At 62.7% G+C, this 697,619-nt stretch carries 626 protein-coding genes, 10 tRNA genes, 2 pseudogenes and 2 riboswitches (1 of these 640 only partly in view); of the genes and pseudogenes, 211 read left to right on the top strand and 427 right to left on the bottom strand.

Translation table 11 applies throughout. The features are described 5' to 3' along the window. Nucleotides 1-1,417, top strand: partial view of a translocation/assembly module TamB domain-containing protein gene (locus tag VPH40_RS10470; RefSeq protein ID WP_328573410.1) — the final stretch only. 3,011 nt of this gene lie to the left of the window's left edge; only the last 1,417 of its 4,428 coding nucleotides appear in the window; its start codon lies off the left edge, out of view; its stop codon occupies nt 1,415-1,417. Nucleotides 1,418-1,490: 73 nt separating this feature from the next. Here the strand turns inward: VPH40_RS10470 and VPH40_RS10475 are convergent, their stop codons facing one another. Together VPH40_RS10475 and VPH40_RS10480 are read right to left on the bottom strand one after the other, a co-directional pair. Beyond that, nucleotides 1,491-1,730, bottom strand: coding sequence for a hypothetical protein (locus VPH40_RS10475; RefSeq protein ID WP_099378551.1), 240 nt, complete (start codon nt 1,728-1,730; stop codon nt 1,491-1,493). A gap of 24 nt (nt 1,731-1,754) precedes the next feature. Continuing rightward, nucleotides 1,755-1,907 (bottom strand): hypothetical protein, encoded by a 153-nt coding sequence (locus tag VPH40_RS10480; protein WP_168208500.1) that lies wholly within the window; start codon nt 1,905-1,907, stop codon nt 1,755-1,757. A 223-nt stretch (nt 1,908-2,130) separates the two neighbouring features. On the opposite strand from VPH40_RS10480, the gene VPH40_RS10485 reads away from it, so the two are divergent. Further along, nucleotides 2,131-2,649, top strand: coding sequence for a hypothetical protein (locus tag VPH40_RS10485; RefSeq protein ID WP_251349301.1), 519 nt, complete (start codon nt 2,131-2,133; stop codon nt 2,647-2,649). A gap of 9 nt (nt 2,650-2,658) precedes the next feature. Here the strand turns inward: VPH40_RS10485 and VPH40_RS10490 are convergent, their stop codons facing one another. From VPH40_RS10490 to VPH40_RS10525, 8 genes are all read right to left on the bottom strand, one after another. Beyond that, the gene (locus VPH40_RS10490) at nt 2,659-3,468 is read right to left on the bottom strand and encodes a hypothetical protein (RefSeq protein ID WP_328573411.1); all 810 of its coding nucleotides are present in this window, start codon (nt 3,466-3,468) and stop codon (nt 2,659-2,661) included. A gap of 88 nt (nt 3,469-3,556) precedes the next feature. Next, nucleotides 3,557-4,135 carry a nucleotidyltransferase family protein gene (locus tag VPH40_RS10495; protein WP_328573412.1) on the bottom strand — a complete coding sequence of 193 codons (579 nt, stop codon included), beginning with the start codon at nt 4,133-4,135 and terminating at the stop codon, nt 3,557-3,559. A 4-nt stretch (nt 4,136-4,139) separates the two neighbouring features. After that, nucleotides 4,140-5,144, bottom strand: coding sequence for a DUF4424 family protein (locus VPH40_RS10500; protein WP_328573413.1), 1,005 nt, complete (start codon nt 5,142-5,144; stop codon nt 4,140-4,142). Then, the gene (locus VPH40_RS10505; RefSeq protein WP_328573414.1) at nt 5,144-7,975 is read right to left on the bottom strand and encodes an ATP-binding protein; all 2,832 of its coding nucleotides are present in this window, start codon (nt 7,973-7,975) and stop codon (nt 5,144-5,146) included. Before VPH40_RS10505 ends, VPH40_RS10500 begins: the two co-directional genes overlap by 1 nt. 8 nt (nt 7,976-7,983) lie before the next feature. Then, entirely contained in the window at nt 7,984-8,730 is a 747-nt protein-coding gene (locus VPH40_RS10510) for a hypothetical protein (RefSeq protein WP_077399077.1), read from the bottom strand. Then, nucleotides 8,723-10,093 carry a hypothetical protein gene (locus VPH40_RS10515; protein ID WP_251349306.1) on the bottom strand — a complete coding sequence of 457 codons (1,371 nt, stop codon included), beginning with the start codon at nt 10,091-10,093 and terminating at the stop codon, nt 8,723-8,725. The genes VPH40_RS10510 and VPH40_RS10515 overlap by 8 nt, the downstream gene beginning before the upstream one ends. A gap of 224 nt (nt 10,094-10,317) precedes the next feature. After that, nucleotides 10,318-11,082 (bottom strand): DUF3108 domain-containing protein, encoded by a 765-nt coding sequence (locus tag VPH40_RS10520; RefSeq protein WP_099665640.1) that lies wholly within the window; start codon nt 11,080-11,082, stop codon nt 10,318-10,320. Beyond that, nucleotides 11,083-12,198, bottom strand: coding sequence for a DUF3108 domain-containing protein (locus VPH40_RS10525; RefSeq protein WP_328573415.1), 1,116 nt, complete (start codon nt 12,196-12,198; stop codon nt 11,083-11,085). It lies immediately after the preceding gene. 149 nt (nt 12,199-12,347) lie between these two features. Between VPH40_RS10525 and VPH40_RS10530 the strand changes: the two genes are divergently transcribed. Beyond that, nucleotides 12,348-13,058 (top strand): PhaM family polyhydroxyalkanoate granule multifunctional regulatory protein, encoded by a 711-nt coding sequence (locus VPH40_RS10530; RefSeq protein WP_328573416.1) that lies wholly within the window; start codon nt 12,348-12,350, stop codon nt 13,056-13,058. A 21-nt stretch (nt 13,059-13,079) separates the two neighbouring features. On the opposite strand, the gene VPH40_RS10535 is transcribed toward VPH40_RS10530, so the two are convergent. The 11 genes from VPH40_RS10535 to pdxR (VPH40_RS10585) all read right to left on the bottom strand — a co-directional run bounded on the left by VPH40_RS10535 (nt 13,080) and on the right by pdxR (VPH40_RS10585) (nt 24,446). Beyond that, complete coding sequence (locus VPH40_RS10535; RefSeq protein WP_077399068.1) at nt 13,080-13,295, bottom strand: hypothetical protein; 216 nt, start codon at nt 13,293-13,295, stop codon at nt 13,080-13,082. Between the two features lie 64 nt (nt 13,296-13,359). Continuing rightward, a complete protein-coding gene (locus VPH40_RS10540; RefSeq protein ID WP_099665642.1) occupies nt 13,360-15,090 on the bottom strand; it encodes a response regulator in 1,731 nt (576 codons plus the stop codon). Nucleotides 15,091-15,101: 11 nt separating this feature from the next. Next, the gene (locus tag VPH40_RS10545) at nt 15,102-15,821 is read right to left on the bottom strand and encodes a sensor histidine kinase (RefSeq protein WP_305053901.1); all 720 of its coding nucleotides are present in this window, start codon (nt 15,819-15,821) and stop codon (nt 15,102-15,104) included. A gap of 158 nt (nt 15,822-15,979) precedes the next feature. Beyond that, entirely contained in the window at nt 15,980-17,782 is a 1,803-nt protein-coding gene (locus VPH40_RS10550; protein WP_328573417.1) for a family 2A encapsulin nanocompartment cargo protein cysteine desulfurase, read from the bottom strand. Continuing rightward, nucleotides 17,757-18,686, bottom strand: a complete 930-nt coding sequence (locus VPH40_RS10555; RefSeq protein WP_034784363.1) for a family 2A encapsulin nanocompartment shell protein — start codon at nt 18,684-18,686, stop codon at nt 17,757-17,759. The genes VPH40_RS10550 and VPH40_RS10555 overlap by 26 nt, the downstream gene beginning before the upstream one ends. Before the next feature lie 118 nt (nt 18,687-18,804). Further along, on the bottom strand, nt 18,805-19,029 hold the full coding sequence (locus tag VPH40_RS10560) for a helix-turn-helix domain-containing protein (RefSeq protein ID WP_034784364.1): 225 nt from the start codon (nt 19,027-19,029) through the stop codon (nt 18,805-18,807). Between the two features lie 7 nt (nt 19,030-19,036). After that, a complete protein-coding gene (gene epsC, locus VPH40_RS10565; protein ID WP_305053899.1) occupies nt 19,037-20,023 on the bottom strand; it encodes a serine O-acetyltransferase EpsC in 987 nt (328 codons plus the stop codon). A 19-nt stretch (nt 20,024-20,042) separates the two neighbouring features. Continuing rightward, nucleotides 20,043-20,540: a rhodanese-like domain-containing protein gene (locus VPH40_RS10570; RefSeq protein ID WP_251349313.1), complete on the bottom strand. Its 498-nt coding sequence runs from the start codon at nt 20,538-20,540 to the stop codon at nt 20,043-20,045. Between the two features lie 197 nt (nt 20,541-20,737). Next, complete coding sequence (gene mnmC, locus VPH40_RS10575) at nt 20,738-22,369, bottom strand: FAD-dependent 5-carboxymethylaminomethyl-2-thiouridine(34) oxidoreductase MnmC (RefSeq protein WP_328573418.1); 1,632 nt, start codon at nt 22,367-22,369, stop codon at nt 20,738-20,740. Continuing rightward, nucleotides 22,369-22,932, bottom strand: coding sequence for a DNA-3-methyladenine glycosylase I (locus tag VPH40_RS10580; protein WP_251349315.1), 564 nt, complete (start codon nt 22,930-22,932; stop codon nt 22,369-22,371). Before VPH40_RS10580 ends, mnmC begins: the two co-directional genes overlap by 1 nt. Before the next feature lie 38 nt (nt 22,933-22,970). Further along, nucleotides 22,971-24,446 carry a MocR-like pyridoxine biosynthesis transcription factor PdxR gene (gene pdxR, locus VPH40_RS10585; RefSeq protein WP_328573419.1) on the bottom strand — a complete coding sequence of 492 codons (1,476 nt, stop codon included), beginning with the start codon at nt 24,444-24,446 and terminating at the stop codon, nt 22,971-22,973. Nucleotides 24,447-24,552: 106 nt separating this feature from the next. On the opposite strand from pdxR (VPH40_RS10585), the gene VPH40_RS10590 reads away from it, so the two are divergent. Then, entirely contained in the window at nt 24,553-25,014 is a 462-nt protein-coding gene (locus VPH40_RS10590; RefSeq protein ID WP_328573420.1) for an OsmC family protein, read from the top strand. Further along, the gene (locus tag VPH40_RS10595; RefSeq protein WP_328573421.1) at nt 25,015-25,668 is read left to right on the top strand and encodes an FMN-binding negative transcriptional regulator; all 654 of its coding nucleotides are present in this window, start codon (nt 25,015-25,017) and stop codon (nt 25,666-25,668) included. It abuts the gene before it with no gap. Here VPH40_RS10595 and VPH40_RS10600 read toward each other — a convergent pair. The 3 genes from VPH40_RS10600 to VPH40_RS10610 form a co-directional block, all read right to left on the bottom strand. After that, nucleotides 25,652-26,605 carry an AEC family transporter gene (locus tag VPH40_RS10600; RefSeq protein ID WP_328573422.1) on the bottom strand — a complete coding sequence of 318 codons (954 nt, stop codon included), beginning with the start codon at nt 26,603-26,605 and terminating at the stop codon, nt 25,652-25,654. The two genes, VPH40_RS10595 and VPH40_RS10600, sit on opposite strands and share 17 nt — an antisense overlap. Nucleotides 26,606-26,704: 99 nt before the next feature. Continuing rightward, nucleotides 26,705-27,142, bottom strand: a complete 438-nt coding sequence (locus VPH40_RS10605; RefSeq protein WP_289905691.1) for a CHRD domain-containing protein — start codon at nt 27,140-27,142, stop codon at nt 26,705-26,707. A 161-nt stretch (nt 27,143-27,303) separates the two neighbouring features. Then, nucleotides 27,304-27,861, bottom strand: coding sequence for a winged helix-turn-helix transcriptional regulator (locus VPH40_RS10610; RefSeq protein ID WP_034753667.1), 558 nt, complete (start codon nt 27,859-27,861; stop codon nt 27,304-27,306). A gap of 254 nt (nt 27,862-28,115) precedes the next feature. Between VPH40_RS10610 and VPH40_RS10615 the strand changes: the two genes are divergently transcribed. Continuing rightward, a complete protein-coding gene (locus VPH40_RS10615) occupies nt 28,116-28,352 on the top strand; it encodes a hypothetical protein (RefSeq protein WP_328573423.1) in 237 nt (78 codons plus the stop codon). Here VPH40_RS10615 and VPH40_RS10620 read toward each other — a convergent pair. From VPH40_RS10620 to VPH40_RS10635, 4 genes are read right to left on the bottom strand one after another with little or no spacing between them, the layout of a single operon-like run. Then, nucleotides 28,349-29,356, bottom strand: a complete 1,008-nt coding sequence (locus VPH40_RS10620; RefSeq protein WP_305060639.1) for a Csu type fimbrial protein — start codon at nt 29,354-29,356, stop codon at nt 28,349-28,351. The genes VPH40_RS10615 and VPH40_RS10620 overlap by 4 nt on opposite strands. Continuing rightward, the gene (locus VPH40_RS10625; protein WP_328573424.1) at nt 29,356-31,704 is read right to left on the bottom strand and encodes a fimbria/pilus outer membrane usher protein; all 2,349 of its coding nucleotides are present in this window, start codon (nt 31,702-31,704) and stop codon (nt 29,356-29,358) included. Before VPH40_RS10625 ends, VPH40_RS10620 begins: the two co-directional genes overlap by 1 nt. Nucleotides 31,705-31,761: 57 nt before the next feature. Continuing rightward, the gene (locus VPH40_RS10630) at nt 31,762-32,490 is read right to left on the bottom strand and encodes a fimbrial biogenesis chaperone (RefSeq protein WP_328573425.1); all 729 of its coding nucleotides are present in this window, start codon (nt 32,488-32,490) and stop codon (nt 31,762-31,764) included. A gap of 12 nt (nt 32,491-32,502) precedes the next feature. Beyond that, nucleotides 32,503-33,033 carry a Csu type fimbrial protein gene (locus tag VPH40_RS10635; RefSeq protein WP_099665656.1) on the bottom strand — a complete coding sequence of 177 codons (531 nt, stop codon included), beginning with the start codon at nt 33,031-33,033 and terminating at the stop codon, nt 32,503-32,505. A 349-nt stretch (nt 33,034-33,382) separates the two neighbouring features. On the opposite strand from VPH40_RS10635, the gene VPH40_RS10640 reads away from it, so the two are divergent. Beyond that, nucleotides 33,383-34,186, top strand: a complete 804-nt coding sequence (locus tag VPH40_RS10640) for a response regulator transcription factor (protein ID WP_099665657.1) — start codon at nt 33,383-33,385, stop codon at nt 34,184-34,186. On the opposite strand, the gene VPH40_RS10645 is transcribed toward VPH40_RS10640, so the two are convergent. Together VPH40_RS10645 and pnuC are read right to left on the bottom strand one after the other, a co-directional pair. Beyond that, nucleotides 34,183-36,750, bottom strand: a complete 2,568-nt coding sequence (locus VPH40_RS10645) for a TonB-dependent receptor (protein ID WP_328573426.1) — start codon at nt 36,748-36,750, stop codon at nt 34,183-34,185. The genes VPH40_RS10640 and VPH40_RS10645 overlap by 4 nt on opposite strands. Nucleotides 36,751-37,082: 332 nt before the next feature. After that, entirely contained in the window at nt 37,083-37,673 is a 591-nt protein-coding gene (pnuC, locus tag VPH40_RS10650; RefSeq protein ID WP_099665658.1) for a nicotinamide riboside transporter PnuC, read from the bottom strand. Between the two features lie 252 nt (nt 37,674-37,925). On the opposite strand from pnuC, the gene VPH40_RS10655 reads away from it, so the two are divergent. Continuing rightward, nucleotides 37,926-38,657: a substrate-binding periplasmic protein gene (locus VPH40_RS10655; RefSeq protein WP_289899474.1), complete on the top strand. Its 732-nt coding sequence runs from the start codon at nt 37,926-37,928 to the stop codon at nt 38,655-38,657. Nucleotides 38,658-38,663: 6 nt separating this feature from the next. On the opposite strand, the gene VPH40_RS10660 is transcribed toward VPH40_RS10655, so the two are convergent. After that, nucleotides 38,664-39,365: an isochorismatase family protein gene (locus VPH40_RS10660; protein ID WP_289899475.1), complete on the bottom strand. Its 702-nt coding sequence runs from the start codon at nt 39,363-39,365 to the stop codon at nt 38,664-38,666. 53 nt (nt 39,366-39,418) lie between these two features. Further along, a complete protein-coding gene (locus VPH40_RS10665; protein WP_328573427.1) occupies nt 39,419-40,285 on the bottom strand; it encodes a pirin family protein in 867 nt (288 codons plus the stop codon). 119 nt (nt 40,286-40,404) lie between these two features. On the opposite strand from VPH40_RS10665, the gene VPH40_RS10670 reads away from it, so the two are divergent. Together VPH40_RS10670 and VPH40_RS10675 are read left to right on the top strand one after the other, a co-directional pair. After that, nucleotides 40,405-41,310 carry a LysR family transcriptional regulator gene (locus VPH40_RS10670; RefSeq protein WP_305060631.1) on the top strand — a complete coding sequence of 302 codons (906 nt, stop codon included), beginning with the start codon at nt 40,405-40,407 and terminating at the stop codon, nt 41,308-41,310. 46 nt (nt 41,311-41,356) lie between these two features. Then, nucleotides 41,357-42,160 carry a metallophosphoesterase family protein gene (locus tag VPH40_RS10675; protein ID WP_328573428.1) on the top strand — a complete coding sequence of 268 codons (804 nt, stop codon included), beginning with the start codon at nt 41,357-41,359 and terminating at the stop codon, nt 42,158-42,160. Here the strand turns inward: VPH40_RS10675 and VPH40_RS10680 are convergent. After that, nucleotides 42,157-42,330, bottom strand: coding sequence for a hypothetical protein (locus VPH40_RS10680; RefSeq protein WP_328573429.1), 174 nt, complete (start codon nt 42,328-42,330; stop codon nt 42,157-42,159). The genes VPH40_RS10675 and VPH40_RS10680 overlap by 4 nt on opposite strands. Nucleotides 42,331-42,595: 265 nt before the next feature. Next, nucleotides 42,596-43,552: a subclass B3 metallo-beta-lactamase gene (gene bla, locus VPH40_RS10685; RefSeq protein WP_328573430.1), complete on the bottom strand. Its 957-nt coding sequence runs from the start codon at nt 43,550-43,552 to the stop codon at nt 42,596-42,598. Nucleotides 43,553-43,638: 86 nt separating this feature from the next. Here bla and VPH40_RS10690 point away from each other — a divergent pair, with 86 nt between their 5' ends. Then, nucleotides 43,639-44,496: a metallophosphoesterase family protein gene (locus VPH40_RS10690; protein ID WP_328573431.1), complete on the top strand. Its 858-nt coding sequence runs from the start codon at nt 43,639-43,641 to the stop codon at nt 44,494-44,496. Here VPH40_RS10690 and VPH40_RS10695 read toward each other — a convergent pair. Further along, the gene (locus tag VPH40_RS10695) at nt 44,493-45,020 is read right to left on the bottom strand and encodes a dihydrofolate reductase family protein (RefSeq protein WP_328573432.1); all 528 of its coding nucleotides are present in this window, start codon (nt 45,018-45,020) and stop codon (nt 44,493-44,495) included. The genes VPH40_RS10690 and VPH40_RS10695 overlap by 4 nt on opposite strands. A gap of 41 nt (nt 45,021-45,061) precedes the next feature. On the opposite strand from VPH40_RS10695, the gene VPH40_RS10700 reads away from it, so the two are divergent. After that, on the top strand, nt 45,062-45,661 hold the full coding sequence (locus VPH40_RS10700) for a TetR/AcrR family transcriptional regulator (RefSeq protein ID WP_328573433.1): 600 nt from the start codon (nt 45,062-45,064) through the stop codon (nt 45,659-45,661). Here VPH40_RS10700 and VPH40_RS10705 read toward each other — a convergent pair. The 25 genes from VPH40_RS10705 to VPH40_RS10825 form a co-directional block, all read right to left on the bottom strand. Beyond that, nucleotides 45,658-46,437 (bottom strand): enoyl-CoA hydratase, encoded by a 780-nt coding sequence (locus tag VPH40_RS10705; RefSeq protein ID WP_289919372.1) that lies wholly within the window; start codon nt 46,435-46,437, stop codon nt 45,658-45,660. The two genes, VPH40_RS10700 and VPH40_RS10705, sit on opposite strands and share 4 nt — an antisense overlap. A gap of 73 nt (nt 46,438-46,510) precedes the next feature. Further along, entirely contained in the window at nt 46,511-47,707 is a 1,197-nt protein-coding gene (locus tag VPH40_RS10710) for an acetyl-CoA C-acyltransferase (protein WP_035824191.1), read from the bottom strand. Between the two features lie 60 nt (nt 47,708-47,767). Beyond that, complete coding sequence (locus VPH40_RS10715) at nt 47,768-48,214, bottom strand: PaaI family thioesterase (protein WP_099665668.1); 447 nt, start codon at nt 48,212-48,214, stop codon at nt 47,768-47,770. A gap of 62 nt (nt 48,215-48,276) precedes the next feature. Continuing rightward, nucleotides 48,277-50,676, bottom strand: a complete 2,400-nt coding sequence (locus VPH40_RS10720) for a 3-hydroxyacyl-CoA dehydrogenase/enoyl-CoA hydratase family protein (protein WP_328573434.1) — start codon at nt 50,674-50,676, stop codon at nt 48,277-48,279. Nucleotides 50,677-50,690: 14 nt separating this feature from the next. Beyond that, nucleotides 50,691-52,481: an acyl-CoA dehydrogenase C-terminal domain-containing protein gene (locus VPH40_RS10725; RefSeq protein WP_034753387.1), complete on the bottom strand. Its 1,791-nt coding sequence runs from the start codon at nt 52,479-52,481 to the stop codon at nt 50,691-50,693. 78 nt (nt 52,482-52,559) lie between these two features. Continuing rightward, nucleotides 52,560-53,162, bottom strand: coding sequence for a TetR/AcrR family transcriptional regulator (locus VPH40_RS10730; RefSeq protein WP_070278980.1), 603 nt, complete (start codon nt 53,160-53,162; stop codon nt 52,560-52,562). A gap of 258 nt (nt 53,163-53,420) precedes the next feature. Then, on the bottom strand, nt 53,421-53,810 hold the full coding sequence (locus VPH40_RS10735) for an RNA-binding S4 domain-containing protein (RefSeq protein ID WP_077398991.1): 390 nt from the start codon (nt 53,808-53,810) through the stop codon (nt 53,421-53,423). Beyond that, on the bottom strand, nt 53,807-54,970 hold the full coding sequence (gene clsB / locus VPH40_RS10740; RefSeq protein ID WP_099665671.1) for a cardiolipin synthase ClsB: 1,164 nt from the start codon (nt 54,968-54,970) through the stop codon (nt 53,807-53,809). Before clsB ends, VPH40_RS10735 begins: the two co-directional genes overlap by 4 nt. Nucleotides 54,971-54,979: 9 nt before the next feature. Beyond that, nucleotides 54,980-55,801: an endonuclease/exonuclease/phosphatase family protein gene (locus tag VPH40_RS10745; RefSeq protein WP_251349339.1), complete on the bottom strand. Its 822-nt coding sequence runs from the start codon at nt 55,799-55,801 to the stop codon at nt 54,980-54,982. A gap of 72 nt (nt 55,802-55,873) precedes the next feature. Further along, nucleotides 55,874-56,167, bottom strand: a complete 294-nt coding sequence (locus VPH40_RS10750) for a hypothetical protein (RefSeq protein WP_046682130.1) — start codon at nt 56,165-56,167, stop codon at nt 55,874-55,876. A gap of 19 nt (nt 56,168-56,186) precedes the next feature. After that, on the bottom strand, nt 56,187-56,651 hold the full coding sequence (gene nudB, locus VPH40_RS10755) for a dihydroneopterin triphosphate diphosphatase (RefSeq protein ID WP_328573435.1): 465 nt from the start codon (nt 56,649-56,651) through the stop codon (nt 56,187-56,189). Between the two features lie 87 nt (nt 56,652-56,738). After that, nucleotides 56,739-58,541, bottom strand: a complete 1,803-nt coding sequence (gene aspS / locus VPH40_RS10760) for an aspartate--tRNA ligase (RefSeq protein WP_180278639.1) — start codon at nt 58,539-58,541, stop codon at nt 56,739-56,741. 63 nt (nt 58,542-58,604) lie between these two features. Beyond that, nucleotides 58,605-59,246 carry a DUF502 domain-containing protein gene (locus tag VPH40_RS10765; RefSeq protein ID WP_077398981.1) on the bottom strand — a complete coding sequence of 214 codons (642 nt, stop codon included), beginning with the start codon at nt 59,244-59,246 and terminating at the stop codon, nt 58,605-58,607. Nucleotides 59,247-59,286: 40 nt separating this feature from the next. Beyond that, nucleotides 59,287-59,595 carry an FmdB family zinc ribbon protein gene (locus VPH40_RS10770; RefSeq protein WP_077398979.1) on the bottom strand — a complete coding sequence of 103 codons (309 nt, stop codon included), beginning with the start codon at nt 59,593-59,595 and terminating at the stop codon, nt 59,287-59,289. Between the two features lie 79 nt (nt 59,596-59,674). After that, a complete protein-coding gene (locus tag VPH40_RS10775; protein WP_305053875.1) occupies nt 59,675-60,277 on the bottom strand; it encodes a methyltransferase in 603 nt (200 codons plus the stop codon). A gap of 19 nt (nt 60,278-60,296) precedes the next feature. Next, complete coding sequence (gene ubiB / locus VPH40_RS10780) at nt 60,297-61,868, bottom strand: ubiquinone biosynthesis regulatory protein kinase UbiB (protein WP_099665676.1); 1,572 nt, start codon at nt 61,866-61,868, stop codon at nt 60,297-60,299. Beyond that, nucleotides 61,865-62,503, bottom strand: a complete 639-nt coding sequence (locus VPH40_RS10785) for a ubiquinone biosynthesis accessory factor UbiJ (protein ID WP_289912344.1) — start codon at nt 62,501-62,503, stop codon at nt 61,865-61,867. Before VPH40_RS10785 ends, ubiB begins: the two co-directional genes overlap by 4 nt. A gap of 152 nt (nt 62,504-62,655) precedes the next feature. Beyond that, nucleotides 62,656-63,600: a Tim44 domain-containing protein gene (locus tag VPH40_RS10790; protein ID WP_328573436.1), complete on the bottom strand. Its 945-nt coding sequence runs from the start codon at nt 63,598-63,600 to the stop codon at nt 62,656-62,658. Between the two features lie 42 nt (nt 63,601-63,642). Then, nucleotides 63,643-64,377 (bottom strand): bifunctional demethylmenaquinone methyltransferase/2-methoxy-6-polyprenyl-1,4-benzoquinol methylase UbiE, encoded by a 735-nt coding sequence (gene ubiE, locus VPH40_RS10795; protein ID WP_034753359.1) that lies wholly within the window; start codon nt 64,375-64,377, stop codon nt 63,643-63,645. Between the two features lie 29 nt (nt 64,378-64,406). Continuing rightward, complete coding sequence (locus tag VPH40_RS10800) at nt 64,407-65,648, bottom strand: RNA polymerase sigma factor (protein ID WP_328573437.1); 1,242 nt, start codon at nt 65,646-65,648, stop codon at nt 64,407-64,409. A 2-nt stretch (nt 65,649-65,650) separates the two neighbouring features. Further along, nucleotides 65,651-65,995, bottom strand: a complete 345-nt coding sequence (locus VPH40_RS10805; RefSeq protein WP_328573438.1) for a YciI family protein — start codon at nt 65,993-65,995, stop codon at nt 65,651-65,653. Nucleotides 65,996-66,093: 98 nt separating this feature from the next. Next, entirely contained in the window at nt 66,094-66,543 is a 450-nt protein-coding gene (locus VPH40_RS10810) for a DUF971 domain-containing protein (protein ID WP_328573439.1), read from the bottom strand. A 9-nt stretch (nt 66,544-66,552) separates the two neighbouring features. After that, the gene (locus VPH40_RS10815; protein ID WP_328573440.1) at nt 66,553-67,002 is read right to left on the bottom strand and encodes an HIT family protein; all 450 of its coding nucleotides are present in this window, start codon (nt 67,000-67,002) and stop codon (nt 66,553-66,555) included. Further along, the gene (locus VPH40_RS10820; protein WP_328573441.1) at nt 67,002-71,042 is read right to left on the bottom strand and encodes a DUF3683 domain-containing protein; all 4,041 of its coding nucleotides are present in this window, start codon (nt 71,040-71,042) and stop codon (nt 67,002-67,004) included. The genes VPH40_RS10815 and VPH40_RS10820 overlap by 1 nt, the downstream gene beginning before the upstream one ends. A gap of 269 nt (nt 71,043-71,311) precedes the next feature. Continuing rightward, entirely contained in the window at nt 71,312-71,803 is a 492-nt protein-coding gene (locus tag VPH40_RS10825) for a YqaA family protein (RefSeq protein ID WP_077398959.1), read from the bottom strand. A gap of 201 nt (nt 71,804-72,004) precedes the next feature. Between VPH40_RS10825 and ilvA the strand changes: the two genes are divergently transcribed. The 5 genes from ilvA (at nt 72,005) to rapZ (ending at nt 77,337) form a co-directional block, all read left to right on the top strand. Then, entirely contained in the window at nt 72,005-73,540 is a 1,536-nt protein-coding gene (ilvA, locus tag VPH40_RS10830; protein WP_099665685.1) for a threonine ammonia-lyase, biosynthetic, read from the top strand. Between the two features lie 82 nt (nt 73,541-73,622). Next, nucleotides 73,623-74,465: an NADPH-dependent 7-cyano-7-deazaguanine reductase QueF gene (gene queF, locus VPH40_RS10835; protein ID WP_099665686.1), complete on the top strand. Its 843-nt coding sequence runs from the start codon at nt 73,623-73,625 to the stop codon at nt 74,463-74,465. A 333-nt stretch (nt 74,466-74,798) separates the two neighbouring features. Further along, nucleotides 74,799-75,281: a PTS sugar transporter subunit IIA gene (locus VPH40_RS10840; protein ID WP_071079718.1), complete on the top strand. Its 483-nt coding sequence runs from the start codon at nt 74,799-74,801 to the stop codon at nt 75,279-75,281. Between the two features lie 36 nt (nt 75,282-75,317). After that, nucleotides 75,318-76,253, top strand: a complete 936-nt coding sequence (gene hprK, locus VPH40_RS10845; protein WP_034753337.1) for an HPr(Ser) kinase/phosphatase — start codon at nt 75,318-75,320, stop codon at nt 76,251-76,253. A gap of 220 nt (nt 76,254-76,473) precedes the next feature. After that, complete coding sequence (gene rapZ, locus VPH40_RS10850; RefSeq protein ID WP_099665687.1) at nt 76,474-77,337, top strand: RNase adapter RapZ; 864 nt, start codon at nt 76,474-76,476, stop codon at nt 77,335-77,337. On the opposite strand, the gene VPH40_RS10855 is transcribed toward rapZ, so the two are convergent. The 8 genes from VPH40_RS10855 to VPH40_RS10890 all read right to left on the bottom strand — a co-directional run bounded on the left by VPH40_RS10855 (nt 77,338) and on the right by VPH40_RS10890 (nt 84,050). Further along, nucleotides 77,338-78,423 (bottom strand): enoyl-CoA hydratase/isomerase family protein, encoded by a 1,086-nt coding sequence (locus VPH40_RS10855; protein ID WP_328573442.1) that lies wholly within the window; start codon nt 78,421-78,423, stop codon nt 77,338-77,340. Nucleotides 78,424-78,551: 128 nt separating this feature from the next. Then, the gene (gene hpf / locus VPH40_RS10860) at nt 78,552-78,914 is read right to left on the bottom strand and encodes a ribosome hibernation-promoting factor, HPF/YfiA family (RefSeq protein ID WP_034778388.1); all 363 of its coding nucleotides are present in this window, start codon (nt 78,912-78,914) and stop codon (nt 78,552-78,554) included. A 69-nt stretch (nt 78,915-78,983) separates the two neighbouring features. Continuing rightward, nucleotides 78,984-80,462 carry an RNA polymerase factor sigma-54 gene (locus tag VPH40_RS10865; RefSeq protein WP_328573443.1) on the bottom strand — a complete coding sequence of 493 codons (1,479 nt, stop codon included), beginning with the start codon at nt 80,460-80,462 and terminating at the stop codon, nt 78,984-78,986. A 4-nt stretch (nt 80,463-80,466) separates the two neighbouring features. Next, nucleotides 80,467-81,222 (bottom strand): LPS export ABC transporter ATP-binding protein, encoded by a 756-nt coding sequence (gene lptB, locus VPH40_RS10870; protein ID WP_077398949.1) that lies wholly within the window; start codon nt 81,220-81,222, stop codon nt 80,467-80,469. Beyond that, nucleotides 81,222-81,803, bottom strand: coding sequence for a lipopolysaccharide transport periplasmic protein LptA (lptA, locus tag VPH40_RS10875; RefSeq protein ID WP_305063302.1), 582 nt, complete (start codon nt 81,801-81,803; stop codon nt 81,222-81,224). Before lptA ends, lptB begins: the two co-directional genes overlap by 1 nt. A gap of 25 nt (nt 81,804-81,828) precedes the next feature. Next, nucleotides 81,829-82,440 (bottom strand): LPS export ABC transporter periplasmic protein LptC, encoded by a 612-nt coding sequence (lptC, locus tag VPH40_RS10880; protein ID WP_253192771.1) that lies wholly within the window; start codon nt 82,438-82,440, stop codon nt 81,829-81,831. Nucleotides 82,441-82,482: 42 nt separating this feature from the next. Continuing rightward, complete coding sequence (locus tag VPH40_RS10885; protein WP_077398943.1) at nt 82,483-83,016, bottom strand: KdsC family phosphatase; 534 nt, start codon at nt 83,014-83,016, stop codon at nt 82,483-82,485. Beyond that, a complete protein-coding gene (locus VPH40_RS10890; protein WP_442906636.1) occupies nt 83,016-84,050 on the bottom strand; it encodes a KpsF/GutQ family sugar-phosphate isomerase in 1,035 nt (344 codons plus the stop codon). The genes VPH40_RS10885 and VPH40_RS10890 overlap by 1 nt, the downstream gene beginning before the upstream one ends. Before the next feature lie 84 nt (nt 84,051-84,134). On the opposite strand from VPH40_RS10890, the gene VPH40_RS10895 reads away from it, so the two are divergent. Further along, complete coding sequence (locus VPH40_RS10895) at nt 84,135-86,114, top strand: cation:proton antiporter domain-containing protein (RefSeq protein WP_328573445.1); 1,980 nt, start codon at nt 84,135-84,137, stop codon at nt 86,112-86,114. On the opposite strand, the gene VPH40_RS10900 is transcribed toward VPH40_RS10895, so the two are convergent. From VPH40_RS10900 to VPH40_RS10910, 3 genes are all read right to left on the bottom strand, one after another. Then, nucleotides 86,115-87,275, bottom strand: a complete 1,161-nt coding sequence (locus VPH40_RS10900) for a GGDEF domain-containing protein (RefSeq protein WP_328573446.1) — start codon at nt 87,273-87,275, stop codon at nt 86,115-86,117. 34 nt (nt 87,276-87,309) lie between these two features. Beyond that, nucleotides 87,310-88,161 (bottom strand): MOSC domain-containing protein, encoded by an 852-nt coding sequence (locus tag VPH40_RS10905; protein ID WP_328573447.1) that lies wholly within the window; start codon nt 88,159-88,161, stop codon nt 87,310-87,312. A gap of 128 nt (nt 88,162-88,289) precedes the next feature. Further along, nucleotides 88,290-89,384, bottom strand: coding sequence for a type II asparaginase (locus tag VPH40_RS10910; protein ID WP_099665695.1), 1,095 nt, complete (start codon nt 89,382-89,384; stop codon nt 88,290-88,292). A gap of 133 nt (nt 89,385-89,517) precedes the next feature. Here VPH40_RS10910 and VPH40_RS10915 point away from each other — a divergent pair, with 133 nt between their 5' ends. Then, nucleotides 89,518-90,012 carry a hypothetical protein gene (locus VPH40_RS10915; protein WP_328573448.1) on the top strand — a complete coding sequence of 165 codons (495 nt, stop codon included), beginning with the start codon at nt 89,518-89,520 and terminating at the stop codon, nt 90,010-90,012. Beyond that, nucleotides 90,009-90,857 carry a MipA/OmpV family protein gene (locus VPH40_RS10920; RefSeq protein ID WP_328573449.1) on the top strand — a complete coding sequence of 283 codons (849 nt, stop codon included), beginning with the start codon at nt 90,009-90,011 and terminating at the stop codon, nt 90,855-90,857. The genes VPH40_RS10915 and VPH40_RS10920 overlap by 4 nt, the downstream gene beginning before the upstream one ends. Before the next feature lie 12 nt (nt 90,858-90,869). Here the strand turns inward: VPH40_RS10920 and VPH40_RS10925 are convergent, their stop codons facing one another. The 15 genes from VPH40_RS10925 to VPH40_RS10995 all read right to left on the bottom strand — a co-directional run bounded on the left by VPH40_RS10925 (nt 90,870) and on the right by VPH40_RS10995 (nt 107,492). After that, nucleotides 90,870-93,323 carry a TonB-dependent receptor gene (locus VPH40_RS10925; RefSeq protein WP_328573450.1) on the bottom strand — a complete coding sequence of 818 codons (2,454 nt, stop codon included), beginning with the start codon at nt 93,321-93,323 and terminating at the stop codon, nt 90,870-90,872. A gap of 106 nt (nt 93,324-93,429) precedes the next feature. Then, on the bottom strand, nt 93,430-94,413 hold the full coding sequence (locus tag VPH40_RS10930; RefSeq protein ID WP_099665699.1) for a siderophore ABC transporter substrate-binding protein: 984 nt from the start codon (nt 94,411-94,413) through the stop codon (nt 93,430-93,432). Nucleotide 94,414: 1 nt separating this feature from the next. Continuing rightward, nucleotides 94,415-95,185 (bottom strand): iron ABC transporter ATP-binding protein, encoded by a 771-nt coding sequence (locus VPH40_RS10935; RefSeq protein ID WP_328573451.1) that lies wholly within the window; start codon nt 95,183-95,185, stop codon nt 94,415-94,417. Next, entirely contained in the window at nt 95,182-96,132 is a 951-nt protein-coding gene (locus VPH40_RS10940) for an iron chelate uptake ABC transporter family permease subunit (protein ID WP_251349360.1), read from the bottom strand. Before VPH40_RS10940 ends, VPH40_RS10935 begins: the two co-directional genes overlap by 4 nt. Further along, nucleotides 96,129-97,085: an ABC transporter permease gene (locus VPH40_RS10945; RefSeq protein ID WP_328573452.1), complete on the bottom strand. Its 957-nt coding sequence runs from the start codon at nt 97,083-97,085 to the stop codon at nt 96,129-96,131. The genes VPH40_RS10940 and VPH40_RS10945 overlap by 4 nt, the downstream gene beginning before the upstream one ends. Further along, entirely contained in the window at nt 97,082-98,875 is a 1,794-nt protein-coding gene (locus tag VPH40_RS10950; protein ID WP_328573453.1) for an ABC transporter ATP-binding protein, read from the bottom strand. Before VPH40_RS10950 ends, VPH40_RS10945 begins: the two co-directional genes overlap by 4 nt. Beyond that, nucleotides 98,869-100,635 (bottom strand): ABC transporter ATP-binding protein, encoded by a 1,767-nt coding sequence (locus tag VPH40_RS10955; protein WP_328573454.1) that lies wholly within the window; start codon nt 100,633-100,635, stop codon nt 98,869-98,871. The genes VPH40_RS10950 and VPH40_RS10955 overlap by 7 nt, the downstream gene beginning before the upstream one ends. Before the next feature lie 103 nt (nt 100,636-100,738). Then, nucleotides 100,739-101,719: a FecR domain-containing protein gene (locus VPH40_RS10960; RefSeq protein ID WP_289899505.1), complete on the bottom strand. Its 981-nt coding sequence runs from the start codon at nt 101,717-101,719 to the stop codon at nt 100,739-100,741. 3 nt (nt 101,720-101,722) lie between these two features. Then, nucleotides 101,723-102,241 carry a sigma-70 family RNA polymerase sigma factor gene (locus VPH40_RS10965; protein ID WP_289905744.1) on the bottom strand — a complete coding sequence of 173 codons (519 nt, stop codon included), beginning with the start codon at nt 102,239-102,241 and terminating at the stop codon, nt 101,723-101,725. Between the two features lie 121 nt (nt 102,242-102,362). After that, nucleotides 102,363-103,775, bottom strand: coding sequence for a lipopolysaccharide biosynthesis protein (locus tag VPH40_RS10970; protein ID WP_328573455.1), 1,413 nt, complete (start codon nt 103,773-103,775; stop codon nt 102,363-102,365). A gap of 21 nt (nt 103,776-103,796) precedes the next feature. Continuing rightward, entirely contained in the window at nt 103,797-104,345 is a 549-nt protein-coding gene (locus tag VPH40_RS10975; protein ID WP_251349366.1) for a dTDP-4-dehydrorhamnose 3,5-epimerase family protein, read from the bottom strand. Nucleotides 104,346-104,401: 56 nt separating this feature from the next. Continuing rightward, a complete protein-coding gene (locus VPH40_RS10980; protein ID WP_328573456.1) occupies nt 104,402-105,430 on the bottom strand; it encodes a glycosyltransferase family 2 protein in 1,029 nt (342 codons plus the stop codon). A gap of 6 nt (nt 105,431-105,436) precedes the next feature. Continuing rightward, nucleotides 105,437-106,528, bottom strand: coding sequence for a redox-regulated ATPase YchF (ychF, locus tag VPH40_RS10985; protein WP_086145737.1), 1,092 nt, complete (start codon nt 106,526-106,528; stop codon nt 105,437-105,439). Nucleotides 106,529-106,683: 155 nt separating this feature from the next. Beyond that, the gene (locus VPH40_RS10990; protein WP_034778346.1) at nt 106,684-106,917 is read right to left on the bottom strand and encodes a helix-turn-helix domain-containing protein; all 234 of its coding nucleotides are present in this window, start codon (nt 106,915-106,917) and stop codon (nt 106,684-106,686) included. Next, nucleotides 106,917-107,492, bottom strand: a complete 576-nt coding sequence (locus VPH40_RS10995) for a DUF2975 domain-containing protein (RefSeq protein ID WP_289899508.1) — start codon at nt 107,490-107,492, stop codon at nt 106,917-106,919. Before VPH40_RS10995 ends, VPH40_RS10990 begins: the two co-directional genes overlap by 1 nt. A 118-nt stretch (nt 107,493-107,610) precedes the next feature. Between VPH40_RS10995 and VPH40_RS11000 the strand changes: the two genes are divergently transcribed. Next, nucleotides 107,611-108,708 (top strand): serine hydrolase domain-containing protein, encoded by a 1,098-nt coding sequence (locus VPH40_RS11000; protein ID WP_328573457.1) that lies wholly within the window; start codon nt 107,611-107,613, stop codon nt 108,706-108,708. On the opposite strand, the gene pth is transcribed toward VPH40_RS11000, so the two are convergent. The 7 genes from pth to VPH40_RS11035 form a co-directional block, all read right to left on the bottom strand. Next, nucleotides 108,709-109,293 (bottom strand): aminoacyl-tRNA hydrolase, encoded by a 585-nt coding sequence (gene pth, locus VPH40_RS11005; RefSeq protein ID WP_034778342.1) that lies wholly within the window; start codon nt 109,291-109,293, stop codon nt 108,709-108,711. It lies immediately after the preceding gene. Nucleotides 109,294-109,408: 115 nt separating this feature from the next. Continuing rightward, nucleotides 109,409-110,017, bottom strand: coding sequence for a 50S ribosomal protein L25/general stress protein Ctc (locus VPH40_RS11010; RefSeq protein WP_077408940.1), 609 nt, complete (start codon nt 110,015-110,017; stop codon nt 109,409-109,411). Nucleotides 110,018-110,183: 166 nt separating this feature from the next. After that, entirely contained in the window at nt 110,184-111,134 is a 951-nt protein-coding gene (locus VPH40_RS11015) for a ribose-phosphate pyrophosphokinase (protein WP_034753270.1), read from the bottom strand. A gap of 150 nt (nt 111,135-111,284) precedes the next feature. Then, nucleotides 111,285-111,361: transfer RNA gene (locus VPH40_RS11020), tRNA-Gln, on the bottom strand. Between the two features lie 78 nt (nt 111,362-111,439). Continuing rightward, entirely contained in the window at nt 111,440-112,324 is an 885-nt protein-coding gene (gene ispE / locus VPH40_RS11025; RefSeq protein WP_289899510.1) for a 4-(cytidine 5'-diphospho)-2-C-methyl-D-erythritol kinase, read from the bottom strand. Further along, nucleotides 112,321-112,959 carry an outer membrane lipoprotein LolB gene (locus VPH40_RS11030; protein WP_328573458.1) on the bottom strand — a complete coding sequence of 213 codons (639 nt, stop codon included), beginning with the start codon at nt 112,957-112,959 and terminating at the stop codon, nt 112,321-112,323. The genes ispE and VPH40_RS11030 overlap by 4 nt, the downstream gene beginning before the upstream one ends. 73 nt (nt 112,960-113,032) lie before the next feature. Continuing rightward, nucleotides 113,033-114,817: a tetratricopeptide repeat protein gene (locus VPH40_RS11035; protein ID WP_328573459.1), complete on the bottom strand. Its 1,785-nt coding sequence runs from the start codon at nt 114,815-114,817 to the stop codon at nt 113,033-113,035. 167 nt (nt 114,818-114,984) lie between these two features. On the opposite strand from VPH40_RS11035, the gene mutM reads away from it, so the two are divergent. From mutM to VPH40_RS11060, 5 genes are read left to right on the top strand one after another with little or no spacing between them, the layout of a single operon-like run. Beyond that, the gene (gene mutM / locus VPH40_RS11040; RefSeq protein WP_099665715.1) at nt 114,985-115,821 is read left to right on the top strand and encodes a bifunctional DNA-formamidopyrimidine glycosylase/DNA-(apurinic or apyrimidinic site) lyase; all 837 of its coding nucleotides are present in this window, start codon (nt 114,985-114,987) and stop codon (nt 115,819-115,821) included. A 22-nt stretch (nt 115,822-115,843) separates the two neighbouring features. Further along, nucleotides 115,844-117,745, top strand: a complete 1,902-nt coding sequence (locus VPH40_RS11045) for a dynamin family protein (RefSeq protein WP_328573460.1) — start codon at nt 115,844-115,846, stop codon at nt 117,743-117,745. A gap of 38 nt (nt 117,746-117,783) precedes the next feature. Further along, nucleotides 117,784-118,947: an A/G-specific adenine glycosylase gene (gene mutY / locus VPH40_RS11050; RefSeq protein WP_328573461.1), complete on the top strand. Its 1,164-nt coding sequence runs from the start codon at nt 117,784-117,786 to the stop codon at nt 118,945-118,947. After that, on the top strand, nt 118,947-120,740 hold the full coding sequence (locus VPH40_RS11055; RefSeq protein ID WP_328573462.1) for a sensor histidine kinase: 1,794 nt from the start codon (nt 118,947-118,949) through the stop codon (nt 120,738-120,740). The genes mutY and VPH40_RS11055 overlap by 1 nt, the downstream gene beginning before the upstream one ends. Beyond that, a complete protein-coding gene (locus tag VPH40_RS11060; protein WP_328573463.1) occupies nt 120,737-121,360 on the top strand; it encodes a response regulator transcription factor in 624 nt (207 codons plus the stop codon). The genes VPH40_RS11055 and VPH40_RS11060 overlap by 4 nt, the downstream gene beginning before the upstream one ends. Here VPH40_RS11060 and VPH40_RS11065 read toward each other — a convergent pair. The 10 genes and pseudogenes from VPH40_RS11065 to pilM all read right to left on the bottom strand — a co-directional run bounded on the left by VPH40_RS11065 (nt 121,357) and on the right by pilM (nt 135,386). Next, nucleotides 121,357-124,578, bottom strand: a complete 3,222-nt coding sequence (locus VPH40_RS11065) for a molybdopterin dinucleotide binding domain-containing protein (RefSeq protein ID WP_328573464.1) — start codon at nt 124,576-124,578, stop codon at nt 121,357-121,359. The two genes, VPH40_RS11060 and VPH40_RS11065, sit on opposite strands and share 4 nt — an antisense overlap. 10 nt (nt 124,579-124,588) lie before the next feature. Beyond that, complete coding sequence (nrfD, locus tag VPH40_RS11070; RefSeq protein WP_328573465.1) at nt 124,589-125,701, bottom strand: NrfD/PsrC family molybdoenzyme membrane anchor subunit; 1,113 nt, start codon at nt 125,699-125,701, stop codon at nt 124,589-124,591. A 3-nt stretch (nt 125,702-125,704) separates the two neighbouring features. Then, on the bottom strand, nt 125,705-126,415 hold the full coding sequence (gene dsrO, locus VPH40_RS11075; protein ID WP_077398882.1) for a sulfate reduction electron transfer complex DsrMKJOP subunit DsrO: 711 nt from the start codon (nt 126,413-126,415) through the stop codon (nt 125,705-125,707). 145 nt (nt 126,416-126,560) lie between these two features. Next, a complete protein-coding gene (locus tag VPH40_RS11080) occupies nt 126,561-127,739 on the bottom strand; it encodes a deoxyguanosinetriphosphate triphosphohydrolase (protein ID WP_442906637.1) in 1,179 nt (392 codons plus the stop codon). Then, nucleotides 127,699-129,318 (bottom strand): bifunctional shikimate kinase/3-dehydroquinate synthase AroKB, encoded by a 1,620-nt coding sequence (gene aroKB / locus VPH40_RS11085; RefSeq protein ID WP_369811624.1) that lies wholly within the window; start codon nt 129,316-129,318, stop codon nt 127,699-127,701. The genes VPH40_RS11080 and aroKB overlap by 41 nt, the downstream gene beginning before the upstream one ends. Nucleotides 129,319-129,420: 102 nt before the next feature. Beyond that, nucleotides 129,421-131,631 carry an Ig-like domain-containing protein gene (locus VPH40_RS11090; protein ID WP_328573467.1) on the bottom strand — a complete coding sequence of 737 codons (2,211 nt, stop codon included), beginning with the start codon at nt 131,629-131,631 and terminating at the stop codon, nt 129,421-129,423. A gap of 112 nt (nt 131,632-131,743) precedes the next feature. After that, nucleotides 131,744-133,069, bottom strand: a pseudogene (locus VPH40_RS11095) (type IV pilus secretin PilQ); the annotation flags it as partial. A gap of 92 nt (nt 133,070-133,161) precedes the next feature. Beyond that, nucleotides 133,162-134,193 carry a pilus assembly protein PilP gene (locus tag VPH40_RS11100; protein WP_328573468.1) on the bottom strand — a complete coding sequence of 344 codons (1,032 nt, stop codon included), beginning with the start codon at nt 134,191-134,193 and terminating at the stop codon, nt 133,162-133,164. Nucleotides 134,194-134,208: 15 nt separating this feature from the next. Further along, nucleotides 134,209-134,757, bottom strand: coding sequence for a PilN domain-containing protein (locus VPH40_RS11105; RefSeq protein ID WP_328573469.1), 549 nt, complete (start codon nt 134,755-134,757; stop codon nt 134,209-134,211). Beyond that, nucleotides 134,754-135,386 (bottom strand): pilus assembly protein PilM, encoded by a 633-nt coding sequence (pilM, locus tag VPH40_RS11110; protein WP_328573470.1) that lies wholly within the window; start codon nt 135,384-135,386, stop codon nt 134,754-134,756. The genes VPH40_RS11105 and pilM overlap by 4 nt, the downstream gene beginning before the upstream one ends. Before the next feature lie 302 nt (nt 135,387-135,688). Between pilM and VPH40_RS11115 the strand changes: the two genes are divergently transcribed. Then, on the top strand, nt 135,689-138,034 hold the full coding sequence (locus VPH40_RS11115; RefSeq protein WP_328573471.1) for a penicillin-binding protein 1A: 2,346 nt from the start codon (nt 135,689-135,691) through the stop codon (nt 138,032-138,034). Between the two features lie 66 nt (nt 138,035-138,100). On the opposite strand, the gene cyaY is transcribed toward VPH40_RS11115, so the two are convergent. Further along, the gene (gene cyaY / locus VPH40_RS11120) at nt 138,101-138,430 is read right to left on the bottom strand and encodes an iron donor protein CyaY (protein ID WP_305056615.1); all 330 of its coding nucleotides are present in this window, start codon (nt 138,428-138,430) and stop codon (nt 138,101-138,103) included. Nucleotides 138,431-138,470: 40 nt separating this feature from the next. Here cyaY and lptM point away from each other — a divergent pair, with 40 nt between their 5' ends. Continuing rightward, nucleotides 138,471-138,653, top strand: coding sequence for an LPS translocon maturation chaperone LptM (gene lptM, locus VPH40_RS11125; RefSeq protein ID WP_141171477.1), 183 nt, complete (start codon nt 138,471-138,473; stop codon nt 138,651-138,653). Here the strand turns inward: lptM and VPH40_RS11130 are convergent. The 5 genes from VPH40_RS11130 to VPH40_RS11150 form a co-directional block, all read right to left on the bottom strand. After that, the gene (locus VPH40_RS11130) at nt 138,650-139,303 is read right to left on the bottom strand and encodes a sulfite oxidase heme-binding subunit YedZ (protein WP_328573472.1); all 654 of its coding nucleotides are present in this window, start codon (nt 139,301-139,303) and stop codon (nt 138,650-138,652) included. The two genes, lptM and VPH40_RS11130, sit on opposite strands and share 4 nt — an antisense overlap. 9 nt (nt 139,304-139,312) lie before the next feature. After that, nucleotides 139,313-140,290: a protein-methionine-sulfoxide reductase catalytic subunit MsrP gene (gene msrP, locus VPH40_RS11135; protein WP_289905788.1), complete on the bottom strand. Its 978-nt coding sequence runs from the start codon at nt 140,288-140,290 to the stop codon at nt 139,313-139,315. Between the two features lie 84 nt (nt 140,291-140,374). Then, nucleotides 140,375-141,526 carry a c-type cytochrome biogenesis protein CcsB gene (ccsB, locus tag VPH40_RS11140; protein ID WP_034753239.1) on the bottom strand — a complete coding sequence of 384 codons (1,152 nt, stop codon included), beginning with the start codon at nt 141,524-141,526 and terminating at the stop codon, nt 140,375-140,377. Between the two features lie 49 nt (nt 141,527-141,575). After that, complete coding sequence (locus tag VPH40_RS11145; RefSeq protein WP_328573473.1) at nt 141,576-143,672, bottom strand: cytochrome c biogenesis protein ResB; 2,097 nt, start codon at nt 143,670-143,672, stop codon at nt 141,576-141,578. Nucleotides 143,673-143,856: 184 nt separating this feature from the next. Further along, a complete protein-coding gene (locus VPH40_RS11150) occupies nt 143,857-144,528 on the bottom strand; it encodes a c-type cytochrome (protein ID WP_077398855.1) in 672 nt (223 codons plus the stop codon). 186 nt (nt 144,529-144,714) lie between these two features. On the opposite strand from VPH40_RS11150, the gene yihA reads away from it, so the two are divergent. Next, the gene (gene yihA, locus VPH40_RS11155) at nt 144,715-145,452 is read left to right on the top strand and encodes a ribosome biogenesis GTP-binding protein YihA/YsxC (protein ID WP_077398853.1); all 738 of its coding nucleotides are present in this window, start codon (nt 144,715-144,717) and stop codon (nt 145,450-145,452) included. Between the two features lie 79 nt (nt 145,453-145,531). On the opposite strand, the gene VPH40_RS11160 is transcribed toward yihA, so the two are convergent. The 5 genes from VPH40_RS11160 to VPH40_RS11180 all read right to left on the bottom strand — a co-directional run bounded on the left by VPH40_RS11160 (nt 145,532) and on the right by VPH40_RS11180 (nt 153,142). Beyond that, the gene (locus tag VPH40_RS11160) at nt 145,532-146,419 is read right to left on the bottom strand and encodes a hypothetical protein (protein ID WP_253192768.1); all 888 of its coding nucleotides are present in this window, start codon (nt 146,417-146,419) and stop codon (nt 145,532-145,534) included. A gap of 271 nt (nt 146,420-146,690) precedes the next feature. Then, a complete protein-coding gene (locus VPH40_RS11165) occupies nt 146,691-149,801 on the bottom strand; it encodes an efflux RND transporter permease subunit (protein WP_099665734.1) in 3,111 nt (1,036 codons plus the stop codon). Next, nucleotides 149,798-150,970: an efflux RND transporter periplasmic adaptor subunit gene (locus VPH40_RS11170; protein WP_099665735.1), complete on the bottom strand. Its 1,173-nt coding sequence runs from the start codon at nt 150,968-150,970 to the stop codon at nt 149,798-149,800. Before VPH40_RS11170 ends, VPH40_RS11165 begins: the two co-directional genes overlap by 4 nt. An 88-nt stretch (nt 150,971-151,058) precedes the next feature. Beyond that, nucleotides 151,059-152,417, bottom strand: a complete 1,359-nt coding sequence (locus tag VPH40_RS11175; RefSeq protein ID WP_099665736.1) for an ATP-binding protein — start codon at nt 152,415-152,417, stop codon at nt 151,059-151,061. Continuing rightward, entirely contained in the window at nt 152,414-153,142 is a 729-nt protein-coding gene (locus VPH40_RS11180) for a response regulator (protein ID WP_034753223.1), read from the bottom strand. The genes VPH40_RS11175 and VPH40_RS11180 overlap by 4 nt, the downstream gene beginning before the upstream one ends. A 186-nt stretch (nt 153,143-153,328) precedes the next feature. Between VPH40_RS11180 and VPH40_RS11185 the strand changes: the two genes are divergently transcribed. After that, nucleotides 153,329-153,865 carry a Spy/CpxP family protein refolding chaperone gene (locus VPH40_RS11185; RefSeq protein ID WP_328573474.1) on the top strand — a complete coding sequence of 179 codons (537 nt, stop codon included), beginning with the start codon at nt 153,329-153,331 and terminating at the stop codon, nt 153,863-153,865. Between the two features lie 71 nt (nt 153,866-153,936). Here VPH40_RS11185 and dsbD read toward each other — a convergent pair whose 3' ends face one another. From dsbD to creB, 33 genes are all read right to left on the bottom strand, one after another. Then, complete coding sequence (gene dsbD / locus VPH40_RS11190; protein WP_328573475.1) at nt 153,937-155,886, bottom strand: protein-disulfide reductase DsbD; 1,950 nt, start codon at nt 155,884-155,886, stop codon at nt 153,937-153,939. A 173-nt stretch (nt 155,887-156,059) separates the two neighbouring features. Further along, nucleotides 156,060-156,452, bottom strand: coding sequence for a 50S ribosomal protein L17 (rplQ, locus tag VPH40_RS11195; RefSeq protein WP_034753219.1), 393 nt, complete (start codon nt 156,450-156,452; stop codon nt 156,060-156,062). Between the two features lie 133 nt (nt 156,453-156,585). Continuing rightward, the gene (locus VPH40_RS11200) at nt 156,586-157,563 is read right to left on the bottom strand and encodes a DNA-directed RNA polymerase subunit alpha (RefSeq protein ID WP_008444343.1); all 978 of its coding nucleotides are present in this window, start codon (nt 157,561-157,563) and stop codon (nt 156,586-156,588) included. Between the two features lie 106 nt (nt 157,564-157,669). Further along, the gene (gene rpsD / locus VPH40_RS11205) at nt 157,670-158,293 is read right to left on the bottom strand and encodes a 30S ribosomal protein S4 (protein WP_010394478.1); all 624 of its coding nucleotides are present in this window, start codon (nt 158,291-158,293) and stop codon (nt 157,670-157,672) included. A gap of 258 nt (nt 158,294-158,551) precedes the next feature. Further along, entirely contained in the window at nt 158,552-158,956 is a 405-nt protein-coding gene (rpsK, locus tag VPH40_RS11210; RefSeq protein ID WP_010394475.1) for a 30S ribosomal protein S11, read from the bottom strand. 17 nt (nt 158,957-158,973) lie between these two features. Further along, nucleotides 158,974-159,339: a 30S ribosomal protein S13 gene (rpsM, locus tag VPH40_RS11215; RefSeq protein ID WP_046681666.1), complete on the bottom strand. Its 366-nt coding sequence runs from the start codon at nt 159,337-159,339 to the stop codon at nt 158,974-158,976. 14 nt (nt 159,340-159,353) lie between these two features. Further along, nucleotides 159,354-159,467 (bottom strand): 50S ribosomal protein L36, encoded by a 114-nt coding sequence (gene rpmJ / locus VPH40_RS11220; protein WP_010394471.1) that lies wholly within the window; start codon nt 159,465-159,467, stop codon nt 159,354-159,356. Nucleotides 159,468-159,509: 42 nt separating this feature from the next. Next, nucleotides 159,510-159,728, bottom strand: coding sequence for a translation initiation factor IF-1 (infA, locus tag VPH40_RS11225; RefSeq protein WP_005663428.1), 219 nt, complete (start codon nt 159,726-159,728; stop codon nt 159,510-159,512). 18 nt (nt 159,729-159,746) lie between these two features. Next, on the bottom strand, nt 159,747-161,081 hold the full coding sequence (secY, locus tag VPH40_RS11230; protein WP_010394438.1) for a preprotein translocase subunit SecY: 1,335 nt from the start codon (nt 161,079-161,081) through the stop codon (nt 159,747-159,749). Between the two features lie 32 nt (nt 161,082-161,113). After that, nucleotides 161,114-161,545, bottom strand: coding sequence for a 50S ribosomal protein L15 (rplO, locus tag VPH40_RS11235; RefSeq protein ID WP_034753211.1), 432 nt, complete (start codon nt 161,543-161,545; stop codon nt 161,114-161,116). A 30-nt stretch (nt 161,546-161,575) separates the two neighbouring features. Then, nucleotides 161,576-161,755 carry a 50S ribosomal protein L30 gene (rpmD, locus tag VPH40_RS11240; protein ID WP_010394435.1) on the bottom strand — a complete coding sequence of 60 codons (180 nt, stop codon included), beginning with the start codon at nt 161,753-161,755 and terminating at the stop codon, nt 161,576-161,578. Between the two features lie 10 nt (nt 161,756-161,765). Then, entirely contained in the window at nt 161,766-162,284 is a 519-nt protein-coding gene (rpsE, locus tag VPH40_RS11245; RefSeq protein ID WP_010394433.1) for a 30S ribosomal protein S5, read from the bottom strand. A 9-nt stretch (nt 162,285-162,293) separates the two neighbouring features. After that, nucleotides 162,294-162,656, bottom strand: coding sequence for a 50S ribosomal protein L18 (gene rplR, locus VPH40_RS11250; protein WP_010394431.1), 363 nt, complete (start codon nt 162,654-162,656; stop codon nt 162,294-162,296). 13 nt (nt 162,657-162,669) lie between these two features. Further along, nucleotides 162,670-163,203, bottom strand: a complete 534-nt coding sequence (gene rplF / locus VPH40_RS11255) for a 50S ribosomal protein L6 (protein WP_034778281.1) — start codon at nt 163,201-163,203, stop codon at nt 162,670-162,672. A 10-nt stretch (nt 163,204-163,213) separates the two neighbouring features. Beyond that, nucleotides 163,214-163,609: a 30S ribosomal protein S8 gene (rpsH, locus tag VPH40_RS11260; RefSeq protein WP_034753208.1), complete on the bottom strand. Its 396-nt coding sequence runs from the start codon at nt 163,607-163,609 to the stop codon at nt 163,214-163,216. A gap of 14 nt (nt 163,610-163,623) precedes the next feature. Further along, nucleotides 163,624-163,929 (bottom strand): 30S ribosomal protein S14, encoded by a 306-nt coding sequence (rpsN, locus tag VPH40_RS11265; RefSeq protein WP_010394423.1) that lies wholly within the window; start codon nt 163,927-163,929, stop codon nt 163,624-163,626. 2 nt (nt 163,930-163,931) lie between these two features. Continuing rightward, nucleotides 163,932-164,471, bottom strand: a complete 540-nt coding sequence (gene rplE, locus VPH40_RS11270; RefSeq protein WP_010394421.1) for a 50S ribosomal protein L5 — start codon at nt 164,469-164,471, stop codon at nt 163,932-163,934. A 6-nt stretch (nt 164,472-164,477) separates the two neighbouring features. After that, nucleotides 164,478-164,792 carry a 50S ribosomal protein L24 gene (gene rplX / locus VPH40_RS11275; RefSeq protein ID WP_034753204.1) on the bottom strand — a complete coding sequence of 105 codons (315 nt, stop codon included), beginning with the start codon at nt 164,790-164,792 and terminating at the stop codon, nt 164,478-164,480. A gap of 9 nt (nt 164,793-164,801) precedes the next feature. Then, nucleotides 164,802-165,170: a 50S ribosomal protein L14 gene (gene rplN / locus VPH40_RS11280; RefSeq protein ID WP_008444317.1), complete on the bottom strand. Its 369-nt coding sequence runs from the start codon at nt 165,168-165,170 to the stop codon at nt 164,802-164,804. Between the two features lie 253 nt (nt 165,171-165,423). Next, on the bottom strand, nt 165,424-165,696 hold the full coding sequence (gene rpsQ, locus VPH40_RS11285) for a 30S ribosomal protein S17 (RefSeq protein ID WP_010394415.1): 273 nt from the start codon (nt 165,694-165,696) through the stop codon (nt 165,424-165,426). Further along, nucleotides 165,693-165,884: a 50S ribosomal protein L29 gene (gene rpmC / locus VPH40_RS11290; RefSeq protein WP_010394412.1), complete on the bottom strand. Its 192-nt coding sequence runs from the start codon at nt 165,882-165,884 to the stop codon at nt 165,693-165,695. Before rpmC ends, rpsQ begins: the two co-directional genes overlap by 4 nt. Nucleotides 165,885-165,896: 12 nt before the next feature. Beyond that, nucleotides 165,897-166,316 (bottom strand): 50S ribosomal protein L16, encoded by a 420-nt coding sequence (rplP, locus tag VPH40_RS11295; RefSeq protein ID WP_034753201.1) that lies wholly within the window; start codon nt 166,314-166,316, stop codon nt 165,897-165,899. A 2-nt stretch (nt 166,317-166,318) separates the two neighbouring features. Continuing rightward, nucleotides 166,319-167,143 (bottom strand): 30S ribosomal protein S3, encoded by an 825-nt coding sequence (rpsC, locus tag VPH40_RS11300; RefSeq protein ID WP_034753199.1) that lies wholly within the window; start codon nt 167,141-167,143, stop codon nt 166,319-166,321. 9 nt (nt 167,144-167,152) lie between these two features. Then, nucleotides 167,153-167,485: a 50S ribosomal protein L22 gene (gene rplV / locus VPH40_RS11305; protein ID WP_170840583.1), complete on the bottom strand. Its 333-nt coding sequence runs from the start codon at nt 167,483-167,485 to the stop codon at nt 167,153-167,155. Then, on the bottom strand, nt 167,482-167,757 hold the full coding sequence (gene rpsS, locus VPH40_RS11310; protein ID WP_008444295.1) for a 30S ribosomal protein S19: 276 nt from the start codon (nt 167,755-167,757) through the stop codon (nt 167,482-167,484). The genes rplV and rpsS overlap by 4 nt, the downstream gene beginning before the upstream one ends. 10 nt (nt 167,758-167,767) lie before the next feature. After that, nucleotides 167,768-168,595, bottom strand: a complete 828-nt coding sequence (gene rplB, locus VPH40_RS11315) for a 50S ribosomal protein L2 (RefSeq protein ID WP_328573476.1) — start codon at nt 168,593-168,595, stop codon at nt 167,768-167,770. Beyond that, entirely contained in the window at nt 168,595-168,912 is a 318-nt protein-coding gene (gene rplW / locus VPH40_RS11320; protein ID WP_010394398.1) for a 50S ribosomal protein L23, read from the bottom strand. Before rplW ends, rplB begins: the two co-directional genes overlap by 1 nt. After that, nucleotides 168,909-169,529: a 50S ribosomal protein L4 gene (gene rplD / locus VPH40_RS11325; RefSeq protein ID WP_034753197.1), complete on the bottom strand. Its 621-nt coding sequence runs from the start codon at nt 169,527-169,529 to the stop codon at nt 168,909-168,911. The genes rplW and rplD overlap by 4 nt, the downstream gene beginning before the upstream one ends. Before the next feature lie 3 nt (nt 169,530-169,532). Then, entirely contained in the window at nt 169,533-170,189 is a 657-nt protein-coding gene (gene rplC, locus VPH40_RS11330; protein ID WP_010394393.1) for a 50S ribosomal protein L3, read from the bottom strand. 303 nt (nt 170,190-170,492) lie between these two features. After that, nucleotides 170,493-170,687: a hypothetical protein gene (locus VPH40_RS11335; RefSeq protein ID WP_077398840.1), complete on the bottom strand. Its 195-nt coding sequence runs from the start codon at nt 170,685-170,687 to the stop codon at nt 170,493-170,495. A 177-nt stretch (nt 170,688-170,864) separates the two neighbouring features. Further along, the gene (gene creD, locus VPH40_RS11340) at nt 170,865-172,292 is read right to left on the bottom strand and encodes a cell envelope integrity protein CreD (RefSeq protein WP_328573477.1); all 1,428 of its coding nucleotides are present in this window, start codon (nt 172,290-172,292) and stop codon (nt 170,865-170,867) included. 86 nt (nt 172,293-172,378) lie between these two features. Beyond that, the gene (gene creC / locus VPH40_RS11345) at nt 172,379-173,800 is read right to left on the bottom strand and encodes a two-component system sensor histidine kinase CreC (RefSeq protein WP_328573478.1); all 1,422 of its coding nucleotides are present in this window, start codon (nt 173,798-173,800) and stop codon (nt 172,379-172,381) included. Then, nucleotides 173,797-174,522, bottom strand: coding sequence for a two-component system response regulator CreB (creB, locus tag VPH40_RS11350; RefSeq protein ID WP_305053833.1), 726 nt, complete (start codon nt 174,520-174,522; stop codon nt 173,797-173,799). Before creB ends, creC begins: the two co-directional genes overlap by 4 nt. 175 nt (nt 174,523-174,697) lie before the next feature. On the opposite strand from creB, the gene VPH40_RS11355 reads away from it, so the two are divergent. Next, complete coding sequence (locus tag VPH40_RS11355; protein WP_099665741.1) at nt 174,698-175,246, top strand: tetratricopeptide repeat protein; 549 nt, start codon at nt 174,698-174,700, stop codon at nt 175,244-175,246. Nucleotides 175,247-175,265: 19 nt separating this feature from the next. Here the strand turns inward: VPH40_RS11355 and VPH40_RS11360 are convergent, their stop codons facing one another. The 6 genes from VPH40_RS11360 to rpsL all read right to left on the bottom strand — a co-directional run bounded on the left by VPH40_RS11360 (nt 175,266) and on the right by rpsL (nt 181,301). Beyond that, complete coding sequence (locus VPH40_RS11360; protein WP_328573479.1) at nt 175,266-176,108, bottom strand: DUF817 domain-containing protein; 843 nt, start codon at nt 176,106-176,108, stop codon at nt 175,266-175,268. A 212-nt stretch (nt 176,109-176,320) separates the two neighbouring features. After that, nucleotides 176,321-176,638 (bottom strand): 30S ribosomal protein S10, encoded by a 318-nt coding sequence (gene rpsJ / locus VPH40_RS11365; RefSeq protein WP_010394389.1) that lies wholly within the window; start codon nt 176,636-176,638, stop codon nt 176,321-176,323. A gap of 179 nt (nt 176,639-176,817) precedes the next feature. Continuing rightward, nucleotides 176,818-178,008, bottom strand: a complete 1,191-nt coding sequence (gene tuf, locus VPH40_RS11370; RefSeq protein ID WP_077398776.1) for an elongation factor Tu — start codon at nt 178,006-178,008, stop codon at nt 176,818-176,820. Nucleotides 178,009-178,080: 72 nt separating this feature from the next. Then, a complete protein-coding gene (gene fusA, locus VPH40_RS11375; RefSeq protein ID WP_077398827.1) occupies nt 178,081-180,186 on the bottom strand; it encodes an elongation factor G in 2,106 nt (701 codons plus the stop codon). Nucleotides 180,187-180,294: 108 nt separating this feature from the next. Then, entirely contained in the window at nt 180,295-180,765 is a 471-nt protein-coding gene (gene rpsG / locus VPH40_RS11380) for a 30S ribosomal protein S7 (protein ID WP_010394377.1), read from the bottom strand. A 152-nt stretch (nt 180,766-180,917) separates the two neighbouring features. Then, nucleotides 180,918-181,301 (bottom strand): 30S ribosomal protein S12, encoded by a 384-nt coding sequence (gene rpsL / locus VPH40_RS11385; protein ID WP_010394376.1) that lies wholly within the window; start codon nt 181,299-181,301, stop codon nt 180,918-180,920. Between the two features lie 425 nt (nt 181,302-181,726). Between rpsL and VPH40_RS11390 the strand changes: the two genes are divergently transcribed. Further along, nucleotides 181,727-183,652, top strand: a complete 1,926-nt coding sequence (locus tag VPH40_RS11390) for a phosphoethanolamine transferase (protein WP_328573480.1) — start codon at nt 181,727-181,729, stop codon at nt 183,650-183,652. A gap of 9 nt (nt 183,653-183,661) precedes the next feature. Here the strand turns inward: VPH40_RS11390 and VPH40_RS11395 are convergent, their stop codons facing one another. After that, nucleotides 183,662-185,227, bottom strand: coding sequence for a MutS-related protein (locus VPH40_RS11395; RefSeq protein ID WP_328573481.1), 1,566 nt, complete (start codon nt 185,225-185,227; stop codon nt 183,662-183,664). Between the two features lie 207 nt (nt 185,228-185,434). Here VPH40_RS11395 and VPH40_RS11400 point away from each other — a divergent pair, with 207 nt between their 5' ends. The 8 genes from VPH40_RS11400 (at nt 185,435) to VPH40_RS11435 (ending at nt 194,350) form a co-directional block, all read left to right on the top strand. Further along, nucleotides 185,435-186,700 (top strand): efflux RND transporter periplasmic adaptor subunit, encoded by a 1,266-nt coding sequence (locus tag VPH40_RS11400; protein WP_328573482.1) that lies wholly within the window; start codon nt 185,435-185,437, stop codon nt 186,698-186,700. A 24-nt stretch (nt 186,701-186,724) separates the two neighbouring features. Then, entirely contained in the window at nt 186,725-187,438 is a 714-nt protein-coding gene (locus VPH40_RS11405; RefSeq protein WP_099665745.1) for an ABC transporter ATP-binding protein, read from the top strand. Nucleotides 187,439-187,446: 8 nt separating this feature from the next. After that, nucleotides 187,447-188,769 (top strand): ABC transporter permease, encoded by a 1,323-nt coding sequence (locus VPH40_RS11410; RefSeq protein ID WP_328573483.1) that lies wholly within the window; start codon nt 187,447-187,449, stop codon nt 188,767-188,769. 28 nt (nt 188,770-188,797) lie between these two features. Then, nucleotides 188,798-190,036 carry an ABC transporter permease gene (locus VPH40_RS11415; RefSeq protein ID WP_289899533.1) on the top strand — a complete coding sequence of 413 codons (1,239 nt, stop codon included), beginning with the start codon at nt 188,798-188,800 and terminating at the stop codon, nt 190,034-190,036. Nucleotides 190,037-190,064: 28 nt separating this feature from the next. Continuing rightward, nucleotides 190,065-191,417, top strand: coding sequence for a sigma-54-dependent transcriptional regulator (locus VPH40_RS11420; RefSeq protein ID WP_328573484.1), 1,353 nt, complete (start codon nt 190,065-190,067; stop codon nt 191,415-191,417). Then, nucleotides 191,417-192,748, top strand: coding sequence for a sensor histidine kinase (locus VPH40_RS11425; protein WP_442906638.1), 1,332 nt, complete (start codon nt 191,417-191,419; stop codon nt 192,746-192,748). The genes VPH40_RS11420 and VPH40_RS11425 overlap by 1 nt, the downstream gene beginning before the upstream one ends. 238 nt (nt 192,749-192,986) lie before the next feature. Beyond that, nucleotides 192,987-193,511, top strand: a complete 525-nt coding sequence (locus VPH40_RS11430; RefSeq protein ID WP_099665750.1) for an FxDxF family PEP-CTERM protein — start codon at nt 192,987-192,989, stop codon at nt 193,509-193,511. A gap of 59 nt (nt 193,512-193,570) precedes the next feature. Then, a complete protein-coding gene (locus VPH40_RS11435; protein ID WP_328573486.1) occupies nt 193,571-194,350 on the top strand; it encodes a spermidine synthase in 780 nt (259 codons plus the stop codon). Nucleotides 194,351-194,360: 10 nt separating this feature from the next. Here VPH40_RS11435 and pdxR (VPH40_RS11440) read toward each other — a convergent pair whose 3' ends face one another. Further along, nucleotides 194,361-195,833: a MocR-like pyridoxine biosynthesis transcription factor PdxR gene (pdxR, locus tag VPH40_RS11440; RefSeq protein WP_328573487.1), complete on the bottom strand. Its 1,473-nt coding sequence runs from the start codon at nt 195,831-195,833 to the stop codon at nt 194,361-194,363. A 108-nt stretch (nt 195,834-195,941) separates the two neighbouring features. Between pdxR (VPH40_RS11440) and VPH40_RS11445 the strand changes: the two genes are divergently transcribed. Both VPH40_RS11445 and VPH40_RS11450 read left to right on the top strand, forming a co-directional pair. Next, nucleotides 195,942-196,601, top strand: a complete 660-nt coding sequence (locus VPH40_RS11445) for a pyridoxamine 5'-phosphate oxidase family protein (protein ID WP_442906639.1) — start codon at nt 195,942-195,944, stop codon at nt 196,599-196,601. Nucleotides 196,602-196,689: 88 nt separating this feature from the next. Beyond that, entirely contained in the window at nt 196,690-197,517 is an 828-nt protein-coding gene (locus tag VPH40_RS11450) for a class I SAM-dependent methyltransferase (protein WP_328573489.1), read from the top strand. Nucleotides 197,518-197,552: 35 nt separating this feature from the next. Here VPH40_RS11450 and VPH40_RS11455 read toward each other — a convergent pair whose 3' ends face one another. The 3 genes from VPH40_RS11455 to VPH40_RS11465 all read right to left on the bottom strand — a co-directional run bounded on the left by VPH40_RS11455 (nt 197,553) and on the right by VPH40_RS11465 (nt 203,584). Beyond that, nucleotides 197,553-199,190, bottom strand: coding sequence for a serine hydrolase (locus VPH40_RS11455; protein ID WP_328573490.1), 1,638 nt, complete (start codon nt 199,188-199,190; stop codon nt 197,553-197,555). A 22-nt stretch (nt 199,191-199,212) separates the two neighbouring features. After that, a complete protein-coding gene (locus VPH40_RS11460) occupies nt 199,213-201,072 on the bottom strand; it encodes a M1 family metallopeptidase (protein ID WP_305053823.1) in 1,860 nt (619 codons plus the stop codon). A gap of 118 nt (nt 201,073-201,190) precedes the next feature. After that, a complete protein-coding gene (locus VPH40_RS11465; protein ID WP_328573491.1) occupies nt 201,191-203,584 on the bottom strand; it encodes a M1 family metallopeptidase in 2,394 nt (797 codons plus the stop codon). A gap of 145 nt (nt 203,585-203,729) precedes the next feature. Further along, nucleotides 203,730-203,899: riboswitch (yybP-ykoY riboswitch) on the top strand. A gap of 21 nt (nt 203,900-203,920) precedes the next feature. Here VPH40_RS11465 and VPH40_RS11470 point away from each other — a divergent pair. Continuing rightward, nucleotides 203,921-204,496 (top strand): TMEM165/GDT1 family protein, encoded by a 576-nt coding sequence (locus VPH40_RS11470; protein ID WP_251349414.1) that lies wholly within the window; start codon nt 203,921-203,923, stop codon nt 204,494-204,496. A gap of 113 nt (nt 204,497-204,609) precedes the next feature. Beyond that, nucleotides 204,610-204,825 (top strand): hypothetical protein, encoded by a 216-nt coding sequence (locus VPH40_RS11475; protein ID WP_328573492.1) that lies wholly within the window; start codon nt 204,610-204,612, stop codon nt 204,823-204,825. On the opposite strand, the gene VPH40_RS11480 is transcribed toward VPH40_RS11475, so the two are convergent. Then, nucleotides 204,822-213,449, bottom strand: a complete 8,628-nt coding sequence (locus tag VPH40_RS11480) for a GH36-type glycosyl hydrolase domain-containing protein (RefSeq protein WP_442906643.1) — start codon at nt 213,447-213,449, stop codon at nt 204,822-204,824. The two genes, VPH40_RS11475 and VPH40_RS11480, sit on opposite strands and share 4 nt — an antisense overlap. 405 nt (nt 213,450-213,854) lie before the next feature. Beyond that, complete coding sequence (locus tag VPH40_RS11485; protein ID WP_328573493.1) at nt 213,855-215,882, bottom strand: aminotransferase class V-fold PLP-dependent enzyme; 2,028 nt, start codon at nt 215,880-215,882, stop codon at nt 213,855-213,857. 154 nt (nt 215,883-216,036) lie between these two features. Here VPH40_RS11485 and VPH40_RS11490 point away from each other — a divergent pair, with 154 nt between their 5' ends. After that, complete coding sequence (locus VPH40_RS11490) at nt 216,037-216,534, top strand: Lrp/AsnC family transcriptional regulator (RefSeq protein ID WP_289905822.1); 498 nt, start codon at nt 216,037-216,039, stop codon at nt 216,532-216,534. 197 nt (nt 216,535-216,731) lie between these two features. Continuing rightward, nucleotides 216,732-218,732, top strand: coding sequence for a methyl-accepting chemotaxis protein (locus tag VPH40_RS11495; RefSeq protein ID WP_328573494.1), 2,001 nt, complete (start codon nt 216,732-216,734; stop codon nt 218,730-218,732). Between the two features lie 16 nt (nt 218,733-218,748). Here the strand turns inward: VPH40_RS11495 and VPH40_RS11500 are convergent, their stop codons facing one another. Further along, nucleotides 218,749-219,261, bottom strand: coding sequence for a thioredoxin family protein (locus tag VPH40_RS11500; protein ID WP_328573495.1), 513 nt, complete (start codon nt 219,259-219,261; stop codon nt 218,749-218,751). Nucleotides 219,262-219,428: 167 nt separating this feature from the next. On the opposite strand from VPH40_RS11500, the gene VPH40_RS11505 reads away from it, so the two are divergent. From VPH40_RS11505 to VPH40_RS11520, 4 genes are all read left to right on the top strand, one after another. Continuing rightward, a complete protein-coding gene (locus tag VPH40_RS11505; protein WP_328573496.1) occupies nt 219,429-219,644 on the top strand; it encodes a hypothetical protein in 216 nt (71 codons plus the stop codon). A 79-nt stretch (nt 219,645-219,723) separates the two neighbouring features. Then, entirely contained in the window at nt 219,724-220,890 is a 1,167-nt protein-coding gene (locus tag VPH40_RS11510; RefSeq protein WP_099665761.1) for an HPP family protein, read from the top strand. Further along, a complete protein-coding gene (locus VPH40_RS11515) occupies nt 220,887-221,984 on the top strand; it encodes a M48 family metallopeptidase (RefSeq protein ID WP_328573497.1) in 1,098 nt (365 codons plus the stop codon). The genes VPH40_RS11510 and VPH40_RS11515 overlap by 4 nt, the downstream gene beginning before the upstream one ends. 260 nt (nt 221,985-222,244) lie before the next feature. Further along, nucleotides 222,245-224,056 (top strand): DUF885 domain-containing protein, encoded by a 1,812-nt coding sequence (locus VPH40_RS11520; protein ID WP_328573498.1) that lies wholly within the window; start codon nt 222,245-222,247, stop codon nt 224,054-224,056. Between the two features lie 73 nt (nt 224,057-224,129). On the opposite strand, the gene VPH40_RS11525 is transcribed toward VPH40_RS11520, so the two are convergent. The 3 genes from VPH40_RS11525 to VPH40_RS11535 all read right to left on the bottom strand — a co-directional run bounded on the left by VPH40_RS11525 (nt 224,130) and on the right by VPH40_RS11535 (nt 226,600). Next, nucleotides 224,130-224,969 (bottom strand): HDOD domain-containing protein, encoded by an 840-nt coding sequence (locus VPH40_RS11525; protein WP_099668278.1) that lies wholly within the window; start codon nt 224,967-224,969, stop codon nt 224,130-224,132. 76 nt (nt 224,970-225,045) lie between these two features. Further along, nucleotides 225,046-225,726, bottom strand: a complete 681-nt coding sequence (locus VPH40_RS11530) for an ArsR family transcriptional regulator (RefSeq protein WP_305056587.1) — start codon at nt 225,724-225,726, stop codon at nt 225,046-225,048. 223 nt (nt 225,727-225,949) lie between these two features. Continuing rightward, nucleotides 225,950-226,600, bottom strand: a complete 651-nt coding sequence (locus tag VPH40_RS11535; RefSeq protein WP_328573499.1) for a TetR/AcrR family transcriptional regulator C-terminal domain-containing protein — start codon at nt 226,598-226,600, stop codon at nt 225,950-225,952. An 80-nt stretch (nt 226,601-226,680) separates the two neighbouring features. On the opposite strand from VPH40_RS11535, the gene VPH40_RS11540 reads away from it, so the two are divergent. After that, nucleotides 226,681-228,126, top strand: coding sequence for an FAD-dependent oxidoreductase (locus VPH40_RS11540; protein WP_328573500.1), 1,446 nt, complete (start codon nt 226,681-226,683; stop codon nt 228,124-228,126). A gap of 67 nt (nt 228,127-228,193) precedes the next feature. On the opposite strand, the gene rpoC is transcribed toward VPH40_RS11540, so the two are convergent. The 17 genes from rpoC to VPH40_RS11625 form a co-directional block, all read right to left on the bottom strand. Further along, the gene (gene rpoC, locus VPH40_RS11545) at nt 228,194-232,435 is read right to left on the bottom strand and encodes a DNA-directed RNA polymerase subunit beta' (protein WP_034753138.1); all 4,242 of its coding nucleotides are present in this window, start codon (nt 232,433-232,435) and stop codon (nt 228,194-228,196) included. Nucleotides 232,436-232,544: 109 nt separating this feature from the next. Beyond that, nucleotides 232,545-236,651 carry a DNA-directed RNA polymerase subunit beta gene (gene rpoB, locus VPH40_RS11550; protein WP_219118875.1) on the bottom strand — a complete coding sequence of 1,369 codons (4,107 nt, stop codon included), beginning with the start codon at nt 236,649-236,651 and terminating at the stop codon, nt 232,545-232,547. Nucleotides 236,652-236,895: 244 nt separating this feature from the next. Then, complete coding sequence (gene rplL / locus VPH40_RS11555) at nt 236,896-237,267, bottom strand: 50S ribosomal protein L7/L12 (RefSeq protein WP_034753136.1); 372 nt, start codon at nt 237,265-237,267, stop codon at nt 236,896-236,898. 67 nt (nt 237,268-237,334) lie between these two features. After that, a complete protein-coding gene (gene rplJ / locus VPH40_RS11560) occupies nt 237,335-237,874 on the bottom strand; it encodes a 50S ribosomal protein L10 (RefSeq protein ID WP_034753621.1) in 540 nt (179 codons plus the stop codon). A gap of 320 nt (nt 237,875-238,194) precedes the next feature. Beyond that, nucleotides 238,195-238,890: a 50S ribosomal protein L1 gene (rplA, locus tag VPH40_RS11565; protein ID WP_034753134.1), complete on the bottom strand. Its 696-nt coding sequence runs from the start codon at nt 238,888-238,890 to the stop codon at nt 238,195-238,197. Further along, the gene (gene rplK / locus VPH40_RS11570) at nt 238,890-239,324 is read right to left on the bottom strand and encodes a 50S ribosomal protein L11 (RefSeq protein WP_034753131.1); all 435 of its coding nucleotides are present in this window, start codon (nt 239,322-239,324) and stop codon (nt 238,890-238,892) included. The genes rplA and rplK overlap by 1 nt, the downstream gene beginning before the upstream one ends. Before the next feature lie 115 nt (nt 239,325-239,439). Then, complete coding sequence (gene nusG / locus VPH40_RS11575) at nt 239,440-240,066, bottom strand: transcription termination/antitermination protein NusG (RefSeq protein ID WP_077398778.1); 627 nt, start codon at nt 240,064-240,066, stop codon at nt 239,440-239,442. Further along, nucleotides 240,066-240,449 carry a preprotein translocase subunit SecE gene (secE, locus tag VPH40_RS11580; RefSeq protein WP_010394308.1) on the bottom strand — a complete coding sequence of 128 codons (384 nt, stop codon included), beginning with the start codon at nt 240,447-240,449 and terminating at the stop codon, nt 240,066-240,068. Before secE ends, nusG begins: the two co-directional genes overlap by 1 nt. Nucleotides 240,450-240,481: 32 nt before the next feature. Beyond that, nucleotides 240,482-240,557: transfer RNA gene (locus VPH40_RS11585), tRNA-Trp, on the bottom strand. A 66-nt stretch (nt 240,558-240,623) separates the two neighbouring features. Then, nucleotides 240,624-241,814: an elongation factor Tu gene (gene tuf / locus VPH40_RS11590; RefSeq protein ID WP_077398776.1), complete on the bottom strand. Its 1,191-nt coding sequence runs from the start codon at nt 241,812-241,814 to the stop codon at nt 240,624-240,626. Nucleotides 241,815-241,902: 88 nt separating this feature from the next. After that, a tRNA-Thr gene (locus tag VPH40_RS11595) sits at nt 241,903-241,977 on the bottom strand. A 43-nt stretch (nt 241,978-242,020) separates the two neighbouring features. Next, nucleotides 242,021-242,094, bottom strand: a tRNA-Gly gene (locus tag VPH40_RS11600). Between the two features lie 62 nt (nt 242,095-242,156). Beyond that, nucleotides 242,157-242,241 (bottom strand) — tRNA-Tyr (locus VPH40_RS11605). 222 nt (nt 242,242-242,463) lie between these two features. Beyond that, entirely contained in the window at nt 242,464-244,110 is a 1,647-nt protein-coding gene (locus tag VPH40_RS11610; protein ID WP_099665766.1) for a tetratricopeptide repeat-containing response regulator, read from the bottom strand. A 133-nt stretch (nt 244,111-244,243) separates the two neighbouring features. After that, on the bottom strand, nt 244,244-245,839 hold the full coding sequence (locus tag VPH40_RS11615) for a DUF3369 domain-containing protein (protein WP_099665767.1): 1,596 nt from the start codon (nt 245,837-245,839) through the stop codon (nt 244,244-244,246). A 63-nt stretch (nt 245,840-245,902) separates the two neighbouring features. Continuing rightward, on the bottom strand, nt 245,903-246,994 hold the full coding sequence (locus VPH40_RS11620; protein WP_328573501.1) for a J domain-containing protein: 1,092 nt from the start codon (nt 246,992-246,994) through the stop codon (nt 245,903-245,905). 149 nt (nt 246,995-247,143) lie between these two features. Continuing rightward, entirely contained in the window at nt 247,144-248,295 is a 1,152-nt protein-coding gene (locus VPH40_RS11625) for a class I SAM-dependent methyltransferase (protein ID WP_251349426.1), read from the bottom strand. A gap of 74 nt (nt 248,296-248,369) precedes the next feature. Here VPH40_RS11625 and VPH40_RS11630 point away from each other — a divergent pair, with 74 nt between their 5' ends. The 4 genes from VPH40_RS11630 to pepF all read left to right on the top strand — a co-directional run bounded on the left by VPH40_RS11630 (nt 248,370) and on the right by pepF (nt 252,641). Continuing rightward, entirely contained in the window at nt 248,370-249,158 is a 789-nt protein-coding gene (locus VPH40_RS11630) for an SDR family oxidoreductase (RefSeq protein ID WP_328573502.1), read from the top strand. 53 nt (nt 249,159-249,211) lie between these two features. Continuing rightward, nucleotides 249,212-249,610: a dihydroneopterin aldolase gene (locus tag VPH40_RS11635; protein ID WP_046682033.1), complete on the top strand. Its 399-nt coding sequence runs from the start codon at nt 249,212-249,214 to the stop codon at nt 249,608-249,610. A gap of 32 nt (nt 249,611-249,642) precedes the next feature. After that, the gene (gene ttcA / locus VPH40_RS11640) at nt 249,643-250,578 is read left to right on the top strand and encodes a tRNA 2-thiocytidine(32) synthetase TtcA (protein ID WP_251349712.1); all 936 of its coding nucleotides are present in this window, start codon (nt 249,643-249,645) and stop codon (nt 250,576-250,578) included. Nucleotides 250,579-250,757: 179 nt separating this feature from the next. Continuing rightward, complete coding sequence (pepF, locus tag VPH40_RS11645; RefSeq protein ID WP_328573503.1) at nt 250,758-252,641, top strand: oligoendopeptidase F; 1,884 nt, start codon at nt 250,758-250,760, stop codon at nt 252,639-252,641. A gap of 19 nt (nt 252,642-252,660) precedes the next feature. Here pepF and kefC read toward each other — a convergent pair whose 3' ends face one another. From kefC to hppD, 9 genes are all read right to left on the bottom strand, one after another. Beyond that, nucleotides 252,661-254,484: a glutathione-regulated potassium-efflux system protein KefC gene (kefC, locus tag VPH40_RS11650; protein ID WP_099665772.1), complete on the bottom strand. Its 1,824-nt coding sequence runs from the start codon at nt 254,482-254,484 to the stop codon at nt 252,661-252,663. A gap of 63 nt (nt 254,485-254,547) precedes the next feature. After that, entirely contained in the window at nt 254,548-255,117 is a 570-nt protein-coding gene (locus VPH40_RS11655; protein ID WP_251349430.1) for a dual specificity protein phosphatase family protein, read from the bottom strand. Nucleotides 255,118-255,130: 13 nt separating this feature from the next. Further along, on the bottom strand, nt 255,131-256,276 hold the full coding sequence (locus VPH40_RS11660) for an MGDG synthase family glycosyltransferase (RefSeq protein ID WP_328573504.1): 1,146 nt from the start codon (nt 256,274-256,276) through the stop codon (nt 255,131-255,133). Between the two features lie 99 nt (nt 256,277-256,375). Beyond that, nucleotides 256,376-257,518: an ankyrin repeat domain-containing protein gene (locus VPH40_RS11665; protein WP_328573505.1), complete on the bottom strand. Its 1,143-nt coding sequence runs from the start codon at nt 257,516-257,518 to the stop codon at nt 256,376-256,378. Nucleotides 257,519-257,579: 61 nt separating this feature from the next. Next, the gene (locus tag VPH40_RS11670) at nt 257,580-259,400 is read right to left on the bottom strand and encodes a M14 family metallopeptidase (protein WP_328573506.1); all 1,821 of its coding nucleotides are present in this window, start codon (nt 259,398-259,400) and stop codon (nt 257,580-257,582) included. Between the two features lie 125 nt (nt 259,401-259,525). Beyond that, complete coding sequence (locus tag VPH40_RS11675; protein WP_328573507.1) at nt 259,526-262,246, bottom strand: TonB-dependent receptor plug domain-containing protein; 2,721 nt, start codon at nt 262,244-262,246, stop codon at nt 259,526-259,528. Between the two features lie 163 nt (nt 262,247-262,409). Then, nucleotides 262,410-263,906 (bottom strand): S41 family peptidase, encoded by a 1,497-nt coding sequence (locus tag VPH40_RS11680; RefSeq protein WP_328573508.1) that lies wholly within the window; start codon nt 263,904-263,906, stop codon nt 262,410-262,412. A gap of 124 nt (nt 263,907-264,030) precedes the next feature. Further along, nucleotides 264,031-267,627, bottom strand: coding sequence for an indolepyruvate ferredoxin oxidoreductase family protein (locus tag VPH40_RS11685; protein ID WP_328573509.1), 3,597 nt, complete (start codon nt 267,625-267,627; stop codon nt 264,031-264,033). A gap of 196 nt (nt 267,628-267,823) precedes the next feature. Further along, nucleotides 267,824-268,951 (bottom strand): 4-hydroxyphenylpyruvate dioxygenase, encoded by a 1,128-nt coding sequence (hppD, locus tag VPH40_RS11690; RefSeq protein ID WP_099665780.1) that lies wholly within the window; start codon nt 268,949-268,951, stop codon nt 267,824-267,826. Between the two features lie 125 nt (nt 268,952-269,076). Here hppD and VPH40_RS11695 point away from each other — a divergent pair, with 125 nt between their 5' ends. Continuing rightward, entirely contained in the window at nt 269,077-269,601 is a 525-nt protein-coding gene (locus VPH40_RS11695) for an Lrp/AsnC family transcriptional regulator (RefSeq protein WP_034753092.1), read from the top strand. Here VPH40_RS11695 and VPH40_RS11700 read toward each other — a convergent pair. From VPH40_RS11700 to VPH40_RS11715, 4 genes are all read right to left on the bottom strand, one after another. Further along, nucleotides 269,593-270,297: a GNAT family N-acetyltransferase gene (locus VPH40_RS11700; RefSeq protein WP_251349437.1), complete on the bottom strand. Its 705-nt coding sequence runs from the start codon at nt 270,295-270,297 to the stop codon at nt 269,593-269,595. The two genes, VPH40_RS11695 and VPH40_RS11700, sit on opposite strands and share 9 nt — an antisense overlap. An 87-nt stretch (nt 270,298-270,384) precedes the next feature. Then, nucleotides 270,385-271,482 carry a multifunctional CCA addition/repair protein gene (locus VPH40_RS11705; RefSeq protein ID WP_328573510.1) on the bottom strand — a complete coding sequence of 366 codons (1,098 nt, stop codon included), beginning with the start codon at nt 271,480-271,482 and terminating at the stop codon, nt 270,385-270,387. A 12-nt stretch (nt 271,483-271,494) separates the two neighbouring features. After that, on the bottom strand, nt 271,495-272,211 hold the full coding sequence (locus VPH40_RS11710) for a glutathione S-transferase family protein (protein WP_289899559.1): 717 nt from the start codon (nt 272,209-272,211) through the stop codon (nt 271,495-271,497). Between the two features lie 12 nt (nt 272,212-272,223). Then, complete coding sequence (locus tag VPH40_RS11715) at nt 272,224-274,179, bottom strand: lytic transglycosylase domain-containing protein (protein ID WP_251349440.1); 1,956 nt, start codon at nt 274,177-274,179, stop codon at nt 272,224-272,226. Nucleotides 274,180-274,316: 137 nt separating this feature from the next. On the opposite strand from VPH40_RS11715, the gene VPH40_RS11720 reads away from it, so the two are divergent. Further along, nucleotides 274,317-274,844, top strand: a complete 528-nt coding sequence (locus VPH40_RS11720) for a 5-formyltetrahydrofolate cyclo-ligase (protein WP_328573511.1) — start codon at nt 274,317-274,319, stop codon at nt 274,842-274,844. Nucleotides 274,845-274,859: 15 nt separating this feature from the next. On the opposite strand, the gene metF is transcribed toward VPH40_RS11720, so the two are convergent. From metF to metK, 4 genes are all read right to left on the bottom strand, one after another. Next, nucleotides 274,860-275,690, bottom strand: coding sequence for a methylenetetrahydrofolate reductase [NAD(P)H] (metF, locus tag VPH40_RS11725; RefSeq protein ID WP_034783533.1), 831 nt, complete (start codon nt 275,688-275,690; stop codon nt 274,860-274,862). Then, nucleotides 275,677-276,033: a phage holin family protein gene (locus VPH40_RS11730; RefSeq protein ID WP_099665786.1), complete on the bottom strand. Its 357-nt coding sequence runs from the start codon at nt 276,031-276,033 to the stop codon at nt 275,677-275,679. Before VPH40_RS11730 ends, metF begins: the two co-directional genes overlap by 14 nt. A gap of 81 nt (nt 276,034-276,114) precedes the next feature. Next, the gene (gene ahcY / locus VPH40_RS11735) at nt 276,115-277,539 is read right to left on the bottom strand and encodes an adenosylhomocysteinase (RefSeq protein WP_328573512.1); all 1,425 of its coding nucleotides are present in this window, start codon (nt 277,537-277,539) and stop codon (nt 276,115-276,117) included. Between the two features lie 27 nt (nt 277,540-277,566). Beyond that, nucleotides 277,567-277,635, bottom strand: a riboswitch (S-adenosyl-L-homocysteine riboswitch). A gap of 123 nt (nt 277,636-277,758) precedes the next feature. Then, entirely contained in the window at nt 277,759-278,925 is a 1,167-nt protein-coding gene (gene metK / locus VPH40_RS11740; RefSeq protein ID WP_034783537.1) for a methionine adenosyltransferase, read from the bottom strand. Nucleotides 278,926-279,113: 188 nt separating this feature from the next. On the opposite strand from metK, the gene VPH40_RS11745 reads away from it, so the two are divergent. The 3 genes from VPH40_RS11745 to dapF are packed head-to-tail and all read left to right on the top strand — an operon-like array spanning nt 279,114 to nt 281,730. Beyond that, a complete protein-coding gene (locus VPH40_RS11745; protein ID WP_099665787.1) occupies nt 279,114-279,983 on the top strand; it encodes a lysophospholipid acyltransferase family protein in 870 nt (289 codons plus the stop codon). Next, nucleotides 279,980-280,855: an LpxL/LpxP family acyltransferase gene (locus VPH40_RS11750; RefSeq protein ID WP_077398734.1), complete on the top strand. Its 876-nt coding sequence runs from the start codon at nt 279,980-279,982 to the stop codon at nt 280,853-280,855. Before VPH40_RS11745 ends, VPH40_RS11750 begins: the two co-directional genes overlap by 4 nt. Nucleotides 280,856-280,866: 11 nt before the next feature. Continuing rightward, complete coding sequence (dapF, locus tag VPH40_RS11755; protein ID WP_328573513.1) at nt 280,867-281,730, top strand: diaminopimelate epimerase; 864 nt, start codon at nt 280,867-280,869, stop codon at nt 281,728-281,730. Between the two features lie 12 nt (nt 281,731-281,742). Here the strand turns inward: dapF and VPH40_RS11760 are convergent, their stop codons facing one another. Next, entirely contained in the window at nt 281,743-283,245 is a 1,503-nt protein-coding gene (locus tag VPH40_RS11760; RefSeq protein ID WP_328573514.1) for a tetratricopeptide repeat protein, read from the bottom strand. Between the two features lie 415 nt (nt 283,246-283,660). Here VPH40_RS11760 and VPH40_RS11765 point away from each other — a divergent pair, with 415 nt between their 5' ends. From VPH40_RS11765 to VPH40_RS11800, 8 genes are all read left to right on the top strand, one after another. Beyond that, nucleotides 283,661-284,698, top strand: a complete 1,038-nt coding sequence (locus VPH40_RS11765) for a porin (RefSeq protein WP_099665790.1) — start codon at nt 283,661-283,663, stop codon at nt 284,696-284,698. Between the two features lie 179 nt (nt 284,699-284,877). After that, on the top strand, nt 284,878-285,555 hold the full coding sequence (locus tag VPH40_RS11770) for a DUF484 family protein (RefSeq protein WP_328573515.1): 678 nt from the start codon (nt 284,878-284,880) through the stop codon (nt 285,553-285,555). Between the two features lie 7 nt (nt 285,556-285,562). After that, nucleotides 285,563-286,507, top strand: a complete 945-nt coding sequence (locus VPH40_RS11775; protein ID WP_328573516.1) for a tyrosine recombinase XerC — start codon at nt 285,563-285,565, stop codon at nt 286,505-286,507. Between the two features lie 135 nt (nt 286,508-286,642). Further along, nucleotides 286,643-287,731: a CobW family GTP-binding protein gene (locus VPH40_RS11780; protein WP_328573517.1), complete on the top strand. Its 1,089-nt coding sequence runs from the start codon at nt 286,643-286,645 to the stop codon at nt 287,729-287,731. 481 nt (nt 287,732-288,212) lie between these two features. Continuing rightward, nucleotides 288,213-288,665, top strand: coding sequence for an RNA polymerase-binding protein DksA (gene dksA / locus VPH40_RS11785; RefSeq protein WP_034753066.1), 453 nt, complete (start codon nt 288,213-288,215; stop codon nt 288,663-288,665). A 210-nt stretch (nt 288,666-288,875) separates the two neighbouring features. Beyond that, nucleotides 288,876-289,412 (top strand): ATP-dependent protease subunit HslV, encoded by a 537-nt coding sequence (hslV, locus tag VPH40_RS11790; protein WP_099665794.1) that lies wholly within the window; start codon nt 288,876-288,878, stop codon nt 289,410-289,412. Nucleotides 289,413-289,548: 136 nt separating this feature from the next. Beyond that, entirely contained in the window at nt 289,549-290,901 is a 1,353-nt protein-coding gene (gene hslU / locus VPH40_RS11795; RefSeq protein ID WP_285817091.1) for an ATP-dependent protease ATPase subunit HslU, read from the top strand. Between the two features lie 15 nt (nt 290,902-290,916). Further along, nucleotides 290,917-291,111 (top strand): hypothetical protein, encoded by a 195-nt coding sequence (locus VPH40_RS11800; RefSeq protein ID WP_099665795.1) that lies wholly within the window; start codon nt 290,917-290,919, stop codon nt 291,109-291,111. Between the two features lie 68 nt (nt 291,112-291,179). Here VPH40_RS11800 and VPH40_RS11805 read toward each other — a convergent pair whose 3' ends face one another. After that, a complete protein-coding gene (locus tag VPH40_RS11805) occupies nt 291,180-291,794 on the bottom strand; it encodes an outer membrane protein (protein ID WP_099665796.1) in 615 nt (204 codons plus the stop codon). Nucleotides 291,795-291,961: 167 nt separating this feature from the next. On the opposite strand from VPH40_RS11805, the gene VPH40_RS11810 reads away from it, so the two are divergent. Continuing rightward, nucleotides 291,962-292,738 (top strand): helix-turn-helix domain-containing protein, encoded by a 777-nt coding sequence (locus VPH40_RS11810; protein WP_180278646.1) that lies wholly within the window; start codon nt 291,962-291,964, stop codon nt 292,736-292,738. Here the strand turns inward: VPH40_RS11810 and VPH40_RS11815 are convergent. The 17 genes from VPH40_RS11815 to gpmA form a co-directional block, all read right to left on the bottom strand. After that, on the bottom strand, nt 292,711-294,963 hold the full coding sequence (locus tag VPH40_RS11815; protein ID WP_099665797.1) for a patatin-like phospholipase family protein: 2,253 nt from the start codon (nt 294,961-294,963) through the stop codon (nt 292,711-292,713). The genes VPH40_RS11810 and VPH40_RS11815 overlap by 28 nt on opposite strands. Nucleotides 294,964-295,021: 58 nt before the next feature. After that, a complete protein-coding gene (locus VPH40_RS11820) occupies nt 295,022-295,579 on the bottom strand; it encodes a type II secretion system protein N (RefSeq protein ID WP_099665798.1) in 558 nt (185 codons plus the stop codon). Nucleotides 295,580-295,594: 15 nt separating this feature from the next. Next, nucleotides 295,595-296,815 carry a type II secretion system inner membrane protein GspF gene (gene gspF / locus VPH40_RS11825; protein ID WP_099665799.1) on the bottom strand — a complete coding sequence of 407 codons (1,221 nt, stop codon included), beginning with the start codon at nt 296,813-296,815 and terminating at the stop codon, nt 295,595-295,597. Nucleotides 296,816-296,825: 10 nt separating this feature from the next. Further along, nucleotides 296,826-298,247, bottom strand: coding sequence for a type II secretion system ATPase GspE (gspE, locus tag VPH40_RS11830; RefSeq protein WP_077398708.1), 1,422 nt, complete (start codon nt 298,245-298,247; stop codon nt 296,826-296,828). Nucleotides 298,248-298,257: 10 nt separating this feature from the next. Beyond that, a complete protein-coding gene (gene gspD / locus VPH40_RS11835; RefSeq protein ID WP_289918522.1) occupies nt 298,258-300,498 on the bottom strand; it encodes a type II secretion system secretin GspD in 2,241 nt (746 codons plus the stop codon). Next, nucleotides 300,495-301,271: a type II secretion system protein N gene (locus VPH40_RS11840; protein ID WP_328573518.1), complete on the bottom strand. Its 777-nt coding sequence runs from the start codon at nt 301,269-301,271 to the stop codon at nt 300,495-300,497. Before VPH40_RS11840 ends, gspD begins: the two co-directional genes overlap by 4 nt. Beyond that, nucleotides 301,268-301,801 carry a type II secretion system protein GspM gene (gene gspM / locus VPH40_RS11845; RefSeq protein ID WP_251349449.1) on the bottom strand — a complete coding sequence of 178 codons (534 nt, stop codon included), beginning with the start codon at nt 301,799-301,801 and terminating at the stop codon, nt 301,268-301,270. The genes VPH40_RS11840 and gspM overlap by 4 nt, the downstream gene beginning before the upstream one ends. Further along, on the bottom strand, nt 301,798-303,027 hold the full coding sequence (gene gspL, locus VPH40_RS11850; RefSeq protein WP_328573519.1) for a type II secretion system protein GspL: 1,230 nt from the start codon (nt 303,025-303,027) through the stop codon (nt 301,798-301,800). The genes gspM and gspL overlap by 4 nt, the downstream gene beginning before the upstream one ends. A 19-nt stretch (nt 303,028-303,046) precedes the next feature. Further along, entirely contained in the window at nt 303,047-304,018 is a 972-nt protein-coding gene (gene gspK / locus VPH40_RS11855) for a type II secretion system minor pseudopilin GspK (protein ID WP_328573520.1), read from the bottom strand. Next, a complete protein-coding gene (locus VPH40_RS11860) occupies nt 304,015-304,638 on the bottom strand; it encodes a PulJ/GspJ family protein (protein ID WP_099665805.1) in 624 nt (207 codons plus the stop codon). Before VPH40_RS11860 ends, gspK begins: the two co-directional genes overlap by 4 nt. Beyond that, nucleotides 304,638-305,018, bottom strand: a complete 381-nt coding sequence (gspI, locus tag VPH40_RS11865) for a type II secretion system minor pseudopilin GspI (protein ID WP_328573521.1) — start codon at nt 305,016-305,018, stop codon at nt 304,638-304,640. Before gspI ends, VPH40_RS11860 begins: the two co-directional genes overlap by 1 nt. After that, complete coding sequence (locus tag VPH40_RS11870; protein WP_051959291.1) at nt 305,018-305,512, bottom strand: GspH/FimT family pseudopilin; 495 nt, start codon at nt 305,510-305,512, stop codon at nt 305,018-305,020. The genes gspI and VPH40_RS11870 overlap by 1 nt, the downstream gene beginning before the upstream one ends. A 12-nt stretch (nt 305,513-305,524) precedes the next feature. Then, on the bottom strand, nt 305,525-305,977 hold the full coding sequence (gene gspG, locus VPH40_RS11875) for a type II secretion system major pseudopilin GspG (RefSeq protein ID WP_035823835.1): 453 nt from the start codon (nt 305,975-305,977) through the stop codon (nt 305,525-305,527). 93 nt (nt 305,978-306,070) lie between these two features. Then, the gene (locus VPH40_RS11880) at nt 306,071-306,832 is read right to left on the bottom strand and encodes a HesA/MoeB/ThiF family protein (protein WP_328573522.1); all 762 of its coding nucleotides are present in this window, start codon (nt 306,830-306,832) and stop codon (nt 306,071-306,073) included. 8 nt (nt 306,833-306,840) lie between these two features. Further along, complete coding sequence (locus VPH40_RS11885; RefSeq protein ID WP_328573523.1) at nt 306,841-308,334, bottom strand: S41 family peptidase; 1,494 nt, start codon at nt 308,332-308,334, stop codon at nt 306,841-306,843. A 47-nt stretch (nt 308,335-308,381) separates the two neighbouring features. After that, the gene (locus VPH40_RS11890; protein WP_328573684.1) at nt 308,382-309,845 is read right to left on the bottom strand and encodes a murein hydrolase activator EnvC family protein; all 1,464 of its coding nucleotides are present in this window, start codon (nt 309,843-309,845) and stop codon (nt 308,382-308,384) included. A 76-nt stretch (nt 309,846-309,921) separates the two neighbouring features. Further along, nucleotides 309,922-310,668 (bottom strand): 2,3-diphosphoglycerate-dependent phosphoglycerate mutase, encoded by a 747-nt coding sequence (gene gpmA, locus VPH40_RS11895; protein ID WP_176381555.1) that lies wholly within the window; start codon nt 310,666-310,668, stop codon nt 309,922-309,924. A gap of 106 nt (nt 310,669-310,774) precedes the next feature. On the opposite strand from gpmA, the gene VPH40_RS11900 reads away from it, so the two are divergent. From VPH40_RS11900 to VPH40_RS11920, 5 genes are all read left to right on the top strand, one after another. Then, a complete protein-coding gene (locus VPH40_RS11900; protein ID WP_099665809.1) occupies nt 310,775-311,191 on the top strand; it encodes a rhodanese-like domain-containing protein in 417 nt (138 codons plus the stop codon). Between the two features lie 25 nt (nt 311,192-311,216). Beyond that, complete coding sequence (gene grxC / locus VPH40_RS11905; protein ID WP_070220900.1) at nt 311,217-311,483, top strand: glutaredoxin 3; 267 nt, start codon at nt 311,217-311,219, stop codon at nt 311,481-311,483. 160 nt (nt 311,484-311,643) lie between these two features. Continuing rightward, the gene (gene secB / locus VPH40_RS11910) at nt 311,644-312,117 is read left to right on the top strand and encodes a protein-export chaperone SecB (protein ID WP_034783580.1); all 474 of its coding nucleotides are present in this window, start codon (nt 311,644-311,646) and stop codon (nt 312,115-312,117) included. A gap of 83 nt (nt 312,118-312,200) precedes the next feature. Continuing rightward, nucleotides 312,201-312,662 (top strand): SH3 domain-containing protein, encoded by a 462-nt coding sequence (locus VPH40_RS11915; protein ID WP_328573524.1) that lies wholly within the window; start codon nt 312,201-312,203, stop codon nt 312,660-312,662. 68 nt (nt 312,663-312,730) lie between these two features. After that, nucleotides 312,731-313,771 (top strand): NAD(P)H-dependent glycerol-3-phosphate dehydrogenase, encoded by a 1,041-nt coding sequence (locus VPH40_RS11920; protein WP_328573525.1) that lies wholly within the window; start codon nt 312,731-312,733, stop codon nt 313,769-313,771. A 14-nt stretch (nt 313,772-313,785) separates the two neighbouring features. On the opposite strand, the gene VPH40_RS11925 is transcribed toward VPH40_RS11920, so the two are convergent. From VPH40_RS11925 to mscL, 4 genes are read right to left on the bottom strand one after another with little or no spacing between them, the layout of a single operon-like run. After that, a complete protein-coding gene (locus tag VPH40_RS11925) occupies nt 313,786-314,130 on the bottom strand; it encodes a hypothetical protein (protein ID WP_305056558.1) in 345 nt (114 codons plus the stop codon). A 15-nt stretch (nt 314,131-314,145) separates the two neighbouring features. After that, complete coding sequence (locus VPH40_RS11930; RefSeq protein ID WP_099665812.1) at nt 314,146-314,838, bottom strand: DUF2461 domain-containing protein; 693 nt, start codon at nt 314,836-314,838, stop codon at nt 314,146-314,148. 21 nt (nt 314,839-314,859) lie between these two features. After that, nucleotides 314,860-316,020, bottom strand: a complete 1,161-nt coding sequence (locus tag VPH40_RS11935; protein WP_180278647.1) for a Do family serine endopeptidase — start codon at nt 316,018-316,020, stop codon at nt 314,860-314,862. Between the two features lie 41 nt (nt 316,021-316,061). Continuing rightward, nucleotides 316,062-316,511 carry a large conductance mechanosensitive channel protein MscL gene (mscL, locus tag VPH40_RS11940; protein WP_046681989.1) on the bottom strand — a complete coding sequence of 150 codons (450 nt, stop codon included), beginning with the start codon at nt 316,509-316,511 and terminating at the stop codon, nt 316,062-316,064. 414 nt (nt 316,512-316,925) lie between these two features. Between mscL and petA the strand changes: the two genes are divergently transcribed. From petA to VPH40_RS11975, 7 genes are all read left to right on the top strand, one after another. Then, on the top strand, nt 316,926-317,534 hold the full coding sequence (gene petA / locus VPH40_RS11945) for a ubiquinol-cytochrome c reductase iron-sulfur subunit (RefSeq protein WP_034783594.1): 609 nt from the start codon (nt 316,926-316,928) through the stop codon (nt 317,532-317,534). A gap of 2 nt (nt 317,535-317,536) precedes the next feature. Further along, nucleotides 317,537-318,949: a cytochrome b gene (locus tag VPH40_RS11950; RefSeq protein ID WP_099668284.1), complete on the top strand. Its 1,413-nt coding sequence runs from the start codon at nt 317,537-317,539 to the stop codon at nt 318,947-318,949. A gap of 36 nt (nt 318,950-318,985) precedes the next feature. After that, nucleotides 318,986-319,750, top strand: a complete 765-nt coding sequence (locus VPH40_RS11955; protein ID WP_251349459.1) for a cytochrome c1 — start codon at nt 318,986-318,988, stop codon at nt 319,748-319,750. A 120-nt stretch (nt 319,751-319,870) separates the two neighbouring features. After that, complete coding sequence (locus VPH40_RS11960; protein ID WP_010394154.1) at nt 319,871-320,482, top strand: glutathione S-transferase N-terminal domain-containing protein; 612 nt, start codon at nt 319,871-319,873, stop codon at nt 320,480-320,482. 225 nt (nt 320,483-320,707) lie between these two features. After that, the gene (locus VPH40_RS11965; RefSeq protein WP_099665815.1) at nt 320,708-321,220 is read left to right on the top strand and encodes a ClpXP protease specificity-enhancing factor; all 513 of its coding nucleotides are present in this window, start codon (nt 320,708-320,710) and stop codon (nt 321,218-321,220) included. A 26-nt stretch (nt 321,221-321,246) separates the two neighbouring features. Then, nucleotides 321,247-321,322: transfer RNA gene (locus tag VPH40_RS11970), tRNA-Thr, on the top strand. Nucleotides 321,323-321,409: 87 nt separating this feature from the next. Beyond that, on the top strand, nt 321,410-322,156 hold the full coding sequence (locus VPH40_RS11975; protein WP_328573526.1) for a hypothetical protein: 747 nt from the start codon (nt 321,410-321,412) through the stop codon (nt 322,154-322,156). A gap of 15 nt (nt 322,157-322,171) precedes the next feature. On the opposite strand, the gene VPH40_RS11980 is transcribed toward VPH40_RS11975, so the two are convergent. After that, nucleotides 322,172-322,735: a recombinase family protein gene (locus tag VPH40_RS11980; RefSeq protein WP_328573527.1), complete on the bottom strand. Its 564-nt coding sequence runs from the start codon at nt 322,733-322,735 to the stop codon at nt 322,172-322,174. Nucleotides 322,736-322,953: 218 nt separating this feature from the next. On the opposite strand from VPH40_RS11980, the gene VPH40_RS11985 reads away from it, so the two are divergent. The 5 genes and pseudogenes from VPH40_RS11985 (at nt 322,954) to VPH40_RS12005 (ending at nt 328,380) form a co-directional block, all read left to right on the top strand. Then, nucleotides 322,954-323,724 (top strand): hypothetical protein, encoded by a 771-nt coding sequence (locus VPH40_RS11985; protein ID WP_328573528.1) that lies wholly within the window; start codon nt 322,954-322,956, stop codon nt 323,722-323,724. A 147-nt stretch (nt 323,725-323,871) separates the two neighbouring features. Next, nucleotides 323,872-325,030 (top strand): annotated as a pseudogene (locus VPH40_RS11990) (IS3 family transposase). A gap of 195 nt (nt 325,031-325,225) precedes the next feature. Next, nucleotides 325,226-326,407 (top strand): hypothetical protein, encoded by a 1,182-nt coding sequence (locus VPH40_RS11995; protein ID WP_328573529.1) that lies wholly within the window; start codon nt 325,226-325,228, stop codon nt 326,405-326,407. 245 nt (nt 326,408-326,652) lie between these two features. Then, the gene (locus VPH40_RS12000; protein ID WP_328573530.1) at nt 326,653-327,654 is read left to right on the top strand and encodes a hypothetical protein; all 1,002 of its coding nucleotides are present in this window, start codon (nt 326,653-326,655) and stop codon (nt 327,652-327,654) included. A gap of 519 nt (nt 327,655-328,173) precedes the next feature. Further along, nucleotides 328,174-328,380 (top strand): dodecin, encoded by a 207-nt coding sequence (locus tag VPH40_RS12005; protein ID WP_071325761.1) that lies wholly within the window; start codon nt 328,174-328,176, stop codon nt 328,378-328,380. 27 nt (nt 328,381-328,407) lie between these two features. Here VPH40_RS12005 and VPH40_RS12010 read toward each other — a convergent pair whose 3' ends face one another. After that, complete coding sequence (locus VPH40_RS12010; protein WP_099665816.1) at nt 328,408-328,719, bottom strand: hypothetical protein; 312 nt, start codon at nt 328,717-328,719, stop codon at nt 328,408-328,410. 162 nt (nt 328,720-328,881) lie between these two features. Between VPH40_RS12010 and VPH40_RS12015 the strand changes: the two genes are divergently transcribed. Then, on the top strand, nt 328,882-329,256 hold the full coding sequence (locus VPH40_RS12015) for a hypothetical protein (protein ID WP_099665817.1): 375 nt from the start codon (nt 328,882-328,884) through the stop codon (nt 329,254-329,256). 211 nt (nt 329,257-329,467) lie between these two features. Then, nucleotides 329,468-330,457, top strand: coding sequence for a PEP-CTERM sorting domain-containing protein (locus tag VPH40_RS12020; protein WP_289912456.1), 990 nt, complete (start codon nt 329,468-329,470; stop codon nt 330,455-330,457). A 69-nt stretch (nt 330,458-330,526) separates the two neighbouring features. Here VPH40_RS12020 and VPH40_RS12025 read toward each other — a convergent pair whose 3' ends face one another. From VPH40_RS12025 to VPH40_RS12090, 14 genes are all read right to left on the bottom strand, one after another. Next, on the bottom strand, nt 330,527-331,603 hold the full coding sequence (locus VPH40_RS12025; protein WP_328573531.1) for a LytR C-terminal domain-containing protein: 1,077 nt from the start codon (nt 331,601-331,603) through the stop codon (nt 330,527-330,529). Nucleotides 331,604-331,614: 11 nt separating this feature from the next. Further along, nucleotides 331,615-332,553 (bottom strand): type II secretion system F family protein, encoded by a 939-nt coding sequence (locus VPH40_RS12030; RefSeq protein WP_328573532.1) that lies wholly within the window; start codon nt 332,551-332,553, stop codon nt 331,615-331,617. A 119-nt stretch (nt 332,554-332,672) separates the two neighbouring features. Next, nucleotides 332,673-333,650: a type II secretion system F family protein gene (locus tag VPH40_RS12035; protein WP_099665821.1), complete on the bottom strand. Its 978-nt coding sequence runs from the start codon at nt 333,648-333,650 to the stop codon at nt 332,673-332,675. A gap of 10 nt (nt 333,651-333,660) precedes the next feature. Then, complete coding sequence (locus VPH40_RS12040; protein ID WP_099668285.1) at nt 333,661-335,007, bottom strand: CpaF family protein; 1,347 nt, start codon at nt 335,005-335,007, stop codon at nt 333,661-333,663. A gap of 50 nt (nt 335,008-335,057) precedes the next feature. Next, nucleotides 335,058-336,227 (bottom strand): AAA family ATPase, encoded by a 1,170-nt coding sequence (locus VPH40_RS12045; RefSeq protein WP_099665822.1) that lies wholly within the window; start codon nt 336,225-336,227, stop codon nt 335,058-335,060. Nucleotides 336,228-336,279: 52 nt separating this feature from the next. Next, nucleotides 336,280-336,888, bottom strand: coding sequence for a TadE/TadG family type IV pilus assembly protein (locus VPH40_RS12050; protein ID WP_305063120.1), 609 nt, complete (start codon nt 336,886-336,888; stop codon nt 336,280-336,282). Then, nucleotides 336,878-337,360, bottom strand: a complete 483-nt coding sequence (locus VPH40_RS12055; RefSeq protein ID WP_099665824.1) for a TadE/TadG family type IV pilus assembly protein — start codon at nt 337,358-337,360, stop codon at nt 336,878-336,880. The genes VPH40_RS12050 and VPH40_RS12055 overlap by 11 nt, the downstream gene beginning before the upstream one ends. Then, on the bottom strand, nt 337,357-338,784 hold the full coding sequence (locus VPH40_RS12060) for a pilus assembly protein TadG-related protein (RefSeq protein ID WP_328573533.1): 1,428 nt from the start codon (nt 338,782-338,784) through the stop codon (nt 337,357-337,359). Before VPH40_RS12060 ends, VPH40_RS12055 begins: the two co-directional genes overlap by 4 nt. Beyond that, complete coding sequence (locus VPH40_RS12065) at nt 338,774-339,076, bottom strand: hypothetical protein (RefSeq protein ID WP_251349467.1); 303 nt, start codon at nt 339,074-339,076, stop codon at nt 338,774-338,776. The genes VPH40_RS12060 and VPH40_RS12065 overlap by 11 nt, the downstream gene beginning before the upstream one ends. A 16-nt stretch (nt 339,077-339,092) precedes the next feature. Continuing rightward, nucleotides 339,093-340,523, bottom strand: coding sequence for a type II and III secretion system protein family protein (locus tag VPH40_RS12070; RefSeq protein WP_328573534.1), 1,431 nt, complete (start codon nt 340,521-340,523; stop codon nt 339,093-339,095). A gap of 38 nt (nt 340,524-340,561) precedes the next feature. Continuing rightward, entirely contained in the window at nt 340,562-341,419 is an 858-nt protein-coding gene (cpaB, locus tag VPH40_RS12075) for a Flp pilus assembly protein CpaB (RefSeq protein ID WP_328573535.1), read from the bottom strand. Further along, on the bottom strand, nt 341,416-342,789 hold the full coding sequence (locus VPH40_RS12080) for an ATP-binding protein (RefSeq protein ID WP_077398639.1): 1,374 nt from the start codon (nt 342,787-342,789) through the stop codon (nt 341,416-341,418). The genes cpaB and VPH40_RS12080 overlap by 4 nt, the downstream gene beginning before the upstream one ends. 93 nt (nt 342,790-342,882) lie before the next feature. Beyond that, nucleotides 342,883-343,416 carry an A24 family peptidase gene (locus tag VPH40_RS12085; RefSeq protein ID WP_289905877.1) on the bottom strand — a complete coding sequence of 178 codons (534 nt, stop codon included), beginning with the start codon at nt 343,414-343,416 and terminating at the stop codon, nt 342,883-342,885. Nucleotides 343,417-343,470: 54 nt separating this feature from the next. After that, nucleotides 343,471-343,653 carry a Flp family type IVb pilin gene (locus VPH40_RS12090; protein ID WP_034752975.1) on the bottom strand — a complete coding sequence of 61 codons (183 nt, stop codon included), beginning with the start codon at nt 343,651-343,653 and terminating at the stop codon, nt 343,471-343,473. A 481-nt stretch (nt 343,654-344,134) separates the two neighbouring features. Here VPH40_RS12090 and VPH40_RS12095 point away from each other — a divergent pair, with 481 nt between their 5' ends. Beyond that, nucleotides 344,135-345,181: a GGDEF domain-containing protein gene (locus VPH40_RS12095; protein WP_289905878.1), complete on the top strand. Its 1,047-nt coding sequence runs from the start codon at nt 344,135-344,137 to the stop codon at nt 345,179-345,181. Here VPH40_RS12095 and VPH40_RS12100 read toward each other — a convergent pair. Further along, nucleotides 345,178-346,404 carry an HD-GYP domain-containing protein gene (locus tag VPH40_RS12100; RefSeq protein WP_099665831.1) on the bottom strand — a complete coding sequence of 409 codons (1,227 nt, stop codon included), beginning with the start codon at nt 346,402-346,404 and terminating at the stop codon, nt 345,178-345,180. The two genes, VPH40_RS12095 and VPH40_RS12100, sit on opposite strands and share 4 nt — an antisense overlap. Nucleotides 346,405-346,542: 138 nt before the next feature. On the opposite strand from VPH40_RS12100, the gene VPH40_RS12105 reads away from it, so the two are divergent. Together VPH40_RS12105 and VPH40_RS12110 are read left to right on the top strand one after the other, a co-directional pair. Beyond that, nucleotides 346,543-347,484 carry a LysR substrate-binding domain-containing protein gene (locus VPH40_RS12105; RefSeq protein ID WP_289905880.1) on the top strand — a complete coding sequence of 314 codons (942 nt, stop codon included), beginning with the start codon at nt 346,543-346,545 and terminating at the stop codon, nt 347,482-347,484. A gap of 194 nt (nt 347,485-347,678) precedes the next feature. After that, complete coding sequence (locus VPH40_RS12110) at nt 347,679-351,275, top strand: indolepyruvate ferredoxin oxidoreductase family protein (protein ID WP_328573536.1); 3,597 nt, start codon at nt 347,679-347,681, stop codon at nt 351,273-351,275. A 53-nt stretch (nt 351,276-351,328) separates the two neighbouring features. Here the strand turns inward: VPH40_RS12110 and VPH40_RS12115 are convergent, their stop codons facing one another. Then, nucleotides 351,329-352,339, bottom strand: coding sequence for a substrate-binding domain-containing protein (locus VPH40_RS12115; protein WP_077398629.1), 1,011 nt, complete (start codon nt 352,337-352,339; stop codon nt 351,329-351,331). 452 nt (nt 352,340-352,791) lie between these two features. Between VPH40_RS12115 and VPH40_RS12120 the strand changes: the two genes are divergently transcribed. Continuing rightward, complete coding sequence (locus VPH40_RS12120) at nt 352,792-353,124, top strand: hypothetical protein (protein WP_328573537.1); 333 nt, start codon at nt 352,792-352,794, stop codon at nt 353,122-353,124. A gap of 7 nt (nt 353,125-353,131) precedes the next feature. Here the strand turns inward: VPH40_RS12120 and VPH40_RS12125 are convergent, their stop codons facing one another. Then, the gene (locus tag VPH40_RS12125; protein ID WP_328573538.1) at nt 353,132-354,175 is read right to left on the bottom strand and encodes an MBL fold metallo-hydrolase; all 1,044 of its coding nucleotides are present in this window, start codon (nt 354,173-354,175) and stop codon (nt 353,132-353,134) included. A gap of 169 nt (nt 354,176-354,344) precedes the next feature. On the opposite strand from VPH40_RS12125, the gene VPH40_RS12130 reads away from it, so the two are divergent. After that, a complete protein-coding gene (locus VPH40_RS12130; protein WP_099665834.1) occupies nt 354,345-354,968 on the top strand; it encodes a TetR/AcrR family transcriptional regulator in 624 nt (207 codons plus the stop codon). On the opposite strand, the gene VPH40_RS12135 is transcribed toward VPH40_RS12130, so the two are convergent. Both VPH40_RS12135 and VPH40_RS12140 read right to left on the bottom strand, forming a co-directional pair. Further along, nucleotides 354,941-356,047, bottom strand: a complete 1,107-nt coding sequence (locus tag VPH40_RS12135) for a WD40/YVTN/BNR-like repeat-containing protein (protein WP_328573539.1) — start codon at nt 356,045-356,047, stop codon at nt 354,941-354,943. The two genes, VPH40_RS12130 and VPH40_RS12135, sit on opposite strands and share 28 nt — an antisense overlap. A gap of 4 nt (nt 356,048-356,051) precedes the next feature. Beyond that, on the bottom strand, nt 356,052-356,321 hold the full coding sequence (locus VPH40_RS12140; RefSeq protein WP_099665836.1) for a MoaD/ThiS family protein: 270 nt from the start codon (nt 356,319-356,321) through the stop codon (nt 356,052-356,054). Between the two features lie 91 nt (nt 356,322-356,412). On the opposite strand from VPH40_RS12140, the gene VPH40_RS12145 reads away from it, so the two are divergent. Further along, nucleotides 356,413-356,724 carry a hypothetical protein gene (locus VPH40_RS12145; RefSeq protein ID WP_070258491.1) on the top strand — a complete coding sequence of 104 codons (312 nt, stop codon included), beginning with the start codon at nt 356,413-356,415 and terminating at the stop codon, nt 356,722-356,724. Nucleotide 356,725: 1 nt separating this feature from the next. Here VPH40_RS12145 and VPH40_RS12150 read toward each other — a convergent pair whose 3' ends face one another. From VPH40_RS12150 to VPH40_RS12210, 13 genes are all read right to left on the bottom strand, one after another. Continuing rightward, a complete protein-coding gene (locus VPH40_RS12150; RefSeq protein WP_289899594.1) occupies nt 356,726-357,022 on the bottom strand; it encodes a 2Fe-2S iron-sulfur cluster-binding protein in 297 nt (98 codons plus the stop codon). Between the two features lie 16 nt (nt 357,023-357,038). Next, on the bottom strand, nt 357,039-358,187 hold the full coding sequence (locus VPH40_RS12155) for a Gfo/Idh/MocA family protein (RefSeq protein WP_328573540.1): 1,149 nt from the start codon (nt 358,185-358,187) through the stop codon (nt 357,039-357,041). A 9-nt stretch (nt 358,188-358,196) separates the two neighbouring features. Further along, nucleotides 358,197-359,249, bottom strand: a complete 1,053-nt coding sequence (locus VPH40_RS12160; RefSeq protein WP_328573541.1) for a sugar phosphate isomerase/epimerase family protein — start codon at nt 359,247-359,249, stop codon at nt 358,197-358,199. A gap of 46 nt (nt 359,250-359,295) precedes the next feature. After that, nucleotides 359,296-360,231, bottom strand: coding sequence for a substrate-binding domain-containing protein (locus VPH40_RS12165; RefSeq protein WP_226941190.1), 936 nt, complete (start codon nt 360,229-360,231; stop codon nt 359,296-359,298). 88 nt (nt 360,232-360,319) lie between these two features. Next, the gene (locus VPH40_RS12170) at nt 360,320-361,345 is read right to left on the bottom strand and encodes an ABC transporter permease (protein WP_289905891.1); all 1,026 of its coding nucleotides are present in this window, start codon (nt 361,343-361,345) and stop codon (nt 360,320-360,322) included. After that, nucleotides 361,326-362,813: a sugar ABC transporter ATP-binding protein gene (locus VPH40_RS12175; protein ID WP_328573542.1), complete on the bottom strand. Its 1,488-nt coding sequence runs from the start codon at nt 362,811-362,813 to the stop codon at nt 361,326-361,328. The genes VPH40_RS12170 and VPH40_RS12175 overlap by 20 nt, the downstream gene beginning before the upstream one ends. Beyond that, complete coding sequence (locus VPH40_RS12180; protein WP_328573543.1) at nt 362,813-363,838, bottom strand: LacI family DNA-binding transcriptional regulator; 1,026 nt, start codon at nt 363,836-363,838, stop codon at nt 362,813-362,815. Before VPH40_RS12180 ends, VPH40_RS12175 begins: the two co-directional genes overlap by 1 nt. A gap of 160 nt (nt 363,839-363,998) precedes the next feature. Continuing rightward, nucleotides 363,999-364,586: a hypothetical protein gene (locus VPH40_RS12185; protein ID WP_328573544.1), complete on the bottom strand. Its 588-nt coding sequence runs from the start codon at nt 364,584-364,586 to the stop codon at nt 363,999-364,001. Nucleotides 364,587-364,614: 28 nt separating this feature from the next. Further along, nucleotides 364,615-365,526 carry a glycerophosphodiester phosphodiesterase gene (locus VPH40_RS12190; protein WP_289905894.1) on the bottom strand — a complete coding sequence of 304 codons (912 nt, stop codon included), beginning with the start codon at nt 365,524-365,526 and terminating at the stop codon, nt 364,615-364,617. After that, nucleotides 365,501-367,105 carry a hypothetical protein gene (locus VPH40_RS12195; RefSeq protein WP_328573545.1) on the bottom strand — a complete coding sequence of 535 codons (1,605 nt, stop codon included), beginning with the start codon at nt 367,103-367,105 and terminating at the stop codon, nt 365,501-365,503. The genes VPH40_RS12190 and VPH40_RS12195 overlap by 26 nt, the downstream gene beginning before the upstream one ends. Before the next feature lies 1 nt (nt 367,106). Continuing rightward, entirely contained in the window at nt 367,107-367,982 is an 876-nt protein-coding gene (locus VPH40_RS12200; RefSeq protein ID WP_328573546.1) for a hypothetical protein, read from the bottom strand. 27 nt (nt 367,983-368,009) lie between these two features. After that, entirely contained in the window at nt 368,010-369,053 is a 1,044-nt protein-coding gene (locus VPH40_RS12205) for a hypothetical protein (protein ID WP_328573547.1), read from the bottom strand. Next, nucleotides 369,050-369,814: a hypothetical protein gene (locus VPH40_RS12210; protein ID WP_328573548.1), complete on the bottom strand. Its 765-nt coding sequence runs from the start codon at nt 369,812-369,814 to the stop codon at nt 369,050-369,052. The genes VPH40_RS12205 and VPH40_RS12210 overlap by 4 nt, the downstream gene beginning before the upstream one ends. A 187-nt stretch (nt 369,815-370,001) precedes the next feature. On the opposite strand from VPH40_RS12210, the gene VPH40_RS12215 reads away from it, so the two are divergent. From VPH40_RS12215 to VPH40_RS12230, 4 genes are all read left to right on the top strand, one after another. Further along, nucleotides 370,002-371,378 carry a caspase family protein gene (locus VPH40_RS12215; RefSeq protein ID WP_328573549.1) on the top strand — a complete coding sequence of 459 codons (1,377 nt, stop codon included), beginning with the start codon at nt 370,002-370,004 and terminating at the stop codon, nt 371,376-371,378. 85 nt (nt 371,379-371,463) lie between these two features. Continuing rightward, complete coding sequence (locus tag VPH40_RS12220) at nt 371,464-372,288, top strand: hypothetical protein (protein WP_328573550.1); 825 nt, start codon at nt 371,464-371,466, stop codon at nt 372,286-372,288. Between the two features lie 175 nt (nt 372,289-372,463). Continuing rightward, a complete protein-coding gene (locus VPH40_RS12225) occupies nt 372,464-373,195 on the top strand; it encodes a hypothetical protein (RefSeq protein ID WP_328573551.1) in 732 nt (243 codons plus the stop codon). Nucleotides 373,196-373,241: 46 nt separating this feature from the next. Continuing rightward, on the top strand, nt 373,242-374,507 hold the full coding sequence (locus VPH40_RS12230) for a DUF6445 family protein (protein ID WP_328573552.1): 1,266 nt from the start codon (nt 373,242-373,244) through the stop codon (nt 374,505-374,507). Between the two features lie 131 nt (nt 374,508-374,638). Here VPH40_RS12230 and VPH40_RS12235 read toward each other — a convergent pair whose 3' ends face one another. From VPH40_RS12235 to VPH40_RS12315, 17 genes are all read right to left on the bottom strand, one after another. Next, complete coding sequence (locus VPH40_RS12235) at nt 374,639-375,580, bottom strand: LysR family transcriptional regulator (RefSeq protein WP_035823672.1); 942 nt, start codon at nt 375,578-375,580, stop codon at nt 374,639-374,641. Nucleotides 375,581-375,673: 93 nt separating this feature from the next. Next, the gene (locus tag VPH40_RS12240; RefSeq protein ID WP_328573553.1) at nt 375,674-376,648 is read right to left on the bottom strand and encodes a glycoside hydrolase family 43 protein; all 975 of its coding nucleotides are present in this window, start codon (nt 376,646-376,648) and stop codon (nt 375,674-375,676) included. Nucleotides 376,649-376,651: 3 nt separating this feature from the next. After that, nucleotides 376,652-377,626, bottom strand: a complete 975-nt coding sequence (gene yjfF, locus VPH40_RS12245) for a galactofuranose ABC transporter, permease protein YjfF (RefSeq protein ID WP_305060530.1) — start codon at nt 377,624-377,626, stop codon at nt 376,652-376,654. Continuing rightward, nucleotides 377,623-378,705: an ABC transporter permease gene (locus tag VPH40_RS12250; protein ID WP_328573554.1), complete on the bottom strand. Its 1,083-nt coding sequence runs from the start codon at nt 378,703-378,705 to the stop codon at nt 377,623-377,625. Before VPH40_RS12250 ends, yjfF begins: the two co-directional genes overlap by 4 nt. Further along, on the bottom strand, nt 378,702-380,255 hold the full coding sequence (locus VPH40_RS12255) for a sugar ABC transporter ATP-binding protein (protein WP_328573555.1): 1,554 nt from the start codon (nt 380,253-380,255) through the stop codon (nt 378,702-378,704). The genes VPH40_RS12250 and VPH40_RS12255 overlap by 4 nt, the downstream gene beginning before the upstream one ends. A 9-nt stretch (nt 380,256-380,264) precedes the next feature. Next, nucleotides 380,265-381,239 carry an ABC transporter substrate-binding protein gene (locus VPH40_RS12260; protein WP_077398584.1) on the bottom strand — a complete coding sequence of 325 codons (975 nt, stop codon included), beginning with the start codon at nt 381,237-381,239 and terminating at the stop codon, nt 380,265-380,267. A gap of 162 nt (nt 381,240-381,401) precedes the next feature. After that, complete coding sequence (locus tag VPH40_RS12265; RefSeq protein ID WP_328573556.1) at nt 381,402-383,759, bottom strand: glycoside hydrolase family 127 protein; 2,358 nt, start codon at nt 383,757-383,759, stop codon at nt 381,402-381,404. 9 nt (nt 383,760-383,768) lie between these two features. Beyond that, the gene (locus tag VPH40_RS12270; RefSeq protein WP_328573557.1) at nt 383,769-384,803 is read right to left on the bottom strand and encodes an arabinan endo-1,5-alpha-L-arabinosidase; all 1,035 of its coding nucleotides are present in this window, start codon (nt 384,801-384,803) and stop codon (nt 383,769-383,771) included. 68 nt (nt 384,804-384,871) lie between these two features. Beyond that, the gene (locus VPH40_RS12275; protein WP_328573558.1) at nt 384,872-386,422 is read right to left on the bottom strand and encodes an alpha-N-arabinofuranosidase; all 1,551 of its coding nucleotides are present in this window, start codon (nt 386,420-386,422) and stop codon (nt 384,872-384,874) included. A gap of 223 nt (nt 386,423-386,645) precedes the next feature. After that, entirely contained in the window at nt 386,646-387,413 is a 768-nt protein-coding gene (locus VPH40_RS12280; RefSeq protein ID WP_099665858.1) for an SDR family NAD(P)-dependent oxidoreductase, read from the bottom strand. Nucleotides 387,414-387,499: 86 nt separating this feature from the next. Continuing rightward, nucleotides 387,500-389,077, bottom strand: a complete 1,578-nt coding sequence (locus VPH40_RS12285; RefSeq protein WP_442906640.1) for an aldehyde dehydrogenase (NADP(+)) — start codon at nt 389,075-389,077, stop codon at nt 387,500-387,502. Then, entirely contained in the window at nt 389,074-390,066 is a 993-nt protein-coding gene (gene araD1, locus VPH40_RS12290; RefSeq protein WP_328573559.1) for an AraD1 family protein, read from the bottom strand. Before araD1 ends, VPH40_RS12285 begins: the two co-directional genes overlap by 4 nt. Nucleotides 390,067-390,078: 12 nt before the next feature. After that, a complete protein-coding gene (locus VPH40_RS12295; RefSeq protein ID WP_099665860.1) occupies nt 390,079-391,821 on the bottom strand; it encodes an IlvD/Edd family dehydratase in 1,743 nt (580 codons plus the stop codon). Between the two features lie 196 nt (nt 391,822-392,017). Beyond that, the gene (locus VPH40_RS12300) at nt 392,018-393,088 is read right to left on the bottom strand and encodes an aldose epimerase family protein (protein WP_328573560.1); all 1,071 of its coding nucleotides are present in this window, start codon (nt 393,086-393,088) and stop codon (nt 392,018-392,020) included. A 17-nt stretch (nt 393,089-393,105) separates the two neighbouring features. Further along, nucleotides 393,106-394,053, bottom strand: coding sequence for a glycoside hydrolase family 43 protein (locus tag VPH40_RS12305; RefSeq protein ID WP_289912499.1), 948 nt, complete (start codon nt 394,051-394,053; stop codon nt 393,106-393,108). A gap of 24 nt (nt 394,054-394,077) precedes the next feature. Continuing rightward, nucleotides 394,078-395,430: an MFS transporter gene (locus VPH40_RS12310; RefSeq protein WP_328573561.1), complete on the bottom strand. Its 1,353-nt coding sequence runs from the start codon at nt 395,428-395,430 to the stop codon at nt 394,078-394,080. A gap of 189 nt (nt 395,431-395,619) precedes the next feature. Beyond that, entirely contained in the window at nt 395,620-398,277 is a 2,658-nt protein-coding gene (locus VPH40_RS12315) for a TonB-dependent receptor (protein WP_328573562.1), read from the bottom strand. 302 nt (nt 398,278-398,579) lie between these two features. On the opposite strand from VPH40_RS12315, the gene VPH40_RS12320 reads away from it, so the two are divergent. Beyond that, nucleotides 398,580-399,257 carry a type 1 glutamine amidotransferase domain-containing protein gene (locus VPH40_RS12320; RefSeq protein WP_328573563.1) on the top strand — a complete coding sequence of 226 codons (678 nt, stop codon included), beginning with the start codon at nt 398,580-398,582 and terminating at the stop codon, nt 399,255-399,257. Nucleotides 399,258-399,364: 107 nt separating this feature from the next. Here the strand turns inward: VPH40_RS12320 and VPH40_RS12325 are convergent. The 6 genes from VPH40_RS12325 to VPH40_RS12350 all read right to left on the bottom strand — a co-directional run bounded on the left by VPH40_RS12325 (nt 399,365) and on the right by VPH40_RS12350 (nt 408,898). Next, nucleotides 399,365-399,437, bottom strand: a tRNA-Arg gene (locus tag VPH40_RS12325). 190 nt (nt 399,438-399,627) lie between these two features. Continuing rightward, nucleotides 399,628-402,621 carry a type III restriction-modification system endonuclease gene (locus VPH40_RS12330; protein WP_328573564.1) on the bottom strand — a complete coding sequence of 998 codons (2,994 nt, stop codon included), beginning with the start codon at nt 402,619-402,621 and terminating at the stop codon, nt 399,628-399,630. Nucleotides 402,622-402,631: 10 nt separating this feature from the next. Beyond that, nucleotides 402,632-404,635: a site-specific DNA-methyltransferase gene (locus tag VPH40_RS12335; protein WP_328573565.1), complete on the bottom strand. Its 2,004-nt coding sequence runs from the start codon at nt 404,633-404,635 to the stop codon at nt 402,632-402,634. A gap of 26 nt (nt 404,636-404,661) precedes the next feature. Then, the gene (locus VPH40_RS12340; RefSeq protein WP_328573566.1) at nt 404,662-405,477 is read right to left on the bottom strand and encodes a DUF4391 domain-containing protein; all 816 of its coding nucleotides are present in this window, start codon (nt 405,475-405,477) and stop codon (nt 404,662-404,664) included. Continuing rightward, the gene (locus tag VPH40_RS12345) at nt 405,474-408,671 is read right to left on the bottom strand and encodes a helicase-related protein (RefSeq protein ID WP_328573567.1); all 3,198 of its coding nucleotides are present in this window, start codon (nt 408,669-408,671) and stop codon (nt 405,474-405,476) included. The genes VPH40_RS12340 and VPH40_RS12345 overlap by 4 nt, the downstream gene beginning before the upstream one ends. Then, nucleotides 408,668-408,898, bottom strand: a complete 231-nt coding sequence (locus tag VPH40_RS12350; protein WP_328573568.1) for a helix-turn-helix domain-containing protein — start codon at nt 408,896-408,898, stop codon at nt 408,668-408,670. The genes VPH40_RS12345 and VPH40_RS12350 overlap by 4 nt, the downstream gene beginning before the upstream one ends. A 507-nt stretch (nt 408,899-409,405) precedes the next feature. Here VPH40_RS12350 and VPH40_RS12355 point away from each other — a divergent pair. From VPH40_RS12355 to VPH40_RS12370, 4 genes are all read left to right on the top strand, one after another. Further along, complete coding sequence (locus tag VPH40_RS12355) at nt 409,406-410,092, top strand: hypothetical protein (RefSeq protein ID WP_328573569.1); 687 nt, start codon at nt 409,406-409,408, stop codon at nt 410,090-410,092. After that, on the top strand, nt 410,092-411,846 hold the full coding sequence (locus tag VPH40_RS12360; RefSeq protein ID WP_328573570.1) for a DNA polymerase: 1,755 nt from the start codon (nt 410,092-410,094) through the stop codon (nt 411,844-411,846). The genes VPH40_RS12355 and VPH40_RS12360 overlap by 1 nt, the downstream gene beginning before the upstream one ends. Next, complete coding sequence (locus VPH40_RS12365) at nt 411,843-412,211, top strand: hypothetical protein (protein ID WP_328573571.1); 369 nt, start codon at nt 411,843-411,845, stop codon at nt 412,209-412,211. Before VPH40_RS12360 ends, VPH40_RS12365 begins: the two co-directional genes overlap by 4 nt. A gap of 1,235 nt (nt 412,212-413,446) precedes the next feature. Then, a complete protein-coding gene (locus VPH40_RS12370) occupies nt 413,447-414,241 on the top strand; it encodes a hypothetical protein (RefSeq protein ID WP_328573572.1) in 795 nt (264 codons plus the stop codon). A gap of 162 nt (nt 414,242-414,403) precedes the next feature. Here the strand turns inward: VPH40_RS12370 and VPH40_RS27930 are convergent, their stop codons facing one another. From VPH40_RS27930 to VPH40_RS12380, 3 genes are all read right to left on the bottom strand, one after another. After that, complete coding sequence (locus tag VPH40_RS27930) at nt 414,404-414,637, bottom strand: helix-turn-helix transcriptional regulator (RefSeq protein WP_442906641.1); 234 nt, start codon at nt 414,635-414,637, stop codon at nt 414,404-414,406. Between the two features lie 62 nt (nt 414,638-414,699). Next, complete coding sequence (locus VPH40_RS12375; RefSeq protein WP_328573573.1) at nt 414,700-415,974, bottom strand: tyrosine-type recombinase/integrase; 1,275 nt, start codon at nt 415,972-415,974, stop codon at nt 414,700-414,702. A gap of 113 nt (nt 415,975-416,087) precedes the next feature. Next, nucleotides 416,088-416,163 (bottom strand) — tRNA-Arg (locus VPH40_RS12380). A gap of 199 nt (nt 416,164-416,362) precedes the next feature. Here VPH40_RS12380 and VPH40_RS12385 point away from each other — a divergent pair. Beyond that, nucleotides 416,363-416,926 (top strand): c-type cytochrome, encoded by a 564-nt coding sequence (locus tag VPH40_RS12385; RefSeq protein ID WP_099665866.1) that lies wholly within the window; start codon nt 416,363-416,365, stop codon nt 416,924-416,926. A 137-nt stretch (nt 416,927-417,063) separates the two neighbouring features. On the opposite strand, the gene VPH40_RS12390 is transcribed toward VPH40_RS12385, so the two are convergent. The 3 genes from VPH40_RS12390 to VPH40_RS12400 all read right to left on the bottom strand — a co-directional run bounded on the left by VPH40_RS12390 (nt 417,064) and on the right by VPH40_RS12400 (nt 422,154). Beyond that, the gene (locus VPH40_RS12390; RefSeq protein ID WP_305053731.1) at nt 417,064-419,139 is read right to left on the bottom strand and encodes a M13 family metallopeptidase; all 2,076 of its coding nucleotides are present in this window, start codon (nt 419,137-419,139) and stop codon (nt 417,064-417,066) included. A gap of 188 nt (nt 419,140-419,327) precedes the next feature. Further along, nucleotides 419,328-421,412 (bottom strand): M13 family metallopeptidase, encoded by a 2,085-nt coding sequence (locus tag VPH40_RS12395; protein ID WP_328573574.1) that lies wholly within the window; start codon nt 421,410-421,412, stop codon nt 419,328-419,330. Nucleotides 421,413-421,566: 154 nt separating this feature from the next. After that, complete coding sequence (locus tag VPH40_RS12400) at nt 421,567-422,154, bottom strand: hypothetical protein (RefSeq protein WP_328573575.1); 588 nt, start codon at nt 422,152-422,154, stop codon at nt 421,567-421,569. A gap of 324 nt (nt 422,155-422,478) precedes the next feature. On the opposite strand from VPH40_RS12400, the gene VPH40_RS12405 reads away from it, so the two are divergent. The 3 genes from VPH40_RS12405 to ybaL all read left to right on the top strand — a co-directional run bounded on the left by VPH40_RS12405 (nt 422,479) and on the right by ybaL (nt 427,158). Continuing rightward, the gene (locus tag VPH40_RS12405; protein ID WP_099665870.1) at nt 422,479-423,921 is read left to right on the top strand and encodes a S41 family peptidase; all 1,443 of its coding nucleotides are present in this window, start codon (nt 422,479-422,481) and stop codon (nt 423,919-423,921) included. Nucleotides 423,922-424,113: 192 nt separating this feature from the next. Then, a complete protein-coding gene (locus VPH40_RS12410; RefSeq protein ID WP_289912507.1) occupies nt 424,114-425,235 on the top strand; it encodes a beta-ketoacyl-ACP synthase III in 1,122 nt (373 codons plus the stop codon). Nucleotides 425,236-425,445: 210 nt separating this feature from the next. Then, nucleotides 425,446-427,158, top strand: a complete 1,713-nt coding sequence (gene ybaL / locus VPH40_RS12415; protein WP_176381492.1) for a YbaL family putative K(+) efflux transporter — start codon at nt 425,446-425,448, stop codon at nt 427,156-427,158. Between the two features lie 56 nt (nt 427,159-427,214). Here ybaL and VPH40_RS12420 read toward each other — a convergent pair whose 3' ends face one another. Next, the gene (locus VPH40_RS12420) at nt 427,215-429,260 is read right to left on the bottom strand and encodes an NADPH-dependent 2,4-dienoyl-CoA reductase (protein ID WP_328573576.1); all 2,046 of its coding nucleotides are present in this window, start codon (nt 429,258-429,260) and stop codon (nt 427,215-427,217) included. 160 nt (nt 429,261-429,420) lie between these two features. On the opposite strand from VPH40_RS12420, the gene VPH40_RS12425 reads away from it, so the two are divergent. Continuing rightward, nucleotides 429,421-430,002: an SRPBCC family protein gene (locus VPH40_RS12425; protein ID WP_289905923.1), complete on the top strand. Its 582-nt coding sequence runs from the start codon at nt 429,421-429,423 to the stop codon at nt 430,000-430,002. Nucleotides 430,003-430,004: 2 nt separating this feature from the next. Here VPH40_RS12425 and VPH40_RS12430 read toward each other — a convergent pair whose 3' ends face one another. The 4 genes from VPH40_RS12430 to VPH40_RS12445 all read right to left on the bottom strand — a co-directional run bounded on the left by VPH40_RS12430 (nt 430,005) and on the right by VPH40_RS12445 (nt 432,574). Next, entirely contained in the window at nt 430,005-430,460 is a 456-nt protein-coding gene (locus VPH40_RS12430; protein WP_251349513.1) for a hypothetical protein, read from the bottom strand. 43 nt (nt 430,461-430,503) lie between these two features. Then, the gene (locus VPH40_RS12435; protein ID WP_034783716.1) at nt 430,504-430,944 is read right to left on the bottom strand and encodes a DUF2721 domain-containing protein; all 441 of its coding nucleotides are present in this window, start codon (nt 430,942-430,944) and stop codon (nt 430,504-430,506) included. A 112-nt stretch (nt 430,945-431,056) separates the two neighbouring features. Next, a complete protein-coding gene (pip, locus tag VPH40_RS12440; protein ID WP_328573577.1) occupies nt 431,057-432,013 on the bottom strand; it encodes a prolyl aminopeptidase in 957 nt (318 codons plus the stop codon). A 78-nt stretch (nt 432,014-432,091) separates the two neighbouring features. Continuing rightward, entirely contained in the window at nt 432,092-432,574 is a 483-nt protein-coding gene (locus tag VPH40_RS12445) for an Lrp/AsnC family transcriptional regulator (protein WP_034752896.1), read from the bottom strand. Nucleotides 432,575-432,727: 153 nt separating this feature from the next. Between VPH40_RS12445 and VPH40_RS12450 the strand changes: the two genes are divergently transcribed. Continuing rightward, nucleotides 432,728-433,348: a LysE family translocator gene (locus tag VPH40_RS12450; RefSeq protein WP_251349515.1), complete on the top strand. Its 621-nt coding sequence runs from the start codon at nt 432,728-432,730 to the stop codon at nt 433,346-433,348. Here the strand turns inward: VPH40_RS12450 and VPH40_RS12455 are convergent. The 5 genes from VPH40_RS12455 to VPH40_RS12475 form a co-directional block, all read right to left on the bottom strand. Next, complete coding sequence (locus tag VPH40_RS12455) at nt 433,285-434,709, bottom strand: hypothetical protein (protein WP_328573578.1); 1,425 nt, start codon at nt 434,707-434,709, stop codon at nt 433,285-433,287. The genes VPH40_RS12450 and VPH40_RS12455 overlap by 64 nt on opposite strands. A gap of 116 nt (nt 434,710-434,825) precedes the next feature. Then, the gene (phbB, locus tag VPH40_RS12460; protein ID WP_035823615.1) at nt 434,826-435,566 is read right to left on the bottom strand and encodes an acetoacetyl-CoA reductase; all 741 of its coding nucleotides are present in this window, start codon (nt 435,564-435,566) and stop codon (nt 434,826-434,828) included. Between the two features lie 139 nt (nt 435,567-435,705). Further along, nucleotides 435,706-436,884: an acetyl-CoA C-acetyltransferase gene (locus tag VPH40_RS12465; RefSeq protein WP_034783723.1), complete on the bottom strand. Its 1,179-nt coding sequence runs from the start codon at nt 436,882-436,884 to the stop codon at nt 435,706-435,708. Between the two features lie 222 nt (nt 436,885-437,106). Further along, entirely contained in the window at nt 437,107-437,592 is a 486-nt protein-coding gene (locus VPH40_RS12470) for a phasin family protein (RefSeq protein WP_077398509.1), read from the bottom strand. Between the two features lie 129 nt (nt 437,593-437,721). Further along, the gene (locus VPH40_RS12475; RefSeq protein ID WP_099665877.1) at nt 437,722-438,630 is read right to left on the bottom strand and encodes a LysR family transcriptional regulator; all 909 of its coding nucleotides are present in this window, start codon (nt 438,628-438,630) and stop codon (nt 437,722-437,724) included. 118 nt (nt 438,631-438,748) lie between these two features. Here VPH40_RS12475 and metE point away from each other — a divergent pair, with 118 nt between their 5' ends. The 4 genes from metE (at nt 438,749) to minE (ending at nt 443,273) form a co-directional block, all read left to right on the top strand. Continuing rightward, nucleotides 438,749-441,061: a 5-methyltetrahydropteroyltriglutamate--homocysteine S-methyltransferase gene (gene metE, locus VPH40_RS12480; protein ID WP_328573579.1), complete on the top strand. Its 2,313-nt coding sequence runs from the start codon at nt 438,749-438,751 to the stop codon at nt 441,059-441,061. 356 nt (nt 441,062-441,417) lie between these two features. Continuing rightward, a complete protein-coding gene (gene minC, locus VPH40_RS12485; RefSeq protein WP_035828495.1) occupies nt 441,418-442,167 on the top strand; it encodes a septum site-determining protein MinC in 750 nt (249 codons plus the stop codon). Nucleotides 442,168-442,204: 37 nt separating this feature from the next. Further along, nucleotides 442,205-443,020 (top strand): septum site-determining protein MinD, encoded by an 816-nt coding sequence (gene minD / locus VPH40_RS12490; protein WP_034783730.1) that lies wholly within the window; start codon nt 442,205-442,207, stop codon nt 443,018-443,020. Between the two features lies 1 nt (nt 443,021). Further along, nucleotides 443,022-443,273 (top strand): cell division topological specificity factor MinE, encoded by a 252-nt coding sequence (gene minE / locus VPH40_RS12495; RefSeq protein ID WP_034752886.1) that lies wholly within the window; start codon nt 443,022-443,024, stop codon nt 443,271-443,273. Between the two features lie 3 nt (nt 443,274-443,276). Here the strand turns inward: minE and VPH40_RS12500 are convergent, their stop codons facing one another. Next, nucleotides 443,277-443,780, bottom strand: a complete 504-nt coding sequence (locus VPH40_RS12500) for a YcjF family protein (RefSeq protein WP_251349519.1) — start codon at nt 443,778-443,780, stop codon at nt 443,277-443,279. 169 nt (nt 443,781-443,949) lie between these two features. Here VPH40_RS12500 and VPH40_RS12505 point away from each other — a divergent pair, with 169 nt between their 5' ends. The 7 genes from VPH40_RS12505 (at nt 443,950) to VPH40_RS12535 (ending at nt 451,539) form a co-directional block, all read left to right on the top strand. Then, nucleotides 443,950-444,639, top strand: a complete 690-nt coding sequence (locus tag VPH40_RS12505; protein ID WP_099665880.1) for a response regulator transcription factor — start codon at nt 443,950-443,952, stop codon at nt 444,637-444,639. Between the two features lie 81 nt (nt 444,640-444,720). After that, a complete protein-coding gene (hemA, locus tag VPH40_RS12510) occupies nt 444,721-445,995 on the top strand; it encodes a glutamyl-tRNA reductase (RefSeq protein WP_328573580.1) in 1,275 nt (424 codons plus the stop codon). Nucleotides 445,996-446,079: 84 nt separating this feature from the next. Continuing rightward, nucleotides 446,080-447,156: a peptide chain release factor 1 gene (gene prfA, locus VPH40_RS12515; protein WP_289899633.1), complete on the top strand. Its 1,077-nt coding sequence runs from the start codon at nt 446,080-446,082 to the stop codon at nt 447,154-447,156. A 184-nt stretch (nt 447,157-447,340) separates the two neighbouring features. Beyond that, nucleotides 447,341-447,811, top strand: coding sequence for a disulfide bond formation protein B (locus tag VPH40_RS12520; RefSeq protein WP_077408913.1), 471 nt, complete (start codon nt 447,341-447,343; stop codon nt 447,809-447,811). A gap of 11 nt (nt 447,812-447,822) precedes the next feature. Then, nucleotides 447,823-448,653, top strand: a complete 831-nt coding sequence (gene prmC / locus VPH40_RS12525) for a peptide chain release factor N(5)-glutamine methyltransferase (RefSeq protein WP_305053724.1) — start codon at nt 447,823-447,825, stop codon at nt 448,651-448,653. 215 nt (nt 448,654-448,868) lie between these two features. Further along, nucleotides 448,869-450,470, top strand: a complete 1,602-nt coding sequence (gene gshA / locus VPH40_RS12530) for a glutamate--cysteine ligase (protein WP_289899634.1) — start codon at nt 448,869-448,871, stop codon at nt 450,468-450,470. A gap of 25 nt (nt 450,471-450,495) precedes the next feature. Further along, entirely contained in the window at nt 450,496-451,539 is a 1,044-nt protein-coding gene (locus tag VPH40_RS12535; RefSeq protein ID WP_099665884.1) for a histone deacetylase family protein, read from the top strand. 6 nt (nt 451,540-451,545) lie between these two features. Here the strand turns inward: VPH40_RS12535 and VPH40_RS12540 are convergent, their stop codons facing one another. Beyond that, complete coding sequence (locus VPH40_RS12540) at nt 451,546-452,328, bottom strand: LytR/AlgR family response regulator transcription factor (protein ID WP_305053722.1); 783 nt, start codon at nt 452,326-452,328, stop codon at nt 451,546-451,548. Continuing rightward, entirely contained in the window at nt 452,315-453,580 is a 1,266-nt protein-coding gene (locus VPH40_RS12545; RefSeq protein WP_099665886.1) for a histidine kinase, read from the bottom strand. Before VPH40_RS12545 ends, VPH40_RS12540 begins: the two co-directional genes overlap by 14 nt. 286 nt (nt 453,581-453,866) lie before the next feature. Between VPH40_RS12545 and VPH40_RS12550 the strand changes: the two genes are divergently transcribed. Further along, on the top strand, nt 453,867-454,292 hold the full coding sequence (locus VPH40_RS12550; protein WP_034783746.1) for an organic hydroperoxide resistance protein: 426 nt from the start codon (nt 453,867-453,869) through the stop codon (nt 454,290-454,292). A 58-nt stretch (nt 454,293-454,350) separates the two neighbouring features. On the opposite strand, the gene VPH40_RS12555 is transcribed toward VPH40_RS12550, so the two are convergent. Continuing rightward, nucleotides 454,351-455,187 carry a type 1 glutamine amidotransferase domain-containing protein gene (locus VPH40_RS12555; RefSeq protein WP_328573581.1) on the bottom strand — a complete coding sequence of 279 codons (837 nt, stop codon included), beginning with the start codon at nt 455,185-455,187 and terminating at the stop codon, nt 454,351-454,353. A gap of 103 nt (nt 455,188-455,290) precedes the next feature. Between VPH40_RS12555 and VPH40_RS12560 the strand changes: the two genes are divergently transcribed. The 3 genes from VPH40_RS12560 to VPH40_RS12570 are packed head-to-tail and all read left to right on the top strand — an operon-like array spanning nt 455,291 to nt 457,384. Then, on the top strand, nt 455,291-456,199 hold the full coding sequence (locus tag VPH40_RS12560; RefSeq protein WP_289899637.1) for a LysR family transcriptional regulator: 909 nt from the start codon (nt 455,291-455,293) through the stop codon (nt 456,197-456,199). 40 nt (nt 456,200-456,239) lie between these two features. Continuing rightward, nucleotides 456,240-456,716: a GNAT family N-acetyltransferase gene (locus tag VPH40_RS12565; protein ID WP_289899638.1), complete on the top strand. Its 477-nt coding sequence runs from the start codon at nt 456,240-456,242 to the stop codon at nt 456,714-456,716. Further along, nucleotides 456,713-457,384 carry a diphthine--ammonia ligase gene (locus VPH40_RS12570; protein WP_251349525.1) on the top strand — a complete coding sequence of 224 codons (672 nt, stop codon included), beginning with the start codon at nt 456,713-456,715 and terminating at the stop codon, nt 457,382-457,384. Before VPH40_RS12565 ends, VPH40_RS12570 begins: the two co-directional genes overlap by 4 nt. A gap of 66 nt (nt 457,385-457,450) precedes the next feature. Here the strand turns inward: VPH40_RS12570 and VPH40_RS12575 are convergent, their stop codons facing one another. Both VPH40_RS12575 and VPH40_RS12580 read right to left on the bottom strand, forming a co-directional pair. Further along, a complete protein-coding gene (locus VPH40_RS12575) occupies nt 457,451-457,930 on the bottom strand; it encodes an FKBP-type peptidyl-prolyl cis-trans isomerase (RefSeq protein ID WP_257218787.1) in 480 nt (159 codons plus the stop codon). Nucleotides 457,931-458,075: 145 nt separating this feature from the next. Further along, a complete protein-coding gene (locus VPH40_RS12580; RefSeq protein WP_077398475.1) occupies nt 458,076-459,953 on the bottom strand; it encodes a potassium transporter Kup in 1,878 nt (625 codons plus the stop codon). Nucleotides 459,954-460,191: 238 nt separating this feature from the next. Between VPH40_RS12580 and rarD the strand changes: the two genes are divergently transcribed. Beyond that, on the top strand, nt 460,192-461,076 hold the full coding sequence (gene rarD, locus VPH40_RS12585) for an EamA family transporter RarD (protein ID WP_099665892.1): 885 nt from the start codon (nt 460,192-460,194) through the stop codon (nt 461,074-461,076). Between the two features lie 97 nt (nt 461,077-461,173). Continuing rightward, nucleotides 461,174-462,841, top strand: coding sequence for an energy-dependent translational throttle protein EttA (ettA, locus tag VPH40_RS12590; RefSeq protein ID WP_034752850.1), 1,668 nt, complete (start codon nt 461,174-461,176; stop codon nt 462,839-462,841). 72 nt (nt 462,842-462,913) lie between these two features. Here ettA and VPH40_RS12595 read toward each other — a convergent pair whose 3' ends face one another. Next, entirely contained in the window at nt 462,914-463,495 is a 582-nt protein-coding gene (locus VPH40_RS12595; protein ID WP_034752848.1) for a porin family protein, read from the bottom strand. Nucleotides 463,496-463,720: 225 nt separating this feature from the next. Between VPH40_RS12595 and VPH40_RS12600 the strand changes: the two genes are divergently transcribed. Further along, on the top strand, nt 463,721-464,302 hold the full coding sequence (locus VPH40_RS12600) for a molybdopterin-dependent oxidoreductase (RefSeq protein WP_328573582.1): 582 nt from the start codon (nt 463,721-463,723) through the stop codon (nt 464,300-464,302). Between the two features lie 146 nt (nt 464,303-464,448). Here the strand turns inward: VPH40_RS12600 and VPH40_RS12605 are convergent, their stop codons facing one another. Next, a complete protein-coding gene (locus VPH40_RS12605) occupies nt 464,449-464,811 on the bottom strand; it encodes a hypothetical protein (protein ID WP_077398469.1) in 363 nt (120 codons plus the stop codon). A gap of 265 nt (nt 464,812-465,076) precedes the next feature. On the opposite strand from VPH40_RS12605, the gene VPH40_RS12610 reads away from it, so the two are divergent. Then, entirely contained in the window at nt 465,077-466,531 is a 1,455-nt protein-coding gene (locus VPH40_RS12610) for a sensor domain-containing diguanylate cyclase (protein WP_305060502.1), read from the top strand. Nucleotide 466,532: 1 nt separating this feature from the next. On the opposite strand, the gene VPH40_RS12615 is transcribed toward VPH40_RS12610, so the two are convergent. The 7 genes from VPH40_RS12615 to VPH40_RS12645 form a co-directional block, all read right to left on the bottom strand. Beyond that, nucleotides 466,533-467,375, bottom strand: coding sequence for a Rossmann-like and DUF2520 domain-containing protein (locus tag VPH40_RS12615; RefSeq protein WP_328573583.1), 843 nt, complete (start codon nt 467,373-467,375; stop codon nt 466,533-466,535). A 9-nt stretch (nt 467,376-467,384) separates the two neighbouring features. After that, the gene (locus VPH40_RS12620; RefSeq protein ID WP_328573686.1) at nt 467,385-467,972 is read right to left on the bottom strand and encodes a DUF924 family protein; all 588 of its coding nucleotides are present in this window, start codon (nt 467,970-467,972) and stop codon (nt 467,385-467,387) included. A 16-nt stretch (nt 467,973-467,988) separates the two neighbouring features. Beyond that, the gene (locus VPH40_RS12625) at nt 467,989-468,729 is read right to left on the bottom strand and encodes an MgtC/SapB family protein (protein WP_099665898.1); all 741 of its coding nucleotides are present in this window, start codon (nt 468,727-468,729) and stop codon (nt 467,989-467,991) included. Beyond that, entirely contained in the window at nt 468,730-468,984 is a 255-nt protein-coding gene (locus tag VPH40_RS12630) for a hypothetical protein (RefSeq protein WP_077398459.1), read from the bottom strand. Further along, complete coding sequence (locus VPH40_RS12635) at nt 468,984-470,807, bottom strand: aminopeptidase P family protein (protein ID WP_328573584.1); 1,824 nt, start codon at nt 470,805-470,807, stop codon at nt 468,984-468,986. Before VPH40_RS12635 ends, VPH40_RS12630 begins: the two co-directional genes overlap by 1 nt. 64 nt (nt 470,808-470,871) lie before the next feature. Next, the gene (locus VPH40_RS12640) at nt 470,872-472,923 is read right to left on the bottom strand and encodes a DUF4132 domain-containing protein (RefSeq protein ID WP_328573585.1); all 2,052 of its coding nucleotides are present in this window, start codon (nt 472,921-472,923) and stop codon (nt 470,872-470,874) included. Further along, a complete protein-coding gene (locus VPH40_RS12645) occupies nt 472,913-473,611 on the bottom strand; it encodes a Crp/Fnr family transcriptional regulator (protein ID WP_099665901.1) in 699 nt (232 codons plus the stop codon). Before VPH40_RS12645 ends, VPH40_RS12640 begins: the two co-directional genes overlap by 11 nt. Nucleotides 473,612-473,791: 180 nt before the next feature. Here VPH40_RS12645 and VPH40_RS12650 point away from each other — a divergent pair, with 180 nt between their 5' ends. From VPH40_RS12650 to VPH40_RS12690, 9 genes are all read left to right on the top strand, one after another. Next, nucleotides 473,792-475,723, top strand: coding sequence for an AMP-binding protein (locus VPH40_RS12650; protein ID WP_251349534.1), 1,932 nt, complete (start codon nt 473,792-473,794; stop codon nt 475,721-475,723). A gap of 14 nt (nt 475,724-475,737) precedes the next feature. Continuing rightward, nucleotides 475,738-476,553, top strand: coding sequence for an ABC transporter ATP-binding protein (locus VPH40_RS12655; protein ID WP_328573586.1), 816 nt, complete (start codon nt 475,738-475,740; stop codon nt 476,551-476,553). A 25-nt stretch (nt 476,554-476,578) separates the two neighbouring features. Next, entirely contained in the window at nt 476,579-477,475 is an 897-nt protein-coding gene (locus tag VPH40_RS12660; protein WP_198521486.1) for a branched-chain amino acid ABC transporter permease, read from the top strand. A gap of 54 nt (nt 477,476-477,529) precedes the next feature. Next, the gene (locus VPH40_RS12665) at nt 477,530-478,588 is read left to right on the top strand and encodes a branched-chain amino acid ABC transporter permease (protein ID WP_034752817.1); all 1,059 of its coding nucleotides are present in this window, start codon (nt 477,530-477,532) and stop codon (nt 478,586-478,588) included. A gap of 63 nt (nt 478,589-478,651) precedes the next feature. Further along, the gene (locus VPH40_RS12670; RefSeq protein WP_099665905.1) at nt 478,652-479,971 is read left to right on the top strand and encodes an ABC transporter substrate-binding protein; all 1,320 of its coding nucleotides are present in this window, start codon (nt 478,652-478,654) and stop codon (nt 479,969-479,971) included. Between the two features lie 67 nt (nt 479,972-480,038). Next, on the top strand, nt 480,039-480,884 hold the full coding sequence (locus VPH40_RS12675; protein WP_099665906.1) for an ABC transporter ATP-binding protein: 846 nt from the start codon (nt 480,039-480,041) through the stop codon (nt 480,882-480,884). A 17-nt stretch (nt 480,885-480,901) separates the two neighbouring features. Beyond that, a complete protein-coding gene (locus VPH40_RS12680; protein ID WP_328573587.1) occupies nt 480,902-481,261 on the top strand; it encodes an MmcQ/YjbR family DNA-binding protein in 360 nt (119 codons plus the stop codon). Further along, nucleotides 481,258-482,514, top strand: a complete 1,257-nt coding sequence (locus VPH40_RS12685; protein WP_328573588.1) for a phenylacetate--CoA ligase family protein — start codon at nt 481,258-481,260, stop codon at nt 482,512-482,514. Before VPH40_RS12680 ends, VPH40_RS12685 begins: the two co-directional genes overlap by 4 nt. Before the next feature lie 63 nt (nt 482,515-482,577). After that, on the top strand, nt 482,578-483,159 hold the full coding sequence (locus VPH40_RS12690; protein ID WP_099377742.1) for a hypoxanthine-guanine phosphoribosyltransferase: 582 nt from the start codon (nt 482,578-482,580) through the stop codon (nt 483,157-483,159). A gap of 48 nt (nt 483,160-483,207) precedes the next feature. Here VPH40_RS12690 and VPH40_RS12695 read toward each other — a convergent pair whose 3' ends face one another. From VPH40_RS12695 to VPH40_RS12705, 3 genes are all read right to left on the bottom strand, one after another. After that, nucleotides 483,208-484,161, bottom strand: coding sequence for an NAD(P)H-dependent flavin oxidoreductase (locus tag VPH40_RS12695; protein ID WP_099665909.1), 954 nt, complete (start codon nt 484,159-484,161; stop codon nt 483,208-483,210). A 98-nt stretch (nt 484,162-484,259) separates the two neighbouring features. Next, nucleotides 484,260-485,183, bottom strand: a complete 924-nt coding sequence (locus VPH40_RS12700; protein WP_328573589.1) for an MBL fold metallo-hydrolase — start codon at nt 485,181-485,183, stop codon at nt 484,260-484,262. A gap of 8 nt (nt 485,184-485,191) precedes the next feature. Beyond that, the gene (locus tag VPH40_RS12705) at nt 485,192-485,425 is read right to left on the bottom strand and encodes a DUF1289 domain-containing protein (RefSeq protein ID WP_328573590.1); all 234 of its coding nucleotides are present in this window, start codon (nt 485,423-485,425) and stop codon (nt 485,192-485,194) included. A 277-nt stretch (nt 485,426-485,702) separates the two neighbouring features. Here VPH40_RS12705 and VPH40_RS12710 point away from each other — a divergent pair, with 277 nt between their 5' ends. Together VPH40_RS12710 and VPH40_RS12715 are read left to right on the top strand one after the other, a co-directional pair. Beyond that, nucleotides 485,703-486,116: a CopG family transcriptional regulator gene (locus tag VPH40_RS12710; protein WP_289899651.1), complete on the top strand. Its 414-nt coding sequence runs from the start codon at nt 485,703-485,705 to the stop codon at nt 486,114-486,116. A gap of 54 nt (nt 486,117-486,170) precedes the next feature. Beyond that, nucleotides 486,171-487,424, top strand: a complete 1,254-nt coding sequence (locus VPH40_RS12715) for an extracellular catalytic domain type 1 short-chain-length polyhydroxyalkanoate depolymerase (protein ID WP_328573591.1) — start codon at nt 486,171-486,173, stop codon at nt 487,422-487,424. Here the strand turns inward: VPH40_RS12715 and VPH40_RS12720 are convergent. The 3 genes from VPH40_RS12720 to VPH40_RS12730 form a co-directional block, all read right to left on the bottom strand. Further along, entirely contained in the window at nt 487,417-488,568 is a 1,152-nt protein-coding gene (locus VPH40_RS12720) for a response regulator (RefSeq protein WP_251349544.1), read from the bottom strand. The two genes, VPH40_RS12715 and VPH40_RS12720, sit on opposite strands and share 8 nt — an antisense overlap. A gap of 31 nt (nt 488,569-488,599) precedes the next feature. Further along, nucleotides 488,600-491,656 (bottom strand): response regulator, encoded by a 3,057-nt coding sequence (locus tag VPH40_RS12725; RefSeq protein WP_289899654.1) that lies wholly within the window; start codon nt 491,654-491,656, stop codon nt 488,600-488,602. 95 nt (nt 491,657-491,751) lie between these two features. Further along, nucleotides 491,752-491,949, bottom strand: coding sequence for a cysteine-rich CWC family protein (locus VPH40_RS12730; RefSeq protein WP_099665916.1), 198 nt, complete (start codon nt 491,947-491,949; stop codon nt 491,752-491,754). A 231-nt stretch (nt 491,950-492,180) separates the two neighbouring features. Here VPH40_RS12730 and argB point away from each other — a divergent pair, with 231 nt between their 5' ends. Beyond that, the gene (argB, locus tag VPH40_RS12735) at nt 492,181-493,074 is read left to right on the top strand and encodes an acetylglutamate kinase (protein WP_010393729.1); all 894 of its coding nucleotides are present in this window, start codon (nt 492,181-492,183) and stop codon (nt 493,072-493,074) included. A gap of 65 nt (nt 493,075-493,139) precedes the next feature. Further along, nucleotides 493,140-493,214 (top strand) — tRNA-Thr (locus VPH40_RS12740). Nucleotides 493,215-493,359: 145 nt separating this feature from the next. Here the strand turns inward: VPH40_RS12740 and VPH40_RS12745 are convergent. Then, entirely contained in the window at nt 493,360-494,229 is an 870-nt protein-coding gene (locus VPH40_RS12745; RefSeq protein ID WP_328573592.1) for a TraB/GumN family protein, read from the bottom strand. A gap of 95 nt (nt 494,230-494,324) precedes the next feature. Here VPH40_RS12745 and VPH40_RS12750 point away from each other — a divergent pair, with 95 nt between their 5' ends. The 3 genes from VPH40_RS12750 to pabB all read left to right on the top strand — a co-directional run bounded on the left by VPH40_RS12750 (nt 494,325) and on the right by pabB (nt 497,603). Then, the gene (locus VPH40_RS12750; RefSeq protein WP_328573593.1) at nt 494,325-495,059 is read left to right on the top strand and encodes a pyrimidine 5'-nucleotidase; all 735 of its coding nucleotides are present in this window, start codon (nt 494,325-494,327) and stop codon (nt 495,057-495,059) included. A 102-nt stretch (nt 495,060-495,161) separates the two neighbouring features. Then, on the top strand, nt 495,162-495,737 hold the full coding sequence (gene slmA, locus VPH40_RS12755) for a nucleoid occlusion factor SlmA (protein ID WP_099665918.1): 576 nt from the start codon (nt 495,162-495,164) through the stop codon (nt 495,735-495,737). 21 nt (nt 495,738-495,758) lie between these two features. Beyond that, nucleotides 495,759-497,603 (top strand): aminodeoxychorismate synthase component I, encoded by a 1,845-nt coding sequence (gene pabB, locus VPH40_RS12760; protein WP_328573594.1) that lies wholly within the window; start codon nt 495,759-495,761, stop codon nt 497,601-497,603. 84 nt (nt 497,604-497,687) lie between these two features. On the opposite strand, the gene VPH40_RS12765 is transcribed toward pabB, so the two are convergent. Both VPH40_RS12765 and VPH40_RS12770 read right to left on the bottom strand, forming a co-directional pair. Beyond that, nucleotides 497,688-498,047, bottom strand: coding sequence for a DUF1428 domain-containing protein (locus VPH40_RS12765; protein ID WP_099665920.1), 360 nt, complete (start codon nt 498,045-498,047; stop codon nt 497,688-497,690). 115 nt (nt 498,048-498,162) lie between these two features. Next, entirely contained in the window at nt 498,163-498,756 is a 594-nt protein-coding gene (locus tag VPH40_RS12770; RefSeq protein ID WP_289912542.1) for a glutathione peroxidase, read from the bottom strand. 180 nt (nt 498,757-498,936) lie between these two features. On the opposite strand from VPH40_RS12770, the gene VPH40_RS12775 reads away from it, so the two are divergent. Next, the gene (locus VPH40_RS12775) at nt 498,937-500,064 is read left to right on the top strand and encodes an extracellular catalytic domain type 2 short-chain-length polyhydroxyalkanoate depolymerase (RefSeq protein WP_328573595.1); all 1,128 of its coding nucleotides are present in this window, start codon (nt 498,937-498,939) and stop codon (nt 500,062-500,064) included. A 157-nt stretch (nt 500,065-500,221) separates the two neighbouring features. Here the strand turns inward: VPH40_RS12775 and gabD are convergent, their stop codons facing one another. From gabD to VPH40_RS12850, 15 genes are all read right to left on the bottom strand, one after another. Beyond that, nucleotides 500,222-501,676, bottom strand: coding sequence for an NADP-dependent succinate-semialdehyde dehydrogenase (gabD, locus tag VPH40_RS12780; RefSeq protein ID WP_100875101.1), 1,455 nt, complete (start codon nt 501,674-501,676; stop codon nt 500,222-500,224). Nucleotides 501,677-501,768: 92 nt separating this feature from the next. Further along, the gene (locus VPH40_RS12785) at nt 501,769-502,611 is read right to left on the bottom strand and encodes a PPK2 family polyphosphate kinase (protein WP_099665922.1); all 843 of its coding nucleotides are present in this window, start codon (nt 502,609-502,611) and stop codon (nt 501,769-501,771) included. Beyond that, nucleotides 502,608-503,030 (bottom strand): CoA-binding protein, encoded by a 423-nt coding sequence (locus tag VPH40_RS12790; protein WP_328573596.1) that lies wholly within the window; start codon nt 503,028-503,030, stop codon nt 502,608-502,610. The genes VPH40_RS12785 and VPH40_RS12790 overlap by 4 nt, the downstream gene beginning before the upstream one ends. A gap of 64 nt (nt 503,031-503,094) precedes the next feature. After that, on the bottom strand, nt 503,095-503,748 hold the full coding sequence (locus tag VPH40_RS12795; RefSeq protein WP_328573597.1) for a bifunctional 2-keto-4-hydroxyglutarate aldolase/2-keto-3-deoxy-6-phosphogluconate aldolase: 654 nt from the start codon (nt 503,746-503,748) through the stop codon (nt 503,095-503,097). A gap of 13 nt (nt 503,749-503,761) precedes the next feature. After that, nucleotides 503,762-504,655, bottom strand: coding sequence for an SMP-30/gluconolactonase/LRE family protein (locus VPH40_RS12800; RefSeq protein ID WP_328573598.1), 894 nt, complete (start codon nt 504,653-504,655; stop codon nt 503,762-503,764). A gap of 143 nt (nt 504,656-504,798) precedes the next feature. Further along, nucleotides 504,799-506,529 (bottom strand): L-arabinonate dehydratase, encoded by a 1,731-nt coding sequence (gene araD / locus VPH40_RS12805; protein WP_328573599.1) that lies wholly within the window; start codon nt 506,527-506,529, stop codon nt 504,799-504,801. Continuing rightward, nucleotides 506,526-507,539: a 2-dehydro-3-deoxygalactonokinase gene (locus tag VPH40_RS12810; RefSeq protein WP_328573600.1), complete on the bottom strand. Its 1,014-nt coding sequence runs from the start codon at nt 507,537-507,539 to the stop codon at nt 506,526-506,528. The genes araD and VPH40_RS12810 overlap by 4 nt, the downstream gene beginning before the upstream one ends. Before the next feature lie 84 nt (nt 507,540-507,623). Next, nucleotides 507,624-508,397, bottom strand: a complete 774-nt coding sequence (locus VPH40_RS12815; protein ID WP_328573601.1) for an aldose epimerase family protein — start codon at nt 508,395-508,397, stop codon at nt 507,624-507,626. After that, nucleotides 508,394-509,593, bottom strand: a complete 1,200-nt coding sequence (locus VPH40_RS12820) for a XylR family transcriptional regulator (RefSeq protein WP_305053689.1) — start codon at nt 509,591-509,593, stop codon at nt 508,394-508,396. The genes VPH40_RS12815 and VPH40_RS12820 overlap by 4 nt, the downstream gene beginning before the upstream one ends. A 32-nt stretch (nt 509,594-509,625) precedes the next feature. Next, nucleotides 509,626-510,768: a sugar ABC transporter permease gene (locus tag VPH40_RS12825; protein ID WP_034783811.1), complete on the bottom strand. Its 1,143-nt coding sequence runs from the start codon at nt 510,766-510,768 to the stop codon at nt 509,626-509,628. After that, complete coding sequence (xylG, locus tag VPH40_RS12830; RefSeq protein ID WP_328573602.1) at nt 510,765-512,336, bottom strand: D-xylose ABC transporter ATP-binding protein; 1,572 nt, start codon at nt 512,334-512,336, stop codon at nt 510,765-510,767. Before xylG ends, VPH40_RS12825 begins: the two co-directional genes overlap by 4 nt. A 63-nt stretch (nt 512,337-512,399) precedes the next feature. After that, complete coding sequence (gene xylF, locus VPH40_RS12835; protein ID WP_099377905.1) at nt 512,400-513,374, bottom strand: D-xylose ABC transporter substrate-binding protein; 975 nt, start codon at nt 513,372-513,374, stop codon at nt 512,400-512,402. A 91-nt stretch (nt 513,375-513,465) separates the two neighbouring features. After that, nucleotides 513,466-515,253 (bottom strand): IlvD/Edd family dehydratase, encoded by a 1,788-nt coding sequence (locus VPH40_RS12840; RefSeq protein WP_328573603.1) that lies wholly within the window; start codon nt 515,251-515,253, stop codon nt 513,466-513,468. Further along, nucleotides 515,250-516,017, bottom strand: coding sequence for an SDR family NAD(P)-dependent oxidoreductase (locus VPH40_RS12845; protein WP_305063072.1), 768 nt, complete (start codon nt 516,015-516,017; stop codon nt 515,250-515,252). The genes VPH40_RS12840 and VPH40_RS12845 overlap by 4 nt, the downstream gene beginning before the upstream one ends. A gap of 28 nt (nt 516,018-516,045) precedes the next feature. Then, nucleotides 516,046-517,206 (bottom strand): fumarylacetoacetate hydrolase family protein, encoded by a 1,161-nt coding sequence (locus tag VPH40_RS12850; RefSeq protein WP_305063071.1) that lies wholly within the window; start codon nt 517,204-517,206, stop codon nt 516,046-516,048. 430 nt (nt 517,207-517,636) lie between these two features. Between VPH40_RS12850 and chvE the strand changes: the two genes are divergently transcribed. The 3 genes from chvE to mmsB all read left to right on the top strand — a co-directional run bounded on the left by chvE (nt 517,637) and on the right by mmsB (nt 521,521). Beyond that, nucleotides 517,637-518,659, top strand: a complete 1,023-nt coding sequence (chvE, locus tag VPH40_RS12855) for a multiple monosaccharide ABC transporter substrate-binding protein (protein ID WP_369812196.1) — start codon at nt 517,637-517,639, stop codon at nt 518,657-518,659. Between the two features lie 113 nt (nt 518,660-518,772). After that, nucleotides 518,773-520,314, top strand: a complete 1,542-nt coding sequence (mmsA, locus tag VPH40_RS12860; protein WP_305063070.1) for a multiple monosaccharide ABC transporter ATP-binding protein — start codon at nt 518,773-518,775, stop codon at nt 520,312-520,314. After that, a complete protein-coding gene (gene mmsB, locus VPH40_RS12865) occupies nt 520,304-521,521 on the top strand; it encodes a multiple monosaccharide ABC transporter permease (RefSeq protein WP_305063069.1) in 1,218 nt (405 codons plus the stop codon). The genes mmsA and mmsB overlap by 11 nt, the downstream gene beginning before the upstream one ends. 63 nt (nt 521,522-521,584) lie before the next feature. On the opposite strand, the gene VPH40_RS12870 is transcribed toward mmsB, so the two are convergent. Both VPH40_RS12870 and VPH40_RS12875 read right to left on the bottom strand, forming a co-directional pair. Continuing rightward, nucleotides 521,585-523,216, bottom strand: coding sequence for an NAD(P)-binding protein (locus tag VPH40_RS12870; protein WP_328573604.1), 1,632 nt, complete (start codon nt 523,214-523,216; stop codon nt 521,585-521,587). Beyond that, entirely contained in the window at nt 523,216-524,727 is a 1,512-nt protein-coding gene (locus VPH40_RS12875; protein ID WP_328573605.1) for a polyamine aminopropyltransferase, read from the bottom strand. The genes VPH40_RS12870 and VPH40_RS12875 overlap by 1 nt, the downstream gene beginning before the upstream one ends. 61 nt (nt 524,728-524,788) lie before the next feature. Between VPH40_RS12875 and VPH40_RS12880 the strand changes: the two genes are divergently transcribed. The 7 genes from VPH40_RS12880 to rsgA all read left to right on the top strand — a co-directional run bounded on the left by VPH40_RS12880 (nt 524,789) and on the right by rsgA (nt 530,228). After that, nucleotides 524,789-525,175: a DUF350 domain-containing protein gene (locus VPH40_RS12880; RefSeq protein WP_034783828.1), complete on the top strand. Its 387-nt coding sequence runs from the start codon at nt 524,789-524,791 to the stop codon at nt 525,173-525,175. A 27-nt stretch (nt 525,176-525,202) separates the two neighbouring features. Then, the gene (locus VPH40_RS12885) at nt 525,203-526,243 is read left to right on the top strand and encodes an SPFH domain-containing protein (protein ID WP_328573606.1); all 1,041 of its coding nucleotides are present in this window, start codon (nt 525,203-525,205) and stop codon (nt 526,241-526,243) included. Nucleotides 526,244-526,263: 20 nt separating this feature from the next. Beyond that, nucleotides 526,264-527,730 carry a DUF4178 domain-containing protein gene (locus VPH40_RS12890; RefSeq protein WP_328573607.1) on the top strand — a complete coding sequence of 489 codons (1,467 nt, stop codon included), beginning with the start codon at nt 526,264-526,266 and terminating at the stop codon, nt 527,728-527,730. Further along, nucleotides 527,723-527,893 (top strand): hypothetical protein, encoded by a 171-nt coding sequence (locus VPH40_RS12895; protein ID WP_328573608.1) that lies wholly within the window; start codon nt 527,723-527,725, stop codon nt 527,891-527,893. The genes VPH40_RS12890 and VPH40_RS12895 overlap by 8 nt, the downstream gene beginning before the upstream one ends. 2 nt (nt 527,894-527,895) lie before the next feature. Beyond that, entirely contained in the window at nt 527,896-528,267 is a 372-nt protein-coding gene (speD, locus tag VPH40_RS12900) for an adenosylmethionine decarboxylase (RefSeq protein WP_328573609.1), read from the top strand. Between the two features lie 63 nt (nt 528,268-528,330). Continuing rightward, a complete protein-coding gene (locus VPH40_RS12905; protein WP_305053678.1) occupies nt 528,331-528,885 on the top strand; it encodes a hypothetical protein in 555 nt (184 codons plus the stop codon). Nucleotides 528,886-529,160: 275 nt separating this feature from the next. Continuing rightward, the gene (rsgA, locus tag VPH40_RS12910) at nt 529,161-530,228 is read left to right on the top strand and encodes a ribosome small subunit-dependent GTPase A (RefSeq protein ID WP_328573610.1); all 1,068 of its coding nucleotides are present in this window, start codon (nt 529,161-529,163) and stop codon (nt 530,226-530,228) included. 59 nt (nt 530,229-530,287) lie between these two features. Here rsgA and VPH40_RS12915 read toward each other — a convergent pair whose 3' ends face one another. The 13 genes from VPH40_RS12915 to mnmG all read right to left on the bottom strand — a co-directional run bounded on the left by VPH40_RS12915 (nt 530,288) and on the right by mnmG (nt 542,115). Beyond that, nucleotides 530,288-530,707 (bottom strand): F0F1 ATP synthase subunit epsilon, encoded by a 420-nt coding sequence (locus VPH40_RS12915; RefSeq protein ID WP_077398374.1) that lies wholly within the window; start codon nt 530,705-530,707, stop codon nt 530,288-530,290. Nucleotides 530,708-530,769: 62 nt separating this feature from the next. Continuing rightward, nucleotides 530,770-532,170 carry a F0F1 ATP synthase subunit beta gene (atpD, locus tag VPH40_RS12920; protein WP_034752705.1) on the bottom strand — a complete coding sequence of 467 codons (1,401 nt, stop codon included), beginning with the start codon at nt 532,168-532,170 and terminating at the stop codon, nt 530,770-530,772. A 29-nt stretch (nt 532,171-532,199) separates the two neighbouring features. Next, a complete protein-coding gene (atpG, locus tag VPH40_RS12925; RefSeq protein WP_034783836.1) occupies nt 532,200-533,075 on the bottom strand; it encodes a F0F1 ATP synthase subunit gamma in 876 nt (291 codons plus the stop codon). 63 nt (nt 533,076-533,138) lie between these two features. Beyond that, nucleotides 533,139-534,680, bottom strand: coding sequence for a F0F1 ATP synthase subunit alpha (gene atpA / locus VPH40_RS12930; protein ID WP_034752701.1), 1,542 nt, complete (start codon nt 534,678-534,680; stop codon nt 533,139-533,141). A gap of 78 nt (nt 534,681-534,758) precedes the next feature. After that, complete coding sequence (locus VPH40_RS12935) at nt 534,759-535,304, bottom strand: F0F1 ATP synthase subunit delta (RefSeq protein WP_328573611.1); 546 nt, start codon at nt 535,302-535,304, stop codon at nt 534,759-534,761. A gap of 2 nt (nt 535,305-535,306) precedes the next feature. Beyond that, on the bottom strand, nt 535,307-535,777 hold the full coding sequence (locus tag VPH40_RS12940; protein WP_034752697.1) for a F0F1 ATP synthase subunit B: 471 nt from the start codon (nt 535,775-535,777) through the stop codon (nt 535,307-535,309). Between the two features lie 43 nt (nt 535,778-535,820). Then, nucleotides 535,821-536,099 carry a F0F1 ATP synthase subunit C gene (atpE, locus tag VPH40_RS12945; protein ID WP_034752695.1) on the bottom strand — a complete coding sequence of 93 codons (279 nt, stop codon included), beginning with the start codon at nt 536,097-536,099 and terminating at the stop codon, nt 535,821-535,823. A 59-nt stretch (nt 536,100-536,158) separates the two neighbouring features. Continuing rightward, the gene (gene atpB, locus VPH40_RS12950; RefSeq protein ID WP_046681851.1) at nt 536,159-536,968 is read right to left on the bottom strand and encodes a F0F1 ATP synthase subunit A; all 810 of its coding nucleotides are present in this window, start codon (nt 536,966-536,968) and stop codon (nt 536,159-536,161) included. A gap of 51 nt (nt 536,969-537,019) precedes the next feature. Next, a complete protein-coding gene (locus VPH40_RS12955) occupies nt 537,020-537,388 on the bottom strand; it encodes an ATP synthase subunit I (protein WP_035823464.1) in 369 nt (122 codons plus the stop codon). 270 nt (nt 537,389-537,658) lie between these two features. Then, nucleotides 537,659-538,543 (bottom strand): ParB/RepB/Spo0J family partition protein, encoded by an 885-nt coding sequence (locus VPH40_RS12960; protein WP_328573612.1) that lies wholly within the window; start codon nt 538,541-538,543, stop codon nt 537,659-537,661. 64 nt (nt 538,544-538,607) lie between these two features. Next, the gene (locus tag VPH40_RS12965; protein ID WP_034752687.1) at nt 538,608-539,378 is read right to left on the bottom strand and encodes a ParA family protein; all 771 of its coding nucleotides are present in this window, start codon (nt 539,376-539,378) and stop codon (nt 538,608-538,610) included. Nucleotides 539,379-539,536: 158 nt separating this feature from the next. Then, the gene (rsmG, locus tag VPH40_RS12970; RefSeq protein WP_099665945.1) at nt 539,537-540,181 is read right to left on the bottom strand and encodes a 16S rRNA (guanine(527)-N(7))-methyltransferase RsmG; all 645 of its coding nucleotides are present in this window, start codon (nt 540,179-540,181) and stop codon (nt 539,537-539,539) included. After that, nucleotides 540,178-542,115 carry a tRNA uridine-5-carboxymethylaminomethyl(34) synthesis enzyme MnmG gene (gene mnmG, locus VPH40_RS12975; RefSeq protein WP_328573613.1) on the bottom strand — a complete coding sequence of 646 codons (1,938 nt, stop codon included), beginning with the start codon at nt 542,113-542,115 and terminating at the stop codon, nt 540,178-540,180. The genes rsmG and mnmG overlap by 4 nt, the downstream gene beginning before the upstream one ends. Nucleotides 542,116-542,432: 317 nt before the next feature. Between mnmG and sugE the strand changes: the two genes are divergently transcribed. From sugE to VPH40_RS12995, 4 genes are all read left to right on the top strand, one after another. Further along, the gene (sugE, locus tag VPH40_RS12980; RefSeq protein ID WP_099665947.1) at nt 542,433-542,753 is read left to right on the top strand and encodes a quaternary ammonium compound efflux SMR transporter SugE; all 321 of its coding nucleotides are present in this window, start codon (nt 542,433-542,435) and stop codon (nt 542,751-542,753) included. An 11-nt stretch (nt 542,754-542,764) separates the two neighbouring features. After that, the gene (locus tag VPH40_RS12985; RefSeq protein ID WP_305063063.1) at nt 542,765-543,124 is read left to right on the top strand and encodes an NADH-quinone oxidoreductase subunit A; all 360 of its coding nucleotides are present in this window, start codon (nt 542,765-542,767) and stop codon (nt 543,122-543,124) included. After that, nucleotides 543,121-543,282: a hypothetical protein gene (locus VPH40_RS12990; protein WP_180278653.1), complete on the top strand. Its 162-nt coding sequence runs from the start codon at nt 543,121-543,123 to the stop codon at nt 543,280-543,282. Before VPH40_RS12985 ends, VPH40_RS12990 begins: the two co-directional genes overlap by 4 nt. A 76-nt stretch (nt 543,283-543,358) precedes the next feature. Further along, a complete protein-coding gene (locus VPH40_RS12995) occupies nt 543,359-544,516 on the top strand; it encodes an iron-containing alcohol dehydrogenase (protein WP_328573614.1) in 1,158 nt (385 codons plus the stop codon). 65 nt (nt 544,517-544,581) lie between these two features. On the opposite strand, the gene VPH40_RS13000 is transcribed toward VPH40_RS12995, so the two are convergent. The 7 genes from VPH40_RS13000 to VPH40_RS13030 all read right to left on the bottom strand — a co-directional run bounded on the left by VPH40_RS13000 (nt 544,582) and on the right by VPH40_RS13030 (nt 553,317). Further along, nucleotides 544,582-546,642 carry a 3-hydroxybutyrate oligomer hydrolase family protein gene (locus VPH40_RS13000; protein WP_328573615.1) on the bottom strand — a complete coding sequence of 687 codons (2,061 nt, stop codon included), beginning with the start codon at nt 546,640-546,642 and terminating at the stop codon, nt 544,582-544,584. Between the two features lie 76 nt (nt 546,643-546,718). Continuing rightward, complete coding sequence (locus tag VPH40_RS13005; protein ID WP_289899685.1) at nt 546,719-547,699, bottom strand: branched-chain amino acid ABC transporter permease; 981 nt, start codon at nt 547,697-547,699, stop codon at nt 546,719-546,721. Nucleotides 547,700-547,730: 31 nt separating this feature from the next. Further along, the gene (locus VPH40_RS13010) at nt 547,731-548,615 is read right to left on the bottom strand and encodes a branched-chain amino acid ABC transporter permease (RefSeq protein WP_034752662.1); all 885 of its coding nucleotides are present in this window, start codon (nt 548,613-548,615) and stop codon (nt 547,731-547,733) included. Nucleotides 548,616-548,774: 159 nt separating this feature from the next. Further along, on the bottom strand, nt 548,775-549,983 hold the full coding sequence (locus VPH40_RS13015) for an ABC transporter substrate-binding protein (protein ID WP_099665952.1): 1,209 nt from the start codon (nt 549,981-549,983) through the stop codon (nt 548,775-548,777). A 76-nt stretch (nt 549,984-550,059) separates the two neighbouring features. Then, nucleotides 550,060-550,788, bottom strand: a complete 729-nt coding sequence (locus VPH40_RS13020) for an ABC transporter ATP-binding protein (protein WP_077398364.1) — start codon at nt 550,786-550,788, stop codon at nt 550,060-550,062. Then, nucleotides 550,788-551,558: an ABC transporter ATP-binding protein gene (locus tag VPH40_RS13025; protein WP_035823437.1), complete on the bottom strand. Its 771-nt coding sequence runs from the start codon at nt 551,556-551,558 to the stop codon at nt 550,788-550,790. The genes VPH40_RS13020 and VPH40_RS13025 overlap by 1 nt, the downstream gene beginning before the upstream one ends. A gap of 133 nt (nt 551,559-551,691) precedes the next feature. Next, on the bottom strand, nt 551,692-553,317 hold the full coding sequence (locus tag VPH40_RS13030) for a GMC family oxidoreductase (protein ID WP_289918747.1): 1,626 nt from the start codon (nt 553,315-553,317) through the stop codon (nt 551,692-551,694). Between the two features lie 1,455 nt (nt 553,318-554,772). Between VPH40_RS13030 and VPH40_RS13035 the strand changes: the two genes are divergently transcribed. Continuing rightward, the gene (locus VPH40_RS13035; protein WP_328573616.1) at nt 554,773-555,549 is read left to right on the top strand and encodes a 5'-methylthioadenosine/adenosylhomocysteine nucleosidase; all 777 of its coding nucleotides are present in this window, start codon (nt 554,773-554,775) and stop codon (nt 555,547-555,549) included. Nucleotides 555,550-555,713: 164 nt separating this feature from the next. Here the strand turns inward: VPH40_RS13035 and putA are convergent, their stop codons facing one another. Then, nucleotides 555,714-559,367 carry a trifunctional transcriptional regulator/proline dehydrogenase/L-glutamate gamma-semialdehyde dehydrogenase gene (gene putA, locus VPH40_RS13040; RefSeq protein WP_328573617.1) on the bottom strand — a complete coding sequence of 1,218 codons (3,654 nt, stop codon included), beginning with the start codon at nt 559,365-559,367 and terminating at the stop codon, nt 555,714-555,716. A 206-nt stretch (nt 559,368-559,573) separates the two neighbouring features. On the opposite strand from putA, the gene VPH40_RS13045 reads away from it, so the two are divergent. Together VPH40_RS13045 and VPH40_RS13050 are read left to right on the top strand one after the other, a co-directional pair. Next, nucleotides 559,574-560,029 carry an Lrp/AsnC ligand binding domain-containing protein gene (locus VPH40_RS13045; RefSeq protein ID WP_010393827.1) on the top strand — a complete coding sequence of 152 codons (456 nt, stop codon included), beginning with the start codon at nt 559,574-559,576 and terminating at the stop codon, nt 560,027-560,029. 204 nt (nt 560,030-560,233) lie between these two features. Beyond that, on the top strand, nt 560,234-561,793 hold the full coding sequence (locus VPH40_RS13050) for a methyl-accepting chemotaxis protein (RefSeq protein WP_328573618.1): 1,560 nt from the start codon (nt 560,234-560,236) through the stop codon (nt 561,791-561,793). Nucleotides 561,794-561,932: 139 nt separating this feature from the next. Here VPH40_RS13050 and VPH40_RS13055 read toward each other — a convergent pair whose 3' ends face one another. After that, a complete protein-coding gene (locus VPH40_RS13055) occupies nt 561,933-562,913 on the bottom strand; it encodes a LysR family transcriptional regulator (protein ID WP_034783859.1) in 981 nt (326 codons plus the stop codon). 192 nt (nt 562,914-563,105) lie between these two features. Here VPH40_RS13055 and VPH40_RS13060 point away from each other — a divergent pair, with 192 nt between their 5' ends. Next, nucleotides 563,106-563,411, top strand: a complete 306-nt coding sequence (locus VPH40_RS13060; RefSeq protein WP_034752641.1) for a hypothetical protein — start codon at nt 563,106-563,108, stop codon at nt 563,409-563,411. A gap of 66 nt (nt 563,412-563,477) precedes the next feature. On the opposite strand, the gene VPH40_RS13065 is transcribed toward VPH40_RS13060, so the two are convergent. The 5 genes from VPH40_RS13065 to VPH40_RS13085 form a co-directional block, all read right to left on the bottom strand. Then, nucleotides 563,478-564,086: a chalcone isomerase family protein gene (locus VPH40_RS13065; RefSeq protein WP_099665957.1), complete on the bottom strand. Its 609-nt coding sequence runs from the start codon at nt 564,084-564,086 to the stop codon at nt 563,478-563,480. Nucleotides 564,087-564,198: 112 nt separating this feature from the next. Further along, nucleotides 564,199-564,465, bottom strand: coding sequence for a YfhL family 4Fe-4S dicluster ferredoxin (locus VPH40_RS13070; protein ID WP_077398358.1), 267 nt, complete (start codon nt 564,463-564,465; stop codon nt 564,199-564,201). Nucleotides 564,466-564,479: 14 nt separating this feature from the next. Further along, nucleotides 564,480-564,977 carry a pantetheine-phosphate adenylyltransferase gene (coaD, locus tag VPH40_RS13075; RefSeq protein WP_034752633.1) on the bottom strand — a complete coding sequence of 166 codons (498 nt, stop codon included), beginning with the start codon at nt 564,975-564,977 and terminating at the stop codon, nt 564,480-564,482. A 112-nt stretch (nt 564,978-565,089) separates the two neighbouring features. Further along, entirely contained in the window at nt 565,090-565,749 is a 660-nt protein-coding gene (rsmD, locus tag VPH40_RS13080; protein ID WP_289899693.1) for a 16S rRNA (guanine(966)-N(2))-methyltransferase RsmD, read from the bottom strand. Nucleotides 565,750-565,818: 69 nt separating this feature from the next. Then, nucleotides 565,819-566,724: a DUF6279 family lipoprotein gene (locus VPH40_RS13085; RefSeq protein ID WP_328573619.1), complete on the bottom strand. Its 906-nt coding sequence runs from the start codon at nt 566,722-566,724 to the stop codon at nt 565,819-565,821. A 25-nt stretch (nt 566,725-566,749) separates the two neighbouring features. Between VPH40_RS13085 and glmU the strand changes: the two genes are divergently transcribed. After that, nucleotides 566,750-568,126 carry a bifunctional UDP-N-acetylglucosamine diphosphorylase/glucosamine-1-phosphate N-acetyltransferase GlmU gene (gene glmU, locus VPH40_RS13090; RefSeq protein WP_328573620.1) on the top strand — a complete coding sequence of 459 codons (1,377 nt, stop codon included), beginning with the start codon at nt 566,750-566,752 and terminating at the stop codon, nt 568,124-568,126. Between the two features lie 433 nt (nt 568,127-568,559). Here the strand turns inward: glmU and VPH40_RS13095 are convergent, their stop codons facing one another. From VPH40_RS13095 to VPH40_RS13105, 3 genes are all read right to left on the bottom strand, one after another. Then, complete coding sequence (locus VPH40_RS13095; RefSeq protein WP_328573621.1) at nt 568,560-570,230, bottom strand: ShlB/FhaC/HecB family hemolysin secretion/activation protein; 1,671 nt, start codon at nt 570,228-570,230, stop codon at nt 568,560-568,562. A gap of 34 nt (nt 570,231-570,264) precedes the next feature. Beyond that, nucleotides 570,265-575,508 carry a YDG domain-containing protein gene (locus VPH40_RS13100; RefSeq protein ID WP_328573622.1) on the bottom strand — a complete coding sequence of 1,748 codons (5,244 nt, stop codon included), beginning with the start codon at nt 575,506-575,508 and terminating at the stop codon, nt 570,265-570,267. Nucleotides 575,509-575,837: 329 nt separating this feature from the next. After that, entirely contained in the window at nt 575,838-577,844 is a 2,007-nt protein-coding gene (locus tag VPH40_RS13105) for a sensor histidine kinase (protein ID WP_328573623.1), read from the bottom strand. 80 nt (nt 577,845-577,924) lie between these two features. Here VPH40_RS13105 and VPH40_RS13110 point away from each other — a divergent pair, with 80 nt between their 5' ends. Beyond that, nucleotides 577,925-578,623, top strand: a complete 699-nt coding sequence (locus tag VPH40_RS13110) for a response regulator transcription factor (protein ID WP_328573624.1) — start codon at nt 577,925-577,927, stop codon at nt 578,621-578,623. Between the two features lie 315 nt (nt 578,624-578,938). Here VPH40_RS13110 and VPH40_RS13115 read toward each other — a convergent pair whose 3' ends face one another. Beyond that, nucleotides 578,939-579,412 carry an Lrp/AsnC family transcriptional regulator gene (locus VPH40_RS13115; RefSeq protein WP_289912580.1) on the bottom strand — a complete coding sequence of 158 codons (474 nt, stop codon included), beginning with the start codon at nt 579,410-579,412 and terminating at the stop codon, nt 578,939-578,941. 161 nt (nt 579,413-579,573) lie between these two features. On the opposite strand from VPH40_RS13115, the gene glmS reads away from it, so the two are divergent. Further along, on the top strand, nt 579,574-581,403 hold the full coding sequence (gene glmS / locus VPH40_RS13120; protein ID WP_099665965.1) for a glutamine--fructose-6-phosphate transaminase (isomerizing): 1,830 nt from the start codon (nt 579,574-579,576) through the stop codon (nt 581,401-581,403). Between the two features lie 54 nt (nt 581,404-581,457). Here the strand turns inward: glmS and VPH40_RS13125 are convergent, their stop codons facing one another. Then, nucleotides 581,458-582,342: a methylenetetrahydrofolate reductase gene (locus VPH40_RS13125; RefSeq protein ID WP_328573625.1), complete on the bottom strand. Its 885-nt coding sequence runs from the start codon at nt 582,340-582,342 to the stop codon at nt 581,458-581,460. Between the two features lie 13 nt (nt 582,343-582,355). Further along, nucleotides 582,356-583,255, bottom strand: coding sequence for a LysR family transcriptional regulator (locus tag VPH40_RS13130; protein ID WP_289906015.1), 900 nt, complete (start codon nt 583,253-583,255; stop codon nt 582,356-582,358). Between the two features lie 129 nt (nt 583,256-583,384). On the opposite strand from VPH40_RS13130, the gene msuE reads away from it, so the two are divergent. From msuE to VPH40_RS13145, 3 genes are all read left to right on the top strand, one after another. After that, nucleotides 583,385-583,966 carry an FMN reductase gene (gene msuE / locus VPH40_RS13135; protein ID WP_305053657.1) on the top strand — a complete coding sequence of 194 codons (582 nt, stop codon included), beginning with the start codon at nt 583,385-583,387 and terminating at the stop codon, nt 583,964-583,966. Nucleotides 583,967-584,036: 70 nt separating this feature from the next. Continuing rightward, nucleotides 584,037-585,014 carry a DUF1852 domain-containing protein gene (locus VPH40_RS13140; protein WP_289906017.1) on the top strand — a complete coding sequence of 326 codons (978 nt, stop codon included), beginning with the start codon at nt 584,037-584,039 and terminating at the stop codon, nt 585,012-585,014. Between the two features lie 27 nt (nt 585,015-585,041). Then, nucleotides 585,042-586,070, top strand: coding sequence for a methionine synthase (locus tag VPH40_RS13145; RefSeq protein WP_328573626.1), 1,029 nt, complete (start codon nt 585,042-585,044; stop codon nt 586,068-586,070). Between the two features lie 112 nt (nt 586,071-586,182). Here the strand turns inward: VPH40_RS13145 and VPH40_RS13150 are convergent, their stop codons facing one another. Beyond that, nucleotides 586,183-587,862 carry a methyl-accepting chemotaxis protein gene (locus tag VPH40_RS13150; protein WP_328573627.1) on the bottom strand — a complete coding sequence of 560 codons (1,680 nt, stop codon included), beginning with the start codon at nt 587,860-587,862 and terminating at the stop codon, nt 586,183-586,185. A gap of 268 nt (nt 587,863-588,130) precedes the next feature. On the opposite strand from VPH40_RS13150, the gene VPH40_RS13155 reads away from it, so the two are divergent. Next, a complete protein-coding gene (locus VPH40_RS13155) occupies nt 588,131-590,560 on the top strand; it encodes a DUF3772 domain-containing protein (protein WP_305056451.1) in 2,430 nt (809 codons plus the stop codon). Here VPH40_RS13155 and VPH40_RS13160 read toward each other — a convergent pair. Then, nucleotides 590,557-591,045 carry a DUF2938 domain-containing protein gene (locus tag VPH40_RS13160; protein ID WP_328573628.1) on the bottom strand — a complete coding sequence of 163 codons (489 nt, stop codon included), beginning with the start codon at nt 591,043-591,045 and terminating at the stop codon, nt 590,557-590,559. The two genes, VPH40_RS13155 and VPH40_RS13160, sit on opposite strands and share 4 nt — an antisense overlap. Before the next feature lie 59 nt (nt 591,046-591,104). On the opposite strand from VPH40_RS13160, the gene VPH40_RS13165 reads away from it, so the two are divergent. The 4 genes from VPH40_RS13165 (at nt 591,105) to VPH40_RS13180 (ending at nt 595,124) form a co-directional block, all read left to right on the top strand. Beyond that, complete coding sequence (locus tag VPH40_RS13165; RefSeq protein WP_251349615.1) at nt 591,105-591,749, top strand: ArsR/SmtB family transcription factor; 645 nt, start codon at nt 591,105-591,107, stop codon at nt 591,747-591,749. Further along, nucleotides 591,749-592,261 carry a ClbS/DfsB family four-helix bundle protein gene (locus VPH40_RS13170; RefSeq protein WP_328573629.1) on the top strand — a complete coding sequence of 171 codons (513 nt, stop codon included), beginning with the start codon at nt 591,749-591,751 and terminating at the stop codon, nt 592,259-592,261. The genes VPH40_RS13165 and VPH40_RS13170 overlap by 1 nt, the downstream gene beginning before the upstream one ends. Nucleotides 592,262-592,356: 95 nt before the next feature. After that, nucleotides 592,357-594,072, top strand: a complete 1,716-nt coding sequence (locus VPH40_RS13175) for an NAD+ synthase (protein WP_328573630.1) — start codon at nt 592,357-592,359, stop codon at nt 594,070-594,072. Beyond that, entirely contained in the window at nt 594,069-595,124 is a 1,056-nt protein-coding gene (locus VPH40_RS13180; protein ID WP_328573631.1) for a bifunctional nicotinamide-nucleotide adenylyltransferase/Nudix hydroxylase, read from the top strand. Before VPH40_RS13175 ends, VPH40_RS13180 begins: the two co-directional genes overlap by 4 nt. Nucleotides 595,125-595,147: 23 nt before the next feature. On the opposite strand, the gene VPH40_RS13185 is transcribed toward VPH40_RS13180, so the two are convergent. Next, on the bottom strand, nt 595,148-595,957 hold the full coding sequence (locus tag VPH40_RS13185) for a hypothetical protein (RefSeq protein ID WP_328573632.1): 810 nt from the start codon (nt 595,955-595,957) through the stop codon (nt 595,148-595,150). 139 nt (nt 595,958-596,096) lie between these two features. Next, nucleotides 596,097-596,999: a LysR family transcriptional regulator gene (locus VPH40_RS13190; protein WP_328573633.1), complete on the bottom strand. Its 903-nt coding sequence runs from the start codon at nt 596,997-596,999 to the stop codon at nt 596,097-596,099. A gap of 127 nt (nt 597,000-597,126) precedes the next feature. Here VPH40_RS13190 and VPH40_RS13195 point away from each other — a divergent pair, with 127 nt between their 5' ends. After that, nucleotides 597,127-598,548 (top strand): MFS transporter, encoded by a 1,422-nt coding sequence (locus VPH40_RS13195; protein ID WP_328573634.1) that lies wholly within the window; start codon nt 597,127-597,129, stop codon nt 598,546-598,548. Further along, a complete protein-coding gene (locus VPH40_RS13200) occupies nt 598,545-598,943 on the top strand; it encodes a DUF4440 domain-containing protein (RefSeq protein ID WP_328573635.1) in 399 nt (132 codons plus the stop codon). Before VPH40_RS13195 ends, VPH40_RS13200 begins: the two co-directional genes overlap by 4 nt. Nucleotide 598,944: 1 nt before the next feature. On the opposite strand, the gene VPH40_RS13205 is transcribed toward VPH40_RS13200, so the two are convergent. From VPH40_RS13205 to VPH40_RS13225, 5 genes are read right to left on the bottom strand one after another with little or no spacing between them, the layout of a single operon-like run. Next, the gene (locus VPH40_RS13205; RefSeq protein ID WP_251349627.1) at nt 598,945-599,520 is read right to left on the bottom strand and encodes a DUF1349 domain-containing protein; all 576 of its coding nucleotides are present in this window, start codon (nt 599,518-599,520) and stop codon (nt 598,945-598,947) included. Nucleotides 599,521-599,545: 25 nt separating this feature from the next. Beyond that, a complete protein-coding gene (locus VPH40_RS13210) occupies nt 599,546-600,934 on the bottom strand; it encodes a TolC family protein (protein ID WP_328573636.1) in 1,389 nt (462 codons plus the stop codon). Then, on the bottom strand, nt 600,931-604,023 hold the full coding sequence (locus VPH40_RS13215; protein ID WP_328573637.1) for a MexW/MexI family multidrug efflux RND transporter permease subunit: 3,093 nt from the start codon (nt 604,021-604,023) through the stop codon (nt 600,931-600,933). The genes VPH40_RS13210 and VPH40_RS13215 overlap by 4 nt, the downstream gene beginning before the upstream one ends. Before the next feature lie 15 nt (nt 604,024-604,038). After that, on the bottom strand, nt 604,039-605,139 hold the full coding sequence (locus VPH40_RS13220) for an efflux RND transporter periplasmic adaptor subunit (protein ID WP_328573638.1): 1,101 nt from the start codon (nt 605,137-605,139) through the stop codon (nt 604,039-604,041). Nucleotides 605,140-605,197: 58 nt separating this feature from the next. After that, nucleotides 605,198-605,680: a DUF2165 family protein gene (locus tag VPH40_RS13225; protein WP_328573639.1), complete on the bottom strand. Its 483-nt coding sequence runs from the start codon at nt 605,678-605,680 to the stop codon at nt 605,198-605,200. A gap of 125 nt (nt 605,681-605,805) precedes the next feature. Here VPH40_RS13225 and VPH40_RS13230 point away from each other — a divergent pair, with 125 nt between their 5' ends. Then, nucleotides 605,806-606,465, top strand: a complete 660-nt coding sequence (locus tag VPH40_RS13230; protein WP_099665986.1) for a helix-turn-helix transcriptional regulator — start codon at nt 605,806-605,808, stop codon at nt 606,463-606,465. On the opposite strand, the gene VPH40_RS13235 is transcribed toward VPH40_RS13230, so the two are convergent. Then, nucleotides 606,462-607,739 carry an MFS transporter gene (locus VPH40_RS13235; protein ID WP_328573640.1) on the bottom strand — a complete coding sequence of 426 codons (1,278 nt, stop codon included), beginning with the start codon at nt 607,737-607,739 and terminating at the stop codon, nt 606,462-606,464. The genes VPH40_RS13230 and VPH40_RS13235 overlap by 4 nt on opposite strands. 112 nt (nt 607,740-607,851) lie before the next feature. On the opposite strand from VPH40_RS13235, the gene VPH40_RS13240 reads away from it, so the two are divergent. After that, entirely contained in the window at nt 607,852-608,751 is a 900-nt protein-coding gene (locus VPH40_RS13240) for a LysR substrate-binding domain-containing protein (protein ID WP_328573641.1), read from the top strand. An 87-nt stretch (nt 608,752-608,838) separates the two neighbouring features. Here VPH40_RS13240 and VPH40_RS13245 read toward each other — a convergent pair whose 3' ends face one another. Then, nucleotides 608,839-609,138, bottom strand: coding sequence for a hypothetical protein (locus tag VPH40_RS13245; RefSeq protein ID WP_289906039.1), 300 nt, complete (start codon nt 609,136-609,138; stop codon nt 608,839-608,841). 166 nt (nt 609,139-609,304) lie between these two features. Continuing rightward, entirely contained in the window at nt 609,305-610,345 is a 1,041-nt protein-coding gene (locus VPH40_RS13250; protein ID WP_305053640.1) for a class I SAM-dependent methyltransferase, read from the bottom strand. A gap of 130 nt (nt 610,346-610,475) precedes the next feature. Here VPH40_RS13250 and VPH40_RS13255 point away from each other — a divergent pair, with 130 nt between their 5' ends. Further along, nucleotides 610,476-611,372 (top strand): helix-turn-helix transcriptional regulator, encoded by an 897-nt coding sequence (locus tag VPH40_RS13255; protein WP_305053639.1) that lies wholly within the window; start codon nt 610,476-610,478, stop codon nt 611,370-611,372. Between the two features lie 55 nt (nt 611,373-611,427). After that, the gene (locus VPH40_RS13260) at nt 611,428-611,838 is read left to right on the top strand and encodes a VOC family protein (RefSeq protein WP_099668299.1); all 411 of its coding nucleotides are present in this window, start codon (nt 611,428-611,430) and stop codon (nt 611,836-611,838) included. Between the two features lie 148 nt (nt 611,839-611,986). Here VPH40_RS13260 and VPH40_RS13265 read toward each other — a convergent pair whose 3' ends face one another. After that, the gene (locus VPH40_RS13265; RefSeq protein ID WP_328573642.1) at nt 611,987-614,857 is read right to left on the bottom strand and encodes an insulinase family protein; all 2,871 of its coding nucleotides are present in this window, start codon (nt 614,855-614,857) and stop codon (nt 611,987-611,989) included. A 283-nt stretch (nt 614,858-615,140) separates the two neighbouring features. Here VPH40_RS13265 and VPH40_RS13270 point away from each other — a divergent pair, with 283 nt between their 5' ends. From VPH40_RS13270 to VPH40_RS13290, 5 genes are all read left to right on the top strand, one after another. Continuing rightward, nucleotides 615,141-616,553, top strand: a complete 1,413-nt coding sequence (locus VPH40_RS13270) for a HAMP domain-containing sensor histidine kinase (protein WP_251349647.1) — start codon at nt 615,141-615,143, stop codon at nt 616,551-616,553. Then, nucleotides 616,550-617,092 carry a hypothetical protein gene (locus VPH40_RS13275; protein WP_289906045.1) on the top strand — a complete coding sequence of 181 codons (543 nt, stop codon included), beginning with the start codon at nt 616,550-616,552 and terminating at the stop codon, nt 617,090-617,092. Before VPH40_RS13270 ends, VPH40_RS13275 begins: the two co-directional genes overlap by 4 nt. Beyond that, on the top strand, nt 617,089-618,456 hold the full coding sequence (locus tag VPH40_RS13280; protein WP_099665994.1) for a sigma 54-interacting transcriptional regulator: 1,368 nt from the start codon (nt 617,089-617,091) through the stop codon (nt 618,454-618,456). Before VPH40_RS13275 ends, VPH40_RS13280 begins: the two co-directional genes overlap by 4 nt. 267 nt (nt 618,457-618,723) lie before the next feature. Then, complete coding sequence (locus VPH40_RS13285; protein ID WP_034752546.1) at nt 618,724-619,086, top strand: BON domain-containing protein; 363 nt, start codon at nt 618,724-618,726, stop codon at nt 619,084-619,086. A gap of 212 nt (nt 619,087-619,298) precedes the next feature. Continuing rightward, on the top strand, nt 619,299-620,303 hold the full coding sequence (locus VPH40_RS13290) for a bile acid:sodium symporter family protein (protein ID WP_099665995.1): 1,005 nt from the start codon (nt 619,299-619,301) through the stop codon (nt 620,301-620,303). On the opposite strand, the gene VPH40_RS13295 is transcribed toward VPH40_RS13290, so the two are convergent. After that, nucleotides 620,300-621,082, bottom strand: a complete 783-nt coding sequence (locus VPH40_RS13295) for a sterol desaturase family protein (protein WP_328573643.1) — start codon at nt 621,080-621,082, stop codon at nt 620,300-620,302. The genes VPH40_RS13290 and VPH40_RS13295 overlap by 4 nt on opposite strands. A gap of 166 nt (nt 621,083-621,248) precedes the next feature. On the opposite strand from VPH40_RS13295, the gene modA reads away from it, so the two are divergent. Genes modA through VPH40_RS13315 form a run of 4 tightly spaced genes read left to right on the top strand, consistent with a single transcriptional unit; the run spans nt 621,249 to nt 624,215 of the window. After that, nucleotides 621,249-622,007: a molybdate ABC transporter substrate-binding protein gene (gene modA / locus VPH40_RS13300; protein WP_099665997.1), complete on the top strand. Its 759-nt coding sequence runs from the start codon at nt 621,249-621,251 to the stop codon at nt 622,005-622,007. Nucleotides 622,008-622,022: 15 nt separating this feature from the next. Next, nucleotides 622,023-622,694, top strand: coding sequence for a molybdate ABC transporter permease subunit (gene modB / locus VPH40_RS13305; RefSeq protein WP_099665998.1), 672 nt, complete (start codon nt 622,023-622,025; stop codon nt 622,692-622,694). 17 nt (nt 622,695-622,711) lie between these two features. Next, nucleotides 622,712-623,407 carry an ABC transporter ATP-binding protein gene (locus VPH40_RS13310; protein WP_328573644.1) on the top strand — a complete coding sequence of 232 codons (696 nt, stop codon included), beginning with the start codon at nt 622,712-622,714 and terminating at the stop codon, nt 623,405-623,407. 40 nt (nt 623,408-623,447) lie between these two features. Continuing rightward, nucleotides 623,448-624,215 carry a TOBE domain-containing protein gene (locus tag VPH40_RS13315; protein ID WP_099665999.1) on the top strand — a complete coding sequence of 256 codons (768 nt, stop codon included), beginning with the start codon at nt 623,448-623,450 and terminating at the stop codon, nt 624,213-624,215. A 1-nt stretch (nt 624,216) separates the two neighbouring features. Here the strand turns inward: VPH40_RS13315 and VPH40_RS13320 are convergent, their stop codons facing one another. Beyond that, the gene (locus tag VPH40_RS13320; RefSeq protein ID WP_328573645.1) at nt 624,217-627,291 is read right to left on the bottom strand and encodes a response regulator; all 3,075 of its coding nucleotides are present in this window, start codon (nt 627,289-627,291) and stop codon (nt 624,217-624,219) included. Nucleotides 627,292-627,540: 249 nt separating this feature from the next. Between VPH40_RS13320 and fnr the strand changes: the two genes are divergently transcribed. After that, nucleotides 627,541-628,299 carry a fumarate/nitrate reduction transcriptional regulator Fnr gene (gene fnr / locus VPH40_RS13325; protein WP_034782711.1) on the top strand — a complete coding sequence of 253 codons (759 nt, stop codon included), beginning with the start codon at nt 627,541-627,543 and terminating at the stop codon, nt 628,297-628,299. 124 nt (nt 628,300-628,423) lie between these two features. Here the strand turns inward: fnr and VPH40_RS13330 are convergent, their stop codons facing one another. The 6 genes from VPH40_RS13330 to ccoN all read right to left on the bottom strand — a co-directional run bounded on the left by VPH40_RS13330 (nt 628,424) and on the right by ccoN (nt 633,611). After that, nucleotides 628,424-628,948, bottom strand: a complete 525-nt coding sequence (locus VPH40_RS13330; RefSeq protein ID WP_251349655.1) for a FixH family protein — start codon at nt 628,946-628,948, stop codon at nt 628,424-628,426. 102 nt (nt 628,949-629,050) lie between these two features. Further along, nucleotides 629,051-630,433: a cytochrome c oxidase accessory protein CcoG gene (gene ccoG, locus VPH40_RS13335; protein WP_099666002.1), complete on the bottom strand. Its 1,383-nt coding sequence runs from the start codon at nt 630,431-630,433 to the stop codon at nt 629,051-629,053. A 2-nt stretch (nt 630,434-630,435) separates the two neighbouring features. After that, complete coding sequence (gene ccoP / locus VPH40_RS13340; protein ID WP_289918806.1) at nt 630,436-631,356, bottom strand: cytochrome-c oxidase, cbb3-type subunit III; 921 nt, start codon at nt 631,354-631,356, stop codon at nt 630,436-630,438. Continuing rightward, nucleotides 631,349-631,552 carry a cbb3-type cytochrome oxidase subunit 3 gene (locus VPH40_RS13345; protein WP_034782719.1) on the bottom strand — a complete coding sequence of 68 codons (204 nt, stop codon included), beginning with the start codon at nt 631,550-631,552 and terminating at the stop codon, nt 631,349-631,351. Before VPH40_RS13345 ends, ccoP begins: the two co-directional genes overlap by 8 nt. 1 nt (nt 631,553) lies before the next feature. Then, a complete protein-coding gene (gene ccoO / locus VPH40_RS13350) occupies nt 631,554-632,168 on the bottom strand; it encodes a cytochrome-c oxidase, cbb3-type subunit II (RefSeq protein ID WP_070278467.1) in 615 nt (204 codons plus the stop codon). Between the two features lie 15 nt (nt 632,169-632,183). After that, nucleotides 632,184-633,611, bottom strand: a complete 1,428-nt coding sequence (ccoN, locus tag VPH40_RS13355; protein WP_034782722.1) for a cytochrome-c oxidase, cbb3-type subunit I — start codon at nt 633,609-633,611, stop codon at nt 632,184-632,186. A gap of 246 nt (nt 633,612-633,857) precedes the next feature. Between ccoN and VPH40_RS13360 the strand changes: the two genes are divergently transcribed. After that, nucleotides 633,858-635,993, top strand: coding sequence for a T6SS effector phospholipase Tle3 domain-containing protein (locus VPH40_RS13360; protein ID WP_328573646.1), 2,136 nt, complete (start codon nt 633,858-633,860; stop codon nt 635,991-635,993). A gap of 134 nt (nt 635,994-636,127) precedes the next feature. After that, nucleotides 636,128-637,465 carry a hypothetical protein gene (locus tag VPH40_RS13365; RefSeq protein WP_442906642.1) on the top strand — a complete coding sequence of 446 codons (1,338 nt, stop codon included), beginning with the start codon at nt 636,128-636,130 and terminating at the stop codon, nt 637,463-637,465. Here the strand turns inward: VPH40_RS13365 and ccoS are convergent. From ccoS to VPH40_RS13405, 8 genes are all read right to left on the bottom strand, one after another. Beyond that, complete coding sequence (gene ccoS / locus VPH40_RS13370; protein ID WP_099666004.1) at nt 637,453-637,635, bottom strand: cbb3-type cytochrome oxidase assembly protein CcoS; 183 nt, start codon at nt 637,633-637,635, stop codon at nt 637,453-637,455. The two genes, VPH40_RS13365 and ccoS, sit on opposite strands and share 13 nt — an antisense overlap. Next, entirely contained in the window at nt 637,635-640,073 is a 2,439-nt protein-coding gene (locus tag VPH40_RS13375) for a heavy metal translocating P-type ATPase (protein WP_328573648.1), read from the bottom strand. The genes ccoS and VPH40_RS13375 overlap by 1 nt, the downstream gene beginning before the upstream one ends. 22 nt (nt 640,074-640,095) lie before the next feature. After that, nucleotides 640,096-640,860 (bottom strand): sulfite exporter TauE/SafE family protein, encoded by a 765-nt coding sequence (locus VPH40_RS13380; protein WP_328573649.1) that lies wholly within the window; start codon nt 640,858-640,860, stop codon nt 640,096-640,098. Nucleotides 640,861-640,869: 9 nt separating this feature from the next. Next, nucleotides 640,870-642,318, bottom strand: a complete 1,449-nt coding sequence (gene hemN, locus VPH40_RS13385; RefSeq protein WP_328573650.1) for an oxygen-independent coproporphyrinogen III oxidase — start codon at nt 642,316-642,318, stop codon at nt 640,870-640,872. A gap of 24 nt (nt 642,319-642,342) precedes the next feature. Further along, complete coding sequence (locus VPH40_RS13390; protein ID WP_289899735.1) at nt 642,343-644,001, bottom strand: methyl-accepting chemotaxis protein; 1,659 nt, start codon at nt 643,999-644,001, stop codon at nt 642,343-642,345. Between the two features lie 195 nt (nt 644,002-644,196). Further along, nucleotides 644,197-646,305: an EAL domain-containing protein gene (locus VPH40_RS13395; RefSeq protein WP_305063013.1), complete on the bottom strand. Its 2,109-nt coding sequence runs from the start codon at nt 646,303-646,305 to the stop codon at nt 644,197-644,199. 45 nt (nt 646,306-646,350) lie between these two features. After that, on the bottom strand, nt 646,351-646,782 hold the full coding sequence (yiaA, locus tag VPH40_RS13400; protein WP_328573651.1) for an inner membrane protein YiaA: 432 nt from the start codon (nt 646,780-646,782) through the stop codon (nt 646,351-646,353). 84 nt (nt 646,783-646,866) lie between these two features. After that, nucleotides 646,867-647,814: a DUF808 domain-containing protein gene (locus VPH40_RS13405; RefSeq protein WP_328573652.1), complete on the bottom strand. Its 948-nt coding sequence runs from the start codon at nt 647,812-647,814 to the stop codon at nt 646,867-646,869. A 191-nt stretch (nt 647,815-648,005) separates the two neighbouring features. Between VPH40_RS13405 and VPH40_RS13410 the strand changes: the two genes are divergently transcribed. The 3 genes from VPH40_RS13410 (at nt 648,006) to VPH40_RS13420 (ending at nt 651,218) form a co-directional block, all read left to right on the top strand. Further along, on the top strand, nt 648,006-648,647 hold the full coding sequence (locus tag VPH40_RS13410) for a LysE family transporter (RefSeq protein WP_099666012.1): 642 nt from the start codon (nt 648,006-648,008) through the stop codon (nt 648,645-648,647). A gap of 112 nt (nt 648,648-648,759) precedes the next feature. Further along, nucleotides 648,760-650,571: a DUF6600 domain-containing protein gene (locus VPH40_RS13415; protein ID WP_328573653.1), complete on the top strand. Its 1,812-nt coding sequence runs from the start codon at nt 648,760-648,762 to the stop codon at nt 650,569-650,571. 350 nt (nt 650,572-650,921) lie between these two features. Further along, nucleotides 650,922-651,218, top strand: a complete 297-nt coding sequence (locus tag VPH40_RS13420) for a DUF493 family protein (RefSeq protein ID WP_070257888.1) — start codon at nt 650,922-650,924, stop codon at nt 651,216-651,218. On the opposite strand, the gene VPH40_RS13425 is transcribed toward VPH40_RS13420, so the two are convergent. Beyond that, nucleotides 651,211-652,410 carry a multidrug effflux MFS transporter gene (locus VPH40_RS13425; protein ID WP_328573654.1) on the bottom strand — a complete coding sequence of 400 codons (1,200 nt, stop codon included), beginning with the start codon at nt 652,408-652,410 and terminating at the stop codon, nt 651,211-651,213. The two genes, VPH40_RS13420 and VPH40_RS13425, sit on opposite strands and share 8 nt — an antisense overlap. Nucleotides 652,411-652,535: 125 nt before the next feature. Between VPH40_RS13425 and pdxR (VPH40_RS13430) the strand changes: the two genes are divergently transcribed. The 4 genes from pdxR (VPH40_RS13430) to VPH40_RS13445 all read left to right on the top strand — a co-directional run bounded on the left by pdxR (VPH40_RS13430) (nt 652,536) and on the right by VPH40_RS13445 (nt 656,640). Next, nucleotides 652,536-654,008, top strand: a complete 1,473-nt coding sequence (gene pdxR / locus VPH40_RS13430) for a MocR-like pyridoxine biosynthesis transcription factor PdxR (protein WP_289906063.1) — start codon at nt 652,536-652,538, stop codon at nt 654,006-654,008. A gap of 75 nt (nt 654,009-654,083) precedes the next feature. Beyond that, a complete protein-coding gene (gene lipB, locus VPH40_RS13435; protein WP_099666016.1) occupies nt 654,084-654,788 on the top strand; it encodes a lipoyl(octanoyl) transferase LipB in 705 nt (234 codons plus the stop codon). 37 nt (nt 654,789-654,825) lie between these two features. Then, nucleotides 654,826-655,836 (top strand): lipoyl synthase, encoded by a 1,011-nt coding sequence (lipA, locus tag VPH40_RS13440; RefSeq protein ID WP_077398299.1) that lies wholly within the window; start codon nt 654,826-654,828, stop codon nt 655,834-655,836. A gap of 141 nt (nt 655,837-655,977) precedes the next feature. After that, nucleotides 655,978-656,640 carry a uracil-DNA glycosylase gene (locus tag VPH40_RS13445; RefSeq protein ID WP_328573655.1) on the top strand — a complete coding sequence of 221 codons (663 nt, stop codon included), beginning with the start codon at nt 655,978-655,980 and terminating at the stop codon, nt 656,638-656,640. 68 nt (nt 656,641-656,708) lie between these two features. On the opposite strand, the gene VPH40_RS13450 is transcribed toward VPH40_RS13445, so the two are convergent. From VPH40_RS13450 to VPH40_RS13465, 4 genes are all read right to left on the bottom strand, one after another. After that, on the bottom strand, nt 656,709-658,880 hold the full coding sequence (locus VPH40_RS13450; RefSeq protein WP_328573656.1) for a TonB-dependent receptor: 2,172 nt from the start codon (nt 658,878-658,880) through the stop codon (nt 656,709-656,711). A gap of 90 nt (nt 658,881-658,970) precedes the next feature. Beyond that, nucleotides 658,971-659,315, bottom strand: coding sequence for a hypothetical protein (locus VPH40_RS13455; protein ID WP_328573657.1), 345 nt, complete (start codon nt 659,313-659,315; stop codon nt 658,971-658,973). A gap of 67 nt (nt 659,316-659,382) precedes the next feature. Continuing rightward, complete coding sequence (locus tag VPH40_RS13460; protein ID WP_328573658.1) at nt 659,383-660,204, bottom strand: helix-turn-helix transcriptional regulator; 822 nt, start codon at nt 660,202-660,204, stop codon at nt 659,383-659,385. Beyond that, complete coding sequence (locus VPH40_RS13465) at nt 660,194-660,739, bottom strand: YbhB/YbcL family Raf kinase inhibitor-like protein (protein WP_099666021.1); 546 nt, start codon at nt 660,737-660,739, stop codon at nt 660,194-660,196. Before VPH40_RS13465 ends, VPH40_RS13460 begins: the two co-directional genes overlap by 11 nt. Nucleotides 660,740-660,959: 220 nt before the next feature. Between VPH40_RS13465 and VPH40_RS13470 the strand changes: the two genes are divergently transcribed. Both VPH40_RS13470 and VPH40_RS13475 read left to right on the top strand, forming a co-directional pair. Beyond that, entirely contained in the window at nt 660,960-662,117 is a 1,158-nt protein-coding gene (locus tag VPH40_RS13470; protein WP_328573659.1) for a PepSY-associated TM helix domain-containing protein, read from the top strand. 90 nt (nt 662,118-662,207) lie between these two features. Further along, nucleotides 662,208-662,630: a PaaI family thioesterase gene (locus VPH40_RS13475; protein ID WP_076564607.1), complete on the top strand. Its 423-nt coding sequence runs from the start codon at nt 662,208-662,210 to the stop codon at nt 662,628-662,630. A gap of 2 nt (nt 662,631-662,632) precedes the next feature. Here the strand turns inward: VPH40_RS13475 and VPH40_RS13480 are convergent, their stop codons facing one another. The 7 genes from VPH40_RS13480 to VPH40_RS13510 all read right to left on the bottom strand — a co-directional run bounded on the left by VPH40_RS13480 (nt 662,633) and on the right by VPH40_RS13510 (nt 667,617). Next, nucleotides 662,633-663,328: an anti-sigma factor gene (locus VPH40_RS13480; protein WP_328573660.1), complete on the bottom strand. Its 696-nt coding sequence runs from the start codon at nt 663,326-663,328 to the stop codon at nt 662,633-662,635. Then, nucleotides 663,325-663,915 (bottom strand): sigma-70 family RNA polymerase sigma factor, encoded by a 591-nt coding sequence (locus VPH40_RS13485; RefSeq protein ID WP_077398290.1) that lies wholly within the window; start codon nt 663,913-663,915, stop codon nt 663,325-663,327. The genes VPH40_RS13480 and VPH40_RS13485 overlap by 4 nt, the downstream gene beginning before the upstream one ends. Nucleotides 663,916-664,133: 218 nt before the next feature. Then, nucleotides 664,134-664,655, bottom strand: a complete 522-nt coding sequence (locus VPH40_RS13490) for a peroxiredoxin family protein (RefSeq protein WP_251349675.1) — start codon at nt 664,653-664,655, stop codon at nt 664,134-664,136. Between the two features lie 93 nt (nt 664,656-664,748). Further along, nucleotides 664,749-665,435 (bottom strand): BON domain-containing protein, encoded by a 687-nt coding sequence (locus VPH40_RS13495; protein WP_077398288.1) that lies wholly within the window; start codon nt 665,433-665,435, stop codon nt 664,749-664,751. After that, a complete protein-coding gene (locus VPH40_RS13500; RefSeq protein WP_034752465.1) occupies nt 665,428-666,024 on the bottom strand; it encodes a phosphoheptose isomerase in 597 nt (198 codons plus the stop codon). Before VPH40_RS13500 ends, VPH40_RS13495 begins: the two co-directional genes overlap by 8 nt. A gap of 57 nt (nt 666,025-666,081) precedes the next feature. Continuing rightward, nucleotides 666,082-666,441 (bottom strand): YraN family protein, encoded by a 360-nt coding sequence (locus VPH40_RS13505; protein WP_099666026.1) that lies wholly within the window; start codon nt 666,439-666,441, stop codon nt 666,082-666,084. A 9-nt stretch (nt 666,442-666,450) separates the two neighbouring features. Next, nucleotides 666,451-667,617, bottom strand: a complete 1,167-nt coding sequence (locus VPH40_RS13510) for a penicillin-binding protein activator (protein WP_328573661.1) — start codon at nt 667,615-667,617, stop codon at nt 666,451-666,453. A gap of 213 nt (nt 667,618-667,830) precedes the next feature. On the opposite strand from VPH40_RS13510, the gene rsmI reads away from it, so the two are divergent. Continuing rightward, nucleotides 667,831-668,739: a 16S rRNA (cytidine(1402)-2'-O)-methyltransferase gene (rsmI, locus tag VPH40_RS13515; protein WP_328573662.1), complete on the top strand. Its 909-nt coding sequence runs from the start codon at nt 667,831-667,833 to the stop codon at nt 668,737-668,739. A 5-nt stretch (nt 668,740-668,744) separates the two neighbouring features. Here the strand turns inward: rsmI and VPH40_RS13520 are convergent, their stop codons facing one another. The 3 genes from VPH40_RS13520 to VPH40_RS13530 all read right to left on the bottom strand — a co-directional run bounded on the left by VPH40_RS13520 (nt 668,745) and on the right by VPH40_RS13530 (nt 670,400). Beyond that, complete coding sequence (locus tag VPH40_RS13520; protein ID WP_328573663.1) at nt 668,745-669,182, bottom strand: hypothetical protein; 438 nt, start codon at nt 669,180-669,182, stop codon at nt 668,745-668,747. Continuing rightward, nucleotides 669,121-669,732, bottom strand: coding sequence for a nucleotidyltransferase domain-containing protein (locus VPH40_RS13525; protein WP_251349680.1), 612 nt, complete (start codon nt 669,730-669,732; stop codon nt 669,121-669,123). Before VPH40_RS13525 ends, VPH40_RS13520 begins: the two co-directional genes overlap by 62 nt. 65 nt (nt 669,733-669,797) lie before the next feature. Next, nucleotides 669,798-670,400 (bottom strand): hypothetical protein, encoded by a 603-nt coding sequence (locus VPH40_RS13530; protein WP_328573664.1) that lies wholly within the window; start codon nt 670,398-670,400, stop codon nt 669,798-669,800. A gap of 205 nt (nt 670,401-670,605) precedes the next feature. On the opposite strand from VPH40_RS13530, the gene VPH40_RS13535 reads away from it, so the two are divergent. Then, nucleotides 670,606-670,682 (top strand) — tRNA-Pro (locus VPH40_RS13535). 105 nt (nt 670,683-670,787) lie between these two features. Here the strand turns inward: VPH40_RS13535 and VPH40_RS13540 are convergent. The 12 genes from VPH40_RS13540 to VPH40_RS13595 form a co-directional block, all read right to left on the bottom strand. Next, entirely contained in the window at nt 670,788-671,708 is a 921-nt protein-coding gene (locus tag VPH40_RS13540) for a hydroxymethylglutaryl-CoA lyase (protein ID WP_251349682.1), read from the bottom strand. Between the two features lies 1 nt (nt 671,709). After that, entirely contained in the window at nt 671,710-672,642 is a 933-nt protein-coding gene (locus tag VPH40_RS13545) for a 2-hydroxyacid dehydrogenase (RefSeq protein ID WP_328573665.1), read from the bottom strand. Between the two features lie 21 nt (nt 672,643-672,663). Further along, complete coding sequence (locus VPH40_RS13550; protein WP_328573666.1) at nt 672,664-674,691, bottom strand: acetyl/propionyl/methylcrotonyl-CoA carboxylase subunit alpha; 2,028 nt, start codon at nt 674,689-674,691, stop codon at nt 672,664-672,666. 94 nt (nt 674,692-674,785) lie between these two features. Then, nucleotides 674,786-675,832 (bottom strand): biotin synthase BioB, encoded by a 1,047-nt coding sequence (gene bioB, locus VPH40_RS13555; protein WP_099666034.1) that lies wholly within the window; start codon nt 675,830-675,832, stop codon nt 674,786-674,788. A gap of 32 nt (nt 675,833-675,864) precedes the next feature. Beyond that, nucleotides 675,865-676,656 carry a dethiobiotin synthase gene (bioD, locus tag VPH40_RS13560; RefSeq protein WP_328573667.1) on the bottom strand — a complete coding sequence of 264 codons (792 nt, stop codon included), beginning with the start codon at nt 676,654-676,656 and terminating at the stop codon, nt 675,865-675,867. After that, nucleotides 676,646-677,842, bottom strand: coding sequence for an 8-amino-7-oxononanoate synthase (gene bioF / locus VPH40_RS13565; protein WP_328573668.1), 1,197 nt, complete (start codon nt 677,840-677,842; stop codon nt 676,646-676,648). The genes bioD and bioF overlap by 11 nt, the downstream gene beginning before the upstream one ends. Nucleotide 677,843: 1 nt before the next feature. Beyond that, nucleotides 677,844-679,172, bottom strand: coding sequence for an adenosylmethionine--8-amino-7-oxononanoate transaminase (bioA, locus tag VPH40_RS13570; RefSeq protein ID WP_328573669.1), 1,329 nt, complete (start codon nt 679,170-679,172; stop codon nt 677,844-677,846). A 19-nt stretch (nt 679,173-679,191) separates the two neighbouring features. After that, nucleotides 679,192-679,980, bottom strand: a complete 789-nt coding sequence (locus tag VPH40_RS13575; RefSeq protein WP_328573670.1) for an enoyl-CoA hydratase/isomerase family protein — start codon at nt 679,978-679,980, stop codon at nt 679,192-679,194. Between the two features lie 21 nt (nt 679,981-680,001). Then, the gene (locus tag VPH40_RS13580) at nt 680,002-681,624 is read right to left on the bottom strand and encodes a carboxyl transferase domain-containing protein (RefSeq protein WP_099666039.1); all 1,623 of its coding nucleotides are present in this window, start codon (nt 681,622-681,624) and stop codon (nt 680,002-680,004) included. Between the two features lie 40 nt (nt 681,625-681,664). Continuing rightward, nucleotides 681,665-682,117 (bottom strand): YchJ family protein, encoded by a 453-nt coding sequence (locus tag VPH40_RS13585; RefSeq protein ID WP_305053610.1) that lies wholly within the window; start codon nt 682,115-682,117, stop codon nt 681,665-681,667. A gap of 80 nt (nt 682,118-682,197) precedes the next feature. Continuing rightward, a complete protein-coding gene (locus VPH40_RS13590; protein ID WP_328573671.1) occupies nt 682,198-683,484 on the bottom strand; it encodes a D-amino acid dehydrogenase in 1,287 nt (428 codons plus the stop codon). A gap of 91 nt (nt 683,485-683,575) precedes the next feature. Beyond that, a complete protein-coding gene (locus VPH40_RS13595; protein ID WP_328573672.1) occupies nt 683,576-684,901 on the bottom strand; it encodes a serine hydrolase domain-containing protein in 1,326 nt (441 codons plus the stop codon). Between the two features lie 239 nt (nt 684,902-685,140). On the opposite strand from VPH40_RS13595, the gene VPH40_RS13600 reads away from it, so the two are divergent. Continuing rightward, nucleotides 685,141-685,881, top strand: coding sequence for a GntR family transcriptional regulator (locus VPH40_RS13600; protein ID WP_077398269.1), 741 nt, complete (start codon nt 685,141-685,143; stop codon nt 685,879-685,881). Nucleotides 685,882-685,883: 2 nt separating this feature from the next. On the opposite strand, the gene VPH40_RS13605 is transcribed toward VPH40_RS13600, so the two are convergent. After that, nucleotides 685,884-687,017 (bottom strand): nuclear transport factor 2 family protein, encoded by a 1,134-nt coding sequence (locus tag VPH40_RS13605; protein ID WP_328573673.1) that lies wholly within the window; start codon nt 687,015-687,017, stop codon nt 685,884-685,886. A gap of 142 nt (nt 687,018-687,159) precedes the next feature. Further along, nucleotides 687,160-688,203, bottom strand: coding sequence for a helix-turn-helix transcriptional regulator (locus VPH40_RS13610; protein WP_328573674.1), 1,044 nt, complete (start codon nt 688,201-688,203; stop codon nt 687,160-687,162). A gap of 243 nt (nt 688,204-688,446) precedes the next feature. Here VPH40_RS13610 and VPH40_RS13615 point away from each other — a divergent pair, with 243 nt between their 5' ends. The 7 genes from VPH40_RS13615 (at nt 688,447) to VPH40_RS13645 (ending at nt 695,908) form a co-directional block, all read left to right on the top strand. Next, nucleotides 688,447-689,328, top strand: a complete 882-nt coding sequence (locus tag VPH40_RS13615) for an N-acetylmuramic acid 6-phosphate etherase (RefSeq protein WP_328573675.1) — start codon at nt 688,447-688,449, stop codon at nt 689,326-689,328. Nucleotides 689,329-689,373: 45 nt separating this feature from the next. Continuing rightward, complete coding sequence (locus VPH40_RS13620) at nt 689,374-690,684, top strand: MFS transporter (protein WP_305053605.1); 1,311 nt, start codon at nt 689,374-689,376, stop codon at nt 690,682-690,684. 90 nt (nt 690,685-690,774) lie between these two features. Then, a complete protein-coding gene (locus tag VPH40_RS13625; RefSeq protein WP_328573676.1) occupies nt 690,775-692,436 on the top strand; it encodes a glycoside hydrolase family 10 protein in 1,662 nt (553 codons plus the stop codon). Nucleotides 692,437-692,530: 94 nt separating this feature from the next. After that, complete coding sequence (locus VPH40_RS13630; protein WP_328573677.1) at nt 692,531-693,511, top strand: BadF/BadG/BcrA/BcrD ATPase family protein; 981 nt, start codon at nt 692,531-692,533, stop codon at nt 693,509-693,511. Continuing rightward, a complete protein-coding gene (locus VPH40_RS13635; RefSeq protein WP_328573678.1) occupies nt 693,508-694,308 on the top strand; it encodes an N-acetylmuramoyl-L-alanine amidase in 801 nt (266 codons plus the stop codon). The genes VPH40_RS13630 and VPH40_RS13635 overlap by 4 nt, the downstream gene beginning before the upstream one ends. Before the next feature lie 83 nt (nt 694,309-694,391). After that, nucleotides 694,392-695,294 (top strand): LysR family transcriptional regulator, encoded by a 903-nt coding sequence (locus VPH40_RS13640; RefSeq protein WP_328573679.1) that lies wholly within the window; start codon nt 694,392-694,394, stop codon nt 695,292-695,294. Continuing rightward, nucleotides 695,294-695,908, top strand: coding sequence for a M15 family metallopeptidase (locus VPH40_RS13645; RefSeq protein WP_328573680.1), 615 nt, complete (start codon nt 695,294-695,296; stop codon nt 695,906-695,908). Before VPH40_RS13640 ends, VPH40_RS13645 begins: the two co-directional genes overlap by 1 nt. Here the strand turns inward: VPH40_RS13645 and VPH40_RS13650 are convergent, their stop codons facing one another. Beyond that, nucleotides 695,909-697,288 (bottom strand): sodium-dependent transporter, encoded by a 1,380-nt coding sequence (locus VPH40_RS13650; protein WP_328573681.1) that lies wholly within the window; start codon nt 697,286-697,288, stop codon nt 695,909-695,911. Nucleotides 697,289-697,619: the final 331 nt, after the last annotated feature.

The raw sequence follows: 697,619 nt of genomic DNA on the forward strand, positions 1-697,619 counted from the left end.
CCTCGACGCCCGCGTGGATGTTGCCAACCAGCAGCTGCGCCTGGCCGTGAAACTCGACGGCGCACGCGCGGGGCAGAGCGATATCAATGCCACCGTGCAAATGCTGGGCGGACGCATCAGCAACGACAGCGCCCTCTCCCTGACGGGCACGACCAGCATCGATACACTGGCCTGGCTGGCGCCGCTGACGGGCCAGCCGGGCCTGGAACTGGGCGGCGCCCTGAAAGTGGCGCTGTCCGGCAGCGGCACCATCGGCGCGCCGCAATTGAATGGCGACATCAACGGCAGCAAGCTGCTGGTGAACTGGGCCGACCAGGGCTTGAAATTGCGCAATGGTGTGCTGCAAGCCAAGCTGGCCGGCGATCAATTGCAATTGCAGCGCCTGAGCTTTGACGGCGGCGATGGCAAGGTGCAGGCAGACGGCTGGGTACGCTTTGCGAATGGCGAAGCGAGCCTGGAACTGAAATTGATGGCCGACCGCCTGCAGGCGCTGTCGCGCCCCGACCGCACCTTGATCCTGTCGGGCAACAGCACCCTGGTGCGCAACGACAAGCGCTTCAGCTTCGAGGGCAAGTTCAAGGCCAACCGCGCGCTGATCGAACTGGCGCCGCAGGATACCCCCACGCAAAGCAGCGACGTGGTGGTGCTGGGCAAGGAAGTCAAGGGCAGCAAGGAAGCACCATCCTTGCCATTGAATATCGACCTCGAGTTTGACCTGGGCAATGCCTTCCACCTGCGCGGCATGGGCATCGATGCGGACCTGGCGGGCAATGTGCGCGCCAGGGTCATCAACCGCGCCGCGCCGCGCGTGACGGGCAGCATCAAGGTTGTCACAGGTCAATACGCCGCCTACGGACAAAAGCTGTCGATCGAACGGGGCTTGATCGCCTTCACGGGCGCCTACGACAACCCGTCGCTGAACATCCTGGCCGTGCGCAAGCGTCCCGAAGGCGAAGCCTTGTCGGAAACGAATGTGGAAGCGGGCGTGGAAGTGCGCGGCACGGCGCAGGCGCCGACAGCCAAGCTGGTGTCTACCCCGAGCGTATCGGACAGCGACAAGCTGGCCTGGCTGATCCTGGGCCACGGCGCGGAAACGGCGGCCGGCGATGAAATGGCCTTGCTGACGACGGCCGCAGGGGCCCTCTTCGGCGGCTCCGGCGGCGGCTTGCAGGGCAAGCTGGCCAATTCGCTGGGACTCGACGAAGTGGGCCTGTCGCAGGCGCAAGGACTGGAAAGCACGGTCGTCACCGTCGGCAAGCGCCTGTCCTCGCGCGCCTACCTGACGTTCGAGCAAGGCACGAGCACGGCGACGAGCCTGGTCAAGCTGCGTTACAAGCTGAACCGCCGCATCACCCTGCAATTCCAGACCGGCACGAACAATGCCCTGGACGTGTTGTACACGTGGGCGTTCGACTAATCAGACGTTGAAGTGCAAGAAACAACAAAGGGCGCCTCGGCGCCCTTTTCTTTGATCTGCCGCAAAGGCAAACTTACTCGGCCACGTCGAGACCCCGCTCGATCATGCCTTCGACGTACGCGCGCAGGTATTGTTCCAGCGCAGGGCCGGACAGCACGTTGGCCGTCAGCGCGCCATGGGGCGAGCCTTTCAGCACGCCGTCGTGGTACACGCGCGCAATCCAGGCCACGTCCGTGCCCTGGGTGTAATCGAGTTCATAGTCGAACGATTCTCCGCTGACTTTGCGTGTGTAGACTTCCTTGACAATTGCCATCTAAAACAGCCTTTCTTGACGAGATTAACTGGGATGCGGGTGCGGCACGGGATCGTCCTGCGGCACCGGGTGCACGGGCCCCGGATGGTGCCCGGGCGCTTCTTGCGGCTCCGGCGCCGGCATGGGTTCATCGACGGGCGCCGGGTCGGGCGCGCGGTGGGCATGGATGACGGACATGGCTGGCCTCCCGGTGGACAAAAGAAGACCATACCACGAGATGCCCGCCGCCTGTCCATGTTTGCCTGCCGGCCTGACGTCCGCGGCCGGCGGCACGGCGTGACAAGGCATAGTGCTTGCATGCCATATAAATGTCAACATGCAACTTTTACCGTTTGACAAGCATCGCCGCCCGTCCCCATCTGGCTTACAATCGCTGTTTTACCCGTACCCGATTGCATACATGGAAACCACCACCCTCGCCCTGCTGTTACTGGTCCCGCTGCTGGTCTGGCGCATCTACTCGCGCCTGAAGAAACTGGTGGCGCGCCAGAAGTCGCAGCTGTGGCGGCACTGGACGGTGGCGATCGCCTTCCCCGCGCTGCTGCTGTTCCTGGCGACGACGACGAAGTTCGACGTCCTGCCCCTGTCCAGCCTGGGCGCGGCCGCGCTGGCCGGCGGCTGGCTGGGCGTGCTGGGCTTGAAGCTGACGCGCTTCGAACAGGTCGGCAAGGATTTTTTCTTTACCCAGCACCGCTACCTGGGCCTGGCCATCACCATGCTGTTCATCGCCCGCCTGCTGTACCGTGGCATGGAAATCTACCTGAACTCGCGCCTCGACGTGCCCGTGCCGCCGCCACCGTTCGGCCAGAGCGCGCTGACGATGGCCGCCTACGGCCTCGTCATCGGCTACTACGCCGTGTATGCGTGGGGCCTGGTGCGCTGGCGCCAGCGCAACCAACCGCTGCAGGCGCCCGAATAAGTCATCCCGTCAGTAGTACTGGCACAGGCCTTCGCAAGTCGTCACCGACAGCGCCTGGCGTATCGTCGCCAGCGCCGGCGCCAGGGCGGGATCGAGGTCCTTGTCCGCATCAGCCAGGCTGCCCAGCAAACGCTCGCGCAACGGCGGCGCCATCAGCGCGACGTTCGGCGTTGCGTACTGCGCCGCCGCTTCCAGCATGCGCTTCTTTTGCGCCACGGTCCAGAACGGCACTTGCACGAACTGCACCACGCCGACATACAGGGTGGTCGAGCCCTTGCTGAAGGCGCGCGCGCGCATGCGCTCCGTACCGCTCACTACCTGCAGCGACTGGCTACTGAATTCCTGCTCCATCAAGCCAATCAAGTGCGCATGGCAATGCATGCCAAAGGCAAAAAAAGTACTCATTTCATCGCCATAATTGGCCAGGTTCTCCGTTACCTGGTCATTGCGCGCCTGCTGCAACTCGGCGCCGGACAGCGGCAGCGGCCGCTCGCTGCCAAACGTGTAATACGCCTTGCCGATGTTGGTTGCCCGTTCGCACAGAGCCACGCTCGGGTTGATGTCCTGCAACGCCGCAACGGGCGCCCGGAACAGGCCCGGCGCGTCGGTAATCCGGGCAATCAACGCTGCCACTTCAGGGTCGCCGAGGCGCGGCAAGCCGCTTTGCAGCGTGGCCTTGGCCATCAGCGCTTCCAGGCGCGCGCTGGCTTGCTGGAAATCGGTATAGCTGTCGGCCCAGGCGGCGGGCGCCACGAGGGCAGAGGAAAGGCAGAACAGGCGGCCGAGGCGGCGCAACGGCATGGAAATCGACAGGGACATGGGATCAGGAAAACACTATTGGAAAATTGGCAATTATAGGCAATCTGTATCCACAGTGCATTTAATTATGTTTTAAACCACGTTTTACCTAGGTGATGATGGTGACGCGCGGCCAGCGCGCCGCATAATCCTTGCTGGCCAGGCGCTGCGCATAGCCGTCCAGGCTGATGCGCGCCGGGTTGCGCCGCACCACCATATCGAACAGGTCATCGAGACCATGCGGCGCGATGATGCCGATCCCGCCGTCAGGCTGCAGCGAGATGCCGACCGAGGTGGCAAACTCGGGCCAGGTGGCGATGGCGTCTTCCAGCGACCGCAAGGGCGGCACGGCATAGCCGAACGCGTCTTCGAACCACAGGTGCACCCGCGCCTGGTTGCAGACCTCCCACGGCACGCCGGGCAGCACGGTTTCCAGGCGCTGGCGCAGTTTCTCCTCGCTTTCCGGATGCACATCGCGCGCATCGAAATACGCCACGTCGACGTCGCTCAAGGCCGACGCTTGCGCGTGGCCATGCAAGGCATCCCACACGAGGTTGCGCACGGCGCCGGCGCCGATGCAGCAGTGTGGCAAGCCCAGCTGCGCCACAGCGTGCAGGACTTGCATGCACCACGGCGTGGCGCCGGCGATGGCGCGCAAGCGCGCCGCCAGTGCTTCCTGCCTGCTCATGCAGCTAGGGGCGGATCTGCGGCGCCACGCCGTCGTGGCTAACCGTGCCTTCGACATTGCCGAAGTACACATCCAGGTCTTGCTTCGGATGGAAGTTGCGCAACTTGACTTGCAAGGTGGTGGGATTGATTTTGGTAAACGTGCCGGGGAAACACAGGCTGACCAGCTCGTCCGACTTGCCCTTGATCAAGTTCAAGGTAAAGTCTTCGATGCCATTCTTCCAGGTATTGCCGGTGGTCAAAATGTACGACACCCACACGGCATTGACAAAGCCGCTTTCACCCTGCTGGGCCGCTAGGCGGTTCCACGTCTTGTAGAAGGCCTTGTCGCCGCAGTATTTCTTTTCAAATGTATTGCCATCGCCCAGGTAGGACGCGCCCGGACCGGCCGCAACGAACGGCGCATATTGATGGCGCACGCGCACGACTTTGCCGGCAGGGAATTTCTGCTGCCACAGGTAGATGACTTTCACGGTCCAGGCCGGTACCCATTCCTCGTCGTACAGCTGGGCCAGCAAGCCTTCGCGGATCATGATCTTGCTCTGCGCGGCCGTCAGCGGCGCCACTTTCTTGTCGAACGGCGTGTGCGAGGGGAAATACGCAATTTGCGCATCGGACAAGCCCAGCTGGCGCAAGCGGGCCGTCACGTCCTCTGCGTCGAGCTTCGCGACGAAGGTGGTTTTATAGTCCTTGCGCTTGCCGTCAACGTCGACGGTAAACTGCTGCGGCTGGCCATAATACGTGGGCGAGCCGTGGTAGCCGGAAGCGTATTCGGGCAGCGGGAAGAAGATCGTCTCTTCCACATCCGTTTTCGACTCATTGAGGAACTCGTATTCGACCTTGATCAATTCCGCGCTCACGCTGAGCACTTCCTTTTTCATGGCCACGGCATCCGTCTTGCCGAACAGGATGCCGCCCGCGCTCACGGAGCCGATGCCGTCGTTGGCCATGGCGGGCGCCGAACACGCCAGCGCCAGCGCGGCAGATGCCAGCAAGGTGCGCACCAGCATCACGCCACCTTGCCCGAGACGGGATCGACCCGGCGCTGCAGCACGAAAATCGGTTGCGCCCATTGGGTATCCTTTTTCTTCTTGCTCGTAATCAAGGTCAGTTCCGATGGATCGTAGACATCCGTGTTGTGCGTCAACGGCGTCGTCATCAGGTATTGCGCTTCCGTGTTCTTCAGGAATTCGCCAACCAATTGAATGTTGCGGATATCGAGGTGGGCAAACGGTTCGTCGATGAAGACGAAGCCGCCGGAACCGTCTTCCGATTTCAGCAAGCCGATCAAGAGCACCAGCGATTTCATCACTTGCTGGCCGCCCGACGCTTCGCCATCGTTCATGCCGATGACGCCCTTGCCGTCGAACTTGAAGCGCACGTGCAAGCCCGCCTGCGACAGCTGCACGTCGTCGTTTTCCAGGCGCACGGGGTCGGCATGCACTTCGATGCCGGCCAGTTCGCCCAGCTCCTTGATATTCTTGCTGTAGGTCTTGATGGTGTAGCGCAAGCGCTCCATGTAGGCGCCACGCGCATTGCCCGTCGCTTCGATGGCGCGGTTGTTCTGGTAGCGGCGCTCGTCCGTTTCCGACTGGCGGCCATGCAACTGGTCCGACAGGCGGTGGTGCTGGTCGATGACGGTGGCGTCGAGTTCCCAGTCGTCGCGCGCCAGGCTGTTTTGCAGGCTGGCCACGCGCAAGTCGACCTGGTGCGCATTCTGGTGCTCGGCCACGAGGGCCGCGCGGCGTGCGGGACGGCGCCAGCTTTTCGGCAAGTGGCGCCACGCATGGCGCAGGGCCAGCAAGGCGCGCGCATGCTCGGCGCGCTGTTCAATTTGTTTCTTGTAGCCCAGGCGCGAGCCCGCTTCCGCCTCGGACAGGGCCAGGCGCGCGTTTTGCCACACGGTATCGGCACGCGTGCGCGCCACGGTGGCGTTCTTCGTCAGGTTTTGCAGCTCGCCCAGGCGGCCGCCCACTTCCAGGCGCTCTTCCTTGAGCGGCTTCGAATTGCGCAGCGCTTCGGCGAACTCTTCCTGGCGGGCGCTGAGTTCCTTGGCCGCGTCGACGCCGGCGATGCGCGCTTTCAAGGCGCCCACTTCGGCCGCCAGCTTCGAAATCGCCAGGGTCAGGGTGTCTTCCTGTCCTTCCAGGCCCGGCAGCGAGCGCAGCAGCGCTTCCAGGCGGCCGCTGCGGCCAGCCTGGCCGAAGCGGTAGCGCGACGCTTCCACGAACAGCGAGCGCCCGCCGCGGCGTTCGCGGTGGTAGGCCTCGGGCGTGATCCACTCTTCGTGGTTGCCCAGTTTGAAGCCTGCTTCGACGGAATCGACGCGCGCAATGCGCGACAGCTGCTCGATCAGCCAGCTGGGCACGGGCGCGGAAAATTTCACCACGGCCAGCAGGCTCTCGTCTTTCGCGACAGGCGCCGTGACCAGGTCGGGCACGATGAAGTGGCGATAGCGCTCCTTCTCGGCCAGACGATAGGCGGCCGCCGCATCCTTGGCCTTGTCCAGCAGCACCACCGAAGCGTAACCGCCCAGCACGCCTTCGACGGCGCCCTGCCAGCGGCTGTCCGTCACTTCGACGATGTCCGACAGCATCGCGTGGCCAATGCCCGCATCGCGCAGCGCGCGGCGCATGCCGCGCACATTGTCCGGCTCCGGCATGGCCGTCTTGCCTTGCAGCGCGGCAATAGTTGCCTGTTCGCCCGCGATGCGCGCGGACAAGGCGTCGCGCTGTTGGCGCTGGCGCAGCAATTCCGCTTCCTTCTGTTCCAGCTGGGCCGCCACTTCGGCGATGTCGCTGCCCGAGTCGGCCGCCAGCTTGTGCAAACGGTCTTTCTGCTCCAGCAGGCTGTCCAGCGGTTTGAGCTTGCTATTGATCAAGGACAAACGGCTCTGCAAGCCGATCGATTCCTGTTCCAGCAAGGTTTCGTTCATTTGCGCGTCGGACAGAGCCTTCGCCTGCGATGCCAGCGCGTTGCGTTTATCGGTCAGCTGCTGGTCCGCCTGCGCCATCGGTTTGCGCGCATCGCGCAATTGCCGGCTGGCCGTGGCCGCTTTTTCGCGCGCCTCGTGGTATTGCAGGCTGGGCAGCACTTCTTCCAGCAGGTTGCGGCGCTCTTTGTGCAGCCCTTCCCACTGGTGGTAATTGGCCACGCGCAGGCGCAAGCCTTCCAGGTTGGTCTTCGACGCTTCCAGTTCCGTCTCGAAACGTTTCAGTTCCACTTCCGTGTCGCGCTGGTGGCGCTTGGCTTCGTCGTAGGCGTCCAGCACCTCCTTGTCGCCAAACACCTGGAACACCAGGTCGAGCAGCTGGCGCGGCGCATATTCGCACAATTTGTCCGTCTCGCCCTGCTCCAGCGCCAGCACTTTCGACATGGCGGGCGACAGGCCCGCATTGGCCAGGCGCTTGCGGTAGTTTTCCACGCCGAGCCAGTCGTTGGCGTCCGTGATGTCCTCGATCTGCACATTGCCTGGACGCATCAGATACTGGCGCTTCCAGTCGCCGCCGTTCTTCTGGATCTGGCAAAACAGGGTCACTTCATCATCGCTGAAGAAGCCGGAGCTGCGGAACGGGCGGTTCGACAGCTGCTTGCCCACGTTCTTGTTGTCGACCACGGCGCGCAGCCAGGCCGTCTGCTGGCCCGAGTGGCGCGCATAGTGTTTATAGGTGCGCCCCATCGAGCAATCGAGGCCGAACAGGGTGCGCAAGGCGTCGAGCAAGGTGGTCTTGCCCGAGCCGTTCTGCCCCGCGATGGTGATGATCTTCGCGTCGAGCGGAATATTCTTGATGCGCTGCCAGTAATCCCAGTGCACCAGTTCAAGTGATTTGATATGAAACATGGGCGCTTTCAGTGAGGGAGGTCGGACGCGGGCTCATCGCCGTCGTCGGGCAGGTCGCCGATGTCGGCGGACAAGTCGTCCGCCAGGTCGGCGTCGGGCAATGTATCGCCGCTGACGGCCACCAGGCGCGCCGGCGCCCGCTTGAACACGTCAGCCAGGGCGCCGTTGATGATGCGCTCTTTCAAGACGTCCGTGTCCATCATCAGGTCCAGCAGCGGGCCTTCCAGGATGAAATCGCCGCGCCGCTCGATGAAGCCCAGCTTGGCCAGCGTGCCCAGGTTCATGTCCATGCGCGTCTTCTTGCCCAGCTTGTCGCCGAAGTCCGACAGCAGCGCCTTGTAAGAAATGCCGATCGACGCATCTTCCGCGCGCGGCAACGGTTTTTCCGTGCCAAACATGTCGTTCTGGTCATCGTCCGCGTGCTGGTGCGTTTCCTGGCGTTCACGCTTGGGCAGGATAATCTGCGCCCACAGCACCACCAGCAAGGCCACGCCATCGCGCGCCAGGCCGAAGTTGTTGTTTTGCCACACGTCGCGCGCGCCGAAAATCTTCGGCTCGATGGTGCGCGTCAGTGCCAGGGTGACATGGTCGGCGTACACGTTGTCAAGCAGTTTCAAGCCGCAGGCCAGCAGGCGCGCATCGATCTCGGCGCGGAACAGCTCGTCGGACAGCACGCGCTTGACGAGCTTGTCGTCGCGGCGCAGGGTTTGATGCGTGAGCAGGCGCGCAATCAGGATTTGGGAATCGTCATTCATCAAAGGTGGCGCCATCTAAATCAAGTGAAACATTCAGTGAAAGCGAGGCGATCGACATGGCCGCCACGTGGGGGTCGGTCAGTTGGACCATCTCGTCGGTCGGTGTAAAGGTAATCGGCAAACGGGCCAGTTCGGCCGTGGATCCCTGCAAGCTCGCTTCGGAGACGTCGCCCAGCAGCGGCAGCATGGAGGCGCGGTACGAGGCCACGGCAAAGCTGGCCGGCAGCAGGGAATCCTGCACGGGCACCGATTTCGGCCCTTCTTCGCCGATGCTGGGGAAATTGCCCAGGCTGGCGAAGTTCGACAGGCGTTCGAGCAAGTCATCGAGTTCGAGTTGCATGGCGGGACCGTCGCTGATGGTGGTGGGCGCGTCCTCTCCGCTGGGCAGGCCCGTGTTGATGACACCCGCCGCCCGTTCGGACAGCAGTTCCGTTTCGGCCACATCGATCATCTCGGCCGGCGTGGAGAACAGGGGCACGACAGGCTGGTCGATGGCGCCCTCGGCCAGGCTGGCCAGGTCGTCATGCAGCAAGAGCCAGCGCTTGATGTCCGTGGTCGACAAGCCCGACTGGCCCAGGTGGACCCGCTGGCGCTCGATCTGGTTCAGGGCGCGCGAAAACATGCCTTGCATGTTCAGCAATTTACTTTGCGCGCGGCCGATCGCCTGCGCCGCCTTGTGCGTGGCGCTGTCCGCGTTTTCATCGGAGGTGATGGCCACGAGGATCTCGGAACCCTTCTCGACCCAGTCGCACGCCATGTTCCACTTCGCTTGCGCCGTGCGCAGGCGGAATTCGGAACCGGAGGCAATCGCGTCGGAGAATTCTTCCGTCAAGTCCACCAGGCGGCCCAGCAAATGCTGCAATTGCTCGACCGACACGCCACCGACGGCTTGCGCGCCCGCCACCTGCGACAGCAGGAAACCCATTTCCGCTTCATCTTCCGTCTGCCCCAGGCCCAGCAAGCTGTCGATGGCGGACAGCACATTGCGCGCCATCGGGGTCACGCGGTACACGCCCTGCTGCGCATCCCAGGCCAGCAACTGGTTCGAGCGCAGGCGCAGCAAGACCGTTTCCAGACTTTCCGGCAACAGATACGCAAGTTTCGTATTGATATCGGCACGCGTATAGGCGGACGTGGCCGCATCGGACGCGAGCTCGCGCAACACCAGCAGACGCACCAGCACGCCATCGAAACCGCCGTGGAACAGGGCCGTAAACACTTGCAGCAGGGGCTGCGCCCGCTTCAAGTGAAAAACTTGCTCAATTTCATCGGCCGAAATATTGGGCTGGAAATGCGCCTGCAAGGAATCGTGATGCTCTTGCTCTGTCTGATTTGCATCCGTAGCCACGGCTGCACTTGCCATTATATCAATCATTCTTTTCCGGATGAGTGTTCAGCGGGCGGCGCTGCGGGCTAACGCGGCGCTGCGGGGCGGGGGCGTCAGTATATCAGTTCTGACATGCAATTTAGCGCATGGGAGGGGGCGGTGCGGACATGGCGCAACACGGCCGGTGCGCCGTGTCGGGCCAGGACGATGAAATGGGGGGCCAAACACGGCATGCCTGGCCCCAAGCCATTAGTGAACACTTACTTCCTGACGATCTTTTGCAAGGTTTGCTCGACGTAATCGCCGTCTTCATCGGCGAACGTCACCTTCACGGGATACCATTCCAGCGACGGCGCCAGCCACAGGTCCACTTGCTGGCCCTTCTTGTCCGGCGGCGGCGCCTTGACCAGGTGCACGGCTTCCACCAAACCCTGGCCCGTGGCGACCGTCTCCTGCTTGACGACCTTGAAGGTCCACGGTTCGGCGTCATGGCGGCCGGCAACGAAGAAGCTCCATTCCGAGCCGGGCGTGAATTTTTCCGGGGTGGCGCGCGCCACGCTGACCAGTTGCCAGACGGTGCTGTTGCGGTCCTGCTCGCCGCCTTTCAGCGGATACGTTTCATCGCCTTCGCTGAAGACGATGCTCTTGCTGTCGCGCTTGAAGGTGGTCGTGGCCGCTTCCTTGCGGAAACGTTTTTCCACGAACTGCGCCGGCGCCAGGCCGTAATCGTCGACCGTGCCTTCGCTGCGCTGTTCCAGGATCTTGCCGAACAGGGCGGCCTTGGTTTCGGCCAGCAGCGAGTACTTGCCGTCGCCGGCGCGCCAGTTGCTGACCGATTCGCCGGACAGCGCAATGCCGCGTTGCTTCGCCTTGATCGAATAGACGAGGTCGGCCGACGGCGCCAGCTTGTACGGGCGCTTGATGACGGGATGGTCCACGGGTTCGTCCGCCGCCATGGCGGGCGTCAGGGTGGCCGCCAGCAGGCTGGCAGCCAGGACGCGTTTCAAGGTAGTCAAAGTAGTCATTTATTTTCCTGTTGATTCATTTACGGAGATCTTGGTCACGGTTTGCGTGGTCAGCGCCCCGTTCGCTTCGGTATTGCGTATTTGTACCGGATACCATTGCATGGACGGCGCCAGCCAGACATCGAGCTGCGACGAATACGTGCCGGGCTTCGGCGGCCGGCGCAGGTGCCACGTCACCAGGCGGCCCATTTTCGTGTCCAGTTCTTCCTCGCCCACCAGGTGGAAGCGGAACACGGTCGCTTCCTTTTCCTCGCCGACGAGAATATCGATATTGCCCACCAGCTGGTTGACGTCGGCACGGCCGATGGCGGCCAGCTGGAACGGCACGGTGGCCTTGTCCTGCGCCCCTTCCTGCCATGGCGCCGTGGCCGTCGTGGCCGAAAACGTGATGGCCTTGGCGTCGCGGTTGAAATGCGTGGCCGTTTGCGCGCGGCCCTTGCGTTTCTCCGTGGCCGTGACGGGCACGATGCCGCTGCCATCGATCTGGCCCTCGCTCGTCAGCACCAGCAGGTTGATGCGCGTGATCAGCATGCTCAAGCCCACTTCCAGTTTCAGCTGATACGTGTCGCCCCGGTTGTCCCACGCCATCGCGGCCACGCCCTGCCACTTGGTGCCGTCCGCATCGCGCCGGTCCACGTGCAGGTCGAACTGGGCCGACGCGGGCGCGTTCGTCTTGTAGCGCCGTGCCTGTTCGACGGCCGGTGGCGGCGGTTCGCTGGCCGGCGCGGGCGCGGCGGCCACGGCGGGCGCCGGCGCCGTGATGGCCGGAGCCGCCACGGCGGCCGGCTCGCTCGTGGCCGGGCCTTCCGGCACGTCGCTGACGGGCGCCGTCAACTGCGGCGTTTCGCTCGACGCCAGCTCCGTCGGGGGAGGCGGCGGCGGCCTGGGCTTGGGCACGGGCCGCAGTTCGGGCGGCGGCAGCGGCACCACCGGCAAGGGCTTGGGCGGCTCGGCGATCAAGGCCATGCTGACCACCTGCGCATGATTCTGTCCCAGCGGCACCATGCTGGCGCGCGAGGTGAGCCATTCCAACGCCACGTAATGCAGTACGCCGATGACCGCGACAAAGATGACGGTACGGCGGCGCGGTGGCGAAAAGAAGGAGTCAGGCATCATAGGCCGTAGTGTAACGCTTCCGCCCCGCTTCCCGCTTCTTGCCCGTGCTCAACTCTTAATGTTTTATGTAAGAAAATGTTGGCGGCATTGCGTCAGTTGCAAGCCGATATCTGCTACGCTAAGGCTATCCACCTACCAGGAGATTTCGCATGGCAAACCCGCAAATGCCCCAAATGCCGGGCGCAGCAGTTGTGACCGATACGCTCGACTTCGTCAAAAACCTGTGGGGCAGCATGAGCGTGCCCGGCATGGGCATGCCTGGCATCACGGCGCCCACCATGTCGGTGGAAGAGCTGGACAAGAAAATCAATGACTTGAAGGCCGTCGAAGCATGGCTGAACCTCAACACCAGCATGCTGCGCGGCAGTATCCAGGCGCTGGAAGTGCAGCGCGGCACCATCGCCACCTTGAAATCGATGGGCGCGTCCCTGGCGGCAGCCATCACCCAGCCCGGCGCCAGCGAAAAATCCGTGTTTGAATCGGTGCCCTACGCTTCCGCGTTTTTCCAGCAAGCCACACCTGCGGCGCCTGAACCGAAACCGGCGCCTGCGCCCGCACCGCCACCCGCTGCGGCGGCGCCCGCCGATGCCGGCAGCCAGGCCGGAGCCCAGCTGGCCAATCCAAGTGCCTGGTGGAATTTGTTACAAGATCAGTTCACGCAAGCCGTCTCGACAGCGATGTCGCCCGACGCCGCCAGCGCGGCAGCGGCCAGCTTTGGCAGCGTGAGCAAAGCCAAGCCAGCGGCCAGCAAGCCGGCCAAACCTGCCGAAGCAGGCACGGCAGCCAAGGCCAAGGCCCCGCTGCGCAAGGCGCCCGCGAAACGCGCAGCGCCCAAGGCCAAAGCACCAGGCAAGGCCTGATGTTTCAAGCCGGCAATATGATCAGGCGATACGATGAATGCGGATCGCCTCGATCATGTTGTCGGCCTGGCGTTTTACGTCACCGATCGTGATCAGGCCTTCGTCGGCCAGCGCCTTGGCGTGCTCGTACGAAGACTGGAATGTTTCCAGCGTGTCTCCCTTGGCGGCGACCGGGCGTACCCAGGCAACGGCGCCGACCTTCATTTTTTTGTATACTTCATTGACCACATCACGCATAGTTTCTTCCTTATTGTTGTAAAGCAACTCAAGCACGGGCGAACCCACGCTGGACCCTAGTTTATCATCCGGCACGCTCACGCACGGCTTTTCCCCCTTTTTCCGCTGCCGGCGGCGCATTTTCCGGCGCCGCGACGGCGTCTTCCGGCCCGGGCGGCGGCGTCAGCTGCACCAGTTGCTCCATCAATTGCGCGAAGCGCTGCTGCCCTGGTGCAATTTTGTCTACATACAACAACACTTCCATGGCCTCGGCCGCCAAATCGGCCTGAAACCCACGCTGCTGCAGGAAGGAAACGATGATTTGCGCGGAATTGAACAGGATGCGCAAGTTGTTCGGCAGTTTTTCGCGCGCCGCGCGCATCCAGGCGACCGCTTCGTTGAGCTTGTCCGTCTTCCACAGCAGCACGCCCTTGTTCATCAAGTCCGACGCTTCCTTGCGCGAGGCGATGATCAGGCTCGTGCCTTCATCGCCCATCTTCGCCTTGTCGAAAATCTTTTGCACTTCGTCCTGCACCACCTGGTTGTCGTGGTTGTTCTTCACCACGTAGCACAGCAGGCCGGCCGGCGCATCCTTGACGCCGACGGCGAACAGCAGGGTGGCCAGCTCCATGCAGATGGCCTTCTCGGGCCGCGCCGGGTCTTCCAGCAGCATGGCTTCGAGCTCGTCGCCGCATTTGCGCGCGCGCCGGTAATCGCCCGTTTCGTGGTGCACCATGCCTTCCGTGATCTTCGCGCGCAAGCCGATCTGTTCGGGCGAGAATTCGCGCTGCGCCAGCAGCAGCCATTGCAGCGCCTCTTTCGCATCCTTTTTCAGGCCGCACACGCGCGCCAGACCCAGGTAGGCGTCCGGCGTCTTCATGACGGAAAACTCGCCGATGGAAATACACTTGCGGAAAGCCTTTTCCGCCATGCTGACATTGCCCACTTTCAGGGCCGCCAGTCCCAGGTTGCGCTGGCGCGGCACGGAATTGGGCGACAGGCGCGCCGCCTTTTCCAGCACGCCGCACGCTTCCTCGTGCTGGCCCATCAGCTGGTAGGCGACGGCCATCTGGTCGTAGGCGTCGATGTAGTACTTGTTTTCGACGATCACGCCCTGGAAGATCTGCCGCGCCGCCTCGTGTTCGCCGTTATTCATGCGGATCTTGCCCAGGCCCGCCTTGGCCCAGCTGTAATCGCGCTCGGCCAGCACTTTTTCGTACACGGCGCGGGCTTTTTCCGGCTCGCCGCTTTTCAGCAGTAAACTGGCCTTCATGCGCAGCAATTCCAGCTCGTGCAGCTTGTTGACCTCGATCTGCGCGTCGCACAGCTTGGCCGCGCGCAGATAATCCTTTTCCATGCAAGCCTGGTCGATTTCGCGGAACACCTGCTTCTTGTGCCACACGCGGTTCAGCCGCGTCAGCAGCACGCCTTCCGTGATCGGCTTGATCAGATAGGCGTCGGGCTGGTGCTCGGCCGCGCCCATCACGGATTCCACGCTTTTTTCGGCCGACACCATCAGCCACACGCTCGATGGCGCCGTCAGGTTGCGCACGCGCGTCTCTTCCAGCACTTGCTGGCCATTCTTGCCTTCGCCCAGGTTGTAATCGCACAGCACCACGTCGTAGCGCGTCTTGGCCAGCAGCTTCATGGCTTCGCCGCCGCTGGCCGCCTGGTCGATATGCCGCGCGCCCAGGTTGCGCAGCGATTCGCGCAGCAGGATGCGGATGCCGATGAAATCGTCGACCAGCAGATAATGCTTGTCGGCCCAGTCGGTGCTGCCCGCTTCGGCGGCGGTGGCGTGGCTGTCTGTCGTCATGGATTCCTCGTTCAGGGCAGGCGCAGGATGAAACAGCCGCCGCCCAGCGCGCCGCCATTTTCCAGGGCGATGCTGCCGCTGCTGCCCCGGTGCTTGTGCATCTTTGCCACTTCGCTGGAAAAATACAGGCCCAGTCCCGTGCTGTTGGTGGAAAAATTCACGCCGGCCGCCATGCCATCCATGGCCGCGCTGCCCGCGTCCAGCAAGGCCTGGGTATAGCCGTCGCCATTGTCTTCCACGCGCAGCTCCAGCATGTCGTCGTGCTCCCGCACGGACAGGCGGATCGTGTCTTTCGTGTAGCGGATGGCGTTGTTGATGGCATGCGCGAGCACGCCGATGACCAGGTCTTCATCGAGGGTCCAGATCAGCTCCGGCGGACAAGCCGTCTCCAGCAGGATGCCTTTCGAGGCCAGCAGGATCTTTTCCTGGTCCACCACCTGGTCGATGACCTGGCTCACCAGTTGCGGCTGCACGTCGAAGGGGTAGCCGGGCTTGCCCACTTCCTTGTACAGGGCCAGCAGCTGGATCAGGTTATCGTTGAGGCGCTTGGTCTGGTACAGCATCTGCGCCATCTGCAGGTAGGCGGGGTCGGCCTGGGGCGCGGGCTTGGCCTGCTCGGCCGCCAGCAGCGACTCCAAGGTGCCGCTGACAACGCTGATCGAGTTTTTCATGTCGTGCACGGTCGACGCCAGGAACAGGAAAAGCTCGGGCGAGCTGTGTTGATCTTCCACCGGATATCTCCTTGGGGGCCGCGGCTTGAATATTGCCAAGGATAAATTATACCGCCAGCCTGCGGGCGCCTGCCAGCCAGGCGCAAAGTCCGTGACATGACGCAACAATGCCGCCCCCGCTGGCGCAGGGGCGGCATCGGCTTGACAAGGCGGCAAGATCAGCGGCGCGCGCCCGCCAGGCGTCTGACCACGACGATCATGCGGTCGATTTCCTCATACGTGTTGTAGAAGGCAAACGAGGGGCGTACGGTCGCTTCCACGCCGAAGCGGCGCAGAATCGGCTGGGCGCAGTGGTGGCCCGAGCGCACGGCGATACCCTCGTCATTGAGGGCGCGCCCCACTTCCGCCGGCTCGTAACCGGCCAGCACGAACGAGGCCACGCTGGCCTTGTCCAGCGCCGTGCCGATCAGGCGCACGCCGGGAATGGCTTGCAAGTGGTGCGTCGCGTATTCCAGCAGCGCGTGCTCGTAGGAGGCGATGTTTTCCAGGCCGATGCGCTGCACGTAGTCGATGGCCGCGCCCAGGCCCACGGCATCGGCGATATTGCCCGTGCCCGCCTCGAAACGGTTCGGCACGCCCTGGTAGACGGTGCGCTCGAACGTGACGTCGGCGATCATGTTGCCGCCGCCCTGCCACGGCGGCAATTGCTCCAGCAAATCCGCCTTGCCATACACGGCGCCGATGCCCGTCGGACCGAACACTTTATGCCCCGAAAACACATAAAAATCCGCGCCCAGCGCCTGCACGTCCACGCGCAGGTGCGACACGGCTTGCGCGCCGTCGACCAGCACGCGCACGCCGGCCGCATGCGCGAGCGCAATGATCTGCGCCACGGGCGTCACCGTCCCCAGCGCATTCGACACCTGCGTCACGGACACCAGCTTGGTGCGTCCGTTGAGCAGCTTGCGGAATTCATCGAGGATGATCTGGCCGCTGTCATCGACGGGAATCACGCGCAATGTCGCGCCCTTCTCGGCAGCCAGCTGCTGCCACGGCACGATATTGGCGTGGTGCTCGAGCTGCGAGACGATGATCTCGTCGCCGCTGCCGATGTACTTGCGGCCAAAGGTATTGGCGACCAGGTTGATGCCTTCCGTTGCGCCCCGCACGAAGATGATTTCATTGGCCGAAGCGGCGCCCAGAAAATTCGCCACCTTGGCGCGTGCCGCTTCATACGCATCGCTGGCGCGCGCCGCCAGCGCGTGCGCCGCGCGGTGGATGTTCGAATTTTCGTGCGCATAGAAATACGACACGCGGTCGATCACCGACTGCGGCTTGTGCGTGGTGGCCGCATTGTCGAACCAGGCCAGCGGCTTGCCGTTGACCCGCTCGGCCAGCACGGGGAAATCGCGCCGCACGGCGTGCACGTCGAACGGCGCCGGCGTCTGGTGCTGGCCAGGCGTCGCCGCCGAGGGCAGCTCGGTCTGGAAATAGAACGCGGGCTGGCCACTGGCTGGCGAGACGGGCAGCTGGCGCGCGGGCGCCTGCTGCGGCGTGGCAAACAGACCCCGCACATCGTCGGGCACCGCCTGCCCTTGCCCCTGCCGCGCCAGGCCATCAAGGCCATTGCCCGACACGGGATAACCATGCGCGCCACCGATAAAATAATACGGCGACGGCGCAGCCGGCGCATTGATCGCCGACAAGCGCGGCGTCGGTACGGACGCGGGGGCCGGCGCAATGGGCGCTTCCAGGGGCGCCGTCACGGGCGGCACTTGCGCCGTCGCCACGCTGGGAGCGATGGCGGCGAACGCAGGACCGGGTTGCGGCGGCGGACGGTTCGCATAGCGGGGCGCCGCATCGAGCACGCTGCCGGAACCGCCGAGGCTGGGCGACTTGTCCAAGCCCGGCAGGCGCGCGAAAAACTCGCCCGCCAGGCGGTTCAAGGTCGCTTCGTCGGGTAAAAACGGGACGGCAGGCAAGCCCGCCGCGCCATCACTTGTAGGTGTCTGGGTAGTCATGGTATTTACCGATCTCCACGTCTTCCAGTACGGCCAGCGCATCGTCGGTCAGCACGGCCAGCGAGCAGTACAGCGAAATCAGATAGGACGAAATCGCGTGGCGGTTGATGCCCATGAAACGCACGGAAAGACCCGGGCTTTGCTCGCCCGCCAGGCCAGGCTGGAACAGGCCGATCACGCCCTGGCGCTGTTCGCCCGCGCGCAGCAGGATGATCTTCGTCTTGCCGTCTTCGATCGGCAGTTTGTCGGACGGCACCAGCGGCACCCCGCGCCACGTGAGGAACTGGGAACCGAACAGGCTGACGGTCGGCGGCGGCACGCCGCGGCGCGTGCATTCGCGGCCGAAGGCGGCAATCGCCAGCGGGTGCGCGAGGAAGAAGCCCGGTTCCTTCCACACTTTCGTCAGCAGTTCGTCGAGGTCGTCCGGCGTGGGCGCGCCCGTCAGCGTAAAGATGCGCTGGTCGTCGTGCACGCTGGCCAGCAGGCCGTAGTCGGGATTGTTGATCAATTCGCTTTCCTGGCGCTCCTTGATCGTTTCGATGGTCAGGCGCAGCTGCTCCTTGATCTGGTCGTGCGGGCTGCTGTACAGGTCCGACACGCGCGTGTGCACGTCGAGCACCGTGCTGACGGCATTGAGGAAGTATTCGCGCGGCTGGTCGTCGTAGTCGACGAAGGTTTGCGGCAGTTCCGACTCGTCGCGCTGCGAGCAGGCGACGCGCACGTCCTTCGGATTCTTCACGCGGTTCAGGCGGTAGATACCCGCTTCCACGGGCAGCCATTGCAGCAGGTGCACGAGCCAGCGCGGCGTGATCGTGGACAGCTGGGGGACGCTCTTGCTTGCATTGGCCAGCTGGCGCGCGGCGTTATCGCCCAGCGCGAACTGGTTCTCTGTTGCTTCTGCCATGACTACTCCTGATGAGAAAAGTGAATATGCTTATCTGAAAAACAAATAAAGTATCAAGCGTCTCCCCTGATCTCTCAACATGCTATCGCCACCAACGCGACGTTTTAATCCACCCGCATTAATCCACCAGCTCCGGCTCGCAGCGCGCCATCAGTCCCGCCAAGCCGATGCCCAGCGCGCCGGCCAGCTTTTCTACCGTCAGCAGCGACGGCGTGGCGGCGCCCCGTTCGATCTCGCCGATGAACGAGCGGTTCAAGTCGGCCGCTTCCGCCAGGCGCTCCTGCGACCAGCCATGCCCTTCGCGCAACTGGCGCACGGCCAGTCCAAACTGTTTGATCAACATGCTGTCCTCATGGGTGGTGGGCAAAAGCGGGGTGGGATGGCGCCGGCAACTCCGGCGCCTCCTGCTGGTTATGCGCTTGCGTGACATGGCTGCCGGGCGCGACGCTGCGGGTCAGCCAGACATTGCCGCCGATGACGGAGCCCTGGCCGATGGTCACCCGTCCCAGGATCGTCGCCCCCGCGTAGATGACCACGTCGTCCTGCACGATGGGATGGCGCGCCAGTCCCTTTTTCAGCACGCCATCGGCGCCGGCGGGAAAGCGCTTGGCGCCCAGGGTGACGGCTTGATAGATACGTACCCGTTCGCCGATGATGGCCGTCTCGCCGATCACCACGCCCGTGCCATGGTCGATGAAAAAGCTGCTGCCGATGATGGCGCCCGGGTGGATGTCGATGCCCGTCTGCGAATGGGCCACTTCGGCGATGATGCGCGCCACCAGCGGCGCGCCCAGTGCGTACAAGGTATGCGCCAGGCGGTAATGGATGATGGCCAGGATGCCCGGATAGCACAGCAGCACCTCATCGACGCTGTGCGCGGCCGGGTCGCCATGGAAAGCGGCCGCCACGTCCGTGTCGAGCTGGGCACGGATGCGCGGCAGCGTGCGGGCGAAGCGCTGCACGATGGCCAGCGCCTGCTGTTCGATGGACACCGTCTGCTGCAAGCCATGCTGGCGCGCGTGGTAACTGAGTTCGCGCCGCACCTGTTCGTGCAAGCCCGTCAGGGTCGTGTCGAGCGTGTGGCCGACAAAGAAATCCTCGCTCTCCTGCTGCAGGTCGAGGGGCCCCAGGCGCATGGGGAACAGGGCCGCGCACAGGGCTTTGATGATGTCATGCAAATGCTGGCGCGACGGGAATTCGCGCGCGCCGCACTCCTGGTTGCTGGCCAATCCTTCGCGCCACTGCTCGCGCACGGCGCGCAATTCATCGACGATCTGGCGCAATTCCCATTGCGGCTGCGCGGCTAGGGAGGCAGGGGGGATGGCTCGCTGGTTCATGGTGATCCTGAAGGGAGATTTAATCTTGCAGCCAGGGCAGCGCATGCCAGCGCCAGCCACCGCTGTGGCCACGCTGCTGCTGCTCGTCGAGGTCGCCCTCGAAGCCTTGCGCGATATTGAAGACGTGCGTGAAACCGGCCTTGGCCGCCGCTTCGGCAGCTGCGGCCGAACGCTTGCCGCTGCGGCACAGCAGCACCACGACGGCGTCCTTGCCGCCCACTTTCGCTTCCAGTTCGCGCGTAAAGCGGGGATTGCGGTTCATGGACGTGCCGGTCGCCCACGCCACGTGCAGCGAGGCGGGCACGTAGCCGACGAAGGTGCGTTCTTCATTCGTGCGCACGTCGACCAGCACGGCTTTGCCGGCCTGCACCAGCTGCCATGCATCCTGCGCACTGACGATGCCCGCATACGGCAAGCCTTGCGCCTGCGCCTGGGTGCGCGCGAGATTGAGCACTTCGTCAAACGCCGCCTCGCCGTGCGCGGCGCGGGGATCGAAAATCAGTTCTGCAGCAGCCATCTTTCCACCTCTTTATTCCGTCGTCAAAAACCAGCACGAGTCCACTGTAGCGAACTTATGTTGTTCGGAAAACAAATTAAAAAGAGTTTGGAAAGCTGAAAAACGTATATGGAGATATTGCAGCGTAAAGCCGGGGTCAGACCCGCCAGGTCTGACCCCAGAACTTGTTTGGGGGGTAAATTAGAAAAAGACCAGAATCAATATGCTCTACGGCGCTCTCGTAATAAAAAGCGCGCAGGGTCCAAAGCGGCGGCCAATTGACTCTCCAGCGGTAGCGGTTCGCCCTCCAGCTGGCAAGCCAGCAGCTCGGCCGCCAGCGGCGCCCAGATCAGGCCGCGCGAGGCGTAAGCGAGCAAGCCGAACAGGCCGGGCCAGCGGGGCACGTCGCGCAGGCGCTCGCAGCGCCCTGGCACGCCGGGGTCGGGCAAGGCGCCCGCCAGCGGCAAACGGTCCGGCGCCACGCAGCGAAAGCCCGTGCGCCCGGCCAGCGGCGCCTCGAACGGGGCCACGCCAAGGATGTCGGCGATCTTCGCGATGTTTTCTTCCTGGCTCGATGGGCGCAACGTGGTGTCCGCGTCCGCATCGTAGCTGGCGCCCACGCAGACGACACCCTCGTGCGCCGGTGTCATGTAGGCTTCGCGGCAGACGACGAACGGCAACGAAGGCAAGCTGCCTTCGGCCAGGTGCGTGACCTGCCCGCGCACGGCGTCCAGCGGCAGGCCGGCCGCCTGCTCGACATCCACGGCCCCCGTGCCCGCCGCCAGGATGACGGTGGGCGCGGCCGCGATCAGGGTACCTTGCGCATCGCGCACCAGCCATTCCTGATCGCCGCGTTCCAGGCGCAGGGCGCTGCTGGAAAAGCGCCGCGTGAGCAAGGCGCCGCAGGCATCGAGCATGGCGGCGCAGACGGAGGACGGGCGCGCCCAGCCGCCCTGTTCGAACCACCAGGCGCCATCGGGCGCCGGCGCGCCCAGCATGGCCGCCGCCTCGGGCGCTTCCAGCCAGCGGGCGAATTCGCGCGGATACAGGCCGCTGGCGGCGATCTGCCGCTGCACCTGCGCATGCGCGTCATCGCGCGCCAGCTGCAGCACGCCGCATTGCGCGCCATCAAAGGCGCTGCCGATACCGCCCAGGTCCTGCCAGTAGCGCAGCGAGTACAGGTAGGCGGCGCGCACCAGGCGCGTGGCGATATTGTCGTCCTTCGACAGCTGCGGCATGAAGATGCCGGCCAGGTTGCCAGACGCCTCGCTGGCCGGCTGCGCGTGGCGTTCTATCAAGGTCACCTTCCAGCCGCGCGCGGCCAGGCGTTCGCAGGCGGCCGCACCGGCCACGCCCGCGCCGATGACGATGGCGCGCCGCTCGGGCGCCACGGCAGCCACGTGCTCTGCGCGCCGCACATAAAACATGGCGCGCAAGCGGCTCTCGTCGAAGACAAAACCGTTCTTTTGCAGCGCCATGCGCTGCGCCTCGTCCAGGTGCACGGCCTGCAAGCGGGCGCCATCGACCATCAGGCGCGCCAGCACGGGCGTGGCTGCCGGCACCCAGGCCAGATGCACTTCGTCGACACGCGCCGACAATTGCGCCAGGCAGACATCGGGTTCGCCGATCAGCACATCGAGCGTGACGAGTCCATCGTGCGACACCATGCGGTGCAGGCCCGGTACGCAGGGCGGCCACTGCGCGCGCCACTGCTCGGGCAAGTGGTTGGCGTCGACGGGACGCGGCGCCAGCGCGATGTAATGCAGGCGGCGGCCGCCATGCGCCGCGCAAACGGCACGCAAGCGGGCGCCGTCAAAATCCGTGTCGAGCAGGACCAGCGCGCGGCGCATCAATGCCCCGCGCGGCAAAAGCAGGCGGGCGCATGGTCGTCGACCATGCCGATGCCCTGCATGTAGGCGTAGATGATGGTCGAACCGACGAACTTGAAGCCCCGCTTGAGCAAGTCTTTCGACAGTTTGTCGGACAAGGCCGTCCTGGCGGGACGCTCGCCGGTCTGCCAGCTGTTGACGATGGGCTGGCCATCGACATACGCCCACAGGAAGCTGTCCAGCGTCTGCCCTTCCGCGCGCAGGCGCAGATAGGCTTGCGCATTCGTGATGGCGGCCGCCACCTTCAGGCGGTTGCGCACGATGCCCGGGTCGAGCAGCAGCTGCGCCACCTTGTCCGGGCCATACGCGGCGATCTTTTCCGCATCCCAGTTATCGAAGGCGGCGCGGTAGGTGTCGCGCTTGTTGAGGATGGTTTCCCAGCTCAGGCCAGCCTGCGCGCCTTCCAGGTTCAGCATCTCGAACAGCCGGCGCTCGTCGTGGCAGGGCACGCCCCACTCCGTATCGTGGTAATCGAGATAACGGGGATTGGCCGGATTGGCCCAGGCGCAGCGGGTAATATTCATGGTCGTGTTCTTCAGGTGCAGGCAAGTGCCAGTATAGTTTATCGGCCGCGCAGGAGGCGCCCCAATTCCTGCAAGCCGTGCGCCATCTCGGCCGGGGGAATCGCCGCAAAGCCCAGCAGCAGCCCGGGCGGCGTGGCGCACTCCGGCCCCGCCGCCGGATCGGCATAGTGGCCCAGCGGACGCAATTCGATGCCCCGCGCCAGGCCCGCGTGCGACACCGCTTCCTCGTCATGGCTGCCGCGAAAATACGCGCACAGTTCCAGGCCGCTGTCGGCCGGACCGCAGGCGAGCTGGTCGTCGAGTTCGCGCGCCAGGCCACGCACCAGCAGGTCGAGCCGCTCGGCATTGCTGTCGCGCGTGCGGCGGATATGCCGGCCAAAGTGGCCCTCGGCGATGAAGTCGGCCAGCGCCATCTGCGGCACGATGGCCGTGTGGCGGTCCATCACGGCCTTGGCCTGCACCAGCGCTTCGGCCAGTGCGGGCGGCGCCACCATGTAGCCCAGGCGCAGGCCCGGGAACAGCACTTTCGACAAGGTGCCCACATAGACCACGCAGCCGGCCCGGTCCAGGCTTTGCAGCGAGGCCAGCGGCGCGCCCGTGTAGCGGTATTCGCTGTCGTAATCGTCTTCCACCAGCCAGGCTTTGTTTTGCGCGGCCCAGGCCAGCAAGGCCAGGCGGCGGGGCAAACTCATGCTCACGCCCAGCGGCATTTGGTGCGATGGCGTCACGTACGCCAGCTTCGCCTGCGGGCAATGCGCCACGCCATACGCCACGTCCAGCCCCTGCGCATCGACGGGCACGAGAAAGACGCGCGCGCCGGCCGCGCGCAGCGGGCCGCTGGCGCCCCGGTAGCCGGGCGACTCCATCCAGGCCGCGTCGCCTGGCGCCAGCAGGATGGTCGACAGCAAAAACAGCGCCTGCTGCGAGCCGGAGGTGATGACGATCTGCTGCGGCGTGCACTGGACGCCGCGCGACGCCTTCAGGTACACGCACAGCAGTTCGCGCAGCGGCAGGTAGCCGGCCGGGTCGCTGTAGCCGAAATGGTGATCGGGACGGCGCCAGCGCCGCGCTTCCAGGCGGTTCCACACGTCGAACGGGAAATGGTCGATGCGCGGCATGCCGACGCGAAAGGCGCGCAGCGGCCCCCGGTGGAACGCCACCTGGCGCATGGCCGCCACCACGCCCTGCCCGCGCGCCGACAGGGGCCGCAGCAAGCCCGGCGCCGCGGCAGGGACAGGCAGCGGAACGTCGCGGCTGACAAACGTGCCGCGCCCCACGGCGCCGTCGAGATAGCCTTCGGCCGCCAGCTGCGCATACGCATTGAGCACCGTCTGGCGCGACACGGCCAGCAGGCGGCAAAAGTCGCGCGTGGGCGGCAGCTGCATGCCGGGACTCATGCGGCCATCGAGGATGGCGGCCTTGATGGCTGCATACAGCTGGCGAAACAGCGGCTCGCTGGCGCCGCGCTGCAGCGGCAAGGCGGCGATAACCTGGTGCAGGTGGGAAACTGGCATGGTGGCATTCTTGAATTGGTAGCTTCAAGATAGCACTTATTGGCTGTTTTAAATAGCCAAGACTGGCGCTAAGATGGCGCATCCCCCTCACTCTTGCGGAGCACCCATGCATCAATTTTTCGCCACCGTGGCCTGGCAGCGCGACGGCCAGGATTTCGCCGGCCAGCGCTACAGCCGCGGCCATGAATGGCAGTTCGACGGCGGCCTGACGGTACCCGCCTCATCCTCTCCCCTGTCCGTGCCGCTGCCCATGTCGGTGGCGGCCAACGTCGATCCGGAAGAAGCGCTGGTGGCCGCCACGTCGAGCTGCCACATGCTGTTCTTCCTGTCGCTGGCAGCGCAGCGCGGCTACGTCATCGACGACTACCGCGACGACGCCATCGGCGAGCTGGGAAAAAATGCCGCCGGGCGCCTGGCCATGACACGCATCGTGCTGCGTCCGCGCATCGTCTTCACGGGATCGCCGCCCTCGCCCGAGGCGCTGGCCGCCCTGCACCACGACGCGCACGAGCGCTGCTACATCGCCAATTCGCTGACGGCCGACGTGGTCGTGGAAGGAGCGCACTAAATGTACACGCCCACCACCTTCCGCGAAGAGCGCCTCGAGGTGCTGCATGGCCTGATAGCCGCGCATCCGCTGGGTGCGCTGGTGCGCCATGGCGCCGATGGCCTGTGCGCCGACCACCTGCCGTTCGAGATCGCCGCGCCCACGCTTGATGCGCCATTCGGCATCCTGCGCGCCCACGTGGCGCGCGCCAACCCGCTGTGGCGCGCGGCCGGCGGGAGCGATGACTGCATGGTGATCTTCCAGGGGCCGCATGCCTACATCACGCCCGCCTGGTATGCGGAAAAGCAGCGCAGCGGCAAGGAGGTCCCCACCTTCAATTACGCGGTCGTGCACGCGCACGGCCCCCTGCGCGCCATCGACGACGCGGCGTGGCTGCTGGCATTGGTGGAGCGCCTGACGGCGCGCCATGAGGCAGATCAAACCGCGCCTTGGAAAGTGAGCGATGCGCCGGCCGGCTACATCGAAAAACTCTTGAAAGCCATCGTCGGCATCGAGATTCCCCTCACGCGCATCACGGGCAAATGGAAGCTGGGGCAGAACCGCAGCATGCAGGACCAGGCCAGCATGGCGCAGGGCCTGGCGCTGGACACGCAAGCCGGCGCGGCGCAGGCCCTGGGCGCGCTGATCGCCGCCAACGTCAAGTCAGCCAGCTGACAGCCGCCGAAAACGTCAAAAACGACAGCGCCGTCGAGACCAGAATGATGCGGGCGATGCGCGCCGTGTTTGCCCCAAAACGTTCCGACAGCAGCGAGACGTTGCTGGCGCTGGGCAGGCAAGCCACCAGCACCATGCAGGTCAGCGCAAACGGATCGAGCGGTGCACCCAGCGAGATGGCCGCGTGGCCGATGCCCCACACCAGCAGCGGATGCAGCAGCAGTTTTTTCAGCGCCACGGGCACATACTCTCCCAGTGGCGCCGGGTCGCTCGTGCTCATTTGCGAACGGGCCAGCACGGCGCCGATGGTAAACAGGGCCACCGGCGAGGCGGCGTCGGCCAGCAGGCCCACCGTCTGCATCAAAGGCTTGGGCAAGGCCAGTTCCAGCCACGACGACAGGGCACCGAGCACAATCGCCCACGGCATCGGGTTGCCCACCATGCCCTTCAAGGCATTCATGACGGCCGCGCGGCTGCCGTGCGCGCCGCCGCTGCCGATGCGCGACAGGGCGATGCACAGCGAGCTGGTAATGAGCATGTCGACGACGATGGTGACGATGACGGGACCCGAGGAGCGGGGACCGAGCAAGGTCAATAGCAGGGGCACGCCCATGAAGCCCGTATTCGGGAAAGCCGCCACCAGCGCACCGAAGGCGGCGTTGTTCCAGTCGATGCGGTGGCTCAGGGTCATGGCCGTGGTGACGCCCACCATGATCAGGGCGCACAGCAGGTAGACGCCGAACACGCTGGCGTCGAGCAGTTGCGCGATGGGCGTGGCGGCGCCGAAGCGGTACAGCATGCAGGGCAGCGCGAAGTACAGGACAAAACTGTTCAAGCCGCCGATGGCGGCCAGCGGCAGCAGCTTGCGCCGCACGGCCAGGTAGCCGCACAGCACCAGGGCGAAGAAGGGAAAGGTGATGGCGAGGATGGTCAGCATGGAGCGCCATTGTAGCGCGCTGCACCGGCCGGCCGCCTGGCGCAAAAAAAGGCCGCTCGCGCGGCCCAAGGAGGTTTTCGGAAAAACGCAGGCGGCCCGCTAGGGCTTGAGCTGGGCGCGGATCTCGCCGGCCGGATAGGCGGCGCTGTGCACGTTCACGTACAGGTTGCCGGCCTGGTAGCTCGCATACTGGGGCGGCGTGAGCATGGTGCCGGCCGGCACGGCAAACATGCCTTCGGCGGTTTTCACCAGCGGCACGATGACGGGGCCGTTGGCGCCGGCGGGCGCTTCATGGATGTGCGCGACGGTGGCCACCATGCCCGTGTAGCGCACGCCGCCGCTGACGCCGCGGTCGTGGGCGACGCGGATATTGCTGCTGCCGCTGGCCGTGCTGGTATTGGCCGGCACTTCCTGCGCGCCCGTCAAGGTGACGTCATGGCCGCCCGGATGATGCGGGCCGTGGGAACAGGCGCCCAGCAGGGCGGCCAGCGCCAGCACGCTGGCGGCGCGGCGTACGTGTTGTTGCAGTGTGCTCATCGCAATACTCCCTCAACGGACATCGGATCACGGATGGCGCCCTGCCCGTACAGCCGAGCCGGGCGTACGCCGCACTTGAGTTGCATAGTGCGACAGTAACGCCATGCCGCCGTGTCCGCTTTGCTGTACGCCAAACTTGCTGCTCGCCTGCCACCCCGCGTTCAGGCCAGGTGGCCTTCCGCCACCCAGCCGCGGTTGGCGGCCGGCGCCTTCGGCTTGGGCGCGATGCCGCTGCTTTTTTCCGCATCGAGGATGATGCTGCGCATGCTGTCGCTGGCGGCAGGCCCTGGCGCGAACGCGTAGTACTCGTCGTTGATGGGCAAACCCGTCGTGGCGTCGACCAGCACCGGATCGGCGGCCAGGCCCGTGTCGCGGCTGGCGATGACGAGGCTGGCGCCTTCGGGGGCGAAGTTCTCATTACCCCAGGCAATAAACGCCAGCAAGACGGGCTTGAAGGCGCGCCCGGACTTGGTCAGCACATAGTCGTAGCGGGGCGGCTTGGCGCAATACAGGCGGCGCGTCATCAAGCCCCCTTCCACCAGGTCGGCCAGGCGGCGCGTCAGGATGGTGGGCGCAATCTTGAGGCTTTTTTCAAATTCGTCGAAACGCGTCTTGCCGTAGAACGCTTCGCGCAGGATGAGGATGCTCCACCATTCGCCCACCTTGCCCAGGCTGCGTGCGATCGGGCAAGGCAAATTATTAAAGTTGGTATGTTTCATGACCATCTCCTCACGTTGATTCAACACAACAATCGAAAAAGTATTTCAGTTGCAATACGGAAACTTAGTTACTATCATCTTGAAAGCTACGCTCACCCCATGATGGCGGCCTGAAAATACGCACAAACTCACACTTTTCTTGTTCCAGTACAATCATGGCTCGTTCTGTCCCCCTCAACCCGGTACGAAAAACGGTGTCAGCCTTGCCATGCGGCGTCGCTGACCACGCCCGTTTTTCGCCAGATGTATCCAAGATGACTCCTTTGAAGCTTGCCGTACTGCCAGCCCTGTTTGCCCTTGCCGTTTGCCAGACCACCACCGCCGGTACCGTCTCTTCCGCATCGTTCCAGGCCACCTTCGTCGTCCACGATGCGTGCACCATCGTCTCGCAGCGCGGCAGCGCCCAGGTGCGCTGCCAGCACAACACGCCCTATTTTCTGCACCAGCAGGCAACGTCATCGGGCGCCGGCCTCGTCACCGTCACGTTCTAAAAATAAATCGTTGCCGTCACCGTGTCCTTGTAATCGCCAGGGCGCGGCGACACCTGCGCCGGCACCCGGCCGTAGATCGTCAGCGGCACGCTGGCGCCCGTTCCCGTCCCCGTCACCATGCTCGTGCCTGCCGTGCCATCGCCCCATGGCGCACCATCGAGGGTGGCGGACAGCAAATAGCTGACCTTGTCCGTGGTCACCGTGTTCTTCATTTGCCGGTTGGCCACATTGGCCGCCACGCTGCCGCCGTTCAGGGCAATCTGGTAGGCATTGTTATTGACGCAGCGCACCGACAAGGTGCTGGTGCTGCGCAGATTGCCCGTCAGGATGGAGGCGTTCGCAAACGCCATCGGCGTGGCCGTGATGGTGCAATCGTTGACAGCCGTGGCATTCACCGTGAAACCGAAGCTGCCGCTGGTAGCCGTGCAACCCTGCAAGTTGACGAGGCCATACGTGGTGTAGGTGTAGGTGCCGACGCCGGCAAAGCTCGACGTATAGACGGTATTGGCGTTGGCGACCGTGGGCACGGCGGCCAGGGCGGTGCCGGCAGGAATCTTCGCGTACACGGTAAAGGTGGTGGAATACGTGCCGGGCGGGGCCAGCAAGCCGGCCGACAGGATCATGCCGAAGGTCGACGGCGCGCCCGCCACGCCGGCGCCGCCCCAGATCTTCGCCGTCGCATACGAATTGTCCACGTACACGTTGTACTCCATGCGGTTGCTGCCATTGCCCAGCTTGCGCGGCAGGGCCGACGTGGAATTCGTGCCCAGCCCCAGCGAAATGCACACTTGCGCATTGGGCGTGAGCAATTGCCCCAGGTTCAGCGACGAAAACAGGCAGCTGAAGGTCCCCGTGGCCTGCGCCACGTGATCGGTGCCGGAAATCGGGCTGACGGTGCCGAAATCGATATTCGTCACGCTGACCGTGCAGGTGTCGGCCGCCTGCGCCACGCCGCCCCAGGCGCAGCCCAGCAGCAGGGTCAGCCATAGCAACAGGCGGCGCATCAGCGGCCTGCCCCGGCGCTGGCAGCGGCGCAGCGCAACGGCCCGATCACGGGCAAGCCGCCCGCGGCCGGACGCACATAGGCAAAACGCAGCGTGCATGCGCTGTCGCCCTCGCCGACTTGCAACTCGTTTTGTTCGAGCAGGTCGTCGACGAAAACGATGCCGTCGAATCCCACCACCGTCTGCTTGCCGCTTTGCACGTGCAACACGGGCAAGCCCGTGGTCAGCGCCTTGCCCTGCGCATCCTGGACGATGACGGTGGCCGCGCTGTAGCGCTCGATGGGAAAGGCCGCCAGCACGCCCGCCAGGTATTGCGGCACGACATTGATATTACTCACAGGCACCCGCGCATCAACATCAAGCTCATCCGTGGCGATGCTGATCTGGTTATTGCCATAGGGATTCAAATTCGGCACCAGCAGATAGCCGCCCCTGCCCGTCACGCCGATCTGGCGGTTTTCATGCAGCACAGGAATATTACCCACGCCGCCCGTGGAGACCAGCGCAAAACCGTTGCCCACCTGGCGCGCCGCCTCGATATGGCCATCCATCAGCACCAGCGCGCCGGCCGCGCCCAGCGAAGAGGCACTGCCCATGCTGCTGCTTTGCGTGCGCGCGCTCACGCGGCCGTCGTTGCCCAGGTATTCCACTTGCGCCTGCCGGTAGGCATTGCTGCCCGCCGTGCCAGCCTGCACGCTCCAGCCGAAGCCGCCGCCAAAGTCCGCCGCGCGCTGCGCACTGACGCTGCGGCCGCTCTCGCCGTTTTGCCGGCTGCTGTTCACGCTGAGGGCCAGATTGTTGTCGAAGGCCATGCTCAAGCCAAAGTAAAAGCCCCGCTTCTCGCGTTGCCGCAAGTCCTGGAACAGGCTGGCGTTGAAGAACAGGCCATGAAACAGGGTGGCCGAATAGCCCACGGTGGCCAGTTTCGATGGCGGCGCGCCAGGCGTGCGGTAGCTGATATAGCTGCTGCTGATACTGCTTCCTGCAGGCAATGGCAAGCTGACGGTGAGGCGATCGGCCGCGCGCACCACGGCGCTGCCGTCGCGCGAGGCCAGGTCGCCAAAGCCGGCGCTGGCGCGCACGCTTTGCACATCGACACTGAAACGCGGCCCCATGTATTGATAGCCGGCACCCAGCTGCGCACCACGGCTGCGGCCGGCGCTGGCCGACAGCGAACCGCTCAGCACGCCCGCCTGGCCCAGCCGCACCAGCGCGCCCGCCCCCGCCTGATACAGGCCGGCGGCCAGTTCCGCATGGCCTTCGAGGGTGAAGCTGTCGCTGACGCCGTGGCGGCCGGAAGCGCTGGCAACCAGTTGCCGCTCATAGCCGAACAGGCGACGGCCATAGTCGCGCCGCACGGCGCCCGCCTCGACCGAGTAATCGCTCAAGCCGCTGGCCAGCATGCGCGTATCGACATACAGGGGCAGCACGGTCGTCACGCTGCGCCCCAGCGCATCGCGCGTGATAATGGTGGCTTGCCCTGCGCCATTGATGCCGGCCACCTGGTTCAGCACAAATGGCCCGCTGGGCACGCTGGCAGCATATTGCTGCACGCCATTGACATACAGGCTCAGCGACGAAGGCACGAGCGCCGTGCCATCGACGGAAGCGACGGGAAAGGTCAGCAGGTCGGGGCGCAGCTGGAAATTCTTGCGCCACTGCACGCCGCCGACGCGCACGGCGCGGCTCCAGCTCAGCGACGAAGAAATAAGGTCGCCCACTTGCCACGTTTGCAAGGTGTCGGGGTCGGCGTGGCTCCAGAAGGTGTCAAAGCGCATGTACTTGCGCTGGTCCGACCCCAGGTTCACGGTGCCGGTATTGCTGAAGACCCCGCTGTCATTGAAGTAGCGCAAGTCGTTGAAGATGGCGGCGCGGCGCGTCCGGCCCAGTTCCGCATAGGCTTCGTAATTGAGGACGGCACCGGGCGTGACCGTCGATGGCGGCGTCTGCGCCGCCGTGCGCGCGCTGATGCGGTAAGGCGAGCGCAAGTCGTCCGCCACCCGCAGCGACACGCTCTGGCGCGCCGCATCATATTCATAGCTGAGTCCGGGAATCGCGTCCAGCGCCACCTCGGTCTGACCGGGTGCGACCAGGCGCGCGGGGTCCAGCCCCAGCTGCTGCAAGTTCGCCACACTGCTGCGCAAGCCTTTGCCCACCTGGGTAAAGCGCAAGATCAGCCCGGTTGATTCAGCATTCACAGTGACCTCCAGATACAGTTCATTCGGCGCCGCCGGATCGCTGGGCAAGCTGGCAGGACCCGGATCGGCGCCCGTCAGGCCCGCCGTGCCATCGGCCCTGGCCAGCGGCGCCATGACCAGCAACAGCCACGCTGCCAGTGCGCGTTTCATGGTGTGGCCGCTTGCGCCCGGGGCGCGCAGCAGGCCGCCCCGTCATGGCAGCCATGTTCAAGGTGTCGAAGTCTTGGCAATGAGTGCCTTGGCATTCACATTTACCGCAATACTCAACGGCCCATCCAGTTCGGCCTCCCTGGCAACGGGCAGGCGCCAGACGCGCATGCGTGCCGCCAGGACATAACCAAACAGCCCCTTGCTGATGACAAACTCCTTGCCCGCCGGGTTCGTCAACGTCATCGCACCGATCTGCGCATGGAAATTGCCGCTGTTCTTGATGCGCAACATCCACTCGCCCTGTTCGCGGAAAACTTGCCAGTCAAGCACTTCCTTGCCCGGCGCCCCGGCCGGCAGCACGAACACGGGCACCGAGTAGCGCAGGCGGATATCGACGCCGCTGCGGCCCGCCTCATCCTCGCGGCTGACTTCATCGATGAGCACGCGATACGTCTTTTCCTGCGCGACAGGACCAGCCTGGGCACGCACGAGGCGGATGGTCTGCCGGCTGTTGGCGGCGATTTCGACGATCGGCGGACTGGCCACCAGTTCCTGTGTCGGCGCCAGCGTTTCCTCGCCATCGCGCTGATCCCAGACGAATACCCGCACTTGCCCGTAGATGGGCTGGTCACCGAGGTTTTGCAGGGTGAGGCCGGCCGCATTCTGCGCCGCGCGCAAATTGAGCGTCACCGGCGAAATCTGCAGGCTGGCACCGTGCGCGCCCGCGGCGCAGCAAGCCAGCAGCGCCAGCACGCATTTCATCAGGGAAACAACACCGGCCTTCACGCGGCGCCTGGCTTAAAAGTAAACGGTGGCCGTGATGGTCGACTTGTAGGTATCGGGCGCCGGTGTCGCCTGCGGCGGAATATTGCCGTACACCGTGATCGGCTGCGAGGAGCCGTTGCCCGTGCCGCCGACGGTATTCGTGCCCTGGGTATCGCCCCACAAGGTGCTGCCGGCCGTCTGGTACAGATTGAATTGCACCGTCCCCAGGTTGCCGCCGGTACCGCTCAGGTAGCGCGTCGTGCCGGTCGAGCCGGTGCCCGTTCCCGCCGTCAAGCCCACGTTATACAGCGTGGTATTGGTGCAGGTGACATTCACGGTCGTATTGACGTTCACGGCAGTAGCCAGTACACCCTGACTTTGGCCAAAGTCGAGATTGGCCGCCGCGATGGTGCAATTGGCGATGATCTTCAGGGTGACGTCGAAGGTGGTGCTGGCGCTGCCATTCAGATACACGGCTGCGTCGGCGCCACGTGGCAGAAGCGCCGTGGCGGCAATAGCCACGCTGGCGGCAACGATAAGACGGGGGAAAATAACTCGCAACATGATACCTCCTGATGATGGAACATCATTAATGAGCCCGCCAATTTGAGGGGCGTCGAGGATAGTCACGGTATTGCCGGCGTTTTCTTGGGCACGCAAACCAGGACGACAAAATACAGGTGCCAGGAGTCAGGAACCCGGGGACTCCGGCACTTTTTGCAGCATTGGCAAAACAGATTTTTTAGCAATCGACATTGCTTAAAATCAATGCACGAATGAATTATTGGCGATCTGGGAAATCCGCGCTTCTTCTGGCGGAGAAACATCTTTTGAAACACGAGAAAAGCAGAAAAAAAAGAAAAAGCGAGGCATAATAAGCCACAACTTGCTATTTGGTTAAGTCATCCATGCCATGCCATTGACCAGCGAAACCATCAAAAAGAACATCTTGCTCGTGGACGATTCCGCGTTCGAGCAGCGCATGCTGATGGAGCTGCTCAGCGAGCAGCCCTATCGTTTCAGCATCGCGTTCAACGGCTACCAGGGCTACCAGCTGGCACTGGCCACGCATCCCGACCTGATCCTGCTCGATGTGCGCATGCCCGAGATGGATGGCTACACGGCGTGCCGTTTGCTCAAGGCCAATCCCGAAACGGAACAGATACCCGTGATCTTCCTCAGCGGCGCAGATGCCGCCAAGGAACGCATCATGGGCTTGCAGGTGGGGGGCGTGGACTACATTTCGAAGCCATTTACACCGGAAGAACTGGCCGCGCGCATCCATATCCACCTGGGATTGATGCGTAAAAGCAACAGTACCCTGCCGGCGACGACGCCGATCAGCGACAAGCTGCAGCATCCCGACCTGGTCTTCGTTAATGCCGTTAAGCAACTTATTCTCGACAACCTGGGCAGCCTGCCGAACCTGTCCGAAATCGCCCGCAGCGTCGGCACCTACCGCGAAAAGCTGACTCTGATGTTCCGCGAGCAGACGGGCATGACGGTCTTCGCCTTCATCCGCGAAGCGCGCATTGCCCGCGGCGTGGAATTGCTGCAGCAGACGGACATCGACGTGCAGGATATCGCCCTGCTGATCGGTTTTCACAACGCGGGCAACTTCGCCACGGCCTTTCGCGAACGCATGGGCGTGCCCCCCAGCGCCTACCGCCAGCGCCTGCAGGAGCAGACGAGCCAGCGGCAGGCGGCGGGCGGCTAGAACTTGTAGTTCAGCTTGAGCGCCGCAACGCGTCCGCGCGGGTCGGCCTGGGTAAAGTCAAAGCCGGTGGAGGCATAGTCCCAGGGCGCGCGCTTGTTGGCCAGGTTTTGCACGATGAAGGTGACGTTCGCCTGTGGCGTCACCTGCCAGCTGCTGGTCGCGTCAAAGGTGCTGAAGGCGGCCACCGATTCATCGAGGTGCGTCTCCTGCGCATAGCTGCCCACATAGTTCCAGGTCAGGGTCGACGACCATTTGCCCTGTTCCCAGGTGGCCGACGTGACGCCGCGCCACTTCGGAATGGAACCGAAGTGATTGGTGCCGGCGCCATTGGTCAGCGGCGCGCCATCGGACAGCGGCTCGGCAAAGCGCAGCACGCGGCTCAGCTGGCCTGCCAGGGTCAGCTTGCCCCAGTCCTTGTCGACAAAGCGCTGGCGCAGGTCGATATCGATGCCCGACACTTCGCGCTGTCCCTGGTTGCGGAACTGGCGGTACAGGGTCGTGATGCGTCCATCGGCACCGCGCGTGATCTGTTGCGGCGCAGTATTTTCATTCTCGAGGATGGTGGTGGCGCTGGCCGTGCCGATCACGCCATCCTGCTTGATGCGGTAGTAATCGAGGCCGATGCTCGAGCTGCTGGTGGGCGACACCACCACGCCCAGGTTCAGGTTTTTCGAGCGCTCGGGGCGCAGGTTCGGATTGGCGATCGTCATCACCGTCACGCCGCGCGCCTGCGTCGGCGTCAGCGGATCGCGGGCATCGATCACGCTGGTATAGCTGACGGCCGTGCTGTCGGTGATTTCCGGCAGCGACGGCGCGCGGAAGGCGCGTGAAACGGTGCCGCGCAGCAACAACCATGGCGCCGCCTGGTAGCGCGCGCTGGCTTTCGGCGAAAAAGCATTGCCGAAGTCGCTGTAATGGTCGGCGCGGCCGGCCACGTTGACGGACAGATCCTTCACGACGGGCACGTTGAATTCGGCGAACAGGGCCGACACATTGCGCGAGCCGTTGATGATATTGAGCGCGGGGCGCAGTTCCGTACCCGACAGCACGGCCGTCGAAGTTTGCGAATCCATCTTTTCGCGGCGCCATTGAGCGCCGGCGGCAAAGCCCAGCGGGCCCGCGGGCAAGGCCCAGATATCCTTGGCCGCCGAGAAGTCGAGCGTGTCGAGCGTCGATTCGGCCGGGCGCAGGGTCGACAGGCGCAGGCGGTTGCGCACCGCTTCGCTGTTTTGCGATTGATCAAAGAAATTGTAGCTGCCTTCGGCCAGCACTTTCTGGAATTCGTAGCGGTTGACGAAGTTCTGCACCGTTTCCTCCAGCTTGCTGCTGGAATGGGCCACGGCCGTATCCCAGTCCCAGCCCGCCCAAGTGCCCTTGGCGCCGGCCAGCGCGCGGTAGAAGGTGACGCGGTCCTGCTTCAGGCGCGGCCCCAGGTCGAACAGGGTAGCCGTGAAGGGCAAGGGCGTCGTGCCCGGATTGTTCGGGTGCCCCACGGGCAGCACCACGGGGATGGTGTCGAGCAGCTTGGTGCTGTTGTTCCACACGCGCGTGGCGTTATTCACGCTCAACGGCGCGCTGAAGGTCTGGTCGGCGCGCGAATAACTGTGCAGCAGGTCGACATAGGCTTCCGTGTCCGCGTTCAGCTTGAGGGTGCCGCGCAGCGACGAGTGGATGCGCTGGATGCCCGGAATCAGCGTTTTATACGGCGCCGGATTGTAGGCCAGCACCTGGCCGCTGCGATCGGGATTGATATCGTTGTACGGCACCAGTTGCAGCGGGCCGCGCACGCCGCCCAGGGTCTGCGTGGGATCGTTGCCCGCGTAATTCGTGACAGCCCAGCCCAGGCTGCCGCGCTGCTGCTGGCGATAATCGGCATCGCGCAGCCATGCCACGTCGCTTTGCTGCAGCTTGTCGCGCTGCTGCGCGTCGACCGAGAAGACCACGCTGTAGCCATCTTCCTCGAGCTTGCCGAAACCCGTTTGCAGCGCCGCGCTCTTTTCATGCTGGCCCGTGCCTTGCGTCGAGCCGCCCCATTGCGCCGTGATGTCCGTGCCCGTGAATTCCTTGTACAGGATGATGTTGACCACGCCGGCCACGGCGTCGGAGCCGTACACGGACGAGGCGCCATCCTTGAGCACCTCGATGCGCTGCACGGCCGCCATCGGCAGGCTGTTCAGGTCGACGAAGGTCTGCTGCAAATCCTGCGCCGTGGCATAGCTGGCCACGCGGCGGCCATTCACGAGGATCAGGGTGTTTTGCTGGCCGATGCCGCGCAGCGACAGGCCCGAGGTGCCGGCCGAGAAACTGCCCGTATATTGCTCGTTGTAGCTGTTGCCGCTGTTGGCGGAGATGGCGCGCAGTACGTCCGACACGCTGGTCTTGCCGCCGGCTTTCAATTCCTTGGCCGTGATGACCTGCACGGCGCTGGCGCCCTCCTTTTCGCTGACGCGGATGTTCGATCCGGTGACATTCACGCGCAGCATGTCGTCCTCGGCATGGGCAAGAGTGGTGACAGCGGGAAAGGCGGCGGCGATGGCAAGACTGATGGCGAGTGGTTTGAACATGGTTTCCTCTTATTGGGATTGCAGCCTTTTTCCGATAAAAAAGGCCGAGCAGGGGCACGCGGACCGGGTGGGCCAGCGGGCAAACGACAACGAAATGGATGGAGTGACTTAGGGGATGCGTGGACGGGCACGCATCGGCATCCACTGCGCCATGCATTGCATGGTCAGTTGATAACAAGTAGCGTAAAAACTGGCAGAAGGGGTAGAACGCAACATAAAAGACACCGGTAAGCGGGGAAAGGCCACTATATCCCGGCGTCTTTATCGCGTGAACGAATTAAAAATTGATTGTATATACGATTTGAATCTAAGGACTTGTCGTTTGACAACATTCAAGCATCGGCATGCGCCACTGGCGCCAGCGCCGCGCGGCGCGCCTGCACGCTCCACCAGTACCAGGAAACCACGGCATTGACCCAGTAAGCGGCATACAGCACAGCCGTCAGGTGCAGGCCGCGGCTGTAGTACAGCGGCACGGCCACGGTGTTGACCAGCAGCCAGAAAGCCCAGGTTTCAATGCGCCGGCTCATCAGCAGGAATTGCGCGATGATGCTAAATACCAACACTGCCGAATCGATGAACGGCGCGTAGGCATTCGTAAAGCGGTGCAGCAGCATGCCGTAGATCACCACGGAGGCGATGCCGGCCGGCACCACCCACGCCAGGCTGCGCCAGCCCGTGCGCGTGATCGGCAACGGCTTGCCGCCGGCGCCACGCCGCCATTGCAGCCAGCCGATGACGCAGGTGACGATGAAAAACAGTTGCAGCATCACATCGGCATACAGGTTGACCTGGAAAAACAGCACGGCAAACAGCACGCAGCCGACCATGCCGATCCACCAGGAATGAATATTATTGCGTCCGGCCAGGATGATGGAGGCAGTCATCAGTACATTGGCGGCGATCTCGAGCGGGGCAGTCAAGCGGTCTTCCTTTGCGGGGCAGTGGTGGCACCGCGCCACTATAGCCGATTACACTGCACGGTGTTCGCCGCGCCGGAGGCGATTTCCATGGAGGAAAGCGGCAAAAACCGCGCAAACATCGAGGAAATGCGAACCAGGCCCGCCTTCCGCAGCCTCAGCCCTTGACTTCCGCGGCCATTCTGGCAAATTGAATATCAAGTTGAAACTCCTGGAAACCTCCACATGCGCATGCGCCATCTCCTGTTTGCGGCAATGCTCGGCATAACTGCCCTGCCCGCCGTGGCTTGCCGCATGACGATGGCGCTGGAACAGTGGCCGCCATATATCTACCGCGATGCCCGGGGCCGCTTTACGGGCCTGGACCTGGAGTTGCTGCAAGCCATTTTCAAGGAAGCCCGGTGCACCCTCGTCACCTTGCCGGAATTGCCCACCGCACGGCGCCAGCTGCTGTTCCAGAAAGGGGGGCTGGACCTGATGCTGGCCGCGTCCGAGACGCCGGAACGCCAGTCCTATGCCCGCTTTTCCCTCTCGTATCGCGACGAAGCCGTGGGCCTCTTCAGCAAATCCGGCGCGCCCGCCGGCCACCGCCAGATCGCCAGCTTCGCGCAACTCATGCGCGGCAACTCGACCTTGCTGGCGCCCAAGGTGGGCTGGTATGGCGCGCAGTACGCGGCGGCCCGGCCGGCGCTGGAAAAGGCCGGCCGCCTGAATGCGTTCGGCAGCTTCCAGCAAGGCGTGCGCATGCTCGATGCGGGCCGCGCCGACCTGCTGCTGGGCGACGTGCTGGCCGTGCGCCACGAAGCGCGCCTGCAGGGCGTAGCCTTGCACACCCTGCCCTTCCTCATCCTGCGCGCCCCCGTGCACCTGATGCTCAATGCGCGCACGACCAGCGCCGACGACCTGGCGCGCCTGAACGCCGCCATCACGCGCCTGGAACAGCGCGGCGCGCTGGCGGCGATACGCAGCAGCTACGAAGCGCCGTAGCCGCGGTCAGCCCTTGCTGGCCGCTTCCAGGATTTCCAGCTTCGTTTCACGGCCATTCTTTTGCACGCCCTGCGCCTTGTCGTAGCTTTCGATCAGCGCGCGGTACGGCGGCACGATGTGGTCCGTCATGATGGCGGCAAACTCCATCGCATCGGCGCGGTTCCAGGTGCTCATCACTTCAGCCAGCACGGCATACGTGTCGATCGGCACGGCGCCCGCCTGCGTCACGCGCGCCATGGTGATATCGGTGGCCATCTTCGACCAGTTGCCCGAGGCGTCGATGATGGCAAACACCTTGTAGCCGGCCGCCAGCGCGCTGATGGTGGGAAACGCCATGCACACGCTGGTGAGCGTGCCGGCGATCAGCAGGGTCTTGCGGCCCGTCTTTTCGATGGCGTCGACCCAGGCCGGATTGTCCCAGGCATTGATCTGGCCCGTGCGCGGGATGTAGACGGCTTCCGGGTTGAAATGGTGGATTTCCGGGATCAGGGGGCCGTTCGGGCCGTCGGGTACGGAAGCGGTGGTAAAAGTCGGCATGTTGGCCAGGCGCGACAGCTTGGCCAGCGCCGTGACATGGCCGCGCAGCACGTGCTGCTCGATGTCGCGCACCAGTTGGAACAAGCCGCTCTGGTGGTCGATCAGCAGCATGACGGCGTCGTCGGGATCGATCATCGGCGGCAAACCGTTGAAATTGGCGGGGGTGCTCATGGTGGTCTCCTCAAAAAACCATGCCGCGGGATGCGGCATGAGTACTGCACACACTACTTCTCGATGCGGGCGAAGCGGCCGCTGTTAAAATCCTCGAACGCCTGCGCGATTTCCGCTTCGCTGTTCATGACGAAGGGGCCATGGCCGACGATGGGTTCGTCGATCGGCTCGCCGCTCAGCAGCAGCACCACGGCGTCGTTGTTCGCCTCGATGGTGATGCTGTCGCCATCGCGCTCGAACAGCGCCATCTGCGCTTCGCGTACCACGCTCTCGCCGTTGACCAGCACCGTGCCATGCAGGACGATCAGCGCCGTGCTCCAGCCTCGGGTCACGGGCAGCTGCGTCAGCTTGCCCTGGGCCAGGCGCAGGTCCCACACCTGCATCGGCGAGAACGTGCGGGCCGGGCCATGCTGGCCGTCGAAGTCGCCGGCGATCACGCGCACGGAACCGGCATCGTCCGGCAGCGCCACGACGGGAATGGTGTCGCTGGTGATGGCCTGGTAGCCGGGCGCCGTCATCTTGTTTTTCGCTGGCAGGTTCACCCACAGCTGCACCATTTCCAGGGTGCCGCCCGACTGCGTGAAGGCGGGCGAGTGAAATTCTTCATGCAGGATGCCGGCGCCGGCCGTCATCCATTGCACGTCGCCGGGACCGATCACGCCGCCCTGGCCCGTCGAATCGCGGTGCGCCACTTCGCCCTTGTAGACGATGGTCACCGTTTCAAAGCCGCGGTGCGGGTGCGAGCCGACGCCGGGCGGACGGGTGCCGGGCGCAAACTCGGCGGGGCCTGCATAGTCGAGCAGCAGGAATGGGCTCAGCTGCTTGCCATGGCCGTTATACGAAAACATCGAGCGCACGGGGAAACCGTCGCCGACCCAGTGCTGGCGGGGTGCGCTGTAGATACCTGTGACTGTGTTCATCTCGATCTCCTGTTGGGGTTTGCATTACGATGAAGACAGAATACGCTTGCAACGATGCAGGCGGTAGACGGTAAAATATGCCATCAGCGTTCTAAAAATAGAACGATCAAGGAGGCGGCATGCAGGATCTGAATGACTTGTATTACTTTGTGCAGGTGGTCGACCATGGCGGTTTCGCGCCGGCCGGGCGCGCGCTGGGCATGCCGAAATCCAAACTGAGCCGGCGCATCGCCCTGCTGGAAGAGCGCCTCGGCGCGCGCCTGCTGCAGCGCACGACGCGGCATTTTTCCGTCACCGACGTGGGCCAGACGTTTTATGAACATTGCAAGGCCATGCTGGTGGAAGCGGAGGCGGCACAGGAAGCCATCGAGCTGACGCGGGCCGCGCCGCGCGGCACGGTGCGCCTGTCCTGCCCCATCGCCCTGCTGCATACGCTGGTGGGTCCCATGCTGGCCGGTTTCATGCGCGCGCATCCGCAGGTGACCCTGCTGCTCGAAGCGAGCAACCGCCGCGTCGACCTGGTGGCCGAAGGCATCGACGTGGCCATCCGCGTGCGCCCGCCGCCGCTGCCCGACAGCGACCTGGTGCTGCGCGTGCTGGCCGAACGCAGCCAGTGCATGGTGGGCAGCCCGCTGCTGTTCGCCGGCGCGCCCGCGCCGCAGGCGCCGGCCGACCTGGCCGACTGGCCCAGCCTGGCCCTGGGCGTGCCGCAACAGCACTACCAGTGGGATTTGCATGGCCCGGACGGCGCACGCGCCCAGCTGCGCCACGTGCCGCGCTTCGTCACGGGCGACATGCTGACCTTGCGCGACGCGGCCGTGGCCGGCGTCGGCGTGGTACAGCTGCCGACCATGATGATCACCGAGCAGGTGGCCGATGGCAGCCTGCTGCCGCTGATGGAGCAGTGGCGGCCGCAGCGCGAAATCATCCACGCCGTGTTCCCGTCGCGGCGCGGCCTGCTGCCGGCCGTGCGCGCGCTGCTCGACTACCTGGCGCACGGCTTCGCCGCGCTGGAGGAAGAGTGAGGGTTTTCAGGTACGATGGCATACCCTCCCATCGCCTGGATGCCGCATGCGTTTATTGATCCTGTCGGACCTGCACCATGAGCTGTGGCGCGACGAAGCGCCGCAAGGCGACCTTGCGCTCAGCTGCCCCGATGCCGTCATCCTGGCCGGCGACATCGACACGGGCGCCCGCGCCGTCGCCTGGGCCGCCACCGCGTTTGCGGGGCTGCCGGTGCTGTACGTGCATGGCAACCACGAAGGCTATGGCCACCACCTCGACAAGGTGCGCCAGGAGCTGCGCAGCGCCTGCGCCGCCACGGACAACGTGCACTTCCTCGACTGCGGCACGCACGTCATCGCCGACCCGGCAGGCAACGCCGTGCGCTTCCTGGGCGCCACCCTGTGGACGGATTTCCGCCTGCTGGGCGACGACACGCGCCAGGCGGCCATGCGCGACGCGGAAGCCGTCATGAACGACTACAAGCGCATCCGCCTGGCCAACATGGGCTTTCGCAAGCTGCGCGCAGCCGACACGGCCATGTTCCACGCGCAGCAAAAAGCGTGGCTGGCACGCGAACTGGCGCAGCCTTTCGGCGGCAGCACCGTCGTCATCAGCCACATGGCGCCGTCGCTGCTCTCGGTCGACGATGCCTACGGCAGCGAAGGCTGTTCGCCCGCCTATGCCTCGCGCCTGGACGAACTGGCCGCGCAGGCGGACCTGTGGGTGCATGGCCACATCCACGCTTCGCGCGATTACCGCATCGGCCGCTGCCGCGTCGTCTCGAATCCCTGCGGCTACAAGACGCGCAGCGGCGCGCCGCAAAATCCCGCTTTTGATCCGAACTACATCGTCGAGCTGCCGGCCCGCTAATCGTCAGCTTTGCGGCGGCCCGCCAGCCATTGCTGCAGGCGGTGCTTGCCGGCCCGGCGCGCCGCGCGCGGCGACGCTACCGACTGGTGCGCGCCGGCGCCGCCGCGCAGCCTGGCGGCGGCCACCAGCGGATTGCGCGGCTTGGGCGTGGCTTTCACTTTGATTTTCATGGTATTTCCTTTCAATCCGGTCGTCCAAAACAAAAAACCCCGGCGAGTTTCCTCACCGGGGTTTGAAGGACACCGGCTCGGGATCGGCAATGCTGCCGATGGCCCCGAGCGTCATGCGCGGGGCTAGTGGTCGTACAATTTGCTGCCAGCCTGCTCGAACATGGGTTTCCTTTCCGTTATCTGGTTAATCTGCACTGCGGACGCTGATTCTGCGCCGTATGCTGCAGTGCGTCAACCGCTTTTCATGGCGCATGCGCCAACGTTGTTATTTTGTCGCAGCCTCGCCAGTCATGGCTTGTTCCTTGGCGATGCGGGCGTCGAGCTTCGCTTCATTTTTGGCAGCGTAGTTGCTGCACGCCTGCGCATCGATGAAAGGATTCGGCGTGACGCCTTCCAGCAGTTGCGTGAGCTTGCGGTCGCCGTCCGAGTGGTCGGGGTGCGCCGAGATCAGGATGTCGCACGGCAGCCTAGCGAAGTCCTGCATGACGCGGCGAAAGGCCGGCGTCAGGTCCGCATGGCGTTCATCGCCCAGGTAGTGAAAGTCGTCGGCAGCCACCGGCGTGAGGCTGGCGCCAAACACCACGTTCAGGCATTCCTGACGCTCCGCATCCTCGCACGACACCCAGGTCCAGCTGGTGCTGCCCGGCGTATGGCCAGGCGTATGGCGCGCCGTGATGGTCACGTCGCCCAGTTGCAGGGCTTCGCCATCGGCGATCTCGCGCACGTTGTCCACGGCCGGCATGGGATCGATTTCGCCCGCTTGCGGATCTGCGGCAAGCACCGCTCCCGCGCGCAGCGCCTCCGCTCCCAGCGGGCTGGCGATCACTTGCGCGCCGCTGTCGCGGGCCAAGGCGGCGATGCCGCCCGAATGATCGAAATGCGCTTCCGTACTCAGGATGAACTTGATGTCTTGCAGGCGAAAGCCCAGCTCGAGGATATGTTCCTTGATGGCGGCCACCGATTGCGGCAATGCACCATCGATGAGGATCAAGCCTTCGCGCGTGTCGATCAGCACCACGCTCAAGCCGCCCACGCCCACGTAATACGTGTCGCCGTGGATGCGCGCCGGTTGCTGCGGGCGGTTCCACTGCGCCGCATACGGCGAGGCGATCGGCTGCGTCAGGGGATCGACGGCGGGCGTGGCGGCATGCGCCGTCAACGGCAGCGCCATGGCGGCCAGCGCGATACTGAGCAAGGTCTTGGGAAGGAAGAAAGGCGGCATGCGGCTCCAGGAAGATAGGCAGTATGAATCAATGCCACAGGGTAACGTCGCTACCCTCGCGCGGTCAAGCAGACGGGCGTGGTGACTTGCGCTACGATAGAGGCCCATCGACTGCCGTGCGCCTTGCCGCGCCCACTGCCATGCGTTTGCTGATCCTGTCCGACCTGCACCTGGAAGTCTGGGGCGAAGACACGCCCGCCATCGACCTTGCCGCCTGCCGCCCCGACGTGGTGATCCTGGCCGGCGACATCGACACGGGCAGCAATGCCGTCGCCTGGGCCGCGCGCACCTTCGGCGCCCTGCCCGTGCTGTACGTGCACGGCAACCACGAAGGCTACGGCCACCAGCTCGAACGCATGCAGGACGCCGTGCGCGACGCCTGCGCCAGCGCGAATGCGCACGGCGCCAACATCCGCCTGCTCGACGGCGACGCCGTGGTACTGAACGGCGTGCGCTTCCTCGGCATCACGCTGTGGACGGATTTCCTGCTGTTCGGCGCGCAGCGCCGGGAAGAAGCGCTGAACGCGGCGCAAGCCTACATGCCCGACTACAAGCGCATCAGCACTGGCGGCGACACGCCCCGCCTGCTGTGCGCCAGCGACACGGCGCAGCTGCACGCGCAGCACCGCGCCTGGCTGGAGCGGCAACTGGCGCAACCGTTCGATGGCAAGACGGTCGTCATCACGCACATGGCGCCATCGATGCTGTCGGTGGAAGTGCAGTATGCAGACAACCTCGGTTCGCCCGCCTTCGCCTCGCAGCTGGACGCGCTGGTGGCACAGGCCGACCTGTGGGTGCATGGCCACATGCATGCCTCGCTCGACTACCGCATCCAGGACTGCCGCGTGGTCTGCAATCCCTGCGGCTACAAACGGCCGGACGGCACGCCCGAGAACGAACGTTTTGACACAGGCTTCATCGTCGAGCTGGCCAGCGCGGCTTAACGTTTTCCATAGCGCAGCTGCGCCACGCCGCTGGGCAGCTGGCGCGTGCCGTCCAGGCGCCAGTCGCTGCGCGGCAAGCCATCCTCGAACAGGCGCACGCCCCGGCCCAGCACCACGGGCAGCACGGACAAGGTGACACTGTCGACGACACCGTCGCGCAAGCCGGCGCGGATGACGGCGCCGCCATCGAGGTACACGTGGCGGCAGCCTTCCGCTGCCAGTCCCTGCAGCACTTCCCGCACGCTGCCTTCGCGGCGCTGCTCGCCATGGCGCGGCGCGAAGTCGCGGTGGCTCAAGACCACCACGCGCTTGCCCGCATACGGCCACGGCTCGAAGCCCAGCACGGCGTCATACGTGGTGCGGCCGATCAGCAGGGTATCGACTTGCTCCATCAATTGCGTGTAGCCGGTGGCCTCGGGCGAGTCGGGGGCCAGCTCGGCCAGCCAGGACAGGTCGCCGTTTTCCCCGGCGATGCAGCCATCGAGACTGATGCCGAGAAAAACGCTGACGAAAGGTTTTTGCATGAGTGTTCCTTGATTTAATTCTACAGTGTAGAATTATGCCCATGAAAATCCCAAAACTTCAAGCCATGGAATCTCCCGTGCGCCGAGCGGGTCGTCCGCGCAGTGCCCTGCCCGCACTGGACAACGCCAGCATCCTGCACGCGGCCCTGGCCCTGCTGGAAGAAAAAGGCGAGGCATTTTCCATGCGCGCACTGGCACAGAGCCTGGGCGTCGACGCCATGGCCCTGTATCACTACTACGCGGGAAAAGAGGAATTGTTGCTGGCCTTGATGGTGCAGCGTTTTGCCGCGCTCGATCCGCAGCAGCCGCCGTTTACGCGGCGCCAGACAGCGCCACGGCGGGTGCGGGCGCTGTGCGCCCTGTACCTGGAACTGGTCAGCACCACGCCGTATTTCGTGCGCCTGATGGCGCGCGGACTGGTGGAGCAAGCCGACGTGGCCGAGCGGTTTATGGCACTGTTCGAGCTGGCCGTCGACGGTCTCGCGCTGGACAAGAAAACCCGCTTGCGCGGGCGCGATGCGCTCGTCGATTTCCTGCACGGCTATGCGCTGGCGGGCAGGCCGGTGGACGAGACGCACTGGCACGCCTCGGTTTCCCTGATCCTGGCCGGCATGCAGGCCAGTGTTGAAACAAGCGCTTAATTGAACTGCTTGAAATCCGGCTTGCGCTTCTGGAAGAAGGCCGTAAACGCTTCCTTCGCCTCGGCGCCGCCCAGCATGGCGCTGAACAGTTTGTTTTCGTCGGCGATGGCCGCCTTCATCGGCTCCATGCGGCTTTGCTTCATCAGGCGCTTGGTGGCACGGATGGAGGCGGCCGGCAGGGCCACCAGCTTGGCAGCCTGGCCTTGCGCGAAGGTCATCAGCTCGTACAAGGGCACGACCTTCGACACGAGGCCCATTTCCAGCGCCTCGCTTGCCGGGAAGGACTCGCCCAGCATCAGCTTTTCCGCCGCGCGCGGGTAGCCGGCCAGTTGCGTGAGCAGCAGGCTGGAACCGAATTCCGGGCACAGGCCCAGCTGCGTGAACGGCATCGAGAAGCTGGCATTGTCGGCCGCGTAGACCAGGTCGCAATGCATCAACAAGGTCGTGCCGATGCCGATGGCCGGGCCGGAAACGGCCGCCACCACGGGCTTGCTGCTGCCGTACAGGGCGCGCATGAACTGGAACACGGGCCGGTCGTGGTCGAGCGAGCCATCCTTCGGGCGCGCTGTCTTCATGAAGTCATCGAGGTCGTTACCGGCCGTGAAAATCTCGCGCTTGCCGCAGATCAGGATGGCGCGCACGTCGTCGTCCGTCTCCGCCGCCACCAGCGCATCGGCCAGGGTCTGGTACATGGCGCCCGTGATCGCATTCTTGCGTTCCAGGCGGTTGAATTCCAGGGTCAGAATGCCCTCGCTCTTGCTGCACAAAATATCCATGTCGTCTCCAAAAAGATAAAGGGCGCCGGGGTAATCCCGCAGCGCCCTGTTTTATTGCTTTAGCCCGTCGAACTTAGACGCGCTCGAAGATACCTGCTGCGCCCATGCCGGCACCCACGCACATCGTGACCATGCCGTACTTCTGCTTGGTGCGCTGCAGCGCGTGGATCACGGTGGCTGCGCGGATGGCGCCGGTGGCGCCCAGCGGGTGGCCCAGGGCGATCGCGCCGCCCATCGGGTTGACTTTCGATGGATCCAGGCCCAGGTCGCCGATGACGGCCAGCGCCTGTGCGGCAAACGCTTCGTTCAGCTCGATCCAGTCCAGCTGGTCTTGCGTGATGCCGGCGGCGGCGCATGCTGCAGGAATGGCGAATTTCGGACCGATGCCCATGATTTCCGGCGGCACGCCGCGCACGGCGAACGAGGAGAATTTCGCCAGCGGGGTCAGATTATGCTCGCGCAAGATTTTTTCGCTGACGATCAGCAGCGCGCCGGCGCCGTCGGACATCTGCGAGCTGTTGGCGGCCGTGACGGAACCCTTGGCCGCGAAGACCGGTTTCAGTTTTGCCAGCGACTCCATCGACGAATCGGCGCGCGCGCCTTCGTCGGTGTCGACGGTGCGGCGCGTCACATCAACCTGGCCGGTAGCCAGGTTCGGCGTGCGCGTGATGATTTCCACGGGCGTCGTTTCGGCCTTGAAGAAACCGGCTTGCTGCGCGGCGATGGCGCGGCGGTGCGATTCGACGGAGAACGCGTCCTGCTGTTCGCGCGACACTTTCCATTGCTGCGCCACTTTTTCGGCTGTCAGGCCCATGCCGTAAGCCATGCCGATGTTCTCGTCGCTGAACATGTCGAGGTTCATCGACGGGTGGTGGCCCATCATCGGCACCATCGACATCGATTCGATACCGCCGGCGATCATCACGTCGGCTTCGCCCACGCGGATGCGGTCGGCCGCCATGGCGATGGCCGTGATGCCCGAAGCGCAGTAGCGGTTGACGGTGACGCCGCCCACGGTTTTCGGCAAGCCGGCCAGCAGTACCGAGTTACGCGCGATATTGAAGCCCTGCTCCGCTTCCGGGAACGAGCAGCCGATGATGGCGTCGGTGATCAACGCCGGGTCCAGGCCAGGCGCTTGCGCCAGGGCCGATTGCAGCACGCGCACCAGCAGGTCGTCCGGGCGGGTGTTTCTGAACATGCCGCGCGGCGCCTTGCCGATCGGGGTGCGGGTTGCAGAGACGATGTAGGCGTCTTGAAGTTGTTTGCTCATTTTATGCTTTCAAAGATGTTGAACGAGGTTCGTGTTCTGTCGAATGTCCGGGGTAGAGGCTTATCGCTTCTGCGACAAATACCAGTCCACCGTCACCTGTGCCGCCAGCGTGCCTTCGGAGTCGAAGATATCGACTTCCACGGGAAACGCCACCTTGCCGTCCTGCGCCAGCTGCGCCTTCAAGGCAGCCAGGTCGCCCGGTACCCGGCCTTCGGCGCGCGTCGCGCCCCGGGCCACCTTCTGGTACTGGATGCGCGACTCCTTGGCCACCGGGCGCAAGCCCAGTATCAGCTCGGCGAAGCCGCCCGCCATGGCCGCGCCGGAAGCCGTTTCGGCCAGGGTAAACAAGGCGCCCGCATGCTGCGTGCCCAGGTGATTATTCAGTTTTGGATCTTCCGGCAGCGACACCTTCGAGGTGCCGGCGCCGATGTCGTCGATGCTGATCCCCAGCAGCCGCACGAAGGGCAAGGTGTCCATCATCTGTTGTTTGATACGGTCATACACCATGCTTGGCCTCACGCGCAGTAATACTCTAAAAACCAGGGACAGGATCGTCATCGACGTTGTGCTTAGTTGCGTACCGGTTTACCGGTTTGCATCATGCCCATGATCCGTTCCTGGGTTTTCGGATGGTTCAACAGCTCCAGGAATGCCTTGCGTTCCATATCCAGCAGCCACTGTTCGCTGACGAAGCTGCCCTGGTCCACGTCGCCGCCCGATACGATCTCGGCGATCATCTCGCCCAGCTTGAAATCGTGCGCCGAAATGAAGCCGCCGTCGCGCATATTGACCAGCTGCGCCTTGATGGTGCCCCAGCCGTAACGGCCAGTCACCTGGATCAGCGACGGCAGTTGCGGACGGAAGCCCGCGTCGAACATGGCGCGCGCTTCGACCTTGGCCACGTGCAGCAGCTCGTAGGCGTTGAACACGATCACGTCGTCTTCCTTCAGGTAGCCCATTTTCTTCGCTTCCAGCGCCGATTTCGACACGTTGGCGGTAGCCGCATTGGTGAAACCCGTTTTCAGGAATTGCAGGATGTCGTTACCCTTGGCTTCCTTGTAGGCGCGCTGCGCCGCTTCCTTCAGGCCGCCGCCGGCAGGAATCAGACCCACGCCCACTTCCACCAGGCCGATATACGACTCGATCGAGGCCACGCGCTTCGACGCATGCAGCGCCAGCTCGCAACCGCCGCCCAGTGCCAGGCCAGCGACCGCGGCGATCACCGGCACGTTCGCGTATTTCAGCGACATGAAGGTGTTCTGCAGTTCGGCGATGATCGGATCGACGGCTTTCACGCCGCCTTGCATGAACGCCGGCAGGGCCGATTGCAGGTCGGCGCCGGCCGAGAAGGCGCCGCCTTCGGCTGCGTCGGCGTGCCAGATCACCAGACCCTTGAAGTTCTTTTCCGCTTCGGCCAGCGCCAGTTTCAGGCCATTGATCACGCCTTCGCCGATCACGTGCATCTTGGTCTTGAACGAGATGATCAATACATCGTCGCCCGTATGCCAGACGCGCACGGATTCGTCTTCGAAGACGGTGGTGCCGGCGGTCTTGCCGTCGATGGCGCCGCTGCCCAGGACTGGCGCGCGGAATGGCTGGCGGTCATACACGGCCAGGGTCGAACGGGGCACGAAGCTGTTCGACACGGCCGAATACGAACCTTCCGGCGTGTGCACGCCGCCTTGTTCAGCGACCGGGCCTTCGAAGACCCAGGCTGGCAGCGGTGCATTGCACAGCGCGTGGCCGGCGTCGATGTCTTCCTTGACCCAGTTGGCCACTTGCAGCCAGTTCGATGCCTGCCACGTTTCAAACGGGCCCACGTTCCAGCCGAAGCCCCAGCGCATGGCGAAGTCGATGTCGCGCGCATTGTCGGCCACGGTGTCCAGATGGATGGCGATGTAGTGGAAAGCGTCGCGGAAGATCGCCCACAGGAACTGGCCTTGCGGGTTCGTCGATTCACGCAGCGCCTTCATCTTCTTGACCGGATCCTTTTCTTTCAGGATGCGGGCGATGATGTCGGCAGCCTTGGCGCCGCCGGCCACGTATTCACCGGTGGCGAAGTCCAGGCGCTGGATTTCCTTGCCGACCTTCTTGTAGAAGCCTGCGCCGCTCTTCTGGCCCAGCGCGCCTTTTTCCACCAGCTGTGCCAGCACGGCCGGCGTCTTGTAGACGGCAGCGAACGGATCGTTCGGCAGGTAGTCCTGCATGGTCTTGATCACATGGCCCATGGTGTCCAGGCCAACCACGTCCGCCGTGCGGAAGGTGCCCGACTTGGCGCGGCCCAGCTTGGCGCCCGTCAAATCATCGACGACGTCGACGGACAGGCCGAATTTTTCGGCTTCATGCACGATGGCCAGGATGCCGAATACGCCAACGCGGTTGGCGATGAAGTTCGGCGTATCCTTGGCGCGGACCACGCCCTTGCCCAGGGTGGTGGTCAGGAAGCCTTCCAGCTGATCGCTGATCTCGGGCTTGGTGAACTCGGTCGGGATGATCTCGACCAGGTGCATATAGCGCGGCGGGTTGAAGAAGTGCACGCCGCAGTAGCGCGATTTCAGGTCGGCGTCGAAGCCTTCGGCCAGCTTGGTGATCGACAGGCCCGAGGTGTTCGAGGCGAAGATCGCGTTCGGGCCGATGTGCGGGGCCACCTTCTGGTACAGGTCGTGTTTCCAGTCCATGCGCTCGGCGATGGCTTCGATGATCAGATCGCAACCGGCCAGCAGGTCCAGGTTGTCTTCGTAGTTGGCCACCTGGATCAGCGCGGCGTCATCCTTGTTGCCCAGCGGCGCAGGCGACAGCTTTTTCAGGTTCTCGATGGCGCGCAGCACAATGCCATTCTTCGGGCCTTCCTTGGCCGGCAGGTCGAACAGCACGACCGGCACTTTCGCGTTGATGCAATGGGCGGCGATCTGCGCGCCCATCACGCCGGCGCCGAGGACGGCTACTTTTTTAACGATGAAATTGGTCATATTTTCCTCAAGTCTTAGAACAGGTCTGCGTCGAGTGCCATCAGGTTGGCCGAACCGGAACGCGCCTGACGGATCAGGGTTGCCGTTTCAGGCTGCAAGCGGGCGAAGTAGAAACGTGCGGTAGCCAGTTTGGCGGTGTAGAACTTGTCGCCGCTGGATTCTTTTTCGAGGGCGATCTTGGCCATCTGCGCGAACAGGTAGCTGTAGATCATGTGGCCGACGACGCGCAGGTAAGGCACGCATGCCGCGCCCACTTCGTCCGGATTCTGGAATGCCTTCATGCCGATTTCCATGGTCAGCTTGGTGACTTTGTCGCCCAGGTCGCCCAGTGGCGTAACGAATTCGCTCATCGCTTCATCGGTGCCGTTGTCTTCGACGAAAGCCTTGATCTTTTCGCCGAACTTGCGCAGCTTGGCGCCGTTGTCGCCTAGGATCTTGCGGCCCAACAGGTCCAGCGACTGGATCGTGTTCGTGCCTTCGTAGATCATGTTGATGCGCGCGTCGCGCACATACTGCTCCATGCCCCATTCCGAGATGTAGCCGTGGCCGCCGAACACTTGCATCGCATCCGAGGTGGCGATCCAGGCGTTGTCGGTGATGAAGGCCTTGATGACGGGCGTCAGCAGCGCCACTTCATCGGCCGCTTCCTTGCGCACGTCGGCGTCTGGGTGGTGCAGTTCGCGGTCGATCTGCAGCGCCACGTAGGAGGTGAACGCGCGCGCGCCTTCGGCGTAGGCTTTACCGGTCAGCAGCATGCGGCGCACGTCAGGGTGCACGATGATGCGGTCGGCCGGCAGTTCCGGGTTCTTGATGCCGGACAGCGAACGCATTTGCGTGCGGTCCTTGGCGTAGATCAGCGCGTTCTGGTAAGCGATTTCCGTCAGGCCCAGCGACTGCATGCCCACGCCCAGGCGGGCCGCGTTCATGAAGACGAACATGGCGTTCAGGCCCTTGTTCGGCTGGCCGATGATCCAGCCTTTCGCGCCGTCCAGGTTCATCTGGCAGGTCGAATTGCCGTGGATGCCCATTTTTTCTTCGATGGCGCCGCAGGTGATCGGATTGCGCTCACCGACAGTGCCATCCGCGTTTGGCAGGAATTTCGGCACCAGGAACAGCGAAATGCCTTTCGAGCCTTCCGGCGCGTCCGGCACGCGGGCCAGCACCAGGTGCAGGATGTTTTCCGCCATGTCGTGCTCGCCGGCCGAGATGAAGATCTTGTTGCCGGTGATGGTCCAGGAACCGTCCGCCTCAGGCAGCGCTTTCGAGCGCAGCAGGCCCAGGTCGGTGCCGCAGTGCGGTTCGGTCAGGCACATGGTGCCCGTCCATTCGCCCGACACCAGCTTCGGCAGATACACTTCCTTCTGGTGGTCGGTGCCGTGTTCCTTCAGGCACTCGTAGGCGCCGTGCGACAGGCCTGGGTACATGGACCAGGCCTGGTTCGACGAGTTCAGCATTTCATAGAACGAATTGTTCAGCACGACAGGCAAGCCCTGGCCGCCGTATTCCGGATCGCACGCCAGGGCCGCCCAGCCGCCTTCGACATACTGCTTGTAGGCTTCCTTGAAACCCTTAGGCGTGGTCACGCTTTTCGTGACGGGGTCGTGGTGGCAGCCTTCGCGGTCGCCGGAGTGGTTCAGCGGGAACAATACTTCGGAGGTGAATTTGCCGCCCTCTTCCAGCACCTGGTTGATGATGTCGGCGTCGACGTCGGCGTACGACGGCATTTGCTTCAGTTCTTCTTCCACTTGCAGGAACTCATGCAGGACGAATTGCATATCCCGGATTGGCGCGACGTATTGACCCATAATTTTCTCCTGAAGGCGATTAGCTAAAGTGTTGTACTTGTAAGTGCGTGTGCGTTGTTGCGGATACTGCCTGACGGCTTATTTGCTTGTGACGGAATTCTGGTACGACGCCAGCAGGCGGACAAAGCCCGCTTGCGCCCGTTCGATGCTGCCCGGCACGCGCAGGAAGCGCGCATCGTGATGCAGGGCCAGGATCAGGCCATACATCTCGTACACCAGCTGCTGGGCATCCGTGTCCGCTTTCAGGTCGCCCGTGGCGATCGATTGCTCGACACAGCGGAGCAGCGCGCCCTGCCAGGCCCGCACCATGGCCACCAGGGCTTCACGGATGGGACCGGGACGGTCGTCATACTCGACGGCGCCGCTGATATAGATGCAGCCGGAAGCGATTTCCACGCTGACCCGCTTGACCCAGCGCGCAAACATCGATTGCAGGCGCTGGATGCCGCGTGGTTCTTTCATGCTGGGAAAAAAGACTTCTTGCTCGAAACGATAGTGGTAAAGCTTCAGCACTTCCATCTGCAAGTCTTCGCGCGAGCCAAAGTGGGCAAACACGCCCGACTTGCTCATGTTCATTTTGTCCGCAAGCAACCCAATGGTCAGGCCTTCCAGGCCGTCGCGGCTGGACAAGTCCAGCGCCACGTCGAGGATGGCTGCACGGGTCAGTTCGCCCTTGCGCATGAATTTGACTGAAGTATTCAAGAGGTCCGTTCTAAAAGTGATGTTGCCGATTTGGCGGACTGAAGCGAGGGTAAAAAAAAGCACGCCTCGAAAAAATCCGAACGCTCGTACTATTATCCACTACCACGTAAAAGTCAAACGGGAACTTTAGAGCCGGCGTTCTATTGGTGCAGCGCAGCATTTTCAGGCTGCGTGTTTACAGCGATTTCAGGAGGGCAAAAGCGTCGCGCGCCCTTGCCGCTCCACATCAGGCGAGCCTCAGGAAAGGTCGCCTGCCTTGCTCAATTGACGGCGGTCGCGCTTGGTCGGCCGCCCCTTGATGGTGGTGCCTGGCTCGCGGAACAGCTTGCGCTCCTCGGCCAGCTGCTCGCGGCGGGCGATGCTGGCCGGCGTTTCGCCATACAGCAGGCGCGCCACGGGCGCCGCGCCGCGCTTGTCGGACAGGCCTAGCACGGCCACTTCCCACGTCTCCGCGCCATTATCGATGGCCAGCTCGTCGCCCACGCGCAGGCTGCGCGCCGGTTTCACGCGCTCGCCGCCCACTTTGACCTTGCCCGTGTCGACGGCTTCGCTGGCCAGCGAGCGCGTCTTGAAGAAACGTGCCGCCCACAGCCATTTGTCCAGCCTTACCGTTGTCATCTCATTCATGCGTACTTGCCTACTGAAAAAATGCGCATCACCAGCCGGTACACGAGGAACGCGGCTTCGTAGCCGATGCGCCGGAAACGGCCGATGTGCTTGAAATCATCCTGGTGAATCACGATGCCGTCGGCGACGCCCTGCTCTATATGCTGGCGCAAGCTTTGCGCGAACGCCACATCCTTGATGACCACGTTCGCTTCCTGGTTCAGGAACAGGCTCAGCGCATCGATATTGCTGGAACCGACCGTCGCCCAGTCATCGTCGACGACGGCCACCTTGGCGTGCAGCTGCGTCTTGCGGTATTCGACGATTTTCACGCCGGCGGCCAGCAGTTTCGGGTAAAACGAGTGCGCCACGGCGTCCTGCATGCGGAACTCTCCCACGCCGATCAACAGCACCACGTCCACGCCCCGCTGGGCCGCCTGGGCCAGCGCGCGGCGCAGCTTGTGGCCGGGCGCGAAATACGGGTTGGCCAGCATCACGCTTTTCCTCGCCTGGCCCAGCGCCTGCAGGTAGGCGCGCTGGATGGTGCGGCGGTTGCGCAGGTTGTCGCGCACGACAAAGCCGGCCACCACGGGGTTCTTCGCCAGCTCCTTGCTGACGACGCGCATCTTGCGGTACAGCTTGATACGCCGCACCAGGTTCATCTTGCCCAATCTTGCCCACTGCGCCTGCACTTCTTCGTGGATGGCGTCCACCAGCGGGCCCTTCACCTGCACGGCGAAATCCCAGCGCGGCGCTTCCAGGCTGATGTTGTGGTCGTAGTCGCAAAACATGTCGTCATTGATATTGATGCCGCCCACCAGGGCGATTTCACCATCGGCCACGCAGATCTTGCGGTGCGTGCGCGTGATGCCGCGCCGGAACCACGGATTGAAGATGCGGTGGTGCACACCCGCCGCTTCCAGCTCTGCATGCATGGCGTTGACCCGGCGGTTGCCCGTGCCGAACCAGTCCGTGATCATGCACACCAGCACGCCGCGCGCGGCGGCACGCTTGAGCGCATCGAGCACCAGGGCGCCCGTGGCGTCGTCGGCAAAGATATACGTTTCGAAATACACTTCCGAGCGCGCGCCGTCGATGGCGGCGATCAAGGCAGGAAAGTAATCGGTGCCGCAATACAGCAGCTGGATGTCGTTGTGGGCGATGAAATTGACTGTGCGCATGCCGGCAGTCTACGCGAGTTTCAAAGCGGCAACTATCGGCGCGTGGTCCGACAATTTGGCCCACAGGGTGCCGTGCATCACTTGCGCGCCTTCCACATGGAAACCGCGCACATAGATGCGGTCCAGGCGGAACCACGGCAAGGCGGCGGGAAAGGTACGCGCCGGCACGGGAATCGGCGTTTTCGTCTGGCGCCGCGCCAGGGTACGCACCAGGTCGCCCAGGGCCGAGTTCGAAGCCCGCTGGTCGAATACCTCGACCACACCGAGCGCGTTGCGCAGCTTGTCGCTGAGCGTGTTGCGCCAATCGTTGAAGTCGCCCGCGATGATGACGGGCTCGCCATTCGGCGCCGACTCCATGACGGCGTCGATCAGCGCCTGCGTCTGGCGGCCCCGCCCCGACTCGAACAGGCCCAGGTGGACGACGTAGCAATGCACATCGGCCTGCGGCGTCTTGAGCACGCAATGCAGGATGCCGCGTTGCTCGTAGGCATGGTCGGACACGTCGTGGTTGGTTTGCGAGGCGATGGGAAACTTGCTCAGCAAGGCGTTGCCATGGTGGCCATGGTCATACACGGCATTCATGCCGTAGGCGGAATGGTGCTCGGGGCCGGCAAAGAACTCGTGCTGCGACGCTTCCGGCCAATGCTTGTGGCCGTTCTTCTCGGCGCCATAGCGGGCCGCATTACGGTCGTGCTTGCCTTGCACCTCTTGCAAAAAGACAACATCGGCATGGAACAGGGCAATCGCCTGCTTTAAAGCATGCACGCGGGGCAAGCCCCGCACGGAGGAGACACCCTTGTGTATATTATAAGTTGCTACGCGGATTTTCATGCATTGATTCTACTCCCAGACAGGCCCCGCGCGGCGCCGGCGTAGGTGCGCGTGCGCGCCTAAAACCCACAATCAGGCCAGCATGCGTCCCACGCCCGCCGTCACGCTGACGATCAACGCCGTGATGCCCGCCGCCCAGACGATTTTCACCAGCAACGGTGCGCCGCGCCAGGCCACGGTGCGCTTGCCCTTGGCAAACGCACCCGGGTGCAGCAGCCAGCCGATGGCCATCAGCGGCATGCCGATCGGCGGCGTGCGGCCGGGCACGGTGGAGCTGAACAGCAGGAAGATAAAGCACAGGCAAAAAACGATGCCCAGGGTGCCCAGCAGTTTTTGCTGCGCAGTCAAATGTAACCAGTTCAACATGGAATGCTTTCTAGGAAAATCAGGTGGGACGCGCCAGACCCGTCATGGCCGGCAATTGCAAGATCGCTTCCGCGTTGGACGACGAGAAACAGCGGTCGGCCGCCGCCAGATACGGCAGCCACGCATACTGCAAATGCTCGCGCGGACTCAGGGTGACGGCGATGTCGCGCGGCACTTGCACGCTGAACACGTGTTCCGTGTTGCGCGTCACGCCCGGCGCATAGCGGTGGCGCCAGATCGGATAGATCTCGTACACATTCGATAAGTTCCAGTCGCGCAGCACGATATCGTGCCCATCGGCAACGATGCCGGTTTCTTCCGCCAGTTCGCGCGCAGCCGTCTGCAGCAGCGGTTCGTCGACGGCGTCGACGGAACCCGTCACGGATTGCCAGAAACCGGGTTGGCCCGCGCGCTCGATCAGCAAGACGTCAAGGTCCGCCGTATGGATGACGACCAGCACGGAAACGGGAATTTTATGGCTCATATCAAGAATGAAAAAGGCGCCTCGCAGCGCCTTTTTTTGCCTCAGCAAGTAAAACGGTAGCGGCTGCCTGGGCAGCCGCATGCTTCATTACACTACTTTTGGCTCGGTGCTGCGCAAACGGATGTGCAGTTCGCGCAGTTGCTTCTCGTCAACTTCCGACGGCGCATGGGTCAGCAAATCTTGCGCGCGCTGGGTTTTCGGGAAGGCGATCACGTCGCGGATCGATTCGGAACCCGTCATCATGGTCACGATACGGTCCAGGCCGAATGCCAGGCCGCCATGCGGTGGCGCGCCGTATTGCAGGGCGTCGAGCAGGAAGCCGAATTTCAGCTGCGCTTCTTCGGCGTCGATCTTCAGTGCGCGGAAGACCTTGCTTTGCACTTCTTCGCGGTGGATACGGATCGAACCGCCACCCAGTTCCCAGCCGTTCAAGACCATGTCGTAGGCCTTGGCGATGCAGGCGCCCGGATCGCTTTCCAGCATGTCTTCATGGCCGTCTTTCGGCGCCGTGAACGGATGGTGCGTCGCCGTCCAGCGGTCCGCTTCTTCGTCGTGCTCGAACATCGGGAAGTCGACCACCCACAATGGCTTCCACACGTCTTCGAACAGGCCGGCTTTCTTGCCGAATTCGCTGTGACCGATTTTCACGCGCAGCGCGCCGATGGCGTCGTTGACGACCTTGGCCTTGTCCGCGCCGAAGAAGATCAGGTCGCCGTCTTGCGCACCGGTCTGCTCCAGGATCGTGGCCAGCACGTCGGCAGGCAGGAACTTGACGATCGGCGACTGCAAGCCTTCAGGACCCTTGGCTTTCTCGTTGACCTTGATGTAAGCCAAACCCTTGGCGCCGTAGATGGCGACGAACTGGGTGTAGGCGTCGATTTCCGAACGGGGCATGCTGCCGCCTTGCGGTACGCGCAGGGCTACCACGCGGCCGCCCTTCATGTTGGCGGCGCCGTTGAAGACCTTGAATTCGACCGACTTCATGACTTCGGTCAAGTCCGTGAAGGCCAGCTTGACGCGCATGTCCGGCTTGTCGGAGCCGTACAGGCCCATCGCTTCGGCGAAATCCATCACCGGGAACGGGTTCGGCAAGTCGATGTTCAGCGTGTTCTTGAAGACGACGCGGATCATGTCTTCGAACAGGTCGCGGATTTCCTGTTCCGTCAGGAACGAGGTTTCGCAATCGATCTGCGTGAATTCAGGCTGGCGGTCAGCGCGCAAGTCTTCGTCGCGGAAGCACTTGGTGATCTGGTAGTAACGGTCGAAGTTGGCGACCATCAACAGTTGCTTGAACAACTGTGGCGATTGCGGCAAGGCAAAGAAGCTGCCCGCGTTCACGCGCGACGGCACCAGGTAATCGCGCGCGCCTTCTGGCGTCGACTTGGTCAGCATCGGCGTTTCGATGTCGATGAAGCCCAGCGCGTCGAGGTACTTGCGCACTTCCATCGTCACCTTGTAGCGCAGGCGCAGGTTGTTTTGCATTTGCGGGCGGCGCAGGTCCAGCACGCGGTGCGTCAGACGCGTCGTTTCCGACAGGTTGTCGTCGTCCAGCTGGAACGGCACGGGCACGGAAGGGTTCAGCACTTCCAGCTCCGAGCAGACCACTTCGATCTTGCCCGATTTCAAGTTGTTGTTGATCGTGCCTTCGATACGGTTGGTCACGACGCCCGTCACGCGCAGGCAGAATTCGTTGCGCACGGCTTCGGCGACCTTGAACATCTCCGCTTGTTCCGGGTTGCAGACGATTTGCACCAGGCCTTCACGGTCGCGCAAGTCGATGAAAATCAGGCTGCCGTGGTCGCGGCGGCGATGTACCCAGCCGCACAGGCTGACGGTTTGTCCCAGCATGGCTTCGGTAACGAGGCCGCAGTATTCAGTACGCATAGACATAAAATTCTCAGTTCAGGTTAGTGAGTGTTCAATCCGGCCACGTCCCGCATGGGACGCCTGCCTTTATTCTTTGGCTGCCGGGGCCGGTACAGCAACAACTTCCGCAGGCGCCACCACGCCCATCGAGACGATATATTTGAGCGCCGCATCGACGCTCATGTCGAGTTCGACGACATCGCTGCGCTTCATCATCAGGAAAAAGCCCGATGTCGGATTCGGCGTCGTCGGCACGTACACGCTGACATAGTCGCCCACCAGGTGGTTTGCCGCATCACCGCCCGGCACGCCGGTCAGGAAAGCGATGGTCCAGGAGTTCTGGTGCGGATACGGCACCAGCACGGCCTTGCGGAAGGCATTGCCCGACGGGGAAAACAGGGTATCCGACACTTGCTTGACGCTCGAATACAGGGAATTGACGATGGGTATGCGTTGCAGCAATTTTTCCCACAGTTTCACCACGTAATTGCCGACCAGGTTATTCGTCAGCAAGCCCGTGAAGAACACGATCAGTACCGTCAATACCGTGCCCAGGCCGGGAATGGTGCTCAGCGCGGGAATCTGGCGGCCGAACCAGACGCTGGGCTGCGTACTGCCGGGCACCAGCAACAGCGACTGGTCCATCGTGCTGATGACCAGATTCAGGACCCAGGCCGTAATGGCCAGGGGCACCAAAATCAGTAATCCGGTAATAAAGTATTTACGCATCGGTTTCTCGGTAAGGGATCGTATCGGCGCGGCGCGCTTTTCAGTCCGCTTTCGGCGCAGCGGCAGCCGGGGCGGGCGCAGGGGCCGCGGCAGGCGCGCTCTCGGCGGCCGGGGCGGGTTTGGCGTTATCGGCCGGGCCCGTCGGAATGGCCGTGGTGGGCGCCGTGCCGCCGCGGAAATCGGTCGCGTACCAGCCGGTGCCCTTCAATTGGAAACCGGCGGCCGTCAATTGTTTCTTGAAACTGGGCTTGCCGCACGACAGGCACACCGTCAGTACTGGATCGGAGATCTTTTGCAAGACGTCCTTGGCAAAACCACACTCGTCACAACGGTAAGCGTAAATCGGCATCTCTACTCCGAGAAAATCATCAAAAACCCTGAATTATAAAGCTTTTCCTTTGTCGCCAGCGGAAATTGCCCCGCCCGCCTCAGTCCGCCCGGCGGCGCCAGCTCATCCAGCGCTCCTTGCCGGCAAAGACGGCGATGGAATCGTCGACGGCGTCATCGGCCAGGCAATCGAAATGCGGCGCCAGCAATTCCTGCAGTGTCTCACGCGATATGCCGAACGGCGGCCCCTTGGCATTGTCGTCAAAGAAAAAGTAACCGGCCAGCATGGCACCGGGCGCCAGCAGCTGCGCCCAGCGGGCCGCCACTTGCGGCCACATGGCGCGCGGCATGGCGCACAGGAAAGCCCGTTCATAGATCAGGTCCAGCGGCGCAACGGGTTCCCAGGCAAAGAAATCCGCTTCCACCACCCGCCCTGCCCGCTCACCCAGCTGGATGCGCGCGGCCGCCACGGCACCGGGCGAAAAGTCGATGGCCGTGGCATCCCAGCCGTGCTCCAGCATGAAGACCAGCTCATACGCCGAGCCACAACCGGGAATCAGGCAGCGCAGCGGCGCCGGGCTGCCGGCAACGAAGCTGCGCAGGCGCGCGGGCACGCCGCCGTGGTCCCAGGGCGTGAATTGCTTCTCGAAACGCTCGTCCCAGAAGGCGGGCGAGAGCGGGTCGCGGGTGTGGAAGTCAGCCATCACTTACGTCCTCAGCCAGTTAAAACGGCAGTTGATGCCAGCGCATGAACACTTGCAAGCCCAGCGCACCGAGCGCGAAAGCGCCCACGAAGTAGACGATAAAGCTCAGCAGGCGGTTCGTCTGGCGTTGCTCCGCCAGCAAGGTTTTCATCAATTCCACCTCGTTTTCGCGCGGTTCGCCATGCACCGTCAAGGCCTGGTGCAGCAAGCGCGGCAGTTGCGGGAAGATGTGCGCATAACGGGGTGCCTCGGCGCGCAGGCGCTCCATGAAGCCTTGCGGCCCCACCTGGTTGCTCATCCATTTTTCCAGGTAGGGCTTGGCCGTTTGCCACAGATCCAGTTCCGGGTCCAGCTGGCGGCCCAGGCCTTCGATATTGAGCAGGGTCTTTTGCAACAGCACCAGTTGCGGCTGCACTTCCACATTGAAGCGGCGCGAGGTCTGGAACAGGCGCAGCAAAACTTGTCCAAAAGAAATATCTTTCAGCGGACGGTCGAAGATGGGCTCGCAGCAGGCGCGCACGGCCGCTTCCAGCTCATCGACGCGCGTATCCTTCGGCGCCCAGCCCGATTCGATATGCGCCTCGGCCACGCGCTTGTAGTCGCGGCGGAAGAAGGCGAGGAAGTTTTGCGACAGATAATCCTTGTCGTAGTCGTTCAGGGTGCCGACGATGCCGAAGTCCAGCGCGATGTAGCGGCCGAACGATTCGGGCGCGATCGATACGAGAATATTGCCCGGATGCATGTCCGCATGGAAAAAGCCATCGCGGAACACTTGCGTGAAGAAAATCTCCACGCCATCGCTGGAGAGTTTACGCAAGTCCACGCCGGCCGCCACCAGGCGCTCCGTCTGCGACACGGGGATGCCATACATGCGTTCCATGACGATGACGCTGCTGGAACAGTAATCCCAGTGCATTTCCGGCACCAGCAGCAAGTCCGAGTTGGCGAAGTTGCGGCGCAGCTGGCTGGCGTTGGCCGCCTCGCGCATCAGGTCCAGCTCGTCGTGCAGGTATTTGTCGAACTCGCCCACCACCTCTTTCGGTTTCAGCCGCTTGCTGTCGGCCCACAGGCGGCTGGTCCAGTCGGCGGCGATGTGCATCAGGGCCACGTCTTCGTCGATCAGCTTTTTCATGCCTGGACGCAAGACCTTCACGGCCACTTCGCGGCCATCTTTCAGGGTAGCGAAGTGCACCTGGGCAATCGAGGCGGACGCCACCGGTTCGCGCTCGAAGCGGGCAAACAGCTGGTCCGGGTGCGCGCCCAGGGACTTGGTGATCTGCGCGACGGCCAGGTCGGAATCGAACGGCGGCACCCGGTCCTGCAGGCGCGCCAGCTCTTCGGCGATGTCGAGCGGCATCAGGTCGCGCCGGGTCGACAGCACCTGGCCGAATTTGACGAAAATCGGACCCAGCTCTTCCAGCGCCAGGCGCAGGCGCAAGCCCCGTGGCGACGACAGGTCGCGCCAGAAAATCAAGGTGTCGATCAATTTGGCGGTGCGGGGAACTTGCAGACCAGAAATCGCTATCTCATCCAGGCCGTACTTGATGGAAACACGGATGATTTTAAACAGGCGCAGGAATTTCAATATCATGTAGACAAATCCGGTGAGGAGGGCTGCGGCTGGACGGCGGCGGCCGCCTTTTCCAGCCGGGCAAGGCGCTTGGCCAGGCGTTCGACGTCGTCGCGCACGCGCGTCACGCCAGCGGAATACTCTTGCAGGGTAGAAGGACGGATCAGCATGGGCTGTTCGTCGAGAAAATATTCGGCCACGTTTTCCGCCAGCTTTTGCTGGCCCGTGCGCACAAAGGCGGCCGCATCCTTCGCGCCGGACACGAGGCGCGTGGCCAGCATGGGGCCGACGACCTTTTCCAGGTCGTGCTCGGCTTCCCAGCGCAAGCCCTTGCTCAATTGCGAAATCGCATTGGCAAACTCGGCATCGCCTTCGATCTTGACGTAGGAAAACGCCCGCTCGCGGTTTTGCAGGATCAGCGGCACATCGGACAATTTCACGCGGATGGTGACGTTGGCCGGCATGTCGGCCGGCGCCGCTTCCAGCATGCCGGCGCTGTCGACGCGCAGGCGCAGGGCTACGGCGCCCGTGTCGATGCAGGCCAGCTTGCCGGCGTGCACGGCCAGTTGCTGGCGCGCCCACGGCTCCTGCGCCAGCAAGTGGTTGATTGTCGCGATGACGGGCGTCATCAGGGAGAGATCGGAAAGTGGTGCCATCTATATACTGCGCGCCGCGCGCGCCCCCAAAAAGAAAAAACCGCCCATCAAACAAGGTGGGCGGTTTCGATCTTACCAGTTCAGCAGGAAATATCTGTCAAGCATCATGCATTCCGCATGGACTTAAGCCATTATTCAGCAAGTTTTTACAATTAATTCAATTGCTGGATGCCTGCCAGAACCCAGCCGCTATTTCCGCTGACGGGTTTCGACATATTCCACACTTCCGCGAACGGTTCCGCTGCGGCGCCCGGCGCCGAACGGATCAGGCCCGTAAACTTCACGCTGGCCAGGTAGTCGTTGACGCTCGTTTCGATCCCCAGCAATTCGGCATCGATGGTGACGACATCCGTAAAGTCTGGCTGCGCGCCCCGTTCCTGGATTTGCATGCGCAATTCCGCATACACTTCCGGCGACGTGAATTCGCGGATATCGTTGACGTCCGCCTTGTCCCAGGCCGCTTGCAGGCGAATGAAATTGCTTTTCGCGTGGCGCAGGAAGGCGTCCTTGTCGAAGTCGCTTGGTACACCCCATGGCGCGGCAGCCGGGACCGGCTTATCCAGGCCTACGCCGGACGAGACGGGTTGCAGCGGCGGCAGCGGCGGGATGCGCGAACCGATGTCAGGCACGTTGCCCGCTGGCGCAGGCTGGTTGCCGCCAAAACCGGCGAACGGCGCATTGCCGCCGGCATTATTGTCGCGTTTGCCACGTACCATGCGGTAGATGAAGAACGCCACGCCGGCCAGCAAGGCCACCATCAGCAGGGTGCTGATCATGCTGGCCAGGGCGCCGCCCAGGCCAAAGTGCGACAGCAGCGCGCCCAGACCCAGGCCCAGCAAGGCGCCGCCCAGCAAGCCCTTCCAGCGGCTCGGCGCCTTGGCGGCAGTGGCCGGCGCGGGGGCTGGCGCAGGTTGCGCCTGGCGTGGCGCGGCGGCCGGCGCCGGGGTTGGTGCCGGCGCGGGCGCCTGGCGGCCCACGTTTTGCGACTGGCGGCCAAACGAACGGCCACCGCCCATGGGACGGGCCAGCGCCTCGCCCAGCATGGATACCGTGGTCGCGGCCAGCATCATGCCGACCATAAATTTCTTCAATTTCATTCCATCTCCTAAAATCACCGGCTTGGTGAGTTACAGCTTGAGTTACATCTTGATGCCGGTATGCAAAGCGGCAATGCCTGCCGTCAAATTGTAGTACTGCACCCGCTCCAGGCCCGCCGTTTCCATCATGGTCTTCAGCGTTTCCTGGTCCGGATGCATGCGGATCGATTCTGCCAGGTAGCGATAGCTTTCCGCGTCGCCGGCGATTTTCTGTCCGAACCACGGCAAGACCGAGAACGAGTACAGGTCGTACGGCTTTTGCAGGGGCGCCGCCACCTTGGAAAACTCCAGCACCAGCAGCTTGCCGCCCGGTTTCAGCACGCGGCGCATTTCCGCCAGCGCCACATCCTTGTGCGTCATGTTGCGCAAGCCAAAGGCCACGCTGACCCGGTCGAAATAATTGTCGGGGAATGGCAGTTTTTCCGCGTCACACAACAAGGTGGGGGTGAGCAAGCCGCGATTCAAGAGGCGGTCGCGGCCTACGCGCAACATCGATTCATTGATATCGGTCAACCAGACTTCGCCGGTAGGGCCCGCCTGCTTGGCGAACGCCTTCGACAGGTCGCCCGTGCCGCCGGCGATGTCGAGCACCTTGAAACCGGGGCGCACGCCCGCGTTGGCAATGGTAAACGTCTTCCACAGACGGTGCAGCCCGCCCGACATCAAGTCGTTCATCACGTCGTATTTGGCAGCGACGGAATGGAACACCTTGGCGACTTCGCGCACTTTGTCGTCTTCTGCAACTGTTTTGTATCCGAAATGGGTCGTATTGGTCATGGTAGGCAGTCTGTTTGAACTTGGGAGCATTATACAAGCGGCAGGCGCATTTCCCCGTGACGCCGGAGAAGGTATTGCCTTTCCACTGCATTCGCGGCCAGCATGGCCGCCCGGGCATACGCCGCCAGCGCCCCCCGCCGGTCGCCCTGGCGGCGCAGCAAGTCGGCCCGGGCCGCGTGCAGATAATGCGAATTGGCAAGGCTGGGCACGGCTTCCAGGCGTTCAAGCCACGCCAGGCCGTGCTCGGCGCCATGCGCCATCGCGCAGGCGATCACGGCATTGAGCAAAATCAAGGGTTCCGGCTTGTGCCGCAACAAGGCGCCATACAGGGCGCTGATCTGGCGCCAGTCCGTCTGGCTGGCCGTGACGGCCTTGGCGTGCAAGGCGGCAATGGCTGCCTGCAGTTGGTAGGGCCCTGGCGCGCGCGCCGGCAAGGCTCGTTCCAGCACGGCCAACCCCTCGGCGATCAAATCTCCCTGCCACAGGCGCCGATCCTGCTCTTCCAGGGTCAACAAACAGCCTGCGGGCGAGAGGCGGGCCGGGCCTCGCGACGCCTGCAGCAGCAGCAAGGCCAATAGCCCCTGTACTTCCGGCTGGCCGGGCTGCAGGCTGTCGAGCAGCCGCCCCAGGCGCAGCGCTTCCGCGCACAGGTCGGCGCGCAGCAAGCTATCGCCGCCGCTGGCGCAATAGCCTTCGCTAAACACCAGGTAAATCACGTGCAGCACTTGCGCCAGCCGTTGCGGCCAATCCTGGGCCGGCGGCAACTCGAAAGGGATGCGCGCTTCGGCGATCTTGCGCCTGGCGCGCAAAAGCCGCTGCGACAGGGCCGCTTCCGCCACGCCGAAGGCGCGCGCGATCTCGCCTGTGGACAGCCCACACAGGGTGCGCAGGGCCAGCGCCACCTGCGCCTCGGGCGCCAGCGCGGGATGGCAGCAGATGAACAGCAGGCGCAGGCGGTCGTCCTCGATGGCTTGCGTTTCATCAAGCATGGCCGCCGGCAGGCAGGACAGCACGGCCTCGGCCTCGCTGACGCTCTTGCCCGCGCGGCGCACGTGATCGAGGCCCGCGTTGCGCGCCACCGAGCTGAGCCAGGCCGCGGGATTGGACGGGATACCCGCCTGCGGCCACAGTTCCAGCGCCTTGCGGCACGCTTCCTGCAATACATCTTCCGCCAGGCCCAGGTCGCCGAAGCGCCGCATCAGGCCAGCCAGCACCCTGCCCTTTTCCTGGCGAAAGACGCGTTCGACGGCCGCAATGGCGTCACCGGCCATATTTATGCCGTGACAGGCCGTACTTCGATGGTGCCCAGGGAAGCCGCCGGACAACGCCCGGCCCAGGCCAGCGCCTCGTCCAGGTGGGCGCAGTCCAGCAGGTAATAGCCGCCCAGCTGCTCCTTGGTTTCCGCGAACGGCCCATCCGTGATGACAGGCTTGCCGTTTTGCACACGCACGCTGGTGGCGCTGCGCACAGGCGCCAGCTCGGCGCCGCCGCGCATCACGCCCGCCGCCTCCAGGTCCTGCGTATAGCTGACAAAGTCGGCCATCAGGCTGGCCATCTGGCCCGCTTCCATGGCGGCATAGCGCGCCTCGTCGGCGTAGATCAGGATCATGTATTCCATAGTCTCTTCTCCAAAAGAAAAATGCCCGCAAGCGCGGGCATCCATACGACGAACGGGGCGGCGGCAATCCGACAAGATTACCGCATTATTTTTTTGACTTAGTGTTTGTGCCCGCAGCTGGGTCCATGGACGTGTCCGGAAGATTGCTTGACCGTCATGTCCGCCTTGGCATCGCGGCCGCTGTCGCCCGGGTAGCCGGCGGCTGCCAAGCGATCCAGGTAATCCTGCCACAGGGTCGCTTGCTCGGCGCCCAGCTTGTACAGATAGGCCCAGGTGTACAGGCCGGAATTGTGGCCATCGCTGAAGGTGGGCTGCACGGCGTAGTTGCCGACCGGCTCCAGACCCGTGATGCCGACCAGGCGCTTACCTAATTGCAAGGTTTCCTGGCCCTTGCCATGGCCCTGCACTTCGGCCGACGGCGAGTACACGCGCAGGTATTCGAACGGCAAGGCAAATTCGCTGCCGTCGTCGAACGCCACGTCGAGCACGCGCGACTGGTTGTGCACGGTCAAGCCGGTGGGTTGGGGTGGTGCTGCTTTTTCAGTCATGACAATACTTTATGCGGATAAACGTTGAAGGATGGCGTCGCGCAAGGCCGGCAGCAGGGCGCGGCGCGCGGCCAGCACCTCGGGCGCCGTTTCGCGCTGGATCACCGCCCAGCTTGGGTTCGGGAAATGCGCGTCGTCGCGGTAGCGGGGAATCACGTGCCAGTGCACGTGCGGCGTCATGTTGCCGAAACTGGCGACATTCACCTTTTCCGGCTGCATCACTTCCCGCACGGCCAGTTCGACTTGCCACACGACTTCCATCACGTAATTGCGCTCGCCGGGCGTCAAATCCGTCATTTCCTTCACGTGCTTGTTCCAGATCACGCGGCAAAAGCCGGGATAGGCAGAATCGTCGACCGCCACGACGGACAGGCGCTCGCTGCGCCACAGCAAGGTCTCCAGACCCTGCTTGTTGGCGTAGCCGTCCAGCAAGTTGCACAGATCGCAACTCGCGGACATCACACGAGCACCCGTTCGATGCCGCCGTCATTGGCGCGTTTCACGTAATCCGGCATCCAGTTCTCTCCCAGCAAGTGTTTGGCGATTTCGACGACGATGTAATCGGCCGTCGTGCCCGAATCGTCATTGTAGCGCGACAAGCCTTGCAGGCACGATGGGCAGCTGGTGAGGATTTTGACGTCGCCCGTGAAACCGTCGCCGCGCAACTTGTCGGCGCCCTTGACCATCTCTTCTTCCTTGCGGAAACGCACTTGCGTGGAAATGTCCGGGCGCGTGACGGCCAGCGAACCCGATTCGCCGCAGCAACGGTCATTCTTCTCGATCTTCACGTTGTCCACCGTGCTGATCAGGGAATTGATGGTCTTGCCCGATTCCTGCAGCTTCATCGGATTGTGGCATGGCTCGTGGTACATATAGCGCGTGCCGTTGACGCCTTCTAGCTTGACGTTTTTCTCCAGCAAATATTCATGAATATCCATGATGCGGCAGCCAGGGAAAATCTTTTCAAACTGATACGTGGCCAGCTGGTCGTAGCAAGTGCCGCACGACACGAGCACCGTCTTGATGTCCAGGTAATTGAGCGTGTTGGCCATGCGGTGGAACAGGACGCGGTTATCCGTCATCATCTTCTCGGCCTTGTCGAACTCGCCCGCACCCCGTTGCGGATAACCGCAGCACAAATAGCCCGGCGGCAAGACCGTCTGCACGCCCACCTCCCACAGCATCGCTTGGGTGGCCAGGCCCACTTGCGAGAACAGGCGCTCCGAACCGCAACCGGGGAAGTAGAACACGGCTTCCGTATCGGCCGTGGTCGTCTTCGGATTGCGGATGATCGGGATGACCTTGTCGTCTTCGATATCGAGCAGCGCGCGCGCCGATTTCTTCGGCAGGTTGCCCGGCATCTTTTTGTTAATAAAATGAATCACCTGCGCCTTGACGGGCGGCTTGCCCGTCGATGGCGGCGGCGCTTTGGTTTGCTTCTTGGCAAATTTCTTCAGCAAGTCGTGGCCCAGGCGCTGCGCCTTGTAGCCCCAGCCGATCATGACCTTGCGCGTAGCGTTGATGGTCACGGGATCGGTGGCGTTGAGGAACATCATCGTGGCCTTGGTGCCCGGATTGAAGCTCTTCTTGTCCATCTTGCGCAGCAAATTGCGCATGTTCATCGACACATCGCCAAAGTCGATGTTGACGGGGCAAGGCGTCACGCATTTATGGCATACCGTGCAGTGGTCGGCCACGTCCTCGAACTCTTCCCAATGCTTGATGGAAATACCGCGGCGCGTCTGCTCTTCGTACAGGAAGGCTTCGATCAGGGACGAGGTCGCCAATATCTTGTCGCGCGGCGAGTACAGCAAGTTGGCGCGCGGCACGTGGGTCGAGCACACGGGTTTGCACTTGCCGCAACGCAAGCAATCCTTGACGCTGTCGGCGATGGCGCCGATATCGCTTTGCTGCATGATCAAGGACTCATGCCCCATCAGGCCGAACGATGGCGTGTAGGCATTGCGCAAGTCGGCGCCCATGCCTGGCAGGTTCAGCAATTTACCCTTGTTGAAACGGCCTTCCGGATCGATGCGCTGCTTGTAGCTGCGGAATTCGCCGATCTCTTCTTCCGTCAGGAATTCCAGCTTGGTGATGCCGATACCGTGTTCGCCGGAAATCACGCCATTGAGCGAGCGGGCCAAAATCATGATACGGCCCACGGCTTCGTGAGCGTCCTGCAGCATTTCGTAATTGTCCGAGTTGACGGGCAAGTTCGTGTGCACGTTGCCGTCGCCCGCATGCATGTGCAGCGCGACGAACACGCGGCTACGCAAGATGCGCGCGTGGATGGCGGTGGCCTCGTCGAGGATCAGCTTGAACGCGGCGCCGTTGAATATCTGGCGCAGCTGGGCGCGGATCTCTTGCTTCCAGGTAATGCGCACGGTGCGGTCCTGCACCACGTCGAACAGGGTGGCGTCCGGCTGCGTTTCCAGGCGCGCATCGAACACGGGCAGCAAGCGCTCCATGCCCAGTTCGGCCAATTCGCCCTTCACGTCCGCCAGCGGACGGTCCAGCTGGGCCAGCAGATAGGTCCAGCGGCTCGTCACTTGCGCCAACAGCTGCTGCGCCTGCTCGGCGCGGTCGCCCAGCATTTCCGCATCGTCGACCCGGTCGTCGGACGCATCGTCGCTCTTGCCTACTGGCAAATTACCCTTGCCAAAGAATTCGCTGAGGGCCTCGGCCAATTGCAGTTTATTCTTGATCGACAGCTCGATATTGATGCGTTCGATACCATCCGTGTATTCTCCCATGCGATTGAGCGGGATCACGACATCTTCATTGATCTTGAACGCATTCGTGTGCTTGGCGATCGCCGCCGTGCGAGCACGGTCGAGCCAGAATTTCTTGCGCGCTTCCAGGCTGACGGCGACAAAGCCTTCGCCCACGCGGGTGTTGGCGATGCGCACCACTTCCGACGCCGCTTGCGCGACAGCATTTTCATCGTCGCCGACGATGTCGCCGAACAGGGCCATCTTCGGCAGTACGCCCCGCTTCGACTTGGTGGCGTAGCCGACGGCGCGCAGGTAGCGCTCGTCCAGATGTTCCAGGCCCGCCAGGCGGATGGTCGTGTATTGCTCGCCTTTCGCCGGCAAGCCGTCGAGGTAATCCTTGATTTCCACGATCGACGGGATCGCGTCGCGCGCCTGGCCGAAGAATTCCAGGCAGACGGTACGGGCGAACTTCGGCATCTTGTGCAAAATCCAGCGCGCCGACGTGATCAGGCCGTCGCAGCCTTCTTTCTGGATGCCCGGCAAGCCGGCGAGGAATTTATCGGTGACGTCCTTGCCCAGGCCTTCCTTGCGGAACTTGCGGCCAGGAATTTCCAGGATTTCCGTCTTGAACGGCGCGTTCGGTTTCGTCGCGTCGCGCGTGCTCGGGTGACGCCATTCCAGCTGGAAACGTGCCAGTGCGATATCGTGGATCTTGCCCAGGTTATGGTCGAGGCGCGTGACGTCGAGCCAGTCGCCGTTCGGGTCGACCATGCGCCACGAGGCCAGGTTGTCCAGCGCCGTGCCCCACAGCACGGCTTTCTTGCCGCCCGCATTCATGGCGACGTTGCCGCCGATGCAAGAAGCATGCGCCGACGTCGGGTCGACGGCAAACACGAAACCGGCCTTTTCCGCCGCTTCCGACACTTTATTCGTGATCACGCCGGCGCCCGAATTGATGGTCGCGTATTCGTGCGTGAGGCCCGGCAAGACCGTCATTTCCACGGCGCCCAGGGTGATGAGTTTTTCCGTGTTGATGACGGCCGACATCGGCGTCAGGGGAATTGCGCCGCCCGTGTAGCCGGTGCCGCCGCCGCGCGGGATGATGGTCAGCCCCAGCTCGATGCAGCCCTTCACCAGGCCGGCCATTTCCTCTTCCGTGTCGGGCGTGAGCACGACGAACGGGTATTCCACGCGCCAGTCGGTGGCGTCCGTCACGTGCGACACGCGCGTCATGCCATCGAAGCGCACATTATGCTTTTCCGTATAGCGTCCCAGCACCTTGACCGTGCGCTTGCGCAAGTCATAGGTCTTGCGGAATTCGTCGCCAAAGTCGGCCACGGCCTTGCTGGCCGCTTTCAGCAGCAGCTCCACATTGGCGCTGCGCGCTTGCGCCACTTCGGGCGCTTCGCCACTGGCGGCCACGTCGCCGCCGGCCGCGTCGATGGACAGGCGGCGCTTGTCGACCTCGGCCAGGCGGTGATGCAAGGCATCGATCAAGCCCTGGCGGCGCTTCGGATTGTCGAGCAAGTCATCCTGCAGGTAGGGATTGCGGCGCACGACCCAGATGTCGCCCAGCACCTCGTACAGCATGCGGGCCGAACGGCCCGTCTGGCGGGCGCCGCGCAGCTCGTCGAGCAGGCGCCAGGAGTCCTCCCCCAACAGGCGTATGACGATCTCGCGATCGGAAAACGACGTGTAGTTATACGGGATTTCGCGCAGGCGGCTTGCTGCGGGACCATTCGGCGTTTCTGCCAGTAAAGCTTGGATATGTGCGGGAGCGTTCATGGAGTGTGGTGACGATGTGGACTGGACCCTAAAGGCCCATTTTATCTTATTGCGCCGCACCATGCGGGAACAGCCTTATGCCGCCCAAGGTTTAAGCATCGCACCCGTCACCATAGCAAATACGGAAAAGCCCTATTTTGCATGAATAAAAAACCAGTGTTAATCATTTTTTGACGCAAAAATGCCAAGAATCAGAGTCTGCTGCAAACTATCGAACTGCCCAAAAATGGGGCAAAACGGCGTTGCATTACGCCCCGTTTGCACCCACTTTACGCCAGCATTTGTCCAATCCGGTGCCATACGCCATCGGGCACGTACAGCAGCAAGCCCGTCATGGTCAGGTAGCGCGCACACTTGCCGACGGCCATGTAGGCCACGCTGGGCCAGAACGGCAGCTTGAGCCAGCCGGCCAGGGTGCACAGCGGGTCGCCCACGATGGGCAGCCAGGCCAGCAGCATGGTCTTGGCGCCATAGCGGGCCAGCCAGCGGAACCAGCGCGTGTCGCGTTCCTTGGCAAACGCCTGCTTGGCCCGGTAGCCCATCCAGTAGTCAACGACGCCGCCCAGGGTGTTGCCCAGGGTGGCGACGCCGATGGTGGCCCAGAACAGCGCGGGATTGGCCTTGATGACGGCAAACACGGCCGGTTCCGAGCCGAGCGGCAAGAGGGTGGCGGAAATAAAGCTGATCAGAAAGACCGATGTCAGCCCGACTTCCGGTGCTGCGATCAGCTGCAGCAGCCAGGCGATTGCGGATTCGATCATGGAACACTTCGCGATGCAGTAAGGCTCTCCATTATAATGAAGAGCAGCTTGCGCGCCGCACAATCCGCGCCGGCCGGCACAGGCCTACCCGCCCGCAGTTCCACAGAGCATTATTGTCGCCAGGCTATCCGCCGCGGCGCCGCCGCTATCGCCCGACACGCTCCAGACCCTTTCTGGCCCAGAATCACTTGCTTGCAGACTATGAACATCGACTACCTCAAGAAAATCCTGACCGCCCGCGTCTATGACGTCGCTACCGAAACGCCGCTGGAACTGGCCCCTGCCCTGTCGCAGCGCCTGAACAACCAGATTTACTTCAAGCGCGAAGACATGCAAAGCGTGTTCAGTTTTAAGATTCGTGGCGCCTACAACAAGATGTCCAAGCTGAGCGAAGCGGACCGCAAACGGGGCGTGATTTGCGCCTCGGCCGGCAACCACGCCCAGGGCGTAGCCCTGTCGGCCGCGCGCATGGGTTGCCGCGCCGTCATCGTCATGCCGACCACCACGCCCCTGGTGAAGGTCGAGGCGGTCAAGGGACGCGGCGGCGTGCACGTGGAAGTGGTGCTGCACGGCGAGTCGTACACGGATGCCTACAACCATGCGCTGACCCTGGAAAAGGAACAGAAGCTGACCTTCGTGCACCCGTTCGACGATCCGGACGTGATCGCCGGCCAGGGCACGATCGGCATGGAAATCCTGCGCCAGCACGCCGGCCCCATCCACGCCATCTTCGCGCCCATCGGCGGCGGCGGCTTGATCGCCGGCATTGCCGCCTACGTGAAACAGATTCGCCCCGACATCAAGATCATCGGCGTACAAAGCGTCGATTCGAACGCCATGGCCCGTTCGCTGAAAGCGGGCGAGCGCGTGACCCTGAACGATGTGGGCCTGTTTGCCGACGGCACGGCCGTGCGCCTGGCCGGCGAGGAAACCTTCCGCCTCGTGCAGGCGTATGTCGATGAAATCATCACCGTCGACACGGACGCCATCTGCGCCGCCATCAAGGACGTGTTTACGGATACGCGCAGCATCCTGGAGCCGTCCGGCGCGCTGGCCATCGCCGGCGCCAAGGCGTATGTGGAACGGGCCAGCTTGACCAAGCACCCTGTCAACAATGAAACCCTGGTCACCATCGCCAGCGGCGCGAACATGAATTTCGACCGTTTGCGCTTTGTCGCGGAACGGGCCGAACTGGGCGAATTCCGCGAAGCCGTGTTTGCCGTCACCATGCGCGAACAGCGGGGCAGTTTCAAGCGTTTCTGCTCGCTCATCGGCGCGCGCAACGTGACGGAATTTAACTACCGCATCAGCGATGAAAAAGCCGCGCACGTGTTCGTCGGCATTCAAATTGCCGACCGACATGAATCAAGCGTGCTGGCGAAGACTTTCGAGGAACACGAATTCAAGACCCTGGACCTGACCCACGACGAGCTGGCCAAGTCGCACATCCGCCACCTGGTGGGCGGCAAGAGCCGGCTGGCACAGGACGAGTTGCTGTACCGCTTCGAGTTCCCGGAGCGCCCGGGCGCCCTGATGCGCTTCCTCGACAGCATGGCGCCGAACTGGAATATTTCCCTATGCCACTACCGCAGCCAGGGCGGCGACGTGGGCCGCATCCTCATCGGCCTGCAAGTGCCGCCCGATGAAATGGGAGAATTCGCCCGCTTCCTCGATACCCTGGGATACCGTTACTGGGATGAAAGCAGCAATCCCGTCTATAAGCTGTTCCTGGGGTAAGCATCACCTCCCGGCGGCGGCTACTCGCCGTCGGGAGAATTAGGCTACCATGCGTGCTTGACTGAATTCACGCCACACGACCATGACCACCACCAACGACCTCGCCGAACAATCCCCGCTGGGCAAAAGCTCCGCCTACCGCACCGATTACGCGCCGGAACTGCTGTTTCCCATTCCGCGCCAGGGCAAGCGCGACGAGCTGGAATTGCGCGGCACATTACCGTTCTTCGGCCTCGATATCTGGAATGCGTATGAGCTGTCGTGGCTGAACCAGCGCGGCAAGCCGCAAGTGGCGATTGCCAAGGTCAGCGCGCCGGCCGATTCGCCGAACATCATCGAATCGAAGTCGTTCAAGCTCTATTTAAACTCGTTCAACCAGACCAGGCTGGACAGTCCGGATGCGCTGCTGGCCTTGCTCAAGCAGGATTTATCGAAGGGTTTCGGCGCGCCCGTGCAAGTGGAACTGACCTTGCAGGACGATTTCGGCAAGCTGAAAATGGGCGAATTCGACGGCGTGCTGCTCGACCGCCTGGACCTGGAAATCACGCAATACACGCCTTCGCCGCTGCTCTTGAAGGCGGCGCTCGATGAAGCGCCAGTGGAAGAAAAACTCGTCTCGCATTTGCTCAAATCGAATTGCCTGGTGACGGGCCAGCCCGACTGGGGCAGCGTGCAGATCGAGTACGCAGGACCGCAGATCGACCAGGAAAGTCTGTTGCGCTACCTGATCGGTTTCCGCGAACACAACGAATTCCACGAGCAATGCGTAGAGCGCATCTTTGTCGATATCTTGCGTCAGTGCAAGCCTCAAAAACTGTCCGTGTATGCGCGCTACACGCGCCGCGGCGGCCTCGACATCAATCCCTGGCGCAGCAACTTCAGCACCGGGGCGATGCCGGGCAATCTGCGCAATGCGCGCCAGTAACGCCAAACAACACCCCGCAACCATGCCAACAGGAATGTTGGCTGTGTTTTAAAACAACGTTGCAGTAGTGCCGCAGAGCATGTCAAAGACGCTGAAAAATCGGAAAATCGGCATTCGGCGGCGGAAAAACCGGCGCACCGCGTGTTTTTAATCAAGAAATAGCCGATACACGCCGATGTTATTTTTTTGCTAAAATGATGACCACGTGGGCTGTAGCGCCCACTGCGCTCGCAGCGGGCGTATACTGTTGAGAATTGGCGTTACAGGCCGCCGAAACAGGCCTATAATTCGGCTCGCAAGCCCTCTGCGCATTGCACCATTTCATTGAGTGTCATGACTAATCTTAGCAAAATATTATCCCTCGAGAACGTCCTGCTGGACCTGGAAGTCTCCAGTAAAAAGCGCGCCTTCGAGCAAGCCGGCCTGATCTTCGAAAACAATTACGGCATCGCCCGCTCTACCGTCTCGGACAATCTGTTTGCCCGCGAACGCCTGGGCTCGACCGGTCTGGGCCATGGCGTGGCCGTGCCGCATGGCAGGGTCAAGGGCAGCAAAACCTTGAAAGCGCCGCTGGGCGCCTTCGTGCGCCTGGCCGAGCCGATTCCATTCGAATCGCCCGATGGCAAGCCCGTCAATCTGCTGTTTTTCCTGCTGATTCCAGATCATGTCACCCAGCAACATCTGGAAATCCTGTCGGAAATCGCCGAAATGTTTTCCGACGACGCCTTCCGCACGGCCTTGGCCACGGATCCGGAACCGAAATCCGTGCATTCGCGCATCGTCAATTGGCAACCCAGTCTGCAAGCGGCAGGTTAAACTTCAGGTATTCCTCCACTCCTGAAGAAGACTGCCATGTTGCAAACGCCGCTGACGATACAACGCCTGTACGACGATAATCGTGAAAGTCTGCAACTGGGCTGGTTCGCCGGCTTCCCCGGCGGCGAGCGCCTGATCTCGGGCGACGTCTCGTCGGCCGCCGACCAGGTGGGCCACTTGAACCTGATCCATCCGGGCCGCATCCAGGTCTTCGGCCACCAGGAAATCAATTATTACCAACGCCTGAAGGTCAACACGCGCACCCACGTGATCGGCGAACTGATCGCCGGCGGTCCGCCCGCGCTGATCATCGCGCAAGGGCTGGAAACGCCGCCCGACATCCTCGCCATCTGCGACGAGCAAAACATTCCCCTGTTCTCCACCCCGCTGCCGGCCGCGCAAGTGATCGACTTCCTGCGCGTCTACCTGTCGAAAAAACTGGCGCAGCGCATCATCATGCATGGCGTGTTCATGGACGTGCTGGGCGTGGGCGTGCTGATCACGGGCGACTCGGGCTTGGGCAAGAGCGAACTGGGGCTGGAACTGATCTCGCGCAGCCACGGCCTGGTGGCCGACGACGCCGTCGAATTTTCGCGCATCGCGCCCAACATGATCGAAGGCCGCTGCCCGCCCCTGCTGCAAAACCTGCTGGAAGTGCGGGGACTGGGCTTGCTCGATATCAAGGCCATCTTTGGCGAAACGGCCGTGCGCCGCAAGATGCGCCTGAAGCTGATCGTGCACCTCGTGCGCCGCAACGCGCTGGAAGAAGAAGTCGAGCGCCTGCCATTCCTGTTCCCCACGGAAGACGTGCTGGGCTTGCCCGTACGCAAGGTGGTCATCCCCGTCGCCGCCGGCCGCAACATCGCCGTGCTGCTGGAAGCGGCCGTGCGCAATACGATTTTGCAACTGCGCGGCATCGATACCTTGCAGGAGTTCATGGAACGGCAGAGATTAGCAATGAGTGGCGACTAGTCTGCAGTGGAGTTCACCCTTGCAAGGGCGAACCGTTGCGCAGGCACGCAGCAGTGCTGCGTGAATTCCCTGCTTCACCAACGACTTGCCATGAGTGGCGACTAGCGTTGCAAGAAGCACGCCCTCTTTTGTTTAACCAATACTACAGTCCAAATTGCAATAATTTGTAAAGATAGTTGCCTTGGGAGCGGAGCGCCGGTCTTTATTGTATGATCGGGTTATGCATATCGTCCTTATCACCGGAATATCCGGCTCCGGTAAATCCGTCGCGCTCAATGTGCTGGAAGATACCGGTTACTATTGTGTCGACAACCTGCCACCGGCCTTGCTGCCCAGCCTGGTGCAGACCCTGCTCGACGAAGGTACACCGCAACTGGCCGTCGCCGTCGATGCGCGCAGCGCCGAGTCGCTGACCAGCCTGCCACACAATGTGGCCCTGCTGCGCGACCAGGGACACGACGTCAAGGTCATGTTCCTGACAGCCACCACGCATTCGCTGGTGGCCCGCTTCTCGGAAACGCGGCGCAGCCATCCGCTGTCGCACGAATTGCGGCCGAACCAGAATCCGGCCAGCCGCCGCACCCTGATCGAGTGCATTTCGGAAGAGCGCGAACGCCTGTCGACCATCGAACAGCTGGGCCATGTGATCGACACGTCGGAACTGAGCGCCAACAAGCTGCGTGCCTGGATCAAGGATATCGTCGCCTCCGAACGCGCGCCGCTGACCCTGTTCTTCGAATCGTTCGCCTTCAAGCTGGGCGTGCCGCTGGACGCCGATTTCGTCTTCGACGTGCGGGCCTTGCCGAACCCCTATTACGACCTGGCCTTGCGCCCCCTCGATGGACGCGACGCACCCGTGATCGCCTTCCTCGACGCGCAGCCCAGCGCGCTGGAACTGCTGGCCGACATCCGCGCCTTCATCGAGAAATGGTTGCCGTCATTCAAGTCCGACAACCGCAGCTACCTGACGGTAGCCCTCGGTTGCACGGGCGGCCAGCACCGCTCCGTGTACATGGCGGAGCGGCTGGCGCAATATTTCGGCCCCAACGAGCGTGTGGTACTGCGCCACCGCGAGCGCAGCTAGTTAATCGAGGTGGCGCAGCGGATGCGCCGCGGCCGGCCAGACGGGCGTAAAGAAGCGCGCCACCATGGCCGCGTCGACTTCGTCCAGGCTGGCGGGGTTCCAGCGAGGGGCATTGTCCTTGTCGACCACCAGCGCGCGCACGCCCTCGAGCACTTCGCCATGTTCGAAATTGTGGCGTACGACTGTGCGCTCCAGGCGCAGGCAATCGGCCACGCCCAGGTGGGCGCCCCGCTGCAGCAATTCCAGGGTCACCGACATCATCAAGGGCGAACGCAGGCGCATGGCCGCCAGCGCCTTGGCGGCGAACGCACTGTCGTCCTGCGCCAGCGAAGCCATGATGGCCGCCACGGAGCCGGCGCTGAAATGGCGGTCCAGCGCTGCGCGCGCCGTGGCCAGGGGAGAAACGCCTGCCTCGGCCTGGAATGGTGCCGCCAGCGCCTTGATGGCCACCGGCAAGGCCTCGCCCGGCGTCGATTCAAACAGGTCCAGCAGCGCCCCTATCTGCGCTTCGGGCAGGCAGACATCGGCCAGGCCCGTGTACAGGGCGTCGGCCGCGTTGATCGTCAAGCCCGTCAAGCCCAGGTACAGGCCCAGTTGGCCGGCCAGGCGGGACAGGAAATAACTGCCGCCCACGTCCGGGAACAGGCCGATATTGACTTCCGGCATGGCCATGCGCGTGCGGCCCGTCACGATGCGCAAGCGGTTGCCTGGCCCGGCTTGCGCCACGCCCATGCCGCCGCCCATCACCACGCCATCCATCACGGCGATATACGGTTTCGGGTAAAAATGAATTAAATGATTTAAAGCATATTCTTCCGTAAAGAAATCTTCCAACAGGGCGCTGCCGCCTTGCGGCGTGGCCAGACCCGCATCGTAAAAGAAACGGATGTCGCCGCCGGCGCACAGGGCTTTGTCGCTGCTGGAGCGGATCACGACGGCGTCCACCTGCGGATCGTCGCGCCAGGCCAGCAGGGCCGCGCTCAGGGCACGCACCATCTCCAGCGACAGGGAATTCAAGGCTTTCGGACGGTCGAGCACGATGTGCCCGGTGCGGTTGCGGATGGAAGTCTGGACGAAGTCGCTCATGGCAGGCAGGAAAGAAGTGAAAGTGCGAATATTCTAATGCCTGCGCGGGGAACATTGCGTTCCGCTGGGCGCAAAAAAGGGCGCAATGTGCGCCCTTAGTTGATCACAACTGCTGGAAGCGGGTGGCCTTAGACGGCGACGACGGCTTCTTCCTCGGAGTTGTCTGGCAGATGCTTGATCGCCTCTTTACCGTGCCCTTGCACTTTGGTTTTGTATTTCATCACTTGCCTATCGAGCTTGTCGATCAGCGTATCGATCGCGGCGTACAGGTCGTGCGCCAAGCTTTCCACATAGACAGTCTTGCCGCTCAAACGCAGGTTGACTTCAGCCTTTTGACGTTTTTCTTTCTCTTTGAGGTTATCCACGGTCAGAATCACGGCGATATCGATGACTTGATCGAAATGACGTTTCACGCGCTCCAGCTTCGTTTGTACGTATTCACGGATGGCTGGTGTCACTTCGAGATGATGTCCGCTGATGGTGAGATTCATACACACTCCTAAAGATGATCGGGTTCGTGCGGTCCATCCTATCCGGCCCGCAGAGGAACCGAAAAAAACTTACAAACACTTACGCAGGCTCACTGGCGGAATTTTTAATGCTTCCCGGTATTTGGCAACAGTACGTCGCGCAATCACCATGCCTTGTTCCCCCAGCATGTCCGCAATCTTACTGTCGGATAAAGGATTTTTAGGGTCTTCTGCTCCTGTCAGTTGCACGATCAATGCCCGTATCGCCGTCGATGACGCTTCGCCCCCCGCTTCGGTGGCGACGTGGCTACCAAAGAAATATTTCAACTCGAACATGCCGTGCGGGGTCAGCATGTACTTTTGAGTTGTTACCCGCGAGATAGTACTCTCGTGTAAACCCAGTGTATCAGCTATTTCACGGAGCACAAGGGGGCGCATGGCAACGGCCCCATGCGAGAAAAAGTTCTTTTGTCTTTCTACTATCGCCTGTGCCACGCGCAGGATCGTGTCGAAGCGCTGGCGCATGTTCTTGATCAGCCACTTGGCCTCCTGCAACTGTGCGCCCATGGCGCCCTCCCCCTTGCCCTGCTTGAGCAAGTTGGCGTACATGGCGTTGACGCGCAGGCGCGGCATGACGTCGTTGTTCAAGGTCACTTGCCAGCCATTGCGCGCGCGCTTGACGACGACGTCGGGCACCACGTAATCGGAAACGTCCGAGGCGAACACGGCGCCCGGATGCGGATTGCACTGGCGAATCACCGTCTGCGCTTCGCGCAAGTCTTCATCGTCGCAATCGAGGGCTTTTTTCAGCTTGTTGAAATCGCGCTGGGCAAACCAGGCCAGGTGCTTTTCCACGATCACGAGGGCCATGCGCCGCGTCACCATGGCGATGTGCGGCAAGCGCTTGATTTGCAGAGCCAGGCATTCGGACGCGTTGCGCGCGCCCACGCCCGGCGGATCGAAACTTTGCAGCAGCGACAAGGCCGTGCGCATCTCGTCGGCGTCGATTTCCAGCTCTTCCGGCAGGCGCGCCAGGATGTCGTCGAGCGACTCTTCCAGGTAGCCATTGTCGTCGAGCGCGTCGATGATCAGCTCGACCAGCGCGCGGTCGCGCAATTCGAGCACCGTCACGCGCATCTGCTCCATCAGGTGTTCGCGCAGAGTGCAGTGATGGGCCTCCAATTGCGGACGCGAATCTTCGTCGTCGGGCGCCTTGCCCCGGCTCGCCTCACTCCAGTCGCTGTCGCCGCCATCCGCGGCGGCCGGGCTGTCGCCCCCCTCGCCGTCAAACGCTTCCGCTTCGGCCGGCGCTACGGGCGCCTCCTGGCCTGGTGGCTGGGGCGGCGCTTCGGCCGGTGCGGCCGTGGAGCTCAAGGCCCCGTCGGACAGCAGGCGCAGCGAGCGGTCGAGCGGATCATCGAGGCGTTCGAGCAAGGGATTGTCCGTCAGCAATTGCTCGAGTTCCTGGTGCAATTCCAGAGTAGACAATTGCAACAGGCGTATCGATTGCTGCAACTGCGGCGTCAGTGCCAGGTGCTGCGAAGTGCGCAGCTGCAATGATTGTTTCATTGGCTTACATGCGGAAGTGTTCGCCCAGATAGACCCGGCGTACCGACTCGTTCGCAATGATGTCGTCGGGGCGTCCCGACGCCAGCACCGAGCCCTGGTTGATGATGTAGGCGCGGTCGCAAATACCCAGCGTCTCACGCACATTATGATCGGTGATCAGCACGCCGATATTGCGCTCCTTCAAGAAACGCACGATGCGCTGGATCTCGATCACGGCGATCGGATCGACGCCGGCGAACGGCTCGTCGAGCAGCACGAAACGGGGATCGGTGGCCAGCGCGCGGGCGATTTCCACGCGGCGGCGTTCGCCACCGGACAGGGACAGCGCCTGGTTCTCGCGCAGCTTTTCAATCTGCAAGTCGGCCAGCAATTTATCCAGCCGCTCCTCGATCTCGGCCTTCGTCAGCGGGCGGCCTTCGACGGTCTGGATTTCCAGCACGGCGCGGATATTGTCTTCCACCGTCAGCTTGCGGAAGACGGACGCTTCCTGCGGCAGGTAGGACAGGCCCATCTGCGCACGGCGGTGGATCGGCAGGCTGGAGATATCCACGCCGCTGATATCGATGCTGCCACCATCGGACGGCACCAGGCCGACGATCATGTAGAACGAGGTGGTCTTGCCGGCGCCGTTCGGGCCCAGCAAGCCCACCACTTCGCCGCATTCGACTTGCAGCGAAACATCATGCACGACTTGCCGCTTGCCATAGGTTTTTTGCAGCCCGCGAACGATCAGGGTGCTGCCGCAACGTGTATTTTCCATTATTTCTTTCCTGGCGCGGGCGTGGCCGGCGCTTTCTCCGCTGCCGGCGCCTTGGTCTTCGGCTGGATCACCATGCGCACGCTGCCGCCATCGGCGGTGCTGGTGCCGCTGTTGGAATTTTCCATCGCAAATTCTTCCTTGCGGCTGTCATACGAGATGAAAGCGCCATTGGCCACATCGGTGACTTTCGCGCCTTCCAGGCGCGTCAGCTTGGCTCTGGAAAACAGTTTCACCACTTCCGTCTTGTTGTCGTATTCCACGCGCTCCGCTTCGCCTTCGACCCACAGGTCGCCCGCGCCATCACGCTTCTGGCGGAAGGTCGCAAGCTTGCCGGGATCGGCCCAGAAGGTGATGAACTGGTAGCCTTGCGGGTCTTCCGTGATCAGGGCCCGGCCCGCCTTCATGGTCAGGGTCCCCTTGACCAGCACGACGTCGCCCGTCAGGGTGCGCACCTGCTTGACGTCATCGACGTGGCCGCTGCGTGCCGTGATGACGGCTTCCTTCTCGGAATCGGCCTTCTCGGCATGCGCCGCGCCCATGATGGCCAGCGAAAATACGGTCAACAGCAAGATGTTCTTCATAGTATGGTTTCCTTGTTTCATTCTGTCATTTTGCCGCCGCGGCCGGGCGCGGTTTCGGCGGGAGGACCATGCGCAGCGCATTCTGCACTTCCACCACGCCGGTGGCGTTATTCGCCTTCATGCCGACGCCATTGATGCGCGAGGCGCCCGTCAGGATATCGACAGGCACGTCCGTTTCCATTCTTTCCTCGTCCGGGAACACCGTCAGCGCTTCCGTCTTGACCGTCAGGTTCTGCGCCTTCGGACTGGCCACGCGGTCGATCACGACCTTGCGGTGCAGTTGCAGCCGGGTATTGTCCTGGTCGATATGCGCCAATTCCGCATTCATGTTCATCGGCGGCATGCCTGGCGTGAGCTTGCGCACGAAGGGCTGGTCGATATCGGACGAATCGTCCAGCGGATAATGCGTGAGCTTGGTGCCCGACACGATATAGCTGGGCTTGCCCGTCAAGTCCATGCGCACCATGCTGAAATTGGTGATGAAATAGTCGGGTTCATCCAGATGCTTGCTGGCCGTGATGTCCTGGCCATTCTTGTTCATCACCTCGAGCAGCCAAAAGCTGCCCAGCGCGACGACAACCGCGCCCAGCACGGTAAAAATCATGCGCCAGCGATGGGCGCCTCCTGGCTTACGCATAGGGCTTCACTCTTTCAAAGGTCACTGGCGAGGCGGCGCGCCTCACTCCAGGAACGGCGCCATGACGCGCGCATAGTTGTCCTGGGCGCGCAGCAGGAATTCGCAGATCTCGCGCACCGCGCCGCGGCCGCCGCCAGCCTGCGTCACATGGTGCGCCAGGCCCTGCGCCTCCGGACGCCCGCCCGGCACGCTGACGGCAAAGCCCACGCGCTTCAGGATGGGCGCGTCGATGACGTCGTCGCCGATATAGCCGCATTGCTCTTCCGTCAAGCCCGTCAGCGCCAGCAATTCGCGAAACGGCGTCAGCTTGTCGTGGCCGCCCTGGTGCACATGGGTAATGCCCAGGTCTTGCGCGCGGCGCGCCGTGATGGCCGAGCGGCGCGCGCTGATGATGGCCGTCTGCACGCCCGATTCCTGCAGCAGCTTGATGCCCAGGCCATCATACACATTAAACGTTTTCATCATCTCGCCGTCCGGGCCGAAATGCAGGCTGCCGTCGGTGAGCACGCCATCGACGTCAAAGATCATCAGTTTGACCTTGGCCGCCCGCGCCAGGTTGTCCGCCACGCTGTCCATCAGATCACCTTCGCTTGCGTCAGATCATGGATATGCAGCGCGCCCACCAGCTTGCCGTCGGCATCGACGACCAGCATCTGGTTGATGCGGAACTGCTCCATCACGGCCACGGCATCGACGGCCAGGCGTTCGGGCGCGATGCTGCGCGGCTGCGCATGCATGACGTCGCGGATCGCCACTTGCGTGAAATCCTGCACGCGCTCAAACATGCGGCGCAGATCGCCATCCGTAAACACGCCCACGGGACGGTTGTCCGCGTCGACGACGGCCGTCATGCCCATGCCTTTCTTCGTCATTTCCTCCAGCGCCTGCAGCAAGGAAGCGTCCACGGGCACCTTGGGTACGCGTTCGCCGCTGCGCATGACGTCATGCACGTGCGTGAGCAAACGGCGGCCCAGGGCGCCGCCCGGGTGCGAGCGGGCGAAATCTTCTTCCTTGAAGCCGCGCAAGTCGAGCAAGGCCACGGCGATCGCGTCGCCCAGGGCCAGGGTGACGGTGGTGCTGGCCGTCGGCGCCAGGTTCAGCGGACAGGCTTCTTTCTCAACAGAAATATCCAGGTGCACGTCGGCCAATTGCGCCAGGCTCGAATTGGGCTTGCCCGTCATGGAAATCAGCACGCCGCCCATGCGCTTGACGACGGGCATGATGGCCATCAGTTCCGATGATTCGCCGGAGTACGATATGGCAATAAAAGCATCGTCCGACGTGACCATGCCCAGGTCGCCATGGGCCGCTTCGGCCGGATGCACGAACAGGGCCGGCGTGCCGGTGGAAGCGAGGGTGGCGGCAATCTTGCGCGCGATATGGCCGGACTTGCCGATGCCGGAGACGACGACTCTTCCCTTGCATTGCAGCAACATCGCCACGGCGCGGCCGACGCTGTCGTCCGTGGCCAGGCGCGCATGCAGCGCAACGATGGCGTCGGACTCGATCTGCAAGGTGGTGCGGGCCAGCACGACAGCGCGCTCGGTCGTCGCTTGCATGTCAATTCGATCAAAAGCTTTCAGCATTGTTTTTTCATGGGTTACACTCATGCCCAAAGTATAAACGAATTAGGAAAGCAAAAAACTTGCCAGTCACAACAAACAACGATTTCCATTGACCGTACCGGGCAACCCATGTTTTCCTCGCTTGAACTGACCCTGATGTTACTCGGCAGCGCCGTGCTGGGCGTGGTCGCTTTCAGAATGTTGCATTTGCCGCCCATGCTGGGTTACCTGGCCGTCGGCATCGTCATCGGCCCCCACGCGCTGGGCCTGGCGGCGGAAAACGAGGCCAGCCACACCCTGGCCGAGTTCGGCGTCGTCTTCCTGATGTTTTCCATCGGGCTCGAATTTTCTCTACCCAAGTTCCTCGCCATGCGGCGCATCGTCTTCGGCCTCGGCATGGCGCAGGTGGTCACCACCATCATCGCCACCGTCGTCTTCGGCTGGTTTGTCGCCCGCTACCTGTCCGCCTACATCCACCTGAGCTGGCAAGCCGCGTTCGCCCTGGGCGGCGCGCTGGCCATGTCGTCGACGGCCATCGTCTCGAAAATGCTCACGGAGCGGCTGGAACTGGAAAGCGAACACGGCCGCAAGATCATCGGCATCCTGCTGTTCCAGGACCTGGCCGTCGTGCCCCTGCTGATCCTGATTCCCGCCCTCACCCGCGATTCGGACAACCTGGCCGAAACCCTGGCCTGGGCAGGCGGCAAGGCCCTGGTGGCGCTCATTTTGCTGCTGTTCATCGGCCAGAAGATGGTGCGCGGCTGGTTGACCATCGTCGCCAAGCGCCGCTCGCAAGAGTTGTTCATGCTCAACCTGCTGCTGATTACCCTGGGGGCGGCGTGGATCACGGAACGGGCAGGATTGTCGCTGGCCCTGGGGGCCTTTGTTGCCGGCATGCTCATTTCCGAGACGGAATTCAAGCACCAGGTGGAAGAGGATATCAAGCCCTTCCGCGACGTGCTGCTGGGCCTATTCTTCATCACCGTCGGCATGCTGCTCAATATCCGCGTGGTGCTCGACAACTGGTGGCTCGTGCTGCTCTTGCTGTGCGGCCCCGTGCTGCTGAAATTCGCCCTGATCGCGGGCCTGGCCCGGCTGTTCGGCTCCAGCAACGGCGTAGCCTTGCGCACGGGGCTGGGCCTGGCGCAGGCTGGCGAATTCGGCTTTGTGCTGCTGAACCTGGCAGGCGGCATCAAGCTGATGGACCCGTTCGTCGTGCAGGTGGTGCTGGCGTCGATGGTGCTGTCGATGCTGGTGGCGCCCTTCCTCATCGCCAAGTCCGACGCCATCGTCATGAAACTGGCGGCCAACGACTGGATGATGCAATCCTTGGCGTTGACGAAGATCGCCACGCGCACCATGGCGTCGCAGAAACACGTGCTGATTGCCGGCTTCGGACGCAGCGGGCAAAGCCTGGCCACCCTGCTGGCGGAAGAAAAGATCGAATACCACGCGCTGGACCTGGACCCGGAACGGGTGCAGGAAGCGCAGCTGGCCGGCGCGCATGTCTCGTACGGCGACGCGGGCCGGCGCGAAAGCCTGGTGGCGGCCGGTATCTACCGGGCCAGCGCCGTGGTAATCACGTACGCCAACACGCCTTCGGCACTGAAATTATTGCATTTACTCAACGAAATGGCGCCCACCTTGCCCGTCATCGTGCGCAGCCACGACGATACCGACCTCGACCAGCTGAAGAAGGCAGGCGCGGCCGAAGTGGTGCCGGAATTGATGGAAGGCAGCCTGATGCTCGCTTCGCACGCGCTGATCATGATGGGCGTGCCCCTGCGCCGCGTGGTGCACCGCGTGCAGGCCGCGCGCGAGGAGCGTTATGCCTCGCTGCGCGGCTATTTCCACGGTTCCAGCGATGCGGGCGACGATGCCGAGCTGGAACGCCTGCATACGGTCACCGTCAGCGACGGCGCGCATTGCGTGGACTTGCCCTTGAGTGCGATCGACGTGGCCGGCTGCGGCGCGTTTGTCACGGCCATCCGCCGCGGCCGCGGCCGCCTCGACGTCACCCCCGAGACGCAGCTGGCCAGCGGCGACGTGGTGGTGCTGCGCGGCACGGCCGACGCCGTGGCCAAAGCAGAAACATTACTATTGAAATAACTATTCGGACGGTGCCTGCCAGCTGATGACCTTGTTACGGCCATCGGCCTTGGCCTGGTACAGGGCCTGATCGGCGTGCGCCACCAGTTGCTGCGCCACCGTTTCGATCGGTAGCAGCGCCGCGTCCGCTTCCAGGCTGGCCACGCCGATCGAGACGCTGACCCACGCTTGCGCGCTGCCCGGCAAGTCGAACATGGTGCCGGCGATGCTGGCGCGGATGCGTTCGGCAACGAACGTCGCACTGTCGAGGTCGGCGTCGATCAGCAGCACGACGAATTCCTCGCCGCCGAAGCGGCCCAGCGCATCGGAACGGCGCAATTCCGTGCGGATGCGCGTGGCCACTTCGCGCAGCACTTCATCGCCACCCTGGTGGCCATAGGTGTCATTGACCAGCTTGAAATGGTCGATATCGATATACATGCATGAAATGCAATAATTCTGGCGCCGCGCGCGGGCGATTTCTTCCAGCAGCCGGCGGTCGATATAACGGCGGTTGTAGACGCCCGTCAAGGAATCGGTCAAGCCGATGTATTTCAGCATTTCATTGCTGATCACGTTTTCCAGGCAAATGGCGATGATGGATGCCATGTGCTTGATGAAATCCGTGCCCAGCACGGGCGTAAAGCGCGTCACGTCGCTGCTGGCCAGGTTCAGGCTGCCGATCAGGCGCTTGTTGCGCAGCAAGGGCACCAGGGCCACGCTGCGCAAGGGCGAACCGATGCCCGGGAAACGCGGGCCATGCACGGCGGCATCAAAGGCGCCCAGCAGCGGCAGCGGCGGCAAGGCCGCTTCGCCCTCGGCCACGGGTACCGACGGGGCAAAGCCCAGCTCCGCCACGGCATGTACGAACAGCAACTGCGGGAAGGCGCTGAAATCGACGCCCAGCTTTTCCATCACCAGCACGATATCGTCATCCTCGTCGAGCAGGCTCAAAGTGACGCCGTCGAGGTCGGAAATCACGGGCAAGGTGCGGAAAATGGTGCCGATCAGCTCGGGAAACGTGGACGCGCCGACGATTTCCAGATCAAACGCCTGGTGGCGGCACATGATGTCGTGGTTGCGCTCGACCTGTTCCAACAGGAAAGCCATGCGCGCCCGCAAGGCCTGGTTTTCGGCTTCGAGGCTGGCAATGCGCGGGTCCGGCGGTATTGCTTGATTCATAGAAACCTTAAACCCTTCTGTGCGGGCGCCATGCTTAAAATGCCAGTTCGAAACCGATGTCCTGCCCCACTACGATACGCTCATCGCCGCCTTCGGTGACGATGGCGTTCATGCCGAAGCAGATGGCGCCGTCAAGCTCGGGCTTGGCGCGGTAGCCATGCATGACGTCGAGCGGGTCCGGTCCGGGCACGCCCGTGGCCTGGTCCACCGACGGAATCGGGCAGCGCGAGCACGGCTTGACGGGTTTTAACACGGTTGCGCCGAATTGCAGGAAGTCGGCGTAGTCTTCCTCGAAGGCGCCGATATCGCCGATGACGAGATTGGGACGGAAACGGTTCATCGGCAAGGCCTCGCGGCCGGCGACGCGCAGCTTGTCATTGACGTCGGCTAGCGAGGCGCTGCCGGCGATCAGCACCGGATAGCCATCGGCAAACATGGTCGAGGCGGCCACGCCATCCGTCCACTTCGTGCTGGTGGCGCGCACCACGTCCGGGTGAAAGCGCACGAGGCGGCACGGCACGCCGATGGCGTTGGTAAACCAGGTGGCCGTGACGTCGTCGCAATCGTAGGCGCGCACGGTATCGTCCCACACTTGCACGTCCAGCATGGGCGCCAGTTGCGGATGCGGCAAGCCCAGCTCGATTTCCAGCCGCAACATGCCCGGCGCGCGCAATTCCAGGGTGGTGGCCTTGATGGACGGCACGATCAGCGCCATGCGCGGATGTTCGCGCTGCGTCAGGAAACGGCCGTGCTCGTCCACCACCATCCATTCGCGGTCGAACACGTATTCGCTCATCAGCCCTGAGCGCGTCAGGACCGCCTCACGCAAATGGATGCCGGCGCACGATTTGATCGGATACAGGATGATGTCGGACAGGATAGCCATGGACAGGGGAGAAGGAACAGTGTTGCTGCTTCAGCCAGGAAGTTATTCAAAAACGAAGTATGGCAGCAAAGCGGGCAAGCGTAAATCCGCCAAGCCCAGCCGCAGTGGCCGGGCCGGCGTGACGGCGATCAATACGTGTAGAAAATACGCTGGATTTCTTGCGTACTATTGGTTTTGGTCAAGGCCAGCATCAGCAGGATACGGGCTTTTTGCGGGTTCAGGGTGTCGGATACGACACTGTCGAGTTCATCGTCGTTGGCTTCGCCATTGCGCGCCACGATGCCCTGGCCGACGCGGCTCGAACGCACGATCAGCACGCCCTTCTGGCGCGCTTCCACCAGGGCCGGCTTCATTTGCGCGGCCACGCTGCCATCGCCCACGCCCGCGTGGATGATGCCCTTGGCGCCGGCGGCGATGAAGGCGTCCATGCCGACGCGGTTCATGTTGGCGTAGCCGTAGACGATGTCCACTTGCGGCAAGGCATCGAGCTTGCTGATGTCAAATTCCGACTCCAGCGTGTGCTTGCGCGTCGACTGGCGGTAGAAAAAGGCCTTGCTGCCCTGGATGTAGCCGAGCATGCCCAGTTCCGGCGACTTGAAGGTGTCCGTGGTCGATGTATTGGTTTTGGTCACTTCGCGCGCGGCGTTGATCTGGTCGTTCAAGGCCACCAAGACGCCCTTGCCTACGGCTTCCTTGCTGCCCGCCAGCATCACGGCGTTGTATAGGTTGATGGGGCCGTCAGCCGAGATGGCCGTCGATGGACGCATGGCGCCCACCACCACCACCGGTTTATGGCTCTTCACGGTCAGGTTCAGGAAGTACGCCGTTTCCTCGATGGTGTCGGTGCCGTGCGTGACGACCACGCCATCGACATCGCTCGAGGCCAGCAGCACGTTGATGCGCTTGGCCAGGGCCAGCCAGTGGCTATTGCCCATGCTTTCGCTGGCGATCTGGAACACTTGCTCGCCTTTCACGTTCGCCACTTTTTTCAATTCCGGCACGGCCGCGATCAGGCGCTCGACACCCACGGTAGCCGAGGTGTAGCCGACGGTGGTGGTGCTGTCGGCGCCGCTGCCGGCGATGGTGCCGCCCGTGGCCAGGATCACCACATTCGGCAATTTGACGGCCGCCTGCTGCGCGCGCGCGGGGGAAGCGGCGATAAAGCCCATCAGCATGGTAGCCAGCATCAGCTGTGCACAAGAATGGAATTTGCGTGAAAACATGGTGCTCCCGTGAGGTGTACTGTCAAAAATAACAAAGTCGTGTGCAAATTATATGTCATCCATGCCGGGGCAAATCCCGAATTCATGCGTATCGCGCAAACGTGCGCGCCTTCCCTTGCGCTACAGTGGCGCCATGTCCACACTGCCGCCCATCCGGTCTTGCCTCCTCCTGCCGCTCGTCTTGATGGCGCTCAATGCCTGCGCCACGCAAATCGAACTGCGCACGGCGGCGCAACAGGAACAATGGGGGCGTGAAGCGGCCAGCCAGGGCGACTGGACACAAGCCATGCGCAACTACGCGGACGCCGTCGGGAACGTCGAACTGGGCCACGGCGATCTCGCTTGGCAAGCACGGCTGCACCACCAGGCGGGACGCGCCGCCAGCGGGGCCTGCCGCTACGATGCGGCCGAATTTCATTTCCGCCAGGCCATCGCGCTGGCGAAACGCAGCAAACAATCGAGCGCCCTCGGCTACAAGGCCCTGATCGACCTGTATGAACGCCAGGGCAAGGCGACGGAAGCCTTGGCCGTGCGCAATGAACTGGGGTTTCATCAATCGTGGGCACTGGGCGCCTTTGTCGACCTGGAATCGCTGCCGGCAGGCAAACCTTGCGGAGTTGCTCGATGAGTATCGCACGCCCCTTGCTGGCCGCCTCCAGCCTCCTCGCCGCCATGGCGCCGGCGCGCGCCGTCGAAGCACCGCTGCCCTTATCGCTGCCCTTATGGGAAGCGGGCGTGTTTGGCGGCACGGCCGTCACGCCCGCCTATCCGGGCGCCAGCGAACGCTCGACGCGCAGCCTGGCCCTGCCCTATCTGATTTATCGCGGGAAAGTCTTGCGCGCCGACCGCTCCGGCGTGGGCGCGCGCCTGTTCAATACGGAGCGATTCGATTTCGATATCGGTTTTGCCCTGTCCTTGCCGGCCAGATCCAGCGACGTGCCGGCCCGGCGCGGCATGCCGGACCTGGGTACCCTGGTGGAATTTGGCCCGCGCCTGAAAGTCAAGCTGGCCGAGCCGACGCGGCACAGCCGCCTGGGGCTGGAGCTGCCCTTGCGCGCCGTCATCGAAGCGCGCGGCGGCCTGCGCCGCCAAGGCACCACCTTCGAGCCGCGCCTCGTGTATGGGCTACAAGGCGGGCAGCAGGCCTGGCATGTGGACGCCAGCCTGGGCGCCGTGCTGGGCAATGCCGCCATCAACGATTATTTTTATGGCGTCAGTTCCGCATTTGCCACCGGTCAGCGCCCCGCGTATGCGGCAAAAAGCGGGCTGATGCTCACGCGGCTGGGCCTGGGCGGTTCCTACCGGCTGCAGCGGGACTGGCGCGCCTTTGCCTTTGTACGCTACGATACTTACACAGGCGCCGCCAACCGCGCCAGCCCCCTGCTGCGCCAGAACAGCGGCACCTCGGCCGGCATCGGCCTGATGTGGACGTGGCAACGTTCAAGCAGCCTGGCGCAGGGCCCGGACGAGTAATAACAAGACGGCTTAAAACTCCGTCGTGGCCGACAACATGACCGTGCGCGGCGCGCCCAGGCCCAGGCTGGTCCATTGCGGCAGCGCCCAGTACGCCCTGTTGCCGACGTTCGTCACGCTGGCGCGCACCGTCAGGGGCCGGCCCGCCGCCTTCGTCGCATAGCGGGCGCCCAGATCAAACACGGTGCGGCCCGGCACGGACATCGAATTGTCGGCATTGATGTATTGCTTCGATGCCGCCGTCGCGTTCGCCGTCAGGGTCACGCCAGGGATGGCGGGCGTATCCCACTCAACGCCCAGCTTGGCTTGCAGCTTGGGCACGCCCGTCGCCTGCTTGCCCTGGTTGGCGCCGCCCATGGTCTTGCTCAAGACCGGGTCGACATACGCCACGCCGCCCATCAGGCGCACGTCGCGCAGGGGCGAGCCGAAGAAGCCCCAGTCGATGCCGCGGTTGCGTTGTTCTCCGCCAAAGGAAAAGATATTGCTGACCGGGTCGACATAGCTGCTGGGCCGCTTGATTTCATACACGCTGACCGTATGCGCGAACTCGCCCAGGTCGACCTTGACGCCAAGCTCCGCCTGCTTCGATTTGTACGGCGCAAAGACCTCGCCCGAGTTGGCGGCCGTCAACGGCGCCGTGGCGCCCTGGCTCAAGCCTTCGATGTAGTTGCCGTACAAGGACACCGTTTTGCTGGCCTTGACCAGCAGGGCGACGGCGGGCGTGGTGGCGCTTTCGTCATAGCGCGAGGTGCGCGCGCCCGTCTTGATGTTGAAGTTATCGCTGAGCACTTCCTGACGGCGCAAGCCCACCGTCAGCTGCACGGTGTCTTGCGCAAAGGAAAGTGTATCGACCAGGCCAAAGCTGGCCAGGCGCAGTTCCGCCTTGGAAATTTGCGGCGCGTCGAAGCGCGTCGCCGGGCCCCAGACGGGATTGTAGATGTTCGTGATCCAGTCTTTCGCCAGGGTATTGCGGCGGCCGTACTGCTTGTCCGTGTGGTGATAATACGTGGCGTTGACGGCCCATTGATGGCCGATGTCGCCCGTGCGCAACTTGCCCCGAAAACCCGCTTCCGCCGACTGTTTTTCCACGTCGAAGCCCAGGTCGGCGACGTTGGTGCGGTAATCGCCGGCCGTGTTGAATACCTGGATCAGATACGCGCCCGTCGACTGGTAGTCGGCCCGGCTGGCCCCCACGGCCGCATACGCCATCACTTGCGCGTTCAAGTCCAGTTCGCCACGCAGCATGGCGCCCTTGTCCTTGGTATCGTAAAACGCCCAGCTGGGATTGAGCAGGGTTTCCGCTTTCGGCGGACGCGGCACGGGCAAGCCGGGGGCCAGGTTGACGCCCCGGTTCAAGCCATCGGCGCGGTCCTCGCTGTGATACAGGTCGGCGGACAGGCGCGCGCCATTGCCACGCCAGTCCAGCCCGACCGAGACGAGCCGGGTCTTCTTTTTCTGGTGGTCGATGGCGCCGTCGCCATCGCGGTAGACACCGTTGACCCGGATGCCGAATTGTTGATTCTCGCCAAAACGTTGGCCCAGATCAATATGCCCGCCCCATTGCGAATCCGACATGTACGACGCCGTCACGCGCGCCAGCGGCGCATCGCCCGCGCGCTTGGGCACGAGGTTGATGCTGCCGCCCACGGAACCGCCCGGTGGCATGCCGTTGAGCAAGGCCGATGGCCCTTTCAGCACCTCGATGCGCTCGAACATTTCAGGCGACGTGCGGTAGTACGGCGAAATGCCGTACAGTCCGCCAAACGCAACGTCGCCGATATTCGAGCTGAAGCCCCGTATCGAGTAATTCTCGCCGATGATGCCCGTCATGCCGCTGCTGAAGACGGTAGGGTCGGCGGCGGAAATCACGTCGGTGATGTCGCGCGCCTGCCGGTCTTCGATGAATTTATCCGTATAGCTGATGGTGTTGAACGGCGTTTCCATGAAATCCTTGTCGCCAAGAAATCCCACGCGGCCGCCGGATGCCACTTGTCCGCCTGCGTAGGCATCCGTCACGCTGTTGCCCTTGCCCCACACCGTTACGGCCGGCATAGTGGCGGCGGCTTCGGCGGCGGCGCTGTGCGCCGGTTCGCGGCGCACCGTGTAGCTGCCATTGCCCTCGCGCACGGCTTGCAAGCCATGGCCGCGCAGCAATTCATAAAAGCCTTCAGGCACGCTGTAGCTGCCGGACAGGCCGGCGCTGTTCTTGCCTTGCAGTAAGCTAGCCTCGACCGTCAATTCGACGCCCGCCTCGGCCGCGAAAGTGTTGAGCGCCAGGCCCAGCGTACCGGCCGGCACGCTGAACGCTTGCCGGGCCTGGCCCGCCCCCGTTTGCGCGTACGCTGGCGGGGCCGCCACGCCCAGCGCCCCCACGGTCAAGCCCGTGATGAGCGCCAGTTGCACGGCGGTGGCGATACGACTCAGGTTCAAGGCGGGAAGATGGCGGGTTGCCATGCGTTGGGTCATAAAGTAAATCCTTTCAGAAGGGATGATTGCTTGTTCTCACCCTATCTCCCGAACGAAAAGGCAAAACCCTCAATGCAAATACGACTCATTACGAAAATAATTTATCTCACTGATAACCCTTGAGCACGTCGTCGATCACCCGTTTCAGCGACGTCACGCTGGCCGCCGTGATGTACCAGGCATCCGCATCGACGAAGACCACGCGGCCGTTCTTCCAGGCATTGGTCTGGCGCAACAGCGGATTGGCCATCTGTTCGGCCGTCATGACGGGACGGTGTTCCATCACGGCCGTGCGGTCCACCACATAGATGATGTCGGGATTGGCTTGCTGGATGAACTCACTGGAAATGGGTTGGCCATGCAAGCCCGCCTCGATGGCCGAGCTGGCAGGTTTCACGCCCAGCGCATCGAACACAAAACCGTAGCGTGACCGCACGCCGAAGGAGCTGAAGGCGCCGTTGTTATGCAGCACGATGAGCGCCTTCTCGGGACGCTCCTGCGTCACCTTGCGCGCATCCGCCACCTTGGCGTCGAGCTCCGCGGCTTTCCGGCTGGCAATGTCTTCCTTGCCAAAGATGCGTCCCAGTGTCAGCAAGTGTTGCTTGACAACTTCGATGTGCTTGCTCTCGCTGTTCTGGTAATCCACGTCGAAATGCAAGGTGGGCGCGATCTGGCTCAGTTCCTTGTAATGGTTGGCCTGGATCGACGTCATCAGTATCAAATCGGGCTGGAGCGCGTGGATATGCTCGAGATTCGGCTGCACGATGGCGCCCAGGTCGCGGATGCCCTGGTCATCCTTGTAGCGGGTGAGGAAATGCGGCACGTAATCCTTCACCATGCCGGCCACGGGCACGCCCAGCTGGTCGAGGAAATCGACTTCGTTCATGTCGAGCACGGCCACCCTCTGTGGGCGCTGCTTGAGCACCGTCGTGCCCAGCTTGTGCTCGATGGTGATGGGCGCAAACGCCTGCGGTGACGCGGAGGCGGCAGGTGCTGACGGCGTCGTGGCTGCCTTGTCGGTGCAGCCTTGCAGGGCGGCCATGGCGGCGAGCAGCACGGCCAGCGCGCGGCGGGATTTGTTCCAGATCATCTCAAGCTCCTGTGGGGGTAAAGTAATTGCAGACGCAGCCGCGCTCGTTGCGCACGATGTGGAAATCGATGTCGTACAGCGCGCGCAAGCGCTCTTCCGTCACGACTTCGTGGGCGGGGCCGGAAAAGCGCACGGCGCCGCCCTGCATGGCGACGATGTGGTCCGAATAGTTGGCGGCGAAATTGATGTCGTGGATCACCAGGATCACCGTGCGGCCCTGCTCGTCGCACAGGCGCCGCAGCGCGCGCATGATTTGCACGGCATGCTTCATGTCGAGGTTGTTGAGCGGCTCGTCGAGCAGCAGAATATCCGTCTGCTGGGCGATCGTCATGGCCAGGAAGGCCATCTGCCGCTGGCCGCCGCTCAGCTCATCGACATACGCCAGGCGCAGATGCTCCAGCGACAGGAAGGCGATGGCGTCATCGATGGCTTGCCGGTCCTGCTCTGTCAACGCGCCTCGGCTGTAGGGAAAGCGGCCGAAGGCGACCAGCTCTTCCACCGTCAGGCGCAAGTGAAAATCGGGCGACTGGCGCAGGGTGGCCACGAGTCGCGCATAGTCCCGGATCTGGATGGCTGCAATGCTGCGCCCGTCTATCATAATCTCGCCGCCTTGCGCTTCCTGCAGACGCGCGATGAGCATCAGCAAGGTCGTCTTGCCGGCGCCGTTCGGGCCGATCAAGGACGTCACTTTTCCCCTGGGAAACTGCGCGCTGACCTTGGCCAGTACGCGCTTTTCGCCGTAGCTTTTTTCAATCTGTTTGACGTGGATCATGCTGTGCCTCGGGTGCGGACCATGAGCGCGAGGAAATAGGCGCCACACACCAGGTTGACGAGGATGCCAACGGTGGTCCGGTAGTTGAAAACGTGCTCGACCAGCAACTGGGCGGCCAGGAAGATGACGATGGCGATGGCGCAGCCCAGCGGCAAGGTGACGCGATGGCGCGCCGTGCGGGCCAGGGCGTAAGTCGTGTTCGCTACAAAGATGCCCATGAAGGCCGTCGGTCCCAGCAAGCTCGTCGACACCGCCACCAGCACGGCGATCAGCGCCAGCTGCAGCCGCACCATGCGCCGGTAATCGATACCGAGCGAGATGGCCTGTTCGCGCCCCAGCGCCAGCACGTCGAGCGCCGGCAAGGTTTTCAGCACGGCCACGCAGGCGGCGCCCGCCAGCACGGCCGAGTACAGCAACTGCACGGGCTGCGCCTTGTTGAACGAGGCCTGGCTGAATCCTTGCAAGATGGCAAATTCACCGGGACTGATGCGCAACTGGATGAACTGGGTAAATGTGCCGATCACCATCGTCAGCACGAATCCCAGCAGCAACAGGAAATACACGTTGTTCTTTCCATCACGAAACAGCCAATAGTGGATGGCCCAGGAATACGCGAGCATCAGCGCAATCGACACGACAAAATTGCCGTTCTGCCCCAGCAGCACGACGCTGTGCATGCCCATCGCGAGGATCAGCAGCGATTGCAGCAGCAAATACACGGCTTCGTAACCCATGACGGCCGGCGTCAGGATGCGGTTGCCGGCGATGGTCTGGAACACAATCGACGACACGGCCACGCAAACGCCGCCGATGACGATGGCGGCCAGGCGCGACATGCGCTTGGGAATGACGTAATCGACATCCAGATTTGCGCCGATGAAAAGGAAAGCGAGCGCCAGGGCCAACACGGCCAGCCAGAGCATGCGCTGGTTCAAACGGCGCCTCATCGCCGCCCCCGGATGATCAACATGAGGAACAGCACGCCCCCCACGCCCCCTGCCGTCAGGCCGATGGGCACTTCGAATGGATAGATCAACAAGCGCCCGGCGATGTCGCAGGCCAGCAGCAGCGACGCGCCGCCCAGCGCGACGATGGGCAGGGTGCGGTCCAGCTTGTCGCCGTAGCGCAAGGCCACCAGGTTGGGGATGGCCAGCCCGACAAACGGGATCGCCCCCACCGTGATCACCGTGGCAGCCACCGTGACGGCCACCAGCATCAGGCCCAGCGCCACCGTGCCCCCATAGTTCAAGCCCAGGCTGGTGGCCATGCCCTCTCCCATGCCCAGCACCGTAAAGCGCTGCGCATACAGATACGTCAGGGCAACGATGGGCAGGATCAGATAAATGATTTCATAGTTGCCCTGCACGATCTTCGAGAAATCGCCCAGCAGCCAGCCCTGCATGCTTTGCAGGATGTTGTTGCGGTAAGCATAAAACTCGGCCACGGCGCTCAGCACGCCGCCATACACGAGGCCGATGACGGGGACGAGTATCGTATTCTTGAAGCGGATGCGGCGGATCAGGGCCACATACACGAGGCTGGCGGCAAAGCAGAAGGCCAGCGCGAACGCCATCTTGCCGGCCGTGCCCGCCGCGGGCGCCACGGTGAGCGCCACGAGAATGCCCAGCTTGGCCGCGTCGAGACCGCCCGAGGTGGCCGGTTCAACGAATTTGTTGCGCACGATGTGCTGCAGGATGACGCCGCACACGGACAGGCCCACGCCCGTCAGCACCAATGCCGCCAGGCGGGGCAGCCGGCTGGCCGTCAGGGTCAGCCATGCATCGGCGGACGGCGCGCCGGACGAGGACAACAACTGTGCCCACTCCATCTGCCTAGCGCCCACCAGCAAGGACGCGCAGCACAGCAGGAAGAAGACGAAGAACAGACGCGCGCGTGTCAAATGCGGGACTCCGTGCCTGCCTGGCGGGCGGGCGCGGCGATGCGCCAGCCCTTGGCCTCCTGGCGCTGGGCCAGGAAGTGCGCGTACAGGCCGTGCTGCGCACGCAAGGTGGCTGGCGCGCCCTGCTCGCGGATCGTGCCACCGTCCAGCACGACGATCTGGTCGGCCATGGCCACCGTCGACAACTGGTGGGCGATGACGATCACCGTGCGCTTGCCGCGCAGCCGCGCCAGCGCTTCGGCGATGGCGGCCTGGTTTTCCGCGTCAAGCGCGGCCGTCGCCTCATCGACCAGCAAAATCGGCGCATCCTTGACCAAGGCGCGGGCAATCGCGATGCGCTGGCGTTCGCCGCCGGACAGGCGCGCGCCGCCCTCGCCGACCAGGGTATCGAGTCCCTGCGGCAGGCGGGCGATGATCTCGGCCACGCCCGCCTGCCGCGCCGCTTCCAGCACCTCGGCATCGGTGGCGCCGGGCTTGCCGATGCGAATGTTGTCGCCGATGCTGCCCTGGAACAGATAACTGTCCTGGAATATCTGGCTGATCTGGCCAGCCAATTGCTCGCTGGACATATCGCGCACATCGACGCCGCCCACCAGCACCGCGCCTGCGCTGGCGTCAAAAAAGCGCGCGATCACGCGCACCAGGGTCGTCTTGCCGGAGCCGGACGCGCCGATCAGCGCCGTCATGCTGCCCGGCGCAATCTGAAGGTTGATGCTCGTCAAGACGTCGGCCTGATCCTGTGCATAGCGAAAACCTACGCCGCGCAATTCGACGGCGCCGTCGCGCGGCGCTTGCGGCTTGTCTGCTTCCGGCAGCGGCTGCACGGCAAAAATATCGCGCGCCGCGTCGAGCGGGCCGCGCGCGCCGCGCAGCACTTCGCCATAGCTGGCCACTTCCTGTAGCGGGTCGACAAAGCGCACCACCAGCAGCAAGGCCACGATGACGGCGATGGCGTCGCCCGCGCCGGCAGCACCGCCCGCCAGGCTGTCAAGCCACAGCGCGGCGGCGGCCAGCAAGGCGGCAAAGATGGCTTGCACGGTCCAGGCGTTGAGCACGGACGACAGCGCAGACAGGTAAATGAGCCGCGTGCCCGCGTGGCGCTGCGCGTCGATCGCTTGCTGCAGGAAACGCGTGCCGCCGTCAGCTGCACCACTGCCGTTGCCATTGAATGCGCGCAAGACGGATTGCGCTTGCGCAAACTCAACGAGGCGCTGGCTGGTCTGGGCAAAATGGTGGTGATAGGCATCGTCGGCGCGCTGGCCCAGGTACGCGGTGAGCCGCAAGGCGCCGGCCAGCAGGGGCAGCGCCAGCAGCGCGATGAGACCCAGCTGCCAGTGCAGCGCGAACAGCGCGACGACCATCACGACGGGCGTGACGGCGCCGCAGATGACGGGCGTCAACACGTGGGCGGGCAGCTGGGCCACATTCATCATGCCTTGCGTGATGACGTGGCCCAGTTTTGCCGTGTTGTCCGGCGTGAACCAGCCGACGGGCAGGCGCGCCACGTGGTCGCCCAGGCGCTGGCGCGCCCCTTGCAGCACCGTCACTCCCACGCGCACGCCGGCCTTTTCTACCTGGCGCCGCCAGGCCCAGCAGGCAACCAGCCCGGCCAGCAGCACCAGCAGCCACAGGGCCGCGCCACCCACGTCGCCACCCAGCAGGCGGCCCAGGGCCAGCACCAGCGCCGTGATGGTCAATCCGCTGAGCACGCCATACGCGAGCGCCATGGCACAGTAGCGGCGGAACACGGGCGCGTCATCGCCCAGCAGTTGAATAAACGTTTTCAGCATGGCAGCACCGCGTCTTCCTGGAAATCCGGATAGCCGCCCAGCGCCAACAGTTGCGCATAGCGGCCCTTGTCGGCGAGCAAGCCGGCATGGCTGCCCTGTTCGACGATGGCGCCGTTCTCGACGACGACGATGTTGTCGGCATGCATCACCGTGTCGAGCCGGTGCGCAATGATGAGCAGGGTGCGGTCCCGGGCAAAGCGCGACAGCGCGTCCTGGATCGCCACCTCGTTTTCCGCATCGGCCGCGGCCGTCGCTTCATCGAGCACCAGCACGGACGGGTCGAGCAGCACGGCACGCGCGATGCTTACGCGCTGCAACTCGCCGCCGGACAATTGCGCATCTTCGCCGATGACGGAATCGTAGCCGCGCGGCAAGGCCAGGAGGCGTTCATGGATATTTGCCAGGCGCGCCGCCTGTTCGATCTCTTGCATGCTGGCCGATGGCCGGCCCAGCGCGATGTTCTCGCGCACGCTGGCGTGGATCAGGCGCACTTCCTGCAGCACGAAACCGATGCGCCGGTACAACTCGGGCGTGGCGATGTGCCGCAGGTCGACGCCGCCCAGGGTGATGCGCCCCTCGGTCGGGTCGAAAAAGCGCAGCAGCAGCCGCGCCAGGGTCGACTTGCCGGAACCGGAAGCGCCGACGATGGCCGTCACCGTGCCGGGCTGCAAGGTCAGCGTGATATCCGACAGCACCTTGTTGTGTCCATCGTAGGCATAGCCGACGCCTTCCAGGCGGATCTCCGTGCCGTCGGGCAACTGCTGCTCATCCGGCGCCGGCTGCGCCAGCACGGGCGTATCGAGCAAGGCTTGCACGCGCTGGGCCGCTCCCGTGGCGTTGTTGAGGTCATGCGTCAGGTAATGCAGCAGCAGCATGGGCGCGGAAATGCCGGGCGCCACGAGGGCGAACGGCAGGATATCGACGGGCGCCATCCAGTCCAGGGCCACGAAGGCCGTGCCGGCAAGCACCACCACGCCCAGCACGGCGACGGGCGCGATCAGCGCGTTGGCATTCGCCATCGAGCCGACCAGCGGACGGGTAAACGCGGCAAACGCCTCGGCAAACGCATCGACGGCCGCGCGGTAGCTGCCGTGCGCGCGTCCCGTGGCGCCGAACGCCTTGACCACGGGAATGCCGTTGACGAATTCCACCACGGCATTATTGATGCGCCCCATGCCGGCGACGAATTGCTCCATGTTGCCGCCGCTGGCTTTCATGGCGCGGCCGAAGAACAGGAAGAAGCCGGGAAACGGCAGGATGGCGATGAGGGCCAGGCGCCAATCCATGGCGAATAGATACACGACGGAGATGGCGATGGCGCCCACGGCGCGCCCCGTTGTCGTATAGAAGTGCGCCGTGAGGCTGTGCAGGGTATTGATGTCGTCCTGCATCGCCTGCTTGACCTCGCCCGAGGCCCGGCTGGTGAACCAGCCCAGCGGCACCTGTCCCAGGCGCTGCATGGCTTGCAGGCGCAATCGATGCGTGAGGCGGTTGTCGGCCAGGTGCGCGGCCAGTTCTCCCAGCGACATCAGGGCCATGCCGAGGAACAGGCAGACGACGCTGGCGACGATGATCTGCCACACAGCGCCCGGCGCCAGCGCGGGGGCCATGGCGATTTGCGCGATCTGCGCGATGCCGGCCAGCGGCACCAGAGTGAGCATGGATCCCGTGCCGGCCAGCACGGCGGCGGCGATCAGGCGTCCGCGGATGGGGTGCAGTATCCGGCTGATCGGGCCGGGCTCGCGGCGTTGGCTACGCATGGGAAAAACGGGAAAAAACGTGCATAAGGTCAATGGATAAGGGTGGCTCTCACCCTATATCCCGAACGAGAATGCAAAACCCTCAATCGGGCCCGGAAAATTGTCAGGCAGCGGCCTGGGGTATGGCTTGCACCGTCACCCAGTAGCGCGTGCGCGCGAGGATTTGCACGGGCAAGGCCAGCGCCAGGTTATGCAGCGCGCGATCCGTGTCGCGCAGGGAAAACACGCCGTTGACGCTCAAGCTGGCGACGGCCGGGTCGCAGCGCAGCAAGCCGGGGCGATAGCGGGCCAGTTCCGCCAGCAGCTCGTCCAGGCGCATGTTGTCGGCCACCAGCACGCCCTTCGTCCAGGCCGCGGCGCTGGCCGGCACGGGGGCGGCCGATTGCACGATGTCCGCCGAGAAGATGGCGCTGTAGCCCGTGGCGATGCCCACGGCGTGGCCGGGCGCATGCGCGAGGCGTATTTCGACGGCGCCCTCGAAGACGGCCACGCGCGACGTGTGTTCGTCTTGTCGCAAGGTAAAACGCGTGCCCAGCGCCTGTACCGTGCCGTGGCGGCCCTGCACGCGGAACGGCCGCTGTGCCGGGTCCGGGTCGTGCGCCGTGGTAACGAGGATTTCGCCGCTGCGCAGGATCAGCAAGCGCTCGCTGGCGTCGAAACGCACGTCGATGGCGGAAGCGGAGGCGAGCATGACGCGCGTACCGTCAGGCAAGGTAATCTCGCGGATCTCGCCCGTGGCCGTGCCGTGGCCGGCCGTGGCCACTTGCCAGGCATCCGTGCCGCGCAGCATGTACGCCATGCCGCCCACGGGCAGCAGCACGGCCAGCAGCTTCAGGGCACGGCGGCGATTCAGGTAGGCGGCGGGCGCCGGTTCGCGCAGCGCGTGCCGGGCCGCATCGCGCGGCACGCTGTGCAGCTTGCCCTCGAACGCTTGCAAACGCTGCCAGGCGATGGCGTGATGCGGATGGGCCGCGCACCAGCGGGCACAGGCAGCCCGGTCTTCGTCGCTGGCGTCATCGGACCACAGGCGCGCCATCCACTGGGCAGCCTGCTGCACGACGGCGGGCGCGATCACCACCTCCATGGCTCAGGCGTCCGACGCGTGCATGGCCTGGTAGCAGGCCAGCAAACCGGCGGCGATGTATTTTTCGACGGACGAGACGGACACCTGCAATTCGGCGGCGATGTCGCGATAGCTGAGGCCATCGAGTTTGCACAGTAACAGGGCCTTGCGCGCCTTGGCGGGCAACTGGTGCAGCACCGCATCGATTTCCGTCAACGCCTCGATCACCAGCGCGCGCTCTTCCTCGGACGGCGCCAGCGCCTCGGGCACCAGGGCCAGCACTTCCAGGTAGGCGGCCTCGATCTGGCGGCGGCGGTACAGGTCGATGACCATGCCGTTGGCGATCTGCGTCAGGTGACGGCGCGACTCCCCGGCCGGCGGCATGCGCCCCGTCTTCATCAGGTGCAGGTACACATCGTGCGCCAGGTCGGCCGCATCGAAGGCATTGCCGAGTTTACGGCGCAGCAAGCCACGCAGCCAGTGATGGTGGTCGGTGTACAGACTGCTGACTTGCTGCTGAAGCGCTAACTCGGCGGTGCTCACGATACCCTTCCTGTCGCCAACGGCCGGCAAGAACAGGCGCATCGGATTATAAATGAGAATTATTCTCATTGTACGCCGAGTGACGAGGAAAACGCAATACGGCGACGGGCAGCAAACGCCCTCAGCCCTGCTGCCGGACGGGCCTGAACAGCCTGAACGCGACCCACAGCGAAGGCCGGTAGACGTGCAGTGCGGCAGCGAGCAGCACGCCCCACGCCAGCGGAGCAAGCACCCCCAGGCGCTGGGCAAAAAACGCGTGGCCCGCCGCCAGCAGCGACAGCAGGACGGTGCTCAGGTACAGCGAACGACGCGGCAGCGGACGCCAGACGCGCATGCCCAGCTCCGTCTTGACGACGAAATACACGAGGAAGCCCAGCAGTTGAGACACGGCGGCGCCCGTGGCGCCATGGCGCGGCACCAGCACGGCGCCCGCCAGCAAGGTGCCCAGCAAGCCGGCAGCAAAGGCGGCGATGGAAAATGCCGGACGGCGGGCCAGATTGATGCCGACGCCGGTCACTTCCGCCAGGGCATACAGCAGCGGCTGGCCGACCGTGGCCACCGCCATGTACGCGACGCCGTGATAGTTGGGAGGCAAGACCCAGCCGATCAACCAGGCCAGGGCGCCCGCCAGGCAAAAGCCCACCACCACGATGGCCTGCGCATGGCGGCAAATGGCCGCAATATTCGACAGGCCGCCGCCGGCCGCGGCCCACTTGTGTACTTGCGGTATCCAGACAATCGTAAAAATCGATTGCACCAGCCAGGCGCCGGCGGCCACGCGCGTGGCCAGCGCATAAATGCCGAGTTCGTCAAAGCCGGCAAAGAAACGCAGCAAACCCATGCCAGCCGACAACATGAACATATAAAAAATCCCGCTCACCAGCAGGGGCGCAGCCTCGGAAAGCAGGCGCCGCAGCAGCACCCGGTCCACGGTGGTGTTCCAGGCTTGCGCCAGCGATACGCGCGCATGCCACAACAGCCATAGCGTGACCAGCCAGGTGGTGGCCACGACCAGGCTTGCCAGGTGCACGAAATTGCGCTGCGGATCCCACCACAGGACAGGCAGCAGCAACAGCAGCGACATTTTCGGCAATACCTGCGCCAGGCTGAATACCCAGGCGCGCTCCTGCATGCGGAACAGTTGCGCGATCAGGCGATTGGCCAGGGCGCTCAGCATGCCGGCGGCGAACAGGACAGCCAGTGCAGGTTGCGCCACATCAAATAACAGTTGCGCTACGGGCGCGGCAAACACGAGTATCACGGCCAGCGCCACGGGCGCGAGCAGCACGGCCGGCAGCAGGCACGCTTTCAGCAAGCCGCTACGCGCGGTGCTGTAATGGTATTCATGCAGGAAAGCCTTATCCAGCCCCAGTGACAGCAGCAAACCGGCCACCGTGCATGCGGTCATGAAGAAATCCAGCTTGCCGATGTCGGCAGGCGGAAACAGCCAGGCCACGGCAGGCACGGTGGCCAGGCCGCACAGCAGCGACAAGATGGGGCCGGCTGAAAAACCCGCGAGACGGTTCAGGCGCATCGTTCAGCCGGGCCGGGCATCTCAGCCATGCCTGTCGTTGGAGAAACGATAGGGCACCGTGTCCGAATCGGCCGGCACGCGCCAGTGGTCCGGCGCATCATAGCGATACGCATGGTCCACCGCATTGACGAGGATGGCAAGAGTGCTGCAGTAATTTTGCACGCCATGCCAGACGCGCGGCGGCACGACGAGCAGGCCGGGACGCCTGGTGCCCAGCTTGAATTCGTTGAGCATGCCAAAGGTGGGCGACTCCTCGCGCGCGTCGTACAGCACCACGCGCATCTGGCCCGCCGCCACGAACAGGCGGTCCGTCGTGATGGCATGCGCATGCCAGGCGCTCAGTCCGCCCGGCTCCAGGGTCGAGGCGAATATCTGGCCTATCTGTGCCGCATCGGGCACCCATTCGGTGCGGAAAATTTCGGTCAGGCTGCCGTACGCCGTCAAGACAGGCTTGATTTCCTGAAAGATCACGCCATCGATCAAGGAAGGCGTTGCCGGCTTCCATTCCTTGGTAATGCTGACGCCATCCTGCTTCGCGCCAGCCAACAACCAGTTATCTTTCTCAACCACCAGATTTACCCCTAGAATTTTTATTAAAATGCTCTTATGTATTGCAACCGTATTATCTATCGCTGCGACATGTCCTTCAATCCCCGGCGGCGGCGTAATTCACGTAAAAATGTGCCTTTGCGCCAATATTTGAGCCAGAAGCCGGGATGCGGCGGCCACAGCCCCAACATATAGCAAAGACGGCGTGACAATGCTTTCATGGCCGTTATCGCGGACTGTAGCGGTGCAATAAGACGCTCACGGCCCACCTTGCCATACAGCGTGGAGACAGCCTGCAGAATATTCAGCGGATCCTGCATGTGCGCCCACCAGAACGCATGCTCGGCGTGTTGCCGCTCCAGGTAGGCATTGCTGCGGCTGCCAGACTGGATCAGGATGGCGCCGATGCGGGGGTGGGCCAGCATCGGCCGTCCCGCGCGATACACGCGGTGCAGCCAGGCTTGCGACGGCCAGCAGCGCACTTCCCATGAGGGTTGCCATGGGCCGATCTGCAGGGCCAGCTCGCGCCGCATGATCCACAGGGTAGCGGGCACGTCCATCCACGGACGGTACGGTTGCACGCCATCCGCCAGCGCCCCCACCATGTGATATCCCACCGGCAAAACCACCAGTCCCTGGCCAAAAGCCAGGTCGGCCCCGGTGCGCTCGAGGACCTCGATACTGCTTTGCAAATGATCGGGCAACCACAGGTCATCGTGGTTCAGGAATGCCAGATAGGTGCCGCGGGCCAGGCTGACGCCGACATTGTTGGGCCCCGTCTGTTCGCCGTAATTGGTTTCCAGATTCACAAAGCGGATGCGCGCGTCGCCGAACGCGGCGACCACCTCGGCGGTATCGTCGGTGCAGCAATCGCCGACAATAATCAGTTCCCAATCCTGCACGGTGCTGGCGAGTGCAGACTGAATAGCGTACCCGAGGATATTGCTCCGGTTGTACGTGGCCATGACGATGGAAACGAGCGGCGGTTTCTCCGGCTGCATGGCAGGCCTTTTCAAATAGACAAACAAAAAATGCCGCCCAAGTGCATTGAGCGGCATTTCGCAATGGACGAATGCAATATGTTGCTGGCGCTTGCCAGCAAGCATCTGTCCTTAGACGTTGAACAGGAAGTTCAGCACGTCGCCATCCTTGACGACGTATTCCTTGCCTTCGGCGCGCATCTTGCCCGCTTCCTTGGCGCCCGCCTCGCCCTTGTAGGCGATGAAGTCGTCATAGGCGATGGTTTGCGCGCGGATGAAGCCGCGTTCGAAGTCGGTGTGGATCACGCCGGCCGCCTGCGGTGCCGTGGCGCCGACAGGGATGGTCCAGGCGCGCACTTCCTTCACGCCTGCCGTGAAGTAGGTCTGCAGGCCCAGCAGCTTGTAGCCGGCGCGGATCAGGCGGTCCAGACCAGGCTCTTCCATGCCCATGTCGGCCAGGAAAGCGCCCTTGTCGGCATCGTCCAGGTCGGCGATTTCCGCTTCCAGCGCCGCGCAGATGGCGACGATGGGGGCGTTTTGCGATTGCGCATAGGCCGTCAGCTGGTCCAGCAGCGGGTTATTCGTGAAGCCCGAGTCGGACACGTTGGCCACGAACATGGCCGGCTTGGCCGTGATCAGGCACAGCGGCTTGATCAGTTCCATTTCATCGGCATCCAGGCCCATCGCGCGCACGGGTTTCGCGTCGTTCAGGTAAGGCATCATGCGTTCCATGATGGCCAGCAGCTTGGCCGCATCCTTGTCGCCCGAGCGGGCTTTCTTGTTTTCGCGGTGGATGGCCTTTTCCACGGTGCCCATGTCGGCCAGCGCCAGTTCGGTCTGGATGACTTCGATATCGTCGAGCGGGTTGATCTTGCCGGCCACGTGGATGACGTTGTCATCTTCGAAGCAGCGCACGACGTTGACGATGGCGTCCGTTTCACGGATGTGCGACAGGAACTGGTTGCCCAGGCCCTCGCCCTTCGATGCACCGGCCACCAGGCCGGCGATGTCGACGAATTCCACGATGGCGTTAACCATGCGTTCCGGCTTGACGATGGCGGCCAGCGCATCCATGCGTGGGTCCGGCACTTCGACGACGCCGACGTTCGGCTCGATGGTGCAGAACGGATAGTTTTCAGCCGGGATGCCGGCTTTCGTCAGTGCATTGAACAGGGTGGACTTGCCGACGTTCGGCAAGCCGACGATACCGCATTGGAGACTCATGGGAAAACCTTTAAATAATCAATTTTGCCGGCAAGCGGCTGGTGCAAAAACGGCCTGTACAGGCGTTTTCTGGATAATCTTGCTGTAATAAATCTGGTAAGGGTCAATTGTACCTCTATGCACCCTACTCTTCAAAAAAACCGCCCTCTGTGCCGCTAACTGTCGCCATCCCCGTCGTCCGGCTGCGACGCATCGAATTCCAGGATGTCGCCGGGCTGGCATTCGAGCATCTCGCAGATTTTCGACAGGGTATCGAAACGCACGCCGCGCACCTTGCCCGACTTTAGCAGCGACAGATTCTGTTCCGTGATGCCGATGAAGGCCGCCAATTCCTTCGATTTCACTTTTTTCCTGGCCAGTACCAGGTCGAGGCGCACGACGATGCCCATCAGATGAACCCGCTGTTTTCATCGGCCAGGCGCTGGCCTTCGTGGAGGATTTGCGCCAGCGCAAAGAACACGGAGCACAGCAGCAAGGTCCACAGGTCGCCGCCCGTGACGTCGACCACCAGGCGCAACTGGCCCGCGCCCTCTTCCAGCAAACCGAACAGCATGCCGCGCACGGTCGGCTCCAGCAGGGTCAACAGCGTTCCCAGCAGCAAGCCGCCCGCGAAACGGCGAAAGTGCGCCGCCACCTGCGGCGTAAAGTACACGCCCTGCTCGAACTGGCGCAGGACCCGGGCCAGCTGGCGCACGGCATCGCCCAGCACCAGCAAGGCCGGCAAGGCCAGCGCCAGGCCCAGCACCCGCTGCCACCACGGCATGGCCGCCAGGTGCTCGAATGGCTGGCTCTGCAGTTGCAGCATCAGCTCGTACATGCCGGCGCCACCCAATGTCCCATGCGCGGCCGGCGCGGGCGCCAGCCAGCCCAGCACCGTCAGCAGCAGGTACAGCACGAAGAACGTCGTCACGCCATGGCGCACGCGCCGGCTCAATACAGCGGGGCCTGACTGATTTTTTTTCATATTTAAAAGTATACGAAAGTACAAAGTGCCGCTAGAATAAATTATCGTAAAACAATAATTAAATCATGTTTTGCGACCATTTTAACATGTTCACCCTATCCTATCGACTGGAGACACCATGAAAACCCTGCTTGCCTCACTCGTTTGCAGCACCGCCCTCCTGCTCGGCGGCGCCGCCCGCGCGCATGACTTGAACGCCATGCTGCAGCAGGCGCTGGCCGACAGGAGCGTGCCGGCCATGGCCATCCTGCTCATTCGCGACGGCAAGATCGATGCGCAGGCGCAGGCGGGCGTGCGCGCCAACGACGGCCATGACGCCGTACGCGCCGATGACGTGTGGAATATCGGTTCCGACGGCAAGGCCATGACGGTGACCCTGATCGCGCGCCTGGTGGAGCGGGGCGTGCTGTCGTGGGATGCGCCGCTGTCCAGCATGCTTCCCGCGCTGAGCGCCGGCATGCGCGCCGAGTACCGCGACGTCAACCTGATGGACTTGCTGGCGCACCGCGCCGGTTTACCGCCCAATCCGGACGAGGACTGGATCAATTCCACCTACACGGATGCGCGCTCCTTGCCCGTGCTGCGCCTGGAATACGCACAGCGCGCGCTGGCCGACGCGCCGGTGGCCGCACCGCGCGGCGAATCGCATTATTCGAACAGCGGCGCCATGATCGCCGCCGCCATCGCGGAGCGGATCACGGGCAGGACCTATGAGGAACTGATGCAGGCGGAAGTATTCGGCCCGCTGGGCATGCAGGCCGCGTTCGGTCCCACGGTGCGCGGACAAAACCTGGGCCACAAGGAAGGCAAGCCGATCGCCGGCTTGATGGCCAGCAACCCGCTGATGATGGCGCCCGATGGAGAAATTCACCTGAGCATGGCTGACTGGGCCAAGTTTGCGCTCGATCAACTGCAGGGCGAAAAAGGCAAGGGCAAGCTGCTGAAACAGGAAACCTATGTCTTGCTGCACACGACCCAAGGCGACACGAACGCGGCCCTGGGCTGGGGCGTGATGCATTTCCCGCCCCAGGCGCCGCAGCGCGTGCTGACCCACCTGGGCTCGAACGGCTACTGGCACGCGCTGATCGCGCTGGCGCCCGGCAGCGGCGACGGCTTGCTGATCGCCGCCAACGCGGGTGAAGGCAGCAGCGCCCAGGCCAGCCAGCAGCAGATGGCGAAAACCATCATGGCCGGCTTCGGCAAGGCGGGGAAATAATTACGCGGTGTGCAACTTCATGGTCGCCGCCTCGAACTTGCCCTCGACGATCAGCGGCATGACTTGCAAGGATTTGTCGATCGCCTGCTCGATCAGCTCCTGGTCTTCGCGGCGCGGGCGGTGCAGCACGAAATCGGCTACCTGCTGCTGCAGGCTCAGGGTGCGCGGATGGCCGATGCCCAGGCGCAAGCGCCAGTAATCCTGCGTGCCCAGCGCGGCCGTGATGTCCTTCAAGCCATTATGGCCGCCGGCCGAGCCGCCCTTCTTCAGGCGCGCGATGCCGGGCATCAGATCGAGTTCGTCGTGCACGACCAGCACTTCATCGGCGGCGATCTTGAAGAAACGCGCCAGCGCGCCCACGGACTGGCCCGAGCGGTTCATGAAGGTCAGCGGTTCGAGCAGCCAGACTTCGTTGCCGCCGATGGAGGTCTTGGCCAGCATGGCGTTGTAGCGCGAATCGCGCTGCAAGCGCGTGCCGGGCAAGCTGTTGGCGAGGTTGTCCACCAGCCAGAAGCCGGCATTGTGACGGGTTTGTTCGTATTCGGGTCCCGGGTTGCCGAGGCCGACGATCAGGCGTATGGGCATGGCTGTGTCTGCAGTGTAAAAACGTATTATCGGTGAAAACAGGCAGAAAAAAACCCGTCCGGAGCGAACCGGACGGGTTTTTCCTTGCGACTACCGCATTGCTGCGGCGGCAAAATTACTTCTTGTCAGCAACAACTTCAGCAGCAGCGGCTTCAGCAGCAACGTGGCCAGCCGGTACCGAAGCGGTAGCGATGGTCAGGTTGGCGCCGTGGGTGACCGCGGTCACGCCAGCTGGCAGGACCAGGTCGCCAACGTGCAGCGAGTGACCGACGTCGATGTTCGACAGGTCAACGTTGATGAATTCTGGCAGTTGGCCTGGCAGGCACGAAACTTCGATTTCGTTGGCTACGTGGCTGATGGTCGCGCCGTGCAGTTTGACTGCTGGGGAAACGTCAGCGTTCGTGAAGTGCAGAGCAACTTTCACGTGGATAGCTTGCTTAGCGTCAACGCGTTGGAAGTCAGCGTGCAGAACCAGTTGTTTGTATGCGTGGACTTGGAAGTCGCGCAACAGAACTTGCTGGGAAACGCCGTCGATTTCCAGGTCCAGGATCGACGAGTGGAACACTTCTTTTTTCAGCGCGTGGTACAGGGCGTTGTGATCCAGCGAGATCAGCACTGGGGCTTCAGCGCCACCGTAGACGATACCAGGGGTTTGGCCGGAAATGCGCAGGCGGCGGCTCGCTCCGGAACCTTGCAATTCGCGTTTAAATGCGATAACTTTCATGTGAAACTCCAAGAAGAACAAGGCTTGCGCCTTGTGTTATGAAGATTCCCGCGACCAGGAATCTTCGAAAATGGGCGCATACGCGCCCCGAAAACTAAAATACTACGGCGCAACAGGCAAAAAGCCGGTCGCGCCGCAGGTGACGTCTGTTGCTGCTCTTGTCGAATTAATCGATAAAGAGGGAAATAACCGAATCGCCCTTGATGATGCGCTTGAACGTCTCGGCCAGCAGCGGCGCGCACGTCAATTGACGGATCTTGCCGCAGGCCAGGGCCGCTTCGGACAGGGGGATCGTGTCGGTCACGACCAGCTCATCGAGTGGCGAGGCCGAAATACGGTCGATCGCCGGGCCCGACAGCACTGCGTGCGTGCAATACGCCACGACTTTTTTCGCGCCGCGCTCTTTGAGCACTTCGGCAGCCTTGGTCAGGGTGCCTGCCGTGTCGACCATGTCATCCATGATCACGCAGTTGCGGCCTTCGACTTCACCGATGATGTTCATCACTTCCGACACGTTCGCTTTTGGACGACGCTTGTCGATGATGGCCAGGTCGCAGCCCAGGCGTTTTGCCAGGGCGCGCGCACGTACCACACCGCCGACGTCCGGCGACACCACCAGCAGATCCTGGTAGTTTTTCTTTTGCAGGTCGCCCAGCAAAATTGGCGAAGCGTAGATGTTGTCGACTGGGATATCGAAGAAACCTTGAATCTGGTCAGCGTGCAAGTCCATGATCAGGACGCGCTCGACACCGGCTTCTTCCAGCATGTTCGCCACCACCTTGGCCGAAATTGCCACACGCGCGGAGCGTGGACGACGGTCTTGGCGGGCGTAGCCGAAGTAAGGAATCGCGGCGGTGATGCGGCCAGCGGAAGCACGTTTCAAGGCATCAACCATCAGCATGATTTCCATCAGGCTGTCGTTGGTTGGAGCACAGGTGGATTGCAAAACAAAAACATCCTTGCCGCGTACGTTTTCGTTAATCTCGACCATTACTTCGCCGTCGGAGAATTTCGAAACGTTTGCTTTACCGAGAGGGATGCCGAGGTTTTTTGCGACCCCCTCTGCCAACGCTGGATTCGCGTTGCCGGTAAAAACCATCAGGTTTTCGTAAGCCATGGGAGTCCCAAGAGGTGATATAGAAGTCTTGAAAAGCACTAACCGGGCATAGGCCCGGTCAGTCATTGTTTAGAATATGCCGCGTGGCGACATATCTGCTTTTTCCCGTACTGGACGCCAACTTCGCATCGACAGACTACGGTGAAATGGTGGCAGGGGAAGAAGGATTCGAACCTTCGCATGCTGGAATCAAAATCCAGTGCCTTAACCAGCTTGGCGATTCCCCTACGTTACTGACTGCTTGCCGTCATGTTGGCCAGTATTATACCGACTATTTGACGCTAAGCAAAATCTTTTTTTGCTCTTTACAACACCGTGAGCATCGGGTGGCGATTCAGCGCTTTTGCCTTCCAGGCGATCCAGACTGGTGGCACATTGCTGAGCACCGCATCCGCTTCTTCCTGACTGCCAAACGCACTAAACACACAAGCACCGGAACCAGTCATCCTGGCCTCACCGTAAGCACCCAGCCATTCTACCGCATCTGCTACCGGCTTGAAAAGACTGCATGCCACTTGCTGTAAATCATTCTTACCAAACCCGCCCGCATCGTTTCCTTCTGCGAGGTGCCTGGAAAAGTCCGCTATTGTGACGGGTTCGGTATTTCTCGTCAAGCCTTCCGCGCAAAAAATTGCGGCGGTAGGTACTTGCACGCCCGGCTCGATCACCACATACCAGCATTCGGGCGTGGCGACGGGCTGCAGGGCCTCGCCCACGCCTTCGGCAAAGGCGTTTTCGCCAAAGATGAAAAATGGGATATCGGCGCCCAGCGGCAAGCCCAGCGCCATCAATTCCTCCCGGCTCAAGCCCGCTTGCCACAGACGGTTCAAGGCCATCAGGGCCGTGGCCGCATCGGACGAACCGCCCCCCAGGCCGCCGCCCATGGGCAGCACCTTGTCGATGGCGATATCGACGCCGCGCGGCAAGGCGCCCGTGCGGCGCAGCACTTCCGCCTGCAGCAGTTTCGCGGCGCGGATGATCAGGTCCTGCTCTTCCGGCACGCCGGCCAGCGCCGTCACGCGGCGGATCAGCGTGTCGTCGCGCAGCGCGAAGTGCAAGGTGTCGCCATGGTCGAGCAACTGGAAAACCGTCTGCAGCAGATGGTAGCCATCGGCGCGGCGGCCGTTAACGTGCAGAAATAAGTTCAGTTTGGCGGGAGCCGGGCAATGATTCAGGGTCGTCAATGTCATGGTGCAGGTGTGGATGGGGCGGCATCGAGCACGATGCGCAGCGAGACGGCATCGGCCTGCGCGCTGGTGGTGCGTTCGGCATCGATACGCCGCGGTTGGGGCAAGGCGCCCGGTGTATTCTCAGCAGCATCTTGCCACGACACGTAGCGCAAGCGCCAGCCGTCTTTGGTTGTCACGCTGTCATTGGCCGGTGATGCGACGAAGCGCTTGCCATCGGCGCCCACGGCATAACCTTGCAGCCAGTCGCGCAAGCCCGACACGGGCAGGGACCAGCCCAGCATCTGCGCGCTCAGGGTATCGACATCGGGCGCGCTGCGCGGCGCCTTGCCGCTTTGCGTCAACACGGCCTGCTGCGGCGTGACGGCGATCGTCGCCAGGGTGCTGCCGACGGGCGTATACAGGGTCACATCCGTGCGCGCGGCCGTCTGCAGCCAGTTGAAATTGACGGTGGCCGATTCGGGCTTGTCATCCTTCTGGTACACGACGTTCAGACGGCCCGTCAGCTCCACCTGTTCGCGGTAGGGCGCGACGGCGTCGCCCGATGGCGCGGCGCCGGATGAAAAGGGAGAAGTCAGGGTCGAGCAGGCCGAGAGGGCCAGGCACAGGACCGTCAGGGGCAGGAAATGTTTGGACATGGGTTTGGACATGGGCACAAGGAAAAACCAGCGCCATGGCGCTGGTTTCTCATAGTTGAGTTAATCGATTCAATCACAAACTGACATTCAAGCGCGCCAGGGTGCTTTTCAGCGCATCGTTTTTCGGATCCTTGCCTTGCGCCTCGCGCCACAGCTTTTGCGCTTCGGCCTTGTCGCCCTTCTGCCACAGCACTTCGCCCAGGTGGACGGCGATTTCCGGATCGCTGCGCACGGCATAGGCGCGGCGCAGCGCGTTTTCCGCGGCCGCCAGGTTGCCCATGCGGAACTGCACCCAGCCCATGCTGTCCATGATGAACGGGTCGCCCGGCGCCATCTGCAAGGCTTTTTCGATCAGCGCATGGGCTTCCGGCAGGCGGATGCCACGTTCGGCCAGCGAGTAACCGAGGGCGTTATACGCGTGCTGATTGTCGGGCGCCAGCGCCATCACGCGGCGCAGGCTCGCTTCCATCAGCTCGAGTTTATCCAGGCGCTCGGCCAGCAAGGCATAGTCGTACAGCAGTTCCGGATTATCGGGGAAGCGCAGCAAGGCGTTTTCCAGCACCGTATAGGCGCTTTGCACGTAGCCGGCATCGCGCAGGAATTGCGCATCGACCAGCAGCACCTGCGCCTGGCTTGCCGGATCGTCCGTTTCGATTTCCGTCAGCGCCTTGCGCGCCGCATCGAGATTGCCGCCACGGGCGATCAGCTGGGCGCGGCGCAAACGCGCCTCGACATAACCGGCGGACGCACTGTTGTCGATCTTGTCCAGCCAGGCGATGGCGCCGGCCGTGTCGCCGCGCGTTTCGGCGATCTGCGACAGTATCATCAGGGCCTTGAACGGATCGCGCGCGTCGCCAGGGGATTTGTCGAGCACGGCCAGGAAGCGCTTGAAATACTGCTCCGCGCCCTTGGTATCTTCCAGCTGCAACGCCACGATGCCGAGCGCATACAGGCCGCCCAGGTTGTCGGGCTGACTTTTCAGCAGCAGCAGGAATTGGTCGCGCGCCGGCTCCAGCTGTTTTTGCTCGACCAGCAGGCGCGCATACGCGCCGCGCACCTCGACAGCGTCCAGATTCTTTTGCAGGAAGGCGGCCAGCACCTTGCCTGCCGCCTCGGGTTCGCCCGTCACCTGCGCCAGGGTCAGCGCGGCCAGCTCGGAGTTCGGCTTGATCGCCAACGCCTTGTTCGCTTCGCCGATGGCGCGTTCACGCTCGCCTATCGACAAGGCGCCCTGCGCCAGCACCAGGTGGGCTTCGAACATGTCCAGGTAGGGCTGCACCAGGCGCGTCACCATCGAATAGGCATACAGCTTGTCATTCGAACGCGACAGGATCTGCTGCATCTGGAACAGGGCCACGCCGCGCGCGCCCGGCGGTGCATTGGCCAGGCGCTCGGCAAAAATCGGTTCCGCTTCTTCGATCTTGTCCGTCAAGACGACGAAGCCGAGGAAGAACTGGGTCGCCTCATCCGATTCGGGCGCCAACTCGCGCCACAGGCGGATGGCCGCCAGCGCTTCGCCTCCCTGCTTGGCGGCCAACGCCATTTCGGAGGCGCGGCGCGCCAGGCGCGGATCACGCGTCTGCTGCGCCGCCACCATCATCGTCACGTACGGCCCTTGCCACTGGCCGCTCTTGAATTCCATTTCAGCCTTGGTCAGCTTGTACAGCAAATCGCTGCTCAACTCGACCTTGGGCAGCTTCTCGCCCTTGGCGTCGTCGTCGGACTCGGTACCGGCCGCTTGCGGCGCAGCGGCCGCAGCGGGGCTGGCCGCCCCATCGGCGGGGGCAACAGGCGTCTGTGCCATGGCATGCGTGGCCATCAGGGCGGACAAGGTTACAATGGCGAAAGCGTTTTTCAAAGGCTGATCCTGGCTAAACGGCAAAGTTTGATTCTACGCCCAACGCGGCTATCGCGTACTTCACGTATGTAACGAAATATATACGTCGTGGCGGCGTAGCGTGCCCGGGCCAGCCATCGGCCGGCGACCCGCCTGTTTTTTACCCGGTTTTCCATCATTCGAGCCCTATGCCAGAATTGCCAGAAGTCGAAGTCACACGGCGCGGTGTCGCGCCCCACATCGAAGGGCGCGCCGTGCGTGCCGTCGTGCTGCGCCGCGACGGCCTGCGCTGGCCCTTCCCCCCTGCCCTGGGCGAACAATTGTCGGGGCAAACCATCGGCCTGACGGGGCGGCGCGGCAAATACCTGCTGATCCACTTCCGCCACGGCACCCTGATCATCCACCTGGGCATGTCGGGCCATTTGCGCGTGCTGCCCACTGGGACGGAGGCGCAAAAGCACGACCATTTCGACCTCGTCGTGGAAGACGCGGACGGCAGCAGCCAGGTGCTGCGCATGACGGATCCGCGCCGCTTCGGCGCCGTGCTGTGGCATGACGAGGCCGACGGCCCGCTGGACGGCCACGCGCTGCTGCGCGGTCTGGGCACGGAACCGCTGGAAGGCGGCTTCACTGGCCAGCTGCTGTTCGAGAAAACGCGCAACAAGGGCACCAACATCAAGCAGGTGCTGATGGCGGGCGACATCGTCGTCGGCGTGGGCAATATCTATTGTTCCGAAAGCCTGTTCCGCGCGGGGATCAACCCGAAGACGCCAGCCCGGCGCATCGGCCTGGCCCGCTATGAGAAACTGGCGCAATCGATCCGCGACGTGCTGGCCGAAGCCATCGTGCAGGGCGGCAGCACCCTGCGCGACTTCATCGGCGTCAACGGCCAGTCCGGCTACTTCCAGCAGACGTATTTCACGTACAACCGCGCGGGCAAGCCATGCCGCGTGTGCGGCGCGCCGATACGGCAAATCGTGCAGGGACAGCGTTCCACGTTTTACTGCGTGAATTGCCAGAAATAGCCACACTCACAGAGGGAGCCAGATGGTCAGAGACTTGGAACAATACAGCGCATGGCGGCAGGACGTGCAGGCCGCCTTGCAGGCATACCGGCAAGCCGCCAGCGCGGCGGGCCTGGTCGACGGCGCCTCCGCGCTGCGCCTGGCGCGCTGTGGCTCCCGTCTGACTGACGACCGCCTGTCCGTGGCCTTCGTGGCGGAATTCTCGCGCGGAAAATCCGAGCTGATCAACGCCATCTTCTTTGCCGGCTATGGCCAGCGCATCCTGCCCTCGGGCGCGGGCCGCACCACCATGTGCCCCACCGAGCTGCTGTACGACGCGGCCTGGCCGCCATCGATCCGGCTGCTGCCCATCGAGACGCGCGCCCAGAACCTGTCGACCAGCGACTACCGCGACCTGCCCGCCGCCTGGACCGTCTTGCCCCTGAATATCGAGGCGGGCGGCGACATGCAGGAAGCCATCCGCCAGGTCAGCCTGACAAGGAAAGTCAGCCAGGAAGAAGCGGCGCGCTACGGCCTGTACGACGCCGACGATGCGGACGCGCCCTCGATGCTGGACGAGGACGGCCAGGTGGAAATCTCCATGTGGCGCCACGCCATCATCAACTTCCCCCATCCGCTGCTGAAACAGGGCCTGGTGATTCTCGACACGCCCGGCCTGAACGCCATCGGCACGGAACCGGAACTGACCCTGAACCTGATCCCGAATGCGCACGCGGTGCTGTTCATCCTGGCGGCCGACACGGGCGTCACGCGCAGCGATATCGAAGTGTGGCGCAACCATATCGGCGCCGGCGCGGGGCGCCTGGTAGTGCTCAACAAGATCGACAGCATGTGGGACGAATTGCGCGGCGATGCCGAGGTGGCGCAAGCCATCGAACGCCAGCAGGCCAGCGTGGCGCATCTGCTGACGCTGGACGCGGGCCAGGTGTTTCCCGTCTCGGCGCAAAAGGCCCTGGTGGGCAAGATCAACCACGATGCGGCGCTGCTGGAAAAGAGCCGTTTGCTGCCGCTGGAGACGGCCCTGTTCGAGGAGCTGATCCCCGCGCGCAAGGACATCATCCGGCGCCAGCTGGCGTTCGACCTGGACGCCATCGAGGCGGCGCAGCAGGTGCAGGCGGCGGCCCGCGCGCGCGGCATCGCCGAGCAACTGCACGAGCTGCACAGCCTGCGCGGCAAGAACCAGAGCGTGATCGCGCACATGATGCGCCGCGTCGATATCGAGAAGAAGGAATTCGACAGCAGCCTGTTCAAGCTGCAGGCCACGCGCGCCGTGTTTACCCGCCTGTCGACGGAACTCTATACAAGCTTGGGCATGGATATCGTGCGCAACGATATCGATGGCGTACGCGCCGCCATGCAGCGCAGCCGCTTTTTCACGGGCTTGCGCGAAGCCGTGCGCCAGTATTTCGAGCGCATCACCCGGAACCTGGACCGTTCGGAAGGCAAGACGGCCGAGATCACGGAAATGATGAACGTGATGTACCGAAAATTCGCCACCGAACATGGCCTGGCGCTGGCCTTGCCGATGCCGTTTTCGCTGGCCCGCTACCGCCAGGAGATCGCCGATATCGAAGCCGTGTATCACAAGCAGTTCGGCACGGCCACCTTGCTCACCACCAGCCGGGTCGTGCTGATGGAGAAATTCTTCGACACCATCGCCTCGCGCGTGCGCCGCAGTTTCACCAACGCCAACGACGACGCCAGCGCCTGGCTGAAAGTCATCATGGCGCCCCTCGAAGCGCAGATCGTCGAATACAAGGAACAGCTGAAACTGCGCTTTGCCTCGATCCAGCGCATCCACGACGCCACGGGCAGCCTGGAACAGAAAATCGCCGGCTTCGAAGCCAGCCTGGCGGCGCTCGAACGCGACAAGGCGCAGCTGGCGCAATTGCTCGCTGCCTTGCGCACGGCCAGCGCCACATAAGACACGCAACAACACGCCACAAGATACTGGAACCCTGCATGAAACGTCTGCTGCATCCGCTCTCGCCCGCCACGGGCGTGGCCCCCATTGAAGATTATATCGACCCGACTTTTTCCGCCACCGTCATCGCCTGGCAAAAGCAGCATGGCCGCCATGCGCTGCCGTGGCAAAACACGCGCGACGCCTACCTGATCTGGCTGTCCGAAATCATGCTGCAGCAAACGCAGGTCACCGCGGTACTCGGCTACTATGCGCGCTTCCTCGAACGCTTCCCTACCCTGCGCGATCTGGCCAGCGCCCCGGTGGAAGACGTGATGGCGCAGTGGAGCGGCCTCGGTTACTACACGCGGGCGCGCAACCTGCACAAGTGCGCGCAGCGCGTGGTGGCCGAATACGACGGCGTCTTCCCCAGCGACCCGGCCTTGCTGGCCGACCTGCCCGGCATCGGCCGCTCGACGGCGGCCGCCATCTCCGCGTTCTCCAGCGGCACACGCGCAGCCATCATGGACGGCAACGTCAAACGCGTCTTCGCGCGCACCTTCGGCATCGATGCCTATCCCGGCGAAAAACGGGTCGAGGAAGCCATGTGGCGCCGTGCCGAAGCGCTGCTGCCGGAGACAGGTATCGAAGCCTACACGCAGGGCCTGATGGACTTCGGCGCCACCCTGTGCACGCGCAGCAGCCCCGATTGCGGCCGCTGCCCGCTGCAGCCGCGCTGCGTGGCCTACGCTACGGGCCGCACCAAGGATCTGCCGGTGCGCAAACCGAAGAAAACCAGCCCGGAAAAACACGCCGTCATGCTGGTCATCATCGACGATGGCCAGGTGCTGCTGGAGCAGCGCCCAGGTTCCGGCATCTGGGGCGGCTTGCTGTCGCTGCCGGAACTCGATGGCCACGTGCTGGCCGGCGAAGACTGTCCGCGCGACATCGATCAGGATGCGCTGACGCGCGCCGTGGCGCCGTTTGGCGCAATCGAAACGCAGGAACGGCTGCTGCCCATCGTACACGTGTTTACCCACTACAAACTGCACATCGCTCCCTGCCGCATCACCCTGGCGCGCCGCCTGGCGCTGGCCGGGGAAGCGACGCACGTCTGGTATGACGGCGCGAAAATCGCGGACGCGCCGCTGCCCGCCCCCATCAAGAAACTGCTGCTGGACCTGTTCGGCGATGCGCGCGCGGCGCAACGCAGCATGTTCTAGTGCGGCATTTTTTACTGCTCGCGCTGGCGGCGCTGTGTCTGCACGGCGCCCACGCGGCGAACGACCTGCCCGAGGTAAGAATTGGCGTACTGGCCTACAAGGGCGGCGACGCCGTGCAGCAGGACTGGTCGTACGTGACGCGCCACCTGCAAGCGAGCATTCCCGGCATCCGTTTCACCCTGGCCGACTACGACCAGGCGGGCCTGACGCGCGCCGTGCAGTCGCAATCGATCGCCTTTGCCATCACCAGCAGCGGCCATTACGTGGCGCTCGAGCACAGCGATGGCGCCAGCCGTATCGCCACCCTGGAATCGCCATGGACGGAGTCGCCGCGCCAGGCCATCGGCTCGGCCATCGTCGTGCGCAGCGCGTCGCCACTGCATGACCTGGCCGACCTGGCTGGCAAGAACGTGATGGCCGTGGCGCCCGACGCTTTTGGCGGCTACCAGATCGCCGCGCGCGAACTGCGCGAAGCGGGCATCGATCCCACGCATGATTTTGCCAGCCTGCGCTATAGCGGTTTTCCGTCGCAGCAGATCATCGACGCCGTGCGTGCGGGGCGCATGGATGCGGGCATCGTGCGCACCTGCCTGCTCGAACAGATGGTCGCGCGCGGCGAAGTGCGCGCCGAGGAACTGCGCGTGATCACCACGCGCCCGATTCCCGGTTTTCGCTGTGCCAGCTCGTCGCGGCTGTATCCGGACTGGCCCTTCGTGGCCCTGCGCCAGACGCCGCCCGCGCTGGCAAAAAAAGTGGCGCAAGCCCTGCTGGCCATGCCGCGCACCGACGAAGGCTACAGCTGGACGGTACCCAGCGATTACCAAATCGTCGATGAGCTGTTCCGCGACCTGCGCATCGGTCCCTACGCCTACCTGGACAAGCTGACGTTCGAGACGGCGCTGCGCCGCTACTGGGGCTGGATGCTGCTGGTGCTGGCCCTGCTGGTGGCCTGGGCCGTGCACACGGTGCGCGTGGAATACCTGGTCAGCCGGCGCACGGAGCAACTACGCGCCGCCCAGCACCAGCAGCGCGCGCTGGAAGAGCAGGCGCGCCAGCGCCAGGCCACGCTAGACCACACGGCGCGCCTGGCGATTCTGGGCGAAATGGCCAGCGCCATCGCGCATGAATTGAACCAGCCGCTGGCCGCCATCGGCAATTTCGCGCGCGGCATGGCGCGCCGCATCACAGCGGGTCGGCTCGATGCGGCGCCCCTGCTCGACGGCGCGCAGGAAATCGCCACGCAAAGCGAACGCGCGGGCGCCATCATCCGTCACATTCGCGCGATGGCGCAAAAGCGTCCCGCGCACAGCACGGCCTTCGCCCTGGCCGACGCCGTGGAGCAAGCCGTGGCCCTGTTCCGCGCAGCCCATCCGCAAGCCAATATCAGCTGGCGCCACGAGGCGGTCAGCGCGGCACCGCGCGTGCTGGCCGACCCGCAGCAAGTGCAGCAGGTGCTGCTCAATTTACTGAAAAATGCGCTCGATGCGCAGCTGGAAAACGGCAATCCGCAGCACCCCATCGGCGTGCTGCTGCACCGCGAAAACGGCGCCTGCACGGTGGCCGTGCGCGACGCCGGCTGCGGCCTGGAAGCGGCGCAGATGGCGCGCCTGTTCGAACCCTTCTTTACCACCAAGGCCGAAGGCCTGGGCCTGGGCATGTCGCTCAGCAAAAGCATCATCGAATCGTTCGGCGGCAGCCTGTCGGCGCACGCCAACGCCGATGCACCAGGCTTGACGGTCTGGTTCCGCCTGCCCGAAGATACCGGCCTGGGAGCCAACAAGGAAACACCATGAATGAAAGCGATGCGATCATCTTTGTCGTCGACGACGACGCCGCCATGCGCCGCTCGCTGGCCTATCTGTTCGATTCGGCGGGCTGGAAGGTCGAGACGTTCGAGTCGGCGCGCGACTTCCTGCAGCGCTACGCTGGCCATGTGCCCGGCTGCCTGCTGCTCGACGTGCGCATGCCTTTGATGAGCGGACTGGAACTGCAACAGGAGTTGAACAACAGGACCGGGCACGCCATCTCCCTGCCAGTGATTTTCCTCAGCGGTCACGGCGACCTGGCCATGGCCGTGCAGACGATGAAGGCGGGCGCCTGCGATTTCCTGGAGAAGCCGTGCAAGGACCAGGTGCTGCTGGACGCCGTCAGCCGGGCCGTGGCCCGCAGCGTGGAAGAAAGCCGCAGCGCCGCCAGCGCGAATACGGCGCAATCGACGCTGGCCAGGCTCACCGCGCGCGAGCGCGAGGTGGCATTGCTGATGGCCGAAGGCAAAGCCTCGAAAGTCATCGCCCGCGAACTGGGCATCAGCGACAAGACGGTGCAGGTGCACCGCCATAACACGATGGAAAAACTGGGGTTGCATTCAGCAGCCGAGGTAGCCCGGCTGCTGATGGCCAGCGGCGAGATTTAAGCCCGCACGATACGCGCCGGCAGCCCCTGCCGCACCGACGTGCCCGAGACGGGATCGACAAACACGTTCTTGTCGCCGCGGCTCGGGTCCGTCAATCCCAGGTCATTCAGGTTGATGCCCGCGCCGATGGCCGGCTCATCTGGCTGGCGCAGCTTGCCGATACGGTGGGCGCGCGCACCGTGCTCCTTGTGGCCGAAACCGTGTTCGACGGCGATCACGCCCCGCTGCACGCCATGGCGCAGCATCACCGTGGCCCTGGCCCTGCCGCCAGGCGTTTCCAGGTAAATGGCATCGCCATTTTCCAGCTTCAAGCGGGCTGCATCGTCGGGATGCACGGCGACCGGGTTGTCCGGATGGATGCCGCGCAAGCGCCGCGCACCGATGCTGTAGGAATTCTGCAGCGCCGATTTAAAGCTGATCAACTCGAACGGCCACTCGCTGGCCGGATAGGTTTTGCGCACGGACGTACCGTCGGCAAACGCCGCCACTCGCCACGCGGGCGTGCCGGGGAAACGCTTGCCGCTCAAGCTGTTCTTGCTCACGCCCAGGCCCTCGTTGTACAGCATCATCGGTTTCAGATAGCGGTGTGTGGACCAGTCCTCCGGATACGGCGTCTCGTCGATCACGGGTGCAGGAGCTGCCGGCGCCTTGGGATTCGCCGGTGGCGGCAGGCGCAGGCCGAACATCTCGCCATAGCTCTGGTAGCGCCCTCCCCGCGCCAGCATGAAGGCCACCTTGCGCCACTCTTCCGGCTTCAAGGTGCGCTCCAGTTCGGGGCGGATGCGCGCCACGCCGGACAGTTCGATATCGTCGTCGCTAGCTTCTGGCACGGACGTTTTCCCTTGCCAGGCGATGTTGGCGCCGCCCCGCAGATACCAGTCTTCCGCGCGCTGCAAGGGGAAGCGCTGGCCATCCATGTCTTGCAAGGCTTCCGGACCGAAACCGGGCAAGTCCATCGTTTTCGCCAGCGCGATGAAGAACGATTCCATGCAGATGGTCTGGCCGTCCGGCGTCTTTTGCACGCGCGGTTCGACCACGGGCCAGCGCGCCGTGCTCATTTTGACTGGCATGCCGCCCCAGGCGCCAGCCCAGCCCCAGCTTTCATACAGCAAGGTATCGGGCAGCAGGTAGTCGGCAAACGCCGAGCTTTCATTGATGAAGGGGTCGATGGCGACGATCAGGGGAATCTTCTTCGGATCGGCCAGCTCCTTGCCGATCTGCGCGCGCAAGCCCGTGATGCCGTAGACGGGATTGCAGCTCCACAGAATCAGCGCCTTCAGGGTGTACGGGTAGCCGTTCATGGCGCTGGTCAGCCACTCGGTGGCCAGCGCGGGCGCATTCGGATACCACGGCGCCTTCGCCGGATACGCCTTGCCCGCTTCTTTCTTCAGCTTGAATTCCGAGGTTTTTTCATACGGCACATTGCGCCCGATCGGCATGCCGGCCGCCTTGATCTCGCCATCGAAACTCTCGAGGTTATAGCGCGGACCGGGTCCCGCATCCTTGAAGCTGCCGCCGTTGACCAGGGTGCCGCCCTTGCGATTCAGGTTACCGATCAGGGTATTGAGCATGACCAGCGCATACGCGTTATAGAATCCCGCACCCGACATCATGCCGCCGTGCGCATTGACGGCGGCGCGCTTGCCATGACTGGTGAGTTCCTGCGCCAGGCCTTCGATGATGTCGCGTGAAATGCCGCAGGCCGCCGCGTATTCATCCATGCTGTGGCGCTGCGCTTCCTCGTTGAGCATCGTCATGGCCGTCTTCAGGTGCAGTGGTGCACCCGCCACGTCCAGCGGGCCGTCGAAGAACAGGCGCGCCTCATCCTTGGCGGCATTGTGTGGCACGATCGCTTGCGTGGCGAAGTCGATCACGCAAAAGGCGTCGCCATCCTTGTAGCGCTCTTCTTCCGACAACTCCACCGCGCCCATATCCGACGCGCGCAGGTAGCGGCCATCGCGTGGATGGCCCTTCTCGTTGATGATCAAATGCGTGGCATTGCACCAGGCGGCCTCGCCCGCCGCTTCCGCCACCTTCAGGTTCGGTTGCACGAGGAAGTTGCGGTCATAGCGTTCGTGCTCGATGATCCAGCGGATCATGCCCATGGCCAGCGCGCCATCCGTGCCCGGCTTGATCGGTACCCAGCGGCTGCGGTCGCCCGCAGCCAGGCTGTCCGCATTCGTCAGCACGGGGTCGACGACGACGTAGCTGAATTCGCGCTTGCCCGACCTTGCTTTCGCGATCAGCGTGCCCTGGCGCTTGAACGGGTTGCCCGCATTGCCCGGCGCCGTGCCGACGAAAATGCAAAATTCCGTATTTTCCAGGTCCACTTTCGCGTGCGGCATCTTCTTCATGTCGCCGAACATGGCACCCGAGCCGCTGCGGTAGGCGCCGCCACAATACGAACCGTGGTTGACCAGGTTCAAACTGCCGTACGACTGCTTGAAAAAGCGCGTGCCGAACGCCAGGCGGCCATCGTCGGTACTGCACATCAGGCCCACCTGGTTCACTTGCGGGCCCAGTTCCGGCTGCGTCGGATCGATCGGTTTTTCAAGCTCGCGCAAGGCGCGCAGCCCCTGCACGTGGCCTTCGCCAAACAGGTCGCCGCCTTCCGTCACTTCCTTCACCAACTGGTCGAAGGCGATCGGTTCCCACTGGCCGCCGCCGCGCGGTCCCACGCGCTTCATGGGCGCCAGTACGCGGAACGGCGACTCCATCTGTTCCAGCACGCCGTTGCCGCGGCCGCAAGCCGTCGAACGGCCCTTCAGCCCCTTTTCCTGGAAGCGCGACAGCGACACAAAGCTGTCGCGGATCGAGGTTTGATACGGCAGCGCCGGGTCGGCCGACAGGGGGCTGTAGGGATTGCCCGCCACGCGCAGCACCTTGCCGCTCTTTTTATCCAGGCGCACGCGCACGCCGCAAAACGTGGTGCAGCCCATGCACATGGTGTAGCTCACTTGCTGGTCGGGATTGACCGTCAGCTTGCCCGTGGCCGTATCGACGGAAAACTCGGGCGGCAGGGAATTGCCGTGCAGTTTCTGCACGGGCTTATCCTTGCCCAGCGCGTGGTCGACCATGCGGCCGGCCGTGGTGGAAAAGCTGGCGGCAAACGCGGCCAGGCCGCCGCCGATGGCGCCGTAGCGCAGCAGCTTGCGGCGCTTTTCGTGCTCGTCTTCAGGCGCGCCGTTGTCTGCGTTGTGGTGTACTTGATCGTTCATCGTTAACTCCTCAGTGCGTGGCCATGGCGGGACGGCTGCGCGTAGCGACGACGCGTCCCGCCCATGGCAAAAATTCCAGCATCAGCAACAGCAGCGCGATCCACAGGCCGGCCGTGCCGATGATCCCCATCAAGCCATCGTTCCCCATCGGCAGGTGGTAGTCGTACAGGCCCGCGCCCGTCTTCGGGATCGTCTGGCCGCCGATGAAAATCGTCCAGCGCATCATCCAGGCGCTGTGCAGCGCAATCAGGCCGTTGACGAGGCCACTCGTGGCCGGGCGCCAGATGGCCAGCACCATCGGCACGATGGACGACAGCACGGCCCAGGCAGCCGTGAACTGCCATTGCGGCATGCCGGCCACCTGGGTGAACGCCATGCTGTGGCTGGCGCTGACGCCGGAGAGACTCACGAACAGCCAGCCGCCGCCCAAGGCCAGCACCAGCGCCAGCGACAGGGCCAGCGCGCGGTTCAGGGACACTTCCAGCGCCTGGTCGCGGCCCGGCAGGCAGCGGTTGAACAGCAGCGCCAGGCCAACGGCCCCCACGAAGGCCGTGGCGGCAAATTGCGCCGGAAGGAAAGGCGTGAACCACAGGGGACGGGCACGCACCACCATCACTTCCATGCCCGTGTACAGGCCCACGACGAAGGCGGCCAACAAGGTGAAGGCAGCGGCGACGCGAATGGCCCGCAAGGATGCGGCGCCGCCGCGCCCCAGCAAACGGTAGGCGAAGGCCAGGCGGTCCTGGCCCTGTCCCCGTGTGGCGAAGTCCACGCGCAGCGCCAGCCACGCGTACAGCATCAAACAGCCCAGATACAGGGGGATGAAGAACGAGCCCCACGACATCCACGACTGCGGCTGGAAGTAAATATAGAAATGGTAGAAGCGGCCCGGCCCGTGCAAGTCGGCCAGCAGCGCCACGGGCGCCGTCATGCCGCAGACGAGGGATGCCAGCAGCGCGATGCGTCCCAGGCGTTCATACGCCTTGCGGCCAAAGACGAAGTACGGCAGCGTCAGCATGAAACTGCCATAACTGAGGCCGATGAGGAAAAAATACTGCACCGCCCACGGCAGCCATGCCGCTTCGCGCGTGACGTTGAGAATTTCGGTGATGTGGCTGTCCATGGTTTATTTCCCGTGTTTGCTCGGTTGCCAAAGAGTCGCTTCGCCCTCGACGTGGCCGGCGAAGCGCGTGTCCAGTCCCAGGTAAAACACGTGGGGCTGGGTGCCCTGCTCGGGTTTCAGCACCTTCACCTTGTTCTCGGTCAGCAGCTGGTGCACCACGCTGTCCGGGTCATTCAGGTCGCCGAAGATACGCGCGCCGCCCACGCAGGTTTCCACGCAGGCAGGCAGCAAGCCTTCATCGACCCGGTGCGCGCAGAACGTGCATTTGTCGGCCTTGCCCGTTTCGTGGTTGATGAAGCGCGCGTCATACGGGCAGGCTTGCACGCAGTAGGCGCAGCCCACGCAGCGGTCGCCATCGACGACGACGACGCCATCCTTGCGCTGGAACGTGGCGCCGACGGGACAGACGGGAATGCAAGGGGGATTGGCGCAGTGGTTGCACAGGCGCGGCAGCATGTAGGTGCCGCAGCGGTTCTCTTCCTTGACTTCATAGGTCGAGACGACGGTGCGGAAGCTGTTTTCCGGCACGGCGTTTTCCATGATGCAGGAGACCGTGCAAGCCTGGCAGCCGATGCATTTCTGCACATCGACCACCATCGCCCAACGCTGGCCGCCTTCGCCCTTGGTGGCCGCCTTGCCTGGCAGCGGCGCGATGGCCGCCCCGATGGTTACGGCTGGCAAGGCGCGCAAGAAACTGCGGCGCGATTCAATCATGACACTCTCCTTGACTATGGGCGGCAAGCCCTTGTTGACTTGCTGCCATGATAGAAAAGAAGGCGCTACGGGGGTATTGGGATGATCGGGTGGGGACCTAGATGATCATGCCAATTGACAGAGGAGAGGAATGGGGGTAATGCGCTTACAACTCGTCGAGCGAATACAGCCTGCGGTGCTCGCGGATCGCGTAGCGGTCCGTCATGCCGGCGATGTAGTCGGCGATCTTGCGCGCCTGCTGCGTGACGTCGCCATCCCTGAGTTGATAGTCGGGCGGCAGCAGGGCCGGTTCGGCCATGAAGCTGTCGTACAGTTCGCGCACGATGCGGCTCGCCTTCACGCGCATGCGGTTGACCTGGTAGTGGCGGTACAGGTTCGCGCGCAGGAACCGCTTGAGCTCCGTCGCATCCTTGCGCATGGCGTCCGAAAAACGGATCAGCGGGGGACTGGCGCGCACTTCGCTGACGTCGCGCGGAGCGGCGTCCGCAATCAGGGAAGTCGACGTGACGATCAGATCGTCGGCCAGGGCCGTGATCAGGCGGCGCAAGGTTTCGTAGATGGCGCGCCGGCCCGACAGGCCGGGAAACGCCTGCTGCACGTCGCGCCACAGGCGGCCGAAGAATTCCACCTCTTCCAGCTGGGCGATGGTAATCAGGCCGGAACGCAGGCCGTCGTCGATATCGTGGCTGTTGTAGGCGATTTCATCGGCCAGGTTGGTCAGCTGCGCTTCCAGGGTCGGTTGCGTGCGATCGATGAAGCGCTGGGCCACGGGGCCCAGTTCGCGCGCATGCGTCAGCGAGCAGTGTTTCAAGATGCCTTCTCGCGTCTCGAACATCAGGTTCAAGCCATCGAAGGCGCCGTAGTGCTCTTCCAGGGTGTCGACCACGCGCAGGCTTTGCAGGTTGTGCTCGAAGCCGCCGTGCGCCTGCATGCATTCGTTGAGCACGTCCTGGCCCACGTGGCCGAATGGCGTGTGGCCCAGGTCATGCGCGAGCGCGATGGCTTCCACCAGGTCTTCGTTCAGGCGCAGGTTGCGCGCGATGGAGCGGCCCACCTGCGCCACTTCCAGGCTGTGCGTCAGGCGGGTGCGGAACAAATCTCCCTCGTGATTGAGGAACACCTGGGTCTTGTACTCGAGGCGGCGGAAAGCCGATGAATGGATGATGCGGTCGCGGTCGCGCTGGAACTGGCTGCGCGAGGCGTGCGGCGCCTCGGCAAAGCGACGTCCCTGCCCCTGTGCCGAATGGGCTGCGTACGGGGCGAGGAAGTCTTCGGGCAGCATGTTATTGCACTCCGGCGGCCAGGGTGGCCAGCACCAGTTCATGCGGTGCGGACGTGATGTTCGGGCTGCCCAAGGGTTGCAACAGGATGAACTTGATGGCGCCGCCCTCGTTCTTCTTGTCCACTTCCATCAGTTCCAGCCAGCGCTCGACGCCGAGGTCCGGCGCCTTCACCGGCAAGCCGGCGGCGGCGACCAGCGCGCGCACGCGCTCCACGGCCGCCTGGTCGATATAGCCCATGCGGCACGACAGGTCGGCCGCCATCACCATGCCGCAGCCGACGGCTTCGCCGTGCAGCCAGTGGCCGTAGCCCAGGCCCGCCTCGATGGCGTGGCCGAAGGTGTGGCCGAAATTCAGGATGGCGCGCAAGCCGCCTTCGCGCTCGTCCTGGCGCACCACGTCGGCCTTGATTTCGCACGAGCGGGCGATGGCATAGGCCAGGGCGCCCTTGTCGCGCGCCATCAGCTTGGCCATGTTCGCCTCGATCCAGTCGAAGAATGCCGCGTCGATGATGGCGCCATGCTTGATCACTTCGGCCAGGCCGGCCGACAGCTCGCGCGCCGGCAGGGTTTCCAGGGTCGAGGTGTCGGCGATCACGGCGCGCGGCTGGTAGAAGGCGCCGATCATGTTCTTGCCCAGCGGGTGGTTGATGCCCGTCTTGCCGCCAACGGAGGAATCGACCTGCGCCAGCAGGGTGGTGGGCACCTGCACGAAGCCGATGCCGCGCATGTAGCTGGCGGCCGCATAGCCGGTCAGGTCGCCGATCACGCCGCCGCCCAGCGCCACCAGGGTGGTCTTGCGGTCGCACTTGTTGGCCAGCAGCGCGTCGAAGATCTGCATCAGGCTGGCCCAGTTTTTATATTCTTCGCCGTCCGGCAGGACGATGCTGATCACCTCGCGGCCATCGCTGGCCAGCGCCGCCTGCAGGCGGCCCAGGTACAGGGGGGCGACGGTGGTATTGGTGACGATGGCCACCTTGTGGCCGCTGATATGGCGCAGCAGCGCGTCGGCGTCGGCCAGCAGGCCGGGACCGATGGCGATCGGATAACTGCGCTCGTCGAGGTCTACGCTCAACAACATTTTGGATTGCTCGTTCATCGAAGGCTCTGCATGAATGACGCAGTTGGGCGAGGCCTCGCATTCGAGGCTGGCCAGCTGCATCAGGATGGTCTGAACCATCGATTGTACGTTAGGACGGCCCGTGTCGATCACAATGTCGGCCACTTCCATGTAATGGGGCTCGCGCTGGGACGTCAATTCTTCCAGCTTGCGGCGCGGGTCGGCCGTCTGCAGCAGGGGGCGGTTCTTGTCGTGGCTGGTGCGCGCGAGGATGTTGCTGACGCTGGCACGCAGGTAGACGACCGTGCCCCGCTCCTTCAGATAGGCGCGGCTGTCGGCGTTGAGGATGGCCCCGCCGCCTGTGGCCATGACGATGCCTTCCTGGGCGCTCAGGTCACGGATCACCTCGGCCTCGCGCCGGCGAAAGCTGGCCTCGCCCTCGATTTCAAAGATCCACGGGATGGTCGCTCCCGTGCGTGCCTCGATTTCGTGGTCGGAATCGACAAAGCGCAAGCCCAGCTTGCGGGCCAAAATGCGCCCGATCGTGGTTTTGCCTGCGCCCATGAGGCCGACAAGAAAGATATTACTGTTGGAAATTTCGGACACTTTTTATATCAATCAGAAAATAAGCAGGCACCGCCTCTACGGCGCCCGTTTCCCCTTACGTCAAGGACAGGAGAATGTCAGTCTAAACGGGTAACTGGTGGCGTTACCCAGCGGCGTCGTCACTGTTACATTAAACGTGCTGACCACATTCGCTACACAATTTGTCGGCGTCAGGCTGTTAATTGTAACGGCATGCCGGCCTCCCTGGTTACCTTGAATGTTGCCTCCGGTACGGTCATCCACGCCAAGCGTGTTGTGCGGATAGATATTTTGTATGCTGTCCGGAGTGATGGATCCAACGCCATTGATCATATTCGTGATCGCGACCGTGGTCCCGGAAGGCATGGGGTTTTGATGCAAATCGCTGAATCTCAAGCTGAATTGACGCACTGCAGCGGCTGAAACGCTCCCAAGATCATAGGTGCTGCGATCCAGGCTGACCTGGGCCGACTGATCGAACAGCGTGACATTTTCGGGACGGCTGCCGCTCAGGAAGATGGCGATCTTCGCGAACAACGTCTTGCTGCCGTCCGAAGTGCTGGCGCAGATGGTGGCAAGACCGGGCCACAGGCTGTCGGCCGTGCCGCCATTGCTGACATCATTGCAGGGCGTGACAGGTGGATTGGTGGCCACACGCGGGTTCTGGCTGCGGAAGTCGACCGAGCAGCCGCCGTTCATGGTGGTGCAGCCGCCCATGCTGGACGAGCCGATGGCGCCCAAATTGCTCTGAAATGCCACCGGCGTGCCGTCAGGAACAGGGTTGCCCGCTTGGTCTGCCAGCAAGATAGTGACGGTCGTGGCAGGGGTGCCTACGGGGCTGTCATACGACCAGCCTTCCACGCTGGACTTGACGGAGCTGAGCGAAAACGCCGTTTGCACAGGCAAACCCGTCGTTACCAGGATGGAATCGGACAAGGTGGAAATGCCAGAGGCCAGGCTGGCCTTGACGCGGAAGGTGGTCGGGGTGGTGCCGGAACTCACGGTGGTGATGACGTCACCATTGGCATCCGTGGTGTCTTTCACTTTATTGAGCGTCATGCCAGGGCCGTTCAACAACGAAAACGTCACTTCCTGGCCGACCAGCGGTTTGTTGAAAGTATCGAATACGCGGAAAGTGAGCGTAGCCATTTCCGTGCGCGCTATGCCGCCCTGCCCTTGAATCACGATCGATTTACCTACCGGGCTGACGCTGGAAAATTGTACCGATGCCGGCGCGACGCGGCCGATCGGCAGCGTCGCGTGATACATGGAAGCGCTAGCCGCGACTGTGGCATTGACCATATCGTAGTCATTGCAACCCAGGTCACGGAAAACAGCTGTGGCCTTGCCATTGACTACCGGCACGCCGCTGGTCACGCTAGCCTTGCCGGCCTGCACGCAAGTCGAACTGAAATTTACCGTCTGGCCTGATCCCGTGTACAGGCTGGTGCCAGCCATGACATCAACCGTGACGTTGGTGGTGCCATAGGCCGGGATGCTGGCGGGCGAAAATTGCATGTTACTCGCTATCAGATCGGTGGCTCCCAGCACATAATTGATCTGGCTGCTGGCAACGGCACCATTGGCCGTCGTGGTCGCCCGCAACGTGGCGGCGCCGCTGGCGGACAGGCTGAATGGCCGCAGCGTGACGCTGGCCGTACCTGTCGCATCGGTCAGTGCCGTCCCTACCGATGGTGACATCACTGCCATGGTATTGTCAGTCGAGAATGCCACCAACACGTCGCTGATCGGTTTTCCGTTCAAATCGGTCACCAACGCCTTGGCCGTCAGCGGCGCGGCGCTCGACAGCGCGTTACTGGCGCTGCCGCCGTTAAGCAGCGATAGCGTCATTTTGGCGCCCGATGCCTGGGCCGCCTTGATGTCATAGCTCGCCTCACCGCTTACCGTGGCGGTGCCTGCCGCAACAGTGGCCGTCAGCTTGCCCGCACCGGTAACCGTCGCATTCAAGGCCGAGACGGTGATGCTGGCATAGCCCTTGGCGTCGGTCAACGCCGTGCCGTTGGTTGACGACAACGATACCAGCGTGGCATCGCTTGAAAACGTGACCACCGCATTGCCGATGGGCGCACCATTCTTGTCGCTGACAAGCGCCTTGGCCGTCAACGGTGTCGTGCTGCTCAATGCATTGCTGGGCAGGCCCGCCCCGTTATACAAGGTCACGCTGACCGCCGCGGCCACGCCGCCCGTCGTGCCGCCACTGCTGCCGCCATCGATGGTCGGATCGCCGCCACCGCCGCCACACGCGGCCAGCAAGGTGCCCAGCGCCAGCAAGACCAGCCAATTCGATACCCGACTCCAATAAGTGTTGCCCCAAGATACATTCCGCATAGTCGCCATCAGTCCGCTTTCGTGTGCATTGTTACTTAAACGTAAAGATGTGACATTAACGTGTTGCTGGCCGATCTGCCACTATTTTCGGCGTAATAAACACCATCAGTTCGGTTTTTTCTTGACTGCGGCCCGTGCTGCGGAAAAAAACACCAAGTACGGGGATGTCGCCCAGCAGCGGCACCTTGCTGTCCGTGCCCCGCTCGGATTGCTGATAAATGCCGCCTAGCACCACCGTGCCGCCATCTTCCACCATCACTTGCGTGCGCACGTGCTTGGTGTCGATGGCGAAGCCGGAGCGGGTTTCCTGGCCCACGCTATCCTTGTTGACGTCCACTTCCAGCACCACGTTGCCGTCCGGCGTGATCTGCGGCGTCACTTCCAGGCGCAAGTTCGCCTTGCGAAAGGTGATCGACGTGGCGCCGCTGCTGGTGGCCACCTGGTACGGCAGCTCGATGCCCTGTTCGATCAGCGCCAGCACCTTGTCGGCCGTCACCACGCGGGGGCTGGAAATGATCTTGCCCCTGCCGTCCGCTTCCAGCGCGGACAATTCCAGGTTCAGAAAACGGTTGGCGGCCGCCGAAAACAGGCTCAGGGCGAAACTGGCCGGCTGCAAGCCATTGATACTGGCGGCCGGCAAGTTGACAAATTGCGTGTTCGGCACGAAGGCGCCGGCGCCGGCCACCGTTTGCCCCGTCGCCTCGCCCACGCCCTGGTAACTGCCGCCGATGGCCGCGCGGCGCCCGCTGCCGCCCAGGGAAAATCCGGGCACCTGGCCCGCCGCCAGGCGCTGGTCCGTAAAACCCAGGCGCGCGCCCAGGTTGCGGCTGAAACTGTCATTCGCCTCGACGATGCGCGCCTCGATCATCACCTGCCGCGTGGCAATATCTGTCTTGGCGATCAGTTGACGGATCTGCTCCAGGCGCGCCGGCACGTCGGTGACGAACAGCTGATTCGTGCGCGGCTCGATCAGCACGCTGCCACGGCGCGACAGCAGGCGGCTGCGCCCTTCTCCCGCGTCCAGGGCGAACACCGTGCGGAACGCTTCGGCCTTCTGGTAATTGAGCTGGAAGATGGCTGACTGCAAGGGTTCCAGTTCCGCGATCTGCGCGCGCGTTTCGAGCTCCAGCTTTTCGCGCGCCAGCATTTCCTCGCGCGGCGCGATCCACAGCACGTTGCCATTGCGCCGCATGTCCAGTCCTTTCGCCTGCAGCAGCACGTCAAGCGCCTGGTCCCACGGCAAGTCGCGCAGGCGCAAGGTCACGTTGCCCACCACGCTGTCGCTGGCGACGATATTTTGCCCCGACGCATCGGCCAGGATGTGCAGGGCCGCGCGCACGCCCACGTTCTGGAAGTCGACGGAGATTTTCTCGCCGGCATATAAACGCGGCGCCGACACGTGCACCACGGCTTCCTGGGCAAGGCTGCTGACGTGCAGACACAGCATGGCGGCCAGCAGCATGCGGTGCGGCCTCATGGCACCGCCTCGGGCAGGCTGGCCTTCGCAGCCGCCCCCGCCGCCTGCAAGGCCAGGCTGCCGCGCCGCTCACGCCAGGGACCATCCGCCTCGCGCAGCAATTCACGGTACTGCAGCGCCTGTTCACTGATATCCGTCACCACGCCGTGGTCTTGCCCCAGATACTGGCCCACCGCCACCCGGTACACGCGCTGGCCCGCCAGCAGCAGCGCGCTCAGGCGCCCATCCTGTTGCACGCTGCCGACCATGCTGATGGCCGGCAAAGCCACGCTTTCCAGCGGTTCGCGCACGCGCCGCAGGTCGGGCCCCGCCACAGCGCCCCGTTGCCCCGGCGCGCCGGCCAACGGCAAGGCGCCAAAAGGATCGCCCAGGGCGGCAGCCGCGTACGGCTGCGGCGCGACAACGGCAAGCGGACGCCATGCCGCAGCGGATGCACCCGCCTTGGACGCCAAGGCCTCTTGCGCCGCCCGCTCCCCCGCTGCGGGCAAGCGATACGCGTGCAGCACGGCATCGAGGGTCAACAGACGATCCTTGCCGAGGGTCAAGGCCAGCCCATGTACCGTGACGATGCGCGGCAAGCGCGCCAGGTCCGCCAGCAGCGCGCCCATGGCGTGGTAGCCGCCGCGCAACTGTATGGCGATCGGCAAGGCGACATACGGCGCTTGCGGCTGGGCCGCGCCGGGCTTGAACAGGGAAAATTGCAGCCCGCGCGACTGGCCTGCGGCATTAATCTGCGTCAACAGCAGCGCCATCGCCTGCTGGTCGGGCAGTTGCTGTTCCAGCAAGGCCAGCTCGGCGCCGGCCTGGCGCTGCTGTGCGCGCCAATGCGGCAACTGCTGCGCCCTGGCTTGCGCCGACAGATACGCGGCACGCAAGCGGACCTCCTCGTCTTGCCCCGCCTGCATGGCCGCAAACAGTCCATCCAGCCACGCAAGGTGCAGCAGGGCCGCCACCAGCGTCGCGGCCAGGGCGGCGCAAGCGAGGCGCGCGGGTAGCGGCCACAGCGACGCGATCTTCAAGCTCAGCATGATCAACCTCCAGGACTAGGGTGCCAAAGCCAGCCGTACCGTCCATTCCACGGCGCCATCGGCCGCGCCGCGCACTTCCACCAATTCCGGGCGGGACCAGGGCGCCGCCTGTTCTAGCCCCAGCAGCAATGCCGCGACCTTGTCCTGCGACGCAGCCTGCCCCTGCAAGCGCACCATCGCTGTTTCCTGGCGCACACTGTGCAAGGCTACGCCAGCCGGCATCGCCCGCGCCAGCGCGTCCAGCATGCGCACCCAGGCATTGCGTTGCTGTTGCAAACTGCCCATGGCTTGCTGGCGCAGCAGCAGCGCGGCCGTCTCGCCCTGCACCCGTTGGCCAACGACAAGCACGGCATCGACTTGCTGCATGGCACTACGCCAACCCTCCTGGCGGCGCAGTTGCGCGTCGAGCTGGTACCGCAGCCAGGCCCCCGTCGCCACGGCCAGCAGCAGTCCCAGCAGCGCCCCGCCCGCCAGTTGCCACAGCAACAGCTGAATACGCCTGCGCCGTGCCGCGGGGCGATACGGCAACAGGTTGATGCGCTGCACTTGCGCCCGGACCGTCATCGGGCGTACCGGTGCAGAGCCAGGCCCCAGGCCAGCTGGTAGGCCACGCCACCGTCGGGCAGGGCTTGCCAGCCACCCTGCGCGAGCGCCGCCTGCATGGCCATTGCCTCGCTATCCATGACGACGGCCTGCAAGCCCGCCGCCGTGGCCGCATCGAGACGGCGCTGTACGCTGGCGCGCCGCGCCGCCACCAGCAGCACGTCAACCTCCTTGCCTGTTGCGCCAGCCAGCGGCGGCGCGGGGCCGAGTATGAAAAAATCCAGGCTGGCGTCTTCCAGCGCAAACGGCATGTATTGGGCCGCTTCCAGTTCCACGAGGATTTCCAGCTGTTCCTCCGGCAATCCTGCCGGCAGGCGGATCGCATGCGTGATCAGGGCCGTGGCCGGCATGGCCAGCGCCACCCGCGTGCAAGCGCTGCCACTGTCGCGGTGGGCCTGGCGCAAGGCATCGGCCAGGCCGTCCATGTCCTCGACATTGCCTTCCAGTATCACGCCGGGCGTCAGCGCGGCGGCGCCGCAATGCTGGCACGACAGTCTTCCCCGCCGGCGCCTCAACTCGACCACGCGCACGGCATCGTCCGCGATGTCGACGCCCAGCAAGCCGATGCCAAGAAAATTGCTGATGGACATGTTTTTCATAGAGAAACGTCAGCGTGGGAGAGGTTCCTGCCATCCGACAGCCTAGTCCCGGCGACGCTGGCTTGTAAATGGATTTCAGGCCGGAGTCTGCGGCGCGCGACGCCTATCTGGCCGGGCCGTGATCTGGCGCAGAATAATTGTTACCAAATCCTGGTTGCCAGCGGGCCAATACACGCTTATATAGAGTATCGGCAAGTTTCGACACTCTCCCCCGGCCAGCGCCACGGCGCGCTGCCACCCCGGCAAGCTCGCTTATAATTGGCCGGCATAATTAACCGAAAGACATACGACGCATGACATCTTCAAAATCCGCTGTCCCCGCTGGCTCGAAGCCGCCCACCAAGGGCAGCAAACCCAAACGTTTCCTGCTGATGGCCCTGGTATCGCTGCTGGGCCTGGGCATCGTCGGCGTCTTGCTGGTGGTCTTTGGCCTGGCCATGGCGTATCCGAACCTGCCGGCGCTCGATACCTTGACCGATTACAAGCCAAAGATGCCGCTGCGCGTGTTCACGTCCGACAGTGTGCTGATCGGCGAGTTCGGCGAGGAACGGCGCAACATGGTGCACATCAAGGATATTCCCGATGTCATGAAGAAAGCCGTGCTGGCCATCGAGGATGACCGCTTCTATGAACATGGCGGCGTCGATTACCTGGGCATCACGCGTGCGGCCCTGCACAACCTGACGGGCGGTGCCAAGCAAGGCGCCTCGACCATCACGCAGCAGGTGGCGCGCAATTTCTTCCTGTCCAGCGAACAGACCCTGAAACGCAAGGCGTATGAAGTCTTGCTGGCCTGGAAGATCGAGAAAAACCTCAGCAAGGATCAGATCCTCGAAGTGTATATGAACCAGATTTATCTGGGACAGCGTGCCTACGGCTTCGCCTCGGCCGCGCAAATCTATTTCGGCAAGAACATCCAGGATCTCACCGTGGCGGAAGCGGCCATGCTGGCCGGCTTGCCGAAGGCGCCGTCGGCCTACAACCCCGTCGTCAATCCGAAACGCGCGCGCATGCGCCAGCAATACATCCTGCAACGCATGGCCCAGCTGGGCTACATCACGCCGGCGCAGTACGAAGAAGCGAAAAATGAAGAGCTGAAAGTGAAAACCGACAGCAGCGCCTTTGGCGTGCATGCGGAATATGTGTCGGAAATGGCGCGCCAGCTGGTCTACGAGCAATTCAAGGAAGATACCTATACGCGCGGCCTGAACGTCTACACCACCATCACCAAGGCCGACCAGGACGCCGCCTACATCGCCTTGCGCAAGGGCGTGATGGATTACGAGAAACGCCACGGCTACCGCGGCCCGGAAGCGTATATCGAGATTCCAAAAACCAAGGCCGAAGCCGATGACGCGATCGAGACGGAACTCGCCGACCATCCGGACAGCGACGACATCATCGCCGCCATGGTGCTGCAAGCGTCGCCCAAATCGTTGCAGGCAGTCACCTCGGCCGGCGAGGAAATCACGATTACCGGCCCCGGCCTGACGTTCGGCGCGGCCTGGCTGTCGGAAAAAGCGGCGCCGAACCGCCGCATCAAGCGCGGCGCCGTGATCCGCGTCATGCAGGAAGGCAACACCTGGGTCTTGACGCAGATGCCGGAAGTGCAATCGGCGTTCGTCTCGGCCAGCACCACGGACGGCGCCATCCGCGCCATGGTGGGCGGCTTCGATTACAACCGCAACAAGTTCAACCACGTCACGCAGGCGTGGCGCCAGCCCGGTTCGGCCTTCAAGCCCTTCATCTATTCCGCTTCGCTGGAACGGGGCCTGTCGCCGGCCACCATCATCAACGATGCGCCGATCTCGTTCGACGCGGGCCAGACGGGCGGCCAGGCGTGGGAACCGAAGAACTACGACAGCAAGTACGATGGCCCGATGACCATGCGCAAGGGCTTGATGAAATCGAAAAACATGATTTCCATCCGTATCCTGCACAAGATCGGCGCCAAATATGGCCAGGAATACGCGACGCGCTTCGGCTTTGACGCGGACAAGAACCCGCCCTACCTGACCCTGGCCCTGGGCGCCGGCAACGTGACGCCGCTGCAGATGGCGGGCGCGTATGCCGTGTTCGCCAATGGCGGCTACAAGATCAACCCGTACCTGATCGCCAAGGTGACCGATAGCGATGGCAATGTCTTGTCGCAAGCCAAGCCGGACCTGGCGGGCGAGGAAGCCAACCGCGTCATCGACGAGCGCAATGCCTTCATGATGAACAGCATGCTCAACGACGTCGTGCGCTTCGGCACGGCCAATAAAGCCATGGCCTTGAAGCGCCCCGACCTGGCCGGCAAGACGGGCACGACCAACGATTCCATCGACGCCTGGTTCGCCGGCTACCAGGCCAAGCTGGTGGGCATCGCCTGGATCGGCTACGACCAGCCGCGCAACCTGGGCAACCGGGAAACGGGTGGCGGCCTGGCCTTGCCGATCTGGATCAGCTACATGGCGAAAGCCCTGAAAAGCATTCCCGTCGAGGAACGCGCCGTGCCGGAAGGCCTGATCCACGTGGGCGACGAATATTACTATGCGGAAAATCCGCCGGGCACGGGCGTAGGCAGCCTGGAAGGCGCGGCGCGCGGCACGCCGGAGGAAGAAAAAGCGAAAGAAGCCGTCAAGAACGAACTGTTTTAAGATCGTTTGATGCAAAAAGGGCAGCCTGAAGAGGCTGCCCTTTTTTATGACGCACGGCTAAGACAATTACGTCAATACGACTGCCGTGCCTGCCTGCTCGCTGGCCATGGCCGACAGGGCCGCAAACAGTTCCGAGCCGTCGCGCGTGTTGCGCCACTCGTCGCCAACTCTCTTGTAGTGAAAGCCGCCGGAACGGGCCGCTACCCACATCTCGCGCATGGGGGCCTGGCTGTTGACGATGATTTTCGTGCCGTTATCGATGAATTCGATTTCCAGCACATTGCCGCTGCGGCTGCATTCGACGTCGAGCACGTCTTCATCGTTCAGCCGGTCCAGCGCCGCCTCGATCTGGGTCAGGGTGGCTTCGGCCAGGGCCAGGAATTCCGATTCGCTCATGCTACACTCCAAAGATCTTAATCAAACCGTGATTCTAATCGTGAAGTCATCCTCAGCGTTTTATATCGGCACCGCCATTGTGGTTTCTAGCGTCCTGGCCGGCTGCGGCCAGCCCGGCCCCCTGTACCTGCCCAAGCCGCCCGCGGCCAAGGGTGCGCCAGCAAAAGGCCCGGTCGAACCGGCGCCCGTGCCGCCGCCACCGGTCATCGTGCCAGTCACCTAAACGGCACGCACCGGGGTGGCTGCCTTGGCCGCCCTGGCGCTTTTGACTCGCTTGCTCCAGGCGAAATACACGCGAATTAGCAGCAATAGCGCGACGATGAAGCCGAACAGTGTCGGTTGCGCGAAATTGTGCTTGCCCGCCTTCATCCACCAGAAGTGCAGGATGCCCAGCGGCGCGATGATGTAGATCAAGCGGTGCAGCCACTGCCAGCACTTACCCCCCAGGCGTTTCACCATGCCGTTCGTGCTCGTGACGGCCAGCGGGATCAGCAGTACGAAAGCGATGAAACCCACGGTGATGAACGGCCGCTTGAGTACATCCTTCCACATTTCCTGTACATCAAAAAAGTGATCGAACCATAAAAAGGTGGTGAAGTGCAGTGTCGCGTAGAAAAACGCGAACAGGCCCAGCATGCGCCGCAGCTTGATCAGCCAATTCCATTGCGTGAAGCGCCGCAAGGGCGTGACCGCCAGGCTGATGCACAGGAAATACAGGGTCCAGTCGCCCGTGCCGCGCGTGATGAATTCCAGCGGCTCCACCAGTTGCCCCGTGTACGTCAGCCAGACCATGCGGGCAAACGGCAGCAGCGCCAGCAAGAAGATCAGGCTTTTGAATAGCGACAATTGTCTCGGCGTGGGGTTGAGGGCCATGGTCTTTCCTTAAAAGAACTTCTTCAGGTCCATGCCCGCGTACAAGGAAGCGACATCGTTGTAGCCATTGAACATCAGGGTCTTGCGCTTGCGCGTGAGAAAGCCGTCTTCGCCGATGCGCCGCTCGGAAGCCTGCGACCAGCGCGGATGATCGACGTTCGGGTTCACATTCGAGTAAAAACCGTATTCGGACGGCGCCGACAGATTCCAGGACGTGCGCGGCTGTTCCTTGACGAAACGGATCTTGACGATGGATTTGGCGGACTTGAAACCATATTTCCACGGCAATACCATGCGCACGGGCGCGCCATTCTGGTTCGGCAAGGTTTCGCCATACATGCCCAGGGTCAGCAGCGCCAGCGGATGGTTCGCTTCATCGATGCGCAAACCTTCCGTATACGGCCATTGCAGCACGCGGCTGCCCACGCCCGGCATCTGTTTCTTGTCGGCCAGGGTGATGAATTCCACATACTTGGCATTGCCCGTCGGTTCGACCTTCTTGATGATTTCCGAGAAGGAATAACCGACCCACGGGATCACCATCGACCAGCCTTCCACGCAGCGCAGCCGGTAGACGCGCTCTTCCAGCGGCGCCAGCTTCAGCAGCGCGTCCAGGTCCAGGGTCATGGGTTTCTTGACTTCGCCTTCGATGCTGACCGTCCACGGACGCGTACGCAGGGTGCCCGCGTTTTGCGCCGGATCGCTCTTGTCCGTGCCGAATTCGTAGAAATTGTTGTAGCTGGTGGCGTCTTTATAGGCCGTCTGTTTTTCCAGCGCCGAATAGGCGGGATTCAGTTTGGCAGCCAGCTTGGGATTGGTGCCCTGCGCGAAGGCTTCGCGGCTGGCCATTTCCAGCAAGGCCGCGCTGGACATCGTGCCCAGCGCCACTTGCTTGATGAAACTGCGGCGCGATTCGAACACGGCGCGCGGCGTGATTTCGGAAGAATACGGCAACTCAATGCCGTTGGGACTGCGCTTGATCAACATGGCGGCTCCGGGAAAAGGTGATTATTTGTACCTTACACCAGTTTTCCCGGGCCGTTCATGACGCTTCTGTCATGCAAAAAACAATTACAGTTTGCCGTAAGAATGCAAACCGGAAAGGAACATGTTGACCCCCAAAAACGCAAAGGTCGTCACCAGCAAGCCCACCAGCGCCCACCACGAGGCGACGCGGCCGCGCAAGCCTGTCATCAGGCGCATGTGCAGCCAGGCTGCATAGTTGAGCCAGACGATCAGCGCCCACGTTTCTTTCGGGTCCCACGACCAGTAGCCGCCCCATGCTTCGGCCGCCCACAGGGCGCCCAGGATGGTCGCTACCGTGAAGAAAGCGAAGCCCACGGAAATGGCCTTGTACATCACGTCGTCGAGCACTTCCAGCGACGGCAGGCGGTCGACCAGGTAGCCGCTCGATTTGAGCAGGTAGGCCGCCGCCACCATGGCCGACAGGGCGAAGGTACCGTAGCCGATGAAGTTGGCCGGCACGTGGATCTTCATCCACCAGCTTTGCAGGGCCGGCACCAGCGGCTGGATTTCGGCCGCGTCGCGCGTGACCGTGTACCACATCAGGAACACGACGGCCGCCGAAATGACCAGCATGACGAAGGCGCCCAGTTGGCGCGTCGCGTAATGCTGCTCGTAATACAGGTAGAACATGGCCGTGATCAAGGAAAACAGGATGAACACTTCATACAGGTTCGACACGGGAATATGGCCCACGTCGGCGCCGATCAGGTAAGACTCGTACCAGCGCACCAGCATGCCCGTCAGGCCCAGCACCACGCCGGCCCAGCACAGCAGGGAGCCGACGGACGAGCCGAATTCCGAGCGCGCCACCAGGCCGATCCAGTAGAACAGGGTCGACAGCACGAACAGGGTGCCCATCCACAGGATGGCGGACTGGCTCGACAAGATGTATTTCAGGAAGAATTTCTGATTCGCCATCTCCAGATGGCCGGCGTACAGCTCGATGGCGAACAGCGACAGCACGGCTGCCACGGGGATCAGCCAGCGCACGGGCTTCCAGTACCAGCCCAGCCACGCGAACGTGGGCGCCGCAGCCAGCAAGATGGCTTTTTCATAGATATCCATGAAGGCGCCAAAGCGCATCAGGCCGAACAGGGAGGCTGCCAGCAAGCCGGCGCCGTACAACCAATCGATCAGGCTCAGGCGCTTGAAAAATCCCGGTTCCTGCGTATATATTTGCTTGTTTGCCAATTCCATCATTTTCTCCATTCCCGGCGACGCGCAAGCGTCCCGGACACAGCGCAGCTTACGCCGATTGCGGCAGCTTTGCCTTCAAGTTCTCAAATTCTTTTTCAAAATCCAGGGTCTTGCGTTGCGTGCTCATGGCCATCAAGGCCTCGCTGCCGCCCTCGCCATCCTTGATCCACACCCACAGGCGACGCTCGCGGATATAAAACATGGAAAATACGCCGATCACGAGGAACAGGCAACCGAGGTAAACGACGCTCTTGCCTGGCGACCGCGTCACTTGCAGCACGGACGCCTTGATTTCCGTAAAGTCGTCGAGTTGCAGATACACGGGCGCGCCATAGAAGAAGCTGTCGGACAGTGCATTCGTGGCCAGCTGCAGGAAGCGGCCGTGCTTGTCATCGGCCTCGATGGCCTTCAAGCCATCCTGGGCGCGCGCCGCCTGCCACAAGTCCCACAGGCTGCCATTCAAGATCTTCATGAAGATATCGGCCGCTTTTTCTTGCTCGGCGGCAGGAATTTTCTCCAGGAAACGTGAAATGGCGAGGAAACCGCCCTCTTGCCCATTGCCGGCAAAGATGCCCAGGCTCTTCGCCGCCGATTCCTGCAACTGGCTGCGCAAGGCTTCCGCGCCCGCCTGCGGCATGGCGCGCGCCGCATAGCGCGTGGCGGCTTGCTGGCGCAGCGCGGGATCCTGCAGCGCGGCACGCAAGCGCATCCATTCGTTCACGCTGTAATTGTCATCGGCGGGAATGCGCAGATAGCTGAACGGATCGCTGGGGTTGACGCGCATGCCGGCCAGGAACACCGTCGTGCCATCCACGGCGACCGGCTGCATATAGTTCTGGTACTCGCGCGCCTGGCCCGTCTTGTCGCGCAATTTGTATTGCACCGAGGGGCCCACGTTCTTGAGATCCTTGTTGTTCGCGTTCTTCGCGGCGGAACCGAGGCGCTTGTCCAGGCCGACGGCGAATTTATCGTTAAAACTTTCCGCCTTGTTGACGGCGCGCACATCCTGGCCGGCGCTGAGGTTTTCCACGTTGAAGGGACGGAAACCCGACCATTCCACCGTGTAGGAATTACCATCGCTGCGCTCGAGCGGCGTGCTGCCGCCCACTTCGCCGCCGATATCGAAGCGTTTCGTCGTCTTGCCCGTCATCGGATAACCCGTCAACTTGAGCTTGCTGCCGCCATCCTCAAAGCTGGACTGGTACAGGGCCAGGCCCTTGTACAGCAGCGGCTGGTTGACTTTGATGGTTGCTGGGAAACTTTCCCCCGTCGCATGGTCGGTGACGACGACGTCGCTGGCAAACAGCTTCGGCATGCCCGTGCTGTAAAAATCGATGTGGAATTTCTTCAACAAGATCGTGATGGGCAAATCCTGGATCAGCACGCCATCGGCCTGGGGAATGATGGCCGTGTTGCTCGACGAGCCTTCCGGGATCATGGTATTGCCGCGGAACGTGGGGTTCGACAGGCTCAGGCGGTGCTGGGCGGGAATGTCGGCGATCACGCCGCTGCCGGCAAACGGCGTCTTGCCAAAGAACCATTGCTGTATGCGGATCGGCATTTCCGAGTCGAGCAAGCCGCCCACGCAGATGATGACGATGGCGCCGTGGGCAAAGATATAGCCCCATTTATTGGCGGCGCCCCGCTTGGCCGCCACCAGGGTGGCGTTGTCCTTCTCGACCACCTTGGCACGGTAGCCGGCGTCTTTCAGGCGCATCACCATCTGCTGCGCCAGCACGGCGCGCGGCAGCGGCGCCTGCCATTCCAGCTTGTGGTGGAAATTGCGCAGCGATTGCTCGCGCACATTGTCGCGCCAGCTGCGCATGTCCTTGAGCATCTTCGGCGCATTGCGCACGATGCACAGCGAGGTCGAGGCGACGAGGAAACCCATGATCACGAGGAACCACCAGGCCGAATACACGGAATACAGGCTCAGCTTGTCGAAAACGGTGAACCAGAACGGCCCGAACTGGTTGACATAATTGGGCATGGGCTCGTTTTGCTTGAGCACGGTGCCGATGATGGAGGCGACGGCGATCAGGGTCAGCAGGCTGATGGCAAAGCGCATCGACGAGACCAGCTCGACGAATTCAGCCAGGCTGCGGCGTTGGGTCTTTAACTCGATTCCGGTCGTGCCTGTGCTCATACGTGGATACTCATACGGGATATGCAATCTTCAAGAAAATGTGGCATGGAGCTGATAGTTTCTCCGCGCAAGGCGGCAGCATACTCCTGTTTGGCCCCTGCCATAAAAAAGGGCAGCCTGTTGAGACGGCCGCCCTGGTTCATGCGCGCTGGAGCGCCTGGCAATCTCTTGCCACAATGAAAACTTACTTCAGGCCGGCGATGTAATCGGCAACGGCGGCGATCTCGTCATCCGACATGCGGGCGGCGATGGTGTGCATTTGCGCGCTGTTCTTGCGGGCATCAGCCTTGGTGCTGCGGAACATGGTCAGCTGGGCCACCGTGTAATCCTGGTGCTGGCCGGCGATGCGCGGGTACTGGACGGGAATGCCATTGCCCGTCGCGCCATGACAGCTGGCGCAGGCGGCAACTTGCTTGGAAGCAATGCCACCACGGTAGATTTTCTTGCCCAGGTCGATCGTATCCTTGTTTTTCGCGGCGCCCGGCTTGGACAGCTGCGCACCCAGGTAGGCGGCGATATTCTTCTTGTCGGCGTCGCTGAGCATCTTCGCGTACGTCGTCATGACGGGCTGGCTGCGTTCCGGCGTGGTGAAGTCGACCAATTGCTTGTAGATATAGCTTTCGTGCTGACCGGCCAGTTTCGGATTGACCGTGATGGTCGAATTGCCGGCCGCGCCATGGCAGGAGACGCAGGCAGGCAAGCCGCGCGCCGCATCGCCATCGGCGTACAGGGTGGCGCCCTTGGCAGCGTCGGCCTTGACGGCCGGTTTCGCTGCTTCGACCGCGGAGGCAGTTGCCGATACAGCCAGCAATGCGAGCAGCATGGATTTGATAAACGGTGAAAACGCACGATTCATTCAGGCACCCTGAGACAGTGAGAAATTAGTGGTGGACATTGCCGCGCCCTGTGGATTTTTGCTTTATTTTCAGGGCCGCAAGCCGCATCGCTGCTACGCCGGCAACAATAAACAACCCCTTATTGTACAATAGCTTCTTGGCGTTATCGCTCCCTTATCGCTCCCTTTTGTTGCTTTACTACTCCCATGTCAAAACTCTGGCAAGCCCGCTTCTTTACGACCGTCAACCAATTGCGTGACCTGCCCGATACCACGGTGCCGGAAATCGCCTTTGCCGGCCGCTCCAATGCCGGTAAATCGACCGCCATCAACATCTTGTGTAATCAGAAAGGCTTGGCGTTCGCCTCCAAGACACCTGGCCGTACCCAGCACATCAACTACTTCTCCATCGGCGGCGCCCACGTGGCGCAGCACCGCAAGGATGCCACCATCGTCGAAGAGATCGAATGCCTGCTGGTCGACTTGCCGGGCTACGGCTACGCGGAAGTATCGGGCTCGGCCAAATTGCACTGGCAGCGCCTGCTGGGCGACTACGTGCAGCGCCGCGAGCAATTGGCGGGGTTGATCCTGATCATGGATTCGCGCCGCCCGTTCACCGACCTGGACATTCAAATGCTGGAATGGTTCGCCCCGACGGGCAAGCCGATCCACTGCATCCTGACCAAGGTCGATAAGCTGAACCGTAATGAATCCGTGAATGCCTTGCGCCAGGCGAAAGCCAAGCTCGACAGCTATGTGGATGAAGACGGCGTCGGCTTCCCGTTCACCGTGCAACTGTTCTCGGCCCTCAAACGCGTCGGCATCGACGAAGCCAACGACAAGATCATGGAACTGGCCGGCATCAGCGAAGACGGCGCGGCCCAGATGGTCGAATTGATCGACATGGAAGACGACGTCGAGCCGGAATCGGACAAACCGGCTTGATCGAGATCAACGCTGCGTAAAAAAAGGCTGCCCGTTCACACGGTGCAGCCTTTTTTATTGCCGTCAGTTTGACGGGCGCCTAGCGCCGTCCCGGCCCTGGCCGCTTCTCGGAAAAGAATTCCTGGCGCAGGAAAGCCATCAGCTCGGCCGTGTCTTCCACGCGGGCGCTGAGGTTGACGTTACGCCCCAGGCGACGCGATTCCCACACGAAGTCGCCCGGTTTTTCGGCACGGATCAGCTGAATCATCTTCTTCAGGATGGCCGTTTCGATATCGGGCTCATTGCCCAGCTCCACTTTTTCCTGCTTCAGCCAGTTGCGCTTGAAGTTGCCGTTCCAGCCCTTGAACTTGACTTCCGCGCTGAACGAGGTCTGGTTGACGATGGAAAACACGCCGCCCGAATCCTCGCGGTCGCTGCCGGAATTGCGTCCCTGGGCGCCGGCGATATTCGCCTTGGCCACGCGCATGGCGCGGTCGTTTTCGCTTTCCTCGGCCGGCGGCGCGGGATTTTGCGCCTGACGCTGCTTGCGGCGCTGCTCGATCATCGAACTCATGTCTTCAGCGGGCGGCGGCGGCAACGGCACTTTCGACACCAGCGGGGGCGTGAAGGTTTCCAGTTTCGGCTTGTCGCGCGGCACGTCTTTCGTGACCACGCGCTTGCTCGGCGCCGGTGGCGGTTTGACCTTGGCCACTTTCGTGTCCTTCGGTTTCGGCGTGGGTTTCGGTTGCGGCTTCGGTTGCGGCTTGTCTTTCAGCGGCGCAATGTAGACCATCGCGCTTTCCTTCTTCGGCGGCGGGATTTTTTCGATCTTGTCGCTACGCAACAAGACATACGCCGCCAGCAGCACGTGCAGCAAGACGGACACGCCGAGCGCCACCTTGCGCATGGTGCTGGTCCTGGACCCGTAGGCCGGTGGTGGCTGGATGACTTGCCCGCAGGTGGGGCAAACATCGGAATCGGCAGCCATCAAATGGGTCGTGTCATGCAAAATGAATCGTGCTTTCTGTGTAGCGACAAAAGTAATCTTACAGGGCAGCCATAGTGCCAGAGTCCCTTGCTTTTGGGAACACTTCCTCGGCATTTCCAACCCGAAGCGTACAGGATAGCGACTTTCCTTGCAGCGGTATCAGCGTACCCTAGCCGTCCCTTGACGGTTGTTACCGTATGTATCACGGCCCATACAAAACCGGCGCCGCATTCACTCAGGAACGGGGCGCCGGTGCTGGCCGTATGGCGGATCAGGCCTTGTTGTCGAGCGCCACCAATTGCTCGTCCGTCAACGGTCCCGTGCCGCTGTACTTGTCCAGGAACAGATAGATCACGGGAGTGATGAACAGGGTAATCACTTGCGAAAAGAGCAAGCCGCCGACCACGGCCAGGCCCAGCGGCTGGCGCAGCTCGGCGCCGGCGCCCAGGCCCAGGGCGATCGGCAAGGCGCCCATCAAGGCCGCCGCCGACGTCATCATGATGGGGCGGAAACGCAGGATGCAAGCCTGGCGGATGGCCTCCGCCGGCGCCAGACCGTCGTTGCGCTGCGCATGCAGGGCGAAGTCGATCATCATGATGGCGTTTTTCTTGACGATGCCGATCAGCATCAAAATGCCGATGATGGCGATCATGGTCAGGTCCATGCCGAACAGGCGCAAGGTCAATAGCGCGCCCACGGCTGCCGATGGCAAGCCGGCCAGGATGGTCAGCGGGTGGATATAGCTCTCATACAACACGCCGAGCAGCACGTAGATCACGGCCAGCGCGGCAATGATGAGGATGATCTGGCTGGACTGCGAGCTCTGGAACACGGCCGCGTCGCCGCCGTAGCGCGTGATGATGGAGGCCGGCAAGCTCATGTCCTTGGCCATCGCGTCGATCTTGCCCGTGGCGATGCCCAGCGGCACGTCCGGCGCCAGGTTGAAGGCGATGGTAACAGCCTGCAACTGCCCCTGGTGATTCACGGACGTGGGCCCGATCGTTCGTTCCACGTAGGCAATACTCGACAGTTTCACCAGTTCGCCCGTCTTGCTGCGCACGGACACGCGCGTGAGCGCATCGTCATACTGTCGGTCTGCCGTGGCCGCCTCCAGGATCACGTAATAGCTGGCTGCCGACGAATAGATGGTCGACACTTGCCGCTCGCCAAAGGCGCTGTACAGGGCCGTGCGGATGTCGGACATTTGCACGCCCAGCAAATTGGCCTTGTCGCGGTCGATCCTGAGCGACGCCTGCAAGCCCTTGATCTGCGAATCGCTGGTGACGTCGCGGAAGGCCGGATCCGTGCGCATGCCGGCAATAAACTTTTCCGCCCAGTCATTCAAGGCGTCGGGACTGACGCTTTGCAAGGTGTACTGGTAGCGGCTCTTGCTCTGGCGTCCGCCCAGCTGCAAGTTTTGCACGGGCCGGAAATACACGGCCATGCCGGGCACGGTGCTCGTCGCGCGGCGCAGGTTTTCCAGCACCACCGGCATTTTCGGCCGCTCGTTGCGCGGTTTCAAGACCATGAACATGCGTCCCGTGTTGCCGCCGCCGACGAACGAGGTCACATCCTGCACGCTGGGGTCCGCCTTGAGCACGGCCGCCACGCGGGCTTGCAAATCCTGCAGTGCCGCCGAGGAAATGTCTTCCGACGCTTCCGTATTGACCTGGATCTGGCCCAGGTCTTCTTCCGGGAAGAAACCTTTCGGTATCGTGGCGTACAACAGCACCGTCAGCGCAAAGGTACACACGGCAACGAACAGCACCACGTTGCGGTGCGCCAGGGCCTTGTCGAGCAGATGCACGTAACCGTTGCGCAATTTCGTGAAACCCGCTTCGAAATGGCGGCCGATGAAGGTTTTTTCGCCATGGCTGGGGTCGCTGTCATTGTGCTCGCGCGAATCGGCCGGCAGGAAGCGGCTGGCCAGCATCGGCACCAGGGTCAGCGACACGATGGCAGACACCAGCACGGCCAGCGAGACGACAACGGCGAACTCATGGAACAGCAAGCCGATCACGCCCGGCATGAAGAAGATGGGGATGAACACGGCCACCAGCGAGACGGAAATCGAGATGATGGTAAAGCCCATCTCTTTTGCCCCTTCCAGGGCCGCGCGTATCGGTTTCTTGCCCATCTCGATATGGCGTACGATGTTTTCCAGCACCACGATGGCATCGTCGACGACCAAGCCGACGGCCAGGGTAATGCCCAGCAGCGAGACGTTGTCGAGGCTGTAGCCGAGCCAGTACAGCAGGGCCAGGGCGCCCAGCAGGGAAATCGGCATGGTGACGGCAGGAATAAAGGTGGCGGCCGCGCGGTGCAGGAACAGGAAGATCACCAGCACCACCAGCACCACCGTCAGGGCCAAGGTCAAATTGACGTCGTGGATGGCTTCGCGTATCGACAGCGAACGGTCGTTAACCAGACTGATCTGTATCGATTGCGGCAATTGTTCCTTGAACCCAGGCAACAAACGGCGCACGCCATCGACCACTTGCACGGTGTTGGCATCCGGTTGGCGCTGCACCATCAGGCTGATCGAGCGCTCACCGTTGAAACTGCCGACGGCCTTGATCGATTGAAAGCTGTCTTCCACCTCGGCCACGTCTTTCAGGCGCACGGGCTGGCCATTGCGGCTGGCGACGATCAATTCAGCAAAATCGGCCGCTTTCATCATTTGCGGATTGCCCTGGATGGTCAGGGTCTGGCTCGGGCCGTCAAGGATGCCCAGCGGGGAATTCGTGTTCGACGTGCGCAAGGCGGTGGCCAGCTCGTCCATCGTCAGGTTGCGCGCATTCATCAGGTCGGCACGGGCGCGCACGCGCACGGCAAAGCGCTTCTGGCCATTCACGATCACCTGGGCGACGCCAGGCAGGGTCGACAGGCTCGGGGCGATCAGGTTTTCCGCATAATCGTTGAGATCCGACAAGTTCAGCGATGGCGACGTCATCTGGATGAACAGCACCGGCGCATCGGCGGGATTGACCTTGCGGTAGGATGGCAAGTCCGTCATTTCCGTCGGCAACTGGCGCTGCGCGCGCAGCAGGGCCGCCTGCACGTCGACGGCCGCCTCGTTGACATTGATGCTGGCGTCAAATTCCAGGGTCAGCGAGGTATTGCCCAGCGTGCTCGTGGACGTGATCAGGCTGAGGCCGGAAATGGTGGAAAATTGTTTTTCCAATGGCAAGGCCACCGACGAGGCCATGGTTTCCGGGCTGGCGCCGGCCAGGTCGGCGCTGACGTTGATGACGGGCGTGTTGTAGCTCGGCAAGGCCGCTACGGGAATTTGCAGATAGGCCAGCACGCCGGCCAGGATGATGGAGAGGGACAGCAGCACCACCATGACGGGGCGGCGGATGCTCAGTTCGGACAGGTTCATGCTGGCTTGCCCTGCGGTGCGGCGGCGCCATCGGCGGCCTTGTGTTTTTCCGCCAGGCGCACCTTGCTGCCTGGACGCAAGTTCTGCTTGCCATCGACGATGACTTTTTCATCGCCTGCCAGGCCGGTGACGACGGCGCTCGGCCCGAATGCGTACACGCGGGTAATCTTGCGCATCTTGGCCGTGCTGTCCGCCTCCATCGAGTACACGAAGGTGCCGGAAGTACTCGTGATGATGGCGTTTTGCGGGATCACCAGCGCATCCTTGAGGGTGCGCACGGTCAGCTGCGTATTCACGTACTGGCCTGGCCACAAATCGGTGCCACCATTATTGAAACGCGCCTTGATCCGGATCACGCCTGTGGCGGAATCGACGGCATTGTCGATAAAGTTCAGTTTGCCGTCGAGCTGCTTGCCGCCCGCATCGGACAACAGCGCCGTGACAGGCACCTCACCCGCTTTTTGCGCCGCCAGCAAGCCGGACAGGCTGCTTTCCGGCAAGGTGAACGACACGTCGATCGGGTCGAGCTGGGTGATGCTGGTGAGCGACGTGGTCGGCTGCACCAGGCTGCCCGCATAGACATTGATGGCCCCTACCCTGCCCGCCTGCGGCGCGCGCAGGACGGTGTAGCTGGAGTCGACCTGGGCGGCGCGCAAGGCGGCCTGGTCGGCAGCCAGCAAGGCGCGTGCCGCGTCGAGCTGGCTTTGCAGGGTATCGACGGCGCCCTGGGCAATAAAGTTCTTGCTCAGCAAATCCTGGCTGCGCTTGAGCTGGCGCTCGAAGTCCTGCACCGAGGCGCGGTCGCGCAAGACCTGCGCCTGCGCCTTGTCGACATTCGCGTGTTCGCTGCGCGCATCGAGAGTGAACATCAGCTCGCCCTGCTTGACGAACTGGCCTTCGCGGATATGCACCTTGGTAATCGTGCTGGTCGTCTGCGGGTGCAAGTCAACGCTGCTGATCGGCATCACGCTGCCATTGGCTTGCAGCACCATCGGCACATCCTGGCGCACCGGAACGACCACGCTCACCGTCGTCGGCGCCTGTCCGCCCTTGCCCCCTTTGCCATCCTGCCCACCGCTCGCCGCGCCGGGCTGATGATTGAAATACCAGATGCCGCCGCCGATACACAGGGCCGCACCCACGAGGATTGCCAGACTAGTCTTTTTCATTGTTCTGTCACGCTGTCGCAGCGCAGGGCTGCAGGTTGAAGGTAGTTGCCAGGGGGGCATAAAGCACAATATTGTCGCACGGAAATGCTCACTTTCCTGCGTAATACTCAGGCACGATCAGGGTGACTTCCAGTCCACCGTCGACATGATTGAGCAGTGAAACCGTGGCGCCATGCTGTTCGGCGATATTGCGCGCGATGGTCAGGCCCAGGCCCGTGCCGCCCGATTCGCGCGAACGCGAAGTCTCGATGCGGTAAAACGGTTCGAACACTTTAGCCAATTGATCTGGCGCAATGCCTGGCCCCCCGTCGCGGATGCGGATGCGCGCGGCACCCGGGATGCGCTCGACGGCAACCTGCGCGTACAAGCCATATTTGACGGCATTGTCGATCAAGTTCACCAGGCAGCGCCGCATGGCGATCGGACGCGCCATCAGGGCCATGCCTGCCTGCCCGTTGAGGGTGACTTTCTGGCCGGCATCAGCTGCGTCGGAACAGACGCTATCCAACAGGGAATCGAGATCCAGCGCCTGCATCGCTTCCGTGCTATCCATCGAGCGGGCCAGGTCCAGCCCTTCCTTGACCATGCTCTGCATGGCTGACAGGTCGCCCACGAGGCGATCATACAATTCCGTATCGGCCACTTTTTCCAGGCGCAGGCGCAAGCGCGTCAGCGGCGTCTGCAAGTCGTGCGTGATGGCCGCCAGCATTTGTGTCCGCTGGGAAATATGCTGGCGGATGCGCGCCTGCATGGCATTGAAGGCGGCGCTGGCCTGGCGGATCTCGCTGGCGCCCGACAGGGTCAGCGGCGGATGGTTGATGTCGTTGCCCAGGTCTTTCGCCGCCTGCGCCAGCTGCTTGAGCGGACGCATGGTCATGCGCGTGACCAGGTAGGCGAGGATGGCGATGCTGATCAGGAAAGGCAGCAAGGTCATCCAGTCGTTATGTTCGTTGAACGGCGGTTGCTGGCGCGGCGGCAAGACCATCAGGCGCAGCACGTGGCCATCCTGCATGCGCACGTCGAGGTTTTCGCACGTGCCGCCCCATGGTTTGGCGGCAAACATGCCCGGCGTCTGGCGCGGTTTGACGCAGGCGGCCGGGCGTTCGGCCAGCGCGCTGACCTTGAAACCTTCACCCAGCTTGGCTTGCAGCGCGGTGGAAAACTCCGTCGGCGCGCCGGGCGTATGTTCCGTTTCGGGACGCAGTTCCAGGCGCACGCTGCCCTTGTTGGCCACTTTCAGGTAGGCGGCGCGCGAGGCCAGCGGCACCACGTCGGCCGCCATCACCAGCTGCTCAGCCCGCTCGACGGCGTGGTAGTCGCGGTATTGCTCGATGGCGCGCTGGCGCTCGCCCACGGCCAGCCACTGCGTCAGCGCGGCCGAGGCGACGATACCGATCAGCAAGAACATGAAGACGCGGCCCGTCATCGACCCGAGGAAGGCCTTCACGCGTGGGGCTCCACATTGACCTGGCCGGCCAGCACGTAGCCGCCGTTGCGCACGGTCTTGATGATTTGCGGCAAGCGGGCATCTTCACCGAGCTTTTGCCGCAGGCGGCTGATCTGGATATCGATCGAGCGGTCGAACGGGTCGGCGTCGCGGCCCTGCGTCAGGTTCAGCAGCTGGTCGCGGTTGAGCACGCGGTTCGGGTGTTCCAGGAACACGCGCAGCAAGCGGAACTCCGCGCCCGACAGCATGATCACCAAGCCGCTGGGATTGAGCAGGTGGCGCGCCGTCAAGTCCAGGGTCCAGCCGGAAAAGCGGATTTGCTGCGCCTTGTCCGATGGCACGTTCGACGGCATGGCATGGCTGCGGCGCAACACGCTGCGTATGCGCGCCAGCAATTCACGCGGTTCGAACGGTTTCGGCAAGTAATCGTCGGCGCCCATTTCCAGGCCCAGGATGCGGTCCAGCGGTTCATTGCGCGCCGTCAACATGATCACCGGCACCGTCGATTGGGCGCGCAGCTTGCGGCACAGGGTCAGGCCATCGTCGCCGGGCAAGTTCAAGTCGAGCACGATCAAGTCGGGCCGCGTTTCGTCGAGGATTTTCCACATGGCCGTGCCATCTGCCGCGCCCAGGGTGCGGTAGGCGTTCGTTTCCAGGTAGTCCGCCAGCAAGCTGCGGATATCGCGGTCATCGTCGACGATGAGAATTGTAGAAGTGGGTTCCATGGTACGAATTATCCCCACTTCCCCCAGCCTTGCACAGCGCATTTGTATCGTCTTGTATATAGGAGACCCGAAGAAACATATAGATACAAACTGTCTGGCAACGGACACTTCGGGGAAACATGGCGCGTCCAACATGGATTCATGTGCAGCAACATGTACATCCCTCACTTTTACAAAGGAATCCAGATGAACGCCTCAATGACAACCTTGCGCAAGAATTTGATCATCGCCATGAGCGTACTCGGCATGGGTGCGGCATCGCTGACCGTCCACGCCCAGGAAGCGGCCGCCAACGCGCCTGCCGCCAGCACCAAGATGCAACACGATGGCCAGCACCGCGGCGGCAACCCGGCCGAGCGCATGGCCAAGTACCAGGCCCGCCTGCACGACAAACTGAAGCTGACGGCCGCGCAGGAACCGGCCTGGGCCACTTTCACGGCCGCCAATGCGCCGAAAAAACCGATGGGCGACTGGAAAGCCAAGCGCGAAGCGATGACCAAGCTGTCGGCGCCGGAACGCATGGAGCAATGGATCGCCATGTCGAAGGAGCGCATCGCGAACCAGGAAAGCCGCCTGGCCTCGCTGAAAACCTTTTATGCCGTGCTGACCCCGGAGCAAAAGAAAGTGTTTGACGACAGCGTGCCTGGCGGCAAGCACGGCGGCCACCGCGGTGGGCACCGTGGCGCTCACGACGACATGCAGCAGCATCCCAAAGCCGGCTAAGTTGTAGCGGGTGTAAACACAGAAAAAGCCTGCAATGCAGGCTTTTTCTTATTGGCGAGACAAGTGACCGCTTACTGCCCGTCGAGCTTGCGCAACGAGGTCAGGAAGGTGGCGGCGTTCTGGAAACCGATCACGCGCGATTGGGCGATTTCCTGCCCTTGCGGGTTGAACATGATGATGCCAGGCGGGCCGAACAGCTGAAAACGTTTCAGCATGGCCTTGTCGTCCGCATCATTGGCCGTCACGTCCACTTGCAGCAGCACGGCTTGCCCCATCTTCTCGCGTACGGCGGGATCGACGAAGGTCAGTTTTTCCATTTCGATGCAGGACACGCACCAGTCCGCATAAAAGTCCAGCAGGGCCGGCTTGCCATTGAGCTGGGCCAGCGCCGCATCGAGCTGCGCCACGGTCTTTACGCGCATAAACGGCTGCGCATGCACTTGCCCGCCGCCGAGGTGGGCCAGCGGCGCCAGCGGATCGCGGCCACCGCTGGCCACGCCCACCAGTTGCATCGCGCCCAGCACGGCAAATACGAGGCCGAATGCCTTGGCAATCCAGGCATTCTTCGCGCCGCTCTTGCCCACCAGCAAATACATGCCATAGCCGACAAACAGCACCGTCCAGCCCAGCATCTGCACGGCGCCCGGCAGCACGGGCGAGACCAGCCACCAGGCCACGCCCAGCTGCAGTACGCCAAAGAAGCGCTTGACGGCGTCCATCCAGGCGCCGGCGCGCGGGAGCAGGGTGCCGGCCGACACGCCAACCAGCAGCAGAGGTACGCTCATGCCCACCGCCATGGCAAACAAGGCGCTGCCGCCGATGACGACGTCGCGTGTCTGGCTGATGTACAGCAAGGCGCCGGCCAGCGGCGCGGCCACGCAGGGCCCCACGATCAGGGCGGAAATGGCGCCCATGACGAACACGCCCGCCAGGCGGCCCGACGATTGCTGATTCGACACAGACGTCAGCTTGCCTTGCAGGAAAGCCGGCACTTGCAGCTCATACAAGCCGAACATCGACAGCGCCAGGCCCGCCATCAGCAGGGCAAAGAAGCCCAGCACCCACGGATTTTGCAGCTGGGCCGCCAGGCCTTCGCCTGCCAGGCCGGCCGCCACGCCCAGCGCCGTGTAGACGATGGCCATGCCCAACGCGTACGTCAGCGACAGCAGCAAGCCGCGCGAACGGCTGACCTTGGCGCCATCGCCGATGATGATCGACGACAAAATCGGCACCATCGGCAGCACGCATGGAGTAAATGCCAGGCCCAGGCCCAGCAGCATGAACAGGGGCACGATGACGAGCAGCTTGCCGCCCTTCAGGGCCGCTTCGATCTTGCCCATCTCGCTTTGCGCGGGCGCAGGGCTGGCCGCCACGGGCGCTGCCGCTACCGGCTCGGGCGTGCTGGTGATATTGGCCTGGGGAATGCTCATGACGGACACGCCAGGCGACGCCTGCGCCTGCGGGCCGTTGACGGCGGCCGTGTCGACTGCCGGCGCGGCCGGCAAGGCGAACTTCGACGGCAAGCCGCCCGGCGCCATGCTCTGGCCGCCGCCACCGCCCACCAGCTGAGCCGTGGCATCCTGCGGCGCATAGCACAGGCCCTTGTCCGAGCAGCCCTGGCCCGTCGCCTTCAGGGTGAACGTGCCACCCGCTTCCACGGGAATGGTGATGGTGAGGGTCTGGCGGAAGGTTTCCACGTTCTTCTGGAAAGTGTCGTCGAACTTGACCTTGCCCTTCGGATACACGGGCGTACCCAGCTTGGCCCCCACGGCTTCGAACTTGAAGCGCTCGTGGTACATATAGTAGCCATCGGCAATCACATACGTGACGGCGATGGTGGCCGGATCCTGCATGCGGGCGGAAAACTTGAAGGCCAGCTCGGGGTCGAGGAATTCATCGTCGGCACGGGCCTGGGTGGCGCCAAAGACGGCCATGGCCAGCAGCATACAGGTAGCAAGCCAGATCAGCAGTTGATGTAGGGGAGCGGCGCGCGCGGTGGCGCTGGAAGGGAAACGGGACATGAACAACCTTTTTCTGCGGCATCAGCTGTGCCATTCGACAAGAGTCGCGCGGAGCAGGCAGCGCTTGTGCCGGGCCGGCGCGAAAGAAGAATAGTACACCGCAGCAAGGATAGCTGCAGCAGAAAACAAAAAAGCCAGGCTAGGCCTGGCTTTCTTAGATGCAATTACTGGGATTACTCGCCAGCAACTTCAACTGCTTCGGTCGTATCTGGACGATCCATCAGTTCAACGAACGCCATAGGAGCGTTATCGCCGACGCGGAAACCCATTTTCAGGATACGCACATAACCACCGTTACGGTTGGCGAAACGTGGGCCCAGTTCAGCGAACAGTTTGACGACCATTTCACGGTCGCGCAGGCGGTTGAAGGCCAGACGCTTGTTTGCCAGGGAGTCGGTTTTGCCCAGGGTCAGAATTGGCTCGACAACGCGGCGCAGTTCTTTTGCTTTTGGCAGGGTGGTTTTGATCGCTTCGTGACGCAGCAGCGATACTGTCATGTTGCGCAGCATTGCCAGACGGTGGGACGAGGTACGATTCAGTTTACGGAGGCCGTGACCGTGACGCATGATAAATCCTTTCGGTGAGTGTTTAAATTCCAGCTCTTCGATCAATGAGGCAGAAGCTTCATCGCGGGCCGGTTTGGTACTACAAAATAAAAGCCTGGGACACCTGTCCCAGGCAGTTTGCTACAACTACGTATTACTTTTCCAGGCCGGCAGGCGGCCAGTTTTCCAGCTTCATGCCCAAGGTCAAGCCGCGCGATGCCAGCACTTCCTTGATTTCGTTCAGGGACTTGCGGCCCAGGTTTGGCGTTTTCAGCAGCTCGTTTTCCGAACGTTGGATCAGGTCGCCGATGTAGTAGATGTTTTCCGCTTTCAGGCAGTTCGCCGAACGCACGGTCAACTCCAGGTCGTCGACTGGACGCAACAGGATAGGATCGACCAGCGGAGCGCGCGATGGCGCTTCGGCGGCGGCTTCCGTGCCTTCCAGGGCAGCGAACACATTCAACTGGTCCACCAGGACGCGGGCCGACTGGCGGATCGCTTCTTCCGGCGAGATCACGCCGTTGGTTTCGATGTTGATGATCAGCTTGTCCAGGTCGGTACGCTGTTCAACGCGGGCCGATTCAACGAAGTACGATACACGGCGCACTGGCGAGAACGACGCATCCAAAATGATGCGGCCGATGGTCTTGTTCGTGTCTTCCGACAGGCGACGCACGTTACCAGGAACGTAGCCGCGGCCTTTTTCAACCTTGATCTGCATGTCCAGCTTGCCACCAGCGGTCAGGTGGGCGATCACGTGGTCAGGGTTGATCAGTTCGACGTCATGCGGCAGGTCGATGTCGGAGGCCAGGATGGCGCCTTCGCCTTCTTTTTTCAGGGTCAGGGTTACCGAATCGCGGTTGTGGACTTTGAAAACCACACCCTTCAAGTTCAGCAACAGATCGACGACGTCTTCTTGCACGCCATCGAGGGAGGAATATTCGTGGACGACGCCAGCGATCGTCACTTCGGTCGGCGCGTAGCCTACCATCGACGACAGCAGAACGCGGCGCAACGCGTTACCCAATGTGTGGCCATAGCCGCGCTCGAACGGTTCCATCACGACCTTGGCGTGACCTGCACCGAGAGCTTCAACATCGATAATACGTGGCTTCAACAAACTGTTTTGCATGAAATGTCCTTTTCAATACCCTCGGCTCATTACACCGATAAGGCTGATGGCATTAGTAAAACGCCCACTCAAGAAAGTGAGTGGGCGGGAGTCTTGCTAACTACTATTAACGCGAGTACAGCTCGACGATCAGCGATTCGTTGACGTCGTTAGCGATTTCGTTACGCTCTGGCAAGGACTTGAAGGTACCTTCCATTTTCTTGGCATCAACCGAAACCCAGCTAGGCATACCAACTTGTTCAGCCAGCGACAGTGCTTCAACGATACGCACTTGCTTTTTCGATTTTTCACGAACAGCAACGATGTCGCCAACTTTGACTGCGTACGAAGCGATGTTCACAACGATACCGTTCACGGTGAACGCTTTGTGGCTGACCAATTGACGCGCTTCAGCGCGGGTCGAGCCAAAGCCCATGCGGTAGCAAACGTTGTCCAGACGCGTTTCCAGCAACTTCAACAGCGTTTCGCCGGTGTTGCCTTTACGACGGTCTGCTTCAGCGAAGTAGCGGCGGAATTGACGTTCCAGCACGCCGTACATGCGCTTGACTTTTTGCTTTTCGCGCAGTTGGTTACCGTAGTCCGAGGTGCGGGCGCCGGATTTGACACCGTGCTGGCCTGGCTTGACGTCCAGTTTGCACTTGCTGTCCAGCGAGCGACGTGCGCTCTTCAGGAACAGGTCTGTACCTTCACGGCGGGAAAGTTTTGCTTTAGGTCCGATATAACGTGCCACGATACTTCCTTTTTTTAAATGATAACGCCCCAGCCACATGCATGATCAAACACACTGATGCGGTTAGGCGCTAGTCTGATTTGGTTTCAATCAGACGGTGGCTGAAAACGAAAAACCCGTCAAACAGAATTTGACAGGCAAGAACAGCCGGGCAGTATAACCGTTTCCGGCTCCCTGCTCCAGCGTTTTCACACAACTGTACTGAGTTACAACAGACAGCAAAGCAGCTGGCGCCGAAGCGCCCTCTGCAACACTATCTTAGATACGACGACGTTTCGGTGGACGGCAACCGTTGTGCGGTACCGGCGTCACGTCCTGGATCTCGGTGATCTTGATGCCCAGGTTGTTCAGCGCGCGAACGGCGGATTCACGACCAGGACCTGGGCCCTTGATACGTACTTCCAGGTTCTTCACGCCACACTCAACAGCCACTTTACCAGCGGCTTCCGCGGCGACCTGCGCTGCGAATGGGGTCGATTTACGCGAACCCTTGAAGCCTGCACCGCCGGAGGTAGCCCACGACAAGGCATTGCCTTGACGATCGGTGATGGTAATGATGGTGTTATTGAACGAAGCGTGGACATGTGCGATGCCTTCAGCGACGTTCTTTTTAACTTTTTTACGCACGCGTGCTGATGCGGCGTTATTTTGCGACTTAGCCATAATTATTCCCTAGCGGATTATTTTTTCAGCGATTGAGCGGCTTTACGCGGTCCCTTGCGGGTACGTGCGTTCGTACGCGTACGCTGGCCACGGCAAGGCAGACCCTTACGATGACGCATGCCGCGGTAGCAACCCAGATCCATCAAACGCTTGATGTTCATGGACAGTTCACGACGCAGATCGCCTTCGACGATGAATTTACCTACTTCATCGCGCAGCTTTTCCAGTTCGCTGTCATCCAGATCTTTGATCTTTTTGTTGGTTGCTACACCGGTCGATGCACAGATTTTCTCTGCGCGTGGACGGCCCACACCGTAGATGGCCGTCAGGCCGATAACGGTATGCTGATGATTTGGGATATTAACCCCTGCAATACGTGCCATTTGTTATTCCTCGATTAACCTTGACGCTGCTTGTGACGTGGTTCCACGCAGATAACGCGGACTACGCCTTTGCGCTTGATGATCTTGCAGTTGCGGCAGATCCGCTTGACTGATGCGAGAACTTTCATTTTTGGGCTCTTTCTTTCGCTTCTTTGGTTTGATTCAGTGTGTTACTTGGTACGGAACACAATGCGGGCTCGGCTCAGGTCGTACGGCGTTAACTCCACCGTCACCTTGTCTCCAGGGAGAATGCGAATATAGTTCATCCGCATTTTACCTGAAATATGCCCGAGCACCACGTGTCCGTTCTCCAGCTTCACTCGAAATGTTGCATTTGGGAGATTCTCAAGAATCTCGCCCTGCATCTGTATGACGTCGTCTTTTGCCATTCGGTATGTTTACCGCGCTTAACGCGTCGGAATTCCGCCCTTGAAATTTGCTTTGCGCAGCAGTGAATCATATTGCTGCGACATCACGTAGTTCTGTACTTGCGCCATGAAATCCATGGTGACAACTACAATAATCAATAAAGAAGTACCGCCGAAATAGAATGGTACTTTCCACTGGGCTTGCATAAATTCCGGCAATAAACACACCAGGGTGATGTAGACTGCGCCGGCAAGTGTCAAGCGTGTCAGGATCTTGTCGATGTAACGGGCTGTCTGTTCGCCTGGACGGATCCCGGGAATGAACGCACCGCTTTTCTTCAAGTTATCCGCTGTTTCCTTGCTGTTAAAGACCAGCGCTGTATAGAAGAAACAGAAAAACACGATCGCCACTGCGTACAACAGCGCATGGATAGGCTCACCAGGCCCCATCGATGCTGCCAAATCTTTCAAGAACCGCACCGCAGGGTTAGCGTTGTCGGCGCCCTTTGAAAACCAGTCCACGATAGTGGCCGGGAACAAGATGATCGAAGAAGCAAAGATCGGCGGGATCACGCCGGCCATGTTCAGCTTCAACGGCAAATGGCTGGTTTGACCGCCATAAATCTTGTTGCCTACCTGGCGCTTCGCGTAATTGACCAATATTTTGCGCTGACCACGTTCGACGAATACAACGAAGTACGTTACCAGTGCTACCAGGATCACGATGAAAATCGCGCTGAAGCTGCCGATCGAACCATTCGACACCTGAGTGAACAAGCCACCCAACGCCGACGGCAGACCTGCTGCAATCCCGGCAAAAATGATGATCGAGATGCCATTACCCAAACCACGCTCGGTAATTTGCTCACCCAACCACATCAAAAACATTGTTCCGGTCAACAAAGTGACGACCGTCACGAAGCGGAATGCAAGACCAGGCTCCAACACCAGACCAGCTTGCGACTCCAGTGCGACTGCAATGCCTAACGCTTGGAACAGTGCCAGGGCAACCGTGAAATACCGGGTGTACTGGGTGATCTTGCGACGACCTGCTTCGCCTTCTTTTTTCAACGCTTCCATCTGCGGTGACACGATCGACAGCAATTGCATGATGATCGAGGCCGAGATATAAGGCATGATACCCAGCGCAAACACTGTAAAACGAGACAAGGCACCGCCCGAGAACATGTTGAACATGCCCAGGACGCCGCCTTCGTGCTCCTTGAACAGCGAGGCTAATTGTGTCGGGTCAATCCCGGGAACCGGGACGTGAGCACCGATACGATAAACCACCAATGCGCCAAGCAAAAACCAGAGCCGTCCCCAAGGGAAACCGGCCGCTGCACTTTTAGCAAGTTGTGGATTAGTCGCCAATTTTCGCTCCGATCAAGCTGTTAGCGGTCAACTCAGGCTACCGAGCCGCCGGCTGCTTCGATGGCTGCTTTCGCGCCAGCGGACACTTTCAAGCCCTTCAAATTCACCGCTTTGGTGATTTCGCCGGACAAGATCACGCGCACGTCACGGGCCAACACGCCCAGAACGCCAGCTTGCTTCAAGACCAGAATGTCGACATCGCCAACAGCCAGGTTGTTCAGATCGGACAGGCGCACTTCAGCTTTGAAGGTTGCGTGCATCGATTTGAAACCGCGCTTAGGCAGACGGCGTTGCAGAGGCATCTGACCGCCTTCGAAACCGACTTTATGAAAGCCGCCCGAACGCGATTTCTGACCTTTGTGACCACGACCCGAGGTTTTACCCAGGCCGGAGCCGATACCGCGACCGACGCGACGCTTGTAGTGCTTAGCGCCTTCGGCTGGTGCAATAGTATTCAATTCCATGATTTGCTCCGTTCGTGTAAGCCCGAAGGCTTACCCGACAACTTTAACGAGATACGATACTTTATTGATCATGCCGCGTACGGATGGGGTGTCTTGCAATTCGGAAACCGAATTTACACGACGCAGACCCAGACCGCGCACGGTAGCGCGATGCGATTCGCGCGTACCGATCAAGCCCTTGACCAATTGCACTTTGACTGTGTTTGTCATTTTGTCCACCTTAAGCCAGAATGTCTTCGACCGACTTGCCGCGTTTGGCAGCGATATCGGAAGCAGTGCTCATTTTCGACAGGCCGTCCAGCGTAGCGCGTACCAGGTTGTATGGATTGTTCGAACCGGTGGATTTCGCCACCACGTCCGTCACGCCCATCACTTCGAAGATAGCGCGCATTGCGCCACCAGCGATAACGCCAGTACCAGGCTTAGCTGGGTTCATCAGGACCTTGGAGGCGCCGTGACGACCAACAACCGTGTGATGCAAGGTACCGTTTTTGAGCGGTACTTTGATCAGGTTGCGACGGGCTTCTTCCATTGCCTTCTGCACGCCAACTGGCACTTCTTTCGATTTGCCCTTGCCCATGCCGACGCGGCCATCGCCATCACCAACTACGGTCAGCGCGGCGAAACCCATGATACGACCACCCTTGACCACTTTGGTCACGCGGTTGATCGCGATCATTTTTTCGCGCATGCCATCATCCGGCTTGTCGCTTTGCATTTTTGCTTGCATTTTTGCCATGATTGATCCTTAGAACTTCAGACCGGCTTCGCGTGCGGCTTCTGCCAACGCTTTCACACGGCCGTGGTAACGGAAACCGGAGCGGTCAAACGCAACTTCGGTAATCCCTGCTTTCAACGCTTTTTCAGCGACGCGCTTGCCGATCAAGGCTGCAGCAGCGGCATTGCCGCCTTTGCCGGATTGGCCTGCCAGTTCAGCGCGAACTTCCGCTTCAGCCGTCGAGGCCGAAACCAGGACTTTAGCGTCCGGGCTGATCAGGTTGGCGTAAATGTGCAGGTTGGTGCGATGCACCGACAAGCGATTTACTTTCAATTCCGCAATCTTGATGCGGGTTTGGCGTCCGCGGCGAAGCCGTGATTCTTTCTTATCCATCGTCAGCCCCTAATTACTTCTTCTTGGTTTCTTTAAGCTTAACCACTTCGTCCGCATAGCGAACGCCCTTGCCTTTATAAGGCTCAGGAGCGCGGTAAGCACGAACTTCAGCGGCTACCTGGCCAACCTGTTGACGGTCGATACCTTTAATCAGGATCTCGGTCGGGGTTGGTGTTGCGCAGGTAACGCCAGCTGGCATGTCATGCACTACAGGGTGCGAGAAACCCAGGGACAGATTCAGCTTGTCGCCTTGGGCTTGCGCCTTGTAACCCACGCCTACCAGGTTCAGCTTTTTCTCGAAACCCTTGGTGACGCCAACAACCATGTTGTTGACCAGTGCGCGCAGCGTGCCGGACATGGCATTGGCTTCGCGGCTGTCGTTCGCCACGTCGAAACTCAGGGTTCCTGCATTGTTTTCCACTTTGACCTGGCCGGTGAGGGCCTGGGAAAGTACGCCCAGCGGGCCTTTTACGGTGATCGCTTGTGCGGAGATGGCGACTTCGGCGCCAGCTGGCACTACGATAGGCATTTTAGCTACTCGAGACATGTGTAACTCCTTAAGCCACGTAGCAAATAACTTCGCCGCCGACACCGGTAGCGCGTGCTTTGCGGTCAGTCATGACGCCTTGCGGAGTCGACACGATCGCCACACCCAAGCCATTCATCACAACAGGGATCTCGTCTTTACCCTTGTAGACGCGCAGACCCGGACGGGACACGCGCTCCAAGCGCTCAATGACGGGACGGCCAACATAATACTTCAAACCGATTTTCAGTTCCGCTTTGCCACCAGCTTCGGCAACAGCGAAATCTTCAATGTAACCCTCGTCCTTCAGGACGCTGGCAATCGCAATTTTGACTTTCGACGATGGCATGGCCACGGTCGTCTTTTGCACGCCTTGTGCATTGCGAATGCGGGTCAGCATATCGGCGATAGGATCGCTCATACTCATTGCATATTCTCCTATTACCAGCTTGCTTTTGTCATACCCGGAATTTCACCACGCATGGCGAATTCACGGAGCTTGATACGACCCAGACCGAATTTACGGAATGTGCCGCGCGGACGACCAGTGATGGCGCAACGGTTACGTTGACGCGTCGGGTTCGAGTTACGTGGCAGCGCCTGCAATTTCAGGCGAGCTTCGTAGCGCTCTTCTTCCGATTTCGATTGGTCATCGACGATGGCCTTGAGAGCTTCGCGCTTAGGGGCGAATTTCGCCACCAGGTCAGCACGCTTGATCTCACGATTAATCAGTGACAGTTTGGCCATGATCAGTTCCTGAAAGGGAATTTAAAGGCGGCGAGCAAAGCTTTGGCTTCGTCATCGGTCTTAGCGGTTGTCGTGATGCTGATATTCATACCGCGCAACGCGTCAATCTTGTCGTATTCGATTTCAGGGAAAATGATCTGTTCCTTGACACCGATGTTGTAGTTGCCACGACCATCAAATGCACGGCCGTTCACACCACGGAAATCGCGTACGCGCGGCAGAGCCACGGTAATGAAGCGATCCAGGAACTCGTACATGCGAGCGCCGCGCAGGGTGACCATCGTACCGATCGGGTAACCTTCACGGATTTTGAAGCCTGCGATCGCTTTGCGGGACTTGGTGGTCACTGGCTTCTGGCCGGCGATCTTGGTCAAGTCAGCAACTGCGTGCTCGAGAACTTTTTTATCCGCGATAGCCTCACCAACACCCATGTTCAGGGTGATCTTGGTCAGGCGTGGAACTTCCATTACCGACTTGTAACCAAACTTGCTGGTCAGGTCGGCAACGACTTTTTCTTTATAGAATTCTTGGAGACGTGCCATGATTTCTTAAGCCTTCACTACTTCGCCGGAGGATTTAAAGATGCGAACTTTCTTGCCGTCCACTTCTTTGAAACCCACGCGATCTGCCTTGCCAGTCGCTGCATTAAACAATGCAACGTTGGACACGTGAATTGGCATGGTCTTATCGACGATACCACCAGTTACGCCAGTCATCGGGTTTGGCTTAGTCGCTTTTTTAGCGATGTTAATGCCGTCAACCACGATATGTTCAGCATCGATACGCTGCTGTACCACACCACGTTTGCCCTTGTCTTTCCCGGTCAGAACGATGACTTCGTCGTTTTTACGAATCTTATCCATTACGACTCCTTACAGGACTTCCGGTGCCAGGGACACGATTTTCATGAACTTCTCAGTGCGCAGTTCGCGCGTGACAGGTCCAAAAATACGGGTACCGATCGGTTCCAGCTTGGCGTTCAACAGAACGGCGGCATTGCCGTCGAACTTCACCAGGGAACCGTCTTGGCGGCGAACACCTTTAGCGGTGCGCACAACCACGGCGTTATAAATTTCACCTTTTTTGACACGGCCACGTGGCGCAGCAACCTTAACGGTTACCTTGATCACATCGCCAATGCCAGCATAACGGCGCTTGGAGCCGCCCAATACCTTGATGCACATTACTTCTTTGGCACCGGTATTGTCAGCCACTTCGAGCCGGCTTTCAGTTTGAATCATAGTATTCTCTTTCCCAACTTAAGCCGAAGAATCCACACAATGTAGACCCACGGTCAGTCTTGGTCCCGCCAGAGCCGCCCTGCTGGGCTTCACTGTTTGGGTGCATGACCTTCATACATCAACTGACCGCGAATGCTACTGTCTGTGGCCAGACACTTTGCGGCGTTACATGAACGAAGCCCGCAAGTATTACATACAATTTGCGGGCCTGCAAGTACTAATTAAAAGCCACCGCCGAAACGGTGGTTTTTATTTAAACGGTTGGTGCGGCTTGAACCACACGTGTCACCGTCCATGCCTTCGTTTTGGAGATCGGGCGACCTTCCTGGATCTCGACCGTGTCACCGGCCTTGACTTGGTTGGTCTCGTCATGCGCGTGATACTTGTTCGAACGCATGATGATCTTGCCATACAAAGGATGTTTTACGTGGCGCTCGATCAGAACGGTAACGGTCTTGTCCATCTTGTCCGAAACCACTTTACCGATCAGCGTGCGCTTGAGCGACTGTTTCACTGGTTCGTTCATTTGGCTTCCTTCAGATTCATTACCGTCTTCACACGCGCGATATCGCGGCGTACCTTCTTGAGCTGCGAAGTGTTGCTCAGCTGCTGCGTAGCGATTTGCATGCGCAGGCCGAACTGTGCCTTCAACAGGTCATTCAGCTCTTTTTGCAGAGCTGGCTGGTCCTTGCCGCGGAGTTCAGATGCTTTCATATACAACTCCAATTATTGGCCGACTTGGCGGATGACAAACGTCGTCGCCAGTGGCAGTTTAGCGGCGGCAAGACGGAATGCTTCCCGTGCCAGCGCTTCATCAACGCCATCCATTTCGTACAGTACTTTACCTGGCTGAATTTCAGCGACGTAGTACTCAGGATTACCTTTACCGTTACCCATACGGACTTCAGCCGGCTTGTTCGAAATCGGTTTGTCCGGGAAAATACGGATCCAGATACGGCCACCGCGCTTGATGTGACGCGTCATTGCACGACGCGCCGCTTCAATTTGACGCGCAGTGATACGACCGCGCGCAACTGCCTTCAGACCGAATTCGCCAAACGACACGGCGGTGCCGCGGCTGTGCGAAATACCGGTATTACGGCCTTTCTGCTCTTTACGATACTTTCTGCGTGCTGGTTGCAGCATGATTATTCTCCTGCTTTCTCAGCTGGTGCTGCTGCGGCGGCCGGTTTAGCGGCGGTACGCACACGTGCACCTGGTGCTGTGGATGGTTTCGCACCGGCACCGGCTGGACGTGGACGGCCAGCTGGCTTGCCATCGTCACGGCGTGGGCCGCGGCTTTTCTTCTCGTCAGCTGGGGTATCGATGACTGGTGCATCGCCGTTAGGCGCGCGGTCACCTTTGTATACCCACACCTTGACACCGATGATGCCGTAGGTGGTCGACGCTTCGCTGGTACCGTAGTCGATATCGGCGCGCAGGGTATGCAGAGGCACGCGGCCTTCGCGGTACCACTCTTTACGTGCGATTTCGATACCGTTCAGACGGCCGGACGACATGATCTTGATACCGAGAGCACCCAGGCGCATTGCATTTTGCATTGCACGCTTCATGGCGCGGCGGAACATGATCCGTTTTTCCAGCTGCTGAGCGATCGAGTCGGCGATCAGTTGCGAGTCGATTTCTGGCTTGCGAATTTCTTCGATGTTCACGTGAACAGGTACGCCCATGATCTTGGTCAGCGCGGACTTCAGTACTTCGATGTCTTCGCCTTTTTTACCAATGACCACGCCTGGACGCGAGCTGTAGATCGTGAAGCGCGCGTTCTTGGCTGGGCGCTCGATAACGATGCGGCCAACGGAAGCGTTCTTCAGTTTCTTTTTCAGGTAAGCACGTGCTTTCAAGTCTTCGTTCAGCATGGCAGCGAAATTACCGTTGCCTGCATACCAGCGCGAAGCCCAGTTACGGGTGACCGCCAGACGGAAACCGGTTGGATGAATTTTCTGACCCATCGTGGCTCCTTAGTTACCGACAGTCACGTAAACGTGACAGGATTGTTTCGAAATACGGTCGCCACGGCCTTTTGCACGCGCGGTGAAGCGCTTCAGGACGGGGCCCTTTTCGACGTAGATCGTTTTCACGAACAATTCGTCGATGTCCGCGCCATCATTGTGCTCGGCATTCGCAATAGCGGATTCCAGAACGCGTTTGATGATCGCAGCACCTTTTTTCGGGCTGAATTGCAAGATGTTGAGTGCAGCGTCAACTTTCTTGCCACGGATCAGGTCAGCAACCAGGCGGCCCTTTTGGTCCGACAGGCGCACACCTTTGAGGATAGCTTTAGTTTCCATTATTTCTTAGCCTTTTTGTCAGCTGCATGGCCCTTGAACGTACGGGTCAGTGCGAATTCGCCGAGCTTGTGACCAACCATGTTTTCGGAAACATAAACCGGCACGTGCAGCTTGCCGTTATGCACCGCGATCGTCAGGCCGATGAAGTCAGGCATGATTGTCGAACGACGCGACCAGGTTTTGATTGGCTTTTTGTCTTTGGCTGCTTGCGCGGCTTCAACTTTTTTCACCAGGTGGGCGTCACAGAACGGCCCTTTTTTCAATGAACGTGTCATGTGCTACCCCTTATTTCTTGCCGCGGCGCGAGACGATCATGGAAGTAGTACGCTTGTTGCTGCGTGTCTTCTTACCCTTAGTCTGTTGGCCCCAAGGCGAAACTGGATGACGACCAGCTGCTGTTTTACCTTCACCACCACCGTGCGGGTGATCGACCGGGTTCATGACCACACCGCGAACGGTAGGACGAACACCGCGCCAGCGCATCGCACCAGCTTTACCGATTTTACGCAGGCTGTGCTCGGCATTGCCGACTTCACCAACCGTTGCACGGCACTCGATGTGCACGCGACGTACTTCACCCGAGCGCAGACGCACTTGAGCGTAGGTACCTTCACGTGCCATCAGCACAACGCCAGCGCCGGCGGTACGTGCCATTTGAGCACCTTTACCTGGCAGCATTTCGACGCAATGCATCACGGTACCGACTGGGATGTTACGGATTGGCAAGCAGTTACCCGATTTGATCGGTGCTTCCGAACCGTTCATCACGTTGTCGCCAACGGCCATGCCTTTGGTTGCGATGATGTAGTGACGTTCGCCGTCGGCGTAGCACAACAGAGCGATATTCGCGGTGCGGTTTGGATCGTATTCGATACGTTCCACTTTCGCTGGAATACCATCTTTGGTGCGCTTGAAGTCGATCAAGCGATAGTGTTGCTTATGACCACCACCGATATGACGGGTGGTGATGTGACCGTTGTTGTTACGACCAGCGGTCTTGGATTTCTTTTCAACCAGGGCAGCGAACGGACGACCTTTGTACAGGTCGGCATTCACCACCTTTACCATGCCGCGACGGCCTGGCGAGGTTGGTTTCATCTTAACGAGTGCCATTATGCAGCCTCCTCGGAGAAGTTGATTTCCTGGCCAGGCTTCAGGCACACGAAAGCACGCTTGGTATGGTTACGACGACCGTTGAACTTGCCGGTGCGCTTTTGCTTACCTTCGCGGTTTGCAGTTTGCACGGACAGAACTTCAACCTTGAACAGCAGTTCGACCGCTGCCTTGATTTCAGGCTTGGTTGCATCCGGCAGTACGCGGAATACAATTTGCTCGTTCTTTTCCGCGACCATGGTGGCCTTTTCGGAAATCACGGGCGCCAACAGCACCTTCATCAAGCGTTCTTCGCTATGTTTCAAAATCGCGCTCATGCCAGCATCTCCTCAATCTTGGCCAATGCAGCTTTGGTGACCAGGATCTTCTTGTAGAACACCAGGGACATCGGGTCTGCGTGACGTGGCTCAACGACGAGTACGTTAGGCAGGTTGCGCGATGCCAGTTCCAGGTTTTCGTTCAGAACGTCGGTGATGATCAGAACCGAATCAAAGCCCAGGCCGTTCAATTTTTGCGACAGCAGCTTGGTTTTTGGCGCGTCGATCGTCAGATCGTCGATGACGATCAGGCGCTCTTCGCGAGCCAGCTGCGACAGGATCGAGCAGATACCTGCGCGATACATTTTTTTGTTCACTTTGTGGGTGAAGTTTTCGTCAGGCGAGTTCGGGAAAATCCGACCACCGCCGCGCCACAGTGGCGACGACGACATACCAGCACGCGCGCGGCCGGTACCTTTTTGGCGCCATGGCTTTTTCGTCGTGTGGTGAACTTCTTCACGGTCTTTTTGCTTGCGGTTACCACTACGTGCATTCGCTTGATAAGCGATGACGACTTGGTGGATCAGCGCTTCATTGTAGTCACGGCCGAAAATCGTATCGGCTGCAGCAACGTTCGAGGCGGCTTGACCTTGCGCATTCAGAAGCTTGAGTTCCATCGTTTAAGCTCCCTTCTTGGCTTTGGTTTTGATGGCTGGCGAGACAACTACCTGGCCATTTTTCGCACCTGGAATCGCGCCTTTGACCAGCAACAGCTGACGGTCGGCATCGATACGGGCGATCACGAGGTTCTGGATCGTACGGTTAACGTCACCCAGATGACCGGTCATGCGCTTACCAGGGAAAACGCGACCTGGATCTTGTGCCATACCGATGGAACCTGGAACGTTATGCGAACGCGAGTTACCGTGCGTTGCACGGCCAGAAGCGAAGTGGTAACGTTTGATAACGCCTGCATAGCCTTTACCGATGGTAACGCCTTGCACGTCGATCTTTTGACCGACTTCGAACAGGGAAGCAGCGACAACATCGCCAGCTTTCAGTTCAGCGGCTTTAGCAGCATCAACGCGGAACTCTTTCAACAGAGTACCGGCTTCAACACCAGCTTTAGCGTGATGACCAGCAACAGCTTTGGTCACGCGGGAAGCGCGACGTTGACCGAATGCGACCTGAACAGCGGAGTAACCATCTGTTTCAGGGGTTTTGATTTGCGCAACACGGTTGTTCGATACGTCCAACACGGTGACAGGAATCGAATCCCCTTCATCCGTGAAAATGCGCATCATACCAACCTTGCGACCGAGAAGGCCTAGGCTCATTTTTTCTCCATTCCCACCTGCGATTGGGCGGGGCTTGTTTAACTACAAAGTAACGTAGGACTCAAAAAAGACGAATCCATACCGAAGCCGGCTAGTATATAGCACAAAAACCCTTGACGCAACAAGTTAACACGAGGTATGTCAAAGTGTTGCGCGACGCCCCTGCAGGAGTTGTCGAACACCTCCCGCAATTGTCGCAGCGCCTCGTCAAAATGAGCATCCATGCGCCCTGACGCCACAAAAAGAAGGGCGCGGACCAGGCTTGTGCCCCGTCCGCGCCCATGCGTCATGCGAGTCGCTGGTCTAGCCGTTGCAGCGCTCCAGGCAATGTTGGAGCAGGTCACGGCAAATCGGGCTGCCGCCCAATGAACCGGTGCAGCCGACATAGCTGCTGTCGCAGCGCGAACGGCATTGCCAGACATCCTCACTCGCCGCGGCATACGCGTAACCGGCACTCAGGCCACAGGCGAAGAGGAAAAAAGCCAGTTTCTTGATCATGGTGCTGTCTCCAGATTGTTATGTTGGAATGAAAGGAACTGCCCGGTGGCGGCAAGCCATCCTTCCTGCCGCCCGCTATTACTCCCGCAAACCGCAACACACAATACCGTGCTGCCCGGAAAGCAATACCAAAGACTACCGCAAACAATACCAACTTAAAACCAATTATTTTCCAAATCAGCAATCTTTTTCATGCCTCACTGGAGCAGGCTCTGACGATTGCTGCCCTCCCCTGCCTACCTGATACCAGTCCACCTTGCGCGTCGCCACCATGATGGCGGCCAGCACGGCGAACAGCAGGATGCTGCCCATCACCAGCGCATTGTTTTCCGAGCTCAGCAAGCCATACAGGGCGCCATACAGCACGGTCAGCGCCACGCCGAAGCCGATGCCGCGCCAGGCGTTGTGCAGCACGTGCACCAGGTAAAAGCTGGTCAGCACGATGCACGCGGCGCTGGCGATCAGATAGGCGGCCAGGAAGGCGATATGCTCGGCCAGGCCCACCAGCAGCAGGAAGAAGATCACCAGCGACAGGCCCACCAGCAAATATTGCACCGGGTGGATCGGCAGGCTTTTCAGGATTTCAAAGATGAAGAAGGCGGCAAAGGTCAGTGCCACGAACAGCAAGCCATATTTCGTGGCCCGGTCCGACTGCGAATACACGTTCACCGGCTCGATGAAGCCCACGCTGAAGCGGTCGATCTGGCCCAGCGGGGCGCTGTCGGGCACCTTGAATTCCCCTTCGATCGTGCTCAGTTGCGTTTGCGCATTGGTGGCCAGCGACGAGATATTCCACGCTACATTGAAGCCCTGGGCATCGATCTGGCGATTCTTCGGCGACGGCAGGAAGCGCCCGCCAAACTGCGGATGGGGCCAGTTCGACTTGATCTGGATCTGACTGTTCTTGGCCACCGGCACGAAATGCTGGCGTTCGATGCCATCGAGGCCCAGGTCAAAGCTGAAGCGCACCTGTTGCGGCGCCGCCAGAGGCATGGCGCCCAGCGGCGCATGCAAGCCGCTGCGGAAGGCAAGCAGGTCGGTACCCTGCTCGAACTCGATCTTTTGTCCGCCCCAGTCGATTTTCGGAATATTGCGGATGCCGCGCACGTCCTCGATGGAGAGGGCGACGAAAGGCTGGCCCAGGGTCACGCGCGAGTCCGGCGACTTGCGCGGCAGTTGGCTGCTGGCCGGCACCGTGAAGTCGCCCTTGAACGCATGCTGGCCGCTGTAGACCAGCACCTGGTGGATGCCGCGGTAACGGCGGTCCGTCTCGATGTTGCCGTTGATCTGCAGATCGTTCGGGTACACGAGCAGGCGACGCTGCACCAAGCGGCGCAGCAACTCCGTGCGCGCAGGCGCTTTCGCTTCCTTGTCATCACCCTTGGCCACTTCCACGCGCTCTTCGTACTGCTCCGTGTAGGGAATCACGAGGATGGGGCCGATGATGGTTTGTTCGCGCACCGAATCGGCGGCGATGCTGTTGACGGCTTCCTGGCGGAATTCCATCCGCTCCTTGATCGTTTCCTGAATCATCAGCAAAGGCAAGCCGATCAACAACATCAGGCCGAACACGATCAACGCTTTGACTAAGAGAGTTTTTTGCATGGCGCATCCTTGAAGTAAGGCGGCCAGTGTAGGAAAGCTGTATGCGCTGACGATGCAGTCCGTGTGAAGCCTGTAAATAAAGTGCGCTAAGCCAGCGGCAGGCACAGGCACGCGCAGGCACCGCCTTCCACATGATTGAGCACCTCGACCGTGCCGCCATGCAGGGAAGCGACCTCGCGCACGAAGGGCAGGCCCAGGCCCGTGCTTTTACCGGCGCTCGGGCGCGGCAAGGAGTAGAAGCGCTCGAAGACGCGTTCGAGCGCATATGCGGGGATGCCCGCGCCGCGGTCACGCACGGCAATTTCCACCTGGCTACCCTGGCGCCGCGCCGTCAGGTCGATGCAGCTGCCGGGCGGGGCAAAGCCGGCCGCGTTATCGAGCAAGTTGCCCAGCGCCTGGCGCAGCAACAGGGGGTCGCCCGCCACGCTCGCCTCGTCGTGCTGCAGCTGCAGGCGCACGCCGCGCGCCGCCAAGGTGGCGGCCCCGTCCTGCGCCACTTGCGCCAACAGGGGCGCCAACGCGATACGCTCGGGGCTATCCAGGCGCTGCTGCTTTTCCACGCGCACCAGGGCCAGCAGTTTGTCGATCAGTTGCCGCTGGCGCGCATTCTGCTCCAGGATGCTGGCGAGAAACTGGCGGCGCTCGGCCGGCGGCATGTCTTCCTGCAGCAGCTCGGCAGAGGCCTGGATGGCGGCGATCGGGCTTTTCAATTCATGCGCCAGCGTGTGCATCAACTGCTCCACATACTCCTTGCCCTCCAGGCGTGTGCGCATCGCCTCCAGCGCCCGCCCCAGGGTGCCGATCTCGTTCTGGCCCAGCGCCGGCAGCGCCACCTTGCGCCCAGCCTCCACGTCGCCGATGTAATGCATCAACTTGCCCAGTGCATGGTGCAGCCACCAGGCGAATGCCAGGCCGATCAGCAGCGACAGCAGCAACAGCACGGCGCCGCGCTGCAATATCTTGCGCTGGCTGCGCTCGACAAACGCCTGCACGCTGGCATTCGGCTTGGCCACCGTCAGCACGCCGATCACCTCATTGCCGTCGCGAATCGGCGCGGCCACGTGCATGACCGTCGACATCTCGTCGTCTGGCCGGCTGCGCGTGCTGCGCGCGCCATACTTGCCCTGCAAGGTGAGGTACACGTCATTCCAGCGCGAATAGTCGCGGCCCACGTCGCGCCCGCTGGAATCGAACAGCACGATGCCATGCCGGTCCGTGATGGTGATGCGGTAATCGAGCGTGCGCTTGCGCACGCCGTTGATATTGACGTCCACGCCATGGCGCGCGTAATCCTGCATGCGTTCTGCCACAGGCGACTGCGCCAGGCTGCCCGCCTTCACGTCGGGCGCCACCAGGCTGGCCAGCAGCTGCGAAGTGTCGACCAGGGTGTCTTCCAGGGTCGAGCGCACACCGGGCTTGACCTGCTCCATGAAGACGTTCAGCAGGAACCATGCGGCCAGCCCGACGATCAGGAAGTAGCCGAGCAGGATGCGCAGGCCGATCTTCATGCGCCGGCCAGGCTGTAGCCGAGGCCACGGTGGGTGTGGATGGGGTCGACTTGCGCATCGATGGCGCGCAGCTTGGCGCGCAGCGATTTGACGTGCGCGTCGACGGTACGCTCGAGCGTGTCCGGCGCCCCGCTCCACACGCGCTCCATCAGCTGCGCGCGCGACAGCACGTGGCCGGGATGCGCGAGCAGGGTTTTCAGCAACAGGTATTCATAGCGGGTCAGGTCCAGCGGCTGGCCGTGAAAGAGCACCTTCGCCTCCAGCGCCCGCAATTCGAAGCGCGCCGGCGCGGCGACAGGCGCGGCTATCGTCATGCCAGTCTCGCGGGGAGCTTGCGCGACACCTGCGCGGCGCAGGATGACGCGGATGCGCGCCACCAGTTCACGAGGTGAAAACGGTTTCGTGACGTAATCGTCGGCGCCGATTTCCAGGCCGACGATACGGTCGATCTCATCGCTGCGGGCCGTCAGGAAGATCACCGGCACCTCGGAAAACTGGCGCAGCCGGCGGCACACTTCCAGCCCGCTCATGTCGGGCAAGCCCACGTCGAGCACCACCAGAACGGGCATCTGCGCGGCTTCGCCGGGCGTTGGGCGCAACGCGGCCAGGGCTTGCTCGCCCAACATCACATGGCGCGGCGCAAAGCCGTCCGTGCGCAAGGCATAGGCGATGCTGTCGGCAATCGCCTGTTCATCTTCCACGATCAGGACAGTCTTGGACATGGCGGCGGCACGCAGTAGTGGACAGACCCGGAGTATCCCTGAAGCACGCAAGCGGCGTCAATCGCGCGCCTTGCCGCGCGCCGGCAAAAAGCCACCCGCCCCAAAAAACTTATAGTATATTTATCGCAGCATGACTCCACTGATACACCGTGCCCAACACCCGTCCGAGGAGACTATGAAGAACCATACCATCAGCCTGCTATGCGCTGTCAGCCTGCTGGCCGCCTGCGCGGCGCCAGCGACGATCACCACCTCCAACGCACAACAAGACGCCTGCAACGCGGCCGAGCTCAAGGGCCAGTTTGGCGAAGCGGAACTGGCTTGCGTACAGGCGCTGCGCAGCGCCGAGCAGGCCGGGGCCAGCGCGGACATCCTCTCGCAGCGCCAGTACAACCTCGGCCGCATCAAGCGCTTGCAGGGCAAGAATGCCGAAGCGGAGCAGCTGTACCGGCAAGCCCTGGCCACGGAAGAAGCGGCGCAGCCACGCAGCGATGCGCGCGTCGGCCGTCGCATGGTGGAACTGGCGTCGGCCCTGGCCGCGCAAGGCAAGTGGCAGGAAGGCACAGGCTACCTGGAACGCGTGCTGCCGTTGCTGCCGAAGCTGTCGTCCGCGTCGCGCACGTATTCGGCGGAAGTGTTGCGCCAGTACGCCAGGCAGCTGCAAGGCGGTCCGCAGGCGGCACTGGGCGCGCGCTTCGACGCGGTGGCGGCCAGCCTGCAATAAGAGACGCCCGGAGCCCGGCCTACGGCTGGGCGACGTGGATGCTGGCCTTGATGTGCTTGAGGTGGGCCACGATGGTGAACGTCATCACCACCAGCAGCGACCAGGAGCTCCATTTGCTGACATGCACCACCGACCAGGCGCCAAGCTGGTTCGGATAGCGCCACACACCCCAGAAGGTGCTGATGTTTTCAGCCAGCCAGATGAAGAAGCCGACCAGCACGAAACCGAGCAGCAAGGGCATGCTGCGGTCGCGGTCGAGCGGACGGAACACCACGGTGGTGCGCGCGTACAAACCCAGCGCGCAGGCGGCCAGGTACCAGCGATAGTCGCCGATGTAATGATGAGTAAAGAAGTTGGCGTAGATCAGTACAGCGATCAGCACCGCCATCCAATATGGCGGATGGTGGCGAATCCGCATGTCGAGCAGGCGCCAGGTCTGGATGATGTAGCTGCCGACCGCCGACATGAAGCCGGAAAACAGGGGAACGCCGAACACTTTGGTATAGGCAAAGTCGGGATAGCTCCACGACTGGATCGTCCCCGATACCTTGAATACTTCCAGCGCAAAGCCGACCGCATGGAACAGGCAAATGGCTTTCAGCTCATCCCACGTTTCCAGTCCGCTCCAGACCATCGCCGCCTGGATCGCCAGCGCCACCAGCAGCAGCACGTCATAGCGCGGCAGGCCGAACAGGCCGGCGCGCGGCACCAGGAACACGGCAGCAAAAAACAGCCCCACGAACAGGCACGACCTCGCCTCCTTGATGCCGAAATACAGGAATTCGGTCAGGAAGCGTGACCAGCCGCGCAGGCGCTGGCGTGGAGTCGCATTTAACAGGTGGGTATCGAGAGCATTGAGCATGCAGCAACTTTATCGATGGGCTGCAGCACTGTAAAGCGATTTTGAACGCAGATAGGTGGCGCCAGTACTGGGCAGCACCAATAGCAATGGGGCCGGGCGCACTCACGATCGTGAGCAGGCCCGGCCCCATCATCAGGCAGCGGGACACCCCGCCGGCCTGGAACAGCTGTCAATACCTGATGCTACGGTATTGTCAGCTGCCCTGAAAACTCTTATTGCAGTTTGATTTCGACATCAACACCAGCTGGCAGGTCCAGCTTCATCAGCGCGTCAACGGTTTTGTCCGTTGGGTCAACGATGTCCATCAGGCGTTGGTGCGTACGGATCTCGAACTGATCGCGCGAAGTTTTGTTGACGTGCGGGGAACGCAGCACATCGAAACGCTGAATACGGGTAGGCAGTGGTACTGGGCCTTTGACGACAGCGCCGGTGCGCTTCGCGGTTTCAACGATTTCCAGAGCGGACTGGTCGATCAGCTTGTAATCGAAAGCCTTCAGGCGGATACGGATTTTTTGGTTTGGTGCCGACATGATATTTCCTTAAAAGAACGAACCGCGCAGTCTGCACGGCAATGAGGTCATACGGGAATTTCTGACGCAACAACCGTCAGGGTCGACATGATAGCACCAAAATGCTTGCCAACCCCGGCAGTTGAATAAAAAGAAGGGCGCCGGGCGACGACGCGTCTTCTTTTCTATTCGCTTAATAATTAAGCGATGATTTTGGCAACCACGCCGGCGCCGACGGTACGGCCGCCTTCGCGGATAGCGAAGCGCAGACCTTCTTCCATCGCGATCGGGTTGATCAGCTTGACGGTGATCGACACGTTATCGCCTGGCATGACCATTTCTTTGTCTGCTGGCAACTCGATCGAACCGGTTACGTCCGTCGTACGGAAGTAGAACTGTGGACGATAGTTGTTGAAGAATGGCGTATGACGGCCGCCTTCGTCTTTCGACAGAACATAGATCTCGCCGGTGAAGTGAGCATGCGGCTTGATCGAGCCTGGTTTTGCCAGAACTTGACCACGTTGCACGTCTTCACGCTTGGTGCCGCGCAGCAACAGACCAACGTTGTCGCCTGCTTGACCTTGGTCCAGCAGTTTGCGGAACATTTCCACGCCGGTGCAAGTCGTTTTGACGGTATCGGTGATACCAACGATTTCGATCTCTTCGCCGACTTTAACAATGCCGCGCTCGATACGACCGGTCACAACGGTACCGCGACCCGAGATCGAGAACACGTCTTCTACTGGCATCAGGAATGCACCGTCAACAGCGCGCTCTGGCGTTGGGATGTAAGCATCCAGCGCATCGGCCAGACGCAGCACTGCGTCAACGCCCATTTCGCCTTCTTTGCCTTCCAGCGCCATACGTGCCGAACCTTTGATGATTGGCAGGTCGTCGCCTGGGAATTCGTACTTCGACAACAGCTCGCGCACTTCCATTTCAACCAGTTCCAGCAGCTCTGCGTCGTCGACCAGGTCGCACTTGTTCAGGAACACGATGATGTATGGAACGCCAACTTGGCGGGCCAGCAGGATGTGTTCGCGGGTCTGTGGCATTGGGCCGTCAGCTGCGGAGCACACCAGGATCGCGCCGTCCATCTGGGCAGCACCAGTAATCATGTTTTTGATGTAATCGGCGTGGCCTGGGCAGTCAACGTGCGCGTAGTGACGCGTTTCCGTTTCGTACTCGACGTGGGCGGTGTTAATCGTGATACCGCGCGCTTTTTCTTCTGGAGCCGCATCGATCTGATCGTATGCTTTAGCTTCGCCGCCGAATTTCTTCGACAGAACCGTTGCGATTGCAGCGGTCAGCGTGGTTTTACCGTGGTCGACGTGGCCGATGGTGCCGACGTTGACGTGCGGCTTGGTCCGTTCGAATTTACCTTTTGCCATTTTATTCTTCCTTAGAACAATGATTTAAATGTAGGGACCGGCATTCTCGTGAAAGCCGGCCCGGAACTTCTATTACTTAGCTTTCGAGCTTACGATTGCTTCAGTCACATGCTTAGGTGCTTCAGCATAGTGCTTGAATTCCATCGTGTAAGTCGCACGACCTTGGGTCGACGAACGCAACGACGTAGCGTAGCCGAACATTTCCGACAGAGGCACTTCGGCCTTGATGATCTTGCCGCCACCGCCAGCAATTTCATCCATACCTTGCACCATGCCGCGACGCGACGACAGATCGCCCATCACGGTACCGGCGTAGTCTTCCGGCGTTTCCACTTCCACGGCCATCATCGGCTCCAGGATGACTGGCGATGCTTTGCGGCAGCCATCTTTGAATGCCATCGAAGCGGCCATGCGGAATGCATTTTCGTTCGAGTCAACATCATGGTACGAACCGAAGAACAGCGTGACTTTAACGTCAACGACTGGGTAGCCAGCCATCACGCCCGAAGTCAGCGTGTCGCGCACACCTTTTTCAACTGCAGGGATGTATTCGCGAGGAACGGTACCACCCTTGATCGCGTCAACGAATTCAAAGCCCTTGCCCGGTTCTTGCGGTTCGATCTTCAGAACCACGTGACCGTATTGACCACGACCACCCGATTGCTTGACGAATTTGCCTTCCGACTCTTCGCACACTTTACGGATCGTTTCGCGGTAAGCCACTTGTGGCTTGCCGACGGTGGCTTCAACGTTGAATTCGCGCTTCATGCGGTCAACGATGATGTCCAGATGCAACTCGCCCATACCGGCGATGATGGTCTGGCCCGATTCTTCATCGGTACGCACGCGGAACGATGGATCTTCTGCTGCCAGACGGTTCAGCGCCAAGCCCATTTTTTCCTGGTCGGCCTTGGTTTTTGGCTCAACCGCTTGCGAAATCACTGGCTCAGGGAAGACCATGCGCTCCAGAACCACGCTTGCCTTGTCGTCGCAAAGCGTATCGCCAGTGGTGGTGTCTTTCAGACCCACAACGGCGGCGATGTCGCCAGCGCGCATTTCCTTGATTTCTTCGCGTTCGTTCGCTTGCATCTGCACGATACGGCCGATACGCTCTTTCTTCTGCTTCACGGAGTTCAACACCGAGTCGCCCGAATTCAGGGTACCCGAGTAGCAACGGATGAAGCACAGCTGACCCACGAACGGATCGGTTGCGATCTTGAACGCCAGCGCCGAGAATTTCTCGTCGTCGTCAGCTTTACGCTCGACAGGCTGTTCATCTTCATCCAGACCAGGTACTGGCGGAATGTCGATTGGCGATGGCAGGTACTCGATGACCGCGTCCAACATGGCTTGTACGCCCTTGTTTTTAAAGGCGGTACCGCACAGCATTGGAACGATTTCGCTGGCGATGGTACGTTGACGCAGAGCAGCCTTGATCTCGGCTTCCGACAGGTCGCCTTCTTCCAGGTACTTGTTCATCAGGTCTTCCGACGCCTCAGCAGCGGCTTCAACCATGTTCTCGCGCCACTTGGCAGCATCAGCGGCCAGGTGTGCAGGGATGTCTTCGTATTCAAACTTCATGCCTTGCGAAGCGTCGTCCCAGATAACCGCTTTCATCTTGACCAGATCGATAACACCGGTGAAGACGTCTTCAGCGCCGATAGGCATCTGAATAGGTACTGGGTTGGCTTTCAGACGCGAACGCATCTGATCGTAGACCTTGAAGAAGTTGGCGCCGGTACGGTCCATCTTGTTCACGAAGGCCAGACGTGGCACTTTGTACTTGTTAGCCTGACGCCATACCGTTTCCGATTGTGGCTGCACGCCGCCAACTGCACAGTAAACCATGCAGGCGCCATCCAACACGCGCATCGAACGTTCCACTTCAATGGTGAAGTCAACGTGGCCTGGGGTGTCGATGATGTTGATGTGGTGAGCTGGGAAGTTGTTAGCCATGCCTTTCCAGAAGCACGTAACAGCAGCCGAGGTAATCGTGATACCGCGCTCTTGCTCCTGTGCCATCCAGTCGGTGGTGGCAGCGCCATCATGGACTTCGCCCAGCTTGTGGTTCACGCCTGTGTAGAACAGGACGCGCTCGGTCGTGGTCGTCTTACCTGCATCGATGTGAGCGGAGATACCGATATTACGATAGCGCTCAATGGGGGTCTTGCGGGCCATAATTAATCCTAAATGAATGGACAAAACCGAGCAGCATTTTTTTGCAAAAATGAGCCCGGCCTCGAACAACAGATGCTTGACAGCCGCCTTGCGGTAGCTGGCTTTATATTAGAAGCGGAAATGCGAGAACGCTTTGTTCGCTTCAGCCATACGATGGACTTCGTCGCGTTTTTTCATCGCACCGCCGCGGCTTTCAGCCGCTTCCATCAGCTCACCGCCGAGGCGTTGTGGCATCGATTTTTCGCTGCGCTTGTTAGCAGCTTCACGCAACCAACGCATGGACAGAGCCATACGACGGACTGGGCGAACTTCGACCGGCACCTGGTAGTTTGCACCACCGACGCGACGGGATTTCACCTCAACCAACGGCTTGGCGTTGTTGATTGCGGTAGCAAAAACTTCGAGTGGATCTTTACCCGATTTTGCTGCGATGTGCTCGAAAGCACCGTAGATGATGTTTTCTGCAACCGATTTCTTACCGGACAGCATCAGCACGTTTACAAATTTAGCGACATCAGTGTTGCCGAATTTTGGATCTGGCAAAATTTCGCGCTTGGGTACTTCACGACGACGTGGCATATCAATTCCTTTCAATCTTCAGTTGAGCGCGCGCTCTTCGCACACTCGCGGACGACCATCATAGTCCTCCACTTACTCGACCAGATGCGGTCGACTACATTCACTTAGCTAGTTGCCACTGAGCGAAACTTGGGTTTGCTGCGTACAACCTATTACTTCTTGCCTGCTTTAGCGCGCTTGGTACCGTACTTCGAACGCGATTGCTTACGGTCTTTAACGCCTTGGGTATCCAGGGCACCGCGAACCATGTGGTAACGCACACCCGGCAAATCCTTAACGCGACCGCCGCGCAGCAGCACAACACTATGCTCTTGCAGGTTATGGCCTTCACCGCCAATGTACGAAATCACTTCGAAACCATTGGTCAGACGAACTTTAGCGACTTTACGCAGAGCCGAGTTAGGCTTCTTTGGAGTCGTGGTGTAAACACGTGTGCAGACGCCACGTTTTTGCGGGCTGTTTTCCAGCGCCGGCGATTTGCTCTTCACGGTCAAAGCGACGCGTGGATTGCGAATCAATTGATTGATGGTTGGCATCGTTATAAATCCAACAAAAAACTACGATTAATAACCCGGGCAAGATGCCCGGCGACTAAAACCTCGTCCCGCTTTCATCTACTGCGCACCGGAGGCGCCCGCAGCCACTCGATAAGGAGCGGCCATGAAATGCCAAGCAATACGTAAACGATGAGCAGAATAAAATCGAGAACTCGCTAGTTTAGACCTTGTGTTACAGGGGGTCAATCAGTTTACCGCTTTTTGCTATAAAAAAAGGCAAAAAAGCGGCACTTTTGTGGCATTTTGACTAATCTTTGGGGGCGGCGCGCGGGTGCCGGCACCTCGCAGCGCTTGATGATTTGGCATTCTTTCTCTACAACCAAGCATCGGGGCCACACATTCTTGTATGACCGCAAGACAACAAAAGGATTGATAATAGCGGACATTTTTCGCTGCCCTCCTTTATGCGCCCCTTGCTTCGCCCCGCCAATCTGTTCCTGCTGCTGACCTACGCCCTGCTGACGGCCGTGCCCTTCATCCCCGCGCTGCTGGGACGTGCGCCCGAGCATCCCTGGCAGATGCTCACGTTCGAACTGCTGGCCTGGCTGGCCGTCTGGAGCGTGTTCAAGCGCCCCGCATATTTCCACTGGCTGCTGGTGCCCGCCTTCCTGGCCCTGCCGACGGAAATCTACCTGTTCATCTTCTATGGCCAGGGCATTTCCACGCACCACCTGGGTATCATCTTCGAAACCAGCCCCAAGGAAGCGATGGAATTCCTCGGGCAAAAAGTATGGCTGATGGGCGCCGTCATGCTGAGCGTGATCGCCTGGTGCGCTGCCAGCTGGTTTGCGGCCGCGCGCACGCGCGACCTCGACTGGCGCGGCAAGACGCGCCCGGCCGCCTTCGTGCTGTTGCTCCTGCTGGGCGGCTTCTGGTGGTATGGCTACGAATTCGGTTTCGACGCCAAAGTCCTGCACAGCGCCCCAGCATCGGCCAAGGCCGGCAACTCGGCGGCCAGCGGCAAGGCGGGCGCCTCCGGCTTCGGCGACGCCAGCTCGGCCGATGACGAAACGGCCGAGGAAGACGAGGAAAGCAGCAAGCCGGAGAACGCCAGCATCGCCGGCGCCGACGAGACGGGCCTGGGCTGGCCCAGCCTGCCTCACTGGGCGCGCCTGCCCTACGCCTTCGACACCGTCAGCAATTCCTGGCCCTTCGGCCTGGCCGCGCGCGGCTTCGATTTCTACAAGGAGCGCAAATACCTGGCCGAACTGGGACAGAAAAGCAGCAGCTTCCGTTTCGGCGCGCACCAGCAACAGCCCGATCCCCATCCGGAAGTGGTGGTCATGGTGATCGGCGAATCGTCGCGCTACGACCGCTGGAGCCTGAACGGCTATGAGCGCGACACCAACCCGCTACTGAAACAGGAAAGCAACCTGGTGCCGCTGGCCGACGTCATCACGGCCGTTTCCGCCACGCGCCTGTCCGTGCCCGTCATCATCTCGCGCAAGCCGGCCACGCAAAGCCTCAAGGATGGCTTCTCGGAAAAATCCTTCCTCACCGCCTACAAGGAAGCGGGCTTCAAGACGTACTGGCTGTCGAACCAGATCTCGTTCGGCCAGTTCGACACGCCCGTGTCCGTGTTTGCCAAGGAAGCGGACGTGGTGCAATTCCTGAACCTGGGCGGCTTTACCAACAATTCGAACTTCGACCAGATCCTGTTCGATCCGTTCAAGAACGCGCTGGCCGACCCGGCGCCGAAAAAACTCATTGTGCTGCACACGCTGGGCAGCCACTGGAACTACAGCCAGCGCTATCCCAAGCAATTCGACAAGTGGCAGCCGTCGCTGTTCGGCGTCGACAAGCCCGTCTACACGGACACGGCCATCAAGCCGCAGCTGAACAACAGCTACGACAGCTCCATCCTGTACACGGACTGGTTCCTGTCGAACGTGATCGGCATGCTGAAGGACGATGGCCAGCGCACCGCCCTGCGCAGTTCTCTCGTCTACGTGGCCGATCACGGCCAGACCCTGTACGACGGCACCTGCCGCCTGGCCTTCCATGGCCACAACACGCAGTTCGAATTCCACGTGCCCGCCTTCGTCTGGTATTCGCCGCAATTCCAGCAGCATTATCCGGACAAGGTGACGCAGCTGCGGCGCCATCAAAAGGCGCGCCTGTCGACGGAAAACATGTTCCACACCCTGCTCGACCTGGGCGATATCCGTTTTGCCGGCGAACAGCCCGAATGGAGCATCGCCAGCCCCCGCTTCAAGCAGCACAAGCGCTACGTCGACAGCTATGGCTGGACCAACTACGACAACGCCATCATCCGCGGCGATTGCCGCGAAGTGATCGACAAGAGCACGCCGGAGAAACAGGAAAAGTAAGCGCGGCCATCAGGCCCGTTCGAGGACGCCGCCGCAATCGGCCGGCTGCGCCATGTGCGTGCTGAGCCAGTCGAAGACGCGCCCGGCCTTGTCCGCGATGCCGGCGTCAAACCCGCGCTGCGCCAGCAGGGCGATGCCATTCGTGGCCTGCAGCACGCCGGGCGCCAGCAGCAGCGCGCCCTTGTCACCACGGCGCACGCACCATGACGCCAGACAGTCTTCCAGCAAGGGTCCCAGCACGAGGTTGTGCGACGAGACGATCACCAGGTGCTCAGCGGCCAGGCTGTGCAGCACGGCGGCCGCCGCCGCCACCGATTCGAGGTGGTTCGTGCCGCGGAAGATTTCATCGATCAGGAACAAGGCCGGCGCGCCCTCGCTGGCCAGCGCCAGCAATTCGCGCGCGCGCCGCAGTTCGGCGATATATAAACTTTCGCCGCCATCGAGCGAGTCTTCATTCTGCATGCTCGAATACAGGGGCAGCAGGGGCACCCGGGCCGCCTGCGCATAGCAAAAGCCGAAGGCGCGCGCACTGATCAGATTGAGCCCCACGCCGCGCAACAAAGTACTTTTGCCCACCGCATTCTGCCCCGAAATGAAGGCGCCGCGGCCATCGAGCCGCAGCGACAGGGGCTTGGCGCCGTCCAGCAACGGATGCACCATCGCGTCGAGCGACAATTGGCGCGCATCGCTTTCCTGCGCCCAGCAAAACTGCGCGCGGCCGCGCACGTGGCGCGCCAGGGCCAGGTCTGCTTCCAGCTGGGCCACCCGGGTAAAGCTGTCGCGCAAAAAGGGCAGCTGCTGCGCCACCAGCTGGCGCGTGCGGAAATAGCGCTTGACGTTTTTCAGCAGGAGCCAGTCGCCATATTCGACCAGTACCGTATCGATGAAGGGCACGTAATGCAGCAGCGAACGCTCGATGGCCCGCGTCAGTTTTGCCACCTGCGCGCCCTCCACAGCCAATGGCAAGGCTGCCGGCACATCGAGCCGCGCCAGCGCGGCACGGGTTTTCAGCAGATAGCGCAAGGTATCGAGCGTGCGCTCCCACGCCTTGGCGCTTTCGTAAAAACGCGCCTGCACGGTCATCAGCGCCACGCAGGCGGCCACCACGCCGAACAGGGCTGGCCACCCCATCAGCCAGGTAGCGGCGATGGCCAGCAACAAGGCCAGCGGCACCAGCCAGAGCCAGGCACTCCACCAGGGCGCCGATGCCAGCGCCGCACCAAACAGGGTTGCGCACACTTCCGTATCAGCCTGACGCAAGGGCAGGCAGGCGCGCTGCAGGCTGGCCGCCTGGGCCGGATCGTCCAGCAATTGCCGGACGCGCGCAATGGAGGCCGGATCAGCCTGGCCGCCGCTCAGACGCCGGTGCAGCTCCTGCTGGCCGAAGATGCTGGTCTCGCGCGCCAACTGCGCCGCATACTGGTCGAGCAGCAGCTCGTCCCAGGTCTGCTCATCCAGCGCTGGCGCCTCGCCCGCCAGCCGCTGCAGCATTGCCACGTCGCTGCGCGCAAAAGGATAATCGAGCGCCGGCGCGAAGACACGGGCAGGGAAAAGTTGCTGGAGGAACGGATGCATGGCGCCTGTGGAGGAGTCTATGAAAAGTATATTCCCGCAGATGCAGGCGATTGCCAATTTATCAAGTGCAACCTGCGCGGACGGACATGCTGGACAGCGCGGACACGGCGGACAGCCGGACGTCAAATCTTTTCCCCATTAAAATCAAAGACTTAACAACTGGCACGGATCGTGCATTAAGAAAGGTATCCTTCACGAGACCTGACCATGATCCGCGATACTTCCTCCCAAGACGCCGTACTGTCCGCCCCGCCGGGCCAGCGCCACAAGCAACGCGCCCTGCTGCTGGCCGGCGCCGCCGTCGTCATCGGCGCCGCCATCGCTGCCGTTGCGGGCTGGCGCAACAGCGAACATTCCGTCAATGCCGACCGCCTGCGCATCGCCGACGTCACGCGCGGCACCCTGATCCGCGACGCCGCCGTGAACGGACGCGTGGTCGCCGCCATCAGCCCGACCCTGTACTCGACCACGGTGGCCACCGTCACGCTGAAAGCGAAGGCCGGCGACACCGTCAAGAAGGGCGACATCCTGGCCGTGCTGGAGTCGCCCGACCTGTCGGACGCGCTGAAACGCGAGCAGTCGAGCGTGCAGCAGCTGGAAGCGGAAGTGGCGCGCCAGCAGATCCTGGCCAAGAAACAGAAACTGCTGGCCCGCCGCGAAGCGGACACGGCGGAAATCGAGCGCCTGTCCGCCCAGCGCACGCTGGAGCGCTATGAAAGCGTGGCGCAGGTGGGCATCATCGCCAAGATCGATTACCAGAAGGCCAAGGATGCCTTGAATTCCGCCGAGATCCGCAGCAAGCACGCTTCGCAGGCGGCGGGCCTGGAAGGCGAGGACGTGACCCTGGCGCTGAAGACCCGGGTCAACGAACTGGAACGCCAGCGCCTGAGCCGCGACAATGCCCAGCGCAGGGTCGACGAGCTGACCGTGCGCGCGCCCGTCAATGGCTTCATCGGCACGCTGTCGGTGGCCAACCGCAGCGTGGTGCAGGCCAACACGGCCCTGATGACCCTGGTCGACCTGTCGCAGCTGGAAGTGGAGCTGGAAGTACCGGAAACGTATGTGGCCGACATCGGCCTGGGCATGAGCGCCGAGATCGAAACGGGCGCCATCCGCGCCTCCGGCAAGCTGTCGGCGCTGTCGCCCGAAGTGGTCAAGAACCAGGTGTTGGCGCGCGTGCGCTTCAACGGCGAACAGCCGGTCGGCCTGCGCCAGAACCAGCGCGTCTCGGCACGCCTGCTGATCGACGAGCGCCCCAATGTGCTGATGCTGGCGCGCGGCTCCTTCGTCGAAGCCGAAGGCGGACGCTTTGCCTACGTGGTGCGCGATGGCGTGGCCGTGCGCACGCCCATCAAGCTGGGCGCCACCAGCATCTCGGCCGTCGAGATTCTGGGGGGCCTGAAGCTGGGCGACAAGGTAGTGGTCGCCGGTACGGAAAATTTCGCGAACGCGGCCCGCGTCGCACTCAATTAATTTCAGTCAACAAGGAGGCTTCCCATGCTGCGCATGCAAAACCTGAGCAAGATCTACCGCACCCACATGATCGAAACGCACGCGCTGCGCGGCTTCGAGATCCACGTTCGCCAGGGCGAATTCGTCACCGTCACGGGACCATCCGGCTCCGGCAAGACAAGCTTCCTGAACATCGCCGGGCTGCTCGAGGAATTCACCGATGGCGAATACATCCTCGACGGCGTCAACGTCAAGGGCATGGACGATAATGCCCGCTCGCGCCTGCGCAATGAAAAACTGGGCTTCATCTTCCAGGGTTTCAACCTGATTCCCGACCTGTCGCTGTTCGACAACGTCGACGTGCCGCTGCGCTACCGGGGCTTCAACAGCGCCGAGCGCCGCGAACGCATCGAGGATGCGCTGGCCAAGGTGGGACTGGCCTCGCGCATGAAGCATTATCCGGCCGAACTGTCGGGCGGGCAGCAACAACGCGTGGCGATCGCACGCGCGCTGGCCGGCTCGCCGAAACTGCTGCTGGCCGATGAACCGACGGGCAACCTGGACACGCAGATGGCGCGCGGCGTGATGGAACTGCTGGAGGATATCAACGCGCAAGGCACGACCATCCTGATGGTGACGCACGATCCGGAACTGGCGCTGCGTTCGCAACGCAACGTGCACATCATCGACGGCCAGGTGTCGGACCTGGTGCAGCATGGCGCCACGCTGTCGGCCAGGCCACAGCACGCGACCGCCTAGGAGCCGCCATGTTGCACTACTATTTCAAGCTGGGCCTGCGCAACCTGCGCCGCAATCCCGCCCTGACGGCATTGATGGTGCTGACCCTGGCTGTCGGCGTGGCCGCCAGCGTGGCCACCGTGACCATCCTGCACGCCATGTCGGGCGACCCCTTGCCGCACAAGAGCGACCGCATGTTCGTGCCGATGATCGACGTAGTTCCCTTGAAAGGCTATACGCCGGGCACCAAGCCCAGCTTCGGCCAGGCGCAACTCGCCTATACCGATGCGAAGAACTTCATGGCCAGCAAGATAGGCATCCGCCGCAGCGTCATGTACGGCGTGGCCGGCCCCGTGGAACCGGCGCGCAGGGACCTCGGCGCCTTCCGGGCCCAGGGCCTGGCTCCCACACGCGATTTCTTTGCCATGTTTGAAGTGCCCTTCCTGTATGGCCAGCCATGGAGCGAGGCCGACGACGACAGCGGCGCCGACGTCATCGTCCTGAGCCGCGCCCTGGCGGAAAAGCTGCTGGGCACAGTCAATCCCGTGGGCCAGCGCGTGACGGTGCTGGGACGTCCCTATCTGGTCAGCGGCGTGCTCGCTCAGTGGGATCCCGTGCCGCGCGTGCACCGCATCATCGGCAGCAAGGGTGCTTTCGGCACGGAGGATGAATTCTTCATTCCGTTTGCCAGCGCCATTCGCCACGAAACGGGGCATGACGGCGGCATGGCCTGCAGCGGCGTCGAGCGCAGCCCCGGTTACCAGGGCATCCTGGCATCGGACTGCACCTGGCTGCAATTCTGGTTCGAAATGGCCAGCGCCGGCGAACGCAGCGAGCTGCAGGCTTATCTCGACAGCTATGCGGCCGAACAGCGCAAGCTGGGCCGCATGCCGCGCCATGCGCCCAACATGCTGTACGACGTCAGGCAGTGGCTCGATTTCCTGAACGTTGTCGACAACGACAACAAGCTGGCCACCTGGCTGGCCTTCGGCTTCCTGCTGCTCTGCCTGGTCAACACCATCGGCCTGCTGCTGGCCAAGTTCTCCGTGCGGGCGGCGGAAGTCGGCATCCGCCGCGCGCTGGGCGCCACGCAGCGCGACATCTTCCGCCAGTTCCTCATTGAGACAGGCGTCATCGGGCTGGCCGGCGGCGTGCTGGGCCTGTTGCTGGCCTATGCCGCCCTGGCCGTGGTGAGTTCGCAGTCGAAAGAGCTGGGCACCGTGGCGCACCTGGATGTCCCGATGCTGCTGCTGACGTTTGCCGTTTCCGTACTGGCGGCCTTGCTCGCAGGGCTGTTGCCCACCTGGCGCGCCTGCCAGGTCACGCCGGCCATGCAGCTCAAATCCCAATGACACCCACCTTTTCACAATGAGGCCCAACATGGAAATCCGCCCCATCCTGTCGGCGCTGATGCGCAACAAGACCGGCGCCGTGCTCGTCGCCGTGCAAGTCGCCATCAGCCTCGCCATCCTGGCCAACGCCTTGTACATCGTCAACCTGCGCCAGGCCATCGCCGCCCGTCCCACCGGCGTGGTAGCCGAAAACGACATCTTCTATGTCAAAGTCCAGAGCATGGACAAAGGCAGCCCGCAACGCCAGATAGCCGAGCAGAAGCGCCAGGCCGCGATACTGCGCGCCCTGCCGGGCGTGGTCTCCGTGGCGCAAACCACGCAGGCGGTTCTGTCGCGCTCCGGCAGCAGCACCAACGTCGCGGCCAAACGCGGACAGGCCGCGGCCAGCGCCAGCACCTCGATGTACGTCACGCCCGATTCGCTGGTCAAGACATATGGATTGAAGCTGGTGGAAGGGCGCGATTTCCATGCCGACGAGGTCCCGGAAATCAATGAAGACGTCGATGAAAGCTTCCCCAAGGTGGTGATCGTGACGCGCGCCGCGGCGCAAAAGATCTGGCCCGGCGAAACCAGCTTTGTCGGCAAACCCCTGTTCAATGGCACCGGCGACAACGATGACGAGATGCGCGTGATCGGCGTGGTGGAACGGCTGCAGACCCAGGTCGGCCAGGTCGGCGCCCAGGGCGAGTATTCGATCATCCTGCCGGCGCGCCTGACGGGCGGGCGCGATTCGCTGCTATTTGCCGTGCGGGCAGAACCAGGCCAGCGCGACCGACTGATGAAAGAGGCGGAACAAGCGATCCGCAAGTCCAGCAGCGAGCGCCTGCTGGTGCGCACGGATACCCTGGAACAGCACCGCAAATCACGTTATCTGGCCGACCGGGGCTTGTCCTGGATGCTCATCGCCGTCAGCACCCTGCTGCTGCTGGTGACGGCCAGCGGCATCGTCGGCATCGCCAGCCTGTGGGTCTCGCAGCGGCGCAAGCAGATCGGCGTGCGGCGCGCGCTCGGCGCGCGCCGCATCGACATCCTGCGCTATTTCCTGACCGAGAATTTCATGATCACCAGCGTCGGCGTGGCATGCGGCGTGCTGCTGGCATTGGGCTTGAACCAGCTGCTGGTAAGCCAGCTGGAAATGGCGCGCCTGCCGCCCGGCTATCTGGTGGCCGGCGCGCTGGTGTTCTGGCTGCTGGGCGTGGGCGCCGTGTACGGCCCGGCATGGCGCGCGGCCAGTATTTCGCCGGCCACTGCCACCCGCAGTACCTGAGCCGGCACCTGAGTGATATGCTGCGCGCATGCCTACCGTACTGATTATTGACGACAATGCCGCCGTGGCCATCGCGCTCGACGTGCTGTTCTCCCTGCACGAGATCGACGCCGTGCGCGCCGCCTCGCCCGAGGAAGGCCTGCAGCTGCTCGAACGCCACGCCATCGACCTGGTGGTGCAGGACATGAACTTCACGGCCGACACCACCTCGGGCGAGGAAGGCAGCACGCTGTTCCACGCCATCCGCGCGCGCTACCCGGACCTGCCCGTGGTCCTGCTGACGGCCTGGACGCAGCTCGACGCGGCCGTCGACCTGATCAAGTCCGGCGCGGCCGACTACCTGGCCAAGCCATGGGACGACCGGCGCCTGATCGCCAGCGTGCAAAACCTGCTGGAGCTGGGACAAGCCAACCGCGCGCTGCGCCAGCGCGTGGTGGCCGAGCAGCGCCAGCGCCACGCGCTGGAACACGACTTCGACCTACGCGGCATGGTGTGGCAAGACCCGGCCACCGAACGCGTGGTGCACCTGGCGTGCCAGGTGGCGCGCGCCGACGTGCCCGTGCTCATTTCGGGGCCGAACGGCAGCGGCAAGGAACGCATCGCCGCCATCGTGCAAGCCAATTCCCAGGTCGCCAGCGGTCCTTTCGTGGTGCTCAATTGCGGCGCCGTGCCGGTGGACCTGATCGAGGCGGAACTGTTCGGTGCCGAGGCCGGCGCGTACACGGGCATCACCCGCGCGCGCGACGGCAAGTTCGATGCGGCCGACGGCGGCACGCTGTTCCTCGACGAGATAGGCAACCTGCCGCTGGCCGGGCAAATGAAGCTGCTGCGCGTGCTGGAAACGGGACGCTTCGAGCGCCTCGGCTCGAACCGCGAGCGGCAGGTGAAAGTGCGCGTCATCAGCGCCAGCAACGCCGACCTGCCGGCGATGATCAAGGCCGGCACGTTCCGCGAAGACCTGTTTTACCGCCTGAACGTGATCGAACTGCGCCTGCCGCCGCTAGCCCAGCGCCCGCTTGACATCCTGGTACTGGCGCGGCATTTCCTGGGCAGCGAGAAAACGCTCGATGCGCAGGCGCAGGCGACCCTGCTGGCCCATGGCTGGCCGGGCAATGTGCGCGAACTGAAAAACGTCATGCAGCGCGCCAGCCTGCTGACGGCAGGTCCCGTGATCCGCGCGCAGGAGACGGGCTTGCCGCTGGCAGGCGTGCCATCGCTGCGCGCGCCGCAGGATGGCGCCGCGACGGAGCCGGACCGCGACAGCGTCACCGCGGCGCTGACGCGCGCGCAAGGCGTGGTGGCGCAGGCGGCGCAGGAACTTGGGCTGTCGCGCCAGGCGCTGTACCGGCGCATGGAACGCCTGGGCATCGCGCGCGGCTGATGGCAAACCGCCCCATGCGCCTCTCCCTGCTCACGCGCTGGACGGCGCTGATCGTTACCTTGCTGGTGCTGGGCATCGTCATCGCCCTGCTGCTCGCGCATTTTTTACCCGACCAGCCGCTGCTGGTGCTGGCGGGTACCCTGCTGTGCGTGTTGCCGGTGGCCGTCATTACCATCCGCGCCCAGCTGCAGGCGATGCTGTCGCTGTTTCGCGCCCTGAGCGGCACGGTCGCCAGCTACCAGGACGGCGACTTCGGCTTCAGCTTGCGCTGGCCGCAGAACGATGAACTGGCCGACCTGGTGGCGGCCCACAATGCGCTCGGCGACGTGCTGCGCAAGCAGCGCCTGGACCTGGTGCAGCGCGAACTGCTGCTCGACACCATGGTGCAAAACACGCCGGTGGCCATGCTGCTGGTGGCCGAGGGCAGCGCCATCGTCTACGCCAACCTGGCCGCGCGCCAGCTGCTGCATCACGGCCGCCGGCTCGAAGGGCGCCACCTGCCGGACATCGTGCGCGAAGCGGCGCCGGCCCTGGCCGAGGCGCTCGCGCGCCGCAACGACGGCTTGTTTACCAGCGGCGAGGGGGAACAGGAAGAGGTGTATCACCTGGCGCGGCGCAGCTTCAGCCTGAACGGGCGCAAGCACGAACTGCTGCTGTTGCGCCAGCTGACACTGGAACTGCGCCGCCAGGAAGTGCAGACCTGGAAAAAAGTCATCCGCGTCATCAGCCATGAACTCAACAACTCGCTGGCGCCGCTGGCCTCGCTGGCCCATTCCGGTGCCGAACTGGTACGCCGCGGCCAGACGGAACGCCTGCCGCAAATCCTCGCCACCATCGAAGAGCGCACGCGCCACCTGGAAACCTTCATCCTCGGCTATGCGCGCTTTGCCAAGCTGCCCGCACCGCGCCTGGCGCCGTGCGAGTGGCAGCCTTTCCTCGATGGCCTGGCCTCGCAGGCGCCCTTCAGGCTCGACTGCCCGCCGCCCGCGCAGGCGGCCGTGTTCGATGCGGCGCAAATGCAGCAGGCACTGCTGAACCTGCTCAAGAATGCGCTGGAATCGGGCTCGCGGGAGGAGCACATCGGCCTGCACGTCAGCCAGGCGCAAGGGCAGTTGCGCATCGAAGTGCGCGACCGCGGCCCGGGCATGAGCGGCGCCGTGCTGGAAAACGCGCTGGTGCCGTTTTATTCCACCAAGCGCAGCGGCACGGGCCTCGGCCTGGCGCTGGCGCGCGAAATCGCCGAAGCCCATGGCGGGCGCATCACGCTGGCCAACCGCGAGGACGGCGGCCTGGCGGTAACTCTAATTCTTCCCTTGCTGGACAGAAATTAGTTACTGGCGCAACGATTTTTCCATCACATGCTGCGCAATTATTTTTCAGTATTATATTGACAATTAGAGTTTTTAATATTGCAACATAACGAGCGCCATGCCCGTGTATTAGAAATAAGCTATTTAAGTTTGCATAATGATATAAAAATAGCTCATTGACAATGAAATGTCCTGGCGATAATTTATCTGAGCGGTACGGTTTTTTTGAAACATTAATCGTTTTTTCGCGGGGATAAAAATGAAACTGAAATCACTCATCGCAGTAGCACTCTTGAGCGCGGCTTCCATCGGCGTAGCGCAGGCGACAGCGTACAACGTGGACCTGATCAACACCACCGGCAACCTGTGGACGGGCGGCTTCAACGCCACGCCCGATCCGCTCGGCGCCTTTACCGACACCTTCACCTTCACGCCCGACGCCACGTTCGGTTCGACCGCGCAAGCCTTCCTGGCCAACCTGTCGGTCACGGGCAGCGATGCTTCGTCCATCAACTTCAGCAGTGCCAACCTGAACGGCATCGCCCTGACGGGCTTTGGCGGACCCACCGTCTTCGGCTATGCCCAGGGCGAAGTGCTAGCGCCAACCAACCTGCTGTTCAACGGCCCGATGGTCCTGACCGTGATGGGCAACAGCAATGGCGGCAGCTATGGCGGCACCTTCAACCTGAACCTGGCTCCCGTTCCTGAACCAGAAACCTATGGCATGCTGCTGGCCGGCCTGGGCGTACTGGGCTTCCTGGCACGACGCCGCAAGCAATCTTGAGCTCCCCACCAAAAAGACGCTGCGGCGTCTTTTTTTCAGCCGGCTGCTAAACTGGCGCCATGACGACCGACTTCACCTCCACCAGCCATACCGCTTTCAGCCACCCGGGCCACCCGCCTGCCACCACCACCGAACACCGCGGCATCCGCTACCTGCACCTGGGGACCAAGTGGGTGCAGGGCGCCATGCGCCTGGACAAACCCGACGCCATCGAGCTCGAATACGTGCAGATGATGATGATGTGGATGCTGTTCAAGACGCAGCCCAAACGCATCGTGCAGCTGGGCCTGGGCAGCGCCGCGCTGACCAAATTCAGCTACCGCCGCTTCCCCGACGCCACGGTCACGGCCATCGAACTCAATCCGAACGTGATCGCCATCTGCGGCGCCCAGTTCGCGCTGCCGCCGAATGACGCGCGCCTCGACGTGTGCGAAATGAATGCGCTCGACTTCGTGCTCGATCCGGCCAACCACGGCACCGTCGATGCGCTGCAAGTGGACCTGTACGACGAAGACGCGCGCGGCCCCGTGCTCGACACGCCCGAGTTCTACCAGGCTTGCTTCGACTGCCTGACGGACGACGGCATCATGTGCACGAATGTCTTCGGCGACTTCCCCAACTACGACAAGAATCTGCAGGCGATGGAGCTGGTTTTCGACGCCGTCGTCTGGGTGCCGGAAATGGAAGATGAAAACATCGTCGTGCTGGCCTTCAAAAAATCGCCGTCGCTCGACTTCAGCGATTTATACGAACGCGCCGCCACCATCAAGAAGCAGTTCAACCTGCCCGCCAAGAACTGGGTCAACGGCTTGAAGCAGTGGATGCAGGACCAGCAATAAGGTAGCTGCATCACGCCGGCAGCAGTCCGCCCAGGCGGCGCGCCAGGCCATCCATGTTCTCGGCCGGCACCTGGGCATAACCGAGCAGGAAACCATTCCAGCCCACTCCTTCTCCCGTGCCATGCGCGGACAGGGCCAGCGCCACGATGCCGTCCTGCGCGGCGCTGCGGCTCAGCGCCAGGTCATCCCATGCGCCATCATGGAAACGCAGCGCCAGGTGCATGCCGGCCGTGCCGCCATGGATGGATGCGCCCGCGCACGCATGGCGCTGCAGCGCCTCGCTCAAGGCATCGCGGCGCTGGCGATACAGCCGGCGCATGCGCCGCACGTGGCGCGCAAACAGGCCGCTGCGCAGGAACTCGGCCAGCGCCAGCTGTTCCGCCACCCTCCCCCGCGCGGCACCCTGCGCCTGCATCTGTGCGAAGGCCCCGGCCAGCGCGGCCGGCACGACGATAAAGGCGATGCGCAAGGCGGGAAACATGGTCTTGCTGAAGGTCCCCAGGTACACGACGGGCGCGTCGGCCACCAGTCCCTGCATCGCGGCCAGAGGTGGGCCGCCATGGCGAAACTCGCTGTCGTAATCGTCTTCGATAATCAGGGCGCCGGCCACGCGGGCGCGTTCGAGCAGCGCCATGCGGCGCGCGGGACTGAGCACGCTGCCCGTCGGATACTGGTGCGACGGCGTGGTGTAGATGAGGCGCGGCGGCGTGTCGCGCCAGTCGTCATCCGTCGGTGCGATGCCGTCCATGTCGACCGCGATACCGGTCACCTGCAAGCCCGCGCCACGGCCCGCCGCCAGCGCGCCGCCATAGCCTGGATACTCGATCCACAAGGTGTCGCCCTGGTCGGCAAAGGCGCGCAGGCAGACATCGAGGCTGCTTTGCGTGCCGTCCGTGATGAACACCTGGCCCGCATCGCAGACGACGCCGCGCGCGGCGCGCAAATGCTCGGCAATGGCCATGCGCAACGACGGCTCGCCGGCCGGGTCGCCGTAATTGAGCTGGCGCGGCGTCAGCGCGCGCCAGGCGCGGTCCAGCATGCGCCGCCACTGCGCCAGTGGAAACTCATCGAGCGCCGGTACGCCAGGCGCAAACGCGCCCATGGCGTCGACGGGAAACACGACCGACGCATTCACATCCTGTCCCGCCACGCCGCGCAAATGCCGCGCGCGGCGGGACAAGCCACCGTTGCCCCCTGCCGCAGGCGCGGCCGCCGGCACACCGGCGCTGCCGGCGACGACGGTGCCGCGCCGGTCCGGCAAGACAAATCCTTCGCTGGCCAACTGCTCGTAGGCGTACAGCACGGTATTGCGCGCCAGTCCCAGTTCGGCCGCCAGCACGCGCGTGGCGGCCAGCCGCGTGCCGGGCGCCAGCTGGCCGCCGCGGATCGCCGCGCGCAGGCATTCATGCAGCAGGCGCTGGCGCGACCAGCCCCGCCCGCAGTGCGTGCGCTCGAACGCATTCAGCAGCAAAGCGAAGTCCATGCTTCCCCTTCATTGTGGCTCTAAATTATTTGTCGGTTCTGGATCTTTTTTCAGGGCCAGATGCCGATTATAGTGCGGCCTGCTTCTTCAACCAACGGGACTTCCACCATGACCGCTACCGCCCTGCCCCCCAGCCCCCGTACCCGCGTGCGCCGCGTCGCCGAACTGGCCAGCTATGAACAGACCACCCTGCACGCCATCCTCGATGCCGCCTATCTGTGCCATATCGCCTTCCGCGACGACAAGGGCAGCCATTGCATCCCGACCGCCTGCTGGCGCATCGACGGCCACCTGTACATCCATGGCTCAAACGGCAGCCGCATGCTCAAGCAGCTCTTGCTCGACGGCGACGCGTGCGTGACGGTCAGCCATCTCGACGGCCTGGTGCTGGCGCGCTCCGCCTTCAATCACACCATGAACTACCGCTCGGCGATGGTGTATGGGCAGTTTGAGAAAGTCAGCGACATCGGCCAGCAGCATGCGGCCATGGACGCGCTGATGGAGAAGCTGGCGCCGGGACGCCTGACACAGGTGCGCGGCGGCAGCGCCAAGGAGTACGCGGCCACCACCGTGCTGCGCATCGCGCTCGACGAATGCGCCGTCAAGCAGCGCACGGGCGGCCCGCTCGACGATGCGGGCGACATGGCGCATGCCGTCTGGACGGGCGAACTGCCCTTTACGCACGGCCGTGGCGCGGCCATCGCCGATGCGCTCAACACCTGCGACATACCCGCGTATGCCGCCGCCTGGGGTACGGAATCCGCTTGACCGGCCAGCGTGCTTGCCCGATGATCGGCGTTGATGGCGATCGCCACCAATTGACCAACCGATCCAATCACGCATGGAGCAAATGATGATGAAGCGAGTATCCCTGGCCACGGCCCTGACGGTCATGCTGGCCTGTGGCGGCAGCGGCGCGGCGCTGGCCGCCGATGCGGGCGACGCGGCCCTGAAGGCGGCCATCGCCGGCAGTGCGCGCACGCCGGCCAACGCGCTGCGCGACAGCGCCCGCCACCCGTATGAAACGCTGGCGTTTTTCGGCATCAAGCCGACCATGACGGTGGTGGAGCTGGCGCCCGGCGGCGGCTGGTACACGGAAATCCTGGCGCCCTACCTGCGCGACCACGGCAAGCTGATCGCCGCCGGCAACGACCCGCAGTCAAGCAGCGAAGGCGCACGCCGTGGCGCGGCGCGCTTCCAGCAAAAACTCGACGCCAATCCGAGCGCTTTCGGCAAGGTGGAACTCGGCGCCTTCGCGCCTCCCACCACCTACCGCATCGCCCCCAAGGGCACGGCTGACATGGTGCTCACCTTCCGCAATATCCACAACTGGATACCGATCGGCGACGAGGGCATGCAGACCCTGTTCAAGGAAGTGTATGACAGCCTGAAACCGGGCGGCGTGTTCGGCGTCGTCGAACACCGCCTGCCGGCGAACAAGGCGCAGGATGCCACGGCCAGCAGCGGCTACATGCACGAAGCGTATGTGATCAAGCTGGCCGAAAGCGCAGGCTTCAAACTGGCGGCCAAATCGGAAATCAACGCCAATCCCAAGGATACGGCGGACCATGAGGGCGGCGTCTGGGCACTGCCGCCCACCTACGCCAACAAGGATGTGGAGCGCGCCAAGTACACGGCCATCGGCGAGAGCGACCGCATGACCCTGAAGTTCGTCAAGCCATAGCGTAAAAAAGGCCACCTTGCGGTGGCCTTCTGCTTTTACTTCTTGCCTTCCTTCGCCTTCACCGGCACCAGGCTCAAGTCCTGGAAGTCATAGCTGAAATCCGTCTCGGCCGACACGGGCGCCATCTTCACGCGGTCGATGCTGCCATCGGGATTGAGCGAAAACGTCACGTACGCATCGGCGTTGAAATTGCGCTCTTTCCAGCGCACGATGAAGGTGTCGTGCTGCCAGTGTTCCAGCTCGCCCGTCAGGTCCGGCGTGCGCGTGAAGCTGAGGATGTGTTTTTTTCCTTCCGGCTTGATCACGACCTTGCCATACCAGGCATCCTCGTACTCGCCGTCGTACGCCGCCAGCGACAGCGACGGCTGCGATTTGGCTGCGCGCGTGCTCGACGCCGTGCCCTGCTTTTTGACTTCCTCGGCATGCTGGTCCTGCTCCACCTTGGCCACCAGCGCCAGCCAGTCCGACGGCGCCGCCTGCAGGTAATGGTCGAGGATGCGCCATTGCAGCGCCGTCATGGAACCGCCATTTTCCGCATTGGTCAGAATGGCCACGCCCAGCTTTGCTTCCGGCACCATCACCACGCGCGAATAAAATCCCTGCAGCGCGCCGCCGTGCATGGCCACTTTCATGCCCTTGTAGTCGCGCAGCTGGAAGCCCAGGCCATATGCGCTGAAGTTCGGTTTCGTCGCGGCCAGCGCCGGCTTCGGCTCGGCAATCTTGATCGGCGTTTGCGCCGTCCACATTTCGCGGCCCTGCTTTTCGCTGAACAACCGCGCTTCCTTGCCGTCCTTGTTCTTCACGCCGGCGATCTTGCCGCCGTCGAGCAGCACCATCATCCACTTGGCGATATCTTCCGCATTCGTGTTGATGCCGACGGCGCCCACGGCGTTCGGCACGGGCATGGACTTGACGGCGGTGATCTTGCCGTCGATCTTGCTGTGCGCACTGGCGACGTCGGGCTTGCCCGCGTTTTCAAGCAGGCTGGTGGTGGTGCCCGTCATGCCTAGCGGCGCCAGGATGCGCTCATGCATGGCCTCGCCCCAGCTCTTGCCCGCCTTGTCGGCGATGATCTTGCCGGCCACGATATACAGCAGGTTATCGTAGGCATAGCTGTTGCGAAAACTCGTGGCCGGGCGGATGTAGCGCAGCTTCTCGATGATCTCGTCGGTGCTGAAGGTGGTGGTCGGCCACCACAGCAAGTCGCCCGCGCCCAGACCCAGGCCGCTGCGGTGCGTCAGCAGGTCGCGCACGGTCATGGCGCCCGTCACGTAGGAATCGTGCATCTGGAAGCCGGGCAGGTGCTTGGTGACGGGATCGTCCCAGGCCAGCTTGCCATCGTCGACCAGCATGGCCAGCGCGGCGGCCGTGAAGCCCTTCGAGTTCGATGCTACCTCGAACAGGGTCTGCGCATCGACAGCGGCCGGCTCGCCGAGTTTACGCACGCCAAAGCCCCTGGCGGTGACGACCTTGCCGTCCTTGACGATGGCGATCGCCATGCCGGGCACGTCGAACACTTTCAAGGCGGTGGCGACGTCGCGGTCAAGGTCGAAGGCGGGCGCCGGCGCGGATGCGGCGGCAGCGACGGGTGCGGCGTCAAGAGCCAGCACCGGCACGGTGATGCTGGAAAACGCCAGCACGATGGCGGCGGCGAGACGATTCATGGTATGCATGGTCAGGATGTCCAAAGAAGGTTCAATGCGCTTGCGCGGCCATCAATTTATCGACGCTTTCCTGCGTCACCGGGTGGTAGCGTTCGCGCGCCTGCGCATACACGTCCTTGGCCCAGGCATGGCCCTGCGGCGTCTTCATCAAGGCGCTGTACAGGGGCACGACGAACTTCTGGCGGCCCACGCTCATGAGGAACGCCTGCAAGGGCTGGCGCACATCGTAGCCGGCGTTCACGGAGGCCAGATAGAAGCGGTACGCCACTTCATTGTTGCCGCTCTTGCCCACGCCGTAGACCTGATCCAGCTCAAGCAATTGCGCCGCGCTGGCCTTGTTGTTGATATCGTTCAGGAAGTGCATCGATTCGATGGCGATCCACTTGTCCATGCCCAGGTCCTTCGTCGCCAGCTCGCCTTTCAGCCAGGCGTCGCGGTGCTGGTCGAGCAGCGCCAGGCGCGGCGAGACGACGTGCTGCGCGCTGGCCGGCACGCCGGTGCCATACAGCCATTCATCGAGTTCCGCTTCCGGCATGACGTCCGGATGCTGCGCCAGCAGGTTCTTGCGCAGGTAGGCGATGAACTGCTCCGTCGTCACGCTCTGGAACGCGTGCTGGTCGAACCAGCCGCGCAGGAAAGGATCGAATACTGCGCGGCCGGCACGGCGCTCCATGGTGGCCAGGAACCAGGCGCCTTTCGGGTAGATGATGCCGTCGTCCGTGTACGTTTCCGCCGGATTGGCGTCCGCATCGCGCGTGATCAATGCCGTTTTCGCTGCCGGCAATTCCTTGATCGAGGCCGCCAGTTCTTCCTGGTCGACCTGCACGCCCATCTGCGCCACTTCGCTGCCATAAAGCTGTTCGACGATGCGCGTCGTGACGTAGGTGGTAAAGCCTTCGTTGAGCCACATGTGCTTCCACGACGCGTTGGTGACCAGATTGCCCGACCACGAGTGGGCCAGTTCATGCGCGATCAGGTCGACCAGGCTGCGGTCGCCCGCGATCATGGTCGGTGTGAGGAAGGTCAGGCGCGGGTTTTCCATGCCGCCATAGGGGAACGATGGCGGCAGCACGATCATGTCGTAGCGGCCCCAGCCATACGGACCGTACAGTGCTTCGGCTGCCTGGATCATCTTTTCCGTGTCGGCCAGCTCGTATTCGGCGGCCTTGATGCGCGGAGGTTCCGCATACACGGCCGAGCGGGGGCCGAGTTTACGCACTTCCAGTTCGCCGATGGCGATGGCCAGCAGGTACGAAGGAATCGGCTGCGGCATCCTGAATTTCCAGCCGCCCTTGCCCGTCGCCTTTTCATCATTCTCGGCGCTCATCACGACGCGCATGCCCGCTGGCGCATCGATGCGCGCGCTATAGGTAAAACGCACGGCCGGCGTATCCTGCGACGGCACCCACGAACGGGCATTGATACTTTGCGACTGGCTGAACATGAAAGGCAGCTTGCCCGACATGGTCTGCTGCGGCGTGAGCCACTGCAGCGCGATGGCATTGGGGGCCGTGTGATAGTAGACGCGCACTTTGCCCGGCTGGCCCGAGGTGGTGATGCGCAGCGCCTGGCCCTTTTCCGGGTCGGCCTTGTCCAGCTGGTACGGCGCCATCTGCCATGCGCCACGCTTGTCCTGTACCTGCACCTTTGCGATCGACAGATCGCGCGTATCGAGCACCAGAGTGCGCGCCGCCGGGTCGATCCAGTTCAAGGACAGCTCGGCATAGCCAGAGAGCGTCTTTTGCTTGAAATCCGCTTTCAGGTCCAGCTGCAGGTCGCGCGTGCGCACCTGGTCGTAGCGCGCATAGCTGAGGGGATCGGCGTGCGCGGCCAGGGTCACCTGGCAAAGTAGCGCACAGCCCAGCGCGCGCAGGAAGGTCAAAGTTTGCATGGTCGTCTTTTGAATGATTTGCGAAAGCCCCGGTCCGTGTGCGCCGGGGCGTCGCGCAGAATAGCACTTCCGGCGCAGACCTGGCAGAAAAAGCGCCGGACTGGCCGGCGCTGTTTCCCTATTTTGCTTCCGGCCTGGCTTCGGCCTTGGCCTCGGGTGCCTTCAGCGGCACATTAAAATCCTTCATCAGGTTGTTCTTGTCGCGGTCCTGCTTGAACAGCTCCAGGCGCGATGGCGTGATTTTTCTCGGCCAGGCGTTATTGCTGATGTCGATGTCGGCCGTCTCCCAGTACGGGTCCTGCACCAGCCCCACCATCGGCTCGTCCGTGATGATGACCTTGCTAATCTTGTGCGGCGAGTAGCGCCACACTTCGGCCGGCACCCGCTCGATGATCTTCTTGCCGCTTTTCAGTTCGATTTCCAGGATCAGCGGCATCACCAGGCCGCCGAGATTCGAAAAATCGACCAGGTACAGATGCTTTCCCATGTTGTGCTGTTCCAGCAGCTTTCTCTCCCATGGCTCCAGCGTTTCCTGCTCCTCCGCATAGCTGTTGCGGTCCTTGTTGGTGACCGTGAATTCGTCGTGCCGGTTATAGAAATCCTTCAGCGCAGGATCGAGGTCGATCTTCTTCGGCAGCGCCTTGTTGCGCTGGTCCGAGATCGATATGGGCTGCGCGGCCTTCTGCGTCTTCTTCCACGCTTTTTCGATTTCCGGATTCTTCGTGCTCACGCCATATTCGCTGATGCCGTCGATGCTGATGTCGACCGCGTCAGTGGTATAAAACCAGCCGCGCCAGAACCAGTCCAGATCCGTGCCGGAAGCGTCTTCCATGGTGCGGAAAAAGTCGGCGGGCGTGGGGCGCTTGAACTTCCAGCGCAAGGCGTACTGCTTGAAGGCGAAGTCGAACAGCTCGCGCCCTAAAATGGTTTCGCGCAGGATGTTGAGGGCCGTGGCCGGCTTGTCGTAGGCGTTCGCCGTGAACTGCAGCAAGGACTCGGAGTTGGTCATGATGGGCACCTGGTTCTGGCTACGCATGTAGTCGACGATCTTGCGCGGCTCGCCATTCCAGGACGGAAAATGCTCTTCCCACGCCTGCTCGGCCAGGTACTGCAGGAAGGAATTCAAACCCTCGTCCATCCACGTCCACTGGCGCTCGTCCGAGTTGACGATCATGGGAAAATAATTGTGCCCCACTTCGTGGATGATCACGCCGATCAGGTCATACTTGGTCGTCTTTGAATACGTGCGTTCCCCCGTTTTCTTGTCCTTCACGGGGCGCCCGCCATTGAACGAAATCATCGGGTACTCCATGCCACCCACGGCGCCATTGACGGACATCGCGTTCGGATACGGATAGTCGAAACTGTACTTGTTGTACTGCTCGATCGCGTGCACGACGGCGCGCGTGCTGTACTGCTGCCACAGCGGATTACCCTCGTTCGGATAGTAGGACATGGCCATCACGCGCTTGCCGCCGCTATTCAAACCCTGCGCATCCCAGATGAACTTGCGGCTCGACGCCCACGCCACGTCGCGCACATTGGCCGCCTTGAAGTGCCAGGTTTTCATGCCCGTGGCTTTGCCCTTTTCCGCCGCCAGCGCCTCTTCCGGCGTGATCACCAGCAGCGGCGTATCGCTGTTTTTCGCCCGCGCCAAGCGCTCGCGCTGCGCCGCGCTCAACACGGCGGCAGGATTTTGCAGCTCGCCCGTGGCAGCCACCACATGGTCACCCGGCACCGTCAGATACAGCTCGTAATCGCCAAACTCCAGCGTGAATTCCCCTGAGCCGAGGAATTGCTTGTGCTGCCAGCCGACGGCGTCGTAATACGCGGCCATGCGCGGAAACCACTGCGCGACCTGGAAGATCGCGTTCTTGTCGTCTTCAAAATATTCATAGCCGGAGCGCTCGACCAGCACCTTCTGGTCATTGATACTGTAGGACCAGTCGATGCCAAAGCTGATGCTCTGGCCGGGCGCCAGCGCCACCGGCAAATCGATGCGCAGCATGGTCTGGTTGACCACATACGGCAGCGGCTTGCCACTGGCCGCTTTCACGGCGGTGAGCTTGAAGCCGCCGTCAAATTCGCGGCCCGCATGGATGGCGCGCAAGTCCTCGAATTTCAGCGCCTCCTCTTCGCTGCTGCTGAGCCAGGCCTGGCGCGACGGCGCGCTCAAAACGCGGCGCTGGTCGGCGTCCTTGCGCAAGCCATTCTGGTCCAGCTGCAGCCACAGATACGCAAGGCTGTCGGGCGAGCGGTTGTGATAGGTGATCTGCTCGCTGGCCGTGATTTCGCGGCGCGCTTCGTCCAGGGTAGCGCGGATTACGTAATCGGCGCGCTGCTGCCAGTAGGCGTGGCCAGGCGCGCCGGACGCCGTGCGGTAGGCATTCGGCGTGGGCAGCAATTCTTCGAGCTGGCGGAACTTGTCGTCGAAGGACGCGGCGGCGCACAGGCCGGACAAGGGAGCAAACAAGGTCAAACACAAGGCAAGCAAGCGGACAAGGACCGGCATGGCGCATTCCATCTGGGAGTCGTGGACAGACTGCATTCTAAGTCGAGTCTGTTTGCAAATCGATCATTGTTGTCGAAGTCCCACACACCAGGCCGCAACATCCCCCGCCGGCACTGGCGCCGGCGCAGGCATTGGCGTATGATGCGCCTCGAACATTGGGGAGTAGTCGTCCTGCGGTCCTGCCGCGGGAACCTGTATCAACATAATTGGCCCGCAGGCCATGGTGCAGGTGGTTGCAAAACTTGACGAGACCATTGATCCAGGGCGGCCGCATGGGCCGGAGTCGCCCGTGGATCATTGGTTAATTCGTCCGGCCCGCGTACCTCTTGCAATCTCATGGAAGCATTCCTCATCTCCACCGGCATCGTCGGTCTCGCTGAAATCGGCGACAAAACCCAACTCCTGGCCTTTTTGCTGGCCGCCAAATTCCGCAAGCCCTTGCCCATCGTGCTGGCGATTTTCGTCGCCACCATCGCCAACCACGCGTTTGCCGCCGCCGTCGGCGCCTGGATCACCAGCATGCTGGGGCCCGACGTGCTGCGCTGGGTACTGGGCGTCTCCTTCCTGGCGATGGCTGCCTGGACCCTGATCCCCGACAAGCTCGATGAAGACGAAACCAAATTGGCCAAGTACGGCGTCTTCCTGACCACCCTGATCGCCTTCTTCATGGCGGAAATGGGAGACAAGACGCAGGTCGCCACGGTGGCGCTGGCGGCGCGCTACCACGACATCTACTCCGTCGTGCTGGGTACCACCTTCGGCATGATGCTGGCCAACGTGCCGGCCGTCTACCTGGGTGACAAGATCGCCAACCGCGTCCCGCTGCGCCTCGTGCATGGCATCGCGGCGCTGGTGTTTGCCGTGCTGGGTGTGGCCACCCTGCTGGGCGCAGGCGCGGCCCTGGGTTTTTGACTCAATCTTAAATAATTTCTCATTTACAATGTTCATGTCTATAATTACAATATCGCCGACATGAACACTGGCGCGGTGCCACCTGGTGGTCACCGCGCTTTCTTGAGGAATCTATGCATTTGAATGGAAAGATGGCGGCGCTGTGCCTGGCCGCCTGCGCAAGCCAGTTGCCCGCTGCCACGGCGGCACCTACGCCCCCTCAGCTCGCAACGCAATCCGAGCCCGCCGTACGCACGCGCGACCTGCTGTTGCTGGGCGCCGGCCTGATCCTGCTGCTTGGCAGGCGCCGGTCCGAATACGATACGTGGCAGGTACGGCGGCAGGACTAAACCAGCAGTAGCACCACGTACTCGCGGCTCTCGTCGCGCAGGGCGATGCTGTTGCCCCCCTGCGCCACGCCATCGAGCGACAAGCCCGCAGGCCGCCCCTGCGCCTGTTCCACCGTGATGGCATAGCTGCTGGCGCCGAAGCGGTAATGCAGCTTGAAGCTGTCCCACTCTGCCGGCATGACCGGCACCACGCGCAGCACGTCCGCTTCGCGCGTCAAACCGAGCAGGGATTCGACGATCAGCCGGTACAGCCAGCCCGACGATCCCGTGTACCAGCTCCAGCCACCGCGTCCCACGTGGGGCGCCACGGCATACACGTCGGCCGTCACCACGTAGGGCTCGACCTTGTAGCGCTGCACCGCCTGCGCGTCAACGCCGTGGCGCACGGGATTGATCATGCGCAGCAGTTCCCACGCTTTTTCGCCATCGCCCAGGCGGGCAAACGCCATCGCCGTCCAGATGGCCGCATGCGTGTACTGGCCGCCGTTCTCGCGCACGCCCGGCACGTAGCCGCGGATGTAGCCGGGGTTCAGGCTGGATTTGTCGAATGGTGGATCGAGCAGCTGGATCACGCCGGAATCACGGCGCACCAGGCGTGCATCGACCTGGCGCATGGCGCCGGCGACCCGTTCCCTGTTGGCCGCGCCCGACAGTACACCCCAGCTCTGCGAAATCGAATCGATCTGGCATTCCTCGTTCATGTGCGAGCCAAGTGGCGTGCCGTCGTCGAAATACGCGCGCCGGTACCACTCGCCATCCCACGCATGTTCCTCGACATTCGCCGCCAGTTTCGCCGCTTCATCGCGGCAGAACTGGGCAAACGCGGCATCGCCGCGCAGCACGGCCACCTCGGCGAAACGCTGCAGCACTTCGTACAGGAAGAACGCCAGCCACACGCTCTCGCCCTTGCCGTGTTCGCCCACCTTGTCCATGCCGTCGTTCCAGTCGCAGGAACCCATCAGAGGCAAGCCGTGCACACCCAGGCGCAAGCCATGGCGGATGGCGCGCACGCAGTGCTCGTACAGGTCGGCCGACTCGCCCGAACGCACGGGCAGGTCGTAATACGAATCCTCTTCCAGCTTGACGGCGCGCCCCTCGATGAAGGGCGCCACTTCCGACAGCACGTTGACGTCGCCCGTGGCGATCACGTAGCGGCAAGTAGCCAGCGGCAGCCACAGATAGTCGTCGGAACAGTGCGTGCGCACGCCCCGGTCCGACGGTGGATGCCACCAGTGCTGCACGTCGCCCTCGACAAACTGGTGCGCCGCGCACAGCAGCAAGTGCTTGCGCAGCAGCTGCGGCGCCGTGTGGATCATGGCCATCGCATCTTGCAGCTGGTCGCGGAAGCCGTAGGCGCCACCCGACTGGTAATAGCCGCTGCGCGCCCACAGGCGGCAGGCGATGGTCTGGTACATCAGCCAGCCATTGGCGATCACATCGAGCGATGGATCGGGCGTCTCGATGCGCACGGCACCCAGAGTGCTTTCCCAGTGCGCACGCACCGCGTCGAGCGCCATGCGGGCCGCTTCCTTGCCCGCATGGCGCTGTACCATGGTGCTGGCGTCCGCATTGCGGCGCCCGCCCACGCCGAGCAGGAAAACGATTTCGCGCTCCTGCCCCGGCTGCAGCTCGAACGGTACCTGGATCGCTGCGCACGGGTCCAATCCCGTGCCCGCCTTGCCGGACAGGCGCACGCGGCGCAAGGCGGCTGGCTGCGCCAGACTGCCATTGCGGCCGATGAATTCATTGCGGTCGCAAGTGATGGAACGGATGCTGGCATCCGTATTGAAAAAGCCGACCCGGCCCGAAAACTCCGTGTTGTAGTTATTGCGCGCAAACAGGGCGCCGCTGATCGTGTCGACTTCAGTGGCCACGTGCATGCCGGACTTGGCGCGCAGGTCGGCCATCACCCATTCCACATAGCCCGTGACGGACAGGCGGCGCGGCACGCCGCTGTCGTTACGCACCTTGATGACAGAGTATTTGACGGCCGCATCGAGCGCCACATAGGTGCACAATTCGGTGGCGATGCCGCCTTCGCTGTGTTCAAAAATGCTGTAGCCGAAGCCGTGGCGCGTCACGTAGTCGCCGCTGCCGCGCGCGGGCAGGGACGAGGGTGACCAGAACTGGCCGCTCTGCTCATCGCGCACATAGAACGCTTCGCCGGACAGGTCGGAGACTGGGTCGTTCTGCCATGGCGTGAGGCGGAATTCATGCGCATTTTCGCTCCACGTATACGCCTGGCCGGCTTCGGACACCACGGTGCCGAATTGCGCATTGGCCAACACATTCGACCAGGGTGCCGGCGTCTGTTTATTCTCTCCCGTGGTGATCACATATTCACGTCCATCGGGCGTGAAACCGCCCAGGCCATTTTCCAGTATCAGCTCGCGCTGTGGCGCCCGGTGCGGCACGCCGCCATGCTCGCGGGCCGGGTCTTGCAGCAGCGGCGGCATGCGCAGCACGGGGCTGGGCGGACGCTTGACCTGCTCGGCCAGGGTGCCGCGCAAGTCGCTGATGATGGCGCGCGCCACCGATTGCAGCAAGATGCGGTCTTCATTGGCGATCTGCTCGGCCAGGCGCACGAAGATGCCGCCCGGGCGGTCGATCGCCTGCGCATCGATGCCCGAGGCGATCAGGCCCATGATCTGGTCGTGCAGCAGCTGGCGGTAGCCAGATTGCTCTTCGTACCAGATCACCAGGTCAACCACCAGCCCCTTCAGGCGCCAGTAGGCGTGCGCCTGCACCATCTGGCGCGCCAGTTCGATATTGGCCGAATCGCGTATCTGCAGCAGCACGATGGGCAAGTCGCCGGAAATGGCATACGCCCACAGGCCGGACTGGCCGCGCTGGTTCTTGATCAGGATGCTGGCCTCGGCACGCAGGGCCGCATTCGGATAGATCACGGCATTGGCCAGGCGCGCATACAGCTGCGCGTCCGCTTCGCTGGCATTCAACTGGCGCAGCACCACCTGGCTGTGCGTCCAGGCCAGTTCGAACACGCGGTCGGCCAGGTGGCGGTCCTGGTATTTGTCGATCAGGTGCAGCGCCGCGTCGCGCTGCTCCACCATGCCGGTCACGCTGTCGACCGTCACGGCCTGGTCGGGGGCCAAGGTGATGACGTAGCGGATGGCCACGATGGGGTCGAGTACAGAACCCTGGCCGCCACTGAGCGGCCCGCTTTCCTGCAGCGCCAGCGGCAATTGCGCCGTGTTGCCGCGGCCGATGAAGCGCGCGCGGTCTGTCTCGAACGAGACTTCGTAGCGCTCGATATCGTGCACGGTCATCACATGCAGCAGCCACGGCATCTGCTCATCCTTCGAGCGGGGCCGGCGCGTACATAAAATCGCATTTTCATGCGCGAGGATTTCCGTCTGTACGAACAGCTTGCTGAATGCGGGATGGGCTGCATCGGCCGCCGCCGGCGCCATCACCACTTCGGCAAAACTGGTGATCTCGATGCGCCGCTGGCGGTTCGAATTATTGCTGATGCGCGTGCGTCGGATTTCAATGTCGTCCTCGGGCGAGACGACGATTTCCGTGTAAAGGTCCAGGCCATGGTCGGCGCGGCGGAACTCGGCCCGCCCTTCCGAAAAAATCACTTCGTATTTCTTCGGCTCGGCCAGGGTCGGCTGGTACATGGTGGACCAGACGGCACCGTCGTCGAGGTCGCGCAGATAGCAGAAATTGCCCCAGTTATCGCGCGTGCTGTCTTCGCGCCAGCGCGTCAGCGACAGGTCTTTCCAGCGGCTGTAGCTGCCGCCCGCATTGCTCACCATGACGTGGTAGCGGCCATTCGACAGCAGCTGCGTTTCCGGCACGGCGCTGTTGGCTTGCGTAAGGATGCGCATCGGCATGGCCTGTTCGGGGACGCCGCTGCGCAGCACCGCCAGTTCGGCCGTGTTCGAGTAAAACGCGCCGGCCTGCGGCGTGCGTTCCTGCAGCACCAGCAAGGCCGATTGCAGCAGCGGATCGGACTCGAAACGGCGCTGCATCGGGCGGTCGTGCAGCAGGTAACTGAGGGCCAAAAAGCCCATACCCTGGTGGTGCACCATGAAGGAGCGGATGATGGCGCTGCCCTGCCCGCGCGGCAGGCGCGCCGTGGTGAAATCGATGGCTTCAAAGAAGCCGTAGCGGCCCATATAGCCGGCCGCCTGCATCCGCTGCAGATTCTGGCACGACGCCTCCGGCTGCACCATCAGGCCCATCATGCTGGCGTACGGCGCCACCACCAAGTCGTCGGCCAGGCCCCGCTTCAAGCCGAGCCCTGGCACGCCAAACGCGCGGTACTGGTAATTCAGGCTGGCGTCGACCGTGTTGTAGCCGGACTCGGAAATCCCCCACGGCACATCGCGCTGGCGTCCGTAATCGATCTGCGCCTCGATGACGGAGTGGTACGTCTGGTCGAGCAAAGTGTTCGGATAATTCGGCATCACCAGCAGCGGCATCAGGTACTCGAACATCGAGCCGCTCCACGACAGCAGCACGGGTTGCCCCGCCACCATGCACAGCTGGCGGCCCAGGGCGAACCAGTGCTCCTGCGGCAGCTGCCCCTGGGCGATGGCGATGAAGCTGGCCAGGCGCACTTCGGAGGCCAATAAATCGTAGTAGCTGGGGTCCAGGCGCCGTTCGCTAACGTTGTAGCCGATGGCCAGCAGTTTTGTCGACGGGTTGTACAGGAACGCGTATTCGATCTGCGCAAAGTCGCGCGCCTGGCCCGCCGCGTGGGCGATGTCGCGCATGTGGCGTCCCGCCTGGTCGCGGCCCTGCGCCAGCAAGGCGGCCAGCTCGACAGGCAGGCCTTCCGGCGTTTCCAGGTTGGCCAGTTCGCGCAGGGTCGGCATGCGCATCAGCACCGCATCGACATCCACCTGCCCCGCCCACGGTGCCAGTTGCAGCAATTCGGCCAGCGCCGCGCGGCACTGGCGCGCCAGCGCACCCGCCCACATGGCCAGTTCGCCATCCTCGCTTTGCAGTGTCAGCGACAGCAGCGCGTCGGCCGCGCCATTCACCGCGCCCAGGTAGGCATGCCATTCGCCCAGAGTGGCGGGATTTGCCGCTGCCTGCAGCAGGCTCATGCTGTCGCGCATGGCCTTGCCCTCGCCTTCGGCGGCGATGAATTCCTGCAGTACCTGCGCCGTCGTGCGGATGCCCTGCACCACCTGCGCGCCGATGATGGGTGCGTCGTACAGTTCCACCAGTCCCGGCTGCAAGGTCAGCAGATGGCCGGCCAGGTTGCCGCTGTCGACCGTCGAAATGTACATCGGTTGCAGCGCCTTGAGCGTTTGCGTGTCGTACCAGTTATAGAAGTGGCCCTGGAAGCGTTCCAGTTCGCCCATGCTGTGCAAGGTGGCGCGGCTGCGCTCGATCAACTGGCCCAGGGTGAGGTAACCGAAATCGTAGGCCGTCAAATTCGCCAGCAGCGCCAGGCCGATATTCGTCGGCGAGGTGCGGTGCGCCACCACCAGGTTCGGATGCTCCTGCATATTATCGGGCGGCAGCCAGTGGTCATCGGGACCGACGAAGGTATCGAAGTACGCCCAAGTCTTGCGCGCCACGCCGTGCAGGAAACGTCCCTGCTCAGCCGACAGGCGCGCCACGGCCCGCTCGATGGGGCGGCTGATCCACCAGGCGATGGCGGGTGCAACGAGCCATAACAGCAGTACCACGGCGGCGGCCGGCAAAGCTTGCGGGCGCCAGGTCAGCAAGGCGCCAAAGGCAGCCAGCGCCAGCGCGGGCGAGCACCACATGGCGCGCCAGCTGTCGGCCTGCGAGCCGGAAGAACTGTGCAAATTCGAAGCGCGCCAGTCGAGCAAGTGCTTGTGCGACACGCCCAGGCGCCACAGGGTGCGCACGATGGCGTCCAGGCTGATCCACGCTTCGTACGGCAGGAAGACGAGGGTCAGCATGGCGTGCGAAAACTGCACGCCGCAGCGCCGCTCAAAGGCGGCCAGATGCTGGCGCCACAGGGTGTCGCGCGGTTTGCGCAGCAAATCGTACAGGGCGGAAAACACGGGCGGCAGGAAGATGATGGCCAGGACCGCTGCGCTCCAGAAGGCCACGTGCGGCAGGAAGCCCCACACCAGCAGCAGCGACAAGGTGGTGGCCGGCGCCACGACGCTGCGGCGCAGGTTGTCGAACAGCTTCCAGCGCGACAGCATCGACAGGGGATTGCGTTCGCGCTTGCCGGCGCGGCCCGGCACCCGGCCCAGCAGCCAGCCGAGCAGCTGCCAGTCGCCGCGTATCCAGCGCTGGCGCCGGCTCACGTCGGCGTCATAGCGGGCCGGATATTCCTCGTACAGTTGCGAGTCGCTGAGCAGTCCGGCGCGCAGGTAGCAGCCTTCCAATAAATCGTGGCTGAGGATCTTATTGTCGGGCAGGCGCTGGCCCAGCACGCGCTCGAACATGTCGAGATCGTAGATGCCCTTGCCGATGAAGGAGCCTTCATAAAACACGTCCTGGTACAGGTCCGACACGGTGCGCGTGTAGGGGTCGATGCCCGGCTCGCCACCGCACAGCAGCTCGTAGCGCGACGCGTTCGCGCTGGGCAACGCCACGGCCACGCGCGGCTGCAGGATGCCGTAGCCGGCCACCACGCGCGTGCCGGCCGCATCCAGCACGGGACGGTTCAACGGGTGCATCATGGTGGCGATGAATTCGCGCGCCGCATCGCGCGGCAGCTGCGTATCCGTGTCGAGCGTGATCACGTATTTGATCGTGCGCAGGCCGCGCAACTCGCCTTCCACCAGCGAGAATTTGTCGCGCGCGCCGCCGCGCAAAAACGCGTGCAGGTCGGACAATTTACCGCGCTTGCGCTCCTGTCCCATCCACGCATTCTGCTGCGAATTCCACAGGCGCGGACGGTGCAGCAGCAGGAACGGCCCCACATGGCCCAGCTCTTCGGGGCCGGCCGGATCGCCGTTTTCCTTGAACGCGACACCCTCCACGCGGTATTTCTCGTTCAGGCCGCGGATGATGTCCTGCGCCTGGCGCAGCAGGGCTTCGTCGCCCGGCATCGTTTGCGCCTGCGCGTCGACAAAGTCCGTCAGCAGGCAAAAGCGCAGGTTCGGGTCGCGGTTGGCGAGATAACGCACTTCCAGCGCCTCGCACAGTGCCGCCACGTTGTCCTCGCTGTAGATCAGGGTCGGCACGACGACGATGCCGCGCGCATCCGATGGAATGCCGGCCTGGTAATCCATGCGCGGCAGCGGATGCGGCGACGTCATCAGGGTCGCCAGCCAGTTCACCACGGCCACGGCCAGCTGGCTGCTGCCCAGCAGTGCCAGCACGCCCAGCGCCGTCAGGGGCCAGCCCTGCACGCCATGGCGCACGGCGCGCTCAAGCAGCAAGGCGCTCGTCGCCAGGGTCAGGAACGAGATCGCGCCCAGGTAGACGGCCAGCGGCGCCGCGCGCGCCGTATGCTGCAGCGCCTCGATGAAGGGCAGCTTCGCGCCGGCCTGCTTTTCCAGCACCAGCACGCCGCGCCCCACCAGGTAAAAGCCGATGTGGCCGCGGCGCGCGTCATTGCCGTTGCCATGCGTGTGCGCCAGCTGTACCACCATCTCGGCCACTTCCACTTCGCTGCGCGCGCTGCGCCTGGCGATGCGCTCGATGGCGTGGCGGTAGCTGTCGCGCGTGGCGAAATCCATCAAGCCATAGGTGCCGGCCGGATCGAGGCGCAGGGTTTGCTCGACCACGCTCATGGTCTCGACGAATTCCTGCCAATCCATGGTGCCGAGAAAACGCAGGCTGCCGATGCTGTTGGCGATCGACACCTGGTCGGCCGCCTGTTGCCCGATTTCGGACTGGATCTGCTGCTCGATGGTGAGGCCCGACTCGGCCAGCTTGTGCGTCAGCCACGACAGCGCCAGGGTCAGCGACGAACTTTGCCCCTGCAGGCGGCGCGACAATTCGGCCACGAAGGCGCTGGTCATGGGCGGGTTCGAACGGGCCATGTCGGCCACCAGCAGGATCAAGCCGCTGGGATTGCGCTCGGCGATCTCCGTCATCTGGTCGGCCCAGGTATTGGCCAGGTCGCGCTGCATGCGGTCGTCGGCCACGCGCGCGGCGACGCGGCGCAGGTTTTCGATCAGGGCCAGGCGCAGCATGATGGGCACGGCCCACAGTTCACCCAGGGTCAAGGTGGCCACGTCCTGGTAAGCCTCGACGAAGTGGCACAGGTTTTCCAGGTCGACGCGGCCATCGCCGTGCGAGATGATTTCCAGCGCGATCTTGTACACGCGCGGGCAGCCAGCGTCCGCGCCGGAAGTCAGGCGTGGCAACTCCTTGCTGTAGTTCTTCGGCAGGTGGCGCCGCGTGGTGCGGATCTGCTCTTCGATCAGGTAAAAATTATCGAGCAGCCATTCCGAGGCGGGCGTGACCTGGCGCCCGCTTTTGACGGTCGCCGTCAGCTCGTTGACGGTGGCCGTGATCAGGGCTGCATTGTCGGCCAGGCGCGCCAGCAGGCGGTCGCGCCCATGATGCCGTCCCACCGCATGGCCGGCAGCCACGTGCTTGCCGTGGGCGGCCATCTGCATGGCGCTGAATAATTCGGAACGCAAGGGCAAGGCATCGTCGCGCGCGGCGTCGAAGGTTTCCGGTGCAAGGGAATGGTCGCGGAAGATTTCTTTAACTTTGGAAATCTGTTCCTTGATCTGCTGCGTGACAACTGCTGTGTACTCTTTCAACTTGGCCTCGCTAGGTGCGCGCAGGCAGCCAGCGGCCGCCGTCACGCTGGCCCAGTCTGGAAGAACACGATCGGACACTGGCGAAGACGGAAAGCGAAGCGCCGGAGCGTTGCGACGAATCTCAGGGTGTAGGGAGATTTTCTCAACTTCATCGTAGGGGCGCCCTGGACGCAAGACCGTGCGCTAGCGTACATACTCGGCGCTTTAGGGGCGTGCCGGCAAAGAAATCAGCGAGTGAAACGGGAGAAAGATTCCTGGAGGAAATGAATAGAGGGAAAGGAGTAGCGGCACCGTGCCAATGATGACACGGTGCAATATTTCAAGGAAGAAAGTTCAAGCCGCTCAGGCAGCGATGGCCAGCGGGTGACGCGTCGCCTCCGCCATCGCCATGCCGCCGTTGAGCTGCCATGCCGCGCCGTGACCGAGGCGGCGCAGGCAGACGGCGGCGCGCGCGCTGCGGTTGCCGCTGCGGCAGAAAAAGACCAACGGACGCTGCGGCTGCTGCAACCATTCAGCCACCTGTCCCGCCAGGCGGCTCAGCGGTACGCTGCGCACGGCGCAACCCTCGAATACCGTGCCGGCGCACGCCGCGTGTTCATACGCTTCGCGCACGTCGACGAGGATGGCGTCGGGATGCTGGCGCAGGAAGGCGGGCAAAGCGGCCGCATCGAGCTGCAGTTCGGCGCTCGGCACGATACCGTCCCGTACGGTGCGCACGGTACCGCAAATGCCGCCATCGTCGCTTGACGCGCACAGCACGGTGTCTTGCGTCACCAGCGCCGCATCCAGCAAGGGCGTCAACGCCTCGGGCGCCAGCGCGCCGATGAAGGCAAAGCGCTGCTCCAGCAGATACACATGGTTTTCGCCACACTCGACGCGTCGCAGGCGCTGCTGGCCCAGTGCCAGCTCACCGTCGATATCGATGCGGCCCACCTGTTCGATGGCGAGTTCCTGCAGCAAGGCCAGGCGCGCCACGCCATGGTCGGCCGGGGCGGCCGTGTGCACGATGGCGCGCAAGGCCAGGTGCTGGCAGCGGATGTAGGCGGCCAGGCGCGGCACCAGGGCGGCGACGGGATCAATGACGACGCAACTGGCGCTGGCAGCGTCGCTGAGCAGCCAGGTGCACTGGCCATCGACGCTCAACTGGATTATGCCGTCCTGCGGCGATGGCGCCAGCGCCGATGGCAGCAAACAGCTGCTGCGCAGCGCTTCGCCGCAACGCTCGATGCGCGCGCAGGCGGCCGTCACCGTCGCCGCGTCGATCAGGGGGCCAAACGACAAACGGATGGCCGAGCTGGCGCGCCATTGCGGCACGCGCATCGCTTCCAGCACATAGCTGGGGAGCGCCTTGGCGGCGGAACAGGCGCTGCCCGAGCTGACGCGCACGCGCGCCGCGTCGAACAGGTCCAGCAGCTCTTTCGACGACAAACCGGGCACGGAAAAATTGAGCGTCGTCGGCAAGGACAAGTCGAACGGCATATTGAACACGATGCCAGGGAAAGCGCGTTCCAGGCTGGCCACCAGCTGCTCGCGGAAGGCAGCCAGGTCGGCGTGGCTGCGGAAGGTCTTGCCATCGTCCAGCGCAGCCAGCACGGCGCCCAGCGCGGCGATGCCTGCCATGTTTTCCGTGCCCGAGCGCAGGCCCGCTTCCTGGCCGCCGCCCATCATCAGAGGGGTGAACGGCGCGCCAGCGCGCACATACAGCATGCCGATGCCCTTGGGCGCATACAGCTTGTGGCCGGAAAACGGCGCGTAATCGATGCGCGTGGCGGCCAGGTTCAGCTTCAGCTTGCCCAGCGCCTGCACGCAATCAACCATCCAGTACGCATCGGCACCGCGTTCCTGCAGCAGCTGGGCGATGGCGGACAAGTCGCTGACGACGCCCGTTTCATTATTCGCCGCCATCGTGCACAGCATGGCCGCGTCGCCGATCAGCGCATCGAGCGCCTGCAGATCGTGGCGTCCCTGCGCATCGACGGGCAGCTTGCGCACTTCCAGGTTCAGGCCTAGGAGCCGGTTCCAGTGCGCCAGGCTTTCCGGCACGGCCTTGTGCTCGGTCGCGCCATACAGCAGCAGGCTGCCGATGCGCTTGCCCGCGTCGCGCCGTTCGCGCAGCGCGCACAGGGCCGACAGCACGGCCGTCTGGATGCCTTCGGTGGCGCCGCTGTTGAACATCAACCGGCCGTCGCCCACGCCCAGCAGGCCGCTGGCGCGCTGGCGCACGCCATCCATCATGGCCTTGGCCTGCAATCCCGTGGCGTGGGTGCTGCTGGGATTGCCATAGCCCTGCTCCATCGCTTGCCGGGCGGCGGCAACGGCGGCGGGCAGCACACAGGTGGTGGCATTGCTGTCGAGGTAGATTTCTTTCATGATGGCAGTCCGGGGATTCTATAAATAAAGGGGCAGCACTGGCGGCTGAAACGTATGAACAGTCTACCGGCACCCGCCCGTGAAGATATGCCAAAAGACACTGCAAACACGGTAATATGCAGCATGTTCATGCTATAAAAATAGGAATAGTAAAATGCATTCACCAAACAGCCCGCTCGACAAATTCGACTGCGCCATCCTGGCCGCCCTGCAGCAGGATGGCACCTTGTCGATCGCCGCCCTCAGCGAGAAGATCGGCTTGTCGAGCACGCCGTGCTGGAAGCGGGTCAAGCGCTTGGAGGAAGAGGGTTATATCGAGAGCCGCGTGGCCATCGTCAACCGGCAAAAAGTGGGCTTGCCCGTGACCGTCTTCGTCAGCGTGCGCACGGGCCAGCACGATGAAAAATGGCTGCGCCGCTTCGCCGCCGCCGTCATCGTCTTGCCCGAGGTGCAGGAATTTCACCGCATGAGCGGCGATATCGACTACCTGCTGAAAGTCGTTACCACCGACATCAAGGGCTACGACACCTTCTATAAAAAGCTCATCAAGGCGGTGCAGCTGACGGGCGTGTCGTCCGCCTTCTCCATGGAACAAATCAAGTGCAGCACGGAATTGCCTCTGGAATTGATCGCCCACGGCTTGCCTGCCTGAACGTTTTTCCGCGCAGCATGGGGGTACATGAAAACTGCACATGTTGACACCGCACAATCGTTGCCATACGGCAACACATCTGCATCAAATACGGCATTCCTCCCCTATATTTCCCCTATCCGTCGCTATACTGCGCACTTGCCTGTGCATGTTTGGCAACCTCTGCCAGTCGCGCAGGCCCATTCCCAGGGTCGTCCATGCATCTGCTTCGCCACCTTTCCATCCAGAAAAAATTGATGTTCAGCATGGGTTTGTGCCTGCTGCTGTTCATGGGCATTTCATCGTTCCTCAGCGTGCGCATGAGCAGCGATTATGTGCGCGAGCGCGTCGTCGGCCAGGAGCTGCCGGCCCAGGTGGGCGAAATCCGCAACGACGTGCTGCGACAGATCAGCCAGCCGCTGTCCGTGGTACAGACGATGGCGAATGATGTCTTTCTGCAAGATTGGGAAGACGCGGAGTTGGCCGACAGCGGCATGGCCACTTTCCAGCGCTACGCCAGGATGCTCAAGGAAAAAAACAAGGCGGCCGTCGTCAGCTGGAGTTCACAAGCTGCATCCAGGTACATGACCGATGCGGGCCTGATCCGCACGCTGGACAAGCAGTTGCCAGCCGATCACTGGTTCTTCAGCATGCTCGGCGAAAACAAACAGCACACGATCAATCTGGATCGCGATCCGGCCTCGGGCAGTTTCATGCTGTTCCTGAATGCGCGCGGCCAGACGGCCGGCGGCAAGGCCGTCATTGCAGGCATGGGCTTGAGCGTCGACGCGATGGCCGAGACCATCCGCAGCTACAAGGTCGGCCAGACGGGCCATGTCTACCTGGTACGCGCCGACGGCAACCTGCTGATCCACCGCGATCCGGCCTTGGCCGACGGCAAGCATCAGTTGAAGGACTTGCCCGGCTTTAGCGAAGCACTAAGCAAGGCTCTGCTGACCAGCAACAAATACACCTATGCCAGTTATGCGGCGCCGACCGGCAAGCAGCTCGTCGCCGCCTCCTTCGTGCCGGAATTGAATCTGTATGTGATGGCCGAAGTGCCGGAAGCGGAAGTGCTGGGCAACGTCACGCGTTCGGCCCTGATCGCCGCCCTGATCGCCGGCTTGGTGGGCGGCGGCATCGCCCTGCTCATCATTTATGTCATCAGCCGCGCCATCGCCGCCCCCGTCGCGCGCGCGGCCGACATGCTCAGCGAGATCGCCAGCGGGAATGGCGACCTGAGCCGCCGCATGCCCGTCGAATCCGAAGACGAGGTCGGCGCCCTGGCCGCCGCCTTCAACCGCTTCGTCGCGTCGCTGAACGTGACGATACGCGAAGTTCGCGACAGTACCGGGGCGATTGCCAGCGCATCGAGCCAGATCGCGTCGGGCAATCTGGACCTGTCGGCGCGTACGGAAGCCCAGGCGTCGAGCCTGGAAGAGACGGCGGCGGCCATGGAAGAACTGACATCGACCGTGAAACAGAACGCGGATAACGCGCGTCAGGCAAACCAGCTGGTGGTGTCGGCTTCAAGCCACGCCGTCAAGGGCGGCGAAGTGGTCGGACAAGTCGTGCAAACGATGGGTGCGATTACGGAGAGTTCACGCAAGATAGCAGATATTATCGGCGTGATCGACGGCATTGCCTTCCAAACCAATATTCTCGCGCTGAACGCGGCGGTCGAGGCGGCGCGCGCGGGCGAACAGGGCCGCGGCTTTGCCGTGGTGGCAACCGAGGTGCGCAACCTGGCGCAGAGGTCAAGCCAGGCAGCGAAAGAAATCAAGGACTTGATCGTCGACTCGGGCAGCAAGGTGGACGCGGGCAGCAAGCTGGTCGACTCGGCCGGCACTACCATGCAAGACATCGTCGTCTCCGTGCAAAGAGTCGCCGACCTGATGGGAGAAATCGCTTCGGCCAGCCAGGAGCAAAGCCAGGGCATCGCGCAAGTCAATGCCACGGTCACGCAGATGGATGACGCCACCCAGCAAAATGCGGCCCTGGTGGAAGAAGCGGCGGCGGCAGCCCAGTCCTTGCAGGATCAGGCTGGGCGGCTGGCGCAGGTGGTCAGCGTGTTCAAGCTGGAAGAAACCGGGCATGCCGCGCAGCAGCTGGCCGGCAAGCCGGCGCTGCCCAAACCGGTCCGGCCGGCACTGGCCAAGGCAGCGGCACCCGCAGCGCGCCCGACAGCGCCGGCCAGCGATGCGTGGGAAGAGTTTTAAGGGTGTTGCAAAACGCTTAAATCGCCGGCGCTTTCACGCTCGCCGCTTGCTTGAAGAAATCATAAATGCCGCTCTCGCTCATGCGGCGGGCATTCGCCAGTTCGCCGCCCTTGGTGGCGTACAGCACCTGGTTGTTGTCACTCGATACGAGCACGGCAGCGGGGATGCCTTTCTTGAGCGGATTGCCATAGGCTTGCGCCACATCAAGGTTATGGTCGAAGTTACCCACATCGACCTTGACGACCTTGAACTGCTGTTGCATCAGCTCGGCATTCTTGCCTTCCTTCAAGGCCTTGTCGAGCGCGCGGCAATCCTCGCACCAGTTGGCGCCAAAAATCAGCAGGACTGGCACGTGCGCCGCCTTGGCCTCGGCCAGCGCGCGGGCCACGTCGGCCTTGGCGTCGGCCGCCGCGTTGTACGGCAAATGCGGCGTGGCGACAGGGTTGGCCGGCGTCGGGGCGGCGGCAACGGCGGTGCCGGAAAGCAGCAGGCTGGCAACGAAAAGGGAAACGAAACGGGAAACGCGCATGCGGGACTCCTGAGAGAGATCGTGAAGCCAGCTGAACAGCTGCCAGCGGGCGTGATTGTCTAGAATATGCGTACCTGTAGGAAATATCCACCATTTAATTGCACTGTGCTTATGCGAAAAACGTATAAGCACGCCAAGGATAAGCCGCTTGAACATGCCAGACAGACATGCCAGACAGCCTGCCCCCAACGCTATCCGGCGCCGCGCGCATGCTGTGCAGCGCCTATCCCGGCGGCATGCCAGACTCGGCGTACTTCGCCGTGCTGGACCTGCTGTATGAACACTTTTCCGACCGTAACCTGGCCGAGCTGATGGCCGCCATCGCGGCCGTCGGGAACTTGCTGGCGCGGCACGGCCTGCACGCCGTCTGCGCCGGGGATTAATGCCCGCAGGCAGCGAAATGGAACGCATGGGATAATATCGGGCTCACACAGAGCAACGCGGCCCGAACGCGCCCTCCCCATGACGACTTCTTTCCTGGCACGCTGGCTGCCGCAACCAAACAACGGCAGCCGCCGCGAACAATTGCGCGCCTGCGCGGGCGCCATCTGCGGTCTGTTGCTCACTGGACTCATCTGCCACTTCCTGCTGGCCCCCGACAGCGCCAGTGTCTACCTGATCGCGCCCATGGGCGCCTCTGCCGTGCTGCTGTTCTGCCTGCCGGCCAGCCCGCTGGCGCAACCGTGGTCCGTGGTGGGCGGCAACGTCGTCTCCGGCCTGGTGGGCATGGCTTGCGTGAAGTGGCTGGGATCGAGCGTGGGCGTTGCGGCGCTGGCCGCCTGCCTGGCCATCGGCGCCATGTTTGCCCTGCGCTGTTTGCATCCGCCGGGCGGGGCCGTGGCGCTCACCACCGTGGTCGGCGGCGCCAGCGTGCATGCGGCCGGCTTTGAGTTCGTCTTCATCACCGTGCTGTTCAATTCCGCCGTGCTGGTCGCTTGCGCCGTGCTGTACAACAACCTGACGGGGCGTCGCTACCCGCACATCCAGCAACTGGTGGCACCGCATCCGCACGCCACCAGGGATGACGTGCCCAGCAACCGCCTGGGCTTTTCGCCGGACGACCTCGATGCCGTCTTGCGCCAGCACAGCGAAGTGCTCGACATCAGCCGCGACGATTTGCAAGCCATCTTCCTGCAAACGGAAATGCGCGCCTACCAGCGCCGTTTCGGCGTCGTCACCTGCGCCGACATCATGTCGAAGGATGTGCTCAGCGTGGAATTCGGCACGCCGCTCGATGTTGCCTGGCGTACCATGCGCGAGCACCAGGTGGGCGCCCTGCCCGTGCTGAACCGGGCGCGCCGCGTCATCGGCATCATCACGCAGACGGATTTCCTGCGCCATGGCGGCCTCGACGATTATCAAGGCATGCGCCAGCGCCTGCGCGGCTTGCTGCAGCGCAGCGGCCTGTCCCACGGCGACAAGCCGGAAGTGGTGGGCCAGCTGATGACGCCGTCGCCGCACACGGCCCGCCTTGGCACGCCCATCATCGACCTCGTGCCCCTGATGGCCGACGCCGGCTACCACCATATTCCCATCCTCGACGAGGATGAACGCCTGGCCGGCATCATCAGCCAGTCCGACCTGATGGCGGCCCTGTACGAAAGCCGCTTTGCCGAGGCCGCCGCATGACGCCCTTCCAGGCACTGCTGACCGGTCCCGATGGCGGCCCGGCTGGCACGCCTGTCAGCGCACATTTCTTTGGCACCCAGCTCGCCATCGATGCGCCCGGCCATGGTGTCGACGTGGCGCAGCTGGTCGTCAGCGTGGGCGGCGTCGACGGACCGGAACTGTTCCTGAACTGGCTCGACGAACAAGGACGACAAGCGTCGCTGAAACCGCTCGGCGCGCAGGACATCGCCATCGTCTTGCGCGAAGCGCCGGCGGCGCTGCAGCCGCCACTGCAGCGTTTGTGGGGCGAGCGCCAGCGCAACCGGCGGCAGGTGTCGGGCTGGCTGCTCGGTTTGACGGGCGCCACCGTCGTCGCCACGGCCCTGCTGTGGTGGCAAGGCGGCCATGCCGTCGGCGCGCTGGCGGGGCTGATTCCCCTGTCGACGGAAAAGCAGCTGGGCGAACTGGCCCTGGCGCAAGTACGCGCGCAAGGCAGCATCAGCGAGAGCGGCGTGGCGCAGCAAACAGTGCAGGAAATCGGCCGCCAGCTGACGACCGGTTCGCGCTACCAGTACCGCTGGCTCGTCAAGCAGGACGACACGGTCAACGCGTTTGCCATGCCGGGCGGCATCATCGTCGTGCATACGGGCTTGCTGCGCCAGGCGGGGGATCCGGGCGAGCTGGCCGGCGTGCTGGCGCATGAAGTGCAGCACGTGGAGCAGCGCCATTCGTTGCGACAAATGATCAGCAGCCTGGGCTGGGGCGCCCTGATGGGCGTGACCATCGGCGACATCAGCGCCGTGGCCGCCATGCTGGCGCACCAGGCCGGCACCCTGTATTTCAGCCGCGACATGGAAGAAGAGGCGGATCGCCTGGGTTTGCTGGCCTTGCAGCGCGCGCGAATCCGCCCGGACGGCATGCTGCGCTTTTTCCAGAAGCTCGACGACAAGGACAAGGCCAGCGTACCGGGATGGATTTCCTCACACCCGCAAACGGCGGCACGCGCGCAGCAGATCCGCAGCCTGATCGCTGCCACGCCCTGCTCTGCCTGCGCCCCCTTGGTCAGCCAGCACTGGCAGGCGATGAAAGCCCTGGTCGCGCCAGCGGACAAATAGCAACATTTCTCCCGCACAATTTATCCAAATGCACCGGGCAATGGCGTATGCTTACGCCCCGGCTGTTCCATCTTGAACGGCCACCCCGACCCCGCCAAGAACGCCTATCAAAACCTACTGCGCGTCGTAATTTGCGGTCTGCGATGCTCACTGTACCTTCGTACAGTTGCGCTTCTCGACCACAACTTCCTTCCGCTCGCTACGGTTTTATTAGGCGTTGTAAGCCTCCGTTCATTCCCTCCTTACAAAGGATCTCGCGCATGAAGCATCGTTTTGCCGCCGGCACCCTCGGCACCCTGGCCATCTCCCTGTTGCTCGCCCATGCGCCCATGGCGCAAGCGGCCCAGCCCGCAGCCAAAACCGTGGCCGTCAGCGCGCCCAAAGCGAAGCAGCAGCTGCAAGTGCTGGCCGACCAATACTACGATGCGCTGGCCCGTTTCGAGCCGATCAATGCCACCGAGAGCGGCGACAACCGTTTCGACGACCAGATCGGTTCAGCCATCGTGCCCGCCGCGCGTGCAAAACAATTCGCCCTGTACCGCCAGTACCAGAAGACCCTGCGCAGCATTGCCCGCGCGCAGCTGTCGCACCAGGACCAGATCAATTACGATATCCTCGACTATGAACTGGCCACGGCGCTGAGCTTCGAGCGCTTCCCCGAATACCTGTTGCCCTTGAACCAGATGGACAGCATGCCCGTTACCCTGGCCAATTATGCGGGCGGAGAGGCATCGCAGCCTTTGACCACGGTCAAAGAGTATGACGCTTACCTGAGCCGTATTGGCCAGTTGCCGGGCTGGATAGACCAGGCCATCGCCAACATGCGGGTCGGCATGCAAAAAGGCATCGTGCTGCCGAAGGCGCTGACGGAATCGGCATTGCCGCAATTCAAGAAACTCGTCAGCGCCACGCCGCAGGAGAGCGTCTATTACACGCCCATCAAGAACTTGCCGGCCAGCTTTTCCGACGCGGACAAGGCGCGCCTGACGCAAACCTACACCGTCATCATCGAGGCCAAACTGATGCCTGCGCTGCAGCGCCTGTCCACCTTCATGGAACGCGATTACCTGCCGGCCGGCCGCACGAGCAGCGGCTGGAGCGCCCTGCCCGATGGCGCCAGCTGGTACCAGGCGCGCGTGGCCAGCAGCACCACCACGGATTTGAAGCCGGAGCAAATCCACGCCATCGGCTTGAAGGAAGTGGCGCGCATCCAGGAACAGTACGCGATCGTGGGCCCGAAGATGGGCTACAACGGCCCTGCGGCCGGCTTGCCCGTGTGGGTGTCGGAACAGGCGAAATACCGCCCGTTCAAGACGGAGCAGGAGGTGCTCGACGTCTACCGCAAGCTGAACGTGCTGCTGGACAGCAAATTGCCAGCCCTGTTCACCCTGGTGCCGAAGGCGCCGCTGGACTTGCGCCTGGAACCTGAACTGAGCCGCGACACGGCCGCCGACCACTACACGGCGCCGGCCGCCGACGGTTCGCGCCCAGGCGTGTTCTGGTCCGTCGTCACGGATCCGAAACTGTATGGCGACACGGGCATGACCACCCTGTTCCTGCACGAAGGCAAGCCTGGCCACCATTTCCACCTGGCGCTGGTGCAAGAGATGGACTTGCCGAACTTCCGCCGTTTCGGCGGCAACAATGCCTTCACGGAAGGCTGGGCCCTGTATGCGGAAACCCTGGGCAAGGAAATGGGCCTGTTCGAGGATCCGGCCCAGTATTTCGGCCACTTGAACGACGAGATGCTGCGCGCCGTGCGCCTGGTGGTGGACACGGGCTTGCACACCAAGGGCTGGACGCGCGAGCAGACGATCAAGTACATGCGCGACACCCTCGGCTATGACGCCGTGGCGAAAAGCGAAACGGAACGCTACATGGCGTGGCCGGGCCAGGCGCTGGGCTACAAGATCGGTTCGCTGAAAATCGTCGAACTGCGCCAGCGCGCGCAGCAAGCGCTGGGCGACAAGTTCAGCCTGCCGAAGTTTCACGAAGTGGTACTCGGCGACGGCACCCTGCCCCTGAAGCTGCTGGAAGCCAAGGTCGACCGTTGGATCGCGCAGCAGAAGTAAGCGGCAGCGCCTGAAAACAAAACGGCAGCACCTCGATGGCGCTGCCGTTTTTTTTCGCCGCCGGCGTTTCCAGCTACACCAGCAGCGCGGCGCTCATCGAGTGTACTTCCTCGGCCGATTCGGCCAGGATGCTTTGCAGGGTCTCGTTGTCGATAATGAAATCGATGACGGAATCGGACGGCGTGAGCATTTCCACGTACGTCAGCTGCAAGGGCGACGGCACGGGCGACAGTTGCTTGGCTAACAACAAGGTATCGAGCAGGGAGTCGGGCGGGATGGACAGCAAGCCATCGCGCAAGCCTTCGATGGCTTCGCTCACGGCCAGCGGGATCAGCAGCTTCTTCATGACTTCGCGGGAAATGATCTCTTCGGCGGACTCCATCCAGTGATCCGTATCGTCGTCGAGCAAGCCGGGGAACTCGTCGGCACGCGACAGCAAATAGAAGCCGCCCACCTCATGCACGATACCGGCGAACAGCGCCGTGTCGGCATCGACGTGCGTCACGCGGCGGGCCAGCACGTGCGCCAGCGCCGCCACGTGGGCCGTGTGCTCCCACAGCTGGGTCGCCTTCTGGCGCAAGACGGGGTCGATGATCTTGCTGCCGAACTGGCGCACCACCATGGCCGCCACCAGCGCGTACAGATTGCGGTACCCCATGCGCATCACGGCGGCGCGCACGCTGGTCACGGGCGCCGCATCGCCACGGCTGTACACAGCCGAGTTGGCCAGCGCGACCGTGCGCGCCGCCAGCAAGGGTTCGCCCAGAACCAGCTTGATCGCATGGTCGATATGGCAGTCCGGTTCAGCCAGGGCCAATTGCAATTGCAATGCGGAATTAACACTCGTGGGAAACGTTAATTCTCCCCGTACTGCCTGGGAAACAATTAAACCAAAAGCCTGTAGTTTATTCATCATACGATCAATCCGCCTCAGATATTTTTCCAGCCCAAAATTTCATATGTCAGAAATTGAATACCAGGCCCGGCCTTTAGAATACAGATGGCGTGTCATTCGCCTGCATGGAAGAATCTGGCAATGCCAGCGCATGCAATTGCGATTCATCGCCGATGACAAACAACTTCGGCTGCTGTAATACCTGCAGCAGAAATGGCTGGCCTTCACGCAGACGCCGGCGATAATCGGCCAGCGTATATAAGTTGGGATTGATTTTACGCCTCAAGGTTCGCTCGGCCGGCGCCAATCCCGTCAACAGATCGCCATAATTGGCTTCTTCGCCCACCAGCAGCAAATCGATGGCGCTGCCAGGCATGTCCTGTCCCTTCGCCGTGGCACCCGACACGAATGCCAGGTGCAACTGGGCACGCAAGGGCGCCAGAGTCATGCTGAGGACGCCAACGATGCCGAAAGTTTTCTGCACCAATCCGCTCAATTCCGGATACACGAGGCTTTCCTTGTTGGGCCAGAAGCGCCGCACATTGCCGATCCGCTCCGACGTGATCAGGCCGGACTCATGCAAGCGGCGCAGTTCCCGTTGCGCCGACGCGCTGCCAAGGCCGGTCAGCCGCATGATCTCGTTCAAGTGAAAGCCTTCATTCACGCGGACAAACAGCAATCCCAGCAGTTTCTGCTGGGCGGGAGTAAACAGGGCTTGGGCAATCATGCGCCAAATCTTAGCATGAATAAACTGATAATTGGCGTGGCCCGCCATGCCCGGACATTTGCGCAACACGTGTGCCGGCCGCGACCAGTGGCGGCCGTGCTGGCGGGTACTCGGCATCGCCGGACACGCCACGGCACGCCCCGTAACGGCGCCGAGGAGGAGAATCAATGTGAGTGCTCACTGCAAAGCGCACAGGGCAACAGTAAAAATTCGGGAAAAAGGAAGGTGATTGAATCTGCCCGGCCATCAAAATATATGGATGCCGGACAGATTAATTATATATACCTTGATTCGTTTTAATTTTTTCCCGCAAGCCGATCATAATCAAATCGAGTCCCGCATTAAAACGGTCGTCGATTTCCGCATTAAAGATGGCATCCATGGATGCGAGCACGTGCGGATAATGGTCGGCCGCCATGGCGGCGAAAGCGGCACGCCGGTTCGATAATGCATGCATCGCGGCGCTTCCCGGTCCCGTGCCTTGCGCTTCCATGACAAAACCGAGCACATAATAGAGCAGCGTAAATGCGCTCCAGCTGGCCAGTTTCTCCGATGCCCCGGCTGCACGCATCGGACCGATTAACGCTTCGGCGACGCGAAACACGTTTTCCGATATCACATAGGTACCGCCAAAGACGCGCACGCCATCGCGGCGGGCCGATAACGCCGCGCGCATTTGCGCCGCCACCTGGCGCAACTGCGCTTCCCAGCCCGCATCCGCATCGACGTTCCTTGCCACGTCTTCGATCAGCACGTCGGCCATGCCATCGAGCAAAGCCTGCTTGTTCGCAAAATGCCAGTACAGCGAAGCGGCCTTGATGCCCATCGCGTCGGCTAGGCGGCGCATGGTCAAGCCTTCGATGCCCACTTCGTCCAGCAGCTCGAGCGCCCTGGCCACCACGGCTTCGCGTTGAATTTTCATTTTCCTGTCATTTCCCTTGAAACTCTAACGTCGTTAGTTTACCATTTTGCACAGACTAACAACGTTAGATTGAGAGTGACATGCACAATAGCGATATCGAAGTCATCATCGTCGGCGCCGGCCCCGTCGGCCTGACCCTGGCCTGCGAATTGCGTCTGGCCGGCATCCGCGTGACCATCCTGGAACGGCGGCCGCAACGCAGCGCGCATTCGCGTGCGCTGACCATCCATGGCCGCACCCTGGAAATGCTGGGCTTGCGGGGCCTGGATCAGCGCTTTGTTGCGCTGGGCACCTCCTTGTCCAGCGGTCACTATGCGGGCCTCGATACCCGGGTCGATTTTTCCGGCTTCGACACGCCCCACCCCTACACCTTGTTCCTGCCGCAAAACACGACGGAACGCCTGCTGGAAGAGCAATTGCTGGAAGACGGCGTGGCAATTGTCCGCGGCGCGCTCGTGGAACAGACACAGCAGGATGACGATGGCGTCACGGTGGCCGGCACGTACGACGGCACCCCATTCTGCCTGCGTGCCCGTTACCTGATCGGCACCGATGGCGCTCGCAGCCTCGTGCGCCAGCAGGCGCGCATCGCCTTCGACGGCGTGGCGGCCACTTGCAGCATGCTCATGGGAGATGTGCGGCTGCGCCATCCGCCCGCGTCACCCATGCTGTCCCTGACGAACGCAGCGGGTAGCCTGATGATCGTGCCGCTGGGGCAAGACCGCTACCGCGTCATCACCCTGAATGCCCGCCGTCCCCCGGCTGCGGCGGCGGAAGCGGCCACCGTGGAGGAGTTGTCGCAGGCCAGCACGGCCATCGCGGACTACGATTTCGGCCTGCATGACGCCAGCTGGCTGTCGCGCTTCAACGACGAAACACGGTTGGCCCGACGCTATCGCCAGGGACGCGTCTTCCTGGCCGGCGATGCCGCCCACATCCACATGCCGGCAGGCGGCCAGGGCATGAACGTGGGGATGCAGGACGCAATGAACCTGGGCTGGAAACTGGCCGGCGTGCTCAAGGGCTATGCGCCGGACAGCCTGCTCGACAGCTACCATGCGGAGCGCCATCCCGTTGGCGTGTCGTTGCAGCACAATACCCTCGCGCAAACGGCCATGCTGACGCGTTTTGACGCGCACACCCTGGCCCTGCGCGCCACCATCAGCGACATGCTGGCGCAACCGGACGTCAACCGCGCGCTGGCCAGCGAGTTGTCCGGCTTTGGCGTGCGCTATCCCATCTCGCTGGGCTCTGACGCGAGCGCCGGCAGCGCAGACTGGATCGGCCGGCGCGTGCCCGACTGGCTGCTGCGCCTGGCCGACGGCACGGCCGTGGGCATCCATGAACTGCTGCACGCGGGAAAATGGCTGCAGTTGGTCGTTGGCAATGCCGCGCACGCAGCACAACCGTACCGTTTCGATGCGGCCTGGCTCACTTCGTTGACCATCAAACCCGGCTGCCAGCCACTGGCCGGCATCAAAAGCCTGTTGATCCGGCCCGACGGCTATGCGGACCACGCGGTCTGATTGACTTATCTCAAGACGAAAAAAAACGGCACCCGAAGGTGCCGTTCTTGTCAGCTAGCAGCGCAGATTACGCTTCGTCGCCGTGGTGTTGCTGGGTTTCGATATCCTGCAGCGCTTCGGCAGCTTCGCCAGCCATCGAGGCTTTCTCGGCCAGCAGCAGTGCTTGACGCTCTTCCACTTCCCACGCTTCTTTCTCTTTGCGTGCGCGGTGGAAGGCCAGGCCCGTACCGCCAGGAATCAGACGGCCGACGATGACGTTCTCTTTCAGGCCGCGCAGACCATCGCGCTTGCCCATGATCGCCGCTTCGGTCAGCACGCGGGTGGTTTCCTGGAACGATGCGGCCGAGATGAACGAATCGGTCGACAGCGATGCCTTGGTAATACCCAACAAAACGTTTTCGTAGGTCGCTGGAATCTTGTTCTCAACGGCCATGCGATCGTTCTCGTCCAGCAGTTCCGAACGCTCTACCTGCTCGCCAACGATGTAGTTGGTGTCGCCGGCATTGACGATCTGAACACGGCGCAGCATCTGACGCACGATCACTTCAATGTGCTTGTCATTGATCTTCACGCCTTGCAGACGGTACACGTCTTGCACTTCGTCAACGATGTAACGTGCCAGCGCTTCGATACCCAGCAGGCGCAGGATGTCTTGCGGATCGGCCGGGCCGTCCACGATCATCTCGCCCTTATTCACGACTTGGCCGTCATGCACCAGCACTTGTTTGTCCTTGGTGATCAAGAACTCATGCTTGTTGCCGTCCATGTCCGTGATTTCCAGACGCTGCTTGCCCTTGGTTTCTTTACCGAACGCAACCGTACCCGTGACTTCCGCCAGCATACCGGCATCTTTCGGCGAGCGCGCTTCGAACAGTTCCGCAACGCGTGGCAGACCACCGGTAATATCGCGCGTTTTTTGCGATTCGGTAGGAATACGTGCCAGCACTTCACCCACCGATACCTGTTGACCGTCCTTGACCATGATCAGCGCGCCGACCTGGAAGCCGATCGCCACCGAGTGTTCGGTGCCGGCGATCTTGACTTCTTCGTTCGCGTCGTTGATCAGCTTGACTTGCGGACGCAACGTTTTCGTCAACGAACCGCGACGTTTCGCATCGATCGCCACCAGGGTGGACAGACCGGTCACTTCGTCGACCTGACGGGCTACGGTGACGCCTTCTTCGACGTTCTCGAAACGCACTTGACCGGCGTATTCGGTAATGATCGGACGGGTCAGCGGATCCCACGTTGCCAGGGCCGTACCGGCCTTGATGACCATGCCGTCCTTGACGATCAGGGTCGCACCGTACGGTACTTTATGACGCTCACGCTCACGGCCATGGTCATCGGTGATCAGCACTTCGCCGGAACGGGAAATGACGATTTGCGCGCCCTTGCCGTTCGTCACGTAACGCATGGTTGCCGTGAAGCGGATGGTACCGTTCGACTTGGCCTCCACCGACGATGCCACTGCTGCACGCGATGCCGCACCACCAATGTGGAACGTACGCATGGTCAGCTGGGTACCAGGCTCACCAATCGACTGCGCTGCCACCACACCGACGGCTTCGCCGGCGTTGACCAGCATGCCGCGGCCCAGGTCGCGGCCATAGCACTTGGCGCACAGGCCGAAGCGCGTGTCGCATGTCAGTGGCGTGCGAACCTTGACTTCATCGATGGACAGACGCTCGATCTCTTCGACCATGTCTTCGTCCATCAAGGTGCCGGCTTCGTACAGCGTTTCCTGGGTTTCAGGATTGACGACGTCATGCACCACCACGCGGCCGAGGATACGGTCACGCAACGGTTCGATGACTTCACCACCTTCGACCAGTGCCTTCATGACGGCGCCGTTCATGGTGCCGCAATCGTCCTCGATCACCACCAAGTCTTGCGTCACGTCAACCAGACGACGCGTCAGGTAACCGGAGTTAGCCGTTTTCAGCGCCGTATCGGCCAGACCTTTACGAGCACCGTGGGTCGAAATGAAGTACTGCAAAACGTTCAGACCTTCGCGGAAGTTCGCGGTAATCGGCGTTTCGATAATCGAGCCATCCGGTTTGGCCATCAGACCACGCATACCGGCCAACTGACGAATCTGGGCTGCGGAACCGCGCGCGCCGGAGTCGGCCATCATGTAAATGGCGTTGAACGATTCTTGCGTCGACTTGGTGCCGTCGCGGCGGATCACGTCTTCGACTTTGAGCTGGTCCATCATGGCCTTGCCGACTTCATCCGAGGTTTTGCCCCAGATATCGACTACCTTGTTGTAACGCTCGCCGGCGGTCACGAGACCCGAGGCGTATTGCTGTTCGATCTGCTTGACTTCCGACTCGGCCGTCGCGATCAGGGTGACTTTTTGAGGCGGTACCAGCATGTCGTCGACGCAGATCGAGATACCGGCGCGTGTCGCCAGGCGGAAACCCGATTGCATCAGTTTGTCTGCGAACACCACGGTGGCGCGCAGGCCGCACTTGCGGAACGACGTGTTGATCAGCTTGGAAATTTCTTTCTTTTTCAGCGCGCGGTTCAGGACGGAGAACGGCAGGCCTTTAGGCAGAATTTCCGACAGGATCGCACGGCCGATCGTCGTTTCATAGCGGGTAACCGTTTTCTCGAATTCGCCCGTTTCGGCGTTTTTCGGGTATTCGGTAATACGCACGGTAACGCGGGTCGTCAGTTCGACTTCCTTGTTGTCGTAGGCGCGGATCACTTCCGATACGTCAGGGAACATCATCCCTTCGTTCTTCGCATTGATCGCTTCGCGGGTCGCGTAGTACAGACCCAGCACGATATCCTGGGAAGGAACGATCGATGGTTCGCCGTTCGATGGGAACAGGATGTTGTTCGATGCCAGCATCAAAGTGCGTGCTTCCATCTGCGCTTCGATCGACAGAGGAACGTGGACCGCCATTTGGTCACCGTCAAAGTCGGCGTTGAATGCGGCGCAGACGAGCGGGTGCAGCTGGATGGCCTTGCCTTCAATCAGGACTGGCTCGAAAGCCTGGATACCCAGACGGTGCAAGGTAGGTGCGCGGTTCAACATGATCGGATGTTCACGGATCACGTCTTCCAGGATGTCCCACACGACCGGCTCTTGAATCTCGACCAGCTTTTTCGCAGCCTTGATCGTGGTCGCCAGACCCATCAGTTCCAGTTTATTGAAAATGAATGGCTTGAACAGTTCCAGCGCCATCAGTTTCGGCAAGCCGCACTGATGCAGTTTCAATTGCGGGCCCACGACGATGACCGAACGACCGGAGTAATCGACGCGTTTGCCCAGCAAGTTTTGACGGAAACGGCCGCCCTTGCCCTTGATCATCTCTGCCAGCGATTTCAGCGGACGCTTGTTGGCGCCGGTCATCGCTTTGCCGCGACGGCCGTTGTCCAGCAGCGAATCGACCGCTTCTTGCAGCATGCGCTTTTCGTTGCGCGTGATGATCTCTGGAGCGCGCAGCTCCATCAGGCGTTTCAGACGGTTGTTACGGTTGATGACGCGGCGATACAGATCGTTCAGATCCGAGGTCGCGAAACGGCCGCCATCCAGCGGTACCAGCGGACGCAGTTCCGGCGGCAGCACTGGCAGCACTTCCATGATCATCCAGTCAGGCTTGATGCCCGAACGTTGGAACGCTTCCAGCACTTTCAGGCGCTTCGCGTATTTCTTGATCTTGGCTTCGGATTTCGACTCCTTCAGTTCCACGCGCAGGGTTTCGGCATCGCGGTGGATGTCGATCGAGCGCAGCAGTTCACGGATACCTTCGGCGCCCATGAAGGCGGTGAAGTCGTCGCCGTACTCTTCGTACTTGGCGGCGTAGTCGTCTTCCGACATGATCTGGCATTTTTTCAGCGGGGTCATGCCTGGATCGGTCACGACGTATGCTTCAAAGTACAGCACGCGTTCGATGTCCCGCAGGGTCATGTCCAGGACCATGCCCAGACGCGACGGCAGCGACTTCAGGAACCAGATGTGCGCGGTAGGCGAAGCCAGCTCGATGTGGCCCATGCGCTCGCGGCGCACCTTGGCCAGGGTGACTTCGACGCCGCACTTTTCGCAGATCACGCCGCGGTGTTTCAGGCGCTTGTACTTGCCGCACAGGCATTCGTAATCCTTGATCGGGCCAAAGATCTTGGCGCAGAACAGGCCGTCGCGCTCAGGCTTGAAGGTACGGTAGTTGATGGTTTCCGGCTTCTTGACTTCGCCGTAGGACCACGAACGGATTTTCTCAGGCGAAGCGAGACCGATCTTGATTGCATCGAAGGTCTCGTTGGTCTGTACTTGCTTGAATAGATCGAGCAGTGCTTTCATGTATCACTCCAGAGGTGATTAAATTTCTATATTCCTGAGACTACATTGCCCGGCGTGGTTTCCCAGCCGGGCTTTGTGTTTCCCAAACCAAATGACAGGTGGCTGTCTTTTAGTTGCGTTCGAGGTCGATATCGATACCCAGCGAACGGATTTCCTTGACCAGCACGTTGAACGATTCCGGCATGCCGGCGTCGATCACGTGGTCGCCCTTGACGAGGTTCTCGTACACTTTGGTACGGCCATTCACGTCATCGGACTTGACGGTCAACATCTCTTGCAAGACATACGACGCGCCATACGCTTCCAGTGCCCAGACTTCCATCTCACCGAAACGCTGACCACCGAACTGGGCTTTACCGCCCAGTGGCTGTTGCGTCACCAGCGAGTAAGGACCGGTCGAACGCGCATGCATCTTGTCATCAACCAAGTGATGCAGTTTCAGCATGTGCATGACGCCGACAGTAACCTTGCGCTCGAACGCTTCACCGGTGCGACCGTCATACATGGTCACCTGGTTTTTCGAAGCGGTCATGCCCAGGTTCTTGGCGATGTCGTCCGGATACGCCAGGTCCAGCATGCGGCGGATCTCTTCTTCATTGGCGCCGTCGAACACTGGCGTGGCGAATGGAACACCTTTTTTCAGGTTTTCCGCCAGCTTCATGATCTCTTCGTCGTCGAAGTTGTCCAGCTCTTCAGCACGGCCGTTGTCGTTGTAGATCGTCGTCAGGTACTTGCGCACTTGCTCGACCTTGGTTTGCGCCTTCAGCATTTCGCCGATGCGGATACCCAGACCCTTGGCAGCCCAGCCCAAGTGAGTCTCGAGAATCTGACCGACGTTCATCCGCGAAGGAACGCCCAGCGGGTTCAGCACAACGTCGGCTGGCGTGCCGTCGGCCATGTATGGCATGTCTTCCACAGGAACAATACGGGAAACCACACCCTTGTTACCGTGGCGACCTGCCATCTTGTCGCCCGACTGCAGGCGGCGTTTCACGGCCAGGTAGACCTTGACCATTTTTTGCACGCCTGGTTGCAGCTCATCGCCTTGCGTCAGTTTCTTACGCTTCTCTTCGAAGGCCAGATCGAACTGGTGACGCTTCTCGTTGATCGATTCCTTGATCGCTTCCAGCGCTACCGCTGCATCGTCGTCCGCAGGGCGGATGTCGAACCAGTGGTATTTGTCCAGATCGGCCAGGTATTCCTTGGTGATCTTGGCGCCTTTGGCCAGCTTTTTAGGGCCGCCGTTGACAACTTTGCCGATCAGCATTTTTTCCAGACGCTGGAAGGCATCGCCTTCAACGATACGCATCTGGTCGTTCAAATCCAGACGGAAGCGTTTCAGTTCGTCATCGATAATTTGCTGGGCACGCTTGTCGCGCACGATGCCTTCACGGGTGAAGACTTGCACGTCGATCACGGTACCGATCATGCCCGAAGGCACGCGCAGCGACGTATCTTTCACGTCCGAAGCTTTTTCGCCGAAAATCGCGCGCAGCAGCTTCTCTTCCGGGGTCAGCTGGGTTTCGCCTTTTGGCGTCACTTTACCAACCAGGGTATCGCCGGCTTGTACTTCAGCGCCGATGTAGACGATACCGGACTCATCCAGACGTGCCAGCTGATTTTCAGCCAGGTTCGAGATGTCGCGCGTAATTTCTTCCGCGCCCAGTTTCGTGTCACGGGCCACCACCGACAACTCTTCGATGTGAATCGAGGTGTAGCGGTCGTCCTTGACGACGTTTTCCGAGATCAGGATCGAATCTTCGAAGTTCAGACCATTCCATGGCATGAAAGCCACGGTCATGTTCTGGCCCAGCGCCAATTCACCCAGGTCGGTCGATGCGCCGTCGGCGATCACGTCGCGCTTGGCAACACGGTCGCCCACTTGCACGATAGGACGCTGGTTGATGTTGGTGTTCTGGTTCGAACGGGTGTACTTGATCAGGTTGTAGATGTCGACGCCCACTTCACCAGCGGTTGCTTCGTCATCGTTGACGCGAATCACGACACGGCCCGCATCGATGTAATCGACGATACCGCCACGCAGCGCTTGCACGGTGGTGCCCGAGTCGACCGCAACGGTGCGTTCGATACCGGTACCGACCAGCGCTTTTTCCGGACGCAAGCAAGGCACAGCCTGGCGTTGCATGTTGGCGCCCATCAATGCACGGTTTGCATCATCGTGTTCGAGGAACGGAATCAGCGAGGCAGCGACGGAAACGATCTGGCCTGGCGCCACGTCCATGTACTGGATGCGCTCCGGGGAGACCAGGATGGTTTCGCCGGCTTCACGGGCCGAGACCAGTTCATCGGACAGCATGCCTTCGTCGTTGATGGTCGCATTCGCCTGAGCGATGATGTAGCGGCCTTCTTCGATGGCGGACAGGTAGTCGATCTGATCGGTAATCTTGGAGCCTTCGACCTTGCGGTACGGGGTTTCCAGGAAGCCGTATTCATTCAGGCGGGCATACAGAGCCAGCGAGTTGATCAGACCAATGTTCGGACCTTCCGGTGTCTCGATCGGGCAGACGCGGCCGTAGTGGGTCGGATGCACGTCGCGCACTTCAAAGCCGGCGCGTTCGCGTGTCAGACCGCCGGGTCCCAGAGCCGATACGCGGCGCTTGTGGGTAATTTCCGACAGAGGATTGGTTTGGTCCATGAACTGCGACAGCTGGGACGAACCGAAGAACTCGCGAATCGCGGCCGAAATCGGCTTCGAGTTGATCAGGTCGTGCGGCATCAGGTTGTCCGCTTCGGCTTGGCCGAGGCGTTCCTTGACGGCGCGCTCAACACGCACCAGGCCGGCGCGGAATTGATTCTCGGCCAGCTCGCCCACGCAACGTACGCGACGGTTACCCAGGTGATCGATATCGTCGACTTCGCCGCGGCCATTGCGCAGTTCCACCAGGATCTTGATCACGGCCAGTACGTCTTCGTTCGACAGCGTCATGGCGCCGGTCAGTTCATCGCGGCCAATGCGGCGGTTGAACTTCATGCGGCCCACGGCCGACAGGTCGTAGCGGTCCGAGTTGTAGAACAGGCCGTTGAACAACGCTTCAACGGAATCTTCCGTTGGCGGTTCGCCTGGACGCATCATGCGGTAGATTGCCACTTTCGCAGCCATCTGGTCGGCGGTGTCGTCGATACGCAGGGTTTGCGAGATGTAGGCGCCCTGATCCAGGTCGTTCGTGTACAAGGTCTGGATTTCGGAGATGTTGGCATCGCGCAAGCGGCCCAGCAGGTCTTCCGTCAGCTCATCGTTCGCGGAAGCGACGACTTCACCGGTATCGCCATCGACGATGTTCTTCGCCAATACGCGGCCCAGCAGGTAGTCTTCCGGTACGGAAATGTGCTTGATGCCGGCAGCTTCGATATCACGCACGTGTTTCGCGTTGATACGCTTGTCTTTCAGCACCAGGGTCTTGCCCGACTTGTCGACGATATCGAAACGCGCCACTTCGCCGCGCAGACGCTCGGAGACGAATTCCATTTCCGCGCCTTCGGAGCGCAGGTTGAAATTGTCGAAGACGAAGAAGTTCGCCAGGATTTGCTCATGCGACATGCCGATGGCTTTGAGCAGGATCGTCACTGGCATCTTGCGGCGGCGGTCGACGCGGAAGAACAGGATGTCTTTCGGGTCGAACTCGAAGTCCAGCCACGAACCGCGGTAAGGAATGATACGCGCGGAGAACAGCAGTTTACCGGACGAGTGGGTCTTGCCGCGGTCGTGCTCGAAGAACACGCCAGGCGAACGGTGCAACTGGGAAACGATAACCCGCTCCGTGCCGTTGATCACGAACGAACCGGTGGTCGTCATGAGCGGCAATTCGCCCATGTAGACTTCCTGTTCCTTCATCTCTTTGACGACGGGCTTGGTTGGCGATTCCTTGTCCAGGATCACCAGGCGCACTTTCGCGCGCAGCGGCGACGCGAACGTCAGGCCACGTTGTTGACATTCTTTGACGTCGAAGGCAGGATCGCCCAGAACGTACGACAAGAATTCGAGACGCGCAAAACCATTGTGCGAAACGATAGGGAAAATCGAAGTGAAAGCCGACTGCAGGCCATCATTCTTGCGGCCGGACGGTGCTATGTCCTCTTGCAAGAAGCTATGATAAGACTCGAGCTGGGTCGCCAGCAGGAACGGAACGTGGTGAACGTTGGCGCGCTTCGCGAATGATTTGCGAATGCGTTTCTTCTCAGTAAATGAGTAGTGCATGGACACTCCGTGAGTGACAGAAAGGATAGAAAATTCAGGTTTTGCAAGTGTTCGTTTGCACCGCTGCGTGTGACACAGACGAAACCTCAAGGCTCTGCTTTCCGGCTTGAATCGAATAAAAACTGCTGCTACAACTACATGACAAATACGATGCAGACGACAAAGGAGCCAAAGTCGGATTTCCCCCCTTGCGAGGGGAAACCTCAGACTTTGACTCGGGCGCTAACTGCCGCCGGTACAGATATTACTTGATCGAAGCGGTTGCGCCGGCTTCTACCAGTTTCTTCTGTGCAGCTTCAGCGTCAGCTTTCGACACTGCTTCTTTCACAGTTTTTGGTGCGCCATCGACCAGGTCTTTAGCTTCTTTCAAGCCCAGGCCGGTGATTTCGCGAACTGCTTTAATAACGCCAACTTTGTTTGCGCCGAAGGTGTCAAGGATGACGTTGAATTCGGTTTGTTCTTCAGCAGCTGCTGCTGGGCCTGCTGCAGGACCGGCCGAAGCCATCGCTGCTGCGGACACGCCGAATTTTTCTTCGAATGCTTTAACCAGGTCGTTCAGGTCCATTACGGACATGGCGCTAACTGCTTCCAGGATATCGTCTTTGCTAATTGCCATTTTGAAACTCCTAAATTTATTACGTTAGTTACATCAGATTGGTACTGAGAGAAAAAAGCGCGCGCAATTAAGCGGCTGCTGGGGCTTCTTCTGCTGCTGCTTCTGCAGGAGCTTCGGCGCCTTCGCCTTTTTTCGCTGCCAGGGCAGCCAGACCACGTGCAAAGCCCGAAACCGGAGCCAGCATAACGCCCAACAACTGCGAAATGAGGACTTCACGGCTAGGAATGCTCGCCAACGCGGTGACAGCAGCTGTATCCAGCGGCTTGCCTGCGTAGTTACCTGCTTTGATGACCAGTTTGTCGTTGGTTTTAGCGAAGTCAGCGATGACTTTAGCTGCTGCAACGGCATCGGCCGAGATCGAGTAGATCAACGGGCCGGTCATGGCATCTGCCAGGCTGGCGAATGCGGTACCTTCAACGGAGCGACGAGCCAGAGTGTTTTTCAACACACGCAGGTACACGCCTTGGGCACGCGCTTTAGCACGCAGTTGCGTCAAGTGACCAACCTGGATGCCACGATATTCGGCCACGACGATCGTTTGCGCATTTGCTACTTGTGCGGAAACTTCGGCGACGACGGCCTTTTTGTCATTCAGATTGAGACTCACGGTCAACCTCCTTAAATGATGTTCGGCAATCACAACCGAGTGGTTGAGCGCCTTGCATCGGTTCGAACACGGCGTCCGAAGTCAAGAAGTACTAAACTGAGCGGATGGATTCACGCAGCATGAAGACTACAAAACTTGTTCGGGTACACCATCTGCGTTGGGCACTTGCCGTTGCCGGCAAGCCTATTAACCTTCTGCATGTGCAATCGCAGTCGGCCCAACGGTCTTTGATTGTCTGCCTGCCTGGTGCGAACACCGGGCAGACAGCCCAAAGATGCGCCCGCAGCGCCCGAAGGCGCTACAGGACTTGATTCTGTTACTTAAGCTGCCAGGCTAGCCTGATCAACACGGACGCCAGCGCCCATGGTCGACGACAGCGAAACTTTGCGCAGGTACACGCCTTTGCTCGATGCTGGCTTGGCTTTGTTCAGTGCGTCGATCAGTGCGACCAGATTCGACTTCAGATCTGCGTCAGCGAACGATTTACGGCCGATGGTAGCGTGGATGATACCGGATTTGTCGGTACGGTACTGAACTTGACCGGCTTTCGCGTTTTTCACGGCGGTAGCGACGTCAGGAGTAACAGTGCCAACTTTCGGGTTAGGCATCATGCCGCGTGGGCCCAGGATCTGACCCAGGGTACCAACGATACGCATGGTATCTGGCGAAGCGATAACGATATCGAAAGGCATGTCGCCGGCTTTGATCTGCTCAGCCAGGTCTTCCATACCAACGATGTCGGCGCCAGCTGCTTTAGCAGCTTCAGCTTTTTCGCCCGACGCGAATACTGCCACGCGTACGGTTTTGCCGGTACCAGCTGGCAGCACGACGGAGCCGCGCACCACTTGGTCGGATTTCTTAGGATCAACACCCAGTTGTACCGATACGTCGATCGATTCATTGAACTTGGCCGTTGCGCACTCTTTGATCAGAGCGACAGCGTTGTCGAAAGCGTACACTTTGGTACGGTCGACTTTGGCTTTCAAAGCCTTGATACGTTTGGATAACTTAGCCATTATACAACACCTTCCACCGTGATACCAATCGAACGAGCGGAACCAGCGATGGTGCGTACAGCAGCATCCATGTCGGCAGCGGTCAGATCAGGGGTTTTCAATTTAGCGATTTCTTCAGCTTGTGCGCGGGTCAGCGTACCGACTTTGTCGGTATGTGGCTTCGGCGAACCTTTGGTGATCGCAGCAGCTTTTTTGATCAGGTAGGTTGCTGGAGGCGTCTTCATCACGAACGTGAAGGACTTGTCCGCAAATGCGGTGATCACGACTGGAATCGGCATGCCTGGCTCCAGACCTTGGGTCTGTGCATTGAAGGCCTTGCAGAATTCCATGATGTTCAGACCACGTTGACCCAGAGCTGGACCGATTGGTGGGGATGGGTTTGCTTTACCAGCTGGCACTTGCAGCTTGATAAAACCAATGATTTTCTTTGCCATGATGGCTCCTATCTTGGATTGAGTAGTAGCGCCCCGCCGATCCTACCCTGGCGGGGCTCCTCTGACCGGATTTCGCTGAGACTGCCGCGACGCTCCTGGTGGCGCTTGATAATACTTAGACTTTTTCGACCTGGCCGAATTCGAGCTCTACCGGAGTAGCGCGACCGAAAATGGTGACCGAGACGCGCACTTTGGATTTCTCGTAATTGACTTCTTCGACATTGCCGTTGAAGTCGGTAAACGGACCATCCTTAATGCGTACTTGCTCGCCCACTTCGTACAAGGTTTTCGGACGGGGCTTTTCAACACCTTCCTGCATCTGCTTCATGATGCCGTCGATTTCGCGCGCGGAGATCGGCGTCGGCTTGTTCGACTTGCCACCAATGAAACCGGTAACCTTGCTGGTGTTCTTGACCAAGTGCCAGCTTTCGTCCGTCATTTCCATTTCAACCAGCACATAGCCAGGATAGAAACGACGTTCGGTGACGGACTTGACACCATTCTTGACTTCGACAACTTCTTCGATCGGCACCAGGATCTGGCCGAACTGGTCTTGCATGCCCGCGCGCTCGATGCGCTCGGTCAGTGCGCGCATGACGCTTTTTTCCATGCCGGAATAAGCATGCACGACATACCAGCGCTTGCTGCTCACTGGTACGCTCAGCGCTGCACCAGTGTCCGCTACCGGAGCGTCGCCCGGAACGGACTCGTTCGCCGCTTCATCATGCACATTTTCGCTCATTATTTTTTCCAACCCAGAATTACGTCATACAACAAAAACTCGAGCAATTTATCCGTGCCCCACAGGAAAATCGCCATGACCAGCACAAAGGCAAACACGATCGCAGTAATCTGCGTGGCTTCTTTGCGGGTAGGCCAAACGACTTTCTTGGTTTCGCGCACAGCTTCTTTGGCGAAATTGAGAAATTCACGGCCGGTCGTCGAGACATACAAGAGCGCAACAGCAATAACCAAACCAGCCACAAGCGCGCTTGCACGCACCAGAGCTGGTTGGCCTGCCAGGTAATAAAACCCGACTACTCCTGCAATCGCAGCCACTATTGCCAGCGCGACTTTTATCTTGTCACTCGACGTGCTAACGGTTTGCACGGATTGATTTGACATTTTTCTACTTTCGGTGCCCTGCACCTTGACGGTGGCAGGGACGGAGGGCATCGAACCCCCAACCTTCGGTTTTGGAGACCGACGCTCTGCCAATTGAGCTACGTCCCTACGTAAAACTTTCGAGGAGTGCTATTCTACCACCCAGGACGCCCCGGGTGGTAGCATAACATTTCCTTATGCGATGATTTTTGCAACCACGCCGGCGCCGACGGTACGGCCGCCTTCGCGGATAGCGAAGCGCAGACCTTCTTCCATCGCGATCGGGTTGATCAGCTTGACGGTGATCGACACGTTATCGCCTGGCATGACCATTTCTTTGTCTGCTGGCAACTCGATCGAACCGGTTACGTCCGTCGTACGGAAGTAGAACTGTGGACGATAGTTGTTGAAGAATGGCGTATGACGGCCGCCTTCGTCTTTCGACAGAACATAGATCTCGCCGGTGAAGTGAGCATGCGGCTTGATCGAGCCTGGCTTTGCCAGAACTTGACCACGCTGCACGTCTTCACGCTTGGTGCCACGCAGCAGCAGACCAACGTTGTCGCCTGCTTGACCTTGGTCCAGCAGTTTGCGGAACATTTCCACGCCGGTGCAAGTCGTTTTGACGGTATCGGTGATACCGACGATTTCGATCTCTTCGCCGACTTTAACAATGCCGCGCTCGATACGACCGGTCACAACGGTACCGCGACCCGAGATCGAGAACACGTCTTCTACTGGCATCAGGAAGGCGCCGTCAACAGCGCGCTCTGGCGTTGGGATGTAAGCATCCAGCGCATCGGCCAGACGCAGCACTGCGTCAACGCCCATTTCGCCTTCTTTGCCTTCCAGCGCCATACGTGCCGAACCTTTGATGATTGGCAGGTCGTCGCCCGGGAATTCGTACTTCGACAACAGCTCGCGCACTTCCATTTCAACCAGTTCCAGCAGCTCTGCGTCGTCGACCAGGTCGCACTTGTTCAGGAACACGATGATGTATGGAACGCCAACTTGGCGGGCCAGCAGGATGTGCTCGCGGGTCTGTGGCATTGGGCCGTCAGCTGCGGAGCACACCAGGATCGCGCCGTCCATCTGGGCAGCACCGGTAATCATGTTTTTGATGTAATCGGCGTGGCCTGGGCAGTCAACGTGCGCGTAGTGACGCGTTTCCGTTTCGTACTCGACGTGGGCGGTGTTAATCGTGATACCGCGCGCTTTTTCTTCTGGAGCTGCATCGATCTGGTCGTATGCTTTAGCTTCGCCGCCGAATTTCTTCGACAGAACCGTTGCGATTGCAGCGGTCAGCGTGGTTTTACCGTGGTCGACGTGGCCGATGGTGCCGACGTTGACGTGCGGCTTGGTCCGTTCGAATTTACCTTTTGCCATTTTGAACTCCTAATGATTTGATTAGATTGCTCAGGCACACGCCCGACGGTCTGGTTTGAATTGCTTCTGTGCTGCCTGCTGCGAATTCTGGTGCCCTTGACGTGGATCGAACACGTGGCCTCTCCCTTACCAAGGGAGTGCTCTACCACTGAGCTACAAGGGCTGTAATTTGTTGCATGCGATGCATCAAGCATCTGAACGGAAACTGGAGCGGGTGAAGGGAATCGAACCCTCGTCGTAAGCTTGGAAGGCTTCTGCTCTACCATTGAGCTACACCCGCGAGGTATCGTTCACTTTATCTTCACTTACTTTTGCTACTACCCAGTTTTCCTTGCAAAAACTTGGTGGAGGGGGCTGGATTCGAACCAGCGTACTCATAGAGAACAGATTTACAGTCTGTCGCCTTTAACCACTCGGCCACCCCTCCGCGGGAACCGCAGAGTATGAAGCATCTACTCACAACTGTCAACCTTATTTACTGATGCCTGACTGCTGCATTTGCTTATAAAGAAGAAGTTGGCTGCTTCGGGGCGTGATTATAAGCTCCCGATTTGAGAATGTGCAAGGGTTGGCGCGAAAAAGTCTGCTTTTTTTGGATTTTTTTTATCCCCCCTGCCGGGAAACCGCATTTTCCCGTCATTTTCCCCTTTTACCGGGCGTCAGGCGGATGCATCCAGGAGTTGCCGAGAGGCTTATATTTACGCAACAACTGCTGATGCAGGCCCGACAGCACGGGCAATTTGGGGTTGCGCGGGTCCAGGCGGCGCACGCCGGCGATAAACGTCAGCGCCTGCTGCCCCATGCGTTCATCCCAGCCTTCGTGCTCCAGGCATTTCAGCACGGCCACGGCCGCATTGAACACCACTTGCGGATTATCGGGCAGGCGCGTGACGGCTTCGCCCATCAGATCGACGGCGCCGCGGAAATCGCCCTCTCCCGCCCTGGCGGCGCCGGCCGCCACCATGTCGGCCACTTCCTGGCGGCTTTGGCGCGCCAGCGCCTTGGCCAGCTCGTCGCGCCCGGCATGCTCGAACACGGCCATGGCGCGCGTCATGGCCGCACTGTCGGGCGCATTGCGCATGACTTCGCGCATCACCTCGGCGGCGCCGTCTTCGCGCCCATGCGCCAGGCAGTGGCGCGCCAGTTCGGTTTTCAGCATGTTCGAGCCGCCCACGCTGTGGCGGTTGGCGGCCAGCGCCGCGTCGAGCGATTGCTGCAGGCGCTCCTCGTTGCCCGTATGCGCATGCAGCATGGCGCTGCACAGCGCACTGCACAGCTCCGCATTCTTTTGCCCGCCCATCGACTTGTCGAGGTCGCGGATCACGGCGCCCACCTGCAGCGGGTCGCCCTTGCGCACCAGGGTCTGCACCAGGCGCACATGGTCTTCCGGATCGCGGAATTCCGAATACTTGGCCTTGCTGACGACCAACTTCAGGGATTTTTCCGCCATCTCGATATCGTCGGCCGCCAGGGCCGCCTCGCCCAGGCGGCGCAAGCGGCGCACGGCGTGCGGCGACAGGGCCACCGCTTCGCTCAGGGCGGCCTGCGCCAGTTCCGGCTTGCCTTGCGCCAGATGCGTGCGCGCCAGCCAGTCATATGCGTCGAGAAAACGCTTGTTGTTTTCCAGCAATCCCTCCAGGGTGCCTTGCGCCGCTTCGTACTCGCCCAGCAGGAACTGCGTCTTGGCCTGTCCCAGGCGCGCCCAGCCGATGGACTTGGCTGCGTACAGGCCCGCGTAGATCGGCTCGGCGTCGGCCGCTTCGCCCAGCAGCAAATGCAATTCCGCGCGCAAGCGCAGAAAATCGGTGGCGTAGCGGGGATACAGGCTGGCGCCCTCCGCGCAGGCGGCAATCGCCGCGCGCTCGTTGCCCACGTCGATCAGCTCGTACACGGGCACGAAGGCATTGCGCTTGTCCAGCGCGCGGCCGATGCGCTCGAGCATGTTGTCAGCGGTGAAAGGTTTCAGAATGTAATCGGTGGGCAACAGCTCGACGGCGCTGACCACCTTGGCGAAGCTGCCTTCGCCCGTGACCATGAAAAACATGGTCGATGCGTGCATCAATTTGTGGTGGCGCAGGTCTTCCAGCATCTGCTGGCCATCCTGCCCGCCATCGAGATCGTATTCGCACAGGATCAAATCATACGATTTGCTGCCCAGCATGCGAATCGCCTGGCCCGAGCTGGCCGCGTCATCGATCTTCGCCAGGCCGCACAGGTTGAGCATATTGTGCAGGCTGGCGCGCATGCCCGGATGCGGCTCGATGATCAGTGCGCTAAGGCCCTTGAGTTCTTTCATGTCGTGATGTCCGAAAACTCCGCGGCGCGCCACACTGGTGCGTGGCGCCAGCCAGCATGAGGCTGCCGAGTATATGACGGCGCCGCGCGCAAGGGAATGGCGGCGTGCCGAAAAATGCCGACGACGTTGCTGCTCAAGCGACGGCGCGCTCCGGATGCCACAGTTGCGGCTCATGGTCGATCAGTTCCAGCAGCGCCGTCACCACTTCCGGATCGAACTGGCTGCCGCTGCGCTGCTCAATGTATTCGCGCACCTGCGGATACGGCCACGGCTCCTTGTAGGGCCGCTCGTGCAGCAGGGCATCGAAGACGTCGACCACGGCAACGATGCGCGCGGCCACGGGAATGTTGCGCCCTTTCAAGCCATTCGGATAACCGGCGCCATCGAAGTGTTCGTGGTGGCCGCCGGCGATCTGCGCGCCATACGTGAGATAGCTGACGCCGTCGACCATGTTGGCGGCCCGCTCGAGGATGGTGCGTCCGACGCTGGCGTGCAGCTGCATCTGCGCCCGCTCCTCGTCCGTATGCTTGCCGGGCTTGAGCAGCACGGCGTCCGGCGTGGCCACCTTGCCCACGTCGTGCAGGATGCTGGCCAGGCCTATCATGTCGAGCAGCTGCGGGGTCAGCTCGTCGGCATACACGCCGCGTTGCTGCATGCGCCGGGCGATGGCGTCGGACAACAACTGCACCCGCCGCACGTGGCCGCCCGTGTCGCTGTCGCGGAACTCGGCCAGGTCGGCCAGCGCCACCACGGTCGCTTCCTGCGCCTTGCGCAGCTGGCCGAACATGTACAGGTTGTCGAAGGCGGCGGCGATACGCTGGCAAAACACTTCCAGCAAGTCGCGCTGGATCTGCGCCAGCGGCCACGGCGGCGTGACGGAGATGGCCAGCTCGCGGTTGCCTTCCGTGTGGATGAACAGCACATTGGCCGGATGCTCGAACTGGCTGCGCTTTTCCGCGAACGCCTTGTCGATGGTGGACGTGAGGGCATGGTCGGCAGGCATCGCTTCGGACTCGGCCAGCACGGCATACGTGCCCGTGGCGGCCACCACCTCGGGCCGTCCGGCGCCGCCCTGCATCAGGCACAGCACGCCGTCGGCGCCCACGTCGAGGATGGCGCTGACCTGGTTCAGCACGCCGGAAGCGAATTCGCGCAGGGAATGGATCTGATACAGATTGGTGGCGCCGGCGAGGATCTTGCCCAGACCGATACGGCTGCGTTCGAGCATCATCAGGCTCTCGTAGGCGCGCAGGGCCGAGATGACGGTGGTAAACAACTTTTGCGTCGTCAGTTCCGTCTTGGCCTTGTAATCGTTGATGTCGTATTCGATGATGACGCGCTGCTCGGGCGCCTGGCCCGGCTGGCCCGTGCGCAGCACGACGCGCACGATGGAGTTGTTCAGGTCGGCGCGGATGCGCTTGGCGAGGATCAGGCCGGCGTCATCCGTTTCCATCACCACGTCGAGCAGCACCAGCGCGATATCGGGCGTGTCGCGCAGGATGTCGTACGCCTCGCGGCCGCTGTAGGCGGAAAACAGTTCCAGTTCGCGGCCCTTGAAACTGACATTGCGCAGCGCCAGCCGCGTGACTGCATGCACGTCGACGTCATCATCGACGATCAGGACACGCCACAGGCGCTGGTCGGGCGCGGCCAGCCCGGCAGGACTGGCCACCGGCTCATCTTCGTCGAGCAGCCAGTTATCATCTGCATCGGCCTTGAGGTCGGTCATGAATACTCCTAATGGATAAGTTCGATGTGGACGCTGCGTTGACGCATATCAAGCATAATCAGATTAGATGCTGCTTACAACAGGATTCTGCGTACCGCCTTCGCTGGCGGACGGCGACGACGCCGGCGCCGAGGCACCGCTGCGCGTGGCGCCGCCACAACTATCCTGGCCAGGCCCGACGGCCTGGTAGCGCACTTCATACTTGCCCGCGCTGAGCTGCTCCACCAGCAGCTTGTCGTACGCGAGGATGTACAGGTAGCGCACGTTCGAGCGCCGCTCCGTGTCAAACAGCTTGACGAACACGGGCGCCGCATTGCCGCTGTTGTCGATGCTCACGGCCAGCTCATCGCCCTTGTTACCGATCGGGAATCCATCGACATAGCCGGAATGGGTCGGCCAGGGTTCGCCATTCGGCGCCACCAGCGATGGGGACTCGGCCTTGCCTGCCCCATCGCAGGCGGGCTGGATGCCTTTCAGGCTCAGCTGGGACACGGCCAGCACGCGGATCTCCGGCGTCTTCGCTTGCGGCGGCTCGGGCGCATACGGCTTGCCCACGGCCCAGCTGTCGACTGCCACCGCCTCGCCTTTCGACGACGACACGGCACCGGCCGCCGGCGTGGCCGCTTCCGCATGGGGCTTGGCGCCGTCGCGGGCCAGGCCGCTCCAGGCCGACGCCAGCGCGGCAGGCACGGGCTGCGACGTGTCGAGCATCAGCAAGGCGGCCAGCCAGCCCAGCAACAGGCAGATAAACAAACTCAGCCACCAGCGCCAGTTGCGCCAGACGGGTTGCAGGCCGCGCCGCGGCTTGCCCTTCGGCGGCGGCACATCCTGCGCCCAGGCGTGTTCATGCGGCTGGGCATGGCCTTTCGCGCGGGCATCGCGGCCCTTGCCTTCTTCCTGGTGGGTGCTTTCCAGCCATTCGATTTCCCATTCCTCGGCGGCGATCCACTCGTCGTGTTCCTTGCGGCGTTGTGGATCGGACAAGGTGCCATAGGCGCTGTTGAGGATCGCCATGATGCGGGCGGCCTTTTCGTCGCCGGGATTCTTGTCCGGGTGGTATTTCTGGCTGAGGGCTTTGTACGCGGCACGTATGACTTCCTGCGGCGCCAGGCGCGCCACCTTCAGGTTGTCATAGTGTGTATGTATCTTTCCCATCGTTCTATCTTGAAATCGGTGCGCGGCGACGGGTTCTTGCAGGATGGAACCGTGCTGTGTCGGTCATCATATACGATATGACAAGATAATAACCACCGGCGGACAGGAAATTGCAGGGCGATACTGCCCTGCCTTGATATTGCAGGCGCTTACAAGCGGTGACTGCGGTCGCTGGACAACAGCACTTCCGGCAACTCCACGCGGTGCCCCACCACCAGCACCTTGAACAATTCCCCCATCTCGGCGGGCGACACCAGTTTTTGCACGGCGCTCGCCTGCGGCAAATAGGTCTTGACCTGCTCCGGATCGGTGCGCAGCAGCAAGTCGCCGAGACCCGCGCCCAGCAGGAAGGACGCCTGGTTCATGTAGGCGAGCACATCTAGGCCCGCCTCCTGCGCCGCCACCGCCATCGCCGTAAAATCCACGTGGGCCGTGATGTCCTGCAAGCCGGGCAGATAAAACGGTTCCGCGTGGGCGTGATGGCGGTAATGGCACATCAGGGTGCCCGTGGCGCGCAAGTCCAGGTAATACTCATGCGCAGGAAAACCATAGTCGAACAGCACGGCCGCGCCGCCCTTGCCATTGGTCAGCATGCGCGCCAGCGAGCGCATGAAACCGCAGGCGACGCCATGAATTTCCGTGACATAGCCGACCGGCAAGGCGTCCGCCTCGGGCACCTGGGCGGCGATCTGCGCAGCCACATCGGCGCCAGCGGGCCGTTCGACAAACACGAACTGGCCGTCGGCGATGCTGACGTCGAGTTCGCACCAGCCGGCGGGCGTCTTGCTGATCAGGTTGACGGGCATGGCGTCCAGCACTTCATTGCCGAACACGGCGCCCTCGAAACTGTCGGGAAATCCGTCGAGCCACACCACTTGCGGGAAGGCTGCCAGCGCCAGCTCCTGGCGCGCGCGCAATTCGCCGGACAATTCGACGATCGCATACTGTTCGACATGGATGCCGGCATTCGCCGCTTCCGTCAGGATGTCGCAGGCCAGCTTGCCCGTGCCGGCGCCGAATTCGAGGATGCGCGGGGCCGTTTGCGCCATAATAGCGGCTGCCACATGGGCCAGCGTGGCGCCGAACAGGGGCGAAATCTCCGGCGCGGTTGTAAAATCGCCATCTTTGCCCAGCTTGGCGGCGCCGCCGCTGTAATAGCCGAGGTCAGGCGCATACAGCGCCAGCTCCATGAAGCGGACAAAGGGAATGGCGCCGTCATTGCGCGCGATTTCGGCGGCAATCTGGTGCTGCAAGGCATGGGACGCGGCCAGCGCGTCGCTATCGGGTGCGGGAAGAGACATTCCCGCATTGTAGCGAATCGGCGGCGCATGCCGCCAGTGTGGCGTCCACCGAATATCTCAACCATAGCAAAGACATGACAGAAGCAACGACAACGCCATTCGACAGCACTCCCCGCGTCGCCCTCGTCACGGGCGCGGCGCGCCGCATCGGCCGCGCCATCGCGCTGGGCCTGGCGCGCGACGGCTGGGATATCGCCGTGCATTACCGCGATTCGCGCGACGAGGCGCTCAGCCTGGTGAAGGAAATCACCGCGCTGGGCCGCCGCGCGCAAGCGTTCCCCTGCGACCTGGCGCAGGAAGAGGCCGTGCGCCAGCTGTTGCCGCAGGCGCAGGCGGCGCTGGGCCCCGTGACGTGCGTCGTCAACAACGCATCGTTGTTTGCATACGACAATGCGGGCGATTTTTCCGTCGCCGCGCTCGACGCCCACATGCACGCCAACCTGGCCGCCCCCATCCTGCTGGCGCAAGCCCTGTACCAGGCGACGCCGGCAGGCGGGCAAGCCGTGGTCATCAACTTGCTGGACCAAAAACTGTACAATCTCAATCCTGATTTTTTGTCGTACACCCTGTCCAAGGCGGCGCTGCTGTCGGCGACCACCATGCTGGCCCAGGCGCTGGCGCCGAAAGTGCGCGTGGTGGGCATTGCCCCCGGCATCACCATGGTCTCCGGCGAGCAGACGGAAGCGAACTTTGCCAAGGCGCATGAAAACACGCCGCTGGGACGTTCCAGCACGCCCGAGGATGTGGCCGACAGCGTCTGCTACGTGGCCGGCGCGCGCGCGCTGACGGGCACGACCCTGCTGGTCGATGGCGGCCAGCATTTGATCGGCTTGCCGCGCGACGTCATGTTTTTGACCAAATAATCAGCAGCCCTACCAAACAACCAGCACTCCAGCATTCCCTAAAAGGTAAAACTATGTCGTCCGCCCTGTCCCACCCTCGCCTGGCCGATTGCCGCCGCCTGTTCCTGCGCAATTACGAAGTCCTCATCAACATCGGCGTCTACGACTTCGAAAAAAAGGGCGAGCAGCGCGTCCTCATCAACGTCGACCTGTACATTCCCCTGGCCCTGTCGACGCCCAAGGATGACCAGCTGGAAGAAGTGGTCGACTATGACTTCATGCGCGAAACCATCGCCAAACGCATGGCGCAAGGCCACGTGCAGCTGCAGGAAAGCCTGGTCGACGACGTGCTGGCCGCCATGCTGGCCCACCCGCGCGTGCGCGCCGCGCGCGTATCGAGCATGAAACCGGATGTGTATCCCGACTGCGAAGGCGTGGGCGTGGAAGTATTCAAGATCAAGGATGAAGCATGAACAACATGAATGACACCGCCGTACTGGAAACGATGACGGCCGCCGTGGAAGTGCCGGCCAATGTGGAAGCGCAGAAACTGGCACGCAAGAAGGCGGAAAAGATCGCCCTGGAAAACAACAAGCTGCACAAGCGCTTGTGCCGCCTGGTGGGACAAGCCATCGGCGACTTCAACATGATCGAAGACGGCGACAAGGTGATGGTCTGCCTGTCCGGCGGCAAGGATAGCTATGCGCTGCTGGACATCTTGATGACCTTGCGCGAACGCGCGCCGATTCACTTCGATATCGTCGCCGTCAACCTGGACCAGAAGCAGCCGAACTTCCCGCCGGAAATCCTGCCCGCCTACCTGACGGAACTGGGCGTCGCCTTCCACATCGAAAACCAGGATACTTACAGCATCGTCAAGCGCCTGATTCCGGAAGGCAAGACGACCTGCTCGCTGTGCTCGCGCCTGCGCCGCGGCATCCTGTACCGCGTGGCCGACGAGCTGGGCGCCAACAAGATCGCCCTGGGCCACCACCGCGATGATATTCTGGAAACATTCTTCCTGAATATGTTCTTCGGCGGCAAACTGAAAGGCATGCCGGCCAAGCTGCAGTCGGACGACGGCAAGCACATCGTCATCCGCCCGATGGCTTACGTGAAGGAAGAAGACACGCAGCGCTATGCGGAAGTCAAGGGCTTCCCCATCATTCCATGCGACCTGTGCGGTTCGCAGGAAAACCTGCAGCGCAAGCAGATCAAGGGCTTGATGCGCGAATGGGACAAGAAATTCCCCGGCCGCGTGGAAAGCATCTTCTCGGCCCTGTCGAACGTGGCGCCGTCCCACCTGATGGACCCGAAACTGTTCGGTTTCAAGGATTTGAAGGCGGACGGCGTGGCCAACCCCATGGGCGACATCGCCTTCGACGAAGAGCCGTGCTCGACGCCGACCACGTTCGGCACCATCGCGCTGCAACCGCTGTAAAAACCTCCTGTTGTTCCGCCGCCACCGTCCAGGTGGCGCGCGGTATCTTCCCTCCGCCTCTTTCCCCCCGCGTCCATTTGAGGTACCGTAGTCAGCTCTGCCGGTACGCGGTGCGTCACGCGCGCATCCCTGCACGGCGGTCAGCACGCATTCTTCCGACAACCTCACTGGAATGAACCATGACGCCATCCGCGCTCAAGCGCCCCCTGCTGTTTTCCCTGCTCGCTCTCGGCCTCTCCACCGCCTTCGCTGCGCCCGTCCCCACGCCAGGCGACCGGCAAGCCGACCGCTGGGACCTGACGGCGCTGTATCAAGACGACGCCGCCTTCGACGCCGACGCGAAAAAGCTGTCGGTGCAGCTGCAGCAACTGGGCGCCTGCAAGGGACAGCTGAAAGCGTCGCCGGCCCGCCTGAAAAGCTGCCTGGACCTGTACGCCGAGGCGCGCAAGCGCGTCAACACGCTCACCACCTATGCGGCGCAGTATTACGACCAGGATACGGGCGACAGCAAGGGCAACCAGCTGAACCAGCGCGCCGCCCTGCTGGGCAACGACTTCTCCCAGGCGACGACCTTCCTGCAGCCGGAAATCCTCGCCCTGGGCGCCAGGCGCATCGATGCCATGCTGGCGAAAGACAAGGGTTTGCAACTATACCGTTTTCAATTGAGCAACATGCTGCGCAGCGCGCCGCACACGCTCGACGCGGCTGGCGAACAACTGGTGGCGCAGTTCGGCCTCGCAACAAGCTCGGCCGCCAGCGTCTACCGCACCCTGGCCAATGCGGAAATCCCGTGGCCGACCGTGAAACTGTCGGACGGCAAGGAAGTACGTCTCGACCAGGCGGCGTACACGAAATACCGCGGTGACGACCAGCGCGCCGACCGCAAGCTGGTGTTCGACGCCTTCTTCGGCAAGTGGAAGGAATATGAACGCACGTTCGGCGAAACCCTGTACGGCCAGCTGAAGACGGACGCCGCGTATGCGAAAGTGCGCCGCTATGCCGATTCACAAAGCGCGGCGCTCGACGCCGACCATCTGCCGCCCGCCGTCTACCAGACCCTGATCGCGCAAACCAACGCCAATCTGCCCACCTTGCACCGCTACTTCAAGCTGCGCGCGCGCATGCTGGGCGTCAAGGACCTCGCGTATTACGACATCTATGCGCCGCTGCTGAAAAGCGACCGCACCTTCCCGCTGGCCGACGGCAAGCAGATGATGCTCGATTCCGTCGCGCCGCTGGGCCCGGACTACGTCAAGGCCCTCACCGCCGCCGTGGACGCGCGCTGGATGGACGTGTACCCGCGCCCGCGCAAGGTAGCGGGCGCCTACATGAATGGCGACGCGTACGACGTGCACCCGTTCGTGCTGCTCAACTACACGGACAATTACGAAGCCGTCAGCACCCTGACGCACGAATGGGGCCACGCCATGCACTCGGTGCTGGCCAACAAGGCGCAGCCATCGATCTATGCGCCGTACAGCATCTTTGTCGCGGAAATCGCCTCGACGACGAACGAGGCGCTGCTGCTCGACGCGCGCCTGAAGCAGGCCAAGGATGACGACGAGCGCCTGCTGTACCTGGGCGCGGCGCTGGAAAACCTGCGCGGCACCTACTTCCGCCAGGCCATGTTCGCCGAATTCGAAGCGGCCATCCACGGCAAGGTGGATAAAGGAGAGTCGCTGACGGGCGAAGAGATCACGGCCATCTATGCCGGCATCCTCAAGCGCTACCATGGCGAGGCGCAAGGCGTCATGACCATCGATCCCGCCTACGCGCTGGAATGGGCCTACGTGCCGCATTTTTATCACGGCTTCTATGTGTTCCAGTACGCCACCTCGATCGCCGCGGCGCAGGATTTCGCGCAGCGCATCCTCGACAAGGAACCGGGTGCGCTGGCTGCCTACCTGAAGATGCTCAGCTCCGGCGGTTCCGCGTATCCGTATGAGCTGGTGAAGGCGGCCGGCGTCGACCTGGCCTCGCCGAAACCGTACCAGGCGCTGGTCGCGCGCATGAACGGCATCATGGACCAGATCGAGGCGATTGAAAGCCGCCGGGGGAAATAAGCGCCCGCGCGGACCGGAATCAGGCCGGCTGGTCTGATTCCGGCTTGTCCGCCCCCGCTGCCGCAAACGCCGCCGCATCGCTCTCGAACATGTCTTCCAGTTCCTCGCGCGCCTGGCGCGTGAGAGACATGACTTTTTGCTGGTCCTGGAAGTGCGGCGCCACTTCCAGCAAGGTTTTCAGGTTATGCCGGCCAAAGATGCCGGCCGCGCGCTGCGCCCGCTCCGCGCTGAAGCCCACCTGCTGCAGGGTCTGCTCGCCCAGCAGCAGCGCCGCGGCGAACGTTTCGCGTTCGATCAGCGTCACGCCCCGCTTCATCAATTCATAGTAATGCGTGACGTTGCGCGCGCGCGCCAGAATCGTCAGTTCCGGCAGGCGCAGGCGCACGGCGTCGACCAGCGCCAGGCTGTCGTCCACATTGTCGATGGCGATCACCAGCGCCCTGGCCTTCTCGATGCCGGCCGCCACCAGCAGGTCCACGCGCGTGGCGTCGCCATAAAACACCTTGAAGCCGAACTTGCGCAGCAGGTCGATCTGGTCCGGGTCGTGATCGAGCACCGTCACGCCGATCTTGTTGGCTGCCAGCAGGCGGCCGATGATCTGGCCGAAGCGGCCGAAACCGGCGATGACGATGGGATTGTCCTGCGCCTCGATATGGTCGTCGGGGCGGCGCTTCTTCTCGCCTTGCAGGCGCGGCGCGACGAATTTGTCGTGCAACAGCAGCAGCAAGGGCGTGGCCACCATCGACAGGGTCACCACCACGACCAGCAGCGCGGCCGTCTCCGGCGCAAACACGTGCGCGGCCTCGGCGGCGGCAAACACGACGAAGGCAAATTCGCCGCCCTGCGACAGCAGCAGCGCAAAGAACAGCTGCTGGCCGCGGGGAATGTCGACAAACTTCGACAGCACATACAGCAAGGCGATCTTCACCGCCAGCAGGCCCGCCACCAGGGCCAGGATCAGCAAGGGCTGCGCGCGCAGCACGCCGAAATCGACGGACATGCCCACGGCAATGAAGAATAGGCCCAGGAGCAGTCCCTTGAACGGTTCCAGGTCAGAAATGAGTTCATGGCGATATTCGGAGTCGGCCAGCAGCACGCCCGCCATGAAGGTGCCCAGCGCCATCGACAGGCCCACCGATTCCATCAGCACGCAGATGGCGATCACCAGCAGCAGGGCGAAGGCCGTGAAGATTTCACGCAAGTCCGTCCTGGCGATGAAGCGCAGGATGGGGTTCACCAGAAAACGCCCGCCGATCACCAGCGCCGCCAGCACGGCGGCCAGCTTGGCCACGCGCAGCCAGCCCGGTTCGCCGCTGTGCGTGACCAGCCCGCCCAAGAGCGGCACCAGCGCGATCATGGGAATGGCGGCGATATCTTGGAACAGCAAAATGGAAAAGCCGGCAGAACCGGCCGGGGTGCTCATCAGCTTGCGTTCGCCCAGGGTGGCCAGCACGATGGCCGTCGACGACAGCGACAGGCCCAGCGCGCCGACCAGCGCCGTGCGCCAGTCCACGCCAAAGGCCATGGCCACAGCGCACAAGCCCGCGCTGACGACGCCCACCTGCGCCCCGCCCCAGCCGAAAATCGGGCGGCGCAGCAGCCACAAGCGCTTCGGCTCCAGCTCCAGGCCAATTAAAAACAGCAGCAGCACCACGCCGAATTCGGAAAAGCTGAGGATCACCTCGACATTCTTGATCAGGCCCAGGCCCCAGGGTCCGATGACGACGCCGGCCACCAGGTAACCCAGCACGGCGCCCATGCCCAGGCGCTTGGCCAGCGGCACCATGATGATGGCGGCGACCAGGTAAAACAGTATGTTGATGAGAAAGCTGTGGTGTTCCATGCGGATTCCGGAAAAACGTGACTGGAATCGCAATCATGCCTGAAGTGGCGCGCCAGCGGGGTATCAGGGTTGCGGCGCATCGATGCGTGCGCGCAGTTCGTCGACATTCACGCGCTGGAGGTAGCTTTCGATATTCTTCCACACGGCGTGGTAGCCGTAGCCGCCGTTTTTCAGCTCGTCGATCGCCTTTTCGCGCGGCCAGCCCTGGTACAGCATGCGGTACATGGCGGCCATCATGCCCGTGCGGTCGGCGCCGTGCAGGCAATGCAGCAGCACGGGACCCTGCTGTCCGGCGGCGCGGATGGCACGCATGGTGTCGATCACATGGCGGTCGCGGATGGCCCAGGTATTGATGGGAATGCGGACGGCGCGGATGCCGCTGCCTTCCAGCACTTGCGTATCGGAGTGGAAGGAGCGCAGGCTGATCACCGTCTTCACACCCAGCGCCTGCAGCTGGGCCACGTCGGCGCTATCCAGCCTGGCGCTGCGGTACAGGACGGGCGTGACCTGGTGCAGGTTCGACACCTGCGGCAGCGGCGTGGCCCAATCCGGATGGCGTGGCGGCGATGGTTGCGCCCCGGCCGGCGCGGCGGCCAGCCCCAGGGCGAGGGTCAACAGTACGACATGCAGCATCATGGTCTCCTGGTTATTGAAGAACGGCGCCGGCGCGCAGCACCTGCGCCAGCACGTCCTGGGCGGCGCGCGGGCGGCCCAGGGCCAGCGCCTTTGCGCGCATCGATTGCAACTGCTCGGGATGCTCGAGCAACAGGCGCACCCGGTATTCCAGGGTGACGGCATCGAATGCCTTCAGGGCCACGCCCTGCTCCAGCAGATAGTCGGCATTGCGCTCTTCCTGCCCCGGAATCGGCGAGTTGACGATCATGGGCAAACCCAGGGCCAGGCATTCGGACGTGGTCAGTCCGCCCGGCTTGGTGATCACCAGGTCGGCGCACGCCATCAGGCGCTCGACTTCGCTGGTGAAGCCTTGCGCCAGCAGGCGGCCCGGATACTGGCCGGCCAGTGCCTGCAGCGCCGCCAGCGCGGCGGCGTTCTTCCCCGCCAGCACGATCAGCTGGAAGTCGCCCGGCAGCGCCAGCAGGCGCGAGGCGACCGTTTCAAGGCTGCCCAGTCCCGCCCCGCCGCCCATCAGCAATATCGTCGTGCGCTGCGGGTCGAGGCCAAACGCCTGCGCGCACGACACGCGGTCGGGCACCTGCGCAAACGCGGGCATGATGGGGATGCCCGTCACGTGGATGCGTTCGGCGGGGATGCCTGCGTGGCGCATGCGGAACGCCACTTCGTCGGTGGCGGCAAAATATCCCTGCATCTGTTCATGCACCCACATGCGGTGCAAGTCGAAATCCGTGACTTGCACCCAGACGGGGCAAGCCAGCTGCTGCTGGCGCAGCGCGCGCGACAGCAGTTCGGCCGGCAGGAAATGCGTGCAGATGATGGCGTCAGGCTGGAAGGCGGCGATCTGCGCCATCAGCGCGCGCGTGTTGAGGCGCTCGATGCCACGGCGCAGGCGCTGCATGGTGCTGTCGCGCGGCGCATCGTGGGTGGCGTGATACAGATAGCCCCACAGCGCGGGGGCCTTGTTGACCAGCTTGATATAGAAATCCGTGTACAGCTTGCGAAATGCCGGCGTGACGAAGTCCATCACGTCGAGATGCAGGACCAGCGCCGCAGGGCCTGCGCCGCCATCGCGCGCCGCATACGCCTCGATGGCTTGCGCCGCGCGCATGTGACCGGCGCCGGCCGAGACGCTCAGGAGAAGAATTTTTTGTGTCATGAAAAGCCGATGCGTGAACAGGTTGCGCGCGGACGCGAAAGATGCATTAGCAGGATAACATCGTTGCAAGCTGGCCGGCTTGATCTGGCCACGCGCGCGCTAACCAATGACGGGGACGGGCAAGGCCGACACTTTCCAGCTGCCTTTGAGCTTGCGTTCGATCAAGGCCGGCAAGGTGCTGGCGTCAGGCGCGCCTTTTTTGGTGAATTTCACCGGCACCAGCAGATAGATGGTGACCTTGTCATCGTCGGCAATGTCCTCCTCCGGCTCCGCATTCCAGCGCTTGTCGATGGCCAGCAGCGCGTCGACGCCGTCCGGCCAGGCCAGGTCCGCCAGATGCGGATCGTCGCGCCGCAGCAGCTCGCCCGCCGCCAGGCTGGCCCGGTCGAGCGTGCGCCGTCCCAGGCGTGCCAGCAGCGCCACAGGAAAGCGCAAGGGGCTGTGCTCCGCAAAGCCGTGCACAGTCAGCGGCCAGCGGCCAGGCAGGCAGATGGCCAGTTCGGTCATCGGGGATTGCTGGAACAGGCCGGCCGTAAACAACAGCTTGAAATCGCTCTTGCCGCCGATGCAGCTGATCCCCAGCGAAAAGCGCGCGTCGCCGCTGTCCGGGCTGAACACGGCCGGCAATACCCAGCCGGCGCTGTTGTGCATGAAGGTGCGGATCGATTCCTGCGGCGAGGCGGCTGCTTGCCGCGGCACATCGAGTATGCTGACGCCGCCGGCGGCAGCGAGCAATTGGGCGATCACGGGAAAACCCCAGCCGGTGGCGATATCGACCGGCGCCTGGTTCCAGCGCGTATGCAGGCGGTTCGGATTGGCGCCCGACTGCAGCAGCAATGCCACCACGTCCTGGTGGCCGCCCACGCAGGCGCTGGCCAGCGGCGAGAGTATATTGTCCGGCAAGCCGTCGACGGCAGCACCCTGCCCGAGCAGCCAGCGGCAGGTATCCAGATGGCCATGGCTTGCCGCCGCGTCCAGCGGCGTATGGTTGCGGTAGCCGGGCAAGGGCAGGTCGATGTCCAGGCCCAGCGACACGAGCAGGACGCAGACGTCGCGGCTGCCGCCGGCCGCGGCCAGATGCAGCAGCGATTCGCCGTCATCCATGTTGTAGCGGCGCAAGGTCAACAGCAGCGGCGTGGCCTCGAGCAGGCTGCGCACCTGTTCCACCTGATTTTCGCCGACGGCGTCGCAGAGGCGAAAAAACGTCTCGCGGTGCTGGTTGTAGAGTGTCTTGTTGCCCATGCATGGTCTCTGCTCGTGGTGGCGGCGCCATCATCGAGCGGAGAATAGCATTTTCTTCCGATTAATCTGTGCGATTTGACAACTTCGGTGTGCGCGTCGGCGGCAATGCCAGGCCGGCCGGCGCCACATCCGTGCGCAGCACCGGATACAGGTTCAGGCGCTCATCCCAGGACGCGTGGCGGCGGGCGAAGAATTCCAGGCGCGCGGCCGGGCTCTTGGCAAATGCGGGATCGCTGGCCAGCTTCTGCTGGAACTGCGCCGCCAGCGCCGGGTCGGCAGCCAGCTGCGCGCGCGCCACGTCTTCGGCCACGTATTCTTCCATGTACTCCTTGCGCTCGAAGGCCGTATTGAAACTGCCCCAGGCCAGCAGGGAATCGGGCGCGCGCGGTTCGAGCAGGGCCACGACCAGGCGCGCCTTGGCCTGGTTGACGGGCACGTACAGCGCGCCTGCGTCGACCACGCGCGCCTCTTTCTGCCACTCGCCCTGCACGGCCGCCGTCTGGCGTCCCTCGAACGACTGCGCGCCGAATTTCACCTGCGTGGCGCGGAAGGCTTCAACCGGCAGCTTGTCCGGTGCGCCAGCCAGCACCTGGTACGACACGCCATGCTGGCGCAGCTTGGCCGCCACCATCTGCGCCTGCGCGGCGGGCACCAGGTAGCCGGCCTGCGGCGCGGCCTGCTGCAGGTCGGGCACGATCTCGTCGCGCAGCGGCACGTTCCAGATCTGCGGCGTGGTTTCATCGTAGCGCGTCATCAGCGCGCCCGACACTTCGGAAGGCGTGCGCGTGTAGGCGTAGCCGCGAAACGCGATCAGGCGGCTCTTCTCCGTCGTCTTGTAGGTAAGCGGCAAGGTGGCGCCGGCCAGCTGCGCGGCGCGCGCGTCCGCCTCGAGCGCCGTTTGCCGCCACTGCACGCCATGCTGCGCCACTTGCGACAGCAGCGAAACGATGGTGTTGCGGGTGATGCGCACGCGGGTCGGATAATCCTTCCACGAATGGGTTTCCACCAGCATGCCGAAGCGGTTGCGCAGCTGGAAATAGCCATGCGAGAAGCGGGGATTCGGCGCCGAATCGACAAAACCCGATTGCGGATTGTCGTTCTCGGCAAACGAAATATAAAACGGTTTCGGGTCCGAACCCTGGCTGGCCAGGTCGGCCAGCACGCCGTCGCGCAGCGCCGTTCCCGCCACGCGCAGGGCCGCATCGCCCGCATGCACGGGTTCGACCTGGATCGAGATATCGGGTTCGAACTGGGCGCCGTCGGTGACGTGCAGGTCAACATACGCCAGCGGATCCCAGGCATTGACCAGCGCCAGCATGTGCTGCATCTCGGGCGTATCGGCCTTCATGTATTCGCGGTTCAGATTGTAGTTTTGCGCCGTGCTGCGCCAGCCCATTTCCACGGGACCGCGCTGGTTCGGACGGTTCCACTGGCCGAAGCGCTCATGGCCATCGACATTGAAGACGGGGACGAACAGCAGCACCTGCTTGTCCAGCGCGCCGGGCACCGCCTTGCCCTCCAGGACTTCGCGCAAGGCCAGGAAGCCCGCATCCTTGCCATCGATTTCGCCCGCATGGATGCCGCCCTGCACCAGCAGCACGGGTAGCTTGCGGCGCGCCGCTTCGGCCGGCGTCAGCGCGCCCGTATTCGTCACGGCCAGCGCCAGCATGGGGCGGTTTTCCGGCGTGCGGCCGAACTCCACGCAGCGCACCTGCTTCGGATAGCGCGCCTGGAACTGGCGGCACAGGGTTTCCACTTCCGCGTAGCGGCCCGTATTCAAAAAGCCCGAGCGCTCGGCCACCGTCGTCAGGACGGGAGCGGTGTGTGCGCTGGCGGCAAACACGGTCAACAGGGCGGTGGACAGCAGGGCGTGGCGTAGCATGGGTCAAACTCCATCGAGAGAGGACAAGCGGGCAATTATAGAGTGGCGGTCGGATAAAAACGCGCCGGAAAATAAAAAAGCCGGAACAGCATCAGCTGCTCCGGCCTTGCTCTGGCAAGCGTGAATTACGAGCCAAAATGGTAGTTGAACTCGATCCACCCCTGGCGGCCTTGCGGGCTGTAGTTGCCGATCGGGTAGTACGGCCAGCCGTTGCTGGCGTCGCGCTTGATCTTGTCGAACACGTTGTTGACGATCAGCGAAACGGTGGCGCGGTCGTTGATGCGGTAGACGGTGCTGATGTTGGCCAGCGCCGTCGGCGTCAGGTAAGCCTTGCCGGCGGCATTCGGCACCTTGCCGTAGCGGCTGACCAGCAAGGTATTCGACCAGTCGCCCGCAGCCCAGTTGACGCTCAGGTTCAGCTTGTCGGGCCAATCCATGTTGGTCATCGATTTGGTTTCATCGGTCTCTGCATCGCCGGCGAATTGCTGCGATTTCTTGCTCAGTACCCGGGCGTAGTTGGCCTTGAAGGCGAAGCGGCCATAGTCCGTCGTGCGCAGCAAATACTTCAGGCTGACGTCGATGCCGCTGCTGCTTTTCTTGGCCGCGTTGATCGGGTTGACGGTGATGGTCTTGATCTCGCCCGCCTTGTTCAAGGCATTGGCCGCGTAACGCTCGATACGGCCCAGGGTATCGATACAGGTCGGCGAGCCGATATCGGCCTTGCCGAGGCGGCAATCGGATTCGTCGCGCAGCAGCTTGTCGGCGTCCAGATTCGTCACCAGGTCGTCGATCTTGATGTTCCAGTAATCGACCGAAACGTCGAAATTGGAACTCGGCGACCAGACGGCGCCCACGCCGAAGGACTTGCCCTTCTCCGACTGCAGGTCGCGGCTGCCGTTCTGCACGTAATCGGCACCCGGCGATTTATTGGCATACTCGCAGCCGTCGATGGCCTTGCCCGCAGCATCGCAACGGTAATAGTCGGTGGTGCTCGCATAATAGCCTTTGCCGCGTGCCTGGTAGATGTAATTCATGTCCGGCGCGCGGAAGCTGGTGGCATAGTTGGCGCGGAACAGCAGGTCCGGCGCCGGACGCAACTCCAGCCCGCCGTTGTAGGTGAACTTGCCTTCCTTGCGGCCGGCAAAGCTGTAGCGGTCATAGCGGCCGGCGACGGTAGCGGTCAGCTTTTCATGCAGCGGCACATTCAACTCCGCGCCCAGCGCATAGCGCGAACGGGTGCCGGCCGTGACGCCCGAACCGGTGGCGACATTGAAATAGCCCTGGTCGATGCGCGCGTCGGGTTCGTTGCTGAAGCCCTGCTTGCTTGCTTCGGCAATCGTGGCGATTTTCACCGTACCGGCAGGCAGCTGGAACAGGTCGCCATTCGTGGCCAGGCTCAGGGTATTCGTCCAGGCCTTGTCCTTGCTGTCGCTGTAGCCGCTGATACTGTCGAATTCGGCCGGCGTCAGGCGCTGCGACAGGCGCGCGGGATCGGGGGCGTAGATGGCCACGCCATTCGCGTCCGTGCCCAGCTTCGGTCCCAGGAAGAAGCTGTCGATGTTCGAGCGCAATTGCGGCCGGTGGGCTTCGCTCGTGTAGACCGAGGCGTTGTAGTTCGCCTCATATTGCCAGGCGCTGCCCGGAATGCGACCCTTGGCGCCCAGCGAGATGGCCGTGGCCAGGTCGTCCCAGCTGCGGTTGTAGCGCTGCACGCCGCCGATTTCCTCGGGCGAGATAAAGCGCGTCCACTCTTCGTAGGCGCCGCTGTTCTGGTTCAGAAAGGAATTGCCGTTCAGCGAAACCGAGGTCCACGACGGGCCGCGCGTATTGTTGACGGTCTTGTTCTTGCCGATCAGGACATCGGCAAACAGGGTGGTGTCGGCATCGAGCTCGTAATTGGCGCTGCCGAACACGTTCTGGCTCTGGTTCTTCGTCTGCGTGGTCCAGAAGGTCGGGCGGGCTTTCGGGCTGGCGCAATAGCTGCCGTTTGCCGCCGTATACTTGCTGACGCTGCCGCCGAACATGTCGCCGAACTGACCGCAGGTGTCGCCCAGGTCGACATAGTTGCCGGCCTTGCCTTTCACCAGGGTGCGGCGCGCGGCGATCGTCGTCGGCACGCCGGAGCGGCTGGTCATGAAGTCGCGGTCCATGCTCCACAGCGGGTCGCGCTGGCTCAGTTCCACGCTAAACAGGGTATGCAGCTTGTCGAAATTGCCGCCGCCCGTCAGCTGCACACGCTGGTTGCCGGCGCCGCCGCGCGAGGTGCCGCCCAGCTTGACGTTGATATCGAAGCCGTCCGTCTGTTTTTTCAGGATCACGTTGACCACGCCGGCGATCGCGTCCGAGCCATAGATGGCCGAGGCGCCGCCGTTGAGGATTTCGATGCGGTCGACAATGCTCGACGGGATGTTCGCCAGGTTGGTGAAGTTGACGGCGCCGTCATAGGCGATGGGGAAGTCGGCCAGGCGGCGGCCGTTCAGCAGGATCAAGGTATGGTTCGGACCCAGGCCGCGCAGGCTGATGGTATTGGCCGACGGCGTGAAGGTATTGCCGTAATCCTCGCCCTGCGTAAAGCCGCTGTTCTGCACCTGGCTGGTCAGCGCGTCGAAGACGTTCTTGTAGCCCTGCTTGGTGATTTCGTCGCCGGTCAGGATGGTGACGGAAGACGGGCCTTCCAGGCTGGCGCGGGGAATGCGCGAACCGGTGACCACGACGGCTGGCGGGGTGGCCGCCGCCTGCTGATCCGCTGCGGGCGCTTGCGTTTGCGCGTGCGCCTGCCATGCGGTGCCGCCCAGGATGGCCAGTACGCCAAGGCTGAGCGGTGTTAACTTGAACTGTTTCGACATCGTTGCGCTTCTCAAGGTGGGAGAAAAGCGGCAAGATAGCAAAATGTCAGTCATTCCAGAACGAATGGATTCATCTTTCTATATATCAAAATTGTTATATAGAAAGATTCATGAGCAGAAAAACGCCAGGCGTTCCCGCTAGCTCATGGCAGGAACATGCGCGTTAACGGCGTCTGATGGCAATTTCCTTGTAGGACGGCCGCAACAGACGCGCGGTCGTGTCGGCCGGACTCTCCATCGAACTCAACAGCCTGGTGGCCCCCATGGCCGGCGTGCAGCTGCCGCTGCTGCGGTAGCGCAACGCCGCCGCCAGCATGCCTTCCGCCGCGTCGCCCAGCGCATGCTGGTAATCGTCCGCCACGTCGCAGGTCGGCGCCATGCCATCGGCAAAGTCGCCAAAGCCCTTGGCGTTGACGCCCTGGAATTGCACGGCGAAATACGTGGTGCCGCAATTCGGCGCGGGATAGAAACCGTAGGGCTTGCCACACGTCGTGCCGCCGATCAGGTTGACTTGCACGTCCACGCCGCGCAAGCCGTTGATGATCGCTTCGCTGGCCGAGCAGGTGTTGCCCGTTGTCAATAAGGTCACCCGCTTGAGCCCCAGCGAGGGCAGCGGCGTGCCCTTGGCCAGGGGATTCTGCGCGGGAAAGCCCTGGCTTTGCGCATGGAATGGCACGGGCGCTTCCGGCCGCGTCTTGTCATTGAAGAGCACCTGCTCGAAGGTCTTGCCGGCAGTGACTTGCGGACCGGCGATCATGTAAGCGAGTTCGCTGGCGACATCGAGGTAACCGCCGCCGTTGTAGCGCACATCGAGCACCAGGTCGCTGATGCCGGCCGCCTGGAAGCGGGCCATGGTCTCGACCAGCTGGCGTTCGGCCACGTTGTTGTGCGTATTGAAGGTCAGGTAGCCCACCTTGCCCGTGGGCGTGTCGATGATGCGCTCGTTCTGCACGGCGCTGGTGCTCACGTCCACCGCCGTCAGGCTCACCGACAGGGGCGCGCCGTTACGGCTCAATCCCAGCGTGTGCGCGCCTTGCGCCTTGGGGAACAGGCCGGCGTTGAGGATAGCCACGCTGGCCGCGTCGGGGGCATTGACGAAATCGACGCCATCGATGGTTTGCAGCACGTCACCGCGCCGCAAGCCCGCCAGTGCCGCCGGCGAGCCCGGCTCGACGATCGAGATCACCGCCTTGCGCGGCGGCGTGCTACGCGTCAGCGCCAGCAGCATGCCGTAGCCCAGTTCCACGCCGTTGAGCGAAGCTTCCCATTCTGTCGTCGGCAAGGTGAAATGAAACTGGTCCTTCGGCTTGCCGGACGCCGTCATCGCCGTTGTTTTCAGCACATCGAAGTACGCGACGGGCGTGGCGAAGCTTTGCGCCTGGTAGGTGGTCGGCACTTCGCGGTACCACAGATACGTTTCATCGATCCAGCTGCGCACCCACGTCAGTTCATCGAGCAAGGTGCCCGGCTTGTCGATGCTGCTGCCGCGCGGCGCCGCGCAGCGGTTCTCGACCGTGGACGAAGCGACCAGCGCCGCCGGACCCGCCGGCGTCACGGGCGGCACGACGGGCGCGCTGTCGCTGCCGCCGCCACCTCCGCCGCAGGCACTCAACAACAATACGAGAGGAACCGCCAGGGCGGAAAAGCGCAGGGAAGACATGACGAACTTTCCGAAAAGAAATTATCGAAAAATTATAAGACGTTTTACAAACAGGCGTTGTTTTCTTTGATACAAAAAAAATGGCGCCCGCAGGCGCCATTGCTACAGCGTGAAGTTCACCCCATCACGCCACGGTGGCCGCCACGGGTGCCGCCACGACGGGCGGCAGCGGCGTCGGTGCGTTGAAGGCGATCAGCAAACTGGCTTCCTTCTCTTTCGCCGCCTTCAAATGACGCTCCTTCACGTGGCCATAGCCGCGGATGTCTTCCGGGATGCTGGCTATCGCCACGGCTTGCGCCAGCTTGGCCATCGTCAGTTTCGGCAGCAAGCCGCCCACCGTCGCACGGTATTCGAGTATCAGCGCGCGCTCCATCTTGCGCTCGGCCGTATGGCCGAACACGTCGAAAGCCGTGCCGCGCAAGCCCTTGAACTTGGCCAGCACGCCAAACGCCTTCAGCATCCACGGGCCATATTCCTTCTTGATCAAATGGCCATGGGCATCCGTTTTCGCCATGATCGGCGGCGCCAGGTGGAACTTGAGCTTGATGTCGCCTTCGAACATGGCGGCGATCTTCGCCTGGAAGGCGCCGTCCGTGTACAGGCGCGCCACTTCGTACTCGTCCTTGTAGGCCATCAGCTTGTAGAAGTAGCGGGCCACGGCTTCCGTCAGGCGCAGGTGCGGGCCATTCAGCGCGCTTTCGGCGGCGCGCACCTGGCCGACGAAGTCCAGGTATTGCTGCGCATACGCGCGGTCCTGGTAAGCCGTCAGCAGGGCCACGCGCTTTTCGATCAGGTCGTCGAGCGTTTCGATGCGCTTGAATTCCACCACCTTGGCTGGCGTCGTCATGCGCACCAGGCTGGCCGCATCGTGGGCGCCGGCGCGGCCCCAGTTGAAGGCGGCCTTGTTGAACGCCACCGAGACATTGTTCAAGTCGATGGCCTTCATGATGGCAGCTTCCGACAGCGGCACCTTGCCTTTTTGCCAGGCGTAGCCGAGCATGAACATGTTCGTGGCGATCGAGTCGCCCATCAGCGCCGTGGCGATCTGGCCCGCGTCGATGAAGTCCACGTGGTCGCTGCCGCACGCCTTTTCGATTTCCATGCGCGCCGAGGCGCCGGGGAATTGCCAGTCCGGGTTTTTCACGAACGCGGCCGTCGACGAGCTGGTCGAGTTGATCATGGCCCAGCTGCGGCCCTCTCCCATGCGCGACAGGGCGTCGCGGCTGGCCGTAACGATCAGGTCGCAGCCGATGACGAGGTCAGCCGCACCGGTGCCCACGCGCGTCGAGTGGATATCTTCCTGGCGGTCCGCCAGGCGCACGTGCGACATCACGGGGCCGCCTTTTTGCGCCAGGCCGCTCATGTCCAGCACGGAACAACCCTTGCCTTCCACGTGGGCCGCCATGGCCAGGATCTGGCCGACGGTGACAACGCCCGTGCCGCCGATGCCGGTGACCAGGATGCCGAACGGCTCAGCCGTTGACGGAATGACTGGCGTCGGCAAGGCTGGCGCAGCTGGCGCGTCCTTGTCGGCAGCAGCCGCCTTCTTCGGCTTTTTCAAGCCGCCGCCTTCCACCGTCACGAAACTGGGGCAGAAACCCGTCGTGCACGAGAAATCCTTGTTGCAGGACGACTGGTTGATCTGGCGCTTGCGCCCCAGTTCCGTTTCCAGCGGTTCCACCGACAGGCAGTTCGATTGCACGGAACAGTCGCCGCAGCCTTCGCAGACGGCTTCGTTGATGACGGCGCGCTTGGCCGGGTCCGGGTATTCATTGCGTTTCCGGCGGCGGCGTTTTTCCGAAGCACAGGTCTGGTCGTAGATCATGGCCGATACGCCGGGCATGTCGCGCAGTTCGCGCTGCACGTCCATCAGTTCCGAACGGTGGCGCACGGTGACGCCTTCCGCCCAGGCGTAATCGTCCGGGTACTTTTCCGGTTCATCCGTGACGACGATGATGGGACCGACGCCTTCGGCGGCGATCTGGCGCGAAATGATGGCCGGCGACAGCGGGCCGTCGAATTCCTGGCCGCCCGTCATGGCCACCGCATCGTTGAACAGAATTTTATAAGTGATGTTCACCTTGGCCGAGACGGCCGCGCGGATGGCCAGGATGCCCGAGTGGAAATACGTGCCGTCGCCGAGGTTGGTAAATACGTGCTTTTCATTCGTGAACGGCGCCTGCCCCACCCACGTGACGCCTTCGGCGCCCATGTGGGTGAATGTCGACGTTTCGCGGTCCATCCACAGCACCATGTAGTGGCAGCCGATGCCGGCCAGCGCGCGCGAGCCTTCCGGCACCTTGGTCGAACTGTTGTGCGGGCAGCCGGAGCAGAAGAACGGCGTGCGGTCCTTTTGCGGATCCGGTTTCACGCTGATGGCCTTGAGGACGTTTTCCTTCGCTTCCAGATAGGCGATGCGTTCCTTCACGCGCTGCTCCACCGGATGACCGGCGTAATAGCGCGAAATGCGGCTGGCAATGGCGCGGGCGATCATGGCCGGGTTCAGCTCATACGTGGCCGGCAGCAGCCAGTCGCCGTGACCGGTGCCCTTCTGGTTGCTCCATTCGCCCGTGTCATCGAACTTGCCGACCACGCGCGGACGCTCGCCGTCCTTCAGGTTGTACAGTTCTTCCTTCAGCGCGTATTCGAGGATTTGCCGCTTTTCTTCCACCACGAGGATTTCGTCGAGGCCCTTGGCAAATTCATGCACGCCGTCCGCTTCCAGCGGCCACGTCATGCCGATCTTGTACAGGCGGATGCCGATGTCGGACGCCGTCTGTTCGTCGATGCCCAGGTCGGCCAGCGCCTGGCGCGTGTCCAGGTAGGATTTGCCGGCCGTGATGATGCCAATGCGCGCCTTCGGGCTGTCCCAGATGATTTTATTGAGCTTGTTGGCACGCGCATACGCCAGCGCCGCATACCATTTGTAGCTGTTCATGCGTACTTCTTGTTCCAGCACCGTGTCGGGCCAGCGGATGTTCAAGCCGCCGGCAGGCATTTCGAAGTCGGTCGGCAGGGTGATCTGCACGCGGTCCGGGTCGAAATCGACGGCGGCGCCCGACTCGATGATGTCGGTCACGCATTTCATCGACACCCACAGGCCCGTGTAGCGGCTCATGGCCCAGGCGTGCAAGCCGTAGTCGATGTATTCCTGCACCGACGACGGGTACAGCACGGGGATGCCGCAAGCGTTCAGGATATGGTCGGACTGGTGCGCCGTGGACGAGGATTTCGCCGCATGGTCGTCGCCGGCCAGCACCAGCACGCCGCCATGCTTGGCGGAGCCGGCGTTATTCGCGTGTTTAAAGACGTCGCCGCAGCGGTCGACGCCGGGGCCCTTGCCGTACCACATGCCAAACACGCCGTCGTATTTGGCGTCTTCGAACAGATTCGTTTGCTGCGTGCCCCAGACGGCCGTGGCGGCCAGATCTTCGTTCAGGCCCGGATGGAATTTGACGTGGTGTTCATCGAGATATTTCTTGGCCTTGATCGCCGTCATGTCGACGGACGTCACAGGCGAACCGCGGTAACCGGTGATATAGCCGGCCGTATTCAAGCCCGCCTTCAAATCGCGCTCGCGCTGCAGCATGGGCAGGCGGATCAGCGCTTGCGTGCCCGTCATGAAGGCGCGACCGCGCTCCAGCGTGTATTTGTCGTTCAGGGAAATTTCGGACGCGTGCGCGCCCGGCTCAAGACTCGAGCCCTTGATTGGTGCATTCATTACTTGTCTCCATTATTCTCTGTGCTACGCGTGCAAAGTCGGTTGAACTCACACGTACCGGCTGTGCCTTGTGGACAATGCCGGTGCGGAAAAATGACTTGTTTGTCGTAGACTACCACAGGAATGCGCGCAGTTCTTTGCTGCGCTGCACTCCCGGGCGGGTACCATTTTCACTACTATTTGCTACAGAGCAACATTACGCGGCGTTCGTATCTTTCAGCACGCCGCGCTTGATCTGGTCCAGCTCGATCGATTCGAACAGGGCGCGGAAATTGCCTTCGCCGAAGCCCTGGTCGCCCTTGCGCTGGATGATCTCAAAGAAGATCGGGCCGATCACCGTCTGCGTGAAGATTTGCAGCAGCAGCTCGCGTTCGTTTTCCGTGCTGTGGCCATCGATCAGGATGCGCAGGCGGCGCAGTTCTTCCAGCTGCTCGCCATGGTTCGGCAGGCGGCGGTTGACCAGCTCATAGTAAGTTTCAATCGTATCCTGGAAATCGATACCCGTATCGCGCATGCCTTGCACGGACGCGTAGATATTGTCCGTGCCCAGGGCGATGTGCTGGATGCCTTCGCCATGGTACTGGTCCAGGTATTCGGCGATCTGCGACTTGTCGTCCGACGATTCATTGATCGGAATGCGGATCTTGCCGCACGGCGAAGTCATGGCCTTCGATTTGAGGCCCGTCAACTTGCCTTCGATGTCGAAATAGCGCACTTCGCGGAAGTTGAACAGGCTTTCATAGAACGTCGCCCATTCCTTCATGCGGCCACGGTGCACATTGTGCGTCAGGTGGTCGATATACGTCAGGCCATGGCCGACGGGGTTGGCGACGGCGCCGGGAATGGCGACGAAGTCGACGTCATAGATGCTGATGTCGCCGATGCCGCCTGGTGCGGCCGCGTCCGGCTTGTCGGCGCCCTTGCCGCGCCAGCGGTCGACGAAGTACAGCAGGGAATCGCCCACGCCCTTGATGGCGGGGATATTCAGCTCCATCGGCCCCGTTTTATTGTCGAAGCCCCAGGCGCCCAGTTCCAGCGCGCGGCGGTACACGAAGGCCGCGTCGTCGACGCGGATGGCGATGGCGCACACGGACGGGCCGTGATGGCGGGCAAAACGCTGCGCGAACGAATCTTGTTCGGCATTGATGATGAAATTGATGTCACCCTGACGGTACAGGGTCACATCCTTGTGGCGGTGGCGCGCGATGGCCGTGAAGCCCATGTTCTCGAACAGCTTGCCCAATGCTTTTGGGTCTGGTGCTGCATACTCGACGAACTCGAAACCATCGGTACCCATCGGGTTATCCCAAGGCTGAAATTGCATGATGTCTCCTCCAAGAAGTAGCGCACAGTATAGGCGCGGTCTGTGGGCATTAAATGCCAAAGATCTCCCGAACAATCATGATTTGCGCAATAATATTGCGTGAAACAAGAACCACCGGAGGAAGCATGAGCAAAATTACGCTGGATAAAACGGATCGCAAGATCCTCGCCGTCCTGCAGGCCGATGGCCGCCTGTCGAACCAGGACGTGGCCGAGCAGGTCAGCCTGTCGCCGTCGCCATGCTTGCGCCGCGTCAAACGGCTGGAAGAAGCGGGCGTGATCCGCCAGTACGTGGCCCTGCTGGATCCGGAAAAGATCGGTCTGGGCTTGCTCGCCTACGTCAACGTACGGCTGGAAAAGCACAGCGACGCCACGGCGCACAGCACGGCGCGCGTGCTGGCGCCGAATCTGGTGACGAATACCTCGCCGCGCGCCGACTTCGCCGTGGCCGTGGCGCAATGGCCGGAAGTGGTGGCCTGCTATGCGATGACGGGCGAAATGGATTATCTGTTGCGCGTGCACGTGGAAGACATGGAGCACTTTTCGCGCTTCATGATGGCGACCTTGCTGCGCCACCCGGCCGTGCTGGACGTGAAATCGAGCTTCGCCTTGCAGCGCATCAAGGATACGACGGCCCTGCCCTTATTGTGACGGCGGCCCGGGCTTCTTCTTGCGCCCCGGCAAGCGATCCCACAATTTGAACGCGGCGCGCGCATTGGCCTTGAACGTGTAGTCGAACATGGCGAACTGTTCCTGCACGGCTTCCTGCAGCATGCTGGTCGGATTCGGCGGCAACAGTTTCAGATATGCATCGGCTTCGCCATAGTCGCGCTGGATTTCCATGCCCGCCTTCTTGGCGATATGCATCATCGTCTTGTTCGACGACAAACAATGCATGTACAGGGTATCGACATCGTTGTTACGGCAGTGAATCGCCGCCCGTTCGAACAGTTTCGACCCCACGCCCATGCCGCGCATGGATTTCGACACGGATACGCCAAACTCCGCCACCTGTTCCTTGTCCGTGACGACACTTTTCGCCGGCGACTGGTCCTTCGGCGCGAACGCCAGGTGCCCCACGCCCACCAGCTTGAACAGGCTGTTGTAGACGCCGTAGATCATGTCGCGCGAAAAATCCATCTTTTGCACGTACTGGGCCACGAGTTCATCGGGCAAGGCGCTGCCGAAGCGCAGCAGGCGGTCGCTTTTCTCGAGCGACAGGAAATGCTTCATCATGCGGCGCCGGTCGCGCTCATGCAATTGCTTGACGAGCACGGTCGGACGCCCGCCACCGCTACGGCTGAGCCAGCGGCGAAACGGGTTTTGAAACAGCTTGGGTAAGGTCACGTCGACTCCTGGGGGCGGTGCTGCGGCACGTCAGGCTGGTATTGTGCGGTGCAACATTGTGGCGCCATTGTAGCCTATTCCCGCCACTCAAGCCTGGGCCAGGAACGCTTGCACGGCCGCCACCCGCGCCGCGTGGATGACTTCGGGGATGCGTTTCGGCTCCGCACAGCCTTGCGCCAGCGCACCCGCATTCACGGCGCGCGCCGCGTCCAATCCGCCCTGCAGCCGCGCCGCCTGAGGGAAATCGCCAGTGACCAGCCCGTCGCAAGCGACGGCTTGCAGCAGTTGCGCAAAGCGCTGCGGCTTGCGCAAGCCGTCGCAGCGCTCGCACAAGCTCACCACGGCTTCGGCGCTCAGCGCCAGCGCGCCATTGATATGGTCCCGTTCGCGCGCCGCCATGACGGCCAGCTCGCGGCACTCGTTGGGCACGCGCAAGCGCTCGCTCAGTTGCTCGATGGCATCCTTGCTCATGCGCAGCATCAAGGCCGCGAAACGCACGGGCAAGTCATGACCTTGCGCTGCCGCATGGTCGACGACTTGCAGCAAGCGCTCGCTCAGCGTGATTTCGCCCATGATGCGCGCCAGGGCGCCGCATTCGTGCAGCACCGTCAGCATGCGCGAAGGATGGCTTTCCATCAGCCCCTTGGCCACTTCCTGCCACACGCGCTCGGCCACCAGGGCGTCGACTTCGCCGTCGGCCACCATGCGGCGCATCAAGGCCAGGGTGGCGGGCGCGACAGTAAAAGTATGAAAACGGGCGGCAAAGCGGGCCAGGCGCAAGATGCGCACGGGGTCTTCGCCGAACGCGTCGGAGACGTGGCGGAAGATTTTATTGCGAATATCCTCGATACCGCCGAACGGATCGGTCAACGTCCCGTCCTCGGCCCGGGCGATGGCGTTGATGGTCAGATCGCGGCGCACCAGGTCGTCTTCGAGGGTGACGTCGGGCGCCGTGTGGAAGACAAAGCCCCGGTAGCCGGGCGCCGTCTTGCGTTCCGTGCGGGCCAGGGCGTATTCTTCCTGCGTCTTCGGGTGCAAAAACACGGGGAAATCCTTGCCGACTGGGCGGAAGCCCTGGCGCAGCATGTCTTCCGGCGTGGCGCCCACGACGACGTGGTCGTGGTCTTTCACGGGCAAGCCCAGCAGTTGGTCGCGCACCGCGCCACCGACCGTGTAAATCTTCATAACACTCTTTTCTTATTCAGGTAATTCCGCGTCGTGCTTGGCAGCGACTTCCGTTTCCGCCAGCGCTTCCGTGATCCAGCGGGCCACGGCCGGGTGCGCCTGCACGCGCTCGCAATACGCGTTCAGGGCCGGCGCCAGGCTCACGCCATACGTGCGGAAACGCATGACGACGGGGGCGAAATACGCGTCGGCGATGGAAAAGTCGCCAAACAGGAACTGGTGGTGGCCAAAGCGCGACAGGCACTCTTCCCAGATTTCGCTGATGCGGCCGATGTCGGCCTGCGCAGCGGCCGTGCGGCCACGTCCCGGCAATTTTGCCTTGATATTCATCGACATGTCCGTGCGCAAGCCGGTAAAGCCGGAATGCATTTCCGCGCAGATACAACGCGCCATGGCGCGCGCGGCCACGTCTTGCGGCCACATGTGTTTATCGGGAAACTGCTCGGCCAGGTATTCGCAGATGGCCAGGCTGTCCCAGATCGTGATCTCGCCCGCCAGCAGCACGGGGACCCGGCCGCAGGCCGAATATTCGGCGATCTTGGTAGCCGTGTCGCTCTGGTCGAGCAGCACGCGCACTTCCTGGAACGGGATGCCGAAGGCCGTCATGGCCACCCACGGGCGCATCGACCACGATGAGTAATTCTTGTTGCCGATGATGAGGGTCAGGCCCGGCTCGCGCGCGGCGGCCAGGGTTTGCGTCAGGCTGGGATCAAGGATGGTCGTTTGCATGGTCGGCGGACTTTAGTTGGATGATGGCAAATCGGCGGAAACGGCGCTGTTTTTCGGCCCTACGGTGCCCAGGCGCGCCTTCAGCGACTGCGGGCTCTTCTCGAACAGGGCAGCGTAATAGGTGGCGTTGGCCATCACGTTTTTCACGTAGCCGCGCGTTTCCGTGTACGGAATGATCTCGGCAAAGACGGCGCCTTCCAGCGGACGCGTCATGGTGGCGCGCCAGATGCGCAGGCGCCCCGGTCCCGCGTTGTAGGCGGCGCTGGCCAGCACTTGCGAACCGTCAAGACCGCCAAGCACCATGTTCAGGTAATTCGTGCCCAGCAAGACGTTGGTGCGCACATCGCTCAACGTTTCCGTGACGAAATCGGTGAGGCCGATCTTCTTGGCGACATAACGGGCCGTCGACGGCATGACCTGCATCAAACCGGAGGCGCCCACGTGCGACTGCGCATCCATGATGAAGCGCGATTCCTGGCGGATCAAGCCATACACCCAGGCCTTGTCCAGGCCCAGGGTTTGCGTGGCCGGGTGCATGACGTCGTCGTGCGGCGTCGGGTAGCGCTGCGTATAGTCCACTTCCAGGCGCGTGCGGTCCGAGGTGTTGACCATGCGGTCGAGCACATTGTTCTGGCGCGCAAATTCCGCGGCCGCCAGATGCTGGCGGTCCGTCATCGAACGCAATTCCCAGTTCCACTCGCGCGTGCCTTCGAAGCGCAGGCGCATGTTGAAAAATTTCAAGGCGCGCTGCAAGCCCGGATTGGCGGCCATGGCGGCGATTTCCGTCGGACTGACCGGCTGGCCCGGCGGCGGCAAGACCAGATGGTTGCCCAGCTCTTCATTGGCCAGCAAGCCATAGAAATTCGACTGGTCGGCAATCGTGCGGTACAGGGCGTCCGCCTGCGGGTTCGGGCGGCCCGGCGTTTCCGCCTGCTGCGCGCGCGCCAGCCAGTACACCCAGGTGGGATCCGTGCGCAAGGACGCCGGCATGGCCTGGATGGCGGCCTTCACCAGTGGCCAGTTGCCTTCACGCAAGGCGATACGCGCCTTCCATTGCATCTGCTCCTGGGTCAGGGGGGCACCATTAGTTTTTTGCCAATATTCAAACGCTTCCGGCGCCAGCGCATACGACGCTTGCAGGGCCAGGCTGGCCCAGCCGATGGCCTGTTCCTGCGGCGTCAATTGCGCGCTCGCCTTTTGCAGGGCCACGACGCCCAGTTTCAAGGTGCTTTTCGCCATGCGGCCGACGGCCACCAGGTACATTTCGTGGTCGGCACGGCTGGCGCCCGCGCCCTTGGCCAGCACCAACGCCGGCAAGTCGATGGCTTGCGCCATCTTCGCGTCGGAGGCGCCCAGCAGCAGCGCGATGCGACGGGCCGGGCCCGTGGCATTGGTCTGGCCCGCCAAGCGGATCTGCGCCCACAGGTCATTCGTGTCGAACTGACCATTTTGCGCCAGTGCCGCGATCAGGCTGCCGCACGCTTCGCCATAGCCGGGCGGCGAGACGAGCAGGTTGCGCGCCTCGGACGCCACGTTCTGCCCCTTGGCGGCGCGCGACATCAGCGCGTAGCACTTGAGCTGGGTGTCGTCGTCGAGGGCGAATTGCGGGTATTGTTCATCAAACACGACCCAGTCGCGCTTGCGGCCCAGTTCCAGCAGCCAGTCGTTGCGGAAGCGGTCGGCGATGGCGCTGCCCTTGTAGCGGTTCAGGTAATCGCGAAATTGTGCCTCGGTCAACTGTTTGATGCGCGGTTTCAGCCGATAATAGTCGACATACGAGGGAATCTGGTAATTCGTCAGGCGCCCCGCATAAAAGTCGGCTTTTTCGACGTCATCCTTGCGCGCGGCGTCGCGCAGCAGCAGGAAGGCATCGTCCTCGCTGCGCGTGTCGGGAGCGGCGGGCGTTACGGTAGCGGACACCTGGGCCAGGGCGGCCAGGGGAGACAAGGCCGATGCAACACACAGCATCGTGCCGGCAATCCATTTCAGTGGGGAAATCAATGTACGACTCTCAATCTTAACTTGATGGTGATATGAATAGCGACCCTAGAATAACATGCGATCCGGCTGCACGGCCACCCATTGCGCCACAGGAAAAAGCCGGCTTGCGCAAAGCCTTGCTGGCGGCCCGGCGCGCCCTGCCCGACGCCACGCGCGCGCAGTGGGATGCGGCCATCGCGCAGCGCCTGCTGGACTGGTGCGCGCAGGAAAACATCGAGGAACTGGGCGTGTACTGGCCCCTGCATGGCGAGCCGGACTTGCACGGCGCGTATGCGCAGCTGGCGGCGCGCGGCGTGCAATTAAGCTTGCCGGTGGTGCTGGAAAAGCATGCGCCGCTGGCATTCAGTGACTGGCGGCCCGGAGAAGCGATGGTCAAGGATGGCATGGGCGTGGCCGTGCCCGCCGAATTGCGCCTGCGCCCGGCGCCCGGCACCCTGCTGGTACCTTGCCTGGGTTTTAATGGGGAACGGTACCGGCTCGGCTATGGCGGCGGGTATTACGACCGCACCCTGGCGGCCACGCCCCGCCCGCGCACGGTGGGCATCGCCTATGCTTGCCTGGCGGCACACTTTCCCAAGGGCGAATACGACATCGCCCTCGATCACATCGTGACCGAGGGCGATCTGCTCTGACGGATCAGACGGGGATTACTTGACCAGGCGCTGCCACAGTGCGGTCGTGGGCGCCGCCTGGTTCATGCTATAGAAATGCAAGCCTGGCGCGCCGCCTTCCAGCAGGCGTTCGCACAAGCCCGTCACCACGTCCAGGCCAAAAGCCTTGATGGACGCGCTGTCGTCGCCGAAGCTGGCCAGTTTCAGACGCACCCAGCGTGGAATTTCCGCGCCGCACATGTCCGAAAAGCGCATCAGTTGTGTGTAGTTCGTGATCGGCATGATGCCGGCCACGATGGGCACGTTGATGCCCATCTTCTGCGTCTGCTCGACAAACTGGAAATACGCGTCGGCATTGTAGAAGTACTGGGTGATGGCCGCATCGGCGCCGGCCTGCACCTTGCGCGCGAACGCGTTCAAGTCGTCCTGCGGCGAACGGGCTTGCGGGTGCACTTCCGGATAGGCAGCCACTTCGATATGGAAATGGTCGCCCGTCTCGGCGCGGATGAATTCCACCAGCTCGTTGGCGTAGCGGAACTCGCCCGAGGCGCCATAGCCGCTCGGCAAGTCACCGCGCAAGGCCACGATGCGGTTCACGCCGGCCGCCTTGAAGTCGGCCAGCACGGCGCGGATCGATTCGCGCGAACCGCCCACGCAAGACAGATGGGGCGCGGCCTGTTCGCCGGCCGCCAGGATCTCGCGCACGGTGTCCAGCGTACCCTGCTGCGTCGTGCCGCCGGCGCCAAACGTCACCGAGAAATACTTCGGATGCAATTCAGACAACTTGACACGCGTGGCGCGCAGCTTTTCCGCCCCTTCCGGGGTTTTCGGCGGGAAAAACTCAATACTGAAGTTATGCTTTTCCATCGTCGTTGCTCAAAAGTAAGGTCGACAAGGCCCAGGAAATGATGCTGTACAGAATGGCACCGCCCACGGCCGACCAGAAACTGGCGACATGGAAACCAGCGATCATCTGCGCCACCAGCCAGAACATGAAGCCGTTGATGATCAAAATGAACAGGCCCAGCGACAAGAACGTCACGGGCAGGGTCAGCAGGATCAGCAAGGGACGGATCAGCGCATTGACCAGCCCCAGCACGGCAGCGGCCAGCAGCGCGGTCCAGCCGCTGCTCATCGTCACCGAGTGCATCAAATAAGGGACGGCAAACAGGGCCGCCGCATTGATAAACCAAATCAGTAGCAAGCGCATTTCTCTAGCCTGTCAAAAGTGAGGTCAGGCCGGCGCCAGGCGTCGGCCCTCGGAGGGTGAGTGACAGCCCCGGACTACCGATCAGTAACGGTAGTGTTCAGGTTTATAAGGGCCTTCCGTGCGCACGCCGATGTAGTCGGCTTGCTCTTGCGTCAGTTCCGTCAGCTGCGCATTCAACTTTTTGAGTTGCAAACGAGCGACTTTTTCATCGAGGTGTTTCGGCAAGGTGTACACGCCGACCGGGTAGTTGGCCGTGTTCGCGTACAGTTCGATCTGCGCGATCGTCTGGTTGGCGAACGACGAGCTCATCACATACGACGGGTGGCCCGTGCCGCAACCGAGGTTGACCAGGCGGCCTTCAGCCAGCAGGATGATGCGGCGGCCCGACGGGAAGATGATGTGGTCGACTTGTGGCTTGATGTTTTCCCACTCGTATTGTTTCAACGAAGCAACGTCGATTTCATTGTCAAAGTGACCAATGTTGCAGACGATGGCCTGGTCTTTCATGCGCGTCAGGTGATCGTGCGTGAGGATGTGGTAGTTGCCGGTGCAGGTGACGAAAATGTCGCCGTGTTCGCACGCGTAATCCATGGTCACGACGCGGTAGCCTTCCATCGCCGCCTGCAGTGCGCAGATCGGATCGACTTCCGTTACCCATACTTGCGCCGACAGGGCGCGCATGGCCTGGGCCGAACCCTTGCCCACGTCACCGTAACCGGCGATGACGGCGACCTTACCGGCGATCATCACGTCGGTGGCGCGCTTGATGCCGTCGACCAGCGATTCGCGGCAGCCATACAGATTGTCGAACTTCGATTTCGTGACGGAATCGTTCACGTTAATCGCAGGGAAAGCCAGCTTGCCTTCCTTGTGCATCTGGTACAAACGGTGCACGCCGGTGGTGGTTTCTTCCGTCACGCCGAGGATTTCCGGCAGGCGCTTCGAGTACCAGGTCGGGTCGGCCAGCAAGTACTTCTTGATCGAGTTGAACAGGCAGATTTCTTCTTCCGAGCCTGGATTGGCCAGCACCGACAGGTCGGTTTCCGCGCGCACGCCCAGGTGCAGCAGCAGGGTCGCGTCGCCGCCATCGTCGAGGATCATGTTCGAGTAGACGGCCTTGCCATCCACGTTCGGCCATTCGAAGATGCGGTGCGTGTATTCCCAGTAGTCGTCCAGCGACTCGCCCTTGACGGCGAACACCGGCGTGCCGGCGGCAGCGATGGCGGCGGCGGCGTGATCTTGCGTGGAGTAAATGTTGCACGATGCCCAACGCACTTGCGCTCCCAGTGCTTCCAGGGTCTGGATCAGCACGGCGGTCTGGATGGTCATGTGGATGGAACCGGTGATGCGCGCGCCTTTCAGAGGCTGCGCTGCCGCGAATTCTTCGCGGATGGCCATCAGGCCAGGCATTTCCGTTTCAGCAATCTTGATTTCTTTGTCGCCCCATGCGGCCAAGGTGATATCGGCGATGGTGTAGTCGTGTTGCGATTTGAGTACGGCGTTCATCACGCCCTCCTTTCAGTTGTTGAAAAAGGTACGTGAGCGCAGTTGCAGGATATTCCGAGCCTGGCGAATTTCTTCGTCGCAACGCTCCTCGGACACGGGATTTTATCATTGTCAAGGCCGCCGCGCCAGCCTGTTTGCACGGCATTGCCACGTAACAACACATAAAAAAAGCGCCCGCGGCCAGCAGGCCGGGGCGCTTTTCTTGCAAATCCGACTAGATTACTTCAGGCCGGCAGCGTCGCGCAGCAGGGCGACCTTGTCCGTGCGTTCCCACGTGAATTCCGGCTCTTCGCGGCCGAAATGGCCGTAGGCGGCGCTCTTCTGGTAGATCGGGCGCAGCAGGTCGAGCATTTGCACGATGCCCTTCGGACGCAAATCAAAGTGCGCCAGCACCAGCTTGGCGATTTCCGCGTCGGGAATCACGCCCGTGCCTTCCGTGTAGACGGTGATGTTGATCGGCTTGGCCACGCCGATGGCGTAGCTGACCTGCACCTGGCATTGGCGCGCCAGGCCGGCCGCGACGATGTTTTTCGCCACGTAGCGGGCCGCGTACGCTGCCGAACGGTCGACTTTCGACGGGTCCTTGCCCGAGAACGCGCCGCCGCCGTGCGGGGCTGCGCCGCCGTAGGTGTCGACGATGATCTTGCGGCCGGTCAAGCCGCAATCGCCTTGCGGACCGCCGATGACGAAACGGCCCGTCGGGTTGACGAGGAATTTGGTCTCCGTCAGCCATTCGCGCGGCAGGATCGGCTTGATGATTTCTTCGATGACGGCTTCTTCGATCTGCTTGTGCGAGATTTCCGGCGCATGCTGGGTCGACAGCACGACCGTGTGCACGCCGACCGGGCGGCCATCGACGTAGCGCAGCGTGACTTGCGATTTCGCGTCCGGACGCAGCCATGGCAAACGGCCATCCTTGCGCAGCTGCGACTGGCGCTCGACCAGGCGGTGCGCGTAGTGGATGGCGGCAGGCATCAGCTCGGCCGTTTCATCGCAGGCGTAACCGAACATCAAGCCCTGATCGCCAGCGCCTTGATCCAGGTCAATACCCGCACCTTCATCGACGCCTTGCGCGATGTCCGGCGATTGCTTGTCGTAGGCCACCAGCACGGCGCAACCCTTATAGTCGATGCCGTATTCCGTGTTGTCGTAGCCGATGCGTTTGATGGTTTCGCGCGCAACTTGAATATAATCCACATTGGCGTGCGTGGTAATCTCGCCAGCCAGCACCACCAGACCGGTGTTGCACAGGGTTTCGGCAGCCACGCGGGCGGCTGGATCCTGGGTCAGGATGGCGTCAAGAATGGCGTCGGAAATTTGATCGGCAACCTTGTCGGGATGGCCTTCCGAAACGGATTCGGAAGTGAAGAGATAGTCGTTTGACATTGCAAGCTCCTGTTTACTATGTGAATGTTCTGTCGCAGTAAAGAGGATTTTGCCTGCGACGCTTTAGCGAGATTTATATTCCGCATCGCAAGTTGTCTATTAACTCAGCGGTTACTGCATACGTGGTATTTTACGCTTCTTAAAAAATTTTGGCACGGCAACACGCCATTCCTGGAAACCGCTTATACATGTTAGTCCCAATTTTCCGCTTCTTATCGATCTTTCCCCTGCCCGTCCTGCATGGTCTGGGCGCTGCGCTCGGCTGGGTAATTTACGCCATTTCCCCGTCCTACCGCCGCCGCATGCGCGAGAACCTGCAAGGTGCGGGGTTTTCGCAACACTTGCACACGGCCGTGGCCGAAGCGGGCAAGAGCGTGCTGGAACTGCCGTTCATCTGGTGCGCGCCAGCCGAACGCGTGGCACGCCATGCGACGGTGGAAAACTGGGAACTGGTGGAAAAAGCGCTGCAGCATGGCCGCGGCATCGTCTTCCTGACGCCGCACCTGGGCTGCTTTGAAATCGTCGCCCAGCAAATCGCGCTGCGCACGCCGCTCACCGTGATGTACCGTCCGCCCAAGCGCGCCGCATTGAAGCCGCTGATCGAAGGAGCGCGCGCGCGCGAAAACCTGATGCTGGCGCCGGCCAATATGTCGGGCGTGCGCATCTTCGCCAAATGCCTGAAGAAAGGCCAGCCCATCGGCCTGCTGCCCGACCAGGTGCCGCAGGAAGGCGAAGGCGTGTGGGCCGATTTCTTCGGCCGCCCCGCCTACACCATGACCCTGCCCGCCAAGCTGGCGCAGATGGGCGGCGCCGAAGTCATCATCACCTACGCGGAACGCCTGCCGGGCGGGCGCGGCTATGTCGTGCATTTCGTGCCCTTCACCGAGTCCCTCGACAGCACCTCGGCGGAACAGGCGCGCACCATCAATGCGGCCATGGAACAATTGATCGCGCGCAGCCCGGCGCAATACCTGTGGAGCTACAATCGCTATAAAGTGCCGCGCGGCGCGCCGCCGCCCACGCCCGCCGCGCCCGATGCCGCCGGGGAGCAGGCATGAGACTGCTGATCGCCTTCATGTGGCTGCTGCACTGGCTGCCCTTGCCCATCCTCGGCCGCTTCGGCGTGGCCGTCGGCAGCCTGCTGTTCATCGCCATGCCCACGCGGCGCAAGATTGCCCTGACGAATCTGCGCCTGTGCATGCCGGAATTGACGGAAGCCCAGCGCGTGGCGCTGGCGCGCCAGCATTTCCAGGCATATTCGCGCAGCGTGTGGGAACGCAGCATCCTGTGGTGGTCGTCGGAAGCGCGCCTGAACCGCCTGATCAAAAAGGTGCCCGCCTTCCCGGGCCAGCAGATCGCGGCCAAGCCGACCATCCTGCTGTGCCCGCACTTCGTCTGCCTCGACGTCGCCGGCGCCGCCACGGCCATGGAAATTTCCGCCTCGTCGATGTATGTGCAGCAAAAGAACGCCGCCTTCGACCAGGCCTTGCGCAACGGCCGTTCGCGCTTCAAGCCGCCCAAGCTGTTTACGCGCCAGGACGGCATCAAGACGATCCTGCGCGCACTGCGCGACGGCTTGCCGTATTTCATGCTGCCGGACATGGATTTCGGCGAAAAGGATGCGGAATTCGTGCCCTTCTTCGGCGTGCCCGCCGCCACCCTGACGGCCACGGCGCGCCTGGCGCTGGCCGCCAAGGCGCAAGTCATTCCCGTCATCGCCACCTTCCTGCCCAACTACCAGGGCTGGCAAGTGACGTATTACCCGGCGTGGGACGATTATCCGGGCGACGACATCACGGCCGCCACGCGCCGCATGAACGAATTCATCGAAGAGCGCGTGCGCGAAGCGCCGGCCGAATATTTCTGGACGCATAAACGCTTCAAGACGCGTCCGGAAGGCGAAGCATCGTTCTACAACCAGCACAAGTGATACGGCAGACCATGAAACTCCAATTTACCAAAATGCATGGCGCCGGCAATGACTTCATCGTCATCGACGCCATCCATCAAGACATCGACTTCACGCCGGCCCAGTGGCAGCGCCTGGCCGACCGCCGTTTCGGCATCGGCGCCGACCAGATCCTCGTGGTGGAAAAGCCGCGCCTGCCCGGCTGCGACTTCCGCTACCGCATCTATAACAACGATGGCGGCGAAGTCGAGCAATGCGGCAACGGCGCACGCGCCTTCGTCAAGTTCGTCAGTGAAAAAGGCTTGTCCGACAAGACCAGCATCCGCGTGGAAACCATGGCCGGCATCATCGCGCCGCGCCTGGAGATCGACGGCAGCATCACGGTCGACATGGGCGCGCCCGTGCTGGAGCCAAAGCTGGTGCCGTTCGATGCCAGCGGTCTGGACGGCATAGCGCAAGGCAAGGACACCGTGTGGCCGCTGGATCTGGCGCTGCCGGGCCAAACGTCGCCCGTGCTGGTGTCCGTCGTCTCGATGGGCAATCCGCACGCCGTGCAAGTGGTCGACGATGTCGATGCGCAAGACCTGGACGCGACGGGCCCGCGCATCGAGCACCACCCGCGCTTTCCCCGCAGGGTCAACGCCGGCTACATGCAGATCGTCGACCGCCAGCACGTGAAACTGCGCGTGTTTGAACGGGGCGCGGGCGAAACCCTGGCGTGCGGCACGGGCGCCTGCGCCGCCGCCGTGGCCGGCATCTTGCGCGGCTTGCTCGATTCCCCCGTGCGCATCAGCGCGCGCGGCGGCGAACTGTCGATCGCCTGGCAAGGCCCCGGCCATCCCGTCCTGATGACGGGCCCGGCCGTGACCGTGTTCGAAGGCACGATCGAACTGTAAGCGAATGAAAAGTCAGGCTGCCAGGAACTGCTGTTCCTGCGCAACGTCGAGTTCCGCCAGGTAGCACTTCAGGCGGTACAGGCGCTGCCGGTAATTGCCTTCCGGCCCCGCCACGCCGCAATCGACGCGCTCGAACAGGCGCACCGCCTGGTCGAGCAACTGGCGCTCCTGCGCCGTGCGGATCAATGCCAGGCGCCGCTTGCCGCGTCCATGCGTGGCGCTGATATCGATCAACAGACAATGCCCCTGGTCGGCCGCGTGTATATCGAGCAGCAATGCCTCGGCACGCGACAGATGAAAGCAGCGCGCCAGCGCCAGCCGCATCGCCAGCAGGGGATGGCTCTGGCCCAATTGCCGTAAATGCCCATCGGCGTGCATGGCGGCGCACTGGCCCCAGTCGCCGGGTTCGCCTTGCGGCGCGATCTTCGCCAGCGCCGCCTCCGCCTCGCGGCTGCCTTGCGCCTGCGCCTGCAGCAGCCAGTACGCGGCCCGCACATCGTTGTTGACGCCATCGCGGCGATTACGCCAGGCATGCATGCCGCACTCGAGCTGGGCCGGGCCATGCCCGAGGTCGGCGGCACGCTCCAGGCAGGAATGGGCTTCGACCACATTGCGCTGGGAAAATTCCGGTTTCGTATAGATGCGCGACAGCACGAACCAGGCTTCGGCCAATCCCTGCTCGCCAGCCTGCGTCAGCCAGCGCACGGCCCGCTTGAAATTGGCCGCGCCGTTGCGCGTGGCCAGCCGCTGGCCATGCGCATCCATGCGCGCATAGCCGAGTCCCAGCTCCAGCTGCGCCGTACGGTCACCGCCATGCGCGGCCAGCTCGCAACACTGCCAGCCTTCGGCATCGCCGCCAGGCGCCAGGGCCTGGGCGCAACGCGACAGCAGCAACACCTGCTGCGCGTCGAGGGCGATCGTGCGCGCCCCGGCCGCCGCCTGGCGCTGCAGCAACTCGCGCGCCAGCGGCAAGCCTTGCGACAGGAAGCCCGCATGGTTGCCCTGGCTCCAGGCCTGCTCCAGCCACGAGTACAGCGGCGCGTCGCCATTGAGGACTTGCTCGCCAGCAAGGCTGGTGTCCGGCCCGGCAGCGGCAAGCGATCCCTCTTGCATGGACAACAACCATTGTGCATCGGGCAAGCCGGCCCGCACGGCGGCGTCCAGCGCCACGCGCGCCTTGGCGCGCAAGGCTTCACAGTGGCTGGCGGCATTGCCCAGCACCAGTTGCGCCAGCACCAGGCCCGCCTGCACCAGGCCCGCATCGAACGCCTGCGCGTAATAGGGAATCAGCGCCTTGGCTGCCGGTTGCGCCACTTCGAACGGCACGTGCGTACCGATCAGCAAGCAGGCTTCCTCGCTATCCTCCTGGGCCGCCCGCGCCAGCCAGTGCAAGGCCGTCGGCAGGCTTTGCGGCACACCCTGTCCAAACAGATACACCCGTCCCAACGCCAGCTGGCAAGCGACATCGCCCGCGCGTGCGCCCTTGATCAATCCTAATGTTTCGCGATTTGCCATCGATTCTCGATATTGAGTCAATGATTCTAATAATAGTGAGCCATCTCCAGGCCCATCCATGCAGGCCGTCCCTTAGTGTAACGTCCTTGTGTCATAAATCCGACTAAGCCCGCTTAAGAACTTGATTCAACGCAACAATGTACTGGCCCTGACGCGCCAAGATGGCGAGGCGCCGCTGGCGCAACGATGGAAGAACGCTGGCCCTCGGCGCGGGATCGGCAGAAACCGTGCGTTACGAAAATACAACAGGGGCATGCAGTTATGCCGCTTTTCACCAATCTTTTCACGCACATTTGACCAATCCCGCACGTCTTGCGCGCCGACGAATTAAGGTTCATTCATCGAAACGCGACAGTTAGCGCATTTCAATCTGCTCGGATCTCGGACGGAACTCACTTTTAATAGGGAATAAGACATGAAAAAATCACTCGTTGCCCTCGCACTCTTCGGCGCCTTTGCCGCCACAGCACAAGCGCAGTCGTCCGTCCAAATCTACGGCACGATCGATGCTGGCCTGGGCAAATTGACTGGTGAAACCACCAAAGTCACCAAGCGCGACAACAACAAGCTGGGTTTCAAGGGCACGGAAGATCTGGGCAATGGCTTGAAAGCTATTTTCCAACTGGAAATTCGCTATGAATCCGACACGGGCACCATCGAAAACACCTCGGGCATCAATTCGCGTCCCCTGTTCCAGGGTCAAAGCCGCGTCGGCCTGCAAGGCGACTTCGGTACCGTACGCCTGGGCCGTGGCCTGACCGCTTTCCAGGAATCGAGCACCGCATTCGAACCATGGTCGGGCATGCCTACGACCGCCGGTTTCCAGACCGACCTGACCGTTGCCGGCTACACCAGCGATCCACTGAGCGCGCCAGGCAACTCGCGTAACCGCTTCTCGAACGCCGTGTTCTATAACTCGCCAGTCATCAGCGGCTTCCAGTTCAACGCCACTGTCGCCGCCAAGGAAGCCAATAACAACGCAGCTGTCAACAACCCGCCAGGCTCCAACAACTACTTCGTGCCAGCCAATGCCGTACCGGCGTCGAACCCATACTCGATCTCGGCCACGTACAACTATGGCCAATTCGCCGGTATGGCCGCGTATGAGCGCAATGGCCTGCAAGCCAAGCTGTGGTCGGTTGCCGCATCGTTCAATCCGGTAACGGAACTGAAACTGATGGCGTCGTACCAGCATCAGGATGACAGCAAATTCAAGATCATCAACACCGACACCAAAGCATGGCTGGTTGGCGCCAACTACGACGTCGGCCCAGGCAAGGTTCGCGCTGGCTACGGTCAAAAAACGCCAGACGGCGTGGCCAAGACCAAGCAGGCATCGCTGGGCTACGACTACAACCTGTCGAAGCGCACCTACCTGTACGCGGACATCTCGAACCGCAAGGATGTTGTTTCGAAGACCTACATCGGTCTGGGCGTACACCACAACTTCTAATGCCCGGCCTGTCACCCTCCGCGGGTGATTGCTGAGCTAAGAATGCAAGGCGGCATGGGCAACCATGCCGCTTTTTTCATGCGCGCGCGGAAAATGCATCGACGCCGGCCCCTTTGCGCCTATGCCGCCGCACTCTCGGTTAGAATGAAGTGTTCAACTTTCACTGACAGATATTCTCAATGACCGCCACACTCGATTCCAGCACCGTCGCCCAGTACCTGAGCGAGCACCCGAATTTCTTCGAAGAGCATACCGCCCTGCTCGGTGAGGTCAAGCTGAGCAGCCCGCTGACGGGACGCACCATCTCGCTGCAGGAGCGGCAGATGGAAGTGATGCGCGACAAGTACAAGGCGCTGGAACTGCGCATGTCCAAGCTGAGCCGCCTGGCCGAGGAAAATGGCGACATCGCCAGCAAATTCCACGGCTGGAACCAGGCCATGCTGCAAGTGCGCAACGACGCGGACATGCCGCGCGTGCTGGTCGACGCCTTGCAAAGCAATTTCGACGTGCCCTGCGTCAGCCTGCGCCTGTGGCAAGTGTTGCCGGAACACGCGAACGGCTGGTTCACGGAAGATGTGACGGCCGACGTGCGCATGTTCGCCAACAGCCTGCAAGCGCCGTACTGCGGCAGCAACCGCGATTTCGAAGCCGTGCACTGGTTGCAGGCCGATAAGATCGAATCGACCGTCATGATCGCCCTGCGCGCCCCGAACACCACGGGCACCTTCGGCTTGCTGGTGCTCGGTTCGCCCGACAGCGAACGCTTTACCTCGAGCATGGGCACGGACTTCCTCGTGCATATCGGCGCCACGGCCAGCGCCGCCCTGGCCGCGCTGCGCGCCAGCACGCCTGCCTGAGCACGCCATGGAGGCGCGCGGCAAGGCTGACTGGCTCGACGCCTATCTGGCGCAGCTGGCCACGCAGCGCAAGCTGTCGCCGCATACGCTGGACGCCTACGGGCGCGACTTGCGCACCTTGCTGGAACTGAGCGGCAATACGCCCTGGACGGCACTGGCGCACAATGAAGTGCGCCGCTACACGGCCAAGCTGCATGCCGGCGGCCTCGACCCGCGTTCGATCGCCCGCAAGCTGTCGTCGTGGCGGGGATTTTTCAACTGGCTCAGCGGCGAGACCCCGCTCGACGCCAATCCCGTCGACGGCATCCGCGCCCCCAAGCGGGCCAAGACCTTGCCGAAAGCCCTGTCGGTGGACGATGCCGTGCGCCTCGTGGCGCCCGCGCAACACCAGCAAGGCGCCGCGGAACCGGAACAGCTGTGCAACCGCGCCATGTTCGAACTGCTGTACTCGAGCGGCTTGCGCGTGTCCGAACTGACCAGCCTGGACACCCATTATTGCAAGGCCGACGGCGGCCAGCCCGCCTCGCTGGGCTGGCTCGACATGGCCAGCTTCGAAGTCATCGTCACGGGCAAGGGCAACAAGATGCGCAAGGTGCCCGTCGGCAAGGCGGCCCTCGTGGCCCTGACCGCCTGGCTGGGCGTGCGCCCGCCAGCGGCCGATGGCAGCGCTGCCTTGTTTTTAAGCACGCGCGGCACGCGCATCTCACCCCGCGTGCTGCAGCTGCGCCTGAAGGCGCACGCGCTGGCGACGGACATTCCCGCCAACGTGCACCCGCACGTGCTGCGCCACTCGTTCGCTTCGCACGTGCTGCAATCGTCGGGCGACTTGCGCGCCGTACAGGAAATGCTGGGCCATTCCAGCATCACCTCGACCCAGGTCTACACGGCCCTCGACTTCCAGCACCTGGCGCACGTGTACGACCAGGCGCACCCGCGCGCCAAGCTCAAGTAGGCAGCGGCGCCGGTGGGGCAGCCTGATCCATATCAAGCGGATGGGCGCACATTTGCAAGCTTTTGCAAAATTCCGGCATAATCGTCCGCATTCTTCCGCCTGCGCGGCGGCACCACCGATTACAAGGCATCTCTCATGGCACTGATTCCAACCACCATCCTCACCGGTTTCCTGGGCGCAGGCAAAACCACCTTGCTCAACCGCATACTGCAGGAAGAGCATGGCATGCGCATCGCCGTGATCGAAAACGAGTTTGGCCAGGAAAACATCGATAACGAGATCCTGGTGCAGGATAGCAACGAACACATCATCGAGATGAACAACGGCTGCATCTGCTGCACCGTGCGGGGCGACCTGATCGTGGGCCTCACGGAACTGGCGCGCAAACGCGACGCCGGCTTGCTGGCGTTCGACCGCGTCGTCATCGAAACAACGGGCCTGGCCAATCCCGGCCCCGTGGCGCAAACCTTCTTTGTCGACGAAGAAGTGGGCAGCCACTACATGCTCGACGCTATCCTCACGGTAGTCGATGCCCGCCATGCCATGAAGCAACTGGACGAATACGAGGAAGCCCAGCGGCAAGTGGGCTTTGCCGACAAGCTGCTGCTGTCGAAGACCGACCTCGTCAGCGAAGACGACGTGGCCGCGCTGACGCGCCGCCTGAAACGCATCAACCCGCGCGCGCCCATCGCCAAGGTCGATTTCGGCCGCGCGCCGCTGGCCGAGGTGCTCGACATCCGCGGCTTCAACCTGAATGAAAAGCTGGAACTGGACCCGGATTTCCTGGCGACCGAAACGGCGCACGTCCACGACCACGATCACGCGCATGAGCACGCAGATGAGCACGGCCACGGGCACAAGCATGAGCACAGCGACGCCTGCGCCACCGATTGCGGCCATGCCGACCATCACCATGCGCAGCACAGCGACGATATCGCCGCCTTTGTTTTCAAGAGCACGCAACCGTTCGACAGCGCCAAGCTCGACGAGTTCCTCGGCGGCCTGGTGCAAGTGTATGGCCCGCGCATGCTGCGCTACAAGGGCGTGCTGCTGATGCAGGGCGCCGAGCGCAAGGTGGTCTTCCAGGGCGTGCACCAGCTGATGGGCAGCGACCTGGGCGCCAAATGGGGCGAAAATGAAGTGCGCGGCAGCAAAATGGTGTTTATTGGCAAAAATCTACCAAAAGACATTTTTATTCGCGGACTCGAACAATGTTTGGTATAAACTAGCCGGGTTTTGCAAAGTATCCGTTGCAAAGCAGAAACAAAAGGGAAAGTTAAGCACGCTTTCCCGCTGTCTGACACCCGTCTTGCTGGCATAAACCAACAAGTAGCCGTTTCTGATCGGCTAGTCAACAAATCGGGATGGCAATATAAAGCAAAGCGTGCCAAAATCAGCGACGAAAACGGCCCATGTCGTTCGCCTGTCATGAAATGCTGGCAAACTGCCGCTGGCCGCATGCCAGGCATGCAACCGATCCACCCAACACGCCTGTTGACGCGCGCATAGCGCGACTGGCATAGAGCGGTAAAAAGTTATCAACATGGCACCTTAGCCGGCCGGTAGTCCTGGCTTTCGCCGGCAAGCCAAGGTCGCACGCAGTACAGCGGGACAGCAATGCCAAGCGGAACCTGTACAGTTGCTCGGTATCGCCGCATCAACTGATCAATTTGAAAACTCTGTCGTATCGAAGGTAAGCGAAGTTATGACCAAAACTAATAAATCGACCCCGGCCGCCAACCAAGACATCCCTCTCATCAGCGAAGACCAAATTCGCGCCATGAGCGAAGATGACTACATGAATCCGGCACAACTGGCATTCTTCAAGGCGCGCCTGCAGCAGCTCGAAAAAGACTTGCTGAAAAACGCTGGCGAAACCACGGAACACTTGCGTGAAACCGTGCTCGTACCGGACCCTGCCGACCGCGCCACCATCGAGGAAGAGCATGCGCTGGAACTGCGCACGCGCGACCGCGAACGCAAATTGCTGAAGAAAGTGCAGCAATCGATCGCCAGCATCGACGCCGGCGACTATGGCTGGTGCGAAGAAACGGGCGAGCCTATCGGCATCCCGCGCCTGATCGCCCGTCCGACCGCCACCCTGTCGCTGGAAGCCCAGCAACGGCGCGAACTGAAACAAAAGCTGTACGGCGACTGATCGCCCTCCCCTTGCGCGGCCGCCCCGGCGGCCCGCGATGGCGAATAAAAAAGCACACGACCTCCGGTTGCGTGCTTTTTTTTCGTCCCGCGCCGACTACACTGAAGCAAACACTGCCGCTTGCAATTGCCTTTTCCATCCCCACTTTTGAGCCATGGGCGCGCAATCGCATGGCCTTGCACGCATCGGCACGAATCTTTTGAGGTCACTATGGAACAATTTCACGGCACCACCATCCTCTGCGTCCGGCGCGGCAAGCAAGTCGCCCTGGGCGGCGACGGCCAGGTAACGCTGGGCAACATCGTCATGAAGGGCACGGCCCGCAAAGTGCGTAAGTTGTATCAGGGCAAGGTCCTGGTCGGCTTTGCCGGCGGCACCGCCGACGCATTCACCCTGCTCGACCGCTTCGAAGGCAAGCTGGAAAAACACCAGGGCAACCTGCTGCGCGCCTCCGTCGAACTGGCCAAGGACTGGCGCACCGACCGCGTGCTGCGCCGCCTGGAAGCGATGCTGCTGGTGGCCGACAGCGAGTCGACCCTGGTCATCACGGGCAATGGCGACGTGCTGGAACCGGAAGACGGCATCGGCGCCATCGGCTCGGGCGGCACCTACGCCCAGTCCGCCGCCAAGGCGCTGCAGGAAAACACGGAGCTCTCGCCGGCCGAGGTGGTCAAAAAATCGCTGACCATCGCCGCGGAACTGTGCATTTACACGAATATGTCCCACATCATCGAGACCCTGGACTAAGAGTCCCCGAGAAAACGCCCATGGCTGCGTTGCATGGCCTGGGCGTACAAAAAAGTACTGCCTGCGGCCAAGCGCCTTGCCCTGAACGTTTTTCGGGCACTCTACGCAAAAGAAAGATAGAAAGCCAACTATGATCATGAACATGACCCCGTCGGAAATCGTCACCGAACTCGACAAGCACGTGGTGGGCCAGGCCAAGGCCAAGCGCGCCGTCGCCATCGCCCTGCGCAACCGCTGGCGCCGCCAGCAGGTGGCCGAGCCCCTGCGCCATGAAATCACGCCCAAGAACATCCTCATGATCGGCCCCACGGGCGTCGGCAAGACGGAAATCGCGCGCCGCCTGGCCAAGCTGGCCGAGGCGCCGTTCATCAAGATCGAAGCGACCAAGTTCACGGAAGTGGGCTATGTGGGGCGCGACGTCGACACCATCATCCGCGACCTGATCGACATCGGCATCAAGCAGACGCGCGCGCTGGAAATGAAGAAAGTGCGCGCGCGCGCCGAAGATGCGGCCGAAGACCGCGTGATCGACATCCTCGTGCCGCCGGCGCGCGACTTCGGCTTCACGCCGAATACGGCGGCGGCCGTGGACACGGGCAGCGGCGACAGCACGCGCCAGACCTTCCGCAAGCGCTTGCGCCAGGGCGAGCTCGATGACAAGGAAATCGAGATCGAGCTGGCCGAGGCGGGCCCGCAGATGGAAATCATGGCGCCGCCGGGCATGGAAGAAATGACGGAGCAGATCAAGTCCATGTTCTCGGGCGTGGGCGGACAGCGCAAGAAGGCGCGCAAGGTCAAGATCCGCGAAGCATTGAAACTGCTGGTCGAGGAAGAAGCGGCCAAGCTGCTGAACGAAGATGAACTGAAACAGAAGGCGATCCAGAACGTCGAGCAGAACGGCATCGTCTTCCTCGATGAAATCGACAAGATCGCCTCGCGCTCGGAGTCCGGCGGCGCCGACGTCTCGCGCGCGGGCGTGCAGCGCGACCTGCTGCCGCTGGTCGAGGGCACCACCGTCAACACCAAGTACGGCATGATCCGCACGGACCACATCCTGTTCATCGCCTCGGGCGCGTTCCACCTGTCGAAACCGTCGGACCTGATCCCGGAACTGCAGGGGCGCTTCCCCATCCGCGTGGAACTCGAATCGCTGTCGATCTCGGACTTCGAACGCATTCTCACCAGCACCGATGCCTGCCTGACGATGCAGTACGAAGCCTTGCTGGCGACGGAAAACCTGAAACTGCAATTTGCGCCGGAAGGCATCACGCGCCTGGCGGAAATCGCCTACTCGGTAAACGAGCGCACGGAAAACATCGGTGCGCGCCGCCTGCACACGGTGATGGAAAAACTGCTGGAAGAAGTGTCGTTTACGGCCAGCGAAGGCAGCAGCAGCACGGAAAACCTGCTGGTGATCGATGCCGCGTATGTCAACGAACGCCTCGAAGCGCTGTCGGTCAACGAAGACCTGTCGCGCTACGTGCTGTAATCAGGGAGGGGACCGATGGCAAACAAGGCATTGGCGACGCGGCAAAAAATGCAGTTCCGCGTCGAACCCTCGCAAAAACCGCGCAACCCCGTCGCCACTGCAGCCCTGCAGCGCGCCGCCGGGGCGCACGTCAAGACCGTGTCAGGCCAGCGCCAGCAGGAAAAACGGCTGCTGGCGAAATTGCTGTTGAAAGTCGAAATAGACAAATAGGCCGCCCGCGGACACCCCTTGCATGGGGCGTCCGCCATCAGGCCACTCTCTGCCGCAGCAGCATCCCCTTAGAAACGGTAGGACGCGCCCAGCGAAAACATGTCGACCTTGGTCGTCTGCTTGCTGCTGTACTTGACCGGCACGCGGTCCCAGTCCAGGTGCAGCGCCCAGTTCTTGTTCAGCGCATACGCCGCGCCGATGCCGTAGGTCAGGCCGATCTTGTCCTTCTTGTCCGAACCGCCGCCCAGATAATCGACCTTGCCCTGCGTGTAAGCCGCGCCCAGGCGGCCGCTCAGGGTGAACGCGTCAAACTGGTAGCCGAGCACGCCCTGCATGCCGAGGCCCGTGAACTTGCCGCGGCCCGCGCGCCGGCCGGCGCCCGTGTCGAAGCCGGACTTCACTTCGCCGCCCATATACCCCACCAGCTCAATCGAAGGCAGGGCCACGCCGCCCTGAAACGGCAGCGCGTCGAAACTGTAACCCACGTAGGCCTTGCCGTTGCGCTTGCTGCTTTTGTCGCAATCGTTTTGTCCCGGCACGCAGTCGAGGCCGGTACTGGCGCGAAAGCCATAGCTGGCGCCCATGTAGATGGGGCCCGGCGCAGGATCGGCTGCCGATGCATGCAAGGGAGCGATGGCGGCCAGCGCCAGCAGCGCTGCGGGGAAACGTAATTTGAAGGACATGAATAACCTCTACAAGTGGATGAGTTGCCTGGTTGTAGCGCGCCGTGCGAGCCACAAGCGGGAGTGTCATCTCTTTTGCCGTAAAGTACTATCACCTTGTGCAAAGTGCCATTAAGGGCTACATTCGGTACCGTTACCCGCTACCAAACTTATCAAAAAGGATATCCGTGAGTTCACCCGAACTGGTTTTGCGCGTGCTGCGCACGCAACTGCGCGCCGCCGGCATCACCTATAAAGTGCTGGCCGAACGCATCGGCATGAGCGAATCGAGCGTCAAGCGCATGTTTGGCCAGCACGACATGTCGCTGTCGCGCCTGGCCCTGATCTGCAAGGCCTCGGGCATCGCCATGGAAGACGTGCTGCGCGGCGCGGCCGACATCACGCCGCATGCCGACACGCTCACCCTGGTGCAGGAAAAGTCGCTGGTGGCGCATCCGCGCCTGCTGCTGGTGGCGATCTGCTGCCTCGGCCACTGGAGCCTGGAACAGGTGGTGGAAACGTATGCGCTGACGCAAGCCGAATGCATCGGCTGCCTGGCCGAGCTGGACCGGCTGGGCTTGATCGAGCTCAAGCCGTTGAACCGCTACAGCCTGCGCGTCTCGAACGCCTTCCACTGGCTGGCCGACGGCCCGGTGCAGCAGTACTTCCGCGAACACGTGGTGGCCGACTATTTCAGCGGGCATTTTGACGGTGCCGGCGAAACCCTGATGTGCATCCCGGCGCGCCTGTCGCTGTCGAGCGCGCAGGAGCTGGTGCAAAAGATCCGCCAGCTGGCCGAGGAACTGGCGCGCCTGCACCAGAACGACCGCCGCCTGGCCCCCGCCGAGCGCGACGGCTTTACCCTGCTGCTGGGCTTTCGCTCATGGGAATTTGCCGCCTTCACGGCCCTGCGCCGCAGTACGGCGTCCGCCGCGCCCTACCAGACCGGCCCCAGGAACAGGTAGAGCGTGCTCTCGCCGCCCTTCGATGCACCCGACGCCACGTACACGGGACCGAAGCGCGTATCGACGGAGATGAAGGCGCTGCTGGCCTGCGTGAATTTGGTGGATTTCCAGTGCTCGCTCTGATCGAAGCCGCCGCCCATTTCCAGCGAAAAGCCGGCCCGCACGGCGCCGCCCAGGGTGCTGGGCAGGGAGCCGATGCGGCGCGCCATCACGAAGCGCGCCAGGGCCACGCTGCGCCCCGTCACCGATTCGAACTGCGTGCCGGACAGGCGCAGGAAGCCGCCCAGGCTGAGTGGCGCCTCGCCCCGCTGCGCGCGCGCCCATTCGCCATACACATGGCCGGCCCAATTGCCGCGGCCAAAAGCCTTCAAGCCCGTGATGGCGGAGCGCCCCAGGCCCGTCTCGCCCGAACCCGTGGTCGAGGCGCGCGTCCAGGTGGCGTCAAACAGCACGCCGCGCGTGGGGAAACCGGGCGAATCGAGGGTATCGACGCGGAACTGGACGAACTGGTTGGTGCCCAGCGCCCGCTCCTGCGGGTAGGCCGGGTCGGCCGGGATGCTGACGCCGGCCTTGACTTCGCTGCGCGAGACGCCGAACTGCAGGTCGCCCCAGAAGCCGAACTGGCGTCCCAGCACCAGGCTGGCGCCCTGGCCGCTGTAAGCGACGCGCGCGCTGCGCCGTCCCTTGTCGAACAGGTCGACCGCCTGCGAGCTGTACTGGATCGACGGCGCGATATACCACGGGTTGCCGGCGCCCAGCGGCTGCCAGTACTGCACCCCGAAATTGCGCGTGGTGCCGATCTGCGCCATGCTGCGCAATTCGCCGCCCCAGCTGTTCAGATTCGAGCGCACATGCAGCAGCTTCAGGGCAAAGGTATTGCTGTCCCTGAAATCGCTGCCCACTTCCAGGCCCACGCGCAGGCGGCTGCTGGCCCACGGCGCTTCGACGGCCTTGATGGTGACGGCGCGCTGGTCGCCGGAATCGACCACTTCCGTCTCCACGCGCGCCACGTCGCCGCGGCCATACAGCTTGGCCGCCGCCTTGAGCACATCTTCCTGGCTGACGGACTGCCCTTCCACCAGGCCCGATTGCGCCTGCAGGATGCGCGGATTGATATCGCCCTCGCTCTCCACGGCCAGGCGCGTGAGCGGCAGGGCCACGTCCAGCAGGGCCGGCGCGGCCAGGCGCAGCTGCTCGCGCGCCGCATACTGTTCCGGCGGCAGGGCCAGCGGCGCCAGGCGGGCGGCCAGGGCCTGCGCCGCCTGCTCGCCGGCGCGCATGGCGCGCGCATAGTTTTCAAAGTCGAGGAAACTGACGCCCGTCAAATCCGGCGCCACCAGGATATCCTGCGGCTGCAATTCCTTGAGCGAGCGCTGCACATTCTGTTCCGTGAGGATTTGCAGCATCTGCTGCGCCACGCCGATGGCGCTGCCCAGCTCTTTTTCCGGCGCCAGCGGCGTGCCCACGTTGACGGCGATGATGATGTCGGCGCCCATGGCGCGCGCCATGTCGACGGGCAGGTTGCGCACCAGGCCCCCATCGACCACCAGCCGGTTATTCACGCGCACGGGGGCAAACACGCCCGGCACGGCCAGCGAGGCGCGCATCGACAGGAACAGGGGCGTATCGACCAGTTCCACCAGCTCGCCATTGACCAGGTCCGACGCCACCGAGCGGAAAGGCAGCGGCAGCTGGCTGGCGGGGCGGTCGCGCATGCCGGCCGGCAGCAGCCGGTTCAAGGCCATTTCCAGCGCCGCATTGCTGGCCGCCGACGGCGGCGTGGAAATGCCGTTGCGGCTGGTGCCAAACTCGATGCGCGACGGCAGCAACAAATCTTCCTCGCGGCGGCGGAACGCCAGTTCGTCGCGCGGCGGCCTGTCGGCCACCACGCGCGCCCAGTTGGTCTCGCGCGCCATCTTTTCCAGGTCCGCCACGGAGGCGCCGGCCGCATACGCGCCGCCCACCACGCCGCCCATGCTGGTGCCGACCACCATGTCGATCGGCACATGCAGCTCCTGCAGCACTTTCAAGACGCCGATATGCGCCAGGCCGCGCGCGCCGCCGCCCGACAGCACCAGGGCGATGCGCGGACGCGCCGCGACGGGTGCGGGAACGGCCGGCGTGGCAGCGGAGGTAGTGGGGGCGGCGGGAACGGCGGCGACAGCCGGCGGCAAGGCGCACAGCGCCGCCACGCAGCCCGCCAGGACGGCACGAATCGAGAACATGAAGACTCCTGTGGCGATGGCGGCATGGCGCCATCGGCAAAATACGATAAAAACAGCGTTAATTCGGCGGCGGCACGCTGCTCACTTGCGGCGCCGGCATCATGGTCGCCGGCCGCTGCTGCTCCATCGGCAGCGGCGGCGGCACCAGGTTCGTGGCCGGCGCAGGGGCTGCGGCCGGCGCTGGGGTGGCGGACACCTGCCCCGGCAAGGCCAGCGCCTTGTCGTCGGCCACCAGGTCGATGCGCTTGCTCACGCCGCCGTCGCGCAGCAGCACGTGGCGCGCATGCACTTCCAGCACCGTCACGCCGGGCACCACTTCGGCGCCTTCCGGCAAGGCGACGGAGGGCTTGCCGTCGGTCGAGATGATGGCCACGCTGCCGCGGCCATTGCCGGCGGCCACCACGCCCTTGAGCTGGTAGTTGCTGGCCGTGGCCACGCTGACCTGGCCGCCGAACAGCGAGGCGCCCGCCTCCACGCTGGCATCCTGCACCACCGGATTGGGGGGCGGATTGATGGGGCGCTGCGGCGCCTTGAACAGCTGCATGGCCCAATAGGCCAGCGACACGGACAGCGCCACGACGGCGAGCAAACTTGTAACTTGAGGCAAACGCTTCATGGCTTCCTTGGATACTTATCTTACAAGCTGATTGATTTCGATAATCGGCATCAGCACGGCCAGCACGATCAGCAGCACCACCACGCCCATCGCCAGGATCAGGGCCGGTTCCAGCAGGCCGGCGATGGTGAGCGTGCGGCGTTCCAGGTCCTGCTCCTGCGCGCTGGCGGCGCGTTCCAGCATGGCCGGCAGCTCGCCCGTGATTTCGCCCGCGCGTATCATGTGGATCAGCATGGGCGGAAAATGCTTTTGCGCCGACAGCGCGCGCGCCAGGCTGACGCCCTCGCGCACGGCGCCGCTGGCGTCAGCCACCAGTTCCTGCATCGCCACGTTGGTGAGCGTGTCGCGGCTGGTGTCGAGCGCGCGCAGGATCGGCACGCCGGATCCCGTGGTGATGGCCAGGGTGCTGGCGAAGCGCGCCGTGTTCAGGCTGCGCTCGAACTTGCCGTACAGGGGCGCCGTCAGCAGCCAGGTATGCCAGCGCCGTTTCAGGGCCGGCTGCTGCAGCGCGCGGCGCCAGGCGAACCAGGCGCCGGCCAGGATCACGGCCACGACGAGGCCATAGTTGCGCACGAAGTCCGACAGCGCCAGCATGATCACCGTCAGCATGGGCAGCTTCTGCTTGGTATTGGCGAATACGGAGACGATCTGCGGCACCACATAGGTGAGCAGGAAAATCACGATGGAAAACGCCACCACCGTGACGATGGCCGGATACGTGAATGCCAGCTTGACCTTCTGCACCAGCGCATTGCGCCGCTCGATATAGTCGGCCAGGCGCGAGAGCACGCGCGACAAATGGCCGATCTGCTCGCCCGACGCCACCAGCGCCCGGTAAATTTCCGCGAAATCGCGCGGATGGCGCGCCAGCACGTCGGAAAACGCGGCGCCGCCGATCACTTCCGAACGGATCGAGGCGATCAGGTCGCGCAGGTAAGGCCGCTCGGCCTGTTCCAGCAGCGCGGAAAACGCCTGCTCCAGCGGCAGGCCCGCTTCCAGCAAACTGGCCAGCTGGCGCGTAAACAGCGCCAGCTCGGTGCTGGACAGGCGCTCGCCGAAGCCGCGCCGTTTGGTCACGCCGGCGGCGTCGACCTGCGCGGCGATCGGTTCGACGGCCAGCGGCACCAGGCCTTGCACGCGCAACTCGGCGCGCGCGGAACGGGGACTGTCGGCATTGAGCACGCCCTTGCGGGTGGCGCCTTGCGCGTCGACGGCTTCATAGCGGAATGCGGGCATGGTGGCGGGCCTAGTCTTTGGTCACGCGCAGCAACTCGGCCTGCGTGGTGGTGCCGTCGCGCAGCCAGCGTTCGCCGTCGTCGCGCATGCTCGTCATGCCGTCCTGCAGGGCCACGGCGCGCACTTCCGCTTCCGAGGCCCGGTTGTGGATCTGCGCGCGGATCTGCTCCGTCGTGCGCAGCAGCTCGTACACGCCCACGCGGCCCTGGTAGCCCGTCTGGCCGCAATGCTCGCAGCCGACCGCCTGCCAGTACTGGCCGTCGAAGGTCTTGCAGGAACCGCACAGCTTGCGCACCAGGCGCTGCGCCAGCACACCTAGGAGCGACGACGACAGCAGGAACGGCTCGATGCCCATGTCGAGCAAGCGCGTGACGGCCGCCGAAGCGTCGTTCGTGTGCAGCGTCGCCAGCACCAGGTGGCCCGTCAAGGATGCCTGCACGGCGATCTGCGCCGTTTCCAGGTCGCGGATCTCGCCGATCATGATCACATCTGGATCTTGCCGCAAAATCGCCCGCAGCGCCTTGGCAAATGTCATGTCGATGCGCGGATTGACCTGCGTCTGGCCGACGCCGGCCAGGTCGTACTCGATCGGGTCTTCCACCGTCAGGATGTTCGTGGTGGTGGCGTTGAGCATCGACAGCGCCGCGTACAGGGTCGTCGTCTTGCCCGAGCCGGTGGGGCCCGTGACGAGCACGATGCCGTGCGGCTGCGTGATCAGGCCGTCGAACTGTCCCAGCATGGGCGCGCTCATGCCCAGGTGCTGCAGGTCGAGGCGCCCCGCTTCCTTGTCCAGCAAACGCAGCACGGCCCGTTCGCCATGCCCGGTGGGCAGGGTCGAGACGCGCACGTCGACGGGCTTGCCGCCCACGCGCAGGGTGATGCGGCCGTCCTGCGGCAAGCGCTTTTCGGCGATGTCGAGCTGCGCCATGATCTTGATGCGCGAAATCAGCGAACCGTGGATGGCTTTCCTGGGACGCACGACGTCGCGCAGGCTGCCGTCGATGCGGAAGCGCACGACGGACGTCTGCTCGAACGGCTCGATGTGGATATCGGACGCGCCTTCGCGCAGCGCTTGCGTGAGCAGCGCGTTGATCATGCGGATGACGGGCGCGTCGTCGGACGATTCGAGCAAATCCTCGATGGCCGGCACGTCCTGCAGCAGTTTTGTCAAATCCAGGTCGGCGTCGAATTCATCGGCCATCTGCGACGCGTCGCCGCCGCCGCCCGCGTAGGCGCCGGCAATGGCCGCATCGAGGTCGCCGCGCGGCAGCACCGTCAGCTGGATCTGGCCGAAACGGCGCGACACTTCGGCAATCGCCGCCGGCGCCGTCGACGCGGCCACCAGCACCTCGACGGGGGCGCCGTCAACGGCGCCGGGCCGGGCCAGCAAGCCAAAATCGCGCGCGTAGGCGTAGGGAAGCAGATTACTCATGACTGTCCCATCACTTCTGCGGCTGTTGCGGCTGTTGCTGATACTGCTGCAGCAGCGACTGCGGCGGCGTGGCCGCGTTGGCCGGCGCGCCTGGCGGCGGCGTCGGCGCCGGCGGCACGGGGCGCGTCACCATGCTGCCGCCAACGGGCTGGCCATCCTGCAGGGCCGGCAGCACGGGCGTGCCCAGGTCTTTCAGCATCAGATTGCCCGACGCCGGTACGGCGGCCGTCTCGGCCGAGCGCATGTAGTCGTAGCGGTCGGCCGCCAGGCTGCCGCTCTGCTCCTTGTTGCGCACGATGACGGGGCGCAGGAAGATCATCAGATTGGTTTTCTTGCGCTCGCGCGTCTGGTACTTGAACAGGTTGCCGATCAGGGGAATGTCGCCCAGGCCGCGCACTTTTTCCGCGTTGTCGCCCGTGCTGTCCTCGATCAGGCCGCCCAGGACGATGATCTGGCCATCGTCGGCCAGCACATTGTTTTCGATCACGCGGTTGTTGATGGTGATGCCGCTGACGGCCGTCGAGGTAGATTTGTCCACGCTCGACGTCTCGTGATAGATGCCCAGCTTGATCGTGCCGCCTTCGGAAATCTGCGGGCGCACCTTCAGGGTCAGGCCCACCTCCTTGCGGTCGATGGTCTGGAACGGGTTGGTGTTGGTGCCGGCCGTGCTGGTGTACTGGCCCGTCAGGATAGGCACGTTCTGGCCCACCTTGATGGTCGCCAGCTCGTTGTCCAGGGTGATCAGGTTCGGCGTCGACAGGATGTTCGCGTTGCCGTCCGATTCCAGCGCATGCGCCACGGCGCCCAGGCCCAGCGCGCCGTTGATCTGCTTGAAGATGCCCAGCGTCAGGCCGCCCGTCGGCAGCACCTTGCCGCCACCCAGCGCCAGCTTGGCGATATTGTTGTCGGTGCCGCCGGCGAACGACTGCAGCGCGCCCACGCGGTAGCTGCTGCTGCTGTCGCCGGAAAGCCCCAGCCACTGCACGCCGAACTCGGAGGCCTTGGCCGACGTCACTTCGACGATCAGCGCCTCGATGTAGACCTGGGCGCGGCGCACGTCGAGCTGGTCGATCACGGCGCGCAGGTTGCGGTAGACGGCCTCGTTGCACGTCAGGATCAGGGTATTGGTGGAGGCGTCGGCCTGGATGAAGCCTGCCGCGCCGCCCGAGGACAGCTGCTGCGGCCCGTTGCTCAGCGAAGCGCCGCCCGTGGTGCCGCTTTGCGTATTGCCGCCCAGGCCAGTGGTGTTCATGCCGCCGCCCTGGTTGTTCTGGTTATTCGTATTCAGGCTGTTGTTGCCCGGCTGCTGCGCCGAAGCGGCCGTGCCGTCCGACGTCACCACCGAACGCAGGGTCTGCGCCAGCTTGGTGGCGTCCGCATTTTTGAGGTACACCACGTGCACGTTGCCCAGCTGCGTGGTGGGCTGGTCCAGCTTCGAGATCAGCGACTTGGCCAGGTTGGCGCGCGCCGCCGATGGCGCGCGCAGCACCAGCGAATTGGTGCGCGGGTCGGCCAGCACGGATACCTTGCCCGCGTCGGCCCCTGCGGCGCCGCCCGCATTGCCGCCTTCCATCAGTTTATTCACCATCGAGGCCAGGTCGGAAGCGATGGCATAGCGCACGGGGATCACGTCCAGGTCCGTCGAGGCGGGCACGTCGAGCGCGGCGATGATCTTCGCCAGGCGCTTGAGGTTATCCGCGTAATCGGTGATCACCAGCGAGTTGTTGCCCGGGTTGGCGTTGATCGTGTTGTTCGGCGAAATCAAAGGGCGCAGCACGGCCAGCAGGTTGGCCGACGATTCGTAGTTCAGGTAAAACACCTGGGTGGCGATCTGGTCGCCCTTCACCTGGCTGCTGCCGTTGCCCACCTGGGTCGGCACGGATTGCAGCTTGGCGTCCGCTTCCGGCACCACTTTCGCATAGCCATCGCCGGAGACCACCGCATAGCCTTGCAGGCGCAGGGCCGAGGCCAGCAGCGCGAAGGCTTGCGTCTTGCTGATCGATTTTTCCGACACCAGCGTGATCGTGCCCTTGACGCGCGGGTCGATGACGAAATTGATGTTGGTGTAATGGCCCACGGCCTTGATCACGGATTCGATGTCGGCGCCGACGAAATTGAGCGCCGCTTCATCGCCGGGCGCGGCCCAGACGGGCGCCGGCATGCCGGCCACGGAACAGCACAGCAAGGCGGCGGCCGACAGGCGGCGCAGCGAAAAGGAGAAGGTATGGGGGCTCACGGATGGTTTTTTCATTGTCTGAACTCTAAGGCGATGATGTTTTTTTCGCTATTGCTACGGCGCTGTCCCAGCAAATTCAACAAACTCGCCAAGGTCTCTTCATATCCTGCTGCGGCCTGGGCCTGGCCGGAAAACTGCATGCGCCCCTGTTGCAGGCTCCCGCTGCCGTCGAGCAGCAGCGGTCCTTTGATGGAGCGCAAGGTCAACGTCGCCTGCTGCCCCTGCCAATCGAAATCGAGCTCGTAACTGCCCAGCGGACGCAAGGACGACAGGCGCGACGCCATGTCCGTCATCTGCAGGGTCGTGCGTCCAACGGCGGAAAACTGCTGTTTTTCCAGCGCCAGCTGCAAGGTGCTCCACGACAGGCGCATGCTGCCCGTCGGCGCCACGGTATTCAGGGGCGCGCCCAGGCCGCCCAGGCCGTCGGCCGGCAGCAGCAGGGCCGCCGGGCTGACTTGCCAGTGCGACCACGAACCGCGCAAATTGACGGCCTGCGACAGCGCCTGCGCATTCTGCAATTCCACGTCCACCGATCCCCACAGCACGGATGGCGAAATGCGCCAGCTGAAGCGCCCCGGCAGCAGCGGCGTCACGGCGCCATTCGCGCTGGCCGCCCCGCCGATAAAGGCCGAGCCGCGCCACAGGGTACCTTGCGCGTCGCCCAAGGTCAAACGTCCGCCCGTCTGCTTTTCCATGAGACTGGCGACCCAGCCGGCCGGGAAAAACACCAGCAGGGTGACGCAGACGCTGACGATGATGGCCAGCAGCCAGCCTAGCAGGCGCATCATCGCGCCGCGCCCGGGCTCTGGTGCAGGGTCAGGCTGGCGTCGACCAGCCCCGCCTTGCCCTGCGCCGTGATCTTCGCTTCCTGCACCGCCACGCGGCCTTCGCGGCGCAAGCCGTCGAGCCACAGCATGACGCTGGCGAACGGCACGCCGTTCAGCTGCACGCGCGCATACTCTCCCGTCAGCGACAGCGATTGCGGCGCCAGGCCGCGCGCCTTCAGCGACGCGTCGAGGCTGTCACGGCTCATGCTTGCCACCTGTACGGGTGCCTGGCGCGCCAGCTCGCCCGCTTCGCGCGCCAGCGCCTGCAGCTGGGCCGCATTCTGGCGCAGCTCGGGCAAGCTCTTTTGCAAGGCGATGCGGCCCGTCCAGGCCGGCTCGAAGAAGACGGCGTAGACGAGGGCCAGCCCCGCCACCACGCCGCCGATGCTCAAGAGCTTGCGCTCCTGCGGCGTGCGCTCGGCCCAGAAAGCCTGCACGGCCTGCTGCTGCCCCGCCCACGCGGCGCGCGCCTTGTTGACTGCTGCACTCATGTTTTTGCTCCCGTGGCCGGCGTGATCTTCCACACGCCCGGCGCCGTTTCATTCAAGGCCAGCTTGCGCGCGGCCAGGCCGTCGCGCACCTGCGCCTGGGCGCTGGCGTCGACCATGTCCGGTTTCAGCTTGACGATCAGGGCACGCTCGCGGTATTCCAGCGAGGCCACCACGCCGCGCCCGGCCAGGCCGCCCAGCGCCTCGCCCAGCGCCGCGCTCATGCTGGTGAAGTCATCCATGCTCGCCTGCCCGCCCTGCAGGCGGGCGGCGGCGATATTGCGCCGCATCTGCTCCGCTTCCAGGCCATACACGGGCGTTTCGTTCGGATACGCGGCCTTGAAGGTTTGCTGCATCGAGGTGCGCACGGTGGCGGCCTCGCGCTTCAAGCGCATCCATTCGATATTCATGCCGGCCAGGTTGACGATCACGGCCAGCAGCGCCAGGCGCAGCGGCCAGCGCCAGCGGCGCCATTCGGTGGCCGAGCCCGTCGCCGTGCCCAGGGAAGCGGCTAGGTCCAGTCCCGCGCCTTTGGCGCCGGCGATCCAGTGCGCCCAGTGGTCCGGTTCCACCGTCACGCCGTCCATGCCGGCGGCCAATTGTTGATATTGCGCAAGCTCGGCCTGCGCCACGTAGACCGTCAGAGGCACGTCGCCGGCAAACGCGCGCGTCGTCAGCAAGGCCTGCTGCGGCTGGGCCGGCAACACCAGGCCCAGGCCCTCTTGCGGCGCCTGGCGCAAGGCCAGTTCCAGGCCATCGCCGCTGGCTTGCAGGGCAGCCGTCACGCTGCCCGGCTGCAGAGGCAGGCACAGCTGCGACGGCAGCAGCGCCACCTTGCGCGCGCCCTGCGCCAGCAAGGCTTTCACGAGTACCTCGGCCCAGGCGCGCTGCGCCACGGCCACCGTGCGCATGCCGGCGGCATCGGGCGCGCCGGCGGCCAGCAGGCAATCCTGGGTGTCGCCGAGGATGTGTTCCTCCACCAGGCCCGGCAAGGCCGCGCGCAAGCGGGCGCCGGCCAGCGGCGGCGTTTTCAGGCGCAGCAGGGTCACGTCGGCCGCCGCCAGCAGCAGCACCACCTGCTTCGCGCCGGCGATCAGCTGGCCCAGGCTGCCCAGCGGCGCGCTGCCCTGCTGCAACAGGGCGCCGCCGTCGCCGGCCAGCACGAAGGAGCAGGCCGGCGCGCTGTCGGTGGAGGCCTTGGCCGGGTGACGGATATACAATATTGTCAAAGTGACTCGCTTTCAGCTGTTAATTTTCCCGCAACCAGACCAGGCTGGTGGTGCGCTGCGGATCCGTTTTTCGATTGATGAGCGCCACGGCATCGAGCGCGGCACGGTCCAGCCGCACGCGGATGACGGTAAGGAAATAGCGGCTCTTCACATCGAGTTCCACGCCTTCAATCAGTTCAGCATTAATATTATTCTGGAAATTTAACTTATCGACAAACTTTTTGCGCGGATTGCTCAAAGTCAGGGCGCTGGCCTCGGACAGCGACATCATCGTTACGGCCGCCAGCACCTCGGCCGGGGCCGTGTTCACGTTGACCCCCGTGATTTCGGGCAAGATGATGACGACATCGCGCAGCTGCTCGATCATCTGCGGCGTATAGCCGGGCACGGCCAGCAAATCCTCGACTTGCGTGAACGCCACCGGCTCGCTGCCGCCGCCCGTGGCGGGCGTGGCAGCGGGCGTCTTGCCGTCGGTGCCGCTGGCGGTGCGCGGCTTCGGCCGCGCGCGCAGCACGGCGTCGGCCGTCGCTTGCGCCAGGCCGCTGTCGAGCTTCATGTTGGACAATAAACGCTGGTAGGCCAGCACCTGCTTCGGATTGATGGTGCCCGTGGCGTCGACCAGGTTGGTGATATTGAAGCGCGCCTGCGCATCGAGCGCGCGGCCCGAGACTGTGGCGTCGAATTTTTCCGTGTCGACCTTTTCGCGGTCCACGTAATCGTCGAGCCGCGCTTCCTCGATGGGCGTGGCCCACACGCCGTCGGCCGCCGTCAGCATGGGATTGTCCTGGCGCAACCAGAAGCGGGCAAAGTCGACCATGCCGCGCATGGCCCACTGCGTCTGCAGGCGCAAGCGCTGGTTTTCCATCGAGCGCACCTGCACCTGCTGCTGCCAGAACAGGCTGGCGACGACGGTGATGGCCAGCGCCGTCAGCAGCAAGGCCGTGATGACGGCCACGCCGCGCTGGCGCGAGGGGAGCTTGAAGCGCGTCATCCCGGTCCCAATAAAAAGACTTTGGACAGGCCCGCGTCCTGGCCCGGCATTTGCAAGGTCACTTCCAGGCCCGGCACCTGGGTGGAGATGGTGGCGCCCGCCGTCAGCACGTTCCAGGCGCCATTGCTCCAGCCGCGCATGACCATGCTGTCGACGCCCTGCATCAGGGCCACGTCGGCGCTGGAGGTATCGGTATCGTCGCGCGCCGCCTGCCACAGGGTGTCGAGCACGGCCAGGTCGCGCGTGCCGTTCGACTCGCGCCGCGTCAGCACGCCGCCGCGCAGCCGGTAAGTGACCACTTGCAACTGTTGCGGCTCCTGCTCCGAGGCAGCCAGGCGCACCAGGGTCAGGCGGTCATTTTCCGCCGACAGGTTGATGCGGCCGTTCAGCAGGCTGTTGTTCAGCCCGGCGCCGGCCAGGTGATCGCAATCGCTCTGCATCTGGGCAAACGCCAGCTGCATGCCGCGCGCCTGCTCCAGCTGGCTGGTCAGCACTTCGCGCGAGCGCATGATGCTGTCCAGGCCGCGCCAGCCCAGCACGGCGACCATGGCCAGGATGCCGATGGCCACGAGCAGCTCGATCAGGGTGAAACCCGCGGCAGGGACAGGGCGGCGCAGCATCAGTCGTTAAAGGAAAGCAACACTAGGCGCACGATGCGCCGGGCCGGATACTGTGCGTCATAGACGTTGACGCGCACTTGGCGGATGCGGGGATTCGGCGTGGCCACCACTTCCTCCTCGCAAATGAGTTTTAAATCGCCCTGCGGGCAGTCGACCGTGCGCTTGCCCGTCTGCGGGAACGTCTTTGCCAGGCGCAGCCGCACCAAATGGTTTTCCGCCGACCAGGTGGCCATCATGGCGCTGCGCAAGCCGTCGCTGTTCTGCGTCAGGCTGCCGACGGCGCGCAAGGACGCGCCCAGGGCCGTGCCGACGATGACGAGGGCGACCAGGACTTCCAGCAAAGTGAAGCCGCGCTGGCGGCCATGAGGTGGGAGCCGCATCATTGCTCGACCGTGAAGTGGCCGATGCCGTCGGCGCGGATGGCCACGCTGCGCTCGCCGCTGGCCAGGGTCAGGACAAAAGGCTTGTCGACCGGTTCGCGGCCGAAGATGATGCGCAGCGGCTGGGCCACGCTGTTCGAGGGCTGCACGCTGAGCAGCATGGGCGTGTTGGCAAACGCGCGCTCGCGCAGCAAATCGTCCTGCGTCACGGGTTGCCACAGCTTTTCATTGAGAACCAGGAAACGGTATTGATTTTCGTCAGCCTCGAACGCCACCTGCCGGCTGCGCACGATGGCTTCATCGCGCGCCAGCTGCAGCAGCAGCGCGATGCGTTCGGCTTCCTTTTGCAAGGCTTGCTGGCCATTCGGCATGGCGTTCAGCGACACCAGGCCCAGGGTCACGCCGATGATGACCATCACCACCAGCAATTCGATCAGCGTGAAGCCGCTGGCGCGTGGCCGGGGCGGTGCGCGACCGGTGGTCATGGCTGGCATGCAATGGAAAACTTACAGTTCCCAGGAACCGATATCGGCATCGTCGCCGCTACCGCCAGGCTGGCCGTCGGCGCCCAGCGAAATGATGTCGACTTCGCCTTTCACGCCCGGCGACAGGAACTGGTACGGATTGCCCCATGGATCCTTCGGCATTTTTTCCAGGTAACCGCCTGCCTTCCAGCCATTCGCAGCCGGTCCCGTGGTCGGTTTCTCGATCAGCGCCTGCAAGCCCTGTTCCGTGGTCGGGTAGCGCTGGTTATCCAGGCGATACAGTTTCAAGGCTTGCATCACGGTAGCGATATCGACTTTCGCCGCCGCCACTTTCGACTCGCCCGTGCGGGCGATCAGCTTGGGCACCACCAGCGACGCGAGGATACCCATGATCACCACCACGACCATGATTTCGATCAAAGTGAAGCCGCGTGCGCGGCGCTGGCGTATCGGATGGTTTGCTGCGTTTTGCATAAGAAAGAGAGAAGAAGGTGAGTAATGAGTGCAGAGTATAAAGCGGAAATATGACAAAGCCTGTCATATAGGGAAAAATTTGTGCGGGGGCTGTCAGGCCGGCAAGACCACTTCGCCGCAAACGGCGCAGCCGGGGTCGCGCGCGACGCGCATGCTGCTCCATTCCATGTGCAAGCCGTCGAGCAGCAGCAGCCGTCCGGCCAAGGACTCTCCCACGCCCATGATCAGTTTCAGCGCTTCGGCCGCCTGCATGGCGCCCACCACGCCCACCAGCGGCGCGAACACGCCCATGGTAGAGCACGCCTCGTCCGTGAACTGCTGTTCCTGCGGAAACAGGCAGGAATAGCACGGTTGCGTGCCCGTGCGCGGGTCGAACACGCTCACTTGCCCGTCGAAACGGATCACGGCGCCCGACACCAGCGGCACCCTGCCCGCCACGCAGGCGCGGTTGACGGCGTGGCGCGTGGCGAAGTTGTCGGTGCAGTCGAGCACCACCGTGGCGGAGCAGACCAGTTCGGCCAGGCGCGCGCCGTCGAGGCGCTCCTGCAAGGCGATGATATCGATCTCGGGATTGATCCCGGTCAAGGTTTCGCGCGCCGACAGCACTTTCGGCTGGCCCACGCGCTGCGTAGTGTGGGCGATCTGGCGCTGCAGATTGGTCAGGTCGACCGTGTCGTCATCGACCAGGGTCAGCTTGCCGACGCCGCTGGCGGCCAGGTACATGGCCGCGGGCGAGCCGAGTCCGCCCGCGCCGATCACCAGCACATGCGCGTCGAGCAAGGCTTGCTGGCCTTCGATGCCGATCTGGTCCAGCAGGATATGGCGCGAATAGCGCAGCAGCTGATTGTCGTTCATGGCGGCGACTACGGTTTTTGCACAGGAATCTTCTTGTCGTCCGCCTTGATGTCGGAAGCGATTTCCGGCTTGGCGCCGATCTTCTCCACCTTCGCATCGGCCTTGGCCAGCTGCACCGGCAAGCCCTGGAAGTGGTTCAAGGCTTGTTGCAGCTGGAAATCGTCCTTGGCGCCGTATTCGAGCGGCTTGCGCTTTTTCGCCGTGGCGATCAGGCGCTGCTCTTCTTCCAGCTGATCCTGCATGCCTTCCATCGTCGGCTTGGCCGCTTCCGGCTTGCCATCGTTGCTGCTCAAGTGTTTTTCCAGGTCCGCCTCGCGGATGCGCAGGCTGTTCCAGCCATCGCCTTCGGCCGTTTCATCGACCAGCAAGTCGGGCACGATGCCGCGCGCCTGGATGGCCCGGCCTTTCGGCGTGTAGTAGCGGGCCGTCGTCAGCTTGACGGCCGTGTCGGCCGTGATCTGGCGCAAGGTTTGCACGGAACCCTTGCCAAACGTCTGCGTGCCGATGACGGTGGCGCGCTGGTAATCCTGCAGGGCGCCGGCGACGATTTCCGAGGCAGACGCGGAACCGGCGTTGACCAGCACCACCAGCGGCACGGTTTTCAGGGCGGCCGGCAGCTTGGCCAGCGGGTCGGCCCTGGCGCCCGGTGCGGCATAGAATTCGCGGCGGCCATAAAACACCTGTTTCGACTCTGGCAACTGGCCCTTGGTGGAAACGATTACGGAGTTGCCCGGAAGAAACGCTGTCGCCACGCCGATGGCGCCCGGCACGACGCCACCGGGATCGTTGCGCAAGTCCAGCACCAAGCCCTTGAGCTTGGGGTCTTGCGCATACAGCGCGTTGATCTTTTTGACCATGTCATCGACGGTCGGTTCCTGGAACTGGGCGATGCGCAGCCAGGCATAGCCGGGCGCGACCATCTTGGCCTTCACGCTTTGCACGCGGATTTCCTCGCGCACGATGGGGAAGACCAGCGGCTTGCTTTCGCCCTTGCGCGACATCGTCAGCACCAGCTTGGTGCCCGGCTGGCCGCGCATCTTCTTGATGACCTCTTCCAGCTGCAAGCCTTTCAGCGGGATATTGTCGAGGCGGGTGATCAGGTCGCCCGCCAGGATGCCGGCCTTGGCGGCGGGGCTGTCCTCGATGGGCGAGACGACTTTCACGTAGCCGTCTTCCATGCTCACTTCGATGCCGATGCCGACAAACTTGCCCTGCACGCTTTCGCGCATTTCCTTGAAGGCATTTTTATCGAGGTACACGGAGTGCGGGTCCAGGGACGACACCATGCCGGAAATGGCTTCCGTCAAGAGTTTCTTGTCTTCCACCTTCTCGACATAATCGGTCTTGATCAAGCCGAAGACGTCGGACAGCTGGCGCAGCTCGTCGAGCGGCAGCGGGGCATTCGTGATTTTTTGCGCCACGGCCGGGAACTGCAGCGACATGCCGATGCCGGCCAGAACGCCCAGACCGATCAGGCCGATACTTTTGACTTTGATACCCATGTATTCTTCGCAATCTACAAATTCGCTGCCGCAGCAATGGTGGGGACTTAAAACTTCACCCAGGTGGCGGGGTCGAAGGCGCGGCCCTGATGACGCAGTTCAAAGTATAGCCCTGATTCCTCGTTGCCGCCGCTGTTGCCCGCGCTGGCAATGGCCTCGCCGCCCTTGACGGCGTCGCCCACGCGTTTCAGCAGCGACTGGTTATTGCCATAAATACTCATGTACTGGCCGCCGTGGTCGACGATGATCAGATTGCCGAAACCGCGCAGCCAGTCGGAAAACACGACCCGGCCGCCGGCGATGGCGTGGATCTCGCTGCCTTCGCCCGTGCGGATGAACACGCCCTTCCAGCTGGGGCCGTCACCGCGCTTGCTGCCGAAGCGGGCGGCGATCTTGCCCGCCACGGGGGCGCGCAGCTGCCCTTTCATGCTGGCAAAGGCGCCGGCCGGCGCGGCCGGGCCCAGGCTCGGGCGCTCTGGCTCCGGTTCCGGCTTGGGTTCCGGTTTCGGCGTCACCTTCGCCACTTGCGGCGGCTCGTCGTCGTCGATCGGTTCCAGTTTCACGGGCGGCGGTGGCGGCGTTTGCGGCTTAATCTTGCCCGATTTGTTTTGTTGTTCTTTCGCAAGACGTTCGCGCTCGGCCTGCGCCTGGGCGGCCTTGGCGCGCGCGGCCAGCAGGCGTTCGCGTTTTTCCGCCGCGATCTTGGCGTCGGCAGCCGCTTTGGCGGCGGCGCGTTGCTCGGCCAGCAATTGCTGGCGTTTCTTTTCGGCCGCGGCGGCGGCGGCTTGCTCTTCGATCAGTTTTGCCAGTTTGTCGACCAGGTTGCCCATGCGCTGTTCGTCGCGCTCGACATTGCCCACTTCCTTGCGCTGCGCCACCAGGCGCTGCGACAAGCTCGTCAGTAAGGCGGCGCGGCGCGCCTTCTCCTGCACCAGCAGGGCCTTCTGGTCGCGCTCTTCCTGCGCGATTTCTTCCAGTTCATCCTTGGCGTTCTGCACCTCCGCCTGGTTTTTCTCCACGGCAAGCAAGTTGGCGCGCAAGGCTTCCAGCAGGCGCGCCTGCGCCTGCGACACATACGCCATCAGTTGCAAGTCGCGGTTGATGCGGTTCGGGTTATCGCCCGACAAGAGCAGCTTGATGCGGTCTTCGTTGCCGGCAACATATTGTTCACGCAGCAACTTCGACAGCTGCGTCTTCTGTTTCTCGACGGTGGCCGTCAATTGCTGGTGCTCTTGCCCCAGCGCATTGAGTTTCACGCCCGTCTCGCTTTGCTCCTGCGCCAGGTCGCGCAAGGCGCGGTTGGCGTTGGAAATGGCCTCTTCCGACTCGGCCAGGGTATCGGCCGCGTCATCCTTGGCGCTTTCCGTGCGGCTGATGTCGCGCTTGAGCGCCGTCAGCTTTTGTTGCAATCCAGCACGTTGTGCTTCCGCGGCCGCCTTCTGCTTGCTGCGTTCGGTGGGCTTGGCGCCCTGCGCGGCACCGCTGGAAAGCAGCAGCGCCAGGCACAGCATGGCGCCGGCGCGCCACGCCGGCAGGGGTCGTTCAGCAGAGGGGGCGATGGCTGTGCCGCGGAAGAAAGACGACAAGTTACTTGGCCTTCCCTTGGTTCGCCACGGCAGCTTGCGCTGCCGCAATCGCTGCCGGGTCGCCCAGGTAGTAATGGCGGATCGGTTTCAGGTCGGCGTCCAGTTCATACACGAGCGGCTGGCCGTTCGGGATGTTCAGGCCGACGATGTCGCTGTCGCTGATGCCGTCGAGCATCTTGATCAGCGCGCGCAAGCTGTTGCCGTGGGCCGAAATGATGATTTTCTTGCCGGCGCGGATGGCCGGGGCGATTTCCTCGTCCCAGGCCGGCATCACGCGCGCCACGGTGTCTTTCAGGCATTCGGTCAGGGGAATCGACGCTTGCGGCAAGCCCGCGTAGCGCGGATCGTTGAACGAGGCGCGGTCATCGTTCGCTTCCAGCGGCGGCGGCGGGGTGTCGTAGCTGCGGCGCCATACCAATACTTGCTCGTCGCCATACTTGGCGGCTGTCTCGCCCTTGTCCAGGCCTTGCAGGGCGCCGTAGTGGCGCTCGTTCAAGCGCCAGTCGTTCTTGATCGGCAAATACATCATGTCCATCTCGTCGAGCGCCAGCCACAGGGTGCGGATGGCGCGCTTCAGGACGGAAGTGTAGGCCACGTCGAACGTAAAACCTTCCTGCTTGAGGATCTGGCCGGCGGCCTTGGCTTCGTTGACGCCCTTTTCCGTCAGATCGACGTCGGTCCAGCCGGTGAAGCGGTTATCGAGGTTCCAGGTGGACTCGCCGTGACGCATGAAAACGATTTTGTACATAGTTCTATCTTCTCAAGGGGTTCAAATCAAAAAAGCAAAACGTAAAAAGACCTCGTCCAGCTTCTATTTTATAATGCGCGGATTGACTTAAACCATTGGACCCTACGTGAAATTCATTATCGACCACATTTTTCTGTTTGCCATCGTCATTATTTCCGGCGGCGCCCTCCTCTGGCCACTGCTGTCGATGCGCGGCAAGCGCGCGACCGTGCTGGAAGTCACGCAACTGATCAACCGTGGCAAGACTGTCATCGTCGACGTGCGCAACGCGGAAGAATTCGCCACGGGCCACTTGCCTGACGCAAAAAATATTCCCCTGCCGGAACTGGCAAAACGCCTGGGCGAGCTGGAAAAATTCAAAACGCGTCCCATTGTAGTGGTTTGCCAGAAAGGTTCGCGTTCGGCAACCGCCGTCGGCCTGCTGGGCAAAGCCGGTTTCGCTGAGGCAACGAGCCTGGAAGGCGGCCTCGACGAATGGAAAAAGCAAGGTTTGCCATTGAAAACCTTGTCGCTGGCGAAATAAGCCGGCCTTAACTGAAGGAATCATCATGACCGTACCAGTAATTGTCTATAGCACCGCCGTGTGCCCGTATTGCGTGCGCGCCGAGCGCCTGTTGGAAGCCAAGGGCGTCGCCGTGCAAAAGATCCGCGTCGACCTCGACCCGGAAGAGCGCATCAAGATGATGGAACGCACGGGCCGCCGCACGGTGCCGCAGATCTATGTGGGCGATACCCACGTGGGCGGATTCGACGATTTGTATGCGCTCGATCAAGCTGGCAAGCTGGACCCCTTGTTAAATGGCACGGCAGCCTGATATAAAGCGGGTTCGAGAAATTGCTTGGTTTTTTGTCGTATTGTTTTGATACAATTGCCCTCGCACCTGATCTGGCCGCGCCTATCCGGCGCGGTTTGAATACCGCAAGCACCATATTTGAACGGTGTGCCGTTCTTGTCCTTTACAACGAAAGCGTTCCATGTCTGACGAAAATCTGCAACCAGTCTTCCAAATCCAACGCGTCTACCTGAAAGACATGTCGCTGGAACAACCAAATTCCCCAGCTATTTTCCTGGAACAAGAAGCACCAGCCATCGAAGTGGCACTGGACGTGGGCGCTGCGCCTCTGGCCGACGGCATCTTCGAAGCCACCGTGACCATCACCGTCACCGCCAAAGTCGGCGAAAAAGTCGCTTTCCTGGTTGAAGGCAAGCAAGCCGGTATCTTCGAAGCACGCAACATTCCTGCTGATCAACTCGATCCACTGCTGGGAATCGGCTGCCCGAACATCATCTACCCTTACCTGCGCGCCAACATCGCCGACGTGATCACCCGTGCCGGCTTCCCGCCAGTGCACCTGGCCGAGATCAACTTCGAAGTGTTCTACCAACAACGTCTGCAAGCTATTGCTGACGCCGCTGCAGCAGCGCCCGCAGCTAGCGAAACGCACTAAGCTCTTGCAAGACCCCGCCAGCCGTCAAGGCTGGCCTGACACGGCGGCCTGGCCGCCGTGTTTCGTTAAGGTTCAAAAATATCATGTTGAAAAGTGCGCTCTTGAGCAAGTTCCGCTGGATGGCCGGCGCCGTGCTGCTGCTGGCGACCGCCGCCAGCCACGCCGTCGATTTCAAAACGGTGGGCGCGGCTCCCGTGATCCTGTACGACGCGCCATCCGCCAAGGGCGGCAAGCTGTACGTGGCGCCACGCGGCATGCCGCTGGAAATCGTGCTCAGCTACGGCGAATGGGTCAAGGTACGCGACGCCAGCGGCGAAATGGCCTGGACGGAAGCCAAGGGCCTGTCCGCCAAGCGCAACGTCGTGGCGCGCGCCGCGAACCTCAAGGTTCGCGCCAGCCCCGACGACACCGCCTCCGCCATCATCCTCGTCGACAAGGGCGTGCTGCTGGAAATGAGCGAGCAGCCGAGCTCCAACTGGGTCAAGGTCCGCCACAAGGATGGCCAGAGCGGCTACGTCAAGACCAGCGAAGTGTGGGGCCTGTAAGCACCGCCAGATTCATCCGGGCAGCGGCCAGCCGCGCCGCGCCCCTCCCCCTGCCAGACTGAGGTCGCATGCAAGTTTCTCCCGATACATCTCCCGCCGCCACGGCGCTCCCCCGCAAGATCACCATCCTCGGCGCCGGCGCCTGGGGCACGGCCGTGGCCATGGCCCTGGCCGGCCGCCACGACGTGCTGCTGTGGGGCCGCAACGGCGACGCCATGGCCGCCATGGCCGCCAGCGGCGAAAACAGTTATCTGCCCGGCTTCCCCTTGCCGCCGCAACTGCGCATCAGCGCCGACTTCGACTCGGCCGTCGCGCATGCCGGTGACGAACACGGCATTTTGATCGCCGCCTGCCCCGTGGCGGGCTTGCGGCCCATGCTGCAGCAATTGAAAGACAAGGCCATCGGCAACCTGGTGTGGCTGTGCAAAGGCTTTGAAGGCGGCACGGGCTTGTTGCCGCACCAGATCGTGCAGGAAGTACTGGGCGACAATATCCCCGGCGGCGCCCTGTCCGGCCCCTCGTTCGCGCAGGAAGTGGCGCGCGGCTTGCCGTGCGCGCTGACCATCGCCTCGCACAGCGCGGCCTTGCGCGCCAGCGTCGTCTCGGCCTTGCATGGCGGCACCATCCGCGTGTATGCGAGCGACGACCTGGTGGGCGTGGAAGTGGGCGGCGCCGTCAAGAATGTGCTGGCGATCGCCACGGGCGTGGCCGACGGCCTGGGCCTGGGCTTGAATGCGCGCGCCGCGCTGATTACGCGGGGCCTGGCGGAAATCACGCGCCTGGGCACGGCCCTGGGTGGCCAGACGGAAACGTTCATGGGCTTGACGGGCATGGGCGACCTGATTCTGACGTGCACGGGCGACCTGTCGCGCAACCGCCGCGTCGGCTTGGGCCTGGCGCAAGGCAAGGCGCTCGATACCATCGTGGCCGAGCTGGGTCATGTGGCCGAAGGCGTGCCGTGCGCCAAGGCTGTGCGCCAACTGGCGCGCCGCATGGGCGTCGAGATGCCGATCACCAACGCGGTGGCCGGCGTGCTGTTCGATGGCGATTTGCCGCACGTGATGGTGCAGCAGCTGCTGTCGCGCGATCCGCGCGCCGAAGCGGCTTGAGCGCCAGAAAAAACCTAACGTCCCGCCTTGTGCATGAGTATGGTCAGTAATAACAGGCTGTCTTCGCACGCTTCCAGGGCGTGCGCCTGGCCGCCGAGCAGGTACAGCATCTGCCCCGGCCCCAGCAGGTGCACGCCGCCATGCGCCGTCACCGCCACCTGCCCTTGCAGGCACAGCAAGGTGATTTCGCCGAGCACGTGATGCTCGGGCATGGTCTTGCCCTTGGGCATGCACATGCGGATCAGTTCCAGCTCATCCGTCTTGGCCAGCGCGATGGCGGAAAACTGCGACAGGTCGTCGCCGTCCCTGCGCAGCACCTCGATCACCTGTCCTGAACTTGCGTGTTCCAGTGCCATCATGTGCTCCTTCCGCAATTACTCGGTGACTTCCTCCGGCTCTTTCGCGCCGCGCATCCACTCGACCAGCGGCCACGCATCCTTCAAGCCTTCCGCCAGGGTTGGCAGCAGTTTCTCGGGTTCGTTCACGGGCAGCGGTATTTCGGTCCAGACAAAAAAGCTCTTCAGCTTGATGAATTCGATATGTTCGGCATCCGCCTCGAAGCCCTTGGGCGGGCGCTGCAACTTGCCCTCGTTCTGGATGGTGCCGAAACGGGCTTTCAAACGCTTATTTTTCAGCACTTTGGAAAACCCTGGCGCGTCGTTGAGCATATGCTCGCGCAGCGCCTTCAGGCGCCCGGGCGGCGGCATGTATTCGCCGGCGCCGAACAGCAAGTTGCCCTGGCCATCGATCTGCAGGTAATACGTGGGACCGCCCGCCTTGCTGGGACGGCGCATGTCGTTCGGCGCAATGGCGGCCGAAAAGCGCGTCTTATACGGGCTTTTATCGTGCGCAAAACGCACGTCGCGGTTGATGCGGAACAAGGCCTTCTTCGGATTGCAGTACTTCACGGCCGGATCGAACTTGCCCAGTTCGCCTATCAGCGACGTCACCAGCGCGAGAAATTCCTCGCGCAGGATGTCGTAACGGGGCTTGTTCATGACAAACCAGGGACGGTTGTTGTTGTCGCTCAGTTCACGTAAAAATTGGGTCAAGTCACGCACATGCATGTGTCAAATTCCGATCAGCAACTATTTGGAAAGCTCTTTCGGGAGGGGGCGCTTGCCCACCATCACGTCGAGCGCCGCTTCGCGATTCTTGCGCAGCACCGTCATTTTAGCTTTTCCGCCGGGCGGCAGTTGGGCGATCAGGTTCAGCATTTCCGTCGTGTCGCCCACGGGCTTGCCTTCCACCGTCAGCAGGATGTCGCCGGGCACGATGCCCGCCTTGTCGGCCGGGCCGTTGCGCACCACGCCGGCGATGATGGCGCCGCTGCTGCGCTGCAAGTTGAAGCTTTGCGCCAGCTCGGGCGTGATGTCCTGCGTTTCCACGCCGATCCAGCCGCGCACCACGTGGCCATCCTTGATGATGGCTTCCATCACGGTTTTCGCCGTCGAGACGGGAATGGCGAAGCCGATGCCGACGGAGCCGCCGCTTTGCGAATAGATCGCCGTATTGATGCCAATCAAGTTGCCGCGCGTATCGACCAGGGCGCCGCCCGAATTGCCGAAGTTAATCGCCGCATCCGTCTGGATGAAATTTTCAAAGCTGTTGATGTGCAGGTTGTTGCGCCCCAGGGCCGAGATGATGCCCATGGTCACCGTCTGGCCCACGCCGAAGGGGTTGCCGATGGCCAGCACCACATCGCCCACGCGCGCCAGTTCCGACTGGCCCAGCACGATGACGGGCAGCTTGTCGAGGTTGATCTTGATCACGGCCAGGTCCGTTTCCGGGTCCAGGCCCACCACCTTGGCGGGCGCCTTGCGGCCATCCGTAAGCACCACTTCGATTTCGTCGGCGCCTTCGACCACGTGGTTGTTGGTCAGCACATAGCCTTCATGGCTGACGATGACGCCCGAACCGAGGCTGTTTTTCAAGTCATCGTCATCCTCGCCGTCCGGGTCGCGGTCGCCGAAGAAACGTTTGAAGAAGGGATCGCGCGCCAGCGGATGGGCGCCGCGCTTGGGTACTTGCAGGGTGAGGATGTTGACGACGGCGGGCATGGCGCGCGCCGCCGCGTCGCGGTAGGAACCGGGCGCCAGGCTGCTGGACGCCGTTTCCACCACGGGCACCGGTTTAGTCGGAGAGCCCAGTTGCTGTACCCGGCTGGCCGGGCGCAGCGCGCCGTACACAAAGTACAGCGCCAACGCGATCGTCACGGTTTGCGCAAACAATAACCAGAATCGTCGCATACAGTTCTCTGCCCAGGTCAGCCGGCCGGTGCCGGAACGACTTATTTTGCCAGATCGTTGCTATTCTGTCCGTTCTTCTGCAGGGAGTCGCGGATTTCACGCAGCAGCACGATGTCTTCCGGCGTGGCCGGTGCCGGCGCCGGCGCGACCGGTTCGCTGCGACGGGCCTTGTTCATCAGGCGCACCATCTGGAAGATGATGAAAGCCAGAATGACGAAGTTGAGCAAAATGGTGAGGAAATTGCCGTAGGCCAGCACGGCGCCCGCCTTTTTCGCTTCCACCAGGGTCAGGGTCGTCGCCTGGCCATTCAGGGGCAGGTAGTAATTGGCGAAATCGAGGCCGCCGAAAATGCGGCCGATGGGCGGCATGATCACGTCTTGCACCAGGGAATCGACAATCTTGCCGAAGGCACCACCGATAATGACACCGACCGCCAGATCGACGACGTTACCCTTCATTGCAAATTCTTTAAATTCTTGCATCATTGCCATGAAATTTCTCCTTCGGATATGTATAAAAAACATGCCGATCATACTATTGATTCCCGGGCACACCAACTTGTGGTTGCCGGCGAGACCAATTCCGGCACAGCCGCGCGCATCTAGTTCGAAAGAACTAGCCACCTCCTGCAAAAGTATATAAATTATGGTACAAGCAACGTTTTTGTTTTATTCGTTGTTTGCTTCACTTATAATTTGCGGTTGCCAGAAGCGGCTTTTTCGCTTCCGGATAATCAACAAGAAACTGGCATGGGCTGCGCCATAGTCCGAAGTTCCGCAGGGATGTTGCCACTTTACCGTACAAAGATGCGGGTTGCGGCAATCAGTGGGAAAGAGCTTCGGCGACGGGTTTTTCGCGGCTGCCACTCATAATAAAGATTCGCATTTTGACTGATTGGGGTTTGCATGAGTAACGAAAAGCAGGTCGATTCAGGCCGTCGCGGCTTGCTCGTCGCCACGTGCGCGGCGGGCAGTGTAGTTGGATTGGCAACCGCGGGAGCCTTGGTAAGCACCTTCCAGCCGTCGGAGCGCGCGAAAGCGGCTGGCGCGCCGGTCGAAGTAGACATCACCACCTTGCAACCCGGCGAAATGCGCACCGTCGAATGGCGCGGCAAGCCGGTCTGGATCCTGAAGCGCACGCCGGAAATGATCGCGTCGCTCAAGCAAACCGATGGCAAGGTCGCCGATGCCAATTCCCAACGCAATCCCGCCGAATTCACGCCCGAATACTGCATGAACGAGGCGCGTTCCATCAAGCCTGAAATTCTCGTCGCCGTCGGCATCTGCACCCACCTGGGCTGCTCCCCTTCCTCGAAATTTACCCCCGGCCCGCAACCGTCGCTGCCCGATGACTGGGAAGGCGGCTTCCTGTGCCCTTGCCACGGCTCCACCTTCGACATGGCTGGCCGCGTGTTCAAGAACAAGCCGGCGCCGGACAACCTGCAAGTGCCGCGCCATATGTACCTGAGCGACACCAAATTGCTGATAGGTAAAGACGAGAAAGGCGAGGCTTGATCATGGCTGCTTTCAAAGAAACAAAATTCCCGGCGGACGCTCCCGTCGCCGAAAAAGCGCTGGGCTGGGTCGATGACCGCTTTCCCCTGACCAAGCTGTGGAACGACCAATGGGGCAAGTACTACGCCCCGAAAAACTTCAACTTCTGGTACATCTTCGGTTCGCTGGCCATGCTGGTGCTGGTGCTGCAGATCGTCACCGGCATCTTCCTGACCATGCACTACAAACCGGATGCGGCCCTGGCCTTCAATTCCGTCGAGTACATCATGCGCGAAGTGCCGTGGGGCTGGCTGGTGCGCTACATGCACTCGACGGGCGCCTCGGCCTTCTTCATCATCGTCTACCTGCACATGACGCGCGGCCTGCTGTACGGCTCGTACCGCAAGCCCCGTGAACTGATCTGGCTGTTCGGTTTCGCCATCTTCCTGTGCCTGATGGCCGAAGCGTTCTTCGGCTACCTGTTGCCATGGGGCCAGATGTCGTACTGGGGCGCACAAGTGATCGTCAACCTGTTTGGCGCCATCCCGCTGATCGGCCCTGACCTGTCGCTGTGGATCCGCGGCGACTACGTCGTTTCCGACGCGACCCTGAACCGCTTCTTCGCCTTCCACGTGATCGCCATCCCGCTGGTACTGCTGGGCCTGGTTGCAGCGCACTTGATCGCCCTGCACGAAGTCGGTTCGAGCAACCCGGACGGCATCGAAGTGAAGGAAAACCTGGGCGCCGACGGCCACCCGGTCGATTCGATTCCTTCGCACCCGTACTACACCGTGCACGATTTGTTCGGCGTCTCGATCTTCCTCGTGATTTTCAGCGCCGTCGTCTTCTTCGCGCCGGAAATGGGCGGTTATTTCCTGGAATACAACAATTTCCTGCCGGGCGATTCGCTGAAGACCCCGCTGCACATCGCGCCAACCTGGTACTTCACGCCGTTCTATTCGGTGCTGCGCGCCACCACGGCCGACTTCATGTACGTGCTGATGGGTGTCGTGGCTGCCTACGTGGTGTTCATCTGGCTCAAGTCGCGCCTGTCGACGACGGTCAAGTCTGCCATCGCCGGCATCGCCATCGTCGCCATCATCGGCATGCTGCCGCAGGTGCTGGACGCGAAATTCTGGGGCGTGGTGTTCTTCGGCGGTTCCGTCGTGATCCTGGCGTTCCTGCCATGGCTCGACCATTCCCCGGTGAAATCGATCCGCTACCGTCCGAACTGGCACAAATATGTGTACGCCATCTTCGGCCTGTCGTTCCTGATCCTCGGCTACCTCGGGACCCAGGCGCCAACGGATACGAAGACCATCGTGTCGCAAGTGTGCACCCTGATTTACTTCAGCTTCTTCCTGTTGATGCCATGGTGGAGTGCAATGGGCAAGTTCAAGACCGTGCCGTCGCGTGTGACGTTTCACCCGCACTAAGCCGCTCTCACGCCACGCTCAAAGGACATACATCATATGAAGATTGCAAAAAAACTGCTCGCCATCCTGGCCCTCGTGCCCGCCATGGCTCTCGCCAGCGAAGGCGGCTTTCCGCTGGACAAGGCTCCTGACCGCCAGACCAACATGGCAGCGCTGCAACATGGCGCCAAATTGTTCGTCAATTATTGCCTGAATTGCCACGCCGCCGTGTCGATGCGCTACAACCGCCTGCGCGACCTGGGCTTGACGGAAGACCAGATCAAGCAGAATCTGTTGTTCTCCGGCGATAAAGTCGGCGACTTGATGACGACGAGCCTGGCACCGCAGGACGCCAAGGCCTTCTTTGGCGTCGTACCGCCGGATTTGTCGGTAATTTCGCGCGCGAAATCATCTTCCGCTGGCACAGGCGGCGACTACCTGTATACTTACCTGCGTACGTTCTATAAAGACGACACTCGTCCGACCGGCTGGAACAACATGGTCGTGCCGAATGTTGCCATGCCGCATGTATTATGGGAATTGCAAGGTGTCCAGTCTGCCAAGTTCGTGGAAGAGAATGATCCGCACGAAGCTGGCAAGAAGATCCACAAATTTGCCGGCTTCGAGCAGGTCAAGCCAGGTACGTTGAACAAGATCGAGTATGACAATGCGGTAGCCGACCTGGTCGGCTACATGGAGTGGATGGCCGAACCGGCACAGCAGACACGCAAGCGCCTGGGCGTGTGGGTGCTGCTGTTCCTGTCGGTCTTTGCTCTGCTGGCATGGCGCCTTAACGCGTCGTTCTGGAAGGAAGTCAAATAAGTGAGGCGCCGGCCATAGGCCGGTTTATGCCTGTTTCTGCGTTGTCCGCATGAGTGGACAAGCGACCTGGGGTGAGCCGTTCGCGGCTTCACCCCCTTTGTTTCTAAGGAACTATAAAAAATGATGGTTCTCTATTCGGGTACAACCTGCCCATTTTCGCAACGCTGCCGCCTGGTCCTGTTTGAAAAAGGCATGGACTTCGAAGTGCGCGACGTCGACCTGTTCAACAAACCGGAAGACATTTCGACCATGAATCCGTATGGCCAGGTGCCTATCCTGGTCGAACGCGAACTGATCCTGTATGAATCGAACATCATCAACGAGTACATCGATGAGCGCTTCCCGCATCCGCAACTGATGCCGGCCGATCCGCTGATGCGCGCCCGCGCGCGCCTGATGCTGTTCAATTTCGAAAAAGAACTGTTCGTGCACGTGCACGTGCTGGAAAGCGAACGCGCCAAGAGCAACGACAAGGCCCACGACAAGGCACGCGCGGAAATCCGCGACCGCCTGACGACCCTGGCGCCGCTGTTCCTGAAAAACAAGTACATGCTGGGCGACGAATTCTCGATGCTCGACGTGGCTGTCGCGCCGCTGCTGTGGCGCCTGGACCACTACGGCATCGAACTGTCGAAGACGGCCGCACCGCTGATGAAATACGCCGAACGCATCTTCTCGCGTCCTGCGTACATCGAAGCGCTGACGCCATCCGAAAAAGTGATGCGTCGCTAAAAGATATCCCCATAAAGCTACTGCGCAGCCCGCTCTTGACCTGGCGTTACTCGCCGTACTTCAGTACGGCTGCGTTACTGAGGCCAATATCGGGCTTGCTCGCTACGCTTTCTGGGGCATCTTGGGCCATGTGTTAAAGTTGCTTTTTGCGCTGTCCCAGTCTTTTGAACTACCGGTGCGCCCGCCTCATGCTGACGGGGGCGCTCCCGCCTCACCGTGCCTACCATGTCTGAAATCTCAACCAAACCTTATATGCTGCGCGCCATCTACGAGTGGTGCACCGACAGCGGCTACACGCCTTATCTCGCGGTCAAAGTCGATTCGCGCACCACGGTACCGATGGAATACGTGAAAAAGGGCGAAATCGTGCTCAACATCAGCTTCGGCGCCACCAGCGGCCTGAAGATGGACAACGACGCCATCCGCTTCCACGCCCGCTTTGGCGGCGTCTCGCGTGAAATCTACGTGCCGGTCGACAACGTGATGGCCATCTACGCCAACGAAAACGGCCAGGGCATGGCTTTCGAGCCCGTGCTGGGCAACGATGACCCGGACGCGCAACCGACGGACAGCCCGGCCTCCGCCGACGTCCCGCCACCCGTGCTCGCCCCCGCCGCCAGCGGTCCCACCCTGTCGTCCGTGCCGACCAGCTCCCCCGAACAACGCGACAGCGCCACGCCTGGCGACGACGAGCCACCAAAAAAAGGCGGCCGCCCGACCCTGACACGCATTAAATAGCGTATAATTCGCAACGCGCAGTTTTTGCCGACTTAGCTCATTTGGTAGAGCAGTTGATTTGTAATCATCAGGTGGCCAGTTCGAAACCGGCAGTCGGCACCAATAAATTCAAGCACTTAGCCCAGTCTTTGCGGACTGGGCTTTTTGCTATCTAGCCTTGTGTAGGCAAATTTTGGCAAGGCGAGCGAAATGGCACCGGACTCTATAACTCCGTGGTATTTAGATTGGTCGATGTGGTCATCTGTCGCCGCGTTCGTGGCTCTAGGCCTTTCAATTGTTCCTTATTTGCGACGATTCCGTAAATCGCGCTTGGAAATTGATGTCTATCAGAGAATATTTCTGACGCATAAAGTCGGCAACCCTAACGCCCAACTGCAGGTCATGCTTACCAATACAGGGGGAAAGCGTATAAGGGTGCGCGGTATGTCGCTCGACATAAAGCGTGCAGGAGACACCCTATTTAGCCTTGTAGGGGTCACGTATTTGCATTTGCCAAGTGCCTCTGATGGGGTGTTGCTTGCACCATTTAGTCTACAGGTAGAGCAGGAATGGGGGCATTTGGTAAATTTTTACCAAATTACCACTCAGCAAGAACAGAGGACTTTCAGAACATTTCAGAAGTCCATCAAGGATAATATTATCGCCCAACGCGTTGGAATGCCTCCCAGCGCGCCGGATGTAGAGGCGCCCCCTGAACTTGTTGCTCCCGCGTTGGAGTATTTCAACCGCAGATTTAAGTGGTTTGAGGGCGAATTTGAATTGACCTTAACTATTTCGACCGACACCGATTTCGTCGCGTCCAAAAAATTAAGGATGACTATTTTTGAAACTGACTCTCAGAACCTTGAGGAGTGCAAAACGCAGCTCAAATTTGGTAGGGACATTCTACAAAACGACGCTCCAGGCACCATTGTTGAACTGATGGAAAGAGCCTAGTCTCAATGCTACGCCCTACGGCTTTACCACACCCAAAATGCTGGCTCGCGATACAGCGTGCATGCGGGCAAGAGAGCTGACACTTTCGCCGGCAGCATATCTAGTAATAATATCGGCGCGCTGCTCGGCCGTGGTCTTAGACGGCCGGCCCAGTGTCTTACCTTCGCTCTTGGCCCGAGCCAGACCTGCCTGCGTGCGCTCCACCAGCAAATCGCGCTCCATCTCGGCCACAGCTGCCAACATAGTCATCATCATCTTGCCGGCTGGCGAAGTCAGGTCCAGCTTGCCCAGCTGCAGCACGATGACGGCAATCTTGCGGGCGGCCAGCAGCTTGACGGTGGCGCCGACGTCCTGCGCGTCGCGGCCGAGGCGGTCCAGCTTCGCCACCACCAGAGTTTCGCCATTTCGAATCTGGGCCAGCAGCGCGGCAAACTCCGGGCGCTCGCTGGCGCTGGTCTTGCCACTGATGGCATCCGCATACCAGTAATCGACCTGATGGCCGGCCGCTTCAATTTCCATCTTCTGGTTCTCTGCGGTTTGCTCTTTGGTGCTGACGCGGCCGTATGCGAAGGTTGCCATTGTGTTTCTCCGGTTAAGACTGTTAGAAAACACTGTTAGAATATATCCAACTGTTAGAAATAGAAAGCCCTATATTTCCAACATGTATTTATGGTGATGTTTGTAGATGTTAGAAATCGCTCGTTTTCCAACACCTTTCTAATATAGGATATTATCAAAGGGCCAATATGGCTTGAACCATAATCGAGGAGCGATTGAGAGATGGGTGGGAAGCACGCATGAAAGGTCCGACATTGGAGTGGGATGAACGTTTGCACTATCGAGATAGGTTTAGAGCTGCCCGTTATGCCGCACTTGCTGACTCAGAGGGTTTTAGCGAAATGTGTTTTGCAATGGAAGCATTAGGGCTACGACTGAGCGAGAAGGAAGGCACTTTGAATTCCTATCACGAAAAACTTAGGCCACTGGCACAAGACTCTACGGTTTTATCTGAACTAACTGCAATTTTCCCAACGCTTTTTACCACATTCGACGCCCTGTATACCACGGTTAAACGAGCACGAAATGATGTAATGCATACGGGTGTGTACGCTCGCCACGCTACAAAAGCAGCGATTGAATTATGTATAGGACTGGAGGAAGGATTGATGAAGGAGCAAACAACCCGCAGGACGTCGGTCGCCGACTTCATGGTAAAGGAGCCGGTTATTCTTCAGCCATGGCAACCAGTTGCATATGCACGCCAACTAATGCTAACCCACTCCTTCACGTACTTACCCGTCTACATAGGTGGGTGGCACTTGGTCTCTGAAATAGCCATGGTGCAATATTTGCATAATAGCGGAAACAGACCGTACTCACTTGCGAAGTCAATTGAAGAAGCGCACGGAGAAGGCTTGAGGCTGATACCAACCGCTCCTGTCAATTCTGAGGACAACGTAGCGGAGCTGTTGGCGGCTGCGCAAGAAGGTGACAGCCCTATGTTGTGGCTGGTTGCCGACCAACATAACGGAATATGTGGGGTTTTAACTCCGTATGAATTAATGTAACGCGGTTGTGTATGACTCGCAGCAAGCCTGACTTGTCGCTCAAGAGGCATGAACCGCCTCTTTAATCCCCGAAGGGAGCGAAGTGTAGTGGTTTAATGTACCCGGACACTGATTTAGGCGAGAATGCTCGCCATGGAGAGGTGTTTGATGAGCAAGCAAAGACGTACGTTTTCCCCTGAGTTCAAACGGCAGGCGGCATGCCTGGTACTGGATCAAGGATATAGCCATACAGAGGCAAGTCGGTCGGCATCGGCGAATCAGTGCTGCGCCGCTGGGTGCAGCAGCTTCAGTTGGAGCGGCAAGGCATCACGCCACAGAGTAAAGCAATGACGCCTGATCAGCAGCGAATACAGGAACTCGAAGCACGCATTGAGCGTCTCGAGCGGGAGAAGTCCATTTTAAAAAAGGCTACTGCGCTCTTAATGTCAGAAGGGATAGAACGTACGAGGTAATCGATCAGATTTGTGGTGACGAATCAATCGAGTTGATCTGCGCGGTGTTCGACGTAGCGCGGTCATGCCTGTATGCGCATCGGGAGCGCGCCCGGCACATTGATGTTGAGCGTATGGCATTGCGTAGCCGCGCGCACGAGCTGTTCGTCGAGAGTCGCAGTTCGGCGGGAAGCCGCAGCATCATGGGCATGATGCGCGAGGAAGGCACGGCAATTGGCCGCTTCAAAGTTAGTCGTTTGATGGAAGAGCTAGGGCTGGTCTGCAAACAGCCTGGTAGCCATGCCTATAAGCAGGCTACGGTGGAGCGGGTCGATATTCCGAACCACCTCAATCGTGAATTCACAGTCGAGGTGCCAAATCAGGTCTGGTGCGGGGACATCACCTATGTCTGGGCGCAAGGCCGATGGTATTACTTGGCAGTGGTGTTGGATTTGTGCGCTCGCCGAGCGGTGGGCTGGGCATTCTCGCTACGGCCCGACGCCGACCTTGTTGTGCAAGCGCTGGAAATGGCTTACGAGCAGCGAGGTCGACCACAGGGGCGGCTGTTTCATTCGGATCAAGGTAGCCAGTACGCCAGTCGAAAATTCCGTCAGCGCTTGTGGCGCTATCGGATACGACAGAGTATGAGCCGTCGGGGAAATTGTTGGGATAACTCCCCGATGGAACGGCTGTTCCGCAGCTTCAAAACTGAATGGCTGCTGTCAACTGGTTACATGACGGCACAGGAGGCACAACGGGACATCAGCCATTACCTGATGCACCGGTATAACTGGATACGGCCACATCAGTTTAATCACGGATTGGCACCGGCCGTCGCCGAAGAAAAACTTAACGTAGTGTCCGGGATGGGTTGACCACTACATTGTGCCTGCATTACAACCGCATGCTGCGGCGTATATCCAGACACGATGGCGGCGCCGAGTCACAGTTACCAACTTCCGCCAGATCGCAAACGTTACAATGGGTGAGTATTGCCACTCGGCAATTTGTTATCATTTATGACCTATTTTATTTTTTGCCAGTGATAACTAGTTCACAGAAAAGCTCATATGTCCACACCATCCACATCACCTGATCCGCAGTTGAAAACCCCCATCGAGTATTTACTAAGTGCCGTTCCACCGCTTAAAGCGGCGTTTAAAGTGTTGAAGAGTCCTCAACCTCTTGCTGCCATAGGCTTGGAAAACCACTCTTGGTATGGCATGCCGATAGCTCTGTTTTTAATAATGATATTTGCAATTTCTATACTAATAGCTGGCGATGGAGCTCCTTTTGTAGACCCGTTTACAGCAATTTGGACCTATAAATTCGAATTGCACATCTTCCCGGTGCGTAATTGGACTGTTTTAATTTTATCCACAATGTATGCCGTTTTAGCATGGGTGTGCAGCTATATCGCTATTTTCTTGGCAGGTACATTGTTGAATGGCGGGATTAGTGGAACGAATAAACAGGCACTAAGGTTGGCTGGTTACGCCGCATTAGCCATTGCCTGCGGATATGCAGTCGTGTTGTTCGTATTTAGCGCGCTCGGATGGATCTTGTATTTCTTCAAGATCCGTATATACATTTGGGGATGGATGGCGATAGCAACGGTAATTCTGATTCCTTTCGCCACTTGGGGGGTCGCCAAGGCTTTTCGGCGCACCTCATTGATTAATAATTCGAGCATTTTGCCACCACTGGTAATCAGCACAACTACCATTCTAGCCTGTGCACTAGGCGCAATTTTCATCATGGAAACGCTGAACGAAGCATTTATGAAGCAGGGCCGTACTGTAAATAACTTACGCAGCACACCGACGGCTGCGATAGTTCAAACTTGTGCTAGAGAATCTACAGACATAGTATGCGCCGTTACGCTTTTTCCGATCAAATGGCAAGATTATGAACTCATTGGCGATTGGAAACTCGGAAATATAACAAATCCAAATGCCACTCATCAGGCGCGTTTTTACTGGCATCCGGCTAAGGAAACGGACCGAAAATTCGCCCTGGTTACTTTAGAGTCCCGCAAGGACGTCACTGTGGAAATCCGGACTGAAGCCAATCGTGTCTGTAAGACTGACAATACACAAGTAGCCAACGACGATCGTTTTTTCGCTATAAAAGGACGAGTGCTTGGCATTCAACAAAATGCAGTTCAGGAGATGCGCCTACGGATTGACAATGCAGAGCCTTCGTTCGTCGACATAATGAAACAGGTCTGCTCCTCACAGATCGACGCATAGTGACCTTCCCTCAACCGTCGACGCGCCAGTTCAAGAACGATAAAAGATATCGCGTCGACGAAACTCAACGTGTCCCCTATTAGGGCAGATAAACTGATGCATATTCGTGCAAAGGATACTATTCGCTACACGTGTTTTCACACACACCCTGTTGACTCGCCACTGGATTGAGTATTCTCTTCAATCTGGACAACATTAAAACATACCTGTCCCCCCCGAGCAGCGCAATTGATAGAAAGTATTCGATGACAAAACCTGCTTCTCAACTCAGTAAGATAACGATGCAAATAAGTATTCCTCGTGACCAAGCGGAGGCATCCATCACCACGATGCAGCGACGGATGCTGATGGTGCCCACTGTCTACTTCCTGGATATTTGTTCAATCAGCCACATTAAAACCTACCTCGCTACCAAGAATTTCAAGGATAATCATCACGCGGAGTCGATCCAGGCACTTCAGGGTCTTGATCTCTCATATAACAAGATATCCTACCTAGCTGCACTGATGGAGAAGGTCAGCGACCAGCGCAGCAAGTTTTCTGTTAGCGAGTTTGTCACTGAAGCTCGACGTGACTGGGATGCCATAGGCTCCTTCTTCGAGCAGGCGAGCACCTTAGAACCGTGGAACTTTGTCGCAGAAGTTGCAACTAACTTGTTCGGCACCCATCTTGAGCAGTCGATGCCAGCGTATCTCGCGTTCCTTCAGTTCGCGAACGACCAAGGCCTGCACAACAAGATTGCCGAAGGGAAACGATTCAAGATGGCTCAAGTACTTTGTTCCAAAGCACTTGAGCTGGGGATCATTACTAGTCACCCGGTGGTGTTGGTGCCAATAGCATGCGTATATGGATGCGAGGATGCAAAACGGGTAATGAAATTCGCGGGGAAGCCGGAGAATTTCAATCCCAGCAATGCGTTGGGTGATATTCAGACGATCTCTCGCGTCACTGGAATGATGACCAACTTCGTTCAACAAGCCGGCGCGAATGGCGGGCCGTTCAAGAATGCAAAATTCATAACCGCAGATTCCCCGCTCTACAACATGCTGCGCTATTTCACTATGCAATCTGTAATCACAACGGAAATGCCAGACGGAGCGGCTCGCGAATTTAAGGTGTCCGTCGACGCTCCGGGTCTTTACCCTGATCTCTTTGGTTCAGATCTTAAGCCTAAGGATGAGAAAAACCAAAAGGAACTGGATGAATTATACAAGTTGCTGGGTGCAGAGTTTCCAGACGAACCTTGAATTGCCTGCGCCCGACTATACTGCTAGCCGCCGCACTTCGCGGAACCTGACGAGTAACAACCTCAAGTTTAAGGATGCTTGCCAGCCTCCAGGGTGCCTCAACGGTTGACAAGCACTGCAGCGACGTCGGAACCAATAGTAAATTTGATCGTATACTGTGCGAATGGTAGTCAACGGGGTGTCAACATTACTATCAGCTCACCAAGGCAGCACTATTAGCTGATCTAACGTAAGTGTCTGATTTCGCTACATAATGTTAGCTAGCGTCACCAGAACTGAGGAATTTTTAATCATCAGGTGGCCAGTTCGAAACCGGCAGTCGGCACCAGAATTTAGTAGGAAATCAAAGGGTTACAAGCTTCGGCTTGTAGCCCTTTTTTCTTTTCTCCCTTCTGCAAACCACTGCCGTGACGCATTGCTGCGCCGCGCAATGACGTCCAGCGCATTTAGGCGCACTATGGGCACTTGCTGGCGAAGAAGAACTTTCCGATGTCTGGCTTGCCTACCTGGGGAAATATCATGTCCGCACATACTTACAAGCTGATCGAACTGGTCGGCACGTCGACCGAGAGCAGCGATCAGGCGATACGCGACGCCATTGCCAAGGCGGCGCTGACGGTCAAGCACATGGACTGGTATGAAGTGACCGATTCGCGCGGCCATATCGTCGATGGCAAGGTGGCGCACTTCCAGGTCACGCTCAAGGTCGGCTTCCGGCTCGAATAAAGGGATCGAGTGAAGCAGGCGGCGCGCTCAGCGCCGCCCGGCCGCTCCCCGGCTCTCCAGCCACTCCCGGCCGCCGGCCTCCAGTGCGGTCTCGATGACCTTGTCCGGCAAGCTGTAGACGGTCGCCCAGCTGGCGCGGCCATCCTGCGTGTTGGCTGGAAAACTGTGCGTCTCGATCGGCCAGTGATATTTGCGTTTCAATGCCTTGACGATGGCGGCCAGCGAGACGCGGCCTTGCAGCGGTTCGGCGCCGGACTGGTCGCTATTCGACAGCAGCACGGCCAGGACCTGGCCGCGGCCCGTGCGCGCGCCGGGGAAGGTGGGGGTTTTGTTTGCCATGGCCTATTTTACCGGGCAATGATCGGACGAGAGGCGATGTGCCGCACCTTTGATACGGCGCAAGCGCCGCAGCGGCTTTGCGTCCACGATGGGCATTTCGCCAGGCGTGCCGGCGCCCCTCCGGCAGCCTGGGCCTATCATCATGGGGCACAGGAGCCTATCATGCACAGCCTGAACATCCACGCCATGCAATGGCAACCCGTCGCCGATATTTCCGCCGTCAATCCGCTGCTGCCCGACGATCTCGCCTGCTTTCGCGAGCTGCGCGACGTGCTGCAACGCTACGGCGCGCTCGACCGCTTCGGCATTTCCCTGATCCACCGCCATTTCGACATCGCCGACGACGAAGAGCTGATGGAGTACACGGATGCGGAAGCACGCATCTTGACGGTCAAACCTGTCAAGAAAAGCGACATCGACTGGAATCACACGACGATTACCAACTGGAAATTGACGGAAGGCGAGGAAGTGGCGCGCATCGGTTGCGGCTGCGCACGCAATTCGGGCGGCCACCTGGGCTATCACCGGGGTACCTGAGGCTGGCCGACGGCGCCCGCCAAGCGGCGTCGGCCTTTCTTACACTTCACTTCATCCAGCTCAGTCCGCTTTGTGCAAGCACTTGATTTCTTGTGATATTTTTGTGTGGCACGCAAGCTGCTTATCCCTGTCTACGAGATGAATCCAGGCAAGTCATTCTGGATTCTTTGTCCCCCGGATTTTCCGAGACTGACCACGACAAGAGGCTGCGATGAACGTTGATCACACACGAAGCAAGACCCTGGGCTGGCTGGGCGCACTGGCGGCGGCGAGCCTGCTGGCCAGCGGCCAGGCACAGGCCGGCGCGTACGGCCTGGCCGTCAATGAGTTGAACAATTTCCGCATCACCACCAGCGCCGGTGCGCTGTCGCTGGCCGGCGCCAACCGCAATGCCAGCGACAGCGCTTTTTTCGAAGGCGGCGTGGCCGTCAATCCGCGCGCCGTCAATACGGGCCCGGCCGCCAACGCCGACGTGCTGCAAGTGTGCTCGGGCGGCGGCTGCAGCGGCTTGCCGCAAAACCATTACGCCCCCAGCCCCAGTTCCACCCTGGAGTTTGCCCGCGGCGATGCGCATGCCTTCGGCAACATGCTCAATGGCGGCGCCAGCGTGAGCGCCGTGGCGGAAGCTCAGCGCAACACGATCGGCGCCGCCACGGCCACGGCCGGCGACACGCTGACCGGCTCCGTCAACCTGACCCTGTCGAGCGCCGGCTTCATCACCTTCAGCTTCATGGGACGGCGCGACCTGCGCACCAGCGTGACGACCATGGGCGACAAGTCGAACGTGTCGATCATGGATATCTTCAATATCTCGTGCAACAGTTCCAGCCCCGCCGGCTGCCTGTCGCACGCGAACGCCGATGGCGTGATCTTCCAGTTCGCGCCCGATGGCGATGCCAACAATGGCAGCGACATCAATGGCAACCATGGCGCCGGCAGCCTCGACCCGTTCAGCCTGAACATGACGGCCGGCACCAACGACCCGGCCACCGGGCGCGCCTTCACGAATGGCTTCGCGATGTTTTCCCTGACCTCGAATTTCGCCCTGCCGGCCGGCAGCTATACCCTGAATTTTTCCAAGTCGACGCGCACCGATATCGTCGTCATCGATCCGCCGCTTGCGGTACCTGAGCCGGGCACGCTGTTCCTGCTGGGCATGGGATTGGCAGCCCTGGCTTTTACGCGGCGCCGCCAGCCGTAATCATCCGCAGCATGAAAAACACGCGGCGCCTCATGGGCGCCGCGTGTTTTTTGCATCAGTCGAGGCGTTTTAACCGAGCCGCGCCAGCGCCTGGCGCGCCAGCTGCAATTGCTGCAGATAATAGCGGTGCAGCATGGCCGGATCGCTCAAGTCGCGCCCCAATACCAGGCGCAGCTCGCTGGCGGGGCAGTCGCCGGCCTGGGTTTCTACTGGGGTTTGCACCTGCGTTCCCAACTGACGCGCCAGCTGGCGCGCCGCCTGCTCCTGCGCGGGCCGGTACTCGACGCGCGTGCGCGCCACCTGGAAGCCGGTTTCATTGGCCAGGCGCACCACTTGCACGGGAGCGCCGGCCAGGCTGCGCGCCAAGGCGGCGGCCAGGCCGGGCACGCCGTTGCCATTCACAATTTCCAGGCGCGGGCGGGGCACGGCAGGAGCCGGCATGGACCGCTCGGCCGTGACAACGGGCACGCTGCGCGCGGCGGCCGGCACGCGCTGCAAGCGGGCCATGCCGTCGCCTTGCGTGATCTCGATGCGCGCCATGGCGGGCGCATCCGGCAGCGGCGCGGCCACGGGCACGCCCGGCGGCGGCGCCGCGTTGCGCAAGACGGCCATGTCGCTCCGTAAATCATGTTCCTGCAGGCTCTGCGCCTGGCGCCGCATGACGGCCGCGCGCGCGTGCTGTCCCAGCCGTTCGAGCACTTGCGCCAGGTGCTGCCAGGCCAGCGCATTGAGCGGATCGAGCAGACACGCCTGTTCCAGCGCAGTCAACGCTTGCGCATCGCGCCCGCGCAAATAGTAGGCGCGACCGAGATTGCTGAACAGATACGCCTGTTGCGGCTGCGGCGCACCGGCTTCCTGCGTCAGGGCCAGCCATTGGGCGATCGCCGCATCGTGCTCGCCCCGCTGCGCATGCAGCACGGCCAGGCCGTTGCGCGCATTCACATGGCGCGGCGCGGCGCGCAAGGCTTGCGCATAGGCCGCTTGCGCGGCCGGCAAGTCGCCCCGCTCGAAATGCTGACGCCCGGCCGCATAGGCGGCATCGGCGTCCGGCCACTGCGGCAGCGGCGCGTGGGCCGGCGGCGTGGTACAGGCGGCCAAGCCCAGGCAGGCGCAGGCGGTGGCCAGGCGGGAAATCATCAAGCGCATGGTAGCTCCTTTCAGCGGTTGGCCATGGCCGGCACGAGCACGCGATAGACTTCGATCACGGCCGGCCCCATGAGCACCAGCATGAGGGTGGGAAAGACGCAAAAGATCAGCGGGAACAGCAGTTTCAGGGCGATCTTCGCGGCCGCCTCCTCGGCCAGCAGGCTGCGCTTGCCGCGCAGATTTTCCGAGTGCACGCGCAGCGAGTCGCCCATGCTGGTGCCGAAGCGTTCCGACTGGATCAGCATGGCGACGAGGGTGTCGACATCTTCCACGCCGCTGCGCAGGGCCAGGTTGCGCAGCGCCTTTTCCTTGGAAAAGCCGGCGCGCATTTCCATCAGCACCAGTTGCAATTCCTGCGCCAGCACCACGCTTTTGATGTGGATTTCGCCCGACACCTTCACCAGCGCGCGCTCCAGGCTCAGGCCCGCTTCCACGCACACGGTCAGCAAGTCGAGCGCGTCGGGGATGTTTTCAAAGATGTCGCGCTGGCGCCGCTTGGCCGTGCTGGCCAGCACCAGGTTCGGCAGGTAATAGCCGATGGTGGCGCTGACGCACAGCAGCAGCAATAGCACGCTGCGCAGCTGCGCCGCCATGGCGCTGGCCGCATACAGCCCCAGCACGGTGGGGAACAGCAGGGCCAGCACGGTCTTGGCCGCAAAGTACAGGCCCGGCGCGCTGGCCTGGCGCCAGCCCGCGTTCATGAAGCGCGTGCGCAGCGGCGAGCGCTCCCAGCCCTCTTCCGGCAGCGACAGCTTGCTGAACGGCTGCGCCACGCGCGCCACGCGCTCCACCCAGCCCGTGTCGGCCACCGCCTCGCTGGCGGCCGGCGCCATGGCACCGGACAGGCGCTGGCGCAAGGCGCCGGGAAAGAAGATCAGCCACGCCAGCAGGGCCAGCGCCACCACCACGGCGAAAACGATCAACAGGAACAGCAGTTGCGGGCCAGTCATGGCATTTCCTCCGATTGATCGACTGACAAAACGTTCAGGGCTAGGCGTGTCGCCGAAGGCAGTACGACAGTACGACAAGGCGACGCAACAACGCCATGGACTTTTTTTCAGGCGATCTCTTAGATGCGGATGCGGATGACGTTGCGCATCCACACGACACCCAGCGCCACCATGCCAGCCGCGTACCACAGCAGCTTGATGCCGCTGGGATCCGTCCACAGCAGGCTGATGTATTGCGGGTTGACCAGCGCCATCACGCCGATCATCACCACCGGCATCAGCCCCAGCACCCAGGCCGACATGCGCCCCTCGGCCGACAGCACGCGCACCTGCCCCAGCAGCTTCAGACGGGCGCGGATGATGCGCGCGATGCTGACCAGCACTTCGGCCAGATTGCCGCCCGATTCGCGCTGCACCAGCACGGCGATGACGAGGTAGCGCAAGTCCGTCAGCGGGATGCGCGCGGCCAGGTTTTGCAGCGCCTCGTTCATCGGCACGCCGTAATTGATCTCTTCGTGCGCCATCTTGAATTCGCCGCTGATCGGCTCATTGAGTTCATCGCCCACCATCTGCAGCACATTCGAAAACGAGTGCCCGGCGCGCAGCGCGCGGGCCAGGAAATCGGCCGCTTCCGGCAATTGCGCCTCGATCTTTTTCAGCCGCGCCGCGCGCGCGCGCAGCACGACCATGCACGGCCCGCCGCCCGCCACGCCCAGCAGCAGCAAGGCGCCCGGCAGCGGCATGGGCCAGATGGCCAGCCACAGCAGCGCCAGCAGCAGCAAGCCGCCCGCGCCGCCCAGGAACTGCGCCACCGACCAGGACAAGCCCGATTGCAGCAGCAGGTGGTCGAGCTTTGCCGCCTGCGGCAGGCGCCGCAGCCAGCGCTCCAGGCCAGGCGAGCGCGCATAGCGGCGCTGCTTGAGGATGGAAACCCGCTCGCCGCCAGCCTCGCCGCGCGCCGCCATCAGCCGCAAGCGCCGGTTGATGCGCCGCGCCGCGCTGCCGTGCGTGCCCGCCCACCACAGCCAGGCGCCTTCCACCATCAGGATGCAGGCGGCGAACAGCAGCACGGCAAAGCCGTAGAACACCAGGTCCATGATGCTTCCTTTATTCGTAGATGCGGTCCGGGTCGAACACCGTATCGGGCACGGGCGCGCCAAACATGCGCAGGCGTTCCGTGAAACGGGGCCGCACGCCCGTGGCACAAAAGTGGCCCAGCACCTTGCCAGCCGCATCGACGCCCGTCTGCTCGAAGCGGAAGATTTCATGCATGGCGATGATGTCGCCCTCCATGCCCGTCACTTCCTGCAGGCTGACCAGCTTGCGCGCGCCATCCGTCAGGCGCGACACTTGCATCACCACCGTCACGGCCGAACAGATCTGCTGGCGCGTGGCGCGCGGCGTCAGGTTCACGCTGGCCATGCCGACCATGTTTTCCAGCCGCGCCAGCGCATCCCTCGCCGTGTTCGAGTGGATGGTCGCCAGCGACCCTTCATGGCCCGTGTTCATCGCCTGCAGCATGTCGAGCGCCTCGGCGCCGCGCACCTCGCCCAGGATGATGCGGTCGGGCCGCATGCGCAGCGCGTTGCGCACCAGCGCGCGCTGGCTCACTTCGCCCTTGCCCTCGATATTCGGCGGGCGCGTTTCCAGGCGCACCACGTGCGGCTGGCGCAGCGCCAATTCGGCCGCATCCTCGATGGTGACGATGCGCTCGCTGCCGGGAATGAAACCGGACAGCACATTGAGCAGGGTCGTCTTGCCGCTGCCCGTGCCGCCCGAGATCAGGATGTTGACCTTGGCCTGCCCCAGCGCCTGCAGCACCTGCACCATGGGCGGCGTCAGGCTTTTATAGTCGAGCAGATTGGCGATGCTCAAAGGCTGCACGGCAAAGCGCCGGATCGACAGGATCGGGCCATCGACGGCCAGCGGCGGAATGATGGCGTTGACCCTGGAACCGTCCGGCAGGCGCGCGTCGACCATCGGGCTCGATTCGTCGACCCGCCGTCCCACGCGCGAGACGATTTTTTCGATGATCTTCATCAGGTGCGCATTGTCGTGGAAGGTCACGTCCGTCAACTGCAGCCGCCCGCCCCGCTCCACATACACCTTGTCGCAGGTGTTGACGAGGATATCGGACACGCTGGCATCGGCCAGCAACGGTTCCAGCGGGCCGAAGCCCAGCATCTCGTGCTGGATGTCGAGCACCAGGCTATGCCGCTCGTGCTGGTTCAGGACGATGCGCTCTTCCTCGATCACGCGCTGCACCAGCAGCGCCAGCTCGTGCTTGAACTGTTCGGCCGTCAGACGTTTCAGGCGTTCCAGGTCGATACGGTCGAGTATCGTCTGGTGCATGGTCTTTTTCAGTTCCTGATAGGCGTGCAGCGCCAGCGCCCCTTGTCCATTCGTGGCGGGGCGCACCGTTTCATTCGCCGCCAGGCGTTCGCGTAAAGTCATCTCGGCTCCCATGATGGCTCCCGGCGGGAGCCTTGACATCCATCCCCGTCCTAAGCCTCGCTGCGGCTGAACAGGCGGTCGAACAGGCCGCGGCTTTCCGTCACGCGGCGCGCCGTCACCAGTTCCACCAGTTCGGCCAGGCTGCGCGCCACGGCGCTGGTGCGCGACAGCTGCAGCAGCGGAATGCCCTGGTTGACGGAATCGGTGGCGGCGATGTAATCGTTGGGCACCGTGTGCACCACTTCCGCGCCCAGCGCCTGCTCCAGGTCCGCCAGGCGCAGGCGTCCGCCCTTTTCATAGCGGTTGACGATCAGGCGCAAGCGCTCGCCCGGATAGCCGAGCGAGCGGAAGATGTCGAGCAGGCGGCGCCCGTCGCGGATGTCGGGCAAGGCCAGCTGCAGCACCGGATAGATGGCGTCGGCGTTGTCGAGCGCGCGCAGCGACAGCGCATCGATCTGGCGTCCCACGTCGAGCACGATGTAATCGTAGTGCTGGCGCGCCACGGCCAGGATGCGGTCCATGTGCTCGGGCTGCATGTCGACCTTGTGCGCCGGGTCGTCGGCCGCCGCCAGCACGCCGAAGTTCGGCGTGATGTGCACCAGGCACGAGGCGAGAAAGGCGCCGTCCATGCGCGCGATCTGCGCGCAGATGTCGGACAGGGTCATGGCCGGCTTCTGGTCCGAGACATACAGGGTGGCGTCGCCGAACTGGCCGTGCAGGTCGATCAGCAGCACCTTGCAGCCAGCCAGGCTGGCCAGCGCGTAGGAAAAATTCGTCGACAGGAAGGTGGCGCCGCTGCCGCCCTTGCACGAGATGAAGGCGAGCACTTTACCGTCGCGCATCTGCGTCACGCCGGCCTGGATATCGACCCGGTCCATCGCTTCGTGGAAGGCCTTGTGCACCAGCGGCAGCTGCAGCACTTCGCGCATGCCGGCGCGCATGGCGCGGATCAGCACATCCTGCTGCTGGCCGCGCGTGAGCAGCATCAGCACGGCCAGCGGATACTGGCGCGCCAGGCGCTCGAGCAGGTCGGCTTCGTCGGCATCGATGCCGCTGGCGTCGACGATCACCAGCTCGGGCGCTTCGGGCAGCATGCGCTCGACGGCGTCGCGCAAGCCGCTGCGCCGGTCCAGCAGCCGCAGCACGGGCATGCGGGCCGCGCCTTGCGCCGCGATTTCATCGTGCAGGCCGGCGTCGCGGGTAATCATCAAGGCTTTCATCACCCCTCCTTCATTCAAGGCACTACATTCGGCTGCGCCGACGCACTGGCGCTCATGGACAAAAGCCGGGATTGTCCGCATACCCCAGCGACTCGGCCACCGCCATGGTGGTCCCGCTGGGCAAACGTATGGCGCCTGCGCCGGAGGGAAACATCATCCCCAGCAGCGGCAGGATGGGCCGGTACGGCACGCGTTCGCAGCGCGCGCCGACGCCGGGCTGGCACAGGCGCGCGCGCACGAAGCGGATGCAGCTGGCGCCGTGCGGATCGTCCAGGCAATTGATGCGGTTGCGCTGCGGGCAACCCGGCAGCACCGTCACCGGCAGTACCGCCAGCGCGGCGCCGCCAGCGCTCTCCGACAAGTAATCGATGCGCACATGCGCGTCGCCGAGGCCGCCGCCCAATGGCAGCGTGCCCGGCGTGGCGCGCAGCACGGCGTGCGTGCGCACGGCTTGCAGGGCGGCGGCATCGCTGAAATCGGTGACGGCGGCGGCGCGCGCCGCGCGCCGGGTAATTTCATGCACCATGTTCCACATGTACACGGCGCGCGCCACTTCCAGCATGGCGAACAGGAACAGGAAGAACAGCAGCGCCAGCATGGCGAATTCGACGGCGAAGACGCCGCGCTGGCGCTGCCGGCGGAGGTGCGGGTTAATGGACATAGCGCAATGTCGCGTTGGCGCGCAGCGGGATCGGCGCCAGTTGCGGCAGCCACTTGCGGGTCAGCGCAGGCAGGAAATCGACCGGCATGTCGGCGGTGACCTTGATGCGCACCTGCAGCGGCGCCGTCGCGTAGCTGCCGCAGCCATAGGAATCGTCGGCATACACGCAGTCCACGTTGACCCTGGCGGCCTCCATGCCCGGCCAGCTTTCCGCCATCGCCTCGACCACCATCTGCCGGGCCAGGGCGGCGCCCTGGTTCGCCGTGCCGATGCTGCCCATCTGCGGCAGCGGCATGGTCGCCATGTAGCGCGCCGCATCGTGCGCGCTTTTTTGCAGGGCCGTGTACACCAGCAGCGCGCGGCCGAACAGCAGCACGAAAGGCAGCAGCGCCATGAAAAACAGCAGGATCAGCGCCAGCTCGATGGCGGCGACGCCGCCCTGGCGGCGCGCGGCGCGGCGGAGCGGCCTCATTGCAGCAGCTCCGCGGGGCCGGCCAGCGCGCCCTCGTCCACCAGCCCGTCAAATTCGGCGCTCAATACGCCATTGCCGGCCGGCGCCGTCATGAAGAAGCGGCCGATGCCGCGCACCCGCGCCAGCACGTCGCTGCCGGCCGGCACGGGGCAGGCCAGCAGGGGAATGTGCAGCAGCCGGCGCTGCGCCACGCCCGTGTTGCCGGTCGGCGCCGTCTGGAAGCCCAGCGTCTGGTAGGGCGGCGTGGCAGGGTAGCCGGACTTGGCGGCCGGCGCGGCCGGGCTGGCCGGATACAGCCTGGGCCAGTCGCTGGTGGCAAACGGCAGATAGCCGCCGGCCGGCTTCGGGTTGCTGTACCTGGCCGCCCTGGAAAACGACCACAGCGGTCCATAACTGCCGACGGCGGGCGGCGTCGCGTTCGATTCCGGATCGGCCACGGACAGCAGCGGGTTGCCCGTGCTCAGGGCGCTCGGCGCGTCGGGCGTGTTCATCATCCACCAGCTCGGGGCCGTATTCGGATAGGCGCGGATATTCGTGTCGGGCGGCGCCGTGACGGCATGGCAGCCGCTGCCCGCATGCTGGTTGAAACGCGCGTTGAAGGCCGTCCACAGCGCGGCGGGAAAAGGCCGGTGCACATGCACCTGGGCGCTGCCGATGCGCGGATACAGCACCGTGCCGCTGCAGACGAACGGCAGCACGCTCGCTTCGCCGACCTGCTGCGACGGCCCCACCACGCCCGGCTGGCCCAGCGGATTGAGCACGAAGTGTTCAGCCGCGGGGCCGTGCGGATTGAGTTTTAACAGGTTATACGCCACGCCGCGGCGAAAGCCATACTCCAGCAACTCGACGGCCGGCAGCAGCGCCGCATTCGTGCGCGGACTGGCCGCGCTGGCCGACAGCGCGCAGATGGCCAGCGGCATCAGGCGCAAGCTGGTGCGCCCCGCCACGGCGCGCGCGCCCGTGTCCAGGGTGCGCAGCGCCGGCGACCAGGCGCCGAGAAATGCCGTCGCCACCCGTCCCAGCGAGGGGGTATTGGCCTGCGTATCGACGCGCACGAACAGCGCCGTGGCGGCGTCGGGCACGGCGCCAGCCGCATGCCAGCCGCTGGCAGGCGCGTCGGGCGCGCTGGCGAAGCGGATGCTGGCGTCCGACAAAGTCGCGCCCTGCATGCGGCGGCGCCATGCGCTGCGGTCGGCCGCACTGCCCTTGGCTTTTTCCACGGCGACGAGCAAGCCCTCGGGCGTGCCCACCAGTTCCGCGGCGGCCGCCATCGCCGCATTGTCGGCCAGGTTCTGCAGCTCCGTCTTGCGGCCGATGACTTGCCCCACATCGAGCGCCAGGCCGATAAAGCCCAGCACCACGATGAGCAGGATGGAAAAGGCGATCAGCATCGCCCCGCGCTGGTGCTGGCGTCTATTTGCCACTGCCGCCTCCCAGCATGAATTGCACCGGCTGCGGCGCCTGGGCATTCGGTTCGGCGAACGAAGCGCGGTAGCGCTGCATGACGGCGTGCGCGCTGGGTCCGTCGAGGCCATCGGCTGGCGCGCGATTGCCCGCGCCGGCCGGATCGCGCACCTGCTGCGCCATGGACAGGCGCACGGCGTCGCCGAAGCGCCGGTCCAGCTGCGGCGTGCTGCCGTGCGCGCAGGCGGCCAGCTGCACGGCCAGGGCCAGGGCGGCGCAGCGCCGCAGCGACGTCAAGAGCGAGTTCGGCATGGCGTATCTCCCCGTCTCATTTCAACTCGAAACCGTTGGCCGCGCGCGGCGGCGGCACGGACGGCGGCGCGCCTTCCATCTTGCCGCCCAACATCAAGTCCATGCGCGAAGGCGGCGCCAGCTGCGCCGTCGGCAGCACGGCATCGGCCGGCAAGGGTTTGACCAGGTGCGCGGTAATGACGAACAGCAATTCCGTGCGGTCGTGCTGGAAATCCGTGCTGCGAAACAGCGCACCGAGGATGGGCACTTCGCTGAGCCAGGGCACGCCCGTGATATTGCTCACCTGGTTATTCTTGATCAAGCCGCCGATGGCGTAGCTCTGGCCGTCGTACAGCTGCACCGTGGTCGAGGCGCGCCGCGTGGTGATGACGGGCAAGATCGAACGCCCGCTGACGCCGGCGGCGGAAATGCCCACGCCCTCGCGCGACAGTTCCGACACTTCCGGCGCCACCTTCAAATTGATGCGCCCGCCCGACAGCACGGTGGGCGTAAAGCGCAGGCCGACGCCGTATTCGCGCTCTTCCAGGGTGATCTTGTTGTTGTCCTGGCCGACGGGAATGAAGATCTTGCCGCCGGCCAGAAAACTGCCTTCCTGCCCGCTGATCGCCATCACCGTCGGTTCGGCCAGGATGCGCACCAGGCCATCCTGTTTCTGCGCCTCGATGGTCAGCTGCTGGCGGCCATTCGACTTGCGCACGTCGAGCAAGCCATTGGCCGTGCCGCTGAGGAAGTTCGACAGCAAGGTGGTGGCCCAGCTGCCGGACGCGAGGCGCAGGGTGGCGCCCACTTCCAGCCGTTCCAGCAGGGACTTCGACACTTCGGCAATTTGCACGGCCAGCATCACTTGCTGCGGCGCGCTGACGTCGAGCATGTTGATGATGCGGCTGTGCGCGCCACCCGCGCCGCCAGCGGGCGCCGTGGCGGCGGGCGGCATGGCGGCCCCATCGGCCGGCTTGGGCAGCGCCAGCGCGACCGTGGCGCGGCGCACGTAGGCGTGCGCCAGCTCGACGGCGCGCAGCACGGCGCCCGCATCTTGCACCGTGCCCGACAGTACAAGAGTGTCGGCCACGGCCGTGACGCGGATGGCTTTTTCTTCCGGCATCAGCGCCGCCAGGGTCGTTTGCAGGCCGGCCGGGTCCATGCTGACGCTGACGTTCACCACGCTGCACACGCCGCTGCGGCCCTGGATGATCATATTCGTGCTGCCCACGTCGACGCCGACCACGTACAAGGTGTCGGGCGCGACCAGCATGGCTTGCACCACGGCCGGGTTGCCGACGCTGCGCTGCTGTACCGCCTCGGGCAGGCGCAGCATGCTCGACTTGCCCACCTGCAGCTGCAAGTGGCCGGGCGAGGCCGCTTCACCGCCGCAGCGCGGGCCAGGATCGGCCGCCGCGCCGGCAAGCGGCGACAGCAGGCAGAACATTATCAGCAGGGCGCGGTTCATGAGCGTGTCCATGGTTGAGCAAGGCAAAGGCCAAAAGGCTAAAAACATTCGCGCGACTGGCGCGTCCCGTCGATGACGCCGCTGCACAGGCGCTGCGGCGCCGGCGGCGCCTTCGCCACGCACACGGGACGCGGCGCGGCGGCCAGCACGGGCGCGGCGGCAGGAGGGACAGGCTCGGCTTCGTGCGGTCCGCCCAGCAGGGTCAGCTTGGTGGCGCCCGCCGTCACGCCCGGCTGCGGGTCGACCTGGTTGCGCAGCACCAGCGACAGGCTACCCACGCTGCGCGCCAGGTCCAGGTTTTCCGCCTGTTCCGGCGTCACTTCCAGGGTCACCGCATTGACCACGCGCGGCTTAGTCTCGTCGCGCCCCACTTCCTGCGCCACGGCCAGCACGAGGATGCGTTCGAGCACGATCTTGGAAATGTTGCGGCTTTGCGGAAACGCGCGGTCGCCGGCATCCTGCTGGGTGCTCACGATGATGTCGACATAGTTGCCCGGCAAGGCGAAGCCGGCCACGCCGATCACATCGTTGACGCGCACGGTGATGGCGCGCCGCCCTTCCGTGATCAGGGCCGACAGGCCGCCCAGGGTGCCGGCCGGCGCCAGCTTGGCCTCGCTCAGGGGCTCGCCGCGCAGCACGCTGGTTTTCAGCACCCTTCCCGCCAGTGTGGCCGGGTCTTGCAGCGCACCCTGCGGCAAGCTTTCCGCCGGCCACTCGGCCAGGCGCAGCATCTCGGGCGTCAGGCGCTGGCCCAGGTTGACATCGCTGGCGGCCACGACGATCTTGCCCTTGCCGGCCGGCGTCTGGCGCAGCAGCCAGTGCGAGGCCAGCAGCACGGCCAGCAGGCCCAGCACGACCGCCAGGCCCATCATCAGGAGGGCGCGCCGGTTCTTCATGCGATGCGCTCGCACAGGCTGGCGGCCGGCATGTCGCAGCTGGCGAACAGGCTGCTCCAGGCCTGTTCCAGGGCGGCCACCGTCAGGCGCGCCTCGCTGCCGGCAAAGCCGGCGAAGTCGCCTATGCGCGCCAGCAATTCCTGCGGATAGCTGGCCAGCAAGGGCCGTCCCTGCGCGCCATGCAGTTGCAGCAGATGGTTCAGGGCTTGCTCGTCGATGGCCATGCCGGCCAGCCGGCATTGCTGGCGGAACAGGGCGCGATAGGCGCTCTCGGTCAGCGGCCCCACCTGCACCTTGTAGCCGATGCGGCGCAGCAAGGCGGCGTCAAACAGCTCGTCCGGCGGCACGTTCGTGGCCAGCACGAGGGCATTGTCGAACGGCACGCTGATCTGCACGCCGCCGGGCAAGCCCAGCTGGTCGCTGCCGCGCGCCAGCGGCTGCATCAGCCGCGTCAGCAGTTCTTGCGCCCCCAGGCGCTGGCGGCCCAGGTCGTCGATGATCAGCATGCCATTGTTGGCGCGCACATGGGGCGGCGCCTGGTAGCAGCCGCCGCTGGCGTCATGGCGCAGCTCCAGCATGCCGGCGTCGAGCTCGGCGCCCACGTGGATCACGGGACGCTGGCACAGCACCCAGCGGATGTCCGTGCTGCGCCGCTCCAGCGCCTGGCGCGCATGGCTGACGTGCTGCGGCGCGGGCGGCAAGTGCTGGGCCGGGTCATACAACTGGATGATGTCCTGGCCAACGACGATGGCGTAGGGCACGGCGACCAGCCCGTGCAGCAATTGTCCCAGCTGCAGCGCCAGGGTCGACTTGCCGCTGCCGGGCGGACCGTACAGCAGCAGCGAGCGTCCCGAATGCAGGGCCGCGCCGACCACGTCGAGCATGCCCGGCCCCGCATGCGCGCCCCCCAGCACGGCGGCCAGGTCGTCGCTGCCGACGCGCTGTTCCTGCGCCAGCCACGACTGGCGCGCCACCATGGCGCGGTACGCTTCCAGGGTGACGGGAGCGGCGCCGATATACGCGCAGCGCTCGAGGAAGGCGCTGGCGCGCTGCTTGCCGGCGCCCGTCAGCTGGTACTGCACGTCGATATCGGATTCGCCGCGCCAGGCTACCTCGGCCATCTGCTCCGTCACCATGAAATCGAGCACTTCGCGCAAGACATTGATCGACAGGCGCAAGCGCGTCGTCAGCGCGGACAGGTGCGTCTTGCCGCCCACAAACATCAGCTTGGCGATCAGCTCGACCACCAGCGGCCGCTCGAGTCCCGTTTCACGCAAGCTCTTCGGCTGCGGCGGCAGGGGCGGCATCAGGTTCGCGTCGGCAGGGCGCGGCGCACTCTCGGTGCTCAGGGAATAGTCGACCTCGGTCATGCTGCGTCTCCAAGCCGGTTAAGAGGGCATTCAACAGAATTCATTCTAGCGAGCGGAGACTGGCGCCCATTGATCAAGAGCAATGAATACCAATCAGAAATAATGACGCCCCTGCACCGCCAGGCAGCCCAGGGCAATGGCCAGGCCGTACGGCATGTTGCCCACGCTGGCCTGGCTGCCGAGTGCAGTTGGCGCCAGGGGAATGCCGGCCATGCGCGCGATCATCGGCCACAGCAGCTGGCGCAGATTGCCCAGGCAGGCGCGCCACTTGCCCTGCCAGGTGATCATCAGCACGGCCATCACGCCGCCCAGGACGAACGTGGCGAAACAGATCTGCAGCACGGGCCAGGGGCCGGCAAAGGCGCCCGCCATGGCGATCAGCTTGACGTCGCCGGCGGCCATGCCGCGCAGCACATACAAGGGTAAAAAGAGGAAAAAACCCGTCGCCATGCCGCCCAGCCACACGGGCAGCACGCTGTGCGGCCACAGCCACAGGTGCAGGGCCAGGGCGGCGAGGATGCCGGACAACACCACACCATTCGGTATCTTGCGGCGGATCAAATCACTGACGGCGGCCCCCGTCACGAAGCACAGCAACAGCAAATCGCACAAGGCGGTTGCAGGCATGGCACACCTCCCGAAAAAAAACCCGCCACTGGCCGGCCAGCGGCGGGCACCCGCTTAGGGCGTCAACACCAGGTTCGACGAAATGTCGGTGAGGACGGCCAGCAAGTTGGTCTTGATCAGCAAGAAACCGGCCGTGATGGCGGTAGCCATCAAGGCCGCAATCAAGCCGTATTCGATTGCCGTAATGCCATCCTCATCCTTGACAAACTGCTGTACTGCCGACAGGAAGGTATGCATGACAAGCTCCCAAAAGTGAATCACAAGTCCCTGGCGCAATCGGGTGTGAAACATTGCCCATTCCTGCTAATATGTTTCCTGCCGTAAATTTCTGCGCCATTGCATTGACTATAAAGCGTCCACGTTTTGGCAAATTGACGCGCCACAAGTTTCCATATGGAAATTATCAAACCCTGTCGACATGTCGGCTGACGCAAACAAATGTTGCGATCTGGATTGAAAGCCTTCGTCAGGGCAAGTTTTTTGCAATGCAGTGCATGAATCTCATGTATTTACATGAAATATTGCATACGTTAATTGCCTATTAGGCAAAAAGACATTATCCTGCTTAGCTCTTCTTTGGAAAGGCCTCTCGCCCGGCGGTACAGAGCGTCATGCCACCAAATAAATCTTGGCTTCTTGTAGACGGACGCGAACATGCTCTTGCTTGATGCAATGCTGGTATGACGACACTTGTGTGACTACTTTCCAGAGATCGACAATGGATTCCCTACTGAAACACATGGTGGACATGACCGGGCACCGCGACCACACGATGCTCGACATCTCCGTGATCTCGGCGGTCCAGGAACTCGCTGCCGCATCGCAGACCCGTGTGCTGGCCCTGACCACCGTGCGGGGCCAGGTGTTCGTGCGGTCGCGGGCCATCATCGTGGCGGGCAGCGTGGCCCGCATGGAAGAGCATACCGATCCGACCCTGCCGGGCGAACCGCTGTCGGACTACCCGGCCCTGGCCGCCTGCATCAAGCGCCATGAAGCGAGCGCCGACACCCTGTGCGCCGACGGCCGCCACCTGCTGTGGCTGCCCATCTGGATCGGCGACCAGGTCACCACCTGCCTGGAAATCACCAATCCCACGCCCTACACGGGCGCCACCATCCAGGTGATCGGCGGCATCGTCAGCGTGTACCGCAATTTCCAGAACCTGCTCGACTACAGCGAACGCGATTCGCTCACCGGTTTGTTGAATCGCAAGACCTTCGACGACCAGCTGGCAAAAATCCTGCAAAGCCGCGGCGAACCGGAAGCGGACAAGCCGCGCCCCGTGGATGAAGAACGGCGCCACCATACGGACACGGAGCGGCAATGGCTGGCCGTGATCGACGTCGATCATTTCAAACTGGTCAACGATAAATTTGGCCACCTGTATGGCGATGAAGTGCTGATCCTGATCGCCAACCAGCTGCAATCGTCGTTCCGCTCGCAAGACCGCATCTTCCGCTTCGGCGGCGAGGAATTCGTCGTGCTGCTGCGCTCGATCACCCTGGAAAATGCGCAGAAAATCATCGACCGCTTCCGCACCAATGTCGAGGCGCACGACTTCCCGCAAGTGGGCAGGGTGACCGTCAGCGTGGGTTTCGTCAGCATCAACGCCTACGAGGCGCCCGTCATCATCCTCGGCCGCGCCGACCAGGCCCTGTATTACGCGAAAAGCCATGGCCGCAACCTGGCGTGCCACTACGACGAGCTGGTCGCCAAGGGCCTGTTAACTACCATTACCTCGAACGATACAGCGGAATTCTTCTAGGCATCCGCGAGGGAGAGAAAGCGCATGGGATCGACCTGCCACTTGGCGGCCGACTCATGGCCGACGATCTTGTCGGCGCCGCCGAAGCCGAAGCCGCGCGACAGGTCGACCGTTTCCGGCTTGATGTAGGTCTTGCTCTTCGTACTGAAAAACACATTCACTTTCGGCGCCAGCAGATTGCTTTCGTGCGCCTCGATGACGACGGCCAGGCGGCCCGATTCCAGCATCACCATGGTGCCTACCGGATAGATACCCACGCAGCGCATGAAATCCTGCGCGAACACGGGATTGAAGTGGAATTTGCTCCACTCGTAGATCTTGCGCAAGGCTTCGGCCGCGGGAATGCCCTTGTGATAGCTGCGGTCCGACGTCAGCGCGTCATACACGTCGACGATGGCGGCCATCTGTGCCAGTTCGCTGATGGCGTCGCCGGCCAGCTGGTCAGGATAGCCGCTGCCGTCGCGCCGTTCGTGGTGGTGCAGGGCGATGTCGAGGGGTATCGCGCCCACCTCGGGCGACTGGCGCAGGATGTCGTAGCCGTCGCGCGGATGGCGCTTGATCAGGGTAAATTCTTCCGGCGTCAAAGGACCGGGCTTGTTCAGCACGCTGTCGGGCACCAGCGCCTTGCCCGTGTCGTGCAGCAAGCCGCCGAGGCCCGCCTGGTGCGTGGTCGTGGCATCGATGCCGCGCGAGCGGCAAAACGCCACCAGCAGCGCGCACACGCTGACGGAATGCAAAAAGGTGTAATCATCCTTGGTCTTGATGCGCAACAAGCCGACGAGGGCGCCGGGATTGCGCAGGATCGATTCGGTGATGTCTTGCACCGTGTGCTGCACGCGGTCGAGCTCGACCGCCTTGCCCAGGCGCACATCGGCCATCACCGTGCGCACCAGGCTGGTCGCCTGCCGCCGCACCTGCGTGGCGCGCGCCAGTTCCATGCCCAGCGACACGCGCGTGACCACTTGCAGCGGCGCGGCGATCTGCACCAGTTCGCGCTCCGTCTCGGCGCGCGCCTGCGCCACGGTGGGCGCGTCCTGCACGTCGAGGCCCTTGCCGCTGTCGATCACCACGTCGTGGATGCCGGCCTGCATGATCTTGCGGATTTCATCGTCGCTGCGCAACAGGAAACGGTTGCGCACGAATGGATGCGTCATCCAGTCGCAACTGAGGTCATGGATGTACATGCCCACTTTTAATTGAGACGAATCAACTTTCTTGAGCATGCTGTCATCCCACAAATACACGGCTGGAGCACCGAAGGCGCTAGAATGAGTATAACAAAATTGTTATTCTGCTGGCCGCGTTCGGCGCCGTGGCGCAACACCCGGTTTTTTCCGCTCAACGCACCGCTTCTGGGACCCATGGAACTGCGCCAATTACGCTACTTTGTTGCCATCGTCGACCACGGCTCGCTGTCGCGCGCAGCCCTGATCCTGCACGTGGCGCAGCCGGCCCTGACGCAGCAGCTGCGCCAGCTGGAAGAGGAACTGGGCGTGCAGCTGCTGCACCGCTCGGCGCAGGGCGTGCTCAGCACGGATGCGGGCAAGGTGTTTTACGAGCATGCGCAGGCGATCCTGAAACAGGTGGCCGACGCCCGCTCGGCCGTCACGCAAAGCGCCACGCGGCCGTCCGGCAATGTCACCCTGGGCTTGCCGCACAGTATATCCGGCGCCCTGGCCCTGCCCCTGCTGCTGGCCGCGCGCGAACGCTATCCCGAAATCACCCTGCAACTGACGGAAGAAATCACGGGCAACCTCAATGAACAGCTCAAATCGGGCCGCATCAACCTGGCCGTGCTGTTCGACGATGGCCAGCTCACGCCCTTTGCCTGCAGCCCGCTGGTGGAAGAGGAGATGCGTTTTATCTGCCGCAACGATTCGCCGTTCGCGCCCGCCGGCCATGCCGTGTCGTTCCAGCAAGCCTTGAGCGCCACCCTGATCCTGCCGGGCCTGCAGCATGGCGTGCGCCCGCGCATTGACAGCCGCGCGCGCGAGCTGGGCCTGGAAACGGCGAACGTGATCGAGATCAACTCGATCGCCATTCTGAAATCGGCCATCCTGGCCGGCATGGGCGCCACCATCCTGCCGGCCGCTCCCCTGCTGGCCGAGCTCGACAGCGGCGCCATGCGCAGCTACGCCATCCACAGCCCCGTCCTGTCGCGCACGGTGGCCCTGTGCGCCTCGAAAAACATTCCCCTCACCAATGCGGGCAACGCCGTGAAAAACCTCGTGCTGCAAGTGGCCGCCGAGCTGTGCGGCAGCGGGCGCTGGGTGGGGGCGCATGTGCTCGCGCCCATGGCATAAGTATTTCTTATACCCCCATCGGCAAAGCGTATTTGCCCCCTTTCCTGACTCGTTCTACACTGACCACATTAACTATTTTAAATTTAAAATAGTTATGTGCCGCCCACACGCGGCCATCCCGTCTGCACAGCGCGCGCCTTACCGGGCGCGTCCCTTGTACAGCCGATATCTGAAACACCCTTTTGGAGACAGCCATGTCCGTGACCACGGAAAACGGCTCCGCAGCGTTCGCTAGAAACGCCGGTGCCGCGCCATCTACCCCCCCCGACACTTCCCGTTTGACCACCGTCAGCCTCGACGACAAATACACGGCCACTTCCGGCGCCATCTTCCTGTCCGGCATCCAGGCCCTCGTGCGCCTGCCCATGATGCAGCGCTTGCGCGACCAGGCCGCTGGCCTCAACACGGCCGGCTTCATCTCCGGCTACCGGGGCTCGCCCCTGGGCGGCCTCGATGAAAACCTGTGGAAAGCCAAGAAACAGCTGGAAGCGCACCACGTGCAGTTCGTGCCCGGCGTCAACGAAGACTTGGCCGCCACGGCCGTCTGGGGTTCGCAGCAAGTCGACCTGATCGGCCCGGCCAAGTACGACGGCGTATTCGCCATGTGGTACGGCAAGGGTCCGGGCGTGGACCGCTGCGGCGATGTCTTCAAGCACATGAACCATGCGGGAACGTCAAAACTGGGCGGCGTGCTGCTGGTGGCCGGCGACGACCATGGCGCGTATTCCTCGACCCTGCCGCACCAGTCCGACCATCTGTTCTCCGCCTCGATGATCCCCGTCCTGTATCCGTGCAACGTGCAGGAATACCTGGACCTGGGCATCCACGGCTGGGCCATGTCGCGTTTTTCCGGCTGCACGGTGGCCTTCAAGGCGCTGGCCGACACGGTCGAATCGTCGGCTTCCATCGATGCCGACCCGTTCCGCGTGGAAGTCAAGATTCCGCAGGATTTCGTCATGCCAGAAGGCGGCCTGAACGCGCGCCTGTCGAGCATCCCGCTGGGCCAGCAGGCGCGCAACCAGGAAGCGCTGATGCAGGACTACAAGATCTATGCGGCCCTCGCCTACGCGCGCGAAAACAAGCTCAACCACACCACCATCGACAGCCCGAACGCCAAGCTGGGCATCATTGCCTCCGGCAAGTCCTACCTAGACGTGCTCGAAGCGCTGGAAGAACTGGGCATCGACGAGCAGATGGCGGCCGACGTCGGCATGCGATTGTTCAAGGTGGCCATGCCGTGGCCGCTGGAGCCGGACAGCGTGCGTGAGTTTGCGCAAGGTCTCGATGAAATTCTCGTGGTAGAAGAGAAGCGGCAAATCGTCGAATACCAGTTGAAAGAGCAACTCTACAACTGGCGCGACGACGTGCGCCCACGCGTCATCGGCAAGTTCGACGAAAAAGGCGAATGGGTGGCGCCGCGCGGCGAATGGCTGCTGACCTCGAAGGCCGACTTTTCCGTCTCGCAGGTGGCAAGAGTCATCGCCAGCCGCATCGCGCGCCTGATTTCCGATCCCGTCACGTGCGACCTGATCAAGGCGCGCCTGAGTTTCCTCGACGCCAAGGATGCGGTGCTGAAGAAAGCCGTGAACACGCCGTTCCGCCCCGCGTTCTACTGCTCCGGCTGCCCGCACAATACGTCGACCAAGGTGCCGGACGGCAGCCTGGCCCTGGCCGGCATCGGCTGCCACGTGATGGCCACCTCGATCTACCCGGAAATGAACAAGCTGACCACGCACATGGGGGGCGAAGGCGCGCCATGGATCGGCCAGGCCGCGTTTTCCGAATTGCCGCACGTGTTCCAGAACCTGGGCGACGGCACGTATTTCCACTCCGGCTACCTGGCCATCCGCGCCGCGCAGGCGGCCAAGGTGAACATCACCTACAAGATTCTCTACAACGACGCCGTCGCCATGACGGGCGGCCAGCCCGTGGACGGCTTGATTACCGTACCGATGATGGCGCAGCAGGTGGCCGCCGAAGGCATCGCCCGCATCGCCCTGGTGACGGAAGATTTGTCGCGCTACAGCGACCGCAGCAACCTGCCCGCCCACCTGACCTTGCATGACCGCAAGGACATGGATGCCGTGCAGCGCGAGTTGCGCGAGGTGCAAGGCGTGTCCGTGCTGATCTACGACCAGACTTGCGCGGCCGAGAAGCGCCGGCGCCGCAAGAAAGGCGAATATCCGGATTTGCCTAAGCGCATGGTCATCAACGACGCCGTCTGCGAAGGCTGCGGCGACTGCGGCGTGCAATCGAACTGCGTGTCGATCTTGCCGAAAGAGACGGAATTTGGCCGCAAGCGCACCATCGACCAATCCTCGTGCAACAAGGATTACTCGTGCGCCAAGGGTTTCTGCCCCAGCTTCGTCACCGTCGAGGGCGGCAACCTGAAAAAAACCAAGACGGGCGCCGGCAAGCCAGGCGAGACGGACAACTTCGGCCCGTTGCCGGAACCGGTCCTGCCCGGCTGCAACGCGCCGTACAATATCCTCATCAACGGCATCGGCGGCACAGGTGTCATCACCGTGGGCGCGCTGATGGGCATGGCGGCCCACCTGGAAGGCAAGGGCGCGTCCGTGCTGGACATGACGGGCATGTCGCAAAAGAACGGTTCCGTCACTTCGCACGTGAAAATCGCCCGCTCCCCCGCGCACATCCGCGCCCAGCGCATCGCCACGGGCGAAGCGGACCTGATCCTGGGCTGCGACATGCTGACGGCCGGCGCACAGGATGCCGTGTCGAAAATGCGTCCTGGCCGCAGCCTGGCCGTCGTCAACCTGCACGAGCAGCCGCCAGGCACGTTTGCGCAGAATGCCGACTGGCAATATCCGACGGCGGAAGTGCGCCAGTTGATCGAGGAATCCGTGGGCGGCGCGGACGCGGCCGACTTCATCGACGCCACGAAACTGGCCACGGCGCTGATGGGCGATTCGATCGCCGCCAACCTGTTCATGCTCGGCTACGCCTGGCAAAAAGGCCGCATCCCGCTGACGGAAGCGGCCTTGCTGCGCGCCATCGAACTCAATGGCGTGGGCATCGAGTCGAACAAGAAAAGCTTCCTGTGGGGCCGCCGCGCCGCCGTCGACGTGCGCCGTGTGACGCAGATCGCCACGCCGTCACAAGCGATCATCGTACAAATGCCGCAAAGCCTCGATAGCGTCATCAAAAAACGCGTGGAGTTCCTCACGGCCTACCAGAACGCCCCGTATGCGGACGGTTACTTGACCCTGGTCAAACAGGTGCGCGACCGCGAAAACACCTTGGGACTGGGCCAGAAGCTGTCGACGGCTGTCGCCAAGAGCTATTTCAAGTTGCTGGCCTACAAGGATGAATACGAAGTGGCGCGTTTGTACACGGATGGCCGTTTCGTGGAGCAATTGCAACAGCAATTCGAAGGCAATTTCTCCGTGAAATTCAACCTGGCGCCGCCGCTGTTTGCGAAAAAGGATGCCAAGGGCCACCTGGTGAAAGCGGAGTTCGGCTCCTGGATGTGGCGCGCCTTCAAGCTGCTGGCGAAAGCCAAGGGGCTCAGAGGCGGCACCTTCGACGTCTTCGGTTATACGGCCGAGCGCAAGATGGAACGCGCGCTGATCGTCGAATACCGCGAATTGCTGGCCGGCATGCTGGTCAACTTGACGGCGGACAACCTGGCCACTTGCGTGGAACTGGCGACCCTGCCCGAAAAAATCCGCGGCTTCGGCCACGTCAAGGAAGCGGCCGTCGCCACGTATCGCCAGGACAAGGCGAGATTGCTGGCCAAGCTGGCGGACGGCAGCAAGCACGCGGCGTAAGCCGGTCAGCGGGGCTTGAAATGAAAACGCAGAGCCTCGGCTCTGCGTTTTTTTCATTCAGGGCAGCGCCCCACCGTCGCCCCCGGCAACAGCACCGGTTGCCAGATTTCCTGCAGCCGTTCCGGCGGCGTGCCGGCCAGCAGGGATTGCAGCATTTCCACCATCTTCGCGCCGGCGCGGCGCAGGTCGGGCTGGTCGATGGTGGTGACGTTGATGCCGATCAAGGTGTCTTCCACATTGCCCCAGACGATGACGGAGATCTCCTTGCCGATCTCGATGCCCGCATCCATCAGCGCGCGCACCACGCCCACGCCGGACAAGTGATTGTCGACGATGACGGCCGTGGGACGGGGCGAGCAAGCCAGCAATTGCTGCATGGCCTGGTAACCGCTGCGGCGGTCGAAAGTATTGTCGAGCAAATAGTGGGGATCGACCGGCAAGCCCGCTTGCGCCATGCAGCGGATAAAGCTTTCCTTGCGCTCATAAGCAAAATGCAGCTCCAGCGGCGCGCTCAGCAGGGCGATGCGCTGGTGGCCGTGCGCCGCCAGGAACGACACGGCCAGGTCGATGCCCGTGTCGTTGTCGTAATCGAAATATGCATACGGCGCGTCGATGCGCGTGCGGCCATTCGCGACAAAGGGAAAACCCACTTTCGTCAAATACGCGATGCGCTCGTCGACCACCTTGGTGCGGCCCACCACGAGGCCATCGACCTGGCGCCCGCGCACCATGGTTTCATACGAGGGCTGTTCATTCTGCGGCGACACGGGGGCGATGATCAAACTCATCTTCGACGCTTCGACGGCATCCGACATGCCATTCACCACGGAAAGAAAGACGCTGTCGCCCAGGTCGCTGGGCAGCAGCGGATAGATCATGCCCAGCACATTGGTGCGGCCGACGGCCAGGCTGCGCGCCAGCGGGTTGGGCCGGTAGCCGACTTTCTTGGCGGCGGCCAGGACGATTTCACGGGTGCGGGAATTGACTTCCGGATAGCCGTTCAACGCCCTGCTGACTGTCGTTTTCGACATGCCGAGGGCAATTGCGAGGCTCTTGAGATTCATGTTAACTACCTGTCTGTATGGCAAAAGAAACCAACTCTGACCGTCAATTATAGCCCAGAGCGCCAAACAGACCGCGCATTCGCGTGCGCAGACACGGTAGAAAAACAACAACACATTGACTATTTAAAAAGCAACGTTTTAAATGCGACCATTTTTTCCTCTTCCTGGCACGGCATCCGTGATGGCAGACAAACAAGGGCCACAAGCGACAGCGGGTACTCACTTTGACAACTATCTCGCCAGCGCCGGCATGCCGCTGCGGCAACACGCAGCGCGCACGATAGCATTATCAAGAAAACATAATTCACTGGAACTGTGCGAGAATTTGTCCTACTCTTGATTCAGGTAAAGATTACCGCTTGGCATGTTCTGACAATGATGCCTGGCACAGCACATCGGTCCGGGCTTCCCCCATCCCTGCACGCCTGGACATACTCTCAAAGGTGAACAATGTGGTCACGCTAAGCTCCGTCAACAACTTGCAAGCCTCGCTGGCCACGGCGCAACGCCGGGTCGAGCAAGGCCAGAACCAGGTACAGCGCGACAGCGAACAGCTGGCGCAAAGCCGCCAGCTGCTGGCGCGGGAACAGGAATCGCTGAGCCAGACCCAGCGCAGCAGCCAGCAAGCCCAGGCCGATGCCCCCACCGCCGTCAAGGCGCCGCAGCTGGACCAGGCGATCAAGGTGGCCGTGCCGCAACAAGCCATCCCCGCCGCGCCGAAAAGCACGCCCCAGCTGAACGGCTATGGCCAGACGGTGGGACGCCTGATCGACGTGACGGCGTAGGGCGAGCCTACTTCGCCATCTCCTCTTCCAGCATCTCCAGCCACCATTTTTCGCCCTTCTTCGGCTGTGCCAGGTCGACCGCCTCCCCCATCTGCGGCGTGGCCAGGTTCACGCCCTGCTTGGCCGCCAGCCCCGCGATGCGGTCGAACGGTTCATGCCAGGCGTGCAGCCCCAGGTCGAAGGTGCCGTTATGCACGGGCATCAGCCATTTGCCGCGCAAGTCCAGATGGGCTTGCAAGGTCTGTTCCGGCTGCATGTGCACGTCCGGCCACAGCTTGTCGTAGGCGCCCGTCTCGATCATGGTCACGTCGAATGGGCCGTACTTGTCGCCGATCTGCTTGAAACCGTCGAAGTAGCCGGAGTCGCCGCTGAAAAACACGCGCACCTCGGGCGCATCGATGACCCACGACGCCCACAGGGTTTGATTGCCGTCAAACAAGCCGCGTCCCGAAAAATGCTGCGACGGCGTGGCGACGAGTTTCACACCGGCAATCGTCGTGCCTTGCCACCAGTCGAATTGCCGTACCTTGTCCTTCGGCACGCCCCATGCCACCAGGGTATCGCCCACGCCCAGCGGCGTCACAAAGTGTTCCGTCTTGGCGGCCAGTTGCAGCACGGCAGCGTGGTCGAGGTGGTCGTAATGGTCGTGCGACAGGATGACGGCCTTGATCGACGGCAAGTCGGCGATGCTGATGGGCGGCTGGTGGAAACGCTTCGGTCCGGCCCACTGCACCGGCGAAGCGCGTTCGGAAAACACGGGGTCGGTGAGGAAGAATTCATTGTTCAGTTTCAACAGCAGGGTCGAGTGGCCCAGGCGAAACAAGCTGTTGTCGGGCGCGGCCAGCAGTTGCGCCCGGGTCAAGGCTTGTACGGGCACGGCTGCGGCCGGCACGGTGCTGTCGGGCTTATCGAAGAAAAACGTCCACATCAGCTTGAGCGTTGCGGCCGTGCCCAGCTTGTGCATTTGCACGGGGTTGCGGAACTTGCCGTCGAGGCGTTGTGGCGATGCTATGGGCGCGGCAGGCGCGGCGCGCAAGGTGCAAGAACTCATGATGATCAGGACTCCCAAGGATAAGAGACGACGTGCGACTCGGTGCAAGTGCATATGCGGCCCGGCAAAGAATTAACAAGGGTTAAATTACACTACACAGTGTAGTTCCTATTTCTGGCAAAGTAAACCAAGAGGTGTAAAATATTGTTTTCAAAGGAGATTTCCCGCCATGGCCGCACCGCAACGCCTCACCGACCGCAAGCGCGTCGCCATCGTCGATGCCGCCATCGCCGAGTTCCGCGAGCACGGTTTTGATGCGACCAGCATGGACAAGATCGCCGCCACGGCTGCCGTATCCAAGCGCACCGTGTACAACCATTTCCCCAGCAAGGACGAGCTGTTCGCGGAAATCCTGCAGCGCATGTGGGAAAGCAGCATGGCCCAGCCTGCCGTGCCCTATGTTGCCGACCAGCCCCTGCGGCCGCAAGTGCTGGCCCTGGTCGAGCAAAAGATGGACTTGCTGTGCGATCCGGCCTTCATCGACCTGGCGCGCGTGATCTTTGGCGAAACCATCCACTCGCCCGCGCGCGCGCAAGCGATGGTGACGCGCCTGAATGAAAAGGAAACGGGCCTGAATATCTGGATCCGCGCGGCGCAGCAGGACGGGCGCATCAAGGCGGGCGAGACGCTGGAAGTGGCGCACCTGCTGATGTCGCCCTTGAAAACCTTTGCCTTCTGGCCGCAGATCACCCTGGGCGAGCCTTTGCTGGGCCCGGCACGCCGGCGCGAAGTGACGGAACTGGCCGTCGATATCTTCCTGTGCTACTACGGCGTGGCAAAACAGACGGCATAAACGGGCGGCAAGTGGGCGGAAATGGTCTGCCAGTGTTCGCCCCCGTCGCCTGAAAACCAGGCGCCGCCCGTCGTCGACGCCATCAACAGACTGCGCCCATCGTCGGCCAGCGCCAGCCCGTGGCGGTAGACGAGGTCGTAGCAATGCTGCTGCGGCAATCCCGCGCGCAAGACTTCGAAGGTTTTCCCGCCATCGCGCGTGCGCGTCACGGCCAGCGCACCGTCGATGGGAATGCGCAGCACGTCCGCCTGCGCCGGCACGAACCAGGCCGTGTCGCCATCGCGCGGATGCACGGCCACGGCAAAGCCGAAATGCGACAGCGGCGCCGTCGTCACCTCTTGCCAGTGCCAGCCGGCATCGTCCGAGCGCCAGATGCCGTTATGGTGCTGGCACCACAGCGCCTCCGGCGCGCCGGCGCTGCGCACGATGCGGTGCGGGTCTTGCACGGCTTCGTTTTCATCGAGTTCGGGCGGCATGTAGTCGGCGCGCATGCCCGTCGCGCTCAAGGCCCAGCTGGCGCCGCCATCGACCGTTTGCCACACGCCGCCGCAGGACACGCCGACCAGCACCTTGTCGCTGTCGCGCGGGTCGACACAGATGCTGTGGATGCCGGGCACGTCGTAACCGCCGCCAAACCACTGCGCCCGCTGCGGCACGTGCCACAGGGATTCCACCAGCTGCCAGCTGTCGCCCCGGTCGCTGGAACGGAACAGGCCGCCAGGCAGGGTGCCCGCCCACAGCACGCCGGGCTGGTCCGCCCCACCGGCCGCCAGCGACCAGATCTGGCGCAAGGTCCAATCCACCGTATCGCTGCTGCCTTCCGGCTTGGCGGGATAGGCGGGCACGGCGACTTCTTTCCATTCGCCACTGCCCGCGTCGCGCCGGTGCAGCTTGGCGCCGAAGTGGCCCAGGTTCAGGGCCGCGTACAGGGTGCCGTCGCGGCCGTCGTGCAGCAGCATGGACACGGGGTCGCCGGCAAACTGCACCAGCGCCAGCTGCCAGGCGCCGGCCGCATCGACATCGAACTGGAACAGGCCCTTGCGGGTGCCGAGATACGCGCGCTGCGGGACTACTGTCATGGCGTCAACCTCCGGAAAGTGCCTGCAAGATATACACCTGGCTGTCGGGCCGCAAGGCGTCGTCGAGCACGCGCCGCTCGCGGCAGCGGGCGCCGTCGATGAAGATCACCACATTGGGGCGCAAGGCGCCCTGCTCGTCGAGCACATAGCCGCGCAGGCGCGGTTGCCGGGCAAACGCGGCATCGAGGGCGGCGCGCAGGCGTGGCGCATCCACCTCCACGGCAGGAACGTCGAGGAAACGCGCCAGTTGTTGCGTAAAGTGCAAGTTCGCCATGCTGCCTTCGACGTCATCGGCCTGGACTCATTCTAGTCCCCTTTGCGGCCAATACAATTAAAATAGAGGCAAGCACACAAGGAGGCCAGGCATGACGATTACCCCGGAAGAACTAGCGGTGCTGATGCAGGAAGTGGAAGTGGCCGATCCCATCGATTTTGCCGACTTGCCCTTCGACGAGCAGGAATTGCGCGGACTGATCGCCAATCACCTGTGCGAGATGGCCGACGCCATGGAAAGTTTCAGCCCGGAAGACCGCAACCTGGCCTTGCTGGCCGTGGCGGCCAAGCTGGTGCTGGAAAACCTCGTCTTGCACGTGCAATTGCTGCGCCGCCACGGCTTACCCGTCAGCGACAGCGTGGACGCGCTGCTGCAGCGCCTCAAGGGTGGCAAGCCGTCGTGAACTAATTGCCCGTACGCACGGCGCGCGCCTGGATGGTGACATCGCTGTCCGCCACGGCCACGCAGGGCAGGATGTAGCCGTCGAGCCGCTCATCGGGGCTGATGCCGGGCCAGTCCACCGTGTAGCGTATCTTTCCTTCGGGCATGTGGCAGATACACGTGCGGCAGGTGCCGTTGCGGCAGGAGCTGAGCAGGCGAATGCCGGCCAGCTCGGCGGCAGCCAGGATGGTACTGCCTGCATCGGCCGGGAATTGCCAGCCTTGCGGGACGATCGTGATGGTAAAGGGAGGCGCGCTCATGCCTCCAGTGTAACAGTCAGCTTGCCAGGGTCGTCCAGCGGCCGCCATCCGCATGACTGCGCAGCACGGCTTCCGCAAAGGCCAGGCCGGCCACGCCATCGGTGACGGTGGGCAGCCAGCCCGCTTCCTCGGGCACGGGCAAGCCAGCTTGCAGGGCGCGGATGCGCAAGGCCGCGTCCAGGTACAGCTGGGCGAACGCTTCCAGATACCCTTCCGGATGGCCGGCCGGCACGCGCGTGGCGTGGCGCGCCGCGGCGCTGTCGACCCGGCCCGGGCGCAGCAGCTGGCGGTTGCCGCCCTGCGGCGTGAACCACAGTGCATTCGGTTGTTCCTGATCAAAGTCCAGCTGCGCCTTGCTGCCGAACAAGCGCAGGCGCACCGTGTTTTCGCAACCGGTCGCCACCTGGCTGGCCCACAGGGTGCCTTTCGCCCCATTCGCGTAGCGCAACATCACCTGCACGTGGTCGTCCAGGGTGCGGTTCGGAACAAAGGTCGACAATTCCGCCAGCACCTGCCGCGGCGTCAAGCCGCTGACGAATTGCGCCAGGTGATACGCGTGCAGCCCCACATCGAGCAGCACACCACCCGGCCCCGCCTTCTGCGGGTCGTTATGCCAATTGCCCTCGTTCATGCCGCCCGCCGCGATGGCATCGGCCAGCCAATCCTGCGAATACTCCACCTGCACGAGGCGCAGTTCGCCGATGTCGCCCGCCTCGACCATGGCCCTGGCGTGGCGCAGCAGCGGGTAGCCGCTGTAGGTATGCGTGAGCGCAAACAGCAGATTTTTCTGCTGCGCCAGCGCCGCCAGCACCCGGCCCTCCGCCAGCGAGATGCCCAGCGGCTTGTCGCAGATCACGTGGATGCCCGCTTCGAGGAAGGCCGTGGCGACGGGCGCATGTAAATGATTCGGCGTGACGATGGCCACGGCCTCGATGCCGTCCGCGCGCGCGGCCTCCGCCTGCGCCATGGCGCGGTAATCGCTGTAGCAACGCTCCGGCGCCAGGTGCAGCGCGGCGCCGCTGTCGCGCGCGCGCTGCGGATCGGACGACAGGGCGCCCGCCACCAGTTCATACTGGTCGTCGATGCGCGCCGCAATGCGGTGCACGGCGCCGATGAACGCGCCCTGCCCGCCCCCTACCATGCCCAATCGCAAGCGTCGCTGCATGTCGTCTCCCTATTTCAAGCCTAGCAAGTGATGGATTTGATCCTGGTCAACCGCGCTGCCCGCGAAATCGTCGAACGCGTGCTCGGCCACGTGGATGATGTGTTCGCGGATGAAGCGCGCCCCTTCGGCCGCCCCATCCTCCGGGTGTTTCAGACAGCATTCCCACTCCAGCACGGCCCAGCCGGGGAAATCGTACTGCGCCATCTTGGAAAAAATGGCCTTGAAATCGATCTGCCCGTCGCCCAGCGAGCGGAAGCGCCCGGCCCGGTCTTGCCAGTCGCCATAGCCGCCATACACGCCCTGGCGCCCGTTCGGCCGGAATTCCGCATCCTTGACGTGAAAGGCCTTGATGCGCGCATGATAAATGTCAATGAAGGCCAGGTAGTCGAGCTGCTGCAGCACGAAGTGGCTGGGGTCGTACAAGATGGACGCGCGCGGGTGGTCGTCGACGGCGGCCAGGAAACGCTCGAACGTCACGCCATCGTGCAAGTCCTCGCCCGGATGCAACTCATAGCACAGGTCCACGCCGGCCGCGTCGAACGCGTCGAGGATGGGCAGCCAGCGCCTGGCCAATTCCGCGAACACCGTTTCCACCAGGCCGGCGGGGCGCTGCGGCCATGGATACAGGTACGGCCAGGCCAGCGCGCCGGAAAACGTCACGTGCGCCTGCAAGCCCAGGCGCTGCGAGGCGGTGGCCGCCCACAGCAGCTGCTGCGTGGCCCAGGCCGTGCGGGCGGCGGGATCGCCGCGCACCTGTTCCGGCGCAAAGCCGTCGAACAGGGCGTCGTAGGCGGGATGCACGGCGATCAGCTGGCCCTGCAAATGCGTCGACAATTCCGTCACCTGCAAGCCGTGGCGCGCCAGCAGGGCGACCACGTCGTCGCAATACTGCTGGCTGCTGGCCGCTTGTTCCAGATCAAACAATCGCGGCGCCGTTGGCAGCTGCAAGCCCTTGTAGCCCAGGCCGGCCGCCCATTGCGCCAGGTGCTCGAGCGAGTCGAACGGCGGCTCGTCGCCGAGAAACTGGGCCAGGAAGATGGCCGGGCCCTGGATGGTTTTCATGGGTATCCTTTGGCCCCCGGGAATCTGGCCCCGGGGGAGGTTCGGTTTAAAAAGGCGAGTTCGGAAAGTAGAACTGCTTGGCGTTCTCGCGCGTGATCAGCACCGACGGGATGATGGTGTTGGCCGGCAATTTATCACCTTTCAGGCGCGCTTCCGTCGTCAGCTTGATGGCGTCGTACATGAACTTGGGCGAGTACGACACGTCGGCCACGATCAGCGGGTCGGAACCGTCCATGATCTTCTTCACGGCGCCCTTCGCGCCCGCGCCGCCGAACACTTGCTTGATGTCCGTGCGCTTCGCTTGCGCGATGGCCTTTTGCACGCCGATGGCCATGTCGTCATCGGCAGCCCAGACGGCGTCGATATGCTTGAAGCGGGTCAGGTAATCCTGCATGACCTTGAAGGCATCGTCGCGGTTCCAGTTGCCATACTTGGCGTCCAGCACCTTGATGTCGGGATGGCCCTTCATCACGGCGGAAAATGCGTCATAGCGCTCGTTGTCGAGCGTCGTCGGCATGCCGCGCAGCGCGACGATATTGCCCTTGCCATTCAGGCTCTTCGCCAGGTACTCGGCCGGCAACTTGCCGAAGGCCGTGTTGTCGCCCGCGATGTAGGCATCCTGCGACTGCGTGTTCGTCAAGCCGCGGTCCACCACCGTCACGTACACGCCCTTGTTTTTCACTTGGGCGACGGGCTGCGTCAGCGAGGCCGACTCGATGGGGAAGATGACCAGGGTGTTGATCTTGTTCACCGTCAACATATCCTGCAGCTGGTTCGCCTGTTCGGGCGCCGTGGCGGCCGTCTTGACGATGATTTTCAAGCCAGGATGGGCTTTTTCCAGTTCCGCCTTGGCCTGGTTCGCCCACCACACGATGCCCGAGGTAAAGCTGTGCGTGGCCGTGGGAATGGCCACGCCCACCACCAGCTTTTCTGCCGCCTGCGCACTCGGCAACGCCCACGCCTGCATCACCAGCACTGCCATCCCTGCTACCCGTATAAAGCTCTTCATGCTGCTCTCCTCCAAGGTTGTGGGCGCCCGGTGGCCGCCCTTTCAGAACGCCGCTCTTGTTTTATTTGCGGCCTCGCTGCAGGAAGGCGACGGCGATGATCACCACGCCTTGCACTGCGGCATTCAGGTAGACACTGATGATGCTGGTCAAATTCAGGATGTTGCTGATCACGGATAATAAAATCGCGCCGATGACGGTGCCGACGATGCGCCCCTCGCCCCCCTTCAGGGCCGTGCCGCCCACGACGACGGCGGCGATGGCTTCCAGTTCCCACAGCAAGCCCGTCGTCGGCGTGGCCGAGCCCAGGCGCGGCACGTACAGCACGGTGGCGATGCCCACGCACACGCCCAGCAGCATGTAGGTGGCGATCTTCACCTTGTCGACGTTGATGGCCGCGTAGCGCGCCACTTGCTCGTTGGAACCAATCGCCTGCACGTGGCGGCCGAACGTCGTGCGGTTGAGGATGATGGCGCCGGCCGCCGCGACGAAGAGGAAAATCCAGATGGGGATCGGCGCGCCCAGCACGCTCGTGTAGTAGACGGGGCTGTACAGCTCGGACAGGGTGGCGTCCAGGGTCAGCGCACCGCCATCGGCCAGGTACGTCAATACGGCGCGGAAGATGCCCAAGGTGCCCAGGGTAACGATGAACGGCTCGATATTGCCCTTGCTAATTAAAAGACCATGCATCAGGCCGAAACCGGCGCCCAGGATCAGCGCCATGGCGATGCCCAGCACCAGCATGGTGATGGGCGCCAGGTCGCCGCCCGCCCCTTGCGCCAGCGCATTCATGAAATAAATCATGCAGCCGGCGATCAGGGCCGCCATGGAGCCGACGGACAGATCGATGCCGCCGGAAATGATGACGAAGGTCATGCCGACGGCGATGATGCCGATGAAGGCCGTGCGCGTGAGCACGTTCATCAGGTTGTCCAGGGTGGCGAAGTCGCCATTGAGCAAGGTGCCCGCGATGCACAGGGCCAACAGGCCCAGCACGGGGCCGAAGCCCTTGATGCGCGCGCCCAGTCTGGCGATGCTGGCGCCCGGGGCGCCGGTGGAGACAGTGGTGTCAGTGCGTGCCGGTTGCATGGGCAATCAACTCCTCTTCGGTCAGGTGGTCAGCAGACAGGGTGGCTTGCAAGGTGCCGGCGCGCATCACGGCGACCCGGTGGCACAGGCCGATCAATTCGATCAGTTCGGATGAGATCACGATCACGGCGCGCCCTTCGGCGGCCAGGCGGTGGATCAAAAAGTAAATGTCGCGCTTGGCGCCCACGTCCACGCCGCGGCTCGGCTCGTCCAATACCACGACCCTGGGGTCCGAATGCAGGTATTTCGCCAGCGCCAGCTTTTGCTGGTTGCCGCCCGACAGCATGCGCGCGCGGCTGTCCAGGTCGCCCGTGCGGATATTGAAGTCCAGCACCGCCTTGGCCAGCGCCTCCTTTTCCGCTTTCACGTCCAGCCACGGCCGCGCATAGCGCTCCATCGTCATCAGGGTGAGGTTTTCGCGCAAGCCCAGGTTCACATGTAGACCTTTTCCCTTGCGGTCTTCGCTCAAATACGTCATGCCATGCTGCATGGCCTGCTTGGGCGTGCGGATGTCCACGGGCTGGCCATTGAGATGGATCAACCCCGCGCTGCGCGGACGCAAGCCCAGCAGTGCCTCGAACGATTCCGTGCGCCCCGCCCCCACCAGGCCCGCAAAGCCCAGCACTTCGCCGGCCCGCACCTCGAACGACAGGTTTTTCGACCAGCCGGGTACGCTGAGTCCCTCGACCTTCAACAGCACGGGCGCGTCCGGCGCCAGCGCCACTTTCGCCGGGAACATGTCCGACAATTCGCGCCCCACCATCAGGTTCGCCATCTGCTGGCGCGTCAGGCTGGCCGTCGGTTCGCGCGTGACGAAACGCCCGTCGCGCATGACGATGACCTCGTCCGTGTTGCGCTCCACTTCATCGAGCTTGTGGGAAATGTACAGAATCGTCACGCCATCCGCTTTCAGCTGCGCCATCACGGCGAACAGGCGCTGGGTTTCCGACGACGTCAGGGTGGCCGTCGGTTCATCCATGATCAGGAAGCGGGCGCGGCGCGACAGGGCCTTGGCGATTTCCACAAGTTGTTTCTCGGCCACGATCAAGTCGCGGATTTTGGTGTCGGGCGACACATCCAGGCCCACCTGTTTCAAATAGCGCGATGCTTCTTCGCGCATGGCGGCCTCGTCGAGCAGCCAGCCGCGCGTCTGCTCGTGGCCGAGGAACATGTTTTGCGCCACCGTCAGGTGCTCGGCCAGGTTGAATTCCTGGTGGATCAGCACGATGCCGGCCGATTCCGCCGCGCGCGAACTGGCGAAGCGCCGGGGCTGGCCATCGATCAGCAGCTGCCCTTCGCTCACCGCCTCGTAGCCGGCGAGGATTTTCATCAAGGTCGACTTGCCGGCGCCATTTTCGCCCAGCAAGCCATACACGCGCCCCGGCGCCAGGTTGAAACTGACGCCATGCAAGACGCGCACGGGGCCGAAATCCTTGCACACCCCCTCGAAACCGACGGCAACGCTCACTATGCACTCCCTCGCAAGACCAAGTTATGGTTAAGCAACACGCCCGGCACCTGTGCCGCCGGGTCCGCCAAGCGCTGCAGCAACAGTCTCGCCGCCGTCTCGCCCAGCTCGCGCATGGGCTGCGCGATGGTGGTGAGGCCCGGATCGATCTGCGCGGCGATGGCGATATCGTCGAAACCGATCACGGCCACGTCTTCCGGCACCCTTTTTTTCAGCTGGCGCAGCGCGCTCAGCACGCCGATGGCCAGGGTGTCGGACACGGCAAAGATGGCCGTGGGCGCGTCGGGTTGCGCCATCATCCGCAAGGTGGCGGCCGTGCCCGCTTCGTAATCGAGGCTTTGCACCGTGTGCACCCACTGCGGCTGCACGGGCAGACCGACGGCCGCCAGGGTATCCAGATAGCCTTGCTGGCGTTGCCGCGCGTACAGATAGCGTTCATCCGAGTTGATCAGGCCGATGCGCGTATGGCCGCGCGCCAGCAGATGCGCGACGGCGTCGGAGGCGGCCCGGTGGTTGTCGATGCCGACATAGGGCACGGCCACGGCGGGGTCGAATTCGCAGCACGCCACCCATGGCAGGCTGACGGATTCATGCGACAAGGCATGCTGTACCGTGTCCGGATCGAGGCAGATGGCGCCGTCGGCGCGGTGCATGCGCAGCAAGTCGAAATACGAGCGCTCGCGGCCCGCGTCGGCGCCCGTGTCGCACAGCAACACGAAATAGCCGTGTTCGCGCGCCACCGTGTCGATGCCGCGCACGATCTGCGCATAAAACGGGTTGCCCACGTCGGGCACCATGGTCAGCAGCATGCGGCTCTCGGCCGTGCGCAGGCTGCGCGCCAGATGGTTCATGCGGTAGCCCAGGGCCGCCACGGAAGCGAGCACCTTGTCGCGCGTGGGCGCCCGCACCCCGGCCTGCTCGTTCATCACGCGCGACACGGTGGCCACCGACACGCCCGCATGCGCGGCAACGGCGCTGATGGAGACGGTTTCTGTCGGCAAAGGTGATGGAACGGCTGGCGGCATGAAGGTGCTCAATAAAATGTAATCGATTACATTTATAGGCCAGTCGCGCGCGCGATGCAAACATTATCGATGCTGCGATGCGCAAAAAAGAGGCAGGAATGCGGCAAGGAAAGGGCCAAAAAGGAGGCAAAAACGGCCCTGCGCGGGCCGTCGGATACAGCTATTTCTGGGCTTGCAAGGCGCTTTGCTGCACGGCAAAACCGGCGCGCACGGCGGACAGGGCCGCCACCCACAGGATCAGTCCGGCACCGAGGCAGCCGATGGGGTGCATGGGGCCATGGCGCACGGTCAGCGGATAGCCGATGGCCCACACGCACAGGGCCATGCCGATGGCCAGGTGACGGCGCGCCTTGAACAGCCAGGCCAGCGGGAAGAAATGCAGGCCCACGATCAAAATGACGGCGGGTATGAACCACGCCTGCAAGCCCATGTTTTTCAGGACGTTGCCGACGATGAAGATGGCGATCCATTGCCCGGCGTTCACGATATTGAACAGCCGCCCCACGCGTTTCGCTTCCGGCGACTGTTCCGCCGCCGCATGTGCGGCGCGGTGGCGTCGGAACTGGCGCCACGCCAGCATGAACAGCAGGACGGTGACGCCGGCGACCGGCAGCAGCCTGAACGGATGCGCGCCATACGTCTGCACGCACCAGGCGGCCACCCACAGGCCGCCAAACAGGGAAAAGAACATGGCGCCGATGGCGCTACGTGCCAGCGCGGCGGCGGGGTCGGGTTGCGGCAGGGTCATGGCATGGTCTCTCGGCAAGTAAAAATGCTTACTTCATCATCGCACAAAACGTCTCGGGATTGCCGTCAAGAATGACGCCGCTGGGCCAGCGGTGGCTGCGCTGCTGGGCGCGCAGCAGGGACGCGGCCAGGGCCGAGTCGCCATCGACGGCGTACACGAAGACGGGCATGTTCAGGCTGGCGGCATCAGCCAGCAGATTCGGATTGGCGTCCAGGCTGCGCGCATCCACATGCACGCCGGTGGGCATGCCGATCTGTTGCTGCACGCGCTGCAGCCACGGCTTGTCCAGCTTGGGCGGGCGGGCATTTTTCGCGATATAGCGGCTGACCCGGTTGGCGCCGGCCGCCTGCGCATTGCGCGCGTCAAACACGAGCAGGCCCAGGTAACCCTGCGGATCGGCGCGGCGCGCGCACGCCAGGTTGTTCGGCACGCCCGACGTCAAAAACCAGTTGCCGTGCTTGATGTTCGCGCGCAACTGTCCCACCAGGGTGGCGATCGGCGCGCACGACGACACCACATCCTTGATTTCCGCGTTCAGGGTCTTGGCCGGGAAAGCCGTCGCCAGGTCGGCGACATCGGTGACGAAGGGCGGCGTTTCCGGCGTGGCCACGCCGCGGTTCTTCATGCTGGCGGCGCGCCAGTCGTCGGCCGTCAATTGTTTCACGGTGCGGGGCGAGCCCGTGTCGACGACCCTTCCCGTCAGCAAGTCGTGGTGCACCACCCAGCTGCCGTCGCCCAGCAGCTGCAAATCCGTCTCGACGCCGTCCCAGGTGCCGAAATACGTGTTGCGCAGCGCGCTCAGCGAGTTTTCCGGCGCATTGCCGGCGCCGCGGTGCGCATGCATCTTCATGCCCAGGCAATCGGCTTGCGCGGCCGTGCTGCACATGGAGAACAGCAAGGCCAGCGCGGCCGCCTTATTTTTGTTGCGGGTGATAGCCATAGTGAATTCCCTGCAAAACATGGATGCGGATCGCTTCGTTGACGGGGTAGCTGTAGCCCTGCCCCACCGCCACGACGTGCGTGATATTGGCCAGGATGGCCTTGCCGGCGAGATTCCAGCGCGTGCTGTCGGGCTCGCCCTGGCGCGTCCAGTCCAGCATTTGCCGGAACAGCTCGCTACGCGTGACGTTGTTGTCCAGCACCGACAGCATGCCCCAGGTACCCGCAAAGGCCGTCGCCAGCACGCCCGTGGCGATCCAGGCGGAGCGCCGGCTCAGCTGTCCATCGGCGCCCGCCTGCTCGCCACGGCGCATGGCCAGCAGCAATAGTACGACGGTCGCGATCAGGTACAGCAATTTGGAAAAGTGGCCGATGGCGCCCAGCAGCGAGAAGAACAGGGCCACGGGCGGCACGATGGCGGCGCGCGCCGCTTCCTTGCCTTCGTGGAAGAACCTGCCGCCCGCTTCAAAATCCGTGCGGCTGGCACGGTATTCCACCAGTTTTTCCGCCGTCTGGCGATCCAGGAACTGCTCGAACAGGCGGCCGAACTCGGCCGGACTCGCATACGCGGCCTGCACCGTGGCGCTGGCCGGCAATTTCAACGCTTCGCGCAATTCCGCCTGCACGCCGGGGCGCGCGACAAAAGCGGCAAACGGCAAGCCCGGCGGGATGCGCTCGCCGCGCACGGAGACGCCCTTGCTGGCTGCCTCGGCCGCGTAACGGCGCTTGACGGCGGCGCGGAAGCCCAGCTCATCGTCGGTACGCCAGTTGGCGGGCACGGGCACTTTCTTGCGCACATTGTTGACGACGGCAGCCTGGCGCCGCATCGGCACCGAATGCGGCTGCCAGCCGCGCCGCGACAGGCTGCTCACGTATTCCTGCCACGAAGATTGCTGCTTGGCGCGCAAGCCGGCATCGCTGTCGGGGATGATGCCCGCATACAATTCCCACTTGCCGGCCAGCTCGCGCATGGCCTCTTGATATTTGTCATAGTAGCCGGACGGGCCGCCTGCCACCTGGCGCACGTTGGCGCGCACCAGCTGCTCCTTGGCCGGTCCCATGCGCTCGTCAAGATGCCGCACCGAGACGGCCAGGAAGGGGAACAGGGCCAGGAAGGATTTCCCCTCCGGCTTGGCGAACAGGGTGGGATCGTCAACCAGGCCCTGCAGCTGCAAGCTGCCGCCTACCAGCGAACGCTGCAGCAGGGTGGTGTTGAAGGCCATGCGGCGAAATTCGGCGTCGCGCGTATTGACCAGCACATTCACCGTGGTTTTCAGCACGCCGAAGACGACGCCGGCCGTGACCACGCAGCAGACGAGGATCTTGGTCCAGCCCGGCCCGCTGCCATTGTTCTTCAGCCGGCGGCGCCACATCAGTTGCAGCACCACCAGCGCGGCGGCGATGCCCGACAGGCTGCGGCCATAGAATTCCACCCCTTCCACGTCTTCCGGCTTGACGTTGCCCCCCACCACGTCGAGCAGGCGGGCATTGAAGCCCAGCTCGAAGCACAGATACGCGATAGTAAGGACGATCAGGATCAAGGTCTGCCGGATTTGCAGACTGCGCAAGCTGGCGGCCATCCTATTTCCTCAAATCGATGACGACGGGCTTGATTTCTTCCGTCTGGAAACTCATGGCGGCCGGCACGCGCGAAGCGCTCTCGCCGGCACGCGCGGCCGGAGCTGCCGCTGCCGGGGCGCCAGGCACGGTGCGGGCTGGCGCGGGCGCTTCCTGCGCCACCTGGCGGCGGTTCCGGCTGGTGGCGCGCGTGGCGGGCTTGGTGGCGGCGGCCGGTGCGGCCGCCGGTGCGGCAGGAATCACGCGCCCGCTGTCGCTGCCAGGCACGGTAGCGATGACGGGGCCGGCGGCGCGCAAGGCGTCGTCGGCAAACGGCTGCGCGCGCGTATCGACGCCGGGCGGCACGGGCACGCTGGCGTTGAGCAGCCGGCTGTCCGTGTAAATCATGCGCGCCAGGCGGTTGTAATTGGGGAAGTCGATATTGAGCGATTTGCCATCGGCCGCCAGTTCCACGCGGGGGCGGTCGTTGCAATTGCCGACCGTCCACTGCAGCACGTCCGTGCCCTGGAACGCCAGCACTTCATAGCGGTAGGCGCAGCCGCGCTCCTGGGTTTCGACGATCACCACGGTGCGCTCGCCCACGTTTTCCACGCGCGCCACGCGGGCCGTGATGGCCTTGTCCAGCGGTACGACGCGGAAAGCCTGCGACAGCTTGATCGAATACTTGCCTTTCGGATCCTTGCGCAAAGTGCCTTCCGTGCCGTCACGCAAGCGGAAGGTGGAAATCGGCGTGCCGAACAGCTCGGCCGTATCGAGGCCCATCAACACGCCGCCACGGCCATTCGGCGTCATGGCGCAGCCCGTCAACAGGATGCCGGCGGCCAGGCCCATGGCCAGTTTGCGCCAGTGCGCAGATGCAAAATTCTTATACGTTGCCATACTTGATAACTTTCTCTTATTTCGGGGTCAGGGATTGATCACGGCCAGCGGATTGCCCGGACCTGGCGGCGGCAAGACTTTCTGGCGGTTGCGCGACAGCACGGTGAAGGCGCCCAGGGTGTCCGGTCCGGCGACGATTTCCAGCTGCTCGCGCTGCAGCCAGGTGCGGATTTCCGCCTCCGTGGCCTCGGCGCGGAACAGCACGCGCGTGCGCACGCCCGTCTCGACGCCGCTGCCCTGTGGAGCACCATTGCGGAATTCCGCATTGCCGACGACGGCGCCCTCTTTCGGCAAGAACAGCCACGCCGATTGCACCACCATCACGCTGGCGGCCACGGCCGTGACAAGTTTGAGCCAGCGGCTGGCGTTGGCAGCTTGCTTGGCCGCCGGCACCGGCTTAGCTGCCGGTGCCGGCGCATCGGCCGAAGCGATCTGCAACTGCTGCAGCCCCTGGCGCAGCAATTGCCGGTAGGCCACGCGGCCATCCTTGCCCAGCTCGCTCGACAAGGGCGTGCCCGTCAAGGCGTAATCGTCGCCAGGCAAGGCCACGCGGGCGATCACGCCCGGTGCGGCTGCAGCCCCATTGGCTCGGCCATGCAGCTCCAGCCAGCGCGCCGCCTGCAGGCGCTCCTGGCTGAACACACCCAGGCAGGCGCCCAGGTCCGTCACGGCCAGCGTCACCGGCATGTCGCACAGCACCAGGCCCGCGCGCGGGTCGGCGGGCGCGTCGCGCTCTTCGACCACGAGGCCGCAGGCGTCCGCATACGATGTGTCCGGCGTGACGAGCCAGCCGCGCCAGCGCTGCCGCGTACTGTCCCAGGCATCGAGCAGCACGGCGCCGAAGCCGGGGCGGCGCGCCAGCAGGTGGATCTGTCCGCCCGCGATGGGCCGCCCGGCCAGCGGCGCCGCGTCGCTGCGGCGCGCGAAGCGCTGCATCAGGTGTTCCGGCACGGCGATGCCGCGCCAGTCGGGGGTGGCGCCCGCCACCTCGTCGTCCAGCACGTCGATGGAAGACGGGGGCGACGGCAGGCGCGCGGCAACGATGGCCAGGGTGGGCGTCAATGCATTCATGCCGGTGGCCTTTCATCCGGGTTCGAAGGAGGGGACGCGGGGTCCAGGTGCAGGGATAACGCGGCCACGCACAAAATATCCAAAACTATTTGCGCCGCCTGCATGTCGCGCGCGGCCAGGGTATCGCCCACGCGCAACTTGAGCAGGCTCAAGACCCAGCTGCCCAGCAAGGTGGCGCGGTGGGCCGGCTCGACCACCTGGCGCCCCGCGCTGGCAGGCTCGCCCTTCTGCCTGTGGACCAGGCCCAGCTTGCCGCCGTGATAGTGCGCGGAGGCAATCTGCTCGGCCAGTTCCTTGACGGGCATGCCGCCGCAGCCGCAATGGCGCAGCAGCAAGATCAAGTCGCGGGGCAAGGTCGCAATAAAACTGTCGGCCGCCTCGCGCACTTGCTGCGGCGTGAGCTGGTAGTCGCGCAGCGGTTCCGCATAGGCGTCGGGCGCGCGCAACTCGCAGCCCTCTTGCGCATCGGCATCGTCGTCGTCACGCTGCTTGCGCAGCTGGTCGATGATGAAACGCTTGAAGTACAGAAACAAGGCACCGATGTGGTGGGGCGCGGCGTCGCTGTCGCTGTGCAAGACTTTTTCGATGAAGAACTGGTGGCGCAGATCGGCCAGGGAATCGCCCAGCGACGCCGCTTCGCGCGGACGGCACGGGGTCAGCGCGGCGATGACGCGCTGGTAAAACTCGCCCAGTTCGCCTTGTGTCAGCTGCGGGCGGCGGGTCCAGAAAGCATGAATCCGTTCAAATTGTTCCGATTGCACAGCCGGTCCGATCGTGTGTTGGGCGCCACGCGCCACTGGCCGGCGGCGACGCGCACCGGCAAACAAGCAATACGCTGGCCAGACAAGAGAAACTTGTCAGTAAGGTAAAATGCATTTAAGCAATTTTCTCATATCACCGTCAAAATCGCTAACTTTTGTTACTTTCACGACAATTCCCGAGACGCCGATGCATCGCCTGATTTCCCTGTTTTTCAGCCTCATCTTTTTACTCTGCGGTAACGGCGTGCAAGCGGCCACGGGGAATGCCGCCAGCGGTCCCGGCAAGCGCATCGCGCTGGTGATCGGCAACGCGGCCTATCCGCAGCCCCTGTTAAATCCCGTGAATGACGCGCGCGCCATGGCCGAACGCCTGCGCCGCCTGGGCTTTGAAGTGCTGCTGCGCACGGACATCAATGCAGCGCAGCTGCAAAAGGCGTCGGCCGAGTTTTCCACGCAGGCGCGCGGCGCCGATATCGCCCTCGTGTTTTACGCGGGCCACGGCGCACAGGCGGGCGAAGCCAATTATGTATTGCCGCTGGGCGCCAACATGAATGCGCTGAGCGCGTCCGCCATCGCCGCGCAGGGCGTGTCCGTTTCCAGCCTGGCGGGCGACTTGCAGCGCACGGGCGCGCGCGGCGCCGTGCTGATCCTCGACGCTTGCCGCCAGGAATATACGCGCGGCGGCGCGGTGGTGGTTCCCGGCGGCAACGCGGCCAGCCACGGCTTTGCCGATACGGCCGCGCCACGCGGCGTGGTGATCGCCTATTCGGCCGGGCCCGGCGCCCTGGCCCGCGATTTCTGGTCGCCCGATTCGCGCAACAGCCCCTACACGAGCGCCCTGCTCGACGCGCTGGACGCTCCCGGCTTGCCCATGGGCGACGTGTTTTCGCAAGTGGCGGCACGCGTCGCGGCCATGACGCACGACGTGCAAAAGCCCCGCGTCTCGTTCGGCGAAACGTCGGCGCGCCTGGTGCTGAACATGGGCAGCGGCAAGGGTGTCAGCCAGGCAACACCGGGCGTGCTGGCCTCGGGCAACAGCGGCATGCGCGCGCCAGCGCCAGCCATGGAAAAGCCGGCCGCACCGGGCGTCAAGGTGTGGCCAGGCAACGTATTGCAAGACATCAACTATGAAATCCGCATGCAGATCGCGGCCCGTCCGTTTCCCCGCCAGCAACTGGAGAAACGCGCGCGGGGCGGCGACCTGGTGGCGCTGACGGCCCTCGGCTATGGCATCGGCGGCGGCGACGCGGGCGTCAAACAGCCGAAGGCGGGCATGCAGTGGCTGGAAAAGGCGGCCGCGAAAGACTTTCCGATTGCCCAGACCTATCTGGCCGAATTGCTGATGGTCAAGGGCGATCCCGCCTCGCTGAAACGGGCCGGCGCGCTGCTGGACGCCGCCTCGCAGGCGGGCTACACGGCCGCCCATGCGTATAAATTCGACCTGGCGCGGCGCACGGGCGCGCCGCCGCAGGATGCGGCCCGGCATTTGCAGGACGCGTTCATGGGCTTGATGAAGGATTACCAGGGCGCCGCCAAGGACATGATGCAGCCGCCCAAAAAATAATTTCAAATAATTTTGGATTTCCCTGAACTGCCCCCGTTATCCGTGGGTACATGCAATACAGCATGACAGTGACCAGGGAAATCCCATGCAAGCATCCAGCCCAGCAGCAATCACCACCGGCCAACGGGGCCGCATCCTCGCCTACCAAGCCAGCGGACAAGGTTCCGTCAGCGTGGCCGGCATTCAACATGCCTTCGACGTCGCTACCCACTGGCGCTCCGACGTGGCGCCCGCCATCAACGCCGTCGTCGACGTGCGCTTCAACGAGTCAGGCGGCCTCGACACGGTCAGCGCCGTGGCGACGCAGCAACTGGCGCAGGAAGAGATGGCCGGCGCGGCGAAACTGGCGCGCGACAAGGGCCAGCAGTTGTGGGGCCAGGCCGTCTCGGCGCTGGGCATCAAGGTGCTGGCCAGCCTGGGCGTGCTGATCGCCGGCGCCTTTATCTTCAACACCATCGGCATCCGTTTGTTCGCCTCCGTCTCGCGCACTTACTGGCAGTTGCTGGGCCTGTCCGCCGACAGCCTGGAAAGCTTTGCCCGCGATGGCGGCGGCGGTTTTACTTCGGCGCAATTTTTCTTCCTGCTGGCCATTGCCGCCTGCTGCGCCACCATGGCCAGCAATCACCCGAAAGCGGCACTGGGCAAGTGCGCGCCGCTGCTGTTCGTCGTCATCCACAGCAGTTTGCTGTTCATCAAGATCAAGGGCGCCGTCAGCGACGCGGGCAACGCCATGGGCGGCATCATGGGCAGCCGCGCGGCCCGCATGGCCGAGCAGATGGCCAGCGAAATGCTGGGGCAGGTGTGGCAAGGGCTCTCGTTCGGCATCGGCTTTTATTTGGTGCTGGCGTCTTCCATCGTCCTGGCCGCCTACGGCGTCGGCGAATACAAACGCTTAGGAGGCAAGCACTGAAAACCTACTGCGCAGCCCACTTCCGGGTCGGCGTTGCTCACCGTACATAAAGTACGGTTCCGCTACTCAACCCGGCATTGGGCTTGCTCGCTACGGTTTTCAGCGCTGCCGTGACTTTCATAACTCTAAAAATTGAACCCGTCATTACCGTTTAACTCATTTTGAAGGAAATACCATGAACCGCACTTTCCCCGCCCTGCTCGCCATCGCCGTGATCCTGTCCGCCTGCGGCAAGACGGATAACGCCACACCAGCCACTTCTGCCCCCGTCGCCGCGAATGTCGCGGACCTGGCCGCCAAGGCGCAAGTGAAGGCGGCCGCCGCCAGCCTGCCGCAAGCGGACGCTGCCACGCCAACGTCCAGCTATGTCGACATCACCAGCGGCAACCAGTTGATGTACAGCTACATCGCCCTGTCCGGCGTGCCGCCCGACTATGCGGCCGTGGCGCAGCGCATCTCGCGCGAATATGCGGGCAGCAACGATGCCTTCCGCAAGCAGGAAGTGCTCGACGCCCTGAAACCGCAGATCGACGCCAAGGTCAGCGAAGCGAAAACCCGGCGCTACCTGCGCTACCAGATCAATGGCCAGGGCGCGCTGTCGCCGTACGCGATGGACAAGGCCGCCTTCCCGGCCAAGTTCGCCGAAGCGGGCACGTATTACTACATGTACGACAACGGCGACTACAAGCTGGCGTTCACAAATGGCGACGGTTATTCCTTGCTGAAGGTGGACCAGGACGCGGCGCGCAAGATCGAGGCGGCGCGCAGCGGCTACAAGGACTTCGCCATCGTCGTGTACGCCTACGCCCAGGAAGCGGACATGGCCAGCAACCAAGTCAAGGCGCAGATCGTCAAGGTGGCGATCAAGCTGAACGGGGAAGAAATTCCCGTCAACCAGGCGCGCTAGAACGGCCTCGGTTACACTGTTCGCCACATTGCATCGGGATAGCGACATGGGCGAACAGACACTGGCGGAACAACATCTGGCAAACGGGCAACGGCTGCAGCAGGCGGGCAAGCTGATCGAGGCGATCAATGCCTACCAGGCCGCGTACAAGCAAGACCCGGCCCTGGCCGAAGCGCAGCATTTCCAGGGCCTGGCCATGCTGGAATTGGGTCAGGGCGCCATCGGCCTGGGCTTGCTGAAACTGTCGCTCAAGCAACAGCCCGACAATGCCCTGTTCCACTACAACCTGGGCAACGTGCTGCGCGGCACGGATAGCGAGGCGGCGCTGGCCAGCTACGCCACGGCGGCGCGGCTGGCGCCGCACGAGCACGATTTCGCCATCAGCCATGCGGAATTGCTGATGGGAAAACAGCGTCTGCTGGAGACCATCGCCGAACTGGAACGGGCCCACGCCCTGCGTCCACAGCGTTGGCAAACCCTGCAGGGACTGGCCGAGCTGTATTACCGCACGGGACAGCAGGAACTGGCGCTGGCGTGCTACGCGCAAGGCCTGGCGCTGCATCCGGCGCTGGCGCAAACGTGCTGCATCGGCTTTGCCAGTCCGCAAGCGGAACAGGCAGAAACATTGACGCCGCTCAATGTCGCGGACACCCTGCACGATTTTATCCGCGAAACGGACTTGCACATCCTCGACGATTTCCTGCCCGACCCGGCCGCCTGGCGCGCGCAGGCGCTGGCGTTGCCGTTCGAGCAGCAGCGCTATGCGGGACAAAACTATCCGGGCAGCCAGACGGCGGGCCAGCCCAGCCAAGCCATCATGGAGCGCATCGCCACGGCGCTGGGCCGCCCCATCCGTTTCATTTCGCCCGACAATGGCTCGTACCGCCTCAGCTATGCAGACGCCATGGCGCGCACGGATATCCACGTGGACAATGAGACGGGCAACAATTTCAATTCCTATGCGGGCGTGCTGTATTTGAACCCGCCCGAGCAGTGCCAGGGCGGCACCACCTTCTGGCGCCACCAGCCCAGCGGCTGGTACCGCAGACTGCCCGAGGTGGACGTCAAGGCGGGCGGCTACGCCAGCTTCAAGGACTTCCAGAAACGCTGGCTGCCGAACAGTAAAGTACAGAAATTCAACGACTTGCAGGAACAGCGCGACAGTTGGCAAGCGCTGCTGGAAGTGCCCATGCGCCACAACCGCCTGATCGTCTACAAGGGCCATTACTTTCACTCGATCAGCAATGTGTTTGGCGACACGCCGGAAAATGGCCGGCTGGTGCAGCTGTTTTTCTTTGAGGTGCCCGATTAATTGGCGGTAAAAATCCCCGAAGTTGGTGACGGCGCCGAAGAAAATGTTCAGGGCTAGGCGCCGTGCCGCAGGCAGTACGAATGTACGACAAGGCACGGCAACAACGCCATGGACGTTTTATTCGGTGATCGTCAATACATGTCCGCAGCCGTGGCGCGTACTGCCTTCAACAGCATGTCCGCCCCCGGCGACAGCAAATGATCCTGCTGGCGGATGATGCCGAACGCATCCATCTTGCACGGCAGCTCGATGGGCAAGATGCTCAGCACGTTCAACGATTCATAGTAATGCGCCACTTCCGTCGGCATTACGTGCAGCGAATCCGTTTGCTGCAGCAATGACGTGATCAAGAGCAAGGCCGTCGTGTCGACCACGTCAACGGGCGGCTCCAGGCTGGCGCGGCGGAACATCATGTCGAAGCGGTGGCGCAGGATGCTGCCTTGCGGCGGCAAGATCCACGGCTGGCCCGCCAAGTCTTTCAATTGCAAATTCTTGCGCGACAGCAAAGGGTGGCCATTGCGCGCCACGGCGCTCGCCGGCTCTTCCGTCAATTCCTCGTAGATCAGGCCGGCGCTGCTTTCCTTTTCCAGGATGCGCCCGATCATGAAATCCAGGGTGCCGTGCTGCAGCATGTCCATCAGGGTATTGCTGTGCTCCAGGTGCACGCCGATGCGCATCAACGGCGCCTGCTGCTTGATGCGGGCAATCGCCCGCGGCAGCAAGGCCATGGCCGGCGTCATGATGACGCCCACTTCCACCTGGCCCGTCAAGCCCGACTTCAGGGCGACGATGTCGTCATGCGCCAGCGACAGGCTCGTCAAGGCCATGCGCGCGTGGCGTATCATCGTTTCGCCGTAGATGGTCGGCTCCATGCCGCGCGGCAGCCTGTCGAACAGGCGCACGTCCAGCATCTCTTCCAGGTCCTTGATTTGCTTGGACGCGGCCGGCTGCGTCATGTGCAATTCTTCCGCCGCGCGGTGGATGTTGCGCTGCTCGTCAAGGGCGATCAACAGCAGCAATTGCCGCGTCTTCAGGCGGGCTCGCAAGAACCAGTTGGGGTTGAGGGTATCCATGAATAAATCATATCATGATCGATATCGCTTCTAACTCAATATCGATGTTATAGATATCGGTTTGTCTCCTTTTTGTGTTTCGTCAAGCAGCGTTCAGGATGCCTTGCAAGCGGCGCTGGGGTTGGCCGCCGGGCCGGCCGTTTGCGGGATGAAGTCGATGGTGCCGTCGGGCTTGTATTTCAGCTCTTCCACGGCCACGGAACGCCGGTATTCTCCGCCGCCGGGCAATTTATCGTTGTGATAGAAGATGTAGGACTTGCCGTTGAATTCGATGATGGCCTGGTGAATGGTTTTTACGATGGCATTCTTGTCCATGATGGTGCCGCGGAAATGCCAGGGACCTGTCGGCGTGGGCCCCGTCGAGTACGCCGTTTCCTCGGGGAAGTTGCGCGAGTACGACAAGTAATACGTGCCCGCATGCTTGTGCATATACGCCGCTTCCGTAAAAGCATCCATGCCGAAGGTCAAAATCGGGCCATCCAGCTCCGTCATATTCGCTTTCAGCTTGGCGTACTTCAAGACCGTGTTGCCCCAGTAAATGTAAGCTTGGCCATCCGTGTCGATGAAGACGGCCGGATCGATGTCGTCCCACGGGATCGCCGTCTGCTTTGTCATGTCGTTCGTGATCAGGGCGCTGCCGCGCGCATCGACGAAGGGGCCCGTCGGGCTGTCGGACACGGCCACGCCGATGGCCTTGCCGGGGATGATTTTATGGTCGACGGTCGAGTAAAAATAGTACTTGCCGTCGCGCTTGACGATGTCGCCCGCCCACGCATCCTTGCCGGCCCAGGCAAAAGTGGAAAAGCGCACGGGCGAGCCGTGATCCGTCCAGTTGGCCATGTCGCACGAGGAATACACGCGCCACTCGTGCATCCGATAATCCGTGTCCGTGGCGCTCGCTTCATCGTGGCCGACGTACAAATACACGCGGCCATTGTCGACCAGCGCGGCCGGGTCGCCCGTGTAGATATCCTTGACGATGGGGTTGGCCGCCTGCGCGCCGAATGGGGCGCAGGCGAGCGCCGCCGCCATGCCGATGGCTGCGGCACGTTTGTTCTGTTTCAACATTGATTAACTCCCGTTGGTATTTTTCTGGCCCATGGCCATCAGTCTTTGCACGACGCAAAAGACGAACAGCAAGCCGCCGATGACGATCTTGGTCCACCACGAGCTGAGCGTGCCGTCAAAGGCGATCAAGGTCTGGATGGTGCCCAGCACCAGCACGCCCGACAGCGCGCCCGCCACGTAGCCGTAGCCGCCGCTGAGCAGGGTGCCGCCGATGACGACGGCGGCAATCGCGTCCAGCTCCGTGCCTTGCGCATGCAAGCCATAGCCGGACAACATGTAGAACGAAAACAGCACGCCGCCCAGCGAGGCGCAAAAGCCGCTGAACGCATAGATCAAGACCTTGGTGCGGCCGACGGGCAGCCCCATCATCAAAGCCGACTGTTCATTGCCGCCGATCGCATACACGGCGCGGCCGAATGGCGTCGCGTGCGCCAGCCAGATGGCCAGCAGCAGAGTTGCCACGGCGATCACGACGCCGGGCGAGACGAAGCCGCCCAGGAATCCCAGCTGGGTCTGCGACATGGCCACGAACAGCGGGTCGGCTATGGTGATGGAATTGATGCTGATCAAATAGCACAGTCCCCGCGCCAGAAACATGCCGGCCAGCGTGACGATGAACGGCTGCAATTTGAAATAATGGATCAGCGCGCCCATGCTGGCGCCAAATACCGTGCCCAGCGCCAGCACGGTGACGATCACCAGAGTTGGCGGCCAGTGCGCCACGTTGAGCAGCCAGGCGGCGATCATGGTCGACAGGGCCAGCACGGAACCGACGGACAGATCGATGCCGCCGGAAACGATGACGAAGGTCATGCCGACGGCGATCACCAGCAAAAAGGCGTTATCAATCAACAGGTTAAAGATCACTTGCGTCGACAGCAGGCCCGGATAGGCGGCGCCGCCCAGGCCCAGCATCACCACCAGCAGCAGGACCGTGACGAGCGAGGTGAAATACGGGGTGTGCAGCAAACCCTTCATGCTTTTCTCCGATGCAGCAATTGCTTGAATTCCGACGATTGCGACAGGCAGACGAGGAAGACGACGACGGACTTGACGACCATGTTCACTTCCGGCGGCACGCCCAGCGAATAGATGGTGTAGGTCAAAGTCTGGATGATGAGCGCGCCGATCATGCTGCCGACCAAGCTGAACTTGCCGCCGGCCAAGGAGGTGCCGCCCAGGGTCACGGCCAGGATGGCGTCCAGTTCCAGCATCAAGCCCGCGTTGTTCGCGTCGGCGCTCTTGATGTTCGAGCTGATCATCAGGCCCGACAGCCCCGCGCAGGCGGCGCAAAACACGTAGACGAAGACGATCAGGGTCGCCGTCTTGATGCCGGCCAGGCGCGCGGCGACGGGGTTGATGCCGACGGCCTGGATGAACAGGCCCAGGGCGGTCTTGCGCATCAGCACGGCCGTGATGAGGAACACCAACGCCACGAGGAACAGCGAGAACGGCAAGCCGAACAGGTAACCGCTGCCGATGAAGAAGAACGGTTGATAGTAGACGGTGACGATCTGTCCATCCGTCAACAATTGCGCCAGGCCGCGCCCCGCCACCATCAGGATCAGGGTGGCGACGATGGGCTGCAAGCCCAGGCCCGCCACCAGCACGCCATTCCAGGCGCCGCACAGCAGGGCCGCGCCCAGAGCGGCCGCCAGGGCCCAGCCCATGGGAATGTTGCTTACATAGGTCGGCACGCCATTGTCCATCACCATGGTGCCGCCGATCAACATGGCAGCCACGGTGCCGGACAGGGCCACGACGGCGCCCACGGAAATATCGATGCCGCGCGTGGCAATGACCAGGGTCATGCCCAAGGCCGCCAGCATCAGGGGCGCCGCGCGGTTGACGATGTCGATCACGCTGCCGTACAAATGGCCGTCGCGGATTTCCAAGTGGAAAAAGCCGGGGATGGCGAAGAAATCGACCAGCAGCAGCAAGCACAGCGCGGCCAGGGGCCGGCTCAGGGGGTGATGTAAAACGGTATGCAAGGCGGACGTACCCGTAGTGGAAGCCGGACGCGCCAGCGGCGCGCTCGATGGCGTGGATAAACTCATGTGGCGTCTCCCGCAATCACTTGCAGCACGGAACTATCGTCGAGCTCGCCGCGCGCATAGTCGCCGCAGGCCTTGCGGTCGCGCATGACGACGATGCGGTCGCTGCAGCGCAGCACTTCCGGCAGCTCCGACGAGATGAACAGGATGGCCATGCCCTTGCGGCACAGCTTGCTCACATAACTCATGATTTCCTGCTTGGCGCGCACGTCGATGCCGCGCGTCGGCTCGTCTAAAATCAGCATGGCCGGCGACGTCACCAGCCAGCGCGCCAGCAAAGCTTTTTGCTGATTACCGCCCGACAGGCTGCCGATGGGGGTTTCGATGCTGGCCGTCTTGATGCCCAGCGCCTTCACATACTCGTCGGCCAGCGCCTGCTGGCGTTTGAACGGAATGGCGCGCAGCAAGCCCGTGCGGGCTTGCAAGGCCAATATGATGTTTTCGCGCACGGAGAGCGACAAAATCGCACCCTCGTGCTTGCGGTCTTCCGAGCAGAAGCCGATATCGCGGGCAATCGCGTCGCGCGGCACGTGGAACTGGCGCGGCTTGCCATTGACCATGATGCTGCCGGAATCAGCCTTGTCGGCGCCGAACAGCAGGCGCGCCAGTTCCGTGCGGCCCGAACCGAGCAAGCCGGCCAGGCCCAGCAATTCGCCCTGGCGGATGTGGAAATCCATGGGCAGCAAGGCACCCTTGCGGCCCAGCCCCTGCGCTTCCAGGACATTCGGACCAAAGCTGGCCGCACCCGCTTCTTGCGCCAGATCAAGCTCTTGCGCCTGCGTATCGGCCGCCACGCCGATCATCTTGTTCACCAGCGCCAGGCGCGACAGCTCGCTGCACGCGTACTCTCCCTCGCGCTCGCCATTGCGCATGACGGTGATGCGGTCGGAAATGGCGTAGGTCTGGTCGAGAAAATGGGTGACGAACAGGATCGCCATGCCCTGCTCGCGCAGGCGGCGCAGCACGGAAAACAGCAGATTGACTTCCGCCTCGTCCAGGCTGGACGTGGGTTCGTCAAGGATCAGCACGCGGGCCGAAATGTTCAGCGCGCGCGAAATGGCCACCATTTGCTGGATGGCCAGCGGAAAGCTGGACAGTTGCGCCGTGACATCGATATCGATCTGCAATTGCTGCAGCAAGGCACGCGCCTGTTGCTGCATGGAACGCCAGTCGATGGGGCCAAAGCGGCCGCCGAAGCGGCGCGGATAGCGGCCGATAAAAATGTTTTCCGCCACCGACAGGTTCGGGCACAGATTGACTTCCTGGTACACCGTGCTGATGCCCAGCAACTGCGCATCCGATGTGGAGGCGGGGGCGATGGGCGTGCCGTCGAGCAAAATCTGGCCGCTGTCGGGCGTATAGACGCCCGTCAGCACCTTGATCAGGGTCGACTTCCCGGCGCCGTTTTGCCCCATCAGGGTGTGCACTTCACCCGGATACAGGCGCAGGGCAACATCGCTGAGGGCTTTGACGCCGGGAAAGGACTTGCTGATGCCGCGCAACTCCAGCAAGGGAGCTGGCGCGGCAGTGTGATGCGCTTGCGTCTTCATCATGCGGCAAGCTTAGTATTTACGGTTCGGGAATTCCTTGGCGGCCACCTCGGCAGGGAACACGCCTTCCACCGTCGTGATGCGCGCTGGCACGGGCTTGCCGGCCACCACGTCGCGGGCGATGGACATCAATTGCGGACCCAGCAGCGGGCTGCACTCGACGGTCACGTTCAGCTTGCCGGCGATCATGGCCTCGAACGCGCCTTTGACGCCATCGATCGAGATGATGATGATGTCCTTGCCCGGTTTCATGCCCGCTTCTTCGATGGCCTGGATGGCGCCGATGGCCATGTCGTCATTGTGCGCATACAGCACGTTGATCTTCTTGCCTTCAGCCTTGAGGAACGCTTCCATCACTTCCTTGCCCTTGGCGCGCGTAAAGTCGCCCGTTTGCGAACGGATGATCTTCATCTTCGGATTCTTGCCCACCACTTCCAGGAAACCCGCCTTGCGGTCGATGGCCGGTGCGGAACCGACCGTGCCCTGCAGTTCGACGATGTTCAGCGTCGCATCCGGCGTTTTCTTGGCGTGCTCGAGCAGCCATTGCCCCGCGCGGCGGCCCTCTTCCACGAAGTCGGAACCGATGAAGGTGACGTACAGCGATTTGTCGGCCACGTTGACGGCGCGGTCCGTCAAGATGACGGGGATCTTGGCGGCCTTGGCTTCGCGCAAGACGGTATCCCAGCCCGATTCGACGACGGGCGAAAAGGCGATCACGTCGACTTTTTGCGCGATGAACGAACGCAGGGCCTTGACCTGGTTTTCCTGCTTTTGCTGGGCATCGGCAAATTTCAGGGTGACGCCATCTTTCTTGGCGGCATCCTTGATGGAGACGGTATTGGCGGTGCGCCATTCGCTTTCGGCGCCCACCTGCGAAAAGCCCATGACGAGGGGCTTGGCGGCGAAGGCGGAAGAAGTAGCCAAGGTGGTGGCAGAAGCGGCCAGCAGCATGGCGCTGGCGAGGAGTGTGCGGCGTGTCAATGTCATTCTTGTCTCCAGTTTTTTTTGGAATACCATCACAGCCGGATGCCGGATGGGCGGTTTTTTATGAACCCATGGTAGGAGAAAGCAACATAGCCATCCAATCAATTCTTTTTCGCTTGCGATACCGATTTGCGTATCGGTAGAACGAGCCGGGTCCTTCTTCCCTCAGCGCAACAGGCGCAGCCCGTACAGGCCGCCCGCCACGGAATCCTTGTCGGCGACAAATTTCACGCTGAGTTTGCCGTTGCCAGCCGCCACCAGGGCCTGGGGAATGGCGATATCGAGCGTGTGCAGTTCCTGCGGCGCATCGGCCGCCACGGTGACCGTTTGCAGTTTCGTGCCGTTGAGCAAGACGTCAAATACGCGGCCCGCATCGAGGGTGGACAGGGTCAGGCGCAGGGTTTTCGCTTCGGCTTGCGGGTCGCTCAGTACATAGCTGAACCAGCCCGTCGCATGGCGCCAGTGCCGGCCCTTGTTGACGCCGTTTTCTCCCCCCTCCGCCTGGAAGTTGTGGTCGGACTCGGGCTGCTGTTGTCCCGGCGCCACCTGGTCGATGGTGAGCGCGTCGAGCGCCAGGCGCTCGGATTCCGCCTGGCGCGTGCTTTCCTGCAGTTGCGCCAGCCTGGCCGGCGTGGATACGGGCCAGTACAGCATGTAGCGAGAGTCATGCAGGCGGAAGAAGGGAATCAGCCGCAAGGTGGCCGCATCCTTGCCCTGGATCAAGCCGGGCGCTGTAAACGTCAGCGGCTGGCCCTTCACGGGTTTGATCTTGCGCATGAAATCCTGCTCGTCGCTGACGAACAGCGGTGACGATTCCAGCGGACACACTTGCCCTTGGGCGATATGCCCCATGCGCGTATCGTCGGCAAAATAGTTCAGTTGTTCATGGGCGAACGGCTGCGTCTTGGCGGCCAGCACGATGGGGCCATGCAGCACGGCGTAGTAATTCGACTGGTCCGGCATCTGCTCCAGGCGCGTCGTCATCGGCAGTACCACGTCGATGGTGTCGCCGGACTTCCAGGCCCGCGCGATGGTCACGTACTCGCCCGGCACGCTATTCACGCGCAGCGCCTTGCCGTTGAGTTTGACGCGCAGCTTGCCCTTGGCTACCCACTGCGGGTAGCGGATCTTCAGGCTGAACGTTTTACTTCCTTGCACCGTGATGCGCGTCGTGTCCCGGTCGGGGAACCGGGTCGATTGGACGATCCTGACGCCCTGCTCTTTCCAGTCCAGGGTGGACGCCATGAACAGGTTTACGTACAGCGCGTCGCCCTCATGCGCGTAGATGAACTCGCCATACTTGGCCTGGCTTTCGATGCCGGAACCCACGCAGCACCACATGCCCTTGTCCACTTGCGAATATACGCGGTAGTGGTTCGGGCGCATGGGCGTAAAGTAGACAAAGCCGCCCGTGCCGGGGCGCTGCGACGACAAAATGTGGTTGTACAGGGCGCGCTCGTAGTAATCCGCGTAGCGCACCTGTTCGTCGCGCTGGAACAGCTGTTCCGTCAGCTTGAGCATATTGTAGGTATTGCACGTTTCCGGCCCTTCGACCTCTTCCACCATCGAGGAAAAGTCGTGCTCGTCGTGGAAATGTTCCTTGACGCTGTTGCCGCCGATGGCCACCGTGCGCTTGTCGTGCACGGTTTGCCAAAAGAATTGCGCCGCCTGCTGCCAGTCGCGCCGGCCCGTCAGCGCGCCGATGCGCTCGAAGCCGATCACCTTCGGGATTTGCGTATTCGCATGCAAGCCCGTCAGCTTGTCCTGTTGCGCCACCAACGGTTGCAATATGGCCTGGTGCGAAAAGCGCACGGCCAGGTCCAGGTAGCGCTGCTCGCCCGTCATGACGTAGACGTCGGCCAGCACTTCATTCATGCCGCCGTGCTCGGCGCGCAGCATCGATTGCATCTGTGCATCCGTGAGCGAGGCCGACAGTTTCACGGCCCAGTCAGACAAGGCGATCAGCATGGTTTTTGCTTGCTCGCTGCCCGCCTGCTGATACGCGTCGCGCAAGCCGGCAAACACCTTATGCAGGTTGTACCACGGCACCCAGCGACCATTGACGGAAAAGGTGTCGGCCTGCATGTCTCCCTTGGCGATGGCTTGCCAGGCGGCGCTGCCGTCGGGAATGCCGCCCAGGTAGCCGTTGCCGTTGGCGTCCTGGCATTGCTTCAGCTCCGCCAGCACGTAGTCGAGGCGTTCGCGCGCCTGCGCGTCGCCCGTGGACGCCACCATCAGCGCCAGCGCGGACAGATAATGCCCGCCCAGGTGGCCATCCAGGCCCGTCGATTCCCAGTTGCCATAGCTGGGCTGCACCTGCGGCAAGCCCGCCTCGCGGCGGAACGGCGCCAGTAATTTGTCCGGCTCGAAGGCCAGCAGGTAGTGCAAGTCCGTCGTCTGTGCATCGAGAAACGGTCCCGCTCCCAGGCGCACGGACGAGAGAGGAAACAATTCCGCTGCCTGCAGAGCAGGCGTGGTCAGGCCGCCGGCGGCCAGCGCCAGCGTCAACAAGGTCTTTTGCATGGCGCGTCCTTACGGTTTGGCGGCCGGCAATTCGCGGCTGCGATAGCGGTTCAAGTCGCGGGGATCGACCCGCGGCCAGCCGTCCTTGTCCCACGTCATGGGCAGGATCTTGAGTTTTTGCAAGTAATTGTCCGCCGTTTCATACGCGTGCAGCACCAGGTAATCCTTGCCGTCAAACGTGTAGGCACTGTTGTGGCCCAGGCCCTTCCAATCCTTGTCGCCTTTCAGCAGCACCGTGCCGCCGCCCTGCGCCATGTCGCGGCCATCCCTGTCCAGGTAAGGGCCCGTCACGCTGGTCGAGCGGCCCACGGCCAGGTGATACGTGCTTTTTTCCTTCTGGCAGCACAAGCCCCACGAGACGAACAGGAAGTAATCGTTGCCGCGCTGGAAGATGAACGGCGCTTCGATTTCCTCGGGTGCAGGCTTGAATTCGCCGGCCCGTGGCGGCAGCGGTGCGCGGCGCGCCAGGGAGTGCCACTCTTGCGGTTCCGCAATACGGGTCCAGTCGGGCGTCAATTTCACCAGCTTGATGCCGTTCCAGAATGAACCGAAGGACATCCACGGCGTGCCGTGCTTGTCCGTGACGATGTTCGAATCGATGGCGTTCCACTCGTCGCGCTCGGGCACGGATTGCAGCAGCATGCCCTGGTCCACCCAGCGGTAGTCGGGCGAACGGGGATTCAAGGTGGTGTTGACGGTCACGCCGATGCCCGACGTGTTCTTGCCGAAGCCGGACACCGAGTAGTACAGGTAATATTTTCCATCATGAAATTGCACGTCGGGCGCCCAGATATGGTCGTCAAATGATGGCGCGGCCGTCCTGGCCCACGTGGGCTGGCCCGCGAATACGCGCCCTTCCGGCTGCCAATCCACCATGTTTGTCGAGCTGTAAAAGGTGATGCCGGGACCCGTGCTGTACAAATAATACGTATCGCCTTCCTTGGCCATCACGGGGTCGTGCACGCTGACCTGGGCCGCGTGCGCGGCAGCCATGATCGCCAGGGTGCTCAGGATGGCGGCCGCGCCGCGCGTCAACATGTGCATCGTCTTCTCCAAAATGGTCAGCCGGCCCATCATGCGGGCCGGCTTGATGAATGACAAGGGGTGGCAGGCTAGTCGACAGCCACCACGACGACGGCCTTGGCGGGCACCGACACGGTCAGCTTGCCGCCTTGCGCCTGGGCATTAAACGCCACGGGCTGCACGGCTTGCGGTTGCGCAAAGCTGTTGACAGCATCCATCTTGCCTGCGGTCAGCACGCGGCCAGTCACGGCTGTTACTTTTTGACCCGCCAGCGCCACGCTCACGTCGACGGCCTTGTGCGGATTCGTGTTGACCAGGGACAAGTACACCTTGCCATCCTTGGCGCGCGCGGCCGAGGCGCTCACTTCCGGAATGCTGACCTTGCCCAGGCTGTACTTGCTATTGCCGCTGATGGCGACCGGCAAGGCCGTGGCATCCTGGAACGGCACATACATTTCAAACGCGTGATACGTAGGCGTAAGGAAATATTTATCCTTGTCCGTGATGATCATCGCTTGCAGCACATTGACCATTTGCGCGATATTCGTCATGCGCACCCTGTCCGCGTGGGCGTGGAAGATGTTGAAATTCAAGGCGGCGACGAGCGCATCGCGCAAGCTGTTTTGCTGGAACAAAAAGCCCGTGTTGGTGCCCGGCTCCACGTCGTACCAGGTGCCCCATTCATCGACGTACAAGCCCGTCTTTTTCGAGGGATCGTTCTTGTCGATGGCGGCGAGATTGTTCTTGATCAAACTGTCGATGCGCAGGGTGCGGCTGAGGGTGGAAATCCATTCGTTTTCGCCAAAGCCCGTGGCCGCGCCCTTCTTTTCCCATACGCCAGTCGGTACCGTGTAGTAGTGGAAACTGATGGCGTCCATCATGTTCGGCTTGATTTCGCGGCTCAGGGTGCTGGACCAGCTGGTGTCGTCGTCATTGCCGCCGCTGGCGATGAATTTCGGGCGCGCGCTTTCCGGCGTCTTCATGAAGGTGTGATAGTGCTTGTACAGGTCGGCGTAGTACTGCGGGCGCATATTGCCGCCGCAACCCCAGGCTTCGTTGCCGATGCCAAAGTAATCGACTTTATATGGCTGCGCGCGGCCATTCTTGCGGCGCAGCTCGGCCAGGGTGGACTTGCTGTCCGACGTCATGTATTCCAGCCATTCGGACATTTCCTGCGGCGTGCCGGAACCGAGGTTGCCGTTGATATAGGTCTGTGCGCCCAGCAGCTCGGCCAGGTCGAAGAATTCATGCGTGCCGACGGCGTTCGACTCTTCCACGCCGCCCCAGTTGGTGTTGACCTTGGTCGGACGCTGGGCGCGCGCGCCGATACCGTCCTTCCAGTGGTATTCATCGGCAAAGCAGCCGCCCGGCCAGCGCACCAGGGGCACGTGCAACTGTTTCAGCGCGCCCAGCACGTCATTGCGCCAGCCTTTGGTATTCGGAATGGACGATTCCGGCCCCACCCACATGCCTTCGTAGATGCCCGTGCCCAGGTGTTCGGCGAACTGGCCGTAGATGTTTTTATTGATCACGGAACCAGGCTTGGCCGCATCGATGGTGACGCTGACGGGCGCGGCAAAAGCGCCGCCGACGGCCATGGCCAGGCTGAAGGCCACGATGCTGGTGTTGATACATTTCATGCTGTCTCCTGTTTTTAAGTGAAAAGCAAGGGCCGGGATCGACCCGGCAATGGATGTGGCGATGCCTCTCCTGCCGCGGGGTTGGGGCGGCAAGAGCGGTATTTCAAAGGAGGGGGATGGCTGCGGGCAAACCCGCGGCCGACAAAACGCCCAGGGCTAGGCGCAGGGTCGCAGACAGTACGCTAGTACGGCAAGACCCTGCAACAACGCCCTGGACGTTTTGTCAGACCCAGCCGGCGTCGACGATGAACTCTTGACTCGAGCACATCGCGCCGTCATCGGAGGCAAGGAACAGCACCATGGCGGCGATGTCCTGTGGCATCAGCTTGCTTGGCAAGCATTGGCTTTTCTTGATTTCCACTTCGGCCGCCTCGTCGACCCACAGGTCGATCTGGCGCTGCGTCATGACCCAGCCGGGCGTGACCGTGTTGACGCGGATATTGTGCGCGCCGTAATCGCGCGCCAGGCCCCGCGTGAGGCCCACGACGGCCGCCTTGGTCGTGGCATACACGGGGTAGCCGCCCGACTTCATGTGCCACGAAATCGAGCTGACGTTGATGATGGAACCGCCGCCCTTGCGCTTCATGCCCTCGAAGACGGCCTGGCACGTGAAGAACATGGGACGTTGATTGATCGCAATGCGCTCGTTCCAGTATTCCAGGGTGACATCCTGCGCCTGGTGGCGCTGGTCGTTGGCCGCATTGTTGACGAGGATATCGAAATCGCCCAATTGATCGGCCAGTTCGGCCATGACGGCTTGCAGGGAGGCGATATCCGTGATGTCGCAATGGCGGAACACGGGCGCCGTCCAGCCCGCTTCAGCCAGGCGGCGGCACAGGGCCTCGCTCGCTTCCACGGCGATATCGACAAACGCCACCACGGCGCCCTGGGCGGCAAATTCCGCCACCAGGGATTCGCCGATGCCGCTGCCGCCACCCGTGATGAACACGCGCTTGCCCTGCAAGCTGCCATATTTCGCCAATTGCTTCATCTTGTCTCCACCTGTTTATTTTTTATGTACAACGTGCAACGCAAGCCGGCGCGGCAAGGCCATCGGCCCCGCCGCGCAGCAGCTTTTTACTCCTTGCCGAGAACGCCATCCTTGCGGCGCCAGATCCCCAGCGGATTATCATCGCGCAGCGACTCCGGCAGCAAGTCCTGCAGCAGGTTCTGGTACGACACGGGGCGCAGGAAGCGGTTGATGGCCGCCGTGCCGACCGAGGTGCTGCGGCCGTCCGACGTGGCCGGGAACGGGCCGCCGTGCACCATGGCCGTCGACACTTCCACGCCCGTGGGGAAACCGTTGGCCAGGATGCGGCCCACGCGGCGTTCCAGCACGGGCAGCAAGCGGCGCGCGTCTGCCAGGTCGCCCTCATCCATCTGCAGGGTGGCCGTCAGCTGGCCTTCCAGGCTTTCCGTGATGGCGATCAATTGCTCGATGTCGCGGCATGCCACCAGCAGCGAAGCGGGGCCGAAGACTTCGTCGCGCAAGTCGTGCTTGGCCAGGAAAGCTTCGCCCGACGTGACGAACAGGGCGGCGGCGCCCTTGCCCTCTTCTCCCGTGTTTTGCACCAGCGGCGTCACGTCCGCGTGCTGCGCCAGGGCGGCGACGCCCTTGGCATAGCTGCTGGCGATGCCGGCCGTCAACATGGTGGCGGCCGGCGCGGGCGCCAGCGCTTCGGCGGCGGCGGCGGCAAAGGCCGTGAAGTCGGCGCCTTCCAGGCCCAGCACGAGGCCGGGATTGGTGCAGAACTGGCCCACGCCCATCGTCAGCGAGGCGGCAAAACCGCCGGCGATCGCCGCGCCACGGGCGGCCAAGGCTTGCGGCAGCACAAACACGGGGTTGATGCTGCTCATCTCCGCGTAGACAGGAATCGGTTGCGGACGCTCGGCCGCCACCTTCATCAGGGCGATGCCGCCCGAACGCGAACCCGTGAAACCGACGGCCTGGATGGCCGGATGGGCGACCAACGCCTGGCCGATGCCATTGCCCGTGCCCGTCAGCAAGGCAAATACGCCGGCCGGCAGCTTGCAGATGGCAATCGCCTTGACGATGGCGCGCGCCACCAGTTCCGACGTGCCCGGATGAGCGGAATGGGCTTTCAGGACGACGGGGCAGCCGGCCGCCAGGGCCGAGGCCGTGTCGCCGCCGGCCACGGAAAAGGCCAGCGGGAAGTTACTGGCCGCAAACACGGCGACGGGGCCCAGGCCGATCATGCGCAAGCGCAAGTCAGGACGGGGCGGCACGCGCTCCGGCAGCGGGCTATCGATGCGCGCGTCGGTCCAGGAACCTTCGCGCAGCAAGCCGGCGAACAGTTTCAACTGGCCCACCGTGCGGCCGCGTTCGCCTTCCAGGCGCGCGCGCGGCAAGCCGCTTTCCGTCATGGCGCGCACGATCAGGTCGTCGCCCAGTTCGCCGATTTGCGCGGCGATGGTGTCTAAGAAGTCGGCGCGCTCCGCATCCGTGGTGGCGCGGAACGGATCGAACGCGGCTTGCGCCAGACGGCATGCTTCGTCGATTTGCGCTACGTCAACCATGTGGAAGGCGGGCGCGATGTGGGCGCGCGCGGCCGGGTCCCACGCTTCGAAGGAACCGCCATTGCCCTTGACGGCGACGCCGCCGATCCATGCATCACCGGTGATATTCAAGCTCATAATGTGCTCACTTTCGCAAATTCGGTTGGGAAGACGTCGAGGCGGTTGCGCAAGGCAGGGCCAAAGGCCGGCGCTTCGATTTCAAAGGTTTCGCCCGGCGCCACGCTCACGCCATCGGCAAAGCTCAGGGTGGCCGTGCCAAAGAAATGCACGTGCACGTCGCCTGGGCGCTTGAACAGCGGATACTTGAAGTGATGGTGTTCCAGGTTGGCAATCGTGTGCGACATATTCTCTTCGCCGCTGACGAAGGCCTTTTCCCAGCGCACCTTGCCCGCCGCGTCCAGCACGCGCGAAGTACCGGCGATGTGCGCGGGCAATTCGCCCACCAGCAGGGCGGGACCCACGCTGCAGGCGCGCAGCTTCGAGTGGGCCAGGTACAGATAGTTCTGGCGCTCCGTCACGTGGTCCGAGAATTCATTGCCGATGGCGTAGCCGACGCGGTAGGGCTGGCCGTCGTCGCCGATCACGTACAGGCCGGCGATTTCCGGCTCCTCGCCGCCATCGAGGGCAAAGTCCGGCATGCGCAGCGGCTGGCCGCCCGCGCGCACGATGGAGCCGTCGCCCTTGTAAAACCATTCCGGCTGCGCGCCGGCCGTGCCAGCGGCTGGCTTGCCGCCTTCCACGCCCAGGCGGAACATTTTCATGGAGTCGCTCAGCGACTCGGCGTCGCCGCCGATCTTCTTGTGCATGGCGTCGCGCGCGCCGGCGCTGCCCAGGTGGGTCAGGCCCGTGCCCGTCACGTAGCAGTGCGCTTCATCCGCGTGGTCGAGCGGCGGCAGCACGCGTCCGGCAGCGGCCACTTCCGCATAGGAATGCGTGGCGTTGCCGACGGTGGCGTTCACCAGGTCCGCCAGATTGATACGCTTGCGGATGGCGTCCTGCGCCAGCGCATATGTCGTGTTGTAGCCTTCGATGACGCGGATCACCTCGTCTTGCAGCAGGCCGACGAGGCGGCCGCCATGTTCATTCGTAAATTGCAGCAACAGCATGGAATTCTCCGCTTAGTGTGAGTGGCGCGGCACGGCGGAACCGCGATTGCCGACCAGGAAGTCGAAATCGCAGCCTTCGTCGGCCTGCAACACGTGTTCGATGTACAGCTGCTGGTAGCCGCTCTTCGGCCCGGGCGCGCTGCCCAGTTCGCGGGCCGCCAGGCGTTCGGCGATTTCAGCGTCGCTGATGTCGATATTCAGGCTGCCGTTGTGGCAATCGAGGGCGATCATGTCGCCATCGCGCACGATGCCCAGCGGGCCGCCCGCCATCGCTTCCGGCGCCACGTGCAGCACGACGGTGCCGTAGGCCGTGCCGCTCATGCGCGCATCCGAAATGCGCACCATGTCGGTGATGCCTTGCGCCAACAGTTTCGGCGGCAAGCCCATGTTGCCCACTTCCGCCATGCCCGGATAGCCTTTCGGGCCGCAGTTTTTCATGACCAGCACGGAATCGGCATCGACGTCCAGATCCGGATCAAGGATGCGTGATTTATAGTGTTCGAAATCCTCGAACACGACGGCCTTGCCCCGGTGCTGCATCAAATGCGGCGAGGCGGCCGACGGTTTCAATACGGCGCCGCGCGGCGCCAGGTTGCCGCGCAGCACGCAAATGCCGCCATCGGCCAGCAAGGGGTTGTCCAGCGTGCGCACCACTTCATCGTTGTAGATCGGCGCTTCGACGCAGTTGTCCCACAGCGACTTGCCGTTGACGGTCAGCGCATTCTTGTGCGGCAGCAAGTCGCCCTCGCCCAGGCGGCGTATGACGGCCGGCAAGCCGCCCGCATAGTAAAACTCTTCCATCAGGAAACGGCCCGACGGCAGCAGATCGACGATGGTCGGCGTGCCGCGGCCCACACGGGTCCAGTCTTCCAGTTCCAGGGGCACGCCGATGCGGCCGGCAATCGCCTTCAGGTGGATCACGGCATTGGTCGAACCGCCGATGGCGGCGTTGACCTTGATAGCGTTTTCAAACGCTTCGCGCGTCAGCACTTTCGACAGGCGCAGGTCTTCATGCACCATTTCGACGATGCGGATGCCCGACATGTGCGCCAGCACGTAGCGGCGCGAATCGACGGCGGGGATGGCCGCGTTGTGCGGCAGCGACGTGCCCAGCGCTTCAGCCATGCTGGCCATGGTCGAGGCCGTACCCATGGTGTTGCAGGTACCGGCTGAGCGCGACATGCCCGATTCGGCCGACATGAACTGGTGCAAGGTGATGGAACCGGCCTTCATCTGCTCGTGCAACTGCCATACGGCCGTGCCGGAACCGATGTCCTTGCCATTCAACTTGCCGTTCAGCATGGGGCCGCCGCTGACGACGATGGTGGGGATGTCGACGCTGGCCGCACCCATCAGCAGCGCCGGCGTCGTCTTGTCGCAGCCGACCAGCAGCACGACGGCGTCCATCGGGTTGCCGCGGATCGATTCTTCCACATCCATCGAGGCCAGGTTGCGCGTCAGCATGGCCGTCGGGCGCAAATTCGATTCGCCATTCGAGAAGACAGGGAATTCCACGGGGAAACCGCCCGCTTCCAGGATGCCGCGCTTGACGTGTTCGGCCAACTGACGGAAATGGGCGTTGCAGGGAGTCAGTTCGGACCAGGTATTGCAGATGCCGATGATAGGCTTGCCGTGAAACTCGTGGTCAGGTATGCCCTGGTTTTTCATCCAGCTGCGGTACATGAAGCCGTTCTTGTCCTGCGAGCCGAACCACTCGGCAGAGCGCAGGGCAACCTTCTTTTTTGTCTCAGACATGCCATTCTCCTGGTTGTGCCATGCCGGATCTAATGTCGTCGGCCCGGGCAGCGATGTTGGAATACTAAAGAATCCTGCCATGCCTTTCCAATCAATTTTTAATGCGTTCCGATATCGAAAACGGTATCAGCATGCCGTAATGAAAACGCCCTGCGGGCACGTGGCGGCAGGGCGTGGGCTGTTTTCGCAGGGGTACTTACCCGGCGGAAAAGCGGTACACGGTGTGCGTCCGATATTCCTCGCCCGGACGCAAGATGCTGTTCGGGAAGTGGGACTGATTCGGCGAATCCGGGAAATGCTGGGTTTCCAGGCATAGCGCGCTGCGGTAGCCGTTGGCACGCAGCTTGCCGGGCTGGCTGCCGTCGAGGAAATTGCCGGAATAAAACTGGACGCCGGGCTCCTGCGTGTACACCTGCATCACCCGCCCCGACACGGGATCGCGTACGGTGGCGGCCAGGCTGAGCAGTTTACCGGGCTGTTGATTCAGCACAAAGTTGTGATCATAGCCACGGCCGATGCGCAGCTGCTCGTGCGGTAAATCGATGCTGTGGCCGATGACGGTGCTCTGGCGCAAGTCGAACGGCGTGCCGGACACGTCCGCCAGTTCGCCCGTGGGAATCGAACCCGCGTCCACGGGCAGGTAGCGGTCCGCGTTGATCGTCACCTCGTGACCGAGGATATCGCCCTGCCCCGCCAGATTGAAATAGCTGTGGTTGGTCAAGTTGACGGGCGTGGCCTGGTCCGTTACGGCGTGGTAGCGCAGGCTCAGGGCGTTGTCGTTGTCCAGTTCGTACACGACGGTCACGTCCAGCTTGCCCGGATAGCCATCTTCGCCGTGCGGGCTGCTGCGCGTGAACGTGACGCCGGCGGCATCGTCCCGGGTGAAAGGCTCGGCCTGCCACATGACCTGGTGAAAGCCTTGGTTGCCGCCATGCAAGTGATTCGGTGCATTGTTGACGGCCAGCTGGTAATCCTTGCCGTCGAGGCTGAAGCGTCCCTCGGCAATGCGGTTGCCGAAACGCCCGATGACGGCGCCCAGGAAAGCGCCATTGGCCAGATAGGGTTCGAGGCGCTCGAAACCGAGCACCACGTCGGCCAACGTGCCGTCGCGGTCCGGCACGTGGATTGCGCTGATGATGGCGCCAAAGTCGAGCACTTTGACTTGCATGCCCTGGCGGTTCGTCAGGGTAAACACGGTGACATGCTGGCCACCGGGCAGGATGCCGAACGGCGCTTGCGTCACTGAAACAGAATCAACTGGGGTCATGGCGTCGGGTCCAGGTTTTACAGGGTCGATGAGCGGCCAAACACGGGCATGCCTTGCGCATCCCAGCGCAGCGGTTTGACGAACGTGTGGCGATCCGGGTTCCACAGCGGGTCGCCGACGATTTCCGTGTAGGTGCGGGCATGGTACACCAGCAATACGCCGTCGCCGTCGTCGGCCGTCGTGAAGCTGTTGTGGCCGGGGCCGTAGATGCCGTGCTCGTAGCAGGTGGCAAACACGGGTTCAGGCGACTTGCTCCACGAGAACGGGTCGAGCAGGTCGGCCGACGCATCGGCCCACAGCAAGCCCATCGCATAGTTTTCATCGGTGGCGCTGGCCGAATAGCTGATGAAGATCTTGCCATTGCGCTTCAACACGGACGGCCCCTCGTTGACCCAGAAGCCGCGGATTTCCCAGTCGAATTCCGGCTTGCTCAGCATCACGGGCGGACCGGCCAGCTGCCACGGCGTGGCCATCGGCGCGATATACAGGTTCGAATTGCCTTCGATGGCCACATCTTTCTGTGCCCACAGGTAGTACAGCACGCCGTCGTGCTCGAACGTGGTGGCGTCCAGGCAAAAGGTGTCGATGCCCGTATCGATCTGGCCCATGAATTCCCACTCGCCTTCCAGGGGGTTGGCATTCGTATTGCGGATCGCATACATGCGGTGCTGGAACAATTTATGCTTGATTTCGCGGCTCGGCGCGGCGGCGAAATACACATACCAGGCGCCCTGGTTGAAGTGCAGTTCCGGCGCCCACACCAGTTCGCTGTACGGACCCGTGTCCGGCTTGTGCCACACGTCGACCGTGGGCGCGTCGGCCAGCCCGGCGATGCTGTCGGCGCGGCGCAGTTCGATGCGGTCGTACTGGGGCACGGAGGCCGTAAAGTAATAATAGCCGTCGCTGTGGCGGTAAATGTGCGGGTCGGCCCGTTGTTCGATCAGCGGTTTCAAGACGTCTGCCATGTTGCTTACTCCATTCAGTTATTCTTACGCGGCGACAAAACCGCGTTTGTGCATTTCCGACTTGACGCCGCTGTAGTACGCATCGCTGATGCGGTACTTGAACATCAGCAAGCCCATCAGCAAGTGGAAAAAGCCGGGGATGATCGACAGCATCAGGGCGATGCCGTTCAGGGCGAATTGCGTTTGCTCATGGTTGGGCTGGTAGTCGAAATACGCGAGCAGCACGCCCACCAGACCGCCCGCCACCGCCATGCCCGCCTTCTGGCAGACGGAGATGCCGCCAAAGGCGAAGCCGGAGACGCGCTTGCCCGTCTTGACTTGACCGTAATCAATGGTTTCCGCGATGGCCGACCAGAACACGGGCGCATGCAAGTCCACCACGAAGGACAGCAGGAAATACAGGGCGAAAGCCAGCACCGTGTCGCTCGGTTTCACGAAGAAATAGATCGCCAGGCTGATCAACGCGACGCCGATCTGCGTGTAGCGGAACAGTTTAACTTTGCAATAGAACTTGGTGATCCAGGTCGAGGCGATCATGGCCAGGATGGCGCCCACCACGCCCGTGGTCAAAAAGGCAGCCACCGTTTCCGTGCTGCCGCCCAGATAGTATTTCGCGTAATAGATGGCGACGGAACCGCGCACCACGTAGCCGATGGTACCCGTGACGCACACGCCGCACAGCACCAGCCACTGGTCGTTCTGCAACAGCACTTTCAATTGCGCCAGCAACGGTTGCTTTTCCACCACGTGCACGACCCGCTCGGTGGTGGAGAAATAGCAGAACAGGAACAGGGCCACGCCCATGACGGCCATCACGGCCATGGCCGCCTGGTAGCCGACGGCCGGGTTGCCGCCGCCCCAGCGCTGCGACAGGACCGGCACGACGATGGTCACCATGAAGGCGCCGATCTTGGCGAAGAACAAACGGTAGCCGTTGGCCGACAGGCGATCCTGCGGGTCGCTCGTCAAGCCGCTGATCAGGGAAATATACGGGATGCCCACGCCGGCCGTCATGATCGTCATCAGGATATATGTGGAATATGCCCAGATCAGCTTGGCGTCGTACTGCCACTCGGGCGTGCTGAAGACAAAGAAGACGCTGACGCCATACGGCACGGCCAGCCACAGCAGGTAGGGCCGGTAGCGGCCCGAGGCAAAGCTGTAGCGGTCCGTGATCTGGCCCATGACGAGGTCGGCGATGGCGCCGATGACTTTCACGGCCACGAACAGCAGGGCCAGGTCCGTGGTTTTCAAGCCATAGATATCGGTATAGAAAAAGGTGATGATCAACATCATCGACGAAATGACGACATTGAGCGCCATGTCGCCGGCGCCGAAGCCGACCTTTTCAACGGTGGATAATTTTTGCGTCTCCATGCTTTCCGTCCATTCTTTTTATGATGAATCGTGCGTGACTGTCCAACTGACAGGGGCGTTGCCGGCCGAAACCATGACAACGCCCTTGGATACTGCTTTTTTCACTCATGTAAAACGTTCAGGGCAAGGCGCGTTGCCGAAGACAGTACGAGGAGTACGGCGAGGCAATGCAACGCAGCCATGGACGTTTTACATTTTCCAGCGTAAAGAGAGGCCAACTGTCCGGTCATAGCGGCGCGTATCGCGCGCATACACGCCCGGTTCGTTCCAGTAATCCTTGAACTTGGTATCGAGCAAGTTATTCCCATCGAGGGTCACGGTGAACTGCTCGTTGATCTTGTACGACAACGAACCGTCGAGCTGGGCCGTCGGCGCCACCTTCAAGTCCAGGCCGGGGCCGCCCTGGTTGTAGCTGTCGATGAATTTCGAGCGCCAGTTGTAGGCCAGGCGGCCCGACCAAGCGTCTTTTTCGTACAGCAACACCAGGTTGTAGGCATAGCGCGACACGCCCGTGATCGCATGGCTGCCCGTCTCGTCGTCCGTGGTGCCGCTCATGTAGGTGCCGTTCGCTTGCAAGCCCAGGCCGCTCAAGATGCCGGGCAAGCCGTCATAGAATTGCTGGTAGCCGATTTCCAGGCCCTGCAGCTTGCCGGCCGCCGTGTTGTACGGGCGGTCCACGTCATATGTCTTGCCGGCAATGGTTTCGCTGGAAATGCGTTGCTGGATATACCCGTCGAACTTGTGGTGGAACACGGTGGCCGTCACGGAACCGGCTGGCGCGAAATACCATTCCAGTGCCGCGTCGACGTTGTCGCCCACGACCGGTTTCAAATTCGGATTGCCGCCCGCGCCCGTCGCCTTCACCGTTTCCGTCGAGTTGACGAGGGCCACGCCCGGGTTCAGCTGGGCAAAGCCCGGGCGGCTGATGGTGCGGCCCGCCGCAAAGCGGCCAACCAGGTCGGCGCGCAGCTTGATTTTCAGGGCCACGCTCGGCAGCACATCGGTGCTGGACGTGTCGCTGACGACGGGCGTGTAGACGCCATCCTGCGAACTGTTGCCCTGCAAGCTTTGTTCGGTGCGCACGACGCGCACGCCCAGAGTACCGTCGACGGGATAGTCAGCCAGCTTGAAGGCGACCTTTGCCTTGGTGTAGATGGAATACGTCTTTTCCGTATCCTTGAAGAACGAACCCGGGTCCATGGCGCGCGCCGCGCTGCTGCCCGTGACGGCTTGGCGCACGGTGCCCGTGTTATTGAGCAAGAAACTGGCGCATGGCGTGTACCACTGCTTCAAGCCGTAGTCGGGTCCGCCGCTGGACATCGGTTCCGACAAGCAATTGAGGCCTGGAATCGACGTCACGCTCTGGCGGCCGAACGGAAATGCGGCGCCGGACACGTCCGGTGCTTCCGCATTGCCTTCATAGCTTTTGATCGATTCGGCTTCGCGCTTGACACCGCGCAAGCCGACGCTGATTTCCTTGAAGATGCCGCCGGCACTCGGCGTGTACGCCAGGTCGGCGCGCACATCGTTCGAGCTGCCCTGGTCCTGGCCGTAGCGGTCGAAAAAGCCCTTCAAATAGTAATTCGACGGGTCTTGCAAGTCGATGCCCGTGTAATCGACGTGCAAGGTGCCGTTCTGGTTGGTATTGATGGTGGCGTTCGGCACTTGCGTGATCGCGTCGAGGATGGGATTGCGCCATTTGAAGGTACTTCTGGTGCTGGCCACTTCCGACGTGAAACGCCATTCCGGGTTGATATCCCACAAACCGCCCACGGCAAACTGGTGCGTTTTCGTCTCGTTCTTGTTCGCCTGCGTCGACATGATGGTGTTGACGTTGGTCGAGGTGAGGGTTTGCAGCTGGTTGGTGCCGGGAATTTTGGTGGCGGACACGGGCGTGCCCCACCATGGCAAGCCGACGAAGTAATCGGACTCGGCATCGAGCAGGAAGCGCGTGGCCATGCCTTCTGCGTACAGCTCGACGTCGGCGTTCGGACGCCATTGCAGCACGGCATTGGCGGTCGTGCGGCGGCGGTCGCCCTTGATCGGCAGCAAACCCACCTGGTCAGGCCCCGTCAAACCAGGCAACAGGAAACTTTTATCCACGGGCGCCGTATTGAATGCGCGTTCTTCATGGTAACGGTGCTGCTGCTGCGACAAGCCCAGCAGCGCGCCCACTTCACCGATGCCCGTCTTCCAGCGGTTCGCCACCATGCCGCTGATGTTCGGGTCGGTGGCTTTCGATTTGTCGCTGTAGACGGCGCGCGTATTCACGCTGGCGGTAAATTCCTTGAAGTCGAACGGGCGGTTGGTGCGCACGTCGATGATGCCGGCCACGCCGCCTTCAACCTGGTCCGCGCCCTGCGATTTATACACGTCCACGCGCTGCAGCATGGTGGCGGGAATGTCGGCCAGGTTGACGTAGCGGCCCGTGGTGGTGAACAGTTCGCGACCGTTGAGCAGGGTCGTGACATCGCGCAAGCCGCGGATCATGACGGCGCTGGCCTCGCCCGAATCGCGGCGGATCTGGATGCCGGAAATGCGCGCCAGGGTTTCGGCCACATTGTTATCAGGGAATTTGCCGATGTCGTCGGCCACGATGGAATCGATGACCTGATCCGAGCGCATCTTGATCTGCTGCGAATTTTGCGCCGAGCGGCGCACGCCGCTGACGGTCACGACCGACACTTCCGCGGCAGGCTCGGCACTAGCATCGGCCGCCACCGCCTCCTGCGCCCATACCGAAGCCGTGCTCAGCAAGCCAATACCGGCCAATGCCGCAACGGCCGCCTTCAAGGTGAATGGACGAGGGGAAGTGGCCGCGAGCGGACCGGTGGCGTTGCGCATCATGAATCTCCAGATATTGTATTGATATTTTTGCACTGCTTGCATGTCGTTCGCATGCTCGGCGTTTATCTTAGGGGCTGGGCGATAATCTCTCCAATCAATTTTTCCACTGTTTCGATATCAATTTTGATATCGGCAACTGGAACACTTTGGAGGTTGCAAATGGACAACGGCAGGGGCGTCGCGGGCGTTTTCATCAAAGGCGCGCACAAAAAACAGGCAGCACTGGCGTGCAGCATGAAAGTGCGAACAGGATTAAGCTGATGGCGTAACACTCCCCCCACACCGCTTGCACAGGAGTTCGCATGAACGTTTTAATGGTATTGACCTCGCACGACCAGCTGGGCGACACGGGCCACAAGACCGGCTTCTGGCTGGAAGAATTCGCCGCCCCGTACTACGTGCTGAAAGACGCGGGCGCGCACCTGACCCTGGCTTCGCCCAAGGGCGGCCAGCCGCCGCTGGACCCGAAGAGCGACGCCCCCGAATCGCAGACGGCCGCCACGGCCCGCTTCAAGGCCGATCCGGCCGCCCAGGCCGCGCTCGCTTCCACCGTCCTGCTGTCCAGCGTGAGAGCGGCCGACCATGACGCCGTGTTCTATCCGGGCGGCCACGGCCCCCTGTGGGACCTGGCCGAAGACCGGGACTCGATCGCCCTCATCGCAGCGCTGCAGGCAGCCGGCAAGCCCGTCGCCGCCGTCTGCCACGCTCCCGGCGTCTTGCGCCACGTCAAAGGCGGCGATGGCCAGCCGCTGGTGAAGGGCAAGCAGGTGACGGGTTTCACGAATACGGAAGAAGACGCCGTGGGCTTGACGAAAGTCGTGCCCTTCCTGGTGGAAGACATGCTCAAGGATAACGGCGGCATCTACTCGAAGGGCGCGGACTGGGCGCCATATGTGCTGACGCACGGCATCTTGATCACCGGGCAGAATCCGGCCTCATCGGAGGCGGCGGCGCAGGCGTTGCTGAAATTGCTGAAGTAAGGCTAGTGGCTGAGACGGGTGGCTGCGCAGCGGCAGGCGCAGCCATAACTATCACGCACGGCAATGCGCACAATGCTAGCGAAAGAAACGGCAAGTCTTGATTTGTCTGGTGCGGCTGGCGGGGATCGAACCCACGACCCTTGGCTTCGGAGGCCAAGCCGCAGTGCCTTGGAGAGCCGCATTATTACTGCAACTCCTTGATTCTAAAGAATACCGCAACCGGCAAAAAATGGCAACAGTAGGCATTAAAGGGAAGAAAATACCCTGTTTTCTCCCCCAAAATTCTCCCCATACTTGTCCAATGTCTTTCAAGACGCGATATGACGCTCTTGAGCCCGGGCGCCCTTGTACTCAGGTGCCCAGGCCACTTTCACTCCATCGTCTTGAGCACGTCACCGAAAGAGGTCGCCACAAGGTAGTGGGCCGGATTTTCACCAACCCCAAGCGCCGCAAAGTGCGCCTTGCCACACTTAATCTTGGCGTCTTCCTTGCTGCGCAGGTCGTCGGTGAAAAGGCTGCTCTTGGTCTCCACGACGAAATACAAACGCTGCGTGCCGTCTTCGTCGAACAGAATGGCCCAGTCCGGGTTGTAAGGTCCCAGTGGCGTGGGTACCTTGAACCAGCTCGGCAGCTTGGCATACAGCACCACGCCGTTGTTCTTCTCCAAGGCATCAGCGAAGTCGCGCTCGGTGTTCGAGTCGTAGATGACGTGCTCGTAGATTGACCGCCTGGTATCCAGTAGCATATTGCGCAGGTAGCCGGTCAACTCGTCCTTGGCGAACAGTTCCTGAGCGTAGAAGTGTTCGTCGCCAATCTTCTGGTACTTGATTCCATCTACCAGTGCCAAGCGCTTGCAGCGGTTGATGACCTCGGCCGTCTGCTCGATGAACTGCTGCGGGTTGCGCTTAAAGTCGTCCAACCGACCGCTGCCGGTCAGAATGGCAATGATGCTGCGTCGCGTGAGCTGGGTGCGATCCTGCAAATCGGTCAGCAAATCTGGCAACTCGATGTCGCCCTCTTCCAGCACCACGGTCGCGGCGCCTTCCTTCTCAGTAGCCAGTACGCCCGCCTGGCCAATGGAAATGTCGGCCTTGCGCCACTGCAGCCGCGCCTTGGCAATGACCGGGGCCTTCTTCAGCTCGGCGGTGCAGTCTTGCAGCAACTTGGCATTGTCGAACTGAACCCGGTAGGTGGTCTGGTGCTTGATGCAGTTCCACAGCGCCTTGAAATCATCCGACAGATAGACGGCCTTGCCGTCTTTGTCCTTACGCAACGGGGCAGCCTTGCGCTCATCGGCGTTCTTGATTTCGAGCCGGCCCGACACCTTGCGCAGCACTTCGACGATCTGGCCGCGCTGCGCCTCGACGGCTCCGGGCAGCACCAAGGTGCCCTCCTTCAGGGCCAGCTTCAGCGATTCCTGCACCTTACCCCTAGCATCGACGTACCCCGTCGCCTTCAGGTGCTCCCACAAGGCTTTTGACTGGTCCACACCCAGCGGGGAGAGCGTGCCATCGGCCCCCTTGATGGCGATGCCTGCGAACTGGTGCTGTTCCAGAATGCCGAACCGGATGCCCGTGTCGGCCTCGATCTCCTTTTGCAGGTTCTCGGCGAACTGCTCGTAGGACTCGGTGGCGATGACGGTCAACCGATTGACCTCGAAGCCGCGCACCCGCTCGCCATGTTGATTCACGCACAGCCGCAGACCCCGGCCGATGGTCTGCCGGCGCTCGCGCTCGGTGCCCATTTCCCGTAGCGTGCAAATCTGGAAGACGTTGGGATTGTCCCAACCCTCCTTCAACGCCGAATGTGAGAAGATAAATTTAAGCGGCGTCTCGAAGGCGAGCAGCTTTTCCTTCTCCTTCATGATGAGGGTGTAGGCTCGCTCAGCGTTCTCGCGGTTGCCGGCGTTGTTCTCGGTGGTGTCTGACCAAACTCCTTTCTTATCCTTAGAGAAGTAACCATCGTGCACTTCTTCTGCGGCGCTGGCTAGGTCGATTTCGGCGAACATGCTCTGGTAGGCAGGCAGCTTCGCCGCACGTCGGTACTCTTCCTCGAAGATGCGAGCGTAGTCACCTTTCAGTGGGTTGCCATCGGCGTCGTACTGGCGGTATCGCCCCACTGCGTCGATAAAAAACAGCGATAGCACTTTGATACCCTTGGGTCGAAGCACCTTCTCTTTTTCAAGGTGTTCACGGATGGTGCGGCGGATCATCTCGCGCTGCACCGCCAGGGCATCAACATCGCCGTAGGCCTGGCCCACGGAGAGGAAGGCTTCGCCACCTGGGTAGCGCAGCTCCAGGAACTCTTTGCCCTTGGCCGTGCTAATTTCGCCTACGCGGAAGTCAGAGTAGATGTCGCGCTTGGCGGTCTGCTGCAGATCATCGCCGTCGCTGACAGTCACCTCCTGACGCTTTACGCCCGTGGCGGTCTTGACATCCAACTCGACCTTTGCACAGATGCTTCCGCGCTTGTTGTTGACTGACACCAGCCGCACGAAGGCCTTGTTATGCGCGCCCTCGATAGTGGCCGCTGCCACCTCGATCTGCTTGACTAGCTTGCGCTCGTAAGCGTCTAGCGCATCGAGTCGGAACACCATGTGGTGCTTGTTGGCGTGGGTAGCCGAATAGCGCAGCGTGCATAGGGGGTTCATAGCGTCCAGGGCGGTCTTGCCAGCGCCATTTAAGCCACCGTCCACACTCTGCGGTTCATCCACGATGACGATAGGTCGCGTGGCCCTAATGAGGTCGATAGGCTTGCTGTCACCGGTCTTCTCGCTGTCCTTGTAGAGATTGTTCACATCCTTTTTGTTGATGGCGCCAACCGTAACAACCATCACCTGGATCGTGGAGTTGGTGGCGAAGTTGCGCACCTGACCCAGCTTGCTGGAGTCGTAGAGGAAGAAGTCCACGGGTACGCCGGCATAGATTCCCTTGAAGTGGTCTTCCGTGATCTGCAGCGACTTGTAGACGCCTTCCTTGATGGCCACCGAGGGCACCACGATGACGAACTTGGTAAAGCCGTACCGCTTGTTCAGCTCGCGGATCGAGCGCAAGTAGACATAGGTCTTGCCGGTGCCGGTTTCCATTTCGACGGTGAAGTCGCCCGAGGCCAGCACACCGGACGGCGCCAGCCCCCCGCGTAACTGGACATCACGCAGGTTCTGAAGAAGTTGGTCGTCCAGCAGCGTCAGACGGTTGCCCACGCCGAGATCGGTATCGGCCACGCCCAGTGTCAATTGCTGGTCAGGTAGCTTCATCGTCACTGTGAATTCCGTGCGGCAGGACTCTTGACCGCGAAATAGGTCGCAGACTGCCTCAATGGCCTGGAGCTGATAGTCGAGGTTCGCCTCAAAGTGAAGTTTCATTAGCGTCCCTTCAAAGACTGCGAACGGTCTGGATACCGTTCTGCGCCAGGATCGCCGCAAGATTGGTCTTGGCAACGTCATCGGCAAATGCACTGTCACGGAACACGCAGGTCGTGTCGCCAGATGGCGCGACTTCTTTGTGAAAATTGATAATGCCTTGGGCCAACGGCTCGATGTCCCCGGCTGCAATTGTCGTAGACAAGCAGGCAATGAGAACGCCGCCGCCAACTGAATGCAGTTTCTTGCCTGCTACCACTCGCTGAGTGATTGGCACGCAAAGATCCAGTCCGAGCTTAATTAGCAACTCGTACAGAACATCGTCCTCGGACCGACCAACTACGATGCTATCTTGATGGTCGAAAAGCGACCGTTCAAGATCGACGGGCGCGGGATCCCAGGCTCTGATATTTGAATAGTCGAGCTTAAAGACTCGAAAGCCAAAATCGAGCGTAGGCGAAGGGACCGAAAGCTGGATGTTCTTCCCGGCTCGACGCAAGCGTTCCTTGGTTATTTCAGCAAGATTTCTTGGGGCGCCCAAAGCATCACAAAGCTGAACGGCTGCCTTCTGATCCTTATCTGACTCATTCAGCGGCTCAGGTAGTTGGACCAGAACAAACTTGCGTTCAACAGAATCTTTGGCGTTCAATTTCCATACCGCTTTGGCCGTCGCCCCAGAGCCAGCAAAAAAATCGACAACGAGATCACCAGAATCCTTCAACAGAAATGGCAAGAATGCCTCATATAGTCGAACAGGCTTCGGGTTTGTAAAAACCTTTCCTTCTTTGGGGAAGTCTTCCTTTAGATCATACGCACCCAGCCTGCCGTCCAACTCCAACAGGCTGGAGAGCTTTTCCTTAAACTCCGATGCATATACCTTTAGTTCGATAATTTTAGAATGGTCCTCTCCGAATAATATGCGGCGTGCAGCCAGCAGCTCATCCATCGTTTGCTTCGGGAAACGATACCCCATCAAAGGTTGTTTACAAGGGAGTTTGGTGCCGGGGTGAATGACATCGTATCGATACCCTTCCCTTCCTGGGTTATGGACGCTTTGACTTCCGGTGTACACGCCACCTTCATCTATATACTTGTATCGATCTAGTGGCCATAGTTCCGCTTTGTGTTCGCGGAACCACTCGTCGTACGCATCTCGAAGAGCCTGGTCTTTGTATTTTTTTGATAGCGTTTCGCCGATCTGGATGAGCACATCCTTTACGTCAGAAATCGAGGATTTCCATTCGGAATCTATCTCGTCTTTCTTCTTTGCCACAACCAGCAGGTACTCATGCTCGGTGGCCACGTTTGTTGGATTATTGTCAGTGGCATTTTTCCAAACGATTGTGCCAACAATATTTTCCTCTCCAAATATGTCGCAGCAAATTAGACGAAGAGATGAGTATTCCCGTTCGTCGACCGAGATGAATATCACGCCGTTATCCCTCAGCAACCCCCGCGCAAGCTTCAGCCGCGGATACATCATACTCAGCCAATCGGTGTGGAAACGACCGCTTGCATCCGTGTTGCTGCTAATTTTTTTTCCGCCTTCCGCCTGACCAGTCAGCTCCAAATAATTCTTAATATTGTCCTGAAAATTATCGGGGTAGACGAAGTCCTTGCCAGTGTTATATGGTGGATCGATGTAAATTAGCTTTACTTTGTTCGCATAGCTCTTCTGCAGCAGCTTGAGCACTTCCAGGTTGTCACCCTCGATCATCACATTTCGGGTGCTACCCCATTCAACACTTTCTTCTGGGTGGGGTCGCAGCGTGCCGTTGCTGGGCGTAAGCGCCAATTGACGCGCCCGGCGTTTACCGTGCCAATTCAGGCCGTACTTCTCTTCGGCATCTGTAGCTGTCTGGTCGCCCACCAAAGCTTTGAGCACATCCACGTTGACAGCCACACCATCTGCTCCCTCGGTGATTAGCTCGGGGAACAGGGCCTTGAGTTGTTCGATGTTGCCCGCCACCAAGTCAGCTGACTTGGCCGCCGGTTGGGTTGCTTCTATTTTTTGCATCTAGATCTCCGTCATTTGCAGGGTAATCAAAGTTGTTCGCGTGCCGATGCCAGCTCGGTGCTGATGCGCTGGAGCGCGAGGTTTAAGTCCACCTGCCTAGCCATCTGTTTTTCCTTGACCGCAAGCGCGCGTAAGCGACTTGCCTCTTGCTCCAAGCGTTGGCAGGTGCGCAAGGTCTGGCGGCGTGCGGCAACCAAGTCCGGCGTTTCGGATTCGTTGAAGGTGCCGGTGTATTGCGACGCCTGCAAAGCAGTCAGGCAGTTCATCCAGCCTTGGTACAGGGTAAGCAAACTGGTTTGCGGCTGCCGGGATAGGGCCAGTGCATGAACGAACGGATGATCAGCTGTCAGGCCAAGTGCCATGTCCACCGTCACCGGTTCGCCGTCCAGCACTACCTTGCCGGCCTCGTTCTGTGCCCAGCGCTTGTGTGCTAGGGAGAGGTGCACGCCCTGCGGCGCGGCAAGCAGAAGCAGCAACGGATAAGGCACGGCGCGGTGTACTAGTTCAGCCAGGCGTGTAATGTTGACTGGCCGGGTGTGTTGACCTGCACGGGCTGCGCCAGCACCGTCACCCTGGGGGGCATTGCGCACGGTGATGCACAACACTGCCACCTCTGCATAATCGCGGCAATCGTCGCGGTATTCGGCCACGCCCACTGTGTTGGGCTTCAAGGCGGCAATCCACTGGATTTCTTCGATAGTGTCGTTGATGAGGTGCTTGTCTGCGCTGGTCGGGGCGCCGTTTTCGACCAGCATCTTTTTGGGGACACGCTGATCCACGCGGCAACTGGTCGGAAGACTCAGCGCAGAAAGCACCATGCCGGTCAGCGCCTGCTCCGTCACGCAGCGGTCCCCGGCAACACGACCATGAAGGCGAGCACCTCGAAGTCATTACTGCCGGCGAACTCACCCTTCATAGCATAGGTGCCGCCCGGCGAAAACAGGCTTGCCACGGCGCGTTCTTCGTTCTTACCCACCACCGACGCCACTGCGGCGGCAAGCAGTTTCTGGGCGTGGCGCATATCCTCGCCTTGACGTGTGTCCTTGTCGAATACGGCGCAGGCGCCGTCATCGGGCAGCTCGCGGCCGAGGGCTAGGCGCTTGAGCCGGTCCAGAATACGCTTGGCTTGGGGGTATGGCAGCAGCACGGCGCCATCGTCGCCAACGTGGGCCAAATAGATCGGCGCGAGCGGGTAGTCGGATTGCTGCCCTTCGGCCGGGACTGCACTTTCGGCCCGCAGGCAGAAGATGACGCCCGGCGCAATATCGGCGTCGATGCTGGTGGTGACGGCGTACGTGCCCAGCGACAGGCTGTCGAGTTGGCCCGGATGCTCTTTGATGTACTGTGCCAGGTCGATGCGGAAGTCGGTCAGTGTGAGATCAGTAATGGAAACACCGTTAGACAAGTCTTCCATGTCGATGACCGTGTCCTGCAGCTTAAGCAACTGCTTGCGCCGGTACTCCAGATCGTTCATCGGGTTGCCCGACTGCTGCTCGATAAGATTTTCCTCACCAGTGGCAGAAACATCAAGCAACACCATGCGCCCGCTGACGCGCTGCTCTAGACCGATGTACTCTTCCAATTCCATGTTAGGCCAGAAGTTGACCAACTGAATGTTCTGGTTAGGCGAGCCGATGCGGTCGATACGACCGAAGCGTTGGATAATACGAACCGGGTTCCAATGGATGTCGTAGTTGACAAGCCAGTCGCAGTCCTGCAAGTTCTGTCCTTCGGAGATGCAGTCGGTAGCGATGAGCAAATTGATTTCCCCTTCGGCAGCTAGATCTGCTGGGCGCTCCTTCGCACGCGGCGCGAACGCCGATAGCACGCTACTCATGCTCTTGCGCAAACCCGGTAGGGTGGTCTGTATGCCAGCACTGCCGGTAATCAACCCAGCGTCGATGCCCAGCGCGCTCTTGGCCCAGGGCGCAAGGTTGGCATATAGATATTTCGCAGTGTCCGAAAATGCGGTGAAGACAATTATTTTACGGTTACCGGCGTTAATCGGCTCGCGGCACTTCCGCTCAATCATCGCACGCAGCTGGGACAACTTGGCGTCTCGTGTAGTATCCACTTGCTGTGCGGCCGCCAGCAGCGTGGCCAAGCGGTTGCGGTCCTCAATCAGGTCTTGTTTCCAGCGGATGAGGTCTACGTCAGTAAGCAATACCTTAACCTTACGCCCGACCAGCAGGGATTCGAAGGCAGGGTCGTCGATATCCACGTCGGCAATATCAATTTCTTCGACGCCCTCGTCATGGTTTTCGATGTGGGCCAGCACGGCTTCGACGTCCTTGAGCTGCCGCTGAACCGTTAGCGCAAATGAGGACACGGCGCTCTCCATGCGCTTGAGCACATTGACCCTCAGCAGGTGGATCAAGCTCTCTTCGCGGTCAGCCTGCCGAAAGAAACTCTCACCGCCCCGAATTTCGGTGCTGTACTTGGCATCATAGGCGGCCTGCTTGTGCGGCAGCACATAGCGCAGTGGCGCGTAGCTGGCTAGGTTCAGGCGCCGAATTTCAAGGTTGATATCCTTGATAGCCCTGAACTGGCCCGCCAGGTCCACGTCGGCTTTAATGTTGATTGGAGGCAGCCGGCCCGGAAACTTGCCGGTCTCGGCCGTACCGTAATACTTTTCTATATGCCGGCGCGAACGCGCGATGGTCAAGTGATCTAGGAGAGTGAAGTAGTCGAAGCCCAACATTTCCACCAGATGGCCCGGCGTACGCTCGGCTTCGTCCATTTCCAGCCAGCGATTAAACTGGATTTGGGCCTTACGGATGGTCTGTTCGATGCTGTCGATGCCATGTTCCAGCAAAGCCGTGTCATCGCCTTCAGTGACGAAGGCGATCTGGTTCTTCAAGTCCGCCAGGCGGTTGTTCACAGGTGTGGCGGACAACATTAGGACGCGTGTCTTTACGCCTTCCTTGATGACCTTACGCATGAGCCGGTCGTACCGCGTCTCGGTGCCCTGACGCGGTGATTTCTTGTTGCGAAAATTGTGCGACTCGTCAATAACCACTAGATCGTAGTTGCCCCAGTTCACATTGCTTAGGTCGATGTCGCCCGACGTGCCACTATCACGCGATAAATCGGTATGGTTCAGGACATCGTAATTAAACCGGTCTGCCGCCAGTATGTTGCGCTTGTCGTTAGCCTTATAGAGCGTCCAATTGTCGCGCAAGCGCTTGGGCGCGAGCACAAGAACGCGGTCATTGCGTAGTTCGTGGTACTTTATGATTGCTAGGGCTTCGAAGGTCTTGCCCAGGCCTACGCTGTCCGCAATGATGCAGCCGCCGAAGCGGGCTAGCTTGTCGATGGCACCAACGACACCATCGCGTTGGAATTTAAACAGCTTCTTCCACACCACCGTGTTGCGAATTCCGGTGGCCGACTTGACGATTTGCTCCTCGTCCATCTCGTCGCCCCTGCTCCCAAACAAATGGTTCAAGATGAAGGCGTAGAGCGTGAATGGTGCGCGGTGTTGGCCCATGCCCTGAAGGGCTTCAACCAGCGCTGGCCGGCTATCTGGCTGCGCTTGCAGCGCAGCCCATTGCTGATCAAGCCAGCGGGCGAGCTGCGCGGCTTCTTCTGCCGACTCCGATGCTTGGATCAGGCTCAGAGGGTTGCCTGGCGTCAGGCCCAGGCCGTCCGTACTGAATGCGAACGAGCCCAACACCACCTGATCGGCAGTGCCGTCCGGCGCACGCATGACGGCGGCACCCTGCGGGACGGGGCCATTTGCACGACGTAGCTCGACCTTGCCATTGAGCCACGTCGCGCACTGGTTAGCTAACCACCTGGATTGCAACCGATTGCGTGCGGCGCGGTCACCTTCGCGGCCGAGGAAATCGAGCCCGTCATCGACCGGGGGAAGAATGAGTTGCACCCCATCCAGCTTGGCGAACGCTTCACGTAATTCGGCGAATGCAAACAGCGAGAACGACGGAGTCACGCAACCAAGCTGATGTCCAGGCTCCAGATGCGGGCGGATGAGGTCAATGACGCGGTCTGAACCGCTGTTATGGATCAGCTTCACGTGTCTTTTCCCTCTCCCTTTGCATTTTTTTCATCGGCGGTTGTTGCCGCCGCAGACTGCGCAGCTATCCACCCATCAATATCCACCCTCTTGAAACGCCAATTCGCCCCAACCTTGAAGCCAGGCAGACGGCGCTCAACCGCCAGGCGATACACGGTACGTTGATTAACCCGCAGGTAGTCGGCGACTTCCTTGACGGTCATGACGCTGTCAAACGGAATATTCATAAACGCGTTGGATTTCGTTGAAGGTGGATTTTACGTAAAGCAGTACAAGACAGTCTAACATGTAGTAAGCCTGTCTAGATTTTTGTCCGTGGTGACTTTCAGAGCTCACTCTAGTGATTGCGGATCGGCGGAGTGGTTATTGTGCTGTATTGGAAGCTGCCCACAATGTTAAGGAAAGACTCAGACGAGTCCATCCGTCGCTAGCATCGGCGAATCCGCCTTTGAATACCTAGTTGCAGCATTCGGCTGGGGGTATCTTGTATTTATACAATACATTTCTTATTAGATTGGTCAGGTGCGGCTTGGGTCCACAGGTCGGTGTAGGGAGGCGCCACAGGTCTGCGGCTGAATGAGGCAGCACAGGAAGTGGGATTGTAACGATATGTAACACGTATAAAATATCAGGGGGGGTGGTGACTAGACAATTTATCAGACGCCTATCGCTCAGTACCTCACCCGTACTGCGGCAAGGCTTTGACAATGCGCCAGCGATGCTGGATTACAACTTTGCCCATTCTCGTCACTATGTCAAAAACTACTGCCCAAACCACTTCCACCACTACATCCGCTGTACAGGACAACATTGCAGCAACTGAATCCAACGCTTTCGGCGCCGTCCTGCCAGCTTTCCAGATCGGCTCCCACGGGGAGTTGGACCTAACTACCCTATGCTTGCCACAAAATTTCGGCGCCGTGTCCGGGGTAAAAAAAGTACTGACCACCGTACCGGTTCGCAAGCCGGGCAATCAGACGTTTGTTCGCGTCCATCCAAGTGACGAATGGCGTCAAAGCGCCCTTGTCCTACAACTCAAAGAGGACGGTGAATGCTATTTCGTGCACCCTAGTCTTTATGGCGAGCTGGCGTCGGAGGTGCGCCCAAAAATGCTTTACACCTATGTCACCCGTGATGGCAATACCGCACTTTGGCCGGTGAACCTCCCGGGCGAGGATGGACGGCTTGATAGCTGGTCACAATCTGCGCACGAAGGTGCCAAGCGCGCCGAAATCAACTGGGCGAGGCTCGTCGCCAATCGGACGGTCGGCGCCTACGATATTTATGAGGCGTCATCCCTCGCCGATGAGCCCATGTGGCCAGAAAAGTCGTTCAAGGAAATCCTGTCGCTCGCGTTTAAAGACCGCCTCATTATGTCCCTCGACCACCCCATCGTAAAACGCCTGCGCGGGGAAATTTGATGGTACTCAACGCATTCAGCCAGGTCTGGATAGTCGATTTCGAGTTCCGGGCAGCTCCTGGTGAGCTGCCCGATCCCGTGTGCCTGGTGGCGTACGAAGTCCACAGTGGCAAGCGATTGCTGTTGTGGGAGGATGAGCTCAAGTCGCAGCCCTGCCCCTTCTCAACTGAACCCGATTCAGTTGTCATCGCGTATTACGCCTCGGCAGAGATGGGCTGCCATCTCGCATTGGGTTGGCCACTGCCGGCCAACGTCATAGACCTCTATGCTGAGTTCCGAGTAGAGACCAATGGTATGATGCTACCCGTCAGCAATGGCCTGCTCGGCGCCTTGGAGTTCTACGGTCACAATGGCATCACGGCGTTGGAAAAGGATGCGATGCGCGAACTCATCCTGCGCGGTGGTGAATATAGCGTGATGGAGCGCAAAGGCATCCTGGACTATTGCGAGTCAGACGTTGTGGCAACGATAAAATTGTTGACCGCCATGCAGCCTGTAATCGGCGAGCCCCAGCGCCTGCAACACGCGCTGCTGCGGGGACGTTACACCAAGGCCGTCGCACATATCGAGAACGCCGGGGTACCAATCGACGGAGCACTGCTCGGGCAACTACGCCGCCATTGGAGCAGCCTGCAAAACCGGCTGATTGCCCGAGTCGATGAAGGCTATCGGGTGTACGACGGCCGCACCTTCAAATTGGACCGATTTGCCGATTACCTACAGCGCCAGGGCATTGCTTGGCCGCGCCTACCCACAGGGCGCCTGGCATTGGACGATGACACCTTCGATGAGCAGTGCAAGTCCCATCCCCAATTGCGCCCGCTCAAGGAGCTGCGCAAGGCCCTGGGGCAATTGCGCCTAAGCGACCTGGCTGTTGGTGCCGACAACCGCAACCGAGCACTGATGTCCATGTTCCGATCCAAAACGGGTCGGAACCAGCCTTCAAACGCGAAGTTCGTCTTCGGCTTGTCGTCCTGGCTGCGCGGTCTCATCAAGCCAGCGCCTGGCCACGGGCTGGCGTACGTGGACTGGAGTCAGCAGGAATTTGGCATCGCGGCTGCGCTATCGGGCGACATGAAGATGCGGGATGCCTATCTGTCTGGAGACCCCTATCTGGCGTTTGCCCGTCAGGCCGGCGCGGTGCCGGCCGGTGCGACCAAAGCCACCCACGCCGCAGAGCGCGAGCAGTTCAAAGCCTGCGTCTTGGCGGTGCAATACGGGATGCAGGAAGAGTCATTGGCGCGGCGTATTCAGCAACCGCCCGTGTATGCGCGCGAGCTGCTGAAGATGCACCGGCGCACTTACCGCCAATTTTGGGAGTGGTCGGACGGCGTACGCGACTATGCACTGGCGAAACGGCGACTGTGGACTGTGTTTGGCTGGGTCTTGCACGTCGAGGACAAAGCAAACTCCCGCTCACTGTGCAACTTCCCAATGCAAGCGAATGGTAGCGAAATGCTGCGCCTGGCATGCTGCTTGGCAACCGAGGCGGGTATCCGGATCGTGGCGCCAGTCCACGATGCGGTGCTCATCGAAGCGCCCCTGGCTGAGCTTGCGGCTAGAACGGCACAGATGCAGGAGCTTATGCGCCGGGCCAGCGCTATGGTGTTGGGCGGCTTCGAGCTGCGCTCGGACGCCAAGCTGATTGAGGCACCCGACCGCTATTGCGACGAGCGGGGCAGCATCATGTGGGACCTGGTTCAGGAGCTGCTACAACAGGAGGCAGCAACCGTGCCGCACGAAAGGGAAACATGACTGCCACAGCCGGTGAACGGAGACTCGTATGGAACCCGGCTACTCAACAATATAAACCGGCCATGCCGGAGGTTGATAGCGTTAAGCCCGCAGGCTTCATCAAGGGGCCCCTGCCGCTTGACTGGATGCATCAGACGGCGCGAATGCCGGGCAAGGCCCTGCACGTGGCGCTGACGCTCTGGTATTTATCCGGCTTGCAAAAGTCGCAGACTGTGAAGCTCACGTCCAAGCCGCTAGTAGCGATGGGGGTGTCCCGGGATGCCAAGTACGAAGCTTTAGCGCGCCTCATCGCCGCAGGCTTGGTCGCTGTGGACCAGAAACCGGGCCAGGCACCAATCGTCACAATAAAAAACAGCGTAGCGTAACCAGTAACGTTCAATCGAGGGGCGCTTTCGAAGCCCCTCTCGGTTCTTTTCGCGTGACAAATCAGCTGGACCAGTCATCAAAAATTCCACTACTGATGTCACTGCCGCACGGTGTCCAGTCTACTTCAAATGTGTGAAGGTCTATTCCGTAAGGGTTGCCTGCAACATCAAGTCCGCTCATTTGCCCGTCGATCATGGCCAAACCGGTGGCAGGGTTCGTGGTCGTCACGTCGAGTGCAGAGGATGCCGTGACGTCCCCGACATCTCCAAACAGCCAATTCCATATTGACATTATTTCCTCCCTCACATGATTCATCGTAGGGCCAGCTTCCTAGATTTAGAGGCGGAATTGGCCGTTGGCTTGGTGATTTTCGCACCGAACCCAGTTCGGTGCTTACCGTGTTTTCTGAGTTCGTTGCTGACCAAGGAAATAAGCCGGTGCAAATGGTGGACCCGAGGCCGCAGTCCGACAGGAACCGGGCGCATGGCCACCGAAGCGGCTTGCCACTTGCGACCGGCGGACCTTGGCCCAAGTTCACCCAGCTAACCGACGGACTCGGATGCAGAGGCAACTGAGCGCAACTCGGAGGGCGCGCAGTACATTTCCGCGAACGGACTGGCGCCAGCCTGTGCGGTCGCGGGCACGTGCGAGATGCTGCAGGCAGCGCGCATCCTGTAAATGACAGCTAACGCTGCAAAACAGGACAGTGGGCGCCACGCGGCGCGTGGGGCAAGGCGTCCAGCCGCAGCCTGCGATGGAGCGAGCGGCCCCAGCCGCCCGACAGCGCACGGGAGGGAGCCGCAAGGCGCGCACCGGCAGGTCGTAGACCGTCGCCGAGTGCGAGGTGTCCCCAAGGACGCCGGTGCCGAAGTGGGAGGCGCAGCCTCGCGCCCCAAGCCGGAGGCGCGGGAAACCGGGTCTAGTCGCAGCGCAGCCAGACCGCAGCCCGCAACGCGTCCAGCGTGAAGGGGAGAGCCGGTTTCCCGCGCCTGGAGTCGCCCGCCAGGGCGGGGTACGAAAGGGGAGGGGCGCCGGCATCTAACGACATGGAGAGCGTACAGCGAACCAAGCGCTCGCCAGGCGTCCAGCCTGGTTTAAGAGCGCTGTGCCGTTTCAACCGCGCCAGCGGCTGACCTAATTGACTGTTCGCAATCCCTGTTCGTGCCCCGGCCAATGGGCTATCGAACCGGGGGGGGTTGTTGCTATACGCAGAGAAACAACACGAAAGACGAAAATGAAACGAGTAGACGGACGGGCCCAGGCCCGAGAAAACGAGATGCGGATCTTACGGGCTCTGCATCGCTTTGGGTGGCTGCGTACACGGGATATCGCGGCGCTGGTCTGGACACGCTGGGCCAGTAAACCGGTATCGGTGCCTGGTCTGGCGCCAGCAGCCTGGACGGCCAGCGCTTTGCGAATGGCGCAAAGGACACTACGGCGGATGCGGGCTGACCGACTACTATTACAAGCACGAGGGCCGGACGGAAGCATTGTTTATGCAATAGCGGAAGCCGGCGCACGAGCCTTGCAGTCGGCCGACGTGCCAGCGACAAGCGGCAAGGACGGCGTGCGGAACTTCAGCAGTGGGTATTTCCGACATCGCTGTATCGCCAACGAGCTGGCTATCATCGGCATCGTTCAAGGATTCAGGGTTTCGACGGAAAGAGAGATTGCTCGTGGCCTGTGGGCCGGTGGCGAGGTTGGGATTGCAGGCAAGAAGCCCGATGCGCTCTGGCGCAACGGAAATCGATGGAACTGGTTCGAGGTGGAGCGCAGCAGGCGCAATGCCCGAGACTACGCGCAGCTGCGCGCCTGGCTTGTGCATCTGCGCGGCCGCCTGCGGCCAGAGCTGGGCGCCGATCTGGCCGGAGGTATCGTCCTTGAAAGAGTCGTGTTTGTCTGCACGACACAGTTCAAGAACAAGCTGCTTCGAGATTTAGCTGCCCAGAACTGGCCTGCAACCGAAGTTCAAAAATTGGTGGTTTTCGAAACGTTGCTATACAAGTTTGAGGACATTAATTTCTGTTGATAAGACCGGGACGGATAGTGGCTGGCACCGTTCATTCAAACCTTATTCGTCGCGACACCAAATAAATCGTCGCGGCAACCGGCGGCTGCAGTGCTAGCCCCGCCGGTTCTTGTTGCCATTTACGCCTTGGCATTCGTAAATTTATGCCGACGCTGGACACGTTTAATATACGCATGACTTGCGCGGCCTACCGCGCTTAGCTGGTCCGTTCATCGCAAGTTTGCTCGTTACAGGCGCAGAACGCTCGATGTAGTGGACAAGTGCTGACTCGTCCCAAAGTAGCTTTCGGCCGAGCTGCCGGGGCTGGGGGAGCAAACCTTGCGACATGTAAGTTGTGATGGTCCGCACTGAAACCCGCAGTAGTGCGGCGACATCGGTTTTCGTTAGGTATTTCATAAAATTCGGGCTCCGCACGGTAGGTAATAACACCGTGTAGAACCCGAATTTTATTTTCTTCCTTACGTTGCCGGAATCATTTTTGCGGCCATGGGATCGGCTCCAAGACGCTCTGCAACCCGTGACGCATGGGGGTTAACATAGTGCCTTTGCAACGCGTCCTCACTGGTGTGTCCAGTAAACGCGATGACAGTTTGCAGAGAGGCATTAACCAGCTCAATCAATCGACTTACGGCTTCACGTCGAGTATCGTGGAGCCGAATGTCGCGCAGTCCGGCACGGTCAGCGGCTCTGCGGAGCGCTTGCGAAATACCGCTTGGAGTGATTTTGAAGATGCGCCCACTTTTCTTGGGCCCGAGCCGGTGCAAAACGTCCACCAGCACTGGCAGAAGTGGCACTTGTCGCTCATTTGTCTTGGTTCGATTTCGGTGACCCGGCGCGCGAAGCAGCACCTCTGACCGAGCAAAGTTTACATCTTCCCAACACAAAGAACAGATTTCTGCCCGACGCAATGTCGTCGCCATCGCAACCAAAACAAATGCTATCTGCATCGACGACAGAAATGCCTTCAGCGCGCCAAAATCGTGGTCTTCAATCCGGACTTTGCGCGCAGCGGCAGGCGCTGGTAGTTCAATCCGCAGCAAGGGGTGTGCCGCGATCCAAGCCCCAACTTCCAACGGCTGGTCTTGGAAGTAGACCGTGACTGCACGACGAAGAAGCACGAGTTCGTGACGGATGGATTGCGAGGACACGGGAGCGAACAGCAGTTTTGGAACCACTTTACCTTCCTTCCTAGCCTTTGCACGCTCGTGCTTCGTCTGCACGGCACTCCCTACGTCGATTGGAGGCGGAATTCGTGCCCGACCAGTACCAAGTTGGCCGTTCTCGCGTTTTGTGCGCCATGCTCCAATTTCTTCGCGAGTAAGCTCACCTAGCCGGAAACGGCCGAACCATTCCTCAAGTTTATTCAATCGGGACTTAGTGGACTCAATGCTCCCGAGCTTGTGCAACTCTTTTTCGCGATAGCTTCCAATGATGTCACTAATGACAATGTTTCCCGGTCCTGGGCGGGTAGTCGCGACTACAGAGGCAAAGGCGTCAACGACATGCGAGACGCCACTGTCCATCTGCGGCTTGCCACCCGATTTGGAAACTTTTTCGGCACGAAGTTCACCGCGTCTACGCTTGGCCCAAGCAAGTCCAGCTTTGAACTCCGAGATATCAAACGTCGCTGACGATTTTGGAAGGGGGGAGACTTGAACAACAAACCGAAACGACCCGGAACGCTCCTCACAATAGATGTTCTGCTCAACAGCACCGATTTTTGATTTTTGCACTTGCAACTCCTCAGGATGATGGAGTGCAGTATTGAAACGCGTTTTATTTTCTCCCCAAAAGTGGGGATATTTCTCCCCAATCGCCACTAAACACCGCTAAGTGCTTGATTTTGTGGTGCGGCTGGCGGGGATCGAACCCACGACCCTTGGCTTCGGAGGCCAATACTCTATCCACTGAGCTACAGCCGCGTAGGGGGAATTTCTGAAGTGATGCGAAGGATACCGTTTTTCTTTACCTACGTCTACGGAAACTGTCGTATCGCTGGCAATTGCATGTCGCTGCTCAATTTTTGTGCCTATAATTGTGGGTTTCATAAAGGTTTACATACAAGCATGTAAAAATGCTACCTTACACGGCCATCAGTTTCAAATCTGGACTAAGGACATCATGAGCGACGCACATAACGAACAACAATCAGCGATCAAAACGCCTAAACAATTGCTTGCCGCCGTAGCTGGCTTCTTCCTCATCACCGTCATCGGCATCATCCTGCTGGTGCAGTTCGTCACGGCGCAAAAACTGACGGGCGCCGGTACGGACAGCCAGTCGCCGGAAGCCATCGCCGAGCGCCTGAGCCCAGTGGCCAACGCCGGCTTTACCTTCAAGGATGCCAGCGGTCCGAAAGTGCTGCAAAGCGGCGAAGCCGTCTACACGGCCACCTGCGTGGCTTGCCATGGCGCCGGCGTGGCCGGTGCACCGAAGTTTGGCGATGCGGGCAGTTGGTCGGCCCGCCTGGCCCAGGGCTACGATACGGTCCTGAAACACGCGATCGAAGGCTTGCGCGCGATGCCGGCCAAGGGCGGCAATCCCGACCTCGACGATGTGGAAGTGGCGCGCGCCGTCGTCTACATCGCCAACGCGTCGGGCGGCAAGTTCAAGGAACCGGAAGTGCCGGCACCTGCCGCTGCCGCTGACGGCGCCGCCGCACCAGCCGCGGAACCGGCCAAGTAAGCAGCGTCACACCCGTTTCCAGGAACCGCCCGCCAGGGCGGTTTTTTTTTACCCATCGTTTGCGCCAGATCACACGGCGTAAAAAAGCCGCCCGGCTTGCGCGGGGCGGCTGGCAACTTATGCCTGGTACAAGCGTCTTACCACATGATGACGCGGTCTTTCGGTGGCAGATACATCTTGTCGCCCGGTTTCACGTCAAACGCCTGGTAGAAGCCGGGCTGGTTGCGCATGGTGCCGTTGGCGCGGAACTGGCCTGGCGAGTGCGGGTCCGTTTTCAGCAAGACCAGTTGCTGCGCTTCGCGCATCTTCATGCGCCAAACCTGGGCAAAGCCCGCATAGAAGCGCTGCTCGCCCGTGAAACCGTCGATGACGGGGGCTTTCTTGCCATTGAGCGACAATTTGTACGCTTTATACGCGATTGCCACGCCGGAATTGTCGGCGATGTTCTCGCCCAGGGTCAGTTCGCCGTTGACGAAGTGGCCCTTGACGGGGCTGAAACTGTTGTACTGCGCCACCAGCTGCTTGGTTTTCTTGGCGAAGTTTTTATGGTCGGCCTTGGTCCACCAGTCGCGCAAGTTGCCGTCGCCGTCGTACTGGGCGCCCTGGTCGTCGAAGCCGTGGCTGATTTCATGGCCGATCACGCCGCCGATGGCGCCGTAGTTGACGGCGTCGTCCGCGTTGGCGTCGAAGAACGGCGCTTGCAGGATGGCGGCCGGGAAGACGATTTCATTCAGTTCCGGGTTGTAATAAGCATTCACGGTCTGCGGCGTCATGCCCCACTCGTCGCGGTCGATAGGCTGGCCCAGCTTGTTCAATTCGCGGTTGTAGTTGAGCAAGTGCGAACGCTGGATGTTGCCGATCAAATCGTCCGACGCCACCGTCAGGCCCGAGTAATCGCGCCATTTGTTCGGATAGCCGATCTTGGTGGTGAACTTGGACAGCTTGATCTGCGCCTGTTTCTTGGTGACGGGGCTCATCCAGTCCAGCTTGTCGATGCTTTGCTGGTAGGCCGTCATCAGGTTTTTCACCAGCGCTTCCATGCGCACCTTGCGCTCGGCCGGGAAATACTGCTCCACGTACAGTTGGCCCACGGCTTCGCCCAGCGCGCCTTCGACGGCGCCCACGCCGCGTTTCCAGCGCGGACGCATTTCCGTCACGCCCGTCAGGGTGGTGCCATAAAACGCGAAGTTTTCATCGACATACGCTTTCGGCAGGTAGCCGGCGTTGGCGTGCAGCAAGTGCCACTGGAAGTAGGCTTTCCACGTTTCCAGCGGCGTCTTGTTGGCGATCTCGGCAAAGCCCTTCAGGTAGCTGGGCTGGCTGACGATCACGTAATTGACCTTGCCGGCGATGCCCGTGTCCTTCAGGTAGCGGGCCCAGTCGTAGCCTGGCGCCACGGCGGCCAGTTTCGCCAGTTCCACCTTGTTGTAGGTCTTGACGGGATCGCGATTCTGCACATTGCTCCATTGCGCCTTGGCCAGTTCCGTTTCCAGCGCGAGGATGGCTTTCGCATTCGCGGCAGCGTTCGCGTCGCCGGCCAGGCTGAGCATTTTCTCCACGTGGGCCAGGTATTTGGCGCGCGTATCGGCCTTGCCTGCTTCCAGGTAGTAATCGCGGTCAGGCAAGCCCAGGCCGCTTTGCACGATGTCGGCCACGTATTTGGTGGAATCCTTGGCGTCCTGGTGGATGCCGAAGTCGTAAGGCGAGGTCACGCCCAGCTTGCTGAAGTGGGCGATTACGGCCGGCAATTCCGCCTTGTCCTGCAGCGCGGCGATCTTCGCCAGCTCCGCGTTCAACGGTGTCAGGCCCAGGCTTTCCAGCTTGGCTTCATCCATGAAGCTGTTATAAAAATCGCCGATTTTCTGGGCATTCGAACCGGCCGCGCGGGCCTTGTCGGCGGCGGCGCCTTCGACGATGCCGCGCAGCTGCGTTTGCGTATCGTCAGCCAGCTTGGCAAAGCTGCCCCAGCTCGACTTGTCGGCAGGAATGACCGTTTCCGCCAGCCATTTGCCATTCAGGTGCTGGAACAGGTCGTCCTGCGCGCGCACGGCAGGGTCGACGTATTCGACGGCGATGCCGGACGTCAGCGCGGCGGCGGCGACGGCCGTGGCGGGAGCGGCGGCGGCTTTCTTGGCCGTATCAGCGGCGCCAGCCATGCCGGACACGCCGGCCAGCAAACTCAGGGTCAATGCACTTAACAAATAACGATTCACGGTTGTCCTCTATATTGTATTGTGTGAAATATAAGGGTCAGAAGGCCCAGGGCTTCTGGCCCGGTTTTTGACTGTAGCATACCGGCCGAAACGACAGAAACAACTTTGACCGGAATGCAAAAAAGACCACGCGAGGTGGCCTTTTCTGTTGTTACAGTAGTACGTTTTTCACGATGACGCGCATGCGCTTACCAGATGATGACGCGGTTTTCCGGCGCAACATACATCTTGTCGCCCGGTTTTACGCCAAACGCTTCGTAGAAGCCAGGCTGGTTGACCATGGTGCCATTGGCGCGGTACTGGCCCGGCGAATGGGGATCTGTCTTGATCTGCACGATCTGCTGCGCTTCGCGCATCTTGCTGCGCCACACCTGGCCAAAGCCCATGTAGAAGCGCTGGTCGCCCGTCAAGCCGTCGAGCACGGGCGCCGGCTTGCCGCCCAGCGAGATTTTATAGGCCTTGTAGGCGATCGCCACGCCCGAGTTGTCGGCGATATTCTCGCCCAGGGTCAGGGCGCCGTTGACGTGATAGCCCGGCAAGGGGCTGTAACCGTCATATTGCTTGGTCAGCGCGTCGGCCTTGGCGGCGAAATTCTTGCGGTCGGCCGGGGTCCACCAGTCGCGCAGGTTGCCGTCGCCATCGGACTGGCTGCCCTTGTCGTCGAAGCCGTGGCTGATTTCATGGCCGATGACGGCGCCGATGGCGCCATAGTTGACGGCGTCGTCCGCGTTGGCGTCGAAGAACGGCGGCTGCAGGATGGAGGCCGGGAAGACGATTTCATTCATCGTCGAGCTGTAATAGGCGTTCACCGTCTGCGGCGTCATGCCCCACTCTTCGCGGTCGATCGGTTTACCCAGCTTGGCCACCTGGCGCGCGGAGCCGAAGTTGGCGGCGCGCATCATGTTGCCCACCAGGTCGCCCTGGACGATTTGCAGCTTCGTGTAATCGCGCCATTTGTTCGGATACGCGATCTTCGGCGTGAACTTGGCCAGCTTGGCTTGCGCTTCCTTCTTGGTTTCCGGGCTCATCCAGTCCAGGGTGTCGATGCTGTCCTTGTAGGCGGCCAGCACGTTTTTCACCAGTTCCTGCATGTGCGCCTTGCGTTCTGCCGGGAAGTATTGCGCCACGTACAGTTTGCCGACGGCTTCGCCCAGCACGCCTTCAACGGCGCCCACGCCACGCTTCCAGCGCGGCTGGTTTTCCGTCACGCCGCTGAGTACCGTGCCGTAGAAGGCAAAGCTTTCATCGACGAAGTTTTTCGACAGGTAGCTGGCATAGCTGCGCAGCAACTGCCATTCGAAATACGCTTTCAGGGTGTCCAGATCGCTTGACGCCAGCACCTTGTTGTAGCCGGCCAGGTAGCTCGGCTGGTTGACTATCACGTAATCGACCTTGTTGGCGATGCCCAGCGCCGCCAGGCCGGACTTCAGGTCGTAGCCAGGAGTCAGATCGTTCAGCGTGTTGATGTCGGTCTTGTTGTAGCGTTTGACGGGGTCGCGGTTCTCGACCTTGGTCCATTGCACTTCGGCCAGGGCCGTTTCCAGGGCCACGACAGCCTTGGCGCGGGCGGCGGCATTCTTGTCGCCCGCCATGGCCAGCATTTTTTCCACGTGCGCCTGGTATTTTTCTTTCACACCAGCCTGCTTGGCTTCCAGGTAGTAGTCGCGGTCCGGCATGCCCAGCCCGCTTTGGCTCACGTAGGCCGCATATTTCGTCGAGGCACGGGCATCCTGGCCCACGTAGACAGCGTACGGCGTGGCCACGCCCGTCTGGCTCAGGTGGGCGATCAGGGCGGGCACGCCCTTCTTGTCGCGCAGCGAGCGGATGCGGTTCAGTTCGCCGGCCAGCGGCTTCGTGCCCAGCGCCTCGAGTTTGGCTTCATCCATGTAGCTGGCGTACAGGTCGCTGATTTTCTGCGCTTCGGAACCGGCTTTCCTGTTCTTGTCCTTTTGCGTGGCTTCGATGATGCCGCGCAACTGTGGCGTGGTGTCATCGCGCAGCTTGGCGAACGAACCCCAGCTCGACTTGTCGGCAGGGATCTCGGCCGTGGCCAGCCACTTGCCGTTCAAATGGGTAAAGAAATCGTCCTGCACGCGCACGGCGGGGTCGATGTACTGCACATCGATGCCGGAAACGACGCCGGCGACGGCAGGTGCGGAAGGTGCGACACTGGGGGCCACGGTCGGGGCGGCAACGGCGGATGCGGGTTCGGCGGCATGGGCAAACGCAGCCAACAGGGTCAGGGTCAGACTGCTCAAGAGATAGCGATTCACGGATTGTCCTTATGGGGCATGTCAAAAAGACCGGGCGGATAGCTTCGGGCGGATAGCCTGCCGCGCCAGGCGCTGCAGGAATGTAGCACGCAAGCATGCCTTTTGGCCATCCTTGCCCCTTGCTTGCCCCCCCGCGCTTGTCCCCTGCTTACCCTCAGTTGCCGGGCAAGGTGATACCGGCGCCCCCGCTGCCCATGCTCACGCCCGCGCCGCCCATGCCCCCCTTGCCACCACCCTTGCGTCCGCCGTGCTCGCCACCGGGCGCGCCGCGCGACTCGCTGCGGGGCATGGCGGCGTCCATCACGCGCGCCATCTGGCCGGCGATGAACTGGGCCACCATCTGGCGCTGGTTCTCGTCCAGGGCATCGTTGACGTTCAGCCACCATTCGCGCAGCTGCCTTTCTTCGGCCAGGCTCTGCGTGCTTTCCGTGTCTAGGCCGGCGAGCAAGTCGCGCAGCTCCAGCCGGGGCGTTTGCAAACCCTGCGCCACACCCGCTTGCAGGCGTTCGCGGCGCGCCTTGCGTTCGCGCAACAGCTGGCGCGATTTCCCTTCCACCTGCTGCCACAAGGTGGTCTGATTCGCATTGAGCTTCAATTCCGTCTTGAAATCGGGCGCCATCGGCAGCAAGTCTTCCAGGCGCATGTCGGCAATCGGCACGGCCGAGGCGGTCAAGGCGGTGGTGCCCAGCAGCAAGGCCAGGCTGAAACGGCGCACGGCGGGGAGAAAGGTCAACGAGGTCATGGGGGCTCCGGATAAAAAAAAGCCTGCGTCCGCAGACGCAGGCAAAACCACTTCGGGTCGAGAATGCGAGTCCACTATAGGGCCGCGGCACACGCTTTTTTTCGACTCTTACAAATGCTTACTCCCCTCAAGAGTAACTATACATCGCATACAAAACCGCAACATATGGCAAGCTGGCGAGCCCGTTTTCGCGCGTAGACTGGGCCCAGGCATGCTTTTTCCACGGCCGGCCCACGCCGGCAGAGATTCAGGTCTATACTTTCAGGAAAGCGCCGCTCCACGGGGACTGGCGCTTGTGCAAGACACGCTAGCTGCAAAGGTGCAATGATGGGCAAACTCAAAAATACCGGCTTGATCGGCCTGGGCGTGGTGGCCGGCGTCGCCGTGTCGCTGCAATTTTCCGCCATGGCGCAAAAAAACGTCGAGCCGCCCCTGCCGCTGGAAGAGCTGCGCCAGCTGGCCGATGTGTTTGGCCTGATCAAGTCCGATTACGTGGAACCCGTCGAAGACAAGAAATTGCTGGAAGACGCCATTTCCGGCATGGTCGCCTCGCTCGACCCCCATTCCGCCTATCTGGACAAGAAAGCCTACGCCGAACTGCGCGAAGGCTCCGAAGGCAAGTTCGTCGGCCTGGGCATTGAAATTGGCCTGAGCGAAGACGGCTACATCAAGATCGTCTCACCCATCGAGGATTCGCCCGCCTACCGCGCCGGCATCAAGGCAGGCGATCTGATTACCCGCCTCGACGGCCAGCCCGTGAAAGGCGTCAGCCTCGACGACAACGTCAAGCGCATGCGCGGCGAGCCGGGCACCAAGGTGTCGCTGACCATTGCCCGCAAGGATGAACCACAGCCGCTGGCCTTCACCATCACGCGCGAGGAAATCCACCAGAAAAGCGTGAAGGCGAAAATGGTCGAGCCGGGCTACGCCTGGCTGCGCGTGTCGCAATTCCAGGAACCGACCGTCGACGACATGGCCGCGCAGATCACGGCGCTGTACAAGCAAGACCCGAACCTGAAGGGCATGGTGCTCGACCTGCGCAACGATCCGGGCGGCGTGCTGCAAGGCGCCATCGGCGTCTCGGCCGCCTTCCTGCCGAAGGACGCGGCCATCGTCTCGACCAACGGCCAGTTGCCGGACTCGAAACAGGTATTTTATGGCCGCGCCGAATACTATACCTTCCGCTCGGAAGGCGATGCCCTGGCGAAATTGCCGGCCGCCATCAAAAAAGTGCCGCTGGTGGTGCTCGTCAACACGGGTTCCGCCTCGGCCTCGGAAATCGTCGCCGGCGCCCTGCAGGATTACAAGCGCGCCACCATCATCGGCACGCAAACCTTCGGCAAGGGTTCCGTGCAAACCATCCGCCAATTGACTGCCGACACGGCCGTCAAGCTGACGACGGCCCGCTACTACACGCCGAACGGCCGCTCGATCCAGGCCAAGGGCATCGTGCCCGACCTGCTGGTCGATGAAAATGCGGACGGCGACGGCTTGAACGGCTTGCGCATCCGCGAAGCGGACCTCTCCAAGCACCTGAGCAACGACCGCGACAAGGAAAGCGCCAAGGCCGCCCCCGTCAACGACGAAATGGAAGAGCAATTGCGCATCATCGCCCTGGAAAAGACCCGCAAACCGCTGGAATTCGGCAGCCAGGACGATTTCCAGCTGCACCAGGCGCTGAACCACCTGAAAGGTTTGCCGGTGCAACTGGCCAAGGCCGAACCGGTGGTGGTGCAAGCCGACGTCAAGCAAGAACAGAAGAAGTAAGTAGCCAAATAGCGCCAGCAGCACCGCGGGGGGCGCCATGCCCCCCGTTACCCCCTCCACGCGACAAAAATCAATCTTCCGCCACACTTCCCCCCGCCCCGCAACACGAAACTCTCTACAGTCGAGCCCGTTTGTGTAAAATTTGCTTCACTTATCGGCATCGCGCCGATTGCCAAATTTGAAAGTTTAACCATGAAACAAGTCGTCATCAGCGGTACCGGACTGTACACGCCGCCATTTTCGATCTCCAACGAAGAGCTGGTCACCTGCTTCAATGCCTACGCGGAAAAATTCAATGCCGACAATGCCGACGCGATCGCCGCGGGCACGGTGACGGCGCTGGACCTGTCGAGCGTGGCCTTCATCGAAAAGGCGTCCGGCATCAAGTCGCGCTTCGTGATGGAAAAGGAAGGCATCCTCGATCCGGCCCGCATGGTGTCGCGCATTGCGGAGCGTGGCGATGACGAACTGTCGCTGCAGGCGGAAATGGCCGTCGCCGCTGCGCGCGACGCCTTGGCGCGCGCCGGCCGCACGCCAGCCGATATCGACATGGTACTGGTGGCTTGCAGCAATATGCAGCGCGCCTACCCGGCCATGGCCGTGGAAGTGCAGGATGCGCTGGGCATCGATGGTTATGGTTTTGACATGAACGTGGCGTGCTCGTCCGCCACCTTCGGCATCCAGCAAGCCGTCGCCGCCGTGCAAAGCGGCCAGGCGCGCGCCGTGCTGGTGTTGAACCCGGAAATCACCAGCGGCCACCTGAACTGGCGCGACCGCGACAGCCATTTCATTTTCGGCGACGCCTGCACCGCCATCATCGTCGAAGCGAAAGACACGGCCGTCTCGCAGCACCAGTTCGAGATCATCGGCACGGAACTGAAAACGCGCTTTTCTAACGCCATCCGCAACAATTTCGGCTTCCTCAACCGTTTTGACGAATCCGGCATGGGCAAGGCGGATAAATTGTTCCGCCAGCAAGGCCGCAAGGTGTTCAAGGAAGTGTGCCCGATGGCTGCCGAGATGATCAAGACGACCCTGGCCAAGGCCGGCGTGGAAGTGGCGCAAGTCTCCCGCTACTGGCTGCACCAGGCGAATCTGAACATGAATCTGCTGATCGCGCGCCTGATCCTGGGCCGCGACGCGGAAGCCAACGAAGCGCCCGTGATCCTCGACACCTACGCCAACACCTCGTCGGCCGGCTCCATCATCGCCTTCCATAAGTATCAGGATGACATGGCGGCGGGCGCCACGGGCGTCATCTGCTCGTTCGGCGCCGGTTATTCCATCGGCTGCGTGATCGTGCGCAAGGTGTAGAGACACGGGGTGGCATAGGGTGGAGTCCTTGAATTAGGCGAAGATCCGGGTGGATAACATGCGTTCGTGGCCACCTGGACGAAGATATAGCACAGGTTTTTTGCAATAAAGCCGCAGGAAATTTTCCGGCAGGGGCTTTGATGCGTTTATACTTGGTCGCTGAGCAACATCTTTTTCCATCCGCACGTCCCCATAAGGAACCCCACACGCATGCCCCATGACATCAGCCTGATCACCACCATCGCCGCCGCCCTCGGGTTCGGCCTCATCTTCGGCTTCATCGCCGCGCGCCTGAAACTGCCGGCCCTGGTCGGCTATCTGGCCGCCGGCATCATCATCGGACCGGCCACGCCCGGTTTTGTGGCGGATGCGGAAATAGCGGGACAATTGGCGGAAATCGGGGTGATGCTGATGATGTTCGGTGTCGGCCTGCACTTTTCCATCGAGGATTTGTGGGACGTGCGCAAGATCGCGCTGCCCGGCGCCATCCTGCAGATCGGCGTCGCCACGGCGATGGGCATGGGCCTGGCCCACTGGTGGGGCTGGACCCTCGGTGGTGGACTGATCTTTGGACTGGCCCTATCGGTCGCCAGTACCGTGGTGCTGCTGCGCGCGCTGGAAGAGCGGGGCATCCTCGATTCCCTGAATGGCCGCATCGCCGTCGGCTGGCTGGTGGTGGAAGACCTCGTCACCGTGCTGGTGCTGGTGCTGCTGCCGGCGTTTGCCGGCGTGCTGGGCGGCAAGGTCGCACCGGATGCCGAGGCCGTCAGCCTGTGGCAAACCCTGGCTATTACCCTGGGGCAAGTAGCCGGCTTCATCGTCTTCATGCTCGTCGTCGGCCGCAAGCTGTTCCCGTGGATCCTGTGGCAAGTGGCGCGCACCGGCTCGCGCGAACTGTTCACCCTGTGCGTGATCGCCGCCGCCGTCGGCATCGCCTATGCGTCGACCAAGCTGTTCGGCGTGTCCTTCGCGCTGGGCGCCTTCTTCGCCGGCATGGTGCTGCGCGAATCGGAACTCAGCCACCGCGCCGCGGAAGAGTCCTTGCCCCTGCGCGACGCGTTCGCCGTGCTGTTCTTCGTGTCCGTCGGCATGCTGTTCGAGCCGAACATCCTCATCGAGAAGCCCCTGCAAGTGCTGGCCGTGTGCGCCATCATTATCTTCGGCAAGTCGATCGCCGCCTTCCTGCTGGTGATGGCCCTGCGCTATCCGCCGAAAACGGCCATCATCGTCTCGGCCAGCCTGGCGCAGATCGGCGAATTCTCGTTCATCCTGGCCGCGCTGGGCCTGTCGCTGGGCCTGATGCCGCAGGAAGGCCAAAGCCTGATCCTGGCCGGCGCCATCCTGTCCATCGCCTTGAATCCGCTCGTGTTCAGCATGGCCAAGCCGCTGCTGCGCGTGATGAGCAACAGCGATTTCGCGCGCAAGTTCGAACGCACCACGGACCCGCTGGCCGAGCTGCCGATGACGGTGCCGCAGGAAAAACTGTCGGGCCAGATCGTCCTGGTCGGCTATGGCCGCGTGGGCCGGCGCATCGCCGCCGCCCTGATGGAACGGGGCATCCACTTCGTCGTGGCCGAGGAAAACCGCGAAATCGTCGACCAGCTGCGCAAGCAGGGCATTCCGGCCGTGGCCGGCAATGCGGGCGAACCGGCCGTGCTGATCCAGGCGCACATCACGCACGCCACCATGCTCGTCATCGCCACGCCGGACACCTTCCACGTGCGCGCCATGATCGAGACGGCGCGCGCGCTGAACCCGAACATCATGACGGTGGTGCGCACGCACAGCGAGGAAGAGGCGGAATTGCTGCGCGCGGAAAACGCGGGCAAGGTGTTCATCGGCGAGCACGAACTGGCCAATGGCATGGCCGAGCACGTGCTGCAGAGTTTTGATGCGGCGAAGAAGGGGCATGGCGGGCATTAAGCCGGCGCCCTTTCCGTCCAGCAAGCCTGCCCGCTCCCAGCCGGCAGGCTTTCTTTTTACAGGCTGGCGGCCAGTTCCGCGCCTTCCCGTATCGCCCGCTTGGCGTCGAGTTCCGCCGCCAGCGCGGCGCCGCCGATCTTATGGAAGCGGGGGCCGCCGGTGGCCAGCGGCTTGCCATCCTTGCCCATGTCCGGCATGAGCTCCGTCAAGCTGTCCTGGCCCGCGCAGATGACCACGTTGTCCACCGCCAGCAGGCGCTGCTCGCCGCCCACGGTGATGTGCAAGCCCTGCTCGTCGATCTTGTCATAGCTCACGCCGGCCAGCATGGCCACGCCGTTTCTCGCCAGCGCCGCGCGGTGCACCCAGCCCGACGTCTTGCCCAGTCCCGCGCCCACTTTCGAGGCCTTGCGCTGCAACAGGAAGATTTGCCGCACGGGCGCAGGCGCCACCGGCGCCACCAGGCCGCCGCCGGTGGCCGCATCCAGGTCCACGCCCCACTCGCCTGCCCAGGTGGCCACGGGCAGCGGCAGCGGGTGCGCCGGGTCGTGCAGCAGGTATTCGCCCACGTCGAAGCCGATGCCGCCCGCGCCGATGATGGCCACGCGCGCGCCGACAGGCTTCTTGCTTTGCAGCACATCCAGATACGACAGCACTTTCGGGTGGTCAATGCCGGGAATGGCCGGCAAGCGCACCTTGATGCCGGTGGCGACGATGACGTCGTCATAGCCGCCGGCCAGCAATTGCTCGCGCGTCACGCGCTGGCCCAGGCGCAGCTTGACTTCCAGCAGTGCCAGCCGGCGGGCAAAATAGCGGATGGTTTCCGTAAATTCTTCCTTGCCGGGAATTTGCATGGCCACCTTGAACTGGCCGCCCACGCTGTCGCTGCTGTCGAACAGGGTCACCTCGTGCCCGCATTCAGCGGCCACGCAGGCGGCGGACAGGCCGGCCGGTCCGGCGCCGACGACGGCCACCCGGCGCGGCACGGCCTTTTTCGCGTACACGAGTTCCGTTTCATGGCAGGCGCGCGGGTTGACGAGGCAGCTGGCACGCTTGTTGGCAAACGTGTGGTCCAGGCACGCCTGGTTGCAGCCGATGCAGGTGTTGATCTCGTCCGTGCGCCCGGAGGCGGCCTTGGCGACAAAATGGGGGTCGGCCAGGAAGGGGCGCGCCATCGACACCAGGTCGCAGTCGCCCCGCTCCAGGATGGCGTTCGCTTCGTGCGGCATGTTGATGCGGTTCGACGCCACCACGGGAATACCGACTTCGCGGCGCAGCCGGCCCGCCACGGAAGCGAAGGCGGCGCGCGGCACGGACGTGACGATGGTGGGCACCCTCGCCTCATGCCAGCCGAAGCCCGTATTGAGAATCGTCACGCCCGCGTGTTCCAGGGCCTTGGCCACCGCCACCACGTCATCCCAGGTATTGCCGCCCTCGACCAGGTCGAGCAGGGAATGGCGGTACATGATGATGAAGTTGGGGCCGACGGCGGCGCGGATGCGGCGCACGATGTCCACGGGCAGGCGCATGCGGTTTTCGATGCTGCCGCCCCAGCGGTCCTGGCGCAGGTTCGTGCGCGCGCACAGGAATTGATTCAATAAGTATCCTTCGCTGCCCATCACTTCGATGCCGTCATAGCCGGCCTTTTGCGCCAGGCGCGCGCAGCGCACGTAGTCGCAGATGGTGCGCTCGATGCCCCGTTCGCTCAGGGGACGGGGGCGGAATGGCGAGATCGGCGATTTCTTCGCCGACGCCGAGACGACGAACGGCTGATAGCCATAGCGGCCCGCATGCAGGATCTGCATGACGATCTTGCCGCCCTCCTCGTGCACGGCGCGCGTCACCTTGCGGTGGTTCGGCACGTCGCCGAGGAAATTGAGCGTGCCGCCGAACGGCAGCAGCCAGCCCTGGCGGTTCGGCGAGATGCCGCCCGTGACGATCAGCCCCACGCCGCCGCGCGCCCGTTCGCGGTAAAACGCGGCGAGCTTGCCATAATGATAAAAACGGTCTTCCAGGCCCGTATGCATGGACCCCATGATGACTCTGTTGCGCAAAGAGGTAAAACCCAGGTCGAGCGGGGCCAGCAGGTGGGGATAGGCAGTCATGGTGATCGGTCCGGTAGAGGTGGTATGCAGGCCGTACGGTAGCAAGCATTGCCGCTCGCCGCAGCGTATTTCTCTAGACCGGGAGTTCTAAATCGCCCGGCGCACGGGCCGGCGATGCGTACAGCTTGTGCCGGGCGCAAGTTTCCCGTAGGCTAGGTGCATGACGCGACTCTTCCTTTGCCTGCTGATGCTGTGCGCCGTCCCCGCTACCGCGCTGGCGCAGGCGATACGCATGGACAAGCTCAAGGTCGACGTCAAGCGCATCGAGGTCGACGGGCAGCGCATGTATGAAGTCGATGCCAGCGGCAGCGTGCAGGCGCCGCCGGCGTCCGTCTGGAAGACCCTGACCACCTACGAGCGCATGCATGAATTCGTGCCGGACCTGAGTTCCTGCCGCGTGCTGTCGCGCAACGGCAATGAAGTCATCATCGAACAGCAGGGCATGGCGCGCTTCCTGTTCATGAACCACCCCATCCACCTGGTGGTGCGGGCCACGGAAACGCCGTTTACGGCCATCGACATCGCCCTGATCTCGGGCGACATGCGGCATTACGAATCGCGCTGGAATCTGTACCCCATCCCCGAGACGGGCGGCACGCGCATCGTCTTTTCCAGCCGGCTGATGCCGGGCTTCTACGTGCCCGGCATGCTGGGCACGACCATGATACGCGGCGATATCGAGCGCATGATGGCGGCCGTGCTCGCACGCATCGACAGCCAGTACGCCGATAAATCCGGATAAAACTACGCCAGGTAGGTATCGCGGTCGCGGATTTCCGCGAAGTTTTCCAGGCTGCCCAGCTTTACCGTGACGGGATTCAGGCTCGCCTGCGGCTGCATCGAGCGCCAGGCGAACAGCCATTCCTGTTCCAACGCCTCGGCGCGCGTCTTGGTGAAGGCGGCGCCCAGGGCGGCGCGCTGGCCATACTCGACCAGGCCATCGATGCCGGCCCAGCTGGGCAAGGTGCGCTGCACGGCGCGGTGCAGGCGTTCGCCGAATTCTTCCGTATTGTGGATGATCAAACAGGCGTCGGCCGGGGCGAACAGGTCGAACAGTTGCTTGTCCCACACTTGGGAAAAGCTCAGGGTCAGACAATTGCCCGCAGGCATCAGGCGGAACTGGCCCAGGCTCAGCGCCAGCTCGAGTTCGCTGCGCTGGCCGTAGCGGTGCAGGGTGGGGGGACGTTTGTAATCGTGCATGCTGGACTCGTTCTTCAATAGTAGGGTAAAACCGGCGCGCCGCTTAACGTGGCGGGCGGATATGGCGCCGGATGCGCTGGGCCGTCGCGGCCAGATAAATTTCGCGCAGTAAATAAATAAAACAGCCGATCAGGCAAATCACGGCCAGCACAAAGAAGGCCGCGATGTATTTGTCCAGGGTCAGGTTCAGAATATCGCCCAAAAACAGCATGGCGATGATGACGCAGACGAAGAAACCGCACGCCGTGCTGAGCGAAATCGAGTAATTGATCAGATGGGTACGCCGATACAAGGTATCTAGCTCATCCATATAGAAATCGTTGTAGCCGATGTCGAGCCGGTCTTCCAGCACGCGCGTGCGGTCGATGATGCGGCCCAGGCGGTTGGTCAGCACCACCAGCATGGTGCCGATACCGGTCAACAGGAAAACCGGCGCAATCGCCAGCTGGATGATATGGCCGATGTCGCCGATCTGTATGTTCATGGATAAAAAGTCGTGGGTTTACACCGGCGCCCGACCGTGGCGCCAGCACAGGCCATAGTGTAGCAGGTGGCGCACGCCGGCTGGCCGCTTTGCCAACCGGCGGGCTCTGGCGTCATGCGAAACCGCGCCCCGGCACGAAGCGCTCGGTGGCGCGCACCAGCGCCGAAGCGATGCCGTGCTCGAGTGCGCCATGGCCCGCATCCGGGATCATTTCCAGCTGCGCGCCCGGCCAGGCTTGCTGCAGGCGGTAGGCCGACAGCGGCGGGCAGATGGCGTCGTAGCGGCCTTGCACGATGACGGCCGGCAAATGCGCGATGCGCGCCATGTTGCGGATCAGCTGGTCTTCCTCGAAGAAGCCGAGGTTGGCCATGTAGTGCGATTCGAGCCGGCCCACGCCCAGGTCGAGCGCATCGTTCGGCGCATCTTCCGGCTGCGGCATCAGGTACACGCGGCGGCCTTCGAAGCGGCTCCAGGCGCGCGCGGCTGGCCAGTACACGGCGGGATCGCTGCTGAGGATGCGTTTCACGTAGGCCGCCAGCAAGTCGCCCCGTTCCTCTGCGGGAATAGGCGCGGCGAATTCCGCGTACAGTTCCGGATAGAACCAGCGCACGCCCTCGATGAACCAGTCGATTTCCGCCTGCGTGCACAGGAAAATGCCGCGCAGCACGAAACCGAGGCAAGCCTCGGGGTGCGCCTGGCCATACGCGAGCGCCAGGGTCGAACCCCACGAGCCGCCAAACACCAGCCATTGCTCGATGCCGAACTGGACGCGCAAGCGTTCAATATCGGCGATCAGCAGCTGCGTCGTATTGTTGCGCCATTCGCCCAGCGGCGTGGACTTGCCCGCGCCGCGCTGGTCGAACAGGATCACGCGGTAGCGCTGCGGGTCAAAAAAGCGACGGTGCTGCGGCGACAGGCCCGCTCCCGGGCCGCCGTGCAGGAACAGCACGGGAATGCCGTCGGGGTTGCCGCACTCTTCCCAATAAATGGTGTGGATGTCATCGACCGCCAGCATGCCGTGCCGGTTCGGCGACAGGACGGGAAACAGGGGGGACAAAGAATCGGGCATGGCGGTCCTCAGAATGACAGTCGGGGCGCCAGGCACGAGTCCTGGCAACTGTTCCAATTATAGTGCGCCGCCGGCGCCTCAGGCCAGCAGCAAGGGCAGGCGGTTCGACGACTTGATTTCGCGCATCGACAGGCTGGACTGGATTTCCGCCACGCCAGGCAGGCGGCGCAGCACGGTCGAGACGAATTCGCCATACGCTTCCAGGTCGCGCGCCACCACTTGCAGGAAATAATCGGCTTCCCCCGCCACATTGTGGCACGACAAGATCTCGGGAATCGTCGCGATCGCCTGCTCGAACTGCGACGGCTGTTCGCCGCCATGGTTGGCAAACACGACCCGCACGAACGCCACCAGGCCGATGCCCAGCTTCTTGCGGTTAAGCAAAGCTTGGTAGCCGGTAATGAAACCCTCCTCTTCCAGGCGGCGCAAGCGGCGCCAGACGGGGGTTTCGCTCAGTTTCAAGCGCTCGGCCAGGCGCGCATTCGACAGCCGTCCTTCATCCTGCAACAGCCTGAGTATCTGCAAATCGGTGGCGTCGAGGCTAACTTCTGAAATTTTCATCTATTTTTTGTTTTTATACGAGTGGAATCTACCCGAATACTAGGGCATGCAGGGCAGGAAAAGCAAGCACATTTCATCGCCGCAAGAACATAATGGGACCCGGCGAGCAGGCCGCACCGTGTGCATGCTCCCGCTTTTCTTTTCGACCGAGCCATGTCCGATTCTACCTTCCTGATGTACCTGCTGGCACTGGCCGGCGCCTTTTTATTACCGGGCCCCGACATGGCGCTGGTGCTGGCGACGGGCGCCGCGCGCGGCGTGGCCACGGCGCTGGTGACGGCCGTGGGCATTGCCGGCGCGCGCGCCGTCCACGTGGCGCTGTCGGGCGCGGGCCTGGCGGCGCTGATGGTGACGCATCCGCAAGCCTTGCAGTGGGTCAAATGGGCGGGCGCCGCCTACCTGCTGTACCTGGCGCTGCGCCTGCTGCAGTCGGCCCTGTCGAGCAAAACGGCACAGGAAGCGGCCGCCCCCGCCACGGCGCATGGCGCCCGCGCCAGCCTGGTGCGCGGCTTCCTGACGAATCTGCTCAATCCGAAGGCACTGCTGTTTTGCAGCATGTTCCTGCCGCAATTCGTCGTCGGCAGCGAGCAGGTCGGCATGCAATACCTGCGCCTGGGCGCCGTCCTGGTGCTGGTGGGCCTGCTGTTCGACGCCCTGTACGCCGTGCTGGCCGCGCGCCTGGCGCGCCGCCTGCGCGGCAAGCCTTCGCCTTACGGCAAGTTCGTGCTGCCTGCCGTGTTCGTGCTGCTGGCCGGGCGGCTGGTGCTGGGCTGATCGGCCATCGCATCCATGAAGAAGGCCGGGTAATCGGCCAGCAGGCTGCGCTCAAAGTCGTTGACCTTGCGAAATTGCCGCAGACCTGGCGCCATGGCCCGGCCCGCATCCCAGCTGCGCCAGGCATTCGGCGCATCGAATTGCGCCAGCAAGGCGTCGCCCAGGTCCTGGTACACGGCCGCCATGTGCGGCTTGGCTTGCAACACTTGCAGATACAGGGCCGTCGCTTCCGGCCATTGGCCCAGCTTGGCGCGCAAATTGCCTTCGAACAGGGCCAGGACGGGCTGCTGCATCCCCGTTTGCGTCCTGGCTTCCTGCACAGCGGCCAGCGCGGCCGCGACACCCCCTTTATCCTTGGCCAGCAGCGCGCGCGTCAAGTCGTGGATGGGCTGGCACTCCTGCATGGCCCGCTGCTGCTGGGGCGTCAGTTTGTCGACCAGCGCGCCCGTGGAAAAATGGTCTTCCAGCAAGGTCAAGAAAGCCTCGAAGGGTTTTTCTGCCGCAAACAGGCGCTCCGCCTCGGTGCGCAACGCCGGATGCGCCTGCGGACTCAGCGGCGGCAACAGCGACGCCTGCGCCAGCACGCGCTCAAGCGCCGACGCGCCGGCCGCCAGCGGGCGTGGCCGGTATGCGGCCAGGGAATACGTGGCGGGCGCCCCCGCCGTCATGGCGCCGATGCGGAAATGGCGCGTGGCCGTACCGCCCACCTCCTGGTAATGCAAGGTAAAGTCGGCGGGAATGCGCTTGCCATCGGCCAGCATCTTCAGCACCAGCGGGTGGCCGCCCCAGGTGTAGCGCAGAAACTGGGCAAACGCCGTCGCATCGGCGCCGCTGACGGGGCTGCCGGCTATCCCCAGGCGCAGCAGGGGCTGCCCGTCGAGTGACCACAGCACGGCGCCGTCGAGCACTTGAGGGGTCAGCGCGCCGCGCCGCCTTGGCGCCAGCACCGATAACGCCTGCTCTTCATACACGGGCAAGGTCGCGTGCTGTTCCAGCTTGCCGGCCTGCAGCATGCCGGCGATGCCCTGCCGGTGGCGCAACTCGATGGCGCGAAAGCCGACGGCGTCGAACAGCGAATAACCGTCATAGGTTGCCGCCGCCGTATCGATGAGGTAGCGGCGGCGCGTGGCAAAATCGAACATGGACAAGCTCATGCCATCGCGCACGCTGAGGTAATGGGGGCCCAGCACGACATCGCTTTCCTGCGTCTCGCGCGCGGGCAGGCTGGTTTTCACGCCGGGTTTGACGACCCGTTCGGTCACCACCGTGACGTGGAACGCGACGCTGGCCTGGGCCGCACTGGCGCCCAGGAAAAGGATGGCGGCCACGCTGGCGCGGCGCAAGGCGGGAACTAGGGTCATGGAGATGATGCAGTGGAGAAATACTGATTTTAAGGCAAATCCGGCGAGTCCCTTGTTTTGCTTGCAAGCATAAAAAAGACAGCCGCAGCTGTCTTTTTGTTTTACCTCAACAACGATTACGACATGTGCTGGCCGCCGTTGATCGAGATGTTGGCGCCCGTGACGAAGGCTGCTTCATCGGAAGCCAGGTAAGCCACCAGGCCGGCCACTTCTTCCGGCTTGCCCAGGCGCGCCATCGGAATTTGCGGGATGATTTTGCTGTCGAGCACTTCCTGCGGAATCGCCATGACCATCTTGGTGCCGATGTAGCCTGGCGAGATGGTGTTGACGGTGACGTTCTTGCGCGCCACTTCCAGCGCCAGCGACTTGGTGAAACCATGCATGCCGGCTTTCGCGGCCGAATAGTTGGTCTGGCCGAAGGCGCCCTTCTGGCCATTCACGGACGAGATATTGATGATGCGGCCCCAGCCGCGTTCCACCATGCCGTCGCAGACGGGCTTGGTCATGTTGAAGACGGAATCGAGGTTGGTGCCCATCACGGCGTCCCAGTTCGGCTTGTCCATCTTCTTGAACGTCATGTCGCGCGTGATGCCGGCGTTATTCACCAGCACGTCGACAGGACCGATTTCCGCTTCCACGGCCGCCACGCAGGCCGCCGCCGAATCGTAGTCGGCCACGTCGCACGGATACGCCTTGAAGTCGTAGCCCATGTCCTTGGTCGTCGCCAGCCATTCCGCGACCTTCGGATTGCCTGGGGAATATGTGGTCACCACGCGATAGCCGAGCGCCGCCAGCTTGAAACACACCGCTTCGCCCAGACCACCCATGCCACCAGTTACCAATGCAACTCTTGCCATTTTCATCCCCTCAGTGTCGTTCTGTTGCTAAAAAATTAATAATTTAATGAAAGCAATCCAGCTCCGCCGCGTGACGGCGGCGTACCGCACCCAGTCGTCACGCACAGCGCGCGACGGCCTGGATGCGGCGCTCTAGCGATTAATCCCGCTCGATGGCTAAAGCTACACCCATGCCGCCGCCGATGCACAGTGCTGCCAGGCCTTTCTTGGCGTCGCGGCGGATCATTTCGTGGATCAGGGTGACCAGGATGCGCGCGCCGGACGCGCCGATCGGGTGGCCGATGGCAATCGCGCCGCCGTTCACGTTGATCTTGCTGGTATCCCAGCCCATTTCCTTGTTGACGGCAATCGCTTGCGCGGCAAACGCTTCATTGATTTCCATCAAGTCCAGCTCTTCATGCGTCCAGCCGGCTTTTTTCAGGCACAGACGCGATGCGGAGACGGGGCCCATGCCCATGACGGCCGGGTCCAGGCCCGACGAGGCGTAAGCCTTGATGCGCGCCAGCGGCTTCAAGCCCAGTTCCTTCGCTTGCGAGGCGGACATCATGATGACGGCGGCGGCGCCGTCGTTCAAGCCGGAAGCGTTGCCGGCCGTGACGGTGCCGTCCTTGGCGAACGCGGGGCGCAGGCCGGCCAGCGATTCCAGGGTCGAACCGGGCTTGATGTATTCGTCGCTGTCGAAGACAACGGTACCTTTTTTGTTGGCGATCTCCAGCGGCAGGATTTCATCCTTGAACTTGCCCGCCTTTTGCGCCGCTTCCGCCTTCAGTTGCGACTGCAGCGCGAATTCATCCTGCTCGGCGCGCGTCACTTCGTATTTCTTGGCGACGTTTTCCGCCGTGATGCCCATGTGGTACTGGTTGTACACGTCCCACAGGCCGTCGACGATCATGGTGTCGATCATCTTGAAGTCGCCCATGCGGAAACCGTCGCGCGAGCCGTTCATCGCGTGCGGCGAAGCGCTCATGTTTTCCTGGCCGCCGGCGATGATGATGTTGGCGTCGCCGCACTTGATCGCTTGCGCCGCCAGGTGCGTGGCCTTCAGGCCGCTGCCGCATACCTTGTTGATGGTGAATGCCGGGATGCTGCTCGGCAGGCCGGCCTTGATGACGGCCTGGCGCGCGGCGTTCTGGCCGACAGCAGCCGTCAGCACCTGGCCCAGGATCGCTTCGCCGATCAGGTTCGGGTCGATGCCGGTTTGTGCCAGCAAGCCCTTGATTACATGCGCGCCCAGTTCGGACGCAGGAATCTTGGCCAGACTGCCACCGAATTTGCCGACTGCGGTACGGCCGGCGGCCACGATTACGACATCATCCATTTATTTCTCCGATATGCTGGCCACGAGGGCCAAGGTCAAGGTGCTAATAGAATCCCATTGGAATCCTGTGAATCCGGGAAGACACAGCAAGCTGTGTTTCATTCTAGCGCGGCATGCGCCGCAGTTCCAGCGCCGCACCGCAGGCGGCGGCGATGACAGCCTGCCTGCGGTGGCGGCGGGCGGCCTGGCGCGGCGGATAGCCGCTGCCGGGCCGCAACGCGCTTACGCCTGGCGAGCAGGACGCGTGTTTTTATTTTTATCATACCCTTCATCGGCGCCGCCGAAAGTGGTTTTTAGAAAATTATTGAAGGGAATAATCAGGGGTACGGGCGTTTGCTTTACCACCTGCAACAGCTCGCCAAATTTTTGACGCGATGCAGCAAACTCACCCTTTGTCACAGTGTCGAATTTCTCCTGGGTTTCTTGAGCAACATCCTTTGCCTGGCGGCTATATGCACCGATGCGTTCGATGGCCAGTTGCGACTGCGTGCGCGACAGTTCCAGCAGCGCTTGCGGGTCCTTCGCGGACAGCAGCTGATTGCCCGCCACAGTAGCGGCCGCCAGCGCCGTGCGGGCCGCATCGAGCTGCAATTCCAGCACGCTGGCGCCACTGTCGACAGCGGCCTGCGCATACGCTTGCGCGCTGATCAATTGTGCTTCCACCACGGCCTTGCCGGCCCGTGCCCATTGTTCGGAAAATGAAAACATCGTGTTCCTCCCCCAAAGAGTAGGCAGCGCATGTTGCGCCGCACAGTGCTCAACTGTAAGCGGTGGTTCATTGCTGAACCTTGATATTTATCAAACTTTGCTGTTGGTTTGTTTCCAACCCAACGCTGGTCAGGACAACAACTTGATACCGTCGAGCGAGGCTGCGCACTGCTCGCGTATCACGCTGACGAAATCGCGCACGTACGCCTTGTCCTGCAGATGCTCGGGCACGGACACGTACAAATCGCTCCACAAGCCGTGTTCGCCCACCGGGCGCGCCACGACGTAATCGTAATCGACGTAATTCTTGATGGCCCAGTTCGGCAAGGCGGCAATGCCGCGCCGGCTCGCCACCAGTTGCAGCACGGCCACCGTCAATTCGGCCGTGCGGCGTTCAAACGCGATGCCGGCCGGCCGCAGCACTTCGCGGATCAGGTCGATGCGCTCTTCCGGCACGGGATAGGTAATTAATGTTTCGCCCGTGAAGTCGGCCGCCGCCAGCCGGCGCTGCGCCTGCAGCCGGTGCTTTTGCGCCATCACCACCAGCATTTCAAAGCGGAACAGGGGAAACACGGTGAAATCGGGGCCGTACGGCGAGCCGATCACGAGGTCCGCCTCGCCCGAACGCAGCAAGTCCGCCGGTTCGCTGTGAAAGCCGGAAACCAGGTCGATCTCCACTTCCGGCCAGCGCTGGCGGAAGGCATCCATCACCGGCATGAGCCAGTCGAAACAGGTATGGCATTCGAGCGCCACGCGCAGCTGTCCCTTGTCGCCCTGCGACAGGCGCGCCACGTCGCGCTCGGCCAGCTCGATCTCGGGCAGCAGCTTGTCGGCCAGGGCCAAGAGCCGGCTGCCCGTGGCCGTAAACGCGATCGGCATCGACTTGCGCTCGAACAATGGCGCCTTGTAGCGCTCTTCGAGCAAACGGATCTGGTGCGACAGGGCCGATTGGGTCAGGTTGAGCAGCTGCGCGGCGCGCACCAGGCTGCCGGACGAACGCAGGGCACTCAAGGTGCGCAGGTGACGGATTTCTAGCATCGGAGAAATGGATTCTGTGCGTGAATTATTTTCATGTTATTCGGCAAAATGTTTCGTTTTGATTATAGATCAAGTTGCCGCACACTCTAGCGCATTCACATTAAATCTCGATGACATCATGACCATTCGTACCCACGTCCTTGGCTTTCCCCATATCGGCGCCGCGCGCGAACTGAAACTGGCGCTGGAAAGCCACTGGCGTGGCGAGCTGTCCGAGGCGGACCTGGAAGCGACGGGCCGGCAACTGCGCGCGCGCCACTGGGCCCAGCAGCGCGACGCCGGCCTCGATTACGTCACCGTGGGCGACTTCGCCTTTTACGACCAGGTGGCCAGCCATATCCAGCTGCTGGGCTGCGAACCGGCCCGTTTCCACTTTGCGCCAGAGCAATCGCCGCTGGCGCGCTATTTCACCATGGCGCGCGGCGCAGACACGCACGCCGCCCATGCCGGCTGCGGCCACGCGCACCATGCACACGCCGCAGGCACTGCCGCGCTGGAAATGACCAAGTGGTTTGACACCAATTACCATTACCTGGTGCCCGAACTGTCGCCGCAGACCCGCTTTTCGCTCGCTTGCGAGCGCCTGCTGGCGGAAGTGGCCGAGGCGCAGGCGCTGGGCCACCCGGTCAAGGCGGCCCTGATCGGCCCCCTCACCTTCTTGTGGCTGGGCAAGGAAAAGACGCCAGGCTTCGATCGCCTGGCCCTGCTGGAACAATTGCTGCCCGTCTACGGCGCCCTGCTCGACCGCCTGAAGCGGCAAGGCGTGACGTGGGTGCAGCTCGACGAGCCGATCCTGGGCCTGGACTTGCCCAATGCGTGGCGCAGCGCCTTCGAAAGCACGTATTGGCAGTTGAACCAGGTGGGCGTGAATATCCTGCTGGCCACGTATTTCTCGCCGCTGGAAGAAAACCTCAGCCTGACGTGCCGCCTGCCCGTGGCCGGCCTGCACGTGGACAGCATCCGCGCGCCGCATGAATTGATCAGCGTGACGGACTGGCTGCCCGCGCATAAAGTCTTGTCGATTGGCATCGTCGACGGGCGCAATATCTGGCGTACCGACCTCGACGCGGCCCTGGCCGTGCTGCGGCCGCTGGCAGCCAGGCGCGACGGCCACCTGTGGCTGGCGCCGTCGTGCTCGCTGCTGCACGTGCCGTTCAGCCTGGAAGCGGAAACGGAGCTCGACACCGACATCCGCAACTGGCTGGCGTTTGCCACGGAAAAACTGGCGGAGATCGCCATCCTCAAGGGCGCGCTCGCCGGCCACCCCGATGACGCCGCACTGGCACAGTCCCGCCGGGCTGTCGCCAGCCGCCGTGCCAGTCCCCGCGTGCACCGCCCGCAAGTGGCGCAGCGCCTGCAAGCACTGTCTCCCACCGTGGACCGCCGCGATTCCAGCTTCCCGCAGCGCCAAGCCATGCAGCGCGCGCGCTTGCAACTGCCCGATTTCCCCACGACGACCATCGGTTCCTTCCCGCAGACGCCGGCCATCCGCGCCGCCCGCGCCAGCCACAAGCGGGGCGAACTGGCGAGCGCCGAGTATGAACGGCAGATGCGCGCCGAAATCGCCCACGCCGTGAGCCGCCAGGAAGCGCTGGGCCTGGACGTGCTCGTGCATGGCGAAGCGGAACGCAACGACATGGTCGAATACTTCGGCGAACAATTGGACGGTTTTGTCTTCACGCGCCACGGCTGGGTGCAATCGTACGGTTCGCGCTGCGTCAAGCCGCCCGTCATCTACGGCGACGTGCAGCGCCCGGCCGCCATGACGGTGGCCTGGACGGTGCACGCGCAAAGTCTGACGAACAAGCCGATGAAGGGCATGCTGACGGGTCCGGTGACGATATTGCAATGGTCGTTCGTGCGCGACGACCAGCCGCGCGCCACCACGGCGCTGCAGATCGCCCTGGCCATGCGCGACGAGGTAGCCGACCTGGAAGGGGCCGGCATCGGCATCATCCAGATCGACGAGCCGGCCCTGCGCGAAGGCTTGCCGCTGCGCCGCGGCCAGTGGGACGCCTACCTGGACTGGGCCACGCGCGCCTTCCGCATCGCCGCCTGCGTCGTTGGCGACACGACGCAGATCCACACCCACATGTGCTATGCGCAGTTCAACGACATCCTGCCGCAGATCGCCGCCATGGATGCCGACGTCATCACGATAGAGACGAGCCGCTCGGACATGGCGCTGCTGGCGGGCTTTGGCCAGTTCCAGTATCCGAACGAAATCGGCCCCGGCGTATACGACATCCACTCGCCGCGCATCCCCTCGACCCTCGACATGGTGACATTGCTGCAAAAGGCCAGCGCCGTCATTCCCCCGGCGCATTTATGGGTCAACCCCGATTGCGGCTTGAAGACGCGGGGCTGGGCGGAAACGGAGGCGGCCTTGCAAAACATGGTCGCGGCAGCACGGCAGATGCGCGCGGCGTGATGAAAATATGACAAGGTCATGCAAGGCCTGACAAAACCGTAGCGAGCGGAAGAAAGTTGTGCTTGAGAAGCGCAACTGTATGAAGGTACAGTGAGCATCGCAGACCGCAAATTACGACGCGCAGCAGGTTTTGATAGGCGGACTCAAGCCGCATTCTCGGCTGCTTTCGGGGCGGCGCACCGGTTTTCCGGGGCGCCGTCCGTTTTTTTTGACGTGAAGTAGGTGTTGCCCTGCGGAATAGCACGCGCCAGGCCCCTGATGCCGATTTTTTTGCAGTAGAATGCAAGAAATTTACTGCTCCCATTGTTGCCGTACGGAACATCTGGCCTGCCGCAGTTTCACTTTGATAAATGTTTATGTCCAAAAGCCCGTCGCAGAAGCCTATCGAAATCAAGATTTCCACCGTCGTTGCCGTCTCCGCCATTCTGCATAGCGCCGATACGCAGGCACTCGATGCCGCCTTGCGCGACATGACGGGAGGCGTGGCGGACTTTTTCGAGGACGACCTGGCCGTGCTGGACGTGGCGGCCTTGCCGCCCGGCAGCGTGCCCATCGACTGGGCCGCCCTCGTGGCCTTGCTGAAAAAATACCGTTTGAATGCCGTGGCCGTGCGCAATGCCCCGGCCGACATGCATGACGCCATCCTGGCGCAAGGCTTGAGCCTCGACAGCGGCAAGACGCGCGACGATGCGCCGCCCAAGGATGGTCCCAAGGATACGCCCACTGCCGCCGCCCAGTCGGGCGCCGACGCCCAGGTGATGGTGATCGACACGCCCGTGCGCGCCGGCCAGCGCATCTATGCGCGCGGCTGCGACCTGATCATCACCGCCGTCGTCAACAATGGCGCCGAAATCATCGCCGACGGCAGCATCCACGTATATTCCTCGCTGTACGGCCGCGCGCTGGCCGGCGCCTCGGGCAATGCCCAGGCGCGCATCTTCGCGCTGGCCATGGAACCGGAACTGGTCTCGATCGCCGGCGTGTACCGCACGTTCGAGGATGGTTTCCCCGCAGAAATGGCGCGCGGACCCGCGCAAATTCGTTTGGCTGGAGACAGAATCGATATACACTCTGTCAATCCGGTCACTCCCGTGAACCGCTCTTAAGCTGCACAATTCAAGAGATATCTGAAAAGGATTATTTGTGGCAAGAATTATTGTTGTGACGTCCGGCAAGGGCGGTGTCGGCAAGACGACCTCTAGCGCCAGTTTTTCCACTGGCCTGGCCATGCGCGGCCACAAGACAGCCGTGCTCGACTTCGACGTGGGCCTGCGTAACCTCGACCTGATCATGGGTTGCGAGCGCCGCGTCGTCTACGACCTGATCAATGTGATCAACAAGGAAGCAACCCTGAACCAGGCCTTGATCAAGGACAAGCACTGCGACAACCTGTTCATCCTGCCAGCCTCGCAAACGCGCGATAAGGATGCCTTGTCGGAAGAAGGCGTGGAACGCGTGTTGAACGACCTGATCAACATGGGCTTCGAATTCATCATCTGCGATTCGCCGGCCGGCATCGAGCATGGCGCGCTGATGGCGCTGACGTTTGCCGATGAAGCCATCATCGTCACCAACCCGGAAGTGTCGTCGGTGCGCGATTCGGACCGCATCCTGGGCATCCTGCAAGCCAAGTCGCGCCGCGCGCAGACGGGCGGCGAGCCCGTCAAGGAACATTTGCTGATCACCCGTTACTCGCCGAAACGCGTGGAATCGGATGAAATGCTGTCCTACCAGGACGTGCAGGAAATCCTGCGCATCCCGCTGGTGGGCATCATTCCGGAATCGGAGCAAGTGCTGGCCGCCTCGAACCAGGGCAACCCGGCCATCCATTTCACGGGCACGGACGTGGCGCAAGCCTATGAAGACGTGGTCTCGCGTTTCCTCGGCGAAGATGTCGAGTTGCGCTTTACCAACTATGAAAAGCCTGGATTACTCCAGCGCATTTTTGGGGCGAAGTGATATGGCCTTGCTTTCTTTCCTGTTCCCCCCCAAGCCGAAGACGGCCACCGCGGCCAAGGAACGCCTGCAGATCATCATCGCCCGCGAACGCAGCGGACGCGATGGTCCGGACTTCCTGCCCGCCCTGCACAAGGAATTGATCGCCGTCATTTCCAAGTACACCAAGGTCAATGCCGACGACATCAAGATTTCGCTGGACCGCCAGGGCAACCTGGAAGTACTCGACGTCAACGTGGTGCTGCCGGACGCGTAAGGCCTAATCCGGCCTGACCGTAAGCAATTCCTGCGCCACCGCGGCGCAGGCGTTCACGTGCTGGTTGCCGATCTGGCGGAACACGGCGTAGCCGATGGCTGCCGCCACCGCTTGGCCGGCAAACGGCACGAAGCGCGCCACCTGCTTGGTGGCAATCTTGACGCCACTGCGCTTGAGCAGCTGGAGGATCAGTTCGCGCGACACCAACTTTCCCACCAGCATGCCGCCCATGCCCACCGCCGCGCGGTAGGCCATCATCTTGAACTGCGGGTTGAGGCGCTCGATCTGCTCGGGCGTGAGGCCGAATTCGTGGTTGATATCGTTGATCAGCATGGAAAACAGACCCACGTCGGACATCAGGTCGATGCCGGGAATGGGGATGGCAGAGGCGCCCGCCGACATCATGGCACGCCGCTGCACCAGGCGCCGGCAACGCTCGCGCACTTGCTCGATGTCCGCGCGGCTGGCCGGTATCAGGGTCCAATCGGTGGTGCTCTTGTCTGCCATGGCCGTTTCTCCGCGAGTGATGGGTAGATGAACAAGTGTAACGTAAAGGCCTGCGCTGCCGATTTCACTGGACACAGTTGCAATCTCTGTTATATTTCACTTGAGCATTCCTTAACATTACGATAAGCAGAGCGGACCGTCTGTTTGTTGCTACACACTCCAGCCCATTATGCGAATTGCCGTACTCGATAGCGACCATAGCCAGGCAGAACTGATCTGCCAGGTGCTCACCGCCGCCGGCCACGCTTGCCACGAGTTTCAGAGTGCCAAGGACATGCTGGGGCAACTGCGCAAGGACAGTTGCGACATGCTCATCCTCGACTGGCATGTGAGCGATCTGGACGGTGCCGAAGTCTTGCGCCGTGCCCGGGAAAAACTGGCGCCCAAGGCGCCCGTGTTGTTTATGACCAACAGTTCCGGCGAAGACGATGTGGTGGCGGGCATGACGGCGGGCGCCGACGACTACATGATCAAGCCCTTGCGGCGCAGCGAACTGACCTTGCGCACCCAGGCGCTGCTGCGCGTGGCGTACCCGGCCCAGAATGGCGCCGAAACCTTGCAATTCGGTCATTACACGTTTGAAACCCGTCCCGGCCGCCTGCTGCGCGATGGCGAAGTGCTCGACGTGACGCACAAGGAATTCGCCCTGGCGCTGCTGTTTTTCCGCAACCTGGGCCGTCCATTGTCGCGCGCCTACATCCACGAAGCCGTGTGGCAGCGCGACACGGCCCTGCCCTCGCGCACCATGGATACCCACGTCTCGCGCGTGCGCAACAAGCTGCAGCTGAAACCGGAACACGGCTACAGGCTGGTACCCGTCTACAGTTACGGTTATCGCCTGGAAAAACTGGGCGGCTGAACGGCGGCAAACGGCTGACCTGCTCAAAGCACGGGCACAAAGCGTTATAATGTCGGCATAAGCCATCCCAACAGCCCTGAAATGCAACTGCTCGCCGTAGGCCTCAACCATACCACCGCCCCAGTGTCGCTCCGCGAACAGCTGGCGTTTGCGCCTGAGCACCTGGGCCAGGCGGTGATGGCGGCGCGCACCTGGTTCCAGCGCATCGACTTGCGCGACAACGACGAAGCGGCCATCCTGTCGACCTGCAACCGCACCGAGCTGTATGCGGCCAGCCACGTGCCCAATCCGCTCGACGCGGGCGCGCATTTCCTGGCCGATTATCACAAGCTCAACTACAGCGAGCTGCGCCCCCACTTATATATGTTGCCGCAGCACGATGCCGTGCGCCACACCTTCCGCGTCGCCTCCGGGCTCGATTCGATGGTGCTGGGCGAAACGCAGATCCTGGGGCAGATCAAGGACGCCATCCGCACGGCCGACGAGGCGGGCGGCCTGGGCACATATCTGCACCAGTTGTTCCAGCGCAGCTTTTCCGTCGCCAAGGAAGTGCGCAGCAGCACGGAAATCGGCGCCCACAGCGTGTCGATGGCGGCCGCCGCCGTGCGCCTGTCGCAGCGCATCTTCGACAAGATTGCCGAGCAGAACGTGCTGTTCATCGGCGCCGGCGAAATGATCGAATTGTGCGCCACGCACTTCGCGGCGCAAAACCCGAAAAGCATCACCATTGCCAACCGCACCATGGAGCGGGGCGAAGAACTGGCGCACCGCTTCAACGGCAAGGCCATCCGCCTGGCCGACTTGCCGGAGCAATTGCACCAGTTCGACATCGTCATCTCGTGCACGGCGTCGTCGTTGCCGCTGCTGGGCCTGGGCCTGGTCGAGCGCGCCATCAAGGCGCGCCGCCACAAGCCCATGTTCATGGTCGACCTGGCCGTGCCGCGCGACATCGAAGCGGAAGTGGGCCGTTTGAACGACGTCTTCCTGTACACGGTCGACGACCTGGGCAAGGTCGTGCAGACGGGCCTGGAAAGCCGGCAAGCGGCCGTGGCGCAAGCCGAAGCCATCATCGAGACGCGCGTGCAATCGTTCATGAGCTGGGTCGACGACCGCGCCATGGTGCCCGTCATCCAGCATTTGCATGAAAACAGCGAATCCTTGCGCCTGATAGAAGTGGAACGGGCGCGCAAGATGCTGGCCAAGGGCGCCGACATCGACGCCGTCCTGGAAGCGCTGTCGAAAGGCTTGACGGCCAAGTTCCTGCACGGCCCGCAGCAAGCGCTGCACCACGCGCAAGGCGACGAGCGCAAGCAGCTGGTCACCCTGCTGCCGAAACTGTTCCGCCCCCGCCGTTAGCGCAGCCCCGCTGGCCGCCCGCGCGGCCACCCCTGCCCGCCTGCCGGGCCCGTATCATCCCTACACCTTTTACCGCGAATCGCTATGAAACCATCCATGCTGGCCAAACTCGATCAACTGGCGAACCGCCTGGTCGAACTCGACGAACTGCTGATGCACCCGGACGCCACGTCGAACATGGACAGCTACCGCAAGATGACGCGCGAGCACGCCGAACTGGGTCCGCTGGTCGCCCTGTACCATTCCTACCAGGAAGCGGGCAACGATATTACGACAGCGCAAGAGATGTTGTCCGATCCGGACATGAAGGAATTCGCCCAGGAAGAAATCGAGGCGGCCAAGACCACCATGGCGCGACTGGAGCGCGAATTGCAAACCATGCTGCTGCCGAAGGACGTCAACGACGAGCGCAATATCTTCCTGGAAATTCGCGCCGGCACGGGCGGCGATGAATCGGCCCTGTTCGCCGGCGATTTATTGCGCATGTACACGCGCTTTGCCGAGCGCAACCGCTGGCAGGTGGAACTCGTGTCCTCGTCCGACTCCGACCTGGGCGGCTACCGCGAAGTGATCGTGCGTATCGTCGGCAATGGCGCGTATTCGAAACTGAAATTCGAGTCGGGCGGCCACCGCGTGCAGCGCGTGCCGGCCACGGAAACGCAGGGCCGCATCCACACGTCGGCCTGCACGGTGGCCGTGATGCCGGAAGCGGATGAAGTGGAAGACGTCAACATCAACCCGGCCGACCTGCGCATCGACACCTACCGCGCCTCGGGCGCGGGCGGACAGCACATCAATAAAACGGATTCCGCCGTGCGCATCACCCACTTGCCGACCGGCATCGTGGTGGAATGCCAGGATGACCGCAGCCAGCACAAGAACAAGGCGCAGGCGATGAAAGTGCTGGCCGCGCGCATCAAGGACGTGCAGCTGCGCGAACAGCAGTCGAAGGAAGCGGCCACCCGCAAGAGCCTGATCGGCTCGGGCGACCGCAGCGAGCGCATCCGCACCTATAATTTCCCGCAAGGCCGCCTGACGGACCACCGCATCAATTTGACCTTGTACAAGCTGGACTTCATCATGGATGGGGATTTGACGGACTTGACGAATGCCTTGGCGGCGGAACACCAGGCGGAACTTTTAGCAGCGCTGGGCGATTAAAAGCGTCCATGGCGGCGTTGCATCGCCTGGCCGTACATTCGTACTGCCTGCGGCGCTGCGCCTTGCCCTGAACACTTTTTAACGCGCTCAGCCAAATCAAGGGTTTAAGTAGCGGCTAAGCAATAAAAATCCGGCCTTGTGCGAAAATGACCAGCTCGATTCCATCCACCTCACCGTGTCGCCCATGAAAAATTCACGCACCGTCCTCCTGTTGACCGCCGCCCTGTGTTTCCTGATGCTGGGCGTGGCCATGTATTTGCAGCATGCCATGAACATGGCGCCGTGCCCGCTGTGCGTGATCCAGCGCTACCTGTTCCTCGCCATCGGCATCGCCTGCCTGGCCGGCGCGGCGGCCAACCGGCCGAAGATCGGCGCGGGCGTCGGCGTGCTGGCGGCCTTGGGCGGCCTGGGCGTCGGCGCCAAGCACCTGTACGTGCTGGCCAACCCCGGCTTTTCGTGCGGCATCGACCCGGTGGAAACGGCGCTGAACAAGGTCTTCACGGCCGAACTCATGCCCTTCATGTTTGAATCGTATGGCGCCTGCGAAAACGCGGGCGAGCCATTCTTCGGCCTGTCGATCCCGCAATGGGCGTTCATCTGGTTCGCCATCTTCGCCCTCACCTTGCTGTGGACCTTGCTGCGCCGTCAGAAATAATTGAAAGCACTATGCCAGAAACACTGATCCCCGCCGGCAGCACTGTCGGCGCCCTGCAAATCCGTCCCCTGCTCGATCCGCTCGACAACCGCATCCTGCTGGGCCACGCGCTGGGCCTGTCGCGCGTGAGCCTGATCACGCAATCGGAGCGAGTCCTCACTTCCGACGAAGCGGCCCGTTTGTCAGCCTTGCTGGCACGCCGCCTGCAGGGCGAGCCGATCGCCTACATCGTCGGCCAGCGCGAGTTTTTCGGCCTGCCGTTCGAAGTGAACGACGCCGTGCTGATCCCCCGCCCCGACACGGAAGTGCTGGTGGAACTGGCGCTCGAACGCCTGCCGCCCGGCGGACGGGTGCTCGACATGGGCACGGGCAGCGGCGCCATCGCCGTCGCTCTGGCACATACGCGGCCCGACGCCGTCGTCACGGCACTCGATGTGAGCAGCACGGCGCTGGCCGTGGCGCGCCGCAACGCCAGCGCCAACGGCGTCAACATCACCTTCATGGCCAGCGACTGGTTCGAAGCACTGGGCACGGAAAAGTTCGACCTGATCGTCTCGAATCCCCCCTACATCGCCAGCGGCGACCGCCACCTGGCCGAAGGCGATCTGCGCTTCGAGCCGGCCGGCGCGCTGACCGACCACGCGGATGGCCTGTCGGCCCTGCGCACCATCGTCTCCGGCGCCGCGCGCCACCTGGCGTCAGGCGCCTGGCTGCTGATGGAACACGGCTACGATCAGGCGGCATCTGTGCGCGGCTTGCTGGCCGACGCCGGCTACAGCAAAGTGCAAAGCTGGCGCGACCTGGCCGGCATCGAACGGGTCAGCGGCGCCCGCCACGGCTGACCGCCATTCGCTGCGCAAAGCTTGATCCGGCAGCGCGCCAGATCCCCCGCAGTTTGTTAAAATATCAAGCGAATTCCTGACCGAAGCGCCGTCCCTGTTCCCCGGGGCGGACGCTGGCGACGCGGCGTTTTTTGGGCCGGCGCCGACGCATTTGCCAAAATTCGGTTAATCTCAGCACAAATTATTTATATGCTGCACAAGAAAGGAAGCTCAAATTGCCCAACCTGTTGACTCGCCGCCTGGCATTGCTGACCGAAGATGCCAACCGCGCGCTGCTGGGCGGCTTGCGCGGCATCGAGCGTGAAACCCTGCGCGTCGACCATGCCGGCCATCTGGCTTCCACGCCCCACCCCGCCGCCCTGGGCTCGGCGCTGACGCACCCTGAAATCACCACCGATTACGCCGAAGCGCTGCTCGAATTCATCACGCCGGCGGAACAGGACATCGCCACGACATTAAGCAAACTGGACACCGTGCACCGCCACGCCTACAGCCGCCTCGGCGACGAGTTGCTGTGGAGCCAGTCGATGCCGTGCCAGCTGCCGCCCGAAGCGGACATCGAAATCGCCAACTACGGCAGCTCGAACATGGGCATGCTCAAGCACGTCTACCGGCGCGGTCTGGCATTGCGCTATGGCAAAGCCATGCAATGCATCGCCGGCATCCATTACAACTACTCGCTCGACGAGCAGCTGTGGCAGGCGCTGGCCGGCAATCCGGACACCAGCGCCAGCCCCACCCACGCGGCGGCCACGCCGAAAGACGTGCAGTCGGAAAGCTACCTGGCGACGATCCGCAATTTCCGCCGCTACAGCTGGCTCCTGATGTATCTGTTCGGCGCTTCGCCTGCCCTGTCGGCCGGTTTCCTGCGCGGCCGCGCGCACAAGCTCGACACCCTATCCGACGACACCCTGTTCCTGCCGTACGCCACCAGCCTGCGCATGAGCGACCTCGGCTACCAGAACGATGCCCAGTCCGGCCTGCGCCCGCACGAAAACAGCCTGGACGACTACGTCAACGCCCTCACGCACGCCGTCAACGACCCATATCCGCCGTACGCGGCGCTGGGCACAAAGAAGGATGGCGAGTGGATTCAGCTCTCCACCAACGTGCTGCAGATCGAAAATGAATACTATTCGACCATCCGTCCGAAACGCGTGATCCGCACGGGCGAGCGCCCGATCCAGGCCCTGTGCCTGCGCGGCGTGCAATACATCGAAGTGCGCTGCATGGATGTCGACCCGTTCGAACCGGTCGGCATCAGCCTGGAAACGGGCCGCTTCCTCGACGCCTTCCTGCTGTTCTGCGCGCTCGACGACAGTGGTCCCATCTCGGCCGAGCAAAGCGCCTGCTACACGAACAATTTCGCCCGCACCGTCAAGGAAGGCCGCAAGCCGGGCCTGACCCTGCGCCGCGACGGCGAAGAGATCACCCTGCAGGCCTGGGGCGAAGAGTTGCTGGCGCGCATCGCGCCCGTGGCGGCCTTGCTCGACGCGCGCCTCGGCGGCACGCAGCATGCGGACAGCCTGGCCGCGCAAGCCCGCAAACTGGCCGACCCGGATGCGACGCCATCGGCGAAGGTATTGGCCGAACTGCGCGCCAACGGCGGCTCGTTTGCGGCCTTCGGCCTGCGCCAGAGCGAACGCCACGCCGCCTATTTCCGCGCGCAGCCGGCAACGCAGGAACAAAGCGCGTATTTTGACGAGATGGCCGCCAGCTCGCTGGCCGAGCAGCGCGCCATGGAAGCGGCACCGGCCGGCAGCTTCGACGATTTCGTCGCCGCCTACCGCGCCAGCACCCTGTGCTCGCACACCTGAGTCTGACCTTGCGCAAAGCGCCCCCATGCTGACCTTCTACAATGAATTGCACAGCCAGCACCGGGGCCGCTTCGAAATGTTTCGCGGCACCCTGGTGCCCTGCTTCGAGACGCCCGAGCGGGCCGACATGGTGGTGGCCGAACTGGGACGGCGCAACCTGGGCCGCATCGTCACGCCGCACGGCGTGCCGCTGACGTCGCTGGAGCGCATCCACACGCCCCGCTACCTGCATTTTTTGCGCCACGCCTGGCACGACTGGCTGGCGCTCGATCCCGACAACGCGGGCAAGGACGCCTTGCCATCCGTGTGGCCCGTGCGCACCTTGCGCAGCGATATCGAACCGGATGACTTCACGGCCAAGCTGGGGCTGTACTCGATGGACAATGGCACGCCGCTGACGGCCGGCACGTGGACGGCGGCCAAGACGGGCGCCGACTGCGCCGTCAATGCGGCCCATGCGCTGCGCCTGGGCGAGCGGGCCACGTTCGCCCTGACGCGCCCGCCGGGCCACCATGCGGGCAGCGATTTCTTCGGCGGCTACTGTTTTCTGAACAACGCGGCGCTGGCCGCGCAGCATCTGCTCGACGACGGCGCGCGCAAGGTCGCCATCCTCGATATCGATTACCACCACGGCAACGGCACGCAAAGCATCTTTTACCAGCGCGACGACGTGCTGTTCGCCTCCCTGCACGCCGACCCGCGCAGCGAATATCCGTTTTATCTGGGCCACGCCGATGAAACGGGCAGCGGCGCGGGGCTGGGCTACAACGTCAACTTGCCGCTGCCCCCCGGCACGTCCACGGCCAGCTGGTTCGCCGCGCTGGAAACGGCTTGCCTGCGCATCAATATGTATGCACCCGACGCGCTGGTGGTCTCGCTCGGCGTGGACACCTTTGCCGGCGACCCGCTGTCGCACTTCGCCCTGCAAAGCGGCGACTACCTGCGCGTGGGCGAACGCCTCGCGCATCTGAACCTGCCCACCGCCTTCATCCTCGAAGGGGGCTATGCCGTGAAGGAAATCGGCATCAATGTCGTCAACGTGCTCGAAGGCTTTGAAACGGCCGATTAAGCCAGCCTACATATTGCGGAACAGCGCCATGAACGGCTGGCTCACGGCCAGGGTTTCCGGCCGCGTTTTCAGGCGCAAAGCGCCACGCCCCACCTCGTCGCGCGTGACCGAGGCCACCATCTTCATGTTGACGATGGTGGAGCGGTGGATCTGCTTGAAGATGGCCGGGTCGAGCACGTCGAGCAGTTCGCGGATCGGCTTGCGCAGCAGCGCCTCGCCTTCCGCCGTCATGACGGCCGTGTACTTGGTGTCGGACTGAAAATAGGCGATGTCTTCCACCATGATCAGCCGCGTATCCTTGCCGCTGCTGGCCGTCAGCCACACCAGCGGCGGCGACTTGGCCGCCGCCGGCAAGGCGCTGCTCAATTGCTGCAGCAAGCCGGCCAGCGCGCCGTCGCCCGCCTGGCTCTTGCCGGCCCGTGCCTGCACGCGCTGCACGGTCGCCTGCAGGCGCTCGCGGGCTATCGGTTTCAATAGATAATCGACGGCGCCGTTATCGAAGGCATCGATCGCGTACTGGTCGTAGGCGGTGACGAACACCACCTGCGTGGCGGGACTCGCTTCCAGCGCGCCGGCCGCCACTTCCAGCCCCGTCAAGCCCGGCATGCGGATGTCGAGGAAGGCGATATCGGGGCGCAGGGTGGCGATGGCCTCGAGCGCCGCGCCGCCGTCGTCGCAGGCGGCGACGATGCGCAAACTGGGCCACTCTTCGGCCAGCAGGGCCACCAGCGCGTCGCGCAGCAGGGCTTCGTCTTCGGCAATGACGCAAGTCATCTCAGGCTGATGCATAGGAAACTCCTTGCGCCGTGCTGTCGGGCACCGTGATGGTGGCCGTCACGCCATCGGGGAAATTGGCGACAATGGCAAACGCGGCGGCATTGCCGTAGGTCAGACGCAGGCGCTCGCGCACATTGCGTAAACCGATGCCCGTGCCGGCGCCGTCATCGCTGAGCCCCTTGCCGTCATCGGCCACCGTGACGATCACCGTGCCGTTGCCGCTGCGCGCCATGATCCAGATGGTGCCGCCGCCGCTTTTCGGCTCCAGGCCATGCTTGATGGCGTTTTCCACCAGGGTTTGCAGCATCATCGGCGGCAGTTCCGCCTGACGCAGGTATTGCGGCACCTCAATCTGCAGGTTCAGGCGTGCGCCCATGCGGATTTTCAGGATATCGAGGTAGGCGCGCGCCCGTTCCAGCTCCGTACCCAGGGTCGACATGGCTTGCTCCGTGCGCGGCAGCGAGTGGCGCAAGTACAGGATCAGGTTGCCGAGCATTTCGTCGGCGCGCACGGGGTCGCTGCGCGTGAGCAGCTGCGCGCTGGCCAGGGTGTTGTACAGGAAGTGCGGCTCGACCTGCGCATGCAGCAGGCTCAGCTTGGCCACCGTGAGTTCCTTTTCCGTCACCGTCTGGCGCGCCTCGGCCTGCTCGCCACGGCGGCGCTGCGCCACCCGGCGCGTCATCGCCCGCGTCACCGCCTCCGCGTTTTCCAGGTTGCTGCCATGGTCGACGAGGAACCAGTCGGTCCAGGCGTTGCGCGCCGGTTCGCAGATCAGGGTGACGCTGCCCGCTTCGCCATTCGGCGTGACGGTGGCGAGAATCTGGTTCGGCCGCGGCTCCAGGAAGCCCAGCAGGCGCATGCGGGGCAAGCCCGTGTGCGTGTAGGGCGCGGCGCGGCGCACGCGGGCCTGCACCTGCAGGCTGTCACGCGCGCTTTCGACCACTTCGCTGCCCGGCAGTTCGCGGATGGCCGCGTCGATCATGTCGAACGCCTCGCCCGCCTCGAACGGAATCTCGATCTGGCGCCGCTGGCGGCTCGACAGGGTGCCGGCATTGACGGCGCCGGCGATCAGGCGCACGCGCCGCACGTGCGAAAACGCATTCGTGACGACGGCGCTCGCCAGCAGCGCGCCGACGATGACAAAAAAGCCTTCCGTCTGCCCGAAGACATGGCGCAGGAAATTCTCGACCAGAATCGCCGTGGCGATGATGTAGGCGACCATCGTGGCCACGGTGATGCGCAGGATAAAGAAGAGGCTAGTCATGATTTTTCCTTGGGGAGTGAAGTGGGGCCAAGCATAACTATCGGCGCCAGCGGCGGTGGCCATTATGCGATGGAAGGGCAATACTGGCGACAAAGGCAAGAAAATAAAGCTTCAATCCGCGCCACGCGCAAATAAAATCGCTTGCAATTAAATAGCGTGCGATATATATTGTGTACATGGACGCCGCACACCGCTTCTTCAGACGGGCATCCTGGGGCACCCGCCCACGAAACAAGTAGCACACTATTTAGTAGTCAACTATTTAATCAACTCAAGGAAAACCATCATGTCGATCAAACAAGTCCTGTACCGCGCCCAAGCTACCGCCACCGGAGGCCGCGAAGGCCGCGCCGTGTCGTCCGACAATGTGCTGGACGTCAAGCTGACCACGCCAAAAGAACTGGGCGGCAATGGCGCCGTCGGCACCAATCCGGAACAACTGTTCGCCGCCGGCTACTCGGCCTGCTTCATCGGCGCCATGAAATTCGTCGGCGGCCGCGACAAGATCGCCCTGCCGGCGGACCTGTCGATCGAAGGCAACGTCGGCATCGGCGCCATTGAGACGGGCTTCGGCATCGAAGTGGAACTGAAAATCTCGCTGCCAGGCATGGAACGCGCCGCCGCCGAAGCGCTGGTCGCCGCCGCCCACATCGTGTGCCCGTACTCGAACGCCACGCGCGGCAACATCGACGTCACCCTGACGATCGTGTAATCCCCACCGCCTTGGGGCGCATCCCCGGCCGCGCCCCCAGGCGCCGCCGGGGATTTTTTCAGCGCAGCGCCTGCAGCAGCTTGTCCGCCAGGGCCGGCGCCGAGGCGGGATTCTGTCCCGTGATCAGTTCGCGGTCGACCACCACGTTGCTGCTCCACGGCGCCTGGTTCTGCACATACTGCGCGCCGGCCGCCTGCAAGCCCGACTGCGGATAGAACTTCATCGTGCCGCCGCCGAGCGCGCCCTGCGCCGCCGCCTCTTCCTGGTTGCTGATTACCGTCATGCGGTAGCCGCTGTAGATCCAGCCGGCCGGCGCGGGCGGCGTCTGGCCCGCTTCCAGCGCGGCCGTAAATTGGGCCGCCTGCGGCAGGGCCGACAACAGGGCGATGGGCCCGTGGCACAGCAGCGCCGTCGGCTTGCCGTCCGCGTGGAACTGGCGCAGCAAGGCGCCCAGGCCGGCATCCTTCAACAAGTCCTGCATGGGCGCGTGGCCGCCCGGCACCAGCACGGCCGCATAGTGGCCATAGCCGATCTGCGCCACCCGTTTCAGGCTGATCACGGGCGAGCGGCCCGGCACCGTCAGCGCCAGCTGGTCCAGCAGCGCCTTGTGCGCCGCGTGCGCGGCCGCGTCGCCGCCAAAGTAGGCGGCCGTATCCGAACTGGCGTCCAGCGTGGGTGCCTGGCCCTGCGGCGTGGCGAACGTCACCGTGTGGCCCGCGTCGAGCAGCTTTTTGACGGGCTGCATCAATTCATTCAGATAAAAGCCCGTCGCGAAGACCTTGCCATCGCGCAATTCGAGGTGGTTCGCGTCGGACAGCACGACGAGAACGTCGGCCGCCTGGGCGGTGGAAAAGGCGGCGAGCAGCACACTGCTTAAGATTAATTTTTTCATCATGAGGATTCCAGTAGAGAAGCCGCCAGCATATTCCGAATCAAAATGGAGAAAAATGATGAATAATGCAGCTGACTAATGCTGAATACGACCGAATGGGAACGCCATGGATAAATTACAGGCGATGCAGCTGTTCCGCCGCGTGGCCGAGCTGGGCAGCTTTCGCCGCGCGGCCGATGAACTGGACCTGTCGGCCTCGTATGTGAGCCGGCGCATCGGCCAGCTGGAGCAGGAACTGGGCGGACGCCTGATGACGCGTACCACGCGCCAGCTGGCCCTGACGGAAACGGGCGCCGCCTACCTCGAGCACTGCCGCAAGCTGCTCGACGAACTGGCGCAAGCCGAGGACATGGTGGCCCACTCGACGGCCCACGTGACGGGCCGCCTGCGCATCAACGCGCCATTATCGCTGGGCGTGGGCGAGCTGGCCGAGGGCCTGGCCGATTTCATGGCCGAGTGGCCGGCCTTGCGCCTGGACGTCGACCTGAAGGATGAATACGTGGACCTGGCGGCGGCCAACTACGACCTGGGTTTCCGCGTCACCACGGCGCTCACCGATTCGAGCTATGTGGCGCGCCACATCCACGACTACCGCCTGCACATCTGCTGCGCGCCCGCCTACCTGGAACGCCACGGTCCCCTGCTGGCCCCCACGGACCTGACGCGCCAGCGCTGCTTCATCTACAGCCACGCCCTGTTCGGCAGCCGCTGGCCGCTGCGCCATGCGGGGCCGCACAGCGACATCGAAGTGCCGAACTGGGTGCGCACGAATAACACCCTGTTCATGCGCAGCCTGATCCTGCGGAGCCTGGGCATCGGCATCCTGCCCACCTTTGTCTGCCGCGAAGAACTGGCCAGCGGCGCGCTGGTCGAGCTGTTTCCCGAGGTGGAGCGTCCCAGCCTGGCGCTGTTTGCCATCTACCCATCGCGCCAGCTGGTGGCGCCCCGCGTGACGCGCTGCATCGAGCACCTGAAGCAGTGGTATGCGCAGCGCTATCCCGCGCCGGCGGCGTGAAGCCGGTAAAATCATGGCCACTCTCAATCAAGGATGACCCATGATCAGCTGGCAATGGAACACGTTCGACGAACTCGGCCCCCACGATTTGTACCAGGTGCTGGCCTTGCGCCAGCGCGTGTTCGTCATCGAACAGCAGTGCATTTACCCGGACCTCGATGGCCATGACCAGCAAGCCATGCATTTGCTGGGTTGGCAAACGGTCGACGGCGAACGCCGGCTGGCCGCCTATCTGCGCGTGCTGGCGCCGGGCGCCAAGTATGTGGAAATGTCGCTGGGCCGCGTGCTGACGGCGCCCGAGGCGCGCACCACGGGCGCGGGCAAGCAGCTATTGCTTGAGGGCATCGCGCGCGCCGAACGCCGGCACCCGGGCCACGCCATCCGCATCGGCGCGCAGCACTACCTGGAGCGCTTCTACCAGTCCTTCGGCTTTGTCACCGTCAGCGCGCCCTACGACGAAGACGGCATCGAGCACGTCGACATGCTGCGCGCCGTGCAGCCAGGCGCGGCGGCATGACGACGGCCCTGATTTCCTGGAGCGGCGGCAAGGATTCCTGCCTGGCCCTGTGGCGCGCGCGCAACGCCGGCACGAGCGTGCCGCTGCTGATCACGGCCATGGATGAAGACGGCCGCAAGTCGCGCTCGCACGGCGTGCCGCCGGAATTGCTCGCAGCGCAGGCAGCCAGCCTGGGCGCGCGCCTGCAGCGCTATCACGCCAGCTGGGCCAGCTACGAGGAGCAATTCGTCGCCATGCTGCGCGCGGCGAAAGACGCAGGCATAGAACACGCCATCTTCGGCGACATCGACTTGCAGCCCCACCGCGACTGGGAAGAAAAAGTCTGCGCCACAGCCGGCCTGACGGCCCATTTGCCCCTGTGGGGCGAGGATCGGCGCGCGCTGGTCGATGAGTTCCTTGCCGCCGGCTTCAAGGCCATCGTCGTGTGCATCAATGGCCAGCACCTGCCGCGCGAATTTTGCGGGCGCGAGTTCGACGCCGCATTCCTGGCCGACCTGCCGCCCGGCGTCGACGCCTGCGGCGAAAACGGCGAATTCCACACCTTCGTCTACGACGGCCCCGCCTTCAGCGCACCGGTGGCGCTGCGCCGCACGCAAGTGCTGCAATATGACGCACCGGCCAATCTGGGCGGCGCCACGTATTACTTCCAGGAACTGGCGCCCGCCTGAATCCGCCGCAAAAACAACAAGGGCGACTCCATGGAGTCGCCCTTTGTCCGTGCACCTTGCGCGTGCTTACTTTTTTTCCACTTTTTGCAGCGTGATGTCGAACACCAGGCCGGCGTAAGGCGGGATCACCACCGCATTCGTGACCCTGTCGCGGGTGCCGCTCACGCCATAGCCGAGGTCATACGGAATGAGCAGGCGGCGCGTGCCGCCTACCTGCATGCCGACCAGGCCGCGATCCCAGCCCAGGATCATTTTGCCGATGCCGAGGACAAACGTAAAAGGCTGGAGAGGGGGCGACGTTTCGAATTGCACGCCTTTGCCGTCCGGCTTGCTCGCGTCATACAGCCAGCCCGTATAGGCCACCGTCAGGGTATCGCCCGCCGCGGCCGCCGTGCCGGTGCCTTTCACCAGGTCGGGAAAGAGGAGTTCCTTCACTTGCGTATTCGGGTCAAGCACGACCGGCTTCTCGGTATTGGCAGCAGCGCCGCAAGCGGTCAGGGCCACGGCGCAAGCGAGGGTGGCGATCATTTGAAATACCGATTTCATGGTTTCCCTTTAAATATTGGTGTGTGGCTAAGCCCGTACGGTGCGGACCGGTACGGGCTGGAGTTTAACAGGACTCGCGTAGCCCATTTGTAAGCAGACGTAAGCACGGCAATAAATGTGCCTCGCTGCAACGTTGACACAATATCTATATTTCCACCTGCGTGCCCAGTTCGATCACCCGGTTGCTCGGAATCTGATAGTAGTCAGCCGCCGTGCGCGCATTGCGCGACATGGTGACGAACAGGTGCTCGCGCCACGGCATCATGCCGGCGCCCGGCGTCGAGATGATGGTCTGGCGCGCGATGAAGAATGACGTTTCCATCATCTCGAAGTCCAGTCCCTGCTGGGCGCACTGCGCCAGCGCGGCCGGAATGTCGGGTTCATCCTTGAAGCCGTAATGCACGTTGACCTGGTAGCACTGGTGGCCCAGGTCCACCACGCGCACGCGCTCCGATGGCGCCACCCACGGCTCTTCATGCATGAAGACGGTGAGGAAGATCACCCGTTCATGCAACACCTTGTTGTGCAGCAAGTTATGCAGCAGCGCGTGCGGCACGCCATCCGTTTCGCCGCGCAGGAAGATGGCCGTGCCGGGTACGCGCAGCGGCGGCGCGATGAACAGCGACGAGAGGAAATCGTCGAGCGGAATCGCATGCTTTTCCAGGTTCTGGAACACCAGCTGGCGGCCCCGCTTCCAGGTCAGCATGACGATGAACAAAATCGAGCCCAGCAGCAACGGGAACCAGCCGCCGTGGAACAGTTTCAGGGCAGTCGCCGACACCAGGTTGACGTCGATGATCAGGAAAAAGCCCGTGGCGGCCCAGCACAGGGCCAGGTTCATCTTCCAGCGGTAGCGGATGACGAAGAAGGTCAGGATCGTCGTCGACAGCATGGTGGCCGTCACGGCGATGCCGTAGGCGGCGGCCAGGTTTTCCGAGGAACCGAAGCCGATGACGGCCAGCAGCACCACGGCCAGTTGCAGCCAGTTCACGGCGGGGATGTAGATCTGCCCGATTTCGCTTTCCGACGTGTGGCGCACGCGCATGCGCGGCAGGAAGCCCAGCGCGATCGCTTGCTTGGTCATCGAGAAGGTGCCGGAAATGGTCGCCTGCGAGGCGATCACGGTGGCCATGGTCGACAGGATCACCAGCGGATACACGCTCCACGCGCCCAGTTGCTGGTAAAACGGATTCGAGACGGCTTCCGGATGCGCCAGCAGCAAGCCGCCCTGGCCCAGGTAGTTCAGCGCCAGCGCGGGAAAGGCGATCAGGAACCAGGCCAGGCGGATCGGCTTCTTGCCGAAGTGGCCCATGTCGGCGTACAGCGCCTCGGCGCCCGTCAGCGCCAGCACCACGGCGCCCAGGGCGACGAAGGCGACGAAGCCGTTATTCATCAGGAAAGTGGCTGCGTGCAGGGGATTGAGCGCGGCCAGGATGGCCGGCGACTTGATGATGTTGACCACGCCCATGCCGGCCAGCGCGGCAAACCACAGCACCATAACGGGAGCAAAATAGCGGCCGATGCCGGCCGTGCCGTGCGACTGCACCGAATACAGGCCCACCAGCACGGCGATCGTCAGCGGCACCACGTAGGGACTGAAGGCGGGCGTGGCCACTTCCAGGCCTTCGATCGCCGACAGCACGGAAATGGCCGGCGTGATCACGCTGTCGCCATAGAACAGGGTGGCGCCGAAGACGCCGATCACCATCAGCGGGAAATGCCAGCGCGACAGGCGGCTGACGGACGACAGCACCAGCGCCATCAGAGCCATGATGCCGCCCTCGCCGCGGTTGTCGGCGCGCAACACCAGGGTCACGTACTTGAGCGAGACGATCAGGGTCAGGCCCCAGAAAATCAGCGAGACGATGCCCAGCAGATTCTCGTGCGAGAGCAGCAGGCCGTGGGCCGGGTCGAAGACGGTCTTCAGGGTGTACAGCGGACTGGTGCCGATATCGCCGTAAACGATGCCGACGGCCGCCAGCGTCAAGCCGGCAAGGCCGCTTTTTTTATGTTCCGACGTCAAGGTTGCACCCGTTTTTGTTTTGTTGCATCGCACAATATGATAGGTATTAGCAAATAGCAAGAGTATTTTTGCATGGTTCCGCAGCTGCCCCAAGGTCGTGGTTTTGTGCCGCTCCGCCTTGCTGCGCGGACATGCGGCCATTGATTTGTTGCCATTCTACGCCTCGCCAGCGGCGCCGGGCAGCCCCCGATGTTTTCAGCCATAATGACAGACTGTCTACTCTCCAGCGAAGCCCATCATGAATCCAGGCATGCTCTACGCCTCCCTCGCCTTCCTGTGCTGGGGCCTGTTCCCCCTGTACTTCCACGCCATCGGCGAGATCGCGCCGCAGGAAATCCTGGCGCACCGCATGGTCTGGTCGCTGTTGTTCCTGGGAATCGTGCTGACCGTGCGCCGGCAGTGGAGCTGGCTGGGCAGCCTGAAAGCGCAGCCCAGGGTCGTGGCCAGCTTCGTCGCCAGCGCATTTTTGCTGTCCGCCAACTGGTTCATCTATATCTGGGCCGTCAACAACGGCCACGTGGTCGACGCCAGCCTCGGCTACTTCATCACGCCCCTGATCAATGTCATGCTGGGCTTTTTGCTGCTGCACGAGCGCCTGCGCCGCCTGCAATGGCTGGCCATCGGCCTGGCCGCCTGCGGCGTGGCCTGGCTCACTTGGCAGGCGGGACAGGTGCCGTGGATTGCCCTGCTGCTGGCGGCCACCTTCGGCGGCTATGGCTTGCTGCGCAAGACGGCCGCGCTGGGCGCGCTGGAAGGCTTGTCGTTCGAAACCTTGATTCTGTTCCCCCTGGCGCTGGCCTACATGCTGTGGCTGGCGTGGCATGGCCAGAGCGGCTTCGTCAACACGGATTCCACCGCCACGCGCGCGCTGCTGCTGGCGTCCGGCCCCATCACGGCCATTCCCCTGCTGCTGTTTGCCGCCGGCGCGCGCCGCCTGCCGCTGGCCGTGCTGGGGCTGTTGCAATACATCGCCCCCACGGGCCAGCTCTTGATCGGCGTGTGGGTCTTCCACGAATCGTTCACGCCCGAGCGCATGCTGGGCTTCCTCGTCATCTGGACGGCCCTGGCCCTGTATGCGGCCGAAGGGCTGTGGACGGCCCGCAAGGCGCGCGCCGCCGCCTAGTCTTGCCCCTGGCGTCCGTTTCCGCAGCGCGCAGCGCTGGCCGGAAGCGGGCGTTTACCGTATCCTGTCCGTCTTTGTATATCACCCGAGATTTCTAATGGCAAATTACGTCTACACCATGAATCGCGTGGGCAAAATCGTCCCGCCCAAGCGCCAGATTCTGAAAGATATTTCCCTGTCCTTCTTCCCAGGCGCGAAGATCGGCGTGCTGGGCCTGAACGGCTCCGGCAAATCGACCCTGCTGAAAATCATGGCAGGCATCGACACCGACATCCAGGGCGAAGCCGTGCCGATGCCGGGCCTGAACATCGGCTACCTGCCGCAGGAACCGCAGCTGGACCCGGCCAAAACCGTGCGCCAGGAAGTCGAGTCGGGCCTGGGCGAAGTGTTTGAAGCGCAAGCCAAGCTGGAAGCCGTGTACGCCGCGTATGCCGAGGAAGACGCCGATTTCGACGCCCTGGCCACGGAACAGGCACGCCTGGAAGCGATCATTTCGACCTCCGACGGCGGCAATCTGAATTTGCAGCTGGAAATGGCCGCCGACGCGCTGCGCCTGCCGCCATGGGACGCCACCATCGGCGTGCTGTCCGGCGGTGAAAAGCGCCGCGTGGCGCTGTGCAAGCTGCTGCTGTCGAAACCCGACATGCTGCTGCTCGACGAGCCGACCAACCATCTGGATGCGGAATCGGTCGACTGGCTGGAACAATTCCTGCTGCGCTTCCCCGGCACTGTGGTGGCCATCACCCATGACCGCTACTTCCTCGACAACGCAGCCGAATGGATCCTGGAGCTGGACCGCGGCCACGGCATTCCATGGAAGGGTAACTACTCGACCTGGCTGGACCAGAAGCAAGCCCGCCTGAAGCAGGAAGAGGCGACGGAATCGGCGCGCCAGAAGGCGCTGCAAAAGGAATTGGAATGGTCGCGCCAAAACCCGAAAGCGCGCCAGGCCAAGTCGAAAGCCCGCCTCGCCCGCTTCAACGAGCTGTCCGAGCACGAATACCAGAAGCGCAACGAAACGCAGGAGATCTTCATTCCCGTGGCCGAACGCCTGGGCAATGAAGTCATCGAGTTCAAGAACGTGTCGAAGGCGTTCGGCGACCGCCTGCTGATCGATAACCTGAGCTTTACCGTGCCGCCAGGCGCCATCGTCGGCATCATCGGCCCCAACGGCGCCGGTAAATCGACCCTGTTCAAGATGATCACCGGCAAGGAAACGCCGGACAGCGGCGAAGTGGCCATCGGCCAGACGGCGCGCGTCTCCATCGTCGACCAGAACCGCGATTCGCTGGCCGACAACAAGTCCGTCTTTGAAGATGTGTCCGGCGGCGCCGACATGCTGACGGTCGGCCGCTTCGAAATGCCGTCGCGCGCCTACCTGGGCCGCTTCAACTTCAAGGGCTCGGACCAGCAAAAGCAAGTGGGCAACCTGTCCGGCGGTGAACGCGGCCGTCTGCACCTGGCGAAAACCCTGTTGATGGGCGGCAACGTCCTGCTGCTCGATGAACCGTCGAACGATCTGGACGTGGAAACCTTGCGCGCGCTGGAAGACGCCCTGCTGGAATTTGCCGGCAGCGTCATGGTCATTTCCCATGACCGCTGGTTCCTCGACCGTATCGCCACGCACATCCTCGCTTTCGAAGGCAACTCGCAGGTCACCTTCTTTGACGGCAACTATCAAGAATACGAAGCCGACAAGAAGAAACGCCTGGGCGAAGAAGGCGCGAAACCGAAACGTATCCGCTACAAGCCCTTGACCACGTAATTTCGGTCCGCCCATGCAAAAAGGCAGTTACCTCGCGGTAACTGCCTTTTTTTTCAGCACACTTCCAAGTGATTAGAAGTTGTAGCGTGCGCCCAAAGCGAGGCCCGTGGCCTTGCGGCCCTGGTCGGCGCTCTTGCCGAAGTGTTCCACTTCCGCCGTCAGCGAGACTTTCTCGTTGATCGCGTACTGGGCGCCGACGGAGGCGTACACGCCCGTCTTGTCGTTGCCGCTGATGCCGGTCGACAAGCCCGTGCCGCTCAAGCTGTTCTTGACCTTGGCCACGCCCAGCTTGCCGAACACGCCGACCTTGTCGGTCACGGGCATGGTGGCCTTGCCGGCCAGGTAATAGCCGTGCGAATCGCTTTTCACGGAACCGTTGCCGGCGCCGGTGACGTAGCTGTAATCCTTGCTGCCGAAATCGGCATAGCCGCCTTCGACTGCCCAGGTTTTATCGAAATCGTAACCGGCGAAGATCTTGGCGCCAGCCTTGTAGCCGCTGTGATTATCGGCGCTGGTGGCGCCAGGAATATCGAAGTTATAACGGTTGCCTGTGACGCCGGCACCCACATACGCGCCTTCGGCGTGGGCGGCGCTCATGCCGGTCAGTGCGGTAACGGATGCGATCATTGCAAACAGGATTTTCTTCTTCATCATGTTCTCTCTCTCAATTAGTGAATGGTGCCTGGATTCGCAGTTCAGCGAAGTGCGATGACTACACAATAACAGCCGAAAAAAGCTACGTCTTTCTCCATTCCGTAAGAACTGTGACAAGATGTAAGCTGACATTGCAAACTGACAATAACCGTAAAATGCGCACCGTTGAGCGAACTTAAGATAGACTTAAGAGCATTAACGATTTTCAGTCCAGAGGAGAAGTGCATGCACAAACGCCAGTTTCTCGCCGCCGGCATGGCCGCCGCGGCCTTGCCCGCCATCGCCCGGGCGACGCCCGCCGGCCTGCGTGGTCCTGCCCTGCTGACCATCACGGGCAGCATCGACAAGCCGAACCGGGGTCCGTTCGACGCCGTGCGCGACCAGATGATGCACAAACAAAAGATCAGTTTTGAGCGGGCGCGGGCCTTCGACTTTGCGGCGCTGGCGAACTTGCCGGCGCGCACCATCCACCCCACCCTGGAATACGATGGCAAGGCGCATGCCCTGCGCGGGCCGCTGCTGGTCGAGGTATTGAAGGCGGCCGGCGCGCCCGAGGACGATGCCGTGCGGCTGCTACTGAGGGCCGTGGATGGCTATGCGGCGGCGCTGACCATGGCGCAGGCGCGCGCACAGCGTTTTATCGTCGCCACCCACCTGGACGGGCAGGCGATGGCGCTGGGCGGCCTGGGGCCGCTATGGGCGATCCACGATGCGGACCGCATCGCCGCCGTGGCGGCCCTGCCCCTGGCCGAACGGTTCGCCAGTTGCCCGTGGGCGCTGTATCACATTGGCGTGGAGGCGGGTTGACGCTACTTAAAACAACGCCAAACAAAACCGTAGCGAGCGGAAGGGAGAGGTGGCTGAGAAGCGGAGCTGTGCTAATGCACGGGGCCGCCGAGGCAGTGAGCATCGCAGGCCGCCTATACCGACGCGCAGTAGGTTTTGATAGGCGTTTAGGCGTAGGCTTCCGCCATCGACATCACCCGTGGGGCGATAGTGATGCCATGTTCCTCGAACAGCGCCGTGATGGCCGCCAGGTTATGCGTGCATTCCTCGGTTTTCCAGCCCTTGAAGATATCCGTGCCATCCTTCTGGAAATGCAGGTCCAGCACCTTGCCCGCATCCTTGTGCAGGTAGGGTGAACTATAGGTGTTCTCGAAGCCGAGCGCCTTCAATTGTCCCAGCAAGGCATGCGGTGGATGGTCGGGATCGGTGGCGAGAAAAATGCCGAAGGTCTTGCCCGGTGGTTTCGCGGCGATGTCGACCTCGTAGATGCCGGGGGCCTTGCTGACGGACGTACTCTTTAAAAATAACATACAACACTCCCTGCGCGTAATGTCCCGCGCCTGAAACGGGCGGCAAGACAGGGGCGGTGCGCAATGATTCCCCTCGTCAAATCTTATTGCTAATTTGCATCTTTGTCGACAAATCGGCACTTTTATTTGGTAAGTCGTGGTTATCTTGTTGCGTTCGCCAATGTAAATTGTCAATAAAGCCAGTTATCATTGCGCCAATACCCGGCCTGCTGCATACTTTTGGCTTGCGTCACGATTGCCTTCCCGCCGGCCACCCCTCGTCTCCATGCGTCTTCTGTCAATCAAGTACCGCCTGCTCATCCTCCTGACCCTGATCCTGGGTGCGGGCTTCATGGCCACCAGCCTGGCCAGCTACCTGGCTTCGCGCCAGGCCATCGAGCACGGCATCGCCGACCAGACCTTGCCATTGACGGGCGACAATATCTATTCCGAAATCCAGAAGGACATGCTGCGCCCCGTCTTCATTTCCTCGCTGATGGCGCACGACACCTTCGTGCGCGACTGGATACTCGCCGGCGAAAACAAGCCGGAACAGATCGTGCGCTACCTGGCCGAGGTCAAGAAAAAATACGGCGCCATCACCAGCTTTCTCGTCTCGGACAAGAGCAGCAAATACTACTATGCGGAAGGCACCCTGAAATCCGTCAGCCCGCAAGCGACGCGCGACATCTGGTACTACCGCGTGCGCGCCATGGACACCACCGACTATGAAACGAATGTCGACGTGGACATGGCCAACCGCGACAGCATGACCATCTTCATCAACCACCGCGTCTACGACTACGACGGCCAGTTCATCGGCGCCACCGGCATCGGCCTGACCCTGGCCACCATGAGCCACATCATCGACCGCTACCAGGCGCGCTTCCACCGCAACATCTATTTTGTCGACGGCGCCGGCGCCCTGGTGCTGGCGGGCAAGACCATGCGCAACGGGCATGGCAATATCCGCAGCCTGCCCGGCGTCAATGCCATTGCCGAGCAAATCATCAACCATCAGAGCGAACCGACGCACCTGTCGTACCAGCTGGGGCGCGCGCAAATCCTCGTCAACTCGCGCTTCATTCCCGAACTGGGCTGGTACCTGGTGGTCGAGCAGAATGTCAGCGACGAAGTCCAGTCGCTGCAGCGCGTCTTCATCTTCAACCTGGCCATCAGCTTTGGCGTCACCCTGCTGGTGCTGGTATTGACCCTGCTGACGGTGAACCGCTACCAGCGCCGCATCGAACGCATCGCCTCGACGGATGCGCTGACGGGGCTATTGAACCGCCAATCGCTGGAATTGCTGTTCCAGCGCGCCATGCTCTTGTCCAAACGCAACGAACAACCGATGTCCGCCATCCTGTTCGACATCGACTTCTTCAAGCGCGTCAACGATACCCACGGCCACCTGTGGGGCGACAAGGTGATCCGTGGCGTGGCCGACGTGGCGCGCGCCACCGTGCGCGAAAGCGACGTCATCACGCGCTGGGGCGGCGAGGAATACCTGGTACTGCTGAACAATTGCAGCCTGGCGCAAGCGGCGGAAGTGGCGGAAAACCTGCGCGCCGCCGTCGAACGCCACGATTTCGGCCTGCCCGCGCCGCAACTACCCGTGACGATCAGCCTGGGCGTGGCCGAGTACCGGCCAGAGGAAAGCGAGTCGGCCTTCTTCTCGCGCGCCGACAGCGCCTTGTATCAGGCCAAGCATCACGGCCGCAACGGCGTGCACGCCGCCTGAGTCATCCCCCGCGCTTGCGCCTGGCCAAATCCAGCGTGGGCGCCACCAGCGCCCGGTACAACTCGCCCGTGGCGGCATCCCAGCTTTGCACGGCCAGCTGCTGGCGTTGCACGGTGGCAGAGTCGCCACGCGCGATGGGGCCGGACAGCGCGGGCGCGGCGCCCAGGCGGAACACGTTCGCCACCGCTTCCGTCACCAGGGGCTGCGCCAGTTCGCGCGCCACGGGCTCGGGAATGCCGGCCGCCTGGTAGGCGCGCAAGGCGGCGTCGAGCACCGTCACCAGGTAATTGCTGGCGAAGACGGCGGCGGCGTGATACAGGGTCTTGGCGGCCGGGTCGATGGGCACGGGACGCGCGCCGATGGCGTTCAAGGCGGGCGTGAGGAAGGCCAGCGCCAGCGCATCGCCTTCAACGCCGCAAAACGTGCCGTCAAAGGTGGCGGCCACCTGCTGCGGGTCGGCAAAGCTGCGGATCGGGTGCGCGCTGGCGACAAAGGCGCCCGCCTGCGTGGCGGCCAGCAGCACGTTCGAGGCCAGCGCGCCGCTGCAGTGGAACACGATGGCGCCCGCCTGGCGTCCCTCGGCCACCAGTGCCGCGCAGGCCGGGCCGATCTGGTCGTCGGAGACGGCCAGCATGGTGACGTCGGCGCGCCGCAAGGCCGCATAGCTGGCGACGGGAGTGCCGGCGCCGATGAAATCGACGGCCGCCTGCGCCGACGCCATCGAGCGCGTCAGCACGTCCTGCACCAGGATTGCTCCGCCCTGCGCGCCATCCACGCGGGCGAACAAACGGCCCAGCACACGGCCCACGTGGCCGGCGCCGATGATATTCAGGGTAACGTTCATGGCGATTTTCTAGAAGCTCGATCCCGGCTGGCGCAAAAATTCCAGCTCTTGCGGCGTGGAGGCGCGGCCGAGGATGGCGTTGCGGTGCGGGAAGCGGCCAAAGCGGGCGATCACTTCCTGGTGGCGCTCGGCGTAATCGAACATGCCGTCAAAGCCGGGCTGCGCCTGCGACAGCAGCTGGAACAGCTCGACGGCGCGCGCCTGCATGGCCAGGTCTTCCGCGTGTTCGAACGGCAGGTAGGCGAAGGCGCGCAGCATCGGCGGCAGCTGGCGGTCCTGCCCCGCGTCCGTCAAGGCGACGGCCAGCGCCAGCGCCCGGGCGTCGCCGGCAAAGGCGTGCGGCGTGCCGCGATGCACATTGCGCGTGAATTGATCGAGCACGATCAGGCGCGCCAGCGCGCCGTGCGGCGTGGTATCCCACGCGCGCAAGCCGCCCTCGATGGCGGCATCGATCAGCGCGCCGAAACGCGCGCGTATCTGCGCATCGAAGCCGTCATCCTTGCGGAACCATTCCACGCGCGACTGGCCGTAGTCGGGGTTATCCGGCGGCAGAAACCAGAAATCGAGTACCTCTTGAGCCTGTGCATCCATGTCCATCCTCTCGGCATCCGTATCAGTTGCGGGCATGCGACAGCTGGAAGCCGGCGATGCCTTCGAAGGCGGCCAGTTCGGCCGACATGGCCGACAGGCTGGCGCCCGTGTTCTTGCCATGCGCGATGGCAACAAAACGCCATTCCTGCATGCCGTCCGTGCTGCCGATGGTCAGCGAGCCGCCGGCGATGTCGTAGCCGCGCTTGGCCGCCATGCGCCGCAGCGCATCTTCGCGCGGAATGAAATCGCGCTTGAAGCGCATGGTGATGGCCACCGCGTGGCGCGACGGCAGCCAGTTCTCCAGTTTTGACAGGAAAATCATCGCCATCGCACACAGAAAGGCCAGGCCCATGGCCGACAGATAAAAGCCGATGCCGACCATGATGCCGATCACGGACGAAGCCCAGATCGAGGCAGCCGTCGTCAGACCGCTGATATTGAAGCCCTCGCGCATGATCACGCCGGCGCCGAGGAAACCCACGCCCGTGACGATGCCCTGGATGACGCGCGTGGGATCGCTGCCGACGATGGCGCCATGGCCGCCGTACCAGAACTCCGGATAGCCGCCCAGCACCGTCAGCGCGGCCGAGGCCATGCACACGAGGCTGTAGGTGCGCATGCCGGCCGCGCGCCCGTGATACGAGCGCTCATACCCCACCAGCAAGCCCAGCAGCAGTGCGCCGAGCAGGTTCAGCAGGATCACGCCATTCGTCGCCAGCTCGGCCGGCGACCAGTAGGCGCGCAGGAAGTCGATGGTCGGCATTTAGTCCTGGGGCTTTTTCGTCAGCTGCTTTTCAAACGCCACGTCGAGCTTGCTAACGCGGCGCGCCTTTTGCGGTCCCAGGCCATTCACGAAGGCGACAAAGGCGTCCAGTTCCAGCGGCGGGCACAGGGGCGGCAAGCCCGGGCCTTCCGTGAGGAAGAACAGTTCATCGCCCGTGCGCGCCATCGTGTACAGGCGGTGCCCGGTGCGTTCCTTGAGCCGCTCGATGGCGGACGTGGCGCGGGTCGAGCGCATCAGATGGCTCCCGTGCGCTGTTCCAGCCACGCCAGCGCAGGCGCATCGGCCGGCGCGGCCAGGTGCGGCGCCAGCCGCGCGCGCACGGTGGCGTGATAGTCGTTCAGCCAGGCCGCTTCGTCATCGCGCAGCAGCGAACGTTCCACGCAGCGCGTGTCGATCGGGCACAGGGTCAAGGTTTCGAAGCGCAGGAATTCGCCGAAGGGCGTCGTCCCCGCGGGAACGTTCAGCACCAGGTTCTCGATGCGGATGCCCCACTGGCCGGGACGGTAGATGCCCGGCTCGACGGAGGTGATCATGCCCGGTTCCATGGCCGTCTGCGGCTCCGGCATGGCGGACTGCGAAATCGATTGCGGCCCTTCGTGCACGTTGAGGAAGAAGCCCACGCCGTGGCCCGTGCCGTGGCCAAAGTCGATGCCTTCGGCCCACAGGGGCGCGCGGGCGATGGAATCGAGCATGGGCGACTTCACGCCGCGCGGGAATTGCGCGCGCGACAGCGCGATCATGCTGCGCAAGACCAGGGTGAAATCGCGCCTGTGCTCGGCCGTGATCGCGCCGACGGGGACCACGCGGGTGATATCCGTGGTACCGCCCCAATACTGGCCGCCCGAGTCGATCAGCAACAAGCCATCGCCTTCGATAGTGGCGGCCGAATCCGCATGGGCGTGGTAATGCATGATGGCGCCATGCGCATTGAAGCCGGCGATGGTGCCGAAACTGGGGCTGACAAACCCGGCGCGGCGGGCGCGGGCAGCCGTCAGGTGCTCGTCGACGCCGATTTCCGTCAACGGCGCGCGCTGCGGGTCGGCCAGGGTGCGATCTAACCAGCTGAAAAACTCGCACAGGGCGGCGCCATCCTGCTCCATGGCGGCGCGCACGTGCGCCGCTTCGCCATCCGTCTTGCGCGACTTGGCCAGGGTGGTCGGGTTGATGGATTCGACCACCTGCACGCCATCGGCCACGGCCTGGCGCGTGCCGAACGTGATGCGGCGCGGGTCGAGCAGCAAGGTGGCGCCGGCCGGCAAGGCGGCCAGCGCGGCAGCCGTGCGGTCATAGGCTGCCACGTCCACGCCCTGTTCTTCCAGGGTGGCGCGCAGGGCCGCCGGCACCTTGCCGTCGGCGACGAACAGGGTGGCGCGCTCGGGTCCCACCAGCGCATGCGCGAGGAAGACAGGGTTGTAGTTGACGTCGGCGCCGCGCAGGTTGAACAGATACGCGATGTCGTCGAGCGTGGAAATCACATGGTGGCTGGCGCCCTGGGCCGCCATGCTGGTGCGCAGGGCCGCCAGTTTTTGCGTGCGCGACAGCGAGGGATACGCGGCCGCATGTTCAACCACGGGGGCGGCGGGCATGGCCGGACGCTGCGGCCACACGGCTTGCAGCACATCGGTGTCCGTGCGCAGGGTAACCTGCTCCCCCAGCGCCTGCTGCAGCAGGCGCGCATTGGCCAGGCCCAGCACGGCGCCATCGACGGCCACCGTCTGCCCCGGCCGCATGGTTTCGCCCAGCCAGTCGATATACAGCACGCTGGCGCCGGACGGGATTTTCTTCAGGACGATGCCGCTGCCGGCCAGTTCGTCTTCCGCCTGTTCCCAGTAGCGGCCATCGGTCCATACGCCAGCAAACTCCTGCGTCACGACCAGGGTGCCGACCGACCCCGTAAAGCCCGACAGCCACTCACGGCCCTGCCAGCGGGCCGGCAAGTACTCGGACAAATGCGGGTCGGCCGAGGGCACGATGCAGGCGTCGATGTGCTGCGCGCGCATGGCGCTGCGCAGTTGCGACAAACGGGAGGCGGGAGTGGCTTGGTCAGGTGTCTGCATGGGTGCGAAAATGGAGCGGTGCTGGGAAGTGCCTATGATACCGCGATTAGCAGCCGGGCTGCACTCAGTGCAGCGCCAGCAGCACCCCGGCGGTAGCGGCGATTTTTTCCAGCAGCGCCTCGTCGTAAGGCAGCCACGGCACGGCACCCAGCTTGTTCCCCTTCGCGAGCACCTCGGTCGCCACCTCGGCGCCGTCCAGCGTGACCCTGCCGGTGGTCAGGTGGATGGCGTGCCTGCCCACCATCAGGTGACGGGGCTCGAGCGCCATGCGCCCTGCTTCGATCTGCTGCGCAAACACTTGACGCAGCACGGTGCGCCGCATGCCCGCCATCGGCCCCGGGGGCAAGTTGGCCAGGTAAGACAAGCGCTCTTCGCGCTGCACGCTTTGCTCGTCTTCCACCAGCGCCAACGCGCTGGCGCTGACCAGCAGATCCACCGCGCGGCACGCTTCCGAATAGGCCACAGGCGCCAGCGGCAGCATCTGCGCGGGCGCCAGCCCGTTAGACGTGCAGGCGCCGCCCGCGCCTGGATAGACGCGTCCCTCGAGGCGCAGCAATACGCGCCAGGCGCCGAACCCGCGCGACAAGCCTTCATCGTCGTCCAGCCGCCAGCCTTCGCGGCGGGCCAGTCCCAGCAAGGCAGGCAGCGACAGCTGGTAGCCGGAAAATGGGGCGCTGCCGTCGCCGGGCGGTGCATATATTTCACGATACACCTGGCGCAGCGGCTGGCGCACGCGCCGCTGTGTAACCAGCGCCTGCCAGGCGGCGCGCTGCTCTCCGCTGCCGTGCAGGGGATGCCACAGGCCGATCTCGCCTTCTCCCTGTAGCGGCACATCCGCCGGCTGCCCCCATGCATCGATGGCACCCTCGCCATCGAGCATGAAAGCCTGGCCGTCGCCCGTACGCCAGACCAGCGCGCGCGCCACCGTATCGATATCGGCATCGTCGCGCAAGGCGCGCCATTGATCCAGCCCCAGACGCACGTCGCTGGCATAGCCCGCTTCCAGGCGGCGCGCCAGCATGGCCTGGCGCCGTTTGCCCATGGGACCGGGCATGCCGATCCTCCAGGCGATATCGGGCCGTTCGGCCAGCGCCCGTTCGGCCGGTTTCAGATTGCGTTCCAGCTTCTTGCGGATGCCCGCATGGCGCACCTGCGCCAGCGCCGTGCGCAGGGCCAGCAAGCTTTCCGGCGTGGGGATGGTTTCCACCGCATGGCCCAGCGCCATCGCCAACGATTGCGACGGCGCGCTCTTGGCCGTGCCGGGTGCGACGCATACCAAGGGCAGCAAGACGCTGATCACGGGCCTGAACCATGCGTCATCGCGATAGGCGGCGACCCGCGCGGCGCGCGCCAGCACCTGAGAGTCTGCCGTGGCAAAGGCGGCATCGGCAGCATACGGCACGCCGCCGTCATGAATGGCGGCGATATGGCGTGCCGCCTGTTCCAGTATCGTGCGCGCAAAATCGACATACGCCGCATCGTCGGCCAGCACGACGGCGGGATCCGCCTCGCCGATACTGTCGCGGCTCCAGTGGCCGCTGTAGCGCGAGCCGGCCAGCGCCAGCAGGGACGCTTGCGCCAACTGAGGCAGCAATTCCAATTCATGCAAGGTCAATGGCATCGGATAATGGGCGTGACGCTCCTCCATTGCCTGCGCAAATTGCGCAGGGGCGTCGCCGCCAGCAAGGCGCGCCAGCAGGTAGGCCTGGTAGGGGCACTCGGCCCAGCCCGAGGTTTTGCCGAGAATGCGCCGCGCCTGCCCCGCCGTGCCTGCCGGTGCCTCGCCCTGCAGGCAAGCCAGACAGCCAATGACATACTCCCATTCCCGGTTGTAATCGCCGGCCGCGTCCAGCGCATCGAGGAACATGGCGCCTGCCAGCGCCGGCGCCAGGTTCATGCTGGTCGCTTGTGCCAATAGCGCCGTCGCCAGCTCGCGCCGCGCCGTATCGTCATGGCCGAAGCGCGCCGCGCGATGCAACGCCCCCCAGATGGCGCCCAGTTCTTCGGGCGTCCAGTCGTTGAAATCGACGGGCGGCCCCGTGAATCGCGCATGCTCGACAAAGCCGCCTTCGAGGCGTACGCGCAGGGCTGCGGCACGCGTGGTCTCAGATGGCATCGTCGGCCTCGTAGCGGCGCAAGCCTTCCAGATCCAGCACGCGGATGCCGCCGTAATCGAGGCGCAGCAAGCCTTTCTTTTCCAGCACCTGCAAGGCCTGGTTGGCGCGCTGGCGCGAAGAGCCCGACAGCAGGCCGATTTCCTCCTGCGACAGCTGCACCAGCGTCTCCACGCCAGGGTACAAGTGCGAGTTGAACATCGACGCCAGGCAACGCGCCACGCGCGTGTTCAGGTCCAGCAGGCGTTCGTTTTCCACCATGCCGATGAACTGCCCCAGGCGCTCGTTGAGCTGCATCAGCAGGAAGCGCGTAAACGGCAAACTCGTTTCCAGCAGCCAGTGGAAGGTGGCGCCTGGCAGGCGCGCCACGCGCGTGTCGCGCAGGGCCATGGTGTCGTATTTGCGGATTTCATTCTTCAGCAATGAACCTTCACCGAACCAGCTGCCGGGCGGCACGCCGATGAAGGTCATGGCCTTGCCGGAGGCGGAAAAGTTATTCATCTTGACCATACCGCTGATGACGCCGATCCAGTTGTCCACCGGCTCGCCCTTGCGGCACACAAAGCCGCCTTTCGGCACGAAAGTCTCGAACACATCCGCTTCGACCCGGGCCATTTGCACGGGATCGAGCAGCTGCGCCCAGTTGGCCGCGCGCACGGCATCCTTGAGACTGATATCAGGGTAGGTCATTGTGCGATGCACCATCGAAAAGTGGGTAAATGTCCCCGAAAAGACAACTTGGCAAACTAACGCAAGCTACTATCATTGCACAAACGCCTTACACATAAAAAACACAGAGCGCCATCCAACGAGGTGGGGCCTGAGACAAGCAACAGGGAGACACTGGTGCAAACGAATACCACAGCAACAATGCCGACTTTTCCGCGGCGCTTATTGCAACACGGGACCGTACGATCCGACAAGCCCGCCTTTCGCGAAAAACACCTGGGCATCTGGCAAACCTGGACCTGGCGCGAGGTCAACGACGAGGTACGCGCGCTGGCCTGCGGCCTGGCCGCCATCGGCTTCCAGCGCGGCATGAACCTGGCCATCATCGGCGATAATCGTCCCCGCCTGTACTGGGCCATGCTGGCTGCGCAAAGCCTCGGCGGCGTGCCCGTGCCACTGTACCAGGACGCGCCGGCCGCCGACATGGCCTATGTGCTGCAGGATGCGGAAATCCGCTACGCCATCGTCGAAGACCAGGAGCAGGTCGACAAGCTGCTCGAACTCAAGGCCCTGTATCCGCACGTCGCCCACATCGCCTATGACGATGAACGGGGCATGCGCCATTACCGCCAGCCGGAACTGATGTCGTTTGCCGCACTGCAGACGCTGGGCCGCGCGTACGACCGCGAACACCCGGGCTTTTTCGACGCCGCCGTGGCAGCGGGCCAGGGCAGCGACTCCGCCGTGATCCTGTACACCTCGGGCACCACGGGCAAGCCGAAGGGCGTGTGCCAGAGCCACACGGCGCTGCTGGCCGCAGGCGTTGGCGGCGTCGCCTTCGACCAGCTCACCGACGAGGAAGACATCCTGTCCTACCTGCCCATGGCGTGGGTCGGCGACTGCCTCTTCTCGCTGGCGCAAGCCATGGTGGCCGGCTTCACCGTCAACTGCCCCGAATCGGGCGACACGGTGATGATCGATATGCGCGAAATCGGCCCCACCTGCTACTTTGCGCCGCCACGCGTGTTCGAGAACATGCTCACCAGCGTGATGATACGCATGGAAGACGCCAGCAGCATCAAGCGCCACATGTTCAGCCATTTCATGGACGTGGCCAAGCGCTGCGGCGCGCAGATTTTGGATGGCAAGCCAGTCTCGCTGGCGGACCGCCTCAGCTACAAGCTGGGCGAACTGCTCGTCTACGGCCCGCTGAAAAACGTGCTGGGACTGTCGCGCGTGCGCGTCGCCTACACGGCCGGCGCCGCCATCGGCCCCGACCTGTTCCGCTTCTACCGCTCCATCGGCGTCAACCTCAAGCAATTGTACGGTTCCACCGAAACCTGCGCCTATGTATGTTTGCAACCGGACGGCAATATCAAGTTCGACAGCGTCGGCTTGCCGGCGCCAGGCGTGGAAGTCAAGCTGGCGGCCAATGGCGAAGTGCTGGTGAAGTCGCCCGCCACCATGAGCGGCTACTTCAAGCGGCCCGACGCCACTGCCGAAGTGATCGACGACGACGGCTATTTCCATACGGGCGATGCGGGCGTGTTCGACGGCGAAGGCCACCTGAAAATCATCGACCGCGCGGCCGACGTCGGCAAGATGAATTGCGGCGCCATGTTCGCGCCCAACTACATCGAAAACAAGCTCAAGTTCTTCCCCTTCATCAAGGAAGTGGTGGCCTTCGGCCATGCGCGCGACCAGGTGTGCGCCTTCATCAACATCGACATCGAAGCGGTGGGCAACTGGTCCGAACGGCGCGGCATCGCCTACTCCGGCTACACCGACCTGGCGGCGCGCGCCGAGACCTATGGCCTGATCCGCGACTGCATCGAGCAAGTCAACGCGGAACTGGCAGCCGACCCGCTGATGGACCGCACGCAGGTGCACCGCTTCCTCGTGCTGCACAAGGAACTCGATCCGGACGACGACGAGCTGACGCGCACGCGCAAGGTACGCCGCAAATTCATCGCCGAAAAGTACGCGGTGCTCATTTCCGCCCTGTATGAGGGCAAGGCAACGCAATACATCGAGACCCAGGTGAAATTCGAGGATGGCCGCCTTGGCTCAACCAGCGCCGACCTGCAGATCTGGGACAGCAAAACGTACCGGCCCCAGGGCCTGGCCGCATGATGGAGCACAGCACGATGCAAATGAACGAACCCGACGCCCATTTCGGCACGGCCCGCAAGACGGGTCCCGTGATCCTCGACCTGAAGAACATCTCGCTGTCGTTCGGCGGCGTGAAAGCCCTGACCGACATCTCGTTTGACGTCAAACAGCATGAAATCCGCGCCATCATCGGCCCGAACGGCGCGGGCAAAAGCTCGATGCTCAACGTGATCAATGGCGTGTACCGTCCGCAGCAGGGAGAAATCATCTACCGGGGCGAACACCGGCGCGGCATGGACTGCTACCAGGCTGCCAAGTCCGGCATCGCGCGCACCTTCCAGAACATCGCCCTGTTCAAGGGCATGACGGTGCTGGACAACATCATGACGGGGCGCAACCTGAAGATGAAGTCGAATTTTCTCTTGCAAGCCATGTACTGGGGCCCGGCGCGGCGCGAGGAAATCGAGCACCGCAAGAAGGCCGAGGAAATCATCGACTTCCTGGAAATCCAGGCCATCCGCAAGACGCCCGTGGGGCGCCTGCCCTACGGCCTGCAAAAGCGGGTGGAGCTGGGCCGCGCCCTCGTGGCGGAACCGGAAATTCTGCTGCTGGACGAACCGATGGCCGGCATGAACGTGGAAGAAAAGCAGGACATGTGCCGCTTCATCCTCGACGTCAACGACCAGCTGGGCACGACCATCGTGCTGATCGAGCATGACATGGGCGTGGTGATGGATATCTCCGACCGGGTGGTGGTGCTCGACTACGGCAAGAAGATCGGCGACGGCACGCCCGACGAGGTGCGCAGCAACCAGGATGTCATCAACGCGTATTTGGGTGTCGCGCACTAGCGCCGGACAAGGAATAACAATGAATATCAATTTTTTCTTTGAAGTGCTGATCGGCGGCCTGCTGTCGGGCGTCATGTACGCGCTGGTGGCGATCGGCTTCGTGCTGATCTACAAGGCTTCGGGCGTATTCAATTTTGCGCAGGGCGCAATGGTGTTTTTCGCCGCCCTCACCTGCGTGGGCATCATGGACAAGTTCGGCCTGTCGCTGTGGCTGGCCATCCCGCTGACGATGCTCACCATGATCGTGCTGGGCATGGCGATCGAACGGGTGGTCTTGCGGCCCCTCGTCAACCAGCCCGAAATCACGCTGTTCATGGCCACCATCGGCCTGACCTTCTTCATCGAAGGCCTGGCGCAGCTGATGTGGGGCTCGCAAGTGCACAAGCTGGACCTGCCCATCGAAGACGTGCCGATGCAATTCCTGATGGACCGCTTCGACATCAACATCTCGCAGTTTGACCTGATGGCGGCCGGCATCTGCGCGCTGCTGGTGATTTGCCTGGCCTTGCTGTTCTCGAAAACCAAGGTAGGCCGCGCCCTGCGCGCCGTCGCCGACGACCATCAGGCGGCACTGGCGGTCGGCATCCCGCTGCAGCGCATCTGGGCTGTGGTGTGGGGCGTGGCGGGCCTGGTGGCCATGGTGGCCGGCTTGCTGTGGGGTGCGCGCAACGGCGTGCAATTTGCCCTCACCTTCATCGCCCTGAAAGCGCTGCCCGTGCTGATCCTCGGCGGCTTTACCTCGGTGCCGGGCGCCATCGTCGGTGGCCTGATCATCGGCGCGTCGGAAAAGCTGGCCGAAGTCTATCTGGGTCCCATGGTGGGCGGCGGCATCGAAGGCTGGTTCCCGTATGTGCTGGCCCTGCTGTTCCTGCTGGTGCGTCCGGAAGGCCTGTTCGGCGAGAAGATCATCCGGCGTATCTGACGCCGCACCGCCGCCGCATGATGCATACGACGCACCCATCACAAAGGACACGCCATGATTTACCGTGAAGCAGGACAATTCAAGACCAGCTACCAGGCTGACAACCAGATTTTCCCGATCAGGCAAGACCGCCTGGCGCTGACGGCCACGCTCCTCGTCGCCGTCTTCCTCTTGCCGTACTTCGCCTCGCCCTACATGCTGTCGGCGATCCTGATCCCGTTCCTGATCTTCGCCCTGGCGGCACTGGGCCTGAACATCCTGACCGGTTACGCGGGCCAGCTGTCGCTGGGCACGGCCGCCTTCATGGCCGTCGGCGCGTTCGCCTCGTATAACTTCATGGCCCGCCTGCCCGGCTTGCCGCTGCTAGTGTCGTTCATCCTCGGCGGCCTGTGCGCAGCCATGGTGGGCATCGCCTTCGGTCTGCCCTCCCTGCGCATCCGCGGCTTTTACCTAGCCGCCTCCACCCTGGCGACGCAGTTCTTTGTCGTCTGGTGCCTGACCAAGATCCCGTATCTCACCAACTACAGCTCCTCGGGCGTCATCACGGTGCAGAAGATGACCATCCTCGGCTACCAGTTCGATACGCCGCAAAGCAAATACCTGCTGGTGCTGGCCATCGTGGCCGGCATGGCGCTGCTGGCCAAGAACATGATCCGCTCGAACGTGGGCCGCTCGTGGATGGCCGTGCGCGACATGGACATGGCGGCCGAGGTGATCGGTTTCAGATTGATGCGCACCAAGCTGCTGGCGTTTGCCGTCAGCTCGTTCTACTGCGGCGTGGCCGGCGCGCTGTATGCATACGCCTACCTGGGCACGGTGGAGCCGGAAGCGTACAACCTGGACCTGTCCTTCCGCATCCTGTTCATGATCATCATCGGCGGCGTCGGTTCGATCCTCGGTTCCTTCCTCGGCGCGGCCTTCATCGTGCTGTTGCCCGTCTTCCTGAACACCATCGCGCATGGCCTGGCATTGCCAACCAGCGTGGCCTCGAACCTGGAACTGATGGTGTTCGGCGCGCTGATCATCTTCTTCCTGATCGTCGAGCCGCACGGCCTGGCCAGGCTGTGGCAAATCGCGAAGGAAAAGTTGAGACTCTGGCCCTTCCCCCATTAACGGTTTTACTTCGCAGTTGGATGTCGGTTCACTTGAATACCAAATAAAACAAGAGGAGACACAATGAAACACATCAAATCGCTCATGCTGGCCGCCGCCATCGCCAGTGCCGCACTCACCATGGCCGGCAGCGCGCAGGCGCAGGACAAGGAGCAGTACATCGCCCTGCCATCCTACCGCGTGGGTCCCTACGCGGCCGGCGGCTCCGGTTTCTACGGCGGCATCATCGACTACTTCAACCTGGTCAACCAGGCCGGCGGCGTGAATGGCGTCAAGATCAGCTGGGAAGAATGCGAAACCGAATACAACCCCTCGCGCGGCGTGGAATGCTATGAACGCCTGAAAACCAAGCAGGGCGGCGCCACCCTGGTCGAAACCCTGTCCACGGGCGTCGCCTACGGCATCCTGGACCGCGTGGCGCAAGACAAGATCCCCATGACGATGATCGGCTACGGCCGCTCGGACGCCGCCAACGGCAAGGTCTTCCCGTACGTATATCCGCTGATCTCCAGCTACTGGAGCCAGGCCGCCGCCATGATCAAGTACCTGGGTGACAAGGATGGCGGCATGGACAAGCTGAAGGGTAAAAAAATCGTCCACCTGTACCACGATTCGGCCTTCGGCAAGGAGCCGCTGCCCGTGCTCGAAGCGCTGTCGAAACAGTACGGCTTCGAACTGGTGAAAATTCCCGTCGCGCCGCCAGGCAGCGAACAGCAATCGCAATGGCTGCAAATCCGCCAGGCCAAGCCGGATCACGTGATCCTGTGGGGCTGGGGCGTCATGAACTCGGTCGCCATCAAGACGGCGCAGCGCAATGGCTTCCCGCGCGACAAAATGCTGGGCGTCTGGTGGGCCGGCTCCGAGGAAGACACGATTCCATCCGGCGACGCAGCCAAGGGTTACACGGCGATGACGTTCAATACGCCAGGCAACTACCCCGTGCTCGACGACATCCGCAAGAAACTCTACGCGTCCGGCAAGGGCAACCTATCCGACCAGTCGCGCATCGGCTCCGTCTACCACATGCGCGGCGTGACGGCCGGCATCCTGTGGGTGGAAGCGATCCGCACGGCGCAGGAAAAATTCGGCAAGGGCAAACCGATCACGGGCGAACAGATGCGCTGGGGCCTGGAAAACCTGAACGTCGACGATGCGCGCCAAAAAGCAGTGGGCGCGCTGGGCATGTTCCCCACCGTGAAGACCAGCTGCGACGACCATGAAGGCTCGGGCGCCGTGAAGGTGCAGCAGTGGGATGGCAAGAAGTGGACCGCCATCACGCCGAAGTGGATCGTCGGCGACAAGGCCCTGGTGCGCAAGCTGGTCGAGGAATCCTCGAACAAGTACGCGGAAGAGAAAAAGATCACGCCGGCGTGCATGAAGTAATGCCGTAGGCGAGAGGAACCGGACCGGCCAACGCCGGTCCCGTGTTGAACATTTTAAAGAAGCAGCCATGACCCACACTGCCACGCAAGCCCCGATCCAGGCGGAAACGCCGCCGCCCTACCTGTCGGTGAACAATATCGAAGTCATCTACGACCACGTGATCCTGGTCCTGAAGGGCGTGTCGCTGCAAGTGCCGCAAGGCAAGATCGTGGCGCTCCTGGGCGCCAACGGCGCCGGCAAGTCGACCACCCTGAAAACCATCTCGACCCTGCTGCGCGGCGAACGGGGCGACGTCACCAAGGGCGAAGTCCAGTTCAAGGGCGAGCGCGTGGACCAGCTGACGCCGAATGAACTGGTGAAGCGGGGCCTGTCGCAAGTGATGGAGGGACGCCACTGTTTCGGCCACCTCACCATCGAGGAAAACCTGCTGACGGGCGCCTACACGCGCAGCCTGTCGCGCGGCGAGCTGAAAGACGCGCTGGACAAGGTGTATCACTACTTTCCGCGCCTGAAAACGCGGCGCAGCAGCCAGGCCGGTTACACCTCGGGCGGCGAACAGCAGATGTGCGCCATCGGCCGCGCGCTGATGGCCAAGCCATCGATGATTTTACTGGACGAGCCGTCGATGGGCATCGCGCCGCAGATCGTCGAAGAGATCTTCGGCATCGTCAAGGACCTGAACCACAAGGAAAACGTGTCTTTCCTGCTGGCCGAACAGAACACCAACGTGGCCCTGCGCTACGCCGACTTCGGCTACATCCTGGAAAACGGACGGGTCGTGATGGAAGGGCAAGCGCAGGAACTGGCCAGCAACGAAGACGTCAAAGAGTTTTACCTGGGCGTCTCCAGCGCCGGGCGCAAGAGCTTCCGCGACATGAAGTTCTACCGCCGCCGCAAGCGCTGGCTGGCCTGACATAGGGAGTTACCGTCATGGACCTGGAACGGGCGAAGCAAGTGTGCCGCGGCTTTCCCGGCGCAACGCAAGACATCAAATGGAGCAACGTGCTGGCGTTTTGCGTCGGCGGCAAGATGTTCGCGCTGTGCGGCGCGGAAGCGCACAGCACGCGCGGCATGAGCTTCAAGGTCGATGCGGAACGCTTCCTGGAATTGACGGACCGCCCCAGTTTTCGCCCGGCGCCCTACCTGGCGCGGGCCAAATGGGTGCTGGTCGCCAGTCCCGACGCCCTCGACGACGACGAAATGGCCGCCCTGCTGCAGCGCTCATACAGCCTGATTGTTGCGGGGCTGACGAAAAAAATGCAACGTGACATTGGAGAATCCGCAACATGACCGATACGCTCGACAGTCTGGAAGCACGCGCCCCCGAAGCGCGCGAACGCGAATTGATGGCCGGCCTGCCGCAGCTGATCGCGCGCGCGCAACAGGCGCCGGGCTGGGCCCGCATCCTCGATGGCGTCAACGCAGCCGACATCACCAGCCGCGCCGCGCTGGCGCAGCTGCCCGTGACGCGCAAGTCCGACCTCAAGCAATTGCAGCACACGCAACTGCCGTTCGGCGGCTTGAACACGACGCCGAAAAACGCCCTGTCGCGCGTGTTCGTCTCGCCCGGCCCCATCTTCGATCCCGAAGGCCGCGGCCCCGACTGGTGGCGCTTCGCGCGCCCCATGTACGCTGCCGGCGTGCGCGCCGGCGGCCTGCTGCAAAACTGCTTTTCGTATCACTTCACGCCGGCCGCCTTCATGGTCGAAGGCGGCGCCGCGCGCATCGGCTGCACCGTCATCCCGGCCGGCATCGGCCAGACGGAAATGCAGGTGCAGGCGATGGTCGACCTGAAGCCCGACACGTATATCGGCACGCCGTCATTCCTGAAACTGATCATCGAGAAAGCCCGCGAAATGGGCGCCGACATCAGCAGCGTCACCAAGGCCGTGATGGGTGCAGAAGCCTTGCCCGAGTCCCTGCGCAGCTGGTTTGCGGAGAACGGCGTGCCGCACGTGTTCCAGACCTATGCCTCGGCCGACATCGGCAGCATCGCCTATGAAACGGCCAGCAATGGCAAGCTCAATCCCGGCATGGTCGTTGACGAAAACGTGCTGCTGGAAATCGTCCATCCGGGCAGCGGCATTCCCGTCGCGCCGGGCGAAGTAGGCGAAGTGGTCGTCACCGTCTTCAATGCCGACTACCCGCTGATCCGCTTCGCCACGGGAGACTTGTCCGCCGTGCTGACGAACGCGCCGGAGTCGCCGTGCGGCCGCACGAATACGCGCATCAAGGGCTGGATGGGGCGCGCGGATCAAACCACCAAGGTGCGCGCCATGTTCGTGCATCCGTCGCAGGTGCATGAAATTGCACGCCGCCACCCGCAGATCAAAAAAGCACGGCTGGTGGTATCGGGACGCATGGCCAACGACGAGATGACTTTGCATTGCGAAGTCGACGATCCGCTGGACGCCAGCGGCGTGGAAGCCATCATCGGCTCGATCCGCGAACTGACCAAGCTGCGCGGCGACGTAGTGCTGGTGGCCGTGGGCAGTCTGGCGCAGGATGGGAAAGTTATCGACGACATGCGCGATTACAAATAAGGCCGATTTGCGGGATAATACCGGCATTGACCATCAGCCCCATTCATCGCCATGCAAGAGTCCATGCAAGAATTTCATCACAACCGTGCCCGTGACCTGATCAAGAACGCGGAACTGCTGTTCGACCAAGACGCCGTGCAGGCTTCGATCACGCGCATGGCCGATGTGCTCAACACGCGCTTCAACGCCGAGGATTCGAAAGAGTTCCCGCTGGTGCTGGGCGTGATGGGCGGCGCCGTCGTCTTTACGGGCAACCTGCTGCCGCAACTGAGCTTTCCGCTCGAATTCGACTACATCCACGTGAGCCGCTACGGCGACGACGACAAGGGCGGCGAAGTGGTGTGGAAAGTCATCCCCCGCTCGAATGTAGCGGGCCGCACCGTCATCGTGCTCGACGATATTCTCGACGAAGGCGAAACCCTGGCACACGTCAAGCAGCGCCTGCTGGACATGGGCGCCTCGGAAGTGATCCTGGCCGTGTTTGCCGACAAGGCCATCGGCAAGAAAAAACCCGTGCAAGCCGACATCGTCGGCCTGGTGATCCCGAACCGCTTCGTCGTCGGCTTCGGCATGGATGCGTATGGCTACTGGCGCAACCTGCCGGGCTTGTGGGCCATCAAGCCTGAGGATTTGAAGCAGGAATAAGGATGGCTTGGATGACGCGGCATGCCGCGTCATCCGGCAGCAGCAGAGTTACAGCTTCAACCGCGCGCGCGCCGCATCGTATTCGGCTTTCAGGCGCGCCACCATCTCTTCCACGCTCGGCACGTCATCCATCAAGCCCACGCCCTGACCCGCGCCCCAGATGTCGCGCCAGGCCTTGGCGCTGCCCGAGCCGAAATTCATCGCGCTCTTGTCCGCTTCGGGCAAGGCTTCCGGATCGAGTCCGGCCGCTTCGATCGATTTTTTCAGGTAATTGCCGTGCACGCCAGTAAACAGGTTCGTGTAGACGATGTCCGCCGCGCTGGAATCGACGATGGCGTCGCGGTAGCCATCGCTGACGTTCGATTCCTTGGTCGCCAGCCAGCGCGAGCCGATGTAGGCGAAATCGGCGCCCATCGCTTGCGCGGCCAGCACGGCGTCACCCGTGGCGATGGAACCGGACAGCGCCAGCGGACCGTCGAAGAATTTGCGCACTTCGCCCACCAGCGCGAACGGCGACAGGGTGCCCGCGTGGCCGCCGGCGCCGCTGGCGACCAGAATCAAGCCATCGACACCCGCCTCCAGCGCCTTTTTCGCGTGACGGATCGAAATCACGTCATGCAGCACGATGCCGCCATAGCTGTGGATGGCGTCGAGCATTTCCTTGGGCGGCGCACGCAGCGAGGAAATGATGATGGGGATCTGGTGTTTCACGCACACTTCCACGTCGTGCGCGAGGCGGTCGTTCGACTGGTGCACGATCTGGTTGACAGCGATCGGCCCGACTTTCTTGTCCGGGTTGGCGGCCTGGAAGGCGGCCAGTTCGGCCTGCAAGTCCGTCAGCCACGTGTCGAGCAATTCGGCGGGACGCGCATTCAGGGCCGGGAAGGAACCGACGATGCCGGCCTTGCACTGCGCCGCGACGAGGGCCGGGCCGCTGGCGATGAACATCGGCGAGGCGATAACGGGTAAGGAGAGGTTTTGCAACGCAACAGGCAATGCCATGGCGGACTCGCTGGAAAGTTGATCGGACGTAAAAAACACTGAACGTTGATTATAGTGCAGAAAAAGTACGATCGTGCTGAATTTATCGCACCGACGTTTCAACCCTCGTTCAGCAAGTACTCACCCTCGACGTGCGCCGCTGCAGCCCTCAGCAACTGGGATACAGCCCACTCGGCCAGCGCGGCCGCCTCCTGGCGCAGGAAGCGCCGGTTGGCTTCCTCGAAGATGGGCATGCCGCGCAACAGGGCCGGTATCTCGGCGAGGGCGATGCGCTGGCGTTCCAGCAGCAGGAATTTCAGCAGCACCTTCACGGCGTTCTGCGCATTGCGCACGGGATCGGACGCCAGGTAATCGAGGCGCGAATACGCGCGCTGCAGGGCGCCGGCGGCATCCGTGAATGGCCGCCCGTGGCCTGGGATCACCACGCGCACGTCCAGGCTGGCGATCAGGTCCAGGGTGGCGCGCGCTTCCAGAAAGCCGGAGCCGCCATCGAGTTCCGGAAAGATCACGCCGAAGCCGTTTTCCCACAGAGCGTCGGCGGAAATCAGGATGCCCTCCTGGGCGCAGTAAAAAATCAGCGAGTGCGGGTCGTGGCCCGGTGCGCCCAGCGCCTGCCAGGCCATGTCGGCCAAGGTCAACGTGTCGCCGGGCGAGACGGTGGCGTCAAAGCCGAAGCGCGGGCATTGCTGGCCCGTGGCCTGGAAGCTGAGGGCATCGATATCCCAGGCGCGCACCTTGTCCGCTTCCGATACGGGAATGGCCGTATGGCAGCCGTATTCGGCTTGCAGCAGCGCGTTGCCGCCGCAATGGTCGGAGTGCAGATGCGTATTGAACAAGCGGTCCAGGGGACGGCCATCGAGACTGTGGCGCAGCAGGGCCAGGGTTTGCGGCGCATGCGTGACATAGCCGCTGTCGATCAGGGCCGTGTCGTCCCTGCCCTGGAACAGGATGTTATTCGACGACAGCCAGCCGCGTTCGAACACCTGAATGGAATCGGGGAACAGCGCTGGCGATCGCGGCATGGGCTTCCTCAGTAATCGGGCTCGAAGTCGAGCAGGGATACACGGCCCGGCAATTCGGCCAAGACGGCGCGCTTGAAGTCGTCGTTGGCCTTGCTCCAGGCGATGATCTCGTCGAGCGTGCGCAGGCAGCCTTCGCACAAGCCGCTGTTGCGGTTCATCTTGCACAGACTGACGCAGGGCGACGGCACCGGCGACGGCAAAGTGAGCGGAGCGGCTGGCGGAGGTGGGGTAGCGACCATCATGGAGCGGCATCGGTAAACGTGAAGGCATTCATTATGCCGCGAAACCGCGCCGGCGAGTCGGCGGCATCGCCCTGCAATGACACTGTCAACATATTTTCCGACGGAAAAGTAATCGAAAATACATTATTTGAAAATTTATTTTGCGGCCCGTCTCACTCTGCGGGAGCCCGTCCTACAGCGTGATCAGGCCAGATCCTGCTTGACTTGAGATATTTCAGAACTATACTACCATCCATACAGATGGCAATTGGATGCCACGTGGAGTTTTTGGAGAGATATGGCCAAGCAAGACAGCAAGCCCAAAATTGGGGAATCCGAGAAAATCACGATCAACCTCGGCTTGATCGACCTGGGGCAGATCGATTTGCTGGTCCAGGAGGGATTTTATTCCAACCGCACGGATCTGATCCGTACGGCCATACGCAATCAACTCAATACGCACGCCGACGTGGTGAAACAAACCGTCGCCCGTAAAAGCCTGGTATTGGGCATGCAGCATTATTCGCGCGCCGACCTGGAAGCGATCCAGGCAGCCGGCCAGCGCCTGCAGATACAGGTGCTGGGACTGGCCAGCATCGCCAGCGACGTCTCCGTGGAACTGGCACTTGCCACCATCGAGTCGATCTTCGTATTAGGTGCCCTGCACGCCAGCACCGTCGTCAAGACGGCGCTCGCAGGGCGAATTCACTAGCGTATTGGTTCGCGGCGATGACCCGGCCGATGCGCGGCACCGTTAAGGATGGTCATGAAACTACCTCTCAACATGTTGGCGCAGATGCGCGCCGCAACCCGCAATCTGTTGGGCAGCGGTCCCGCCGCCGCCACCGAAGCCATTCAGCAGGCGCTGTCCGCCGCCGGCCTGGCGCCGCAGGCGGCGTCCACACAACAACAGCCGATGCGCGATATCAATCAGCCACCTGCGCCACCACCGGCGCAACCATCTGCGGCAACGCAACCGCAAGCTGACGCCGCGCCCCCCACACCCGCGCAGGCGGCGCAGGACTTCGCGCAGGATTTCATGGCGCGCCTGGGCGTGCCGGCAGGCCTGGGCCAGCACAGCTTCGACATGCCCAGCTTCGAGCTGCCAAACTTCCACCCGTCCGGCTTCAACGCGCCGGCCGCCACGCCAGCGGAGATACCCGCCGGCGCGCAATTCATCGACGGCGTGTACCGCAACCATGCGGGCACGCGTTCGTACAAGCTGTATATCCCCAGCAGCTATCATGGCCAGGCCATGCCGCTGATCGTGATGCTGCACGGCTGCACTCAAAATCCCGACGATTTTGCCGCCGGCACGCAAATGAATGCGCTGGCAGAAGAAAAGGAGTGTTTTGTCGTCTACCCGGCGCAGACGCAGGGCGCCAACAGTTCGCGCTGCTGGAACTGGTTCAACGCCATCGACCAGCAGCGCGACCAGGGCGAACCGTCGCTGATCGCCGGCATCGCCCGGCAAGTCATCGACGACTACCCGGTCAACGAGCACGAAGTGTTTGTCGCCGGCCTGTCGGCGGGCGGCGCCATGGCCGTCATCGTCGGCACCCTGTACCCCGACCTGTTTGCCGCTGTCGGCGTGCATTCGGGTCTGCCCTTCGCTTCGGCGCAGGACTTGCCGTCGGCGCTGGCCGCCATGAAGGGCGGCGCCATGCCCAATGCCCAGCGCAAGGCGCCGGCGGGCGGCGTGCCCATCATCGTTTTCCACGGCGACCGCGACACCACCGTCAACCCGCGCAATGGCGATGAACTGATCGCCCAGGGCGTGCGCAGCCAGGCGGGCGGCAAGGCGGCCAAAGCCGCTTCCGTCGATGGCAGCGTGCCGAATGGCCACCGCTACACGCGCACCACGCACAGCCAGGCCGATGGCTCGCCGCTGGGCGAACACTGGGTCATCCACGGCGCCGGCCATGCCTGGTCCGGCGGCAGCGATAACGGCAGTTACACGGACGGCAAAGGGCCGGACGCCAGCCGAGAGATGCTGCGCTTCTTCAAGACCGTCAGCTGATGTTTTCGGCGAACGGCGCGATCTGCCGCTGCTTGTCGGCTATCTCGCACACGCCGTCGGCATAGCGGTTGGAGATGGCGATGAACTGGTCCTGGATCTGCAGGAAGGCGTCGACGATCTCGGCGTCGAAATGCGAACCGCGCCCCTCGACGATGATCTGCACGGCCTGCGCATGGTCCATGCCCTGCTTGTAGATACGCCGGCTGATCAGGGCGTCATACACGTCGGCCAGCGCCATCAGGCGCGCTGAAATCGGGATGGCTTCGCCAGCCAGGCCTTGCGGGTAGCCGCTGCCATCCCATTTTTCATGGTGGCTGTAGGCGATCTCCTTCGCGTACTTGAGGAAATCGACTTCGATGCCCAGCTCGTGCTCGGCCGCCAGGATGGCGTCGCGCCCGAGCGTGGTATGCGTCTTCATGATGGCCATTTCGTGCGGCTCGAAACGTCCCGGCTTGAGCAGGATATGGTCGGGAATGCCCACCTTGCCGATATCGTGCAGCGGCGCCGTCTTGAACAGCAGTTCGATATTCTTGTCCGTCAAAAAATCGCGGAAACGCGGCAGGCCGCGCACTTTCTCGGCCAGCGCTTTCAGATAGTGCGAGGTGCGGCGGATATGGTTGCCCGTCTCGCTGTCGCGCGTTTCGGCCAGCGAGGCCATGGCGTGGATGGTGACGTCCTGCAGCGCCGCCACCTCCTGCACGCGGCGCTCCACCTCCGTTTCCAGGTACTGGTTCTGGTCGCGCAAGAAATCCTGCATCTGCTTCATCGCCAGCTGCGTCCTGATGCGCGCCAGCACGATGGGCGCCGAAATCGGCTTGGTGATGTAGTCGACGGCGCCCAGCGCCAGACCCAGCTGCTCGTCGGCCACTTCGCTCATGGCAGTGACAAAAATCACGGGGATGCCGGCCGTGGCGGGATCGGCCTTCAGCGCGCGGCACACATCGTAGCCGCTCATGCCCGGCATCATGATGTCGAGCAGGATCAGGTCGGGCTGGTCGCTGCCGGCGGCGATCTTCAGGGCGCGTTCGCCATTGACGGCGATCTTGGTGCGGTAATCGTCTTCCAGCACCGCGCGCAGCAGGTCGATATTGTCTGGTGTGTCGTCGACCACCAGAATGGTTGGCTTGCTTGCCGGCGCTCTCATGCCCGTCCTTCGCTCTGCATAGTTATCCTTGTCACAGTGTCAGCTCCAGCGCATCGGCCACCTCGCCCAGCTGCGCCAGCGCACCTTCGAAATCGTATTGTCCCAGCATGCGCTTCAACTGGCGCGCGTGTTCCGCCTGCCCGGCCGCGACAAGCACGGGGCCGATGCCGTCCAGGTGCTTGACGGCCTGCGCATCGTCCTGCAGCAGCAGCTGCGACAATTCGCGCAAGCCCGCTTCCAGGTGCGCCCGGTCCACCGCCGCCACTGGCGCCACCGCCGCGCCGCCCGCCTCGGCCACATGGCCGCGCGACTGCATGGCCAGCACGATCTTCGGCACCAACTCGTCGAGCGCCAGGGTGCAGGCGGCCAGCGCCTGCGGCAAGCCGTCGTGCGAACCCAGGCTGAGCAAGTGCTCGACCCGCGCGGCGCTGTCGGCCAGGCCGCCGGCGCCGATATTGCCGGCCAGGCCCTTCAGGGTATGCGCTTCGCGGATCGCCGTCTCGAGCTGGTTGTTCTCGATGGCGGCAACGATGCGCTGCATGGCGTCGAACTGGGTTTCCACAAAACGGTCCAGCAATTTTCGCATCAAAACGGCATTGCCGCCCACGCGACGCATGGCTTCCGCCATTTTCAGACCGGCGATCACGGGCAACTCCGCTTCCGGCTGCGCCACCACCGCCGTCATTGCCTGCGGCGTGGCTGGAGCGATCCAGCGTGCCAGGGTACCGAACAACTGCGCCACGTCGATCGGCTTGGCGATGAAATCGTTCATGCCGGCATCCAGGCATTTTTCCTTGTCGCCCACCATGGCATTGGCCGTCATGGCGATCACGGGCAAATTCGAATAACGGGGGTCCTGGCGCAGCTTGCGCGTCGCCTGGTAGCCATCCATCACCGGCATCTGGCAATCCATCAGCACGCCGTCATAGGCGTTTTCCTCGATCTTCGCCAGCGCGATGGCGCCATTGCCCGCGATGTCGACGCGGATGCCGGCGTCGTTGAGAATATGCTGCGCCACTTCCTGGTTGACTTCATTATCCTCCACCAGCAGCAGCCAGGCGCCGCGCAAGGCGCGTTCGTCGTCGCGGTAGCTGCTCTGGCGCTGCGTCTTGCGGCTCTGCCCCGTCACGCCGCCAAACACGAACGATATCTGGTCGAGCAGGGTCGAGGCGCTGACCGGCTTGTTCAATACGCCGTCGAACGGCAAGTCCCGCTGGCGCGCCGCCTCCAGCAGCGCTTCGCGATGGAAGGCCGTGACCATGATGCAGGCCGGCGTCGCATCGATGCCGGCGGCATCGGCGCGGATGCCGGCCAGGGTATCGAGGCCGTTCATGCCCGGCATTTTCCAGTCCATCAGCACCAGTCCGTACCCTCGCCCCTCGGCGCGCGCCTGCGCCACGGCGCCGATGGCCAGCACGCCGCCAGACACGGCACGCGCCTCGAAGCCCAGCGCCGTCAGCATGCTGACGAAGATTTCACGCGCGCTGGGGTTGTCATCGACCACCAGCACGCGCAGGCCCTGGAATTGCTGCTGATGCTGCAGTTGCGACAGGCTGTCGCGCGGCACGGCGGCCAGGCCGAAGCGGGCCGTGAAGAAGAAGGTGCTGCCCACGCCCGCTTCGCTGACCAGGTCGATCTCGCCTTCCATCATTTCCACCAGGCGCTTGCTGATGGTCAGTCCCAGGCCCGTGCCGCCATGGTGGCGCGTGGTCGAGGTGTCGGCCTGGGTAAAGGCCTGGAACAATTTGCTGCGCTGGGGCGGTGTGAGGCCGATGCCCGTGTCGCGCACATCGACGCGCAAGACAGCCGCATGTTCTTCCAGCTGCTGCAGGCGGATGCTGACGACGATCTCGCCCTTGTCCGTAAACTTGATCGCGTTGTTGGTCAGGTTGATCAGCACCTGGCCCAGGCGCAGCGGGTCGCCCTGCAAGGCGTTCGGCACATTGGGGGCGATGTCGAACAGCAGTTCGAGCCCCTTGTCCTGGGCGCGCATCACGGACAGGTCGGCGATCTGCGCCAGCACGTCCTCGAGGAAGAAATCGACTTTTTCAAAGGCCATCTTGCCCGCCTCGATCTTCGAGAAATCGAGGATGTCGTCGATGATGGCCAACAGGTTCTTCGAAGCCGATTCCACCTTCTCCAGGTAATTGCGCTGGGTCGACGTGAGGTCCGTCTGCAGCGCCAGATGGGTCATGCCGATGATGCCGTTCATCGGCGTGCGGATCTCGTGCGACATATTGGCCAGGAAGTCCGACTTCATCTTGGTCGCATCCTCGGCCACTTCGACGGCGTGGCGCAGGTCCTGCTCGACGGCCAGGCTGGTGCTCATGTCCTTGAGCGCCTGCAGCAATTCGCCCGTCTCGTCGCGCGACGTCACTTCGATGACGGAACTGAGGTCGCCATTGGCCACGCGCGTGGCGATCGCCACCGCCTCGCCCAGCGGACGCGTGATCGAGCGCGCCGACCAGGCAAAGGCGAGACCGGTCAGCAGGGCTGCCAGGCCGATGCCGCCCATCAGCAGCAGCGAGGTATCGATGTCGTTGCGTATCCGGGCCGCGCTGTCGCGGATCAGTTGCTGCTGCAAGTCATCGAGCTGGCTCACGTACAGCAGCACTTTTTCCAGCACCGGCAAGGTCTGCGTCTGCATGGCCTGCTCGGCGCGGGCATCCTCGCCGCGTTCGACCAGTTCGAACATCGTCTTGAGCGACACATAGTAGTCGGCGCGCGCCAGGTGCATCTGCTCCAGCAGGCGCCGCTCCTCGGGCCGCGCATCGAGACCGTCGAGGATGCGCACCTGCTCATCGATGCCCTGCTTGATCGCCTCCAGGCGCGCCTGGTTCGCCTGGCGCAGCGCCGGCTCGTGCTGGCTCGGCAGGTTGCCGATGCGCGTGGCCGCCTCGCGCGCCAGTCCGTGGATCTTGCTGGTGGCCTTGGCGGCGACCCAGTCGCGCTGCAGGATATCGTCGGTCTCGGCGCGGATAGCATAGATGCGGCTCCCCGCCAAGACGATGACGACCAGCATCAGCACGATCAAAATGGCATAACCGGCATTGATGCGCACGCCGATGCGGATATCCCTGAAGCGCATAACTTTCCTGTAAGAAATTCTTAAAAATCGAAGTCTGAACGTATTCCCCTACAAAATGCAAGGTCTTTTGCAAAGGAAAAAGCGCGCCGATGCGCTTATCTGGCCGGCGTTGCTGCCGGAGGGGTCAAGGCGGCGATGCGCTCTTGCAGGCAGGCGGGGCACCAGCAGCCCACGGCGGTGCTGCCGGGCACGGGAACGGCCGGCGGCAGGGCCACGCACCAGCAGGGTTCCTTGGCGTCCGGATCAAGCTGGCCGCACTGGAAGGTGGCGCCGCACAGGCTGCATACGCTCATGGCTGTGTTTGAATTGGCAAGTGTGTGTCCTGCCGCGCCAGGATACGACGCAGATGTAACGGGCAGTAAAAGGGCTGGCTGGGGGGCATATCGGGCCAGACTATAGGATCATCAGGGAAAATACAACAAGATCGCCCTATAATGCCTCCAAGATTTTCTTCTTCCCTGTAAAATCCCACAAATCTATTTTCCGGACTCGCCATGAATCAACTAGCTAACTTGAACCTGGACATGAATGACGACTTGACGGCGGTGTCGCCACAAATCAAGGCGCAGATTCTGGCCGAGGCCCTGCCCTACATCCGCAATTTCCATGGCAAGACCATCGTCATCAAGTACGGTGGCAATGCCATGACGGACGAACGCCTGAAGCACGGCTTCGCGCGCGACGTCATCCTGCTCAAGCTGGTCGGCATGAACCCGGTCGTGGTGCACGGCGGCGGACCGCAGATCGACAACGCGCTGAAAAAAATCGGCAAGCAAGGCACCTTCGTGCAAGGCATGCGCATCACCGATGAAGAAACCATGGAAGTGGTGGAGTGGGTGCTGGGCGGCGAAGTGCAGCAGGATATCGTCATGCTGATCAACCATTACGGCGGTCAGGCTGTGGGCCTGACGGGCAAGGATGGCGGCTTGATCCGCGCGCGCAAGATGCAGATGCCGGACCGCGAACATCCGGGCGAATTCCTCGACATCGGCTTCGTCGGCGAGATCGACGCGATCAACCCGGCCGTCGTCAAGGCCCTGCAGGACGACGCCTTCATTCCCATCATCTCGCCGATCGGTTTCGGCCAGGATGGCCAGGCCTACAACATCAACGCCGACGTGGTAGCCGGCAAGATCGCGGAAATCCTGAAAGCGGAAAAGCTGATCATGATGACCAATATCGCCGGCGTCCAGGACAAGCAGGGCAACCTGGTGACCGACCTGTCGGCGCGTGAAATCGACGAGATGTTCGCCGACGGCACGATCTCGGGCGGCATGCTGCCGAAGATCTCGTCCGCGCTCGACGCCGCCAAGTCCGGCGTGAACACGGTGCACATCATCGACGGCCGCATCGAACACTCATTATTGCTGGAAGTGTTGACCGAGCAAGCTTTTGGTACTATGATCCGTTCGCACTAAAAAAATCGCAACGGATCACAGCGAGTAGTTTGGCGGCGCAGATCACCTGGCGCCGCTTTTAATTTGCCCTTGTAGCTCAGTGGTAGAGCACTCCCTTGGTAAGGGAGAGGCCACGTGTTCGATCCACGTCAAGGGCACCAGTATCCTTTCCCCGCAGCTGAAAAAATGTCCATGGCGGCGTTGTACTGCCTCGCCGTACATGCGTACTGTCTTCGTCAGTACGCCTTGCCCTGAACACTTTTCCATCTGCTCTGCCGCCGTTTGTTGCGCGGCTAAGCCACCAGTTCAATACACCCGCTCGACCTTCAAGCCCTTCTGACGCAATAAATCCGGAACGCTTTTCGTGCCCACCAGGTGCAGCACGCCGATGGCGGCCAGGCTGGACTTTTCGCGCGCCAGCAACCTGGCGATGCCGTCAGCCAGGGCGGGGTTGCGGCCATCCAGCAACACCTTTTGCACGAACTGGGCGGCGAACGACGGGTCTGTCGCTGCCTTGGCGGCCAACCTGTCGAAGGCGGCCGCGTCGGCCGTGCGCCAGGCGTTGGCGATCTCGCGCGCTTCCTGGCTTTGTTCCTGGTCCTCGATCGACGCCACGCCGTCTTCCAGGAAGCGGCACTGGTCGGCCGGCGACATGGCGCCGAACAGCGCCATCTGGCCTTCCATCGACTCGAGTTCCACCATGGGGATCTTGCGCGCCTTGGCCTGCTGCGACAGATAATTGTCGACGGCCAGGTCGGAGCGGTAGCCGAGCGTGGAAAACTCGCCGATGGCCAGCATGCTGGCCAGCATCCACGGCTTCATCGGCGCCACCGACTCGGCTGGAATGCCGTATTTTTGCAACAGCGGGGCCAAGCGCGGGGCCAGGGTCTGGCGGCAATCAAGCGGCAATTGGCTGCCCGGCGCCTCCATGCCGTACTTCAGCACGGCGCCCAGGGCGGCGCGCGGGTCGGCGCCGGGATCGATCTCCAGCGCCAGCGCGCCAGCCTGGTGCAGCGCCTGCGTCACGGTCGGCTCGAGCGGATAAAAATCGGGCGCGCCGACGTGGATGGTGCCGAACAGATACAGGGTGTGGCTGGCGTCCTGCACCTTGAACAGGGCGCCCCGGTTTTGCGCCGCGGGCGGCGCTTCGGCAAAGGCCGCCGGCAACGGCAGCAAGAATAATCCGCAAAACATCACTATAATCTGGCGTCGCATGGTTTTCCTGATTGTTGAATTTTTCATCTTGCTTATCATCTTGCCTAAAGACTCCTGTGCCTGTGTCCCATCTTAACCGCTCGTCGCCGGTCTGGCTGTTTGACCTCGACAACACGCTGCACAATGCCTCGCACGCCATCTTCCCCACCATCACGGCCAATATGAACACGTATATTGCCCGCGTGCTGGGCGACGGCGTGACGCCGGCCGACGACGCCATCGTCAATGCGGCGCGCGCGGCCTACTGGCGCCGCTATGGGGCCACCTTGCTGGGCATGGTCAAGCACCATCAGGTACAGGCAGCGCATTTTTTGCACGAGACGCACGCGTTCGACGATTTGCGCGCCATGATACGCGCCGAGCGGGGGCTGGGGGCTTTACTCAAACGCCTGCCTGGCCGTAAAATTTTACTCACCAACGCGCCGCTGCGCTATTCGAGCGACGTGATGCGCCACCTGGGACTGCGCCGGCACTTTTCACACCACGTCGCCATCGAGGCGATGCATGTGCACCGCCAGCTGCGGCCCAAGCCATCGACCCTGATGCTGCGCAAACTGATGCGCAAGCACCAGATCCGCCCTGGCCGCTGCATCTTGGTGGAAGACACCCTGGCCAACCTGAAGGGTGCGAAAAAACTGGGCCTGCGCACGGCATGGGTCACGCAATACCTGAAAATGGCGGATCCGATCGGCGTGGCGAAGTTGCCCAAGGCGTTAAATCGCCCCGCTTACGTCGATGTCAAAGTAAAATCTGTCCGGCATTTGGCACGCCGCCTTCACCGTCTGCGTTGAAGGGGACTCCTGGGCTTCCGGTTGACGCCGGAAGCCGCACCGCTAGCGGCGGTGACGGACCTCCCCATCAAGGCAGCATTTTTTTTAACGACAAGAGAAAATATGGCAAGCACACCGCCGGGCCAACGCAGGCTACAAATTCTTCAGGCCCTCGCCGCAATGCTGGAGCAGCCGAAAGGCGAAAAGATCACCACTGCCGCACTGGCGGCCAGACTGGCCGTGTCGGAAGCGGCCCTGTACCGCCATTTCGCCAGCAAGGCGCAAATGTTCGAAGGGCTGATCGAATTCATCGAGTCGAGCGTTTTCGGCCTGATCAACCAGATCGCGGAAAAGCACAGCGACGGCATGACGCAAACGCGCGACATCGTCGGCATGCTGCTCAATTTCGCCATCAGCAATCCGGGCATGACGCGTGTATTGATCGGCGATGCGCTGGTCAATGAGGACGAGCGCCTGCAAGTGCGCATGAACCAGTTCTACGACCGCGTGGAACTGGCGCTCAAGCAGGCCTTGCGCGTGGCCGCCGCCGAAGGCCATGGCAAGGAAAGCGAAGTGGCGGCGCGCGCCACCCTGATCGTCGGCTTCGTCATCGGACGCTGGCACCGCTACGCCAAGAGCGGCTTCAAAATCAATCCCTCCCAGGAAGCGGCGCTGCAAATCGCCATGCTGCTAGGGTAAGTCACCGCCGCGGCTGTCCCCATGCATACCGACTGTTTCGCCCTGCTCGACGACGCCAGCACCCCAGGCGCCGGTTCGCGCCTGTACACGGGCCTGGCGGCGGTCTTGCAATGCACCGAGGGGCAGGCCTGGCCCGAGCTGCTGGAAGGCCTGCAAGACGCCTTACATCGCGGCCAGTACGCCGTCAGCGTGTGCAGCTACGAGCTGGGGGCGCATTTGCTGGCCATGCCGCCGCGCGCGGCAGGCATCAACGCGCCGCCGCTGGCGCAAGTGCTTGTCTTCGACCATTGCACGCCGCTGTCGCAGGACGAGGTGGCGCAGTGGCTGGCGAAGCACGCGCCGGCGACCACGGCACCCGCCGGCGTGGCCGGCATCGAAGCCAATGTCGACCAGGCCGCATTCACGCGCGCCCTCGAGCGCATCCACGACTACATCGTGGCCGGCGACACCTATCAGGTCAACTACACGTATCGCTTGCGCTTCGACGCCTTCGGCTCGCCCCTGGCCCTGTATGCGCGGCTGCGCGCGCGCCAGCCCGTGCCCTACGGCGCGCTGGTGATGCTGCCCGATGGCGGCGCCCTGCTGTCGCTGTCGCCGGAACTGTTCGTGCGCCATGCGCAAGGCGAGCTGATGGCGCGCCCCATGAAAGGCACGGCGCCGGCCGCCCCGCCTGAGCAAACGGCAGAAAACGCGCGCCGCGCCAGCGCCCTGGCCAATGACCCGAAGAACCGCGCGGAAAACCTGATGATCGTCGACCTGCTGCGCAACGACATCGGCCGCATCGCCGTCACCGGCTCCGTCAAGGTGCCGGCCCTGTTCGAGGTGACGCGCTACAGCAGCGTGCTGCAAATGACCTCCACCGTGCAGGCGCGCCTGCGCGACGACGCCAGCCTGGCCGACGTCTTCCTGGCCTTGTACCCGTGCGGCTCGATCACGGGCGCGCCGAAACGCCGCACCATGGAAATCATCGCCGAGCTGGAGCCGGCGCCGCGCGGCATCTATACGGGCGCCATCGGCTGGTTCGACCCTCCCGCCGCCGGCGCTACCCACGCGGTGGGCGACTTTTGCATGTCCGTGCCGATCCGCACCCTGGCCTTGCAGCCGGCTGGCCCTGACGGCATCCGGCGCGGCGAGATGGGCGTGGGCGCCGGCATCGTCCTGGACAGCGACCCGCACGAGGAATTTGCGGAGTGCCAGCTCAAGGCCCGCTTCCTCACGGGCCTCACGAACGACTTCGAACTGTTCGAGACCCTGCACGCCAGCCGCGCCGGCGGCTGCCGCCAGCAGGAGCGCCATCTGGCGCGCCTGGCCGCCTCCTGCGCCTACTTCGGTTTTGCCTGGAGTGAGAGTGCCGCGCGTGCCGCGCTGCAGGCGGCCTGCGCGGCACACCCGGACGATGCCCCCTTCCGCCTGCGCCTGGCGCTGCGCCAGGATGGCCAGTTCACGACGCAAAGCGGTGCACTCACCGCCCTGCCGGACACGGTAACCATCCTGTTGGCGCCCGACGCCACCGTGGCGGACGACCTGTTCCTGCGCCACAAGAGCAGCGTGCGCGCACGCTACGACGCGGCCTGGCGCGCAGCCGAGGCGCGAGGCAGCTTCGACATGCTGTTCTTTAACGAACGGGGCGAACTGACGGAAGGCGGGCGCAGCAATGTCTTCGTCCGCCTCGATGGCCGCTGGCATACGCCGCCCCTGTCCTGCGGCCTGCTGCCCGGCGTGCAGCGCGCGGCCATGCTGGCCGATCCCGCCTGGGACGCGCAGGAAACCATCATCACGCGCCCCATGCTGGCACGGGCCGAAGCGGTTGTCGTGTGCAATGCGCTGCGCGGGGCGTTGCCGGCACATATTATCGCTAGCGCCTGAAACCGTTCAGGGCAAGGCGCATTGCCGAAGGTAGTGCAACTGCACGACGAGGCATTGCAACGCCGCCATGGACTGTTTCAGCCGCTAGAGGTCCACCTGCATTTCATAACCGCCGTAGATCATCCGCTTGCCATCGAACGGCAGCTTGGCCGGATCCATCATCTCGGCCAGGCGCGGATCTTTCATGACCTTGTCGTTGATTTCATCGCGCTTGGCGCGCGACGCATACACGATCCAGGAAAACACCACCACTTCGCCATCCTGCAAGTCCACCGCCTGCGGGAACGACGTCAGCTTGCCTGGCTTGACATCGTCGCCCACGCATTCGCGAAATTCCAGCGCGCCGTACTCGCGCCAGATGGCGCCGCAACTGCGCGACATGGCCAGGTAGGCTTCGAGCTTGGCTTTCGGTACGGGCACCACAAATCCATCGACATACGCCATGATGTTCTCCTTGGTTGTGACAAACGCGAACAACCAGCTTAGGACAATGATGGCAAGACGACAAGCGCGGCATTAAAAAAAAGCAGGCGATCAAGCCTGCTTGCGTGTCGGCAACTTACAGCGCCAGCGCTTTTTCCACCGCGCCCACCAGTTTCTTGTCGTCCGGCGTCACCTTGCTGGGGAAGCTTTCCACCACTTTACCGTGACGGTCGATCAGGTATTTGTGGAAATTCCAGGCCGGGGTCTTGCCCGTCTGCTTGATCAAGTCCACATACAGCGGATTCGGCGCGGGGCCGGAGACCACCGATTTGGCGAACATGGGAAACTTCACGCCATAGGTGTTGTAGCAGAAATCGGCGATTTCCTTGCTGTTGCCCGGCTCCTGCTTGCCGAAATCGTTCGACGGGAAGCCCAGCACCACCAGGCCCTTGCTGCCGTACTTGGCGTACAGCGCCTCGAGCCCTTCATATTGATTGGTAAAACCACAATAACTTGCCGTATTGACCACCAGCACCACCTTGCCCGCGTACTGGCACAGGTTTTGCGGCGCTTCATCCTGCAGGCGGTTGAAGGTCTGCTTGAGAATCGCGGGGCAGGCGGCCGGCGCGACGGCAGCTGTAGCGGTTTCGGCGGCATGGGCCGGCATGGCCAGGCTGGCGCCGGCGGCAAGGGTGGTGAGCGCAAACAGCTGGGCAAGAGTCTTGGACATGAAGGGCACCATGGTTGAACGGAAAAAACCATTCTATGTCAAACGCCGCGCGCGCGCATGAGGGCCACAAGAACAGCAATTGCTTGAGCGACATCAACGATAGTGCAGTACTTGCCCATCGCACAGTTTTTTTACCTATGCTCGGCCTTCCTATCCCATTTCTTGCCTTGTGGAGTCGCCATGCCCTTCCCGCACCTGACCGCATTACCCACCGCCCTGCTGGCCGCCAGCCTGCTCACCCTGGCGCCAGGCGACACGCTCGCCGCCACGGCCGCCAAAGCGGCCAAACCCGCCGCGACCAGGGACGCCCCCGCCCTGCCCGGCTACCAGGCTGACCTGAGCCAGACCACCGTGTCCGGCCTGTCCTCGGGCGGCTTCATGGCGGCGCAGTTTGCCGTCGCCTACTCGGCCACGGTGGCCGGCGCCGGCATCATCGCGGGCGGCCCGTATTTCTGCTCGGGCCAGCCAGGCCGCTTCCCCTACATCCCCTACCTGACGAATGCCCTGACCACCTGCATGAATCCGGGCAGCGCGCAGGTGGCGCCGCCTGTCGCCAGCGAATTGCTGCGCGCGGCGAACGACTTCGCGCGCGCCCGCCTCATCGACGACACGGCCAACCTGAAACGCCAGCGCGTGTATCTGTTCAGCGGAACGAAAGACCAGACCGTGACGCGGCCGGTGGTGGAACAGGTGGGAAAATTCTATGCGCTGGCGGGCACGCCGGCGGAGCAGATCCGCTTCGTCGACAATGTCGGTGCAGGCCATGCCATCATCACGGACAACAACCAGGACAAGGCTTGCGATGTAACGGCGTCGCCCTTCATCAATGACTGCGACTTCGTGCAGGCGCGCGACATCCTGCAGCACCTGTATCCGGACCTGCAGCCCGCGTCGACCACGCTGACGGGCAAGTTGATCGCCTTCAACCAGCGCAGCTTCATCCAGAACGCATACTCGAGCATGAACAATACAGGCTACGCCTACATCCCGAAAGCCTGCGACAGCGAGAGCTGCCGCGTGCACGTGGTGTTCCACGGCTGTTTGCAAACGACGCAAGCCATCGGCGACCGTTTCTATACCAGCACCGGCTACAACCAGGTGGCGGACGCCAACAAGATCATCGTGCTGTATCCGCAGGCCGAACCGAGCCCCGTCTACCCGTACAACCCGAAAGGCTGCTGGGATTTCTGGGGCTACACCAGCCTCAATCCGATCGACCCGGATTTCTACCGCAAGAGCGGCACGCAGATGGAAGCGGTCAAGGGCATGCTGGACAGGTTAGGATCGGCTCGCAACAGCCGTCGATAACGGACGTCACGGATGCTTGAGAAAATCGTAGCGAGCGGCAACGAGGCTCGGCGCCCCCATCTGGCTAAGAAGCGCAGCTGTACTGAGTACGGGGCCGCCGAGGCAGCGAGCATCGCAGGCCGGAAAGCGCGCCGCGCAGTAGATTTAATCAAGCATCCTAGATACCGCCCATGCAGATGTACTTGATGACCAGATAGTCCTCGATGCCGTAGGTCGACCCTTCACGGCCCAGGCCCGATTGCTTGACGCCGCCGAAGGGGGCGATCTCGTTCGAGATCAGGCCCGTGTTGACGCCGACCATGCCCGTTTCCAGGCCTTCGGCCACGCGCCAGATGCGGCCGATGTCGCGCGAATAGAAGTAGGCAGCCAGGCCGAATTCCGTGTTGTTGGCCAGGGCAATCACTTCATCGTCCGTCTTGAAGCGGAACAGGGGCGCCAGCGGGCCGAAGGTTTCCTCCGTGGCCACGCGCATGTCGTTCGTCACGTCGGCGATGATGGTCGGTTCGAAGAAGCCGTTGCCCAGCGCGTGGCGCTTGCCGCCAGCGAGCAGGCGGCCGCCCTTGCCCAGCGCGTCGGCCACGTGTTCTTCCACCTTGGCGACGGCCTTGGCGTCGATCAGCGGACCTTGCGTGACGCCCGCCTCGATGCCATTGCCCACCTTCAGCTTGGCCACGGCGGCCACCAGTTTGTCGGCAAACGCGTCATACACGCTGTCCTGCACATACAGACGGTTGGCGCACACGCAGGTCTGGCCGGCGTTGCGGTATTTCGAGGCGATGGCGCCTTCCACGGCCGCATCCAGGTCGGCGTCGTCGAAGACGATGAACGGCGCATTGCCGCCCAGTTCCAGCGACAGTTTCTTGATCGTTGGTGCGCACTGTTCCGCCAGCAGGCGGCCCACCTGGGTCGAACCCGTAAACGTCAGCTTGCGCACGATCGGGTTCGACGTCATTTCGCCGCCGATGTCTTTCGGCGCGCCCGTGACGATGCTGAACACGCCCGCAGGCACGCCCGCGCGCTCGGCCAGCACTGCCAGCGCCAGCGCGGAAAACGGCGTTGCTTCAGCCGGTTTCAGGACCATCGGGCAGCCGGCGGCCAGGGCCGGGCCGACTTTGCGGGTGATCATGGCAGCGGGGAAGTTCCACGGCGTGATGGCGGCGCATACGCCGATCGGCTCCTTGGTGATGACCAGGCGGCGGTCCGGCCACGGCGACTGCAGGGTATCGCCCGCAACGCGCTTGCCCTCTTCGGCAAACCACTCGATGAACGAGGCGCCGAACTGCACTTCACCCTTCGCTTCCGGCAAGGGCTTGCCCTGCTCGGTGGTCATGATCAGCGCCAGATCGTCGGCGTTTTCCAGGATCAGGTCATGCCAGCGGCGCAGCACGGCCGCGCGCTCCTTGGCCGTCTTCTTGCGCCAGGCAGGCCAGGCGGCATTGGCCGCCTCGATGGCGCGGCGCGTCTCGGCGGCGCCCATCAGGGGCACCGTGCCGATATGCTCGCCCGTGGCGGGATTGCTCACATTAATCGTCTGGCCACCATCGGCATCGACCCAGGCTCCATTCACGTAAGCCTGGTGACGCAACAAGGTAGGATCTTTCAACTGCAGCATATGGATCTCCGGTCTGGTTTGAATTATCGACGAGGGATACTATGCCACAGCGCGGCAGATTTCGCAGGCGCGGCGCTGAACTGCCCCAAGCTCTACTCGACCTTGAAAGACGACAGTTTCGGGTCCGGCGCCGGGTATTCCAGTTTCATGCCCTGCAGGGTTTCCAGCAGCAGGGATGCGACCACCAGGTTGCGCTGCGTCTTGGAGTTCGATGGCACCACGTACCACGGCGCGTGGTCGGCATCCGTCTCGCGGATCGCCGTTTCATAGGCGCGCTGGTAGCCATCCCACTTCTTGCGCTGGGCGATATCGTTGGGATCGAACTTCCACTGACGGTCGGGATCGTCGAGCCGCTCCTGCAGCCGTCCCCGTTGCTCGTCCTTCGAGATATGCAGGAAGACCTTCAGGATGACGGTGCCCGTTTCGCTCAGCATGCGCTCGAAATCGCGGATCTGCGCATAGCGGCGCTGGCATTCGGCCTTGTCGATCATGTCCTGCACGCGCGTGATCAGCACATCCTCGTAATGGCTGCGGTTGAAGATGGCGATTTCGCCTTTCACGGGCACGTGCTGGTGCACGCGCCATAGGTAATCGTGCGCCAGTTCGATGTCGGTGGGTCCCTTGAACGCCACGGCGCGGATGCCCATCGGGTTGATATTGCTGAAGATGGCCTTGACCGTGCCATCCTTGCCCGACGTGTCCATGCCCTGCAAGACCAGCAGCACCTTCTTTTTGTGCTGCGCGTACAGCATGCTCTGGCACTCGGCGATCTGCGCCGTCAGGGCCACGGTTTCCTCGCGGTCGATGGCCTTGCACTGGGCCGGCGTCAGCTTCTTGTTGGCCGCCTTGGTGGCGGCGCCCAGCAGGCGCTTGCCGGCGAAATCCTCATTCAGGTCGAAATCCTTCCCGGCCCGGAACTGCGTGCGCGCCTTCATGCCGCCACCGCCAGCTTGCGGTGCTCGATTTTTGTGCAATGGTCCATCACCACCTCCAGTCCCGCCGCCCGCGCCAGCTGCGCCGCCTGCTCGTTGACGACGTCGAGCTGCAGCCACAGACAGCCAGCCTTGACGGTGATGGCTTCCTCGGCGATGGGCAGAATATCTTCTGACTTGCGGAAGCAGTCGACGATGTCGATGCGCGCCGGCGCGACAGCGGCCGCCGCCTCCGTCAGGGTGGCATAGGCGCGCTGCCCCAGCACATCGCGCCCGGCGAGGGCCGGATTGACGGGCAACACGCGGTAGTCATGCCGCAGCAGGTAATCTGCCACTTCATGGCTGGCGCGTTCGGGCTTGTCGGACATGCCGACGATGGCGATGATGCGGCTGTCTTGCAGGATGCGGGCGATGTTGGACATATTCTGGTCTATGAGGCGTGCGACATTGCCCCCTTAGCGTAGCAGATTCCCGTCCCGGTGGGAGCTAGCCAGAAGACTTAGCCGTCCGCACGGCCGCCATCTTCGCCACGAAGGCCTGCGCGCGCGCCGTCACGGCCGCGTAGTCTCCCGTGGCGCCCGAACCACTCAGACTGCTGCCGATGCCTACGGCCACGGCGCCGCTGGCAAACCATGCATGCAGGTTCTCCACCGTCACGCCGCCCGTCGGCATCAACGGCGCTTGCGGCAGGGGCGCGCGCAGGGCCTTGATGTAGGCGGGGCCGAACATCTCGGCGGGGAAGACCTTGACGATATCGGCGCCGGCCTGCAGGGCCGTGACGATCTCCGTCGGCGTCATCGCCCCCGGCATGGACAGCACCTGGTAGCGCTGGCACAGCGTGATGGTCTCCACGTTCACGCCGGGCGAGATGATGAACTGGGCGCCGGCCAGGATGGCGGCGCGCGCCGTCTCCGTATCGAGCACCGTGCCCGCGCCCAGCAGCACGTCATGGCCATGGCGTTCGCGCAGGGTGCGCAGCACGCCCAGGGTATCGGGTGTGGTGAACGCCACTTCCAGCGCCGTGATGCCGCCGGCAATGCACGCCTCGGCGATCTGCACGGCCGCCTGCGCCGAAGGGGCGCGCACGATGCCGACCATACCCCGTTCGAGGATGCCCTCGAAAACCGTGTGCTTCTGCATATGCTCTCTCCTGTCAGGCCGACGGGGCGCCAAAGCGCACTTCCGGCAAACCGCGCACGCCCACCTGGCGCGCATGAAACAATCCCCCGGCCAGCGGTTCGCTCGCCAGCTGGGCCGCGCTCAAGCTCTCCTGCGCCGTGGTGACGAACAATTCGTCGTAGCGCGGGCCGCCCAGGCTCACGCAGCTGGGCTGCGAGACGGGCAGGCTGATCTTGCGCTCGACGCTGCCGTCCGGCGCGAAGCGCAAGACCCTGCCGGCGCCCCATTGCGCGCTCCACAGGTAGTCATCCGCATCGACGGTGGCGCCATCGGCGGCGCCGGGGCCCGGATCGAGCACGGCAAACACGCGCACCCGGCTGGCATCGCCCCCCAGATAATCGTCCCAGCGGTAGATCGCCTTCTTCATCGAGTCGCAGAAGTACATGGCCGTGCCATCGACGCTGAAGCAGATGCTGTTCGAGATGGCGATCTGCGGCAGCGGCAGGCGCTCCAGGGTCAGGTCCAGGTTGAGGCGGTAGAAGCTGGCGACGGCATCGCGGCACGGGCGCTCATCGAGCGTGCCGAAGACAAAGCGTCCCTGGCGGTCGCAGCGGCCATCGTTCAGGCGCGTCATGGGCAAGTCCCCCTCCACCGTGTGCAAGGGCGTGACGGCCCCGCTGCGCGCGTCAAACCAGGCCAGGCGCGAAGCCAGTCCCAGCAGCAGCACATCGTCGCTGTCCGTCAGCGCGAAGCACGCCAGGCGCTCCGGCATGGCCCACGTCTGGCGCTCGCCTGTGGCCAGCACCAGCGCATGCAGCTGGCAGCCTTCGATATTCGTCCAGAAAACGCGGCCGCTGCGTTCGCACCAGCGCACGCCCTCGCCGAGAAAATTCTGCGCATCGACCAGTAATTGGGCCTGTGTCCCCATCATTTTTCCTTTAACTAATGTATAACGCATGATAAAACCGTCGCGAGCGGAAGTCAGTTGTGCCCGAGACGCGCAACTGTGCTTGAGCACAGTGAGCATCGAGGCCGCAAATGACGACGCGCAGCAGGTTTGATCGTGCGCTATCAATGTGATTCGCGCGGAACCGCGGAGCCTCGGCAACCGACGAGGAAGTCGAGGTCCGCGCCTTCGTCGGCCTGCGTCACGTGCTTGATGTACATCGACTGGTAGCCGCCCTTCATAGCAGGCTGCGGCGCTGTCCACTCGGAGCGGCGGCGCGCCAGCTCGGCCTCGTCGACGTCCAGGTGCAAACGCCGTCCCGCCACGTCGAGTTCAATCATATCGCCATCGCGCACCAGGGCCAGCGGCCCGCCCACGGCCGCTTCCGGCACCACGTGCAACACCACCGTACCGTAGGCCGTGCCGCTCATGCGCGCGTCCGAGATGCGCACCATGTCGCGCACGCCCTGTTCCAGCAGTTTTTTCGGCAATCCCATATTGCCCACTTCGGCCATGCCCGGATAGCCCTGCGGGCCGCAATTTTGCAGCACCATCACGCAGCTGGCATCGATATCGAGGGCGGGATCGTCAACGCGCTTTTTATAGTGCTCGATGCTGTTGAAGACGACGGCGCGGCCACGGTGCTGCATCAGTTCCGGCGAAGCGGCGGAAGGCTTGATGACGGCACCGCGCGGGGCCAGGTTGCCATGCAGGACGGCGATGCCGCCCTCGTCCTTGAATGGCTGCGCCAGCGGCGTGATCACCTCGGGATTGAAATTTTCCGCTTCGGCCACGTTGACGGCCATGCTGGCGCCAGTGACGGTGAGCGCCTCGCCATGCAATTTGCCCAGCAAGTCGCGGATGATCACGGGCAAACCGCCCGCATAGTAAAAATCTTCCATCAGGTACTGGCCCGACGGCATCAGGTTGAGCAGGCACGGTATGTCACGGCCCAGGCGGTCCCAGTCGCCCAGGCGCATGTCCACGCCGATGCGCCCGGCGATGGCCAGCAGGTGGATCACCGCATTCGTCGAGCCGCCGATGGCGCCGTTGACCATGATGGCGTTTTCAAACGCTTCGCGCGTGAGGATCTGCGACAGTTTCAGGTCTTCGCGCACCATGTCGACGATGCGCCGGCCCGTCAGCTGCGCCTGCAGCTTGCGGCGCGCATCGACGGCGGGAATGGCCGCGTTGCCGGGCAGGGTCACGCCCAGTGCCTCGACCATGCTGGCCATGGTGGAAGCCGTGCCCATGGTCATGCAGTGGCCGGCGGAGCGTGACATGCACGATTCGGCCTGCTTGAATTCGTTTGAGGTCATGCGCCCGGCGCGCACGTCTTCGGAAAACTTCCACACGTCCGTGCCGGAGCCGATCGGTTTGCCGCGGTAGTTGCCGTTCAGCATGGGGCCGCCAGACAGCACGATAGTGGGCAAATCCACGCTGGCCGCGCCCATCAGCAGGGCCGGAGTGGTCTTGTCGCAGCCCGTCAGCAGCACCACGCCATCGATCGGGTTGGCGCGGATCGATTCCTCGACATCCATGCTGGCCAGGTTACGGAACAACATGGCCGTCGGGCGCAGGTTCGTCTCGCCCAGCGACATCACGGGGAATTCGACGGGAAAACCGCCCGCTTCAAGTACGCCGCGCTTGACCATCTCGGCCAGGTCGCGGAAATGGCCATTGCAGGGGGTCAGTTCGGACCAGGTATTGCAGATGCCGATGACGGGACGGCCATCGAAGGCGTCGCTGGGATAGCCCTGGTTCTTCATCCAGCTGCGGTGAATGAAACTGTCCTTGTCGTCGCCGCCAAACCACGCTTGCGAACGCAAGGGACGCTTGTTCTTGTTGTCACTCATACTGTCTCCTGCGGGGAAATCAAGCCGCGCGCGGCGGCGATCAGCAGCGCACCGTGACCAGCCAGATTGGCTTGCTGCTGGTCGTCGACGATGATGCGCTTGCCATAAAAAAATCCGTGTTCTTCGATCAGCAGCCCGAGCGCCTGGCGCAGCATGGGCTTGCCGGTAATGACGAGCGGGGTATCGGGCCGCATCTGGATGGCGGTGCTGTTGCGCAGCGCCAGCAAGTCGCCACTGAGGACGGCACCCATCAGGAAATTGGCCCGCTCGTTGCATTCGACGGCGCTGAACTGGCCCAGGGTGCGCACGCTGAAACAGGCGCGCGCCAGCCCCGTTTTTTGCGCCGCCGCCGCGCCGGCCAGCAGCATTTTCGGCACCAGGGTCTGCGCAAAACCGCCATCGACCGATTGCTTGATCAGGGTGTGCTGCGTGATCGCCTGCAGCAGTTCGCCCGCGATGGTGGTGCTGCAGCCGAGGATGCGGCGCTGCTCGTCCACGCTGATCAGTTTGGTATGCGAGCCGGGCATGATCAGGGTTGCCGCGCCCCGCAATTGCAGGCGCTCGAGCAGCGCGACGACTTCCGTCTCTTCGCCGCGCATCATGTCCATCGCCTCGACGTTATGCAGGCCGACGGCGCCATGCTGGTTGCGCACGCCGGGAATCAGCCACAGGGGCTGCGCCAGCACGTCGGGCAAGTCCACCGCCTGCATGCCTTGCGCCAGCTGGGCCAGGCCGGCGGGAGCCGGCAAATGCGGCACTTCCCGCACGCCCATGGGCGAGGTGATCATGCCCGACGCCAGCGCCAGGTCCACCTCGGACGGCGCGATGCCCGCGCTGGCCAGCACGCAGGCGATGGTGTCGCGCAGCGCCTGTTTCAGCGCGCCGTTATGGCCATCGATGGCGGTATTGCGCACGCCCGTTTCCAGCAGCGCCTGGGCGACGACGGCGCCCGCGCGCCACAGCAAGGTACGCGTATTGGTGGTGCCGGCATCGATGGTGAGTATGTTCATGGGCAGGTTCGCAGCGTCGGTCAGGACAAAAATAAATGAGGGAAAAACTACCCCATGGTAGAACTGCCCCGCATATCTGACCAATCACTTATTTGACATCATTGATACCGGTTCGGATATGTCAAACGCGTCGATATCCTGCACGCCCAAACGGTAGGCGAGCGTGAATCGCATCGCCTGTCCCGGCTGCATGTCCACACCCTGCGCCAGCAGGGAAAAACAGCGCGCATCGGAATACAGATGGCAGCTGTCCTGGGTGCTGGAAAAACGCAAGACCCGGCCGGACGCGGGGTCGACAACCCGCGCCGCCTCGCGCAGCTGGCCGCTGCCCGTCCAGTAAAAGTCATGCCGGAATCCCGGCAAGTGGGCCAGCGCGGGCCAGGCCAGGCGCGAAGCGAGCGGCGCCGGCTGGCGGAAGTCGAAGGCGCTGCCCGCCACATCGAGCGGCGCGCCACCCGCACAGCCACCAGGCCAAGGCCAGTAATGGTCGGCAGCCAGGCGCAGCACATGGTCGCCCACGCTGGCATGGTGGCCCTGCAGATTGAAGCGGGGCGCGGCAAGCGCAAAACGGGAAACGGTATCGGATGTGGCGACACAGTCGAGGTGCAGGCTGCCGTCGTCATCAAACCGGTAGCTCAGGCGCACCGACAGGCCGTCTTGCGCCAGCTGCAACTGCAAGTGGCCATCGTCGGGCGATGCGCACTGCCAGCCCGTGGAGGATCGCGCCGCTGGGGGCGCCGCGCCCAGCACATCGGCCAGCCGGCCATAGCGGTCGGGCGCCCACCAGGCCCGCACGCTGGCATCGTGCGTATCGATGGCCACGCGCATGCCGCGCGCATTGCGCAGCAGATGCATCATGGCGCCTGCCCGGGGGCTGGCGGCGGCCGGCTGCGCTGCTGGAATTCGCGCGGCGTGCAACCGAGTTCGCGCTTGAAGACGGCATGCATGTACTGCACCGTGGTAAAACCGCAACGCACGGCCACCTCGGCCACCTGCCCCGGCCCGCGCGCGAGCAGGGTCTTGGCCGCATCGAGCTTGAAATGCAGGATTTCATCGTGCACGCTGCGCCCCAGCTCGTGGCGGAAGTGCGCTTCCAGCGAAGAGCGCGACACGCCCACGTAATCGGCCACCTGCTCCGTCTTGATGCCCTGGCAGGCGTACTGGCGAATGAAGTGGCGCGCCTGCATCACCTGCGGATGCTGGAAGGGCTGGTGGCGCGTGGAGGCGAGCACGTTCAGGCCGGCCGGCGGCACCAGGATGCGCGTGCCGGACAGGCGCGCGCCGTTGAGCATCTGGTGCAGCAGATGCGCCGCCGTGCGGCCCATTTCCTCCGTGCCCTGGATCACGGAACTCAAGGGAATGCGCGTGAGCATGCGCGCCAGCGGGTCGTTGTCGATGCCGATCAGGGCGACCTGCTCCGGCACGGCGATGCCAGCGTGCATGCAGGCTTGCAGCAGCTGGCGCGCGCGTGCGTCGCTGACGGCGATGATGCCGACGGGTTTTTCCAGGCTGTTGAGCCAGGCGATCTGCTGCTCCACCGCTTCGTCCCATGACGGCGCGCTGGTGGCGACGCCCCGGTACACGTCGGCATGCATGTGGTCGCGCTCCATCAAGGTGCAAAACGCCGTTTCGCGCTCCTGCGCCCAGCGGTTGACATCGGCCTCGGGCAGGCTGAAACAGGCAAAGCGGCTCAATCCCGCTTCCACCAGGTGTTCATAGGCCAGCTTGACGATCTTGAAATTATCCGTCGCCACGTACGGGATGACGGCCGGGTAGTCCTCCGCGCGCGCATACGAGCCGCCCACGGCCACCACGGGCAGGCGGCTGTGCGCCAGCGCCGCGCAGACGGCGGGATCGTCGAAATCGGCGATGATGCCGTCGCCCTGCCAGCGTTCGATGCCCGGCAGGCGGCAACGAAAATCCTCTTCCAGGAACAGGTCCCACGACACGCGCGTGGTGTTCAGGTAGGCGGCGATGCCCGCGATGATGTCGCGGTCATAGATTTTATTCCCGTTAAACAGCAGCGCGATCCGGTGCGCGGTCGGCATCTTCATGGTGTCTCCTCCCGTGCCAGATCGTTTCACGGCTAGCGGCGTCCGGCACGCGTGCTGACATCGACCCACACGGCGAGGGTGAGGATACTGCCTTTTACGATCATCTGCCAGTAGGTGTCCACGTCCAGCATGGACATGCCGTTATCGAGGCTGGCCATCACCAGCGCGCCGATCAGGGCGCCATACACGGTGCCCGAGCCGCCGCGCATCGAGGTGCCGCCGATGAAGCAGGCGGCGATGGCATCGAGTTCGCTGAAGGTGCCGGCCGAGGGCGAACCGGCCGCCAGGCGGCCCGTGTTGATCAGGCCCGCCAGCGCGCACATCAGGCCCATGATGCCGAAGATCCACAGCTTGACGGCTTTCACATTGATGCCGGACAGGCGCGTCGCTTCCATATTGCTGCCGACAGCGTAGATGCGCCGCCCGAACACGGTCTGGCTGGTGATGTAGCTGAACAGCCCCAGCAGGGCCAGCAGCAACAGCACGGGCAGAGGAATGCCTTCATAACCGTTCAGGGTTTGCACGAAGGCGTACAGCACGGCACCGATGACGGCCAGGCGCAAGCCGTCGGCCCAGGGCGCCGTCTGCGGCAAGCCATGCTGCGCGCGGCTGGCGCGCGCGCGCCACGTCAGGAAAGCGGCCAGCAGGAACAGGCCGATGCCCAGTACGATGCCGGGCACCGCGGGCAGGTAGCCCTGCCCCAGGTAGACCATCGGCTCGGAGACGGGCGCGATCGTGATGCCGCCCGTGATGCCCAGCAGGATGCCACGATACGCCAGCATGCCGCCCAGGCCGACGATGAAGGACGGGATGCCCCGGTACGCCGTCAGGTAGCCGTTGAGCAAACCGATCACCAGGCCGCAGCCGAGTACCGCCGCCAGGTTCAAGGCCAGGGGCCAGTGCTGCGTCACGTCCAGCACGGCGGCGATGCCGCCGAGTAGCCCCAGCAGGGAGCCGATCGACAGGTCGATCTCGCCAGCGATAATCACCAGCACCATGCCGCAGGCGAGGATACCGGTGACGGACATCTGGCGCAGCAGGTTCGACAGGTTGCGCGGCGTAAGGAAACTGCCCTCCGTCTTCCACGAAAAGAAGGCCCAGATCAGCGCCACGGCAATCAGCAGGGCCAGCATCTTGTATTGGGTGAACAGCTGTTTGATACTGTGCGGTTTCATGCTGCGGGTTCCTTGTTTGCGGTGTTGGCGGCGGGTGCCGGGCGCTGGTCCAGCGCCGCCGCCAGCACGGTTTCCTGGCTCAGGCCATCGTTGATAAAGTCTCCGCGCAGGCGGCCTTCGCCCATCACCAGCACGCGGTCGGACACGCCCAGCACTTCGGCCAGTTCCGACGAGACCATGATGATGGCCACGCCCCGGTCGGCCAGCGCCAGCATCAATTTATAGATTTCATATTTGGCGCCCACGTCCACGCCGCGCGTGGGCTCGTCGAGAATCAGGACGCGCGGGCGCGTCAGCAGCATCTTGGCCAGCACGGCCTTTTGCTGGTTTCCGCCCGACAGGCTCGTAATGGGCAGCGACGGGCTGGCCGCCTTCAGCTCCAGCCGGGCGATCTCGCCGCGCACGGCCGTCAATTCCACCTCGCCATCGATGCGCGTGGCGCGCGCGAACTGCTCCAGAACGGCCAGGGTGATGTTCTGCCCCACGTCGAGGTCGGGCACGATGCCGTGATGCTTGCGGTCTTCCGGTACCATGGCCAGGCCCATGGCGATGGCTTTTTGCGGCGAACCGGTATCGATTCTCCGGCCATCGAGCCACACTTCGGCCTGGCACTGCCCCTGGTAGGCGCCGAACAGGGCCGAGACGAGCTCCGTGCGCCCCGCCCCCACCAGACCGGCGATGCCGAGGATTTCGCCCTTGCGCAGGGTAAATGACACATCGTCGACGCGCTTGCGCTGCGGGTTGTCGGCGTCGATGCAAGTCACATGGCGCGCCTCGAACAGCACCTCGCCAATGGCCGGCGGCTGCGCGCGCTGCGGATACAGCTGGCTCATTTCGCGGCCCACCATCTGCGCGATGATGCGTTCGACGTTCATCTGCGCCATCGGCGTGGTGGCGATATGCCTGCCGTCGCGGATGACGACGATGGTGTCGCAGATGGCCGCCACTTCATCGAGCTTGTGCGAAATGTAGATGCAGGTGACGCCCTTGGCCTTCAACGCGCGCAGGATATCGAGCAGCACGGCGATTTCCGACGCCGTCAGCGACGATGACGGCTCGTCGAGAATCAGCAAGCGCGCATTCTTGTTGAGCGCCTTGGCGATTTCCACCAGTTGCTGGTGGCCGCCGCCGTAATTCATCACGGGCTGCGCCACGTTCAATTCGGGAATTTTCAGTTCGCGCAGCAGCTCGTCGGCGCGCTTGTACATGGCCGCATAATGCATGCGCCCACCCGGCAGGGTCAACTCGCGGCCCATGAAGATATTTTCGGCCACGGACAGCTGCGGCACCAGCATCAGCTCCTGGTGGATGATGATGATGCCCGCGTCTTCCGTGTCGCGGATCGATTGCGCGCGCAGGGGCTGGCCATCCCACAGGATGTCGCCATCCCAGGTGCCGTGCGGGTACACGCCGGACAGCACTTTCATCAGGGTCGACTTGCCGGCGCCATTCTCGCCGCACAGACCGATGCATTCGCCGGCCCGCACCTGCAGGTCGATGCCGTCAAGCGCGCGGACACCGCCAAACTGTTTGACGATGCCTTTCATTTCAAGCAGATAGTCGGACATGCTCACTCTCGTTGCGGATTAACAGAAATCAGGGGTCAGTCCCGGCGGGTCTGACCCCAGCTTTTAGTTGCCCAACTGAGCTTTGGTATAGAAGCCGTCGTCGACGAGAATGTTCACATTCGCCTTGGTCAAGGGCGTAGGTTTCAACAGCACCGTGCTGACCTTTTTCAGGCCGTTGTCATAGCTGGAGTTATAGGCTGGCTTTTCATTGCGCGCCAGTTGCACGGCCAGCTTGGCCGCTTCGGCGGCGATGGTTTTCAGTGGCTTGTAGACAGTCATCGACTGCGTGCCGGCGATCACGCGTTTCACCGCCGCCAGATCGGCGTCCTGGCCCGAGACAGGCACCTTGCCTGCCAGTTTTTGCGCGGCCAGGGCCTGGATGGCGCCGCCGGCCGTGCCATCGTTCGAGGCGACGATGGCGTCGATCTTGTTGCCGTTGGCCGTCAGCGCGTTTTCCACGATGGACAGCGCTTCGGTGGCGCTCCAGTCCTTCACCCATTGCTGGCCGACGATCTTGATGTCACCCTTGTCGATGAACGGTTTGAGTACCTTCATCTGGCCTTCGCGCAGCATCTTGGCATTGTTGTCGGTCGGCGAGCCGCCCAGCAGGTAGTAATTGCCCTTCGGCTGCAGCTTGGTCACGCCCTCGGCCTGCATTTCGCCCACTTTCTCGTTGTCGAACGAGATATACGCGTCGATATCGGCATTCAGGATCAGGCGGTCATACGACAGCACCTTGATGCCAGCCTTTTTCGCTTCCTTGACGGTGTTGTTCAATACCGTTGCGTTGAACGGCACGATCACCAGCACGTCCACGCCGCGCGAGATCAGGTTCTCGATCTGCGAAATCTGACGCTGCTCGCTGGCATCGGCCGATTGCACGAAGACCTTGGCGCCCTGCTTTTCGGCGGCGGCGATGAAGAAATCGCGGTCGCGCGTCCAGCGCTCCACGCGCAGATCGTCGATGGAAAAGCCGATCTTCGGGTTTTTTGCATCGGCCAGGGCGGCGCTGCTGCTCAATGCCAGCATGGCGGTCATGATGGCTGCACTGATGATCTTGTTCATTGTGTGTCTCCTTGTGGATTTTATTAACAACGTTTTTTCACTACGGGTGTTGCGGCTTCAAAAATCAATGGTTATGGCGTGGCAGGGTCTGTCCCACGGCGCGGTATTTCAGCGCAAGCTCCATGCAGGCGCCCGTTTCCAGCTGGCCCACGCTGGCGCGGTAGAGCTCCTGCCATGGCGTGGCGCTGTCGTTGACGGGCGGCGGCAGCTCGTTGGCGCGGCGCGCCAGTTCCTGTGCCTCGACCAGCATGTCGCAACGGCCCGCGTTCAAGTCCACGCGGATCATGTCGCCCGTGCGCAGCAGCGCCAGGCCGCCACCGACCGCGCTTTCCGGCGACGCGTTCAGGATCGAGGGACTGTCCGAGGTGCCCGACTGGCGCCCGTCGCCCAGGGTCGGCAGGTTCAAAATGCCGGCCTTGAGCAAGGCGTCGGGCGGCTGCATGTTGACCACTTCGGCCGAGCCGGGCCAGCCGACAGGGCCGGCGCCACGCATGACCAGCATGCAGCTGTCGTCGATGGCCAGGGCCGGGTCGTTGATGCGCGCGTGGTAGTCGTTTGACCCGTCAAAGACAATGGCGCGCGCCTCGAATACGCCTTCGCTGCCCGGGCGCGACAGGTAGCGCTCGCGGAAAGCGGGCGAGATCACGCTGGTCTTCATGATGGCGAAGTCGAACAGGTTGCCCTGCAAGGCCATGAAACCGGCCTTTTCCTTCAGCGGCGCGGCAAACGGACAGATCATCTCGCGGTCCGCGCTTTCGCGCCCGGCCAGGTTCGCCGCCATCGTCTGGCCCGTGACGGTGGGCCGCTCGGCATGCAGCAAACCCGCCTGGAGCAACTCCCACATCACGGCCGGCACGCCGCCGGCGCGGTGGAAACGCTCGCCCAGGAATTTGCCGGCCGGCTGCATGTTCAGCAGCAGCGGCACGTCGTAGCCGTGTTCCATCCAGTCGCTCGAATGCAATGCCACGCCCGCATGGCGGGCCATGGCCATCAAATGGGGCTGGGCGTTGGTCGAGCCGCCGATGGCCGCGTTGACGATGATGGCGTCCAAAAACGCTGCGCGCGTGAGGATGCTTGAAGGACGGACGTCCTCGAACGCCATGTCGACGATGCGGCACCCCGTGGCATAGGCAATCTGGCCACGCTCGCGGTACGGCGCGGGGATGGCCGAACAGCCCGTCAGGGACATGCCCAGCGCCTCGGCCAGCGCATTCATCGTCGATGCCGTGCCCATGGTGTTGCAGTGGCCGGCCGATGGCGCCGAGGCGGCGGCGATCTGCAGGAATTTGTCGTTGTCGATCAAGCCGGCGGACAACTGGCGGCGGCCCTTCCAGATGGCTGCGCCGGAACCCACCAGTTCGCCGTCCATCCAGCCGTCGAGCATGGGCCCGCCCGACAGCACGATGGCGGGAATGTCCACCGTGGCGGCGGCCATTAATTGCGCCGGCGTCGTCTTGTCGCAGCCGGTGGTCAGCACCACGGCGTCGATCGGGTAGCCATGCAGGATTTCCACCAGGCCCAGATACGCCAGGTTGCGGTCCAGCGCTGCCGTGGGACGGCGGCAGTTCTCGAAGATCGGGTGCAGCGGGAATTCCATCGGGATGCCGCCCGCGTCGCGGATGCCGTCGCGCACGCGCTGCGCCAGTTCCAGGTGGATGCGGTTGCAGGGACTGATGTCGCTGCCGCTTTGCGCAATGCCGATGATGGGACGGCCCGAACGCAGCTCCTCGGCCGTGATGCCGTAGTTCATGAAGCGCTCCAGGTACAGCGCCGTCATGTCGATGTGCTCGGGATTGTCGAACCAGTCCTGCGAGCGGAAGCGCCGCGACGGGCGTTGGGCAGGAATGTTCATGCGCCGTACCAGCCTGCGTCGACGTAGTATTCGCGGCCGGCGCACTTGGCCGCGTTGTCCGACGCGAGGAACAGCGCCAGCGCCGCCACGTCTTCCGGCTCCACGCGCAGTTGCAGGCATTGTCCCTGCAGGATCACGGCTTCCGCCTCCGGCGTATGCCACAGCCGCTCTTGGCGCGGCGTGCGCACGGCGCCGGGAATGATGCAATTGACGCGGATACCGTCGACGCCCAGGTCGCGCGCCAGGCCGCGCGTCAGGCCCTCGATGCCGGCTTTCGCCGTCATGTAGATCGACAGGCGCGCTTGCGCCAGGTGCCAGGAAATCGAGCCCAGGTTGAGGATCACGCCGCCCCCCTTGGCGCGCATGGCCGGCGCCACGGCCTGGGCGCAGAAATACTGGTGGCGCAGGTTGACGGCGATGCGCTCGTCCCAGTAGGCAGGCGTGACGTCCTGTAACTGGTGGCGGTCGTCATTGGCCGCGTTGTTGATGAGGATATTCGTGGCGCCCGCGCTGTGTTCAATCTCGGCGAAGGTGGCGGCCAGGGCGCCCAGGTCCGTCAGGTCGCAATAGCGGAACACGGGCGGCTGCGGCAGGTGCGCCAGCTTTTCCTGCAACGCCAGCGACGCCTCGCGGGCGATGTCGAGGAAAGTGACGTGGGCGCCCTGGCGCGCGAACGCCTCGACGAAGGCCACGCCGATGCCGGTGCCTCCGCCCGTGATGACGACGCGCTGACCTGCCAGGCTGGGATAGATTGCATGTTGCATGGTGTCTCTCGTTATAGGAATTGGGAAATCAGATCAGGCCGCGCTGCGCCAGGTTCTGGTACAGCGCGCGCACGCCGAACGTCCAGGGAGGAATCGCATCGCAGCGCTGCACTTTGTTAACCAGCGCGCCCAGCGCGGCGCTGGCAATCGTCACCCGGTCGCCCAGGTGGTGCGTGAAGCCGCCGCCCTGCGCGCCGCGGTCCTTCACGGGCGAGAACATGGTCCCCAGGAACAGCATGAAGCCGTCCGGATACTGGTGATACGGGCCCGCCGTCTGGCGCACCAAGTCCAGCGGGTCGCGGCTGATCTCGCGCATGAAGCTGACGCCTTCGAGCACAAAGCCGTCGTCCGCGCTTTCGATCAGCAGCGACACTTCCGCCTGGCGCACGGTGTCGAGCGTGAAGTGTTCGTCGAACAGGCGGATGAAGGGACCGATGGCGCAGGAACCGTTGTTATCCTTGGCCTTGCCCAGCAAGAGGGCGCTGCGCCCTTCGATGTCGCGCAGGTTGACGTCGTTGCCCAAGGTCGCCCCCAGCACCTCGCCGCGGCTGTTGACGGCCAGGACGATCTCCGGCTCCGGGTTGTTCCAGGCAGACGACGGCAGCAAGCCCACCTGCGCGCCGCAACCCACCGACGACATCGGCTGCGCCTTGGTAAACACTTCCGCATCGGGGCCAATGCCCACTTCCATGTACTGCGACCAAGCGCCGCGCTGCTGCAGCTGCTGTTTCAGGCGCTGCGCCGCCTCCGAGCCGGGTTTTAAGGCCGACAAATCGCCGCCCAGGGTCGTTTGCAGGGCGGTGCGCAGACTCGCCGCGCGCGCCGCGTCGCCGCCCGCCTGTTCCTCGATCACCCGTTCGAGCAGGCTGACGGCGAAGGTCACGCCGCAGGCCTTGACGGCCTGCAGGTCGCACGGCGCCAGCAGCAACGGCTCGTCGGCCGGCGCGGCCAGCGCCTGCTCCAGCAGCGCCTGCACGGGGCCGAGGGCCACGCCGGGCGCATGGCGGGCGATATCGAGCGCATCGCTGCGCTCGAACAGCTCGGCCACCGTCGCCACCGTCTGCGTGATGTCGACCACCTCGCCGCCACGCACGGCGACGACGCAGGGGCCGTCACGCCAGATGCGGCCGATGAGGAGGGCCTGCGCCAGGTCGGCAGGCAACAGGGAGGCGGGAGAAATCGGCTGCATGGCAAGCTTTCAAAAGGTCGGGACGGGATGGCTGGTCTTCAAGTTCGGACCGATTCTGCGCGCCGCCCTGTGTCGCCGCAATTACGAAAATCACCAAATTGAATGATGATTATTGGTATTGCAGCGCACCAAAAAAAGCCGCCGTCCGGCCCCCGTTTCCGCCCGGCCCGCAGGCGGGCAGGGGCGGCATGGCGCATTGCATCAATTGGCCCATCGATATCGTTTTGGATATCGCCAATGCGAAAAAAGTGATTGGTGAGGGATGGATGGACAAACTAGTATCAGCCGTGGCCTGCAATCGGCCATCCGCACGGAGCCCGCCCACTGGGACGACGGCCCTGGCACATTCAACTATCGAAGACGGTGGAGACCTGAAATGAAAACAACAATGAAAATGCTGACCGCGAGCCTGGCGCTGGCCATCTCCGGCATGGCGGTAATGCCCGTGGCAAGCGCCGCCGACAAGGGCGCGATTGGCATCTCGATGCCGACCAAGTCGTCCATGCGCTGGATCGCCGACGGCGACAACATGGTCAAGGTATTCAAGGAGCGCGGCTACAAGACGGACTTGCAGTTTGCCGACGACGATATCCCGAACCAGCTGGCGCAGGTGGAAAACATGATCACCAAGGGCGCCAAGGTGCTGGTGATCGCCGCCATCGACGGCACCACCCTGTCGAACGTGCTGCAAAAAGCGGCCGACAAGGGCATCAAGGTCATTTCGTATGACCGCCTGATCCGCGGCACGAAAAACATCGATTACTACGCCACCTTCGACAACTTTCAGGTCGGCGTGCTGCAAGCGGGCTATATCGAATCGGCGCTGAAACTCAAGGAAGGCAAGGGCCCGTTCAACATCGAGCTGTTCGGCGGCTCGGCCGATGACAACAACGCGCACTTCTTCTACAACGGCGCGCTGTCGGTGCTGAAACCCTACATCGACAGCGGCAAGCTGGTGGTGCGCTCGAAGCAGATGGGCATGGAAAAGGTCGCCACCCTGCGCTGGGACGGCGCCGTGGCGCAGGCGCGCATGGACAACCTGCTCAGCGCCTACTACGGCAATGCGCGTGTCGACGCGGTGCTGTCGCCGTATGACGGCTTGAGCATCGGCATCCTGTCCTCGCTCAAGGGCGTCGGCTACGGCACGCCGAAACAACCGTTCCCCGTCGTGACGGGCCAGGATGCGGAAATCCCGTCGGTGAAATCGATCATCCGCGGCGAACAGGCATCGACCGTGTTCAAGGACACGCGCGAATTGGCCAAGGTGACGGCGAACATGGTCGACGCGATGATGAGCGGCAAGACGCCGACCGTCAACGACACCAAGACCTATAACAACGGTATCAAGGTGGTGCCATCGTACCTGTTGAAACCGGTCACCGTCGACAAGGCGAACTGGAAGCAGGTGCTCGTCACCGGCAGCGGCTACTACACGGAAGCGCAAGTGAAATAAGCATCGACGGTACTGAAGGCCCGGCGCTGCCGGGCCTTTCGCTTCATGCACGATCAAGAACAAGACTGCCGCACGACCGGCGCCGACCAGCGCGGCCGTGCCAGAGAGGTTATATGACGAACACTATCCTGGAAATGCGCGGGATACGCAAAACATTCCCGGGCGTCGTTGCGCTCGACAATGTCAACCTGCGGGTACGCAGCGGCGAAATCCACGCCATCGTCGGCGAAAACGGCGCCGGCAAATCGACCCTGATGAAAGTGCTGAGCGGCGTCTACGGCCATGGCAGCTATACGGGCGACATCGATTACCAGGGCCAGACGCGGCACTTCCGCAGCATCAAGGACAGCGAAGAAATCGGCATCATCATCATCCACCAGGAACTGGCGCTGGTGCCCCAGCTGTCGATCGCCGAGAATATCTTCCTCGGCAACGAGCCGGCCCGCATGGGCGTCATCGACTGGGAATACGCGCAAGCGAAGACGCGCGAACTGCTGCACAAAGTCGGCCTGAAAGAGTCCCCGGACACCCTGATCACTAACCTGGGCGTGGGTAAGCAGCAGCTGATCGAGATCGCCAAGGCGCTGTGCAAGGACGTCAAGCTGCTGATCCTCGACGAGCCGACGGCCAGCCTGAACGAAAGCGACAGCGCGGCCCTGCTCGACCTGCTGCTGGGCCTGAAAGCCCAGGGCATCGCCTCGATCCTGATTTCGCACAAGCTCAATGAAATTTCAAGAGTCGCCGATGCCATCACGGTGCTGCGCGATGGGAACACGGTCGACAACTTCGACTGCCGCACGGAACCCGTCAGCGAAGACCGCATCATCGAAAAAATGGTCGGACGCGAAATGGCCGACCGCTATCCGCCGCGCACGCCCACCATCGGCGAGACCATTTTCGAGGTGCGCGACTGGCGCGTCTTCCATCCCGAGCATGCCGACCGCCCCGTCATCAAGGGCATCAATATGCACGCGAAAAAGGGCGAGATCATCGGCATCGCCGGCCTGATGGGTTCCGGGCGCACGGAACTGGCGATGAGCATTTTCGGGCGCGCCTACGGCCAGCGCATCAGCGGCACGGTGCTCAAGCATGGCCAGGAAATCGACGTCAGCACCATCGGCAAGGCGATCGCGCACGGCCTCGCGTATGTCACGGAAGACCGCAAGGGCCTGGGCCTGATCCTCGAGGAAGACATCCAGAAGAACACCAGCCTGGCCAACCTGGACGCGATTTCGCAGCACATGGTGATCGACGAGCAGCGTGAATTCGGCGTGGCCGAGGAGTTCCGCCGCAAGCTCAAGACCCGTTGCTCGAGCGTGGCGCAGAAGGTGGTCAACCTATCCGGCGGCAACCAGCAGAAAGTGGTGCTGGCGAAATGGCTGTTTTCGCGCCCCGACGTGCTGATCCTCGATGAGCCGAGCCGCGGCATCGACGTGGGCGCCAAGTACGAGATCTACAGCATCATCAGCGAGCTGGCCGCCGAAGGCAAATGCATCATCATGATTTCCTCGGAAATGCCGGAATTGCTGGGCATGTGCGACCGGATCTATGTCATGAACGAAGGCCGCTTCGCGGCAGAACTGAGCGCGGCAGAAGCATCGCAGGAACGCATCATGCGCGCGATCGTTACACACGGAGAAAACAATGGACAATAAACTGACAGCAGGCGCGCCGGCAGCAGCAGCGCCAGCGGCCGCGCCGCAAGCGAAAAGCTATGCCGGCTTCCTGAAAAACAATATGCGCGACTACGGCATGCTGCTCTCGCTGATCGTCATCATGGGCTTTTTCCAGTACATGACAGACGGCACCCTGATGCAGCCGCTGAACCTGACGAACCTGGTGCTGCAAAACAGCTACATCGTCATCATGGCGCTGGGCATGCTGATGGTCATCGTGGCCGGCCATATCGATTTATCCGTCGGCTCGGTGGTCGGCTTCGTCGGCGCGCTGGCCGCCGTCCTGATCGTCAACTACCACATGCATTTTGTCGCCGCCAGCATCCTCTGCCTGCTGGCCGGCGCCGTCATCGGCGGCGCGCAAGGCTATTTCGTCGCCTTCTTTAAAATCCCGTCCTTCATCGTCACCCTGGCCGGCATGCTGGTGTTCAAGGGCCTGACCCTGGCGCTGCTGGCAGGCCAGTCGGTCGGTCCCTTCCCGGAAGGCTTCCAGATGCTCAGCTCCGGCTTCCTGCCCGACCCGTTCGGCGGCGACAACCTGCGCGGCCTGTCGCTGCTGCTGGGCGTGATCGCCGCCGCGGCGCTGATCGTCACCTCGCTGCGCAGCCGCACCAAGCAACTGAAACACGGCATGGAAAACGAGCCGCGCGCCTTCTTCCTGCTGAAAAACGCCATCTTCGCGGCCGTGATGGTGTATTTCAGCTACCTGCTGGCGTCGTACCGCGGTTTTCCCAATGTGCTGGCCGTGATGTCGCTGCTCATCGTCGCCTACACCTTCATCACCAACCGCACCGTGCTGGGCCGCCGCGTGTACGCCGTGGGCGGCAACGAAAAGGCCGCGCGCCTGTCGGGCATCAAGACGGAACGGGTCAGCTTCTACACCTTCGTCAACATGGGCATGCTGGCCGCGCTGGCCGGCCTGATCTTCGCCGCGCGCCTGAACACGGCCACGCCGAAGGCGGGCACGGGTTTCGAACTGGACGTGATCGCCGCCTGCTTCATCGGCGGCGCCTCGGCTTCGGGCGGCGTTGGCAAGGTGATGGGAGCCGTCATCGGCGCCTTCATCATGGGCGTGATGAACAACGGCATGTCCATCATGGGCATCGGCATCGACTATCAGCAGGTGATCAAGGGCCTGGTGCTGCTGGCGGCCGTGTTCATCGACGTCATTAATAAAAATAAATGAGAAGAACAAGGAAGCACAGGTTCGAGCCTTAGGGGGCTCTGGCCGGCGTTCGCGCCGGCCTTTTTATTTAGCCGCCAGACGCGCCGCCCGGTCCCCCCACCACGCCGCCTCCTCGAACACGGAAAAGCCCGACAAGTCGGCATGCGCAAACAGAATCGCGCCATCGTGCTCACGCAGCGCCTTCAAGCCCACATTGCTGCGAAATCCTGGCAACGGTGCCGCCATGGCGTGCCCACGCACGGTGATGTCGACGCGCTCGACGCAGCTGGCAAAGTCACGTCCATACGCCGTCTTTAAATCGACGCTGGCCAGCGCCAGCAATTCCTCCGGCGTAGCCACATCTAACCACTTGCGCGCTTCCTGCGGCGTGCGGTCGGACAGGGCCACGTAGGCGCTGAAGACGCTTTTCTCGGGCGGACGCACGCGGATATCCTGGTGGGTCGAGACGACGTAGCCGAGGCCCGGCTCCTGGTACACCACGTTGTCCCAACACAGGGGCGCATGCGGCAATTCGTCGGGAAAGCGTTTCAGTAAAAAATTCGCCACCAGCCACGGCGCATACGCGGGCGTATCGCGTTTGAGGTCGAAGCCATAGCTGGCGATGTCGTTGACCACGCGCGCCGCCACATACAAGGGCATGGCGCAGATGGCCTTGCGCGCCTTGACCAGGTAAGTGCGCGGCTGGCCGTCGACCAGTTCCAGGCACAGTGCCTCCACGCCCTGCTCCGTCGTCTGCACGGAAACCACCGTACCCGCATGACGTTGGACACCCGACGCCTGCTCCATCGCCGTGGCCACGGGCTGCATGCCGCCCGGCCAGGTCAGCCAGGCGCCGTTGCCCGCATTGGCTGCCTGTCCCCAGCGGCTGCAGTAGTAGTGCAGGCCGGCCCAGGCCGAGACCTGGTCGTAGCGCGTGCCGTAGTCGTCGCGGCAGCAGTAATTCAGATACCAGTGCAGGGTGGGCGAGGTATAGCCTTCGCGCTCCATCCATTGCTTCAAGGTGATGGTGTCGAGCGCCTGCCAGGCCGGGTCTCGCGACGATGCCACTGTCGGGAACACGAAGACACGCTTGCCATCATTGCCATGCGCCTGGCGCAGGCGCCGCACCTCGGCAAAGAAGCGCTCGTGCTGCGCCAGTTCTTCGGCAGAAACGCCTTCGGTGGGAATGAAGCCATCCTGCCAGTGGCCGTTGAACAGCAGGCGCTCTTCCGGCGCGTGCAGGATGTAGCGCTCGTCGTAAGTCGGCTTTTCCGCCTGCGGATCGCGCTCGATGATGCCCAGGTCGAACAGGATTTCCCGCACATGCGTCGATTCGGGCGAAGGCAGCGGCAGATAATGGCCACCTGTCGGATAGGCCAGGTCGCCGAACTGCCCACCGGCCGCGTTGCCATACGGCTGCGGGCCATCGATCATGAGGAAGTCCTTGTGTCCCAGCTTGTTCAGGCGCCAGGCCGCCGTCAGGCCGGCGATGCCGGAGCCGAGGATCGCCACGTCGGTGGTGACGGTTGCCGAAGGCGCCGGCAGCGCCGCGCGCTCGCGCAGCAGCTTGCGCAAATAATGCCCCTCGCTGCGGCCCGGGTACAGCACCCTGGGCGTGATTTCCTGCCAGCGCAGATACGCGGCGATGCTGCCGATGCCAGCGGCGGCCGCCGCCGTGCCGCCGGCGGCCCACAGCATGAAGGAACGGCGCTGCATCAGCGGATCACCCGGTTCCAGTCCTGCTCGAATTCATGCACGAGCGACTGGGTATTCAGGCGATTCGGCGCCATCGGCAGCGGCTGCATATCGGGCGGGAAGATGAACATCTCGCGCGTGGTGTCCGCGTTCAGGTAGCGCATAGGCAGGCGGTAGGTCGTCGGCGGTGTGTAGTCAAGCTGGGGCGAGGCCAGGATAAACCCCCATTCGCCGAACGAGGGCACGTAAGCGTGATACGGCCAGGTGCGCATGCCCACTTCGCGCAGGGTCGAATTGATGGTCCAGTAGGCGTGCGGGGCAAAGAACGGCGACGTCGATTGCACCACCATCAGTCCCTTGGCCGCCAGATGCTTTTTCACCAGGTCGTAGAACGGCACCGAGTACAGTTTGCCGAGCGCGAAGCTGGACGGATCGGGGAAATCGACGATGGCCGCGTCAAACATGTCGCCGTTGTTGCGCAGCCAGACGGCGGCATCGGCATTGACGACGGTAACCCGCTTGTCCGAGAACGAATTATTGTTCAGCTTTGCCAGTTCCGGGCGCGTGGTAAACGCGGCCGTCATGGCGGGATCGAGGTCGACCACGGTGACGTGCTCGACGTGGGGATAACGCAGGATTTCGCGCAGCGCCAGGCCATCGCCGCCGCCCAGCACCAGCACGCGGCGCGCCCACGGCAGCGCTTCCAGCACGGGGTGCACCAGCGCCTCGTGGTAGCGGTACTCGTCGCGCGAGGAAAACTGCAGGTTGCCATTGATGTACAGCCGCGTATCGTCCTTCCAGCGCGTGATCACCAAGCGCTGGTAGGGCGTAGTGGTGGAATACACGATCTGGTCGCCGAACAGGCCGTGCTCGCCCCAGGCCACCATGCGGTCCGACATGGCAAAGCCGGCCACCAGTACCAGCATCACGGCGCAAGCGCGCAGGAAGCGGCCCGTGAGGTTCTTCAATTCCGCGCGGAACACCCAGATCGTCCACAGGCCCACGCCCACATTGAGCATGCCGAACAGGAAGCCCGTGCGCACCAGTCCCAGGTACGGTGACAGCACCAGCGGAAACAGCAGGGAAACGGCCAGCGCTCCCAGGTAATCGAAGGTCAGTACGCGGCTGACCAGCTCGGAAAATTCCGTCTGGCGCGAGTTCAGGGCACGCATCACCAGCGGCACTTCCATGCCGACCAGTGCGCCGATCAGGAACACCATCACATACAATAAGGTGCGAAATGGCGCGGCCATCCACGAAAAGGTCATGAACAGGATGGCAGCCGACAGGCCGCCGATCAAGCCCACGGCCAGTTCGATGTCGACGAAGCGCGAGAGCACGTCGTCATCGCGCACATACTTTGAAAAGTGAGCGCCCACACCCATAGCGAACAGGTAGCAGCCAATGATGGTGGAAAACTGCAGGATGGAGTCGCCGAGCAGGTAGCTGGACATGGCGCCGGCAATCAGTTCATACGCGAGGCCGCAGGAAGCGACCACGAAGACGGACAAAATCAGAATCTTTTTGTTCATGGGGCTTTTTTTTGTTCTAATATGCGTTGACGTTATCAAATACTCATTTGTGAGGAATGCCGTGCCCGCCATCCTAAACTATCTGATCCATCTTTTACTGGCCGCCGGGCTGCTGATTGTATTTTTTATCATCTACACGCGCGTCACGCCGTATAACGAAGTGCTGCTGATCCGCCAGGGCAACCAGGCAGCGGCCCTGTCGCTGGGCGGCGCCATGCTGGGTTTTTCCGCCACCATCGCCTCGTCCCTGATGCACACGGCCGACTACCAGCAGTTCTTCGCCTGGGCCTTCGGCGCCATGGTGGTGCAATTGCTCGCCTATGTGGTCACCACGCGCCTGCTGCGCATGTCGAAGGACCAGATCGAATCGAACAACAGCGCCTTCGGCGGCCTGCTGGCCGCCATTTCCCTGTCGATCGGCGCCATCAACGCCGCCTGCATTTCCTGACGTTTTACCTCATTCAAGGACACCATCATGAGCCTCGGCAGCTTTATCAAGAAGCAGTTTATCGACGTACTGCAGTGGAACGAAGAAACGGAAGGCGTACTGGCCTGGCGTTTTCCCATGCAGGATTTCGAGATCCAGAACGGCGCCATCCTGAATGTGCGCGAATCGCAGGTGGCCGTCTTCGTCAATGAAGGCAAGATCGCCGATGTCTTCGGTCCCGGCACGCACAAGCTGACGACGCAGACCTTGCCGTTGCTGACCAACCTGAAAAACTGGGACAAGCTGTTCGATTCGCCCTTCAAGTCGGACGTGTATTACTTCAGCACGCGCGTGCAGACTGGCCGCAAATGGGGCACGCCGCAGCCGATCACCATCCGCGACAAGGATTTCGACATGATCCGCGTGCGCGCCTTCGGCATGTACTCGTACCGCATCGCCGACGCCCGCACCTTCTTCACCGAGATCAGCGGCACGCGCGAAGTGTATACGCGCGACGAGGTGGAAGATCAATTGCGCGGCATTTTGATGTCGAGCATGGCCAGTTCCTTGGGCGGCGCGAATGTGCCCTTCCTCGACATGGCCGCCAACCAGGCGCTGATGGCGCAGGAAGTCAAGGATGGCCTGGCGCAGGCGTTTTCCCGCTATGGCGTGGGTCTCGATGAATTCAATGTGGCCAGCATCAGCCTGCCCGAGGAATTGCAGGCGGCGCTGGACGAGCGCATCTCGGCCGGCATGAAGGGTGGCCTGGGCGCCGACAAGATGAGCGGCTTTACGAAATTCCAGGTCGCCAATGCGATCCCGCTGGCGGCGCAGAACGAAGGCGGCATGGCCGGCATCGGCGCGGGACTGGGCGCCGGGCTGTCGATCGGCCAGGTGATGGCGCAAAGCATGGGCGGTGCGCTGCAGCAGCCCGCCCCGGCACCCGCTCCGACGGCGCCACCCGCACCCGCGGAAGAACCGGTCGAGGCGCGCCTGGAAAAACTCAAGGGTTTATTGGACAAGGGACTCATTTCGCCGGCCGACTACGATGGCGCCAAGGCTGAACTGCTGAAAAAACTGATCGGCTGATTAGGGCGAAATACGACTGCATGCAAACTGTTTCCTGTCCCAGCTGCGGCGCGGAAGTGCATTTCCGCTCGCACGCTTCCGTGCTCGCCGTATGCGAGTACTGCCACAGCACCATTCTCAAGGACGCCGACTCGGTCAAAGATCTCGGCAAGATGTCGGCCGTCCTCGAGGATTACTCGCCGATCCAGGTCGGCACGGCCGGCGTGCACGACGGCGTGCACTTCACCGTCGTCGGGCGCATCCAGCAGCGCTACAGCGCCGGCACGTGGAACGAGTGGTATCTGCTGTTCGACGACGCCAGCACGGCGTGGCTGGGCGACTCGTCCGGCCTGTACACGCTGACGCGCGAGCGCGGCACGCAAGCTGCCATGCCCGTCTTTGGCGAGCTGGCGCCGGGCAGGCGCTACACGATCTGCGGCGAACCGTACACGGCCGCCGAGATCCGCAATGCCGAATGCATCGCCGGCCAGGGCGAGCTGCCCTTCAAGGTGGGTACCGGCTGGCGCATCCAGGTGGCAGACTTCCGCAACTACGCCAGCTTTGTCACGCTCGACTACACGGATGGCCCGCAACCCATCGTCTACCAGGGCGTCGCCGTCACCCTGGACAGTTTGAAGTGCCAGCTGCTGCGCGACGACGACGCCATCGCCAGGAGCGCCGGCAAGTACCGCGGCAAGCTCGATGCGCTCGACTGCCCTTCCTGCGGCAGCGGCATCCAGTATGTGCCCGGCGCTGCAGCGCAGCTCGTCTGCCCCGCCTGCCATGCGCAGCTCGACGCCTCCGGTCCCGAAGCGCAGGTGCTGGCCATTGGCAAGCAGGTGCACGACAACGCCGACATCACCCTGGAGCTGGGCGCCAGCGCGAAGATCAGCAATGTGGATTTCACGGTGATCGGCATGATGCGCCGCGCCGACGACGAAGGCAGCGAGTGGAACGAATACCTGCTGTATGGCGCGCGCGCCGGCTTCTTCTGGCTGGTGGAAACGGACGATGGCTGGTCGCGCTCGAACGTGCTGCCGAACTGGCCCAACTGGGCGTCATTGGACGCCGATACCTGCACGCTCGATGGTGCCACCTACCGCAAGCTGTATGACTACGGCTCGCAAGTCGTGTACGCGGCGGGCGCCTTCAACTGGAAGGTGGCCGTCGGAGACAGCACGCGCGTGTTTGAATTCGAGCAAGGGCAGACCAAACTGGCGGCAGAGCTCACCGGCGAGGAAATGACCTGGTCGCGCTCCGCGCCCGTCGCCCATGATCAGATGGCCGCCTGGTTCGGCACCGCCTTCCATGGCGACGCCAACGTGCAGAATATCCAGCTGAGCCACCGCGGCATCGCCAAGGTCTTCATCGTCATCGTGCTGGTCTTAAATGCGATCCCCATGTTTGTCTCGTTCTCCAGCACCTTGATGTGGAGTTTGCTGGGCTGCCTGGCGCTGTTCCTGCCTGCCGCTTTTCTCGACAAGAATGCAAAGACCCCCCATGAGTAAATACGTGATCTACGCCCTGATGGTGACCTTCAGTGTCACCGCCGCCAACTGGGTGCGCATGTTCAAGGTGGCCGGCAGTAGCAGCGGCAGCAGCTGGAGTTCGCGCACGGGCAGCGGCGGCTCCAGCTATGGCGGCGGCTCCAGCGGCGGCAGCCACAAGTAAGCATGACAGCCACACCGCATCTGCCCCTGGGCACCCATTTGCTGGCCGATCTGTCGGGCATCGCACCGGAACGCCTGCGCGATTGCGCCGCGCTCGAGCGCCTGTTGCGTGACGCGGCAGTCGCGGCCGGCGCCCAGGTGCTACACAGCCATTTCCACAGCTTTGGCGCGGGCCAGGGCGTCACGGGCGTGGTGCTGCTGGCCGAATCGCACATCTCCATCCACACCTGGCCGGAATGCGGCTTTGCCGCCGTCGACATCTTCATGTGCGGCGCGGCCCGGCCGCAACTGGCGCTGGACGCCATCAAGGATGCGTTGCAGGCGGCGCACTGCCAGCTGCAATCCGTGCGGCGCGCGCCACCCGGGCATTCCTAGCGCCGCTGGTGGATCGCGGGGGGATCGCTTACACTGTCGGCTGATCCTCCAACCATGACTCCCATGCGCCGTTCCGCCCTCCTTGCCCTGCCCCTGCTGCTGCTGGTTTCAGCCTGCAACGACTACACGGCGCCCAGCCTGTACCAGGCCACCACGCCCGAGTGCAAGACGTGGACGGAGGGTTCACGCTTCGAGCTGCCGCGCGGTATCAGCGTGTATGCCACACCGCCCGTCACTCTGAAGGATGGCGGCACGGAGCTGGCGCTGATTTTTACTCTTCCCATCGGCACGCAAGCCAGTTTTACGCGCCTGTCCTTCCTGCTGGAAGAACCAAAACAGCAGCCCTTCGCCGAAGCCAAGGTGCTGACCATCTACCAGCGCGGCATGAACCGCAAGGCGGAAATCGTCGACGTCATCGAGCAGCTGCCCATCATGTTTTCCGCCGTCGGTTCGAGCGCCGAAACCCAGTGGCGCCTGCGCCTGCAACTGCCGCACCAGTTGCCGCAGCGCTTTGATTTATCCATGCCCGACATGCTCGTCGGCGGCAAGCGCTACCCCGTGCGCACCTTTACCTACCGCTATTTCCCCGAGCGCAGCGCCTACGGCATGTGCAGCTGAACCACGCCATCCATTGACGGCGGCGCGTGCCGCTGGCACACTGGCGTTTTCCCTCACACAACAGGAGTAGACAACATGCGCCATTCGGATACTGCCGTGCTGTCGGCTGCCTGATCACGGTCTTTCCCCGCTAAGACCCTTAGCCCGCCATTGCCCATACGCGTGATCGCGTAGCCGACTTCCCTTTCTTTCGTGCCAGTCATCGCGACTGGCGGTGCCTGCACGCGCAGGCTTCATGTCCGTATGCGGACGACAGAATTTGGAATCACGCTACCATGATCGCATTCGATTTTGCGCAACTACGCCTTATCGGGCTGCAGCAGGCCATCGCCGGCGCAGCCACCCAACTCGACTTATCTTCCCCTGCCGCACAACTGCTGCGCGTGAGTGCCGTCCACCGCGACAGCCTTCTCGTGCACGACGGCACCCGGGAACACCCGGCACAGGTCCTGCCGCGCCTGTTGCACGAGCTGCTGGCGCAAGACACCGTCCTCACGGTCGGCGACTGGGTCGCCGCCGAACACGATGCTCACGGCGCGCTGTGGATAACGGCGCACTTATCCCCAGTCACGCAAATCGCCCGGCGCGGCAACGACGGCCGGCGCCAGGTACTGGCCAGCAATGTCGATACGGCCCTGCTGGTGATGGGACTGGACGGGGATTTTAATCCGCGCCGCCTGGAACGCTATCTGGCCATCGTGCTGGCGGCCCAGGTCAGCCCCGTGGTGGTGCTGAGCAAGGCCGACGTGGCCGACGACGTGCCGGGCAAGCTGGCGCAGCTCAAACAGCGCCTGCCGCCCCATGTGCCCCTGTTTGCCATCGACACGCGCCATGCGTATGACGTGGCCATCCTGGAACCCTGGCTGGGTACTGGCCAGACCCTGGTGCTGCTCGGTTCATCGGGCGCCGGCAAGTCCAGCCTGACCAATACCCTGTCTGCGGCGCAACAGGCCACCAACGGCGTGCGCCATGGCGATGGGCGCGGACGGCATACGACGACGGCGCGCTCGCTGCACCTGTGCGCCAGCGGCGCCTGCATCATCGATACGCCGGGCTTGCGCAGCTGGCAGGCCGACGCCGATGCGCAGACCCTGGCGGCCACCTTCGACGACATCGCGGCGCTCGCCTCGACGTGCCAGTTCCGCGATTGCCAGCACGCCAGCGAACCAGGCTGCCAGGTGCGCGGCGCCGTCGATGCAGATCGCCTGCGCAATTATCACAAGCTGCTGCGCGACGCCCGGCGCGGCGAGGAAACGCCGCTCGAGCGCATCGCCGCGCGCGCCAGGTGGAAGACGATATTGAAGGCGGGGCAGGAAAGGAGCAGGCAGAAGCGCCAGGAATAGCCGTCAAAGCATAAAAAAAGGCAGCCCGAAGGCTGCCTTTCTTGTTGCTGGCTCGCTGATTACAGCTTGCGCAGCTTCTGGATCGCTGCCAGCTGCGCAATCGCGCTGGCCAGCTCGGCTTGCGCTTGCGCGTAGTCGATGCCCGAATCCTTGTTGTGGATATTTTCTTCCGCCAACTTCTTCGCTTCCAGCGCTTTCGCTTCGTCGAGGTCGTGACCGCGGATCGCGGTATCGGCCAGGACGGTCACGGTATCCGGTTGCACTTCCAGCAGGCCGCCGGCAACGAAGACGAACTCTTCTTCAGCCTGGCCGACTACCTTGATGCGGACCGCGCCCGGACGGATGCGGGTAATCAAAGGCGTGTGGCGTGGGTAGATACCCAGCTCGCCCTGTTCACCCGGCAACGCGACGAATTCTGCTTCGCCTGAAAAAATCAGTTCTTCAGCGGAAACCACGTCAACGTGAATTGTGTGTGCCATGTGTGTCCTATCGGGTTGAAGAACCCCGCCGTGTAACGGGCGGGGTTAGGCCCAGACTTAACTTAGTTAAGTTTCTTGGCTTTTTCGATTGCTTCTTCGATCGTGCCGACCATGTAGAACGCTTGTTCCGGCAGGTGATCGAGTTCGCCCGAAGCGATCATTTTGAAGCCCTTGATCGTGTCTTTGAGCGAAACGTATTTACCAGGCGCGCCGGTAAAGACTTCAGCGACGTGGAAAGGCTGCGACAGGAAACGCTGCATCTTACGTGCGCGGGCGACCAGCAGTTTGTCTTCCGGTGCCAGCTCGTCCATACCCAGAATCGCGATAATGTCGCGCAATTCCTTGTAGCGTTGCAGGGTCGTTTGCACGGCACGCGCGGTGTCGTAGTGCTCTTGACCAACGATCAACGGATCCAGCTGACGCGAGGTCGAATCCAGTGGGTCCACGGCTGGGTAGATACCCAGGGAAGCGATGTCACGCGACAGCGCAACGGTCGAATCCAAGTGAGCAAACGTGGTAGCAGGCGACGGATCGGTGTAATCATCGGCTGGAACGTAGACGGCCTGGATCGAGGTGATCGAACCGGTCTTGGTCGACGTGATACGCTCTTGCAGACGGCCCATTTCTTCCGCCAGGGTCGGTTGGTAACCCACAGCCGACGGCATACGGCCCAGCAGTGCCGATACTTCGGTACCGGCCAGCGTGAAGCGGTAGATGTTGTCGACGAAGAACAGAACGTCCTTGCCTTCATCACGGAACGATTCAGCGATCGTCAGGCCGGTCAGCGCGACGCGCAGACGGTTACCTGGCGGTTCATTCATCTGACCGTAGACCATCGCCACTTTGGAGTTCTCCGGGTTTTCCAGATCGACCACTTTCGCGTCAGCCATCTCGTGGTAGAAGTCGTTACCTTCACGGGTACGCTCACCAACGCCAGCAAACACGGACACGCCGCTGTGCGCCTTGGCGATGTTGTTAATCAGTTCCATCATGTTCACGGTCTTGCCTACGCCAGCGCCGCCGAACAGACCAACTTTACCGCCTTTTGCAAACGGACAAACCAGATCGATCACCTTGATGCCGGTTTCCAGCAGTTCTTGCGATGGCGACAGTTCGTCGTATGCAGGAGCGGTGCGGTGGATCGACGCGATCTGCTCGTGCGACACAGGGCCGCATTCGTCGATCGGGTTGCCCAGCACGTCCATGATGCGACCCAGGGTTGCTTTACCGACTGGTACCATGATTGGTTTGCCGGTGTTCTGGATCATCATGCCGCGACGCAGGCCATCGGACGAGCCGAGTGCAATGGTACGGACAATGCCGTCGCCCAACTGCTGTTGTACTTCCAGGGTCAGTTCCGAGCCTGCCATCTTCAAGGCATCAAATACCTTAGGCATCGCGTTGCGGGGAAACTCAACGTCCACCACAGCGCCGATACACTGAACGATTTTGCCATCAGCCATGTTCGTTCCTTCAATATAGTTAAATTCGTTTAAACCGCAGCCGCACCGGCGACGATTTCGGAGAGTTCTTTGGTAATCGCAGCTTGACGGGTCTTGTTGTAGATCAGCTTCAATTCGCCGATCACACTACCCGCGTTGTCGCTTGCAGCTTTCATCGCGACCATCCGTGCCGATTGCTCGGACGCCAGATTCTCCGCGACTGCCTGGTACACCAGCGCTTCTACATAGCGCTCCAGCAATTCGTCGATCACGCTTTGCGCGTCCGGCTCGTAGATGTAATCCCACGAGTGGGCGCCCTTGTCGGCGACCATCTTGTCGGCCGTCAGGGGCAGCAATTGCTCCACGACTGGTTCCTGTTTCATCGTGTTGATGAATTTGGTGTAGCACAGGTACACTGCATCGATCTTGCCTGCCTGGAACTCTTCGAGCATGACCTTGACGGGTCCGATCAATTTGTCCAGGTGGGGCGTATCACCGGTTTGAATGGCGTGCGCAATGATCTTGACGCCGATGCGATTCAAAAAACCCAAACCCTTGTTACCGATGGCAACTGCTTCAACCCGGTTGCCAGCTGCTTCCAGCTCGCGCGACTTCGACGTCACCTGGCGCAGGATGTTGGTGTTCATGCCGCCGCACAGACCCTTGTCGGTCGTGACAACGATGAAACCCACTGCCTTCGCTTGCGTACCCTGGGCAGCTGCCAGGAACGGGTGCGTGTATTCCGGATTGGCGGTCGCCAGATTGGCGGCGATATTCCGAATCTTGTCACTGTAGGGACGGGCGGCCCGCATCCGGTCTTGCGCCTTGCGCATTTTGGACGCGGCGACCATTTCCATCGCCTTGGTGATCTTCTTCGTATTCTCTACGCTCTTGATCTTGCCTCGTATCTCTTTGCTTGATGCCATGAGTCCTTACTCCTTCTGCGCGTAGGGCGGCGCCTCACTCAAAGGTGGGCGCCGCCTGGCCGCTTAATATGCGCCGGATTTCTTGAAATCAGCAATGGCCGCCGACAGAGTTGCTTCGCTGTCTTTGTCGAGTTGCTTGGTTTCTTCGATCTTGGCCAGCAGAGCAGCTTGCTTGGTCTTCATGTAAGCGTGGACACCAGCTTCAAACGACAGCACTTGCTTGACTGGCACGTCGTCCATGAAGCCTTTGTTCACCGAGAACAGCGATACGGCCATCAGCGAGATCGACAGTGGCGAGTATTGGGCTTGCTTGAGCAATTCCGTTACGCGCGCACCGCGGTCCAGCTGCTTGCGGGTCGATTCATCCAGGTCCGAAGCGAACTGCGCAAACGCGGCCAGTTCACGGTACTGCGCCAAGTCGGTACGGATACCGCCGGACAGGTTTTTGATGACCTTGGTCTGGGCGGCGCCACCGACGCGCGATACGGAAATACCGGCGTTAATTGCAGGACGGATACCGGCGTTGAACAGCGAGGTTTCCAGGAAGATCTGACCGTCGGTAATCGAAATCACGTTGGTTGGAACGAATGCGGACACGTCGCCAGCTTGCGTTTCAATGATCGGCAGTGCCGTCAGGGAACCGGTCTTGCCTTTGACGGCGCCGTCGGTGAACTTCTCGACGTAGTCGGCGTTCACGCGTGCTGCGCGTTCCAGCAGGCGGCTGTGCAGGTAGAACACGTCGCCTGGGTACGCTTCGCGACCTGGTGGACGGCGCAGCAGCAGCGAGATTTGACGGTATGCAACAGCTTGTTTGGACAGATCATCGTAGACGATCAGTGCATCTTCACCGCGGTCACGGAAGTATTCGCCCATGGCGCAACCGGAGTACGGCGAGATGTATTGCATGGCGGCCGATTCCGAAGCGGAAGCGGCGACAACGATGGTGTATTCCATCGCGCCGTGCTGTTCCAGCGAGCGCACGATGTTCTTGATCGACGAGGCTTTTTGGCCAATCGCGACGTAGATACACTTCATGCCCTGGCCTTTTTGATTGATGATCGCATCAATCGCCACAGCCGACTTGCCGGTTTGACGGTCGCCGATGATCAGTTCGCGCTGGCCGCGGCCAACTGGAACCATCGCATCGATCGATTTCAGGCCGGTTTGCATTGGTTGCGAAACGGATTCACGGGCGATCACGCCCGGGGCGATTTTTTCAATCGCGGCCGTCAGTTTGGTCTCGATGGCGCCTTTGCCGTCGATCGGCTGACCCAGCGCGTTGACAACGCGGCCGAGCAGCTCAGGACCGACTGGCACTTCCAGAATGCGGCCGGTGCATTTCACCGTGTCGCCTTCGGAGATGTGCTCGTAGGCACCCAGAATCACGGAACCGACGGAGTCGCGTTCCAGATTCATGGCCAGGCCAAACGTGTTGCCTGGGAATTCCAGCATCTCGCCTTGCATCACGTCCGACAAACCGTGGATGCGGCAGATACCGTCGGCGACGGAAATAACCGTGCCTTGATTACGCACTTCAGCGCCGCCGTCAAGACCTTGGATCCGGCTCTTGATCAACTCGCTGATTTCAGATGGGTTGAGTTGCATACTAACTCCTAAAAGTGTTTCTCTCAGCTTGCGCGAGGGGTAAGGGTCTGTCTAAGCTGGCCTGCCGAAGCGCGTGTCTTACGACACCAGTGCAGCGTGCAGTTGCTGCAGCTTGGCGCGCACCGAGGTGTCGAGCACTTGGTCGCCAACAACCACGCGCACGCCGCCGAGCAGCGATGGATCCACTGTGACGGCAGGGTTGAGCTTACGACTGAATTTCTTTTCCAGCGTTGCGACCAGCTCGGCCGTTTGGCCTTCGCTCAGATCGAAAGCGCTCGTGATCTCGGCGTCAGCCGCACCTTCCAGGCCATTTTTCAAGGCATGGAATTGCGCGCCGATTTCCGGCAGCAGGCTGATGCGGCCATTTTCGATCAACATCGTGACGAAGTTTTTCACTTCCTCATTGAGCGGCGATTTCAACAACGACAGGATGGTGGCGGCGACGTCGCTTTCCGAAACTTTCGGATTGCGCGCGTACGCCTGTACCTCGGGGTGGCTACCGATCTGTGCCAGTTCGGACACCAGTTCGGGCCACGCCGCGAGGTTGCTTGACTCCTTACCAGCTTGGGCTACGCGGAACAAAGCTTCCGCGTAGGGACGGGCGACGGTTGCGAGTTCTGCCATGATTACAGCTCGACAGCAAGACGCTGCAACATTTCGGCGTGAGCCGTAGCGTTTACTTCACGCTTCAAGATCTGCTCGGCACCCTTGACAGCCAGGTCAGCCACCTGAGCGCGCAATTGTTCGCGTGCTTTCGACAGTTGCTGTTCGGCGTCCGACTGGGCTTGCGCAATGATACGCGCAGCTTCAGCTTGTGCATTTTGCTTGATCTCTTCAGCAACCAGCTGCGCGCGCTTTTCAGCGTCCGCAACGCGTTGCGACGCTTCTTCACGTGCACTGTTCAATGCCTCTTGCGCACGCTTTTCAGCGACTGCCATCGAAGCCTGACCTTGATCGGCCGCAGCCAATCCATCCGCGATTCGTTTGGCACGCTCATCCAGCGCGTTGTTCAGCGCTGGAAATACGAACTTCATCGAGAACCAGACCAACACCGCGAAGGTGATCATCTGGCCGATGAGCGACATATTGATGTCCATACCTTTGCTCCTAACTAAAAGTTTCTCCTAGGGTTGGAGCGAATTACTGAGCAACAGCCGTCAGAGCGGACAGGAACGGGTTAGCGAACGTGTACAGCAGAGCAACACCAACGCCGATCATCGAGATAGCATCCAGCAGACCAGCGATAACGAACAGTTTGGTTTGCAGTTGTGGCATCAGTTCTGGTTGACGTGCCGAAGCTTCCAGGAATTTGCCACCCAAGATAGCGAAGCCCAGAGCGGTGCCGATTGCGGCCAGGCCGATGATGATTGCTGCTGCCAGAACGGTCATGCTTTGTACTTGTGCGATCAGAGCTTGCATAAAATTCTCCTAAATTTAAAAACGAAAGATACTAAAAAAACAAAATATAAAGTTAATGATTAATGTTTCTCAACCGCAAGGCTCAGATACACAACCGTCAACGCCATAAACACAAAAGCTTGCAAAGTTACAATCAAGATATGGAAAATTGCCCATGGACCACCCAACGCCCACTGTGCCCACCAAGGCAACAACGCGATCAAGATGAAAATCAGTTCGCCGGCATACATATTGCCGAACAGTCGCAGCGACAGGGAGATCAGTTTTGCAACCAGCTCAACCATTTGCAGCAGGAAATTGACAGGTGCCAGGGCGATCGTGCCGATCAGGCCGCTCGCATGGAACGGTGCCGTGAACAGTTCCTTGATCCAGCCGCCCAGGCCCTTGGCCTTGATCGAGAAAGCGATCACGCACAGCACGACCGACAGCGACATGGCGAAGGTGTGGTTGACGTCGGCGGTCGGCACGGCGCGCAGTTTATGCACGCCAAACCAGCTCAGGATCTTCGGCAACAGGTCAACCGGCAGGAAGTCCATCGCGTTGAGCAACCAGACCCACACAAAAATAGTGATGGCCAGCGGCGCGATGACCTTGCTTTTCGCGTGGAAGGCCCCATTAATAGTGTCATTGACGATTTCCATGACCATTTCGACGAAGTTTTGCAACTTGCCAGGGACACCAGCCGTCGCGCGGCGCGACGCCATATAGAAAACAGCCAGGAAAACAAAGCCCAGAATGGCCGAAATCCAGAACGTATCCAGATTGATCATGCCGTCGGCACTTCTCAGGTGGGCCAGATGGTGACTGATGTATTCTGTGGCGTTGGCCGGGGCAGCATGGCCCGCTTCAATAGCGTGTTCTGTGGTCATAATGAATTTAGATTTGTCGTTTCAGAGCTCAACAGGCCCCAAAACCAATGATTAAACAGCGAGCAATGAAAACCAGTATGCTAAGGTTGCCACCGCGAAACCCAAGATCAGCCATAACCAGGCGGCCGACTGAAACAACACCAGTGCCAATATAAACAGCACCGCTGTGATAAATATTTTCACCACTTCTGCGCGCAAATGCGCCCGGAATGCCTTGTTGGCGTCGCTAGAACCGCGAACCACCAACAGGGCATACACCAGGCTACCGATGACTGCGATAGCGCCGCCGTATGCGGCGGACCAGCCTCTGACATTGCCACCGAAAAACAGGGTGACCGTGGCAAAGCTGATAGCGATTGCTAGCTGCAATGCAACTACTTTGTAGACTGGCTTGGCAATACTTTGTTGTGAATCACTCAATTGCCAAGTTCCCAGAAAAATCTACACACGCAAAGACACGGGATTATAGTTGGCTTTGATCTATAGAGTCAAACGTTGCTGCACCGCAGCAGGGCAATTGCTGCGTGAAACTGACGCTTTACCGACTATTCGCCGCCTTTTGCACCACTATATGGCAAAGTCGCTTGTCTGGCCGCTTCCAGCCGTGTTATCAAGGAATCACGTGGTGCATCTGGAAAGCATGGCCGGATCGTCCACACCCGTATGGCCCCTGTCTTTGCAGCTTGCTATTTAACCACGCAAGCGGGTCAACAAACCATCGAGCACGTCAAGATCGGCAAAATCAATCACCAATTGGCCACGGCCCTTGTTGCCCATCTTGAACACCACGGGCGTGGCCAGCGCATCGGACAACTCTTCTTCCAAGCGCGCGATGTCGCCGGACTTTTCCTTCTGCCGCGGCTCGACCGGGTTGGCCGCTTCCTCGACCGTGCGGGTAACGAGCTTTTCCGTTTCACGCACGGACAGGCGCTTGGCCACGACCTGGTTCGCCAGGGTGATCTGGCTGGCCGCATCGACGGCCAGCAGCGCGCGCGCATGGCCCATGTCGATATCGCCGGCCATCAGCATGGTTTGCACGGGAGAAGCCAGATTCATCAAACGCAACAGGTTCGACACGGCGCTGCGCGAGCGTCCCAGCGCAGTGGCCGCTTGCTCATGCGTAAAACTGAAGTCGGCGATCAGGCGGTGGATGCCCTGCGCCTCTTCCAGCGGATTCAAGTCTTCGCGCTGGATGTTCTCGATCAGCGCCATGGCCGCCGCCGCCAGATCGTCCACATCGCGCACCAGCACCGGCACTTCCGTCAGGCCCGCCAGCTGCGAGGCGCGAAAACGGCGTTCGCCGGCGATGATTTCATATTTGATAATGCCGCTCAGGGTATCCTGCCCGATCGGGCGCACCAGGATCGGCTGCATCAGCCCCTGCGCCTTGATCGAGGCGGCCAGTTCATTCAAGGCCCCCTCGTCCATGCGCGTGCGCGGCTGGTATTTGCCGGCTTGCATTTGCGACACGGGCAAGTTCGACGGTTGATTCGTGTCCGGACCGGCAAAGTCGCCGCCGCCGCCCAACAGGGCGTCGAGTCCGCGACCCAGTCCTTTTAATTTTTTCGTAGCCATGCTGTCCTAATCGTGTTTTCAGAGTAAGCGCTTACATCACAATGTGCAGGCGCTCGCCCCTTGTTTACATATGTTTGATGCGTTCGACCATCTCGGCGCCGAAGGCGATATACGCCTGGGCACCTTTCGAGCTGGGGTCGAAGGTCACGCCAGGCAAGCCGTACGATGGCGCTTCGGCCAGACGGACGTTGCGCGGGATGATGGTATTGAATACCTTGTCGCCGAAGTGCTGCTCCAGCTGCGCCGACACTTGTTGCGATAATGTCATGCGCGGATCGAACATCACGCGCAACAAGCCGATGATCTTCAGATCCGGGTTCAGGTTGGCATGCACCTTCTTGATGGTATTGACCAGGTCGGACAAACCTTCCAGCGCGTAGTACTCGCACTGCATCGGGATGATCACGCCATGCGCGGCGCACAGGCCGTTCAGGGTCAGCATCGATAATGCCGGTGGGCAATCTACTAATATGAAGTCGTATTCGCCATCCACTTCGGCCAGCGCATCCTTCAGGCGGCGTTCGCGGTTGTCCAGTTCGACCATCTCCACTTCCGCGCCGGCCAGCTCGCGGTTCGACGGCAAGACATCGAAGCGCCCCGCTTCCGAACGCTGGCGTGCCGTCTTGACATCGGATTCGCCCAGCATCACTTCATAGGTCGACGCCTTCAGTCCGGCCTTGTTGATGCCGGCGCCCATGGTCGCGTTGCCCTGCGGGTCGAGGTCGACCAGCAGCACGCGCTGGTTCAACTTGGCCAGACCGGCGGAGAGGTTGACGCTTGTTGTGGTTTTACCAACACCACCCTTTTGATTTGCTACACAAAAAATTTTGGCCATGTATCTTCTAATTGTAAAGAGATGCAAACTTCATCGTGCGCCCCGGCATCCGGCCGAAACGATTTATATTATTTATTTCATTTATACGATATAAATCATTTATATCGTTTATACCGTATAAACTGTTTATATGATTTATACCGTTTAATTTCCGGCTTTTAAATTCTTGCTATAAAGACCAGATGACGCTCTGCATTTAGCCCTGGCACCTGGATAGGCCGCAATTCCGTCACTTGCCAGTCTGCCGGCAGTCTCTCGCGCTCGTCTGGCGGTGCCACCCCTTTCAAGGCGATGAATTGCCCGCCCTCGGCCAGCACGTGATTCGACCAGTTGACGAAGTCGGACAGGTCGGCAAAGGCGCGCGAAGTGATCACGTCGAATTTCTGCTGCACTTCCAGCTGTTCCACGCGTTTCGTGTACACGGTCACGTTGCTCAAACCCAGTTCGGCCTTCACTTGCGTCAGGAATGCCGTCTTTTTATGCACCGTGTCGATCATCGACACCTTCACATCGGGCCGCGCGATGGCCAGCACCATGCCCGGCAAGCCGCCGCCGGCGCCCACGTCGAGCACGTTTTTCGCCTGCGCGAACGCCGGCACGGCGGCCAGCGAATCGAGCACGTGCAGGGTCAGCATCTGCAGCGGATCGCGCACCGACGTCAGGTTGTACACGCTGTTCCATTTGGCCAGCAAGGCCAGGTAATCGAGCAGTTTTTCCGTCTGATCCGCGCTCAGGTCCAGCCCCAGCGCGGCGATGCCTTCATTCAAAATCTGGGCCAATGCGGCCCGGTCAAACTGCTTCATTCAACAACCTCGTCCTTTAAAGTGGTGGTCTGCGCGGCACCGAAGCCGCGCTTTTTCAGGTGAACCAGCAGCAGCGAAATCGCCGCCGGCGTCACGCCGGAAATGCGCGAAGCCTGGCCCAGGGTTTCCGGGCGCTGCTTGTCGAGTTTTTGCCGCACTTCGACCGACAGTGCACCGATATCGAGGTAATTGAAACCCTCGGGCAAGGCCAGGTTTTCGTAGTGTTCGTGACGCTCGATTTCCTTGCTCTGGCGCTCGATGTAGCCCGCATATTTGAGCTGGATTTCCACCTGTTCGCGCACAGCGGGATCCGCCACGCCGGGGCCGGCCAGGGCCTGGCCTTCGACGCCCGTCATGCTCATCAAGGTGTCGTAGGCGACGTTCGGACGGCGCAGCAAGTCCGCCAGCGAATACTCGCGCTCGATGGCCTGGCCCACGATGCGTTCCGATTCGGCGGCCGCCAGGATGCGCGGGTTGACCCACGTGGAACGCAGGCGCTCGAGCTCGCGCGCCACCGCTTCGCGCTTCGTTTCAAACGCCTGCCATTGGGCGTCGCCCACGCAGCCCAGAGCGCGGCCGATTTCCGTCAAGCGCATGTCGGCATTGTCTTCGCGCAGGCTCAAACGGTACTCGGCGCGGCTGGTGAACATGCGGTACGGTTCCTGCACGCCCTGCGTGATCAGATCGTCGACCAGCACGCCCAGATAGGCCTCGGAGCGGCCAGGTACCCAGGCTTCCTTATCCTGCGTCAGCAAGGCCGCATTCAGGCCCGCCAGCATGCCTTGCGCGGCCGCTTCCTCGTAGCCCGTGGTGCCGTTGATCTGGCCGGCAAAGAACAGGCCGGCGACGGCCTTCGTTTCCAGGGACGCCTTCAAGCCGCGCGGGTCGAAATAATCGTATTCGATGGCATAGCCGGGACGCAGGATGTGCGCGTTTTCCATGCCCTTCATCGATTGCACCAGAGCGATCTGCACGTCGAACGGCAAGCTCGTGGAGATGCCGTTCGGATAGAACTCATGCGTCGTCAAGCCTTCCGGCTCGAGGAATATCTGGTGCGATTCCTTGCCCGAGAAACGGTGGATCTTGTCTTCGATCGAGGGGCAATAGCGGGGCCCCACGCCTTCGATCACGCCCGTATACATGGGGCTGCGGTCCAGGCCGGCGCGGATGATGTCGTGCGTCTGGCTATTCGTATGCGTGACCCAGCACGGCACTTGGCGCGGGTGCATGGCCGTATTGCCCATCACGGAAAAGACGGGCACGGGATCGAGGTCGCCCGGCTGCTCTTGCATCACGGAAAAGTCGATCGTGCGCCCATCGATGCGCGGCGGCGTGCCCGTTTTCAGGCGCCCCTGCGGCAGTTTCAGCTCTTTCAGGCGGGCCGACAGCGAGATGGCGGGCGGGTCGCCGGCACGGCCGGCCGAGTAGTTATTCAAGCCCACGTGGATCTTGCCGTCGAGGAAAGTGCCGGCCGTCAGCACGACGGCGCGCGCGAGAAACTTCAGGCCGATCTGCGTCACGGCGCCGACGACACGGTCGCCTTCGACGATCAGATCATCGACCGCTTGCTGGAACAGCCACAGGTTAGCCTGGTTTTCCAGGCGCGTACGGATGGCGGCCTTGTACAAAATACGGTCGGCCTGGGCGCGCGTGGCGCGGACTGCCGGGCCTTTCGAGGAATTCAGGATGCGGAACTGGATACCGGACTCGTCGGTGGCGATCGCCATCGCGCCGCCCATGGCGTCGACTTCCTTGACCAGGTGGCCCTTGCCGATGCCGCCGATGGAAGGGTTGCACGACATCTGGCCCAGTGTCTCAATATTATGCGTGAGCAATAGCGTCTTCTGCCCCATGCGGGCGGAAGCGAGGGCCGCCTCGGTACCGGCGTGACCACCACCGACAACGATGACGTCGAATTCTGTAGGAAATAACATGATAAATAGGTAACAGTGCAAGTAAAAATGCGGGATGAGAGCTCCGATTATAGAGTCTTTTTGCAAGCGCAACCTTGCGCAGCGCATTTTTTGCTTAATTTTTACTCAGCAGGGGCAAGCCAACGGCGATTTCTGTTTCACGTGGAACACGCAGCGTGGTCAGGCAGGGGGCTGCGGTGGCGTGAAATGTTTGCTACAATTGCCGCATCGTCCGCCAACGTGACCACGCCAGTGGCCAGCGGGACGATCATCCAGGAGGACGGCCTCCCCCATCATGGGAACACACCGGGACGGCCCGCTCTGTATAAGGAGCCGCCATGGCCTGGATACTGTTACTCATTGCCGGCATGTTTGAAGTCGTGTGGGCATACTCGATGAAACTCTCCGAGGGTTTCACCAAACTCACTCCCTCCGTTGTTACCATCGTCATGATGATCGCCAGCTTCGGCTTGCTGTCCCTGGCCATGCGCACCCTGCCCTTGGGCACGGCCTACACCATCTGGACGGGCATCGGCGCCGTCGGCGCCTTCATCGTCGGCATCGTCTTTCTGGGCGAGCAAGTCAATACCATGCGCGTGTGCGCCGCCGTCCTCATCGTGTGCGGCATCGTGTTGATGAAACTGTCGTCCAGCCACTGAGAGGAATCCCCATGCTCCTCGAAAACTATTTTCCCGTCCTCCTGTTCATTCTGATCGGCATCCTGGTCGGCATCGTGCCCATGCTGCTGGGCCGCACGCTGGGTCCGCACAAGCCGGACCCGCAAAAACTGTCGCCGTACGAATGCGGCTTCGAAGCATTCGGCGACGCGCGCATGAAGTTCGACATCCGCTTCTACCTGGTGGCCATCCTGTTCATCCTGTTCGATATCGAGGTGATCTTCCTGATGCCGTGGGCGGCCAACGTCAATGAACTGGGCTTGCCCGGCTTCTGGGCCGTCATGGGTTTCCTGGGCGTACTGACCATCGGCCTGGCCTATGAATGGAAACGCGGTGCGCTGGAGTGGGAATGAGCAAGCTGCTGTTGCTCAACCTGCTGATGGGCGCCGGTCTGGCCTATGCGGCCGTGCGCGAGTATCGGCAAGATGCGCGCACATTCCGCGTGCTGGCGGCCGTTTCCAGCCTGTCGCTGCTCGTGAGCCTGGGGTTGGCTAGCCAGCTGCAAGACTAAACGGTTCCACGTGAAACATACGCGGCGCGGGAAAGCGGAGTAAGCTTGGCTTCTGTCCTTGCCGCCAGGAGTCTGCATGCCCGCCTTCCAGTTCCGCACCGTGCCGCACCTGATCGTTGAACCGGGCGCCGCCGCCCAGCTGGGCGCGCATATCGCCCACCACTTCCCCACCGTCCGCCGCGCCCTGCTCGTCACCGATGCAGGGTTTCTGCGGACGGGACTGGCCGATGCCCCTCTGCACAGCTTGCGGACGGCGGGCATCGACACCCATGTTTTTTCCGACGTGCAAGCCGATCCGCCCGAAGCCATCGTGCTGGCAGGCGTGGCCCAGGCCCGGATGTTTCACGTGGAACTGATTATCGGCCTCGGTGGCGGCAGCTCGCTGGACGTGGCCAAGCTGATCGCCGTGCTGGTCCCCGGCCACCAGGAACTGGCCCAACTGTATGGCATCGGCAATGTCCACGGTCAGCGCCTGCCCCTGGTGCAATTGCCGACCACAGCGGGCACGGGCTCGGAAGTGACGCACATCGCCATCGTCACCACGGGCGCCACCAGCAAGATGGGCGTGGTGGCGCCGCAACTGTATGCGGACCTGGCCATCCTCGACGCCAGCCTGACTCTGGGCTTGCCGCCCGCAGTGACAGCCGCCACCGGCATCGACGCCATGGTGCATGCGATCGAAGCGTACACCAGCCGTCTGTTGAAAAATCCCTTGTCCGACATGCTGGCCAGCCAGGCGCTGTCGCTGCTGTCCGCCAATCTGCTCACGGCCTGCCGCGATGGCAGCCACTTGCCGGCGCGCCAAGCCATGCTGCTGGGCGCCATGCTGGCCGGCCAGGCGTTTGCCAACGCCCCCGTGGCCGCCGTGCATGCGCTCGCCTATCCCATCGGAGGACTGTTCCACGTGCCACATGGCTTGTCGAATGCGCTGGTGCTGCCGCACGTGCTGCGTTTTAATCTGTCCCACGCGGCGCCCCTGTACGCGCAACTGGCAGCCATCGTGCAGCCCGGCGTTACGGGCAGCGATGAGGCGCGGGCGAACGCCCTGATCGACGCCATGCAGGAGATTGCCTCGGCCACGGGCATCGCCCGCACCCTGCGCGAGGTGGGCATCGCGGCCAGCGACCTGGACCGGCTGGCCGACGAAGCCATGCTGCAGACGCGCTTGCTGGGCAATAATCCCCGTCCCGTCACGCGCGGCGATGCGCGCGCCATCTATGCGGCCGCGCTGTAAAAACATACAAGACATAAAAAAAGCCACGCATGACGCGTGGCTAGCCTTGCGACCACAAGCCGCCGCTAGTTGGGAATATCCACCACCGTGCCCGTCACGCTGATGACATTGCCGGCCGCCGGCGTTGCCGCAATGGCCGGCACGTTGACATTCGTGATCAGGGTCGACGCATCGGCGCGCGTCACCGTGCGCACCACCTGCGATGGCGGCAAGGCTTGCTTGGCGTTCAAGTGCGCATACATGGCGTCCAGCGCCCGGTTCAGGTACACGTGCAGGGGCACGATCAGGGTCGGCAAGGCGCTGCTGAAGGAATCGAAGTGGTTCGCGTTGGTCACCTCGATATAGCGCAAGCGGCTATTCGTCCCCTCCGCCGCTGCGTTCAGCCCCAGATAGGCGCGCGAAGCGTGATTGACGGGAATCAAGGTGTCGCTGCGGCCATGCACGATGAGGGCCGGCTTGCCATTGAGTTTGCCCGTCGCCTGCACCTCGGCCATGCCTGCCCGCACGCGCACGCTTTGCGCGGCCAGCGTACCCTGCAAGTTGGCGTTGCTGACGGCATCGCGTCCCGTCGCCAGGCTGCGCAGGCACAGGAAGCCGTCGAGCGACTGGTCCGCCAGGCTGCTCGATGGCGACACGCCGGCCGTGTACACCCTGGCGCCGCCCACGCTGTTCTCGTACACGACATTGCCCACGATGCCGCTCTGCGCGGCAAAGCTGACAGCCTTTTGCGCCGTGGTAAACGCGACCGGATTGCCGCTGAGATCCGTCTGCGCAAACGTGAAACCGCACACTTTATCGGTCACAGAGAATTTGCCGTAGGCATACGCATACGTGACGGCCACGAGGATATTCGTGCCCGCGTGCGCCGCCTGCAGCGGATCGGAATCCGCTAGCCAGCCATACGCGCGCAAGCGCTGTTTCGCGTCCGCCTGCTGCGCCGCCAGGTCGGCGCCGTTCAGCAAGCCCTTGGTCACCAGCGCCGTACAGCGTCCCGCATTGCCCGCCACGGAAGCGATGCACGGCTGATACAGGGCGGCATAGGTGGCGTAATCGAACAGCGCGCGGCCGGGATTGGCGACGAGCGCCCCGCCCTGGCGCACACTGTAGGCAGTCGATGGCGCCGGCTGGACTTGCGGCTCGCTGGCCGCCACGCCGCCGATCAAGCCCTTGCTATCCTGTTCCGCCGCCAGCAAGGCCGAGCCGGCGCCGTTGGAAATGCTGGAGGCAATCGTGATGGTGTTCTTCGGCGTCAGCCGCACGACGCGCGAACTGCCGTCGCGGGCCAGCACGCCATAGCGCTCGTTCAACACGTAATACGCCATCTCGATGGCCTGCAGGGTGACCTTGCCCCAATCCTTCTCGGGATTCTGCTGCGAATGCGCGTGCTTGAAGGCGATGCGGTTCGGGTTGGCAGCAGCCCAGGCCAGCCGGTCGGCATCGCTCAAGTCGGGCGCGAAGAGCGCGTTCTTGCCGGCGGCCACCCTGCCCGCGCGCACGCCGTTCTGCAGGTTGACGCTGTCATCTTCAAACACATACAGGCCCGTGCCGGAGCCCTTGTCGGCATACGCCACGGCGCAGCCCTTTTTCAGCCCCCATTCGCCCGAACTGCCGATGGCGCCGTAAATGCCGCGCGAGCCGCTGGACGTGCCCGTGACGATGCAGGCATGGTCCGGGTCGAAGCTGGCCGGCACCTGCACCATCAGGGTGACATTCTTCTTGCCCGTGCCATCGTCGGCATACGCGATGTATTCGCTGCCGGCGATCAAGCCCTCGCCCGTGCCCACGTTCCCGGACGCATCCACGTTCGGGCCGTACAGGGTGCCGTAGCCGCTGTTGGCGCTGATATCGAGCACGGCGCGGTAGTTGGCGTGTATCGCATTGCGACGCAGCTCGAGTGGCGTCGGCTGCTCCCCGTTCGCATACGCGGGCGTGGCCGCCGCCAGCCCCGTCTTGCCCAGGCCGGCCGTGAGCAGATCATTGCTCTTGCCGTCGTAGTCGGCGCGCGTGATGGTGCCCAGGTAGCCCGGCATCTGGTTCAGCTCTTCCGGTGCATGGTTGCTGCCGCAGGCTGCCAACGCCAGCAGGGTGCACAGGCCGCTCCCCGCGCGCGTGATCGTCGTTTGCATGGTGGTTCTCTCCGTTAAGGTAACAGTGGACGCACAATGAAAAACGCCGGACGATCCGTCCGGCGTTGCTTGAAAATCAGACAGCGGCTTTGGCTGACCTGCCGCCGAAGCGCGCGATGGCTTCGCCGACGATGCCGCGCCGAAACATCAGCACGCAGATGACGAAGATCACGCCGGTCACCATGCCCACCGATTCGCCCAGGGTGCCGAACCACTCGATGCCCGTGTGCGTGGCCAGGTAGGTGCCGACATCGCCCAGCTTGTTTTCCAGCGCGATGATCAACACGGCGCCGAGGATGGGGCCGGACAAGGTGCCCATGCCGCCCACCAGTGTCATCAGCACGACCAGGCCCGACATGCCCCAGTACACGTCGGTGAGGGTTTCAAAGCCCAGCACCAGCGTCTTGGTGGCGCCGGCCAGCGCAGCCAGCGAAGCGGACAGCACGATGGCCATCAGCTTGTACTTGTTGACGTCGTAGCCCAGCGAGATGGCGCGCGGTTCGTTTTCCTTGATCGCCTTGAGCACTTGTCCGAACGGCGAGTGGATGGTGCGCACGATCAGGGCGAAGCCGGCGACAAAAATCGCCAGCACGACGTAGTACAAGACGGTGTCATTGCCCAGGTCTATCGTGCCCAGCAAGGTTCCACGTGGAACACCCTGCAAGCCATCCTCGCCCCCCGTGAACGGCAGGCGCAAGGCCAGGAAGTACACCATCTGCGCCAGCGCCAGGGTGATCATCGTAAAGTAGATGCCCTGGCGGCGAATCGCCAGGCCGCCGATCACCAGGCCCAGCAAGGCGCCCGTGGCAACGCCGGCCAGCAATCCCAGTTCCGTTGGCCAACCCCAGGTGCGCAGCGCGTAGCCGGTGACATAGCCGGCGCCGCCGAAGAAGGCCGCATGGCCGAACGACAGCAAGCCCGTGTAGCCGATCAGCAAGTTGAAAGCGCAGGCAAACAGGGCAAAGCACAGCAACTTCATCAGGAAGACGGGATAGCCGTAAAACGGGGCCGCCAACGCCAGCAGCAAGGCAATGGCGTAGCCTACATTCTTATTCATCGTGGTAGCTCCAATACATGACTGATGAGGATTACTTTTCTTTGCCGAACAGGCCGGCGGGACGCAGCAGCAGCACGATGACCATCACCACGAACACCACGGTAGCCGAGCCTTCCGGGTAGAACACGCGGGTCAGGCCCTCGATCACGCCCAGGCCCAGGCCCGTCAGGATGGAACCCATGATGGATCCCATGCCGCCAATCACCACCACGGCAAACACGACGATGATCAGGTTCGAGCCCATCAGCGGCGAGACCTGGATGATGGGCGCCGCCAGCACGCCGGCGAAACCGGCCAGGGCCACGCCGAAGCCGAACGTCAACGTCACCATCAGCGGCACGTTGATGCCGAACGCTTCCACCAGTTTCGGGTTTTCCGTGCCGGCCCGCAGGTAGGCGCCCAGCTTGGTTTTTTCGATGACGAACCAGGTCGCCAGGCAGACGGAAAGCGAGGCGATGACCACCCAGGCGCGGTAGTTCGGCAGGATCATGAAACCGAGGTCCGTCGCGCCGGCCAGCGCTTCGGGCACGGCATACGGCTGGCCCGAGACGCCGTAGAAGGAACGGAACACGCCTTCCATGATCAGGGTGATGCCGAAGGTCAGCAGCAAGCCATACAGGTGGTCGAGTTTATACAGCCAGCGCAGCATGGTCTTTTCGATCAGGATGCCGACCAGGCCGACGAGGATAGGGGCGATGACCAGCATGGCCCAGTAATTGATGTCGAAATAACTGAGGCCCATCCAGGCCAGGAAGGCGCCCATCATGTACATGGCGCCGTGCGAGAAATTAATCACATTAAGCAAGCCGAAGATGACGGCCAGACCGAGGGACAACATGGCATAGAACGAGCCGTTGACGAGACCCAGCAGCAGCTGGCTCATCATCGCTTGTATTGGAACGCCGAAAATTTCCATGGCATCACAGTATAAAAAGCACCGCCGGGTAGCGGTGTGGTATCAAGGGAAACGCGCCACCGCAAACGGGAGCGGCGGCGCAAGGCGAACCCTGCGGGCGAAGCGTGCAGGACAGAGCACCCGCGCAGCGGTGGGCACTCCGTAGAGATTGCTACAGCATTACTTCCACAGCGAACACTTCGACTCGGCCTTGGTCACATACGCTTGCGCGCCGGGCACGGTGGCGACCACCTTGTAGTAATCCCATGGATACTTCGACTCGGACGGTTTCTTGACTTCCATCAAATACATATCGTGCACCATGCGGCCATCGGGACGCACTTCGCCATTCTGGGTAAACATGTCGTTGATCTTGGTCTTTTTCAGATAGGCCATGACCTTTTCCGTGTCGTCCGTACCCAGCGCCTTGACGGCTTTCAGGTAGTTCGCCGCGGCCGAGTAATCGGCCGCCTGCAGCATCGACGGTTCCTTCTTCATCTTGGCGAAATAGCGTTTCGACCAGGCGCGCGTCTCCGCATTCAAGTCCCAGTACCAGCCGTCCGTCAGGTACATGCCCTGCGTCAGGTTCAAGCCCAGCGAATGGATGTCATTGATGAAGATCAGCAAGCCGGCCAGCTTCATCGATTTCGTCAGGCCAAACTCGTTGGCCGCCTTGATGCTGTTGATGGCGTCGCCACCGGCATTGGCCAGACCGAGGATTTGCGGTTTTGCCGCTTGCGCCTGCAGCAGGAAGGACGAGAAATCGGAAGCGCCCAGCGGATGCTTGACGCTGCCCAGCACCTTGCCGCCAGCCGCCTTGACGACCTCGGCCGTGTCTTTTTCCAGCGAATGGCCAAACGCATAATCGGCCGTCATGAAATACCAGTTCTTGCCGCCCTGCTTGACGATGGTGCCGCCCGTGCCGCGCGCCAGCGCCACCGTGTCATACGCGTAATGCACGGTGTACGGCGTGCATTCCTCATTCGTCAGGCGCGACGAACCGGCGCCGATGGCGATGAAGATTTTCTTCTTTTCCGCCGCCACCTTGGCCATCGCCAGGCTGGCGCCGGAATTGGTGCCGCCGATCAGCATGTCGACGCCCTGCTGGTCGAACCATTCGCGCGCCTTCGAGGCGGCGATGTCGGCCTTGTTTTGATGGTCGGCGGAAATGAATTCCACCTTTTTACCGGCCAGCACCACGCCGGCATCGGCGATCGCCATCTTGATGGCTTCCGCGCCACCGAGGCCGTCGACGTCGGAATACACGCCCGACATGTCGGAAATAAAACCGATCTTGATGGTGTCGCCCGATACCTGGGCGTGCGCGGCGCTGGACAAGCCCAGGGCGCAAAGAGTGGCGGTGGCAATGGCGATAGCGTTACGTTTCATAGTGTCTCCGTTGGGATTATTGTTTGCTATTCAGTCGATTGCTGGACGATGACGAGTACAACAGACTACATGGGGACTACACGCCAAGCAGCTCGGTCAATACCGGCATCTTGGCCTCCAGTTCGGATGCAGCAAAAGTCTCGACGATCTGACCGTGCTCCATCACATAAAACCGGTCCGCCAGCGGCGCGGCAAACCGGAAATTCTGTTCCACCATGACGATGGTGTAACCCTTTGCTTTCAGGGTGGTGATCATGCGCGCCAAGCCTTGCACGATGACGGGCGCCAGGCCTTCGGAAATTTCATCGAGCAGCAGCAAACGCGCGCCCGTGCGCAGGATGCGCGCCACGGCCAGCATCTGCTGTTCCCCGCCCGACAGGCGCGTGCCCTGGCTGTGGCGGCGCTCCTGCAAGTTCGGGAACATCGCGTAGATTTCCTCCACCGACATGCCCTTCTCGCCGCTGGCCAGGGTCGGCGGCAGCAACAGGTTTTCCTCCGTCGACAGCGAGGAAAAAATACCGCGCTCTTCAGGACAATACCCGATGCCCAGGTGGGCGATTTTGTGCGTGGCCAAACCTATCGCTTCGACGCCGTTGACTTTGATGGAGCCCGTGCGTGCGCCCGTCAGCCCCATGATGGCGCGCAAGGTGGTGGTACGGCCGGCGCCGTTGCGGCCCAGCAAGGTCACCACTTCGCCCTGCTCCACTTTCAGGTTCACGTCGTGCAGGATGTGCGATTCGCCATACCAGGTGTGCAGTTGTGCAATTTCCAGCGCGGGTGCGCTGCCATTCGCTCGTGTCGCCATCAATGCGCCCCTTCCAGTTCCGCGTGGGTGGTGCCCATGTACGCTTCCATCACTTGCGGATTGCGCGACACTTCCGCGTAACTGCCTTCGGCCAGCATGGCGCCACGCTGCAAGACAGAAATCTTGTCGCAGATGCCGGAAACCACGCTCATATTGTGTTCCACCATCAAAATCGTGCGGCCGGCCGACACCTTCTTGATCAGTTCCGTCACGCGGTGCACGTCTTCGTGGCCCATGCCTTGCGTTGGTTCGTCGAGCAGCATCATTTCCGGCTCCATCGCCAGGGTGGTGGCAATTTCCAGCGCCCGCTTGCGGCCATACGGCATGTCGACCGTGATGGTGTCGGCGAACTCCGTCAGGTCGACTTCGGCCAGCAAGGCCATGGCGCGGTCGTTGAGCTGATTCAATGCCCGTTCGCTCTGCCAGAAGTGAAACGAGGTGCCGAGCTGGCGCTGCAAGCCGATGCGCACATTTTGCAGCACGGATAAATGCGGGAAGACGGCGGAAATCTGGAAGGAACGGATCACGCCCATGCGCGCGATCTGGGCCGGTTTGGCGGCCGTGATATCTTTCCCGTTGAACAGGATCTGTCCGGAAGTGGGGACCAGGAATTTGGTGAGCAAGTTGAAACACGTGGTCTTGCCGGCGCCGTTCGGACCGATCAAGGCGTGGATATGGCCCCGCTCTACCTTCAGGTTCACCTCGCTCACAGCGGTGAATCCCTTGAATTCCTTGGTCAAATTTCTTGTTTCCAAGATTACGTTTGACATCGTGTCTCCTAGTTGTACTTTTTGTACTACTTAGTCATTTTTATAATACACAACTTAAATTTAACGCACAATACAGTATAACTACGGGGATTTTTCGCCGGCCCGAATGGCGCAAACTCGCACGCTTGCCCAGCTATTTCCAGGCCGCGTGTATCATTTGCGCCGCTTTTTCCGCGATCATCACGGTGGGCGAGTTCGTATTACCAGAAGTAATGTACGGCATGATGGAAGCATCGACGACGCGCAAACCAGCCACGCCGAGCACGCGCAGCTGGCTGTCGACCACGCTCAAGGGATCGCTGGCCAGGCCCATGCGGCAGGTACCGACCGGGTGAAAGATGGTGGTGCCGATCTGGCTGGCCGCCTGCGCCAGTTCTTCCTGGCTCTGGAATTGCACGCCGGGCTTGTATTCCTGTGGCGCAAACTTACTTAACGCCGGCGCGGCAGCGATGGCCCGCGTCAGGCGCAAGGCGTCGGCCGCCACGGCGCGGTCTTGCTCGGTACTCAGGTAATTGGGCACGATCTTCGGCGCCGCATAACTGTCGCCCGACGCGATATGCACGTGGCCGCGCGAGGTGGGGCGCAGATTGCACACGCTGGCCGTAAACGCGGGAAAAGAGTGCAACGGTTCGCCGAATTTATCCAGCGACAGCGGCTGCACGTGATATTGCAGGTTCGGCGTGGCTTGCTGCGGATCGGACTTGGCGAACGCTCCCAGCTGCGACGGCGCCATCGACATGGGCCCGCTCTGGAACAGCGCATATTGCAAGCCGATCTGCATTTTTCCCACGATATTGCTGGCCATCACATTCAAGGTTTTCACGCCCTGCACCTTGTAAACCATGCGCAGCTGCAAATGATCCTGCAAATTGCCACCCACGCCAGCCGCATCGAGCACCGGCACAATCCCATGCTGCTGCAGCAAGGCGGCCGGGCCGATGCCGGACAATTGCAGCAATTGCGGCGAACCGATGGCGCCCGCCGTCAGCAGGGTTTCCCGCCGGGCCGTCGCCTGCCACTGCGTGCCGCCGCCCGTAAACACGATGCCCGCGCAGCGCGGTCCCGCGTCCGTCGTTTCCAGCAGCAGACGTTCCACGTGGCAACCCGTCATGATGGTCAGGTTCGGGCGGCGCGATGCCGGTTTCAAGAACGCTTTCGAGGTATTCCAGCGGATGCCGCGGCGCTGGTTGACGTCGAAATATGCGCTGCCGCTATTGTCGCCGCCATTGAAATCGCTGGTTTTCGGGATGCCGACCTGCTGCGCCGCATCGCGGAATGCATTCAGGATATCCCAGGACAGGCGCTGTTTTTCCACGCGCCACTCGCCGCCCACGCCGTGGTTTTCCGAGGCGCCGCCGTAGTAATCCTCGCTTTGTTTAAAGAGCGGCAAGACCTTGTCCCAGCGCCAGGAAGCGTCGTCCGTCAGGTCGGCCCAGTGGTCGTAATCGCCGGCCTGGCCGCGCATGTAGATCATGCCGTTGATGGAAGAGCTGCCGCCCAGCACTTTTCCGCGTGGATAGATCAGGCTGCGCCCGCCCAGGCCCGCATCCGCCTGCGTGGAATACAGCCAGTCCGTGCGGGGATTGCCGATGCAATGCAGATAGCCGACGGGGATGTGGATCCACACGTAATCGTCCTTGCCGCCCGCTTCCACGAGCAAAACGTTGGCGTCCTTGTCGCGCGTGAGCCGGTTGGCCAGCACGCAACCTGCCGTGCCGCCGCCCACGATGATGTAGTCGTATTCGCCTGCCGATTCCAATGAAGCTCCTTTCGGTATGCCATCAAGCTGTCGCGCGGCGTGTCTCCCCGCCGCGTCCCTGTACCAGAGTCTGTCTTTCTTCATGCATGCATGGCTGCTGAGCCGCCTTGAGATTACCACCAGTGCCGGGCCAGGGCGACATTAATCGTGGCCCGCGATACGGCCGAGCATCACGGCAAGCTCCAAAACAGGGTCGCCAAGCTGTGGATAACCGTATGGATATCCACAGGTACGATATGTGCGTAAACGAAAAATTTTTTGGACGCCTTTTTTTTATCCCAAAACCATCCCCGGCAGATACAACCCTTACTCAGCGTTTATCCGTACGCCAAGCGATTGTTTACAAGGATAAATCCGGACTTATCCACAGAAGATGCCGCCGTTAACTACTATTACTATTCTTGTATACGAACTTGTTAAGGTAAACCCGACAACGCACGCTTTGCCTGTCCTTCGCCTTCGAGAACGTTGACAAGCCTCTCTTCAAAAAAACAGACGCGCCTCTTTGACTGACAAAAAAAAATCCAGCCAACAACTGAGCAACGAAAACCGGCACGGCCGGCATCACGCGCACAGCATTGCCAAACCGTTTTGCAAAATGGAAACGTCAACAGGCTTGAGCAGGCAGCGTGCCAGCAAGCGGTTCGATGTAGAAAAGAGGGGGAATTTGAGACGATTGTGGATAAGTCACTTGATATCCACAGGATGACTTGTGAGTAAACACGAAGTTATGCGCAGGCCCGCATTTTATACAATTTTGCTCCTCGCGTGATACAGCGATTATGCACGCTTTATTTTGCGCGTAAACGATTGATCCTGTTGAAAAAAAGCGACTTATCCACAGAAAAAAACGCGTTTACTATTACTACTATTTTTATATATAGATCTATTGTAAACCGACAAAAAAAGCGGAAGTCCGGGGATATTTCCAAAAAGCATGCAAAAACCGCCAAAAAAAAAGCCAACGGCGACATCGCGAGCCACTGCCAAACCGTCTTCCAGGAATCACCTGGATGCCAAGGTTCATGAAAGAACAACGCTCGTGGTTGCTCAACCAGGATTGCCAGGCAAGGATCAAGGCAAACGAAACACGTCAAACATGCCACTACAGCAAGAAAATCCGTGATTTTTGCTTGCTGCTGTGGATAAGTGCCTGCATATCCACAGGATGAGATGTGGGAAAAGTCGATCTTTGTCCACAGCCCGATTTTTATCCCAAACAAGTCCTCCGTAGATACAATGCTTGTGCGCCTACTTTTTTGTGCGCCAAGTCGATGATTTTTATACGGTATACCGACTTATCCACAAAAAAATGGCCGTTTACTATCACTACTATTTTTATGTATACATCTTTATTTAAAACACAGAAACAAACGCGAACGGTGGAAAAGTCACCGAAATAGCTGTTTTCACCCTGTAAACCGTTTGGCAATCCAAAAAACCTGTAAAAACAGCATGAATTCACACAAAAAAATGCGTTTGGGCATCATCAGTGCCTTGCACGAAGAACAGCAGGGGCTGGTAGAAGCCATGCAAGGCCCCCAGAGGCGTTCGCACGGCATGCGCGACTACACCCTGGGAACCCTGTGGAATATCGACGCTGTGTGCGTCCTGTCGCGTCTGGGCAAGGTTGCCGCTGCCATGACAGCTTCTATCCTTGTGGAAAAGTACGGAGTTACCCACATCGTCTTCACCGGCGTGGCCGGCAGTGGGGATAAACACGTGAAAGTCGGCGATATCGTCGTGGCCGAAGCGCTGTTGCAGCACGATATGGATGCCCGTCCCCTGTTTCCCCGCTTTGAAGTGCCGCTGACGGGACTGCAGCGCTTTGCCACAGACCTTGAACTGAGCACACAACTGGCTGCCGCCGCGGAAGATTTCCTGCGTGACGATGTGTCCAGCGTGCTCAAGGCGGCGGATATTGCGCAATTCAGCCTGCAGCACGCGCAAGTGCACCGCGGCCTGATCGCCAGCGGCGACCAGTTCATCAGCAGCGCCGCGCATATGAACCAGCTGAAAGAAGATATCCCCGACCTGCTGGCCGTCGAAATGGAAGGCGCCGCCGTGGCGCAAGTGTGTTTTGAACTGGGCGTGCCGTTTACCGTCATGCGCACCATTTCCGACAACGCCAACGAAGAGGCGGCAGTCGACTTCATGCGCTTCGTGCAAACCGTCGCTTCGCCGTACGCGTTGACGGTGATTCAGCAGCTGTGCCAGCGCCTGGCTGGCTGATTTTTCAGCTAGCGTGCATAAAAAAAAGGCAGAACCACTGGTTCCGCCCTTCTTATTTCAATAAAGGAGCCTGAAAAATGTTCAGGGCTAGGCGCCTTGCCGCAGGCAGTACGAATGTACGGCCAGACAAGGCAACAACGCCCTGGGCTTTTTCTCAGGTTCCTTTAGACGCTGAGCATCATCAGGCTGGCGTTACCGCCGGCCGCCGTCGTATTCACGCACAGCGCCCGCTCAGCGACCAGGCGCCACAGGGGGATGACACCCTCTGGCGTGGTGGCGATGGTGCCCACCAGGGCCCCTTCCCGTGCCGCCAGCAGCGGTTTGAGCTGGCCATCGAGGCAAGGCTCGATCATGGCGATCTGGAAATCATGCTTGACGGACTCCAGGCTGCTGACGACCTGGATGCGGTCCTTCAGTGCGGCCGGCAAATCGCCGGGGATCAGATCCGGCGCTTGCGCCAGCACGAGGGCCTGGTTACCGGTGGCCAGGACGGCTGCCAGCTGGTTCATCAGCGTGCCGGACGTTGCTGCCGCGCACAGAATCGTGCCGCGCGCGGCAAAGCTCAGGGTATTGCGCTCGCCCGTCGGGCCTGGCAAGACGGTGGTGCTGCCCAGCAAGGTGGTGCGTGCATAGTCCTGCGCCAGTTGCTGCACCTGGTCGTGGCCATGCATCTTCGCCCACACGGTGAGCGCATCGAGGGCCGGCGGCGCCTGGCGCTGGTGCTGCGCGCCGGCTGGCGCATTGCGCTGCAAGCGTTTCAGGTACAGGGGGCCGCCCGCCTTGGGGCCGGTGCCGGACTTGCCTTCGCCGCCGAACGGTTGCACGCCGACGACGGCGCCGACGATGTTGCGGTTCACATAAATATTGCCCACGTGCGCGCGCTTGGTGATGAAATCGATGGTTTCATCGATGCGCGTATGGATGCCCAGGGTCAAGCCGTAACCGCTGTCATTGATCGATTGCACCAATTGCGGCAGTTCGGCCCGCTTGTAGCGGATCACGTGCAGCACGGGGCCGAAGACTTCCTGCGTCAATTGCGCCAGCGACTTGATTTCCAGCACGGTCGGGGCGACAAACGTGCCTTTGACGGTCGGCAAATCGAGCGAATAATGGTCGATGGCCATGGTTTTCATCTTGTTGATGTGCGCCAGCAAGTTACCTTGCGCTTCCGCATCGATGACGGGACCGATATCCGTGGCCAGGCGGTCAGGATTGCCAACGCGCAATTCCTGCATCGCGCCTTTCAGCATGTGGATGGTCTTGTCGGCGATTTCCGTTTGCAGGAACAGCACGCGCAAGGCCGAGCAGCGCTGGCCGGCGCTGTCGAAGGCGGACGACATCACATCCTGCACCACTTGCTCCGGCAAGGCGGACGAATCGACGATCAGGGCATTCTGGCCACCCGTTTCGGCGATCAGGGGAATGTCGATGCCTTCGGCCACGGCACGCGCGGTCAGGTTGCGGTTGATCAATTGCGCCACTTCCGTCGAGCCCGTGAAAATCACGCCTTTGACGCGCGTGTCATTGCACAGGCCAGCGCCGACGATCTCGCCGCTGCCGGGCAAAAATTGCAGCGCGCCGCGCGGCACGCCCGCCGCATGCAGCAATTGCACGGCGCGGTGGGCGATCAGCGGCGTTTGCTCGGCCGGCTTGGCCAGCACCACGTTGCCCGCCGCCAGGGCGGCGGCCAGCTGGCCCGTAAAGATGGCCAATGGGAAGTTCCACGGACTGATGCAGGTGACGGGCCCCAGCGCCAGGGTGTTCGGCACGTGTTCCACCTGCGCCGCGTAGTAGCGCAGGAAGTCGACGGCTTCGCGGATTTCCGCGATCGCGTTCGGCAGGGACTTGCCCGCTTCGCGCACGGCCAGTGCCATCAGCTCGATATGGTGTTCCTCGAACAGGTCGGCCGCACGCAGTAACGCTTGCGCGCGGAGCGACGGTTCCGTCGTTTGCCAATCCATGGCAAAGGCGCTGGCGCTGGCCAGGGCCGTTTCCACGTCGGCTTGACCGGCTTCCATGACCTTGCCCACGACATCGTCGTGCTGGGCCGGGTTGTGCAGCATGTGCGTGGGGCCGTTCAGGCTGACGGCGCCATCGATCAGCGGCGCCGCCTGCCACGTCTGCTGCTGCGCCAGGCCCGTGGCCAGGGTGCGCAAAGTGTCTTCATTCGACAGGTCCAGGCCGGCCGAGTTCCTGCGTTCGCTGCCAAACATGTCCAGCGGCAATGGAATCGACGGGTGCGGCAAGCCGCCCTGCAGGCGCGCCTGTTCCAGCGGATCGCGGATCAGGCTATCGATGGCCACGCTTTCGTCGACGATCTGGTTGACGAAGGACGAGTTGGCGCCGTTTTCCAGCAGGCGGCGCACCAGGTAGGCCAGCAGGGTTTCATGCGAGCCGACAGGGGCGTAGATGCGGCACGGCTTGTCGAGGTTGTCGGGGCCGACGACCTGGTCGTACAAGGTTTCGCCCATGCCGTGCAGGCACTGGAATTCGTAGTCGGTAATGCCGTCGCGCTTGGCCCACGTATAAATGGTCGACAGGGTTTGCGCGTTATGCGTGGCAAACTGTGGATAGATCAGGCTGCTGGCTGCCAGCAGTTTTTGCGCACACACGAGGTAAGAGACGTCCGTGTAGACCTTGCGCGTGTAGACGGGATAGCCTTCCTGGCCGTCGACTTGCGCGCGTTTGACTTCCGCATCCCAATACGCGCCCTTCACCAGGCGCACCATGAACTTGCGGCCGCTGCGGCGCGCCAGGTCGATCAGGAAATCGATGGCGAACGGGCAACGCTTCTGGTACGCCTGCACCACGTAGCCGATGCCGTCGAAGCCGGCCAAATCGGCATCAAAGGCCAGTGCTTCCATCAGGTCGAGCGACAGTTCCAGGCGGTCCGTCTCTTCCGCATCGATGTTGAAGCCGATGTTGTACTGTTTGGCCAGCAACAGCAGCGCTTTGACTTTTGGCAACAATTCTTCCAGGACGCGGGCGCGCTGGGCGCGGCTGTAGCGCGCGTGCAGGGCCGACAGTTTCACGGAAATGCCGGGGCCATTGCGGATGCCGCGGCCGTTCGAGGCTTTGCCGATGGCATGGATCGCCGTTTCGTACGAGGCGTAGTAGTTGGCCGCGTCTTGCTGCGTCAGGGCCGCTTCGCCCAGCATGTCGTACGAGTAGCGGTAGCCGCGCGTTTCGTTGTCGCGGCTGTTCTTCAACGCTTCCTCGATGGTCTGGCCCGTCACGAACTGGTTGCCCAGCATGCGCATGGCCAGGTCGACGCCCTTGCGGATCAGCGGTTCGCCGCCTTTGGCGATGAGCTTGGTCATGGCCGAACCGAGGCCCGATTCGCTGCTGGTACTGACCAGTTTTCCCGTGATCAGCAAGCCCCAGGTGGCCGCGTTGACGAACAGTGACGGCGATTCGCCCAGATGTTTCTTCCAGTCGCCCTTGCTGATTTTGTCGGCGATCAGACGGTCGGCCGTTTGACTGTCGGGTATACGCAACAGCGCTTCAGCCAGACACATCAATGCAACACCCTCTTCCGACGATAGCGAGAACTCGTGCATCAGTGCATCGACGCCGGAGGCGCGTGTGCGTTTTTGGCGCACGTTCGAGACCAGGCGGTGCGCCAGGGCTTGCCCTTCGGCTATCGTTTCGGTGCTGCTGGGGCGGACTTGTTGCAACAGCCACTGCACGGCGGAAACCTCATCGCGCCTATAGGCGGCGGTGACGGCGGCGCGTTGTGGTGTCGCTTCGGGCAGGATTTCTGCCTGGAACGCAGCAAAAGGAATCGGGGTAAAAGCCGAGGGGCCTGCAGGGTGCATAAGTGCTCTTTACAAGGAAAAGGGGACGAAAACTGACGTAATTCTTGCTCTTTTTTGGTGCAAAAAAATACAGAAAGTCGGACGTTAAGATGATTCGATTGTAAAGGGGATTCTTATGGATTAATTCTGGTAATACAGGGGACTAGCAATAGATAGTTTTTGATGCGACAATTTAACCAAATAATATTAATTTGGGGGTGATGGTAATGCTGGACAAGATCAGTAAGAAAATCTTGATGGAATTGCAGAGCGATGGACGCATCAGCAATGTGGAGCTGGCCGCGCGCGTGAACCTGTCGCCGGCCGCCTGCCTGGAGCGCGTGCGCAAGTTGCACGAATCCGGTTACATCATGGGCTATACGGCCCAGTTGAACCCGCAGCTGCTCGACGTGTCGCTGCTGGTGTTCATCGAAGTGGTGCTCGATCGCACGACACCGGAAGTGTTCGACGCCTTCAAGCATAGCGTACAAATCATTCCAGAGGTACTGGAATGTCACATGGTGGCCGGCGGTTTCGATTACCTGGTCAAGGCGCGCGTCAAGGACATGGCCGCCTACCGCGAATTCCTGGGCAAGACGCTGTTGCAGAAAGGTGTGCGGGAAACCCACACTTATGCCGTCATGGAAGAGGTCAAAAACACGACCAAATTGCCAATTAAGTGACCCTGGTGTAGCCGCCCCACTTTTCTGATTGAGCTATCGGAACAAATGTTGTAGGGTAGAACTACAATTCTGCTATCCGGTAGCCGCCTGAAACGCCGCGCAGACGGTCACTTCAGGGTGCAAAGTGGGCAATCGTGCCCACCCGCATACGGTTACGGCACGTCCCTTTCGCGGGACGTGACGGGTTCGCGCAGCGGGGGACAAATGAAGCAGTTGCAGCATCAGCTGGTGCGTTTCTTTGTATTCACGATCCTGGCCATGGCCGTCGCCTGTTGCCTGGCCTATCTGTTGTTGCTCTCGGGCGGCGACCATCCCTATCTGATTGCCTGCGTGGCCGCCGCCATCGGCGCCGCGCTGCTGGCGTTTGCCGGCCGTCCGCGCGGCGAGCCGAGCTTGCACCAGTTCGCCGATACGGTGGGCAACGCCATCGATGCCATCATGATCGGCGCGGCGGAAACCTCGTATTTTGTCGATTCCGTCAAACAGAAGGTGGAACTCGATGTCCGCACGGCCAGCGACATTGCCGACAGTTCCGTACAAAATGCCGCGATGACGGAAAAGATCGCCGCCAATGCGGAACGGGCCGCCAAGGTGGCCGCCGGCGTGCGCGTGGAAAGCGTGGCGGCGCGCGCCGAAGTGGACCAGGGCTTGCTGCGCATCAATAACGCACGCGAGGAAGCGCAAGGCGCTTCCAGCAACATGCTGAGCTTGCAGGAAAAATCCAAACGCATCACGGGCTTTACGGAAGCCATTTCCGATATTTCCGCGCGCACCAACTTGCTGGCGCTGAACGCCGCCATCGAAGCGGCGCGCGCCGGCGAACATGGGCGCGGTTTTGCCGTGGTGGCCGGGGAAGTGCGGCAATTGGCGCAGCGCACCAAGGAAGCTTCCGATGAAATCAGCGTGATGGTGCGCGAAATCAATGAACAGTCGGAAAAAGCCGCACGCGGCATGAGTTCGCTGGCGGCCGGCGTCACGGAAGCGGCGCGCAATGTGCAAAGCGTGCACGCCTCGCTCAGCCATATCGAGCAGTCATCGGGCGAGTCCGAGGACGAGATCGGGCAAATCGCCCGCGCCTCGCGCGAACACGTCGAGACGACGCAAGTGATCGCCGACGCCATCGGGCAAATCCGCGACAGCATGCTGTCGACGAATGCCGAATTGCCGCGCGCCACGCAATCGGCCATGGCCCTGGCCGAGCGGGCCGAAGTGATCGCCGGCGCCCTGGGCGAATCGAGCGTGGCCACGCCGCACGACGAGATCCGCGAGGCGGCCCAGCGCGCCGCGCGCGACGTGGGCAAACTCTTCGAGCAAGCGATCGCCTCGGGGCGCATCACGCGCGACGCCCTGTTCGACCGCCATTACCGCCCCATCCCGAATACCGATCCGCCCAAGCACAACACGAAATTCGACGCGTTCACGGACAAGGTGCTGCCCGACTTGCAGGAAGGCGTGCTGGCGGCATTGCCCCACCTGGCGTATGCGGGCGCCGTCGACAACAATGGATATTTTCCAACGCACAACAAGAAGTTTTCCCAGCCGCTGACGGGCGATTACGCCACCGATATCGTAAATAACCGCACCAAGCGCATCTTCAGCGACCGCACGGGCAAGCGCTGCGGCAGCAACACCAAGGCGTTCCTGTTGCAGACCTATAAACGCGACACGGGCGAGGTCATGCACGATTTATCCGTGCCCATCCACGTCGAGGGCAAGCACTGGGGCGGTTTTAGAATCGGTTACAGGTCCAGCAGCCACGCATGATGAACATCTGATTAAATCTACTGCGCGTCGTAATTTGCGGCTTGCGATGCTCACTGTGCTTGAGCACAGTTCCGCTTCTCGGCCACAACTTACTTCCGCTCGCTACGATTTTCTCAGACGTTCGTGCCGCTAATGTTTTTCACTCGACATGCGGTTTCGGCGCCACGCCGCCGCCGGCCGCCGTGGCCGTGCGCAGGGTTGGCGTGTTCATGCTTTCCAGGTGGTTGCGCAGCCATTTGTGGGCGGGGCTGCGGGCGTCGCGCTCGTGCCACAGCATGTCCAGGTGGACGGCTGGCAAGGTCAACGGCAAATCCTTGTACAGCAGCGATTCCGTCATGCCCGTCGAGGCGATCAAATGGCGCGGCAAGACCGTGATCAGGTCGGAATTTGCGACGACCCGCCCAGCGGTAAAGAACTGGTTGACCGTCAACAAGATGCGCCGTTCGCGGTGGATCTGCGACAGCGCCTCGTCGATCAAGCCATGCGCGCGGCCGGAAAAGCTCACCAATAAATGGTTGGCCGCGCAGTAGTTATCCAGGGTCAATTCCTTGTCGGCCAGCGGATGGCCGCGCCGCATCACGCACACATACTTGCCGGAATACAGGCGCTCGTGGCGGATGGGCGAACCCGTTTCACTCGACAATTGCGCCGCCACGCCGGGAAAGAAGCCCACGGCCAGGTCGATGTCGCCGCGCAGCAGCATCGGGCGCGGTTCGCGCGTGGTCAGCGGCATCATGCGCACGTTGACGCCGGGCGCTTCCCGTTCGATCGAGCGCATCAGCGAAGGCAGCCAGAACGCGGCCGTCGCATCGGCCATGGCCATGCGGAAAGTGGCATGTGTTTTCGACACGTCGAAGGTTTCCGGCGTGACAGCCGCTTCCAGGCTGGCCAGGGCCGAGCGCACGGACGGCCACAGCGCTTCGGCGCGGGGCGTGGGTTTCACGCCATAGGCCGTGCGGATCAGCAATTCATCACCGAGGCTCTCGCGCAGGCGTTTGATGGCGTTCGATACCGCCGGCTGCGTCATCGCCAGGTGGCCGGCTGCGCGCGTCAGGTTTTGTTCCGTCATGACGGCGTCGAAAACACGCAGCAAGTTCAGATCCAGCGTCAGAAAACTCATGGAAAGCCCAAGATAAAAGTTGAATTGATTACTTAAGAGTGTAAACCGCGCCGGGCACGAATATTTTCACTCGTAAAAAAATATTACAGTTTTCCATTCACGATTCATATAATTGGTATCAAGAAATGGAATTAGATTTATATGTTGCACTGCACTATAGTACTGGCAAATTCTATAATGCACTGGAACACTATGTCTACCTTCGCCTCCGCCCTGTACGCAGTATCCGCACCCGTGCTGGAGATTTCCCTGCTGAACGCCCTGCAACTCGTGCTGGTGATCGTCGCCGTGGGCGCCTTCGCCCTGCTGTTCAAGCCTTTGCTGGTGGGCATCGCCCGCGCCATGATGCTGGTGGTGCGTCCCAAGCTGAGCCGCGAAGAGCGCCTGGCGCGCCAGCAGATGCGCGAAGCGCAAGCCTTGAAACGCACGCTCGGCAAGATGGATGGCGTGTCGCCAAGCAATGCCGCCGAATTGCGCGCCCTGTCGACGCGTGCCTGAGCGAGCAACTGTTGCAGAATGACAAGCCGGCCTGCGCCGGCTTTTTTTACGCTTGCCGCCAGCCGATTACGCCATGTCGCCCAGCAAATGCGCGCGCAACATGGTGTCGGCCGGATGGGCACCTATCCAGATTTTCAGCAGCGCATTATAGAAAGCCAGGTCCGGCACCGTGTCGCCCACCTGTTTGCCGTTCAGCTTGCACAACGTTCCCTCTTCCGGCAGCCAGTCCACGGTGAGAATGTCGCCCTTTTTCAGGCCGGGCACCATTTCGAACATGGCGCCGAACTGCATCGTCTGGCTCAGCAGGCGCGTGCGGTCGGCCTGGTCGGAACTGCGCTTCAAGCCTTGCATGAAGGCTTGCCCCAGCTCGTCGGAAGTGATGTCGCGCAGCATGACGATTTCCAGGCGGCGAGGCCCGGGCAGCGCCAAGATGTCGGCCAGCTGGGTTTTCTTTTCAGGCAGGTACAGCGCGATCGTGTACACCTTGAAGATGACCTTGTAGCGCACGCCGGCGCCGTTGAGTTTTAATTCGCGGCTGGCCAGCTGCACCGTCTCGTCCAGCTTGACGCCGCCCACCTCGACGGCGAGCGCCGGTCGTGCCACGGCGGCGCACAGGCTGGCGCATAGGCAGGCGGTGGCCAGGGAGCGGCCCAAACGGGATGTGCTTATTTGCATCTTCTACCTCCGTGGAAACCATGGGCTGTGGATAAGTCAGCACACAGTGTAGAACAGTTGGCAGAAGCTGGCGCCACGCAGACGTGGCCCGGAAGTGGCGCGGGAGAAAAGCTCAGGCTTTGGCGGCGGGCAGTTCCGCCTGCAGGCGTTCGTACTTGGCCATCAATTGCTCCGGGCTTTCGCGCCAGGCGGGATTGAAGGGGATGCAGCTGACGGGGCACACTTGCTGGCATTGCGGCTCGTCAAAGTGGCCCACGCATTCGGTGCACTTGTTGGGATCGATTTCGTAGATTTCCGCGCCCATGTAGATTGCGTCATTCGGGCACTCGGGCTCGCAAATGTCGCAATTGATGCATTCGTCGGTGATCAGTAATGCCATGATTTCACTCTTACTTATTGCGATGAGGCAGCGTTGGCGGCAATCTTGTTTTGCAGCCAGCGGTTCACCGAGGGGAAGACAAACTTGGAGACGTCGCCGCCCAGCGCCGCGATTTCGCGCACGATGGTGCCCGAAATGAACTGGTACTGGTCGGATGGCGTCAGGAACATGGTTTCGACATCGGGCAGCAGGTAGCGGTTCATGCCCGCCATCTGGAATTCGTATTCGAAGTCGGAGACGGCGCGCAAGCCGCGCACGATGACCCGCGCTTCATGCTTGCGCACGAAATCCTTGAGCAGGCCGGAAAAGCTTTCCACTTGCACATTCGGATAGTGGCCGAGCACTTCGTTGGCGATTTCCAGGCGTTCGTCGAGCGAGAAAAACGGTTGCTTGTTCTTGCTGTCGGCCACACCGACGATCAGCTTGTCAAACAGACCCGATGCGCGGCGCACCAAATCTTCATGACCGCGCGTGAGCGGATCGAATGTTCCTGGATAAACGGCTACAACCATTGCGGCTCCCTGACGATGCACCAATATAGACGCGCATTATGCCTGAAATTGGTGACCACCTTGGTGCTGCGCCTCGGGGCAGGGAGCTTTTTTGCCTCATTTATAGGCAGATTCAGGCAGTAGCCGGCACTTTGTTGTAAGTTAGCAAATGATAATAAACGGTGCCCGCCTTGTCGGCGCGGATGACTTCCCACGGCGCCATCCACTCCGGTTTTTCCAGGGCGCTGGTTGCATCGAAGACGAGCGGCAAGCCCGATTCCGCATACACCATGCCGCCTTCCTTGAGCAGGTTGGCGCACAGCGGCAACACTTTCGCGAGGAAATCCTGCTGGTAGGGCGGATCGAGGAAGATCAGGTCGAAACGCTGGCCGCGCGATGCCAGGCCTTGCGCCGTCAGCAAGGCGTCGCCGCGCAGCAGCTGGACATTGTCGGCGCGCAATTTCGTCTTGTTTTCTTCCAGCTGGCGGATCACGGGCGTATGGGTGTCGACCATGGTGACGGCGGCGGCGCCGCGGCTGGCCGCCTCGAAGCCCAGTGCGCCGCTGCCGGCGAACAGGTCCAGCACCTGGGCATTGGCCCAGTCGCCGTCGCGCAAGTGGTTGATCCAGTTAAACACGGTTTCGCGCACGCGGTCCGGTGTCGGGCGCAAGCCCAGTGCCTGCAAAACAGGCAGCACGGAGCGCTTCCACTGGCCGCCGATGATGCGCACCTGGTTCGGTGGCGGCGCGTGGTGGACGGGGACTTTGGCGGGTTTCTTAATTTTCTTTTGCATGGGTATTTCTTCAATTCGATGGCGGCCACTATAGCATATGGCCCCCTCCCCCCTGCTGGCGCTGCCTGGCTATTTGGCTTGCGTGGCGAGGGAATTGAAATCGTCGATCCAGCCCTGCATGCGCTTGACGGCATGGGCTTTTTGCGTGGGCGTGGCGATCTTGATCACCGTCATGACCATCTGCGCCGTGCTGCTTTCGTAGGCATCGAAGAAGGCCTTGCGCTCGGAATGCTCGAGGCGCTCGAAACTGTCCTTGATCAGGGTGTTGATCAAGGTCACGGTGGCTTCCTTGCCGAGTTTTTCCTGGTGAACTTTCTTGACCAGGCTCAACACGTTCTGCTGGCGCCGCATGCGTTCGTCGAGCCAGATCTCGTTGTTCAGCGGACGCGCATCGGACGCCTTGCGGATGAGGGCTTCCTGCTCGCTGCTGAAGCTGCCGAACCACAGTTCGAATTGCTCCATGGCTTTCTTGTAGCGCAGTTTCTGGCGCTTCTCCTGGTCGCCGCTCAGGTATTTCTTGCGGTAATCCTCATTGTTCGACTTGAACTTCTTTTCCATCTGCGCGATCTGCTCGGGCTTGAGCGAGCGCGCCAGGTCGGCCAGCTCGGGCGCCGCCTTCAGCAACAGCGCCTGGGTGCGCTGCTTGATCTCGCTGTAATCCGCCAGCAGGTCCGCCTGCGTGGCATTGCCTTGCAACTGCTTCTGGCCCGTGCGCAGGATTTCCACGTAATCCTTCAATTGCGTCTTGCGGTGCCAGTCGAACAGCTTGTCGATATCGTCGCGCACCCAGCCCTTCTGGTCGCGGTCCAGGTCGACATACGCGTTCAGCCACCAGTACAGCACGGTATCGCCATTGTTGTAGGCCAGGCGCAAGCCGCTGCAGCCGGCCATGACGACGAGCAGGATGGCCAGTAAGGCATACGTCAAGCGGCTGGAAGACGTGGAAGACGGGGCCTGCGTGTTAAACTTTTTCATATTCTTAACTTATAAAAGACGGTCTATGAACGTTGTCATTCTCGCTGCCGGTATGGGCAAACGCATGCAGTCGGCACTGCCCAAGGTATTGCACCCGTTGGCGGGCAAGCCGCTGTTGTCGCACGTCATCGACACGGCGCGCGGCCTGGCGCCGTCCCGATTATGCGTGATTTACGGGCATGGGGGCGCAGCGGTGCTGAAGTTGCTCGACGGCTACAAGGTGAACCATGGCGTGCAGATCGACGCCGCCGAGCAGGCGCAGCAACTGGGCACCGGCCATGCCGTCCAGCAAGCGCTGCCTTTGCTCGATGACAGCGTGCCGACCCTGATCCTGTACGGCGACGTGCCGCTGACCAGTGCCGCTTCCCTGCAGCAACTGGTGCAGGCGGCCGGCAAGGACAAGCTGGCCATCCTGACCGTGGAACAGGACGACCCGTTTGGCCTGGGCCGCATCGTGCGCGAGCACGGCGCCATCGTGCGCATCGTCGAGGAAAAGGATGCGACACCCGCCGAGCGCGCCATCCGCGAGATCAACAGCGGCATCATGGTCGCGCCCACCGTGCAGCTCAAGCAATGGCTGTCGGCCTTGTCGAATGACAATGCCCAAGGGGAATACTATCTGACCGATATCGTCGCCCAGGCCGTCGCCGATGGCGTGGCCGTCACCTCGGCCCACCCGGCCGCCGTGTGGGAAGTGGCGGGCGTCAACAGCAAGGTGCAGCTGGCGCAATTGGAACGCATCCACCAGAACAATATCGCGCAAGCGCTGCTGGAACGGGGCGTGACCTTGCTCGATCCGGCCCGCATCGACGTGCGCGGCGAACTCATTTGCGGCCGCGATGTCACCATCGACGTCGGCTGCGTGTTCGAAGGCAGAGTCGAACTGGGCGACGGCGTGCGCGTGGGCGCCAACAACGTCTTCATCAACGCCACGGTGGCCGCTGGCGCACACATCAAGCCCTTCTGCCATATCGAGGACGCCGTCGTCGGCGCAGCTTCCATCATCGGCCCCTATGCGCGCCTGCGCCCGGGAACGGTCCTGGCGGAAGACGTGCACATCGGCAACTTTGTCGAAGTGAAAAACAGCCAGATCGCCGCGCACAGCAAGGCCAATCACCTGGCCTACATCGGCGACGCCACCATCGGTTCGAAGGTCAACATCGGCGCCGGCACGATTACCTGCAACTACGATGGCGTGAACAAGTTCCGCACGGTCATTGAAGACGACGCCTTCATCGGCAGCGACAGCCAGCTGATCGCGCCCGTCACCGTCGGCAAGGGCGCCACCCTGGGCGCGGGCACGACCTTGTCGAAAGATGCACCGGCCGGCAAGCTGACCGTGTCGCGCGCGCGCCAGGTGACCATCGATGGCTGGACGCGCCCCGTGAAAATCAAGAAGTAAGCGGCGCAGTCAGCCCTTGCACACAGGCAGGCCGCATGGCCTGCCTTTTTTGTATGTGGATAACTCTGTGGGCAAGCCACTGCACAAGTGGGGCATAAGCCTGTGTGCAAGCCTGCGCATAAGCTGTTGGCAAGTTTTGTAATCTGGCCCGCCATGCGCTTGTCCCTGCCTTTTCCGCTGATTCCAGCGGCTTGCCAGCGATGCAATCGCCTTTTCCTGCGGATTGTGGATAACTCTGTGCGTAAGCCTGCGGATAAGCGCTGGATAGTGTGGGTGCAAGTGGGGATAACTGCAGTTTTGCCGCCTGCTTCCCACATATTGCTGTGGGTAAGCCTGTGGAAAAACCGTGCACAGACGGTGGATAGCTGGTGGGTAAGTCTTGCGTTGGATCAAGCAACAGCCGAAAGTCGGGCTTCCGGCTGTTGCCGCCGCATCAGAAGCGGCGATTGAGTTCGACCCACAGGCGGGCCGAACTGCGCGCCGCCAGCAGGACGGGCGTGCCGCCGATGGGCTTGGCGACGTACGCGCGGGCATTCCACTGCTGCCCGTCCGCCCAGTTCACGCCCAGTCCGGCGCCGTGCAGGCGCGCGCTGTTCGGTCCCGGCGTCCAGCGCTGCTGGTTCACCGTCACGCGTGCGCTGTCGACGAAGGCCACGGCTTGCCATTGTCCCGCGTCGCTGGCGCTCAGTTCATGCCGCCATTCGGCGCTGCCGAAATAGCCGAGGTCGCCAGCTGCCGCGCCCACGTCATACGCGCGCACCGTGTACGGGCCTCCCACGCTCATCTTTTCAGAGGAATCGAGATTGCTGTCCGCCCACTGTCCCGCGAAGGCCAGGTACACGGCGTTGCGCTGGTCCAGGTTTTGCAGGCGCGACAGGTTGACGTTCCATTTCGCAAAATTGCCATGGCTGCGGGCGCTGAAGGCATCGTTCAGGCGCGTCAGCGGGTCGCTGATGTCGAGCTTGCCAGCCGTCGCGGCCACGCTCCAGCTGGTGATGGCGCCAGCCAGGGCCGCATCGCGCACGTCGCCGCCCAGGGTGGCGCTCAGGTTATCCAGGCGGCGGTCGCTGCGCATGGCGCTGGCGTCGATGCGGTCGCGCAAGTGCACCTGGTCATATTGCAGCTGGATCGACATGTTCGCATCGCGGCTGCGCAGCAGCGGATGGCGCAGCCAGGCACTGGCGACCTGGGCCGTGCCATGTGCGTGCAGCGGGCGCATGGCGCCTTCCAGGCGGTAGCGCAGGGCGGACATGGCCACCCCGGCGCGCGTGCCGGCGCCGTTCAGCAGCAGGTCATAGCCGAGACGCGCATACGACATGCCCGTGCCCGAGCTGAGCACGCTGGCGCTGGCCACGTCGCCCTGATGCAGCGGGTTGTACAGGTACACGGTGGCGCCAAGGCGGGCGCGGCCCGTGTAGCGGTTGCCATTGTTGTCGAGGAAGGCAGCGCCAGCCATGCGCGGGCCGGACCAGGCATCGACCAGGAGGTCGGAGCCGCCCACTTCGGCGCCGGGCGTGAGCGTGGCCGTGATGGCGACATTCGGTATGTCGGACAGCAACAGCAAGCTGCGGTCGAGTTCCGCCTGGCCGATGGTCTGGCCCGTTTGCAGCGGCGCCAGCGTGGCGTTCAGCAAGGCGTCGCTGACGTCGCTGCGGTTGTCGATGCCCACCTTGCCGTAGCGTGCCTCGAGCACGTCGATGCGCACGATGCCCTGGCGGATGGTCTGGGCAGGCACGATGGCGCGCGCCAGCGGATAGCCATGGGCGCGGTAGTAACTGGTGATGCGGGCCGCCAGTTCTCCCAGTTGCTCCAGGGACAAGGTCGTGCCGTGGGCGCTGGCGACGAGCGCCTGCAAGGTGGCCGTATCGAACGCGCTGTTGCCGGCGATATCGATCTGCGTGACGAGAAAGGGCGCGCTGGCGGGCAGCGGCGCGCCCTCTTTCTGTTCGATGCGCAGCGCCGGCGCGCCGGGAGCCGTATTGGCGGGCGTGGCCGGCTGCAACTGGCGCAGGATGGCGCCCGCATCGGGCACGACCGGGGTGGTTTGTGCTATGGCGCATGGCGCAAAGGCCAGCAGCAGCAGGGACAGCAACGGTTGTTGCATCAGGTGTCGCGGAGTCAAGGAATGAGTCATGGTGTTATTGATTTACGTTAAGCATGTTGGCGGGCAGCTTGACGCCGCCCAGGACGACTTGCAGGGCCGGGCCGCGGCTGCCGATCTGCATGCTGGTGTTTGGCAAGGCATTGCTGGCGGCAGCCGTGCCGGCCGGGGCATCCGTCTGCGTGATGGTGATGGTGGGCGCGGCGGCCAGCGTGCCGGGACGCGTGTCGGCAAAGCTGCCCAGCACTTGCGCCTGCAGTTGCACCACGGCTGCCTGGGCCGGTGGCGGCAGGCTGGCCGGCGGCGGCAGGCTTGCCGACGTCAAGGTCAGCGCGCCGGCATTGCTCTCGGCTTGCACGAAGGCATAGTCGGTCGAGGCCAGGCCGCTTCCCGTGATGGCGTAGTTGCCAGCCGGACTGCCGGCCGAGGCCGGGCTGGTCCAGGCCACGGTGCCGCTGGTGGCGTCCGCCAGGGTGTCGCTGCCCAGCAGGCCGCTGACCTTGCCGCTCAAGCCTTCCGGCGCGCGGCCACCCGTCAGGCTGGTGGCCGTGGCCGTGTACAGCAAGTTGGCCTTGGCAATATCGGCGGTGATGTTGCCCGGTTGCACGAGGTCATAGTTGTCCGCATCCGCACCCTGCAAGGTGTAGCCGTCGACGATGACGGTTTTGCCTGTTCCGGCGTGCTTGTCGGCAAAGCGGGCAGTGCCGCCCGCCACGCTCAATTGGTCGTCGCCCAGCGCCTGCACCTTGGCCGTGCCCGTCAGGGTGGCGCCCGTGGTGGCGTCATACACCTTGTTTGCCGCCCCCACGCCGGCGACGACCACGCTGGCCTTGCCGATGTCGGCCGTGACGTTGTTCGGTTGCACGAGGACATAGTTGGCCGCATCCGCGCCTTGCAAGGCAAAGCCGCTCAGGGTGACGGTCTTGCCCATGCCAGCATTCTTGTCGGCAAAAGATGCGCTGCCGCCGGCGACGCGCAGTTCGTCGTCGCCCAGCGCCAGCACCTTGGCCTTGCCCGTCAAAGTGGCGCCCGTGGTGGCGTCATAGACTTTATTGGCCGCACCCACGCCGCTCACGCTGACAGTAGCTTTACTGATGTCGGCCGTGATGTTGTTCGGCTGCACCAGCACATAGTTGCCCGCATCCGCACCCTGCAGGCTGTAGCCATCGACGATGACGGCCTTGCCTTTGCCTGCGTTCTTGTCGGCAAAGCGGGCCACGCCGCCGGCCACGCTCAACTGGTCGCCGCCCAGCGCCTGCACCTTGGCCTTGCCCGTCAGGATGACGCCGGTGGTGGCGTCATACACCTTGTTTGCCGCACCCACGCCGGCGACGACCACGCTGGCCTTGCCGATGTCGGCCGTGACGTTGTTCGGCTGCACCAGCACATAGTTGGCCGCATCCACGCCCTGCAAGGTAAAACCGCTCAGGGTGACGGCCTTGCCCATGCCGGCGTTCTTGTCGGCAAAACGGGCGGTGCCTCCGCTTACGTTCAGCTGGTCGTCGCCCAGCGCCTGCACGCTGGCCTTGCCCGTCAAGGTGGCGCCCGTGCTGGCGTCATAGATTTTATTGGCCGCCCCCACGCCCTGCACATTCAGCGTGGCGCGGTTGACGGTGGCGCTGTGCCTGCCGCCTTCCAAGGTGTAGTTGCTGGCCTGGCCCGTGCTGCCGTCAGCCAGCGTCAGCGTGCCGTTGGCCATGGTCTTTTTTCCAGCCGCGTTTTTGTTGTCGAGGATACCGTTACCCGACAGCAACAGGCTCTCGCCTTGCACCAGGCCGTTCAGTGTCAGCAGACCGGCCGCCATGCTGGCGCTGCCGTCATAGGTGCGCGTGCCGTTCAGACTGATGACGGCCCGGTTGATCGTCAGGGCGCCCGCCTGCAGGTCGATGTCATACCCTTGTTGGCCGGAATACAGGTAGGTGCCGGCGGCGTTGTAGAGACCGGCATCGCGGATGGCGCCGTACAGGCTGTTGCTTGAGGAAAAGACTTGCCCGGAGTCGGCAGCGCCAGCGACCGAGTAACGGGCATTGGACAGGCCCCCCGCATAGCTTTGGCCATCGTAAGTCTTGCTGACCGCATCCGAGGTGACGGTCAGGGCGGTCAGGAAGCTGCGCAGCAACGGCGCCGTCTGGCCTTCATAGATGCGCCAGATGGCGCCGCTGCCGGCGTTCGTGGCCATATCCCAGCCACCGAAACTCGATTTCGAGTGCAGTTGCGCATCGCTCAAGGCGTGCACGTTCGTCTGCGCGCCGCCACCGCTGCCAATGCCCGAGACGCCGTCAGTACTGGTCCAGAAGCTGTTGTTTACCTGGCTGAAGTTGGTGCCGATCAACGCGCCCTTGCTGGTCTCGCCCTTGACCATGCCCGTCGCGTACGTGTTTTCGACGATACCGCTCATGTTGAGGCCGATCAAGCCGCCCACGGACGTGCTGCCGCTGACGGCGCCGCTGGCGTAGCTGTTGTTGATATTGCCGTCGTTCGTGCCGAGCAAGCCGCCAACGGACTCGCGGCCATTGACCGTTGCGCTACTGTAGCTGTTGGAAATGAGGCCCCTGCCGTAGCCTGCCAGGGCGCCGACGTGGATGACGCCGCTGATGCTGCCGCCCAGTAAGCCGATATTGCTGATGACGGAGGAGCTATCCGCATAGCCGAACAAGCCGACGATATCGAAGTCGGACGCGATGGTCAGTCCGCTGATGGTATGGCTCTGGCCGTTCAAGCTGCCGGTGAAGATATTTTCTATGCCGCCGCCCAGGCCGTTTGCCATGCCGACAGGGATGAATCCATTCCTGCCCCAGACGCCCTTGCCGCCCGCCGTGGCGCTGGCATCGATGTTGGCGCCCAGCACGTAGCTGCCATTGAGTGCCATGGACATCAATTGCAGCTGGTGCGCATTGTAGATCGTTGTGGAATACTCGGATGCCAGCATGGGATAGGTCCCGCCTTCGCCATGGCCGGCATTATTCAAGTTGCCGTCGACGTTGACCAGCACCCAGTTATTGCCCTGCGCGCCAGGCGTGGTGGTGAAATTGAATCCCGTAAAACTGCTGGCCGTGCGCATCTGCGTGTCCGTCAGGCCGGTGCCGCCCTTGGAGGTCGCCTGGCCCGTACCGTCGATAGACCAGAAACTGTTGCTGATTTGCTGGGGCGCGCTGTTGCTGCCGATCAAACCGCCGAAGTTGGTGCCGCCGTCGGCGATGAGCAGGCGCCCCGCCGCGTAGCTGGTATTGACGGATCCCGCTCCCCAGTTGGTGCCCACCAGGCCGCCGATCTCGGTCTTGCCCGCCACGCTGCCCGTGGCATAGCTGTTGCTGATCGTTCCCTGGTTGATGCCGACCAGGCCGCCGCTCTGGGTATTGCTGCTGACGGCGCCCGAGGCGTAGCTGTTGACGATGGTGCCGCTGTTGCGCGCCACCAGGCCGCCGCTGATGAAGCCGTCGGCGATGACGTCGAGCGCCGCATAGCTATTCTTGATCGTGCCCTTGTTGTCGCCCACCAGCCCACCGGCGTAATAGTGGGTCTTGATGCGGCCGCCATTCAAACCCACATTCTGGATCAGGGCATCCTTGGTGGTAATGGAAAACAAGCCGCTGCCGCCGCCGGACCCGGACATCATGCTGAGCTGATTGATGGAATGGCCGAGGCCGTCGAAGATGCCGCCAAAGGCCGCATCCCTGCCCAGCGGCACGAAGCCCGCGTCCCACCAATTGGGGTTCCAGGCGGCCGAGGCGGTGGCCGAGGCGTCGATGTCGGCGCCGAGCACAAAATTGCCGTTCAGTTTGCCATTGATCCCTTGCAAGTCGGTGCCCGTGACACTGCGGTAAGCGCCCAGCTGGGTAATCACCGTGTAGCCGGTACGTGCGCCATCGGCGCCCAGTTTGGTGCTGAAGTTTTGCCCGGCGGGCAAACTCACCTGCGCGCCGTTGCCCAGCTGATATATGGCCGTGTTGCCGGCAGCGGCGGCGCCCTGGCCGTATTCCAGCGCCAGGCTGGCCGTGCCGGAACCGTTCAGGTTGGCGTTGATATTGATGTTGCGCTGCGCATGCAAGGTCAGTTCATTGGCCGACCAGCTGACCTGGTCGTTGACGTGCACGTCGCCGGCCGTGCCGTGGCTGCCTTGCGTGCTCTGGATCACGACATTGCCGTTGCGCAAATTGGCCGTCAGGGCGGCGCCGCTGATATCGCCGCCGCTGGCGGCGATGGTGAAGTCGACGGGGTCGATCAGCCAGGTGCCGGCGCGGCCCTGGGCAGCGGCCGTGCTGATGCGCACGTCGTTGCCGATCTTCACGTGGGCGGCGCTCGTTTCGATGAAGCCGCCATTGCCGCCCGTGGGGGCGCTGGCGTCCAGGGTGCCGCTCACATGGGTGGTGCCGGCGGCCATGCCGCCGAGCAAGACGATGCTGCCATCGCGCTGCTCCACGCTGCGCGCCTCGATGACGCCCGTGTGGTTGACGACGCTGGCCAGCAGCGAATCGCGGGCGCCTGCGCTCATCAGCACCTGGCCGCCATCGGCGCGGATCAGGCCGCCGTTTTCGGCCAGGTTGTTCAGGGTGCTTTGTTCGATGCGCAGTTGCAGCAGGCGCGCGCCGTCAAAGCTCAGGGTGGCGGCGCTGCCGGCGCCCAGGGCGACCGTGCCCAGGCGGGCCGAGATGGCGCCCTGGTTGCTCACTTGCCGGCCCAGCAGGGCGACATAGCCGCCATCGGCCGCGCGCAGCGTGCCTTCGTTGACGACCTTGCCAGTACCTTGGCCGCCGAACGCGTGTTTCGAACTGCCCAGGCTGGCGCTGTCGATGTCGAGCGTCGAAGCCACCAGGCCGCCCACGTTGACTTGCGCGCCGCGGCCGAACAGCACGCCGTTCGGATTGATCAGGTACACCTGGCCATTCGCGTTGACTCTGCCGAGGATCTGCGTGCCGTTGCTGTCGAAGATGCGGTTGACGGCCAGCGCGCTGGCCGAGGGCTGGACGAAGTTGACGGTTTCCTTGGCGCCCACGTTAAAACTGTTCCAGTTCAGCGCGGCCTGCGCGCTGCCCTGATGGATGGTGGTGGTGCCGCCCTGCTGGCTGATGCTGGCCGTGCCGCTCACCACCTGTCCGCCCGTGGGCGCGGCCTGCGCCGGCCCTCCCAGCGCCAGCGCCGTTATGGCGGCCGCTGCCGCGGCCAGTTTGCGGCGGCTGCCCTTGCCGCGCCCGCGCGACGTTTCCGCGACGGCGACCCAGGCGTTCAAGACGTGGCTCCAGACGAGGCGGTAGATGTGGTTCAACGATCCGTGACGATGCATGCGATGTCCTTGTTGATTTGAATAGGGAGACGCCCGCGCGCCTGCGGACCTGGCCGGGCTGGCGCGAGCGGGAAATGGGGGAAGAACGGGTCAGGAAAGCGGCGCGAACAAGGAGGGGCCGGTGAGGTGGCTGGCGAGTTGGTTGCGGTGCATGTTTTCCCTGTGCTGTGCGTGGACGGCGTCCGTTGCGGCTTTTGTTGCTTTTTTAAATATAAACGTTATAAAAAGCTACAAAGATTTCTGAACGGAAAGATATCAGAACGGGGAAATTTAAAATTGAGCAAACCTGAGCGATTCCCGACTGATTTAGTCGGGAATACGCGCGGTCGTCAGACGGGCAGGCGCAGGGCGAAGCTGATGGTGCCGTTGTTGCCGGCGCTGGCCAGTATCACCTGGCCGCCGTGCAATTCGGCGATGCGCTGCACCAGGTACAGGCCCAGCCCGGCGCCAGGCTTGTGCTGGGCGATGCGGCCACGGAAGTATTTCTGGAACAGGCGCGGGATTTCATCGGCGGGCAGCGGCTCGCCTTCGTTGCTGACGGCGATCTGCACGCGGCCGTCCTCGAGCGTGCCGGCCTGCACGCGGATCGCCAGGGCTTGCGGCGCGTGCCGGTCGGCATTGCTGAGCAAGTTGCGCAGGGCCACGCGCAGCAGGCTGGCGTCCACCACGGCGCTGGCGGGCAGCGCCTGTACGCTGGCTTCGATGCGGCCTGGTGGCCATTCGGCCAGCACGGCCGTCAGCAGCGCGGGCAAGTCGCATGGCAGGGGCCGGAAGGTTGCCGCGCTCGTTTCCATGCGGTCGGCGCTCAGGTATTCATCCACCAGCGCCGTCATGCGGCCGCTCGCTTCGCGCAGGTTCTGGCAGCGCTGCAGGGTTTTTTCCCGCGGCGCGTCCGTGTTGCGGGCAATTTGCTGGGCCGTGGTATTGATGATGGCCAAAGGCGTGTGGAATTCATGCGACACCATGGCAACGAAATCCTGCTGCTCTTCGCGGGTGCGGGTTTCCACTTCCAGCGCGGCGCGCAATTCGCCTTCGAGCACGGCGCGCCGGCCGATTTCCTGCCGCAGCGCCACGGTGCGCAGCGCCACCTGCTCTTCCAGCCGTTCATTCAGGGCGCGCACGGCGCTGACGGCCTCCGCCTGTGCGCGGTCCTTGGCGCGGCGCAATTCGGCGTAGCGGCGGTTGAGGCGCAGGCTCATCAGCATCATGTGCACGAAGGCGCCCAGGGTGGCCGCATGGTTGGTCCAGAAGTTCGGCGGCACGATGGCCATATTGCGCAGGAAACTGATCACCACGCCCGCGTAAAAGATGCCGAAGATAAACAGGAAAGCGTGCGCCGGACGATGCCCGCGCAGCGCCAGCCAGCTGGCCAGGGCGATGAACAGCACGATCAGCGGCAAGGCCGTCATTTGCACGACGAGCACGCCGGCGGCATAGTCGCCGTGCAGCACCAGCAGCGCCCCGCACAGCGCGGCAGCGGCCGTCAAACCCACCACGACGCGGCTGAAACGGGGATACAGGGCGGGCAGTTCCAGTTGCAATGTGGAAAAACGCGCGCCGACGGCGATGGACATCGCCATCGACACGCCCAGCATGGGATCGGACAGCCAGTTCGGCATGGTGAAGATTTGCTGGGGAATGGCGATCGTCAGCGCTTCCGTCGTGGCATTCGTCAGCACGTACAGCAGATACCAGCCGCTGTGGGCTTCGCGCGTCATGCGCCAGAAAAAGATATGGAACAGGATCAAGAGCAAATAACTGCCGAACTGCAAGCCGTAGTACAGGTATTCGCGGCGCGAAGCGTTGTCGAAGGCATCGCTGGGCAGCAAGGTCAGCTCCGTCGACATGGCTTTTTTGCTGTGCAGGCGCACCAGCCAGCGCTGCGGCGTGTCGGCTTGCAGGCGCAGCGGAAACACCACCTGGCGCGCATCGATGGGCCAGTTGCCGCGCGCCACGTCGGCGCCCGCTTCCTGCAAGACCCAGTGGCCTGCCGCGTCCCAGCGGTACAGCCGCACGTCGTCAAGCACAGCGTTGCTGAAACGCACGACCCATTCATCGGGGGAGGCTGCCGCGCGCGTGACGTCCAGGCGCAGCCAGACGGCGTCCTGCGTGTATCCGGCGCTGACGGCGCCGGGCAAGGTGCGCCAGCCTGGCGCCGCCAATGCCGCATCGGGCCCCAGCCGGCCCGTGGCATCGCGCAGCATCTGCAAGTGGCCGCTGGCGGACACGGGCTGCCCGCTGGCCGGCAGCAGCAGCGGCGCAGGCAGGGGCGCGGCAACTGCAGCGTGGGGGAACAGGGCGGTGAAGAACAGGCAAAGGGCGAGCAGGATTTTCATGGCGAGGCAGCTTACCACGGCCAGCATGGGAGTCAGAAAGACAACTTCCCGGCCCCACGGCGATCGGTTATCCTTGCGCCATGTTGAACCTCATCCTGCTTGAAGACGAAGCCGTGCTGCGCCACGAGTTGACCGAGTTTCTCGGCGATTGCGGCTACCGCGTCAGCGCCGTGGCCGACCTGGCCGCCTTCCACGCCTGCTACGCGCCGGCCGTGCACCGCATTGCCATCATCGACCTGGGCTTGCCCGATGGCGAAGGCATGGTGCTGGTGCGCGCCTTGCGCGCGCAGGGGCAGCCCATCGGCATCGTCGTGTTTACGGCGCGCGGGGCCACGCAGGACAAGGTCAACGGACTGGGCGGTGGTGCCGACTATTACCTGCCGAAGAGCGCCGACCTCGATGAGCTGGCCGCCACCCTGGGCGCGCTGGCCCGGCGTTTGGGCGCGCCGCCCGCCGACGCGCCGCCGCCCGCCACGGCCTGGGTGCTGGAACTGGGACCGCGCCGCCTCTTGCCGCCCGGCTGCGGCGCCATTGCGCTATCGCAACAGGACGTCATCGTGCTGCACGTGCTGATGGCCGAGCCGGAACGCATCGTCAGCCGCCAGCAGATCGTGCAATCGCTGGGCGAGGATTTTCTCACCTACGACCAGCGCCGCCTGGACACCCAGATCAGCCGCTTGCGCCGCAAGGCGGAACAGGCGGCGGGCCTGGCCTTGCCCATCAATACCGCCCGCAACGCCGGCTACCGCTTCTATGCCGAAGCGGAAGTGCGCCCCTGAGTTTTCCCGTCTGCCGCCGCGGACGGGCTGTGGATAAGCCTGTCGATAACTGGACTCGTAACTTGTTGGCAAGCTGTGTGCAGCCGGTGCACAAGTCAAGCTGGCAGTAGCTTGTCTACTCTTTGCATGTTGGTGCGGTACCGTCGCGGGCCGCCTGACGCTGCTTCCCCGCGCATCCCTTGCTCTGCTGCCATGGCTTGCCCGCGTCATGCTTGTGCATAAGCCTGTGGGCAAGTGCGGCATAAGCGGTGGAAAAGCACCGTATAAGTGTGTGGGCAAGCGGTGTGCAAGCGGTGGATAAATGAAAGTAAAAAATCACACGGCGATGCGCGTCTCGAATTTGCTGCGGAACGTGGAAAAATAGCTTTTCACGTTGCGCACATTTGCGTGCGCGGCAAACAGGCGGTGCGCCAGCGCGTGATACGCGGGCATGTCGGCCACCTGCACCATCAGCACGAAGTCGGGGCCGGGCGAGACGCGGTAGCATTGCAGCACGGCGGACTCGCCCGCCACGAGCTGCTCGAATTCCGCCATGCGTTCCGCCGCCTGCACGTCGAGCGTGATTTCCACGATGGCCGTCAGGCGCGCGCCCACCAGCTGCGGCGCGACGATGGCCACTTGCCGTTCGATGACGCCGCTTTCCCGCAAATGCTTGACCCGCCGCAAACAGGTGGGCGCCGAAACGTGCACCGCTTGCGCCAGCTCACTGTTGGTTTGCGATGCATCAATTTGCAAGGCGTTCAGGATGCGACGATCGATCTCGTCGAGGGTAATGTTGCTATCGCTCATGGTTTTGATGAATTGGAAAATAAATTGATTCTAAATGAAATAATATTTCATCACAAAATGAGTGTGAAATATTCAGTCAAAAATGCACAGATTTAGAAAGCATATTTCATTCACTCTGCATTAGCATGCTTGCATTGATTAAATTTTAGACAGAGGTTTCCATGTGCGGCATCGTCGGCGCGGTAGCGCAACGTAATATCACTCCCATCCTGCTCGAAGGCTTGAAGCGCCTGGAATACCGCGGCTACGATTCCTGCGGCATTGCCCTGCATGCGGATGGCCGCTTGCAGCGTTCGCGCTCCACCTCGCGCGTGGCGGAATTGGAAAAGCAGATCGCGGAAGAAGGCTTGAGCGGTTTCACGGGCATCGCCCACACGCGCTGGGCCACGCATGGCGCCCCTGTCTCCTTCAATGCCCACCCGCACTTCTCCCCGACGGAAGAGAATGCCCGCGTGGCGCTGGTGCACAACGGCATCATCGAAAACCACGACGAACTGCGCGCCGAACTGACGGCCTTGGGTTACGTCTTCCAGAGCCAGACGGACACGGAAGTGATCGCCCACCTGGTCGAGCACATGTACAACGGCGATTTGTTTGAAACCGTGCAGCAGGCCGTGAAACGCCTGGACGGCGCGTATGCGATCGCCGTCTTTTGCCGCGACGAGCCGCACCGCGTGGTCGCGGCGCGCCAGGGCTCGCCCCTGATCGTCGGCCTGGGCAATGGTGAAAACTTTGTCGCGTCCGACGCCATGGCGCTGGCCGGCACGACGGACCAGATCATTTACCTGGAAGAAGGCGACGTGGTCGACCTGCAACTGTCGCGCTGCTGGATCGTCGACGTGGATGGCAAGCCCGTCGAGCGCGAAGTGAAAACCGTGCACGCCCACACGGGCGCGGCCGAGCTGGGCCCGTACCGTCACTACATGCAAAAGGAAATCTTTGAGCAGCCGCGCGCCATCGGCGACACGCTCGAAGGCGTGACGGGCATCATGCCGGAATTGTTCGGCGATAACGCTTATGCCATCTTCAAGCAGATCGACCGCGTGCTGATCCTCGCCTGCGGCACCAGCTCGTATGCGGGCATGACGGCCAAGTACTGGATCGAGGCCATCGCCAAGGTGCCCGTCAGCGTGGAAGTGGCCAGCGAATACCGCTACCGCGACAGCGTGCCGCACCCGAACACGCTGGTGGTGACCATTTCGCAAAGCGGCGAAACGGCCGACACCCTGGCCGCCCTGAAACATGCGCGCAGCCTGGGCATGCAGCACACCTTGACCATCTGCAACGTGGCCACCAGCGCCATGGTGCGCGAATGCGCGCTGGCCTATATCACGCGCGCCGGCGTGGAAGTGGGCGTGGCCTCGACCAAGGCGTTTACGACGCAGCTGGCCGGCCTGTTCCTGCTGACCCTGTGCCTGGCGCAAGTCAATGGCCGCTTGAGCGAAGAACAGGAAGCGGCGCACCTGAAAGCCATGCGCCACTTGCCCGTCGCCATCGCGTCCGTGCTGGCGCTGGAGCCGCAAATCATCGCCTGGTCGGAAGAATTCGCCCGCAAGGAAAACGCCCTCTTCCTGGGCCGCGGCATGCACTACCCGATCGCCCTGGAAGGCGCCCTGAAACTGAAGGAAATTTCGTATATTCACGCCGAAGCGTATCCGGCCGGCGAACTGAAGCACGGCCCGCTGGCCCTGGTGACGAATGAAATGCCGGTCGTTACCATCGCGCCGAACGACGCGCTGATCGAAAAGCTGAAGTCGAACATGCAGGAAGTGCGCGCCCGCGGCGGCCAGCTGTACGTCTTCGCCGACGTCGATTCGCGCATCAGCTCCGGCGAAGGCTTGCACGTCATCCGCCTGCCCGAGCACTACGGCGACCTGTCGCCGATCCTGCACGTGGTCGCGCTGCAATTGCTGGCGTATCACACGGCCCTGGCGCGCGGCACGGATGTGGACAAGCCACGCAATCTGGCCAAGTCGGTGACGGTGGAGTAAGCAGGACGGATGGCGCCTGTCGCCGGCGGCGCGCTGCCGCTGGCGAGGCGCTCGTCAGCCAGGGGCCGGGTTGGCGCGGGAACGGTACTGCTCGATCCACTTCACGGACTGTGCAATGCCGCCGAAGGGAAAGAAATGCAGGCTGACCTCGCCGTGTGCCGCTGTCAGCCCGGCGGCCAGGCGCTCGACAAACAGGTCCGGCCCCGCCGTGCCGAACAGCTTGCCGATGGACACGCCGTACTTGGACCACATCGAGGCGCATGCACTGACGCCGCACAATGCGGCATAGCGGGCCAGCACCGCGATGCTGGCGGGACCCGGCACGCCCACGCGCACGGGATGCTCTATGCCCCGCTCGCGCAGCGCTTTGAGCCACGTCAACACGATATCGGCATCAAACGCAAACTGCGTGACGATCAAGGGCGTCATGCCGCGCTGCGCGATGCTGCGGCACTTGCGTTCGAGCACATCCCACTGCTCTGCCTTGCTCATGACCGGATGGCCTTCCGGATGACCACCCACGCCGATCACCTGCATGCCTGCGCGCTCGAACACGCCTGTGTCGATCAGCGCGGCACTGTCGGAAAACGGCCCCATCGCGGTGGATGGATCGCCGGCGATCACGAAGCAGCGCTCGACGCCTGCTTCGGCGACGGCGCGCTGGACGAATGACTCAAACTCGGCGAACGAGGCAATACGGCGCGCGGACAGGTGCGGCATGGGTTCGAAGCCGAGCGCGCGCACGGTGCGGGCCGCGGCCAGCCGCGCGGCGTTGTCCTCGCGCGGCAGGTAGGGAATGGCAATGGTGGACGCGGGCGCTATCCGCGGCGCCGCCGCGCTCAACGCCGGCATGTCCTTCGCACTGACTTCCAGGGAATACGCGTGCGTGACGTGGCCAGCGGACCCGAGCTGAGCGGGATGCATCAAGAGATGACCCATGGCGTCGCTGCGGTCACTGCGCACTGGCGCTGGCAGGCTGGCGCGCCAGTGCGATGAAGGCGCGCACGTAGTCGATGGCGGTGTCCGTCTCGCGTGCCCCCAGGAAAATCTGCTTGGCGATGCCGCGCGCGCCCAGCCGCACAGGCACCACGTCCATCTTGGCCGCGTACTCCTCGACCAGCCAGCGCGGCAGGGCGGCCACGCCGCGGCCGCTGGCCACCATCTGCAGCATGATGTCGGTGGTTTCGATGGCTTTGTGGCGCTTGGGCGTGACACCGGCCGGCAAGAGGAACTGGTTATAGATATCCAGGCGTTCGATGTCTACGGGGTAGCTGATCAGCACTTCCTGCGTCAGTTGCTGAGGCTGCACATAGGCCGCCGCCGCCAGCGCATGGCCCTTGGCCACGACGAGCACCTGCTCGTAGTCGAACACGGGTTCGAACGTCAGTCCCGGCTTGTACAGCGGGTCGGGCGTGACGAGCAAGTCGATCTCGTAGCCGAAGAGCGCGCCGATTCCGCCGAACTGGAACTTCTGTTTGACGTCCACATCCACGTCGGGCCATGCGGCCAGATACGGCGACACCACCTTCAGTAGCCACTGGTAGCAAGGGTGGCATTCCATGCCGATGCGCAACGCGCCGCGCTCGCCCTGCGCGAACTGGCCCAGGCGCTCTTCGGCCAGGTCCAGTTGCGGCAGCACCCGGTTCGCCACCGCCAGCAGATACTGGCCGGCCTGCGTCAGGCGCAGGTTGCGCCCTTCGCGCAGCCAGACGTCGGTGCCCAGTTGCTGCTCCAGCTTCTTCATGCTGTGGCTCAGGGCCGACTGGGTCAGGTGCAGCACGCCTGCGGCGGCCGTCAGCGACCCTTGTTTCTCGACCTGCTGGACGATGCTGAGGTGGATGCGTTCAAGCATTGAGATGAGCCATGTTCATGGATGTATGAAATAAGACCATTATACTTCATCGATTCCCGCCGCTATCATCGATCCCCTTGTTGCCTGCACTTTTACGGCCCTGGCGCATCCATCCACATGAAAGCAAACATGACACGTCCACTTCGTTTAGTCGCGGTTTCCGGCGGGCTGCAACGCCCTTCCAAGGCGGCCGCCCTGGCAGAGCACCTGATGGACCTGATCGCCGAGGAAGTGCTGTGCGAACAACGCCTGGTCGAACTGGGCCAGCTCGCCCCCCAGCTGGCCGGCGCGGTCTGGCGCTCCCACCTGCCCGAGACGGTGGAGCGGGACCTTGTTGCCGTCGAGCAAGCCGACATCCTGGTGGTGACAACACCGGTCTACCGCGGCTCCTACACGGGACTGTTCAAGCATTTCTTCGACTTCATTCATCAGGATGCCCTGATCGACAAGCCCGTCCTGCTGGCGGCCACCGGCGGCAGCGAGCGCCATGCCCTGATGATCGACCACCAGTTGCGTCCGTTGTTCAGCTTTTTCCAGGCGCGCACATTGCCGCTGGGCGTGTATGCCACCGACAAGGATTTCGCCGACTACCGCGTGCAGGACGAGGCCCTGATCCAGCGGGCCGCGCTGGCCGTGCAACGGGCATTGCCATTGATCGCATTGACGCGCCATGCGAGCCCGGTCACCGCTGAAGAGGTGGTCGCAGCCTGATACGCATCGCCACGGTCACCAAGCAATTACCCCATTCATCCTTTCGCAGAATTCAGGACACCAGATCACCATGAGCAAAGATTTTGCATTCAGCATCAAAAGCATTATTTTCGATGAAAACTATCATCCATCGGACAATACGCGCCTGACGACCAACTTTGCCAATTTGGCCAGGGGAACGAGCCGCCAGGAGAACTTGCGCAACACCCTGAAAATGATCGACAGCCGTTTCAACAGCCTGGCGCATTGGGATAACCCGAAGGCGGACCGCTACTCTGTCGAGCTTGAAATCATTTCCGTCGAATTGAATATTGACGTCAAAGGCGGCAATATCCCCTTGATCGAGATACTAAAGCCGACCATCATCGACAAAAAAACCGGCGAACGCATCGCCGGCATTGCAGGAAATAACTTCTCCTCTTACGTCCGCGATTACGACTTCAGCGTGTTGCTGCCAGAGCACAACAACAATCAATCTGCATTCAGCGCACCGGAGGATTTCGGCGATTTTCATGGCAAGCTGTTCAAGCACTTTGTCAGGTCAAATACTTACAAGGAACACTTCAACAAGGCGCCCGTTATCTGCATCAGCGCCTCGAGCAGCAAGACCTATCAGCGCACTGAAAATCAGCACCCCATCCTGGGCGTCGAGTATCAACAGAATGAATTTTCATCGACGGATGAATATTTCGAAAAAATGGGGATGCAAGTTCGCTATTTCATGCCGCCAAACAGTGCCGCCCCCCTGGCTTTTTATTTTATCGGCGACCTGCTGGGTGACTACAGCAATCTTGAGCTGATCGGCACCATCAGCACGATGGAGACGTTTCAAAAGATTTATCGGCCCGAAATCTACAATGCCAATTCAGCGGCGGGAAAAGTTTATCAGCCTAGCCTGAAGAATCAGGATTATTCGCTGACGCAAATTGTCTATGACCGGGAAGAGCGCAGCCAGCTGGCCGTCAAGCAGGGAAAATATACGGAAGAGCATTTCATCAAGCCGTACAAGCATATTCTGGAACAATGGGCTGCCAATTACGCTCTCTGATTAATCAAATACACGACATCAATCATCATGAAAAAATTATTGCCTACTTCAACTGCCGGCAGCTTGCCCAAACCTTCCTGGCTGGCGCAGCCTGAAAAGCTGTGGTCGCCCTGGAAATTACAGGACGAGGAATTGATCGAAGGCAAACAGGATGCCTTGCGTTTGTCGCTGCAGGAACAACAGCAGGCCGGCATCGATATCGTCAGTGATGGCGAGCAGACGCGCCAGCATTTCGTCACCACGTTTATCGAGCATCTGAGCGGCGTCGATTTTGACAAACGCGAGACCGTCAGAATCCGCGACCGCTACGATGCGAGCGTGCCGACCGTCGTTGGCGCCGTGAGCCGCCCGAAACCGGTGTTTGTCGATGACGCCAGGTTTTTACGCCAGCAAACCACGCAGCCGATCAAATGGGCGCTGCCAGGTCCGATGACGATGATCGATACGCTGTATGACAGCCACTACAAGAGCCGCGAAAAACTGGCCTGGGAATTTGCCAAGATCCTGAATCAGGAAGCCAGGGAACTGGAGGCGGCCGGCGTCGACATCATCCAGTTTGACGAACCGGCATTCAATGTTTTCTTTGATGAAGTCAATGACTGGGGTATTGCCACCCTGGAGCGGGCGATCGAAGGGCTCAAATGCGAAACGGCCGTGCATATTTGCTATGGCTACGGCATCAAGGCCAATACGGACTGGAAAAATACGCTGGGCTCCGAATGGCGTCAATATGAGGAATCGTTCCCCAAGCTGCAGCAATCGAATATCGACATCATCTCGCTGGAATGCCACAACTCGCGTGTGCCCATCGACCTGATTGAACTCATACGCGGCAAAAAAGTGATGGTCGGCGCCATCGACGTGGCAAACAATGCCATTGAAACGCCGGAGGAAGTGGCCGACACCCTGCGCAAGGCGCTGCGGTTTGTCGATGCCGACAAACTCTACCCGAGCACCAACTGCGGCATGGCGCCCTTGTCGCGCCGCGTAGCCAGAGGCAAGCTCAATGCGCTCAGTGCCGGCGCGGAGATCATCCGCAGAGAAATCTTGGCCTAGCCGCGCCGTGGCAAACTGGATTGTTGATTGACATGGATCAGGTCACGTAACAGGAAGCAGCCCATGCTGCATGACGCCACAGGCGCCGAGAGGCACCTGTGGCGTTGCTGTCTTAGAACTCTTCCCAGTCGGATGACGCCGTTGCCGCCGGTGCAGCTTTGCTGGCGGCCGGTACGCGCAGGGCGACGGCTTGCTGGCGCGGTACGGTTGTCGCGGCGATTGCCGGCTTGCTTGCCGGTGCGCCGGCTTCCAGCTTGAAGGCGCTCACCACCTGCGCCAGGGTAGCCGCCTGCTCCTGCATGGCAGCGGCGGCGGCCGCCGATTCTTCCACCAGGGCCGCGTTTTGCTGGGTGACGTTGTCCATTTCGCTGATGGCCTGGTTGATTTGCTCGATGCCGGCCGTCTGCTCCGCGCTGGCCGAGGTGATTTCTTCCATGATGTCGGTGACGCGGCGCACGCTGTCGACCAGGTCGCTCATGGTGTCGCCCGCTTGGTGCACGAGCTCGCTGCCGGCCGCCACGGTCTGGGTCGAGTCGTCGATCAGGGTCTTGATTTCCTTGGCCGCGGCGGCCGAGCGGTGCGCCAGGCTGCGCACTTCCGTCGCCACGACGGCAAAGCCGCGGCCCTGTTCGCCCGCGCGCGCCGCTTCCACGGCCGCGTTCAAGGCAAGAATATTCGTCTGGAAGGCGATGCCGTCGATGACGCCGATGATGTCGGCGATCTTGTTCGACGAGGCGTCGATTTGCCGCATGGTCGCCACCACTTGCGCGATGACGGCGCCGCCGCGCTGCGCCACGCCGGAAGCCGTGTCGGCCAGCACGTGCGCCTGGCGCGCATTGTCGGCATTCTGCTTGACGGTCGAGGTCAGCTCTTCCATCGATGACGCCGTCTCTTCCAGCGAGCTGGCTTGCTGCTCCGTGCGCGCAGACAGGTCCAGGCTGCCCGCCGCCACTTCGGACGAGGCCGAGGCGATCGTTTCCGTGCCGGTGCGCACCGTGCCCACCGTTTGCGCCAGGTTGTCGTTCATGCGCTTGAGCGCCTGCAACAGTTGCCCCATTTCATCGCTCGATTGCACGGTGATCTGGCTGCGCAAATCGCCAGCGGCCACCGTGTTGGCCACCTGCAGCGCCGTGGTGACGGGGCCGGTGATCGAGCGCGTGATGCCATACGCCAACGCCGCCGCGATGGCCAGCGCCGCCAGCGACATGCCGATCAGCAAGGTACGCGTGTTGGCATAGGTGGCATTCGCGTTGTCGCCTGCCGTGTTGGCCAGGGTATTTTGCAAGCTGATCTGTTCAGCAATCAATTGTTTGTAGACGAGCAATACGGGGCGCAGCTGGCCGTACAGGTAGGCGCTGCTGTCGTCCGGCGTGCCGCTACGGATCAGTTCAAGCAAGGCTTCCTGCCCCTGCGCATAGCGCGTGTTGGCGTCGTTCATCTTGGCCAGCAAGGCGCGTTCACGGTCGGAATCGAGCATGCGGGCGAGCTTGCCGAGATTGCCGGCCGCCGCCTGGCGCGCGGCCAGGATGGCGTCCGTTTGCTTGCGCTGGTCGGCCGGATCGGCGCTGAGCATCATGTTGCGCAGCGCGATGGCGATGTCGTTGATGTTGGCTGACACGCTGTTGGCGAGCTCGATCTTCGGCATGCTGTCATGCACGATATGGCCGGTGCCCTGGTTGATCTTGCCCAGCATGGCGATGCCCAGGCAAGAGATGATGATCAGCATGGCGCCGATGGCGCCAAAGCCTGTGGCGAGGCGTGTGCCGATGGTCAGGTTGGATAAAAACTTCATGGCTGTCTCAATACGGAGGGAATGGTGAAAAGGTCGGCGGCGTGCAGATGGGTGCCGCGCCGCCAAGCGGACGACGATCCTAGACCTTTTTGAATGACATTTCCATAGGGCAATATGCCTAGTCGCGCCTGGAGGCACACGCCAGTTCCGCTGATCCTGCGGCTTGCCGGTGTTTTCAGCTATATTGGCAGGCACCCGCCGGGCGGCACGCCATGACCGGCGCCGCCGTCAGTCCGGCAGTTTTTCTCATTTTCAGGCATAGGTCCGCATGACTTCTTTCCGTCTCCGTTTCTTCCCTTTCCTGCTGGCATTGTTGCTGGCGTGCTCGCTATCCGCGCCGCCCGCCTGGTCGCAGCCCGTCGATGACGCCGCCACGGCCGACCAGCGCCTCGACGGCTTGCGCAAGCAAATTACCGGCATCCAGAAGGCGCTCGATGGCGAGGCCGATCTCGATGACGCGACCCTGTCGCAGATGCGCGCCGATGCGCTGGCGGCCAGCACCGAAGCGGACAAGGTGGCCGACGCGCTCGCGCCGACATTGTCGAGCGTGCAGGCGCGGCTGGCCGAGCTGGGCAAGCCGGCGGCGGGGGTAAAAGATGCGCCCGACGTGGCGGCGCAGCGCAGCCAGCTGGACCGCACCAGCAGCGCGCTTGATGCGCAGGTGAAACTGGCGCGCTTGCTGGCCGTGGAAGCGACGCAGGCCTCGGAGCAGGTGTCGACGGTGCGCCGCGCGCAGTTGCAGGCGCGCCTGGGTGAACGCACGGCGTCGATTTTGGCTGGTTCTTTCTGGAAACAGCTGCATGCGGAATTACCGCAGAACTTGCAGCGCCTGCGGGCGCTGGAGCTGGAGTTGGCGAACGCGGCGAGCGCCACGCCGTGGTCGGCCTGGGGCGGCTTGCTGGCCGCCATCGTGGCCGTGATCGGCGCCAGCGTCTGGGCTTCGCGCTACCTGCTGGTAGTCACGGCCACGCGCGTGCCGCATGGCCGCTTGCGCCGTTCCTTGCATGCGCTGGCCGTGCTGGTGCTGGCGCTGGCCACGCCGGGACTGGTGGCGGAATTGCTGGCCATGGGCTTGCGCTGGGAGGGCGGCCTGTCGGACAAAACCTCGACTTTCCTCAGCAGCTTGATCGGCATCATCTGTTTTGCCGGTTTTACGGCGGGACTGGGCCACGCGCTGCTGTCGCCACGGCGCGTGTCGTGGCGTTTGCTGCCCTTGCCTGACGCGCTGGCGCACCGCATGCGCAACTTTCCATCGATGTTTTCCTTCATCGTCGTGCTCGTGTGGGCGACGGAACGGGTCACCATCGTCATCAATGCGGGCCTGTCGACGGCCGTGGCCGTCAACTGCATCGTCGCCCTGGTGATGAGCACGACCATCGCCTACGGCTTGATGCGCGCCGAGCGCTGCTGGCGCCAGTTGCGCGAGGCCGATCCCGCCACCCTGGTCACGCCGCTGTGGCTGCGCTGCGTCACGGTGCTGTTGTGGCTGGCGCTGGCGTCCAGCGTCATCAGCTTGCTGGTCGGCTATGTGGCGTTCGGCAGCTTTGTCGCCAAGCAAATCGCCTGGGTCATCGTGGTGCTGTGCAGCACCTATCTGCTGACGGTGCTGGTCGACGATATCTGCATGCTGCTGGCTTCCACCCCGCCCCCGCCGGATGTGGCCAACCCCGTGCTGGCCACGCCGAAGGCGCGCGACCAGGCGGCCGTGCTGCTGTCGGGCATAGGCCGCGCCATCGTCGTGCTGCTGGCCCTGATGCTGCTGCTGGCGCCGTTCGGCGAAGGGCCGGGCGAGCTGTTCCAGCGGGTCGGCAAGCTGCAGGATGGCCTGGCCATCGGTGAGGTGGCGATCCGCCCTGCCGCGCTGATCCAGGCCTTGCTGGTGTTGCTCGCCGGTTTTGTTGCGCTGGGCCTGTTCAAGCGCTGGCTGCAAAACAGTTATTTGCCGACCACCAACCTTGATTCCGGCATGCAAGTGTCGTTCATCACGCTGTTTGGCTACATCGGCGGCGTGCTGGCCGTGGCGCTGGCCCTGTCGGCCGCCGGCATCGGCCTGGAACGCATCGCGTGGGTGGCGTCGGCCTTGTCGGTGGGTATCGGTTTTGGCTTGCAGGCGGTGGTGCAGAACTTCGTCTCCGGCCTGATTTTATTGGCCGAACGTCCGGTGAAAGTGGGCGACTGGGTGTCACTCGGCGGTGTGGAGGGCGACATTCGCCGCATCAACGTGCGCGCCACGGAAATTCAACTGAGCGACCGCTCGACGGTGATCGTGCCGAACTCGGAATTCATCACCAAGACGGTGCGCAACGTCACCCTGGCCAATCCGCTGGGCCTGGTGCAAGTCAAGCTGCCGTTGCCGCTGGGCACGGATGCGCAAGCGGCGCGCGCGCTGATCCTGTCCACCTTTGTCGACAATCCCGACGTGCTCGACACGCCGGCGCCCAGCGTACAGCTCGACGGCATCGACAATGGCTTGTTGCTGTTCAACGCCACCGGCTATGCCTCGTCGCCGCGTTTGACCTCGGGCATCCGCAGCGCGCTGCTGTTTGAACTGCTCAAGCGCCTGGACGCGGCGCATATCGCGATCGCCAAGCCCAGCACGATGGTGCTGAGCACGGTGCCGGCCCAGCCCGAGGCACCGGCCATGTCGGCGGTGGCAGCCGCGCCGGCGCCCGCGCCCGTGCCGCCGCTGACATCCTAGCGGACCGTCGACCACAGCAGCGCCGCCAGGTACAGGCCGATGCCGAACGCCGTGTGGGCCATCAGGCTGCGCAGGCGGGCGGCCGTCGGATGCGGCGTCTTGCTGGCGGCCAGGCCGGCGCCCATGCCCGGCTGCAAGATGCAAAACGGCGCGGCCACGCTGACGAGGCCCGCCAGCAGGGCCGGCGCGAAGGTCGGCGCTTGCACCCACCTCTCACCCACCAGCGCCAGCAGCACGGCCGCAAACAGCACGCCGATCGCATAGTGAGCCGTCCAGCCCAGGATGGCTTCATCGCGCACGGGCGCCGCCTGGGCGATGTTGGCGTGGGTGAATGTGCCGCGCGGCAGATGGCCCAGCCAGCGTCCCACCATCGCAAAGTTCAGCGAGGGAATGCACCAGAAACGTTTCAAGGCCACCGCCCACACATCCATCACCGCCGTCGCGCCCGCGCCGATCGCCAGCGCATCGAGCCAGAGTATTTGCATTGCTGTCCCTAACATTCAATTGATTGCTTGAATGTTATAAGGGTGCTAGCATCGTGTCAATGAAAAATGCCGATATCGAACTTCTCACCGGTTCCGCCGGGTTTGCCCATATTTTAGGCAGCGCGCCGCGCCTGCGCCTGCTCGAGCAGATCGTGCATGGCGAGTATGCGGTGGAGCAATTGGTGGAGTTGACGGGCTTGTCCGTGGCGAATACCTCCCAGCATTTGCAGCAGTTGCGGCGCGCCGGTTTCGTGCTGGCGCGGCGCGACGGCAAGCGCGTGCTGTACCGGCTGGGCAGCGGCCCCATCGTGCAACTGCTGGCCGCGCTGGACGTGTATGCGCAGCACCAGCGCAGCGAATTGCAGGCGCTGGGCCGGGGCGACCACGTGGAAGCGATCACGGGCGACGAGTTGCTGGAACGCATGCGCGAAGCCAGCATCACCGTGCTCGACGTGCGGCCGGCGCAGGAATTTGCGGCCGGCCACTTGCCCGGTGCGGTCAATATTCCCTTTGATGACTTGCAGCGCCGCCTGGGCGAATTACCGGCGAATGCAGAAATCGCCGCCTACTGTCGCGGCCCGTATTGCGTGCTGTCCGTGCAAGCCGTGGCGGCCCTGCGCCAGCACGGCTTGCATGCGCGCCGTCTCGGCAGCGGCTACGACGATTGGCAGGCGGCCGGCTTGCCGGTCGTGAAGGCGGCCTGATGGCGATCCCCGACAGCAAGCAGGCACTGATAGCCGCCATCGACAGCACGTATGCGAAGTTGATGCAGGAGCTGGCGCGCGTGCCGCCGGCGCTGGCGCGGGAACCCGTGCTGGAAGGCCAAGTGGCGGGCACGCGCATGAGCGTGTGCGACTTGCTCGCCTATCTGGTCGGTTGGAATGAGCTGGTCTTGCACTGGCACGCGCAGCTGCGCGACGGCAAACGCATCGAGGACATCGCCTTTCCCGCCGAAGGTTTCACGTGGAACGCTCTGGGAAAACTGGCGCAGCGCTTCTATGCCGACTATGCTGACTTGAATATGGACGACTTGCTGCAGCGCCTGGCACAGGCGAAAGACCAGCTGCTGGCGCTGATTGAAAGCCATGACGATGCGCAATTGTATGGCCAGCCCTGGTACACGCATTACACGATGGGACGCATGATCCAGTTCAATACGGCGTCGCCGTATGCGAATGCGCGCACGCGCCTGCGGGCCTGGCTCAAGACCTTGTAGCACCCTGATCGGCAGGCTTGCACGATTGCATCAGTACGCTCAGAAAATTTTTCAGGCAGGATAGGGTTTTCAAGCGTAACCAATGAAGGATCGCCATGCTGACCATCGCCCTCGCCCAGATGAATCCCACCGTGGGCGACTTCGACGCCAATTGTGCCGCCATCATCGCGCGCATGGGCCGCGCCAGCAGCGATGGCGCCGACTTGCTCGTGTGTCCCGAGTTGTCGCTGTGCGCGTATTACCCGGGCGACCTGTTCGAGGACGCCGCCTTCCTGCGCGACATGCAGCAGGCGCTGGATCAGCTGCTGCAAGCGTCCACGCGCTGGCCGGCGCTGGTCACCGTCATCGGCACGGCGCGGCCCAATCCCGGCGTCGGCAAGCCCCTGTACAACGCCCTGCTGGCGATCCGCGACGGGCGCATCGTGGCCGAATACTACAAGCAGCTGTTGCCGACGTATGGCATCTTCGACGAGGGCCGCCATTTCGAGCCGGGTCCGCCCGGCGCCTGCACCCTCGATATCGCCGGCTGCAAGGTCGGTTTCATGATTTGCGAGGATGGCTGGAACGACGATGGCCGCGCCTACGCCGTCAACCCGTTCGACGCCCTGCACGCGGCGCGGCCCGACCTGGTCGTCAGCATCAACGCCAGCCCGTCCGACATCGGCAAGCGCGCGCAGCGCCATGCCGTGTTCGGCGCCGCCTGCGCGCGCGTGAACTTGCCTTTGCTCTTCGTCAACCAGGTGGGTGGCCAGGATCAACTCGTGTTCGACGGCGCCTCGTTCGCCATGTCCCCCACCCTCGGCGTGCAATTCGAGGCGGCCCGCTTCGTCGAGGATTTTCAATTGCTGCGCTTTGCCGACGGCGGTTTTACGCGCACGGACGGCGCGGCGTTTCCCGTGCCCGACCCGGACGGCATCCCCGCCGTGGAATTTGCGCGCCGTCAAATCGTGCTCGGTTTGCGCGACTATGCGCGCCGCTGCCGCTTTACGAAAGTCGTCGTCGGCTGCTCGGGCGGCATCGATTCGGCGCTGACCCTGGCCCTGGCCGTCGAAGCCCTGGGCGCGGACAACGTGGTGGGCATCACGATGCCGTCCGTGTTTTCCAGCGCCGGCTCCGTCACCGATTCCGTCGCCCTGTGCGCCAACCTGGGCATCGTCCTGCACACGCATGCCATCCGCGACATCGTGGCGCAATACGAAGCGGGCTATGCCCAAGCCTTCGACGGCAAGCTGCAGGGACTGCCGCTGGAAAACCTGCAGGCGCGGGTGCGCGGCACCATCCTGATGGAATACTCGAACGCCTTTGGCGCCCTGCTGCTCACCACCGGCAACAAGAGCGAAATCTCGGTGGGCTACTGCACCCTGTATGGCGACACGAACGGGGGACTGGGATTGATTGGCGACCTGTATAAAACGGAGGTGTTCGCCCTGTCGCGCCACCTCAACGCCAGTGCCGGGCGCGAGCTGATCCCCGTCGCCGTGCTCGACAAACCCCCGTCGGCGGAACTGGCGCCGGGCCAGCGCGACACCGACAGTTTGCCGCCCTATCCCGTGCTCGATGAAATCTTGAAATGGCATATCGAGGGGCGTCGCCTGCCGGCGCAAGAAAGCGCGCAAGCCTTGACCCTGGTCGACCAGCTGCGCGAGACGGACGAGGGCCGCGCACTGGTGACGCGCATCCTCGGCATGGTCGCCCGCAATGAATACAAACGGCGCCAGGCGGCGCCCATCATCCGCGTGCGTTCGCGCGCGTTTGGCAGCGGGCGTCAATTGCCGATCGCCGCCCACTACCCCACCGGAGACGACGCATGAGCTCATCCTATCCTGCCGACGCGGCCATCCTGATCGGCCGCTTCCAGCCTTTTCACAATGGCCATGCGGGCTTGCTGCAAAAGGCGCTGGCCACCGCCGCCAGCGTCGTGGTGGTGCTCGGTTCCGCCTTCCATGCGCGCAGCCCGAAGAACCCGTTTACGTGGCAGGAGCGGGCCGCCATGATCGCCGCCACCCTGCCCGAGGTGCAGCGCGCGCGCGTGCATTACGTGGCCGTGCGCGATTACTACGACGATGGCCTGTGGGCCGATGCCGTGCGGCGCGCCGTGGCGGGCGCCGTGCCCGCGGTGCAGCGCGTCACTCTGGTGGCCTGTTTCAAGGACGCCACCAGTTACTACCTGCACCACTTCCCGCACTGGCAGTTGCTCAACCTGGAGATCGATCCCGGTGCGTCCATCGGCGCGACGGCGATCCGCAACGTGCTGTTCGAGGCGGAAGACGTGGACGTGTCGCTGAGCGCCGTGGCGCAGCTGCTGCCGGCGGCCATCGGCCAGTACTTGAAAGCGTGGACCTTGTTGCCGTGGTACGCGCCGCTGGTGCAGGAATACCGCGCCATCGAAGCGTACAAGGCGCGCTGGCGCACGGCGCCGTATGCGCCCATCTTTTGCACCGTGGATGCGCTGGTGCAGACGGGCGGCCACGTCTTGCTGGTGCGCCGCGGCGGCTATCCTGGCAAGGGCTTGTGGGCGCTGCCCGGCGGCTTCCTGGAGCCGCGAGAACGCCTGCTGCAGGGCGCCCTGCGCGAACTGGCGGAAGAAACCCAGCTGGGCGTGCTGGCGCCCACCCTGGTCGAGGCGCTGGTCGGCGTGGCCGTGTTCGACCATCCGGACCGCAGCCAGCGGGGGCGCACCATCACCCATGCGCATTATTTCGACTTGAAGACGCGCCAGCTGCCGGCCGTGACGGCGGCCGACGATGCGGCGCTGGCGCAGTGGGTGCCGGTGAGCGCCCTGCCGGCCATGGAAGAGCAATTCTTCGAAGACCACTTCCACATCCTGAACCACTTCCTCAAGCTCACGCACGAGGGGCGCTGACAGAGCCATCCCCTCGCCGCGCGTCAGGACGTGATGCGCTCCCAGCCATGTCTGATGGCCGCCTTGAAGTTGTCCCACGCCGATTGCGGATACGTGTGCTCCCACGTGGAACGCAGCTCCGCTTCCACCTCATCCCACGGGCGGCCCCGGTAGCTGTCGCTGTTCGCCATCGAATGGCCATAGCGGTAGGCGGGATCGTAGTCCTCGAAGCGCGCGCCGGTGGCGACATAGGTGGCGCTCCAGTGGTTGCGGTAGTACTGCTCGTCGTCGTAGCTGGTGCCCGGCAGGTTGTCGGCGCTGGGGTAGCGGCGCGCGTTGGCGCCCGCGCCGGATGACGGCGGCGCCATGCCGCCCGCAAATTGCTGCGATGCCGCCGTCTCGTTCAGGTTGCCGGCCGACGCGCCCTGCTGCATGCTGGCGCCCTGGCGCCGCGCGCTGTCGTCTTGCGGCGCGCCCTGCCAGCCGCCGGTGCGCCAGTGCTCGGCGTGCGCATCGATGTCGAGCGGCGCATAGCGCTCGACGAGGTCGGTGGCGCGCTGGATATCGGCGTCGCTCGCCCCTTCTAGTGTCAGCACGACATGCCCGCGCCGCACGGCTTCCGCATAGATGTGGCGGTCGGCGTGGCTGCCGAACAGGTCCGTGAAGAAATGTTTGACGCTGTCGAGCAGGCTGTCGCTGTCGTCGCGGCGGATGTTTTCCGTGGCGGAAAAGTCGTCACTGCCCGCATCGTGCAGGCGGATGTTGGCGCCGGGAAAGCCCGCCGTGATCAGGTCGTGCCGGGCGCGCTCGGCCATGTCGCGCACGGCGAAAACTGCTGCCAATGTATGTGCCATGATGGTCTCCAATCGGTGAACAACGTCCTTCCAGTGTAGGCCGTGAAAAGCGAAATGGGCGCTCGTTTGCCCTTTGGAAATCGTTGTATTCAACAAGTATTGACGACGTGACATGGGCGCCGTGGCGCCACGTGAAACCTCAGGCGGGCATGCCCACGAACGCGCGCAAGAAGTCGATAAACGCGCGCACTTTTTCCGCAATATGCTGGGTGTTCGGATACACGGCATACACGCCCTGTTCCGGGAAGACGACGTCGGGCAGCAGACGGCGCAAACGTCCCGCGCGCACGTCCCCTTCCACCTGCCATTGCGGCAGCAGGGCCACGCCGCAGCCGCCCAGGGCAAAGCCCAGCAGGGCCGAGGCGGAGTCGGAATGGATGGCGGCGTCGTCCTGCGCGACGAAGACGGCGGCACCGTCGGGCGTGTGCACGTCCCAGCGCAGGGGCGTAGCGAGCCGGCTGTGCGCCAGCCAGCGCGCACGCTGCAAGTCGGGCAAGGTGGCGATGTCCCGGCCGGGCAGGCTGGCCAGGTAGGCGGGCGAGGCGACGGGCCAGATCGCATACGGCTCGATCAGCGCGGCGCGGTAGCTCGAATCGTTGAGTGAACCCATGCGGATGGCCAGGTCGTAGCCGCCCGAGATCAGGTCTTCATGCGAGGACGACGAGGAATGCTGGATCTGCAGCTGCGGATGGGCGGCGGCAAAGGCGATCAGCGCGGGGATCACCGTGCGGCTGCCGTATTCGACGGTGGTGGTCAGGCGCAGGGTGCCGCGCAAGCCCTGGTGCCCCTGGCGCGCCGTCTCGATGGCGCCCTGGGCTTCGCTGAGCACGCGCTGGCAATCCTCGTAAAAGCGCCGTCCCACGTCGGTCAGCGCCAGGCTGCGCGTGCTGCGCGTCAGCAGCGACACGCCCAGCTCCGCTTCCAGCTGTTTCAAATTGAAACTGACGACGGCCTTGCTCTGGCCCAGCACGGCGGCGGCCGCCGTGAGCGAGCCGGCGTCGACGATGGCGATGAAAATACCCAAACGGTCAAGACTGATCATAAATAACTATGAGGATACATGCGGGTTGCGGGAGTTTGTCAAAATTTCTTTGACAGTGTAATCGGGGCTGGCCCGTTACGCAAATGGCGCTGGACGCTTAAGCTGGCCGTTTGCCATTCGGAGCACCATGGACTATCGCAAAAAGGTCGCGGCCATCTATCTGCTGGGGTTTTTCGTCGACCTGATCAACATGTTCATCACCAGCGTCGCCTATCCCGACATCGGCCATGCCCTGCACGCCTCGGTAGCGCAGCTGGCCTGGATCAGCACGGCCTACATCCTTGGCCTGACCATCGTTATCCCCGCCAGCGCCTGGCTGGCTGCCTATTATGGCAGCAAAACCGTGTTCATGGCATCGTTGCTAACATTTTTATGCGCCAGCATCGGCGCCGGCCTGGCGCCCTCGATCGAGGCGCTGATCGCCTGGCGCTGCGTGCAGGGCCTGGGCGGCGGCTTGCTGATCCCGCTGGGGCAAAGCATGACTTACCAGCTGTATCAACCGGCCGAGCGTCCCGGCCTGTCGTCCGTCATCATGCTGGTGGGCTTGCTGGCGCCCGCCCTGTCGCCCGCCTTGGGCGGCGTCATCGTCGACAGCCTGTCGTGGCGCTGGATTTTTTATCTGAACGTGCCGTTTGCCGCGCTGGCGCTGCTGCTGGCCGCCTGCTGGCTGCGCCCCGACCCGCCGCGCGCGCAAGTGCCCCGCCTCGACACGGGCGGCCTTGTGGCGGGCAGCACAGCCATCCTTTTGCTGTTGCTGGGCTTGACGATGCTGGGCACGCCGGGCGAGCTGCTTGCCGGCGCCGGCGTGCTGGCGCTGGGCACCGCCTGCGCCTGGGTCTACGTGCGCGGCGCGCTGCGCAAATCCACGCCGCTGCTGAACCTGCGCCTGGCCGCCGAACCGCTGCTGCGCATCGCCATGCTGATGTATCTGCTGGTGCCGGGCGTCTTCATGGGCGTGAGCCTGCTGGCCATGCTGTATTTGCAGGGCGTGCTGGGCATGTCGGCGTCGACGGCGGGCGCGCTGATGCTGCCGTGGGCGCTGGCCTCGTTTGCGGCCATTTCGCTCACGGGAAAAAGCTATCGCCGCGTGGGGCCGCAACCCTTGTTCATCGCTGGTGCGTTGCTGCAGGCGGCGGGCATGCTGATGCTGCTGCGCGTGGATGCGGCGGGCCAGTTGTTCTGGCTGGCCGGCGCGTATGCCGTGATGGGCTTTGGCGGCGGCTTGTGCAGCAGCACGGCGCAAAGCACGGCCTTCCTGCGCACGCCGGATGGGCAGCTGAGCCAGGCCAGCGCCGTGTGGAATATCAACCGTCAGCTGGGCTTTTGCCTGGGCGTGGCGCTGCTCAGCGTACTGCTCAACGGCTTGCTGGCGGCGCAGGGAATTACGTCGCTCGACGACCCCGCCCAGCACCTGCGCGCGGCGCAGGTTTTTCACTGGTGTTTTGCGCTGGCCGCCAGCGCGTGCGTGCTGCCTTTGGCGCTGTGCGCGCGCATCGATAACCGCGCCGTTCTCGACCTTTTACATCACCATGGAGCAGCAAAAAAATGAAGACAACGAACCCCTGTTTTGACGATGTGTTATCCACGCATGTGCTGATCCGCGAGTGGCTCTCCGGCGTAGCCACGGCGCCCGAATATTGCGCCGATTTGCTCGCGCGTTTTTCGCCCGGTTTCACGATGGTGTCACCGGGCGGCAAGCAGCTCGATCATGCCGGCTTGACGGCATTTTTCCAGGGCGCCGGCGGCAGCCGTCCGGGCCTCATCATGCGTATTTCCGACCTGGCATTGATCCAGGACAACGCCACCGGCGCCAGTGTGACTTACCGCGAGCATCAATCGCTGCCGGGGGGAGAAAATACGGAGCGGCTGTCGACCGTCGTGTATGAGAAGACACCGGCTGGGACGCTGCTGTGGCGCCATTTGCACGAGACGTGGATCGCCTGATTTAACTCAAATCGTGCAAGTCTTTTTGCTGCGCCGGGCCGATGGAAAACCGGGAAAACACCACCTCCAGGCCACCCCGTTCCGGCGTGCAGCACATGGGGCCGACGCGGTAGCTACCGGCCTCGGGAAATGGCGCCAGGCGCAGCAGCGGCCAGCGCTGGCCATCGGTCGAATACTGCACGCGGATCGCGCCTTGCGCCACCGTCACGCGCAGCCAGAAACCGTCCGGCATGGCGGGAGCGCTGCTGACGGCCCAGTCGGATTTGTCCTGCGTCAATACCGTGCTCAATAAGAGCTGGCCGTCGGAAAATTCGACGCCGCACTTGATCCAGTTTTGCTCGTCGATGCGCACCATCATGCCGGCCTGGTCGTACAGCGCGGCGTACTGCGCCGCCACGTGCAGCTGCGCCGTGAAATCGCCGTCGATTTGCGTGCCGAAAAAATGGCCGCTGTCGCGGATAAAACCATAGTGAGTCTTGCGCCAGAAATCCGTATTTGCGTCCGTCGTCACGCGCAATTGCGCGCCGTCGGCGGACCAGTTTTCCGGTGGATTGAGCCAGCTGCCTTGCGTGAACATCGCGTGCCTTTCCGAGCTAAAAAGATCACATAGTGTGCCCCCATCCCAGCGCCTTGTACAGGGCGATCGCATCGATGTAGGACGCCGTTTCCGCCAGCAGCGCTTCGCGCCGGATATCGTACAAGGCGCGCTGGTTTTCCAGCACGGCCTGGTAGCTGCCGGCACCGCCCGCATAGCGCGTGCTGGCGATGCCGAGGGCCGCGTTGCCGTGGCGCGCCGATTCCAGCAGCGAGGCCAATCGCGTCTGGTTTTCCGCCAGCTGCGTAACGGCGTTTTCCACCTCTTCCTGCGCCAACAGCATCGTTTGCGCATAGCGCGCCAGCGCGCCCTGCGCTTCGGCCTGCGTACCGCGCAAGCGCGCCTTGACGCTACCCAGGCGGAAGGCCGGATAGCTGACGGAGGGCGCCACGTCGAAGGCGCGCGCGCCGCCGTCGAACACGCCGCTGCCGCGCAGGGCAAAGAAGCCCAAAAAGCCGCCCAGGCTCAGGCGCGGATACAGGTCCGCCGTTGCCGCCCCCACGTCTTCGCTGGAAGCGGCCAGCAGGCGCTCGGCGCGCACCACGTCGGGACGCTGCTTGATCAGGCGGTTCACGTCGCCCAGCGGCAGCTGGCCGGCCAGCGGCGCCTGCTGCCGCGGCGTGGTGGCCAGAGCGATGGCGCCCGGCGCCTGGCCGCTCAGCACATCGAGCCGGTACTGCGCCTGGCGCAAGCCCGCCTGCAACGGCGGCAAGGCCGCCTCGCTGCGCGCCAGGTTGGCCAGCGCGTTGTGGCGCTCTTCCGGCAAGCCGCTGCCGGCGCGGATGCGCGCATCGATCAGGGCGATGGTGTCGCGCCAGCTTTGCACTTGCGCCTGCGTCAGCGCCAGGTTTTGCTGGTAGCCCAGCGCCTCGTAGTAATTGCGCGCCACTTCGGCGGCGATCGTCAGCTGCACTTGCCGCAAATCGGCCTGCGCCGCGTCGGCGCGCGCCTGCGCCGAGCGGGTGATATGCGCGAGGCGGCCGAACAGGTCGATCTCCCATTGCGCATCGAACCCAACGCGCGTGCTGGTGCTGACGGCGCGGCTGTCTGGCGCATCTTGCTGCACGCTGCGCTGCCACCCCGCCTGGCCCGTGACGGCGGGCAGTTCATCGAGGCGGCGCTCGTCGAAGGTGGCGCGCGCGGCCAGCAGATTCGCTTGCGCCTGCGCGATATCGAGGTTGTGCGTCAACGCGCTGGCGATCAGCCGCGACAGGCGCGCATCGTCGAAAAACGTCCACCAGGCGGCTTCGCTGGCAGCCGTTTGACCTGGCGCAAACTGCGCCTGCTGCGGACTGGCCAGGGCGATGGCGGGCGTGGCCGGCGTGACGTAGGCGGGGCTGACGGCGCAGCCGGCCAGCAGGGGGAAAAGGGAGACGAGATAGCGGTAATTTTTCATGGGGCTTCCTTCAGCGCGTGCGACAGATCGCGCGCGCGCGGCGTGGCATGGTCGGCCGTGTGGCGGCGGGCCAGAAAGGTGTACACGGTGGGCAGCACGAACAGGGTAAAAAAGGTGCCGATCAACATGCCCGAAACGATCACCACGCCCAGGCCGAAACGGCTGTTGGCGCCGGCGCCGGACGCGAACAGCAGCGGCACCAGGCCCACCACCATGGCCGCCGTCGTCATCAGAATCGGGCGCAAGCGGATTTGCGCCGCCTTGCGGATGGCGCTGAGGCGGTCCAGCCGTTCATGCACCTGCAATTCGTTGGCAAATTCCACCATCAAGATCCCGTGCTTGCTGATCAAGCCGATCAGGGTCACGAGGCCGATCTGCGTGTAGATGTTGACGGTGGCGTAGCCCAGCGCCAGCGGGATCAGCGCGCCGCAAATCGACAGCGGCACCGTGATCAGGATGATCAAAGGGTCCGTCAGGCTTTCATACTGCGCCGCCAGCACCAGGTAGATGACGACGACGGCCGCCAGGAAGGCCAGCAGCAGCGCATTGCCTTCCGTGGCGAATTGGCGCGCGTCCGATTGCCAGTCGTAGCTGAAGCCGGGCGGCAGGGTTTTCGCCACGCCGTCGAGGAAGGCGACGGCGTCGCCCAGGGTCACGCCCGGCGCCGGCACGCCCTGGAAGGTGGCCGCATTTTGCTGGTTGAACTGGGTCAGCATGTTCGGCTCGATCTGTTCCGTCACCGAGACGACGGCGGACAGGGGCAGCAGGCTGCCATCGTCGGCGCGCACGTACTGCTGCGTCAGGGCTTGCGCCGTCAAGCGTTGCTCGCGCGGGCTTTGCGCGATGACGTCGTAGGCGCGGCCATCCATGCCGAAGCGGTTCAGGTAGTTCTCGCCCACCAGCACGGCCAGCGATTCGCCGATGTCCTGCATGCGGATGCCCAGGCTGTTCGCCTTGGAGCGGTCCACGCGCACCTTGACGACGGGGTTGTTGTAATCGAGGTCGCTGTCGACGACGGCAAACAGGCCGCTGTCGCGCGCGCGCTGCTTGACGTCTTCCATGGTGCGGAACAGGGTGGCGTAATCCTGCGCGCTGCGCAGCACCATTTGCACGGGCAAGCCGCCGCTCGATCCGGGCAAGGGCGCCAGCTGGAAGGCGAAGATGCTGGTGCCTTCCACGTCGCCCACGGCATGCTGCAATTCGGCCTGGATGACGGCCGCATTGCGCGAGCGTTCGGCCCATGGCGTCAGGTTGATGCCGCCGATGCTAGACGCAGGCCCCTCGCCGCCGTTGATGATCCAGCGCGAGTCCGTTTCGGGGATATTTTTGTAGATCTCATCGAGCTTGTACGAAAAGCGTTCCACGTAATCGAGGTTGGCATGCTGCGGCGCCTTGATCGCCGTCAAGACGCTGGCCTGGTCTTCCGCCGGCGCCAGTTCGCGCTGCGGCAGCAGGTACAAAAACGGCAGACTGACCATCACCAGCGCGGCGAAACCGGCGCTCAGCCAGCGGTGGTGCAGCGAGCGGTCCAGCAGGCGCGCGTAGCGGCTGGTGAGGCCTTCGAAGAAATGCTCGGCGGCGCGCGCCATGCGCCCTTCCGCTTGTTTCGGCTGCAGCAGCAGGGAGCTCATCACGGGCGACAAGGTCAGCGCCACCACGCCCGACACCACCACGGCACCGGCCAACGTCAGCGCGAATTCCTTGAACAGCGCGCCAGTCAATCCTCCCATCATGCCGATCGGTGCATACACGGCCGCCAGGGTGATGGTCATGGCGATGACGGGGCCGGCCACTTCGCGCGCGCCCACCAGGGCGGCCGCCACGGGCGTCTTGCCTTCCTCGATATGCCGGTGCACGTTTTCCACCACGACGATGGCGTCGTCGACCACCAGACCCACGGCCAGCACCATCGCCAGCAGGGTCAGTAAATTGATGCTGAAGCCGAAGGCCAGCATCAGCGCCGCCGCGCCCAGCATCGACAGCGGGATCGTCACGACGGGAATCAGCACGGAGCGCAGGGAACCCATGCACAGGTAGATGACGATGACGACGATGAGCAGCGCTTCGAGCAGGGTGTGCGCCACCTCGTCGATGGACGACTGGATGAAGCGCGCCGTCTCGAACGCCAGCTCGACTTTTACGCCCGGCGGCAGGGTTTTCTGGATTTCCGGCAGCAGCTTCTTGATGCCGTCGACGATCACCAGCGGGTTGCCGCCGGGCGTGGGCGACAGGCCCAGATACACGGCCGGCACGCCGTCCATGATGCCGCTCGTCTCCGTGGCGGCCGCGCCCAGTTCCACCGTGCCCACGTCCTTCAGACGCACGAGGGCGGCGCTGTCATCGCCGCCCTTGCGAATGACCATGTCGCGGAACTGCGCCACGCTGGTCAGGTCCGTGTTGACGCTGATGTTCGCGACGACGAATTGTCCCTTCACCTTGCCGGGCGCCGCCTGGTAGTTATTGCGCCGCACGGCGTCGGCCACGTCGGCCGCCGTCAAGCCGCGCGCGGCCAGTTTCGCCGGGTCGATCCACAAACGCATGGCCAGCTGCTGGCCGCCATACACGTCGACTTTCGCCACGCCGTCGATGGTGGCGAACATCGGCTGCACCACGCGCGCCAGGTAATCCGTCAGCGCGGGCGCGGACACGCTCTCGCTGGCAAAGCCGACGTACGCCACGGCCGAGGAATCGCCGGCCGCGCGCTCGATCACGGGGTCAAAAGCGCCTTCCGGCAATTTATAGCGCACCTGGTTGACCTTGGCCATGACTTCCGTCAACGCTTGCGTGGAATCGCGGTTCAATTCCATGCGCACGGTGACGGTGCTGCTGCCCTGCACCGACGACGACGTCAGGTAATCGATGCCTTCCACCGACGATACGGCTTGCGCGATGGGCTGCGTCACGAAACCCTGCATCAGTTCCGCCGAGGCGCCCGGATAGTTGGTCGTGACGGTGATGGTGGACGATTCGAGCATCGGGTATTGGCGGATCGGCAGCTGCAGGATGGCGATCACGCCCAGCATCAGAATCAAGGTGCTGATCACCAGCGCCAGCACGGGGCGGCGCACGAATAAATCGGTAAATTTCATGGTGCTGGCCTTTCCTTAAGAACCGGCCTTGGGCGCGGCGCGTTTCGCCTCGTCCAGGGTATTGGCGACGGCCTGCACGGCCATGCCGTCGGCCAGTTTCAGCTGGCCCGAGGCGACCACGCGCTGCCCTTCGCGCAAGCCGTCGAGGATGGCCACGCGGCCCCCGGCCCGCTCGCCCAGTTTGACGCCCACGCGCTTGACGGTGAGCGGCTGTTTTCCTTCCTGCTGCGCGACGAATACCGTATCGCCATACGCGCTGTAGGTCACGGCCGTTTCCGGCACCGTCAGCTGCTGGCCAGCCTCGCGGGCCACGCGCACGTTCGCGTACATGCCCGCCTTGAGGGCGCCGCGCGGATGGCTCAGCGCCGCCTGCACCTGCACCATGCGCGAGCGGGCGACCAGCGGGTCGATGGCGTTGATCTTCGCCGTGAAGATTTCATGCGGATAGGCGTCCACCAGCACTTGCACGGCCTGTCCCGGCGCCAGTGTCGCGCTGCTCTGTTCATCGAGGGCGAAGTTCACCAGCAAGGCCTTCGTGTCGATCAGGCTGGCCACCGTGTCGGCCGCGTTCAGGTACTGGCCCGCGTGCACCTTGCGGATGCCCAGCTGCCCGGCGAACGGCGCGCGGATGGTCTTTTGCGCGATCAGCGCTTCCGTCTGGCGCACGTCGCCCAGGGCCGCGTCGCGCGCGGCCAGCGCCGCATCGAGCTGCTCCTGCGTGGCGGCCTTTTCCCTGACCATCTGCACCGTGCGGGCATGGCTGCTTTCCGCGTTTTTCAGCTGTGCGCGCTGGCGCAGCAGCATTGCCTGTTCCTGGGCGTCATTGAGCTGTACCAGCACGGCGCCGGCCGCCACGCTCTGGCCCGACTCGAAGCGGATCTGCGTGACGCGCCCGCCCGTTTCGGCCGCCACCTGCACCTGGCGCGCCGCTTCCAGTTCGCCCACGCCCGCAAAAAAGCGTTCCTGCGTGCCCAGCACGACGGGAACCAGCGCCACCTTGGTGGCGGGGTAGGCGGCGGCATCGGCCGCATGCGAGTTGGCGCGCGGATACAGCGCGGCGCCCGCGACGGCCAGGGCGATGGCCAGCGCGGAAGCGCCGACGAGTTTCGTATTCATGATGAGGTCCTTTACTGCATTGAAAGGGAGAAAGAAGAAGAGGCGCAGCGGAGGCTGGTCAGGTCCGCTGCGCGTTGAAGAGGAAGAACAAACCCAGGGTCCACAGCAGCAGCACCAGGTGCGTCGTCTGCAAGCTTTCCTGGGCGATCCAGTAGCCGAACCACAGGCCGCCCAGGTGCATCAGCAGCAGGAAGGCGGCCATGGCGCACAGGGCCAGGTTCAGCCAGGGCAACGCTTGCGTCAGGGAAGCGCCGAGGAGCAGCGCCACGCCTGTCCAGGCGGCGATGGCGGCCAGCAGTTGCAGCGTCAGCACCGTCAACAGGCTCAGGCGGTGCAAGACCAGGGACGTGAGCGCGCGGCGCAGCAGCGGCGTCTGGATGGTCGGGTCCTGGCGCAGCGGGTCCATGCGCATGGTGTTGCCGATGGCCCAGACGGCGCCGTGGAAGGCGTGCAGGTTGTTGAGGGCGGCCAGGGTGAGCCAGAGGGCCAGGCCGATGGCGAGGATGGCGTGAAACAGCCAGATCGAGTGAGACAGTTGCATGGGAAAATCCTGTCAAAAGAGTACCTTGCCGGCATGCGGACGTGGAAACTCCTCGACAGCGGGGAGCTACCGGCCTATTATGCAAGCAATTAGTTGGTTAACTGGCCCCATGATAGTTGAGTGAAATGAATTACACAAGTAAACGTTTGGATAATCAAGAGGCGCCGCAAACGACGGAGCGCATCCTGTATTTCATCAAGACCAAGGGACCCGTCTCCACGGCGACCCTGGCCAAGACCCTGGACATGACGGGCGAGGCGGCGCGTCAGCAAGTGCAAAAGCTGGTGGCGGCGGGTCTCATCGAGGGGCGCCAGGAAGCGCAGGCGGGCGCCGGGCGGCCGCGCCAGAACTGGGTCTTGACGGAGGCGGGCAATGCGCGCTTTCCCGACACGCATGCGCAGCTGACGATCAAGCTGATCGGTTCCGTGCGCCAGCTGTTCGGCGAGGCGGGGCTGGATAAACTGATCACCCAGCGCGAAGAGGAAAGCCGCAGCGCGTATGCGCTGGCGTGCTCGGCGCCGGACTTGCCCACGCGCTTGCAGCAGCTGGCGGCCGTGCGCGATGAAGAGGGTTATATGGCGCGCGTGGAAGCGGATGGCGACGACTGGCTGCTGATCGAAGACCACTGCCCCATCTGCGCCGCCGCCCGCACCTGCCAGGGTTTTTGCCGCTCCGAATTGCAGCTGTTCCAGGAAGTGGTGGGACCGTGCGCGAGCATCGTGCGCGAGCAGCATGTGCTGGCCAATGCCATGCGCTGCGTCTACCGCATTTCTGTCTTGCCCTAAGCCTTGGGAAACAGGGGCCAGGTGCCTAGCGCCACCAGCCCAGCCAGCCACCACACGACGGGCCAGCTGCTGGCCGCCAGCAAGTGCGGGATGGCGATCGGCGTGAGGAACAGGCCTACATACACGGCCGTGTTCGCCATGCCCAGGGCCGTGCCCGCGTTGGCGCCGCCCGCTTCCGTTGCCAGCTCCGTGTAGGCCACGCCATGCCAGGCGGACACGGCGATGCCGGCGGCCACCACGGCGGCCATCAGCAGCCAGCCCGGCGCCTGCAGCCAGGCGATGCATCCCAGCACAATGAACGACGCCAGCGCCACCAGGGCCGAGCCGCGCAGATAGGCGGGCCGGTTCGCGTGGCGGTCCGTGTGGCGTCCGCTCCAGATGCGCATCACCATGGCGCCCGCCTGCAGGGCCACCATCACGGCCGTGATGGCGGCCAGTCCCAGGCGGCCATGGTCGTGCAGGAAGACGGTGGCATAGCTGAGCACGGCAAACTGGGGCACGCACAGCAAGCCGATGGCGGCCACCATGCGCCAGACTTTGCGGTTTTTGAGTGGACCTTGCAGCGGCGGAGGCGGCTTGACCCCAAACAGGCCCGTGGACGCGTTTTGCGGCCCCGTGGCGACCTCGGCAGAGAAGTCAGGCTCATGCATCCATCGCCACGTAAAAAACGCCGACAGGCCGCATACGAGGGCCAGGGCGCCAAACACGGGCATGAAGCCGTAACGTGACGCCAGGCTGGGCAGGACGAGGGCGCCGAGGCCGCCGCCGAGCGGCACGGCCGTCTGGCGGATGCTCATGGCGAAACCCCGTTCGCCCGCGCCGAACCAGCGCATCACGGCGCGCCCGCTGGCACCATTCACGCTGCCGCCCAGCACGCCGACCAGTGCCAGTCCGGCCGCCAGCGCCCATAACGGCGGCACAGACCCGTCAGCGGGTGTGATCCACAGCAGCAAGGTCAATAGGGCCAGCATGGTGCCCAGCAAGCCCGTCAGCAGCACGGGCCGGTCGCCCCAGCGGTCGGTGGCCATGCCCCATGGCAATTCTGTCAGGGCCACGCCCAGGCCCATGGCGCCCAGCGCCACCCCCAGTTGCGTATTGCTCAGGTGATAGCCGCTGCGCAGCCAGATGGCCGTCGTGGGCATGCCGTTGGCGGCGGCGGAAAAGCTGGCATTGGCCGCCACGCCGACGGCCAGCACCTTCCAGCGGTGGGCATCGCCCAGCGCGGGCGCGGTGGCGGGGACAGGAACAGGAACGGCTGGGCAGCTGGTGGTCATGGCAGGGAGGGGAAAGTGGTTGACCCTGACAGTGTTGCGCAGTACGATCGTTCTGAATATCAGATAATTTACTAGTCACCATCCCATAAAACAGGACGATTGCATTTGCGCCATGAGCTTGCTGAATTTTGACATCGCCTTCTTGCGCAGCTATGTGGCTGGCATCGAGCTGGGCAGCTTTGCCCGCGCGGCGGACAAGGTGGGCCGCTCCACCTCGGCCGTCAGCGCGCAGCTGAAAAAACTCGAGGAGCAGGCGGGCATGCCCCTGTTCCGCAAGGATGGCCGGGGCCTGGCGCTGACACCGGCCGGCGAAGTGCTGCTCGGCTATGCACGCCGCCTGCTGGAACTCAACGACGAGGCGGCCGTCGCCTTGCGCGGCGCGGAACTGGAAGGCTGGATCAGGCTCGGTTTGCAGGAAGATTTCGGCGAAGCCTTGCTGCCCGACGTGCTGGGACGCTTTGCCCGCGCGCATCCGAAAGTGCGCATCGAGGCGCACGTGGCGCGCAACACGGCCCTGATGCAAGGGCTGGCCATGGGCCAGCTGGACCTGGCCCTGCTGTGGGGCGGCGCCTGCATCACCGACGTGGCTGAGTATCCGCAGCCGCAGCGCCAGCATATTGCCGAGCAGGCCATGCGCTGGATCGCCTCGTCCAGCCTGGCCTGGCAGCCTGAATCGGGCGAGCCCTTGCCGCTCATTACCTTCGACCGCGACTGCCTGTTCCAGCGCTGCGCTACGCAGGCGCTGGACCATGCCGGCATCGCCTGGCGCACGGCGTTTACCAGTCCCAGTCTGGCGGGACTGTGGGCGGCGGCGGCCGCCGGGCTGGGCGTGACGGTGCGCACCAGCCTGGGCTTGCCGTCTTCCGTCTGCGCGCTCGACCACGTGGCGGCGGGCTTGCCCGCCCTGCCCCCGCTGTCGCTGGAACTGCTGCGCGCCTCCAGCGTGCCCAGGCCGCCCGTCGAGCGGCTGGCTGGCCTGATCATCGACGCGTTGCGGGACAGCCCCGCTTGATACTGGCGAGCGGAAACGGGCGCCGTGGGACATCGGCATGCATCGGTCCCGGCGCGGGCTGCCGGCGCAGGCTTACCGTGGCTGTTCTCAGTTTGCTCGCCAATGGAAACAGATTCCATCTTGCATGATCTGCAAATCAGCTATGTTCCGCTGCATGCCGCTGTGCGTGTCGAGTACGCAAAAATCGCATGACTGAATTTCCTGTTCCAATCGGTCTGCCTCGACGAAAAGCTGATCGTTGGCGGCTTGTTCCAGATTTTTGAATAAGGTCGCGTATGCGGCAAAGGCTGCCGTGGGAAGAAAAGTCCCGAGAACAAGCGCATTCTCGGACAGGACGACAATTTCTCCGAGGATCGTTCCAGAACGATCAGATAGTGTCAGGCTCATAGGGCGATGGACATTTTGGTGCTATCTCAGATGCGTGATGCGGGGTTTGTCATGGTTCAGCGTTCAGCGCTATCGCTGCGCAGCCAGTATTCAACCACATGGGCGCAGCGCTTGCCATGCGATGCATCAAATGGCGCTTGCGGCAGCGCGCTGCGCGGGGACGGATTCACGCTCCATCCTTGCGCGCAATCAGCACCTGCACGGGCGCCATGGGGAAGTCGCTGGCGCTGTATTGCTCCACTTGCCGCCAGCCCGTGTCGCGCAGCAGCTGCGCCAATTCTCCCTGCTGGGTTACCGTGCGGCCCAGCATGCGCATCGGCAAGTAATACGGCAGCACGCGCGCCGCGTCGCCGGCTGCCGGGGCGATTTCCGCCTGCACGCAAACGAAGACGCCACCGGGTGTCAACGCCGCATGGATCTTGCGCAAGGCTGCCGCCATGTCGGGCACGAAATGCAGCACGGACGAGCACCAGATGAGGTCGTAGCCGCTGCCGATATCGTCGCTGGCCAGGTCGCCGCCCACAGTCTCCAGGCGGTCAGACAGTTGCGCATGGGCGATGTTCGCGGCTGCCACGGCCACCGTTTCCGGCCAGTCGAAGACGCCGCCGTGCAAGCCCGCATGGGCTTGCGCCAGCGCAATGGCAACCCAGCCCGGTCCGCCGCCCAGGTCGAGCAGGCGCAGCGGCGTGTGGCCGTCTGCAAACGGGGCGATGCGCTGCATCACGGACAGGGCTGCGCGCATGGTGACGGCGCGTTGTTCCTGGCCAATTTGCTGCTGCGCGGCAATGGCCCAGTTGATGCCACTTGCCGTGCTGTAGGGCGCGGCCTTGCCGCCCTCGCGCACCAGCGTACTCAGCTGGGTGGCGAAATGGCGCAGCGCATGCAGCCGGTACAGCCAGGCGTCGCCGCAAAAGGCCTCGGAGTCGCGGCAGAAATACTGCAAGGTGGCGGCCGTGCAGCGGTAGTGCTGCGCATCAGCATCGGCCGCATCGCGTTCCAGCACCTGCATGCTCCACAGTAATTCCAGCAGCAGCGCCGTGTGCGGTGCGTGCAGCGACAGGGCGTCGGCCAGTTGCGTCGGCGTGTGCGGCGTGGCCAGCAATTCGAAAATGCCCAATTCCAGGGCGGCGGCCAGTCCATCGGCCTGGACGGGCGCGACGGCCAGATCCCAATACGGTTGCAAGGCGTGTTGTGTGGTGAATGGCATGGTGCTTCCTTTCGGTGAGGTGGGCAAGAGCACCTATTTTATGCAACAATGAGAATAATTATCATTTGCATTTGTATGCGGCACGGCGCATTTCGTATGCGCGACGGCGCGCGGGAAAACAGGGGGAGCGATGAGGGAACAGGACAGGGAAGCGGCAGGCTGGACGCGGCGCCAGCTGGACCCCGGGATGGGCGAGTGCCGCGCTGACCAGCGCCAGGTCGACCAGGGTTTGCTGCTCGTGCATTCCGATTACCGTCCGCGCCTTGCGCTCGTCGAGCAATCGAAGCATGACGATGCGGGCGGCATGGTGATCACCATCGGCCTGGAAGGCGTGTCCGGCTACACGACGCGCGATGGCGAACAATTGCGTTTCCGGGCCGGCCATACGACGGTGACGGCGTTTCGGCACGTCAGCGGCGAGCGCCGTTTCGAGGCGAATCAGCGGGCGGCGCAATTGCGCGTGCTGGTCGATGAAGACGCGCTGGCGCGCTACTGGCCGCAAGGCCTGGCGTCACTGCTGCCCCACGGCGGCGCGCGCCAGCTGGCGCATGCGGCCACCACGGCGGCGTCCGCTTTGCAGGCGCGGGCGCTGCTGCGCGCGACGGATCCGCTGGCCGTGCATATCGGCGTGCTCAGTGTCCTGGCGGAACAGTTGCGGGCGCTGCGGCCGGCGCCCGTGCCCGCTTCCATCCCGCGCTGGTCCGAGGCCGAGATGATCAAGCTGGAGCGTGTCCATGCGCTGATGCAGGAACAGATGGCGCAAGACCTGACGCTCGATTACCTGTGCGCGCAAGCGGGCCTGAGCTTGTTCAAGCTCAAGCAGGGATGGCGCTACCGCTACAACGACAGTCCGCAGCGCACCCTGCTGGCGTTGCGCATGCAGCGGGCAAAGTTACTGCTGGAAAATGGTTGCCAGGTGGCGCAGGCGGGCTGGCAAACCGGCTATCGCCATCCGTCCAATTTCAGCGCTGCGTTCAGCCGCTATTTCGGCTACGTGCCGAAGACCGTGGGACGCGCTGGCCCGTAAAAAGCCGGTGTAGAATCGGCGGGCAGCATTTTTCATCTCACTTGAAGGAGACATGATGGCCCGCAAAATATTTGTCAATCTGCCCGTCCAGTCGCTGGAACGCTCCGTGGCGTTTTTCACGGCGCTGGGCTTCAGTTTCAATGCCCATTTCACGGATGAAACGGCAACGTGCATGATCGTCGCCGACGACATTTTCGTGATGCTGTTGACGCACGACAAATTCAAGCAATTTACGCCCAAGCAGCTGTGCGATACCAAGGTGGCGACGGAAGTGCTCGTGTGCCTGTCGGCCGAAAGCCGCGGTGAAGTCGATGCGCTGGTGGCGAAGGCCGTCCAGGCGGGCGGCAGCATCTACAAGGAGCCGATGGATTTCGGCTTCATGTATGGCCACAGTTTCCAGGACCTGGATGGACATCAATGGGAGTTGATGTTCATGGAGCCGAACGCCGTACCTGGAAACGCCTGACCAAACCTACTGCGCGTCGCGCTTTGCGGCCGGCGATGCTCACCGTACCAGATTACGGTTGCGCTTCTCGGCCACAAATCACTGCCGCTCGCTACGGTTTTGTCAGGCGTTGCAACAGCCAAGTCAAAACACTTGTTAAGCCCACGCCTTAGCTGGCCAGCGCCAGCAGATCGACCACGTCCAGGCCCGCCAGGTCTTGCGTCGTGTTGCCCGCAAACGCGGCGCGGCTCTGCTGGCCGTTTTTCAGCCAGGTGCGCGTGACTTCCTTGATCTGGCTCAGGGTGCAGGTCAATACGCCCGTGCGGAATTGCTGGCGCACGGCTTCCGTCGTGCCGCGCTGCTGCATGTTCCACGCCGTCAGCGCTTCCGCGTACGGCGAATGGGGCTTGTCGAGGCCCTTGATGACGCAGATGATGGCTTCTTCCACTTGTTCCTGCGAGAAATCGCCATCGAGGATTTGATCCAGGGTCGTGCCGAAGTCGGCGTACGTGCCGGCCAGGCGCGGATCGCGGTAGGAACTCAAGGTAAACGTGCCGGCGCCGGCCGCATAGCTGGCGCTGCCGCCATACGCGCCGCCTTTTTCGCGCAGGGCCGTATGCAGCACCTGGTTGGTCATCAGTTCGGCGGCGACGGCCAAGGCGGACGCGTCCGGATTGTGCACGCCAGGCACGGCCCAGGAAACGAAGCAATGGTTGATCTGGCTCGTCGCATGCAGGGCCGTGTTGGCCAGCGGCAAGGCTGCCGGCGCTGGCGTTTCAGTCGCTGCGGCGGCATCCGTGCTGGCTGCCGGCAATTCCAGCAAGCGGGCCAGGGTGATGCCATCCTGCTCCAGGCCGGCGCACAGCACGGTTGGCTGCTGGGCGATGATGTGCGCGTGCAGGGTGTCGAGCTCGCGCGCGATTTCCTGCAAGCCCTCGGAAGTCTTGCTCAGCTGCTGCAAACGGCGGTAGAACGGCAAGGCCGCCGGGCCGCCGACGATGTCGTCGAAGCGGCGCGTGGGCGACAGCGGTGCCGCCGCGGCCAGCATGGCGTAGCGGTTGCCCGATTCGGACAGGCTGCTCAATTTGTCTTGCACCAGGCTTTCGATCAGGAAAGCCAGGCGCTCTTCTTCATCGAAGCGGGGCTTGGCGATCCAGGCCGACAGCACGGCGGCGATGGCCGCGTGTTCTTCGCGCAAGCCGCTGGCCGAGAACGACAATTCCACGCGCATCGCCTGTTGCGGGCGGGGAATGGCTTCCAGGCCGATGTGGAACGATGGCACCATGCTCTGGCGCCAGGCGCTGGCGTCGTCGAACGACATGTCGCCCACGCCCAGTTCCGGCGCCAGGTCCGTGTACAGGCGCAGCCATGGCCACGACGCTTCCGGCAAGCCGGACACGTCGTACAGCACATTGGCATAGCTGATGCCGTTCGAGGCAATGCTGAAGGCCACGGCGCCGTCGACGGCCGGGGGAATCGGCAGTGCCGGGCGCGGCAGCGCGCTGACGTCGCCGGGGCGGATGCGCGGCAAGACTTCGGAATTCGACGGCAGCTGCTGATGCGCTTCCAGCGCGGCGGACTCGGCGATGATGTGCTCGCGCTCGGCGTCCGTCAGCTTCGCCTGCAGGGCCGCCAGCGTGGCGTCTTCCTGCGCGGCGCGGTCCGTGAAGTAGGCGCTGTCGGGCACCACGTGCGTCGTCAGACGGGTTGGATTGGCGATCAGCTCGCGCACCAGTTGCTTGAAGAATTCCGGGTCTTCGATTTGCTGTTCCAGGGTTTCCAGGATGTCCGCATTGTCGAAGGCATCCATGACGTTGCCGTCGTACATGGCCAGCGGCAAGGCGTGCAGCAGGCGGCCCAGGCCGTAAGGCATGCGGCCGCTGCTGATTTCGCGCTGGCTGTATTTGATATCGCGCAAGGCCGCGTGCAGCACGGCGGCGGGAATGCCCTCTTGCGCCGTCTCTTCCAGGGCCGTCCAGATGCGCTGGTGCGCGTCGGCGATCTGTTCCTGCGTCAAGCCTTCCATGCCGATGTGGAACACCATCTGGCGGATGCCCGCATCGCGGCCATTCATGTCCGACGGGCGGCCATAGCCGGCCGATTCCATGGCGCGCATGACGGGCGCCGACGATTCGCCCAGCAAGCCGTGCGACAGCAAATGCGCGTGGTAGTAGGCGATGGGATCGCTCGACTCGCCCATCAGCCAGGCGAATTGCAGGCCGAATTCATCGTCGCGCGCTTCCTGCGATGGAATTTTCACCACGTTTTCCTGCGGCGCCGTCCACGCGGGCGCCAGTTGCGGCAGGCGGCGCGGGCTGAAGCCGCTGAGCTTGGACAGCACGCGTTCGGCCACCTGCTCTTGCACGGCCGACGCTTCGATATTGCCGGCGGTCATGATCACGGCTTGCGAAGGGTGATAGTGGCTGGCGTGGAATTCTTTCAGCATTTCATGCGTCAGCTCGGGGATCACCAGCGGATCGCCGCCCGATTCCACTTCATACGTCGTGCCCTTGAGCAAGGCGCTGGCGATGCCGCTGTCGAGCGCGCGCATGGGGCTGTTGAAGGCGCCCTTCATTTCGTTGAAGACGATGCCCTGGTACACCAGCTTGTCGCCTTCGAACGCATGGCGCCAGCCTTCCTGGCGGAAATTCAGGTAATCGAGATTCGGGAAGAAGGCGGCGTCCAGATATACGTCGAGCAGGTTGAAGAAATCCTTGCGGTCGGTGCTGGCGAACGGGTACACGGTGCGGTCCGGGTAGGTCATCGCATTCATGAAGGTGGCCGTCGAGCGGCGCAACATCGAGAAGAAGGGGTCGCGCACCGGGTAGCGGGCCGAGCCGCACAAGGCCAGGTGCTCGAGGATGTGGGCGCGCCCGTCGCTTACTTCCGGCACAGTGGGAAAGGCCACCAGGAACACCATCTCAGCCTGCTCGGTATGCATGTGGATATGGCGCATGCCCGTTGCTGGCTCGACATATTGCTCGATGGTTGCCTGCAAGACTGGAATGAAGTTGCTGCTGACTTTTTCAAATGTGCTCATGCGGTATGGGATCTCTGCGGTAGGTGATTCGGAGTGTCGGTGGGGCTGCATCACATGTGGGGGCAAAGTGGCGTAATGCCAGGGCCGGGGCCACTTTGATGCCTGTATGAAGCTTTTCCCTATTGTACTAGGAGTATCTGCGCGCCGCCGCCGTGGCTTGCTTGCCGATCGCAAAAGCAACAACATTGTCAGATCGCCTATTTTTTGACAGGTGGCGCCCCGCGATGAACGCTTAGCGTACCATGCGCCTTTTGCACTCCAGACTGAACCGAAGGCGCCCACCTTGTCCCGACTTTCCTTTCGCCAACTGCTATTTGCCGCCTTCATTTTGACGACGGGCATTTTGACGGCCACCTCCGTGCAAGCCCTGCTGACCCTGGAACACCTGGCGCGGCTGGGGCGCGAGACGGCGGCGCAGGCGATTGCCCTGACGGAACAGTCGCAGCGCCTGTCCGAGCGCACGCTGGCCATGGAGCGCAGCGCGCGCCAATTCCTCGTGCTCGACGATCCCGTCTTCCGCGAGCGCTACGCGGCGGCCCGCGACGAAGCGACGGCGGCGCTGCAAGTGCTGAACCGGGCCACGCCCGAGTTCGCCCCGCAACTGGCCGACGAATGGACGGTGCAGGCGCAAGCGGCGTGGGAAGTCTTGCAAGCGGGTAAGCGCCGCAAGCGCGATGGCCACGCCGTCGTGTACCGCGCGTTTGCCCGCATGACGCAGATCAATGACAGCCTGGCGCGCGAAAGCAAGACGGAAATCGGCAGCCGCAACGATGCCCTGCTGGCCGAGCTGGAACGCCAGCGCCGCCTGCTGGGCGTGCTGGTCGGCGGCGCCGTGCTGCTGGCGGCCGTGCTGGCCACCTGCTTCGGCTTTCTGTTGTCGCGCCCGCTGCGCCGCATCGAGACGGCCATCGAGCGCCTGGGCGACAAGCGCTACGACCAGCCCATCGTCGTCGGCGGCCCGGCCGACACGCGCCGCCTGGGCCAGCAGCTCGACTGGCTGCGCCAGCGCCTGGCCGATCTCGATGCCGACAAGGAACGTTTTCTGCGCCACATCTCGCATGAGCTGAAAACCCCGCTGGCGGCCCTGCGCGAAGGCGTGGCCTTGCTGGAAGACGAAGTCGCGGGCAAGCTCAGCGACGGTCAGCGTGAAATCGCCGGCATCCTGCAGCAAAACACGGCGTCCCTGCAAACCCAGATCGAAGACTTGCTGCGCTACAATACCGCCGCTTTTGATGCCCAGCATTTGGCGCGCAGCAAGGTGGACTTGCTGGTCTTGCTGCAAGATGTGGTGGCCGGGCAGCGCCTGCAATGGCTGGCGCGCCGCTTGACGGTCGAGGTGCAGGGCGCGTCGCTGATCGTGCAGGCCGACCGCGACAAGCTGGCCACGGCCCTGGCGAACCTGCTGTCGAATGCCGTGCGCTTCAGCCCGGAAGGCGGCACCGTGCGTTTCACCCTGTCTGGCGAAGGCGGCCGCGTGCGCATCGATTGCACCGACGAGGGCGCCGGCGTGGCGCCCGAGGACGCCGCGCGCATCTTCGAGCCGTTTTACCAGGGCGTGCGCCAGGCGGCCGGCGCGCGCAACGGCAATGGCATCGGCCTGTCCATCGTGCGCGAATATATCGCCGCCCACGATGGCAGCGTCACTCTTTTACCGCGCCCCGCCGGCGCGCATTTTCGGATAGAACTGCCCTTATGATGACGAGAATTCCCCTGGCCGGCATGGCCGCCTGCGCGCTGCTGTTGGGCGCTTGCGCCGCCAAGCCCCCCACCCAGACGCCCGTGCTGGTGCAGACGCCGCCGCGCGTGGTGGTGGTAGCCGATCCCCAGCTGACGGAACTGCTGGCGTATCAAAGCGCCTTGCGCCTGATGACGCCGTCGGAACTGGTGAAGGCGCAGCTGGACCTGGCGAAGGCCGATCACGCGCCGCACAACACGCTGCGCCGCGCCATGCTGCAGGCGGCCTTGCGCGGTCCCGGCGACCTGGCCCGCGCGCAAGCCTTGCTGGAACCGCTGGCCACGGCCACGGGCAAGGACGCGCAACTGCTGGCGCCGCTGGCGCAATTGCTGGGCAGCCAGTATGCGGAACTGCGCCGCCAGGACGAGGGCATCGACAAGCTCAACACGCAGCTGCGCGACGCCCAGCGCCGCATCGACCAGCTCAATGAAAAGCTCGAGGCGCTGAAAAACATCGAGCGCAGCCTGTCCGTGCGCCCCGCCGCGGGAGCGCCGAAATGAGCGAGCACGCCCACATCTTGCTGGTCGACGACGATCCCGACCTGTTGCGCCTGCTGACCATCCGCTTGAAGGCGGGCAACTATCGCGTGACGGCAGTGGGCAGCGCGGAAGCGGCGCTGGCGCGCCTGGCCGTGGAATTGCCCGCCCTGGTTATTACCGACGTGCAATTGCCGGGCCGCGACGGCCTGGCCCTGTTCGATGAAATCCGCCGCCAGCATGCGGCCCTGCCCGTCATTTTGCTCACAGCCCACGGCACCATTCCCGACGCCGTCGACGCGACGGCGCGCGGCGCGTTCGCCTATCTGACGAAACCGTTCGACGGCAAGCTGCTGATGGAAAAGGTGGCGTATGCGATCAACCTGTCCACCGTCATGCCGGCGCCCGCGTCCGGCGACGAGAGCTGGCGCGCCGAATTGATCAGCCGCAGCGCGCAGATGGCCGAGCTGCTGGCCGAAGCCAAGCTGGTGGCCGGGTCCGACGCCAGCATCCTGATCCGCGGCCCCAGCGGCACGGGCAAGGAATTGCTGGCGCGCGCCCTGCACAACGCCAGCCGCCGCGCGAAGGCGCCGTTCATCGCCGTCAACTGCGGCGCCATTCCCGAGCAGTTGCTGGAATCGGAACTGTTCGGCCACGTGAAGGGCTCGTTTACGGGCGCCGTCGGCAACCGCGAAGGCTTGTTCCAGGCGGCCGATGGCGGCACCCTGTTCTTGGATGAGATCGGCGACATGCCGCTGCCGCTGCAGGTGAAACTGCTGCGGGTGCTGCAGGAGCGGGCCGTGCGCCCCGTGGGCGCCGACCAGACGCGTCCGGTGGACGTGCGCTTGTTGTCCGCCACGCACCGCGACCTGGACGTGGCGATGGCCGAGGGGCAATTCCGCGAAGACTTGTATTACCGCCTCAATGTCGTGACCTTGACCCTGCCGCCGCTGGCCGAGCGCCGCGAAGACATCGCCTTGCTGGCGAATCATTTCCTGCAGAAGCTGGCGGCCAAATATGAGAAACCCCTGAACGGCTTTGCGCCCGACGCTTTGACGGCCCTGGTGGCGGCGCCTTGGCCCGGCAATGTGCGCCAGCTGGTCAATGTCGTCGAGCAAGTGTGCGCGCTGGCCACGGCGCCGCTGGTGCCCTTGAGCCTGGTGCAGCGGGCCTTGCGCGTGCCCTCGCTGGAAGCGCTCAGCTACAACGAAGCGAAGCAGCGCTTCGAGCGCGACTACCTGATACAACTGTTGCGCCTGACGGACGGCAACGTGGCCGACGCGGCCCGCCTGGCCGACCGCAACCGCACGGAGTTCTACCGTTTATTGCAGAAATACGAGCTGACGCCGGCCCTGTTCCGCGGCGAAGGCGACCCTGTCGCTGAATAGCGACAAAAATAAAGTATTAATAATCAACGACTTATTGTAAAACATTGATATTGTTGCCACAGGCTGTCGCTGGCAGACGACAAAAAGCCCGGATTTTCGGCCCGGAACGCCGCGAAACGGGCAGGAAAAATCGAGTCTAAAGCTAAGTCGTTGATTTTTAATGGAAATTAAAAGCTGGCACGGTGCTTGCTGTATGGGTAGATGTGACGCTTCAAAGTGTTGCTTTATCCAAGTAAGAAGCTTTTAACTTCATTGAGAGGAACTACCATGCAAACATCGAAACTGTTCAATACCCTGGTTGCCGCTATCGTACTGTCGGGCGCCTCGATCACCGCTTCGCATGCCGCTGACTCCGCACCAAAAGCACAAGCTCCTGCTGACACCGTTGTGGCCGCCAACGCCGCCGCTGCCGTCCCTGATGAAACCATCACTTCCTCGGCCAAGGCCGCCCTGAGCGCCGATGCGCAAGCCGCTGCCCTGCCCGTCAAGGTGGCAACCCAGCAAGGTGTGGTCGTCCTGTCGGGCGACGTGCCGAGCGCCGAAGCGGGTGACCGCGTCGTGCAGATCGTCGCTTCCGTGAGCGGCGTGAAAGAAATCAAGAACGAGCTGAAAGTCAAAGCCGCCGGCTAAGCCCTCGCGCTGTACTTTACTCCGGGTTGCCCTGTCTGCGGACAGGGCATTTTTTTGTCCGCACGGTTTGACCCGGCCAGCCATGCCGATGCCGCCAGGCAAGGAGCAGGGAAATACAAGTAGAATAGCCAGCACTGGCGCCGCTCCCGGCGCTGTTTGTCATCCCCGGCACAGCATTCTGTTGCAAGGCTGCGCCGTTACCAGGCTACCGCATGTCTTCTTTTTCTCCCGCTGCCCTGTTGCGCAATCTGAAACCCGATAACTTCACCATCGCCCTGCTCGTCACCGTGGCGCTGGCCACTTTCCTGCCCTGCACGGGCCAGACGGCCGTGGTCTTCGGCAATATCACCACCGTCGCCATCGGCGCCCTGTTCTTCCTGCACGGCGCCAAGCTGTCGCGCGAAGCCGTGGTGGCCGGCGCCATGCACTGGCGCCTGCACTTGCTGGTGCTGGCCAGCACCTTTGTCCTGTTTCCTCTGCTGGGCCTGGCACTGCGCCCGCTGGCGCTGACCTTCCTCACGCCCGACTTGTACATGGGCATCTTGTTCCTGTGCGCCTTGCCGTCCACCGTGCAGTCCTCCATTGCCATGACCGCCATGGCGCGCGGCAACGTGCCGGCCGCCATCTGCAGCGCTTCGGCCTCGAACTTCATCGGTATTTTCCTCGCTCCCCTCCTGGTGGGCTTGCTGGTGGCCAAGGGCGCGGAAAGCAAGTCGTCGGTGGACGCCGTGCTGTCCATCGTCCTGCAGTTGCTGCTGCCCTTCCTGGCCGGCCAGTTCCTGCGCCGCTGGATCGGCCGCTGGGTCGACCGCCACAAGGCCACCCTGAAGTACGTCGACCAGGGTTCGATCTTGCTGGTGGTCTATACGGCCTTCAGCGAAGCCGTCAGCGAAGGCCTGTGGCATACGATTTCGGTGGAAACGCTGGTGGCCCTGGGCCTGATCAGCCTGCTGCTGCTGGCGCTGGTGCTGGGTATTTCGACCTTTGTCAGCCGCCGCCTGGGTTTCAACAAGGAAGATGAAATCGCCATCGTCTTTTGCGCCTCGAAGAAGAGCCTGGCCAGCGGCGTGCCCATGGCCAAGGTGCTGTTCTCCACGCGTTCGCTGGGCATGGTGATCTTGCCGCTGATGTTGTTCCACCAGATTCAGCTGATGATTTGCGCCGTGATCGCGCAAAAGTATGCGCGGCGCGACGAGGCGGCGGCGGTGCGCGTCTAGGGGATGGATGGGGCCTTGCTGCGCACCGGCCACGTCAGCGCGTCAAGCAAGGTGCCCGGCGCCTTGCCCGTGTCCAGCCCCGTCGGGGGATATTCTCCCGCGCGGGGAATATGGTGGGTGCCGAACAGCCAGTCGAAGACGGGGAACAGCCCCGCGAAATTGCAGTTGAAATGCTCGGCTTGCACCGAGTGATGAACGCGATGGTACTGCGGTGAATTGCACAGCATCCAGTAACGGCCAAAGCCGACCCGGACATTCATGTGCGGGAAAACATGATACAAGCTCAGTATCCCGTACATTCCCAGAATCACCATATTGGTCTTGAATAAGATCCCCGCCAGCAGATAGATACTGAGTGCCTTGATGCCCGCTTCGGCCCAATAGTGCCGCGTCGTTGTGCTGGCATTCATGGCCGTATCGCTGTGATGGAAGGAATGCATGGCCCACATGGTGGGTACGCGGTGTTGCACGCGATGAAAGACGTATTCCAGAAAATCCATGGTCAGGGCATACGCGAGGAAGGCCGGCGCCAGCATCCAGCCTGAAGAGGCTAGATTGATGAGCCCGCCGCCGGCCGCATTGACAAGCTGTACCGTGACGATGGCCGTGAGCGGGGCCAGCATGGCGCCGCTGGCGGCATAGATGAGCATATACGCAAGATTGAAGCGTGACGCCCCGGAGGGCTGTTGCTGCAGGGGATGCCGCCTCTCGATGAGCAATGCCAGAAGAATGACCGCCAGGAGCATCAGGGGGCCAAGCAGTAGCGCTGCGTATCCCATCGTTTAACCCTGGAAAGTAGTGGATAGTTGTCTCTTGTTAAAAATAGTCCGCCCATTCCCGTCTGTCAATGTCATTGGCGTTGCCTTGACCCATGCAATGGCAGAACGCTATATATAAGTGTATATTACGCTCCTTGTTCACTGTTCACTTTACAAGGATACGATCATGCGCCTCACCTCCCTCGCCCGCCTGCTTGGCACCGCCCTGCTGGCCACCGCCGCCACCTCCGCCCTTGCCGGTGAAGTGGTGGTGTCGGCCGCGGCCAGCCTGACGAATGCGTTCAAGGATGCGGCGCAGAGCTACGAGGCGCAGTATCCGGGCAGCAAGGTGTCCCTGAACTTCGCCGCCTCGGGCGTGCTGCTGCAACAGATCGTCAAGGGCGCGCCCGTGGACGTGTTTGCCTCGGCCGACCAGGAAACCATGGATGCGGCGCAAAAGCAGGGCTTCGTCCTGCCGGCCGACCGCATGGATTTCGTCGGCAACAGCCTGGTGCTGATCGTGCCGCACGATAGCAAGCTGGGCATCAAGAACTTGAGCGACCTGACGCACAAGAGCGTGACCCGCGTGGCCATCGCCAATCCGGCCAGCGTGCCCGTCGGCCGTTACTCCGAAGGCGCGCTGAAGAAGGCGAAGCTGTGGGATGCCGTGCAGCCCAAGGCCATCGGCACGCAGAACGTGCGCCAGTCGCTCGACTACGTGGCGCGCGGCGAAGTCGATGCGGGCTTTGTCTACGCCACCGACGCGGCCATCATGAAAGACAAGGTGAACGTGGTGCTGGACGTGCCATTGGACGCGCCCGTGCTGTACCCGATCGCCACCATCAAGGACAGCGCCAACCAGGCTGAAGCGAAGCGCTTCGTCAGCTACCTGCAGACGGCGCCGGCGCAAGCCATCCTCGCCAAGTACGGTTTCAAGAAGCCATAAGGTAAACGAACGCGCATGGATATCGCCTGGACCGCGCTGGCCCTGTCGCTCAAGGTAGCGGCGTGGGCCACAGCGCTCAATTTGCTGCTCGGCATCGGTACGGGCTATGTGCTGGCGCGCACGCGTTTTCCCGGGCGCGAGCTGCTCGACGCCCTCATGACCCTGCCGATGGTGATGCCGCCCACCGTGCTCGGCTATTACCTGCTGGTGCTGCTGGGCCGGCGCGGCACGATGGGCATCTGGCTGCAGGACAACTTCGGCATCAATCTCATCTTTACGTGGCAAGGCGCCGTGATCGCCTCCACGGTGGTCGCCTTTCCCCTCGTCTTCAAGCCCGCGCGCGCCGCCTTCGAAGCGGTCGATGGCCAGCTGGAGCAGGCGGCCCGCGTGCTGGGCATCTCGGAAATGGCGATCTTTTTCCGCGTGACCTTGCCGCTGGCCTGGCGCGGCATCCTCGCCGGCGTGCTGCTGGGCTTTGTGCGCGCGCTGGGCGAGTTCGGCGCCACCCTGATGGTGGCCGGCAGCATCCCCGGCAAGACGCAGACCTTGTCGGTGGCCGTGTTTGAAGCCGTGCAGGCGGGCCAGGACGAGGTGGCCAATACGCTGGTGCTGATTATCTCCCTGGTCTGCATCGTGGTGCTGCTGTCGGCGGGCCGCCTGGCGCCCGGACGCATCGCGCACAAATGACGCAGATGATGACGCCTATGCAACTCGACCTCGACCTCCGCGCCACCTTGCGCTCCGGCAAACGCCGCTTCGACCTGCAGGTGCAATGCACCTCCAGCAGCCAGCGCATCGCCATGTATGGCCCGTCCGGCGCCGGCAAGAGCATGACCTTGAAAGCCATTGCCGGCCTCTTCACGCCTGAGGCGGGCCATATCCGCCTGAACGGGCGCACCCTGTTCGATTCCGCCGCCGGCATCAATTTGCCGCCGCAGCAGCGCAATGTCGCCTATCTGTTCCAGGATTACGCGCTGTTCCCTCACCTGACGGTGCGCCAGAACGTGGGCTTTGGCCTGCGCCGCGGCTGGTTCAATCCGCGCGCGCGCGAAAAATTGGAGAAGGTCGAGCATTGGCTCGACGCCTTCCACCTGCAGGAACTGGCGCACCAGTTTCCCGACGAGTTGTCCGGCGGCCAGCGCCAAAGGGTGGCGCTGGCGAGGGCGCTCGTGGCCGAGCCGGCCGCGCTGCTGCTCGACGAGCCGTTTGCCGCCCTCGATCCGGCCCTGCGTGTCAAAATGCGCCTGGAGTTGAGCCAGTGGCAGCAGCGCCTGGACGTGCCCATGATCCTGATCACACATGATCCGGAAGATGCGCGCATTCTGGGTGAACATGTGCTTTACTTGCGTGACGGACAAATTGACAGCATGGAAGAGACATTGGGTGAACGTATTGGATAAATCAGCGGCAGCGGAAATCGGCCTGCAAGGCTCGGTATGGATGACGGTGGGCGGAGAAAACCTGGGCGGCGCCGGCCGGGTGGAATTGCTGGGCGCCATCGCCGAGTGCGGCTCCATCACGCAGGCGGCCAAGCTTGTGAAGATGAGCTACAAGGCGGCCTGGGACGCCATCGACGCCATGAACAACCTGGCTGGCGAACCGCTGGTCGAGCGCTTGACGGGCGGCAAGGGCGGCGGCGGCACGCGGCTGACGCCACGGGGGCGCCAGCTGGTCGACAATTTCCGTATTATCGAGCGCGAGCATGCCCGCTATCTGCGCCAGCTGGGCAGCCAGGCGGAAGGCATCGCCGACGATCTTTTACTCATACGGAGAATGGCCATGAAAACCACGGCACGCAATCAATTCCTGGGCAAGGTGACCGAACTGAAACAGGGCGCCGTCAACGATGAAGTCACCCTGGAATTGCCCGGTGGCCAGCACATCGTGGCCATCGTCACGCAGGGCAGCAGCGCGAGCCTGGGCCTGGTGCCGGGCGCGGAAGCGTTTGCGCTGATCAAGGCGTCGTCTATCATCCTCGTGACGGACAGCCAGGGCGCGCGCTTTTCCGCGCGCAACCAGCTGGCCGGGGTCGTGACGCGCGTGCAGACGGGCGCCGTCAATACGGAAGTGGTGCTGGACTTGCCGCGCGGCGGCACGATTGCCGCCATCATCACGAACCAGAGCAGCACCGACCTGGGCATCGAGCTTGGCAGCAACGTGACGGCCATCTTCAAGGCGTCCAGCGTGATTCTGGGCGTGCCCGCCTGATTTAATCCTGCAGGCGCGACAACCAATCCGCCGCCGCCGCCAGCGCCTGTTCCAGTTCCTGCGCCGTGTGCGCCAGCAGCGCCGGCACCTCGTCCAGGCGGCCCGCATCGATGGCTTCCTCGGTGGCGAACGCGGCGCGGATCAGGCGCTTCGTGCCCAGGGTGCCGACGGAGCCGCGCACGCTGTGCAGGATGCGTGCCACGTCGCTGTGGCGGCCCGCCTGCAACGCCGTTTCGGCGTCGCGCACGGGCGTCGTGCCCTTGTTCAGCGCGTCTTCCACCATGCGCCGCAGCACGCCGCGCCCCTTCGCATCGCGTCCCATCACGCGCATCAGCGGCGCCATGGAAAACACTTCCTCATCGGCGATGCGTGCCGGCTCGGCCGTCTGTACTTGCGGGCGCTTGGGCAGGTGGCGCAGGATGACTTCCATCATCTCTTCCACCACCACGGGCTTGGCGATGAAATCGCTGATGCCGGCCGTCATGCAGCGCTCGCGCTCGGACGCCAGCACGCCGGCCGTCATGGCGATCACGGGCAGGTGCAAACGCAGTTCCGTGCGGATGATGTGGGTAGCGCTGAAACCGTCCATGACGGGCATCTGCATGTCCATCAGCACGATGTCGTAGCGCAGCGCTTCCGTGCGCAGCCGTTCCACGGCTTGCAAGCCGTCGCCCACCACGTCCAGGGTGGCGCCCATGTGTTCGAGGATGCCGCGCGCCACGGCCTGGTTCAGGTGGTTGTCTTCCACCAGCAGGAAATGCACGCCGGCCAGTTCCGTGCCCAGCGGCTGGTGCAGCATGCGTTGCTCGCCGCCGTCGTCCTTGGCGATCAGCGCCTGGTGCAGGGCGTCGAACAGGCTCGATCCCGTGATCGGCTTCATCAGCACGACGTCGGCCTCGGCCGCGCTGGAGATTTCTTCCAGGTGGTTGCGGGCGAACGCGTTGACCATTACCACGATGGGCTGGCGCTGGCCGCTGGCCGCCTGGCGGATGGCCTTGGCCGTGGCCAGGCCATCCATGACGGGCATGTGCCAGTCGGCCAGCACCACATCATACGGTTGCTGCTGCGCCAGGCGTTCGCGGTACAGTTCGATGGCGGCAAAGCCGGAGTCCACTTCGTCGGCCAGCCAGCCCCACGCCTCGATCAGCTTGACGATCAGTTCGCGCGTGGTGCGGTTGTCGTCGGCCACCAGCAGGCGCAGCTGGCCCAGCGCCGGCGTGCGCCGCGTTTCTGCCGGCTGCGCCAGCATCTCGAAGGGCACGCTGAACCAGAAGCGGCTGCCCTTGCCTTCGCTGCTGGCGACGGCGATGTCGCCGCCCATCATGTGGATCAGCTGCTTGCTGATGGCCAGGCCCAGGCCCGTGCCGCCGAAGCGCCGCGTGATGCTCTGGTCGCCCTGGGAAAACGCGGCAAACAGCTGCTGTTGCTGCAGTTCCGTCATGCCGATGCCCGTGTCGCGCACTTCGAAGCGCAGCCAGGCGCGGCCGCTCTCGCTCTCGGCCAGGCTGACGGCCACCACCACTTCGCCGCTCTCCGTGAACTTGATGGCGTTGCCGGCCAGGTTGACGAGGATTTGCTGCAGGCGCTGGGCGTCGCCCACGAGGCGCCGCGGCACGTCGGGCTCGACGGCGATGGCCAGTTCCAGCTCCTTTTCGCCCGCATTCATCGTCATCGTCGTGGCCAGGGTATTCATGACTTCGTCGAGGTCGAATTCGACGGGCGACAATTCCATGCGCCGTGCCTCGATCTTCGAATAGTCGAGCACGTCGTTGAGGATGCCCAGCAGCGACTGGCCCGCCACTCTGACCATGGTCAGATACTTGCGCTGTTCCGTGTCGAGCCTGGTATTGCCCAGCAAATACACCATGCCCAGCACGGCATTGAGGGGCGTGCGGATTTCATGGCTCATGTTGGCCACGAAATCGCTCTTCGCGCGGTTCGCCGCCTCGGCCCGGTCGCGTTCCTGTTCCAGTTCCGCCGCGCGCGATTCGAGTTCCTGCTGCAGGCGGTCGCGTTCGCTCATCAGGCCGTTGAACGCTTCCGTCAGTTCGCCGATCTCGTCGCGCTGCTGCACCGGCACGGGCGTGAAGCGGCTGCCGCTGGTGCGCAGGGCTTGCAGGGTGTCGCGCAGGCGCACCAGCGGCGACAGCAGGCGCACGGTGACCCAGCCCAGAACAAAGGCGGCCAGCAGCGAGGCGAGGATGCTCCACAGCACCAGCCGGTACAGCACGCCATCGAACGGCTCGAAGGCATCCTCGACGGGGAGCGAGGCGGCCAGCAGCCAGTTTACGGATTTCAGGCGCTTGAAGCTGTTGACGGCCGTGATGCCGCGGCTGTTGGTGCTGACCATGCTGCCTTCGCCATCTTCCTGCAGCAGCCGGGTCGTCGTCAGGTTGGCGTTCGGCTGGCGCGGTTGCAACAGCCGGCTGGTATCGGGATGCAGCACGTAGCGCGGCACGGCGCCGCGCGTGAGGATGAAGTAATAGCCGTTCTTGCCGATCTTTTCCGAGCGCAGGCGGCCCAGCAGGTTGTCCTTGTACAGGCGCAGCACGCCGATCACCACGCCGGCCACCTGGCCATCGGCGGCCAGCACGGGCGCCACCATCTGCACGATGGGCATGCCGCTCGACTTGCCCAGCATCGGTTCGGTGATCATGGGCTGGCGCGTGCGCAGGACGGTCTGGAAATACTCGCGCTCGGCGACGTTGATGCCGGCGCGCCCCGCTACCTCCGGCATGTCGGCCACGACGGCGCCATGCGCGTCGAGTACCAGCACGTCATCGAACAGCACCAGCATCGAGCGGCGCGAATAGTATTCGCGCAATTGGGCGGGCCGGGCGATCAATTCCGGCGGCTGTTGTCGGGCCGTCAGGGTGACGATCTGCAGCAGCATGCCCAGCTTGTCGTCGAGCTCGGCGGCGGTGCGGGTGATCAGGGACGATTGCTGGCTCAGCAGTACTCGGGTGAAGTCGTCGCGCATGTGCTGCACCTGGATCATGGTGACCAGCGCGATCATGGCGATCGAGGTCAGGCTGGTGGCCAGCGCGACTTTTGCTTTAATGCCGAGAGGCTTCATGATTTCCTTTTCAGTACCGGGCGGCACAGGCGGCAGATAATGCTGTCAGGAATTTTCCTATCAATGCCCCAGCTTGGCAAGCGCCGCCGCGCAAATTGCCCGCCCCCTACGGGCTTTTGACGATGTTGCCATATAATTAAAGGCTGGACGTCGTTTATTCGCCGAATTTACGGTGAAATTGGCATACGGCAACCCTGTATGCGGCTGTATGCAGTAAACTTGTTGTTGCATTTTCTAAAAGGTACCGACATGACTGAAGCGCTACTCACTCCAACCTTGCCCACCGTGAACGTGGAGGCGTTGCGTGCGCGATGCTCGACCTGCAGCATGCATCAATTGTGCCTGCCGATGGGCCTCGATGTGGGCGACATGGACAGGCTGGACCAGATCATCGGCCGCCGCCGCAAGATCGTGCGCGGCGCCTCGCTGTTCCGCATCGGCGACTCGTTCCAGAACCTGTATGCGATCCGCCTGGGGCATTTCAAGACGTACCAGATCAATCCGGGCGGCGAAGAGCAGGTGACGGGCTTCCAGATGGCGGGCGAACTGCTGGGCATGGACGCCATCAGCGCCGACCGCCACCACTGTAATGCGGTGGCGCTGGAAGACAGCGAAGTGTGTGAAATCCCGTTTTCCAGCCTGGAACAATTGCTGGGCAATATGCCGACCCTGCTGCGCCATTTCCACCGCATGATGAGCCAGGAAATCACGCGCGAGCAAAGCGTCATGCTGTTGCTGGGCAATATGCAGGCGACGCAGCGCTTTGCCGCCTTCATCGTCAACCTGGCGTCGCGCTATGAAGCGCGCGGCTATTCGGGCAGCAATTTCCAGCTGCGCATGTCGCGCGAGGAAATCGGCAACTACCTGGGCCTGACCATCGAGAGCGTCAGCCGCCTGCTGTCGAAGTTCAAGAAGGAAGGCTGGTTGCGCGTCTCCAACCGGGAAATTGAAATCCTGCAGCCGGCCAAGCTGAAAGCCATTACGGCCGGCACGGACGTCTGCAAGTAACAGCACCGTCAAAACCTGCTGCGCGTCGCGCTTTGCGGCTTGCGATGCTCGCTGTGCTATAGCACAGCTGCGCTTCTCAACCACAAATCACTGCCGCTCGCTACGGTTTTCCCGGCGCTGTACGTTATAGCTCTTCATCCGCATGCAGCGCGATGCTGCGCTGCAGGGGCCAGGTCCAGATGCCGGACAGGCGCCACTCGCGTTTGTCGTTTTCCACCAGCACTTGCCAGCGGCTGCGCTCGAGCATCGGCAGCGCCACGGAAAAATTGCCGGCCGCATCGGGCTGCACCAGCACCTTGATATCTTTTTCCGGCAGGGTCGCATGCGCCAGGTGCAGCTGTAAAGGCGCCTGATAGGCCTTGCCGAAGCTGTGCACGGAACCGGTCAGGCGTGCTTGCGCCACGTCATACGACAGGCGCGTATCCATCGCCAGGTCGCTGGCGATCGTGTCACGCTTCAAATCCTGGTTGATCGCCTTGCCCTGCTTGTAATAATCGCCCACCACCAGTGCATCGGGCTGCGTAAACGCGATATAGCCCATGAAGCTGCCGACGACCACGGACAGGCCGGGGCCGATCATCAGCAGCCATGGCCAGCGATGCTTGTACCACGGTGCAACGGGTGCTTGCAGTTTCAGACTGTCGGACATGATATTTCTCCTGTTTAATCAGCCAGTCCCCGCATGGGGACCGGCCTTCCTGCAACTTCGTGGCGGCGGCGAGGGCACCCGGTCCCCGTCCGCCTTTCCTTGTTAACGCGGCACGATGAATACCGCGCTTTCACGCACATGCAGCGATGGGTCGTCCAGCGATTGCAATTCGATCGCAATCTTGTTCGAGCCCTTCTCTCCCACGCCGTGCGGCACGCGCAGGCGGATCGGCCAACCCAGCGTTTCCGTCGGCTGCAAGGTCACTTCTTCGCGCGTCAGCAAGGTAAGGCCCGGCAAGCCGGAAGCGCTGATTTTGAAATGCTGGCTTTGCTCCGACGTGTTCATGATCTGCAGGCGGTAGACGTTTTCGATCATGCCGTCTTCCACTTCGCGTCCCATGGAACCGCGGTCGCGGATCACGTCCATTTTCAGGGGCGTGCGCAGGGCCAGCGAAGTACACACGGCGATGATGATCAGGGCCAGGATGGAAGTGTAGATCAAGACGCGCGGGCGCATGGCGCGCTGGCGTATCTGCTTCGAATTGAAGTTGTTTTCCATCGCATGGTCGGTACTGTAGCGTACCAGTCCCCGTGGCCGGTCGACTTTGTCCATCACGCTGTTGCAGGCATCGACGCAAGCGGCGCAACCGATGCATTCATACTGCAGGCCGTTACGGATATCGATACCGGTCGGACACACCTGCACGCACAGGGTACAGTCGATGCAATCGCCCAGCTTGTCGTTGTTGCCGGCCTTCTTGCTCATGGCGCCACGTGGTTCACCGCGCTTGGCATCGTAGGTGATGATCAGGGTGTCCTGGTCGAACATGGCGCTCTGGAAGCGCGCGTAGGGGCACATGTATTTGCACACCTGCTCGCGCAGCCAGCCCGCGTTGCCGTAGGTTGCCAGACTGTAGAACAAGACCCAGAACCATTCCCAGGGACCGAAGTTCAGCGTGGTCACCGACTGCGCCAGTTCCTTGATCGGCGTGAAGTAGCCGACAAAGGTAAAGCCCGTCCACAGGGCGATGGCGCCCCATACCAGGTGCTTGGCCGTCTTCTTGAACGCCTTGCGCACGGAGGGGCCCTGCTTGTCGAGGGCCATGCGCGCGCTGCGCGTGCCCTCGATGCGGCGTTCGACCCACAGGAAAATTTCCGTGTATACCGTTTGCGGGCAAGAGAACCCGCACCACACCCGCCCGGCAATGGCCGTGACGAGGAACAACAAATACGCACAGATGATCAGCAGGGCCGCCAGATAGATGAAATCCTGGGGCCACAGCACGACGCCGAAAATGTAGAACTTGCGCGTGGTCAAATCGAACAGCAGGGCTTGCCTGCCATTCCAGGTCAACCACGGCAAGCCGTAGAACGCCAGCTGGGTAAGCCATACGCATACCCATCGCCAGGTAGCGTAGCGTCCTTTGGCCTCGCGAGGGTAGATTTGCTCGCGGGCCGCATACATCTTGATGACTTGAGGTTCCATTTTTACTTTGCGGGTGCCTGCGGATTCGACAGGCTCCAGACATACGCCGACAGCACGTGTACCTTGGATTCGCCGAGGAAATCGCTGAAGGCCGGCATGGTGTTGCTGCGTCCCTTGCGTACGGTTTCCATGATGGTGTCGGCGCTGCCGCCGTACAGCCAGGTCTTGTCCGTCAGGTTCGGCGCGCCGAGCATCTGGTTACCCTTGGCATCGGCGCCATGACAGGCCATGCAGGCGCCGAACTTGGCCTTGCCCAGCACCGACTTGACGGGATCCGAGGTGGAGCCGGACAGGCTCAGCACATAATGGGCCACGTTCTCGACATCCTTTTCGGAGCCCAGGGCGGCGCCCATCGGTGGCATTTGCCCATTGCGGCCGTGCATGATGGTGGTCTTGATGATGTCGGGTTCGCCGCCATACAGCCAGTCCTTGTCCGTCAGGTTGGGGAAGCCCTTGTTGCCGCGCGCATCCGAACCGTGGCATTGCGCGCAGTAGGTCAGGAACAGGCGCTGGCCGATGGCTTGCGCCTGCGGATCGGCGGCCACCGTCTTCAAGTCCTGGCTCAGGTACTTGTTGAACAGGGGACCGTAGTCGGCTTCCGCCTTCTTCAGCTCTTCCTCGTACTGGCCCGTCGATTTCCAGCCCAGGCTGCCGGCATAGTTGCCCAGGCCCGGATACAGGAACAGGTACGCCAGCGAGAAGACGATGGTGATGTAGAACAACCACATCCACCAGCGCGGCATCGGCGTATTGAGTTCCTTCAAGTCCTCGTCCCAGACGTGGCCCGTGGTGCCGTCAGCAGGGGCGCCCTCGACCACTTTGATTTTCGACTGCGAGTACAGCAGCACGCCGCAGCCGATGATGCCCAGCAGGGACAGCACGATGACGTAGATATTCCAGAAGCCATTGGTAAAGTCAGCCATGGTTATGTTCCTTCGCCAGGGTCATTTCGGCTTCGGCCGGATAGTCGAGCGCGTCGTCGGCGAACGGCAGGCGGGCTGCCGCGTCGAAGTCGCTGTTGCTGCGGCTGAACGTCCACCACAGGATGCCCACGAACGTCGTAAAGGAAACCACCGTCATGACGCTGCTGGCGCTGTCAAACAGGTTTTCGATTGCCATGCTAATTCCTTGTTTTGATTAATGTACCGAGGCCTTGCAGATAGGCGACCAGGGCGTCTTCTTCCGTCTTGTCCTGCAGCTGCGCGGGGCCGGCGGCGATCTCTTCATCGCTGTACGGCTGGCCCAGGCGTTTCAGGGCGCGCATCTTCGGCATGATGTCGTCAGGCACCAGCTTGGTCTTCGCCAGCCAGGGGTAGGACGGCATGTTCGACTCGGGCACCACGTCGCGCGGGTTGTTCAAGTGCGTGCGGTGCCATTCGTCGCTGTAGCGCGCGCCCACGCGGGCCAGGTCGGGCCCCGTGCGCTTGGAACCCCACTGGAACGGACGGTCGTAGACGAATTCGCCGGCGACCGAATAGTGGCCATAGCGTTCCGTTTCCGCGCGCAGCGGACGCACCATCTGCGAGTGGCAGTTGTAGCAGCCTTCGCGCACGTAAATGTCGCGGCCTGCCAGGCGCAGCGGCGAGTACGGTTTCAGGCCGGCGACGGGTTCCGTCGTGCTCTTCTGGAAGAACAGGGGAACGATCTCGACGGCGCCGCCGATGCTGATCACCACCGTGACCAGGGCGATCAGCAGCCAGGGGTTTCTTTCAATCCATGCATGTGAAAATTTCATTTGCTTTCGCTCCTATCAGGCGTGCGCCGCGTTCAGTTCCGGAATGCGGGCGACGGGGAGTTTGCTGCCGCGCAGAGTCATCCAGGTGTTGTAGCCCATGATGCACATACCCGACAGGTACAGCAGGCCACCGGCCACGCGCACCACGTAGTACGGATACGTCGCTTTCACGCTCTCGACAAAGGTGTAGGTCAGGGTGCCGTCCGGATTGACCGCGCGCCACATCAGGCCCTGCATCACGCCGGCGATCCACATTGCCGCGATGTACAGCACGATGCCGATGGTGGCCACCCAGAAGTGCACGTCGACCAGGCGCGTGCTGTGCATCTGCGTGCGGCCCGCCAGGCGCGGCAGCAGGTAGTAGATCGAACCCATGGTGATGAAGCCCACCCAGCCCAAGGCGCCCGCATGCACGTGGGCAACGGTCCAGTCGGTGTAGTGCGACAGCGAGTTGATGGTCTTGATCGACATCATCGGACCTTCGAAGGTGGCGATGCCGTAGAACGACAGCGAAACGATCATGAATTTCAGGATCGGGTCGGTGCGCAGCTTGTGCCAGGCGCCCGACAGGGTCATGATGCCGTTGATCATGCCGCCCCAGCTTGGTGCCAGGAGGACCAGCGAGAAGACCATGCCGATCGATTGCGTCCAGTCAGGCAATGCCGTGTAGTGCAGGTGATGCGGACCCGCCCACATGTAGGTGAAGATCAGCGCCCAGAAGTGGACGATCGACAAACGGTACGAGTACACGGGGCGCTCGGCCTGTTTCGGGATGAAGTAGTAGACCATGCCCAGGTAGCCGGCGGTCAGGATGAAACCCACCGCGTTATGGCCGTACCACCACTGGATCATGGCGTCCTGCACGCCCGCATATGCGGAATACGACTTGGTGAACGAGGCTGGCATGACGGCGCCATTGACCACGTGCAAAATCGTCACGGCCAGGATGTAGGCGCCGAAGAACCAGTTGGCCACGTAGATGTGCTTGACCTTGCGCTTGATCAAGGTGCCGAAGAAAACGATGGCGTAGGCGATCCAGACGACGGCGATGAGGATGGCGATAGGCCATTCCAGTTCCGCGTATTCCTTGCCGCGTGTCATGCCCAAGGGCAGGGTGACGACGGCGCACAGGATCACCGCTTGCCAGCCCCAGAACGTGAAGGCGGCCAGTTTGTCGGAAAACAGGCGCACCTGGCAGGTGCGTTGGACAACGTAGTACGAAGTAGCGAACAGGCCGCAGATGCCGAAGGCGAAAATCACCGCATTCGTGTGCAGCGGACGCAAGCGTCCGTATGTCAGCCATGGTATGTCGAGGTTCAGGGCAGGCCAGGCCAGCTGAGCGGCGATGATAACGCCAACCAGCATGCCGATGATGCCCCATACCACAGTAGCGACCGCGAATTGCTTCACGATCTTGTAGTTATAGTTCAGCGATTGATCCACAAAGACTCTCCCTGGAATTACTATTTATGATGGTGGCCAGAGAGTAAGTGTTTGACCGGGAAAAAACTTTGATGTGGATCAAAATTCCCCGGATGAAATAAGCGTAGCGAAGTGGCATCGAAATAAAGTGATATTTCGATCAAAAAAGCCATGCAAGATCCCTGCAACAGCTGGCTTGACATGGCGTAAAACGTGCGTGGAGGCTATGGCTTAGAGTGGCTTGTCCAGACACGTCCAAAGCCCGCCATGGAAGAGCCGAAATGCCGCGATCCGTTTGATGCCCAGGTGGACCTGGTCGTGGGCAAGGCCGAGGGCACGACCCTGTTCGATCACAGCAAGCTCGCCTGCCTGCTGCAGGCGCCGTCGCCGGGCATCGTCGTCTTCGTGCATGGCGTCAATTCCGATGGCGAGTGGTACGGCGCGGCTGAAGACGGCCTGTGCAAGGGCCTGAACACGCGCATGAAGCGCTGCGACGAGCACATGGCGCATGCTACGGCGCAGGGCGGGCAACTGACGCCGGTGCGCTACCGTAGCGAACTGAGCGATGACGGCTATGTCGATCCCGACTACACGGCCAGCACCTTCGTCGCGCCGCAAGCGCATTTCTCTCCCGTGATCCAGTTCCGCTGGGGCTACAAGGCCAGCGACACCGAATTGCAGAAATATGGCGATTCCGTCTACCTGAACGAACACGCTTACTGGGGCGGCGGCCCGTTCGCCAATGGCTGCTCCTCGCTGCCGGACCTGTGGGGCGAGGGCCTGTCGGACGCCCTCTTCCTGTGGGTACATATCGAGCACTTGAACCCCGTCAACGACCGCATCGTGTATGCCTGCCCGCCGCGCCCCTACTTCGTGCTGGCCGCGCTGCGCCTGGCGCACCTGGTGGCGGCCATCCGCCGGCAGCAGGCCGACGCGCCCATCACGCTGGTCTGCCACAGCCAGGGCAATATGGTGGGAATGGCGGCCGCGTTTCTGGGCAATAAGATGGCCAAGGTGCAGGATGCGGCGGGAAAAAGCGGGCGCTGCGTGGCCGATACTTATGTTTTGTGCAATCCGCCCTACAGCCTGTTGCGCAGAAACGATACGGAAGGCTGGCTGCAGGGGCAGGTCAGGGATGTCGATGGCAATGTCGGCCGGCAGAGCGGCAAGGCGCGCCGCCAGACCCTGGCAGCGTTCTTCGACATCGTGCGCGGCCAGGCCAAGGAGCCGCCATTGTCCGCCGCGCTGGCGCAGATGGCCGCCAATGTGCGCCATGATTTCACCCTGGAGAAGGACCGGGCCGCCTATGCCTGCGGCCCGCAGCCCACCACGCGCGGCCGCGTCACCCTGTATTGCAACCCGCACGATCAGGTAATTTCCGCCACGCCCATCCAGGGCATCGGCTGGCTAGGTCTGAGCGCCGAGGAGATCAAGGCCACGCGCGGCGACGGCGTTTTCAGCCAGCGGGTGTTTGCGCAGGGCTTCCCCGTTGGCCGGCACGGCGATTATGACTATTGGAGCAACCACTATCGCCAGCCCGCGCGGGGCAGCGCCGAATTCTGGCATCCCCCTTCGCCGATCTCCAGATACGATCCGAATAAAGGCGTGCGCGCCAGCACCAGCGCGGCAGGCAAGGCGACGACCGTGCGCACGGCCGCGGCCACGTCGGCCCTCATGATGATGCTGAAGACCCCCATCAATGCCGTGCCGCCCGACGACTGGCGCATCCCCGTGACGGCGCCTGCCTTGCCGGAAAGTTTTACACCGCAGGCCATGCGCTTTGGCGTACCCAGCCCACAATTCGACCAGGATATCGATCCGCCCGGCACGCACCGCCATGCCGGCAAGGCGCGCCAGGAAGGCGACCCGTATGTCGATGACAGCGTGGGCGGCACGCCGCAGGGCAACCGCGATACCGAGGCGGGTTTGCGCTATGAAGACCATGCCCGCCTGCGCATGAAGGCCCGCCGCGAAAAGCTCGACGGCAATGACGGCAAGGCGATGATGGAAGACGACCTGTCGACCGCCACGCCGGAGTATTTGCATTGGCGCAAGCAGGAAATCGCCGCACAGCTGGTAGCCACCTGCGATACGCATGCGACCGACCACTCCACCATCCTGAGCAATCCCCGGCACGCGGAAATGGCGCTGGCGTATGACGTGGCGATTGGGGTGTGCCATATCAGCGAGGAGGCGATGCGAGAGCTCAGGATTGCTGCTGATTGGCGCTTATCGGCGGATATGGATAAGGACGGATTTAGCAAGATATTTCTTGAATATTTTTCTACTGGAAAGTTTATGAAACTGTCTTTGCTGGAATGGGTTCGATGTGATGGCAGCACAGGGCGCATGCCAGCCGAAATTGTGGATGAACGCATGTACAAGCGCCCGGAGACCTCCTGATGCGCAACTTGATTGCTACCTTACCGCGCAGGCTGGGCTGGAGCATGGTCGTATTTGGTCTGGCGTCTGGTATTGCACTCTGGTCGATATTGCAGACCTGGCCAATCGATGTACCTCTTGAAGAAGGATTGCTGATGAAACGACTATTGTTGATGCCGGCAGTGCTGGCGCTTGCCGTCCTTTTTCTGACCTCCGCCTGCGCCACCAAGGCGCCCGTCGCGGCACCGGCTGCCGCCGTCGTCCCTGCTGTGCCCGCGCAGCCGTACATGGCGCAAGTCGTGGGCGTGCAGTGGCTCAATCCCCTGCAGCGGCGCGATTACCCGACGGAATGGCAATTGCTGTGGACGCTGGGGCTGGCCAAGCCGAACAAGGACGATAGCAAAGTGAAAGAGAACCCTGTGCGTTTTGGCAAGGTGCAATCGATCGGCATGATTGCTTATGGTAATAATGGAAAAGAATCATTCGTAGGCTTTCACGAAAAATATGCATACAAAATGATTATGTTGTTTCATGATATTTACTTTTCTAATCAGGAATATTTTTACAACGCCCACTCGCTGACCGACAAATCCACGCGCCGCGAACTGGCGGGCATCCACGTCGAATATGCCTTGCCGGCCGGGCGGCTTGATCCAGACGAGGCGGGAAAATATATCGTTGAAACGATTACCGATGCCTTCAGCATCGGCAACCCTTCCTTCCCCGATTCCTGGACCACGGCCACGCCGCCCGACGTGCGCGTCACCATGGGCGGCGCCAATGCGGGGTTTGCTTCCCTGGTGGCGGGGCTGGCGTATCTGCAGGCGAACCCCGACAAGACGGTGTGGGTGATGAACTGGGACGCGCCCAGCTATCCGCCCAAGGATGAGCAGATCAATGAAAACATGGTCTTGCTGGTGCTGGCCGGCCCGAGCTATAAGACGGACCGCGCGCCGTTGGCGTGGCTGGGCTTTCCCGCCACGCGCAGCGCCGCCGATTTCACCGCCGGCAAGGACGCTTCGCCGCGCGCCGTGCAGGCGTGGAGCGGCGCCATCGACGCCGCCGCGCGCAATGCGCAATTGACCGATGACGCCATCGGCTACGTCATCCACGATGCGGGCAGCACCTATCCTGTTTCGTCAGAGCGGATTGGCCCGCTGGCGCAAAGCCTGACGCAGCAATTGCCCGACTTCGATTTCAATCGTCAAACCTTCAACATGCCGGCGCTCCTGGGTGAAACGGGCGCCGGCACGGCGCTGACGAACGTGGCGCTGGCCATCGCCCACGCGAACCACGTAGGCCGGCCCGTCCTGGTGGCGGGCACCAGCGACGCGCAGACATTGACCGCGCTGGTGGTGGCGCCGCCGGCCGTCGTGCGGCCCGTCGACCACGAACAGCCGTGGTTCCGCGCGCGCGGCGGCAATACCGTGTTCTTGCCATGGTGGGGCCAGCGCTTCGATGCGCGGCCGGGCTCGCAAGGCTATTCGCGCTGAGGAGCCGGCGGGGTGGCCGCTTCCGCCGGCGTATCGTCGTCCTGCAGCACGCGCAGGCCAGGTCCGACGAGGTCGTCGAACTGGCCGCTGTCCGAGGCCGTGAAATACACCCACAGGGCGATGAAGACGACCACGACGCTTAAGGGGATGAGGAGGTAGAGAGCTTCCATTAGACTTTCCGCAGGCGCAGGGCGTTGGCGATGACGACGGCCGAGCTGGCAGCCATGCCGACGCCGGACAGCCAGGGGTTGAGGAAACCCAGCGCGGCGGCCGGGATGGCCGTCAGATTGTACAGGGTTGCCCAGCCCAGGTTTTCGCGGATGATGCGCATGCTGCGCGCCGCCGTTTTTGCCGTGTCGAGCACGGAAACCAACTGGCTCGACAGCAGCACCGTGTCCGCATGCGCCTGCGCCAGCGCGGCGCCGGAACCCATGGCGAAGGACACGTCGGCGCCGCTCAGCACGGCGGCGTCGTTGATGCCGTCGCCGACCATCGCCACCACGGCGCCCGTGGCCTGCAATTGCTGGACGAAATCGAGCTTCTCATCGGGCAGGCATTCGCCGCACGCCGTGTTGATGCCCAGTTCCGTCGCCACGCTTTGCGTCAGCGCTTCCTGGTCGCCGCTGAGCAGCACGACTTGCTTGCCGCGCCGGTGGAAATACGCGACGACGTCAGCCGCTTCCGGGCGCAACGCGTCGCTGAGCAGGAAACGCGTCAGCCAGCGCCCCTGCGTGCCCAGGTACAGCGGCGTCATGCCCTGCATGCCGACGGCCGTGTCGCCCAGCGGCGGCCCGGCGAGGGCGGCGACAAAGGCCGCATTGCCCAGGCGGTAGCGCACGCCGTCGACGATACCCTCCAGACCCTGACCTTGTACTTCTTGCAATTGTTCCGCATGTGCGCGCAGCGGCTGTTTTGGCAACTCTTCTGCCGCCGCCAGGATGGCCTGCGCCAGCGGATGGGCGCTGCCCGCTTCCAGCGCGGCGGCCACCTGCAGGCAAGCGTCCTCGCCCATGCTGCCGAGCCCCTCGGTTTGCCGCAGCACGGGCCGGCCCAGGGTCAGGGTGCCCGTCTTGTCGAAGACGATGTGGGTGGCGCGGTGCAAGGTTTCCAGCACATGCGGCTGGACGATCAGCACGCCGCGCCGCAGCAGGCTGTCGGTGGCGGCCGCCAGCGCCGTCGGCGTGGCGAGAGACAGCGCGCAGGGACAGGACACGACCAGCACGGCGATGGCCACGGGCCACGCTTGCGACGGGTCATGCCAGCTCCAGAAGGCGAACACGGCGATGGCAAACAGCAGCAAGCCCAGCACGAACCAGGCGGCGACCTTGTCGGCCCATTGGGCGATCTGCGGCTTGCCGCTGCCGGCCCGCTCGATCAGTTTCAATAAATCGGACAGGGTGCTTTCGCGCGCCGGTTTGAGCACGCGCAAGATGAGCGCCGCGCTGGCGTTGATCGCCCCGCCCGGCACCCGCTCTCCCGTTTTTCTCCGTTGCGCCGCGCTTTCGCCAGTCAGCAGGGATAAATCGAGCGCGCTCGTGCCTTCGATGATGACGCTGTCGGCGGCGATCGCTTCGCCCGGTTTGACCAGAATCACGTCGCCGACGGCCAGGCTGCCGGCCGGCATCAGGGTGGTGGCGCGGTCGTCGGGGAAGCCTGCCATCAGCGACGCGGACGCGGGCAAGGCGTGCTGTAGGCGCTCCAGCGCCGAGGCGGCCTTGCGGCGCGCCTGCAGCTCGAAATAGCGGCTGCACAGCAGCAGGAAGATGAACATCGTGGCCGAGTCGTAATACACCTCGCCGCGGCCCGTGAAGGTCGCCACCACGCTGCCGAAGAAGGCCGCCAGGATGCCCAGCGCTACGGGCACGTCCATGCCCAGGGTGCGCGCGCGCAGGCTGGCCCAGGCGCCCTGGAAGAAGGGCATGGCCGAATAGCAGATGGCCGGTAAGGTCAGCAGCAAACTGGCCCAGCGCATCAGGCTGGCCATATTGTCATCCAGGGTGCCATCCTCGGCCAGATAGGCGGGCGCCACGTACATCATCACCTGCATCATCGACAGGCCGGCGACGAACAGCTGGCGGCCCAGGGTCTTGCTGGCCTTTTGCAGGCGCTCGCCATGGCGCACGGCATCGTAGGGATAGGCCGTGTAGCCGACCTGGCGCACGGCTTGCAGGATGTCGCCCGGTTCGCATTCGGCGCGGCTCCAGCGCACGTACAGGCGCTCCGTGGCGACGTTCAGGCTGGCCGCCTGCACGCCGGGCAAGCGCGTCAATTGACGCTCGATCAGCCAGACGCAGGCGGCGCAGCGGATGCCTTCGACGGACAGGGTCGCTTCGCAACTGCTGGCGTCGCGCGCGAATTGCGCGTCGTCATTGCTGTACAGGCGCAGCTCGGGCGGCACCAGGGTGGCATCAAACGCGTTGACGGCATATTCGTCGCGGTCGCGGTAATACGCGCTCTGGCCGATGTCGACGATGGTTTGCGCCACCGCTTCGCAGCCGGGGCAGCACATGGCGCGCGGCACGTCGTCGATGGTGACGAGCCAGCTGGAGCCGACGGGGACGGGCAAGCCGCAATGGAAGCAGGCGGACGGTTTTAACACAGCATTCATGGGTTTGTTTTCATGCGTCTTTTCATGGATGGCCCGTGACGCACAGGGCGTCGAGCCAGCCCAGCGACACGCCATTGGCGGCGCGCAGCAGGCCCAGCACGCCAAAGCCCAGCACCAGCAAGCCGCTGGCGATGCGCACGGGACGGCGCTGCATCTGCGCGCGCAGGCGCGTGCCCAGCAAGCCCATGCCCAGCAGGGTGGGCAGGGTGCCCAGGCCGAAGGCGGCCATGGCGGCCGCGCCGTTCAGGGCCGAGCCTTGCATCATGGCTGTCAGCAGGGCGCTGTAGACCATGCCGCACGGCACCCAGCCCCACAGGCCGCCCACGGCCAGCGCCTTGAACGGCGTATCCATCGGCATCAGCGGCTTCAACAGGGGGCGCACGCGGCGCCAGATCACGTTGCCGGCCGCTTCCAGGTGCGCCAGGCCGCGCCAGGCATCCATCAGGTACAGGCCCAGGGCGACGAGCATCAGGTTGGCCAGCCAGTAGCCGGCCACTTGCAGGGACGCCAGGTGCAGCATGCCGGCGCCCGCCAGGCTGCCGGCCAGGGCGCCGGCCAGCATGTAGCTGACTATGCGCCCGCCGTTGTAGGCCAGCACGCGCAGCACGTTCGATTGCACGCTGGTCTGCAATGCGGGGCGCGCCACGGCGATGGCAATGACGGGGCGCACGGGCGCAGCGCCACCGCCCAGCGACAGGGCGCCGACGATGCCGCCGCACATGCCGATGCAGTGCACGCTGCCGGCCAGGCCGACCAGGAACATGGGCACGAGGCTCAGGGCGTTCATTGCGCGGCGCTACACCGTTTTCGAGTAGCGCAGCGGCTGCACCGCGTCCGGCGCCGTGTTGGCGCGCGCCAGGGTCAGATAGCGGTCGAAGACCATGCAGATATTGCGGATCAACAAGCGCCCTTTCGGCGTCACCGTCAGCCAATCTTCCTCGATGACGAGCAAGCCGTCGCGCGCCAGTTCGCGCAGCTTGTCCAGCTCGGCGGCGAAGTAGCTGCGGAATTTGACGGGGTGCGCCTGCTCGATGGTGGCGATCGACAATTCGAAATTGCACATCAGCATCTGGATGATGATACGGCGCAACAAATCGTCCGTATCGAGCTTGATGCCGCGCGCGATCGGCAGCACGCCTTCGTCGAGTTTTTCGTAATACGCGTCGAGCGTCTTTTCATTCTGGCTGTACACGGCGCCGACGGAGCTGATGGCCGACACGCCGCAGGCGATCAGGTCCGCCTCCGCGCGGGTCGAATAGCCCTGGAAGTTGCGGTGCAAGCGGCCCTGGCGCTGCGCCACGGCCAGGTCGTCCGTTGGCTTGGCGAAATGGTCCATGCCGATGTACACATAGCCGGCGGCCGTCAGGCGCGCGATGCACAGGCCCAGCATGGCCAGCTTGGTGGCGCTGTCGGGCATGTCCGCGTCGAGGATGCGGCGCTGCGGCTTGAACAGGTGCGGCATGTGCGCATAGTGGTACAGGGCGATGCGGTCGGGGCTGGCGTTGATCACCTTGCGCAGGGTTTCCGTCATGGTGTCCAGGTTCTGTTTCGGCAAGCCGTAGATCAGGTCGATGCTGATCGAGCGGAAACCCGCGTCGCGCGCCGCCTGCATGATGGCCACCGTTTCCGCTTCTGGCTGGATGCGGTTGACGGCCTTTTGCACGTCGGCGTCGAAATCCTGCACGCCCAGGCTGATGCGGTTGAAACCTTGCGCGCGCAGCGAAAACACGCGTTCGCGCGACACGGTGCGCGGGTCGATTTCGATCGAATATTCGCCGTCTTCATCGGAAGCAAATTCGAAATGTTGGCGCAAATGCCCCATCAGTTCATCCATCTGCTTTTCACTCAGGTACGTGGGCGTGCCGCCGCCGAAGTGTAATTGCTCGATCTGGTTCATGCCGGCAAACAGCTTGCCCTGCATGGCGATTTCCTGTTTCAGATAGCTGAGATAGGTGGCCGCCTTGCTGCGGTCTTTCGTGATGATCTTGTTGCAGGCGCAGTAGTAGCACAGGGTGTCGCAGAACGGCACGTGCACGTACAGCGACAGGGGACGGCGGCCGCCGCGCATGCGCAGGGCGGCCAGCGCTTCGAGGAAGTTGCCGTAGCCAAATTCCGCATTGAAACGGTCGGCGGTCGGGTAAGACGTGTAGCGCGGGCCGGACTGGCTCATCTTGCCGATGATGACCGGGTCGAATTCGACGACGGCGTCCAGGTCGGCGGAAGCACTGCTGAGTAGTGTAGGCATGATGTGTGTAAAGTCTTGAAAGGTTTAGGCGGCCAGGCGTTTCATGGCGGGCTTGCCGGCGTTTGCGGCGCCAGACTTGCCGCCAGGCATGGCGACGCGGCGCGGTGGCGGCATCTTGCCGAAATTGAACAGGCTCACGGCTTGCGACAGGCTGGCCGCTTCTTCCGCCAGGCGCGTGGCGGCCGCGGCGGCTTCTTCCACCAGGGCCGCGTTCTGCTGCGTCACCTGGTCCATGTGGGCGATGGCCTGGTTGACCTGGTCGACGCCGATGCTCTGTTCGCGCGAGGCGATGGAAATTTCCTGCATGATGGCCGTCACCTGCTTGACGGAGCTGACCACCTGTTCCATGGTGGCGCCGGCGCGGTTGACCTGCAGCATGCCGGCGCCCACCTTGCCGACGGAAATTTCAATGAGTTGCTTGATATCCTTGGCTGCCACGGACGAGCGCTGCGCCAGGTTGCGCACTTCGCCCGCCACCACGGCGAAGCCCCTGCCCTGCTCGCCGGCGCGGGCCGCTTCCACGGCCGCGTTCAAGGCCAGGATGTTGGTCTGGAAGGCGATGCCTTCGATCAAGCCGATGATGTCGACGATTTTCTTCGACGAGGTGTTGATCTCGTCCATGGTGGTGATCACTTCGGAAACGATCTCGCCGCCCTGCACGGCCACTTTCGAGGCGGCCACGGCCAGCTCGTTCGCCTGCACCGAGTTGTCCGCGTTCTGTTTCACCGTCGACGAGAATTCCTCGATGCTCGAGGCCGTCTCTTCCAGGCTGGCGGCCTGCGATTCCGTGCGGCCCGACAAGTCCATATTGCCGACGGCGATTTGCTTGGTGGCCACGGCCATGGTTTCCACGTTGATGCGCACGTCGCGGATGGTGGCGATCAGGTTGCTGTTCATCTGTTGCAGCGCGCGCAGCAGTTGTCCCACTTCATCCGTGCTCTCCGTTTCAAAACTGCCCGACAGGTCGCCGGCGGCAATGGCCCGCGCGCCGTTCAGGGCCTTGCCCAGCGGCTTGAGCACGGACATGCGCAAGGTATACCAGAGGAAAACGTTGATCAGGAAACCGAACAGGGTGGCGCCGAAGATGGCGTAATTGGTGATCTGGCCGCCGCTGGCGAACAGGCTGATGACGCACACCAGCAGTTGCAGGCAGTTGACGATGGAGGTGGCGGCCCAGATGCGCAGGTTGAGCGACATGTGCGTCAGGCTGTGCAGCAGGTGCGCCAAGCCAGGGCGCACGATCTGCCCGTTCTTGATGACGATGTTGCCGCCTTCCTTGTTGCGGATGGCCGCGTAGGCTTCTTCGGCGGCCTTGACCTGGTCCTTGTCCGCCTTGACGCGCACGGACATGTAACCGATGGTCTTGCCCGCTTCGCGGATGGGGGTGACGTTCGCGCGCACCCAGTAGAAATCGCCGTTCTTGCAGCGGTTCTTCACCAGGCCCGTCCACGGCGTGCCGGCCTGGATCGAGGTCCACAGGTCGGCGAATGCTTCGGCCGGCATGTCCGGGTGGCGCACGATGTTCTGGGGCGAACCGAGCAGCTCGGCCTCGCTGAAGCCGCTGACCTGACTGAAGTAGGGGTTCACATACACGATATTGCCGTTCATATCCGTTTTCGACACGATGGCCTGATCGTCCAAGACGAGGACTTCACGGTTAGTCACTGGCAAATTTTGTCGCATGGTCGCGGCTTCCTGATCAGTTAAATAGGCAATTGGTGAGTAAGACTTGCACGATTGCAAGAATGGAGATCAGTGTAAGGAGTCGCCTGCGCAAATTTATTGATGTAGATCAAAATCCTCAAGATTGGTCGTGCTTGCACGCATTTAGCGATAGCAATGCGGCATTGTTTTAAAGACACTGGTTGTCGGCAGCGGCTAATCGATACCCGCCGTCAGGGGGCGCAGGCTGCCCACGGCGTAGCCTTGCGCATAGTCGATGCCCAGTTCGCGGATGACGGCCAGGGTGGCCGCGTCTTCCACGTATTCGGCCACCGTTTCCAGGCCCATCACGTGGCCCACTTCATTGATGGCCTTGACCATGGCGCGGTTGATGGCATTGGTGGCGATGTCGCGCACGAAGACGCCGTCGATCTTCAAATAGTCGACGGGCAGGGCTTTCAGGTAGCCGAACGAGGAAAAGCCGCTGCCGAAGTCATCGAGCGAGAAGCGGCAGCCCAGGGCCTTGAGCTGGCGCATGAACACTTGTGCCTTGGGCAGGTTGGCGATGACGGCCGTTTCCGTGATTTCAAAGCAGATTTGCTCGGGCGCAATCGCGAATGCCACGAATTGCTCGGTGATGTAGTCGTGCAAGCCGGCATCGGCCAGCGACATGCCCGACAGGTTGACGGAATACAGGGCCGGTGCGCGGCGCCGGCTTTCCGCCAGCGCGGCCAACGGCGGCAGGCTGTCGCGCACGCTCTGGATATGCGCGCAGACGGCGCGGATGACCCAGCGGTCGATGGACAGCATCATGTCGTAGCGTTCGGCGGCCGGGATGAAAGCGCCCGGCAAGATCAGGTCGCCCTTGCTGTTGCGGATGCGGATCAGCACTTCGTCGTGGTGTTCCGGGCTGTCGTGCAGGTGCACGATGGGCATGGCGTACAGGCGGAAATAGTCGTGGGCGAACGCTTCGTTCAGGCGCGAGATCCACAGCATTTCGCCATGCCGCTGCGCCAGCATGACGTCGGATTCCTGATAGATATGGATGCGGTTGCGGCCCTGCTCCTTGGCCAGGTAGCAAGCCTGGTCGGCCGCGCTTAGCAACTCGCTCATGGACTTGCTGTCCTGGCTGATTTCCACGATGCCGATGCTCACGCCCAGCTCGAAGCTGCGTTCGTCCCACGCGAAACGGAAATCGCGCACGGACTGGCGCAGCTGTTCGCCGATCAGGCGCGCATGTTCGAGCGGACAGTGCGGCAGCAGCACGCCCAGTTCGTCGCCGCCCAGGCGCGCCAGGATGTCGCTGTCGCGCATCCGCCCCTGCAGCATCTTGGCCAGCAGCTGCAGCAGCACGTCGCCGGCGCCGTGGCCGCAAGTGTCGTTGATGACCTTGAACTGGTCCAGGTCCAGGTACAGCAGCGCATGCGCGTGGCCATCCTGCTTGGCCGTGCGCAGGGCGCCGGCCACCAGGTGCTCGAATTCGCGCCGGTTGATCAGGCCCGTCAGGGTGTCGTGCGTGGCTTGCCACGACAGTTCCTGGCTCAGCTTGCGCTCGTGGCTGACGTCGCGGAACACGACGACGGCGCCGAGGATGTGGCCGTCGCGCGACCAGATGGGCGCGGCCGATTCCTCGACGGCGATGCGCCGCCCGTCGCGCGTGACCAGTTGCGAGCGGGGCGAAATGCCGATGGCCTGGCGCTGTTGCAGGCAGCGCATGGCCACGTGCTCGCGTGCATCGCCCGTGCGTTCATCGGCCAGCGGCATGGTCAGGCCGATGTCCAGGCCCTGCGCCAGCTCGTTGCTCCAGCCCGTCAATTGCTCGGCCACCCGGTTCAGGTAACGCGTCTTGCCCTGCGGATCGGTGGTGATGACGCCGTCGCCGATGGAGCTGAGCGTCACTTCGGCCAGCTCCTTGCGCTCGGCGATCATGAGTTCGCGCGCCATGTGCTCGGTGATGTCCCAGATGATGCCCAGGGTGCGGTCGGGCCGGCCGCCGGCATCCAGGAAGATGTGCGCCTTGGCCGCCAGCCAGTGTTCGCTGCCGTCGGGCCAGACGACGCGGTATTGCAAGGCATAGCCGCCGCGCCGGCGCACGCCGTCCTGCAGCACGTTGACCACCTTGTCGCGGTCGCCGGCGTGCACGCAGTCGAGAAAGCTGCGGAATGGCTGCGTCAGCGCGCGTTCTTCCAGGCCCAGCAAGGTGGCGCCCTTGGCCGACCAGCTGACCGTGCCGTCGATGACCTGGCCAGCGACGATGCGCGAATCCCAGATCGCCATGTGCGCCGCCTCCAGCGCCATCTGCAAACGTTTCTGCTGGTCGCCCATCATCCTCTCCCGACATGGATACAGGAATAGACGCGCCGCTGGTATTTAAGTTCCCGGCAGCTCGGCGGGTGTGCTGGCCGAGGCGCGCGCCACGTCGCGCACATTCTTTTGCACGGCCACGGCGGCAAATAGGCTGAGCAGGAACGCCATGGCATAAAACCCTTTTTCGCTGTTTTGCAGGGTGGCGTTCCACAGGCCCACGGTCAATAACAGCAAGGCCAGCAGGACGGAAATCCAGCACAGGCCATAGTAAATCCCCGTCACGGCGATGCCCTCGCTGCGGTCGCGCACGGATTTTTGCAGCGAGATGGCGGCGAACAGGCCATACATGAGGATGGTGAAGTAATAGCCCTTCTCGTTGAGGGCCATCGTGGCGTTCCACAAGCCGGACAGATAGGTGACGATGCCGATCAGCAATGCCGCCCAGGAGGCGCCGATAAAGGCGCTGCTGGGGCGTGGGGCGGGGGAAGCATGCATAGGGTCTCCATGGGCAGCGGGCGCCGCCGGCATGGCCGGGGCGGCAGGCACGGATGCGCCTGCCGCTCCATCAGACCAGAAAGCTTATTTGCTTGGCTTGATCATGCGCAACAAAGCCGACACGGCCGTGACGCCGGCCAGCACCAGGCCGCCGGCGATGAGGCCGGCCACCGCGTTGATCAGGCTGGGCGTGACGGCCGCCAGCACGGGGCCGATGCCGGCCACGCCGCCGACGGCTTCCTCGAGGTGGTGCAGCATGCCGCTGGCCCACGGCCAGCCGTGCGTCAAAATGCCGCCGCCGACCATGAACATGGCCAGGGTGCCCACCACGGAGAGAAACTTCATCAGTTTCGGCGCCGCCGAGACGAGCATGCGGCCAAAGCCGCGCACGCCGTCCATCAGCGTGCCCGCGCCCTTGCGCGCCGCCAGGTAGAAGCCCGCGTCGTCGAGCTTGACGATGCCGGCCACCAGGCCGTACACGCCCACCGTCATGATGAGGGCGATGCCGACGACGACGGCCACCTGCTCGGCGAAGGTGGCCGCGGCCACCGTGCCCAGCGCGATGACGATGATTTCCGCCGACAAAATGAAATCGGTGCGGATGGCGCCCTTGATCTTGTCCTTTTCCAGCGCCACCAGGTCGACCTGCGGGTCGCGCAGCGCCTGCGCCAGCTCGGCCTTGTGGCTGTCGTCCGGGTGCAGGTATTTATGCGCGATCTTTTCGAAGCCCTCGAAGCACAGGTAGGCGCCGCCCACCATCAGCAGCGGCGTGATGGCCCATGGGGCAAACGCGCTGATGGCCAGCGCGGCGGGCACGAGGATGGCCTTGTTCTTCAGCGAACCGACGGCGACGGCCCACACGACGGGCAGTTCGCGCTCGGCGCGCACGCCGGCCACTTGCTGCGCGTTCAGGGCCAGGTCGTCACCGAGCACGCCGGCCGTCTTCTTGGCGGCCACCTTGGTCATCAGTGAAACGTCGTCGAGGATGCTGGCGATGTCATCGAGCAGGGCCAGCAGGCTGGAGCCGGCCATCTCAGCGCGCTCCCACGGTGGTGGCAGGAAATTGTGGAGCGAGGAAAGTGTTGTTTTTCATGATGTTATTCTTGGTTGTACGGCAAGGAACGATGTGGCGAAGGCATGACCGCGATCTTACCTCAGGCGGGGCCGGCAAGGCCGCACGGGCCGGGTTAAAATTGCCTCTCATCACCATTTTTGGAAACCGCATGCCCTTTGCCACCTGGATCACCTTTGTCATCGCCGCCTCCATCATCGCCGTCTCGCCCGGTTCGGGCGCCGTGCTGTCGATGTCGCACGGCCTGTCCTACGGGGTGAAAAAGGCCAGCGCCACGATTCTCGGCCTGCAGCTGGGCCTGCTGGTGGTGCTGGGCATCGCGGGCGCCGGCGTGGGCTCCCTGCTGCTGGCCTCCGAAGTGGCGTTCAATATCGTCAAGACGGTGGGCGCGCTGTATTTGATCTACCTGGGCCTGTCGCAATGGCGCGCCAAGGTGGCCGTGACGGGCGACCTGCATGCGGACGCCGTGGTGCCGTCCATGCGCCGGCGCGTGCTGACGGGTTTCCTGACCAACGTGACGAATCCGAAGGGCATCATCTTCATGGTGGCGGTGTTGCCGCAATTCATCAGCCCGACGTCGCCGCTGCTGCCGCAATTGCTGATCCTGGCCGTCACCATGTGCACGATCGACCAGATCGTCATGCACAGCTACGCCTTTTTAGCGTCCTCGATGCAGCGCTTCTTCCGCGACGCGCGCGCCGTGAAAAAGCAGAACCGCTTCTTTGGCGGCTTGCTGATGGCCGTCGGCGCCGCCCTGTTTTTCGTCAAGCGCGGCGGCCAGACGGCGTCCTGAGCCAGATCAAGATGCAAACATTTGTAAGCCCGCTTGCGATGCCCGCCCGATAGGACTGTAATCGGGGTGTTGTCTACCTTTCATCTCTGTCCGTCCTGCCTGGAGCGCTGCCATGCGTCCGACCCTGTCTTCCCCCTTCTTGAACACCGTGTGCGCCGTGCTGCTGTCGTCGGCGTGCTCCCTGGCCCTGGCGCAGGACCCGCCCGCCCGCGTGGCGCGCATTTCCACCGTCGAAGGGCAGGTGCTGGTGCGCGCCGGCGAGGGCGAGGCGCAACATGCCCTGCTGAACTGGCCCGTCACGACGGATAACCGCTTGACCACTTTGCGCGGCGCGCTGGCGGAATTGCGCGTGGGCGCGGCCGCCGTGCGCCTCGATGGCGATTCCGAGCTGGAAGTGAGCGAGCTCGATGACGACAGTTTCAAATTGCACCTCGGCTATGGCACGGTCAGCGTGCGCGTGCGCAATCCCGACGCGCTGCGCGGCTTCGAGCTGACCACGGCCCAGGCCCGCGTGATCCTGACCCAGCCGGGCTGGGTGCGCATCGAGGCGGGGCGCCAGCCCGGCACCAGCGTCGTCAGCGTGCTCGAAGGCGCGGCCGACGTGGATGGCGCGACGGGCAGCGTCACCTTGCGTGCAGGCAAGCGCGCCGAATTGACGGACGAGGAATTGCGCACGGGCGCCTTGCAGAGGATCGCCTTCGACAACTGGCCCGAAGCCTTGCCCGCCGCCGCGCCGGCCTTGCGCTATGTCACGGACGATACGACCGGCTATGAAGAGCTGGACCGCTATGGCGCCTGGCAGGACAACGCGGAATACGGCCCCCTGTGGCTGCCCAGCACGGTACCGGCCGGCTGGGCGCCGTACAGCGACGGGCGCTGGACGTGGATCGCGCCGTGGGGCTGGACTTGGGTCGACAATGCGCCGTGGGGCTATGCGCCCTCGCATTACGGCCGCTGGGTGCTGCTGGGCCAGCGCTGGGGCTGGGCGCCGGGCCGCGAGCGCGGCCGCGTGCCCTGGGCGCCGGCCCTGGTGGGCTGGGTCGGCGGCAATCACGGGACCGGCCACGGCCAGCAGCCGGGCGTGGGCTGGTTTCCCCTGTCGCCGCACGAGCGCTACGTGCCTGGCTACCGCAGCAGTGCCGAGTATGAACGCCGCCTCAACCGCGTCGCCGACGGGCGCCGTTCCGTGATGGGCGAGCGCGAACGCCGTGAAGGCATGACGATGCTGCCGGGCGAGCGTTTTGGCGGCGCGCGCACGGTGGACGTGCCACGCCGCAACCGCACCATCATGCCGGCGCCCGTGCTGCAAAGCATGCCCTTGAGCACGCCGCCTGCGCCGGCGGGCAACTGGCAGCGTCCCGCCGATGCGCCGCGCCAGCAAGATGGTTTCCGGCGCGACTGGGGCAACCGTCCTGGCCGTTTGCAGACGGACGATGGCCAGACGCACCTGGCGCCGCGTCCCATGCAGCCGAACCGGCCGCCCGTGCCAGTCCAGCCGCCGCAGCCGCCGCAGCCGCCGATACCGGCCCAGCCCGTGATGCCGGCGGCGCCTTCCTTGCCGCCCGTGCAAGACCCGGTGGCGCACCCCGGCTGGCGTGGCGAACAGCGGCCCCGCGCCGAGCGGCCGCAGCCGCGCCCCGCCATCGAGCGTCCTGCCGAGGTGCAGCGCCCGGACGGCAACCGCTGGGAGCGTGGCGGCCGCCGCGAAGTGCTGCAGACGGCGCCGCCGCCTGCCATGCCTGCGCCACCGCCCGTGGCCCAGCCGCGGCCCGCGCCGCCGCCGATGCCGGCTCCTGTGGCGCGTCCGGCACAGGAGGCGCGCGGGGGCGAACGCAGCGGGCCGCCACGTGAGCGGAACAATGACCGGGGCAATGAGCGCGGCGGCCCCGGCCGTAATGGCCGGATGCAGGAAGCGGAGCGCTGAACTGGCCGCTGGCGCTGGCTGCCTGTCCGTCCGGTCATGGATTATCGACGTTCAAGCCGCCAAACCGACAGTTCGTCACATTTCAGCGGTCAAGCCGCGGTGTTTTGTCTACAGTGGAGTCATTGCAGCACAGCGCAATGCCTGCGCGGCTGACAGCACCGATTTTCCGGCTATTTTGTCCAAACGAAATAGTTTTCGCCAGCTTACAAAGCTGGCTTTTTTTTTCCGCGCCCCTGGCGCCATGGCGGCGGGCGCAGGCGCCGCCAAAGTTGGCTACAATACGCCTTTCTGCAGCCGCCGCGCGCCATGCGCCGCGCCGTCTGTTCTGACCGGCACTGATTGGATTTCCCATGCAAACCACCCCACCCACCGAAGTGACGATTCCTCCCAGCGAATCGCTGATCGAATACCCGAGCGATTTCCCCATCAAGATCATGGGCCCGACGCATGTCGATTTCGCGCCGACCATGCTGGAACTGGTGATCAGCCACGATCCGACCTTCCACGCAGGCCGCATGGAAGAGCGCCCATCGGGCAAGGGCAATTACACGGGCCTGACCGTCACCGTGCGCGCCATCAGCCGCGAGCAGCTCGACGCCCTGTACATGGCGCTGTCGGGCCACCCGATGGTCAAGATCGTCATGTAAGGCTGGCTGCCGCCACGCTGGCCCGGCTCTTCGTGAGCAGCCAGACGGCGGCAAAGGCCGCGCTGGCCGCCGCCGTTACCCACAGCAGCGGTTGTGCGCTGCCGTCCGTGATGGCGGCGATGACGGCGCCGCAGGCGGCCGTGATGAGCATCTGCACGAAGAAGAACAGGCCCGAGGCGCTGCCCGCCTGGTCGCCGTACGGCTGCAGCACGGCCAGCTGGCAGGCGGGAATGGCCATGCCCACCGACACCATCACCAGCAGCATGGGCGCCACCAGCGACGCCACGTGCCGCGGCGCCAACGTACCCGCCAACAACAAGCTGGCCGCACCCGCCACATTGATCAGCACCGCCACGCCCAGCAGGTAATCGGCGCCCAGGCGCGGTCCCAGCGCGCGAAACAGGCTCGATCCCGCGATATAGCCGCTGACCGTCAGCGCGAACACCAGCGCATATGCATGCGGCGACAGATGCATGCCCCTTTGCAACAGCACGGACGATTCCGCGATGAACGGGAAATACGTGCAATATACACAAGCGATGGCCAGCGCATAGCGCAGGAAATACGCGTCGCCCAGCAGGCGGCGGTACAGCGCCAGGGTATTGCCCTGTGGCACGACGCTGGCCGGCCTGGTTTCCGGCACATACGCAGCGATCAGCCCCAGCGACAGCGCTCCCAGCAGGCACAGCACGCCAAACACGGCGCGCCAGCCGAACGCCGCGTCGAGCACGCTGCCAGCCAGCGGCGCCAGGATCGGCGACAAACCCATCGCCATCGATATTTTGCCCAGCATGCGCGCCTGCGTGGCGGGATCGAAGCGGTCGCGCACCATCACCCGGCCGATGATGGTGCCGCTGCAACCGCCGAAGGCCTGCAGCACGCGCGCGGCGATCAGCACGTGCACGTCGGAAGTCACGGTGCAGACGATGCTGGCGAGCACAAAAATGCCCGTGCCGGCCAGCAGCACGGGGCGGCGTCCGTAGCGGTCGGCCAGCGGCCCGCACGCGAGCATCGAAGCGGCCGAGCCGGCCATGAACAGGCTCAGGGTCAGTTGCAGCTGCGCGTCGCTGGCATGCAGGGCATCGGCCATGGCCGGCAGCGAAGGCAGATAGATGTCGATGCTGATGCGCGACAGGCAGACCAGCAGCAGCACGATGCCGCCCCAGGCCCATAAAGCGATTTGTTTCTGCATTGTTTTACACGATCCAGGCAAGCGTGCGCCCCGCTGGCGCACCGGAACGGTGAGAGTAGAATGTTTGTGGTGTAATGCGAAGTGCCAGTCATCAGAAAATTCATTGGACCACTTGGACGATTATTATGCCGCGAGGAAAATCACCGCACGCCCTGGACTTGCCTCGCCCCACCAGCTGGCTCGACAAGGCGGGCGTCAACAAGCAGGATGGCGCGTATGAAGCGCTGCGCTCGGCCATCCTGACGAAGATGTTGCCGGCGGGCAGCCGTTTGCCATCCAGCCGCACCCTGGCGGAACGGTGGGAGTTGTCACGCGGCACCATCGAAACCGTGTTCGACCGCCTGCACGCGGAAGCGTACGTGACGCGCGTGCCCGGTTCCGGCACGCGCGTGTGCGCCGTCGTGCCGGAGCGCTTCCTGATGGCGGGCCTGGGCGACGCCGTTCCCGCCCCGCTGGCCGTGGCGCCCGCGCCTGCTTCTGATACGGGCGTGCGCGACGGCTTGCCCTTCGTGGCGCGGCGCGCCGACGCCAGCCTGTTCCCCATGGCCGCCTGGTCCAAGTGCGCCACGCGGGCGCTGGCCGCGGCCACGCCGGAGCAGCTGTGCAGCGCCGATCCCGCCGGCTTGCCCGAACTGCGCCAGCAGATCGCCGATTTCCTCGCCAAGTACCGCGGCGTGCGCTGCGACCCGCAAGACATCCTTGTCACGACCGGCATCCGCCACGCGATCGACTTGCTGGCGCGCAGCATCGTGCGCGAGGGCGACAAGGTGTGCCTGGAAGAACCGGGCTATCCGGCCGCGCGCGCCCTGTTCGCCCTCGCGGGCGCCGTGCCGGTGGACATTGCCGTCGACGCCGAGGGCATCGATGGCGCCGCCCTGGCCGCGCACGCGGATGCCCGCCTCGCCTACGTGACGCCGGCGCACCAGTCGCCGCTGGGCGTGACCATGTCCGTCACGCGCCGCCTGGCCTTGCTGGAATGGGCGAACGACCATGGCGCGTGGGTGCTGGAAGACGATTACGACAGCGAATTCAATTACCAGAGCGCGCCGCTGGCAGCCTTGAAGGCGCTGGACCAGTACCAGCGCGTGATTTACTGTGGCAGTTTTAACAAGACCCTGTTTGCCGGCCTGCGCGTGGGCTTTATGGTGCTGCCGCCCGCCTTGCGGCCGCAGTTGCTGCGCACCCTGCAGTTGACGGGCAGGTCCGTGGGCGTGACGGAGCAGCTGGCGCTGTCTGCCTGGATGGAGGATGGCGCTTTCGTGCGCCATTTGCGCCAGGCGCGGCTGGCCTACAAAGAGCGGCGCGACCTGCTGCTGGCCTGCCTCGAGCAGATTGCCCCCGGGCGCTACGCCATTTCCGGCCAGCAAGCGGGTTTTCATTGCGTGCTGTGGTTGCCGCCGGGCAGCGATGAGCGGACGTTTTGCGCGCGCGCGGCGCACGAGGGCTTGGCGCTGCAGCCGCTCGGTGATTTTTGTCACAGCGCACAATTGGCGCCAGCCGTGCTGCTCGGCTACACGGCCTTGAATGGACCCCAGATACGCCATGCTGCACAAAAATTGGGCAGATTGCTGCTGTTGCCGGAGTCTGCCCCGGAATGAAACGGCGGCCTGGCTTATAATCACGGCTTCGCCGCAGCGTCCGCAGGGCGCCGGCAGCTGATTACAGAATCCGTCATGACCACCACCCGAACCGAAACGGCGCTGATCCGCGAGCTGGGCCGCGTCGATTACGAGCCGACCTTTGCCGCCATGCGCGCCTTTACCGACGCGCGCACGACGGACACGCGCGACGAACTGTGGGTCGTCGAGCATCCGCCCGTATTCACCCTGGGCCTGGCGGCCGACCGCGGCCACCTCCTGGCCGGCGCGGAAAATGTGCCCGTTGTGCAGACGGACCGTGGCGGCGAAGTGACGTTCCACGGCCCCGGCCAGGTGGTGATTTACCTGCTGATGGACTTGCGCCGCAACAAGCCGGGCGGCAAGCTGTATGCGCGCCAGTTCGTGCATAAAATCGAGCAAGCCATCATCAACGTGCTGGCGGCGTATAATCTCGCTGGCGAGCGCATCGATGGCGCGCCTGGCATCTATATTGCCGGCGGGCCAGACAAGGGTGCGAAGATCGCCGCGCTGGGCTTGAAAGTGCGCGGCAACGGCTGCACCTACCATGGCGTGTCGCTCAACGTGGCGATGGACCTGGCGCCGTTTTCCTGGATTAACCCTTGCGGCTATTCCGGCCTGAAGACGGTGGACATGCGCAGCATGGGCGTGTTGGCGCCGCTGGCCGACGTGCAGCGGGCCCTGGCCCACGAATTGACCGTATTACTCGATGTAAGTGAAGTAAACAGCGCCGCAGGCGCGCCTCAGGCAGCGGATGCCTGAGCAAACAAACCAACATGCCCCTCAAGGGCTTGCAGCCATGACTTCTGAGACCATTTCCAGCACCGCCCCCGCCGCTCCCGCCGCCTACAACCCGAGCGAAAAGCAAAAAGGCGCCAGCAAGACTTCGCGCATCCCGATCAAGATCATTCCGATCGAGCAAGTCGAGCGCCTGAAAAAGCCGGACTGGATCCGCGTCAAGGCCGCTTCGGCATCGACCCGCTTCTATGAAATCAAGGACATCCTGCGCGAAAACAAACTCGTGACGGTGTGCGAGGAAGCCAGCTGCCCGAACATCGGCGAATGCTTCGGCAAGGGCACGGCCACCTTCATGATCATGGGCGACAAGTGCACGCGCCGCTGCCCGTTCTGCGACGTCGGCCATGGCCGCCCGGACCCGCTGGACAAGGAAGAGCCGGCCAACCTGTCGAAAACCATCGCCAAGCTGCGCCTGAACTACGTCGTCATCACCTCCGTCGACCGCGATGACTTGCGCGACGGCGGCGCCGGCCATTTCGTCGAGTGCATCCAGCAAACGCGCGCCCTGTCGCCGAACACCCGCATCGAAGTGCTGGTGCCCGACTTCCGCGGCCGCCTGGAAAAAGCCCTGAACCTGTTCAAGGATGGCTTGCCTGACGTCATGAACCACAACCTGGAAACGGCGCCGCGCCTGTACAAGGAAGCCCGCCCCGGTTCCGACTACATGCATTCGCTGAAGCTGCTGAAAGACTTCAAGGCCATGTACCCGGACGTGAAGACCAAGTCCGGCATCATGGTGGGCCTGGGCGAGACGGACGAGGAAATCCTGCAAGTCATGCGCGACATGCGCGAGCACGACATCGACATGCTGACCATCGGCCAATACCTGGCCCCATCGAACAGCCACTTGCCCGTGCGCCGCTACGTGCACCCGGACGTGTTCAAAATGTTCGAGGAAGAAGCGTACAAGATGGGCTTCACCCACGCCGCCGTGGGCGCCATGGTGCGCAGCTCGTACCATGCGGATGAACAGGCGCACAGCGCCGGCGTGGAATCGGCGCTGAATTTCTAAGCACCTTGCGCTGTATCAAAGCCGCCCGCTCGCGCTGGCGGCTTTTTTTTGCCTGTGCGTATCGTATGCGCCTCATCGGCCGAGCGTCCTATACTGGCATGCTGAAAAGGTATTGTTGGCAAATGAGCTATGAGGTGGCGCATGGACGTACGCATCGACGCATCGTGGAAGGCGCGGCTGGAGGCGGATTTCGCCGAACCTTACTGGGAACGCCTGGCCGCCTTCGTGAAGGCGGAATATGCGGCGGGTCCGTGCTGTCCACCCGGCAAATATATCTTCCGGGCCTTCGACCTGACGCCGTTCGAGCAGGTGAAGGTCGTGATCCTGGGGCAAGACCCGTATCACACGCCGGGCGCGGCCATGGGACTGTGCTTTTCCATCCCCGACGGTACGCCGCCGCAGCCCAGCCTGCAGAATATTTTCAAGGAATTACAGAGCGACGCAGGCGTCGTGCGCACGCGCACGGATTTGTCCGACTGGGCGCAGCAAGGGGTATTTTTGCTCAACAGCGTGCTGACGGTGCGCGCGGGGGCGGCCGGTACGCATGCGGGCAAGGGCTGGGAAAAGCTGACGGACAGCGCCATCCGCCACCTGTCCGCCGAGCGCAGCAATCTTGTCTTCATCCTGTGGGGTGGCTACGCGCAAGCCAAGCGGTCCCTGATCGACCCCGGCAAGCACCTGGTGCTGACGGCGCCCCATCCATCTCCCTTGTCGGCGAATAAAGGTTTCTTTGGCAGCAAGCCGTTCAGCCTGGCGAATGCGTATTTGCAGGCGCATGGCCAGACGGCCATCGCCTGGGGATAAGCCATGACACGGGACGGCAACCGACAGCGGCAGGCGTTGCACCCTGCCGCTGTCTTCGCGCGTAACTCTTAGAAGCTTGTGGACAGGCCTGCGTAGAAGCTGCGGCGGGCGCCATACTGCGGCGCTCCCACGCCGACGCCGGAACCGTCGCGCAGCAGGTAGGACTTGTCGAACAGGTTGATCAGGGCCAAACGTCCTTCCACCTTGCCGACCGGCGTATTTTTCCACGTGTGCGTGAGCGCCGTGTTGACGGTGAAGTAACTCGGCAAATGGCCGGAATTCGGTGCGCCGCCATCCGGTGTCATGCGCAGGCCGCTGCCATAGAGGAAGTCAGCGCTCACTTGCGAATCGCCGAAGTGATAATGGCCGCCGCCGGACAGCGTGTATTTCTGGTCATGATCGAGATAGACATAGTTCTTGCTGATGTAGTTCAACTCATCGGCGCCAAACAGGGCCTGGCCCGAATTGATGTTGCGGCCCTGCGCCTTTTGCGTGCTGGCGTTGAGGAACAGGCCCCAGTTTTTCTCGCTGTAGATGGCCGACAATTCCAGGCCCTTGGCGTAGCCATCCGCATAGTTGAACGGCGTCAAGATCAATGCCTGGCCGAACTGGCCTTCGTCGAGCAGGTTGCTGATCTTTTTATAGTACACATCGGCCGTCACGGTCAGTTTCGGACTCACCTGGTGGCTGATGCCCACGTCGTAATAATGCGTGCGTTCGGCCTTGACGTTGTCCGACTGGCTGATTTCCGGCGCATTCGTCGTGTTCGCATACAGGTCGATGCTGCCTTGCGCCGCCAGTTCCTGCGGCGGCGGCGTGAAGTAGCGCGAATAGCCCGCGTGCAGGGCCGTGCCCGGCGCCAGCTGGTAAGCCAGGTTCACGCGCGGACTCCATTGCTGCTCGCTCGTGTAGGCCGAGACCTTGTCGAAGCGGGCGCCATAGTTCAGGGTCAAGGGTTTGCTGATATGCCATTCATCCTGCAGGTAGAAACTGGCCAGGGTGCCCGTCTTGCCGCTGTTGTCGACGATGGAAATCGGCGTGGTGGCGCTTTGCGCACCGTCCAGCGCCGGGAACACGGCCACCGTGTTGTCGCTCGTCGTCTTCTGGCGCGTGTAGGCCAGGCCGGCGCGCACGGTATGGTCCTGGTGCAACTTGTAGCTGATATCGAACTGGGCACCCGAGGCGCTGTTCGCGCGGCGCGAATCCGACGCCACGCCGTTGTAGATCAGGTCGCCGATGGAGTCCGGCGTGAAGTGCAGTTCCGAATACTGGTGGAAGGCGGAGACCTGGTAATTGAGGTCGCCCAGGCTCTTTTGCAGCGACAGCACGAGGAAGCGGTTCACTTCGCGCTGGTTTTCATTCAGCTGCGACGACGGCAAGGTGGACGTGCCCGCCTGCGCATCGCTGTGACCGGCCAGCGAGAAGCCAGGCGCCTGGTCCGGATTGTTCGGGATCTGGAAACGGCCGTTATACGTGCCGAACATGGCGCCCAGGCGTGTGTTGTCATCGAGGAAATACGACAGGCTGCCGAACGATTTGTTCTGGCGCGTCTTGTCGTGCAGGGCGCTGCGCGTGTCCTGCGGGTTTTCCACGCCCAGGGAATTGCCCAGGTAGCTGCCGGACAGGTAGTAATTGAACTTGCCCACGCTGCCGAAAAATTCCGCACTCGGTTCCACGTGGTCGTGGCTGCCGACCATGATGCCGATGCGCCCGCCCGGCGTCAAACCGCCCTCCTTCGTTTCGATGTCGACGATGCCGGCCGTGCGCAGGCCGAACTGGGCCGGCAAGGCGCCCGTCATGAAATCCGTCTTGTCGATCAGGCGCGTGTCGATCGACTGGCCAAAGCCGCTGATGCTTTCCGGCAATTGCACGCCATTGATGCGGTATTGCACGTTGGCATGGTCGTCGCGCACGTGCAAGGCGCCGGAACCCTTCGAATCCTGCGATACGCCCGGCAGGCGCAGCAGCACTTCATTGAACGGCGTGTTGTCGCCCTGGCCCAGCATGTCGACCATGTGGCTGTCGATGCTGTAGATGGTGGTGCCGACTTTCGGCGACAGCTCGATGCGCGCGCTTTTCAAATGGGCGGACGTGACTTCCACTTTTTGCATCTCTTGCGGCGCAGCATCGACGCCGGACGCTGCCGGGCTGGCATCCGCGGGCTCGGCGGCATGGGCGGAAAAGCTGAACAGGCTGGCAAGGGCGAGCGACAGCGCGCTCAGGCGTGGTGTGTGTTGCATGGTAAACCTCAAAATAGTCAACGCCAGGCGGCCCGGCGCGCATGACAGCGCGACAAGGGGCAGCCTGAAAAAGGAAAAACAGCGTGGGAACTACAACGAGGCGGCAGGCGGGCCGCGCACGGGCGGCAGGATGAGGGCGGCGGCGGGCGCCAGGGTGGCGGGCGCGATGGCCAGCAGGCGGTACGGCAATAACTGGGCGGGCGGCTCGGCGATGGCAGGCGGCACGGCGATGTCGGCCACCTTGTCGATGACGGTGGCGCACAGCGCGCACTCTTCCGCGTCGAGGGTCGTCTTGTGCAGGTGCGAGGCGGCCGTCGACAGCAGGAACACGAGGGCCAGCGCACTGAACAGCGCCACGCACAGCCGCCACGGCGTGCGCGCGAGGGCGGCGGCACCGTGATGGGCAAGCTTGCGGGTGGGCTGGCGGGAAGACATGGGCGCATAGTAGCAAGAAAATCGCCCCGCTGTCAGCGCTTGTTGCGTGATTTGCGCTGGATGAACTTTACAGGGTGGCGCGCAAGTCGCGCGGCGACAGGCCGTAATGCTGGCGAAAACGGGCCGCGAAGCGCGAGGGCGAGGCGTAGCCGCAGGCGGCGGCGATGTCGCCAATGGGTAAGATGCCAGATTGCAATTCTTGCAAGGCCAGGCCCAGGCGCACGTCTTCCAGGATGGCGCGGAAGTGACGTTGTTCCAGGGCCAGCTGGCGGCGCAGCGTGGACGCGCCCAGGTGCAGCTGGCTGGCGACCTTGGCCACGCTCCAGTCGGCGGCCGGGTCCAGCAGCAGCACTTGCTGCACGCGCGCGGCCAGCGGGTCGCGGCGGTCCAGCAGCAAGGGGCCGCAGTGGCCGCCCAGGGCCAGGGCCAGCAGCAAGCCTTCGGCCCGGTGCGCCAGCAGCGCGGGCGGGCTACCGGCAGCCAGGCTGGCCATCAGCTGGTCCCAGGCCAGCGCCGCGTGGTCATCGAGCGGCACGCACAAGCTGGCCGTGGCCGCCTGGCGCAGCTGGCCATCGACGAGGCTGCCATGGCGCGCGCGGAAACGGGCGATCAGGGCTGGCGAAAAACTCAGCACTTCGGCCCGGTAGCCTTGCGTGCCGGGCAGGTTGGCCACGCCCAGTTCCTGGCCCGCCGGCATCAGCACCACGTCGTGCGTCCCGGCGCGCGCCTGGCGAGCGCCCCATTCCAGCAGTTTTACTCCCTGCCGCACGCGGCACAGGGCGCTCTGGAAGACGGGTACGCGGCGCAGGGTTTGCGCGCGGCGCGCCTCGATGGTGCCGTGGGCGATGCGCAGTTCGCTCAGGGCCACCGCTTCCATCTTATCTTCCATACAGTCCCGTCAGCTGTGCCTTGCCCAGCGCGTTGGCGTTGAGCATGTAGCCGAGCATGGCGCCGCTGGCCTGTTGATCCAGGGGCAGCTTGTCCACGCCCAAGGCCCAGACCGTGATCTGATAGCGGTGCGCCTTGTCGCCGGGCGGTGGGCAGGCGCCGCCGTAGGCGCTGTCGCCGAAATCGTTGCGTCCTTGGATGGCGCCCGCTGGCAGGGTGCCGGCCGTGGCGCCGCCCGGCAAGGAAGTGGTGCCGGCGGGCAGATTGAATACGCTCCAGTGCCACCAGCCGCTGCCCGTCGGCGCGTCCGGGTCGTACAGGGTGACGGCGTAGCTTTTGGTGCCGGCCGGCGCGCCGTGCCACGACAGCTGCGGCGCCAGGTTGCCGCCCGTGCAGCCGAAGCCCTGGAACACTTGCGCAGGTGCCAGGGTCTGGCCAGGGGCGATGTCGGTGCTCGATACCGTGAAATCGGCCGCGTGGGCGCCCAGGTGCAGAGCGAGGCCCAAGGTGGCGGCGAAGAGGCGGGCAGTGGTCATGGTTTTCCTTTCGATGAAGTATAGGGGAAAGTGTATGCCTTGCAACATTCCTCCGCGATGCCGATGCGCTCGCTGATGGTGCCGAAACGCTCGGTTTCCTCCAATTCGCGCGTTCTGATGAGCGTGTTGTATGGTTCTTCCCTTTCTTGCCGCACGTGATTTTCACTGCAGGGCTTTCATGCTATCGTTTCGCAGCCCAAAATTCCCAGAGTCCCCCTTCATGTCCAAGCGCCCGATCCCATGGCTGTTAGCCAAGCTGCACCTGTATGCGGGCCTGTGGTTCGGCGCCCTGTTCGTCCTGCTGGGCTTGACGGGGTCCGTCATCGCCTGGATGCCGGAACTCGATGCGTATCTGAATCCTAATTTGTTGCAGGCGAGCACGCCCGCGCCCGGCCAGGTGTTCCAGGTGACGCCACGCACGCTGCAAGCGGTGGTGGACGCACTCGCGGCCGACCCCGCCTACGGCAAGCCGAGCCAGCTCAATCCGCCCGCCGATGCGCGCGACGTGTACGTGGCCTCGTACCGCCAGGCCGGCAAGCCGTCGCCATTCAGCCAGGCCATCGTGCGCCAGGTGATGGTCGACCCCTACACCCTGCAAGTCAAAGGCGAGCGAGACTGGGGCCGTTTCGGCCTCACGCGCCCGCTGTTGATGTCGGGCATGTTTCATTTGCACCGCTATCTGCTGTCGGGCGACGCGGGCAAGACGGTCACGGGGATTTCCGGCGTGATGCTGCTGCTGATGGCGCTCACCGGCATCTATCTGTGGTGGCCGCGCCTGCAGTGGACGGCGATCAAGCGCGCGCTGACGGTGTCGCATGGCGGTTCCTGGCCCCGTTTTCACTACACGTTTCATAAGGCGGCGGGCTTCTTTGCCGCGCCCGTGCTGGCTGTGCTCGCCTTTTCCGGCATCTATTTCAATTTGCCGCAATTGATCGTGCCGCTGGTGGAGCTGGTGTCGACGGTGCCGGATACGGCAAAATTGAAGAATGTGGCGCAGGACGGCGCCGTGCTCGATGCGGGCCAGGCCATGGCCGCCGCGCAGCTGCTGTATCCGCAGGCGCGCGTGTCGCGCATCGTGCTGCCGGCGAAAAAGGACCAGCCGTATGACGTGCGCGTGCGCCAGCCCGGCGAAATCGCCCACGGCGACGGCGCCACGCGCATCACCCTGGACGCGCGCAGCGGCTTGCCCTTGCGCATACGCGATCCCTTGCGGGCGCCGGCCGGCGACGTTTTCCTCGGCTGGCAATTCCCCCTGCATTCGGGCCAGGCGTTCGGCGTGGCCGGGCGCGCCTTCATTACCGTCTTCGGTTTGATGCCGCTGCTGTTCTTGCTGACGGGCAGTTTGGTGTGGTGGAAACGGCGGCGTGGCCGGAAATAGGCGGTTGCCAAACCGCTGCGGGGAAAGTTGCTATCATCATAGTATTTTCCGGAAGATCCGCTGTCCGGATTCACCCGCACAAGGACCCGCATGAGCAATCCCGACATCACCGTAGCAATGTTGAATGAACGCGGCACCGGCCGCCTGCCCGGCCACCTGGGCATCGTCATCACGGCAGTGGGCGACGGCCAGCTGACGGCGGAATTGCCCGTGCTGCCGCACTTGCTGGCGCCGAATGGCTACCTGCATGCGGGCAGCGTGGTGACCCTGGCCGACACGGCTTCCGGCTATGGCTGCATCGTCAACCTGCCCGAAGGCGCGAGCAATTTCACCACCATCGAGTTGAAATCGAACCACCTGGGCACGGCCCGCGAAGGCACGCTCACCTGCACGGCGAAAGTCGAGCACAAGGGCCGCAACACGCAAGTGTGGGATGCCGTGGTGAAAAGCAAGGAAACGGGCAAGACTATTGCCCTGTTCCGCTGCACGCAGATGATTCTGTATCCTAAATAAGCTTAGATTTTCACCCAGTTACCCTTGTACAAGATTGGTCCCGTCGGTCCGTTCGGATCCGGCGAACCGCCTTTCGGCTCCAGGGTGACGGCCAGCAAGGCCACGTCGCTGCCGATGGCGCGCTGCGACAGGGCCAGTTTCACGTTGCCCTTGTCTGCCAGCAAGCCGAGCGAACGTGGGTTGCCGCTCTTCGGCACGGCCCACAGTTCCAGATCCTTATCACTCGGCACGGGCGAGTTGTCGACCATGCGCACCTCGAGCGCCCCATGGCGGCTGTCGGCCGTCAGCAGCAGGGCCGTTTGCGCTTTCTCGTCCGTCAGGCTGGCCACATAGCTGATCTGCGGCGCATCCATCACGCGCGTGGCCACGACGATCACCAGCAGCGCGGCGATGGCGCTCGACGCCATGCCCAGGCCACGCCAGAACGCCAGCGAATCGCGCAGCCAGGACTTGCCGCCCTGCGGACGCAGGTGCAGGCGCTGCTCGATCTGTTGCCAGACACGCTTGGGCGGCGCCACAGGCGTGGCAAATTCGGCCATCGGTTCCAGGCGCTGGCGCCATTCGGCCGTGATATTGCGCAAGTCGGCGTCGTTGTGCAGCCAGCCTTCAAAACGCCGCCGCGCGCCCCCTTTCAGGGTGCCCAGCACGTATTCGGACGCCAGTTTCTGGCGCAGCACGTCATTGCCGCGGATATTCATGATGCCTCCCGTTTCGCCAGGCACGTGCGCAGCCGTTCCAGGCTGCGCCGTATCCAGGTCTTCACGGTGCCGATCGGCAGCGACATCTGCTGCGCCACTTCGCTATGCGACAGGTCGTGATAGAACGCCAGGGCGACCACCTGCCGGTGCAGCCCTTCCAGGGCGGACATGCAAAACGCCAGCGCCTTGGCGTCACCGCTCAGCTGCAGTGACTCGATCGGCGTGGCCTGGGGGTCTCGGAGTGCATTCATGACTTCGCTATCAAACTGTTCGGCATCGATTTCCACGGTATCGTCGCTGCGCCGCAGCACATCGAACGCCTTGTTGCGCACGATGGTGGCCATCCAGGTCATCGGCGCCGCCAGATGGCTCTGGTAAGCGGCGGCGTTGTTCCAGATGGCGACGAACCCCTCTTGCAAGGCTTCTTCAGCGAGCTCTTGCTTATGCAATATACGCAGCGCAAAGCCAAACAGTTTCGATGAGGTGGAGTTATATAGCTGGCGGAACGCGGTGGCGTCCTTGTTGCCGGCGGCGAGCAGCCAGGTTTTCAGTTGCTGCGGGTCGAGCGATTGGGCGGCTGGGGACACGGCTGGCCTTCACAAGGTGAGTGGGATCACGCAAGGGAAGGTTATAACAGATTGGCAACACCTGGCAACAGGGTTTTGTGTGGTGCTCCCCTCGTCTTCAACGCCTCACAGAAGCGTAGCGAGCGGAAGTGAGTTGCGGCCGAGAAGCGGAACTGTGCTTGAGCACAGTGAGCATCGCAGGCTGCAAATCGCGACGCGCAGTAGCTTATGTGAGACGTTTAGCCGGCGATGGCGGATTCGAGCAGCTTGTGCAGTTCAGCGAATTCCGGCTTGCCTACGTAGCGCTTGAGGATCTTGCCCTGTTTGTCCAGGACGAAGGTGGTGGGCGTGAGGGCCACGTCGCCGTAGGCCTTGGCCGCCTCGCCCGTCACGTCGAGCGCCACCTTGAACGGCAGCTGGCGCGTTTCGGCGAAGTTCAGCACGTAGTTGGCCGGATCGTATTTCATGGCCACGGCCACGAATTCCAGTCCCTGCCCCTTGTACTTGTTGTAGGTGTCGACCATTTCCGGCATTTCCGCCACGCAAGTCGTACACGAGGTGGCCCAGAAATTGACCATCACCACCTTGCCGCGCAGGCTGTTTGACGTGATTTTCTCGCCATGGATGCCGTGGAAGGTCACGTCCGGCGCGCTTTGCTTGTCATTCAACGACAGATAGCCGGCTGCTGCCACGCCCGCCACGACGACGGCTATCAGGGCTGGCTTGATCCAGGACTTGCTTGCGGATGGCGAAGTTGACATGGTTTTCACTTGAAAAGCGGGGCGATGCGGCCACGATGCGACTATTATAGCCGCCGCATCGTCGGCGCGCCCTAGGTCGGATGGCGGAGGCGCTTACTGCTGTACCGTGTCGCTGACGGTGCTCGTCGTGCGCTGCTGCGGCGGGTCCGGCTGCAATTGCTTCAGTTCCGCTTCCGAGATGTAGTCGAACAGCTTGACCACTTTCTGCACGCCGCCCACGCCGCGCGCCACGTCGGCCGCGACCGTGCCTTCGCGCTGGGTGACTCTGCCCATCAGGAAGACGGTGGCGTTCTCGGTGACGACCTTGAACGAGGCAGCCGAGATGGTTTTCATGTCGACCAGGCTGGCCTTGACCTTGGTGGTGATCAGCGCGTCGTTCGAGCGCGAGGTATAGCTGGCCGGGCCGGCGATGATCAATTCATTCGCCACCGATTCCACGCCCTCGATATTGCGCACTTCGCGCTCGACGGCATTTTTCATCGCCTCGTCGCGCACTTCGCCCGTCAGCAGGACGCGGCGGTTGAAGCTGGTGACGTTCACGTGGCCCACGTCGCCCACGATGGAGGGGATGCGCGACTCGCCTTTCAGGGCGATCGACTTGTCTTCGGTCTGCGCGCCCAGGGTGCGGCGGTCCGCTGCGGCCACGCCGCCCATCACCGCGCCGCCGACCATCAATTCGATGCAGCCGGTGAGCGAGGTAAGCATGGCGCCGCACAGCAGTGCGGTGGCCAGCGGGCGTTGTACGCGTTTCCAGCCTGGGCCAGTACCGAATTTAGTCATTCACGTCTCCTCCGAATAGGGCGACATCGATGCCGTCGCAGATGCAATGTATGGTGGTCAGATGGACTTCCTGGATGCGCGCCGTGCGCTCGGCCGGCACGCAGATATGCACGTCGGCGTCCGTCAGCATCTTGCCGATGGCGCCGCCGTCCTTGCCCGTCAGCGCCACGACGCGCATTTCGCGCTCGAGCGCCGCTTCCACGGCCGCCATCACGTTGGCCGAATTGCCCGACGTGGAGATGGCCAGCAGGATGTCGCCGGCCTGGCCGAACGCCTGCACCTGCTTCGAGAAGATCTCGCGGTAGCTGTAATCGTTCGCCACGGCCGTCAGGATGGACGTATCCGTCGTCAGCGCCAGGGCCGGCAGCGGAAAGCGCTCGCGTTCGAAGCGTCCGACCAGCTCGGCCGCGAAATGCTGGCAGTCGGCGGCGGAACCGCCGTTGCCGCAGGCGAGGATCTTGTTGCCGTTGGACAATGCATAAAACATCAGGTCGATCGCCTGCGCAATCGGTTGCGCCAGTACGGTGGCGGCCTGGATCTTGAGTTCGGCACTTTCGTGGAAGTGCGAGAGGATGCGTTGATTATTCATAGTCTGCCGATTATAGTGCAGGCGCGCGGCATGGCGGACAAGCACTGTTAAAAATGCTTACATATCGAGGATGTTCTTCAGCCAGCTGATGCGCCCGCCATCGATGGCCAGCGCGTCGAAGCGGCAAGGCGGCAGCGTCTTTTGTGTCAGCAGCCAGGTTTGCGCGGCCAGCACCATGCGCCGCTGCTTGGCCGGCGTGATGCTGGCCAGGGCGCCGCCGTAGGCTGTACTGCTGCGCAGCCGCACTTCGACGAAAACGATGGCGGCGCCGTCGCGCATGATCAGGTCGAGTTCCCCGCCCTTGCACAGATAGTTGCGTTGCAGCAGCACCAAGCCTTGCAGCAACAGATACGCGAGCGCATCGTCTTCCCCTTGCCGTCCCCGTTCCCGTTTGTTCCAGAAAGCGAAGGGCGGCATGGCGTGTCCTTATTGCGCCGGCGGCAAGGCGGCCGGTGTTGTTGCCGTGGCCGGCGGCCAGGTACCCAGCACGCCCTGCTGGTAGGTGGCGGCCTGTTCCGTGCGTTCGAACACGCTTTGATCACCGTCGAAGCGCACGGCCAGGCGGCCCGTCACGCCATCGAGGGTAAATGGCGCGTTCGGCCGCAGCGCCACTTCGCGCGCCACGCGGAAGGCATCGATGCCCAGCGCGTACAGGCGTTCCATGTCGGCCGTCAGCCGGCGTTCGGCAGGCTGCTCGGGCTGTGGATACACCATCACTTGCGGATGGTCGCGCTGCACTTGCCATGGCAAGTCCAGCAGGCGCGCACCGTCGAGTTCCGGGCCGCTGGCGCCGCGTCCGGCGCCGGGATTCAAGGACGAGGTGCCATACAGGGGCAGATCGCTGCCGATGGCCACGCGCAGCTGGCGCGCCTGGTCGGCGTCGAGCGCGGCAAACAGCAGGCCCGGCGGCGTAGCGGCCAGGCGCGCGCGCAGCTGCACCAGCTCGGCATCGCTCAGGTAGCCATTCGTGGCCGTCAAGTCCATGGTCTCGATCTTGCCGCCCTGGCGCAGCCATTCCTGCTTGAAGGCGGCGCTGATGCGGCGCTGCGAGGGCGAACCGGCCGACAGGACCAGCGCGCTGGCGCCCGGCTGTTCGCTGGCGGCCCAGGCGGCGACCTGGCGCGCTTCCGCCTCGATCGACAAGCCCATCACCAGCAGCTTGGCCGGCAGGCGCGCCTCGCCGCGGTTGTCCGGGTGGTTCAGGGCAATCGTCGGTTTACGCACCAGGTCGCTGTTCGCCACGGCCGTGACGGCCGAGCGCGACAAAGGCCCCACGACGATGTCCTGTTCTTCCTGCGCTTGCGCAAACTTGTTCAGGACGTCGCTGCTGCCATCGCCCGTATCGATCACCGTCACTTCGAAGCCGCTGCGGTCGCGCTCGTACGCGGCCATGAAGCCGGCGCGCAGCAATTCGGCGGCCGGGCCCAGGGAAGCCGATCGCAGCGGCAGCAGCAGGCCGATGTGGTGGACATTGCCGTCGGACGGCGCCGGCGCCGTGGCGGCCGGCATGTCGAGCGGCGTGCCGGTGGCCGGTTTGTTCTTGATGGGCGCCAGCGGCGCGCCGTTGCCGTCGTACGCGGTAATATCGGGCACGGCCACGGCGAAAGTGACGGGTTCGGGTGCGGGCGGCTTCGGCGGCAGGGGCGGTGGCAGCGGCTTCGGTGGCGGCAGCGCCCTTGTGTTAGATTCAATAGGCGCGCACAATTGCCCGGGCGCGTCGCAAGGCGTGCTGCAAGCGCTCAGCATGCCGGTCGCGGCACAAACAAGCAGTAACTTCACACTATTAGCAAGCATTTAACCTCCAAAATGACCGTACAAGAAATCAGTTCCATCGCCAGCCTGCCCATCATGACAGAGGCGGCGCACCAGGTCTATCCTATCGCAACATTGTATATAGTGGCCACGCCGATCGGCAATGTGACCGATATCAGCCTGCGCGCGCTGCATTTGCTGAGCCTTGCCGATGCCGTCGCCTGTGAAGATACGCGCAATACGGCGCACCTGCTGACGCGCTTTGGCTTGAACAAGCCGTTGATTGCGGCGCATCAACATAACGAACGCGAAGTGGCGCAAACTTTGATTGCCCGCCTGCATGCAGGCGAGCGCATCGCCCTCGTCTCCGACGCCGGCACGCCCGCCGTGTCCGACCCGGGCGCGCGCATCGTCGACGCCGTGCGCGCGGCCGGCTTGCGCGTGCTGCCCATGCCCGGCCCATCGGCGGCGATCACGGCCATTTCCGCCAGCGGCTTGCTGAATGACCAGTTTTACTTTGTCGGCTTCTTGCCGGCCAAGGCCAAGCAGCGCGAAAACATGCTGCACAGCCTGCGCGGCGTGACGGCCACCATGGTGTTCTATGAAGCGCCGCACCGCATCCTCGATTGCGCCACGGCCCTGGCGGCGGCGTTCGAGCCGACGCGCCAGGTGGTGTTTGCGCGCGAACTGACGAAACTGTTCGAGGAAATCCACCGCTGCCCCCTGTCCGAGGCAGAGGCGTGGATACGCGCCGATGCGCACCGGGAAAAGGGAGAATTCGTCGTCCTGCTGGAAGGCGCCACGGAAGCGCAGGACGCGGAAGACGTGGAAGCGGAACGCATCCTGAATATCTTATTGGCCGAATGCAGCGTCAAGCAGGCGGCGAATTTGACGGCGCAGATCACGGGCCGCAAGAAAAACGCCCTGTATGAACGGGCGTTGCAGTTGAAGGGGCAGGAATAAGGCGATCAGGACGGTGGCTGGACATCGAGCGCCTGTGCCGCCGCGAGTAGTTGTTGCGCATGCTCGATCAACTCGTCGACAAAGCCCTGCGTGACATCCAGCTCGCCCTCGTATTCCGCCAGGTTGCGCTTCTTGTGCGCCTGGCTTAACAGCAGCCATTGCTGTGGCGTGAAACCCAGCGTGTGTTCCAGGCTTTGAAAGACGAGATAGCGATTGTCGCTGCGATAACCATGTTGACGCAGCGCAGACAAGGCAGCTGCATGCGCGGCGTTATACGCCAGGTCGAAGCGGCTTTCCAGCGACAGTATCGACTGCCTGGCATCGCGCAGGCGCACGGTGGCCGAGCGCAGCAAGCCGGCCCGTTCGCGGGCGTCCGGTGGCTCAGCCTTGAGCTGGCCGATGCGTGCCAGGTTCGCCAGCGCCGGTGAGCTTGATGAAGTCATCATTGGCTCCTTTGACAAAAATCCTGGGCTGGTCGAGGACCCGCACCACGAACGACTTGCCGTCGTCTATTCTTTGCCGCCATTCTGCCGGCGTGTACAAGGTGGGATTGATGCTGCGTCCCAATTGGTGCTCTGCCGGTTGCAGCGCCGCCAGTAGCTGGGCGTTCGATGCCATGCTGCCGATCACCATCAGGTCGATGTCGCTGTGTGCGTGTTCCGTGCCCTTGGCCATCGAACCGTACACAAAGGCCAGATCGATTTCCTGCCAGTATGGCTGTAGCGCCACGCGCAGCACGTCGGCGACGCCAAAGGTTTTCAGCACGATGCTGCGCAGTTCGTCGAAGATGGGTGCCGCGTGATTCGCCTGATAATGCTTTTGGTTGCCCACTTTTTTCACCGTGACCAAGGCCGACTTCTCCAGCTTGGCCAGCTCGCGCTGCACGGCGCCCGACCCCATGGCTGCGAAGGCGATGATTTCATTCGCATAGAAAGAGCGTTGCGCCTGGCCAAAGAGCAAGGCCAGCACGCGTTGCTGTGTCTTGGAAAACAATGTGTCTGCATAAATACCCATATTGGGTATGATAGTACCCAATATGGGTAGAGTCAATCACGTCTTCACCATTTGCAGCCGCTATCCTTCTTGTCGAGCAGCATCAGCACGGGCGCCAGCAAGCCCGCGCCGGAATAGGCCGTGCGGCAATCGCCGCGCTTGCCTTGTGCGATGTCGCGCGCCAGCTGGGTTTCCGTTTGCAGCGGCTTGTCGGGGATTTGCCCCACGGCCGTGCCCACCTTGGACGGATCGCGTTCGCCCGCCATCTTGCGCGCCGTTTTTCTGGCCGCTTCCATGTCGAATTTCGGCGTTTCCGGGGTTTCTTGCCTGAAGGTATCGGCACTGGCCGCTGGCGTGGCCGGTGATGCCGGCACGACCGTGATGGCTTGCGGGCTGGCCGCTGGCGTCACGGTGGCCGCCGGCGTTTCCCGGACCGTGGCGACCTTTGGCTTGCTGATGGGCTTGGGTTCGCGTTTTGGCTTGACCACTTCGGCGGGCGGCGGCGGGGGCTTGGCGGCCAGCGGACGTATCCACACGGCGATCGATTCCACGCGCGGGGCCGTGTCCATCCGCGCGGCCGGCTGCACATGGCGCCATAGATAGATCAAGGCGCCATGCAGCAGCAGGGACACGGCGATGCCCAGCACGATGCCGCGGCGGTTCGGCATGGGCCGGCCGCCGTCGCTTCTTTCTATCCTGAACTCCATTGCCGTCGTCACCTTCATGTCTGATCGGGAAAACTTGCCAAGCCAGTGTCGCATACTTCAATCGTTTTGAAAAATACATGGGTTCCAGTGCCGCGCGTAAATAATTTACACAGAGTTTCACCTGACCCTTGACCGAAATCGATACGGCCTGTATTATCTTGGTCTTCGGAGTGTGGCGCAGCCCGGTAGCGCACCTGGTTTGGGACCAGGGGGTCCAAGGTTCGAATCCTTGTACTCCGACCAAATTTGTAGAAAAAAACCCAAGAGTTTCGACTCTTGGGTTTTTTTTCGTCTGTAGCGCCTGCGGCGCGAGGCCGGCAGCAAAAAGGGGCCGCAGCCCCTTTCTATTTATCCCAGGCGTTTCGCCGCGATGGCGTTGCCGGCCCGGCTAGAACCTTTGCGCCCCAGCTGCTGCGAGATGAACTGGCCCGCATCGACGACCAGGTCCAGGTCGATGCCGGTGGCAATGCCCAACCCCTGCATCAGGTACAGCACGTCTTCGGTGGCCACGTTGCCGGTGGCGCCCTTGGCGTACGGGCAGCCGCCCAGGCCGGACACGGACGAGTGATAGATCGCGATGCCCGTTTCCAGGCTGGCGTAGATGTTCGCCAGCGCCTGGCCATAGGTGTCGTGGAAGTGGCCGGACAGGCCTCCCACGTGGAAAGCCTGGATCGCGCGCTCCATTACCGCCTGCGTCTTGCGCGGCGTGGCCACGCCGATGGTGTCGGCGATGTCGATTTCGTCGCAGCCCAGGTCGCGCATGCGTTTCACCACGTCGGCCACGGCGTCGAGCGGCACGTCGCCCTGGTAGGGGCAGCCGAAGGCGCAGCTGATGCTGCCGCGCAGGCGCAGGCCGTGTTCCTTGGCCGCTTTCGCCACGCCTTCGAAGCGGGCGATCGATTCGGCGATGGAGCAGTTGATGTTCTTTTGCGAGAACGCCTCGGAGGCGGAGCCGAAGATCACCACTTCATCGGCCTGCGCCGCCAGCGCGGCATCGAAACCCTGCATGTTCGGCGTCAGCGCCGAATAAATGGTGCCGGGGCGGCGCGCGATTTTCTGCATGACTTCCGCGCTGGTGGCCATCTGCGGCACCCATTTCGGCGACACGAAGGACGCCGCCTCGATATTGGCGAAGCCGGCCAACGTCAGGCGGTCGACCAGTTCGATCTTGACGGCGGCGCTGATGGTTTCCTTCTCGTTTTGCAGGCCGTCGCGCGGACCCACTTCGACGATCTTGACCTGCTTGGGCAGACTGGTAGTAGGGCTCATCTCAATATCCTTGCAAACGGTTGACGATGCCGGCGACAGAGTCGCCGGCGTGCAGGCGGCGCATTTTGGCGGCGATTTGCGCCACGCTTTCGCGGCGCAGGGTGGCGGCCGAAATATGCGGCGTGATGGTGATGCGCGGTTCTTGCCAGAACGGGTGCTGCTGCGGCAGCGGCTCGTTGCGGAACACGTCCAAGGTCGCGCCGGCGATGTGCCCGGAGCGGATCAGGGTCAGCAAATCCGGTTCGGCGAGATGCGCGCCGCGCGCCACGTTGATGATGTAGGCGCCCGGCAGCAGCATCGACAGGCGTGCGCGGTCAAGCAGGTTGTGCGTATCCGGCGTGAGCGGCAGCATGCAGACCAGCACGCGCGTGCCGCGTAAAAAGGCTTCGAGTCCCTCTTCGCCCGCGTAGCACTGCACGCCGTCGACGTGTTTCTGGCTGCGGCTCCAGCCCCGCAGGGGGAATTCGAACTGCGCCAGCGCTTGCAGCACGCGGGTGCCCAGCACGCCCATGCCCAGCACGCCGACGGGGAAATCCCCCTTGTCGAATGCGGGTAGCGGTTGCCAGATGCCGGCGCGGCCCTGCGCCTCGTAGTCGTCGAAACGGCGGAAGTGGCGCAGCACGGCATGGCTCACATATTCGGCCATCTGCACGCCCATGCCCGCGTCGTCGAGGCGCACCAGCGGCACGTGGGCCGGCAGCGCCTCGCCGAATTTCAGCAGCGCGTCGACGCCCGCGCCCGTGTTGAAGATGGCTTTGACTTCGCTCAATACGGGCAGCATGGTGGCGGGCGGCTGCCACACGACGGCGTAGTCGCAGGGCGCGAACGACTCGCCCTCGCGCCAGAAGACAATCTCGGCTTCGGGCAGCAAGTCACGGAAGTCGCTGATCCACGCCGCTTCCTTGCCATCCGCGCGCTGTAACAGGATGCGCATCGAGGTTTCCAAGAGCGCTCCTCAGGCGGCGGCCTTGAAGGCCAGCAGCGGCGCGCCATCGGCCACCTGGTCGCCGACCGCGTACAGCACCTCTTCCACCAGGCCGTCGTGCGGCGCGGCGATCGTGTGCTCCATCTTCATCGCTTCCATGATGACCAGCGGCTCGCCCTTCTTGACGTCCTGGCCTTGGTTGACCAGCACGGCGACGACCTTGCCCGGCATCGGCGCCGTCAGGCGGCCGCCTTCCGCTTCCGTTTCGCCCGCATGCGCCATCGGGTCGCTGTAGTGCAGGGTGTGGTGCAAGCCGCTGGTGAACACGTGGAATTGCTCGCCGTCGCGCAGCACGGTGCCATGCACGGCACGCTCGCCCAGCTTGATGTGCAGCTCGTTGCCTTTGCGCGCCGTCAAGGTCAGGGGCTGGCCGTTGAACAGCCAGCCATCCGTCTGGTAGGCGATGCGCGCGGCATAGGCCTTGCTGTCGCCGGCCAGCGCGAATTCGTCGGCAAACGCCAGGCTGCGTCCCAGGGTGCTGTTCAAGCGCCAGCCCAGGGCATTGCCCCACGGGTCGGCGCGGTTGGCCGATTGCGCTTCGGCGGCCGCTTTTTCTTCCAGCAGCAGGGCCACGGACGCCAGCGCCAGGGCCGTGTCGGGCGCCGCCTGCAGGGCGGGGAACAGCGACGCTTGATTGCGCTCGATCAAACCCGTGTCCAGGTCCGCGCTGGAAAATGCCCGGCCTTCGACCAGGCGTTTCAGGAAGGCGATATTGCTGGCCAGTCCTACGATCTGGTATTCCGACAGCGCTTGCGCCATGCGCGCCAGCGCTTCGCGGCGGTCCGCGCCCCAGACGATCAACTTGGCGATCATCGGGTCGTAGAATGGCGAAATCGCATCGCCTTCGCGCACGCCCGAATCGATGCGCACGGACGCCGGCACGACCGTGCCACCCAGTTCGAACGTCACGGCCGATGGCGACTGCATGTGGCGCAGGGTGCCGATCGACGGCAGGAAGCCCTTCTCCGGATTTTCCGCGTAGATGCGCGCCTCGATGGCGTGGCCGTGGATCGCCAGTTCGCTCTGTTTTTTCGGCAGCGGCTCGCCAAAGGCGACGCGCAACTGCCATTCCACCAGGTCGGTGCCGGTGATCATTTCCGTCACCGGATGCTCGACCTGCAGGCGCGTGTTCATCTCCATGAAGTAGAACGAACCATCCTGGTTGGCGATGAATTCCACCGTGCCCGCGCCCACGTAGCCGACGGCCTTGGCGGCGGCGACGGCCGCTTCGCCCATGGCTGCGCGGCGCTCGGCCGGCATGCCCGGCGCCGGCGCTTCTTCCAGCACCTTTTGATGGCGGCGCTGCACCGAACAATCGCGCTCGAACAGGTAGATGCAGTTGCCGAGCGTATCGGCGAACACCTGGATTTCGATATGCCGCGGGCGCGACAGGTATTTTTCGGCCAGCACCTTGTCGTCGCCGAAAGAGCTGATCGCTTCGCGCTTGCACGAGGCCAGCGCGGCCTTGAAGTCGGCGCTGTTGTCGATGACGCGCATGCCCTTGCCGCCGCCGCCGGCCGAAGCCTTCAGCAGGACGGGGTAGCCGATCTTGTCTGCTTGCGTGTGCAAAAAGTCCGCATCCTGTTCCTCGCCATGGTAGCCGGGCACCAGCGGGACATTCGCTTTTTCCATCAGCGACTTGGCTGCCGATTTGGAGCCCATGGCGCGCATGGCGGACGCCGGCGGGCCGATGAAGACGAGGCCCGCCGCGTGGCAGGCGTCGGCGAAATCCGCGTTTTCGGACAGGAAGCCGTAGCCGGGATGGATCGCCTGCGCGCCAGTGGCCAGCGCCACGGCGATGATCTTGTCGCCGCACAGATAGCTTTCCTTGGCCGGCGCGGGGCCGATCAGGACGGCTTCGTCGCACACGGCGACATGCTTGGCGTTGGCGTCCGCTTCCGAATACACGGCGACGGTCTGGATGCCCATGCGGCGCGCGGTAGCGGCGACACGGCAAGCGATTTCGCCGCGGTTGGCGATCAGGATTTTAGTGAACATGGTCTCTCTCTTTGCAGCTCGTGGCTGGAAGTTTTTTATCTGAGGTGTCGCGATGAAGGAATGCGCCCTGGTGGGGCGCATTCCGATGGCTGGATCAGCAGCCGCACTTCTCTTTCTGTACCGAGTCCAGCATGGCGCCGCGCGTTTGCAGGCCCAGCTTGTTCAACAGGACGCGGTCGTCTTCCGCTTCCGGGTTGTCGGTGGTGAGCAGCTTGTCGCCGTAGAAGATGGAATTGGCGCCGGCCAGGAAGCACATGGCTTGCACGGCTTCGCCCATCTGGCGGCGACCGGCCGACAGGCGCACGCGCGCCTTCGGCATGGTGATGCGGGCCACGGCGATGGTGCGCACGAATTCGAACGGATCGAGCGCTTCCATGCCGTACAGTGGCGTGCCTTCCACCTGCACCAGGTGGTTGACGGGCACCGATTCCGGATACGGATTCAGATTGGCCAGCTGGGCGATCAGGCCCGCGCGCTGCAAGCGCGTTTCACCCATGCCGACGATGCCGCCGCAGCATACTTTCAAGCCTGCTTCGCGCACGCGGCCCAGGGTGTCCAGGCGGTCCTGGTATTCGCGCGTCGAGATGACGTTGTCGTAGAACTCGGGCGCCGTATCGAGGTTGTGGTTGTAGAAGTCGAGGCCCGCGTTTTTCAGGCGGTCCGCTTGTCCTTCTTCCAGCATACCCAAAGTAGCGCATGTTTCCAGGCCCAGCGCCTTGACCTTGGTCACCATCTCTTCGACTTTTTCCATGTCGCGCTCTTTCGGGCTGCGCCAGGCGGCGCCCATGCAGAAGCGCGTGGCGCCGTTGGCTTTTGCCTGGCGCGCCGCGTCGAGTACCGTGTCGATGTCGAGGATTTTTTTCGCTTCCACGCCCGTGTCGTAGCGGGCCGCCTGCGGGCAGTAGCCGCAGTCTTCCTCGCAGCCGCCCGTCTTGATCGACAACAGGGTCGCCAGTTCCACGTCGCCGTCGGGGAAGTTGACGCGGTGGGTTTGCTGGGCCTTGAACATCAGGTCATTGAATGGCAGGTCGAACAGGGCCAGCACGTCGGCGACGGGCCAGGTGGCCGCTTCCGGCACGGTGATGCGCGCCGCAGGGCGGTGCAGTTCGACGGTTTTTGCTGCTTCTTGGACTAAAGACATGGTGATTCCTTCGCTTCTATTTTTTAGCTACATTAAGTGTTGGGATGCTGCGCCGGCCAGTTGGGCAAGCCGGTGAAATCGAGATAGGACGCCGCCGCTTGCGCGCTCGGCTGCGCCAGGCGCGGCACCCTGCCCAGCAGCGGCGCCGGGATGCGCTCGATCAGCGCATCGATATTTTCGTCGAGGAAGCGCATTTCCACTTCCAGCGTGTTGGCGACCCAGCCGACGACCGTCAGGCCGCGCGCCTCGACGGCTTCCACCGTCAGCAAGGCCTGGCTGATGCAGCCCAGGCGCATGCCGACCACGAGGATCACGGGCAGGTCGAGCTGCTGCGCCAGGTCGGCCGAATCAAAGCCGGGCGACAGCGGCACGCGGAAACCGCCCACGCCTTCGACCACCACGGCGTCCGAGGCGGCGGCGATTTCCAGGTAGGCGGCCAGGATGGGCACCGATTCGATGCTGACGCCTTCGAGTGCGGCGGCGATGTGCGGCGCGGCCGGTTCCTTCAGCATGTAGGGCGTCGTCAGGCTGCGCAGCATGGTGACGTTGCCGGCGGCGATCAGGCTGTCGGCGTCTTCATTATGCAGTTCGCCGTCGCGCATTTCGGCGCCGGCGGCGACAGGCTTCATGCCGCAGGCGCGCACGCCGCGCGCGACCAGCGCGTGCAGCAGGGCCGACGACGTCAATGTCTTGCCGATTTCCGTGTCGGTGCCGGTGACGAAACAGGCAAAGCGCGAGGGCAGGCCGGCAATGGCCGGAGCCGGCTGCACGGCCGGCGCCAGGTCCGCCAGCACTTCCGTCACGATAGGATCATCAAGGCTCATGGCGAGTCCTTTCCAGGGTGTTGACTGCGTTGATCAATTGCGCCACTTCCTGCGCCGTGTGGCCGGCCGACAGGGTGACGCGCAGGCGCGCCGACCCCGCCGGCACGGTGGGCGGGCGGATCGCGCCGACCCACAGGCCCTGTTCATACAGGGTGGCGGCGATGTCCAGCATGTCCGCGTTCTCGCCGATGATGACGGGCTGGATGGCGGTCACCGAGGGCAAGGCTTGCCAGCGTTGCAGCTGCAGGCCGTCGTTCCATTGCGCCACCAGCGCCGCCAGGTGGGCGCGGCGCTGCCGGCCTTCCTCGCCGGCGATGATGTCCAGGCTGGCCAGCAGCGCATGCGCCAGCGCGGGCGCGGCCGCCGTGGTGAAGATGTACGGGCGCGCCTTTTGTATCAGGGTGTCGATCACGGCTTCGTGCGCGCACACAAAGGCGCCGCCCACGCCGGCCGACTTGCCCAGGGTGCCCACGTAGACGAGGTAGGGCGAATGCAGGTCGAAGTGTTCGAGCGCGCCGCGGCCGTTGGCTCCCAGCGCGCCGAAGCCGTGCGCGTCGTCGACCACCAGCCAGGCGCCGTATTGTTCGCACAGGGCCAGCAGCGCGGGCAGCGGCGCCAGGTCGCCATCCATGCTGAAGACGCTGTCGGTGACGACGATTTTCGTTTTTGCCGTGCTGGCCGCCAGCAGGGCCGCCAGGGCGTCGAGGTCGGCGTGCGGATATACGCGCGTTTTCACGCGGGCCAGGCGCGTGCCGTCGATCAGCGAAGCGTGGTTCAGCGCTTCCGAGAAAATCTCCGCGTCCGCGTCGCCCGCCGACAGGGCCGTCAGCACGGCCAGATTGGCCATGTAGCCGGTGCAGAAATACAGGGCGCGGGCGTTTTCCAGGTTGGCGCCCACGAAATTGGCCAGGCGCTCTTCCAGCTGCGCGTGGGCGCGGCCATGGCCGCTGATCAGGTGCGACGCGCCGCTGCCCGCGCCATACAGGTCGGCGCCCTCTTTCAGCGCCGCGACGATGCGCGGATGCGACGCCAGGCCCAGGTAGTCATTGCTGCAAAAGGCCAGCATGGCGCGGCCGTCCACCGTCAGGCGCGGCGCGCACGGCGTGTCGACGGTGCGGCGGCGGCGGATCAGGCTGCGCTCTTCCAGCCCTTGCAGCTGCTGTTGTAATCGGGCGATCAGTTCCATCTCAGGCCCCGATCACATGATTGAAGACGGCCAGGGTCTGCTGGCCCAGGCCCGCGATCTCTGCGTCGTCGAGGATGTACGGCGGCATCAGGTAGACGGTGGAGCCGATGGGGCGCATCAACAGTTCATGTTCCAGCGCCGTGCTGAAGAAGCGGCGCGAAAAATCGGGCGCCGCATCGACGGCGTCAAACGCCCAGATCATGCCCTGCTGACGGAAGTTTTTTACCTTGTTATGCTGCGCCAGCGGCGCCAGTGCTTGCGTGATCTTCTCGGCACGCACGCGGTTGGTGGCCAGCACGTCGTCTTCCTCGAAGATGGACAGCGTCGCCAGCGCGGCGCGGCAGGCCAGCGGGTTGCCCGTGTACGAGTGCGAATGCAAAAAGCCGCGGCGCACGTCGGTGCTGTAGAACGCCTGGTAGATGTCTTCGCGCGTCATCACCAGCGATAAAGGCAGATAGCCGCCGCTGATGCCTTTCGACAGGCAGACGAAGTCGGGCCAGATGCCGGCCTGTTCGCAGGCAAAGAAGGTGCCCGTGCGGCCGCAGCCGACGGCGATTTCATCGAGGATCAGATGGACTTGATAGCGGTCGCACAGGGCGCGCACCAGCGACAGGTACAGCGGGTCGTGCATGGCCATGCCCGTGGCGCACTGCACCAGCGGTTCGATGATGATGGCGGCGATTTTTTCTGATTTCTGCTGGAACAGCTGTTCCACTTCGGCCGCCGCGCGGCGCGCCACGTCTTGGGCGGACTCGCCTTCGGCCGCCTGGCGGAAGTCGGGCGACATCACCGTCTGCGTTGCCCGCAGCAAGGGGCCGTAGGCATCCTTGAACAGGGCGACGTCCGTGACGGCCAGCGCGCCGATGGTTTCGCCGTGGTAGCTGCCTTTCAGACAGACGAATTCCTGTTTTTCACCCTTGCCGCTGTTGCGCCAGGCGTGAAAACTCATTTTCAGGGCGATTTCCACGGCCGACGCCCCGTCGGACGCGTAAAAGCTGTGGCCAAGCACGCCGCCCGTCAAGGCGGAGAGCTTTTCCGACAGCTCGATCACCGGTTCATGCGTAAAGCCGGCCAGCATCGCGTGTTCCAGGCGGTCCAGCTGGTCCTTCAGCTCCGCATTGATGCGCGGATTCGCGTGGCCGAACAGGTTCACCCACCAGGAGCTGATGGCGTCCAGGTAGCGTCGTCCTTCGTGATCATACAGCCAGGCGCCGCGGCCGTGGCTGACGGGGATCAATGGGACCGTCTCGTGGTGCTGCATTTGCGTGCACGGATGCCACACGCTGCGCAGACTGCGTTCGACCCAGCCCGATTGTTTTTCTGCTTTCAAAACTGCTCCAATGATATTGCTAGCCCATGAGCCAACTCGGCTTGCGCTTGTCGAGGAACGATTGCACGCCTTCGCGTCCCTGCTCCGAGGCGCGGATCTGCGCGATGCGCTCGGCGGTGTCCGCCAGCAGCGCGTCGTCGACGGGTTGGCCGACGATCTCGCGCACCAGCGTTTTCGCTTGCGCCACGGCGTGCGGGCTGTTGCCCGTCAGCGCTTTGAGCACCTCGGCCGTTTTCGCGTCCAGCGCGTCTGCCTCGACTACCTCGTGGGCAAAGCCGATGCGCAGCGCTTCCTGAGCGGAGAATCGCTCGGCGGTCAGGAAATAGCGGCGTGCCGCGTTTTCGCCCATGGCCTTGATGACATACGGTGAAATAGTGGCGGGAATCAGTCCCAGCCGCACTTCGCTCAGGCAGAAATGCACGTCTTCCGCAACCAGAATGATATCGCATGCGGCGACGAGGCCCATGCCGCCCGCATAGCAGTCGCCCTGGACCTTCGCCACCACGGGTTTCGGACACAGGTAAATCGTGCGCAGCATCTGCGCCAGCTGCAGCGCGTCGGCCTGGTTTTCGGCATGCGTGTAGCTTGCCATCTTCTTCATCCAGTTCAAGTCCGCGCCGGCGCAAAAGGCGGCGCCATTCGCGGCCAGCACGATGGCGCGCACCATGTCGCTGCGTCCCAGACCCTCGAAGGCGCGCGCCAGTTCGGCGATCGTCGTCTCGTTGAAGGCGTTGCGCACGTCCGGGCGGTTCAGGGTCACGGTGGCGACATTGCCTTCGATGACCAGCTTTAAGGTTTCAAATTCCATTATCTTCTCCCTGAATGCCGCTTACATGCGGAATACGCCGAACTTCGTGTCCGGGATTTCCGCGTTCAAGGCGGCCGACAGGCCCAGGCCCAGCACCATGCGGGTGTCGGCCGGGTCGATCACGCCATCGTCCCACAGGCGCGCGGTGGCGTAGTACGGGTGGCCCTGGTGTTCGTATTGCTCCTTGATCGGCTGCTTGAAGGCCGCTTCCTCGTCCGCGCTCCACTGCCCGCCCTTGCCTTCGATGCCGTCGCGCTTGACGGTGGCCAGCACGGATGCGGCCTGGTCGCCGCCCATGACGGAAATACGGGCATTCGGCCACATCCACATGAAGCGGGGCGAAAACGCGCGGCCGCACATGCCGTAATTGCCGGCGCCGAAGCTGCCGCCGATGATCACCGTGAACTTTGGCACGCTAGCCGTCGCGACGGCCGTCACCATCTTGGCGCCATTGCGGGCAATGCCCTCGTTTTCGTATTTGCGGCCCACCATGAAGCCCGTGATATTTTGCAGGAAGACGAGCGGGATCTTGCGCTGGCAGCACAATTCGATGAAATGCGTGCCTTTCAGGGCCGATTCGGAGAACAAGATGCCATTATTGGCGATGATGCCGACTTTGACGCCATAGATATGCGCGAAGCCGCAGATCAGGGTGGTGCCGTAGCGGGCCTTGAATTCGTCGAAATCGCTGCCGTCGACGATGCGCGCGATCACCTCGCGCACGTCGAACGGTTTGCGCGTGTCGACGGGGATCACGCCATACAGTTCCTGCGTCGGGTATTTCGGCTCGACGGAGTCGCGCAAGGCCATCTGCTGCGGTTTTTTACGGTTCAGGTTTGAGACGATGGTGCGCGCCAGCGACAGCGCGTGCAAGTCGTTCTGCGCCAGGTGGTCGACCACGCCGGACAAACGCGTATGCACGTCGCCGCCGCCCAGGTCTTCGGCCGTCACCACTTCACCCGTCGCTGCTTTCACCAGCGGCGGGCCGCCGAGGAAAATCGTGCCCTGTTCCTTGACGATGATCGATTCGTCGCTCATGGCCGGCACGTAGGCGCCGCCCGCCGTGCAAGAGCCCATCACGACGGCGATTTGCGGGATGCCCTTGGCCGACAGGTTCGCCTGGTTATAGAAGATGCGGCCGAAATGGTCGCGGTCGGGGAAGACGTCGTCCTGGTTCGGCAGGTTGGCGCCGCCCGAGTCGACCAGGTAGATGCAGGGCAGGTTGTTCTGGTCGGCGATTTCCTGGGCGCGCAAATGCTTTTTCACGGTCATCGGGTAATACGTGCCGCCCTTGACGGTGGCGTCGTTGCAGACGATGACGCATTCCTGGCCCGAGACCCTGCCGATGCCGGTGATGATGCCGGCGGAAGGCGCCGCGTCGACGCCCTTGGCGTCCTGGTACATGGCGTAAGCCGCCATTTGGGAAAACTCGAGGAAGGGCGTGCCGGGATCGAGCAGCATCTGCACGCGGTCGCGTGGCAGCAGCTTGCCGCGCGCCAGGTGCTTGGCGGCCGCCGCCTCGCCGCCGCCGGCCGCGATTTTCTCGACCTTGTCGCGCAAATCGTCGACGATGGCTTGCATGGCCGCGGCATTGGCCTTGAAATCTTCACTGCGCGGATTGAGTTTGCTTTCGATGTGCGGCATTGCGGTTCCTTTTTATTATCGCCCGGTCTCTCGGGTCGCGCTATTCGGGAAAACTGCCGTCGAGATAAAACCAGCGCAGGGCGCCACCACCGCGCTTGTCCGCCTCGCGCACGAAGCGGCTCACTTCATGCAGGCGGTGCGCGCGGCCGTTGACCTTGTAGCGGGCCACGAATTCCACGCTGTCGCGCTGTATCTCTTCGGCTTGATCTGCTGATTCTGCTTTACGTTGACGTAAACGTAAAGCAGATTTTACCTCAAGTCCCAGCCAGTGGACTTTTTCTTCTTCGGCGAATAAAGCGTCGGCGGGACAGGTGCTGGCGTGCCAGGTGGCGCGCAGATAGGGCTCGTCGCGCAAGGTGAAGGCCGTGTAGCGCGAGCGCATCAGGGCTTCGGCCGTGGGCGGCAAGGCGTCTCCCGCGATATACGGGCCGCAGCAGCTGGCGTAGGAGGCGCCGCCACAGGGGCAGGCGGCAGAGGTCGAGGGTGTGGGCATGCGCTGGCAGACAGGAGAACGGAAAAGTTCCGCAATTATCCGCCATAACGGCAGCGGCGCGTGCGCACCGCCTTGGGCAGCTATTTTTTCGGGCTGAGGAAGTCCAGCGCGAACGGCGGCGCCTTGCCCTCCATGAGGTCGGCCAGGATGCGCGCCGTGCCGGCGGCAAAGGTAAAGCCCAGCGGACCATGGCCCACGTTCAGCCACAGATTGCCGACTTTGCTGGCGCCCACCAGCGGCGCGCTGTTCGGCGTGGCGGGGCGCAGGCCGGCCCAGGCCGTGGCCTGGTCGTAGTCGGCGCCGCGCGGCATGGCTTCGCGCGCCAGCCGCGTCAGGCCGGCGATGCGGTTCCAGTCGATGCTGTTGTCGGCGCCCACCATGTCGACCATGGCGGCCACGCGCAGGTCGCCGCCTATGCGCGCATACAGCACCTTGCGTTCGAAATCCGTGATGCTGATCTCGGGCGCCTGGTCCTGCGCGCGGATGGGCGCCGTCAGGCTGTAGCCCTTCAGCGGGTACAGGGGCAGGTAGACGCCCGCCGTGGCGGCCAGGTCGCGGCTCTGGATGCCGGCCGCCAGCACATAGTGATCTGCCTGCAACAGGCCCAGGCTGGTGTTGACGCCCGTGACCTTGCCCTTGTGCGTGACGAGGCGGCGCGCCTCGCCCTTCAGCAGCAGGGAAAAATTCGGGTGCTGCAGCAAACGCGCTTCCAGGGCCAGACAAAAGGCGTGGCAATCGGCCACGGCTTCCCCTTCGGTAAAGATACCGCCCGCCAGGGCACCCTGCAAGGCCGCCAGCGCTGGTTCGCGCTGCACGGCTTCCAGCGGCGACAGGACGACGCGCGCCTCTTCCGACTCGGGCCGCGCCACGGCCCGCTGAAAGATGGCGGGCGTGCGGTAGACGATGAGCTTGCCAGCATCGCGCCAGGCATACGCTTCCGGCGGCACCGTCAATTCCAGCTGCGCCATGCCGGCGCGGCTCCATTCTCCCAGTTGCAGCAGCTTGGCCGTCGTGCGGGTATTGCTGGCGCTGTTGCAATTGCGCAAGAAACTGGCCATCCAGCGCCATTGGCGCCAGTCCGCCTCGGGACGGAAGCGCAGCGGACCGTCTTTTTGCAGCAGCCACTGCAAGGCTTTGAAGGGCACGCCCGCGTCCGCCAAGGGCGCCACATAGCGATAGCTGAGCTGGCCGCCATTGCGGTAGCTGGCGGCGATGGCCACTTGTTCATTGCGTTCCAGTACAGTGACCCTGTAGCCGGCCTCGGCCAGCCACCAGGCCGATGTCAGACCGACGATGCCGCCGCCGATGATGATGACTTGTTGCTGCATGTTGCCTCGCTGCGTTGCGCTCCCATGGTGCGGGAGCATTCGGGAAGAGCTTAGAGGCTGGCCGTCAACGCAGCCAATGAAACATCATGGTGCAGCCATAACTTTCAGGAATGCACTGTTTCAGTGCAAATTATTCATGCTTGTCAATCGCACCACGGTATAGGGTGGTGAGTATCAATTCCTCGCTGCGGCCCATGGCGGAATACGTGCCCGGATAGCGTTCGGGATCGCTGCCCGTGCCGCCCACCAGCATCACCATGCCGTTCCGGTTCTTGAAATCGAGCACGAAGGCGGACACCAGGCCATACGCGTCGCCCAAATGGCCCACGGCCGTGAAGCCGGCGCCCTCGACCAGGCCATTGCCCTGCCCCGCCACCGCGTCGAATTGCTGGTTGCCCAGCCCCCAGGCGCGGTACAGGCCCCGCTCGCTGTCGCCATTGCCGGCGTCTGGCGCCAATTGCCATTGCCGGCCAAACATCAGCGCGATGCTGGCCGGCTGCAATAGCTGCTGATCCTGGTAGCGGCCCCCGTCGAGCAGCATCTGCATGACCTTGCCCAGTCCCGCGGCGGAAATGCGCAAGCCGCCCGTGGGACTGAAGACGGTGGCGTTGCTGCCGATCACATAGCTGGCCATGCCGGCCGGTGGACGCTGGTAAAAATCGTCGGCCTGGGCGATCCATGGCCCGTGCGGCTGCCACACTTCCGTCTCCAGCGTGCGCTTGCGGTACAGGGTGGCCGTATTTGCGACCTCTTCCGGGGAAAAGGCGGCCGGGTTGTAGCCGCCGCGCACATCGAGGGGATCGAGCAGCAGACGGCGCATCAGCAAGTCGAAGCGCTCGCCCGTGACTTTTTCCATCACCGTGCCGATCACGCCCCAGTTCAGGTTGGAATACGTAAAGTAGCGGCCCGGCGCTGCGGCGCGATCCCACATGCTGTCGCCGCCGGCCGTAAACACGTCGCGCAGGCTGCGTTCCGGCCCCCAGGCGTAGCCGCCCGCGTCGCGCAGCGAGGAAGTGTGGCTGAGCAAGCTGCGCAGGGTCAACGGTTGCTGGGGAAAATGCGGGTTGCGCAGGGAAAAGCCCAGATAAATGCCCACGTCCTGGTCCAGGCTCAGCTTGCCCTGCTCGACCAGCCGCATCAGGCCCAGCGTGGTCATCATCTTCGAGACGGAAGCGATGCGGAACAGGGTGGCCGGCGTCACGGGCAAGCTGTCCGCCGGCGTGGCGGCCATGTGCCGGCAGCCAAATTGTTGCTGATAAGACACCTTGCCATGGCGGATGGCCAGCACGGACAGGCTGGCCAGCGGGTGGGCCGCATCGTCGACGATGGCGGCCAGCGTGGCATCGAGCGCGCGCGGCCCTGCGTTTTGAGAGACCAAGTCGCTGCCGCTGCCGGGCGGGGCGGCCAGCGCGCTCCAGGTCGTGCCCAGCAGCAGCAAGCCCAGTAAACCCGTCATTTTATTGTGCATGTTTCCCTGTTGTCCGATGTGGTGGAGGCGTCACCAGCATAGGGCGCGATGGTTTACATGGCTAATGAAAATTGCTTATTTATCTATAATGCAAAGCTATACGTACGGTAAAACATTGTTTTTTTAAGTGTATAACCGTTATTTATGGTCATTTTCCATTTATTCATGGGTGGACGGGCTACGCGCAGGCGCCATCGCTATTACACTAGGAGGACAAGGAGAACTGTATGAGCCAGACCAGCGTAGAACTCAAGGTCGATTTAAATGACAATTCGCCTTTATATATGCAGATCGCCCGCAAGCTGAGCGATGACGTACGCAACGGCCGCTACCAGGTAGACCAGGCCCTGCCATCCGAACGTACCCTGTCCGAACTGCTTGACGTATCGCGCGTGACTGCCCGCAAGGCCATCGACCAGCTCGTCGAGCAAGGTCTCGTCGTGCGCCGCCGCGGCTCGGGCAACTATATTGCCCCGCGCATCGAGCAGCCGCTGTCGAACCTGTCGAGCTTTTCCGAGCAGCTGCAGCAGCGCGGCTACCGCCCCGGTTCGCGCTGGCTCAAGCGCGAAGTCGTCATCGCCAGCAGCGATGAGCAGCTGAGCCTGGGCCTGGCGCAGAACACGAAAGTGGCGCGCCTGGAGCGCTTGCGCCTGGCCGACGACGTCGTGATGGCGTATGAAGTGAGCGTGCTGCCGTTCAGCGTGGTGCCGGACCCGGATACCATGGGCGACTCGCTGTATGAATACTTGAGCAGCATCAAGAAGGCCCCCGTGCGCGCCTTGCAGCACATCCGCGCCATGAATGCGACGGACGTGCTGGCCAAGCAGCTGGGCATCCCCGATGGCCAGGCCGTGCTGTTCATCACGCGCATCGCCTACCTGGAGTCGGGCGAAGCGGTGGAACTCACGCATTCGTATTGCCGCAGCGATCATTACGATTTTGTGGCGGAAATGCGCCGCGCTCCGTAAATCTACTGCTCGAGCAGGCGGATCATGGATTCCGCCACGCCGACGGACGACTCCCAGCTCATGCCCGTCACCAGCCGGCCGTCGACTTCGACGTGGCTCTTGCCGTTGGCGCCGTGCCTGAATATGCCGCCATGGCCCTTGATGCTCGCTTCTGCCGAAAAGGGGTAGGCCTTGTATACCGGCGATTCCTTGTTGAGAAACGCATCGGGGAACGAGGTGAGCACCTTGCCCTGGATCAGGAAAGTACCGTCACGCAGCTTCAGATTCTTGATGCCCTCGGTGCCATGGCAGATGGCCGCGATCACCCCGCCCTGTTGTTCGTAGATACGCAAGGCGATGTCCTGCAGCGGCTTGTTGTCCGGGATGCCGACGATGGCCGCGCCGCCACCGACGAAAGCCATGCCCGCATACTCGTCTGCCCTGACCTCGGAGACGGGCTTGGTATGGGCCAGCGCCCACATGAAATCACTGTCGTACAGATGCTTCTTGAGCAGCGCGTCCGACGTGACGATCATTTCCAGGGGAATGGCGCCCCCCTCGGGACTGACGAAGTCGACGGCGTACCCTGCTTTGCGAAAGACATCATAGGTATACGCGATCTCCGGAAAATTATTGCCAGCGTTAACCTTTGTGCCGGGATACTGATGCACATTCGACACGACCAGCAGCACCTTGCGTGCCTGGCGCGGGGCTGCTGGCTCGCGATCTGCCGACTTGCTGATGATCTTCCAGTTGCCGGCGATCTTTTTCAACAGAAAGACATCCACATAGCGCACCCCTTGCTGGGGAATGTGGATCTCGGCCTTGGCGGTGGCCACCTTGCCGTTCACATCGACCTTGATCAATCGCCCGTGGCGCCCATTGAATTGCCCTATTTTCTCTTGGGAAAAGAGTTTGGCGTATTCCGGACCGCTCAACTCCCATTCCGCATCGTTTTTGCCGTCCAGGTAAAGGCGGGAACTGGCATAAAAGGCCTGGTTGATCTCGCTCTGTACGTTAAAGCTGGTGCCATGCATATACAAGCGCACGGTTTCCCGGATGGCATTTTCGTCCTGGTCTGCGGTTGCGGCGGTGCCGACGGCGGTGATGCTTAACAAGCAACAGGCGAGTATCGTTCGCAATAAAAACTGAATCATGGATGTACCCTGCATGTAGAACTGCGTTTATCGGAGCAACGACTATTTCAGATCGCTGGTGGTCGATAATTTATCGAAATGCAGGGGAATTGATGTCGCCAAACATGATTTCAGACTCCGGAATGGCGATTCCGGAGAGGTTTTACGCGGAAATGGCCCTGGCCGCCTGGCTGGATTGGGCCCGGAAGCTGGCGGGAGTCTGGCCAGCCACTTTCTTGAAGGTCGAATAGAAGGTGGAACTGGAATTGAACCCGCAGCGCTCGGCGACGCTATCCATGTTCCATTGCGGCTCGTCGCTCAATACCTGTTTCGCTTCGGCGATACGGTATTCGTTGACGTAGGTAGTGAAGCTCTTGCCCAGCTTGTCATTCAATACCTGCGACACCTGCGCCTGCGTGCATCCCGCCCGCTTGGCGAGTTGGGCCAGGGTCAGGTTCGGATTCAGATAGGATTTCTGCCCGCTCATCTGTTGTTCCAGCGCGGCGAGCACGGCAAGCGTATCGTCGTGCGTCAGGCGGCTATTCCGGTACTTTTGCTGCGGGTCGGCAGGCGCCAGGATTTCCTTTCTCAGCAGAAAGACCATCACCGCCACATACAGCGAGAAGGTGAACGACAAGGCGCCGACAATATAGGACGTGAACGGCGTGCTTGCGTAGGCCGCCAACATGAGACAACTGCCTGCAAAGACGCTCAGCAGGAGCACGCTGCTGGTCGCCATCCGCTGTCCCTCGTTCCACCATGCACGGCGGCTTTGCCACAGCAGCCTGGCGGTTGCCAGCAGGTAGCATAGCCAAAACACATGAATGGCATGGCTCGACTGGTTCCACACAGCACGATACGCGGAATATGGAAAGGCAACGCCAATGCCGATCAGCAGGAAGGACAAGCCCAGATGCCAGCGCCATGCTTGTCCGGCAGGCCGTTGCGCCAGCCCGGCGATGAAGGCGCGTACATAGAGATAGGTCAAGGGACCGATCAGCAGGCAGGCCGACAGGCCCAGCTGGCGGAATTCGATGGCGATCGCAGGATTGAAGTAGAGGAAAGCGGACTTGGCGGTGCGCACCCCGACGGCAAGCAGCAATGCCCCCAGCATGCAGTCGGCGAGGCAGCGGGGCCGGCGGCTGAAAAAATAGACGGCCAGGAAAATGCCGTTGATGGCGCCGAGGGCGCTAAACAGGAACAGCAATTGGCGAGCGATCATGGGGCGTGTCGTGGATGTTGGCGTCGAACTGAAGTATAGACATAAACGGGTCTAAAACTTGCCTCTGGGCCACTGAATGAACAAATTCAGCAACTGGTTTGCCGCCGTAGCGAGGTACGCCTAGTTGCACTGGCCATAAACTCCCGTTATGCCCGCCTGCCATCCTTTCATGGTTGATCCCGCTCGTTGGTATTAAACTGGTTTCACGGTCAACCATGTTCTGAAATCATGTTGAAAACTGAAACTCCGAGCCGGCGGCATCCGGACCTGGACCTGTATCCGGTGGAGCAACTGGTGGCGGCGCTGGTCGACGACCAGTTCTGGGCCGTCGAAGCCGTGCGGCTGGCCTCGCCGCAGATCGGGGCGGCCATCACGGCTGCCCTGCCCCGCATTGCGGCCGGCGGGCGCCTGTTGTACGTGGGCGCGGGCACGTCGGGCCGCCTGGGCGTACTCGACAGCGTTGAACTCAATCCCACGTTTTCCTGGCCGCCCGAACGGGCCGTCGCCATCCTGGCTGGCGGCGCGGGCGCCATGTTCACGGCCGTCGAAGGGGCGGAAGATGATTTACAGCAAGGCGAGGCGGACTTGCTGGCCCTGCAGCCGCAGAGCAATGACGTGGTGATCCTGCTGGCCGCGTCCGGCGCCACGCCGTATGTGCTGGGTGCGCTGCTGGCCGCGCGCAAGGCGGGTGCCTTGACGATCGGCATCGCCAACAATGTGGACGCCCCCGTGGCGCACGAGGCGCAATGCGGCATCGTGCTCGACACAGGCATGGAAGTCATTTCCGGCAGCACGCGCCTGAAGGCGGGCACGGCGCAAAAAATCACCTTGAACACGATTTCCAGCGCCCTGATGGTCGGTTTGCACAAAACTTACGGAAACTTGATGGTAGACTTGAAGCCGACCAACGCCAAGCTGATCTGGCGGGCCGTGCGTCTGACCATGCACGCCACCGGCGCCAGCGAAGTGCAGGCCAGGACCGTGCTGGAGCAATGCCACTATCACGTCAAGGTGGCGATTGTTGCCTTGATCAAAAAAATCAACACAAACCAGGCACAGGCATTGTTGGCCGGCGCGGATGGCAGTGTGCGGGCGGCACTGGCGGCGTGATCCGATGGCGCGGCATTCTTCTGTCTGGGAGACAAAGAAGGATGTATGGAGCTTGTGAAACAAACCGCCCCGGCGCGCGCGAATAAGCCGTCAAATAAGCCGTGGCTGTGGATCCCCTCCCTGTATTTCGGCCAGGGCATCCCCTATGTTGTTGTCATGACACTGTCCGTGATCATGTACAAGAACTACGGCTTTTCCAATACGGATATCGCGCTGTATACCAGCTGGTTGTACTTGCCCTGGGTTATCAAGCCCCTGTGGTCGCCCTTCATCGATATGTACCGCACCAAGCGCTTCTGGATCGTCGGCTTGCAGCTGGTGATCGGCGCCGCGCTGGCGCTGGTGGCCTTGACGACCTCCCTGCCCCATTTTTTCCAGATCAGCCTAGCCATCTTCTGGCTGATGGCTTTCAGTTCCGCCACGCATGACATCGCCGCCGACGGCTTTTATATGCTGGGGCTGGAAGAGCACCAGCAGGCGGCCTTCGTGGGTGTGCGCAGCACGTTTTACCGCCTGGCAATGATCGCCGGCCAGGGGGGCCTCGTGTATCTGGCCGGCTACCTGACGCATACGACGGGCAATGTGCAACTGGCCTGGTCCGTCGTGTTCGCCATCCTGGCGGGCCTGTTCATCGCCCTCTTCCTGTATCACTATTTTATTTTGCCCAAGCCCAAGGATGACCGGCCCAGCATCCAGGGCGCCGGTATTTCCCCTCTGCAAGAGTTCGTCGCCACCTTTGCCTCCTTCTTCAAGAAGAAGGATATTTTCGTCATCCTGGGCTTTCTGCTGCTGTTCCGCCTGGGCGAAGCGCAACTGTTGAAACTGGCCGCACCTTTCCTGCTCGATCCGGTCGCGAAGGGCGGCCTGGGCCTCAGCACGGAACAGGTGGGCCTCGTCTACGGCACCATCGGCGTCATCGCCCTGACCCTGGGCGGCTTGCTGGGCGGATTCATCATTTCCCGCTTCGGCTTGAAACGTTGCCTGTGGATCATGGTGCTGTCCGTCCACTTGCCCGACCTGGTCTTCGTTTACCTGGCCACGGCCTTGCCCAGCAGCATCTATGTGATCGCCGGCGGTATTGCGTTGGAGCAATTTGGCTATGGCTTCGGTTTCGCGTCCTACATGCTGTACATGATCATGGTCTCCGATGGCGCGCATAAAACGGCCCATTACGCCATTTGCACGGGGTTCATGGCCCTGGGCATGATGTTGCCGGGCATGGCCAGTGGCTGGATACAGCAAATGCTCGGTTACCAGCATTTCTTCATCTGGGTGTGCATCGCCACCATTCCCGCCTTCATCATGGCCGCGCTGGTCAAGATCGATCCCGAATTCGGCAAGAAGGCCGAGGCCTGATTCTTTTGAACGGTGCGCCCGCAAGGATGGCGGGCGCACAGTAAAATGCCCCACCGATAGACCTGCGCTCCACCACTGCAAGGAATTGTTTTGTTGTCTACTTTTAAAAAACGCCTGGGCGCCAGCGCCGGCGTATTGGCCGCGTTGGCCACCGCCACATTGCTCAGCAGCTGTACCAGCACCAAGCTGCCTTCCGCAGTGACGCCGGGTGAAGCGGGTTTGCCGGCCGTGCCGCCCGTGCAGCACATCACGGGCGAAGTGCCGCCGCCGGCGCCGCGCGAGTTCCGCGCCGCCTGGGTGTCAACCGTGGCGAATATCGACTGGCCCAGCCGCAGCAATTTGCCGGTCGCCAAGCAGCAAGCGGAAGCGCTGGCCATCCTCGACCGCGCCAAGTCCTTGAATTTGAATGCGATTGTGCTGCAAGTGCGGCCCAGCGCCGACACGATATACCCGTCGCAGCTGGAGCCTTGGTCGGAATACCTGACCGGCAAGCAAGGCCAGCCGCCGTTGCCTTTGTATGACCCGCTGGCTTTCTGGGTTGCCCAGGCGCATGCGCGGGGACTGGAATTGCACGCCTGGTTCAATCCCTACCGTGCCCGCCACGCGACGGCCAAGTCGCCGCTGGCGCGCGACAGTTTCGCGTCCACCAACCCGGCGTCCGTCAAGCAATACGGTCGCTACCTGTGGATGGACCCGGGCGACGCCGTCGCTTCCAAGCACACGGCGGACGTGGTGCTCGACGTGGTGCGCCGCTACGATATCGATGGCGTGCACATCGACGATTACTTTTACCCGTATCCGATCGATGCGCCAGGCGCCGGCGCCGGCGCGGAAACGGCCGCGCTGGACGCGGGCAATGGCGGCGCCAAGCGCGAACTGCCGTTTCCCGATGAGCCTTCCTGGCAGCAATATCTGCTGGCTGGCGGTCAGCTGGATCGTCCGTCCTGGCGCCGCCAGAACGTCAACCAGTTGATCGAAGCGTTATATACAGGCATTCACCGCGAAAAGAGCTGGGTGCGCTTCGGCATCAGCCCGTTCGGCATCGGCCGTCCCGACCGCCGCCCTGCCGGCATCGTCGGTTTCAGCCAGTACGACAAATTGTATGCGGATGCGGAACTGTGGCTGGCCAAGGGCTGGCTCGATTACCTGTCGCCGCAGCTGTACTGGCCCGTGGCGCAGGCGCCGCAAGCGTTTGGCGTGCTGCTCGACTATTGGCTGGCGCAAAACCCGTATGGCCGCCACGTGTGGCCAGGCCTGTACACGAGCCGCATCGACAATTCCGCCAAGTCCTTCACGCCGCAAGAGATCATCAAGCAGATCGAAGTGACGCGCACGCGCCCCGGCGCGAATGGACAAGTGCATTTCAGCATGGTGCCCCTGATGCAGAACCGCAAGGGTGTTAGCGACCAGCTCAAGGCGAGCGTGTATCAAAGCCCTGCCCTGATTCCCGCCACGCCATGGCTGGGCAAGGAAGCGCCCGGCACGCCCGTGCTGGCCTTGCGCCGCGATTCCACCAGCCTGAACGTCAAATTGGCGGCGGGCGGCGGCAAACCTGTGGCGCAGTACGCCGTCTGGGCCCGCTATGGCGAAGACTGGCGCTTTACCGTGGTCACGGGCGTGCAGGGCGAACTGACCCTGGTTGACGACGCCACCGGCAAAGTCAACGCGGTTGTGGTCAGCGCCGTCGACCGCCTCGGCAATGAAAGCCCCCGCGTCACCGTGCGGGAACCGTTTACGGCCCCCGCCAAGTAGTTGCTGAGCGTTTATCCGTAGTCCATAACCTGCAGGCATGAAACATGCGCAAGCTTTCATGCCTGCAAGCTCCGCTTGGCTTTACACTCATGCCATGATTTTCTCCCCTGCAACCTATACTGATACTGCCGTGCTCGGGCTGGGCATCGACGCGGGCGGCACGCAGACGCGCTGGGCCCTGGCCAACGGGGACGGCGCCATCGTGGCTGACGGCGTCGTGGAAGGCTTGTCTGCCTTGCAAATGAGCAGCGATGCAGGCCGCGCAGCCGTGCACGCCACGTTTACCCGGCTGTGCCAGGCCGTGCTGGCTGTCGGCCAGCCCCGCGCCGTGGTGGCGGGCTTGACGGGTTTTGGCGGTGACGATGCGGCGCTGGCGCCCATGCTGGCGCAATTGCTGGCGCTGCACGCCGGCGACGTGCGGTTGGGCAACGATATCGATATCGCTTATCGCGACAGTTTTGAACCCGGCGAAGGTTATCTGGTCTACGCTGGCACGGGCTCGATTGCCGCCTGGATCGATGCGGACGGCGGCTTTCACCGCGCAGGCGGGCGCGGCGTGCTGCTCGACGATGGCGGCGGCGGCTACTGGATCGCGCGTGAAGCCTTGCGCCACATCTGGCGCCGCGAAGACGAGGCGCCGGGCAGCTGGCAAGGCTCGCCCATGGCCGAGGCCGTGTTTGCGCAACTGGGCGGCAGCGACTGGTCGCTGTCGCGCGCCTTCATGTATGGCCAGGAGCGGGGCGCCATCGGCCGGCTGGCGCTGGCCGTGGCTGCCAGCGCGGATGCCGATCCGCTGGCGCTGGACATCTTGCAGCGCGCGGGACAGGAATTGGCGCGCCTGGCGCTGGCCTTGACGGCGCGCCATGGTGCGCGTCCCGTCGTGCTGGCGGGCCGCGCGGCGCAGTTGCACCCGGCCATCGCGGCTGCCATGCGCGCCGCTTTGCCTGTATCGTTGACGCTGGAACAGAAAGTTGCCCGTCCACATGAAGCGGCGGCCAGGATCGCCGTCAAGACGGCCGTCAAGACACAGGCCAGCACTGAACATTTTATTAACCCGAACACGGATCTTTCATGAAAAAAATCGCCCTCGCCCTGCTGGTGGCCCTGCTCTCCGCCTGCACCACGCCCGCGCCGCACCTCGACCACAGTTTGACGGCGCGCAGCCAGAGCCCGCGCGTGAAATTCATCGTCATCCATTACACGGTCAGCGACCTGCCCCGCTCGATCAAGATCCTGACGGAACAAGTGGTCAGCAGCCATTACTTGCTGACGGACACGGACAAGCCGAAGTTTTACGTGCTGGTCGATGAATCGCGCCAGGCCAATCACGCGGGTGTGAGTAACTGGAAGACTTATACACAGTTGAATGTCAGCTCGATCGGCATCGAGATCGTCAACCCAGGCTACAAGGACACGCCGGAAGGCCGCCTCTGGTATCCGTTTCCCCAGGCACAGATCGATGAACTCATTCCCCTGTTGAAAGATATCCAGGCCCGCTACAACATCGCGCCGGAAAATATCCTCGGTCACAACGAGATCGCCCCCCAGCGCAAGCAGGATCCGGGCCCATTGTTCCCTTGGCGCCAGCTGGCCGATGCGGGCTTGATCGCCTGGCCCGATGCGAATCGTGTCGCCGCGCAGCGCCTCATTTTTGAGCAGCAAGTGCCGGATGCCGTCTGGTTCCAGAAAAAGCTGGCCCAGCATGGTTATGCGACGCCGACTACGGGCGTGTTCGACGAAGCGACGCGCAATGTGCTGATCGCTTTCCAGATGAAATACCGCAACAAGCTGTTCGATGGCACGCCCGATGGCGAAACGGCGGCCCTGCTGGAAGTGCTGACGACGCCGGCCCCGGCTGTTGCAACAAAGTAGCATGGTCGTTCCAGCCCATGACTTTTTCTTATATGCTGAACATTGACGGCCCTGGCGGCCACGGCAAGGTAAAGGAATAGCTCATGCGGTTGCGTCATATCGAAGTGTTTCACGCCATCATGCAAGTTGGCACCATCAGCGGCGCCGCCCAGGTGCTGCATATCTCGCAGCCGGCCGTGACCAAGGTCTTGCAGCATTGCGAGTTGCAACTGGGCATGCCGCTGTTCGAGCGCGTGCGGGGCAAGCTGTACCCGAAACCGGAAGCGCACCGCCTGTTTGTCGAGACGGAAAAACTCAACCGCGATTTATTGGGCATCCGCCGCCTGGCGGCCAGTCTGAAGGGCCACGCGGTGGAAACCATCCGCCTCGTGTCCACGCCGACGATCGCCATCAGTGTCTTGCCGTTCGCCATGACGGAGTGGCGGCGCGACTTTCCCCACACGCGTTGCCAGCTGGCTACCCACCACACGGGCGAGATCGTCAACACCTTGCGTCTCGGCGAAGTGGACCTGGCCGTGTCCCTGCAAGACCCGCGCCATCCGGGCATCGTGGCCGAACCGCTCGCGCATGGCGTCATGACGGTGATCGCGCCCGCCGGCACCTGGCATGCGGCCGATTGCGGCACGCCCCTGACGGCGCATGGCCTGAACGGCGAGCTGATCGGCCATGCCGACAACGATCCGCTGGGCGAACTGGTGGTGGCCGCCTGCGAAGCGCAGGACATTCACCCCGTGTTCTCCACCGTGGTGCAAACCTATCAAATTGCCCGTTCCCTGGTGGAAGCGGGCGCCGGCATGGCCGTGGTCGACCCGTTTACGGCCGCCTCCGGCTCGCCCGAACGCCTGCAGCGCCGCCCTTGGGCGCCGGCTATCCCCATCCAACTGTATTTATTGACGGCCAGCCACTCGCCGCTGTCGCATGGCGCGCGGCGCCTGGCCGACAGCATCGGCGTGGCGGCGCGTAATTGCCTGGAAAGAGGAGTCTGATGTCTGTTGCAAGTTTGCAATTGGAAGCGGTTGGCAGCGATCCGCAATTTCGCCACCTGAGCAGCATCGCCGGCATTGCCGTCGACTTGCGCTATGCCACGCCCGATAATTTCGTCGGCCGCGACTTGTACAGCCCCATCGATTGCGCCTGGCTGCACCGCGATGCGGCCGCCGCGCTGGAACGGGCCGTGGCGTGGCTGGCCGCGCGGCGCCCCGATCATCATTTATTGGTGCTCGACGCCTTGCGCCCGCAACGGGTGCAGCAGCAACTGTGGGACGCGTTGCAGGGTACGGAGTTGCTCGGTTATATCGCGGAGCCGTCGCGCGGTTCGATCCACTCGTTCGGCATGGCGCTCGACATCACCATCGTCGGGCCCGACGGAGAGGAATTGGATATGGGCACAGGCTTTGACGACCTGAGTGAGCGCTCGCACCCGGCGCTGGAGCTGGTTTTGCTGGAAAAGGGGGAAATTACGCAGGAGCATGTGGCACATCGCCGATTGTTGCGCGACGCCATGTTCCAGGCGGGCTTCTTCGGCATCAACAGCGAATGGTGGCATTTCGATTGCGGCGACCGGGTGCTGGTGCGCCAGACCTACACCCGGGTACTCTGATTAAAAGACCTTTAATCCCTTCAGCATCACGATCAGGATCAATACGGGCGAGACAAAGCGCAGCAGGAACAGCAGCACATGCGCCAAGGTTGTATTGTGCAACTGGCCGTGATTGCTGATCGCATCGATGAAATGCTGCTTGCCCCAGGCCCAGCCTGTAAACAAGGCAATCGCGATGCCGCCCACGGGCAGGAAGATATTCGACGAGACAAAGTCGAACAGATCAAACATATTCAAATCGAATAACTTGAAGTCCGCCAGGGTGCTGTTACTGAGGGCGCACACGGAACCGAGCACGGCCAGCAGCAGCATGGTCACGACGGTGGCCCTGGTGCGCGTCCAGCCAAAGCGTTCATGGAAAATGACCACGGGCACTTCCATCAGCGACAGCATCGCGCCCGTGGCGGCCACGGCGGCCAGGATGAAGAACACCACCATCAGGGCTTGCCCCATGGGAATTTGCGAAAACACGGCAGGAATCGTGATGAACACCAGCGACGGTCCCGCGCTGGGGGCGAAGCCAAACGTGAACACGGCGGGGAAGATGGCGATGCCGGCCAGCATCGATACGCCGAGGTCGGCCGCCATCACGCGCAAGGTCGTGACGGGGATATTCTGGTCATCGCGGAAATAGCTGCCGTACGTCATCATCGTGCCCATGCCGACGGACAATTTAAAGAAGGCCAGGCCCATGGCCGTCAGCACGACGGACGCCGTCAGCTTGGAAAAATCAGGACGGAACAGGAAAGCCAGGCCTTCACCTGCTTTATCGAGCGACAGGCTGACCGCGCACAGCAGGAGCAGCAGCAGGAACAGCAGTGGCATCAGTTTCTTGGCAATCGCCTCGATGCCCTTGGTCACGCCCAGCATCAATATGCCGCCGATAAACAGCAGCACGCCCCATTGCCACAACAGCGATTGCAAAGGATTGCTGATCAGGGCGGCGAAGGCCGCTTCCGTCACCAGTTTGTCGCTGCTGAGGATGGAGCCGTCGATGGCCTTGGCGATATAGGCAAACACCCAGCCCACCACTTCCGAGTAAAACGCCACGATCAGGAAGGCGGCTACCATGCCGATGACGCCGACCAGCCACCAGGGCTTGCCCTTCGGCGCCAGCTGTTCCATGGTCGAGATCGGGTTGACCTTGGCGCGGCGTCCCAGGGTGATTTCCGCGATCATCACGGGTAACCCTACTAATAAGGTGGCGAGTAAATAGATGAGCAGGAAGCCGGCGCCGCCATTGGCCCCCGTCAAGTAGGGGAATTTCCAGATGTTGCCGAGACCGACTGCGGAACCGAGGGTGGCGGCGAGCACGCCGAAGCCAGTGGTAAAGCCAGCTCGTTTCAGGGTCAGGCCTGATCCTTGAGCTTGTTGTTTCATGGTGAATCTTCTATGGATGGACGCGAATGTGCGCTGAGGGGGCGAAATTGTAGCAGTTGGCCGCAAATACCCCGGAAAAGCCTTGCTACTCCCGGGGCGCTTTGCTATAGTTCGCCTCCCCAATGAGACGCACTGGTTTGCGGCACAAAAGGGACAGCCTTCAGGGGCTGGGTAGTAGAAAAGAAGGTGTTGACGATTGTGCTGAAATGCTTCATACTCTTCCTTCTTCGCAGCTGACAAACACAACGCTTTGTCGATAGCGCGAAAGCAGTACCGAATACAGTTCTTTAACAATTAACAGTCGATAAGTGTGGACATTTGATGTAAGTGC

It is taken from the genome of Janthinobacterium sp. P210005, assembly GCF_036231865.1.
In the GTDB taxonomy this organism is placed as follows: domain Bacteria; phylum Pseudomonadota; class Gammaproteobacteria; order Burkholderiales; family Burkholderiaceae_D; genus Janthinobacterium; species Janthinobacterium kumbetense.

Coding starts and splice junctions, on each gene's coding strand:
- VPH40_RS10475 (WP_099378551.1), bottom strand. CDS start 1,730: ATGGCAATTGTCAAGGAAGTCTACACACGCAAAGTCAGCGGAGAATCG.
- VPH40_RS10480 (WP_168208500.1), bottom strand. CDS start 1,907: ATGTCCGTCATCCATGCCCACCGCGCGCCCGACCCGGCGCCCGTCGAT.
- VPH40_RS10485 (WP_251349301.1), top strand. CDS start 2,131: ATGGAAACCACCACCCTCGCCCTGCTGTTACTGGTCCCGCTGCTGGTC.
- VPH40_RS10490 (WP_328573411.1), bottom strand. CDS start 3,468: ATGTCCCTGTCGATTTCCATGCCGTTGCGCCGCCTCGGCCGCCTGTTC.
- VPH40_RS10495 (WP_328573412.1), bottom strand. CDS start 4,135: ATGAGCAGGCAGGAAGCACTGGCGGCGCGCTTGCGCGCCATCGCCGGC.
- VPH40_RS10500 (WP_328573413.1), bottom strand. CDS start 5,144: ATGCTGGTGCGCACCTTGCTGGCATCTGCCGCGCTGGCGCTGGCGTGT.
- VPH40_RS10505 (WP_328573414.1), bottom strand. CDS start 7,975: ATGTTTCATATCAAATCACTTGAACTGGTGCACTGGGATTACTGGCAG.
- VPH40_RS10510 (WP_077399077.1), bottom strand. CDS start 8,730: ATGAATGACGATTCCCAAATCCTGATTGCGCGCCTGCTCACGCATCAA.
- VPH40_RS10515 (WP_251349306.1), bottom strand. CDS start 10,093: ATGGCAAGTGCAGCCGTGGCTACGGATGCAAATCAGACAGAGCAAGAG.
- VPH40_RS10520 (WP_099665640.1), bottom strand. CDS start 11,082: ATGACTACTTTGACTACCTTGAAACGCGTCCTGGCTGCCAGCCTGCTG.
- VPH40_RS10525 (WP_328573415.1), bottom strand. CDS start 12,198: ATGATGCCTGACTCCTTCTTTTCGCCACCGCGCCGCCGTACCGTCATC.
- VPH40_RS10530 (WP_328573416.1), top strand. CDS start 12,348: ATGGCAAACCCGCAAATGCCCCAAATGCCGGGCGCAGCAGTTGTGACC.
- VPH40_RS10535 (WP_077399068.1), bottom strand. CDS start 13,295: ATGCGTGATGTGGTCAATGAAGTATACAAAAAAATGAAGGTCGGCGCC.
- VPH40_RS10540 (WP_099665642.1), bottom strand. CDS start 15,090: ATGACGACAGACAGCCACGCCACCGCCGCCGAAGCGGGCAGCACCGAC.
- VPH40_RS10550 (WP_328573417.1), bottom strand. CDS start 17,782: ATGACTACCCAGACACCTACAAGTGATGGCGCGGCGGGCTTGCCTGCC.
- VPH40_RS10555 (WP_034784363.1), bottom strand. CDS start 18,686: ATGGCAGAAGCAACAGAGAACCAGTTCGCGCTGGGCGATAACGCCGCG.
- VPH40_RS10560 (WP_034784364.1), bottom strand. CDS start 19,029: ATGTTGATCAAACAGTTTGGACTGGCCGTGCGCCAGTTGCGCGAAGGG.
- epsC (WP_305053899.1), bottom strand. CDS start 20,023: ATGAACCAGCGAGCCATCCCCCCTGCCTCCCTAGCCGCGCAGCCGCAA.
- VPH40_RS10570 (WP_251349313.1), bottom strand. CDS start 20,540: ATGGCTGCTGCAGAACTGATTTTCGATCCCCGCGCCGCGCACGGCGAG.
- mnmC (WP_328573418.1), bottom strand. CDS start 22,369: ATGCGCCGCGCGCTGGTCCTGCTCGACACGGATTTTGACGGCGCCCGC.
- VPH40_RS10580 (WP_251349315.1), bottom strand. CDS start 22,932: ATGAATATTACCCGCTGCGCCTGGGCCAATCCGGCCAATCCCCGTTAT.
- pdxR (WP_328573419.1), bottom strand. CDS start 24,446: ATGCCAGTTTCCCACCTGCACCAGGTTATCGCCGCCTTGCCGCTGCAG.
- VPH40_RS10590 (WP_328573420.1), top strand. CDS start 24,553: ATGCATCAATTTTTCGCCACCGTGGCCTGGCAGCGCGACGGCCAGGAT.
- VPH40_RS10595 (WP_328573421.1), top strand. CDS start 25,015: ATGTACACGCCCACCACCTTCCGCGAAGAGCGCCTCGAGGTGCTGCAT.
- VPH40_RS10600 (WP_328573422.1), bottom strand. CDS start 26,605: ATGCTGACCATCCTCGCCATCACCTTTCCCTTCTTCGCCCTGGTGCTG.
- VPH40_RS10605 (WP_289905691.1), bottom strand. CDS start 27,142: ATGAGCACACTGCAACAACACGTACGCCGCGCCGCCAGCGTGCTGGCG.
- VPH40_RS10610 (WP_034753667.1), bottom strand. CDS start 27,861: ATGAAACATACCAACTTTAATAATTTGCCTTGCCCGATCGCACGCAGC.
- VPH40_RS10615 (WP_328573423.1), top strand. CDS start 28,116: ATGACTCCTTTGAAGCTTGCCGTACTGCCAGCCCTGTTTGCCCTTGCC.
- VPH40_RS10620 (WP_305060639.1), bottom strand. CDS start 29,356: ATGCGCCGCCTGTTGCTATGGCTGACCCTGCTGCTGGGCTGCGCCTGG.
- VPH40_RS10625 (WP_328573424.1), bottom strand. CDS start 31,704: ATGAAACGCGCACTGGCAGCGTGGCTGTTGCTGGTCATGGCGCCGCTG.
- VPH40_RS10635 (WP_099665656.1), bottom strand. CDS start 33,033: ATGTTGCGAGTTATTTTCCCCCGTCTTATCGTTGCCGCCAGCGTGGCT.
- VPH40_RS10640 (WP_099665657.1), top strand. CDS start 33,383: ATGCCATTGACCAGCGAAACCATCAAAAAGAACATCTTGCTCGTGGAC.
- VPH40_RS10645 (WP_328573426.1), bottom strand. CDS start 36,750: ATGTTCAAACCACTCGCCATCAGTCTTGCCATCGCCGCCGCCTTTCCC.
- VPH40_RS10655 (WP_289899474.1), top strand. CDS start 37,926: ATGCTCGGCATAACTGCCCTGCCCGCCGTGGCTTGCCGCATGACGATG.
- VPH40_RS10660 (WP_289899475.1), bottom strand. CDS start 39,365: ATGAGCACCCCCGCCAATTTCAACGGTTTGCCGCCGATGATCGATCCC.
- VPH40_RS10665 (WP_328573427.1), bottom strand. CDS start 40,285: ATGAACACAGTCACAGGTATCTACAGCGCACCCCGCCAGCACTGGGTC.
- VPH40_RS10670 (WP_305060631.1), top strand. CDS start 40,405: ATGCAGGATCTGAATGACTTGTATTACTTTGTGCAGGTGGTCGACCAT.
- VPH40_RS10675 (WP_328573428.1), top strand. CDS start 41,357: ATGCGTTTATTGATCCTGTCGGACCTGCACCATGAGCTGTGGCGCGAC.
- VPH40_RS10680 (WP_328573429.1), bottom strand. CDS start 42,330: ATGAAAATCAAAGTGAAAGCCACGCCCAAGCCGCGCAATCCGCTGGTG.
- bla (WP_328573430.1), bottom strand. CDS start 43,552: ATGCCGCCTTTCTTCCTTCCCAAGACCTTGCTCAGTATCGCGCTGGCC.
- VPH40_RS10695 (WP_328573432.1), bottom strand. CDS start 45,020: ATGCAAAAACCTTTCGTCAGCGTTTTTCTCGGCATCAGTCTCGATGGC.
- VPH40_RS10700 (WP_328573433.1), top strand. CDS start 45,062: ATGAAAATCCCAAAACTTCAAGCCATGGAATCTCCCGTGCGCCGAGCG.
- VPH40_RS10705 (WP_289919372.1), bottom strand. CDS start 46,437: ATGGATATTTTGTGCAGCAAGAGCGAGGGCATTCTGACCCTGGAATTC.
- VPH40_RS10710 (WP_035824191.1), bottom strand. CDS start 47,707: ATGAGCAAACAACTTCAAGACGCCTACATCGTCTCTGCAACCCGCACC.
- VPH40_RS10715 (WP_099665668.1), bottom strand. CDS start 48,214: ATGGTGTATGACCGTATCAAACAACAGATGATGGACACCTTGCCCTTC.
- VPH40_RS10720 (WP_328573434.1), bottom strand. CDS start 50,676: ATGACCAATTTCATCGTTAAAAAAGTAGCCGTCCTCGGCGCCGGCGTG.
- VPH40_RS10725 (WP_034753387.1), bottom strand. CDS start 52,481: ATGGGTCAATACGTCGCGCCAATCCGGGATATGCAATTCGTCCTGCAT.
- VPH40_RS10730 (WP_070278980.1), bottom strand. CDS start 53,162: ATGCGCAAGGGCGAACTGACCCGTGCAGCCATCCTCGACGTGGCGCTG.
- VPH40_RS10735 (WP_077398991.1), bottom strand. CDS start 53,810: ATGAATGAGATGACAACGGTAAGGCTGGACAAATGGCTGTGGGCGGCA.
- clsB (WP_099665671.1), bottom strand. CDS start 54,970: ATGCGCACAGTCAATTTCATCGCCCACAACGACATCCAGCTGCTGTAT.
- VPH40_RS10745 (WP_251349339.1), bottom strand. CDS start 55,801: ATGAAAATCCGCGTAGCAACTTATAATATACACAAGGGTGTCTCCTCC.
- VPH40_RS10750 (WP_046682130.1), bottom strand. CDS start 56,167: ATGTTGAACTGGTTACATTTGACTGCGCAGCAAAAACTGCTGGGCACC.
- nudB (WP_328573435.1), bottom strand. CDS start 56,651: ATGAGCCATAAAATTCCCGTTTCCGTGCTGGTCGTCATCCATACGGCG.
- aspS (WP_180278639.1), bottom strand. CDS start 58,541: ATGTCTATGCGTACTGAATACTGCGGCCTCGTTACCGAAGCCATGCTG.
- VPH40_RS10765 (WP_077398981.1), bottom strand. CDS start 59,246: ATGCGTAAATACTTTATTACCGGATTACTGATTTTGGTGCCCCTGGCC.
- VPH40_RS10770 (WP_077398979.1), bottom strand. CDS start 59,595: ATGCCGATTTACGCTTACCGTTGTGACGAGTGTGGTTTTGCCAAGGAC.
- VPH40_RS10775 (WP_305053875.1), bottom strand. CDS start 60,277: ATGGCTGACTTCCACACCCGCGACCCGCTCTCGCCCGCCTTCTGGGAC.
- ubiB (WP_099665676.1), bottom strand. CDS start 61,868: ATGATATTGAAATTCCTGCGCCTGTTTAAAATCATCCGTGTTTCCATC.
- VPH40_RS10785 (WP_289912344.1), bottom strand. CDS start 62,503: ATGGCACCACTTTCCGATCTCTCCCTGATGACGCCCGTCATCGCGACA.
- VPH40_RS10790 (WP_328573436.1), bottom strand. CDS start 63,600: ATGAAATTGAAGAAATTTATGGTCGGCATGATGCTGGCCGCGACCACG.
- ubiE (WP_034753359.1), bottom strand. CDS start 64,377: ATGACCAATACGACCCATTTCGGATACAAAACAGTTGCAGAAGACGAC.
- VPH40_RS10800 (WP_328573437.1), bottom strand. CDS start 65,648: ATGGCCGGTGACGCCATTGCGGCCGTCGAACGCGTCTTTCGCCAGGAA.
- VPH40_RS10805 (WP_328573438.1), bottom strand. CDS start 65,995: ATGGAATACATGATCCTGATCTACGCCGACGAGGCGCGCTATGCCGCC.
- VPH40_RS10810 (WP_328573439.1), bottom strand. CDS start 66,543: ATGACTGAAAAAGCAGCACCACCCCAACCCACCGGCTTGACCGTGCAC.
- VPH40_RS10815 (WP_328573440.1), bottom strand. CDS start 67,002: ATGTCCGCGAGTTGCGATCTGTGCAACTTGCTGGACGGCTACGCCAAC.
- VPH40_RS10820 (WP_328573441.1), bottom strand. CDS start 71,042: ATGAACGCTCCCGCACATATCCAAGCTTTACTGGCAGAAACGCCGAAT.
- VPH40_RS10825 (WP_077398959.1), bottom strand. CDS start 71,803: ATGATCGAATCCGCAATCGCCTGGCTGCTGCAGCTGATCGCAGCACCG.
- ilvA (WP_099665685.1), top strand. CDS start 72,005: ATGAACATCGACTACCTCAAGAAAATCCTGACCGCCCGCGTCTATGAC.
- queF (WP_099665686.1), top strand. CDS start 73,623: ATGACCACCACCAACGACCTCGCCGAACAATCCCCGCTGGGCAAAAGC.
- VPH40_RS10840 (WP_071079718.1), top strand. CDS start 74,799: ATGACTAATCTTAGCAAAATATTATCCCTCGAGAACGTCCTGCTGGAC.
- hprK (WP_034753337.1), top strand. CDS start 75,318: ATGTTGCAAACGCCGCTGACGATACAACGCCTGTACGACGATAATCGT.
- rapZ (WP_099665687.1), top strand. CDS start 76,474: ATGCATATCGTCCTTATCACCGGAATATCCGGCTCCGGTAAATCCGTC.
- VPH40_RS10855 (WP_328573442.1), bottom strand. CDS start 78,423: ATGAGCGACTTCGTCCAGACTTCCATCCGCAACCGCACCGGGCACATC.
- hpf (WP_034778388.1), bottom strand. CDS start 78,914: ATGAATCTCACCATCAGCGGACATCATCTCGAAGTGACACCAGCCATC.
- VPH40_RS10865 (WP_328573443.1), bottom strand. CDS start 80,462: ATGAAACAATCATTGCAGCTGCGCACTTCGCAGCACCTGGCACTGACG.
- lptB (WP_077398949.1), bottom strand. CDS start 81,222: ATGGAAAATACACGTTGCGGCAGCACCCTGATCGTTCGCGGGCTGCAA.
- lptA (WP_305063302.1), bottom strand. CDS start 81,803: ATGAAGAACATCTTGCTGTTGACCGTATTTTCGCTGGCCATCATGGGC.
- lptC (WP_253192771.1), bottom strand. CDS start 82,440: ATGCGTAAGCCAGGAGGCGCCCATCGCTGGCGCATGATTTTTACCGTG.
- VPH40_RS10885 (WP_077398943.1), bottom strand. CDS start 83,016: ATGGACAGCGTGGCGGACAACCTGGCGCGGGCGGCCAAGGTCAAACTG.
- VPH40_RS10890 (WP_442906636.1), bottom strand. CDS start 84,050: ATGAGTGTAACCCATGAAAAAACAATGCTGAAAGCTTTTGATCGAATT.
- VPH40_RS10895 (WP_328573445.1), top strand. CDS start 84,135: ATGTTTTCCTCGCTTGAACTGACCCTGATGTTACTCGGCAGCGCCGTG.
- VPH40_RS10900 (WP_328573446.1), bottom strand. CDS start 87,275: ATGAATCAAGCAATACCGCCGGACCCGCGCATTGCCAGCCTCGAAGCC.
- VPH40_RS10905 (WP_328573447.1), bottom strand. CDS start 88,161: ATGGCTATCCTGTCCGACATCATCCTGTATCCGATCAAATCGTGCGCC.
- VPH40_RS10910 (WP_099665695.1), bottom strand. CDS start 89,384: ATGTTTTCACGCAAATTCCATTCTTGTGCACAGCTGATGCTGGCTACC.
- VPH40_RS10915 (WP_328573448.1), top strand. CDS start 89,518: ATGTCCACACTGCCGCCCATCCGGTCTTGCCTCCTCCTGCCGCTCGTC.
- VPH40_RS10920 (WP_328573449.1), top strand. CDS start 90,009: ATGAGTATCGCACGCCCCTTGCTGGCCGCCTCCAGCCTCCTCGCCGCC.
- VPH40_RS10925 (WP_328573450.1), bottom strand. CDS start 93,323: ATGACCCAACGCATGGCAACCCGCCATCTTCCCGCCTTGAACCTGAGT.
- VPH40_RS10930 (WP_099665699.1), bottom strand. CDS start 94,413: ATGATCTGGAACAAATCCCGCCGCGCGCTGGCCGTGCTGCTCGCCGCC.
- VPH40_RS10935 (WP_328573451.1), bottom strand. CDS start 95,185: ATGATCCACGTCAAACAGATTGAAAAAAGCTACGGCGAAAAGCGCGTA.
- VPH40_RS10940 (WP_251349360.1), bottom strand. CDS start 96,132: ATGAGGCGCCGTTTGAACCAGCGCATGCTCTGGCTGGCCGTGTTGGCC.
- VPH40_RS10950 (WP_328573453.1), bottom strand. CDS start 98,875: ATGCTGAAAACGTTTATTCAACTGCTGGGCGATGACGCGCCCGTGTTC.
- VPH40_RS10955 (WP_328573454.1), bottom strand. CDS start 100,635: ATGCGTAGCCAACGCCGCGAGCCCGGCCCGATCAGCCGGATACTGCAC.
- VPH40_RS10960 (WP_289899505.1), bottom strand. CDS start 101,719: ATGGAGGTGGTGATCGCGCCCGCCGTCGTGCAGCAGGCTGCCCAGTGG.
- VPH40_RS10970 (WP_328573455.1), bottom strand. CDS start 103,775: ATGCGCCTGAACCGTCTCGCGGGTTTTTCAGCCGGCCCCATCTTGTCG.
- VPH40_RS10980 (WP_328573456.1), bottom strand. CDS start 105,430: ATGCTTGCTGGCAAGCGCCAGCAACATATTGCATTCGTCCATTGCGAA.
- ychF (WP_086145737.1), bottom strand. CDS start 106,528: ATGAGTCTCCAATGCGGTATCGTCGGCTTGCCGAACGTCGGCAAGTCC.
- VPH40_RS10990 (WP_034778346.1), bottom strand. CDS start 106,917: ATGGGCATCGTCGTGCGCCTCGACCTGGTACTGGCCAGGAAAAAAGTG.
- VPH40_RS10995 (WP_289899508.1), bottom strand. CDS start 107,492: ATGAAAAAAAATCAGTCAGGCCCCGCTGTATTGAGCCGGCGCGTGCGC.
- VPH40_RS11000 (WP_328573457.1), top strand. CDS start 107,611: ATGAAAACCCTGCTTGCCTCACTCGTTTGCAGCACCGCCCTCCTGCTC.
- pth (WP_034778342.1), bottom strand. CDS start 109,293: ATGCCCATACGCCTGATCGTCGGCCTCGGCAACCCGGGACCCGAATAC.
- VPH40_RS11010 (WP_077408940.1), bottom strand. CDS start 110,017: ATGAAAGTTATCGCATTTAAACGCGAATTGCAAGGTTCCGGAGCGAGC.
- VPH40_RS11015 (WP_034753270.1), bottom strand. CDS start 111,134: ATGGCTTACGAAAACCTGATGGTTTTTACCGGCAACGCGAATCCAGCG.
- ispE (WP_289899510.1), bottom strand. CDS start 112,324: ATGACATTGACGACCCTGAATCATTGCCCGGCTCCCGCCAAACTGAAC.
- VPH40_RS11030 (WP_328573458.1), bottom strand. CDS start 112,959: ATGTCCAAACATTTCCTGCCCCTGACGGTCCTGTGCCTGGCCCTCTCG.
- mutM (WP_099665715.1), top strand. CDS start 114,985: ATGCCAGAATTGCCAGAAGTCGAAGTCACACGGCGCGGTGTCGCGCCC.
- VPH40_RS11045 (WP_328573460.1), top strand. CDS start 115,844: ATGGTCAGAGACTTGGAACAATACAGCGCATGGCGGCAGGACGTGCAG.
- mutY (WP_328573461.1), top strand. CDS start 117,784: ATGAAACGTCTGCTGCATCCGCTCTCGCCCGCCACGGGCGTGGCCCCC.
- VPH40_RS11060 (WP_328573463.1), top strand. CDS start 120,737: ATGAATGAAAGCGATGCGATCATCTTTGTCGTCGACGACGACGCCGCC.
- VPH40_RS11065 (WP_328573464.1), bottom strand. CDS start 124,578: ATGAACGATCAAGTACACCACAACGCAGACAACGGCGCGCCTGAAGAC.
- nrfD (WP_328573465.1), bottom strand. CDS start 125,701: ATGGACAGCCACATCACCGAAATTCTCAACGTCACGCGCGAAGCGGCA.
- dsrO (WP_077398882.1), bottom strand. CDS start 126,415: ATGATTGAATCGCGCCGCAGTTTCTTGCGCGCCTTGCCAGCCGTAACC.
- VPH40_RS11080 (WP_442906637.1), bottom strand. CDS start 127,739: ATGAACTGGTGCTGGCCACCCTGGCCGCCGGAGTGCAATAACATGCTG.
- aroKB (WP_369811624.1), bottom strand. CDS start 129,318: ATGGGCGCAGGCAAAACCACGATCGGGCGCATTTTGGCCCGCAAGCTG.
- VPH40_RS11100 (WP_328573468.1), bottom strand. CDS start 134,193: ATGCTGAGCTTGAAGATCGCGTCGCTGTGGCCGCTACCCGCGCGCCTC.
- VPH40_RS11105 (WP_328573469.1), bottom strand. CDS start 134,757: ATGACGGTCCGGGCGCAAGTGCAGCGCATCAACCTGTTGCCGTATCGC.
- pilM (WP_328573470.1), bottom strand. CDS start 135,386: ATGTCCATCAGCAATTTTCTTGGCATCGGCTTGCTGGGCGTCGACATC.
- VPH40_RS11115 (WP_328573471.1), top strand. CDS start 135,689: ATGACATCTTCAAAATCCGCTGTCCCCGCTGGCTCGAAGCCGCCCACC.
- cyaY (WP_305056615.1), bottom strand. CDS start 138,430: ATGAGCGAATCGGAATTCCTGGCCCTGGCCGAAGCCACCCTGACCCAG.
- VPH40_RS11130 (WP_328573472.1), bottom strand. CDS start 139,303: ATGGCCCTCAACCCCACGCCGAGACAATTGTCGCTATTCAAAAGCCTG.
- msrP (WP_289905788.1), bottom strand. CDS start 140,290: ATGTTGATCAAGCGCAGTCCCAACGGCATTGAGTTGCCGTATTCTTCC.
- ccsB (WP_034753239.1), bottom strand. CDS start 141,526: ATGGAATTGGCAAACAAGCAAATATATACGCAGGAACCGGGATTTTTC.
- VPH40_RS11145 (WP_328573473.1), bottom strand. CDS start 143,672: ATGAGCACAGGCACGACCGGAATCGAGTTAAAGACCCAACGCCGCAGC.
- VPH40_RS11150 (WP_077398855.1), bottom strand. CDS start 144,528: ATGAATCGTGCGTTTTCACCGTTTATCAAATCCATGCTGCTCGCATTG.
- yihA (WP_077398853.1), top strand. CDS start 144,715: ATGTCAAAACTCTGGCAAGCCCGCTTCTTTACGACCGTCAACCAATTG.
- VPH40_RS11160 (WP_253192768.1), bottom strand. CDS start 146,419: ATGGCTGCCGATTCCGATGTTTGCCCCACCTGCGGGCAAGTCATCCAG.
- VPH40_RS11165 (WP_099665734.1), bottom strand. CDS start 149,801: ATGAACCTGTCCGAACTGAGCATCCGCCGCCCCGTCATGGTGGTGCTG.
- VPH40_RS11170 (WP_099665735.1), bottom strand. CDS start 150,970: ATGAAAAAGACTAGTCTGGCAATCCTCGTGGGTGCGGCCCTGTGTATC.
- VPH40_RS11180 (WP_034753223.1), bottom strand. CDS start 153,142: ATGGAACCCACTTCTACAATTCTCATCGTCGACGATGACCGCGATATC.
- VPH40_RS11185 (WP_328573474.1), top strand. CDS start 153,329: ATGAACGCCTCAATGACAACCTTGCGCAAGAATTTGATCATCGCCATG.
- dsbD (WP_328573475.1), bottom strand. CDS start 155,886: ATGTCCCGTTTCCCTTCCAGCGCCACCGCGCGCGCCGCTCCCCTACAT.
- rplQ (WP_034753219.1), bottom strand. CDS start 156,452: ATGCGTCACGGTCACGGCCTCCGTAAACTGAATCGTACCTCGTCCCAC.
- VPH40_RS11200 (WP_008444343.1), bottom strand. CDS start 157,563: ATGCAAAACAGTTTGTTGAAGCCACGTATTATCGATGTTGAAGCTCTC.
- rpsK (WP_010394475.1), bottom strand. CDS start 158,956: ATGGCTAAGTCGCAAAATAACGCCGCATCAGCACGCGTGCGTAAAAAA.
- rpsM (WP_046681666.1), bottom strand. CDS start 159,339: ATGGCACGTATTGCAGGGGTTAATATCCCAAATCATCAGCATACCGTT.
- rpmJ (WP_010394471.1), bottom strand. CDS start 159,467: ATGAAAGTTCTCGCATCAGTCAAGCGGATCTGCCGCAACTGCAAGATC.
- infA (WP_005663428.1), bottom strand. CDS start 159,728: ATGGCAAAAGACGACGTCATACAGATGCAGGGCGAGATTCTTGAGAAT.
- rplO (WP_034753211.1), bottom strand. CDS start 161,545: ATGGAATTGAATACTATTGCACCAGCCGAAGGCGCTAAGCACTACAAG.
- rpmD (WP_010394435.1), bottom strand. CDS start 161,755: ATGACAAACACAGTCAAAGTGCAATTGGTCAAGGGCTTGATCGGTACG.
- rpsE (WP_010394433.1), bottom strand. CDS start 162,284: ATGGCAAAAATGCAAGCAAAAATGCAAAGCGACAAGCCGGATGATGGC.
- rplR (WP_010394431.1), bottom strand. CDS start 162,656: ATGGATAAGAAAGAATCACGGCTTCGCCGCGGACGCCAAACCCGCATC.
- rplF (WP_034778281.1), bottom strand. CDS start 163,203: ATGTCTCGAGTAGCTAAAATGCCTATCGTAGTGCCAGCTGGCGCCGAA.
- rpsH (WP_034753208.1), bottom strand. CDS start 163,609: ATGAGTATGAGCGATCCTATCGCCGATATGCTGACCCGCATTCGCAAT.
- rpsN (WP_010394423.1), bottom strand. CDS start 163,929: ATGGCCAAACTGTCACTGATTAATCGTGAGATCAAGCGTGCTGACCTG.
- rplE (WP_010394421.1), bottom strand. CDS start 164,471: ATGGCACGTCTCCAAGAATTCTATAAAGAAAAAGTCGTTGCCGACCTG.
- rplX (WP_034753204.1), bottom strand. CDS start 164,792: ATGGATAAGATTCGTAAAAACGACGAAGTCATCGTTCTGACCGGGAAA.
- rplN (WP_008444317.1), bottom strand. CDS start 165,170: ATGATTCAAACTGAAAGCCGGCTCGAAGTGGCTGACAATACCGGTGCC.
- rpsQ (WP_010394415.1), bottom strand. CDS start 165,696: ATGAACGAACCAGTGAAACAGTCGCTCAAGCGCACGCTGATCGGTAAA.
- rpmC (WP_010394412.1), bottom strand. CDS start 165,884: ATGAAAGCATCTGAACTCCGCGGCAAGGACCAGCCAGCTCTGCAAAAA.
- rplP (WP_034753201.1), bottom strand. CDS start 166,316: ATGCTGCAACCAGCACGCAGAAAGTATCGTAAAGAGCAGAAAGGCCGT.
- rpsC (WP_034753199.1), bottom strand. CDS start 167,143: ATGGGTCAGAAAATTCATCCAACCGGTTTCCGTCTGGCGGTCACCCGT.
- rpsS (WP_008444295.1), bottom strand. CDS start 167,757: ATGACACGTTCATTGAAAAAAGGGCCGTTCTGTGACGCCCACCTGGTG.
- rplB (WP_328573476.1), bottom strand. CDS start 168,595: ATGGCACTCGTTAAGATGAAACCAACCTCGCCAGGCCGTCGCGGCATG.
- rplW (WP_010394398.1), bottom strand. CDS start 168,912: ATGAGCGCGATTTTGAAACATAGCGAAGAACGCTTGATGAAGGTGCTG.
- rplD (WP_034753197.1), bottom strand. CDS start 169,529: ATGGAACTCAAGCTTCTGAATGCGCAAGGTCAAGCCGCCTCGAACGTT.
- rplC (WP_010394393.1), bottom strand. CDS start 170,189: ATGAGCCTAGGCCTTCTCGGTCGCAAGGTTGGTATGATGCGCATTTTC.
- VPH40_RS11335 (WP_077398840.1), bottom strand. CDS start 170,687: ATGATCAAGAAACTGGCTTTTTTCCTCTTCGCCTGTGGCCTGAGTGCC.
- creD (WP_328573477.1), bottom strand. CDS start 172,292: ATGCAAAAAACTCTCTTAGTCAAAGCGTTGATCGTGTTCGGCCTGATG.
- creC (WP_328573478.1), bottom strand. CDS start 173,800: ATGAAGATCGGCCTGCGCATCCTGCTCGGCTACTTCCTGATCGTCGGG.
- creB (WP_305053833.1), bottom strand. CDS start 174,522: ATGTCCAAGACTGTCCTGATCGTGGAAGATGAACAGGCGATTGCCGAC.
- VPH40_RS11355 (WP_099665741.1), top strand. CDS start 174,698: ATGAAGAACCATACCATCAGCCTGCTATGCGCTGTCAGCCTGCTGGCC.
- VPH40_RS11360 (WP_328573479.1), bottom strand. CDS start 176,108: ATGCTCAATGCTCTCGATACCCACCTGTTAAATGCGACTCCACGCCAG.
- rpsJ (WP_010394389.1), bottom strand. CDS start 176,638: ATGTCGGCACCAAACCAAAAAATCCGTATCCGCCTGAAGGCTTTCGAT.
- tuf (WP_077398776.1), bottom strand. CDS start 178,008: ATGGCAAAAGGTAAATTCGAACGGACCAAGCCGCACGTCAACGTCGGC.
- fusA (WP_077398827.1), bottom strand. CDS start 180,186: ATGGCCCGCAAGACCCCCATTGAGCGCTATCGTAATATCGGTATCTCC.
- rpsG (WP_010394377.1), bottom strand. CDS start 180,765: ATGCCACGTCGTCGTGAAGTACCCAAGCGCGAAATTTTGCCAGATCCA.
- rpsL (WP_010394376.1), bottom strand. CDS start 181,301: ATGCCAACCATCAATCAATTGATTCGCAATCCACGCGTCGCTTTGACC.
- VPH40_RS11390 (WP_328573480.1), top strand. CDS start 181,727: ATGCGCCCCTTGCTTCGCCCCGCCAATCTGTTCCTGCTGCTGACCTAC.
- VPH40_RS11395 (WP_328573481.1), bottom strand. CDS start 185,227: ATGCATCCGTTCCTCCAGCAACTTTTCCCTGCCCGTGTCTTCGCGCCG.
- VPH40_RS11400 (WP_328573482.1), top strand. CDS start 185,435: ATGATCCGCGATACTTCCTCCCAAGACGCCGTACTGTCCGCCCCGCCG.
- VPH40_RS11405 (WP_099665745.1), top strand. CDS start 186,725: ATGCTGCGCATGCAAAACCTGAGCAAGATCTACCGCACCCACATGATC.
- VPH40_RS11410 (WP_328573483.1), top strand. CDS start 187,447: ATGTTGCACTACTATTTCAAGCTGGGCCTGCGCAACCTGCGCCGCAAT.
- VPH40_RS11415 (WP_289899533.1), top strand. CDS start 188,798: ATGGAAATCCGCCCCATCCTGTCGGCGCTGATGCGCAACAAGACCGGC.
- VPH40_RS11420 (WP_328573484.1), top strand. CDS start 190,065: ATGCCTACCGTACTGATTATTGACGACAATGCCGCCGTGGCCATCGCG.
- VPH40_RS11425 (WP_442906638.1), top strand. CDS start 191,417: ATGGCAAACCGCCCCATGCGCCTCTCCCTGCTCACGCGCTGGACGGCG.
- VPH40_RS11430 (WP_099665750.1), top strand. CDS start 192,987: ATGAAACTGAAATCACTCATCGCAGTAGCACTCTTGAGCGCGGCTTCC.
- VPH40_RS11435 (WP_328573486.1), top strand. CDS start 193,571: ATGACGACCGACTTCACCTCCACCAGCCATACCGCTTTCAGCCACCCG.
- pdxR (WP_328573487.1), bottom strand. CDS start 195,833: ATGGACTTCGCTTTGCTGCTGAATGCGTTCGAGCGCACGCACTGCGGG.
- VPH40_RS11445 (WP_442906639.1), top strand. CDS start 195,942: ATGACCGCTACCGCCCTGCCCCCCAGCCCCCGTACCCGCGTGCGCCGC.
- VPH40_RS11450 (WP_328573489.1), top strand. CDS start 196,690: ATGAAGCGAGTATCCCTGGCCACGGCCCTGACGGTCATGCTGGCCTGT.
- VPH40_RS11455 (WP_328573490.1), bottom strand. CDS start 199,190: ATGCATACCATGAATCGTCTCGCCGCCGCCATCGTGCTGGCGTTTTCC.
- VPH40_RS11460 (WP_305053823.1), bottom strand. CDS start 201,072: ATGCAAACTTTGACCTTCCTGCGCGCGCTGGGCTGTGCGCTACTTTGC.
- VPH40_RS11465 (WP_328573491.1), bottom strand. CDS start 203,584: ATGCCGGTCCTTGTCCGCTTGCTTGCCTTGTGTTTGACCTTGTTTGCT.
- VPH40_RS11470 (WP_251349414.1), top strand. CDS start 203,921: ATGGAAGCATTCCTCATCTCCACCGGCATCGTCGGTCTCGCTGAAATC.
- VPH40_RS11475 (WP_328573492.1), top strand. CDS start 204,610: ATGCATTTGAATGGAAAGATGGCGGCGCTGTGCCTGGCCGCCTGCGCA.
- VPH40_RS11485 (WP_328573493.1), bottom strand. CDS start 215,882: ATGAAAGAAATCTACCTCGACAGCAATGCCACCACCTGTGTGCTGCCC.
- VPH40_RS11490 (WP_289905822.1), top strand. CDS start 216,037: ATGCATTCACCAAACAGCCCGCTCGACAAATTCGACTGCGCCATCCTG.
- VPH40_RS11495 (WP_328573494.1), top strand. CDS start 216,732: ATGCATCTGCTTCGCCACCTTTCCATCCAGAAAAAATTGATGTTCAGC.
- VPH40_RS11500 (WP_328573495.1), bottom strand. CDS start 219,261: ATGCGCGTTTCCCGTTTCGTTTCCCTTTTCGTTGCCAGCCTGCTGCTT.
- VPH40_RS11505 (WP_328573496.1), top strand. CDS start 219,429: ATGCCAGACAGCCTGCCCCCAACGCTATCCGGCGCCGCGCGCATGCTG.
- VPH40_RS11510 (WP_099665761.1), top strand. CDS start 219,724: ATGACGACTTCTTTCCTGGCACGCTGGCTGCCGCAACCAAACAACGGC.
- VPH40_RS11515 (WP_328573497.1), top strand. CDS start 220,887: ATGACGCCCTTCCAGGCACTGCTGACCGGTCCCGATGGCGGCCCGGCT.
- VPH40_RS11520 (WP_328573498.1), top strand. CDS start 222,245: ATGAAGCATCGTTTTGCCGCCGGCACCCTCGGCACCCTGGCCATCTCC.
- VPH40_RS11525 (WP_099668278.1), bottom strand. CDS start 224,969: ATGAATAAACTACAGGCTTTTGGTTTAATTGTTTCCCAGGCAGTACGG.
- VPH40_RS11530 (WP_305056587.1), bottom strand. CDS start 225,726: ATGGCGGGCCACGCCAATTATCAGTTTATTCATGCTAAGATTTGGCGC.
- VPH40_RS11535 (WP_328573499.1), bottom strand. CDS start 226,600: ATGAAAATTCAACGCGAAGCCGTGGTGGCCAGGGCGCTCGAGCTGCTG.
- VPH40_RS11540 (WP_328573500.1), top strand. CDS start 226,681: ATGCACAATAGCGATATCGAAGTCATCATCGTCGGCGCCGGCCCCGTC.
- rpoC (WP_034753138.1), bottom strand. CDS start 232,435: ATGAAAGCACTGCTCGATCTATTCAAGCAAGTACAGACCAACGAGACC.
- rpoB (WP_219118875.1), bottom strand. CDS start 236,651: ATGCACTACTCATTTACTGAGAAGAAACGCATTCGCAAATCATTCGCG.
- rplL (WP_034753136.1), bottom strand. CDS start 237,267: ATGGCAATTAGCAAAGACGATATCCTGGAAGCAGTTAGCGCCATGTCC.
- rplA (WP_034753134.1), bottom strand. CDS start 238,890: ATGGCTAAGTTATCCAAACGTATCAAGGCTTTGAAAGCCAAAGTCGAC.
- rplK (WP_034753131.1), bottom strand. CDS start 239,324: ATGGCAAAGAAAATCATTGGTTTTATCAAGCTGCAAGTGCCAGCTGGT.
- nusG (WP_077398778.1), bottom strand. CDS start 240,066: ATGAGCGAAAATGTGCATGATGAAGCGGCGAACGAGTCCGTTCCGGGC.
- secE (WP_010394308.1), bottom strand. CDS start 240,449: ATGTCAAATCAATCCGTGCAAACCGTTAGCACGTCGAGTGACAAGATA.
- tuf (WP_077398776.1), bottom strand. CDS start 241,814: ATGGCAAAAGGTAAATTCGAACGGACCAAGCCGCACGTCAACGTCGGC.
- VPH40_RS11610 (WP_099665766.1), bottom strand. CDS start 244,110: ATGAAAGAACTCAAGGGCCTTAGCGCACTGATCATCGAGCCGCATCCG.
- VPH40_RS11615 (WP_099665767.1), bottom strand. CDS start 245,839: ATGACCGACCTCAAGGCCGATGCAGATGATAACTGGCTGCTCGACGAA.
- VPH40_RS11620 (WP_328573501.1), bottom strand. CDS start 246,994: ATGGGAAAGATACATACACACTATGACAACCTGAAGGTGGCGCGCCTG.
- VPH40_RS11625 (WP_251349426.1), bottom strand. CDS start 248,295: ATGTCTCTTCCCGCACCCGATAGCGACGCGCTGGCCGCGTCCCATGCC.
- VPH40_RS11630 (WP_328573502.1), top strand. CDS start 248,370: ATGACAGAAGCAACGACAACGCCATTCGACAGCACTCCCCGCGTCGCC.
- VPH40_RS11635 (WP_046682033.1), top strand. CDS start 249,212: ATGTCGTCCGCCCTGTCCCACCCTCGCCTGGCCGATTGCCGCCGCCTG.
- ttcA (WP_251349712.1), top strand. CDS start 249,643: ATGACGGCCGCCGTGGAAGTGCCGGCCAATGTGGAAGCGCAGAAACTG.
- pepF (WP_328573503.1), top strand. CDS start 250,758: ATGACGCCATCCGCGCTCAAGCGCCCCCTGCTGTTTTCCCTGCTCGCT.
- kefC (WP_099665772.1), bottom strand. CDS start 254,484: ATGGAACACCACAGCTTTCTCATCAACATACTGTTTTACCTGGTCGCC.
- VPH40_RS11655 (WP_251349430.1), bottom strand. CDS start 255,117: ATGCTGCATGTCGTACTGTTGACCCTCGCCCTGGGGCTGGCCGCCGCG.
- VPH40_RS11660 (WP_328573504.1), bottom strand. CDS start 256,276: ATGACACAAAAAATTCTTCTCCTGAGCGTCTCGGCCGGCGCCGGTCAC.
- VPH40_RS11665 (WP_328573505.1), bottom strand. CDS start 257,518: ATGGGCAACAAGACACTCTACAACCAGCACCGCGAGACGTTTTTTCGC.
- VPH40_RS11670 (WP_328573506.1), bottom strand. CDS start 259,400: ATGCTACGCCACGCCCTGCTGTCCACCGCCCTGTTGACCGTGTTTGCC.
- VPH40_RS11675 (WP_328573507.1), bottom strand. CDS start 262,246: ATGTCGAAACAGTTCAAGTTAACACCGCTCAGCCTTGGCGTACTGGCC.
- VPH40_RS11680 (WP_328573508.1), bottom strand. CDS start 263,906: ATGTCTTCCCTGCGCTTTTCCGCCCTGGCGGTTCCTCTCGTATTGTTG.
- VPH40_RS11685 (WP_328573509.1), bottom strand. CDS start 267,627: ATGAATGCACCAATCAAGGGCTCGAGTCTTGAGCCGGGCGCGCACGCG.
- hppD (WP_099665780.1), bottom strand. CDS start 268,951: ATGCAATTTCAGCCTTGGGATAACCCGATGGGTACCGATGGTTTCGAG.
- VPH40_RS11695 (WP_034753092.1), top strand. CDS start 269,077: ATGAGCAAAATTACGCTGGATAAAACGGATCGCAAGATCCTCGCCGTC.
- VPH40_RS11705 (WP_328573510.1), bottom strand. CDS start 271,482: ATGAAGATTTACACGGTCGGTGGCGCGGTGCGCGACCAACTGCTGGGC.
- VPH40_RS11710 (WP_289899559.1), bottom strand. CDS start 272,211: ATGCAAACGACCATCCTTGATCCCAGCCTGACGCAAACCCTGGCCGCC.
- VPH40_RS11715 (WP_251349440.1), bottom strand. CDS start 274,179: ATGCTGTGTGTTGCATCGGCCTTGTCTCCCCTGGCCGCCCTGGCCCAG.
- metF (WP_034783533.1), bottom strand. CDS start 275,690: ATGGAAAAGCATAACTTCAGTATTGAGTTTTTCCCGCCGAAAACCCCG.
- VPH40_RS11730 (WP_099665786.1), bottom strand. CDS start 276,033: ATGCGCTTGCTACTGATTTGGTTTATCAATGCGGCGGCCCTGTTTGCC.
- ahcY (WP_328573512.1), bottom strand. CDS start 277,539: ATGAACGCCGTACTCAAATCGCAACACGACTACACCATCGCCGATATC.
- metK (WP_034783537.1), bottom strand. CDS start 278,925: ATGTCAAACGACTATCTCTTCACTTCCGAATCCGTTTCGGAAGGCCAT.
- VPH40_RS11745 (WP_099665787.1), top strand. CDS start 279,114: ATGTTAGTCCCAATTTTCCGCTTCTTATCGATCTTTCCCCTGCCCGTC.
- VPH40_RS11750 (WP_077398734.1), top strand. CDS start 279,980: ATGAGACTGCTGATCGCCTTCATGTGGCTGCTGCACTGGCTGCCCTTG.
- dapF (WP_328573513.1), top strand. CDS start 280,867: ATGAAACTCCAATTTACCAAAATGCATGGCGCCGGCAATGACTTCATC.
- VPH40_RS11760 (WP_328573514.1), bottom strand. CDS start 283,245: ATGGCAAATCGCGAAACATTAGGATTGATCAAGGGCGCACGCGCGGGC.
- VPH40_RS11765 (WP_099665790.1), top strand. CDS start 283,661: ATGAAAAAATCACTCGTTGCCCTCGCACTCTTCGGCGCCTTTGCCGCC.
- VPH40_RS11770 (WP_328573515.1), top strand. CDS start 284,878: ATGACCGCCACACTCGATTCCAGCACCGTCGCCCAGTACCTGAGCGAG.
- VPH40_RS11775 (WP_328573516.1), top strand. CDS start 285,563: ATGGAGGCGCGCGGCAAGGCTGACTGGCTCGACGCCTATCTGGCGCAG.
- VPH40_RS11780 (WP_328573517.1), top strand. CDS start 286,643: ATGGCACTGATTCCAACCACCATCCTCACCGGTTTCCTGGGCGCAGGC.
- dksA (WP_034753066.1), top strand. CDS start 288,213: ATGACCAAAACTAATAAATCGACCCCGGCCGCCAACCAAGACATCCCT.
- hslV (WP_099665794.1), top strand. CDS start 288,876: ATGGAACAATTTCACGGCACCACCATCCTCTGCGTCCGGCGCGGCAAG.
- hslU (WP_285817091.1), top strand. CDS start 289,549: ATGAACATGACCCCGTCGGAAATCGTCACCGAACTCGACAAGCACGTG.
- VPH40_RS11800 (WP_099665795.1), top strand. CDS start 290,917: ATGGCAAACAAGGCATTGGCGACGCGGCAAAAAATGCAGTTCCGCGTC.
- VPH40_RS11805 (WP_099665796.1), bottom strand. CDS start 291,794: ATGTCCTTCAAATTACGTTTCCCCGCAGCGCTGCTGGCGCTGGCCGCC.
- VPH40_RS11815 (WP_099665797.1), bottom strand. CDS start 294,963: ATGTTCTCGATTCGTGCCGTCCTGGCGGGCTGCGTGGCGGCGCTGTGC.
- VPH40_RS11820 (WP_099665798.1), bottom strand. CDS start 295,579: ATGAAGCGTTTGCCTCAAGTTACAAGTTTGCTCGCCGTCGTGGCGCTG.
- gspF (WP_099665799.1), bottom strand. CDS start 296,815: ATGCCCGCATTCCGCTATGAAGCCGTCGACGCGCAAGGCGCCACCCGC.
- gspE (WP_077398708.1), bottom strand. CDS start 298,247: ATGAGTAATCTGCTTCCCTACGCCTACGCGCGCGATTTTGGCTTGCTG.
- gspD (WP_289918522.1), bottom strand. CDS start 300,498: ATGAAAAAACCATCCGTGAGCCCCCATACCTTCTCCTTTTCGCTGCGC.
- VPH40_RS11840 (WP_328573518.1), bottom strand. CDS start 301,271: ATGATGCGCCTGCTAGGCTGGCTGCTGGCCATCATCGTCAGCGTCTGC.
- gspM (WP_251349449.1), bottom strand. CDS start 301,801: ATGAGTGCAGCAGTCAACAAGGCGCGCGCCGCGTGGGCGGGGCAGCAG.
- gspK (WP_328573520.1), bottom strand. CDS start 304,018: ATGACGCGCTTCAAGCTCCCCTCGCGCCAGCGCGGCGTGGCCGTCATC.
- VPH40_RS11860 (WP_099665805.1), bottom strand. CDS start 304,638: ATGCTGCGCCGCCCTGTCCCTGCCGCGGGTTTCACCCTGATCGAGCTG.
- gspI (WP_328573521.1), bottom strand. CDS start 305,018: ATGCGGCTCCCACCTCATGGCCGCCAGCGCGGCTTCACTTTGCTGGAA.
- VPH40_RS11870 (WP_051959291.1), bottom strand. CDS start 305,512: ATGCCAGCCATGACCACCGGTCGCGCACCGCCCCGGCCACGCGCCAGC.
- gspG (WP_035823835.1), bottom strand. CDS start 305,977: ATGCAAAACGCAGCAAACCATCCGATACGCCAGCGCCGCGCACGCGGC.
- VPH40_RS11880 (WP_328573522.1), bottom strand. CDS start 306,832: ATGAACGACAATCAGCTGCTGCGCTATTCGCGCCATATCCTGCTGGAC.
- VPH40_RS11885 (WP_328573523.1), bottom strand. CDS start 308,334: ATGGGTATCAAAGTCAAAAGTATCGGCCTGATCGGTCTGGGCGTTCTG.
- VPH40_RS11890 (WP_328573684.1), bottom strand. CDS start 309,845: ATGCTGTGCCTGGCGCTGCTGCTTTCCAGCGGTGCCGCGCAGGGCGCC.
- gpmA (WP_176381555.1), bottom strand. CDS start 310,668: ATGTACAAAATCGTTTTCATGCGTCACGGCGAGTCCACCTGGAACCTC.
- grxC (WP_070220900.1), top strand. CDS start 311,217: ATGACCGTACCAGTAATTGTCTATAGCACCGCCGTGTGCCCGTATTGC.
- secB (WP_034783580.1), top strand. CDS start 311,644: ATGTCTGACGAAAATCTGCAACCAGTCTTCCAAATCCAACGCGTCTAC.
- VPH40_RS11915 (WP_328573524.1), top strand. CDS start 312,201: ATGTTGAAAAGTGCGCTCTTGAGCAAGTTCCGCTGGATGGCCGGCGCC.
- VPH40_RS11920 (WP_328573525.1), top strand. CDS start 312,731: ATGCAAGTTTCTCCCGATACATCTCCCGCCGCCACGGCGCTCCCCCGC.
- VPH40_RS11925 (WP_305056558.1), bottom strand. CDS start 314,130: ATGATGGCACTGGAACACGCAAGTTCAGGACAGGTGATCGAGGTGCTG.
- VPH40_RS11930 (WP_099665812.1), bottom strand. CDS start 314,838: ATGCATGTGCGTGACTTGACCCAATTTTTACGTGAACTGAGCGACAAC.
- VPH40_RS11935 (WP_180278647.1), bottom strand. CDS start 316,020: ATGCGACGATTCTGGTTATTGTTTGCGCAAACCGTGACGATCGCGTTG.
- mscL (WP_046681989.1), bottom strand. CDS start 316,511: ATGGCAATGATGCAAGAATTTAAAGAATTTGCAATGAAGGGTAACGTC.
- petA (WP_034783594.1), top strand. CDS start 316,926: ATGAGTAACGAAAAGCAGGTCGATTCAGGCCGTCGCGGCTTGCTCGTC.
- VPH40_RS11950 (WP_099668284.1), top strand. CDS start 317,537: ATGGCTGCTTTCAAAGAAACAAAATTCCCGGCGGACGCTCCCGTCGCC.
- VPH40_RS11955 (WP_251349459.1), top strand. CDS start 318,986: ATGAAGATTGCAAAAAAACTGCTCGCCATCCTGGCCCTCGTGCCCGCC.
- VPH40_RS11960 (WP_010394154.1), top strand. CDS start 319,871: ATGATGGTTCTCTATTCGGGTACAACCTGCCCATTTTCGCAACGCTGC.
- VPH40_RS11965 (WP_099665815.1), top strand. CDS start 320,708: ATGTCTGAAATCTCAACCAAACCTTATATGCTGCGCGCCATCTACGAG.
- VPH40_RS11975 (WP_328573526.1), top strand. CDS start 321,410: ATGGCACCGGACTCTATAACTCCGTGGTATTTAGATTGGTCGATGTGG.
- VPH40_RS11980 (WP_328573527.1), bottom strand. CDS start 322,735: ATGGCAACCTTCGCATACGGCCGCGTCAGCACCAAAGAGCAAACCGCA.
- VPH40_RS11985 (WP_328573528.1), top strand. CDS start 322,954: ATGAAAGGTCCGACATTGGAGTGGGATGAACGTTTGCACTATCGAGAT.
- VPH40_RS11995 (WP_328573529.1), top strand. CDS start 325,226: ATGTCCACACCATCCACATCACCTGATCCGCAGTTGAAAACCCCCATC.
- VPH40_RS12000 (WP_328573530.1), top strand. CDS start 326,653: ATGACAAAACCTGCTTCTCAACTCAGTAAGATAACGATGCAAATAAGT.
- VPH40_RS12005 (WP_071325761.1), top strand. CDS start 328,174: ATGTCCGCACATACTTACAAGCTGATCGAACTGGTCGGCACGTCGACC.
- VPH40_RS12010 (WP_099665816.1), bottom strand. CDS start 328,719: ATGGCAAACAAAACCCCCACCTTCCCCGGCGCGCGCACGGGCCGCGGC.
- VPH40_RS12015 (WP_099665817.1), top strand. CDS start 328,882: ATGCACAGCCTGAACATCCACGCCATGCAATGGCAACCCGTCGCCGAT.
- VPH40_RS12020 (WP_289912456.1), top strand. CDS start 329,468: ATGAACGTTGATCACACACGAAGCAAGACCCTGGGCTGGCTGGGCGCA.
- VPH40_RS12025 (WP_328573531.1), bottom strand. CDS start 331,603: ATGCGCTTGATGATTTCCCGCCTGGCCACCGCCTGCGCCTGCCTGGGC.
- VPH40_RS12030 (WP_328573532.1), bottom strand. CDS start 332,553: ATGACTGGCCCGCAACTGCTGTTCCTGTTGATCGTTTTCGCCGTGGTG.
- VPH40_RS12035 (WP_099665821.1), bottom strand. CDS start 333,650: ATGGACCTGGTGTTCTACGGCTTTGCCGTGCTGCTGTTCGCCGCCTGC.
- VPH40_RS12040 (WP_099668285.1), bottom strand. CDS start 335,007: ATGACTTTACGCGAACGCCTGGCGGCGAATGAAACGGTGCGCCCCGCC.
- VPH40_RS12045 (WP_099665822.1), bottom strand. CDS start 336,227: ATGAAAGCCTTGATGATTACCCGCGACGCCGGCCTGCACGATGAAATC.
- VPH40_RS12050 (WP_305063120.1), bottom strand. CDS start 336,888: ATGTCCATTAACCCGCACCTCCGCCGGCAGCGCCAGCGCGGCGTCTTC.
- VPH40_RS12055 (WP_099665824.1), bottom strand. CDS start 337,360: ATGAGGCCGCTCCGCCGCGCCGCGCGCCGCCAGGGCGGCGTCGCCGCC.
- VPH40_RS12065 (WP_251349467.1), bottom strand. CDS start 339,076: ATGCCGAACTCGCTCTTGACGTCGCTGCGGCGCTGCGCCGCCCTGGCC.
- VPH40_RS12070 (WP_328573534.1), bottom strand. CDS start 340,523: ATGAACCGCGCCCTGCTGATAATGTTCTGCCTGCTGTCGCCGCTTGCC.
- cpaB (WP_328573535.1), bottom strand. CDS start 341,419: ATGAAGAACCGGCGCGCCCTCCTGATGATGGGCCTGGCGGTCGTGCTG.
- VPH40_RS12080 (WP_077398639.1), bottom strand. CDS start 342,789: ATGACCGAGGTCGACTATTCCCTGAGCACCGAGAGTGCGCCGCGCCCT.
- VPH40_RS12085 (WP_289905877.1), bottom strand. CDS start 343,416: ATGCCTGCAACCGCCTTGTGCGATTTGCTGTTGCTGTGCTTCGTGACG.
- VPH40_RS12090 (WP_034752975.1), bottom strand. CDS start 343,653: ATGCATACCTTCCTGTCGGCAGTACAGCAGTTTGTCAAGGATGAGGAT.
- VPH40_RS12095 (WP_289905878.1), top strand. CDS start 344,135: ATGGATTCCCTACTGAAACACATGGTGGACATGACCGGGCACCGCGAC.
- VPH40_RS12100 (WP_099665831.1), bottom strand. CDS start 346,404: ATGCTCAAGAAAGTTGATTCGTCTCAATTAAAAGTGGGCATGTACATC.
- VPH40_RS12105 (WP_289905880.1), top strand. CDS start 346,543: ATGGAACTGCGCCAATTACGCTACTTTGTTGCCATCGTCGACCACGGC.
- VPH40_RS12110 (WP_328573536.1), top strand. CDS start 347,679: ATGTCCGTGACCACGGAAAACGGCTCCGCAGCGTTCGCTAGAAACGCC.
- VPH40_RS12115 (WP_077398629.1), bottom strand. CDS start 352,339: ATGAATCTCAAGAGCCTCGCAATTGCCCTCGGCATGTCGAAAACGACA.
- VPH40_RS12125 (WP_328573538.1), bottom strand. CDS start 354,175: ATGAGTTCTTGCACCTTGCGCGCCGCGCCTGCCGCGCCCATAGCATCG.
- VPH40_RS12130 (WP_099665834.1), top strand. CDS start 354,345: ATGGCCGCACCGCAACGCCTCACCGACCGCAAGCGCGTCGCCATCGTC.
- VPH40_RS12135 (WP_328573539.1), bottom strand. CDS start 356,047: ATGACAGTAGTCCCGCAGCGCGCGTATCTCGGCACCCGCAAGGGCCTG.
- VPH40_RS12140 (WP_099665836.1), bottom strand. CDS start 356,321: ATGGCGAACTTGCACTTTACGCAACAACTGGCGCGTTTCCTCGACGTT.
- VPH40_RS12145 (WP_070258491.1), top strand. CDS start 356,413: ATGACGATTACCCCGGAAGAACTAGCGGTGCTGATGCAGGAAGTGGAA.
- VPH40_RS12150 (WP_289899594.1), bottom strand. CDS start 357,022: ATGAGCGCGCCTCCCTTTACCATCACGATCGTCCCGCAAGGCTGGCAA.
- VPH40_RS12155 (WP_328573540.1), bottom strand. CDS start 358,187: ATGCAGCGACGCTTGCGATTGGGCATGGTAGGGGGCGGGCAGGGCGCG.
- VPH40_RS12160 (WP_328573541.1), bottom strand. CDS start 359,249: ATGAAAACCATCCAGGGCCCGGCCATCTTCCTGGCCCAGTTTCTCGGC.
- VPH40_RS12165 (WP_226941190.1), bottom strand. CDS start 360,231: ATGGCAGTGCTGGTGATGCAGGCGTGGGCGTTGCCGAGTGCGCAGGCG.
- VPH40_RS12170 (WP_289905891.1), bottom strand. CDS start 361,345: ATGCAACCGGCACGCACTGACACCACTGTCTCCACCGGCGCCCCGGGC.
- VPH40_RS12180 (WP_328573543.1), bottom strand. CDS start 363,838: ATGCCGCCAGCCGTTCCATCACCTTTGCCGACAGAAACCGTCTCCATC.
- VPH40_RS12185 (WP_328573544.1), bottom strand. CDS start 364,586: ATGACCCTGCCGCAACCCGACCCCGCCGCCGCGCTGGCACGTAGCGCC.
- VPH40_RS12190 (WP_289905894.1), bottom strand. CDS start 365,526: ATGGCTATCACCCGCAACAAAAATAAGGCGGCCGCGCTGGCCTTGCTG.
- VPH40_RS12195 (WP_328573545.1), bottom strand. CDS start 367,105: ATGGCCGCCAGCTTGCGCAGTCTGCAAATCCGGCAGACCTTGATCCTG.
- VPH40_RS12200 (WP_328573546.1), bottom strand. CDS start 367,982: ATGGCAACGTATAAGAATTTTGCATCTGCGCACTGGCGCAAACTGGCC.
- VPH40_RS12205 (WP_328573547.1), bottom strand. CDS start 369,053: ATGAATGCATTGACGCCCACCCTGGCCATCGTTGCCGCGCGCCTGCCG.
- VPH40_RS12215 (WP_328573549.1), top strand. CDS start 370,002: ATGCATCGCCTGATTTCCCTGTTTTTCAGCCTCATCTTTTTACTCTGC.
- VPH40_RS12220 (WP_328573550.1), top strand. CDS start 371,464: ATGCAAGCATCCAGCCCAGCAGCAATCACCACCGGCCAACGGGGCCGC.
- VPH40_RS12225 (WP_328573551.1), top strand. CDS start 372,464: ATGAACCGCACTTTCCCCGCCCTGCTCGCCATCGCCGTGATCCTGTCC.
- VPH40_RS12230 (WP_328573552.1), top strand. CDS start 373,242: ATGGGCGAACAGACACTGGCGGAACAACATCTGGCAAACGGGCAACGG.
- VPH40_RS12235 (WP_035823672.1), bottom strand. CDS start 375,580: ATGGATACCCTCAACCCCAACTGGTTCTTGCGAGCCCGCCTGAAGACG.
- VPH40_RS12240 (WP_328573553.1), bottom strand. CDS start 376,648: ATGTTGAAACAGAACAAACGTGCCGCAGCCATCGGCATGGCGGCGGCG.
- yjfF (WP_305060530.1), bottom strand. CDS start 377,626: ATGAAGGGTTTGCTGCACACCCCGTATTTCACCTCGCTCGTCACGGTC.
- VPH40_RS12250 (WP_328573554.1), bottom strand. CDS start 378,705: ATGAGTTTATCCACGCCATCGAGCGCGCCGCTGGCGCGTCCGGCTTCC.
- VPH40_RS12255 (WP_328573555.1), bottom strand. CDS start 380,255: ATGATGAAGACGCAAGCGCATCACACTGCCGCGCCAGCTCCCTTGCTG.
- VPH40_RS12260 (WP_077398584.1), bottom strand. CDS start 381,239: ATGACATTGACACGCCGCACACTCCTCGCCAGCGCCATGCTGCTGGCC.
- VPH40_RS12265 (WP_328573556.1), bottom strand. CDS start 383,759: ATGCAAAAGACCTTGTTGACGCTGGCGCTGGCCGCCGGCGGCCTGACC.
- VPH40_RS12270 (WP_328573557.1), bottom strand. CDS start 384,803: ATGCACATGTTGACGCGCGGCGCGGCCGCCATCCTGAGCACCCTGGCG.
- VPH40_RS12275 (WP_328573558.1), bottom strand. CDS start 386,422: ATGAAATGTATCAACACCAGCATCGTGGCCTTCAGCCTGGCCATGGCC.
- VPH40_RS12280 (WP_099665858.1), bottom strand. CDS start 387,413: ATGAAGCAATTGGCGAAATATGGCAGCTTGCAGGGCAAGCGCGTGTTC.
- VPH40_RS12285 (WP_442906640.1), bottom strand. CDS start 389,077: ATGAGCTTGAATATCACCGGTGATGCATGGATCGGCGGCGTCGCCGTC.
- araD1 (WP_328573559.1), bottom strand. CDS start 390,066: ATGCTGTTGCTGCAATTTACGAATGAACATGGCGGCCGCCTCGTCGGC.
- VPH40_RS12295 (WP_099665860.1), bottom strand. CDS start 391,821: ATGTCTGAGACAAAAAAGAAGGTTGCCCTGCGCTCTGCCGAGTGGTTC.
- VPH40_RS12300 (WP_328573560.1), bottom strand. CDS start 393,088: ATGACCCCAGTTGATTCTGTTTCAGTGACGCAAGCGCCGTTCGGCATC.
- VPH40_RS12305 (WP_289912499.1), bottom strand. CDS start 394,053: ATGGCAGACGTCTTGAAACCGCTGATCGAACAACGGGCCGACCCGCAC.
- VPH40_RS12310 (WP_328573561.1), bottom strand. CDS start 395,430: ATGGAGACGCAAAAATTATCCACCGTTGAAAAGGTCGGCTTCGGCGCC.
- VPH40_RS12315 (WP_328573562.1), bottom strand. CDS start 398,277: ATGATGCGCAACGCCACCGGTCCGCTCGCGGCCACTTCCCCTCGTCCA.
- VPH40_RS12320 (WP_328573563.1), top strand. CDS start 398,580: ATGAACGTTTTAATGGTATTGACCTCGCACGACCAGCTGGGCGACACG.
- VPH40_RS12330 (WP_328573564.1), bottom strand. CDS start 402,621: ATGAAACTTCACTTTGAGGCGAACCTCGACTATCAGCTCCAGGCCATT.
- VPH40_RS12335 (WP_328573565.1), bottom strand. CDS start 404,635: ATGCAAAAAATAGAAGCAACCCAACCGGCGGCCAAGTCAGCTGACTTG.
- VPH40_RS12350 (WP_328573568.1), bottom strand. CDS start 408,898: ATGAATATTCCGTTTGACAGCGTCATGACCGTCAAGGAAGTCGCCGAC.
- VPH40_RS12360 (WP_328573570.1), top strand. CDS start 410,092: ATGGTACTCAACGCATTCAGCCAGGTCTGGATAGTCGATTTCGAGTTC.
- VPH40_RS12365 (WP_328573571.1), top strand. CDS start 411,843: ATGACTGCCACAGCCGGTGAACGGAGACTCGTATGGAACCCGGCTACT.
- VPH40_RS12370 (WP_328573572.1), top strand. CDS start 413,447: ATGAAACGAGTAGACGGACGGGCCCAGGCCCGAGAAAACGAGATGCGG.
- VPH40_RS27930 (WP_442906641.1), bottom strand. CDS start 414,637: ATGAAATACCTAACGAAAACCGATGTCGCCGCACTACTGCGGGTTTCA.
- VPH40_RS12385 (WP_099665866.1), top strand. CDS start 416,363: ATGAGCGACGCACATAACGAACAACAATCAGCGATCAAAACGCCTAAA.
- VPH40_RS12400 (WP_328573575.1), bottom strand. CDS start 422,154: ATGACCTCGTTGACCTTTCTCCCCGCCGTGCGCCGTTTCAGCCTGGCC.
- VPH40_RS12405 (WP_099665870.1), top strand. CDS start 422,479: ATGATGGGCAAACTCAAAAATACCGGCTTGATCGGCCTGGGCGTGGTG.
- VPH40_RS12410 (WP_289912507.1), top strand. CDS start 424,114: ATGAAACAAGTCGTCATCAGCGGTACCGGACTGTACACGCCGCCATTT.
- ybaL (WP_176381492.1), top strand. CDS start 425,446: ATGCCCCATGACATCAGCCTGATCACCACCATCGCCGCCGCCCTCGGG.
- VPH40_RS12420 (WP_328573576.1), bottom strand. CDS start 429,260: ATGACTGCCTATCCCCACCTGCTGGCCCCGCTCGACCTGGGTTTTACC.
- VPH40_RS12425 (WP_289905923.1), top strand. CDS start 429,421: ATGACGCGACTCTTCCTTTGCCTGCTGATGCTGTGCGCCGTCCCCGCT.
- VPH40_RS12430 (WP_251349513.1), bottom strand. CDS start 430,460: ATGCACGATTACAAACGTCCCCCCACCCTGCACCGCTACGGCCAGCGC.
- VPH40_RS12435 (WP_034783716.1), bottom strand. CDS start 430,944: ATGAACATACAGATCGGCGACATCGGCCATATCATCCAGCTGGCGATT.
- pip (WP_328573577.1), bottom strand. CDS start 432,013: ATGCCCGATTCTTTGTCCCCCCTGTTTCCCGTCCTGTCGCCGAACCGG.
- VPH40_RS12445 (WP_034752896.1), bottom strand. CDS start 432,574: ATGAAAATTTCAGAAGTTAGCCTCGACGCCACCGATTTGCAGATACTC.
- VPH40_RS12450 (WP_251349515.1), top strand. CDS start 432,728: ATGTCCGATTCTACCTTCCTGATGTACCTGCTGGCACTGGCCGGCGCC.
- VPH40_RS12455 (WP_328573578.1), bottom strand. CDS start 434,709: ATGACCCTAGTTCCCGCCTTGCGCCGCGCCAGCGTGGCCGCCATCCTT.
- phbB (WP_035823615.1), bottom strand. CDS start 435,566: ATGGCAAGAGTTGCATTGGTAACTGGTGGCATGGGTGGTCTGGGCGAA.
- VPH40_RS12465 (WP_034783723.1), bottom strand. CDS start 436,884: ATGGATGATGTCGTAATCGTGGCCGCCGGCCGTACCGCAGTCGGCAAA.
- VPH40_RS12470 (WP_077398509.1), bottom strand. CDS start 437,592: ATGTTTTCATTTTCCGAACAATGGGCACGGGCCGGCAAGGCCGTGGTG.
- VPH40_RS12475 (WP_099665877.1), bottom strand. CDS start 438,630: ATGCTAGAAATCCGTCACCTGCGCACCTTGAGTGCCCTGCGTTCGTCC.
- metE (WP_328573579.1), top strand. CDS start 438,749: ATGACCATTCGTACCCACGTCCTTGGCTTTCCCCATATCGGCGCCGCG.
- minC (WP_035828495.1), top strand. CDS start 441,418: ATGTCCAAAAGCCCGTCGCAGAAGCCTATCGAAATCAAGATTTCCACC.
- minE (WP_034752886.1), top strand. CDS start 443,022: ATGGCCTTGCTTTCTTTCCTGTTCCCCCCCAAGCCGAAGACGGCCACC.
- VPH40_RS12500 (WP_251349519.1), bottom strand. CDS start 443,780: ATGGCAGACAAGAGCACCACCGATTGGACCCTGATACCGGCCAGCCGC.
- VPH40_RS12505 (WP_099665880.1), top strand. CDS start 443,950: ATGCGAATTGCCGTACTCGATAGCGACCATAGCCAGGCAGAACTGATC.
- hemA (WP_328573580.1), top strand. CDS start 444,721: ATGCAACTGCTCGCCGTAGGCCTCAACCATACCACCGCCCCAGTGTCG.
- prfA (WP_289899633.1), top strand. CDS start 446,080: ATGAAACCATCCATGCTGGCCAAACTCGATCAACTGGCGAACCGCCTG.
- VPH40_RS12520 (WP_077408913.1), top strand. CDS start 447,341: ATGAAAAATTCACGCACCGTCCTCCTGTTGACCGCCGCCCTGTGTTTC.
- prmC (WP_305053724.1), top strand. CDS start 447,823: ATGCCAGAAACACTGATCCCCGCCGGCAGCACTGTCGGCGCCCTGCAA.
- VPH40_RS12535 (WP_099665884.1), top strand. CDS start 450,496: ATGCTGACCTTCTACAATGAATTGCACAGCCAGCACCGGGGCCGCTTC.
- VPH40_RS12540 (WP_305053722.1), bottom strand. CDS start 452,328: ATGCATCAGCCTGAGATGACTTGCGTCATTGCCGAAGACGAAGCCCTG.
- VPH40_RS12545 (WP_099665886.1), bottom strand. CDS start 453,580: ATGACTAGCCTCTTCTTTATCCTGCGCATCACCGTGGCCACGATGGTC.
- VPH40_RS12550 (WP_034783746.1), top strand. CDS start 453,867: ATGTCGATCAAACAAGTCCTGTACCGCGCCCAAGCTACCGCCACCGGA.
- VPH40_RS12555 (WP_328573581.1), bottom strand. CDS start 455,187: ATGATGAAAAAATTAATCTTAAGCAGTGTGCTGCTCGCCGCCTTTTCC.
- VPH40_RS12560 (WP_289899637.1), top strand. CDS start 455,291: ATGGATAAATTACAGGCGATGCAGCTGTTCCGCCGCGTGGCCGAGCTG.
- VPH40_RS12565 (WP_289899638.1), top strand. CDS start 456,240: ATGATCAGCTGGCAATGGAACACGTTCGACGAACTCGGCCCCCACGAT.
- VPH40_RS12570 (WP_251349525.1), top strand. CDS start 456,713: ATGACGACGGCCCTGATTTCCTGGAGCGGCGGCAAGGATTCCTGCCTG.
- VPH40_RS12575 (WP_257218787.1), bottom strand. CDS start 457,930: ATGAAATCGGTATTTCAAATGATCGCCACCCTCGCTTGCGCCGTGGCC.
- rarD (WP_099665892.1), top strand. CDS start 460,192: ATGAATCCAGGCATGCTCTACGCCTCCCTCGCCTTCCTGTGCTGGGGC.
- ettA (WP_034752850.1), top strand. CDS start 461,174: ATGGCAAATTACGTCTACACCATGAATCGCGTGGGCAAAATCGTCCCG.
- VPH40_RS12595 (WP_034752848.1), bottom strand. CDS start 463,495: ATGATGAAGAAGAAAATCCTGTTTGCAATGATCGCATCCGTTACCGCA.
- VPH40_RS12600 (WP_328573582.1), top strand. CDS start 463,721: ATGCACAAACGCCAGTTTCTCGCCGCCGGCATGGCCGCCGCGGCCTTG.
- VPH40_RS12605 (WP_077398469.1), bottom strand. CDS start 464,811: ATGTTATTTTTAAAGAGTACGTCCGTCAGCAAGGCCCCCGGCATCTAC.
- VPH40_RS12610 (WP_305060502.1), top strand. CDS start 465,077: ATGCGTCTTCTGTCAATCAAGTACCGCCTGCTCATCCTCCTGACCCTG.
- VPH40_RS12615 (WP_328573583.1), bottom strand. CDS start 467,375: ATGAACGTTACCCTGAATATCATCGGCGCCGGCCACGTGGGCCGTGTG.
- VPH40_RS12620 (WP_328573686.1), bottom strand. CDS start 467,972: ATGGACATGGATGCACAGGCTCAAGAGGTACTCGATTTCTGGTTTCTG.
- VPH40_RS12625 (WP_099665898.1), bottom strand. CDS start 468,729: ATGCCGACCATCGACTTCCTGCGCGCCTACTGGTCGCCGGCCGAGCTG.
- VPH40_RS12630 (WP_077398459.1), bottom strand. CDS start 468,984: ATGCGCTCGACCCGCGCCACGTCCGCCATCGAGCGGCTCAAGGAACGC.
- VPH40_RS12635 (WP_328573584.1), bottom strand. CDS start 470,807: ATGCAGACACCTGACCAAGCCACTCCCGCCTCCCGTTTGTCGCAACTG.
- VPH40_RS12640 (WP_328573585.1), bottom strand. CDS start 472,923: ATGCCATCTGAGACCACGCGTGCCGCAGCCCTGCGCGTACGCCTCGAA.
- VPH40_RS12645 (WP_099665901.1), bottom strand. CDS start 473,611: ATGACCTACCCTGATATCAGTCTCAAGGATGCCGTGCGCGCGGCCAAC.
- VPH40_RS12650 (WP_251349534.1), top strand. CDS start 473,792: ATGCCGACTTTTCCGCGGCGCTTATTGCAACACGGGACCGTACGATCC.
- VPH40_RS12655 (WP_328573586.1), top strand. CDS start 475,738: ATGCAAATGAACGAACCCGACGCCCATTTCGGCACGGCCCGCAAGACG.
- VPH40_RS12665 (WP_034752817.1), top strand. CDS start 477,530: ATGATTTACCGTGAAGCAGGACAATTCAAGACCAGCTACCAGGCTGAC.
- VPH40_RS12670 (WP_099665905.1), top strand. CDS start 478,652: ATGAAACACATCAAATCGCTCATGCTGGCCGCCGCCATCGCCAGTGCC.
- VPH40_RS12675 (WP_099665906.1), top strand. CDS start 480,039: ATGACCCACACTGCCACGCAAGCCCCGATCCAGGCGGAAACGCCGCCG.
- VPH40_RS12680 (WP_328573587.1), top strand. CDS start 480,902: ATGGACCTGGAACGGGCGAAGCAAGTGTGCCGCGGCTTTCCCGGCGCA.
- VPH40_RS12685 (WP_328573588.1), top strand. CDS start 481,258: ATGACCGATACGCTCGACAGTCTGGAAGCACGCGCCCCCGAAGCGCGC.
- VPH40_RS12690 (WP_099377742.1), top strand. CDS start 482,578: ATGCAAGAATTTCATCACAACCGTGCCCGTGACCTGATCAAGAACGCG.
- VPH40_RS12695 (WP_099665909.1), bottom strand. CDS start 484,161: ATGGCATTGCCTGTTGCGTTGCAAAACCTCTCCTTACCCGTTATCGCC.
- VPH40_RS12700 (WP_328573589.1), bottom strand. CDS start 485,183: ATGCCGCGATCGCCAGCGCTGTTCCCCGATTCCATTCAGGTGTTCGAA.
- VPH40_RS12705 (WP_328573590.1), bottom strand. CDS start 485,425: ATGATGGTCGCTACCCCACCTCCGCCAGCCGCTCCGCTCACTTTGCCG.
- VPH40_RS12710 (WP_289899651.1), top strand. CDS start 485,703: ATGGCCAAGCAAGACAGCAAGCCCAAAATTGGGGAATCCGAGAAAATC.
- VPH40_RS12715 (WP_328573591.1), top strand. CDS start 486,171: ATGAAACTACCTCTCAACATGTTGGCGCAGATGCGCGCCGCAACCCGC.
- VPH40_RS12720 (WP_251349544.1), bottom strand. CDS start 488,568: ATGAGAGCGCCGGCAAGCAAGCCAACCATTCTGGTGGTCGACGACACA.
- VPH40_RS12725 (WP_289899654.1), bottom strand. CDS start 491,656: ATGCGCTTCAGGGATATCCGCATCGGCGTGCGCATCAATGCCGGTTAT.
- VPH40_RS12730 (WP_099665916.1), bottom strand. CDS start 491,949: ATGAGCGTATGCAGCCTGTGCGGCGCCACCTTCCAGTGCGGCCAGCTT.
- argB (WP_010393729.1), top strand. CDS start 492,181: ATGAATGACGACTTGACGGCGGTGTCGCCACAAATCAAGGCGCAGATT.
- slmA (WP_099665918.1), top strand. CDS start 495,162: ATGGCAAGCACACCGCCGGGCCAACGCAGGCTACAAATTCTTCAGGCC.
- pabB (WP_328573594.1), top strand. CDS start 495,759: ATGCATACCGACTGTTTCGCCCTGCTCGACGACGCCAGCACCCCAGGC.
- VPH40_RS12765 (WP_099665920.1), bottom strand. CDS start 498,047: ATGGCGTATGTCGATGGATTTGTGGTGCCCGTACCGAAAGCCAAGCTC.
- VPH40_RS12770 (WP_289912542.1), bottom strand. CDS start 498,756: ATGTCCAAGACTCTTGCCCAGCTGTTTGCGCTCACCACCCTTGCCGCC.
- VPH40_RS12775 (WP_328573595.1), top strand. CDS start 498,937: ATGCCCTTCCCGCACCTGACCGCATTACCCACCGCCCTGCTGGCCGCC.
- gabD (WP_100875101.1), bottom strand. CDS start 501,676: ATGCTGCAGTTGAAAGATCCTACCTTGTTGCGTCACCAGGCTTACGTG.
- VPH40_RS12785 (WP_099665922.1), bottom strand. CDS start 502,611: ATGAAGGCGCGCACGCAGTTCCGGGCCGGGAAGGATTTCGACCTGAAT.
- VPH40_RS12790 (WP_328573596.1), bottom strand. CDS start 503,030: ATGTCCAACATCGCCCGCATCCTGCAAGACAGCCGCATCATCGCCATC.
- VPH40_RS12795 (WP_328573597.1), bottom strand. CDS start 503,748: ATGCAGAAGCACACGGTTTTCGAGGGCATCCTCGAACGGGGTATGGTC.
- VPH40_RS12800 (WP_328573598.1), bottom strand. CDS start 504,655: ATGGGGACACAGGCCCAATTACTGGTCGATGCGCAGAATTTTCTCGGC.
- araD (WP_328573599.1), bottom strand. CDS start 506,529: ATGAGTGACAACAAGAACAAGCGTCCCTTGCGTTCGCAAGCGTGGTTT.
- VPH40_RS12810 (WP_328573600.1), bottom strand. CDS start 507,539: ATGAACATACTCACCATCGATGCCGGCACCACCAATACGCGTACCTTG.
- VPH40_RS12815 (WP_328573601.1), bottom strand. CDS start 508,397: ATGATGCATCTGCTGCGCAATGCGCGCGGCATGCGCGTGGCCATCGAT.
- VPH40_RS12820 (WP_305053689.1), bottom strand. CDS start 509,593: ATGAAGATGCCGACCGCGCACCGGATCGCGCTGCTGTTTAACGGGAAT.
- VPH40_RS12825 (WP_034783811.1), bottom strand. CDS start 510,768: ATGAAACCGCACAGTATCAAACAGCTGTTCACCCAATACAAGATGCTG.
- xylG (WP_328573602.1), bottom strand. CDS start 512,336: ATGTCCGACTATCTGCTTGAAATGAAAGGCATCGTCAAACAGTTTGGC.
- xylF (WP_099377905.1), bottom strand. CDS start 513,374: ATGACCGCCATGCTGGCATTGAGCAGCAGCGCCGCCCTGGCCGATGCA.
- VPH40_RS12840 (WP_328573603.1), bottom strand. CDS start 515,253: ATGAACATTCCTGCCCAACGCCCGTCGCGGCGCTTCCGCTCGCAGGAC.
- VPH40_RS12845 (WP_305063072.1), bottom strand. CDS start 516,017: ATGCAACATGCAATCTATCCCAGCCTGGCAGGTCAGCGCGTCGTCATC.
- VPH40_RS12850 (WP_305063071.1), bottom strand. CDS start 517,206: ATGCAGCCGATTTCTCCCGCCTCCCTGTTGCCTGCCGACCTGGCGCAG.
- chvE (WP_369812196.1), top strand. CDS start 517,637: ATGGCGGTAATGCCCGTGGCAAGCGCCGCCGACAAGGGCGCGATTGGC.
- mmsA (WP_305063070.1), top strand. CDS start 518,773: ATGACGAACACTATCCTGGAAATGCGCGGGATACGCAAAACATTCCCG.
- mmsB (WP_305063069.1), top strand. CDS start 520,304: ATGGACAATAAACTGACAGCAGGCGCGCCGGCAGCAGCAGCGCCAGCG.
- VPH40_RS12870 (WP_328573604.1), bottom strand. CDS start 523,216: ATGCAGCGCCGTTCCTTCATGCTGTGGGCCGCCGGCGGCACGGCGGCG.
- VPH40_RS12875 (WP_328573605.1), bottom strand. CDS start 524,727: ATGAACAAAAAGATTCTGATTTTGTCCGTCTTCGTGGTCGCTTCCTGC.
- VPH40_RS12885 (WP_328573606.1), top strand. CDS start 525,203: ATGAGCCTCGGCAGCTTTATCAAGAAGCAGTTTATCGACGTACTGCAG.
- VPH40_RS12890 (WP_328573607.1), top strand. CDS start 526,264: ATGCAAACTGTTTCCTGTCCCAGCTGCGGCGCGGAAGTGCATTTCCGC.
- VPH40_RS12895 (WP_328573608.1), top strand. CDS start 527,723: ATGAGTAAATACGTGATCTACGCCCTGATGGTGACCTTCAGTGTCACC.
- speD (WP_328573609.1), top strand. CDS start 527,896: ATGACAGCCACACCGCATCTGCCCCTGGGCACCCATTTGCTGGCCGAT.
- VPH40_RS12905 (WP_305053678.1), top strand. CDS start 528,331: ATGCGCCGTTCCGCCCTCCTTGCCCTGCCCCTGCTGCTGCTGGTTTCA.
- rsgA (WP_328573610.1), top strand. CDS start 529,161: ATGATCGCATTCGATTTTGCGCAACTACGCCTTATCGGGCTGCAGCAG.
- VPH40_RS12915 (WP_077398374.1), bottom strand. CDS start 530,707: ATGGCACACACAATTCACGTTGACGTGGTTTCCGCTGAAGAACTGATT.
- atpD (WP_034752705.1), bottom strand. CDS start 532,170: ATGGCTGATGGCAAAATCGTTCAGTGTATCGGCGCTGTGGTGGACGTT.
- atpG (WP_034783836.1), bottom strand. CDS start 533,075: ATGGCATCAAGCAAAGAGATACGAGGCAAGATCAAGAGCGTAGAGAAT.
- atpA (WP_034752701.1), bottom strand. CDS start 534,680: ATGCAACTCAACCCATCTGAAATCAGCGAGTTGATCAAGAGCCGGATC.
- VPH40_RS12935 (WP_328573611.1), bottom strand. CDS start 535,304: ATGGCAGAACTCGCAACCGTCGCCCGTCCCTACGCGGAAGCTTTGTTC.
- VPH40_RS12940 (WP_034752697.1), bottom strand. CDS start 535,777: ATGGACATCAATATGTCGCTCATCGGCCAGATGATCACCTTCGCGGTG.
- atpE (WP_034752695.1), bottom strand. CDS start 536,099: ATGCAAGCTCTGATCGCACAAGTACAAAGCATGACCGTTCTGGCAGCA.
- atpB (WP_046681851.1), bottom strand. CDS start 536,968: ATGACCACAGAACACGCTATTGAAGCGGGCCATGCTGCCCCGGCCAAC.
- VPH40_RS12960 (WP_328573612.1), bottom strand. CDS start 538,543: ATGGCTACGAAAAAATTAAAAGGACTGGGTCGCGGACTCGACGCCCTG.
- VPH40_RS12965 (WP_034752687.1), bottom strand. CDS start 539,378: ATGGCCAAAATTTTTTGTGTAGCAAATCAAAAGGGTGGTGTTGGTAAA.
- rsmG (WP_099665945.1), bottom strand. CDS start 540,181: ATGAAGCAGTTTGACCGGGCCGCATTGGCCCAGATTTTGAATGAAGGC.
- mnmG (WP_328573613.1), bottom strand. CDS start 542,115: ATGTTATTTCCTACAGAATTCGACGTCATCGTTGTCGGTGGTGGTCAC.
- sugE (WP_099665947.1), top strand. CDS start 542,433: ATGGCCTGGATACTGTTACTCATTGCCGGCATGTTTGAAGTCGTGTGG.
- VPH40_RS12985 (WP_305063063.1), top strand. CDS start 542,765: ATGCTCCTCGAAAACTATTTTCCCGTCCTCCTGTTCATTCTGATCGGC.
- VPH40_RS12990 (WP_180278653.1), top strand. CDS start 543,121: ATGAGCAAGCTGCTGTTGCTCAACCTGCTGATGGGCGCCGGTCTGGCC.
- VPH40_RS12995 (WP_328573614.1), top strand. CDS start 543,359: ATGCCCGCCTTCCAGTTCCGCACCGTGCCGCACCTGATCGTTGAACCG.
- VPH40_RS13000 (WP_328573615.1), bottom strand. CDS start 546,642: ATGCAAACGACGATCACGCGCGCGGGGAGCGGCCTGTGCACCCTGCTG.
- VPH40_RS13005 (WP_289899685.1), bottom strand. CDS start 547,699: ATGAATAAGAATGTAGGCTACGCCATTGCCTTGCTGCTGGCGTTGGCG.
- VPH40_RS13010 (WP_034752662.1), bottom strand. CDS start 548,615: ATGGAAATTTTCGGCGTTCCAATACAAGCGATGATGAGCCAGCTGCTG.
- VPH40_RS13015 (WP_099665952.1), bottom strand. CDS start 549,983: ATGAAACGTAACGCTATCGCCATTGCCACCGCCACTCTTTGCGCCCTG.
- VPH40_RS13020 (WP_077398364.1), bottom strand. CDS start 550,788: ATGGCGACACGAGCGAATGGCAGCGCACCCGCGCTGGAAATTGCACAA.
- VPH40_RS13025 (WP_035823437.1), bottom strand. CDS start 551,558: ATGTCAAACGTAATCTTGGAAACAAGAAATTTGACCAAGGAATTCAAG.
- VPH40_RS13035 (WP_328573616.1), top strand. CDS start 554,773: ATGAATTCACACAAAAAAATGCGTTTGGGCATCATCAGTGCCTTGCAC.
- putA (WP_328573617.1), bottom strand. CDS start 559,367: ATGCACCCTGCAGGCCCCTCGGCTTTTACCCCGATTCCTTTTGCTGCG.
- VPH40_RS13045 (WP_010393827.1), top strand. CDS start 559,574: ATGCTGGACAAGATCAGTAAGAAAATCTTGATGGAATTGCAGAGCGAT.
- VPH40_RS13050 (WP_328573618.1), top strand. CDS start 560,234: ATGAAGCAGTTGCAGCATCAGCTGGTGCGTTTCTTTGTATTCACGATC.
- VPH40_RS13055 (WP_034783859.1), bottom strand. CDS start 562,913: ATGAGTTTTCTGACGCTGGATCTGAACTTGCTGCGTGTTTTCGACGCC.
- VPH40_RS13060 (WP_034752641.1), top strand. CDS start 563,106: ATGTCTACCTTCGCCTCCGCCCTGTACGCAGTATCCGCACCCGTGCTG.
- VPH40_RS13065 (WP_099665957.1), bottom strand. CDS start 564,086: ATGCAAATAAGCACATCCCGTTTGGGCCGCTCCCTGGCCACCGCCTGC.
- VPH40_RS13070 (WP_077398358.1), bottom strand. CDS start 564,465: ATGGCATTACTGATCACCGACGAATGCATCAATTGCGACATTTGCGAG.
- coaD (WP_034752633.1), bottom strand. CDS start 564,977: ATGGTTGTAGCCGTTTATCCAGGAACATTCGATCCGCTCACGCGCGGT.
- rsmD (WP_289899693.1), bottom strand. CDS start 565,749: ATGCAAAAGAAAATTAAGAAACCCGCCAAAGTCCCCGTCCACCACGCG.
- VPH40_RS13085 (WP_328573619.1), bottom strand. CDS start 566,724: ATGAAAAAGTTTAACACGCAGGCCCCGTCTTCCACGTCTTCCAGCCGC.
- glmU (WP_328573620.1), top strand. CDS start 566,750: ATGAACGTTGTCATTCTCGCTGCCGGTATGGGCAAACGCATGCAGTCG.
- VPH40_RS13095 (WP_328573621.1), bottom strand. CDS start 570,230: ATGCAACAACCGTTGCTGTCCCTGCTGCTGCTGGCCTTTGCGCCATGC.
- VPH40_RS13100 (WP_328573622.1), bottom strand. CDS start 575,508: ATGCATCGTCACGGATCGTTGAACCACATCTACCGCCTCGTCTGGAGC.
- VPH40_RS13105 (WP_328573623.1), bottom strand. CDS start 577,844: ATGAAAATCCTGCTCGCCCTTTGCCTGTTCTTCACCGCCCTGTTCCCC.
- VPH40_RS13110 (WP_328573624.1), top strand. CDS start 577,925: ATGTTGAACCTCATCCTGCTTGAAGACGAAGCCGTGCTGCGCCACGAG.
- VPH40_RS13115 (WP_289912580.1), bottom strand. CDS start 579,412: ATGAGCGATAGCAACATTACCCTCGACGAGATCGATCGTCGCATCCTG.
- glmS (WP_099665965.1), top strand. CDS start 579,574: ATGTGCGGCATCGTCGGCGCGGTAGCGCAACGTAATATCACTCCCATC.
- VPH40_RS13125 (WP_328573625.1), bottom strand. CDS start 582,342: ATGGGTCATCTCTTGATGCATCCCGCTCAGCTCGGGTCCGCTGGCCAC.
- VPH40_RS13130 (WP_289906015.1), bottom strand. CDS start 583,255: ATGCTTGAACGCATCCACCTCAGCATCGTCCAGCAGGTCGAGAAACAA.
- msuE (WP_305053657.1), top strand. CDS start 583,385: ATGACACGTCCACTTCGTTTAGTCGCGGTTTCCGGCGGGCTGCAACGC.
- VPH40_RS13140 (WP_289906017.1), top strand. CDS start 584,037: ATGAGCAAAGATTTTGCATTCAGCATCAAAAGCATTATTTTCGATGAA.
- VPH40_RS13145 (WP_328573626.1), top strand. CDS start 585,042: ATGAAAAAATTATTGCCTACTTCAACTGCCGGCAGCTTGCCCAAACCT.
- VPH40_RS13150 (WP_328573627.1), bottom strand. CDS start 587,862: ATGAAGTTTTTATCCAACCTGACCATCGGCACACGCCTCGCCACAGGC.
- VPH40_RS13155 (WP_305056451.1), top strand. CDS start 588,131: ATGACTTCTTTCCGTCTCCGTTTCTTCCCTTTCCTGCTGGCATTGTTG.
- VPH40_RS13160 (WP_328573628.1), bottom strand. CDS start 591,045: ATGCAAATACTCTGGCTCGATGCGCTGGCGATCGGCGCGGGCGCGACG.
- VPH40_RS13165 (WP_251349615.1), top strand. CDS start 591,105: ATGAAAAATGCCGATATCGAACTTCTCACCGGTTCCGCCGGGTTTGCC.
- VPH40_RS13170 (WP_328573629.1), top strand. CDS start 591,749: ATGGCGATCCCCGACAGCAAGCAGGCACTGATAGCCGCCATCGACAGC.
- VPH40_RS13175 (WP_328573630.1), top strand. CDS start 592,357: ATGCTGACCATCGCCCTCGCCCAGATGAATCCCACCGTGGGCGACTTC.
- VPH40_RS13180 (WP_328573631.1), top strand. CDS start 594,069: ATGAGCTCATCCTATCCTGCCGACGCGGCCATCCTGATCGGCCGCTTC.
- VPH40_RS13185 (WP_328573632.1), bottom strand. CDS start 595,957: ATGGCACATACATTGGCAGCAGTTTTCGCCGTGCGCGACATGGCCGAG.
- VPH40_RS13190 (WP_328573633.1), bottom strand. CDS start 596,999: ATGATCAGTCTTGACCGTTTGGGTATTTTCATCGCCATCGTCGACGCC.
- VPH40_RS13195 (WP_328573634.1), top strand. CDS start 597,127: ATGGACTATCGCAAAAAGGTCGCGGCCATCTATCTGCTGGGGTTTTTC.
- VPH40_RS13200 (WP_328573635.1), top strand. CDS start 598,545: ATGAAGACAACGAACCCCTGTTTTGACGATGTGTTATCCACGCATGTG.
- VPH40_RS13205 (WP_251349627.1), bottom strand. CDS start 599,520: ATGTTCACGCAAGGCAGCTGGCTCAATCCACCGGAAAACTGGTCCGCC.
- VPH40_RS13210 (WP_328573636.1), bottom strand. CDS start 600,934: ATGAAAAATTACCGCTATCTCGTCTCCCTTTTCCCCCTGCTGGCCGGC.
- VPH40_RS13215 (WP_328573637.1), bottom strand. CDS start 604,023: ATGAAATTTACCGATTTATTCGTGCGCCGCCCCGTGCTGGCGCTGGTG.
- VPH40_RS13220 (WP_328573638.1), bottom strand. CDS start 605,139: ATGAATACGAAACTCGTCGGCGCTTCCGCGCTGGCCATCGCCCTGGCC.
- VPH40_RS13225 (WP_328573639.1), bottom strand. CDS start 605,680: ATGCAACTGTCTCACTCGATCTGGCTGTTTCACGCCATCCTCGCCATC.
- VPH40_RS13230 (WP_099665986.1), top strand. CDS start 605,806: ATGAATTACACAAGTAAACGTTTGGATAATCAAGAGGCGCCGCAAACG.
- VPH40_RS13235 (WP_328573640.1), bottom strand. CDS start 607,739: ATGACCACCAGCTGCCCAGCCGTTCCTGTTCCTGTCCCCGCCACCGCG.
- VPH40_RS13240 (WP_328573641.1), top strand. CDS start 607,852: ATGAGCTTGCTGAATTTTGACATCGCCTTCTTGCGCAGCTATGTGGCT.
- VPH40_RS13245 (WP_289906039.1), bottom strand. CDS start 609,138: ATGAGCCTGACACTATCTGATCGTTCTGGAACGATCCTCGGAGAAATT.
- VPH40_RS13250 (WP_305053640.1), bottom strand. CDS start 610,345: ATGCCATTCACCACACAACACGCCTTGCAACCGTATTGGGATCTGGCC.
- VPH40_RS13255 (WP_305053639.1), top strand. CDS start 610,476: ATGAGGGAACAGGACAGGGAAGCGGCAGGCTGGACGCGGCGCCAGCTG.
- VPH40_RS13260 (WP_099668299.1), top strand. CDS start 611,428: ATGGCCCGCAAAATATTTGTCAATCTGCCCGTCCAGTCGCTGGAACGC.
- VPH40_RS13265 (WP_328573642.1), bottom strand. CDS start 614,857: ATGAGCACATTTGAAAAAGTCAGCAGCAACTTCATTCCAGTCTTGCAG.
- VPH40_RS13275 (WP_289906045.1), top strand. CDS start 616,550: ATGATGACGAGAATTCCCCTGGCCGGCATGGCCGCCTGCGCGCTGCTG.
- VPH40_RS13280 (WP_099665994.1), top strand. CDS start 617,089: ATGAGCGAGCACGCCCACATCTTGCTGGTCGACGACGATCCCGACCTG.
- VPH40_RS13285 (WP_034752546.1), top strand. CDS start 618,724: ATGCAAACATCGAAACTGTTCAATACCCTGGTTGCCGCTATCGTACTG.
- VPH40_RS13290 (WP_099665995.1), top strand. CDS start 619,299: ATGTCTTCTTTTTCTCCCGCTGCCCTGTTGCGCAATCTGAAACCCGAT.
- VPH40_RS13295 (WP_328573643.1), bottom strand. CDS start 621,082: ATGGGATACGCAGCGCTACTGCTTGGCCCCCTGATGCTCCTGGCGGTC.
- modA (WP_099665997.1), top strand. CDS start 621,249: ATGCGCCTCACCTCCCTCGCCCGCCTGCTTGGCACCGCCCTGCTGGCC.
- modB (WP_099665998.1), top strand. CDS start 622,023: ATGGATATCGCCTGGACCGCGCTGGCCCTGTCGCTCAAGGTAGCGGCG.
- VPH40_RS13310 (WP_328573644.1), top strand. CDS start 622,712: ATGCAACTCGACCTCGACCTCCGCGCCACCTTGCGCTCCGGCAAACGC.
- VPH40_RS13315 (WP_099665999.1), top strand. CDS start 623,448: ATGACGGTGGGCGGAGAAAACCTGGGCGGCGCCGGCCGGGTGGAATTG.
- VPH40_RS13320 (WP_328573645.1), bottom strand. CDS start 627,291: ATGAAGCCTCTCGGCATTAAAGCAAAAGTCGCGCTGGCCACCAGCCTG.
- fnr (WP_034782711.1), top strand. CDS start 627,541: ATGACTGAAGCGCTACTCACTCCAACCTTGCCCACCGTGAACGTGGAG.
- VPH40_RS13330 (WP_251349655.1), bottom strand. CDS start 628,948: ATGTCCGACAGTCTGAAACTGCAAGCACCCGTTGCACCGTGGTACAAG.
- ccoG (WP_099666002.1), bottom strand. CDS start 630,433: ATGGAACCTCAAGTCATCAAGATGTATGCGGCCCGCGAGCAAATCTAC.
- ccoP (WP_289918806.1), bottom strand. CDS start 631,356: ATGGCTGACTTTACCAATGGCTTCTGGAATATCTACGTCATCGTGCTG.
- VPH40_RS13345 (WP_034782719.1), bottom strand. CDS start 631,552: ATGGCAATCGAAAACCTGTTTGACAGCGCCAGCAGCGTCATGACGGTG.
- ccoO (WP_070278467.1), bottom strand. CDS start 632,168: ATGAAATTTTCACATGCATGGATTGAAAGAAACCCCTGGCTGCTGATC.
- VPH40_RS13360 (WP_328573646.1), top strand. CDS start 633,858: ATGGAAGAGCCGAAATGCCGCGATCCGTTTGATGCCCAGGTGGACCTG.
- VPH40_RS13365 (WP_442906642.1), top strand. CDS start 636,128: ATGAAACGACTATTGTTGATGCCGGCAGTGCTGGCGCTTGCCGTCCTT.
- ccoS (WP_099666004.1), bottom strand. CDS start 637,635: ATGGAAGCTCTCTACCTCCTCATCCCCTTAAGCGTCGTGGTCGTCTTC.
- VPH40_RS13375 (WP_328573648.1), bottom strand. CDS start 640,073: ATGAATGCTGTGTTAAAACCGTCCGCCTGCTTCCATTGCGGCTTGCCC.
- VPH40_RS13380 (WP_328573649.1), bottom strand. CDS start 640,860: ATGAACGCCCTGAGCCTCGTGCCCATGTTCCTGGTCGGCCTGGCCGGC.
- hemN (WP_328573650.1), bottom strand. CDS start 642,318: ATGCCTACACTACTCAGCAGTGCTTCCGCCGACCTGGACGCCGTCGTC.
- VPH40_RS13390 (WP_289899735.1), bottom strand. CDS start 644,001: ATGCGACAAAATTTGCCAGTGACTAACCGTGAAGTCCTCGTCTTGGAC.
- VPH40_RS13395 (WP_305063013.1), bottom strand. CDS start 646,305: ATGGGCGACCAGCAGAAACGTTTGCAGATGGCGCTGGAGGCGGCGCAC.
- yiaA (WP_328573651.1), bottom strand. CDS start 646,782: ATGCATGCTTCCCCCGCCCCACGCCCCAGCAGCGCCTTTATCGGCGCC.
- VPH40_RS13405 (WP_328573652.1), bottom strand. CDS start 647,814: ATGGCCGGCTCCAGCCTGCTGGCCCTGCTCGATGACATCGCCAGCATC.
- VPH40_RS13410 (WP_099666012.1), top strand. CDS start 648,006: ATGCCCTTTGCCACCTGGATCACCTTTGTCATCGCCGCCTCCATCATC.
- VPH40_RS13415 (WP_328573653.1), top strand. CDS start 648,760: ATGCGTCCGACCCTGTCTTCCCCCTTCTTGAACACCGTGTGCGCCGTG.
- VPH40_RS13420 (WP_070257888.1), top strand. CDS start 650,922: ATGCAAACCACCCCACCCACCGAAGTGACGATTCCTCCCAGCGAATCG.
- VPH40_RS13425 (WP_328573654.1), bottom strand. CDS start 652,410: ATGCAGAAACAAATCGCTTTATGGGCCTGGGGCGGCATCGTGCTGCTG.
- pdxR (WP_289906063.1), top strand. CDS start 652,536: ATGCCGCGAGGAAAATCACCGCACGCCCTGGACTTGCCTCGCCCCACC.
- lipB (WP_099666016.1), top strand. CDS start 654,084: ATGACCACCACCCGAACCGAAACGGCGCTGATCCGCGAGCTGGGCCGC.
- lipA (WP_077398299.1), top strand. CDS start 654,826: ATGACTTCTGAGACCATTTCCAGCACCGCCCCCGCCGCTCCCGCCGCC.
- VPH40_RS13445 (WP_328573655.1), top strand. CDS start 655,978: ATGGACGTACGCATCGACGCATCGTGGAAGGCGCGGCTGGAGGCGGAT.
- VPH40_RS13450 (WP_328573656.1), bottom strand. CDS start 658,880: ATGCAACACACACCACGCCTGAGCGCGCTGTCGCTCGCCCTTGCCAGC.
- VPH40_RS13455 (WP_328573657.1), bottom strand. CDS start 659,315: ATGTCTTCCCGCCAGCCCACCCGCAAGCTTGCCCATCACGGTGCCGCC.
- VPH40_RS13460 (WP_328573658.1), bottom strand. CDS start 660,204: ATGGAAGATAAGATGGAAGCGGTGGCCCTGAGCGAACTGCGCATCGCC.
- VPH40_RS13465 (WP_099666021.1), bottom strand. CDS start 660,739: ATGACCACTGCCCGCCTCTTCGCCGCCACCTTGGGCCTCGCTCTGCAC.
- VPH40_RS13470 (WP_328573659.1), top strand. CDS start 660,960: ATGTCCAAGCGCCCGATCCCATGGCTGTTAGCCAAGCTGCACCTGTAT.
- VPH40_RS13475 (WP_076564607.1), top strand. CDS start 662,208: ATGAGCAATCCCGACATCACCGTAGCAATGTTGAATGAACGCGGCACC.
- VPH40_RS13480 (WP_328573660.1), bottom strand. CDS start 663,328: ATGAATATCCGCGGCAATGACGTGCTGCGCCAGAAACTGGCGTCCGAA.
- VPH40_RS13490 (WP_251349675.1), bottom strand. CDS start 664,655: ATGTCAACTTCGCCATCCGCAAGCAAGTCCTGGATCAAGCCAGCCCTG.
- VPH40_RS13495 (WP_077398288.1), bottom strand. CDS start 665,435: ATGACTAAATTCGGTACTGGCCCAGGCTGGAAACGCGTACAACGCCCG.
- VPH40_RS13500 (WP_034752465.1), bottom strand. CDS start 666,024: ATGAATAATCAACGCATCCTCTCGCACTTCCACGAAAGTGCCGAACTC.
- VPH40_RS13505 (WP_099666026.1), bottom strand. CDS start 666,441: ATGCCGCCCTTCGCTTTCTGGAACAAACGGGAACGGGGACGGCAAGGG.
- rsmI (WP_328573662.1), top strand. CDS start 667,831: ATGACCGTACAAGAAATCAGTTCCATCGCCAGCCTGCCCATCATGACA.
- VPH40_RS13520 (WP_328573663.1), bottom strand. CDS start 669,182: ATGACTTCATCAAGCTCACCGGCGCTGGCGAACCTGGCACGCATCGGC.
- VPH40_RS13530 (WP_328573664.1), bottom strand. CDS start 670,400: ATGCCGAACCGCCGCGGCATCGTGCTGGGCATCGCCGTGTCCCTGCTG.
- VPH40_RS13540 (WP_251349682.1), bottom strand. CDS start 671,708: ATGAGCCCTACTACCAGTCTGCCCAAGCAGGTCAAGATCGTCGAAGTG.
- VPH40_RS13545 (WP_328573665.1), bottom strand. CDS start 672,642: ATGCGCATCCTGTTACAGCGCGCGGATGGCAAGGAAGCGGCGTGGATC.
- VPH40_RS13550 (WP_328573666.1), bottom strand. CDS start 674,691: ATGTTCACTAAAATCCTGATCGCCAACCGCGGCGAAATCGCTTGCCGT.
- bioB (WP_099666034.1), bottom strand. CDS start 675,832: ATGTCTTTAGTCCAAGAAGCAGCAAAAACCGTCGAACTGCACCGCCCT.
- bioD (WP_328573667.1), bottom strand. CDS start 676,656: ATGAGCCTTGATGATCCTATCGTGACGGAAGTGCTGGCGGACCTGGCG.
- bioF (WP_328573668.1), bottom strand. CDS start 677,842: ATGGAACTGATCGCCCGATTACAACAGCAGCTGCAAGGGCTGGAAGAG.
- VPH40_RS13575 (WP_328573670.1), bottom strand. CDS start 679,980: ATGGAATTTGAAACCTTAAAGCTGGTCATCGAAGGCAATGTCGCCACC.
- VPH40_RS13580 (WP_099666039.1), bottom strand. CDS start 681,624: ATGCCGCACATCGAAAGCAAACTCAATCCGCGCAGTGAAGATTTCAAG.
- VPH40_RS13585 (WP_305053610.1), bottom strand. CDS start 682,117: ATGCCCACACCCTCGACCTCTGCCGCCTGCCCCTGTGGCGGCGCCTCC.
- VPH40_RS13590 (WP_328573671.1), bottom strand. CDS start 683,484: ATGCTCCCGCACCATGGGAGCGCAACGCAGCGAGGCAACATGCAGCAA.
- VPH40_RS13595 (WP_328573672.1), bottom strand. CDS start 684,901: ATGACGGGTTTACTGGGCTTGCTGCTGCTGGGCACGACCTGGAGCGCG.
- VPH40_RS13600 (WP_077398269.1), top strand. CDS start 685,141: ATGAGCCAGACCAGCGTAGAACTCAAGGTCGATTTAAATGACAATTCG.
- VPH40_RS13605 (WP_328573673.1), bottom strand. CDS start 687,017: ATGATTCAGTTTTTATTGCGAACGATACTCGCCTGTTGCTTGTTAAGC.
- VPH40_RS13615 (WP_328573675.1), top strand. CDS start 688,447: ATGTTGAAAACTGAAACTCCGAGCCGGCGGCATCCGGACCTGGACCTG.
- VPH40_RS13620 (WP_305053605.1), top strand. CDS start 689,374: ATGGAGCTTGTGAAACAAACCGCCCCGGCGCGCGCGAATAAGCCGTCA.
- VPH40_RS13630 (WP_328573677.1), top strand. CDS start 692,531: ATGATTTTCTCCCCTGCAACCTATACTGATACTGCCGTGCTCGGGCTG.
- VPH40_RS13635 (WP_328573678.1), top strand. CDS start 693,508: ATGAAAAAAATCGCCCTCGCCCTGCTGGTGGCCCTGCTCTCCGCCTGC.
- VPH40_RS13640 (WP_328573679.1), top strand. CDS start 694,392: ATGCGGTTGCGTCATATCGAAGTGTTTCACGCCATCATGCAAGTTGGC.
- VPH40_RS13645 (WP_328573680.1), top strand. CDS start 695,294: ATGTCTGTTGCAAGTTTGCAATTGGAAGCGGTTGGCAGCGATCCGCAA.
- VPH40_RS13650 (WP_328573681.1), bottom strand. CDS start 697,288: ATGAAACAACAAGCTCAAGGATCAGGCCTGACCCTGAAACGAGCTGGC.